We start from the raw sequence: 922,746 nt of genomic DNA, 5'->3' as shown, positions 1-922,746 counted from the left end.
AGCTTATTAAAGCGAATACCAAAATTGATATCGACCCACTTATTACCTATGTAGGTGTAGGCTACCGTTTCTAATTTTTTAAAACACTTAAGCTATAAAAGCCTTACTGAAGCTTTTATAGCTTTTTTATTGGCAAGTTCAATCCTGCTTCTTTTTAAACCCATATGCTAAAAAAATGAGCATTTCTTATTAAATTATTAGGAGAACCTCATGTTCCATCTCTGTGGTTTGCTTTTTTCTTAATCTTATTTTGTTAATTAATTTTATTAAATTCCAACTAATTGAATAAAATTAAAAACTAACATTTTCCTTTTAGTAAAAATTATTTTTTGGCACAGCCTTTGCTTTATCTACAACATGATGAATCAATGGCGATTCAATGGATAAACCAAGACGGCCAAAGACGTCCGCTCTGATCGGTATGCAAATAGACAATTTATTTTGTCGTGCAAATTAAAAATTCGTTCAGTTCAGAGGGACGGCGTATGTCTTCAAATATCAATCTAGATGCAAAAAAAGCAACTGAGATTAAATTATTCAGCTTCTCAACTCCAGCAATGCGTGCCTTTCACATGTCTTGGCTCGCTTTCTTTGTCTGCTTCTTCGCATGGTTTGCCTGTGCTCCTTTAATGCCTGTTATTAAAGGTGAGTTCGGTTTAACTAAAGACCAGATTGCCAATATTAATATTGCCGCCGTTGCAATTACGATTTTAGTGCGACTCGCTGTCGGTCCCCTTTGCGATAAATATGGTCCACGTATTACCTACACAGCCCTTCTCTTACTAGGCAGTATTCCAGTATTTGGTGTTGCTGCTGCCAACAGTTATGAATCATTTCTATTCTTCCGCTTACTCATTGGTGCAATTGGCGCAAGCTTCGTTATTACGCAATATCATACAAGTATTATGTTTGCACCTAATGTTGTAGGTACAGCAAACGCAGCGGCGGCTGGTTGGGGTAATGCTGGCGGCGGTGCAACTCAAGCCTTAATGCCTTTATTACTTGGTGCAATTGTCATGTTCGGTGTTGAGCAAACTATGGGCTGGCGTATTGCTCTTATCGTACCGGGTGTGATGATGGTGATTGTGGGAGTCCTTTACTGGAAGTTAACTCAAGATTGTCCTCAAGGTGATTTTAAAGAAGTTCGTGCACAAGGCATTGATGTTGGCAGCGGCAAAAAAGGCGGTATGGCAATTTTAATGCAGGCTGCGCGTAACTACCGTGTCTGGATTTTATTTCTGGCTTATGGTGCATGCTTTGGTATCGAAATTTTTATTCATAACGTAGCAGCCATGTACTATGTTGATCAATTCAAAATGGATTTAAAAACTGCGGGTTTAACGGCAGGAATATTTGGTCTTCTTGCATTATTTGCACGTGCACTAGGGGGCATTATTTCCGATAAAGTCGCACTTACTAAAGGACTAGATGGACGCACGAAAGTACTTGTACTCATGATTTTAGGCGAAGGTTTATTCTTAGTCCTTTTCTCTCAAATGAATGGTGTCGCTCTCGCTATTCTTTCAATGACTATTTTTGCACTATTTACACACATGGCCTGCGGCGCAACATATGCTCTTGTGCCATTTATTGACCGTAATGCATTAGGCGGTGTAGCAGGAATTATTGGTGCGGGTGGTAATGCAGGTGCAGTTGCAGCTGGCTTTTTATTAAAAGGTGTACTTGATATTCAAACTTGCTTATTTATTTTAGGTGGACTGGTTATGGTTGCGGGTTGTAGCGTGATTTTGATTCGCTTCACAACCGAACACAAAGAAAAAGAACAAGTCCTTTTTGAACAAGCGCTACTTGAGCGTAATTCTGCAACTTAATTTTTTATAATCAGCAGAAATTAAAATGATTTCTGCTGATTTGCTTTTGTTATAAAGAGACTAGCATTGTTACCTTTTAATTTTTCTTAAATATTCCCACTATCTATATCGATATCTTTCGATACATCTTCTACAATAACTCATCACTTTCCTATAATTTTCCAATCACAATGACTAAAACAGGCAATCAGTTCTCACAGCCACTTATATACATGTTAATTGGTAGCGCTCTTATCTTGGCTCTTTCATTAGGTGTTCGTCACGGTTTCGGCCTTTATTTAGTTCCAATGAGTCATGATTTTGGTTGGGGGCAGCATGTTTTTAGTCTTGCAATCGCGATGCAAAATTTAATATGGGGAGCTGTGCAGCCTTTTACGGGTGCAATTGCAGATAAATACGGTAGTAAAATTGTGGTTGCTGTTGGTGGGCTGCTTTATACCCTTGGCTTACTATTAATGGCTTTTAGTTCAAGTGTACTCATTTTGAATTTAAGCCTAGGTCTTATTATTGGTTTAGCTTTATCAGCAACCTCTTTTACGGTTTTACTGAGTGCCGTAGGCCGAGCTGCTCCACCAGAAAAAAGAAGTATGGCAATGGGTATTGCCAGTGCGGCAGGCTCTTTCGGTCAATTTATTATGCTGCCTTCCACCCTTCTCTTACTTAAAACAGTAGGATGGTCCGCAGCTTTAATGGTGAGTGCTCTCCTTATTGCTCTAATTATTCCTCTGGCATTGATGCTTAAAGCTCCAACTTATCAATCACCTAAGGCACTCATTCAAACTCAACTCACATTTAAACAAGTACTTAACATTGCTAGAAAACACAAACCTTTTTGGTGGTTAGCTTTAGGTTTTTTAGTATGCGGGTTCCAAGTTGTATTTTTAGGGGTACATTTACCAGGCTATTTAATCGACCACGGCTTTGATGCGGCGACAGGTACAGTGTTTCTGGCTTTAATCGGCTTATTTAATATTGTGGGAACTTATGGGGCGGGTTGGCTGGGAGATCGTTTCTCAAAACCTAAATTATTAATGGCACTTTATGGTAGCCGAGGGATCGCGATCATTGCCTTTCTACTATTACCTTTAAGCACTTATACAGTATATGCTTTTGGCGTCGTTATGGGTCTTCTATGGCTCTCTACTGTTCCACTCACCAATGGCATTGTCGCAAATATGTTTGGTGTTAAATACCTTTCAATGCTGAGCGGTATTGTGTTTTTCACCCATCAAGTTGGTTCTTTCTTTGGCGGTTGGCTTGGCGGCGTTAACCATGACTTAACAGGTAATTACAATGCGATTTGGCTATGTTCAATAGCTTTGAGTATATTAGGGGTAATTGTACATTTCTTTGTAAATGAGGAGGCTGTTATTCATGATGCATAATGCCTTACTTTTGAAAACAATTATGAGTTTTTTCATTGTAGCTCTTCTGGTTCTTTCCATCATTTTATGGAAACAGACACCTGATTTATTTGAATATTTTAACCAAGCATTTTGTGCACACTAGAAAGATGAGACGCTGAAATCACTCTGTACATTGTCATAAAAATATAAAAATCGTATGGTCTAATGAAAATAAAAAAGCCCGCAAACTTGCGGGCTTTTTTATTGAAAAATTATTTAAAATCAAAACAAGCGATTCATACCGTTAAGTGCAGCTACACGGTAGGCTTCAGCCATGGTTGGATAGTTAAACGTTGTTTCGACAAAATATTTCAAAGTATTGTTTGGGCTGTGCATAACTGCTTGCCCAATGTGGATAATTTCGGCAGCGTTATTACCAAAACAATGAATACCTAAAATTTCTAAAGTGTCACGATGGAAAAGAATCTTCAATTCACCCACTGTATCACCCGTAATTTGTGCACGAGCCAAATGACGGAAAGAAGCTTGACCTACTTCATACGGAATTTTCTCTTCCGTTAATTCCTGTTCATTTTTACCAATAGATGAAATTTCCGGAATGGTGTAAATACCCGTTGGGATATCACGTACTGGCTTCGCATCTTCACCACTCATGTTTGCACCAGCACAGCGCCCTTGGTCATAAGCAGCAGAAGCAAGTGATGGCCAACCAATCACGTCACCAGCAGCATAGATATTTTCAACTTCAGTTTGGTATTGATCATTTACAGAAAGCTGACCACGGTTATTTGGTACTAACCCAACATTCTCAAGACCTAAGCCTTCTGTATTACCTGAACGGCCATTACACCAAAGGATCGCATCGGCTTTGATTTTTTTACCACTTTGTAAGTGTAATACAACGTGGTCATCAAATGTCTCAAGATGATCCATTTGTTCGTTGTGACGAATTAACACACCTTGTTCACGTAAGTGATAAGACAAAGCATCAGCAATTTCATCATCTAAATAGCTTAAGAGTTTTTGCTGAGTATTAATCAAGTCAACTTTATGATCTAAACCAATAAAGATCGAAGCATATTCACAGCCAATAACGCCTGCACCGTAAATAATGATTTTTTGAATTGAGTAATCAAGATCAAGAATTTTATCTGAATCAAATACACGAGGATGGTCAAAGTCGAGACCTTGTGGATGATAAGGACGACTACCTGTCGCAATCACGATTTGCTTACAGATGATTGTTTCTTTAATGCCTTCATGGCTAAAAACTAAAACTGTATTTTTATCTTGAATATATGCACGGCCATGAAATACGCCGATTTTGTTGCGGTCATAAAAGCGTGTATGTGTATCAACCTGTTGTTGAATCACTTTGTGAGCATTACGCAACACCTGTTTCATGGTGAACTGTTTCCATTCACCTACTTTTTGAAACATCGGGTCACGTTGATAGCGAATAATACTAGAAACTGTTTGACGTAATGCTTTACTTGGAATAGTCCCTACGTGAGCACAGTTACCACCCAGTTGATCACGTACATCTACAATTGCAACACGCTTACCCGCTTTTGCAAGCTTCATTGCCGCGCCTTCACCTGCAGGTCCAGAACCGAGAACTACCGCATCGTACTTAACGAAATTCCCACTAACGACCTCTTTTTTACGTGGCATTGAAAGCTCCTTCCTCTCTTGAATGACCATATTTTATAATAGATTATGACTAATATGCGGTGAATTTATGTATTTCTCAACCCTATATTTCTGAATAACCACATTTATTATATGAATAGTTATTTTCCGCTATTAACCAAAGAACTCGGCTATAATACAATGTCAATGTCTCTATAAACGAGTGGAAAAGTTAAATATGTCAGAACACCGTAAACCTGAACAGGGTGTAAAACTTCGTGGCGCAGAAAAAGTCGCAAGAATTCCTGTAAAAGTTGTACCTACGGTTGAAGTGCCGCGTAAACCTGACTGGATTCGTGTCAAGATGACGGCACCAGAAGAAGTTCAGCGTATTAAAACCACTTTACGTGCTCAAAAACTCCATACCGTTTGTGAAGAAGCAGCTTGTCCTAACTTACCAGAATGTTTTGGTGGTGGTACAGCAACATTCATGATTATGGGTGATATTTGTACACGTCGTTGCCCGTTCTGTGACGTCGCACATGGTCGACCAAATGCATTAGACCCTGATGAACCTCGTCACATGGCAGAGACTATTGCCAATCTTAAACTCAAATATGCAGTAATTACTTCGGTTGACCGTGATGACTTACTTGACGGCGGTGCACAACATTTTGTGGACTGTATTAAGGAAGCTCGTGCGCTTAGTCCAAGCACACTACTTGAAATTTTAGTTCCAGACTTCCGTGGACGTATGGATATTGCTTTACGCATTATGACTGAATGTCCACCAGATGTTTTCAACCATAATATTGAGACTGTACCTCGTCTCTATAAAGCGATGCGTCCAGGTTCAGATTACCAACATTCTTTAAACTTATTGAAAATGTTTAAAGAATACTGCCCTGACATCCCAACCAAATGTGGTTTGATGGTAGGTATTGGTGAAACTGAAGAAGAAGTCATTGCATTGCTTGATGACTTACGTGCTCACGATGTCGACTATGTGACTATTGGTCAATACTTGCAACCTTCAAAACAACACGCACCAATTGACCGCTTTGTAACACCAGAAGAGTTTGAGCGTTATGCAGAGCATGGCCGTAAACTTGGTTTTAGAAATATCTGGTCTGCGCCAATGGTTCGTTCGAGTTACTTTGCTGACCGTCAATATCACGGTGAGCCAGTACCAGAAGTTCGTCGTAAAGTAGATCCAGCTAAAAAAATCGCTGTTCAAGTCGTCGAAGCTTAAAAATTAAATTTCTATAAAAAGCCCTCTAATACAGAGGGCTTTTTATTTGTATAAGAAAATCAATAACATTTCTTGACAAATAGATAAAACAAGCTATTACACTTTCACTCAAAAATATCTTATACCTAAAAGTACGATATATCCCTGCTCTAGCATATAGATCAATTGCGACATAAAAAATCAAATTTAAACAGCATTAAAAATAAGCTAGTTAAGCCTTAAATCTCTCCTCGCCTTTTGTAACGTCTAACTTGAGGGCTTATCTAGCAAGGAGCAAGTATGATTTTCCTACTCTTTGTTTTAAGTATTGTCATTCAGCTTATTGCAATATGGGCAATTTTCTTTTTTAACCTAAATAGAGTCATTGGTAGTGTTATTACGATTGCTGTAGCCATCCTTACTGCACTCATTTTAACGCCATGGTCACTGCTTTTAGGGATTCCTCTTATTGCTCTTAGCATTATTATTTTGTTTAAGCCTTTACGGTTTAGCTTAATTACAAGACCTGCTTATAAAACTCTGGCAAACTCAATGCCAAGCATCAGTACAACTGAACAAGAAGCATTAGAGGCAGGAACAAGCTGGTGGGAAAAAGAATTGTTTATGGGAGCTCCAGATTGGTCGCAATTTGAAAAGTATCCTTACCCTACACTTTCATCAGAAGAACAAAGCTTTATTGATAATGAAGTTGAAGTGCTATGTAGCATGCTCAATGAATGGGAAATTCATCATCAATTAAAAGACCTTCCACCTGAAGTTTGGCAGTTCATTAAAGATAAAGGTTTTTTAGGCCTGATTATTCCAAAATCATTTGGTGGTAAAGAGTTTAGCTCATTTGCTCAAAGCCGTATTATGAGCAAAATTGCATCACACTCTTTAACTGCAGCAGTGAGCTGTATGGTTCCTAACTCACTGGGACCCGGTGAGCTACTCATGCACTACGGTACGGATGCACAAAAGCAGCAATATCTACCGGGTCTTGCCAAAGGTGAAGAAATTCCATGCTTTGGTTTAACAAGTCCTGAAGCTGGTTCAGATGCTGGTGCCATTCCAGATTCGGGTGTGGTGTGCTACGGCGAATATGAAGGTGCTCAAGTCCTTGGCCTGCGTATGAATTTCTCTAAACGCTGGATTACACTTGCTCCGATTGCCACAGTAGTTGGCTTAGCATTTAAGCTCTATGACCCCGAAGCTCTACTCGGCGATAAAAATAAAACCGAATACGGTATTACCTGTGCACTTATTCCTGCAAGCCATCCGGGTGTAAAAATAGGTGCACGCCATTATCCAGGCTCTCCATTTATGAATGGAACAGTTGAGGGTGAAGATGTTTTCATTCCTATCGACTGGATTATCGGTGGACAAGAAAATGCTGGTAAAGGCTGGCGTATGCTGATGGAGTGTTTAGGTGTTGGGCGTGGTATTTCCCTCCCAGCATTAGCTACAGCCGCAGGTGAAATGAGCTATTTAACCGTAGGTGCTTTTGCGAGAATTCGTCAACAGTTCAATATTTCTGTTGGTAAATTTGAAGGTGTGCAAGAAGCAAGCAGTGAAATTGCCAGTGATGCCTATATGCTTGAAGCATTCCGTTATTTAGTAACATGTGGCCTAAATCAAGGCGGAACTCCTGCGGTGATGACTGCCATGGCAAAATACTATGCAACAGAAACCATGCGTAAAGTCATTAATCACGGTATGGATATTGCCGGTGGACGTGGTATTCAGCTTGGGCCTCGTAACTTCCTTGCGCTCACCTATCAAGCCATCCCGATTGCAATTACAGTCGAAGGTGCAAACATTTTAACCCGCTCACTCATGATCTTTGGTCAGGGTTCGATGCGCTGTCACCCTTATCTTTTTGAAGAGCTGCAATTACTTCAGTCTGAAGACAAAGCCAATGCAGTTCAAAAATTCGATGACCTGTTATTTAAACACTTAGCTTATACCTTTAATCGCGGTGCAAAATCATTTGCTTATGGTTGGACAGGTGGTTCAAGTGATGCACCGCAATCATCAGATCAGTTTACGGCAAGTTACTATAAAACCATTAACCGTTTTAGTGCCAACTTCGCCCTTGTTTCTGATATGTCACTAGGTTTACTTGCAGGAGATTTAAAACGCAAAGAAATGCTCTCAGGACGTTTAGCTGATATTCATGCACACTTGTTTATTGCCACTGCAATTTTAAAGTTTTATGAAGCTGGACAAAAAACTGAAGCTGAACAACTGCATGCAAAACTAGCACTACAAAAAGCGTTCTTAAATATTCAGGAAGCATTTTGGGGATTATTTGACAACTTCCCAGCCAAGCTCCCAGCAGCCTTAGTAAAATGGATTTGTTTCCCGCTAGGTCGTGTGATTGCAAAACCTGATGATGAGTTAAAACAGCAAGTTGCTGAACTTATGATGGAAGAACATCCGTTTAGAGAGCAACTCAAACGCCATGTGTACTATTCAACTGAACCTAACGATGTTACTGGCCGTCTAGAGCACACGTTCCAGATTTTAAGAACCCTTGAACCGCTTTGGGATAAGTTTAAGAAAGCTGAATCCAAAGGCAAGTTTACTGGTCTTACTTTTGAAGAGAATATTGCACAAGCGATAAAAGAAGGCTTTATTTCTGAAAACGAAGCTCAACAATTATTGCAATACAATGCAATTCGATTTGACAGCATGCTTACCGATGTTTTTGATGAAAAACTCGATAAGGATCTACCTTTGTCAAACCCTCATCAAATAGTGTGACTGATGCCTCCACCAATTCACTATTGCAATCATTTTTGATTCGCATTAATTAATAAATAGCCATAAAAGCGTCACTCGACGCTTTTATTTTTAGGAGAAATTAATGTCTAAGCAAGATTACGAAAATGGATTAAAAGTACGCACAGAAGTGATGGGAGAAGCTTTTGTAAAACGTGCCCAAGAAAATACCTTACCCTTTACTCAGCCTTTACAAGACTGGATTAATGAACATGCATGGGGATCAACTTGGCAACGTGAAGGTGTACTTCCACGTAAATATCGCTCATTAATAACTTTAGCTATGCTAACCGCACTTAAATCGCCAACTGAACTTAAAGGCCATGTTCGTGGCGCACTCAACAATGGTTGTACAGTTGAAGAGATTCAAGAAACTTTATTGCATAGTCTGCCATATTGTGGTGCTCCCGCTACTCAAGAAGCTTTTCGTGCTGCTTTAGAAGTCATTCAAGAATATCAACAACAATAACTTCAATCTGAGCCAGCACTCTACTGGCTCACTTTGACCTAATTTAATGTAGTCGAATAAATATTTAAATTACGATCACCAATTACAATAGCCTGACGACAAATCCCTTCTGCTTTACGCTGGTTCTCAAAAACTGTTGCTGACATCGGCTCAAAACTATCGAAAAAGCAAATTTCGTTTGAATCTACAGAATAAACGAGCGACTGATTTCCAACACCTTCTAAAGTGTCGTAGTACACGATTACCATTTGCCCATTTTGAATTGCGCCTTGAATGTCTTGATAGCTCAAAGCAGGCCCTGTCGGTATTTTCAACACCTTTGCCTCTTTATAACTCATACGTTCGCTGGGGCTAATGTTAGGGTCTTTATCTGAATAAAATGAAACATCAAAGCCAAACTTTTTTAAAGCAACAGCTAAAGCAATGGTATAGGTACCATCTTGCTCATATCGGCAAACTTTAATCAACTCAGCAACATCAACTTGAACCCCATAATGCTTTAGCACCATCCAAACTGCAAAAACACCACTATTTGCCTCGAGGTTTGCCAAAGATTCGGGAATATTTAAGGCCATAATTTAAATCTAAAGTCGTAATTAAGCAGATAATAAACAAAACTGGATTGGCACTAAAAGCTTTTCCAAGTACAATGTTTCGCTAGTCGAGGGATGCTGCGACAAATGATCGGCACTAAAGATCAATTTGCCAGGCTCGACGATCGGTTAAACACTCGTTTTAACCAACAACGGCATCCGCGAACAGAATGATCAATACTATTTTTTCCTAGGAGATCCTGATGAACGCGGTTAATGCTTCATTTACAGATTACAAAGTTGCTGACATTTCACTTGCTGATTACGGTCGTAAAGAAATCAAACTTGCTGAAGCAGAAATGCCAGCTTTGATTGGCTTACGTAAACGCTATGCAGCATCTAAACCACTTGCTGGCGCAAAAATTCTTGGTTGTATTCACATGACCATTCAAACAGCGGTTCTTATTGAAACGCTTGTTGAATTAGGTGCTGAAGTTCGCTGGACATCATGTAACATTTTCTCTACTCAAGACCACGCTGCTGCTGCAATTGCTGCTCGCGGTATTCCAGTTTTTGCCTGGAAAGGTGAAACTGAAGAAGAATATGTATGGTGCTTAGAACAACAAATCAATATTAATGGCCAACCTTGGAATGCCAACATGATTTTGGACGATGGCGGTGACTTAACTGCTCTTGTTCATGAAAAATACCCTGCTCTTTTAGAACGTATTCACGGTATTACCGAAGAAACAACTACAGGTGTTCAACGTCTTATCGAAATGTGGAAAGACGGTTCTTTGAAAGTACCTGCAATTAACGTAAATGACTCAGTTACTAAGTCTAAAAACGACAACAAATATGGCTGCCGTCATTCATTAAATGATGCAATCAAACGTGCTACAGATATGTTGTTATCTGGCCGCCGTGCACTTGTGATTGGTTACGGTGACGTAGGTAAAGGTTCTGCTCAATCTTTACGTCAAGAAGGCATGATTGTTCGTGTAACAGAAGTTGACCCGATTTGTGCAATGCAAGCATGTATGGACGGCTATGAAGTTGTATCTCCATACAAAAACGGCGTACAAACAGGTAAAAAAGAAGATGTTAACCAAGACTTACTTGGCAACACTGACCTTGTTGTAACGACTACTGGTAACTACCACGTATGTGATGCTGCAATGTTAGATAGCTTAAAAGCTGGTGCAGTTGTATGTAACATCGGTCACTTCGATACAGAAATCGACACAGCTTATTTACGTGGTTACAAGTGGGTTGAAGTTAAGCCACAAGTTCACCAAGTTTATCGTTCAGAAGACGAAAACAACTACCTTATCCTTCTTTCTGAAGGTCGCCTTGTAAACCTAGGTAATGCAACTGGTCACCCATCACGCGTGATGGACGGTTCTTTTGCTAACCAAGTTTTAGGTCAAATTCACTTATTCCAAGAGAAATTTGCTGACCTTCCTGCAAACGAAAAAGCTGCAAAAATCCGTGTAGAAGTTCTTCCTAAGAAACTTGACGAAGAAGTTGCTGCGGCAATGGTTGCCGGTTTCGGTGGTGTACTTACCCAGTTAACTCAAAAGCAAGCCGATTACTTGGGCGTTGCTGTTGAGGGACCATTCAAGTCTGACGCTTACAAATACTAAGAACTTAAGGGCAGACGGTGAACCGACTGCCCTTTTTTCTAAAATGTTTCGCTGTTTACAAGGATTTGACATGACTAAACGTACACCTATTTCTTTTGAGTTTTTCCCGCCAAAAACTGATGCCGGTGCTGAAAAACTGCGTATTGTTCACCAAGAACTACAACTATTAAACCCTGAGTTTTTCTCGATTACTTATGGAGCTGGTGGCTCTACTCGCGAACGCACGCTTGCTGCTATTGATGATTTCAATGGCAAAGGTACACCTGTTGCCCCTCACCTTTCTTGTATTGGTGATGATAAAGCGCGTATTGCTGAACTACTCGATTTATACAAGACACAAGGTATTGACCGTATTGTCGCTTTACGTGGCGACTTACCATCTGGTCAGGTTGGACTTGGCGAGCTTCCTTATGCTCAAGATTTAGTACGTTTTATTCGTGAGCACTCAGGTGATCATTTTCATATTGAAGTTGCAGCTTATCCAGAAATGCATCCTCAAGCTGAAAATCTTGATTCAGATATTCAACGTTTTATTGAAAAAGTACAAGCTGGTGCTAATGCAGGAATTACCCAATTCTTTTTTAATCCAGATTCGTACTTTTACTTTATAGAGCGCTTGGAGAGTGCAGGAATTAACATTCCAGTGGCTCCTGGTATTATGCCAATTACCAATGCAAGCAACTTAATTCGCTTTGCAGATGGTACTGGTGCTGAAATTCCTCGTTGGATCCGTAAGCAGTTACAAGCCTATGGCGATGACAGTGAAAGTATTAAAGCTTTCGGTCATGAAGTTGTTGTTAAGCTATGCGAGCGCCTGATTGCAGGTGGCGCACCAAGCTTACACTTCTATTCAATGAATCAAGTTGAACCAACCCGTCAACTTGTTGTTGATCTTGGTTTAAATTAATTTTGTAAGGCGTACCCAATGAATCGTTTTTTTATCGAAACTGAACTTACAGTTGGCTCAACAATTCAACTGACTGAATCGGTATTTCATCATTGGGTGCGTGTTTTACGCGCACAACTACAAGAACAAGCGACTCTATTTAATGGACAAGGTGGCGAATATCTTGCGACACTCACCGAAATTAATAAAAAAAATGCATTTGTCGCCATTGAGAATTTTAATCCTGCCAACCGTAATGCCCCTTTTAAAGCTATTCTTGGTCAGGTCATGAGTAAAGGCGACCGAATGGATTATGCCATTCAGAAAGCTACCGAACTTGGTGTAAGCAAAATTCAGCTTTTAACCAGTGAACGCTGTGAAATGCGTTTAAAATACGACCGCGACCAAAAAAAATTAGATCATTGGCAAGCTGTTGCAATTGCAGCCTGTGAACAATGCGGGCTTAACTTTGTCCCAGAAGTTTTAGCACCCGTCCCTCTTCATGAATGGCTAAAATCTTCTGATCTTCCTGCATCCAAATTTGTTTTGGCTCCTGAAAAAGAACAAAAAGATGTATTAGCAGGGATCCAACCAGAACTCGCTCTCTTAATTGGTCCGGAAGGTGGTTTAAGCGAAAATGAAATTACGCAGGCCAATCAAGCAGGATTTATGAACTGGTGTATCGGAGACCGTGTATTACGCACCGAAACTGCGCCTGTTGTTGCATTATCTATTTTAAATTATCGGTTTTTATCCATATAAGCTAATTGAACATTGATTAAATCAACAATTAAAGTTAACTTACTTTTAATGTATGAATATTAATTTAAATTCTTTTCCACTGATAAATCAGATTCTTTCTGTATAAATGTAAAAAAATAGGATAGAAAAATCTTATGTCTGGCCTTCAGGAAGAATATTTACAGCATCAAACAAGAATTGAGCAGCTCCGACTCTCAATTCAATATATTCGCTTGTATCTGATTAGCTTAATATTACTTTGCTTAATTTCGGCCATTATTTTCACTTGTTACTTTACTTCTTACATCACAAATTTTATTTGGTCAATTGGTTTCACTATTTTATGTCTTGGTTGTCTATTATTTATCCCAAAGTTTTTAACACGTTATCGTGACATTAATTTCATTAGAAAAACTGATTTAACACTACAAGCTATTTGTTTGGTATCAGGGATATTAATGGGAGTAAATATAATTGTTCTGCATTTCTCCCTTCCTTCTACAATTATATCTATCTCTGATGTTCATATTCTAATTGGACTATTTATTAGTTCATCTCATATTATCGGTCTTACCTTTCTAACTCAGCAACCCCGATATTTTTATTTACTTTTTATTCCAAGTACTGTTCCACTTATTATTAGCCAGTTTACACATGTACAGACATCGCAACTTCCCTTTTACTTTGCGTATAATTTAGCCTTCTTAGCTACTCTACTTTGTGCTTACGCAACTCAACGCAACTACCAAAAAATTTCTCAGCTCCTATTTAAAAATAAACAACTCGTACAAGTTGCGGAACAACATACACAATGGGCTGAAGAATTATGTATACAACTTCAACAAGAAGTAAATAAATCAAAAGATATTGAAGCACAGCTTCAATTTAATAATCATTTGCTCGAACAGAAAGTACGTGAAAGGACCTATGATTTAACCAAAATGAATGAGAAGCTTGAAAGCCATCATCATAATTTAGCATTTGCTCATGAAACTGCTGGTATTCGTCCGTGGGATTGGGACATTGAAAAACAAAAATTAGAAATTACTTTTTTTGATCGACAAAAGCAGACGCAAAATACATCTTTACACCTCAATACAATTTTAGAACGTATTCACCCTAATGATCGAAAGTTATTTGACGAGCGTTTAAAAGAGCATTTAGATGGAAAATCTGATCATTTCAATATTACCTTTCGTATTTTACGGCGTAATGGTTCTTGGCGCTGGATACATGATGTAGGTCGTGTCATTAGCCGTGACCCTAAAACCAATAAAGCTTTACGTATGGTGGGAATGACCAGAGATATTCATCAAGAAAAAAAAGATCAAGAACATTTGAGACTTTGCGCTATTGTGCTTGAACAAGCAGCAGAAGGAATTTTTATTTTAGATGATAAACTAAATTATATTGATGTTAATCCCTATTATGAAAAATTAACTGGGTTTTCTAAATCTGAATTGTTAAATCAACAACTATTCAATATCACAATAAATCAGAAATTACAGCAACAAGAGTTTCATGACTCCATTACCCAGCAGCTACTTAAAACTGGCGAATATATGGGTCAATTTGATGAAAAGTTTGTATCAGGTAAAAGTGTTCACTTATGGCTCCATATTAATGCTGTGAAAGATGAACATAATCAAGTTATTAATTATATTGGTTTTGCACGTGATTTAACCGAACAAAAGCGACAAGAGCAACATTTATCTTATTTAAAAAATTATGACAGCTTAACTCATCTTCCTAATCGTTTTTATTATTACAATCAATTACACCAGTATTTAATTAATCCATCTTATAGCTTTAAAAATCTTGCATTAATACGTATTAATATTGATAGGTTTAGAGCGTTTAATGAGTTTTTAAATAATGATAGTGGTGATGAATTACTAAAACAGTTTGCACAGCGTCTACGCCTCACCAACATTAATGCCATTTTAGTGGCTTACTTAAATGGTGATGATTTTGCAATTATTTATGAAATATCACCAATTCATCCTAATATTGAGCAATATTGCCAAAATATTTTACAAGCATTAAATGCTCCATTTTATATTGATCAACAAGAGTATTTTATTACCGCCTCTATTGGAGTTGCCTGCTTTCCAGAGCATGGTAGACAAATTGACCATCTCAATAACCATGCCGAACAAGCACTATCTGAAGCAAAACGTTTAGGTGGTAACACCATTTGCTACTATTTCAATAAAGCAAGCAATCCGTATAAAACCGCAGATTTAGAGCAAGAATTACGCAAAGCTATCCAAAATGATGAATTTATTGTTTATTACCAACCAAAAATTAATTTAAATGATAAATCTGTTAAAGGTTTTGAAGCCTTAATTCGCTGGCAACATCCTGACAAGGAATTAGTCATGCCGAATATGTTCATTCCTTTTGCCGAACGTAGTAGCCTTATTTCCGATATTGGTAAAGTGGTTTTAGATAAGGTTGGCAAACAATTACAACAGTGGAAAAACTCAGGTTATTCAGATATTCAAGTCTCTGTAAATATTGTTGCTCAACAAATTCATCGTGGACTTTTACTGAATGATTTAGATGAAGTTTTAGAGAAATATCAACTCGATGGATCAAATCTAGAACTCGAAATTACTGAATCGGCTTTATTAGACAATACTGATAATGTGAAAAAACTATTGCATTCAATTAAAGAACGCAATATTTCGATTGCACTCGATGACTTTGGTACAGGCTATTCATCTTTAGCTTACCTGACAGAATATCCAATCGATGTTTTAAAAATTGATCGGGCCTTTATTTCAAAAATCGGCGATCAAAAACAAGAAGCTATTGTCAATGCCATGATTGCGATGGGCAAAAGTATGGGGTTAAAACTGGTGGCTGAAGGTGTTGAAACCGAAGAGCAAGTTATTTATCTACAAAAACAACAATGTGATTTTTTACAAGGCTATTTCTTTAGTCGCCCACTTCATCCAAATCAGATTAAGCAATATCTTCAATCAAATACACATATTTCATAATTGTTTTAACAGTCTATTTTACATGCACTGGTTTTTCCAAAAATGAGCGTTTTTGACTGTGAGAAATAGAGAAGTAGTGTTATATTCTTTAGCATTTAGCTCACTATGGGGCTATTGGCAATTCGTCTACTATTCTCTTAATTGGTAAAAATTAAAGCATAGTAAGAGCATCACATTGCCTCCCCCTAAATGAGTGATTTGACTAGTTTGCTTTTTTGTATCAAATAGAGACTCAGATGGACGATCAATCTTTAAAACAGGCCGCTTTAAATTACCACGAATATCCAAATCCAGGGAAAATCAGCGTCACGCCTAGTAAGCAACTCGTCAACCAACGAGATTTAGCTCTAGCTTATTCACCAGGGGTTGCTGCTCCATGTTTAGAGATTGAACGTGATCCTTCAGCTGCTGCAAAATACACTGCACGTGGCAACTTAGTTGCTGTTGTAAGTAACGGTACTGCGGTTCTTGGTTTAGGTAATATTGGTCCATTAGCTTCTAAACCAGTAATGGAAGGTAAAGGCGTTCTTTTCAAAAAGTTCGCTGGTGTTGACGTATTTGATATTGAAATTGCTGAGAACGATCCAGATAAAATCGTTGATATTGTTGCTTCATTAGAACCAACTTTCGGCGGTATTAACCTTGAAGATATCAAAGCGCCAGAATGTTTCTATATCGAGAAGAAACTTCGTGAACGCATGAAAATTCCTGTGTTCCATGATGATCAACACGGTACAAGTATTATTGTAGGTTCAGCATTATTAAATGCTCTACAACTGGTTAACAAGAAAATTGAAGAAATCAAAATTGTTGCTTCAGGTGCAGGTGCTGCTGCCCTTTCTTGTTTAGATTTACTTTGCGCTTTAGGCGTAAATAAAGAAAATATCATTGTAGCCGACTCTCGTGGTCTTCTTACGACTTCACGTGAAGGCTTAGATGAATCTAAAAAACGTTATGTACAAGACATTAAAGCGACTCAATTACATGAAGTAATGGCTGGCGCAGATATGTTCTTGGGCCTTTCAGCTGCTGGCATTCTCACCAAAGACATGGTGAAACTAATGGCTGAAAATCCTATTATCTTTGCTTTGGCAAACCCAGATCCAGAAATTTTACCTGAACACGCGCATGAAGTACGCCCTGATGTCATCATGGCAACTGGTCGTTCGGACTACCCGAACCAAGTAAACAACGCTTTATGTTTCCCTTATATCTTCCGTGGCGCACTTGACGTAGGTGCTACAACAATTAATGAAGATATGAAAATTGCTTGTGTACATGCAATTGCACGTATGGCTCACGTAGAAGCTGATGCTGCTACTTATGGCGAAAAATCTGCTTCATTTGGTCGTGACTACTTAATTCCACGTCCACTTGATCAACGCTTAATTTTAGAAATCGCACCTGCTGTTGCTAAAGCTGCAATGGATTCAGGTGTGGCAACTCGTCCTATCGAAGACTTTGCTGCATATCGTCAAAAACTGTCTGAGTTTGTTTATAACTCTGCATTCTTGATGAAACCAATCTTTGCTCAAGCAAAAACAGATCCTAAACGTATTGCATACGCTGAAGGTGAAGATGAACGCGTATTACGTGCTGTTCAAATTGCAGTTGATGAAGATTTAGCTAAACCAATTTTAGTTGGTCGTACTGCTGTCATTGAAGCAAACATCAAAAAATTAGGCCTACGTTTACAACATGGCGTGAACATTGAGATTGTAGATCAAGAACAAAACCCGATGTACGAAGAGTTTTGGAAAGACTACTACCAAACAATGCAACGTAAAGGCATTACTGTTGAATATGCTCAACGTGAAGCTCGCCGTCGTTCAACTTTAATCGCATCACTTCTGGTTAAATTTGGTAAAGCTGATGGTATGTTATGTGGTACTTACAGTAGCTATAACATTCACCTAGACTTCGTACGCAACGTTATTGGCCTTAAAGAAGGTATGAACAACTTCTTCACGCTCAATGCATTAATGCTTGAAGACCGTAACTTGTTTATTGCTGATACCTATGTAAACACTAACCCGACTGCTGAACAACTTGCTGAAATGACAATTTTAGCAGCTGAAGAAGTACGTCGTTTTGGTATTACACCACGTGTAGCTTTACTTTCTCACTCAAGTTTCGGCAGCGACCAGACTGATTCAAGCGCTCAAAAAATGCGTGAAGTTTATCGTATTTTATCTGAGCAAGCTCCAGAGCTTGAAGTTGAAGGTGAAATGCATGGTGATGCAGCATTAGACGAAAGCATTCGTCAATTTGCATTCCCAGGTTCACGCTTCAAAGGCTCAGCAAACTTGCTCATTATGCCGAACCTAGATGCAGCAAACATTTCATTTAACTTGCTAAAAGCAACTTCTGGTAACAACGTTACTATTGGTCCAATTTTGCTAGGTGCTGCTAAACCAGTTCATATTTTGACACCTACAGCGACGACTCGCCGCCTTATCAATATGACTGCTTTAACTGTTGCTGAAATTCAACAACAAGAAAAGTAATTTAGAAACTGCTTTTTACGAAAAGCGTTTCTAATGACTTGAGAAAACCTCTATTCTGTAGCATGATTGCTTGAAGAATAGAGGTTTTTTCATGCAAGTGTATTTAGTAGGCGGTGCTGTTCGAGATTATTTACTTGGGCATCCCTATCAAGAAAAGGACTATGTTGTGGTCGGTGCAACGCCGGAACACATGCTCGCCCAAGGTTTCCAACCTGTAGGCAAAGATTTCCCTGTGTTTCTTCATCCCCAAACCAAAGAAGAATATGCACTTGCACGAACCGAACGGAAGTCAGGTCAGGGATATCACGGATTTCAATTCTTTACTGATACCACTGTAAGCTTAGAAGATGACTTAATTCGTCGTGATTTAACCATCAATGCAATAGCCATGGATCAAGACGGCAAAATATACGATCCATATGGTGGGCAAAGCGACTTAGAGAATAAAACTCTACGCCATGTTTCAGAAGCTTTTGCTGAAGACCCTTTAAGGGTTTTACGTGTGGCTCGTTTTGCAGCACGATACTTCCCATATGGTTTTCAAATTGCTCCTGAGACTTTGCAGCTTATGCAAACTATGGCGGAGTCAGGTGAACTAGATGCATTAACACCAGAACGTGTTTGGAAGGAAACTTCTCGCGCTTTAATGGAAACTCATGCAGACATTTACTTCCAAACTCTGCGTGATTGTGGGGCGTTAAAACATCTTTTCCCTGAAATTGATGCTTTATTTGGTGTACCTCAGCGTCCTGAATATCACCCAGAAGTAGATTGTGGCATTCATACTCTTATGTCATTACAACAAGCTTGTAAATCGAATTATTCACTCGACGTACGTTTTGCTGTTTTAGTGCATGATCTTGGTAAAGCATTGACCCCTGCTGATGAGCTTCCTCGCCATATCATGCATGAAGAGCGTGGCATTAAACCAGTTACTGAGTTGTGTGAACGTTTACGAGTTCCAACTCAGACCAAGCAGTTGGCATTATCAGTGTGCAAAGAACATTTAAAATGCCACCAGATTATGTCCTTAAAACCAGGCACTTTATGGCGTCTATTACAACGCCTAGATGTTTTACGTCGTCCTGAAAGAGTAGAAGCTTTTGTACAAGCGTGTGAATGTGATGCAAAAGGAAGATTAGGATTAGAAGATCGTCCTTATCCTCAAGCTCAATATATGCTTGAAGCCATGCAAATCGTTCGCTCAATCAAAGTTCAGAATTTACCTGAAAATATTAAAGGTGCTGAAATTGGTGAAATGCTCATTCAATATCGAATTGAAGCTTTAACTGAATTTAAAAATCAGCATCAAAGTGTTAGTCATTCCTAATGAGTAATCATAAAAAAAGCCTCTTTACGAGGCTTTTTTTATTTAGATTTTAACGTTTTGGAAGTGGAATATACTGAGATTGGGTATTTTGCGCTTTACGCTCCCCTACAGTCACAACAAAGTTTTGTTGTTTACCATCTCGTTCAACCAATACATTAATTTCGCTATTTGGTGCTTGTAAAGCCACATAGTTAATTAAGTGAGAAGCTGAAGTGATCTGTTCATTATTTACTTGAACAATCTTATCGCCAACTTTAATACCAGCTGAAGCTGCTGGACCATTTTTCAACACGTCAGCAACTACAACTCCGACCTGTTGTTTTGGTGCTAATACATCATCTTGCGTAGGTGGAAGTAAACTAATACCTAACCAACCACGGACTACACGACCATCTTTTAAAATAGAGTTGAGTACTTGTTGGCAAACTTTAGCAGGAATCGCAAAACCAATACCTAATGAACCACCAGATTGCGAGAAAATAGCAGTATTTACACCAATCAAGTTACCTGCGACATCAATTAACGCACCACCCGAGTTACCTGGGTTAATTGCAGCATCTGTTTGAATAAAGTCTTCGTAAGTATTGATACCTAAATCTGAGCGACCAGTTGCGGAAACAATTCCCTGAGTTACTGTTTGACCCACACCAAATGGATTACCAATTGCTAAGACAACATCACCAACTTCATTACCACTCAATTTAAATGGCAATACTGGTAACTTATCTAAATCAATTTTAATCACTGCCAAATCTGTATCAGGATCTGTCCCGACAATTGTAGCTACGGCACGACGTCCGTCATGTAAAGCAACTACAATCTGGTCAGCTTGAGCAATCACATGATTGTTGGTCAAGATATAACCATCGGCACGAACAATAACACCAGATCCTAAGCTATTTTCATTTTGCTGTTGTTGTTCAGGAACCTGATTTCCAAAAAACTCACGGAAGACAGGATCACTCAATAAAGGATGATTTTGTTTAACTTTCTGGGTCGTAAAAATATTCACAACTGCCGGCGCTGCAACTTTTACAGCAGCGCTATAGGACACCACCCCGCCCGTTCGAGAAGTATCCACCAGTGGTTCAACTTTCTCAGCAGGCATTTGCACACCATCAACTGCAACAGTTGGTTTCGGCCGATGGTATTTTTGCCATGCGATAAAACTGGCAATTACAATAATAAGTAACACCCAAGGTAACCATGTAAAGGTGCGGCGCACGTTCATATCCTCTACGAAAAGAAGTTTTTAATTAAATTAATATATTGAACAAAAAGAGTTTTCAATTAGGCATTTTAAATTAAATATGTCGATATACATAAAAAAGTCAAAAAAGATTTGTCTAGCTTTAGTTACACAACAAAATATGTTTCTATAGCTTTAGCAATTATTTACTACTCAATTCAGGAAATATCATGGCGAATTTGCATGAAATTATTCAGTGGTGTGATCAAACCTTAAAAGCGGCAGAATTTAAAGATTACGCACCAAATGGCCTGCAAATTGAAGGTTCAACTGAAGTAAATCGTATCGTTTGTGCCGTTACTGCTTCCGAAGATGCTATTGATGCAGCAATTGCTCAAAATGCAGACTTACTACTCGTACACCACGGTTATTTTTGGAAAGGCGAACCGTACCCAATTACAGGAATGCGAGGTAAACGCATTAAAAAACTCATTCAAAATAATATTTCATTAGTCGCTTACCATCTGCCGTTAGATGCGCACCCAACTTTGGGCAACAATGTAGCGATTGCAGAGAAATTAAATTTACAAAATTTAGAACCTCTTGATTTAACCGAAAAACATCCGATTGGTAATATCGGTTATTTAGAACAAGCGCTTTCTGTAGAGGAATTTAAAACAAAACTACAAAATAGCTTTGATTTTAAGGTTATTCACTTACCGGCAGAAAAACAAACTATTCAAAAAATAGGCTTCTGTACAGGTGGTGCTCAAGATTATATTTCTAAAGCGGCTTTGCAAAACTGTGATGCTTATATTTCTGGTGAAGTGAGTGAACGAACTTTTTACGAAGCTAAAGAATTAGGTGTTCATTATTTTGCCTGTGGTCACCATGCAACCGAACGTTATGGTGTTCAACGTTTGGCCCAAGCCATTTCAAAACAATTTGCAATTGAAGCTGAATATTTTGAATTGAATAATCCGATTTAATTAAGTCTTTTTTTCAATCTGTGTTATGCGTATTAATTAGATCTTTATTGTGTATAGTTCTTTAAAACGATGCCCTATTGTTACCAGAATCATTTACAATAGAGCCACTTAATTGTATAACCCAGCAAATGCAAGGAATAGGAACATGACAACCATTACTTTACCTGCACTTCCATATGGCTATGATGATTTAGCGCCACATATCAGTAAAGAAACTTTAGAATACCATCACGACAAACACCACAATACCTATGTTGTTAACTTAAACAACTTAATTAAAGGCACTGACCTTGAAGGTAAAACTTTAGAAGAAATCATTAAAGCAACTGCTGGTGATGCTTCTAAAGCTGGTATTTTCAACAATGCTGCTCAAGTTTGGAACCACACTTTCTACTGGAACAGCATGAAACCAAATGGTGGTGGTAAGCCTACTGGCGCAATCGCTGCTAAAATTGACGAAGCTTTCGGTAGCTACGAAAAATTTGCAGAAGAATTCGCTGCTGCTGCAACAACTCAGTTCGGTTCAGGTTGGGCTTGGTTAGTTGCTGATGAAGTAAACGGTAAACTTTCTATTACTAAAACTTCTAATGCAGACACTCCACTTGCACACGGCCAAATTGCTGTATTAACAATTGACGTATGGGAACATGCTTACTACATCGATTTCCGTAACTTGCGTCCTAAATACATTTCAACTTTCTTAGAAAGCCTTGTGAACTGGGACTATGCAAATGCAAAACTTGCAGGTCAACCAGCTGGTGTAGAGAAATAATTTTATTTCTTTATAAAAAACCACCCTCTTTAGGGTGGTTTTTTTGTTTTTAGTGCAGTAAAAGCATATTAATCAAGCAAACGATTCATTTTCTTTAATATTCTTATTGACGCATTTAGATTTCATCCATAAAATGCGCATCAGATTCTCCAATAGCTCAGTCGGTAGAGCGACGGACTGTTAATCCGCAGGTCCCTGGTTCGAGCCCAGGTTGGAGAGCCATCTACTAATCTCCCATAGCTCAGTCGGTAGAGCGACGGACTGTTAATCCGCAGGTCCCTGGTTCGAGCCCAGGTGGGAGAGCCAAGATTCTAAAAGCCCACATTTATTGTGGGCTTTTTCTTTTCTAATGATTTAATAATTTTCCATTATTTTGAATAAAATCAATGTTTCGTGTATTTTTAAGCCAAACGATTAGATATTCTCTTTAATTCTCTTATTAGCCCTTGACCTAGCCTCCTTTCCTCCCTAAAATCCTTTTCCAGATTCTCCCATAGCTCAGTCGGTAGAGCGACGGACTGTTAATCCGCAGGTCCCTGGTTCGAGCCCAGGTGGGAGAGCCAAGATTCTTAAAAACCCACTCATTACGAGTGGGTTTTTATTTGTATGATGTTGTCACATGTTCGAATCGAGTCATTTATTTTTTATTATTTTAGGCTGCTTAAGCACCTGTATTTTTCTTGTCGTTTGTTTACGTCCCTATTTATTTCAAAAACAAAAATTCTTTGCCCGCCCTATCATTACTAATTTTGAAACTCAGATGTTTATCCGTTTGAAACAGAGTTTCCCTAGTTACCATGTTTTAGCTCAAGTGGCCTTTAGCGCATTAATTACCAGTAATGATTATAAAGTTCGTAGTCAGTTCAACCGTAAAGTTACCGACTTTGTTGTGCTAAACGACAAAATGGAAGTCATCGCAATTATTGAATTAGATGACCCTACCCATCTTGAAAAAGTAGAAGAAGACCGTATGCGTGATCAAATGCTTACAGAAGCAGGATATATTGTAAAACGTTATACAAGCATCCCTAGCGTACGCCAGCTACAAAAGGATATTCATTAACAGCACTGCTATTATTTCTTTTCAGAACTTGCAGCTTCTTTCTCCGCTATTCTTTTTTCCATTTCTAGACGTTGCTGCTCATACTGCTTTTTATTCTTAGCATCACTCTTTGCAGCAAAGAAAAGTATCCCAATAATCAAAAAAGGAATAAGCAAACCTAATCCCATTAATAACCAAGGAACAGACTTTTTTTCAACAGGTTGCTGGCTCATAAGTGTTTTAAACTCGAACATCATTAATTTTAAGATATGTAACAATATAACAAAAAAGAGCCTCTATAAAGAGGCTCTTTTTTTACCTAACTAAAAGTTAGCTTAAGGACACTTAGAACTTACCTGTACAGTGAGGGCTTTGGCTAGCATCTTTCTGTGCATCAGTTAGAACAATTCCTGTACCTGCTGACATATTGGTTTGAATAAAGTCTACAGCATTTGCATTTTTACATACAATTGCTTGTGTATGCGTTGCATTTGGTACAATTGTTAAATTATATCCCTTATCGTATCCACCTTGAGGGAAAAACTTCAAAGCATTTGCTTTCATATTTGCGAATAAGGCTTGCGTTACCACTGGTAATACGGCCTGATCTTTTTCACCTTGAATAATGAATACAGGTGCTTTAATAACTTTTTCAGCTGTAGCATTTGTTGCAGGTTGAGTCACGGTCAAGAAGCTTTGAACTACTTGATCTGCTTTGAATTTGTTCAGATCAATACCATATTGTGAAATTTGATGTGTAGGATCAGCTAAGAAAGCTAAGATTCCCGCCTTAAACTTCGCTTGTAAGCCATTTGCAGTATCAGGTGCTGGATAACTTAGACATGCGCCATCATCACCTGTACGACCATAAGCTAATTCAGCAATGTCAGCCGCTCCTGATGTAAAGATTGACTTCATGTCATAATTGGGTTGCTGTGCTTTAATTCCTGCACTTGCAAAAGCAGCATATGCTAACAATTCAGCATAACCATCAGCAATTTGGTCAATCATCGCCTGACCTTCAGCTTCTGTAATCAATTTATTAGCCACTGCATAACGAACTTGCAGCAAGTTTTCATCCAATTTATTTACTGCTTTAGGTTTTCCGTTTGCATCAAGATTAAATTGCGGATCAATATAAATTTGAATGATTGTTCCCAAACTTGAAGCAGGTGCTCCGGCTACCGCACCTTTATAACTTGCATCCGTATTAGCAAACTCAGCAGTACCCAATGATGCATGTCCACCTTGTGACTGACCAATTGACATCCAATCACCTTTCAACTGGGTACCATAATGGTCTTTTGCTGCTTTGACTGCCGCTAGTGCAGATTTCGCTTCACTTGATAAGTTTAAGTATGGATGCACCCCAGGGGTACCTAAACCCTCATAATCTGGCGCAATAATGACATAACCCGCTGCCAATAAATTTTCAGCTAAAATTTTAAATCGAGGATTAATTGCATTTTTACTTGGTGCACAACCATCACCCACTCCAACAGTTCCATGTTCCCATACCACCACTCGATAACCATCTTTAGGTTGTGTAGCTTTTGGAAATAAAACCATAGCTGTAGCAGTGGCTGTTTTTCCCTGAACATTTGTCATGTTATAAGTCATTACTTTAATTGATGAAGCATTATCAACTTGATCAATAGCGTAGTTACTCTCAGACAAAAAAGTTTTATTTGAATCTATCCCAGTGTAATCGTCATTATTGTCATTACACGCTGTAAGAAATAATGCTGAAACTGATAATGTTATAGCTAAAGCAATTTTTGACCGTTTCATAAAATATCCTTTTTATGTATTGTTTATTCCGCATATTTTTTATGCACAAATATTAAGACATAAAAAAAGTGCTCTGCATAGAACACTTTTCAACCTTACGGTCATTTTTACTATATGAAATTTAAAAATATTCCTAGAAAAATAATTAATCCAACCCAGCGATTGTGACGGAATGCCCAGAAACAAACCTGAGGATTGCGATCTTTGGTTTTAATTGTTTGATATACAAAATCGAATGCCACTAAAACCAAAGCAATGATCGCCCATGGAAATAAAATATTTTCTAAATATAATGCGCTTCCAATCAAAACAAGGCTGGTTACTTGTAAAAGTGCAATAATTTGGATGTCATAACGCCCAAAAAGAATAGCGGTAGATTTCACGCCAATTTTTAAATCATATTCACGGTCTGTAATTGCGTATTGAGTGTCATAAGCCACTGTCCAAGCCAAATTTCCAAAATAGAGCAACCAACAAGTTAGATCTGGAGTTTTACCTACAGCAGTAAAAGCCATAGGAATCGACCATGAAAATGCCGCTCCTAAAAATACCTGTGGCAAGTTGGTATAGCGTTTCATAAATGGATAAATAAACGCTAAAAATAATGCTCCAAATGACCAGTAGAAAGTTTCTATAGGTAAAAAAAACAAAAGACATGCGCTTGCTAAAACAAGGCCCAAGAAGACATATACTGCTTCCCTTGCACGGATAACACCCGTTGCTAAAGGACGTGTTTTTGTACGCTCTACATGACCATCTACTTTACGATCAGCAAAGTCATTAATAGCACATCCAGCAGCGCGCATAAAAATGACGCCTAAAATCATAACGAATAGAATATCTAAATGAGGTATTCCTTTTGATGCAACCCAAAGTGCCCACATGGTTGGCCAAAACACCAGTTCGGTTCCAATTGGCTTATCAAATCGACATAGATAATAATAAGCTTCTAAACGCTGACGCCATGTTGTACCTGTTGCAGTCGTCATAGTAATTCCTTGTCGTGCTGCTGATATAAAAAAGCTTCAAAAGCTGGTAAGAATGTTTCTTGAACAATAAATTTACACCCATGCCAAGTATAGCAACTTTGTCGCGTCCAGCCTTCTGGTAAGCGAATAACACGGCGATCACACAGTGGAGTTGTTCTTTGAAATAAAAACTGGCCTATCGGTTTAGAACCAATATGCTGAAATATACGGGCTTTTTTTTGTAAGCTTTGAATTGGAAAAATACTTTTTGCTTTAACCCACGGCTCTACTTCACAACCATATAAATAAGTTTCCCTCACCCATGAAGTGTGGGTATGAGGCATATTCATCCATTGACTGTCTGCAAAAGTTAACCGTTGAAAATGTTCTTTGAAAGGTTTTACGCTGAACTGTCCACCGCCAAGTTCAGTTAATTGTTGTGTCAGAGAACCAGACGCATACAACCATGTTTTCAATGCAGGATTTAAAACTTGTTCCTGTTTAAGTACTGGTTGACGTTTACGCATAATCTGCTCACATGAAAACTCGCACCTAGTTTACCCCAATTTTTTGATAAAAAACGTAGAGAATTCAATCAACATTCCAAGCAATAAAAAAGCCTGCATAAGCAGGCTTTTTTACGAAATACGTATTACAAGCTGTAGTACATATCGAATTCAACTGGGTGAGTAGTCGTGTTAAGACGACGTACATCTTCAGTTTTAAGTTCGATGTATGCATCAAGCATTTCTTTAGTGAACACGCCGCCTTTTAACAAGAATTCGTGATCTGCTTGAAGTGCTTCAAGAGCCATATCTAAGCTATGAGCAACTGTTGGGATTTTTGCTTCTTCTTCTGGAGGAAGATCATACAAGTTCTTATCAGCAGCTTCGCCCGGATGGATCTTGTTTTGGATACCGTCGATACCAGCCATTAACAATGCAGCGAAACCTAAGTACGGGTTCATCATTGGGTCTGGGAAACGAGCTTCGATACGCTTACCTTTAGGGCTAGAAACGTATGGAATACGGATAGACGCAGAACGGTTACGTGCTGAGTAAGCAAGCATAATTGGTGCTTCGAAGTGAGGAACCAAACGCTTGTACGAGTTTGTAGATGGGTTTGTGATTGCATTCAATGCACGAGCGTGCTTGATGATACCACCGATGAAGTACAACGCCATTTCTGAAAGGCCAGCGTATTCATCACCAGCAAACAAGTTCTTGCCATCTTTAGAGATAGACATATGAACGTGCATACCAGAACCGTTATCACCTACCATTGGTTTAGGCATAAACGTAGCTGTTTTTGCATATTGATGCGCAACGTTCCAAACAGCATATTTGAACTGTTGAACTTCGTCAGCTTTACGAACAAGTGTATTGAAGCTCACACCAATTTCTAACTGGCAAGATGCAACTTCGTGGTGATGTACTTCTACACGACCTGGGCCCATGATGTCTTCAATTTTTGCACACATTTCTGCACGCATATCTTGTGAAGAATCAACTGGAGGAACTGGGAAGTAACCGCCTTTCACACGTGGACGGTGGCCAGAGTTACCAGACTCATAGCTGTTACCAGTAGACCAAGCAGCTTCTTCAGCGATTAATGTATGACGAGCGCCAGACATATCGATGTCCCACTTCACTTCGTCAAATACAAAGAATTCTGGTTCTGGACCGAAGAATGCAGTATCACCGATACCTGTAGATTTTAAGTATTCTTCTGCACGGCGAGCAATCGAACGTGGGTCACGCTCATAACCTTGACCAGTTGAAGGTTCAATAACGTCACAAGTCACAACTACAGTTGGTTCAGCAAAGAACGGGTCGATGAAACCAGTTTCTGCATCTGGACGTAAGATCATGTCAGACGCTTCAATGCCTTTCCAACCAGCGATTGAAGAACCATCAAACATTTTACCGTCTTCAAAAGTATCTTCATCAATAGAATCAGCTGGGTAAGTTACGTGCTGTTCTTTACCCTTAGTATCAGTAAAGCGAAAATCGACCCATTTTGCGCCACTTTCTTGTATGAGTTGAAGGACCTTGTTCGCCATGCTCATTTTGCTCCAATGAAATTTTGTTGCACTTGTTGAGTGCGTGTTAGTTGCTGGTATTTATAAAGCAATTCTCATACCAACTTTATAAGACTTACCTAAAACATTGAATTACTTATATCTATTCATGATTTAGGCCCCTTGTCTTGAACCCATTATACTGTTTGAATGTGCAAATGCACCATATTCACACATTTTCAAATTATGGCATATTTAAACAGCTCATTATTGCCCTAATTTAGTGCAAAATTGTTGCACTGATATAACCCACTGCATCAATTTCTAACAGTCATTTCTGATCATAATACTTTCTTATATATAATGTTGAGATTGTTATCAGATTACACAAAAAATTTTACGGGTCTTAAAGCCATAGATCTCGCTCATTTTTACGATGCTTAAATGAGTCAAGCTAACTCATTAAGTAATCCAAATAATCTTTCTGTTGTTTACCTACAATCTTATAAATAGTTTTCATTTTTATGAATTCTTATCTTTCATTTCAGCACTATACAGTTCTTTGATTCAGCAAATGAACACTGATCATAATTAACACCTAATAACTAACTCCACTATTCATGTTCTTTTTCATTCACTTTTTTTATACAAGGTAAATTTGCTTTTATTATTAAAAATAACTAAAAAATAAAATATAAATTTTGGTTATAAATAATCAAACTAAAAGTTATGTTTATAAAAAAACAGAAAATCATTCAAGGATTTGAATAATGAAACATGAACTTAAACAGCCAGATAAAGCATTTTTTGGTCATCCTAAACCGCTACAAGGCTTATTTTTTACAGAGCTTTGGGAAAGGTTTTCTTATTATGGTATCCAGCCTTTACTTATTCTCTACATGATTGCTATGGTCAATGAGGGTGGCCTAGCACTCGACCGACCAACGGCTGCCGCTATTGTTGGGTTATTTGCAGGTTCAATGTATTTAATGACCGTCTTTGGTGGATGGGTTGCAGATAACTGGTTAGGGCAAGCACGTGCTGTCTGGTATGGATCAATTATTATTGCCTTAGGTCATTTATCAATTGCCCTTAGCTCTCTGTTTAATCAGTCTTTCTTTTACTTAGGTTTAGTACTGATTGTTTTAGGTACCGGATTATTTAAAACCTGTATTTCGGTGATTGTAGGAACACTATATAAAACTCATGACGCAAGGCGTGATGCAGGTTTTTCTATTTTTTATATGGGAATTAACATGGGGTCTTTTATTGCCCCACTCATAACGGGACTGTTGGTACAAAATCATGGCTGGCATTTAGGCTTTGGTATTGGTGGCATCGGAATGTTAATTGCTTTATTAATTTTCCGCTTTTTTGTACTCCCGCAACTTCAAACTTTTAATGAGTTACGTCAGGAAACCAACACCTGCAATAAACCTGTTGTAGATAATAAAAATGCACCCAAAATTGTATTTAGTTTTTTATTCGTAGTTGCGATGATTATTGCGTTAACTTTGTTTGGGATTATCCACATTAACCCAGTCGTGGTAGCAACCTACTTAACCGTAGGAATTGGCCTAGGAATTATTGCTTACTTTGCTTATTTATTGCTTTTCCTTAATTTAGATCAAAACGACAAATTTAAAATTATTATTTGTTTTGTGCTATTGATCACTTCCGCTCTTTTTTGGTCTGCTTTTGAACAAAAGCCAACATCTTTTAATTTATTTGCTCAGGACTATACAAACCGCAATGTTTTAGGCTTTGAAATTCCAACCGTATGGTTCCAGTCTATTAATGCCTTTTTTATTATTATTTTTGCCCCAATTGCAGCATGGCTGTGGGCAAAACTAGGCAAATCGAATAAAGACCCCAATTACATTTCAAAATTTATTATTGCGCTTTTACTTGCGGCAGGCGGATTTTTAGTAATGTCGTTTGCTAGCCGTTTTGCGATTAGTGATGGTTTGGTTTCGCCGTTTTGGATTGTAGGCAGTTTATTTTTACTTACGCTAGGAGAACTCTGCCTAAGTCCGATTGGTTTATCGACCATGACCAAACTTGCACCAAATGTAATTCGTGGGCAAATTATGGGACTATGGTTTACAGGTACTGCTTTAGGTAATCTCATGGCAGGCCTAATTGGCGGACAAGTTTCAGCAGATGCGATCGAACATTTACCTAGTTTATTTATGCGCTGCGTATTGGCGTTGGTTATTGGCGCAATCGTGTTATTTTTATTAAAGAAACCCCTGAATAAATTAATGAATAAAACTAGCAACAAAGTTCAACCTAATTTGGAAACGATATGACCGACTTAACTGTTCCAGAAAAACTAGCAAAACTTCGTGAACTCATGACCACTCAACACGTTGATGCTTTGATTGTTATGAGTGCAGATCCTCATATGTCAGAGTATTTACCTGACTACTGGAAAGCAAGGCAGTGGTTAAGCGGTTTTAGTGGCTCTGTTGGCACCTTAGTTGTGACCCAAAACTTTGCTGGACTGTGGGCTGATGGTCGCTATTGGGGGCAAGCCGAACAACAACTCGCTGGAACTGGATTTCAATTACAAAAGCTGACCAGTGATGAGTCTTCAACACATCTTGCATGGATTGAGAGAAACTTATCCGCTGGTTCGGTTATTTCAGTAAACGGTCAAACGCTTTCAATCCAGCAATTTAAGGCTTTAGAAGCTACAGCAAAACAACGCGGTTTTAAACTTGAAACACAACAAGATTTAATCGGTTCAATCTGGTCCAACCGCCCTGAACTTCCTTCAGAGCAGATTCATTTAATGTCCGAAGGCTTAAATGCACTATCTCGTAAAGAAAAAATTCAGGCGCTTCGTGAAACTTTACATAGCAAGCATATTACGGGTCATTTTATTTCATCTTTAGATGATATTGCATGGGTCTTAAATGCACGTGGGCAAGATGTAGAATATAACCCAGTATTTCTTTCGCATTTATATATCAGTGCTCAACAAGCTGTTTTATTCATTGAAAGCAACAAAGTCGATTCAACCACTCAACAGGCTTTCAAAGCAGATGGCATTGAGATTCGTAACTACCAAGATACAGCTCAGTTTTTAGCAAATATTTCAGATGCCTCGGTACTTTTAGATCCAGCCAAAGTATCGGTTTTTCATGAACAAGCCATCGCAAAAGATATTCAGGTTGTCTACGACATCAACCCAAGTACACTTTTTAAATCGCGTAAACATGAAAGTGAGATAGCTCATATCCGTCACGCCATGGTGAAAGATGGTGTTGCACTATGTCACTTTTTTCACTGGTTGGAAAAAGTACTTCATCATGGTGAAAGCATTTCAGAACTGACTATTGATGAGAAAATTACAGCCTTCCGTGCTGAGCAAGAGGGTTTTATAGGCCCAAGTTTTTCAACGATTGCTGGCTTTAATGCCAATGGTGCCCTACCCCATTACCGTGCAACTGAAGAGCACTATTCATTTATTAAAGGTGATGGTCTGTTACTGATTGACTCTGGCGGGCAATATGTTGATGGAACAACGGATATCACCCGTGTTGTTCCCGTCGGGACACCAACAGAGCAACAAAAACGTGACTACACCTTGGTTTTAAAGTGTCATATTGCTTTGGCAAAAACCATTTATCCAGAAGGTTTAGCTGCTCCTCTACTCGATTCAATTTGTCGCCATACTTTATGGCAACATGGTTTAGATTATCGCCATGGAACAGGCCACGGCGTAGGCTTTGCGCTTAATGTACACGAAGGACCGCAAGTGCTTTCTTATTACGCACCAATACATGCCCATAGCAACTTGCATGACGGAATGATTATTTCCAACGAGCCAGGTCTTTACCATGAGGGACAATACGGTATTCGTATTGAAAACCTCGTTGCAAACCGTCTCCACTCTGGATTTGAAAAAACTTACGGTGAATTTTTAGAGTTTGAAACGCTGACCCTTTGCCCGATTCATTTAGATTGTATCGTTATTGATCTGCTAACGAATGAAGAGAAAGATTGGTTAAATGGCTACCATCAAACTGTTCAAGAAAGACTAGCTGAACACGTGTCTGGCGATGTTTTAGATTGGCTGATTTATAACACACGTAAGATTTAATCTTCTTTTATGAATAAGGCAGAATAATTTTTATTTCCAATACAAGTTTATTTTGCCTTATTTCTATTTACTATAATTTTAAAAAGCACCCATTCCCAAAGCTTTTTTCTGCAAATTTCTAACGAATGAAATAGTTAAACTGGTTACTTCTTTTTTTGTTATATTAGCCGTTTAGAAAGCGGCTTTTTATTTGAGCAAATAAAAGTACTTTTTAAAAAGTGAGTAACATTGTGAGTAATACTCTAGTCACTTATTAAATATATATTAATTATCATGAGGTTAAGTTCATCATGCTTCTAATGATCGACAATTACGACTCTTTTACCTACAACATCGTCCAGTATTTTGGCGAGTTGAATCAGGAAGTAAAAGTAGTTCGCAATGATCAAGTCACATTAGAGGATATTGAACGATGGCAACCTAAATATCTGGTTATTGGTCCTGGTCCTTGTTCCCCAAGTGAAGCTGGTATTTCAATTCCTGCAATTAACCACTTTGCCGGAAAAATTCCTTTGCTTGGCGTGTGTTTAGGACATCAAAGTATTGGGCAAGCTTTTGGCGGAAACATTGTAAGAGCCAAAACAGTGATGCACGGACGTTTATCTGATATGTACCATAGCAATAAAGGTATTTTCAGTAATCTTCCTAGCCCATTCTCGGCAACTCGTTATCATTCGTTGGTGATCGATCAGCAAACTCTGCCTGATTGCCTTGAAGTAACGTGCTGGACTAATGAAGCAGATGGCTCAATGGAAGAAATCATGGGTGTTAAACATAAGACATTGCCTGTTGAGGGCGTGCAGTTCCATCCTGAATCAATCTTGAGTCAACATGGCCATCAAATCTTTAAAAACTTTTTAGATATTTATGCATAAGTGATCCCTATGAATATTCAACAAGCACTTAACCATATAACAAAAAATATTCACCTGACTCAGCCGCAAATGGAAGACATTATGCGTAGCATCATGCAGGGTGAGGCAACCGAAGCACAAATTGGTGCTTTGATGATGGGCCTTCGCATGAAAGGTGAAAGTATTGACGAAATTACTGCTGCTGCACGTGTCATGCGTGAATTTGCCATCAAAATTGATGTCAGTGATATCAAATATTTAGTTGACATTGTCGGCACGGGTGGCGATGGTCAAAACTTATTTAATGTCTCGACCGCTTCAAGCTTTGTAATTGCGGCGGCAGGTGCAACCATTGCCAAACATGGTAACCGTGGCGTTTCAAGCAAATCAGGTTCATCAGACTTACTTGAGCAAGCAGGTATTAATCTTGATTTAGACATGCAACAAACTGAACGCTGCATCCGTGAGATGGGTGTAGGGTTTTTATTTGCTCCAAACCACCACAAAGCAATGAAATATGCTGTTGGACCGCGACGAGAGCTTGGTGTTCGCAGTATCTTTAATTTACTTGGCCCGCTTACGAATCCGGCTGGTGTAAAACGTTTTGTGATTGGTGTATTTTCAGATGAACTTTGTCGTCCAATTGCCGAAGTGATGAAGCAACTTGGTGCTGAACATGTGATGGTGGTTCATTCAAGAGATGGGCTTGATGAAATTAGCCTTGCAGCGCCTACAACTGTTGCTGAACTCAAAGACGGTGAAATTACTGAATGGACACTTACCCCTGAAGATGTCGGAATTGAGTCACAAACTTTAAACGGTTTAGTGGTTGCGGATGCTGCTTCCAGCTTAAAGCTCATTAAAGATGCATTGGGTAAAAATAAAACTGATGTTGGTGAAAAAGCAGCAAATATGATTGCGCTTAATGCAGGCGCAGGAATTTATGTGGCGGGTATTACCAAAACTTATGCTCAGGCTGTTACCTTCGCTCAAGATATTATTTACGGCGGACAAGCTTTAGAAAAAATGAGTGTTTTGGCTGAATTTACCAAAACATTAAAACAATGTCAGGCAGATTAAGGATTTCTCATGATTAATATTCAAAATACCATTTTAGGTAAAATTGTTGACCGTAAACATGAGGAACTTGCTGCGCGATTAAAACAACGTAATTTGCAAGACGTTGAAGAATTAGCAAAAGCTGCGACTCCAGTACGTGGCTTTGCAAATGCTTTACAACATAAACGTCCGGGTGTGATTGCTGAAATTAAAAAAGCCTCTCCATCAAAAGGAGTTATTCGCGCAGACTTTAATCCTGCTGAAATTGCCCAGCAATATGAACAAGCTGGTGCAGCCTGTTTATCGGTACTAACTGATGTTGATTTCTTTCAGGGTGCAGATGAAAATATTGTGATTGCTCGCAATCATTGTGCCCTGCCTGCTTTGCGCAAAGACTTCTTGGTCGACCCATACAATGTAGTTGAAGCACGTGCTTTGAATGCTGACTGTATTTTATTAATTGTTGCTTGTTTATCTGACCAGCAACTCGAAGAAATGTCAAAAACTGCGTTTGAACATCAACTAGATGTATTGGTTGAAGTTCATGACGAAGAAGAAATGGAACGCGCGTTAAAGCTTTCTGAACAATGTTTATTAGGTGTGAATAACCGTAATTTAAAAACGTTTGATGTAGATTTAAATACGTCTATCCGATTGAAAAAATTACTTCCAGCCTCACGTTTATTAATTACTGAAAGCGGTATTGCGACGCCAGACGATGTGCATATGATGCAAGAGCATGATATTCACAACTTCTTGGTCGGCGAAAGTTTTATGAAACAACCACGTCCAGATCAAGCTTTTACTGCTCTTTTTGGACAACCTCAAACGGTTTAATGAAGATATATGAGTAATAAAGATTCATCGCTTTCTAAAGAGCAACAAAAATTATTGAAGCAATTTAAAAAGCAAATCTCCAATCCTCATTCAAGCAAAATCGCAAATCAGCCTGAGACTAAAAAATCTCAGGCTGAGCCTGAAGAATTGGAAGATACACATTTGTTTCAACAAGCTGTTGCAGGTGTTAAACGCATCAACAATAGTAATGTGGCTAATGTCAAACCACCTCGTGCCAAAAAAGTCGATGCACAAACACTAGCTAAACGTGCAGCTGCCGAAGGCGGCCGTGATACCGAACATGCTGAATTGTCAGACACTCAAGCTGCTTTAAATCCAGTCGCAAGCCAAGCTTCATTAAGCTATCGCATTGCAACACTTCAACATAAGGTGTTTGAAGACTTAAAAGCAGGCAAGATGCGTTGGTTTGAAGCTGTAGATCTACACGGCTGTACCATTGAACAAGCACGTGATGCAGTTTTACAAATTATCCAGATGGCAAAAGATGAAAATCAAAATGTCATTAAAATTGTACATGGTAAAGGCCCCGAAGCGGTCTTAAAAACCTATGTCAACGGATGGTTACGCCAACATCGTGATGTTTTAGCCTTTGTAAGTGCTCCAGAAAATCAAGGTGGCACAGGTGCAGTTCTCGTGCTGCTTAAACGCGCAGAAAAAAATCCAAAGTTCGAACAAAAAAAATGATCCTTTGGGATCATTTTTTTACATCAAATACCTGTAATAATTGAGCAACCACTGCAACGGCAATCATTGCAGGTTGTTTCGATGAAATTCCTTCTACCCCGATCGGGCAAACTAAACGTTGCAAAGTTTCAGGAGTATAACCACGTACTTGCATACGCTTTTCAAAAATAGCTCTTTTACTTTTTGAACCAATCATTCCGACATAAGCAAATGGTTTCGCCGTAGGTTTTAAGGCTGTAAAACACAATTGCAAATCTAGTTGATGATCGTGCGTTAAAATTAAAATTGCCCCCGAACGATCAAATTGCTCGATCTCGGCGTCTAAGGTATCAGTCGGTATACATTGCACCTGTTGCAGTAAATCGGATGGAAAAATATCATCACGCGGATCAATCCATTTCACCCGAACTCCAATAGGCAATAAACAACGAACAATTGCTTCACCAACATGCCCGGCGCCACAAATCAGCACTTGCATAGCATAAGGTTTTATCTGCTGGCTAAATTGCCATTCTTCACTACTGCCAGAATGAAACTCGAAACTTGGTTGTTGTTCTATATCCTTAGTCTGCCAAGTGGATGCATATTGATATGAGACGGTACGCCATATATGCTTTCCGCCTCGCCATGCTTGCAAACTCGCAGATAAATCCGATGCGATCGCAGCGGGTGATATTTTTTCAAACAATAACCACATCACCCCGCCACAACACTGTCCCAGCCGAGCACTGAGGTTAAAGCGTTCAATACGCCTCTCAGAAGTTTCCATTTCACTTAACATTGCTTTAGCAATATCAATAGCCTGAAATTCTAAATGTCCACCACCGATCGTATCTGACTGCTGCCATTGCTGTTGCAAATTAAACCGCAATAACATGGTTGCACCAACTTCTCGTGGTGTTGAACCATCAGCGCGAACTACTGTGACCAATACCATAGGCAGAGCATCGACTTGCCACGCCACAAAATCAGTCCACCATTGTAAATGTTGCATAATCTTCTACATTTTAGCTTGTGGTCGGTCAGCCAAAGCTTGTCCGCGTCCAATCGCAATCGCGCGTAAAATTTCTTCGGCAGTTGCTGGAGCATTGAGTACGAGCGGTGCATTTTCTGGAATAGCCGCCTGTACTGCCTGACGAATTGCAGAGAACACTGATAATGCCAACATAAATGGCGGTTCACCTACCGCTTTGGAGCGGTAGATGGTGTCCGCCTGATTTTGGTTATCAAACAGTTTGACATTAAAAATATGAGGAATGTCCACACTGGTCGGGATTTTGTAAGTTGAAGGTGCATGGGTAAACAAGCGACCTGCGTGTGGCCCCTGCGGCTGCCAATACAGCTCTTCCGTCGTGAGCCACCCCATCCCCTGTACAAAACCACCTTCAATTTGCCCAATATCAATTGCTGGGTTAATTGACTGCCCGACATCATGCAAAATATCGGCACGTAATACTTTCATTTCCCCTGTTAAGGTATCTATTGCGACCTCGCTGACCGCTGCGCCATAAGCATAGTAGAAAAATGGGCGCCCTAAATGGTTGACCTGATCATAGTGAATTTCTGGCGTTTTATAAAAACCACTGTCCCATAATTGCACACGCGCCATATATGCCCGTTGAACCAAGTCAGGAAATGTCCATGAATGGCCATTCGCTGTTGAAACCATACTATCTTCAAACTGGACTTGGTCAGCATCACTATTACTTATTTCAGCTGCAAGTTTTGCCAGACGCTCACGAATTTTAATACAGGCATTTTGAACCGCTTTACCATTTAAATCTGCTCCACTCGATGCTGCGGTTGCTGAAGTATTTGGAACCCGAGAAGTATCAGTTGCAATTAAACGAACACTATCGATTGGTAACCCCAGCTCATGTGCAGCAACCTGACGTACTTTGGTATATAACCCCTGTCCCATTTCTGTACCGCCATGCGTAATAGAAACAGTGCCATCCATATACACATAGACCAGTGCACCCGCCTGATTGTAATGTACAGCATTAAACGAAATGCCAAACATTAATGGGGTTAACGCAATACCACGTTTAATGATGTCATTGTTCTGATTAAAAGCATGAATGCTCTGTTTGCGTTTTGCATAATCACTACTTTGCAATAATTCGGCTACTAATTTTGGCGCAACATTATCACGGACTTCTGCCCCATAGTGCATACGGTCACGTCCAGCACCGGGCTGCTCGGCAAAGAAATTGCGCTGACGAATTTCAACTGGGTCACAACTTAAATAACGAGCAATGTCATCAATAATATTTTCAATGACAAACATGCCTTGCGGTCCACCAAAACCACGGTATGCCGTATTGGAAACAGTATTGGTTTTACAACGCAAGTTACGTAGCTCAACTGCATTTAAATAATAGGCGTTGCCAATATGGCAAATTGCTCGTTCATTTACTGGCCCAGAAAGATCAGCCGAAAAACCGCAGTTTGAAGCCAGTTGCACCTTTAAGCCTTGTAAAAGACCAGTGTCATCAAAAGCTACAGACCACTCATAAGCAAAACCGTGACGTTTGCCTGTAGCACTCATGTCATCATCACGATCTAAACGTAATTTACACGGACGACCTGTTTTTTGTGCTGCCAAAGATGCAATGCATGCCCACTGCGCCGATTGCGACTCTTTACCGCCAAAACCACCACCCATACGGCGACTTTCCACACTCACCTGATGCATATTCATGCCTAATGCATGACAAATCAGCAGCTGCATTTCGGTTGGGTGTTGTGTCGAGCAATAAACTTTTAAGCTCTGATTTTCTTGTGGAATCGCATAGGAAATCTGTCCTTCTAAATAAAAATGCTCTTGGGCGCCCAGCTCAATCACCCCAGAAAGTTGATGTGCTGCATTTTGAAATGCCTGTTCAACTTCACCATGACTAAATTCAACAGGTGGTAACACCCACGATTCTTTTTCAATTGCATCTTGAATCGTTAAAATTGGAGTTTCAGGCACATACTCAATTTTTGCTAAGCGAACTGCCTGACGGGCTTGCTGATAACTCTCGGCAACGACCACAAATAAGGCTTGTCCATAAAATTCGACCTGCTCTTCGGCAAAAATCGGGTCATCTTTTACAATTGGTCCCCAATTATTTTCAACCTCAATATCCTTTGCCGAAAAAACTGCATGGACACCTTCAGCCTGACGTACTGCATCCAAATCAAACTTACTGATTTTGCCTTTGGCACAATTTGAAAATCCGACAGCTAGGTGCATGGTATTTTCAAGCTCAGGTAAATCATCAATATAAGTTGCCTGCCCCGTCACATGTAAATGCGCGCTCTCGTGTGGAATCGAATCACCTGCTTTAGCTGATTTTTTAGAAATATTTAAGTCAATGGTTTGATTCATTTTAGATCTCCACCATAGCGATCAAGTCATTCACACGAGTGATCGTTTGAGACAGGATTTTTTCTACATAAAAACGCTGTAAACAGTTTTTCGCGACGTGTAAACGATATGCCGAGCTAGCACGTCCATCATCTAAAGGCTGATAGTCTTGCGACAATGCCTGCTGCGCCTGAACGATCAATTCTGCTGTAATTTGCTGGCCTTCTAATATGGCTTCTGCATATTTTGCACGTTTGGGAATAGCTGCCATACCACCAAAAGCAATTCTTACATTGTGAGTGACATCATCATTATCTAACTCACAAGAAATAGCCGCACATACCGCAGAAATATCTTGTTCAAAACGTTTAGCAATTTTATAGCTGGCAAATTTAAAATGCGTCTGCCCTTCACGAAGTGGAATAACAATCGACTCTACAAACTCACCAAGTTGTAATGCTGTTTTTTGATAATCTAAATAAAAGTCTTCCAAGGCAATTTCACGAGTCTGTTCACCTAAGCGCAAAATTAAGCGTGTTCCTAGCGTAATTAATGCTGGCATTGAGTCGCCAATAGGCGAACCATTGGCAATATTTCCACCTAAAGTTCCAGCATTTTTAATAGGCATGGAAGCAAAACGGCGCTGTAATTCCTGAAAGTCAGGATAAAACTCTGAAATTTTGATGAGTGCATCACTCAAACTTACGTTTGCCCCAATCGTTAAAGTATGGTCTGTGACTACAATCTTTTTAAGCTCTTCAACCTGACCGATATATAGCATATCTCCTAAATTACGGCCTTGTTTTGTGACCCACAAACCAACATCTGTACTACCTGCAACAATACGGGCTTGCGGCAACTGTGAACGTATAGCAGTAAAATCCCGCAAAGTTTTGGGTGCAAAAAATTGCTGAGCATGATGATTTAAATGCAATGCAGGTAATGCTTGAATATCTTTTAATACATGAATTACTTTTTGACGTTCTAATTGAACACGCGGATAGTCATATGCTTTTTTTGCTGCATCTAAAATAGGTCGATAGCCCGTACAGCGGCACAAATTTCCAGAAAGATAATCGCTGATTTTATCTTTGTTTGGTGGTTCTTGCTCATTTTCATACATTGCCCATAACGACATGATAAAACCGGGCGTGCAAAAACCACATTGTGAGCCATGCATATCCACCATTGCCTGTTGTACAGGATGCAATGTCCCAGCTTGTGTAGGTAATAAATTATGAAGATCTTCTACTGTAAATAAAGCTTTACCATCTAAAGTCGCTAAAAACTGAATACAGGCATTCACGCTCCGTAATTGCAAGCTGTCATTGACTAACTCACCAACCACTACTGTACATGCACCACAATCGCCCTCAGCACAGCCCTCTTTTGTACCAGTCTGCCGAGTCTTATCGGCTTGCGTATATTCTCGGAGAAATTGTAAGACCGTCATGGTGGGTAATACATTTTCTACTTGTTGCTGACTGCCACGAAAAAAAAAGGTAATTGGACGTTCTGACATTTTTTATCCTTATGCTCTATAGTACGGCATATTTGCAAATATGATGCCATGAGGCGATCATTTATAACTTAACTGTATTAGTCGCACATTTCATGTTCAAATACTTGACTATTAACGATAAAAAACATGAAATTTATTCACCATTTATCCAACGCGTACCGAACAGGATAAATATAGTGCGACGAGTTATGAACATCAGGTCATGTTTCTGATACAATGCCGAGCTTGTCTAATAGAGTAAATTTATACGCCTTATGTCAATGCAGCAATCGTACGCAAACATTCTGACTGCCGTCGGTGAAGACCTTAATCGTCCCGGCCTTAAAGATACGCCTGTGCGTGCGGCTAAAGCTTTTTCATATTTAACTTCTGGCTATAGTAAAACTTTAGAAGAAGTCACCAATAATGCTGTTTTCCCATCAGATAACCATGAAATGGTATTGGTGAAAAATATTGAATTTTATTCGCTTTGCGAACATCACCTCCTTCCATTCTATGGCCGTGTTCATGTTGCCTATTTACCAGAAGGCAAAGTTCTTGGCTTATCTAAATTTGCACGTATTACCGAGATGTTTGCTCGTCGTTTGCAAATTCAGGAAAATCTAACTCAGCAAATTGCTGAAGCTGTGGCTGAAGTGACTGGTGCTCGCGGTGTTGCTGTCGTAATTGACTCTGCACATATGTGTATGATGATGCGTGGTGTAGGTAAACAAGAGTCTACAACCCGTACAGTTTCTTTTGTCGGAGATTTTAAAACTGACAAAGAAGCACGCCGTGAATTCTTAAGTGCAGTACCAGAAAGCTACTAATCTGGTAACTACTGCAAAAAAGCCCGACTCAGTTGGGCTTTTTTATATTTAGATAAAGCACTTACTCTATAAAACATAACAATCAAATTATGTGATTTTTGTTATAAAAGTACACATCTTTAATTTTAAATAATTTATGAGTTAATCATGCGATTTAACAAAATTTCTTGCTTACTTTTATCCCCTCTTTTTATTTTTAATACCTCAATTTATGCAGGGAATACACCAAAAGAGCAAGAAATTAAGAAACTGGTTGATCAAAATTTTAAACCGTTATTAGAAAAATATAATGTGCCGGGTATGGCGGTAGGTATTATTCAAAATAATAAAAAATATGAAATGTATTATGGCCTTCAATCTGTTCAAGATAAAAAAGCTGTAAATAGCAGTACCATTTTTGAGCTAGGTTCTGTCAGTAAACTATTTACCGCTACAGCAGGTGCTTATGCTAAAAATAAGGGAAAAATCTCTTTTGAAGATAAGCCAAGTAAATACTGGAAAGAGCTAAAAAACACCCCGATTGATCAGGTCAATTTACTTCAACTTGCTACTTATACCAGTGGTAATCTTGCGCTACAGTTTCCAGATGAAGTACAAACAGACCAACAAGTTTTAACTTTTTTCAAAGACTGGAAGCCTAAAAATCCAATTGGTGAATATAGACAATATTCCAACCCAAGTATTGGCCTATTTGGAAAAGTTGTAAGCTTATCGATGAATCAACCTTTTAATCAGGTTTTAGAAAAAACCATTTTTCCAGACCTTGGCTTAAAACATAGTTATGTCAATGTACCTAAAACTCAGATGCAAAACTATGCATTTGGCTATAACCAACAAAATCAGCCGATTCGAGTTAACCCTGGTCCCTTAGATGGTCCAGCTTACGGCGTTAAATCGACTCTTCCAGACATGTTGGGGTTTGTTCATGCCAACCTCAACCCGCAGCAATATCCAGCTGATATTCAACGTGCAATTAATGAGACACATCAAGGTTTCTATCAAGTAGGTACCATGTATCAGGCGCTTGGTTGGGAAGAGTTTTCTTACCCTGCAACCTTACAAACTTTATTAGACAGTAATTCTGACCAGATTGTAATGAAGCCTAATAAAGTGACTGCTATTTCTAAAGAACCTTCAGTTAAAATGTTTCACAAAACTGGTTCAACCAATGGCTTCGGAACATACGTCGTATTTATTCCTAAAGAGAATATTGGTTTAGTCATGTTAACCAATAAACGTATTCCAAACGAAGAACGCATTAAGGCGGCTTATGCTGTGCTAAATGCGATAAAGAAATAATCATCTTTAGCTAAAACAAAAAAGAGAAATAGATGAAATCTATTTCTCTTTTTTTATGAATATACGATTTAAAAGAACCAGACATATCCTAAGCTTGATTTCATCCAGTCCAAATGATTTTGTTTTTCATAATCCCAATTCAGGCGAATAGCATTATTGCTATTAATGGCATATTGCCACTGGGTATTTAAGCGTAAGTTCCATTGGTTTTGGTCTTCCCAATAGGGTAATTCAACTTGTATTACTGAGTTAAAGTTTTCAAACCACTGATTCATACAGCCTAGAGTTGGCCCCATTCCTACACGCCAACCTTTATCTAAATTTGAACCTGCTTGAACATAAGCTTGGACTTGTCCATAGCACACATGTTTACGCTCATAGTCCGCAACACTATAGCCAACTTGGGTATTAAAACTCGCTACGCCATGCTGTTTTTCATCACTATAAACGCCGTCATGAACTGCTTCTTGACGCCAGCCTAAGTTAAATCCCCAACTGAGAGGTGTTTTGAATGGTTGGATCGGGTTATAGGAGTTCACTTCTAACAGATCAAGATGCTCAAGTTTTAGATGATCGTTACGCCACTGCGCACTACCATTTAAAAAGAGCAATTGAGTACCAGCTCGATACCCTCCTTGAGGGTCAATCAAGTCATGGTAAGCCTGTCTATGTCCAATCTCGATAAACTTATCACCTTGTACTTCGCCCAGTTTTAGCGAAACATTGCGTGCATTATGGCCCTGTGTTGGCTCGGTAGAAGGCCGTTTAGGTTCTTGGCGTTGTTTATCTAAATCAATCTGACTTCTTAAAGCCAAAAGCTGCCTTAGCTGTGGTTGAGCAAAACTTTCTTCAACTTTTCGACTAATGAATTGTAGATATAAATCATCGTAAGCCATCTCAAGAATTTTGGCCTGATCTGGCTGACTATACGACTTAAGTATTTCGGAGGACTCTTTAGTTGGCATCATGGCTACCTGATGAGCAACTTTTGCCAAAGACGCGCCATGCTGATGAGCTTGAGCTAATAATTGAGTCTCTAAAGCTGGTCGATACACAGGAGCATTAGTAAGTCCTTGCTGCTGCATCGCTTTAATCGTTTCCATTGGAATAGAAGCGTAATTAAACTTTTCTTGTAAGTTAGACTCAGGTTTAACCAAATCAACCAATCCCAATAAACGATAGGCGCAGTTGTCACTCACAAAGTAATAAGGGAAGCTCACATGTTGCATTTCCCAAATATGAGACACTAAAAAGCGTGTTTCCTCAGGAGATAGATTTAACTCATATTCCCATAAGTCACGACTTTCAAAATCACCATACTCTTTTACCTTACGATAATAAGGCATAAGTGAATATTCACCCGGATACTGCCCTGTTAAGCCTTTCCAAGCATATGACCAGTTGTCATTGCCTGCGACAGTGGCTGCATAATTTACAGCGTAAGAAACGAGGTTTAACTGTTTTTGATCTTTAGGGTCTAAGCGCAATAGGGTATGTCCAAACATTGAGCTTGGATTGCCCATAAAGTCTGTCGCGTAAATTAGCGTCGCTTTATAAGGTTTAATCTGGCCAATCCAGTTTTCAAACTCTGAACATTTTACTTGCGGTAATTCATTTTCTTGAATGCCTAATTGCTTTATAAGCCATTGACTGCGTGCAGGAAACTTACAACGAATTGATTGATTGTCTGGAGCTGGTGCAAATAATGCTGTGATATCTGCTTTCTGTTCTTCTTTTAAATTATTTTTCCCATTTGGCGCCATAAAATAACCAGAGTAACTCACTTCACTCTTCTGGTTTTTATTGGCATACATCAGACGTTGCCATGTGATGTCTTGATCTAACTTTTTTTGTTCTGCAATAGACCAGTAGTTTTGAATAGATGGATTTATTTCTGCTGAATACGCAATATTAACTGCCAATGAGGCAAAAATTAAAACAACCGATTTCATTAAGCTCATCAATTTTTATCATTAAATATAAGAAAAACCCTGCCAAATGACAGGGTTTTCAATTTCAAACTTATACGTAAGCTTTTAAAACGTCGTCTTTAGCCATTACGTTTTGTAATGATGCCAATACTTGAAGTGTGTTTTGGTTGTCTGCTGAATAGATTTCACCAAAGTTTGCTTTTGAAACTTTGAAGAAACGATCTTTGTCTTGTGGTTTAATTTGCATTAACTCAGCAAGTACGTTCAGGCTTTCACCTTGGCCTACAGCCATATCACGCGCTAAAGTTTCTGCATTTTCATTTGTGAAAGTAACAACTTGAGCTGTTACTGTTCCGCCTTGACGGCAGCCTAAAGTACCAAAAGTAATACCTAATAATTGGTTAGTAAAAATACCGTTTGTTGTTGCAGCAAGAATTTTAGGCGCTACTCCTTTTTTGCCTGCCCATACTTGCGTACCCACACCACAACCTACATCGTTATCAGCCATAGCAACACTTGAACCAGCTGCTAATAACGCAGCTAAAGCTAATTTTTTTAACATGATGAATATCTCCAAAAATCATTATTGATTTGTTTCTTATGTATTGTTATGTGTAACTATTATTACACCCTTTAAAGATAGCGATAAGCCAGTCATTTAGCAATTAAAAATTAAATAATATGATAAAAAGTGAAAATGAAATTTTTACTTTAAATTCCAATTACCTTGATTATCTCGATGACCTAATATTTTAAGAACTAATACTAAACTTAGCAGTAATAATAAATACCACGAACCCAGTTTACCCCATCCCACCATATGCCAAGCATTAATCTGACTTGGGTAAACCCAAATTTTATAAAATGTACTGATATTTTCAGCAACCCAAATTATGAATGCGAGTGTCACCAACACAGGGAGCATTGGCGTTTTAAACTTACGTTCATTTATTTGAAAATAAAGTGTAGTTTTCCAGAAAATATAAACACTAAATGCAAATAAAATATAGCGAATATCAGGAATAAAGAATTTACTCATAAAGTTAATATATGAGAAAAATGCGAGAAAAAGCATGCTTCCAAAGCTTGGCAGTTTCTCAAAGGAAACTTGAAACAGTCGTATTGAGCGAGCAAAGAAACTACCTACAGCCGAGTACATAAAGCCTGCAAATAAAGGCACAGTAATAATTTTAAATACCGCAGGCTGCGGATATTGCCATGAAGCAATGCCGGGATGTGTCAAAAAGATTTCCATGACCATTGCCATGATATGAAATAAAGCAATGACTTTGGCTTCTTGCCATGACTCCAGCTTTAGATATAACAAGCAAATTTGAATAATGAGTGCATAGATGAGTAAATAATCATAACGATAAAAACCCATATATTCATGGCTACCCATCGGTGCTGTCAGGGCAAAAGCTATTAAAAGCAGAATACCAAACAAGGCTGCCGAAACAGCCTTGCCGATAAAATGAATTGGTAAAGTTAGGTGGCGCACAAAGAACTATCCTAGATATTTAGCACTATACTCATGCACTGTATCTACAAAGATTTTTGGTTGCGCAGGATCTACCCACTGGGTAATGCCATGACCTAAGTTTGCAACATAACCAGTCTTCTCACCATTTGCGTAAGCATCATCTAACATCGCTTTTACGGCTTTTTCAATCGTAGCTGCCGAACCATATAAAACAGCCGGATCAAGGTTCCCTTGTAGAGCAACACGACCTGCTACAGTTGTACGGGCTGTATTTAATGGTGTCGTCCAGTCTAAACCTAAAGCATCTGCACCTGTTGTAATCATTGGTTCTAACCACTGACCGCCACCTTTGGTGAATACAATGACAGGAATACGGCGCCCATCTTTTTCACGTTGCAGACCCGCAATAATCTTTTTCATATAGTTCAAAGAGAACTCTACATATTCACGGTGTGCTAAAGCACCGCCCCAACTGTCAAAGATTTGAATTGCTTGAGCGCCCGCATCAATCTGAGCATTTAGATAGTCAATCACTGAATCTGCTAAATGGTCGAGTAGCGCATGCAAAACTTCTGGCTGTGCATACATCATTTGCTTGGTAAAACGGAACTCTTTACTTGAACCACCTTCAACCATGTAAGTTGCTAGTGTCCAAGGACTACCCGAAAAACCAATGAGTGGGACTTGACCACCCAAAGCAGAACGAATTGTACTTACTGCGTTCATGACATAATCAAGATCAGATTTAGCGTTTAACTTTGGTAAATTTGCTACATCTTGTTCAGTACGAACCGTTTTATGAAACTTAGGGCCTTCGCCTGTTTCAAAGTAAAGACCTAAACCGAGTGCATCTGGAATAGTTAAAATATCTGAAAATAAAATTGCTGCGTCTAAATCATAACGACGTAAAGGCTGTAAAGTTACTTCACAAGCAAACTCTGTATTTTTGCATAAAGATAGAAAGTCACCCGCTTTTGAGCGTGTTTCGCGATATTCAGGCAAATAACGTCCTGCTTGGCGCATCATCCATATCGGTGTGGTGTCTACAGGCTCACGTAATAAAGCACGTAAGAAACGATCATTTTTAAGTGTCGTCATTGCCGATCTCTATCTTTTTCATGTGGCAGCATCATATCAAAACGTAGATGTTTTTATAATTTCAATTTCATACAAAAAACTTGTCAATCCACTAAAAAATGCATATTTACACAAAAGTCTACTGCAAGAAGCTCGGTTTTCTGCAATACTTGCAACATGTTACATCGGGTTTATTGATATTCCTTTAATGATTAAATTCACCAATATTGAATGCGCAAAAATTGCGTTGTTGGTGATTTTATAAACGTTAGGATCAGTCTCCTTGCCCTATTGCTTATATGAAAATTCTTAAGGTTGAATTACATGTTTGTTCGCTCATTACTCGCTATGAGTTTAAGTTGTATTATTGCTAATGTTGCTTTGGCTGCGTCAACAACTGAGCAACCACTGAACCCTAAAAAAGTATCTGCTCCTGTAGAAGATCCAATTGATCCGCTTGCTGTAGATGCTGCTTCAACTGCAAAAGCCCAAGCGCAGACACAGATTACTGCTCAAGAACAAAATGATTTAAATCGAGCGTCTACAACATTACAAAATCTACAAAAAGCTGAAGATCCAAATGCTGATTCAGGCATTGCTGCTTCAGAACCAACTGCACCAGCTAAAACAGCGACAGCCACTAAGACTTCTGCTCCTGCTCCAGCTGTTTCATGGACATTAGATAGCTTAAACAATGCTGACTGGTACGAAAACATTGGCAAAGGCCAACTTCCAGTTTATGCACGTGCTCACGTTATGTTGAACAATGCACATGCTTCGCCGGGTGCGATTGATGGCATGAGCGGTAAAAATACCCTAAAAGCAATTGCATCTTTCCAACAAATGAATGGTTTATCTCCTACTGGCGAGTTAACTAAAGAAACTTGGGATGCACTTGTTGCAAAACAAACAAAACCAGCATTTATTGAATACACGATTACTGATGCAGACTTAAAAGGTCCATATGCTGAGTCAATTCCTTCTGATTACGCATTACAAGCCAAAATGAAAGGTTTGTACTACACGCGTGTGACTGAAATGTTGGGTGAGAAGTTCCATATTGATGAAGGTTTCTTAAAGAAATTAAACCCGAAAGCAACCTTCAAAAAAGTTGGTGAGAAAGTTATTGTTCCAAACGTACGCAATGACTTACCAGAAGATATTCATTTGATTATTGCGCATAAAGGTGCAAAACAGTTGTATCTGTTTAACAGCCGCAATCAAATGGTAGGTTCCTTTCCTGCAACAATTGGCAGTACTGATACGCCTTCTCCGACCGGTACTTATAAGGTAGTTGGTGTTGCGCGTAACCCTTGGTATAGCTATTCACCTTCAAACTTCGTACAAGGTAAAAACTTAAAACCACTTTCTTTACCACCAGGCCCTAACGCTCCTGTAGGTAATATCTGGATTGGTTTAAGTAAAAAATCATTCGGTATTCACGGTACACCAAACCCATCTTTAATTTCTAAAACTGCATCACACGGTTGTATCCGTTTAACCAACTGGGATGCTAACGATTTAGGTAATAAAGTACGTGCAGGTGTAACTGTTAAATTCTTAGAATAATCCTTTAAAGAAGAAAGCCTGCTTTATGCAGGCTTTTTTTATACTTAAAATTTAAAACGAATATTTATTGATATATCGATCATATTAAAAACGCAACAATATGTTGCATCTACTCTATTTTTAGCTTCATTCTACAGGTTTAACATAGTCCTCAAGAGATCAATAATAATTTGAGGAGATCGAGTCATGAATGCTTTCTTGCATCGTAGTGAAGATCGTGGTCATGTTAAAGCGGGTTGGTTAGAATCTTATCATAGCTTTTCATTTGGTAACTGGTATAACCCGAAATATATGGGTGTAAGCGCATTACGCGTGATTAATGACGACAGAATTGATGCCCATAACGGTTTCGGCACGCACTCTCATGACAACATGGAAATTTTAACCTGTGTGCTCGATGGTGCAATTTCACACCGTGATACGATGGGAAATGAAGGCCAAATTAAGGCTGGTGAATGGCAACTCATGAGTGCTGGTACAGGCGTGGCGCACAGTGAAATCAATAACACTGATACACCTGTCCATCTATTACAAATCTGGATTATTCCAGACGTAAAAGAAGCTGAGCCAAACTACCAACAAATTAATTTGGACCCACGTAAAGATCCAAATAAATGGCATTTAATTGCAGGCCCAGATGCAAATGCACCTATGCACATTCGCCAAAACGCAGAAGTAAAATCTGCAGTATTGGAAAAAGGAAATGAACTTCCTGTTGAAACATCAAAACGGGTAAATTACGTTCATGTGATTTCAGGTGTAATTCGTATTGGTGATCAAGAAGTTAAAGCTGGTGATGCTTTAGTGTTTGAAGATAACGCCGTGATTCATGTACTTGAAGACAGTCAATTTATTTGGTTTGATTTACCTTAAATAGCTAAAAGCCCTTTTATATAAAAGGGCTTTTTAGTCACTACTACCGCCGCTATCACAGCTGCTTGAGTCCGAAGATGACGAACAATCATTTGAATAGCTTGAGCTATGATGATAGCTATTGTCATGAACATGATGGTTTGCTGACGATGAATAATCATGCTCACCCGATGATGAATAATTCTTTCGATAGCGAAGAGCTGCAATTAACAGAAATAATCCAACACTGGAAAAAATGGTAATAAATACAATAAAAAATACCTTCAAATAACGACCTCCTAAATAAATCTATATAGATGATTACTGTATCACCTACTTCTTTATTTAAATGAGGTATGTTGATTAAACAAGTTATTTTTTGATAAATACCACAAAACTTTCAATGTAAAAACTGGATGAGTAACCTTTCAAAATAACTCAAAAGTTACACACTACCACTCTCAGCATAGCTTAAATAAAACCACTCTCATTTTATAAATGATTAAAAATCGTTTTGAGTTTCCTTTACATATAAATAGGCACTTGCTCTAGATATACCTAAATGCTGAGCAACCGTTTCCACGGCCTTTTTAATGTCTAATAAGCCATTATTCTTGAGTTCATGTATTAATTGTTTTCGCTCATTGAGTTTTAACATACGCGGTGTCGTAGCATGTTTTGAGGCAAATTGATCGATATATCTTCGAATTGCTTCTGTACCATTCGGTTCCAGATTTTCAATAATGTTGTCAGTTTCAATTTTAGTGAACTGGTCTAAAGCACTTTGCATTCCCCTGAATAGTGTTAAATCTATATTCATACATAAAGCGGCTACATACTGGCCTTCTTCATCTTTAATTCCTATAGATGTACTTTTGGCAGGCCGACCATCTGCAAATTGGTTTGCGTAGTTTGAAATGAGGTTTGGAAACTCTGGAGACATGATTCTAGCCAACCCTAACTCGGTTGCTGGATCACCAATTTTTCGACCAGATAAATTGTTATGTATAGAGAGTATAGCATGCTCAGGATTTGTTAAGTCATGGACAACAACTTCGCAAAAAGGAAATAGCGTTTCACTTAGCCCCTTCGCGATAGTATCTAGTTGAGTGAGTAAATGTTTATCACGATTGCCCAATGTATTTCCTCCTAATGACTTAGTTACTATTTCAAACCCTAACGTAAAGCATGCAATAGTAATTTAGACTTTTTATCTAATTTTAAACTTAATGTAAATCAAAATCTTATATCTCATTGTTATCACATTAGAAAATAAAATTAGACATTTTGTCTAAAAATATATATTTTATCTAAACAAGGTCAGTATATTGTGCGTTGCTTGAGCAATAGTAAATCTTGCATCCGAAAACATTGAATAGAATTAGGTTTAATTATGAAAAATTTAACCCTTCCCACTTATGACGATGTGGCAGCCGCTGCTGAACGTATAAAAGGTTTTGCAAATAAGACTCCTGTTTTAACTTCACGTACTGTAAACAATGAGTTTGAAGCAGAAGTATTTTTTAAATGTGAAAATTTTCAGCGTGTTGGTGCTTTCAAATTTCGTGGTGCAATGAATGCACTTTTGCAATTCAATGATGCTCAGAAAAAAGCGGGTGTGGTTGCTTTCTCTTCGGGAAACCATGCACAAGCAATTGCACTGTCAGCAAAAACTCTTGGTATTCCAGCCATAATCGTTATGCCGCAAGATGCACCTGCCGCAAAAATGGCAGCAACGCGAGAATACGGCGCCGATATTGTTGAATTTGACCGTTATAGAGAAGATCGGGAAAAAATTGGTAAAGAAATAGCTGAAAAAAATGGCCTGACACTCATTCCATCTTATGACCATCCACATGTAATTGCAGGTCAAGGTACAGCTGCAAAAGAGTTATTTGAAGAAGTCGGCGAATTAGATTACCTGTTTGTATGTTTAGGGGGCGGTGGTTTATTGGCAGGTTCTGCCCTGTCTGCTCGCCATCTCTCTCCAAACTGTAAAATATATGGTGTTGAACCTGCTCTAGGAAATGATGGGCAAATGTCTTTTAGAAAAGGAGAAATTGTTCATATTGATACGCCACAAACCATTGCCGATGGCGCTCAAACTCAATATTTAGGCAAATTAACATTCCCTATTATTCAAAAGAATGTGGATGACATTTTGACAGTAGAAGATGAAGACCTCATTAGCTGTATGAAGTTCTTTGCTGAAAGAATGAAAATGGTGGTTGAACCGACAGGATGTCTCGGATTTGCTGCTGCACGTAATTTAAAGCATGAGTTAAAAGGCAAACGTATAGGCATCATTATTAGTGGTGGCAATGTCGATATTTCTAAATATGTAGAGTTTTTATCTATTTAATAAAAGTTAGTACCTATCTATGAGTTCAGTTAATACGTCATAGATAGGCATTACATGCTACTCGTCTCTCGACTTGCTCGTGTCTTAATTTAAATAAACTTTTGGAGATATGATGAGATTTATTTCTGAGTCTGAATCTGCTGCTCTCATCAATCATAAACTGGCTTATGACGCCATTTACCAAGCTTTAATTGCTGCAACTCAACCTGACACTAAAAGTTTTCCTGTGGTTCACGGTCAAGGTTCCGATAGTAAAAATACCTTTAGCGTTAAGTCATCGGCGACCGAACATTTGGCTGGCCTTAAAGTTGGTTCTTTTTGGGAAGACAACCCTAAACATGGTTTACCTCGCCATAACGCGCTCATTTTATTATTTAATCAAGCCAATGGAAAAATGGCAGCAGCCATCGAAGCAGGCAAAGTCAACGCGTTTCGTACAGCGGCATCTAATGCTGTTGCAACCCATGTACTTGCAAGAAAAGATTCAAAAGTATTGGCTATATTTGGTACAGGAAATCAGGCCAAATATGAATGCGAGGCTTTAGCAAGAATTAGAAATTTCGAACAGATTTTGATAGTCGGACGCGACCAAAGTAAAGCTGAACAAATGGCAGAAGACCTCAAACCATTAGGTATTCAGCTTCAAATTACGGGTGCAAAAGAAGCGTGTGAACAAGCTGATATTATTGTGACCGCAACTTCTTCGCACACTCCTCTTTTTAAAGCTGAATGGGTCAAAGCTGGCACTCATATTTCATCGATGGGTTCAGATAAACATGGCAAACAAGAACTTCCGCCAGAGCTATTTTCACATAGTGGTTTATTTTGCGACCTTAATGTCCAGTCTAAACTCATTGGTGAATTTCAACATACGTCTGAGTCTGCAACCTTAATCAATATAGGTGATGTGCTTTTAGCCAATGCTCAAGGCAGACAATCTCAGGAACAAATCACAATTTATGACAGTTCAGGTTTATCTATACAAGATTTATATATCGCTCAGAAAATTTTAGAAATTTCTTAATCTTTACATTTAACTGCATCGCTCAGGCTGATGCAGTTAAATTAAAAATCATGTTCCTTTTCATAATGCTTTACTGAATTTTATTTTTAAAATCAGAATTCATCTTGAGTAAAAACTTTGGCAAAAGACGCGATATATTGCTCAGCCTTAGCATCATAATTTTGAAAACCTGCATCAAATACCCATTTTTCAATTTCAGATTCTTTGACTAATTTTTGCAAATAAAGCTGATGATGTTTGTCTAATTCTTCTTTTAAACTTCTTAGCATCAGTTCATTTAAACCAGTAGGAGGATTCAGACCTGTATCTAAAAGACTCGGCGCAAATGCCACACTTTTGAGTTCCAATTGATATGCTGTTCTTACAACAGTTTTTATCGCAGTCTCGATTCTCTCTAACGTGAAATCTTCTGGTGCTCCCATGCCTATCAGCAAAACTTTAGGTGCATGTATGGTTGAAGGCGTTTGATTTAGCAAAAGAACATCATTCAGTTTTGCACTAAACCAGTTATTTTTCCGTATTTCATATAGTCTGCCGTTTAGAGCTTCATCTAAATGCGCCAAACCACCCGAAAAAGAACGGTTATTCATTTCATGTTCAAAAACACAAGCACAGGAAAGCTCAACCTCGGCCGTAGTACAGTCCCAAGTCACGAGTTCAATGTTTAAATTTTGGTAACGTCCAATTTTAGTTTGCTTTAATTCTGTGCTCATATTTTTACTCTTCTCGATTTACCAGCCATATTTAAGCTCAAGGCCTAAATAGTTTGCGTCTTTACCACCCGCTTTCTTAATGGTATCTCCAACCTCAAAGTGCACGCCTTCGGCAGCCACAGATAGATTAGAATTAATTTTTCGATCTGCTCTGAGTTGAAGATATGCCCCAGTCCAGCTCGAACCTTGCCCCGCGGTATTTGCCATGCTGTTATTGCCTTGGAAATAAATCGCATCCTGGGTAGTTTCACGCCACTGAAAACCTAAGGCACTTAACAGTGTAAGTTTTTCGGAAGGCTTAAGTGTCAGAGACGGTTTTAGGTGAATAATATTGCTATAGCCACTATAACCCGCCAAAGTAAAATATGAACCATTTGCAAAAAGCTGGTTAAAGGTATTAAGTTGATTATCGTTGGTACTTTTGTCGCCTGTAGCAATATCAAATTGCACTCCTAAACGCGGTGACCACGCTTGGTCAGCAAAAGTGTATCCCGTAATACTACTGAGCGCCCAAGCTTGAATTGTTTGTCCACCGATTTTTCCATGCTGAAGCATACCTTCAACATCCCAATCAATATTATTCTTTTTACCCATATGGCGAAGGTCATATAAGTCTCGAACCTCATTGCCCTTGATACTTGGAAAAGAGGCATTATCTCGTTCATAACGCGAGTAATAACCCGATAATTCACCATCCCCTACATTTTGTTTATCTACGCGAAAGCCGCTAAAGCTTAAATTGCTTTTTGAGTGGTCATTAAAAGTGGAATCTTTTTCTATCTGAACAGGTCTGGTGAGATAACCTAAAATTCTCCAGTCTCCATATTCATAACCTGACCATACCCCATCAAAGGCTTGCCGAACGTTTGGGCCTTCTCTATTTGAAATAAAGCGCTGTAAGTCAAAAGCCATTTCTTGACGGCCGACTCTAAATTTAAAAGTTCCATTATTTAAAGGACTCACCCACGCAATAAAGGCTTGTTCTATATCGAGTCTATTTTGATCGGTACTACTAATATTTTTTTTATCAAACGCTCGGGCATCGCTTAGCTGAGTAAATAATTGTAAATGATCACCTATTCTTACATCTGCATGCGCTTGTAATCTTTGAATTAAATAGCTGTCAGCCTGATTATTTCCAGTACCAAACTTGGCATTATTATTGACTTCAAAACGTTCACGAATATTTGCTCCTAGTGATAAATAATTATTATCGCCAAAAGGTATATATTTGAAGTCGTCTCCTATTTTCTTTGGCACACACGGATTTTTTAAAACATCCCAATTTTCTTGCCAACGATTCGTTGAGATTTTTGGACGAGTTGGACATGCATTTGTATTTGAGACTTCATTTTCTGCATAAGCAGATTCGTAGAAAAATAAACTGCTGGTTAATAACAGACTCATTTTTATTATTTTCAGGTAAGTCTCTGAGTGCTTAGTTCGATATGTTCTATCTTTAAAAACATGCGAGGCCATCAAGTGTTATCCATAGTAATAAATAGGTCGTTGCAGAGACTTGGTGTTTTGCACTCACATTGCTCTTAGGCAGCATGAGTGCAAATTTCAATCGATCATTTAGGCTATAAATTATTTGATAGACGCATGAATTTCAGCGATATAACCGCCCGGGAACTGTACCATTGCTGACTCACGACCATCCGACTTATAAGCATTCACCAAAACAGATGCACCTGCTTTTGTGGCTTTATCTAAAGTTTCAGATAGGTTTTTAACTTCATAACCCGTCATATCGCGCCCATACGGATAAGGAAGATGACCATTGGTCACGAACACTGTCATTTTGCCGAAGTCAGACTCAACGCGAATACGTCTATACGTTTCATTTGGGCGACCAATTTCTATCCCTGCGGCTTTAGGGTTGTCGGAAACGATTTTACCGTGCGAGAAACTCACGAACTTCTTAACAAACGAGTCAGCACTTTGTTTTGAAACATAAATACGGTTTTCTGGAACAGTCTCTAACTGGTTATAGTTAGGCTTAGTCGTGTGCCAATAGAGCTGCATATTTACACCGCCCGGCCATTGGACAATCGCATCACGCCCAATTGGGTCTGGGAAAGCGTCTACAATGACATCTGCCCCATTTGCTTTGGCAGCCTGCACTGCTGCATCCATGTCTTTGACTAAATAGCCTGTTCTTTCCAAACCAAACGGATATGGAATTGGAGTTTTAAAACCAAATACAGACAATGTACCTACTGGGGTCAATACAAGCTGAGACATCGTCTGGCTCGGGGTTGGTGTGACTTGGAAAACACCTTGTTTCGACTTAGTGCCACCGAATGTTGCGACCAAGCTATCGGTAAATTTGTCAAAGTCTTCAGGGTTTACATAAACATGCGTTGTATCGTATTGGGGGGCTACACCGGGCGCCTCACTTTTTATACTTGTTGTTGTTTTGGCAAAAACTTGAGGAACTAGGGCAACATTTGTGCCCACTAGCATGGTGCTTAAAAGCAATGCTGATAATGATTTACGCATAAAATGCTCCTGTTTAAATGAGATGCTTAAACTTATTGTGATTTTGAAAATTGATTAGAAAGAATGGTAACCATCACCAACGCAGCGATGAGCCCAAGATGTTCGAAGAAACTATTAAACGTACTAAAAAATGCTGGGCCTGTATGATTCCAAAAATCGTTTGCAACCAGCATCGCGACTGCGGTTAGACAGCCTAAAGCCCCTGCTCCTAACCAGACAAAACGATTAAAAATAACTAAGAGCGAGCCAACAATTTCAATAAAAATAGCGGTAGCTGCCCAGAGCCAAGCAGGCTGTAAACCAAAACTCGCCTGCTCTTCAATAGCCGCATGAAATCCGATGAATTTATTAATTCCCCCCACTAAATACGCTGAAACGAGTGCAAGTCGAAGTAGCGGAAGCAATCCATGAATTGATAAGATCTTTTTTACCCATACTGGGTTATTATTAATCAAGTCACTCATCTATTTACCTTTTTGAAATCTCATAGTTTTAATATTTAAAAAATATAAGTTTCATGCATTAATAAAAGTTTATAAAATATGCAATATTCATGATCTAATTTATAAAATTATCTTTATAAAATAAGACAATTTAAATAGTTTTAAATATTTTATTAACCTTTAAAAAAACCAAATAACTCACGGTATATAAAATCAAAAATCCGTGTAAACTACTAGATATTTATTTAAATACAAACTGTATTCTAAAAAGATACAATGATTGATATACAGATATTCCTCATATAATTTAGCGGCAAGATCATTTAGCCTTTAAAATTTGATGGATAAAATAGACTGTATTAATACTTTTATAAGTGTGGTAGAGAATGGAAATTTTAGTCATGCTTCTAGAAATCTAGGCATTACGAGAGATCAAGTTTCAAAAAGAATTTTTTATTTAGAAAGTCTATTTAATACATCATTATTTATACGCAACACCCGAAAGATGGACCTGACTCGCTCTGGAGAAAAGTTCTATGAGCGATGCAAAGTGATTGTGAAAGAGTTAGATTTAGCAGCTCATGACTTTGTATACGACCAGAAGTACCCTGAAGGCTTACTCAAAATTAGTGCTCCACATGCCTTTATCCAAACGTGCTTTTCAGATGTCATTTCTAATTTTCTAATCAAATATCCTCATATTGAAATTGATCTTATGTTTTCAGACCACTCCTCTCATATCAATCCTCATAAGTTTGATGTGATTTTAAAAGTTGAGGAAAATATTGAAGAGCAAAATACTTTTATTTTAAACACATATAAAAGAAGCTTTTATGCAACAGACGCATATTTAAATAAATATGGAAAACCGAAAAATATAGAAGAGCTTAGAGAGCATAGCATTTTACTATATTCTAAAGATGACTTAAAAAATAATATTATTAACTCAATACCAAAATTGACATGTAATAATATAGAAATTCTTTTAGAACTTTGTAAGAGAAATCAGGGTATTTTATTTGCACCTGATTTTTTAGCAAAAAAATATGAAGATGAGGGAATTATTATTAATTATTCAAAAACCCTTTTAAACTCTGATCTTTATTTTTATGCAACCACACCTTATGGTTCGAGAGTTCCAAAGAAGGTTGAACTTTTTTTAAATTCTTTAAAGCAGCATTTTTCAAATTATCATTAAATTAATAAAACTTTAGCCGCTAAATTACTCTTTTTCTTTATCTACATTTCTCAAAAAATCTATTTATCTCTGCCCTAGAAAGCCTTAAATTACTTTAATTTAGGGCTTTTTCAGTCATACAAAGCTATCAAGTTTATTTGTTATAAGTTAGTGCCCGCAGAAAATATTCAAGCATCTGCTCTTTGTCGTCTGCTCCATCAGAACCTAAAAGTTGAATAATTCCACCTTCAATCATATATAAAAATAGTTTGGCATCGGTAAATGAAACATCGGTTTTAACTAATCTAAGCTGGCTATAAATTTCATTGGTGAGCCATGTTCTGTACCTCACGGCGGTTAGGTACGCGTTTGGATAGCTATTTTTAGTTTCAAAAATGGCTTTAAATAATAGGTAATATGGCCCTTCTATATCACTATGTAGATAATATAGTTTCTTAAGTTTATCTAACGCGCTTGTGGCATGGTCATATTCGACCATTTTAATGACTTGGTCTTGGAGCCGTTCTTTTTGTACAACTAAACAAATGTCAATAAACCGCTCTTTAGAGTGAAAGTAATTATAAAACGTCATTCTCGTTATTTCAGCTTCTCTCACGATTTTGTCGACACCGACTGTGTGAAACCCACCGTGATGAAATACCTGAATCCTGTTATTTATAACTTTTACAGCACGTGCTGGGAGAGTTAAATTTGGCATAGTTTTACCGTTATAAATTAAATTTTTGTTGTATATAAATGAGATATAAAAGCCTTTCACTTTTTTAAAGCTGAAAAAAGGCATAACAAAGCCATAAAGACTGTGCTTGGCACATCTCAAGTTTTATAGTGAATGCAAGTTTTTTGAGCCGTAATGACTGAAAGCCTGAAAACCCTATAGGTGATCAAGCTGCTTTAAATTTTTAAGTGGTGTCGTTATAGCTTTTGGCAACGGCTGCCAAGAAATAATGGATGTGCAAAGCCAACTCCTTTTTATTGGGAGTTCTGCCAGACATTTATAGAATTATGGTGGCAGAACGGAAGAAGGTTGACAGACTAGTAATAACTCAAACTAGCACACCCGAGGGTGTCCCTCTCCCGTCCTACCGCTACGGGAAAGAGACGAGTGGCACACCACACAAGAGTAGTCCTCAGAAGGAAAAGCTCTGATGCGGGAGTTATTATTCAGCCTGTCAAAGCCGGCTGGCAATGTGGCCAGCAGGCAAAGAATAGTGCCCAACCCTGTTGCAGTCAAGCACACAAAATGACATTTGTTTTAAATTAGATCATTAAAAAGTAAGAATAAATAATGGATAAATGATTGTTAAATGAGGGTTTATAAAGGGGGGGTTAAAACCAGATATTTTTCATAACAGAGGAAGCTAATTTGCCAAAGCCATTTTATGAATAACTTAATGACCTGCTTTTTGTCGTGATCATTTTTACAACTTGATCTCAATCGGGGAGCAGATTTGTATCTAATCCACTACCCGCTTCAATCTTCACTTTTGATTTTAATTCTAATGGGTCTAAAGCAAAAATTAGGTATTAAAAAAGGGCTTACTGTTATTAAAACGATCTTATACATAACTTCCCTTCAGGCAATAAAAACCCACTCAATGAGCGGGTTCTCTTTAAGTTAAAATTATTACCTAGCTTGTGTATTAAGCCCATCTGACATCACTATCATCATAATTTCAATTATAAGCAAATGCCCCGTAGGACTTTTCATTTAAGTTAAGTATTTTCTTCAATGATCTTCTTTAGATATTTATCTCGAACATCTTTAAATTCCACAGGTTTATAAGTTTTAAAAAAATCATGAAGTTCATTATCATCGACTATTTCTCCATCTGGTTTCACAAATCTGAAATCAAATTTCTCGCTTGTTTCAAATGTATAAACCAATTCATCAAGGTCGTTATACCATTTTTGATTAAAATACTCCTCATCTTCATTGGCAACTTCATAAACTATAGTATTCAACTTTTTCAATTGCCCATCGATCATTTCAAAATCTTCAGTTCCGAATATCTTACTTGATGAATCTGTGAAATAATTTCTATAAGCTATTACCTCATAGTTTGAATTAAATAAAGTTTCACTTACAATTTTCTTTCCTTCTGAAAACTCTTTCAACTCATCTAGAACTAATTTTTCTTCAAGAAAACTAGAAACTCTAAAACACCAACCATATTGATCAGTGAAGTGAATTGTTTTAATTGGTTGCCCTTTTGAAGGCATAGTAACATCTAATTTAATCATTTTGGTTCTACTCATTAATCTACAGAATCTACACCTGGTTTTGGCGGAGGATTTTTCTTCACCCAGTAAAGAGCAAATGGAGTAGCTGGACAGTTATCATTGCTTGCTCTTGTAATAAAAACTTGAAGCTTCCCTTGTTGAATTCGGTATTGTGTTACGTGTCCCATCCAAGAACCTTTATTCACACCATCTAATATCAATGGATTCGACTCATCATAATGATTTTCATATTGGTTATATCTATCTCTATACATATCCGTATATCTGTCTCTAACTCTAGCAGCCTGATCATCCATCCAGATCTCATGCTTTAAACACTTCCTTTGAGCATTCCGCTCTAACTCATCAACAACTGGCTTAGCAAGTTCTTCATTATTGAGTATGTTTTGTGCTGCAGTATTTGTAGCTACTTGAGCATCCGAACTACCAGCATCTGCGTTGGAAATGACTTGTTCTGCTACTACTTCGAGGGGTAAAGTGAACTCCGGTTTCGTAGGGTCATAATTTACATTCTGTACCCGTGAATATGGAATACCGCCATCAGATTGAGTTCCACTTTGAGTATTAGTTAATTGATATGTGCATGAACCTACCGTATCACCGGTAATACCAGTAAACTTATATTTGATCGTACTATATAAAGTATTTAAAATCGCAGTTGTTCTACTACAAAGCTGTTCTTTGTTTGCTGCATAAATTTGATAATTCGGAAGTCCCCCAGCCACTTTGTAGTAATAAGGGAAATTAGGTGGTTTTATTGGATCTTTTTTTTGATACCTAATTTGATTATTCTCTGAATCCATTACCCAATCAACTGCATCAAGCAATTGATCTACAGCTATAGTTAAGGCAACTCCTGCGGCTCCGCCTCTCAATACCTCAGCTACTTGCTTTGCGTTCGGTGTTACTAATGCTGCAGAAACTCTAGTATCTTTAACAGCATCAATTAATGTCGACGCCCCCAAAGTTGTCGAATTAGTAATTGACCAACCACCTAAAGGTGAAATTGCTGGACTCAGCATTAGTGATGAAGCTGCTAATTTGTTATTAGATGTTGTTGGTACTGCTAAATTTATTGTTTGTAATTGTGTCGTCTGTATATCAGATTGAGAAGTATCACTCTGATTATTGTCCCCGCACCCCGACAACCCCAATAAAATTGCTACTAAAAATAGTTTTTTCATTTATTTCCCCTTATTTTCAAATATTTTATTTTACTTTTTGATTAAAAACCATATAAAAAATAATCCCCTAAATGGCTTTAAATTACCGATTTCTTCTTGTGATTGTATTCTCAGTCAAAGAACGACTAATAATCGAGTTTGGATCCCCAATTCTATAAATATAAAATGATACAAACAGACAAAAAAAAGCTTAAATCTTATAAATTTAAGCCTTTAAATAGCCTCTTATTTTCACACATATAAAATCAATCAAGGCATCCCTAAATCTCTACTTGGCTCCCCATTTCCACCACTCGGTTAGCTGGTATCTGGAAGAAATCACTAGCAGGACTCGTATTAAGCTGCATAGAAATGAATAGTTTTTCACGCCATGAAACAATACCATCACCTACGTTATGAATTACACGTTCACGTGATACAAAAAAGCTTGTGTCCATAATGTTATATGGTTGATTTAACTTAGTTAAAGCTTGTTCTAATGCTTGAGGTACATTGGGCTGCTCTTTAAATCCATAATAAGCACTAACACGTAAAAAATGCTTATCTAATACTTCGACATCAATACGTTCTGATTCATCTACATATGGAATGTCACGAGTATTTATAGTGATCAAAATATTACGTTCATGAAGTATTTTGTTATGTTTTAAATTATGTAATAAAGCATGAGGAACAACTTTTGGACTACTTGTCATAAATACAGCCGTTCCATTCACCATATAAGCACTAGACTCCAAGCTCTTAATAAATAAATCTAATGGCATCGTGTCATTTTGCAACTTATTCAGTAGTAATTCACGTCCACGGCGCCATGTTGTCATAATTATAAAAGTGATTGCACCCATCATTAATGGGAACCAGCCACCATCTACAATTTTTAGTGAAGTTGAAGCAATAAAGAGGAGATCTGGAATTAGCAAAGGTATCGCAATTAACAACATGACCCACGAAGGCCATTTCCATAAGTGATACATAATGAAAGCAACTAGAATAGTGTCACAAAACATAGTCAAAGTTACTGCAATACCATAAGCCGAAGCTAGATTAGCACTAGATTGAAACATAAGTACTAAACTAATAATCATACCAAGCAACATCCAGTTCAATGCTGGTATATAAATCTGACCAATTTCAGATTCAGAGGTATGATCAATAGCAAAACGTGGTAAATAACCTAATTGGATAGCTTGACGTGCCATAGAAAACACACCTGAAATAACTGCTTGAGAAGCAATTACTGTCGCAGCAGTTGCTAAAGCAATCATAGGATATAATGCTATTTTAGGTACCATCATGAAAAAAGTATTCTCGATGGCCTGCGGGTTTTGCAGAATCAATGCCCCTTGTCCTGCATAGTTTAATACCAAGCATGGTAACGCAACAAAAAACCAAGCTAATTGAATTGGCTTACGACCAAAATGGCCCATATCCGCATATAGCGCCTCTCCACCTGTAATCGTCAATACAACTGCTCCCATAACTACAAATGCAGTCACAGGGTTATTTTCAATGAAAGGAAGAGCCCAATACGGATTAAGCATATTCAAGATAAAAGGGTTCTTGATAATGTGAGATAGGCCAATAAAACCTATTGAGAAAAACCAGAGTAGCATGATAGGTCCAAAAAAACGGCCTACGGATCCAGTTCCCTTCTTCTGGATCATAAATAATCCAATTAGAATCACGATCGTAATTGGTATCACATACGGTGTAAAAATAGGGGTTGCTACCGACAATCCCTCTACTGCTGACAATACTGAAATAGCGGGGGTAATAATGCCATCACCAAAAAATAATGAAGCACCAAATAAACCAATTGTAATTAACCCAAAGCGCACTTTAGGTCCAATTTTCTTATTGTGCATGTTAAGAGCTAATAAAGCTAAAATGCCGCCCTCACCATGATTATCAGCACGCATAATTAACATACTAAATTTCAAGGACACCACGATCATCAGTGCCCAAAAAATCAAGGATAAAATACCTAGAACATTCGCTTCATTTATAGGAACATTATGTGATGTATGAAAACATTGGGTAAAAGCGTAAAGTGGGCTAGTACCGATATCACCAAAAACTACCCCTAAAGCACCCAATGTCATTGCTGACATTTTTTGACGTCCAATCTCATGTGAACTCATCCATATCTCCTTGATATGAAATTATTATTCTTATTTAAAAAGTACTAACACCTATAGCCCACTATCATTGATCAAAACATAAAAATCAAGAGTATTAATAATCAATAAGATATTACTTCCTATAATAAGGTGGACTATAAACACAAAAATTAGTCTACTCTCATAGTATTTTAATTCAGAATACTTCTATGAACTTTACCTCTTCTACTTATGAGGTAGATAGCTATGTCACTTTATAAAAATTAATTTTAGAAAGTCGCATGCGACTATTTCATATACACTTGTTGAATCATTCCTAAAACCATAATAACGCGTGCTTTACATTTGAGCAGAATAAATAAGCGTTAATTCCGCCATTATCCATATAAATAATTTCATAGTTTGGGATATTATTTTCACATTTTTCAACAACTTCTTTTCTTTTTTCATCATCAAAGTCATTTAACTCCGCAAGATATAACCCGGTGCGAATTGAGTCAAAAACTTCCCTATCCCCAATAATATTATATTTATCACACAAACAATCCTTCCGTTTACCCGAAGCTGTTAGTTTTTTTATTTCCTCATCATATAACTGTTTTTGTTTACTATAAATTTTTATGATTTCCCAAGCTTTTGATATTTTTTCCTTATCAATTTTTGAATACCCATATTTATTTTCCTTGCTGCTTAATATTGAATATGAATATGCCAAATAGAGCACTTGATCCATTTGCGTCATATCAAGTTTATTATTTTGATAAAGTTCCACCATCTTATTTGCAGCACTTTCAATATCAGCTTTGGATGAATATGTAGAATAGACGTCCAAAATTTCAATTAAGCCTTTTATATTACTTTCTTTGATTGCGGACTTATGTTTTATTGAGTTTTTTGTTGTGTTCCAAGCCTCACCAGTGGCTTGTGTTGTTCCCTTAACAATAGCAGCAGGAATAAGAACTGGGGATAACAATATACCGGTAACAACCATTTTCCCCTCAGGTGAATGCGGACTACTACATGCATTCAAGCCAACAATCAACAAAAGTAGTAATATGGCTCTATATTTATTATTCATCATTTTCAAGCAACTTTTTATGCATCCAATATTTGATGTACAACTATCCTAACTCCCATAAATTTTGATCAATTTATGGGAGTTTATTATAAGCATTAATCCATATTGTTAATATGGATCTGCTGACATTTACTGTATAAAAAATAGCGAGATAGTAAAATTAAATCGTCAAACTTAATTCACTACTTGCTATGCCTTGTACAATGTTAAATTAGAGTCTGGATGTTGTTTATCAAAATACCAATAACTTGTATCGGCATAGTCTTCCTCGGGTAAGGTATAAGCATCTCGCAGAGTAACATTTTTATACTCTAGTGTTATTTTCTTCTTTAAAGTATAGATATTCATTTTATTGTCCTAAAATCCCTAGTTTCCAACTCTGCCAAATATAGAATGCGACAAACAGGCATAAAAAAAGGGCTTACATGTTATTAAAACGATCTTGTACATAACTTTCCTTCAAGCAATGAAGAAACCGCTCGATAGCAGATTCGCTTTAAGTTAAATATAATTATCTAGCTTGTGTATTAAACCCATCTCACATCACTATCATAATAATTTCAATATAAGAAAAAGCCCCGAAGGACTTTTCATTTGAGTTAAGTGTTCTCCGTTAAAAACTCTTTAATAAATTTTTTTTGATCATCACTAAAAACATGATTATCTTCTTCCCAACGTGTTTCTAATCTAAAAATAAAACTATCCATATAAGCTTTATTTTTATCTGTTGTTAGAAAGTGATAAAGAGCAGCTGGTAAAAAAAATTTAAAACCTTCTGAGCTTAAATAGCTACAATCGGCACCAAAATAATATAAATATTCATAACTTATATCTTTCCAAATTTTAATACCTTCTTGTGGCCTACAACGTGAGCGAACCGCTTCTAGCCCAATTTTTAAGTAAAAATCAGGCCAATCAAAGCCATATGAGAGAAGTAAATCTTCTGCTGATAATTCCAATATAGATAAATAATCATTATCAATTTGTTCAAAATATCTATAATGAGTATCAAAAAAATCGCTCTCAAGTAGTGATCGATTTCTCCCTAGTTGAAAAGGAGGAAATACTATTTCAAGAAGTTCTTTAATATTGATATTCATAATTAATTTTCACATAGACTCAAAGCATTTGGCGCATCAACAACTCCGAACGATTTAAACCCTTTATCGTTACACTCAGAATCCTAATAAACTTATATTATTTAAACACTCACCTACTCTTTCTTTCATCTCTAGAGATAGATTGGAAATAAATAACAGAAAGTCTTTTAGCACTTCTATTTGTGCTTTTGTAAAACAATTTAATAGTTTAGAAATTGCTTCAAAAGTATTTGACCATCTTAAGCGATAAAACCAAGATAAAAAGCTAGGTGAAGATAGAACTTCGGTGTCTTTTAACACAGAACTCATAATAGCTGGGGTATAAAACAGAAATCCCTGAGGCTTTAAAAAACTAAAACCCGTATGGTAGTTGTTTAAATATGAAACAGGTATTTCAAAAGGATTAACGTACCTATTATTCATTTTCCTCTTTTCTTTAATTGCATTTACAGCCTCTTTAAAGTCCTCTCTAAACCAACTACCAGTCTCAAGAAGGTGAAGTTCCTGCTTTACCCATTCTTCCTCAGTTAAGTTTAAATCGGTGCGCCTTTTATCGAAGTACCAGTAGCTTGTATCGGCATAATCTTCCTCAGGCAGAGTATAAGCATCCCCCAAAGTAACATTTTTAAATTCAAGTTCTATTTGATTCTTTAAAGTATCGATATTCATTTTATTGTCCTAAAATCGCTAGTTTCCAACTCTGCCAAATATAGAATGCAACAAACAGGCATAAAAAAGGGCTTACACGTTATGAAACGATGTAAACCCTTTATAAATCTTGGTAGGTATATCCAGACTCGAACTGGAGACCTCTACGATGTCAACGTAGCGCTCTAACCAACTGAGCTATACACCTAGAATGGAAAGCATAATATTCATTTTTCAAAAGCAAAACAAGAGATTTGCCATTGAAAAAAATACAAATGAGCAGACTTTAAGCAAACTTTTTTCATTTTCCAAAAAAGTAAAACGGTACATGGTTCAACCACATACCGTTTTTGTTTAGCAGAGTTTAACTCTCAATTTAACAAGGGCATTTCTTTAAAGTACCGCCTGCCGATGGATAACGCACATCAACACAATGACGATAGAAAGTCTTCGCATCCATAGGTGTTAAATCTGGATGATGAGCTTTCATGTGCTCCAAATACGTTTGATAGTCCGGCACGCCTACCATAAGTCGGAAGCTTTGCTGCAAACGCTGCCACAAGGTTGCTATACGCGACCAGTTCTTTGGAGAAAGTAATAGCTCTTTTTGCGAGAGCACCGTCATTTTAATGATTTTCGCAATAATGACAGTTCCATTTTTTGCAAATTTAAAATTCATCATTACTCTCCTCGCGTGGTGACCACTTCAGGATCAGCATATACAGCTGGGGATTCATTTACAGTCGGTGTTGGGCTTGCTAAAGCACGGCGAACAATACCAATTGAGGCAATAATCATGACAATCGATACAATCATAAAGAAGCCACAAAGCGCAGCATTAATCTGATTCGACATCACAATGTTTTGCATCTCAGCAATAGTTTTGGCTGGTTTAATAATTTCACCGCGAGCAATCGCATCAGAGAACTTATGCGCTTGCGCCAAGAAACCAATTTTTGGGTTTTCGTGGAAAATCTTTTGCCAACCGGCAGTCATACAGGTCACGAACAAGAAAATAGTTGGGATAATCGTTACCCATACATATTTTTCTTTTTTCATTTTAAACAGAATGACTGTACCTAAAATGAGTGCCATTGAAGCCAGCATTTGGTTACCAACACCAAACAGAGGCCATAATGAATTAACGCCACCTAATGGGTCAATCACACCTTGATAGACGAAGAAGCCCCATCCACCAACTGCAACGGCTGTACCAACCAAATTACCAAAGAATGAACCTGATGCTTTAACCGCAGGAATAACAATACCTACCGTGTCTTGCACCATAAAACGACAAGCACGAGTACCGGCATCGACAGCAGTTAAAATAAACAATGCTTCAAATAAAATGGCAAAGTGATACCAAAATGCCATCATTTGGCGGCTATTAAAAATTTCAGAAATGATATGAGCCATACCAATAGCAAAGGTAGGCGCACCACCTGTACGTGAAAGAATAGAGCTTTCACCGACCTCTTGAGCCAACACTGTCAACATTTCTGGAGTAACGACAAAACCTAAGTTACGTACAGCTTCTGCCGCAGACTCTACAGTTGTGCCGAGTACCGCCGCTGGTGCATTAATCGCAAAATACACACCCGGGTCTAAAACTGTCGCACAGATCATTGCCATGATCCCGACAAAAGACTCCATAAGCATACCACCGTAGCCAATCACACGAATATCAGCTTCGTTATCGACGAGTTTTGGTGTTGTACCACTTGATACAAGCGCATGGAAACCAGAAATGGCACCACAGGCAATGGTAATAAATAGGAATGGAAATAAACTACCTGAGAAAACTGGACCTGTACCATCAATGAAGTGAGTTACAGCAGGCATTTTCAATTCAGGTAATGCAATGATAATGCCTACCGCTAAACCAAGAATGACACCAATTTTAAGGAAGGTAGATAAATAATCACGCGGTGCTAACAACAACCAAACAGGTAATACTGATGCGATAAAACCATAAATGATGAGACACCAAGTAAGTTGTGTACCCGTTAAAGTGAAGAACTCACCCCAGTACGGGTCTGCTGCAACATGTCCACCATAGACAATTGCCAGCATCATTAAAACAAAACCAATAATTGAAACTTCTGCAATACGTCCCGGACGGATAAAGCGCATATAAACGCCCATGAACAATGCAATTGGAATGGTTGCTGCAATACTAAAAACACCCCACGGACTGTGTGCAAGTGCTTTAACAACCACCAACGCCAGTACTGCAAGGATAATAATCATTACCCCGAGCGCACCGAGCATTACCACAACACCAGCAAAAGAGCCAAGCTCCTGCTTTGCCATTTCACCAAGTGAACGACCATCACGGCGTGTCGATATAAATAAAACTAAAAAGTCTTGTACCGCACCTGCCAGAACCACACCAACCAGTAGCCAAATGGTTCCCGGTAAAAAGCCCATTTGTGCTGCCAAAATTGGTCCGACTAGCGGCCCTGCTCCAGCAATTGCAGCAAAATGGTGACCAAAAAGCACATATTTATTGGTGGGAACATAATCCAGACCATCGGCTAAACGATGTGCTGGGGTTAAACGTCTTGGGTTTAATTCAAATACTTTAGTTGCAATAAATAGACTATAAAATCGGTATGCGATGCTATATACACATGCTGCAGCTAGTACAAGCCAAACCGCGTTAACATGTTCACCACGACTAAGTGCCAGCATCCCAAAAGAAATTGCACCTATAATTGCCACTAGGCTCCAGACCAGCTTGGAGGGAAGCGTAGATTTCGCTTGCATTGTGTCCATTCTTAACCTCTCAATAAATAACTACAGCATTTTTATATTGTTATGTACTGTTTCTCTTAATCCCTGTGACTCTACTCCTCCTTTTTCTTTTTTCCTCTTATACTTTCGCATAAAAAAAGGGATGATTTACATCATCCCTTCGATAATAGTGTATTTTTTAACTATTATGCACGCTCTAAATAATCGCCAGTACGAGTATCTACACGAACGCTTTCTTCTTGCTGAACAAATAACGGAACACGAACAACCGCACCTGTTTCAAGCTTAGCTGGTTTACCGCCACCGCCAGATGTATCACCACGTACGCCCGGATCAGTTTCAACGATTTTTAATACAACGAAGTTCGGTGGGCTTACTGTTAAAGGTACGCCGTTGAACAACATAATTGTACATTTTTCATTTGAATCGTCTTTTAACCATTTAGCAGCATCGCCCATTGCAACTTTGTCTGCAGCGATTTGCTCAAAAGATACAGGATCCATGAAGTTCCACATTTCACCATCGTTGTATAGATATTCCATTTCAACTTCAACGATGTCAGCTGCTTCTAAAGAGTCACCTGATTTGAAAGTTTTTTCTAATACTTTACCGGTTTTAAGGTTACGTAATTTTACACGGTTGAACGCTTGACCTTTACCTGGTTTTACATATTCGTTTTCCATGATAGAACATGGGTTACCATCAAGCATAACCTTAAGGCCAGCTTTGAAATCATTTGTAGAATAATAGGCCATGAAAGGCACACTCCAAACTTAACAAGTCAACTATGCGATATAATGCGTTGTTGCATTATCTTAATCGTGTCAAATGATAAACTATTTATACCAAGAGCAAAACTGGCAATCACAACTCAGTGACCTTATTACTGATCCTTCTGAACTGCTAAGCCTACTCGAGTTATCCTCAGATCAGCTATTATCGGGTGCGATTCTAGCTTCTGAAAAGTTTAAATTACGTGTGCCTCGCGCGTTCGTCGGAAAAATGAACGCTAAAAACCCACTTGACCCGCTTTTACTACAGGTATTGCCTCATCATTTAGAACTTGAAGAACATCCTGAGTTTGTAACCGACCCTTTAGGTGAAGAAGCAGCAAATCAATTACCGGGTGTATTACACAAATATAAGTCGCGTTTTTTACTGACTTTGACAGGTGCTTGCGCAGTTCATTGTCGTTACTGTTTCCGTCGTCACTTTCCCTATCAGGAAAATCTGCCAAAAAATGACGATTGGCTAAACATTAAAAACTATATTGAAGCGAATCCTGACATTAATGAAGTGATTTTAAGTGGCGGCGACCCACTTACTTTGTCTAATCGAAAATTAGCACTTTGGTTGGAACGCTTATCATCTCTCAAACAAGTGAAGATTCTGAGAATTCATTCACGCGTTCCAATTGTTATTCCAAACCGTATCGACGAACAGCTTATTTCTTTATTAAAAAACAGTAGGCTGCGTATTATTCTGGTGGTACACTCGAACCATGCTTCTGAACTCGATGACTTTACTTGTTCAAAATTGTTGCAGTTATCTGACGAGCACATTACTGTACTTAATCAGGCGGTGTTGCTTAAAGGTGTTAATGATTCTGCCGAGACACTTGTTGATTTAAGTTATCGTTTATTTGAAGCTCGCGTTATGCCTTATTACTTACATGTTTTAGATAAAGTAAAAGGTGCACAACATTTTGATTTAATACCATCTGAAATAGATGCAATATATCAAGACGTGTTAGCGAGCCTACCGGGGTATTTGGTTCCTAAACTCGTCAGGGAAATTGCGGGCGAAAAGAATAAAACACCGCTTTTTGGGGCTACAACTTTTTGAGTTATATAATAAGTGATGATGAATAATGCACTTTCGGACATTTTTCACAATCAAACCGCACTTACTCGTGAACGGTTAAGCTTTTGTGAAGCCAATATTAAAGACCTTAATGAATGGGTTACTACCCTTTCTATTATGCAATTGGGTGATACTTCAAAGGCGTTATTTACAGCACTTTTGGAATTGAATGAATTAAATTGCAGTGAAACGCTTCGCTTCGATTTAATTCAAACACTTCACCCAACCATTAATAATGTTTTGGCGAGTCTAGAAAAAAACTTTTTTAACCAAGGTGTGATTAGTACAGACCGTAACGAGCACATTATTGAACTGGCAATGCTTCTACGTTGTTATTTTGCGAGTATTTATTTAAATATCGCAAGGACAAGCCACGGACAGCTACAAAGACAGAAGTTTTCTCTATTTTCATTTAAACAAAAGAAAAATTTGCAAACTGCGCGTATTTTGGCGACTTTCCATGCATTGCAGCAACTCACCAACCTTTTATATCAGCAGCACATGCTCTATAGCGAACCTGTCAAAGGTCAATGGTTAATTGCTCATGAACTTTATGAAACCGCAGTCCAATATAAATATCATTTAACCAATATTAATCATATTCAAGGCGTACAGCATCCTTTAGCGAATATTACGCAGGCTTATGCACAGCTTATTTTATTAGATATTTTTAATACCAATCAGATTCGTCAATCAGAAATTCAGGCTTTGTTTCAATGTAGTTTCGACTGGGCACGCATGATTCAAATTTTGCCTAAAGACTCTGCTTTAACAAAGTATGTGGTCGATCCAACTAAAGACCACCCGCCTGTATATAACAAAAAACAAAGTTCAAACTTCAACCCAAGTATTTTTATTAGCACGCAAGCATTGCTTGAACATGTCACTGCTACCATGCATAAAAATGCTCAATACATGTCTAAAAATGAAAAGATTTATTTGAGCCCAGCACTAAAATTCCACGTTCAAACCATTTTGGGCACGACCGCACAGCGCCGTCATGAACGTTATGAATATAATGCTGCTCTCCAAATTTGCTTCGGATTAACTACCGCACATTTTTATCTATCTAAAGCAAAGAACTTTGAAGAAACGCTACAACTCAACAATAACTATAATTTACAAAGTGAATCGAAGGTTTTATCAAACCTAGAGAAAAAAGAGCAACAAACCAGCTCTTACCAACGCTTAAGCCGTGAAAGTAAAACCATTTATCAAACCACAGTGCTTGATATCAGTGTTAATGGCTATCGTATTAAATGGTCTGGTGAAGCTCCGAAAAACTTACGAACTGGCGAATATATTTTAGTTAAAGAAACATTGCATGGTCAGTGGCGTGGCGGTGTGATTCGCTGGATTAAACAATCAACAGAAAAAAGCTTAGAACTGGGCTTAGAAATTCTTTCACAAGCCATGTTCCCTTGCGCTGTACATATTCAGGCTGAGCGCCATACCCGTAATTATCACCCTGCACTATTACTACAAACTCAAAACTTAGAAGAAATACAAAACACGCTTATTTTACCGGGGTCTCAAATTTTTAGAGAGCAACAAACAATTCATTTACGATTGGGGACAGAAGAAATCAAAGTGTATCTACTCAAAGCACAACTCATTACTCAGAGTTTCATTCAATTTCAATTTGAACTTTTAAATGATCAGCAACAACATTTGCTTGATCAGTTCATGTTGAAAAAGAATAGTAACGCGAATAGTCAAGATTTATGGGAAGCATTAAAGTGAGAAACTCTTTACTATCTAAAAAGTTAAGACGTACTGAAATACGTTTACTCATTATTGATGATAACCAGTTACGTTATAACCAAATTTTAAATCTTTTATCGGGGAATCAATATCAAGTTAATGCTTTATTACTTGATGATTTAAAAAGTTTTGAAAAGCAGCTCAATACATCATGGGATGTGATTATTTTTGGCCGCGCGTATGATTTGAAAATTGAACAAACTCTCTCCCTCGTTCAAGCGTCAGAACAGCCGCAGCTTCCAATTTTACTTTTGCAACCAGATGATTATCAGACACAGCAATACCAAAGTTATATTCAAAAAGGTATTTACGATGTAGTTCCATTAGAACCACTGGACTATTTCTACATCACCCTTGTTCGAACCTTATCGTATAGCCGCCTTTTACAAACGGAACAACGTTTGTTAGCAGAGCTTGATACCATTCATAGTCATACGCAAACTCTAGTCGACAACAGCCATAAAGCAGTCGCTATTTTTCAAGAAGGCATACATATTAAGGCAAATCCTGAATACCTTAATCTTTTTGGCTTTAAGCAAGAAGAAGATATTATTGGTTTGCCAATTTTGGATGTATTACAACCGAACGATTTAAATATTTTCAAACAACGATTTAAGAAAATTTCTTTAGGTCAGTTTGATCAAGCTCGTTTCGAAATTCAAAGTCAGCATCAGGCTATTTCTGGTAATAATGCTTTGAAACTGGAATTTATTCCAAGCCAAGAAGAAGATGCTGTACAACTGACCATCGATTATCAAGTTGATTTAAGCATTCCAGCAAACACGTCTCCATCCGAAAAAAGTGTCGGATTAAGTACGGCTTGGCAACAAATCAATCGACATTTATCAACTCATCCTGCGCAAGCAAATGCTCTAGTGTTATTTAAGCTCGCGCAATGCCCAGAACGCCTCTTTCAACAAGGTTGGCAGACGTTGGGACTATATTTCAATCAGCTTCATGGTTTTTTAAAAGATCATGCGCAAATGCCAATTTTCCAAGTCGATTTGGGAACTTATGCTGGGATTTTACAAGCTGAAAATAGTTCAGTTTTAAATTCGCAGTTAACAAGTCTACAAACTTTGCAAAAAGAACACTTGTTAAAAGTGAATGAACAAAACTTCTCGGTACAGTTAAAGCTTGGATATGCTCCGCTTAACCAACCACTCACTGAGATTTCTTTTAGCTCATTACTCAATGAAGCTGAAAAGCACAATCTACCTCAAGTTACACCTCAACTTGAAATAGCACCTATTGAAGAAAAAATCGTTTCACCGACTGTTGAAACTGTTCCTCTAGATTTAACAATTGACCATTTTGAGGTGAGTTCTCAGTCATCTTTGCTACAGCAGTTAAAACAAAAACTTGCTAAAGGTGAGATACATCTGAAGTATCAGCAAGTGTATGACAAACATGATGAAGAAACTCATAACTATGAAGTGACGAGTGGCTTTATTGCTGATGAACAATGGCATGATTTAAACGACTTAGCTGACTTAAAAGAAGATACTGAGCTTTCAATTCAAGTAGATCGCTGGATATTGGTTGAAGCATGTAAACAGCTTCACAATTTTATTGCTCAGTATCCTAAAGCAAGACTCATTATTAACCTTAATATTGATATTTTGCTGAAAGATAAATCATTCCCAGAGCTGATTTCAAAGCTGCTTACCATCATTGGTAGCAAACTTGAAAGTCCGTTGATTTTGCAGTTTTCAGAACAAGCACTTCAGCACTATCTTCCAACGGTTCAGCCGCTGATTGGTCGTTTACGCCAACACGGTGCAGAAGTTTCAATTCGAGATTTTGCTTCTTCTATGCATAGTGATTCAATTTTACAGCAGCTTGATATTCAGCTTGTAAAATTACAGTCCAGCAAAACGGATTTGTTAAGTTCAGATCAGGGTCTGAACAACTTGCAAGAAAAGGTATTGAACTATCTGACTGTAAAACCAATTGGAATTTTATTGGCTAACTTAAATGATATGAACCTATTTGCAAATGCATGGAATGTGGAAGCACGTTTCTTACAAGGTGATTATTTCCAGAAAAAACTTGATCGCTTAACCGATGTACAAGACCAGTAATGGTCTTGTTATTTAAAAAATAAAAAACGGGCATAAGCCCGTTTTTTATTTCGTTCTGAAGTATTAACGCTTGATAGAGCGAGACATACCAGAGAAACGTTGTTTGAATTTGTCGATACGACCACCAGTATCTACATTCTTTTGTTTACCAGTGTAGAATGGGTGGCAAGCTGAACATACGTCAAGGTAAATAGTTTCTTTACCTAAAGCAGAACGAGTTTCGATTACGTTACCGCATGAGCAAGTTGCAACTAATTTTTCATATTTTGGGTGAATATCGGCGCGCATCGTCGATTACTCCTAATTGAAGAAAGGCTTAAGCTGTCATCGCAATTGATCACTCTCAATTAAATTGAGGAAAGCTTTTTCAAGCAGATCAACACCACAACAGACCATTCTTTTGGCCCACCGAAACCTCTAGGGTTAGAGCTAAGCACAACAAGTGGACAGTATTATACGCCATATAAATCTTTTTTGCGAATTAATCTTGGGATTTAGCCCAGTAATTTGCGATTACTCCACACACCATTAGCTGTATTTGGTGAAATATCATAATTGGCAAAACAATCATTCCTAACGGCTGACCAATAAATAAGATTTGTGCCATAGGTACACCGCTTGCCAAGGTCTTTTTTGAACCACAAAAGAAAACAGTGATCTGATCGGCACGGCTAAAACCAAAAGCACGCGGTAAATACAGCGCAAGCAACATAATAATGGTGAGTAACACAGAACAAGCGAGCGCCAAAAGCAGTAAAGTTTTCCAGTTTACCTGATGCCAAAGTCCGGCCACTACTGCCCCACTAAACGCGCCGTAAACCACCATCAAAATTGAGCCTTGATCAAATGCTTTTACAATACTTGGTACTTTTGCCATATATGGAAAAACGTAGGGACGAAGCAATTGGCCTAAAACAAATGGCACTAATAGCAACAGCGTAATTTCAATAATAGACGACGTAGGATCAAAACCGTGCTGACTTTGCCCTAAAATAAAGAAGCTGACTAAAACTGGCGTAATAAACATACCCACCAAGTTTGAGAAAGATGCACTACATACCGCCCCTGCCACATTTCCTTTTGCAACTGAAGTAAATGCAATAGAAGACTGAACAGTAGATGGCAAGAAGCACATAAACAGAAAGCCCCAATAGAGCTGCTGTCCTAATAAGGGTAAAAGAATAGGTTTAGCCAATAACCCCAAGGCAGGAAAAATAAAGAATGTAATTGCAAATACCAGTAAATGCATTTTCCAATGCAAAATACCTTCAATTACAGCCTCACGAGACAATTTAGCACCGTGTAGAAAAAATAAAATTGCAATCGCGACTGTAGTTAATGTATTGAAATACTGCGCAGCTTGACCACTGACTGGAAAAAACGTTGCTAGTAGTACCATGCCAACCAACAAAACTGTAAATCGATCAAGTGCCAAGAACTTCAGCATATTCACATCCTATGATTATTTTAGACAAATAAAAGCCCAGTTGATAAATTGACCATTTGGTCAGGTCTTCATCATACTGGGCTGTAAAAATAAAGCTAGACTTTTAAGAGCTAAATCTTAAAGCAATTAAGTCATTTACTTAATTATTTCTGGCATCTGCATCTTGCTGAATGAGCTCGATTTTGTAACCATCTGGATCTTCAACAAAGGCAATAACCGTAACACCACCCTTCATTGGGCCAGCTTCACGCACAACTTTACCGCCACGTGCTTTAATTTCTTCACATGCTTTGTAAGCGTCTTCGACACCAATTGCAATGTGACCATAAGCATTACCTAAATCATAACTTGATGTATCCCAGTTATGCGTAAGTTCAAGCACGGTATTATTTTCTTCATCGCCATAACCAACAAATGCCAGTGTAAAACGACCTTCTTCATAATCACGCTTACGAAGTAACTTCATTCCTAATACTTCGGTATAGAACTTTAAAGATTGTTCTAAATTGCCTACTCGCAACATTGTATGAAGCATTCGCATGTTTATTCACCTGCCTTTTCTGATTCATGTGTTTGATGATCTTTGAGTAGTTTTCCAACCCAAACCACTAAAATTAAGATTGGAATCCCGATCAGTGTGGTCATCAAAAAGAAGTTTGGGTACCCAATATTACTCACTATGGTACCCGAATATCCACCTAAAAGTTTTGGTGTAAGGGTCATGAGTGAACTAAAGATCGCATATTGAACAGCAGTAAATGACACACTGGTAAGGCTCGAAAGGAATGCAATGAATGCTGCACCTGCCAGGCCCGAAGCCATATTGTCTACAACAATTGCGAAGTAGAGCCATAGCGAACTGTAAGGCTTGATGACTTTACCGCTAATCTCAACTTCTTTACCTGACTGAGTGTCAATGTATGGTAGAGGCTCAATGTTTACATCTAATTCAGCTTTTGGTGCAGAGTTTGAAGCCACTTCATATTGATGCGAAACTGATAATAATTTTTGGTTTCCTTCAACCACCGCAGCAGTTAATTGCTTGGTTGGTGATGACAATAATTTTTGCATATCAATTGCAGCGCTAAACACGCCTTTTTGATCTGTCATTTTTGCATCAAAGTTTTGCCCATCCAAACTCACTACAATCTTTTGGTTAGGTGACAAAGCCTTGCCAAAGTACTGACCACGAACAACAACACTTCCCTCAGAAGATTTAGCAGTAATTTGGTCACTTCCCATTAAAGGTAAAATCTGTATAGGTGAATGTTCAGCATGCGTTGTTACTAATGGTTGAACTCGGACTATGGTCTCTGCTTGTTGACCTTGCAAAGCATAGCCAGCTTTAACATCAATTTGTTTTGTCCCATCAAAAGTAGAACTTGGGACTTTAACCTTCCAATACCCTACTTCATCAGGCTGAGCTTTATAATGTTTGTCTCCCACTTGAACATCAACCATATCAAGCGGTTTGCCAGATTTTACTAAACCAATGAAAATGAGGTTAGTAGAACTAGCTAATATAGCACCAACAAACATCAGTTTCATGATGTTCATGCGCTGCGCTAGTAGACCGCCTAAGAAGCCACCAACCAAGCTAAAGATAACGCCATAAACTTTTACTGCTTCGGCAATTTGTTCTTTGCTAAAGTTCAAATCTTGATAAAAGACGTTTGAAATTACACCCGCAATAATGTCTGAAATACGGAAGAAACCAATCAAGAATAAAAGCACTAACGCAAGTTTGACACCATAACGTTTAAAGAAATCCAGAATTGGAGCAATCCAAGTTTCTTTTGCCATTTGCTGGTTTACAACGCCCATTTTAACCAGTATGTAACCGACTAAAATGGCAGTACCTGTTGCGGTTAAAAATCTTAAAGCTTCTAAGCCAAATAAACTTGCACTATCTTGAATATTGCCAGCTTTTGAAATTGCCTCAGTAATTTGACCTGAATAAATATAAGTTAAAACAAACGAAATGACCGCTATAAAGAAGACTAAAACCAAACGGTAGTAATCAGTAGTTTTATAGTTTTTATATACTCGACTAACTTGAGGTTCACGAACAAGTAAGGTTGTAATAATACCGACCGACATGACTGCTGCCATTGTTAAGTAAGTGGTTTTCCAAGCCTCGTAAATATAGTTGCCTTTCGCTGTTCCTAAATGTGCAGCTAAAAACAATGCACCAGCACCAGCCACAATCATACCTATACGGTAACCCGCATTATAAGTAGATGCTAACACCGTCTGCATTTCAGTTTCAGCTAACTCAATACGATAAGCATCAATGACGATATCTTGCGTTGCCGCCGAGAAGCCAAGTAAAACTGCACCTGCTGCCATTTGAACGAGATAACTATGACCTAAAGCTGGGTCGGCAAATGCCATCGTACAAATCGCAAGCACAATCAAACACTGGGCAATTAACAACCAAGCACGTCTTCGACCTAAAGCCTTGGTCAAGAACGGTACTGGCAACTCATCAATTAAGGGTGCCCAAACAAACTTAAAGGAATATCCCAAAGCTGCCCAACTGAAAAAAGTGACTGCACTTTTATCGATACCCGCTTCGCCTAGCCATAATGAAAGGCTAGAGAAAATCAATAAAATAGGTATTCCGGCAGAAAAACCCAGAAATAGCATAATTAATGCACGACGGTCTAAAAATGCTTTAAACGCCGAGACCCAACCAGAGGTTTGTGTGGTCATTCGTTTTTTATTTTCCATAAATTATAAATGTGCCTATTCAATCGCTTCTTACCATTCCTTTCAAGATTCTTTATGCAATCAAGTTTGGTTTTGATGATAAAAACGGCAAGTTTGCTTGATATTTTATGCTAAACCTGTATACCTTTAACCTTCAACCTTCGTTTTCTTTTGCTGGATACCAACAGTGACACAAAAACTTGATCAAGTGACAACTTCAACTTTATCACTCGCTAAAACAAACACCACAAACGTCACAATAAATGCATTTCTTTCAGCTCTTGAGCAACCTGATATAAAAATGACTTTAGATAAAACAGCCTTAAAACCGGAACAACTTACACATATTCCAGATTTTGAAAATATTCCAGCTTCAACAAAACGTATCAAACCACTCAATAATTTTTTAGGTCAAGACCGCGCTAAAGCGTCGGTAGAAGCGGGCATTTCTTTACCCTACTCAGGTTATAACATTTTTGCAGTAGGAACGGCAGGCTTAGGCAAACGCACCATGATTAAGCGTTTACTACAGCAACATGCCAAAACAATGCCAACCCCTGACGACTGGGTATATGTCTATAATTTTAAACACGCGCGTCAACCAATTGCCTTACGCTTCCCTGCTGGTCAAGGCACCAAGTTTCAACAAGCTCTTCATCAAGCTTGGCAAATTATTTTAAAACAGCTTGAACGTCGTTTTAGTGCCGAAACTTATCATAACCGTATTGAACGTATCCGTGAGGAAACCGGAGATGAACAACAACAAGCGCTGGTTGAGTTAACCAAAGAAGGCGAAGAGCTCGATTTAAAATTGATTTCTCGAAATGAGAAACATGGTTTTGTACCTGTACAAGTAAAAGACGATCAGGTGCAAGAGCTCACTCAAACAGAAATTGATGCTTTAAATACGAAACAACGCGCTGAAATCGCAGCTAATGTTCGCTACATGGATAAAAAACTTGAGCGTCTTGGTTTGCATTTAGGCGATTTAGAAGATGATGCACGCGACAAAGTTTCTGTATTAAATCGAGATATTGCGACTCAAGTGGTTATGCCACGAATAGATCTGATTTTAAATAAATATGGCCAAGTGAAAGGCCTTGAAGATTATTTAAAGCAATATGCTCAAGATGTAATTGAGAATGTTGAACTCATTTTAGAGCAAGAAGAAGATGACTTTGCTCCTGCTATGTTCAATCGCGTACCAGCACGTTATCAAGCAAATGTGATTGTCTCAAACAAACCAAACAGCGGTGCACCGGTTATTTTTGAAGATTTCCCAACGCACTACAACTTGCTTGGTCATGTAGAACAACTTACTCACAACGGCACAATTACCACAGATTTCACTCTCATTCGCCCAGGTGCTCTACATCAAGCAAATGGTGGTTTTTTAATGCTTGAGGCCGAGCAATTGCTCGAACAACCTTATGCATGGCAAGGTTTAAAACGTGCCTTAAAATCAGGCCAACTCAAGCTCTCTTCTCTTGAACACATGTTGACGTTAACGGGTTCTATCTCAATTGAGCCTGCTGCGGTTCCACTGGATATTAAAGTGGTTCTTATGGCAGAGCCTGAAATTTATTATGAAATTTTAGAGGTAGAACCAGAGCTTGGTAGCGTATTTAAAATACGCGCAGATTTTACCGATACATTACAACGTAATGACGAAAATGAACAAGCTTACATGCAGTTAATTGCTGACTATGTTCAAGCCGACAAACTGCTTCCATTTGACCGTAGTGCTTTAGCTGCTTTACTTACCGACTCAAGCCGTCAAGCAGAAGATCAAAGCTCGCTGTCGTTACATGCTTCAACTTTGGGTGACCTGATTCGTGAAGCACATCACCATGCTTTTAAAGCCAATGAAAAGCTTGTAACTGATCAGCACATTAACCTTGCACTACAACATAGACAGTATCGATTAGGCTATTTAAGAGAGCTTTACTGGCAGGATTTATCACGCGGAACTCAGCTAATCGAGACTTCTGGTCATCGTTTAGGTCAAATTAATGCTCTCTCTGTTATTCACTATGCAGATGTCGAGTTTGGTTTACCTTCACGTTTGACTGCATCAGTCTATCAAGGTGGCGGCGATATTCTTGATATTGAGCGTAGTGTAGAGCTTGGTGGTTCACTGCATGCTAAAGGCGTCTTACTTATGTCGAGCTTTTTGAAAGCTCACTTTGGTCGTGAACAGATTTTGCATTTCTCTGCTGCGCTTGCATTTGAACAAAGCTATGGCCAAGTTGATGGCGACAGCGCCACGGTTGCCGAACTTTCTGCGTTAATTTCTGCAATTAGCCAAATTCCAATTGATCAATCATGGGCAATTACAGGTTCTATGAACCAGTTAGGTCAAGTTCAACCCATTGGCGGTGTAAATGCAAAAATTGAAGGCTTCTATGATGCTTGTAAATTACAAGGTTTAACGGGTAAACAAGGTGTCATTATTCCACGTCAAAACATGCAGCATTTAATGCTACGTCAAGATGTAATTGATGCGGTACAAAGTGGTCAATTCCATATCCATGCGATTGATACCATTGATCAAGCACTTGAAATTTTAATGGCTCGCCCTGTTGGTACACTAGATAAGAAAGGTAGATATAGCAAACATTCAATTTACGCCGCTGTAATGGAACAGCTTGAATATTGGCAAGCGATTGAAGATGGCGAAGAAATTGAAGAGGAGCCAAAGAAGAAAAAGAAAAATAAGAAAAAAATTAAGAAGCACGAAGAGCTGACAGCAAATGATCTTCCACAGGAAACTCAGGAAGAAGTTGCAACTCTCAAGCAAAAATAATACTCATATAAAAAGGGCTTGTAATCACAAGCCCTTTTTATGCATCAATTGAAAGTTAGCGAACGATCTGCATCGCTCGTCCACCAGCCAACTGACTAAAATACTGTTTAAGTGCTTCAACACAGCGTTGAATTTTCATTGGCTGTTGATCGTGTTTGGCAATCTCTGCATACAAAGTAAAAGCTGGCAGTTTCCAATCTGGTAAGATTTCAATTAAAGAACCAGCTTTCAATTCTTTTTGAGCATCTAAATATAAAATTCTAGCAATACCATGTCCTTGCTGACATAAGGCTTTAGCAACTTGCAAATTATTGCTTTGCAAACGGCTTGCCATTTCAATATGCAATTTTTCACCAGTTTTGGCATGTTGAAAATGAAAACTGCGTGATTCATTCATTGCATTTATTGAAAGCAACTCATGGTTGTTTAAATCGTTTGGATGCAAAATCGGGCTCGATTGATTGAGATAGCTGGGAGAGGCTACCAAAATCTGATCTACAAAAGCCATAGGAACGATAGAACTACTCTCTTCTACTGGTGTAGAACTCATACGCACTGCAACATCAATTCGTTCTTCAATGAGGTCAATATAACGATGACCTACTTCGAAATGAACAGATAAACCGCGGTGAGCTGACATCCAATGAGATAGAGCAGGAATAATGTGCTGAACCGCTAAGTCTGGTGTGCTTGCAATCCGCAAATCTCCAATCAAATCATCTCGCAATTCATTGATTCTGATTTTGCCTCTTTCTGCAGCTGCCAACATTTCTTGACAACTTGAAAAAAAAGCCTGTCCGGCCTCTGTCAAACTAAGTTTCCGAGTAGAACGGTGTAATAAAATTACATCCATTTCATGCTCAAGAGAACGTATTTGCTGACTTACAGCACTTGTTGTAATGCCTAATTCACGTGCCGCACCACTAAATGAACTTTTTTCAACCACACAAGCAAAAACACCCATCGCACGAAGCTGATCTAACATAGGTTTCCTCAAATCTAATTTTAAATTTATAAAAAATGCTTATTGTTGTAATGAAAGCAACCAATTACATTATACGAGGAAACCTATATTTATTGCATTAGCTAATTAGGTAAAAGATTTGCTGGGTTGATTGGTTTACCATCAAGGCGAATTTGGAACTCAAGCATAACTCTCGACGCACCTGAAGAGCCCATTTCTGCAATCTTTTGACCTGCGGTTACATTGTCTCCACTCTTCACCATCATCTTGCTATTGTGGGCATACGCACTGATATAGCCATCAATATGTTTAATTAAAACTAAATTACCATATTCTTTTAAGCCATCGGCTGCGTATACGACTTGACCATCTGCTGCCGCATAAATTGGATCACCTTGATTACCACCATAACGAATTCCTTTGACATTATTCGCCAAATTAAACCCTTGAATCACTGGTCCGTTATTTGGTTTGATCCAACGTAAGCTTGAACTTGGAATAGCAGTTCCCACTGTTGTATTGGTGGTTGGTGCAACTGTTCGTGGCGGGGTTGTTGTTGGTGCCGTTGTTGTCGTAGTCGGTAATGCTATTGTTTGGCGCTTAATTGGTTCAGGTTGCACCATGACTTGTGTTGACACGGTTCTTGGTGAAGAAGATTTCTTTAATCGTAATGATTGATTAACATAAATACGATACGGTGGAGCAATGCCGTTCATTTCAGCAATACTGACATAGTCCAGACCGTAACGCATTGCAATACCACTTAAAGTATCACCTGAACGAACGGTGTAATAGTTAGGAGCCATTGAATAGCGAGAACTATTATTAATTTGTGGTTTAGAAGCACACCCTGCCATTGCAACAGTGAAACCTACAGCTACAGACAACATCATAATTTTCATTATATTGTCTCTTTGAATATGTGATCTGCTTTGTTGCCCAGTTAAATGCATCGATCTCCCTCACTAAATGCTACAAATCATTTCGGCTAAGAGTACCAAAAAAGTAAGAGGAAACATGTTCCTCTTTTTCTTTATTCACAAAGTTATAACATTTGGCCCAGATTATTAGCCCAGACTTGCCTGCAAATCTTCTAAAACCGCATAGTTTGTTGCATCCATCTGAATTGGAGTTACGCTTACAAAACCGTTCGCAACCGCAAAAAAGTCAGACTGAACTTGGCTGGCAATACGCTGTGGGTCCGTAACCGCTTCACCTGCTAGACCAATCCAGTAAACCTGTCTTCCTCTTGGGTCAACATGACTTGTAATTGGTTTAGACTGAGCACGACGGCCTTGGTAAGTAATCTGAGTCCCTTTAAGCTGTGGCACATCTGGAATATTAATATTAAAAATATGTCGCGGCGGTAGTGCAGGTAAACCTTTGGCAATAAAGTCATGCACCCATTTGGCTGCTTGAGCATAATCATCTTTATGGTTGTATGAGCGTACATCCGACCCAGCCAAAGAAACCGCAATTGCAGGTTGTTTCATTAAGCGGCCTTCAAATGCAGCACCGACTGTTCCCGAGTACAGAACATCGTCACCTAGGTTTGCACCACTATTGATTCCACTCACGACCAAGTCAAATTCGAAATCGAATAGACCATTCATAGATAAATAAACGCAATCCGCTGGTGTTCCATTCACAGCCCACACATCTTCGGCAATTTGAATAGGACGTAAAGGACGATCAAGTGTTAACGCACTTGAAAAACCACTTCTCTCACTTTCTGGAGCAACCACGACAACACGGCCTAATGGTTTTAACGCTTCAGCTAAAGCTTGTATACCTGGTGCAAAGACACCGTCATCATTCGCAATTAAAATATTCACTAAAAATCTTTCTCGACAAATAAACCCGAAGGTTTTCTCAATTGAATTATTTGTTGAATTATATATATTTATGCCTCCATAGCATTATAAAATTGTGAAAAAATGAAAACTTTTGCTCCTTTTTTTCAAGTATTGGGGATCAGTATCACATTGTGTACACAGACGGTTTTTGCTGATGAGGGTATCTCGACACAAGAAGCTGATAGCTTAATTAAAGATGACATTGCATCTACTCAAGTTTTACAAGAAATTTGCCCGACTTTTGTTGGTGCAAATAAAAATCTTGAAACCAATACTAAAAAGATTATTGCAATGTACCTTGGCGGTTATTCCAATAAATCAATCACCTTCTCTGCATTGCAAAATGATTCAGAATATAAAACCCTGCTAAATGAAGCTCGTCAGGCGGCAAAAGAAATGGATCACCATGAACAACATGAGCTTTGTGAAGAAGTGGTAAATTACAAAGACTAAGCCTATTTCACTCGATATGCTTTTCTTTAAAAGGTTTTCTGTTGATGTAAAGCAGAAAACCTACATAACAATACATTTTTTCCATTTTTTTAGCCCTTAAATTGTTTAAGCTATCGGCATATTTCAAATTTTTGTTTCAGGTTATCCATGTTTATGAAAAAAAGCTTAGTTCAATCTCTTTCTGTTGTTTTACTTATGACAATGGCAACAGTGGGTTATGCTGCTGACAAGAAAAAACCAACTGAAAATGAAAATGTTGTTGAAGTTACCCCAAATAAAGGCACCACCCCAGAAGAGTTAGCAGCAATTCAGGTACTTTCTGAAATTTGCCCAAGTTTGATTGGCAAAAAAGATGCAGAATTTGCTCAAGGTTATGAACGTCTTGTAAAAGACTATTTGCCAAATGAAGCAGACCCAGTTGCAGCTTTAGAAAAACGTACAAAAGACAAAAGTTTCAAAAAAGTCTTAAAAGAAGCGCGTAATGATGCAAAAGCTGCTGGTAACGAGCAAAATACGTTAGTTTGTCAAGACGTAAAAGCTTATCAATCGCAAAACTAAATTAGTTAAAAACTCTCTAGTTACAATACTGTTCGAAAAAGCCGACTTCCCCCATAGAAGTCGGCTTTGCTTTGTCCTAAAATGCTAGGTTCTTCTGCTTCATACAAGATATTGGAATTACCTAGAATGACTCGAAAAAGCGCTATTGCTGCACTCCTCCTCTTACCAAGTTTTTCTTATGCAGCAACTGTCTTATCAGCTCCGCCAGAATTAAATAATAAGTCTTATGTATTAATGGATTACGAGACAGGACAAATTCTTGCTTCTAAAAATGAAAATGAAAAGCTTGCTCCTGCTTCTATGACTAAAATGATGACAAGCTACATCATTGAACAAAAACTATTAAAAGGTGAACTTACCGAGAATGAAAAGGTTCGTATGAACGAATCTGCTTGGTGTAAAGGCAGTAGTTCCGAATCATGTATGTATGTTCCATTAAATGGTACAGCAACTGTTTTAGAGATGCTTCGAGGTATTATCATCCAGTCTGGTAATGACGCATCAAAAGCAATGGCTGAACATATTGCTGGAAATGAAGGTACTTTTGCTCACCTGATGAATCAGGAAGCAAAACGTATTGGCATGACCAATACACAATTTATGAACTCTACGGGTTTACCTGCAGAAGGCCATTATTCAACCGCAAAAGATATGGCAGTTTTAGCTCAACATATTATTAAAGATAGCTCAAGATACTATCCAATTTACTCTGAGAAAGAGTTTACATTTAACGGTATCAAACAAGGTAACCGTAATGCTTTACTTTACACAGACCCAAGTGTTGATGGCCTAAAAACAGGTCATACCGATGAAGCTGGTTACTGCTTAACAACTTCAAGTAAGCGCGGCCCAATGCGTTTAATCTCAGTTATCTTTGGTACCAATAGCGTTAATGAACGTGCAAACCAAACACGTGCATTGTTGTCTTGGGGTTTTGCAAACTTTGAAACTGCAAATGTTCAACCTGCAAATCAAGTTCTTGCGAAAGCTAAAGTATGGTTTGGTAAAGAAAATGAAGTTCAAATTGGTTTAGCAGAGAACTTTAACGTTACTATGCCTAAAGGCAAAGCAGGCGGTATCAAAACTCAATTGGTTGTTCAACCAAATTTAAATGCGCCTCTTCAAAAAGGCCAAGTGGTTGGTAAACTTGTTGCAAGTTTAGATGGCAAAGTCATTGCTGAAAAACCTTTAGTTGCATTAAAACCTGTTGAAGAAGCAGGCTTCTTTGCACGTATGATCGACCATATTAAACAATTCTTTAGCAACTTATTCTAATTTTAGAGTAGTTGGATTAAGCACTCATGCTATTAGCTTGAGTGCTTTTTTATTTTATAATTTGATTAAATTTTATTTTGATACTTCTTATGACAAAAAACATCCGTCCCTATTTAGATCATCATCCACAAATTGATCCAAGCTGTTACATTGATGATATGTCAGTGGTTGTTGGTGATGTGAAATTGGCCGAAAATGTTTCAGTTTGGCCTTTTGCAGTCATTCGCGGAGATGTAAATAGCATTCAAATTGGTAAAAATAGTAATGTACAAGACCATTGTATGTTACATGTCAGCCATAAAAATGATGCAAAACCCAATGGTTCCCCGCTTATTATTGGTGAAGATGTGACTGTAGGTCATCATGTTACTTTACATGGCTGTACCATTGGTAACCGCGTACTAATTGGTATCAATACCGTTATTTTAGATGATGTTGTTATTGAAGATGACGTGATGATTGGTGCAGGCAGTTTAGTTCCACCTCGTAAAGTCTTAAAAAGTGGTTATTTATATGTTGGAAGCCCTGTACAGCAAGTACGTCCTCTAACTGAAAAAGAATTGGCATTTTTACCTTATTCAGCAAGACATTATGTAAAAGTGCAAAACAACCATAAAGATACCCAAACAAATTAAAATGTACTGAGTTTTTTCAAACGATAGCGTTTTTACGATCCTCTATCGTTTGTAAGATCACCGTAGCCAAAAACCCCTAAATTTCGTATCATACGACTTTTAAATTCATGGTGCTTTTTTATGGCCGCATGGACTCCTCATGTCACTGTCGCTACAGTCGTAGAAAAAGATGGACGCTATCTTTTTGTTGAAGAACATAGCGAAGGTTTTGTACACACAGTGTTTAATCAACCTGCTGGTCATGTGGAATGTGGTGAAACGCTAATAGAAGCTGCCATTCGTGAAACTCTTGAAGAAACGGGTCATCATGTTGAGATAGATGCTTTACTTGGCATTTATACATATACCCCACCCATGTTTCCGGATCGGACTTACTATCGCTTCTGCTTTTTAGCGCACGTCACTCATGTCGAAAGCGACCCTAAACTTGATACAGGTATTGTTTCTGCTGTCTGGATGACTCTAGATGAGCTTCAAGAATCTGCCCGTGCTCGTAGCCCTTTGGTGATTAAAGCCCTTGAAGATGCTATAAAAGGTCACCATTATCCTTTAGCTCTTATTTATGAGCACCCTTTTTCTCCCTCATTAACTTCACATTTGGATGCCTAGTCCTATGCAACAACGTGTCATCGTCGGTATGTCTGGTGGCGTAGATTCATCTGTTTCTGCGGCGCTTTTACTTCAACAGGGTTATCAAGTTGAAGGTCTTTTCATGAAAAACTGGGAGGAAGATGACGGCACGGAATACTGTACAGCAATGGAAGATTTAGCCGATGCTCAAGCAGTAGCTGACAAAATAGGTATTAAACTCCATACCGCAAACTTTGCTATGGAATATTGGGATCGTGTATTTGAACTTTTCTTAGCTGAATATGCCGCGGGCCGCACCCCAAACCCAGATATCTTATGTAATAAAGAAATTAAGTTCCGTGCATTTTTAGACCATGCCATGACTTTAGGCGCAGATTTTATTGCAACAGGTCATTATGCTCGTCGTGCTGAAACTGCTTATAACTCTAAAGGTGAAGCATATGCACCTTTATTACGTGGTTTAGATAACAACAAAGACCAAACTTATTTCTTGCATGCAGTGCATGGCCGTGAAATTAATAAAACCCTATTCCCCGTTGGTGAAATTGAAAAGCCAGAAGTGCGTAGAATTGCCGAAGAACTGGACTTAGCAACGGCGAAGAAAAAAGATTCAACTGGTATATGCTTTATCGGCGAACGCCGCTTTAATGACTTCCTTAAACAATATTTACCCGCTCAACCAGGTAAAATCGTGCTGGATAACGGTAAAGAAGTTGGTGAACATCACGGTCTGATGTACTATACGCTCGGTCAGCGTGGCGGTATTGGTCTTGGTGGACTAAAAGGTGCAGCAGAAGGTGCATGGTTTGTACTTCATAAAGACCTTGCCAACAACCGTTTAGTTGTAGGTCAAGGACATGAACACCCACTTATGCAAAGTACTCAGCTTTGGAGTGAGTCAATTGACTGGGTAGCTGGAGAACAACATATTCCGACTGAAGGATTACGTTGTACTGCCAAAACACGCTATCGCCAACCTGATCAGGCTTGCACAGTGTTTATTGATGAAAATAGTGAACACGGTATTCGTGTTGAGTTTGATGAACCTCAACGCGCAGTCACACCTGGCCAAAGTGTTGTATTTTATTCGGATGAAGTTTGCTTAGGCGGGGGTGTGATTCACCATACAAATGCCCCTACACCAGATTTTATTTAAGGGAATGGATGGCATGGTGGAGTTACCCTTTCAACAATCACAAGCCTTGAATGTTCGCCAAAACCGTGCCCTTGCTTTGGCTGGGGTATTCCAAGCGACCCAGCTTACGCATATGACTGCCATGACTGGACAACAAAGTATTGGTGAAAGCGGTAATTTCTATTTTGAGTTATTAATAAAGGCGAGTTTAAATATTCGTCCTACAATAAATAATAATAATGTTCAGACTTTAGATTTTTTTAATCAACTGGCTGATATTTCATTAGGTCTTAAGACACTCGAAAATTGTATTACTCAGCCTTTTACCAATGCGCCTAAATCTCGTTTGCCTAAAATGCGTAGTGCAAAACTTCCCATGTCTTATGCGATGTCACTTTTGCAATTAGAAAAAAAGGTCTATAGCAATCCTGAATATGTAGCGATTATTGAAAAAGCACAGCAGAAAATTTTAAAACAGCTTTCTTTTTTCGATAATAACTATTTACACCCAAGTATTTTAGCCAATTTGGCGCAAACCTATGTAGATACCGCTGGGCAAATTAATCCACGTATTCTTGTTCGTGGTAATGCTGAGGCATTTAAAGATACCAACCATACTAACCGTATTCGTGCTTGTCTGTTTACAGGGCTTCAAATGGCTCATTTATGGCGACAACTCGGCGGTAGTTCATGGAACATGATTTTTAGCAAACGTAAATTGCTACAGGATATTCAAGCACTTGCTCGTTTACAGTACCAAGTTATCTAACGCTGTAACGAGATTATTTTTTGTTTTATGTTTATTCCAGCATTAAGGAATCGTTATGAACGCTTTAACCGCACTATCACCATTAGATGGACGTTATGCCAGCAAATGTGATGCGCTACGCCCTTTTCTTTCTGAGTTTGGTTTAATTCATGCTCGTGTCACTGTAGAAGTGCGTTGGTTACAAGCGCTTTCTAACCGTCCAGAAATTATTGAAGTTGCTCCTTTCTCAGCTGAAACAAATGCAGCTTTAGATGCAATCGTAAGCAACTTCTCTGAAGAAGATGCGAATCGCATTAAAGAAATTGAGCGTACAACTAACCATGACGTAAAAGCAGTTGAATATTTCTTGAAAGAGAAAATTGCTGGTATTTCTGAATTACAAAATGCTGGTGAGTTTATTCACTTCGCTTGTACATCAGAAGACATCAACAACTTGTCTCATGCGCTTATGCTTAAAAACGGTCGTGAAGTTTTGGTATCAAGCATGAAGCAAATTTTAAATGCAATTTCTGCTTTAGCAACAACTCATGCTGAACAACCGATGTTGTCTCGTACACATGGTCAAACTGCTAGCCCAACAACTTTGGGTAAAGAAATGGCAAACGTTGCATATCGTTTAGCTCGTCAAATCAAACAGTTTGAAAATGTTGAGTTATTAGGCAAAATCAATGGTGCGGTAGGTAACTACAATGCTCACCTTTCTGCTTACCCAGATGTTGACTGGGCTGCTCACGCACAAGCTTTTGTTGAATCTTTGGGTTTAACATTTAACCCATATACAACTCAAATCGAGCCACACGACTACATGGCTGAGTTGTTTGATGCATTACGTCGTTACAATACAATTTTGATCGACTTTAACCGCGACGTATGGGGTTATATCTCTTTAGGTTACTTCAAGCAAAAACTTAAAGAAGGCGAAGTTGGTTCTTCAACTATGCCACACAAAGTTAACCCAATTGACTTTGAAAACTCTGAAGGTAACTTAGGCATTGCAAATGCAGTGTTGGCTCACTTAGGCGAAAAATTACCAATTTCTCGCTGGCAGCGTGACTTAACTGACTCAACTGTACTTCGCAACATGGGTGTTGGTTTTGCTCAAAGCTTAATTGCTTTTGATGCTTGCTTAAAAGGTGTTGGTAAACTTGAGCTTAATGCAAACCGCTTGAATGAAGATCTTGACCAAGCTCAAGAAGTTCTTGCAGAGCCAATTCAAACAGTTATGCGTCGTTATAACATTGAAAAACCATACGAGAAGTTAAAAGCTTTAACTCGTGGTCAAGCAATGACTCGCGACATGATGGTTGATTTCGTAAATGGTAACGAACTTGCTCAAGTACCAAGCGAAGAGCGCGCTCGTTTAGCTGAGCTTACTCCTGCAACTTATACGGGTAATGCAGCTGAACAAGCAAAACAAATTAATGACTTAATTAGTAAAATCTAATTAGAAAGTTAATCAAAAGCGAAGCCTAGGCTTCGCTTTTTTATTACACTAATACCCATCAAAATAAAGTTTTCCATAAAATGATCGAAAAAAAATTTCAACTTAAACACTATATTGCAATCAGCCTACTTTTGATTGCCATTATTGTTTCAGGTATCAATCCTCTGGAGTTTGAAGCTTACTTACTTCATCAATCCGGCACTGTTTTAATGCTGATTTTACTTTTTATTATTTTCAAAAAAATTGGTCTCGATTTTTTAAGTTTTTGTTTTTATTTACTGTTTCTTTTAATCCACGTAATTGGTGCTCATTATCTGTATTCATACGTTCCGTATAACGACTGGATTCAGCACATCTTTCATTTTAATTTAGATGAATACATGGGTTGGTCTCGCAATATGTATGATCGACTTGTGCACTTTTCATATGGTGCTTTGCTCTACCCTCTTATTTATCGCGTTTTTCAAGTTTGGTTGCCGACTGCACGTCCGTTTTCCCTATTTTTACTTGTAGTTCAATTCGTGATGGCATCGAGTGTTTTTTATGAACTGATCGAATGGCTCATTGCTATTGGCTTATCACCTGAACAAGCTGAAAATTATAATGGGCAACAAGGCGATATGTGGGATGCTCATAAAGACATGTTACTCGCCACAATTGGATCAATTGTTTATGGAGTTATTACTCTTATAACAACACCGAAAATCAAAAATTAGCCATAAATAAAAAGCGCTCATTGAGCGCTTTTATATTTTACATAGAGTCTTTTAAACAACCGGATAAGTCTGTTCTAAAATATTTTGCAAAGGTGAAGAAGTCGTATTTGGTAAAATTTGATCAAGATTTATTGTCTGGTCAACTGAAGTATTTACATCAGTTTGTTCAGGTGCTTGTGTAGGCTTTAATGCAGTCGATGCTAAAAGCTTTGCCACTGGATCTGAGTCACTCGCAGAAGAACTTTTCAATAAATCATCTATAGGAACAGTTTTCTGCTGGGTATTGGTCTCAGGTGTTGTATTTTGTGCGACTTTTAAAGTACTCAGTCCAACACTATCTGCTACAGCTGGTTCATGTGTACCCAACGTATCTACTGAGGCATCAGCTAAACTTGCAGTTTTCGGTGCAACTACATAAAAGATAAATGGAGAGCTTGCTTCACTCGTAAGCCCTGCCGCATCAGTTTGAGTCAAAGTAATGCTATGCTTACCCAAAGCTAAGTCTTTATCAAATGTAAATGTCCATGATTTACCAGTTGATACAGTCACTACTCCAATTGCAATACCATTATCATAAATCGTAAGCGTCGCATTTGCCTCGCCTGAACCTGTAAGTTTTGGTCTAGCATCATCCGTTTCTGAGCCAGATCCAATAGTGCCTTTTACATCACCAACATCATCTTCTGCGCTATTTAATATAGGTTTTGTTGGAGGAATAGTATCTTTTGTACCCACAATATCGAAGCTTTCAGACCGGTTTCCAGCATTATCGATGGCTGAAACAGAACCATGATTGTTATCAGTTAATGCTGGTGAAATGCTAATAGTAAATTTTCCATTCGCATCTGCTGTTCCACTACCAATAACCTTACCTGTCACATCTTTTATTTCAATTTTGGCATTTGCTTCGGCTGTACCAGTTACCGAATTACCATCTGCATTAATTTGAGCAGTTGGTTTATCAGGAGCAATCGAATCAAAACCTGGTTTAATTTCGATAGGCTTGGACGTATTACCAGCTGCATCCTCAACAACTACTGTCCCTTTTTGAGACTCTTTTAAAGCAGGTGAAAGCGTAATTTGAAAGTCACCTTGGGCATCCGCCATGCCAGTTCCAATGACTTTGCCATCTACATCTTTAATTTGAACTTTTGCATTTGCTTCGGTTTTACCATGTATTACCGACCCTTCTTTGTTAACTTCAACAAAAGGTGAAGCTGGGGGTACAGTGTCTTTACCCGCAATAATTTTAACTTCTTCAGATTTATTACCAGCAGCATCTTCGGCAACTACTTTGCCTCCGGCTTCACTAGTTAATGGTGGAGTAATTTTTAAAGAATAAATACCATCTTTATTTGCAAAAACAGTTCCTAATACTTTGCCAGTGGCATCATAAACTGTGATTTTTGCATTTGCTTCAGCCTTACCAGTTACCAATGTTCCATCATCGTTCAATTGAGCCTGTGGAGCATCTGGGGCAATTGTATCTTTTGTTCCTGTTACAACAGTCGCTTTTGAATTATTTCCAGCTCCATCCTGAGCAATAACATTTAATTTATCACCATTCACGAGTGGCTTATCTAATTTAATCGTGTAGTTACCACTTGCATCTGCAACACCTGATGCAACCGTATTGCCTGCGGCATCTTTAAGATAGATTTTTGCATTCGCTTCAGTTTTACCAGTCACTGTTACGGTATCATCAGCAAGCGTAGCTGTAGGAGCAGCAGGTGCGATTAAATCAGGCGTACTTGATGAATCCTCCTTATCATCTTTCTTAAAAGCCCAAAGATATAGTCCTTCCGCAGCTAAAACTGCTAGACCTGCTTTAAGTACGCTTCCCATTGAAAAACTTGGATCACTATCAACCGCGATGTTTGCAGCGGCTGGACTAGTACTGCCGTAACCTAAATCTGTAACGTGATTTAAGCCTTTATAGTCGATTACTTTACCTTGGGCATCGAATTGTGCTTCAACAAATTTTCCATGTTCAGTCGGAAAAACAAGGGAATGCTCTGTTGTATTTGTTGCTTCATTAAAGAAATTTTCTAAGACAATTGTCTCGCCATTCTTTAAGTGGATGACTAGGCGCCCCCCCTGTTTTTCCATCGATGCAATATCTTTTTGACTGATACCAATTTGAATGATCGTAGGTTGATTCAAAATTACTTTATTGAGCTGACCATCTTGCAGAACGTCCAAACCCTTTTTGGATGCTACAATTATTCTTGTCATTATTTCCTATCCTGAATTTCAGTTATATTTTTAAATGTTTAACTTTTTAAATGAGTCATCTAAAAGCTATTTTATTGTTGCCTAAAATATCAAAATCACTTACCCATCACAATTCAATAAGTATATTTATCAATAATATTTTTTTTCTTTCCATTCAAAATATAACTAAACAGGACAGACATAAAACGTATATATTACATTCCTAAGTAAAAGTAGCTAAATGCACCTATAAGGACTAAAACAAATAAAGTCATATAATTCGTTATTTTCTTATCAGCAAGTGTCATCTTAAGCATAGTCCAACCCTGAAAGCGTTTCGCAAGTATGCTATTTAAAACAAGTGTCGAAAGATGCACGATAACCAAAGCTAAAAATAAGTTTGCGAAAAATGAATGTAAGTCTCTCAAAGAATAAGTAAAGTGCTCTGTTCCGTATCCAAGTGCTACAACAACAGGAATGAGTATGAAAATAAATACAATCGAAGCTTGAAATAGTCCAATGCTGAACAGTTGAATTGAATTTTTCGAAAAAATACTTGCTGAATTTGCATGACTAAATGATTTTTTAATTGCATTGAATGCCATACTGCTCCGCTTTTTTATGCCAAATGGTGCGCTATTTGAAACACGCGGACTTAAAAAATGCCAAATAACTCGTATGGTAATACTGATGAGAAGTATATAACCAAACATCATATGCACTTGATGTAGGTCTTCATTATCGCCTGTAAAGTAAGCTCCAGTAAAAGCAATCATAATAATGATGTGTAAAATTCTTATGAGAATATCAATATGCGACAAAGTCTTTGACATCACCAAACTCAAAACTTAGGAATTAACTCCTACTTTGGCAATTGAAACTTAAACAAATATTAAGCAAATTCTTTTAATCATCGATATAAAAAGAGCACCCATTAAGGTGCTCTTTCTTTTATAAATATCTTAATTAAAATTTTGTATCACGCATTTGAACTAGCGTTGAATTCGCTTTTGCCAAAGTGTCTGCAACTTTATTCATTACGGCTGGAATCAGGCTATCTGCCATTTGAGCAGCTTGTAAACCCAACTTTTCACCCAAAGTTGCTTTCTTGCGTGTGTTGATCACATAGACATCATGCTGAGGTAATAAAGCTAATAAATACTCATCAGATGTTTCTAGTTTATCTACAAGGTTTAAATCAAGCGCATCTTGTCCATACCAATGCTCGCCTGTAGCAACTTTGTCTACATTCAGCTGTGGACGATACTTCTCTACAAAGTGCTTAAATAAGACATGCGTTTGTTGTAGCTCTTCTTCAAACTTAGCTTTCCCTTCAGGCGTATTTTCACCAAACATGGTCACAGTACGCTTATATTGCCCTGCTGTATAAAGTTCGAAGTCAACGTTATGCTGTTTTAAAAGACGATTGAAATTTGGAACCTGAGCAACGACACCAATAGAGCCAACAACAGCAAATGGTGCAGAAATAATTTCATTGGCAATACAAGCCATCATATAGCCGCCACTTGCAGCAACCTTGTCGACACAAATTGTTAAATGAAAACCTGCGTCACGCAAACGAACCAACTGAGCTGCTGCCAGTCCATAACCATGAACCATACCACCAGGACTTTCAAGGCGTACCACAACACGGTCGCGTCCGGCTTTAGCCGTTGCTAAAATAAGTGTGATTTCTTCACGAAGATTTTCAACCGCAGATGCCTGAATATCACCTTTAAAATCTAAAACAAAAATTTTCTGATTGTTCTTACGGCGGATTTTAGCTTCTTTCGCAAGTTGTTGAGCTAATTGTAAAAGCTCTAAACGACTTGCTGTAGTTTGTGCAATTTTTTTTCTCTGTTCATTTACACGTGCATTTAAATGGCTGACACGTATTTCCGCAGGGAGTTTAGGCAAATGGAATAACATAAAATTCTATGCTCATAAGTTTGTCTTTATAGCCTTAAGATGTGGTTCTTTTGATTAAAATTCAATAGCGATTTTGCAAAATAGATTCATTTTCATTTATTAAATAAAAAAAAGAGCACAAGGCTCTTTTTCTTTCACAGCTATAAATTAACCGAAACGTCCAGTAATGTACGCTTCTGTCAATTGATGGTCAGGTTGCGTGAATACTTTTTCTGTAGAGTTTACTTCGATCAGATCACCTAAATGGAAGTAAGCTGTACGGTCTGAAACACGTGCTGCTTGTTGCATTGAGTGCGTTACAATCACAATCGTATATTGATCAGAAAGTTCTGAAATAAGCTCTTCCACTTTTGCTGTTGCAATTGGATCAAGTGCAGAACATGGTTCATCCATCAGAATAACTTCAGGACTTACTGCAATCGTACGTGCAATACATAAACGTTGCTGCTGACCACCAGATAAACCTGTACCCGGCTGATTCAAACGGTCTTTCACTTCTTCCCATAAGCCCGCTTTACGCAAGCTATTTTCAACGATTTCTTCTAGGTCGTATTTATCACGTGCTAGACCGTGTAGCTTTGGTCCATATGCAACGTTATCAAAAATAGATTTAGGAAATGGGTTTGGCTTTTGGAATACCATGCCCACCTGAGCACGTAGCAATACAACGTCCAGATTTGGATCATAGATATTTTTATTATCTAAAGTGATCTTACCTGTTACACGGCAACCATCAATCGTGTCATTCATACGGTTTAGAGTACGTAGGAAAGTCGATTTACCACAACCTGATGGTCCAATGAATGCAATCACTTCATTTTGATAGATATCTAAATCAATGCCTTTAATTGCTTCAAAGTCGCCATAGTAAACATGGGCATCTTGTGCACTAATTTTGATTTCAGTTGAGTTCTGCTTTTTTGAAGTTTGCGGTTCAAAATGCGAAACATATGAAGTGCCATGGTTCAGCGGCTTATCTGTAAATTGAGACTGTTCAGTATTCACTAACTTATCCTTTTCTAAGGAATTCGTAATATCAATAGTATTCATTATTTATCCTCTATTACCAACGCACTTCGAACTTTTTACGTAACCAAATTGCAAGGCTGTTTAAACCAATCATTAATGCAAGAAGTACGATAATCGCAGCAGCAGTACGGCCTTCGAAGAAGTTACGCAACTCATTACCCTGCCATAAGTAAACTTGAACAGGTAAAGCAGTTGCTTGATCAAATGGAGTTGTTGGAATACTTGCAACGAATGCACTCATTCCGATTAAAAGTAACGGCGCAGTTTCACCAAGGGCGTGTGCAACACCAATAATTGAACCTGTCATGATCCCCGGCATCGCCAAAGGTAAAACATGATGGAAAACGGTTTGTACTTTTGAAGCCCCCAAACCAAGTGCAGCTTGACGAATTGATGGTGGCACAGCTTTTAAAGAAGCACGGGTTGTAATAATGACTGTTGGTAATGTCATTAAACTGAGTACCAAACCACCAACAAACGGAGCCGACAATGGTAAGTGCATCCAGCCAATGAAAATGGCTGCACCAAGCAAACCGAACACAATTGAAGGAACAGCCGCAAGGTTATTAATGTTGACTTCAATAATGTCTGTAAGAAAGTTCTTTGGTGCAAACTCTTCCAGATAAATAGCACTCGCTACACCAATTGGGATCGAAATAATGATCACAATTAGCATCATAAATAACGAGCCCATGAATGCACCTGCAAGACCACTAATTGCTGGTGAACTACGAGAGTCCGGATTTGTAAATAAGTTGGTATTAAATGTATTTTCGAGAATACCTTTTGCTTTCAAATCATCTGCAAGCTTACGAGTTTCCGGGTCAAGCTGTTGCTGGTCATCTGGTAATGAGCGGTCAATGTTGCCTTTTAACCATACGTCTACGTTAGCATCACCCAAGAAAGTAAGATTCTCTTTTTTACCAATCAGTGATGGGTCAGCAAATACCATGTCACGTAAACGATAAGCTTCAGAACTTGCATATAGACTACGTAAGGAATCGCGCTGTGACTCAAGTGAAGGGTCTTTAGCAACCATACCATTTACGATCAGGCTATCCCAATCCACCATACCCATTTTTGTTTGCCAATCGACATAACGTTCTTGGTAATGCGCCGGTGTTTCACCCTGAGTACGAACAGGCACAGGACCCGCATCAATCACTTTAGGGTCAAAGTAAACTGGAACATTCATGCTGGTTTGCCAAAATGCTGGTAAACCTTTTGCCAAAATACTACCGAACAATAGCGCAACGAATGCAAGACCAATAACAACTGCCGATAAACCAGCAATACGGAAAGCTTTTTCTTTGCGGTGACGCTTCGCCAATGATTTTTCAATCACTTTTTTACGGCGATCACGCGCCTGAGCAGCAGCTTGTGGATCAAATACGTTCTGATCCATAGGAGACGATGTATTTGATGTACTCATTCGTATTGCTCACGGTATTTACGCACAATGTACAGTGCAACAATGTTTAATCCCAAGGTAATCACAAAGAGTGTTAAACCCAGTGCAAATGCCACCAAGGCTTGCGGGCTTGCAAAATCGGTATCGCCCGTTAACTGTTTTACGATAGTTACTGTAACTGTCGAAACAGCTTCAAACGGATTTGCATGTAGAAGTGGACTGTTCCCTGCTGCCAAAACCACAATCATGGTTTCCCCTACGGCACGCGATACAGCCAATAAAAATGCCCCAGTAATACCCGGTAAAGCTGCTGGTAAAACCACTTGGCGGATTGTTTCTGATTTGGTTGCCCCAAGCCCGAGTGAACCATCACGAAGTGCACGTGGAACTTGAGTAATAATGTCATCTGACAAAGATGAAACAAATGGGATAATCATGATTCCCATTACGAAACCTGCAGTCAAAGCACTGGTTGCGTTAATTTCGATACCAATATGAGCACCAACAGCTTTAAAGAATGGCCCAATAACCATCATGGCAAAAACACCATAAACAATCGTTGGAATACCCGCTAAAACTTCAATGGTTGGTTTTGCCCATGAGCGTAACCATGGAGATGCGTATTCAGCTAAATAAATAGCAATCATTAAGCCAACTGGTACAGCAACCAATAAGGCAATACCACTGACCATGAGCGTACCCCATAGTAATGGTAATAAACCATAGCTACCTTCTGCATTACCTGAAGTACTAAAACCTGGGTTCCATTCAGTTCCAAAGAAAAAGTCAATTGGACTTACAAAATGGAAGAAGTGCATTGCTTCACCAAACATCGACATTACAATGCCGATAGTGGTTAAAATTGCAACACCAGAACACAGGATTAAAGCAACATTAATGGCACGTTCAACTTGGTTACGAGCGCGATATTCTTGATTGATTTTTTTCTTTGCCCAGACCAAGCCTAGTAAGGCAGCACAAACAACAACGGCAAATTTGGCAAAAGAGCCAATAGTTTGAAATTTTGCATATTGCTGAGCCGCAGCCAATTCATAAGCTTCTGGATGATCACTTACCCCAAAACCTGAAGCAATCGATTGAACTCGATCAACAAGAACACTTCTTGCTGCTTCATCTAGAGATGCAGCGACAGAAGCAGGAACATTATTAAAGATAATATGATTTAAAATACTTGGCTCAACCAAGTTCCAAATGATCAAAATTAAAAAAGCAGGGATACCGCACCAAAGCCCAACCAGTGCGCCATAATAACCAGGACGAGAATGTAGTGTCGCCGAGTTGCTTCCCTTACCTGCTAGGTGGCGGCTCTTTCTTAGCCCAAGTTGATATGCAATTGCCACAAGGGCTAACAACACACCGATAAGTAGCAGATTCATGTATTCTCCACTGTTTTCTCAATTGTCATAATTTGGGAAAAACGTGTTAGACAAAAAGGCTGATGATCACTTGGGATCACCAGCCCCTATTCAAAACAAATTATTTAACAGTTTTACCTGCTTTAAAGTCAGCCAAGACTTTAGCGCGTTCTGCATCAGACATTGCGATTAAACCGTCACGCTCAGCTTTAGAACCTTTACCAGTCGCTTTTTTGCTTAGGAAGTATTCTACATACTGTGGTAAACCTTTAACTGATTTTAAGTGTTCGCCTTTCACATAGAAGAACAATGGGCGAGATACAGGGTATGTACCGTTTAACACAGTTTTCTCAGAAGGAAGAACGTTGTTTACTGATGCTACACGTAACTTGTCACGGTTCATGTCATAGAAGCTTAAACCGAACACACCTACCGCACTTGGAGAAGTTTTTAAGCGAGCTAAAGTTTCTGTATAGTCGCCAGCAATTTCAATTACACGACCGTCTTTACGGAAAGTCGAACATGCTTTCTTCTGAGCGTCTTTATCTAAGTTTTTGAAGTATTCGTATGATTCACAACCAGCATCAACCATTTTCTCTTGGAAAACTTCACGCGTACCGTGGTTAGACGCAGGAATTACAAGCGTAATAGGTTCGTTAGGAAGTGATTTGTCGATTTGGTTCCAGTTTGTATATGGGTTTGGAACCAATTTACCTTTTGAAGGTAACTGCGCAGCTAAAGCAGCAAACACATGGTAAGGCTTTAATTTATAAGCTGCTTTGTGTGAGCTAGACGCGAATACGATACCGTCATAACCAATTTTGATTTCTTGAATTTGTTTTACACCAGCTTTGTTACAAGCTTCAATTTCAGTGCTTTTAATTTTACGAGAAGCGTTTGCAACGTCGATTGTGTTGTCACCAACACCTTGACAGAACTGCTTTAAACCAGCAGAAGAACCACCAGAACCCACAACAGGAGTTTTAAATTGAGGGAATGTATTACCAAACTCTTCAGCTACAACGCTGGCAAACGGTAATACAGTTGAAGAACCAGCAATTTGAATCGTATCACGAGCTGCATTTGCAGTCGTAGTTACAGCGGCCCCAGTTACTGCTAACGCAATTGCGATTTGACGTGGATTTAAGCGCATTCTGTTCTCTCTCATTAATGCAATAGGTTGTACGTCACTTTTTGTTTAGTGCTTGTACGCTCTTCGATAGCTGCATTGTGAATAGAAAATATGACAAATAAGTTACAGTATTATGACGCTTTAATGATTTTTAAAATCGGGACTGTCATATTTCTAATTCTATTTTATATCAATCATTTAATCTTATTTTACAAGGTAGCTCGCACTCAAGTTTAATTTTGAATATGACAAACACCCAAATCAACAAATTGATAATTTTGCTTAAATTATAAAAACTTAATGAATTGAGATTACAAAATTATTTTACTAACCCATTTTTTATTTTTTTACATGTCATATTTATTTTGAAAAATTATTTCGCTCAAACATGAAAATATTATGACAAAAAGATAAACGGTTATCTGCTCTTTGTCAGATAACCGCAATATCACTGTAAATTTAGCTTATTAGTTTGATTGCACTTCTGGCATTGCGACCATTTTTTTACGGTACTTCAAGAAATACATGATAGCTAAAGCCGCCAACCAAATAGGCCCTAAAATAACAGCCAATCTCATATCTGGCGTCATCGCCATAATAATAAGAATAAAGCATACAAAGCTAATGGTTAAATAATTACTCCATGGACTCATAATGCTTTGGAACTTAGTTTGGCGACGTTGCAATTTCATTGCTTTGGTAAATTTCAAATGTGTGACTGAAATCATAAGCCAGTTAATGACAAGTGCTGCCACAACCAACATCATAAAGATCTGAAACGCTTGGCCAGGAATTAAGTAGTTCACTACCACACATACAGCTGTGATTGATGCAGACACAACTGCTGCCGGAACTGGAATACCACGACTGTTTACTTTCTTCAAAATTGCAGGAGCATTACCCTGCTCTGCCAAACCATGCAACATGCGGCTATTACAATAGATACAGCTGTTATAAACAGAAATAGCAGCAATTAAGACCACAAAGTTAAGAACATTTGCCACGCCATTACTATTGAGTGACTGGAAAATTAAAACAAACGGGCTACCACCTTCTGCAACCATATTCCAAGGGTAAAGACATAAAAGAATACCAATTGCACCGATATAAAAAATCAGGATGCGGTACACAATTTGATTTACTGCTTTTGGAATTGTTGTTTCTGGTTTCTTCGTTTCTGCAGCCGCAATACCAATAAGCTCTAAGCCACCAAATGCGAACATAATGACAGCCAAAGCCATAATAAAGCCATGAATACCATGCGGAAAGAAACCACCGTGTTGCCATAAATTTGCAACACCTGCTTGCGGACCTGCTGAACCGGAAAATAATAAATAAGCACCAAAGCCAATCATGCTTAAAATGGCAACAATTTTAATGCAGGAAAATAAGAACTCAGATTCCCCAAAAAAGCGGACATTTACCAAGTTAATGCCGTTAATTAAAATAAAGAAAAATAATGCAGTCATCCATGTCGGAATTTCGGGCCACCAAAATTGGATAAACGTACCAATAGCACTCAGTTCGGCCATACTCACTAGTACATACAACACCCAATAGTTCCAACCAGACATAAAACCAGCCATTTTGCCCCAATACTTGTTCGCAAAATAACTAAAAGAACCACTCACTGGTTCTTCAACAACCATTTCACCTAAATGGCGCATAATTAAAAAGGCAATCACCCCTGCAATTGCATATCCCAATAAAATTGAAGGACCAGCCAATTTAATTGTTTGTGAAAGACCTAAGAATAACCCTGTTCCGATCGCTCCTCCGAGTGCGATGAGTTGAATATGCCGATTGGATAAGCCTTGTTTTAACTCGTGCTTATTGTTTGCATCCATAACATTATCTCCAATGTTGGTGTCACTTCCTGTACACCTTTATTCAGCACTACATCCGAAGATCAGAAACCGACCTTCGGACATAAGTTGCTTTAATATGAGTCCATTTAATTTTGAGAAGACTTGTCCTATCTTCTATTTAAAACGAGCTTGCATCCTTACATTTAACTGGTTGGGAACGCTCCTTTAAAATTTCGTAGCCACGATCGCCGTAGTCAAAACGCGCAATCACAGAAGCAAATTTTTTCAAACTTACTGGTGCATCCATTGCTGGTAGTTTTAATTCAATAAAAGTTAACTGGTCATTTTGCTGAACGTTGTCTAAAACACTCTTTAACTGCCCTGCGGTTTCAACCACATAAGTGGTATGACCTTTCTTACCGTTAAATACTGCAGGAATTTCAGTGTATTTCCAGTTTTGCACGTCGTTATAGGCAGCATTTTCACCCATAATTAATCGTTCAATGGTGTAACCGCCATTGTTCAACAAGAAAATAATTGGTTTTAAACCGTGACGAATAATGGTAGAGAGTTCTTGTACGGTAAGCTGGAAAGAACCATCGCCAATAAATAAAATTTGACGGCGTTCTGGAGCAGCCAACAAACTACCAAGCAAAGCTGGTAAGGTGTAACCAATAGAACCCCAAAGCGGCTGAGCAATATATTTAGCTGTAGCTGGGAGCTTTATACCCGACAAAGCAGAGTTTGATGTCCCGACTTCACCTATAATCACATCATCTTCTTTTAAGAATCCTGAAATGTAATTCCAAAGCACATCTTGGCTTAGCTTTTGTTGAGCTGGAGCTTCAACTACTTTCTGAGGTTGTTTTTCGAGAAGAGGTGTTGACGATTTACGTGGCGCAACTTTTTTATTTAGCTCGACAAGTAATTGTCCAATCTCAATACCCGGAAAATCCTGACCAAAAATATTTAAGCCATAAGATTTAATTTCGATGTAGTTTTTAGTTTCAATTTGATGAGTAAATACAGCTGAACCCACATCGGTAAAGCGTGCACCAATACCAATCAAACAGTCAGATTGCTCAATGATATTTTTTACATGCGGTTGGCTTGCCCCACCCACATAAGTCCCGATATAACGAGGTGAGCCTTCATCCATAATATTTTTTGCAGTATTCATACCTGCAAATGGAATCGAGCATTTTTGAGATAAATCATTTAAAAGCGACGTTACACCAAAAACTGAAGCTTCATTATCAATAAGAAGTGCTGGGCTTTGAGCATTCTCAATAATGTCACAGAGTTTTTTTACCACAGTTTGTAATAATTCAGGTTCAACAGCTGGATAGCTTAAGTCGAGGGGACGCTCAGATACTTCAATTTTAACGTGGGTAATATCGCCTGGTAGTTGAATGTGTACAGGACGGCGTTCAAGGAAACACTGACGTAATACACGGTCAATTTCAAAGGCTGCATTTGCTGGAGTTAAACGAGTTTGGGCAACTGTAAACTCTTTCATACAGTTCATAATATTGTCATAGTTACCATCAACTAATGTATGGTGTATAAGAGTACCCTTTTGAACTGCATGTAACGGTGGAATTCCTGAGATATGAATAAGAGGTACATTTTCTGCGTAGGCACCTGCAATACCATTAATCGCACTTAAGTCACCTACACCATACGTGGTTGCCAAGGCAGAAAAACCGTTAATTCGTGCATAACCATCTGCTGCATAGGCAGCGTTTAATTCATTACAATTTCCAATAAATTCGAGTTGTGGGTCTGCTTCAACTTGTTCTAGATATGAGAGGTTAAAATCACCAGGTACACCAAAGAGATGTTGGATACCCATTTGTTTTAAACGAAGATTTAAAAAGTCACCGATTTCTATGAACATTGCTCTATATCCTTTGAGACCAATTTTTATTCCATAGAAAAATAATATTTCATCTACCTTTTAGATTTCGTGCATAATGAAAACGCATTTTAATAAAAATACATGATTTGTGTATCATAAAAGGATTTTATGCAATGGATAAGTTCGACTGGCAAATCATTCAAGCATTACAAAAGAATGGACGACTCACCAATCAGGAAATAGGAGATTTAATCGGTTTATCTGCTTCGCAATGTTCTAGAAGAAGACAGTTACTCGAGCAAAAAGGCATAATCTTAGGTTATACCGCGCGCATCCAGCAGCAGGCGCTAGGACTGGAAGTTACAGCAATGATTCACATTAATTTAAGAACACACGAGGCAAAGTCACAGCAAGCTTTTCAAGAATTGATTGAAGCCGAAGATAATATTCAAGATGCGTTTTCAATTAGTGGCGATGCAGATTTTATTTTAAAAGTCGTTGCTGAAAACTTAGAACAGCTTTCCCAATTTGTGACTGAAAGATTGCTTTCTTATAATTTTATTGGTCACATAAAGTCTTACATTGTTCTAAAAAAAATCAAAGAACAGAATCATTTTTTAATCAAACCTAAAAGTATGAGCTATCATCACTCCCAATAAGCAAGCCAAGCTTTTCTACCTTATGAATGAAAATAAAAGGCGGATATTAGATCCGCCTTAAAATGAATATTTAGACTTTACTGATATGAACCGTTTGCCCAATCGTATTTTCAAGCAAACCTTCCAAACCAAACTCGGCACCTATACCAGACATTTTCCAGCCACCAAAAGGTGCATGAGGCAGGACTTCTGCATGGGTATTAATCCAAACGGTACCGCATTGAAGTTGAGTAGCATAAGTTTGAGCAGCTTTAATATCGGAAGACCAAATTGAGCCACCTAAACCAAACTCACTGTCATTGGCACGAGCAATTGCATCATTGATATCTGTATATTTTAAGATAGGCAATACTGGACCAAACTGCTCTTCTTGCACCACTCGGCAAGAGTCAGAAACTTCAGTCAAAATAGTTGGCGCAATAAAGTAGCCTTGCTCTGGTAGCTGTTGTTGTCCAGAAAGTGCTTTTGCACCTTGTTCAATCGCTTCCGCAATAAGAGCTTTTACCTTGTTATATTGCATTTGGTTTTGTACTGGGCCAAATGTGGTAGAAGACGCCATACCATCACCCACAACTTGAGCATTGGCAATATCAGCTAACTTTTGCGATAAAGCTTCATATTGGCTTTCATGCACGTATAGACGCTTTAAGGCTGCACATGTTTGACCAGCGTTTAAGAACGCCATGTTAAAAATCTTAGCTGCAATTTCATCGATATTTGCATCTGGCAATACAATACCAGCATCATTACCACCCAACTCTAAAGTTAAGTGTTTTAACTGCTGAACTGCACCAGCCATAATGTGCTGGCCTGTTCGAGTTGAACCCGTAAACACGACTTTTTGTACATCTGGATGAGAAGATAGCGCTTCGCCAATCTCACCAGCACCAACCACAATTGAAATAACACCAGCAGGAACTTCTTGCTGAATGATTTCACATAAACGTAAAGTTGATAGTGGTGTGTATTCAGAAGGTTTGCTAATAACAACGTTACCCGCGCGTAAAGCAGGCATGATATGCCAAACCGCAATCATGAGTGGCCAGTTCCATGGCGTAATTGAAGCCACTACACCTAATGGTTGGCGATGGCGCTCAATACGCTTAGTTTCACTGTCTTCAATAACTTCTACAGGTAAATCCATAGCAGCCGCATAACGCGTCCAACCAATTGCACCCTGCACTTCCATTTGCGCAAGTGCCAATGGCTTACCTTGTTCAAGCACAACCAACTCTGCAAGCATTTCAGCGTGCTTTTCAATGCCATCTGCAATCTTGTTCAAGATTGACTTACGTTCATCATGAGAAACTTGCTGCCAAGCTTTAGATGCCTGTTTAGCTGCACTCACTGCCTGATTGACCTGTGCAACTGATGCTTTTGCACAACGTGCAGCAGTTAAGCCAGTAGCAGGGTTTAGAATTTCTAGTTCACCTTGCTCACCTGAACAAAGTTGACCGCCAATAATGAGTTTAAATTCATTGAGCATATTCGCTTGTTGCATTTCTTCTTCCTTGTCTTAATTGTAATTACAGCCACTTACTTTTTTCAGTTAAAGCGGGATTATTTAAAGTAAGTACGATATTGATATATCAATGCGACCCAAAATATCGTGAACATACCAATACAATAAGAAATTTGCTCCCCATAAATCATGCATAATTATTTTTGTTTTTTGAAAATATGCATGTTTTGTGCATTTCCTTCTGTTGTGATGCACACTTTTAATAAAAATAATATGCAATAAAAAAGCCCGGCAATAAACCGAGCTTTTTTTGTTATCAACTTAATTAGTCGATTGGTGGTACATAGTTACCAGAAGCAATCGCATCTTTGATGCGGTCAGCTTCAGCCAATACTTGACCTAAAAGGTTTTTAACGTTTTCGAAAGTCACAACAGGGCTTAATGTTGTCATTTTCAATGACTGTACATCACCCACTTTTGTTACACCGATATTTGCTTCACCACGTGCAAACAATTCATCTGCTACGTTTTGGTTCAAGCTATCGATAAACTCAACTGGGTAGCCTTGTGGCACAACACGGAACAATACCGAAGCAAATTGTGGTTCAACTAAAAGCTCTAAACCTTCAGTTGCCTTGATGTAATCTGCAACTTCACGAGTCAGTTTTACACCATGGTCAATCATTGAACCATATAGGTCTTCACCTAGTGATTCAATTGTCATCCACAATTTCAATGCATCAAAACGACGAGTCGTTTGTAATGACTTAGACACAAGGTTTGGTACACCATGTTCTTCGTCATAAGCAGAATTCAAGTATTCAGCTTCGTAGTGCATGAAACGATAGTTCGCTTCATCTTTTAACAAGAACGCGCCACAGCTAATGCTTTGGAAGTAATGCTTATGGAAGTCGAGGGTAATTGAGTCAGACAACTCAATACCATCAAGCATTGCACGATAGTCATTTGACAAGATCAATGCACCGCCCCACGCAGCATCAATGTGCATCCATGAACCATATTTCGTTGTGATTTCACGAATTTTCTTCAATGGATCAATTGCACCAGCATCAGTTGTACCTGCTGTCGCAACAACACAAGCAACAACCTTACCTTCAGCTTGAAGATGCGCCATCGTTTTTTCGAGAGCATCAACATCCATCTGAGCATTTTCATTCACAGGAACAGTCACAACTGACTGGAAGCCCATGCCCATCATTGCCATGTTCTTTTGCACAGAGAAATGCGCATTTTCAGAACAAATAACTTTGACGTTTTTCATTGCTTCAGCTGGAATACCATCACGCTGTACAGACCATGGATTACCATTTTCGTCTTTCCAGTTTTTCGAGATGCACCAGTCACGAGCAAGCAAAACACCCATCAAGTTAGATTGAGTACCGCCAGAAGTGAATACACCTGCCTGACCAGAACCATAACCTACTTTTTGACGCAACCAATCAATCAACTGAACTTCCATTAATGAACCTGCCGGGCTTTGATCCCATGAGTCCATAGACTGGTTAGTTGCATTGATTAACACTTCCGCAATCTGGCTCATCACCATAGTTGGGCAGTGTAAATGCGCTAATGAATGTGGATGGTGTACTTTCAAGCTTTTATTTAAGAAAAGCTCAATCATACGTTGAAGTGATTCTTGTACACCCATACCTTCTTTTGAAGGTTGGAAAGAAATTGCTGAACGCAATTCTTTAATGCTACCGCCTGTGTACATTTTTTCATTTTGCAACCATGCTGAAACGGCTTTTACCGCTTCGCCCATTGCTGACTCATAGTCAGCAATGGATTGTGCATCATTGCAGAGTAACGCTTTACGATGTTCTGCAAAATCCACCATATTTACGCGCCTCGTACTGCAACCAATGCTTCTGCAATTGCTTTCTTAAAGCGGGCAATTACTTCCACACACTCTTCTTGAGTAATGATAAGTGGGCAAAGTAAACGAATTACTGTACCGTTACGACCGCCTTTTTCAAGCAATAACTTGTTGTTAAAGCAAGCAGTCTGGATCGCAGCCGCTAACTGAGAGTCAGCAGGATGAGAACCGATACGGTCAGCAGGTTTACGCTCGTCAACGATTTCAACACCAATCATTAAACCGCGGCCACGTACGTTACCGATACATGGGAATTCAGTAGCTAATTTTTTCAATTCAGCTTGTAGGAAATCACCACGTTCTTGCGCATTTTGAGCAAGATTTTGTTCGCTAATCGTTTTTAATACTACAAGGCCTGTACCCATAGCAAGTTGGTTACCACGGAAAGTACCGGTGTGACCAGCAGGCTGCCAAGCATCAAATTTACGTTTAATACCTAATACTGCAAGTGGTAAACCACCACCTACTGCTTTAGACATTACAACAACATCAGGTTCAATACCTGCATGTTCAAACGCAAACATTTTGCCTGAACGTGCAAAGCCAGCTTGAACTTCGTCTAAAATTAAAACGATGTTGTGCTTTTCAGTCACTTCACGGATTTTTTGCAACCATTTTACTGGAGCAGTAACAACACCGCCTTCACCTTGAATTGCTTCAAGAATCACAGCAGCAGGTTTTGTTACACCGCTTTCAACATCTTCAATAAAGTTTTCAAAATAGTAAGTTAAAGCATCAACACCAGCTTCACCACCCAAACCAAGTGGGCAGCGATATTCATGCGGATATGGCATGAATTGTACGCCTGGCATTAAACCGTTAACCGAGTTTTTCGCACTTAAGTTACCAGTCATTGCAAGTGAACCATGGGTCATACCATGATAACCACCAGAAAAACTGATTACTGAACTACGACCAGTGTAAGTCTTAGCAAGTTTAACCGCTGCTTCAGTCGCGTCTGCACCAGCAGGACCACAGAACTGTAAGCAGTACTCTTCTTTACCGCCTGGTAAATATGCTAACAACGCTTCAGTAAACGCATCTTTTAAAGGTGTGGTTAAGTCTAAAGTATGCAATGGCAAACCACTTGCCAATGTGTCTTGAATACTTTGAATCACCGCAGGATGATTATGACCTAAAGCCAATGTACCTGCCCCAGCTAAACAATCAAGGTACTGTGTACCTTCAACATCAGTAACCCAGCAGCCTTGTGCTTTCGCTATCGCTAACGGTAATTTACGTGGATAGCTACGAACATTCGATTCCATCTGACTTTGGCGAGTCAAATAATATTCGTTGGTAGCATTATCGGCAGGGTTGACAGAAGTAACGCTCATATCGGATTACCATCTCTGATAAGGGTAGAAAGAAATAAGTCTGGTGACTTTTGGTCCTTTGACTCGGTGCTTTATAGAACTAGCGAAGACACATATTTTATATCTTGTAACTAGGAGCGCGATGATACCTAATTTTGCAAGAAAAAAAACGTCTTTTGTGTACTTTACTCATCTAATCTTATTGAAAATATGTATTATCCCAATAGTTATGATGAATTATCATCATACTATGTGACAACCTAAAGAAAATATTCTTTTTTTATATTAGTTTGATTCTTTAAGTTACATTGAAACACTTAAATTTTAAGTTTTTATTTTTTATAGTTTTTATTCTTACCAAAAATTAAAAAAATTGATTTAAATATTACAAATACCCCACAAAATCTGCCAAAGTTATGCATAACTTATGTTTAACATTTCTTAATGAAAAAAATTAAATTTATATTAATTTTTAAAGGATAAATTTATGCGTACTTTAGCAATATCTACTCTTCTACTTGGTACGGTACTCAGCCCTATGGTTTTTGCCCAAGATGATAATGCCCTTCACTACAATATTGTAAATGTACAAGCTGAAGCTTCTCGTCAGGTATCTAATGATGAAATGCATGCCACTTTGTATATTGAAAAAAGTAACAAGCAGCCTGCTGAACTTTCAAATCAGATTAACCAGTTAATGAATCAAGCGCTTGCAACTTCCCGTAAATACCCGCAAGTAAAAGTGGAAACTGGTGCTCAAAGCACTTATCCAATTTACGATAACGATAGCAATAAGTTAAAAGAATGGCGTGGTCGTGCTGAAATTCGTCTTGAAAGTAAAGATTTTAAAGCCGCTAGCCAGTTAGTGAACGAATTGCAGCAAAACTTCCAAACTCAATCGATTAACTTTACGGTTTCTGACGAACAACGTAAAAAAGTTGAAAATGAGTTGATGGTAGAAGCATCTAAAAACTTCCAACAACGTGCTCAAATGTTGACTCAAGCATGGAATAAAAACCAATATACGTTGGTCAATTTAAACTTGAACACTAACAATTATTTCCCTCAACCCGTAATGCGTGCCAGCATGGCTAAATTTGCTATGGCAGAAGCTGCACCGGCTCAAGACATGGCTGCTGGCGAGTCTAAAATTACTGTTAATGCAAACGGTTCAATCCAGTTTAAATAATTTGTTGCTCTAAAAAAGCCCTGAAATTTCAGGGCTTTTTTGACTTATTTTTTAAAAGGTAAAGCATATTTAAAGATACGGCCTACAACCTGTCCAAACTGTTTCGCCAGACTCGCATTGTTATAATTGATACCATATTTTTTACATACAGCTTCAACCTTTGGAGCCATTTGGCGATAACGGCGTGCTGGAACATCAGGAAATAAATGATGTTCAATCTGATGGCTCAAATGTCCACTTAAAATATGTAATGCTTCTGAACCTTTTAGATTTGAAGAACCACGAATTTGGCGCATATACCAGTGTCCACGGCTTTCTTCTTGTAAAACAGACTTTGGAAATACTTCTGCATCTTTTGTAAAGTGACCACAGAAAATAATCGTAAATGTCCACATATTACGCAGACCATTTGCAACTAGGTTTCCTGTAAACACAGGTAACGCTGCGGGCCCTGCAATTAACGGAAAGAACACATAGTCTTTAAAAAGTTGTTTACCAATTTTTTTATTCACTGGTTTTAACTCTTCTAAAAATTTGGCTTTAGTCTTACGTTTGTAAAGAACACGACCAATTTCAAGATTCTGAATTGCTACGCCCCACTGGAACAATAAACAAAACGGAATGCTATAAACAGGTTGGAGTAAGAAACCTGGTTTCCAACGTTGCTCTGGGAATAAACGGAGCAAGCCATAACCAATGTCATCATCAACACCTTTAATATTGGTATAGGTATGGTGCTTATAGTTATGCGTTTGGCGCCAGTTATCAGATGTACCTACGGTGTCCCACTCATAAGTTTGACCATTAAACTTAGGGTCGTTCATCCAGTCATATTGACCGTGCATCACGTTATGACCAAGCTCCATGTTCTCCATAATTTTAGAGAAACCTAATAGACCTGTTCCTAAAACCCATGCTGGCGGAAACCATCCAGCAAATAGACAAGCACGACCTAAAAGACCACTGTAACGAACTGCGGCATAGACACGGCGAATATATTTAGCGTCTTTTTCACCCAAATCATCCAATACTTCTTGTTTGATCTGATCAAGCTCTTTTGCAAATGCTTCAAGCTCTGCTGGAGTCAAATCGCGATTTTTAGGATTTTTAAAATATTCGACTTTCACTGGCATATTCATCAGAGTTCTCTCTTAAAGATCAATAACTAGATCGGATTGTGCTGAGTTGACACAAATTTTAAGTAACTGGCTTGGTTCAGTATTTTGACTACCGTTTAGTAAATTACGGGTAGAACCTTGCGCTTTACTACAAACACATTTATTGCAAATTCCCATACGGCAACCATGTGTTGGCTTAAGCCCTTCATGCTCAAGGCTGACTAAAATAGATTGGCCTTTAGGAATGGCAATCACTTTATTAGACTGGGTTAATGTGACATTTACATAACCAACATCATCTGCAGAACTTTCATTAGTTAAACTAAAAGCTTCAGTCAGTACGGCTGGTGCTTGTTCAAAAAGCTCTTCAACAGTGGCAACAAAACCCGATGGACCACATGCGTAGACCGTGCTGTTTTCAATATCATCAACTAACGCAAGATGTTCAGCATTTAAACGCTCATCATTTGGTGTTTCTTGCGTATAAAACACCTGATAGCTAAAGTTTGGATTTTGTTCAGCCACTTGCTCAAAATATTCTGTAAAAGCAGCATCAGAGCGCTGTTTTACCCAATATAAAAGCTGAACTTGTACTTTTTCTAACTGCTGGCTTTGCTTAATCGCTGTAATTAAACTCAACATTGGTGTAATACCACTGCCTGCAGCCAACATAATTAATTTCGGTGTCTGAATATTTTGTTGCATGTCACCATAAGGTTGACCAAGCTCAAAAATATCGCCAATTTTACTTTCAGCAATAAACCAGTTACTGACAATACCATCAGCAACTTTTTTAACTGTTAAACGTAAGTGCTCTGCATCAATTTGCGTCAAGCTATAAGTACGTTCGTAACGGCGGCCGGCAATTTCAACAATAACAGGATGATGCTGACCTGCTGCGCCCGTTTTGACCAAACGGTTGTATTTTAGAGTAAGGCTCACAGTGTCATGAGCCACGAATTCTTTTTTTACAATTTGAACTAGTCCGTGCTGTACAGACCATAAAGGATTTATTTTTTGTAGCCAGAAACTCGCTATATTTTTGTCAAATACAGCTTGTGTTAATGAATTGAATAGAGAATTTCTCTTTTCGATTGCTTGCATAACTGAGGGCTCTGTCGCTCTTTTTTAATTATTATACACATGTATATATATTTGTATATACACCCGTACTTTTAATTACAATTTCACAAGTTACCTGTCTAACGCTATAATCCAGACAGTTTAAGAATATATTGAAAAGCATGACCCAAACCTCACTTTCTCAGAGCCAAAATGACACAGCCTCTTCACAAGATGTCATTGAAATAAAAACAGCAACGCGTTCTGTTGGAAGAAAAGCGACGATTACGAAAGACGAACTTTTTCAGGCCGCTCTTAACCTGATCGGTCCTCAAAAAAGTATCGCCTCATTAAGTTTACGTGAAGTCGCACGGGAAGCTGGTATTGCACCAAATAGCTTTTATCGTCACTTTAAAGATATTGATGAGTTAGCCATTTCACTGATTGACCGCGCAGGTATCGTTTTACGTAAGATTATTCGTCAGGCTCGTTTACGTGCCTCTTTCCAAGACAGCATTATTCGTAGTTCTGTAGAAATTTTTCTTCAGCAGCTTGATGCAGACGAAGGTAATTTAAGTCTATTGTTACGCGAAGGCTTTACAGGTTCAGCTTCTTATAAAGCTGCGGTAGACCGCCAGCTCAATTTCTTCCAACAAGAACTACAAGAAGATTTAATCCGTCTAGAGCGTTTAAATAACAATCACCTATATCATCCTGAGCTTGTTGCAAAAGCAATTACACAGCTTGTATTTCACATGGGTGCTAAAGTGCTGGATCTTCCAGTTCATCAACGTGCAGAAGTCGCCGAACAAACTATGATCATGATAAGAATGATTTTAGAAGGTGCTCGTCATCTAGACGAAGCAAAGATACGATAAGATCAACATAAAATGGTTTGTAATTGTACAAGCCATTTTTTATACAGACATACTTATTTCTTGATAAAAATATAATTCACAGATTGAAGCAACCAACATGCAAGAGTATAAGTAATTATTATTCTAGCAATATATACCCATATTTCCCCACGATATTTAGGGATTCACATGCAAAGTTTGAGTAATCGTCAAAGCCTGATTGCAAGCTATATTCTGATGGGCATTTTTTTGCTTTCGGTTATCCCCTTGCATCTCTTAGCAAGCTTTTTTGCTGGCTTTCTCATTTATGAAATTATTATTAGTTTAAGCTCTATTGTTGAACGTTATATTGATGGTCAAAGAGCCCGCATTTTTATTAGTATTTTACTGAGTATTATCACGGTTTCACTCATCGCCTTTTTCATAACAAGTTTAATTAGCTTTGTCGTTTATGACTTAAAAGGTGTAGGTATTCATAATATCAACAATAAAGTCGATCAAACGCTATTACACTTACAAACTGAAATTGGCAAATATCTTCCAGGTTATATTCCAGATAGTGTTACAGAACTAAAAGATGAAATTTTTGCATTTATGAAAGATAACGTGACCACATTAAAAAATGCCAGTTCCGATATCTTACATAACTTTGTAACGATGATTATGGGCCTTATTATTGGTATTTTGGTGGCGATTCATGGCTTTCACCGTCGTACACCACAGCCTGTATTTAAGTCTTTACTCATCCAACGTATTCAAAAATTATCAATTTCTTTTAGAAATGTCGTTTTTGCCCAAATTAAAATTTCGGCAATTAATACACTGCTCTTTATCTTATTTGCTTTTGTAATATTGCCGATTTGGGGTGTTCATCTGCCTTTCGCTAAAACATTAACCATTCTTACTTTCTTGTTTGGCTTAATTCCGATTTTAGGCAACTTAATTTCAAATACGCTCACATTTATTGCTGCGCTTACGGTTTCACTGGGTTTAGCAGGTGTTGCTCTGCTCTATCTCGTATTAGTACATAAGTTAGAATATTTTATCAATGCGAAAATTATTGGACATAAAATTAATGCCAATGCATGGGAAATTTTATTGGCAATGTTAATTTTTGAGTCAATTTTTGGTTTAGGTGGCCTGATTGCAGCACCAATCTTTTATGCCTATTTAAAATTAGAATTGAAAGATGCCAGAATGATTTAATTAAAATTTATTCAATAAAAAAGCGCCTTTAAGGCGCTTTTTTATGACTCATTATTTATGGTTTAACAACAACAAGTACCTGAATTGCTTCAGGAGTTACTGTTAAGCCATCGAGTAAGCTCAAGCCTTCTTTTTGCAACTTCTGTAAGCGCTCAATTTCGTCTTGACGAATACTTGGGTTGAACTGTTTCAAATACGTTAAACGGTCAATCTCGTATTGCCATTTATTACCATAATGCTCTTTTGCCTGCTGTTGAAGCTGTGGCAAGCCGACTTTAGCAATATCAAGTGCTTGTCTATAGCGCTCTTCAATCACTTCACGGCGAGCTTTAACCACTTGGCGACAGCTATTGCCATCTAAATGATGCAAATATGGTTTTAAAATGGTTGGATCAATCTTTTCAGATAAGTCCTGACCATTTTCACTTAACAACACGCGAACGAGCTGTTTCGGTAAGCTTGATGGCAAGTTCAAAGATTTTGGTGCAACTACATCAACTTTAAACCAAACTTCAAGTAATACAGAACCTTGCTTTAATGCGTTTGACTTAAGAACAGCAACATTAGTACTACCAAATGATTGTGTACGGATCATTTCCATGACACTTTCAATGAACGGATGTTCTAAAGTCAGATATTGAGCATCTTCACGCATTTGCGCCTGATCACGATAGAACGTCGCAGTCATGCCCTCTTCGTCTAATGCCAAACCTTGCACTTGCATTTGGTCTGTCGGACGAATAATCACAGTACCGTTACTTTGCTCATCAAAATCAATATTAGTTGAAGACATAAAGCGCTTCACAAACATAGGTAATGTTGTGTTGTCATCGTAGTCTTCTAAAGCTTGAACAATTTCTTGTGCAACGATAGGACGACATGAGTTGTATTCAAGCAAGCGATCTCGACCAGCTTGTAACTCTGTTTCTAAAGCTTGACGTTGAACATTGACTTCTTCGAGTAAATCTTCAAAGGTTTGACCTTGGTCTGAAAGTAAGCAGTCTTTTAATTCAACAATAAAATTCTCTTGCAGCGTTTGAGCTGTCGGAGAAATATTGCTGAAAATATTCAACGCTTCGTTGTACCAACGGAACATACGCTCTTGGGCAGTACCCATTAAGTAAGGTACATGAATTTGAATACGGTTTTCTTGACCAATACGGTCTAAACGACCGATACGTTGTTCTAAAACGTCTGGGTTTGCAGGCAAATCAAATAAAATCAGATCACTTGCAAACTGGAAGTTACGGCCTTCTGAACCAATTTCAGAACATAGTAGAATTTGAGCACCATAGCTTTCTTCTGCAAAGTAAGCAGCCGCTTGGTCACGCTCAAGTAGACTCATGCCTTCATGGAACATTGCAGTACGAATACCAGCATGCAAACGAAGTACACTTTCTAAAGATTCAACAACAGGACCACTACGTGCAATTAAAAGAACCTTTTTATGCTTAAGTTCTTTACGCAAGATTTCCATTAACCATGGCACACGTGGGTCATTTTGCATCCATGAACCATCAAGTTGTGCTTCTTCTGGCCACATTTGCTCACGTAATTTACCGTCTTTTGACCAGTCTTCTGGCGCTGGCAAAGGTGCTGGTTGGCAATCACGGCCTGGGAAGCCTTGAATCGCTTCACGCGTATTACGGAATAAAATACGACCTGTACCATGACGGTCTAACAACTCATGAATCGCTCTGAAACGTTGTTCAGGCTGATCTTCAATTGAATGACCCAATAAGCCTTCTAAAGCGGTTAAATGCTCTTGAGTTAAAGGTTCATCCGACATAAGTACTTCTGCAACTTGAGCAGTTTGCTGATATTGCGCTTCTTCATCTAAGAAACGTTCTAAACTGCTAAAGCGCTGTGGATCTAACAAGCGTAAACGTGCAAAGTGACTTTCTACACCAAGCTGTTCAGGTGTTGCTGTAAGCAACAATACACCCGCTGTATTTTCAGCAAGTTCTTCAACTAAATCGTAACGATCATTACCGCCTTCTTCTTCGCTCCACATTAAGTGATGCGCTTCATCGACAACGAGTAAATCGAAACCAGCTTCTAGTGCTTGCTCACGTAAATCGTCATGGTCCACCATCAAATCTACACTGGCAATAATACATTGTTCAGTTAAGAACGGGTTAAGCTCTGGATCATGTTCTTTAATAGACGCAGTACGGGTTAAATCGAACAGAGAAAATTGCAAGTTGAAACGGCGACGCATTTCAATCATCCACTGATATTGCAATGAATCAGGGACTAAAATGAGGATACGTTCAGAGCGGCCAGTTTTAAGCTGTTGGTGGATAATTAAACCAGCTTCAATTGTTTTACCTAAACCTACTTCATCGGCAAGTAAAACACGTGGTGCGAAACGTTTACCAACTTCATGTGCAATATAAAGCTGGTGTGGGATTAAACCTACACGCGCACCAACCAAGCCACGTAAAGGACTGGTTTGCATTTGCGATTGCATGAGCATTGCTTCAATGCGTAGGTCATACCACTCTTTATAATCGATCTGGCTTGCCAGCAAACGATCTAAAGGTTTTGACAACTGAATTTGTGCACCAATACGAGTTTCATTGAGCGCTTTACGTTCTTGTTCGCCATTTTCTAAAGTACGAACAACGTTATAACGCAAAACACCATGGCGGTCTTCAACAGTCTCAACAATCCACTTCTGGCCTTCTTGATCTTGAACTTCATCATTTTTGTTGAAGATGATGCGAGACAACGGTGCGTTGTTACGTGCATAGACACGCGTTTCATCACTTTTGGGGAATAAAATGCTGACAGATCTTTCATCTACATCAATAAGAACGCCTAAACCGAGCTCAGTCTCTGTATCTGATAGCCAACGTTGACCAATAGCATACTGCTGCAATTTTTCCACCTTTTTCTCAAGTTCGCACTACATATTGTACGATGCAAATTAGCTTATTTTTGCATCTTTTTATGTAGTCTTTAAAGCAAAATTTTGCAGCAGAAACCAATTAAATTGTTTCGCTACAAAAATTACTCATTGAAAGTTTTTACATTAAAACGGTACAGGACAGTCAAACGTTAATGATTCCCCTGAAACAGGGTGATTAAAGCTTAACTGTTTAGCATGCAAGCACAGACGAGGAACAAGTAATTGTTCCGGTGTTGCATACAATGTATCACCTACAATCGGATGTCCCAGATATTGCATGTGTACACGGAGTTGATGAGAACGTCCGGTAATCGGTGTTAATTTGACACGCGTAACCGGTTGTCCCTGAATCTGGAAATGTTCAATCGCCTGCCAGTGTGTTAAAGCAGGTTTGTTATGAGAAGCATCGACAATATGCAACGGTGGTCGACTTGGGTCATAGACTACAGGAATATCAACAGTTCCCTCACCCTCTAAATGACCTGCGACAAGCGCTTCATATATTTTTGAAGTCTGACGATCTTGAAATTGACGCGCAATCGCACTTTGACCGCGCTTTGATAAACCAAATACTAAAATACCTGAAGTATCTCGGTCTAGACGATGAATGAGCAAAGTTTTAGGTTCAATCGCAACCAACCTTGTCAAAACGCTATCATGTAAATCACCTTTACCAGGAACACTCAAGATGTCCGAAGGTTTATGAATCACCATAAAATCATCATCACGATAGATCAGATGTTCACTTAGAAAATCACTCAAAGTTGTATTCCCAAGGCAAGATGAAAAACAAGCGGGCAATAATAAAAAGCTTACGTCCGAATTACAATGCCGTTCGGGTAAATTAACAGCATAATTTGCAAATATTATGGATCACTTGGAGTCTATAGTTAGTCAAGGCTTCAATAACTGCATAATATGCTGCAATGTCGGTGCTTGCATTACCTCTTCAGCGCTTAAGCTCGCACCATTCGCACGCCAAAGTTCGACCAGATAATTCACAGCAGACTGATCTAAACCATAGTTTCGTAAATCAATTTCAGGATGAATCTCCATGGGGTGTCGCCCCACCTGTTCAGCAATTGCCAATAAGATTCCTTTATCCGACAAAATATATTCAGACGGCGCACTTAAAGACCATAAGCGCATTAAAGTCTGTGTGTTTATATGTTGAATGGAGTCAAAACTGATTTTTTCAATCCATTGTATATGCTGCTCTAAACTACCCGCTAAGATCGCATCATTTACAATAGCTACATAATCCGTAATAGATAAAACAAGCTGCATCACTTGCTTAAACAACGGTGATAAATTTCCAGTTATTATCACTTGTGCTTGAGTGTTTGATGACAATTGTTGCCCAAGCTGTAACATGACCTGTTGAAGTTGAAATGACTGAATCATCATGACTGGAATTTCGAGTGCCTGTGCTCTTTTACTTAGCATTTCTAAATGATCGGCTAATGGCTGGTTCATCCAGTCAGCGTCATTTTCAAGCTCGTTTAACCCAACCATGAGTAAAATGCTATGCGTAGATTCAATAGACCAGTTTGAAGTACTTGGCGCTAATTGGATTTTTCGAGGTAAAGGATAAAACATTGTTCTCTACAAATATAAAAAAGCTCAAATTAAAAAGCCCGTTTAACACGGGCTTTTTTGCTTACTTCATTTCGGCGAATGTTTCTTTTGCAGCCTGAATCGTATATTCGATATCTTCATCAGAATGAGCAGATGAAATAAAGCCTGCTTCAAATGCTGACGGTGCCAAGTTTACACCGCGCTTTAACATGCCATGGAAGAACTTTTTGAAAGCTTCAATATCACATGCCAACATTGAGTCAAAGCTTGTAATATCTTCTTGATCGGTAAAGTAAAGACCGAACATTGCGCCAGCTTGCTGAGTTTTAAATGGAATACCCGCTTCATTAGCTGCTGCTTGTAAGCCTGCAAGTAACTTTTCAAGTTGGGCAGATAATTTGCTGTAAAAGTCAGGTTGGCGTAAATGTTTAAACATCTCGATACCCGCACGCATAGCAAGTGGGTTACCAGATAACGTTCCTGCTTGGTATACCCCACCTAATGGTGCGATACACTCCATGATTTCACGCTTACCGCCAAACGCGCCTACAGGTAAGCCAGCACCAATAATTTTACCTAAAGTCGTTAAATCAGGTTTTACATTATAAACTGACTGAGCACCGCCCAATGCAACGCGGAAACCTGTCATTACTTCATCAATAATAAATACAGATTTATATTCATTACACACATCACGAATGGCTTGTAAGAAACCGTCAATTGGTTTCACCATGTTCATGTTACCCGCAACAGGTTCAATAATAACGCCCGCAATTTCATGACCGAATTTGGCAAAACACTCTTTTAATGCAGCAATATCATTATAAGGCAGCGTTAAAGTATGTTTAGCAAAATCGACTGGAACACCTTTTGAAGTTGGCTCACCCTCGCCTAAAGTAAGTAAACCCGAACCCGCTTTTACTAAAAGTGAGTCAGAGTGTCCATGGTAACAACCTTCAAACTTCACGATTTTGTCACGGCCAGTATAACCACGCGCTAAACGAATAGCGGTCATAGTCGCCTCTGTACCAGAGTTCGTCATACGTACCAATTCAATTGATGGCATGATTTCACAGATAATATCTGCCAAAGTCGTTTCGTGTACGGTTGGTGCACCAAAACTTAACCCATCTTCTGCTGCTGTTTGTACCGCTTTAATAATTTCTGGATGAGCATGACCCAAAATCATCGGTCCCCAAGAGCCAACATAATCTACATAGCGCTTGCCATCCACATCCCACAAATAGGCACCTTTAGCTTTCTCGATGAAAACCGGTGTTCCTCCAACGCCATTAAAGGCACGTACCGGAGAGTTCACACCACCAGGAATGTGTTTGCTGGCTTGTTTAAATAACTGTTCTTGCTTTGGAGATAAACTCATGGAAATGCTCGTCTTAAATATCTAAAAAATAATTTTGAAAGCTTAAGAAAATAATTGTGCCCACGTTTGTACACGGGCAGGAATTTCAGCAGTTGATCGACCTAATATATCACTAATGACTGCGCAGAGGTCAGCTCCAGCCTCAATCACAGGTTTTGAGTTTTCAACAGTTAAACCACCAATCGCACAAATTGGTAAATCATATTGAGCTGCTGCTTGCTTAATGACTTCAATACCGACATTGCCTGCTTCTGGTTTTGTGGCAGTTGCATACACAGCACCAAAGGCAACATAAGTTGCGCCATCGACAATTGCTTTTCGAGCAAGATCTAAAGAGTTGAGGCAAGTACGGCCAATAATGACACCTTCAGGAAGTTTCGATTTTGCATCTGTGATTTCACCGTCACTTTGTCCTAAATGCACACCTAAACCAAACTGAGCGGCCAGTTTTAGGTCATCATTAATGACAAAAGGAACCTGATATTTTTCACACAATATCTTGATCTGTTCAACTTCAGCAGGCTGGTCAGTTTTTTCTACTTTTTTACGGCGGTACTGTAAAATTGCGACCTGACGGGTTGCGAGTGCGGCGTCTAATTTTTCTAATAATAATTGGATTGGGTCATCATTGGTAATGAGATATAAACCGCGCATACTCTACTCTCGCTTTTAAAAACTACGCTAGTATAACGGATTTATAGGACATCATAAGTACCGATTGATATAGGCTTACCAGTACCAATCGGTATATTAAAATAGGAATAAAAAATTAACTCGGAATTTTATCGTGTTTACGATCAATCAAACTTAATCGACCAGTCGCCACATCAGATAACATTCGCCAATCAGAAATAAAGCTATAAAGAGGCTGTTTAAAACTGGCAGGTTTATTTTTTTCAAATACAAAATGTCCAACCCATGCACATGCATAGCCAGACACTAAACCATAAAGTGCGTATTTGGCCTGTTTCTTACGAATGGCTTTTGAAAAAAAGTATATCCCTATGCTACTGCCCACCACATGTAAGCGTCGGCTCATAATGTTACGGTGTTCAGTTAAATAAAAATGATAAAATTCCTGATAGTTTTTAATCGGTAATTCAAACTCTGGCTGAGCTTCATGGCTAAAGTTTACTGGTGCATTCACGATCATCTTCCTGATTTTTATTTGATCAAAACGGCACCTGATTGTACACCTAAATAAAAGTGTAGCGTCATATGTTTGATTGTAACTTTCTCTATCAAAACCATTACTTTTAGTACTAAGCTATTATACTCATTCAAGATAGTTTAAATAACTGATTCAGGGAGATACATTATGGTTGAAGTTGAGCTTAAGTTTCAGTTACCTGAATCGAAGAAAAAATCTGTTCAACAATACTTAAAAAAGCATAAAGCACAGCATATTCACTTGCAGGCCAAATATTACGATACACCAGACCGTCTACTCGCAAAAAATGGTATGGCCCTACGTTTACGTAAAGAAAATGATTTGTGGGTACAAACCTTTAAAGCAGTTGGTCAAAGTCATTTACACCGTGTTGAAGAAGAAGTTTTTCTAGGTAAATGCGAGCAAGAACCCGAACTAAACATTAATCTATATGAAGATAATAAAGCAGTCACAGATTTAATTACTGAAGCTTTAGGCACTGAAGTCGAAAAGCTAAGCTTACAGTTTGAGACAGATGTACAACGTACTTATCATGTATTTGAAGCCGATGACACTGCTATTGAAGTCTGTCTTGATGACGGCGTAGTAAAAACGGCAACAACCCAAAGTAAAATTTGTGAAGTTGAGTTTGAACTTAAACAAGGTGCTGTTAAAACACTGATTCAATTTGCACAGCAATGGATTAATCGTTATGAGTTATGGCTCGATGTTAGAAGTAAAGCCGAACGCGGTAATTTACTCGCATTAGGAAAAGCCGTTTCACCTGCTGTTCACGCAAAAAACTTGAGCTTAGATAAGAATATTTCAGCAGAACAAGCTCTCAAAAAAATTGTAGAAAACTGTTTAGGACAATTCTTACCGAATATGGCTGCAATTGCCGATAACGTCGCCGAAGCTGAGCATATCCATCAGGCACGTGTAAGCTTACGTCGTTTACGCAGTGCACTTCATCATTTTTCGGGATGGTCAGACGATTTAAACCCTGCTTGGGAAGAGCAAATTGCAGCACTTTTCCGCAAGCTTGGAAACACGCGTGACGTAGATGCTATTCGTACTGAAATTTTACCGATGATTGTGCAACATGGTTCACCTGAGCTTTTACTTCCAATCTCAGAGGAGCCATTAAAAGATCTTGCCACACTGTTCAAATCGGCAGAAACCGTCAAGCTTGTACTCGCATTACTGGCATTTGCTTATTCAGAAGAAGATAGCCAAAGTACCAAAGGAAAATTTAAAAAGCAGATAGAGAAAAGCTTAGATAAGTTACATCACCAAGTTGTGAGTCACGCTAAAGATTTCAATGAACTCGAAGTAACTGAACAGCACAAGATACGTAAAAAAGCTAAACAGCTACGTTACTGCATCGAATTTATATCAAGCTTATATCCATCTAAAAATGTTCAACAGTTTTTAAAGAAATTGCAACCTGTGCAAAATACTTTAGGACTATATAACGATTTGTTTATAGCTGAAGATCTATTTAATAAAGCAATTGAACACGACCCGCACTTTTGGTTTGCTCTAGGATGGATTAAGGCTAAACAACCTTATTTACAAAATCAGTCTGCCGAAGCTTTGCAAAAATTTAATCAAGTAAAAACTTTTTGGTAAGTATCTTTAGTCGCGACATAGATGTCGCGACTTTTTATCTTATCGGTATTTACCAAATACTTTCCATACACCATTATCTGCTAACGGGTCATTATAGCTATCGCTACGCTGCTTTCTTGGTTTATCTCGGGCATCGACAAGTTCAAAGTGAGGCTCTACCCCTAGCACAATACCATTGGTATAAAAACGTGAACGTGTATATTCACTTTGACCATGCTGGAACACATAAGTTCTCAAGTCGATAAATTCACGGTGAGCAACGAGTGCTGCCGTATCATCACTCTGCAACCATTCTTGCATGGTAAAAATCTGATCTGTTTCGAACTGACCGCATTTTTCAATAAGACTTGCCACACCACGAAAAGTTTTCGACTCTTTAGCACGTGTTTTATTAATACGAATCCGGTCTACATGAAAAAAGAATAATGGTAAGTTCAGATGGCTTGGTAAATGAATTGCATCTGATAACTCATCTTCCATAAAAGGTTGAAAAAGCTCTTGTGCCCTTTCTATTAAATCTTTCCATTGTTGGTAATAAGCCAAGACTTCGTCTTGTAAACCATAATAAATTGGCAGTCCTTCTACATGTTCCAAATATTGGGGTGGAAAAATATGCTGGCGTAATAGGGCAATGTCTGTTTTTAAACTTTGAACGGCTATCGCATCTTGCATAATTAGAACTTCCAACACTTAGGCTATTTACAGACTAAGGCAAAGGTTTTGTTTCCGCAAGGCTTTGCCTATAATAAGCAGCTCTATTTTTGCGGGAATATGTCATGTCTCAAAAGATTAATGCAACAGATATTACTGAAGAAGAAGCGTTAAATGCTGTTTTCTTTGAGCGTGCGGATGAATTCATTAAACAAGCGAATGATTTTTGTCGCCCGCCTAAAGGCCAAAAGCCTGACCCTGCTGAGCTTCGCGGCCAAGTGAGTGCAGCCATGTTATTTGCAACTGCCCGTTTTAATACGTGGGTGGCTGCAAACAATTTTAAAGATGGCAATGAAATGCGCGATGCAAAAGAGCAAGTGATGTCTTATTTGCTTCAGCAATTTCAAATGATGCTCGAAGATAACTTTGATGAGTATTGTGAACAGTTCGAAAACTACTTACGTTTCCGTAAGAATGAAGATTTCCATGCCCACAAACATGATCATGATCATTAATAAGTTTTAAATACTCAAATAAAAAGCCACTTCATGTGGCTTTTTATTTGATAAGTTAGTTATTGCTTTTGCGCTTGGCCATATTGGTCAGCCATCACTTCCACAAGGTTTGAAGGTTTAATATATTTTTTAATGACTGCGTTCACATCGGCAACGGTCAGCTTAGTTAAGTCTTGATCGTGCTTAACGCGGTCAAGTAATGTTTTACCCGACTCAAGCTCAATATTTAACATACCGTGAATGTTGCGCTCATCTTCTAATGCAGTAACACGTTTCTTCATGAGATCTGCTTTAGCTGCTGCAAGCTCTTGCTCAGTAATACCCTTCGTTAATAAGTCATTTAATACCTTATGAACTGAATCAGAAACTTGTACTGAACGCCCAGCCGTATAATTTGCACTAATACTTAACGCACCAACATTGGTATCCTGATCAAGTTGTAGACCTGTTCCAAAACCATATACCAATGCATTTTTTTCACGAAGCTCTTGAGCCAACCGTGATGAGATTTGAGAGTCACCTAAAATATAATTCATTAAAATTAATGCAGGTGCGTCAGGATGGTTTTTCCCAACTGGTAGTGTGATTATACTTTGATAACTACCAAACTCGCGTTGTTCAGATAAAGCATGTACCTTCTGAGCAGGAAAATCGACATGTTTAATTAAGATTTTTTCGTATGGTTGCTTACTGTTCCAGCTCCCAAACTCTTGATTCAAGAGATTTTTCATTTTCTTTTCATCAAATGCACCCGTAATCGCAATTTGCGCATGGTTCATTGCAAAGAAATGCTGATATAGCTCTTTGATCTGCTCTTGAGTCACATTCTTCAATTGTTTTTTAGCCAGCTCAGGTTCGAAGTGATAACGCAAATCACCTGGTTGGTATTCTTCAATTAAACGCGATAATGTGAGTCCGGCTACAACATCTGGTTCTGTGTAAGGACGATCAAGGCTCGATAAGCTTTGAGACTTAATTAAATCGAATTGAGATTGTTCAAATTTAGGATTTTTCATGACCTCTAAAACAAACTTGAAAAATTCATCAAACTTTTCAGTTTTAGATTGAATGTTAATAGTCATGCCATTACCGTCGGCACTTGCATAAGCTGCACCACCTGCATCAATCGATTTATCTGCAATGTCTTGCAAACTATATTTGTCAGAGCCACGCAGTAATAAATATGAAGTTAAATCAACAACCGTGCCTTTATCGAATAAAGATTTTTCCGTACCAAAATCCATCGTAATGGTGGCATAGGTACGATCATCACGAGTTTCTACGGGGAACAAAGCATACTTCATTCCGTTTTTAAGTTTCCCGCGGCTAATCTTTTTCTCATTAGTTTCGGCATATTGCTTTGAGGTTTTTAAAAACTCGTTAACTTCTTGTTGATAAACTTTCGGGTCTTTTAAAGGCTCTGGTTTAACATCGGTTTGATCTAAAGTTTTAGGCTTATCTTTAGGGTCAAGTTGCAATGCTTTCTTTTGATCTTCAGGTGTCGGCAAAATATCGCCATCAATACGATGCCCAGCAACAAGGAACTGTTTTAAGGTTTGATTGACTTCATTGAGTTTCACTTTCTCAACTGAATCTAAATCTTTAAAATATTGGTCCCATTGCCCACCAGCTACACTGTAATCACTTAAACGAGAACCCAAAGCAACGGCATCTTTATTAACTAACTCGCCTTGCGTTTTCATTAAGCTTTTTACGCGATTTAGCTCAGTCTCTGTAAAAGGCTTACCCTTTTCTATTCCAGAGAGTAAAGCACTTTCAACTTTATTAGGGTCATTTTTTGGTGAGTAAACCGCCCCTAAAAATACGACATTAAAATCTTGGTCTAACCATGTTGATGCCTGAACGTCTGTAGAAATACCCGTTTCAACCATGTTTTGATATAAATGACCGCTTGGCTGCATGGTATATAACATTGGTGCTAAAGCGAGTGTTGGCTGAATTTTAGTGTTTTTCCCATTCATATAGATATGGAATTTGGCCAAATCACTGCCCTTTTTCACTACAAACTCACGATCCTTCATTTTTGTAGAATCTAAGACAGGTACTTGAACAGGCTTCGGCACAGCTCGCGCAGGAATAGGACTAAAATATTGGTCAATTGTTTTTAAGACATCAGTCTTATCAAACTTACCTGAAACAACCATAACCGCATTGTTAGGTGCATACCAACTGCGGTAGAACTGGTTCAATTCAGGCATTTTAATAGACTTAAGCTCAGGTAAATCACCAATCGGTAATCGCCCTAAATACTTGTTTCCATAAGCCGATTTCCACATTTGATCCATTAAGACAGCAAAAGGCTGATCCATACGGACTTCACGTTCACGCTTTACGATTTCAATTTCAGAAGGAACAAATTTTTCTTGTAGTACCAATTTATCCATACGTTCAGATTCAAGGTACAACACTTGATCTAGCGCATTTTTTTCTGGACGAACAATATTGGTATATTTGGTTGAATAGTAATCCGTGCTCGCATTTGTCATTAATGTATATTGATCTAAACGGCGCTGAAATTCTTCACCCTTTACGTTTTGCGTGCCTTTAAATGCCAAATGCTCAAGTAAATGTGCTAAGCCACTTTTACCTTGTGGGTCATTTAAAGAACCTGTCAAATAGATAGTATTAATAAAGATTTTATTTTCTTTGTCATTCGGTGCAAGCACTACCCGAAAGCCATTATCTAATTTATATTCCTCAATATTTTGCTTACTTTTTACTAATGTCGTTTGTGCAAAAGACGCAGCACTTAAACCAAGAATACATAGGGAGAGAGTCAGTTGTTTAAACTGCATGAACATAGAAATACCAATTAATTTGAATAATAAAAAATCAATAGTTGTAAGAGTATAGTAGGTAATTTAAGCTGACATTAATAGTAAAGTTTTGAAAAGAAAGCCGTTTATTTAAACGGCTTTTTATTTTAAAGAAAAATTTCTGCTTGCATATAAAGTTTGCCATATCCTGCAATTTCAATACGTTCCTGATTCAGTATATTGCAATATAAAATGCCTCCACGGCTAGAAGCTTGATAAGCCACAATATTATTTTTGCTCAGCTTTTCTGCCCATAACGGCGCTATTGCGGTATGAATCGAACCTGTAACAGGGTCTTCTTCAATGCCTGCAACAGGTGCAAAATAACGAGACACACAGTCATAGTGCTCGTCTGCTTTTGTAGTGATTACGACATCCATATCTGTAGTCGTAATAGCTGTCCGTTTACCTAAGGCTTTAAGTAAGTTCATGTCAGGCTGCTCATCTAACACGTCTTGCACTGATTCATACTCAACAATATAAGCTTGAACATTTTGATAAACAGCCTTAAATGGTTTGCTTAAAGCTTGTCGTAAAATAGCTGGATAATCTTCCACTTTTTCAGCCTTACGAATTGGAAAATTCATTCTGATTTTGCCATCTTCATCTTGCTGAACAATAAAAAGCCCTAAATTTTGAACATGAAAATTAATGGTCTTCTTGTCAGTAAAATCTTTAAATAATACAAAAGCACTGGCAAGAGTCGCATGCCCACAAAAATCAGCTTCAACTGTTGGTGTAAACCAACGAATTTCATAGTTTTCAGAATCTATAATTTTTACAAAAGCAGTTTCAGATAAGTTATTTTCAAGCGCTATCTTTTGCATTAAATCTGCATCTAGCCACTCTTTTTCAACAATCACAGCAGCTGGATTGCCACGAAATAACTCTTTTGTAAAAGCATCGACTTGATACATTTTCATGATAGTGTTCTCTTTTGTAATAAGCTCATTTTCTAAAACTATTTAAAATAAAAACAGATACAGTTTTTTTAAAATTAACATCACAGTGTCAATTTAAGCATATAAAAAAACGGCTCATTCAGATATGAATGAGCCGTTTTATACTAACTATTAATGATGTTGAGTTAACTCAATTTCATCTTCACTATTTAATATGTCTTTATCTGTTTGGCCCATCAGTTGACTCGTCACTACACCTGCAGTCATTGAACCATTTACATTTAATGCAGTACGGCCCATATCAATTAACGGTTCGATTGAAATAAGCAGCGCAACCAAAGTTACAGGTAAACCCATTGCAGGAAGCACAATCAGTGCAGCAAAAGTTGCACCACCACCAACACCAGCCACACCAATTGAACTTAAAGTCACAATACCCACTAAAGAAGCAATCCACATTGGGTCGAGTGTATTAATCCCCATAGTGGGAGCAACCATCACGGCCAACATTGCTGGGTATAAACCCGCACAACCATTTTGACCAATGGTTGCACCAAACGAAGCAGAAAAACTCGCAATAGATTCAGGAATACCCAAACGACGAGTTTGCGCTTCAATACTCAGTGGAATACTTGCTGCACTTGAACGGCTTGTAAATGCGAATGTTAAAACAGGCGCAACTTTCTTAAAGAACTTAAGCGGAGAAACACCTGTTAGAGTCAAAATAATGGCATGAACGCCAAACATAATCGCTAAACCTAAATATGACGCAACTAAGAAACCACCTAGGTTTAAAATGTCAGCCACATTTGAACTTGCCACAACCTTAGTCATAAGCGCAAAAACGCCATACGGTGTAAGGGTCATGACTAAACGAACAAGCTTCATGACCCAAGACTGTAACGTCTGAATGGCAGTCAAAATACGCTGACCTTTTTCTGCATCATCTTTCATTAGATTAAGCGCAGCTATCCCTAAAAAGACAGCAAAAATAACTACACTAATAATTGAAGTCGGATTTGCACCCGTTAACTCAGCAAAAGGGTTACTTGGAATAAAGGAAAGAATAAATTGCGGTACGCTTAAGTCTGTTACTTTACTTACATAATCTGTATTAATTGCAGTTAAACGCGCAGTTTCAGCAGCACCTTGCACCAAACCTTTGGCAGTTAAACCAAATAAGTTCGTCACAAATACACCAACCAGCGCAGCAATTAACGTTGTGAATAGTAAAGTTCCGATGGTATAGACGCTGATTTTTCCTAGAGAGGAAGCCTGATGCAACTTGGCTACTGCGCCTAAAATCGATACAAATACCAAAGGCATCACGACCATTTGTAAAAGTTTTACATAGCCATTACCAACAATATTAAACCAGCTAATAGATTCAGCAAGAATCGGATGGCCACCGCCATAAATCAAATGTAGTCCTAAACCAAACACTACACCTAGAACTAAGCCAGCAAGAACTTTTTTAGATAAGCTCCAGTCCGTTTTACGTGTTTGGGCGAGTAAAAATATTAACCCGACAAAAACCACAATATTGATGATTAAGGGTATATTCATTCCCAAACTCCAAATTATTGCTTGTGTCATCTTTTAAGGGGGCATATTTGACCATAGCCGGCCTATATAAACTACCCTTTTCCACAATTTTCTAGCATGCAGATCATTGCCGATCTGGATGAGAATATAAAATGACATTTAAATACATATATATCACTTTTAGGGCATAAGCTAAGTAGGACATTTATGTATTAAAATTAAGCACATTTCTGTATAAACTGTTGCTCAATAAAACCAATAAATTGCTTTAAATTGCTCCCCCATGTCTCAGGAAGCTGAGCAACGACATAAGTGGTAAAGTGTGCAGATTCAGTATTAATTTCAAAACAGCTTAACGACAATTTATCAGCCACTTTAGTTAAGTATGACTTTGGCAATAGCGCAAAGCCGACACCTAACTCCACACAACTGACAATACCGTCCAGACTACCCATTTCCATGATTTGCGAAGGCGGCACACTATGGTCATTTAAAAACAGCTCAATTGCATGGCGATAGGAACACCCTTGTCGAAATGCAATAAATCTGGTCTTTGCAAGCGTGGCAATGTCAGGAAACTCGGTTTGCTGTTTTGGGCAAACCAAAACCAATTGTTCTTGCCATATCGGATAGCTATATAACTCAGGAATCACATATTTCGAGGCAACAAAAGCGCAATCAAGCTCACCTTGCTGCACAGCGTTAATCAAATATCCTGTTGGGTGAGTTTGAAGCTCAATCGGCAAATTGGGATATTGCTGCATACATTCATTCAGCAATTGAGGAAGTCGTATGGCCGCTGTGGTTTCCATACTGCCTAAACGGATGGTTTCGTTCGGATCAATATCACTGTCTTGAAAGATTTTTTTCGCTTTATTGTGCAGCGCGATCATTTGAACAGCATAGCTATGCAACTGCTGCCCTGCATTGGTTAATGTCACGGGATTATGGCGATTTAATAAAACCACTCCTAACTCTTCTTCAAGCTTTTTCACATGACTGGTGATATTCGATTGAACCGTATACATTTTTTGTGCAGCCAGTGAAAAACTTCCACTCTCTGCTACCGCTAAAAAAAACTCTAGAGACTTAAGCAACATACCACTATCTCAAAATAAGATAATTATTATCATATTAAATCATTTTTAAAGATTATAAAACTCGCTTTTAATAATAAAAAAATTGAGTGATTTCTCATGACTACGCTTTATCGAATGAGTCTGCTTGTATTTTTAGCAACTTGCTTGGGTATTGGTGTTTTTAGATTTTCCTACACTGCCCTCATGCCGATCATGATTGTGCAATACGGATGGACACATGACTTCGCAAGCTTCTTAGGCAGTGCAAATTTGCTGGGCTATTTGCTAGGTGCCTTGTTGGTGTTGTTTAGTATTAAAGAAAAATCTATTCCCATACTCATTGTAAGTTCGGCAGTTGTGGGCAGTTTAAGCCTACTCTGCTGTGCCTTCATACACATGCCATTGGTTTGGTTCGTGTTCTGGCGCACCATTTCAGGAATTGCAGGCGGCCTACTCATGATTTTGGCACCAAGCTTTGCCATGAAAAATATTGCAATGAGTCAAAGGCTCAAAGTCAATTTCTTAGGGTTTAGCGGCATTGGTGTAGGTGTGTTATCTGCCACTATTATTATTCCCTTACTTAAAAATATGCCCGTTCAATATGTCTGGGGCATTTTTGCAGCGCTCTCTATTTTTGGCAGTTTGATACTTTCCCAATTACTCAACCATCAACCACAGCAGTCTGTTCAAACAACTAGCCAAATCCCTCAAAGTATCAAACATTCACGCTTGGGACTGGTTATTATTATTGCCTATATGTGCAGTGCTTTTGCCTATATTCCCCACTCTTTGTTTTGGATGGATTACTTATCGGGAACCTTGCATTTTCCATTGCAACAGCGAAATTCGTTTTGGGTGCTGTATGGCATCGGAAGCTGTATAGGCGCTTTTTTGGCGTACTGTTTAAGCCGCTTCACCGGATATTTACAAGCAATTAAATGGCTTTATGGCATTTACTGCATAGCCGTTGCATTACCATTCTTTTCGCATGCCATCTCTTTGCTTGCGTTGTCTTCATTTCTTACAGGCTTACTGACTCCTGCAACCGTATTTATTAGTTCTTATAGTCTGCTACAGATTTATGAACAACGTTATCAAAAACTTTGGAGCCTTGCCACTATTGGGTTTGCTAGCACTCAGCTTTTAGGTGGAGTTGTCATTAGTACTTTGCATCATTTGCATTGGTCTTATGCCCACCTCTTTCTTTTGGGTGGAATCGTTCTTCTTTTTGCGGTTTGCCTTTTATTTCCTGTACGCCCTTCTTTCAGCTCAACTCTCGGAGAAACCAAATCGTGAAAACTATATTGTTTCCTGTATTTGTAATTGCATTTGTACTGGTGATACAGGTCTTAGACCAAAGCTACCAAAAGAAAATCGGTGCACCCAAAACCGCAAAACATTCTGAGTTTATGCAATAAAAAAAGCCCCGTTTATTGAGGGGCTTTTCAATTTTTTCAAAATGAAAATTGACGATTAAATCTGAGTCGAAAAAAAAGTATCGTTTACATTTCTTGATTATTTACAAAGCAGCTTTATTGACAAAAAATGTCATATTTTGTCAATGTAGAGTGTTTTCCTCTCATCTATATTTATTCAAAATTTATAATTTTAATACTTAAAATAGAGTAAGACATGAGCAATAACAATTATATTGATGAGCTTTTGAAGCTCTTAGCGATGTTCGCTTTTATCTGCGTTTCATTATTAGCATTTAAATGTCGAACTATATTTGCACTGGACATCACCACATCCTATGAAGTCTCTGTAAAGATTATTATTTATATTGCCACAGCGGCTACTCTTGGCTTTTTAACACGCGATCATATTGAGTTTACAACACAATTTTTAATTGCTATTCCATTTGCATACTTTTGGCTATCGCCTGTTCTTGACTATAAAGCCATTCAAACCATCCCAGAGGTTCCATTTTACCTCTCTGGTCATGGTCAAATTTTAGGATTACTCCTCGTCATTATCTTCTGCTTTGCGCTATGGGTATTTAAAGAAACAAGCTCAAATTCGCATTAGTCTTAAAAAGTCTGAATAACGATTTTTCGTGATTTTTATAAAGTTAAAAATGGTCACTGAAATATATATTTTTATAATATATATTTTAAATAAATTACTTTATATCAATTAAAACTTAAAAATGTTAAATGTATCAAGCCCAGCAAATGCTGTTGTAGTAACTATTATTTCAATAATTGCTACATTTAGCCTTCTTATATGGAAGTTTAATGTTTATGTTGGTATAGATGTCTATACCAGTGGAGAAGTACTTTTCAAAACTCTGTTATATGTAATGGTAATAGGGCTATTTAGTTACTATTTCCGCTTTACCATTAAAATGAGTAACACGGTAATCTTTTCATTACCGCTGTTTTTCTTTTGCATTAGACCTATTTTGAACTATAAACTTACGCACAGTATTGGACAAGTTCCCCTCTATGCAACTCATTATGGTCAGGGTGGAATATTGTTAAGTTTAACTGTACTAACTTGTATGCTTTGGGCTTATACCGCGAACTCATAGCTTATTATTTGTATTAACTTCAATACTATAAATAACATTCATTAAACAACAAAGAAGCCCTCATTAAGGACTTCTTTATGAATTCTAATCTTCCATATGACGAATAATTGCCTCACCAAATTCAGAGCAACGCAATAAGGTTGCTCCCGGCATTAAACGTTCAAAATCGTAAGTCACCGTTTTGGCTGCAATCGCTCCAGCAATTCCTTTAATGATCAGGTCTGCAGCTTCTGTCCAGCCCATATCACGTAGCATCATTTCTGCGGAAAGAATGATAGAACCCGGGTTTACTTTATCCTGACCTGCATATTTAGGCGCAGTACCATGAGTTGCTTCATAAACTGCGATTGCACCACCAATATTTGCACCAGGCGCAATACCTATGCCCCCTACTTCTGCTGCTAATGCATCAGAAATATAATCACCATTTAAATTAAGGGTTGCAATCACTGAATAATCGGCAGGACGCATCAAAATTTGCTGTAAGAAAGCATCTGCAATCACATCTTTAATAATGATGTCTTTACCATTTTTAGGGTTCTTAATTTTAACCCAAGGTCCACCATCTATGAGTTCACCACCAAAACGATCTAAAGCTAACTCATAACCCCATTCTTTAAATGCACCTTCGGTATATTTCATAATATTACCTTTATGAACAAGGGTTACCGATGGTTTGTCATTATCTATAGCAAACTGAATGGCTTTACGAACTAAACGTTGCGATCCTTCTTTAGATACTGGCTTGATTCCGATGCCGCATCCTTCTGGAAAGCGAATTTTTGTGACGCCCATTTCTTCTTGAAGGAACTTAATCACTTTTTTGGCTTCTTCAGAATCAGCTTTCCATTCAATACCAGCATAAATATCTTCCGAGTTTTCACGGAAAATCACCATGTCGGTTAGTTCAGGATGCTGAACAGGTGAAGGAACGCCTTCAAACCAACGTACAGGGCGTACACACACGTACAAGTCTAATTCTTGGCGTAATGCCACATTAAGTGAGCGAATACCGCCACCAACTGGAGTAGTTAAGGGACCTTTAATTGAAACGACAAATTCACGCAGAGCTTCAAAAGTTTCTTCTGGCATATAGCTGCCATAAATTTTATTAGCCTTTTCACCACAATATACTTCCATCCACTCAATGGAACGTTTACCGCCATAGGCTTTTAAGACAGCCGCATCAACAACTGTTTTCATGGTCGGTGTAATATCTACACCAATACCATCACCCTCAATGAAAGGAATAATTGGATGATTTGGTACATTCAGTGATAGGTCTGATTTTACTTTAATTTTATCACCGTCGGCAGGAACCACGATCTTCTGATAACCCATTGTGTAGATTCTCCCTTTTATAATATTTAACTAACCAAACAAAAATAATTATCGATAAACAATACTTTCAACTTTTATTAACGCATAATAGCTTAATCGAATTTAACCCTTTTTGAGATTTATGTGGGAAATAAGCAAATTTCACACTTAAATATAGCTCAATGTTTTTACCGCTTATTTGAAAGAAGAAGTCATTTTTTATGAAAATCGTCATTCTTAACAAACCTTATGACGTACTCTCCCAGTTTCGTAAAGACGAAGCGCATATGACGGTCTCTGATTTTATAGATGACCCGACTTTACGCATTGCAGGTCGTCTTGATATGGACTCTGAGGGTTTAGTTTTTTTAACCGATCATGGTGGTTTGAATCAGTTCATTACCAACCCTGCGAATAAAAAATACAAAACGTATTTAGTTCAAGTTGATGGCGATGTTACCGAAGAAGCGCTTGAGCAACTTCGTAAGGGTGTAGAGCTTAATGATGGTATGACTTTACCAGCAAAAGCAATTAAGGTAAGTGAACCTGAATGGGTATGGGACCGTGATCCTCCTGTACGTTACCGTGCCAACATTCCAACCTCTTGGATTGAAATTTCTATTTGTGAAGGTCGTAACCGCCAAGTTCGCCGCATGACCTCTGCGGTAGGTTTCCCAACTTTACGTCTCATTCGTACTAAAATTGGTTCAATTGATTTAGTTCAATTAGGACTAGAACCGGGTGAGACCAAAGAAATTGAACCTCTACTCTACCCTGACTTTAAAGATGTGCCAGCAGAACAACCTTATCGTTCACGTTCTTATGTGAAAAAACCGGGTGGTACAGGTGGTAAACCAATGGTTCGTAAGAACAAAGATGGTTCTGTTAAAAAGTCTGGTACAAAACGTATTTGGCAAATGGATGAAAGTGAGAAACCACGTCGTAAGACCAATGGTACAACTCGCCCAAATACCAAAGCTCCACGTGGTCGTGGCCGTAGTGGTCGATAAAACATTTACGTTTTAAAGCTCACTTAGGTGGGCTTTTTTTAATGCCATTTATTTTTATAAAAAAATAAAAAAAGCCGATGTATAAACACCGGCTTTTAAACTATTCACACGAGTTAGTAATTAAGCACCAACACTTGCAAGAGCAGCATTAAATGTAGCGCTTGGACGCATTACAGCATTTACTTTCGCTGGATCAATTGCGTAATAACCACCGATATCGGCTGCTTTACCTTGTACTTGAGCAAGCTCAGCAACAATCTTCGGCTCTTCTTCAGCTAAAGTTTTTGCAAGTGAAGTAAACTTCGCTTTTAACTCAGCATCTTCGTTCTGTGCAGCAAGTGCTTCTGCCCAGTAAAGTGATAAGTAGAAATGGCTACCACGGTTGTCAAGCTCGCCTGTACGACGTGATGGAGACTTGTCGTTGTCAAGCAATTTACCAGTCGCTTCATCAAGTGTCTTAGCAAGCAACTTCGCACGAGCATTATTCTCTTTAACACCCATCTCTTCTAAAGAAGCTGCTAAAGCAAGGAACTCACCAAGCGAATCCCAACGTAAGTGGTTTTCTTCAACAAGTTGTTGTACGTGTTTAGGTGCTGAACCGCCTGCACCAGTTTCGTACATGCCACCACCCGCCATAAGCGGAACGATAGACAACATCTTCGCAGAAGTACCAAGTTCCATAATTGGGAACAAATCAGTTAAGTAGTCACGTAAAATGTTACCAGTCACAGAAATTGTATCTAAGCCACGAACTACGCGCTCAAGTGTGTAACGCATAGCACGTACTTGAGACATGATTTGGATATCAAGACCAGTTGTGTCGTGATCTTTTAAGTACTTCTGTACTTTCTTGATCAATTCATTTTCGTGTGGACGGTATGGGTCAAGCCAGAAGATCGCAGGCATGCCTGAGTTACGAGCACGAGTTACTGCAAGTTTTACCCAGTCACGAATCGGAGCATCTTTCACCTGACACATACGCCAGATATCGCCTTCTTCAACATTTTGAGTCAATAACACTTCACCAGTGTCAAGATCGGTAATGTTTGCGATACCAGCTTCAGCAATTTCAAAAGTCTTGTCGTGAGAACCGTATTCTTCAGCTTTTTGAGCCATCAAACCAACGTTTGGTACTGTACCCATAGTCTTCGGATCGAAGTTACCATGCCATTTACAGAAATTGATCATTTCTTGGTAAATACGCGCAAATGTTGATTCAGGCATTACTGCTTTAGCATCGTATTGCTTACCATCAGCACCCCACATTTTACCGCCAGCACGGATCATTGCAGGCATAGAAGCATCTACAATGATGTCGTTAGGTGAATGGAAGTTTGTGATGCCTTTTGCTGAATCAACCATTGCAAGTGCAGGACGGTGTTCTTGACAAGCATGCAAGTCTTCGATGATTTCTTCACGTAATGACGTTGGAAGAGTTTCGATTTTCTCGTATAACCCAGCCATACCGTTATTAACGTTGATACCTAACTCGTCAAATAACTTACCGTGTTTTTCAAAAGCTTCTTTGTAGTAGATTTTCACACAGTGACCGAACACGATCGGGTGTGAAACTTTCATCATTGTCGCTTTTACGTGTAAAGAGAATAAAATTCCTGCTTCTTTACAATCATCAAGTTCTTTTTCGTAGAAATCACAAAGTGCTTTCTTGCTCATGAACATTGAGTCGATGATTTCGCCTTCTTGAAGCGCAACTTTTGGCTTAAGAACAATGCTCTTACCACTGTTTGTGATAAGTTCCATTTTTACATTGCGTGCACGGTCAAGTGTCATTGACTTTTCACCGTGGTAGAAGTCACCTTCTTCCATGTGTGAAACGTGAGTTTGTGACCACTGTTTCCACTCGCTCATTGAGTGAGGGTGTTTCTTAGCGTAATTTTTAACGGCAGCAGGAGCACGACGGTCAGAGTTACCCTCACGAAGAACTGGGTTTACTGCTGAACCTAGGCATTTGCCATAACGAGCTTTAATAGTTTTTTCTTCTTCAGTCGCTGGGTTTTCCGGATAGTCAGGAATTGCAAAACCTTTAGATTGAAGTTCTTTAATACATGCTGTCAATTGCGCAACAGAGGCACTAATATTTGGGAGTTTAATAATGTTAGTATCTGGATCTTGTGTAAGACGACCTAGCTCAGCAAGGTTGTCGGATACCTTTTGCTCTTCACTTAGGTAGTCAGCGAATTCTGCGAGCACACGTGCAGCTACAGAGATGTCACTTTTAACAATCTCGATACCTGCTGGCTTAGTAAAGGTCTCAATGATCGGCAGTAGCGAATAAGTCGCCAATAATGGCGCCTCGTCAGTCAGTGTGTAAATGATAGTTGACTTTTCACCAGCCATATATAGCCCCTTCCGTTGAATTGAGTTTTGAGGACCGAGCTTTTGGCCCAGTGCCTACGAACCGATATGCTTAAATAAAACCCTGAGAGTATCGACTCTCATTGGCTTCCAGTCAACGAAATATCCAGTGATAACGACATTTCGCAGCGAAATAATACATAATTTAAATCTATTGATAATAATCTTATACCTAACTTATGGTAATACATCTAGGTTTACCAACTTTTAAGGTATAGATCAGTCTTAAATTACATGAGATATCTTTCAGAGTTCTGACAAATATTATACTTTTCATTCAAAATAAACTCAAAGATAACACCTATTTCAATTTTTAAAATCTACTAAAAAGTAAAAACCGATGTACGAAACATCGGTTTTTTATAAACTATTTAACTGTTATTCAGGCTTTTAACCATTTATCAGCTTTTGTTTGATCTTCAATAATAAGTTCAACTTCAGTTAAGTTTATACTTTCACCTGTAACATCAAACGACAACAACTCATCACGGCGGAAAGCCAAGACTTGATAATTACCCTTTTGCTTAGCATATTTCTCAATAAGTTTTGTGGTCGCTTTTAATCCATCAATTGCGATAATGACATCATTGGCAGAAATACCTGCTTTTGCCCCAGCTCCTTCACGTTGAGCATTTTGTACCAATACACCTTCAGGTTTATCGGTTAACTTTAAACCATAAGCCAAAATCTTATCGTTTTTAAGCGTATAACTTAAACCAAACTCAGGGAATAACTGATCCAGCGGCAACTCATCCGTTGTGTTAATCAAATGATTAATTTGCTCAACCCAACTATCACCCGTTAACTCTTCGCACAAATCAAAAACGGTACGCTCATTAACCTGAATACCGTTTTGGGTGTTTTCATACAAACGACGCATTAGGGCATCAAGACTAGAACCACGTAAACGTAAGCCTAAATCTAAACATAAGGCAACTAATGCGCCTTTATTGTAATAACTAGTTCCAGCATTATTGGTGTTTTCATCTGGACGATAAAACTTAATCCATGCATCAAAACTTGACTCTGCGACTGTCTGAACAAAACGACCCGGATTTTGTAAATAACGATCAAGCTGTGACTTCAACAAATCTAAATAAGACTTCTGAGAGATCACACCGCTACGTAATAAAATGAGATCATCATAATATGAAGTAAACCCTTCAAAGATCCACAGTAGCGATGTATAACCTTCTTGATGTAAATTGTAGTTTGCAAAGTTTTCTGGGCGGATAAACTTCACTAACCAAGAATGAAAATACTCGTGGCTACATAAACCTAAGAAACGTTGATAGTCTTTCGAAGGTTCAGTAGGTTCATTCGATTTTGGTAAATCATCACGTGGTGTAATCAGACTAGTACTGTTGCAATGCTCTAAGCCACCATAACTATTGCCTGTTGCCATCGTCATAAAGGTATAGTTTTTAAATGGCGCTGAACCAAACATTTCAATTTCAGCTGCACAGATCTTTTCAATATCCGCTTTTAAACGTTCTATATTGGTATTGTGCTGTCCAGAAATTGCAAATTCATGTTCGATTCCATGAGCTTCGAAGCTAAAACGTGTTTGCTCCGCAAGTTCAAATGGACTATCAATCAGTTGATCATAATGATCAGCTTTTAAGGTAAAACGTCCCTTAACTAAGCTTTTTGAAGCTAAGCCAGTTGCTAATTGAAAGTGTTTTAACTCATCAGGCAAAAAGATTTCTAACTCACAAGCAGATTGCTCTTGTCCATCTAAACCTAAGCATACACAGGCTGGGTTAATATATAGACGAGTTTGATCTACATAAGCACCACGTACCGACAAATCATAAGCATAGACATCGTATTCAACAGTAATTAATTCATGATCGGTGTTAAATAAACGCCAGCGATTTTTTTCAGTTTTTTTAATATTGAGCATGCGCCCAGCTTCATCGTAAGCTTTTACAGCTTCAATATGCTTAGAAAACTCACGAATTAAATAACTACCCGGAATCCACGTTGGTAACCATAGTTCCTGATTTGGATTCGCTAAAAAACGAATTGTGACGTGAACAAGATGCTGTTTGTAATCATCGAACTCTATTTGATAATGCAACATAAATTCTTCAATTTAAAATAAGAACGGTTTCACCTTAGATTATCACTTTTTTGTATCGACTTGCGTAGATGTATTTTTTGGCAACAATTCAGACTAGCCTTCTACAAAAAAAAGGCATAGCATGCTGTGCATCTGTGTTCCGTATTTGCCAGTAAACGTCAAGGTCACCTAGTGAAATTCTTCCTATCTCTTTTTACACTGTTTAGTATTTTCTGTGCTACTCTTACCAATGCTGCCCTTCTTAATATTGCTCCTGAGAGCGTCGAGGCCGCTGCTTGGACAATAGTAGATACTCAATCTGGTCAAGTCATTGCTGAACATAATAGTCATGTGCAACGTGCACCAGCATCTTTAACCAAAATGATGGTTGCCTACATTGCATTAAAAGAGATTAAGGCTGGAAAATTAAAGCTAGATCAAGTCATTACTGCAACCCCTGTCGTAGGTGTGGTTCAGTGGGACGAATCACAAATGTACCTCAAAGCGGGCGAGCAAATTTCAGTTGATCAGCTTTTGGCAGGTTTAATTGTGATGTCGGCAAATGATGCCGCAGTGACTTTAGCTGAAAAAATTTCTGGTGATGTGCCTCATTTTGTACAACGCATGAATCAAGAAGCTCAAGCTTTAGGCATGAAAGACACGCATTTTAGTAACCCTGCCGGGATTACAATGCCTGATCATTACACGACAGCACATGATTTAAGCTTATTAAGTCAGGCAGTAATTCACCAAACACCTGAATATTTACATTATTCAAAAATGCCAAGCTTTAGCTACAATCAACGTTTTCATCATGCGACTAACTTTGCTTTAAAATATGATCCATCTGTAGATGGTTTAAAAACTGGCTATACCAAAGCAGCAGGTTATAACTTAGCGCTTACAGCTTCACGTCCTTCGTTTTCACCGAACCTACCACAAAGACGTTTACTGGTTATTGTTTTAGGTACAGCAAGTGCAGTGAAGCGTGCTGAAATTGCCGATAAGTTAATGAATCTTGCTTATGCGTATACACGTGATGAAGTGGTTATTCCACAGCAAAAACTTATTGCTGAGTTACCAGTTATTAAATCAACTTTAAAAATGTTTAAGGTTGAAACTAAGCAGCCAACTATTGTCACGACTTCTTTGTATGCCGAACCAGCAGCAATTGATTTAAATACGTTTGATTACGCAACACAACGCATTCAAGTTCTTGATAGCAATAAACAACTAAAAACCATTGCTCCACTAGAAACGACTCAAACTCGTGTAAATATTGCATTAAACGAGCAAAAATTAACAGCACCGTTAATGAAAGCGATGAACTTGGCAACAGTTTCAATTTATCAAAACAATCAGCTCATTCGCAGTCTACAAATTGAAAATGATGTGCATATTGAAGAAGCCAATATTTTCCAAAAAATCATGATGTGGTTCTCAAATTTGTTCTCTATTTTTTCATCGAGTAATCATAGTGCAGCAAAACTCTACCCTGTAGATTCGCACTAAAAACATCAAATTGTGCACAGAGGCACAATAAATTTTATAAATAAAAGATGGCATAATTTAGCCATCTTTTTTTATAGAAAAATAATTAGGTGATAAAAATGGCCCAAAGTTTACCTCATATTGTCATTGTCGGTGGTGGCGCAGGTGGTTTAGAACTTGCCACACAACTCGGTGAAACCTTTGGGAAAAGTGGTAAAGCCAAAATTACATTAGTCGACCAAAATTTGACTCATATCTGGAAGCCTCTACTTCATGAAATTGCGGCGGGTTCCTTAAACCCTCACGAAGAACAAACCAATTATTTTGCGCATGCAGAAAAACATCATTACGAATTTATATTGGGAACACTTGTTGCAATTGATAAAGAGAAAAAAATAATAGATTTAGTCCCTCCTCAAATGTCTAAAGAACAGAACACGCAAGTTCAAAAACTCAGTTATGACACGCTTATTTTAGCGCTTGGTTCAGTATCCAATGACTTTAACACAACGGGTGTACGTGAAAACTGTCATTTTCTAGACAGTAGAAATCAAGCAGATATTTTCCAACAAGATCTTTTGCATTTGTACATTGAAGCACAAAATCAACCAGATCAACGTACACTCAATATTGGAATTGTTGGTGCAGGTGCAACGGGTGTAGAACTTGCTGCCGAGCTTATAGAAACCACTAAAAACTTTTACCGATATGGTTTGAAAAAAATCCACCCTAATCAAGTCAAAATCACACTGATTGAAGCTTCCGAACGTATTTTACCTGCTTTAAGTGAGAAAACAGCTGAGCATAGTGCAAAACAGCTCCAAAAAATGGGTATCCAAATTTTAACTCGACATCGCGTTGAAAAAATTGATAAGCATTGCATCTATTTCAGTAACGGTAATGAACTCAAAAGTGATATTACGGTATGGGCAGCTGGCGTAAAAGCACCGAGAGTTCTTGAAAGTTTTACCGATTTTGAACGTGACAACATTAACCGTTTAATGGTCTATGCTACGCTGCAAACTTATTCTGACCCAAATGTTTTCGCTTTTGGTGATTGTGCACACTGCCAACTTGATGCAAGAAACCCTCCTCTTGGACCACGCGCTCAAGTTGCCAGTCAACAAGCAAGCTTTTTAGTTAATGCTATGGCTGCCAGACTTAATGGACGTTCACAGCCGATGTTCACTTTTAATGACAAAGGTTCACTTGTGTCTTTAAGTCGTAATAAAGCCGTTGGAGAATTACTTGGGGATGTCAGTGTACAAGGATATATTGCTAAAACGATGTACGTATCTTTATACCGTTTACATCAAGCAACAATTCACGGATACACTCAAGCTGGACTACTCACAGTGAAAGATTTACTTACAAGACGAGTACGACCAAAAATTAAGCTGTATTGAGTTGAATTTTTTGAGTTCATCCCTATATACGTAAAAACGCATTAGAAAAAGTGTTAAAGATTGAGATTTTGTAGTCTACAAAATTTATTTTTCACTTTATGATGTACGCTTTAATTGATTGAATGGATCAAAAACATGACTGCAATTGCAAATAACCACGTGGTTTCATTCCACTATAAATTAACAAACGCTGAGGGTGAAACACTTGATCAATCTCAAGGTGAACCACTTGCCTATTTGCACGGTGCAGGCAATATCATTCCTGGTTTAGAAAATGCATTAACTGGTAAAACTGTTGGTGATAAATTCACTGTAAACGTACCAGCTGCTGAAGGTTATGGCGAATACAACCCAGACCTAGTACAAGAAGTTCCAGCTCAAATGTTCCAAGGTGTTGATAACATTCAACCTGGTATGCAATTCCAAGCTCAAACTGATGACGGCGTTCAAATCGTTACAGTTAAAGCGGTTGAAGGAGACAACGTTGTTGTTGATGCTAACTTCCCACTTGCTGGCCAAGACTTAACTTTTGAAGTTGAAATCGTAGAAATCCGTGAAGCATCTGCTGAAGAGCTTGATCACGGTCATGTACACGGTGCTGGTGGTCACCACCACTAATTCATCTTTAACAAGATGATAAAAAGCAAAGCTTCGGCTTTGCTTTTTTTATGCATTTATTTTATATAATATTCAGTGAGTTAATTTATTATTGGACTATGCATGTCAAATGCTTATCAATTGATTTGGTTCCGACAAGATTTACGAGTGCGCGATCATGCAGCTTTATGGCATGCTTGCCAACAAGGTAATTCAATTGCATTAGTCATCTTATCGCCAGACCAGTGGAAACAGCACGACGATGCTCCAATAAAAATTAGTTTTTATTTAAGACAACTCAAAAAACTTCAAGAAGAATTGGCAGCTCTTCACATCCCTCTGGTTATTCAGGTCATCCCTTATTGGAAAGATATTGCCAAATCTATTTCTGACTTTAGTAAGAAATATAATATTGAAAATGTTTATGCCAATATTGAGGTAGGAGTAAATGAACTAAAAAGAGATAAAACTGTACAAGACACTTTAAATAAAGACAGTAAAGAACTTTTTTTATTTCATGACCGCACGATTTTTCCTCTGCGTTCAATTCGCAATAAATCAGAACAACCTTATCAAGTTTTTAGTGCCTTTAAAAAAGTGTGCTATTCAAAACTAGATACTAGTGGTTTACCTCAATGTTATCCTTTACCCAATAAACAAACTAAAGTTCCAACCGATTTACTAGAAGTGGAAAATACAAACTTAGCTGAAATTGAAAAGCTATTCTGTTCATCCATTACAACAGAACAGCAAGATTTATGGCCTGTTGGCGAGTCATATGCATTAGAACAACTAGATCATTTTATTGAAGACTCGGTATCTCACTATAAAGTCGAGCGAGATTTTCCCCACATAACAGGTACAAGTAAACTTTCGCCTTATTTAAATATTGGAATCTTATCTATACGCCAGTGTTTACAAGCATTATTCCGCAGTCAACATGGTAACTTTCATTTAACCAATGAAGGTCAGCAAACATGGTTAGATGAACTTATTTGGCGAGAGTTTTACCAACATATTTTATTTGACTTTCCTTATGTGTCTAAACATATTCCATTTAAAAAGGACACTCAAAAAATTCAATGGAATCATAACCCAGAGCACTTAACTGCATGGCAAACTGGTCAAACGGGTATTCCTATTGTTGATGCCGGAATGCGCCAGCTTTTACAAACCGGCTGGATGCATAATCGAGTACGTATGATTACTGCTATGTTCTTATGTAAAAACTTACTGATCGATTGGCGTATTGGTGAGCAATGGTTTATGCAACATTTAATTGATGGAGACCTAGCTGCAAACAATGGTGGATGGCAATGGTGTGCTTCAACTGGAACAGATGCTGTACCCTATTTCCGAATTTTTAACCCGATTAGCCAATCGCAAAAATTTGATCCGAATGGTGACTATATTCGTACATGGGTAAAAGAATTAGCTCATCTGGGCAACAAATCTATTCATGACCCTTATTCAGCGAATAAGTCTCTTCGGTTAAATTATCCAAAACCGATTGTAGATTTAAAAGAAACGCGCCTCAAAGCAATTGAAACATTCAAGCGTATTTAGTTAACAATTACGTCTTATATGTTTGCTTTTGATTAAAAAATAATAACGGGATTTGACTATAAAGGGACTTTCAACTACAAATAAACAGTATAGATACTTAAAAAGGACATAAACAACAACAACTTCCATAATCATGACCTTGTCATTATAAAAGTATAAAAAAATTAACATTACAAAAAAGGTAGCATAAACCATATGCAACAAAAGAACCCAGGTAGAACACTCGTCTTATGGATTATTGCAGCTCATCTATTTATGGGAATGATTGCATATGAGTGGCTGCCTGTAAGTTTTAGAGGAAGCTGGATTTTTATTCTAATTCTTTTAGTTTCCGGTGCTTTTTTAGAAGTTGGTTTATCACTAATTGTGGGTTTACTCGCTTTTATTGGCGTATCTGTTTATTTTCTCCTTGATCTTGGAGCACAAACGCATATTGAACGTCAGCTTCTTTTACTTTTTATTATTCCTCTTATTCCAGTTTTTTTAAGTGCCGTACGCCATAATATTGAAATTAACGTTCAGAAATATCGCGATATTCAAAGTTATGACCGAAATTATCGACGAGATATTTTCCCTTTAAGCGCTTTAAAATATTTTCAGCGTAGTTTTTTTAAGCTACTCGATCATCATAATGTTCAAGATTATGAAGTCTTCGTCATTAGTATTCTTAATCGTAGTCTAATCAAAGAAATGTTAGGAGATGATGTCTGGAAAACCACTCAAAATGAAATGATTACGATTTTGAGCCAACATCAACCGAATGAAATTGTTTTCCAATTTGCTGATGATGATTTAGAGAACATATACAGCATTGTCATTCGTCAGCAAAAAACTGACGAAGAGCCTGACTTTATTAAAAAGTTAAGAGAAATTATGACACTGCGTCTTGAGGTTGAATATAAAGTTATTGTTATTCCACCTGAGGAGATGAACTAATGTCTACTCTTCTTAATATTTGTGGAATTGTGATCGCATCGAGCCAATATCCAGACGCCACTTTACAACAGTTCTATCGGCAATATTATCATTGTGAAATTAAAGCTGAACAAATAAAAACTGAAGTACAAACTCCAGAAGATATTTCGATGTTCTTCCCTTATCAAGATACTTGGTGGCCTGTATTTACTCTTGACCAGATCAGTTCTGAAAGTTTTCAAAAGTTTATTCATAAGGGAATTCGACCCGGCATTATATTGCCAGATGAGGTTTTTGGTTTCCCCCACTATTTCTTGTTAAAAGAAGCAGTAAGCCAAGGCGCTATTCCAATCGTACTATTTAAAACTGAACAACCTCAGTATTTTGCTGCGAAGGCAACATTTTCAACAGCAATTGGTTTACGACCAATGGCTGCGTTTGTAAGTACAGGATGGGATGAAAATTTAATTTCACAGCCAGCGGGTAGTTATATTATTCCATTAAATTCAGAAAATTTACCGATACCATCCAGAGAAATTAAACAAGGTAAACATTTATTTTATTCGGCCAAGAACTTTAACGGCCATGTTTCAGGTTACGAAATTATCATTAATCCTCCAGCCGACTTACCTCTTTCCAATATTCGTTATCCACAACTCGGTATTTCGTGGAAATTTAATAATATTGATTATGTAAGCACCCCTGAACATGTCCGTACAAATCTTATCGGTTATATATTTATTGGTTTAAGTGTAGTTGTTGTTCCTCTAGATCTGATTTTAACAACAACTTATCCAGATCTTCTCGGCACATTTGGTAGTTATATTTCATGGATCTCCTTAGTAGTAGGATTAATTCTATTATTGCTACTCATCTCTTCTATTATTAGGAGGGTCCGTACAAATGGCTCCAATTGATATTCTGTTTTTATTTGGCTTTTTAGGTATTTGGATTCCACAAGCATTTTGGGCGTGGCTAAGCTATCAAGCGTGGAAATATTCAAAAACAGCTGAAAAAGAACTACAAAATCTACCTATCCCCGAGAGATGGCCGGTCTTAAGCGTTTTAATTCCCGCCTATAACGAAGGCGTAGTGATTGAAGATACTTTACATGCAATTGCTCAACAAGATTATCCAGCCGAAGCTTATGAAGTTCTACTGATTAATGATGGATCTAAAGATAACACGCTTGAAATCGCAGAAAGCCTCGCAAAAATTTATCCATGCATAAAAATTGTTAATGTTCCAAAAGGTATGGGGGGCAAAGGGAAATCAAGAACCCTTAATAACGGGCTTCCTCATGCTAAAGGTGAATTAATTGTTGTTTATGATGCCGATAGTACTCCTGAACCCGATTGCGTTCGATTACTCGCACAAACCCTACTTGCAGACAAGAAACTAGTCGCTGTAAATGGCAAAGTAAGAACCCGTAACTGGCAAGATAGTATTTTGACGCGCTTTATTGCGATTGAGTTCATCTTTTTCCAATGGATCTTTCAAGGTGGACGTTGGCAACGTTTTGAGTTATCAACATTGATGGGCACTAACTACGTCATCTGGCGTGATGCCTTAGAAACCTTAGGTGGTTTTGATGAAAAGTCGCTAGTGGATGACACAGAAATGAGTTTCCGAATTTTTATCGGACAAAAACGAATTAAATGGGTTCCTTATGCAATTGGTTGGCAGCAAGATCCGCCTTCGTTAAGTGTATTCGTTAAACAGCGTTCACGTTGGACTCAAGGTAATTTTTATGTGACACGTAAATATTTACCAGTAGCGCTCAGAACACCATTCCCTATCGGAATTGAAATTCTGAATAACATCATGTGCTATATCCTTTTCGTACCAGCTCTGTTCTGGAGTCATATTACGTTAACGCTTGGTTTACTTGATATTGCAGGTATTTCAGTTCCGGGACCATTTACGCTCTTGTGGGGCCTTTCATTTTGCCTATATGTAGCGCAAATGTGGTTTACGCTTTCTCTAGAAAAGGTTAAACCAGAGCTCTATTTTTATTCAGTTTTATCTTATGTAAGTTACTCACAAATATTTTTATTTATTGTATTTAAAGCCGCATTCGACATGCTAAAAAATAAAATACAAGGTAATTCACTTCAGTGGTACAAAACAGAAAGAAGCAAGGAGAAAAAATAAATGAAAAAGACTTTTAAACTTTATCCACTCATACAAGCACTCCTTGCTAGCAGTTGCCTTATGTTAGCTGTGCCAGCTCATACCAACACATGGACTTTAGACGATATTAGTACATCAACTAAATATACCGTTGAGCCTTACTTTTTCTATATTGGAAAAGGTGCAGAGTGGCAGAACATTCAGTTTTCCAGTGACTATTCCACTGAAAGTGACACAACATTACTCGTAAAATATGACGATAAGCTCATCTATAACACCACCTTAAATGGGAGTGGACAATTTAAATTTGATATTCCAGCCAGCAAGACTGGTTTCCATCGTTTAGATTTTATTATTCAGCAATATTCTAAACCAACCTCTTTAAATCAAGCCAAAGATACATTCTGTACAGAAGATATCGATCATTTGACATATTTAAGTAATTCTCAACTCGACTTTACATCTATTCGAAATGTTTATCGCTTAAAAGATTTACCTGATGCTTTGTTTAACCCCCAAGCGAAAAGACCTACTCCTTTTGTCGGTATCTTGAAATATAACCGCAAGGAGATTACCGAAGCCTCTATGCTTGCTCGACTAGCAACTTCTTGGAGCTCTGTCACTCCTATTGAATGGATCGATTCTGGACAAACCAATTTAAACCCTGAAACCAAGTTTGTTATTGAAATAATAAAATCGACACCTCCACTTAAAAATGGAGCCTTTGTACAAATTTCAAAACCGACAGATGGTACTCCTACCCTCTCTATCACTTATCACACACCACAAGAACTTACTGCTGCTATTAATGGATTAATTAATCCAGCTTATGTACAGCAGCTTGATACAGGCAGTGCAATTTTCCCAACTACAATTTCAGCACCTGCTTGGGCTCAATTCAAGAAAATTGATACGCTTGCAGACTTAGGTATTGAAGATTTCCGCTTAAATCACGCTGAAAAAAACTTGTTTCTCGATTTTCCAGCAGTATGGCAGCCTACTGACATCCTACAAGGACAAATTGCCCTTCGTATTCAAAGCGGCCTATTACAGGGTTCAAACATTACGGCATGGCTTGATGGTGGTCTTGCAGGTAGTATGAAAACGGCAGATCTTGCCTCTGACCCAGTTAATCGACAATTCAACATTTTCGCGAAATCTATTTCTAATACAACCAACTTTAGCTTGAAGCTTGAAAACTCGGTCATTGCCAACTCTCAATGTCTGCCCACTGCTCATGGTTCACTTTGGGTCGATACAGCCAAATCGACTGTCAAGCTTCCACACAAACTTAAAAATGGGGTGGCAGCCCTTTCCATGACATTAGCAACCAAACCAACAATTGCAATTGATGATCAATCTGGTGCATTAAATATTGCGGTTACATTAGGGCAAGTCGCTAAAAAAATGTTACTTACTGATGCTCCAATTCCACTGAATCTAGTACGTTTTTCTCCCAATGCTCCACAAGCAGTTAATGTGATTGTGAATAAACAGATTTATCAACAACAAGTCTCAATGCATCAAAACACTATTTATGCGCCAGCAGCAGCAAACGGTTTTATTGTGAGTTATAACAATAATCGCTTTGATGTCATTACTGACTCTGAAAATGGTGCACAAACTTTCATGCATCTATGGGGAACCATTCAACATAAAATTCCAAATAATGTGACCAAAATGTTGGTTTCAGAAAACGGTAATATCTATGTTCTCCAAAAATTAATTGTAGGTAATCAAAAAGCTCCATTAGTTCAACAATCTTCATTCTTTTTATTGGTTGTGATTATCTCTGCAATTATGATAATAGTGATCTTCTTGTGGTATTGGTTACGACGTAATAATGAGAAAACAGATACCAATTAAAATAACTGCTTTTATTATTTTAATTATATGTAGTGTAGTAGCTTATGCGGGGTTGTTCAAAAATCATGGACACCCCCCAGTCATCGAAGGAATTTTTTGGCAACCAGATAACAATACCACTCCTCCAAAAGGAAACTGGCATTATTTAGGAGTCAACACTTTTGTTCCCCAGTGGTCAGTCGTTGAATCTAAATCGTGGTGGACAAACTCCAACCTCCCACAGTGGGAAAAAGCCATTGATATACAGAAAATTAAGCAACAACCTTGGGCTAAAAATCTCATATTAGGTTTAGCTGGTGAATATAATGAACCAGCAGCACGTGCAAATGTTGTTGCTTTAGGAGAAAAATCTGCACAAATTATTCAAGAACAAAATGATGCATCTTTAAAAGGTTACTATTTTCCAGTTGAAGCTGATCCAACTTGGTTAAGGGTAAGCACACTAGGTCATGTTCTAGAAAAACTGCCAGCACCTATTTGGGTGAGCATTTATAGTGGTGAAAGAGAACCTGAAAATTATAATTTATGGGTTAAAAGTTGGCTACCTAGCCAAGCTGGTGTCTTTTTCCAAGATGGTGTAGGTGTCGGCGTAAGAACCCCTCAACAAGCCAGACGTATTTTAGACCAACTTGAACAAACTCTTGGAAAAAATAAAACTGTTATTGTACTAGAAGCATTTCGCACCAAAAAAAATGGACAATTTCGAGCAGCCTATCCTTGGGAAATTATTTCTCAGATTAAAGCGTATGAAGGCAAAACAATTTATATCTTTGATGGTCCTCACTATATGGGACGATGGTCGGTTTATATCGTCGGTTTATGGTATCGCCTGACTTATGGCAGCATTCCTGCCACCATAAGCCAACATTAAGCTTTATAGTTGGTAATCTTAGACATTTATACGATTAGAAGTCCTTATAAAAAACAAGTTCTACACGAGTATTGTTGTAATGATCTTTTGTATTAACAGGCACGTCTTTAAAATAGTTGCCATATAAACGTTCAACACGAAGTTTTATCGGTTGATAATTAAAAGGTTGCCATGAAATACCTGGCCCATATTCAAATAAATTATTGTAATACTCATTTTTACTGTCTGCTAAGCCATGCAATTTCACATAAGCCTGCACAGTTCCATTATCTCCTTTATATAAATTTAAACCTGTGCGTAAGCGCAAATCTCCAATAACGTTATAGTCTTCTCTTGAATAAGTCGCGACATTGCCATAGAGGTCAGTAAAGTAATTATCTAAACAAAGTGTATGATTACAGTTAGATTGCGAATACCACTCTTGATAACCTGCTACCCCTCCAACTACACTTTCACGAAATTTTTTTCGATTTCGATCAATCAAATCATAACTTCCGCCAACTTCGACATAAGCTCGAACAGGAATAGAAGTCCATGGTTGATAATTTGCACCTACCCCAAGAGTAACTGCATTTTCATCAATAATTTCAGGTCGTACTCCACCTTGAGATTTAGTATCACGGTTTAAATTAAGAAAACCGTAGACTTGAGCACGACCATTGTCAATGTTTTTACCGTACCGAACTTTTAAAGGAAAAATAACATCGTCATAACGTGACTCATAAGAGGGTGCAAAATAGATATCCCCAAAATATGGCTTAACCTCACCTCCACTTAAATTTTTAACAGCTTGAGTTGCCTTCGCAGCGATTGCTGGATCTGAAGATGAAGTTAGTTCTTTAAATAAAACCAGTGCATCACGATTCTTTTTCTGTTGATTCAGCAAATATGCTTCTTGTAATTTTAAAGTGTCGTCTTGAGGAGCTAAAGCTCTTGCTTGTCTTAAACTTTGTAAAGCCTCATCTCTTTTTTCGAGCCGAATTTGTAAATAAGTAAGGCTTTTCCAGACTTTAATATCTTTAGGGGTCAGCTTACTCAGCTCAACTAATATTTTTTCTGCTTCTTGAGGTTGAGACTGCTCTATTTTATAGAATCTGTCCCATTTATCATAAATGAGGTTTCCAGGTTTATATTCAGAGGTAACTGGGTCTTGTGCATAAACAGAACACACACTTACTACCGTTGAAGAAATGACTACTCCCATAAGTAATATCGAATGCGTTATAGAGTTTATTGTTTTGCTATTTCTCATTATCACCTCTACAGTAAATTAGAGTTATTAAGGGTAATTTGTTAGAATGATCAATAAATATCATAATTTAAAATAATGAGTTACATCGTTAAGTTAGGTTAAGGATGATTTAATATAAATAGTTTAGTCTCCATTTTTATTATTGATCTATTCTTTAGTATCTCTAAATTCCCTATAATGATGACATATTTTTTGATCAATAATTTGTAAAATTTCATAGCATCTATAAAACATTTATAAGGCAAAACACATGGCTTTTCCACATCATACAGAGCATCATGCAATTCACCGTTCAGGTTGGTTAAGAGCTTCAGTATTAGGAGCCAATGATGGAATTATTTCTGTCACTAGTTTAATTATGGGTATGGCTGCAAGTGGAGCTAACTCACATACTTTATTAATTACATGCATTGCTGGACTAATTTCTGGGGCTACATCAATGGCTGCCGGAGAATATATTTCTGTAAAATCTCAAGAAGATATTGAAAAAGCAGATTTAGCGATTGAAGCAAAAGAACTCTCAAAGCACCCTCAAAAAGAGTTAGATGAGCTAACTCAAATTTATATTTCTAGAGGCCTATCTAAAGAATTGGCTCAAGAAGTTGCTTTGCAGCTAACCACTCATGATGCATTGGGTGCACATGCTCGGGATGAAATCGGCATTCATGAAAATACCGCAGCCAATCCTGTACAAGCTGCATTATCATCTGCCGCATCATTTTCTTTTGGGGCTTTTTTACCCATGCTGGCTATATTACTCAGCCCGAATCAATGGATTATACCTGCTGTCCTAGCCACAGGAATTCTTTCATTAGCGATTTTAGGTGCACTTTCAAGTTACTTTGCTGGTACATCTAAACTTAAAGGCAGTTTACGTATTACCTTATGGGGAATTTTAGCAATGGCTTTTTCAAGCTGGATTGGTTCTTTATTTAATGTCACGCCATTATAAAAAGATCTTTTAAATAGTGTTCTAGAATATTTAAAAATTAAATAGCCAATATTATTTGCTCTTCATTCTATTTTCACGTTATGGTGAAGTGAAAGAAATGAGGTGAATAAAATGAGCCTATTACAACAACTTGCAATTAAACATCCAATTTTTCTGGCTCCCATGGCAGGCGTTTCTACACCAGAACTAGCAGCCGAGGTTTCAAATCAAGGAGGCCTTGGATCATTAGGCTTGGGAGCAAATACTCCACAAAGTGCACGTGAACAAATTTTAAAAACTCAAGCACTCACCGAAAACTCATTTCAGGTTAATTTTTTCTGTCATCAATCTACAGAACTTAACCTAGAAAAAGCAAAACAATGGATTGAATATTTACGTCCTCATTTCGAAAAATTTGGTGTTCAACCTCCTCAAGAGTTGCACTGTATTTATCCAAGTTTTTTAGACAATGATCACTTTTTAAATGTTGTTTTAGAAACTAAACCTAAAGCGGTGAGCTTCCATTTTGGTATTCCGCATCCGCATCAAATTAAAGCTTTGAAAGAAGCTGGTATTTTGACTATGGTTTCGGCCACCAACCTGATTGAAGCGCAAGCGATTGAAGCAGCAGGTATCGATATCATCATTGCTCAAGGTATTGAAGCAGGTGGACATCGAGGAATTTTCAACCAGACTTTTGATGCAGCGATTAAAACCAGTGACTTGGTCCAATTGATTGTGAAGCATTGTAAGCTTCCAGTAGTAGCCGCGGGTGGCATTATGACTGGCTTGCAGGCCAAACATATGTTGAGTTTAGGAGCAACTGCAGTCCAGTTAGGTACAGCATTCGTTCAATGCCAAACTTCAAATGCTTCTGCTGAATATCGCAAAGCATTATTTACTGAACCTGTAACGCAAATTAGTGCTAGCCTTTCTGGGCGTCCAGCTCGCGGTTTATTAAACCATTGGCATACCAAAATTGATTCACCTACTCGACCCCTCCAACCTGAATACCCTTATGCTTATGATTTAGCAAAGCAACTCAATGCTCTTGCGAGTAAACACCATGACTATGGTTTTAGCGCATTTTGGGCAGGAAGTAATGTTGCACAAATACGCGAATTAGGCGCTTCTGATCTGGTCAATCAACTGGTTGTTGAAATGTTAGATAATGAATAAATAAAGATTTTAAGCAACCAGTCGTGTACTGGTTGCTTTATTTTAGTGAGTAGCTAATAAATTAACTTGTTCAACCTGAACATCGCTCATCAAATTACCTTCTGCAAGCAATTGATTAAAATAACTCTCGACCACTAATGCTTGTTCAGCAGTAGTTTCAACTTTATACATATTTTGACGGAACTCGTTACTCGAACGTAAGCCTTTGGTGTACCAAGCAATATGCTTACGAGCAATACGACATCCTGAATATTCACCATAAAATTGATATAACTCAGACAAATGTCCTAAAAGTACATCTTTGACTTCTTCAATATTTGGAGCAGCCAAATGCTCACCAGTTTTTAAATAATGAGCAATTTCACGGAAAATCCATGGACGACCTTGTGCAGCCCGTCCAATCATAATTGCATCGGCGCCAGTATAGTCCAGTACATATTTTGCTTTCTCAGGACTATCAATGTCACCATTGGCAATTACTGGAATATTGATTAACTCTTTAACATGTTTAATTAATTCATAACGTGCTGTATTTAAATACATGTCTTCACGAGTACGGCCATGCAATGCTAACGCGGCAATCCCCGCCTCTTCAGCACGTTTAGCCACGCGTAAAATATTTTCTTGGCCATTTAAAAATCCCAAACGGGTTTTTAACGTCACAGGAACATCAACAGCTTCAACAACAGTATCTAGTATTCGAGCTACCAAGTCCTCATCTTGCAATAATGCTGAACCTGCTAATTTATTGCATACTTTTTTTGCAGGACATCCCATATTGATATCAACAATTTGTGCCCCATTTGCAACTTGATAACGAGCAGCCTCAGCTAACTGTTCTGGGTCAGAACCCGCGATTTGCGCAGAGATAGGAGCCAATTCTCCATCAAAATTCGCACGATAAAGACTTTTTTTAGTCATTCGCAAAGTTTTGTCGGCAGTCATCATTTCACTCACTGCATGACCCGCACCAAAATACTTGCACAGTGTTCTAAATGGACGGTCAGTTACACCAGCCATAGGAGCAACAATTAAATTATTTGACAGTTGATAGGGACCAATATACATATATATTCATACAATTCATGATCAACATAGTATACTTCATCCGCTTGATCAGCTCATCTTTTTTGCAGGTGCTTTCCTCGCCATGAACAAACCGTTGTCTTCCCGTTTTTTATTAAAATCATTCGGTGTAGTCACCGTATGCATGAGTTTAGCTGCTTGTGGAGATAAAGCCTGGTGGTCAAAAAATGATGAGCCCGATTTAGAAAGCCAACAAATTAAAAAGTTAATTCCATCGCGCGTGCATGATCGTGAGTCATGGGCCAAAGATATTGACGATATTATGCAGGAATTAAAGATTCCGAAAACCAAGCAAAATGTTTGTAGTATTGTCGCGATTGTAGATCAGGAATCTAACTTTGTTGCCAATCCTGTAGTACCGGGTCTTGGTAAAAAAGCGGTCGATGAAGTCAGTACCCGTTTAAATGAAAAGTTTGAAGACAAACTTGGTGAGAAAGTTGGTGGTACTGTCGCAGGCTACTTCGAAGAAGTATTAAAAACCCAGCCCTCTCCTGATAACAACTACATGAGTCAAATGCGTAAAGTCAAAACTGAAAAAGATCTCGACTTACTTTATCGTCAAATTTTTGATTTTATGACTCAACATTATCATGTTAGTGCTTTAACGGGTGCAGCCAAACTGGTTGGACAAGATATTGGTGAGAAAATGAATCCAATCACTACACTGGGTTCAATGCAAGTTCATATTAATTATGCCAAAGCGCATAAGCGTTCTAGCATGAATATTGCAGACCTCAGAAATGATCTTTATACGCAATATGGCGGTCTATATTATGGTATTCACCGCTTGATGGTATATCCAGCAGACTATGATAAGGCCATTTACCGTTTTGCCGATTATAACTCAGGTATGTACTCTAGCCGTAATGCTGCTTTTCAAAGCATGCTCGATGCCCTTACTGATACTAAACTTACTTTAGATGGTGATTTATTACTTTACAATAAATCTGGTGATCCACTCGCGGTTCAGAGTCAGTCAGAAAAAGAGTTAATGAAACTATTTACTGCAAATAATGTTTTAATTACCCCAAGACAACTTCGCGATGATCTGAAGTTAGAAAAAGAGAAAAAGTTTGAAAGTACAACAACTTATATTGCATTAACCAAACTTTATAAGGCTAAAACTGGCAAAGAACCGATCTATGCCATGATGCCTCAAGTGGTCATTTCTGGGCCTAAATTAAGTCGTGACTATAATACTAACTGGTATGCAACCCGCGTAAACGGACGATATGAATCATGTATGCAACGAGCGAAACGAATAAGATAATAAAAAACCTCGCCCTGTTCGATTTTGATGGAACCTTGTGCACTAAAGACAGTTTTACAGGGTTCATCTTTTATGCATTATCTAAGCGCCACATTGTGAAGCAAGGCTTGAAAATCCTGCCATGGATTCAAGCCTATTATCTTAATTTTTATCCAGCTCATGCGATGCGAGCTAAACTTTTTCGTAGTATGTTTAGCAATACTCCAGCCATTGAACTGCAAAGGTTAGGCGAAGAATATGCACAAGAGCTCGTCTCAACGCTTTCACCTGAAATCTTCGCACAGTTACAACAACATCAGTTACTTGGTGATCAAGTAGTCTTGGTTTCAGCTTCAATTGATATTTATCTTGCTCCACTTTGCAAATTACTTGATATCGAATTAATTTGCACTGAAACTCAAATTAAAAATGGCATGATGACGGGCTACTATTCAACGCCAGATTGTAGTAATGAACAAAAGAAGTTAAGAATACATGAACAATATTCTTTGCAGGATTATTATCAAATTTATGCCTATGGTAATACTTCAGAAGATTTAGATATGCTGAGCCTTGCCACCCATCCTTTTATGGTTGGTGAAGATCGAATCTTGCCATCATTAACACCACAAAAAAAGCTCGCATGAAGCGAGCTTTTTTGATTTATCACAACTTAATAAATCGCCATATGATCACGATGAATCATTTCTAATGAACGGGCTTCACCAAGTACTTGGTAAACCTTGTCTGAAGAAAGACCTTTAATAATTTCAGCTGAACGAGAACTAAAGTTTACTCGTCCAACCGCAATACGTTTGCCTTGTTTATCTACACATTCAACCACATCACCACGATCAAAATGTCCTTCAACAGTTTTGACCCCAACAGGGAGTAAACTGCGATGTTTTGATTTAATCGCGTCAACCGCGCCATCATCAATGACCAAGCGACCTGCTGTTTGTAAATGTGCAGCAAGCCACTGTTGATGTGCTGTCATACGGTCTTTATCTGTTGTGAATAATGTACCTAACATTTCACCAGCCATTACTCGTGACAACACATTGTCACTTTCACCACTAGCAATCAGTGTTGGACAACCTGACTTGGCAGCTAAACGTGCAGCACGAACTTTAGTGACCATGCCACCTCGTCCAAGAAGCCCACCACCGCCAGCCATTTCAAATAAGACATCGTCCATGGCACGCACAGTTGATAACAACTTTGCGTCTGGGTTATGGCGTGGGTCTGAGTCAAACATGCCTTGCTGATCTGTTAAAATGATCAGTAAATCAGCATGTACTTGGCCAGCAACCATTGCTGCTAAGGTATCGTTATCACCAAAACGGATCTCATCAGTAGAGACTGTATCGTTTTCATTGATAACCGGAATAACACGCCAGTCAATCAAGTTCTGCAAGGCATCGCATGAGTTCAAATAACGACGGCGATCTGCCAAATCGTCATGTGTTAATAACACTTGCGCTGTTCGGATACTATGATTTTCAAGCACGCTAGACCATGTATGAATTAGGCCCATCTGCCCAATTGCGGCGCATGCTTGTAGACTGGGTAGATCGGTGGGTCGACTCGCAAGCTTCATACGAACCATACCTTCTGCTACAGCTCCTGAAGACACTAAAATAATTTCGTGTCCAGCATTGTGTAAATCTGCAATTTGTTTCGCCCAATGCGAAATAGCTTCCAGATCTAGCCCCTGCCCATTTGCTGTGAGTAAAGATGATCCGATTTTAACAACGATTCGTTTACACTCACTGAGCTTACGTTGCCCATCGACCACTTCTATCATGTTTTCCTCGATTTTTTAGTCACGAACGTAGATGCTTTCTACATCATTGTCGTCTTCATCATCGTCAAAATCATCATCATCGTCCATCATACTTTCGAGACGTTGTGCTCGACGCATCGCACGATATGCTTCTTTTGCCGCAATGGTTTGTTCACGTGTTTCAACTTCTAGTTGTTCACGGAAAGCTCTTACTTCTGCTGCGTATTCAGGATCTTCAACTTCGCGTTCGCGTTGTTGTTCAATCTGATCCATCAAGTAATACACAACGTCTTTTGTTCCTTCGCTTAATAAGCCTGAGGTCTTAAAGACAGGACCAGTCCATTTCAACTCGTCTAGAATGTGCTGACACCACTCTTCACGACTTTCTTCAGCAATTTGATCCAATTTATTGAGTACTAAAACAACTGGTAGTTTGGCTAAAGTAGGAGAAAACTTAGCCAACTCATTCATAATTGCTTTTGCATTATGCGCTGGATCTGAACCATCAATTGGTTGCACATCAATAATGTGTAGAAGAATACGAGTACGTGCCAAGTGTTTAAGGAAACGAATTCCTAGACCTGCACCTTCTGCCGCACCTTCAATAAGCCCTGGAATATCGGCCATTACAAATGAACGATGACGATCAGCATCTACAACACCTAAGTTTGGAACCATAGTGGTAAATGGATAGTCCGCTACTTTCGGTTTTGCAGCACTTACAGCACGAATGAAAGTAGATTTACCAGCGTTTGGCATACCTAATAAGCCAACATCCGCCAATACTTTCAACTCAAGACGAATTTCACGAAATTCACCTTTTATACCAGTCGTACATTTACGTGGAGCACGGTTAGTTGATGATTTGAAGTGAGTATTACCTAAACCACCTTCACCACCACCTGCAACCAGAATTCTTTGGCCGTCTTCAACCAAGTCGCCAATAATATCGCCAGAATCTGTATCAACAATTGTTGTACCTACAGGTACCTTTAAAACCACATCTTCACCACCACGTCCGGTACAGTTAGCACCTGCACCGTTTTTACCACGCTCAGCGCGGAATTTACGGGTGTAACGGTAATCGACTAAGGTACTTGTATCATCATCAGCTTGAATATAGATACTTCCACCACGTCCGCCATCACCACCATCTGGGCCACCAAATGGTACAAATTTTTCACGGCGAAAACTGGCTACGCCATTGCCACCGTCGCCAGCCTCTACGGTAATGACTGCTTCATCAACAAAGCGCATTTGCCAATCCTCTAAAAACTCTAAAACCCCCTATTCTGCCATATTTTCATAAAATTCTCGAATAGAAAATCGAGAGAATTCAACTTTCCTAGGTCTTATTCTATATCTTTTGATATTGATAAAAGTTTAAAGCTGATCAGAGTCGCTTTTTATGCATTGATCCCTTATGGATGAACATTGCGTAAAGGCAAATCCATCTTCATATCTAAATTCGCTTTTGTGTGCTGTACAGAGTTATACATAATGGCATTAAAGCTTGAGATATTGCCCATTTCCATTGCATCATTAATTTTCAAACTTGGATTAAACTGATGTTTAACTGGTAAATTTACCGATTCATCAAACTCAAAATAAACTGGACCATTAAAAGCAATTTTAACGGGAATGGTATAACTACGTTTTAACTGAAATGGAATATCAAGATTAATAGGAATATTTAATTTTAATGGAAATCTAGGTAATAACTTATTTTGGTAAATTAAATCGGTAGTTGTTTCCAAAGGCATAACCTGATCAACTTTCAGAGTTGTCGCATAATCAACACTTACTGTAATTGGCGTCTCGACTTCAAACTGCAAATCAGCCAAATACCTTCCCTTTAACGGTACCGAAATCTGACGATCAATCTTAATTGAGGTATCAAGTTTACCTATAGACTGTACCTGTAAATTATTACCAACATGAATTTTTGTCTCTAATGACTCCGGTAAACGAATATCCGACTCATGTGCAGACACTACAACTGAAGCTTGTATATTTAAATAAAGCCAAAATAAAATTGCCGTGAGTACCATAATCAGAAAAAAACTGATCAGCATACTTTTTATTGAACCAAGCATCAGTCACCTTCCTACTTATTCTGGTTCTGATCAGGTACAGATGTAGCATTATCGGCTTTAACCCGATTAAGGCTCATACTTGATAAAGGTATTTTTAACTCACCATGCTCAATTTTAACTGGCAAAGTATTTTTAACATCTACTGAAGCATTTAAAGCAGTTTTTACAGGTACATTCAAACTACCTTGAATCGGAATATTGGTCTTTAATTGAGCATTTAGAGGAATATGAAGATCTTCTTTTAAAACTGTTTTAACTGGAGCATCAAACTTCAAATGAACTTTTTGATCGAGTGGTACTTGAATATCAATAGGTACATCAAGCTTTAATGGAATATTACCTTTTAATGGCAAAGTGATGTCCTTACCTAATACTCTGACTTGAACTTTAGTATCTATTGGGAGGCTTTGATCAACTTTTAATGTTTCTTTAACTGGAATAACAGTGCTAATTGGCACCATATTATCGAAATAGACCCGTGGGGTTAACGTCTGTGTGAGAGGGATGGTTAACTTTTCATTAATAGGAATATTCGCATTTACTCTACCCTTTACATCTACATTTAAGGCATCTTTGACTTTAACCTGTACCTGCAAAGGTTCTTGTAAATCAATCGCCACAGCTTGGTTTTTCAGCGGGATATAAATATTAAAATGCTTGAAAACCCAAATGGCGATGAGTACACCACATATATTCGCGATGATGATAAAAAAGAAGACGATTAATAATCTTTTAAACTGCTGCAATTCCAATCCCTTTTACTATTTCTTTTTGTTCCTTAAATCCTATTCTCATTGATTTTTAAAAAATAATCAGCATATATTTTGTACGGTTGTAAAAAAACCCAGTCTAAACTGGGTCTTTTTGTCACAATATTTTATCTAACGTTAAATCAAATTAAGCATTAGTTTCTGCAGGAATTTTTGTATAGCTTACGCCACACATTTGTTCAGCAATACGTAATACTTGGCAGCTATAACCTACTTCGTTATCGTACCAAACATATGCAGTTAAGCGGTTACCAGAAGTAATCGTTGCTTGAGCATCATATACACCAGCTGTACGAGAACCGATAAAGTCGCTTGATACCACTTCTGTAGAGTTGGTATAACCGATTTGACCTTGAAGGCTAGAGTTAATCGAGATTTGACGAATGTATTCGTTCACTTCTTCACGATCAACTTCTTTATCAAGTGTTAAGTTTAAAATAGCAAGAGATACGTTTGGCGTTGGAACACGTACAGAGTTACCAGTTAACTTACCTTTTAATGCAGGTAATGCTTTAGCAACAGCTTTAGCAGCACCAGTTTCAGTAATAACCATGTTCAATGTAGCGGCACGACCACGACGATCAGCTTTGTGGTAGTTATCAATTAAGTTCTGGTCATTTGTAAATGAGTGAACTGTTTCAACATGACCATTAAGAACTTTATATTTGTCATCCAATACTTTAAGAATTGGAGTGATTGCATTTGTTGTACAACTTGCAGCAGAGATGATTTTATCTTCATCTAAGATGTCAGTATTATTTACACCAAATACAACGTTTTTCATTTCGCCTTTACTTGGTGCAGTTAATACTACACGTGCAACGCCTGGACATTTCAAGTGTTGGCTTAAACCTTCAGCATCACGCCACTTACCAGTGTTGTCGATTAAAAGCGCGTTTTCAATACCGTATTCAGTGTAATCAACTTCACTTGGGCTAGATGCATAGATGACTTTAATGAAGTTACCATTCGCAATGATTGCTTCGTTTTCTTCATCAACAGAGATTGTACCAGCGAAAGTACCGTGAATAGAGTCACGACGAAGTAAAGAAGCACGTTTCGCCAAGTCACCGTCAGAAGACTTACGAACAACAATCGCTTTAAGGCTTAAACCGCGACCTAAACCTGATTGGCTAATGATTAAACGAGCTAAGATACGACCAATACGACCAAAACCGTAAAGAACTACGTCTTTTGGTTGTTCAGAAGTTGCGCTACCTTTAATTGACTCAACTGCTTGAGCAACAAACGCGTCAACATCACCGCCTTTTTCTTTATATTCAACTGCAAGTTTACCGATATCAACTTCTGCAGAACCAATGTTTTCAACTTTTGCTAAAGCTTCTAAAATTGGGAATGTATTTACAACAGAAAGCTCAACATCTACAACACGTGTACGACGGTGAGTCTTCAAAATTTGAATAACAGAACGGTTAATTAAAGAGCGACCGTAAACAGATACGACAATATTTTTTTCACGGTATAATTGACCGATTAATGCAATCATACGTTCCGCGATTTCTTCACGGTTTTTCCAACGACCTTGGTGTTCAGCATGCAGGGCGATGATAGTGTCTTTGCTCACAGATACGTCCTCTAATTAATTATATCTAGGCGTGATTTTTTAAACCCCGTAATTGTAATGGAATTATTGGCAAGAATGAATCAAAAGCTGACGTTAGTAGCTAGATTTTCCTAAAATTCATCATAAATTCATAAAATACCTATAATTATTTTTTATTATCTTATTGTTTAAAGCAGCTAAATTTTTGCTTTTTCTTACTTTTTGGATTCTGATGCTCTAATGATGAGCATCATTTTTTAATCTTTTTTGATATTTTTCGATATTCAACTGCAAATTTTTGGCTTTTTGCTGCTGTTGATAAAGATGAAAAGCACCTTCTAAAACAAGTACAAAAACAGCGCACCAGATTGGAATATAAGTAAACCACTCTTCTCGACCAATACTTTCACCTAAAACCAACGACGCCAAAGCAAGCAATACAGGTTCTAGATATCCGAGCAACCCAAATACCACTAAGGGTAAAAAACGGCTAGCCAATATATAACTTCCTAAACCTATAGCACTAAGCACCCCTAGCCCCACAATGACCAAAGCAAGGGTTGGTTGATCTATAAGTTTAGCATATGGCAATACACCTGTATGTGTCAGATAAATCGCTACAGGCGTAATAATCACAAGATCCCACCAAAAACCACCTAAATTATCGGTTTTAATTTTCTTGCGTAATAAGAAATAAGCTGAATAACCAATGGCAACTAAAGCAGTTTCCCAAGCAATACTTCCTAAGCGAAAAATTTCATGACCTACCCCAACTATAGCCAGAATAATAGCGACCCACTGAAATTTTGATATTTTTTCGCCATATAGCACACTACCAGCTAACACCAATACAAGCGGTAGAAGGAAATATCCCAAAGACACTTGTAAACCACGCCCATGCATTGGCCCCCACAAAAAGAGCCATAGCTGTACCGAAGTCAACACAGAGGTTGTGATGAGCAATAAAAGAAAAGAGGGGTTTGCCAAAACACGCTGATAGATATTTTTAATATGACTTAAGTCACCACTCCACCACATAAACACAGTTAAAAATGGCAAAGTCGCAATAATACGCCACCCAAACGTCTGCTCACTATCAAGTTGGCCGAGTAATTGGGTATAGAAATAAAGCACACCGAAAGTTAATGATGCCATGACAGAGAAAATCACGCCTTTTAACATCACCAACCTCTTTATACTTCAATAAAAATGAAGCGATACAATACTTGATTTATCCACTATACAAAAGGAAAAACCATGTCTTCACATGGTTTTTCCTTGAGCAATTTTTTACTCTTTGTGCTCAGCGTGGATAATATCTCGAATATCAAATCCTAATGTTTTTGCATAATTCAGATATTCATCAACTACTTCTTTTTTAGGATGTGGCGTTCTAGATAATACCCAAAGATATTTACGGGAAGGCTCTCCAACTAAAACAGTCTGATAGTCTTCATCCAGTTTTAAAATCCAATAATCACCACGAATTACGGGTATCCATCTTACAGCCTCAGGTAAAAAACTAACCTTTAGTTTAGTGTTATATGGTGGATTCACTACAAATGCTTCACCAATAGATTGCTGTAATTGTTTTTGATTATCATAACAACGGTTATCTACAACAATATTTCCATTTTCATTTAAGGTATATGTTGCAGATACGTTGTAAGCACATTTTTTTTGAAAAAAAGCTGGTTTACGTGCGACTTCATACCACACACCTAAATAACGGTCTAATTCAACTTTATCGACAGTTGGTAGCGGTTTTTGCTGGGCGTAGGCATATGTTCCAACGGCTAAGCCAGTCAGAACAATCCCGCCCAATGCAATTTTTGCCAAGCGCCAACTGGCTTGCGGAACATTTTTTCGAAATGCCATTGTTGCCCTCAACTTTTAGTTGTGAATACAAAAATAACTTAAACATCTACAGTAGCTTGTTTTTTAAACAAATCATGTAGTGTTATGTATCCATTTATTGCAACATTTGCGCTTTTAAACGAACAATTTCATCACGAATGCGAGCAGCTTGCTCGAATTGTAAGTCTTTAGATGCCTTTAACATTTCTTTCTCAAGCTTAGTAATATGTTTACTAAACAGTTTAGGATCAGAAAGAATATGTCGATCATCGGCACTCAGTGCTTTTGCCTGCTCTAATACCTTCTCATCAATTTGATCATCTGAAAGCACTTCACCTGAATCAATTTCTTTGATGACCTGACGAACAGCACTACGAGGTGTAATACCATGTAGCTCGTTGAACTCAATTTGTTTGGCTCTACGGCGCTCGGTTTCATCAATTGCTTTTTGCATAGAATCGGTAATTCTATCTGCATATAAAATTGCTTTACCTTTCACATTTCGGGCAGCTCGACCAATGGTCTGAATAAGTGAACGTTCTGAACGTAAGAAACCCTCTTTATCTGCATCTAAAATAGCAACTAAAGAAACTTCCGGCATATCCAAGCCTTCACGAAGCAAGTTAATACCGACTAAAACGTCGAATACACCTGTACGTAACTCATGAATAATTTTGACACGCTCAACTGTATCGATATCTGAGTGTAAATAAGCAACCTTAACGCCATATTCTTTTAAATAAGACGTCAAATCTTCCGCCATACGTTTAGTTAAAGTCGTCACCAATACACGTTCATTTAAATTCTTACGAATATTAATTTCAGAAAGAACATCATCGACTTGAGTAAGTACTGGGCGAACTTCAATTTCTGGATCAATCAAACCTGTAGGACGAACAACTTGCTCAACCACTTGTTCTGACTTTTCCAATTCATATTTAGCGGGCGTTGCGCTCACAAATATAGTGGTTGGAACAATACGCTCCCACTCTTCAAATTTCATAGGGCGGTTATCAAGCGCACTTGGTAAACGGAAACCATAATTCACTAAGTTTTCTTTACGTGAACGGTCACCTTTATACATTGCGCCAATCTGAGGAACCGTTACATGCGATTCATCAATAATAAGTAAGGCATCGTCTGGCACATAATCAAACAATGTCGGTGGTGCTTCACCTGCTGGACGGCCCGATAAATGACGAGAGTAGTTTTCAATACCATTGGTATAGCCTAACTGCTGCATCATTTCCAAATCATAACGAGTACGTTGTTCAATACGCTGAGCTTCAAGTAACTTGTCATGTTCACGGAAGAACTTAAGCTGGTCTTGAAGTTCATCCTTAATGGTATCAATCGCACGTGTTAAATTGTCTTTTGGCGTCACATAATGGCTTTTCGGATAAATCGTTACACGTGGTACTTTGCGCACCATCTTACCGGTGAGTGGATCAAACCAGCGAATTGAATCTACTTCATCATCAAAAAGCTCAATACGAATTGCGTGTTGGTCCGATTCAGCTGGGAAAATGTCAATAATTTCGCCACGAATTCGATAGGTACCACGTAAGAACTCAAGCTCATTACGTGTATATTGCATTTCAACCAAACGGCGAATAATTTCGTCTCGACTCACTCGATCACCCTGCACCACATGCAATAACATTTGCATATAAGCATTTGGGTCACCCAAACCGTAAATAGCAGATACAGAAGCAACAATAATTGCATCACGACGCTCTAACAAAGCACGTGTTGCCGATAAACGCATTTGATCAATATGGTCATTAATTGCTGCGTCTTTTTCAATAAACGTATCTGAAGACGGAACATAAGCTTCTGGTTGATAGTAGTCGTAATAACTTACGAAGTATTCAACTGCATTATTTGGGAAAAAGGCTTTAAATTCACCATAGAGCTGCGCTGCCAAGGTCTTATTGTGCGCCATCACAATAGTTGGCCGTTGTGTTTGGGCAATGACATTTGCCATGGTATAGGTCTTACCGGAACCAGTCACACCCAACAGTAACTGATTACGAAAACCTTTTTCGACGCCATTTACCAGTTTTTCAATTGCCTGTGGCTGATCACCCGCTGGCTGGTAATGAGTGACCAAATCGAAAGGTTGATTTTCGTTCACAGTTCTCTCTCTTTTATAAATATGCGTAATTTGCTATTAATGGAGTCAATAAGCCAAATTTACAATCATTTTTCTGTTCTTTAATCAGATTTTTGATTACATATAGTGAATATCTTCAAATTTTATATTTTCATAATTTAAAGTCTCAACCTTGAATTTACACATGAATACACTTTATTCTATGCCTTTCAAAAATATGAAAATTTAAAAAAATTGCTGTGAATTCCATCAATATGCAATATTTTATATTAATTGTTCCAAGTTGCCTGTTTTTGATTGGACTCGCTTTTACATTTTGCCGCTTAATTTTTAAAGCTGATCTTTTTTTATTATGGATTGGCTTAGCTTATGTCATTCCCTCAATTGCATTATTTGCTCAATGTTTAATGAACAATGCACAACTTACTTTAGCAGCTCCTTTCACAGCAATTTTATATTTATTAGGCAGTTGGTTCGGTGCCTATGCTATTAGTCTGAAGTTAAAGGTTTCTTTTAGGCACAAATTAGCATTAGCGATTAGTTTATGTACGATTGCTATATTGACCTATTTTTCATATATACAGCCCCAAATATGGGTACGATTAATTATTTTAAATATTTCTTTGGGTTTAGTAGGTTTTATTACAATTCCACATGTACTAAAAAAATTACCGTCCTCTAAATCATTTGATAAATGGATCTTAATTTTTTATTTGATCAGTGTTTCATATTCTTTTTTTCGAGCTGGAATTAACTTCATATTTTTAGAGCCTATAGATCAAAGTCAATTTACCTTAACCTCATCAGTATGGTGGCTGCTATGTATGTCAGCCAACATCCTCTTAAATATTTTATTTGCTCTAGTCATTAGTGGATGCGCCGTCAAAGATGTTATTCATCATCTTAATAATGAACGTTTTCAAGATCCGCTTACTCATTTATTAAATCGTCGTGGTTTTTTTGAAAAAAATAAGGTTATAGATTTTGGTAATAGTTTTTATTTTTTAATATACTTCGACCTTGATCATTTCAAAGCAATTAATGATACATGGGGTCATTATACAGGTGATCTAATTTTAAAAGGTGTTAGTGAAATAATACTAAACAAGAAAAAGGCTAATGACTTATTAGCACGGTTTGGAGGTGAAGAATTTATTTGCTTGATCTCGGCTAAAAATGAAATAGATGCTTTACACCAGACACAACGGCTTAAAGCTTTGATAGAACAAACTGTATTTACGAATAATAAAATTAGAATTACAGCAAGTTATGGACTCACCTCTATAAAAAACTTACAGGACATTGAACAGGCTTTGCATCGTGCAGATCATCTCCTCTATAAAGCTAAAGCAAATGGTAGGAATCAAATTTCATCTGATTTTGTTATTTAAGTAAGACCTTTACTTTATGACTCTATAAAAACATATCAATTTCTTATAAGTCCTTCTTTATAAAATAAATTGATAACTTTCATCTTCATTGAGTACAGTCTTATAAAAAATATAAAAGAAAAATGCAAACAGGTATTGACCCTTCCCGCAATCAACTGCAACATGAGCTTATACTCTATTTAATGATAAGAATATGTCATACCAATATCATGATGAAAGCATTGTAACGGAACTTCCTGAAGATACAGTTTTCGTATTTGGAAGCAATCTTGCCGGGCAACACAGTAGTGGAGCTGCCCGAGTTGCTAGTCAGCACTTTGGTGCAGTTGAAGGTGTAGGTCGTGGCTGGGCTGGACAAAGCTTTGCAATTCCAACTCTAAATGAACATATTCAACAAATGCCACTCTCCCAAATCGAGCATTATGTTGAAGACTTTAAAATTTATGCAAAAAATCATCCTAAAATGAAGTACTTTGTGACTGCTTTAGGATGTGGAATCGCAGGTTATAAAGTTTCTGAAATTGCTCCACTTTTTAAGGGCATATATCACAATGTAATTTTCCCTGAATCATTTAAACCATATGTCGAAGAAAACGCTGTTTCACAGTTCCCGACACTTACTCAAAAAATGGTTCAAAGTTTCATTAATGATGAAGTCATCTTTTACTTTAATCATGGTAGCGAGTCTTTTGAAGAAGCTTTAGATAAAACAGATTTATCGAATGCTGAAAAAGCAGTAGCACTTATCGTACTTAATGAAGAATTGTATCCTCGTGACCGTTATGGCAGAGGCCGTGATCATGAATTAAGTGATATTTTGGGTAAGCTCAATGGTAAGATTTTCAATATTCATGGTAATTCAGAAGGCGCGATGATTTTCGTAAGTGTTATTGTTGCACTTATGGAACTATATGATTTCGATGAGCAAGACTTTATTAAATTATGGCGTGGTGAAAAACACATTGAACACCCAATTAACCGCTAATTTATTTTGTCATTTTATGAGTTAAGCAGATAACCTCTGCTTTCTCATTATATTATTTCACTTACATTAAATATTCTTTATTTTAATTATTCTAATAGATTTAATCTGTTTATCTTTCCAAATCTTAATTTTTCTCACTATACTTTGAGACAAACTGAATACTTAAAGAAACATATGGAAACTTTAGATTCTTCAATTTTTGACCTAACCCCAATTCCAATGTGGATTGAGGATTTCAGTGAAGTTAAACAGTTATTTGACTTATGGAAAAGCCAAGGGATTGAAAATCTATATGATTTTCTAAGCCAAAATAAAAATCTGATTATTGAATGTGCCCATAAAATTAAAGTGATCAAAGTCAACCAAAAAGCTTTAGAACTTTTTGAAGCAAAAAACCAAGAAGAACTGTGCGCGAACTTAGATCTTATTTTTAAAAAAGAGATGTTTGAAGCCCATATTCACGAACTCGAAGCGTTATGGAATGGCAAAACCCACTTCTCAAGTACTACTATAAATTACACGCTCTCTGGTAAACCTATTGATGTACAACTACGGGGGGCAATTTTACCAGGCTCTGAAGCCACCTTTAGCCGTATTTTAATTACGACTGAAGATATTACTCCTTACAAAAACGCACTCCGTCAAGAAGAGAAAAATAGACGTTTAGCAGAGTCAATGTTTATTTACTCACCCACTTCTCTTTGGGTCGAAGATTTTAGTCGTATTAAAAACAGAATTGATCAGCTTAGATTATTAGGTATAGAAGATTTTAGAACTTTTTTAGATGTACATCCTGAATTTGTTCGTCAATGTATCGAAGATATTTTGATTTTAGATGTTAATCAGTCGACCATCGATTTATTTAAAGCACCCGATAAAAACACTTTGCTAAAAAATACCCATAAAATTTTTGCCGATGAGATGGTAGAAACCTTCAGAGAGCAACTGATTGAGCTATGGCAAGGAAATATTCACCACAAGCGTGAAGCAATTAATTATGCATTAGATGGACAAATTAGAAATGTCCTACTGCAATTTACTGTATTCCCAGGGTATGAAGAGACATGGGGACTGGTTCAGGTTGCACTCACAGATATTACAGCTCGAAAGAAAGCTGAAAATTATCTCGAATATTTAGGGCAACATGATGTACTGACTAAACTTTATAACCGCGCATTCTTTACAGAAGAACTTAATCGTTTAAATCGCAGTATTATCCGCCCTGTTTCATCAATTTTTTTAGATATGAATGGTTTAAAAGAAACCAATGATCAACTGGGTCACGATATTGGCGATGGGTTGTTACGCCGTGTAGGTAATATTCTAAATCAGGCAATCACAAATACTGCTTATACCGCTTCTCGAATTGGTGGAGATGAGTTTGTTGTTTTAATGCCCGGAGCAGACGAAGCGAATGTTTTAATGATGCTTCAAACAATTCAGGAACTTTTCAATATAGATAATCAATATTACTCAAGTCACCCAATTAGTATCGCTATTGGGCATGCAACAACAAAAGACAATGAACAGGTGGAAGATATGCTAAAACGCGCAGATCACCATATGTATCAAAAGAAAAAAATCTATTATCAAGAAATATTACAGCAATAAAAAACAGGCAATATGCCTGTTTTTTATTTAAATTAGCGTTTACCCATTGAGCGACGAGTACCACGAGGAGGCATCCAAGTTCTATCAGCATATTGCTCTGGCTTCGGACGCACTTGGTTGTGTACAGCATCATCTGCTTGATTACTTTCATTCGGCATTGGGAATGGCAATTTCACCAAAGCCTTTTTCTGTTTTGGCTGTTGCTCAGTCATAATTCAGTCTCGAAATTTCGATTGCCGCCTATTATAAAGTATTTTTCTCCTTTCTTTCCAAAAAAGCTTTAATTGAATAAAAGCGCAACAAGATCTTTCTTAAATTAAACTTTTTTACATCTAAAAATACCTGCATCCGCAAATTACCTAATTTTTGCGATAAGATAGTATGCTTTTTATTTTTAATCCCATAAGAGGAATATTGCCGTGGACGTACGTCTTTCTGATCGTGTCAATGCTATCAAACCGTCCCCTACACTTGCTGTAACTAACAAAGCTGCTGAGCTTAAAGCTGCTGGCAAGAATGTGATTGGTTTAGGTGCTGGCGAGCCAGATTTTGATACCCCTCAACACATTAAAGATGCTGCAATTGAAGCAATTAATAATGGTTTCACCAAATATACGGCTGTAGATGGTACTCCTGGGTTAAAAAAAGCAATTATTGCTAAATTGAAGCGTGATAATAATCTTGATTATCAAGCAAACCAGATTTTGGTTTCATGTGGTGGTAAGCAAAGCTTCTTTAACTTGGCACTTGCATTGTTAAATAAAGGTGATGAAGTGATCATCCCTGCACCGTTCTGGGTAAGCTATCCAGATATGGTGATTATTGCTGAAGGTACACCAGTTATTGTGAAATGTGGTGAAGAGCAACGCTTCAAAATCACTCCTGAACAATTAGAAGCTGCGATTACACCAAACACTCGTTTAGTGGTATTAAACAGCCCATCTAACCCAACAGGTATGATTTATAGTAAAGCTGAATTAGAAGCTTTAGCTGAAGTTTTACGTCGTCATCCACAAGTATTTGTTGCTTCTGATGACATGTATGAACCAATTCGTTGGGAAGATGAGTTCTACAACATTGCAACTGTTGCTCCAGATTTATATGACCGCACAATTGTTTTAAATGGTGTTTCTAAGGCATATGCAATGACTGGTTGGCGTATTGGCTATGCAGCCGGCCCAGCAAAAATCATTGGTGCAATGAAAAAAATCCAATCTCAATCAACTTCTAACCCAACTTCAATTTCACAAGTTGCTGCTGAAGCTGCATTGAATGGCCCACAAGATGTTTTAGAACCAATGATTGAAGCGTTTAAACGCCGTCATGACTTAGTTGTAAACGGCTTAAACGACATCAAAGGTATCTCTTGCTTACCTGCTGATGGTGCATTCTATGCTTATGCAAACATTCGCCCTCTTATTCGTGCAAAAGGCTTAAAGTCTTGCACAGAATTCTCTGAATGGTTACTTGAAGAAACTGGCGTAGCAGTTGTTCCTGGTGATGCATTTGGTTTAGGCGGCTTCATGCGTATTTCATATGCAACAGCTGATGAAGTACTTGTAGATGCGTTAGCACGTATCAAAAAAGCTGCTGAATCGATTGAAGGTGTTGACGCTGCGATCGCTTCAATTGAAGCAGAAAAAGCTGCTAAATAATTTGTAAAATTAAAAAAGGCCTCAAAATTGAGGCCTTTTTTTATAATTAAAATTATTCTGGGTTAAACAAGGCGACTACCTCAGCCTCAGTTAATTTTTTTGTTTGATTTTGGAAAGTATAAAAATCGGGTTTTGAATCAATAAAAATTTCCATATCTAAATTCAAGTCTTCTATTGGCTCATTTAAAGAAAATACATTGATATTACAGTAGCTTTGATCTTTCGTTCTCCAAAAAATTGTTGTTCCACAAGTATTACAAAAGCCTCTTTCGCCCCATTCAGAAGAGTTAAATACGCTAAGATGCTTTTGCTGAATAAACTTTAAACTACCTTTGACCACATCAACTGTCATAATGACACCACTAGTTTGTCTACGACACATCGAACAATGGCAAGCATGTACATCATGATTTTTTAATTCAACTTCAAAAGTTGTTTCACCGCATAGACACTGACCGTTCATTATTATTTTCCACAAGAAGTTTATATTTTTAGGGTTATAAAATATTCTACTCAACTACATTTTACAAGTTTATAAACTATAAAACAGCCATATTTCTTATACTTGCCAACTTGACAATATGCATTTTAGCGCCTAATTTAACATCAAGTTCTATTTTGGAACTTTAATTACTGAGGGACTCAAAAAATGAAAAATCCTATGGAAATGACAGGTCTCGAATTTTTACAAGCCATGATTGAAGGTCACATTCCACCTGCCAGTATTAGCAAAACGATTCCAATGCAACCTACTGAAATCTCTGAAGGATCTGTAACCTTTAAAGCACAAGCAGATCTCAACCATTTAAACCCATTAGGTGGTGTACATGGTGGCTTTGCTGCAACAGTCCTAGACTCCGTAACAGGCTGTGCTGTTCATACGATGTTACCCGCAGGTGTGGGTTATGGCACCATCGACCTTAATGTAAAAATGTGCCGCCCTATTCCCCAAAATCAGGCTTTAATTGCCACAGGTAAAGTTATTAATTTAAGTAAAAACTTGGGTATTTCCGAAGGAAAAATTATTGATGAAGAAGGTAAACTTTATGCTTATGCAACAGCAACCTGCATGATCATTCGCCCATAAAGAATAAAGGCAGCTTTAAACGGCTGCCTTTTTTATGACGTAAGGAATAATTGGACGTCCACAAGTTTGAGCAATCGCATATGGCGCCCAAATATTTTTAAGTTGAAGCTCGACAACTTCCCGATGCTGAGTAGACCAAGCCAAAACTTTATTTTTACCTAATAATAATTCGCCTTCGAGCTGGAAAATATAAAGAGGTTGCGATTGATCTAGCAATTTGGAACACTTTAAGACTTTAAATGAAGTACGCACATTCCACTTTGAACTAAACCAGAGTTGTAGCAAATCACCTAAGTACAATCTCTGCTTTTTAAATGGAAAAGCATCAATCCACGCATCTTCTACACATGTGTAATAGTATTCAGGTTGATTTAATATATTAAGATAATTACGTTGATAAAAATCAAAATTAGAAAAAATAGAAGCAATAGCAAGTGTTTTCATACTTATCTCCGATTTAGCCATTTTAGTGCTGGCAAGTTGGTTTAAATCCACACTGTTTGGATTTCTCCAAACGCTTGTTCTTTTTTGAATCTAGCAATTCAGTTTTTAAAGTGCAAGTAATTTATGAGTTTGCCACCCAACCTGATCAAATAAAAAGCATACAACACAAAAATGAAGGAAACATGACGATTTTCACTTGACCCTTGTCAAAATCTCCTTATAATCGCATGCAGATTCTCCCATAGCTCAGTCGGTAGAGCGACGGACTGTTAATCCGCAGGTCCCTGGTTCGAGCCCAGGTGGGAGAGCCAAATACTAAAAAGCCCGCAGCATTAAAGCGGGCTTTTTTTTGCCATAAATTTATCAATAACTACAAAAAATCCCCTATCTATTGATAGAGGATTTAATTTTTTCTTAGAGCATGTGTTAGGTTTAACGATACAACTTAACTCTAAACAACATATTTTCTTCTTAAATCATTCTTCTACTTCAACCACTTTTAAAGGATTAAAAGACTGCGTTGTTGGCATCATTTCTATACGATTAATATTAATATGTGGTGGTTGAGATGCAATCCAAGCTACCGTATTTGCAATGTCTTCAGGCAAAATTGGGTTTTTCTTATCATAGAGACTACTCACTTTATCTTGATCCCCTTTAAAACGTACAAGTGAAAATTCAGTCCCCCCACACAGCCCTGGTTCAACGTTAGTCACGCGCACACCTGTACCAGCCAAATCCGCACGAAGATTTAGACTAAACTGCTCTACAAAAGCCTTTGTTGCACCGTAAACATTACCACCCGGATATGGGTATGTACCTGCAATTGAACCCATATTAATAATTAAGCCAGATTTCTTGTTTACCATACTTGGTAAAATTAATCGGGTAACTGTCACAAGGCCTTTAACATTGGTATCAATCATCGTGTACCAATCATCTAATTCCGCTTTATCTGCCGACTCTAAACCCAATGCCAAACCTGCATTATTTACAAGCAAGTCAATTTGATCAATTTGAAATTCATTGGGTAACTCTTTAAATATCTTATTTATATTTTCTGCTGTATCCGTCATATCAAATACTAATGGATAGAATTTTTCACCCAGTTGTTGTTTTAGTTCTTCTAGTTTTTCTGCCCGTCTTCCGCATCCAATAACGTTATAGCCTAACTCGATCAGCTTTTTTGAAATACTATAACCAAAACCTGCCGATGCGCCTGTAACTAATGCTAACATTCTTATATCCTTGGAAATAATCAACTATTTTAGTTGAACTCATGATGAACATATCAGCCTTTATATTTACACAATATTTATTATTAGGCTAAAAAAAAAAAAGTTTTTTTAAAAATTTTAAGAGAAATTAAAATCTATAAAAAATATATTTATTAAATAATTATGTGCATTAAATAACTAAAAACAGAGTTATTTGATCCTACTAGATAAATTATATCTAATAAAAAAGTTTACCTTGGAAGGTAAACTTTTTTAACAAAAGCCGTCCAAAACTACGCAGGAACACCACTGTGAAAACGGAAAGTATCATCTGGTGTTAATATCAGATTTTTTTCAACCTCACGAATATGTTCAATACGCTGCTGAATATCCTCTTTAGGATTTTTCATTTTTGCTGTTTTGGCCACATCGAGTGCAAGAGCTAAATAGTCTTCGAAATGACGTGATTCCGATTTAAGCAGATAACGATAATAGCGTCCTAACTCATCATCTACACGTGGAGCAAGTGCATGAAAGCGTTCGCATGAACGCGCTTCAACAAAAGCACCTACCACAAGTACGTCAATTAAAGCTTCAGGTTCATAGGTACGAATCTCTTTACGGAGGCCACCAGCATAACGTCCAGCACTTAAACCAGTCCACTCTTGACCACGCTTAGCCATAAGCTCAAGCACTTGTTCGTAGTGAAGCATTTCTTCTCGTACAAGTTGAGCAAGTTTTACTTGTAAGTCAGGAAAGAAGCTATAGCGGAACATTAAGTTCATTGCTGTACTAGCAGCTTTCTTTTCACAATTAGCATGATCTTGCATCAAGATATCTAAATTATTAACGGCTTCCTCCAGCCATTCATTTGGGGTTTGACATCCCAAGAAGTCTAATACAGGCTGCATTAACTCATCATAATTGATACTCGACATTACTAATTATCCTGCTGCCTGAATTGCTGTTTTCATATCTTTAACAGCCTGCACCAGACCTACAAAAACACTCTCAGCAATAATTGAGTGACCAATATTTAACTCATGAATTTGTGGAATCGCTGCAATTGGAGCAATATTTTTTAGATTGAGGCCATGACCCGCATTTACAACTAAACCTTTTGCTGCCGCGTATTCGACACCTTTTACGATACGTGCTAGTTCTTCTTGTTGGTCTTGCTCTGTTTCCGCATCTGCATACGCACCTGTATGTAACTCAATCGTAGGTGCTCCACATTCAATTGCTGCATCAATTTGAGCAAAATCTGCATCAATAAATAAAGATACATCACAACCCAATGCAGCTAAAGCTTGAGTTGCAGCCTTAACTTTTTCAAAATTAGCTACTACGTCTAAACCACCTTCCGTTGTCACTTCTTGGCGTTTTTCAGGAACGAAGCACACATGCTGTGGCTGAATTTCTTTTGCAAACTCGACCATTTCATCAGTAACAGCCAACTCTAGATTCATACGCGTTTTTAACAATGGACGCATACGACGCACGTCATCATCTTGAATATGGCGACGGTCTTCGCGCAAATGCAAAGTAATACCCTCTGCGCCAGCTTGTTCACAAATGAGAGCGGCTTCTACAGGATCTGGGTAAGTAGTTCCGCGCGCCTGTCTTAAAGTAGCAACATGGTCTATGTTTACACCAAGCAATGCAGCCATAAATAAATCCTAATTACGATTAAGTTTGAGTGTTTTGAATCCACAATTGTCGGCTTTTTAGGGGACGATCTCCTAAAAGCGATGTAATCATTTGACGGTATAGTTTACCTAATAATTGCAATTGTTCGTGAGAAAAATCCTGACCTTGCTCATAGTCCAACATAGATAAAATTGCTTTTCCAGACAGAGATGAACGGCTTGCCTGAACGACTGGAGCAAAGCCTTCAGACACTTGAAATTGATAAAATTGATGCGGCAAAATTTCTTTTTGGGAGCTATCAACTGAAAAATCAATCGCGTAACCTAACTCAGGAAGCAAGACATGTTCAAACTGTCTTAATATCTGTCTAAGAAAGAGATCTGGGTTTTCGTGCGAAGACAATTCTTGTAGTTGAAGTAGTGTTAATTGATATTGTTCAAATGTTTGCGGCATTGCTTCTTCTAAAGGGCAAAGTCTTAAAACAATTTCATTTAAATAAAAACCAGCGAAAAAAGCATCACCAAAAAAGAAAACTGGCTGATTTAGTATTTCCAGTTTCGTAAAATTTTTCAGTTCACTTTTACCCGTTGCTTGTAATCGGATAGGCTGATATTGAGGGGGTGGAGTTTGTCTTAAAATACCATCGACTCGCCCATACTCTTGAGTGAAGAGATGCACAATATGGCTTTTTTCACGATATTTACGATGATGAATCATATATCCATGCAGGATTTCATTGCGCATCATAAAAAGAAACTATTCCTTAGATTCTTTTTCTTTCTTATCGTCGTCACCATCAGGAATTACAGCTCCTACAACAGCAGCTGTACCCTTCACTACACCTTTAGTTGTTTTATAAGCAATACCTACTGGTACGGTTACAAGCTTGTATACACAACCTTGCAACATCAATGCACATCCAACAATAGCTAATATTGATGTAATTGCTTTCATACCAGTATTCCCTGCTTCTTAGATATCACTATATCCTAAACTTTTTAAAGCACGCTCATCATCAGACCAACCACCTTTAACCTTAACCCATAAGGTAAGCATGATCTTTTGTTCGAACATTTTTTCCATATCTTTACGGGCATCCATACCAATCGTTTTAAGCTTGGCACCTTTCTCACCAATTACGATTGCTTTTTGACCAGCACGATCCACAAAAATAGTTGCATCGATATAAGTACAAGCTGGTTTTAATCGTCCCGTTTTCTCATTAACAGTTTCTTCTTCCGTTTTGAAAGATTCAATTTGTACTGTTAAATCATATGGAAGCTCTTCGCCCAACTGACGCATGATTTTTTCACGGATGATCTCACTTGCTAAGAAGCGCTCAGAACGGTCCGTAATTTGATCAAATGAATACAGTGGTGGCTGATAAGGAAGATATTTTTCAATCGTTTCACTTAAATGTTCCAAGTTAGCTCCACGTAGAGCAGAAACAGGAACAATCTCAGCAAAATTCATAAGCTTAGTACGCTCTTGAATTAGAGGAAGAATCTCTCTTTTATCTTCAAAAGTATCAGCTTTGTTAATCACCAAAATAACAGGCATTTCAGCATTCTTGAGTTTCTCAAGCACTAAATCGTCATTTTGAGTCCACTTATAGGCATCGATAACAAATAAAACTAAGTTAACGTCACGTAGTGCAGAATGCGCAGCACGGTTCATCATTTTATTGATGGCACGTACTTCTTTCTTATGCATCCCCGGTGTATCTACATAGACCGCTTGCATTTTTTCACGTGAATCAATACCAATAATTTTATGGCGTGTCGTTTGAGGTTTACGCGAAGTAATCGAGAGTTTTTGACCCAATAAATGGTTCATGAGGGTAGATTTACCCACATTTGGACGTCCCACAATCGCCACAAATCCGCTCTTAAAATCCGAAGGAATTGTAACGCCTTTGGAACTAAAAAATTGATCAATCAGATTGTTTGGATCTTGGTTTTCATTTGAATCTGGATTGATTTGATCAGAATGCATCGACATGCAGGTTATTGCTCCAATAACTTTAAAATTTCCGCCGCTGCTGCCTGCTCGGCAAAACGACGACTTGACCCCTCACCATAAATCTTTGGTAAACCATCTACCAAACATTCGACTTTAAAGTGCTGATGAGGTGCATCACCCTGAATATCTACAACCTCGTAAACAGGGAGAGGTTTTTTACGTGCTTGTAGATACTCTTGTAAACGTGATTTTGGATCCTTGAGTTGATCTGTTGGCTCAATATGATCTAAATAAGGTACATACCATTTTAACACAATATCGTTGAGTAGGTTCAGGTCACTACAATCAAGATATATTGCGCCAATAATCGCTTCTACAGTATCTGCCAATATTGACTCACGATGATGACCACCAGATTTCAATTCGCCCGTGCTTAATATTAAACACCGACTAAGTTGCAAATCGTTTGCAATTTTACCTAAAGCTTCTTGGCGAACCAGAGTCGCACGCATACGCGTTAAACGCCCCTCATTTTCATGTGGGTAGGCATGATATAAATAATTGGCGATGATCATCCCCAATAGCGAATCGCCTAAAAACTCCAAACGTTCATAGTTATACCTATGACTCACCGAACGATGAGTCAAAGCTAACTGTAGCAATTCGGGCTGCTTAAATTGATAACCGATCCGACTGAGTAAGCGAGGATCACTTAGTTTGAACTGATGTTTTGTCAAAACTCTTCTCAAATGTTAAAACTAAATCAATATTTAGTAAGAATGGTTTTCTTACTTCATATTTCTTTTTGACAATTAAACCAGACTCATTAAACACTTCTGCAATCTCCTTAAAATGGAGGTCACGAATATTGTTCATTTCAAGTCGTTGATCCATTTGTGTCATAAACTTTTGGGGTGTGGTATCAGCTGAGCTTTGTTGCATAAGCTCAGTAATCTGATTATTAATCACACGATCATCCCAATATGCTGGCCAAACTGCAAGTACGGCTTTCGCCGCAACTGCAAATATGACCACCCCAAATAAAATTGCTAAATACGAAGTACCCTGTTGTGCCTTACGCATTTTTGTTTTCCTAATGGTTGTTTTTAATCTATTTTTCCATTTCGGTTAAAGCTTGGCAGGTGGAAACCAGGTTCTTTATGCATCCAGACATAGAAAGCTCGGCCTGTTAAGTTTTCTTCAGGAACAAAGCCCCAGAAACGACTGTCAGCACTTTGATCGCGGTTGTCACCCATTGCAAAGTAATGTCCTTTTGGAACTGTCACTTCCCAATATAAACCGTCTTGGTTCGAATATTTGCCATTATCAACATAGTTGATAAAAGGTGCCTGACGCGCAACATTTACGCCTTCAAGCTCACGCATTGTAAAGGTATGATCACCAATCGTTTCTTTATGATAAATCGACGTAGGTGTATCTAAAGCATCTTTTTCACGACTAAACTGAGTTGCTACTTTAGGAATTTTTTGACCATTAATAATCAATTGCCCATGATCATAAACAATATGATCACCCGGTAAACCAATTACACGTTTAATGTAGCTAATAGTCGGCTGAGGTGGGTAACGGAATACAATAACATCACCACGTTTAGGCTCACCAACATCAATCACTTTTTTATTGACGATAGGTAAACGAACACCATAGTCAAACTTATTAACCAAAATAAAATCGCCAGTCTCTAAAGTTGGAACCATAGAGTCTGATGGAATGTTAAATGGTTCATAAAGGAATGAACGTAATACAAGCACAACAGCTAAAACTGGCCAAAAGTCATAGGCCCATGTAATAACAAAATTTTCGTTCTCTCGCCCTTTATTCGCACGCTGTTTAAAAACGAGCTTATCTAGCAACCACACTGCAAATAAAATCAGCGTAACTGGAACAAGAATTAAATTAAAATCAAAATCCACATGACCTCACTCGCAGCCTAGCTGCTTGCTTTATGGCTGGGAGAATATAAGTTCATCCCAGCCCTTTCTTTTATCTTTCTACTTTCAAAACAGCTAAGAACGCTTCTTGTGGAATTTCTACACTACCCACTTGTTTCATACGTTTCTTACCTTCTTTTTGTTTAGAAAGTAATTTCTTCTTACGAGACACGTCACCGCCATAACATTTTGCTAGGACGTTTTTACGCATCGCCTTAACGGTCGAACGAGCAATAATTTGCGCACCAATGGCAGCCTGAATTGCCACATCAAACATTTGACGTGGAATCAAGTCTTTCATTTTTTCAACTAGAGCAATACCACGATGACGAGCATCATTACGGTGACAAATCATAGCCAAGGCATCAACCTTTTCACTATTAATTAACACATCAACCTTAACTAAAGATGAACTTTCAAAACGTACGAAGTTATAGTCTAGCGATGCAAAACCACGTGAACATGATTTAAGCTTATCAAAGAAATCCATTACGACTTCAGCCATTGGAATTTCAAAAGTAATCGAAACTTGATTACCTAAGAATTTCATGTCTTTTTGTACACCACGACGCTCAATACATAAGGTCATGACATTACCTAAGTATTCTTGCGGCACAAGAATATGACATTCAGCAATTGGCTCACGTAAATCTTCAACAACTGAACCATCTGGCATCTTAGACGGACTGTCGATATAGATCGTCTCACCTTTTTTGGTAACAGCTTCATAAACTACTGTTGGTGCAGAGCTAATTAAATCGAGATCGTACTCACGCTCTAAACGCTCTTGTACGATTTCCATATGCAACATGCCCAAGAAACCACAGCGGAAACCGAAACCAAGTGCATCTGAACTTTCAGGTTCAAAGAACAAGGCAGAATCGTTAATTTGTAATTTCTGTAATGCTTCGCGGAATGGTTCAAAGTCACTTGAATCGATTGGGAAAAGACCCGCATAAACCTGCGGTTTAACCTTTTTGAAACCCGGTAACGTTGCAACGTCTGGTGTAGTTGCAAGTGTAATGGTATCACCTACTGGCGCACCAAAAATGTCTTTGATACCTGCAATAACAAAACCTACTTCACCAGCTTCAAGAATATCTGTTTCAGTATGCTTAGGATTAAATACACCAACAGAAGTTACTGGATGAGTTTGTCCTGTCGACTTAACTAACATTTTGTCGCCCTTACGGATACGACCTTGTTTAATACGGACAAGAGAAACTACACCTAAGTAGTTATCAAACCATGAATCGATAATTAACGCTTGAAGTGGAGCTTCACGGTCACCTTCTGGTGCCGGAATAACATCAACTAAACGCTCTAATACACCTTCAACGCCTAAACCTGTTTTTGCTGAACAAGTCGGTGCATCTGTCGCTTCAATCCCGATAATTTCTTCAATTTCATGAATTACACGTTCAGGTTCAGCCTGCGGTAAATCAATTTTATTCAAAATAGGAAGAACTTCGAGACCTTGTTCAATAGCTGTATAACAGTTTGCAACTGATTGTGCTTCTACGCCTTGCGCAGCATCAACAACCAATAATGCACCTTCACATGCAGCCAACGAACGAGAAACTTCATACGAGAAATCAACGTGCCCAGGTGTATCAATAAAATTAAGCTGATATTCCTGCCCATTTGGATGGGTGTAATACAATGTCACAGACGCTGCTTTAATGGTAATCCCACGTTCGCGCTCAAGCTCCATTGAGTCCAAGACCTGAGCTTGCATCTCACGATCTTGTAGGCCACCACACATCTGAATGAAACGGTCAGCTAAAGTAGACTTACCATGATCAATATGAGCGATAATCGAGAAGTTTCGGATATTTTTGATATCAACGGATTTTTTAGCTTGCGCCATGGGCTACCTTGAGAAAATATAAAGTGCTATGTAGCTTGTTTTAATACATAGCCAAAGCGGTTTAACAAATTGCGAGAGATTATAGCAGATGGATATTTTAAAGTATCCAAAATAATCATGAGCTTTGTACTTATGTTCTAAAAAATGACAATTCAAAGCATATGTAATACTTCCGACTAACGAGCATATGAAATAGTAAAATCCAAAGGATTTATGCTTGTATCAAGGGGCTTATAAGCTTGTGTAAAAGTTGGCGACATTCGTTTTGGTCGACCCGATGCAATTTCAATACATGCCCACTTGGTATTCCCAACAAATAAGACTGCCTGATCAGAAGGACGATAAAAAACATACTGGCGAAATGAGTAAAGTGCATTGATATCATCGAGCCATGTTCGCAGTACAATTTCTTCGCCTTCAAACGCTGCTTTACGGTATTGCACATGATGCTCAACGGCCACCATTGCATGTTTAAGCTCAAGGTATTTGGTTACGCCTACACCTAATGTTTCAACATGAGCAGCAGCAACATCTTGCATCCATTGGACATACATTACATTGTTAACATGACCCAAAGCATCAATATGCTGTGGCTGAACCTGAATATGCAAATCGAAAATACTGCTCACAAAACACCCACTTTAATCATTAAACCTAAAACTACAATTAAATTAGCTAGATCGAACATTATGCCGAATACAAATAATAAAAAACCACCCATTTTCAGGGTGGCTCATTTTTAAATTATTTTACTGGATGCGCAAACCAAGCATTGCACGTTGGCCTTGGCGAATAATTCCAACACGCGCAACCGTATTTTTTTGTAAGTTAGAAACAACTTTTGCAAAATCTTGGCTATTCAAAATTTGAGTATTATTAACCTGAATAATCACATCACCCGGAATAATATTTGACAATGATGCTAATCCACCACGGCGAACATCTTGAACATAAATACCACCTTTTACGCTCAATGCATTTTTCTCTGGCTCAGCTAAATCACGAATACTCATGCCTAAAACCGGACCTTTAGAGGCAGAAGTCTGAGCACCTGTAGCTGGTGTTTCATCTGGTGCGGTTGCCAAAGTTGCCGAAATATTACGAGTTTTATCATCACGTAATACTTCAAACTGAACAGTTTGATTTGGCTGTACTTTGTTTAAAGCATAGAGCAAATCACTTGTGCGTAGTACAGAAGTTCCATTAAGTTTTAAAATCACATCACCAGCTCTAAGCCCTGCTTTTTGAGCAGGTGAATTTGGCGTAACTTGTGTGATAAGAGCACCTTCTGGTTTAGGTAATTTGTAGGCATCAGCAAGGTTACGATCAATATCTTGCATCATAACGCCTAAGTATGAACGAGTAACCTTCCCTTTGGTTTTAAGCTGTTCAGCTACATCCATCGCCACATCGATTGGAATAGAGAAAGACAAGCCCATATAACCACCAGTACCACTAAAGATACGTGAGTTTACTCCGACTACTTCACCGTTTTGATTAAACAATGGGCCACCTGAGTTACCTGGGTTTAAAGCCACATCTGTTTGAATAAACGGTACAGAGGTTTCACCACTCATATTTCGTGATTTAGCACTGACAATACCTGCTGAAGCGGAGTAATCAAAACCAAATGGTGAACCAATCGCTAAAACAGGCTCACCGACTCGCAAGCGGTCAACATTACCCACTTTTAAAGCTGGATAATTATTTCCATTGACCTTTAATAAGGCAACATCGGTACGTTCATCACTACCAACAACAGTTGCATCAATTTCACGACGGTCATTTAAAGTAATACTAATGCGGGAAGCATTTTCAATCACATGATGGTTTGTGAGTAAATAACCATCTTTACTAATAAAGAATGCACTACCGTATGCAGTTTTTTCTTGAGGACCTTGTTGCTGTGGAATGATGACCTGATTACCAAAGAAACGTTTTAAAATTTCAGGAACTTGCTGTTGTAACAGTTCATCCTGAGTCATTTTTTTTACGACGTTTACGCTCACCACAGCTGGACTAACTTGTTCAACGAGGTTTGAAAAATCAACAGCAGCGTTTGCTTGAACAGCGGCAACTGTAAATACCGCTGCATACATTCCTTGTTGTAAATAGCGAGATTTCATTCGGTGCTCACCCACAATTGGTCTACGAGAATAAGAATAAAACTTTTGTATCACAATGCTTTGGAATTGTGCGTAACAATATGTTTACTTATAAGACATCATGATCACGTTTATTTTACACATTGCAATTTTTTAAGGTAATTGCAATTTTTCTGTGACTTAGAGCGCTTAAGCTCTTGCCTTTTTAGGTAAAAAGGGGTGTCATTAGCGGACGTTTTAAATTGATGCGAATGGACATGCCTAATCAACAGACAATTCACCACTTTGACGTGATTATTGTGGGCAGTGGCGGTGCTGGTTTAAGTCTGGCTTTATCGTTACCAAGTCATTTTAATATTGCAGTTTTAGCCAAAGCTGCTTTGACTGAAGCAAGTACCTTCTATGCACAAGGCGGTGTTGCTGCTGTTCTTGATGAAACTGACTCTATTCAACAACACATTAATGACACGATGATTGCAGGTGCTCATTTATGTGAAATAGATGCAGTTCAACATACTGTAGAAGGCGGTCGCCCTTCTGTTGATTTCCTTTTAGAGCAAGGTGTTCAGTTCACCTTAGATGAAGATGAGCAACTTCACTTAACGCGTGAAGGGGGTCACTCACAGCGCCGCATTATCCATTCTGCTGATGCTACAGGCAAAGCCATTTCAACTACATTGGTTGAACGCGCCAAAGAACGCAAGAATATTACTATTTTTGAAAACTATATTGCGATTGATTTAATCACGTCGCATAAATTAGGTCATACAGATCAGGCAAATCGCGCTATTGGTTTGTATGCCTTAGATGAAAACACTGAAAAAGTTCATACTTTCCTTGCACCATTTACCGCACTTGCTTGCGGCGGTGCGATGAAAGCTTACCTTTACACATCAAATCCAGATATTGCCACAGGCGATGGCATTGCCATGGCTTACCGTGCAGGTTGCCGCGTAGCCAATATGGAATTTAACCAGTTCCACCCAACTTGCCTATACCATCCACAAGCGCGTTCGTTCTTAATTACCGAAGCCATGCGTGGTGAAGGTGCTTATTTACGCTTGCCAGATGGCGAACGTTTTATGCTTCGTTTTGATGATCGTGCAGAGTTGGCTCCTCGCGATATTGTGGCACGTACCATTGACCACGAAATCAAGCGTCTCGGTATTCGTCATGTATGGTTAGATATTACCCACAAATCACCTGAATTTATTAAAGAGCACTTCCCTACACTTTATGCACGATTGCTTGAGTTAGGTATCGACATTACCAAAGACATGATTCCAGTAGTGCCAGCAGCTCACTATACATGTGGTGGTGTGGTAGTTGACTCAAATAGTCAGACCGATATTGAAGGTCTATATGCAATTGGTGAAACCTCTTATACAGGTTTACATGGCGCAAACCGTATGGCAAGTAACTCATTACTTGAGTGCTTTGTTTACGGCATGAGTGCAGCAAAAGACATCGAAAATAAGTTTGATGAAAACTTCAAATTACCAGAAGTACCAACTTGGGATGACTCTCAAGTAACCAATCCAGATGAAGATGTGGTGATTTTACAAAACTGGGATGAGTTACGTTCGACCATGTGGAACTACGTTGGTATTGTAAGAACTACAAAACGTTTAGAGCGTGCTTTACACCGTATAGAGATGTTAAAGCGTGAAATCACTGAATATTATCAAGATTACCGTGTCAGTAAAAACCTGATTGAACTGCGTAATCTTGTGCTCGTTTCTGAGATGATTGTTCGCTGTGCTATGCACCGCAAAGAATCACGTGGGCTACACTACACGCTCGATTATCCAGAAACTTCGAAAGAGATTCGTAAAACTGTTTTAACTCCTCCAACTTTTGCAGTAGAACAACCATTGGTTAACACCGAAATTTAAACTGTTCTTCTTATAAAAAAAGCACAGCTCTTGCTGTGCTTTTTTGAATTTAATATTCATGGTCTAGGTGGAATTGAATAAGTCGCGGTTACATGCGCTACAGGTTCATCTAATCCTACTGAATAAATCCATACCTCACCCACGACAAGACTCTTCCCTACTTTCATGAGCTTACATTCGCTGCGTAGATCTTTATCACCTGCGGGTTTTCTAAGAAAGTTAATATTAAAATTCGTCGTTACCGCCAAACCAACAATTCCAATTTCACCGAGTATTGCGATATACAAAGCAAAGTCTGCCAAAGTCATCATGGTAGGTCCAGATATGGTACCGCCTGGGCGTTGATGTCTTTGATCTACGTGATAATAAACGACAGCTGCTTTAGGCGTAACTGATTCAATCGTGCAATGTTCAAGACTTGGGGGAAATTCCTTTTCAAGAAACGCTATAATTTCTTCTTTTGAACTTTTCATCCTTGTTTTTCTTCGATTTAAGAACAGTATTCAAAATAGCATAAAATATTGCTCAATATGTTCTATGTTCTTTTTAAGCAGATTTGTCATTATTTTTAACCACTCCCACAAATATGAGAGTGGCTTTTATTATTTATCCTAAATATTGTAAGGCTTGCTCAAAAACCTGATCAGGACTTTGCGTAGCATCTAAACGTTTAATACGTTCAGGCTCAGCTTTCCATAAGGTCTCATAACCTTCACGAACTTTAGTAAAGAAACTTAACTTTTCTTGTTCAAAACGGTCTAAAGCTCCACGCTCACGTGCACGGTTCATACCGAGTTCAATCGGTGCATCTAACCAGAAAGTCACGTTTGGCATACGTGAAACAAAGTTCTGATTTAAAAGCTGTAATTTATCTTGGCTTAAACCACGACCCGAACATTGGTAAGCAAAGCTTGCATCGGTAAAGCGATCACTTAAAACAATTTTGCTAGACTCTAGAGCCGGCAAAATCACTTGTTGTAAGTGTTGCGCACGTGCCGCATAAATTAAGAGTAGTTCAGTATCGTGACTCATATTTTCATCATGATTCACCGCCAAAAGCATTGAACGTATTTGTTCTGCTAAAGGCGTACCACCTGGTTCACGGGTTAAAACAACTTGTTTACCTTGCTCTTCAAAATGCTGATGAATTTTTCGAATGAGTGTAGTTTTACCTACCCCTTCCGTGCCTTCAAAGCTAATAAACATCTTTTTTCCTTATTTCTTCGATCTCAACACGGATAAGTACTCTTGTACCGCTTGATTATGAGCCTGTAAATCTGCTGTAAATTTATGACCGCCATTACCAGTTGCCACAAAATAAATATTATTTGAGTCATCTGGATGTAATGCTGCTTCAATTGCCTTTTGACTAGGTAAAGCAATTGGTGTCGGCGGTAAACCATTAATAGTATAGGTATTATATGCAGTTGGTGTACGTAAGTCTTCGCGAGTAATCTTGCCTTTATAGTTATCACCCATTCCATAAATCACGGTTGGGTCAGTTTGTAAACGCATACCAATTTTCAAACGGCGCACAAATACACCAGATACTTGCCCAAGCTCACTATCTACACTTGTTTCTTTTTCAACAATTGAAGCCATAATTAAAGCTTCATACTTATCTTTATAAGGTAAGTTTGGTGCACGATTTGCCCAAGCAGTATCTAAGGCTTTCATTTGATGATGATATAAAGCGGTTAGGATTTTTTTATCAGTCTCACCTTTTGCAAAGAAATAAGTGTTAGGCGCAAATAAACCTTCCGGATGATGATATGGAATTCCTAGCACCTTCATGAGCTGATCATCAGGTAGATCGAGTATTGTATTTTTTACATTTTTATCATTTTTCAAAGCAGTAATAAGCTGTTTAAAGGTCGTACCTTCAATCACCAAAACACGGTTCATCTGAGCATTATCAGCATTAGACAACATCTCTAATACTTGCCTTACACTCATTCCCTGTTCGATTTCATACACACCAGCTTTCATGCTGTCATGAATCATGAACTTTTGATAAAGCTTAAGTACAATTGGGAAATGGATTTTGTTGTCTTTAGCTAAATGATCAATAAAACCAGAATAGGTCTCACCTGATGTGATCGATAGCATCTGCTTTTTCCCTTCAACAGGATAAGCTTTAAATAAACTTGACCACAAAATAGCAAAAATAGAAATTAAAACGATAAAAAAGCCAATCAGCACCAACTTTTTAGGAAAATGAGATGCTGTTTTCTTGCCCTTTTTTTTAGCATTTTTTGCTTTCGCGTTCACAGGTGGCTTCGGCATATTAATGAATCTGATTCAAGTTAAGATTATGAAATAAATTTAGGCACGCCTGTAAATCTAGAGTTTGTTCACCGATTTGAGTAACTACTCGCATTGGATGTAAAGCATTACAAAAGAATAGACTCTGTATTTGTGGCACTTCATCTAATTCAATTATTCTGACTTCGCAGGCAATTCCATGGTGCTGCATACGCGCCAAAATTTCTGCGCGCATCACACCGTGGACGCCATTATAGCGAAGTTCCGGTGTAATCCATCTATCATTTAAACGAATAAAACAATTACTGCTTACCCCTTCAACAATATAACCTTGTACATCAGATACTAATGCTTCTGCCCACCCTTGTTGATCTGCTTCTTTTTTTAGCAGTACCTGTTCCAGACGGTTTAAAGATTTAAGTCCAACTAGACTTGGCATGGTTAAACCCAAGGCCTGATTTAAAACCCCACACTTAATAAAGTCTGGTCGGAACTGATCTAATGCTTTTGGATAGAACCAGACATAAATATCAGCTTCATGCTTTGGCAAACTATAACCACGGTCACCTTCACCACGGCTAATTACAATTTTTAAAGTGCCATTGAGTACAAGGTTTTGTTTATATAGATGCTGTAAACTCTGTTCAATGAAGTCAAAGTTTGCAGTTAAAGCTAGTTTTTGGGAGGCAAATTTTAGACGTTCCCAGTGTCGAGCCTTAAGCTCAATCTTATTTTGAAAAATACGAATTGTGGTAAAGCATCCATCTCCATAATGAAATGCTCGGTCTAGTAACGGAATGGTTTCAACAGGTTGCCCATTTTTAAAACACCACATGCTTAGTCCGTCCTTTCTTAAAAACCGCCCAACAATACAACACCTTTCATTTAATTAATAAATGACTGATTTTAAAAAATTATACCGATTTAATCAGCACTTTTGAAACTTGTTATATATCAAGATTTAAGAATAGCTTATCCATTTTTTATATTTCTATATTTTTCATATTAAATTCGTTTTTTATTATTTTTTTAGAATAAAGACTAGCGCTATTCTGCGTTCATGTTTTGAACATTTCGTATTTTTGAGGGGTTATCTCATGCGTTTTTCTCAATTAAAAGTTGGGGTTATTGCTGCGCTTCTTTCTGTTTCATCATTTGCAGCACAAGAATTTTTAAACGTTTCTTACGATCCTACTCGTGAGTTATATACAGACTTTAATAAGCAGTTTGGTACTTACTGGAAACAGCGTACTGGTCAAGATATTCAGTTTAAGCAATCACACGGCGGTTCTGGTAAACAGGCTCGTGCAGTGATTGATGGCTTAAATGCTGACGTTGTGACATTAGCGCTTGCAGCTGATATTGATGAAATTGCTGAAAAAGCAAAATTGCTCCCAACTGATTGGCAGAAGAAGTTACCGCAAAACTCTACTCCATACACATCAACAATCGTGTTTTTGGTACGCAAGGGTAACCCTAAACAAATTAAAGACTGGGGTGACTTAATCAAACCAGGTGTAGAAATTATTACACCAAACCCGAAAACTTCTGGCGGTGCTCGCTGGAACTACCTTGCAGCTTGGGCTTGGGCAAAACATCAACCAGGTGGTAACGATGCTAAAGCACAAGAATATGTCCGCCAAATTTATAAGCACACTAAAGTTCTAGATTCGGGTGCACGCGGTGCAACCACGACTTTTGCTGAACGTGGCATTGGTGATGTATTGCTTGCTTGGGAAAATGAAGCTCATTTAGCTGTTCGCGAACAACCAGGCAAATTTGAAATTATTACCCCGTCTCTTTCGATTTTAGCTGAACCACCAGTTGCTGTTGTTGAGAAAAATGCTGCCAAAAAAGGCAATCTCACCATCGCTAAAGGTTACCTTAACTACTTGTACTCACCTGCTGGCCAAGAAATTGCAGCACGTAACTTCTACCGCCCTCGTAATGCAGCTGTACTCAAAAAATACAGCAATGTATTTAAGCCATTGAAACTCGTGACGATTGATAAAGAGTTTGGCGGTTGGACAAAAGTGCAAAAACAACACTTTGATAATGGTGGTGTTTTCGATCAAATCGTGAAAATCAATAGTGCAGAGAAGTAATTCTTTGTACTAAGGATAAGGAGAACAGACATGACTCACTCTGTAATTGTTCCAGGTGTAGGTGGAAGTGAACATCAACATTGGCAATCTTGGTTGCAGCGTCAACTCGTGTCTAGTTCTCGTGTTGAGCAAAAAAACTGGGATAGACCCGTATTAAGTGAATGGATTGAACAATTTGTTAAAACAGTTCAAGCAGTTCAAGCACCAGTACAAATTGTTGCGCATAGTTTCGGTTGCTTAACAAGTGTTGCTGCTTTGGCTGAGCATCCTGAATTACAAGTTCAAGTTAAAAAACTAATTTTGGTTGCTCCTGCAAATCCAGCACGTTTTGGTGAAGCAGGCTTTGCCCGCCATAGCTTGACTGACTACAAAGATTATTTTCATCAGTTAAAAATTAATGTGCCTACAACACTACTGATTAGTGAAAATGATCCTTGGTTAGATTTTTTTGATGCTTTACAACTTGCTAAAGCTTGGCAATTAAACCCAATTAATCTTGGGCAAGTCGGTCATATCAATGTTGCTTCTGGTTTTGGCCCATTCCCTGACTTACTGAACTATCTACTTCCTGAAGACTCGATGTGTAGCCACTCATCTATTGATCCGGTAAAGACACATTTCTCTTTGAAATTTGCTTAATACCCAGCTTTATACCGCGCCGTTTATCTTTATTTATTCGCTTACTGGTTTCAGCAGGCTTTTCTCTTTGAGGAAATATCATGTCGCAGCGATCCCGAGTGCTGCCTGGGTTTGGTCTATCATTGGGCTTCACCCTCGCCTACGTTTCTTTTATTGTGCTTATTCCATTAGCCGCAGTCTTTATCAAATCATTTGGCATCGGATGGGACGGACTATGGGAAATTTTAACCTCTGAACGTATTTTAAAATCGCTTCAACTCAGCTTTAGTTCAGCTTTAATTGCAGCGTTTATTAATGTTGTTTTCGGACTACTTTTAGCTTGGTGCCTTGTCCGTTATAACTTTCCCGGAAAACGTCTGGTTGATGCCTTAGTAGACTTACCTTTTGCACTTCCTACCGCAGTTGCAGGTATTGCACTCACATCACTTTATGCACCGACTGGCTGGATTGGTCAATATTTAGAACCACTCGGTATTCAGGTTGCCTATACACCGATCGGGATTACGCTCGCTTTAGTATTTATTGGTATTCCTTTTATTGTTCGAACTGTTCAACCCGTACTAAGCGATATCGAAACCGAGCTTGAAGAAGCTGCTTCTGCACTTGGAGCAAATCGCTGGCAGACGATTACTAAAATTATTTTGCCAATATTACTACCTGCTCTATTTACAGGCTTTGCTTTAGCATTTGCTCGTGGCGTGGGTGAATATGGTTCTGTAATTTTCATCGCAGGTAACCAGCCGTTTAAAACAGAAATTGCCCCGCTCATGATTATTTCTCGCCTTGAAGAATATGACTATGCAGGTGCAACCACCATTGCAGCGGTCATGTTAGTTCTCTCTTTCATTATTTTATTTGCTATTAATTTACTGCAAGCCTGGGCAAACCGTCGTACAGGGAGAAATATCACATGAACCTACATACCGACAGCAATGCACTTGCTTTGAAGCTACAGTCTCGTGATGCGACTCGTGAACCGACTTGGGTACGTTATACACTCATTACTGTTGCACTGATTTTCTTTCTTAGTTGCTTAATGCTGCCACTTATTTTGGTTTTTGTTGAAGCATTTAAACAAGGCCTTGAAGTTTATGTTCAGGCTTTAATTGATCCAGATACTTTGTCAGCGGTGAAATTAACATTACTCACCGCAGCGATTGCCGTTCCAATTAACGTGATATTTGGTGTTGCCGCTGCATGGGCTGTTTCCAAGTTCCAGTTTAAAGGCAAAGCGATTTTAACCACTATTATTGATATGCCTTTTTCAGTTTCACCTGTTATTGCAGGTTTAATGATTGTACTGATTTTTGGTGCTCAAGGTTGGTTAGGCGGCTGGTTAATGGACCATGACATTAAGATTTTATATGCGGTGCCCGGAATTGTTTTAGCAACCATCTTTATTACCGTTCCTTTTGTTGCACGTGAGCTAATTCCTCTTATGGAAGCGCAAGGAACAGAGGAAGAAGAAGCTGCGATTGTACTTGGTGCCTCAGGCTGGCAAACCTTTTGGAAAGTCACTCTGCCTAACATTAAGTGGGGTTTAATTTACGGCGTGATTTTGTGTAACGCGCGTGCAATGGGTGAGTTCGGTGCAGTATCGGTAGTTTCTGGCCACATCCGTGGTGAAACCAATACCCTGCCACTTCATGTTGAAATTTTATATAACGAGTACACCTTTAGTGCAGCCTTTGCCGTGTCCTCATTACTTGCTTTCTTAGCCTTATTAACACTGGTATTGAAAACTTGGTTAGAACTACATCAAGACAAACCAGAACCGCATTCAACTGATTCGTAAGGAATGAAATCATGAGTATTCAAGTTAAGAATATTGAAAAACACTTTGGTGCATTCCATGCGCTTAAAAATATTTCCCTAGATTTTCCAGAGGGCGAACTAGTTGCGCTACTCGGACCATCTGGCTGCGGTAAAACGACACTACTTCGTATTATTGCTGGCTTAGAGTCAGCAGATGGCGGTCAAGTGTTACTTGAAGGCGAAGATGCAACTAATGTCCATGTTCGCGAACGTCAAGTCGGCTTTGTATTTCAGCACTATGCTTTATTCCGTCATATGACTGTATTTGACAATATTGCCTTTGGTTTACGTGTTCGCCCTCGTGCGACCCGTCCTTCGGAAGCTGAGATTAAAAAACGTGTTACTCGTCTGCTTGACCTAGTTCAACTGGGCTTTTTAGCAGACCGCTACCCTGCTCAGCTTTCTGGTGGTCAACGTCAACGTATTGCTTTAGCTCGAGCACTCGCTGTAGAGCCTCGTGTGCTATTGCTTGATGAACCATTTGGCGCACTAGATGCCAAAGTCCGTAAAGAACTACGTCGCTGGTTACGCAACTTGCATGACGAATTGCATATCACTTCAATTTTCGTAACCCATGATCAAGAAGAAGCTCTTGAAGTGGCCGACCAGATTATTGTGATGAATAAAGGCAATGTCGAACAAATTGGTTCGCCGCGAGAAGTCTACGAAAAACCTGCAACGCCATTTGTATTTGATTTCTTGGGTCAAGCCAATCGTTTTGAAGGTGAACATGCTGGCGGTATTATCCGTATTGGCAATGATCGTATCGAATTACCGACTACAGTTCAGGCACCGCAAGGAAAAGTGATTGCTTTTGCCCGTCCGGATGAGTTACATATTCATTCGCAACCTCAGGCAAATACAATTGAAGCAACTTTTGTACGTGAAGTCTGGATTGCTGGAAAAGTAGTGGCGGAATTACAAGATCGTAATGGACGTTTAATTGAGATTGCTCTGAGCAGTGAAGCTGCAAAACAACATGCATTTAAACCAAATCAAACTGTTTGGGTGAGTGCATCTCAACTTCATCTATTTGCAGATCAAGTTGCTTAAGGAATTATTTGGTGAGGAGCCATCTCGCGGAATTTAAAGCCGTTCCTCACCTCTTTCGAGGAAAAGTGTAAATGAACTTTCAACAATTAAGAATTATCCGAGAAACAGTACGCCAAAATTTTAATTTAACGGAAGCATCTGCCGCGCTATACACCTCTCAATCAGGTGTAAGTAAACATATTAAAGATTTAGAAGATGAATTAGGTGTACAACTTTTCGTTCGTAAAGGTAAACGTTTACTTGGTTTAACTGAACCAGGCCAATCGCTCCTTAGCATTGTGGAGCGTATGCTTGTAGATGCGGAAAATATTAAACGTCTTGCCGATGATTTTAATAAAGTGGATGAAGGTACACTCACGATTGCAACAACGCATACTCAAGCACGTTATGTACTACCACCGATCGTGAATCAATTTAAAAAGCTATTCCCTAAAGTACATTTGATTTTGCAACAAGCCAGCCCCGTTGAAATCTCAGAAATGCTTTTACAAGGTGAAGCAGATATTGGTATTGCGACAGAGTCTTTAACAACTGAAGAAAACTTAGCAAGTATTCCATACTATCAATGGCAACACAGTATTATTACTCCGCAAGATCACCCGCTTGCAAAGCTCAATAAGATTGATCTTGATGCTCTATCTGAATATCCGCTAATTACTTATCACGGTGGTTTTACAGGCCGTTCAAAAATTGATAAAGCATTTGAAGACGCTCAAATCGATGCTGATATTGTAATGTCTGCTCTTGATGCCGATGTTATTAAAACGTATGTAGAACTTGGCATGGGCGTCGGAATTGTCAACGATGTTGCTTACGATGCAGAACGTGACTATCGTTTAAAGCAAATTAAAACTGATATCTTTGGTGTTAACACTACATGGATTGCTGTTCGTAAAGGTCATTTATTACGTGGTTACGGTTATGAGTTTATTTCTTTATGCTCACCCGATGCTGATATTAAAGCGCTTAAGAAAATTGCTTATCCAGATGAATAAAAATTAAGAATAAAATAAAAGAGCTTTTAAGCTCTTTTATTTTACTAAGTACAAAAAAAACGAGCCGAAGCTCGTTTTTTTATATTTATTACCAGTAGAAGTTCACACCAACTTTACCCACTGGTAACCATTTGTATTTGTCATCGTTACGGATTTTATTTGCTTCTTTATCAACTGCATCTTGTGGAAGCGTAGTATTACCTGTTACAGGTGCAAGATTATATTGAGTTAACTGAACTGTTGGATTACCAGTATAGTAAGCACCTACTTCACCGAATACACCCCAGTTTTTATTGATTTTAGGTGCAAAACCAAAACCTACGTAAGGAGCAATATCATTCTCATACTTCATTTTACCGCGAACACCACCTTCCTGACCGGCAACTGCTTGCTGATAATTGTTACCATCAATTGTTAATGTTCCACCATTACCAATACGTTTAGCTAAATCATAATCATTGTCTAAATAAGCAGCACCAGCGGCAATATATAAGCCTTGCGCCCAACGGTTAGTACTCGCGCCCCATGGACGAATTTCAGCATTTAAATAAATGTTGTTATTGTCCATATCTAAGTCGTATTTAGTGCCATTTACTGACACATCATCACGCCAAGAAACGTCACCACCATTATAACCTAATGCTAAACCAACGTATGGGTTTGCTTGCCATAATAAAGCACCACCGTAACCTGTGGTACCAGCCTCAGCACGTACGCCTACTGGAATTAATTGGTTCTTATCGAATGCATAACTGTCATGAACAACAGCTTCATCTGCCATTGCAGCACCAGCAGCAAGTAAAGCTGTAGTTGTCACTAAAACACGTAATACTTTCATCGTTTTCTCCTCAAGAAAAGGCTCTGTTTTTAATTTTTCAGCTTGTGACAAAAATTATATTCAAGAGCATAGAGTCTTTTTTATACAAAAACTGCTAGATTTCTGTTATTTTTTGATACAAATTGAGTTAAATTTTTATTTTCAAATCATTTTTGTGTAAAAAACACTTGATTATCTAATAAGCTTTTCCACTTTAACTCTCGCTTAAAAAGTAACACGTTTTTTCAAAGATTCTTGTCACAAATTAGTGTAAAATCTTTAAAATTTTTTATGGAAGGAAGATCATGTCTCAGCTTTCTACGATCATTGAGCAAGCATTTGAAGACCGCGCAAACTTTACTGCAGCAGATTGCTCAAGCGAAATTCGCCAAGCTGTTGAAGAAGCCATCGCTGGATTAGATAACGGTACACTTCGTGTTGCAGAGAAAATCAATGGTGAATGGGTTGTTCATCAATGGTTAAAAAAAGCTGTTTTATTATCATTTAAACTCAATGACAATAAACCAATCGAGTCATGTGATCTTCGTTTCTACGACAAAGTTGAAACTAAATTCTCTGGTTGGACTGAAGAGCAATTTAAAGCTGCTGGTGTACGTGTTGTGCCTCCTGCTGTTGCTCGTCGTGGTAGCTTCCAAGCTAAAAATGTGGTGTTAATGCCATCTTATGTCAACATTGGTGCTTATGTAGATGAAGGCACAATGGTTGATACATGGGCAACTGTAGGTTCATGTGCTCAAATTGGTAAAAACGTTCACTTGTCTGGTGGTGTAGGTATTGGTGGTGTTTTAGAGCCTTTACAAGCTAACCCAACTATTATTGAAGATAACTGTTTTATCGGTGCGCGTTCTGAAATCGTTGAAGGTGTTATTGTCGAAGAAGGTTCAGTTATCTCAATGGGCGTTTTCATCGGCCAATCAACCAAAATTTATGACCGCGAAACTGGCGAAATCCATTACGGTCGTGTACCAGCAGGTTCAGTTGTAGTTTCAGGCAGCTTGCCATCTAAATGTGGTACTTACAGCTTATATGCTGCAATCATCGTGAAAAAAGTTGATGCAAAAACACGTGCAAAAACTAGCTTGAACGATTTGTTACGCGCTGACTAATTTGTTATAACTCTCTTGCGGAGCCTTAATCGCTCCTCATCTCTACGATCAACACTGATCGTAGAGATTTTATTTTTTATATAATGTGGTATTTCTAGAATGGCTTCCTTACGTTCCTCTGCAATTCCTGTCTCTGACCCTGCGTCTGGTTTACGCATTACCGAGATTTTTTACTCGTTGCAGGGTGAAGCAAATGCCTCTGGTCTACCGACTGTATTTATTCGTCTCACAGGCTGTCCTTTACGTTGTACATATTGCGATACCACTTATTCTTTTGAAGGTGGCGAGCGTTTATCACTTGAGCACATTATTGAAACGGCTGAAAAATATAAAACGCCTTATATTTGTGTGACTGGTGGTGAACCTTTAGCGCAGCCAAATTGCTTAATTTTATTACAACGTTTATGTGATGCAGGTTTTGACGTTTCTTTAGAGACCAGTGGTGCCCTCGATGTGTCAAAAGTAGACCCTCGCGTTTCTAAAGTTCTCGATTTAAAAACTCCAACTTCTGGTGAAGAACATCGTAATCTCATCAGCAATCTTGACTATCTAACCTCACATGACCAAATCAAATTTGTGATTTGTAACCGTGAAGATTATGAATGGTCAAAACAACAAGTTGAAAAATATCAACTGCAAACTAAAGTCAGTACCGTTTGGTTCTCCCCTGCTTTTGCAGTTGAAAAAGGTGCTGTTGGCCTACCACGTTTAGCACGTGATCTGGCACAGTGGATACTGGACGATAAAATGCCTGTTCGTTTCCAACTACAGTTACATAAACTGCTTTGGAATGATGAATCAGGTCGTTAATCGCTCAATAAAATAAATTATTCCGAATATGGAGAAAAATATGCGCCCTCGTGCCATTGTTTTACTTTCAGGCGGCTTAGACTCAACCACTTGCCTAGCTTGGGCACAAGCGCGCTATGAATGTATTGCTATTAGTTTTATGTATGGTCAACGCTCGACCACTGAACTCGATGCAGCAAAAGCATTAGCTCAACGTGCTGGTGTTGAACATCGTGTTATTAATATCGATTTAGCAAATTTAGGCGGATCTGCACTTACAGACCATAACATTGCGGTACCAGAACAATTACAAGAAGGCATTCCTGTAACTTATGTACCAGCACGTAACACAATTTTCCTTTCATATGCCTTAGCAGCAGCCGAAGTATTCAATGCTGAAGCAATTGTGATTGGTATCAATGCTGTTGATTATTCAGGATATCCTGATTGTCGCCCAGAATTTATTGATGCTTTTGCCAATATGGCTCGTTTAGCAACAAAAGCTGGCGTTGAAGGAAAACCACTTAAATTTGAAACACCCCTGTTACATTTATCCAAAGCGAATATTATACGTTTAGGGATTGAACATGGCGTAGACTATAGCCAAACGGTATCTTGCTACCAAGCAGATGCTCAAGGACGTGCGTGTGGCAAGTGTGACAGTTGCCGTTTACGTAAAGAAGGCTTTATCGATGCTGGTGTTACCGATCCAACACGCTACATACCGCAATAAGTAGGTAAAATTTATGAAGTTGTTAAAATCAAATCTTATTCTTTCATCTTTATTCTCAGCAGTTGCACTTATGGCTGGTTCAGCTCATGCAGCTGAAAACCCAGTTCAAGCGGCATATAAAAGCACTAACGTTAAAGGTGCATTAATCAACGTTTGTAAAGACCAAACTGCAAAAGGCGGTAAATTAAGTTCAGCTGAAGTTAGCAAATTCTGTAACTGCCAAGTTGATGCTCAAGGTAAAGTAACTGAAGCTCAAAAATGGGAAATTCAAAGCGCAATCAATGCGAAGAAAAGCCCAAGTTCTTTAGCTTTTGTACAACAACAAAATCGTGATCTTAAAGCATGTTTGGGTCCTCAGTTAACAACTAAACTTGAAAAGTTAACTGAAGATGCGATGAAAGCAGCTCAACAACAAGCTCCTAAAAAATAAGCTTTTATTGAGTCAAATTAAGCCTGCATTTATGCAGGTTTTTTTATAGCTCTGTTAAAATAGCATTGATTTAGTCATTCGAAATAAACCATGCAAGAACAATGGAAAACCAACGCAACTGATAAAAAGTCTATTGTCTCATTTAGTGGAGGTAAAGACAGCTCTCTTGCTCTCTACCAAGCTATGAAAACTGGCAAGGTAATAGGTTTAATTGTTATGCTGGAAGAGCATGGTCAACGTTCTCGTTCGCATGCAATGCCACTTGATATTATTCGAGCACAAGCGCAAGCAATTGGCTTACCCATATTTATGGCTTCATCTAGCTGGAATGACTATGAAAGTAAATTCATTAGCTTACTGAATGAAGCCAAACAAAAAGGTGCAGAGGTGTTGGTTACAGGTGACTTAGATATGCCTGAACATGGTTGTTGGCATGACCGTGTCACTCAAACAGTGGGGCTTAAATTAGGCATGCCACTCTGGCTGCGTCCGCACCGTGAAGTTGTTGAAGAGTTTATTCAACTTGGATTTAAAAGTGTAATTGTCACTGTTAATCTTAAACTAGGAATGAAAGTAGAAGATTTAGGTCAAATTTTATCTTTAGAATATATAGAAGAGCTTGAAAACCGTGGCATTGATCCATGTGGTGAGGGCGGCGAATTCCATACCACTGTCATTGATGGTCCAATTTTTAACAAAGCTATTCCTGTAAGAAAACTCGATATTGTTTATCATGAAGAATACGCTTTTCTACCACTTGAATTAGATCAAATTTAACTTTTAAAGGATAAGAAATGTCTGAAAATATTCAACTGCCAAATCAGGTTTTCCCTACTACACACGGCGAAGTTAATTTGGCTGAAGTCGATAATGAATGGCTGATTATTTACTTCTACCCTAAAGATTCAACACCAGGCTGTACCACACAAGCTGTCGGTTTTTCTTGTTTAAAAGACCAGTTTGATGCTTTGGGCGCTCGTATTTATGGTGTCTCTCGCGACTCGGTAAAAGCTCATCAGAACTTTACAGAAAAGCAGGCACTGACTATTGATCTGATTAGTGATAAAGAAGAAGTGCTCTGTAATCACTTTGATGTCATTAAAGAAAAGAATATGTATGGAAAAAAAGTAATGGGTATTGAGCGCTCTACCTTTATTTTCCATAACAAAACTTTAGTTAAAAGTTACCGTAAAGTAAAAGCTGCTGGGCATGCTGAACAAGTTATAGAAGACTTAAAAACATTACAATCAGCTTAATAAACGTACGTAGAGAAAAGGGAGTCTAATACTCGCTTTTCTCTTGTATAAAAATCACTCAATCAGTTCAATTTGGCGTATGATAAAAATATTAAAATAATTCAAATGAAGGCATGATTATGAGTCTACTAAACGTTTCTATTTTATCGGTTTGTAGTCTTATTTTAACTGCATGTTCTGTAAACTCTTCGAGTATGCCTCCGACTCTTAGTTCTTCTACTCCACAAATTCAGAAATCACCTACAGAAATAAGCTGCCAAGATTTACAAAATCCTGCCTTTCAACAAGCTATTCTTAATACTATTAATCAAATTCGCCAGCAATCACGCCAATGTGGTCAGCAGTATTTTTCTGCAACTACGCCGCTGAGTTGGAATAATAACTTATACCAAGGTGCACTCTCTCATAGTCAAGATATGGCAACACATAACTTTCTTGGACATGTTGGCTCAACAGGACTAGATTTAAAGTCACGTTTAAAACTTTATAATTCACTTGGTAAAGCCAATGGTGAAAATGTTGCGAGTGGACAAAAAACTTTAAATGAAGTAATGACAAAATGGCTAGCAAGCCCTTTACATTGTAGTAACCTAATGAACCCTAAGTTTACAACTTATGCAATCGCTTGTGCTTCGGATCAGTCCGCTAAACAAAAGAGTTACTGGACACAACAATTTGGTACACGTTAAAAGGAAAAATGATGCAATCTGGTTCGATTACCCCTATTTTAAGAATTTTTGATGTCGCGTTAGCTCAATCATTTTATCTTGATTTCTTAGGCTTTCAGCTTGATTGGCAACACCAATTTGAAGATAACTTTCCGTTGTATTTACAAATCTCCAAAGATGATTGCATCATTCATCTCTCTGAGCATTTTGGAGATGCGAGTCCTCATAGTGCAATCCGTATTTATTGGGAACATATTTATGAGTTACATAGTGAACTTAGTCAAAAAGATTATAAATTTTCTAAACCTCAGGTTGAAAAAACAGATTGGGAAACACTTGAACTCAGCATCACCGATCCTTTTTCCAACCGTATTATTTTTTGGGCTGATGCTTAATCATTCAGTCCGCTAAAATTTGATAATGGAATACTTTCGATATAATTCTCCATTGATCATCTTCAAACACAAATGTAAGTGCATCATAAAAATATTTAGGCTGGATAACGCATTCAACATGTACTAGTGCCAACCGTTCATTAATCAAATTGATTGAATTGATTTTATCCTGTCGTGTTTGTCGCTTTGAAGCTGGAGAAATTCGACTCGCAACAATCAGAAAATATTCAGCCATGCTAAGTCGTAGTACGGGTTGCTCGGTTACATTGATATATATAGCATCAGGATGAAAAACATTATTTAGAAGTTGCACATCACAAAAATACAGACCGTCAAAATATTGTTCTAGTTGCTGCTGAATTTCACTAATAGCGTTATTTTGCATTTTAAGTACTCAAACTTTGTCTTTTTCGTATCGCAGAAACAGTTTCACCGGCAACACCCCAGTTATCGGTTTCAACTTCATTAATGACCACAAATGTAGTAGCAGGATCTTTATCAAGTATACGAACCATAAGCTCCGTTGCTTCTCGAATTAATTGTTGTTTCTGCTGTAACGAGACATTTTCTTTAGTAATTTGAATTAAGATATAAGGCATACTCATCTCCTTTTATAATTTTCGTTCATAACAAAGGGATTCGGCTGCAATAGCATCTTGAACTGTTTGACGCTCGGCGATTCTCTGCATAAAATTTGTTAAATACATAAAATTCTTTAGATCAAGCCCAATAAAATCAGCCCAGCGAGTAACGACAAAAAGATAAATATCAGCAATCGTAAAGTTACTTCCTGTTAAATACTTTTGTCCCTTTAGTTGTTCATCAATCCATGAATAGTGCTTATTGAGGATGATGCTATATACACTTTTGCATTGTTCATTATAAGAATCATTGAAAAATGGCGAATACGCTTTATGAATTTCCGAAGCAATAAAGTTCATCCATGAGAGAGTCTTGTAACGATCGGCGGTATTTATTTCAGCTAATAAATCTTTTCGTGACGATTGGTCAACAAGAAATTGGCTAATTACAGCGCCCTCCGTTAACAATGCACCATCATCAAGCTGTAATAACGGTACTTGTCCTTTTTTATTAAGTTGGTAAAAGTCTTCACCCATTTCTGTTAAATGCTGGTGTAAATCAACCTTGATTAATTCAAATGGAAATCCTAACTCTCTTAAAACAATATGTGGCGCTAAAGAACAGGCATTTGGTGAATAAAATAGTTTCATAAAATAACTCCATACAAGGTATGAAAATCATCTTATTGTTTACTTATATGTGCTTAAATAGCCCAGAACTCAAATCATTTTTTACATGGTGTAATAAATGGCTCAACAGCTAAAAAGAATGATGTTTAGTAGCGTAGAGCTATTTTGCTTAGTCGCAGAAAACGAAAGCTTTTCCAAAGCAGCACTTCATGCAGGTGTTAGTCCAGCAGCGGTAAGCCGTTCAATTGCCCGATTAGAAAAACATTTAGCAACACCACTTTTTATGAGAACGACTCGACAAGTACGTTTGACACCACAAGGAAAAATGTATTTTGAGGAATGTAAACAAGCATTAAAGCAAATTTTAGAAGCTGAGCAACAACTTAAAAACCAAAAGCAACAACCCTCAGGTTTGATTCGCTTCAGCATACCGACACCTTATGGGCATTACCGAATATTGCCATTATTAGCAAAATTCTCGCAGCAATATCCCGCCATCGAAGTTGATGTTCAACTAACTAATAAAAATGTGGACTTTATTGCAGAAGGATATGACTTAGCAATTCGTGGACGACAATTTGCTGATTCGAATTTGATTGCACGTCAGCTTGAACAAGCTGAGCTAATTGTGGTGGCTTCACCAGAATATTTAAAAAATTTCGGCACACCGCAGACTCTTGACGATTTGCAGAATCATCAATGCATTCAATTTGTGTTACCTAGTACAGGAAAAAATGTACCTTGGTTATTCAATTCAAATCATCAAACTATTGAATATCAAAGCACAGGTAAGATTCGTTGTTTAGATGATATTTTAGGTACTGTCACCTTAGCAAAACATAGTGCAGGATTATTACAAACCTACCGTTTTATAGTAGAAAAAGAACTTAAAAATGGAGAGTTGCTTGAAGTTCTTACAAAATTTTCAGGAACTTCACGTCCTTTTTCTCTCCTCTACCCACATAAAAAAAACGAATCTTTTCATATTCGTGTTCTTATCAATTTTCTGATTCAAGAATTAAGGCCACAAACTGATTTAATTTAAATTACTTTTATCATCTATGAGATATTTGCGTTGTAGTTCAGCATAAACTTCAGTTTCTTTAAATTCATCTAGAAATTTAATCGTTCCTACTGGAAAAAATTCCGTTTGGATTTCCCCACGATAATATGCTTCACGCATTGGAGTAGCTGAAATAGAATCCTTTAAGCTATCCAGTTCAACCATAATCCACTCAGGAAATAGTCTCAAATAATAAGAAGACTCATCCTTAAAATGCCCAATCAGACCAACTTTTGAGTTCGGTTCTATTACACCATTTACTAATGATTTGACTTGTTTTACCCATTTCTCATCATTATAAACATCGATGACATGTACAAATCGAATACGTTTTTGCTCATCCGGTGAAAAATTTGACAAGATCATTTGCTCGCGCTCTATTGCTAAGAACGGATTCTTGATATTGCGCTCCATTTGAGCAGAGCCTAATGCTAAAACGACATAATGGCTTTGCTGCAAAGCAATTTCAATTGTCTGCATATGAGCCAAATGAAATGGTTGAAAACGCCCTATAAAAACGAGATAGTCAAATGTATACATAATGAGTTTTTCACTTTTTATGAACTCACCAGTTACGCTTATTACAAAAAATATGCGCCATAATGAGAACCTAAAAATCAACAACGTGGTTTAAAGCAAGGATAGTACGATGACACTTAGCTGTATTCAACAACCTCATCAACATTTACAAGCAAATTTAGAAGGTGGCGTACTCACCTTAGCCATAAATCGCCCAGAAGCAAAAAATGCATTATATGGCGAACTTTACTTATGGATTGCTCAAGCGCTTGATGAAGCCGACCAAAATAAAGATGTCCGAGTAGTCGTTTTACGCGGTGTAGAGCAAGATTTTACCGCTGGTAATGACATGAAAGACTTTATGGGTTTTGTACAAAATCCTAATGCAGGTCCAGCAGGTCAAGTTCCTCCATTTGTACTCCTTAAATCTGCTGCCAAATTATCAAAGCCGCTTATTATTGCAGTAAAAGGTGTAGCAATTGGTATTGGTGTTACGATTTTATTACATGCAGACTTAGTTTTTGCTGACAACACTGCCCTATTCCAAATTCCATTTGTAAGCCTTGGCCTTTCTCCAGAAGGTGGTGCTAGCCAACTATTGGTTAAACAAGCAGGTTATCACAAGGCAGCTGAACTACTGTTTACTGCAAAAAAATTCAATGCAGAAACTGCTCTACAAGCAGGCCTAGTGAATGAAGTGGTGGAAGATTCTTATGCAGCCGCTCAGGCAACTGCTCAGAACTTAACAGCATTACCGCTTGCTTCACTAAAACAAACAAAAGCATTGATGAAGCATGATCTAGATAAGATCATTGCATGTATTGATCATGAAGCTGAAATCTTTATGCAACGCGTTCAATCACCTGAAATGCTAGAAGCTGTACAGGCATTTATGCAAAAACGTAAACCAGATTTCTCACAATTTAACTAATATCCAAAATTTGGATAAATTCAAAGGCAGGCTCTTCGTAGGGATGGCTTGCCTTTAATGCTTTCGCAACCTCACTTGCCTTTTCTTCAAGTACAATTGTTTCAACGCGCCATTCTTCAACTTGTTCGAGTTCTCCCAACTCTCCAATATAAGGATCAGCACCTTTGACTGGTTTAAACTGCCCTATCCCTTTGACTTGCCATGCGCAGTGTTCATAGTTACCTATACCCCCTGCTCCAGCAGTAAATATGGACTGTTTAGTCGACTCAAGATGTGACTCAGGTACGTAATAAATCAACTTTAACATGAGTGGAATGACTCAAAACTATTGGACTTGCTTTAAATCATACCGTTAAAAAAGATTCTAAATCAAAGTCAGCTCATCAGTGCCAAATAATTTGCTCCAATAAAAAGAATTTGAATAGCAAGCGCCAAGCCAAATAAGCGCCAACCTCTGTCCTTTGTAGACATCGTTCCTATATGATTTTTGTTTTTCATCATTTTGATCTCCGATTTTTATCGTTGTTACAGAGAAAGCAAAAATTGAACCAACCTCAAATAAAGCATAAGGGGTTAAATAGTAAGCTGTCTATACTCTTATACGTTTTTTTAAATGCTTCAAGAGCTTCAACAATCTATACGCAACTATTAGTTTGAAGAAATTTGAAAATTCAGTGATTTATCTTCATCCCTATAATTTTAAGCATCCGATTTCTTTAAATATCTATTCTCATATATTGTCATAGCGAAAGCCAAACCACACAAAATGACAAAACCACAGGTCATTGGTATTAATGTCCCGTCATATAATTGCCCAATAATAGAGGCAAGAATAAGTGACAATACAGACGAAGCTGCACCAATAATAGCCGATGCCATTCCCGCAACATGCCCCATTGGCTCCATTGCAATCGCGTTTAAATTACCAAATAAAGTTCCAAATAATAAAAATAAAATGCAGGCATAAAGCATAAACATCCAGAATGACACAGCCACGCCTAAAAGTTGAATTCCTAAGAAAACCAAAGAAATTAAGCACAAACCTAGAAAGCCATAAATACAAATTGGACGCATACCAAACTTCATGACAATTTTAGAGTTGGTAAATGAAGCAATTCCCATCACACCAGCAAGCACAGCAAAGTAAGCACTAAATTCTTGCCCAGTTTTACCAAATTGCTGCATAAAAATTTGTTGAGAAGTTCCCAAATAACCAATAAATCCACCAAAGCAAAAGCCTGCACATAGCAAATAACTCATGGTGGTTTTATTACTTACGACTTCTTTAAAGCCCTCTTGAAATGCTTGTAAACGCATAGGTAAACGGTTTTCAGGAAGTAGCGTCTCTTCTAATCGTAAAGCCACCCATGTCCCAACAACTGTGGCGTAGACCATATATAAAACAAAAATATCACGCCAACCAAAGAAATGGATAATAAGCTGTCCCAGACTTGGTGCAATCGCTGGCGCAACCATAAAGACCATCATAATTAAGGACATGATATGGGCCATTTGAGTACCGCTATATTTATCTCGCACAATCGAAATAGAGGCAACGTAAGGTCCAGAAACCCCAATACCTTGAATAAAGCGCCCTACTAAAAACCATTCAAAACTTTGTGTGGTAAAGCACAATAAACTTCCCAAAAAGTAAATGATGATCCCAGCAAATAAAATGCGTTTACGTCCGATCGCATCAGATAGTGGTCCAGCAATGAGTTGCCCTATCGTCATACCAGAAAAAATACCAATAATGACCCATTGTGTCTGATTATTATTCTTTAAGTTAAAAACTCGTCCAATCTCACCTAAAGCAGGTAAAACTGCATCTATTGAAAAAGAAACAATAGACATGAGTAATGCCATCAGAAGTGCAAACTCACGGAAATGGATTTTTGATTTCATTTTTATTCTCTACTATTTATTCTATTCACATTGTACTACATACAAATAAGCCACCTTACGGTGGCTTATTTCAATTTTTATATTAACCAATAAACTTACGTGCGTTACGGAACATACGTAACCATGCACCATCTTCAGTCCACTCTTCTGGACTCCAAGAGTGTTGAATTGCGCGGAAAGTACGCTCTGGGTGTGGCATCATAATCGTTGCACGACCATCTTTAGACGTTACACCCGTAATCGCTTCCGGCGAACCGTTCGGGTTCAATGGATAATGTTGAGTCGGGTTACCGTGGCTATCAACATAGCGCAATGCAACTTGGTTAGCTGCATTCAAGCTTGCTATGTTAGCTTCGCTTGCAACTGCACGACCTTCACCATGTGCAACAGCAATTGGTAAAATCGAACCTTCCATACCATCAAGTAATACAGAAACAGATTTTTCAACACGAACGTTTACGCTACGCGCTTCAAAAACTTCTGACATATTGCGGTGGAAACGTGGCCAGTGTTCAGCACCCGGAATAAGCGGTGCTAATTGTGACAACATTTGGCAACCATTACAGATACCTAAGCTAAACGTACCTTCACGGTGGAAGAATTGTTCAAACTGATCACGTAACTTCGCATTGAACAATACAGATTTTGCCCAGCCACCACCAGCACCCATTACGTCACCGTAAGAGAAACCACCACAAGTCACTAAACCTTCAAAATCACTTAGGCTAACGCGACCAGCAAGTAAATCACTCATGTGTACGTCAACGGTATTGAAACCAACCTTATCAAAGGCTGCCGCCATCTCAATATGACCGTTTACACCTTGCTCACGCAAGATCGCCATATTAGGACGACGTGTGTTAATGAACGGTGCTTCAATAGGTTCATTCAAGTCAAATGTTGGTTTAGCAATTAAGCCTTGATGTGATTTATCTGCAATTAAAGCAAATTCTTGGTCAGCAGTTTCAACGTTATCACGTAAACGTTGGATCTGATGAGATACTTCAGACCAAGCCTGTTGTAACTCTGCACGCTCTAAAGTCAAACCATTTACAGATAATTGATCTGTGTTGTTTACATGACCAACTACAGCAATTGCATCTTTCAAGCTAGATGCAGCAACTTCTGCTTGTAAAGCGTCCCAATCAGTTGCCTTAATTTGAAGAACTGCACCAATTTCTTCAGCAAATAAACTTGCTGGAGTTTGGTCTTCTAATGCAACACCTAGACGTGAAGCAAACATCATTTCAGCAACAGTTGCGAGTAAACCACCATCACCGATGTCATGGTAAGCTTGAATCAAGCCACGGTTGTTCCAATCTTGAATTAAAGCAAAGAACGCTTTGAAATCATCAAAACTATCAACGTCTGGAGTGATTGAACCGATTGCTTTATATACTTGCGCAAGAATCGAACCACCTAAACGGAACTGGCCTTTAGATAAATCAATACGTACAAGTACTGAATCTTCTAAATTCTTAAGTTCAGGTGTTAAAGTTTTACGAACATCTGTTACTGGAGCAAATGCTGTAATTACACCTGTCATTGGAGATGTTACAGCTTTATCTTCACCGTTTTCGTTCCAAGTTGTACGCATTGAAAGCGAGTCTTTACCTACAGGAATCGCAATTCCTAAAGCTGGACACATTTCCATACCAATCGCTTTCACGCCTTCAAACAATGCTTGGTCTTCACCTTTTTGGCCAGCAGCAGCCATCCAGTTTGCAGAAAGTTTGATATCGCTAATTTGTTCAATGTTTGCACATGCAATATTAGTAATTGCTTCAGCAACTGCCAAACGAGCAGATGCTGCTGGATTTAACAATGCAACTGGTGGACGTTCACCCATCGCCATTGCTTCACCAGTGAAGCCTTGTAGGCTTGTAGTCGTTACTGCTGCATCAGCAACAGGAATCTGCCAACGACCAACCATTTGGTCACGTGCAACCATACCAGTAATTGAACGGTCACCAATAGTGATTAAGAATGACTTAGACGCAACTGTAGGGTTTTTCAATACGCGGAAAATCGCATCTTTCAAATCAACTTTTGAAGCGTCAAATTCGTTACCTTTACGCTCAATTGTTTCATAAGAACGTTGCATACGCGGTGTACCACCAAGCATCACTTGCATTGGGATATCAACTGCATTGTTCTGGAACAATGGATCTTCAACAGTTAAATGACGTGCTTCAGTTGCTTCACCTAACACGGCAAATGGACAACGTTCACGAGCACAGATTGCTTCGAACTGCTCTAAAGACTCTGGACGAATTGCAAGAACATAACGCTCTTGTGCTTCGTTTGACCAGATTTCCATTGGGCTCATGCCCGGCTCTAATGAAGGAATCTTACGAAGATTAAGAACTGCACCTAACTCGTGGTCATTTACAAGTTCAGGCATTGCATTTGATAGACCACCCGCCCCAACGTCGTGTACAGAAACGATTGGGTTGAAGTCTTCTAAGCGCCAGCATGTATCGATCACTTCTTGACAACGGCGTTCCATTTCTGGGTTTTCACGTTGTACAGAAGCAAAGTCAAGGCTTTCACCCATTGTACCGCTGTCTACAGAAGATGCTGCACCGCCACCAAGACCGATTAACATTGCAGGGCCACCCAATACAATGAGCAAGTCACCTGGTTGAATCGCATCTTTTTCTACATGGTCAGGACGGATGTTACCGTAACCACCAGCAATCATGATTGGCTTATGGAAGCCCTTCACTTCACCATTTACATTTTGTTCAAAAGTACGGAAATAACCATTTAATGCAGGACGACCGAATTCGTTGTTAAATGCCGCGCCACCCAATGGACCTTCAATCATAATTTGTAATGGCGATGCCATACGTGAAGGTTTACCGTAGTTTTCTTCCCAAGGTTGTTCAAAACCAGGAATATTTAAGTTAGAAACTGTAAAGCCTGTTAAACCAGCTTTTGGTTTACCACCACGACCAGTTGCACCTTCATCACGGATTTCACCGCCTGAACCAGTAGCAGCACCAGCAAATGGAGAAATTGCTGTTGGATGGTTGTGAGTTTCAACCTTCATTAAAATATGAGCGGCTTGGCTCTTATATTTATAGACAAAATGACCATTTTCATCTGCTTTTGGATAAAAACGCATCGTGTCATAACCAACAATTACAGAAGCGTTATCTTTATATGCTGATAACACATCAGTTGGTGATTCTTTATAAGTATTTTTAATCATTTGGAACAATGATAATGGTTGTTTTTCACCATCAATTGTCCATTCAGAACCGAAGATTTTATGACGACAGTGTTCAGAGTTTGCTTGTGCAAACATCATTAACTCGATGTCATTTGGGTTACGGCCAAGTCGAGTGAACGCTTCAGTTAAATAATCAATTTCTTGTTCAGATAACGCAAAACCAAATTCGTTGTTGGCTTTTACTAAAGCTTCTTTACCTTCACCCAAGATATCAATTGAGTTTAAAGGTTTTGGAGCTGTTTCTGAAAAGAGCGCTTTTGCATCATCAATTTGAGCAAAAACAGTTTCTGTCATACGGTCATGAAGTACTTGTTTTACTTCATTAGAAATTTCAGAAACACCTTTTAACGTAAATAAAAGACCACGTTCTAAACGGTGAACTGGCGTATTGCAGTTCTTGAAAATATCAGTTGCTTTAGAAGACCAAGGTGAAATAGTACCCACACGTGGTGTTACTAAAATCTGAATCTCATCACTTGCAGTTTGACGAAGTTCAAAAGACTCACCGTCATTTAATAATTGCAAAGCAGATTGATGTTGCTGCTCGTTGAGCGCTTGATCAAACAAATAGACCCATTGGCTGTCAAAAGATTGAACAGAACTAATTGACGATAAACGTGTTAATAGTTGAGCTTTCTTAAAAGAAGAATGTGCTGCTGCACCGGCCACGATAAACATGTTGATTTTGGCTCCACGGGCAGGTCTTGTGAACCTTACCGCAATGTGACTTTAGAGAGAGCGCATATTCTACTGTGTCTTGCTAAAATCAGCTAGATGTAGAATCAGTATTCTGTAACCTAATTCTGCAAGAAGTGATGTGTTTTTTGTTCAAAATCATTTTTTTAAGCATTATAGGTAAAAATAAATTGTTTCATGTTTATTCAATAACATAATAAAACCTGAACTAAGACAAACTATGTCGCACCACGCTAGTGCTTTTAAGTTTTTTTTGGCATGATCAGGCTTTATAGTTTTGAATAATGATAAATGGAACAAATGCGTTGGTTAGAACTGCTTTCTGCAGTTCGTTTAGGTAGTAAAAAAAGCAGTACAGAATTGGCTCGAAGCCCATTTCATAAAGATTATGATCGCATTATATTTTCACAAAGTTTTCGTCAGTTAAACCGTAAAACTCAAGTTCACCCTCTAGCACAGCATGACGGGATCCATACCCGTTTAACTCACTCCCTTGAGGTTTCCTGTATTGGCCGTTCCATGGGTATGCTGGCAGCCGAAAAAATAAAAGATGAATTGCCCGTTTGGATATCTCCTGCCGATGTCGGCGCAATCATTCAAGCAGCTTGCCTTGCTCACGATATTGGCAACCCACCCTTCGGTCATGCTGGTGAATATGCAATTCGTGAATGGTTTGACGATGCATCACATAATGATTTTCTAAAAAAATTAACTCCCGAAGAAGAAGCCGATGTTCGTCAGTTTGAAGGTAATGCTCAAGGTTTACGCCTATTAACCCGTATTGACTACCATCCAGACGATGGTGGTATGCGTTTAACTTACGCGACCTTAGGCGCATATTTAAAATATCCTTGGCTTTCAAAAACAATAGCTTCGCAAGGTGATCGCCCATCACATCAACGAGCCAAATTTGGTTGTTATCAGTCTGAAAAAGAAATTTTAAAGCAAATTGCTGAACAGCTTGGTCTCATTCAATTAGGTGAATACCATTACTGCCGCCACCCGCTTACCTATTTACTAGAAGCTGCAGACGATATTTGCTATGCCCTCATTGATTTAGAAGATGGCATTATTTTAAATATGCTGAATTACCAAGAAGTTGAACCCATTTTTCTGAATTTAATTGCAGATTATGGCCAACCTGAAGAGTTATCAATGCCAAGTAGTACATGGCAACAAAAAATTTCGGCATTACGTGGTCGTGTCATGAAACGTTTAGTTGATGAAGTCACTACCGCTTTTGCCAAACATCAGTATGAAATTATTACAGGTCAGCTGCAAGGTAGCCTTTTACAATACTGCTCACCAGATATTGCTAAAGGGATTGAAACAGCCAAAAATCTGGCGCGTGAAAAAATCTTTGAACACCCACAGAAGTCTGGTTTAGAAATTATTGCACATCAAAGTTTGCAAACTATTCTTGACGCGTTTGTACCATTAACCATGCCGCATAAATCTTTAAGCTTTAAAGAACAACGTTTAATGTCGATCCTTCATTTGTACGGTGCCCGCTTTAGCAATAACCACTACAGCAATATCATGCAGGTACTCGATATTATTAGTAAGTTTTCAGATCATCAGGCTTATAGCTTGGCGCAAGAGCTACAAGGTAATAAAATAGGTCTGTTTTAATGATAAGTAGACATGTTGATAGAGGGCTTTATCCATCATCTTTTATGTATTCAGATCAGTGGGTAAAATGTCCTAAATGTTCTCATCTGAGTATCCTAAAATATGACAGTCCTTTGTCACCAGTAAATGCGCCTTATCAAGGAACTTTTTCTTTTAGTTGTTTAAATTGTTGTTATCAAATTAAAGCTGAAGAGAGCTCAATATCGAGTCGTTACAATGGCCATTTTTACGCCACAACTTACCAGCGTTGCCAAAGTTGTGGTGGGTCATGGCTCAAAGCAAATCAAAAGATGAATAATTCAGGAGCTTACCCTCCGTATATTCAAGCTAAATGTCATCTATGCCAAAAATTTTCAAAATTTGAAAAATATAATGTAGCTTTTGTTTTAGACCAAAAATTTGGTTTTACACACTATGGTCTTGAACTTTATCTAAAAACTTCAAGTAGGCATGGAGACATATACATTTATAGCCCTGCACATTTAAAAGAATTAAAAATATTCGTTGAAGATAATTTAAGAGAAAGAACTAAACAGACTGGTAATAACAGTTATTTTTCACGTCTACCTACATGGATAAAATCCACACGAAATCGAAAAGAAATTTTAAAAGCCATTTTGCGTTTAGAACAAATGGCATCTACTATTCAACCATTAACAAATAAGTGAAAGATTCAATGATCGGATGTTTAATTGGCGAAGTGTTTGCCTTAGAAGCCCCAACTGTCTTACTTAATGTAAATGGTGTGGGCTATGAAATTGATACGCCACTTTCAACATTTTGCCAATTACAAAAAGGCCAGAAAGTTACACTATGGACGCATTTGGTTGTGCGTGAAGATGCACAGCAGCTCTACGGTTTTAGCGATGCTCAAGAAAAAACTATTTTCCGCACCTTATTAAAAGTAAATGGTGTAGGCCCTAAAATGGCATTGGGTATCTTGTCTACATTAAGTGTTGAATTGTTGGTTCATACCATTGAACATGATGATATTAATACATTGGTTAAAGTTCCGGGCGTTGGCAAAAAAACAGCTGAACGTTTAATGATTGAACTACGTGACCGTTTTAAAACCTTGGCTCAAGGCACTTCAACTGCAGCAACTATGCCTCAAATTCAATTTGCTGCAAACTCTCCTGTTGCAGAAGCAGAAGCTGCACTGCAATCTTTAGGTTATAAACCACTTGAAGCACAAAAAGCTGTAGCTGCGGTTAAAGCCGATTACACTGAATCAGCCGATATTATTCGTGCTGCTCTTAAATCTATGATGAAGTAAATACACTTATGCAAGACCGTCTAATCAGTGGAACAGAAAAACCTGAAGATCATTTTGATCGGGCTATTCGACCGACTTCACTTGCCGACTATATTGGACAGCCAGTTGTACGCGAGCAAATGGAAATTTTCATCGGTGCGGCTCGTGGTCGTGGTGAAGCACTCGATCACACACTGATTTTCGGTCCACCGGGCTTAGGAAAAACCACGCTTGCCAATATTATTGCGCGTGAAATGGGTGGCAACCTTAAATCTACTTCAGGGCCTGTTTTAGAGCGTGCGGGTGATTTAGCAGCGATGCTCACCAACCTTGAAGAAGGTGATGTTTTATTTATTGATGAAATTCACCGTCTTTCTCCAGTGATTGAAGAAATTCTGTATCCAGCTATGGAAGATTACCAACTTGATATCATGATTGGTGAAGGCCCTGCTGCTCGTTCAATTAAACTTGATTTACCGCCTTTTACTCTAGTTGCTGCAACTACACGTGCGGGCTTACTCACCTCACCACTACGTGACCGTTTTGGTATTGTGCAGCGTCTTGAGTTCTATTCTGTAGAAGACTTAACTCATATTGTGTCACGTTCTGCAAACCTTATGGATGTACCGATTACAGTTGAAGGTGCAGAAGAAGTAGCTCGTCGCTCACGCGGAACACCTCGTATTGCCAATCGTTTATTAAGACGTGTTCGTGACTATGCGCAAGTGAAAGGTACAGGTGAAGTGACCCATGAAATGGCACAGCGTGCGCTTGATATGCTTAATGTCGATAAAGCTGGCTTAGATACGCTAGACCGTCGTTATTTGAGCATGTTACTCGAGCGTTTTGATGGCGGTCCTGCTGGAGTTGAAGCGCTTGCAGCAGCTATGGCTGAAGACAGCGGTACACTTGAAGATGTAATTGAGCCTTATTTAATTCAACAAGGTTATGTCATGCGTACTGCGCGAGGACGCATCGCAACCAATCAGTCTTATTTACAATTTGGCATGACGCCACCTGAGCCTAAAAACTAAGCACTGGAAGAGAGTTTTCTCTTCCTTTTTTTAATTTAACTGTTCTTCTCAACTCAAATAATAATTGTCTTATCAATACATTAGCTACTCTATACCTTTTAAGTCTATATTTATACCTTATTGATTTTTTAATATTTTTAAAAACTGAATTATAAGAAATCTAGATATAAAATCTTATGGAAAATAATATTTTTAGGATAAGGACATGTACAAAAAAGCCGCTTTAATTTTTCCACTTGCCCTCATGAGTCAACTGAGCCTAGCAGATTGGGTCAAAGATGCCGCACAACAAAATGAAAATCAGGTCATTCAGTTAAGACAACATATTCATCAAAATCCTGAACTTGGCAATATGGAATTTAAAACATCTGCACTTGTTCAAAAAGAATTAAAGTCTTATGGCATTCAAGTCAAAACAGGTTATGCAAAAACAGGTGTTGTAGGTATTTTAAAAGGTAATAAACCCGGCCCTATTATTGCGCTTAGAGCCGACATGGATGCACTACCTATGGAAGAAAAAAGTGGTGTTCCATTTGCGAGTAAACAAAAAGCAATTTATCAAGGTAAAGAAACTTATGTGATGCATGCTTGTGGACATGATGCCCATACCGCAATGCTATTAGGTGCAGCAAAAATTCTAGCTGCCAATAAAGATAAAATATCAGGTACGGTTGTCTTTGTTTTTCAACCTGCTGAAGAAGGTGGAGCAGATATAGATAATTTCACACAAGGTGATCAAATCGGCTCCAGAAAAATGATCGCAGATGGAGCTTTTAAAGACTATAAACCTGAAGCCATTTTTGGCATACATGTCATATCTGGTATGCAAAGTGGCCACCTTTATTATAAAGGTGGCGCTATTTTAAATAGTGCAGACCATTTACGTATTCAGGTCAACGGCAAGCAGGTACATGGTTCTACCCCTTGGTTAGGTAGAGATCCAATTTATGCATCTGCACAAATGATTAATAATTTACAAAGCCTTATTAGCCGAAGGACTGACCTCACTCAAGGTATGGGTGTAGTGAGTATTGGGAATATTCAAGGTGGTACAGCAGGAAATGTAATTCCCGAACAGGTCAATATGGTCGGGACTATCCGCTCTAATAACGAACAAATACGAGCAAATATCTTAAAAAGTTTACCAGTCATGATAGAGCATAATGCTCAAGCCAATGATGTGACTGCCAAAGTTGAAATTGCACCTTATGCGCCAGTGACCATGAATGACAAAGCACTGACTCAGTTTATTCAACCAACTTTAGTCAAGGTTGTTGGAGACTCAAAACTTCATGTTTTGGATCATAATGCAAGCGCAAGTGAAGATTTTGCCTATTATGGCAAATTAATGCCATCATTCTTTGTTTTCTTAGGTGCAACACCAGAAAATCAGGACTTAACTCAAGCTGCACCAAATCATAGCCCCTATTTTATTGTAGATAATAAAGCCTTAAAAACTGGAACAGAACTACACGTCAGATTCGTATTAGATTATCCGAATATATCAAAACAAGTTCAAACTTCATGGAAGCCCTCTTAACTTAAAAAGCTTGCCAGCTATAAGATGTAGCGTTTTTAGATTAGAAATACAGCAATCGCAATTGAAAGGTTGTGCCATAGGACTTAGTATGCAATCTGCTAAACTGCCCCGTATTTAAAAGCAGATGTATGGCTTTTGAATAGAACGAATGTTTTATTCAAAGTCATATTTTAAATATAAAGCTCTATAGTGAACTAAAACGGAATACTCTCATGGCGAATCATTTTGAATTCAATATTCGTGTTTATATCGAAGATACGGACGCAGGCGGTATCGTTTACCATGCCAACCACATTCGCTACATGGAACGTACCCGTACAGAATGGCTTCGTGCTTCTGGTGTTGATCATTACTGGCATCAAAAAGACTACAACTTTGTTGTTCACAAAATTGACGTAAAATACATGCGTCCTATCCTAATGGATGACCTAATTACTGTTACAGCACGTGTAGTTTCATGTAAAGCTGCGTCATTTGTGTTGCAACAAAATATTTATCGTGGTGAAATCTTGCTTGCTTCTGGCGAGGTTGAATTGGCATGTTTAAGTAAAGAACTTGTAGCTCGTCGTCTTCCAGAAGAAATACGTGATCTTATTCGTAAAGAATTGGAACAAGACTAAAAAAAGCAACCGGCATATGTAACTATGGCAACAAACATTGAATCAACCCTGCATATTTCTGACCTTATCTTACAAGCAAGTCCAGTCGTCCAATTGGTCATGCTAATTTTATTGTTAGCATCAATCTTTAGTTGGTATTTGATTGCCAAGTTACATATGGGTTATAAAAAGGCACGTCAAGGTGATGAACATTTTCAAAAAATGTTCTGGTCTGGTGCTGAACTCAATACGCTCTATAACAACGCACAACTCAACTCAAAACGTTCAGGTCTTGAGGATATTTTTTATCAAGGGCTGAGTGAATTTTTCAAACTTAAAAAGCGCCATGCTTCTACCTCTCAAACGATCGAAGGTACCGAACGTATTTTACGTGTTGGTTTAAGTCGTGATCAAAGTACTCTTGAATATGGTCTAGGCACTCTAGCAAGTATCGGTTCTGTTGCCCCATATATCGGCTTATTCGGTACAGTGTGGGGAATCATGAATGCTTTTATTGGTTTAGCTGCCGTTGACCAAGTGACTTTAGCAACGGTTGCACCGGGTATTGCTGAGGCACTTATTGCAACTGCAATTGGCTTATTTGCTGCCATTCCTGCAGTACTCGCTTTTAACCACTTTACGGCTAAAGGTGAAAGCGTCTACTCTGACCGCGCATTATTTGCCGAAGAAATGATTGCATTATTGCAACGTCAATCTGTGGGTTCATCACAGGAAGATGCATAATGGCTATTCAACGTTCAGGGCGCTTTGAGCGCATAAAAAAACCATTAAAAAGTGACATGAACGTCGTACCCTATATCGATGTAATGCTCGTACTCTTAGTTATTTTCATGGTGACTGCTCCCATGATTACTAGCGGTATTAAAGTCGACTTACCTCAGGCAAATAATCGTCCAATTGAATCCAAAGATATGCCAGCCATGGTAACGATTGGTAAAGATGGCAATATTTATCTTCAATACCAAGACTATAAAGATAACGAGCCACTTTCTCGTGAAAAGCTTGAATCTGTTTTAAGTGAAGCACAAAAGCAAGCTGAGCAGGAAAACAAACAGCTTACGGTTTTAGTGAATGGTGATAAGTCGCGCCCTTACGGCGAAGTCGTATCATTGATGGCAAGTTTACAAGAAGCAGGTTTAACTCAAGTTGGCCTTCTGACAGAGCCTTTAAAATAAGCTATGAACAAAAATCAAAAGCCTCCTTTTAAACAGAATGCGATTGCATTGGGCTTCACACTTGGAGTTCATGCAATTGCTATTGTCGGCTTGCTTTTTTTAGGCTTGAGTAAACCACCTGAACAGCCCAAAAAGCTAACTACTATTTTAGTTAAGCCAGAAGATTTACCACCGCCTTTAGCAAAAGAAGTTGAGCCACAAACTACAGCAGAAAATCAGGCAGAAGAAGTTCTAAGCCCAATTGTGGATGAAAATCTTCCTCAAAATCTTCCAGCAGTACCATCACCTCCTCCTCCTCCGCCCACAGCACAACATCTGGTTGCCCAAAAGCAAAAAGCTGAGCAGGCACAGCAAGCAAAATTAGCTGAGGAAAAACGTAAAGCCGAAGAAGCTGCTAAAGCGAAGCAAGCTGCGGAACAACAACATTTAGAGGAAGCTCAAAAGCAGCAAGCTGAAGCTAAGCGTCAAGCTGAGGCAAAAGCTGCAAAAGTTGAAGCCGAACAAAAGCGTAAAGCTGAAGCTGAGGCAAAAACCAAACATGAGCAAAGTGAGGCTCGCAAAGCTGAAGAAGCTGCTAAACGAAAAGCTGAGGCCGAGGCAAAACTAAAACGTGAAGCAGAAAATGCAAAACTTCAGGCACAGCAAGAAGCAAAACGTAAAGCTGAAGCTGAGGCAAAAGCGAAACATGAAGCTCGTAAAGCAACCGAAGATGCTAAACGCAAAGCGGCTGAAGAGGCGAAAGTTAAACAGCAGAAAGTAGCTGAAGATGCCAAGCGTAAAGCTGAAGCCGATGCAAAAGCTAAACACCAAAAAGCAGCTGAAGATGCCAAGCGTAAAGCTGAAGCCGATGCAAAAGCTCAAAAGCAAAAAGCGACTGAGGATGCCAAGCGTAAAGCTGATGCTGACGCAAAAGCTAAACACCAAAAAGCTGCCGAAGATGCCAAGCGTAAAGCTGATGCTGACGCAAAGGCTCAAAAGCAGAAAGCGGCTGAGGATGCCAAGCATAAGGCTGATGCTGACGCAAAAGCGAAACAGCAAAAAGCGGCTGAAGATGCAAGACGTAAAGCTGAAGCTGAGGCCGAAGCAAAAGCTGCATCTGCTAAAAAAGCACAGGAAGAAGCTGCTCAGAAAAAGGGTGAAGCTAAAAAAATTGCATCTTCAGCGAAGCGTGATTTTGAGCAGAAAATTAGAAATGCTTGGGATATTCCAGCAGGAACATCAGGTCAAAAAGCAACTGCGCGTGTCACTCTTAGCGATAGTGGAGCTGTATTATCAGTTATTGTTAGCTCTAGCAACCCAGATGTTAAAGCCAGTGTCGAAGCAGCGATTCGTTCTGCTGCGCCTTACCCTATGCCATCTGATCCTGATGCTAGACGCGAAGCAAGATCATTCAGTTCAACATTTACTGCAAAATAAGTATCTTGTTACATGCTTTAAATAGTTTAAGGCATGTAACTATGTTACAAAATCCACAGTCACAAAAATGCCTTCAATGACTTTAAACCTATGAAAACGAGCCGCAAACACCTTTTAGCCTTAACGCTGCTTACAGCATTAAGTCCTTTTGCACCGACAGCTGCCTTTGCTCAACTACATTTAGAAATTGCAAAAGCACCTGATCAGGCACCTAAAATCGCTATTGTTCCTTTTAATAATGACAATGGACTTTATCCAATTGTTGAAACTGACTTAAACCGTTCAGGACGTTTCACAAGTTCATCGAAAAACTTACCTGCAAATGCTGCTATTAACCAGATTCAAGCATCTGATTGGCAAGCTGCAGGTATTCCATACGTTGTTACAGGGCAAATTAAGCAAACAGCTGATGGGTTTGAGGTCCATTACCAACTTTATGATGTACAAAAACAGCAATATCTTCTAAATGAGTTGTTAAATGTACCTGCTTCGCGCATCCGCCAAGCTGGGCATATGGTTAGTGATGCTATTTATCAAGCTTTGACTGGTATTGCAGGCGACTTTAGTGGTCGTATCGCTTATGTATTACGTAATCCAGCTACTCCTGCTGAACGTTACACTTTACAAATTGCGGATACAGATGGTGAACAACCAAAAACTGTTCTCTCTTCACGCGATCCGATTCTATCTCCGGCATGGACTCCTGATGCCAAAAAAATTGCTTATGTTTCCTTTGAAACTAAACGTCCAGCAATTTACTTACAAGACCTTTCTACTGGAACACGTGAAGTACTTACCAGCTTTAAAGGTTTGAATGGTGCGCCGAGCTTTTCACCAGATGGTAAATCAATGCTATTTACAGGGTCAATGAATGGTAACCCTGAAATTTATCAAATGGATTTATCAACTCGCCAAATCAAACGTATGACAAATGACACGGCAATTGATACAGAAGCTCGTTACACCCCAGATGGAAAAGCTTTTATTTTTACATCTGACCGTGGAGGCTCTCCTCAAATTTATCGCTATGATTTTGGAGATGGCTCAGTAAAACGTTTAACATTTAAAGGGTCATTTAATGCACGTGGCACTCTAAGTGCAGATGGTAAAAAAATTGCACTGGTGCATCGACCAAGTGGTAGCAACTATAAGGTTGCTATCCAAGATATTAATACAGGGATTGTTAATATTCTTACCCCTACGAGTTTAGATGAATCACCAAGTTTCTCACCAAATGGACAAATGGTGGTTTACGCAACTCGTGAAGGGAACCGTGGTTTACTGTCTGTCATGTCCACTGATGGTCGTTTCCGTATGAATTTACCAAGTGAACAAGGTGAGGTACGTGAACCAGCCTGGGCACCTAAATAACTTTTTCTTCCATTGATGGAGATGATGATGAAATCAATCAAATATTTGGCTTTTCCTCTACTTAGTGTAGCGCTTGTCATGACAGGTTGTGCGAGCCGTAAACCAGCAACGACTGCAAATGCTGGTACTACAAACCCAAGCACCGTAAACACGACAGGTTTAAGTGAAGATGCTGCATTAAATGCCCAAAATTTGGCAGGTGCTTCATCAAAAGGTGTAACTGAAGCAAATAAAGCTGCTTTAGCTAAACGTGTTGTTCACTTCGATTACGACAGTAGTGATTTATCTGCTGAAGATTATCAAACACTTCAAGCCCATGCTCAGTTCCTTATGGCAAATGCAAACTCAAAAGTTGCATTGACAGGTCATACAGATGAACGTGGTACACGTGAATACAACATGGCTTTAGGTGAGCGTCGTGCAAAAGCTGTTCAAAGTTACCTCATTACAAATGGTGTAAATCCACAGCAACTTGAAGCTGTAAGTTATGGTAAAGAAGCTCCTGTTAACCCAGGCCATGACGAATCAGCTTGGAAAGAAAATCGCCGTGTTGAAATTAACTATGAGGCAGTTCCTCCTCTATTAAAATAAAATATCCCTTTAAAAAATAAACGCCCATCTATGGGCGTTTATTTTTGCTTTCTTAATTTAAGAAGATTTATTTTCCTCTTCTTCTGAATGTTGCATCGACTCAATCAAATCATGCTTATTAAAAGCTTTATATTCAGGTTTAGCTTCATAGTCTTTCCAAGCTTCCTGAACACTTTCTTTCGAAATTTCTTCTAAATTGATTGGTTCACCTGCCGTTGGGGTCGCATCAAACTTCTTAGTTGTCATTTCGATTCTCCTAAATATACATTCCTTTGCTATGCAAACAACATACCATGTAAAATGGAGCTTGTAAGCATAAATGCAACACAAATAAAGTAAGATAATTTTTATTTTCCGGCATTCTCATCTAGAATATGCCACGTATTTATTTGACTCATTTTGATGCTTGCGCACAGGAGCGTTTTTTTATGTCCAACCTCACATTGTCCCAATTTTTACAACAACAAAAAGGGAACCTAACACCTGAGTTGGCCCAAGTCATCGACACTATTGCTACGACTTGTAAAACCATTGACCAAGCCCTACAAAAAGGTGCATTGGCTGGAATTTTAGGTAGTGCTGGTAATGAAAATGTTCAAGGTGAAACACAGAAAAAACTTGATGTGATTTCTAATGACTATTTAATTGATGCTTTAAAAGTTCACCCTCATGTTGGTGGTCTTGCATCTGAAGAGCTTGATGAATTTACACCTGCGCAAGAAAACGGCGAATACTTAGTTTTATTCGACCCATTAGATGGCTCAAGTAATATTGATATCAACATGTGCGTAGGAACAATCTTCTCGATTCTTCCTGCAAAAAATGCAGTGACACAGTCACAAGATTTCATGCAAGCAGGAACTCAACAGGTTGCTGCTGGTTATGTGTTATATGGCCCATCAACAATGATGGCTTTAACCGTTGGAAACGGTGTAGCTTTCTTTACTTTAGACCCAGAAACTCAAACATTCTTACTTACTACAGAGAATGTTCAAGTATCAGCAGACACTCAAGAGTTTGCAATTAACGCATCTAATCAGCGTCATTGGGAACAACCAGTAAAGCAATATATTGAAGAGTTACTTGCAGGTAAAACATCTGTACGTGAAAAAGATTTCAATATGCGTTGGGTAGCGTGTATGGTAGGCGATATTCATCGTATTTTATGCCGTGGCGGTATTTTCCTTTATCCATATGACTTAAAAGATCCTAAGAAAGCTGGTCGTTTACGTTTAATGTATGAAGCTAACCCAATGAGTATGCTTATTGAACAAGCAGGTGGTTCATCAACTACTGGCCGTGTTCGTATTTTAGATATTGAACCTACAGAGCTTCACCAACGTGTTCCAGTAATTATTGGTTCTAAAAATGAAGTGGAACGTGTAACAAGCTATCATTAATAATTTAAATTATAGAGGGCGTCATATAGTATGATGACGCCCTTTTGGATATATCCTTATGGCGGTTATTTTTTTAGAATCAAAAGACAATGCAAAAATTAAACATTTGCGTGGTTTAATTGAACTCAATAGCGCCCGAAAAAAGCATCAGCAAACAGTTCTTGAAGGTACTCACCTTTGCCTAGCTTGGTTACAACAACAGAAAAAGCTCTTTTCGTTGTTTACCACTGAACAGGCATTGGAACATGACGATTTAAAGAAAATTATCGAACTTCATCAGGGTCATGTTTTTATTATTAGTGAAGTTCTATACAAAGACTTAAGTACCTTAGGTAATACTCTTCCTTGTTTGGCTATTATTGATTTACCTAAAACAGCATCAACGATTGATTATAGTTTAGACACTCTAATTCTCGAAAATGTACAAGACCCAGGCAACGTAGGTACATTATTACGTTCAGCAGCAGCAGCAAATATTAAACAAATCATTTGTACCCAAGGCTCTGCCTCCCTCTGGTCTCCTCGCGTTTTAAGAGCAGGTATGGGAGCTCATTTTAGCTTACATTGCTTTGAAAACTTTCAATTGACCGATATTCTTCCTAAATTCGATATTCCTGTTTTCGTTACAAGTTCTCATCGCTCAACCAGTCTTTATTCAAAAGATCTTTCAAAGCCATGCGTTTGGATTTTAGGCAATGAAGGACAAGGCGCAAGTGATTATGCTTTAGAGCATGCGCAGTCGGTGACAATACCGCAGCCCGGTGGTCAAGAGTCATTAAATGTAGCAATTGCAGGATCTATTTGTTTTTTTGAAATGGTTCGCCAACGCCAATAAAACGTTAATTTATTTTACATCACTCATATTTGTGAAAAAAATCATTTACACTACTAAAAAATAGCCGATTGTTGTCAACCTCCCACCTCTTTTCAACGTTATATAAGAGATATATTGAAGATAAGGTGGGTACGTCCAATGACAGGATTTTCCATCTCCATGGATTTAGCACCGAAAAAGTCTCGATCGGAAGCATCTAGTGTTCATGCCAGCACGGCTGAGCAACGCCTAAAGGTTTTTATGCAAGATGTTACTGGTCGTGCTTTGGTGATGATGGAGAGTGCTACCCAAGGTCAACAAGGCATTGCGATGGACTTGGTTCAAGAAGCATTTATTGCTTTACACAAGTCTTACGCCGATCGAAGTACTGAAGAATGGTATCCGCTGTTTTATACTATTCTAAATAACAAGCTTCAGGATTGGCGTCGTAAAGAAGCACGTCGGGCGAATCCATTTTCATTCTTCAAAAAAGTTAGTCTAGACAATGATGATGAAGAAATCATTGATGTTGTCGATGAAAAAGCAATCAATCCAGCAGATTTTCTAGATCAAGCAGTAACGATAGAAGAGATACGAGAAGCGATTGCAAAACTACCTGTTCGTCAACAGCAGGCTTTCATGTTACGTGCTTGGGAAGGGTTTGACACTCATACTACAGCACAAATCATGAACTGTACTGAAGGTAGTGTCAAAACCCATTATCATCGAGCAATTCAGGGACTTAGAGAGTACTTAGCACATTTAAATCCCATGGGAGGTTCTAATGAATCATGATGATTTCACTAAAAAGGTGACGTCTAAACTCGATAGTTTGGCTGATCACCATAAAAATAAAACAGTGGTAATGAATCATGTGCTTGACCATATCCAACAGAAGCCAGCATCTTACTATAGTGTCTGGAAAATGACGGGTTTCGCACTTGCCGCAGCAATTACTGGTTTTGTCATTTTACCAAATTCAGCGGAGTTGATCGAAAAGCCACAAAATCAAGTTATTGTAAATCCTAAATTATCGCCACAGATGGTTGAAGATTTAGAAATGCTGATGGTGTTGGGTGAGGATAAAGTTCAACATGGTAGCTAAAAAGTTAGCACTTATCCTTTGTTCATTAAGTTTCCTGCAAACAAGTTTTGCGGGTTTTGAACGTTTCTGGATTTTTTCTAAAGATGCCAATACACAAGTAGATGATACTTGGAATGCTATGTCTGAAGAAGAACAACGAGCTGTAATTAAGCGCTATCAAAGCTTAAAAGAATTACCAGCGAACCAAAGCGCTAATCTGCAACAACGCATGGATTGGTTCAACCAACTCCCAGATGCAGAAAAGCAGAAAATGCGTGAAGCTTGGCAAAAAATGAGTACACAAGAGCGTAATGATTTACGTCAGCGTATGCTCAAAGCAAGTGCAGATGAAAGAACAGCTATACGCGAAGAATATATCAATAAATATTTAGAACACTAACCTAAATTTCTAATAAAAATGCTTGTTTTGAAATCCGACTAGCAATAAAAAAGCCTCCTATGGAGGCTTTTTTATTTTTTCTTATTTACGATAACGTCTATAAGCAATCAAACCTAACAGTGATGCAATAGAGAGAATGCCTATACCTCCCCCACCACTTCTTGAATCATCAGTTGTAGTTGCCGTACTTACTAAATTAATCGTTCCTGCTTTAGCTGAAATAGTTCCATCTGCATCATAAACATAGTAAGTCAATGTATCATTGAAAGTATTAAATACATTTTTTGCTTGAATATAAATATTGCCTCCATAACACATATTTTTACTATCCATACCTGGACATGGACCCTCCCGATCAGCTTTCACTACCGTAAAAATTCCATCTTTTGATGTTTTACTCGGTAAGTAAATTGGTAACTCAACTTCCTTCTCATTTACCCAGAATTGAGGCTTATTTGGTTTCGTTTGAAGAGTACTAACAGGTCCATCACCATCATCATTTGCATATTTTAGTAAGTTTAGTGGAATAATTTCGTTAGCTAAGTATTTAAAGCTTATCGTACCATCTCCTGAAACAGGGGCAATATTTGAAAATTTCGCTTTAATTAACCCACTACTCAGTTCCTCCCCAGTTTTAGTAGTAATTGTATATTTACAAAATTCATATGTTGTATTTGAAGTAACACCATCATCAACACGATAAAAGAGGATTTGCTGTACTGTCGGATTCCACTCACACCGTTGATTTTTCTTAGTCTCAGTATCAGATGTTAAATCTTCTACTTTCTGCCCAACACCTAATGGTTCTGCTTTAACACTATAATCAGTCGTATTAAAAAACTTTAATACATGACTCACATCTTCACTTGGCAGTGGAAAACCATAGTTTTTTAAATCTATATAGATAGCTCGATATTTTGTATTTACATGAGCAGTATCATTCTTAAATTTATCAAGTAAATCCTTAAATTCAGCTAAACGAACTTTATAATAAACAACAAAATTTGATGGTGTAGTTGGATCTTTTAGCAAACTATCATACAAATCGTAACTTTTCTGAAAAGTATCTAATAAAGTCGTAAATGAGATATTGCCTAAACCTTCCAAGTCACCTGCTGTAAGCTTCATTAATTCAATTGAACCAATGTCACAACTATTTTTAATATTTCCTAGATTTTGATAATAGTACGTATTACTTACTAATCTGGATAATCCACGTTGGTCTTGAGTTTGACATGTAGCCTTATTTTCAGTATCTACATCAATTAAATCTGTTGCTGAGAAATTATTTTTAGGATAATAAATTGGTAAAAAACCAGTATTCTCATTTGCATCTTTTAAAGGCTCTAATAAAGTACTAAAGACTTCATTTTTTATATCAATATTTGTATTTCCTGTAGGAATTAATTCTGTAGGTACATCACATTTTGGACTATCACCTGTTAAGTTTAATGCATTAAATTTCAAATTTAATCCAGTATTTTTTTCAGTTGCCGCCGCTCCTAATAAGTATCGACATGCGTAAGCACCAGTGTTAAATGCTAATATATTAAAATTTAAGTCTTTTTTTCCTAATTTATCATATAAGAAAGTTGTATTTGCAGAATTCTCAACTATTGTATTGTTTTGCAATGCTAAACTACTAGATGAGCTTAAATTACTAGTTTGATTCTGTGATGGATCAGCGTCTCCAGTAAATTTAAGAATACTACCCTTAGTAAGACTGGCTAGATTTTTCGCAATTGTATTATTGGTAAAAGTCGCTGTAGGGCTACCACAAAAGTCAAAAGTACTTATAGAATCTGTTGCCCCATTATCTATAAAGCTATTTGAGTCAAGCGATAAAGTACGTGCGCTGTATGTGTTATTAAACATACAACTCATTGCAAGAATACTACCTTCAATAGAAGACTTACCATTGCCTTGGATCAAGGAATGATTCATCGTTAAACTAGAATTACTTCCTCCAAGATAAATTGCTCCACCTTTAGGAGCTTGCGAATTTAGAATCTGGCTATTTTTTAGAGTTATATCCGCACCAGCATAAATTGCACCACCTTGTTCAAGACTTTTGCCATTTTCTAAAATGATATTAGTCAACGCTAAAGGTTGTTGGGAAACAGCGGTATTAAAGATACGTGATTTTCCACCAGCATTTATATGGGTTTGAAGCGGTTTTTGAGCTGGATAGTCATTAGTTAAGACCCCTTTCCGCTCCCAATCTGTTGCCTCTTTACCAATGATATTTAAAGCAACTTTAGGCGTTAACTCTTTATTTAAAGTATAAGTACCAGCTTCGAGTTGAATTGTATAATTCTTATCGATTGCGGGAACTTCACATCCTCCATAAGATTTTCGCATTTCTGCTGCTGTAATAGCTTCACGTAAAGAACATGCATTCATGTTCTCATTATCTTCATCATCAAATGTTGTAACTTTTATTGTGGTTTGAGCCATTAAAGGCATTGCTGCGATAACAGCAATCACACCTAGTGCTTTTTTATAATTCTTCATAGTCCTCATCCCTGATTATGACTTGAAACGGCGTAATGCAATTAATCCAAATAACCCTAAAATTAATCCACTACCCACACTTCCCCCTCCACCTGTGCTCACAGACTTATCTTCGATGCCAGATACAGGTTCTTGGACTACAGTTGCAGGAATAGTAATATATTGGAAATCTGAACCATCATTAAATCTTGATACACTCGTAACAACTTGAATTTTAAAAATGTCTGCACCATGCCAATTTCCATTTGGTGTGTAAACAACATTTCCATTCTGATCTAAAGTAACAGTACCTTTAGAAATTGGTGTATCAGTACTTTGTATAACTTTAAGACATCCAGGTTGCCATTCTTTACCATCAGGACGTTCACCAAATAAACGTTTACATGTAGCAGGAGTGACCAAATCTGCTTCACTCAAAGAGCCTAAAATACTAAATTTTGCAACTTGACCATATTTAATATCTTGGCCAACTGGAGCAATTTGGTTATCTAAAATATATTCAATTGCACCTAAATCACAAAGTTCATCGTAACCACTACGATTTTTACCACGTTGATCATATCTTTCACAGCTTGCTAAACCAATTGAAGAACCATCACTATAAAGACGTCCTTTATTTATGATTAATGAATCAGATAAACTTTGATAACTTTCAAGTAAACGTGGTCTAAAGAAACCGAGAAAACTATCTTTTGGCGTATTGTAAGGGCATAATAATCCAGTCGGAGAGGTTACATCACATACACCTTCATCACTATCACCCGCAATCAGCTTCTCACTCGCGGGATAAAGAATATTAGGGAGCTTTGCAGTAGCATTACGATTACATTCTGCTGTAACTAAATTACTTTGTATGACGGCCTTGTCAGTCGTACTTACCTGACAATTAACAGTATTTCCTACTAATATACTATTTGAAACCGAGGCATTACTTTGTGGAGCATCAAGAAATAGCCCTTTATCATTTTTAATCATTGTAATGTTATTAACAAACATTCCGTCTCGGATGTTCGCAATAAAACCACCTTTATTATGAAAAATTGTACTATTACTTATACCAATTGCTCTGGAAGTTAAATATCCTCCCGTACTTTCATCGGCAAATTTAGTTTGTGTATAAAGTAAAGCATTATCTGCCGTTGTAACTTCATTATCACGTATTACAGATTGAGTAATAAAATAGAGCGGCATTTCACTATATAGAACGCCACCTTGAGCTGCTTTATTATTCTGAATTAAATTATTGATAAGCGTAACTGCACCAGCAGTATTTGTCGTATTAGATAAATTACCTGCGTTATAAATTGCACCACCTCGTGTTGCATAACCATTTATCAAACGTGAATTTCGAATAATTAATTGTTCATGGTTATAAATCAACCCGCCTTCTAATGCTGTCGTGTTAGGACCTGCACCTTGTAAATTAAGATCGCTTAAAGAAACAGAAAAAGATGCTTTTTCAACATTCTCATCATCAATCTTAAATAGCTGATCTGTACCCACCATTTTTATTGTCGCGTTATGCGAACCTGGTTGATCATCTACTAAAGTAGAATCATTTTTTGCTGTACTAATTGTAAGAGGAGCTGTAATCGTTATTCGGGTATTTAATGCATATTCTTTATCACGCTGTAAAATAATATTTGATGAGGCATCTTTATTTCCACAGCCATGGTAACCATTTGCATATTTTTCTACATCGGCTGCATTAGATGAACCACGATAATTTAGAAACTGTACAGCTTCTCGTAGCGTACATACCGTATCATCTTTATCTTCATCAACTAAGCTTGTGACTTGAATATCAGCAGAATAAGCGTGCCCAGCAGCAGCCAATAATGCAAAAGCAATGCTCCGTTTGAGCATACCCTTCTCCTTACCTATTTTTTTCATTTTTCTTTGTCAATATTGCAAAGTTTTAACTTTTGCAAACGCATCCTTTGTGCGTACTTTGTCACAGGAGTCAGAATTTCTCAAGATGTTTTGATCGGTCTATAGTGTCATTTTAGATAAGCAGCTTTATAAATATTTGCTTAATTAAACATCTATTAATATATGTAGATTTTACTTATCTAAAAATTTATTAGTGCACTTTAGAATTTAAATTATAAGTAGTTAATAGATGAATATTTTTTATAGTAAAGTACAGGCTTAAGCTAAAAATTAAATTTTTTATTGTTGATACTCATCAATTAAAGCATAGATTTGTCTTAAAGTTGCATTTGACAGCTTCGTCTTCTCACCTTTAAGAAGTTTCTCTAATTGAGCTACCGTTTGCAATAATACAGATGCTTGATGAGGTCCATGCAAAAGCAAATAATCTACAATCTGCTGATCGAAATGGATCCCACGTCTAGACATTACTGAGGTTACTAAAGCATAGCGATCAGCATATAAGCTTCCGCTTGGCACTTTTACACTCACTGCTTGCGTAAGTCTTGATTGTAAATCTGGTAACTCTAATTTCAATTCAATCGGCGCAACACGCGAAGAAAACACGAGTTGCCCTTCATGATTATTCATTAAGTGAAAAACCGCTTTTTGCCAGTGAGGCACACCACTAATCGACTCAATATCATCTAAAGCAACTAGGTCATAGTGCTCTAAACAAGTAATTGCCTCAATTGGAGCGTCAAGCAGTTCAAGCAGAGAAACTTTTATTGCAGACTTGCCTACTTCTAAATAAGAATCACAAATTGCTGATAGCAAATGACTCTTTCCCGTTCCTGCTCCACCATAGATATAAAATCTATTGACTAGACCTGCATGTAGTTGACGCACCGCATCAACTACATGCCCCCAACCCGGTCCCGAAAAATCACTGATTCGAGCATCAAGTTGAGGTTCTATATCCAGTTGGAGTTGACGCATATAATGAATTGGCCTTGAAATTATTTCTGATCTGAAAGATTCGGTGTATCTGTATCTTGCTGTTTTTTAACTTCAAGATCAAGTTTAGTATCTTCAGTTTCTATATGAATTTGCTCAATATTGCCTTCTTGGATCACTAATGTAGAAGATGGTGCATATAATGAACTCTTTTCATAGTTTTCTCTTAAATGTTTCAAGAGCACTACAATCACTGCAGCTACAGGTAATGCGATCAACATGCCTAAGAAGCCAGCAAGTTGTGCACCTGCCAAAACGGCAAATACGACAGCAACAGGCGAAAGACCAATTTTATCACCGAGTAAGAATGGTTGCAGAATATAGCCTTCTACTGCCTGACCAATCATAAAAACCACACCAACCAGTAATAAATGCATCCAGTCCATTCCAAACTGGAATAAACTTGCAATAACAGCCGCAATAATACCGACCGCAAAACCTAGATATGGAATAATACTGGCAAGGCCTGCCACCATACCAATAATAAGCCCTACCTCTAATCCAATGACTTGAAGACCTACTGCATAGACGATACCGAGTAAGAGCATTACGAGGAATTGTCCCTTAACAAATGCTCCTAAAACGCTATGACATTCACGAACAATTTGCAAAGTCGTTGCTTCATACGGACGCGGAATGAGACGACGTAAGTTTTGTAGCATACGGTCCCAATCAAGCAAGAAATAGAAAGCAATAATTGGAATTAAAACAATTGTTCCGCCAATCTGAATAAAATTCAGACCTGATTGTGCAAGCTTTAATAAAACAGCCTGAATACTGTCAGCACTATAATTGGTCTGGACATAATCCATGACCGCTTTCGACATTTGATCGGTGTCAATTTCCATTTGCTGGACATGGAATGTTGAAGAAATCCATGGTAATAGCTCTGCATTAATCCAATGAATCCCAGCAGGAATACTATCTCGTGCATAAACAAGCTGTTTCCAGATGAGTGGAACTAAATACCACAAAGCTACAGTTAAAGTTACACCAATACCGATAAAAACAATGCTAATTGCCAACCAACGAGGGAGCTTAATTTTTACTAGAACATCGACCAGTGGACTAAATAAATAAGCCAGGAAAAAAGCACCAAGAAATGGAATGACCACAGGCTTGAGCAAGTATAATACCCATACCAGCAATACAATACCTGCGAGTAAGAAAATACGGCGCAGCATACGATCTTGCATAAAATCTAGCCTTTTTTGATTTAATCGTTATAAATAGAAAAATATTTTTATTAAAGATAGCATTTTCGAGCATAAATAACATAAGAGTTTCGTATATTCAGGTTATAATCTGCCGCCAATGCGGAGACTTCATTTATGAGCAACTCAACTTCTACCCCAAATACCGGCTTAAGCTATAAAGATGCGGGTGTTGACATTGAAGCGGGCGACGCACTGGTCGATCGTATCAAGTCAGTCGCTAAACGTACAACTCGTCCAGAAGTAATGGGCGGACTTGGTGGCTTTGGTGCACTATGCAAAATCCCTAAAGGTTACGAAGAACCAGTTTTGGTTTCTGGAACCGATGGTGTAGGTACTAAATTACGTTTAGCACTTAACCTTAATCGTCATGACACAATCGGCCAAGATCTTGTGGCTATGTGTGTAAACGATCTTTTAGTTTGTGGCGCAGAACCATTATTCTTCCTCGACTATTATGCTACTGGTCACTTAAATGTAGATGTAGCTGCAAACGTAGTTACTGGTATCGGTAAAGGTTGTGAACTTGCAGGTTGCGCACTTGTAGGTGGTGAAACAGCTGAAATGCCAGGTATGTATGAAGGCGAAGATTACGATCTTGCTGGTTTTGCCGTAGGTGTTGTTGAGCAAAGCAAAATTATTGATGGCTCTAAAGTAAAATCAGGTGATGTACTTATTGGTGTTGCCTCAAGTGGTGCTCACTCAAATGGTTATTCATTACTACGTAAAATCTTAGATGTTAAGAATGTAGACTTAACTCAAGTGATTGATGGTCGCCCTCTTGCAGATGTAGCAATGGAACCAACTCGCATTTATGTAAAACCAGTTCTTGAGCTTTGTAAACAAGTTGATGTACATGCTATGGCACACATCACTGGTGGCGGTTTACCGGGTAACTTACCACGTGTATTACCAAATGGCGCTCAAGCTGTAATTAATGAAGCTTCTTGGGAATGGCCAGAATTATTCAAACTTCTACAACGCGAAGGCAATGTAGAACGTTTTGAAATGTACCGTACCTTTAACTGTGGTGTAGGTATGGTGATTGCAGTTGACGCAAATGATGCAGAAAAAGCAATTGAAGTGCTTAATGCTCAAGGTGAAAAAGCTTGGAAAATTGGACATATCCAAGAAAATGCTGAATCAGTGGAAGGTGCAGACGAAAAAATTCGTGTGATCTTTGAATGATGAAAATTGCTGTTCTAGTCTCTGGGAACGGCAGTAACTTACAAGCCTTGATAGATGCACGTCTATCAGGGCAAATTGTAGGTGTATTGTCTAATAAAGCCGATGCTTATGCCCTAGAGCGTGCTCAAAATGCCAATATCGCGACAGCGGTAATTTCGCATAAAGACTTTCCTAGTCGTGCCGATTTTGATGAAGCGATGCATCAGCAACTTATGGCTTGGCAAGCTGACGTTGTTATTTTAGCTGGCTTCATGCGTATTTTAACTGCAAACTTTGTCGATAAATGGCAAGGTAAAATGCTCAATATCCATCCTTCGCTATTACCTGCTTATAAAGGCGTTAATACACATCAGCGTGTATTAAATACAGGGGATCGATTGCATGGTTGTACAGTTCACTTTGTAACTTCTGAACTTGATGCTGGTCAAGCAATTGCTCAATCTGCAATTGAAGTCAAAGAACATGACAATGTTGCCTCTTTGGCAGAACGTGTACATAAACTTGAGCACTTTATTTATCCTCAAGTTGCAGAATGGTTATGTAATGGCCAACTGACATGGAAAAATGGACAAGCCTATTTCCGTAATCAAATTCTTGAACACCCTATTCGTTTTGCATCTTGGTAAAAGGTTTGCTCAACGAAAATTAAAAAAGGACATGCATGCATGTCCTTTTTTATAGAAATCTTATTAGCGTGAATTGCTATGAATAAGCTTCTTAATATAATTTACTGTGTCAATCGGATGCTCTAGTGGGAACATATGGCCTCCTTCAACAACACTAAATGGAATTCCCATTTTACGCTTTGCCATTTGAGGGAAACCTCTTTTTAAGAAAGCACTTTCTTTTCCTACAACTAATTGTACAGGCATTTTTGGTTTTGGCATAGGTAGCCACCACCAAGAAGGATTTTTACGGAAAATCGCAACTTCATCTTCACGAGAAATAGTGAGAGTTACGCCGCCACGTACCGAATCTTCTTTCAAAGCATAATCAATGTAAGCTTGAAAGCAGTCTTCATCAAAGTCTTTATAAAAACCTTTTGGACGTAACAAAGAAGCCGCTTGCTCACGTGACTCCCAATGTTCACGACGACGTGCAGATAAACCTGCAGGTGTCATGTCATCAACTATCTTGGGTTTAAACAGTTTTGCCATATGAAAAGCAAAAGAGTATCTACCCAAAATAAGAGGTGGATCTAACATTATCACTTGTGAAAAAAGCTCAGGGCGTTTAAAAGATGCCATTAAGGTTAAAACTGATCCCAGCGAATGCCCAAGTCCAATCACCTTTCTCCCTTTAGCTTGACGTACAATACTATCAATCACCTGATCAACTAAAAAAGGCCAATGATCGGTAATTGGATAACGTTTGTCAGGACCAATGAGTGGAACATAAATGATGTCATACTCATCTTTTAATTGATCAAACAATTTTTGATACACCATAGATGGCACACCGTTGGCGTGCGCAAAGTGTATAACCGGTTTTACTGACATACCGTTATCCTGATTTAAATTATTGTAGCTTGGCGTTCTGACTCGTCTCTAAACGTTGAGCAACCGACTCACTTAAGCCTTTACCCATTTCTGCACCCATTCGACCAAGAATAGATTGTAATGGGTTACGTTCAATCGTGTAGTCAACTTTATTATCAAGCTTCAGTTCACGCATCAAGCTCGTAATGTTACCTGAGCGGTCAGCAACACCTAACTGGATTGCTTGTTCACCAGTCCAGAAAAGACCAGAGAAAATAGCAGGGTCATTCGATTTTAAGCGTTTCCCGCGTCCTTCTTTAACTGCATTAATAAAATGAGTATGGACATTATCGAGTACAGACTGAATATGTTCTCTTTGTACAGGATTGATCGGTTTTGTCATACTTAAAATGTCTTTATTGGTGCCCGCTGTCAAAGTACGGTCTTCAATTCCGAGTTTTTGAGCTAAACCAGTAATGCCATAGTTCGGCATAATGACACCAATTGAACCGACCAAACTTGATGGATTCACAATAATTTCATCAGCAGCAGAAGCAATATAATAAGCACCAGAAGCACCCATATCACCAATTACTGCATAGACTTTCTTGTCAGGATGTTCTTTTTTCAAATAGCGAATTTCTTGCCAAATTTCATCCGACTGAACAGGAGAACCGCCAGGAGAATTAATATTAAGTGCAATTGCTTTACTATTTGAAGCTTCAAAAGCACGTTTAAGCGCTTTATTCGTATCTTCACTATTTACTGCTTGATTACTTGAAGCATCAATGGTTCCAACAATATCAACTACAGCCAGATGAGCACTGCTACTACTTGCTGCTGAGCCTTCTTTGCTGGTTGAGCAACCCTTGCCCATTAACACAACAATAAATAATAGATAAATAAAAGTAAGTGTTTTAAAGAATATACCCCAGCGACGACTACGGCGTTGTTCTTCTACAGAAGCCATTACAGCTTTCTCAAGGATTTGCCATTCTGGTCCGTTCTGTTTAGGGGTTATAGGTTCATTTTGTGGTTTTGGTGGCCAATCGGACATAAAATTCCAATCCAAATCAATCGAAATGATGTCATTATATACGTTGATTTGATAAAAACTGTCTAAATAATATGATTTCATTTATAATATTTTTGTCTTTTTTATTTGTTGTTCCCTCCTTACCTTACTGCTATAGATGACTAGACCAGATTCAAAAAGCATGAACTATCAATTACTCAAAACATTTAGCCGACTACCTATTCAATTTGGGCGCTCTATTGCTCGTCTATTGGCTGGTCTTGTAAATACTTTAAAAATTACTAAAACCTCAAAAAGTATAGAACTTAACTTAAGGATTGCTCTACCCCACTTAACACCACAACAACGTATAGCAATTACAGAAAAGGCTATACGTAATGAATTAACCTCATATTTTGAATTTTTAAGTATTTGGGGTTCATCGAACCAAGAAAATATTTCTCGTATTCATCGTATAGAAGGCGAACAATACTTTCATGATGCTTTAGCAGCGAAGAAAGGTGTTGTACTCATTGTTCCTCATTTTGGTACATGGGAAGTAATGAATGCATGGTGTGCCCAGTTCACATCAATGACTATTTTATATAAACCAGTCAAAAATGATGATGCTGACCGTTTCGTACGAGAAGCTCGCAGCCGTGAACAGGCGAATCTCGTCCCGACCGATGAAACTGGCGTAAGACAAATTTTTAAAGCACTTAAACAAGGTGAAACTACAGTCATTTTGCCAGATCACACTCCAAACATTGGTGGAGATATGGTGAATTATTTTGGTGTTCCACTTGCTTCAAGTAATTTAAGTGCCAAGCTCATCCAAAAAACTAAAGCGAAAGCTTTATTTCTGTATGCGATCCGTAATGAAAATGACGGGTTTACCATGCATATTGAACCTATGGATGAGAAAATCTATGAAGGCTCTGCTGACGATGGCACTTATGTCATCCATCAAGCAATTGAGCAGCTCATTCATAAATATCCAGAACACTACCACTGGAGCTATAAACGCTTTAAAGCAAACCCAGCTTTAGATAATGTTTATAATGTTGACCCTTCAGAAGCGATTAAAACTGTGAATAGACTCAAAGCTGAAGCTTTAGAGAACTCTACGCAACCAGATCCGCTCAAAACGTCGGTCGTGTAAAACCATTTTGTGATTTTCCAGAACAAAACTTAACTCCCCTTGCTCTACTGTACTTTTAAGTGGGATATGAAGGGTTTTTAAACGATTGATAACCTCTTGGCTAGGATGGCCATAACGGTTATCAAACCCTGCTGATGCAATTGCCAGTTTTGGTTTTAAGGTTGTTAAGAAATCATAAGCAGAGCTGTGCTTGCTTCCATGATGCCCTAATACCAAAACATCTACTTTTAAGCTTGGATAGTCTTTTAACAGCTCGTATTCTGCTTCCCAGCCCGCATCTCCCATAATCAGAAAATTTTGGTAATCACTGACTCCTTTGAAATGAAGATATATCACACAGGAATATTGATTCTGTTGAGAAGGTACAAAAACTAAATCTTTTTGTTTAGGCCATAAAACTTGAATATCTAACTCAGGATATTGCCATTGTTGACCTTGATGGCAATATTGAAATGACTGCTTGAGAGTATTTGAAGATTGCTCATTTGAGAGAACCTGCTTTACAGGAATCTCCTGCTGAATGGCAGGAAAAGCCCCACTATGATCTTGGTCAAGATGAGACAACACAACACGATCTAACTGTTTTACACCTTGTTGGCGTAAAAATGGGACTACAACATTTTTGCCAATACTAAAGATCTTTTCATCGTAAGAGCCACCTGTATCAATTAGCCAGTTTTGTTCAGGATGTTCTAAGAAAATAGCCTGCCCCTGTCCAACATCTAAAATATGAAGCTGAATTTGCTGGTTCGTTTTATTCACTACAATTAGGGGTAAACAACAGAGTAATCCCCATATTTTTGGGAAAACGCCTTTAGGCAAAAATAAAATAAGGATACCTAAACTAACTGTAAATAGAGCTAGTAGCGTCAAGCTTATACCCTGTAATGGTAAAGAGATTTTTTCTAATAAGCCCAAACAATTCAGTAAGATACTGAGTAAAATATCATTGAAATGAAAAAGCATATTTCCAAATGGTTTTACTACAAACCATGCGCAAGCAGCCATGATATTTAAAGGGACAATAACACCACCAATAATAGGCACAGCAATAATATTGGTTAATGGAGCAACCCAAGAAATTTGTTGAAAGAAAAGTAAGGTTAAAGGACTCAATGCAATAAATATTTTGCCTTGAGACTCAATTAACACCTTACTCATAAAAATCAGTTTTGAACTCAGACTTAAAAAATGTTGCTCAGGTAACTGCACTATAGTTTGGTAAATTCTTAATAAAATAAAGCAGGCCCCATACGACAGCCAAAAACCTGCGGAAAGGACACTAAACGGGTCCATTAGCAACAGTAGGCTGGCGCTATATACCAGTAATGCAAATGGTTTAAGAGGTTGTTTTAATATTAAGAAGGAAATAAATATAAAGACTGACAACAATGTCCGTAATGCAGGAATTTCAAACCCCACAAAAGCTGTATAAATTAAAACACCGAGGCAGCATGGCACAGCCATCAAAACCTGTTTCGGTTTCCATAAATAAATTTGAGGGTAATAACGACAAATGAGTTGGTGGCACCCCCAAGACAACATGATGGCAAAAATAAGTACATGTGGACCCGAAATCGCCAATAAGTGAGCAATTCCTAATTGTTTAAATTGTAGTTGAGTTTCATCTGATAAAAGACTTTCATCACCAGTCAGTAAAGCTAAAATTAGGCCCTTTTGTTGGAGCGTAGAATTTTCCAATAAATGCCTAAAAGTTAAGCGAAGCTTTTCTATATGTAAATGAAATCTATTAAAAAAGGACTGCTGCTCTTTCAAATGCTGTTGATATCCTAATTGATAGATCTCATCAAGGCTTAAAGGTTCAATATGCTGAACAGTAAATCCAGACATTATATTTCGCTGAATAAACCACTTTTCCTGATCAAAAGCTCCTGTTGTGGCATAACTATGAGCAGGTTTTGTTTTTCCAGATAGTCGATAGTAATGGCCTAATTCAAGTTCTTGATTGCTCTTCAACCCATCCTGATTATCATTTTTTAAATACAACAGCCAATTTACTGGTTCTTTTGATAAGTTTAATACTTGTGCAGTTTGTTGGACCTTATTATTTTTTTCTTCACTAAGTTTCTTTATATAAACAATAATATCGACATTCTTTGGATCCGTTTCTCTTTGTTGTAAGCGTTCGATCAGTGCATTTTCGGCATATTGATACCCGACAATAAACAGACTTGTTGTACATAGCAGGCAATACATAGCCTTTAGAAGTGGTCGACCAACAAATACTGATCGTTTAAAAAGAAAAAAAATAAAGGTAAGTAAAAGTAGAACTTTAGCTACTTCTCCATATTGCATGATTAAAGATAAATGAATACCCATTAATGCAATACCGCCAATCCACCCCAATAGAATAATTTTAAACATTCAAAATCTTGTCATTATCATTTTAGGGGCAAAATTAAAGCCCAACTGAGTGGGCTTTAACAATGTGATTTAATGACAATTTTTTAAGAACCGCTTACCCACAAACCATCTTCCATATGTAAGATAGAATCTGCCGCCTGAGCCAATTGCTCATCATGGGTCACAATGAGCATTGCCATGTTTAGTTCTTTCTTAAGATCAGTAAGTAACTCAAAAATACCCACAGCTGTTTTACGGTCCAAATTACCCGTTGGTTCATCAGCTAGAACGACCGCAGGCTTAGTCACCAATGCTCGAGCAAGAGCCACACGTTGACGCTCACCACCAGAAAGTTCACCTGGTTTATGGTCCATACGATGAGATAGCCCAACTCGATCTAGCAAATACTCAGCTTGTGCCTTTACAGACTTAAATTGACTGTCTGCTCGAAGCATTAAAGGCATTGCTACATTTTCAAGTGCAGAAAACTCAGGTAATAAGTGGTGAAATTGATACACAAAACCAAGGTATTTATTGCGTTGGAAACCACGCTCTGCTTCACCCAAGTTATCAAAGCGCTGTCCATTTAGAAATACTTGCCCTTGAGTTGGTTGCTCTAAGCCACCAAGTGCATGCAACAAAGTACTTTTACCCGAACCACTTGCACCGACAATAGATACAAACTGCCCTGCTTCAACCTGTAAAGAAAGACCTTTAATGACTTCAACCTTAGATTTACCGTCATCAAAATGCTTATAAATCTCTTTTGCTTCTAAAACGATTTTACTCATAACGCAATGCCTCGGCAGGTTGAACTTTGGCTGCACGAAGTGCCGGATAAATAGTTGCCAAGAAACTTAAGAGTAAAGAAACAATTACAATAATTGTCACATCTTGCCATCTTAAGTAAGAAGGTAAGTAATGTACAAAATAGGCATCGAACAAATTAAGTCCGAGCACATTATTAAACCAAGAAATAATATCGCTAATTGTAAGTGCCAAAATTACACCTAAAACCGTGCCAGCAACTGTACCAATCACTCCAATCACTGTACCTTGCACCATAAAGATTTTAGTAATCATAGATGGTGACGCACCTAGAGTACGTAAAATTGCAATGTCCGATTTTTTGTCGGTAACCACCATAACCAAAGAAGAGACAATGTTAAATGCCGCAACCACAATAATCAGTACAAGTAATAAACCAACTAATGTTTTTTCCATTTGAATGGCGTTAAACAAATTACCGTGTGTATAGGTCCAGTTCGTTGCATAGAAATTGCTTGGCAAGTTTTTCACAATATCGTCAGCAACTTGAGGCGCAGCAAAGATATCATCCATTTTTAAACGGACGCCTTGAGCACCATCAGGTAAACGCAATAAAGTCGATGCATCGTATAAAGCAATGTACCCAACCATTGAGTCCACTTCAGCACCTACGCTGAAAATACCAACCACTTTAAAGCGCTTAAAACGAGGCACTACACCTGCTGGAGATGGCGTTGCTTCAGGTAAAACCAGTGTCACGCTGTCATTTAGACGTAAACCAAGTGAATCGGCCATGTCTTTACCAAGCACAATACCGAACTCACCTTTTTTCAGTGAGTCAAGGCTACCAGCAACAATATGATCTTGAATAATAGATACATTCTTCTCATATTTTGGGTCAATACCCGTCACCATAATACCAGCCACTTGCCCTTGAGCAGTTAACATACCTTGCAATTGGGTAAAAGGTGCAACTCCAGTGACATGGGGATGTTTTTCAACTCGTTTAACCAGTTCAGGCCAATCCGTAAGAATTTGCGTCGATGAAACTGTCGCTTGCGGAACCATTCCCAAAACACGATTTTTCAATTCGCGGTCGAAACCATTCATTACAGAAAGTACCGTGATCAGTACAGCAACACCAAGTGTCAAACCGATCATCGAAACCAATGCAATAAAAGAAATAAAATGATTACTGCGTCGTGCGCGAGTATATCTCAACCCTATATACAGTGAGATTGGTTTAAACATACCTTCTAAATCCAAGGTCATTGATGGAAAATAGAGAAGTGCAAGTTACACTTCCTATTTGGCCATATCGTTAGATGCAGTATTAAGGTTTAAAAATCAGTAAGTTCTGACCTATCCTTAACAATCCTAATATTATATTGCTGCGCTATTTTCTACTACTTAAGATATGAGATCAATTTGATCATGCATTTAGCTACGAATTAGAACAATTTAATGAATAAGCTCAACAAATTACCCTCATCTTCTGCTATTTAGATTTAATATGTTGAGCAAAATTACGGTTTGCCTGAATGTCTTTATAGAAATAAAGGAATAGACCAAACAAGATAATAAATGCCCCCACAAAAACCATCATCGAAAGGTGCTCATGATTTAAAACAGCACCAATCACCATAGCTAACATAGGTGTAATAACGGTGGTAAGCGATAAAGTGGTTGCCTTTATATTTTGTACAAGTTTGAAATAACAGAACATAGCCACAAGCGAGGCCATAAGCACTGTATAAATTAAAGCAAATAGAGATTTAGCTTGCGGTAAATGGGTCGGTGCATATTGCCAAATAAATGGAATTAGGCAGCTCGCCAAAAGTGAAGATACCAAAATTGAGCCTGTTGCCTGAGCCATAGGTTGAATTTTGGCATTCACTTTTTTTACCCAAAAAATAGAAAATGAATAAACGAAAACACTAATCAACATTAAAACAATGCCAAATGGATGCACGTGCTGACCAGATCCATTTAAGCAAATGATTGCTAGGCCACAAACAGCAATCGCCATACCAAGCCACTGTAGTTTATAAAGATGATGACCAAACCCGAAACGACCAATTAAACCAGCCATAATAGGTGCCAGACCGAACATAAGGGCAATCATGCCTGAACTTAAATATTGGGTCGCAGCATAGGTAAAAATTTGAGAGCCAATTAAACTAAAAGAACCTGCAAAATAACTATGGAGAGCTTGTTTATGAATCGGAAAAGCTGTTTTTAAGACTAATAACACGATAACCGAAAGAGGTAATGCTATATAAAAACGTAACAGCAAAGCCCACATAACATGTAAGTCAGACACGCTCCATACAATGGCTAAAGGCGTCGTTGCCCAAATAAATACAAGCAACACATACGTTGAAGCCAAGTTGGTTTGGGATGGCATAAGAGGCTCACTAAGCAGTTTTACGTTTTTGCTTTAAAATCGTTTGGTCGAGTGAACTCGAGAACTCACGCTTATCACGTTCTGAAATTGGAGGTGGGCCACCTGTCTGTACACCAGCGCCGCGCAGCGTGTCCATAAAATCACGTAAGTGCAAACGTGCTTTTACGTTCGCAGTGGTATAAATTTCTCCACGGGGATGAATCGCAATACCGCCCTTTTCAATGACTTGCGCAGCAAGTGGAATATCTTGTGTAATGACAATGTCATTTTCAGACATGCGGTCTACAATTTCCTGATCGGCTTGATCGGCTCCACTTAAAACCTGTATTGACTTAATACGGACCGATGGGGTAATTCCGACATTTTGATTAGCTACAAAAATTACTTCCAACTGATAACGATCTGAAGCTCGCAAAATGACTTCACGCAAAATTTTAGGTAATGCATCTGCGTCTACCCACAGCTTAAATGGCAGCACGTTATTCTCTATTTCCACTAAAAATCTAAGTCTAACAGATGCATTTCACTCGAGAATAGCGCTAAATATAAAACTTATTTTCTAAATTTAATTTTAACAATACCTTAACAATCGAGCATATTCACTCTTAAAAGCAAGTGATTTATTGATTGGAAGGATTTTTGATAAGTAAATATGTGCTTTTACAAGAGAATTTACACATGTTGACTTGAAAAATAGCAATTACCCTCGATTTAATATAACAAGTGAGATAAACCCAACATCAATCGTACTTATGAAAAATCAAAACAGTCCAGAAGTTATTACGGTAAACGACCAAAATTTTGGTAGTCATGGCGAGCATTGGAATCTATTAACCTCCCATCCAGAGACAGATGTACCAAAATGGCTTGGATTGGCGCTTGATGCACCTGTAATGCCAATGGGCTTATGTCAGCATGAAGATGAGATGGATCAATCTTTTTGGCTGATTCAAGGTCCTCAAGGACAGAATGTCACCATTAACCAAATTATTGCGGTTGAAAATCAAAAGCCGCGCGCACTAAAAACAGCATTTCCTAGTTTTGAAAGTCCTTATCAATATAATGCGCAAATTGAGCGCATCATTACTTGTGACTCAGCAACTCAGGCAGTATTAAGTTTAAGATTAAATAAAAATACGACTGTTTATGCATTTGATAATTTATTTAGTGTTAATCGTTGTCAATATGACAAAACCCAAACTTATCAAGTTCAATTTAATGCATGGGCCTATGAGTTAGAACCAGTCCCTGCTGGTGAAACCATTGTTGTAGATGACCCTGCCTCTATTAAACACCACCGTGCGTTAAATGCAATTTTGACTGAACATAATGGAATTGCACCTGAAAACCTACAAGAGCTCATTAATGAATGGCAACCAAAAACTGAGGAAGATCATGAACCTGTAACAGTCGATTTTTCTAAAATGGTTGCATATTTATATGGAGAAAATCTTGGTCAGGAAGATGAAGCTTGGTTCCAAGGTAATATTGTAGGTAAAACTTCAATGTCATTTATGGGAGCAGAATATACTCTTTATGATGTCACTTTAGTTTTAGAAGATGATCTTCCTGCCATATTAGTGCGCATTGCGACCCAAAATGATTTGTACAAAAACTTTAATATTGGTGAATATATTCGCGGTAATATCTGGATTCAGGCGAATATTTATGCTAAAAATAGTGAAACTAATTGAATTTCACTAATATTTTAAAAATTAGGCTATTGAATGAAGATTATACCTGAACAAACCACCAGCCTCATTCAAACTAGTAACCCACGTATAAGGGTCGATACTGGTGCGTTTTGCTTTTTTGTTTTAGGTATGTTCTTAGCCGCGATGATGATTCATCAATTTGGTTTTGTTCCTTTTTAATGAATAAATTACACAATAAAAAAGCCCTCTTTCGAGGGCTTTTTTATTTGATTTAATTAACCATTACGTTTAGCAAAATCATCCATGAAGCGAATAAGTGCTTGAACGCCTTCTAATGGAACTGCGTTATAAATACTTGCACGCATACCACCAACTGAGCGATGACCTGCTAAGTTCAATAAATGATTTTCTTCAGCTTCTTTCAAGAATTGCTTTTCTAAAGCTTCATCTGCCAAAGTAAATGGTACATTCATAATTGAACGGTTTGGAATAGCAATCGGGTTATTATAAAAATCGCTTGAATCGATATAACCATAAAGTAACTGAGCTTTTTCAAGGTTAACTTTATGAATAGCGTCTACCCCGCCCTGCTCTAGTAACCATTCGAATACTAAACCAGACAAGTACCAAGCATAAGTCGATGGTGTATTTACCATAGAACCATTTTTCGCTTGATCACCATATTTTAAAATACTTGGAATTTCTGGTTTAGCTTGGTCAAGTAAATCATCACGAACAATAACGATTGTTAAACCAGCAGGACCAATATTTTTTTGCGCACCAGCATAGATTAAACCAAACTTGGTCACATCTAATGGAGCAGATAAAATACTTGATGAATAGTCACAAACAAGTGGTGCTTTAACATCAGGAATACCTGCAAACTGTAAACCACCAATTGTTTCATTATCTGCATAGTGAACATAAGCAGCATCATCAGATAAGTTCCATTCGCTTTGATCAGAAATTGCGAACTTACCATCTACTTTAATGCCTGCTTCTACAGCATTAATATCGCCATAGCGTTTTGCTTCTTTTAACGCTTTTTCAGACCAAATTCCTGTATGGATATAATCTGCTTTGTTATTTTTACCAAGCAGATTTAAAGGAATTGCTGAAAATTGTAATGACGCACCACCTTGTAAAAATAGCACTTTATAGTTTTCAGGAATATTCATAAGCTTACGCAAGTCAGCTTCAGCTTTTTCAGCTACCGCAACATAGTCAGCACTACGGTGACTCATTTCCATGATGGATAGACCTTTACCTTGCCAATCCAACAATTCTTGTTGAGCTTTTTCTAAAACGGCAGTAGGTAATGCAGCAGGACCAGCACAGAAATTGTACGCGCGCATGATTTTTCCCTTGTAAAGTGAAACACAATAAAAAAAGGCATTTAACCACAGATTGCTTAAGCTTGCAGCAGCTTCTCTAGTAAATATTTCAATGCTAGGACGTATTTAGGTTTATTTTTTCAATAACTATTTTATTTATTTCTTTGCTTTCACTTATTTTTTTATAAGTTTTATTAAATAAAGTTCAACTTGACTTGTGAATGGAGTTTCCCATACTGTGATGAATATATAAAGTATGCTGTATAATTTTCCATCAAGTAAAATAAACTCAAAATCATTTTGTGCTTCTATACAATTGTATAATAAACAATATGATAATTGAATTTAATAACAAGAAATTTAAACTATAAGGGATGATCAAAAATTGTTATATAAAATGCCAACACATCAGTATCGACAGTCAATACGCCCTTTTCTCTTTAAACCCAATTATCTTGCTTTGGTATTGGGAATATTTATTGCAACGCCTATTTATGCACAAAGCTTAAGTTATGCCGAAGCTGAACAACAAGCTTTAAAAAGCTCATATAGCACCCAAGCCAACCAAGCATTGCAACAAGCTTCTCAATTAGAAGCTGAAGCAGTCAAAGGCCTAGGGTTACCTAGAGTTGATTTAAACGTAAGAGCATACGCATTTCACAGTGAAACAGACGTACCACTTGGTGGTTTCAAACAAAAGCTTGAGAATGATTTAAGCCAAGGGCTAAATGACAAATTGTCCCAGTGGAACAATGTCATTCCATCCGATGTTTTGGGACAAATTCAGGAAGGTTCAAACCAAATCATCCATGATGGGATAAATCGCTTTCCTAACTACGCCAATTTAACTTTAGAAGATCAGGTCGTACGCCCGTCTATTTCAGTTGTGATGCCTCTTTATACAGGGGGCTTAACCAGCAGTGCAAAAAAGATAGCCAACATTCAGGCTCAGCGCTCAGAGCTTTCAAGCCAGCAACAACAAGATATCCAGCGGTTTGAAGTCGTACAAAGTTATTTCAATGTGCAATTACAACAGCAACTGGTCGCGAGTAGCTTATTTAACTTTAATGCAATGCAGAAACATTATAGCAATGCGTTAAAGCTCGAACAGCAAGGTTTTATTAGTAAAGGTCAACGCATGCAATTTGAAGTTGCTCGTAACAATGCAGAGCGAGCTTTACAAAACGCTCAAGCAAACCTAAATGCCAGTCAATTCAGTTTAAACAATCTTCTTCATCAGCAAAGTAATGCTGATTTAAGTACTCCTCTTTTTGTAAATACAGTTCGTAGCCAATCTTTAGAAGCACTGCTAAGTAGTTACGCTCAAAAATCGAGTCTTGTGCAAAAAATGCAGTTAGATACTCAATTGGCTCATGCAAATATTCAAGCTCAACAAGCAGCAAAGAAACCAAGTCTATTTGCTTTTGGCGAATATGCACTAGATGAAAAGGAAAACTGGATTGTAGGTGTGATGGCAAAGTACAACTTGTTTTCAGGTGTAGATAAAAATAAGAATATTCATGCGGCCGAGTTAAAACGTTATGCCTCAGAACTATTAACTGAGCGAACTAAACAAGAAATTGAAGGATTATTGAATAAATCATATAACGAGCTCAATTCAGCACAGCAAAGTCACACGTTATTGCAAAGAAATATTAGTGCAGCTCAAGAAAACTTACGTATTCAGGAACTTTCATTCCGTGAAGGTATGGGAACAGCCACACAAGTTATTGATGCGCAAAATGCATTAAGTGCTCTAAAAACAGAAATGGCTTTAAATGCATATAAATATGTCATGTCACTTGCAACCTTATTGCAAAGCCATGGTTCTATGGACCAGTTTAAAGCTTATGTGACTCAACCACATACTGACTATATCCGCTAATAGGGGGCATAAAATGAATCAAGAATCATCTTCTTCTCAACAAGATTCACCTGTTACGGATACAGAGCAAACAGGTCAAGATCAACAAAATATTCAAACTGACAATACTCAAGAAGTAAAGTCGAATAAAAGTAATACTCAGCCACCTAAAAATTCAAAAATTAAACTAATAATTGGTGTAGTCATTATTGCTTTGTTAGGTTTGATCATTTTCGGTTTGTGGAAAAGTTATCAACCAAAGCCTATTGAATTACAAGGCAGAGTTGAGGCTGAAACGATTCACGTGAGCACTAAAGTTCCAAGTCGTATTGAAGAAATTTATTTACAAGAAGGTCAAAAAGTTTCTAAAGGACAACCTCTAGTTCGTTTAGTCAGTCCAGAAATAGAAGCCAAAAAGCAACAAGCCTTAGCAACCTTACAATCAGCTTTAGCACTTCAATCGACTGTGGATCGAGGTTCGCAACAAGAAAATATTGATACTCTGTATGCCAACTGGCAGAGTATGAAAGCTCAAGCAAATCTTGCAAAAACCACTTATCAGCGTGGAGAAAATTTATATAGACAAGGTGTCATTTCCCGTCAAAGACGAGATGAGATGCTTGCAGCCCAAACCTCTGCTCAAGAGTTAAGTGAGGCAGCTTATCAACAATATGCGCGAGCAAAGCGCGGAAGTACCAGTCAGCAGAAATCTACAGCAGATGCTCAAGTGGATATTGCAAAAGCAGCTGTCAGTGAAGCCCAAGCACTTGAAGCAGAAACCCGCTTACTCGCTCCTATTTCAGGTACAGTTTCAAAAACTTATGGTAAACCTTCTGAACTAGTTGCAATAGGTGTGCCGGTTGTCAGCATTTTAGAAGATGATGATTTGTGGGTGAGTTTAAATGTCGGTGAAAATCAGTACGCTTCTGTTTATAAAAACAAAACGCTAGAAGGATTCATTCCTGCGCTGAATCAAACCGTAATGTTTAAAGTAAAAAATATTGATGCTGAAGGTGAATTTGCCACGATTAAAACCACTCGTCAGACTGGTGGCTATGATATTCGTAGCTTTAAATTGCATTTAGTGCCTGAGCGTCCTGTCAAAGACTTAAAGGTTGGCATGAGTGTTCTATTTAAAATTAAAGAAGAAAAATAAAACATGTTTGCCAGTATATTACGTGAACTAAACTATCTAAGAAGCAATAAATGGGATTTGTGTATGGTGACACTCATCCCTGCTTTTATCATTTTTTTGTTTAGCAGCATGTTTTATGCAGGTAAGGCTGAACATTTACCTATCGCAATTATTGATCAGGACCAAAGTGAGCTGAGCCGCAATATTGAAAAGTATCTTTCGTTAAATCATACGGTAGATGTTAAAATAATTACTGCAAGCTCGACCGAAGCTGAAAAACTACTCAATGAAACCAAAATTTGGGGCTATGTTTTTATTCCTGACGGCGCTGAAAAACGTTTTGTAAAAGCTCAAGACGCTCAAATTAGCATTGCATTTAACCAATCTTTTTTTAGCGTAGGAAATACGATTTCCTCTGCCATGTTGGTCAGTACACTTAATGCTTTAGCAGACTATGCAGGCCAGAGTTATTTAGCAAATAATATCCCCTATTTAGATGTTCCTACAGCGCACGTCAAAATTTCAACACTCTATAACCCAAATATGAGCTATGAATTTTATTTAGAACCTTTCATGGTTCCTGCTGTTTTGCACCTATTACTCTGTTGTTGCGTGGCTTTTGCTATTGGACAAGAGCTTAAACGCGGCACCTTAACCCAGTGGGTTAACCGTGAAAATTTTATCCGCGGCTTACTGGCTAAAAATTTACTTTATAGCTTTATTTTTTGTCTCTGGACTTGGTTATGGATGTTTTGGTTGGTTGAGATTCGCGGTTGGTTTGTCGCTGGCTCTCTCAGCTTTTTATTAGTTGCCCAGTTTTTGCTTTATTTTTCTTATGCACTCATTAGTAGTACTGTCATTCTTGCCACCAAAAATTTAAGTAAAACTTTTGGTTTTATTGCTGTATACGGTGGTTCTTCTTTAAGTTTTGCTGGTGTGACCCTACCTTTAAATAATGCACCGATTTTCACTAAATTTTGGTCTTTAATTATTCCTTATACACCTTATGCAAAGCTCCAGACCGAACAGTGGGTCATTGGAAGTCCACTTTTTATTTCAATGACGCCCTTTTTAATACTGATTGGCTACTGTCTTATTTATTTCATTTTGAGTTCCTTGCTACTTAAAAAACTAGTTCGGGGAGCTGCGCAATGAAAGAATTCTTAAAAGCTTATGCCCAAACATTTAAAGATATTGTTAGTAATAGTTCGGTTTTCACGACACTGATTTTATCAGTCATTCTTTATAGCTTTTTTTATCCAACTGCCTATAAAGCTGAACGTGCTGAATCAATTCCAATCGTCATCGTTGACGAAGAACAAAGTCTTTTAAGCTCTCAAATTATTGGACAAACCAGCAATAGTCCGAACGTAAAAATTGTTGAAGTCACTGCGAATTTTCTCGAAGCCGAACAAATGGTACGTGAACAAAAAGCAGATGGTATTTTGCTTTTACCCAACAACTTAACACAGAGCCTACGCCGCGGAGAAACTGGTGGAATTGGCTTATACTTAAGTACAACCAACTTTTTAAAAACTAAAGAAATTGGGTTAGGTCTTGCTACTTCTATTGAGGCCACATTAAAAGAATATGTTGAAAAATTTGGAGAGCGTACTCATTTCCAACCAACCCTTTCTATTCATCAGGTTCCTTTATTTAATCCCCTTTCAGGTTATGGAAGCTATATTTTTCCAGCAGTTGCCACACTCATTATTCATCAAACGATTGTATTAGGCTTAGCCATGCTGATTGCAAGCTACCGCGAACAGCATGAAAAAATTACAGCTATTCGGTTTGCTGGAATTTTTGCCAGCTTGTTTACTATTGGTTGCTTAGGCAGTTTTTATCTTTTTGGTTTTACCTTGTGGTTCAACGACTATCCACACGGTGGAAATTTTATTGGTTTACTCGTCGCGGTTCCGATTTTTATTAGTTGTGTGATTGGATTAGGCATGTTGATTGGCTCACTTTTAGACATGCCAGAACGTGCTGGACATATTATTGTATTTAGTTCAGTTCCGCTTTTCTTATTAACTGGTACCGCATGGCCCCACCATGCCATGCCTGAATGGTTACAATGGTTTGCTTGGTGCTTACCTTCTACACACGGTGTACAAATGTTTGTACAGCTTAATCAAATGGGTGTTCCTTTAAATGTTGTGATACCTAAATTGATTTTTCTTGCAACAATTGGAATCATTTTTTTAATTATTGCCCATTCACGTTTAAAAAATTCCAAGTAAATTTAAGGGTACATGAATGTGTATAAATTATATTTTTATTTACTATAAAATCTTATAGTTAAAGCTTATTTCTTAAATAATTGACCAAAAATTTATAAAAAAATAAATAAATTCAAAGTATTAATTTGTATCAATTGTCACGAAACCTTAAGAAAACTTTAAGTTGAAATTAAGAAATTTTCTCCATAGTAATTAGTATAGTTTTTCAGCAGCTACGCAGAGTATTCTGTAATCCTGCCCTATGACGGAATCTGGATATGGCAAAAGTGTGTTATTGCGCAGATGACTTTGCAATGAATGCAGAAATATCTGATGCAATTATTCATTTAATTGAACAAGGTGCACTTCAAGCAACCTCATGTATGACCCAATCTGAACTATGGGAAACTGCTGCTGCCAAATTAAAACCCTTTAGCGATCAAGTTGATATCGGTTTACATTTAAATCTTACCCATGCTTTCGCTTCAAGTAATACTGTTTTTTCCTTACCCATGCTGATTTTACGTGCATGGTCTTCAAGTCTGAATCGTGAATCAATTACCCAATGTATTGAAGAACAATGGGATTTATTCGTTTCAGTCATGGGAAAGCACCCCGATTTTATTGATGGACATCAGCATATTCATCAATTTCCATTCATACGCGATATTTTGCTGCAATTGTTAAAAGAGAAAAAATTTACGGGTTGGATTCGAAATTTACAGCACCCGATAGATTTACCTCACTATCGTTTTAAGACTCGCGTGCTATCTGCACTGGGTTCTAATTCTTTAGCAAAAGCATGTCAAACATATCATTTTAATCAAAATGACCAATTTGCCGGCATCTATGATTTTAAGCAAACTGACTATGGCGAACTGAACCAGTATTGGCTTGCACATGCAAAAGACCATTTACTGATTATGTGCCATCCAGCGCTTGCAGAATCAAATGATCAAGATCCGATTCAACATGCCCGAATACAAGAATATGAATATTTCAGTTCGGATCAGTTCCAACTTGATTGTCAGCAATATGGTATCCAGCTCACTAGACTAGGGGCAATGCAATGAACACAAAACCATTTTTATCCTGCGTTGTTCCAGCCTATAACGAAGCAGAAAATTTAAAAACTTTTATTCCTGCTTTAGCAAATAGTCTAAAACAGCAAAATCTTAGCTATGAAATTATTGTTGTAGATGATGGGAGTAAAGACGACACCATTCCTATTCTACAAACAATGATTGATGATTACCCATTGGTTGTGCTTGAACTTTCACGCAACTTTGGTAAAGAGGCAGCGCTAAGTGCTGGCTTAGATCACGTAACAGGTGAAGTGACGCTACTCATTGATGCTGATTTTCAACATCCATTTGAAGCAATTCCAACCATGATTAACCTTTGGAAAAATGGTTATGACATGGTGTATGGTATTCGCAATCGTACTACTGAATCTTGGCTTAAACGTGTTTTAACCCAAGGTTACTATCGTATATTAAACTTAAGTTCTCCGATCGATATCCCTGAAAGTGCGGGCGACTTCCGTCTATTAGATGCAAAAGTTGTTGAAGCAATTAAACAATTGCCAGAAAAAAACCGCTATATGAAGGGTCTTTATGCTTGGGTTGGATTCAAAAGTATAGGCGTTAATTTTTCTGAGCAAGAACGTCAGCATGGTCGTTCTAGTTTTAACGTAAAAGCTCTCTTTAACTTAGCCATGTCAGGTCTAACTGGTTTTTCAGATTTACCTTTACGCATTTGTATTTATTTAGGCGCAATCTTAGCTTTAGGTGCTATGGGTTACGGAACATGGATTATCCTTAAAACCTTGATTGAGGGTGTTTCTGTTCCAGGTTGGGCAACACTTGTAGCAGGCATGACATTACTAGGTGGTATACAATTGCTATTTCTAGGTATTGTTGGTGAATATGTAGGTCGAATTTATGCGGAAGTAAAAAATAGACCAAAGTATATTGTTGCATCCGAACATTCTCATATTAAACAAGAAAAATCCATCACAAAGCCTGAAAATACTTTCTCAAGTTTCTAACATGTTTGCTCATATTTTTCAGCTCACGCGGTTTGCCACTACTGGTGCCGCAGCAGCACTCACCCACTATAGTGTAGCCATGCTTCTGTTTAAGAAGCATGTCGAGCTGCAATATGCCAATTTACTTGCATTTTTAGTTGCCTATTGGGTGAGCTATTTCGGGCATCGCATTTTCACTTTTAAAGCACAGCATCTTGCTCATCGTCAGACTTTACCAAAATTCACATTAGTTGCAGGCTTAGGTTTTTTATTTAATGAAAGTTTTCTTTTACTTTCAAATCTTTATTTTGACATTCCTGTTTCAACCTTAGTGTGTATTGCAATTGTTCTGACTTCTGTCGTGACTTTTTTGCTTAACCGTTTTTTTGCATTTCAACATTAAGGATTGTGTATGCAGCAATGGCTTCGTAATTCGAAATTTTTATTATTTTTTTTACCATGCTGGTTACTTGTTCTTTCTTGGATAAGACCTTTGTCAGTACCCGATGAAGGCCGCTACGGAGATATTAGCCGAGCGATGGTCGAATCTGGAGATTGGTTAACTCCACGAATCGATAGTTTACCATTTATGCATAAACCTCCATTGCTCCATTGGTTAAGTTCTATTTTTATGGAAATTTTTGGGGTGCATGTATGGGTGTTACGCTTAGTACCTGTTTTGGCCGCTACACTCACCTTAGTTAGTCTATTCTGGTTTGTAAAAAAACATATTTCAGAGCGTGTAGCGCAACTCACGGTTATTATTTTAGCGACTAACCTACTTTTTTTTGGTAGTAGTCAATATATTAACCATGACTTATTAGTAGCATCCGGGATTACATTAAGCGTTTTATGCTTTGCTGATTTCACCATTTCTGCACGAAAATCTATTTTATTTTTAGGTTATGTCGCTGGTGCAGCCGCTTTTCTAAGTAAAGGACTTATTGGTGTGCTCATTCCAGGCATGATTTTATTACCTTGGTTACTCTACACAAAACAATGGAAAAAAATACCTTCGCTTCTTAACCCATTGGCTATCTTGCTATTCTTACTTATTGTTAGTCCATGGTTGTACGCAGTACAAAGCAAATATCCTCAATTTTTACATTATTTCTTTATTGACCAACAATTTAGTCGATTCAGTTCTAAAGAATTTAATAATAAGCAACCTTGGTGCTTCTATCTGCTTATTTTGTTTATCGGTTCTTTACCTTGGTTTTTTGCGAGTAGATTTGAGTCTATTAAGTCCGTCTTTAAAGATTATAAGCAATCAGGTGTATTTGCGCTGCTTGTATGGTGGTTTATTTCTGTTACGGTTTTCTTCTCTATTCCGCCTTCTAAACTAGCAGGCTATATTTTACCTGCTGTACCACCCCTTACTATTTTCTTGGCGCTTGTGATTAATAAAGTTCTTGGAAGCAGTTATAAAACCAAATTACAGGTATGGGGTACTCCTGTATTTATTATGATTCTTGGGATTGGTATTGTGGCCACCCCACATTTTCTCCGTGCGAATCAACCATTTTTTCAACATCAAGCCATATTCATTTACACCATTGGTACACTGTTAATTGTGCTTCCACTGGTTTTAGTATGGTTATATAAAAAGCAGAAAGTGAGCTATTTAAACTATATTTTTATGAGTTTAATTGTTCTATGTAGTTCGGTTCCTTTTGCTGTTCGTATTTTAGATACTAAAAACAATGTGGGCCAAACAGATTTTGCTGAGTACATCACCCCATCTACAAAAATAGTTTTCTACAATTACTATTTTTATGATGTGCCTTTCCTTTTACAGCTTAAACAGCCTGTTTATATTGTAAATGAATGGGATAGTGTTCACTCTGATAGCGCTTCTTTAGAAATTAAAGATGGTTTATTATTTGAACCACAACTTAAAAAGTATTTGTGGAGCGAACAGCAGCTCAAAGATGCTTTATCTCAAAAGCAAGATTTGATCGTGGTAAGCCAACCTAATAATTTTGCAACTAAAGACCCGTCAGTAAAAACTTTGCATTACAGAAACTATGATGTGTTTATTTTCCATTCAGCAAAATAAATAAATCAGAAATAAAAAAGGAAGCCTGAGCTTCCTTTTTTATTTTAAAACGTTTTACTCTTCAGAAGTATCTTCATTATTAGATACAACTTCTTCACTATCGGTTTCAGTCGTATCTACTTCGCCTTCAAGAAATTCTTCTTCGTCTTCTACAGCTTCAATTGAAACTACGCCAACAAGAGTTTCTTCTTCGCTTAAACGGATGAGACGAACACCTTGAGCATTACGACCTGTCATTGCAACTTCTGCTGCACGCGTACGAACAAGCGTACCACCATCAGAAATCAACAATAACTCTTTAGTTTCATCAATAGAAACTGCACCAACTAGCTCACCGTTACGTTCACTTGTTTTAATCGCAATAACGCCCTTACCACCACGTTTCTTGGTCGGGAAATCATTTACAGGAGTACGTTTACCGTAACCGTTGGCACTCGCACACAATACTTCACCAGTCTCAGGTACAACGACAAGCGATACGATGCGGCTTACTAGACTTGAATCTGCTGAATCATCATTATCATCTGATTCATCGTTTTCAACATCTGCATCTTCTTCACTTAAGGTACTGCTTGCGAAGCTCACGCGCATACCACGTACACCTTTCGCTGTACGACCCATTGCACGTACGTCAGTTTCAGCAAAACGAATTGCTTTACCTTCGTTAGAGAACAACATGATTTGCTGATTACCATCAGTAATCGCAACACCAATTAAGGTATCTTCTTCATTCAGTTCAATAGCACGTAGACCATTTGAACGAATGTTTGCAAACTGTTCTAACTCAACACGCTTAACCGTACCAGAAGCTGTCGCCATAAACACATAGTGGTTTTCTGGGAACTCTGTTAAAGGCAAGATAGCAGTAACTGTTTCTGTTGCATCTAAAGGTAACAAGTTCACGATTGGACGGCCTTTTGCCCCACGTGATGCTTGAGGAACCTCAAATACTTTCAGACGGTACACTTTACCCACGTTGGTAAAGCAAAGTACAGTCGCGTGGTTCGATGCCACAATCAGATGTTGAATAAAGTCATCATCTTTCATAGAGGTTGCAGACTTACCACGTCCACCACGGCGCTGTGCCTGATAGTCTGAAAGTGGTTGAGTTTTTGCATAACCCGTTTGCGAAACAGTTAATACCACTTGTTCTTCTGGAATTAAATCTTCACGGCAGAAATCGACACGAGATTCAACAATTTCGGTACGACGTGCATCACCATATTGTTGTAATACTTGTGCTAACTCTTCACGAATAACACCCATCAACAAGTTGAAGTCATTTAGAATTGCAGTCAATTCAGCAATTTGACCCAAAATTTCAGTATATTCTGCGTGTAACTTGTCTTGTTCTAGACCTGTTAAACGGTGTAAACGTAATTCTAAAATTGCGCCTACTTGTGTCGGAGATAGACGATAAATTGAATCGCTTAAACCAAATGGACGATTTGGATCTTCACCTTCAATTTCATCTGGACGAACAGAAATAGCACCTGCTTTTTCAAGTAATGAAATAACACCACCACCTGCCCACTCACCAGCAAGTAAACGCTCACGCGCTTCAGCAGGGTTAGCAGAAGTTTTGATGGTTTCAATAATTTCATCAATATTTGCTAAGGCAACTGTCAAACCTTCCAAGATATGACCACGTTCACGTGCTTTACGTAATTCGAACATGGTACGGCGTGTCACAACTTCTTGGCGGTGACGAAGAAATGCCGCAATAATATCTTTCAGATTCATCAATTTTGGCTGTCCATTGTCTAGACAAACCATGTTGATGCTGAATGAGTTTTCAAGCTGGGTATTTAAGAATAAGTTATTTACAACGACTTCTGCGTTTTCACCGCGTTTTAAGTCAATTGCAATACGCATACCGTCTTTGTCAGACTCATCACGAAGCTCTGAAATACCTTCAAGTTTTTTCTCTTTAACTAACTCAGCAATACGTTCAATCACTCTTGCTTTGTTGACTTGATATGGAATTTCAGTAAAGACGATGGTTGTACGACCTGTCTTTTCATCTTCTTCGAAATGGTATTTACCGCGAATGTGTAAACGACCTTTACCTGTACGGTAGGCATCAACAATACCTGATTTACCGTAAATAATACCGCCTGTAGGGAAGTCAGGACCGGTAATGTATTCCATCAATCCTTCAATCGAGATATTCGGATTATCAGCATAAGCCAAACATGCATTCACAACTTCTGTCATGTTGTGTGGTGCCATGTTGGTTGCCATACCTACAGCAATACCCGCAGCACCATTAATTAACAAGTTTGGAACGCGTGTCGGAAGTACCTGAGGAATACGTTCTGAACCGTCGTAGTTATCTTCCCAGTCAACTGTGTCTTTTTCTAAATCTGCAAGAAGCTCATGTGCCAGCTTAGTCATACGGACTTCGGTATAACGCATCGCCGCGGCACTATCACCATCGATCGAACCGAAGTTACCCTGACCATCAACCAATAAATAACGTAAGCTAAAGTCTTGAGCCATACGAACAATGGTTTCATAAACAGCTGAGTCACCATGCGGGTGATATTTACCGATTACGTCCCCAACGACACGAGCAGATTTCTTGTAGGCTTTGTTATAGTCATTGCCCAATTCGTGCATGGCATAAAGCACACGACGGTGAACAGGTTTAAGACCGTCTCTCACATCCGGCAATGCACGAGATACGATTACACTCATTGCGTAATCTAAATATGAATGCTTGAGTTCGTCCTCAATGGCAATCGGTCGGATTTCCGATACGCTCATGCATACTCCTTCTTACAGATAGATATTTCTATCCGTTTATATGTCTTGATCTTGCAAAAAATTTAGTTCCGGAAAGTGAACTAAAATCGAAAAAAATATAGCTGTATACTATAGCATAAAAGCACTTTGTAATGTGCGGAATCTACACTGCCAATCTAGTGATATTTGTATAATTTAATTGCATATTATTCTTATCATATCGCCATAACGTGCATGGTCTTGTCTTCATAAAACTATGTGATTTTTATTCTATAAAAATCAAACCTCAAATGAGATACAAGTCTCAATTATGCATTTCATATTACTATTTCCAATAAAAAAACCCTTAGTAAAACTAAGGGTTTTTAACTTCAATCAGTACAGATTAAAGCTTAGATACCAATTCAGGTACTACAGCGTTCAAATCACCAACTAACCAGTAGTCAGCAACGCTGTTGATTGGTGCTTCTTCGTCTTTGTTGATTGCAACAATAACTTTAGAATCTTTCATACCAGCCAAGTGCTGGATCGCACCAGAAATACCTACAGCAATGTAAAGCTCAGGCGCAACGATTTTACCAGTTTGACCAACTTGGAAATCGTTAGGTACGAAGCCTGCATCAACTGCTGCACGTGAAGCACCTTGTGCTGCACCAAGCTTGTCAGCTAATGGATCAAGTACTTTGTGATAGTTCTCACCAGAACCTACACCACGACCACCAGATACAACAATACGAGCAGCTGTTAATTCTGGACGATCAAGTTTAACGATTTCTTCAGATACAAACTTAGAAATGCCTGCATCTTTTACTTCGCCAACTGTTTCAATCGTAGCAGAACCACCTTCCGCAGCAACTGGATCAAATGCTGTACCACGAACAGTACCAACAATGATTGCTTCGTCAGATTGAACAGTTGCAATTGCATTACCAGCGTAGATTGGACGCTTGAATGTGTTCGCAGATTCAACAGAAATAATGTCTGTGATCATACTAACATCAAGAAGTGCAGCAACACGTGGAAGAATGTTCTTACCAGTAGTGGTAGAAGCAGCTAAAACGTATTTGTAACCTTTAGCTAAGTCAGCAACTAAGCCAGCTACGTTTTCAGCTAATTGGTTTGCATAAGCCGCGTTGTCAGCAAGCAATACTTTGCTTACGCCAGCAACTTTAGCAGCAGCGTCAGCAACTGCTTGAGCGCCTGAACCAGCAACTAATACAGTAATATCACCACCGATTTTTTGTGCTGCAGCAACAACGTTTAAAGTAGCACCGTTAAGTGTTTGGTTGTTGTGATCAGCGATAACTAAAATACTCATGATTTTATCCTTCCGTATTAGATCACTTTCGCTTCATTTTTCAATTTTTCTACAAGCTCATCTACAGATTTCACTTGTACGCCAGCTTTACGTTCTGCTGGAGCTTCAACTTTAACAGTTTTAAGCTTAGTACCAGCTGTAACACCGTAATCAGCAGGAGATTTAGTATCAAGCGGTTTTTTACGAGCTTTCATAATGTTAGGCAATGCTGCATAACGTGGCTCGTTTAAACGCAAGTCAGTTGTAATGATTGCAGGAAGTGCAAGCTCAACAGTTTGTAAACCACCGTCGATTTCACGAGTCACTTGTACTTTACCGCCATCTACTTTCACTTCAGAAGCGAACGTACCTTGACCAGCACCTAATAATGCGCCAAGCATTTGACCTACTTGGTTAGAGTCATCATCAATTGCTTGTTTACCAAGAAGGATAAGTTCTGGTTTTTCAGCATCAACAACACCTTTTAAGATTTTAGCAACTTCTAAAGCGCCAATTTCGTCAGTGGTTTCAACTAAAATACCGCGGTCTGCACCCAAAGCCATTGCAGAACGGATTTGTTCTTGAGCTTCTTTAGGGCCAACAGAAACAACAACGATTTCTGATACTGTTCCTTTTTCTTTTAAGCGAACCGCTTCTTCCACTGCGATTTCACAAAATGGGTTGATTGACATTTTAACGTTGGTAAGGTCAACCCCACTATTGTCCGGCTTAACACGAACTTTAACGTTGGCATCAACCACGCGTTTTACAGCAACAAGAGCCTTCATGTAATCCTCGGCTGTTCTAGCAAAAGTAAATGTTGAGAAAAGTATATTAACTCTTCGATTAAAATTTTTTAGGTACCCTATCTTGCAATGTGTTTGGCATTTCGGTCAAGTCACAATTTTCTGGAACAGTACAAAAAAAATGAAATCATCAGTTCATAAAAAAAATTTTATACATGATTACCCTCTATTTTATTCTTTTTAAAGTCTATTTTATACATTGATTTTTATTATCTTTTTATTTTATTTACCTTATTAGTAAGAAGCATAAGCACGGTGTAAAAGACTCAAAATTTGTCGTTTTCAGGCTATATATGCTGACAAATTGTGCAAAGATCAAAATGGTCAATTGGGTAATTTCACCCTTTTTCTTTATACAAATTTGTAAATAAATACAAATGATCTCTACATTCACCTTATTTAGTGCAATCAAAGTCGCGTATTGATAAATAATTTAACTTAAATGACTTAATGCTTGGTCGCTCGCGGATGAGCTTGATCATACACTTGAGCCAAATGATCAAAATCGATATGCGTATAAATTTGCGTAGTCGATAAATTGCTATGGCCTAACATTTCTTGGACTGAACGCAAATCACCGCTACTCGATAACATATGGCTGGCGAAACAATGTCGAAGTAAATGCGGATGTAAATCGACATTTACACCGGCTCTTTGTGCCTGAAGTTTTACACGTTTCTCGATTTGCCGTGGAGTGAGTACACCACCACGCTGTGAAATAAATACAAAAGCATTTTGATCAAAATGCCCTTTCCAGATTTTATAAATTTTGAGCCAGTTCAATAGACTTTCTTTTGCCTTTTTCCCAAACGGGACAATACGGGTTTTATTTCCTTTACCCGTAATACGAACAAGATGACGATTAAAATCGATATCTTTAATTGTGAGGCCTTGTAGTTCTGCGAGTCGTAAACCACTTGAATACAGTAGTTCCAACATGGCTTTGTCTCTTAACCAAAGCTGCTGATCAATTGGTTTTTCCGGCATGGGTTGATCTAAAATTTGATTAACCGTTTCTATGTCGATCATGCCCGGCAAGGGTCTAGGCTGGCGTTTTAACTTAAAATCGTCAGTGGGATTAATTTCTAGATATTTGCCCTGTTCAGCCCATTTCATAAACTGACGAATAGAAGTGAGATGACGCTGCATGCTACTTGCGCTTAACTGGTCTTGCTCAACACGTTGAGCTAGATATTCACGTAAATCTGAAGCTTCAACATTTTTTAAATCAATTTTTTTTGAGTCACAGAACTCAAGAAAGCTTTTCACATCTCGCTCATAAGCCGTGATTGTATGCTCAGACTGATTTTGAATTTTTCTTTCTTTTAACCACATCGAGAGCAGTTGTAATGCAAAATCCAAATTGCTCTCCATTTATTTGCCCATTTTTTTTTGAGTGTACCAAAAACTAATTGATCATGAAAATTTCATATCGCACAGCATAATGAATCTAACTTATATATTACACTTCACTTTAAGTATTCGTCGGAACCTTGCTGTCATGACTACCATACTCATTCCCTACTTAATTGCCATTACTTTACTTACGCTTACTCCTGGCTTAGATACGACTTTAATTATTCGTACCGCTACACTTGAGGGTAAATCTAAAGCGTTCCAAGCAGCTCTAGGAATTAGTCTTGGCTGTATTGCTTGGGGAGTTGTCGTGGCCTGCGGTTTAGGCGCTCTACTTATGGCATCTGATTTAGCTTTTAATATTCTAAAATGGATGGGAGCTGCTTATCTCGCATGGCTTGGTTTAAATATGATTTTAAAACCACGTAGCCGACTCGCAGATATGCAAGAAAATAATTCCAATCGCTCTACTTCAGAGAATTGGTTTATCAAAGGTTTCTTTGGCAATTTACTCAATCCTAAAGTTGGCATTTTCTATATTTCATTTCTTCCGCAATTCATTCCAGCGCAAGCATCGGCTATTACTTGGGTAATGGGACTTGTGATGATTCATGTGGTGATTGGAATAATATGGTCAAGTCTATTAATTTTAGCCATGCAACCACTTTCACGTTATTTAAAACAACCTAAATTTGTAAAATATATGGACCGGATTACAGGCAGTATTTTTATGTTGTTCGCATTGAAATTAGCTTTCAGTAAGAGATAACTTTAAAAAAAGCGTGCTAACGCATAGCACGCTAAATAATAGCTAAAGATTTACATGAAGTTTTTTAAGTAGTTTTCTATTTGGACTGCAACTTCATCGGCATGTTTTTCTGCTAATTGATGGTCCCCATCTTTCACAACATATAAAGTCGACTTTTCAAACTTTTGATTTAAATATTGGCCCACCGAAACTGGACTTACCGGATCTTTATCATCCCAGATTAATAAAGTTTCAACATTTATATCCACTAAAAACTCTTCATAGTTAACATTAGTGGTAACAAACCAATCTGGATATTTTAAAAATGTTTGCCGGTATGCTTCACGCCAGTCTTGCACATTAAATCGTTTAAGGTTGATTCCACCAGAAGTTGCAATTAAGACCAACCCTTTCACCAAATGAGGTTTTTGTAGCGCTGCGGCAACGGCAAAAATCCCACCCATAGATTGGGCAACAATGATAGATTCTTCATTAATTTGATCGACCACATAATTTGTTAGGTCTTCAAAGTTTTTGATCTCAAGAGATTCTGGTGTATCACCGAAACTGGGGTAACCAATAATTTTTGTACGGTATTGCTGAGGTAATTTTTCAATTAAAGGATGCCAAAATGCAGTACTGCCTGACGCACCGGGTAAGAAAATTAAATTATTCATATTTTTATAAGGTAATGAAATTAAAAAATTATTGTACATATAAAAGAAAGCCTCTTTTATCATTTTAACTGATGAAAAGAGGCTTCTATTTAGGCTAAGCGATTAACCTTGGAAATAACGTAAATCCAAACGCCCATCATATACATGGGTTGTTGGACCAGTCATCCAAACAACATCACCTTCTTGCCATTCAATTTGTAGCTTACCGCCGGCAAGTTCAACTTCAACTGAGTTCGCAAGTAAGCCACGGCGCATACCACTTACCGCAGCAGCACATGCCCCTGTACCACAAGCGAGTGTTTCACCAACACCACGTTCAAATACACGTAAGCGAACATGTTTTTCATCAATTACTTGCATAAAACCAGCATTCACACGTTCAGGGAATCGTTGATGTGATTCAACTTGTGGGCCAATACCTGCTACATCAGCAGTGAGTACGTCTGGAACAATAGTGACCGCGTGTGGGTTACCCATGTTGACCACATCAATACTAATGTTTTGGTCATTTGCTAACTCAAGGGTATATAAAGCTTCTGGTTGCTCAGCAATGAATGGAATTTCATTTGGTAGAAACTTTGGGTAGCCCATATTTACGCGCACCCAACCATTTTGCCCAAGCTCTGGCTTTACAATACCTGCTTTGGTTTGTACGGTAATGTTGGTTTTATTGGTTAAATGACGTTCATGTACAAAACGAGCGAAACAACGTACGCCATTACCACACTGTTCAACCTCAGAACCATCTGCATTGAAAATGCGATATTTAAAGTCAGCTTCTGGTAAATCTGGTGGCTCAACAATTAAAAGCTGGTCAAAACCAACACCAAAGTGTCGATCTGCCAAACGTTGAATGGTTGCCGTATCTAAGTAAGCTCTTTGGCTAATCAGGTCAACCACCATAAAGTCATTGCCTAGGCCATGCATTTTGGTAAATTCTAATAACATCTCATTTACTCCTCAGGCAATAAACGTTCTTTTTCCCAAAGCGACTCAACCGTTTCACGTTCACGAATTAAATAGCTCTTTTCACCTGATACCATAACTTCTGCTGCACGGCCACGCGTGTTGTAATTTGAACTCATGACAAAGCCATAAGCCCCTGCACCGAGTACAGCCAACAAGTCATTTTCTTGCAATGCGAGTGAGCGGTCTTTACCAATAAAGTCACCTGTCTCACAAATCGCACCAACGAGGTCCCATACTTTTTCTTCTGTATCGGTACGTGGTACAACAGGCTGAATATCCATCCAAGCTTCATATAAAGCAGGACGAATCAAATCATTCATTGCTGCATCAATAATGGCAAAGTTGCGATGACTTGTTGGCTTCAGTAAATCAACTTTGGTTAAAAGCACACCCGCATTTGCACTAATGCTACGACCCGGCTCCATGTAAACCTTGAGACCTAGTTTTTCTAAAGCTGGTTTCATAGAGTTTGCATATTCTTCAACACTTGGCGGTGTTTCATCTTTATAGCAAACCCCTAAACCGCCACCGATATCAATATGTTTAAGATTGATACCAAGTTTTTTCAACTCATCAATCATCAGCATGACACGGTCTAAAGCATCAACAAACGGTTTAGTTTCAGTGAGCTGTGAACCAATGTGGCAGTCAATACCTACAATTTCAAGGTTAGGTAAAGAAGCTGCGTATTGATAGGTTTCATAAACGGTATCACTTGGAATACCAAATTTATTTTCTTTTAAACCAGTTGAAATATAAGGATGCGTTTTTGCATCGACATCTGGATTTACACGTAATGAAACAGGCGCTTTTTTACCTAAGCGAGCAGCTACTTTTTGAATACGGTCTAACTCTGCATAAGACTCGACATTAAAACAAGCAATACCTACATTGAGTGATGTTTCAATATCTACTTCAGTTTTACCTAAACCTGAAAATACGATTTTAGAAGCATCCCCACCCGCTTTTAAAACACGAGCCAGCTCACCACCAGACACAATGTCAAAACCCGCACCAAGTTTTGCCAAGACACTAAGAACAGCCAAGTTTGAGTTAGACTTCACCGCAAAACAGATTTGATGATCAATAAAGTCAAAGGCACGGTCCATATCTAAATAATGTTTTTCAAAAGCTGTTTTTGAATAAACATATAACGGTGTGCCAAATTGCTGCGCAAGCTGCTCTAGAGAACATTGCTCTGCATGCAATACTCCATTAATGCTGGTGAAACTCATGAATGTGTCCTTATTTCAAAGCTTAAGGTGAAGTTGTTTGGGTTGGAGCTGATGATGACTCGACTGGCTGTTCAGCCTTTTCATCCTTTTGCACAACTTGTTTTGATTCTTTATTACGATAGAGCAAGTATTTTGCACGGTTGTCATAATTTGGATCAGAAGGTAGCTGTAATGCTCCTGACTGACCGCAAGCTGTAAGCAAAATACTGCTGCTCAATAAACTGATGAGGCAAATGACACGAAGCATCTGAGCACCTGATTTAAACAATTCGATGCAGTATACCGTGATTCCATAACAAGCCAAACAGATTACAAAGAGATTTTTTAAGAATAAAAAACAGACAAACAGTTCTCCTATTTGTCTGCACAAGATTTGATAAAATTAAGCAGCTTTTATCTGTCGGGTAATCAACTCATCCTGAATTTGCTCATCTTGACTCAATAAAAGTACCTTACTTAAAATCAAACTTAACATTGCATCATCTTCAAAAGGTAAAAATAGATGTGATTGTTTCGATTTTTCTACTGTTTTTTCAGGCACAATACATAAATATTGGTCATTTGGTGACATAAAGATATGCCCTGTTGTCAAATGAATTTTATATTGTTTAACTTTCCCATCAACATAAATAAATTGCTCATCTAAACGACATTGTCCAGCAATCGGCAATTTAGACACGATTAAATCTAAGGCATCATGACGGGCTTGTACCACCTGACTTTTTGAAGGTTGGCGATAAACATTATGATAATATTGTTGCATCTCATCAGGGAAACCTGATAATTCCAGAGATAAATCTAAACCAATTGAACAGCCTTGAATAAAGTAATCAACATCTCGCATAGCTTCGCTAAAGACTAATTTAGGCATATCCACAAAATTTAAACTTTTTCCTTGTCGAGAAAAATAAATCTCTTGTGTCTTAATATATAAATAGACCCCATTTGAACCAACTAACTCATTACCCTGTGGTGTTTCTATATTCAAAATAGCTTGAATATCAGCTTCTACAAAATGGCGTACCGGAACATTCCAATTATCCCAACCACCTTGAATGTCATAATGCCATTTTCGTCCATTTGCAATCGCTTTAAATTGAGACTGTTTCAGGTAATGATAAGCAAAACGTAAAGATTTGATCTCAGCATTGATTTCCGCAGGTGTTAAAACATAAACCTCTCTAAACGCCTGCTTAAAACTTTGTAATATTTCTCGTTCAGCTAAAAATACTCGCCATGCTTTTACTTCATCAGAATTTGAATCGATTGGATGCCATAAACTTAATGTGACAACCTGTTCAGGTTGAATATCTAATATTTCAGCTTGTGCATTTAACCATTGCCCATGAATATACATTGCATGAACTGTTTGATCTGCAATATGTAATTTCCATATTAATTTTTGCGCTAGCCAACCTAATAAACCATGATTTAAAATATAAGTTTGCCAAAAGTTATAGTCCCACTGACGTTGACTAATCATGGCATCTTCTAAACGTAAACTTTCTACATTTAATACATCAGAAACTAGTTTTACCTGTTTTTTTAAGTCTTTAACACTACTTGATGTTTTAAAACCTTTAGGTTCTTTATCTATATATTGTTGTGTTTGTGCTTCATAAATCAAAATGTCACAGCGTTTGTCACTCATACATTGCAACACTAGATCGTAATCTGACCATCGTGTAGTGTGTATCGATTTGCCTTGTTCAAATTCAAAATCTTCGCAAACTACATCTTTAAGCTGTTCTATAGTTAGATTATTCTCTTGTGCAACATCATTTAAAGCTTGTCGAATGACTTTCTGTCCTAGTTCATAACGAATTTTCTTTTGCAGAAAACTCAACTTGGCTAAACCAGCAAAACCTTTTTTAGACAAAATAAATAAGCAAATATTGCCAACCACCGCACTTGCTGCACCTACACCATAAATTTTACGATAACAAAATTGTGCAAATTGAGTGACCAGTTCTAAAAATTCTTTTTGCTCATTTGGTAAAAATAAACCAAACCACAATAAACCTTTTAATGTATTTTCATTTTTTGAATCAAATGGGCGAGTATCTTTAGGGGATTGCTTTATGATCAACTCAATCCAATGAATCACATTTTCCTGATAGCTATTTTTCACCGAAGTATTAAAAATCTTTTCGGCTTGTTTTAACCATTTTTGACTTGGTTTTTTTGAGCTTGTACTGTCAATATGCTGCCACAATGCCAGCCAATCGGCTTTTTCTTGTCCTTGTAATGCCTCAAATTCAGTTTGTAACTCATTTGCCCAATGAACAGATCGTTGATTACCCCCCATTGTAAAAATTGAAACAGAGGCTGAAAAATTTGAAAATGGTAATTGATAATGTTCAAAGATAAATTGACTCTTATCTTGTCCATTTTCAACACTCATTTTTTGAATTTTAGCCTGAACAATTAGATCATCTATTTGTTGTTGTATATGTTCTAAACGTTTAGAGGTAAAACCAACAATTACACATTCCCTTAAATTAAAATCTACTTTATTTTCAATAACATGAATTAAATCTTGAGTGATATTGTTATTTTTCCCTAAAAATTTAAACGCATCAACAATATATTTAACAAGGTCATTTTCCCAATAAATTTTTTTACGAATTAGATTAAAATGAACGAGAAACTTTAATAGAATATCTGCTCGAAAAAATATTTTTCTTTGTTCCTTATGCTTGATTAACTCATTACAAAAATTGTTGATAACACTATTACGATAACCTGTTTGAGTAGTAATCTGTTGGATAAATAAATCGGCAACCTGATGAGGATTATTATTAAGTATTTCATTCAATTGTACATGTGTAAGCATATTTTTTTTCCTTAAAACTTAACCGCCCACTAATGGGATTAAACGTATAAATTGAATCAGTGAATGTTCTGTAATAGCAAAATTTTGATCTAAATATTGGATTTGTTGATCATCTACCAATACTAAAAAACGTTTTTTTTTAAATGATTCTATTGCCTGGTCAACTTGTTGTTCTATATTTAATTGCTCAAACCAAGCATTTTTTTGCTGCATATTTAGGCTTTTTTCATATTGATCAAGTTGATGATCAGCAACATTAACTTTATGCTGACATTGCCAAGCCAGAAGTCTTGCCTGAATTTGTTGCCGAAATAAATCAACTAAAGTCATATACTGACTTTTAAGCTGTAAATGCATATATTTTTCAACCACCCCAGTCATAGATTGTTTTTGCAATTCAATACTATACATATATTCCCCCATATTGTATTTATTGCTTTAAGTGTAGCATTTTTTCTTATTAGGCTAGATTAATTCATTTATACAAACGACATAAACTGTCGCTAAAATATAAAAACGCCAGCTTTAAAGCTGGCGTTTAGTCATAAACAAATAAATTTAATTATTTTTTATGACGCGGTTTATAGAAGAAGAAATAACCAATGATCAAGATAACAAACCAGATTGGACTGACTTTCAGTGCTTTAAACGTGTCTGGCTCTAAAGACAACACGTAGATCATGCCCACAAAGAAAATAATCGTGATCCAACAGGTAAATAACCCACCCGGCAATTTAAATGTTGATTTGGCATGCAGTTCAGGACGCGTCGTGTAATAAAGAATGTAGCTCCAGATAATCAGTAACCATACGCAAATGAACAAAATGGTTGAAAGTGTTGTTGCGAGTGTAAAAGCTTCCACTGTATTTGGTACAAAATACTGTAATGCCGCACCTAACAATAAACACGCAGCAGAGAAATACAATGCATTTGCAGGTACTGCACGTCTGTTTAATTTACCAAAAGCTTTCGGTCCTTGATCTTCACGAGATAAACCAAACAACATACGGCTTGTTGAGAATACACCGCTGTTCATTGACGACATCACCGATGACAGTACCACTAAGTTCATCAAGATTGCTGCCGCTGCAATACCCGCTTGGCTAAACAAGTTTACAAATGGACTGATTGCCGGATCAATTCTGTTCCACGGCGTTACCGACATTACAATAAGCAATGCCAATACGTAGAAAATAATAATACGAACTGGAATTGAGTTGATCGCTTTAGGCAAGTTACGCTCAGGGTCTTTGGTTTCAGCAGCAGTTGTGCCGACAAGTTCTACACCAACGAAAGCAAAGATTGCAATCTGGAAGCCAGCCAAGAAGCCATGCACCCCTGTTGGGAAGAACCCACCATTTGCCCACAAGTGAGTAAATGAAGCCACCTCGCCCGTACTAGAAGTAAAGCCGGTAAAGATCATCCACAGACCCACTGCAATTAAAATAATAATCGCAAGAATCTTAATAAGCGCAAACCAGAACTCTAACTCACCAAATAGACGTACAGTTAATAGGTTCAAGCCCATAATAAATACAATAGCGGCAACACTAATCATTGCACCTTCCATAGGTGAGAAAGGCTGCCCGTTATTGAAGAATTGTAAGTAGTAGATAATTGCAGAAAGATCGGCGATACCAATCGTGATCCAACACAACCAATAGGTCCACCCCACAAAATAACCAGCCCATGGGCCAATTAAATCTGTGGTGAAGTCAATAAATGATTTATAAGACAGATTTGACAGGAGTAATTCGCCAAGCGCACGCATGACAAAAAACACCATCACACCAATAATCAAATAAATGAATAAGATAGATGGGCCGGCAAGACTAATCGTTTTACCTGACCCCATGAATAAACCAGTACCGATGGCACCACCAATTGCAATCAGCTGTAAATGCCGATTGGAAAGACTACGATGGAGCTCACCTTGTTCATGAGGGTCGCTCAGATTTTGATTCGACATTTTATGAATACACTCCAGTAATTTTTTTAGTCCGTTAGCTAAATTCAAATCAAAAAGACGATATCGCACCATTTGCAGGTATCTTTTAAATGTATATTTTTTGATAACTTTTCAGCTAACCAATTTTTGTCTGTATTGCTGATGATTTCAAGCTACATACCCTTATGGCCGATAATACGCACAACCCTATAGCAATACAACGCACTTTTTTGGAACATGCAGTTTCTTATTTAATGATCACTCTCATATAAAAAAAGGTGGTCAATATGACCACCTTTTATAGGTTATGTTATCTCTAAAATTTAACTACCTGTTTTTTTCAACTGCTCATCTATTTCTTGTTTTTTCTTCAAGCGTTCTTCCCAGAATGTCGCATTTTTAATTCCTAATTTAATAGGATCAAATGTGTACTCTTTTACTCCAGCTTTTTGTTGTTCTTCGTAATCTTTCAGTGCTTTAATCGTTGGTTTATAAATAAAGTAAGTGACTACGATACCAATAATATTAATCCATGCCATTAAACCTACACCAATATCACCAATACCCCAGATATAGCCTGTTGCGCTAAGCAAACCATAGCCTACAGCAAGAATGATTGAACATTTCACAATAAATAATAGTGATGGTGATTTTGTAATGTAGCTTAAGTAAGCAAGATTTGTTTCTGCGATATAGTAATAAGCTACGATAGTGGTGAAAGCGAAGAAAAATACGGCTAAAGCGACAAAGATCTGACCAAAACTACCAAAAATAGTGCTCACTGCTAATTGCGTAAATGCTGGTGAACCAATTTCAGTCGATGCGGGAACATTTTGAACAAGGAATTGACCTGCTTCTAAAGCCCCCTGAACATTATATTGGCTTGTCATTAAAATCATAAATGCAGTAGCAGAACAAACAATTATACTATCAAAGTGAATTGAAAAAGATTGTACTAAACCTTGTTGAGCTGGATGTTGAACTTCTGCTGCCGCTGCTGCGTGTGGACCTGTTCCTTGCCCTGCCTCATTGGCATAAACACCACGTTTTACCCCCCAACCAATTGCGGCACCAAGACCCGCCATTGGAGTAAATGCATCTGTAAAAATCAGGCTTAATACTTTTGGAAGATCTGAGATGTTAACCACAACAATGATAACAGCCATGAGGAAATAACCAATTGCCATGAAAGGTACAACCAGTTCAGCAAACTGAGCAATTCGTTTAATCCCACCAAATATGAGGATAGCAAGCAAACCAATTACGACAACTAAAGAAACAAGTTTATAAACACCTACATCACCAAAAACAATTGCACCTTCACCAGTAATCTGAGTAAAAGCTTTTCCTACTGCATTTGCTTGAATACCCGGTAAAAACAAACCACAAGCAACAATTGCAGCAATAGCAAATACAATTCCCAACCAACGTTGACCCAATCCTCTGTCAAAATAAAAAGCAGGACCACCACGATATTGTCCCTGATACTCAACTTTATAAAGTTGACCCAGTGTTGACTCTACATAAGCTGTACCAGCACCAAAGAATGCAACCATCCACATCCAAAAAACTGCACCGGGTCCACCAAAACCAATTGCTGCTGCAACACCCGCAATATTACCGACACCAATACGACCAGCTAAAGATACTGATAAAGCTTGAAATGATGAGACTCCCTGTTCTGAAGAAGTACCTTTTATTAATAGTCTGGCCATTTCTTTAATTTGGCGGACTTGAACAAATCGTGTCAAAATAGAAAAGAATAAGCCGACGCCTAAGCATAAGTAAATCAGCGCCTTACTCCATATAATACTATTAACCCAATCAACAATTTCTGCTGCACTCATAGATATCAACCTTTGTATTTTTTAAATACAATACTCATATTATTTTGTTCATTTTCACTTCAGCAATATCCATGCCATACTTATAATAAACAGTGAGATATACACCTTAGTAAAAATACCTTCCTTGGGAATAGCTTAGATTTTTTATATCCACTGAAAACAAACTCTATCTGACTTGTAAAAATCTTATATCGTGTTATTTTTGGTGTCTTTCCCTTATTAGTTCCTTAGAAGATCTCTTCAAATTCCAGATTATCTTTTATGAAAATTTTTGGAAAAAGAATGAAAAACCTCCTAAGAACTATATTTATATAATATCGAGCAAAATTTCAATTTTTTATGAGTAAAGTCAAAACTGTTTACCGTTGCGAGCAATGTGGTGCTGATCATCCTAAATGGGCCGGTCAATGTTCAGAGTGTGGTGAATGGAATTCTCTGACTGAAGTCAAACTCGAACCTACTACAGCGCATCGTGCGCGTCCTAAAATTGGTGGCTATGCAGGCCAAGTTGCCAATATCACAACACTTAATAAAGTCTCGGTTTCTCATGAAACCCGCTTACCTACAGGTATTAGCGAGTTTGACCGTGTGCTCGGCGGTGGTTTGGTCACAGGTTCAGTGGTTCTGATTGGTGGTGACCCAGGTATTGGTAAATCGACTATTCTTTTGCAAACCGCAACCCATATGGCAAGTGCAAAAAGCTCTGCACTTTATATTACGGGTGAAGAATCGTTATCTCAGGTGGCCTTACGTGCTCAGCGCCTTGACCTGCCGACAGATCAGTTAAAAGTCATGGCGGAAACCTGTGTCGAGCGGATTTGTGAAGTTTTAGAGCAAGAAAAACCTGTTGTTGCAATTTTGGACTCGATTCAAACGCTTTACACAGAAACGCTCCAATCTGCACCAGGTGGTGTCTCACAAATTCGTGAATCTGCTGCGTTATTAACCCGCTATGCAAAAAATAGTGGCACGGCGTTATTTATTGTTGGTCACGTGACCAAAGAAGGTGCACTCGCAGGTCCACGTGTTTTAGAACACATGGTGGACTGCGTACTTTATTTTGAAGGCCAATCCGACTCACGTTATCGTATGATTCGTGCTGTGAAAAACCGTTTTGGTGCAGTTAACGAACTAGGCGTATTTGGCATGACCGATAAAGGCTTACGTGAAGTAGCCAACCCTTCTGCTATTTTCTTAAGTCGTTACGATGAAGCGATTCCCGGTTCAATTGTTATGATTAGTCGTGAAGGGACTCGCCCACTTTTAGTTGAAGTTCAAGCTTTAGTTGATGATGCCCAAGGACAACCACGACGTGTCGCACTTGGTCTTGAACAAAACCGCTTAAATATGTTGCTTGCTGTCATGCATCGTCATGGCGGTGTGCAAACCACAGGACAAGATGTCTATGTCAACATTGTCGGTGGTTTAAAAATTACTGAAACAGGTTCTGACTTAGCTGTTTTACTTGCCTGTGCTTCGAGTTTGCGTACCAAAGCATTACCACAGCAACTTGCAGTTTTTGGTGAAGTTGGACTTTCAGGTGAAATTCGTCCTGTGCCAAATGGACAAGAACGTTTAAAAGAAGCGGCAAAACATGGCTTTAAATATGTCATTTTACCTAGAGGCAACGCCCCACAAAAAGCGATTCCGGGGGTTCAAGTGATTGCTGTGGCACGCTTACATGAAGCGCTAACCGAAGCGATGCAGCTCAGCGATGAATTGACATAAAAAAACATATTTTTATAGTTGAAATTTAGTGTAAATGGCTGCATAAATACTATTACAAATTAATTTTAAACAGGAATTTCCTATGGAAGTACACCAGCGCGGCTTGATAACCGGTATTTTAATGGCTGCTTTGGCAATTTCTCCTCTTGCTGAAGCAAAACGTGCAGGTGGTGGTAAAAGCCACGGCATGGCACGCTCTACCACTTCAAGCCAGTCATATCAACAACCTCGTCAAGTGGCTCCAGTTCAACAACCTGCTACAGCACCTCAGAGATCTGGTCCGGGTGTTGGTTCAATGGTTGCAGCTGGTGTAGCTGGTGCTGCCGTAGGTGCTGTTGCAGCACATGCTTTAGCTGATGACAAACCAACATCAACTGAACAACGTGTAACCCAACCTGATAACGAGCAACAAGCTGTTCAGCAACAAGAGAAGAAAGGTGGTATCCCAGGTTGGTTATGGGTATTACTTGCTGCGGCTGTTGCCTTTTTTGTATTCCGCAAATTTGGCGGGAAAAAAAAATTAGCAGCAAATAATCCTTACGCTCCAAACAGCAACGGTCAAAACACATTTGGCCGTTCAGCTGCGCCAACTAACTCAAACGACAACACCAATATTTTTGGTCAGTCTGTTGGTGGTGGTACAGCAACTCAAGCTCCGTTTGGCGGTGCAACAACAAGTAATGGCAACCAGTTACCAGATGGTAGCGAACCTGCTTCTTTCTTACGTGTTGCTCGTCAGCGTTTTAACCACATTCAGTCAATTAATAGTGCAAGTAACATCGAAGAAATTCGTCGCTACTTAACACCTGAACTTTATAACTCTATGTATAACGACATCATGGAGAACCAAGATCAGGACGTTGCCGAGTTTAGTAACTTAAATGCAATGGTTGTAGACAGTGCGACTGAAAATGGTCAATACATTGTGAGCGTACGCTTTACAGGTACAGTAAGTGAAGATTTAAATAGCTTGCCACAGCCATTTACAGAAATCTGGCACTTTGTAAAACCTGTTGGCTCTCAGCAAGACTGGGTTGTTGCAGGTATTCAACAAGCTTAATTTAAATAAGCTCCAAATAAAAAAGCCACAATATGTGGCTTTTTTATTTGCTCGCGCTTAGGCAATTTCAGCTGGAAAAGCGATGACTTTTTCGATTTTAAGTTGATCTGTTGCAACCATGAGTAATCGGTCAATACCTAAAGCAATTCCTGAGCATTCTGGCATATGAGGTAACGCAGCCAACAAGTGCTCATCTAATGGCATAACATGAAGCCCTTGCTTGGCGCGCTCTGCATTATCTGCTTCAAAGCGTGAACGTAACACGTCTGCATCGAGCAATTCATCGTAAGCATTAGCAAGCTCTAAGCCTTCAATATAAACCTCAAAACGTGCTGCGACCTCTTCCCCATCTTCATCTACTTTCACTTTTGCCAAAGACGCCATTTCTGGTGGAAAGTCAGTTAAAAAGACAGGTGCATCAAAACCTAAACTTGGCTCAACAAAATGAGAGAACAACAAATCCATATAAGCTAAGCGGTCATCACCTAAATCAAGATTTAATCCCACACGATTTGCTGTATCTTTGAGTTGCTTTAAAGTCGCTTGCAAAGGGTTAATGTCCAAGCGGTCCTGAAAAGCATGCTTATAACTCAAAATAAATGGACGAACTTCACCAAAACGATGCTGCAAACAGGTTTGTAATAAATCGGCTGTTTCGTGCATTAATGCTTTTAAGTCCAAACCCGGACGGTACCATTCAAGCATGGTAAATTCACTGTTGTGTTTACGCCCGTGTTCATCATCTCGGAAAACCTTACAGATTTGATAAATCGGCCCACTACCACTTGCTAGCAAACGTTTCATGGCAAACTCTGGCGAGGTTTGTAAATATTGAGTCTGCAACTTGCCATGAATATGACGCAAAGTCTGAACTGAAGCTAAATGTACATCGGTAACGCCTGCTTGTGAAACAATTGGCGTTTCGACTTCCATGACATCACGTTCTGCAAAGAACTGGCGAATTTGGTTATAAAGCTTAGCACGAGCCTTTAAAGCATCAATTGAACAAGTAGGTTGATAACTTAAACTCATGCCTGTGGCCCCCCATGTGCTGCCCATTCACGGCGCAGCGGATAATTTTTACGTAATAAATCAAATGCTTTTTGCTCTACTTTACCGTCTTTAACGCAGACACGGATATTGGCATCATCTTGAGCAATATCATAAATTTGAGCTAATTTTTGCTTTAAAACCGCTTTTAAATCATGTCCTGAAAAATAGTCTTCGCATGCAGGCAACTGAGTTTCAAAACGTTTATTGATGTCATATCCAAATTTTTGGCAAAACGCTTCATAAATCATTTGTGTACCGCGAGCCTTACCTTCGAGGCTATAACCTGCAATATGCGGTGTTGCCAACGCTAACATATTTAAAAGCTCATCTGATATCACTGGCTCATGTTCAAATACATCGAGCACGACTTTACGCTGGGTACGTTGAATGTCTTGCATTAAAGCGGCTTCTTTCACGACTGGACCACGAGCGCTATTAATTAAAATTGTGTTAGGTTGAAGCGCTGCAAAAGCATTTTCGTCAAACAAATGATATGTCGCATGTTCACCGTTTTTGGTGAGCGGTACATGAATGGAAATGGCATTGGCTTGTTGCAATAGGGTTTTAAAGCTTACATTTTCAATTGAATCTAACTGCACATAGGGGTCAAAACCAATGACATTCCAGCCAAGCAACCGAGCCATATAGGCCAAACGTTTACCGACGTTGCCAAGACCAACAATGCCTAGCGTAAATTTTTCTTGTTGTTCTATAAGGTTCGCATCTAAATGCAGCAAAGCGGTGATGACATATTCAGCAACTGCCTGTGCATTACAACCTGCTGCATTGGCCCATGTAATATCATGCTTTTCTAGGGCTTGAATATCTAAATGATCGGTTCCGATTGTGGCACTACCCACATATTTTAAAGCGGTATTTTGAATTAAACTTTCGTTCACTGCGGTGACTGAACGAACCAATAAAGCTTCAGCATCTTTTACATCTGCGTGCGTTAAGGTGCGTCCTGCATGGTGTTGAATATCGCCAAATTCTGAAAAAAAGTAATCGGTAAATGCCAAGTTTTCATCTGCGACGATTTTCATTGTCTGCAACTCATAGCTTATAAAAACGTTATTATCCTTTGAGTTGCAGTAAAGCACAATGTTCAGGGCGCTAAATTCACACAGGGTTTCTAAGTTTGGCTTATCTACAAACCACCGCCTAAATAAAAATAAGCCATGACTGCAAGTGTTATCCAAATTAGAATAATGAGTACAGCAACTAAATAATTTCGTGGTGCTTTTTCATGCTCCTCTAACCACTCATTCGCTTGCTGTTCTGCATCAAAAATGACTTGTTCTGGCGTAAAACGAAGTGCTAACCAAATCAGGATAGGCAAAATAATCGCATCATCTACAAAGCCCAAAATAGGAATAAAATCTGGAATTAAGTCAATAGGGCTAAAAGCATAAGCTACAGCCACTACAGCAATAACTTTAGGCAACCACGGCATTTGAGGATGTCTTGATGCAAACCAAAGCATAACAATCTGTTTTCTTAGACGTTTTGCCCATTCTTTTAGTGATTGTACCCAAGACATTTGGACTGTCTCTGAACCTGTAGAGTTTTATCATAATCTATAAAATCTACCCATAGCTTAAAAGCAACAGAAATGTCAGATGAGCTTTGTTTTAAGACAAATATATTTTAAATGTCAGTATATAAAACAAACCTATCTCCCCTACAGAAACTTGCCAATGTCAGACCAGATTGTTTGGCTAAGTGAATAGCCATACTGGTCGGTGCTGAAATTGAAGCCAGTAAACTTATATTCAACTGGGCACATTTTCGAATTAGTTCATAACTTGCCCGACTGGTCATGACCACAAAACCTAAACTGGTGTCGTAGTTTTCTTGCGCTAAATAACCAATTAATTTGTCCAAGGCATTATGGCGGCCAACATCTTCAAATAAAGCCACGATTTGACCATCAACCACCCACGCTGCGGCATGTGCCCCACCTGTTAAAGCGGTAATTTCTTGCTGGGCTTTCAAATGGGAAATAGCACTCGGAATTTGCTCAAGCCATATTTTTGATGCATGCGTTGTAATTTTGGGAACATCTAACTGAAACTGTTCCAAACTTTCAATGCCACATAAACCACAGCCTGTACGACCTACCATCATACGGCGGTGTTGTTTTAAAGCAGCAAATGCTCTCGATGAAATGGTCATTTCTACCGTAATGCCCAATTCACTTTGATGTAGATCAAGCGCATATAGCTCTTTTAAACTGGTTAAAATACCTTCAGATAGACTAAAACCTTTGGCAAATAATTCGACATCGGTTGGTGTCGCCATCATCACCGCATGTGAAATACCGTTATACACCAAGGCGACTGGGTACTCTTGCACAATATGATCTAAAACATTTTCAGATTCGGTTTTGTTAAACCGCTGTACTGGTAAGGTTTCAACCCCATAAGCATGTGGTGTCAAAATTATTTCCTTTATTTCAAAATGGCGCTTGTTTAGAGCGCCATTTGTTTGAGTTACATTTTAAATGTCATGTTTGATTTAAAGACTACTGACTTTTCTATCTGCATCTTGAGGGTCAACGGCTGTTGCCAAGTTAAAGTGCTCAGGTGCATTTCCAGGATGCAAAATCACTGGAACACTTTTCGAAGCCGGAATCTTGGCATATTTGTCATGACTGCTTAATGCCACCAAAGGATTGGTTTCCGGATAGTAAGCAGCCAAGCTGCCACGCGGAATGTTATACGGCACAATACGGAAACTATGCACAATACGCTTCACACCATCTGAGAACACACTTTCAATATCAACCCACTGGTTTGCTTCAAAGCCCGCTTCATCAATATCCGCTTGGTTCATAAACAACACACGACGCTGACCAAACACTCCGCGGTAACGGTCATCGAGACCATATAAAGTGGTGTTGTATTGGTCATGAGAACGAGTAGTCATTAAGGTATAGACCTTACTTTCGGTATATGCTGCAGCGTACTGATTTTCCTTATCGGCATAAACCTCACTCAGCGGCGTAATCATAAACTGCGCTTTACCACTTTTTGTATTCCAGATGTGTTGATTAGCAGGATGCTCTAAGTGAAAACCGCCCGGTTTATAAACACGTAAATTAAAGTCATGGAACTCATCAAATACATCAGCAATTGAGTCACGAATGCGGTCATAACTCTCGATGTACCATTTCCATTTAATCTGACTATCTGGAAGTACCGCTTCTGCCATTCTTGCCACAATATCTGGTTCTGACAAAATATTTTTAGAAATTGGTGCGTTGCGCCCTGCTGACAAGTGAACATTACTCATTGAGTCTTCAACCGAAATGGCTTGTGGGCCGTGAAGCTGCTCATCAATTTCGGTACGGCCTAAGCATGGCAAAATAAGTGCATCTTTACCACACACCAAATGGCTACGGTTTAACTTAGTAGCGACATGAACAGTTAAATCACATTTTCTAAGCGCTTCTTGAGTATATGGGGTATCGGGGGTTGCAACCGCAAAGTTTCCGCCTAAGCCAATAAAGACTTTGACCTCGCCCTCAGCCATAGCTTTAATGGTTTCGACCACGCCATGCCCATTTTTTCTTGGTGATTTAATACCGAATACACGGTCAATACTATCGAGCAGCTTAGGACTAGGCAACTCATTAATACCCATAGTTCGGTCGCCTTGCACGTTACTGTGTCCACGAACCGGACACAGCCCTGCACCCGGTCTGCCAATTTGACCACGTGCCAACAATAAATTTGCCAGCATATGTACGTTAGAGGTTCCGTGACGGTGCTGGGTAATGCCCATACCCCAACAGAAAATTGAACGCTCAGAGTCTAAAAAGAGTTTAGCGAGTTTTTCTAAATGTTCAGGTGACAGACCTGAGTGCTTATAAATATCTGCCCACTCAGTTCTTTCCACCTCAGCAATCATTTCATCGAAACCAACGGTATTGACTGCAATAAAGTTTCGGTCAAAAACGCTTGGTTTACCTGAGGCAATTGCCTTTTTATCCCATTCATTTAAGTGCTTTAACATCCCTAACATGAGAGCATAGTCACCCCCAATTTTTGGCTGGAAATAATAACGACTAATTGGTGTACTGCCGTTAGTCATCATTTCAAGCGGTGCTTGTGGGTCTTGGAAACGCTCTAGGCCTCGTTCTTTAATTGGGTTAATCGCAATAATATTGCCACCCCGTTTAGACACTTCACGTAAAGTACCTAACATACGCGGATGGTTGGTTCCAGGGTTATGACCAAAACTAAAAATAGCATCGGCTAGATCAAAGTCGTCTAGGGTGACCGTGCCCTTTCCTAAACCAATCGAGTCGAGCAAACCGACACTTGTGGTTTCATGACACATGTTCGAACAGTCTGGAAAGTTATTTGTACCAAAGCTTCTCACAAATAATTGATATAAAAATGCTGCTTCGTTACTGGCACGGCCAGACGTATAAAACGCCGCTTGGTCTGGGTTGTCTAGTGCATGTAAATGTTGAGCAATCAACTTAAATGCATCGTCCCACGAAATAGGCACATATTTATCGGTTGCAGCATCATAACGAACTGGGTCGGTTAAACGACCTAAGTCTTCTAGGAAAAAGTCACTTTGCTCTGACAGCCAACTGACAGTATGCCCTGCAAAATATTCGGGAGTAACGGTTTTACTGGTTGCTTCAAAGGCAACCGCTTTGGCACCATTTTCACAAAAGTTAAATGCGTGAGCGTCTTTCTTTTCTGGCCATGCACAGCCGGGACAGTCAAAGCCTGTCGGCTGATTAATGTTGAGTAAGGTAATTGAGCCTTTGCCTAAAATATCTTGTCGCTTTAGGTTTCGAGCAACACTGAGCAGTGCGCCCCACCCACCAGCAGGATGAGTATATGGCTCAATTCGCGCAAAACTATTATTTTCCTGTATGTGCTTTTGTTCTTCTGAATTATCCACTTTTTCATCCTCTTATTTCTTTTACACTCAACAGGCTCAATGAAATCACAATTTAATTATGGTTTGATCAAAGCTACCCGCTAATTACCGATGAGTAGAGTCTGCTTTTGATGTTATTGCTCATATTTTAAAAGCTGGCTCAAGGCTTCTTATAATATGTGCCATATTGTTTACAATTACAATCATTCACCCCCAAGTACACCATTTAAATAATACTAATTAAAACAAATATTTAAAAAAATAATAACTGTGGTTTTTACAGATCAAAACATTATTAGCCTTCACACTTAACAGAGTGAAAGTGTTTTTAAATTGACACTTACATGTGTTTATCTATGGTTTTTTGGCATTAAGCAGTATAAAACAATGAGAAATTTATTCGTATTAGAGCATTTATGAAGGTTGTGATTGCCCCTGACTCATTTAAAGACAGCTTATCTGCTTTAAAGGTAGCTCAGGCCATTGCCAAAGGATTGCAAGCAGTTTTTCCTCATGCAGAAACTTTGATTTGCCCAATGGCAGATGGCGGTGAAGGAACCATTGAAGCTGTTTTAGAAGTCTGCAATGGTCAATGGCGTGAAAAAACTGTGGTTGGCCCCTTAGGTCAGCCTGTTCAAGCCAAATGGGGATGGCTAGAGCATCAAAAAATCGCCATCATTGAAATGGCTCAAGCGAGCGGCATACAGTTAGTCCCACCGTCAGAGCGTGATGCTTGCCACAGCACAACGTTTGGAACAGGCCAACTCATTTTGGATGCTTTAGACGCAGGTGCAAAAGACATAATTTTAACTGTGGGCGGTAGTGCCACTAATGATGGCGGCACAGGTTTACTCAGTGCTTTGGGTGCTCTTTTGCTCGATACCAACCAAAAGGTTTTACCCGCAGGTGGCCTCGCTCTAAGCAACCTGTCACACATTGATTTAACACATTTCGACTCTCGCATTCAGCACACACGGTTTTTACTGGCTGCCGATGTAACCAATCCGCTTTGCGGCCCAAATGGCGCATCTCATATTTTTGGTCCACAAAAAGGGGCTTCTCCGACTCAAGTAACGTTACTCGATGCAGCGCTTGCACATTTTGCCGATGTCTCAGCGGAGCTTTTAGGTTTCGATAAACGAGATGAAGCGGGCTCAGGTGCTGCGGGCGGTTTAGGTTTTGCAGCCAAAAGTTATTTAAATGCTGAGTTTAAGGCTGGAGTTAAGGTTGTGGCTGAACTCAATCAGCTTACCCATAAAATCTCTAACGCGGATTGGGTCATTACAGGTGAAGGAAAATTTGACCAACAAACCTTAAGTGGCAAAACAGTTTTTGGGGTGAGTCAAATTGCTAAAACACACAATGTTCCTGTCATTGTCATTGCAGGAACATTAGGCGAAGGCTATCAAGCGCTTTATGAGCACGGTGTTACGGCTGCATTTTCGCTAACTAATGGTCCCATCACATTAGAACAAGCCTGCGAACATGCGGCAAAACTTATTTATGAAAGAACAGTCGATATTGCGAGGTTAATTCAATTTAGCCAAACCAGTTTGAGATAAAAAAATTTTAATCGGCTAGCTTTAAAAGGTTCTCTTTACAGCTTTCCAATATTTCATCGCTAAGGTTTGATTGATCTGGGCATGCACGAGACAAGGCAATTGCCCCTACAGATTGGGCAAGAATATTAATGGCTTGCTTTCTCAACTCTGGCGCTTCCAAAGAAACTTGTTTTGCTCGTTCATTCATAATGAACTGAATAAGTTGCTTAATGCCCTCTTCAAATTCGACTTTTACTTCGTCTGGCTGTCTTGCAGCATCACATGATAGCGCAGTTAAGGTACATCCTAAATCTCGGTTATCTCGATGAGTGCGGGACACATAAAGTTGAATAAATTGAGTTAAGTTTAAACCTTCTATTCTTTTTAAAACCTGCTCAAGTCCATGTTTAACAGTAATTGAGACAAGGTCGGTCTTCGAAGTGAAATGTTTATAAAAGCCGCCATGAGTAAAGCCTGCGCTAGACATTAACTCGGCAATGCCAACTCCGTCATAACCTTTGTTACGAAAGAGTTGAGTCGCCTTTTCAACAATTTTATCTCGGTTTTCTTTTACCTGAGTTTTACTGACTTTCATGTTGGCGCACCCACTTTTACTCACCCTATACGTCATAATTATACATTGATTATGGTTGACATCAAAACTTGCATATTTTAGATTACAGTCATAATCTAAAAATTAAAGCGTGGAGACATCACATGTCAGCTCAAACAAAAGTACTTATTACAGGAGCTTCGTCAGGAATTGGTTCTGTCTATGCAGACCGATTTGCTCAACGTAGCCATAACTTAATTCTGGTGGCACGGGACACCAACCGCTTAGATAAAATCTCGAAGGACCTTCAAGAAAAATACGGCGTACAGGTCGAGTTTATTCAAGCCGATTTATCAAAGGATCAAGACATTAGCAAAATTGAAGATGTACTCAAAAACGATGCTGATATTGAAATTTTGGTAAATAACGCAGGTATTACACTTAGCGGAAATTTTTTAACTCAAGATATTAAAGAAATTGAAACACTCATGACTTTAAATATGACGGCGGTTGTTCGTTTGTCTCATGCGGTTTCCGAACAACTCGTACGTAAAGGTAAAGGCTCAATTATTAATTTAGGTTCTGTTGTTGGGTTGTCTCCTGAATTTGGTTCTACCATTTATGGTGCAAGTAAGTCCTTTATACATTTTTTTAGCCAAGGCTTACATTTAGAGTTAAAAGATCATGGCGTACATGTGCAAGCCGTATTGCCTTCTGCAACCAAGACTGAAATTTGGGAACGTTCAGGTATCGATTTAAGCCAAGTTCCGCCATTAATGGACGTCAATGATTTGGTGGATGCTGCTCTAATCGGCTTTGATCGTAAAGAAACAATTACAATTCCTGTGCTGAAAGACGAAAATCAATGGAATAATTTTGAAAAATCACGTATCACTTTACTACCAAACTTTTCTTCGGCTGAAGTAGCTCAACGTTATAAAAACTAACAAGTACCGCTACCCAACTCTTAAGTAGGAAAATCTTATGAATGTTATTGATGCTCTCCGTAAGCGCCGTGCAATTAAACGCTTCGACCCTTCTTTTCAGTTATCTGAAGATAACAAGAAAGAGTTATTACAAGAAGTTTTAGCAAATGCACCAAGTGCTTTTAACTTGCAACATTGGCGTCCAGTGATTATTGAAGACACTGAGTTAAGACAAAAAATTCGTGCCATTGCTTGGGACCAACCACAAGTTACAGAAGCATCTTTACTGATTGTGTTATGTGCAAAAGTAAATACATGGGAAGCCGATGCTAAACGTGTATGGGATGGTGCGACACCAGAAGTTCAAAATATTATGGCGGGTGCAATTGACCAGTATTATCGTGACCGTCCACAAACCCAACGTGACGAAGTGATGCGTAGTGCGGGTATTTTTGCTCAAACCCTCATGTTGCTTGCTCAAGAACACGGTTTAGATAGCTGCCCTATGGACGGTTTTGACTTTGACGCAATGGCGAAGCTTGTTAACTTGCCTGAAGACCATGTGGTGTGTTTAATGATTGCCGTTGGTAAGTCGGCTTCCGAGCCTTACCCACGTGTGGGTAAACTTCCTTACGACGATGTGATTATTCAAAATACATTCTAAGCACTAAAATTTGAGCCCCTCATACTATAAATAGCATGAGGGGCTAACTTTTAACTGGAATGTTATTTTTGCGACATTATTTTGCCTTTTTAGCGTTTAATTTATTGGTTAAACGACGAACTAAAAGAAAAAATAAAGGTACAAAGAAAATAGAAAGTAAGGTACCAGAAATCATACCGCCCGTTACGGCTATACCAATTTCTTTACGGCTTACAGCCCCTGCCCCTGTAGATACAGCCAATGGAAGAACACCTGCCACAAATGCCAGAGATGTCATAATAATGGGGCGTAATCGCTGACCTGCACCTTCAATAATCGCTTCCATCAATGCTTGTCCTGCCTCTAACTTAGCTGCCGCGAATTCAACAATTAAGATAGCATTTTTGGCAGAAAGTCCAATGGTAGTAAGCATGGCGACCTGAAAGTAAATATCATTCACAAAACCAGCTAGACTTGCAGCCACTACAGCTCCAATCAGGCCTAAAGGAATCACTAGCATCACAGAAACAGGAATAGACCAACTTTCATAAAGTGCTGCCAAACACAAAAAGATAAAGATAATTGAGGCTAAATATAACCAAATGGTTTGACCACCAGCTAACTTCTCTTGATAAGACAACCCGCTCCACTGAAGGTTAAAGCCTTGTTGCTGATCAACTAACTGCTGCATCTTATCCATAGCTCCACCAGAACTTTCACCAGTTGCCGCAGAGCCTTGTATTTGTACAGCTGAAAGACCATTAAAGCGTTGCAGCATTTGGGGTCCCATTTGCCATTTTACAGAAGAGAAACTAGAAAATGGCGTCATCTGACCTGTCGCACCGCGAACATACCATTGCCCAATATCTTGAGGTAAGGAACGATAAATCGCGTCTCCTTGCATATAAACTCGCTTAACACGACCTTGGTCGATAAAATCATTAATATAAGATCCACCCCATGCCGACGACAGCGTATTACTGATATCGGCTTGAGCCAAACCAAGTGCACTGGCTTTTCTTTGATCGATGTCGACTTGTAACTGAGCTTTATCTTCTAAACTATTTAGACGGACTGCTGCTAAGCCAGAATCAGCACTTGCTGCTTTTAACACAGTGTTTTGTGCCGCCAGTAAAGCATCACGTCCTTTATTTTCAGCATCTTGTAACCAAAGTTCAAAACCACTTGATTGTCCAAGCCCCCTCACTGCGGCTGGTGAAAGTACCTGAACACGTGCGTTACGCAGTGACTTAAAATATGAATTTGCCCGAGCAATCACTGCTTCTGCAGTGTTTTCACTCCCTTCTCGGTCATCCCAATGTTTGAGTCCAGCAAATGCCATTCCCACATTTTGCCCACTGCCTGCGTTATTTCTACCCATCACCATGAAAATCACATTGAGATTATCCTTTTCTTTCGTCAGGAAATAATCTGCTATCTGATTACCTACCCGTTCTGTTTCAGCGAGTGTCGTGCCTACTGGTGTACTAAACTGGACCATAACTGAGCCTTGGTCTTCTTGTGGTAAAAACCCAGTATTCATACGCGTATATTGCCAGCCTAACAAAGCTGTAATGCCTACGAATATGATCATAAATATTTTGGGTTTACCTAAAACCGCAAGCAACTTGGTACGATAGCCTGACTGCCCTTGTTCGACTTTACGATTGAACCAAGTAAAGAATTTTCTCTGCTTATGTTTTTCATTTGCAGGTTTGAGTAAGGTTGCACATAACGCAGGTGAAAGGGTTAAAGCAACAATGGCTGAAAGCACCATAGCCGATACGAGTGTTACCGAAAATTGGCGATAAATAATGCCGACAGAACCACCAAAAAAAGCCATCGGTAAAAATACCGCAGCAAGGACCATCGCAATACCAACCAGTGCACCCGATATTTCTTTCATTGAAATTAGGGTGGCTTGCCGAGCATCAAGATTTTGCTCATGCATAACCCGCTCAACATTTTCAACAACGACAATCGCATCATCTACCAGCAAACCAATTGCCAAAACCATCGCAAATAAAGTCAGCGTATTAATGCTATAGCCCAATATACTGAGTACACCAAATGTTCCTAACAATACGACAGGAACCGCAATAGCTGGAATTAAAGTCGCACGCCAGCTCTGCAAAAATAAGAACATAACAATAATGACGAGAACAATTGCCTCAGCTAAAGTTTTAATCACCCCTTTTACAGATGCTTCGACAAATGGCGTACTGTCACGAGGGTATGCAACTTTTAACCCCGATGGCATAGAGCCGGTTAAACGCGTGACCTCAGCTTTCACCCTTTCAGCGGTTTCTAAAGCATTGGCGCCCGAAGCAAGTTGAATAGACATACCTGAAGCTGGCTTTCCATTCAAACGTGTAGAGGTTTGATAGCTTTCTGCACCGCGCTCTACACGGGCCACATCTTTAAGTAAAACAACAGCACCGTTTGTTTGAGTCCGTAAAATAATATTTTCAAATTGGTTGACAGTCTGTAGACGGGATAATGCGGTTACTGTTGCATTTAAAGCCTGTCCTTCACGAGTCGGTAAAGCACCCAACTCACCTGCTGTAATTTGTGCATTTTGAGCTTCAATCGCAGTTCTGACATCGGAAGGCATAAGGCCATAGCTATTTAGTTTATGCGGATCGAGCCATATGCGAATTGCATATTGAGCACCAAATACTGTGATTTCACCTACACCATCAACGCGACTTAATGGGTCTTGAAGTGTGCTCACCATGTAGTCGGATATATCGACAGAAGTTCTTGTGTTACTTTCATCGTAAAGTGCAAAGACCAATAAACTGTCACCCTGTGACTTTGTTACGGTAATACCTTGTTGCTGAACCTCTTGAGGAAGTCGGCTAAGCGCCTGATTGACGGCGTTTTGTACCTGAACCTGCGCTGTGTCAGGGTTTGTTTTTTGATTAAAACTTAAGCTTATACGTGCCTGACCAGCCGAACTACTACTCGATGAAAAATAAAGTAAACCATCAATACCCTTAATTTGCTGTTCCAAAATCTGGGTCACACTGTCTTCAACAGTTTTGGCAGATGCTCCGGGATAATTTGCAGTGACGTTTACACCCGGTGGTGCAATATCTGGATATTGTTCAATGGGCAAGGTCAAAATAGAAATTGTACCCAAGGCCATAATACAAATAGAAAGAACCCAAGCAAAAATAGGCCGTGCAATAAAAAAACTCGACAACATAGCGTATCCTCAGCTCATTGGTGTGGGTTCAATCGCCATACCGGCACTTAAACCTTGCAAGCCATCAACAATGACTTGATCTCCTTCGTTCAAGCCAGATATCACTAACCAACGGTTATCCATTGCATTTCCTAGCTTAATTTTTCGTTGTTCAGCTTTATTATCTTTTCCGACCACCCATACAAGCGCGTTTCCATCAGCATCTCTGAAAAGAGCGCCTTGGGGGATCAAGATGCTGTTAGGCCGCGTACCCGTTCCAAGTTCTGCGCGCACATACATTCCCGGCAATAAACCATGATTTGGATTTGAAAATGCTGCACGCAACGTGATACTTCCTGTCGCTTCATCCACTGCAATATCACTGAATTTAAAGGTACCTTGCTGCGAATAAGTAGTACCATTTTCAAGCTGTAAACGAACTGAAAGTTGAGTTGGTTTTATTCCATTTTCAGTAAGCTGTTTACGCAGCGCCATATATTCATCACTCGACTGAGTTAAATCGACATACATTGGGTCAAGTTTTTGAATGGTTGCTAAAGGGTCTGTTTGAGCCGAAGTGACTAAAGCACCGCGTGTAATTGAAGAGCGTCCTATTCGACCTGAAATAGGTGCAGTAACTTGTGTATAACGTAAATTTGTTCGCGCTGTTTTTAATACAGCTTCATTTACCGCAACGGTAGCTTTTGCTTGTTCATAAGCACTTAATGCATTATCAAGTTCTTGCTGACTCACGCCATTTACCTTAATGAGCTCCTTATAGCGCTCAGCTTGCAGACGAGTTGAGTTCACTGTTGCTTTAGCAAGAGAAAGATTACCTGCAGCCTCATCAACACTATCGCGATAGAGTGACGAATCAATTTTATAAAGCGGTTGTCCTTTATTCACCTGAGAGCCTTCTTTAAACAACTGCTCAACGACTACTCCGTTTACTTGTGGACGCACTTGCGAAATTTCAGAAGCCACTGTTCTTCCAGCTAACTGATAAGAAGATTCAATCGTCTCTTTTTTTATGGTGATAACACCAACCTTTTGGTTATTTTTAACAATAGGTTTTTCAGAATCACATCCACTTAGAAACAAGAGCACAGGCAATAAATACAAGGTTTTACGACTAAAAAAATGAATATCAGGCATATCGGGAACCCGAGAAATATGGACAATTTATTTACTTTACTGTAAAGTAAATAAATAAGATGTGCAAGAAAACACCATATGTTAAAAAAATCTCCAGGACGTCCCTCTCGAATCCGCCCAACTCTTATAGCAGCAGCACGTGAACTCTTTCTTGAACAAGGTTTAGAAGTACGTTTAGAGGCTATTGCCACTAAAGCTGGTACAAATCGACAAACTTTATATAACCATTTTCCAACCAAAACAGCGCTGTTAATTGAAGTCTTCGACCATTTAAAAGCAGAAATGGAAGCTCCTTTTATTGGGCAGCACGATGCTAGCAACAAACGATTAGATCAACGTTTATTTGATATTGGGCACGCTGTGCAAACTCATTTTTATAATGTTGATGCGATTCGTCTGCAACGATTACTGATTATTGCTTTAGTTGAAATGAAAGAGATTCTTCCTAAAATCCAGAATCGTACTCAAGGCAATATTAAGAGGTCTTTAAGTCATATTCTTGAAACTGCACACAATGCAGGCTTAATTCAAGTTGAACATCCTGATGAAGCTGCTAAAGCCTTTTTGGGTGCTGTAATGGGATATTCTTATCCTGCAACAATGCTAGGAGGTGCACCACCCACTCCTAAAGAATTGAAAAAACTCAATCAAGAAGTTTGTTCAATGTTTTTAAAGGCATGGCAGTATAAAGAATAATTGTATAAGCAATAAAAGCTCCGTGTTTAGAGGGGCTTTTATTGCTTCAAATCATTAATCGTATTTCTTTAAAGTTTTGATCAAAGCCTCATGAAATAGTTTCGGGTTTTGCATTTGTGGTGAATGTCCCATACCTGCAAATTCAATTAATTCAGCGTTTGGAATTAATTTTGCAGCCTCTTTACCCAGAACACTGTATTGACCAATTTTTTGTTTAACTTCAGGTGGAGCTATATCACTACCAATTGCAGTTGTGTCACCTGTACCGATATACAGCACTGTAGGCACTTTAAGATGAGAAAATTCATAATAGACAGGTTGAGTAAAAATCATGTCGTAAATAAGTGCTGAGTTCCAAGCGACTTTTTCATGTCCCTTCCCTGCATTTAATCCAGCTAACATATCTACCCATTTATCATATTCAGGCTTCCATTGACCTTGATAATAAGTTTTTAATTCATAAGCTTTAATAGACTCTGCACTCACTTTCAGTTCACGCTGATACCATTGATCAATACTGCGATATGGAACCCCTTTTGCTTTCCAGTCCTCTAAACCAATTGGATTGACCATTCCTAATAATTTTGTTTCTTTCGGATACATCAAAGCATAGCGGGTTGCCAACATACCACCTGTTGAATGCGCCAATAAAATAGGTTGTTTAACCCCTAATTTATTGAGTAAAGCATGTGTGTTCTCTGCAAGCTGTTGGAAACTATATTGATAATGATCTGGTTTGCTAGAAGTACAGAAACCGATTTGATCGGGAGCAATCACCCGATAGCCATTTTGTGTTAGAAAACTAATGGTTTCTTCCCAAGTTGCACCACAAAAGTTTTTGCCATGCAAAACCACCACTGTTTGTCCATTAGGTTTTTTGGGTTGAACATCCATATATCCCATTTTTAGATTTTGCTGTTGGGACGAGAAATTAAAATATTGGAGCGGATAAGGATATTTAAATCCTTCTAAATGCTCTCCATACACATTATTTGCAGAACTGACTGTTGATGCAGTAAGACAAGCAAAAAATAAAGACAAGAATGGCAGTTTATTTTTCATCTTTCATTTCTCTCGAACAAATAGGAATAAGGATGTTTTAGCTGAGTTACATCCGAGTTCAAGATCGATTCGAATGTAAAAGTTTTACGGATTATTTAAATAGAAAATTGGATAAACTTTTCTCGACGCCTTCAGGGTTTTCTTCAATTAGCCAATGACCTGTGTTAGGTAAAATTACCGCTTCTAACTTAGCTGGATCTTCCACAAACTTCGCTCTCATTTCTTTAATCAATACGTCATTCACTCCCTTTTCACCACTAAGTGCCATTGCAGGAATAAATAACTTTTTGTTATTTGCTAAAAGTGCTTCATTTTGTAGGGCTGAGTCTTTTTTTGAACGGTAATAGCCAAAGGCTGCTTTTAATTTATCTCGAGTCGAATACGGCTCAATCAACTCAGCAAGGAGTTCAGGCGTAAAAATGTCTTTTTTACCTGCATAAGTTTTAATAAAGTACGAGAGAAATAAAGTTGGGTCATTCACAATTTGCTTTTCAGCAATATCACCAAAACTAAAATAACCAAAGTGCCAGCCTAAACCCGGCCCTTTTGGTGAATAACCCGGGTGATTGAATGTCTCCATATCTGGAATTGGAGAATCCATAAAGACAACTTTTTTAACGTAATCTTGATTATTTGCAACTAGAGGGTAAGAGGCCGTATTTCCAATGTCATGACTCACATAATAAATAGACTTATTCTTGGTAATTTGTTTTATGGCACTTAATAGAATTTTCGATGCATTCTCTGCAGAGTAATCATCGTTAAGTATGGGAGATGATTGACCCAAACCCGGTAAATCAATTGCAATCACTTTATGGTCTTTCATATAAGACAGCATGACTGGTTCCCACATTTTCCATGTCGAACCAAAACCATGAATAAATACAATTGGTGTGCCTTTAGATCCACCTTCAACGTAATGGAGTTTTACGCCTTCAGACTCGATAAACTTACTAGATAAACCCTTTGCATAAGCATATTGTCCTAACCCTTCAGATTTCACTTTATTAAACATTTGCTGTGAAACGGCTGGGGGTGTATCTATCGACTTTAAGTTTGGATCATATTCTGCATTTGCATATGAAGAACCAACCAAAATAAAAGCTATAGAAATGGAAATATTTTTAAAATATCTATTCATATTAATGACTCATTTAAAATAAATAATTCATTGCACCCAAGCCTTAAGCCTGAGTGCGATGAATTTCATATTTATTTAAATAAAAAGTTCGATAAACTTTTCTCGACACCTTCAGCGTTTTCTTCCACCATCCAGTGTCCTGTATCTGGCAAAATAATGGCTGAGTATTGGGCTGGATCAGCTACAAATCTTGCTCGCATCTCTTTAACCAAAACATCATTTACCCCTTTCTGGCCGGTAAGCGCCATAGAAGGTATGGTTAACTTTTTGCCACTAGCAAGTAATGCTTCATTTTGACGAACTGAGTCTGCATGCGAACGGTAATATCCAAAAGCTGCTTTTAATTTATCTCGAGTCGAATACGGCTCAATCAACTCAGCAAGTAGCTCAGGTGTAAAAATTTCTTTTTTCCCTGCATAGGTTTTAATAAAGTATGAGAAAAATAAATTTGGGTCATTTGCAATTTGCTTTTCAGCAATATCACCAAAGCTGAAATAACCAAAGTGCCAGCCTAAACCTGGGCCATCTGGGGTATACCCAGGATATTCGAACATAGCACGGTCAGGAATTGGCGAGTCCATAAATACAGCTTTTTTGATATAGCCTTGGTTATTTGCAACCAGTGGATAAGAAGCCGAATTACCTAAATCGTGACTGACATAGTAGATAGGCCCTTTACCAGCAATTTTTTTAATTGCGCCAATCAAGATTTTTGAGGTATTTTCTGCCGAATAATCATCGTTAAGTATGGGAGATGACTGACCCAAACCCGGTAAATCAATTGCAATCACTTTATGGTCTTTCATATAAGAAAGCATGACTGGTTCCCACATTTTCCATGTCGAACCAAAACCATGAATAAATACAATCGGTGTGCCTTTAGATCCGCCTTCAACATAATGAAGTTTTACACCTTCAGACTCGATAAACTTACTAGATAAACCTTTTGCATAAGCATACTGGCCTAACCCCTCAGATTTCACTTTATTAAACATTTGCTGTGAAACGGCTGGTGGCGTATCTATCGACTTTAAGTTTGGGTCATATTCTGCATTTGCTTGACTTAATCCCAATACACCAATTGCTGCGGACAAAGTCATTACTTTAAAAAATTTATTCATTTTCTTAGCCTTGATTTATAGAGTGAGCTTATTCAGCAGTTGGATAGTCGGTATAACCCGTTGCATCGCCACCATAGAAATATTCAGATTTTGCTGGTGCTAAAGAATGACCTGACTGTAAACGCTCTACTAAATCTGGGTTGGAAATGAAAGGACGACCAAATGCCACCGCATCTACTAATCCTTTATCAAGAATAGTTTCGGCTCTTTCGAGTGAGTAATTTCCACAAACAATTAATGTGTTTGTGAATAATGAACGGAGTTTTTCTCTGAAACCCACTGGATAAGTATCACCATGTGGAAGCATGTCCCACTCAGCCAAATGAATATAAGCGATATTTCTTTTTTGTAATTGTTCAGCTAAATAAAGCGTAATTTCTTCGGGTTGTTGGTCTGTCATGCCATTAATGGTTCCCCAAGGTGATAAACGCACCCCTACTCGGCCAGCACCAATTGCATCAATCAATGCATCGACTGTTTCTAATAAGAAACGTGCACGATTTTCGACAGAACCACCATAGTTATCAGTACGCTGGTTCGCATCTGTAGATAAGAACTGATCAAACAAATAACCATTTGCAGCATGAACTTCAACTAGGTCAAAGCCAGCTTTCACAGCATTTTGAGCAGCTTGAATAAATTCCTGTTTAACGTTTTGAATATCATCTAAGTCCATTGCTCTTGGCATTTCGGCAGGTACCATTGCCCCTTCACCTTTTTCATTGGCAATAAATACAGATGCTTTGGCCTGAATTGCAGATGGTGCAATCGGTTGCTCGTGATTAATATGCAATGAAGAGTGCGACATACGCCCTACATGCCATAACTGAGCAGCAATTTTTCCGCCTTTTTCATGTACAGCTTGAGTCGCTAAAGCCCAACCTTGAATTTGTTCTTCTGAATAAATACCAGGTGTAAAAGAATAGCCTTTACCTACATCAGAAACTTGTGTGCCTTCAGTAATGATTAAACCTGCACTTGCACGTTGACCATAATAAAGTGCATTGAGTTCGGTCGGCACATCGTTAGGCTGTGCTGCTCTTGATCTGGTCATTGGTGCCATAACAATACGATTATTGAGTTCAACGTCGCCCACAGTCACTGGATTAAATAATTTGTGATTCATTTTTTAGCCCTTAAAATATGCATAAGATTATTTATGTAGTGATCACTATATAATCATGCTAAAATACAGTCAACGATTTTTTGTAGTGATCAATACAAAATGGAGAACAAAATGAACAAAACCGCAGGTCGTGGCCGTCCTCGTAATTTCGATCGAGATGCTGCATTAGACAAAGCGATGAATCTATTTTGGCGAAATGGTTATGAAGCAACCTCGATTAATGACCTGACAAAAGAGATGGAAATCAATCCGCCAAGTCTCTACGCTTCTTTTGGAAATAAAGAAAAGTTGTTTATTGAAGCTGTTGATTATTATGTAAAAAGCTTTGGTAATTATCGAATTGAGGCACTTCAAGAGTCTTTAACAGCTCAAGAAGGCATTAAAAATTTGTTAATCAGAACGATTGACCAATTTTATAGCAAGCCAGATAAAACTGGTTGTTTAGTCGTATCCGCAGCATTATCAGGTTCATCTGAAAGTAAAAATGTGCAAGAGATCTTAAGTAATGAACGTAGAAAGACTGTTGCTCTCATCAAAGCGAGACTTGAGCAAGGTCAAAAAGATGGCGATGTAGCTGAAAGCTTAAACTTGGATGTATTAGCAGATTACTTTGGCATGATACTGTTTGGCATTACGATTCAAGCAAAAGATAATGTGCCTATTCAAAACCTATACGAAAGTGTAGAAGTAGCTTTAAAAGCTCTAAAAAACTAATTTTTAATGATTTTAGAGTTGAAGTCATTTGGTTTGGTTTCAACTTCTTTCATTAAAATGATAGTGCTTTAAAACTGCCAACTAAATTTATAGGCCAGTGACAATAATCACTCGCCTTGAAGGTTTGTATTGTTTTCTATTCACTCATCTCAACATTTTCATCTTGGTTAAACTATTTAGAAAATAGTTTAGTAAGCTCTCCTTTTCATCGGTTTGCTGTGCGCTTAAAAGCTGAATAATTGCTCCTTCAATCATATATAGCAGTATTTTGGCATCGTTAAATGATGCCTCTATTTTTAGTAATCTGAGCTGGCTATAAAGTTCATTGATGAGCCATTTTCTGTATCTCACCGCAGTTTGATAAGCGTTTGGATAGCTATTTTTAGTTTCGAAAATGGCCTTAAATAATAAGTAATACGGCCCTTCAATATCGGCATGTAACCAATAGAGTTTCTTAATTTTATCCAATACAGTTGTTTCCAAATCATATTCCATCATAGCCATCACTTGGTCTTGCAGTCGTTCTTTTTGCACAATGAGACAGATATCAACGAAGCGTTGTTTAGAGTGAAAATAACTATAGAACGTCATTTTTGTTATTTCTGTTTCTCTCACGATTTTGTCGACACCGACGGTGTGAAAACCATTGTGATGAAACAGATTAATTCCATTTTCTACAGCTTTTAAAGCGCGTGTTGAGAGAATTAAATTTGGCATAGTTTTACCGTTATAAAATAAATTGTTGTTGTATATAAATGAGATATAAAAGCCTTTGCTTTTTAAAAGCTGAAAAAAAGGCATAGCAAAGCCATAAAGACTGTGCTTGGCACATCTCAAGTTTTATTGTTGCTGCAAGTTTTTAGTCGTGACGATTTAAAGCCTCATCAGCCGCATGGCGATCAGACTCATAAAGAACTAAGTTGTGTTGTTATAGCTTTTGGCAAAGGCTGCCAAGAAATTAAGAATGTGCAAAGCCAACTCCTTTTTATTGGGAGTTCTGCCAGACATTTATAGAATTATGGTGGCAGAACGAGAAAGGGTTAGCAGACTAGTATTATCTCAAACTAGCACACCCGTAGGTGTCCCTTTCCCGTCCTACCGCTACGGGAAAGGAACGAGTGGCTACCACATATGAGTATTCCTCAGAAGGAATGGCTCTGATGCGGGAGATAATATACGGTCTGCTAAAACCGACTGGCAATGTAGGCCAGCAGGCAAAGAATAGTGCCCAACCCTTTTGCAGTCAAGCACACAAAATGACATTTGTTTTAATTTAGATCATTAAAAAGTAAGGATAAATAATGAGATAGTTATTGTTAAATGGGGGTTTATAAAGGGGGAGAATCTTAGATATAAATATTTGATTGATATTGGTTCTTTTATACAGTTATGACACATGCTATAAACTAGACTTAAAGAATAGAGATGAAACTTACCACCCCTACTCCAAAAATTTATTTCTTATTAAAAGATGAAAGAACCCTGCATAGGGGGAGCTTCTTTAGCTTTGGACTTTTTATGTATTATTTTTGCTTTTATTACCAAACCAACAACTTCAGCTAATTTACAGGGAACAGCATTTCCTATTTGTGTAAAAATTTTAGATTGGGTACCACAAAACTTATAAGTTTCAGGGAATGTTTGAATTATTTTCGCCTCATCTACTGTTAGTCGTCTTAATGAATTTGGAACAACTACATTAGAATTACACTGCCCATTAATTAATAATTCATGATATTTCTCAACCCAACTTTGATCAAAATGATACAAATGGTTTTCATCAATGATAGGAGTTCGATTCCCCCCCATTGAAGCAGGTAAAGTACTACTCCAGGAATCGGGATTAAGTGGTCGACCTTGCCCATTAAACATCATACCCGCATATGGTGATTTTCTTAATATAGGGTTCTTAGCTAGAGTAATTTTTGCATTAGTAATATGAGGATTTGTAGCTGATCCAGCCTTTCCTAGATGAGAGATCGCCTCTCGTATAGTGGGAGCTTCTTTAAAATATTCTTTAAAATCCTCTAAAGAAACAGTTAAATTATCTTTTAAACCAATAAAGAAAATACGTTCTCTAGATTGTGGTACACCAAAATCCTTAGCATTCAAATGAATAAGTGATACTCTGTAACCCATTTCTGATGCCAGTTTAATTATTTCTTGACGTATGTGACTAAACTTTTCTAATGAACCTAGTGCTTTTACATTCTCCATGACAAAAGCTTGAGGCATAACTCTTTTAATAACTTCTAGAAAAGAAAAAACCAACTTAGATCTAGGATCATGTACATCCATTTTACCCGCTACAGAAAACCCTTGACATGGAGGGCCTCCAAATACTAAATCTATTCCCGTTATATCATTAAAATAATCAAGGTTCTTATCCAAATCGCCCTCAATGAGGATTGTATTTTTATGATTCTGAATATAGGTTTTACAAGCTACACTATCAATCTCATTAGCGATCTGCACAGAAAAACCAGCAGAAATCATACCAACATCCATACCACCAGCACCGCTAAATAAAGATATCGCCTTCACAAAACATCTCAAAATATTCCAATTTCGAATATTTTATATTAATTCATAAACTAAGTCACGATAGCTTGGTAAACCTATGAAAGTAAAAACTATTTATAATTCCGATTATGTGAATTTAATTACTATCTTATCTAATGAAAGGAAAAGATTAGGAATTTCACAAAAGGAAGTCGCATTTCAGTTATCTATTTCTCAGACCGATATCTCTAAGATAGAACGTTTAGAAAGGCGTTTAGATATATTAGAACTCAAGAATTTACTACAGATTTACCGTATTTCTTCCAATCCAAACCTAAAAAAGGTTATTTTAGAATTTCTTGAGATATAAATGTTTTTAAATACAGAAGAAAGAAATATTGCTGCAAAAAATCATGTTTTAGATCTTTATTCTTCTATTAAAGATTTAAGTAATGAAGATTTTAAAGAAAATGAATTATTCCAAGCCGCTGATTCTATTCTCCAAAATTTAATAAGCCCTCAAATTAAAGCAAAAGGTTTCAGAGGCCTCCTGCTAACTGCTATCGTTGGTAAACATCTCAACCCAGCTTATGACTTTTTGAATGATTTCTATTCTTGTAATCCTCGGTCCATTTTTGAGCAAGGTATATTTTTAGCGCTAAGAGAACTTGAGATTCCTTCTGGAAAATCAGATCCTTTGAATGTCGCAAAGAATACCTTTGTTCTAGACTCAAATTGGGCTAATGGAAAGCGCCCACAAAAGGCAGCTGAAGCTGTCGTTAACTATCTGAATTTAATTAACAAATACTATAACAATACGGAAGTCTATGAATATTTAGTTAAATTATTCATGTTCCGCCTAAAAGAACTTTCAGATCAACATTCTAAATTCACAATTACACCTGTTACTGCAACAGGTGATACACAACAAGAATTAGCCATCAAATTATGGAATTTTATTTCTGAAGCTGTAGAAGGTGGGACTATCCCTCAATTCTTTATAGGCATCCTGCTTGAAGCTATTTACTTATATGATAAAAAAATGATTATTGAAGGAACTAGAGAAAGTGTTTCAGGTACGAATACTACCTCAAAAAAACCAGGGGACTTAACTCTTCTAAAGAATGATAACGCTATTGGTGTTTTTGAAGTCACCTTAAAAAGTATAGATAATAAACGAATTAGTGATAGCTATGATGTTCTAAATGAACTTAATTTCTTAAATGTACCAATTACATTCATATGTCGCCTGCCCGAAGATACTAAATCCTTAAAAGATATTACTTACAACTCAAAAAACTCAAGTGGATTTATTAAAAACCCACATTATTTCAATTTTCTTGATATGCAAAGCTTTATTTGCTCCCAAATAGCATTATTAGACAATGCCCAAATAGATTACTTATTAACCAATTTAAGAGAATTTATTAGTCTTTATGACAGGCCTTTGCTTACTAAGAATATTTGGAATAAGTGTTTTCCTCCAAGTACAGAAGAAAACTAAGATTCAACAAATTTGGAAATAAAGATGAAAATTGAAGCACAAGATAAAGAAATTCAAGAATTGTTAAGAGGAACATTTTTCAAAATACCGCGTTTTCAAAGAGCATATTCTTGGGAAACGGATGAAGTAGAAGACTTCTGGACCGATATCGTTGAGAATCAAGATGCTAATTATTTTATTGGTTCTGTTGTAGCCTACATTGTTGATAAACCAATGGTTGGATTAGTTGATGGCCAGCAACGTTTTACAACTATAACTATTATTCTCTCAGCAATACGAGAAAAATTTAAAGAATTAGGTGAAGATGAGCTAGCTCGAGGAGTTCAAAATTATATTGAAGGACAAGATGCAGATAATAAGAAACAATTTATTTTAGCTCCAGAATCCTCATACCCTTATTTTCAGAGAGAAATTCAGAAATATGATCTGATTAATCTAAACCAATCTTCTAATGATATTAGCTTTGAGGAAAGCAAAATTAAAGATGCTTATACTCTTGTTAAAAAGCTTCTAAATGAATATCTTGAAAAATTCAAATTAAATAAAGAATCTTCTACTTATAAAGAAACTTTAATTCAAAAAGTAAAAGAACTGAGATCAAAAATTCTAAAACTAAAACTTGTTTATATTTTGTTAGACAATGAAGTTGATGCTTATTTAATCTTTGAAACACTTAATGCTCGTGGTAAGGAGCTAAATGTATCGGACTTAGTAAAAAATTTACTTCTTAAGAATTTACCTAATTCACATGTTGATTATGATGAATCTCAAGCATTGTGGCAGACTCTAATTGATAAATTAGAGTCTGTAAAAGATAAACAAGATAAAACCATTGTAGATCAATATCTTTATCATTATTGGAATGCTACACATGGTATCACTACTGCAAAAAAACTTTTTCCTACCATTAAAGATACTTTAGGTGAAAAACCAGAAGATTGTGAAAACTTTCTAAAAAATTTAGTTGAAAACAGTGAATGTTACTTAAATATTTTAGATCCAGAGACAATTGAAAAAATCACAAAAAATAAGCCATTGATCTATAGTTTAAAAGTTATACAGGAACTTAAAATTAAAATTATTTATCCTCTATTATTATCTTTACTTATTTCAAATAAGAAAGAAATTATTTCAACGCGACTCTTAAAAAATTTTGTATCTACAATTGAACAATTTCACTTTCAATTCAATGGAGTTTGTCGCCGAAAAACAGGTGGAACCTTAACAACTTTATATAATGAGACAGCACAAAAAGTTTATAATACAAATAATGTAAATGATATTAATACTATATTTATTGATTTTAAAAAAGCATTAAGTAAAATAGCCGTTTCTAAAGAAGAGTTTGTTCTAAACTTTGAGAAATTAAGCTATGACAACAAAAATATAAAACATAAAAATATAATTAAATACTCTCTATTTATGGTTTTAGAAAGTGTACCTCATAAACCATACAGTGGAGAATTCACTGACTTAACGATTGAGCATCTTCTTAGTCAATCAAGTAAAACGTCTTATATGTCAAATATAGGTAATCTTATTTTAGTAGGATCTAAACTTAATAATGAAAAATTAAAAGATCTTGAATTGAAAGATAAAATTAAAATATTAGAAGAGCATAAATACCCTCTTTTAGAAAATTTTATCGACCCACTTTGGGATGCTTCTGAAGATGAAATTAATATTAGAAGCAAACAACTAGGAGAAAAAATATACAACCTAACTAGCATTTAAAAAACAAAAATTTAAATCTAATTGATCAATTAGATTAAATAAATTATACCAATTAAACTTTTTAATTAAAGGAGTTTAATTGGTGCTTCTAAATTAAAAAAATTTTTGTTTACTTAATGTATCTCTGTTCTACAGAGGCTTTTTTTAATTCAACAATTTATTATTTATGAACCCAAGGCACAGCAGATGAATCAATCCCAGCAGATTTAGCCAAAATACTTTCACCTTTCATGACCAAAAATTGAATAATCATTAACTCTATTAAATTCTAAAAATAAAATTGAGAACAAGACTACAATTGAAATGATTAGGCTAAATAAAGATTTTTTAACATGAGATATTGTTAGTCTGATAGTTGAAACCAAGGTTTCTTTGGCGCAGTCCCAGTATATGCAGGACTAACTTTAATTGGCCCCTGACCTTTTTCACATTCTTGAACACCCCACTCACTCGGGCGAAAACGTGCATTAGCTCCATCAGGCTCAGGCTTACCAAATTCTTTTGCAATATCATAATCAATAAGTGGAATTTCAAGTAGTACGATATCTCCACGAGAACAAGTGATAGTAGGACGTTTCTTATCGTAAACCCATTTACCATAACCATTTTCTTCCTTAGGATCGAAGCGCATAACTGGGCCTATTTGCTGATCCCACGCCAATTCCATTCGAGGAGGCTCCATCGCAGTTATCCACATTCCTGCGACTTGTACAGGATGAGGGAAACGTACAGCCTGTAATCCACGTAAGCTAAAGGGTACTTGTGGCTCACCGTTGTCAAAAGCATCATAACGACTAATTAAGCTCCCTTTGGGAATCAACAGTTCGCCATATTGTGCATCTTGAGATAAAACGAAATGACTGCGACTTTCCTTGTAATGCTGCTTAAGTGCAATCTCATACTCTACCGATGCACTCATATAAAATAAATAACCTGCCCACAGGTCACATATCAATGCCAGTAGCATAATGAACAATGTCTTTTTAGAAAAAAAACTCACAGGCTTTTGAGCCATCTTTCGCCAAAAGAATAGTGCTTTCACCAATAAACCGAGTGTTAGTACAACACCAATCAATGGCGCAATAAACAACAGAAAAATTGCAAAAACCGAGAATGTCTGTACGGGTATCATAATTGTTAAATCTTTAGCTTCATTTTTTCAAAGGTGGGCCGCCAAGAAAATTGTATATACGTGTATTAAAAAACAAGCCTTATAATTCACAGACACTATTTTATAGCCTTAGCATTTTCACACACTAAATTAAGCATAGCTAAATCATTGTCACCCGTGGCTTTCATTACTTCGCCCTTTTTATCGCTCTTGTACTTAAGTTCACCATTATTTTTATTACCAATCATAAATTCTAAAATCTGTATCGTCTTATGTGAACAGTCAAAAGCCATATGAAATTGTGCGATATTATCTTTATCAAAATCACCTGTATAAAACTTTGTTTCGGGTACGCCAACTAGTTTTCTGGTAGCAGTAATTTTAAATTTACTTTTACTCGGTAAATAAAATTCGATTGAATCTAGTTCAAAAGCATAAGCGATATCTTCTTGTTGATAATAGACTTCTTCTGCTTGAATACTATTTGAAAAAGCTGCACAAGTAGCGAAAATTAGGCTAAAAATTGTTTTTTTCATTTACTAAAACTCATACATAATTTTTTGTTGCCTGATTTTATATAAATGAATGGTCTATGAATATAAAAAACATTTGTGATTAAGTGATATATACAGTTAATATATCCTTTGAATAAAAGTATCCCCCTTCTAAAAGAGGTTTATATGTTGGAGATAGTAATCATCTGATAATCACTCTCAATTTTTACTATTGAGTTGATTATCAATGTCGCAATTTTTCTGTGGTCATATTTCTGATCGCCTCTATTTGCACGTTTGATTATTATCAAGGCTCCAACATGAATCTTTCAAAGTTCGAACAACGAACTCTCCATGTCCTTGCCAAAGGTGGACATATTAAATACCAACGTGATGCATCAGGCACAGTTTATTTCGTTGAATGCTATACACGAGAAGGTTTTGTGCTATCTGATTGTTCCTTAGATGTATTTAAAAAGCTAAAAGCAAAACGTTTAATCAAATCTAAAAATAGCCAACCTTATCAAATTACATTGTTAGGGCTTCAGACGGTCCGCCCTCAACTAGACAATCGTTGATATAAGTTGCTATTTATTAAGAGAAAGAAAATATGAATATTATAATTCGAGATGAACAACCCGACGATATTAAGAATATCGAAGCGTTGACGAAAGCCGCGTTCTTAAATGAAGAGCATTCGAGCCATACCGAACAATTTATTGTGAATAGCCTTCGGAAACATAAGCAACTCACAATCTCTTTGGTTGCTATAGAAGATGGCTTAATTGTAGGTCATGTGGCTATTTCACCAGTTACGATTACGTCAGGTGAAACAGGTTGGTATGGCCTAGGCCCTATTTCTGTATGTCCAAATAAACAAGGAATTGGCATTGGTTCTCTTTTAATGAATGCAGCTTTGCAAAAGTTAAAAGAATTGGGCGGAAAAGGTTGCGTTCTATTAGGTGATCCAAATTATTACAGTCGATTTGGTTTTAAATCATACCCAGATTTAAATTTACCTGATGTCCCAAATGAATACTTTCAAGCTATAAGTTTCAGCAATCATATTCCTTCAGGAGAAGTTACTTATCATGATGCTTTTACGGCAACTGAATAAATAAGTTCACTTACAACACCTAATACAAAGCCTCTATTTATAGAGGCTTTGTATTAATTTAAAACTTTGAAAATTGTATACTTATTAATTCTATTAAATTCTACAAATAAAATTGAGAGTGGTTCCCTTTCAGTACAACACGCAAGATGACATTTGTTTTAGATTAGATCATGAAAAAGTAAGGATAAATAATCAGGTAGTTACTGGTAAAAGTGGGTTATGAGTGGAGCAAGTAAACAGAAAATTAGGGCTATCCGTTATATATAAGATTGAAATATATGGAAAATAATTGATCTCCATTTGGAAGCAATTTTAAAATTTATTACACAAATACTGATAATTATAAAATCTTGATCATATAGACACGTTAAAATTTATAAAATAATTTTGAGATATGGCTTTTGATGAAAACTCAGAAAATTGGTGTAGATCTTGGAGGCACTAAGTTATTGATATTATGTGATGAAATTGAAGAAATATTTAGTACAGGAATTTCATTCACTCCAGAAGAATTAATATCACATTTACAATCTTTTATTTTAAAACATGGAATTAAACCCGAAAGCATAAGCCTAGCAGTGCCGGGTCTAGTTAACGAATCGGGATACGTTGTTAATTGTGATGTTCTTCCAGCATTCATAGGTTGGCAAGGAAATAACGCATTAAAATTATTATGTAGTAAAACAATGATCTTAAATGATGTAAAAGCTGCTATGTATGCTGAACTCAATGATTTTTCATCTCATGCTGCAAGCGGCATTATTATGATTGGTACAGGTATTGGGGCTGCATTCATAACAAATGGAAAACCCTTAATGGGAGCTAGTGGTTGGGCTGGTGAACTAGGTTACTTACCAGTACAAAGTAATGAAGGAATTAAGCGTCTAGATGAACTTGCCAGTGGAGCTGCAATTACCAAACTATGCGAACTAAGCCCATCTAATTTAGCATTAATGGCTAACAATGGAGATCAATCTACTTTAGCTGTTATAAAAGACGCTGGACAAGCTTTAGGTCTTGGAATAGCCACAGTCATTAACCTTTTAAATCCTTCACAATTAGTAATAGGAGGAGGAACAATAGAGTTACCCGGTTATTTAGAGGCGGCTTTAGAAGCTGCTAAAGAAAACTGCCTTCCCGAGCTTTGGCAAAATTGCGATATATCAAAAGTAAAGGCGGGGAAAAAAGTAGCTGCTTTAGGTGCTATACGTGCAATTGAACAATAAAATAATATAAGTATTTTTCAGTTTCAGCATGCTGAAAGTTCAGCCAATATTAATGGAAAAAACCCTTTCGCATGCTTTGATTGCCTTATGTGAACATGAATGGTATAAGACTTGGCTAAGGGCATATTGGGAATAGCTTAGGTTTTAACTTATTGAGCTGAAAAATTTGATATAAGCTTTAGTATTTTAGAGAAAATTTAAATATTTAAACCCAAGATTGATTCCCTAAAAGGGTCAAAAAGAATTTTTTCTTTACACTCAATAGCTTTTTCTAAAAAGCTTATTATTTTAGAAATTTCATCTTTAAAATCTGTATAAATTTCGATGAGTTTATTAAATTCGTTAATTAATTGATGAAGCTGTTTCCCACTATACAAATCGTAATCTACATATGAAAGATCTGAAATAAGTGGAAGTATTTCCTTATCAAAAATTGAAACTAAAATATCTGCAAATTCCTTTTGTATTTGATAGGCGGATATAGACTCACCTTTTTCCATAGAATTAACTTTCCAAATATGAACTAAATACATCCCTAAAATTCTTCATATACCTTTTAATTTTGATATTTTACAATGTACTTAGCACATGAACATTATATAAAATTGACTCATGTATAATATATACGAATTTAAGCATACTGTTTTAAATAGATTTAAGCTAAGCAGGATAACCATAGTTTAGCTTTTTAAAAATCAACAATGCAGTCCATAGGTGACAAAATATTCAATATGTAGGATTAAAGAAGATGTACTACTTTGCAGAGGATCCCTTCTAGGTAATGTTACCTAGGAGGAACAATGAAAAAACTGAAATATCAGTATCAACAATCTGTTAAAACCCCACAATCTAATGGCTCTTTTTGGGGACGCTTTCCTAATATGAAAAGTGTTCATTATAAAAAGTTCAGTACTAAGCAAGAGGAAAGCTTTTATTCAATGCATTTTATTGAATATAAAGATTACCCCCTTAAGCTTCGTGTAGCCCGTGGCTCTGGTTTAGCTGATGCATGGGATGATCTTTCAACATATGTTGCCAAAGTTGCTAAAAGTTGGAAGCATAATTCTAAGAGAGCACACCAATATTACAAAGAACATGAGCAAAAATAAAAAACGGGAGCTAAGTGCTCCCATTTTTTAAATCACTTAAAGCATATTACGTTGAATTTAAATATTTTCTAAGTCAATTTATAGATGACGATTAAATATTATTCATTCCAACCATAAAAAACTAAGGCGCAAGAATGTTACTTGAAAAAAACCCAGAGTTACTGATTAATGATATTTTAATTGGTCACTTTGAACTTGTAAGAAAGTATCCGAATAATCCTAAATCAAACGTAATCGGAGCAATTTATTTACCTAACTATCAAATCGAATTAAACTTACACACAGATTTGAGAAAGTTGATTATATATTTTTGTGCAAACTATCCTTTTGACTTTTCACAGTATCTTAATTTTTTTAAGCAGTTAAATACAATTTACTCTAAGACTTATACCGGCTTTGAATCATGCTTAAGTATTTTCATAGAAAAATTTATTTTCCCTGTATATTTTTATAAAGAAGATCCTAATCGATTCAGTTCAAAATGGCTTAAAAAGCCAGAAGTTTGTTTTAAAAAGCACGATCAAGATATCTTGAAAATTTTCATGTTTGGTATACGGTGTATGGCATATACACATAGTCCCAATTATGAGTTTAAAGAATATTTAAATTATATCAAAGAGTTAAATTTTGACCTTTATCAAGAATTGGTGTCCCATAGCAATAGTGAACTTGAAATTGAAGTTATTACGATTGAAAATCTTTATTTTAAAGCGACTAGTAATAATCTATTAGCAAGTATAGATATTTTAGCATTCCAACATAATGAAGAAACATATAAGGCTGTCTTAAATTATATAAATCAGCTTTTTAAAAATGGTTTTCCTCAAAGTCATAAGTTAAAATTTGAAGTTCAAGAAATTAAAGATCAAACAATACTTGGAATTCCTTGTTTAATTGACTGTGGGGCAAATAGATTATTCAATAGTGCGGCCCAATATCATAATTTACATCCTGAAATTCAGACTTATATTAGCTTAATAGAAAAGGGATCTGGTTTTTATACTGATTTAGATGGTGAAAACTACGTTGAAGTGGATGGTTTTGCAATCTTCTCCCTTATAGTAGAAGATTCTAAGTATACAGACCAATTTATAAAGTTTTTAAATAAAACCAATGACCACTGCATTCTTCAAAACTATATTCCATGTGCTCTTTTAGATCGACAAGGTTTAACATCTAAAACTATAAAAACCTATTTAAATATGTGTGAAGCACTTTTAGAACATGAAAATTTTCGACCTGAACCTAATAGTTTTTATACATATTTCAATAATCTTGCAGCGATGAAAATTTTAGTGCAAGAAGTAAATATATATAGACAAGAACAGCATAATATTCAGTGGCCCGAAATATTTTTATCTTTGCAAAGTTACGGAGACATAGAAGATTGTTTTTATGAAATTTATGCTATGCAAAAATTTAAATCTCGTGAAATTTGGAAGATGTATTTGATGCTTACAGAGGATTTCAGATAAATATTATTTAACATTATGAGCATTATCTAAAGTATAAAAAAGCCCCTGTTCTACAGAGGCTTTTTTTTCAATTCAACAATTAATTATTTATGAACCCAAGGCACGGCTGGTGAACCAATCCAAGCAGATTTAGCCGGAATATTTTCACCTTTCATGACCAATGTTAATGGACCTAATACAGCATGGTTGCTCACGTTGGCGTTATATAAAATAATACTGCGTGTATTTACCACGACATCATTACCAACATTTACTTGTCCGATTTTCATAATACGGTCTTCAAACAAGTGAGTTTGTGGGCCTGAGAAGCTATTAAACTCAGCACGGTCACCGATGCTTACACAGTCAAACTCTGTAATATCAGCAGTGTCCATATAAACGTCTTTACCAATGCGAACACCTAAAATACGCAAGAAGAATGGCAACATTGGCGTTCCTCTTAAGTAGTTTAAGAAGTTAGGAATCGCAACTGACTCATATAAGCTCGTGATCCCTTCACTTAACCATACAAACATAGTCCACATTGGAGCTGAACGTGGCTCATAACGACCAATCAAAATCCACTTCAATAGCGCAACAATAACGAAGCAGCCTACGCCATAGAGCAAACCAGCAAGCGTTAAAGCCAACAAACCAGTTGGAATGTTGTATTTGTTAATAACGTCAATAATCTCAAGCACGATCATATAACCCACACCAATCGCAAGAGCGGCAGGTAATACAACACGAAGGCCTTCAATAAAACCACGCATTAAACGGCGTTTGATACTTGGCAAGAATGTTAAATGATCTGGATATTTCTCAGCAGCTTCACGTGCAGGTAACAATAACGGTGGTGAACCAAACCAAGTTTGACCATCGTACATTTCAACGTTATCAGGTGTTTTAGATTGCACACCAATCAAGACGTTGTCTGGTAACACGGTACCATCAGCAATATAAGCACTGTTTCCGACAAAACTACGGTTACCAATGGTGGTCGATTTTAATGTCATCCAGCCGCCTTTGATTTCTTCATCACCTAGCATTACAGCATCAGCAATAAAGCTTTCTTCACCCAAAGCCAGCATTTCTGGAATAACACCATTTGCGGTAGAGATTTCGGTATTTTTACCTACTTTTGCACCGAGCATACGGAACCATGTTGGCGCATAAATGGTCGCAAACAAGCCATGTAAGGTTTGTAAGCTCGTTTCCAAGATTTGCGAAGCAAACCATTTACGGTAATACGTACCACCATGAACCGCATAGGTTCCTGTTTCAAGACGAGGCAATGCAACTTTACGAATGACTGAAGAAATCACAGCAGTAATCATCATCATCATTGCACTAGCTGGAATCGCTAAAATGAAGTAGTACAGTGCGATTTGTAAATGTTCATTCGGGTTAATATTAAATACGTTTGCATCTAACCAGTCGACCAACAGGAAGCTTGGGAAAATTGGAATAAAGAACAAACACGCAATAATTAACGCACTAATTCCATAATATGCATATTCTGCAATTTTACGAATAAACGATAATTTTGGACGCTCTGGTAATTTATCGTGATCATCCACATGTCCGATCTTTTTAGCAGGTGTACCATCCCAGATTTCTCCGGCTGGAATAACAGTGTCATATTCAATTGAAGTTAAAGCATTTACATGAGCTTGTTTTTCTAACACTGTATTTTCTTCTAATACAGCATAAGAGCCCACATAACTGTCTTCTTTTAAGTGAATTGAACCTAATACCAAGTGACCATGTTCAACTTTAGCATTTTCCAAGTTCACTTGAGAGCCAATGCTCACCCCATCTTCAACAGTAAGTAAAGATGGCATACGAATATGTACTGAACTAATCGTAACATCATGACCGATTTTGGCGCCAAGCGCTTTCAGATATAAGTTAAGTAAAGTTGAACCTGACAAAAGATAGACAGGTGAAATACTACCTATACGGTCTGCTAACCACCAACGGAAATAGGTCAATCCCCATAATGGATATTGCCCTGCACCAACGCCCATCATTAATAGTCGTTTTACAGAAATTGAAACAACAAAACTGGCAATAATTACACTAATATAAACCAATAAAGACATCGCGATTGCATTCGGAATACTGTCTCGTGATCCACCAGTAAAATAATGATAGGTAAAGAATGGCGCTAACCACTGCAAGATATTAATCGAAATTAAAACAGGAATAGTAATTAGCTGTGCAATACCACATAACCACTTATAAGTCTGGTTACGCGGGTTATCTTGTCCAATCTGGCTATCAAATACAGTCGGCGTTGGTTGCTCTAGCATGAGCGCAGCAATTGCCCCAACTCGTCTTGCTTGATATAAGTTTTGGATAGTTAAGTGGCTATATTCCGGATGTTCACGTAAGTTCGAAATTAAAACAGCCGCTAAAAGTGAATGACCACCTAAGTCATCAAAGAAATCTGAATCGAGTTTAATCGGCATGTTTGGGAACAAGCGATTCAAAATACCAAATAAAATTTCTTCTGCTGGGTTTTGTGGTTGGTCCGATTCACTACGGTCAATCACACTGGTGAGTGGTCGTGCTTTTAAAGCTTTACGGTCAATTTTTCCTGACAATAGACGCGGAACTTCTTCAATAATCTCAAAACGGTTTGGCACCATATAAGGTGGTAAGCGTTGGCTTAAATTTTGACGAAGTACTTTAATTTCGATTGCTTGTTTCGCATCAATTTCTGGTGCAATAAACGCAATAAGCTGATCAATACCATCTTCGGGACGAAGAATAACTGCCGCTGTACCAATACCTTCAATATCGCAAAGCGCAGCTTCGATCTCACCAAGTTCAACACGGAAACCACGAATTTTTACCTGATCGTCCGCACGCCCCAAACAGTGTACTTGGCCAAACTCATCAATTTTAGCCAAGTCACCAGTACGATAGAGCGATTGTTCGTCTGGACCTTCTGCCCACGGGTTTTCAATGAACTTATCAGCCGTTAAATCAGGTCTGCCTAAATATCCTTCTGCTACACTTGGGCCAAAAATACAGAGCTCACCTGTTTCACCTTGCGGCAGTAATTCTCTTTCAGCGTTAATGACCAGCATGCCATAGTTTGGTAAAGGCTTACCAATGGTAACGAGTTTGCCACGCTCTAAAGACTCAAGGCTTGCTGTAACTGTAGTCTCGGTTGGACCATAAGTGTTAAACATTTGATGGTGAGGTAATGCCCAACGGTCAACTAGTGAATCCGGACACATTTCCCCACCTAAGTTAATAATTCTTAAGTTAGGTACATCTTCAGGGAATAAAGCAAGTAATGTCGGTACAGCATGCAATACGGTAATGTTTTCTTGCTTTAATGTTTGGCATAAACGTTCAGGGTCACTCACAAGCGACTTAGGTGCAATCCACAATGTTGCACCAACCAAGTACGACAGCCAAATTTCTTCAAACGACATGTCAAAAGCGACAGAAAAGCCTTGATAGACTTTGTCTTGTTCTTGAATACCTAAAACATTATTTTCACTGCGTAAAAAGTGACAAATATTTCTTTGGGTAATCACAATCCCTTTTGGCTTACCCGTTGAGCCTGATGTATAAATAATATACGCAGGTTGTTCTGGGGTTGTTTTAGCTAAAGGAATATTTTCACTGAGTGGCTTTTGTAGTTCAGTGTTTGTCCATTTTGCTTGCGGCACTTCTTCTAAATGTGCATACCATTCATCTGTAGTAATCATTCCCACAGACTCAGCATCTTCAAGACATACTGCTATACGGTCAGCTGGCGTATCCATATCAAAAGGAAGCCATGCTGCACCACTTAAACAAATCGCCAATTGAGCTTTTAAAAGCTCGATACCACGAGGCAACCATAACCCAACAATATGACCAGGTTTCACCCCTCTGATCGTCAAGTGCTGAGCCATGATTAAGGCTTGTTGGTACAACTCACCATAGGTCAACGTTTTATCTGCTTCAATTAAAGCCGTTTTATCAGGAAGAGTTTGTGCAGTATGGACAAAAATATCGGCCAAGACTTCATACTGCAAAAATTCCGGATGATACTTTCCACGAATAATATTATTCGTGTTTGTTACAAACTGGTTCATTTTTATACTCTCTTTAATTTTCTGATTTGGCTCAAATGAAGTCATAATTTGTTTTTCTGACTCATTAAAGAAATCTAGATGTGTCATAAATTAAATAATTGAACTTAAATCAAGATTAAAGTTTTAGTTTCAAAGTCTATTTAATAATATATAATTCTTGATTCTTTAGTATCATCTTTTCTAAAAAAATTAAGCCTTTAGCTGCAATGTTTTAATTTTTTCATCGTCTTCAGGATGGAAAACGTACAAAAATAGCCAAGTAAAAACCTATAATTCACAAGATTTATATAACTCTAATTTTAATTAAACTAATAAATGGCATCTTGTATACAACATCTCCATATTTTAAACTTAATTGTATTGCTCTGAACAATTAAATAGTGCCTAAAAAAAAGATTTTTATTTAAATTTTTAGACGATGTTTGATTATTCATCATATTAAACTCGTTATGAGTCAATTTTGTTTATCTTATATTTTTATCTGTATTTTTCTAAAAACTTATCCAATCGCATAGCTCAAACTTATAGTTGTTTAATACTGCTCACCCCTAAACTTTTTTGCGTTAAAAGTATGGCGTGTTTATAGGAATAAGTCCTTGCATGCTGAGCTGTGACTAGCTGTTCCGTTTAAGCATGTCGAAGCCCATTCATTTATAATATATTCAAAATGGACTTAAAACTTAAATAGTGGGAATGATATGAGCCAACACATAATAAACCCAGAAGACATTTCCTTAGCATTTCAAATCGCATGGAATAATCATGATATGAAGGCCTTTGCTGCTCTTTTTCATCAAGATGCGACTTTCGTTAATCGTTTCGGTCATTACGTTAAAGGTACTAAGGAAATTATTGCACTTCACCAACCTATTCATGAAACAATCTATAGCGACTCAACACTAGAGAATGAACTCATAGACATCACTCCCATAAGTGACAATATTTGTATTTCTCATTTTTGGAGTCGCTTAAGTGCAGGAGTAGCTCATCCTCAAGGTCCACATCAAATTGACACCCTCATTCTTACTGTACTTATTAAGGAAAATAATTCTTGGTCCATTCAGGCGCTTGAAAATGTGACTTTGACAAACCCACGAACCGGAGAGACCATACTTAGAGATTTGTGAAATCGAGCGATATAGTTTTTTAGTAATTTATAAGCAAAAAAAAGCCCTTGTCATTAACAAGGGCTTTTTAAGAATTTTGGCGGAAGCGGTGAGATTCGAACTCACGGAGGACTCACACCCTCGTCGGTTTTCAAGACCGGTGCATTAAACCGCTCTGCCACGCTTCCAACGAGCGCTATAATATAAATAAAAAGCCAACTTGGCAAACCTTTTTATCTAAGTTTTTATCCAAACGCTCAAAATAAAAACAAAAAACCTTTAATTTTGAGTTTTTATCTACCTCTTACTACTTTTATGCCTAAACTTATTTTTATTTGGGAAGTGTTAATTATCTTTAACTATCCTTCATGCTTCACATAACTATATGATACTGGTCTATCTTTTTGATAACATAGTCACAAAGATAAAAAAGCTTTACGCTTTACTCAGGGTATTTTCCCCTTTTCAATTACAGATAAGTTTTAATTCCTGATGTGGTTTCTAACGAAACTATCTATATGAAGAAAGTTTGAGCTATATGACGAACCGCAAACTATTAACGGCTGAAGGCTATCAACGATTGCAAGATGAGCTAAATGATCTTGTAAGAAAAGAACGCCCCGAAATTACCAAAATTGTGTCTTGGGCAGCTAGTCTTGGCGATCGCTCAGAAAATGCAGATTATCACTACAACAAAAGAAAGCTACGTGAAATTGATCGTAGGATTAGATACCTCACCAAACTTTTTGAAGTTGCCCAAAAAGTAGAATATCGGCCGGAACAAGATGGTAAAGCTTATTTTGGAGCTTGGGTTGAATTAGAAAATGATGAAGGCGAAACTACTAAATTCCGTATTGTCGGCGATGAAGAAATTTATGGTCGCAAAGACTATATTTCTTTGCAGTCACCTATGGCAAAAGCTTGTTTAGGTAAAGCCGTAGATGATGAAATACAAGTTCAAACACCTAAAGGTAAAATGATTTGGTATATAACAAAAATAAGTTATCAGTAATTAATTCAGAGTATTCATTTTATTTTTTATTACAACCCAAATTATAATATTAAAAATATATTAATATCCAAATTTATACATATTATTTTATATAAAATTAGAAATCATTAAATTTAAAAAGTAGATAAAATGCCATCGATAATTGATCAAAATTAAAACACAATTATATTTTTATATAAAAAGAGATTATTAATCATGAAAGGTATAAAAATTTCTGCAATATCTACTTATCACCCAAGAACAATTAGAAATAATGAATATTTTTTAAATAAATTTGAAGATAAAGATAGTTTAAATAGAATTTTTGAAAAAGTAGGAAGAAATAAAAGACATGTCATTATTAATGATGAAGAAAATGCGCTTACAATGGCAGTTAATGCATCAAAACAATTATTAAAAGATTATAACATTTCACATGACAGCATTGATATTATTATATTTTCTTCTACAACATTAGAATATCTATCTCCAACTAATGCTTTACTGATTCATTCAGAATTAAATATTAAAACTGACTGTATATGCTTTGATATAAATGCTAATTGTTTAGGAATGTTCGTTGCTCTTGAACAAGCATCCGTTTTGCTCGCATCAAAAGAAAGTTATAAACGCGCACTGGTGATTGGGTCTGATCATCTAACAATGCTTGGAGATGAAAAACAGGTGATTCCTTCAACAATTGTCGGAGATGCAGCGGCAGCCATAATACTAGAAAAAAATACCTATGATTCGGGCATTATTGACAGGATGTACCAAACAGATAGTAGTTTTTGTAAAACTATTGTTTTTCCTCCTCATGGCCTAACGAATTATCACAGTAAGGAACAAAAAATTCATTGGGCACCATTTACTGGTTTGGAAAGTGTGGAGTTCGCAGCAGATGCACTAGATAAATTATTGAAGAAAAATAATTTAAACATTGAAGATATATCTTGTTTTTTACTATCCCAATTTACGAAATCAAATATTGATATTCTTCAAGATAAAATCAATATTCCCTCTGAAAAAATTGAATACATTGGAGATCAATATGGATATACAGGAGTAAGTAGTTTTTTTATTGCCTACAAAAAACGGTTAGAAAAATCACTTATAAATAAAGGTGATATTATTGTTTTTTGGTCTTTAGGAGCAGGTTACCAGACCGGTGTAATGCTATGGAAGATTTAATAAGATATAACTGATAAAATTATTACTTTAGCTAAAAGATACTTTTTCTAATGGTATCTTTTAGCTTTAATTTAAATGTAAACAAATTAAATAGAACTAAAAATCACTAAATTATTTTATTTTTTCAGTTATTTAAGCTATATCAGTTACCTAGTATATAAATCAAATTTCACGTTGTAATAACATGATGGCTACAAAATGTAGCATTTCATACCCGATTTTCTCACACCATAAGTGTATAAATTTTCTTCCTTAATAAATTCATGGTGTTATGTTGATATATCCGATATTTAATTGTTCAAAATTTGACAAACTTTTTTTTGAATATTATGATGCGCGCATCTTAAATGTTGAGTATTTTTTAACCCAACCTAAAACTATGTAGATTTTCTACAAAGTCTGTTTTTTCATTTCATGTCATTTTGAATGACGTCATGACTGCCCACCCCTTATTGAATTTATCAACTTTTAGAAGTTATGGCAGCTTTTTGTCTGGCTTTTAGGGCATAAATTATCTGTAGCGGAGACAACATGCACAGTAATTCAAGTTCTGGGTCGAGGCTTTGCCTTAACTCTTTATTTTCTTCTCTCCCATTGAAAGTCCTTGCACTCAGCACTATGTTTTTTCCCTTTCATAGTATTAATGCAGGAAAAACCCTACAGTACAATACTGTAGTTAACACAAACACATTAACTGTAGTTGCTGTAGAAAGCCCGACTACCGTTTTTAAAGAAGATCAATTTTTGCATGGCTTTGGTTATGACCTCGCTCGTAACTATGCGCAAAGCTTAAATGTAAAACTAGACTTCAAAATCGTGGCAGATAATGCCACTGCACTCAAATGGGTCCAGCAAGGTAAAGCAAATCTTGCCATGACGACCGCAGGCTTAAGCTCAATCGAGAGCAAAGGTTTAATGTCTTTTTCTGCAAGTTGTGGTGATATCGTAAATTTGCAAAAAAATGGATTAAATCCTGATTTAAGCTGGGTGTTTAAACAAGCAGATGATCCTCTTACACAAACTGCCAGTGGTTTTGTTTGTCAAAGCAAGCAAAATGGTCTGACTCAACAACTGGCTTCATTTTATAACCGTAACGTTGTAAAACCTGAGTCTTGGTCTACGATTCAACGTGATTTAAGTACACGTCTGCCCATTTACAAAGCTAGCTTCAAACAAAGCGCAGCAAAGTATGATTTAGATTGGCATTTGCTTGCAGCAATGAGCTATCAAGAGTCATATCTCAAGCCAGAGTCTGTTTCACCAACAGGCGTACGTGGATTAATGATGTTAACCAACAGTACAGCTCGGGCAATGGGTGTAAGTAACCGTAGCGATCCAGCGCAAAGCATTCAGGGCGGTGCGAAATATTATGATCTCATGTTAAGTGAGTATGATGATATTCCTTTCCCAGATCGTAACTGGTATGCCCTTGTGGCTTACAATATGGGTCCGGGTGCAGTCAACCAAATCCAGAAACGCTTACAGACTCAAGGAAAAGATCCAAACCAGTGGGTTAACCTCTATGAGTACTTACAGCGTAATCAAATGCGAAATGGTCGGTACAAACAAGCGGTACAGTATGTGACCCGTATTCGTGCTTATCTTGAGCATATTAAAACGGCACAACCTCGAATCAATATCTAATTTTTATTATTTAAAAGTTGATAAATTCAGTGTTTGTACAAATAAAAAGCTTACCTCTTGGGGTAAGCTTTTTATTTGAATTCTTTTTAACTTAAGCTGTTGTTTGTTCTAATACTTTTTTGAACAAATCTTTTTGTTCTTGGCTTGGTTTAGCTGTTTGCAAAGCCATTAACTGAGACATATCGCCTTGAACTTTAATTTTACCAGTCATAAATGCTTGCATAGCTGCAGCCATATCAAACTCTAAGAATACTTTACGTAAAGTTTCAGCATCCATATTTAAAGTTGTTTTGGCATTTGAAGACAAACCTTTTTGGATTTTACCCCCATCTAAAGCTAATTCGGTATTTCCAGAAGCATCTGTAACTACTAAATTAATTGCCAAATTCGCAAGAGCTGGTGGCAAATTAAGATCACCTGCTTCAGCAGTTAATTTTTCGACAGTCGCAAACCAATCATCAGTTAAAAATGCAGGCATGATTCTTCCTCAAATTTATTTGTTCAATTTCTCTAGTTAGTTGTCTATCCAGACAACATCATATGAAGCACTTCTGCTTGTGCGTTGTTATAGCATGTAATTTTAAGGTTGGGCTATGACTTTTTGTACGGAACATTCATTTTTTAGTGTTTTGATACATTAAAGGCACTTGTTTATAAAGTGCCTTTAATTGACTTGTTTAAATATTTTATTCAGCAGCGAAACTTAAATTCACTACATCTAAACGATTTTTAAGTTCTTCAGGGTCTTTAAAATCGATCTCACGCTGAGAATCTAGTGCTTCAAAATCAAACAACTCACGGTCAGCTAACTGAGACGGAGAAACGTTTTGTAAAGCACCAAAAATACTGTGTAAGCGTTTCGGATATTGCTTATCCCACTCACGTAGCATTTCATTAAGCATGGCACGTTGTAAGTTCTCTTGTGAACCACAAAGGTTACACGGAATAATTGGGAACTTACGTAATTCGGCATATTTGATAATGTCTTTTTCTTCAACATAGGCCAAAGGACGAATCAAAATATTTTTCTTATCTGACGATAAAAGCTTAGGTGGCATTGCCTTTAAGCTACCGCCATGGAATAAGTTCAAGAAGAAAGTTGCAATGATGTCATCACGGTGATGGCCTAGCGCAACTTTGGTGGCACCAATTTCTTGAGCGAAGCCGTATAGCGAACCACGGCGCAAACGTGAACACACTGCGCAGTATGTTTTACCTTCAGGTGTTAAACGCTTGGTAATGGTATAAGTGTCTTTTTCCAAAATGTAATATGGAATGTTATTTTCTTCCATATAACGTGGTAAGACATCTTCTGGAAAACCCGGCTGCTTTTGGTCAAGGTTAACCGCAACAATGTCAAAATTGATCGGTGCAACACGTTTGAACTGTAACAAAATGTCGAGCAAGGTATAACTGTCTTTACCACCAGACACACACACCATGACCTTGTCACCATCTTCAATCATATTGAAGTCACGAATGGCATGCCCAACTTGACGGCGAAGCTTCTTAAGCAAACGATAATAAACCGAGCTTGTTGGAAGTTCAGGCTTAAAATTAAATCCTTCGTTGGACTCAACTGGCGCGTACATAGACGAGATATACCCATAAATAAAAATACCGCGCAATTTTATATGATTCAGACGGGAATCGCATCAAAAGAATAGTTTCAATTCTTGAAGTCGTCATAATGCTCAGGCATGATGCAAAAGTCGTGCTCCATTTTGACCGATGAGTTCATTTTTTGCGCAAAATGCTTACTTTTTGGACTTTTCCACAGTTTTCCACAAAACCTGTGGATAAAATTGTGGATTTCTTCGTGCTTGACAAACTGTTTTCACCTTCTGTTAAGGGTTTTATTTAAATTGATCATTTTTTAACCAATCATTTTTACCTTTAATTTTCAAATAGTTATTCAAGTCAATAGAATCATTTTAAAAATTTTTTTTAATTTTTTTTGATGATCATTCGAACAAAACAGCTTGATTTTTTAAAACAGCGAAAATAAAAAAAATTACACAAAACTTCTTTCTTTAATATTTTTTGATAAACTCTTTGACAAGTCTCGAATACCTTAAAATTGTGAATAACATAAAATGAAAAATTCGGTTCAATATCTTTTTTCTTGTTTGCTGGGGATAACCACTTTTTCGGTCGGTGTAACGTCGACTTTTGCGGGTCAGATGTACGTTTACCAAGACAAAAATGGCAGTACTTTACTGACTAACCGTAAAAGCTATGACAATTCACTCAAGAAAGTAAAAGTGACTTACTATCCTGATAGTAATATTCATAGTTATACAAACTGGGGCACTTCAGAAGCTTCTGTTCTACCGAGCTATAGCAAAAATAAAAATGCGTTTGACCATATTATTAAGCAGGCAGCACAACAGCACGGTGTATCTGAAGGTTTAATTAAAGCAGTCATGCATACCGAATCGGGTTTCAATGTAAATGCCCACTCTCCAGTCGGTGCCCAAGGCCTAATGCAACTCATGCCAGCCACTGCCCGTCGCTTTAACGTTTCTAACGCTTACGATCCTCAGCAAAATATCTTTGCTGGTGCAAAATATCTAGGCTGGTTGCTCAAGCGTTTTAATGGCAATACGCAAATGGCACTCGCAGCCTATAATGCTGGTGAAGGCAACGTTGATAAATACGGTGGTATTCCCCCATTTCGTGAAACCCAAGATTATGTTCGCCGAGTAACCAGTCGATATCAGAACTTATATTCTTCTGGGGTAAGCCTTTCATCTTTTACGAACTCAAATATTTCTACCCAGACTGTAAGTCGCCCAGAGTTACCTCAAGCCGCCACAACACAACAAGTATCGGCTAAACCTGTTAAATATTCTTCTGCACGCCAAATTGTGACTTTGGCTGATGGTACCTATACCGATGCACCGACAGGAACTTATGTCACCAATAACGCAACAGCAATTGCGCATATTAGAATCGAGTAAATTGAAACAACTCATGCATTGCAGTTAATCTTTTAACGAGGCCATTGTCTAAAAATTGTAATGATCTATTACCTGTACCTCTGTGTTTAGATGGGCCTTATAAATAACTTGTTTAATTTAAATACATTCTTATCCACTAAAGAATTTATTGATTCCTTATTTTTTTCTTGAATTTTTCCCCTAAGCGCCGCATATTAGCTGAGTGATTTATAATTTATAAATCAGATAATATTTTATTTATAAGAGGATTTTCTCAATGATGCGGATTGGTTTGTTTTTGCTTACCAACCTCGCGGTACTGGTTGTAGCTGGCATTATTTTGTCACTCTTCGGTGTCGGTAGTTACCATGGCGCGGGTGGCTTGAATCTAGGCAACCTTTTAGTCATCTGTTTTGTGTTTGGTATGGTGGGCTCGTTAGTCTCTCTATTTATGTCCAAATGGATGGCTAAAAAAACTACTGGTACAGAACTGATTGACCCAAATGCTCCTCGTAACCAAGCTGAAAGCTGGTTATTGCAAACAGTCGCTGAACTTTCTCAACGTGCTGGTATTAATATGCCAGAGGTTGGTATCTTTCCTTCATATCAGTCTAATGCCTTCGCAACAGGCTGGAATAAAAATGATGCCTTAGTTGCCGTTTCAAGCGGTCTACTTGAGCGTATGAACAAAGATGAGCTACGTGCAGTGCTTGCGCACGAGATTGGTCACGTTGCAAATGGTGACATGGTCACATTGGCACTCATCCAAGGTGTTGTAAACGCCTTTGTTATGTTCTTTGCTCGCGTAGTAGGTGACTTTATCGACCGTAATGTTTTTGGTCGTCAAGACAATGAAGCACCTGGTATGGGTTATTTCCTCATTACGATGGTTTTAGATATCGTGTTCGGTATCCTAGCTTCTGCTATTGTGATGTGGTTCTCTCGCTACCGTGAATACCGTGCTGATGAAGCAGGTGCACGTTTAGCTGGTAAACAAGCAATGATTTCTGCTTTATTACGTTTACAGGCAGAAACAGAGTTACCTGACCAAATGCCAAAAGAAATGAAAGCGTTCGCTATTGCGGAAGGTAAAGAACAAGGCTTTAGCTTGGCTGCATTGTTCCAAACTCACCCTTCGATCGAACAGCGTGTTGCAGCTCTACATCAGTTAGATTGCCCATAACACAGTGAATGAAAAGCCTCCAGTTGGAGGCTTTTTTATTAGGCTGAATGGGCAAGTCCCCAAAGAAAACTGATTCCCCACCACATTGCAAAACCAATCAAAATAAGCACAACCCCCCCCAATAAATCGGGTATATGTAGCCATAGCCAACTCACAATAGGGTTACGCCAGAAGGCTGACTGTTGCTGCTTCTTTTCAAGCTTTTCATGTAAATACGGATGCACAACATGCATATCACTTTGAATCGCATATTCTTCACGAATGTGGGTATGGACGACGTCTAACGCTTTTCTGCTAGGACGTATAAAAATATCGAAAATAGTCCCAGCAACTGGCACACAACCCACTACAGCATCGACTACAGCCAATTTTATGACTGGAGTGAGCTTATGCTGCGGTACACCAATTTGCTTGGCTTTATATATGGCATAGCAAGTCAGGACAAAACCAGCTACATCACCAGCAATAGGAATGGTACTTAGGGCCGCATCGGCCCCAATACCCTGCTTTGTAAAAGGAATACGGACTGCGCTATCCATCATGGTTGCGAATTTAGCCAGATCTCGTTCTAATGCGATGACCTGTTGCTGTGTTAGTTTTTTTTCTTGAGGCATCTAAATCAAATATATGAAGAGAAGTTAAACTTAATATACTTGATTTAATGCCTGATTTTAAATTGTTTGCTTTTAACTCGAAGCTTTCGCTTTAAACAGTGAGCGTAATAACACGTACATCACTGGAATAAAGAATAAAACCAGCACAGTACCAAACATCACACCACCTAAAATACTAATACCAATTTCTTGACGGCTCACCGCACCAGCACCCTGTGCAAACACAAGTGGAATCACCCCAGCACCAAAGGCTAAAGAAGTCATTAAAATCGGTCTTAAACGCAAGCTCGCGCCTTCTAGAGCAGCCTGAATAGCATTCTTTCCTTTCTCTTGAGCTAATGCAGCGAACTCAACAATTAAAATTGCGTTTTTACATGACAACCCAATCGTAGTTAAAAGTGCAATTTGGAAATACACGTCATTTGGTAAACCAAAGATATAAGAGAAAATGACACTTCCTCCTACACCTAGCGGAATAGAAGTCATTACAGCAGTAGGAATACTTAAGCTTTCATACAAAGCAGCTAAACATAAGAAAATAAAACCAGCCGAAATCAGATATAACCATACAGCCTGATTCGTCGACTTCTGCTCTTCAAAAGACAAGCCTGTCCAAGCTAAACCTATATCTTTTTGTTGATTTACGAGTTGTTCAACATCCTTCATGGCTTGACCAGAACTGCTACCACTCGCAACATCTGCCTGTAGCTGTAAAGCACTATATCCCATATAGCGTTTCACAATTTCCGGTGCCCCGCCCCAGCTAAAGTTCGCAAATGAGCTAAAAGGCACCATTTCATTTTGGCTATTACGCACAGACCAATTATATAAATCTTCAGGTTTAGATCTAAACTGGGCATCACCTTGAATCATGACGCGTTTAATACGGCCCCGATCAATAAAGTCATTTACGTAAGTTCCACCCCATGCACTCGATAACGTATTATTAATTGCTGAGAGTTCCAAACTATTTGCCAAACCCTGTTTCTGATCAATCTTGATATTCAGATTCGCTTTACTATTGGTAGACTGCTTATCAAAATTTTCGAAAGTTGAATAGTTTTTACTTTGAGTTTGTAACTGTCGGAACATCCCATCTAAGAAGTTTTGACCTTGACCATTTAAGTCCTGAATCCAAAAATCTAGACCATCCGTTTGGCCTAAACCATTTACTGAAGGTGGTAAGGTCACATTAATTTGAGCATTATTTAAACGACTAAAATATTTCATTGCACGCTTTTGTATAGCGTCAGCGGAGTTTTCTTTTGCAGTACGGACATCCCAAGGTTTTAAAGCAACAAAGCCTTGTGCTAAATTTTGTCCGGTACCGGCATTATTTCGACCGTAACGAATTAGAACCAAATCAACATTTTTATCTTCTTGTTTCAGAAAGTATTGGCGTACTTGCTCACCGATTTTCTGACTTTCAGAAATTGGAGCACTATCTACCAATTTAATTTGAACGCTTAAAATACCTTGGTCTTCTTTAGGAATAAATCCACTTTTTAAACCACTATAGAACAGCGTAAAAACTGCTATGAGCGCAACAAAAATCACAATAACTGATTTACTGTAATCAATACTCGTCTGAACAAGCTTGATATATTTATTCTTAAGTTGATCAATTTTTTGGTTAAACCAAATTGCCCAACGCTTAGGTTCAGAGTTCGGTTTTAAAATTAATGCACATAAGGCGGGGGTTAATACAAGTGCAACAACCAGCGATAGTGCCATAGCGGCAACTAAAGTAATGGAAAACTGGCGGTAAATCACCCCAATTGAGCCACCTAAAAAAGACATTGGAATAAAAACTGCGGTTAAAACCAAAGTAATCCCAACCAAGGCCCCACTAATTTCACCCATTGACTCAATCGCAGCTTCTTTAGGGCTTAAATGCTGTTCATGCATAAGCCGTTCAACGTTTTCAACCACCACAATTGCATCATCAACCAACAAACCTATGGCGAGTACCAATGCAAATAATGTCAATGTGTTAATACTAAACCCGAGCACATATAAGACAGCAAAAGTCCCTAGAATAACAACTGGCACGGTAATACTCGGAATAAGAGTGGCGCGCCAGCTTTGTAAAAATAGGAACATGACCAAAATAACCAGAATAATCGCTTCTACAAGGGTCTTAACAACTTCCTTAATTGACTCTTGAACAAACGGCGTATTATCTCTTGGATAAACGATCTTATAGCCAGCTGGTAATTTAGTTGCGAGCTGATCTAAGGTTTGATGAATGAGCTTAGAGGTCTGAATTGCATTTGCACCAGAAGATAACGAAATACCTAAACCTGCCGCAGGATAACCATTAATCGTATTAAAGGACTGGTAGTTCTCTGCACCAAGCTCAACTCGTGCAATATCTTTTAAGTAAACATAACTCGCCGTTTTATTCGACTTTACAACAATATTTTTAAAGTCCTCCACTGTTTTGAGTCGAGAACCTGCGGTCACTTTTGTATTTAAATATTGTCCATCAATGACTGGTAAATCACCAATTGCACCTGCAGCAACTTGGGTATTTTGGGCAGTGATTGCGTTGGCCACATCACTTGGCATTAAATTATATTGTTTTAACTTGTCCGGATTTAACCAGATACGCATCGCATATTGCGAACCAAATACATCAGTTTCACCCACCCCTTCAATACGGTTCAGGTTATCTACCACGTGCGTAGTTAAATAGTCTGATAGCTCAATATTTCCCGTTTTACCTGTCGAGTCATATAAACCAATTACCATAAAAGTATCACCTAGTGACTTACTGACTGTCACACCTTGGCGCTGAACTTCATCGGGTAAACGGCGTATGACACCGCTAATACTGTTTTGGACTTGGACCTGAGCAGTGTCTGGGTTGGTTCCATTATCAAAACTAATGGTAATTCGGCTACGTCCCGATGAATCACTTGATGAACTAAAATAGAGTAAGTGGTCAATCCCTTGTATTTGCTGTTCTAAAATTTGAGTCACACTTTGCTCAACCGTTTGCGCATCTGCGCCACTATAGTTGGCTGACACTGTAATCTTCGGCGGCGCGATATCTGGATATCGTTCTACAGGTAAATTCATGACCGAAAAAATACCGAAAGCCATAACAATGATCGCCAGGACATTGGCAAAAATAGGACGTTCAATAAAAAATTTAGATAGCATGGCTGCCCGGTATAGTGTCGTTAATTAACAGAAGTAAATGCCGCTTTGAGACCATGTGATCATCAACGAGCAATGTAAAAAAGACAAGTAGAATTAAAACAATAAATGTAATTAAGACAAAAACAAAGCGCGTTTGAATATTTCCAACAAAGCAATAAAGAACCAGTTAACTAGTGTCACTTAAAATTCATGAATTCTTCATGATCATGTCAAACTAAATCTTAATACTTGAGTCGTTTCAACTAAAACAATATGAGTAGAATTATGTTTAGAAAAGCACTTTTATGCTTAAGTTTAGTTAGCTTGGTCGGTTGTAATGACGATGATAAAATTGAGACGACACCAACTACACCAGAATATCAACTTCCTAAAATTTTAGTTATCGGACACCGTGGCGCTAGCGCTTTACGTCCTGAACATACGTTAGCTTCATATCAAAAAGCGATTGATGATGGTGCTGACTTTATCGAACCCGATCTGGTGTCAACAAAAGATGGTGTATTGGTTACGCGTCATGAAAACGAAATTGGTGGGACTACCAATATCAGTACTCTTACCCAATTTGCGGACCGCAAAACCACCAAAAATATTGATGGTGTTAATTTAACGGGTTGGTTTACTGAAGACCTCACCTTAAATGAATTACAACAAGTTAAAGCACGTGAGCGTATTCCTGAGTTCCGACCAGCAAATACAGCTTACAATGACCTCTATTCAATTCCGACGCTCGAACAAGTCATTGAACTTGCCGAAGCAAATTATAAAAAAACTGGCAAGATTATTGGTTTATATATCGAAACTAAACATCCGACTTATTTTAAAAATAAAAATTTGGCTATGGAGGACACACTTCTTAAAACTCTAGCCAAGTATCAATATACACGTGATATCGCACCTATCTATTTGCAGTCTTTTGAAGTCAGCAATTTAAAATATTTAAAAGATCAACTTGACCTTCATAAGACACTTAAACATGCACAAATCATTCAGTTATATGATGCAAAAACATCTCGACCAGCCGACTTTGTTGAATCTGGTGTATCTAAGACGTATGGTGATTTGGCCACAGCACAAAGCTTAAAAGATGTTGCTAAATATGCAAATGGCGTTGGCCCAAGCAAAAACTATATTCTTAATTTCAATACTGATGGTTCAGTACAAACCACTTCATTTATTAGCGATGCACATGCCGCTGGCTTAAAAGTACATCCATATACTTTCCGCCCAGAAAACAACTTTTTACCACAACCTTTAAAATGTAGCGATAAACCTGCTGAACGTTGTCCAACAGGTGCTTTAAAAGAGTTCGAAGCATATTTTAAAGCAGGCGTTGATGGTGTCTTTACCGATGATCCTGCACTTGGCCGTCAAGCTGTGACTAATTTTGAGAAAACAACAAAATAATTAAATACTTAATAAAAAATGGGGCATTGAATGCCCCATTTTTTTACTTCTCAAGACTGTTATTAAAATATAAAGGAATCCACTGATATTGCTCTGCATTCACTTTATATACATGGCCAATCCCCGGGAATGGCAAATGTGGAGCAGCTACCCATTGCTGTTTATTTGAAATTTCAGCAAACATTTTCAAACGAGTGTTAATTGCCTGCTCGGAATTTACATCAAAATCTACGCCAGTTTTTGGAGCATCAAACTGCAAAGAATGTGAGTGGACAATATCCCCTACAAAGACAATTTGTTGACCCTTGCTCTTTAAACGGAAACTATGATGACCTGGTGTGTGCCCTTGTGTATTGATTACTTCAAAACCTTGAATGACATCGCCATCTTTAAAGGTTTTGAATGCTTTTTTCGCTTCATAAGGTGCAAGTGCAGCTTTTACATTTTTAACAGTACCTAAATAATTTTCTTTTTGATTTGCTGGTACTGTTTTTTCAGAAGCTGGATTTAACCAGTAATCTGCTTCACGTTCATGCGCATAAATCGTTGCATTAGGAAATACTGCTTTTCCATCTTTAGCAATTCCACAAACATGGTCTGGGTGCAAATGTGTCAATAAAACCGTTTTCACGTTAGCAAGTTGATAGCCTGCCAGTTCAAGATTTTTAGCAATCGACCCCAACTGCGGGCCAAAACAGCTTGAGGCACCGCTATCAACAAGCGTCAAACTTTTACCGTCATCTACTAAAAATGCATTTACCGAAGTTTGAATGCCCTTCTCATTAACAGCTGCATACTTAGTTAAAATTTTAGTCTTCTCAGCCTGACTCAAATTTTTGAATAATTTAGGGTCTAAATAAATGGTGCCATCAAGTAAAGAGGTGATGCGGTAATTACCAAATTGATGCTTATAATATCCCGGTACTTGCTGAGCTGAAGCAGGCTCTGCATAGCTTACATGTAAGCCACCCATGACAAGTCCTAATGCTACAAATAGTTTTTTCATCTCTTCTTCTCTATCAAGTTATAAAGTCAAAATCTTTAAAAAAGATTTAATATTTTTTTTGAGGGCCGCGATATATAATGCATGAAAAGTGTTAAAAATATAAGTGAATGAATAGTTATTCTCCCTACAAAGGCAAAAGCGGACTCAAGCGCATCTTGAATGCGACAGGTTATTCAATTTCAGGATTTAAAGCAGCTTATAAAAATGAAGCCGCTTTCCGACAAATTGTTTTAATTAATGTCGTGCTTATCCCTACTAGCTTTTTCCTAGATGTGACTCGTGGTGAACATGCACTTATGGTCATTGTATGTTTATTTGCAATTATTGTAGAACTATTCAATTCTGCGATTGAGGCAGTAGTTGACCGCGTATCACTTGAAAAACATCAACTCTCTAAAAATGCCAAAGATATGGGAAGTGCTGCACAGTTTGTTGCACTGTTTATTATTGCAGTGACGTGGCTTATCATTTTATTAGGCTAAAAAAAACCATGCTTATAAAAGGATAAGCATGGTGTAACAAAAAAGAGGAACTACAGCTACTGTTCCTGACTATAAGTTTAAGAATATCAACTTAACTTTTTCTTAATTTATATATGAAATAAAAAAAAATCCCTGCAAATGCAGGGATTTTTTTATTTAGACGTTGATGTTGAATTACATCATGCCGCCCATTCCACCCATACCGCCCATGTCTGGAGCAGCTGGTTTGTCTTCAGGAATGTCAGTAATCATACATTCTGTAGTCAACATTAAGCCAGCAACAGAAGCAGCGTGCTCAAGTGCAGAACGAGTTACTTTAGCTGGGTCAAGAATACCCATTTCTAACATATCGCCATATTCGCCAGTTGCAGCGTTATAACCGAAGTTACCTTCACCACCCTTAACAGCGTTGATCACTACAGATGGCTCATCACCAGCGTTCGCAACGATTTGACGAAGTGGAGCTTCGATCGCACGACGTAAAATGTTGATACCTGCAGTTTGGTCTTCGTTAGCACCTTTCAAGCCGTCAAGAACGTTTACAGCACGTACAAGCGCAACACCACCACCTGCAACAACACCTTCTTCAACTGCTGCACGAGTTGCGTGAAGAGCGTCGTCTACACGGTCTTTCTTCTCTTTCATTTCAACTTCAGTTGCTGCACCGATTTTAATTACAGCAACACCGCCTGCCAATTTAGCAACGCGTTCTTGTAATTTTTCACGGTCATATTCTGAAGTAGATTCTTCGATTTGAGCACGGATTTGTTGAACACGCTCAGCGATAGCAGCAGCATCACCAGCACCATCAACAATAACTGTGTTTTCTTTAGAAACAGTGATTTTGTGCGCTGTACCTAAATCTTGAAGAGTCGCTTGTTCTAAAGACATACCAACTTCTTCAGAAATAACAGTTGCGCCAGTCAAGATTGCGATGTCTTGAAGCATAGCTTTACGACGGTCACCGAAACCAGGAGCTTTAACAGCACATACTTTGATAATGCCGCGCATGTTGTTTACAACAAGAGTTGCAAGCGCTTCACCTTCAACATCTTCAGCGATGATAAGAAGTGGTTTACCAGTTTTAGCAACTGCTTCTAAAACAGAAATCAATTCACGAATGTTGCCGATTTTTTTGTCAACAAGAAGGATGAATGGGTTTTCAAGTTCAGCAGTCAAAGTATCTTGCTTGTTAGCAAAGTACGGAGAGATATAACCACGGTCAAACTGCATACCTTCTACAACGTCTAATGCGTCTTCAAAGCCAGAACCTTCTTCTACAGTGATTACGCCTTCTTTACCTACTTTTTCCATTGCTTGAGCAATAAGTTTACCAACAGTAGTATCAGAGTTAGCAGAGATAGAACCAACTTGTTCAATTGCTTTGAAATCATCAGCTGGTTTAGCAATAGAACGGATATTTTCAACTACAGTTTTTACTGCAATGTCGATACCGCGTTTTAAATCCATTGGGTTCATACCAGCAGTTACTGATTTGATACCTTCGTTTAAAATTGCTTGAGCAAGTACAGTCGCAGTTGTTGTACCGTCACCTGCGATGTCGTTAGTTTTGCTTGAAACTTCACGAACAAGTTGAGCACCCATGTTTTCAAACTTGTCTTTTAATGAAATTTCTTTAGCAACAGTCACACCGTCTTTAGTGATGTGCGGCGCACCGAAAGAACGGTCGATCACAACATTACGGCCTTTAGGACCTAAAGTCACTTTAACCGCATCTGCAAGTACGTTTACGCCTGCAATCATTTTTGAGCGAGCTGAATCACCAAATTTTACGTCTTTAGCTGACATATTAAACTCCGAATCTTTTTAAATACTGAATCTGATAATGAATTGAGTTATGAATCGATTAGCCTTCTAATACAGCTAAGATGTCTGACTCTTTCATGATTAAGAGTTCTTCACCGCTTACTTTAACTGTTGTACCTGCATAAGTACCGAATAACACTTTGTCACCAACTTTAACATCCAAAGCACGTACGCCGTTATCAGTGATTTGACCATTACCTACTGCAATTACTTCACCTTGAGATGGTTTTTCAGCAGCAGAACCTGGCAATAAAATACCACCAGCAGTTTTGGTTTCTTCTTCTACACGACGAATCACAACGCGATCATGTAATGGACGAATGTTGCTCATAGTTAACTCCATCAGACTTAGTCTTTTTGATTAATCGTTATTGCCTTAATCCAGAGCAATAACAAAATATTTAGATGTCACTTTTGTGGGGATGAAAAAAAAGGCTTCAAGGGGAAAATGAAAAAAAACTTGTCTTTTTTGGTCGTTTTTTAACAGGTTATTGAGAATTATTGTAAAAATAACTAGTAAATAACCAAAAAGTTATTAGGCATCTTATCTCATCCAATTAAATGACTCTCTTTCTGAATAATTTTAAGGAAGTAACAATACTCTGAAAATCTGGAATAATTTATTGATTTATATAAAATTTCCAATCTCTATAACTGTGAGCATTTTCAAAACCAACCAATTCTTGAGAAAAGTTCTTAATTTTTATAGGCCTTTTAAATGATGGACTATAAACACCTATAATTCCATTTTCCTTATTTCTAATGACTTCAAAGTTTTTAAATGCTCAAAGAGATGATGAAGCGAACTATTGGGCTACTTATAATTATATAATGGGATTTGCGAATGGAATTTCTCTAGGATTAGGACAGCCTATTAGTAATTGGTTTTATGGTTTTGAAACAGCAGATATCAACTCATCTGCCTATAGCTTCGGTAGTTTACCCTCACTTGTTTTATCTACTATTGGGGGCGGTGTACGTAGTATGACAATGGCGGGGGCACCTGCGAAAGGTTTTGAATTTTCTCATTGGGTACCAAGTCGCTTTGTAAATACAAAGCAAACTGAAAGTAGAATTTCTTTTTTAGATAATGATTTTGGTAAATGGTTGGTTCAAAAAGGGAATAAATGGAACGGTAACTATGTTCCTACAAAAACACATGCTCTATCAGATCCATTTAGATACCAATTTATGCCAAAAACATTTAAAGAAGTTAATGCAATGCCTTCTACTTACATTCAGCAATATAATAGAATCCCGTTAGTATATAAAGGTGCTATTGTAGGTGGAGCTTATGGTTCTGTTGGGATAATCAAAAATGATTAATTGGTTCAAGAAAAAACTATATGGTTTGAATGAGTTAAATAAGCTAGAAATGCTGATTTTAGATAACATTCGTAATAAGCTTTCACCAGAAGTTACACCCTTATGGGACAAACAAATAAGAGCAATTAATAAAGTTCAACGACTTCCGCATGGAGTAGAAAGTGATTTTTACGTCATTGACTTAAAAACTGGTAAACCAGTCTTTGATGACACCTTGCGTTTTCCCAATAGGACCGAGGAACTTCTATTAGCAACTACAACACTCAAATTTGAATCTAATAAATTAGATGTTGATGTATTTTGTGTAAATGGCCGACTCTTTTGCATAATCTACAAAGGTAGCGCTTTATATTGGATTGAATTAATTGAAAGTATTGATGAATTCAGCAGCCATTTAGAAATTCAAACTAAGTTACACGAAAACTTACTATTAAACAAAAAATAGATATTCTGCTAAACGGATTGGTTAATTTCATTAGCCAATCCGTACTATCTCCCTATCAGATAATCCATACCAGAAAGAAAATACTATAAAAAATTCAACCATCAACCATCAATACACACCAACACTCTCAAACTAATCTTATTAAGATTTGTACTAGAAGCGAGCTCGTAACTATTATGGCTTGCTACCTTAATTATCAATACCCTCTTTGGTATTATCTATACCTATGACAAAAATGGTAACCGTTTAAGCCTTGCCGCAACTGGTACGCATCAACAACCTCAAGCCAATGTGGCTTATACCTATACAGGTAATAAGTTGGCAACTATTGGTGGAACTGCTGTTTCTCATACCGCCAATGCTGAGTTGATCTATGGTGGTTTTACGCCAACTTATGACAATGCCGGTAACCGTCGTGAAGATAAAACGACTGGTGGTGCTGCAACTGCGCCTCAGTACTACATGACTTATAACCATAAAAACGAACGTACTGTTCGCGGTTATACTGCCAACAGTACTGCATGGAAAGCCAATGCTGTTCAGTTCGTTTACGATGAAAATAGTCACTTGATTGGTGAATATAATGCCGATGGCATACCAATAGTTAAGTATGTATGGTTAGGTGATAAACCTGTTGCTGCAATCTATGGCTCTGGGACTACAACCAAAACTTACTGGATTGCGAGCGATGCTCAAAACACTCCACATCGTTTAATTGATACTGCTGATGGTACCACTACTGTTTGGGCGTGGGACTCGACTGCATTCGGTGTAGGTACACCAGATGTTCAGAATATGAACTTTAACCTGCGCTTTCCTGGTCAGTACTATGATGAAGTGACTAAACAGCACTATAACCATAACCGTTTCTATAACCCTGTATTAGGCCGTTATGTAGAGCCGGACCGTATTGGTTTAGAAGGTGGGTTGAATCCTTATACTTATGCAAATGGAAATCCTATTACTAATGTTGACCAGAAAGGACGCGCTGTTGAAAGAGCAGATCAACAACCTGCTTGGAGAGTTGGTATAACTGCACATTATCTTCTCAGTAATTGGGTTAATTTTAATTACAATATGAAGGGTAATTTTAACTGGAAATCTGAACTAAGTTTCAATACCTTGGGACGAAATGGCCGAGCTGATTTAACATATTTTAATCCATTACAAAAAGTTGGTTCTATCTGGGAATTGAAGCCTATGAGCTATGCTTCAGGTTTGAAGTTTGGACAAAGTATTAATCAAATACAAGGGTATGTACTTCAAGCCCAAAAGCAATATGGAGGAAATTGGTCAGCAGGGATACAAGGTGGAATCCTTTACCATTTACGAATTTAACACTAACTGGATTGGTTGGGATGACTCCATATTGCTTTGACTACAATATTCTAAACCCGCAAGCCGGTCTACTAGGATATAGTGCTACCCCTATTAGTTTCAGTGATTATTTAAAAGTACCATTTTTCAACTTTGACTCATCTATTCAATTAAAACCTAATAGGAGCTTTGATTATGGATATAATAATACTTCGGGTAATGGAGGAATGTTCCATCCTGCTCCAGAAATGCTTCATATAGTACCTTAATTATTACAACGAAAGATGGTTTATTAAACCATCTTTCTAAACATGCAGGGAAATAATATGGATCAAGTTGATTTATTTAAAAAGTATTTTAATCAATTCCTTTTAGAAAATTCTAAAAAAATGTTAGAAAAATCTTTAATTTTAACTACATTTGATAAAGACTGTTATCTTCTGATGCAAGCATTTAATCTATGTAAATATGAAAATGAGAATATAGTTTTCGAAAAAGATGATATAAAATATAGAATAGAAAGTATATTTAATGATGTCATAAAATATTCCTATAGCATTAGTAAACCATCAGATTTCTTTACAAATGAACACATCATTAATTTTAGTGAGCAATTTAACTTTATTAAAGAAATTCCTTCAAATTACTATTTAAAATTTCATAATTACCAAATAAAATTATACCAAAATTACTGGGCAAAAATTGATAAAGAAAAAATAGATTTCTTTAATAAAAAAATATTATCAAATAAAAATATAAATGGGGAAATATATACATATTTTCTACAATTTTTTTTAGGTAAAGAATATTCAATAAATAAAATACCAAATGGTTTAATTTTAGAAAAAATAGTTAATGATCAAATTATTTTTTTTATACAAGTAGATATAAAATTTATAGATCATGAAATAAAAAAATATGGAAGATTGCCTCCATTTCCAATATTTATTAAAGGAGGTTTTTTTATAGATTCATATAAATTCTTTTTTAATAGAATTGAACATCCAGCAATAGATAGTCTAAGTTTTCATCATGGACTATACCAAGAAAGTGCATCTACTGAGCTAAAGTGGTTATTTATTCTTTGTGATATCGCTGCATACTATATCAATATGTGCTTCGATTTTTATGAAGAAAGTCTTCTAGAATATATTAAAAAATATAGTTAATTCTACGGATTGATTGACAGCTTTACTTATAGTAATGCTGACCGTCTGCTGACCGAAGCTCGTGCAAATGGTGCAACAAGTGTCTTTGGTATTACCTACACTTATGACAAAAACGGTAACCGTTTAAGTCTTGCTGCAACCAGTACTCATCAACAACCGCAAGCCAATGTGGCTTATACCTATACGGGTAACAAGCTTGCCACTATCGGTGGAGCTCCTGTTTCTCATACCGCTAATGCTGAGTTGATCTATGGTGGCTTTACGCCAACTTATGACAATGCTGGTAACCGTCGTGAAGATAAAACTACTAGTGGTGCTGCAACGGCTCCTCAGTACTACATGACTTATAACCATAAAAACGAACGTACTGTTCGCGGTTATACTGCCAACAGTACTGCATGGAAAGCCAATGCTGTTCAGTTCGTTTACGATGAAAATAGTCACTTGATTGGTGAATATAATGCCGATGGTGTACCACTAGTTGAGTATGTATGGTTAGGTGATAAACCTGTTGCTGCAATCTATGGCTCTGGGACTACAGCTAAAACTTACTGGATTGCGAGCGATGCACAGAATACTCCACGTCGTTTAATTGATGCTGCTGATGGTACCACTACTGTTTGGGCGTGGGACTCGACTGCATTCGGTGTAGGTACACCAGATGTTCAGAATGTGAACTTTAACCTGCGCTTCCCTGGTCAGTACTATGATGAAGTGACTAAACAACACTACAACCATAACCGCTTCTATAACCCAGTGTTAGGACGTTATGTGGAACCTGACCGTATTGGCCTAAAAGGTGGATTAAATCCTTATATCTATGCTGGCGCAAATCCTATTACGTTTGTAGATGCAACAGGCTTAGCAAATGAATATAATGTCGGCAATAATCGAAATGCTATTGAAAAAATTGCTCCACAATCTTTAGGTGGTAACTATCATGCTAGAGTTGACTCATATAATTTAAACAATCAAAGAACATTTGAAGTCCATGTTTATCGAAAACAGGGTACGAAACTTATTGAACAAGGTATATGGAATGCTGATGGTAGCTTTAAGCCCAAACATGATATTAAAGTTGCACCTAATCTCCCTATCGATGTAAGAAACCAATTAAAAGGAACCATGATTTCTGAATTAAGAAAATTAGACCAATTACCTGCAAAGGGTTATTCAAATATTAAAAGTTTTCAAACAGAAGTAGGAAGTGCAAATACACGATTAGGGACTTTAGGTTCATTATTGTTTATTACTCCATTAGTAGAGCAACAACTGCACCCAGAAAGATTCCAAAATTTAAATACTATAGAAAAATTATCATTGATAATGTTACCTGAAGATATTCGAAAACATGAATGTCTATCTTCAGGACAATACTGCAATACTATTTCTCCAAAATTTTAATTAAAGGAATTAGACGATGTCTCTAGATGATTTAGTTCAACGATCAATTAAAAATCTTGAACAAAAGCATATTTTTAAAGATAAATCTAGAGGAGTAGATATTATTATAGTCAAGATATACCCGCGCATAGGCTTGGGTTACGGTGGGCAGTTACAATTAGATTGGTGGACAGGAAAAGAGATTCGCGCTATTGCTGAAGATCATCTTGGAAATTATATTATCCGCCATAGCTCAGGCGCTGTTTCGTATCTTGATATCGATAAAAAAATAACGTTTGAATTAAGCAATAGTATTAAGAACTTTTTAACTGCATTACAATAAATTAAATCTTATTACCTTTAAGATCATAAAAAAGAGCCTTGATAAAAACTATCAAGGCTCTTTTTTAATATATTATTGTTTCTATGCCTCAGTATTACATGAAGTATAAGCATAAAAACGAACGTACTGTTCGCGCTTATACAGCTAACAGTACTGCATGGAAAACTAATGCTGTTCAGTTCGTTTATGATAAAAACAGCCATCTAATTGGTGAATACAATGCCGATGGTGTACCACTAGTTGAGTATGTATGGTTAGGGGATAAACCTGTTCTATAATAAAACCTATTGCATACTCCGTAGCTTATGAAATGAGCTAATTCTTCTTATACTGCTATTTCTCGAGCAAGACATTATCAGGAAGCAAATCAAAATTTATTATCTGCTATGAAAAGTGATCCTCAGTTTTCAAGTACCATCAAAAATATGGGAATAAACATATCGCTTACCTCAACAGGGCTTGCACCGAGAACCTCTCCAGCCGGATGGACCTGACACCATAATGTAGAACCTAGTAAAATGCAGTTAGTTCCTAGAAATCAGGAAGTCCTTTGACCTATTTTCCATCCTAATGGAAAAGGCGGATATTCAATTTGGGGGGAAATAACTATATGAACTTACTTAATATTGTATCAAATATAAAGAATTTTTCAGATGAATATACTATTTATGCTGAATCTCCTTGGACAACTCTATCAGATGCGATAGTCATAGAAGAACCTGAAGACGGAGCAATGAAAATAAATGACCGTGATAAAGTTTATGAATATTTTCTTGAAATATTCATTGTAAAGGATCTGCTAAGTGATCTATCACAAATACCAAGCTTCAATAAACTCACTGTTGAAGATCAGGTTAATAGAATAATAGAATATGCGATTAATGATGCTTAATCCCAATAAATAGAGAGGGTTAACTCTCTCTATTTATTTTAAAAAGTAATAAAATGGACATATGACGGCTAAACCTAGAGCTGGTATTGTTGCTCGCAATGTATCTGAGTCATTAACATCTCATAGAGTTATAGCAAAGGATATTATGGAACTTCGTAGAGTTTACTCAGATATTCCCAATATCCAATTGCAATACTTGATCAACATGAATAAGACGATGTATCAAGCCTATCTTAAGAAAAAATAATGAGGAGATATAAATGAATTCGAAAGTTTTTATTAATAAGTTAAAAGAAGTTATTTTAAATGACTATATAGTTACTTATAAGGAAATTTATGAATCTACCCAAATTGATAAAAATATAGAGAAAGATCCATATTGGCTTAATACTTTAAATTTTTATCAATCTTTACCTTTAAAGGAGAAAGAAATATTATTCAAAATAATCCAACAAACTATTATTGACACTACAAGTACAGTCTTAGGTATCATTGATGGTCCAGTTTCTTTAGATGGAGTACGAGGGGATTTTCAACTCACATACCATTCCCCTGAAGAAGATAAAGTTATATTAAATGGAGATTTACAAGATGACTTTTTATCAACCACAAATATAACCTAGGCTCCTAAAGAATAATCAATAGAGAAATAGAAATATTTCTCTATTGAAATTAAAAATAATTTTATATTCTATATTATTTAAATATTTACCTTAAAATTAAGATTGTAAAAGATAATTCCAACATTCTTGAAAGAAAAATAATAGGAATTTTCATACAAAAATCTTTAAATCATCATTAAACCAATAATGATTAATTTCCCCTTCATTTGAAACTGTATTAAAGCTATTCGGATTGTGATGATATAAACGAGTCGAAGTTGCTGTACCCGCATGAATATCATAAATAGGATGATCTATTTCTAAATCATAAATTTGCGTTAAATCATATACAGCAGTTTTATGGAGATGGCCATGCAACATTCCAAATAATCCTGTTGTACTCCACTTTTCTAAGGCAATTTTTCCCAAAACCGGACAATCCTTTATCCCATGCTTATTGTCAGGTGGTGTATAAAAAGGTTGATGGAAAACCACCAGCTTTATTTTATCTTTTGGCCCTTTCTCTAAACGCTCATAAGTATCTTGAATTTGTTCAATCGAAATATGCCCACGTGTGTGATAACGACGACGTATGCTGTTTACCCCAACAATATAGAAATGTTCGGTTTCTAAAGTCGGCTCTAGTTCACCAAAAAAATATCGATATCGGGTAAATGAAGAAAAAAAACGGTTCCAGACATGATACAAGGGAATATCATGATTTCCAGGCACCACAAGATAAGGAATATTGAGACTATCTAAAAACTGTCGGCATTTAAAAAATTGTTCATATCTGGCACGTTGGGTAATATCCCCACTCACAACAATCACTTCAGGCTGTTGCTGAATACAAAAGTATCTTATCGCCTCTAAACACTCTTTTTTTTCTGTGCCAAAGTGTAAATCAGACAGATGTAATAACATTCGGCACCATAATATTTAAAGCATTCTTTTCTACAGTGAAATTTAAAGGTGGTTTCATTTCTATAATTTCACCATCTAAAGCAACTGTAAGTTTCGATTTCTTTGCACATTCCACCACAACATGATCTGCACAAAAACTATATACGTCTTCTGCATCTTCAACTTTACCTTGAACCCATTGCCAAAGCATATTCAGTAAACTCAGCTTATCACTTTTTGTAATTACAACTCCAGCCACTCTTCCCTGTGCTGCACATTCTGCAATCCTGAGTTTCATATCACACAACTGTAATTGGTTATTTCCAAAAAAAATTAGAGGTGCTTTAACTGGATATTTTTTCCCATCTACCGTTATCGACAACTTCATGGATTTATTTTCTCTTAATAAAACATCTAAAGCTGAGGTATAAGCATGTAAAGGAAGCCTTCCTAAATATTTATTGTAAAGTTCGCGCTTTTTAATAAAGAGTGGATATAGACCTAAACTGGCATTATTCAAATAAATATGATCATTGATTGCTGCTATATGAACCGATCGAGGTGTACCTGTGGCAATAACTTCTACTGCGTTCAAAAGGTCTAATGGAATATCTAAAACTTTAGCAACGTAGTTAAAAGTCCCTAAAGGCAAAATTCCCATTGGAATAGATGTATTTTTAAGTTTAGATGCAACAGCATTTAAAGTGCCATCCCCACCAGCTGCAACAACCACCCCTCTATTTTCATTTTGTGAATGCCGATGGATCACATTATTCATCAAATCATCAAATGATGTATTTTCATTTAATTCAAAAACTTGTATCTCAAAATCATGTTCTGTTAACGCGGTCATCAGTTGCTCATAAACATCTTCATGCTTTGAAGCATGAAATCCTGATTTTTCATTGTAGATGATTGAAAGAGGTTTTAAGGGCCGCATTTTATTATCGTAAATAGGGATGTTTATTCTATTTTGTATATAAAATCACCTATTAAAAGTCTCTTTATGTAAATTTTGAATGATCTTCATTTGTTTAATCAATAATAATTCTCAAGAAATATTTAAGAGTTAATTTATTGATTTTAAACAAAATAATTTTAATAAATAACACACATACAACATAAAAATATGAAAGTATAAACCGTATAAAAAACTCTAACCAAATGATTTTCATTAAAAAACATTCAGAAACCCAAATATCTAATTGTTAGTCTTTAGTCTTATTTTTTTTATGATTTTATGCTTTAATACAGCCACTTTTTTATTTGATCTTTCATTGTACCCCAATGAATAGACTTGTACGTTGTACATATTTTGAATAGGCCTCACCATGACCACAGTGAACGCACCAGAATTCGTTCGTCATCCTAAGCTTATAGCATGGGTTGAAGAAATTGCAAACTTAACCAAACCAGCAAAAATCGAATGGTGTGACGGAAGCGAAGAAGAATCTCAACGTCTAATCGACTTGATGATCGCTAACGGCACCATGCAGAAATTAAACCAAGAAAAACATCCTGGTTCTTATCTTGCAAATTCTGACCCATCTGACGTTGCGCGTGTTGAAGATCGTACTTACATCTGCTCTCAAAATAAAGAAGATGCTGGTGCGACAAACAACTGGGAAGATCCAGCTGTTATGCGTGAAAAATTAAATGGTTTATTTGAAGGTTCAATGGAAGGTCGTACGATGTACGTTGTTCCTTTCTCTATGGGTCCTTTAGGTAGCCATATTGCTCATATCGGTATCGAGTTAACTGACTCTCCTTACGTTGCTGTTAGCATGCGCAAAATGGCACGTATGGGTAAAGCAGTTTATGACGTATTAGGTACAGACGGCGAATTCGTTCCTTGTGTACACACAGTAGGTGCACCACTTGCTGAAGGTCAAAAAGACGTTGCATGGCCATGTAACCCAGAGAAATATATCGTTCATTACCCTGAGACTCGTGAAATCTGGTCTTTCGGTTCTGGGTACGGCGGTAACGCATTACTTGGTAAAAAATGTTTAGCTCTTCGTATCGCTTCTGTCATGGGACGCGAACAAGGTTGGTTAGCTGAACACATGCTTATTCTTGGTGTAACTAACCCTCAAGGTGAAAAACACTACATCGCTGCTGCTTTCCCATCTGCTTGTGGTAAAACAAACTTTGCGATGTTAATTCCACCAGCAGGTTATGAAGGTTGGAAAATCGAAACTGTAGGTGACGATATTGCTTGGATCAAACCAGGTGAAGACGGTCGCTTATATGCAATTAACCCTGAAGCTGGTTTCTTCGGTGTAGCGCCTGGTACAAATACCAAGACTAACCCGAACTGTATGGCAACTCTTCATAAAGATGTTATCTACACAAACGTAGCAGTAACCGAAGATGGCCAAGTATGGTGGGAAGGTCTTTCTAAAGAAGTTCCAACAAACTTAACGAACTGGAAAGGTCAACCTCACGTAAACGGCGAAAAAGCAGCACATCCAAATGCTCGTTTCACTGTTGCAGCTGGTCAATGTCCATCTATCGATGCTGATTGGGAAAACCCAGCAGGTGTTCCAATTTCTGCATTCATCTTCGGTGGTCGTCGTGCAGATACTGTTCCTTTAGTTTCTGAAGCTTTTGACTGGGTTGACGGCGTTTATAAAGCTGCAACTATGGGTTCTGAAACTACAGCTGCTGCTGTTGGTCAACAAGGTATCGTTCGTCGTGACCCATTCGCGATGCTTCCATTTGCTGGCTATAACATGGCTGACTACTTCGATCACTGGTTAAGCCTTGGTCAAGAAGTAAGTACAAAAGCTGAAGCTGCTGGTAATAAATTACCAAAAATCTTCAATGTAAACTGGTTCCGTCGTGATGCTGAAGGCAACTTCGTATGGCCTGGTTTCGGTCAAAACATGCGTGTTCTTGAGTGGATCATTGACCGTTGTGAAGGTCGTGCAAACGCTGTTGAAACACCAATTGGCCTTGTTCCAACTTACGATGACTTGAACTGGGAAGGTACTGAGTTCTCTAAAGAAGAATTTGACCTTATCACAGCTCAAGATAAAGATCAGTGGGTTACTGAAATTGAAAGCCACACTGAGTTATTCAATAAACTTGGTGAGCGCTTACCAAAAGCATTAAAAGAACGTCAAGCAGCTTTACTTGAAGCTGTGAAAACTGGCTTCTAATTGCTGAATATAAAAAAGGCCGCTTTATGCGGCCTTTTTTATTATGCGGCATCATCTTTTAGTCGACGTTCAGATAAATAAGCTTCTAACACTTTTACCTGTGTCTCATTAAACGCTAAACCCAATTTAGATCTTCGCCAGAGTATGTCTTCTGCAGTATTTGCCCACTCATATCCACATAAATATTTAACTTCACATTCAAATAAATCGTGACCAAAATTTTGCCCCAATTGTTCTATAGCATTTCGTTCATGGAGCATGCTCCAAACTCTTGTGCCATATGCATGAGCCCAACGTTTGGCAAGGGATTCAGAAACTCCATTTACGCGTAATTGAATCTGGTTGATTAAATCATCTAGAGTGGTCCAGTTCTCAGCACCTGGTAATGGCTTATTGGCAGTCCACTCCTCTGCCATTTCACTAAAGAACGGAGACAAATGTTCTAAAGCAGCCTCAGCCAGTTTTCGATAAGTCGTAATCTTGCCGCCAAATACCGATAACAATGGTGCATTATTTTCTGCCTGTAGTGCCAAAGTATAGTCACGGGTAATTGCCGAAGGGTTATCAGACTCATCATCACATAAAGCGCGTACACCTGAGTACTGACTTACAATATCTGCTCGCGTTAACTGTTTTTTAAAATGTGAATTTGTGACCGTCAAAAGATAATCTATTTCTACATCGGTAATCTCTACCTTTTGTGGATCACCTTTATATTCCTGATCTGTTGTCCCAATGAGGGTATATTTTTCTAAATATGGAATTGCAAAAACGATGCGTCGGTCTTCATTTTGCATAATAAAGGCTTTATGACAGTCATATAGCTTTGGCACAACAATATGACTTCCTTGGATCAATCGGACTTGATAAGGTGATCTTAAGTTTAGGTTTTCACTAATAATTTCTTCAACCCAAGGACCAGCTGCATTTACTAAAGCTCTTGTACGTATCTGATAAACCTCAGCTCCACTTTGTAGTTCCAAGTACCACAGTTCTTGTTCTTTATAAGCCTTCACACATCGAGTCCGTGTCACGACTTTGGCACCCTGCTCTTTAGCTTGTAGCGCATTTAATACAACAAGACGTGCGTCATCTACAGTACAGTCAGAATATTCAAACCCACGCGTTATAGCTGGTTTCAAAGGACTATCTTCTTTGAAATAAATCAGATTTGAACCTAATAATTTTTCTCGTTTTCCCAAATGATCATAAAAAAATAGACCAGCTCGAATTAGCCAAGCAGGACGCAAATGTGGCCGATGCGGCATAATAAAACGCATTGGTGCAATAATATGTGGCGCTTTAGCCAACAACACTTCTCGCTCTGCTAATGCTTCTCTGACCAACCTGAATTCTTTATGTTCTAAATAACGTAGACCGCCATGAATTAATTTACTGCTAGCAGATGAGGTATGACTGGCTAAATCATCCTTTTCACATAAAAACACGGATAATCCACGGCCTACTGCATCATTAGCAATACCGACGCCATTAATACCGCCACCAATTACGGCAATATCATATACTTTTGAATAATCATTAGATTGTATTTTCATTTCTCATATTCTTTTTATTGTTGATCTTATAAAAATTAAAACATCAAATTGATGAAACAACAATCTAAAAAGTAGAATAATCAAATTTGAATTAGCAAACCTTTAGCCATTAATTGATTACTCTACAATTTAATTAATTTAAGAAAAAATCAATCCTCAGCCCAATTTTGACTACGCTTAACCGCCTTAAGCCAACCTTTATAAATCAGCTCAGATTGTTCAGCAGACATTTTTGGCTCAAATACCTTTTCTATGGCAGATTTATTTCTCAACTCATGAAGATCCTGCCAAAAACCCGTCGCCAAACCTGCAAGGAAAGCTGCACCCAAAGCAGTTGTTTCCTTCATTATTGGGCGTTCTACTGGTGTCGCTAAAATATCGGCTTGGAATTGCATTAAGAAATTATTTTCCGTTACGCCACCATCAACACGGAGAGTCCGAAGCTCTTCTTCGGCATCTTGCTGCATGGCATCAAGTACATCTCTTGTCTGGTAAGCAATGGACTCTAAAGTTGCACGAATAATATGTTCAATGCTGGCTCCACGTGTCAGACCAAAAATTGCCCCACGCGCTGTTGGGTCCCAATACGGTGCACCTAATCCAGTAAAAGCAGGAACTACATATACTCCATTACTGTCTTTTACCCGTGTTGCATAAAGCTCAGAGTCTTTAGCGTTCTTAATGACTTTTAACTCATCACGTAACCACTGTACACAAGAGCCACCATTAAATACGGCACCCTCTAAAGCATAGTTCACCTCACCGCTCGCACCACATGCAATAGTTGTGAGTAATCCATGCTCTGAACGGACAATTTTTTTACCCGTGTTCATGAGTAAAAAGCAGCCAGTACCGTAAGTATTTTTAGCCTGTCCTGCCTCAACACACATTTGTCCAAAAAGCGCAGCTTGTTGATCACCTGCAATTCCCGCAATTGGAATACCGACTTCTTGCCCACTAATGGTATGTGTATATCCATAAACCTCAGATGAACTTCGTACCTCAGGTAACATTGCTTTAGGGATATCTAAGGCCTGTAAAAGCTTTTCATCCCATTCAAGCTTTTCAATATCAAACAGCATAGTTCGTGAAGCATTGGTAAAATCAGTGACGTGAACACCGCCATTGGTTAATTTCCAGATTAACCATGTATCCACCGTACCAAACAACAACTCTCCTCGCTTAGCGCGCTCACGACTTCCGTCAACGTGATCTAAAATCCATTTAATTTTTGTGGCCGAAAAATAAGGATCAATGACTAAACCCGTTGTTTTACGGATATATTCTTGCCAACCAGCTTTATGCAATTGATTACAAATTTCAGTCGTCTGTCGGCTTTGCCAAACAATTGCATTGTAAATCGGCTTGCCTGTTTTTTTATCCCAAACAACTGTAGTTTCGCGCTGGTTTGTAATGCCAATTGCCGCAACTTGTTCACTCTTAATGCCAGCTTGAGCCAATGCCTCTACCCATACCGCACTTTGTGTTGCCCAAATTTCCATAGGGTCATGCTCAACCCAACCCGGCTGAGGATATATTTGAGTAAATTCTTTTTGAGCAATACTGACAACGTTTGCATCATGGTCTAAAACAATTGCTCTTGAGCTTGTTGTTCCCTGATCAAAAGCAACAATATATTTTTTTGGGCAATTTGACATCTGAATGTCCCTTTCATTATCTACACACATCTAGTCCACAATGCTAAGACATTATGTCCAACTGTATTTATTTAAAATTTTCTTTGGAATATATCATTATTTTTAAGGGATATAGGTTTTCTTCTTCCAAACATTGCTCATTCTTTATCAGTTTTTACTAATTGGGAAAAAATAACAGCCCAAAGTTTCAGATAAGATCACAAAAACCAGTTGGTCGACTGATTTGAAATCACATAAATATTCAACTTATTCCTTCGCTTAAATAATAAACATTGTTTTACAGACATAAAAAAAATAAAGTGAAATACTCTTCTAGATAATATGAAAAATCAGAATAAATCTTCTCTTTTTTAGCATTCAACCCAAGCAAAACATGGAGCGAATCATGGTTGATCAACCTTCTACCGCAACACCTCCACATTCTAATTTAGATACAAAAACTCGTCTAAAATCAATTTTGGGCGGTTCTGCCGGCAACCTTGTCGAATGGTACGACTGGTATGTATATGCCGCATTTACGCTCTATTTTGCTCATGCCTTTTTCCCAAAAGGAAGTCAAACAGCTCAACTCCTACAAGCAGCTGCAATTTTTGCAGTAGGTTTCCTTATGCGTCCCATCGGCGCATGGATTATGGGGATTTATTCAGACCGTAAAGGACGTAAGGCGGGCCTTACACTTTCCGTTACTTTAATGTGTGTTGGTTCTCTACTGATTGCAGTTACACCATCTTATGAAAGCATTGGTGTATTTGCCCCATTACTTCTGGTTGTTGCACGTTTAATACAAGGCCTAAGCGTAGGCGGTGAATATGGTGCAAGCGCTACTTATTTAAGTGAAATGGCAGAAAAAAATCGGCGTGGTTTTTTCTCAAGCTTTCAATATGTCACTTTAATTGCTGGACAGCTCACTGCCTTGTGTGTACTCCTCATTTTACAAATGGTACTTACCGAACAACAATTGCATGATTGGGGATGGCGTATTCCATTCTTTATTGGCGCTTTACTTGCGATTGTTGTGTTCCGTATTCGTCGTGGCTTACTAGAAACTCAATCTTTTAAAAATGCTCAAGCTGAAAAAGACCAACCACAATCGGGTATGTTTGCTTTATTTAAACACTACCCTAAAGAAGCGTTCACCGTATTATTCTTAACTGCTGGTGGTACTTTAGCTTTCTATACTTACACGACCTATTTACAGAAATATTTAGTAAATACTTCTGGTTTTTCTAAACCTGAAGCTACTCAAATTACCACTTTAGCGTTATTTATTTTCATGTGTCTACAACCTTTAGCAGGTGCTTTATCAGACCGAATTGGTCGAAAACCTCTTATGATTTTCTTCGGAATAACAGGTGTTTTATTCACATACATTTTATTTGATGCACTTGCAAACACGCATAACTACTGGACAGCATTTTGGTTATGTTTTGGAGGTCTAGTAATGGTGACTGGCTACACTTCAATTAATGCTGTAGTGAAGGCCGAACTTTTCCCTGCTCATATTCGCGCTTTAGGAGTAGCTTTACCCTATGCGATTGCCAATACTTTGTTTGGTGGCACAGCAGAGTTTTTCGCATTAAGTTTCAAAGAGGCTGGACATGAATCTTGGTACTTTATTTATGTCAGTGTCATGATTTTCATTTCATTACTCATTTATATTTTTATGAAAGACACTAAGCATCATTCAAAAATTAAAGAGCATTAATATTTTACAATTAGAGCCAATATCGTCAGTTAATATTGGCTCTAACCAAGCGAATAAGCACAAACAACCCTTCTATTTTATGAGATACTTCATATAAGAAAATAAGGACGATACTGATGAACAAAAGTATTTTATGTTTGGCATTAAGTAGTATGTTTATTTTAACTGCTTGTCAGACTACACCTCGACAATATAATGGTTCAACTGGCTATCAGATTGAAAACCAAACTAAAACTTCAGCGACTTTAGCTTATACTTTAGCTGGTCGTAGTAACCAGCAACTTGATGAGCGTAAATTACAACGTGCTTGCCAAAATGTGTTAGGTGCTCAGAAAGTTTATAAATTATCAATTTTAAGTGTCAATGAAATTCCAAACCCAGCTAAAGATGAGCAGTATGGAATTAAACTTGGTGAAACTCGTGCTTCTTTCGGTTTATCAAACACACCAAGTTTAAATAATGGTGAAGATTACGCGACTCGCCAAGCACTTGAAGCTCGCCCAAGCACATTAAAAGTGGTTCGTTATACTTGTTCATAAAATAAAGAAAGACGCTGTTCTTTTACAGCGTCTTATAAAAACTTACATTTCTAAATTCTCTTGCTTCATCCAGATCTGGCCACGTAGTAGCGCTTCTTTCTTCAATTTTTTCATATTTTGGATGACTAAAATTTTTAACTCGGCTATCTGCCACCCAAACTTCTGGCGCAAATTTTAAAAATTCGTCTAAGAAAAAGCGGTTACATTGGTCATATAACACATCAGCAGCCAATAGAACATCAACTTGTTCAGCTTTATATAAATCGTCCAAATATTCGAGCTCTACACTATTAAGCAATGCATTTTCACGGCAAGCATTTAGACTAACTTGATCAATGTCACAGCAAATTACTCGTTTTGCTCCTGCCATTTTTGCAGCAATAGCGACTACACCAGAACCCGCGCCAAAATCTAATACCACTTTATCTTTAATATGGTGCGGCTCTGCAAGTATCCACTGAGCCATCGCCAAACCTGATGCCCAACAGAAAATCCAATACGGCGTGTCATTCCAAATACGACGAATAACTTCATCATCTAAACGATCAGTCGGGAAAACTGGCGGAATCAACCATAAAGAAATTGGAGTTTCAGGCAACTGTTGTGCCATTAATTCACAGTGAGGAATGACTTCATGTAAGGCTTGAAGTAAATGTTCTGGAGCTTTGTTCAATTGAAAGGTGCAGCTCATAAATAAGCTCAACAATTTATAATTACTATTTGCTTAACTACATTGTGAGCAAGACTAAAACTACGGCTTATAACATGATAGCCTTTAGTTACTAAAAAATACGTTAGTTCAATTCCACTGTATTAATTACAACAACGGTTTGGTCTTGCGTAGCTTCGCTACTCATCCCGAAAGAAAAGTAGCATACGAAGTCCTAACATTTGCTTTAAATGCTAGGACGCCGCCGTGAATAAATTAACCTAAAGCTTTTTCAGCAGCTTCTACAGTTTGACGAATCAAAGTTGTAATGGTCATTGGGCCAACACCACCCGGTACTGGCGTGTAAGAAGAAGCAATTTCTTCAATACCTTGTAATTGAATATCGCCAACACCACCACCATCACGCGGATGGAAACCAGCATCTACAACAACTGCACCTTGTTTAATCCAGTCTTTTTGAATAAGTTCAGCTTTACCTACAGCACCAACAATAATGTCAGCTTGTTTTACAAGCTCAGGTAAATTTTGTGTACGTGAATGACAAATCGTTACTGTTGCATTTGCTTGTAACAACATCATTGCCATTGGTTTACCTAAAATTGCTGAACGGCCAACTACAACTGCATGTTTGCCCGCAATTTCGATATTGTTTTCTTTGAGAATCGTCATAATGCCAGCAGGAGTCGCTGAACCATACGCAGCTTCACCCATTGCCATACGGCCAAAACCAAGGCAAGTTACGCCATCAACATCTTTTGCTAATGAGATTGCATCAAAACATGCACGCTCATCAATTTGTGCAGGAACTGGATGTTGTAAAAGAATACCGTGAACATCTGGATTGGCATTTAGCTTTTCAATTTCAGCTAACAATTGTTCTGTTGTCGTTTCTTGTGGTAATTCGATTTTTAATGAATCCATACCTACGCGGCGGCAGGCATTACCTTTCATACGTACATAAGTTGCAGATGCACCGTCATCCCCAACCAAAATAGTCGCCAAAATAGGGGTACGACCTGTTTTTGCTTTTAAAGCTTCAACACGTACCGACAAATTTTCTTCAATTTGCTTTGCTAATGCACGACCGTCTAAAACCAATGCCACAGCACATCTCCAAGGTAGACATGAATTTAATGTGCCAATAATACATGATAATTTCGCTAATTTTATTCTAGATGTTGTTTTTATGTGCATCTTCGCTCAAAACGGTATTGTTTTTTTCGTAAAGGTTGCTAATATGTGCATCACCAAATGTAGGCGGGGTGGCAGAGTGGTCATGCAGCGGACTGCAACTCCGTGGACGCCGGTTCGATTCCGACCTCCGCCTCCAAATTTGGTAAAGCCCGGGTGGTGAAATAGGTAGACACAGGGGATTTAAAATCCCCCGCCCACAAAGCGTGCCGGTTCGAGTCCGGCCCCGGGCACCATCTTCAAGTACTGAATATGGTGTCATAAAGAATCCAGCGTAAGCTGGTTTTTTTATATCTAAAAAAAGGGCTACATATGTAACCCCCTATTCTTTCATACTTTAAGCAGTCTTCTGATCTTGCTTTAAAGGCGTCAAATTCAGATCCAATACAATATCATTTTGCCTGCTTGAATCCACTTGATATTCAGCATTCTTAATTGAATCTAAAAATACCCACTCTGAATGAACTTGTGCCTGATCGAGAGTAACGAGCAAGTATCCGCGTTGATTTAAATTACAATAGGCCAATTCATCAATTAATGTAGTAAACGCAAACTCAAACTGCTGTAACTGTGCCAATGGAATACTTAAATATTTTTCTAAGCCAGGAGATGATACAGAGCTTGTTGCCAGTTCAACACCTACATATTTTCCTTTTTGGCTATATAAATAAGATGCCCATGCGTTGTGTGTATCTCCCGCAAGCACAATCATCTTTTTATTAAACTCTGCCAATTTATCGTATACAAACTCTCTCTCAGCATAGTAACCATCCCAAGCATCAAGATTGTATGGTGCAACCGTCATAATCCTTGCTTTTTCTTGAACTGTTAATGTCGGATCATTTTGTTGTAAACGAAGTTTTAAAGTGACCAACTCGGTAATTTGTGCGTTCATCTTAGCAAGTGTATCAGGAGACGCTCCCCCTGAAGTAATTTGCCCTAAAGATGCCAGCAATTCGGCTGGAATCCACATTTTACTCATTAAGACTTGCTGCCCCACCACATTCCATGTTGCTGTAGATTGCTTTAATTTATCGACCAACCAATCTCTTTGCGTATATCCCATTAAAGTACGCGCCGGATTTGTTAAATCTGCTTGAAATTTTGCAATATCTAAGCCAGAGGCTGTCATATAGTCCGCATATTCAAGTTGCTTGTCACGCGCAATAATGCGTGTATCTAGCATAGTGAGTTGGACAAGAGAGCCAAAGTTAAACTGGCGATAAATATTTAAATGGTCAGAACTAGAAACTGGACGAATCGGCATCCATTCAAAATAAGCTTGCAGAGCAGCTAATTTACGATCTGAGAAAGACCCTTCGTTACTTTGATGGTTTTCCGCACCATCACGCCAAGCATCGTTCGCTAACTCGTGATCATCCCAAATTACAATAAAAGGATGGCGTTGATGAGCTGCTTGTAAATCTTTATCCTGACGATAAAGTGCATAGCGTTTGCGATAATCATCTAATTTAATAATTTCTTTATTATTGTCAGCAGGTAACGTACGACCTAGCTTTGCAGCATCTTCTGTCGCATAACCATCTGCCCCATATTCATAAATATAGTCACCTAAATGAATAATGACATCGACGTTTTGTTTTGCCATTTCACGATAAACATAAAAGTAACCCGCAGGATAGTTAGAGCAAGAACATACTGCAAAGCTTACTTTATAGGTCGATGTTGGTAATGTTTTCGTCTGCCCTACTGGTGAAACCTTACTACCAAACTTAAAACGGTAGTAGTACACCATATCTGGTTGTAAACCAACTGCATCAACTTTCACTGTAAAGTCATCAGTTTTGCTTGTTTCAACCATCCCCGTCTTTAAATTTTGTTTAAACTGATTATCGGTTGAAATTTCCCACACAACTTTTAAACGCACCCCAGAGTCTGTAGGTGTCACTCGTGTCCATAAGATGACTTTATCCTGTAAGGGGTCTCCACTTGCAACACCATGAAGAAAATCTGCTTGTATTTGCGGACTTTCATCATCGGAACCATCATTACAACCAGTGAAAGCAACAGGCATAGATGAAGCCCCAAAACCGAGTAGACTTTTTTGAATTAATTCTCGGCGTGAAATTTTCTCTGACATAAAATTCTCTAAGTTTTAAGCAATGAGTGCTTTAAACTTAAGTACATAAGATGAACGTCTGATCTCAGTTTGATGAACAAATCATGACACAAACTGGTTAATTTATATAAATACCGACAAGAACTGATTGAAAATAAAGCAAACTCTCTGTTTTTCTCTTGCCAATCGCGCACTTGTCCTCTATTATTGCGCACATGCCCGGGTGGTGAAATAGGTAGACACAGGGGATTTAAAATCCCCCGCCCACAAAGCGTGCCGGTTCGAGTCCGGCCCCGGGCACCATTTTCAACTATTGAATTTGGTGCTACAAAGAATCCAGCGTAAGCTGGTTTTTTTATGTCTGATGAAAATAAAAATTATGATAAAAACAATCATATTTATTTCCACCCTACTTTTTATATCAATTGCAGATGCCGAAGATATATTTAACGGCACAATCTTATTTAAAAATAATGATTGGCACTTTATACGTTTCTCTCTACTCAGGATGACTACCTAATCAAAACATCTCAAGATGTAATTACTCAATTAAAAGCATTACAACATAAAAAGACAACCTATTGAATAAGCGTATTAGCAGATGTGAATGAGCAGCAAAATGGACATTTAATTTTAGAAATTAAAAAAATAGATAAGGTACATTTAAAAGCATCATGTCATTTATTAGATGCGATTGAAAATTTTGAGAATCGAGAGTAATTACCACTCTCGATTCATAACCAGCTCTTCCATTTCAAGATCTAAAAATCCTGCATCTTGAACTACCATCATCATTGCCTCAGCAATGTAATCGGCAGCACTATCATCAAGCGATGAATCCAGATCTTCAAACTGCGGTTTCATTTCATTAATTTCATTTACAGTCTGATGAGCATATCGATAAACATCTTGATCAGCTAAAGCAGGCTTCTGAACTTTTTTAGCAAATTGTTCAATAAGCTGCTTAAGTTCAGCGACCAAAATATCTGGATAATATTCATCATCAAACATTGGGAGAAGTAGGTCTTCGAACATACAAAAGATTACACAACAGCAAAAACTTGCCGCTTATAACATATTTTCGCAAAAATCACGAGATTTTTACCCGACCCACTCTTCCACTTTATTTAAAGAGACAATGATCTAGTCTACTTTTCCAAGATTACATTTCAAGCTTGTTGCATAGCTTGCCAAACTAAAACAGCCTCATGCATCGCTTTCACATCATGTGCTCTTACAATCGATGCTCCTTGCTGAATACTCAACAAATGCCCAGTAACGCTTCCTACAGCACGCTGATCAGCAGCTGCACCTTTCAAAGCCTCACCTATAAAGCGTTTACGAGAAAGACCAGATAAAATTGGATAGCCCAATTCATTAAGTTTCCAAAATTCTTTTAATAATTTTAAATTCTGCTGTGCATTTTTTGCAAAACCAAATCCAGGATCAATAATAATATTATGTTGTTGAATTCCAGCAGCTAGAGCCTCATCAATGCGCTGTTGCAACTCCTGCATCACATCTAACGTTACATCAGTGTACTGATCCAACTGATTCATTGTGGTTGGCTCACCACGCATATGCATAATAACTACAGGTATATCTAACTCTGCTGCGGTCTTCAATGCATTAGGGCGTGTTAGAGCGCGTACATCATTCCAAATATGCGCCCCTGCTGCTTTTGCTGCACGAATCACCTCTGGCTGGCTCGTGTCGATTGATAAAATAACATTATGCCGAGACAAAACTTCAACTACAGGTACCACACGGCGTATTTCTTCTTCAATCGCCACTTCTGAAGCACCAGGTCGAGTAGATTCACCACCAATATCAATAATAGTCGCACCTTGTTGAATCATACTAAGCGCATGCTCAATCGCTTGGTCTAATTGATTATGTTTACCACCATCGCTAAAAGAATCTGGGGTAACATTTAAAATACCCATAACATGTGGCTGAGATAAATCTAGTTGAAGCTGTCCACACTGTAAAATCTGCTTGGGTAAAGATATTAACTGCATAAAAAGCTCCGGTTCAAAATCAGGTGATATTTTAGCAAGTCTATACTTTACATGCTGTTGATTTCTTTTCAGCTTTAGCCGAATTTAAGACAAATAAAAAAGCCACATGAATGTGGCTTTTTTATTAATTAACTTAATTCATCGCTGGTAATGGCGGTGGAGTAGATGGACCATCTTTCGGTGGTTCAAATGCCGATACCGGATTTTCAGCAATATAAACTTTAGGTGGTTGAGGCTCGCGACCTTCCATGATGTCACGGATTTGCTCACGATCAATAGTTTCCCATTCCATCAACGCTTTAACCATAGCATGTGCGATATCTTTATTATTTTCCAAGATATCACGAGCAACTTTATATTGTTCATCTAAAATACGGCGTACTTCCTGATCAACCTGTTGTTGAGTTGCTTCAGAAATTGTGCGGCTACCTACGTTACCGAAGAATCCATTTTGATTTTCATCTTCGTAAACCATAACACCCATTTTGTCAGACATACCGTACTTCGTAACCATCGCACGAGCCATTTTCGTAGCACGCTCAAAGTCATTTGAAGCACCAGTCGATTGCTGCTGAATAAAGACTTCTTCAGCAATACGGCCACCAAACAAAATTGCAATTTCATTTAACATTTTGTCTTTATAGTGGCTAATCTGATCTTGTTCAGGTAACTGCCAAGTTACACCTAAAGCCCAACCACGCGGCATAATTGTTACTTTATGCACAGGGTCAGTACCCGGTAAAATCTCAGCAACAATTGCATGTCCAGCTTCATGGTAAGCTGTTGCGCGGCGTTCTTCTTCACGCAGAACCATTGATTTGCGTTCTGGCCCCATATAGATCTTGTCTTTTGCATCTTCAAAGTCATGCATATCGACAGTGTTCTTATTACGGCGAGCAGCAAATAAGGCAGCTTCGTTTACAAGGTTTGCCAACTGAGCACCAGAGAAACCAGGTGTACCACGTGATAAGACTTTAACATCTACACCAGTCACTGAAGGTAACTTTTTCAAATGTACATTCAGGATTTGCTCACGACCACGGATGTCCGGTAGACCTACCATAACTTGACGGTCGAAACGGCCTGGACGTAACAATGCTTTATCCAACACATCAACACGGTTAGTTGCAGCAATAACGATTACGCCTTCATTACCTTCAAAACCATCCATCTCTACGAGCATTTGGTTTAAGGTTTGTTCGCGTTCATCATGTCCACCGCCAGTACCTGAACCACGGTGACGACCTACTGCATCAATCTCATCAATAAAGATGATACATGGTGCATGACGTTTTGCTTGTTCAAACATATCACGGACACGGGACGCACCCACACCCACAAACATCTCAACAAAATCAGAACCAGAAATGCTGAAGAATGGAACTTTTGCTTCACCAGCAATTGCTTTAGCTAATAACGTTTTACCAGTACCTGGAGGACCAACCATAAGTACGCCACGTGGAATTGTAGCGCCCAAACGTTTGAACTTTGCAGGATCTTTTAAGAAATCTACAATTTCTACAACTTCTTGCTTCGCCTCATCACAACCAGCAACGTCAGCAAAAGTCACTTTGATTTGGTCTTCAGAAAGCATTTTTGCTTTTGACTTACCAAAACTCATCGGACCATTTTTACCGCCTGCACCACCACCCATGTTACGCATAAAGAACATGAATAACAGAATGATTAACAGTACAGGGAAACTAGCAATGAGAAGTTGCATCAAAATGCCTTGACGTTGTGGTGCTGTGCCCTCTACAACAACATTTTGCTTGTTTAAGCTTGGCATAAGTTCAGTGTCTTCAACTTGCGGACGAACAGTTTCAAACTGAGATCCGTTAGTTTTTTCACCACTAATATTTAAACCGTCAATCGTGACTTGCTTAATTTGGCCAGCATTCACCGCTGCAACAAAATCTGAATATTTCATTGCAGAAGGCTTATTGCGGTCACTGATATTACTGAAAATTAAAATCAGAACACCCAGTATTATTAGCCACAATACGGCATTCTTGAAGTAATCGCTCAAAGCTTTATTCCCATATCGATCTAATTTGATCATGCCTAATCTTGGCCGATCTTCTTAAAAACAGCAATTGTCTTGCTTGCGGATAACCTAAAAGATACAAAATGCACAATTTTTAGGAGCTTGGCAAGTAAACTTTATTGCAATGCTTTCTTACGCCCTTGTCCAACCAAAAAAACTTCTTTAGATCGTGCCCGAGAAGCTGCTGGTTTTGCTGTTTTTAACACATCAAAACTATCAACGACTTGTTTACGAAACTCATCAAATCCTGCGCCTTGGAACACTTTAACAACAAATTGTCCATTTGGACCCAAGACTTTTTGAGCAAAGTCTAAAGCAAGTTCACATAAGTAAATCTGTCGAGGTTGATCAACAGCCCTATTACCTGATGTATTGGGGGCCATATCAGAAATTACAATGTCTACTTGTCTTCCATTTAAAATATTTAACAATTTTTCAAATACTGCTTCTTCTCTGAAGTCGCCTTGTAAGAAAGTGACATCCGGCAAAGCATCCATAGGTAAAATATCGGAAGCAATAACCAACCCCTTGCTACCAACAAGTTTCCCAGCAATTTGCGACCAACTCCCAGGAGCCGCTCCCAAATCAACCACTGTCATGCCTGGCTTGATCAACTTATATTTTTCTTGAATTTCAAGAAGTTTATATGCTGCTCGTGCACGATATCCTTCCTTTTGTGCTTTTTTTACAAAAGGATCGTCTAGATGTTCCCTCATCCACGCACGACTACTTTTAGACAATTTTTGGTTTGTAATGCGTGTTGCCATAACTCACTAAATATCAAAAAAACTTCTGATTGCTCATTGTACGTGAAAATTACTCTCATTACAGTACGGATGTAACGTAATCTCAATAACTTTTACAGTTTTTTTCCAATAATGTTGATCGATTATTTATACAGTTTTTCGTACATTTGATTTTAAGTTTTTTGCTATACTAAGTCGTTTTTAAAATCAGGTATTTTTAATGGCCGCTTTATCTATTCATGAACGTAAACGTTTACGTCAAATTGGTCATGTGCTTAATCCGGTTGTCATGATTGGTGGACAAGGCTTAACAGATGCTGTAATCGAAGAAACTCTTCGTGCTTTGAATGATCATGAACTCATCAAAGTAAAAGTTGCTGGCGAAGATCGTGAAGCTCGTGCTGCTGTAATCGATGCCATTGTTGAAGCAACTGGTGCTGAAGCTGTGCAAAAAATTGGTAAAATTGTTTTACTTTACAAAAAAGCAGCTAAACAGAACCAACACTTATCTAACCTTGTTCGTCACGCTCACTTAGCAAACTAATTTATTGACTACTTTATGGCAAGTTACGAACTTTCAGCTTTTGATCGTTTTCATGCTGTTTCTGTTGTTGGCGCAATTGAACAGCAAACCCCACATACATTAAATGTGGGTTTTTGGATTCGTGATCCAAACCAACTTATTATCTGGCCTCAAGAAGTTGCAGCTCATCCCCGCCAAGATTTTTTGTGGGAAGAGACTTGTTTTGAGATTTTTATTGGCGTGCATGGTGAAGATTTCTATCGGGAAATTAATCTTTCTCCTTCTCAAGCATGGCAAACTTACCAGTTTGAAGAATATCGCTATCCGGAAAGCATGCCTCCCCTCGTTGCTTACGATATCGAGCTTAATCATCTCAAGCGTACTCACTACGGCTTAAATGTAAGTCTTGATTTAGGTCAGTTTATGCAGCAGCATCATTTAAAATGGGCAAACCTTTATTTAGGTTTAACCGCTGTTTTAAAGACTAAAGATGGTATGCAGTACTATGCAATGCAACATAGTGGACAAAATGCTGATTTTCACAATAAACGTGATTGGCTACATCAGTTTTAAAAATAAAAAAGCGAGAAATTGATTCTCGCTTTTTTATTAATTTTATGAAGCTAAACTTAGTTATCTCTTGCTTTGTTCCAAGCTTCAACCGCATTATTTTTAGTGCGTTTCAAACTCTCACTTAAAGAATCTTTATGCTTCAAAGAGATTTGGCTAATGTCACCTTTAAGTTCTTTGGTGACTTTTGTTAAGTCTTCAATTAATGCATTAATTTCAGCTTTTAATGTATTTTTTAGCTCATTTAATCCTTCTTGAGACGTATTGAACTGAGCTTTAATCACATCAAGACGTTGTAAAATATCTTGTTTAATCTGAGCAAACTGATTTTGAATGTTTTGGTTCAACTCTTGAGTCTCAGTCTCAATTTTTTCTTCAGTTTCACTCAATACAACTTTTACTTGTTCTTGAGTTTCATTTATAGCTTCTTTAACTTGCGAAGTTGCTTCTTGAGCGACTTCTTTTACCTGTTCTGTTTTTTCAGCTACAACTTCTTTTACCTGCGTCGCTTTAGCACTCACTGCTTTTTTAGCACGGGTCGTTGTTTTAGCAACAGCTTCTTTCACTTCGGTTACTTCAGCCTTAACAACATCTGCAACTGTAGAAGCGTTTTCAGCTATATCTTTTGAAACTTGATTGCTCATACTATTTCCTCATATTGTTTATTTTTTTCTGAGATTACAATAAGTGGAATTAGCTTAATTTAACCGCCAGATTGTTAGACAATTTGCCAAAAGTATCAATTTCAGACAAGCGGATGAATATTTTTGCAAAAAGCAAGCAAGGAATTATATTTTTTAATAGAAAACAAATAGACTTTTTAGGGTTCCATGCGTATAATGCGCTGTTAAGTTACAAGCGGGCAGACCGATGAGGAGGGGCATGTTTTTTTAGAACATCGCCTATCTTTTTTAGGTCTACTCGCTTTTTTACAGCCGAAATTCAGGAGCTTTGGTTTGAGCATCCCCGCCATTTTAGCCCTCGCAGATGGAACGATCTTTAAAGGAACGTCAATCGGCGCAACGGGAAGTACGACTGGTGAAGTCGTTTTTAACACAGCCATGACAGGCTATCAAGAAATTTTGACTGACCCAAGTTATGCACAACAAATTGTGACATTAACTTACCCTCATATTGGTAACACTGGTTGCAACGAAGAAGACGTTGAATCTGGTCGTATCCATAAAGTATGGGCGAATGGTTTAATTATTCGTGACCTTCCACTACTACACAGTAACTTCCGTTCTGAGCAGTCGTTAGGTGAATATTTACAAGCGCACAATGTTGTTGCAATTGCTGATATTGATACACGTAAACTTACTCGTATTTTACGTGACAAAGGTGCACAAAATGGTTGCATCCTTGCTGGCGAAAATATTACTGAAGAAGAAGCTATTGCTAAAGCTCGCGCTTTTGGTGGTCTAAATGGTTTAGACCTTGCTAAAGAGTGCTGTGATCCAACAGGTTTTGAATGGTCTGAAGGTTCATGGGTATTAGGTAAGGGCTTTACACAACCTGAGTTAAAATATCATGTGGTTGCATACGATTATGGTGTCAAAACCAACATCTTGCGTATGCTCGCAGACCGCGGTTGCAAACTTACTGTTGTCCCTGCTGAAACTCCGGCTGAAAAAGTATTAGCACTTAATCCAGATGGCGTATTCCTTTCAAACGGTCCTGGTGACCCAGCTGCTTGTGACTATGCAATCGAAGCTGTAAACACTATTGTTGAAACCACAACATTACCTGTATTTGGTATCTGTTTAGGACACCAAATCTTGGCACTCGCTTCTGGTGCAAAAACTGTAAAAATGAATCATGGTCACCACGGTGCAAACCACCCTGTACAAAATCTTGAAGATGGTACAGTGATGATTACATCTCAAAACCATGGTTTTGCTGTAGATGCAGAAACATTACCGGCTAACTTAAAAGCAACGCATAAATCATTGTTCGATGGCACCTTACAAGGTATCCACCGTACTGACAAACCAGCTTTCAGCTTCCAAGGTCACCCTGAAGCAAGCCCTGGTCCACATGATTGTGCACCTTTGTTCGATCACTTCATCGAACTTATCGAAGCATCTAAACAGTAATTACGGAGCGAATAATGCCTAAACGTACGGATATTAAAAGCATCTTAATTATTGGTGCTGGCCCGATTGTGATTGGACAGGCATGTGAGTTTGACTACTCAGGTGCTCAAGCATGTAAAGCACTTCGTGAAGAAGGCTATCGTGTTATTTTGGTTAACTCTAACCCAGCGACCATTATGACTGACCCTTCAATGGCGGATGCAACTTACATTGAGCCAATTACTTGGCAAACTGTTGCTCAAATCATTGAAAAAGAGCGTCCAGATGCAGTCCTTCCAACTATGGGTGGACAAACTGCATTGAACTGCGCACTTGCACTGGATGAAAACGGCGTATTAGCGAAATACAACGTAGAACTTATTGGTGCAACGAAAGAAGCGATTGAAAAAGCTGAAGACCGTAAACTCTTCGACATCGCTATGCGCAAAATCGGTTTGGAATGTCCAAAAGCTGCTATTGCTGAAACCATGGAAGAAGCTTTGGAAATCCAATCTCGCTTTGGTTTCCCAGTAATTATCCGTCCATCATTTACAATGGGCGGTTCAGGCGGCGGTATTGCATATAACCGTGAAGAATTCCTTGAAATTTGTGAACGCGGTTTCGACCTCTCTCCTACTCACCAGTTATTGATTGATGAATCTTTAATTGGCTGGAAAGAATACGAAATGGAAGTTGTTCGTGACAAAAACGACAACTGTATTATCGTATGTGCGATCGAAAACTTTGACCCAATGGGTGTTCACACAGGTGACTCAATCACTGTAGCACCAGCTCAAACATTAACTGACAAAGAATACCAATTGATGCGTAATGCTTCAGTTGCGGTTCTTCGTGAAATTGGTGTTGAGACAGGTGGTTCTAACGTTCAGTTCGGTATTAACCCGAAAGACGGCCGTATGGTTGTGATCGAGATGAACCCTCGTGTATCTCGTTCGTCTGCGCTTGCTTCTAAAGCAACTGGTTTCCCGATTGCAAAAATTGCTGCGAAACTAGCTGTTGGTTATACCCTTGATGAATTGAAAAATGACATCACTGGCGGTGTAACTCCTGCGAGCTTTGAACCATCAATCGACTATGTTGTAACGAAGATTCCTCGTTTTAACTTCGAGAAATTCCCACAAGCAGAACCAGTTCTTACCACTCAGATGAAATCTGTTGGTGAAGTCATGGCAATTGGCCGTAACTTCCAAGAATCTGTACAAAAAGCATTACGTGGTCTTGAAGTTGGTGTAAGCGGTTTCGATGAAAAAATCGAAGCTGGTGCAACAAATGTAAAAGAAACCATTTTAAAAGAGCTTAAAGTTCCAGGTCCTGAGCGTATTTGGTACGTAGCAGATGCATTCCGTCATGGCTTCTCTTTAGATGACGTATTTGAAGCAACTAAGATTGACCGTTGGTTCTTGATCCAAATTCAAGATATCGTTAAGACAGAAGCTCAAGTAAAAACTTTAGGTTTTGGTGATCTAACTGCTGAAAATATCCGTTCGTTCAAACGTAAAGGTTTATCTGACCTTCGTATTGCGAACCTTATGGGTATTTCTCAAAAGCAATTCCGTAAGCAACGTTGGAACTTGGGTGTTTATCCAGTTTACAAACGTGTTGATACATGTGCTGCCGAGTTTGAATCTGGTACAGCATATATGTATTCAACTTACGATGAAGAATGTGAAGCAAATCCATCAAACCGTGACAAGATCATGGTCATTGGTGGTGGTCCAAACCGTATTGGTCAAGGTATCGAATTTGACTATTGCTGTGTACACGCTGCTTTAGCAATGCGTGAAGACGGTTATGAAACAATCATGGTGAACTGTAACCCTGAAACTGTTTCTACCGACTATGATACATCTGACCGTTTATACTTCGAACCTGTAACACTTGAAGATGTTCTTGAAATCGTACGTACTGAGAAGCCAAAAGGCGTAATCGTACAATACGGTGGTCAGACTCCACTTAAGTTAGCACGTGCTTTAGAAGAAGCTGGTACTCCTATTATCGGTACTTCTCCAGATGCAATTGACCGCGCAGAAGACCGTGAACGTTTCCAACAAATGATTCAACGTTTACAGCTTCGTCAGCCAAACAACAGCATTGTAAAATCTGCTGAAGAAGGTATCTCTGAAGCTGCGAAAGTTGGTTATCCGTTAGTTGTTCGCCCATCTTATGTATTGGGTGGTCGCGCAATGGAAATCGTGTATAACGAAGATGAACTTAAACGTTACCTTCGTGAAGCAGTTCAGGCATCTAATGAAGCGCCTGTTCTTCTTGACCATTTCCTTGATGATGCAACTGAAGTTGACGTTGACTGCGTATCTGACGGTAAAGATGTCGTAATCGGCGGTATCATGCAGCACATCGAACAAGCTGGTATTCACTCTGGTGACTCAGCATGTTCTATTCCTCCTTACTCTCTTTCTAAAGAAGTTCAGGATGAAATGCGTCGTCAAACAGTTGCTATGGCGAAAGAACTTGGTGTAGTTGGTTTAATGAACGTTCAGTTCGCAGTTAAAGGCGACGATATTTACGTTCTTGAAGTAAACCCACGTGCATCACGTACTGTTCCGTTCGTATCGAAATGTATTGGTGAATCTTTAGCAAAAGTAGCTGCTCGTTGTATGGCGGGTCAATCACTTGAATCTCAAGGCTTTACTAAAGAAATCATTCCAACTCACTTTGCTGTGAAAGAAGCTGTTTTCCCATTTGCTAAGTTCCAAGGCGTAGACCCAATGCTTGGGCCTGAGATGAAATCTACAGGTGAAGTAATGGGCGTTGGTAAGACATTTGGCGAAGCGTTCTATAAAGCCGTTTTAGGTTCAAATGACCGTTTACCAGGCCTACCAACTGAAGGCGAAGAAAAGATTGCTTTCTTATCTGTTCGTGAATCTGATAAGAAATATATTGCTGATATCGCTAAAAAGTTCGTGGCATATGGTTTCAAACTGGTAGCAACAGGTGGAACGTATAAAGTACTTAAAGAAGCAGGTTTGGAATGTGAACCTGTAAATAAAGTAACTGAAGGACGTCCACATATTGTTGACCGCTTGAAAAATGGTGAAATACACCTTATTGTCAACACTACTGAAGGCAAACAAGCTCAATATGATTCTGCAATGATTCGTCGTGCTGCCCTACAAGGCAAAGTGTATTACACAACGACTATCAATGGTGCAGAAGCGGTTTGCCAAGCCTTTGCTGTGAAATTGCCAATGGATGTATACCGCTTGCAAGATTTAACTGTAGGTTAATTTTTTTCCGATAAGTCCCGTCACCTTATCGGTGGCGGGATTTTTTCATTTTTTTAACTGTGTTTTCTCAACTTAAGAGGGACCGAAATGCAACGTTATCCAATGACCCCTGAAGGTAAAAGTGCCTTAGAGAAAGAATTACAACATCTGAAATCTGTTGAACGTCCACGTATTACTCAAGCGATTGCTGAGGCACGTGAACATGGAGACTTGAAAGAAAACGCAGAATATCATGCTGCTCGTGAACAGCAAGGTTTCTGTGAAGGCCGTATCCAAGATATCGAAGGAAAATTGGGTGCTGCACAAGTCATCGATGTTAAAGACTTAGAACAAAACGGTCGTGTTGTATTCGGTGTTACGGTAACGATTGAAAACCTTGATACTGAAGAACGCAAGACTTATAAAATTGTTGGTGATGATGAGGCTGATTTTAAAATTAATAAAATCTCAGTGAACTCACCAATCGCTCGCGGCCTTTTGGGTAAAAATGAAGGTGATGAAGTAAAAATCACCACTCCTCAAGGCGAAGTTGAGTATGAAGTTGTAAGTGTAGAATATCTCTAAGATACTGCTCTTGAACCCCTCTTCCTGAGGGGTTTTTATTTAATATGGTTTAGCTTATTTTTGTTTGGATAATAGATTATGGACACGCCTCTGATTAACACACCAGTCCGTCATTGGTGCGAATTTGAGTTTATTTCCAAAACTGTAAAAAATCCGAATATCCATATTAAAGGTAATTATTCTTACTACTCAGCCTATTGGGATCAAGGTTTTGAACGTTGTGTCGTACGCTATTTACACGACAAAGCTTCGACCCCAGACAAACCTATCGATCAGCTTTATATTGGTAATTTTGTGTGTTTTGGGGCTGAGTGCGTGATTATGATGGGTGGTAATCAGCTTCATAGACCAGACTGGATTTCGACTTTCCCTTTTGATACCCGCAGTTTTTTAGCTGCTGGTGATACTATAATTGCAGATGGTTGTTGGATTGGAAGCCGTGCAATGATTATGCAAGGTGTAAAAATCGGTGAAGGTGCTGTAATTGCAACTGGAGCCGTCGTAACAAAAGACATTCCACCCTATACAATTGTTGGTGGTGTACCAGCAACAATTATTAAATACCGGTTTCCTCCCGAGCAAATAGAAAAACTACTCGCTTTAAAGCTTTATGAATTAGATGAAAAACAAGTTTTAAAAATGCGGGAATATTTGCAAACTGATGATATTGATGCTCTAACAGTTCATATTGAAAATTTACGAGACAAATAAAATGTATTCTCAAGTTTTATTGTTTAAAATCACAAATGATTACGAGCTCGAATTTAAATCGTAAGAAAAGAAGTATAAAGTATTGAATAAATAAGCATCATTACAATAAGGAACAATCTCATGTTATATCAACATATTCTTGTACCAATTGACGGTTCTGAAACTTCTATGGTCGCTATGAAAGAAGCGATAAAACTTGGAAAAGCATTAAATAGTAAAATTACTATCGTACAGGTCATGGCACTTGATCCAATTATTGCAGATCTTTATGTGAAGACTGGTCAAACCAATGAACTCATTGAGCGGACTAGAACATACTTACTCGATATTTTAGAACAAGCCAAACAACAATTTGTACAAGAAGGGCTTACTGTAGAAACCAAATTACTTGAAGGCTTTGTGGTTCATGAAGAAATAATTCAAGCTGCACAAGACATCAATGCAGATCTCATCGTTATGGGTTCGCATGGCCGTACAGGTGTCCGAAAACTTGTATTAGGAAGTGTTGCACAAAAAGTTTTAGGTGAAAGCCATATCCCTGTTTTGATTGTTCGCTAAAAAAACACCTATCTGGCTTAATTCAGCCAGATAGGCACCTATTTTTTAAAAGGAATAACGTCTTCTCTTGATTGCTCAACCGTTATTGTTTTTTTACTTTTAAAAGCATCCCAAGAATAATTTTTATAATTTAATTGCCATAAATAGTAAGATTGACCGATATCTTTAAACCTAATATTTAATGTCATCCATTTTTCATCATGGCAATGCGGTGACTTCTTATACTCTTGTTCTGAAAAACAGGCCCGAATCATTTCATTCGAAGAAAAAGCAATATCTTTTAATGCAACCTGATACTTCCCTTTAGGCTTAAGCTCAATAAAATCAGCATTTTCTTCAAAACGTCCTCCTCCAGAGTAACCAGTAAACCAAGTATTTAGTACTGCTATGGCATATTCATTTTTATTGAGTGGGTATAGTGCTGGAAAGATTTTGAGTCCATTAGGACCTAAATCATCAGAATGTGGCTCTTTATTACTATGCTCATAATTTTTAAAGTTCCACTCATTTATTACTGTGTATTGGTTATTCTGCTTTTTAACTTGAGCAATTTGCGGAGTCTCATCTATTAAATAATAAGTCTGATCTTGTGTATTTTTGGGTTTCCACAGCTTAACTTCATCGCTACATTTCTGACTCAACTGCTGACAAATCGAGTGTATTTCTTGTGATGAAGCTTTCACATTTATAAAAGGTTGGGCTGAAATAGCCTGCTCTGCAAAACTCGATTGCACTGTTAAACCTAATAGTAATATGGCTAGACTCTGCCATTTATAATGCTGCATTTGTATTTGTTCTCTTTAATAATTTTAAGGTTGCCATGCGAACTGCTTTAAGTTCACTTTGCCATTCAACAAATAGACTCCTTCATCTTCAAGCTTTAACTGCTGAACATTCTCACCTTTTTCATTAAATTTACTTAGGCTAATTTTACCTTGTGAGTTAATAACGCGGTACCAAGGCACCTGATGATCTGCTTCAAGATGTTTAAGAACATAACCCACTAATCTGGCATGTTTAGGTAACCCCGCCATACGTGCTATTTGTCCGTAAGTTGCTACTTTTCCATATGGAATTAGAGCGATGACTTCTAAAATTTGTCGATGTAGTTCATACTGAGTTGTCAAAATGGAATCCATAAAAATTGACATCGTTCATATCATATAAAAATTTACTTTAAATCACTTTAGAATAATATGCAGAGATAATGCGATGAATATGAAAAAAACCTTATTGATGATTACAGGAACACTTCTTTGTGCCTCTTGTACAACCCCTCCTCCTCAACTAAAGCCAGAGCCATTGATAGAAGAACCTGCTAATAATAGGCCTGTAGTTCCAGTCACTTTCGTTTTTACAACCAACAATCCTTCTGCTGCACGTTTCGACAACCTTGCACAAATGCGAAAAGAAGTTGGTATTTTAAATAAATATTATTTAGACGACCAAGGAAACAAAATTTTTAACTTTAAGTTAAACCGTTATATCTCTTATCACAATTTTTCAAAATTACATTGTCAACTTGGTAATGAAATAAACCAACCCCACCCTATTTCTATAGGATCTATGCCTGCAAGCGTCAATGCATGCTTTCCTAAGCGCACAGTAAGTAAAGAAGTCATTGTCTTTATATACGATGCTTATTCAAAAAAGTTAGAGTTTAATGATATTACGAGCCGAACATTTCGTAATAATGGAAAGCCTTTTATTTTATTAGACTGGAATAGATTAAATTATAATATACAAGCAGGTAGTATTCATGAAATGGGCCACGCTTTCGGCTTGAAACATGTATGTGCACCTAATGCTACAAAAACTACCCCGACTAATATTATGGCCAGTGCTGAGTGTAAATTAGGCAGTGGCGGCTTAAGAAATTTGGGTTTTACCCCATCACAGCTTCAAACGATTTTATCGAGTTATCAACAATACCCTTAAAATTTAATTTCAACATATCTCCCCAAGTTATCATGGGTAGTCGTGTAATCCTCATGGGTCAGTAAAGATGTCATATAAGTACTGGCCTTTGAGAAGTCATTAATATCTACTGGATATGGCTGCCAGAATGTTTGTAAATTATTGGTATAAATTGGATAAAGTCGAAGCAAATCCTTTGTTAAATCTATTCTGGCAATACAGCCAAATGGCAAAGAATGATGCTGCTCATATTCCCCATCACTATTAAATACAGCATTGCCGATACCCAACACCACTGGCTTTTGGTTGATAAGCTGAATTGGCTGAATAGTATGAGCACCATGACCAATAATCAGGTCAGCCCCAGCCTGTGTAAGAATACCAGCAAGTTTAATTTGCTCTTTTGTAGGAGGTTTAAAGTCGACTCCCCAATGACAAATAACAATAATTTTATGTTTAGGATGAGCCTGTTTATAAAAAACTATTTGCTCCAGTAAGACACCGTTTAAACAAGCGACTCCACTTCTTGACCCTAGCGCATAAAAGTCATAATCCAAATAAGCAGTGTCTCTATGCCAATAACCATTAAAAATCGCATAGTGCTTATTTTCAAAAACTATTTCAAAGTAATTGTGAGCATCTTTTTGGTTGTGTCCAGCACCAATATAGGAAACATTAGCCTCGTCCAATTGTTGTAATGTATAGGTAAGCCCTTCATCACCATAATCTTTGAGATGATTATTTGCTAACACCAAATAATTTAGATGAATGCTTTTAAATTCTTCTAATGTTTTTTTAGCATCGGCTTTTAGAATGAATGGCTTTTTATCTTTTAATAGTGATTGGTTTTCTAGAGAAAAAACAGCTTCAAAGTTAGCTATATTTATGTCATTTTTACCTAAAAATGGCTGTATTTTTTTAAATGAAAAGTGATATCCATATTGTTGTAGAGCATCTGTTTGCCCTCTTGACTTACGCTTTTCGGTATACATTTCACCGAAATAAGTATCTCCAAGAATATTAATAATCCCAGTCTGTGAAGTACAACTCTTCGCCTTTACGTGCTCTTCTTGGAAACAGTGATAATAAGGAACCAAATGCTCGAGACGGTGAATGTCATCTAAAAAAGAGAAAAAGCCAATGCTCTGGTTATCCTCAAGATAAGTGATATAAATTTTTCTAAATTGATGGGAGATATATAAAACCGAGGTTAGCACTGGATGAGCAATTAAAGATATAATCGGTTGATATAATTTATTTTTAAAAGAAAGATTTTTAATAAAAAAAAGTTTTTTTAGTTCCGCTGGATAGCTATAGACATGGTTTACCAACCCAAATAAATCTTTCAACTGATTAGAGGAATTTAATCCTAAATGATAGTTCTCTGCTCTTTGAGACAAAATCAATTGGGCTTGTTCAGTTGAGTCAAAAAGCATCTTGCTTAACGCATGTTTAACATCATTGGCCTGAGTAAAAATTAAGAATTGTAAGAGCTCGACAAATGTATAAGATTCATTTTTTTCTAAACCTAAATTTTGTTCACCAAGTTGCTTAGGCTTTTGCTCAGATACAACATAGGTCTTATTTGCTTCGATGTTTTTTTGATGAAATTGTTCTAATGCATAATCAATAAGCAATAAAGTTGAAGTATCTCCATCAACTTCAAATTTCCAAACCGCATTATCGAAGTTAGTATTATCTAGAGGTACCAATAACTTAATTTCAAAAAGAGAGTAAGTCATATCTCCTCTCCTTCGAAATCTTTTACATAGGCTATATAGCCTGATAAGTTATGTTCTTGATCATCTATTCTTACTCTAAAGCGATCATGTCGCACATAAAAAGCATGTAATATTTTATCTGGACGATCCATATACATCGCCATTTCTGGATAGAAAAAACCCGTAGTTTGGAATTCAGCCCGAAATTTAATGAGTTTTTTTAGCTCTGACATATAAGCTTGTTCAAGAAGCTCTTGATGGCCTTGCTCTTTTAATCGATTTACCATTTTATAAGCAGCCATGAGCATTTCTAATAAAGTGGCATAAGTTGTCTTTCTATTTCTTATAAAAATAAAATGTTTTAAATAATTATTTAAACCAAAAATAAAATATTTTTCTTCAGGACATATTTTTGTAAGCTCATTGGTACAGTAACTTAACCAATGATCATGATATTTTTCATATCTTTTATAAATAAAATTTTCAAACATTAATTTAACAGTTTCTAATAATCTTTTATCGTGATTTATTTGATACAACCTGAGTAAAGCTAATGCTGCTTCGCCATCGTAATAAATAATTCTAAACTTTTCTTTTAAATCATAGTCTGGATAATTTAACACATGGGTAGTTAATCCATCTGAATTAACTAATTTTAAAATACCATTTGCAAGTTTTTCTGCATATTTCAAATATTCAGATTTTTGGGTAATTTCCTGATATTTCGTTAGCATTAAAATAGCTGCTGCGTTTGCACCTAGTTTAATTTCAAACTCCCCTTCTTTTCCATCAATCATAAAAGCAGTTGTAGGGTCTTTTTCTTTATAAAAGTTAGAGAGTGCATATTGGATGGCACTTATTATTTTAGGCAAATATTCAGGTTTATCTTGTACTTCGAAAGTTTCTAATAGTGCATAAAGTGATGTGCAATGACGTACCGTATTATAGCTGCGGATATCCCGATCAAAAGCAGGAAAATAACCATAAATGAATTTGCCATTTTCTTGAATCTGACTGTGCAAAAACGCTGCATTTTTCTCAATGAGCTCTCTAAAATGCTGCTTCTTGTTCTTTACAATACCTCTAATACCATTTGCATCATAACGGCTTGCTAAATTAATGAATTGTCCATTTTCATAAAAAGTTGCATAGGTATCGAAAGTCCAAACATCTTGTAGCTCTTGTAGTCTAATTTGTGGTTTAGTAGCGTTATATTTTTGCTTAATTGCATAGTTCAGATTGTTTTCATCAAAAAAATTAGGTTTGTCATAACTCAAACCTCGAATAATTACTTTTCCATAAATCTCTTGCTCCAGAAAAACCACTGAACATGCTTCATCAAATGCAATTCCTCTGCGGTAATGATTATTATGAAATTGATGATGAACAAGTTGTTCTATTTGACTCCAACTTTGTTTTTCTAGGTTGTACGCAACATCAATTTTTATATAGTCTGGAAATTGGTCTGGAGAAAACTGTCTATCAATAAAATCGAGTAATTGTATAGTTGCTTGTGAAAAAGCTGTTTTTTCGGTATGCCAGACACTACATCTTTGATCTTTAGGACCAAATGATATAAACAAAATTGTTTCTTCTGGAAGGTCTGAAACATGCTGAACGAAATGTTCCAACCAAAGCTTAAGTTGTCTTTTAAAGTCTAAAAATACCGACACTCGAATTAAGTCCCTATTCGTTATTTGTTGTTCTATAAAATTTTCAATACATCATAGCATGAACTCTTTAAAAGCTAAGTTAACGTATTGTTTAAACATAAAAAAAGAGAACCCTAAGGTTCTCTTTTTTACTTGGTTAATTATCTATTAATAGATAATTTGACCATTATTAAGTAACTCTGTTTCACTGGTCGTAACGCCTTGTAAGACTAATAATGTAGTAAAGTTATTTGAAGGTAAAATCACCCCAGTTAACCCATCACGGTCAATCTGAATGGTAGTATTACCGCCACTTACAGTGACATTTAAATACTCACCAATATTAGCAGATGTTTGTGCTCCATCTAATAAGGCTCTGATATCAATCAAATCAGCCTGAGAATCTGTAGCAACATTACCCACATGGAAATTAGTCCAAGTATCTACACCATTACCACCTGTAGTTGCACCATTACTAGCTGTTGCAGTACTTCCGTCTAATACATGATAAATCAATGTATCTGAACCAAAACCGATCGTACCATTATCAGTATTGAACGTATCGTTCGCTGATGTACTAAGTACATGGGTATTGTAATCAGAAGTAGTCAGATTAACCGTCAATGATGAGAACGACTCAGCACCATTTGCTGCTACTAACTTATAGTTAATCGTATCGGTTGGATTAGCCAATGTTAATGATGAAGTATTAGCACGGTATTCATAATCACCATTCGAATTGATCACAAGTGTGCCATTTGTCGTGGTAACTGTTTGCCCAGTAGCTTCAACATAAGTGCCAACACTATTTTGAACATAAAGTTTGACACCATCAGCAGTAAAGGTACCACTGTCAGCAACCCCACCAATTGTGTCCCCAGTAAGAATGTTACCGTGAACCCAGTCAGATGAGTAACTGTTCAAGTGCGTTGTAGTAGTCGTTACTTGGGTATCCAAAGTGGTTGTACCAAGTGATACTCCAGTCAAGGTATATTGAACACGGTATGTACCAGCGCTTAAATGCTCGACAGCATCTTGGAAAGCAACCGTTCCCAAACTAATTGTTCCTACACTTCCAAGTGCAGTTGCTGAACCTGTGTAAGTGGTATTAACCCATGTTGCACCAACCAACTGCTGAACAACATAACTTACGGTTGGCAACAAACTTACTAGAGGTTGGTTTGCATAAGTTGCTGCTACCTGTACATCTACTAAGTCATTTGTTCCAACGGTAAAGGTATTCGATAATACGCTATTCGAGCCAATTATACTTACAGAGACGATCGGACTTGGAACATCTACTGGTGTATCAGTAGAGTTACTAAAGTCAACCGTTGCAATAGCCTGATCTGCATTTGCAATAACTTGCGTTATACCATCCGTTCCAGGACTCGCAGTATTCCAAGTAATACTTACATCAGGTGATCCAATCTGTATGTGTAATACAGCTGTACTTGTTCCACCCGATACTGGATCAGTAATGGTATAAGTAAAGCTATCTACTTTACCAATGTTGGCAGGGTTGGCAGTCGGTGTATAGCTATATGAACCATTCGCAGAAATCGTAAGTGTTCCGTAAGCCCCTATTACTGGAGTTGAAGAACCAATAGGTGTTAATACCGCACCTACTTGTTCACCCACTACTGTAGATACTACTGTCGTTCCAGTGATTGTATCTGGAGTATATGAAGGACCATATATAGCAGAATCATCATCTGTAAGCACATTACCGCTTACTGTTGCTGCAGTATATGTTGGTACTACTGTGTGATTATAATCATCGCGAACCACACTCATTGTACCTAACAATCCTACACCTATACCGGTATAGACCATAAATGCTCTATAAGAACCACTTGCTAAGTCTGTGATAGTCGCACCAAATCCATTACCACCGAGTATTCCGATGTTAATTAATCCAGTACTCGCATCACCTGCAACATTCTGCCACGAACCGTCCGGTGCTTGTTTTTGTAAGACTATTTTATAGTCATTAAGCGCAGACAAACTTAATAAAGCTCCATAGCTAATCGTTGCATCTGAAGTATGTCCAGCGGCAATATTGAAGCTCACACTCGGAGTACCTAAAAGCGATACGTTGAGATTCTCAGTTACACCGATCAATGCCAGATAAGTTGCAGAACCAGCATTAATACCCGTTGTCGTTAATGGAACAATGTCTATAGCTACACTATCCACATTGTCATGTGCAGTAATTGTTGGCACTAGAACAAGGCCAGCAAGATTAGCACCTGAACCTAGGTTACCTGCAAGGTCAGTATAGCTACCATTTACCACACTCAAGCTTGGTGCAGTTGCACTGCCGTCTTGAGTAAAGGTTGCTGTCCAGGTCACACCGTCTGTGGTCGTCAAGCCAGTCAACGTACCGCCAGCCACTGCCACATCAGTTGCATCAAAGCCGGTCACCGCTTCACTGAAGGTAAAGGTCACTGTGGTGCTTTCACCTAAAGATAAATTGAGGTCAGTCGCACTGATCGCAAGGGTCGGTGGTGTAATGTCGGCAGTTAAGCCTGCAAGACTCGCACCTGAACCCGGGTTACCTGCAAGGTCAGTATAGCTACCATTCACCACACTCAAGCTTGGTGCAGTTGCACTGCCGTCTTGAGTAAAGGTTGCTGTCCAAGTCACACCGTCTGTGGTCGTCAAGCCAGTCAACGTACCGCCAGCCACTGCCACATCAGTTGCATCAAAGCCAGTCACCGCTTCACTGAAGGTGAAGGTTACTGTGGTGCTTTCGCCCGCAGCTAGGTTCAGGTCAGTCGCACTGATTGCAAGGGTCGGTGCTGTAATGTCGGCAGTTAAGCCTGCAAGACTCGCACCTGAACCTGGGTTACCTGCAAGGTCAGTATAGCTACCGTTCACCACACTCAAGCTTGGTGCAGTTGCACTGCCGTCTTGAGTAAAGGTTGCTGTCCAAGTCACACCGTCTGTGGTCGTCAAGCCAGTCAACGTACCGCCCGCCACTGCCACATCAGTTGCATCAAAGCCAGTCACCGCTTCACTGAAGGTGAAGGTCACTGTGGTGCTTTCGCCCGCAGCAAGGTTCAAGTCAGTCGCACTGATCGCAAGAGTCGGTGCTGTAATGTCCGCAGTTAAGCCTGCAAGACTCGCACCTGAACCTGGGTTACCTGCAAGGTCAGTATAGCTACCGTTCACCACACTCAAGCTTGGTGCAGTTGCACTGCCGTCTTGAGTAAAGGTTGCTGTCCAAGTCACACCGTCTGTGGTCGTCAAGCCAGTCAACGTACCGCCCGCCACTGCCACATCAGTTGCATCAAAGCCAGTCACCGCTTCACTGAAGGTGAAGGTTACTGTGGTGCTTTCGCCCGCAGCAAGGTTCAAGTCAGTCGCACTGATTGCAAGAGTCGGTGCTGTAATGTCGGCAGTTAAGCCTGCAAGACTCGCACCTGAACCTGGGTTACCTGCAAGGTCAGTATAAGTGTTATTTGCAACACTCAAGCTTGGTGCAGTTGCACTGCCGTCTTGAGTAAAGGTTGCTGTCCAAGTCACACCGTCTGTGGTCGTCAAGCCAGTCAACGTACCGCCCGCCACTGCCACATCAGTTGCATCAAAGCCGGTCACCGCTTCACTGAAGGTGAAGGTTACTGTGGTGCTTTCGCCCGCAGCAAGGTTCAGGTCAGTCGCACTGATCGCAAGAGTCGGTGGTGTAATGTCCGCAGTTAAGCCTGCAAGACTCGCACCTGAACCTGGGTTACCTGCAAGGTCAGTATAAGTGTTATTTGCAACACTCAAGCTTGGTGCAGTTGCACTGCCGTCTTGAGTAAAGGTTGCTGTCCAAGTCACACCGTCTGTGGTCGTCAAGCCAGTCAACGTACCGCCCGCCACTGCCACATCAGTTGCATCAAAGCCGGTCACCGCTTCACTGAAGGTGAAGGTTACTGTGGTGCTTTCGCCCGCAGCAAGGTTCAGGTCAGTGGCACTGATCGCAAGTGTTGGTGCTGTAATGTCCGCAGTTAAGCCTGCAAGACTCGCACCTGAACCTGGGTTACCTGCAAGGTCAGTATAAGTATTATTTGCAACACTCAAGCTTGGTGCAGTCGCACTGCCGTCTTGAGTAAAGGTTGCTGTCCAAGTCACACCGTCTGTGGTCGTCAAGCCAGTCAACGTACCGCCCGCCACTGCCACATCAGTTGCATCAAAGCCGGTCACCGCTTCACTGAAGGTGAAGGTCACTGTGGTGCTTTCGCCCGCAGCAAGGTTCAGGTCAGTCGCACTGATTGCAAGAGTCGGTGCTGTAATGTCCGCAGTTAAGCCTGCAAGACTCGCACCTGAACCTGGGTTACCTGCAAGGTCAGTATAGCTACCATTCACCACACTCAAGCTTGGTGCAGTTGCACTGCCGTCTTGAGTAAAGGTTGCTGTCCAGGTCACACCGTCTGTGGTCGTCAAGCCAGTCAACGTACCGCCCGCCACTGCCACATCAGTTGCATCAAAGCCGGTCACCGCTTCACTGAAGGTGAAGGTTACTGTGGTGCTTTCGCCCGCAGCAAGGTTCAGGTCAGTCGCACTGATCGCAAGGGTCGGTGCTGTAATGTCCGCAGTTAAGCCTGCAAGACTCGCACCTGAACCTGGGTTACCTGCAAGGTCAGTATAAGTGTTATTTGCAACACTCAAGCTTGGTGCAGTTGCACTGCCGTCTTGAGTAAAGGTTGCTGTCCAGGTCACACCGTCTGTGGTCGTCAAGCCAGTCAACGTACCGCCAGCCACTGCCACATCAGTTGCATCAAAGCCGGTCACTGGTTCACTGAAGGTGAAGGTCACTGTGGTGCTTTCGCCCGCAGCAAGGTTCAAGTCAGTCGCACTGATCGCAAGAGTCGGTGCTGTAATGTCCGCAGTTAAGCCTGCAAGACTCGCACCTGAACCTGGGTTACCTGCAAGGTCAGTATAAGTATTATTTGCAACACTCAAGCTTGGTGCAGTTGCACTGCCGTCTTGAGTAAAGGTTGCTGTCCAAGTCACACCGTCTGTGGTCGTCAAGCCAGTCAACGTACCGCCCGCCACTGCCACATCAGTTGCATCAAAGCCGGTCACCGCTTCACTGAAGGTGAAGGTCACTGTGGTGCTTTCGCCCGCAGCAAGGTTCAGGTCAGTCGCACTGATTGCAAGAGTCGGTGCTGTAATGTCCGCAGTTAAGCCTGCAAGACTCGCACCTGAACCTGGGTTACCTGCAAGGTCAGTATAAGTGTTATTTGCAACACTCAAGCTTGGTGCAGTCGCACTGCCGTCTTGAGTAAAGGTTGCTGTCCAAGTCACACCGTCTGTGGTCGTCAAGCCAGTCAACGTACCGCCAGCCACTGCCACATCAGTTGCATCAAAGCCGGTCACTGGTTCACTGAAGGTGAAGGTTACTGTGGTGCTTTCGCCCGCAGCAAGGTTCAGGTCAGTCGCACTGATCGCAAGAGTCGGTGCTGTAATGTCCGCAGTTAAGCCTGCAAGACTCGCACCTGAACCTGGGTTACCTGCAAGGTCAGTATAAGTATTATTTGCAACACTCAAGCTTGGTGCAGTTGCACTGCCGTCTTGAGTAAAGGTTGCTGTCCAGGTCACACCGTCTGTGGTCGTCAAGCCAGTCAACGTACCGCCCGCCACTGCCACATCAGTTGCATCAAAGCCGGTCACCGCTTCACTGAAGGTGAAGGTCACTGTGGTGCTTTCGCCCGCAGCAAGGTTCAGGTCAGTGGCACTGATCGCAAGTGTTGGTGCTGTAATGTCCGCAGTTAAGCCTGCAAGACTCGCACCTGAACCTGGGTTACCTGCAAGGTCAGTATAAGTATTATTTGCAACACTCAAGCTTGGTGCAGTTGCACTGCCGTCTTGAGTAAAGGTTGCTGTCCAAGTCACACCGTCTGTGGTCGTCAAGCCAGTCAACGTACCGCCAGCCACTGCCACATCAGTTGCATCAAAGCCGGTCACTGGTTCACTGAAGGTGAAGGTCACTGTGGTGCTTTCGCCCGCAGCAAGGTTCAAGTCAGTCGCACTGATCGCAAGAGTCGGTGCTGTAATGTCCGCAGTTAAGCCTGCAAGACTCGCACCTGAACCTGGGTTACCTGCAAGGTCAGTATAAGTATTATTTGCAACACTCAAGCTTGGTGCAGTTGCACTGCCGTCTTGAGTAAAGGTTGCTGTCCAAGTCACACCGTCTGTGGTCGTCAAGCCAGTCAACGTACCGCCAGCCACTGCCACATCAGTTGCATCAAAACCAGTCACCGCTTCACTGAAGGTGAAGGTTACTGTGGTGCTTTCGCCCGCAGCAAGGTTCAGGTCAGTCGCACTGATTGCAAGAGTCGGTGCTGTAATGTCAGCAGTTAAGCCTGCAAGACTCGCACCTGAACCTGGGTTACCTGCAAGGTCAGTATAGCTACCATTCACCACACTCAAGCTTGGTGCAGTCGCACTGCCGTCTTGAGTAAAGGTTGCTGTCCAAGTCACACCGTCTGTGGTCGTCAAGCCAGTCAACGTACCGCCCGCCACTGCCACATCAGTTGCATCAAAGCCGGTCACCGCTTCACTGAAGGTGAAGGTCACTGTGGTGCTTTCGCCCGCAGCAAGGTTCAGGTCAGTCGCACTGATTGCAAGAGTCGGTGCTGTAATGTCCGCAGTTAAGCCTGCAAGACTCGCACCTGAACCTGGGTTACCTGCAAGGTCAGTATAAGTATTATTTGCAACACTCAAGCTTGGTGCAGTTGCACTGCCGTCTTGAGTAAAGGTTGCTGTCCAAGTCACACCGTCTGTGGTCGTCAAGCCAGTCAACGTACCGCCCGCCACTGCCACATCAGTTGCATCAAAGCCAGTCACCGCTTCACTGAAGGTGAAGGTCACTGTGGTACTTTCGCCCGCAGCTAGGTTCAGGTCAGTCGCACTGATTGCAAGGGTCGGTGCTGTAATGTCCGCAGTTAAGCCTGCAAGACTCGCACCTGAACCTGGGTTACCTGCAAGGTCAGTATAGCTACCGTTCACCACACTCAAGCTTGGTGCAGTTGCACTGCCGTCTTGAGTAAAGGTTGCTGTCCAAGTCACACCGTCTGTGGTCGTCAAGCCAGTCAACGTACCGCCCGCCACTGCCACATCAGTTGCATCAAAGCCGGTCACCGCTTCACTGAAGGTGAAGGTCACTGTGGTGCTTTCGCCCGCAGCAAGGTTCAGGTCAGTCGCACTGATTGCAAGAGTCGGTGCTGTAATGTCCGCAGTTAAGCCTGCAAGACTCGCACCTGAACCTGGGTTACCTGCAAGGTCAGTATAGCTACCATTTACCACACTCAAGCTTGGTGCAGTTGCACTGCCGTCTTGAGTAAAGGTTGCTGTCCAGGTCACACCGTCTGTGGTCGTCAAGCCAGTCAACGTACCACCCGCCACTGCCACATCAGTTGCATCAAAGCCAGTCACCGCTTCACTGAAGGTGAAGGTCACTGTGGTGCTTTCGCCCGCAGCAAGGTTCAGGTCAGTCGCACTGATCGCAAGGGTCGGTGCTGTAATGTCCGCAGTTAAGCCTGCAAGACTCGCACCTGAACCTGGGTTACCTGCAAGGTCAGTATAAGTGTTATTTGCAACACTCAAGCTTGGTGCAGTTGCACTGCCATCTTGAGTAAAGGTTGCTGTCCAAGTCACACCGTCTGTGGTCGTCAAGCCAGTCAACGTACCGCCCGCCACTGCCACATCAGTTGCATCAAAGCCGGTCACCGCTTCACTGAAAGTGAAGGTTACTGTGGTGCTTTCGCCCGCAGCTAGGTTCAGGTCAGTCGCACTGATTGCAAGGGTCGGTGCTGTAATGTCCGCAGTTAAGCCTGCAAGACTCGCACCTGAACCTGGGTTACCTGCAAGGTCAGTATAGCTACCGTTCACCACACTCAAACTTGGTGCAGTTGCACTGCCGTCTTGAGTAAAGGTTGCTGTCCAGGTCACACCGTCTGTGGTCGTCAAGCCAGTCAACGTACCGCCCGCCACTGCCACATCAGTTGCATCAAAGCCGGTCACCGCTTCACTGAAAGTGAAGGTTACTGTGGTGCTTTCGCCCGCAGCAAGGTTCAAGTCAGTCGCACTGATCGCAAGAGTCGGTGCTGTAATGTCCGCAGTTAAGCCTGCAAGACTCGCACCTGAACCTGGGTTACCTGCAAGGTCAGTATAGCTACCGTTCACCACACTCAAACTTGGTGCAGTTGCACTGCCGTCTTGAGTAAAGGTTGCTGTCCAGGTCACACCGTCTGTGGTCGTCAAGCCAGTCAACGTACCGCCCGCCACTGCCACATCAGTTGCATCAAAGCCGGTCACCGCTTCACTGAAGGTGAAGGTCACTGTGGTGCTTTCGCCCGCAGCAAGGTTCAGGTCAGTCGCACTGATCGCAAGAGTCGGTGCTGTAATGTCCGCAGTTAAGCCTGCAAGACTCGCACCTGAACCTGGGTTACCTGCAAGGTCAGTATAGCTACCGTTCACCACACTCAAGCTTGGTGCAGTTGCACTGCCGTCTTGAGTAAAGGTTGCTGTCCAAGTCACACCGTCTGTGGTCGTCAAGCCAGTCAACGTACCGCCCGCCACTGCCACATCAGTTGCATCAAAGCCGGTCACCGCTTCACTGAAGGTGAAGGTTACTGTGGTGCTTTCGCCCGCAGCAAGGTTCAAGTCAGTCGCACTGATCGCAAGAGTCGGTGCTGTAATGTCCGCAGTTAAGCCTGCAAGACTCGCACCTGAACCTGGGTTACCTGCAAGGTCAGTATAGCTACCGTTCACCACACTCAAACTTGGTGCAGTTGCACTGCCGTCTTGAGTAAAGGTTGCTGTCCAGGTCACACCGTCTGTGGTCGTCAAGCCAGTCAACGTACCGCCCGCCACTGCCACATCAGTTGCATCAAAGCCGGTCACCGCTTCACTGAAGGTGAAGGTCACTGTGGTGCTTTCGCCCGCAGCAAGGTTCAGGTCAGTCGCACTGATCGCAAGAGTCGGTGCTGTAATGTCCGCAGTTAAGCCTGCAAGACTCGCACCTGAACCTGGGTTACCTGCAAGGTCAGTATAGCTACCGTTCACCACACTCAAGCTTGGTGCAGTTGCACTGCCGTCTTGAGTAAAGGTTGCTGTCCAAGTCACACCGTCTGTGGTCGTCAAGCCAGTCAACGTACCGCCCGCCACTGCCACATCAGTTGCATCAAAGCCGGTCACCGCTTCACTGAAGGTGAAGGTTACTGTGGTGCTTTCGCCCGCAGCAAGGTTCAGGTCAGTGGCACTGATCGCAAGTGTTGGTGCTGTTGAATCAACAGTCAATGTACCTGTTGCCGGAGTCGAAATGTTCCCTGCTACATCTGTAGCAGTCACACTTACCGTATGCGTACCATCAGTCAATGCTGGAAGTGTATTGTCTGCCAGTGTCCAGGTACCGTTACCATTGTTGGTCGCGTTGTAGTTCACACCATCGACAGTCACCACCACCGTCGCAGCAGGATCATCGATCGTGCCTGTCAACGCAGGAGTCGTGTCATTCGTAGCTGTATTAGTGAAGCCAACTACCGGTGCAACCAGATCAATGATAAAGCCATCTGTACCATCCAACACATCGCCTATACCTGGGTTGCCTACCGCATCGGTATAGCTACCATTCGCAACGCTAATGCTTGGCGCTGTGCCGGTTCCATCCGGTGTAAAGACTGCTGTCCAGGTCACACCATCTGTCGTACTCAAGCCAGTCAACGTACCGCCGACCACAGTAATGTCGGTTGCATCAAAGCCTATCACCGGCTCACTGAACGTGAAGCTGATGTTCGCTGTTTCACCTGCCGCAAGTGCAAGGTCATCCGTACCGATCGCAAGGGTCGGTGCTGTTGAGTCAACAGTCAATGTGCCTGTTGCCGGAGTCGAAATGTTCCCTGCTACATCTGTGGCAGTCACACTTACCGTATGCGTACCATCAGTCAATGCAGGAAGTGTATTGTCTGCCAGTGTCCAGGTACCGTTACCATTGTTGGTCGCGTTGTAGTTCACACCATCGACAGTCACCACCACCGTCGCAGCAGGATCATCGATCGTGCCTGTCAACGCAGGAGTCGTGTCATTCGTAGCTGTATTAGTGAAGCCAACTACCGGTGCAACCAGATCAACGATAAAGCCATCTGTACCATCCAGCACATCGCCTATACCTGGGTTGCCTACCGCATCGGTATAGCTACCATTCGCAACGCTAATGCTTGGCGCAGTGCCGGTTCCATCCGGTGTAAAGACTGCTGTCCAGGTCACACCATCTGTTGTACTCAAACCAGTCAATGTACCGCCGACCACAGTAATGTCGGTTGCATCAAAGCCTATCACCGGCTCACTGAACGTGAAGCTGATGTTCGCTGTTTCACCTGCCGCAAGTGCAAGGTCATCCGTACCGATCGCAAGGGTCGGTGCTGTTGAATCAACAGTCAATGTACCTGTTGCCGGAGTCGAAATGTTTCCTGCTACATCTGTAGCAGTCACACTTACCGTATGCGTACCATCAGTCAATGCTGGAAGTGTATTGTCTGCCAGTGTCCAGGTACCGTTACCATTGTTGATCGCGTTGTAGTTCACACCATCGACAGTCACTACCACCGTCGCAGCAGGATCATCGATCGTGCCTGTCAACGCAGGAGTCGTGTCATTCGTAGCTGTATTAGTGAAGCCAACTACCGGTGCAACCAGATCAACGATAAAGCCATCTGTACCATCCAACACATCGCCTATACCTGGGTTGCCTACCGCATCGGTATAGCTACCATTCGCAACGCTAATGCTTGGCGCAGTGCCGGTTCCATCCGGTGTAAAGACTGCTGTCCAGGTCACACCATCTGTTGTACTCAAACCAGTCAACGTACCGCCGACCACAGTAATGTCGGTTGCATCAAAGCCTATCACCGGCTCACTGAACGTGAAGCTGATGTTCGCTGTTTCACCTGCCGCAAGTGCAAGGTCATCCGTACCGATCGCAAGGGTCGGTGCTGTTGAATCAACAGTCAATGTACCTGTTGCCGGAGTCGAAATGTTTCCTGCTACATCTGTAGCAGTCACACTTACCGTATGCGTACCATCAGTCAATGCTGGAAGTGTATTGTCTGCCAGTGTCCAGGTACCGTTACCATTGTTGGTCGCGTTGTAGTTCACACCATCGACAGTCACCACCACCGTCGCAGCAGGATCATCGATCGTGCCTGTCAACGCAGGAGTCGTGTCATTCGTAGCGGTGTTAGTGAAGCCAACTACCGGTGCAACCAGATCAACGATAAAGCCATCTGTACCATCCAGCACATCGCCTATACCTGGGTTGCCTACCGCATCGGTATAGCTACCATTCGCAACGCTAATGCTTGGCGCAGTGCCGGTTCCATCCGGTGTAAAGACTGCTGTCCAGGTCACACCGTCTGTTGTACTCAAACCAGTCAACGTACCGCCGACCACAGTAATGTCGGTCGCATCAAAGCCTATCACCGGCTCACTGAAGGTGAAGCTGATGTTCGCTGTTTCACCTGCTGCAAGTGCAAGGTCATCCGTACCGATCGCAAGGGTCGGTGCTGTTGAATCAACAGTCAATGTGCCTGTTGCCGGAGTCGAAATGTTCCCTGCTACATCTGTGGCAGTCACACTTACCGTATGCGTACCATCAGTCAATGCAGGAAGTGTATTGTCTGCCAGTGTCCAGGTACCGTTACCATTGTTGGTCGCGTTGTAGTTCACACCATCGACAGTCACCACCACCGTCGCAGCAGGATCATCGATCGTGCCTGTCAACGCAGGAGTCGTGTCATTCGTAGCTGTATTAGTGAAGCCAACTACCGGTGCAACCAGATCAACGATAAAGCCATCTGTACCATCCAGCACATCGCCTATACCTGGGTTGCCTACCGCATCGGTATAGCTACCATTCGCAACGCTAATGCTTGGCGCAGTGCCGGTTCCATCCGGTGTAAAGACTGCTGTCCAGGTCACACCGTCTGTTGTACTCAAACCAGTCAACGTACCGCCGACCACAGTAATGTCGGTCGCATCAAAGCCTATCACCGGCTCACTGAAGGTGAAGCTGATGTTCGCTGTTTCACCTGCTGCAAGTGCAAGGTCATCCGTACCGATCGCAAGGGTCGGTGCTGTTGAATCAACAGTCAATGTACCTGTTGCCGGAGTCGAAATGTTTCCTGCTACATCTGTAGCAGTCACACTTACCGTATGCGTACCATCAGTCAATGCTGGAAGTGTATTGTCTGCCAGTGTCCAGGTACCGTTACCATTGTTGATCGCGTTGTAGTTCACACCATCGACAGTCACTACCACCGTCGCAGCAGGATCATCGATCGTGCCTGTCAACGCAGGAGTCGTGTCATTCGTAGCTGTATTAGTGAAGCCAACTACCGGTGCAACCAGATCAACGATAAAGCCATCTGTACCATCCAACACATCGCCTATACCTGGGTTGCCTACCGCATCGGTATAGCTACCATTCGCAACGCTAATGCTTGGCGCAGTGCCGGTTCCATCCGGTGTAAAGACTGCTGTCCAGGTCACACCATCTGTTGTACTCAAACCAGTCAACGTACCGCCGACCACAGTAATGTCGGTTGCATCAAAGCCTATCACCGGCTCACTGAACGTGAAGCTGATGTTCGCTGTTTCACCTGCCGCAAGTGCAAGGTCATCCGTACCGATCGCAAGGGTCGGTGCTGTTGAATCAACAGTCAATGTACCTGTTGCCGGAGTCGAAATGTTTCCTGCTACATCTGTAGCAGTCACACTTACCGTATGCGTACCATCAGTCAATGCTGGAAGTGTATTGTCTGCCAGTGTCCAGGTACCGTTACCATTGTTGGTCGCGTTGTAGTTCACACCATCGACAGTCACCACCACCGTCGCAGCAGGATCATCGATCGTGCCTGTCAACGCAGGAGTCGTGTCATTCGTAGCTGTATTAGTGAAGCCAACTACCGGTGCAACCAGATCAACGATAAAGCCATCTGTACCATCCAGCACATCGCCTATACCTGGGTTGCCTACCGCATCGGTATAGCTACCATTCGCAACGCTAATGCTTGGCGCAGTGCCGGTTCCATCCGGTGTAAAGACTGCTGTCCAGGTCACACCGTCTGTTGTACTCAAACCAGTCAACGTACCGCCGACCACAGTAATGTCGGTCGCATCAAAGCCTATCACCGGCTCACTGAAGGTGAAGCTGATGTTCGCTGTTTCACCTGCTGCAAGTGCAAGGTCATCCGTACCGATCGCAAGGGTCGGTGCTGTTGAATCAACAGTCAATGTGCCTGTTGCCGGAGTCGAAATGTTCCCTGCTACATCTGTGGCAGTCACACTTACCGTATGCGTACCATCAGTCAATGCAGGAAGTGTATTGTCTGCCAGTGTCCAGGTACCGTTACCATTGTTGGTCGCGTTGTAGTTCACACCATCGACAGTCACCACCACCGTCGCAGCAGGATCATCGATCGTGCCTGTCAACGCAGGAGTCGTGTCATTCGTAGCTGTATTAGTGAAGCCAACTACCGGTGCAACCAGATCAACGATAAAGCCATCTGTACCATCCAGCACATCGCCTATACCTGGGTTGCCTACCGCATCGGTATAGCTACCATTCGCAACGCTAATGCTTGGCGCAGTGCCGGTTCCATCCGGTGTAAAGACTGCTGTCCAGGTCACACCGTCTGTTGTACTCAAACCAGTCAACGTACCGCCGACCACAGTAATGTCGGTCGCATCAAAGCCTATCACCGGCTCACTGAAGGTGAAGCTGATGTTCGCTGTTTCACCTGCTGCAAGTGCAAGGTCATCCGTACCGATCGCAAGTGTTGGTGCTGTTGAGTCAACAGTCAATGTACCTGTTGCCGGGGTCGAAATGTTCCCTGCTACATCTGTAGCAGTCACACTTACCGTATGCGTACCATCAGTCAATGCTGGAAGTGTATTGTCTGCCAGTGTCCAGGTACCGTTACCATTGTTGGTCGCGTTGTAGTTCACACCATCGACAGTCACCACCACCGTCGCAGCAGGATCATCGATCGTGCCTGTCAACGCAGGAGTCGTGTCATTCGTAGCGGTGTTAGTGAAGCCAACTACCGGTGCAACCAGATCAACGATAAAGCCATCTGTACCATCCAGCACATCGCCTATACCTGGGTTGCCTACCGCATCGGTATAGCTACCATTCGCAACGCTAATGCTTGGCGCAGTGCCGGTTCCATCTGGTGTAAAGACTGCTGTCCAGGTCACACCATCTGTCGTACTCAAACCAGTCAACGTACCGCCGACCACAGTAATGTCGGTTGCATCAAAGCCTATCACCGGCTCACTGAAGGTGAAGCTGATGTTCGCTGTTTCACCTGCTGCAAGTGCAAGGTCATCCGTACCGATCGCAAGGGTCGGTGCTGTTGAATCAACAGTCAATGTGCCTGTTGCCGGAGTCGAAATGTTCCCTGCTACATCTGTGGCAGTCACACTTACCGTATGCGTACCATCAGTCAATGCTGGAAGTGTATTGTCTGCCAGTGTCCAGGTACCGTTACCATTGTTGGTCGCGTTGTAGTTCACACCATCGACAGTCACCACCACCGTCGCAGCAGGATCATCGATCGTGCCTGTCAACGCAGGAGTCGTGTCATTCGTAGCTGTATTAGTGAAGCCAACTACCGGTGCAACCAGATCAACGATAAAGCCATCTGTACCATCCAGCACATCGCCTATACCTGGGTTGCCTACCGCATCGGTATAGCTACCATTCGCAACGCTAATGCTTGGCGCAGTGCCGGTTCCATCCGGTGTAAAGACTGCTGTCCAGGTCACACCGTCTGTTGTACTCAAACCAGTCAACGTACCGCCGACCACAGTAATGTCGGTCGCATCAAAGCCTATCACCGGCTCACTGAAGGTGAAGCTGATGTTCGCTGTTTCACCTGCTGCAAGTGCAAGGTCATCCGTACCGATCGCAAGTGTTGGTGCTGTTGAGTCAACAGTCAATGTACCTGTTGCCGGGGTCGAAATGTTCCCTGCTACATCTGTAGCAGTCACACTTACCGTATGCGTACCATCAGTCAATGCTGGAAGTGTATTGTCTGCCAGTGTCCAGGTACCGTTACCATTGTTGGTCGCGTTGTAGTTCACACCATCGACAGTCACCACCACCGTCGCAGCAGGATCATCGATCGTGCCTGTCAACGCAGGAGTCGTGTCATTCGTAGCGGTGTTAGTGAAGCCAACTACCGGTGCAACCAGATCAACGATAAAGCCATCTGTACCATCCAGCACATCGCCTATACCTGGGTTGCCTACCGCATCGGTATAGCTACCATTCGCAACGCTAATGCTTGGCGCAGTGCCGGTTCCATCTGGTGTAAAGACTGCTGTCCAGGTCACACCATCTGTCGTACTCAAACCAGTCAACGTACCGCCGACCACAGTAATGTCGGTTGCATCAAAGCCAGTCACCGCTTCACTGAAGGTGAAGGTCACTGTGGTGCTTTCGCCCGCAGCAAGGTTCAGGTCAGTCGCACTGATTGCAAGAGTCGGTGCTGTTGAGTCAACAGTCAATGTACCTGTTGCCGGAGTCGAAATGTTCCCTGCTACATCTGTAGCAGTCACACTTACCGTATGCGTACCATCAGTCAATGCTGGAAGTGTATTGTCTGCCAGTGTCCAGGTACCGTTACCATTGTTGGTCGCGTTGTAGTTCACACCATCGACAGTCACCACCACCGTCGCAGCAGGATCATCGATCGTGCCTGTCAACGCAGGAGTCGTGTCATTCGTAGCGGTGTTAGTGAAGCCAACTACCGGTGCAACCAGATCAACGATAAAGCCATCTGTACCATCCAACACATCGCCTATACCTGGGTTGCCTACCGCATCGGTATAGCTACCATTCGCAACGCTAATGCTTGGCGCAGTGCCGGTTCCATCTGGTGTAAAGACTGCTGTCCAGGTCACACCATCTGTCGTACTCAAACCAGTCAACGTACCGCCGACCACAGTAATGTCGGTTGCATCAAAGCCTATCACCGGCTCACTGAAGGTGAAGCTGATGTTCGCTGTTTCACCTGCTGCAAGTGCAAGGTCATCCGTACCGATCGCAAGGGTCGGTGCTGTTGAGTCAACAGTCAATGTACCTGTTGCCGGAGTCGAAATATTCCCTGCTACATCTGTAGCAGTCACACTTACCGTATGCGTACCATCAGTCAATGCAGGAAGTGTATTGTCTGCCAGTGTCCAGGTACCGTTACCATTGTTGGTCGCGTTGTAGTTCACACCATCGACAGTCACCACCACCGTCGCAGCAGGATCATCGATCGTGCCTGTCAACGCAGGAGTCGTGTCATTCGTAGCTGTATTAGTGAAGCCAACTACCGGTGCAACCAGATCAACGATAAAGCCATCTGTACCATCCAACACATCGCCTATACCTGGGTTGCCTACCGCATCGGTATAGCTACCATTCGCAACGCTAATGCTTGGCGCAGTGCCGGTTCCATCCGGTGTAAAGACTGCTGTCCAGGTCACACCATCTGTCGTACTCAAGCCAGTCAATGTACCGCCGACCACAGTAATGTCGGTCGCATCAAAGCCTATCACCGGCTCACTGAAGGTGAAGCTGATGTTCGCTGTTTCACCTGCTGCAAGTGCAAGGTCATCCGTACCGATCGCAAGGGTCGGTGCTGTTGAGTCAACAGTCAATGTACCTGTTGCCGGAGTCGAAATATTCCCTGCTACATCTGTAGCAGTCACACTTACCGTATGTGTACCATCAGTCAATGCAGGAAGTGTATTGTCTGCCAGTGTCCAGGTACCGTTACCATTGTTGGTCGCGTTGTAGTTCACACCATCGACAGTCACCACCACCGTCGCAGCAGGATCATCGATCGTGCCTGTCAACGCAGGAGCCGTGTCATTCGTAGCTGTATTAGTGAAGCCAACTACCGGTGCAACCAGATCAACGATAAAGCCATCTGTACCATCCAACACATCGCCTATACCTGGGTTGCCTACCGCATCGGTATAGCTACCATTCGCAACGCTAATGCTTGGCGCAGTGCCGGTTCCATCCGGTGTAAAGACTGCTGTCCAGGTCACACCATCTGTCGTACTCAAGCCAGTCAATGTACCGCCGACCACAGTAATGTCAGTTGCATCAAAGCCTATCACTGGCTCACTGAACGTGAAGCTGATGTTCGCTGTTTCACCTGCCGCAAGTGCAAGGTCATCCGTACCGATCGCAAGGGTCGGTGCTGTTGAGTCAACAGTCAATGTACCTGTTGCCGGAGTCGAAATGTTCCCTGCTACATCTGTGGCAGTCACACTTACCGTATGCGTACCATCAGTCAATGCTGGAAGTGTATTGTCTGCCAGTGTCCAGGTACCGTTACCATTGTTGGTCGCGTTGTAGTTCACACCATCAACAGTCACCACCACCGTCGCAGCAGGATCATCGATCGTGCCTGTCAACGCAGGAGTTGTGTCGTTGGTTAACACATCATTCAATGTAATTAATGGTGCAGTCGTATCAATCGTCAGTACCGCTGTATCTGTACCCACATTGCCTGCTGGATCAGTCGCAGTCACAGTCACGGTATGCGGACCATCTGTTAATGCTGGAAGCGTATTGTCTGCCAGTGTCCAGGTGCCATTACCATTGTTGGTCGCTGGATAGTTCACACCATCAACAGTCACCACCACCGTCGCTGTCGGGTCGTTCACCGTACCCGTTAACACTGGTGTGTTGTCATTGGTGAGTACATCATCCAAAGCCACCACTGGTGCAGTGATGTCTGCTGAAACCACACCTGTACCTGGCAATGAGGTATTGCCTGCCGGGTCTGTCGCAGTTGCAGTCACTGTTTGACCATCTGTCAAATCACCTGGATTTGGTACTGTCCATTTCCCATCCGGGCCTGCAACAACAGTTGCTGTCGTGCCATCCGGGAAGGTCACCTTAACCGTAGAACCCGCTTCTGCTGTCCCTGTCACTGGATCTGTTGCATTGATCGGATTCAATACCGGTGCATTCGGTGCAGTCGTATCAATCGTCAATACCGCTGTATCTGTACCCACATTGCCTGCTGGATCAGTGGCAGTCACAGTCACGGTATGCGGACCATCAGTCAATGCTGGAAGCGTATTGTCTGCCAGTGTCCAGGTGCCATTACCATTGTTGGTCGCTGTATAGTTCACACCATCGACAGTCACCACCACCGTCGCTGTCGGGTCGTTCACCGTACCCGTTAACACTGGTGTGTTGTCATTGGTGAGCACATCATCCAAAGCCACCACTGGTGCAGTGATGTCTGCTGAAACCACGCCCGTACCTGGCAATGAGGTATTGCCTGCCGGGTCTGTCGCAGTTGCAGTCACTGTTTGACCATCTGTCAAATCACCTGGGTTCGGCACTGACCAGCTACCATCTGGACCTGCAACAACTGTTGCAGTCGTGCCATCCGGGAAGGTCACCTTAACCGTAGAACCCGCTTCTGCTGTCCCTGTCACTGGATCTGTTGGATTGATCGGATTCAATACCGGTGCATTCGGTGCAGTGGTATCAATCGTCAATACCGCTGTATCTGTACCCACATTGCCTGCTGGATCAGTGGCAGTCACAGTCACGGTATGCGGACCGTCTGTTAATGCTGGAAGCGTATTGTCTGCCAGTGTCCAGGTGCCATTACCATTGTTGGTCGCTGTATAGTTCACACCATCGACAGTCACCACCACCGTCGCTGTCGGGTCGTTCACCGTACCCGTTAACACTGGGGTGTTGTCATTGGTGAGCACATCATCCAAAGCCACCACTGGTGCAGTGATGTCTGCTGAAACCACGCCCGTACCTGGCAATGAGGTATTGCCTGCCGGGTCTGTCGCAGTTGCAGTCACTGTTTGACCATCTGTCAAGTCACCTGGATTTGGTACTGTCCATTTCCCATCCGGGCCTGCAACCACAGTTGCTGTCGTGCCATCCGGGAAGGTCACCTTAACCGTAGAACCGGCTTCTGCTGTCCCTGTCACTGGATCTGTTGCATTGATCGGATTCAATACCGGTGCATTCGGTGCAGTGGTATCAATCGTCAATACCGCTGTATCTGTACCCACATTGCCTGCTGGATCAGTGGCAGTCACAGTCACGGTATGCGGACCGTCTGTTAATGCTGGAAGCGTATTGTCTGCCAGTGTCCAGGTGCCATTACCATTGTTGGTCGCTGTATAGTTCACACCATCGACAGTCACCACCACCGTCGCTGTCGGGTCGTTCACCGTACCCGTTAACACTGGTGTGTTGTCATTGGTGAGCACATCATCCAAAGCCACTACTGGTGCAGTGATGTCTGCTGAAACCACGCCCGTACCTGGCAATGAGGTATTGCCTGCCGGGTCTGTCGCAGTTGCAGTCACTGTTTGACCATCTGTCAAGTCACCTGGATTTGGTACTGTCCATTTCCCATCCGGGCCTGCAACCACAGTTGCTGTCGTGCCATCCGGGAAGGTCACCTTAACCGTAGAACCGGCTTCTGCTGTCCCTGTCACTGGATCTGTTGCATTGATCGGATTCAATACCGGTGCATTCGGTGCAGTGGTATCAATCGTCAATACCGCTGTATCTGTACCCACATTGCCTGCTGGATCAGTGGCAGTCACAGTCACGGTATGCGGACCGTCTGTTAATGCTGGAAGCGTATTGTCTGCCAGTGTCCAGGTGCCATTACCATTGTTGGTCGCTGTATAGTTCACACCATCGACAGTCACCACCACCGTCGCTGTCGGGTCGTTCACCGTACCCGTTAACACTGGTGTGTTGTCATTGGTGAGCACATCATCCAAAGCCACTACTGGTGCAGTGATGTCTGCTGAAACCACGCCCGTACCTGGCAATGAGGTATTGCCTGCCGGGTCTGTCGCAGTTGCAGTCACTGTTTGACCATCTGTCAAGTCACCTGGATTTGGTACTGTCCATTTCCCATCCGGGCCTGCAACCACAGTTGCTGTCGTGCCATCCGGGAAGGTCACCTTAACCGTAGAACCCGCTTCTGCTGTCCCTGTCACTGGATCTGTTGGATTGATCGGATTCAATACCGGTGCATTCGGTGCAGTGGTATCAATCGTCAATACCGCTGTATCTGTACCCACATTGCCTGCTGGATCAGTGGCAGTCACAGTCACGGTATGCGGACCGTCTGTTAATGCTGGAAGCGTATTGTCTGCCAGTGTCCAGGTGCCATTACCATTGTTGGTCGCTGTATAGTTCACACCATCGACAGTCACCACCACCGTCGCTGTCGGGTCGTTCACCGTACCCGTTAACACTGGGGTGTTGTCATTGGTGAGCACATCATCCAAAGCCACCACTGGTGCAGTGATGTCTGCTGAAACCACGCCCGTACCTGGCAATGAGGTATTGCCTGCCGGGTCTGTCGCAGTTGCAGTCACTGTTTGACCATCTGTCAAGTCACCTGGATTTGGTACTGTCCATTTCCCATCCGGGCCTGCAACCACAGTTGCTGTCGTGCCATCCGGGAAGGTCACCTTAACCGTAGAACCGGCTTCTGCTGTCCCTGTCACTGGATCTGTTGCATTGATCGGATTCAATACCGGTGCATTCGGTGCAGTGGTATCAATCGTCAATACCGCTGTATCTGTACCCACATTGCCTGCTGGATCAGTGGCAGTCACAGTCACGGTATGCGGACCGTCTGTTAATGCTGGAAGCGTATTGTCTGCCAGTGTCCAGGTGCCATTACCATTGTTGGTCGCTGTATAGTTCACACCATCGACAGTCACCACCACCGTCGCTGTCGGGTCGTTCACCGTACCCGTTAACACTGGTGTGTTGTCATTGGTGAGCACATCATCCAAAGCCACTACTGGTGCAGTGATGTCTGCTGAAACCACGCCCGTACCTGGCAATGAGGTATTGCCTGCCGGGTCTGTCGCAGTTGCAGTCACTGTTTGACCATCTGTCAAGTCACCTGGATTTGGTACTGTCCATTTCCCATCCGGGCCTGCAACCACAGTTGCTGTCGTGCCATCCGGGAAGGTCACCTTAACCGTAGAACCGGCTTCTGCTGTCCCTGTCACTGGATCTGTTGCATTGATCGGATTCAATACCGGTGCATTCGGTGCAGTGGTATCAATCGTCAATACCGCTGTATCTGTACCCACATTGCCTGCTGGATCAGTGGCAGTCACAGTCACGGTATGCGGACCGTCTGTTAATGCTGGAAGCGTATTGTCTGCCAGTGTCCAGGTGCCATTACCATTGTTGGTCGCTGTATAGTTCACACCATCGACAGTCACCACCACCGTCGCTGTCGGGTCGTTCACCGTACCCGTTAACACTGGTGTGTTGTCATTGGTGAGCACATCATCCAAAGCCACTACTGGTGCAGTGATGTCTGCTGAAACCACGCCCGTACCTGGCAATGAGGTATTGCCTGCCGGGTCTGTCGCAGTTGCAGTCACTGTTTGACCATCTGTCAAGTCACCTGGATTTGGTACTGTCCATTTCCCATCCGGGCCTGCAACCACAGTTGCTGTCGTGCCATCCGGGAAGGTCACCTTAACCGTAGAACCCGCTTCTGCTGTCCCTGTCACTGGATCTGTTGGATTGATCGGATTCAATACCGGTGCATTCGGTGCAGTGGTATCAATCGTCAATACCGCTGTATCTGTACCCACATTGCCTGCTGGATCAGTGGCAGTCACAGTCACGGTATGCGGACCGTCTGTTAATGCTGGAAGCGTATTGTCTGCCAGTGTCCAGGTGCCATTACCATTGTTGGTCGCTGTATAGTTCACACCATCGACAGTCACCACCACCGTCGCTGTCGGGTCGTTCACCGTACCCGTTAACACTGGGGTGTTGTCATTGGTGAGCACATCATCCAAAGCCACCACTGGTGCAGTGATGTCTGCTGAAACCACGCCCGTACCTGGCAATGAGGTATTGCCTGCCGGGTCTGTCGCAGTTGCAGTCACTGTTTGACCATCTGTCAAGTCACCTGGATTTGGTACTGTCCATTTCCCATCCGGGCCTGCAACCACAGTTGCTGTCGTGCCATCCGGGAAGGTCACCTTAACCGTAGAACCGGCTTCTGCTGTCCCTGTCACTGGATCTGTTGCATTGATCGGATTCAATACCGGTGCATTCGGTGCAGTGGTATCAATCGTCAATACCGCTGTATCTGTACCCACATTGCCTGCTGGATCAGTGGCAGTCACAGTCACGGTATGCGGACCGTCTGTTAATGCTGGAAGCGTATTGTCTGCCAGTGTCCAGGTGCCATTACCATTGTTGGTCGCTGTATAGTTCACACCATCGACAGTCACCACCACCGTCGCTGTCGGGTCGTTCACCGTACCCGTTAACACTGGTGTGTTGTCATTGGTGAGCACATCATCCAAAGCCACTACTGGTGCAGTGATGTCTGCTGAAACCACGCCCGTACCTGGCAATGAGGTATTGCCTGCCGGGTCTGTCGCAGTTGCAGTCACTGTTTGACCATCTGTCAAGTCACCTGGATTTGGTACTGTCCATTTCCCATCCGGGCCTGCAACCACAGTTGCTGTCGTGCCATCCGGGAAGGTCACCTTAACCGTAGAACCGGCTTCTGCTGTCCCTGTCACTGGATCTGTTGCATTGATCGGATTCAATACCGGTGCATTCGGTGCAGTGGTATCAATCGTCAATACCGCTGTATCTGTACCCACATTGCCTGCTGGATCAGTGGCAGTCACAGTCACGGTATGCGGACCGTCTGTTAATGCTGGAAGCGTATTGTCTGCCAGTGTCCAGGTGCCATTACCATTGTTGGTCGCTGTATAGTTCACACCATCGACAGTCACCACCACCGTCGCTGTCGGGTCGTTCACCGTACCCGTTAACACTGGTGTGTTGTCATTGGTGAGCACATCATCCAAAGCCACCACTGGTGCAGTGATGTCTGCTGAAACCACGCCCGTACCTGGCAATGAGGTATTGCCTGCCGGGTCTGTCGCAGTTGCAGTCACTGTTTGACCATCTGTCAAGTCACCTGGATTTGGTACTGTCCATTTCCCATCCGGGCCTGCAACCACAGTTGCTGTCGTGCCATCCGGGAAGGTCACCTTAACCGTAGAACCGGCTTCTGCTGTCCCTGTCACTGGATCTGTTGCATTGATCGGATTCAATACCGGTGCATTCGGTGCAGTGGTATCAATCGTCAATACCGCTGTATCTGTACCCACATTGCCTGCTGGATCAGTGGCAGTCACAGTCACGGTATGCGGACCGTCTGTTAATGCTGGAAGCGTATTGTCTGCCAGTGTCCAGGTGCCATTACCATTGTTGGTCGCTGTATAGTTCACACCATCGACAGTCACCACCACCGTCGCTGTCGGGTCGTTCACCGTACCCGTTAACACTGGTGTGTTGTCATTGGTGAGCACATCATCCAAAGCCACTACTGGTGCAGTGATGTCTGCTGAAACCACGCCCGTACCTGGCAATGAGGTATTGCCTGCCGGGTCTGTCGCAGTTGCAGTCACTGTTTGACCATCTGTCAAGTCACCTGGATTTGGTACTGTCCATTTCCCATCCGGGCCTGCAACCACAGTTGCTGTCGTGCCATCCGGGAAGGTCACCTTAACCGTAGAACCGGCTTCTGCTGTCCCTGTCACTGGATCTGTTGCATTGATCGGATTCAATACCGGTGCATTCGGTGCAGTGGTATCAATCGTCAATACCGCTGTATCTGTACCCACATTGCCTGCTGGATCAGTGGCAGTCACAGTCACGGTATGCGGACCGTCTGTTAATGCTGGAAGCGTATTGTCTGCCAGTGTCCAGGTGCCATTACCATTGTTGGTCGCTGTATAGTTCACACCATCGACAGTCACCACCACCGTCGCTGTCGGGTCGTTCACCGTACCCGTTAACACTGGTGTGTTGTCATTGGTGAGCACATCATCCAAAGCCACTACTGGTGCAGTGATGTCTGCTGAAACCACGCCCGTACCTGGCAATGAGGTATTGCCTGCCGGGTCTGTCGCAGTTGCAGTCACTGTTTGACCATCTGTCAAGTCACCTGGATTTGGTACTGTCCATTTCCCATCCGGGCCTGCAACCACAGTTGCTGTCGTGCCATCCGGGAAGGTCACCTTAACCGTAGAACCCGCTTCTGCTGTCCCTGTCACTGGATCTGTTGGATTGATCGGATTCAATACCGGTGCATTCGGTGCAGTGGTATCAATCGTCAATACCGCTGTATCTGTACCCACATTGCCTGCTGGATCAGTGGCAGTCACAGTCACGGTATGCGGACCGTCTGTTAATGCTGGAAGCGTATTGTCTGCCAGTGTCCAGGTGCCATTACCATTGTTGGTCGCTGTATAGTTCACACCATCGACAGTCACCACCACCGTCGCTGTCGGGTCGTTCACCGTACCCGTTAACACTGGTGTGTTGTCATTGGTGAGCACATCATCCAAAGCCACTACTGGTGCAGTGATGTCTGCTGAAACCACGCCCGTACCTGGCAATGAGGTATTGCCTGCCGGGTCTGTCGCAGTTGCAGTCACTGTTTGACCATCTGCCAAATCACCTGGATTTGGTACTGTCCATTTCCCATCCGGGCCTGCAACCACAGTTGCTGTCGTGCCATCCGGGAAGGTCACCTTAACCGTAGAACCCGCTTCTGCTGTCCCTGTCACTGGATCTGTTGCATTGATCGGATTCAATACCGGTGCATTCGGTGCAGTCGTATCAATCGTCAATACCGCTGTATCTGTACCCACATTGCCTGCTGGATCAGTGGCAGTCACAGTCACGGTATGCGGACCGTCTGTTAATGCTGGAAGCGTATTGTCTGCCAGTGTCCAGGTGCCATTACCATTGTTGGTCGCTGTATAGTTCACACCATCGACAGTCACCACCACCGTCGCTGTCGGGTCGTTCACCGTACCCGTTAACACTGGTGTGTTGTCATTGGTGAGCACATCATCCAAGGCCACCACTGGTGCAGTGATGTCTGCTGAAACCACGCCCGTACCTGGCAATGAGGTATTGCCTGCCGGGTCTGTCGCAGTTGCAGTCACTGTTTGACCATCTGCCAAATCACCTGGATTTGGTACTGTCCATTTCCCATCCGGGCCTGCAACCACAGTTGCTGTCGTGCCATCCGGGAAGGTCACCTTAACCGTAGAACCCGCTTCTGCTGTCCCTGTCACTGGATCTGTTGCATTGATCGGATTCAATACCGGTGCATTCGGTGCAGTGGTATCAATCGTCAATACCGCTGTATCTGTACCCACATTGCCTGCTGGATCAGTGGCAGTCACAGTCACGGTATGCGGACCATCAGTCAATGCTGGAAGCGTATTGTCTGCCAGTGTCCAGGTGCCGTTACCATTGTTGGTCGCTGTATAGTTCACACCATCGACAGTCACCACCACCGTCGCTGTCGGGTCGTTCACCGTACCCGTTAACACTGGGGTGTTGTCATTGGTGAGCACATCATCCAAAGCCACCACTGGTGCTGTGATGTCTGCTGAAACCACGCCCGTACCTGGCAATGAGGTATTGCCTGCCGGGTCTGTCGCAGTTGCAGTCACTGTTTGACCATCTGTCAAATCACCTGGATTTGGTACTGTCCATTTCCCATCCGGGCCTGCAACCACAGTTGCTGTCGTGCCATCCGGGAAGGTCACCTTAACCGTAGAACCCGCTTCTGCTGTCCCTGTCACTGGATCTGTTGCATTGATCGGATTCAATACCGGTGCATTCGGTGCAGTGGTATCAATCGTCAATACCGCTGTATCTGTACCCACATTGCCTGCTGGATCAGTGGCAGTCACAGTCACGGTATGCGGACCGTCTGTTAATGCTGGAAGCGTATTGTCTGCCAGTGTCCAGGTGCCATTACCATTGTTGGTCGCTGTATAGTTCACACCATCGACAGTCACCACCACCGTCGCTGTCGGGTCGTTCACCGTACCCGTTAACACTGGTGTGTTGTCATTGGTGAGCACATCATCCAAAGCCACCACTGGTGCAGTGATGTCTGCTGAAACCACGCCCGTACCTGGCAATGAGGTATTGCCTGCCGGGTCTGTCGCAGTTGCAGTCACTGTTTGACCATCTGTCAAGTCACCTGGATTTGGTACTGTCCATTTCCCATCCGGGCCTGCAACCACAGTTGCTGTCGTGCCATCCGGGAAGGTCACCTTAACCGTAGAACCGGCTTCTGCTGTCCCTGTCACTGGATCTGTTGCATTGATCGGATTCAATACCGGTGCATTCGGTGCAGTGGTATCAATCGTCAATACCGCTGTATCTGTACCCACATTGCCTGCTGGATCAGTGGCAGTCACAGTCACGGTATGCGGACCGTCTGTTAATGCTGGAAGCGTATTGTCTGCCAGTGTCCAGGTGCCATTACCATTGTTGGTCGCTGTATAGTTCACACCATCGACAGTCACCACCACCGTCGCTGTCGGGTCGTTCACCGTACCCGTTAACACTGGTGTGTTGTCATTGGTGAGCACATCATCCAAAGCCACTACTGGTGCAGTGATGTCTGCTGAAACCACGCCCGTACCTGGCAATGAGGTATTGCCTGCCGGGTCTGTCGCAGTTGCAGTCACTGTTTGACCATCTGTCAAGTCACCTGGATTTGGTACTGTCCATTTCCCATCCGGGCCTGCAACCACAGTTGCTGTCGTGCCATCCGGGAAGGTCACCTTAACCGTAGAACCGGCTTCTGCTGTCCCTGTCACTGGATCTGTTGCATTGATCGGATTCAATACCGGTGCATTCGGTGCTGTCGTATCTACTGTATAAGTTTGTGTATCGTTAACACTGCTGCTGTTACCTGCCGCATCTGTAAACGTTACTTTGGCATCTATCGTTTTATCTGCATCTGCAACCAGACCACTACCCGGTACACTTACACTCCATGTTCCCGCTACTTTATCGACAGTTGCTGTATACGTAACCCCATTAATTACAACAGTTACGACCGTATTCGCCGCATCTGATGGAACATTTTTCAATACACCTGTAACCGTAACATTGCCTGATGCTTCTGAAGCATTAATGACATTGTCAGCGGTTACCGAATCTATTGTGAAATTAACTCCATCTGTACTTGGAGCAACCGCATCTACAATACCTGTACCTGGTAACGATGGGTTACCAGCAGGGTCTGTCGCCACTGCTGTAACTTTATCACCATCTTTAAGATCACCCGGGTTCGGCACTGACCAGGTACCATCTGGACCTGCAACAACAGTTGCTGTCGTGCCATCTGGGAAGGTCACCTTAACCGTAGAACCTGGCTCTGCTGTCCCTGTCACTGGATCTGTTGCATTGATCGGATCAAGTACCGGCGCATTTGGTGCTGTCGTATCTACTGTATAAGTTTGTGTATCGTTAACACTGCTGCTGTTACCTGCCGCATCTGTAAACGTTACTTTGGCATCTATCGTTTTATCTGCATCTGCAACCAGACCACTACCCGGTACACTTACACTCCATGTCCCCGCTACTTTATCGACAGTTGCTGTATACGTAACCCCATTAATTACAACAGTTACGACCGTATTGGCCGCATCTGATGGAACATTTTTCAATACACCTGTAACCGTAACATTGCCTGATGCTTCTGAAGCATTAATGACATTGTCTGAAGTAATAGGATCAACTGAAAAAGTAACACCATTTGTGTTTGGAGGAGTAGTATCCGCAGGATTTGAAGAATCATTGCTACTATTGGACGCAGCAGCAATAATACCACCAGCAACCAAAGGTATGGCTGCCAACAACCATGGATTCAAACCAGCATCGTGATAAAGTAACGGCTCAATTGAAGAAATAGGCTGATAAATAACATCAGATACTAACGCTTGAGGAGCTTCTGCTGGTAATGCTGCTGGTAAATCCTCACCTAACAGGGCCTGCGGTTCCACATCGCTGTCAGCATCCGCATCTGCATCGCTGTCTGCATCCGCATCATTTTCAGCATCTTTAAATTTTGCCCAAATCAACTGTCCACTCTGGTCTTGGAAAACAAGACTATTGTCAGCAGGTTCAGTTGTGCCACTAAAGAAGTCTTCAATAACAATAGTTTCGCCATTTTTAAGACGAATTACTGCATTGGTACCCTCCCTATTCACTACTAATACATCACTAGCAGCTACTTTTACCAATACCACCGAAGCTTCTGAGAGTTTGGCAGAAGTCCCTTTTATTGTTGACAAGGTATTATGACTTTCCTTGGCAATAATTTGTATTTCAGGCATATCTATATTCCTTTTATATTATTGATTTAAATGATTTTATGATAATTTTTTTCACTTAACGTTTTTGAGTTTTTTGACCTACAACTTAAAAACATTAAGTAATGTGATCATTTTTACATTAACCACTTTAAAATAAAAAAAACAAATACTAAAGTCCTCAAAGAAAAAAAACTAATTAATACAAATTTTATATAAATAAAATTCTCGTTCTTATTCTTATAATTTTAAATAAACATAAATTAAATTGTTTTATATATAAAACAAATTTAGCTTTTAATTATTGAAAGTTATCTCAATTCAAATCTTTATATAACAACCTTTAATATTTAAACAAAATAAAATATATTATTAATGATATATATAGAAAAAAAATGGCCTTAGTGAATATTTTATTATTACACTAAAACCATACTTTTTAATTTTAATTAAATGCACTTTTAAGTTTTTCTAAAAATTATCAGGGCTTTCAAAGCGTTTTACTTCTTGTAACTTATTTGGATCGTGCATAGTTGCAATACCATCTTCAGTTTTTTGATCAACAATAACATCTGGATTAAAGATTGTGATTGTTTCTCTTCCCAACGCATCTTCTCCAACTACATATTGAAAACCACGGCGGTTCATTTTATGACATAGTTTTTGATAAAAACCTTTAAGCCCTTCCTTTTCTTCATTTGGATTATAATAAAAGGCATTCATTACCGCTGGTAAGCCCAGACCACACACTACACCAGATAATAATACGCTAATAAAGGTGTATCCAATGAGAATACTACTATAAGGGCTAAGCGCGGGAATATTTGCAACTGCTAAAATTAAAGCAAGTGAAATGCCTCCCCGAACCCCTCCCCAAGATAAAATGGTTAAACTACCATTGTAACTTTTGGTCTTTCGCATTGTTGGGAAGAAGGCAAAAGACATAAAGTTTGCCGCAAAACGCGAAATATGCAGAATAAGGAAAGCAACAATTCCACCCAAAATCAGACTAAAGTTTAAATCTAGAATAAATAATTCAAGACCAATTAAAGTAAATAAGAATGAATTGATAATTCCTTCTACTGTATGCCAAAAATGGTTAACTTCTCTAATCTCACGTTCTTCACGAATTTCTTTCCATTTATTTCCAACAATTAACCCCCCAATCACACAAGCAATTGGTGCAGATGCATGGGCAAATAAAGCCACCAGATATGCGCCACTGGCCAGCAATGCCGTCGTTAAAATCAAGGATTCCATTTCGTGCTTACCACGTAATAGACGTAATGTTCCTATACCAAACGCCCATCCAATACCAATGGCAACCACAATTTCATAAAGTAAAGCTTCCAACGTTGCAACTAATGAAAAATGTTCACCCTGTAAAACATTAAGTAGTGTCATAAATAATGCAATACACATCGCATCATTAAATAAAGATTCGCCTTCTAATTTCACAATAAGATGATGGGGTGCCCGAATCGAACTTAAAACGCCCTTAATACCAATGGGGTCTGTTGCACCCAAGGCTGCACCTAACAACAGAAGAACCAATATTGGTACATGATGACCAATCAACAATTGGAAACCATAAAGTAGACCACCAAACAATACTGCGCAGATAACGAGTGCAATCGTTGCTAAAATACTAATTTGTTTCCAATAACTTCTTAAATCTGAAATTTTAAATTTAAGTGCTGAAGATGTCAGAATAAAACAAATAACACCATTAATTAAAAAGTCATAGAAATCAATATTTCGAACTGCATTTTCAATATTATGAATATTAATGCTAATGAACTGATTACCATTTAAGAGACTGGCGCCCCATTGCAAAATGAAGACAAAAATTGCAGAAACAAGAGGTACGCCAATCGCTTGAGGAAAGCCTAAAATACGCTTATTGAATATAGTGGTTGCAATTGATAAGGCAAATACAACCGTAAATGCTTGTAATAAGAAAAAATTACCCATGAACACCCTTCTTCTGGGTCAATGACCAAATAAGAACCTAGACAGCTAAACTGAACAGAGCGAAAAAATGGGCACTTCATATGTGCCCAAGCAATTAAAAGTTAGAATATAAGTTTAACGAATTACGCTAAGCACTATAGCAATTAGTTAAATTTCTTAACATTAATTATGAATCAGAGAGATTATAAAAAATGAGTTCACCTGAACCTATGGCAAACTCATCTTTGTAGTTCAAATAGCGTTATTAAAAGTATCGCATTGATTAATATTACCTGACTTTAACCCCACCTGAAACCAATGCATCCTTTGCTCACTGGTGCCATGGGTAAAACTATCAGGCACAACTTGACCTGTTGCACGTTTTTGTAAATAGTCATCACCAATTTTTTGAGCAGCATCCATTGCTTCTTCAACATCGCCCGCTTCTAAAAACTGAGTACGCTGTTGATTATGATTTGCCCATATACCTGCTAAACAGTCTGCTTGTAACTCTTGACGAACAGATAACTGATTACCTTCTTTCTGACTGACTTGCGAACGAGCTTGTTGCACTTGGGAAGAAATACCAAGCAAGGTTTGAACATGATGACCTACTTCATGCGCAACAACATAGGCTTGTGCAAAATCACCTGCCTGATCTTGGCGAGAGAGCTCTGATTTATTTTGCTCACCCGAGATACCCATTTGCTCACGCATATCTTTAAAAAATTCAGTATCAATATAAACTTTCTGGTCAGCCGGACAATAAAAGGGTCCCATTGCAGATTGAGCAGTGCCACAACCTGAACGAGTCATTCCACTAAATAAAACCAACTTTGGTGGCGTATAAGTTTTACCTAACTGTTTAAATATAGGTGTCCAGGTATCTTCTGTATCAGCTAATACTGTTCCAACAAAATCTGAAGCTTCTTTTTGCTCAGGTGTTAAAGTTTGCGGTGCAGTTTCATTTGATTGTTGTGAAGCAGTAACCTGCTGCGTTGCCTGATAGGCCATTTGTGGATCAACGCCAAAAAATTTCCATGCAACAAATGCTACGACCAAACCAATAATACTAATACCGCCTGCTTTAACACCGCCCCCACCTCGACGGTCCTCAACATTGGTACTGACTCTACGATCTCTCCAACGCATAATTTCCCTCTTATTTTAGAATGGCATCAAGAGTTCGATGCTTTTTTAGGCCAAATTTTTTGTATTAAACTTACGATAATTAATACAACTGCACCAGCAATCATTCCTATCACAAAGTTCATCAATGTTGGTGTTAAAGCACCAATAATATTTCCGACCGCAGGTATAGTTTCTAAATGATCGACCGTATCTTCAGTAATATGATGAAGTAAAGGAATCGTATGGTTAATAATCCCTCCACCTACTAAAAACATTGCAATAGTGCCAACAATAGAAAGTAACTTCATCAAAAGAGGAGCAAAAGCAAGTAACCCACGTCCTAATGTCTGTTTGAAAGAAGCAGCTTGTTTTGTTAAATATAATCCTAAATCATCAATTTTAACAATCACACCAACCAAGCCATAAACACCTAGCGTCATCACAACAGCAATAATGCTAAGGACACTTATTTTTGTCATTAAAGCAGCAGTAGCAACCGTACCTAAAGAAATAACAACAATTTCAGCAGATAAAATAAAGTCAGTTCGAATAGCTCCTTTTACTTTCTCTTTTTCAAAGGCTTCTAAATCTAACTCTTCATTATTAAACTCTTTTTCTGCTTCTTCAGAGGTCGAAGCTTTTTTATGCATGATCGTATGAAGAACCTTTTCAACACCTTCATAACATAAAAATAAGCCACCTAGCATCAATAGCGGGTTAATCAGCCAAGGAGCAATCACACTAATTAATAAAGCCAAAGGTACTAAAATAAGCTTATTAACTAATGAACCTTTAGCGACTTTCCACACAATAGGCAGTTCACGATCAGCGCGTACACCTGTTACCTGTTGTGCATTTAAAGCCAAATCATCTCCTAAAACACCAGCAGTTTTCTTTGCTGCCATTTTGCTCATTAAAGCGACATCATCTAAAATTGTTGCAATATCATCTAGTAATAAAAGTAAGCCACTTGCCATTTCTTATCCAAGTTTGTATTTATCTGACTATTGTAAGATGAAATATTCTAATTTCTGTAATTTTACCGAATAAATTCACAATATTATTTTAAGAAAGTTTAACCAATCGCTGACGAAAAAATTTTATTTCCCGTACAATAATGCCAATCTTTATATTACAGGGCTTACTATCCCTGATTAAGCCAATACGATAGTGGAATAAATAATGAGTAATGTTGATCAGCGTCCAATTATTTTGACAGGCGACCGCCCAACCGGACAACTTCATCTTGGGCATTTTGTCGGTTCTTTGCGTTCACGTGTAGGTTTACAGGATAGCCATCATCAACATCTCTTATTAGCAGATGCACAAGCCCTAACTGACAATGCAGATAACCCAGATAAAGTACGTCGCAATATTTTGGAAGTTGCTCTAGATTATTTAGCAGTTGGTATTGATCCAACTAAGACCACGATTTGCGTACAGTCATGTTTACCTGCATTGAATGAGCTTACAATGTTATATCTTAACTTTGTAACTGTAGCTCGTTTAGAACGTAACCCAACCATCAAATCTGAAATTCAAATGCGTGGTTTTGAACGTGACATTCCTGCTGGTTTCCTTTGCTACCCTGTTGCACAGGCTGCTGATATTACGGCTTTTAAAGCAACTGTAGTACCAGTGGGTGAAGATCAGATTCCAATGATTGAACAAACCAATGAAGTGGTCCGTCGTGTGAATCGCCAAATTGGTCAAGACCTTTTACCTGAATGTAAAGCCTTACTTTCTAATATGGCTCGTTTACCAGGTTTTGATGGTAAAGCAAAAATGTCTAAATCATTAGGCAATACTATTGTTTTAAATGCTTCTGACAAAGACATTAAAAAAGCTGTAAATGCGATGTACACAGACCCAAATCACCTTCGTATTGAAGATCCAGGTCAAGTTGAAGGAAATATTGTATTTACTTATTTAGATGCATTTGATCCAAATAAAGAAGAAGTTGAAGAATTAAAAGCACATTATCGCCGCGGTGGTCTTGGTGACGGTACTGTTAAAAAACGTCTTGAAGGTGTGTTAAAAGAATTAATTACACCTATTCGTGAACGTCGCGAAGAACTTGCTAAAGATCCTGACTATATTATGGATGTTTTACGTCAAGGTACTGACAAATGCAGAATCATTACTCAACAAACTTTAGATGAAGTTAAAGATGGCTTAGGCTTATTTAAGTTTTAACTCTAGAGTTAACATATAAATGAAAAGCCCTACGGGGCTTTTTTTATAATTATATTAAGATTCAATAGTTTAAACTTTTACATTTTTAATATATTTATAATGATTCACATGCACTTACCCTTTTAACGTGAAGTAACACTAATTAACGCGAACCTTAATGAAGAAATATTAAACCTTAACTAACATAGCTTAAGTAGGTTGATATGAACCTCACGACATTTCTCCTTAAGCCGAAACTGTTTTTAACAGATTCGTTGTTCTACGCAGTGATCACCCCAATCATTGCGTATTTTTTTGTCTTTTTTTCGACTTATTATTTCTTATTTCATTTTATGCTACTTTTCAATGATGCAAAAAAATACCGCATCATTTTTCAGATGCGGTATTTTTTAAAGCTTCAAGGAAGCTATTAAGCTAAACCTTTCTCTTTTAATACTTGCAACATAGTTGAACCAAGCTCAGCTGGGCTACGAGTGTAAGCCATACCTGCTTTTTCAAATGCAGCAAATTTCTCTTCAGCAGTACCTTGACCACCAGAAATGATCGCACCAGCGTGACCCATACGCTTACCTTTAGGAGCAGTTACACCAGCGATGTAACCTACTACAGGCTTAGTCACGTTAGATTTGATGAATTCAGCAGCTTCTTCTTCCGCTGTACCACCGATCTCACCGATCATGATGATTGCATCAGTATCTGGATCGTCTTGGAACAATTGAAGAGCTTCAATTTGGTTCATACCTGGGATTGGGTCACCACCAATACCGATACAAGTAGACTGACCTAAACCAAGCTTAGTTGTTTGAGCAACCGCTTCATAAGTCAATGTACCTGAACGTGAGATAATACCAATACGACCTGGTTGGTGGATGTGACCAGGCATAATACCGATCTTACATTCACCCGGAGTGATCACGCCTGGGCAGTTAGGACCAACTAAACGAGTACCGTTACCGTTAGTTTCTAAATAACGTTTTGCTTTAAGCATGTCGATTGTTGGAACACCTTCAGTGATCACAACGATTAGGCCAACACCTGAATCAACCGCTTCAACGATTGAATCTAAAACGAATGGAGCTGGTACATAGATTACAGATGCATCTGCATTTGTTTCACGTACAGCTTCTTTCATTGTGTTGAATACTGGTAAGTCAAGGTGAGTTGTACCACCTTTACCTGGAGTAACACCACCAACAACTTTTGTACCGTAGTCTAAAGCTTGTGCAGAGTGGAAAGTACCGTTTTTACCAGTAAAACCTTGTACCAATACTTTAGTGTCTTTATTAATTAATACGCTCATGATTGATACTCCCCTTACGCTTTAACTGCAGCTACAACTTTTTCTGCGGCATCAGACAAACCGTTCGCAGAAATTAATTTCAAACCAGATTCATCAAGTAATTTAGCACCTAACTCAGCGTTGTTACCTTCTAAACGAACAACAACTGGAACAGTTACGTTTACTTCTTGAACCGCTGCAATAATTGCTTCAGCAATCATGTCACAACGTACGATACCACCGAAGATGTTGATTAAAACACCTTGTACAGATGTATCAGCAAGGATGATTTTGAACGCTTCGATTACGCGCTCTTTAGTTGCACCGCCACCAACGTCAAGGAAGTTTGCAGGCTGACCACCATAAAGTTTAATGATGTCCATAGTTGCCATTGCAAGACCAGCACCGTTAACCATACAACCGATGTTACCTTCCAAAGCAACATAGTTAAGATCAAATTCAGATGCTTTTAATTCACGCTCATTCTCTTGAGATTTGTCACGTAAAGCAGCAACTTTAGGTAAACGGTAAAGCGCGTTAGAGTCGATACCTACTTTCGCGTCTACACATAAAATTTCGCCATTTTCACGAACTGAAAGTGGGTTAATTTCAAATAAAGCAAAATCGTTTTCAACAAATGCTTGGTAAGCAGCTGTCATGATTTTTACGAATTGACCGATTTGTTTGTCTTTCAAACCTAAAGCAAACGCAACTTCACGTGCTTGGAATGGTTGTAAGCCAACTAATGGATCAACTTCAACTTTGATAATTTTTTCTGGAGTTTCTTCAGCAACTTTCTCGATTTCTACACCACCTTCTGTAGAAGCCATGAAAGTAATACGACGGCTAGAACGGTCTACAACCGCGCCCAAGTAAAGCTCACGCTCAACTGGATATACGTCTTCAGCAACAATGATGCTGTTTACTGGCTGACCATTTGCATCAGTTTGATACGTTACAAGACGAGTACCAATGATATTGTTTGCAAATTCGATAACATCTTCTTTAGATTTTGCAACTTTAACGCCACCAGCCTTACCACGACCACCAGCATGAACTTGCGCCTTCATTACAGCGAATTTACCACCAAGCTGTTCAAATGCAGCAACTGCTTCGTCTGCATTGGTTGCCAAGATACCTTCTTGTACCGGCATACCATATTCTTTCAATAACGCTTTAGCTTGATACTCATGTAAGTTCATTTAGTTACCTACTTAACTTTGTTTGTTGTCTTCAATTTGCGCAACATTCTCATGTTGTATATGCAAATTGCTGTCTACGTCTATCAACTTGATGATTTTTTAATCACACCATCGAATGTGAAAAAGAGCGGAGAACCGCTCTTTAATTTTATTTACGCTTACGTTGAATCGCGTGAATTGCACGACCATCTACAGCAAGTGCAGCTTCATGAACAACTTCAGAGAATGTTGGGTGACCAAAAGTCATCAACTGAAGATCTTCAACTGAAGATACAAATTCAAGAGCGATCATACCTTGGTGAACGATATCAGATGCTGCAGGTCCAATGACATGCATACCTAATAAACGGTCAGTTTTTGCATCAGCAACGAACTTAACAAAACCTGCGCCTTCACCAGCCGCTAAAGCACGACCATTTACAGCAAAACCGAATTGACCAGTTTTTACTTCATGACCTTTTTCTTTAGCTTGCTCTTCAGTTAAACCTACCCACGCCGCTTCAGGGTGTGTATAGATAACAGAAATGATTGTGTCATAGTTCACTTGAGCTGCGTGACCGTGAATACGCTCAACAGCCATTACACCTTCTTCCATTGCTTTATGAGCAAGCATTGGACCGCGAACCAAGTCACCAATCGCGTATACACCTTCTACAGAAGTTGCACAGTGATCATTTACTTCAACTAAACCACGTTCAGTTAATTTAATGCCTGAATCTTCAGCCAATAAACCTTCTGCATATGCTTTACGGCCAACACAAACGATTAACTTGTCAAAAGTTTGAGTTTTTTCTTCGCCACCTTGAGTGTATTTAACAGTCACTTCACGACCATTAACTTCAGTGCCAGAAACTTTAGCACCAACGCGAATATCAAGACCTTGCTTAGTTAAAAGCTTTTGGTATTCTTTTGCCAAAGCTTTATCAGCCATTGGCAAGAATGCATCCATTGCTTCAAATACAACAACTTCAGCACCAAGACGACGCCATACTGAACCAAGCTCTAAACCGATTACACCAGCACCGATCACACCTAAACGCTTAGGTACTTCTGGGAAGTTTAATGCGCCAGTTGAATCAACAATAATGTCTTGATCTACAGGAGCTACAGGAATATTTACAGGCACAGAACCAGACGCAAGAATTACGTATTTAGGTTCTAAAACTTGAGTTTCACCTTCATGAGAAACGAACTCAACTTTTTTACCAGCAAGTAATTTACCTGTACCTTTTAACCACTCAATACCGTTGCCTTTAAGCAATTGATCGATACCGCCAGTTAATTGGTCAACAATTTTGTCTTTACGAGCAAGAAGTTTTGCAAGATCGAAATTCACTTCACCAGTTGTAATACCGTGATCAGCTAAGTGATGCACTGTATCTTCATAACGATGAGAAGAATCAAGCAAAGCTTTAGAAGGGATACAACCTACGTTTAAGCAAGTACCACCTAAAGAAGGCTTACCGTTGTGAATACGTTTTTCAATACAAGCGACTTTAAAACCTAGTTGAGCAGCGCGAATTGCAGCTTCATAACCACCAGGACCACCGCCGATGACAACAAGATCAAATTGTTGAGACATTTTTATCTCCATAAACCAGGATAGAGGATCGCTCTACCCTGGTAGGTATTTATTCGAAGAAATTAAAGATCAAGGATGAGTTTAGCTGGCTCTTCTAACAACTCTTTGATTGCTACTAAGAAACCTACAGCTTCTTTACCATCGATCATACGGTGGTCATAAGAAAGCGCTAAGTACATCATTGGCAAGATTTCAACTTGACCATTTACCGCCATAGGACGCTCTTGGATTTTGTGCATACCCAAGATACCAGTTTGCGGTTGGTTCAAAATAGGAGTTGAAAGCAATGAACCGAAAGTACCACCGTTAGTGATTGTGAAAGTACCACCAGTCATTTCTTCGATAGATAATTTACCGTCACGTGCTTTACCAGCATAAGCAGCAATACCTGCTTCAACTTCTGCATAGCTCATACGGTCAGTATCACGTAATACTGGAACAACAAGACCACGATCAGAAGATACTGCAACACCGATGTCATAGTAACCGTGATAAACGATATCGTCGCCATCAATTGAAGCATTTACAGCTGGGTAGCGTTTAAGCGCTTCAGTTGCTGCTTTAACGAAGAATGACATGAAGCCTAAACGAGCACCATGACGCTTTTCGAAAGCATCTTTATATTGCTTACGCAATTCCATGATTGGCTTCATGTTAACTTCGTTAAATGTAGTTAACATTGCAGTTTCTTGAGTTGCAGCAAGAAGACGCTCAGCAACACGCTTACGTAAACGAGTCATTGGAACACGTTTTTCGATACGCTCACCAACAGCAACACTTAACGGAGTAACGTTAGCAGCTGGTTTAGTTTGATGGTTTGCAACATCTTCTTTAGTGATACGACCACCACGGCCAGTACCTTGTACGTCAGCAGCAGCAATACCAGATTCAGTTAAAGCTTTACGAACCGCAGGAGCTTGATCAGATACAGTTTCTGTACGTTCAACAACAGGAGCTGCACCAGCTTGAGTTTGAGCAACTGCTTGTTCTACTACCGCAGGAGCAGCAGCCGCTGCACCAGCACCAGCTTCGAATTGAGCAATAACTTCGTCAGAAAGAACTGTATCGCCTTCACCTTTAATGATTGCAACCAAGCTACCATCTGCAGGAGCAACAACTTCTAAAACAACTTTGTCGGTTTCAATATCACAGATTACTTCATCACGTGATACAGGTTCACCCACCTTTTTATGCCAAGTTGCGATGGTGCCATCTGCAACAGACTCTGGGAATACCGGTGCTTTAATTTCGGTTGCCATTATTGAGAATCTCCTGATTGTTCAGCTTCGATTGCCAATGCATCATTAATTAGCTGAGCTTGTTGTTTTGCATGCAAGTACGGTGAGCCACAAGCTGGTGCAGCAGAAGCTTCACGACCTGCAAAACTGATACGGATTTGTTTGCCAGATTTTAAGATATCGTCATATAAACGCGGTGCAATAAATAACCATGCGCCTTGGTTCTTCGGCTCTTCTTGTGCCCAAACGAGTTCTTTCACATTTGGATAAGCAGCCAAGATTTCCGCAAGACGTTGCTCTGGGTATGGATACAACTGTTCAATACGTACGATTGCAACATTAGTTAAGTTTTGTTCACGACGTTTTTCGAGTAAGTCGTAGTAAACTTTACCGCCACAAAGTACAAGACGAGTTACATCTGACTTGTTAATTTGATCGATTTCGTCAATTACAGTTTGGAATGAACCATTTGCAAGTTCTTCTAAAGTAGAAGTTGCAAGTTTATGACGAAGTAAAGATTTTGGTGACATTACGATCAATGGCTTACGAATTGGGCGTACAGCTTGACGACGTAATGCATGGAAAATCTGTGCAGGTGTCGTTGGAGTGATCACTTGCATGTTATCTTCAGCACATAACTGTAAGAAACGTTCTAAACGAGCTGAAGAATGCTCTGGACCTTGACCTTCGAAACCGTGTGGTAACAACATTGTTAAACCACAAACACGTTCCCACTTAGTCTCACCAGAAGCAATAAACTGGTCAATCACAACTTGAGCACAGTTTACGAAGTCACCAAATTGTGCTTCCCAAATAATCAAGCTCTTAGGAATTGTAGTTGCGTAACCATATTCGAATGCAAGAACTGCTTCTTCAGATAATAAAGAATCGTAAATCGCAAAACGTGGTTGGTTCTCTTTAACATGACAAAGTGGAATGTAAGTTGAACCATCAGCTTGGTTATGCAATTTCGCATGACGGTGTGAGAAGGTACCACGACCCACGTCTTCGCCAGTAATACGAACTAAATAGTCTTCATCTAATAAAGTTGCATAAGCTAAAGTTTCTGCTGCACCCCAGTTCAAAGGAGTTTCACCAGTTTGCATTTTCACACGATCTTCAATTACTTTTTGAACTTGACGCTGCATTACAAACCCTTCAGGAAGTTTGCTCATGCCCTCGCCCAATTCTTTAAGGCGGTTCAAGTCGAATGAAGTATCCCAATCGTCTGTGTAGTCATGGCCCAAATATGGAGTCCAATCAACAAACATTTTGGTATTTGGTTCAAGAATCAATGCGTTTGCTACATGATTACCCGCTTCTAAGTCAGAACGGTAATCTTCAACCATTTGATCCGCTTCAGCACGATCAAGTACTTTCTGTTGTACAAGTTGATCAGCATAAAGTGTACGAGTAGTTGCTTTCTTCGCAATTACTTGATACATCAATGGCTGTGTACCAGATGGCTCATCTGCTTCGTTATGGCCGCGACGGCGATAACAGAACAAATCGATAACAACATCTTTACGGAATTCGTGACGGAAATCATGTGCTAATTGAGTAGCAAAGATAACTGCTTCAGGATCATCGCCATTTACATGGAAAATTGGTGCCTGAATCATTTTAGCAACGTCTGTACAGTACTCTGTAGAACGTGCATCACGCGGATCAGAAGTTGTGAAACCAACTTGGTTGTTCACAATGATATGAACCGTACCACCAACCGTATAGCCACGAGTTTGTGACATTTGGAAGGTTTCCATGTTCACGCCTTGACCTGCAAATGCAGCATCACCATGAACAATAACTGGTAATACGTCATCACCGCCGATGTCTCTACGACGTACTTGACGTGCACGTACAGAACCTTCAACTACAGGACCAACAATTTCCAAGTGAGATGGGTTAAATGCCAATGCCAAGTGAACTTCGCCACCTGGAGTCATTACATTACTTGAGAAACCTTGGTGGTATTTAACGTCACCAGAACCTTTTTTATGAATTGATTTACCTTCGAACTCACCAAATAAGTCCGCAGGGTTTTTACCCATAATGTTAACAAGAAGGTTCAAACGGCCACGGTGTGGCATACCGATAACAACTTCTTTACAACCTACAGCACCAGCACGCTGGATAATCTCATTTACCATAGGAATAAAAGATTCGCCGCCTTCAACACCAAAGCGTTTAGCGCCGACGTATTTATTACCAAGATATTTTTCTAGACCCTCAGCAGCAGTTAAACGCTCTAAGAAGCCTTTCTTTTGATCATTTGAGTAATTGAACTTACCACGGGCACTTTCAAGACGTTGTTGAATCCAACGCTTTTCTTTTGTGTCCACGATATGCATGTATTCAACACCGATTGAACTACAATAGATCGCTTCCATTGCTTCAATCATTTCAGCAAGAGTTGCTTCACTCTTACCAATTTCAAGATTGCCTGTGTTGAATACTGTGTCTAAATCTGATTTGGTTAAACCATGTGCTGAAAGATCTAAATCAGGAATATCTTCACGCTTAGCAAGACCTAATGGATCTAATTTAGCTTTTTGATGTCCGCGATTGCGATAAGCAGCAATAAGCTGTAAAACGCCAATTTGACGACGCTCATGCTCAGTACTTACAGTACTTTGTACAACAGGTTGAACACGGTTAGCATTACGTCCTAGTAATAGGAATTGCTCACGCACAGCGCTGTGTGGTTGGTCACCTTTTGGATATTTATCGAAATATTGGCGCCAGTCCTCAGCTACAGAGGTTGGGGAAGTCAGGTACTGCTCGTAAAGTTCTTCAATATACGCTGCACTATCAGCGGAAAGTTCAGTGTCAAGACGCAATGCGTCAGCAACTTCTTGCATTTGTGGACCCATTTCCTATTGCAAAAAATATTACAGGCTGCCTTTTAAGCACACCCATGATGCATAATGTCAAATCGGTAAAAATGACACTACTTACCCAACAGGTCTTTACGACCATGGGGCGTCATACTACCTAGAGAGAAAACTCCATAGGTAATTAATGAATCACAACGCCCTCAATGGCATCATCACTCACCTTATACTCGATTAAAACCGAGCAATTTTTTGCAAATCTTTTTAGAAAAATTAACTATACAATTAACTTTTCTAAAATGACTTTGACCATAAAAATTAAGCACTGATCTAAGATCGTGCCACTTAATTTAATTTCACTAGTATACGCTTTTTTCACCTATAACTTTGTGGCAAATCGTATCATGTTCTTAACGAACGATTGATTTTTTTGACACATACCATCTATAAATTGGCGAAATACATATCCAATTTTATCTATTAATATATGGTGCTTTATATAAAAACCCCTATTTTACCGACTAAAGTATAAGGTGCGTATTATAAAGTTAAAAAAAAACGCACATCAAGGATGTGCGTTTCCTATTTGCGCAGAATTAACCCGCTTGATCTAACAACATGTTACGGATATGACCGATTGCTTTTGTTGGATTCAAACCTTTAGGACATACTGACACACAGTTCATAATACCTTTACAGCGGAATAAGCTGAATGGATCGTCAAGACGAGCCAAACGATCTGCTGTTGCAGTATCACGAGAGTCGATAATAAAACGGTATGCATTCAACAATGCTGAAGGACCCAAGAATTTATCAGGGTTCCACCAGAATGATGGACATGAAGTTGAACAACATGCACAAAGAATACATTCATACAAACCATTCAAGTGTTCACGCTCTTCAGGAGACTGTAAACGCTCTTTAGGTGGGGCTGGTTGGTTATTGATCAAGAATGGCTGAATTTTGTCATATTGATCATAGAATTGGTTCATATCAACAACCAAATCTTTAATAACCGGCAAACCTGGCAATGGACGAATTACAATTTTCTCAGGTAGGTCGTTTAAATTCCATAAACAAGCCAAACCATTTTTACCATTGATGTTCACACCATCCGAACCACAAATACCTTCACGGCATGAACGACGGAATGTTAACGTTTCGTCTTGAACTTTCAAAGCAAGCAATGCATCAAGCAACATACGGTGCTTATCAGTCAATTCAAGTTTGAAAGTTTGCATGTACGGCGCTTTATCCTTATCAGGATCATAGCGGTAGATTTCGAATGTACGAGTACCTCTACTCATCTTTATACTCCCGATTAGAATGTACGTGGTGCTGGTGGAATTGCATCAACAGTTAACGGCTTGAAGCGCACTGGCTTATATTCCAAACGGTTATCTGATGAATACCATAAAGTATGTTTCATCCACTCATCATCGCGGCGACCGTATGAATAAGTTGGGTGATCTGCTGGTAATTCATAATCAACTACCGTATGCGCACCACGACATTCTTTACGCGCAGCAGCTGAAATTAATGTAGCTTTTGCAACTTCATATAAGTTTTCAACTTCAAGCGCTTCAACACGCGCAGTGTTAAATACTTTAGATTTATCTTTCAAGTGAATGTTACGTACACGTGGTTCAAGAGCAAGAATCTCTTTAACACCTTTATCAAGTAAAGCTTGAGTACGGAATACACCCGCGTGATCTTGAACGATATCACGAATTGCATCAGCAACTTCTTGAGCATTTTCACCAGTAGTTGAGTCATCCAACTTACGCACGCGCTCTAAAGTTTGCTCTAATACGTTTGTTGGAAGCGGTGCATATTCATCACCATGGTGCTTAGTTACGTAGTCGATAATGTGCTCACCAGCAGCTTTACCAAATACAACCAAGTCAAGAAGTGAGTTAGTACCTAAACGGTTTGCACCATGTACTGATACGCAAGAACACTCACCAATTGCATAGAAACCTTTTACAGGTTTAGTGTAGTTGTCTGTACCAGGTTCTGGTAAGCACACTTGACCATGCATATTCGTAGGAATACCACCCATTTGGTAATGGATTGTTGGTACTACTGGAATTGGTTCTTTAGTAATGTCTACGTTTGCGAATTTTTTACCAATCTCAAATACAGATGGTAAACGCTTCATGATTGTGTCAGCACCTAAGTGAGTCATATCAAGCAAGATATAATCACCTTTTGGACCACAACCACGACCTTCTTTAATTTCTTGGTCCATAGAGCGTGATACGAAGTCACGTGGAGCCAAGTCTTTTAAAGTCGGTGCATAACGTTCCATGAACGGTTCGCCGTCTTTGTTACGAAGGATTGCACCTTCACCACGACAACCTTCAGTTAACAATACGCCTGCGCCCGCAACACCTGTAGGGTGGAACTGCCAGAATTCCATATCTTGTAATGGAATACCAGCACGAGCAGCCATACCAAGACCGTCACCAGTGTTGATATAAGCGTTTGTTGATGCACGGTAAACACGACCAGCACCACCAGTTGCAAACAATGTTGCTTTAGCTTGGAATACTGCGATGTTGCCAGTTTCTTGGTCAATTGCAGTTACACCGAGTACATCACCTGCTTCGTTACGGATCAAATCAAGAGCGATCCATTCAACGAAGAATTGAGTACCCATTTTCACGTTGCTTTGATAAAGCGTGTGTAATAATGCGTGACCAGTACGGTCAGCAGCAGCACAAGCACGTGGAACTGGTTTATCACCATAGTTCGCAGAGTGACCACCGAACGGACGTTGGTAAATTGTACCATCGGCGTTACGGTCAAACGGCATACCCATGTGTTCTAGTTCATATACAACTTTCGGCGCTTCACGACACATAAACTCAATTGCGTCTTGGTCACCTAACCAGTCAGAACCTTTTACTGTGTCGTAAAAGTGGAAATGCCAGTTATCTTCTTGCATGTTACCTAACGACGCACCGATACCGCCTTGAGCAGCAACTGTATGTGAACGTGTTGGGAAAACTTTAGTAAGTACTGCAACTTTCAAACCTGCTTGAGCAAGTTGGTAAGATGCACGCATACCAGAACCACCACCACCAACGATAACAGCATCGAAAGTGAGGTTTTGAATATTTGAATAATCTTCTTTAGGGGTTATCGCGCCCATGATATCTTCCTATCAATTCGCCCAGAAAATCTGGATACCCCAGATTGCGTACACAAACACTGCAATAATGACAGCCGTAGTCAGTACAAGGCGTAAACCTTTCGCTGAAGGACCCATTTGACGAGTAGTGACGTAGTCAGTGAAAACCTGCCACATACCAATCCATGCGTGTGCGATAAGCGACAAAATTGCCAATAAAGAAAAAATCTTCATTGGTAATGTCATCATGAAGCCAGCCCATTGTTGATAGTCAAATCCGCCTTTGCAGAGAATCCAACCCAAAAGAACAACAGTATAAGCTGCCAATACTACAGCACTTACACGCTGGATAAACCAATCACGAGAACCTGAACCTGTTAAACCTGTAGCACTTTTCATTAGAACATAATCCATACAAAGGCTGCGATAATGGCTACCACAGATAAGATCAATGAAATTGTCGCTGCAATACGACCGCTTTGCAGTTCTTCAGCAAAACCTAGATCTGCAAGCAAATGCTTAACCCCAGCAATAAAGTGGAAAATTAAGCCGGCTACAAATACCCACACGACAAAACGTACAAGGATATTTCCGAAAACGACATTTTTAACGTAGTCAAATCCTTCTGGCGAAGATAATGATTTATCTAAAATCCATAATAGAACTGGTACTAATAAGAAAACGATGACACCTGATAAACGGTGTAAAATTGATGCAATAGCCACGGGTGAGCGTAAATTTACCGCTAACACCTGACCCATGGACAAATTGACAGGTCTGTTGCTTTTCACAGCGGGCATCCTGTAGGTAGAAACTCCGACCGGAGTTTGTTGAATTAATTCCAAGGAAAGCTGGCATTGTTAGGCAAGCACAGCTCATGCCTAACCTATAAACGACACTGAATTATAAAACGCGAAATATCAAAATACAAACAATCCACTTTGCCTTTTCCGCAAAAACTCATTAAATAAGAATCATTCACATAGCCAAACAGCGATCCTCCCTATACCAAAGTTAAAATTAAACAAAACATGTGCTTGTTTAATCTCATCTTTTATAAAAAAAATCTTTTCTACTGCTTTATTTAAAATAAGTGCGTTTTAGACTAAAGATAAAGTTAATAATTCATCAAGTCTAATCAAAAGGATAAACCAAAATTGCGCTTACACCCTAATTTTAATGACTTTATTTTAAAAATAATTAACACCCTTTTTATATTAAAAGCAATAAAGAGCCACTTGACTCTTAACAATGAGCACTATTTTTACAAAAAATGAGTTTTAATTTTTCCAACATGATCAATAAGCTATTTTTTAAACAATTAAACTTAAAAAAAGTACAACTTTTGGAATTATCAAATGGTGATAATTAGGTTATTTTTGAATCACAATTTAAAATTACAGACTGAGTTTTATGATTTTTTTAAGCGAATTGGCATTTTATAACCAATTCTGATTCTAATATTTTATTTATAAATTTGCTTACAATTGTACTCACCCTTCATTTTTTTTCTGCACGTTCTTATTGAATTGACTTATGATACCATCCCGATGCAGTGATTTTACTGACTTTTTTGCTCGGGTCTTAATGACTAACTCTCTGTGGGAACGTCATTTTTTATCCATAAGTATAATTGACAAAATTTCAGTACTCACTAATCTTATAGCAAATTTTGACACCGTCTGATTCGCACATGAGAAAATTAGGATTTCGAGTCAGATAATCATTCACCAGGACAGGAGATCTATTGAATGTCTGAAGCAAATGGCAAAAAAGCCGTATTACATCTTGATGGCAAAGAAATTGGATTACCAATCTACAGTGGCACTTTAGGTCCAGATGTAATTGATGTGAGCAGCATACTGAAAGAAGGTCATTTTACTTTCGATCCTGGTTTTATGGCGACAGCCGCATGCGAATCTAAAATTACTTTCATTGATGGTGACAAAGGTATTTTATTACACCGTGGTTACCCGATTGACCAACTAGCAACTCAAGCAGACTATCTTGAAACTTGTTATTTATTATTAAATGGCGAGCTACCAACTGCTGAACAAAAAGTTGAGTTTGATACGAAAGTTCGTGCTCACACTATGGTTCACGATCAAGTTAGCCGTTTCTTCAATGGTTTCCGTCGTGATGCTCACCCTATGGCAATCATGGTTGGTGTTGTTGGTGCATTATCTGCGTTCTATCACAACAATCTTGACATCGAAGACATTAACCACCGTGAAATCACTGCAATTCGTTTAATTGCAAAAATTCCAACACTTGCTGCTTGGAGTTATAAATACACAGTAGGTCAACCATTCATCTATCCACGTAACGATTTGAGTTATGCGGAAAACTTCTTACACATGATGTTTGCTACTCCTGCTGACCGTGATTACAAAGTTAATCCTGTTCTTGCTCGTGCAATGGATCGTATTTTCACGCTTCATGCTGATCATGAACAAAACGCGTCTACTTCTACAGTTCGTCTTGCTGGTTCTACTGGTGCAAACCCGTATGCATGTATCTCTGCTGGTATCTCTGCTCTTTGGGGACCTGCTCACGGTGGTGCAAACGAAGCAGTTCTTAAAATGCTTGATGAAATCGGTAGCGTTGAAAACGTTGCAGAATTCATGGAAAAAGTTAAGCGCAAAGAAGTTAAACTTATGGGCTTCGGTCACCGCGTTTACAAAAACTTCGACCCACGTGCTAAAGTCATGAAACAAACTTGTGACGAAGTACTTGAAGCTTTAGGTATCAATGATCCTCAATTAGCACTTGCTATGGAACTTGAGCGCATTGCACTAAACGACCCGTACTTTGTTGAGCGTAAACTTTATCCTAACGTAGACTTCTACTCTGGTATCATCCTTAAAGCGATTGGTATTCCAACAGAAATGTTTACTGTAATCTTCGCTCTTGCACGTACAGTTGGTTGGATCAGCCACTGGTTAGAAATGCACAGCGGCCCTTACAAAATTGGTCGTCCACGTCAGCTTTACACTGGTGAAGTACAACGTGACATCAAGCGTTAATATTCGAAAGAACATTAATGTAAAAAAGCTGCCTCTTGGCAGCTTTTTTTATAAATAAGTTTTTTAAAAATTATTCTTCTTCAAACATATTTAACAAGTGATGACTAATACCATCAGCTCTTAACCAAGCCAATTCATAACTTGCTTTAGCCAAAGCCAAGACGCGTCTTTCAAATTCATCCCAAATTGTTTTAACTTGAGAATCTAAAATACCTAAACCACTTTCTGAGGCAAGATGTTTATTTTTCTCACAGATTTTTAAGGCATGATAAAGCTTACGGCCTTTACTCGCCTCTTCCATCAAACGAACACGTTTACTTAGAATAAAACCCTCGACATGCTGGAGATTTGCATGAGGCAGCATAGGTACCAAGATTTGGTTCAATTGATCATCTAAGCGCTTCCAGACAGCCAAACGCTGCTCTGTTGTATAAGTATTCCATTGAATGACTTCATGGTTAAAACGGCGACAACCACGACATACCTGATCACCAAAAACTGTTGAACAACGCCCTGCACATGGGGTGAGAGAGAGCGTTCGATGATCATTACTCAAAACAAACTCCTTAAATAAACCATATACTTTTTATGGTTTTCTCGCTTATTACTCATTTTCGCGCTAAAATATGCGCCTTAAATTTCTATCTTAATACATTTGGAGTTTTCCATGAACGCTACTGTAGAACAGCTTGCACCTGTAGAACAGCAAGCGACCGCGGGTTGGGTTGTTGCAGCACTATATCAATTTAAAGAAGTTCAAGATCCTGCCGATCTTCAACAACGTCTTTTAGACTTAGTGAAAACAATCAACCTTTGTGGAACTCTAATTGTAGCAGGCGAAGGAATTAATGGTACCGTGGCTGGGGACCGTGAGGCAATTGATAAAATTCATCAATTTTTGTTAAACGAAGGTTTTAAAGCGATGGAATATAAAGAGTCCCATAGCTCCGACAAACCTTTCCGTAAAATGAAAATTAAACTTAAAAAAGAAATTGTAACTTTAGGCGTGGAAGTAAAACCTCGCGATTTAGTTGGTCACTATCTTGATCCTAAAGAATGGAACGATTTAATCGCACGTGATGATGTTATTCTAATCGATACACGTAATGATTATGAATATAAGGCGGGTACCTTTAAAGGTGCAATTGACCCTAAAACAGAAACATTCCGTGAGTTTCCAGAGTATGTTAAAAAAGAGTTAGAACAACACAAAGACAAAAAAATTGCGATGTTCTGTACTGGCGGTATTCGTTGTGAGAAATCAACATCTTTACTTCTTCAAGAAGGATTTACAGAGGTTTACCACTTAAAAGGCGGTATTCTTAAATACTTAGAAGAAACTCCAGCAGATGAAAGCCTTTGGGAAGGTGAATGTTTCGTATTTGATGGACGTACCGCTGTAACACATGGTGTTGAAGAAGGTGCAAACATTAAATGTCATGCTTGTGGCTGGCCTTTAACTCCAGAAGAGTCTGCTCTACCAAGCTATGAACATGGTGTTTCATGCGTGTATTGCATCGACAAAACAACTGAAAAACAAAAAGCTGGCTTCCGTATGCGCCAATCACAAATTGCCGCAGCTAAGCGCAAACGCTTATAATTAAAAAAAGGGCATCAAATGATGCCCTTTTTTTAATTTACTTATAAAGCTCCATTAGCTTTTTAAACTCTGGGCTAGCACAATTCATTGAAGGCACTGTTGGAGACTTTCCAACAACACCCCTCAACTTCCCATCACCAGAAAAGTCTAATCCAATCTGACTATAAGTATTTATATCTGTGTAAGGCCCTGTATTAATTATAAGATCTACAATTTCTAGTTCACCTTCATCAAAAGTGAAGTCAAGGCCATCTTCTTGCTCTTTATCTAATAATGCTGATACTGTTTGATTCCCTTTAGTTAAACTTACTTTATTGCCTTGTTTAACTAAAATACATTTTTCATCAGAATCAGTAGCAACTAAATTACTTTCTGAAAAATCATCAATAACCTTCTCAGAGCATTTATTATATTGTTCCATATTTTCTGTTTTCGGAAGTGCTTGGCAAGCATCTTTATTAAATCCAAAAACTTTTGCTACACTATTATTTAGAAGCTCTATTTTCTCAGGTATTTGAGATAAATTTCCGTCTTTAATTAACATTAACAGTGCATCATAGTCTTTAATATTTCCATTATTCTTAATAGCTTCCAACAACTCTTGAATAGCTTGAGGAATAGGGTTATTTGCTTTCATCTCAGCATTAAATAGATCTATATCATTATTAATACCATATCCCTTTTTAATAAGTTCAGCTACCAAAGCAGAATTTGCCGAATTTAACTTTTCTTTAGTTATACTTCCAGATTGATACCACGTTACAGGAACCTGGTTACTTGCATAAGCAACAACCATATCCGTAAGCGGGTTAATATTTACACTTCCCTCATGGTCGATATAACTATGATAAGTTTGCCCATTAGCTTTCACCTCTAAACGACAAGGAAATTTACTGGTGTCTATTTCCCCTTGCCATTGTCCTTGTGCATTAACAATTACATTATCTTTAAAACCAAACCCATCTTTACAAATTGCTGTTACATTTACCCCATTTAAAGCAGAAGTTGAAAATGCAGTACCAGAGATTACTTTATAAGCAACTTGATTTTGGGTTGATTCTGCAATTTTTTCTTCACTGACACTTTTGCTATTTTCATTACCACAGGCTACAAGTAATATTACTGAGAGTATGCCAGTAATTTTAAAAATTATTTTCATATTAAATCACGTTATTAAAGCATTAAAGATTTTCATATCACCAATAAAAATATTCATGGCGAAATAAATTAATTTTTTGATTAAGAAATTGATATCAAAAAATTTGCACGTGATTATATAGAAATAAAATTAATGTCAAAATATTATATTTAATTATGTATTAAAAATAATTAAAACATAAAAAACGCCCTAGAAAGGACGTTATTTATTATTTCTTCTAATAAATTAATTTGGAGTGTGATACATCAAATATAATTCATTCAAATTATCTGGAATTTCTTCTGCCAGTTCATCCATTAACTGTCCATTGCGACGGAAAGATTCCATCTGTGGATCTTCTTCATCAATTCCGCTAAAAACCATGATCGGTAAAGTTAAATCAACCAATTGTTCTTCATACTCAGGAGCAAACCATGCTTCTTCGTTTAAGAACATTGCGTCAACAAACCCAACACTCCAATCGCCTAGACTTGACTCAACATCCGCTTCCTCAACTTCAAATGGAAATTCAATTCCATTTTCATTTGCTAAATCTTGACGAATCGACTCTAACCAAAGTTTGATTTGCTGAATGATCTCTGCAGGAACCTTTTTATGATTACTATCAAATAATTCATCTAACCAACGGTCAAATTGAGGACCTACTGCAATTGCACACAAAAAACCATGAGTTGCAGCAAAGTCTAGACCATACTCATTGTGGTCTCCATCTAGATATTCACTTAACTGGTCTAAATCTAATGCACTCATTGTGTTACCTGACTTTAAAAGAAATTGACGATAGCATAGCACTTAAGCCGACGATGCCCTATTTAGTTTTGATCAGTCTTCATCATCAAGATCATCATCGTCTAAATCATAATCGAAATCTTTTAACTCACGCTCTAAACGACGCTGTGCCAATAGATCATCAATTAATCTACGTTTTTCCAACGATTCTTTTGCACTGATTTTGCCTGATGACTCATCAAAACCGACATCATCATCATCGCCGTAGTTATCATCTAGTTCAAAATCTGTAGAAGACACTAAAACTACCTCATAATGAAAAAATGTGAATGGGTCTAGCCGCTATTTATCTTTCTTACTTTTCCTTGTCAAGTTTTATTTATATTTTTTTCATTTAATTGCTCATTTGTACTGTTTTTCACCCAAAAAATTGTGTATTTATAAAACACCATAATCTTTCGATAAGCGAAGATTTATACAAATTTTTCTATGATTTAAACTTGAAAAAAATGATTTTAGCCCAATATTCAAAAAATAGTCGTGAATTCAAAGATATTTTTTATTTAACGGTCATCGATCAAAGCCAAAACATTTCAAGCAAATTGTGCTATCATGCACGGTTTTTCACTGCCACAGATTCAACAAAGAGTAAGCAAAGATGAGCGATATGCATTCCCCTACTTCTCAAGTAGCGGCTCTGATTAGCCGAGGCAAAGAACAAGGTTACTTAACTTACGCTGAGGTTAACGATCATCTGCCGGACTCGATTACTGAAAGCGAACAGATTGAAGACATTATTCAGATGCTTCAAGACGTTGGTATTCCTGTACACGAGCGTGCACCTGAATCTGACGATACTATGTTCGGTGAGTCAACTGACACAGCAGATGAAGTTGCTGAAGAAGAAGCTGCTGCCGTACTTGCATCGGTTGAAAATGAGCCTGGACGTACGACAGACCCTGTACGTATGTACATGCGTGAAATGGGTACAGTAGAACTATTAACCCGTGAAGGTGAAATCAGCATTGCCAAACGTATTGAAGAAGGGATTCGTGATGTCCTGAATTCAATTGCTTACTGGCCAAATGCGGTTGAAGTTGTATTAAAAGAATATAATGATTTTTTAACTGGCGAACGTCGTCTTGCAGATATTTTATCTGGTTACCTCGATCCTGAAACTGATGAAGATATTCCTGAAGTTTTGGAAGACGTTGAGGAACTTGAGGAAGAAGACGAATCATCTTCAAAATCAACAAAAGAAGTTAAGCTTGATGATGACGATGAGGAAGAAGAATCTGAAGGTGATGATGACTCTGAAGGTGATTCAGGTCCTGACCCAGAAGTTGCAAAAGTTCGTTTTACTGAATTAGAAGCAGCATGGACTCAAACAAAAGCTATTATTGAAAAACATGGCCGTAATAGCCGTGAAGCAAATGAAGCACTTGAGTCTTTGGCAACTGTATTCATGATGTTTAAATTTACTCCACGTTTATTTGATATCATTTCAGAAATGATTCGTGGAACTCACGAACAAATCCGTGCTAATGAACGTGAAATTATGCGTTATGCAGTACGTCGTGGTCGTATGGATCGTACTCAATTCCGTACATCCTTCCCAAAACAAGAATCTAATCCAGCTTGGTTAGATGAACAAATTGCTAAAGCTCCTGCTGAAATTAAGGCTCATTTAGAAAAAGTTCGTCCAGATGTTCTAGCATTCCAGCAAAAGATTGCAGATATTGAGAAAGAACTTAATTTAAGCGTTGCTGAAATTAAAGATATTTCTAAACGTATGGCGATTGGTGAAGCCAAAGCTCGTCGTGCTAAAAAAGAAATGGTAGAAGCTAACCTTCGTTTGGTAATTTCGATTGCGAAGAAATACACCAACCGTGGTTTACAGTTCCTTGACTTGATTCAAGAAGGGAACATTGGCTTGATGAAAGCTGTAGACAAATTTGAATACCGTCGCGGTTATAAATTCTCGACTTATGCAACTTGGTGGATTCGTCAGGCGATTACCCGTTCTATCGCAGACCAAGCACGTACAATTCGTATTCCTGTACATATGATTGAAACGATTAACAAGATTAACCGTGTTTCTCGTCAGTTATTGCAGGAAATGGGCCGTGAACCTACTCCAGAAGAGTTAGGTGAACGTTTGGAAATGGATGAAGTTAAAGTTCGTAAGGTTCTTAAAATTGCTAAAGAACCTATTTCAATGGAAACTCCAATTGGTGATGATGAAGATTCGCATCTTGGGGACTTTATTGAAGACCAGAACATCACTTCTCCAATTGATGCTGCGACTTCAGAAGGCTTAAAAGAAGCAACTCGTGAAGTTCTAGAAAACTTAACTGAACGTGAAGCTAAAGTATTGAAAATGCGTTTTGGTATCGATATGCCAACTGACCATACTTTAGAAGAAGTTGGTAAACAGTTTGATGTAACGCGTGAACGTATTCGTCAAATCGAGGCAAAAGCATTACGTAAATTACGTCACCCTTCTCGTTCTGAACACTTGCGTTCTTTCTTAGAGAATGACTAAGTTCTGAAATCTTGAAATTTCGGCACCAGTCCCCATTTAATAGAAAGAGCTACAAACGCCTGCGATGATGCAGGCGTTTCACATGATGAGGTTACTTATGTTAGACCGCACTCCATCTCGCGAACTCCGTGAAGACCTTTGGGTATTTCCAATGGACTATCCAATTAAACTGATTGGCGATGCGGGTGAAGAATTACGTATAGCTGTAGTTGATATTCTAGTGAAACATTTTCCTGACTTTGACCAATCAACGTTAAAAGTACAAGAATCTCGTACAGGCAAATACCATTCATTAACCGCACAATTACGTTTTGATGAATTGGAACAAGTTCATGCTTTGTATGCAGACTTGGCTGCTTGCCCGCAGATCAGAACTGCACTTTAATTTTAATATGCCATGACAAATTTCGTGTCATGGCATTTTTATTTCTATCAAGCTTATTATAAATAATTACAAATATTTAGAATCGTTTAAGCAAAATACTTTAAACTCATCAAGAGCATATTTTCATAACCTAAAAGTGAAGTTGCTCTTCTGTTAAGTACATCGCACAGGAAAATGTTTAATGAGCCTTGATAAACCCACTTTGATTATTCGTCAGTGGAACGATTTACAAGATTATCAAAGCAAATTCGAATTGATGAAAAACCTGACCAATCAACGTGATGAAAATACACCCGACGAGCTGTGGTTACTCCAGCATCACGAAGTACTAACTCAAGGTCAGGCAGGAAAACCTGAGCATATTCTAATTCCATCTAACATTCCTGTGGTTCAAACTGACCGTGGTGGGCAAGTGACATGGCATGGACCTGGTCAACTCGTTGCTTACTTCATGTTTGATCTTAATCGTCTGAAGTGGAATGTGCGTACATTAGTCAGTTTTGCCGAACAATTTATGATAGATGTTTTAAAGAAATATAATATTGAAGCATATGCAAAACCTGATGCTCCAGGCGTATATGTAAATGATAGAAAAATTGGTTCCTTAGGTTTCAAAATTCGTCGTGGACGCAGTTATCATGGTTTAGCCCTAAATTTAGACTGCGCATTAACTGGTTTTCAAACCATTAACCCATGCGGTTATGCAGGTTTAGAAATGGTTCGCATACAAGATTTGGTGACTCCATATCCATCATTTGAACAACTTTGTCAGGACTTTATTGAGTATATTAAGACATCTGGTCACTTTAATGACCCTGAAGTCAAAATTGAATAAATGATTTTGAGATGGAATAAAAATATATTAGAGTAATTACTCTAAATTTGCTTTTGCATAATTTTAAGAAGGGATAGCAAGTGATTTCGACAAAAGCTGTAAAGCCCACTCTGCAACTTGCCTACGTTAAGCTCATGATGGACGTTGTTGGTCGAGGCTTAGTCATGGCAAGTCAGGTTGATAGTGAAATACAAGAGGAAGTGTCTAAGTTTCCTGTTCACTTTGTACTTTCAATGAATGTTTTCCCAAATGGACCAGCATTTTTTGCAAGAGTGACAGAAAATAAACAATTAGAACTGCTGAAAAGAGCGGAAAAAAAGCCTGATTTAACCATTACGTTTAAGCATGTAACTCATGCTTTTTTGGTGTTCTCTTTTCAGGAAAGTACCGCTCAAGCATTTGCAAATGACCGCATGATTGCTGATGGCGATGTATCCGCAGCAATTCGTTTAGTGCGCTGCCTAAATAAAATGGAATCTCTCATTTTACCGAAATTGGTAGCGTCATTTGCAGTTAAACAATATCCAACCGAACTCACCCTAAAAGAAAAATTCAACGAAGCTGCAAATATTTACTTAAAAGTAGCTAAGTCTTACTTCAAGCGGAGCGCATAACATGGCTAAACCATATTACGAATTCTTCTGTCCTGTAAAAGTCATTGCCGGTAATGCTGCTTTAGAACATATTCCGTTTGAACTTGCAACTTTAGGTGCAAAGCGTCCACTTATCATTACAGATAAAGGGGTCCGTGCAAATGGCTTACTCAACCCTATTGAAGCTGCATTTAGCACGACTGATGCTGTGATTGGTCATGTTTTTGATGATGTTCCACCAGACTCAAGTCTTGAAGTAGTTCGTCTTGCTGCTGAAGCTTATCGCACAAATAAATGTGATGCGATTATTGCTGTTGGTGGTGGCTCTGTTATTGACACCTCTAAAGCAACCAATATTTTAGTCTCAGAAGGTGGAAATGACCTTCTTCAATATTCTGGCGCTCACAACCTACCAAAACCGTTAAAGCCATTTTTTGTGATTCCGACCACTTCAGGTACTGGTTCAGAAGTGACTATGGTTGCGGTGGTTTCAGATACACAAAAGAATGTTAAATTAGCCTTTGCTTCATACTATTTAATGCCACATGCTGCAATCTTAGATCCACGCATGACATTAACATTGCCACCTCACTTGACAGCAATGACTGGTATGGATGCATTAACACACTGTGTGGAAGCTTATACCTGTATGGCAGCTAATCCACTCAGCGATGCTTATGCAAGTGCAGGTATTAAAAAGATTAGTGAAAATTTATTTAACGTTTTAGAAAATCCAAATGACTCACAAGGTCGTTTAGAGCTTGCACAAGCTTCCACAATGGCAGGTATCGCATTTTCTAATTCGATGGTAGGTCTTGTACACTCTTTAGGACATGCATTAGGTGCGGTCGCTCACCTGCCCCACGGTTTATGTATGAACCTATTCTTACCTTATGTGCTTGAATACAACAAACAAGTAAATGGTCAAAAAATTGGTGAGTTACTATTACCTTTAGCTGGTGCAGATATTTATGCCCAAACTCCAGCAACCCAACGTGCAGATAGAGCAATTACGACTATTTTAGCAATGCGTGATCGCTTGTTTAGCCTAACCAAGTTACCACGTACCTTGCGCGAAACTGGTAAGGTTACTGAAGCTCAGCTTGATGAAGTTGCTGAAAAAGCACTAAATGATGGCTCTATTATTTATAATCCTAAGGAAGCAAGCTTAAAAGACATACGCGAGATCTTACAAAAAGCTTGGTAACTTAAGTTTTAGATATTTAAACTAAAACTTAAAGGTCTGATTTTTATGATAAATCAGACCTTTTTTATATCTATGAATTTTTATTCATCATTTTCTTTGGAAATATGGCAAAAAATTTGCTAAAAATTCCACGAAAGTACTGACAATTTGCATCAATTTAGGATAGATTGGCGCACTTTATCTTTTATGTAGGGGGGATCGTTCGTCTCAAACGATCCTTAACACCAAGCTGATCCTTGATCAACGATTATGAGGATAACGCCGTTGACAAACTTATCTGGGACTAAACCAACAGCTAAGCTCCAAAAGAATCTTGTGCTATGGCACATCATTATTATTGGTTTAGCTTATATTCAACCATTAACTTTATTTGATACTTTTGGTTTAGTATCAGAACGAAGTGGTGGTCATGTACCTACTTCTTATATTTTTGCGTTAGTTGCAATTTTATTGACGTCGATCAGTTATGGACACATGATCAAACGCTATCCTTCTTCAGGATCGGCATATACCTACGCCCAAAAGTCAATTCATCCTAATGTTGGTTTTATGGTGGGTTGGTCATCTTGGCTAGACTATTTACTTTCACCACTCGTCAATATCATTTTGGCCGATATTTATTTAAGAGCATTGTTTCCAGAAGTAAATAATTGGTTATGGGTAATTGGCCTAACTGCATTAATGACTGTTATTAACTTATTCGGCGCACGTTTCGTTGCTCGTTTTAACAGTACAATTGTAGTTATTCAACTTGGTGTTATCTTTTACTTTGTTTATCAAGTGTATACCTTGCTTACCCAAGGTGTATATGCCGATGGTACGCTAAATCCGGATAAAGCTGAATTATGGTCACTCACTCCTTTTTGGAATGATATGACTTCTATTAGTGCTTTGATTGGTGGTGCAACGGTACTTTGTTTCTCTTTTACAGGTTTTGATGCTTTATCTTCACTTGCCGAAGAAACAAAAGATGCTGAAAGAACACTTCCAAAAGCGATTTTTTCAACAGCATTGCTTGCTGGTGTCATTTTCATCATAAGTACTTACTTTATCCAGTTGTATTTCCCAAGCAACCCAACGACTTACTTTAAACCGTTAGATGAATCACAACCTGTGATGGTTGCAGCAATTGGTAGCATTGCCTTTAAAACATTAGTTTTATACTTTGCTGTGGTTGCAGTAATGGCATCGGGTATTTCAGCACATGCTGGCGTATCTCGCTTAATGTATGTTATGGGACGTGATGGCGTTATCAATAAAAAGTTGTTTGGTCATATCAGCCCAAGACTACATACCCCAACTTACAACATTCTTATTGTTGGTGTAGTTGCGTTGTCTGCTGGCTTTTTAGACCTTGAACATATTGTTAACTTAATTAGTTTCGGGGCCTTAACTGCTTTTAGTTTTGTGAACTTCTCTGTAATTTCGCGCTATGCGCTTAGAGATGGCAAAAACAAATCTATTAAAGATATTATTAACTACATTATTGTACCGACGCTTGGCTTTGCCAGTGTGTTCCTAATGTGGTTGGAAATTGACAAGCTTGCTTTACAAATTGGCTTAGCTTGGGCTGTGGTTGGTGTAGGTTATCTTGCTTACAAGACCAAAGGCTTTAAATACAATGCTCCTCAACACAACGAGCATGAATAATAAAAAAGGCGCTTAAAGCGCCTTTTTTATGGACTTATTATCCAAATATTTTATTTACAATACCCTGTACACGTTTTGCATAAAGTTTTGCTGTTTCTAAGTCCCCTGTTGGAATCTCATCTACGCTTGCATCAGATGGCGACTGAACAAGTAGACCTACTGAGCCACCCAAGTTATTTACATCTTCACGTTTTGCGTTTTTGGTGTTTGCTGGTAATAGACCTAAGCTCACCCAAATACCACCATGTTGTGATGCTAAAGTTTGTAATTGAATAAGCGTAACTTGCTTATCACCATTTAGACTTGCACTGTTGGTAAAGCCTGCAAATACTTTATCTTCCCAACCACGTGTAAACCAAACTTTTGAAGTTGCATCAGCAAATTTTTTAAACTGCCATGGTGCCGTACCCATATAAGTCGGAGCACCAAAAACAATACCTTTTGCATTGTTTAATGTTTCCCAATCTTGCTCAGTAATATTACCTTCCTGATCAATCTGGATAAGTTGAGCATTAATTTCATTAGCAAAAGTTTCAGCAACTACTTTCGTGTGGCCATAACCAGAGAAATATACAACCGCAATATTAGAATTAGACATGGGAGAAACCTGTGTTTTATTAAATTCCATTTTATGATATATTTTAGAAACTAGGTGTCAATTAGTTACCACTTGGTAACTAGTATATTTTTTTAGAAATAAGTAGGTAAATGGTATGAATGAATGTCTAAAATACAATATTTTTCAACAACATTGCCCTGCTCGTTTATTTTTTGAAAAAATTGCAGATAAGTGGGTTTTACTCATCTTAAATATTCTTGAGGAAGAAACGCAGCACTTCAATTTACTCAAAAAGAATATTCAGGGTATTTCACCTAAAGTCTTGTCACAAAAGTTAAAAATGCTAGAAAGAGATGGCTTTATCGAACGTAAAATTCAAGACACCTCACCTATCCGTGTTGATTACTCACTTACTGCTTTAGGGCAAAATGTAGCTTCAATGGCATTCCAATTAAAGGAATGGGCTGAAACAAACATTGAGCAAGTTTTAGCAGCACAAATCATCTATGATGAAAAAGTACTAGAACAAGCTTAAATTAAAATTAGATCAAAAAAATAAGGCCACTTAGGGCCTTATTTTTTGTATTTAGGAAACTAACCTAAATTTTTAAAACCTTGCTGACGCCATGCTTCGTAAACAATTACAGCCGTTGCGTTAGATAAATTCAAACTTCTAGAGTTTTCAGCCATAGGCAAGCGAATCCACTGCTCTTGAGGGAACATCAAACGAACATGCTCAGGCAAGCCGCGTGTTTCTGGCCCCATCAGTAAAGCCACAGGTCGATTCAAATCAACTGTATGCGGAGTTGCAGAACCCTTTGTCGTTAGAGGAAAGACATGCTCAACACCTTTTGACTTTAAGTCTGCGAGGCATGCTTCAATATTGTCCCAAATCTGCATTCTTGCCCATTCATGATAATCAAGCCCTGCACGTTTAAGCTTTTTATCATCAAGCTCAAAACCTAAAGGCTTAACCAAATGCAATTGAGCCCCTGTATTCGCACATAGACGAATAATATTCCCCGTGTTCGCAGGAATCTCAGGCTCGTATAGAACAACATGAATCACTTAATTACTCACTTAAATTACTTGTTGGTTAGCTCAGGCAATCATTAAATCTATCGAAGATAATGATTAACCCACTAGTTCCACTGTAACTGTTCACGCAGACGTACGACTTCACCAATAATCGTGAGAGTCGGCGCATGAATTTGATGTTCTGTCACTTTAGATGCGATATCAGCAAGTGACCCCACCACAACCTTTTGTTCAGGGGTTGTACCCTTTGAAATTAATGCAACTGGCATATCTGGACGCTGTCCGTGAGCGATTAATTGCTCACAAATACGTTCCAAGCCTACTAAGCCCATATAGAGAACTAAAGTCTGGTTCTCATATACCAGCTCATTCCAAGGAAGCTCAGGAGAACCTTCTTTTAAATGGCCAGTTAGAAAACGTACACTCTGAGCATAATCACGATGAGTGAGTGGAATACCCGCATAAGCTGAACAGCCTGACGCTGCCGTAATACCCGGAACCACTTGAAATGGTACACCAGCTTGGAATAATTCTTGGATCTCTTCACCACCACGCCCAAAAATAAACGGATCACCACCTTTTAAACGACAAACGCGCTTTCCTTGTTGAGCATATTCAACGAGTAAAGCATTGATACCATCTTGGGGAACCGAATGATTTGAGCGCGCTTTACCGACATATATTTTTGTCGCGTCTCGACGGCATAACTCTAAAATGGGTTGAGATACTAAACGATCATAAATGACCACATCAGCTTGCTGCATTAAACGTAAAGCTTTTAAGGTAAGCAGTTCTGGATCACCAGGACCTGCACCTACCAAATAAACTTCACCTTTAGGTGCTTTCCACGCCTGCAATGCTTGTTCAAGCATGCTATCTGCAACATCTAAATTATCGTTAAAAACCTGCTCTTTTAAGGGACTTGCATATAAGTTTTCCCAAAAAATACGGCGCTCATCGGGATTAGAAATTTTTTCTTTAACCTGATTTCGCCATTTTCCTGAAAACTCAGCTAACTTCCCCATTCCATGCGGAATGGATGTCTCTAACTGTGTGCGGATTTGACGAGATAAAACAGGAGATGTCCCATTTGAAGCAACCGAAATCACTAAAGGTGAACGGTCAATAATCGCAGGAACCATAAAACGACAATGTGGAATATCGTCAACACTGTTTACGAGTAAATTACGTACTTCACATTGCTCGAAGACTGTTTTATTGACTTGCGGATCATTGGTCGCGGCAATGACGAGTCGATATGGTGTACTTAAAAACTTCTCAGAGAAAACGTCAACAAAATGCTGACCATTTGTTGTTGCCACTAATTGCAGAAGCTGTTCTTCAATTTCAGGAGCAACAATATCAATTATTGCCCCCGCCTTAGCTAATAAAGTTGCCTTGCGTAAAGCAATATGCCCTCCGCCCACAATCAGACAACGTTGCTGCTGCAACTTCAAAGAGATTGGAAAAATATCCACCTTAAACCTCTACATCAATCATCTGATTATGTTTAAGCAAAAAACGTGCACAATTTAGATGCAAAGCTTAGTCAATAAAGGTTAAACCACCCATATATGGGCGTAATACTTCTGGAATCTCAATTGAGCCGTCTTCACGTTGGTAATTTTCCATTACCGCAAGCAAAGTACGTCCTACTGCAAGACCTGAGCCATTTAACGTATGCACTAATTCAGTCTTCTTCTGATCCATACGGAAACGCGCTTTCATACGACGTGCTTGGAAATCACCCATATTAGAGCAGCTTGAAATCTCACGATATGTATTTTGGCTTGGAACCCATACTTCTAAATCGTAAGTTTTCATCGCACCAAAGCCCATATCACCACCACAGAGCAAAATTTTGCGGTATGGCAAACCAAGTGCCTGCAAAATGCCCTCAGCATGTGCAGTGAGTTCTTCAAGTGCCTGCATAGATGTTTCAGGTTTAACAATTTGCACCATTTCAACTTTATCAAATTGGTGCTGACGGATTAAGCCACGTGTATCACGTCCATAAGAACCAGCTTCACTACGGAAACATGGTGTATGCGCTGCATATTTTAATGGTAAACGGTCTGCATCAATGATTTCGTCACGAACAAAGTTTGTGACAGGAACTTCAGCTGTAGGAATAAGGTAGTATTCTTTTTCGCCTTGAAGTTTAAATAAATCTTCTTCAAATTTTGGTAATTGTCCTGTCCCACGAAGTGAGTCAGCATTAACCAAATAAGGTACGTAAGCTTCAGTATAGCCATTCTTTAAAGTATGGGTATCAAGCATGAACTGAGTTAAAGCACGCTGTAGACGCGCTAAAGGCCCCTTCAACACGCTGAAACGTGAACCGGTAAGTTTGGTCGCAGTTTCAAACTCTAGGCCGCCCATCCATTCGCCTAAATCAGTATGATCTTTGATTTCAAAATCGAACTGACGAGGTGTACCCCATTTTGAGATTTCAACGTTATCACTTTCATCTTTACCAACTGGAACAGACTCATCTGGTAAGTTAGGAATGCTTAGTGCTTTTTGTTCAATCTCGTTTTGTAGTTCTGATAAAGCAACTTCAGCAGCTTTAATCTCATCACCAATGGCCTGCATACGTGCCATGATTTCAGAAGCATCGCCACCGGATTTTTTAATCTGACCCACTTGTTTAGCACCGGCATTTCGCTCTGCCTGTAACTTTTCAGTTTTTGATTGCAAGTCTTTACGGCGAGTTTCTAAAGATGCCCATTCTTGGACATCTAGCTGAACACCACGTTTTGCCAAAGCTGCATTAACGACTTCAATATTATTTCTGAGTAACTTAGGGTCGATCATAATTAATCATAATATGGGTAAAAAACTGGCTATAGTGTAAGCCCTTAGCACTAAAAAATATAGTGATCATCTTCATATCGAATAGCTTTCACACAATTCTAAGAAGAGACCACATATTTTACATGTTGTAGTTTGGCACACTTGGTAAATACTCAGGTTTAATGAACTTAGCTGCCTCAAAATACGGCAGTGTTAATTCAGTCATACCCTCTGCATAAGAAGCCAATTCATAAACTGGATAAACAAAAACAATCCCATTGGCACCATAGTAGTAATTATCACTTAACTGCAGTTTTTCACGGGTAATATTGTGGTCTTGAAGCCAGTTGGTATTCGCATCAAAAAGTGCATCAACAAGTTGTTTTTCTACATCTGGCTTAATAAGCTCAGCAACAGTAATGTGCTTTTTATTTAATAAATCGAAATTTACAAATTCTTGATGTGACATGCCATGTGCTGCACCTGCAGAGTATGAGTATGTCTGTAAGGCAAAGGTTGCAAGATTATAATTTTGTCCTAAATAACGAACATAAATTGCACTTTGACTTGAACGAGACTCTCCCTCTGGTACTTCAACAGGTTTATCAGCCAAGTTTGCAAAAGCATTCGGGTCTGCTTTTTTTATACGGTTCGTAAAATAATCATTAATCCATTTTTCATTCGTTTGTACTGTCTGAAAGTCATATTCAGTACAACCATCTTCAAGACAAACTTTAGACTTTGGTAATTTTACTGGAATTACTTTTGCCTGAATAACAGGAACTTCAACTTGTTTTTCCTCTTTTACGGAAGCACTAGATGCAGGTTGCTCATCTTTAGCTGCAGATTTTGGCTGACAACCACTTACTGCCACCATGGCAGCTACCATAGGAAGAATGAAAATAATTTTCTTATCGTAAAGTCGCATGTTAATCCCCGTATATTCTCTTTTATCACTATACAAAGCGTAAGAATAAGACGGGGTTAAAAAATGTATCTAGGGTTGATATATAAAAAGAAAGCCACCTGAAATGGTGGCTTTCTTAAAGAGTCAGAATAATTATTGGTCAATAATATCGGTGCCTTTAGGAGGCGTAAAATTAAAAGTAGAAGCTGGAATTGAAGCATTCACTTTCACATTATTAAATTTCACGTAAGTGGTTTGACCTAAAGAATCTTGTAGCACCATTAACGTAGGTGCTTTGTTTGCACCAAAACTAATCGTTAAACTTTGAAAAGCGCCATCTTCTTTTTTAGGAAATAAAGTGAAGTATAACTTAGACTTATCTGGCTGAGTCACTCGATAAGACTTCATGATTTGATTGGTATTACCTGAGAGTAATAAAGCTGGTGTATCGGCTACTTGTGAATCTAAGCTTTGACGTACGGCTTGTTGTAAATCAGGATCATAAATCCAGACTGTTTTACCACTAGTTACAATAGTCTGTTTAGACGGGCTCACAGTTTCCCAATAAAATTTCCCTGGACGTTCAACCTTCATAGACCCCTTAAACGTCTGGTTCATATGCTGAGCACCTAAACCCTTTTTCTGTACCACAGTTTTTGTATTAGATTTCGTTGTTTGCTCAAAATCGGCAGTTAAACGTTGTAATCCTGACAACTGATTTACCAAGTTCCCAATTGCCTGTTGCTCCGGTGCTGCTACTGGTGCAGCGAACGCTGTAGTACTCATTACAGGAGCAAGCACTGACGCGCTGAGTGTAATAGCACACATGGTTTTACGAAGCATATTCATGTCATCACCTTTTTAGTTGCTGTAAGATAACCTATTGAGCTTTGATTAGAACAAGCAGAATAAGCTCTTCATTTCATGACCCATATTAACCGACAAACTCAATGCTAATCATTGAGAAAATAAGATATTTTGTTATGTTATTCATATTGTTTGTAGAATTTCATTCATCATGATGAAGATAAAATTAATGAAGTTCCATAAAAAAAGCCCACAAAATGTGGGCTTTTTTTAAAGCTAAAACTTAAACAGCTTCAACTTTTACGTAGCGACGGCCAAATTGACCTTTCACTTCGAATTTTACTACGCCGTCAGCAGTAGCAAATAAAGTATGGTCACGGCCCATACCAACATTTGCACCAGCGTGGAATTCAGTACCACGTTGACGAACGATGATGTTACCAGCAGTTACAGTTTGACCACCGTAAACTTTAACACCTAACATTTTTGGGTTTGAATCACGACCGTTCTTCGTCGATCCACCGGCTTTTTTAGTTGCCATGTCTCTTACTCCTCGTGATTAGCCTGAAATACCAGTAATTTTCAACTCAGTGAACCATTGACGGTGACCTTGTTGCTTACGGTAGTGTTTACGACGACGCATTTTGATAATGCGGATTTTGTCGTGACGACCATGACCAATCACTTCTGCAGTTACTTTAGCGCCAGCTACAACTGGAGCACCGATTTGAATGCTGTCACCATTTACAACCATTAATACATCATCAAATGTAATAGTTGCGCCAGACTCAGCTTTCAATAATTCAACTTTAAGGGTTTCACCCTCAACTACACGGTGCTGTTTACCACCGCTTTGGATTACTGCGTACATAATGTACTCCAATCAGCCCGTGTCGTCGTGTCGATAAAGGGATATATCGATCTTAAAACGAACGCCACTGGGGTTATACAAGGCGACAGATTTTAAGTGAAATTTGATCAAACGACAAGTGCTTTATCTTTATCTATACAACTAGAAGGAGTTATTCTTACACAATAAAAACAGCTTCGATTCGAATTTGGTACTTTTCATTGATTCTGAATAGAATTTAAAATAAAGTTCCAATCACAACTTGCAACAAGAACAAGCTGTATTCATGTTGACGTTATTAAAATTTATTGTTTTGTCGGAAACACATCGTTTTGCCGAAATAAAGAACAAAGAACTCTTCATGAATATACAATGATGAATATCAATTGCTTGTTTCCCTGTTTAATGCACTTTTAATTGATACACTAACGCCAATTATTACCTATACGGGGTTTTTCTTCATATGGTCATCGATTTTAAGCAAGACATTCTCGCTCCTGTTGCTACAGACTTTGCTGCGATGGATCACTTGATTAATGAAGGAATTAGCTCAAAAGTCGGCTTGGTCATGTCGGTAAGTAAACATGTTGTTGAAGCTGGTGGCAAACGTATGCGCCCAATCATGTGTTTACTTGCAGCACGTGCTTGTGGTTTAGAGAACATGGCAAATGCACAGCGTCTGGCAGCCATTATTGAAATGCTCCATACAGCAACTTTAGTGCATGATGATGTGGTCGATGAATCGGGGCTTCGACGTGGTCGTCCTACTGCGAATGCAACTTGGAACAACCAAACTGCCGTGTTAGTGGGTGATTTCCTTATTGCTCGCGCTTTTGACCTATTGGTCGACTTAAACAACATGACCTTATTAAAAGACTTCTCAACAGGTACATGTGAAATTGCAGAAGGTGAAGTACTACAGCTTCAATCTCAGCATCAACCAGATACAACCGAAGAAACATATTTAAAAATTATTCACGGTAAAACTTCTCGCTTATTTGAACTTGCAACTGAAGGTGCTGCTATTTTGGCGGGCCAAGAAGCCTATCGTGAACCTTTAAGATTATTTGCAGGTCATTTTGGAAATGCCTTCCAAATTATTGACGATATTTTAGACTACACGTCGGATGCTGAAACATTAGGTAAAAATATTGGTGATGATTTGATGGAAGGTAAACCGACTTTACCGTTAATTTCAGCATTAGCACATTCAACTGGTGAAGAACACGCCATTATTCGTCGTAGTATTGCGACTGGTGGGGTTGACCAATTATCAAAAGTCATTGAAATTGTACAAAAGTCTGGTGCTTTAAATTATTGCCAGCGTCGTGCCCAAGAAGAAACAGAAGCAGCACTGCAAACCTTATCCATCTTACCTGATACACCTTATCGTCAGGCATTGATGAATTTAACTCGGCTTGCATTACATCGAATACAGTAGATACTATTTTGCCTATGCATATAAATTTTTCAGATCATTTTTTAAAAATCCAGAAACAGCTTGAAAATCCTCAAGCTGTTATTGATGAAAATATACTTATTGATTTAGTCAATGCTTTACGGCCATCCGATCCTCACGATACGGAGGAAATACAACAAAAAATACAAGCATTTATTGACAGTCTTTTACTTACCCCTACCGCTTCAGCTCTCTTACAATCCTTTTTATTACGTTTAATTAATCAATATAAGCAAGTGAGCTTATATGCAGATAGCGGGATTCTGTCTTTAGATGGTTTCTGGAATCAGCTTGGGCAAAGACTCGGTGGCCATTTCCTGCCACTTATTGAAGATTCAAGTCAACTCAAAATTTTGATTGGGAAAATTTTCTATTTAGAAAGTGATTCAATCTGGTTGAATCATATTGATGATAAAAATTGGGCAACGTTATTCGGACTTATTGGACAAAGTAATAGTAACGTCGATGAAAAACACGCTATTCAACGAGAGATGATTAAGGCTATTACCGTCTTGTCTTATCGGATTAGCGGTATTGGTCTTTATCCCGAGTTTATTAATGCTCAACCAGAACTAACTGAATACGAATCACCTTTTTTGGTACAAAACCGCGAAATCATTGAGTTTATCGAAAAATATAAAAAACAAGATATTTCTCAACATGACACTGTCGTAACAGTACCTCCAGATGCTTCTCAAGCCTTTGTAATGTTAGAACAATGTCGAGATGTTGTTTTAAAAATACGTCGGGCCACCAAAAGAATCGGTGTTAGTTTAAGTTTGACTTATTTATTGTCTTTGCTTGAGCAGTGTTTAGACCGAATTGAATTATTACTTTATCTAGTTGTAGACGACAGTGAAGGACGCTACGTTTCTTTAGGAAACCTAATTTCGGACTTAACTAAAGCCCATTATAGTGAAAAAAGTGTTCGCTCTTTATTAAGCACCACCAGTGAACTCATCGCATTTCAGGTTACAGAAAATGCGAGCCGTACCGGTGAACATTATGTAAGTACAGACACTAAAGGCTTTTGGGGAATGTACAAAGCTGCTGCTGGTGCAGGTGTCATTATTGCCTGCATGGCAACATTAAAGATTCTTGCTGCACGAATGACAATGGCACCGCTCATGCAAGCCTTTACGTTCAGTATGAACTATTCACTTGGCTTTATTCTGATTCACGTACTGCACTTTACAGTTGCAACAAAACAGCCAGCAATGACCGCTGCTGCACTCGCTGCAACTGTACAGCAGCGTAAAGGCTCTAAAACTGCACAAATTGCAGAATTAGCAGCACTTATTATCAATATTATTCGAACTCAGTTTATTGCTATTTTGGGTAACATCTCAATTGCGATTCCTACTGCCGCGCTCATTACTTTTGCTTGGCAGTTTTACCTAGATGAGCCTTTATTAACCCATACCAAAGCAACCTATTTATTACATAGCTTAAATCCTTTTACGTCGTTAGCAGTTCCACATGCAGCAATTGCAGGTGTGTGTTTGTTCTTGTCGGGTCTGATTGCAGGCTATTTCGATAATATGGCTGTTTATAGAAAAGTTGGACCACGTTTAAAAGCTCATCGCCGACTACGCAGTTTATTTGGACAAGAACGTCTTAATCGTTTTGCTGAATATATTGAACGTAACTTAGGTGCACTTGCGGGTAACTTTCTATTTGGTGTCATGCTAGGAAGTATGGGAACCATAGGTTTCATCCTTGGTCTACCTCTTGATATTCGACATATTGCCTTTGCTTCAGCGAACTTCATACAAGGTTTAATGACCATTAATGGTAGCCCTGATATTGGTTTGATTATAGTTTCGTTTTTAGGTGTGCTCTGTATCGGCCTCACCAACTTATTCGTAAGTTTCACCTTAACGATTATTGTAGCCCTACGCGCACGCCGAGTTCGCTTTGAACAATGGAAACCTTTAGCCAAACTGGTCATGACCCATTTTCTTACACGTCCAAGCGATTTCTTTTGGCCACCAAAACAACCACTAGAACTCGAAGAAAATACACAAGCTAGTAGCGGAAAAAAAGCAGAACACTGAGTTTTGCTTTGTACATAAAATGTGAATTTCGTCAATTTTGTTGTGATTGTTTTTCCAAATGTTAAAAAAATTTCAAAATGAATTTACGATGATCTATCAGGCTTGAAAAAAAGTGTACTGGCAAGTACACTTTCAACGGCATTCAATAGTGAAAAAACTATATGAATGAGCAAAGGTGTGTTTATGCCCTATCTATTGCTTTGTATTGGTTGTGTTTTTTTAGGATTAGGTGTTCTTGGTCTTTTTGTACCAAGTCTTCAATCTTTGGACTTGCTCACCGTTCAAACATTGAGTCATCATCGTTTAGATTATCTTAATAGTATAACTACCTTTCTTGCACGCGTAGGCGGCATGCCTTTTGTATGTTTTTTATCCTTTCTAGTATGTGTATATTTAGCATGGTATAAAAAATTTATTACTGTTATTTTCATTAGCTTGGGAGTTATCGGCAGTATCACCATTGGTTGGCTGCTCAAATGGTGTGTTAACCGGCCTAGACCTCCTGCGGCATATCATATTGTTGAAAGTTACGGTGCATCGTTCCCAAGTGCACACAGTGTTTATGCATCAACACTGGCTTGTCTGGCAATGATTATGTTATGCCATAAGCACAACACTAACTCTCCTTATATTGTTTTGATCTCCTGTCTTTGGTTTGTGTGTATGGGGCTTTCAAGAATATATGCAGGAGTTCATTTCCCAACAGATGTACTCGCTGGTTGGGGCATTGGTTTTATTTGGATTGCACTGCTTTGGCTCTGGTTATTACAAACACAAAGTAGGTTAAGTAGAAAACAAATATATTTTTAGATTTTATCTAAACGAGGTGGAACAATGATGTCGGCTAAGCTTTGGGCACCAGCCCTTACTGCTTGCGCATTAGCAACAAGTATCGCACTTGTTGGTTGTAGCAAAGGCTCCGATGAGAAACAGCAAGCTGCTGCTGCTCAGAAAATGCCGCCTGCAGAAGTAGGTGTTATTGTTGCTCAACCACAAAGTGTTGAACAAAGCGTTGAGCTTTCAGGCCGTACTTCAGCATATCAAATTTCTGAAGTTCGCCCTCAAACAAGTGGCGTGATTTTAAAACGTTTATTTGCTGAAGGAAGCTACGTTCGTGAAGGTCAGGCACTTTATGAGCTTGACTCTAGAACGAACCGCGCAACGTTAGAAAATGCAAAAGCATCTCTCCTACAACAACAGGCAAATCTAGCTTCACTACGTACCAAGTTAAATCGTTACAAACAACTTGTTTCTAGTAATGCTGTGTCTAAACAGGAATACGATGATTTACTTGGTCAAGTTAATGTTGCAGAAGCACAAGTTGCTGCAGCTAAGGCTCAAGTAACAAATGCAAATGTAGATCTTGGTTATTCTACAATTCGCTCTCCTATTTCTGGGCAATCTGGACGTTCGACAGTAACAGCTGGTGCTTTGGTTACTGCAAATCAGACTGATCCGTTAGTGACAATTCAACAGTTAGATCCAATCTATGTTGATATTAATCAGTCTAGTGCTGAATTATTGCGTTTACGTCAACAATTGAGTAAAGGCAGTCTGAATAATAGTAACAACACGAAAGTAAAATTAAAGCTTGAAGATGGTTCTACCTACCCAATCGAAGGCCAGCTTGCTTTCTCTGATGCTTCTGTAAACCAAGATACAGGAACAATTACATTACGTGCCGTATTCTCTAACCCGAATCATTTATTGCTTCCGGGTATGTATACCACTGCACAAATTGTTCAGGGTGTTGTTCCAAATGCTTATCTGATCCCACAAGCAGCCATTACACGTCTACCTACAGGTCAAGCTGTAGCAATGCTTGTTAATGCTAAAGGGGCTGTTGAGAGTCGTCCTGTTGAAACCTCAGGTGTTCAAGGACAAAACTGGATTGTGACAAACGGCTTAAAAGCCGGTGATAAAGTCATTGTTGATGGTGTTGCCAAAGTTAAAGAAGGGCAAGAAGTATCGGCAAAACCTTATCAAGCTCAACCAGCAAATCCTCAAGGTGCAGCACCAAATGCTGCTAAACCGGCTCAATCAGGTAAACCTCAAGCAGAACAGAAAGCAGCTTCAAATGCATAAGGGGTAGATTGAATGGCACAATTTTTTATTCATCGCCCCATCTTTGCGTGGGTGATTGCATTAGTCATTATGTTGGCGGGTATTCTCACGCTAACAAAAATGCCTATTGCACAGTATCCAACGATTGCACCACCGACAGTCACGATTGCTGCGACTTACCCTGGTGCATCGGCTGAAACCGTTGAAAATACCGTAACCCAGATCATTGAACAACAAATGAATGGTCTTGATGGCTTACGCTATATTTCATCTAACAGTGCTGGTAATGGTCAGGCATCTATTCAGTTAAACTTTGAGCAAGGGGTTGACCCTGATATTGCACAAGTTCAGGTTCAAAACAAATTGCAATCTGCAACTGCTCTTCTACCTGAAGATGTACAACGTCAAGGTGTAACTGTTACTAAATCTGGTGCAAGCTTCTTGCAAGTTATTGCATTTTACTCACCAGATAACAGCCTTTCAGACTCAGACATTAAAGACTATGTAAACTCGACAATTAAAGAACCGCTTAGCCGTGTTGCTGGTGTTGGTGAGGTACAAGTATTTGGTGGTTCATACGCAATGCGTATTTGGCTTGATCCGGCCAAACTAACAAGTTATCAACTCACTCCAAGTGATATTGCGACTGCGCTACAAGCACAAAACTCGCAAGTTGCTGTAGGTCAGTTAGGTGGCGCACCTGCCGTACAAGGTCAAGTACTTAACGCAACAGTAAACGCACAAAGCTTGTTACAGACTCCTGAGCAGTTTAAAAATATCTTCTTAAAGAACACAGCATCTGGTGCTGAAGTTCGTTTAAAAGATGTTGCTCGCGTAGAGTTAGGTTCTGATAACTACCAGTTCGACTCAAAATTTAATGGTAAACCAGCAGGCGGTCTTGCAATTAAAATTGCAACAGGTGCGAACGCACTTGATACTGCTGCTGCAGTTGAACAACGTTTATCTGAATTACGTAAGAACTATCCAGCAGGTCTTGCTGATAAATTGGCTTATGACACGACTCCATTCATCCGTCTTTCAATTGAAAGTGTAGTACACACATTAATTGAAGCTGTGATTTTGGTATTCATCGTCATGTTCCTATTTTTACAAAACTGGCGCGCAACGATTATTCCAACGCTTGCAGTTCCAGTAGTTGTATTAGGTACATTTGCTGTTATTAATATCTTCGGTTTCTCGATTAACACTTTAACCATGTTCGCTATGGTATTAGCAATCGGTCTTCTGGTCGATGACGCAATTGTTGTAGTCGAAAACGTTGAACGTGTAATGAGCGAAGACCATACCGATCCGGTTACGGCAACTTCTCGTTCAATGCAGCAGATTTCTGGTGCGTTAGTGGGTATTACCAGTGTATTGACAGCGGTATTCGTACCAATGGCCTTCTTTGGTGGTACAACGGGTGTAATTTACCGTCAATTCTCGATTACCCTTGTAACAGCAATGGTTCTATCGCTAATTGTAGCATTAACATTCACCCCTGCTCTTTGTGCAACTATTTTAAAACAGCATGATCCGAACAAAGAACCAAGCAATAATATCTTTGCCCGTTTCTTTAGAAGCTTTAACAATGGTTTTGACCGCATGTCGCATAGCTACCAAAATGGTGTTAGTCGCATGCTTAAAGGCAAAATCTTCTCTGGCGTTCTTTATGCTGTTGTAGTTGCCCTTTTAGTATTCTTGTTCCAAAAACTCCCATCTTCATTCTTACCAGAAGAAGATCAGGGCGTTGTAATGACACTTGTTCAACTACCTCCAAATGCAACGCTTGACCGCACAGGTAAAGTGATTGATACCATGACAAACTTCTTTATGAATGAAAAAGACACTGTTGAGTCTGTCTTTGCCGTTTCTGGTTTCTCATTCACAGGTGTGGGTCAAAATGCTGGTATTGGATTTATTAAGTTAAAAGACTGGAGCAAGCGTACATCACCAGAAACTCAAATCGGTGCATTAATTAAACGTGGTATGGCATTAAATATGATCGTTAAAGACGCATCTTATATCATGCCATTACAACTACCAGCGATGCCTGAATTGGGTGTAACTGCCGGATTTAACTTACAGCTTAAAGATTCAAGTGGTCAAGGCCATGAGAAACTGATTGCCGCTCGTAACACGATTTTAGGTCTTGCATCACAAGATAAACGCCTGATGGGTGTGCGTCCAAATGGTCAGGAAGATACACCTCAGTATCAAATTAATGTAGATCAGGCTCAAGCTGGCGCAATGGGTGTCAGCATTGCTGACATCAACAATACAATGCGTATTGCATGGGGTGGTTCATACATTAACGACTTCGTTGACCGTGGTCGTGTGAAAAAAGTTTATGTTCAAGGTGATGCGGGTAGCCGTATGATGCCTGAAGACTTAAACAAGTGGTATGTACGTAATAACAAAGGTGAAATGGTTCCATTCTCTGCATTTGCTACAGGCAAATGGACTTATGGTTCTCCTCGTCTTGAACGTTATAACGGCGTATCATCGGTTAACATTCAAGGTACTCCTGCAACTGGCGTGAGCTCTGGTGATGCCATGAAAGCAATGGAAGAAATTATTGGTAAGTTACCATCTATGGGCTTACAAGGTTTCGACTATGAATGGACAGGTTTATCACTTGAAGAACGTGAGTCAGGTGCTCAAGCTCCATTCTTATATGCGCTTTCATTGTTAATCGTATTCCTTTGCTTAGCAGCATTGTATGAAAGCTGGTCAATTCCATTCTCAGTTTTACTGGTGGTACCACTTGGTGTCATTGGTGCAATCGTATTGACTTACTTGGGTATGATTATTAAAGGAGATCCAAATCTCTCAAATAACATTTACTTCCAAGTAGCAATTATTGCGGTGATCGGCCTTTCTGCAAAAAATGCGATCTTGATTGTCGAGTTCGCAAAAGAGCTACAAGAGAAAGGTGAAGACTTGCTTGATGCAACTTTACATGCTGCAAAAATGCGTTTACGCCCAATTATCATGACGACCCTTGCCTTCGGTTTCGGTGTACTTCCACTTGCTCTTTCAACAGGTGCTGGTGCAGGAAGTCAACACTCGGTAGGCTTTGGTGTACTTGGTGGCGTACTCAGTGCAACGTTCTTAGGTATCTTCTTTATCCCTGTATTCTATGTGTGGATTCGTAGTATCTTTAAGTACAAACCAAAAACCATAAACACTCAGGAGCATAAATCGTGATGCAAAAAGTATGGTCTATTTCAGGTCGTAGCATTGCGGTATCTGCACTTGCGCTTGCTTTGGCAGCTTGTCAAAGCATGCGCGGCCCAGAACCAGTCGTGAAAACCGATATACCACAAAGCTATGCATATAACAGCGCTTCTGGTACGTCTATTGCTGAACAAGGTTATAAGCAGTTCTTTGCTGATCCTCGTTTGCTCGAAGTGATTGACTTGGCTCTTGCCAACAACCGTGACTTGCGTACAGCAACGCTCAATATTGAACGTGCTCAAGAGCAATATCAGATTACAAAGAACAATCAGCTTCCAACTATTGGTGCAAGCGCTAGTGCGATTCGTCAAGTTACTCCAAGCAGTAATCCAAATAACCCCTACTCTACTTATCAAGTAGGTCTGGGTGTAACTGCTTACGAGCTTGATTTTTGGGGTCGTGTTCGTAGTCTAAAAGATGCTGCTTTAGATAGTTATCTTTCAACTCAAAGTGCTCGCGATTCGACTCAAATCAGTCTTATCAGCGAAGTTGCTCAAGCATGGTTAAATTATTCGTTTGCAACAGCAAACTTACGACTTGCAGAGCAAACACTTAAAGCACAGCAAGACTCTTACAATCTCAACAAAAAACGTTTTGATGTAGGTATCGACAGTGAAGTTCCATTACGTCAGGCACAGATTTCTGTAGAAACTGCACGTAATGACGTAGCGAACTACAAAACACAGATTGCCCAAGCACAAAACTTGTTGAACTTACTTGTGGGTCAACCAGTTGCACAAAACTTGTTGCCTACGCAACCAGTAAAACGTGTTGCTCAGCAAAATGTATTCACTGCTGGTTTACCAAGTGACTTGTTAAACAACCGTCCAGATGTAAAAGCGGCTGAATATAACTTAAGCGCTGCGGGTGCGAATATTGGTGCTGCAAAAGCACGTTTATTCCCAACCATTAGCTTAACGGGTTCAGCTGGTTATGCATCAACTGACTTAAGTGATCTATTTAAGTCTGGTGGTTTTGCATGGTCAATTGGCCCAAGTTTAGATTTACCAATCTTTGACTGGGGCACTCGTCGTGCCAATGTAAAAATTTCTGAAACTGATCAGAAAATTGCATTGTCTAATTATGAAAAATCAGTTCAATCTGCGTTCCGTGAAGTGAATGATGCACTTGCTACACGTGCCAACATTGGTGACCGTTTAACAGCACAACAACGTTTGGTAGAAGCAACTAACCGCAACTACACACTTTCAAATGCTCGCTTCCGTGCTGGTATTGATAGTTATCTGACTGTTCTTGATGCACAGCGTTCATCTTATTCAGCAGAACAAGGTTTGTTATTGCTTCAACAAGCAAACTTAAACAACCAAATCGAGTTATATAAAACTCTAGGTGGTGGTTTAAAATCAAACTCTTCAGATACAGTGGTACATCAACCATCAAGTGCTGAACTGAAAAAGCAATAAGCTTTAAATCTGATTTTCATAAAAGCTCACTTCGGTGGGCTTTTTTATTGCAACTCATCTGAATATTTTTTATCTTGAATATTTAAGAAATGTCGATCGATAAAAAACAATGTTATTAAGTAATTTAGAAAGCGTTCCAGGCCATCAAATTTTAAAACAACTCGATGTTGTGTATGGAAGCACTGTTCGTAGCAAACATGTAGGCCGTGACCTCATGGCAAGTTTAAAAAATATTGTGGGTGGTGAACTTACAGGCTACACCGAACTTTTAGAAGAATCCCGCCAAGAAGCTATGGATCGTATGATTGCAAAAGCCCAACAGCTTGGCGCAAATGCAATTGTTGGCATTCGTTTTTCAACTTCAAACATTGCCCAAGGCGCTTCCGAGCTATTTGTATATGGCACAGCAGTCGTTGTGCAACCTCAAACTCCACATCTACCAGACCCATTTAAAGCATAGGTAGAAAATGGACAATCTTATTTTTCAGCTTGTTATTTTTCTCATTCTTTTCAGTATCGGTTGGGCGTTTGGCCGTCATATTGAACAAAAACATTTGAATGAACTTCTAGAAAAAGAGCAACAATTTGCCCATATCAGAATTGATACCAATCGTTTTTCGACCAGTGATCAGTTGGGCCAATTTATTAGCAGTAATGTGGTCATTTCCCATGACTACTTTAAATATGTACTGGCTTCTATAAAAAACGTTTTAGGTGGACGTCTTAGCAGTTATGAAAGTATTGTTAAGCGTGCTCGCCGCGAAGCGATTATTCGTTTAAAACAACAAGCACATAGTGTAGGTGCTAACCATATTATGGGGGTTCGGCTGAGTACAACCGAACTCGGTATGCAAGGCGGAATGATTGAGGTTTTTGCTTATGGTACAGCAGTCAAAGACTAGCACTGCCCCATAGCAGAAAAGTGAATACGTGGATTGCCAATATTTTTAGTTAAGTGTTGGCAAATTCCGGTAATTTTCCATTTATCCTGTTGTTTTGCCAAAGTAAAATAATAGCGACCAAAAGAATGAAAATAATCATTTTCCGAAAAACGGTAAATTTGATAATTACATTCTAACCATGCTCGGTCTTGTTCAATCCGAATAAGAGGATTACTCAAATTGTGCTGTAGTCGTAAATGCGACAAAGCTTGTTGCCGAGAACCTTTAAATTCATGACAAGACACCACACATAAAGGTTCTCCTCTAAACTGGAAATAGTCCACCTCAAGTTGATCGGCCAATAACTCATCAAACGCATCCCAATTTTTCTTGTCAAAGACCAATTGAAAACGCGTTACAACATCTAAGATACGATGGTAGTCTTGATCCATGGTGAACCTTCTATGTGGGTTTTCCATCAATTTAGCACGGCGAAATCTCTTTTTTATTTCACTTTTGTTTTTCGAATCATTTTATAAAGTAATTTCGGGGACATACGGGAAACCATAACTCCTAATTTTTCTTTCGTGCCGCCCACTACTATATATTCTTGCCCTTGCATTAACGCCTTAACTGACTGTTCTGCAAAAACATCTGCTTCTAATCCATTTTCAATTGCTTCATCTTGATGGCCCTGAGGCTGCCCTGCACCATTTAATGCATTAAAAGAAACATTGGTTTTTACAAAGCCTGGGAAAATCACAGAAACTTCAACGCCCTGATCTGAAACTTCGGCACGTAAACTGTTGGCCCACATATGAATAGCAGCTTTAGCAGCCGAATAACTTGCACGGTATTGTGTCCCTAATAAGCCTGCTACACTAGACACAAATACAACTCGACCAGACTTTTGTTTGAGCATGGTCGGCAGCACAGTTTTAGTTAATGCGACTTGTGAGAAATAATCGACTTCCATAATGGCTCTTTCAGTTTCCATTGTGGTGTCCTGAATCAAAGCACGTTGACTTAAACCCGCATTATTAATAAGCCAATCAATTCGGCCTTTGGCTTTTAAAATCTGCTCATACGCTTCTTGAACTTGCTCTTGCTTGGTAATGTCTGCAACTACAGATAGATGTTGGTCTGGATGCAGTAAACCAACACGGACTTCCTCTAACTCTTCAAAGCGGCGTGAAGTTAAAATCACTTGAGCACCTTGCAGAGCAAACTCACCAGCTAAAGCTTTCCCTAAACCGGAAGATGCTCCCGTAATCCACACCACTTTATTTTGCAAAGTATCAAGTTTGGCCATTTTAACTTCCTATTATCTTTTTAAATTATGCTGCTTGATGCATGAAGGCCAAAAAGTGGTTGATATAATGAGTTGCTGTGGTCTGATCAACCTGCGTTCCCAGTTTTTCCAAACGTTTATAGCCCAAATGCGTTGTCATATTAATGACCCCATTTAGGGTTTTATCGACAACCAAATTAAATTTTAAACGTTTTTTAGGTTCACGTACTAGGCTTGTTACGCCTAAATCCACAATTTGAATCAAGGTTTGAAAAGCTTCTTCTACGCTTTGCATATTGCCCGCGCGTATTTGCTCGGTCAGTGTTTGAGCTTGTTGCACAAGTTGTTGGGTTATGGGGTATGTAATATAAACATCTTGCTCACGTTCTTTCATGAGTGAGGTCATATAATCAACCAAAGGTAAAAGTCGTTCATTACCAAAAAAAGAGACTGACCAAGGCATATACTTTCGGAAAGTATCTAAAATTTGTTGAAGAACTTTCTCGGACTCGTGACGCTGTTTCTCAGTCATAGCCGAGTTGCCTTGCTCTGCCTGTAACAATACCGAGAACACTTGCTCAATAATTTCGCAAGATAAATCGGAAAGAACATTACCTAATACTTTGGATTGGCTTTCTTTTACCCCAGTGTGCAATTTCTCTCGAATCGCAGCAAATTGCGTATAGGTCGAGTCGGAAATTTTTAAGAAAACTTTATAGCTCATGAGTTGCATCCCTTATCAATTCTTTTGTAATTTTTGTGCCGTGCCGCTACACGATTAAATTGTGATCCATGCTTCATAAATCTACCGTTTTTTGAAAAAAATACAAAACCGTTTATCTGTTTTCAGCACATTAATTTCGAGGCATTTTTTTGCTACAATAGATGCAATTTTTTATGCATATTCGATCTAAGCTACTATGTCTGACGCTCAAACCGCTCAAAATATTGCAACCACATACGATCCAACCGAGATCGAAAAGAAGTGGTACAAAACGTGGGAAGAACAAGGTTACTTCAAACCTTCTGGTCACGGTGAATCATTCTGTATCATGATTCCGCCACCAAACGTCACTGGTAGTTTGCACATGGGCCATGGTTTTAACAATGCCATTATGGATGCTCTCACCCGTTATAACCGCATGATGGGTAAAAACACGTTGTGGCAACCAGGTACAGACCATGCTGGTATTGCAACTCAAATGGTTGTTGAGCGTCAACTTGGCTTACAAGGTGTAACTCGTCACGACTTAGGCCGTGAAAAGTTCATCGAAAAAGTTTGGGAATGGAAAGAACAATCTGGCGGCACAATTACCAAACAAATTCGTCGTTTAGGTTCATCTGTAGACTGGTCACGTGAACGTTTCACGATGGACGAAGGTCTATCAAACGCAGTTAAAGAAGTATTCGTTCGTTTGCACGAAGACGGTTTAATTTACCGCGGTAAACGTCTTGTAAACTGGGACCCTAAACTTCAAACCGCTCTTTCTGACCTTGAAGTTGAAAGCAAAGAAGAAAAAGGCTCACTTTGGCACTTTAAATATTTCTTTGAAGACAAATCAGTTAAAACTCAAGATGGCAAAGACTATTTAGTCGTTGCAACAACTCGTCCTGAAACTTTACTCGGTGATACTGCTGTTGCCGTTCACCCTGAAGATGAGCGCTATGCACACCTTGTTGGTAAAAACATTGTATTGCCAATTACAGGTCGCTTAATTCCGATCGTTGCTGACGACTACGTTGAAAAAGACTTCGGTACTGGCTGTGTAAAAATTACCCCTGCTCATGACTTCAACGACTATGACCTAGGTAAACGCAATAGCTTGCCAATCATTAATATCTTCAACAAAAACGCCGAAGTTTTAGGCGAGTTTGAATATATTGCCAAAGCTGGCGAACAAATTTCTAAAACTATTACTGCACCTGCGGAATATGCTGGTTTAGAGCGTTTTGAAGCACGTAAAAAATTAGTTGCTCAAGCTGAAGCTGAAGGCTGGTTAGATCAAATCCAACCGTATGACTTAAAAGCGCCACGTGGCGACCGTTCAGGCGTGATCATTGAGCCATTACTGACTGACCAATGGTACGTAAAAATTGCGCCGCTTGCTGAACCTGCAATTGAAGCAGTTCAAGATGGTCGCATTAAGTTTGTTCCAGAGCAATACAGCAACATGTACATGGCATGGATGCGTGACATTCAAGACTGGTGTATTTCACGTCAGCTTTGGTGGGGTCACCGTATTCCAGCTTGGTACGATGCAAATGGCAACATCTATGTGGGCCGTAATGAAGAAGAAGTACGCGCGAAAAACAACATCGCGGCTGATGTTGAACTAAAACAAGACGAAGACGTTCTTGATACATGGTTCTCATCTGCACTTTGGACATTCTCAACCTTAGGTTGGACTGGCGACGCACAAAAAGACACAGCAAATGATTTCTTAAAAACTTTCCACCCAACAGATGTGTTGGTGACTGGTTTTGACATCATTTTCTTCTGGGTTGCCCGCATGATCATGATGACCCTGCACTTCATGAAAAATGAAGATGGTTCATCGCAAGTTCCATTTAAGACTGTTTACGTTCACGGCTTGGTACGTGATGGTGAAGGTCAAAAAATGTCGAAGTCTAAAGGTAACGTACTTGACCCATTAGACTTGATTGACGGTATTGATTTAGAAAGCTTAGTTGCAAAACGTACAACTGGCCTAATGAACCCGAAAGATGCAGCGAAGATTGAAAAATCAACGCGCAAAGAGTTCCCAGAAGGTATTAATGCTTATGGTACTGACGCAGTTCGTTTCACGTTCTGTGCCCTTGCAAACACTGGTCGTGACATTAAGTTCGACTTAAAACGTGTTGAAGGCTACCGTAACTTCTGTAACAAAATCTGGAACGCAACTCGCTTCGTTCTGATGAACGTTGAAGGTCAAACTGTTGGTCAAGAAGCGCGCCCTGATCTATGGGAACTTCCAGAACAATGGATTATGAGCCGTCTGCAAAAAGCAGAAGCTGCTGTACACCAAGCGTTTGCAACGTATCGTTTAGACCTTGCTGCTCAAGCGATTTATGACTTTATTTGGAATGAATACTGTGACTGGTACGTTGAGTTAACTAAACCAGTTCTGAACGATGCAGAAGTTTCAGAAGAGCGTAAAGCTGAAGTACGCCGTGTATTACTTGCAGTCATGGAAGCATCATTACGTTTAGCTCATCCGTTAATGCCGTATTTGACAGAAGAAATCTGGCAAACGCTTGCACCAATGCTTGGTCAAGGCGGTCCAACGATTATGACTGCTCAATACCCTATTCCTGAGCAAGCAAAAATCAATGAACAAGCTGAAGCAGATATGCAATGGCTTCAAGGTTTGATTGGTGCAGTACGTAACATTCGTGGTGAGTTAGGCTTAGGTAATGCGCGCTTGTTGCCAGTATTACTTCAAAACACTTCTGATGCTGAACGCGAACAAATTATTCGTATTGAAGCATTATTCAAAGCATTGGCTAAAGTTGAAAGCATTGAGTTCTTGAATAAAGACCAAGAGCCACCTTTATCTTGCTCTAGCGTTGTTAGCCATGCATCGGTATTTGTACCAATGAAAGGCTTAATCGACCCTAAAGCTGAGCTTGCTCGTTTGCAAAAAGACTTGGATAAAATCCAAAAGCAACACGACCAAATCGCGGGCAAACTTGCAAACGAAGGCTTTGTATCTAAAGCACCAGCAGCGGTTGTTGAAGGTGAAAAAGCGAAGCTTGCTGAATTTGCTGCTCAGTTAGAGAAAGTTAAAGCGAATATGGAGCAGATTGCTGCGCTTTAAGCTTTTTTAGTCGAATAAACCCAGAATCTGTGCAAACAGGTTCTGGGTTTTTCTATATTTTAAAAATTACTTTTTTTGTAGAATCAGCATATGGAGATGCCATGATTTTATGCAACCATTTAATAAAGGTAAATTTTCATTAATTTCTTTATGAAACAATAAATTAAAGTCATATAAAAATAAGTCGGCTATATCTTGATAAGTAAAACCTATAAATTTTGCAGGTTCACTAGTAATCCATTCATCTTGAATCCCCAATAAATCAACTATCAGAATTCCGCCTTCAGGAAGTACATTTATAATTCGTTTAATCACACTATAAAAATAACTTGGATCGCAAAAGAATAGACTTGATGAAGCAATAATTAAGCTTGCAGACGAGAAATTAAAGTCTTCAAAAGATTCATGATAGAAAATAAATTTAGAATCATCTTTGAATCGCTCAGTACAGACTTTTTGCGCATCAATTGAAATATCAAAAGCATGAACATTAAATCCCTTTGAGAGTAGATAAGCAGATTCATTGCCAGCGCCACAGCCACAATCGATAGCAACTAAAGGTATGTTAGGAAAATGACCTAAAGCCTTCTCTAAAATAGGTCTATGTTTAAGTTCTTTTGATAATTGAATAAATTCTTCATTCATAAATCTGATCTTTTAATTTTTATAATTTTCACACTATATTTTATAAAGAATATAACCTCAACGATTTCTTATTTTAGAAGCTACCGACCAAATCACGGGCTAACTTGCAAATGAAGGCTTTGTGTCTAAAGCCCCATCAGGAGTTATTAAGGATGAAAAAGCAAAGCTTGCTGAGTTTGTTGCTCAGTTAAGAAAGTTAAAGCGAATAGGAAGCAGATTACTGCGCTTTAAGGTATTGATAAATTAATATTTATTATGTAAAAATGAAGCCTTTAGGGGCTTCTTTTTGCAATATGAATATTGATAATTTAATTAGCGAAATTTTTAAGAAAAATGGATCAATAAGTAAAGTTGATACTTCCATTTTGATTGAAACAATTTTAGATAAATATTTTGATAAGAATAAAATCAAATATAAGCACAGAAATACTGGATCATATGAATTTGATTTAATCCTAGAATCCGATTTTGAAAACCATAAAGCACCTTGTGGTATAGAAATTTTTGCTGATTTAGAAAAGATACTAGTAAATGACTATAAAAATATTAGAAAAAAAATAGATCAAGAGTTTGAACTAAAAAAAGCTCAGTCATTAATTTTTAATCTAATAAATAAAGATCAATTTAATTCTATAATTTTCATTACCTTATTAGATGATGATGATGCTTTGTCATTAGAGAAAAAAATATTAAGTTCATATCCCAACTCAGAATTAAATTTAAAAGTCTATAGTAAAAATTTTTTAAATAATATTCTTACGGACCTAACAGATGATATTAATGATATTGTAGATAAACTCTTTTCAGTGAAACTCCAAAATCTTGTATTTTCAAAAAAAGAAAATTGGAAAATCAAAAGGGACAATTTATTAAAAGAATTAAAATCCCAATATAAAAACAGTGGAAAGACTTCTCTACTACTAGGTGCAGGTGTGTCATGTAGTGCTAATCTACCTAGCTGGGATGAATTAATATCAAGTTTATTTATTACCTACCTAATTAATAGTAGTAGTGATACTCCAGAACTTAGTAATATGCCTGCTAGTGAATATATAGAAGTTATTAAACATATTAGTAAAACATTTTCAGAAAACTATTTAAGTTCAGCATTACTTTCCGCAAGATATTTACGTACTGGTTTCTTTACTCAAAATCAAGATTCGCAAAGCTTTATAAAAGAATTACAAAAAACCCTCTATAATAGAGAGATAAAGAAGTCTGAACTAATAAATATTATCGGTAAATTATGTATTCCAACTAGAACAGGCGCAAAAGTTAAATCTGTAATTACTTACAATTTTGATAATTTATTTGAACAACATTTAGATAGTATCAACTTAATATATAGATCTATTTTTTTAGATAACGACAAATATAGTAATGAAGAATTACCTATATACCATGTACATGGATTTATACCTCAGAATGTAGAATTATCTAATGATAATTCTTTTGAAAAAATGGACTTAATTTTTTCAGAAGAGGGATACCATCGTATGTATTCTAATCCCTATCATTGGTCAAATTTAATCCAGCTATCAACCTTAAAAGAAAATACTTGTATTATGATTGGGTTATCAATGGATGATCCTAATTTACGTCGACTACTTGAGATTGCCCAAACTGGAAATGAAAATATTCAACATTTTGCATTTCTAAAACGAATTAATATTTCTGAAATTTCAAAAAAGGTGAAAAACTCAACAAAGTTAGAATCGGCTTTTCTTGAAAGACATCATAATCTACAAGAATTAATGTTTTCTGAACTTGGCGTCAATATTATTTGGTTTGAAAAGTTCGAAGAGTTACCAAAACTATTAAATCAAATTTTAAGTTAGCCCTCAGTTAATTCCTCTCTTACAAGGAGGGGAAAACATCTGATTTTATATCTTCATAAATTTAATAATGAATATTCCCTCTATTTCTAGAGAAAGGTTGAAGTGAGCTAGACCTAATAAATTATACAACCCCATGCCCCAACAACATCTCTATCCCACTCACCTTTTTCATATGCTTTAAACGCTCCTTTTCCCACTTCACCTGCTGTTTTAACTCAGCACAATCAGTATCTATAGCTTTATACACATCACTAATATGCACATGCTCTGCTTTTACATTCTTTGCCAACTGAAAAGAATCCAAAATCTCAGCAATTTGACTTTCAAGCTGCTGACTTTGTGCATCTAAAGCCAGTTTATAAAACCGTAACTGCTCCGCAGATAATTCTTTAGCGCCTAACCCTTTATTCTGTTCAAGCTGTAATTGGAGTTTGAGTAAATAAAACAAATCCTGCTTTTCATAGGCCTGACTTGCTTGTTGGAACAGCTCGGTTTTTTCTAATTTTTTAGTTTCATCTTGCTCACGGTCTGGGTGAATCATCGCGGCAATTTTTAAATAAACTGTTTTGAGTGACTGTGCTGCCATTTGCTCGGCTTGTTCACGTTTTTGTTGTTGTCTTTGCTGTTTGGCTTGTTCCCGCACTTGTTGTTGCTCGGCAGCATACTTTTCAAAGTCTTCTCCTAACTCTGCACTTTGCTCAGTACTTTCATCATATTCAAATTCTATTGGCTGAGCTTTTTTATTCTTTTTTACCGACTCTTGTGCATGTTGCTGATAAAAGGTATCGATTTGCTTTACTAACTCTAACTGTTCAGTAGATAGCATTTTGGAGCGCTTCAACATTTGTGCAAGCTGGGCATTTTTTTCATCGAGTTGTTGCATATCCACTTTGGAAAACTCATGGCTATGTAACATATTCCAGAGTTGATCTAACTGCTGAAATAAGACCTCATGCAAATCGCTATACACAGGCATCAGTTTTTGCCGAATGTGCTGTTGAATCTCGGCTTGTGCATTTTGCCATGTGCTTAGGCTAACTTTTTGCTGCTCTATTTTATCAATCAGGCGATTCAGTTTTTTCTGCTGTGCAGACGGCTCAGACCTTTGCTGCAAGCTCACTTTGAGATCAAAGGACATACTTATCCACCTAAAAAAGAAAAAAGTGTAGCAATAATTATATGAGGAAGGTAGCTAGCATTCTTTAAGTGTTAAGAGACCTAAAATTTATGCCTTAAGAAATCCACCAAATCACCAGTGGCAAAGTCACGGCAGCACATAAAGTTTGAAAGCTAATCACAGCTGCCATAAGCTGACTATCGCCACCCAAAACTTTGGTTAAAATATATGAAGCAGAAGCAGTCGGTAGTGCAAAGAAAATGACTAAAATTTGTGTTTGCAAACTTGGTAAACCAAACCACATGCAGACAGCGTAAGCCAAGGCAGGCACTGCTAAAAGTCGTGCAAACGTGTCTGCTGCCAATACCACAATATCTTTTTTAATTTGCATAAACTGTAAAGCTGCGCCAACACATAACAAACCTAGTGGCAAACTCGACACTGAAAAAAGCTTAATAAACTGAGTAAAACCTTCCCAAATCGGGATTTGAAGTGCATTGACTGCTGCCCCAACTACACACGATGCAATTAAAGGATTTTTAAGGAGTGCAATCAAAACAGGTTTAATTGCCATGTGTTCTTTAGAGGTTAAAGCAAGCACAGAAATAATATTTACAAGTGGAATGCAAAGCGCCAATAAAATTGCCAGAATTGCCATTCCTTCATTTTTAAAAAGCGAAGTCACTAAAGCCAAACCAATATAGGTATTGAAGCGAACCATACTTTGTACGTGCACACCAAAACGTGCAGGCGGTATGTGCCAAAACATTCGGAGTATGTATAAAAAGGCAGTTACTGCTAAAACCACAATCAACATCGCAATAATGGCTGTACTTAAGCTTTGTAAGTCAATTTTTGCAGTCGATAGCGTACTAAAAAGTAAAGTGGGAAATAAAATATAGTAATTAAGCTTCTCTGCCCCAGCCCAAAACTCATCGCTAAAAAAACGATATTTTTTAAATAAGTATCCCGATGCAATTAATGCAACTAAAGGAAAGAGAGATAAAACAATACTATTCATTTCTTTACTCGAGTTTTGTTAGGGCTTGCTGTTTTGGCAATTCGCTTGGCTTACTCATATATTAAAGATAATGAAAACTCATGATAAAATGAGTTTTTACTCATAACAAATACAACATGACATTTACCCAGCTTGAAATTTTTGCACTCATTGCTGAACTAAAAAGCTTCACTGCTACTGCAGAAAAGCTGGGAATTTCACAGTCGGCAGTTTCTCATGCACTTAAATCATTAGAACAACAATGGGGCATTAACCTAATTTCAAGAACCCAAAGTGATATTGAACTCACCACGACAGGTCAGCAGCTTCTTACTCATGTAAAAGAGTTATTGAGTATTTCCGATACATTAGAAAAAGAAGTGGCGGCCATCCACGGTTTAAATGAAGGAACATTACGTATAGGGTCTTTTGGGGCTTCATCCTCTATTTATCTATTACCTGAAATTTTAGAAACCTTTCGGCAGCGTTACCCAAAAATCGAAATTTATATTGATGAAGGTGAAGATAAAGAAGTTGCCCAGTGGTTATTAGAACGGCGCATTGAGGTCGGTTTCTTGATTATGCCAGATGAGCGATTCGATACATTCCCTTTAATTGAAGATCGTTTTGTGGCCCTAATTCCGAATAGTTACCCGCTCGCGCAACAACTCTATATTGATCCAGCACAGCTAGAAAATTGCCCTTTTATTATGACAATGGCGGGTAGTCGACATCAGGTCGAATTAATTTTAAAAAACTTTAATGTGAAACCAGACATCAAATTTTATGTTTCACAAATTCTAAGTATCGTCAGCATGGTCCATAACCAGTTAGGGATTTCGATTGTCTCTGATATGGTGCTCACCAAAGAGTTACTCTCACTTTATCCCAACGTGGTTAAACGCCCTTTTAAACTAAACCTTAAACGTTCTATTGGTCTCGCAGTCAAAAATAAAAAGCATATGAGTCCCGCTGCGAAAGCTTTTATTGAAGTCGCACAATCGGTCTGGTCAGATCATTAATAAAAATGGGTGACTCTTTTTAAACTTTGAGAACGAACTCTTTCAGGTCAATTTATGAGCGTATTAGATGACTTGTAACGTAAAAAGCGCCAAAACTGCCCCTCTTTAACCAAATCAACGCACCATTTATCGCCAAAAACTACTTATTTAATCCAAATTGGTGCGCTTATTGCATATTCACTTTTATGCAATTGAGTTTGTTTCGACAAACTTAGGTTTTTAGATTCCTTAAATCTATTTTGGTGCAATTTACAGACCCAGATTTGTTCCAAAATGGAATTTAGCACTTTTTTCGAGCATGCTATGCAAAATGTAGATCTATTTTTCTTATTACTTGGTGCAGTTTTGGTTCTTGCCATGCACGCAGGTTTTGCATTCTTGGAACTTGGTACGGTTCGCCATAAAAATCAGGTGAACGCGCTTAGTAAAATTCTGACTGACTTTGCCCTTTCTGCAATCGCCTATTTCTTTGTTGGCTACTACATCTCTTATGGCCAGCATTTCTTCCATGACGGCACAGCCCTAGCAAGTGATCATGGCTACAACTTAATGCGTTGCTTCTTTTTACTCACTTTTGCTGCGGCAATTCCTGCCATTATTTCAGGCGGTATTGCTGAACGCGCCAAAATGCGTTCGCAAGCAATTGCAACACTCGCTTTAGTTGGTCTGGTTTATCCTTTTTTTGAAGGAATGGTCTGGAATGGTAACTACGGTCTACAAAAGTGGTTAGAAACAACTTTTGGTGCAGCTTTTCACGACTTTGCAGGTTCAGTTGTGGTGCATGCCATGGGTGGTTGGATCGCACTTGCTGCGGTTATTTTATTAGGTGCTCGTTCTGGTCGTTATAAGAAAGATGGTCGCGTAAGTGCTCACCCACCATCTTCTATTCCATTTTTGGCACTTGGATCATGGATTTTGATTGTAGGTTGGTTTGGCTTTAACGTAATGAGCGCTCAACGTCTTGATGCCATTTCTGGCCTAGTCGCTATTAATTCACTCATGGCAATGGTGGGCGGAACCATTACCGCAAATGCAATTGGAAAAAATGACCCTGGTTTCTTACATAATGGTCCACTTGCAGGTTTAGTTGCAATCTGTGCGGGTTCTGACATTGTTCATCCAGTCAGTGCGCTTGTTATTGGTGGTGCAGCTGGTGCAATGTTTGTGTACCTATTTACCTATACTCAAAATAAACTCAAGGTGGATGATGTACTAGGTGTATGGCCACTACATGGTGTTTGCGGCGCATTCGGTGGTATTGCCGTAGGTTTATTTGGTCAAAAGTGGCTGGGTGGTTTAGGCGGCGTATCTTTCATTTCTCAGTTGATTGGAACAGCACTCGCTATTGCCATTGCACTCGCTGGTGGCTTTATTGTTTATGGCTTACTTAAAGCAACTATTGGTATTCGTTTATCTCAAGAAGATGAGTTTAGAGGTGCAGATTTATCTATTCATAAAATCTCTGCCAACTCTGAAGAAGGTATGTTTTAATTCAGCGATTATGAAGCAGGATTTAAATATCCTGCTTCATAATGCGCTATATAAGTAAAACTTCTTAAATAAAAACACTAATTATTGATTAAAAAATATTCTTTTAAGTCTTTATTTAATCAATTTAGAATATTGAAAAATATATTAATTTTAATATTATCTTAAGATTTATAGATGAAATATTAAATAGTTTAAGAACAATTTAAGTTTTATTTTATGTAATGCCTTCAATTCACGCTTAAATTGATGTTACAACACAATGAATCAACAAAAACATTTTTTTCAGCTTCAGCTTATTTTTCTTACCATCAGTTTTTTTATACTTTTATTTGTATTTCCAGTGGGTGGAAAAATTGATATGTATCTTATCCAACCTTGGATTGATTCAACTGGTCAATTTTTTAATCGGGAAAATTGGTATCTTGAAAGACTTAATCATCAAATCGTAAAAGATATTATTACTGCGGTTTATATTATGTTTTTTGGCCTCTGGCTTGCTTCATTTAAAGTAGAAAAGCTAAAAATATATCGCTGGCAATATGGTTATATGTTTTTTGTCAGTATGATCGGTAGCGGTGTTGTTGGTCTACTCAAGTCACAATCCGCTCATGCCTGCCCTTGGAATATGGTTCATCCTAACAGTTTAGGTGGCTATATTTGGGACTTCACGGCGAAACACGGACATTGTTTCCCGGGTGGTCATGCTAGCGCTGGTTTTATCATCATGACTGGTTATTTTGTTTATCGCCTTGAACAACCTAAACGTGCTTACTTTTATTTAATTGCAGGCATTTTATTGGGTTTTATGATGGGCTGGGCACAAATGATGCGAGGAGCACATTTTCTGAGTCATAACTTATGGACTGGTTGGGTCGTTTGGGCAGTCAATATTTTATTTTATGCGATTTGTATTCATCGCTTTGAGTTCGAAAAACAATTAAAACAAGAGCTTAGTTAAGCTCTTGTTTCATTTACATGTAGTACTTTAGGTAACTTCACTAAAACAGAAAGACCACCAAGCTCTAAACTCTTGTCGAGACTTAAAGTTCCACCAAGTCTTTGAGTTGCACGGTCTACAATTGATAAACCTAAACCACTTCCTACTTCCAGATGGTGGTGTACTCGATAAAAACGTTTAAGTACCTTATCGTAATTTTCAGGGTCTATACCTGCACCACTATCTTCAATTTGAATACATGCGTAGTTATCTGGGTCGGTATAAACTGAAATGTTAATAACGCCTTGATGCGGTGTGTATTTAATCGCATTATCAATTAAGTTAAAAATAATCGAATGCACAGTAGGTTCAATACTATGCATCTCAACAGGATCATTTCTCACAAAGCCTAAATCGATTTCTTTTTGCATGGCTAAATTAACTAACTGCTCAACGCAATTTAAAGCCACATCGTTAAGCTGAAAATAGCCGGTAGGTTCAACCATACTAAGCGTTACATCTTGCTTTGCCAGTGCCAAAAGCTGTGTAACCAGATGCTGAATACGTGCCAATCCCTTGCTTAAGTTGTGCAACGACTCATGTTCAGGAAACTGACTTAGCAAAATCTTGGTTTGTAAGTTCAGTGCAGTAACAGGTGTTCGTAATTCATGAGCAGCATCTGCAATGAATTGCTTCTGTTCATTTTGTGCTTTAGAAATACGGTCGAACAGACGATTCATTTCATCAATGGTAGGCAAAAGCTCCTGAGGATAATTATGCACCTCAATTGGTGTCAATTCCTCAGAATCTCGTTCCATTAACTCATTTTTAAAATCATCTATTGGTTTTAAACCACGACTAATAATAGCGGCCAAGGCAAATATCGCAAAAGGTAAAATAATTAAATAAGGAATGAACATGCTGCCCGCAAGCTCCCATGCGAAAGCTTCACGAACACGTTCTTGTTGACTCACCTGAATTTGATAGTCTTTTAACGGTAGAACATATGTTCGGACTACACCCTCAGCGGTTTTATGTGAATAAAACCCAGCTTGCTCGACAGGAGGAACCAATAAGTGCAGATGATGAGATAAATTAGCCTGATCTTTATAAGCCCAGATATCTAAAAATAAATCTTCTTCGTGGTAAGTTCGATGTAAGTCAAACTTGCTACTTACTGCTTTTAAGGGGTACTCAGCCGTTCTTTCGGCTAAGTACTGCATTTGAGTATCTAAAATTTCATCGACTTCTTGAAGTGCAACCTTATATGCACTAAAAATCAAAATACAACCTAAGATCACACTGAAGATTGAGGTGCCCCAAATCAGTCGCTTTTTTAGTGAATAATGCACGTTCATGAAGTCCCGAAATCTTAAATTATGATTGACCTAAACGGTAACCCAACCCTCGGATCGTTCGAATAAAGTCTTTACCCAACTTTGCTCTTAAATGATGGACATATACTTCAATCGTGTTGCTAGTCACATCACTATCAAAATCATATAACTTATCTTCCAAATTAGCTTTCGAGAAAATTTTATTTGGATGACTCATAAGCGGAATCAGAATTGCCCACTCGCGGTTTGATAAATCAATACGTTGCCCTTTAAATGTTGCAATATGCTGTTCAACATTTAAAACCAGATCACCACTTTCTAAGAGTTGATCTTGGCTCGCAAGTTGAGCCTCTACCCCTGTACGGCGTAATAATGCATGAATGCGAGCGAGTAACTCATCGAACTCATAAGGCTTAATTAAATAATCATCTGCTCCCAGATTTAAACCATCAACACGGTTTTGCAACTGGTCACGTGCAGAGATAATCAAGACTGGTGTTGCTGCTCTTTGACGGATCTGCTTTAACACCTGCATACCATCCATCATTGGCAAGCCTAAGTCTAAAAGAATGAGATCAAACTTATTCTTTGCCAGTTGGGCCAAACCATCTAAACCGTTATTGACCCATTCCACCTCGAATTGATGATATTGCAGCAACGTAGTCGTTGACTCTGCAATCATAAAATCATCTTCAATCATCAAGATTTTTGTCATGTTCTAGGCTCGCTTTAGTTTACATTGGCACAAGAGTGCAACATGTCGAGTTGAGGGTTGATGACCTGAGTTTTTACATCCAACAAACTTAACAAACTTGGGAATAAATTATCCTGACTTAACTTTTGTTTGGTTTGTTTGTTTAAACAATTTACTTGAGCAAGATTATGTTGTTTCCAACCATCAGAGAACCACATAATCATTGGAATATGCGTTTGTTGGCTCGGTGCGATTGAATATGGTGAACCATGTAAATACATACCATGTTCACCTGTAGACTCACCATGATCAGATAAATACCAGAAACCTGTTTGATAATTCGATACTTCTTTTAAAGTATTAATCATTTGGTTCAATACATGGTCTGTATATACGATTGTATTATCATAAGTATTTACGAGTTCAGCTGGCGAGCAACCCTGTATCGCATTGGTATCACAAGTTGGTTTAAATGGTTGGAACCCATCAGGTGCACGCTTGTAATATGCTGGCCCGTGGCTACCCATCTGATGTAATACAACTAAACGTGGACGCTTATCATCTTTTGGAATAGAAGCCAAATACTGTTTTAAGCTATCAACCAGAATGCCATCAAGACATTCATCATCTTTACACCACTTTTGCTTTAACTCTTCTGGAATTTGATATTGTTCAACGCGATCGCATGCACCTTTACAACCTGAGTTATTATCAATCCAAGTCACTTGATAGCCTGCACGTTTAGCAATATCCAGTAATCCTTCGCGATGACCCGCTAACTGCTCATCATAATCAGCACGTGACATACCAGAGAACATACATGGCACAGAAACTGCTGTTGCCGTACCACAGGATGTCACTTGTGAAAAGTTTAAAATATCTTGTTTAGAAAGCTCTGGATTTGTATTTTTGGCATAACCATTAAGCGAGAAGCTTTCAGCACGTGCGGTTTCACCCACTACAAGCACCATAAGCTTGGGTAAATCTTTCTGAGTTTGTTGCACTTGATGAGCATCTTCACCATATTTCACAAGTGGAAGATTTTTCTTAGGTGCTTTTTTACGGTAATAAGACATGACCGAAGAAATGGTATTCTGAGGTGATATCATTCCTTTTAAGTCACGATGCTCTCTAAATATTGCTGCAAAATCGACATAATAAGTAAACAGCAAACCACCTACGACCGCAAATGCAAGAGCAATTGAAAGTACTTTTTTAAGTAAAAGTGGAAATATTTTTTCTGATTTGAGTTTGACCTGAGTAATCAAAAATATAGGTAAAACAACAAAGAAAATAGTCCAGAGTGCAAAACGCAAAGAAAGTAAATCTGTAGCTTCAGAGACATCTGTTTGTACAATATTTTGAATTTGGTCAGGTGAAACAATCACACCCAAAGTATTTACAAAATATGAGCTAAATCCACCAATAAATACCAACAAAATGGCAAAAAATTTGGCTGTCCATTTCCAGTTTAAAATTTGTAAAGCTGCATAATAGGTAGCAACAACAATCACTACGGTAGCCGCTAAAAATAAGGTTGCTTTTATACCTAAATATGGTGTTAATAAGTGAACTTTCTTATAAAAACCAATATTTAGAATTGCTCCTAACCAAATGGCTATAATGACGTTGAACATAAACAGGGAAATCTGCTTATTTCTTAATTTAGAAAAAAAACTCAGCATCTCTGGTTACTACGACCTTTTTTATGATCTTCTAATGTAAAAATTGAAACTTAAAAATGACTTAAATACTAGAATGATCGGTATAAACCATTTTTAAGCGCTTAGTGTTATTTAACTCAACTACAAATAAAAAGTCGAGGTTAACTAGAACCTCGACTTTTTCAGACTTAAATCTTTGAAAAATTAGAAGCTATATTTAGCCATTAAACCAATACGGTTATCTTTGTAAGACTGGCCCGCAAATGTATCACGCTTACCGTTGATATATTCAAGACCTAAGTCAATTGGCTTAACAGGTGAATAGATAACGTTGATCCACGCTTGCTGAACTTTTTCATTACCAGCTGTATATGCTTTAGCATAATCCGTGCCATCATCAGCAAATTCTGCACCGTATGCTAAAGTTGAGCGTAAGTTAGGTAGAATTTTATAAGTACCACCTACTTGTACAGCAACAAATTTATTTTGCTCGATATTGTTATTTACCAATGTATAGGCAGCGTTACTACCGTATAAATAGCTACTATCACCAACTACATATGAAACATCAGCAAATAGTTTTAGAGGATCAGAAACTTTAAAGTCTGTACCCGCAGCAATACCCCAGCCAGTTTTATTATCATCACCAAGTGATGATTTATAATTTTCCACTAAAGCACGAGCTGATGCAGAACCTCTACCGTCTGCATAACCTTGAGTAATTTTAGCAGTTAATGCAGGTAAGCTATACTTGATACTATCGCCAGTTGCCGCAGAAGTGCTATCGCCTTTTTCAGCAGAAACAAACAATTGCGTAGTTGGTCCTAACTTGTAACCATAGCGTACTTGCGGTACACGTTTAGTACCACCACCAACGTTTGTCGAGAAATCGATCATTTCTGGTGCATGGCTTGATAAGAAGTTAGATGTCGTTTGACCAAATAACCAGTCATTATACGTTAAGTAAGCATGGCGAATCCGCAATGAACCATTTGAATCTGTTGTTGAACCAGCAAAATCAACTTCGAGTTTACCGCCCACTTTGGCATCATTTACTGGAGCAGTAAAATCTAAACCAAGACGTGTAGTTTTAGCAGTCGCACGTAATTTATCGTGTGTTTTACCATCAGTCTTACTAACGTCAGCAAAGTCATTATCTGCACCTTCGATAATGTAGTTAGCATCACCACGAACAAAACCATAAAGGTTTACATCAGCACCAGCTTTAGATTTAAATCCAGCTAATGGCGAAGCTGGCGCGGCAACTGGTTGTGGTTGCGCTTTAACTTCAGCTAACTGTACTTGCTGTTGTTGCTGTACTTGTTGTTGCTGCTGTTGTACCTGACGCTGCTCTTTAACTAATGCTTTTAATGCTTCAACTTCTTGACGAAGTTTTTGAATTTCCTCTTTTTCAGAGGTTGCCGCATTTGCCCCACTCATCATTAAAGCTGTTACTGTAATAGCTAAACTTTTAACAACAAACGATTTACGATTAAGGAATAGATCCATCAAAAACTCCTAAAAATATATTTTATGTCGCTTATCCATGCCAAGTTGATTCGTGTGACCATTGAGCACTAAAAAATCAACTCTTCTCCAAATTTGATTGCATTAATTTTATTACCGCAATCAAAACCAATTTTAACGCTGGGTAAGATTAAAAATTCCAAATCAAAAAATCAAAACAGCTTTTTGTTTACAGAACTTTTACCTTAACTTCATGTTGTAACGAATCCTACACAACTCTCTTATCTTATAGAATGATTAAATCATTATTTCATTATTCTTTTTTAGACTTTAGGCTAATATACAGTCTAATTGAATATTCTCTTATCCAAATCGATTGATTCACATGATTTTTCTTGTTATCCGCATCCCTTTTCTCCATCTAGCTTCCAATTGCTACTCAAACAAGATGGCACAATTAATAAGCCATTTGAATAGCTAAAAATATACATTTTTAAAAGAATGACTAAATACATAACCGCCATTTTTTAACATAACTTAAGCTGATTTAAGTCTCTTTATTTCATCGACTTAATGTCATTTTTTATACAGTTTTTGTTGCTTTCCATACGTAAATAGGAATTAAAAATAGTACAGCAATAGTGACAATAGCTATCAAATAATGGAAATAACCAAATACATCTCCAATAACACCACTCAAAGTATAAAGCCCACCACTTACGGTCGCCATGACCGAAACCTGAAAAGTAAAATCGGTGCCAGCATAGTTCTTTCGGCTGTAATGCATGACTAAGGTTAACATTACAACCAGTAGCATGGCGGCAAAGGCATCTTCTAAAGCATTTATAGTATAGATAAGCCATGCATTTATTTTTATCTTTTGCTCGTAAGCATAAGCCAAATAAACATAAGCACCTAAACTCATGATTTTTAATATTGAAAAACTAATTAATGTAGTTGGTCTAGAAAAGTGCTTTAACACCCAACCCGCAATAAATGCACCCACTAAAGCAGCTACAGCACCTAGCATAGTGATGTAAACACCAATTTGGGTAAAACTTAGTCCTATATCTACCATTAAGGGTTTGAGTAACGGCCCAGCTAAGCCATCGGCCACTTTAAAAGTGATAAGTACCATTAACCAAGATCTAAGTTCTTTATTTTGAGAAAAATAACTAAAATAAGCCTTAATTTTGGTGACTAAATTTGGCTGGCTAGATTCATTAGTAGAATGAGAACTATGAAGAGGTTCTTTAAATAGTAAAACTGGTAGAGTATTGATAAAGACTAAAGCAGCTAATAATAAAAATGTCGGCTGCCATGACAACCAGTCTAAACACCACAGCACAGCTCCCCCACCCACGATAAAACCAAGCCGAGAACCTACCACTTGAAAAGTATTTCCCCAATGCTGCTGATCATGTTGCAATAAATTGACAGCTAAAGCATCGGTAGCAATATCTTGCGTTGCGCCTGTTAAGTTCATAAATAACAGAGCAATGAAAAATATAAATAAGTACAGCGGCTGATCTAAGGCTTGAATGGGGAAGAAAGATAAAACACAAAGTACGGCCACCGTCAAAAGCTGAGTAGGTAAAATCCAGCTTCGATAATGTCCTAAGCGTGAAATCGCATGTCGATCTACACACGGTGCCCAAAATATTTTGATTGACCAAGGCAACATGAGCAGCCCAAAACCACCAATATGGGCAAGTGATACACCTTGAGCTCTTAATATGACAGGCAAAGCATGTGTCATAAAACCAACTGGCAAACCTTGTGCCCAATATAGAGAAAATAGCAAAAGGTAAAGATTTTGCTGTCGAAACATATATACCTACTTTTATTTGTTTGTGCGGTAATCACATGAAATACCATGCGTGGTCTTACATTTTGCCAATGAAGCACAGATTTCAAAAGATTAAGATAAAACAAAGGATGATTTAAAACTTAAAAATATGGAACAACATTTCCCTACCCTCCCTCCAGAGGTACCTCAACGTGGTAATGCTTTAAGTCGAGCATTATTTAAGAAACTTTTTTTGGCTCAAGGTTGGACTATAGAAGGTGAAGTACCCAACTTTCCTAAAGCAGTAGCTATTATTTCTCCCCATACATCTAATATTGATGGCTGGTATGGTTTTCTTGCCATTTTTGGATTGGGTATTCAAATTACGGTACTGGGCAAAGACAGTCTATTTAAGCCACTGTTTAAACGCGCTCTAGATTGGGCAGGTGTTATTCCTGTAAAACGTGACTCAGCCAATGGACTGACGGAACAAGTAGTAGCCACGATTCAAGACTATGACAAAATCTGGATTGGCATGGCACCTGAAGGCACACGTAAGAAAGCAAAAAAAATGAAGAGTGGTTTTTATCATATTGCTGCAAAAGCCAATATTCCGATTGTGATGTTTTCTTTTGATTATGATCGTAAAACTATTCACTGCATAGGACACTTAAATCCAAGTGGCAACTATGATGAAGATCTACAAAAGATTTTTGAGCGTTATAAAGGAAAAATATCACCGAAAAATCGTAATTGGCTTGCGGAGCCTTTACAAAATCTTGTGAAAAAAACCTAGCAAAAATTGAACGAATCTGGTCTGATGAGCCATCTTAATTTATCTTGCCATAGATTGTTTTTTTAAAGATGAAAATTGCTCAATTTGCCAGTATCGGATTTATCTCTTTAGCCCTATTCGGCTGTGATAAGTTCAGCAAAACACCAACACCCACCACTTCAGTTAAAGCACGCGAACCAGTAATCGCACTTGCCTTAGGTGGCGGTGGAGCAAAAGGATTTTCACATATTGGTGTTATCAAGGTTTTAGAATCACATGGTATTAAGCCTAAAATTGTTACAGGTACAAGTGCCGGCAGTTTCGTAGGAAGTATCTATGCCAGCGGACAAACACCTTATCAGCTCCAAAATCTTGCACTTAAACTGCAAGAATCTGATATTCGTGATTTAACGCTTAATCGCCAAGGTATTATTCTTGGGCAAAAGCTACAAGACTATGTGAACCGTAACGTTGGCAACAAGCCGATTGAGAAGTTCCCAATTCGTTTTGCAGCAGTAGCAACCCGTCTTGATAATGGTCAAAAAGCTGACTTCATTAAAGGTAATGCAGGTCAAGCCGTACGCGCGTCTTGTAGTATTCCAAACGTATTTGTACCTGCTACTATTGGCAATCAAAAGTACGTAGATGGCGGATTAGTTAGCCCAATTCCTGTAAAAACAGCACGTGATATGGGTGCAGATATCGTGATTGCGGTTGATATTTCAGCACGTCCGGCAGGGAATCGCCCAGCGAATATGTGGGGATTGCTTGATCAAACCATTAATATTATGGGTCAACAAAGTATTAATGAAGAGTTAAAGCTAGCAAACGTAGTCATCCAACCTAAAGTCGGACACCTAGGTACACTCGATTTAAAATCAAGCAATGAAGCTATTTTAGAGGGTGAGAAAGCTGCTCAAGGTCAAATTCGTCAAATTGAAACTGCAATTGCGAATTTCAAAAAATCTCCTGCCGCATTTAAGCCAGCACCACGTCCTAAATTTTAATTGAGGTGGTTTTTTTCTATCCACACCTACCATCATCTGCTACAGTGGTAAAAGTGATATGAGATCACTTTTACCCATCATAAAGATATATAAAAGAGCAGATCTATGGAGTTTGTTGTAGAACCTTGGCACTGGTTTGTATTGGGTATCTTACTTATTCTTTCTGAGCTGATTATCCCTGCTTTTGCCGCTCTCTGGTTTGGTATTGCAGCCATTATGGTTTGCTTTCTCTATTGGCTATTTCCAGATATTAGCCTCACAACACAAATTGTATTGTGGATTATTTTATCGGTGCTGTGCACTATTCTTTGGTTCAAATTTATTAAACCATTGTCGATTGATAAAACTAAAGCGGGTTTACCTCGTGAAGCCACCATTGGGCAAATTGGTATGGTGATTCAAACCGAACTCGCTCATGACCAAATTATTGTTCGTTTCCCAATGCCTATTTTAGGGGCAGATGAATGGAACTGTCGAAGCACCACCCCTGTGAAAGTCGGTGATCGAGTTCGAGTCATTGATATTTCGGGTAATGACTTAATTGTTCAGCCCCACAGTACTTCATAAACATTAAAGATAAAGAGAGGTTATTTTCATGCCAGTTGGTACCATTATTGTTTTAGCCTTTTTGGCTTTTGTCGCAGTTACCATTTTTAAAGGGGTACGTATTGTTCCTCAAGGTTATAAATGGATTGTTCAGCGTTTAGGCAAATATCATTCTACGCTTAATCCAGGGCTTAACTTCGTTATTCCTTATATTGACGAAGTGGCATATAAAGTCACCACTAAAGATATTGTGCTGGATATTCCATCTCAAGAAGTGATTACCCGTGACAATGCTGTATTGCTTATGAATGCAGTAGCGTATATCAATTTAACAACCCCTGAAAAAGCAGTGTACGGTATTGAAAACTATACATGGGCCATTCAAAACCTTGTACAGACTTCATTACGTTCTATTGTTGGTGAAATGGATCTAGATGATGCACTGTCTTCACGAGATCACATTAAAGCGAAGCTCAAAGCTGCAATCTCTGATGATATTTCGGATTGGGGTATCACTTTAAAAACTGTAGAAATTCAAGACATTCAGCCATCTTCAACCATGCAAGCTGCTATGGAAGCTCAAGCTGCTGCTGAACGTCAACGTCGTGCTACAGTGACTAGAGCTGACGGTGAAAAACAAGCTGCTATTTTAGAAGCAGATGGTCGTTTAGAAGCATCTCGCCGTGATGCAGAAGCACAAGTTGTCTTAGCAGAAGCATCTCAAAAAGCGATTGAAATGGTAACAAGCGCAGTCGGTGATAAAGAAACACCTGTCGCTTACCTATTAGGTGAACAGTACGTTAAAGCAATGCAAGACATAGCTAAATCGAGCAATGCCAAAACTGTTGTGTTACCTGCCGATGTTTTAAATACAATCCGTGGCATTATGGGAAAGCATAATTAATTTCTTTGCTTTCAATAAATCATTGAAATAAAAACGGCGACCATCAAGTCGCCGTTTTTATATTGAGTATTATTGGTTGTTTAATCTTTTTTGATCTTTCAAAGGTAGCTTTTTTACGACTAAGTCATAAGAATCTCGAATCAAATCTTGAAGTAAATCACGAGTTAGGTTTTTATGCGGAGTAATAGAGATCCAGTGTTTTTTATTCATGTGATACCCCGGAATAATAAAAGGATAAAGCTCCTGATATTCCTGACTTTTATATGGATCACATTTAACAGTAATCATTTTTGTGCCCGTTCCTTCCCCTACTAATAAAAACACCTTTTCTAAAATTTTAAAGACGTCACATTCTGGTCCAAAGGGTTGGCTTTGCTCACTAAAAGGAAGATTACACGCAATCTCTATTGCAACTTGATGGAGCTGATCACCATTCATTCTTATCTCCTTTATTCATTGAATATGAATACAAGCAGGATTATTAATTTGATTTTATATTAGTTGGTACGGGCTAAAAGGAATTGTGAAATCTCAACTAATTCTTTTGCATTTTCACCAAAATGCGCTAAAGCTTCAAAAGCTTGGTCATGCAACTCTTTTGCATAAACCTGTGCTTGCTCAAGTCCCATTAAAGCAGGATAAGTCGACTTTTGTACTTGTTCATCCTTACCCGCAGTTTTACCTAAAGTTTCAGTGCTTGAGGTAATGTCCAAAATATCATCTTGCACCTGAAAAGCCAGTCCAATCGCTTGTCCATACTGGCGCAATTTTGAAATTGCCTGATCCGTTCCAGAGAAAAGTGTCACTGCCCCCATCATAATAGCCGCCTGAATAAGCGCTCCCGTTTTATTACGATGGATATTTTCTAATTCATCTTGAGAAATTTGTTTAGCTTCAGCTTGTAGGTCTAAAACCTGTCCACAAACCATTTTAGAGCTGGCTGTTGCTAAAATTTGAATTTGCTTTAATACAATTGCAGCATCAGTTCCCTGCCCTTGCTCATCAAACAAACGACTCCCTAAAACCTCAAAAGCCATCGACTGTAAAATATCGCCTGCAAGTAAAGCGGTATCTTCACCAAATGCTACATGACACGTTGGCTGACCACGACGAAGCAAGTCATTGTCCATACAAGGCAAGTCATCATGCGCTAGCGAGTAACAATGAATAAGTTCAACTGCAACTGCAGCACGGCGAGCGGCAGCAAAATTTGGATTATCTTGTAAAGAAGCTGTGGCGTAGCATAAAGCTGGACGAACACGTTTTCCACCAAGCATAACGGCATGGTGTACTGCGTTTTTTAAAGGTTCAGGAATTGAAAATGCAGCGAGTGTTGTCAATAAATCTTGTTGAATACGTTGTTGAGCTTGTTTTAAAACATCCGCATTAACTTGAGAGAGTGATGACACAGTCGCCTCGTAAAATCAGTAGAGAAATTTTATTAAATGTTATGAAACATTCGTGTACTACATCATACACGATTCATTGTAAAAAGTGGGTGATGTGTTATGGATGCCACATGCAAAAGAGCCTCTCTATAGTAGAGAGGCTCTTTCATTTAAATAACTTTTAGAAACTGTCGCCCGGAACTCGAACCCAGCCTTCCATTAAGACACGTGCACTACGGCTCATAATGGCTTTTTTTACCACCCATTGGCCATTTGTAAGTTCAGCTTGAGCACCAACACGTAATGTTCCAGATGGATGTCCAAAACGCACTGCTTCACGCTCTCCACCACCAGCTGCTAAGTTTACCAATGTGCCCGGAATCGCAGCAGCAGTACCAATTGCTACAGCTGCTGTACCCATCATCGCATGATGCAGTTTACCCATCGACAAAGCACGTACCAGTAAGTCGACATCGTTTTCTGAAACGGACTTACCGCTTGAAGCTGTGTAGTTTTTCGGTTTAGAGACAAAAGCAATTTTTGGTGTGTGCTGACGCGCAGCTGCTTCTGAAATATCTTTAATTAAACCCATCTGAACTGCACCATACGCACGAATTTTTTCAAAACGTGCCAGCGCAGTTGCATCACTATTGATATGATCTTGCAACTCTGTACCTTGGTATCCTAAATCTTCTGCATTTAAAAAAATGGTTGGAATACCTGCATTAATAAATGTCGCTTGGAAACGACCAATATCAGGAACATCTAGTTGGTCAACAACATTCCCTGTTGGGAACATATCGCCGCCTTCTTCACCATCATCGGCAGGATCTAAGAACTCAATTTGAACTTCAGCGGCAGGGAAAGTCACCCCATCTAGTTCAAAGTCACCGGTTTCTTGAACTTGACCATTGGTAATAGGCACATGTGCAATAATGGTTTTCTGAATATTTTTTTGCCAGATTCGAACCGTGCATAGGCCATTTTCTGGAATACGATCTGCATCAACCAAACCATTTGAAATCGCAAATGAGCCAACCGCAGCAGTTAAATTACCGCAGTTACCGCTCCAGTCCACAAAAGGCTGATCAATTGAAACCTGCCCAAACAAATAGTCGACATCATGATCTGGCTGTGTGCTTTTAGCCAGAATAACGGTTTTACTCGTACTTGAAGTGGCTCCACCCATTCCATCAATTTGCTTTCCATAAGGGTCTGGGCTACCAATGACACGTAGTAAGAGTTGATCTCTTGCTTGACCTGCCACCTGAGCTCTTTCCGGCAAATCATCAAGTTTAAAAAATACACCTTTACTGGTTCCACCACGCATGTAAGTTGCTGGAATTTTAATTTGCGGTACTGAGCTCATATCAACTGTTATCCTTACTATTGTGTTTTTATATCTCAAAACAAACAGACTTGTTTAGTCATCCGCTTCATCTTAAATCGTTTTGTGATCTAGAGATAGCGTTATACTTTTATACATCAATCGTATTGACGCAGACTTATTTTGAGAATTTAGATTCATGCTCGCAATGACCGAATTAAGCAAAATCATGAAAAAAAGAGTCTATCAAAAAATATATTTTTAGAATATTTTTCAATCATTTTTGAATTATTAAAAGCAAGTTAATGATTTTAAATATTTTTTAGTGTTACTTTTCAGTCACCGCTTGTTAATTTGTAGTCTAGGCTAAAATAAATCCATCTATTAGAATAATTTACTTATTCATAGTGAGTGAAGACCTTTGACCAACGAATCTTCTACACTGCAACGAGGACTAAAAAATCGACATATCCAATTAATTGCTATGGGTGGAGCAATTGGTACCGGATTATTTTTAGGCTCGGCGCAAGTGATTCAATCTGCGGGACCATCCATTATTTTAGGATATGCCATTGGTGGCTTAATTGCTTTTTTAATTATGCGCCACCTGGGAGAAATGATTGTTGAAGAACCTGTTGCAGGATCGTTCAGCCATTTTGCTTATAAATATTGGGGTAAATTTCCCGGATTTTTAGCTGGATGGAATTATTGGATACTCTACGTTCTGGTCGCGATGAGCGAACTTACTGCGGTAGCCAAATATATTAATTATTGGTGGCCTCATATTCCAGCGTGGACGTCTGTCTTATTTTTCTTTGTCGTGATTACGGCAATTAACCTAACAAACGTCAAATTTTATGGTGAGTCCGAATTCTGGCTCGCTATTATTAAAGTTGTTGCGGTTATCTCAATGATTATTTTTGGACTTTACTTGCTATTTACAGCAGATGTAGGTTCAAGCATTTCATTTAGCAACCTTTGGACACATGGCGGATTCTTTCCAAATGGCTTTAGTGGCCTGTTCTACATGTTGGCTTTCTTGATGTTCGCCTTTGGTGGTATTGAACTGATTGGTATGGCTGCTGCAGAAGCAAAAGATCCGAAAAAAACCATTCCAAAAGCAATTAATCAAGTTGTTTTCCGTATCTTGATTTTCTATATCGGGTCATTGGCAATTTTACTTTCTTTAGTGCCATGGAACCAATTAGACCTTGGCGGTCTCGATAAAAGTCCATTTGTTATGATTTTTAGTCAAATGGGTATTGGTTGGGCTGCACACTTACTTAACTTTATTATTTTAACCGCTGCCCTTTCTGTTTATAACAGTGGGATGTTTGCCAATAGCCGTATGCTTTACGGTTTAGCTCAACAAGGTAATGCGCCTAAAATTTTCAAGAAAGTAAATAAACAAGGTGTACCTGTACCAGCAGTTTTGTTGTCTGCATTACTCATTTTTGGCTGTGTTCTTTTAAATTACTTTGTACCTGAAAATGCACTAAGCCACTTAATGTACATTGTAGTTGGAGCATTGGTATTAAACTGGGCGATGATCAGTATGACTCACCTTAAGTTTAAATCAGCAATGAAAAAACTCGGTCAAAAAACTCACTTCCCTGCACTTTGGGCACCATTTAGTAACTATTTGGTTTTAGGTTTCATTGCTGTTGTACTCTACATCATGTGGAGCCAAGGCTTTAAAGAGTCTGTGATGATGATTCCGATCTGGATTATTCTTATGTTTATTTTGTTTAAAGTACTTAATGCTAAAGAACAATAATCTGAACCCTTGTACTTAAAACATGAAAAAAGCCATTGTCTCGACAATGGCTTTTTTGTTTAAGACGATAAGATTAAAACTATATTTGAATGTCTATTTAGAGCCACTGTTTCGTATCATCAGCGACAGGTGTGCCATGAATAACATGCATAATCATTGCATGCGCAATACTGCCTTTAAATGGAATTTCAGGTAATTCATCAAATTTGAAAAACTGAGCATCACTGAGCTCTTTCTCCTGAATTTCAATTTCGCCCGCTTCATATTCAGCTTTAAAGGCCAACATTAAGTTACTCGGAAATGGCCATGGTTGACTCGCCAAATACTGAATACTCTTAATGTGCAATCCAACTTCTTCTAAGGTTTCACGTCGCACAGCATCTTCTAAGGTTTCCCCTACCTCTGATTAAACTGTACATCTGGCTCGTATTTCTGGCATTTTTGGCCAGCAAAATCTCGTTCTCTCCACGTGTAATAATAGTAATCACACAAGGGTTAACTCTAGGATATTGACTAAAATTACATGCAGGACAAGTCATAGAATATTCAGTCTTATGCTGCTGGGTTTTATGTCCGCAACGACTACAAAACTGATGATTACGACGCCACTCTAGTAACTGAAAAGCACGACTCGCCTGTTCAAACTGCGGTTTAGTCCAATACTGCAAGAGTTGGCGAATAGGTATGAACTGATATCCATTTGGTATAGGTTCACCTTCTTGGAAATCTCTTGCTATTACTTGAGGGTCTGCTTGTATATGTAAATCATGTTCCTGCTGTTTAAGGCAAGGCAAATTAAAATTCGCATCAACCAAAAGTTGTTGCTGCTGAAAAATATAAGCAATAGGAAGGTTGTTGGTATCCATTTATATACTCGAGTGAAGAACCTTCCGACGGCCTCTATAGCTCCTTCAAAAGGATCAGACTTAAAACATATTTTTCAAAAATCTTACGCATATTGGCAAACACCTTCAATTTATTTAATTTGTATCTTTTTGATTAAAATCACATTTTATTCACGCATTCTATGTTTTTAAGTTATATCTATGACTTTATAGCTAAGTGACTAATAATAAACTTAGAAGCACTGCTTCACATAAAATTGATCTCTGAAAACTTAGACTAGTTTTAGTTCCATCTCATGAAGCAAAAATATGCGATTTGGTTTAATTCTGGGTGATCAATTAAATCACCAACTCGCAACGCTCAAGTATTTAAACCGGAATGAAGACATTATTTTGATGGCTGAAGTACTTGAGGAAACATCTTATGTTGCTCATCATCCACAAAAAATAGCGCTGATTTTTAGTGCAATGCGACACTTTGCAAAAGAATTAAAAGCACAGGGCTGGAAAATCCGTTATCACACATTTAAGCGCGAAAGTCATATAAAAAAGTTAGTCGACTTTATTGCTTTGCAGCAGCAACACTTCTCGGCAAATACTCTCGTCGTTACCCAATGTGGTGAGTATCGCTTACAGCATGAAATCGAAAGTTCATGGGCTAACTCACTAAAACTACCTGTTATTTGTTTAGAAGATGATCGCTTCTTTTGTACCATAGAACAATTCAAACAATGGGCAAACAAATATAAAACACTAAGAATGGAATACTTTTACCGAGAAATGCGCAAGCAAACTCACTATTTAATGCATGACCAACAACCTGTAGGCGGGCAATGGAACTTTGATCAAGCCAATCGAAAAGCATGGTCAGGCGACCCACCTTTGCCACCAAAATTAACCTTTGAGCATGATCAAATTGATATAGATGTTATTCAACTAGTCAAGAAAGAATTTTCTCAACATATCGGCAATCTCAATTCCTTTCTATGGGCAACAACCCGTCAAAATGCCTTACTTGCTTTAGACCATTTTATTTCTAACAACCTACCCCACTTTGGCGATTATCAAGATGCCATGGTTTATGGTTCAGATTTTATATTTCATAGTCTGCTCTCGCCTTATTTAAATTGTGGATTATTATTGCCACAAGAGGTGTGTGACGCTGCTCAAACAGCCTATTACAACGGACAGGCCCCCTTAAATGCAGTAGAAGGATTTATTCGTCAGATATTAGGATGGCGAGAATATGTGCGTGGAATCTATTGGTTATCTATGCCTAACTATAGCGATCAAAATACCCTTCATGCCAGCACGCCGCTGCCACAATATTACTGGACGGGTGATACAAAAATGACATGTATGGCCGAGTGTTTCAGAAATACCTTTGAACATGGCTATGCTCACCATATTCAGCGTTTAATGATTACAGGTAACTTTGCGCTTTTAGCAGGTGTAAATCCATCAGAAATTTGCGAATGGTATTTAGCTGTCTATGTAGATGCTTATGAATGGGTCGAATTACCGAATACATTAGGCATGGCTATGTATGCAGATGGTGGCATCATGGCAAGTAAACCCTATGCTGCATCGGGTAATTACATACATAAAATGTCAAATTATTGTCAGCACTGTACATATAACGTCAAAACAAAAACTGAACCAGACAGTTGTCCATTTAACAGCTTGTATTGGTATTTTATGAGCCAGCATGAGGCCATATTTCGTCAAAATCCCAGAATGGCTATGGTCTACAAAAACCTTGATCGTATGAAAGATAAAGCTTCTGTCATGCAGCATGCAAAGTTACTTATTCATCAACTTGATGAGCTTTAAGATCATGAAAAAACAGCATCTACCCCAGAAAATATGTGTCTATTGTCAACGCCCTTTTGACTGGCGAAAGAAATGGGAGCGTAGCTGGGAAGAAGTAAAATATTGCTCTGAAAGATGTAAACGACAGGCTCGCTCAAATAAGTAAATATTTCACGCGATTTTTTTCACTGATTCAACACTACTCTTCATTGTTGAATCAGTTGTATTTCTATTGATTATATTTGATAGTCTTACGCATATTTATACTGACGAGAACAGTAAGCTCGTTCAACTTCTGGTGAACGTAATTGCTGATGCTTGGTTTTACGCCCTGCCATACGCTTGCGCCAGAGTTTAAAACTGCTCGATTTTAAGTTGTATCTCATTAAACGAATAACTTCACTTTCACATAAACCATACTCTCGCTCAATTGCTTCAAATGGAGTTCGATCTTCCCATGCCATTTCAATAATTCTAGATAAGTCCTGTTCATCAATTTTTTTCATGCTATACCCTTTTAAATTATGCTGTAACCAAATCTGATTCTTTAACAAACAACCTTTCGGAAATAGCTTCACTTATCCGATTGCTGCCTTGAATGTTTTCGTGTTTTGCTTCAGATCATAGAAAGACAAACATGAATTTTTTGTGATTTTTTAGCTTTATAAACTCTATTTTTTATATAAGACATAAACCATTGTAAAACCTTTGAATGGTTTAACTTTTTATTAGCCACTATGGCAAAATTTTTAATACCTAAAACATGAAAAAAGCCATTGCCTTGGCAATAGCTTTTTTGTTTATAATCATAAAATTATGCGCCCTTAGCTTAACTGGATAGAGCAGTTGCCTCCTAAGCGACCGACGTGGGTTCGAGTCCCGCAGGGCGCACATATAATATAAATAGTTTACTTGAAGACCATATATAAGATAATAATGAACATTTATCTTTTTGTAGAAAAAGATAATAGATAAGGAGTATCAATTATATCTTCTATAAATTTTTCAATATTCCTTAAATTTACTTTTGGCAATACAGCCATATTTTTAAAAAGATAGAGATATATGGCAATAGGCTGAGTATGCCCCAACCTATGCTTGTTGTTATCTTACACGTTAAGCATCATCCATATTTTGGTCTTTTGTGCTTTTGTATGGCATTCCGCAATGAGAACAATTTTTTCTAAAAACTAACTTTATCCCATTACCAAACGATCCCATATTACTTATAAAAAAACCAGATTTGCACCAGGGGCATATATCGTTAGCTAATAGTCTGAACATAGAAAACAATATGATAGGAATAATAATAATCGGAAGATAGATAGATAGATATTTTTCTTCCGCTCCCACCAGCAGCAATACAATAATGAGAACTGTTGGGATGACCAATACTGATAATACAAAGTTTCTACGTAAACGCATTAAGCGAAAGTATTGCTGCATTTTTTCATCAACAGATTGCATTTCCATTTATTTATTCCCTTTCTTATTTAATAATTGAATCAGGTCTCTTATCGTCAATGACTTAGTATAATCAGTGGAGTGTGTAAATGAAGCACCTGGAGCTGCACCACCTCCACTATCACCTCCTATAGAAAAGCCCCAACCTGCATACTTTCTAGATGTATCAGTATGTACAGCTCCACATACAACAGCAAAACATAAAGTATTTGTTATCGCTTTGCCATCAAAATTATTACGACCACCTTTCCAGTAATCAATACCTATGCCTATACCCGCGCCCAAACCCACTGTTTTTGATCCTGTACCAAAAACTCCAATATCCCCTCCTTCCCAGATAGAGCCTTTATCACCTGTTGTAAAGTAAGTACCTGTTTGCCCTCCTATTCCTAATATAGGGGTGGTATTCGCACCAACTGAAATAGAATAAGTAGCAGCCCACATATTCTGATAAGAATTGTCATAGCTTACTGAAGTATAATTTGGTCCATATCCAATATTTAATGTTTGCAGATTATTAAACTGATTAATTTGCTGATTTATGATCATACTATCTAATGAATAATCAGACCCTCTGGTCATGGACAAACCAAAATCATTCATTTGTCTAAGTGACAATCCACTCGGATCTACATTCATCACTGGGTTACTACCCGCATATGCATACGGATTCAAGCCTCCCTCTAATCCAATCGGGTCTGGTTCCATATAACGGCCAAGTTCTGGATTATAGAAACGGTTGTGGTTATAGAACTGATTAATGCCCACATCATAATATTGACCTGGGAAAGGTAAGTTAAACGTGATTGATCCTGTCGGGTTACCTACACCAAAGGCTGTCGAATCCCAACTCCACACTACTGTATGTCACGCCATCAACTAAACGTCTTGGAGTGTTTAAATGGTCTGTAACAATGTAATAGACCTTAGTTGCAGCACCACTTCCATAAATCGCGGCTACTGGTTTGTCACCCATCCATACATATTCTACAAGCGCTCCAGTTTTGTCATATTCTCCAATTAAATGACTTTGTTCATCGTAGATGTATTGAGTCATTGTAGACACAGCACCATTAATGACTTTATCTCTAAAACTACGTTCATTTTTATGGTTGTAGTTCATGTAATAGTAATCTGTGCTTGCTCGGTCTACTTTACGGCGGCCTGCATTATCGTAAGTCGGTAAATAAGTACCATAACTTAGCTCACTGTTAGCAGTATGACTAAAAGTCTGCGCTACACCTCCTTTTGTAAAACTTGCGAGCTTATTTGTATTAGCTGTATAGCTATAGGCAGCACTAGCAGCAGGCTGCATGTGTTGTCCAGTAGCATTTAAAGTTAAACGATTTCCATTTTTGTCATAGGTATAGCTAATACTATAAGTCGCTGCTGTACCTGTGGTACGGCTTTCACTAAGTAAACGATCTACAACATCATAGGATAAGCATCCTTGGTTCCATTATTACGGGTAACGAGAGTAATACGACCATCTTTATCGTACCCAAAAGTTAATGAATAATTGATTGCTGATGCATTATCTTTATTCGTTAAACTCGCTATAGATCCATCATTATTATAACTTTGAGTGTAACTTGCATTGCCTGATGCTCCCCATTGCCAGCCTGTAATCCCAGATAATATTTTGAATAGCTTTTTTATTTAATTCTTGTATAGGATCTGCACTATACAATCTACTAAACTTACCATTTTCTTCTTTAAATATTTGAGTAACAGCTTCACCAGGCAATCGTACAAATATTATTTTGGCATTAAATGTTGTAGTTACCGGATTAGACGTTTCCATAGTAAAGTACTGAGAATCATAAGATTTATAGTACAATCTTGAACTAGTATACTGAGTTGTTTTAACGGATATATCCTGAACTATAATAGATGATTGATAATTATCATACCATCCCAATGTACTATTTTCTGGTTGCGCAAAATCTTGTGCTGCAGCCACGTTAAGTCTCAATGGTGCTTTATAATTAAATACATAAGGTAATTTCCCTGAAATAAGAGGTTGCTTATATGTAATATCTCCACTTAAAACCTCATATCCTGATGTACAAGACTGGATACTAGAAGAGTTCGCAGCAGCATAGTTTTGTGCCACAATGTCTGGAGCCCCATAAGCAGTTCTAAAAATCAATATTAAATAGATAAGAAATAAAAGCTTTATGTTATAAAAATTAAGTTTCCTCATTTTATAATCTTTACTATTGCGATGTCTTACTAATTGTTTTTTGTTCTGACATATTTTTATTGATAAGTTGAGCTTGATTTTTTGTGAAATCTTCATTGTATGAGACTATAGAGCTTGAATTACTATTGATTTTTTCTTCTGTTTCACATCCAGAAAGTATAAAAACTCCTAAAAAAGCTAAACAAAAAAATTTCAATACATTGATTAATTTAAACATTTACATTCACCTCATAGTTACTAAAAATAAAAACATATACAGAACATTTTTTATACAAAGAACAGTTGAGTTGGTCAACAAAAGATCAAAGTGTGTAGTTTTTATATCGCTTTATTTTTAGATATATTTTTATAAGATTGAATTAAAATTCACTAATTTATAAGTCATTACTATATTTAAATAAAAATAGGGCGCTTAGTTTATAAAGCACCCTATTTACCAATAAATCAAAGAACATCAACCTTTAATATAAATTTTATTTGTTATAGGCAAAACACCCAATTTACTTTGTATTAAAGGGTTCCAAGTATCTTTATCCTTTAACTCATCCAATATATATAAAACAACTATTTTATTTCCTATAGAATAAAGATGACTATACTGTCTCTTCAACTTTTCATTCGTAAAGACTACTCCTTCATATATATCATCTTGATTATTATCTGAAATAATAGTTATCATTGCACCATCATCCACAAAAACATTTCCCTTACTAAGATCAGCTATTACACCACTTACAATATATGTTTCTATATTACCTTTTTTAATATTATCCCACCACTCACTTGTTCCATATAAACCATACACTCCACTTAAACCACTATTAGTAGTACTATCCAGAGTCAAAGCATGTGTAGACCTAATCTCATCTTTCCCATTTTTTTCCAACCATATTTTTAAATCAAAAATCAATTTATATCCTTGATCAATCAACGCACAATTCTCTATCATTTTATTTAATCTTTATCCATTTTATATTTTATAACGATCTAACTTATCTATGATTTTTTAAAAAATTATTGTATGCTTTCTCTCTTCCATCATAGAAAAACAAGTCATCAATTTTTTCCAACAAGTAAAAAACACCTATTATTTCTTTAAGCCCATTAAAAACAAGACCTTTTGAGTTAGATTTTAGCCCTAATGATAATTTTTCAATTAATGAAGAGTAGTTTTTACAATATGAAAATATTTTAATTAAAGAATGAATTTCTTCCTTACAAGGTATATCTACAGTAAGAGTAAGTAAAAAAGCTTTCATATAAAATAAAGTGTTCTTTTCAACTTCGGGAAAGCTAACGTATCCCGAAAAAATCCTCCTATTAACTCCACTTTGGTTATAAATAATATCATTTTCATTACCATTAGCAGAAAAAATAATATCTTTATTTAATTTAATATAACCCACGTAATTATAGGCTATAATATTAATTTCATCTTCACCCATATTAAACTCCTACAATCCATTAACATAAAATAATTTTAACCTTTATCCTTAATGTAAACTCTATTAAGTAATGGAGAAACGCCCAATATCTCTTCTACTACCCAATTACAAGTATCTTCCTCTTTTAATTTATCAAGAATATAAATGGATACTATCTCATTTCCAGCTTTGTAAAGCTCTTCACTAATAATTTTTTCTCTTTCATTAGTAAAAACTATATCTTGAAAAATTTCTTTATTCGTTCCATTTACTTTAATTGTAATCATTATATTCCCCTCTATAAAAGGATTTTCTTCATTAATCTCAACTATTACTCCTTTTACACAATAAGTTTCTATATTGCCATTTCTGATATTTTCCCACCATTCAGCTGTTGCATATAAACCTTTGTCACCCTTAAGCCCCATAGTTGTTCCCTTATCCAACGTAGTTTTCTGTATATTTTTGATATAATTTTTATCCATCAAGATTGAAGAAGATGATCTTAAATCAAATACCAACTTATACCCTTGCCCAAGTAGATTTATATCTTCTATTTTTATCATTTTAATATTCTCCTATTTCTTACTTATTATGCTGATTTTGCATAATTTATCATTTTAAAATTTACACCTGATACATTATTTATTATAAAAAAAATAGGACTTAATAAAAGCCCTATTTTTTTAACCAATATGTTTAATCCTTCACTTCAGCTAGCAACGTTTCAGCTGCAAGTTTTCCTAAATTATTAGAAGCAAGCGGACTATCGCCTGTTAGCAATTTACGGTCTCTATTACATTGTCCTGTAATGCCAGTGTTCAAAATCTTCACACCGAGTTTTTCAAGGTTCTCACCGACTAACCACGGTAAAGCTCCCGGCATATAACCGATATCAATATTTGCCCCCTTATCTAATGAATCAGGGAATACACAAATTTGATAATCTTTAAAAATATAATTCTCAGGTTGTTCATCTACTGCCGCAGCCAATAACGAAGCTGGACCATGACATAAAGTAATAATAAATTTGTCTTGTTCAACTGCCCATTTCAGAACTTTTTTGACATCCAAGCTATGTGGAATCTTAGCTAAAACCCCATGCCCACCCGGAATAAATACAGCTGCGTATGGTGAGTTTTCCCCCACTGCATTTTCTAAAATATCGGCAAGTTTTAGCGGATTTTTTAATTTATCTGCATATTTATGAAAAGTATCTAATACCACCTGTTCTTGCTTTGGCATTGCCCACATTTCAAGTTTGGTGGGATTACCGGAAAGTGTCGCAACGTCAATTTCAAAACCAGCATTATCTAAATGAAACATCGGCAAAAGCATTTCTACTGGATGGTTTCCGGTAGAAAAAAACTTACCGTTTTGCATCTGGATATAACGCTCATCGGTTGCAATCATTAAGACCTTTTTATTACCTGTATACGGCGTTGGGTAAGTCGTACCGTCGTAATCTGTTTTAGGCGAAGTATATTGGCTTAGTGAGTATGGTGATGGGAAGAATGCATTATCTTCTGCCAAATCTGGGGTCGGATTTTTATCATTTGATGCTGGGGTATTCATTGTTACCATCCTTTAGAATTGAAGAACGAAATAACAGCTTTAAGCCAGTTATTATTTCTTAGTACATGTATATTTAGATCAAGAAACTGATGCAACACGCCAATAGAATTTGGCAATTTTTATATAGAAATAGGCACAATTAATAATTATAAATTTTAGTTTAGGCAAACATGCCGCTCACCTAAACTGTCACAGATTAAATTAGGTATTAATCTCTAAAACGATCTTTCCAATATGGTCACCTTGTTCCATACATGCATGGGCACTTTGTACATCTGAAAAATCATAGGTTTTATAGATTTGCGGTAAACACTTGCCTTGCGCTAATAACGGCCACACATGTTCATGTAATGACTGAGCAATCTGGGCTTTTTCTTGGCTATTACGTGCTCGCATGGTTGAACCAGTAATGGTTGCACGTTTTAAAATCAGTTTTTGTAAATCAAATTCTTTTGCAATTCGACCGCCCATAAAACCAATAATCACAAGTCGACCATCACGTTTTAATAGATTTAAGTTTTTCGAGAAATACGAACCACCCACAATATCTAAAATCACATCAACACCTTGGTCTTGGGTGTGTTTCAAAATTTCTTGCTCAAAATCTTGGGTTTTATAGTTAATTGCAGTCGTTAAGTTAGAAAGTGCTGCAACTTTATCTTCACTTCCAACTGTAGCAAAAGTTTTAATCCCTAAAGCATGGCAAATCGCTAAAGCTGTGGTCCCAATACCACTTGCACCACCATGAATCAGTGCTGTTTCGTTTTCTTTTAAACGGCCGATATCAAACAGATTTGCCCAAACTGTAAAGAATGTTTCCGGAATCGCAGCAGCTTGTGTAAATGTTAGATTTTCAGGTATTGGCAATACTTGCGTTGCAGTAACAGCACAGTATTCTGCATAACCACCACCGTTGGTTAAAGCACAAACCTTGTCTCCAACTTTAAACTGTTGCACTTGGTCACCTACAGAAACCACGACCCCAGCGACTTCAAGACCTGGAATTTGCGTAACACCTTTAGGCATTGGGTATAAACCCATACGCTGCAATACGTCTGGACGGTTAATTCCAGCAGCTTTTACCTCAATTAACACTTCATCTGCTTGAGGTACTGGAACATCTGAATCTTGAAGTTTTAAGACCTCAGGTCCGCCGGGAACCGTAATTTCAACAATTTTCATGGTTGTTGGAAGACTCATTGATATGCTCCATGTTTGGTTTATATTTTAAATGTATTGATTTACTTTAATTCATTGAAGATTTAGGTGGAACTCCAAACAGCCGTTTGAACTCTCGACTAAACTGTGAAGCACTTACATACCCAACCTGATAGGCGGCTTCAGCAACACCCATTTGATTATTTAAGATTAAATCACGTGCCTTATGTAATCGAGTAATCTTAATGTACTGTAATGGAGAATAGTTGGTGACTTTCTTAAACGCTTGATGAAAAAGAGAGACGCTCATTCCCGCTTGTTTAGCAAGTTCCTGAACCGTTAAATTGTGATAATAATCTCTTTGAATAATTTCACAAATTGTATAAATCACACTATTTCGACTTATCATCGCCGAAAGATTTTCGATTAAATCACGACTACCTGCCTGCAAAACCCGATAAATGAGTTCTCGTTTTATCTGTTCTCCCAATATCGCAGTATCTTGTTTAGAACGAAGTAAATTCAACAAGCGTAAAGCAACCTCAGATATTACCGTGTTCATGTCTATAATATTTAAACCACAACTGAGCTTTATATCTCTTTTTTCAAGCTCATTTATAGATGGCTGCTGCTGTTTATCCATTTTAGTGGCTAAATCAGCCATCATTTTCGCTTCAAACTTAATCGCAATTGCCAGCATTGGTTCATTTTCAACCAACGTATCGCAGTCAAAAGGAATAGCAATCGAGATGAGTAAACACTGGCCTTGTTGAAACTGAAAAGTATCTTTCCCGATATAACCACGCTTTACACCTTGTATGACTAAAACAATTGAAGGCTCTTGTAATACAGCAACAGGTTGTGTGGAATGATCTACCCTCATAAGAGTGATATTTGAAATATAGGTAGGATATAGACCTTCTTGAGGAGCCAAATATAAAAAAGCCTCTACCAATTTTTTCATCAAATCATTCTGTTGCATTGCTTTATTTTTTACGGGCTATTTAAGATTTACTATATCAATCAAACTAAAAGGGAAAAGTATTTCTTGGTAGTACTTTGTATAAATAAGCAAGTTAAAGCTATTTTTAGGCATAAAAAAACCTAGAAGATTCTAGGTTTTTTCACTTAGTCTGACTATTAAGCAGATAAGTTAAAGAACATTGATGCAATCAGAATAATTACACCGAGCACAATACGGTACCAAGCAAATACGCGTAGCGTATGGCGTTCAACAAAAAGTACCAGTGCCTTTACTACAAATAAAGCTGCAATAAATGCTGCAACGAAACCAACACCAATATTAATCATATTGTCTGAGGTCAACACATCAGCATTTTTAATTAAATCAAATGTTGCTGCACCTAACATGGTTGGCATCGCAAGGAAGAACGAAAACTCTGTTGCAGCTTTACGTGATAAACCTGCAAACATCCCGCCTACAATTGTCGCACCTGAACGTGAAGTCCCCGGAATCATCGCAACACACTGAGCAAGACCAACTAAAAGCGCCTGCTTAAACGTGATTTTTGTTGCATCTAATGTTTTATGCTCAAACTGTTTAGATTCAACCCAGAAAATAATCAGTGCACCAACAATGAGGGCAATCGCAACCACAATTGGGCTAAACAAAACACTTTTAATAAAATCGACGGCTAAAACGCCAATAATCACTGCTGGGAAAAAAGCAATTAATACACTAAAAGCGAAATGACGCGACTCTACATCGCCACTAAAGAAGCCTTTAATCAAGTTAATAATTTTTTGTCGATATAACCAGCACACTGCCAAAATAGCACCTAACTGGATCACTACTTCGAATACACGACCACCATCTGAATGGAAATCGATAATATGACCAAATAAAATCAAATGGCCAGTACTGGAAATAGGTAAAAATTCAGTTAAACCTTCAACAAATCCTAGAAATAGTGCTTTTATAACTTCAAAATTTTCCATCACTTGCTCAAAAAGTTAATCACTAGAAAGGTCTAAAAAGTTGTTTTATATCATGGATAAACCAATACTTTGGCCTAATTCATGTTCAATATCAGATCATTTCTAGCATTTTGGTTATTGCCTTTAATTAAAGGCCGATTATTTAAAGTGCAATAATGTATCACATCATTATGACAAACTTAGGTTAACTATCGTAAAAAGATAAAATCTAATCAAAAACAAATCGTCTTCTAGTTATAAATAAAAGCTCTTACACTCAGGCAAGCCAAGAAACCATCTTAAAACATCAAATAAACATGATATTATTTCAAGCATATGTCATTTATATTTAAAATTTAAACAGAATGAAAAATACTAAAATCAACGCACGTCATCTGATTATCGATCTCTTTCTTTCCTCTGCTTACTCTCAACTTACGATTAAACAAATTTTGGTGGCCGCCAAACTGTTTAACTTAAGTGAAAACGGTATTCGAGTTGCGACAACCCGTTTATTAAATGAAGGTATGATCGAAAGCGTAGAACGCGGAATCTATCAACTTTCACCTTCTACGAAAGATTGGGCAAAAGTAATTCTCAATCGTAAAAATGGTATTAAACAAACTAAAGAATGGCAGCAACATTATCTTGCTGTGTTTACAGGCACACTTGGCCGTATAGACCGAACTGCTCTTAAAAAGCGTGAACGTGTGCTGCGTCAATTTGGTTTTAAAGAATTAGAAACGGGTATTTACATCCGCCCAGACAATTTAGCTTATAGTTTTGAAAAAACCTGTGAGGAGCTTGTTCTAGCGGGACTAGAGAAAGAAGCAAAAATTTGTATTATTCAGCACTTCGAGCCATCAACGCTTAAGCAAATTTTTTCTTTATGGGATACCAAACAACTCGAAAAAAATTATGAAATGTATAGTCGAGATATCACACACTGGCTTGAGAACTATACTCACCTCTCCTTAAATGATGCAGCAGTTAAAGCCCTTCTTTTAGGTAGGGAAACGATTGCTTTGCTCATGAATGACCCCCTATTACCAACACCATTTGTAAATGAGTCTGCGCGTAATCAATTTGCTCAAGATGTACAACAGCTAGACGCAATCGGCCAAAAACTTTGGAAAAAAATATATGAACAAGAATTAAATCTATAGTCATCTGATTTATTTTTTTACAAACAAATATTTCATTTTTTAAATTTTTATGACTATAGTTGTAATATAAAATACAGATACCAAACTCTAATTTGGGAGAATAAAAATGAATACACAGGTAAGTGTTACGGACCTATTTAGTAGAGAGGAAATACAAGAGCTTACAGAACCTTCAGATGTCTATGGTGCTTGGGCTGTTGCCAGTACATGGGCTGTTATTGGTGGAACATTCGCCAGCTTAATCATGATGTGGGATTACTTACCGAGTTGGGGTAAATTATTAGCATGTATGCTTGCCTTAGCAATCTTGGCGGGTCGTCAGTTATGTCTCGCAATTTTAATGCACGACGCGTCTCACAAAAGTCTGTTCAAAAATAAGAAAATAAATGATTTCGTCGGTGAATGGCTATGCGCCCGCCCCATCTGGAATGATCTTCAAAAATATCGTGTACATCATGTTCGTCACCATGCAAAAACATCTACTCCAGATGATCCAGATCTTTCTTTAGTTGCTGGTTTTCCTGTCAGTAAAAAGTCTCTGACTCGTAAATTCTTACGCGACTTAACAGGTATGACTGGATTAAAATTTAGCTTAGGTCGAGTTTTAATGGATCTAGATATCATGAAATGGACTGTTGCCAATGATCAAATCTGGTTAGACCGCAGTCATAAAAATTTCACGGACTATGCAAAGAGTATTGCAAAAAACAGTACGGGCGCTATTGCAACCAATCTGGCACTTTATGGTGTTCTAAAAGCATTTGGTCAACAACGTTTTTATTGGTTATGGCCTCTAGCTTACTTAACCCCATTTCCACTTTTTTTACGTATTCGCTCTATGGCAGAACATGCTGGTATGCAAACCAGTAATACTGCTTTAACCAACACTCGAACAACACGAGCTGGGTGGATTGCGAGAAGTTTTGTTGCACCAATCCACGTAAACTACCATATGGAACATCATTTAATGGCTTCAGTGCCATATTTTAAATTACCGCGTATGCACAAAGTATTAAGAGAACGAGGTCATGTTCCAGTTCCGCCTAGCTATTTTGAAGTGATTCATTCACTTTCATCAAAACAAGAACCATCAACTTAATGCTTATTTAGAAGACCACTTTCAAATTTGTGGTCTTCTTTATTATTCACGTATATCTAATTTTTTTAGTTTTAACTGAGTTTGATAATACTTCGGTGTCACTCCCATCCAGCGTTTAAATGCGCGAGTGAAATGGGATGTATCTGCATAACCTAAACTTAAAGCCACAGCTTCAATTGATATTGCACTATTTTCTAAAAGATCTTGTGCCTGCTGCTTTCGACTTAGATCAACTAATGCTGAAAAACTTGTATTTTCGGTTGCCAAATACCGCTGTAGGCTCCGCTCTGACATATTCATCATGTGAGCGACTTGCTTAACTTTTAACATTTCCCCCTGACTATTCATCAATAATTTTTTAATTACGTGACTAATTTCTGCTTTCCATCCACTGCGTAACTTCAATTTATCTATATCTTTTTTACACTGTGCTTTCAGTAAAGGTGCAAGCATCGGGTCGGCCGTTAGGATAGGCTGCGATAAATATTCTTTTGGAAAAATCCAGACATTCTGTTTTTCATTAAATAAACAATCTACACCCAATTCGTCTTTTAGTTTTGAAAAACCGACGGGTTCAGACATATTTAACTTAACGGTACCTAAAAATGATAATCCTGTTAGATGTTTCGCGATTTGAATAAAACCTAATAACAAAAAAATAGTAGCATCTGAACTCAACTGAAAAGCTTTCAAAGGCTGGCGTATAGACCAGTAAATATAATCTTGTTCTTGTTTTAACTCTGGCTTAAATGCATCACAACGTGATCCAATAAATTGTTCAAGTGTTTTTAGGGCTTCTTCTAAATTTGCACAGACCATGGCCGCCATACCTACCGAACCATAACAAGATGCTTTCATTTCCAAAGCCAAATAACCCGCTAATGCTGGCTCATGAGTGAGTTCAATAGCATGTTCAAGAAGTTTGTTTAAAGCATTAAATTCAACATACCAATAGGGTTTGGTTAATTGTTCTAATGTTATGCCACTTCCATCTAGAAGCTGATCACCAGAGATATTCCAGCGCTTAACCATATCGACTAATAAATTAATATAAGTTCCAGGTAATTCTGGATTCATGCGTGGTCCACTAGCAATCATAATTGTGGCGTCAAATGGTAAAAACTGTCAGTTCATGAACTATGCCACGTTTTTAAATTGATGCATAGTTGTTCAAAATGGAATCCAGTGAATCGCACTAGACAGCACAATTTCTGAAAAGAATACAGGTCACCTTATGAATATTTTGATCGTTCATGCTCATCCAGAGCCACAGTCTTTTACAGCTTCATTAAAAACAACAGCTCAGCAAACCTTTAAAAAGTTAGGTCATCATGTAGAAGTTTCTGACTTGTATGCAATGCAGTTCAACCCTGTAGCTTCCAAAGAGGATTTTTTAGAACTCAATCAACCCGACTATTTTAATTACGCATTAGAACAACGTAATGCCGCCAAGCAAAATCTTTTAGCACCTGATATCCAATCGGAAATTGAAAAAGTAAAACGAGCAGATTTGATTATTTTGAACTTCCCACTTTACTGGACCTCTGTCCCAGCAATTTTAAAAGGATGGATTGATCGCGTATTCGTTTCAGGACTTTTTTATGGCGGAAAACGCTTTTATAACCACGGTGGTATGGCGTGTAAAAAAGCGATGCTCTGTTTAACACTGGGCGGTAGAACGCATATGTTTGGCGAGAACTCTATTCACGGACCAATAGAGCATTATCTATCACCTATTCAACGCGGTACCTTGGCTTATAGCGGTTTTGAAGTTCTTCCACCATTCATTGCCTATCATGTACCTTATATTAGCCAAGAAGCACGAAAAACCATTCTTGAGGACTATATAACGTACCTTACCCACCTCGACCAGCTTGAACCTTTAAAGTTTCCCAAACTTGAAGAATTTGATGAAAAGTTATATCCCCTTTAACGGTTTGTTTTAACTCTAAAACGGAATACTTGTATTCATACTTTTTAATTTGGTTCATTCTTTGTATTTTAGACGGTTAAACTTATCTGCTGAAAACACCCAAAAAATTGATCAAATGGTAAAAAATAAATACTGATTTATGCTCTATTCTGAATAATATAAAATGGAATCAATAATATACACATGTAGAGAAACTAGACTTATCCAGTAAAAATGATAACCAATACTCACTTCATGATCAATCAACTCATATTTTTACAAAAAAATCTTTGACCATTTTTCTTGGATTTTTGACAAAAATGTCATAAATACATGGCTTATTACTAATAGATTAAAAATATAAATATCAATTATTTAAAATAGTTTAATAATGTAAAAATTTCTCCATATTTCATTCTTTATTGACTTTTTTTGTATAAAAAATGAGTACTCCCCAGTTCATATAACAGATTTACTCTTAGTGTAATTATGCTATTTTTGTTACATGGAGTTATCAAAGCTTTGAAACTTGTAATTAAAAGCTTTGAAGGCAACACAGTTTAAACGGTTTAACTCTGTTACTTTTAAAAAAATGTCTTGAAGTTCAAGGAAAGATTAAAATGAAATTAAAACATCTGAGCACTGCAATGATTTTGGCAACGCTGCCTGCAACTGGGGTTTTCGCAGCAGCTTTGGATCGCTCTGGACAGTCAATGTCTGCATTCTTACAACCAGGTAATTACTTTGAAGCTGGTATTTCTGTTTTAGACCCAACTGTAGAGGGTAAAGAAGCAGGAACAAGCGCAACACGTCGTAATATTGACGATATGGGTAATGATTACTACTTCCCAAGTGCTGCATTAAAACTACAACTTAACGATAAATTCTCTTTTGGTTTACTCTATGACCAACCATTTGGAGCAGATGCAGAATATTCAGGTAACAACGTATTCGTTTCGAATCCAGGCACTGATACTATTTTAAGTCAAAAAGCATTAGGGGACTTGGCAACCAGCTCAATTCAGAAGTTGATTCAAGCATCTGGAGCAGCATTTACACCAGCTCTTATAGCCGTGACGAATACTACTGGCGGTGATCCTACAAAACCAACTCAAACAGAAGTTTTAGGAGCATTACAACAAGTTGCTGCTGGAGGAAATACAACTGTAGGTGCAGGACTAACAGCTCTACAAAACACCCAAAATGCTATTAATGCTGCAAACAATTATTTAGGTCGTGGTGGCACTAAAGTTAAAGTTGATACTCAAAACTTATCTTTTGTATTTGGTTATCAACCAACTAAAAACTTCAACTTCTATGCAGGTCCTGTATTACAAACAGTTAAAGGTAATGTAAGTTTACGTGGTCAAGCTTATAGCCTTTATAATGGCTATGATGCGAATATTAAAGAGACTACAGGCGCTGGTTGGCTAGTAGGTGCAGCTTATCAAATTCCTGAAATTGCCCTTAAAGCATCTGTAACTTATCGTTCTGAAATTGACCATAAAGTGAATATTAATGAAAATTTATCTATATTAAATTTCCCAGGTCTTACTTCAGTACTTGCTGGTTTGGATGTCCCAGCTTCTAAACTTCAGGCAATTAATACTGAAGGCAAAACTACCATTACAACGCCACAGTCTGTTAACCTTGATTTCCAAACAGGGATTATGGCGGATACAGTTGCATTTGCTAACGTACGTTGGGTGAACTGGAAAGATTTCTCAATTCAACCATATAAATTTGGTAAAGTTTCAGAAGCTGTAGGCGGTATTATTGGTCGTCCAAATGGCTTTAACTTAGTTGAATACGCAGATGATCAATGGTCTGTTAATGCTGGTGTGGGTCGTAAACTTAACGAAAAATGGGCAGGTAACGTCTCTGTAGGTTGGGACTCTGGTGCAGGTAACCCTGTAACTACTTTAGGTCCAACAGAAGGTTACTGGAACGTAGGTTTAGGTGTTCAATATAGCCCTACTCCACAAACCTTCATTGCTGGCGGCGTAAAATACTTCTGGTTAGGCGATGCTAAGGCTCAAACTGGCGCACAAGCTGGTGGTGATGAATATGTTGCAGAGTTCTCTGACAACAATGCCATCGCTTATGGCTTAAAACTTGGTTATAAATTCTAAGCCCAAAAATTATCACATATAAAAAAGGCGCTTAAAGCGCCTTTTTTATTGTCCATTCTTAAGCAGGAATATTACGCTGCGAAACTGAACGGATTGCTTCTTTTAATGCATCATAGCCATGAATTGCTGGGAACTGAGGGAACTCAGCAATCACATTTGCAGGTGCATCAAATAAGAAGCCATGATCAGCTTCACCAAGCATGGTTGTATCGTTATATGAATCCCCTGCCGCGATTACACGGAAATTTAAACCGTGAAGTGCTTTAACTGACTCACGTTTTTGATCTGGTTGACGTAGTTTATAAGCGGTGATCATTCCTTCTTCATCTGTCTCTAACTTATGACAGAAAATTGTTGGCCACCCTAATTGTTTCATTAGAGGATGAGCAAACTCATAGAAGGTATCTGACAAGATCACAAGTTGGAAATGAGTACTTACCCATTCAACAAACTCTTTGGCACCTGGTAATGGTCCCATCTCAGCAATCACTTCTTGAATGTCATTTAGGCCTAAACCATGTTGTTTTAAGATATTCAGACGTTGAGTCATTAAAACATCATAATCTGGAATATCACGAGTTGTTGCTTCTAGTTCTTTAATCCCTGTTTTTTTTGCGAAATTGATCCAGATTTCAGGAACTAAAACCCCTTCAAGATCTAGGCATACGATTTCCATGAATGCTTCCAACGTTGGTTAAAAATTGCTGTATCATACCATTAAGATTTTCAGTTTTGCGTTGTTATTGATCAAATCAATTTTATTCATAAGGATCGAAATTAAAGTGCTAAGTAATTTATTTACTATCCTTTAGAATATTTTTCATAACTCAATGCGCCCAAGCCTTTTGCCAGGAACACCCATGACCGTTATTCCGACTATTGATATTGTTGATGCTCTCGCAGCTGAATATGCAGCTAAAAGCCCACGCGAGATCTTAGAACTTGCATTAAGCCAACAAGGTGAAATCGCAATTTCATTCTCAGGTGCAGAAGACGTCGTCTTAATTGATATGGCTTCACGTTTAGGCAAACCTTTCCGTGTTTTTAGCCTTGATACCGGACGCTTGCATGCTGAAACATATCAATTTATTGAAACTGTTCGTAAGCATTACAATATTAATATCGAAATTTGCTTTCCTGAATCTGAAGCTGTGCAAAGCATGGTGAATGAAAAAGGCTTATTTAGCTTCTTTAAAGATGGGCACCAAGAATGCTGTGGTATTCGAAAAGTTCAACCTTTACGTAAGAAACTTGCAACTTTAGATGGCTGGATTACAGGCCAACGTAAAGATCAAAGTCCGGGTACACGTACCGAAATTCCTGTCGTACAAGCTGACGCAGGTTTCTCTGGTCCAGACAAACAACTCATTAAATATAATCCGCTTGCGAACTGGTCTAGCGCCGAAGTATGGAGTTACATCCGTATGATGGAAATTCCATATAATCCTTTACATGAGCGTGGTTTCGTTTCTATTGGTTGTGAACCATGTACTCGTGCAGTACTTCCAAACCAGCATGAACGCGAAGGCCGCTGGTGGTGGGAAGAAGCAACGCAAAAAGAATGTGGCTTACACGCAGGCAACTTAAAAAAATAGTCTGGTATAAAAAAACCACTGATGAATCAGTGGTTTTTTTTACAGTTATATCTCGTACACAAAGTCATATTTAATCTGTAATAAACGCTATATACTAAATTTTACGGTTCTATAATTCTAATAAGAGCTCAGTTAAGGGCTTCTTAGAAAAAAGCATGAGGCACAACAAGTTATGCGTCCATTACACCCTATTGATTTTATTTTTCTATCACTAGAAAAAAGACAACAACCGATGCATGTTGGCGGATTGTTTTTATTTGAAATTCCTGAAAATGCCCCTGAAACTTTTGTTCGTGATTTAGTAGAAGAAATTCGCCAATCAAAAAGTATTCCTGTACCACCCTTTAATAACCGTTTAAATGGTTTATTTTGGGATGAAGACGAAGAGTTCGATATCGATCACCATTTCCGCCATATTGCTCTGCCTCATCCTGGTCGAATCCGTGAGTTACTGGTTTATATTTCGCAGCAGCATAGTTCTTTAATTGACCGAGCAAAACCGCTTTGGACGTGCGACATTATTGAAGGAATCGAAGGTAATCGTTTCGCGATGTACTTTAAGATTCATCATGCCATGGTAGATGGCGTTGCAGGTATGCGCTTAATTGAAAAGTCTCTATCCAAGACCCCACAAGAAAAACATGTAGTTCCCCTTTGGTGTGTAGAAAGTAAAAGAACAAAGCGCTTAAAAGTGCCAAAACCAAGTACCAGTAAAATCAAAAGTATTTTGGGAGGCATCAAGTCACAACTTGAAGTTACACCTAAAGTCATGCATGAGTTATCACAAACCATTTTTAAAGAAATGGGGAAAAATCCTGACTATGTATCGACTTTTCAAGCTCCAGTTTCAATTTTAAATCAGCGTGTAAGTGCTTCACGTCGCTTTGCAGCTCAATCATTTGAATTAAGCCGTCTTAGAAAGATTTCTAAAGCACTTGGTGTAACGATTAATGACGTCGTGCTTGCTGTGTGTTCGGGTGCATTACGTGAATACCTGATTAGTCATAACAGTTTGCCTAAAAAGCCTCTTATTGCCATGGTTCCTGCTTCACTACGCACAGATGATTCTGATGTGAGTAACCGCATTACGATGATTCTAGCGAATTTAGGGACTCATAAAGACCAGCCTTTAGAACGACTCGAAATCATTCGTCGTAGTATGCAAAATTCGAAGCAACGCTTTAGCCGCATGACTGCAAATGAGATTTTAAACTATAGTGCTGTGGTTTATGGTCCGGCAGGTCTAAACATCATGTCTGGGATGCTTCCTAAGCGCCAAGCGTTTAATTTAGTGATTTCTAATGTACCAGGCCCACGTGAGCCACTTTATTGGAATGGTGCGAAATTAGATGCGCTTTACCCAGCTTCTATTGTCATGGACGGGCAAGCACTCAATATTACGATGACGAGCTATTTAGATAAGCTTGAAGTAGGTTTAACAGCATGTCGAAATGCTTTACCTAAAATGCAAAACCTTCTAACTCATCTTGAAGACGAGATTCAACGTTTTGAAGAGATTATTGAAGAGAAACAACTAAAACATCATTCGGTTGGTTAAGAAAAACTAAGGGGCTTTGAAATGGCCCCTTATTTTTTAATTGTTCGACACTGATTAAGTAACTGATGACATACTGAACGAATCATTGCAGTTGTGATCGGTACTTCTTTACCTTGGTCATTCAACATATAGCAGCTATTTACTGGCGTGCTTTCTAAAACATGTTTAAGACCGTTGCTAATTAAGTTTTCACTTACATTCATGGGTTATACCTCTTATTGTTTGCTAAGACGTTTTAAATAGGGAGAACGTCTAGGGCTACTGTATGTAAGTAGTATTTAAAATTCATGAATGAAAGTAAAATTTCAGTTGTAACAAGGATTAAGCGATATCTTGTTACAACTTTAACTTAAAATGATATCGTATTGCTCTTGCGTATATAAATTTTCAACCTGAAATTTAATAACTCTGTTGATAAAATGCTCTAAATCAGCCACTGCTGGGGCTTCTGCAGTTAATAATCGGTCAATCACCGATGGATGCGCAACAACAGTAAAGCCACTCGTAGACTCGAAAGCACGGGTATAACGTAATATCTCACGAAATATTTCGTAACATACTGTCTCTGCTGTTTTGACAAAACCACGTCCTTGACACGTTGGACACGACTCACATAACAAGTGCTCGAGTGATTCTCTCGTCCGTTTACGGGTCATTTCTACTAAACCAAGTTCAGATACTTGAGTAATTTTGGTTTTCGCATGATCACGTTCAAGCATTTTTTCAAATTGACGCATCACCTCTTCACGGTGAATGGCTTCTTGCATGTCAATAAAATCAATAATGATAATACCGCCCAGATTTCTTAGTCTGAGCTGACGTGCAATAACCTGAGTCGCTTCCATATTCGTCTTAAAGACTGTGTCTTCCAGACTACGACCACCGACATAAGAACCAGTATTCACATCAATGGTCGTCATGGCTTCAGTCTGGTCAATCATTAGATAACCACCAGACTTTAGAGCAACACGGGTTTGTAACGCTTTTTGAATATCTTCTTCAACGTTATAAAGATCGAATAATGGGCGTTCACCTGGATAATGAATCAGGCGACTTTGCATATTCGGTACAAACTCATCTACAAATTCACGGAGTTTTCCATGAATCTCTCTCGAGTCGACATAAATTTTTGCAGTTTCTTCACTTGCTAAATCACGAATAATTCGTTGTGGTAGCGGTAATTCTTCAAAAATTAAGGAAGGTACTGCAACGTCAACTTGCTTACGCTGAATGTATTCCCATAACTTACTGAGGTAACACATATCCTGCGCAATCTCAGCATCATCTACGCCTTCAGCAGCAGTACGTACAATCACACTCCCCGGTAGATTGTGCTCTGCCTGAATACCTTCGATGATATTACGTAAACGCTCACGTTCTTCTTCTGACTCAATACGCTGAGAAACCCCGATATGATTACCATATGGCATGAGAACTAAATAGCGAGAAGGAATTGAAAGATCTGTACTCAGGCGGGCGCCTTTTGTACCCAGCATATCTTTCATAACCTGAACGGTAAGCGTTTGTCCTGGATGAAGTAATTCAAAAACGTTAGGCGTTGGTTGAGAACGAGGCCAAACCATATCATTAATATGTAAAAAGGCTGTTCTAGATAAACCGATATCAACAAAAGCCGCTTGCATACCAGGCAGTACACGAACAACTTTACCTTTGTAGATATTACCGACTAAACCACGTTTAACTGTACGTTCTACATACAGCTCATTAACAGTTCCATTTTCGATTAATGCCACCCGACACTCCATAGGCGTGACATTAATAAGTAGTTCTTCTGACATACATAAACTCAAAGCATTATAAAATTTTTATTAAAGAGTCAGAGAGACTGTTAACGTAGCTTTGTCCACTATTCATCGACAATGCAATTCAATCAAGAATTATCAACAACCCCTTATGTCTTCACTCTTTTGAATAACTGTGAAAATTCATACAAAGGAAGTCCTACCACATTACTATAACTTCCTTGAATTTTGGGAATATATTGCGAAGCAATTCCTTGAATTGCATACGCACCGGCCTTCCCTACAGGTTCTCCTGTGGCCCAATAGTCTTCCATATCTTGTGTAGTTAAGGCCGCAAATTCAACTTGTGTTTGCACCACCTGACTCAAGATTTGCTGCTGTGTCGCAATACAAATTCCGGAAAACACATCATGCCAACGGCCAGATAATTGTTTCCAAATTTCAAAGGCATGCTGTTTTGAGTCAGGTTTACCAATAATCTGACCATCAAGCCCAAGACTTGTATCGGCAGCAATAACCACGGCATCTGGAAAAATATTTAATACGGCTTGGGCTTTTTCTCTAGCTAAACGCTCAACATATTGATAAACCAGCTCACCGTCATGAACAGATTCATCAATATCAGGGCTATAAATTTCAAAATCTAAACCCAACTGCTGCAACAACTCTCTCCGACGCGGAGAACTGGAAGCTAAAACTAAATGCGCCATTTTGCTAAACAATAATAAACTACTGGCCAAGTTAGAACACTGGTCATTAATGGTTGCCAATGGCGAGCAATTGAGAAGTGAGTACCTCCCATGGTTTGGGTCACCCACATAAAGGCTAAATGAGCAATAATAACCAAAGTGGCAATTGTCCATAAATTACCGAAAGTCAAAATACGACGCTCGCGTATTAAAAACCGGGTAACAAAGGTAACAATAACAAAGCTCAGTGCATTTAGTCCTAATGGAGCATCAAGTAGTAAGTCTGTAAAAAGCCCCATACCAAATGCAAACCATACTCCACACCATGTTGGTTGGCAAACGACCCAAAACAACATGATCATAAGCATGAACAATGGTCGCCAGCCAGAAATATCGTAGGACAATGGGTAAACCATGAGTACTGAACCCATGATTACAGAGAGTATAATTACCCATAATGGATCATTACGCTTCTCACGTTTCAATTTAGCGATCGGCATATGGCTGCTCCTTCGCTAATGAGTCTGAGAAAAGTACAATAACATGATGCCCCGTTGCGAGCTGAGCAGCTGGAGTAATATCAATTTCCGCAAACTCACCTGAATTATGACGGCGAATTTTAGCTACTGTACCCACTGCGTAACCTGCTGGAAAATGCTCACCTAAGCCAGAACTCAATACTTTATCGCCAACCTGAATATTTGCACTGGTTGGAACATATTCCATTTTCAAGCGACCTAAATCGCCAGTACCAGAAACAATCGCCCGCATACCTGTACGCTCTAGACGAACAGATAGTGAATGCTCTTTATCAGAAAGTAACATCACACGTGAACTATGAGGGTACACATTAATGATTTGCCCCATAATCCCTTTATCATCCAGAACCGTTTGACCAACCTTGAGGTGATCCATTGAACCACGGTTAATAATGATGATATGACGCAGCGGATCGGCATCTGTTCCAATTACTTCAGCAATTTCCATACGACCATCAATAATTAATGGTGTATCAAGTAAGCCGCGTAATCGGGTATTTTCAGCAGACAGTTCTGACAGCTTCTGCAAACGAACCTGAGCTTGTAACAGCTCGGCCTGCATTGCAGTGTTTTCACGGCGAAGTTGTGTTTCAGATTTAGTTTGTTGATTCAGCCATTCTCTCGACAGTACCGGATAACTTGCAAGCGCATAAATTGGGTTATATGCAGCGTACAAGACATCCCTTGCTGGCTGAATTACATAAGGCATACGCCAATCAAAGAAAAGCACAACCAAGCATGTAATGACCGCAATAATGAACGAGCGGAAAGATGGCGGCTGTCTTGAAAAAATATTCGGTTGCACCGCCTAATCCTTAAACTTAACCGACGAAAAGCATGTCATGGTTCGGGTTGTCGAAGAATTCTAATACTTTACCACCACCACGGGTTACACAAGTAAGAGGATCTTCAGCCACAACAACTGGTAAACCAGTTTCTTGAGCTAATAATTTGTCGAGATTACGAAGTAACGCACCACCACCTGTCAACACAATACCGCGCTCAGCGATATCTGAAGAAAGTTCAGGAGGAGTTTGTTCAAGAGCTGATTTCACCGCGCTTACAATGCTTTGTAATGGGTCAGAAATCGCTTGAGTAATTTCGTCAGAAGTTACAGTAATTGCACGAGGCACACCTTCTGCAAGGTTACGACCACGTACTTCAATTTCTAATGTCGTACCATCAGAAACAGCCATACCTACTTCTTTCTTAATAATTTCAGCTGTGGTTTCACCAATTACGCAACCGTGAGCTTTACGAACATAATTAATGATTTGCTCATCAAATACATCGCCACCAATACGTAAAGAATCAGCATAGACACAACCTTGCAATGAAATAATTGCAATTTCAGTTGTACCACCACCAACATCCACAACCATAGAACCACATGCTTGTTCAACTGGCATACCCGCACCAATTGCAGCCGCCATCGGCTCTTCAATTAAGCGCACATCACGGGCACCCGCATTAAATACGGCTTCACGAATCGCACGACGCTCGACCAAAGTTGATTTACATGGTACACATACAACTACACGAGGTGCAGGTGGGAACAAACGTTTTTCGTGAACTTTACCAATGAACTGATTCAGCATGGTTTCAGTCACTTCAAAGTCTGCAATTACACCATCTTTCATTGGACGAATTGCAGAAATATTTGCAGGCGTACGGCCTAACATTTGTTTCGCATCCAGCCCTACAGCAGCAACAATTTTTTGTGAACCACTGTGACGAATTGCCACAACTGTTGGTTCATTTAATATAATGCCGCGGCCTGGTGCATAAATAAGTGTATTTGCTGTACCTAAATCAATGGCTAGATCCGGCGAAAACAAGCCAATTAGTCGTTTTAGAATCACGGTTCGTTCTCAGTTAAACTTTCATGTGGATGCAAGGTGGCAACTTTAAACTAAATGTGATGATTTGAACAAGTCAATCGCTTATTATAACGCACGATATTTTGAAAATTTTTAATACTGATTAGGTGATGTTATGTCTACATCGGATGCACAGCATTCAGCAGATTTAAATGCACAAACAGTTTCAGCAATCGCCAATCTTGCTCGATTGTCGCTCAATGATACGCAATCTGCTGAATATGCTCAAAGTCTAAATAAAATTTTAGGCATGATGGAAACCTTAAAAGGCATTGATACGGAAGGCGTAGAACCTTTGAAGAGTCCTTTTGACAATCCTCAACCTTTACGTGCTGATGTGGTAACTGAAAGTAATCATCGAGATGAATACCAAGCTGTTGCACCTGCAACTCAAGATGGTTTGTATCTTGTTCCTCGCGTGATTGAATAACTTTTAGTCAATTAATCCATCTTCCCAATTTTGAATGTAAAGAAATTTTACTCATGACTGATTTACATCGCTTATCAATTCGTGAACTTGCTGAAGGCTTAAGCCAAGCGAAGTTTTCATCTCGCGAATTGACTGAACACTATTTAAAACGTATTGCTAAAATTGACCCACTGGTAAAAAGCTACGTGACGGTTACGCCTGAGCAAGCGCTTGCTGAAGCCAACGCAGCCGATGCAGCTTTAAAAGCCGGTAATGCAACCGCTTTAACGGGTATTCCACTTGCTCATAAAGATATCTTTTGTACCAAAGGCATTAAAACCACTGCTGGTTCAAAAATATTAGACAACTTCATCTCTCCTTACGATGCAACTGTTGTTGAAAAAACTAAAGCAGCTGGTCTTGTCACTTTAGGTAAAGTGAACATGGATGAGTTTGCGATGGGTTCAACTTCTGAAAGCTCATATGTTGGTGCAACAAGTAACCCATGGGCACTTGACCATGTTCCTGGTGGTTCATCAGGTGGTTCTGCGGCGGCTGTAGCAGCTGATTTAGCACCTTTCGCTACAGGTACTGATACAGGTGGCTCAATTCGTCAACCTGCCTCTTTCTGTGGTTTAACAGGCTTAAAACCGACCTATGGTCGTGTATCTCGTTTCGGGATCATTGCTTATGCATCATCTTTAGATCAAGCGGGCCCAATGGCACGCTCTTCCGAAGACTGTGCTTACCTGATGAACGTAATGGCAGGTCACGATGCAAAAGACTCGACTTCGGTTAAAAAAGAAGTTGATGACTACGTTGCAAATTTAAATGGCACATCTGTAAAAGGTTTACGCATAGGTATTCCTAAACAGTACTTTAACGTTGCAGGCTTAGATGCAGACGTTAAAGCACGTGTTGAAGAGTCTTTGAAAAAGCTTGAAGAAATGGGTGCAACCCTTGTTGAGATCGATCTCAACATGACTGAAGCCTATGTACCGACGTATTACCTCATCGCACCAGCAGAAGCATCATCTAACTTGTCACGTTATGACGGTGTTCGCTATGGCTACCGCTGTGAAAATCCAGCAGACTTGATGGATCTTTATAAGCGTTCTCGTTCAGAAGGCTTTGGTCCAGAAGTTCAACGTCGTATTTTGATTGGTACATACGCGCTTTCTGCGGGTTATTACGATGCTTACTATGTAAAAGCACAAAAAGTACGTCGTTTAATTCAACAAGACTTCTTAAAAGCATTTGAAAATGTAGATGTGATTGCGGCTCCTGCTGCACCAACAACTGCATATAAAATTGGTGCGAACTTAAGTCCAACTGAAATGTATTTAGGCGATATCTATACACTTGCAGTGAACTTAGCAGGCTTACCAGCCATTAATGCTCCTGTTGGTTTCGATAAAGACAGCTTACCTGTAGGCTTACAATTAATTGGTAACTACTGGTCAGAATCGCAATTATTGTCGATTGTTCATCAATACCAACAAAATACCGATTTCCATACTCAACGTGCGGCAATTGCTGAGGAGAATGCATAATGGCTGAAGCTCAAAAGTTGAAATTGATTGACGGTTGGGAAGTCGTTATTGGTATCGAGATTCACACTCAGCTTGCAACCAATTCTAAAATTTTCTCTGGTTCATCGACTGAATTTGGTCAAGACCCAAATACACAAGCGAGCCTTGTAGACTTGGCGATGCCAGGTGTACTCCCTGTTTTGAATGAAAAAGTAGTTGATCTTGCAATTCGCTTTGGTTTGGGTATCGATGCCTACATCGACCAAGCTTCAGTATTTGCGCGTAAAAACTACTTCTACCCTGACTCACCAAAAGGCTATCAAATTAGCCAAATGGACAATCCGATTGTGGGCTTGGGCCATATCGACATTCAGCTTGAAGATGGTACGACTAAACGTATTGGCGTAACTCGTGCCCACCTTGAAGAAGATGCGGGTAAATCTGTACATGACCAATTTGAAGGTATGTCTGGCATTGACTTAAACCGTGCTGGTACCCCTTTGCTTGAAATCGTTTCTGAACCAGACATGCGTTCAGTTGAAGAAGCTGTTGCTTATATCAAAGCGATTCACACATTAGTACGTTGGTTAGGTATCTCTGACGGTAACATGGCGGAAGGTTCATTCCGTGCAGACTGTAACGTGTCTTTACGCCGTCCGGGCCAACCTTTTGGTACGCGCTGTGAGCTTAAAAATCTCAACTCATTCCGTTTCATTGAGCAAGCGATCAATGTTGAAATTGAACGCCAAATGGAAATTTTGGAATACGGCGGAAGTATCGACCAAGAAACTCGTTTGTTTGATCCAAACAAAATGGAAACGCGTTCAATGCGTTCTAAAGAAGAAGCAAACGATTACCGCTACTTCCCAGATCCAGACTTGTTACCTGTGATTATTGCAGATGAGCAAATCGAAGCTGCTCGCGCTGCACTTCCAGAGCTTCCTGCTGCACGCCGTGCACGTTTTATCGCAGACTTTGGTGTAACTGAGTACGATGCTCACGTACTTACACTCTCACGCGAAATGGCGGACTTCTATGAGGCTGTTGTAGCTGCTGCTGGCGGTGCGAAGCAAGGTAAAGTGTCTGCAAACTGGGTAATGGGCGAATTCTCAGGTGCTTTAAACAAAGCAGGCCTAGATTTGGCTGACTCACCTGTTTCTGCTGAACAGCTTGGTGGCATGATTGCTCGTATTGTTGACAACACCATTAGCGGTAAGATTGCAAAACAAGTCTTTGGCTTTATGTGGGAGTCGAAAGGTAAATCTGCCGATGACATTATTGCGGAAAAAGGCTTAAAGCAAGAAACCGACACTGGTGCAATTGAAGCAATTATTAAAGAAGTACTTGCAGCCAATGAAAAAATGGTTGAAGAGTACAAGTCTGGTAAAGAGAAAGCCTTTAACGGTCTTGTTGGTCAAGTCATGAAAGCTTCTAAGGGTAAAGCAAACCCTGCGCAAGTAAATGAATTAATGAAAAAATTGATTGGTTGATTTATTGACTAATTCATTGTTTTTATGCGATAAAAACCTCACTTAAAGTGGGGTTTTTTATGGATTTTAATAAAATAAAAATAGATAGACCAAGATCTATAATTACATATTTTGATTATTTTAAAGACAATATGCTTGATTTTCATACAGCTATGGCTTCAGGCGGCTTTGCTACTTTAAGCGATATAAGTTACGGTTTCTCAATAGAAACATCTCTTAATTGGACTGTATTTCTTACCTCTATATTAAAAACAACCAATCTAATTGATTTAATAGCTTTGGAAACTATAGATAAAAAAATAAAAAAACTATTCAAAGAATATGTTCAGAATAGTAGTTTAGATATTTTTTTTGAGTTTAATAAAGTTATTTCAGAACTGAAAATTTATAGTCAACAAACTAATTTCTTCTATTTCATCATCCAAGGATTAAACTGCGATAAAATATATTCATTTGAAAATATAACTCTTGGAAATTTTAATGAAAAAAACTCAAATAACATTTCTTTTTCAGAAAAAATAAATAAAAATATAAAACTAGTCATAGATGAGCGAAAAAGAAATGGGACATTTGATCCCAAAGATATATTTTTAAAAGAGCTAAAAAATACAATAAAAAAATATAAAAATAAAACAGTTATTGAGGTTTCTAATCTTGGCGACCCATTAATGGCCAAAGAAAAAAGTAAAAATGATGCTAAAGAGTTCATAAATCAAATTATTTTCATTACTCATATATCAAAAAGTTATAAATTCCACATTCAAGTACATACTTATGAAGTTAAAGATAGAATTCAACCATTATGCGTAAATTATGACGAATTAAGTACTAGCGCACTAAGTGATGAAATTATTTACAATGTCGATTTTAGCTTTTCACAAAGGAATAATATAGATAGTCTAAGTAATATTGGTTCTAAATTTAAAGAATTATGCTTTCCTATACTAACTAACAGCTTTAACAATGACTTATTAGAGAAATTGCGTGTTTCTATAAATTGGTATAGTGCATCCATTAATTCGGAAAGTTTAAATGAGAGCTTTTTATTCTGTGCTATTGGAATGGAATCATTATTAACTACAGGTAAAGACTCCATTACAAAAGTATTAGCTGAAAATACTGCTTTTTTAATAGCTAAAGATGACATTGAAAGTAGAAAACTAGTTTACAACACTATGTGCAATTTATATGCAAAACGTAGTGGTATTGCACATGGTGGAAACATAAATATTGAAACCAAAGAGTTAAAGCAAATAAGATACTACTTAGCTATGAGTATAATAAAAATAATATCAAAAATAAAAGCTGATGAAATTAACTCAAATAAAGATTTAATTACTTTCCTAGATAATCAAAAATTTGGTTAAAAAAATATAGCTTTACTCTTGTTTTGGCAAAAGTAACAAAACCATCTGTTAGGCAGAAGGCACATCCCTGATACCTCTGCCTAACGGCGACATCCATGTCGCCTATTACGTAACTAATACCAGTGAATTATCAAAAACTGTATTTGTTATTCTCACACCCCAATTTCAGCCACTCTTCGACTAAAGAATGGGCTTTTTTCTAAAGAATTGCTCAGTGACTGTGCTAATTTAAATTAAAAATTGAAATCACTTATATTTTAAAAAGAGGAATAAAATATGTCTAAAAAGATTTTAATGTTAGTCGGTGACTATGCTGAAGATTATGAAACTATGGTTCCTTTTCAGTTCTTAACTGGTTTAGGTTATACCGTGCATGCTGTTTGTCCGAATAAAAAGAACGGCGACCATATTGCAACGGCTATTCATGATTTTGAAGGTGAGCAAACTTATAGCGAAAAGCGTGGTCACAACTTCGCGATTAACTATGATTTTAATGCCGTTAATACCGAAGACTATGTAGGCCTAGTCATTCCGGGTGGTCGTGCACCAGAATATTTACGTATGAATGATCGCGTTGTCGAAATTGTACGTGAATTTGATAAAGTGAAAAAACCAATTGCAGCCGTATGCCACGGTGCTCAGTTACTCGCTGCGGCAGACATTTTAAAAGGCCGCCTCTGCTCAGCTTATCCAGCATGTGCAGCCGAAGTAAAATTAGCAGGTGGGCAATATGCAGACATTGCTGTAACTGATGCCGTTACCGATGGGCATTTAGTAACGGCTCCGGCTTGGCCTGCCCATCCAGCTTGGTTAGCACAGTTTGTGAAAGTTTTAGGCGCTAAAATTACTATCTAAATAGCTCTATTCATTCTAATTAAAATAAAGCCTGCTATTTAATAGCAGGCTTTATTAATAAAAGAGAGAACTAGATTTTTATCTTGTAATTCCCAGCTTATTCCAAATTTCTGGTGTTAAAAACGTTGTCACCAATTTATTTAAATCGATATAGCGTAATGTGCCCTGCAACTGTTGTTTAACAGCTGGGTCTTTAACAATATCTTCACCAGCACTTTGACCTAACTGTTGGAAAGCTTCACCAACTGCCTTCACGCCTTCTGCCTTAATCACAGCTTTAGTTTGGGTAGAACATTGCTCCACAATCACGCGCTGTAAAACCTGAGCCAGTTTTTGGTCTAACTGGTCTTTTTGCTCAGGTGTTACATTACTAAATGCTTTTAAATCGGGATGAGCCGCTAAAGCTGTAAACGTCCATTGAAGCACCGTGGTTTTATCAGAAGCTGTTGTCGCTTTAACCAGACAATCACTGAGTTGATCGACCGTTGGACCAGCCATTGCAATTTGTGTTGTACCTAGTACAGCCGCCGCCACACATATTGAACGACTCAGATGTGAAAACTTATGGCGAGCAATAGCGTAAAGATGACGTGACATAGGTCTAGCTCCAATAAACAATCTGTTCTTTTTATCACAGAGTCACCAAAGTTACCTGTTATGACTCTGTAACTGTAAAATACTTACTTTACGACTGATTCAATACGATCAAGCTCCCACACCCCACCTGCGGCCAAGCCTTTGCACATACCCGTCCACATATCCTTAGTATGCACAAAACTCTTGCCATCCCAGACCCATTCTTCACTTGCCCAACAATCTCCAATACCTCGTCCCTTTTGAGAACTGCTGATCATACCGCTATCGAAATCTGAAGCGGACTCGGTCACAAACGTTGCCTTACCATTTAAAGACTCATCGAGTACCCAAGCTCCATACCCTTCGTTATAAGCCCCTCTCCAACACAATGTAGTCGCCAGAACTTTTTGATTGGTTAATTTATATAGGTCAATTTCTTGTGGTTCAGCTCCATCACTATTACCGCCATAAACGCCTTCACAAAAGCCGTCTTCTTTCGGATTCGGTTTAGCTGCCATCAGGCTACGGTATATTGTTTGGTACTGTTTATTTTTTGGCTGTAAAGTTAAGTAAGGTTTAGTTGCCGTTTTAATACGTTTTACAACTAGTTTTGGTTCAGGCATCAGCACTTGATTTTCATTGGCACTGCCCTTTTTGACTAAAGCACCAACGGTCCCAATACGCTTCTGAAAATCATCCATTTTTAATAACACAGCAGTCATACCGGCATCAGAAATTTTCCATTCATGTTGCGCATTTTTAAATACAATTTCAGTTTTCTGTTTAGACTGCTGCAGTACAGCATTGGCTTGTGAACTAGTTAATTTACCCATAATTGGCAGCTCAGTACCATCTACAGCCACAAGCCCTAAGTCTTTGCCATTGATATAAAAATGGATATTTTTAAGCTGATTTGCAGGCATGCTTTGTTCATAGTCAGACAATGTAAACTCAACTTGCACAGGTTGTTTTGGCCCTGCTTTACGCGTTATTAAAATTGAAGCTGGATTATCACCATTGTCTTCATTTTGATAGCCAGCAGCCTTACAAGTACCGGTATTACTACAATAGATTTCCCACTCTTGATGAGAAAATGAAATGCCTTTAATGTCTTGAGCAAAACTATAAGAACTTATTGCTGCTAAAAAGCAAATTGAAAGTATATTTTTCATTTTTCCATATCTCTATAAATCTGTTTTTATTATGAAATTAAAAACAGTTTTCAATTTTGAATTACCTTATAGTTTAAAAGAATATGTTAGATTTATATAAGATTTTAAATTGATTACTTTCTAAAAATGAAAAAATTAAATTTTTTATTATGCACAGTATTGGTAAGTCTCACTTCAACTGCTTATGCAGAAGTAAAAAGCTTTACTCCTCATTTTCCAAAGTTTTATAGCTCTGCTGCAACACGCAAAGCAGATAATCAGATCTATAAGCTTGGAGAAGCAAATTTTTTAAACGGCGTTACAGTCCCTTTTTATGGAGTAACGGCACAAAACCCTATAGAAGATGGTTTACTTAAAAGTTTTGAAACCTGTACGCCTAAAAGCTGCCATTTTAATTTTAAACTCGATGCTCAACATGCAAAACAACTCAAGCTTCTTGCATTACCTGAAACAGGATTGGTGCTGGTTCCACGTAACTGGCAAGATGTACAAGCAAATGCAGGTGCGAATGGAACTGGTTTTGCTTTAGCAATGAGTCCAGATCAAAAACAAGCGATAGAGCTTTATGACTCTTCTTTTTGCGTTGGGTGTGGATTACCAAATGCAACGCTTTATTTTCCTGAACTGTTAAAAGAAAGTGTTGAAGATGATTTTGGCGGATTCAAAGACCCAAAAAAACTCATTACCATCGTTCATCCCTCTAAAAAAGTGGCTTTTTTTAGTTATCAAATTCCACAAGTGAACAATAAAACGCATGGTATTGCCAAATATGATGATGAGGACATGTTCAACTACAAAGAGATTCAAGTCACCTTAGATAAATCTCAGCAATCATTAGTTGGTCCTATTCTTAATTTTTATAATGCAACTCATTAAATATTTGTACCTATAAAAAAACCCGCTTTCGCGGGTTTTCATTTATTTATGCAATATTGATTCAAAAGCTTTTAAACGCTTGTAAATCGAAAGTAACTCAATAATGGTTTTCCATGAACTAATTAAATATTGGAATGAATCTCTTACGCGACCAAACACATTTGCAATTTGTTGAATTAAACCTAATGTGAGTTTACCAGCAGCTATAGATGGGAAAAGAACAACCAAGTTATACAAAATATCAAGTTGTCCATACCAAATCGCCGTCATATTGAAATAGGCATAATGAAAGTAAAGTCTAAAATAATTTTTACGTACATTACTAAATAACTCACGTAAAGTAGCAGGTTTTGCACGATCAGCATGATCTTCACCATAAACCAATTCTTTACGGTAAGCTGCTTCTACTTTTTGATTGTTAAATTGTAGACCAGGTAATTTAATACCAACTACCATTAATAAAATGGTACCAAAAATTGACCATACTATTGCAGCCCATACCAAAGAGTGATCTAACTCACCAACAATTGGTAAAACAGTAACGTGTTTAGAAAGTTGAAATAAAATAGGTAAGAAAGCAATCAATGTAATAACAGCTTTTACCAACTCTACCCCTAAATCTTCCAAAATGGTTGCAAAACGCATGGTATCTTCTTGTACACGCTGCGAAGCACCTTCAATATGGCGAAGCTTTTCCCAATGTTCCGTATAGTATTCATTCATTGCCGTACGCCAACGGAATACATAATGACTTGTGAAAAAAGCATTAATGACAGCTAAAGTCACAGCGACCATTGCAATATAAAGAAAAACTAGGGTTTCACTATATAGTGCTGAGAGATCCCCCCCTCCACTAGAAAGCATTTTTTGAATTAAGTCCCAAAATGGTACATACCATGCATTAATCGCAACACTGGACTGAACAGCAAACCAGATATTAAATAGAATAAATGCTGATCCCCAGATAGACCAACGCTGCCACGGATTATTAGAAACAATTTTCCAAAAACCGGCAAAAATTGCTGTGGAGACTAAAAACCAGAGATAAAACCATAAGAAAGCAGGTGACCAGAAGCGACTTACACCAACAGGCAATTCAGCATCTGCATAACCATGGGGAAAGCCTACATACTGTCCCCAGTGTTCTCCCCCTGTATACCAGAGCACCATATTTAGCGCGAGCCAAATAACTACAGATATAAAAAAATACCGTGGAGACGGAAAAAATGATTTGAACATTGAGTGTTGTTATCCCTATATTTCTTCAAATTTGCAATGAAGAGAATACTAAAACCTAAACCTTAAAATTGTGAAGGGCAAAGTTTAGAGAATTGTCAGTTTTTCCCATTTCATTGAAGGATTTGATCGTTTTTTTGTAAATTCATCCTTTTTGCAATTTAATCCATTTAAATTGCTTCGTATATGACTCCCTTGAGAGCCATATACGGCTTTTATATCATAGTGATATCTGTGTTTAAATCTCTTCTTTACGAACAATATAACCTTCAAGCTGCATAGCCTGAATTAAAGGTTCCAGATCTGGAGCACTTTTTAACTCGACATCAACACTGACCGCACTTTCTTTGGCACGACTTGTGGCAGCAAAGCGTTCATGGCGCAGTTCGTAAATGTTACCGCCTTGCTCAGCAATAATTGCTGTTAAACGCGCTAAAGCACCTGGATTATCTGGTAATTCGACACGAATACGAACCATACGCCCCGTACGCGTCAAGTGACGCTGTAATACGGAAACCATCACTCGTGTATCAATATTACCCCCAGATAAAACAACCCCGACTTTATGACCTAAAAATAGATCTGGTCGAGACATAATTGCAGCGATACCTGTCGCCCCTGCTCCTTCACATACTGTTTTCTCAATGTTAAGTAGCAGCGCAATTGCTTCTTCAATCATGTCTTCAGTGACAACGACAATGTCATCAACGTATTCTTTAGCGACTTGAGTCGTCAGCTCACCCGGAGTTTTAACCGCAATACCCTCAGCTACGGTTGAACCTAAGGAAACTGCGATTTGATAGTTACAAAGCAATTTCGCCATGCTTGGGTATACAACCGACTGAACCCCGATGACCTTAATTTTAGGGTTGATCGATTTTGCTGCAATCGCAATACCAGAAATGAGACCACCACCGCCAATTGGCACAACTAAAATGTCTAGTTCAGGAACAGCTGCAAGCATTTCGAGCGCAATGGTTCCCTGACCAGCAATAATTTCAGCATCGTCAAAAGGATGAATAATAGTTAAAGATTCTTCTTGAGCGACACGGTGCATTTCAGCAGCAGCTTCAGAAAAGTCTTGACCATGCAAAATAACGCGTGCGCCGTATTCACGTACTCGTTGTACCTTCACGTTGGGTGTCGATTTAGGCATGACAATAGTTGCTGTTACGCCTGTACGCTGAGCATGATAAGCAACCCCTTGTGCATGGTTACCTGCTGAAGCAGCGATTACACCATGTTGCTTTTCTTGTTCGGATAGACTCAAAAGTTTATTCAATGCGCCTCTTTCTTTAAAAGAAGCCGTAAATTGTAGATTTTCAAATTTCAGCCACATTTCTGCCCCTAGGGTTTTAGAAATGGTTTCTGAAAAAACAAATGGTGTTTTAACCACTAAACCATCTAAACGCTCTGCAGCGGCATGTATATCTTCTAATGTTGGAAACTCTTGTTTTACCTGTTGCTGAATCATCTAATTAGTCGGCCTCAATATGTTACAAATCAATTATTTTTTTGAAAAATAGCATGAATTTCTCACATCTGTCATGAGGAGTTTTCAGCATAGCTCCACTATACAAAAATTTTTATCAGCACATACAAATCTTTTATTTTTCAACAAAAAAGCCCGAACAGGGCTTTTATTTAATTTTCATATACTTGCTTTTGATTTATTTGGACTGGGCACTTAAACCGTCAGTGGAAATATTCTGTTCAGCTATTTTTTCATCAATTGCAAACTGAATATCAGATAATTTTGCATTTGCCGCATCTATACCTGCTTTCATGGTGGCTTCGCGGCCTTTCACATCAAAAATATGGGCTTTTTCTCTTAAATCTGGTTGAATCACGACATCTGCATATTGAAGTTCTTCAGCAGCTAAACGTCCTTGCATAATATTAATATTCTGGTTAAAGAGCCCCCATACATTCGAAGTTTCCGTATAAATCGGTTGGGCCAAAATATCAACAGCAATAATAACATCAGCACCTAAATCACGGGCAACTTCAACAGGTACTGGACTCACTAAACCGCCATCTACATATTCAGATTTACCAATTTTAGTGGGTATAAACATACTTGGAATAGATGCAGAGGCTCTAACAGCTTGCCCAGTATTGCCATAGTTAAATACGGTTTTTGTGCCATGCTTAAGCTCTGTTGCAACCACATACATCGGTATTTTCATTTTTTCGAGCGGTAAGTTATTTACTTGTTGATTTACGTAGTCTTCAACTTTTTTACCGTCAAAAAAACCTTTTAAACCAATACTAATATCACGCACGTCGCCTGCTTTCATTTTCAATGCAGTATCACGCAATTCATCGGGTGTTTTTCCACTCGCATAAATTGCCCCAACAATACTGCCTGCACTGGTTCCAACAATAAAATCAGGACGAATACCATGCTGTTCTAAAACTTCAATCACGCCAATGTGCGCATATCCACGTGCACCACCACTACCTAACACTAGCGCGACAACTGGCTTTTTCTGCTGTTTCTTAATTTTTGCAAAGGGCTGGTCAACAAAACGAGAGTATGCCTCTGCCGTTTGTGGTTTTAAGGCAGATAAGTGTGAGGTGGTCTGGCAGCCAGCCAACACCATAGAAAGTCCGAGAATCCACAATTTAAGCTGTTTCATGACCCATCTTTGCACTATGACGTTAAATTTCGAACTGCAAGTTTAGTTGCTCGTTCTGTGAAAAGCTGTATTGAATTTATTTAATTTGTCATGTTTAAAATTTATACTCAAGTGTTTTTATGGTGTATAAAAAAAAGCCCCTTATTTCTAAGAGGCTTTTTTGAAAATTACCAAATATCTGAATCGACTTTTTTCTTCAGCTCTGGATATTTATTAATTTTAAACTCTGGTTCTTTAATACCTTGTTTTAATTGCTCACGGTAGTCTTTCAACAAAGTACGTGCCATTGGTGTTAATAGTAAAATTGCGATTAAGTTAATCGTCGCCATGATACCCATAAACAAGTCAGCCATTGACCAAACTAATGGAACACTACCAATTGCACCGAAATACACCATTACCAATACAAAAATACGGAAGATGAACATAACTTTCGGATTGTTATTAATAAACTGCACATTACCTTCAGCGTAGGCATAGTTACCTAGTACAGCTGAATAACAGAACAAGAATAATAGAACAGCAAGGAAGTCCGATCCCCAATGCCCAACTTGAGTTTCTAAAGCACGTTGAGTTAATTCAACACCAACGAAGCCCGCATCATGGTAAACACCAGAAACCAAAATGATAATTGCAGTACTTGTACATACAATGAAAGTATCTACAAATACACCAAGCATTTGTACCAAACCTTGGTTTACAGGATGTTTTACATCAGACGCAGCAGCAGCATTCGGTGCAGAACCCATACCCGCTTCGTTTGAGAACAAACCACGCTTAATACCTTGCATCATTGCCATTGATACGGCAGCACCAAAGAAACCACCTGCTGCAGACTTAAAATGGAAAGCCTCAGTCACAATCAGCTTTAAAATATCAGGCAAAATTGCATAGTTGCTTAATGCAATATATAACGCAACAGATAGGTAAAGACCTGCTTTTAAAGGTACGAACATTTCTGCAAATTTAGCGATACGTTTGATACCACCAAAAATTGCCAATGCAACCATAACGACAAGCGCAATACCAACCCAAGAGATTTCTAAATCAACACCACCTAAATGAGCAATAAGATTGGCCTTGTCCCAACCCCATGCATGTGAAGATGCATTAGCAATTGCATTGATTTGAACTGAGTTAAATACGAAACCGTAAGTAAAGATTAATGCCAGTGCGAAAACTACACCGAAGGTTTTACTACGTAAACCTTGAGTAATATAGTAAGCCGGTCCACCACGGAACTGTTTGCTCTTGCTATCTCGAACTTTAAATAACTGAGCAAGTGTAGACTCAATAAAAGCCGAGCTCATACCAAGAACAGCTGTTACCCACATCCAGAACACTGCACCAGGACCACCAATTGCGATCGCGATTGCTACACCAGCAATGTTACCTACCCCAACACGGCTCGCAAGACCTGTTACAAATGCCTGAAAAGGTGTAAGACCATGCTCGTCTTCGCCTTCAGTACGACTGCTTTTCATAACACGAATACTTTGCAAGAACATGCGAATTTGCACTGCTCCAGTTAAGACCGTATAAAAAATACCGACAGCCAGCAAGAAAATAACTAGGAAATCCCATAAAGGGTCATTAAAAAATTTTACCCACGACATCAATGTCGCATTGAGTTGTTCATTCATACTCGTTCCGCTTACGTTCTTGCTAATGCGCTATTAGCACAAGCCAAAATACTGCAATAAACAAAAAAGCCCCTCAAAATTGGGACTTTTTCAGTACATTTAAGAAAAAACTTTTAATGTCAATTGAATAGCAATTATCGTCACAAGTTTAAGCAACATGATGCCCAGCACTAAGCCTTTGAAGGTTGCATGAGAGAAAGCACTCTTCAAATAAAATGAATTCATCGCATTACTGAACATAGTCCCATTGGGATGAACAGCATGCATCGACTCGGCTACAAACTTGGAAACTAACAAATGACCACCGCTAAATCAGCTCGCTTAATGATTCACATCAATTAATCGAGTTATAAAAAATCTGGATTTAAGCCATAAGCATATTTACATATACTTTTGAGCGAATGTCTAAACTGCATATAAATTTCAAAGACTGTAACAAGCCAGCGCTATAACGCGACTATCTGCGCCCCGATCCTTGCTACTCAAGAAGCGTGCGTTGAGATGCGTACCAAGCTGTTGTATTTTTTTTAGCCTAGTCGTTGCGTGAGTTAAGTTCATTTTCATGGTCGCAATGGTAATCGCCAATCCTTGTTTCATGAACTGCTTGTTGATGAGCGGTAAACTCATGTAAAGCTCCTTATACCTCGTGTATTTCTCCACTTCTGCATAAAAATCTTTTTGTAAAAGTATTTATTATGCAGCCACTACTTTTCCTAACGTGAGTATGGAGAAATCATACCTGCGTAAAAAAGTCGGTATTATGCAGAAATTTAAACTTTTGTGTATGTTTTTCATTAAAACTTTATATGAAAATTGGTTATTTTTTATATAAAGTCATCCGTTTTGTACTGTTTTTAAACATATTCTACCTTTTTTCTAATTGAATATTTTTCGCTCACCCAAGCTTAATCTTTGTTTTTTTATAATCGACAAACTCGCACTATTTTGTGCATTTAAGTCAAAAGTGGCATATTCGAATTATAATTAATCAGCCATTATGTCTAAACGAATCGCATCATCATACATGTAAGGATATCTCTTTTCTAATATTTTTTGCTTATAAATGCAGCAACTTCAAGATGTGAAATGAAGCATCAAAACGTATTGGATTTTAGAGAATAAGATCAGGAGTAATCATGAGTTTGGAACAAGTCCATCTTGTTGACGAGGCTATCACCTCTCGACATTCTGTACGTGCCTTTTTAGACACTCCAGTACCACAGCAAATCATTAAAGATATTTTAACAGTCGCAAGTCGCGCTCCTTCCGGAACAAATACTCAACCGTGGAAAGTGTATGTTGTGACGGGGCAAAAACGTGATGAAATGGTAGAGCGTGTCTGTGCAGCACAGATTGAGATTTCCAAAAATCCTGAACTTGCAGAACAATATAAAGAAACTTTTGCCTATTACCCTGAAAAATGGGTTTCACCTTTTATTGACCGTCGCCGTGAAAATGGTTGGGGACTCTACGGTCTATTGGACATTAAAAAGGGAGAAAGAGAAAAAATGGCTGCTCAACAGTTACGTAATTTCAAACTGTTTGATGCACCAGTCGGACTTTTCTTTACAGTCAATAAAGCTATGGGAATTGGTTCAAAAATGGATATCGCAATGATGATCCAGAATGTCATGGTGGCTGCTAAGGCCCGCGGTTTAGATACATGTCCACAGGCAGCTTGGAACCATTTCCACCCGATAGTTTTAGATATTTTAGGGGCAGCAGATGATGAAGATCTAGTATGTGCGATTGCATTAGGTCATGCAGATCCCGCACATATTGTAAATACCTTTATTACTCCTAGAGAACCTGTAGAGAATTTCGCAGTCTTTCTAGATTAAAAGTTTATGTAAACCTCTCTTAAATTATGAGAGAGGTTTGCTTTTTGCCTGCTGCGTCGCTTTTAAAACAACAATGAAGCCACTTAAAGTAAATAGCACCATCATTATTCCCATATTGAGTGATGCAGACCAAACAAGAAAGTTAAGAAGCAAGCCACCTAATAATCCACAAGCAAATTGCATACTGCCCATAATTGCACTTGCTGTTCCAGCACGAGCACCTTGCTTAGACATTGCAAGTGCCATAGCATTTGGACCTGTTAATCCAATTCCTGAAATCGCCAAAAATAGTCCTAACATTACAAGCCATAAAGGTGCCATAGGGATTAAACCAGCAATTAATACAATGCTAGCCCCAGTTACTTGTACCATTGAACCTGCTTTTAAACGCTTGGTAATTTCAACACGTGTTGTTAAATGCTTGTTTAACGATGACATCAGCATAATGCCAAAAGCATTGAGACCAAATATATAAGCAAACTCTTGCTGATTTAGGCCATATTGGTCCATAAAAACAGCTGGAGCTGAACTGATATAACAGAATAACGCTGCACCGGTTAAACATCCTGCGAACATAGGTAAACGGAAACTCGCATCTTTGAAAATAGCACCATATAAGGTAGCCACTTGATATAAAGATAGTTTAAGTCTTTTATCAATTGCCAAAGTTTCTTTGAAAAAGAAATGTACACATAGCCAGCATATCGCGCCCACAATTGAAAGCGTAATGAAAATCGCTTGCCACGGAAACCAGATTAAAATCCAAGCTCCAATCATAGGTGCCAAAATAGGTGCTAAACCCATCACGATCATCATGCTAGAAAAAGCTTGAGCCGAGCCTTGAACATCCAATCTATCACGTATAGCGGCGCGAGCCATGACCACACCGACACAACCACCTAAAGCTTGTAAAATACGCGCTGCAATCAAACCCCATTCATTTTTAGCAAGCACGCACAATAAACTTGCACCTGCATAAAGTGCGAGACCAAAATAAAGCGGTTTCTTTCTTCCAATACGGTCGCTTAATGGGCCATACACCAGCTGTCCAATGGCTAGACCAAAAAAATAAGCTGGTAGTGTGTTTGCCACCATTTGCGTACTTACCCCAAAGTCGTGAGCCATTTGAGGCAACGCAGGTAAGTACATATCAATAGATAAAGGCCCTAAGGCCGTGAGTAACGCGAGCAACATAATCCAGCCAATAGAATATTGACGCTGGGCTGTTTGTTCAGACATAACGATATTTCATTTTTCACTCATTTGCATACAGACAAGCTTACACTGTCTATCGTATGATTTGTGCAACATTGATGTAGAAATACACAAATCCTTTATCACTCAGGTTGATCAGCAAGGACTTCATTTGAAATCTTGGTTTAAACGCCTAAAAAGAGCGACTTATAACACATCATTTATGTATAACGTGCGGATGCTGATTGCCTTTTCAGGAACTGCGTTCGTGCCTTATTTTCTAGGCCATCAACTAGCAACTATTCCTCTCACATTAGGTGTGGTCGCAGCTGGTTTAAGCGATATTGATGATCGCTTTTCAGTGCGTATCATGAATTTGATTTATACCTATATTGGTTTCTTCATTACCGCAGCTTCCGTACAATTACTTTTCCCTTATCCAATGCTTTTTGCATTAGGACTGATTGCCTCTTGTATTGGCTGGATTTTACTTGGCTCATTAGGCCGTCGCTACGCAACAATTTCTTACGGATGTCTGGTTGTTTCGGTTTATACCATGCTAGGAGTCCATTTATTTGACCAGTGGTATATACAGCCAGCGCTTTTGGTCGTAGGTGCAGCATGGTACGGTCTTATTGCAACAATTAGCTTTTTATTGTTTCCAGTGCGACAGCTTCAAGACAAACTGGCAGCCTCTTATGGCTCACTAGGCGATTTTCTATTTGCTAAGTCCAATTTGTTTGATGTTGATATGACTCCTGCGAGTTATCAGCAGAGCATGATTGATCTGTCATTAGAAAATGGCAAATTGATAACAATTTTTAATGATCTCAAAACTGCCCTTTTAACCCGTTTAAAGGGTGACCGTGGACAAAAAGATACTCGTCGTAGCCTACATTATTACTTTGTCGCACAAGACATTCATGAACGAGCGGACTCTGCCCATATCGACTATCAAAAGTTAGCAAAGATTTTTGAGCACAGTGATATTTTATTTAGATTTCAGCGTATTTTGGCGATTCAGGGTAAAGCCTGCCAAGAGTTAAATGAATGTATTTTACAACGTAAACCATATATTCATAACAAACGCTTTAAGCAGAGTTTTGAGAACTTGCGCTTATCTTTAGTAAAACTAAGAAATGATCAACAATATGACTTACTCTGGGTCAACGCACTTTTTGCCTTATACCGAAATTTAAAGTCGATTGACTCACAACTACTGAACTTAGAAACGGAACAACATATTCAGTCTGACAAAGTGAAACAGGCTGAAAACCAACTCAAAGATGATGATTTAAAAGGTTGGAATGATATTGTTGTTCGAATCAAACAAAACCTAACACCCGAATCTGTACTGTTCCGTCATGCCATTCGAGTATCGATTGTTCTTTTCATTGGATATGTATTTATACAAACCACTCGAATCGAATATGGTTACTGGATTATGTTGACTGCGTTATTTGTTAGCCAACCTAACTTTAACGCGACCAAGCGTCGCTTACGTTTACGTATAGTTGGAACATTAGTCGGAATTATTGTCGGTCTTAGCGTGGTATTCCTTGTACCTTCTGTCGAAGGACAATTAGTCATGCTGGTCTTAAGCGGCGTACTATTTTTCGAGTTACGCAGTAAGCAATATGCCCAAGCAACCGCGTTCATCACAATTTTGGCATTAATTAACTTTAACTTAGATGGCTCAGCAGTCGCTGCAGCTATTCCTAGATTTGTAGATACCTTAATTGGATGTGCTTTAGCGTGGTTCGGTGTCACCTTCATTTGGCCTGACTGGAAATTCCGTCGCCTACCCCGCAGCATTCGACGTTCCTTACAAGCACAATGTAATTATTTAGCGGAAGTAGTAAAGCAATACCATGAGGGACATAACCATGCGCTCAATTATCGTATTGTTCGCCGCGCTGCTCATAATACCGATGCTGAGGTCGCTTCACTAATTTCAACTTTAGCGACAGAGCCGGACTTTGACCCTACCCGCAAGTCAGATATATTTGAATTTTTATGTCTCAATCATACATTTTTAAGTTATATCGCAGCACTTGGAGCACATCGGGAAAAGATTCAAGATCAAGCAGTTCTTAAAGTTCTAGATCAAGCGTTAGACGATATACAAGGTGCGTTATTAAGAGATGAAATGCCTGATTTGACAGCACAAAATATGCTTAAAACAATACGTCAACGTTTAAGCCAAAATGATGAGGAAGACCAAAAGTCACTCATTATTTTACAGCAGTTATCACTGATGCTCAGTGTTTTAAATCGATTTAGTATGTTGAAACAACGACTAAGTCATGATCAAGATAATGATGCCAGCGAACTTGCTTCATTATAAAATTGACTCGGAATTTAGTATGAAATTGGCATAATATCCTTTCCTGACTTATGCCAATTAATGCTAAACTTAAAACAGTTTACAATTTGTTATTTGCACTATGACCGCGAAAACTTTATATGCTTATACGCTTCAGCCTGTTCCTTACGAGGTAACAGAAGCTGAACAACGTAATGCACAGCTTCTTATCTGGCGCAGCACCAATAAAATCAGCACAAAAATCTGGGCAATTATGGGCGTCATTTTAGCCCTTGCGATTTTAGGCCTTATTTTTATTAAGAACTACTCTACAGTGATTTGCTGGGTTGCCATTGTTGGTGTAGTACTTTATTACCTTGGCCGTAAATATGGCTTGGAATGGTATGTTAAGCGTAAGATGAATGAGTTTCCTGTACAGGAAATCAAAGGCATTCGTTTAGGTGTACAACCGCACGGTATCGTAATGCGCCAGCAAATGGGCTTACAAGAAGGTGTGGGAACGATTGGATGGAAAAACATCTATGAATGGTACAACACCCCTGACTTCATTTTAGTTAACTTTAAAGTGAAAGATCCTAAAGGCCAAGAACAACAAGGTGCGTATATCTTGCCTAAACGTATGGATACTAAAAACTTTTCTTTTAATACAATTCGTAAGCATTTGAAAGAAACTGTAGGTGAGCCAAAAACTCTCTAATTTCTTCTCAATAAAAAAGCCTCCTGCCTCGGAGGCTTTTTTATTATTCGAAAAATAAATGATAATGAAAATTAATATTATCTAGAAAATCCATATTATCTACTCAATCTTCGGCTATAATTGGTTACAAGATCTCCATCATGTTTACATTTTTCGACCATGTTTAAAAAGTTTTTATTTCAAATTCATTGGTTTCTAGGTATTAGTGCTGGCCTCATCTTATCAATTATGGGAGTTACAGGCGCAATTTATTCTTATGATCAACAAATTTTAAAATGGGTAAATACAGATAGTTATGTAGTTCAAGCAGAAAGCTCCGCCAAGCTTACCCCTGCTCAACTTTACCAACATTTCGCAACAACCCAGCCTGAAATTAAAATTAATAGCATTACCATAGCCAAAGACCCTACCGCCTCATCTGTTGTAAACATTGAAAAAGAAGGCGAACGTCGTGGCTACAATATGATGGTCAACCCTTACACAGCACAAGTACTGCCTGATGTTAAAGGTCGTGAGTTACTTTTATTCATACAACAAATTCACCGTAACTTAACTGCTGGAGAATTCGGTAAGCAAATTACTGGTGCTTGTGCCCTCATGCTCATTTATTTTGTCTTGAGCGGATTATATTTACGTTGGCCAAAGAAACACTCTGCACGTCAATGGCTTGCTGTTAAACCCAAACTTAAAGGTCGAAATTTTATTTGGGATTTACATGCTGTTGTAGGCACATGGGTAATTGTTTTTTATCTTCTTTTTGCTTGTACAGGTTTATATTGGTCATATGACTGGTGGCGTAGCGGTATGTTCAAAGTATTAGGTGTAGAACAACCCAAAATGCAAGGACATGGTGGAGCTGGACGTAATAAAGACAAATCCTCTACTGAAGCTAAATTAGATAACGCTCAACTGATTACTGCCCTCAACCAGACCTGGAGCGGCTTTAATAATAAAATCGGACGCGACTATTCAACTCTAACACTGAACCTACCGAAAAAAGACGATGGAAAAGTTGAATTGAGTTTTGTAGATGCAACACCACAACACGAGCGTGCACGCAACCAAGCTGTCTATAACTATAAAACTGCCAATATTGAAAAGATGGAGCTTTATGAAGATAAAAAGCTTAATCAAAAAATCATGAGCAGCATGTTACCTGTACATCGTGGCAGCTTCTTTGGACCAGTTTATCAATTTGTAGCAATGCTTGCGTCTTTAGCAATGCCTTTGTTCTTTATTACTGGATGGATGCTTTATCTAAAACGCCGTAAACAGAAAAAACTAACCCAAGCAGCTCGCCAATCTTTAGCTGGCCATTACATCGACCAAAATGCTAAACCTTGGTTAATTACTTATGCTAGCCAAACTGGTGTGGCAGAACAACTCGCGTGGAGTACCGCAACTAGCTTACAAGAAGCACATCAACCTGTTCAGGTTAAATCTATACAAGAGTTAACTGAAGCTGATTTACAACAGTATGAACAGATTCTTTTTGTGATTAGTACTTATGGTACTGGAGAGGCACCGGACTTAGCTTCTAGTTTTGCTAAAAAGCTATTAAAAACGAAATTAGAACTTCAACACCTTAACTATGCCGTTTTAGCTTTAGGCTCGAAAGAATACCCCAACACTTATTGTAGTTTTGGTCACACAGTAGCTATATGGCTTAAAAATAATGGAGCAAAAGCCTATTTTGAGACGATCGAAGTAGATAATGCAAATCCTACACATATTCAAAACTGGAATCAGGCTCTTGCAAAAGCAACTAAACTGGATTTGCATGCTGTTAATCTTGAAAAAGTATTTGATAGTTGGACATTACAACACCGTGACTTGCTCAATCCTAATAGTCTAGGTCAACCTGCTTATAATATTGAGCTGACTGCCAAACATGAAGCTGTATGGCAAGCAGGAGATATTGCTGAAATACAACCGGGAAATAGTCCTGAACGTATTAATGCATTCTTACAGGAGCATCATATACTTAAAAATGCACTTGTAGACTCACTACAAATCTCTATTGAGAAAGCACTTTGGAATAAAGACTTAACCGGTGAAATTGAACCATTTGCTAATCTGGAGCATTTATTAGAACAGCTCCCTACTCTACCAACTCGAGAGTACTCGATTGCTAGCATTCCTTCTCAACAAGTCCTTCGTTTAGTTGTTCGCCAGCAGTCCGATGAATCTGGCGATTTAGGCTTAGGATCTGGCTGGCTAACTCGACACACAGAAATTAATCAGAGTATTGCACTGCGTATTCGTACCAATGAATCTTTCCATTTAATTGATGATAATCGTCCAATTATTTGTATGGGTAATGGAACAGGAATCGCAGGTTTAATGAGTTTGCTTCATACTCGAACTCGTCATAACTATACTGAAAACTGGCTAATTTTCGGTGAACGCCAACGCGCTCATGATTTCTTCTATGCATCAACCATTGAAGCTTGGCAAACAATGGGAATATTGAAACGACTTGATTTAGCCTTTTCACGTGATCAAGAACAACGTATGTACGTTCAAGACTTAATAAGACAAAATGCAGAAGAATTGGCCAACTGGGTTCAACGAGGTGCCGTTCTTTATGTATGCGGAAGTATTGAAGGAATGGCTAGCGGAGTCGATCAAGCACTTATTGATATTTTGGGTGAAGAACAACTCGATGAGCTAAGACAACAAGGTCGTTATCGCCGTGATGTTTATTAAACCTCAATAAAAATAAAGCCGAGTAGTTGCTAAAATGCTTTACTCGGCTTTTTATTACCATCAGCATTGAATTTGGAACGATTTTGCATACACTGTCTGCAATTTAAATTGCAACTGTAAACTCAATGCAAGTCAGTAAGTGGATTCGAATTTTCTTAGCCATCATTGGTTCGATTTTATTTTTAGACGGCTTATTTCTAGCTTTTCTAAATAAAATTCATGTAGGCACCATTGTTCCTTTAGTCTTAGGGGCATTTTTTTGCCTCTATGCATTATTTTATTATCATCTGGAACGTTTTTTCTTTTACCACTATCGCCTGCATTCAGTTTGGCGTTTTGGGTGGTTATGCTTCTGGATCTGGCTCATTGGCTTAGGCTATTTTTTTAATTTTATTAAAAACAATAAAGATACAGGCCAAAACATTCCAGCGGTGAAAGCAATTATTGTTTTAGGAAGTGGTGTCGAAAATGGACAGCCTTCTGCCATACTTGCAAAACGCCTCGATACAGCAGCCCCTGTCGCCCTTTCACAACCTCAAGCAAAAGTTGTTTTAACAGGTGGTTTAGATTTTTCAGAAAAAGAAACCGAAGCATTAGTCATGTCTCGCTACTTGGAACAACGTTTTCATATAGCAAAAGAACGAATGATTCTTGAAGACAAAAGTACAAGTACTGAGCTTAACCTTAGAAACAGCAAACCACTACTTGAGCAAGCTCATATTAGTATTGATCAACCAATTGCCATTGTTACAAGTGACTTCCACACCCCACGAGCTGCAGCTATTGCAAAGAAACAAGGCTACACCCATGTTTATACAGTTGCTGCCGAAACTCCGTTGATCACTCGCTATAATGCTTGGCTACGTGAATACTTTGCGTATGCGAGTGGTTGGATTCTAAACGAGTATTAATATTGAAAAAAAAGCTGCTAGTTCTTTAAGATATAGCAGCTTTAAACAACTTAAAGATACTATTTTGATTTAATGGTTAAATTCAGAGCTTAGAAAGGAGAAATTTGACTAAAAATAAAGTAGGGAAATAAAAACTAGAATGATAAAAACAAAAAAACACTAAATAAATTAGTGTATATATTTTTTAACTTTAAAAAAATATGGTGGGCGCTGACGGGATCGAACCGCCGACATTCTGCTTGTAAGGCAGACGCTCTACCAACTGAGCTAAGCGCCCTGATTAAAAAGACAACTAAGTAGCCTTTTTAGATTACATCCTCTAGATCAGGGAATCAAGAGAATGGCGCAGCGGACGGGGCTCGAACCCGCGACCCCCGGCGTGACAGGCCGGTATTCTAACCAACTGAACTACCGCTGCACTTGCAATACTTTAAATAAATAAAGTATGGTCACAAATTATGGTGGGCGCTGACGGGATCGAACCGCCGACATTCTGCTTGTAAGGCAGACGCTCTACCAACTGAGCTAAGCGCCCTGCAAAAGCGTTTTATAAAAGTGGCGCAGCGGACGGGGCTCGAACCCGCGACCCCCGGCGTGACAGGCCGGTATTCTAACCAACTGAACTACCGCTGCACTTTCACAATATCGCAATTGTGGGGTAAACGATGTTAAGTCTTAAGTGGCGCAGCGGACGGGGCTCGAACCCGCGACCCCCGGCGTGACAGGCCGGTATTCTAACCAACTGAACTACCGCTGCACTTGAGAGCTTAACGTAAAGGCTTGGTGGGCGCTGACGGGATCGAACCGCCGACATTCTGCTTGTAAGGCAGACGCTCTACCAACTGAGCTAAGCGCCCTTAACGTCTTCATCGTTTGTGAGGTGCATTATAGAGAATCTTTAACAGGTGTCAAACGCTTTTCGACAACTTTTCAAAAAAATGCGAATGAATGATTAAAAATAAGTCATTATTAAGTAAAAAACAATTTTTTGTATTTTATTTAAGCACTTATTTTAATATTTTGATCATTCGAGGAATAAAACAGGAATATTTAAAATCATAATTTAGGTTAAAGATTGTTCAGACAGATAAACAAGAGCGTCTTCAGGGACTAAATCAAACAATTCAATGATTTCTTCATTACGCATTCGAATACATCCATGTGACATTGGAATACCCATCGGTTCTTTATCCGGTGTCCCATGAATATAAATATAACGTTGCATGGTGTCGTGGCCTTCCCCTTTATTAAAGCCTTCTTCTAAACCATCTAACCAAAGAATACGTGACAGTATCCAATCTCGCTCTGGGAATTGTGCGGCAAGTTCACTGCTATAAACTTCACCTGTTTGGTTACGTGCAATAAAAACTGCATTCTTAGGCGCTTGCATACCAATTTTTTTGGCAACCCGATGCCATCCACGTGGAGTTTTCCCAGTATTTTCTTGTTCCCCTATTCCATTCTTACCTGTAGAAACTACATAAAACTTATTATGCTTAGGAAGGTTTAAAGTTTGGTTTGCTAAATCGATAAGAATATCTGCATCTTCAAGTTTAAATTGGGACATGGAATTTCTTCTCTTATGTGAACTCAACTCTATTTTGAGCTTTAATAAAATGAAATGGGAAATTTGTCGGGTGTCATGAATAAAAGATTATCAATCTTCTTTTATCTACGCGCAGCTTCACTGCTTGTCTTGCGCCAAAATTAAAAGATTATCAATCTTTTAATTTTGGCTCAGGGCGTAGCCATAACCAAATTGCAACAACGAGCATGATAGTATCAGTGAAAACTTTCACCCAAAATGGTGCAGTGGTAAACAGCATTAAAATACCGCTTAAGGTCATCATAATACTGGCAATCCATTTCGCTTTACGTGGTACTGTGCCATTTGCTCGCCAGTCACGTAGAGTTGGCCCATATTTCGGGTGATTTAACAACCATGCATCCATTTGAGGCCATCCTTTTGAGGCAGCCCAAGCAGCCAGAATAAGAAACACTGTTGTCGGCATGCCTGGTAAAATTGCTCCAATAATACCAAGCGTGATAAAAATCACGACCAGAGTTCGCCAAAACAATGTTCGCATATATAAACCTTAAGCTATTGTTGATCGTAGTATAAAGTGTTTTTCTGGTATTGTTTTGTTGATCAACCATGAAATTGGGATGAATTATTTCGAGTACTAAACGTATGAATATTGCCTCAGTTAAAACATCCTATTTCGAACCATGGTTACAGTTTAATCACCCAATGGTAAGACAATTAGCATTTACGATTGCTAGCCCTAATTTACTTTGCCATCTTCCTCAAAGTCTCGCTATTCAGCATAGCTTTCAACTTCATTCTGATCTGACTTGGAGACAGCATTTTCAAAACTATCTACCACGTTTGCAACAACTAGATGAGTCTCCTGAACCTTTACTCCTGTTTATGTCTCGCCTTAAAAGCACGCGTTTAGGTTTACGTTTTGAGAACTTACTTTGGTTTTGGTTACAGGAAGACCAATATCATTCCTATCAATTATTAGGCCATAGTATTCAAAAAATTGAGGGGGCTAAGACGTTAGGTGAACTCGATTTTTTGGTTTTAAATAAAGAAACTCAACAAATTGAGCATTGGGAAGTTGCTCTAAAATATTATTTGGGCGAAGGACAATTAAATTTAGAACAATGGATTGGCCTAAATAGAGAAGATACTTTGAGTACAAAGCTTTATCACTTCACTGATAAGCAATTTCAATTTTCAGAAGCTTTAGATTTTAAAATTCAACAACGTTTTGCTGTTCTTAAAGGTCAGCTTTATCTACCACTCAATTTGGCTCAAGAGCAACCTATTCCGGACTGGATCAATTCAAACCGTCGTCTCGGATATTGGGGCACAAATATTCCTGACTCTAAATTTTATCGTCTAGAAAGACATGAATGGCTTTGCCCTAATAAACAGGTAAGCTCAAATACGGCTTATTGGTGGACTGATGGCTTATATTGCAAAAATAACGAAGTCACCCAGTTTTATATGTTCAGACATCCTTCACTATTAAGCCTAGGCCATGTTGGCAACGAAAAAATGCCACTTTACAAGTAGGTATAGACTTCTAGAAACAATTTATAACGTTTTTACTATTAAATAGTCATGTTTCTTTTTACGTTTGTTTTTTAATCTAAATTTACTTCATTATTAAATTTAAACGGAGAAAATGATGAAAAAAGTTTTAGTCGCGTCTGTAATGATTGCATTTGTATTAACTGGCTGTAATACGTTCAAGGGTTTTGGTAAAGATGTCTCTAAAGCTGGTGATGCTGTAAGTAATACCGCACAAAAAACTGAGAATAAAATGTAAGTTATGCACAGCTTCGGAAAACCTTATCGCTTCGATAAGGTTTTTTTATTTTTAAATACCCAACCTTCAGAGATTCGCCTATTATATCGGACTATATTTCCCCTACTCAGCATGCAATTTCCGGTATGAACCACTCAGACACTCTCTCGCTTAGCTTAGAACTTTTACAACAGCCTTCTGTTACTCCTATTGACCATACTTGCCAAACCATTATGGCTAATCGCCTAGCGAAAGCTGGCTTTCATATTGAACCAATGCGTTTTGGGGATGTTGATAATTTATGGGCTCGTCGTGGAACTGAAGGCCCTGTGTTTTGTTTTGCTGGACATACCGATGTTGTTCCAACAGGTCGTTTAGAAGCATGGAATTCAGACCCATTTGCACCAGAAATTCGTGACGGCAAATTATATGGTCGTGGTTCAGCTGATATGAAAACTGCGTTAGCAGCAATGGTGGTCGCATCTGAACGCTTTGTAGCAAAGCATCCAAATCATAAAGGTTCAATTGCTTTTTTAATTACTTCAGATGAAGAAGGCCCTGCTGTTAACGGTACAGTTAAAGTTATTGAAACACTTGAAGAGCGTAATGAAAAAATTACATGGTGTTTGGTCGGTGAGCCATCAAGCACAAGTAAATTAGGTGATATTGTTAAGAATGGTCGCCGAGGTTCCTTAAATGGCGTATTGCATGTTCATGGTAAACAAGGTCATGTGGCGTATCCTCACCTAGCACGTAACCCAATTCATCAAGCTTCAGCGCCCTTAGCAGAGTTATGCCAAACTGTTTGGGACAATGGAAATGAATACTTTCCTGCAACTTCATTCCAAATTTCAAATATTCACTCAGGCACTGGTGCAACTAACGTTATTCCGGGTACTTTAGAAGTGACTTTCAACTTCCGTTACTCAACAGAAGTTACAGCTGAACAGCTTAAGCAACGTGTGCATGAAATTTTAGATAAGCATGGTTTACAATATGAGATTGACTGGAATTTATCTGGCCTGCCATTTTTGACACCAGTAGGTGAATTAGTTAACGCTGCTCAAACTGCTATTTTAAATGTAACTGGTACTGAGACTGAGCTATCTACTAGTGGTGGTACATCTGATGGGCGTTTCATTGCTCCAACAGGCGCACAAGTTTTAGAACTGGGTGTACTTAACGCTACTATTCATCAAATTAATGAACATGTAGATGTAAACGATCTTGATCCTTTGACAGATATTTATGAGCAAATTTTAGAAAATTTACTAGCTTAAAATATTAAAAAAGTGATCAATATAAAAAAGCACCTATATTAGGGTGCTTTTTATTATTTGCAGTTTTCATTATTCTTTTTTTAAGAACATGAAATAAGATTTTCATTCGTTAAATTAGATAGATGATTTTAGAATTGTTGTAGGACCTCTTCTGAATGCTTATCTATCCACTGCAATATAGTTGGCCAAACCTCCTTAGCCGCATTTTGACTCAGTGCGATTCGACTATGAGAATAATTTTCCAAGTTATTATTAGCATAGCCAAATTCACAGAATACATTGTTTTCATTTTCAAAGGCTTTTAAATATTTATAACAACCTTTAACAGGGGCAATAAATTTATCACCACTCCCAGAGATAGAGTATATTGGAACTCTTATAGAACTCATAAATTCTTTATAATCAATATTTTTAAATTCACTAATAAAATTTTGCTTTAAATTCCAATTAAACCAAGGCCGCATCGTATAATAGGTTTCATTTAAACGACCTAGCTTAAATTTATTAGCAGGAATCTGACCTAGACCTTTAGTTACTAGTTTTGCAGAAAATAACCTAATAAAATCAAATGAGTTATTTATAGCACCAAATGCTTGGCAAGCAACCAAAGTAATACTTTTAATATTTTTCAAATATTCTGGATAGTTAATCAAGAACATTGTTAAGCATAAACCTCCACCACTATGCGTTACGCAGTGTAAAGAAGTTATATTAAAATGATCATGAATATAGTGAAATGCTGCCTTGTATTCATATAATGCAACAGTTTCAAAATTAAAGGGAAGATCTGTTTTGGGACTAGTGCCATGCCCTCGCCATTCTAAAATAAAACAGATATAGCCTTCTCTTGCCAAATAATCTGCAATACCCATGCAAACAGTTTTATCTGAAAATGCTCCATGAGATAAAAAAATGGCTTGCTTCTTCACCATAGGATTATCTTTTTTATAAACTTCCCATAAGGCAAATTCACAATCATCATCCGTTTTTAAAATATGCAGCTCTTTATGAATTGACATTTATTTTTCTACTGTTGCAATGATTTTATTCTCGGTTGACTTAATAATGACTGAATAAGCGGAGTATAAAACTCACCCTCATTAATCAGTTTAATATATTCATCACCGTACTCTACCCAGCCTTCCTCAACTAATGCATCCCAAATAAGCTTATAATCAAGTTTAATATCACTGTTAAAAATTTTCTCGTACTTTTTAGTGCTAATTTTCATTTCTTGCAATGCTTGAAATATCCAAATTAACTTTACGTCTTCAGTATCATGAATAAACATGCGTTCAACAGGAAGTTTATTCAATGATATTGCATTGTAGTATTCGGTTAGATTTCGATGGTTCATTGCTGAGACAGATTTAATGCTTGATGAGTTTGGTTGCAATCTCATATTAACGGCTGCATAACCTATCCCACTCATTGTGGTCATTTTACTTTGGCCGTTTGCATCTAAACAATCTCTGAGATTATCTTCATATAAATATTTCTCTGAAATTAATAGGTTATTATCTTCTTTTTCCCAATCATATACCGTCTTTTGTTTATAACCTTTGCTAATTAAAAATTGTTTTGCAATGTTATACATTTCAATTTTCTTCTCAATAGATGGCGTATTTTGCTTTTGTTTTGTCGCAAAGTCAGAACGGCCAGCGATATTAAGCTCATAGTGAGTAATATGTTTTATTCCTGATTGAACAATACTTTCCAAGTCTCCTAGCATTGCTTCAACTGTTTGATTTGGCCAACCATAAATCAAATCGACATTACAAGATAAAGAATATTTATGAAATAGCTCAATTGCATCAAAAACCTGCTTTCTTGTTTGTTTTCGGCCACTTGTAGCAATTAGTTCATCGTTAACCTGTTGCACTCCCATACTGACACGATTAAAACCAGCATCCTTAATTGCTCTTATTTTATCTTCATTGAAAAGTTGAGGAATACCTTCTAATGTCATTTCTATAGGGCTAGATATACCAGCATCGGGAAAAAGAGAAGATACAACATTAGTCAGTTTCATATAATCATTAGGTTGAAGCAAATTAGGTGTACCTCCTCCCACATATAAACTTTCAAGCTTAGCTCCCTGATAAAACTCTTTATATAAGTGCGCTTCCTTACTTAAAAAATCCAGATAATAGTCCATCTCCCTCTTACCTTTATAATCTTGTGTAGGGAAAAGACAAAATCCACAATGGGGAGGATCAGTAGGAATACAATATGGAATACCTAAGTATAAGTTTATGGACTTATATTGAGCATCTGTATGCAGTAGTAAGTGATTATTTTCTTCTTCATTTAAATCTGTTTTCCACATTTTAGGTGAAGGATGAGTATGTAGAACCTTATTTGATAGATGTCGTACTTTATTTTTTTGTATGAAGTTTTTAATTGCAGCAATATCCATAGTCAATATATTTATCATTTTATATCAAAAAATATATTGTATTTAAATATAATATAACATGCAATTGATTTAGCTTATTTTTTACATTCATCACTACTAGCAAAGTTAGTTAAAGATTTAAAATCTTTAGCTGTATTTTATGAACTTACAAGCTAACTGAGTCATCATAAAAAAAGGAACTCATTTGAGTTCCTTTTTACTTTATAAACCTAAAGTTTTTTCAATATATTCTAGGTTCGGTATATGGTAGCGTCGATCTTGCATTCGTACATATTTAAATACTGTTGGATGCTGTTCAGCTTCCTGATGCTCATCTATTTCATCGACAATTTCAGAAATACGTAGACGAACAGAAAGTGGCATTGTTTTACACATTAATGCAAAACGCTGACTAATATCTTCACCTTCAATTACCAAGGCTACAGCATATTGATCAGTTGTGTTATGAACCGAGTAGATAGGTAGCTTTACATCATGCCACTCAATATGTTTTACGCCATTTCTTACGTCCATAGCGGATAAGACAATATTTTGTGGCAACAGCATAGGTACCTGATCATTACATTCAATGATATAGGCATCAATAAAACCAGTTGAAACCGTAATAAGATGCTGTAGCTCTTGTTGGTCCATATTACCAATCAGAGATGTATTTACACTACCTTTCATGATTTGACCTCACTTTCAAACGCTACAAGTAAAGCATCGATATTCTCTAGTAATTCTTCCTCTTGGAAAGGTTTACCCATATATTGACTTACGCCTAATGAGAATGCTCGTTCTCGATGTTTTTCACCTGTTCGGGACGTAATCATAATAATTGGCATGTATTGATGCATATCATGATGTCGTACAAGATTCAGTACTTCGAAACCATCCATACGCGGCATTTCAATATCAAGTAGCATTAGATCTGGCTTAATGTTTTCTAGCTGCTCTATGGCATCCACACCATCTTTAGCCGTAACAACATCGTAGCCTTGGCGTTCAAGTAATCGAGACGTTACCTTACGTACAGTTACCGAGTCATCGACAATCATAACGAGACGGCGCTCGTCAGATTCTCGTTGTCTATATACTGCTTCACTAAGCTGTTTATGACGCGGAGTAGACTGAATTTGTCGCGCAATATTTTGTCCGTCTAAAATTAAGCAAACTTGTCCATCACCTAAAATAGTCGCACCTGCAATTGCCCCAATGCTAGCGAACTGTTGTCCAATTGGTTTCACTACAATTTGTGCTCGAGAACCAATTAACTGGTCAACAAGTAAAGCCACAGTTTGGCCATTGTTGGCTTTAATCATTAAGACAGGTAATGAATACATCATGCCATTTAGACGTGGCATTGGTTGATTACCCACAAATTCTGAAAGATAACGTAATGGATAACTTTTATTTTCATACTCGAATAGCTCTTTAGGACTTTCAAAATAATGTTCTAAAGAAGCTGGTGAAACTCGAACAATTCGGTCGATTTGAGCAAGTGGAATCGCAAATTGCTGATCTGCCACTTTCACCATTAAGGCATCACTTACAGCTACTGTAGTTGGTACACGAATAGTAAATGTTGTTCCCTTACCATAAACAGAGTCTACGCTAACATGTCCACCTAGAGCCTTAATGTCGCTTTGTACAACATCGAGTCCAACACCACGCCCAGAGATTTGAGTAATCTGATCTGCTGTACTTAAACCTGGATGGAAAATCAGTTGTAAAATATCTTGGTGTTCCAAGTGCTGTTCCGGTTTGATCAGACCCGCAAGCAGTGCTTTTTGACGTACTTTTTCTACATCAATACCTTGTCCATCATCACTAAAGACAACGACCACATCTGTACCTTGACGTTGAATATTAAGTTCAATACGCCCAGCTTCAGGTTTATTAGCTTGCTGACGTTGTGTTCTGTCTTCTAAGCCATGGTCAATTGCGTTTCTGAGCATATGCTCAAGCGGTGTTACCAAGCGTTCTAAAATATTACGGTCTAGTTCACCTTCAGTATTATTTACAAAAAGCTCAGCAGGTCTGTTCAACGCAGTAGAGGTCTGACGAACAATTCGCTGTAAACGCGGTAGTAACCGTGAGAAAGGAACTAATCGTGTTCGCATCAAACCTTCTTGAATTTCTGCCTGAATTCGTGACTGTTGTAAAAGCAGACTTTCTGTATCTCTGATCTTGTGAGACAACGTATTTTTAAAGTCGACTAAGTCCGAAGCAGATTCAGCAAGAGATTTCGATAACTGATTTAAAGATGAATATTGGTCCATCTCTAAAGGGTCAAAGTCGGTATAACGAGAATGCTCAATACCATGTTTGGCAATAATTTGTGTTTCTAACTCGCCTTCCATTCGACGTAACTGATCGGCAAGTCGTTGAATAGCTAATTCCATTTCAACCAATGTATGACCAAACTGACTTAAATCCATTTCAATTCGCGAGCGGTTAATCGAATTTTCACCTGACAAATCAATCATCTTCTCGATTAAGTCTGCTGAAACTCGGATCATTTCATTATTTTGATCCAGACGTTCTGTTTGCTCCCATACTCCCATCATTGGTGGTGGTTCGGTACCATCACCTTGTATAAAGGTCATCACAGGTTCTGAGCTAAACAAATCAGCTTTCGTTAACTTCGCTGGAATTTGGATATTCGTTTCAAAGAATTGAATATTTTCTAAACTTTGTTGTAGTCCATCGAAATGCTGGTAGTTGTGCTTGAAAATTGCATCTTTTAGCCATGCAATTGCACTTTCGAGCAGATGGTCATAAATATTCGAGTTGAAGTGATGCAGTGCAAACTGTTCAAAAGTATTTTCAAGTTGATAAGCAATTGCATACACGGCCTCTAAACCGACCATGCGTGCACCACCCTTCAAACTGTGCACGGCTCTTTGTAACTGAAGCAAGATACTACGGTTCGTACGCTGATCAAACCATTGTTTCAATAGCACATCAGCCATTTCTAACAATTCAGCAGCTTCTTCTAGGAATGTCTGCTCAACAACAACGGTAATATCTTCTTCGTCAACTACAGCTTCATTCTCTTGCGAGGATTCAACTGATGTTATTACTTCAACTGGCGTAGCCAATTCAGTAACAACGGTATCAAATACTTGATCGTGATGAGCTTCTAATTCGTCAACAACAACTTCTGTTTCCGCTGGTACCTCATTTATTAATACTTGAGACACCACCTCTTGTTCAGAGAATATCTCACTTTCAGTATCAAATACTTCAACCTCAGGCACAGGTTGGAAGTTAGAGTTTTTACCCGCTTGTTTTAACGCATTAATTGTGTAAGGAGCCGCATAATCTAGCTGTTTTTCACGCATGATTTGTAGACGATCGGCCAAGTCATCTTGAATCAAACGAATAAAATCAATTAAAGGTGAGGTTGCAACTAACTGCTTTTGAATTAAACGCTCATATATACTTTCTAATTCATGGGTAATCGAACCAAGATAAGTCGCCTGAACCATATTTGCTCCCCCTTTCAAGGTATGCAAATAGCGCATTAAGTTGTTCAGAGCTGCAAAGTTTTCTTGCTCACCTACCCAAATATTGAGATCGGTATCAATTCCCTCAAGTAGCTCATCAGCTTCTTCAAGGAAAATGTCCAAAAGGTCAGGATCAAAGTTTCGATTTACCTGTACAGATGAAATATACTGACGATCTTGCTGTACACTCTGGTTTAATACGGTCCAGTCGGCGGAATCTGATAAATTCTCTACCGTAATAACTTCTGGTTCTAGTTCAGTATTGAATAGTGGCTCATCAAAAGTAAAATTCTGATGAGGTAAATCGTTTTGAATACTCGGCGTATGTAACGTATAAAGTTTTAATTCTTCTAGAATATTTTGATGTTGCTTAACAATACCGACTCGCTGACCAGCAGCTAAAGCATCGAACAATTGAATAAGTTGTTGATGCGCTTTCTGATAAATTTCAAAAATATAGTCTGATTGCAACAAGACAGGTTTATCAAGCAATATATTATAGCTGTCTTTCAATTGGCTCGTATATTCATGCAACCCAAGCATTGCTTGAGAGTGAGTATGCTGTAGCAACAGATCAGCCTGTTCACTTAGACGTTCAAGATAACCAGGAAACTCGTTACGAATTCCTTTCTCAAAATCTAATTCTGCATCTAGTAACTCAGAAACATCTAGCAGCAATAATTGCGACACCAAACCATGTGAAGGCATTAATGGATCAGTTCGATCACCATGTTGCTCCACGTAGGCATCCCATGATTGATTAAACTGCGCCAATCTCGCTTCAAGCTGTTCACTTGAACTATTGCTAGATAGCAGTTCTAAGCTCTCGCCAATAAACTCACGATATTCTTGTAATAATAAAATCTCATCTGAATTAGAAGAAAGCTCCTCTTGCAATAAGATTTTAAATAAGTGCTCAACTTTAGTACTGGCTTCAAAAATTGTTTCAACCTGCGCCATTGCAGAACTGCCACGCAAAGTATGTAGAGCACGTATTAAAGCATTGTAGCTATCATACTGATGTAGTTCTTGATTTAAGAACTGATTAATTGTCGATAAATGCTCTTCCGCCTCTTCCATAAACAAGGCTAAAGTTTCATTTAGATTTATTTCAATTTCAGTATGTACATCTTCAACAATTGGCTCAGCCAATAAATCTTGCTCAATATAGTCTAGCTCAAGCCCAGTGATTGTTTCGGCAGTAAGCGTATTTGAAAGTTGTAAAAGCTCTTCTAAAGCAGGTTCTAAACTTTGCTGTTGTTGTAGTTGTTGGCCTAATAAAATAAGCGGTCTAAAATCTACTGCATGTGCTCGTTTTTGCTTAAAGTTATCTACTAATTTAAGGAAATAGAACTTAAACACTAACTGAACATAGCCTTGAATAGCTGGAGTCAGCTTAAGGCTTTGATTGATTACTCGATTGAGCGTATCTTCAACTGTCCAAGCAAGCTCGGCCGAAGATTTAGCACCAATCATTCTCCCCGAACCTTTTAAGGTATGAAAATGGCGGCGAATTTCAGTGAGCGTAGCAGTATTTGCAGACTGCATCCATTCATTCAACAATGGCTGCAAATCAACAAAAATTTCATCAATTTCTTCGACAAAAATCTCAAGAAACTCAGCATCTTGTTCAGAATAGCTATCTTCAGGTAGAGTCATTGCTTCAGTTAAAGTTTTTAATATTTCTTTCATAGCAAAGGCTTCTTTTGCTTACCCCCTGAGTGGGGAAAACTACAGAGTCAACACCAGAAAAATAGCTATTTCCCCAATATTTGTCTGGCGCTGCTCATACTTTTAAAAGAATAGCTATTATAAGAATAGCTATTCTCATCCCCCAATTTAGTCAGGTAATTTAAAGTCCGTTACTGACTCACGTAATGACTCCGACATGTTCGCCAATTCAGATACAGAACGAGCAGTATCGAAGGTTGCTGTTGTTGTTTGTGAAGTAATTTCTTGTACGACTGTCATGGTTGCGGCAATATGACTCGCAGATGCTGACTGAAGTTTTGCAGCATCAGAAATGCTCGCAATTAAGTTTGCCAAGTCACCCGATACTTTTTGAATTTCATCAAGTGCAATACCCGCATCTTTCGCCAAGTTAGCACCACGAACAACCTCAGTTGTCGTTTGTTCCATCGAGATTACGGCTTCGTTGGTATCCGTTTGAATCGTTTTAACAAGCGTTTCAATCTGTTTAGTTGCTGAAGCAGAACGTTCTGCAAGACGTTGGACTTCATCGGCAACCACGGCGAAACCACGACCTGCTTCACCAGCCATAGATGCTTGAATTGCTGCATTTAATGCAAGAATGTTTGTTTGGTCTGCAATATCGTTAATAAGCGATACGATGTTACCAATTTCTTGTGAAGACTCACCCAAACGTTTAATACGTTTTGAAGTTTCCTGAATCTGTTCACGAATGGTATCCATACCCTCAATAGAACGGTTTACGACTTGTGCACCATTAGATGCAATAGATACCGAACGTTGTGCTACATTGGCAGATTCAGAAGCGTTGGCAGATACTTGGTCAATAGACAATGCCATTTCGTTCATTGCAGTTGATGCACCCGCAATTTCTTGTGCTTGGTGCTCAGATGCTTCTGCTAACTGGTTAGTAATGCTCTGAGTATCTTGTGTATAACGAGCAACTTCTTGAGAAGTTTCGTGAATTCGAGATACGAGGTCACGTAATTGGTCAATCGCAAAGTTAATCGAGTCGGCAATCGCACCAGTAAAGTCTTCAGATACCGTTGCATATGAACGCAAGTCACCATCTGCAAGATCGGCAATTTCATCGAGTAAACGTAAAATCGCATTCTGGTTACGATCATATTCTTCTTGTAATGTCGCTACACGCTGCTTATCTGCTTTACTACGAAGTGATAAAAGTTTTAAGACAGAACCAATTAAGCCAAGAAGCGATAATGTAAGCAATGCAACTAATGCAAAAGCCTGCCAACCGTATTGTGTTTGATCTGAAAGATCACCTAATGCGTTTAACATTGCATCAGATTGAGAGAAGATCTCACTAGATGATTGACGAACGTTTACGATCTGGTTGGTATGTTTAAGAACTGATGTCGCGGCAGATTTTAAAACTTTATCGTACTCAGTTTTAATGCCTTCCAAAGATTCACGCACTTCAGGAGAATCAACTTTAGCTACGCCTAATTCAGCATTTCCGTTTAGCTGCGCATCTAAGTACACACCAAAAGTCTCGATATCGACACTAAAGTCATGCGCTGAGTTCTCAGAGTTCTCTGTACCAACGAAAACGGAGTTAATAGATCGTAGAATACGTTCCGCAATAAATACCTGGTTTTTAGCAACTACGACCTGATTACTTGATACTTTTTCACGAACCATCTTATCAACCATCAAGTTATATTCAGCTTGAATCTCAGGAATAGAGTCACTAATCGAGATATTCATATTATATAACTGGTTAATTACGTCCTGTTGTGACGAGATCAAATCAATGTCATAAGCCAAAGATTTCCACAGGCTAGCTACTTTTTTGTATTCTTTTGAAGATGTACCATAAATGTCTTCGACATTTTTTATATTTTTGGCAAAAAGTTGACGCGATGCAACCAACTCTTTCATCGCTTCAGGTGATCCAGAAGCTGTTGCTTCCGTAGCCTGTCTAGAAATGGTTTGTGATAATAAGCGCAGCTCACCCATACTACGTGTTAATTCGTTATGGCGAGGTACACTATAGAATAAATAAGCAAGCGAAGTTGAAGCTACTACTAAACATACAGATGCTACATAAAGGATAGGCTTGGACTTTTTACTTTCCCCAAATAAACTGGCATATTGCTCAATTTGTGACTGGATTTTCGCAACAAAGTTGACATTCGATTTTTCGTTTACACTACGATTGCCACTTTTCTTTTTAAGTTTAAAGCCCATACAGCTTCTCCCCAGAAAAATATACTGTTTATTAACAGCATAAAAATTAGTTTATAAATTTTGTCGATGCATTCATGTAATGTGGGTTTTGCAATAGTCGACTAAATAAAAAGACGTGCCAGTGCTGATTATGCTGGTGAAAATAACCTTGGCAATATTCTTTTAAATTTTCCTCCAAGTTTAAACTTTGAGAAAAAAAGCTTTTTTTATTAAAGTGTTGGATCCCCAAAACCTGATCAACAACCAGTCCCACATACTGATCTTGATGGCTAATACATAACACTTTTTGGGCAGCCGAAAATGCACTTCGTTGCCCTGAAATAAAATGTGCCAAGTCTGAAACCGAAAGTAACCTTCCCCGAATGTTTGCCAATCCTTTTACCCAACTTTGGGTATTTGGAACAGGTGTATATTTTGGTGGATAGATAACTTCTGACACTTCCCCAAGTGGTGCGACGAAGTATTGCCCTCTCATTTCAAAAGCAATTCCTGACCATCGCTCTGCTTCATTTTGGACTGAAGCGTAATTCTTATTACCTCGTTTAGATAAACGAAGTAACTCGATAAATCCGTTCGCGGCCATACTCGATCCTATAAGACGGGCTTAGACCCGCCGTTTATGTTTTTATGGATGGATGAGTTAATTTAGAAATTGTTTAATTACATCAATCAATTGCTTTTCTTCAATCGGCTTAATTAAGTAATCAAGCGCGCCTTGACGTTTTCCCCATACTCGGTCAGTTGCCTGATCTTTAGTACTCACAATAACAACTGGAATATGCTTAGTGTCTTCATCACGAGTAATCTGACGTGTTGCTTGAAAGCCATTTACACCAGGCATTACAACATCCATTAACACTAAATCAGGCTGTTCTGCTTTTGCCAAAGTTACACCATCCGCACCATTAGATGCTTCAAGTACATCATAACCATGCTTGGTTAAGATCTCTCTAAAACGATAAGTTTCTGTTGGTGAGTCATCAACAATAAGAATACGTGCCATTTCTTTGCCCTTAAATTACTTAATTATGAACTTACATGATTACGAATCGCATTTAGCAATTCATCTTTGCTAAATGGTTTCGTCAAGTATTCATCTGAACCTACCACACGCCCTTTTGCCTGATCAAATAGACCATCTTTACTTGAGAGCATGATAACGGGAATGTTCTGATAATTTTGAGAGTTCTTAATCAGAGCACAAGTTTGATAACCGTCTAAACGAGGCATCATGATATCTACAAAAACTATATCTGGATTCGCTTCAGCAATTTTAGATAAAGCTTCAAATCCATCGACAGCAGTAATCACTTCACAACCTTCTCGTTGCAATAATGTTTCTGCTGTACGGCGAATAGTTTTTGAGTCATCAATAACCATTACTTTCAGATTTTGGAACGCATCTTCCATTTAATCTTCCATCCCCATAACATAAAATATAAATGCAATTTAACTTAAATTTGTTTTTACAGATTTATACGCATTTTTAACATATCTATACTTCTATTTTCAATGAAAGGTTTTTGTCTACTTTCTCATTTATAAACAATAACTTTTAACCTCATCACACTTTCGAAAAAATTATCATTTTTTTTATAATATTAATATTTTTATTCAGTTAAATAATAACTAATATATTTAAGATTAACTATTTAAAAATAAGCGGCTTAGCTTTCTTTTTTTGGGGAATTTTATGAATAAGCGGGTGAAATACGCCTTTTATAGAAACTGCTTGTCTGTATTTATAGGCATTGCTTCTTGTGGAGCACTGTTTTTATCTTCCCTAACGTTTGCCGCAAATGATGCCCCTAAAGCTGTTTGGTATCGCTATTATGACCAACATGGGATTGCCAATATCAGTACATCCGTAACGCCTGCACATATCCGTCATGGTTATGAAGCACTCGACCAAAATATGCAGGTGATAAAAAGAAATCACCCCTATAATTCAGAGACCGATTTAAATCAATCGTCACAACGCGCATTATCAGCCCGATACAGAGAAGAAGATAACAAATTAAAAAAGGCATATAGCAATAGTAAAACTGCTGTGATTAAAAGGGACCAAGCTCTATTAGCAATTAAAAAACAAATGAATTATCAGCAAGAACAACTCAACCACTTGCAACAAGATAAAATTTTATTTAAACGTCAGGAAATGGAATATTTTCGTAAAGGTGAAAAAGTTCCTGAGAGGCTTAAAGCATTGATTGAAAACAATCTAACCAATATTCTCAAGGTTAAACAAACACTTGAATTACTTTCAAAAAATTATAATCACACTAACAATGAGTATGAAAATATTATCGAACGTTTAAAAAAGCTTGAATAAGCGCACAGCTTTATCAAGAATAGGGGCAAAATAAAATTTGAACTACAGGATGATGCTGTATGCGCACAACGCATCTTACCCCTTCTACTTTTTTTAAATTAAGCTTAATTAGCCTGAGTTTGATTTTAGCTGCATGTCATCAGCAAGAAGCACCAAAAACAACAGCATCTGAACCTAAAAAAATTGAACTTATTCCTCAAGATTTAATTACTGTAAAAGAAGGCTCTGTAGCTACTCAGACGTCTTTTACAGGAACTATTCGTGCAGTACAACAAAGTTCTATTCAAGCTCAAGTCAGTGCGACAGCAACATCCGTTAATGCAAATGTAGGTCAAAAAGTACAAAAAGGCCAAGTATTAGTCAGGTTGAATAATCAAGATAATGCTGCGCGTTTAGCTCAAGCAGAAGCTAATCTTGCTTCTGCTCAGGCACAAGCAGAGCTTTCACGTAATTTGATGAATCGAAAACAAAGATTACTCAATCAAGGCTTTATTGCCCGTGTGGATTTTGAACAGAGTCAGATGGATTATAAGGGTCAACTTGAAAGTGTTCGAGCTCAACAAGCCAATGTCGATATTGCTAAAAAAGCGGATCAGGATGGCATTATTACCAGCCCTATTTCAGGTGTTATTACTAAACGACAAGTTGAACCGGGACAAACTGTATCAGTTGGACAAACACTATTTGAAATCGTTAATCCTGATGAATTAGAAATACAAGCAAAGTTGCCTATTGAGCAACAATCTGCACTAAAAGTGGGTAGCTCTATTCAATATCAGATTCAGGGAAATTCAAAAAAATTACACGCAATACTGACTCGGGTCTCACCTGTAGCGGACCAAGATAGTCGACAAATTGAATTCTTTGCGAGCCCTAAAGAAGCAATTGATTCACTCAGTATCGGCGCATTTATTAATGGCATTATTTTGCAAAATGATCGCAATCAAGGACAAACCATTCCTTTAGATAGTATTCAAAACCTGCAACAAGATCCTTTCGTATGGGTAATACGCAATCAAACCATTCAAAAGGTCAAAATTCACGTAGTTGAGCAACGTTACAACGAAAACATCGCGTTGGTACAAGGTTTACAAAGTACAGATCAGGTAAGTCGTATCCAGTTTGAAGACTCAGACATTAATAAAAAAGTAACGCTTACAGCCGAAAAAAATAAATAAGGTAGCAAATAGCTTATGTGGTTTACCCGAATCAGTGTGAAGTACCCCGTTTTTACCATTATGATGATGCTGTGCTTAATGGTACTCGGGTTAGCCTCTTGGAAACGCATGACGGTTGAAGAGTTTCCTAATGTAGATTTCCCATTTGTAGTGGTTACCACACAATATGCTGGTGCCTCACCTGAAGCGGTTGAGTCGGATATTACAAAAAAACTCGAAGACCAAATCAATACGATTTCAGGCATTAAACAAATTACTTCACGTTCAAGTGAAGGGTCATCGATGGTGATTGCCGAGTTTAATCTTGATACCTCTTCTGCAATTGCAGCACAAGATGTGCGCGACAAAATTGCTCCAGTTATCGCTCAATTTCGTGATGAAATTGATACGCCGATTGTGCAACGATACGATCCTTCATCTAGCCCAATTATGTCGGTGGTGTTTGAGTCGAATACGATGAGCTTGGCTCAATTAAGTTCATACGTAGACAAAAAAATTGTGCCTCAGCTTAAAACCGTTTCTGGTGTAGGTAATGTCAATCTACTTGGCGATGCTAAACGTCAAATTCGTATAAAAATCCATCCTGAACAATTGCAAAGCTACGGTATTGGCATTGATCAGGTTATTAACACGCTAAAAAATGAAAATATAGAAGTCCCTGCGGGAACTTTACAGCAAAAGAATTCTGAACTCGTTGTACAGATTCAATCAAAAGTTATTCATCCTTTTGGTTTTGGTGATTTGGTTATTGCCAATAAAAATGGTTCCCCTATTTTTCTAAAACAAGTGGCAACTATTGAAGATACTCAAGCAGAACTGCAATCCAGTGCTTTTTATAACGGAAGAACGGCTGTCTCAGTCGACATTTTAAAAAGTTCCGATGCTAATGTAATTCAAGTCGTCGATAAAACTTACCAAACGTTAGAGAAGCTAAAAGCTCAAATGCCTGCGGGTTTAAATTATAAAGTCGTGGCAGACAGCTCCAAAGGTATTCGCGCTTCAATTAAAGATGTAGTTCGTACCATTCTTGAAGGGGCAGGCTTAGCAGTTTTAATTGTTTTACTCTTTTTGGGTTCTTTCCGTTCTACCGTCATTACAGGTTTAACTTTACCGATTACCCTACTGGGAACATTAACCTTCATTTGGGCTTTTGGTTTCAGTATTAACATGATGACGCTGTTAGCCCTGTCACTGAGTATTGGTCTGTTAATTGATGACGCGATTGTAGTTCGAGAAAACATAGTTAGACATACTGAGCTTGGCAAAGACCATGTCACCGCGGCTTTAGATGGCACCAAAGAAATTGGTTTAGCCGTACTCGCAACCACACTTACCATTGTGGCAGTATTTTTACCTGTTGCTTTCATGGGGGGATTAATTGGCCGTTTCTTCTACCAGTTTGGGGTAACTGTAAGTACAGCTGTTCTTATTTCCATGTTTATCAGTTTTACACTCGACCCAATGCTTTCAGCACATTGGAAAGACCCAGTAAAGAAAAAAGAAAGTCGACTACAACGTTTCTTTAATCGTATTTCTAAATTATTAGATGGCCTTACCCATATTTATGAAAAGTTGTTGAAGCTTGCTCTGCGCTTTCGTTTTATTACAGTCATTATTGCGATTGCTTCACTATTCGCTGCCTTAGGTTTATCAAAGCTTATTGGAACCGAATTTGTACCAGTCCCAGATAAAGGCGAAATTCGTATTCAGTTCGAGACTCCTGTCGATTCCTCTTTGGAATATACCCAAGCCAAACTACATCAAGTCGATCAAATTATTAGGCAATTCCCTGATGTTGTTTCTACCTACGGGGTTGTAAATAGCACAATAAACTCTGGGAAAAACCATGCGGGTTTAGGAGTGACTTTAAAACCAAAACAAGAACGTAGTTCAGACTTAGCAACGCTCAACAATGAGTTCCGTGATCGTTTGCAAACCGTAGCGGGTATTCATGTTACTTCCGTTGCTGCTGCTCAAGATTCAGTTTCTGGTGGTCAAAAACCTATCATGATTTCCATTAAGGGAACTGACCTAAATGAGCTGCAAAAAATTTCAAATCGGTTTATGACTGAAATGGGCAAAATTAAAGGTGTAGTCGATTTAGAAAGCTCTTTAAAAGAGCCAAAACCAACTTTAGGTGTTCATATTAATCGTGTATTGGCAAGTGACTTAGGCTTGTCTGTTTCCCAAGTTGCCAATGCAATCCGTCCCTTAATTGCAGGCGATAATGTCACAACGTGGGAAGACCGTGACGGCGAAACCTATGACGTTAATATTCGGTTAAATGAAGACAAACGCATGCTTCCTCAGGACGTTCAAAATCTATATCTCAACTCAAACAAAACTGGTGCAAATGGACAACCAATATTAGTTCCATTGAGTGCGGTAGCAACAACTGAGGAAAAACTCGGCGCGTCACAAATTAATCGACGCGATCTTGAACGTGAAGTACTCATTCAAGCTAATACATCTGGACGCCCAAGTGGAGATATCGGTAAAGATATTGATAAAATGCAAAAAGCATTTAAGTTGCCTGCTGGTTATACCTTCAATACCCAAGGGGCTAATGCCGACATGGCCGAGTCTGCAGGTTATGCATTAACTGCTATTACGCTTTCCATCGTATTTATTTATATTGTGTTGGGTTCTCAGTTTAATAGTTTTATTCACCCAGCTGCGATTATGGCATCTTTACCGCTGTCATTGATTGGGGTATTTCTTGCCCTCTTCTTGTTTAGAAGTACCCTAAATCTATTTTCGATTATTGGCATCATTATGCTCATGGGGCTGGTAACCAAAAACGCGATTTTACTTATCGACTTTATTAAAAAGTCCATGGAACATGGGGAAAGTCGTTATGATGCTATTTTACAAGCGGGTAAAACCCGTTTACGCCCAATCTTAATGACTACAAGTGCTATGGTCATGGGTATGGTTCCATTAGCTCTAGGCTTGGGTGAAGGTGGAGAGCAAAGTGCACCAATGGCTCATGCTGTTATTGGTGGAGTAATCACCTCTACCCTGTTGACACTAGTAGTTGTACCAGTCATTTTCACTTATCTGGATGACTTGAAAAACTTTCTGCTGCGTCAAACTCGACGATTCATGTCATAATGCAGCGACTATCGTATAATCTGCGTTTTTATAACGCTTAACTTTTTTTAGGACTTTTTCCATGCGCGCAAGCCGCTTTTTATTTGCAACGTTGAGAGAAACCCCAAACGATGCTGAAGTGATTTCACATCAGCTCATGTTACGTGCGGGGATGATTCGTAAATTGGCATCAGGTTTATATACATGGCTGCCGATGGGAACACGTGTGCTTAAAAAAGTTGATGCGATTGTTCGTGAAGAAATGAATCGTTCAGGTGCTATGGAAGTGTTCATGCCCGTGACCCAACCCGCAAGCTTGTGGGAAGAATCAGGTCGTTATGAACAATACGGCCCTGAATTATTACGCTTCAAAGATCGTCACGACAACCCGTTTGTGCTTGGTCCTACACATGAAGAAGTAATTACCGATTTAGCACGTAACGAGCTAAAAAGTTATAAACAGCTTCCTGTAAATTTCTATCAAATTCAAACCAAATTCCGTGATGAAATTCGTCCACGTTTTGGTGTAATGCGTTCACGCGAGTTCATTATGAAAGATGCTTATTCTTTCCATGCAACTCAAGAATCATTACAAGAAACTTATGACGTGATGTACGACACTTATAGCCGTATCTTTACTCGCTTAGGTTTAGACTTCCGTCCAGTTCAAGCTGATACAGGTTCAATTGGTGGTTCAGCTTCACATGAATTCCATGTATTGGCTTCAAGTGGTGAAGATGACATCGCATTTTCAACTGAATCTGATTATGCAGCAAACGTTGAAATGGCTGAGGCAGTTTTAGTTGGTGAACGTGCTGCACCTGCACAAGAATTTAAATTGGTTGAAACACCAAATCAAAAAACAATTGATGATGTTTGCCAATTTCTAAATGCTGATCCGAAACAATCTGTTAAAGCATTATTGGTTCAAGGTGTTGCTGATGAAAAAGGCAATGTTCCTGTAGTTGCCCTATTCTTACGTGGCGATCACGAACTGAATGAAATTAAAGCTGAGAAACATCCTTTAGTTGGTGTCCCTCTTACGTTTGCAACTGAAGAGCAACTTCAAGCATTTGGTTTAACGGCTGGCTTTACAGGTCCACAAGGTTTAGTTGAAAAAGGCTTAACTGTTATTGTTGATCGCGCTGCATCTGTTCTTTCTGACTTCGTTGCTGGTGCAAATGAAGCTGACAAACACGCTGTGGGCGTAAACTGGGAACGTGATGCGCAAATCACTGAAGTCTTTGATTTACGTAATGTGGTTGAAGGCGACCCATCTCCAGATGGTAAAGGCACGATCCAAATTAAACGCGGTATTGAAGTAGGTCATATTTTCCAGCTTGGTACTAAGTACTCTGAAGCTTTAGGTTGTAAAGTTTTAGGTGAAGATGGTAAGCCATTTACAGTAACAATGGGTTGTTACGGTATTGGTGTAACACGTGTAGTTGCAGCTGCAATTGAACAAAACTACGATGACAAAGGTATTATTTGGCCACAAGCGATTGCTCCTTTTGAAATCGCAATTGTTCCAATGAATGCACATAAATCACCTCGTACTCTTGAAGCAGCTGAAGCACTTTATGCAGAACTTCAAGCTCAAGGTTTTGACGTATTACTTGATGACCGTAACGAACGTCCAGGCGTTAAATTCTCTGACCTTGAGTTAATGGGTATTCCACACCGCATCGTGATTGGTGAAAAAGGTCTTGATGCTGGTATGTTTGAATATAAAGGTCGCCGCGATGCTGAAGCGAGCAATTTAACTAAAGAAGAACTTGTAGCTAAGTTAGCGCGTTAATTACATTTATGTCATTGCCCCCAATGGTAGTGGCATACAAATGTTATTTATATAGGCAAAACCTTACTTTTGTTTCGGCAAAAGTAACAACCATTTGTATGACTGACGGTACGTCCATGTTACCGCAGCCATACGGGCGGCATTCATGCTGCCCCATAATATTAAATTTTGTCCTATCGTCCTCAAATAAAAAACTGCCTCTTAAATGAAGCAGTTTTTTTATTATCTTATAAAATTTACGTCTAATCTAAACTGTTAAATCTTTAATGGTTGTCGAAGATCCATTGGTTTTAACCGATTCAATTCCTTTGTCACGTGATGCTTCGCTCGCGTAGAACTGACTTGTACCAATAATTTGATGATTGGCTGCTTTTAAATTGAAGTAAGGTTTCCCATTCTTTGCAGTTAAACGGTCATATCGCCCATCGTCACCACTATTTTTTTGAACTGACTCAATACCATTGACTGCTGATGCTTTCGCTTTATATAGCTCACTATTTAAAATAATTTCGCCATTACCAGCCTTGAGTACAAAGCGATATTGTCCATCACTCGCTTGTGAAATCTCGTACCATCCTGCCATAAGAACCTCGTTTTTTTGTTGATGTGGGTATGACTTTCGTTATTATTCTGGACGAAAGTTATTTGTTATTGATGACAATATAAATGAGGTGTGTAATTTTGGATAGACTACTTTTTATACATTATCGTAATAAAATTATAAGGATGTTGAAAGTTAAAAAGGTAGAGGCTAGATGAGCGCCCCTACCAAAATGTAATTAAAATTAACAAATTAAGCTTTTTTTACAAATTCAGATTTTAATTTCATCTGACCAATACCATCAATTTTGCAATCAATATTATGGCCATCACTTGCATCTGGAACTAAACGAATTGTTTTTACTTTTGTTCCCACTTTAACAACCGAAGATGAACCTTTAATTTTTAAGTCTTTTATCACAGTGACACTATCACCATCTGCCAAGACATTACCATTTGCATCTTTAATCACTTCTTGTTCATCAGCAATTGAAGCTTCCCCTTCCTTCCACTCATGTGAGCATTCAGGACAAATTAATAAGTCGCCGTCTTGATAGGTATATTCTGATTGGCATTTTGGGCAATTTGGCAAAGACATAAAAAAATCTCAAAAAGTATATTATGCGAGATATGACTCATTTTTTAAAGTTTTAAATAAAAGACTTTTACCAAAAAAAAATTTATATATTCATTTCTTCTCTTCCTCTAATAAATAGTCTCTTAAAATAATCGCATGGTTATGCTCCACATCTTTTGCCGAATATAAAAGCGTGACTTTATGATGTGACACAAGGTCTTGTAACTCTTTAACTGCTGGGTTGCTTCTTAGTTCTTTTAAATAACGCTGTTTAAACTCATCCCAGTGTACTGCAGACTCTGCATGAAACCACTTACGTAGCTCAGTTGAGGGAGCTATTTCTTTTAACCATAAATCCAAATGAGCATTTTCTTTACTTATCCCTCGGCTCCATAGCCGATCAACTAATATTCGTTTTCCATCCTCGGTACTTGCTTGTTCATAAATTCTTTTAATTTGTATGTTCATCTCTTTTTCTCACTAGAACGCCTCATTGTTTAGGCTTTATAAACAGATTTAATATTTTGTTCTCTTTTAATGTACTTAAAAAGAAAAGAGTGAGTAGCCTCTCTACTCACTCTTTTCTTATTTAATATTTAAAATTTTAAAAGGCGATTACTGATCTGGGATCTCGGCTTCCACCAACAACTTCAATAAAGATAAAGATTCTTGCCAACCTAAATAACATGCTTCCACAGGAATAACTTCTGGTATGCCTTCTTGGGTAATGTGAATTTCTGTGCCTACCAATACAGTTTTTAATGTAATAGTGACCTGCATCGTACCAGGTAAATTTGAGTCATCAAATTGGTCGTTATAACGAATTAATTCATTTGGAACGAGTTCAACATAAGTTCCCCCAAATGAATGTGTTGAACCTGTTGAAAAGTTGGTAAAACTCATTTTATATGAGCCACCCACTTTTGCATCAAAACTATGAACCTTCGCAGTAAAACCGTGAGGTGCCATCCACTTAACTAAAGCATCTGGATCGAGAAAAGCACGATAAACCCGTTCAGCGGGTGCTTTAAATACGCGATGTAATTTTACTGTACCTGTTGCCATTATGTTCTCCTTATTTTAAGTCCATTTAGGTTATAGAAATTATGTGTAGTAGCTTAAACCCTAGAATTTCATTTAACGTATATTTTTGGTGTTTTTTTCCATTTATATAACCAGTTTCTGACAAAACTAAATTACGAAAACTAAGGCTGATTTTTTGATAAAAATGGAGCAAAATAGTCAGCAATCATAAAGAAACATATTGAATTTGAGATTAATCATGAGTCTGCTCGCTTTCTCCTCATATGCATTAAACGGTGTAGATGCACAGAAGTTTTTACAAGGCCAAGTGACTGTCGATACTGAGCGTTTAGCTGAAAATGAAACACGCTATACAGCCATTTGTGATCTTAAAGGCCGTATTCATTTTGGCCTATGGTTGAAAAAGATTAACGCTGAAAGTTTTGAGATTGTTGTTACTCAAGATCAAGCTGAAGAGTTTGCTAAGCATATTAAAAAATATGGCGCATTTTCAAAAATGACCTTAAGTGAACAAGGCGTTGTGTTTCCAAAAGTTGTGAATGGTCACACTGAGTTCAGCTCTACAGAAACTGATATTTCCGAATGGCAAAAACAAGCCATCATGACAGGTCAAGCATGGATTGCTCAAGCGACCGAACATGAGTTCCAACCACAAGAATTACGTTTACATCAACGTGAAGGCGTCAATTACGATAAAGGCTGTTACTTAGGTCAGGAAATTGTGGCGCGCCTTTGGTTTAAAGCAAAACCAAAACACTGGTTGCATCTAGTTCAAGGTACAGGTGAAGCACCTGCTCCAGCTACTCAATTAAATAACGATATTGAAGTAGTAAATAGTACCCCAACCACTGACGGATATATTGCGTTAGTGGTTGCAAAACCAGCTGCTCTAGCTGAACTCGGCCTTCAAGTTCTCGATTTACCGGAAGCTTTAAGTGGTGATGTTGCTAGACCACAATAATCAGATTTAACAAATAAAAAGCCCGTGGATGACCCTACGGGCTTTTCTATAGATACAAAATTCTAATAAATTCATTTAATTAGGGCATCAATTTTTTAATTTTTCTATGCCATCATAATCCAGATTGAAATCTAAGAGAAAAAATATGAAAACTAAACTTGCTACACTCATGTTGAGTCTGGCTTTTTTCGGTTCTGCTCATGCTGATGTCAAAACACTTGAACAAAATCTGAAAACAAATTACCCAGACTTACCTGTAAAAGGTGTTTATCAATCACCTGTGCAAGGTATTTATGAAGTGTATACAAGCGGTCGTATTGTTTATACCAATCAAGATGCTAAATACTTTTTTGTAGGCAATTTAGTTGATATCAAACAACAAAAAAATATGACAGAAGAACGAATTGCCGAATTGGGTAAAATTGATGTTAAAAGCCTACCTCTCAACCAAGCGATTAAATATGTAAAAGGTAAAGGAGAACGTACTCTTTATATTTTCAGTGACCCTGATTGTCCTTACTGTCAGCGTCTAGAACAAAATATGGTTGGGGTTGATAACGTAACGGTATATGTATTCTTATATCCGCTGACCAGTTTGCACCCCAATGCTGAAAAAGTTTCAAATCAGATCTGGTGTTCAAAGAACCCGTCTGAAGCTTGGACCAGTTATATGCTTAACCGCAAATTGCCAACTAATAGCAAAAGTTGCTCAAGTCCAATTCAAAAGAATATCGCTCTAGGCCAAAAATTAAATATCGATGGAACACCAACCCTGTTCTTGCAAGATGGGCAAAGAATCTCTGGTGTACCAAGTGATGCAAAACAAATTGAAGCATTACTTAAGTCAGTAAAATAAGTCTATATGCCATTCTCAGAAGTAGAGTGGCATATTATTTTTCTCCACAGTTTGCTTTATAGACATCGTTTTATATACAAATCGGCTGTTTACTTTCATGCATCACTATTTATGATGAGAAGTTGAGTTGATTCAATACATCGACGGAATGATGTAGCTACGAAGTAAAAGGTTAAAAAGAAATGAAGAAATTACTCATCGCCAGCCTAATCGCCATTTCAAGTTCGTCCATTTTTGCGGCAGACACTACAGCATCTGTGGCAAAAAATGATGTCTTTAAACAGGCTGAACAATTGTATGCGGCAAAAAATTATCCTGCTGCTTTCCAAGAAGTGCAGCGCCTTGCACAGACAGGAAATGCTCAAGCGATCTATAACTTAGGTTATATGACGCAAATGGGACAAGGCACCCCTAAAGATAATGCCAAAGCTCTAAAATATTATGAAGACGCTTCAAACAAAGGTTATGCTCAGGCCAGTTATAGACTTGCACAGATTTATGAAACGGGTGAATTAGGCGTTGCAAAAGATAGTAATAAATTTAGCCAATATGTGCAAAAAGCATCAGCTCAAGGCTCTGATGATGCAACGGTAAAAATTGCGACCATTTTATTTGCTCAGAAAAAGCCACAGTCTCATCAAATTGCTTTACAAAAGCTAGCGCCTTTAATTCGAAAAGGAAACTACCCTGCTATTCAGGTCAAAGCTCTTTATGATATTAGCCAAGGGGTTGAAAATAAAAACCCGCTAATGAAACGCCAAGGCATTGAAGCTTTACAAGCAATTGCACAAAAAGGTTATGCACCAGCGTCTATGGCTTTAGCGACTATGATGGCAAATGGCAATATCATTCCTCAGAACTTGCCTCAAGCAAAACAGATTTTTACTGAACTTGCTAACCAAAATGTTCCTAATGCTAGAGAATCTTTAGCTTCAGTCGAAAAGATTATTGCTGAGAAGAATAAACAAGCTGCAGCCGCCCCTACACAGCCTGCACCTAAAAAATAGTAAAGAAACAACAGCCCCGTATGGGGCTTATCTTTTACCACCACAAAGCGATAAGCCCACTTACACCAATAAAACCAATAATGGTACTTATCATCAAAGGTGTTAATGCTCTTTCATTTAAACCATATGCTTGCCCAAAAATACCAAAAGCAATTGGCATTGGAAGTGCCGCAATTAATGTTCCAGCATATAACATCTCTTGACTGACGTTTGGTAATAAAAGGAATAACCCAAAAATCACAACTGGCATAAGAATGACATTAAACCCAGCCAACAATACACTTTGTAAATTCACGGCGGTAATACCTATACCAACTAAGCTGCCGCCAATAGCAAATAGTGCTAGAGGCGAAGCTGTCCTTCCTAAAAGTTCTAAAGCTTGCCCAAGTTTTGAAGGCAGATGAATACCTAGCAAGATACAGCTCATCCCCACCAAAATTGCAATAATTACAGGATTTTTAATTAAGTTTATGAATGTTTTTTTCAGTAAAGGCAAAAGCCGCTGCTGTTGATGTAATCCCGCTTCTGCCAAAATAAGCATTAAAGCGACAATTAATAAGTTTTCAATAATTAAAGTTAAAGATATATAGATTGCAGCATGACTACCCATGAGCATAGTCAAAATAGCAGTACCCATAAAACCTGTATTTGACATAGAAGCGCCCATCGATATGACTGCACTATGTGTCAGGCTATTTTTAAAATATTTTCGATAAATGATAAAAGCCAGAAAAAATAAGATTAAAGAGCCACCACCGTAAGCAATAAAATAAGCTGGGTGCCAAATATCTTGTAAATTTTTATTGGCTAAGGATTGGATTAAAAATGCAGGAAGCGCAATTTTAATAACGAATGCGCTAAGAGCCTTAATTTGCTCAGGTGTCACCAATTTAATGAGAACACTACAGTACCCCATCAATAATAAAATCAAAATTGGTAAGATTACCTGAAAAACCACAAACAATGCCCTCACTCATTTCAAAAGAAAAACGGGCAAATCTTAATTTGCCCGCATATTTAAAAACTAAAAAGAATCAAAAAGCTGTTTTAAGCCATGTGGTTGACAACGCAAATATTGAGGAGCAATTTTGACTTTTGCCCCCAATGTAGCTGCAGCATGCCATGGCCAACGTGGGTCATATAACATTGCACGTGCAAGACCAATGGCATCAGCTTGTTGGTTTTCTAAAATTTGTTCAGCATGCTGTGGATCAGTAATAAGACCTACCGCAATCACAGGAATAGATACATGTTTTTTAACCTGCTCCGCGAATGGTACTTGGTAACCTGCCCCGATGGTAATATTTTGGTGTTCATGTAAGCCACCACTAGAGACATGGATATAAGCGGCTCCCAGCTGCTCTAAGGCTTTTGATAAACCAACCGTAGACTCAATGTCCCACTGTTCGTTACCATCCATCCAGTCAGTTGCAGATAAACGCACCCCTACAGGATAACCTGCAGGAACAGCAAGTTTAATTGCCTGAAGTACTTCAAGCGTCATACGCATACGGTTTTCTAAAGAGCCGCCATATTCGTCAGTACGTTGATTAGCAATTGGAGATAAAAATTGATGCAACAAGTAGCCATGCGCCGCATGTACTTCGATTAGCTCAAAGCCCGCTTCAACTGCACGTTTTGCTGCAGCTGCAAAGTCTTGTTGAACTTGTTTAATTTCATCTATTGTTAATGCATGTGGAGCTGCATCGTGAACTGAAAAGGTACTTGTACTTGGAGCAACTGTTTGCCAGCCATGTGGCTGATTTTTTGCAATTTGGCCTTTACCTAACCAAGGCTTTTCAGTCGATGCTTTACGTCCAGCATGCGCTAACTGAATTCCAAATGGCATAGGAGAAAGTGTTTTAACTTTTCCTAATAAAGTTTTGATCTGGTCACGTTGCTGATCATTCCAAAGTCCAAGGTCTGCATAACTAATTCGACCTTCCGCTTGTACAGCAGTAGCTTCCACAATACATAGACCAGCCCCAGACAACGCATAATTTGCCCATTGCTGTTCATGCCAATAGGTAATTTCGCCTTCATCAGTTGCCGAATACTGGCACATTGGGGCAATTACAATTCTATTGACCAGTTGTAGCGAATCAAAATTAACCGTTTCAAATAATTTTGCCATTTTAAATTCCTAGAATTGTTTAATTACACGTAAACCTGCGCTCCAGTTACGCCCATCAGCAGGTTCAAAGTAACGGTCATTACCGTCATTCACAATCACTGAACCTGCATAATTTTTATCAAACAAGTTATCTACACGAGCAAAGCTTTTGACTTTCCAGTCGCCAAGATCCCATGCATAACCAATATTTGCTGAAGTTACACTGTAGCTCGGCGCTGCGTCACTGTTGGTATCATTCACGTATACTTTGTCCATATACTGTACATCTACACCACCATATAGGCCGTGGCTCGGTTGCCAAGCTAAAGAGACAAAAGCCTGATTTTTAGCAATACCCGGAATCGCATTACCTGATGGAATTTGAGCAATATTTCCCAAAGCTGGAATATCAGCATCAAAAGTTGCATCTAAATAGGCATAGCTTGCAGTTGCTGTTAAATCTCTCCACAACTTTTTGTTCCATGCGAACTCTACTCCTTCACGCAAAGTTTTATCTGCGTTACGGAAGGTTGAACGTCCGTTTGAGCTTCCTGCTGAAACAATGTCATTTTTGGTTTTAGTTTGAAAAACTGCCAAAGTAAAATCACCTAATTGGTTTTGTGATTTTAAACCGGCTTCATAGGTATCACTGGTCGATGGTTTTAAGTCAAAATTAAAACCTGGCTTTGTCGTATCAGTTTGATATGCCATTTCAGTAAAGGTTGGTGTTTCAAAACCTTTGGCATAACTTACATATGCCATGAGCTCAGGTAGAATTTGCCAGCTTAAAGCAGCAGAAGGTAAAACTTTATCGTAATCAGTCTTACCACTATCATCGCCATTACTTAAATAGTTATCTTTAGATTTGTAATGCACATTGCTGTAGCGAATACCTGTGTCTAAACGCCATGTTGGTAAGAACTGCCATGAAGCTTGTAAATATGGATCGATATTCCACAAAGTATTATCTTCATCACGACGTAATTTACCTTTAACACCGTAAGAAGGTTGGCCGTTTACCAAGTTAAAATTTTCATACCCTTTACGATCTTCATCCATCGCATCAAGTGCAACACCGAGGCTTACAGTGGTATTTGGAAGTAACTCTTTACCTGTCCAACGGAAATCAGCACCATAATAATTACGTTCGAAATCAATCACGCCACCGGCATGATTAATACTGGCATCTTGTGTCGATTTAGGTATAGATTGATATTGAGTGACTTGTCGATTACCTAAATATGCCATGGCATAGAGTTCATTTTTATCATTAATTGGCTTAGACCAAGTCACCCCTGTTTGGGTTTGCTCAATGTCTTTACGGACATTAAATTGCTTTAAAAAAGGCACTTGTTGCTTTGGGTTCGCTTTCCACTGGTCATGCGTTAAGCCTTGCGGATCGTCTGCATTAATTTTGACATAGTTAGTCACCCAGTTGATTTTACTACCATCATCAAGATTCCAACTGAGCTTGGCGTTATTTAAGATTTTATCTGCACCGCTATGTTCTCGGTAACCATCAGTGTCGAAGTATGATGAACTAATAACATAACTTGGTTCATTCGCACCCTTTGCTCCACCTTGTAGCACTAATCCCGCTCGGCTTTTATCGTGACTACCACCCGAATAGCTCAGCTCAATTGAGTCTTTCCCTTGCCCTTCTTTAGTAGACGTTAAAATTGTCCCACCCGATGAGTTTCCATAAAGTGAAGAAAAAGGTCCCGTTAGAACTTCAACATGGTCTAGACTACTTAAATCAATATTAGAGGTTTGGCCTTGCCCATCTGGCATTGTTGCGGGAATACCATCCAAATATAGACGAATACCTCGGACACCAAAAGTAGAACGTGCGCCAAAACCACGCATAGATAGCTGCAAATCTTGCGCATAATTTTCACGATTATGAATCTGTAAGCTCGGTATACCTTTCACAACTTCAGTTAAATTCACTTGTGAAGAGCTATCAGCTTGAGGTGCATCTATTCGAAAAACTGAAGCAGGTGTTTGTAAGTAAGTGGTATCGGTACGCGTTGCTTCCACATGTAAAGTAGGCAATTTGGCAACGTCTGAATTTAGGTCTTCTGCCCAAACAAGTGAGCTAGAAATACAGCCCATACTCATCAAAATACAGTAATGAAGTCGGTCTAAGCGTAATAAGGACATGCTTATTTCCTTTATTTATATTGTAGTTATCATAACAAAAAGTGGTGTCTTATCTGGATATTGAATTCGACCCACATAGTTGTAAATCTGGAACACTCGTTTTACGATTTAAAAATTGATTTCTAAATTTGGATTAACGACTTAACGAAGGATGATCTTTCCAGCAATACCGTTCAGACCAGTCTTTTGCCTCTTCAGCATAGTCAATTCCAATACGTGGCGTTAAAACAACTTTTGGTTGTGTAGTGGCTGCTTCAATCCATAGTCCAGATTCTTTACCTAAAGTCTGACCTTTTAAACTACGGTCAATACCCAAATAACGCGTCAGTTTGCCCGGTCCAGCTAAAAGCTTATATTCTTTTTTGGTTGAAGCATTACTTAAAAATACAGACCGAATCATTACTCCCTCAGGCACACCTTCTGTTTGAGTAATAATATTAAGCATTTCATACATGCCATAAATTAGGTAGATGTAAATCGTACCACCATGGCCATACATTACCTCAGTTCGAGCTGTTCGTTTATCATTGTAACTATGGCAAGCTTTATCTCGAACGCCCAAATAAGCTTCTGTTTCACTAATTGTGCAACGAATGACTTGACCATCGGGCTGCCTCTTACACAATACGCAGCCGATCAAATCATAAGCTACTTCTGAAGTTTCTCGTTGAAACCAGCTTAATGGTAAAATATCTGACATAGTATTCTCTGAAATATTACATACCACACGTTATACTTGATTAATCCAGTATATCTGTTAATTCTGCGAGTTGGCATGCCTGAGTTACCCGAAGTAGAAACTACCAAAACCAGTTTATTTCCCTTATTGAATCAAAAAGTTCAAAGTGTAGAAGTCCGCAACTCTAGCTTACGCTGGCCTATACCAGACGACATTCAAAAACTTGTTGGGCAACGTATCATTGGGTTAAATCGACGTTCAAAATATATTCTGGCAGAGTTTGAACAAGATCAAATGCTTTGGCATTTGGGAATGTCAGGAAGCTTTCGTCTGACCGAGCCAAATGACGAACTAAGAAAACATGACCACCTGATTATTCAATTTGAAGATCAGCAATTACGTTACCATGACCCTCGTCGTTTCGGTTGCATCCTTTGGCTTAACCCTGAAACTCAAGGCAAACTCATAGATACTTTGGGACCAGAACCTTTAAGTACTGATTTTCATGCAGAATATTTAGCTTCTAAGCTCAAGAATAAATCTGTCGGCATAAAAATTGCACTCATGGATAATCATGTAGTGGTTGGTGTAGGCAATATCTATGCAACAGAAAGCTTATTTAATGTAGGCATTCACCCAGCTCAGCCTGCTGGCGATTTGACTATGCAACAAATTGAAAAACTCGTTGTCGAGATTAAACGAATTTTGAAATCGGCAATTGATTTAGGTGGCTCAACTTTACGCGATTACAGTAATGCAATGGGTGAAAATGGTTATTTCCAGCAAACACTTCTTGCTTATGGTCGTGCTGGAGAAATGTGTGTTAACTGTGAAACCACATTAGAAAACTTAAAACTCGGGCAGCGTGCCAGTGTATTTTGCCCACAGTGCCAACCACTTAAAAAGCTGAGAAAGCCTTAATTTTTTGGAGGAAGACAACATGCAAACAGCAATTGTCCGACATATTTTAGTCAAAGATAAAGACTTAGCTGAACAGCTAAAAAAGAAGCTACAAAGTGGTGCAGACTTTGCCAAACTTGCCAAGCAATATTCCACTTGCAATTCAGCTAAACGTGGCGGTGAACTTGGCGAAGTTAAAAAGGGTCAATTAGTACCTATTATCGACAAAGTTGTCTTTACAGCTGCTGAACGCGTGTTGCAAGGTCCTATTAAAAGCCAGTTTGGCTATCATCTTTTAGAAGTTAAATTCCGAATGGGCAGCTTACGCTGATTCCATTAATTTAATTATGGTTTTCAGAAGCTTGAGCCTGCGCATTCATTTGATATGTCCAGGCTTTAATATATTCACCCGACTCTAGTTTTACATCTGCGATGACACGCTGGTATTGAAAACCTTCAAAATCATCCAGCATCTGCCAGTTTTCAGCAAGTTTTTCTGTGCTAAACACATAACCATCTATCCAATCGGCTTGCGAATCTAACTCAAGTGCTTTTAAACCCTTGTCTGGACCCCAATCTAAAATATGAATCACGCCTCTTACACTGGCTTTTATCCAGTGACCATCGATTTGTTCTAAAATATGAGCATTAGCTTGATTCGGACATAAAGTGCCATATACAAATAGCTGATTCATAATAACTTACCTTTACTAATATAAGTTTAATATTAATATCCTTTAAAAATTAGTCTTCTAAGATAACTTAAATGCAAAAAGACTATTAAGAATACTCTCATTTTGGTATTCTTTAAGCATAAAATAAATTGTATTTTACAAGCTAATAAAATGAATTATAAGTAGTTTTAGTTTAATGAATTTATTTTTAACTTTAATAAATATTTTACTTATCTAAGGAATTTTAAATGGGGATGTACACATATGTATCTTTACGAGTTTGGGTGCATGAAGAAAAACGCCCAGCTAATCGTGATGAAACACGTAAGATCATTCAAGCGTTATATGATGATGCACAATCAAATTCACATCATGAAGCTGAATATGCCTTTAATTTAGATGGTAACTCTGAAAATGAAGTAAAATGGTATAGCCTTGAAAAAGATATGCTTAATTTTAGCCAGAAATATCCTGAATACAGTTTTATTGTACAAGAGGAAGGAACTGGAGAGTTTGAAGGTAGTTATAATTTTAATACTTACTTCCAAGGTAATAGTTACCAATACGATCAATATTTTTATTTATTAGATTTCATTGATTTTGACTATTATGTCGAAGATTTATTTAACAAAAATTTTACTCTCTTTAATAATATTAAAGAAATTAAAGAAAATTTAATTATTAAACAAAATGATAAAACCCTTAAAATTTATATCCCTACAGTAACTGAACAACAGTCTGATCGAGTACACAGAATTTTAGAGTTTCAGGCTCAAAAAGATTTTTCAAAACTTGGCATAAATGTTTCTAAATATCATAACGATGAGCCTTCTAATTCTATTCTAATTGAATATTACTTACAGAATTGTACGGATAATCAAACTACTCAAGATATTATTTCTAATTGCTATGAAATTACTGAAAGATTCTTAATTGGAGAAGTTCGATAAAATAACTATAAAAAACGGTACGCTAGGTACCGTTTTTTATTTGAAATCTGCTTAAGCTTTCTTTTTCAACTCATCACGAATTTCGCGCAGTAATTGCACGTCTTCAGGCGTTGCAGCTGGAGCTTCTGGCTCATTCTTATCACGGCGAAGTCTATTTAATAATTTCACCATTAAGAATACAACCCAAGCCAAAATAAGGAAGTTAATTAAAATGGTCAGGAAGTTACCATAAGTTAATACATTGACACCTGCCTTTTGTAAGGCATCTAAAGATTGTAAATTGTTAGGGTTTGCACCTAACACAATGAATTTTTGTGTAAAATCAACGCCACCACCAGTAATTACACTGATAATTGGCATGATAATATCTTTCACCAAAGAGTCCACGATTTTGCCAAAAGCACCACCAATAATCACACCAATGGCTAAATCCATCATATTGCCTTTAATGGCAAATTCTTTAAATTCTTGAATAATACTCATCTAAACATCTCCAGATGTCGGGGGCAGAAACACGTCATATTTTTCTTTTTCATTGGCATCTTATCGAATTAGATAGTACTCGCCATGATATTGATAATTTAATATTTTTATCAAAAAAAAGAAAACTATCTCACACTTTAACAACATATTCGTTTAGAAGAAAAATATGAATTTAAGGTTAATTTAATTTCAAATATAACAATTAAAAAAACCGCTAAATTAATTTAGCGGTTTTTTTCTTTTTCAATTAAGAAAAATTATTTATCACGGTTACGTTTACGTTCGTTTTCAGTCAAGTAACGTTTACGGATACGGATTGATTTAGGTGTTACTTCTACTAACTCGTCATCTTCAATGAATTCAAGCGCTTGTTCAAGCGTATATTCAATTGCAGGTACTAAAGTTAAAGCATCATCTGTACCAGATGCACGAACGTTAGTTAATTGTTTCGCTTTAGTTGGGTTTACAACCATATCGTCTGAACGAGAGTTAATACCCACGATCATACCTTCGTAAACTTCCAACTGTGGCTTAGCAAATAAACGACCACGGTCTTGTAAGCTGAACAATGCATAGCCCAAGCAAGTACCTTGAACCATAGAAATCAATACACCGTTTTGACGCTTCGCAACAGTACCTTGTTTAACAGGACCATAATGCGAGAAGCTTGAAGTCATGATCCCTGTACCAGAAGTCATGGTCAAGAATTCAGAACGGAAACCGATTAGACCACGTGAAGGCACAGTCGCTTCAATACGGATACGGCCTTTACCGTCAACTTCCATATTAGTCATTTCGCCTTTACGATGACCCATTTGTTCCATTACAGCACCTTGATGCTGTTCTTCAACGTCAAACGTTACGTTTTCGTAAGGCTCTTGTCTTTCACCATCAATTTCTTTGATGATTACTTGTGGACGTGATACGCCCATTTCGAAGCCTTCACGACGCATGTTTTCAATTAAAACTGAAAGGTGAAGTTCACCACGACCAGAAACTTTGAAGCGGTCTGGACTGTCAGTGTCTTCAACACGTAAAGCTACGTTATGGATTAATTCGCGATCAAGACGTTCACGGATATTACGTGAAGTTACGAATTTACCTTCTTTACCAGCAAACGGAGAGTTGTTTACTTGGAAAGTCATAGATACCGTAGGTTCATCTACAGATAAAGCTGGTAATGCTTCAACATTTTTCGGATCACAGATTGTGTCAGAAATATTAAGTGCATCAATACCAGTAATACATACGATGTCACCAGCAGATGCTGAATCTACATCAATACGTTCTAAACCGTGGTAACCCATGATTTTTAAAATACGACCGTTACGTGTATTGCCATCTTTGTCAATTACAGTAACAGGAGTGTTTAATTTTACTGAACCACGTTGAATACGACCAACACCGATAACGCCTACGAAGCTGTTATAGTCAAGTGATGAAATCTGCATTTGGAATGGACCATCAACGTCAACTGCTGGTGGCTCAACGATGTCTACAATCGTTTCGAACAACGGAGTCATGTCTTCTGCAAGTTCTTCAGGAGCTGGACCCGCTACACCACGTAAACCTGATGCATAAACGATTGGGAAATCTAATTGCTCATCAGTTGCACCAAGGTTATCAAACAAATCAAATACTTGATCGATTACCCAGTCTGGACGTGCACTTGGTTTATCAACTTTGTTGATAATAACGATTGGCTTCAAACCACGAGCAAAGGCTTTTTGCGTTACAAAACGAGTTTGTGGCATTGGGCCTTCTTGAGAGTCAACAAGAAGTAATACGCAGTCAACCATCGACATAACACGTTCTACTTCACCACCGAAGTCGGCGTGTCCCGGGGTGTCCACGATGTTGATACGGTAAGTTGTATCAGTACGTTTATCCAACCAAGTAATAGAAGTGTTTTTCGCTAAGATGGTAATACCACGTTCACTTTCAAGCGCATTCGAGTCCATGACACGCTCAATCTCGCCTGCTCGGTCACCGAGAGCACCTGATTGCTGAAGTAGTTTATCGACAAGTGTGGTTTTCCCGTGGTCGACGTGCGCAATAATTGCGATATTACGGAGATTTTTGATATCTGACATGAAAATTAGAAACGCCTGAAATTTGAGGGCAAATTATACAGAAAAACACTACTCTTGAGTAGTGACAGTTTATTGACATTGACAAAAAAATTTCCCAATAGCCTGTATTTCGTTTTGTAAAGATAGGTATCTCGATTAGAATAGCGCCAATTTGCGAAATTGTGGCGTATTTACTCCCATGTCCAATCAACCATCACCAGACCATCTTGACCTTGTTTATGGACTAGATGACCGACCAAAACCCTTCGTGGCTTTTCTAGCTGCTTTTCAACATTTGCTTGCAATTATTGTCCCAATTATTACACCTGGGCTTCTTATTTGTTTAGCTTTGGGTGTTTCACGTACCGAAACCAACATGATTTTATCCATGTCTTTGGTCATTTCAGGAATTGCAACTTTCTTACAATGCAAAAAAGTTGGTCCTTTCGGTGCAGGTCTACTCATTGTTCAGGGTACTAGTTTTAACTTTATTGGCCCAATTATTGGTATTGGGAGTGCAATGGTTGCCGCAGGTACACCAGTAAATCAGGTTATGGCTGCTATTTTTGGTGTGGTGATTGCTGGTTCATTTATTGAAATGGGTGTGTCACAAATCTTGCCATGGGTAAAAAGACTTATTACTCCGCTTGTGACAGGTATTGTTGTACTGCTGATTGGTTTAACGCTTATTAAAGAAGGCCTCATTAGTATGGGTGGTGGTTACCAAGCCATGCAAGACCATACTTTTGCAAGTTCTGATAACCTTATAATGTCTTGTACAGTTCTAGCTATTATTATTGTTTTAAATCGCATTCGCGTAGTGTGGATTAAAAGCTCGGCTATTTTGATTGCTTTAGTTATTGGCTACATTCTTGCTGGTTTCATGGGTTATTTAGATTTCTCTGGTCTAAAAGACGCTCCTGTTATTCAAATTCCGACACCTATGCACTTTGGCTTAAGCTTCTCATGGGGCTTATTTATTCCAATGGCATTCATTTATCTGGTGACTTCATTAGAAGCAATTGGTGATGTCACAGCAACCAGTAAACTTTCAAACCAACCTGTAGATGGTCCTCAGTGGATGCAACGCATTAAAGGTGGCGTGTTAGTGAATGGCGCAAACTCTTTACTTGCAGGATTATTTAACACCTTCCCTAGTTCTGTTTTCGCTCAAAATAATGGTGTAATTCAACTCACTGGAGTGGCAAGTCGTTACGTAGGGATCTGGATTGCTGCTTTACTCATTCTATTAGGTCTATTCCCTGCTGTAGCAGGTGTAATACAAGCCGTACCACAGGCGGTATTAGGCGGAGCAGTTATGGTAATGTTTGGTGCGGTTGCTGCCTCAGGCATTAACATTCTTTCATCTATTCATTTAGACCGTCGTGCCCTTTTAATTATCGCGATTTCACTTGCACTAGGTTTAGGTGTTGCTCAAGTTCCACAAATTTTGGAACACTTACCAGAGTTATTTAAAAATATTTTTAGTTCTGGTGTAGCAACAGGCGGTATTGCGGCATTAATTTTAAATGTTGTGCTGCCTGAAACACATAAATAACCCTTTTTTAATTTTTTGATTACTGCCCAGTTTCCACTGGGCATTCTTCTTCATGAGAGATGTACATGGATCCTAGAAGTGAAGTGATATTAAGACAACAAGACTATTTAAAAGGTAGACTCTTGTTGATTAATGCACCCAATGATGCCTTAGTCAGTCAATTACCATCTGGGGTTGATGCATCAGTCTGGACGTGGAATTATGCGGACTATCAAGGCTTTGTTAATGCAGGCACGACAGCACATTTCTCGGTTGAGTTTCCATCACAAGAATTTGATCAGGCTATAATTTTTGTTCCAAAATCAAAAGAGCTTTTAAACTATATATTGCATGTGGTGATGAGCCATCTAAAAACTGGCCAATCAGTTTTTTTAGTAGGTGAAAAAAAAGGTGGTGTTGAAAGAGCTGCTAAACAACTACAAAGTTTTGGCAAAATTCTTAAACTTGATAGCGCTCGACATTGTCAGTTATGGCATTTAAAAATTGAGAAAACTGAAAAGCTCAAACCTCTTGAAAGCTGGTTAAAAACCTATACTGTTCAAGCAAATGGACATGAACTTACCATTTGTGCTCTACCGGGGGTTTTCAGTCAAAATCATCTAGATGTGGGAACTGCTGTTTTACTCCCTTATCTTAATCAGATGAAATCAGGTAGAATTGCCGACTTCGGGTGTGGTGCGGGAATTATCAGTTGTTATTTGGCAAAAATAAATTCAAGTAATATTATTCATGCCTTAGATATTGATGCTTTCGCTTTACGGTCAACGGAAATGACTTTTAGTCGAAATGGAATAGGTTCAGACCAGTTGAGATTGCAACCTGTTATAGGAATTGCAGACGCCCCAACAGAACTTGATGCCATTGTCAGTAATCCTCCCTTTCATCAAGGTATTCATACCAACTATGATGCAAGTGAAGGACTCTGCCAGAACGCTAAAAAACATTTAAAGGCATCGGGTGAGCTATGGATTGTAGCAAACCGTTTTTTAAACTATCCGATCTTAATTGAGAAGCACTTTGGTCAGTGTGAGATTAAAACTGATCTTCAAGGCTTTAAGGTGTTATATGCCTGTGCATAACAAACTATGTAAGGAATCTCCATGAGCGAAACACATGCTCCTGAAAAACTCCAGCGAAAGCTTGGAGCTCGTCATCTGAATATGATCGCCATTGGTGGTTCCATTGGTACAGGTCTCTTCCTTGCTTCTGGATCAACCATTGCAAACGCAGGCCCTGGTGGGGCTCTACTCGCTTACTCTCTTATTGGTATTATGATTTACTTCTTAATGACCAGTTTAGGTGAGCTTGCGACTCATACCCCAACATCTGGTGCATTTTTTACCTATGGCAGTCGCTATGTTGAAGATGGCTTTGGTTTCGCTCTAGGCTGGAATTATTGGTACAACTGGGCAATTACGGTTGCATTTGAACTTGTTGCTGTACAGTTTATTATGAAATTCTGGTTTCCAGATATTCCCGGTTTTTACTGGAGTGCCCTTTTCCTCGTTATCATTTTCATGATTAACGCAATGAGTGTAAAAGGATTTGGCGAAAGCGAATTCTGGTTCTCAATGGTTAAGGTTATCGCTATTGTTGCCTTCATTATCATTGGTATTGCCATGATTATTAAAGTGATGTTGACACCTGGAGTGGCGACATTCGGCAACTGGACCTACAAAGATGCACCTTTTGTAGGTGGTTTACAGGCCATGATTGGGGTTGCCATGATTGCAGGATTCTCATTTCAAGGAACTGAAATGGTGGGTGTTGCTGCGGGCGAATCGAAAGATCCAAAGAAAACAATTCCACTGGCAATTAAACAGATTTTCTGGCGAATTTTATTATTCTATGTGTTGTGTATTTTCATTATCGGCACACTCATTGCCTATGATGATCCAAACCTATTGCAAGCCGCGACAACAGAAAATGTTGCCCTTTCTCCTTTTACCTTGCTTTATGAAAAGGTAGGCTTTGCTTTCGCTGCGAGCTTAATGAATGCAGTTATTTTGACTGCTATTTTGTCGGCAGGTAACTCAGGTATGTATTCTTCTACCCGTATGTTATTTGATATGGCTCAGCAAGGTCGTGCACCGAAATGGTTTGCCAAACTCGACAATCGTGGTGTTCCAATGAATGCCTTATATGCAACTACATTTATTGCTGCATTCTGCTTCTTAACGACTTTTATTGGGGAAAAACAAGTCTTTAACTGGCTACTCAATATGTCAGGGATGTGTGGCTTTATTGTCTGGTTAGGTATTGCAATTTCACATTATCGTTTCCGTAAAGGTTATATTGCTCAAGGGTATAAACTTGAAGATTTAGCTTACCGCGCTAAGTTTTTCCCATTTGCACCTTGGTTTGCCTTTATTCTCTGTTCTATCATTATTCTTGGACAAAACTATCAAGCTGTTTTGGGCGGAAAAATTGACTGGATGGGCTTACTTTCCACCTATATCAGCATACCGTTATTCTTAGTAATTTGGCTCGGATATAAATGGAAAAATAAAACTAAGTTAATCCCTTACGACCAAATGGATGTAAAGCCAGAGCAAGATTAATAGTAAGTTTAAAGAGTCAATTAAAACTATCTAAACGTCAAAAACTTGATCTTTAGTTAAAAACAGGTAAAATGCCGTTCAGATTTTCAACGGCACTTTTTAAAAAAGGAGGACATCATGCCAACACTACAAGGTAAAACACAGTAACGATTTGGCACGATGTCAGCTCACGGACAAGTGTACAAATTTAATTCACTTGTCCGAATGCTCGAATTTAAGACCTAGCATTCGCTAGGTTTTTTTATGCCTATTCGGACAGAAAAATAAGAGAAAAATTATGGGCATACAAAAAATATTAAACGAAGAGGCACTCTATGGTGTCCCTGTTAAAATTTTCACTCAAGATATAGACAGTGAAAGTATCGAACAACTCAAGAAAATGGCACAGCTGCAATTTATATATTCACATATTGCTGTTATGCCAGATGTTCACGTAGGAAAAGGTGCGACTGTAGGAAGTGTCATCCCGACTAAACATGCCATTATTCCAGCAGCAGTCGGTGTAGATATTGGCTGTGGAATGAATGCAATTCGTTTGAGTCTAAAGGCTTCACAGCTACCTGATAACTTGAGTCGTTTACGTGATGCAATTGAACGTAAAGTACCAGTTGGATTTGCTTTACATAAGCAGGTCAAAGCTAAAGCATCGAGTATTATTCCGCTCGAAAAGCGGTTGCAACCGATTGTAAAAAAACATCCAGGTCTAGTCCGCATGCTTCGGCAGTTTGATGCAACTTGGCAAAAACAATTAGGCACATTAGGAGGTGGTAATCACTTTATAGAGTTATGTATTGATGAAAATCAAGATGTATGGGTAATGCTACATTCAGGTAGTCGAGGACTGGGGAACGTCATTGGTACTTATTTTATTGAGCTCGCCAAGAAAGAAGCACAACATCGCTTTGGACATGTACCCGATAAAGACTTAAGTTATTTTGCTGAAGGTTCAAACAGTTTTAATGATTATGTAGAAGCTGTGGAGTGGGCCCAAGAATATGCTTTTGAAAATCGTAAAGAAATGATGCGATTAGTCTTAGAAGCAATCCGACCTATCCTCCCCTCATTTCAAATGACAAAAGAAGCAATTAATTGTCATCATAATTATGTAAGTCGAGAAACCCATTTTGGTGAAAATCTTTTAGTTACCAGGAAAGGGGCGATTAGAGCAGGTTTAGATGAGTTAGGAATTATTCCTGGCTCTATGGGAGCACGCTCTTATATTGTTAGAGGAAAAGCTAATCCTGAGTCTTTTTGTTCATGTTCTCACGGCGCTGGGCGTAAAATGAGCCGTAGCAAGGCAAAAATTCTTTTTAATCAACAAGACTTAATTGAGCAAACCAAAGGTATTGAGTGCCGTAAAGATAGTGGCATTGTCGATGAGATCCCAAGTGCTTACAAGGATATTGATGAAGTCATGGCGAACCAATCAGATCTTATTGAAGTGGTTCATACACTTAAACAAGTTTTATGTATTAAAGGTTAAAACATGAAAATTAAAGAAATGCCAAAAATTAAGGTCCGTAACCACGTAGCTCTGTCCCCTTTACTTCAAAAAGGTGGCATGCATGAGACAGAAAAACCTCGTGCACAGCATCGTCGAGATAGACAAGATACTAAACAGCAATTAAAAAAAGGTGTTTGGTAAAAACTTATTTATAAACAATTAACTGAATAGATATTCTTTAGGAGATATAAAAATGAAAAAATATTTGAAAAATCGTAATAAAAAAAGCGACTCTAACGAGTCGCTTTTTTACTGTTCAGAAACTCAAATTATTGAGCTTGTTGACCAGGTTGAACTACTACAGTACGGCTACCAGTGATTGTCGCGAATACACGACGGTTCATAGCACGACCTTCTTTAGTTTTGTTGTCAGCAATCGGTTGATCCCAAGCGAAACCTTGAGTAGACAAACGAGAAGCATCAACATTGTATTCGTTTACAAGAGCTGATTTAACAGAGTTAGCACGAGCTAAAGATAAACGTTCGTTCAACTTACGTGGACCAGTGTTATCTGTGTGACCTTCGATACGTGCAGTAGCGTTAGGGTATTCAGTTAACTTCTCAGCAACTTTAGCGATTTCTGGTTTGTATTGGTCTTTGATGTTTGACTTGTTAGTATCAAAGAACACACGAAGTTCCATGTTAAGGTCTTCAGTTAACTCTTGTGGTTGTGGAGCAACTGGAGTTGGTTCAACTGGAGCAACTTCTACTACAGGAGCAGCAGGCTTCAAGTGACCACCAAGAACTACGTTTAAACCAGCAAGAGCTGTATAGTTCCAGAATTCTTCATCAAAGTTATAAGTACCACGAGCTTCTGTACGAAGAGATAAAGCATCATTGATGCGATAGAACGCACCGATACCAGCATTACCTAAAGTACCTTCTTCAGAATTACCACGTGTACCACGATTTACACCATCAAAGTCGTATTTGTAGTGACCAGCACCCAATAATACATACGGCTTAAATTTGCTGTCGTAGTTTTTAGTGATTAAATCAGAAGTAGCATAGAAGTTACCGTTGATTTGTTTTTGTTTGTATTCAGCACCAGCAGAAGCGCCGTTTACATCACCTTTAACTTGGTTATATTCAGCTTCGAAACCTAACCATGGTGTTAATTCAACGCCAAGAGCTGCACCAACGAATAAATCGTCTTGTAACTCAGGACCGTTAGTTAGGTTACCATCTTTACCGCCATTATTGTGTTGGCTGTCTTGGAAAGTGTAACCAAGCAATAATGGAGTAACTGTTACGCCAGCATTAGCAGCAGCTAATGGAGCAGCAACAAGCATAGTAGCAAGTGCAATACGACTCAATTTCATGGATATCCTCCAGAGATAACAATTGTTGTTCAAGCTCAGCCTAAATTTATTGGCCCCTGAGATATTTTTACCCCAGTATTATTTTTAAGCTATTCACATTTGAATCATACAAACACTTGATAAACTTTCCAAGTGCTTGATAATTTTAATCAAGTAAATTATTGACAAAATTACTTACAATTTCCGTTGTAATTCGGTAATTTTTTACTCAACTAGCAAATATGAACAACTTCTTTGTTTCGCTTGCGGTGATTTTACCAGTATTCTAGTCAACTGATAACCCTTATTTAATTTTGTGTTTCCTTATTATAAAAAATAATATAAATCATTGTCAGAAAACATAAAATTGCTCTATTTATACATATATTAAGGTTTCTTAATGTTTAAATCTCCTGGTTTTACTATAGTTGAGCTCTCTATAACCCTCGTAATTATTGTAATTATGTCAGTTATAGCCATTCCTTTATACCATCAATTTATGGCATCTGCAGAATTAAAAAATACTCCGCGTGTACTCACAATTCATATACAAAAAGCTAAATATGACGCGATTGTTAGGCATACAAACATTGTTCTGTGTCCCAGTTCCGATCAATTCATTTGTAATACGAACTGGAATAGTCAACTCATTAGCTTTGTAGACAATAATCGTAATCTACAACATGACTTAAATGAAGAGTTATTAACCTCCATAGATCTTAATCATCATTATGGTTCTATGAAATTACAACGTTTTGGAAAAAAACAAAATAGTATTGTTTTTCAGGGCAATTCCGGACTTCCAATCGAGTCTAATGGCAGTTTTATTTATTGTTCTTATGATCAACTTAAAAATTTTAAATTAATTCTCAGCAAAATGGGGCACGTACGCTTAGAAGAATCTCAAAATTGTTAGAACTCTACAGTCTAATGCAGAACCCAATACTATCCCCATTTTGCAATATACTGCTTAAGTTTTAATGTTTTCTTAATTTGAGATAAAGAACAATCGGAGATTACAACAATGACTGACATCGTAATTGTTAATGGTGCTCGTACTGCTATGGGTGGTTTTCAAGGATCACTGTCTGGTCTAACTGCTCCCGAACTAGGTGCAGTAACAATTAAAGAAGCAATCGCACGAGCAGGTTTGCAGCCTACTGATGTTGAAGAAGTCATTATGGGATGTGTTCTTCCTGCTGGTTTAAAACAAGGCCCTGCTCGTCAAGCGATGCGTAAAGCTGGTTTACCAGACTCTACAGGTGCAGTGACGATTAATAAACTTTGTGGTTCAGGCATGAAAGCTGTGATGCAAGCAGCCGATATGATCAAAGCAGGAAGTGCTGAAATTGTGGTTGCAGGTGGCATGGAGTCGATGACAAATGCCCCTTATATTTTACCAAAAGCACGAGCTGGCTACCGTATGGGTCATGGCGAAATTAAGGATCACATGTTTCTTGATGGACTTGAAGATGCTGAAACTGGTCGTTTAATGGGTTCTTTTGCTCAAGATATGGCAAATACTCGTGGATATACACGTGAGCAAATGGATGACTTTGCAATTCGCTCTTTAAAACGTGCTCAAACTGCAATTACCGAAGGCTATTTCAAAGATGAAATCGTTCCTGTTACCGTACCTAGCCGTAAAGGTGATGTCGTTGTTGATCAAGATGAACAACCTTTAAATGCAAAGATCGACAAAATTCCTTCGCTTAAACCAGCTTTTGCAAAAGACGGTACAATTACCGCAGCAAACGCAAGCTCTATTTCGGATGGTGCATCTGCATTAGTATTAACTTCAAGTGAGGTTGCTACTCAACATGGTTTACAGCCACTGGCAAAAATTATTGCAACAGCTTCAAACTCTCAGCATCCTTCAGAATTTACAATTGCTCCTGTTGGTGCCATTGAAAAAGTTCTTAAAAAAGCAGGATGGAATGCTCAAGATGTCGATCTTTGGGAAATTAATGAAGCCTTTGCCATGGTTACAATGTGTCCAATTGATGATTTCAAACTTGATGCAGAGAAAGTGAATATCAATGGCGGTGCTTGTGCACTAGGTCACCCAGTAGGCTCAACAGGTTCACGTATTATTCTTACCCTGATTCATGCACTTAAACGTACTGGTGGTAAAAAAGGTATTGCTGCACTTTGTATTGGCGGTGGAGAAGCAACAGCCGTTGCGATTAAACTCATTTAATCTAAATTCATTATTTTAAGATCCCACTTCAGTGGGATTTTTTTATGAAAAAACTACAAAAAATGACCCACAAAATCACTTTTAAGTTTTAACTTATTCTTTTAAACGAAAACAACAATGGACAATAACAATGCAACTCAATCACTATCTCAACTTTCAGGGTCAGGCGGAACAAGCGTTTAACTTTTATAAATCAGTCTTTGGTGGAGAGTTTGCCATGCTGAGTCGCTATGGTGATATGCCCGCTCCCGAAGGTGTAACCTTATCAGAAGCCAATAAAAACCTGATTTTACATGTGTCTTTACCCATTAACGAATTCACGGTGCTTATGGCATCAGATACCAATGATCAGTTCTGTGCACCTAACAGTGTTTTTACCCAAGGCACTAATCACTACATCGCAATTAATCTTGAAAAGGACGAGCAAGAGAAAGCAAAGCAGCTTTTTGATAAGCTATCTGTAAATGGCCAAATTGAAATGCCTCTAGAAAAAACGTTCTGGGGTGCATTGTATGGAGCCTTTACCGATCAATTTGGCATAAAATGGATGGTTAATTGCCAATTAGACACTTAATTTCCAACATAAAAAATCCCGCAAATTGCGGGATTTTTTATGTCAGCATATCTTAAGCACCAGTTTGGTAGCTCGCTTTTGGCACAGCAGTTGAAGCTTGATACGGATTGGTAAAATCTTGCAAACCTGCCGCAGCTTCTTGTACGTCTTTGCCTTCTTTTACGACAAAACTATCAAAACCAGAACGTTTTAAGTAGTTTAGTACATCCTTAAACACATCACCTGTTGCACGAAGTTCACCTTGGAAACCTTGGCGACGCAATAATGCAGCGAATGAATAACCTCGACCATCGCCGAAACCTGCAAACTCAATAAAGATTGCATCAAGTTCATTTAATGGAAATGTATGATCTTCAGGTGAATCATTTACAGTCACATATAAAGCTTTTTTGCCTTGAACGTTAGCTAACTGGTCTAGTTGAGCTGTTGTTACAACAACATCACCTTGAGGAACGACACCATCTTCAGCAATGATTTGATAAGTATTGTCTGCAATCGTGCCATCTTTATAAAGCACTGGTAGAGCTGTATTAAGCATATGCACGCTCCTTAAATGGTTGAATTCCTACACGGCGATATGTATCAACAAAACGCTCACCTTCCGTACGCAAATCAAGATAAGTATTTAATACTTCCTCAATTACGTCTGGCACAGCATCTGCTGCAAATGATGGCCCTAAGATGTCACCGATTGAGGCATCATGGTCCGAATTACCACCTAATGTAATTTGGTAGAACTCAGCACCTTTTTTATCTACACCTAAAATACCGATGTTACCAACGTGGTGGTGACCACAAGCATTCATACAACCAGAAATATTTAGATCTAAATGACCAAGATCATAAACTTTGTCTAAGTCATCGAAACGACGTGTAATTGCTTCAGCAATTGGAATTGATTTCGCATTTGCAAGTGAACAGAAATCACCGCCCGGACAACTAATAATGTCGGTAATGAAACCAATATGTGCACGTGCCATATTTTGTTGTTCAAGTGCTTGCCATACATCAAACAAGTCTTTTTGAGGTACATCTGCCAAAGCAATGTTTTGTTCGTGAGTCGTGCGAAGTTCACCGAAAGTATATTTATCAGCAAGATCTGCAATAAAGTTCATTTCTTCGGTGGTCATATCGCCCGGTGCAATACCTGCACGTTTTAGAGAAATCGTAACAATACGATAGCCTTTCACTTTATGTGCATGCGTGTTGATATTGAACCATTGTTTGAATTTTGGATGCTCAGCAAATAAAGCTGTAAAGTCTTCATCTGCCAAATCTTGATAATCAAACGGAGTGAACTCTTCATCCAGTTTTTTCAAGATTTCTGGCTGAATTTTCAATGCTTCGCGTGTATGTTCGAATTCAGCTTCAACTTTCTGTGCAAACACTTCAGGCGTTAATGCTTTAACCAAGATTTTGATACGCGCCTTATATTTGTTATCACGACGGCCATGCAAGTTATAAACACGTAGAACTGCTTCTAAGTAAGCAATTAAATCTTCACGTGGTAAAAACTCGCGAATAACGCTACCAATAATTGGGGTACGGCCTAAACCACCACCAGCCATAATTTTATAGCCAATTTCACCCGCTTCATTACGCACGATGTAAACACCAATATCGTGGAATGCCGTTGCTGCACGATCTTTTTCTTCAAGTGCAGAAACAGCAATTTTGAACTTACGTGGCAAGAATGCAAATTCTGGGTGGAATGTACTCCACTGACGAATCAATTCACATGTTGGACGTGGGTCTGCAATTTCACCAGCAACTACACCTGCATATTGGTCAGTTGTTGTGTTACGAATACAGTTACCACTGGTTTGAATGGCATGCATTTGTACAGTTGCAAGTTCAGCCAAAATATCTGGCACATCTTCAAGTGCAGGCCAGTTTAACTGAATGTTTTGACGTGTAGATACATGTGCATAACCACGGTCATAAGCAGTTGAAACTTCAGCAACTTTACGTAATTGTTTAGAATTCATTAAGCCATACGGCACAGCAATACGCAGCATAGGCGCATAACGTTGCACATATAAACCATTTTGCAAACGTAATGGACGATATTCATCTTCAGAAAGTTTGCCAGCTAAATAGCGTTCAGTCTGATCACGGAACTGAGCAACTCGTTCATTAACCAGCTGCTGGTCGAAATCGGTATATAAATACATGGCGTATGGCTAGTAGATTCATTATTAAGGCGGATAGCATAGCGAGCTTTTATTCATCAATAAAATGCTTTTTTTGCATATTTAATAACGGTTTTATTGATAAGCTTTAATATAAATCAATATAAAAAAAGCCCAGATCAATCTGGGCTTTTTTTATAGCAAAGGTTTATTTGTTATCTGGCAATGCATAAGCTACTAAATAGTCGCCCATTTTTGTACCAAATGAACCATGACCACCAGCCATGATTACAACATATTGCTTACCATTGATTTCATAAGTCATTGGTGTTGCTTGTCCACCGGCTGGTAAACGCGCTTCCCAAAGTTTCTTACCATTCGTAACGTTAAAGGCACGGATGTAGTTATCTTGAGTTGCACCAACAAACATGACATTACCTGCGGTAGAGATTGAACCACCTAAACCAGGAACACCAATTTTCACAGCTGGTAATTGGAACAGTTTTGGCAAGCTATCACGGATAGTACCAATACGTTTTTTCCATACAACCTGATGCGTTTTCAAATCTACGCCAGCAACATAACCCCAAGCTGGTTGTTTACAAGGTAAACCAAGCGGAGATAAGAATGCGCTGATTTCGACACCATAAGGTACGCCATACATCGGTTGTACACCCTGCTCAGTTCCTGCACCTTTTGCAGTTTCTGCACGGTTTGGATCAGCAGGAATTAAACGGCTTACGAATGGCAGACCAATCGGGTTCATTACAGCAACTTGACGGTCAGGGTTAACCGACATGCCGCCCCATTCAAACACACCTAAGTTACCAGGGAAAACTAAAGTACCGTTTTCAGATGGTGGCGTATAAATACCATCGTAATTTAGACGTTTGAAAGATACACGACACATGAGCTGATCAAGCATTGTGGCACCCCACATGTCTTTATCAGTCAATTTGTCTTGTGGCGCCAAGTTCAAGTCAGAGAATGGCTGAGTTTTTGAATAATGCTCGCCTTTGGTTTGTGGACCGCGCTTAACTGTTTGTGGAACTGGTTTTTCAGTTACAGGAACAATTGGCTGACCATTACGGCGGTCAAGAACAAAGGCATTACCTGTTTTAGTCAATACATAGATTGCTGGAACAGTTTTACCTGTTTTGTCTTTAATATCTGCCAAAGATGGTTGAGATGGTACGTCCATATCCCACAAATCGTGATGGGTTGTCTGGAAGTTCCATATCAATTTACCAGTTGAAGCATTAATCGCTAACATTGAGTTCGCATAACGTTCTTTCAACTCAGTACGGTCACCACCCCAGATATCTGGAGTACCTACACCTGTTGGAACATAAACAATATCAAGTTTGGCATCATATGCTAAAGGTGCCCAAGCATTTGGCGAGTTATGAACAAAGGTCGTACCTTCGCCTGGCATTGCATTTGGATCTGCTGCACCCGTGTCGAATGCCCAAAGAAGCTTACCAGTGTTAACATCGTAGCCACGAATTACACCAGATGGCTCTTTACTTGAATAATTGTCTGTTACAGAACCTGCAATTACGACAGTTGAACCTGTCACAACACCAGGAGATGTTGGGTTATATCCACCTGGATAAGCATATGGCATGAATTTTTGTAAATTCACTTCACCATTTTCACCAAAGTCAGTACATGCTTTACCAGTGTCAGCATTCACAGCAACTAAACGTCCATCGTTGACTGGTACAAATACCTTACGTGGACATTGTGTAGAGCTAGATTTCTTGCTTTGAAGACTCGTTGCAAACTCAGTTGTATTGTTTGCATCGTAGTACATTACACCACGGCAAGTTAAATGCTGGAACGATTTATCCGTTTTAAGCTTCGGATCAAAACGCCATTTTTCTTTACCAGTCGCTGGATCAATCGCAATTAACTGTTGATGAGCTGTACAGATAAACATGTTATTGCCAATTTTAATTGGCGTAACCTGATTGGTTGTTTCACCCGAATCATTATCTGTCTTGAAATCACCAGTACGTAGTGTCCAAGCCACTTTCAAATCTTTGACGTTTTGGTCATTAATCTGTTTAAGTGGAGAATAACGTTCACCTGCTTGAGTACGACCATAAGCTGGCCAATCACTCTCTGCTACACCTGGAACGGCTTGAGCAGTTTCTGGTTGTGGTGTTTTAATCTCACCATTAATTTCTTGCGGATCGTTAAAGATAGAATAAACCATCAATACGATTGCAATCGCTAAAGTTGAAGATAAGGCAACTTTACTTGATCCAAGGTTGTTGATTCCACGAGTCACAGCCGGAATCAATAACCATAAACCAAGAATACCTAGAATATCTAAACGTGGTGCAAGCGCCCAAAAGTCTGTTCCAACTTCCCAGACACTCCAGATAATGGTACCTAGCATTAATGCGGCATAAACCCACAAAGCAGTTGAAGCGCGCTTGTAGAGTTGCCATGTAACAATGAGAAGCAAGACTCCAGCTACAATGTAGTAAATTGAACCGCCTAGTGTAGCGAGCCAAATACCTCCAATTAGCAGGAATAACGCCAATAACCCAATAATGATTACGGTAAAAGTCGTTAAACCTGATCTTGAAGAAGGTTGATTCATAAACCACCTCTTATCAATCATCATTTTTATCGGAAAGATGTGCCAAAAACCTTATAGAGAAATGGCATCACCAATACATCTAAAACAAAATTCAGGCATAAAGAAAAAAACGGAAGGTCTGGATACTTCAATTAATGATTTAGCCATCGACAATCCGTTTTTCGGAATAGTTACTTAGAATACGGTTGAGAATTTAATACCGCCTACCCAAGTGTTATCACCATTTTTTAATGCACCAACATGACGAACATATTGCACATTTGGACGAATAGTTAGCCAGTTAGTGGCATGAATACCGTAATAAAGCTCGGTATTGTATTCAGTGTCATATTCTTTGGCTTGAATATCGCTCCAGTCATCATTGATATGAATACGAGCAACACCAAGTGCTAATTCATCTTGAGGACGTTGATTGAGCAAACCTTTGTAGACCAAGCCTACATTTTGCATGTTGTCGACTTTATTGGTATCTGAGTCATGGAAAGTCAGATTCACAAAACCTGTTAAACCACGATCAGTTTGGTCAGCTGGTTGGAATAGTTTTTGTTTTGCAGTTACCCAAACACCTTGTTTATGTGATGTTTTGGTTGGATTGGTAATTTCTTTGGCATCAGCAGTGCTGTAGTAATAACCTAACCGGTATTCACCAGCCATGCTTTGTGCACCTAATTTAGGTGACCAAACTACTTCTGCCGGAATAATTGCACCGTGAGAACCGTCTGTGCTCAGGTTAAAGCCTTTGCCTCGTTCCAAGTTCTCTGGGTTATATTCATATACACCGACTTGCGTATATAGATCAGGTTGTACGTTATATTTAACACGCATTGCCCATTGGCTCACTGGCCAGTTATACCATTGGTCGCCAACCCAGTTACCCACTTGTGAACCACAAAGTGCCAAGTTCTGGAAATCACAGTCAAAACTATTAAAGTCTTCACCTTCACCAAAACGACCAACTTTCACATCTAACTTTTGATCAAGGAATTTTTTCTTAATCCATAAATCAGTTAAACGCCAAGTTTGCTCACGACCCCACACTTCTTGTGCAGAACTAATGTGTCCAGCTAAAGCTGGAGAATGTTCAGAAAGCGATTGCCCATCACGATAAGTTAACGTGATTTGAGCTTCTGTATCTTGCCACCCTAAAATTTTACCTAGGTCCAAATGCGAACCTAAAGCGAGTTGCCCTGTATAAGCACTACCATGCGAAGATGTATTCTTTGAATCTAAAATACCGGCATATTCACCGGTATATCCGAAAGAAAAATCATAACCTTGTGCTTGCAACGCTGTGCGTTGCCCGTTCCAATCACCCAACATCCAAGAACCATTTGGGTCAAATGCAGCAGCAGCTTGTGCATGCTGAACAAAAAGAGTAATTGATAAAACGGATAAACAGGAAACCATCAAAGATTTATGCGTTTTCATGTTTACGTACCTTTTATGTCTTTGTTTATAAAGGTTACGCTAATTTTATGTAAAGAAATTATTCAAAATGTTAATCAATTGATTAATCAGATAATAATCTTAATACACACTGTATAAGAAATAGCCCTAAGACATTACCATTGTCCTTCGCCAAGCTTTTGACCTACAAAGGAATATCGCATTTGTGAACGTGAAAACTTAATTGGGCATGCGATCTGTGGTTCTGTATCTGTCGTATTATTTTGCAAAGGAACATCCACAATCCATCCACGTTGTTGTGCTAATGGCGAGTTTAAAGCCTCACTCAAACTCAATACTGGCTCTACACAAACATCCAGATTTGCAAAAATTTCATGCCATTCTTTAAATGTTTTGCTTTTAATTTTTTCTTGAATGGCTTGCTTCACTTCTTTTCGATCTTGGATATCTAATGACGCGCCTTTTTGTAACAGCACGGGTAAATCTAATGCAGCAGACAAACCAGCCATAAATTGTGGCTCAAGACTACCTATAGAAAGATAACGACCATCTTGAGTCATATAATAGTCATAGAAAATGCCACCGTTGAGCATACCCTGCTCTGGCGCCTGCTCAACTTGACCTGCAAGTGCGGCTGATGCTGCCATGCTATTTAGACTCGCCACACAGTCGGTCATCGAAATATCAATGTATTGTCCCATACCACTACGACTGCGTTCGACAACCGCAGCCAAAATAGCAATAACTGCATGTAATGATCCGCCTGCAATATCGGCGACCTGAATGCCAAGCGGTGGCGGGCCGCTATCTTGTCGACCGCTATAACCTGCAATACCCGCTAAAGCTAAATAATTAATGTCGTGCCCAGCTCGATCTTTATAGTTTCCAGTTTGTCCATAACCTGTAATTGAGCAATAAATTAAACGCGGGTTAATTTCTGCAAGTGTTGCATAGTCTAGCCCTAAACGGCGCATAACATCTGGCCGAAACTGTTCTATGACAATATCAAACTCGGAAATCTTGGCTTTTATCAGATCTATACTTGCAGCATCTTTTAAATCGAGAACAATCGACTGTTTATTTCGATTTAAATAACTATGTGCAGTCGCTTGTCCATTGGCATAGGGCGGCATAATCCGAATAAGATCTGGACGTGATGGAGATTCGATATGGATAACTTCTGCGCCCATATCGGCTAAGTACATTGTGGCAAAAGGTCCAGGTAAGAGCGTCGAGAAATCGAGAACTTTAAGTCCGTTTAATGCTGTCTTCATCGTATTTTTAACCACTATTATTCGAATTTTCTTTTATATTAGTTAAGCAAATATTCTAAAACAATGTCATGTTCAGCCATTTACCTTGATCATTTCGGCAATTTAACATGTAAAAAGTGCTTTTACACTGTTGTAAATCGCCAATTTATTTTTTTAGACGGTCATTTAGGTCAATTTAAAGTGAACATCAAAGAGACTGAAGGATTCAATATGAGTCGCGATACGATTAGCATCCACTTCGTGAATGCGGCTTTGACAGGCGTAAAACGCCTTGGCATGGATGTCGAGACGTTACTTTCACATGTGGGTATCGAAGCGGAACTATTACGTCAACCTAAAGCTCGAATCTCACCAGAACAATATACCCGTTTTATAAAAATGCTATGGATGGTCACCCAAGACGAACACGTCGGTTTTGATGTACAACCGCGTCGTTTGGGCACTTTTGCCATTATGTGTCAGTTGATTATTCATGCAAAAACTTTGGGACAAGCTCTCGAACTTTCATCTCAATTTTACAAGTTATTTGGTGATGAATGGTCGGTAACACTTGAACGTGACAAACACGAAGCGCGTTTGGTTCCTCTCATTCCAAAAACATTAGATCCAGATCATTTCATTACTGAAAGTATGCTCATGATTTGGCATGGTTTAGCATCATGGCTTATTGAACGTCGCTTACCATTAGAACGTGTTCATTTTAGCTATCCGCGCCCTGCACATGCAGATGAATATGATGCTTTATTCTTTGCACCAGTTATGCAGTTTGATGCACCACGTACTGAAATAACCTTTGCAGCTGATTATCTTGATTTACCAATCCGCCAAGATGAAAAAACGCTAGAAGAGTTCTTGAAAGCAGCCCCTGCTCAGCTTTTAGTAAAATTCAAGAACACCAACTCGCTGACTTCTCGTATTCGTGACGTACTCAAGAGTCAAATTGGTGAAGAAATGCCAACGCTTAACGACGTTGCATCAATGCTGTATTTATCTCCGCAAACTTTACGCCGCCGCTTAGCTGCTGAAGGTAAAAGCTATCAAGGCGTAAAAGATGCTCTACGTCGAGATGCTGCGATTCACTTGTTACTCAACCCTGAGTTAACACTTGAAGATGTTGCTCAACAAGTAGGCTTTAGTGAAACGAGTACCTTCCACCGTGCATTTAAAAAGTGGACTGGTGTAACTCCTGGTTTATATCGTCAGCTACACGGTTACCACTAATACTTAAATCTCTTTAGTTTCACATTTAGCCCAAGTTCAACTTGGGCTTTTTTGTATCTCTATTGGCAAAAATCATCACCTGACTGGTGCGCTTATCGTCATTGCACTCGCTATTAAAACCAGTACACTCAAAACACAAATAAATTTTAAGCAATAAAAAAGGAACTGTTATGAGCGAGGCTTATATTATTGATGCCATTCGCACACCACGCGGAAAAGGAAAAAAAGACGGCTCTCTTTACGAAGTAAAACCAATTACCTTACTCACCACTTTATTAAATGAATTACAGCAACGCCATCAACTCGATACGTCTAAAGTCGACGATATTGTTCTAGGTTGCGTAACGCCAATTGGTGATCAAGGTGGTGATATTGCTAAAACAGCAGCCATTGCAGCGGGTTGGAATGATGATGTTGCTGGGGTGCAAATTAATCGTTTTTGTGCTTCAGGTTTAGAAGCTGTCAACATGGCAGCAATGAAAGTTCGCTCAGGCTGGGAAGATTTAGTGGTTGCTGGTGGTGTTGAATCAATGTCGCGTATTCCAATGGGTTCTGATGGCGGACCATGGGCGTTAGATCCAGAAACCAACCTTAAATCATCTTTTGTTCCACAAGGTATCGGAGCTGATCTTATCGCAACCTTAGACGGCTATAGCCGTGAAGATGTTGATAGTTTTGCGGTAAAGTCGCAACAAAAAGCAGCGGCAGCTCAAGCAAATGGTTATTTCGATCAATCAGTTGTGCCAGTCAAAGATCACGCAGGTGTGGTGATTTTAGAAAAAGATGAATTTATTAAAGGCAATACCACACTCGAAGGCCTTGCAAAACTCAACCCAAGTTTTGAAATGATGGGACAAATGGGTTTTGATGCAGTTGCTTTACAAAAATATCCAGAAGCACAAAAAGTAAATCATGTTCATCACGCAGGTAACTCATCAGGCATTGTCGATGGAGCAGCTCTCGTTTTACTGGCTTCAGAAAAAGCAGTCAAAGAACAAAATTTAAAACCACGCGCTAAAGTTTTGGCGACTGCTCTCGTTGGTACCGACCCAACCATCATGCTAACTGGTCCTGCACCTGCTGCACGTAAAGCCTTGGAAAAAGCTGGACTAACAATTGATGATATTGACTTATTTGAAGTCAACGAAGCATTTGCAGCTGTCGTGATGCGTTTTATTAATGAGCTCAATGTCCCTGCTGAGAAAGTCAATGTAAATGGCGGTGCAATTGCTTTAGGACATCCTTTAGGCGCAACCGGTGCCATGATTTTAGGCATCCTACTTGATGAGCTTGAACGACAAGATAAAAAGCGCGGTTTAGCGACGCTCTGTGTCGGCGGTGGTATGGGTATTGCCACCATTATTGAACGCGTATAAAAATTAGGGATATAAAAGATGAGTGCAATTCAATACGAAAAAAATGCCGACAATATTGTCATTTTAACGCTTGATTCAACTGGACAATCTGCAAATACCATGAATGCTGAGTTTCGTGACTCGCTCGATGAAGCGACTCAGAAACTTAAAGCAGAAACAAAACTTTCAGGGGTTATTTTCCGTTCAGCTAAAAAAACGTTCTTTGCAGGCGGTGATTTAGATGAGCTAATTCAAGTTCAGCCTGAACATGCAACTGAGTTTTTCAATATGGTTGAAAAGCTAAAAGGTCATTTACGTACAATTGAAACGCTTGGTGTTCCAGTTGTTGCAGCATTGAATGGAACGGCACTGGGCGGTGGATGGGAAATTGCATTAAGTTGCCATCACCGTATTGCAATCAATGACTCGAAAAGCAAATTTGGCCTGCCAGAAGTTACTTTAGGTTTACTACCAGGCGGCGGCGGTATTGTCCGTATGGTACGCCTATTAGGACTTCAAAATGCGTTCCCATTTTTAATGGAAGGCAAACAGTTCGGTGTTGATAAAGCCAAGTCTTTAGGTTTAATTCATGACACAGCTGAAAATGAACAAGAGCTTTTAGATAAAGCAATTGCTTGGATAAAGGCAAATCCGAAATCTCAACAGCCCTTTGATGTGAAGGGTTATAAAATTCCGGGTGGCGATCCAAAAACTCCGACAGTTGCACAAGTTCTTGCAATTGCACCAGCCATGTTAAAAGACAAAACCAAAGGCTGCTACCCTGCTCCTGAAGCAATTATGGCTGCCGCAGTTGAAGGTGCTCAAGTCGATGTTGATACTGCACTGCGTATTGAGTCTCGCTACTTTACTCAACTTACAACAGGCCAAATTTCTAAAAATATGATTGGCACTTTCTGGCATGGCCTAAATGCAATTAAGTCTGGTGCAAGCCGCCCTGCCGACGTTGCAAAATGGCAAGCCACTAAAGTGGGTGTGTTAGGTGCGGGCATGATGGGTGCGGGCATTGCCTATTCAACAGCAATTAAAGGCATTCCTGTTGTACTTAAAGATGTATCTGTTGAAAATGCTGAGAAAGGCAAAGCTTACTCACAAAAACTCTTAGATAAACGTGTTTCACAAGGCCGTATGACCGCAGAAAAACGCGATCAGGTTTTATCGCTCATTACGGCTACAGCGTCAGCTCAAGACCTTCAAGGCTGTGATTTAATTATTGAAGCTGTATTTGAAAATCAAGAACTCAAAGCGAAAGTCACTCAAGAAGCCGAACAATACCTAGCGCCTAATGGCGTAATGGCATCAAACACCTCAACCCTGCCAATCACAGGTTTAGCTCAAGCAAGTAAAGATGATAAAGCGTTTATTGGTCTGCATTTCTTTAGCCCTGTCGACAAAATGCAGTTGGTTGAGATTATTAAAGGTAAAAACACCTCGGCAGAGACACTTGCGAAAGCCTACGACTTTGTACAGCAAATTGGAAAAACACCAATTGTTGTCAATGATAGCCGTGGCTTCTTTACCAGTCGTGTGTTTGGTACTTTCATTCAAGAAGGTATGCGCTTGCTTGCCGAAGGTGTCCACCCAGCACGTATTGAAATGGCAGCACTGAAAGCAGGCATGCCTGTGGGACCACTAGCGATTCAAGATGAAGTGTCTTTAACTTTAACCGAGCATGTTGCTAGCGAAGCACGTAAAGCTTTACAAGCCGAAGGCAAAGAGCTACCGAAAACACCAGTAGATGAAGTGATTCATACCATGATTCATGAGTTAAACCGTAAAGGTAAAGCTGCTGGCGCAGGTTTCTATGACTATCCTGAAAATGGTAAAAAACACCTATGGGAAGGCTTAAACCGCTGGCAGAAAGATCACGATATTTCCGAGCAAGATATGATTGATCGTATTTTGTTTGTACAAGCCTTAGATACCTTACGTTGTTACGAAGAAGGTGTATTGGAATCGGTTATTGATGCCAATGTCGGTTCTATTTTTGGAATTGGTTATGCCCCTTGGACTGGTGGAGCGATTCAATTCCTCAATCAATATGGTATTGAGAAAGCAGAAAAACGCGCCGAAGAGTTAGCTACCAAATATGGTGAGAGATTCACACCACCAGCATTACTAAAAACCAAAGCTGAGCAGAAGCAAAATATTCAATAACTTAGACGTAATGAATATTTAAAAACTGCATAAACCTTACCCATATAAATATATTTTATTTATATGGGTTTTTCTTTATGTTCTTTATGCCCTTTAAGATTTCTGCCTACAGCCTAAATATGCTATAAATAGACTTCATTTTTGTGCTTCTACAGCACATTCGAGAAATCCTTATGTCCGATAAAAATTCTTCCGAATCAGCAGTTTTAGGCTGGAAATTTGTTCTGATCGTTGGTGTTTTAAGTGCGATTTTCCTTGGCTTTTTCTATTTAGCAATGAGTAATGAACCTGACTATATGCCAGGTGCTCAGCGCAAAGCTCAACAGCACGAAATGCAACAAAAAGCTGAAAAATCGACAGATCAACAAAGTCAGCATGACAACATGCCTGGAATGGACATGCAAGAACATCAGCATTCACATCAGTAATCAGATATTTTTCAAATGACAGATTTTTCCCGCAATGCACTAGTTGTAGAAGGTGGAGGCATGCGTGGTGCCTTTACCAGTGGTGTACTTGATGCTTTTCTACAACAACAGTTCAATCCTTTTGACTTATATGTTGGTGTATCTTCCGGTTCGACCAATGTGGCTAACTACTTAGCAGGTCAGCAAGGCCGAACTTTAACATTTTATGTTGACCATTCACTGCGTCCTGAATTTATCGATTATAAGCGCTTCTTTAAAGGTGGCGATTTACTTGATTTAAAATGGATGTGGGAAATTGGTGAAAAAGAACATCCTCTTGATCAACAGAGCCTTTTTGCCAAAAATCCAGATTTTTATATGGTGTTGACGCATGCTAAAACAGGTCATGCTGAGTATCTTCGTGCTGGTAAAGATAATCTGTTAAATGCACTGCGTGCTTCTAGCTCAATTCCGGTTTTAACGCGTCATCCCGTCGATATTATGGGTGAACCATACTTTGATGGCGGCGTTGCAGATGCCTTACCCGTTCGCTGGACAGCACAGCAAAGTGGCGTTAAAAAGCTGTTAGTTTTACGCACTCGCCCTAAAAATTACTTTAAGGGCAGTAGCCGAGGCGACCAATTCCTCGCAAAATATGCGTTTAAACATTACTATGGTTTTGCAAGCAGTTTACGGAACCGTTGTGCCCGTTATAACGCTTCGGTAGATTTTGTTCGTGGTCAAAACCCAGACCAGCAAATTTTAGAAGTGTGTCCACCGCCTCTTAAAAATATGGCAGGCCGCTTAACCACAAATCCGAAAAAGCTTCGTTATAGTTATGAAGTTGGTTTAGAGACTGGTTTACAAGCTATCGAAAACTGGAATGCGATGAAGTAATTCAACGTTGAGATTTCTAAAAAGGAATCTCAACTTAACGCTAAAGTCATATCAATATGTGGAATACCACAATCTTGGTAAACCTCACCTTGCATCTGAAAACCTAAAGCTTCGTAAAAAGCTGTCACATAAGTTTGCGCAGAAAGCTTTAAATAAGGCAGTTTCTGATTACGCGCATAGTCAATAATATGCTGCATTAAAATTTTACCAATACCCTGCTTTCGATAAGGCATTAAAACAGCAACACGCCCTACACTATGCTGCGGTAACAAACGTGCTGTAGCGATAGGCTGCTCTTTGTCATACGCCATAAAGTGCACAGCAGTGGCGTCAAAATCATCCCATTCATCTTCAGGCGCAATGCCTTGCTCTTGAATGAAGACTTGCTCACGGATGTATTTTGCATCTTTCTCAAGCTGCTCCCAATCATCCGCTATAACTTTATACATTCACTCATCTTCCTAGCATTTGCAGCCAATATTTTCGATCGGCAATTGATCTTGTAATAACAGTTCCAAGGTATGTTTTTTAATCCCGTACATTTCTTTCAATGCTTGGATTTGAGCCATAATCTTCGCATCAGGTTGTGAAACATTCTTGCGTTTTGTTGCCAAAATCATTTTGTTTTTGCTGGTATGCTCAAGTGATACAAACTCAAAAACTTTAGTTTCATAACCATACGCTTTTAAAAGTAACGCACGTAATGTATCAGTTAACATCTCAGCTTGTTGCCCAGCATGAATACCAAACTGTAGCATCGGTTGTAGAACTTCAGGACTATGTAGTTGTGGACGCAACTCTTTGTGACAGCACGGTGCGCACATAATCATTGAAGCGTTCAAACGAATTCCGGTATGAATGGCAAAATCAGTCGCAATATCACACGCATGCAAAGCAATCATAACGTCTAGCTTTTCTGGCTGATAACTACGTACATCACCTTCAAAAAAGTCCAAATGATTAAAATGCACTTTGTCTGCCACATTCTGGCAGAACTCCACCAAGTTACGACGCAGCTCTACACCCGTAATTAAAGGAATCTTTTGTTGTTCCTGTAAATAATCATACAAAGCAAAAGTTAAATAACCTTTCCCTGAACCAAAATCGACGATGCGTAATTCTTTTTGCTCTGCATCAATTTGTTCATACGCGCTCGCAAAAATTTCGATAAATTTATTAATTTGCTTCCATTTACGAGCCATACTTGGAATGATTTGAGCTTTCTCATCAGTAATACCAAGCTCTTTTAAAAATGCACTACTCTGCTGTACATAACGCTGTTTCTCACGATCATGCGCTTGTACAGTTGGAGCCGTATTCGTACTTTGTTTTTTCCCAATGTTAAGCATGGCTTTTTTCTTATTTTTTTTAAGCTGAATTTCTTGCAGAGTTGAAAATAAATTTGCTTGTTTGCATTGAACAATCAACGTTGCGATCTGTTCTAGACCCTCTTCAAAGGTATAGTTTTTGGTCACATCTTGAGTAGTATAATGATATAAAGCTGAAAGCTGCTTTTTCCCATTTAACTCTACAATGCGGAAAGTGATTTTTTCTAGCTGTGCCAACTCTCCTTTATATTGGCTCAAAATCAAACGCTCAAAACTCTGCTCATCAAGCATTTGTTTGATTTCATGAAAGAATTGCTGTTCTTGCTCAAAGGAGAAAACCGACACAGATATACCTAAAGAATGGTGACTCATATAAACTGAAAGTTTAAAGGGTATAGGATTAAAAATAAAATAACTTTACGACTGTTTTGTATTTCTATACATTTGTATTTTTAATCAAAAAAATAAACTTATGAGTAAATCGGTGTTAGAAACTTACGACCCCAAAGAAGAACTTTTTAATGCCTATAGCCATGGTGCTGGCGTTATTATGGCCGTGGTTGCCGCTATCCTTTTAATTATAAAAGGATCTTATCTTTCAACTGCTCAGTGGGTAGGTTTGTGGGTATACGCTTTTAGCCTAATTCTCGTTTTTACCAGTTCGACTCTTTATCACTTTGCGCAAACCCAAAACTTACGTTACTGGTATAAAAAACTCGATCACACTGCTATTTATTACTTAATTGCAGGAACATATACCCCGTTTTTAAGTATTGCGATACCTACATCCAAAGCACATATATTACTTATCGCACTTTGGGCGATTGCTGCAATTGGTACACTTTTCAAGTTAGTTTTCATTCACCGTTTTCAGAAAATCTCATTACTTGCTTATGTTCTAATGGGATGGCTTGCCGTTTTTGTAATGGATGATATGCGTACTTATTTAAGTAAAGATGCTTTGATGTTCTTAATTACTGGGGGCTTAGCTTACACTGTTGGAGCATTGTTTTACGCATTAAAAAAGGTAAGATATACCCATGCAATCTGGCATATTTTTGTGCTTTTAGGTGCAGGAGCACACTTTCTTGCAATCTATTGGTACGTTATTTAGTCCATTTTTCACTCATATTCAGTGATCCTGAAAGAGTCATGGATGATGTTCTTTCACGCTATTCTTTAAGAAAATTATCTTTTAAAAAAGGATAGCAAACTAAAAATAAATTTTAATTGATATAAGGACTTATATGGAGTCAACCTCTGCGACTGCTGCTCCTGTAGTAGCCACTAATTCAAAAGCACGAGTTTTATTTGCAAGCTTAGTCGGTACAACCATTGAGTTCTTCGACTTTTATATCTATGCAACTGCTGCCGTGATTATCTTTCCACATCTGTTTTTCCCTGCCAGCAGTGGCAGTGCCGCAGTCTTACAGTCTCTGGCAACCTTTGCGATTGCCTTTATTGCCCGTCCTATTGGTGCAGCACTATTTGGTCACTTAGGAGATCGTATTGGCCGTAAAGCAACACTAGTGGCAGCTTTGCTGACCATGGGTATATCAACGGTATGTATTGGCCTACTTCCAACTTATGCACAAATCGGGATTGTGGCTCCCTTACTACTAGCGGCTTGCCGTCTAGGACAAGGTTTAGGTTTAGGAGGCGAATGGAGTGGCGCTGTACTACTTGCAACTGAAAATGCACCAGAAGGTAAGCGTGCATGGTATGGCATGTTCCCACAGCTTGGCGCCCCTATTGGTTTTATTTTAGCAACTGGATCATTCTTACTTTTAAGTGCGGCTATTCCTGAACAGGCATTCATGCAATGGGGCTGGCGTATTCCATTTATTGCGAGTGCAATTTTGGTCATTGTTGGTTTATATATCCGTTTAAAACTCCATGAAACTCCAGCTTTCCAGAAAGTTTTAGATAAACAAAAAGAAGTTAATATTCCATTTAAAGAAGTTGTCACGAAACATACGGGTAAGCTTATTCTCGGCACGATTGCAGCGATCTGTACATTCGTTGTGTTTTATCTCACTACAGTGTTCGCGCTTAACTGGGGAACGACGAAACTGGGGTATGCACGTGGTGAGTTTTTAGAACTTCAACTTTTTGCGACACTTTGTTTTGCAGCATTCATTCCTTTATCTGCTATTTTTGCAGAAAAATTTGGACGTAAAGCCACTTCAGTTGGCGTATGTATCGCTGCTGCGATCTTCGGATTATTCTTCTCTAGCATGTTAGAGTCTGGAAATACGCTCATCGTCTTTCTTTTCTTATGTACTGGCCTATCAATTATGGGTTTGACCTATGGCCCGATTGGTACAGTTCTTTCAGAGATTTTCCCAACTTCAGTTCGTTATACAGGTTCAGCATTAACCTTTAACTTGGCTGGTATTTTTGGTGCATCGTTTGCCCCACTGATTGCCACAAAACTTGCTGAAACTTATGGTTTATATGCAGTTGGTTATTATCTGACAGCAGCATCACTTTTATCATTGGTCGCGTTTTTATTAATACGTGAAACAAAAAATGACGATGTAAATAATCAGATTTAAATATTTTCAAACACCCTAATATAAAAAAGCCGGTTCAAAATTGACCGGCTTTTTTATATATGAAAATTAATTCATTGATGCAGGGTTTGCTGGCGCAACACCATTTGTCGCCGCTGGAGCAGTTACATTATTTGCTGCTACAGCTGCTGCACCCGCAACTGCGGCTTCACCAATTAAAGCAATTTTTGCTTTTTCTTGGCTTTTCGCAGACAACGCTGGGTTAGTTGCAACAATACGATTAATGTTTGCAGAGTTTGCTGGAGCAATCGCAGCAGTTTGTAAAATGATTGGGCGATTACCTGTATTACCCAATGTATAACGAATACCTGTACGAGGGCTAATTACCGTCGTATTTTCTTGCTTCACTACAGCCTGAGCCGAAGTTGGACCAGTTGCTGCACGAACTTTAGCAACCGTTGTTGTTTGAGGGGCTGAAGTTGTTTCTGCTGCGAAAACAAAACTTGGCACAGCAAGAACAGCTAAAAATAAGGGTTGTAATACTTTTTTCATTGTCTTTCCAACATACACTCTGGATGAGAAGTAAATAGCATTTAATGCTTAAAACTGCAAACATTATTCACAGGCTTACTACAAACCAAAAAAAAGCAGAACAATTGTTCTGCTTTTTTTTATCAAGCAAATTAAATTTTGCCGTGACACTGCTTATATTTTAAACCAGAACCACATGGACATGGTGCATTGCGACTTTCAGGAACAGGGAACATTTGTTGGTTATCAACCGACTCATTGAGTGTTTCCTGAGAAGCAGTCACTTCACCAGTTAAGCCATCAACATCATCATGCTCAAAAGAAAGCTTCATTGCTTCTGCTTGCTGTTGTTGTTGAGCTTCCATTTCTGCAAGCTCTTCTGGTGTTGGGATATGTACACGAGACAAATCAGTCACAACATCAGTTTTAATAACGCCCAACATGTTTACAAACAAGTTAAATGCTTCTTTTTTGTATTCCTGCTCTGGGTTCTTTTGCGCGTAGCCACGTAAGTGGATACCTTGGCGCAAATAATCCATTGCAGCCAAATGGTCTTTCCAATGACGGTCAAGAGAATTTAAAACGAAATGACGTTCAAGCATTGCTGCCGACTCATCACCCATTTGAGCACGACGTTGACGATAACGTGTAAGCACTTCATCGCTAATACGTTCAACTAGACCTTCTTCATCAAGACGACGATCTTGCTCTAACCATTCCTGAACTGGTAACTCAATACCTAAATCAATACGTAAAGCATTTTCCAAGCCTTCTACATCCCATTGGTCGTGAATTGACTCTGGTGGAATAAAGTTAGCAATCATGGCTTGCATGACTTCATGATGCATTTCTTCAACATATTCTTGTAAAGTGTTTTCCGCTAAAACTTCATCACGTTGTGAATAAATGATCTTACGTTGTTCATTATTCACGTCATCGTATTTCAATAGGTTCTTACGAATATCGAAGTTACGTGCTTCAACTTTACGTTGTGCATTTTCGATAGAACGGCTTACCATTTTGTGTTCAATCGCTTCATTTTCCTGTAAGCCCATTGCACGCATCATGGCAACAACACGGTCACCTGCGAAAATACGCATCAGGTCATCTTCAAGAGATAAATAGAAGCGAGAAACACCAGGGTCACCTTGACGACCCGCACGACCACGTAACTGGTTGTCAATACGGCGTGATTCATGGCGTTCAGAACCAATAATGTGCAAACCACCTGCTTGCAATACATCTTCGTGATCTTGTTCCCACTGTGCTTTCAGATGAGCTTCATCTTCTGCTGTCGGGTTTTCAAATTTGGCAAGTTTGGCTTTCCAGTTACCACCTAAGATAATATCTGTACCACGACCAGCCATGTTGGTTGCAATTGTTACTGCATTTGGGCTACCTGCCTGAGCAATAATATCTGCTTCACGTTCATGCTGTTTAGCGTTCAACACTTCGTGGTGAATACCAGCTTGCATCAACTTAGAAGATAGAATTTCACTGGCTTCAATGGTTGCCGTACCAATTAGAATTGGTGCAACACCTTGTTCCCGAATATTCATAATTTCTTGAATAATCGCATTATATTTACCATTACGGTTTAAGTAGATTAAATCGTTTTGGTCATTACGAATCATTGGTCGGTGAGTCGGAATAATGACAACATCAAGACCGTAAATCTCTTTCATTTCCGCAGCTTCAGTATCAGCAGTACCTGTCATACCTGAAAGCTTTTTGTAAAGACGGAAATAGTTCTGGAATGTAGTTGTTGCTAAAGTTTGGTTTTCAGGCTGAATTTCCAAGCCTTCTTTTGCTTCAACTGCTTGGTGCAAACCTTCTGACCAACGACGACCCGGCATTGTACGACCAGTGTGCTCATCAACAATGATCACTTCACCATCATGAATAATATAGTGAACATCACGTTGGAATAAGAAGTGCGCACGAATAGCAGCAGACACGTGGTGAACAAGGTTTAAGTTTGTTGCTGAATATAAGCTTTCACCTTCAGCCAACAGGCCCATTTGAATGAGTTCTTGTTCTACAGTTTCATAACCGATTTCAGTCATTTCAACTGAACGCTGCTTTTCATCAATCCAGAAATGTCCACCATCGGCAACTTTTTCTTCTTTTTGCGGGTGTAATTTTGGTGGAATCGTATTGATTGCAGTATAGAGGTGTGAAGAGTCTTCACTTTGACCAGAAATAATTAATGGGGTACGCGCCTCATCAATCAAGATTGAGTCAACTTCATCGATAATGGCATAGTGCAAACCACGTTGTTTCTTTTCTGCCAAAGAAAACACCATGTTGTCACGCAAGTAGTCAAAACCAAATTCGTTGTTGGTACCATAGGTAATGTCAGCAAGGTAAGCCGCTGCTTTTTCTGACGGTTCTTGCATTGAATAAATTGTACCAATGCTTAAACCTAGAAATTCAAATAATGGACGGTTTAACTCAGCATCACGTTGTGCCAAGTAATCGTTCACAGTAATCACATGAACGCCTTGACCACTTAATGCGTTTAAGTAACACGCTAAAGTACCCATAAGGGTTTTACCTTCACCGGTACGCATTTCGGCAATTTTGCCTTCGTGTAGAGTAATACCACCAATCAATTGCACATCATAGTGACGCATGCCCATTACACGTTTTGCTGCCTCACGACAAACTGCAAACGCTTCAGGAAGTAACTTATCTAAACTTTCGCCATTGTTATAACGTTGTTTGAATTCTGGAGTTTTTGCAGATAAGTCTGCATCGCTTAAAGCTGATATCGTCGGCTCGAGCGCATTGATTTGCTCAACAATTTTGCGCATGCGTTTGAGTTCACGCTCATTTTTTGTACCGAAGATACCTCCGATCAGACTTGCCAACATGGATAAACTCTCTAAATCTTGCTTGGTCAAATGAATAAATTTTTTCTCAGTCGTTTATTATGGTGCCAGAAATTTGAAGTACAAGGGTTTTGCACAAAACCCATAAAAAAAATCTGATAGTTAGACAAACGGTTTCAACCTTTCTCTAAGGCCGCTGAATATGTCCGGCACCTAAAAACTCAATATTAACGCTCATCTATTGAACACAACTTCCGAGAAATCTAATTTAGCAAATTTATCTTAAAGTTACATTGATTCAGTTCTTAAATTAGTGAGTTTTAGTCATATATATTTACACTTATATAAAAAATTCATAATAAAATAAAAAAACAATAATTTTAATAATAAATAAATTGCGTCATATTCATTTCAACACATAACAAATTTTAAGCAACTGAGGAAAGATCATGACATTACGATTAGGAGACACTGCCCCTGATTTTCAACAAGAATCAAGCGAAGGCACAATTCATTTTTATGATTTTTTAGGCGATAGTTGGGGCATTTTATTTTCACATCCCGCTGACTATACACCTGTATGTACAACAGAGTTAGGTTATACAGCAAAATTAAAAGACGAATTTGAAAAACGTAATGTTAAAGCGATTGCCCTATCTGTAGATGATGTTGAATCGCATAAAGGCTGGATTAACGACATTAACGAAACTCAAAATACTACGGTTAATTTTCCAATTATTGCTGACAAAGACCGTAAAGTGTCTGAACTTTACGATTTCATTCATCCAAATGCGAGTGAAACACTTACAGTTCGTTCTTTAGTCATTATTGATCCAAACAAGAAAGTTCGTTTAATTATTACCTACCCTGCTTCAACTGGTCGTAACTTCAACGAAGTCTTACGTGTCGTGGATTCATTACAATTAACAGATAAGCATAAAGTGGCTACGCCTGCGAACTGGAAACAAGGTGAAGATGTTGTGATTGTTCCTTCTTTAAAAGATGAAGAAGAAATTAAACAGCGCTTCCCTAAAGGCTATACCGCAGTAAAACCTTATTTGCGCCTCACACCCCAACCTGATGAGTGAGGATAAAGCGAGCATCGCTCGCTCTGAACGCAAGACGAACAGCTATGCTGTGAGTTAGATTAAAGCCTTTAAAAAGGCTTTAATCGAGGCGCAAGACAAACGTAGTGCGTAGGCAAGCATCTGAAATGCTTATTTTCAAGACAAGCAAACTGCGTAACCAATAATAAAAAAAGCATAAAGAAAACTAGCCCAAACATAGAACCAAATGTTTCCATCTCCAAGCCATCTCACCCGATGGCTTTTTTTCATTATTGAATACACATGGTTTTTAGTGTCGAGATCAGTTATAACTTCCAAGGAGTTTGTTCAAAAAACAATAATCATGATCCATAAAATTCATCATTTAAAATGCGGCAGTATGTGTCCTGTCTGTGCACCTTTATTTGGGCAGAAAGGCTGGAAAGCCGAAGTTGTATGCCATTGTCTTTTAGTAGAGACGGACCGTGGGCTTGTACTCATTGATACAGGATTTGGTCTGCAAGACTATTTACACATGCAACAACGCCTTGGCTCGTTAGTTAAACGTTTGGGGAAAATTGAGACGAATCTTGAATTCAGTGCAATCCAGCAAATACAAAAACTAGGTTTTCATCCTAAAGATGTACAGCACATCTTTGTGACTCACCTCGACTTTGACCATGCAGGTGGCATTTCTGACTTTCCTCATGCCACAGTTCATGTCTTAGCCACTGAATATAATGCTGCACAATTACCTAATTTTAAAGGTAAACTTCGCTATAGAACCAATCAATATAATCAGCATCGATACTGGAATTTCGTTGAATATCAGCAAGGTGAAAAATGGTTTAATCTTGAAAAAGTAAAAGGTTTTCCGTTATTCCAAGATGAAATTTTAATGGTGCCATTATTAGGCCATTCCGCTGGACATTGTGGTATTGCCATCAAACAACAAAATCAGTGGTTGTTGTTCTGCGGAGATGCTTACTACTCACATCTAGAGTTAAATCCTGAAAATAAATTAAGATCGCTAACGCTTCTGGAAAAAACGTTTGCAGAAGATAATGAAAAGCGTCTTATTAACCTTAAAAAATTACAGCATTTGGCTCAACATGAGCCAACGATTGAAATTATTTGTGCCCATGACCCTCATGAGCTTCGACGGTATCAAACATGAAAAAACTCTCCCTCATCGCCCTTGTTCTGTGTCTAAACCTACAGGGATGTATGCAACATGAAAGCATTGCACATGAGCAAAGACCTAAAGATTGGGGAACTTTAGTTTCCGAAGCACATAACTTTTACCAAGTGAGCAATGATGTTTTTCGTAGCGAACAACCAAATGCTGCAATGATTCCCGAATTAAAACGTCATGAAATCGGAACTATCATTAATTTAAGAGCTAAAGACTCAGATGAATTAGTATTTAAAAATGAAAAATTTAATCTTGTTCACGTTCCTATCGACACATGGGCAATTAACAGACAAGACCTGTTAGAAGTCATGCAGCAAATTAAAATTGCTAAACAAAATAATCAACGTGTTTTATTACACTGCTACCACGGTTCAGACCGTACTGGTGCTAGCGTAGCGATGTATCGAATTATTTTTGAACATTGGGCAATTGATGATGCAGTCAAAGAAATGAAGCAAGGCGGATACGGTTATCATATTATTTGGAAAAATATTGACCGTTTATTTACCCCTGAAAATGTAAAATGGATTCAACAACAATTGTCGAATCCATCTTAATTAGATCTTGAATCAACCTTAGATCAGATTAGCGCTGATCTAATGGCACCCAATCAATGACCCAAGCTGACTTCATGTTTAAACTGGAGTCAGACGTAATTTTCTTACGAGCTGCATCTGCGGTATCACGGTCTTTCGCAGGTCCAACCATAATACGGATACCTTTACTGGTCGGACTTGTCGTGACCTTATAACCTTTAGCACGTAGTTTAGAGACAACAGCATCTGCATTTGCCTGATTGGCAGCCAATGCAACCTGTACCATCCACTTTTTATCGCCATTTTCAAGCAGCTCACGCGCTTTCTCAGCTTCAGCTTTTTTCTCAGCGTCAGCTTTGTGCTTAGCTTCTGCTGTTTTCTTTTCTGCTTCAGCATGCTTCTTAGCTTCAGCTTTTTTGTCTGCCTCGGCTTGATGTTTAGCTTCTGCCGCTTTTTTCTCGGCTTCTGCTTTATGCTTAGCTTCAGCAGCTTTCTTATCAGCTTCTGCTTGCTTCTTGGCTTCTGCAGCTTTTTTATCTGCTTCTACCTGACGCTTTGCCTCAGCGGCTTTTTTGTCGGCTTCTGCTTGCTTCTTTGCTTCAGCCGCTTTTTTATCGGCTTCTGCTTTAGCTGTATCTACTGACTTTTTTGTATCAGTTTGCTGTCCTTTTGTCTTTCCATCAGAACCTGCAACTTCAGGAGGAATGTTATCTGAGCTTTCTTGAGCAGCAGCTCGGCGAGCATTAATTGCAGCATATTCGGCAGCAGCTTTACGGGCTGCATCTGCTTCTGCCTGTTGTTGCATTGCCAAGAATTCGGCAGCACGAGCCTCTTGTTCCGCTACAGCTTTTTCACGAGAACGGCGTTGTTCTTCAAGAAGACGTTTTTCTGTTTCTACATCCACTGCAAGCGGTTGTAGCTGTACCATCTGCCCTTCTTGTGCTGATGGCTTTGGTTTAGCGTGTAATTTCGGTGATGTTGAGGTCTGTGGTTCAGCGCCCACATGTTTTATTTCTTCATTTCCTTTTAGAAGTAATGCTGCCAATAAAACACCACCACCTAATAAAACAACGCCACCCATCCAGCGTTGTTTGTTATTCATTGACATTCTTCCAAATACTCCCAAATCGCTTCTAAAGTATGAAACGAACCACAGGCTAAAATCAGCTGATTGTTATTTGTTTGCTCAAGCGCTGATTTAAAAGCCTCTTTGATATTGCCAAATTGTTGTATTGTCTGGCCTTGTAGGGCGTCATTCAACTGCTGAATCGGTGCAGCACGCGGCACATTCAACTCAGCAATTTTCCAATGTAAAACAGTAGGTTTCAATAAATCCACTACTGATTTTATATCTTTATCTGCCAGCATTGAAAATACTGCGACAACTTCTGTGTACTGTTTATTGTATTCTAAGAAATTTCGCAATTGCTTTAACAAAAATTCAACACCATGTGGATTATGTCCGGCATCAAAAATTACGGTTTTTCCATCAACTTGGCGCACTTCAAAACGACCTGCTAAGCGTGCATTTTCAATACCCTGCTCTAGCGCGCATTGCGAGATTTCAAGTCCGCTATTTAATACAGCAGCCACTGCCCCTGCAATATTTTCAATTGCAAGTGACCCTAGTGGTAATTTTAAAGTAGTTCCTTCACTTGCAAAATACCAGTGTTTTCCGTCACTGGCGAGTTTATAAAAATAATCTCTATTGATTGCATATAGCGTCGCTTGTGAAGAATTGGCTTTATCTTGAATAGCCTGAGGTAAAGATTGTTCACCTGCAAAAATCACTGGAATATCAGGGCGAATAATACCTGCTTTTTCAAAAGCAATTTTCTCAATGGTATCGCCTAGCCAGTCAGTATGATCAAGACCGATATTGGTGATTACAGCAATATTAGGATCAATGACGTTGACGACATCAAGACGCCCACCTAAACCGACTTCAAGCACCCATACATCGCATTGCTGTTGCTTAAAAATGACAAAAGCAGCCAAAGTGGTTGCTTCAAAAAAAGATAAGCTTAAATCGCAATCACGACGAGCCTGATCAACTTGCACAAAAGCATCAATCAGGCTTTGATCATCAACCTCGACTCCACCTAACTTGACCCGTTCGTTAAAACGATAGATATGCGGTGATTGATACAACCCAACTTTATAGCCTTGCGCTTTTAATATAGATGCAAGTGTAGTTGTGGTTGAACCTTTCCCGTTCGTTCCGGCAACAGTAAAAACTTTAGCAGCGGGTTTAGTCACGCCTAATTTTTCTGCCACCGGAATAACACGTTCCAGACCAAGATCGATCCCTGTAACGTGAACATGGCTCCAATAATTGAGCCATGTATCTAAAGAGTCTGTTGAAAGTGGAGCTTGTTGTTTCAAGGTAAGTTCATCAATTTCGATACAAGTCGAGATACAGTATCACGTAAAGCATGACGATGAACAATCTGATCGATTACACCATGATCAAGCAAATATTCAGCACGTTGGAACGGTTCTTCCAATGTTTCACGTACAGTTTGCTCAATTACACGTTTACCAGCAAAGCCAATCATTGCTTTAGGTTCTGCAATATGGATGTCACCCAACATTGCTAAAGAAGCTGTTACACCACCATAAACTGGATGTGTTAACACCACGATATAAGGTAAACCAGCATCTTTTAATTTTTGAATCGCAGCAGAAGTACGCGCCATTTGCATAAGCGACAACATACCTTCTTGCATACGCGCACCACCAGAAGCTGCAAAGCAGATTAATGGTTGGCGTTTTTCAATTGCAAGCTCAGCAGCCTGAACAAAACGGTCACCTACTACAGTACCCATTGAGCCACCCATAAAGTCGAACTCAAAAGCACATGCAATCATGTCTACGCCATTTAAGTTACCTTGCATGGCAATTAATGCTTCCGTTTCACCAGTTTTAGTTTGCGCTTCACGCATACGTTCTGGATACGGTTTGCTATCAACAAACTTTAATGGATCTTTCGCGCTAAACTCTTGACCTAATTCAGTCACAACATTGTCGAAGAACCAGTTTAAGCGATCGCGAGCTTTCATTTTTAAGTGTTCGTCACACTGTGGACATACATACGCGTTAAAAGATATAGCTGTACGTGTCACTAAAGCATGACATTCAGGGCACTCAATAGTCGGCTCAGTAAATGTTGCTTTGAGAGTCTGTTGCTCATCTGCAACTTCAATACCTGGAACTGGTCGTTGTGTCCATGGTGTCGAAGGGCTAAGAACTTTCCCTGATTTCACTTCTTGATTCATACTAACTCATCGAGCGCTGCTCGAAGCTCCTTGACTTTATTCACCGTCTGTTCAACAGCTTCTTCAGCTGTCAACGTTGCAAAAGATTTAACGAAAGCACTACCTACAATCACAGCATCTGCAGCACTACCCATCGCTTTCGCGGAAGCAGCATCACTAATACCAAAACCAACGCCAACTGGAACGTTAGTCATACTCTTGATTTTTTCAATACGCGCAGCCGCTTCAGAAGTATCTAAAGTCGCTGCACCTGTTACACCCTTAAGTGAAACATAGTAGATAAACCCACTTGCCTGATTTGCTACGTGTTGAATACGTTGATCGGTTGAAGTTGGTGCAAGTAAGAAGATTTGGTCCATATCATGCTGTTTTAAGATTGCACCAAATTCTTTTGACTCTTCTGGTGGTAAGTCCACAAGTAATAAGCCATCTACACCACATTGTTTCGCATAAGAAACAAATTTTTCATAACCAATTACTTCAACAGGATTGAGATAACCCATTAAAACTACAGGTGTTTCCTGATCCTGTTCACGAAACTCTTTTACCATGTTCAATGCATCTAAGGTATTAGTCCCTGCTGCAAGTGCACGTTCAGCCGCAAGCGCAATTACTGGCCCATCAGCCATTGGATCTGAAAATGGTAAACCAAGCTCAATGACGTCTACTCCTGCCTCAACCATTTTATGAAGTAACGGTACTGTTACTTGTGGCTGTGGATCACCCGCCATGACGTAAGATACAAGTGCTTTACGCTGTTGGGACTGCAACTTTTCAAAACGGGTGGCAAGACGTGACATAGGGTTGTGCTTTCCTTGAATTATTTAAAATTGAGGAGTTGTTTGTAGAAATACAAGAACATCGCATTTTAACGCTATTTTTTGCTCATTGAACAGGTCTAACGTTATGGCGATATTCGATTGTATGATTCATACAACCCATGGCGTACATTTATCAATATTTTGAAACTTTTCTCAATGATCAAAGCTTCCTATTTTTGAGTCATTATTTATTTGCAATTTGAGCAAAAAAACATCAAAAACTCTATTACTCTGTATTTTTATGGGCGAGTTGCAATTGCTTTTTACGAGTGAGTAACGTTTGTCCTGTTAAGTTTTTATGTGCTCTTGCAAGTGCAGACTGATCGGAATAACCCAACTGGTCAGCAATTGCTGTAAGACTTTCATTTTGACTTAACAATATCTCGCAGCGCTTCATACGCTCAGCATCTAAAATTAATTTAAATGAAGTGTTTAATGCCTGTAGTTGGCGTTGCAAGCTCCTCACTGAAACATTGAGCTCGATGGCAATATCTTCTATTTTGGGTGCTTGCTGTTTATGCTTGAAATATTCTTGTACGATCCAATGTATTTGCTGAACTAAATCGGTATGTACTTTTCTTTGAACCAAAGCTTCTTCGGCTTGTTTTACTAAAAGCTGTACTAAAGTTGGGTCTGCATGCTGGGGACGAACATTTAAACTTTCACTTGCAAAAGTTAATGCATAGTAAGGTCGGTCAAATGACAATTTACACTGAAAGAACCGTTGATAATGAACGAGCGCACCTCGAGGTGGATGTACAAATTCAATATGCTGTAAAAGAAAATCATGTAAGGGAGCAATCTCTTTAGCGAGCTGTACCATTGCTGCTAAAGTTAACTCACTAAGTACAATATTACTGGCATCAACTAAAGGCCAATACAATCGAATTTTAGAAGCATCTTGCTCAATTTGTATAGGTACAACTTGCTCGCCATCTATGACTAAGCGGTGAAACTTAGCAATATACTGAACCACTTGCCCCAAAGTATCACTTCTAGATGCCATGTAACCCAGCACCCCAAAGTTGGCAGGTGTAATACAGGCTGCCATTTCTAAAGCCAAATTGGTCACTTGCAATCGAGATTCGGTCAATTCTAAAAGCTCAATGAAAAGATGCAAAGAAGATTGAGCATCAATAGAGGCAGACAAAATATTTTGAACTTGGCGAGTTTGAGTGTCATTTAAATTAAGTGTCTGCCAAGCGACTCCCTTATCTTTTAAATACGTATTCCAAAGATAAAAGTATCCGTTAGAGATCGTAAATTCTTGCATGGCGTTTCCTTTTTTTTACTGCCATCTTGTCGCAAACTGTATAAAAATTGGCGATAACTGTCAAAACAAAGCCGACCATTCACGACATACTAAGGAAAAGCTTAGTTGCGAGAAATACAAAGATGAACGCACATGTTTCTTATCAGGTCGAGCCAGTGGTTCGCAAAGATCTAGATTTTCATTTAAATGAAGCACCACGATTTTGGTTTAATAACGATCCCTTTTTGACTCGTATGTTTGATGCACTCAGCTTAACCTTTCCAGACGGAGAGCGTTACTTCATTGAATGTGTACGAATGTTCCGTGACAAAATTGATGACCCAGGACTACAAAAGCGAGTGGCAGATTTTATTAAACAAGAAGCTCAACATGGTATTGCCCATGACAAAATGAATCAGCTCATGAAAGAGCAAGGTATGCCTGTAGATGAGTTCACAAGCACACTTAAAAGAATTTTCCGTTTTGAGCTTACCCAACGTTCACCACAATACAATATTGCCATGACAGCAGCAGCTGAACATTTAACAGCATTAATGGCGGAAACTTTTTATAGCAATAAAAAAACTTTAGAAAATGCACATCCTTATGTTCGTGCATTATTTGCATGGCATGCCATTGAAGAAATGGAACATCGAGATGTTGCATTTGATGTTATGAGACAGGTGGGCGAAGTTCCAGAGTCAACACGTCGCTTTGTACTTGTTTTAACAACTGTACTCATGTTTGGTTTTACACTCTATAGAACCAACATTATGTTGAAATGTGATGGCTTTAGCCCTAAAGAAAGGTTATCGATGACACTCAAAGGTTTACCTTGGTTCTTTGGAAAAAATGGCACATTAACCGCCATGAAAAAACAATATCTGGACTGGTTTAAAAAAGATTTTCACCCAAGCCAACATCCAGTTATTCGTCAATATCCTGTTTGGATCGAGACTTTAGAAAAAACAAATGACCCAATCGCAGCGGGTGAAGCATTTTGGCAAGCAGGTTTATAACCTGCTTGTTACCATTTTGCATAATGTTGTTCTAGTAGCCCGTATTGCTCATTGCAAGTGATTGTATCAATTGCCTCATGTTCAATACTGCCGCTAATTTTAGCTTGCCACTGATTGAACTGACTTCCAATCATCCTTAAATTAATGTTTTCGTATCGACACCAACCAATATGGACTTGCAGATTAAGCTTTTGATCTAAAGAGCTAATTTTCCATGTCTCATCATTTATTTTTTCAAATAAAACATCTGTAAGTGGAAATAAAACGCCATTCACCCATAAACAGTTTTCATTACCAAAACTTTCATTAACCCCAGAAGCCAAATTCAACCCAATACGTCGCCCCTGCTCATCCCAAAAATTACATGAAAGCCAAAACCACGCTGTTTCAGGACGTAAAAAACCACAGGTATCATCTAATGATGCAAATGTCTTTTCATCAAATTGCACAAGTTGTTTTTGTTTACTCATGAACATACCTTCAACAGCCAAAGTGGTCTGCTTTTGGGTATACGTCCAACCATTAATACCTGTTGGGGTACACAAACTTAAGATATCTGTCCCCGCACAAAAAATACGGGCACTCAAACAAATTTCACCATATTTAGTCACCCGAATGTATCGCACACCATTGGCATGCTGAATATCGATCTGATAAGGCGATTTAGAAAAATAGCTTTGATTAAATAACGGCTGTTCATCAAGATGAGTTTTATGACCTAAGGGCTGAATCGCATTCCACTCAATGACTTGCTTTGTTTCATGATCATAGATATAGAAAAACCCATGTCCAACCCAACCAATATCTGCAATTGCTAAACCAATACTGTAGTGCTTATGCTGAATGCCGCAGAATTTAAATTTTTTATACTTTAATTGCTTCCGCCAGCCCTTTAAGGCTTTACCATAAGGTGTTTTATAAATATAACGTTGTACATGAATGGTCGACGGTACAGATTCAAAACGCCCATAACGAGGCTGTCCATTTTCTTGAATTAAATCCATTATTTATTATCCGTTGATTTCCTGCTCATCTATTGACTAATAATAGACTGATCACTAACCAATTGGCTACTTATCTGTTTTGATCTTCAAATAAGTTTTGTTGAGCCATAAAAAAAGAGCATATTGATATGCTCTTTTTCTATTATTCACTTAAATCGATATACGATAACTTAAACTCTTTGAGGGTCTATTGCAGTAGCTATGACCCAATCCATCAACAAAATCAAATTCAACTCATGATTTAAGTGCAATTCAATTTCTAAAAGTTAAGCATCATCATCATTTGCTTGTTCTGGTTCTGACTCTTGCTCGTTACTGTCCTGATTTTCCAATTTTTTCTCAGCGATTTTTGCTGCTTCATAACCAGCAAAGGCACCTGCTGCTTTTTCTAGAAAACCTGCATCTGGATCTAATTTATCGACGCCTTGTTCTGCGATAATTGCACCAGCAATTTTACCTACTTCATCTAGAAGACCCATTTTGATTACTCCAAAGAGCTTATGTTGAGCTTCTAGTCTAAGCAGATGAATTGTAAATAGTGCTAGAAAAAAGTTGCGATTTGAGAGAGCTATACATGAGATCAGCAACTTTTTATATTTTATTTTTGCCTTTAAGCCTTTTTTAAGAACACTTAGAGAAGTAAATAAGTGTTTTCCCAACACGTTGGATTGAACTCACCTTGTACTAATTGGATATAACGACCTGCAATATGGTCAATCGGAATGCAATCATCAATATCCACTACACGGTCGGTATGTGGCTTATACCACTCTTGATCAATAAACTGTTTACCTAATTGTTTTGCACTTACCGCATTAGGTGCAACTACCAAATGATAACTATGTAACTCACCAAAAGCATTAGGTGTATAGCCACCCAGATTAATCAAATACAACTTTAGATCTGAAGCTGACGGCGCTGCATCAGAAAACTGGATTTGATAGTTCTGCCCTTGAGAGTTAACACCAGAGAGCTTGGCCCAAGCATCGATATGTAATCCTTGAGCCTCACCAAACCAAGCCTGTTTAAGTTGAGGATAAACTTCTTCCAAAGTATCTCCTACCGCCATGACAACATCATGGACTTCTGTATTAGCACGTGCATGACGCCCGCCTAACATCACCATAAACAAACTTGGCATTGTATCCTCTTACATTTCGACCATTTCTACGCCATCAATGCGTGCAACTGTCATTAAATCTTTATCACCACGGCCTGAAACAGTGGCAATAATAATCTGATCTTTAGACATGGTTGGTGCAAGCTTAGAGACATACGCCATTGCATGTGAGCTTTCAAGCGCAGGAATAATCCCTTCAATCTTGGTTAAATCACGGAAACCTTGCAGCGCCTCAGTATCATTAATTGGCACGTATTCTACGCGCTTCATATCTTTCAAGAAGCTATGTTCAGGACCAACACCTGGATAGTCCAAACCTGCCGAGATACTATGTGTCTCGATAATTTGGCCTTGTGCATCACTCATGAGGTAAGTACGGTTACCATGCAACACACCAACATGCCCTGCATTTAATGGTGCAGAGTGTTTTCCAGTTTCAATACCAAAACCAGCAGCTTCAACGCCATACATTTTCACGTTGGCATCATTTAAGAATGGATAGAACAAGCCCATTGCATTTGAACCGCCACCCACACATGCAACTAACGCATCTGGTAAGCGACCTGCTTGCTCCAGGATCTGTTTACGTGCTTCACGGCCAATAATAGATTGGAAGTCACGAACCAATTGAGGATATGGATGTGGTCCAGCAACTGTACCAATCACATAGTAAGTACTATCAACATTGGTTACCCAGTCACGCATTGCTTCGTTCATGGCATCTTTTAATGTTTTAGAACCGCTTTGCACAGGTACAACTGTAGCACCCAACAAACGCATACGATAAACGTTCATTGCTTGACGTTTAACGTCTTCAGCACCCATATACACAACACATTCAAGACCTAAACGTGCTGCAATTGTTGCTGTTGCTACACCATGTTGCCCTGCACCAGTTTCGGCAATAATACGTTTTTTGCCAGAAAGCTTTGCCAATAATGCCTGACCAATCGTGTTATTTACCTTGTGTGAGCCTGTATGGTTCAGGTCTTCACGTTTAAGATAAATTTGCGCACCACCTAACTCTTTTGACCATCGTTCAGCATAATAAAGTGGACTAGGACGACCTACATAGTAGGCGAGGTCACGGTCGAATTCTGCCAGAAACTGTTCATCATTTTTCATGCGGGAATAGAGATTTTCTAAATCTTCTAATGCCGCCATTAATGTTTCTGACACAAAACGTCCGCCATGGATACCGAAATGCCCATTTGCATCTGGGAATTGGGTATAGTCAATCACATTATTTTGCTGATCCACGTTGGACTCCTTGCATAAATCGTTCAATGAGTTGTTGGTCTTTTATACCTTTTGCGGACTCTACGCCTCCGCTCACATCTACTGCAAAAGCACCGGTAGTATGAATAGCGTCAATGACATTGTCAGGGGTTAAACCACCTGCCAAAATTAATGGAATATCAAGTTTCGGGAATTTAGACCAGTCAAACTGATGACCTGTGCCCCCTTTAAGCTCAGGATGCCATGCATCGAGCAATACAGCACTGGCACCAGCTGCCTGATATTTTTGAATTTCAGCAACTACATCCAGATCAGGTTTGACCTGAATCGCCTTATACCAGCGACGTTTACAATGGCGAGCAATATCTTGGCATTGTTCTGGAGTTTCATCGCCATGTAGTTGTAATACATCTAGGGGAACACAATCAAGTACATCCTGAATTTCAGTGGCACTCGCATTTACAAACAAACCCACCATTTGTACATAAGGCGGAATAAGTTTTGCTAATTCTTGTGCTTGTTCAACTGTTACATTTCTTGGACTTGGCGGGAAAAAAACAAAACCTATCGCATCTGCTCCAGCTGAGACTACTGCTTGAACATCTTGCTTACGAGTAATTCCACAGATTTTTGCTCGTGTACGTTTTTGGTTTGATGGGCTCATGATCTGCCTAAACTACAACCATTTTTTAAAATAAACGCCATTGTAATGCAATTTTTGTCCCTTGCGTAAAAGTTCTCTGGGAATTGGTCTAAATGACATTGTCGGAAGTAATTCGGCACTTTATACTGCGTTCAAATGGAAGCAAGTGTAAGCAATTGATGCTTTAGGGAAGCTGGTGAAAGTCCGGCACTGCCCCCGCAACGGTAACAATGTAAAGCATATTTTTTAAGTCGAGATCGACTTACACCACTGCAGTGATGTGGGAAGGTGAATATGTCCATAAATGATTTATGGCGCTGAAGTCCGGAGACCTGCTTGTTTCATCTATCTACCCGATCATTCACGTGGGGTGAATGTATGGAGCATGTTATGTCTAAGTCTTTTCAACCTACCCGTCTGGTGGGGGCTATCGCTATTGCGATGGGGTGTTCACCTGTTATTTTTGCTGAAGATACAACTACCACAACTCAGCTCGATCCAATTGTAGTGACTGCTTCAAAAAGCGCAGAAAAAGCGAGTGAAGTTCCGGCGCGTATTTCAGTGATTGATGAAAAAACCATTGCGCAGAATCCTATTGCAGACTTACCTTCTTTATTAAGAAAAGAAGCGGGTTTAACTGTTCATCAAACAGGCGGTTATGGCCAAACAGCTTCTGTATTTATTCGAGGAGCAAGTGCTGGACACACTCTATTTTTACAAGATGGCATGCGTTCAAATACAGCAACTGTAGCAGGTCAAAATATCCAATTATTTGATACAAGCGATATTAAACAAATTGAAATATTACGAGGTCCTGCATCAGTTCAATACGGTACTGATGCTATTGGTGGCGTAATTCAATTAATATCGAAAACTCCTACAGAAAATAAAGTCTTTACTACTATCGAAGCTGGTGAAAAAGATACTTATAAATCTATTTTAGGTATAGATTTAGCCCAAGACGGTTATTATGCTCAAATTCGTGGTCAACGTTTTGAAACAGATGGTGATCAAATCATTAGCAATGACGAACGTAAAGCTGGCTTTGATCAAAAAGGTTATTCAGCTAAAGTTGGTGTTGATAAAGAGCAATATGGTTTATCAGCTGAAATCAAAGAAAATAAAGGTACTGGTGACTTTTTTTCTTATGGTGCACCGCAAGCCTATGATTTTACTAACCGCTTATACAATGTTAATGCCCGTCTTAATTTAACTAACAATATTATTTGGAACACACGTCTTTCTCAATTTGAAGACCAATATAATTTAATAAAAGCAGCGTACCCATCAATTGTAAATACAAAGCAGCAAGAGATAGATTCAAATATTAAATGGCAATTTACACCAAGCCAAAATCTTTTATTTGGTATAGAACATAATAAAACAACTGCCGAGAAAGTAGTTGCTTATAGTGGCGATACAGGATTTGATAATTCTAATAAGACGACTGGCTATTATCTGCAACACCAATATCAACATAATGGTATCAATACCCAAGCAGGTATTCGTGTAGAAGACAATGATCAATTTGGTACACATACTGTCGGACAGCTTGCTGGACGTCTTCTTATCACCCCAACAACTAGTGTATATGCAAATATTGGCACAGCTTTTCGTGCACCAGTTGTAGGGCAAATTATTACAGAACCAGCTTGGTGGGGTGGAAACCCAGATTTAAAACCTGAAGAAAGTGTGTCATATGAACTTGGATTTGATCAAAAACTAAATCATGGTTTCAATATATATGGTTCGGTTTATCAAACTAAAGTTGATAACTTAATGGTATCTTCTGCCGCAACAAATTACGTATTTTATAATATTGATAAAGCAACCATAACTGGTGCTGAGCTAGGCTTAAAGTGGTCATTAAATAATTGGTTTATTAATGCCGAATATGCTTATGTCCAACCTAAAAATGATGAAACTGATCAAGATGCTCCAAACCGTCCACGTCAAAACTTCAATATGAATATTGGCTGGGATAATGGTGTATATGGTTTCAACACAGCTTTTGTTGCAAAAGGCAAAGCAAAAGATACACAAGATGTCCCTGGCTATACTACTCTTGACTTTAACGCTTATTGGCAAATGAACCCAAATGTCAAAATCTTTACTAATATTCAAAATTTATATGATACGAAATATAAGACAGCATGGAATACAGAGGTTAGCTCATACTATATTGCCAGTGGCCGCCTTGCATCAGCTGGTGTGACATTAAGCTACTAAGCAAATCTTTATTATAAAAATATTTTCTTAACTCCAGTTTCGGGGTAATGTTTTGACCGACATTATCCCCTTTTTTATGTTCAGGATATCCATCATGGGACACCGTTTAAGTAAAATCTATACACGCACAGGCGACTCAGGTACAACAGGTTTAGGCGATGGCTCTCGTGTTGCCAAAGATGATTTACGAATTGCGGCACTTGGTGATGTCGATGAACTCAATGCGATTATTGGTGTACTACGCGCACAAATCACGACCAGCCAAGTGACCAATAAAGCAGATTGGGACAAGAGTCTAAGCCTAATTCAACATTGGCTTTTCGATTTAGGTGGCGAAGTTTGTATTCCAAACTACAATTTACTTCAGCCCGTTTGTATTGAGTTTCTGGAAAAAGAAATTGACCGTATGAATGAAGATTTGCCTATGCTGAAAGAGTTTATTCTGCCATCTGGCTCTTTATCTTGCAGTTATGCTCATCAAGCGCGTGCTGTTTGCCGTCGTGCAGAACGGTCACTCATGTCAGTACAAACGCGTGATCAAAATATTCAAGCCACGGCGCTCCAACTTTTAAACCGTCTATCAGACTGGTTATTTGTCGCATCTCGTGCTCTACAGCGTGCCGAAGGTGGACAAGAAGTCCTTTGGCAAAAAAATATTAATGAGATTATTTAAAAATAGACTAACTTAAGTATGGTCTCTACTTTTGAAGAGACCATAACCAACAATAACTGAATAGAAGAAAATTATGCGCATTATTGGTCATCGTGGTGCACGCCGAGAAGCTCCTGAAAATACATTAGGTGGTTTTCAGCACATAAAAAACTTAGGTATTCGTGGTGTCGAATTTGATATTCGTCAGCTTCAGGACCAAGAATTGGTCGTTATTCATGACGATAATTTTTTACGTACAGCTGGAGTCGACCAAATTGTTGAGCAGTCCACTTTGGCTCAAGCTTTAACATTTGATCATCGCCAAAACTGGCCCAACTGGCCAAATTCAGAGCCAACACCCACTCTTACAGATGTTTTAAACCTGCTTGATAACTTCGATCATATTGAAGTTGAGGTTAAAGCTGTCAGAGATATGGCTTTTGCAGAAAAGTTAGTTCAAAAGCTTGAGTCTGAATTACAGGGTTATGAAAAAGTCGTAACTATCACAAGTTTCGATCTTCAAATTTTAACTGCCTTACGTGATATCAACTCACAATTTAAGCGCGGTTTGTTAGTTGAAATTCCAGTTGGAGCCACAGCAATTGAACTCGCTCATCAATATGGTTGCGGTCATATTGGTTGGCATGACCAACTTGCTACAGATGAAATGATTCAACTGTCTCATCAAGCAGGTTTAAACATTAGTGTATGGACAGTAAATGATGTAGAAAGAGCCAAAAGGCTCCGTGATTTAGATATTCAAGGTTTAATTACAGATATTCCTACAACAATGCTCGAAGCGCTTTAAATAGAAAAAAGGTGGTATTAACCACCTTTTATTTTTTCTCTGCCTGAATCAGGCGTTGTCCGTTCTGATCAAGTAAATACAAGGTATTACCTACCAACTGGAAGCGTTGAATACGTTGTAAGGAATCAACTAATTCTGCTTCTTGAGCCAAAGCGCCATCACAACTCGAATGACCGGCATTAACTTCCATATCTAGTTTCTTTTGGTTGAAGTCGAAAGTATATCGACCAAAAATACGGTTACATCCCGTATGACCAGACACAGTTTTGACCGCTGAGTTCAATGAAAGAGTCGGCCATTGGTTAAAGAATTTTGCCTTATGCCCATTGATCTGAGTAATTTGCCAATCAATGTCTTGAACACCTTCTGGGCTCACTTTCTTCTTGACTACTTGGGTTTGTATATGGTGTGTAGACTTTACATGGCCTTTTTGAATATTTTTTTGCGGCGTGCTTTGACATGCTGCCAATACAAGGCTGATTGTGATGAAAAGACATTTCAATGGCAATTTCTTTGCAATATCAATGCTATTCTTTTTTCTCAATCGCTGTATTTTCATTACACAACTTCTCCTATCTGAAATGTTGCCAAGCATGGTTTAATTCTGTTACGGTTCTTTCAGTACATCTGTACAATAATATTAGTGATTCTCACTAAGCACATGCTAATATAATGTTCAAAATAGCAATAAATCTTGATGATTGGTTTTGCTATGTCGTTTTGTCTTTTTACCTTGTTTAACAAGGTTTCTAGGAGCGCTGCCGGATATGACTTCCGCCCCACTCAAGGCCCCAATTAACTGGACCGCTAGCATTACCTTAATTGGTTTACCAATTCTTGCTGCAATCATAATCCCGATTTATGCGTATTATTATGATTTTAGTGTAAGCGCATGGGTAAGCTTATTTTTTCTTTTAGCGTTAAGTAGCATGGGGATTACTGCTGGTTACCATCGTCTTTGGGCACACCGTGCTTATGAAGCGTCATTACCACTTAAAATTCTTTTAATGATTGCAGGTACATTTGCTGTACAAAACAGTATCCTGTTTTGGGCATCTGGTCATCGTACTCATCACCGTCATGTTGACCATGTGGATGAAGATCCATACTCAATTGAACGTGGTTTCTGGTATGCCCATATGGGTTGGATGATCCGCGATCATTCTCCATCTAAGCCAGACTTTAAAAACGCACCTGATTTGCTCAATGACAAACTAGTGATGTTCCAACATAAATACTACGGTCTAATGGTTGTAGCAGTTCATGTGGGTATTTTAGGTTTAGTTGGCTGGGCAACTGGCGACTTATGGGGAGTTGTACTTCTCGGTGGTTTATTGCGTTTAATCATTAGCCATCAAGTAACATTCTTTATTAACTCACTTTGCCATATGTTTGGTAAACGCCCTTATACCGATGAAAACTCAGCACGCGATAACTTCTGGTTAGCGATTGCAACATGGGGCGAGGGTTATCATAACTATCACCATATTTTCCAATACGATTATCGTAATGGTGTGAAATGGTGGCAATATGACCCAACTAAATGGTTAATCTGGACATGTTCTAAAGTTGGTTTAGCAAAGAACTTACGTCGTATTCCAAGCTTTAATATTAAAAAAGCAGAATTGGCAATGAAGTTTAAATATGCTGAACAAGACCTTGCTATTTATGGCCATGATGTAAATGCGGACATGAGCCAAATGAAGCAACGCATTGCTCAAGAATATGAAGCATTTACCCACACTTTAAATGACTGGGCGAAACTCAAAGAACAAGAGTTACAAGCGAAGAAAGCAGCTATGGCTGAAAAGATTCATAGAATGGATCATAAGTTAAAGGTTGATTTCCAATTGCTTGAACATCGTTTGAGTCACCACCGTGAGTGTTTAGAAACTTTAATGCGCAACATTAAAAAGAACACTAACGTCGTACCAGACTAATACGACTCTAGTTTGAAATAGCGCCTGTAAAAGCCATGCTTTACAGGCGCTATTTTTTTGGCTGGTTTTTAACTATGGTATAGTGAAGTTCGCCTCAAATATTTAGTCCAGTCTATGCACTTTAATCCGCTTTATTCATCACTCAATCCTAAGCTTTTTCATATACAGCAGCCCACTCCTCTTCGTGGTGCGAAAGCTGGGCATTTCAATTTGGCTTTAGCCGAAGAACTACAATGGACGGATGAAGAAAAAGAGGCATGGGTAGAAATTTGCAGTGGTCAGCGGACTTTCTCAGAGTTTCCACCTTTAGCAATGGTTTATGCAGGGCATCAATTTGGGCAATGGGCAGGTCAGCTAGGCGACGGACGTGGTCTACTCATTGGACAAATTCTGAATAAAAATGGCCAAACTATCGATTTGCATTTGAAGGGTGCTGGCCCTACCCCCTATTCACGTATGGGAGATGGTCGAGCAGTTTTACGCTCTGTTATTCGTGAATATTTAGCAGGTCATGCCTTAAATGCTTTAGGAGTCACTTCGAGTCATGCAGTAGGTTTTACAAGCTCTGCTCAAGGGGTACAGCGTGAAAAATTAGAACCGGGTGCAATGCTGCTCAGAACATCTGAATGTCATATTCGTTTAGGTCATTTTGAATGGATCAATCAATATGCACCTGAGTTATTAACAGAGTTCACTCAAAAATGTATTGAATGGCACTATCCAGAATGCCAGCAAGAAGCTCAGCCTATTTTAGCTTTTGCTAAAGCTGTGATTAGAAATACAGCCATCATGATTGCCAAATGGCAATTGGTCGGTTTTGCTCATGGCGTAATGAATACTGACAACTTAAATATTACGGGCTCTACACTCGATTTTGGCCCATACGGTTTTATGGAACGTTTCCGTCCAAACTGGATTAACAACCATTCCGATTATCAAGGTCGTTATACCTATCAAAACCAGCCAAGTATTGCGCACTGGAATTTATGGACTTGGTTAAATAATCTCATTCCACTTGCCGAAACTGAGCATAAAGAGCAGTTCAAAGAAGCGTTGGCCGCTTGTCTAGAAGAATTTGAACCGACTTTTATTGAGCATTACACCACTGGTTTATGCAAAAAAATGGGACTTCCTCATTTCCATAAAGATAGCCTTGATTGTTGTTTTGCTTTTTTAAGAATCTTACAAACCGAGCAGCTAGATTACACTCAAAGCTTTATTAGACTGCAAAATAAAGAGTATAAGGCTCTACGTGATGACTGCCTCGATATTCGACAGTTCGACGAGTTCCTTAGCCAATATGAAAATATTCGTGAACATCAAGATACAGATGAACTTGATGCAAACATGCAACAAGCAAATCCAGTTTATATTTTACGTAATCATATGGCACAGCGAGCGATTGAAGCAGCGGAGCGAGATGATTTTAGTGAGGTAGACCGTTTGTTTAAGTTACTCAATCATCCTTATACAAGACAGCCAGATTTGGAAAAACCAGAAGATTTAGGCCCTTTACCAAGTGATGTGCCTGATGTAGCGGTAAGTTGTTCGTCTTAATATTAAAAAACTAAAACTCTCTTAAGTCGCTTAAGAGAGTTTCTTAAACATTAAAGAATAATATATGAAAATTAGACCTATCATTATTTGTACACTTCTATTCATTCCACTTGGAATTGCTTTTTATAAGTATGAAAAATATTTACCTACTTTTGTCTCTTCTCATAAAAAACTCACAAGTAATGAGATATCTCACCTTATAAAGACAAAACCTATAACCTCAATTGAAGTATTTAAAAATCAACGCATACTTCTACTTAAAAGTGATCAGGAAGTAATTCGTCGATACCCTATTCGTTTAGGCTTCAACCCTGAAGGGCATAAAAACTTTGAAAATGACGGTAAAACACCTGAAGGTATTTATTCTATAGACTGGCGCAATCCCAAAAGTGCTTTCTATAAATCATTGCATATTTCCTATCCTAATACACAAGATGTTGCCTATGCTAAACAGCATAATCAGCCGGCAGGTGGGAATATCATGATCCATGGATCTGCCCCAAAGTCCTTTTTATGGATACCTTTTAGTTCAAGTTATATGCCACACAAAGAGTGGACTTTAGGATGTATCGCAGTTAGAAATGTTGATATAGATGAAATTTGGCAATTAGTCCCTAATCATACCAAGATTATAATTTATACATAATCTTTGAAAACTATCCACATTTTCTGTGGATAACATTGTGGTTATCCACAGAATAACTTTTCTGAACAGTTTACTCTTCTGGATACTCGAAGCGGTAACCAACGCCATAAACAGCTTGAATCCATTCATGACGGTTACCAGTTTCAGCTGCTTCACTAATTTTTCGGCGCAAGTTTTTGATATGGCTGTCAATAACTCGGTCAGCAACATCAAAGCTGTCTGGATTAATATGGTCTAATAATTGCGCACGTGAATAAACTTGTCCGACATGTTCTAAAAATAGCTCAAGTAGGCGAAATTCTGTCGGCGTTAAACTTAACGACTTTTGTTGATACCAAATTCTTTGCTGAGCTTTATCAATACGGAAGGAATCATTTTGCTCTGGCTCTGCCTTACGCTCTAAACGACGTAAAACGGCCTGTACACGTGCAACTAACTCTTTTGGACTAAATGGCTTACAAACGTAATCATCAGCACCCATATTGAGACCTAAAACTCGATCAATTTCTTCAGTACGTGCAGTCACCATAATAATCGGTAAATCTGACTGTTCACGTACTTTACGGCAAATCGTTAAACCATCCATTCTTGGAACCATTAAGTCCAGAATCATTAAATTAGGTTTCCGTTGTTGAAAGCTCGTGTAAGCATCTTGACCATCATGAAACATACTTACTTCAAAACCAGCAGCTTCAAGATAATCACGTACCAGATGCGCTAACTCAACTTCATCCTCAACCAACATTACATGCTTCATGGGCCATTTTTCCTTTTATTTAACTCTGCTTTTTAAAGGTAAGTACACAGCGTAAACCACCCAACGGAGAGTGTTCAAAACTTAGTGTACCACCAAGCGCTTGCGCAATTTTACAAGATAAAGCCAAGCCTAATCCTGTTCCACCTGTACTACGCGTACGCGAATCATCTACTCGATAAAAACGCTCACCTAAACGTAATAGTTGCTCATCACTTAAACCAAACGGGCTATCATCAACATACAAAGTCCACTCTTGAGCAGTTTGACTTGTATGAATATGAATTTTGCCACCTGTTTCTGTGTAACGAATACTATTACTAATTAAATTAACAATAATTTGTTTAAAGCGATCACGATCTAACAGTAAAGATACCCCTTCACCTTCAACCTTAATTTCCAGATTTGCTTGCTCAAGTTTAGGTCTAAAGTTTTCAACTTCTTGTAATACAACATCCCACGGATTCACTGAACCTAAGTAGCATTTAAGTTGCTGAGCATCAGCCTGTGCTAGATCTGCTAGGTCTTGAGTAAGTTTCTTTAAGCTTGAAACTTGTCTCATCATGGCATCAAGATGTTCAGGAGTTGCCTTTCGAATACCATCTTGCATTGCTTCGATTTGCGCTTGCAATACAGCCAACGGTGTTTTCAACTCGTGAGATGTATCTGCAACCCATTGACGGCGTGATTCTTCATGTTGATGTAAAATCTCGGCTAAATGGTTCAATTGAGTTGATAAATCACCAAGTTCATCATTTCGTTTAATCACTACTTGATGTTGGTAATTACCTTTCGTTAACTCCTTTGTTGCATTTAATAAACGTTGAATTGGCTTTTTAAAATAAGTTGCCATTAAAAGTGCTGCAACTAAACTCGATAGTAAAGTTAAAGCATAAATTAAAAGTAAATAACGCTTTTGATTACTAAAGAAATTAATACTTAAAGCATCTTCTTTATCTAGAACTGGTTTTAGTCCTAAGTACCCTACCACCTCATTGTTGACGATAATGGGACGATAAGACATTTGATCTGAAGATGGAGGTTCACCAACTACAAATTGATGTTTGGCATCATATAAAGATAAACGAGAACTTAAGCCCAAACGGTCTGGCAAAGCAATAAAGCGCTTTTTGCCATTTTGTGTCTCAATATCTTTAAGACTTCCTTTTTTTGAATTACCTTTTTTATCATCACGCGGACGGAATTGGTTTGCGCTTAATGGAAATTTTAAGCCTTCAAATGGTTGATATTCTGAAGGTAAGTTCTTTTCTAATGTACGTAGCTCTTCATCACTAAAAATTGAATTTTTATTTGCTGTCGCTCCATCTGGAGAAACATTAATGAGCGTGTGTTCATCGAACGAATGCTGCTGAATCGCAATATCATATTGACGTCTTAACCACCACTGCGAAAGACGGTCATAATCGTCTGGCGCTGCCGTTCCTTCAATTTGTAAGATTTGCGCCTGAATTGCATTTCCCCAATCATGATAAACGCTATACACATTTCCAAGATTGGTCATGAGCCGATCTAGCTTTTGCATTTCAACATCGGCCACATATTTGGCAAAGTTCTTTTGCATCGTCCAGTGCAGAACACTCAAACTTGCGGTTGCAATTAACAATGTAGTCAGCAAGACTGTTAAAAATAGCCGCAATGCAATTGGAACACGTAGTACGTTCAAAAGTACTCTCTCATTTTTACCCTATATTTTTCATTGTAACTAACAACCAAAAGAAAAACTCTCCATTGTTTCTTCATCTTTATTATCTAATCTTTAAGGTATGTGGAAACAAACATTAAAAGGGCTTTAGATATGAAAATGACTGCTAAAATTGCATTATTTAGTGCATCAATTGTAACTATGGGTAGTTTGGCTGCGTGTCAATCAATGAATCAACCTCCTAAACCAGAACATGACATGATGCAAGATGGTCCACGAGATGGTCATCACCGTATGAAGCACCGTGAATTTACCCCTGAACAAAAAGCAGCGTGGGAGCAGCACCGCGCAGAGCGTCAAGCTCGTTTTGAACAGATTCAAAAAGCATGTGAAGGCAAAGCAAATGGTCAAGCTGTAAATGTTCAAGTTGGAGATAGAACACTTGAAGGTACGTGTAACTTACGTTTTGAACCAAAGCGCCCTCAACCACCAGTTAACGCCCCTGCTCCAGCAGCAGTTCAAGCAAAATAACGCATAAACGAACAAAGCAAAAGGCGCCTCTAGGCGCCTTTTTTTATGTACATAACTACTTACGATTTTGACTATTTTGTCTCATCTAAACTTCACTAAAAGTGTTTACACTCAAAGCACTTACATAGTTCAAGTATTTTTTTCTTGACTTTGCAGTCACAAAGTAAAGGCCCTGAGGTGCTTGTACAGTTATGCAAGTTGTTGCACGATGTAATGGTTCAAGGTGCCTCTTATGGCACATTATCGTAGATTAGGATTATAACTCTGGTTTCACCAGTATTGAGGAACCCGATATGCCACAATACAAAGCGCCCTTACGTGATATGCAATTCGTTTTGCATGAATTATTAAATGCAGAAGAGCACTATGCAAAATTACCTGATTTCCAAGGTAACGTAAGCCGTGAATTGGTTGATCAATATTTAGAAGCTGCGGCAGACTTCTGTGAAAATGAACTTTCTCCTTTAAACCAAGTTGGCGACCGCGAAGGTTGTACTTGGAATGATGGTGTAGTCACTACTCCAACAGGATTTAAAGAAGCTTATCAAAAATATATTGAACTTGGCTTCCCGTCTTTATCAGCAGAAGAACAATACGGCGGTCAAGGCCTACCTAACTCTTTAGGTATCGCAATTTCAGAAATGGTTGGTAGCTCTAACTGGGCATGGGGTATGTACCCAGGCTTATCTCACGGAGCAGTACGTACATTAGAACATCATGGTTCTGATGAACAAAAAAATACTTACTTACCTAACCTTGTTTCTGGTGTTTGGACAGGTACGATGTGCTTAACTGAATCTCATGCAGGTTCAGACTTAGGTATTATCCGTACTAAAGCAGAACCAAATGCAGATGGTAGCTATGCAATTTCTGGCGAGAAAATCTTTATCTCTGCTGGTGAACATGACATGGCTGACAACATCATCCATATCGTTCTTGCTCGCCTCCCGGGTGCACCAAAAGGTACTAAAGGTATTTCGTTATTCATCGTTCCTAAATTCCATGTAAATTCAGATGGAACTGTGGGCGAGCGTAACGCAGTGCGTTGTGGTTCTATCGAACACAAAATGGGTATTCATGGTAACGCAACTTGTGTGATTAACTTTGACCAAGCTAAAGGTTACTTAATTGGACCTGAAAACCGTGGCCTGAACTGTATGTTCACTTTCATGAACACAGCACGTATTGGTACTGCTGTTCAAGGTTTAGCAGCGTCTGAGTCATCTTTCCAAGGTGCTTTAACTTACGCGAAAGATCGTTTAGCAATGCGTTCACTTTCTGGTCCTAAAGCTCCAGAAAAAGAAGCAGATCCAATTATTGTTCACCCTGCTGTTCGCAACATGCTTTTAACTCAAAAAGCATTTGCTGAAGGCGGTCGTGCACTTGTTTACTTACTCGCTCAATATGCAGATATCGTTGAAAAAGGCGAAACTGAAGAAGAGCGTAAGTTTGCTGACAACATCTTGTCTTTATTGACTCCAATTGCAAAAGCATTCTTAACTGAAACAGGTTCTGAGTCTGCTAAGCATGGTGTTCAAGTCTTCGGTGGTCATGGCTTTATTTCTGAGCATGGCATGGAGCAAATCGTACGTGATACACGTATTGCTTGCTTGTATGAAGGTACAACCGAAATTCAAGCACTAGACTTGTTAGGCCGTAAAGTTTTACAAACTCAAGGTGCAATGCTTCGTGATTTCACCAAGATTGTTCATAAGTTTGTAGAAGCAAATAAAGACAATGCTGCCATGAAAGAATTTGTTGAGCCACTTGCTGCGCTTAACAAAGAATGGGGCGATCTCACTATGCAAATCGGTATGCGTGCAATGCAAAATCCGGATGAAGTGGGTGCTGCTGCTGTAGATTACCTATACTTCGCTGGTTACGTGACTTTAGGTTATCTATGGGCTCGTATGGCGCTTGTAGCACAAGAGAAATTGGCAGAAGGTACAACTGACGTTGATTTCTACAACGCGAAAGTTACCACTGCTCGCTTCTACTTCAAGAAAATCTTGCCACGCGTACGTTCTCATGTAGACGTGATTGCTGGTGGTCTAGACCCATTGATGTCATTAGATGCTGAACATTTCGCTTTCTAACCATAGTTAGTTGCGATATGCAATGTTAAAAACTAAAAAAGGACTGCTCAGTTTTGACGGTCCTTTTTTTATAAAATCAGTGATAAATTTAGACTTTAAATTCAATATCCATTTCGTTTTACAGGATATCTAGCACAGGTCGATGTGCATAAAAAAGGTGAACGATTATGCCAATTTACAATGCTCCTTTAGCTGATATGAAATTCATCTTAAATGATGTATTTAAAGCAGAACAATTTTGGCAGTCTAATGAGAAACTCGCTCATGTAGATGCTGCAACTGCTGAAGCAATTTTAGAAGAAATGGCTAAATTTGCTCAGAACGTGACTCATCCATTAAACCGTACTGGTGATGAAGAAGGCGCTCGCTACGAAAACGGCGAAGTCTTTACTCCTGCTGGCTTTAAAGATGCATTTCGTCAATATGCAGAAGGTGGCTGGATTGGCTTAGGCGCAGATGAAGAATGGGGCGGTCAAGGCATGCCAAAAATGCTGACCGTTCTTGCCGATGAAATGTTATTTGCGACAAACCCATCTTTCATGCTCTACCCGCTTCTTTCAGTGGGTGCAGGTATGGCTTTAAGTAGCTATGCATCTCAAGAGCAAAAAGAAACGTATTTACCTAAGATTTATTCAGGTGAATGGTCAGGTACCATGTGCTTAACCGAACCACATGCCGGTACTGACTTAGGTATTATTAAAACTAAAGCAGAACGTAATGAAGACGGCACTTATAACATTACTGGTACTAAAATCTTTATTACTGGCGGTGACAACGATTTAGCAGAAAATATCATTCACTTGGTACTTGCTAAAACTCCAGATGCTCCTGCGGGTTCACGTGGTATCTCACTATTTATTGTTCCGAAATACCTAGTAAATGAAGATGGCTCGTTAGGCGACCGTAATCATGTTGGCCCAGGTTCTATTGAACATAAAATGGGTATCAAAGCATCTGCTACTTGTGTGATGAACTTTGATGGCGCAAAAGGTTACCTCGTTGGTAAAGAAAACGAAGGCCTTGCTGCAATGTTCGTGATGATGAACTACGAACGTTTATCAATGGGTATTCAAGGCTTAGGTGCTTCTGAATTTGCTTATCAAAATGCTGCTCAATATGCGACTGACCGTTTACAAGGTCGTAGTGCTGCGGGCGTTCAATCACCAAATAAACCTGCTGACAGCATTTTAGTACATGGTGATGTACGTCGTATGCTACTTAACGTACGTGCCAACAACGAAGCTTCTCGCGCATTTGCTGTTTATGTAGGCCAACAGCTCGATATCACTAAGTTCTCAACTGATGCAGAAGCGGTGAAAAAAGCCAATAATCGCGTTGCGCTTTTAACACCAATTGCAAAAGCTTACCTCACAGATACAGCATTCCAAGCAACTTTAGATGCTCAGATGGTATTTGGTGGTCACGGTTATATTCGTGAATGGGGTATGGAACAATGTATTCGTGATCTTCGTATTGCTCAAATCTACGAAGGTACCAATGGCGTTCAGTCTCAAGATTTAATTGGTCGTAAAACTATTAAATGTGGCGGCGCATTCATTGCTGAATACATCACTGAGATTCGTGACTTTGCAAATGACCTAGACACAGATTTGAATTTCATTAAAGATGCAACATTAGATGCTGCAACTGAAATTGAAGCGATTACTCAGTTTATTATTGAGCAAGCTGCTGAAAACGTAGACTTCCCAAATGCTGCTGCTGTTGATTATTTACATGCAGTGGGCTTACTCAGCTTCGCTTATATGTTTGCAAAAATTTCTGCTGCAGCTAAAGATAAGTCTGGTGATTTCTACCAAAACAAACTTGCTTTAGCTCAATACTTTGTTGAACGTATCTTGCCAGATATTGATGCACGTATTGCTAAAATTAAAGCGGGTGCTGACTTAATTATGGGCTTTAGTGAAGACTACTTTACCAATCAAGCATAATTAAATTTTTCATAAAAAACGCCTGATTACTCAGGCGTTTTTTATTTTGTATTTACTATTTCTATTGGCATAAAATTTGTTTATTTTCTAGGCATACTCATATCAAAAAAGATTTTACTATGCCTGATCCTAAAAAGTTTGAAAGAACGCTCGACCGATTTGGACACTATGCTGTTGAGGCTTTTCATTATTTGGCTTTATTCATTATCGGCTGTATGGTGGCATGGTCAGCGGCACATACTGTTTTTGAAATTTTAACTATCAAAAAATATGCATCAATTGATGATATTTTACTATTATTTATCTACCTAGAACTTGGCGCAATGGTTGGAATTTACTTTAAAACCAATCACATGCCTGTACGCTTTCTTATTTATGTCGCAATTACAGCCTTAACCCGCCTACTCATTTCCGATATTCAACATGACCATAAAGCGGATATCGATCAAGTCATTATTACTGGTTCAATTTTAATTTTAGCGATTTCAATTTTAGTAGTTCGTTTTGCTTCATGGAATTATCCATCGGTCATGAAAGAAAAGCATTCAAAGACCCCAGTCTCACTCAAAACTCCTCAGCCACAAGATGATGAATTAGCATAAAAAAAGGCCTCGATACTGAGGCCTTTTTAATATTCTATATTTTACACTTAACGCACACGATAAACTTGGTGATGTGAATCAACTAATAAATATTGATTCGGCGTTTTCACCCAGTGATACCCACGTGGTGGCTCATATAAACGATGTGCGCGCCAGTCTGAAACAAAGTAACGGTGATCACGGTATTCTACAGGAATACGCTCCCCTCGCTTGACTACGACATATTCACCACCACGGTTTGCTTTGACCCAACCCGGTCCTCTATGTTCATCGCGATGGTCGTAACGCTGATCATAATGTCGATTATCGTTGCCGTGATAATTATCCCAGCGATTATTTGAATCCGCCATCGCAGTAGCAGATATACCCAACATTAAAGTTGAAAGTACAAGAACGATTGGCTTTTTCATGGTGCATCCCTTTTGTCTTGATATAGAGCTAGATTAAAAGAGAGTCAAGGAGAAACCATGAATAAAACAGGCTTGATTGATATTGTTTGTAATGACTATAAAGAAAATATGAAGAATCTGTATCTATGCTACCATTAGCATTTTCCAAGCTAGGTCAATTGCTGTGTCTGAAATCAGTTTTGAACGTCTTCATCAATTTTTCTGCAAAGTTCCAAGTGTACAAGAAGCCCGTATTATGGCTCATGGAGCAGATGGCGAACACGCTTGGTGGTTTAAGTTCAGTATTGATGTAGAACACCCACTTGCATGGCAAACCGTACAAGAACTCGGCCATGTTTTAAATTATCTCTCGACAAATGAACGTCTACCAACCTTATTCTTTCCTGTTTCACCACCACCTTATATGAATGGTGAAGCCAAAGATTTTTTATCGTGGATTATTCAGTGTAATCACCCTGAGTTTAGCCCTGATGTCGTTTGTGATTGGCTTGAGGCGCGTTTACCAAATCCGGTGGATGATGAGTCTCAGTGGAAAATTAAGACTGATTTGAGTGAAATAGAAAAGTTAGATGATAAGGCTTTAGATCAATTGATTCCGCCAGCGCCTTAAATTATTCAAAATTTTATTCTATATTTTTTTAATTAGCACGACGGGGTCTTACCGCTTTAAGTTCTACTTGTAGTAGCTAATTCGTTACTTTGGTTTCGCCCAAAGTAACCAAAAGCATTTGTCATCCACAAAACCTGTTCACTGTTTTCGCTTATCTAATTTTATTGCAAAAACAATCTAATCTCAGATTTTGGGCAGGTTGTGGATGACTCTAGGCACAAGCCATTTTTGGAAAACTCCAAAGATGGTCATTAGAAAGTCGACAAACCTGACCATTCCATAAAACGATAAATCCAATATTTCACTTTAGACTCGTCGGCATACTTCGCGTAATCGACACTCATCTGTTTCCCCTGCAAGTTTGACCATGAAGTATTGAAGTAATCCTGAGCATCTTTAAAAACTTGATCTTGAACTTTGCCGATAACCAGCATATCCGTTTCAAGGTTGTAATTTTTTAAATTACGAGCAGTGAAATTGGCAGAACCTACAATCAACTCAGCTTGCTGGTCGTTATATTTCACAATCATTTTGCTATGGTTCTGCTCACCATGCGTGTCACACCAACGGATTGGAATGCCCGCAGCATGTAACTCTGAAGCAACCTGACGGTTTGGAATACCATTCTTTTCTCTTCCAAATGCATCTTTATTTGGATCAAGTAAAACACGAACAATCACACCTCGTGCTTGTGCATTTTTTAGAGCTTGAATAATCTTACGTTCAGACAAATAAAACATACTTAAATCAATATGCTCTTTCGGTTTAGCCGAGTTAATTAATTTCAGCACAGATTCATAGATCGCACCTTCCGTTAACACTTGAACTTGAGGTTTGGTTATATCTTTTTCAAAGTCACCTAAAATCAGTGAGGGTGAACTACTTCCAGACATTTGTGCAACAGCAGCCTCTGTTTGGAGAACATCAGAAGCAGTGGCTCCTGTTACAACCAACGCAACATTAGAGTGTCTAGAACTACCATCGTGTGGATTTGCTGACGTAACCAATGATTTCCAGCCAGCATCGGTATCAACAACTAATGTTTTACGATGATTGGCTTTAAAATTGAATAAGTTCAGATAACTTCGTAACGTAATTTTTTCATTACCAAATGGGTTAGGTAACCAGCCCTTTTCAGGGTTATTTCCAACACTCTGACAACAGATATACCAAAACCCTGACCAAAGTGGATTAGATGCACGTAAAGGGATCAGATTCGTTTCGATAACATCAACCCCAGCTTGACGTAACTGACGATAATGCTCAGGACTTAAACCGCCATAAACCGAGTTAATGGGGTCAGTAATTAGTACAATTTGAATTTGACGGTTTTGTCTTTTCTTACTCACTAATGCATCGGTTAACTCTTGCATCAATGGTCTTTGCTTTATTTTTGAATCCCCCACCTCTGAATTGAATAAGAACATATCGACCACAATAGTAGTCTTTGCCTCATCAATCATTTTCAAGATTTCATCGAAAATATGCTGATCAAGTTTCTGTTGACCATTGGCATCCAGATAGGTTTTATCTGCTAAAAATTTGACATCGGCATGTCTAAGCTTGCCACTAAAGTTAATGCCCTGTGGTAATGGTTTTACTGTGTGGTAAATTGCCGATGCAACATATGCAATAGCAACAACGCAAAGTAATACCGCCATATAACGACGCCCTGACCAATTTATTTTTTGATGAATTCGCTGAAAAATACGCATAAAAAAGACCTAACTTGATCATTTCAAATTAGGTCTTTTAGCTTGATTTTTCAAGTTTAGTTTCGTGTTAGGCCTTAGAAACTAAAGTTTACACCTACAGTAAAATTACGTCCGACTTGTGGAACATTTGCGAGGAAAGACTCATGCTGATAAATTTTACTATCTAACAAGTTATTGGCATTCAAGAACACTCGGTAATCACCAATGTTGCTATATTTACCATTATATCCAACGCCCAAGTTCAGCATGTTATAGCTCTGCCCTTTGGTTTCATAATTAGCAATATCATCTTGTTTAAATACATGATAATACTCGGCAGAACCATCCCAACCATCACCAAAATCGGCTTTGACTTTAGTTCCTAAACGTCCACCAGGAATACGCGGTGCATTTTCATTATCAATTTTGCCACGGACATAGTCACCAAATAACCCTAAATTATATACAGGTGAAATTTGATAGCTTAGGTCAGCATCGACACCATAAAATTTTGCTGCATCTTGACTATATTCAATGAGGCGGAATCCTTGGAACTCATCTAAGGTATTGGCATAAATAAAATTATCAAAACGGTTGTGGAAAACGCTTACATTGTATTTCAAAAGGTCATTATCAAAGTGCAAACCCAACTCGACATTATTTGAGCGTTCTTTCTTCAGGTCATCATTACCCAACTCATAGGTATTGGTCGCCATATGTACACCATCTGAATACAACTCTTGGGCAAATGGTAAACGCTCTTGATGTGACGTTGTGAAGGACAATTTGTATTGTGGAACAAATTCCCAGCTTGCAGTACCAGCAACCGAATATCCAGTACCCGTGTAATTCTTTTGATCTGACTCAATGTCGATAGTTTGGTGGTCAACACGTGAAGAAACTGCAAGATTGACGTTATTGATTTGTTTTTGTTGCAAACCAAACACGCTATAACGCTGGGTTTTGCTTGGGTCCATAATGGATTCATCACCAACAATATTTAGTTTTTGTTGGGTATATTGCGCGCCAATTTGCCCTGTCCAACCAGCCCAAGCATTATTTTCTAGTGTAACTCGGCTGTCTACACCTTTGCTTTTAAAAGTTGTTCCTACCTCACTACCATGCATTTCTTCATGCTGATAATCTGTATAGCTTGCTTGCGCTGCAACTTTAGCAAAACCTGCAAACGGATCTTTTAACTCACCTTTTAAGTCATAACGCTTTTCTTTGAGATTAATCCATGAAGCATCATGTTCGTGGTCATGCCCATGATCGGTTGGATCATCTGAACCGCACACAAGATGCAAGCCATCACGCTCACATGAACCAAAAAGCTCATTCTCAGCAGGAATGCCATATTGATCATGACGTTGGCTAAATGAAGCGCCGATAAAGCCGCGGTCTCCAATCCAAGACAGTCCAGCATTATAATTTTTAGAATCAGCAAAAGTACTATCTTGACGACGCTCGTCTGTTTGCAAATCTTTAGGCAAGATATAGTCATTCGCATCGCGCTTTAAACCACCAACACGTAGCGCAACATGGTCGCCTAAACCAACTGTTGTTTGTCCCGAATAAAGCAACTCGTCACTACCCGAGTTATAGCGAACACTGGCTTTACCTTGGTAACCCTTATCTGGCACAGCTGTTGGAATTTTTTCATCAACAACATTTACCAGTCCCCCAACTGAACCTGCACCATATAGTAAGGCTTCAGCACCATTTAATATCTGAATATCTTGGGCAGAGTTTGGATCGACAGTAACAGCATGGTCTGGCGATACAGATGAAACATCCATTACATCGCCACCATTTTGTACAATTTTGACGCGTGTACCATCTTGACCACGAATGACTGGACGGCTCACCCCACCTGTATATTGAGCCGCATAAACTCCGGTCTGACCATTTAAGGCATTACCAATACTTGTTGCCCCTTCCGCCAAAGACGTGTTGTTAACTGGTTCTGCCTTAACCTTAATTGTTGCCAATTCGGCAGGTTTCTCATCCTTAGTATTTGTATCATCCGCTGCCATTACTTGCTGAATGGAAAATGATAATAATGAAAGAACAAAAAGCTGTGTTTTGAGCTGCATAATGAATGACCCGTATTTTTTTGTTATATTATAACATTCCAAACGTTTTGCAATAAAAAACATTAACCCAAGGTATGTTTCGTTAGACTCGTTGTTTTTGATGATGTGAGAAGCGTCCGTTTCCAATGCCTTTTACAATCTCTCATGCTGTTATTGCACCACCAATTGCCAAATTAAGCAGAAATATACTACCTATTGCCGCCTTAGCGATTGGCAGTATGACACCTGATCTTTATCGCCTATTTACAGTTCAATCCAGCATGCTGACGCATCAATGGAAAGGTTTACTCTATCCAAACCTTGCATTAGGTTTATTGTTCTGCGCGATTTGGTATGTTCTATATAGGCCTGCGGTTTACCGTTTTTTTGGCATTCAACATGATTTGAAATTAGACTCTATTAAACATTTTATATACTTTTTTATTGGAGTTGTATTCGCGCTCATTATCGGTATTGCCACTCATCTCATTTGGGATGGTCTTACCCACTCTGACTTTAGAACGTTTATCTTTCAAGATTTTTTATCCCAAACGGTTCACTTCTTTGGCCGCCCGTATCCTTTGCATCGCCTTCTTCAGCTCGGTTCTTCTGCACTGGCACTACCTTTTTTAGGCTGGATGAGTATTCATTACTATCACAAATATAAACAGCACTGGAAAATAAGCCGTAAAGTTAAAATTTTTGCTTGGTTCCTGTTTACTTTATCTACACTTTTAGGCTTATTTTCTCTTTGGGATTATGCCCGTTACATTCCTCACGAGGTTTGGCATACCGATACCTATTATTTCACGGGTCGATCCATCAATGAGTTCATGCAGGGTTGGTTAAGTACCTTTAGTTTAGGATGCTTATTATTCTTGTTTTTAGATAGACAACAAAGAATGGGATGAATAGGTAAACTTGCTGCCAAATTGCTCATTTTTAGCTAAATTATAGCTGTTTTTTGATCTAGTTCTTGTCGCATGCCACTCAACAGGGCATAATCGAAAACTTACTTTTTTGACGGTGCGCGGTTTACGCATCCGTCTTTTCAGCCAATATAGTTTGGATAATCTTCATCATGATGCGAACTCATTACTGCGGCTCTTTAACTGAAGCCCAAATCGACCAAACCGTTACATTATGCGGTTGGGTACATCGTCGCCGTGACCATGGCGGTGTTATTTTCCTTGATATGCGTGACCGTGATGGTCTCGTTCAAGTGGTTATTGACCCAGATACTCCAGAAGCATTTGCAACAGCAGATAAAGCACGTTCTGAATATGTATTAAAAATTACAGGTCGTGTTCGTCGCCGTTATGAAGGTACTGAAAATGCCAATATGGTGAGTGGTCAAATTGAAGTTTTGGGTAAAGACATCGAAGTTCTTGCCACTTCAGAAACACCTCCATTCCCTTTAAATGATGAAAATACCAATATTTCTGAAGAAATTCGTTTGAAATATCGTTTCTTAGATATTCGTCGTCCTGAAATGTTGGATCGTTTACGCTTCCGTTCTAAATTGACCAATCTTATTCGTAACTATTTCGAAGATAATGGTTTCTTAGACGTTGAAACACCTATTTTGACACGTGCAACTCCTGAAGGTGCGCGTGACTACTTAGTACCAAGTCGTGTACAAAATGGCAGTTTCTATGCACTTCCACAATCACCACAATTATTCAAACAATTGTTGATGGTGGGTGGTATTGATCGTTACTACCAAATCGCGAAATGTTTCCGTGATGAAGACTTGCGAGCTGACCGTCAGCCAGAATTTACTCAAATCGACGTTGAAACATCGTTCATGAGTGACGATGAGATCATGGACTTAATGGAAGTCCTTACTGTGAAGATGTTCGATGAACTTCTTGGCGTTAAATTTGATAAATTCCAACGTATGACTTACGCAGATGCAATGCGTGACTATGCATCAGATAAACCTGATATGCGTATTCCGTTGAAACTCGTTGACGTTGCAGACTTAATGCAAGAAGTAGAGTTCAAAGTATTTGCTGGACCTGCAAAAGATCCTAAAGGTCGTATTGTTGCTTTACGCGTTCCTGGTGCAGCTTCATTGCCACGTAGCGCAATTGATGAATACACCAAATTCGTTGGCATCTATGGTGCAAAAGGTTTGGCTTACATCAAAGTTAATGAACTCGCTAAAGGAATTGAAGGTCTTCAATCTCCAATCGTGAAATTCATTGAACCAATCGTACTCGAACTGTTGGAACGTGTTGGTGCGCAAGATGGCGATATCGTATTCTTCGGTGCTGATAAAGCTAAAGTTGTAAATGATGCAATGGGTGCTCTTCGTGTCAAGATTGGTCACGACTTGAATCTTGCAACTTGTGAGTGGGCTCCACTTTGGGTTGTTGACTTCCCAATGTTTGAAGAAACTGACGATGGCAAATGGACTTCTGTTCACCATCCATTCACTCTACCAAAATCAAGCGTAGAAGAAGTGAAGAACAATCCAGGTGAAGCACTTTCAGTTGCTTATGACATGGTATTGAACGGTACTGAAGTTGGTGGTGGTTCTCTACGTATTTATACACTAGAAATGCAAAAAGCGATTTTTGAAGCGCTTGGTATTTCTGATGAAGAAGCGGAAGAGAAATTCAGCTTCTTGCTTAACGCACTTCGTTACGGTGCTCCTCCTCACGGTGGTCTAGCATTTGGTCTTGACCGTTTAGTAATGTTAATGACTGGCGCGACTTCTATTCGTGACGTTATTGCATTCCCTAAAACGAAAACTGCTGAATGTCCACTTACTCAAGCACCTGCTCCAGTTGAAGCTAACCAGCTTCGTGACTTAGGCATTCGTTTACGTGAAAAGCCAAAAGCTGAAGAATCTAAATAATTTTTAGATTTTAAATAAAAAACCCTGCTTAAGCAGGGTTTTTTATTAAGTAGTTTCAATGGGATATTTCTTTTTCAAAACTTGAGACTGTATTAAATTTTTGTTCAAAAATTTTAATAATTTCTAATTTTAATTTTTCAAAATCAACCACATGCTCATCATCATTTAGACAAATTTGTGGAAATTGTTCATTCTTAATCACATAATTAATTTCAGAGAGATTTTGCAATCTTAAATTAAAGTTTTGTCCGCGCTCAAAGATATTTACAGGACAAAAACGATTAGAACATAACTGCCAAAGCCTAAACAAATATTGGTTAACATCTAAAGGTTGTCTAAAGCGATGACTTGATACTTCTCTCAAATAGTTTTCTTCTTTTTTCCAAACCTCTTCAAAAACCGACTTCAAAAATGGCTGAGGTAAATGAGTACTATAAAAGCTTGAGAATTTTCGGTTATATAAACTTAAAAAATTATCCCAATTGTTGCTTATAGAATATCGATGATTAAAAAGAGCGTAAGGATTTTTTCGAAATAGTTTTCTCTTATCAAAATATTTATTAATAATTGCAACATCAGTCAAAGCAACAGCGCCTAAAAAATTTTCCTCACCAACAACCATCAAAGGCTGTAGCCGAATACCATCACAAGGTAGTCCATTCTGAAAGAAAAATTCTGGCTCTAAAGGTCTATTAATAAAAGTATCGTCATTGAAATATACAAAATGCTCTGCAAGCCCTTTTATTTTATGAATATTAATTTCAATAGCATGAGAGTTAAACGTAGGTAAACAGTTTGATTCTATAATTTGATTATGGGTAACTAAATTTAACTTCGGATGATTTTTGACTAAAAATTCAGGGAAATGTCCACAGGTAACAAGGTGAATTTTTCGTACCCAAGGGCAAAATTTCTCAACAGATCTAAACCAAAAATGGAGATTATTCCAATCACGATAACGGCACTCATCACTAAGTGATGTAACCTGTTTATTTACTTCTTTAAATTTATAATATGCGTAATCTTGCTGCCATTTCGTATCGGTTGAGTCTACCCAAATCATTACAAAATCAATAGACTGCATTAAACACATATCCAAATAAGTACAGAAATTTACTAAAAAATCTCAGATAAAAAATGGAATTCAATGTTTATTAATGTTAATAAAAATTCATAATTTGTTCATAATTTTAATTTTTCTACACAATTAACTCAATTTAGGCTCTATTGAGATGAGAGTAGGCAAATGGCATAATATCACCACTTTTTCTCCCTTGGTGATTCATTATGGCAATGCGCCCTGATGTACGTCGACATGCTTTAATCGTAATTGTATTCTCTCTTGCGCAGTGGTTTTTTATGCGCTATATCCTTTCTCATGAATTATTCAATTTAACAACGAACCAACGTATTCTTTATTTCTGCGTAAGTAGCCTAGTAGGCGCATTACTTATTTTTGTTGCACTCATTTATATGGTGCTTAAAGGAAATGCGGATAAAAATTAATATCCGCCTCCCTTTGTAAGCTTTAGATAATTCTAAGCCTACTTTCTAATATAGTTCTCACATAACTTAAGTAGTTCCGGATGTCTATCATGCTGATGGACAATCGGAATAATTTCTTGATTGCGATTAATAATAAATCCCTGATCATTAACTGCAATTTGCTCTATTGGATATAACCCTAAAGTTACAATAATTGATTCAAATGGCTGACAGCGAGTTATATCACTTAAACTATTAGTAATTAATAATTTATTATGCATGGCTTGATCATAAATTCTTTCAGACATTTTTTGATATGGCTGCTTGCAGAATTCTTCAATCATTTTATTGATATAGACTCTAATTGATTCATGATCACCAATAGTGACCCCTGAACAAGAAACTTGTTCATCTTTTGCAATGTTATAAAAACTCTCTCCATATGCATCCAAAATCCATTTTTGGTTATATTGCTCAGTACCTATGGTGAAATCCGGATTTTCCATCCCAACAAATAGACCCTTGCCAAGATTTTTGAAAGGATTACTTTGGAAAAAAACATCTCGAACATCGCTAAGTAATACATGTGAAGCATCAGGATGGCTGTCTACAATTTCTTTGTATTCAAAGAAACGGCTCACATGCGGATAACCTGTAATTTTAAGACCCCTAATTTTTGATTCAGGAATAGTCTCATTTACTGTTAAGCCAATAATTTTCTTAAGAATATTTTTTACAAACTTAAATTTATAAACACCTGAATATTTTGACTTTGATTTAAACTTTCCAATTGCTGAAACTTTAAATTCAATTTTAAAATTTTTGATATCTGAAAATGCATTTACAAATTCTGTCATTTGCTCTTTATATATAATTAAAGCCAATATGCCATCAAAGTTTGCTTTTTCCAAAGAATATACAAAAGAAGAGATAAGGTCAGCATTGTATCCAGTTGCTGACCCGATAATAATATTTTTTTGCTTAATCATAAAATTAATAATAAACCCCAAGAAAATGACTAAATTATATATTTATTAAGTATATATTTCTTTAGTTTAACTCTTAAGTACCGTAATAAATCACTATCATCTTGTGAAACATGTGTAACTAGACTTCTTTCCTTTTCCAAGTAACTTAACGCATCATTATTTTCAATAATCGGATGATCAAATAAAAAACTGACGTAGAAGCTAAAGTCACCTCGACCAACAAGATCTTGCCAATGGTCATAAATTTTGATCGGCTGATGATAATCCACTAACATCTGCGCCATTTTACGATCTACAACATAAGCATACGCATACGCTAGTTTTTCAAGATAATCATAATCAACTTTTAGAATTTTTTGGCCATACAACTCTTCAGGTAAAAACTTTCCACGAACGCGATTGCATATTTTCATTTGGATACCGCCCAAGCTTAGGAAAAAGCAGGGACCCAAGTTTAAAGAATGAATATGTTTTTCTAAGTCTTGGAAATCAATTTCAAAACGTTCAATCACATCATCTTCAAAAATAATGGCATATTCTTCATCAGAGCTTAAAAAATCTTTTAAGGCAGCTATATGTGACATGGCGCAACCAAGCTCACCTGGTGTCATCGGTTTCTTCTTACCTGCTACACCCTGCTGAAAATACTCACTAACACTTAAATTTTTCCCTATAACCCCAAATTGCTTAAATTCATCGCGATATTTGTAAAATGTTGGCTGAGAGTACAGCTTTTTTAAACGTTCACTATTCGTAGATTCAATACTGATTAAATATTTTTTCATTTCATTCAAATGTTAAAATGAGTCAGGGATAGTCTATCTAATTATAGTTATATCGAGTGTAAAATTTAATGCTAAATCGCCTAATCCAAAAAAAATGGTACAAATACCAACAAGCAAAAAAAGCAAAATCTTATAATTCTCATTGGTATATACGTTTTGGCTGGCTAGAACAACCTTTTACAGCACTTGAACAATTAGATTCACTCTTTGAAATCCACTCACCTAGAAAATTTACATTTGCAGATAGCTTTTATGCTTATGAAAATGATCGTCATTTCATTTTCTTTGAAGAAGTTGATGATGAACATCCTGTAGGCTTTCTTTCTGTCTTAGAAGTTTTTAAAGATGGTACATACACAGCACCTAAAGCTATTTTAAAGCTCGACTATCACCTATCCTATCCTTGTGTATTTAAAATAGATAATACTTGGTACATGGTGCCAGAGACTTTTAGCAACAAAACAGTTGAACTTTGGAAATGTACTGAATTTCCACTGAAATGGGAAAAACATTCTAATCTTCTAGAAAATATTGAAGCAGTTGACAGCACACCTTTTTACCATGAAGGCTTATGGTACCTTTTTACCTCAACACGTCGCGATTGTAAGAAATTTGGTGACCGTTTAGATCTATTCTTTACTGAAGATATCTTAAATCCAAACTGGCAAGAACACCCAATGAACCCAGTATGTAAAGGAAAAATTCAATATAGGATGGCTGGAAAACCTTTTGTCTATCGGAATAAACTGGTTCGTCCAAGTCAAGACTCTTTAAAGCGTTATGGTGGACATATTGAGCTTAAAGAAATCATAAAATTAAGTCCGAAAGAATATGAGGAAAGACTGTACGAAACAATATATCCTGAATGGAACAAAGAAGATGATGGATGTCACACTATTGATGTACATTCCAATTTCGTTGTTGTGGATGCAATCCGTTTGACCAAAAAAGATAATTAGCGTTGTTGTCGCAACGCTAATTTATAAATATTTAGTGTTTTATTAACCATTGCATTTAAAGATAATTCAGCTTCTGCTTTATCAAACGCAGGCTTAAACTCATAATGAATATGCTCAAAGTTTTCACTAGCAATTTCAATTAACTTTTTAAGTTCCAATGCAGTATTATCTTTTGCAATATATTTTTCTGGAATAAATTCTCTTACCATCCCCACATCAGTGGCAATTACAGGTTTATGTACCAATAATGCTTCCGCAACAATTAATGGACCTCCTTCTCTCAAGGAAGATACCACCACTAAATCACTTGCTGCCAAATACGGATAAATGTCTTGCTGATAACCCACTAATTTAATTTTATCCTGCAAATGCAGATCTTGAATTAACTGACTTAAACGTTCATGCTCAGGTCCCTCACCTAATATTTCTAGGTGAATCTCCAAACCTTGCCATGCTTCTATAAGTCGATCAAAGCCTTTTACTGGATCTAATCGGCCAATTGCGATAGCTTTTTTTAGAGTTGTTCTAGGTATATCGGCACTCAATCTTTTTTCCTGAGCAACACCATTATAAACAACATGAACTGATCGATATTCACTAACTTTATCTGCAACAGCCTGACTTACAGTAATGACCTCATTAAAATGACGATAACTACGCATGTTATTTTTCATACCATGAATGGTTGCCACACTTGGTACTTTTAAAAAAGGCAGAAGAAAACTCAACATTTTTGATGCTTTTCCGCCTTGAGCATGAATAATATCAGGAGCAATTTTTTTAATTTCTTTAAAAAGTGAATAAAGAAGACTGATATTCATTCTTCCTTTAGAAAAATCAAAATAATGACAATGAAGATGTTCTAATTGAGGTATTACATTTCGATAGTTTAAGTCTAAAAGTAAATGGACTTCTTGCTTTTGTGATAATTCTGCGCAGAGTTGAAAAGTATGCTTTTCTAATCCACCGATTTTTCCACCATCTGTTGCCATAATCTGAACAATCTTCATCGCTTGCCTACTTATTTTTTATCTTTATTCATAGTCTGTTCAAATAGCTTTGCTTCTTTTAGAAAAGCATAAAACGCGTTGATCATACTATTTACGAAACCACGCCAACCATTTAAGAAACTACGGCGAATAAAGTAAGACTTTAGAAAAGTCACTGGCATTACCAGAACCAATTTAGCGACACTTGGAGACTTTCCTTTTTGGTATTTCTCTAGTGCTTTGAGGTTGGAATATTGGTTATTTTTTTCGACTTTAACGAAAATGCTCGACTCGCCATAATGGTAAATATCATGTTGAGCACGCTGAGATTCACCATCTACGATCACGTTTTCATGAACTTTATTGGCTAGATCATAGTGTCCTTTAGACTTGCGAAAAAAACGCACCTTCGCATGTTTTTTAGTATGTTTACTATTAGGGACACCTAAAAACACATCATTAATTGGAGTGATTAATGCATCAAGCTTGTTCTGTTGAATGGTCTCAACAATTTCTTGTTTTAACTCTTCCGATAAGACTTCATCGCCATCTAAGTTAAGCACCCAATCATTTCGGCATTTTGCTAAGGCCAAACTTTTTTGCCCAGCATAACCCTGCCAGTCTTGATGAGAAATTTGGGTATTTTCAAAGCGCTTTGCAATTTCATAAGTATTATCAGTACTACCTGAGTCTAAAATAATAACTTCATCAAACTCACTGACACTTTGCAAAGTTCGCTCTAACCAAGCACCACAGTTTAAAGTGACAATATAAACACTACATGGAATTTTATTCATAACTTATAACGTCCTTTAGCAAGGGCGATACGCATCTGTAAAGCATTCATGGCACCATGCGTGCTGACACGTGGAATATTAAATTGGTTATCTGCTTCATATACCTCGATTTTTTTTCGAGTTGATACTGCATTTTTAAAGCCAATCTCTTGGGCCATTTTCTGGTGCTTTTCATTAAAACGACCAAATGGATAAGCAAAGCTCGGACATTTTCCAACTAACGCTTCAACATCACGCTTAGACTGAAGCATCTCATTGTAAGCCGTTTGATCATCAAGCTTAAGTAAGTTGACATGATGTTGAGTATGCGCACCAAACTCAATCAAACCAGAGTTGGCCATTTCGTGGATTTGATCGTGAGTGAGCTTTTCAATACCTTCAATTTGCGTCGCCAAATAAATGGTTGCCTTTGCATTATATTTTTTAAGTAGTGGATAGGCATAAAGATAGTTATCCATAAAGCCATCATCAAAACTTAAAGCAACCACATTTTTTTGATTGCGGTATTGTTCAAGCTCAGAGACAAAGCAAAAAGTAGTGTCTTTACGCTTCAACAACTGTAAAAGTTGTTCAAACTTTTCAGGAGGCATATTCATACCAGAGGCTGCATCTTTAGGGGTAACCTGATGCAACATCACAATGCGTGGTAGTTTGTTCGAACGAAACGGAAGCCAGAAAGTGTAATTACCCAGCACATATAACAGTGCAGCAAGTGCTAGTAGGCCTACCGCAACGTACAAAAACCACATCATGCATAAACCTCATGTGACCATTCATAATCTTCTGAAAGGGGCTGCTTAAATGTCACTTCAACCATATATTGGGTAATGCGTTTAGCATTAAAAGATCTACGTGTTTTCTCCCAGCCCTCTTTCGCTATTTTTTCAGCCTGATCTGGGTTTTGATCAAAGAATTGGATCTTTTTAGCCAAATCAAATTGATCATCAAAGTAAACCACTTCCTGCTCAGTATAGAGTTTCTCAAAACCAGGAATTCTTGGACTAAAGGTGAGTAAACCATTACCAGTCAGCTGTACAATACGGTCAGAACTATACAAGGTTACGTCATTACGGCGTGAGTAATTAAGTCCCATTTTTGTTTCAGACAAAACCTTATAATAAGCTTTCCCGTAAACGCCAGGTTGCTCAAAACAACCATAATATTGATAGTTTACATGACCTTGTTGTAGAGCATCTGCCAAATCTTTTAAGAACTTTTCACGCTCAGGTTCTTTATAAACCACACCGCAGAAGATAAATGTCTTATCAATCTTAGCGTTTGAAAACTGTTGCAGAATTTCTACATTACGATGACCAACATTAGGTAAATAAGCTACGCTTAAATGTGGCTGCTTTAACTTCTGTAGATACTCACCACCCGTTGTACAGAAGATAGCATCCAAATATGGAGAGAATGCTTTGACAAAACCAAGTTTGCTCTCTAAATAAAGCGGGTCAACATACCAAAATGCAATTTTAGTATTTGGATAAGCTTCTTTGATTTGTCTGAGAACATCTGGACTCATCAAATCACTATGACCTATAAGTACCAAATCAGGCTCAATGTTATTGACGACTTTTAATACTTCCTTATTGGCCCAATTGGCACCCAATTTTTTTGTTTTAAAAATCGTCCCCATTCGTGCCATATCACGAAAGCTAAAATCATAAACAAAATGGCCATTTTCAATTAATCCGGCAGAAATTTTACGGTCTGTGCAGTAAAAATGTGCGCCTTGTTTATTAAAGCCAAAATTTGCGATATGCAATATTTTCATTCTAAACTCTATAATTCCATCAATTCTGGAGATGAACTAAAATATTATATCATGCCTGAATTTATGTAGACCCTGTTAGCGAAATATAGGATGATATCGCGCTTTTACACTTGGAACAGCTTAGCGTGATTTTTCGATTCAAAACAGGAAAGTTATGGTTCTTTATTTATTGCTTTATGCTGCTTGTTCCATCATTCATTATTTCCAGTGATGGTTTTTTCAAAGCCTTATATCCACTTATTTTTTTCGTTTTTTTAATTTATCATTACCGCCGTTTTTTCTGGCTTAGCTTACCTATTTACCTTCTAACTCCTTTTGCACTTTATTACGAAATTACCTATAACGCCCCAACTGAAATTTCAGTATGGCTCACAATTTTGGGAAGTTCCACAACTGAAGGCAGAGTCTATTTATCGACATTAGATATTCCTTTAGCAATTGGTTTGATTATTGCCTATATCATTCCTTTGGCTTTCTTTTATCATTTTATTCCAAATCAAAGACTAAACACTCCAATATGGGTACGTATTTTAGCTTTATGTCTTATTTTTTCGCCAATTCAACGCTACCTTAAAGCACCTGATCATCAGCAAGGTTTCCTAAATGTATATCGTCATTTTAAACAATCTTATCCTTTAAATTTAGTGCTCGGTTTACCAGCAGCGAGCCTTGAAGTAAATCGTGTAAAAGACTTCATAGCCACACAAAACGAAATTGAGTGCACACAAGTTAAAGAAACTCGACCTACCATTACAGTATTGGTTATTGGGGAAAGTGCTCGACGCGATCGTTTAAGTTTATTTGGCTATACCAAAAATAATACAACACCATATCTAGCAAAATATAAGAAAGATTTATGGTTATTTAATAATACGATTTCAGGTTCTTATATGACCAGTAAGTCTGTACCAACCTTACTAACAGGAAAGCTCAACGGAACTGATAATTTAAGTCCTTCTATTGTAAATGCGTTCAATGCAGCAGGCTACAAAACTTATTGGTTTAGCGCACAAGCTCAATATGGAGAATATGATTCTCTTGTCTCAGCCTATGCATCTTCTGCTCAAGAAACCCAATTTTTGACGCAACATTCATATTCAGCATCACTTGAAACGCATTACGATGAAGAGCTACTCAAATCATTTGACCGAGCTTTAGCAGAGAAAAAACATCATAAATTCATTGTTTTACACCTTTACGGCTCACATGCAGATTTTACAAAACGCTATCCACCGCAATTTAATAAATTTAAAGATACCTATGACAATACGGTACTTTATACAGATTACTTGCTCAACGAAGTCATTCAAAAATTAAAAGCAACTAATCTAGATGCCAACTTAATTTATACATCTGACCATGGATTAAACCTTGGAGAGTGTAAAGAAAATAGCTCACTGCATTTAGACATGAAAAATAATTTTGATGTCCCTTTAATTATGTGGAGTTCAAACTCTTGGAAGCAACATCATCCAGAAATGGCGAGTACTCTTTCTAAAGAACAAAGCAATCCTATAAGTTCAATTAATATATTACCTACAGTTTTAGATATGCGAGGAATTCACTGTAAAAATATTTCTCAAGACAGATCATTATTTAATGCAAAGTTCAAAACATATCCAAGAGAAATTTTAGCAACATCAGAAACGGTCAACTATGATAAAGGTCATGACGATAGCCAATGTCATTTAGTGAGCTGATGCACGACTCGATCCGCTTCCTGTAGGAGCTGTCCTTCAGGAAGCAAGTTTATGTCATATACATTCGCTATAAACTTTTTCTCTAGCAGCACATCGACCGAATTGGTAATACGGTCTTGTTTGAGCCTATCCATTGCAATCACACCGACTCGGCAACCCGCAGTAAGTGCCTCATAAATCATAGAAACACTATCTTCTGTTACCCACACCGCTTCTGCTTTTTGCATTTCCTCAAAAATCCAACCTTGAGGGGTTTGCTCAACCGGACATATCTGTAAATACTTGGCGAAGCTTTGCTGTCTTAAAATATCGATAAATTCTGCAGGGGTACGACGTGAGGTCGTTAAAATAATTTCAGAGTTTGGATTATGCTCAACTATTTGTTGAACACTCAATAATACTTTTTCTTGGTTCCATTGATGTCGTTTAGATGAACCACCCAATGCAATTAAAATTCTGGCTTTTTGATGGCGGTTTTCATTGCGAATTGGATTTAATGCACCGCGAGTAACAATAACGCGGCTATTTGCTGGAATACCATCGTGCTCGGGAATTACGGCATAGTCAAACCAAGCAATCGGCAAATTCGGCTTCATTAAAATAACAGTCTTGGCCTTTTTGAAAATTTTGCCTAGCAACCAGACACGGAAGTGAGTATGGCTTCCGACTCCAAATATAAAATCGGGCACTTGTTTAAACAAAGATTTTTTTGAAGAGAAAAGTGCTTTGATTAAGGAAATAATAGGCAAATCATGAATGGAAACTTCTTCAAAAGTTGCATTTGCCTGCTGTCTTTGCATCGCCTGAAATAAACCCAAAGCCTGTGAACGATGCCCTGCTTTACCATCAGAGACATAGACAATATGCATAAAAGCTCCCTAACCCAAAAATAAAAAGGCGAAACTAAAGTTCGCCTTTTTATGTTAACGGATTAACTTATTTTACGTAAGTTAACCAGTGTTCATATTTCGGATTTCTACCTTGAACCGCATCAAAGTAAGTTTTTTGGATTTCAGTGGTAATTGGGCCACGGGTACCCGAACCGATTGGACGGTCATCATATTCACGAATTGGTGTTACTTCAGCAGCAGTACCTGTGAAGAATGCTTCGTCTGCGATATAGAATTCGTCACGTGTAATACGGCGCTCAACAACTTGGTAACCAAGATCTCTAGCGATTGTCATCACAGTTTGACGTGTAATACCGTCAAGTGCACCGCCAGCGATATCTGGAGTGTGTAAAACGCCATCTTTAATCAAGAATACGTTTTCACCTGAACCTTGGCATACATAACCTTGTGGGTCCATGAGCATTGCTTCATCGTAACCTGAGTGTGCAACTTCTTGGTGAGCAAGAATTGACAACGTGTAGTTACCAGATGCTTTTGCTTTACACATAGTCACGTTTGGATGATGGTGAGTAAATGATGAAGTTTTAACGCGAATACCTTTAGCCATCGCTTCATCACCAAGGTATGCACCCCACGCCCATGCAGCAACAGCGGCATGAATGGTGTTATTTGTTGCTGCAATACCAAGTTTTTCTGAACCGATCCAGATTAATGGGCGTAAATAGCAAGAAGCTAATTTATTTTCACGAACAACATCAATTTGTGCTTGTTCAAGCGTTGCTTGATCATACGGCACTTTCATTTGATAAATTTTTGCTGAATTTAACAAACGTTTTGTGTGGTCTTGAAGACGGAAAATGGCAGTACCTTTAGGCGTTTCATAAGCACGAACACCCTCAAATACGCCCATACTGTAGTGTAATGTATGGGTTAAAACGTGAATCTTTGCATCACGCCAATCAATTAATTTTCCATCTTGCCAAATAAAACCATCACGATCAGCCAAATTCATGGAACACTCCAAATTGTTATAAAATCATTCACTATCCAACTCAACCGAGGCGGTTGGGTCTATTAATCTTTGCCATAAATTGCAAACGACCGCACGGGTACTACGCCAGTCCGCTGCGCTGACTTGCATGGATTGATTTGCAAGGGCTAAGCGGTGGCTTTCGGCACGTTCACTAAGATAGGCTCGAATTAATGCTGTGGCATCTTCACTGGATAAGCAGTCTGCTTTAGCAGCATCTTCTAATATTCTTACATTATCAGAATAATGGGCGAGATCGGGTTTCGTCCCGCTCCATGCAAGTACAGCATACTGTGCCATAAATTCGATATCTACGATACCACCTGCGTCCTGTTTTAAATGAAAAATACCATGTTTTTTTTGTTCAGAAGACGAACCTAGGTGGTCTTTCATTTTCTGACGCATTTTCAACACTTCCTCACGAACATAAGCCTCATCTCTAGATTGAGTCAATATCTCGCGGCGAAATATTTCAAATTTTTGGCACAGCGTTTCATCACCAGCGATAGAGCGTGCTCGAACGAGTGCTTGGTGCTCCCAAAGCCATGCACTTTTCAACTGATAATGTTCATAGGCTTTCAGACTGGTCACTAATAAACCAGCCTCACCAGAAGGTCTTAAGCGTGTATCAATTTCATAGACACGACCATCAAGCGTTTGAGTGGTCATGAGGGACATGAACTTTTGAGCAACACGCATGGCAAACTCAAAGCCACTAATAGCCTTAGTTCCATCGGTGTCAGCTTGTTCATCTAGATAATGGATAAAGACAAGGTCTAAATCAGAACCATAGCCCAGTTCAATGCCACCCACTTTGCCATAACCAATGACAGCAAAGGCTTTGTAGTCGAGTGAGCAGGGCTTTCCTTCAACATCTTTAGGATAACCATGTCGTTTTGCTACGGTCTGGTAAGCTAAATATAGGGTTGCATTAACACTCACTTCAGCAATATCGGTTAGTGCATCAGATACCTTCATAAGAGGGCTTTCAGCTAATACATCACTTGCCGCAACCGTGAGCACGTTGCTCTTTTTAAATAGGCGAAGTACTCGCATTTGGTCTTCGACTTGATCAATTTCAATACGAAGTAACTGCTGGCGTAATGAGTCTTCCAAGTCCTTACGTTTTGGCAACTCAAAATCCATCGACAAGAACTCATCCAGCAGCACCGGATATTGCGTTAGCTCTTCACAAATCCACGGGCTCACCGTCGCCATTTTCACTAAGCGTTGCAATGCCCCTTTGCTTTCAATCAACATCACCAAATACACAGTTCGACGCATGACTGATTCAATCAGCGGCATTAAACGCAACAGTGCAGTTTGTGGTTGTTCAGACTGTAAGATCGCTTCAATCAAGTGAGGCCAGAACGTTTTTAAACGCTGTACCGCATTTGAAGGAAGTTTTTTAAGTGCATGCCCATGCCAAAACTCATGAATCAGATTTTTCGCATTATCATCTAGCACTTCATCTAGCTGTTGTTCTAACTGCCCAAAATTTTCAGTTGCAGCATTAGAACTTGTATCCTCAATCAGTTGTTTAAATTGAACTTTAACTTTTTGACGTTTCTCGTCAAGAACATTAATAAATTCATTCCAGCTAACAAAACCTAAGGTATCTATAATGCGTTGTCTTAACTCCACTTCTTCTGGCAATAGCTGAGTTTGCTGGTCATTGAGCGCTTGAATTGCATGTTCAACACGGCGTAAAAACAAGTAAGCATCTTTAAGCTCGAATACCGCCTGCTTTTCTAACAACCCTGCTTCGCCAATGTGCTCTAGACTGACTAAGCACTGACGATCTTGTAACTCGCGTTTAGATCCGCCGTAAATAAGCTGGAAGACCTGAACAATAAACTCAATTTCGCGAATCCCCCCCGCCCCGAGCTTAATATCATCTTCAATATGTCGGCGCAGAACTTCACGCTCAATCATGGCTTTCATATCACGCATAGCGGCAAAAGCGGTGTAATCAACATAACGGCGGAATACAAAAGGACGTGTCATTTCTAACAAGTCTTGTCCTTCTTTACCACCAGTCACAACACGGGCTTTAATCCACGCATAGCGTTCCCACTCACGACCATGCTGACTTAAATATTTTTCTAAAGCTGCATGACTAATCGCTAATGCCGAGCCATCGCCCCAAGGGCGTAGACGCATATCAACTCGAAACACAAAACCATCGGCAGTAATGTGTTCAAGTAAATAAATAAGTTTTTGTCCCCATAAAATACAGAACTGCTGTACATCAATACATTTACGACCATTGGTTTCACCTTGTTCATCAAAGGCAAAAATCAGGTCAATATCACTCGATAAGTTAAGCTCTTGCGCCCCAAGCTTCCCCATGGCAACCACAATTAAATCTTGAACTTTGCCAGAGTAGCCCACAGGTTCACCATGTTTCGCCACAAGTGCAACACGTGCAAAGTCTTTTGCTGCACAAATACTAGCATCGGCAAAGTCAGAAAGTTCACGAGTGAGTGTCACAACATCGGTAAGCTGATTGGCATCCTGCCAAATCCAACGAAACATTAAACGACTACGTAAAATGCGTAATCCACGCATCCAAGATATTTCGTCAGCAATTCCATTTAATGTAGTTTGGACAAATTGATAAATCTGTTCGGTCGAGAGCGGTGCAGCAAATTGATCTATTTGATAATCTTGTTCTAAAACAGCTTGATGCAAACCTAAAACTTGTTCAGCGTACTGACTAGCACGCAATGTTTTTTGTAACTGCTCCACATTCATATAAAAAGCTCTTTTCCTCGTACTCTCTTTTTAGTTATAGCAGTTCGAGTAGTGGTAGGAAAAGGGATTAGACTAATTTTGCTTCTGGCGAAGAATGATGTTCGGTTAGTGCGTCATGACTTTCTTGAGCAGAAGGTAGTAAAACCTTAAATGTTGTTCCTACGCCCTCTTTGGAACCAACATTAATTTGCCCTTGGTTAATTTCAATAAAACGCTTACAAAGGCTTAAACCTAAACCAGCGCCTTTCTCGCCTGCCGTACCTTTAAAGCTGGCTGTAATACGTGGATGGAACAAATTTTTGATTTGTTGTTCTGTCATACCCAAACCGGTGTCTCGAACTGTTATTTCTATATTTTTATCAGCTTGCCTAGCTTCTATAAAAACTTTGCCTGAGCCATCAATATCGGTAAATTTCAACGCGTTTGATACCAAGTTTTGAATCACAGAAGTCATCATATTAATGTCAGCATAGATTTTTAAATCTTCCGGCACATCATTAACCAGTTCAATATTTTTCTTTATCGCTAAGGTACGCAGTACATCACAAACAATATTACTCACTTGTCTCAGCTTAAAGTTAATTGGGTGATATACAAAACGTCCACCCTCTGCCATGGCCCATGTCAGTAAACTTTCAAGCAAGTTATAGGTCGATTGCGAGGTTTCATATAAATAATCTGCAATATTTTGAATACTAGATTCATCTAAAGTTTCACGCTCTTTGGCAAGAACTTCTGAAAACCCAAGCAGTCCGTGAAACGGGGCACGCAGATCATGTGAAATAATCGAGAAAAATTTTGTTTTACTTGAATTAATCGCAACCTGTTGTTCATAAAGTTCGTTTAATTCTTCATAGTTAAACTTCAACTCAACCTGTTGCATAAACGTAGAACAATAATCGAGCAGCAATTGAATATCATCTTCTTCAAAGGTAGCTGCATCATCATCAAAAAAGACAGCAAAGCCCATCGAAGTCTTATCGGGATGTAAAAGATGTACAGCCAATGCCCTACTGCACTCGATGTTTAGTTCTTTTAAATAGTTGGTTAAGTTTTGATAGGAAGGATGTAGATGATTAATGATCTGTTGTTTAGCAAAGCACTGTTTCAAATGTTTCGAAGGCTTAAACGAAATTGCAGTTATACCTTCAGGGCAACGGTGCCAAAAGTAAGGTTCCTGATTAAAAGTTAATAAGGCTTTTTGACACTTCAACAGGCGAAGACTAAATCGGAAAAATTGCTCGATATAGTTCTGCTCGGCATTTAATCCAAGTAATAGTGATATTCTACAAGCACTTAACTGCTCGATCTGATGTAGTTCTAAACGCTGGAATGTCATTTGCCCGCCTCACAGATTTTGTCGTTGTTGGTCGGAACCGCTTTCAAGAAATGTACTTATAATCATTATGATCTAATACAAACTTTAACACAGTACATAAAAAGAGCAACGTTCTTTTCAAAATAGAAATGTGAAGTTTCAATTAAAGGTTTTCAGATACATAAAGTGGGTATGCTTGAGAAAAATACAACAAATGTTTGAAGCTAGAGAGTTGTAAGATGTTAGAAATGCGAGTTCAGAATTTTTAAAAGCTGATTAAAAGTATTGTTTAAAAAAAGGCCAATAAACTGGCCTTTTTCAGATTACTATTTATATTATTAATTTAACTATCTTGTACATTATAACCATACTGTTGAATGCCAGCTCCCATGTCTCCAGTGTAGTTATGGCATGCTTGCATATAAGTTTCGGCATCTGACCATAATACTCCGGGCACCCCAGAATCATTTAAAGGTATTATTGTTACCTCGTCTTCAATCTGTAATGTTGGCTTAGTGATAGAGCATTGAATCTGGATTTTATGAGCTTCATGGTTCCATTCTATTTTTTTAGCATCCCAGCCTCGACTACCACCTACAACTGTTAACTCAATATTTGATTCAGTAGGTGTTTGCTTTATTAACTTGAACTCCATAACCCGCATAATTGAACATGGATCATGATAACAAGATTCAAGTTTTGCCCCCTTCTGTACACCAGAGAAATTAAATGTTGTCGATGGCTCTATCATTTGTGGAGTTTCAGATTCTGGTATTTTTTCTACTGTGGGAATTGTTGTTGGCTCTAGTTTTTGTTTAGACTTTATCTCATCCATCGGCAAAACAATCTTTTTTATTTTCCAGCTTAAACCATCACGCTCCATAATGATTTTTACATCCGAACCATTCTCTTTATTTTTAAAAGTTACCTCAAACATACTTATTGATAAATACCGAGTTCTGTATTCTATCTTTGAGATATCTGTTCGTTCTTTAGGCGTATCCTCTCTATTACCAGATAAACTTTTTTTAAGATCCTTCCCTTGTAGCATCAAGGTCATACCTTCAGGTGTTACTGCCGCATCGACCATCTTTTCGGCCAAAGTTGAAACCATCATTGCACCTAAAGCTTCCCAACCATTTGCTTCTTTAGTTGTGATCTCTTTTAACATATAAGCATTCATCTGATCTTTCAGACTTTGGCGTACGCTTGTATAGTCAATATAAGCAGAAACCTTTTCACTATCATTATCTTTCAATGCATTCTTAATACTATTTAAGATGATATAAGGTGAAGCGTATAAATATCCAAAAATCAAAATGATTAATCCGAAGATTACCCCTATCATTTTTTTATTCATAAATTACTCTCTAATTGTAAAATAATAAGTAGAAAAATAATCCTACCTAAATCATATACCCTATCTTGTCTTTTATATTCTAATCAAAATTTACAGCTCAAGACTTTGAATGAAGGACAGATCTATTTATTCCACCAAAATTATAGGTCATCACTTATTTTCACAAATCAGCTCCCAAATGAAATTTCATAAGAGATCTAAACTTTCTATAAATTAAGAATTAACAATAAAAGATAAAATTATAATTGATAGGCAGTTATTTTAACCCAACAAAAAACCCCTAAGCCGTTAGCTTAGGGGTTTTCGTAGAATCTTACGATTCTGAATATGGTCCCGAGGGTCGGACTCGAACCGACACGTCATCTCTGACAGCGGATTTTGAGTCCGCCGCGTCTACCAATTTCACCACCTCGGGAGAGGAAGTATGTTTGTGTTGCGTATATTAGCGCGTTTGTAAAACTTGTCAAACCCTAAGTGAATATTATCGTTCACTTTTAGATCACTTAAACATTTTTCATGATTTAGATCAGAAGCACAGCCATAAAAAAGCGAAAAAGTTTATACTAGGCCCAATTTTTGCGGTGTTTTTTCTAAATATGCAACTGTCTGACTTTTCCTTTGAATTACCTGATGAACTTATTGCCCGTTACCCTCTTGAATCACGTAGTGCTTCACGGTTATTGCACCTAGATTCAAAGGGTCAATATCACGATCACATGTTCACAGACATTATCGATCTGTTTGAAGAAGGTGATTTGTTGGTGCTGAATGACACCAAAGTCATGAAAGCTCGACTTAAAGGAAAACGCTCGACAGGCGGTGCGATTGAGATTTTGGTTGAGCGTATGTTGAACCACACCACTGCCTATTGTCATATCAAATCGAGTAACTCTCCTAAAGCTGGTGCCGAGCTTTATGTAGGTACAGATAATATTCCTGTGATTGTGCGTGGTCGTCATGAAAACTTATTTGTCGTTGAGTTTTCGCAGCCAATTTTGCCTGTACTTGAGCAATATGGTCAGTTACCTATTCCGCCTTACTTTAACCGTGAAGCAGAAGAAATTGACACTGAACGCTATCAAACGGTTTTCCATAACCCAGAAAAAATTGCCAGTGTGGCTGCCCCAACAGCAAGCTTGCACTTTGACGAAGAGTTACTAGCAAAGTTAGAGCAAAAAAATGTTCAAAAATCTTTTGTGACTTTACACGTCGGTGCTGGCACATTTATGCCTGTTCGTACTGATGACATTACCAATCATGTTATGCACAGTGAATGGTGTGATGTTCCTCAAGAAACTATTGATTTAATTTTGGCGACAAAAGCGCGCGGCAATAAAGTCATTGCTGTCGGTACAACCGCAACACGTGCCTTAGAAAGTGCAGCTCAAGCACACGGCGGAAAAATCGCAGCGTGGAATGGTGATACGCAGATCTTTATCTATCCGGGCTATGAGTTCTGTATCGTAGATCGTTTAATTACTAACTTCCATTTACCTGAATCTACCCTACTCATGTTAGTTTCAGCATTGTCGAATCGAGACAACATTTTGGCTGCCTATGAACATGCAGTTAAAAGCCGCTATCGTTTCTTTAGTTATGGCGATGCAATGCTAATTGATAAATTAGAAGTTTAAAATTTATAAATGGGTTAAACCTTCTAAGTTAATTTTAGGTTTAACCCAGCCTCTATAATTAAAATAAAAATAGTCTTGGTATTTCTATTTATCTCTTTCAATTTAAAAGATAATCTAGAGTTAGCACTTTATGATAATCAACTCATTAATTTCATGCCAATTGATACCGTACAACAAGCACTTCATATAAGACGTAAAAAAAATACACAGGTCTTTCGTAATATTGCTCGACTTTGGGACGCGGGACAAAAGTCACAAACAGATCAAGAGCTCTTAAACGCGTTACATCCATGGCGTGAAGATCATAACCTTCGTTTTGTTAATGTATTGCCGTTTTTGTTAGGTATTTGCAGTATTACGACTTTATTATTTGGATACTTTTTTCATCCTCATATTCAATATATTTTGAGTCTCTTATGGGCATTTTTAACTGGTTTTCTGGCCTATTTGCTCTATGAACCGCAAAAACCTCTAAGCGAAGTCATTCACTATTTAGAGCAACGTATGACCGCTTTACGTTATGGCTTACAGTTTCAACACTTACCAGCTTATCTTCCAATTCAAGCCCAACCCATTTTAGTCTTGAGCAGACTAAAACAATATTTCCCATTGTTTAATCGAGGCAATGAAGCAAATGAAATTACAGAGTTTGCTTCAGTGACATGGAATGATGACATTACAGATCATCAAGTCCTGCTATTTAAATATCACTATGTAAATAGCTTACCTATTCTTCAAGATCAGAACAGCGATAAAAAAATAGTAAAAGAGATTCATAAAGATTTATGGGGTGCTTTTATTTTTCAAATACCAGCCTTAGGTATTGCCGTAAGTAATCAACGTTCTCGCTTTTTTGCACCCTACTTAAGCGAATGGCAAAGTACTGACATTCTGATTAACCAAGAGCTCAATATTTTCGGTACTGACCAACACCAGTTAGCTAAAGAAATTAGCCCAAGTCTAACTTTAAAACTTCATGATTTTTTTCAACATTTTAAAGGTGATTTAATTTATCATCATGAAGAGCAAATATTATGTTATCTCGGTGAGCAAGATCTTTTTCAAACCACCAGTAAACGTAGTGAAATTCATGATATTCCAGCATTACGTGGACATTTACGTACCATGACCATGCCGCAATATGAAAAATTTCAACAATTCATGCTTAATTTAATTAAATAAATCTCTCGTAGTACCAAACTAGCAACTTATTAAAAAAATAAGAAGTTAAAAGGCTCAACGAGGGAATAAAAATAAGAGGAGTGAAAATGAAAGGCTTATTCATTTTCTTGGGGATTTTCGTCGTACTGATTGCGTGGGGCATCCACATTCGTAACAACATTGTGCGTTATTTTAACGCGACCAAGCGCGCTTGGGCTGAGGTTGCAAATTTCGAACGCCAAAAAGTAAAAACACTTGAAGCACTAGAAAGCACACTCAATCAATATACTCAGTTTGAAAAATCGACTTTAGAAAAAGTGACTGCTTTACGTCAGCAAATTCTCAGTTTAAATGTCGATCATACTGATATTGCTCAATTACAGCAGATTGAAAAAATGAGCAAAGAGCTGATCCGTAGCCTAAATGTCGTGGTTGAAAACTATCCTGAACTAAAAGCAGATATGCTCTATAGCAAAATGATGGATGATATTCAGGAACAAAACGAAAATGTTGGCGCTGCAATCAGCATTTTTAACCGCAACGTCGAAGTATTTAACAACCAGATTGAAGTGTTCCCAAATAATCTGATTAATACAGTGACGTTATCTAAAAAAGCAATTCGTCCTTTCCGCGATAATTTGGCTACAGACAATTTTGACTACAAACCTAACTTTTAGTCTAAATAAAAAAATGGTCATTCAATCGGAAAATTGACCTATTTTATAGCCAGCTACATTTAGTAGTAGAACTACTTGGCAGAATCAAGGAAAATAGCCCTCTTATTTTTAGGGCTATTTGTGTTTTTAAATTGGTCTTCCTGTTTGAAAGCTCATCATGTTATAGCCCTTATTTAGCAGCGAACTGTTTTTTCGCCCTTGCACTGCCCTAAGGTATTGCTTGCTATTGTTCAGGATTTTTAGATGAAGTTTGAAAAATTAGGTCAGTCGGGTCGTGCCCGTCGTGGTCGTTTAACTTTAGAACATGGTGTTGTTGAAACACCTGTTTTTATGCCAGTGGGGACTTACGGTACAGTCAAAGGCATGTTGCCGCGTGATATTGAAGATATTCAGGCACAAATTATTTTAGGTAATACCTTCCATTTATATTTACGTCCGGGCCTTGAAGTAATCAAGCAGCACGGCGGATTGCACGACTTTATTAAATGGAATAAGCCAATTTTGACTGACTCTGGCGGCTTCCAAGTATTTAGTCTTGGCGCTATGCGTAAAATTAAGGAAGAAGGTGTTACTTTCCGTTCTCCAATCGATGGTTCAAAAGTGTTTTTATCGCCTGAAATTTCAATGGAAATTCAACATGTATTGAACTCTGACATCGTCATGATTTTTGATGAATGTACGCCTTATCCTGCTACACACGAAGAAGCACAAAAATCATTACAGCTTTCTTTACGCTGGGCAAAGCGTTGTAAAACGCATCACCACGATGAGCTTAAAAATAAAAATGCCTTATTTGGCATTATTCAAGGCGGCATGTATGAAGACTTACGTGATGAATCTTTAAATGGCTTACTTGAAGTTGGTTTCGATGGTTATGCAATTGGTGGTTTATCTGTAGGTGAACCAAAAGAAGAGATGATCAAAGTTTTAGATTATCTTCCAAACAAAATGCCAGCGGACAAACCTCGTTACTTAATGGGCGTAGGTAAACCTGAAGACATCGTTGAAGCGGTGCGCCGTGGTGTCGATATGTTTGACTGCGTAATGCCGACTCGTAATGCACGTAATGGTCATTATTTTGTCACTGATGGTCTGGTACGTATTCGTAATAGTAAATATCGTCATGACCAAGGGCCTCTTGACCCACACTGCGATTGCTACACATGTAAGAACTTTACCCGTGCTTATCTGTTCCATCTTGAAAAATGTGGAGAGATGCTAGCATCTATGCTTGGTACCATTCATAACTTACGTTATTACCAACGTTTAACTGAAGGTATGCGTGATGCATTAGATAATGGCACTTTTGATGAATTTGTTCAGGACTTTTATGCCCGCCGCGGATTAGAAGTTCCACCTTGCCCTGTCGATGAATAAGCGAGATTTGCGCTCAACCGCAAGACAAGGTAAATTGCAAAACGAATTAGGATTATGTCAGGTATCTGACTCATATTTTTTAACTTTAGGAAATTAAAATGAGCTTGTTCATTTCTACTGCACATGCAGCTCCAGCAGCAGCCCAAAGCCCGGGTCTTTTGCCAAACATTTTGATGATTGTTGTATTCGTTGCAATCTTCTATTTCTTAATCTGGCGCCCTCAAGCAAAACGCGCAAAAGAACACCGTTCTTTAATCGAAAGCTTAGGTGTAGGTAGCGAAGTTGTTTTTGCTGGTGGTTTAATGGGCAAAGTAACCAAACTTGAAGGTGACTATGCGGTTGTTGAACTTAACCGTGGTGTAGAAGTAAAAATTCAGCGTGCCAGCGTAATTTCTGTATTACCTGAAGGCACTCTAAATAACCTTTAATCATAAAACAGTCGTGCTTTAGCACGGCTTTTTCATTTAAGAAGAAAGCGAATGCGTTACCCTGCATGGAAATATTTACTGATTCTGGTTGTTCTGGTAGTCAGTACATTATACGCACTGCCTAGTCTATATCCGGATGAGCCCGCAGTTCAAATTTCCGGTGCCAAAGCTGGTACCCAAATTGATCAAAGTGTGGTGCAAAAAGCAGAGCAAATTTTAAAAACAGCAAATATTGCGAGCCACGATAATACTTTTACAAATAATGCTGCACTCTTGCGTGTCAGCTCTTCTGAAGCGCAGTTAAAAGCAAAAGAAGTATTACGCCGTGACTTAGGTGATCAATATGTTGTTGCCCTAAACCTTGCACCAACTACACCAGAATGGTTGCAAAAAATTGGGGCTAAACCAATGAAACTTGGTTTGGACTTACGTGGTGGTGTCCACTTCTTGCTAGAAGTAGATATGGACAAAGCCATTTCCCAACGTATGGAAACCTCTGCCACTGATTTGCGTCGTCAGTTCCGTGAAAACAAAATTAAATTTAACAATCTTGCGTTAAATAATAATGTGATCACTGTTCAATTTGCTGACAACGCTGATCGTGATGCAGCAATGGATTTTTTACGCCGTAATGGTAATGAATATACCCAACAGGCATTAGCGAGCACGACAGGTTCTACCTTAAAACTCTCTTATACCGATGTACGTCGTCAAGAAATTCAGGCATATGCAGTCAATCAGAACTTAACAACACTACGTAACCGTATTAACGAACTTGGTGTTGCAGAAGCATTAGTACAAAGTCAGGGTAGCAACCGTATTGTCGTTGAATTACCAGGTGTTCAAGATACAGCAGAAGCTAAACGTGTTTTAGGCCGTACTGCTAACCTCGAATTCCGTTTGGTATCTGACTTAAATGATCAATATATTGACCCGTATACGGGTAAATATAACGGTCAACCTTTACCTCCGGGTACAGAAGTTTTTGCTTATCAATCTTTAGATAGCGGTCGTCAACTTTTGTTGCAACGTAACCGTATCTTGACTGGTGAACGTGTTCAAAATGCAAGTTCTGGCTTTAGCCAAGACTCTGGCGGTGCCGAAGTAAATATTACACTCGACAGTGCTGGTGGTAAGCTCATGTCAGATGCAACCCGTAATGCTGTTGGTAAACGCATGGCGGTATTGTTCATCGAAAACAAGCAAAAGATTACTTACGTTACAGATCCAAAAACTGGCGCTCAAACAGAAGTTCGTACGCCATATACCGAATCTGTCGTCATTAATGCTGCAACAGTTCAAGCTGTTTTAGGTTCAACTTTCCGTATTACTGGTTTAAGTTCTCCTCAAGAAGCATCTGAACTTGCATTAATGTTACGTGCTGGTGCTTTAGCTGCTCCAATGTACTTCGTTGAAGAACGTGTTGTTGGTCCAAGCCTTGGTCAAGAAAACATTGATAAAGGTGTACTCTCAACTCAAATCGGTTTCTTGCTTGTTGCAATCTGGATGATCGTATTCTTCCGCGTATTCGGTTTAATTGCGAACTTTGCGCTTGTTGTTAACTTGGCAATGATTTTAACCGTGATGTCTTGGATAGGGGCTTCCCTGACCTTACCAGGTATTGCTGGTATCGTTATTACCATTGGTATGGCGGTCGATGCCAACGTACTGATATGTGAGCGTATTCGAGAGGAAATGCTCTGGGGTGCCTCACCCAAACAGGCCATTGTGGCAGGTTATGATCGAGCCTATAACACCATTTTTGACTCGAACTTAACCACGTTCCTCGTTGCATTCATTCTATTTGCAATTGGTACAGGCCCGATTAAAGGTTTCGCCGTAACATTAATGATTGGTATTGTGTGTTCGATGTTTACTGCAATTACAGTAACACGTGCAATCGTACAGCTCATTTATGGTAAACGCCGTAATTTGAAAAAGTTGAGCATTTAAGGAGATCTATGATGACTAAAGTGACTCAACAACCTTCAAAACAATATGGTCGTCCGGATGATGCAAAAATCATCCCGTTCATGAAGATTGCTAAACCAGCAGCAATCTTCTCGATCCTTATTACTTTAGCGAGTATTTTCTTTATCGCGACTAAAGGTCTTAACTTAGGTTTGGACTTTACAGGTGGTGTTTCTGCCGAGCTTAACTATGCGCAACCAGCAAATCAGACTGAAGTTATTCAGGCTCTCGACAAAGCTGGTTTTAAAGATGCGGTAGTACAAACGCTAGGTAGTAATAAAGACTTACTCGTACGTATGCCGGTACAAGAAGTTAAGGTTGAAGATCTTAATAACGCGATTACCAAAGCTGTGCAATTACCAAATAACGCTGCTGAAGTTCATAAAGTGGATTCTGTCGGCGGTCAGGTTGGTAATGAGCTTTATGTTCGTTCGGCTGGAGCGGTTGCTCTTGCACTTATATTAATGTTGATCTACGTGACCATTCGCTTTGAGTTTAAACTCGCGATGGGTGCGGTAATGTCTTTATTCCATGACATCATCATCATTATTGGTGCATTTGCATTATTCCAATGGCCATTTGACCTTACCGTATTAGCTGCGGTACTCGCGGTGATTGGCTTCTCGCTTAACGATAACATCGTTGTTTCAGACCGTATCCGTGAAAACTTCCGTAAGATTCGCGGCGCGACTCCACGTGAAATCGTGGATATTGCTTTAACTGAGACTTTACGTCGTACAGTTCATACCTCAATGACCTTATTGCTTGTTGTACTTGCAATGATGTTCTTGGGCGGTGATGGCTTACACTGGTTCTCTGTTGCAATGTTTGTGGGTGTCTTTGTGGGTACTTACTCTTCGATTTATATCGGTACAGCATTTGCGTTGTGGCGTGGTCTTAACCGTCAAGACTTCATCGTTCAGGTTAAACCTGAATTTGAAGATGAAATTCCTTGATTGTCTAAATAAGCCTATAAAAAAACCGCGATTTATTCGCGGTTTTTTATTAAGCTCAAAATTTATTTACGGCGTAATGCATCCGAAATAGCTTCAACCAATTGTTGAGAAATTTCTTGCTTAGATGCTTTCTCTAACTCACGCTTTTTCATATGGTAGCTTTGGGCAAAGAAAACAGTCATCGCATTTTCATCCGAAGCAAAACCAATATCAGCACGAGAAACATCGTTACACGCAATCATGTCTAGTTTTTTAGCAACCAGTTTACCTGCTGCATATTCTTCAACATTCTGCGTTTCGGCAGCAAAGCCCACCATAAATGGACGTTTTTCCTGAGCTGCAATGGTTGCCACAATATCCGGATTTTTCACAAGGGAAACATTCAGTTCATCCCCTGCTTTCTTAATCTTGTGCTCAGCGACTTCCGCAACGCGATAATCGGCCACTGCCGCTGTCGCAATGAAAATATCACAACCAGTCTCAAGTGAGTTCATGCTGACATCTAACATTTGTCGTGCAGATGCAACGTTGACACGTTGAACACCATTTGGTGTATCTAAACTTACAGGACCAGCAATTAAAGTGACTTTTGCCCCTGCCGCATAACATGCAGCCGCTAAAGCAAAGCCCATTTTTCCAGTACTATGGTTTGAGATATAACGAACTGGGTCAATCGCTTCACGTGTTGGTCCAGCAGTAATCACAACTCGCTTACCAGCCAGCAAACCAAATTTTTCAGCAATGGCGCGTTGGGCTTGATGGAAATAACCAGCCACTTGACGGGCTATTTCTTCTGGTTCTGGCATACGGCCTAACCCCACATCACCACAAGCCTGTTCACCTGAATCTGGCATAATCACATGCACGCCATCTTCAACTAGCGTTTGCAAATTACGTTGTGTTGCTTTTGCAGCCCACATTTGCTGGTTCATCGCTGGGGCAACCCACACAGGTGCTTTAGTCGCTAAAAATAGAGTACTGAGTAAGTCATCTGCTAAACCATTAGCAAACTTAGCCAGAGTGTCACAGCTTGCAGGCGCAACCAGTAATAAATCAGCCCAACGAGCCAACTCAATATGGCCCATTCCAGCTTCAGCCTCAGGGTCTAAGAGTTCGGTATGTACAGGATTTCCCGAAAGAGCCTGAAACGTTAGAGGGGTAATAAATGCTTGAGCCCCGTGTGTCATCACAACCCGAACGTCGAAACCATAATCTTTAAGACGACGAACCAAAATGGCACTCTTATAGGCAGCAATTCCACCTGTAACGGCTAAAACAATGTTTTTATGAGGAATAACACTTAAATCAAAGCTCACGAACAGGATACCTTACTGTTGCAGTGGCGCTCACAATAGCATTAAATACGCGCAGACCCAAGATTGATTGGGCAAACAAAATAAAATTTTAAGCAGAATATTGCTGGGGAATATGAATACTTCTATTAAAAATTGGCCAGAACAAGAACGGCCAAGAGAACGGTTATTACAGCAAGGCCCTCAAAGCCTCTCTGACTCTGAATTACTTGCGATCTTTCTTCGCTCAGGTTCACGCCAACATTCAGCAGTTGAACTCGCACGCTTACTGATTCAACAATTTGGAAGCCTAAATGCCGTTTTTGATGCATCTTTCAATGAATTGACTCAATTTAATGGTATTGGAGCCACCAAGTATTCGCAATTACTGGCCGTAAAAGAACTTGGACGGCGTTATCTCGATCATCACTTTCAGAAAAATAATCTTAGTCTTCACTCTTCTGATTTAGTTTTGGATTATTTGCGCTATGAATTAAAAGGTGAAAAACAAGAAGTCTTCGCAGTACTTTGCTTAGATGCTGAATTAAGAAAACTGCATTTTAAAAAATTATTTTTTGGATCAATTCAGCACTGTGCAGTCTCAGTGAATCAAACCTTACGTTATGCCTTACAACAACATGCTTGCCAACTGGTAATAGCACATAACCATCCTTTTGGTTCCGCTCAGCCATCTCCTGAAGATATTAAACTTACACAGCAACTTCAGCAGGCTTGTCAGTTGGTTGAAATACCTTTACTGGACCATTTTATTATCTCACCAGAAGGTAGCTTTTCATTTGCTGAACAACAACTGCTCAACCCCATCCCAATAGCCGTTCAATGATATTGACAAAGCTTCACTAAGCTTAGAATATCAAAAACAAAAATAGCGACGTTTAAAATAAAATGATTGTTCGTGAACAGCCTGGTATTTTTAAAGTTTTATTCTCTTGGCGAGGGACGATATTACCAAAAATTCTACCCTCTTTAGGGGTACTCATGTTGATCTCGTCAATCATTGGTGGAGTTGAATATATCAATCTCTACCGTTTTCCAGAAATTCCTTTAGTTAGTTTTACCCTAATTGGCGTTGTCATTTCTATTTTTTTAGGTTTTAAAAATACTGCATGTTATGACCGTTGGTGGGAAGCGCGCAAACTATGGGGTGTCCTGATCGCGACTTCACGTCATTTTGATCGTGACTGCCGTATTTTAACTCAAGCTCGCCGCGAACGTGTCATTCACCATGTTATTGTTTTTGCGAACGTATTACGTGACCGTTTACGCCGCCAAACAGCCAACCCAACTGAGTTAATTCAAACTAGTGGCATGAGTCAACAAGCATTAACCCAGTTATATCAACAAAATAATGCGCCACAATATACGCTTAGCCTTATTCAGTGGGAATTATTACAAGCGCTTAAAGAAGGCGAAATCTCAGATATTATTTATGCTCAAATGAATAAAAATGTTGCAGATTTAAGTGTGGTACAGACTGGCTGTGACCGTATTGCAAATACGCCTATACCTTTTGCCTATTCAGTTTTGCTCAACCGCACTGTTTACTTTTTCTGCTTTATGTTGCCATTTAGTTTAGGTTCTTTACTTGGATTAGCAACACCTTTATTAGTCGGAATTTTGGCATATACATTCTTAGGTTTAGATGCTCTAAGCTCTGAAATTGAAGAGCCTTTCGGTACTCAAAGTAATGATTTACCTTTAGATGCAATGGTACGTAATATCGAAATTGAACTCTTAGGAACGCTGGGAAAACCAACGCCTCCTCCAATTCAAGCTCAAGATAATAACTTGCTCTAGAGCTGTATTAGCGAAAACGCTCCCAAATACCCTGCTGGTCACTCTTTGGCTTAGGGGTGTTACCCAATTTAATCCATGGCATATTTTCACCATGAAAATCACTGCCAATTGAAACAGCCAAATGATGCTGATCAATCATACGATCAATCATTTGGCGAGTAGATAACGGATCTACAGGAGGCGGCAACTCCACAGCGTCTCCACCACAACTGGCAAATAACTCAATCAGATATCGAGTATTGGTTGCCGACAAATCATAACGAGTTGGATGAGCTAAAACTGCCAAACCCTTACTGTTATGAATGACCTCTATTGTTTCTTTTAAGCCCAATCCTTCAAACTTTACAAAGGCGCGCTTACCTTCTTTTAAAAAACGATCAAAAGCTTGTTGAGGACGACTCACCACATTCTTTTCAACCAAGGTTTTGGCAATATGGGTTCTGGTAATACGGTCTGGTTGATTTTCAACTTTATCAAGCACATCTTGGTAAATATCAAAACCAATACACTTTTTTAATAGTTCACAAATAACTTCAGCCCTTTGCGCTCTAATTCTTTTTTGTTGTTCTAATGCTTCCAAAATTGGTGCTTCATCCTGCATGTTCAAAGCCACAATATGTACACCATAGCTTTTTTTTGTACTTGGTCTAGACCATTGGCTTGAAATTTCCACACCAGAAATAATTTGTAAATCATAAGCTTGTGCAGCATTTTTCGCACGTTGCAAGCCGTCCATTGTGTCGTGATCCGTGAGTGCTAAAGTATTCAACTTCACATCCACAGCAGCTTGCACCAACAATTCCGGAGACAAAGTTCCATCAGAAATATTGCTATGTGTATGTAAATCTATGCCTTGCATCTTTTATACTATGCCATTCACCAAACCTGATCAGATACTCTAACATGAAAGCACTTCTGGACTTTGTTCCATTAATTATTTTCTTCTATTTATATAAAACTGTTGATCCTGCAAATGCTCATCACCCGTTGCTTAAACTGATCGGTTCCGCTGGCGGTGTAAATAACAATAATATTCTTGTCGCAACAACAGGCTTAATTATTTCAATGCTTGTGGTATATGGCGCCTTATTTATTTTCCAAAAATTCCGTCTAGATAAACAACAATGGTTTGTATTGTTTATGACCGTTATTTTTGGTGGTATTACGCTCATGTTAAGCGATGATTTTTATATTCGTTTAAAAGCTGCAATTTTGAACTTGGTATTTGCTGGTGCTTTCTTGGTTTCACCTTGGTTTGGTAAAGAACGTAAGCCGCTTATTAAACGATTATTTGACCCGATTTTAGACCTAAGTGAAAAAGCTTGGAAAAACTTAAATTTTGCTTGGGCTGCAATGTTTGTCGTCATGTCTGGTTTACATATTTTCTTCGCGTTTTTATTTCACGGCGGAAAATATTGGGGCGAATTTACCGCATTTGGTGACATGATCGTCATGTTTTCATTTATCATTATTCAGTTCATTATTTTACGTAAACATTTTAAGTCACCAGAAGCTTAATGTTATTTCGGTTTGATTATAGAGATACGATGACATGCCTTTTTTTGTTCTAAGCTGTACCGATAACGAAGGAACTCTAGAGAAACGTTTAGCAGTTCGCCCTCAACACATCGAACGTTTACAAAAGCTTGATGATGAAGGTCGTCTTGTTGCCGCTGGAGCTATGCCTAAAGATCCGAATGACCCTCAGGCTGGTTTTTATGGTAGTACCATGATCGTAGAGTTTGATAGCCGTGAAGCTTTAGATGAATGGTTAAAAGAAGAACCATTCCTGAAAGAAGGTATCTATAGCCATATTGATGTCAAATCGTTTAATAAAGCATTTCCAAAAGGGTAAACGCATGCAGCTTGCAACCAAAAGCTTTCTTGGCTTGTGTTTGATCTGTTCAACTGCTGGCGCAGTTGAACCTGCTGCGACACCAGCACCAGCAACACCAACAACTACACCTTCAACTCAGGCGGCCAAACCAGCACCTACTTCTGCAACTGTAGCTAAACCTGCTGCTACCACGACGGCAGCCACAACACAGCCGCTTACAGCAGAACAAATCGCGAAGAATAAGCAGCAGCAAGATGCAAAAATCAAAGCTTTAGTTCAAGATCAAGCATCTCGCCTTAAACAGCTAGAACATGCAAACCTTGAAGCACTTGCACAAAACCAAGAGCTACAGCTAAAAAACGATAACTTGTCTGTTCAGGTACAAGTTTTACAGAGCGAACGTAGCGCACAAATGTTTTTATATGGTGCGGTAACTCTAGCGGGTGGTGTACTCCTTGGTTTCTTTATCGCTAGTTATATTCATACAAAACGTCGTCGTCAGTGGTAAGCCTGAGCGACTTATTAAACCGAATGAACAAATCAAATCGTATACAAACTGCTGAGCTGGATTGGGTATCTATTGATGGTATTGAGGTGCCCATTTCCAAACAATTTGGTGATGTCTATTTTTCTAAAGATAATGGTCTACTTGAAACAAGACATGTATTTTTAAATGGCAATGACCTATCAGAAAGATTAGCCAATTTACAAGACTTTGAATATTTTAGTGTAGGAGAAACCGGGTTTGGTACTGGTTTAAATATTCTTGCACTCTGGCAACTTTGGCAACAGGTCCGTCCTAATAATCACAGCCATTTACATGCAATTAGTGTAGAAAAATTTCCATTAAGTAAAACAGACCTCATTCGTGCTCTCAATGTATGGGATGAACTTAAACCGCTCGCTAAACAACTTATTGAACAATATCCCTTACCTCTGGCTGGCTGCCATCGTTTAAGTTTTCCCGAGGAACGTTTTAGCATCGACCTATGGTTAGGAGATGCACAAGATATTTTTCCAAGTATGGTAAAAACGAAAGCAGTGAATGCTTGGTTCCTAGATGGTTTTGCACCTTCGTGCAATCCAGACATGTGGGAACAAAACGTTTTAAACAATATTGTTCGTCTTTCTGACTATGGCACTACCTTTGCTTCATTTAGTGTAGCGGGTGTTCTCAAACGTGGGCTAAAAGCTCATGGCATTGATATTTCACGTCCACGCGGCTTCGGGCATAAACGTGAAATGCTTAAAGCAGTGTGGAAAGCACCGTTAAGTGAAGACACTGCACTAGAACCAGATAACCATACTTTCAATTTTAAACAGCAGCATATTGCCGTTATTGGCGCAGGAATTGCTGGTTTAAGCACAGCATGGGCTTTTGCTGAGCGTGGGCACCAAGTTACCCTATTCGAGCGTACAGCGCCTTTATCAGGAGCTTCTGGTAACCCTCTAGCATTGCTCAACCCAAAGCTCTGCCCAATTGAACAAAGTCATGAGCATCTAATGACTTTAAGCTGGCAACATGCGCTGAATTTCTATAAAAAATTTCAAGCATTTCGTCCAATTCAAATACAGCAAATGGCATTAAAAAATACCCAAGATCTTCTCGATCTTGCTGATCAATATCCTGCTGATATTGTTACGCATCAAACAAGCTCACTTGAATCGGACTATCCCCATATTGTATTAAATGAGGCTGGAGCAGTTTCTCCACACCAGTTACGTGATGAAATTTTGTACCATTCAGGTATTGAATTAAAAATTGCTAATATCACGGCACTCAAATCTTTTGACAATACAGTTCAATTAAAGACTAATAATGATGTTATTGCAGAGGCAGATCATGTTGTGGTGTGCTGTGCCCGAGAAAGTGCCGCTTTATTTGAGAACTATCCCCCTTTAAAGCCAATACGTGGACAAGTAAGCTGGGTTAATAACTCTTTTGCACCTCTACCTTTGCATGAAGCATATAGCTATGGTGGCTACTGCATGCAGCTTGACTCATCTCAACTCATTTTAGGGGCATCTTTCTATCCGAACCGAGAAGATCAAGATGTACTTAGCGACGACCATGTGCATAACTTTGAATTAATCCACAGCATATTCCCTACTTATGCAAAACAATTGCCACCTGTAGAACAATGGCAAGGTCGAGCAGCGGTTCGGGCCCAAAGCCCAGATTATTTCCCTGTGATAGGTAAAATGCAGAGTGAAAGTCGTATTTCAACTTTTGCAGGGTTAGGATCAAAAGGTTTTCTATTTGCACCGCTTTGCAGTGAAGTACTTGTCGCCCAAATTTTAGGAGAGACTTGTCCTGTCCCGGAAAGTCTATTACAGAAATTAAGTACTCGACGCTTTCAAAAGAAAGTTAAACCAAAGAAACCTTATTTTAAATCTCAATAGTGCGCTTGAGAAAATTTAGTTCCAATAAAAAAGCACCCGAAGGTGCTTTTTTTTATGCGCCCTGCTCTAGAGGTAAACCTGCATCACGAGCTGCACGCGTCCCCCCCATCAGCACGACATATTCACGCGAGGCATCTAAGTCTTCTAGTTTCTCAGCTGCACGAGGAGCTTTGCTACCACCACCACATAAAATATAAATCGGCTGATCCGCAGCGACTTGGCTCAAAATATCAGCATTTAAATCATTAATCGGGCGACTTATCGCACCTTTAACATGCCCTTCTGCATAAGCACTTGAATCACGGACATCCCAGATAACAGCATTTTCTGGGAACTCAAATGTTGTAATTTCTTGTTTACGGATCATTGTGCACTCCTTTGATGTAAACAACACTTGGCAAATGAAGAAAACCCTCTTAGCATCTCAAATATTCTTTCACTTTGTAAAGGTCTAAACCATGCCTTCTTTCGATATTGTTTCTGAATTAGAGTTATTTGAAGTTAATCATGCGGTTCAAAACACACAAAAAGAGATTGCAACACGCTTTGACTTCCGTGGTCACGATGTTTCTATCGAACTAAACGAAAAAAATAAAGAGATAAAAATCAGCACTGAAAGCGATTTCCAGTGTGAACAAGTTTATAACATGTTAGAAAACCATTTTTATAAACGTAAAATTGATGTGCAAGCACTAGATCCGCAAAAAGCTGCTGCTTCAGGTAAAAATTTTGTACAAGTCATTAAACTTAAAGATGGCCTTGACTCTGATACAGCAAAAAAAATTAATAAAGCCATTAAAGAAAGCGGCGTTAAAGTGCAATCTTCTATTCAAGGCGACAAAATCCGTGTAACCGATAAAAAACGTGACACTTTACAACAAGTCATGACTTTTTTACGTGAACAACAATTTGGTGTGCCATTACAGTTTAATAACTTTAAAGATTAATATCTTTTAGTGACATTCAAATTTAAGGTAATCCCATGTCTCAATCCAATCGACTATTAAAACTGGTAAAAGCAACTTCAAAATTTCCTAAAGGTGTTCGAAGTACGCTTTGGAGCAAGGCATTTGGCCGTATTGTGCCAATGGTGGGTACAGCCAATATTCGCTATCTAGAAGTAGATGTAAACCATGTGACTGTTCGCTTAGAAAACCATAAAAACATGCAGAACCATATTAAAGGTGTTCATGCTGCTGCAATGGCACTTTTAGCAGAGACTGCAACAGGTTTTTTAACGGGTTTACATATTCCTGATAACCGTATTTTATTAATCAAATCATTACATGTTGATTATTTAAAAGTGGTTGAAGGTGGTTTAACAGCAACGGCTACGCTCTCTATCGAACAGCAAAAATATATTGCTGATCATGAAAAAGGCGAACTTGTCATTCCTGTTACTGTCATCGATGATGCAGGCAACGAACCAATCCAATGCCAAATGCTCTGGGCATGGTTACCTAAACGTAAGAAATGATAACTAATTTAAAATATTTTTAGATTGTTATTTACCTCAAGATATAAAACTACAAATTTATATCTTGAGGTCACAATGAAAAGAACACTGATTTTATCCTCGTTATTTACCAGTTTTATATTTACAGCAATGGCTACTCAAGCTGCCGAACCTACAAACAAAACCAGTAAAATTATTCAAACTAAAACTGAGGCAGCAGATAAAATAAGCGCCCAGAATAAAAAAATCGTAACCGATTTCTATGAAGGTGTCTTTTTAAAGCATCAAGTTAAAGAATATGCCGACCGTTATATTGGTCATGAATATATACAACATAATCCTAATGTTCCTGATGGGAAAGCACCATTCGTTAATTTCTTTACTGAGAAATTCCAGAAAAATCCACAAGCAAAAAATGAAATTAAGCGTGCAATCGCAGAAGGCAACTTGGTTGTTTTACATGTCCATTCTACTGAAAACGAAAAAGATCGAGGCAGAGCAATTGTTGATATTTTCCGGGTAGAAAATGGAAAAATCGTAGAGCATTGGGATGTGATACAAAACATTCCAGAGCAAAGTAAAAACTCTAATACAATGTTTTAGCGATAAAAATTAAAGCCTGAATACTGATATTCAGGCTTTATAATACGTTTTATTGAGTTTCTAAAAACTTTTGTTTCGACTCTTCTGGAATTTGGCGCTTGTTACCTTTTACATCAACAGCGACAAAAGTGAAGACCCCTTCGGTAATACGAATTGGAGCACGAGAATCATCATGACTATCCCAAACTTCAATTTGCATTTGAATAGAGGTATTACCCACTTTTAAGATTTTGGTATAGCAGCTAATCACGAAGCCTACTTTTACCGGAACCAAAAAGGTCATCTGATTAATGGAAATCGTAGCACAACGTCCACGACTAAAACGCTCCGCGTGAATTGCTCCAGCCAAGTCCATTTGTGACACGATCCACCCACCAAACACATCACCACTCCAGTTTGTATCTGCTGGCATGGCAATCGTTTGTAAGGATAAAATTCCTTCTGGTTTGGTATAAGCTTCTGACACCTTAGCTCCCGAAATTCGTTTGAAGTTGTTGATCTAGCCACTGTTGCAATTCAGGCGCGCGTAATGCACCGCTCATTCGAGCAACTTCTGTGGTTTTATTCATTAATACAAGGGTAGGAATACTTCTCACATTAAATGCTTGGCTTAAGCGAGGAGACTCTTCGGTATTAATCTTGGCAAAAATGACACGTGGATTCTGTTTTGCAACTTGTGCAAAATGTGGCGCCATCATTTTACAAGGTCCACACCATTCTGCCCATAAATCTATCAAAATAGGCAGATCACTATTTGTGATGTAGTTACTAAAGTTTTGTTCATTTAACTCAATCGGTGCAAGCGGAAGTAATGGCTGATGGCATTGGCCACAACTCGGTTGCGCGCTAAATTTTTCCTCTGGCACTCTATTTTTTGCACCACACGATGCACATACAATAATCATTTACATCACTCCTATATGCTGATGTAAAAATTCTAATTGGGTCGTCACTGCTTTTTCAAACCATGAGCCATGATAAATATCAAAATGTTTCATATCCCATTCATGATAACTCACAAAAGGTGCAATATTAGTCGCAGCTTCACGACTAGACTCAATCGGGATCAAAGAATCATGCTGAGCAGCAATAAATAAAACGGGAATATTAATCTGACGTACGAGTTGAATTGGACGGTAACGCATCAAATTAAAAAAGACACGTGCTGGTACTTCGCCACTCCAATAATAATCTGGATTTACAATCGACAAATACCCATAGTAACTATCTGCTGTTGGCATAAAACATAATTTAAGTTGATCAACAACAGGTAATCTCTTTGGATTAAGACCCATTTTTGAACCCATATAATCTTGGCTCGATAGCTTCAAAGCTTGTGGGTAACGCTGTAACGGATATAGTTTTGCAGTTTCTGCACCATCTACATATGGAATTTGCACCATAATGGCCTGAATATTTTTCAGTTCAGAAGCTAGACTTAAAGCATATCCTCCACTTAAAGATGTGCCCCACAAAACAATTCTTCGATTATCTATAAGTTTACAAGTGGAGGCGTATTGAATAATGGTCTTCCAGTCTTCAAGTTGAGAATTGATAGAAATCATCTCTCGTGGCTTACCTGTACTCCCTCCCCAATATCGATAATCAAATAAAATAACGGCATAGCCTGCCTGAGCAAAACGCTGGGCATATTGAATAAGCTTGAATTGACGTAATCCGGCAAAACCATGTGCCATGATAATTACCGCGGATTTATTATTTGTTTTTGGAATATAAAAGTCAGCTGCGATCATTTCCTGATCACATGGAACATATAAAGGCTCAACCGTATAAGCGTGCATATGTGCTCCGTGGCATTATGGTCGAAGTAATGAATTTACAAAAAACATCCTGATCGCCTTTTAAAAATCTATAGCTGTTCTTTTACATAATTTTTATCTATGTAGGAACAACGTTTTAGTGTCTTGTATCTCAGGTTAAGCTTAATGCTATGATACAGCATAAGAGGTTTTATTAAATTTTGGAGTGACGAAATGTCAGATAATGTTGGTTTCGCAGGTCAAATTGGTCCAGAACATGTGGGGCAAGTTGTAGAAAAAGGATTTAAATCGATTATCAATAATCGACCAGATATGGAAGGCGGTCCAGAGCAACCAACAAGTGCTCAAATTGAAGAAGCAGCACGTCAAGCAGGTCTAGATTACGTTTACCAACCTATAGTTGCAGGTCAAATTACTGAGCTTGATGTCCGTACTTTTGCAAATCACTATAATGAACTTCCAAAACCTGTACTTATGTTCTGCCGTACAGGAAACCGTTCAAACAATCTTTATCAATTAGCAAAACAAATGGATTTGTTAGACGATTAATCTTAAGAAATTAATATTCTATAAAACCCTATTTGTTCCTTAAAGTAGGGTTTTTGAAAAACTTATTTTGCATAAGTCTGCACAAATTCAACAGAACTAATAATAATGTTAATCTAAAGTATTTAAGTCTTTTGTTGAATCATTTATTAATTTTTATGAATAAGTTCATATTCGCACTTTTAAGCTGTTTAATTCTTACAGCATGCTCCTCACTGCAAGTAAAACCTACGGTTGGAGTAACTATGGGTACAAGAATTTGATTAGCTAACCGCTCATAAATATAATGAGCAACCTCATGAAATCTATGTTATTTTATAAATCTAAAAAATTATTTTAAATAACTTATCATTTTAATTGGGGATAATGATGAAACTTACTCATGGGGTATGTGGGATTACTCTGGCTGCTTTTTTGACAGCTTGTGGTGGAGGTGGCGGTGATGGCTACTATAACCAAAATTTAAATTCTGGCTCTACAACGACACCAACCACGCCATCAACAGATCAAGAGTTGGCTACTTCTGTTTTAAAAAGCGTACAGCAAGAAGGAAAATATTTATTTGGTGCCTATGACCTTAATGATGAAAACTTATCAAAAGGTTATATCGATCATGCATTAGATACTTTCGCACAAGGACCCTTAAAATTAACTCTAGATATTAGAAAAGTAGATCTCACTCAATATTCTGATCACTATCGTGACAAATGTTTTATTAATAGTACTACAGACTATCGCGCTTGCTACGTTTTTAAAGGGGAAGAAATAAAATCATTACTTACAGGTTATAATGATTGGGATTTTGATATTACGGCAGATGATTTAAAGAATATTAAACTAGCATCTGACAATATCTCACCAAATCTACAGGAATATCAATCTAATACGAGAATTTATATTTTTGAAAATGAAAATAAGGATAAAAATTTCCAAGATGTAACTATTACTGGAGCTTTTGCATACCCATTCCAACAATCATGGGGACTCCAACAAACCAAGCAAAAAAGATTTGTATTAATTAACTCAACGACAAGTGATTATAAAATTACTACAACGGCCACAGTTCAAGATCCACAAACAGGTCAACCAACTGAAAAAGAGATCACTACAGGTGCGATGAGCGTATATAAAGATAATACATCAACTGATGGTGATCTATATGTAATTCAAGGGGGATCAGGTTTTAACGTACTCATCAATGATAACCCTAATGTTCCTTACGCAGAACCAATTTCATTTGTTGTAAATTCGACTCCAGGCAATACGAATAATGCGACATATCAAGTAAAACTCAGTGGTAATCAAGTATTGAGTTTACCAAGTATTACTGGTATTGAAGGAAGTCGCGTTGAGAATCAATCTCCAACAACGAATACACAGAAATTTAATGGTAGCATCTATCTGGAAGGACAAAATATTTTCACTTTTAAACAGTCTCCGAATGGAACTATATTAAATTTCAAACATGTAATTAATAGTATAAATATTGAAGGTCAGTCTATTAATCAAAATGGAACTGTTTCAACTACTTTAAAATCACCTTTTGAGCAAAAATTTACATTTTAAAGCTAAATAATTAGAACCAAACCCTCTGTTCAAGAGGGTTTTTCTATATATTCTAAATATCTATTAGCATAGCTTAACTACAATGTTCGATATTATTATTATTGGCGCAGGTACTGCTGGTATTAGCGCATATAAAGAAGCCGTTAAACATACCAATAATATTTTAATTATAAATGATGGACCATGGGATACTACTTGCGCACGTGTAGGGTGTATGCCAAGTAAAGTTCTCATCTCTACAGCAAATCGTATGTATGACATACAAAATGCTCAACAAGTTGGGTTGAATGCTTTAGTGGATATTAATACTGATCAGGTTATGGAACATGTAAGAACCTTACGTGACCGCTTTACGAAGGCGACCCTTAAAGATGTAGAGCAATGGCCAACTGAACATAAAATTTCAGGTAAAGCACGTTTTATTGATTCGAAAACTATTGAAGTGGATGGTAAACAATATCAATCAAAAAGCTTTATTCTGGCGGTTGGTTCCACTCCTAATTATGATCAAACATGGAAACAAGAATTAGGTGATCGCCTTATTACTACAGACCAAATATTTGAATTAGGCACTCTACCTAAATCTATTGCTGTTATTGGAAGTGGAGTAATTGCCCTAGAGATTGCCCAAGCCATGCATCGCTTGGGTGTAGAAACAACTATATTTGCTCGTAGTAAAAGAATTGGAATATTTACTAGCTCTAAATTACAGCAACTTGCTCAACAAGAGTTAAGTAAAGAGTTAAATTTTTTATTTGAGATATTACCTAGCGCAGTTAAGTCTACTTCTAATGGCGTTATATTAAATTATAAAATTGATGAAAAAGAAAAATCTATTCAAGCTGAGTATGTGTTATCTGCAACAGGCCGTTCAAGCCTACTTGATACCCTAAAGCTAGATAATATTGATAAATCTTTTATTGATATTAAGTTATTACCCATAGATGCAAAGACAAAACAGTTAGATAAGTATCCAATTTTTATTGTAGGAGATGCTTATACTTCAACACCCTTACAACATGAAGCAGCGCATGAAGGGAAAAAAGTTGTTTATAACTGTTTGAATTATCCACAAGTTAATCCAGTTAAGACCCTCACTCCATTAGGAATAGTATTCAGTCATCCAGAAATGGCAATTGTAGGGCAAAGTTATAAGCAGCTAAAAGATAATGGAGTAGAATTTGTTACGGGCGAAGTTTCTTACGAAAAACAAGGAAGAGCTATTGTTCTCGGAAAAAATAAAGGTGCAATTGAAGTTTATATAGAACGAGAAACTCAAAAACTACTTGGTGCCGAGTTATTTACAGAAGCAACAGAACATATGGCTCACCTATTAAGCTGGATCATTGGTGAAGGATTAACTTTAAATGACATTTTAGAAAAACCTTTTTATCATCCCACTCTCGAAGAGGGTCTGCGCACCGCTCTAAAACATGCTCGTAGACAGTTAACATAATACATTTAAAAGAGCTTTCTTAATTTTAAAGTTAGCTCTTATTCATTTCCCACTAATAATTTTTAGAACAGAGCACCTGTACAAATGTTCTTTTAGAGTTGTTTTTTATATTTATTTTTCATTATGTATAAAAAACACCCCGGTTTCTTTCGAGACCGGGGTGTTTGAATAATGAGCTGGCGATGACTTACTCTCACATGGGTAACCCCACACTACCATCAGCGCTAAGAGGTTTCACTTCTGAGTTCGGGAAGGGATCAGGTGGTTCACTCTTGCTATGGTCGCCAGCACAACTGTTTATGGATACTTGCTTTGGTCTTATTATTTGCCGAAGCGTTTTCCAAATCTTTACAGATTGGGCTGATTGAATCTGACTTGTTCATTTTATCTAGTGGAATAACTAAATCAAGTTTCTTTGTAGATTTATGAATCGATTGATGCTTTATATACAACTGCTTGGGTGTTGTATAGTCAAGCCTCACGAGCAATTAGTATTGGTCAGCTTCACATATCACTATGCTTCCACATCCAACCTATCAACGTCCTAGTCTCGAACGGCTCTTTAGAGGAATAAATTCCTAGGGAAATCTTATCTTGAGGTAGGCTTCCCGCTTAGATGCTTTCAGCGGTTATCCCTTCCGAACATAGCTACCCGGCGATGCGACTGGCGTCACAACCGGTACACCAGAGGTTCGTCCACTCTGGTCCTCTCGTACTAGGAGCAGATCCTCTCAAATTTCCAGCGCCCACGGTAGATAGGGACCGAACTGTCTCACGACGTTCTAAACCCAGCTCGCGTACCTCTTTAAATGGCGAACAGCCATACCCTTGGGACCTGCTTCAGCCCCAGGATGAGATGAGCCGACATCGAGGTGCCAAACACCGCCGTCGATATGAACTCTTGGGCGGTATCAGCCTGTTATCCCCAGAGTACCTTTTATCCGTTGAGCGATGGCCCTTCCATACAGAACCACCGGATCACTAAGACCTACTTTCGTACCTGCTCGACTTGTGGGTCTCGCAGTTAAGCGCGCTTTTGCCTTTATACTCTACGCGTGATTTCCGACCACGCTGAGCGCACCTTCGTACTCCTCCGTTACTCTTTAGGAGGAGACCGCCCCAGTCAAACTACCCACCAGACACGGTCCTCGTCCCGGATAACGGGACAGAGTTAGAACCTCAACATTACCAGGGTGGTATTTCAAGGACGGCTCCATTGGAACTAGCGTTCCAACTTCAAAGCCTCCCACCTATCCTACACAAGTAAGGTCAAAGTTCAGTGTCAAGCTGCAGTAAAGGTTCACGGGGTCTTTCCGTCTAGCCGCGGGTACACTGCATCTTCACAGCGATTTCGATTTCACTGAGCCTCTGCTGGAGACAGCGCCGCCATCATTATGCCATTCGTGCAGGTCGGAACTTACCCGACAAGGAATTTCGCTACCTTAGGACCGTTATAGTTACGGCCGCCGTTTACTGGGGCTTCGATCAAGAGCTTCGCTTACGCTAACCCCATCAATTAACCTTCCAGCACCGGGCAGGCATCACACCCTATACGTCCACTTTCGTGTTTGCAGAGTGCTATGTTTTTAATAAACAGTTGCAGCGGCCTGGTTTCTGCGGCTGTCATCAGCTCAGGAAGCAAGTTCCATCACCAACAACAGCGTACCTTCTCCCGAAGTTACGGTACCATTTTGCCTAGTTCCTTCAGCAGAGTTCTCTCAAGCGCCTTGGTCTACTCGACCTGACCACCTGTGTCGGTTTCGGGTACGATTCCTGTGTAACTGAAGCTTAGAGACTTTTCCTGGAAGCATGGTATCAGCCACTTTACTGTACAAGTACAGCTTGCTATCGGATCTCAGTATAGAGTACCCCGGATTTGCCTAAGATACATACCTACATCCTTCCACCTGGACAACCAACGCCAGGCTGACTTAACCTTCTCCGTCCTCTCATCGCATTACACAGAAGTATTGGAATATTAACCAATTTCCCATCGACTACGCCTTTCGGCCTCGCCTTAGGGGTCGACTCACCCAGCCCCGATTAACGTTGGACTGGAACCCTTGGTCTTTCGGCGAACGGGTTTTTCACCCGTTTTGTCGTTACTCACGTCAGCATTCGCACTTCTGATACCTCCAGCATACTTCTCAATACACCTTCATCGGCTTACAGAACGCTCCCCTACCACTTGACTAATGTCAAATCCGCAGCTTCGGCACATAGTTTTAGCCCCGTTACATCTTCCGCGCAGGCCGACTCGACTAGTGAGCTATTACGCTTTCTTTAAAGGGTGGCTGCTTCTAAGCCAACCTCCTAGCTGTCTATGCCTTCCCACATCGTTTCCCACTTAACTATGATTTTGGGGCCTTAGCTGGCGGTCTGGATTGTTTTCCTCTTGACTACGGACGTTAGCACCCGCAGTCTGTCTCCCGGATAGTACTCATAGGTATTCGGAGTTTGCATCGGTTTGGTAAGTCGGGATGACCCCCTAGCCGAAACAGTGCTCTACCCCCTATGGTATTCGTCCGAGGCGCTACCTAAATAGCTTTCGGGGAGAACCAGCTATCACCAGGCTTGATTAGCCTTTCACCCCTATCCACAAGTCATCCCCTGGCTTTTCAACGACAGTGGGTTCGGTCCTCCAGTTAGTGTTACCCAACCTTCAACCTGCTCATGGATAGATCGCCTGGTTTCGGGTCTATACCCAGCAACTAAACGCCCTATTAAGACTCGATTTCTCTACGGCTCCCCTATACGGTTAACCTCGCTACTGAATATAAGTCGCTGACCCATTATACAAAGGTACGCAGTCACCGAACAAGTCGGCTCCCACTGCTTGTATGCATGCGGTTTCAGGATCTATTTCACTCCCCTCACAGGGGTTCTTTTCGCCTTTCCCTCACGGTACTGGTTCACTATCGGTCAGTCAGGAGTATTTAGCCTTGGAGGATGGTCCCCCCATATTCAGACAAGGTTTCACGTGCCTCGCCCTACTCGTCATCATTATGTGTGCCCTTTCGTGTACGGGAATATCACCCTCTACGTTCGCACTTCCCAGAGCGTTCCACTAAAACACACATAACTTAATGGGCTGATCCCCGTTCGCTCGCCGCTACTGAGGGAATCTCAATTGATTTCTTTTCCTAAGGGTACTGAGATGTTTCACTTCCCCTCGTTCGCCTTGCAACACTATGTATTCATGTTGCAATACCTACCTTAAAGTAGGTGGGTTCCCCCATTCAGAAATCTCCGGATCACAGGATATTTGCCGCCTCCCCGGAGCTTTTCGCAGGCTATCACGTCTTTCATCGCCTCTGACTGCCAAGGCATCCACCACATGCACTTAATTACTTGACTATACAACCCCAAACAGTCGTCAACACCTACAAGTGAGTGTTGTCCGTGCGATTCTTCATCGCCACTATCTGTTGTCTGTGTACTTAAACACTGTACAGCTTCAATCTAAATTCATATACCAAAACGCTTGATTCAGTTAATTTGCTAGTTCTCAATTCATTCAGATTAATTGCTTAATCTAAACTCTTGAGTGAACAATTTATTTCAGACTCAATTTTGCCAATCTGTTAATGAATAAACACGCCTTCGTCAGGTCATGCTTAATACCGTGATACTTAAATCACAGAAGTTAATAAACCAAGACCGAAATCTCTATTTACTAATTTCTGTAATCCGAACTTATCTTAAGTTCTGGTGGAGACTAGGAGAGTCGAACTCCTGACCTCCTGCGTGCAAAGCAGGCGCTCTACCAACTAAGCTAAGTCCCCAGCTTACATCATCAGTTATGTATCTTTTATCTATAACTTCAACCAGTCAAAGTCATGGTGGGTCTGACAAGACTTGAACTTGTGACCCCACGCTTATCAAGCGTGTGCTCTAACCAACTGAGCTACAGACCCTCAGATACATCTATGAAGAACAACTTGTTGTGGATTCTTACCAATCGTCAATCTTTCGTTAAGGAGGTGATCCAGCCGCAGGTTCCCCTACGGCTACCTTGTTACGACTTCACCCCAGTCATCGGCCACACCGTGGTAACCGCCCTCTTTGCAGTTAGGCTAGCTACTTCTGGTGCAACAAACTCCCATGGTGTGACGGGCGGTGTGTACAAGGCCCGGGAACGTATTCACCGCGGCATTCTGATCCGCGATTACTAGCGATTCCGACTTCATGGAGTCGAGTTGCAGACTCCAATCCGGACTACGATCGGCTTTTTGAGATTAGCATCACATCGCTGTGTAGCAACCCTTTGTACCGACCATTGTAGCACGTGTGTAGCCCTGGCCGTAAGGGCCATGATGACTTGACGTCGTCCCCGCCTTCCTCCAGTTTGTCACTGGCAGTATCCTTAAAGTTCCCGACATTACTCGCTGGCAAATAAGGAAAAGGGTTGCGCTCGTTGCGGGACTTAACCCAACATCTCACGACACGAGCTGACGACAGCCATGCAGCACCTGTATGTAAGTTCCCGAAGGCACCAATCCATCTCTGGAAAGTTCTTACTATGTCAAGGCCAGGTAAGGTTCTTCGCGTTGCATCGAATTAAACCACATGCTCCACCGCTTGTGCGTACTCGTCAATTCATTTGAGTTTTAGTCTTGCGACCGTACTCCCCAGGCGGTCTACTTATCGCGTTAGCTGCGCCACTAAAGCCTCAAAGGCCCCAACGGCTAGTAGACATCGTTTACGGCATGGACTACCAGGGTATCTAATCCTGTTTGCTCCCCATGCTTTCGCACCTCAGCGTCAGTGTTAGGCCAGATGGCTGCCTTCGCCATCGGTATTCCTCCAGATCTCTACGCATTTCACCGCTACACCTGGAATTCTACCATCCTCTCCCACACTCTAGCTAACCAGTATCGAATGCAATTCCCAAGTTAAGCTCGGGGATTTCACATTTGACTTAATTAGCCGCCTACGCGCGCTTTACGCCCAGTAAATCCGATTAACGCTTGCACCCTCTGTATTACCGCGGCTGCTGGCACAGAGTTAGCCGGTGCTTATTCTGCGAGTAACGTCCACTATCTCTAGGTATTAACCAAAGTAGCCTCCTCCTCGCTTAAAGTGCTTTACAACCATAAGGCCTTCTTCACACACGCGGCATGGCTGGATCAGGGTTCCCCCCATTGTCCAATATTCCCCACTGCTGCCTCCCGTAGGAGTCTGGGCCGTGTCTCAGTCCCAGTGTGGCGGATCATCCTCTCAGACCCGCTACAGATCGTCGCCTTGGTAGGCCTTTACCCCACCAACTAGCTAATCCGACTTAGGCTCATCTATTAGCGCAAGGTCCGAAGATCCCCTGCTTTCTCCCGTAGGACGTATGCGGTATTAGCATCCCTTTCGAGATGTTGTCCCCCCACTAATAGGCAGATTCCTAAGCATTACTCACCCGTCCGCCGCTAAGATCAGTAGCAAGCTACCTCTCTCCGCTCGACTTGCATGTGTTAAGCCTGCCGCCAGCGTTCAATCTGAGCCATGATCAAACTCTTCAGTTAAAATCATTTTGTACCTTATTTAAAGACAAGGTACCAATTCTGGCTCATCAATTACTGACTTAAATTTCGCTCAAATAAACTTCGAGTAATTTAAACCAATCAATCAATGAAAATTATTTCGATTAATCAATCAGTAAAAATCCACACAAGTTGTTCTTCAATTCTCTTAATGATCTTCTTCCTGGTTCGTCACCAGCAAGCTAGGTCGGCTATATTACTCTTAATCTCTTAAAAGTCAACAGGTAATTTCGATATTTTTTAAAACTTATTTTCTAAACCACCTTGTCATCAAATTCATCACTTAAAGCAACCAACTTAATCACAAGTAACTGTTTTTCAACAAGTTTCTATCTGCATCACCGCCGATGGATGTGCATTATAGAGGATTAAGAGCCAGTTGCAATACCTTTCTTATATTTTATTATTCAAGCGGTCACTTTTTAGGCTTTTTAGTAGAAATTAGATGAGATATTAAACTTTTTTTAGTTAATCAACTTCATGTAGAATAGATTATTCATGCAATTGATGTGGCATTAACTCACCATGTGGCATTCCGCTAAGAAAGTATTATTCTGCATACTTGTAGTGCTTGCTACGAGTGGGCCTGCGTATGCCAATTCAAAACATAACTTCTATGTGCTAACTTTATCTATTTTAAGTTATAGCAAATGGGAGAATGTAAGCACCCCTACTCTTTGTGTAATTGATAATGCTTCAATTACTTCTACTTTTCAGTCTTATATTCAACAATTATCTTATAATTATCGTGTACAAACAGTTAATGTTAAAGATTTCCCCAAGTCACATTGCCAAGCTGTTTACTTTTCTACAACTTCCCCTCAACAACAACAAAATTTAATTCAGAATTATCCATATCGTTCTTTGCTTTCTTTAAGTATTAATAATCCAGAATGTGAAGTTGGTAGTATCTTTTGTTTATATGATCAAAATAATTACACCACTTTTAAAGTTAACTTAGATGCATTAAGCCATTCCAAGGTCCATATTGATCCAAGGGTATTACTCTTGGCTAAGAATGCGGAGTAAGGGCCATGATATCTAAGTTGTATCAGTCCACTTCTCTACATGCTCTTTTTAGAAAGTCTCAATTTACGATTTTTGCGATTACTTTTTTTATTTGTTCTTTTACCTTTGTATCTATTTCCGTTTTTACTATGGAAACTTATGCAAAGCAAAATTTGCAATTACTTAGTCATACGCTTCTTGAGCGTATTCAACCTGCTGTAGTGTTTAATGACAAGATCACAATAGAACAGATCTTAAATGAATATACGAATGATCATTCTATTCGAGCTATTCATATTTATGATTCTGAACATCATTTAATTGCACAAAGTTTTAAGTTGTCTAGTCAAACTTCCGTTTTGGAAGGATGGTTTAATCATTGGTTCTTAAATGAGCCTGTACATTTAACGATTTATCATCACCAACAGAATGTTGGCGAGCTAACGCTTTTTGGTAGCTCTGAAAAAATATTGCAATTTTTAAAGATGATTATGGTCGGTCTAGCGATCGCGATGTTATTTATTGTTTGTGCACTATGGTGGTCAGTGAATTTAACTTATCGTCAAATTATGCAGGCGATTTATCCTCTTACCAATATTGCTCAAATCGTAAGTGAACAGAAAGCTTATAATCTTCGCTTTCCATATAACCGTATTAAAGAGTTTCAAGATTTAAATACTGTTTTTAATCAGTTGCTTGAAGAAATTCAAATTTGGGATAATCAGTTACAAAAGGAAAATCGAAAACTATCTTTTCAAGCTCATCACGACCAACTCACGTTACTACCAAACAGACATTATTTTTATCAAATATTGTTAGATATGTTTGAAGATAAGGATTTTGACAACAAGTCTGCTCTATTATTTATAGATAATAATAACTTTAAGGCAATTAATGACCAGTTCGGACATTTAGCTGGTGATGAAGTCTTAAAAGAAATGGCCAAAAGATTACAGACTCGTTTACGGCATCAAGATTTTATTGCCCGTCTAGGCGGCGACGAATTTGCGGTCATTTTGCATTCCATTAGTCATGCTGATCATTTAATATCTATTGCTGAAAATTTACTCGAAAGCTGTAAAGAACCTTTGCATCTAAATGATCAAACGATTTATTTCAGTTTTAGTGTGGGGATTGCTTTATCCCAATTTGCGTCTAGTCCAGAAGATTTTATTATGCAAGCCGACCAGGCGATGTATAAGGCTAAGACTTCTGAGCAACATTGGTTTATTTATAAACCAGAGAATTAAATTTAGGCTAATCTATGAATACAAGATCTTTAAAACTCTCCTTTATTGCATTGCTGTGCATTGCTCTTGCAGGCTGCTTGAGTTTTGGCCCTTTGAAATATCGTCAAGTAAAAATGCTAAAAAAAGAGGGTTTTGTTCTAACTAATGAAGGCTGGACTCTAGGTTTACCAGAACGTTTATTATTTGATTTTAATGATGCAACGTTGAAACAAAGCCATGAAGCAGAACTTGTACGCTTAGCAAATCAATTAAATAAATATGATTTGAATAAGTTAAAAATTGTTGGTCATACTGACGATGTAGGTAATCCTGAATATAACCAGAAGTTATCTGAAGAGCGTGCACAAAGTGTTGCTAACCTTTTCTTGACTCGTGGTTTTAAAAAGGAAAATATTTATGTTATTGGACGTGGTTCAACTCAACCATATGTACCAAACACAACCAATGAAAATCGGGCAATCAATCGTCGTGTTGCAATCGTCATTATTCCTTAATTTTCTTATTTAAAAAAAGCCAATCTTCGTGATTGGCTTTTTTGTTTTATACAAGTTCAATAATATCAATAGTCGGTGGTACACGAAATCTTAAAGGTATGCCAACCATACCTGTTCCTACGGTAACAAATACATCAGCATGCTCGTGTGAATAAAAGCCACGTTTGTGACCTAAAATTGATACTTTTTTCATAATGTAGTTAGTTACCCACGGAAGCTCAACCTGTCCCCCATGAGTATGTCCTGATAACATCAAAGGTCGATTGGGTAATTTGGGAACCATATCTACTGTATCTGGATTATGAGAGAGGATCAGCCACGGTTTATCTTGTGGTAAGTTTGGCATTGAACGCATATCGGTTTTTCCCGCCCATAGATCACCAATACCAATTAAGCGAAATTCGTCAAACTCAACAATTTTACCTTCAATATCCATAACTTCATTGTAGTAAAGTGCATCTTTTAATAATTGTTGGATAGGTGGTCCTGGATATTGTTCATCATGATTTCCAGGAACTGAATAGACTGGAGCTTGAATATCTTTGAGTACAGCCAGTTCTTGTACTAGTTTGTCTTCTGGTTCATAGGTCCAGTCGCCTGACACAACCACCAAGTCAGGTTGTTGCTCATTGAGTTTTTTCACAATGATTTTGAGTTGTCGTTCGTGACCAGAAAATAAACCTATATGTAAATCAGCAATTAAAGCAACTTTTACAGGCTTATTAAAACGGCGATCCGGATTCAAACGATATTGATGAACATCAACACGTACCATATGCGGTTCTATAAAACGTGCATAAATGAGGATACCGCTTAATAAAAAGATAAAAATGGTTTGGTGAATTGAGTAATATCCTATCCAACCTGCATATAAGTTAAAGAACCAAAGTGGAATAAGAAGATAAGATAGATAAAAAGTAAGTAAGTGAACAAAAGCTTTAAATGGATGAATTGTTTCTGTACGTGATTGATGAATCCAAGCTTCGACAATGCCCCACAAGGCAAGTATTGAAAAAATAAAGTAAAAACAAAAGATGATTGAATTTGGATTCCACATTACGATTCTCGACTTATCTTATATTGATTGCTAGTAATCAAATTCAATATTTATCTTTCAATATGCACGAATTATACTCTAGCTCACCTTATCGTATGTATTGATTATGGCACAATCCTTTCATTCCAAACAGCTTCAAACTCATCAACAGGCTAAAGGCTTTTTGATCAAAGCTTCTTTAGTTGTCTGTTCAAGTTTTGCTGTGACTTTGACAGGTTGTAGCACTTTACCCAAACATCGTGCAGAGCCGATTGAATATGCACGAGATATCGATACATCTCAAACTTCACTTGCAAAAATTATTACACCTTTGCGGGAACAAAATCCAAATTTAACGGGTTATCATCTGTTAAATGATCCGTTAGAAGCACTTGCGGCTCGTTTAAGGTTGATTGATAAAGCCGAAAAGACTTTAGATTTACAATATTATATTTGGGATAATGACAAGGTCGGCGCTTTAGCTTTACATGCGATTATTCGTGCTGCAGATCGTGGCGTTAAAGTACGTTTATTGATTGATGATAATAACGCTAAAAAAATGGAAGGGGTTTTACTGGCCCTTTCTCAGCATAAAAATATTGAAGTTAAATTATTTAACCCTTACCGTTTTCGCGAATACCGCGCGATGGATATGATTTTAGACTTAAAGCGTATCAATCGTCGTATGCATAATAAGAGCTTTATTGCTGATAATCAGGTGGCGCTCATTGGTGGGCGTAATATGACAAATCAATATTATAACGTCAGTGATAATTACCAATTTTCTGATGTTGATGTCATGTTAGTTGGTGCTGCTGTTGATGACATCGTAAATTCTTTTGATGATTACTGGAATCATGAATATGCCTATTCGGTCCAGAGCATTGTTAGTGCTCAACAACACCGTTTACGCTATGAAAGTTTAAAAGAACAACTCGATGCTCATTATCAACAGGCAACTGTTCAAAACTTTCTTAACTTAACTTCTAAGTCGCATGCTTTTGATAAATGGCTAGACCATAACATTCAATTTGACTGGGTTAAGGCAGAGGTCGTAAAAGACTCCCCTGATAAAATTAAGTCAAAAGCAAAAAAAGAAGAGCATTTAAATTTCCAATTGATTAACCATTTGGAAAAGCCCGAAAGTAATGTTGATTTGATTTCTGCTTATTTTATTCCTGAAAAGCAAGGCGCTAAAATTTTGAGTACGCTTGCGAAAGAAGGTGTAGAAGTTCGAGTTTTGACAAACTCATTTAAGGCAAATGACGTTGCTGTAGTCCATGCTTTTTATGGTAGATATCGAAAAGAACTTTTGAAAAATGGCGTACAACTTTATGAGTTTTTACCAGCCCCAGATAAACGTAATTTAAATAAAAATACGGAAGAGTTGGCAACTAAGGCTAAAGTAAACATGAAAGGCTTAAGTCGTTCAAGCTTACATACCAAACTCATGGCTTTAGATGAACAGGTTTTTATTGGATCATTCAATTTTGATCCACGTTCTGCTTATTTAAATACTGAAATTGGTGTAATTTTAGATAGCCCATCGCTAGCAAAAACAATTCACCATACGATGGATGAAAACTTAAATAAATATGCTTATAAATTAAAGCTCGACCCAAATAACAATATTTATTGGCAACAAGAAACCTCTAAAGGGCCTGTTATTTATAAAAAAGAACCAGAAATGAAATGGTGGCAAAAGGCAGGCATGAAGTTTCTTTCATGGCTACCTCTCGAAGGGTTTATGTAATTAACTTTTTGGCTTAAGTACTTTTTGATGTAATTGAGCCAAACCTTCTACCATTTTTTGTTGGACTTCTTGAGTCAGACTTTTTACATCGTGCCCTTCGACCGAGATAGGAGGCAAGGTCAGTAGATGAGCTGTTACTTTCGGCATTTCTAGCACATGCTGAATATGTTCAACAAATGACATCTCACCAATAAATGGTGCAACATTATCTAATTCACCATGACGGTTTACATAGCAAATTAAGCACACCTGTACTGGGCGCTTGGCTTCAATAGCAGCCCCGAGTAAACGACCATGTATTTTTTTAACAGAATGACCATCTGTAGTAGTCGCTTCAGGAAAAAATAATACTGGAATATTTTGTTTTAAGAATTCAGCAATTTGCTCTCGAATTCTAATAGAGTCACCAGAGCCACGCTTAATAAATAAAGTACCGCCACCCTTTGCTAAGTTACCAAAAACAGGCCAATTTTCTATTTCAGCTTTAGCCAAAAAGAACACGCGCGCACCCGAACCTAAGACAGCAATATCAAGCCAAGAAATATGATTGCTTACCCATAAAGCTGGCTCTCTAGGAATCGTTCCATGCACTTGAACATCGAGGTTAAAGACTTTGCATAAACGGCGACAAAAATATTGGACGTATCGTGTATTAACAGGATTATTTGGATCCTTATAGAGTCCATGACGATAAACTAAATAAAAACCTTCACTGATTGCCGCAGTTGCTGAAGTAACTTTCTTTCCGTACAAGCCTATTTTAGAAAATTTCTTTAACGTTGAATTTAATATACTTTGCGTTTGAGCCATAAAATTTCACTAACGATCAATCATTGTTATACCTATCTCGAGCCATTCTATACGTTTCGCAATTAACTTGCATCGCTATGCGATAGAAGCAAATAAAAAATAAAATGCATGTAGATAATCTAAAGGATAAGAGTAAACCCTTTCCCCTTTTACTCAAGTTTCCTCTAGAATAAAGTTTTACCCTTTTCAGGATTTATAGCCACGTGGAATTAGTTGATCGGCATCAAGGCGGTGAGCGCACAATATTAGTGAGTGTGTCTGTACAATTATTAGACGATTTGGATGCCGAAGAGTTTGCTCTACTTGCACAGTCTGCTGGTGCGGATATTCTTGAGCACGTTAAAGTACAACGTAATAAGCCAAATCCTAAATTTTTTATTGGTTCAGGTAAAGTCGATGAAATAGCCGAGAAAGTTCAAGAATTAGAAGCCGGGCTGGTTATTTTTGATCATGCATTATCACCTGCTCAAGAACGAAATTTAGAAAGAATATTAAAATGTCGGGTCATTGACCGTACTGGTTTAATTTTGGATATTTTTGCCCTACGTGCCCGCACCCATGAAGGTAAATTACAAGTCGAACTTGCTCAGCTTAAACATTTATCAACTCGCCTGATTCGTGGTTGGTCTGCTGACTTTGAACAACAAAAAGGTGGTATTGGCTTACGTGGTCCTGGTGAAACACAACTCGAAACAGACCGTCGTCTCATTCGTGTACGTATTACTCAGTTAAAAGACAAGTTAGAGAAAGTCCATCAAACTCGTATACAAGGACGAGCAGCCAGACAAAAAGCTTCAATTCCAACCGTATCTTTAGTGGGTTATACCAATGCTGGTAAATCTACTTTATTTAATATTTTAGCGAAAAGTGATGTATATGCAGCCGACCAACTGTTTGCAACACTTGATCCAACCTTACGTCGTTTAGAGTGGGATGGTATTGGTACTGTTGTGCTCGCAGATACTGTCGGTTTTGTGCGAAACCTACAACATGATTTAGTTGAGTCTTTCAAGGCAACTTTAGAAGAAACGCTTGAAGCAACATTACTCTTACATGTAATTGATAGCAGTAGCCATGAAATGCTGGATCAGATTGAAGCTGTTGAAGGTGTGTTAAAAGAAATTGGCGCAGATGCCCCTGTCCTTCGTGTTTACAACAAGATCGATTTAAGTGGTGAAGAGGCTAAAATTGTTTATTCAGAGCCGCATGTTCCTGATCGCGTTTATGTATCTGCACATTCAGGTTTAGGTCTAGATTTACTACGTCAAGCTGTTCAAGAATGCTTAATGGGCCAACTTCAACAATTCTCATTAATACTTAAACCTGCTTATGGCAAATTGCGTACCCAGCTTTATGCTTTAAACGTTATCGAATCTGAACATTATGATGATGAAGGTCTATTACATATTGATATACGAATAGCCCCTCATAAGCTCGAGCAATTAATTCGCCAAGCCAAATTACCTATAGATGAGATATTAGGTGAACGAGCGAGTCAGTTTAAACGACCACTAGAAGAGTTTGAAATCAAGAACTAGATCAGTTAAAACTTGATAAGTAAACTTTTAGAGATAAAAAATATGGATAAGATCAAAAGTATAGATTGGGCAGCATGGGTAGGAACTTTTCTACTTATTATCGGCTTTCGTGAAGGCTCAGTCGTCGTTATGCGTACTTTTGGTCATCCAGAATTAGGAAACTTAGTCGGTTTAATTAGTTTACTCATCATTTTGCTCGTTTGGCGCAAGTTTAAGAAAATTCCTTTAAGACTAGTCGACACCAACAATAAAATCATGAAAGAAAGTGGTTTTGCTTTTTTACCTATTTGTGCAGGATCATTAATTATGCTGGTGCATATGGGCAAAGAAATTCCTTTATTTCTCTTTGTACTAGTGGTGAGCACCCTTATCCCGCTGTGGGTCTATGCAAAAATGGCCAAACACTGGTTATAAGGAGAATAAAATGTTTATGATTTTATATGGATTTTTGATCACTCTAGTTGGCTACCTTTGTGCAAAACCTTTAAACCGCCGTTTCCCTCAAGTCCCTCTCTTAGTTTTCGGTATGTTCATTGTGATTGGTTTATTGTCAATCTTGAAAGTTCCTTATGAAGAATACCGACTTTATGTAAATGATTTATTCAGCCATCTACTGGGTTATGTCACAGTTGCTTTAGCGATACCATTGGCTGCAATGCGATATGACGATCTACCTCTTAAATCAGTGATTGGAATTTTGTTTTTTGCAAGTATTAGCGCCGTTGCTTTACCCATGGGACTCGCTTATTTACTTCATATGTCTGAGCCTACTATTCTGGCTTTTGCTACACGCGCTGTAACTACACCTATTGCTTTAAACATCGCAACTTTATTACATGCCCCTGAAACATTAGTCACGTTAATTGTGATTTTATCCGGAGTTATTGGTGCAGCATTTTCACCATTTTTACTTAAACATATTCATGATGAAAGAGCATCAGGTTTAGCTCTAGGTTTAGCCGCACATGCTATTGGAACAGCTCAAGCTTGGCAACGTGGCCCTGTTGCGGGTCGTTATGCCGCTTTTGGTATGGCTTTAAATGGTGTATTTACCGCCATATGGCTACCGACTTTCATGTTATCTGTAGGAATTTCCTGATCAAAAAGTAGTTCAAATAAACATTGAACCAGTGATCAATTAGAAATAAGATGATCTTTTCAAATCTAAAAGGATTTTTGATTATGGGGAAATTTTTTGTTGGAGCGTTGCTCTTATTGGGGATAAATTCAGCTACTTTTGCAGCTGATATTACTGGTATGTGGCAAACGATTGACGATAAAACTGGTACGCCTAAGGCTCATGTAGAAATACGAAAAGAGGCAAATGGTACTTATTCAGGAAAAGTTGTAAAAATTACACCGCGTCCGGGTTATACACCAAAAGAAATTTGTGATAACTGCCCAGCGCCTTATACCAATAAGCATATTGTAGGTTTAGATATCGCGACTGGTTTAAAACAAGTGGATAGTACAACCTACACTGGTGGTAAAATTCTAGATCCAAATACTGGCAAAGTTTACGGATTAAAAGCCAAACTCAGTGCAAATGGTAACCGTCTACACATGCGTGGTTATCTTGGAGTTTCAGCTTTAGGCCGCAATCAAATTTGGATTCGCCTAGAATAAATCTTAAAAAAGAAAAAAGCCGCTTATGCGGCTTTTTTTATTACATGACAGGATTAACTACTGAAAAACTTTGCTGGTCTTCAAGACGATAAGCAATTAAGTTTTTACCCCACACACAGCCACCATCTACGTTCTGAATATGTTCACTGATTGTTCTGCCTTCTAGAGCAGCCCAATGACCAAAGAATACTTGATGTGTTTGTGCAGCTTTACTTGGAAATTCAAACCAAGGTAAATAACCTTCTGGCATAGGTGCATCTAAAGTATCTTTAAAACTAAATTCCAAAGTACCTTCTGCATTAGTTAAACGCATGCGTGTTAAATAATTGGTAATACAGCGTAGGCGATCATTACCAGTTAAGTCATCTGTCCAAAGATCTGGTTTTGAACCATACATTTCAGCTAAAAAAGCATCTAATACAGACAGATCATCATGTGCTAATACAGCTTCAACTTCTTTCGCTAAAGCAGCCGTTTTTTTTGCATCCCAAATACAAGGTATACCAGCATGTGTTAGCACAGTTTGTTCATTTGGAAATAAACATAATGGCTGTTTACGTAACCAGTCGATGAGTTCATCACCATCCACAGCATCAATAACATCCTGTGTACGATCTTTCTCTTTAATTTCTTTAAGACCACGAGCACAAGCAACCAGTGTTAAATCATGATTACCCAAGACGGTTGCAGCTGCGCCACGATCGGCTAGTTTTTTAATAAAACGAAGTGCACCTACAGAATTTTCTCCACGTGCAACTAAATCACCAGCGAACCAAATAAAATCTTGGTCAGGATCAAAACGTATTTCCTTCAGCAATGCTTTGAGTGCTTCAAAACAACCTTGAACATCTCCAATGATATAGTTATAGCGCTTGGTCATTTATGCCACCATTTGATCTGCCAAAGCGACAAACTCGGCAAGTGTCAGAGTTTCTGGACGAGCCATTGGGTCAACGCCTGCTTTCTCAAAGCCATTTTCTGCCAGCATACCTTTAAGACTGTTTCTTAGAGTTTTACGGCGCTGTGTAAACACGTGTGCAACCAAACGAGCTAAAGCTTTCTCATCTTTTGCGACAATCGGTTTTTGTTCATAAGGAACTAAACGGAATACTGCACTCGTTACTTTTGGTGGTGGATTAAATGCGCCTGCAGGAACTTCAAATAAAAATGTAGGCTGGCAATAATATTGAATCATTACCGATAAACGACCATATTCTTTTGTATTTGGTTCAGCAGTAATACGATCAACCACCTCTTTTTGCAGCATAAAGTGCATATCTTTGACTTTGCTACCAAATTCCAAGAGATGAAAAAGTAGTGGTGTTGAAATGTTATAAGGTAAATTACCTACTACACGTAATGGTCGACCATCTTTTACGAGTTCACTAAAGTCATATTTTAATGCATCAGCTTCTACAATAGTTAAACGTTCTGGGTGTGGAACACGCTCTGGCAAACCCGCTGCTAAGTCACGGTCTAACTCAACAACTGTTAAAGCATCACACTCTCCAATTAAAGGAGAAGTTAATGCAGCCAAGCCCGGACCAATTTCAACAATATTATCGCCTGTACGCGGATTGACAGAGCGCACAATTTTGGCAATGACTCGCTGATCATGTAAGAAGTTTTGACCAAAACGTTTACGAGCTTTATGCCCTTCATCTTTCGGGTTTAGGGCATTAATTTGATACATAGAACATTTCCAACATGAAAAATTTAACTCGCGGCCAACGATAAAGCTAAATCGACAGCGACATTTAAACTTGAGCTTTTTGCCAAACCTGTCCCAGCTAAAGACAGAGCAGTACCGTGATCGACTGAAGTTCGAATAAACGGTAAGCCCAATGTGATATTAATTGCTTCACCAAAACCTTGTGATTTTAGCACAGGTAAGCCTTGATCATGGTACATGGCAAGAACAGCATCAGCATTTTTAAGATGTTCAGGAGTAAATAAAGTGTCTGCTGGCATACTTAAACTGATTTTAATGCCTTGAGAGCGGTAAGTTTCAAGAACCGGATTAATGGTATCAATCTCTTCACGACCTAAGTAACCATCTTCACCCGCATGAGGATTTAAGCCACACACCAAAATCCTTGGATCGGTAATTTTAAACTTAGTTTTTAAGTCATGAAGCAAGATATCTATTACTTGATGCAAGCGTTGTTTGGTAATTGCATCTGCTACATCTCTTAAAGGCAAATGTGTAGTCGCTAAAGCAACTCGCAAGGTTTTAGTGGCGAGCATCATGACAACACGCTCTATACCTGCAAACTCTTGATAATATTCGGTGTGACCACTAAACAAAATTCCTGCATCATTAATGACTGATTTTTGTACCGGCGCAGTAGCTACACCTACACTTTTACCTGACATTGCATAATCAGCTGAGCGACTTAGTTGCTCTAATACATAAGCAGCATTAGCTGGGTCTAATTGACCGTCAGTGACTTCTGTTTTTAATGCAACATGCTCTATATAAAGCTCACCTTGTAAAGATGATTGAGTCTGTCCGGTATACTCTAAAAACTTAATATCCAAGCCAAGCTTTTGAGCACGTTGTTGCAATAAATTTCGGTCAGCTAAAACAACAACCGGACGTTCATCAACTCGTTTCGCCAGACTTAAACAAATATCTGGACCAATACCGGCAGGCTCACCGGAAGTGACATATAAAGGCAGCACAATCACCCCCGACACATTTCTAAAATTTGAATTATTTTAACATATCCTACATTCATCGGATTAGGGATTAAATTATCTACCTTAAACTGGATTTTTCTTGTGACTTTGGACAAACTCGTTTAGAATGCTCGCTCCTTTTGTTTGGACAGATTCCATAGTCCAAACCAACTATAATAGGTAGTGGTTTAATGAAAACTCTCAGCGCTAAGCCAGCTGAAGTTCAACATGACTGGTATGTTGTTGATGCTTCTGGCAAAACTTTAGGTCGCCTTGCGACTGAAATCGCTCGTCGTTTACGCGGTAAGCATAAAACTTCTTATACTCCTCACGTTGACACTGGCGATTACATCGTTGTGATTAATGCTGAACAAGTTCAAGTGACTGGTAAAAAATCACTTGATAAGAAATATTATCGCCATACTGGTTTCCCTGGTGGTATCCGTGAGACTAACTTCGAGAAGTTAATTGCTCACAAACCTGAAGCTGTTCTTGAAAAAGCGGTTAAAGGCATGTTACCAAAAGGTCCTCTTGGTTATGCAATGATCAAAAAAATGAAAGTGTACGCTGGTACTGAGCATCCGCATGCTGCTCAACAGCCACAAGTTTTGGACATCTAAGGGATACAGCACATGGCTACTAATTATGGTACAGGTCGCCGTAAGACCGCAACTGCACGTGTTTTCTTGTCAGCTGGTACAGGCAAACTCGTTATTAACAACCGTACTTTAGAGCAATATTTCGGTCGTGAAACTGCTCGTATGGTTGTTCGTCAACCTTTAGAACTTTTAGAAGTTACTGAAAAGTTTGACCTTTACATCACTGTTAAAGGTGGTGGTATCGGTGGTCAAGCTGGCGCGATCCGTCACGGTATTACTCGTGCGCTTATCGCTGCTGACGAAACTTTAAAACCTGTTCTACGTCAAGCTGGTTTCGTTACTCGTGATGCTCGTGAAGTTGAACGTAAGAAACTTGGTTTACGTAAAGCTCGTAAACGTCCTCAATTCTCTAAACGTTAATTCGTTTACCGAATCGGACAAAAAGCCTTGGATTTTTCCAAGGCTTTTTTATTATAAAAACAGAACCAACAGATAAGAACTTATAAATATAAAAACTATCTCTTTAGAACCGTGATTTCCTAGAGCATTTTTAGTATTCTAATCGATTCACTCAACCACGTCGTCTTGTGATATGTCGGTCGAAAATACCTCTATTCAGGGGATTACCCTTTACAGCCATGCTGATGATTTCCGTTCTCACTGGATTCGTTTCTTATTAGCAGAAAAACAAATTAAATATCAATTGATCATAACTGATCACGAAGATGAGGATTTAGCAAGTCTAAACCCTTATAACCAATTACCGATGCTCCTTGAGCAAAACCTGAAATTATTCTCAGCACCCATTATTGCTGAATATCTTGATGACCGATATCGTCAGAGTAAACTTTACGCCGATGCGCCGATGGCACGCGCAGAACAACGACAATATATTTGGCGTCTTGAAAATGATTGGTTCAAATTGGCTGATCATATGCTCAAACATGTAGATACTTTAAATATAGAACAAAAACAAAAAGCCCAAAAAGAACTACGTGAGACCTTAATTTCTCTTACTCCACTATTTCAGCATTTTCCTTACTTTATGTCGGAAAATTTTTCAATTTTGGATTGTATGCTTGCCCCAATTTTTGTGAGGCTGAATAGCATGGGAATTGATTTACCAAAGCAGCAGTGTCGGCCTATATTTTTGTACTGTAAACGTATCTTTAGCCGCCCTTCTTTTGTTAAATCAATGACGGCCCAAGAGAAAACCCGTTACAATGAACAATTAAATATGGAATAGTGTGATATGTCTGAGCAAACTATTGAATTAACCCCTACACGTCCTTATCTTGCTCGTGCAATCTATGAATGGATTTGCGACAACAAACTCACACCTTATTTACTTGTTGATGCAACACAGCCACATACGGATGTACCACAACAATTTGTCAAAGATGGTCAAATCGTTTTAAACATTGTTCCACATGCTGTACATCAATTATTGATTACCAATGATGCTATTACTTTTTCAGCACGGTTTGGTGGAGTTTCCAAAAATATTTATGTGCCTATTCAAGCTGTTTTAGGCCTGTATGCACGTGAAAATGGTCAGGGTTTATTCTTTGATCCAGAAGAATATGCCAATGTCACTCCTGCAGAAAATGTAATGGGGCCAGAAGTACAAGAATCAACTGAAACAACATCGAGCAAGAAAAAACCAACATTAAGAATTTTAGATTAAATTTAGAGGAATAAAGTATGGCATTTGATTTAGTCCAATACTTTGCTGAGCAAATAAAAATTCAGAAGCCTCAGCTTTTAAATCAATATCCAGCAAATGAAAAGAATAAGCTGATTGATGAAGTTAACGTGCTAACACTTGGCAAGTTAATCAGCTTATGGCGTCAAGATGATAGTAAAATTTATAATGAAATAAAAACTGCTGATCCACTATATATTCAAGAAGTAGCGCGCCATCTAACTACATCTAAACACAATCAATCAGTTTTAAAAAATACTGAGCTCGAACAAAGTATTTCTGAAATTCTCACATTACAGTTAACAGAGCTGAATCAGCTTGATGACACTGGTGGGTTCGGTCAAAATGGATTGAAAGAGCTCATCTTAGGTCAAGTTGAACATTTATCAGGCCAAGCGGAAGACTGGGTTTGGTCAACAAATCACCTAACAGAGTTAATTGGTTCTAAACCTGTTGAGCAAGAAGAGCTATCATTGGATACAACAATGAAGGAGTTTAACCAAATGGTTCATCAAGCCCAACCATCCCACGAAGATTTGCATATTGAAGAACAAACAATCGAAACTTCAGTTCCTACATGGTCAAAGATAATTGCTCCTGTAGTTGCTTTAGCAATCTTGGGTTATTTGTACTGTATTTATACTCAGCTTGTTTAATTTCATCATAAACATTAAAGGAGGAACAAATAGTTCCTCTTTTTTTATTTTAAAAACATAATTTATTATCCCATATTATTTTAACATTCTATTACAATTATTAAATTTTGAATGAAAATTATATAATGCAAACCTGAGCACAATATTAAAAGTATAATGCATAAATTTTCTTATAATATTTTTTATAATATGACATTTTTGGTCACTTACTTACCCAAACATCAATTTTAATTTAAACTTGTTTGATTGACTTAAACTTGGGTAGAAATATAATGATTTTTAACTACTTTTAAATAAAAAGTAGTAACTATAATTTTATAATCCTGAGAGATAAAAATGGCTAAACTTTCTTTAGATAGCTTAACTGAAATTGATGGTTTTGTTGCATCTGCACTTGTTGATTCAGAAAGTGGTTTATCACTTGCAACTCAAGGCGGTGGGGAAATTGATTTAGAATTGGCGGCTGCTGGAAATACAGAAGTCATTCGCGCAAAAAGAAATATCGCTAATGCATTGAAATTAAATGACAATATTGAGGACATTTTAATTACATTGGGTAAGGCTTATCACTTAATTCGTCCATTAGAGAGTAATAACAACTTATTTCTTTATTTAGTACTTGATCGTACTAAAGCAAATTTGGCTATGGCTCGCCATGAGTTAAAGTCATTTGAAAAAGAGCTAGACTTCAGCTAATTGATTTAATTTATGCTCTTTATATTAATTATAAAGAGCATAAAAAATCACTACACTATTTAATAAAACTTAAAATGATACTATGGATAGTCATTGCATAAATATTGCAGTTTCAGGTTTAAGCTTAAAAGTTTCAGATGAATTAAAAATATTAATCCGAAATTTAATATCCAATCAATATGGGATTAATTGGGTTAACATTTCTAATAATAATATTGATTTATTAATCATTAACGAAAACTTTTTTGATGCAGATAACATTCAAAATATTCTTCAAAAGAAAAAAATTCCTTATTTAAAAATTACCAAAACACCTTCACAAAATGGAAATTCTATATATGAACATACTTTACACTTTCCTTTAGAAAAGTCAGAGCCCCTTCTATCTTGGCTACAAAAAAATGTATTAGCCTCTTTAGAATCTACTGCTATTAACTCTACGTCAGCTTTATCAAATGAAATGGCTCTCATAGATGGGCAATTTATAAAAAGTTTACATAGTCAGGAAAATACCAAATTACATTTATTTGATGATAAAGGTACGCTCGCTATTATTGATAACAGGACTCAGGTCGCTTGGGTAGAACCTTCTCGTCAAAAAGCACATACCAATATGAGTTTTAATTTTGCTTTTGCCAAAACCTCAGACTTTACAAAGGTTTCACGTAAAAAAGGTTATTACTTAAAAGATTGGTTATGGAATCTCATCTGGTATTCAAATGAATTTGAAAATTTAGCTTCGGCTGATGGTTATTTCAAAATAGATCATTGGCCGCAACCCTATCAAAAAGAATATAGAAAAATTAGCCTTCAGCTCTCTGCCTGCTTTATTCAGGGAGCAAAAGTCACTGATGTAGCAAAACAACTTAACCAACCAATCGATGTTATTTTACGTTTTATTACGGCTTGCTTAATGGCAAATAACGGACAATATGTTTCTGCAAATAAGTGTTCATACGCTCCTCAAACGAATTCAGAAGGCTCAAATAGTGAAAGTCATTTTTTTAAAAATTTCATAGGAAAAATTAGACGTCGTTTTGGTTTTTAAGGAACAGTATGATTATACAGCAATATAAAATTGTCTTTGCGGGCAGCATGGGGGCGGGAAAAACAGAAGCGATCAAATCGCTATCTGAAATTCCAATTTTAGGAACAGAAGCATTTAATACAGATGTAGAAAGCCATCAAAAATCACAAACAACAGTCGGAATTGATTACGGTGAAATTACACTAGATGATGGAGTTAAAATTGGCTTATATGGAACACCTGGACAAAGCCGTTTTGATTTTATCTGGTCAGTTATTTGTGAAGGCGCAATCGGTATTATTCTTCTGTTAGATCATAACAGCCCAAGTGCTATTAGCGAGCTAGAAAGCTATTTGGAAACCTTTAAAAACTATAATAATAATATTGCGATTGGTATTACACATATTGATGAAAATAAAGAATCTTCACTTCAGCAGTATCGTAATTGGTTAACAGAAAATGAACTTCAATATCCATTATTTTTTATTGATGCAAGAGAACAAGAGCACATTTCAATGATGGTTGAATCATTAATTGCATCACTTGAAGTTAAGGTAGGCGCAACATCTCAAGGGAAAGATCATGCTTAGTATTCCAGTTCAAAAACGAACCGCTCCAACACAATTGCTACAACTTGCAAAAAGTGAAGCCCAAAAAATTCTGATGAATACACGTGGTGTAGACTTTGTGATGATTTGTTCTTCAGATGGGTTTGAATTAGCAACAGTCAGCCATAAGAACTATCATAACACCACTAAATTAGCTGCGGTGAGTAGTTCTATTTTGGCAATGGTCACTGCATTTTTAAAAGAAATTCAACTGACCGGCTGTAATAACATCACCTTAGATGCAGATAATGGCAAAGCCATTTTAACGGCCATTCCAGCGATCCATCACCCGATGGTGATGGTTACCCTAAGTAATAGAGATGTACTTTTAGGGCAACTGCTTTACAGTCTAAAAAAAGCAAGCCAAGTGATTGCAGAGGCAGATGGAGAATAACCCACACGGCTATAAAAAAATACCGCCCAATAAGAGCGGTATTTTTTATACTTGGATACTAAATAGCATTTGCCGTTTTTTAACTTGCTGCCCTTGTTGGCCTAAAACTTCTTCAATAATCCCATCTACATCAGCTTTAATCTGCTGCTGGATTTTCATAGCTTCAAGCACTAGTAAGGTCTGACCTTTCACCACTTGATCACCTTGATTGACCAAGATATTTACTACAGCACCATCCATTGGTGCACGAATTTTGCCATCACCAGCCGCATCAACTGTTTCTGGCGCAGCATAAGTTACGTTGCGAATTGCAACATTGCCATTCTCTCGATCTAAGTAAAGCTGATCACCATCTAATACACATTGGACACGGCGACGCACACCATTAATTAAATAAACTAGGTAATCTGGCGTTCTCTCAAGTACTTCAATGCAAACTGTTTGATCACAGAACTGGGCCGTAAATGTGTTATTTACAGATGAAAGCAGTAATTGAATTTGCTGATCATCATATTTAAGTTTTAATGGTAATGGCACACCTAAGCCAGTTTGCCACACTGCCGTACCGTTACTTTGGCTAAATAATGCCGCTGCAATCGCTAATGTTTCTAAAGATAGAACCTGCTTATGTAAACTGCTGTCATTTAGAAAATGCTGTTGAATGAACGCTGTATTGGTATCTCCTGCAACAACAACTGGATGACGTAATAAATTGACCAAAAATTGTTTATTACTATTTACTCCTAGCAAAACACAATCATCTACGGCACGAGCCAGTAAGCGAATCGCATCCTCACGGGTTTTACCGTATGCGATCACCTTCGCCACCATCGGATCGTAAAATGGACTGACTTCATCGGTTGCTAACATGCCATGATCGATTCGCACATTTGGTAAAGTTGCAGGCTGCCATCGTAAAACCTTTCCTGTTTGTGGTAAGAAATCCTGACGTGGGTCTTCGGCATACAAACGCACCTCGATTGCATGACCGTTTAACATCAATTCATGTTGTTGCAAAGGCAATTGTTCACCATTCGCTACACGTAACTGCCATTCAACTAAATCTAGTCCCGTAATAAGTTCGGTTACCGGATGCTCGACCTGCAAACGAGTATTCATCTCCAAAAAGTAAAATGCACCGGATGCATCAAGCAAAAACTCAACTGTCCCCGCCCCGACATAAGCACATGCTTTTGCTGCTGCTACAGCTGCCTCACCCATTTGCTTACGTAGTTCAGACGTCATCACTGGACACGGCGCCTCTTCAACTACTTTTTGATGGCGGCGTTGGATTGAACAATCACGCTCAAACAAATAAACATAATTGCCATGAGTATCACCAAAAACCTGAATTTCGACATGGCGCGGAGCAATGACTGCTTTTTCTAAAATAAGCTCACCTGAACCAAATGCATTTTCAGCTTCTGAACGCGCAGTTTGTAAAGCTTCAATCAATTCGGATGATTGTTGTACCAAACGCATTCCACGACCACCACCACCCGCAGAAGCTTTGACCATAATTGGAAAACCAACCTGTTCGGCTTGTCCTGCTAAGTATTCGAGATCCTGTCGGTCACCTTCATAGCCCGGTACACAAGGGACGCCCGCCTCAATCATGGCAATTTTTGAAAGGCGTTTACTGCCCATTAACTCAATTGCAGAAGCAGTAGGCCCAATAAAGGTAATCTGGTTATCGATACATGCCTGAGCAAAATTAGTATTCTCTGACAAAAAACCATAACCGGGGTGAACAGCATCAGCACCTGTTTTTTTGCATGCATCTATTATTTTGGCAATTGAAAGATAAGACTCAGATACTTTTGAAGCACCAATATAGACAGCTTCATCAGCCTCTTGCACATGACGAGCATTACGGTCTGCATCGGAATAGACCGCCACAGTTTGATAGCCCATTGCCTTAGCAGTTTGCATGACTCGAACTGCAATTTCACCACGGTTGGCAATCAGTAATTTTGAAAATTTCATTATTTTTATCCTTATCTCTTATGACTCATCAGCCCAGTTTGGCAAACGTTTCTGGATAAAAGCCATTGTTCCTTTTTGTCCCTCAGCCCCACCTACTGCTTGAGCAAACTGCTGTGCAGCATCATTCAGCAATTCATTTAAAGGTTCATTGAGCGTTCGATGTAACAGTGCTTTAGTCACACGTGAAGCTTGAGGAGCTGCTCGTTTAATGTGTTGAATGGTTTCCTCTAGAGCTTGCTCTAGTTCGATTTCATTATGTGCAATTTGATGAATCACTCCGACACTTAGTGCTGTATGTCCTTCAAAGCGCATGCCTAATAAAGCTAATCGACGCGCCTGAGTCAGGCCAATACGTTTCACCACAAAAGGAGCAATTTGTGCAGGAATTACACCAAGTCCCGTTTCAGGTAAACCAAACTGGGCATTGTCGCGACTAATCGCAACATCGGAAACACATGCCAGACCCAATCCCCCCCCTAAAACAGCACCTTCTAAAATCACCACAACCGTTTGCGGTGCGGCTTCAACCTGTTCAAGCATGGCACCAAAACGGCGGTTAAAATCAGTATAAGGTTGCAGGCTACCAACGTTAGTTGCTTCAACGCGTAAAGCAGCCATATCTTTAATATCACCACCTGCACAAAAGGTTCCGCCTTCCCCACGGATAATTACCGCACGAATTGAAAGGTCATCGCGAATAGCATTAAAGACTTGTTGAATGGCATTGACCATCTTCAAGTTCATGGCATTACGGCTCTCTGGTCGATTTAACCAGAGATATAGAATACTGCCGTCTTGTTCTAATTGAATGCTGTCATCAAGATCTAGGGCTTGTAGAGATGTCGAAAGTGTCATGGTGTATTCCTTATTTTTATTTCTGCTTTTTAGGCAGAATGTCCATTAACTTACAGATAATCCCCAACATAATCTCATCTGCCCCACCACCAATAGACCCTAAGCGACCATCACGGTACAGCTGTGATGCAGGGTTATCCCACATAAAGCCGTTACCACCCCAATATTGCAGACAGCTATCGGCAACTTCACGGGTTAAACGTCCTGCTTTTAGTTTTGCCATAGATGCCAGCTTGGTCACATCTTCCCCAGCAATATGCTGTTCACAAGCTTGATAGGTTAAGGCTTTAAGCGCTTCCACTTCGGTCATGAGTTCAGCAAAACGAAAATGGATATATTGGTTATTAATGAGGGGTTGACCAAAAGTGGTACGCTCTTTTGTATAGTCGATGGTCTTTTGGATTAAATTTTCCAACCCGCCAATGGCATTGGCACAAGCCCATAGGCGCTCTTCCTGAAATTGCATCATCTGCATCATGAAGCCCATACCTTCAACACCAACCAAGTTACGTTGAGGTACACGGACATTGTCTAAATAAACTTGCGCTGTGGTGGTTGAACGCATCCCTAATTTATTAAGTGGCTCGGAAAAACTGATCCCTTTAGTTTTTGTTGGCACAATAATCATCGACTTGTTGACGTGAGGTTTATCGTCAGATGTGTTGGCTAAAAGGCAGAAAAAGTCGGCTTGTAATGAGTTGGTAATCCACATTTTGCTGCCGTTAATGAAATAGTCATCGCCATCTTTTTTAGCAGTCGTTTTAATAGCAGCAACATCCGAACCAGCATGCACTTCCGATACTGCAATTGAGGCAACATATTCCCCAGCAATGGCTGGTGTTAAAAACTCATCACGTAACTCTTTACTACCAAAACGTGCCAAAGCAGGTGTTGCCATGTCCGTTTGTACACCAATAGCTAAAGGCACCCCGCCGCAAGCCGCATATCCAATTTCTTCTGCAACCACAAGGTTATAGGAATAATCTAACGCTAAACCGCCATTTTCCTCAGGCTTACAAATCCCCAATAAACCAAGATCACCCATCTTTTTAAATACATCGTGGATTGGGAAACGTCCCGCAGCTTCCCATTCTGGAATATGTGGATTCAGCTCATTTTGAACAAATTGACGAGCTGTACGGCGTAATGCTTCATGTTCGGCAGTAAATTTCATGGTGCTATTCCTATTAATTTTTTTAATTGCGGTAAAGGTTGATTAAAAACGGGACACACCAAAACGAGTTGGATTTAGCTCTCGTTGCTGTGCTTCATAAATGGTTTGTAAAAGGAAAATTAATAATTTCCGAGTATCTCGCGGATCGATAATGCCGTCGTCATGTAGCATAGCTGTATTGAAAAGCGCGGTAGATTGCTGCTCCAATTTCATGGCCGTACTTTGCTCAAGAAAATCGAGCATTTGCGGATTAGGCTCCTGACCGGAAGCTTTTTGCTTTCCTTCAGCCACAATGCGTAGCACCTTTCCAGCTTGTGCAGCGCCCATTACAGCAACATGCGAATTTGGCCAAGCAAAAATAAAATCTGGCGATAAACTCCGACCACACATTGCGTAGTTACCAGCACCATATGACCCTGCCACAACGATTGAAATTTTAGGTACAGTACAATTGGCAACAGCTTGAATCAGTTTTGAGCCATGCTTAATAATGCCATTTTGCTCGGCATCGGTTCCCACCATAAAGCCAGTAGTGTTATGTAAGAACAATAACGGCCGGTTAGTCTGTTCACATAAGTGAATAAACTGAGCTGCTTTTGCTGCCCCTTGAGGGGTAATCGGACCATTATTGGTAATAATACCGATATGCAAGCCTCCAATTTTTGCCCAGCCACACACCGTTAAATCGTCATATTGCTGCTTAAATTCTAGAAAATCTGAATCGTCAATAATGCGTGCAACCACTTCTTTCATATCAAATGGTTGTTTAGGATCACTTGGGATAACACCCAATAGTTCCTCGGTATCGTAACGAGGCTCTTTATAAGTCACATCAACTGGTTTGATTTGCTCTTTCCAGTTCAGGTGTTCAAAAATTTCACGTGCAAGCCGAATCCCATCGGCATCATTTTCTGCTAAGTATTCTGCTGTTCCGGCAACCTGCGCATGCATTTCCGCTCCCCCCAATTCCTCCGCTGTAGCGACTTCACCAGTTGCTGCTAAAAGTAAAGGTGGGCCTGCAAGTAACATTTCGGTTTGTTTGCGTACTACAATGACATAATCCGAAAGACCTGGTTGATAAGCCCCTCCTGCCGTTGCATTCCCATGTACCACTGCAAGCTGTGGAATACCTGCTGCAGAAAGACGTGCCTGATTGGCAAAAGTCATACCACCGTAGGTAAATACTTCAGCTGCATAATTTAAGTTAGCACCACCACTTTCAGTCAGCGTAATCAGCGGGAGTTTTTGTTCTAAGGCAATTTTTTGTAAACGCAAAGTTTTCTGTACGCCCATAGGAGACATAGTCCCACCCTTAATTGCACTATTACTTGCTGAGACCAGACAACGCACACCACTGACGAAACCAATGCCAGCAATTACACCACCACCAGCTTCGGAGCCATCTTTGTCATCATGCATGTTGTAGCCAACCAAGCCACAAAGCTCAACAAAAGGAGAATCAGCATCGAGTAATAACCGTACACGCTCATGCGGCAGAATCTTTCCCTTTTTATCGAATTTCGGTTTAGCAGCATACGATTTATCAATGCTTTTTTGCTGAATTGCACGGACTTCACTCAGCTGAGCAAGCAGCGCCTCTTTATTTTTTTGATACTGTTCACTACCAGCAGTAATTTCGGATTGAAGAATGGTCATTTTTTTATTCCTCACTCCGAGCCTGAATTATTGCTTTGCTCGACTTTATCAGTCTTATCTTTTTTAAAAATTTCAGGAATAAACGCGCGATGGAAACCATTATAAGATTGACTATTTGTCGCATCAGCCAGTGGATACATACGCGTACCTTGCGATGCAGCGCCATCAATGCGTAACGTCAAACCAGAAACAAAAGCCGCAGCATCGGACAGTAAATAACAAATTGCCGATGAAACTTCAGACTCAGTTCCCATACGTTTTAGTGGTACATTGCCAGCAAGACTTGGAATAATCACTTTGGCAAAATCACCACTATAATTATCCATACCGGATGATACGATCCACCCCGGTGCAACCGCATTTACACGAACGCCAGATTTCCCCCACTCAACTGATGCTGTTTTAGTTAAGTTATCAACCCCTGAACGCGCAGCGCCAGAATGTCCCATTCCTGGCATGCCGCCCCACATATCAGCAGTCATGTTAACAATACTGCCACCATGTTTAGCCATCCATTGGTTATAAGCTTCACGCATTAAATAGAAAGTTGCGTGTAAATTATTACGCACGACTGCATCGAAACCATTTGCTGAGATATTCTCTAAAGCTGAGGGGAACTGACCACCCGCGTTATTCACCAAGCCATCCAATTTACCGAATTTCTCAATCACTTCAGCAATCATATTTTTTACTTGTTCTTCTTCACGGTTATCACAAACAATAAAATGAACTAAGCCACCATCTTCTATAATTTCTTGGCTAACTTTCTCTAATTTCTCAATTTTGCGTCCTGTAATCACCACTTGAGCGCCAAGAGCTGCAAGCTCATGTGCAGTACAGCGTCCTATTCCAGAGCCTCCACCTGTCACAATGACTACTTTATTAGCGAAAGCATCTGGTCTAAAAATTGATTGATAACTCATCTTTGTTTCATCCATTCATTTTATTTTTCTAAAAGATGTGCCGGAACTTTGACAGGCATATCCAATAATTGTTGTGCAAATGCTTTACCTTGTGGGTCGATACGTAGGCTTGCAACACCACCGCCACCCAAGGCATTTTCCAACATAAAATTTAGTGCATTTAAACCCGGTAACTCATAACGAAATACATGTCCCTTTTCAGCATCCAAGACATGTTGCATATAGCTTGCAACAGACTGTTCAGTTAGTGCTGCACGAATCCATGGTAAATAATCTGCTTTACGTGCAATCACCCCGATATTGCTATGATTACCTTTATCACCACTGCGGGCATGCGCAATTTTAATCAAAGGAACTTCAATTTCATCTCCTTGATATACCGCACTTTTACCAGTTGCTAAAGTATTGAATTGCTCTGTATAAATGCCCCGAGGAATCTCAACCAGATAGCGGTTCCCATCAAAATCGATTTCGACATTGACCTGATTTTTATCAATTAAAAATGAAAATAATTTAATCACTGGAGATGCTTTTGGTCGACCTCCGACAATTCCTGCCAAGGCTGGAGCCATACCTGTTGAAGCCTGTGCAATTTCAGATGCAAAGAACATACATGCTTCTTTAAACATGTGTTTTACAGCTATTTTGACCACCACTTCACGACTATTTAAAGCCTGAGCATGTGCTCCATAAGTACTTTCAATACCTAGAATCTCAACAGACTTTTCACTAAATGGAGGTACTGAGCGCATTGCTAAAACACGTTCGCACTTAGTCAAAATCGCATCGGCAATGACTTGTGCCTTTTGTGGTGCCTCACGTCCTGCAATTAAGAAACTCACTAAAACCCGATAACCATCAGGATAAGTCGCACTGACTTTATATTGCACAGTCGGTGCTTGTCCTTTTGCACCCGTCACACGGACTCGGTTCTCTCCGATTTGCTCTAAATGCACGTGGCTGAAATCAGCAATTACATCGGGTAATAAATATGCTTGAGGATTACCTATTTCATAAACAATTTGCTCCGCAACCGTGGCAGTAGATACCAAACCACCTGTTCCCTGAGGCTTAGTCACAACGAATGAGCCATCTTCGCTCACTTCAACCACTGGAAACCCCATGTTGTCGAAGCCCTGCACCAATTGCCAATCGGTAAAATTACCACCTGTACATTGCGCACCACATTCAATGATATGACCTGCCAGTGAGCCTTGTGCCAACTTATCATAGTCATCTAAAGACCATTGATACTCATGAAGTAAAGGGGCAAGCACCACAGCAGAATCAACCACACGGCCAGTGATCACGATATCTGCACCTAAATTCAAAGCATCGCGAATAGCCACCGCACCTAAATAAGCATTACTACTCGCCACCTGTTCTGGCAAAGCTTCACCGCTAAACATTTCCTGAATATTTTGCTGCTTAAGTTGTTCATGCTGCGCTAAAAGATCATCGCCTAAAATCACAGCCACTTTCAGATCTAGACCATATTCTTTAATTATTTTTTGCAAGGCATCTCGACACGCCAATGGATTAACACCACCAGCATTACTAATTACCTTAATCTTTTTCTCTGCAATTTTTTTAAGTAGAGGTGCCATCACTCGACTGACAAAATCCAAAGCATAACCATGCTTTGGTTCTACCATCTTCGCTTTTGCCATAATCGACATGGTGATCTCTGACAAATAATCAAAAACCAAATAATTAATATCGGTTAGATGTACCAATTGGAAAGCGGCAGTATTGGTGTCTCCCCAAAAACCTGAGGCACAACCTATTTTTACGACACGCTCATCATCCTGTTGATTACTTGCCATCTTATTTCTCATTATTTTGTTTAAAAATTACACTCAACATTACCAATCAAGCGCTTGGTTTGTAAAGAGCAAAATGTTATTGTGAAATTGACCAAAACTGCCAAACTCGACAGCTCAGGTAAAACATGATGAGGTTTGGCAAACTTTTCTGTTAAGTATTTTTATATAAAGGATTCGGCTTTCGCATGATTGCTACTTCAATTGAACAGATTCCAAATATCTCTTGTTTTGATGACAGCCCACGTGGTCGCTTATTACGAGGAGCTGCCTATCTATTTCATAAACAAGGCTATGACAAAACTACTGTACGCGAACTTGCTCAATTTATTGGACTCCAGTCGGGAAGCTTATTCCACCACTTTAAAAGTAAAGATGACATCCTCGCTCATGTGATGGAGGAAACCATTATTTACAATCTTGCTCGTTTACAAGATGCGGCAGCCCAATCTACCAATCCAGAACAACAATTACGTGCCCTTATTAAAGCTGAACTCATTTCAATTACTGGAGATACTGGTGCAGCCATGGCTGTTTTGGTTTATGAATGGTTTGCCTTGTCAAAAGAAAAACAAGATTATCTTTTAAAAATGCGTAATGAATATGAGCAAATCTGGATAGATGTGATTGAAAAATTACGTACTGAAGGCAAGGTAAAGCATGATGCCTTTATTTGGCGAAGATTAGTTGGCGGTGCAATTTCATGGACCGTAACTTGGTATAAAGCTGAGGGTGAAGTTAAAATTGATGAGTTAACAGAAATGGTTTGGGAGATGGCTTTGAAATGAGTTCTGTCTACTTGCGTAAACCTCATATAAATGACTTAGCTGAAATTAAAGAAGCATATAAAAACAGTATGCAATTGCATCAACCTTGGACCTACCCTCCAGCTAACTTTCAAACATATTTAGAACAGGAACATCGTTATTTTGTTTGTTTAACAACAAGCCATGCTATTGCTGGAACATTTAATATTTCAAATATTATACGAGGCCATTTTCATTCAGCCTATTTAGGTTATGAAGCATTTCATCCCTATCAAGGTCATGGCTATATGACGCAAGGCCTCAAATTATTACTCAATGAAGCATTCAAAAATTTAAATTTACATAGGTTAGAAGCAAATATACAACCTGATAATATTGTCTCGATTCAACTAGTTGCCAATGCTGGTTTCATAAAAGAAGGCTTTTCTCGCCAATATCTTCGTATTGGCGGAAAAACTTGGAAAGATCATGAACGTTGGGCAATTTTAAATGAAATGTGGAAGGAGAAATAAAATTCCAGCCAATTTAAACTTAAGATCACTAATTCTTTCTCAAACAAAAATTCTATTAATTTTCAGTCATAAATTTTAAAAATAGACGACATAACTTGACGTTAATATCTTTTTTTATATTCACGCTCCACATCCAAACTGTTATTATCATTAAATATCAAATGATTATAAGAAACATTAATGAATCCAGTACAACACGCCAATATTTCGGTCAAACGTCGTGGGGGAGAGCTTGAAGATTATATTAATATTCACGCTCTAATCGACAGTACCAAAATGTTATGTACAGATAATCGCCACCGGATCTTACATACTTTTTGGGGTATACAAGAAGTTATTATTCCCATTTTTGGGCATTACTTCGACAATAGCATGGGTAAAAGTATTGAAGTTAAAGATCTATGTGAAAGAGACCACCTATTAGTTGACTTTCATCATCGATTTATTCCAACAATTGGGGATTTTGTTTCGGCTATGCAAGATATACCTACAGAGGGACTAGCCAAACGTTTAGAAAAATTCCATTGTGATGTAATCGATGATCCAAAGTTATCAGCCACATTGCTTTCTCCTCTATCTGCTACAGGTCAATTAAAATCTTTACTTATTACCCATAATAGTTGGTTTATTAATACCATTTTACCCATGATGGGGAAATCAAAAGCTAGATTGATCGATTTTGATATCAGTCCAGATACTTTCTTTAATCCAATGCGATTTGAGATGTGGATGGATAATGGAATAGCTGTACCACCAAGTGCAGTAAAACTACAACAACTAAAGACAAAACTTGCTTAAAAACAGGGGAAAACTTATGAGCAATATTAAATATATGATTCGTTATAATGACTTTGGTTATAACGATGAATGGTATATGACTGATGAAGCAACTTTAGGTTCAATCAAAGCTATTTATAATGATCATACTGAAGCTGAGAAAACCTATAAGACTCTTGTTGCTCAAGCTTTATACGATCATGATTTATGCAATTTTGATATTTTTAATGGGTACGCCTCAGATGATCTATATGAACAAATCGACAATTTCATTTTAGAAAAAACAGGTGAAGAATTTGACGGTGAAAGTCTGCCGGAAATGAGTGAAGAAGATGCTTTTGAATTCGCTAAATTATCAGGGCTTTTACATTTTCAACTCATTAGCATTGATGATAGTAAACCTTTTTTTGTAATTTTATTACGAGAAAAAAATGAATATGTTTATGCTGAAACCGCTACAAATTCAGTACTTTTGACAAGTCAGTCAGATAATCCTTTGTTCGATTTTAATTTTAAAGAAGAGTATTGGAGAGAACAGACCATTACGAATTTCTTTAATGAATTACCTAAAACTTTAACAGGTTCTCTCTCAGAATTAAGCGACAGTCCAACTTTATTACAAGAATTGATCACGTCTTTAGGTTTAGTTTACCATGAATCGGCTCAACAACTAAGAATTGACACTCTATTCTATGAAAATCAATTTGATTCATTAAGATCTTTAAATGCCTTACTAAAACAACCATTATTCGAAATACAACAAATAACTATTGAAGAGCTAACTCAACTTTAATTTAAAATCCAAGGGCGGTATAAAACTTATACCGCCCACTTCTTAATAACCCAACTGCTTACTAATCAAATCTTTCATAATTTCTTCAGCACCACCACCAATCATATTGACCTTCACTTCACGATAAATACGTTCCGACTTGGTTCCTCGCATAAAGCCCATACCACCTAATGTCTGTACAGCTGCATCAGCACAAAATTGCATAGTACGAGTCGCAACATTTTTCAGCATCGAAATTTGAGCCACCAACTCAGGTCCTTGTAGTTTTGGCTGAGTCATTTTCCATGCAGTTTCTTCAAGCAATGCCCGTGTTGAGGTTAATTGCGTTGCCATATCTACTAATTTATGACGAACCACTTGATGATCAATTAATCTCTTACCAAAAGTTTTCCGTTGTTGCGCCCACTCTAAAGCTTCTTCGTAACAGACTAATGCATACCCATAAGCCACTACTCCCAAGAAGAACCGCTCCATATTAAAGTTATTCATAATAACTTTAAAACCAGCGTTTTCTTTGCCGAGCAGATTTGATGCAGGTACTCGTACTTGATCAAAATGCAAATGAGCTGTATCAGAAGCCCACCATCCCATTTTCTTTAAAGGTGTTTTAGTAATTCCTTCACTGTGCGCATCAACGAACAACATTGAAATACCTTCAGCTCCTGTTTTTGTGGGGTCTGTACGCACTGCAACAGTATAGTAATCTGCACGAATTCCCGATGTGATAAACGTCTTCTCACCCGAGACAATATAGTAATCACCATCACGAATAGCTTTAGTCTGTAATGCAGCGACATCCGAGCCACCACCAGGTTCTGTAATAGCTAAAGCAGAAATTTTTTTACCAGAAACAATCTCTGGGAGAACTCTAGCCTTTAACTCCTCACTTCCAAAATGCTGAATGGGAGGGGCACCGATTGTATGTACCATGAGTGAAGTGTGCACACCGCCAGAACCTGCCTTTGCCATTTCAATACCAGCGAGTAATGAATAAAATGGATCTGCATCAGGAATCCCGCCATATTCTTCTGGAAAACCTAAACCCAATAGCCCAATTTCAGCTGCCTTTCTATAAAGCTCTCTAGGAAATGTCTCAGCTTCATCCCACTCATTAACAAAAGGTGCCATTTCTTTTTGTACAAATCGGCGAACATTGTCAGCAAAAGCAATGTGTTGTTCATTATAGTAAATTGGGTTGAGTTGCATGTTTAGAAATGTCCTGATGTTTTTATTTAATTCCTGAACATATCTTGTCATGTTTACAGTCAATCAAAAGTTGCAAGAATCTCCATTTTCTTGGCATAAAACATCAAACAGAATTATTTTTATTTATGCACAACGCCTATACTCTTAAGCAGCAACGAAAACCACGCACAGCATAATAAGACTGTGCTCCATTATGATAAATGAAGACCCGACCATAACGTCGGTCAGCAAAAATAGCTCCATCTAACCGTCGAATCTCATCAGGAGTTTTAAGCCAACTTGATGTTTTAAGATCAAACTCCTCTAACATTTGTAAATCATGGTATTGCTCTTCTGTGAGAAGCTCAGCTCCCATTTCATTAGCTAGATCTATTACACTGTTTTTTGGAGGATGATCTTTTCTAGATTCCAAAGCCTCTCGATCATAACAAAGACTCCTACGACCTTTTGGACTCTCAGGAGAACAATCTACAAATAAATACTCATCCTTCTGTTGATCGTAAGAGACAACGTCAGGTTCTCCTCGAGTATTTTCCATTTCTTGCAATGACCACAATTTTTCAGGCGATTCTAATAATTTAGCTCGTACATTTGTCCAATCAATTTCTTTATGGCGATGTGTGTTCTTTTCAAATCTCTTCTTTAATAATTCAAGCAGTGAATCTAATTCTGTTGAAGTTAATTGTTTTTTAGTTGTCATTGAATAAATCCTTATAATTATTGGACTGAGCATCCATCAAAATAATTTATTTTTATTTTATCTAAGTCAATGTCGTCTATATATCGAACATTAATCGCAAAGATAGAGTTACCCTCTGCATCTGTACCTTGAGCATAAGGATGAATACCACAATTTTTACAGAAATGATGATTAATCACATGCTTGTTAAAAGTGTAATTCGCTAAAATATCAGGAGAATCTAAAGTAACTGTAACTTGATTAGTGGGTAGGAACCAAAGTAAAGACCCTTTCTTTTGGCAAATGGAACAATTACAAGATAAAACTTCTATTAGCTCACCTTCTACGACAAACTTCACCTGTCCGCAGTGACAACTTCCTTTATATTCCATAACATTCTTTCCCTTTATAATTTTTTATAGTTTTATAATATTCTTTGTTATAGATCAATTTTCAACCAAATTCCAATTTTGGCTTTTTCCTCATAATAAACCCTAATAAATTGAAGTAATTATCAATCACTAACTCCAAAAATATTGGCATTGTTTGCATCTATTACCATTTTTAAAAGAAAATAAAGGTAAACCAAAGAACATAAAAGCCACAAAGGCTGATTTTTTCCCTTGTGTGTAGGCTTCAATATCATAACTTCCGCAGTTAGGACATTGCTCTTTATTTTTTCCAAATTCTTGCTCTAAGTCTTCACTAAAATCTTTTTCAAGGAAAGCTTTCGCATCATCAACATCTTTTTCTAGTACTAATAAACGAACTCCACCCAATGCATTTGAATAAAACCAGTCCATATTAATTGTATGTTCATTTTCAATACGAGCAGGAATTCCAAAAGCCTCTAATTGAGTTTTTGCAATTTGTGCCTCATACGGAAACGAAAAAGTTTTAACTAAGATCCATTGCATATTAAATTTATAACAAGGTGAATAGTTTCAGAATAGCTTTATTTCTTTATAAATTGAATTAAATTTAATCTCTAAAGGATTAGGAATTAACTTTCCACTTTTATTCCGCGCATAAAGCAACACCCCAGTTTCTTTCGAGACCGGGGTGTTTGAATAATGAGCTGGCGATGACTTACTCTCACATGGGTAACCCCACACTACCATCAGCGCTAAGAGGTTTCACTTCTGAGTTCGGGAAGGGATCAGGTGGTTCACTCTTGCTATGGTCGCCAGCACAACTGTTTATGGATACTTGCTTTGGTCTTATTATTTGCCGAAGCGTTTTCCAAATCTTTACAGATTGGGCTGATTGAATCTGACTTGTTCATTTTATCTAGTGGAATAACTAAATCAAGTTTCTTTGTAGATTTATGAATCGATTGATGCTTTATATACAACTGCTTGGGTGTTGTATAGTCAAGCCTCACGAGCAATTAGTATTGGTCAGCTTCACATATCACTATGCTTCCACATCCAACCTATCAACGTCCTAGTCTCGAACGGCTCTTTAGAGGAATAAATTCCTAGGGAAATCTTATCTTGAGGTAGGCTTCCCGCTTAGATGCTTTCAGCGGTTATCCCTTCCGAACATAGCTACCCGGCGATGCGACTGGCGTCACAACCGGTACACCAGAGGTTCGTCCACTCTGGTCCTCTCGTACTAGGAGCAGATCCTCTCAAATTTCCAGCGCCCACGGTAGATAGGGACCGAACTGTCTCACGACGTTCTAAACCCAGCTCGCGTACCTCTTTAAATGGCGAACAGCCATACCCTTGGGACCTGCTTCAGCCCCAGGATGAGATGAGCCGACATCGAGGTGCCAAACACCGCCGTCGATATGAACTCTTGGGCGGTATCAGCCTGTTATCCCCAGAGTACCTTTTATCCGTTGAGCGATGGCCCTTCCATACAGAACCACCGGATCACTAAGACCTACTTTCGTACCTGCTCGACTTGTGGGTCTCGCAGTTAAGCGCGCTTTTGCCTTTATACTCTACGCGTGATTTCCGACCACGCTGAGCGCACCTTCGTACTCCTCCGTTACTCTTTAGGAGGAGACCGCCCCAGTCAAACTACCCACCAGACACGGTCCTCGTCCCGGATAACGGGACAGAGTTAGAACCTCAACATTACCAGGGTGGTATTTCAAGGACGGCTCCATTGGAACTAGCGTTCCAACTTCAAAGCCTCCCACCTATCCTACACAAGTAAGGTCAAAGTTCAGTGTCAAGCTGCAGTAAAGGTTCACGGGGTCTTTCCGTCTAGCCGCGGGTACACTGCATCTTCACAGCGATTTCGATTTCACTGAGCCTCTGCTGGAGACAGCGCCGCCATCATTATGCCATTCGTGCAGGTCGGAACTTACCCGACAAGGAATTTCGCTACCTTAGGACCGTTATAGTTACGGCCGCCGTTTACTGGGGCTTCGATCAAGAGCTTCGCTTACGCTAACCCCATCAATTAACCTTCCAGCACCGGGCAGGCATCACACCCTATACGTCCACTTTCGTGTTTGCAGAGTGCTATGTTTTTAATAAACAGTTGCAGCGGCCTGGTTTCTGCGGCTGTCATCAGCTCAGGAAGCAAGTTCCATCACCAACAACAGCGTACCTTCTCCCGAAGTTACGGTACCATTTTGCCTAGTTCCTTCAGCAGAGTTCTCTCAAGCGCCTTGGTCTACTCGACCTGACCACCTGTGTCGGTTTCGGGTACGATTCCTGTGTAACTGAAGCTTAGAGACTTTTCCTGGAAGCATGGTATCAGCCACTTCACTGTACAAGTACAGCTTGCTATCGGATCTCAGTATAGAGTACCCCGGATTTGCCTAAGATACATACCTACATCCTTCCACCTGGACAACCAACGCCAGGCTGACTTAACCTTCTCCGTCCTCTCATCGCATTACACAGAAGTATTGGAATATTAACCAATTTCCCATCGACTACGCCTTTCGGCCTCGCCTTAGGGGTCGACTCACCCAGCCCCGATTAACGTTGGACTGGAACCCTTGGTCTTTCGGCGAACGGGTTTTCACCCGTTTTGTCGTTACTCACGTCAGCATTCGCACTTCTGATACCTCCAGCATACTTCTCAATACACCTTCATCGGCTTACAGAACGCTCCCCTACCACTTGACTAATGTCAAATCCGCAGCTTCGGCACATAGTTTTAGCCCCGTTACATCTTCCGCGCAGGCCGACTCGACTAGTGAGCTATTACGCTTTCTTTAAAGGGTGGCTGCTTCTAAGCCAACCTCCTAGCTGTCTATGCCTTCCCACATCGTTTCCCACTTAACTATGATTTTGGGGCCTTAGCTGGCGGTCTGGATTGTTTTCCTCTTGACTACGGACGTTAGCACCCGCAGTCTGTCTCCCGGATAGTACTCATAGGTATTCGGAGTTTGCATCGGTTTGGTAAGTCGGGATGACCCCCTAGCCGAAACAGTGCTCTACCCCCTATGGTATTCGTCCGAGGCGCTACCTAAATAGCTTTCGGGGAGAACCAGCTATCACCAGGCTTGATTAGCCTTTCACCCCTATCCACAAGTCATCCCCTGGCTTTTCAACGACAGTGGGTTCGGTCCTCCAGTTAGTGTTACCCAACCTTCAACCTGCTCATGGATAGATCGCCTGGTTTCGGGTCTATACCCAGCAACTAAACGCCCTATTAAGACTCGATTTCTCTACGGCTCCCCTATACGGTTAACCTCGCTACTGAATATAAGTCGCTGACCCATTATACAAAGGTACGCAGTCACCGAACAAGTCGGCTCCCACTGCTTGTATGCATGCGGTTTCAGGATCTATTTCACTCCCCTCACAGGGGTTCTTTTCGCCTTTCCCTCACGGTACTGGTTCACTATCGGTCAGTCAGGAGTATTTAGCCTTGGAGGATGGTCCCCCCATATTCAGACAAGGTTTCACGTGCCTCGCCCTACTCGTCATCATTATGTGTGCCCTTTCGTGTACGGGAATATCACCCTCTACGTTCGCACTTCCCAGAGCGTTCCACTAAAACACACATAACTTAATGGGCTGATCCCCGTTCGCTCGCCGCTACTGAGGGAATCTCAATTGATTTCTTTTCCTAAGGGTACTGAGATGTTTCACTTCCCCTCGTTCGCCTTGCAACACTATGTATTCATGTTGCAATACCTACCTTAAAGTAGGTGGGTTCCCCCATTCAGAAATCTCCGGATCACAGGATATTTGCCGCCTCCCCGGAGCTTTTCGCAGGCTATCACGTCTTTCATCGCCTCTGACTGCCAAGGCATCCACCACATGCACTTAATTACTTGACTATACAACCCCAAACAGTCGTCAACACCTACAAGTGAGTGTTGTCCGTGCGATTCTTCATCGCCACTATCTGTTGTCTGTGTACTTAAACACTGTACAGCTTCAATCTAAATTCATATACCAAAACGCTTGATTCAGTTAATTTGCTAGTTCTCAATTCATTCAGATTAATTGCTTAATCTAAACTCTTGAGTGAACAATTTATTTCAGACTCAATTTTGCCAATCTGTTAATGAATAAACACGCCTTCGTCAGGTCATGCTTAATACCGTGATACTTAAATCACAGAAGTTAATAAACCAAGACCGAAATCTCTATTTACTAATTTCTGTAATCCGAACTTATCTTAAGTTCTGGTGGAGACTAGGAGAGTCGAACTCCTGACCTCCTGCGTGCAAAGCAGGCGCTCTACCAACTAAGCTAAGTCCCCAGCTTACATCATCAGTTATGTATCTTTTATCTATAACTTCAACCAGTCAAAGTCATGGTGGGTCTGACAAGACTTGAACTTGTGACCCCACGCTTATCAAGCGTGTGCTCTAACCAACTGAGCTACAGACCCTCAGATACATCTATGAAGAACAACTTGTTGTGGATTCTTACCAATCGTCAATCTTTCGTTAAGGAGGTGATCCAGCCGCAGGTTCCCCTACGGCTACCTTGTTACGACTTCACCCCAGTCATCGGCCACACCGTGGTAACCGCCCTCTTTGCAGTTAGGCTAGCTACTTCTGGTGCAACAAACTCCCATGGTGTGACGGGCGGTGTGTACAAGGCCCGGGAACGTATTCACCGCGGCATTCTGATCCGCGATTACTAGCGATTCCGACTTCATGGAGTCGAGTTGCAGACTCCAATCCGGACTACGATCGGCTTTTTGAGATTAGCATCACATCGCTGTGTAGCAACCCTTTGTACCGACCATTGTAGCACGTGTGTAGCCCTGGCCGTAAGGGCCATGATGACTTGACGTCGTCCCCGCCTTCCTCCAGTTTGTCACTGGCAGTATCCTTAAAGTTCCCGACATTACTCGCTGGCAAATAAGGAAAAGGGTTGCGCTCGTTGCGGGACTTAACCCAACATCTCACGACACGAGCTGACGACAGCCATGCAGCACCTGTATGTAAGTTCCCGAAGGCACCAATCCATCTCTGGAAAGTTCTTACTATGTCAAGGCCAGGTAAGGTTCTTCGCGTTGCATCGAATTAAACCACATGCTCCACCGCTTGTGCGTACCGTCAATTCATTTGAGTTTTAGTCTTGCGACCGTACTCCCCAGGCGGTCTACTTATCGCGTTAGCTGCGCCACTAAAGCCTCAAAGGCCCCAACGGCTAGTAGACATCGTTTACGGCATGGACTACCAGGGTATCTAATCCTGTTTGCTCCCCATGCTTTCGCACCTCAGCGTCAGTGTTAGGCCAGATGGCTGCCTTCGCCATCGGTATTCCTCCAGATCTCTACGCATTTCACCGCTACACCTGGAATTCTACCATCCTCTCCCACACTCTAGCTAACCAGTATCGAATGCAATTCCCAAGTTAAGCTCGGGGATTTCACATTTGACTTAATTAGCCGCCTACGCGCGCTTTACGCCCAGTAAATCCGATTAACGCTTGCACCCTCTGTATTACCGCGGCTGCTGGCACAGAGTTAGCCGGTGCTTATTCTGCGAGTAACGTCCACTATCTCTAGGTATTAACCAAAGTAGCCTCCTCCTCGCTTAAAGTGCTTTACAACCATAAGGCCTTCTTCACACACGCGGCATGGCTGGATCAGGGTTCCCCCCATTGTCCAATATTCCCCACTGCTGCCTCCCGTAGGAGTCTGGGCCGTGTCTCAGTCCCAGTGTGGCGGATCATCCTCTCAGACCCGCTACAGATCGTCGCCTTGGTAGGCCTTTACCCCACCAACTAGCTAATCCGACTTAGGCTCATCTATTAGCGCAAGGTCCGAAGATCCCCTGCTTTCTCCCGTAGGACGTATGCGGTATTAGCATCCCTTTCGAGATGTTGTCCCCCACTAATAGGCAGATTCCTAAGCATTACTCACCCGTCCGCCGCTAAGATCAGTAGCAAGCTACCTCTCTCCGCTCGACTTGCATGTGTTAAGCCTGCCGCCAGCGTTCAATCTGAGCCATGATCAAACTCTTCAGTTAAAATCATTTTGTACCTTATTTAAAGACAAGGTACCAATTCTGGCTCATCAATTACTGACTTAAATTTCGCTCAAATAAACTTCGAGTAATTTAAACCAATCAATCAATGAAAATTATTTCGATTAATCAATCAGTAAAAATCCACACAAGTTGTTCTTCAATTCTCTTAATGATCTTCTTCCTGGTTCGTCACCAGCAAGCTAGGTCGGCTATATTACTCTTAATCTCTTAAAAGTCAACAGGTAATTTCGATATTTTTTAAAACTTATTCTCTAAACCACCTTGTCATCAAATTCATCACTTAAAGCAACCAACTTAATCACAAGTAACTGTTTTTCAACAAGTTTCTATCTGCATCACCGCCGATGGATGTGCATTATAGAGCATTAAGATCCCTTTGCAATAGCTTTTTAAACATTAGAGCAACAACAGTTCGCTTTTTGATCAAAAATGGTAAAAATATTCATTTTTTATATAAACATGGTTGTAAAAGCAGCAATTTATCGAGATTTTTTTCATTCTGGTTCTTCTCTTGCCATCTTAAAGGCCGGCAATCGATATATTCACAATATCCACCCTCTCCCTGAAGACACTGATCATTCCAGCTTAACTGGTAGCTGAAACTTCCTATATATCCAGCGGCCAATCCAAATTTATAATCACCACGACTTTCAGCATAGAGCTCAAAAATAACTTTGCCATTTTTTTTACATTGCCAAGAGAACTCTCGAGGTAAGTACATTTCTCTTCCAAAAGGTGTTTGAACTTTTGGATAAACACGATAAATATGAAAATTAACATCTTCAGTAAAAGTTAATGGTTCTTTGCCTATTTCTTGAATATCTAAGCGTGAGCACAAAACGATATTCCATTGGTTTCTTATTTGGGTCAGAGTGACTTGGGTTGTTTCATTGAGATTAATCACTTGATATGTGTAAAAACATAAAGATAGAAAGGGTAAATGTAATGCTCGAGCATGTTTAAATCGCCCTAATCCACTCACTTCATATTTTTGCCCTTTATATAAGATTTCACCTTCACAATGACAAAGAACTGTCCAATAGTCTGATATTCCCCATTGCAAAGCAGATGAGTTCAAAATATTGGAAGGAGTTTGAATAACTAGATCACAGCTCATCTCAGAATCCACTCGTTTAAGATGAATTTGAGGAATTTGCCATTCAATAAGATCAGTTTTATCAAATTGGTAGTAATTAGGATTAAGCTGACATTGTCTTCGAATTGAATAAATTTTTAAGTGATCTACACTGTGTAAACTACTACTGACCAATACTGTTGCTGTATCAATCGCAGAAGTCACAATACTGTTTGCGTTATAACAAAGGGGAATTCTAGGCTGTCCAATCAGGCTAATATAATTAAAATAACGAAGTGGCGCAGGTAAGTTAGGAAGGATTAAACCTTGATAAACAACTTTGAAAAAGCCTCTAGAAGGCTGATATACAACGCCCCCATTTGAGTTGAGGCCCAGCTGCTGCAATTGATTTATCTGATTCATCAACTTCGGCATACTGAACCTCATATAATTTATGTTCTGATAGTCTCGTTATTTTTTTTAGCTAATAGTGTGGTAACAAAGCCCGATAGAGCATAGATTATTGAAACAATCAAAATACCCATTGGGATATTATAAGTGATTGCTGCAAAAATCAGTACTACTGGCAACATAACTACAAAAGGAACACGCTTACGATCCATTTGCTTAAATGAATAGTATTTGATGTTTGAAATCATAAGTAGTCCAACCACCACCATGATTACCGAATTAATCACTTGAATCGCAATATCACGCAAATCGAAAATGAATGGGTAATCTCGCGCAACCCATACAAGTGAAATAATAATAATTGCAGCAAGTGGACTTGCGATACCAATAAAGTAACGTTTATCAACTACTCCAATTTGAACATTAAAACGCGCTAAACGGAAAGCCGCACAAGCAGTATAAACAAAACAGCAAGCTAAACCTATACGGCCCAAATCATGCAGACTCCAGCTATACATTAGCATTGCTGGCGCTACACCAAAGGCTAACAAATCTGACAAAGAGTCATATTGCTCGCCAAAAGCACTTTGCGCACCAATTGCTCTGGCAACTCGACCATCTAACCCATCTAACAATGCTGCTATAAAAATGGCATAAATTGCTTGAGTAAATTCGCCATTCATACTCGCAATGATGGAATAGAAACCAGACAATAAAGCGGCTGTAGTAATTAAGTTAGGCCAAAGATAAATACCTCGACGTTTTACTTTTTGTCCTTCCGGATTATCTTCCTCTTCAACCACTTCGAACGTAATCCCATCAAAAGAATGTTCATTATGAGTTAAATCTTGCTCTGGTTTAGGCGCATTTGTCATTATTTTCTATTCCAAACATGTGCATTGATTTAGATTAATTATTACTCACCCACTAACCAGCGTACAGCGGCGTGACCACCCGTTTCTTGCATACGTAAGTGAGGGAATAACCATTGTAGGGCTTGATCGGCTTGTTCAGAGAACTGCCAAGGCGGGTTGATTACCAATAAACCACAACCATTTAGACCTACAGGAGTGTCATCTGGCCATACACAAATTTCACAAACTAACTGACGGCGAATTCCTGTTTTGAACATTTTCTTTTCAAAACGCTCAATCATCGCTCGGTCTTTAATTGGATACCAAACTGCAAAAACGCCTGTTGGCCATTTCTTATAAGCTTGTTGTAACAATTCAACTAATTGCGGAAAATCTTTACGTTCTAACTCGTATGGCGGGTCAATCATGACTAGACCGCGCTTTTCCTTCGGTGGAATTACACCAAGTAAGCCTTCATATGCATCGCGCTCGTGCAAACCTGCACGTTTGTCATGAATGTTATGACGTAATTGCTGAAAAACATCACGTTGCATTTCAAATATAGTCGCTTTATCAATTTCGCGCATACCTTGTAATGCAAACCAAGGAGAACCAGGATAACTACCCTTACCTTCTTGAGAGCGTAGTTCTTCAACAAGTTTTAAGTATTGTTGAATTGCTTCAGGAGCTTGGCGCTTTTCCATTTCTGAAAGCTGAACAAGACGATGAATACCTGTTAGGAATTCTCCTGACTTTTGCGCAGGTGCTTGAGATAAATCATATTTTCCTGCACCTCCATGCGTATCGATATAACGATAAGGTTTATCTTTGGCATTTAAACGATTAAGAAGCTGTAGCAAAAGCACATGCTTCATAACATCTGCAAAGTTGCCCGCATGGAAATGGTGACGGTAATTCATGTTGACTTTAATTCCTCAATTCAACAAATAGTTTAACATGAAAAAAATATTCTTTCGTAAGGTTGTGATCATCTAAAATAGAGCTGCTTGATATTTTTACGATCTATTCGAGGTTATATGCACTCTCACTCGCTTCCTGATTCATGGAATCTGGATCAAATTTTAGATGATTTAAATGCACATGGTTTTGCAATTATAGATCACGCTTATTCAGATCAATATCGCGCTCAGGTTGCAAATGAATGTAGCCACCATATGGATGAATTCAGAGAAGCTGGTATTCAAAACGGCGTGGTAAGCAATATTCGGAGTGACCATATTCTATGGATTAATGATCAGCTTCCGATTGCCCAACAACATATTGAAACGCTAAGTTTATTATCGCAAAGTCTAAATCAAGCATTTTATTTAGGAATTAAAGAGGTAGAAGCTCATTTCGCCTGTTACCATGCAGGTGAATTTTATGCATTACACCGCGATAATCCTCAGCAAAAAAATGATCGTATTATCTCTAGTGTTTATTATTTACACCCTGAATGGCAAGAAGACTGGGGTGGACAATTAAGGTTACAAGATAAAAATGAAAATTGGCATATTGTTAAACCTGAACCTAATCGGTTAGTTGTATTTCAAAGTAACTTATTGCACGAAGTTTTAGTTTCTAAACAGCAGCGCTTATCAATTACAGCATGGCTTCGTAGTGGAAACTCAATTTGGGGTTAGATGAGTGCTCTTTAAATTTCTCAAATGACCCCGATATAAGAGCTATTGATTAAAAAGGGCGAAGGCGTATGTCTATTGAAACAAAAGCAATTGTGACCAGAATTGGTGAAACAGACCAACTCTATTTAACGGAAAATACGCCTGAGCTTGCTTTGGAACGTGCAGATTTACGTATGCAACTCGCGATGTTAAGCCGCGTTCGCCAAGAGCAAATTCATTTTTTGCAAGAAGCTATAGTTTTGCTCGAACAAGCTCGCATTGAATATGACGAGATGCCAATGAATTTATATTTAAATTTATCATTGCATTTAGCTAAAGCGTATATGATTTATTTTGAATTAAATAAAGAAAAGCGCTTTGCACTCATTACTCAGCAAATTTTGAAACCACTATCGCATCATGAGCATGCAGATATCTATTTCTTCTTGGCTTATGCTTCGGCAGCACAAGAAAAACCTGCCCTCACTCGGCATTGGCTTACTAAATATGTATCTACAACTCAATGTGATCTTGAGCTGGTTCATGAACATCCGGTATTTCATCCAGTACGCCATGAGTCATGGTACAAAGATTTATTAAAACGAAAAACTCATTAAAGTATGAATTTTAAAAGGCCTGTTGCTAATAAACAGGCCTTTTTATTTTGCTATTTTTTGAGACTATCTTCATGTAACTGTTCATTGAGTTCATCAATGACGACAATCCACTCATCATCTTTTTCCCAATGACTTTTTAAAAAATCACTTTGTCCTTTTGACCAAAAGGGTGCTTCATGTAATTTCTGTTCAGCAGGCAATTGATGCGTTTTGATGAAGTTTTCAATACTGGCCTCGTCAGCATCTAATCCCAATTGTTCAAATAAAAGTCGTAATGTCGGTTGCTGTTCAAACACTGTTATTCTCCTATAACTTCTTTTCCATAATCTAACAACTATAGGGTTTAGTTGCATATCTATGTCTATATTTTCTTGTTGTTTTTTGTGTGTAGTTATAAATTTTCAAACATAAAAAAGCACCCTACAAGAGAGTGCTTTTTAATTCATTAAAGTAATGAATTATTTTACCATGTCAGCAATTGCTGCACGTTCTTCTTCAAGCTCGTTTAGAGTGAAGTTGATACGCTCACGGCTAAATTCATCGATTTCTAAACCTTGAACGATTTTATATTCACCGTTTTCAGTTGTTACAGGGAAACCGAACATAACGCCTTCAGGAATACCATAAGAACCATCAGATGGAATACCCATAGTTACCCACTTGCCGTTTGTACCAAGCGCCCAATCACGCATATGGTCAATTGCAGCGTTAGCAGCAGAAGCAGCAGAAGACAAACCACGCGCTTCGATAATCGCAGCACCACGTTTACCAACAGTTGGAAGGAATACATCTTTGTTCCAAGCTGGATCGTTGATCTTGTCTTTTAAGCTTTCGCCGTTTGCAGTTGCAAAACGGTAGTCAGCATACATTGTTGGAGAGTGGTTGCCCCAAACTGTTAAGTTTTCGATGTCAGCAACAGCAACACCAGCTTTTTGAGCAACTTGAGTCAACGCGCGGTTGTGGTCAAGACGTAACATAGCTGTGAAGTTTTTCGCTGGAAGATCTGGAGCAGATTTCATTGCGATATAAGCGTTAGTGTTTGCAGGGTTACCTACAACTAATACTTTAACGTTACGGCTAGCAACTTCGTTTAAAGCTTGACCTTGGCCAATGAAGATTTCACCGTTAACTTTTAACAAGTCAGCACGTTCCATACCAGGACCACGTGGACGAGAACCAACTAATAATGCATAGTCAGCATCTTTAAATGCAACTTTAGGATCATCAGTCCCGATCATGCCAGCCAATAAAGGGAAAGCACAGTCATCAAGTTCCATCATTACGCCTTTAAGCGCTTGTTGTGCTTTTTCAACTGGAACTTCAAGCAATTGTAAAATAACTGGTTGATCTTTACCTAGCATTTCACCGCTTGCGATACGGAATAATAAGCTGTAACCAATTTGACCTGCAGCGCCAGTCACGGCAACACGAACGGGTTGCTTCATGTAATTGTCTCCAATGAGTGTCCTTAATCGGGCTAAATAGCGATTCTATCTAACCAAATCATCATAAACGGCAAAGATTGTACTCTAAAGAAGTTGCAGATGCATGTAAAAGCGACTCATTTTCACCAAAAGTCTGATAGAAAATACAAATTAATTTTTACAAATAGATTCAATGTATGGTCAGCATTTTTTTATGAAATGGTAGCTCGCTTAGTAACTACCTTTAATTGTAATTTCACTTGGACAATTCGAGACAACATGATTTGAACACTGTTTATATTGGCCATTTACGGTGTAACAGACTTTAACTTCTGTGAGCACAACATCAGAACGAGATAACTGACAATTAAAACGAATACCATTTTGAGGCATGCTTGGATTAAGCTTCGTAAACTGCTGACGTAGTGTAGATTGCTGCATTTCTACATTGCTAGAACTTGTTAAATTAGCAGGTATTTTTAACCGCTCGGCAAAGTTAATAATCGTACGGAAATATTGACTCGCATTCATAGGAACACAGCCACCAACACTTTTCCAAAGCTGCACGCGAGCATTATTGTCTGGCATAACACGAGCAACAACTTTAGCTTGTAATGGTGATAGTGCAGCAGAACTTTCTGTTGAACAGTCAGTTCGGGTAGTTTCCGGCATTAAGCCAGTAATTGTAAGTGAATATCCTTCAAGACATTTACGCTGCTTCTGTTTAGAAGGATCTAACGAACAGACAGCAGGCGTCATCTGTACATGCATGACATAACCTTGCACGTTAACAGGTTCCGCATGTAAAGCAGAACTCATCAATCCAATGCTTGCACAGATCAACCACCATGCAAGTTGTGATATTGATTGAGGTCCTAAATATCTATATTTCATTTAATTAAAACTTGGTTATGCCAATTAAAAGAATGTTCCATCATTCATCATCTAAAATTAAGGTGATGACCGCATTGGAATGACTTTCATACGCTGTATTAATGACTGAGCGCCTTGACCCAATACCACTCCATAGTGTGTCGCATTCGTCATGACATGCTTAACGTAATCTCTTGTTTCAAGCAATGGAATGGTTTCCGTATACTGATCAGCCTCAATCGGTTGGTAATCTGGTTGCCAACGTCTTGCACGATTCGGACCAGCATTATAACCCGCTGTCGCTAAAACAGGGTTATTGCTTAACTGACCTTGAATCATTGATAAATAAAATGTTCCATAACGAATATTGGTATTCATTTCACTCAACGCCGCCGGATTATATGTCTCCCCCATCTGACGAGCAATCAACTTTGCTGTATCAGGCATAATTTGCATCAGGCCACCTGCCCCCACATGGGAACGTGCCGAGGTAACAAACCGACTTTCTTGACGCATTAAACCATAAGCCCAAGCTGGATCAATTCCAGCATTGTAACTATGACTTACGACATTAGTCTTATGTGGAGTGACATAACGATAGGTATCATTATGTTTATTAGTTGTACGATCCGCTGCATAAATTGCACGGTCATACCAACCCATATCATGAGCACGCTTTGCAGCAGCTAATAATAAACCATCATCATGTTGGAGATAGGCCTGACGGACTGCCCAGTTCCATTCGCGATTTGTATAAGTCGGATTGGCGTTAATGCGTCTCAGAGTAAATGCACGGTTAAAGTGAATATTTTGATCTAAACGGCGCAAATCACTTGCAGTTGGCTCATCACTATAAGGTTGATGATTATAGCGTACACCTAAACGGTCTTTTGCAAGTAAGTTGTGATAATCATCACCACTTTCAGCGAGTTTCTTATAAATACGTTGTGCCGTATTTTTAGAATTACTATCACCACGCTGTTCTGTCGCACGAGCTAACCAATATTGCCAGCGATCTTCTTGCTTCTGTGAAACAGACATACTATCAATCGCACGAATCAAGCTTTCCCATGCACTAAAGCGAATTGCTTGTCGTGCATAAATTTCAGCTTCTTCAGGGCTTAAAGGGTAGCCATAACTCGCATCAAAGTATTGAAGAACTTCTCGGTTAAAATTATTTTTCATGACCGTAGTTCCGCCAATATAAGCTACGGTTCGATATAGATATTTTTGTACATTCTCGGGAGTGCCTTGTGCTACTCGCTGCACATTTGCAAAAGCATTTCCCAAGTCATTATTTGCTAGACGTCCCAATGCAAAAATCAGATAAGCATAATCAGCATCATTAGTTTTTGGGGCAGTCCACAAATAGTTAAGCGGATTTGCTTGAATCTGGTTAAGCTGAGCCAAAGAAAGATTTATTCCTAAACTTTGAGCAGTAGCAAGTGCCTGTCCAGATAGACCAGAGCGTAGCTGTACCCAAAGACGTTGTTGCTTATCTTGAGTACTCATTAATGGACTAGAAATCATCATACGACCAAGCCCAACACATGATTCTGGTTGAGATTCTGTTGCCAACCAAACATCTTTATATTCAGCAAATACTAATGCATCACCACTTTTAGCTCTCACCTGCGCTAAAGCACAATTTTCGGCTGGATCAGGGTTAGAAACATAAGATAAAAGTGGTTGAGCAGACACAAAGTCAGCTTGTTTTACTTTTTCTTCTACATAGTCTGCTGCAAGCTTTTCTGCCATAGCAGATTGAGGATAGCGCTGGGCAAAACTTACAATTGATGTTGGAGATTGAAAGCCTAGATTGCTGTTTAATTTCCAGTACTCAGGATAATAACCCAATACATCATTTTGCATTGCAGCCTGATATTGATCTAACAAGGCTGTATTACCACTATTTGCGGCATTTAATGCATCATTAAATTGTTCTTCTGCTGCATAAGACAATGAACAACCAAGTAAACACACAGCTCCTAACCAGCCACGATGTGCATATTTATTTTTCATCACACGACTCTTGTTTGATGAGCTCTTTTTACTTGGTCTCATAAATGTGTTAAACCCTGACTATCCACCTTTAGGCATAGTTTAATTATTCTTCGTGCTTTCTTTTGTTGTGTTATGTAACTCTCTGATTCAACATCATTAAAATTTATGTCATTTATCTCCATAAATCATAGCTCGCTTATGGCAGTTTAATTTTATCTGTTCAGCTCAAATACTGTTATAATGTTGGGTTTGACCCGTTTTGGGTTGTTTTATTATTTAACTAGATCGATCTGTTAGGAGCCTGCATGACGGTTCAAACCTTCATTCCCAATGGTGCCAAAGCTGCCTCAGAAAACACTGTTACCCAGCCAACGCACACCACTGATGTTTCAATAAAAAAACTTTATATTGAAACTCAAGGGTGTCAGATGAATGAGTATGACAGTCACCGTATGGCAGACCTTTTAGGGGATTCTCACGGCTACGTTTTAACGTCAAATCCTAATGAAGCAGACATTCTGCTCATGAATACTTGCTCTATCCGTGAAAAAGCACAAGAGAAAGTATTCAGTGAATTAGGCCGCTGGCGCAAATTAAAAGATAAAAATCCTGATCTTGTGATTGGTGTCGGTGGATGTGTTGCGTCTCAAGAAGGTGACAACATTCAAAAACGTGCGCCTTACGTGGACATGATTTTTGGTCCTCAAACACTCCACCGCTTACCGCAAATGCTTGATCAGCATAATGCTCAAGTAGAAAAACCGAAAAAAGATAAAATCAAACTGGTTGATATTTCTTTTCCAGATATCGAAAAATTCGACTTTTTACCTGAACCACGCGTAGAAGGCTTTAAAGCATTCGTTTCTATTATGGAAGGTTGCTCTAAATATTGTTCTTTCTGTGTAGTGCCATATACACGCGGTGAGGAAGTTTCTCGTCCACTAGATGATGTACTCGCAGAAATTGCTGGTCTTGCTGAAAAAGGTGTCCGTGAAATTTCATTGCTGGGTCAAAATGTAAATGGCTACCGTGGTGAAACATTCGAAGGTGGCATTTGTACCTTCCCTGAATTGTTACGACTCGTTGCAGAAATTCCGGGTATTGGACGACTACGTTATACAACTTCACACCCACTTGAGTTCTCTGATGAGCTTATTCAGTGTTATGAAGATTTACCTCAAATGGTTTCACATTTACATTTGCCTGTACAAAGCGGATCTAACGATGTTCTACAGGCCATGAAGCGAAATCACACTATTGATGTGTATATCGATAAGATTGCCAAGTTACGTAAAATACGCCCTGACATGCATTTATCGAGCGACTTTATTATTGGATTCCCTGGAGAAACTGATGAAAATTTCGCAGAAACACTTCAGTTTATCAAAGACTTAGATTTCGACCACTCATACAGCTTCGTTTACTCAAAACGTCCTGGCACACCAGCATCAGACTTGCCAGATACAACACCTGAACACGTTAAAAAAGAGCGTTTAGCCCAAGTTCAAAAAGTGATTAAACAGTCTAGTATTGAAAAAACTGACGCAATGCTTGGCAAAATTGAACGTGTTCTCGTTGAAAAAGTATCTGATCAAGACCCTAATATTTTATTAGGTACCGCAGACAATACTCGTCTAGTCACTTTTGTAGGTGATGCTTCATGGGTGGGTCGCTTTGCGGAGATCGAGATTACTGAAATTAAAACTTTAAATTTAGTTTACGGCGAGCTCTTGAATCTTGAGCCTGACGTGGCGTAATGTAGAGGTATTCTAAAGTCTACTGAAAGGTTTTCTCTTGACTGCAGCGATTCGACGTACCGTAACATTTCCTGAAGTTTCAATGGAACGTTTAAAGAGCATCTTGGGTGCCTATAATGGGCACCTTAAGCAAATTGAACAGCGTTTAGATGTCAAAATTACTCATCGTGGAGATGTTTTTCACATAGATGGTGAGATACATGCTGTTGGGAGAGCCGAAGCACTATTGCAGCGACTCTATGAAGAGTCTGAGGTATCCCAGCAAATCAGTGCTGACTTGTTGCATCTACTCATTCAATCTTCTCAAACCGAGCGTAATTTCGAGCTGGTTGGTGAAGAGATGGATGAGCATGATGCACCAATGGATGTCTATTTCCAGACTCGAAAAGGCCGTATTAATCCGCGTGGTGCCAACCAAAAACGTTATGTACAACGTATTTTACAAAGCGATATTTCTTTTGGTGTCGGCCCTGCTGGTACAGGTAAAACTTATTTAGCAGTTGCCGCAGCCGTAGATATGCTCGAACGCAACGAAATCCAGCGGATTTTACTTGTACGTCCTGCGGTAGAAGCAGGAGAAAAGCTTGGTTTCTTACCGGGTGATTTAACCCAAAAGATCGACCCATACTTACGACCTCTTTACGACGCCCTTTACGAAATGCTCGGATTTGAAAAAGTTGCCAAACTAATCGAGCGTCAAGTGATTGAGGTTGCTCCTCTTGCTTATATGCGTGGTCGTACTCTTAATCATTCATTTGTAATTTTGGATGAAGCCCAAAACACAACACCTGAACAAATGAAAATGTTCTTGACCCGTTTAGGTTTTGGCTCTCGCGCAGTGATTACAGGTGATATTACCCAAGTAGATTTACCTCGAGGCCAACAATCTGGTTTGGCACACGCTCTTCGTGTACTCGAGAATATTAAAGAAATTCATATTACCCGTTTCCATTCTCGTGACGTTGTACGTCATCAACTTGTTCAAAAAATTGTTGAAGCGTATGAAGGTTGGGATGGTGAACAACAGCGTCTTAATGCTGAAGCACGTGCTGAACGTAAAGCACGCCAAGAAGCATTAGTCGCCGAAAACGATACAGCAGCAGACTTGCAACATCAGGATGCTTAAGGATTCACTTTGAAAATCAGTTTAAGTTTACAACAAGACTTTCAATCACCTGAGTTAGAGCTCAAACGAGCTCAACTCAAAAAAATTATTGAAACCACTTTACGTCACGTTGGCTACAAAGAAGATTGTGAAATTGGTATTGCCTGTGTTGATCTGGAAGAAAGCCATCAACTTAACTTGCAATATCGAGAAAAAGACAAACCTACCAATGTTTTATCCTTCCCAAGTGATATTCCAGAAGAAGTTTTACCAATGCTTGATGCACTTCCATTAGGTGATTTGGTGATCTGTATTCCAGTGGTATTACAAGAAGCTTTGGAACAGAAGAAAACTGCTCAAAATCATTTTGCACATCTATTGGTTCATGGTGTTTTACATTTACTTGGTTATGACCATGAAACAAGCAATGAAGATGCCGAAGAAATGGAAGGCTTAGAAATTGAAATTTTAGCTAAACTCAATATTGCTAATCCTTATCAGGAATCAGAAATTTCACCTTGAAACGATTCATAACAGAATCAGCTTTCTAATTTATTTTTGAAATGTGGATATCCTACAAGTTATCCACATTTTTCATTAATGTACCTCGAATTCAGCTTCAGCTGGATCAAAACGCCAAGTACGAATAATACGTAGCTCAGAAATATCTTTCATATTGCTATCAAAACGACCAAATGGCGCACCACGGCGTACAGAAGCTTTTGCAGCTTCATCTAAAACTGAATGTCCTGAACTTTCAAGTAAACGAATTGCACGAATGCCCCCTTGAGCATTCAAAATCACCATAAGGCGAACTTCACCTTTTAATTGTTGTTGTTTTGCTTCTTCTGGATAATAACGGTTACCGTAAAGCTCCACCTTTTCACGGAACTTATCTAAATAAGCTGCTGAAGCATCTTTCTTGGCTTGAATACCATCGACTGTTTTTATTTTTTGTTGACGACTGAAATCTTGCTGACGTTGTAAATATTGAGCTTCTAGGCTCGCGACCATTGCAGCTTTAGCTTGAAACTGGCTTTCTAATTGCTCAAGTGCTTTCTTTCTTTGACTCTCCTCAGCTTGTTTCTGCCAACTCAACACAGTCATGAGTACTTTTTCTTCAAACTTAAGTTCTCTTTGTTGCTGTACTTTTTCTAAAGTTTCTAACTGGGCTTCTCCCGTCGAAGCATCAGTTGTCATAGGCGTCGGAGAATTACTAGACATCCGATGAGCCTCTCTAAAAGTTCCTGAACCTTGTTGGTCTGCTTGCGCTAAAAAATCTGCATGCTTAACAGCATCCTCAGCAGGACGAATAGATATAGCGATTTCTTTTGTGGATTGCTCTGACGGCGCAGGCATAGCAAAATGAATAAGCAGCACAAGAGTATGCAACAAGATTGCGAGTATTATTGCAACAATAAAGACTCGGTCTTGCCACCAATAAAGAAAAGGCTCTATAGGAAGACTTCTTTTTTTCAACATAATCTTAAAAGCATATAAATGCCTTTTCCCCACGGTACTGATACCGAACAAAATACAAACTGATATTCAAATATGGATAAAAGTGTGATTCACTTCAAATATGAGTTTTTATCCATTTTCATTTTGTGAAAATGTATCAATTAAATTTGTTACACTGCAATATCAAAACGTGTTTTTAACATAATAAAGAGTGTGTTGTTTCTTTAATAATTCATCTTCTGGAAGTTCTTTTATGCAAACGCTATTTTCCTCACTAGTCAAACGTCTTCATAAAGTCTACCGCAAAGCTGAAGCATTCATTGAGGAAGAAAGAGATTTTACATTGTCGCAAACTTTTCTAAACGCGACATTAGAACGCTATGTTACCAATAATGTCGAATTTCTAGATGATTTGCATACAGACCTTTATCACGATTGGTTAAGGCTTTATGCCACAATGCATGTCAAAGGTTTAGAGACGACTTTATCTGTTGACTTAAAACTGATTCAGATGGAATTTAATAAAGAACAGCAACTAATAGTTTTTGAACAGATTAGTAATACACAAATAGTAGAAGCTAAATATAAAAATTTCTGGCAAAAAATTGCTGTAAAAGCTGCTATTTTTTACTATCACAAAATTCTAAAAAAAGATCCTTTGGGCATGATTTTGGAACGTTTTAACGTAGCCCAAGAAAAAGATGATCTTATCTTCCTAGACCTGAACCGTTGGTTCGGTAAGAAAGCCAGTATTATTGAAACATTAGGCAAAGTTCATATTAACTATGCGCGGGTTCGTGAAGCAGAATTGGTCGTCTTTGGTAATGTGAACCTTGCAGCTTTACTTTTCAAAGATCAAGATGACGATTTTGAAGATGAACTAGAAGACTCTGAGATTACGCCAATACAGCAAAAAGATGCATAACAACTGTATGAGCTAAAGAAATTTGCTGCTAAAAAACACAAAGAGATTACATATTTAGCATAAATCCTGATTTTTTCTCCATGATCAACAGGCATAATATGCAAAAGTCATAGATGCATCAGCACTGACCTTTCAGTCTGTACAAGGATATTTACTTATGGCAACAAAATTTCTGAAATCATTCAGCATCGCAACTGGTATTTCGACAACTTTGCTTATTGCAAGTTTCTCTAGCCATGCACTTGCCATGAGCCCATTTCAGGCAAATTATCAGTTTACCTATAATAATAAAGGCATGGGTTCAGCAACACGCGCACTTAGTCAACAAGGAAATAACTGGACTTATCTATTCACTGCAAAAGCAGGTGGAATCGCTTCTGCGAGTGAAACCAGTAAATTTAGTTTTGCTAATGGTAAAATCAGTTCACAAAGCTTTAGCCGTACCAGTAAAATTTTAATTCATAACAACACTATGAATATTAATTTTAACCCTGGTAATAAGACAATTAGCACTAAGAAAGATGATAAAGCACGCTCATTTGCTTGGCAGCCAGGCGTACTTGACGAGCTAAATGCTGAATTACAAGTCCGTGAAGATTTAAAAAATGGTTCACTTAAATCTTCTTACCCTCTTGCAGATGCAAAAGAAGTCGAAAACCGCCGTTTTGTAAAACAAGGCAACGAAAAAGTTAAAACCTCTTACGGCACCTTTGATACAGTAAAAGTGGTTTTAGAACATGGCAGACCAGATCGCAGTACAATTTTCTGGTTAGCACCTAAATTAGACTACTTACCAGTTAAGGTAAGCCATATTGATGGCAAAACATCTTATGGTTTGTTATTAACAAGTTATAGCGGTAAAACGAATTAAAGCTTGCATTTTTTCGGATGCTTTTTAAAATACGCATTTGCTTTAAAAGCATCCGTCTAGAGGATTCTCCCGTGCACGCACTAGAACAGAAAATCTTAACAGAAGGTATCGTTCTATCTGATCAAGTGTTGAAAGTCGACGCTTTCTTAAATCACCAAATTGACCCTGTCCTCATGCAGCAGATTGGTAAAGAATTTGCCGCTCGCTTCAAAGATGCAGGGATTACCAAGATTATTACCATTGAAGCTTCAGGTATTGCGCCAGCAATCATGGCAGGTTTAGAACTTGGTGTACCTGTGATTTTTGCTCGCAAATATCAATCGCTCACTTTAAAAGACGATTTATATCGCGCCAAAGTATTTAGTTTTACTAAACAAACTGAAAGTACCATTGCTATTTCAAACAAGCACATCAACTCAAGCGATAAAGCTTTAGTCATTGATGACTTTTTAGCAAATGGTCAAGCTGCACTTGGTTTAATTGACTTAATTCATCAAGCAAATGCAGAAGTTGTAGGTGTTGGTATTGTGATTGAAAAATCATTCCAACCTGGCCGTGATTTATTGCTTGAAAAAGGTTACCGCGTTGAATCATTAGCGCGAGTTAAATCACTTACTGATGGCACAGTAACTTTTGTTAAAGAATAAAATTGTTTTAATAAAAAAGAGCGGATTTCCGCTCTTTTTTATTACTATAAAAATTAAGAATGAAGTTTTTTTACGATTTCACCTAAACGCTTACCTTGCGCTTCACATAAAACCTTTTCATCTTGACTTAAACCTTGGTCATGACGTGGACCACTCACATGGCTAGCACCATAAGGCGTTCCGCCTGTTTTCGTATTTGATAAGGCGGGAATAGAATTTGGTAAACCTAAAATCATCATGCCATGATGAAATAACGGCGGTAACATTGTTAATAAAGTACTTTCTTGCCCACCGTGCATTGAACCAGAAGAAGTAAAAACGCAAGCAGGTTTATTATGTAATGCACCATTGAGCCAGAGACTTGTCGTTTGGTCCCAGAAATATTTCATTTCACTCGCCATATTACCAAAGCGAGTTGGAGACCCTAGTGCCAAGCCAGCAGAATTAGCTAAATCCTCTAAAGTACAATAAATATCGCCTTCTTCAGGAATGCTCGGTTCAGCCTCTGTTACAACTGTTGCAATATTAGGTACTGTTCTTATTTTTACAGCAACCCCAGCAGACTCAACACCATTTGCAATAAGATGCGCCATTTCTTTAGTAGAACCATATTTACTGTAATAAAGCACAAGAATGTAAGGTTGCATCGCTTTCATGAATTTTGTTAAAAAGAACACTATACGGTATTTTTTATTTTTTTGGCGAAGCCAATTCTATGAAATTTTAGAGGTGATTGATTTTTAAGGGCAACAGTAACAAATATCGGTAAAAGCTTTTTATGATGTTTTGTTACGATGATACATACGGAACTTTCAGAATACTTTTTATTCTTTAAGTTAAAGTTTACCCATATCAACGATAGTGTTCTCGACCGAAGACACTGGTGAATATCAATCACCCACATCATGATTAAAAAAATCGGGATAGATGACGCATGTTAGAACGTTTTTTGAAGAGACTTCCTTTTTATAACAAGACCTGGTTTCAATTTATTTTATTCGTGATTAAGCGTTTTGAAGCTGATCGCTGCCGGGAACAAGCTGGCGCTCTCACTTATACAACTCTTTTTGCTGTTGTGCCGATGCTAACAGTATTTTTAGTTATTATTTCTTCAATTAAAGCGTTAGAACCTGCTAGACAACAGTTACAGCACTTAATCTATAGTAACTTTTTACCTAAAAGTACCATTGCATTTGATAAGGCACTCAATGCATTTACCGAAAAATCCAGTAATTTAACTGTAATTGGTGTGCTGTTCCTATTTGTCACGACAGTTTTAATGCTGACAACAATTGAAACTGCCTTTAATCGCATATGGAGAGTGAAAGAAACTCGTAGTGGCATTGTAGGTTTTATGCGCTACTGGACCATTATTTCGCTTGGCCCCATTATCTTAGGTAGTGCTTTCGTTATTTCATCAACCGTTGCATCAATGAACTTATTAAGTAATAACTTTACAGGTTATCAACTTGATGGCGCCTTTCTACTTTGGCTCATTTCTTTTGTTCTTACTGTATTGGGATTCTTTATTTTATATTGGACCATTCCCAACCGCACGGTCCCGTTATTTTCAGCAGCAATTGCAGCATGTTTAAGTGCTGTATTATTTGAAATACTCAAAAACTTATTTGGCTTTTTAATGTCCAACTTCACCAGTTATGAAATCATATACGGTGCATTTGCGGCAGTACCTATTTTCCTACTATGGGTTTTCTTATCTTGGAATATTGTTTTGCTTGGGGTCGAGGTGAGTTTTGCCCTTACCGCTTTCCATTCAGGTAAAGAGCAAAAAAGACATCCAGTACTCATGCTACTCGATATTTTAGAACTCTTTTATAAAAAGCAGAAACTTGGTGAAAGTGTAAGCGATAAAGAAGCATTAGGTATTTTAGGCCGCGGTGAAGTTGGTCGTTGGCCCGCTTATGTCGTCTTACTTGAAGAGCAAAATTTAGTTAAACGCACAGATAAAGATGAATACGTTTTAGTTCGCAATTTATCTCAAGTCGACTTCTGGAGCTTCTTCACTGCATTGCCTTATCCACTTCCCCTACGTCTAGATGTACTCAATGTGCATGACGACGACGAATGGATGGAAAGAATTGGCCCTGCACTAGTTGAATCAAACGACTATTTAGCTGCAAAGCTATCTATTCCACTTTCAACGATTTTTGAAGAGAAATAATATACATGAACAACAGGGTTTAGCCTTTGTTTGGTTGGCCCTGTTTTAAGCTCATAATAATGATTCCTGATAAAACCAAAATACTTCCAGCTACAAATTTGATTTCTAATTTTTCATCTAAGAACAACACACTAAAAAGCACACCAAATAATGGCGTCAGAAAGGAAAATACGCCTAAACGTGAGGCTAAATAATTTCTTAATAGCCAAAACCATAGTAGTAAACTTGCAAAAGATACAATCAATGTTTGAAAGCTCAGACTTAAAAATGTCAATTTCGTAAGATGAATTGTGGTTTGATCTGTCGCAAAAGCGATTAAGATTAATAAAATAAAACAACCCGTGAGTTGATAAAACAAGGTTTGCGTTGCTGGGGCTTGAGCCAAAGAAGATAAGCGAACAATAATGGTGCTTAATGCCCAAGCCATTCCCGCCATAAGTGCATATAAATCACCCAATAAAACTTGCACTAATGCTGCGCCATTTAGAGTTGTAGCTGTCGGATAAAATGTAATAATAATTCCCATAAAAGCCAAAGTAATGCCTGCCCACTGCGCTCGGTTCAAGCGCTCAGTAGGAAATTTCCAATGAAGTCCCAATGCGACAAAAATTGGAGCGGTATAGAGTAAAACTACAGTATGGGAAGTCGAGGTGAGTTTTAAGGCTTGAGTTACGAAATAGAACTCTAATGAAAAAAATAAAGCAACAAGCGCACCAGCTTTACATTGTTGATAAGAAAACAGATGGATAGAACTATCACGCCACAATAAAGGCAATACTAAAAGTGCAGATAATCCAGAACGTAAAGCAATTTGCATAATCGGCGTAATATCTGCAGCCGCTATTTTTAGAACCACTTGTTGAAGTCCTAAAATCATGCATAAAAGCACCATTAAAGCCGAAGCTCTGGTATCCAGATTTTTGCGCTCGTCCATTTAATACCTTTATTTATAGCGAAAAATCAGACTATAGAACTGTCGTATTTGCATGATATAGTGAAAAACAGACAAGCTATTTGCATTTTCAGGCAATTTTCATAGATGAAAAAATCAGCTCAACGTGTGCAAGATTTTCTAGAAATTCCCGCTCACAATTCAATTCCTGATTTACTCTGGTTTCGTGTGCGAAATGAGCCAGCAGAAACGGTTTATCCTCAACATGCACATGCATGGGGTGAATTTATTTATGCTTTTAGTGGTGTACTCGAAGTTAATATTGATCAAATCAACTATTTAACACCGCCACCTTACGGGATTTGGCTACCACCTTATACTAAACATAGCGGAATTAATCGCAATGAAGTGACCCATGCAACCTTATATATTCACGAAAGTCTGTGCCAAAAGTTACCGCAGAAAGCAGGAATATTATTAACTTCACCGCTTGTACCTGCGTTGTTAGACCACTTAAGGCAATATCATCAGGATGAAACTCAAGTTGAATATTTACGTCTACTTCAGGTTCTATTAGATCAACTCATAGAAGCTGAATTAGTCGGTAGTTATTTACCAACAACTCACCATCCAGCCTTAGCAAAAGTTTTAAATGATTTACATCACAACCCTGCCGATAACAGTACTTTGCAAGAACTCGCTGAACGGATAAATATGACTGAAAGGACTTTGGCTCGTTACAGTCAAAAAGAGTTAGGCATGTCTTTACATGAATGGAGACAAAGATTAAAAGTTATGAAAGCAATGACTATGCTCAATCAAGGAAAAACAATTGAAAGCATCGCTTTTGATTTAGGTTATGCCAGTGCATCAGCATTTATTTATATGTTTAAACGCTGGATGGGATTTACCCCAGACCAGTTCCGAAAGCTCTATCAATAACTTAATGTCGAGAGCAATAAAAAACCCTATTATCAGTTCAATAATAGGGTTCAAAACTTAATGAGCTAAATCAAATTATGCTTTAACAAAAGTTTCCCAAACAAAATCTTGAGTAGCACCTTTCAAAGTCATTTTTAACTGATCACCAGCATTCAACGGCCCTACACCTGCTGGCGTACCTGTCATAATGACGTCGCCCGGTTCAAGTGAAAACACCTGATTTATATCAATCAATAAGTAAGCAATGTTAAACATAAGCAAGGCTGTATTACCATCTTGACGTAATTCATCATTTATATGGAAAGTAAACTTAGTCTCTTCCCAATTGGTAATTTCACTTACATCTACCCAGTGCGCAAGTACACATGAACCATCAAATGCTTTTGCTCTTTCCCAAGGCTGGCCTTTATCCTTCAATTCATTTTGCATATCACGCAAAGTTAAATCTAACCCTAAAGTTACCGCCCCAATAGCTTGCAATACTTTTTGCGGATCAGTTTCGCCTTTTAGTGGCTTATCAATACGTAAAACAAATTCGCATTCGAAATGGCAACTACCCCAAGATGGATTCCAGGAAATACCTTCATCTAAACCAATCAAACTACTTGGCGGTTTGATAAACAATACTGGTCGTCCCGGCATTGCATTGTTCAGCTCTTTTACATGATCGGCATAACTTCTGCCCACGCAAACGATTTTTGAAGGACGTGTATTCATGAGGCTTCCTTTATATTGTTGCGACTAATAATTCCAATAACTTATTTCTTAAATGTATTTTCAAATACGGTTTGATCTGAAGCTTGAGCAAAAGCACGTTTAGGTACAATAATGACCGTCTTATTTTTTAGCTCAAGCATATAAGTCAATTTACCTATGGCAAAAGTTTGTACGTCACCATACTGTACAACTTGTTTACGACCCGCAGCATAAAGTTCAAAATAATCCTGATATAAATCGATTCCCTGCTCACTCTTACCAAACTGATAACGTACAAACTGACGTTTAAACATCATTGGTAAAAGCCAATAGCGCATTAAACCTTGCATAATTAGGAAAAAAACACCTAAAGCAACATAGTAACGACCAACACCTGAGAAACCTAAATAAAGCCCCCAAATAATGATTGCAACACTAATAACAGGGGTTAAAAAACGGCTGAATTGCTTCTTTCCGAACGTCACCAAGCCAAACCCGTCTTGAGACTCTTCTAAATTTAAATAATAACGTAAAGATAAAGCGCTTTTTTGCTCGGTCATCACAATGTGTCAATATTGAATAAATCGAAACTATTAGAGCATATTCATCTACGCTTTAAAATGAATCAAAAGTGATTTTTTATTTTTGCTCAACTTATAAGACTTTCAGTTGTGCAAGCGGCTTACTCGTTTCATATATAGAACATAGATTCATATTTATAAGGCTTATTTCATATTCTTAAATTTATAGAATGCTTCTATTGTCTCTTTTAGTGGAATTCGTCATGTCTTTCTTTGCAAAACTATTTGGCTTAAATCAAAAATCGGCAACTCAAGAAGATGTGGCTGTTAAAGCCATTCAAGAACTAGAGCCTTCAAATGCAGTTTCTTTCTTAGAACTCATTAAGAACCGCCGCTCTATTTATGCAATTGGAAATAACTTAAGCCAAACCAACGACGAAATTGAAAAATTAATTCAAGAAGCTATCAGACATAGTCCTTCTGCATTTAACTCTCAATCATCTCGCGCTGTTATTTTATTTGGACAATCACATCAAAAATTCTGGGATACTGTTCTAGAAGTTTTAAAAAGTATTATCCCAGCTGAAGCTGTATCTGGAACAGAACAAAAAATTCAAAGTTTTGCCGCTGGTGCAGGCACAGTTTTGTTTTATGAAGATCAGAACGTGGTTAAAGGCTTACAAGAACAGTTTGAAGCTTATGCTGATAATTTTCCAATCTGGTCTGAGCACTCAACAGCAATCGCTCAATTTGCAGTTTGGAACGTATTAGCTGAACAAGGTGTTGGTGCTTCATTGCAACACTACAACCCAATTATTGATGAGAAAATTAATACTGCTTTCAATATTCCAGCTGAATGGAAGCTAAGAGCTCAGTTAGTTTTTGGTTCTATTGAAGGAAATGCTGGAGAAAAAGCCTTTATTGATGATTCAAGCCGCTTTAAAACATTTGGCTAATCAATATTTTGTACTATCGTTTAGAGCTGGTTGCCATGAGCACCAGCTTTTTTAATAAAACTATAAAAAAATAGGCACAAAAAAACCGCTATAAATAGCGGTTAATTCTTCAAGTGGTGCGCTCAGAGAGATTCGAACTCCCGACCCCTTAGTTCGTAGCCAAGTGCTCTATCCAGCTGAGCTATGAGCGCGTACTTGATGGAGGGCATTATACGCAGTTTTTCTATTTTAGAAAGACATTTTTCATCTTTTCGTCATCGAACGTCTAGTTCTTAGCCATTAGAAAATACAAAGGTATGATCTCGCTCAGGAATGTAGTCTGCTTAGCTATGAAATCGGTTTGAAATATTTTTTTTCAATTAAAGTTCTTTACGGCTACACCCCAATTTGGGCATTTTGGCCAAATGAGTAAAAATAAAAGTATAGTTTTTTAGTCAGGATTATATAAATAAAATATTTCTACCTGCCCATAAATATTTTTATTAGCTAGTTTATTTAGCTTTAATATTTATAAAAAATAATCAAAAAAATAGGAAAAAATACATTGATCTTCAAACCATATATTATAAAAAAAATTATTATTTTTATGTCTAAATCAAAGTGAATATCTAATTGTCAAAACATTATAAGTATCAAATTATTTGAGTAGAAATATGCATTGACACTTTTTGAGATGTACCCAATACTAATTTTTAATTATTGAGAAGCATATCTCAATAATTGCCTAACGTAATAAATAAATACTTACTTAAAAATACATAAATACACAGGAAATAGACCATCATGTTCTTATTAAAAAATCTAGTAACTTCGATATCAAAAGTTACCCAAGACTTGGGTAATATTATATCGGTAAGCCCAATTGTAAATACAGGTTCCTCTGTTAACGTAAACGTTTCTGATATAAATATTGCTACTGGAAATGTTTCAACATCAGGCTTACTTTCTAATGTTGTTTCAACTGTAACCAATACCGTTTCTCACACAACAGACTTAGTTTCTGGTGTAGTCGGTACCGTAACAGGTGCTGTTGGTGGTGTAACTGGTGGCGCTACTAGCGGCAACCCAGTCGGTGCAGTAACTGACATCCTTGGCGGTGTAACTGGCACTATCGGTGGCTTGACTGGTGGTTTAACTGGCGGCGCTACTAGCGGCAATCCAGTTGGTGCAGTAACTGACATCCTTGGCGGTGTGACTGGCACTATCGGCGGCCTGACTGGCGGTGTCACTGGCGGCAATCCAGTCGGTGCAGTAACTGACATCCTTGGCGGTGTGACTGGCACTATCGGCGGTCTGACTGGTGGTTTAACTGGCGGTGTCACTGGCGGCAATCCAGTCGGTGCAGTAACTGACATCCTTGGCGGTGTAACTGGCACTATCGGCGGCCTGATTGGTGGTGGTACATCTCCTATTTCTCCAGTTGTTGATGTAGTTCAAGGCGGCATTGATATTCTTCAAGGCGTTGAAAGCTTAAAAACTGGTATTATTAATACAGCAATTAATACTGTTGCTGACACTGTAGTTGGCGTACTCCCTCAAACGGAACATCCTGTTACCGATATTGCTCATCTTGGCACTCTAACTTTTGAAACCTCTCGCGATACAGTCAATGGCGCATTAGAAACAGTATCTAATTTAGTAGGTGGCGACATTCAAGGAGCTACTCAATCTGCAACAGGTATTCTTGGGACACTTGTTAATAACGGTTCAACTGCAACAGGCATTTTAACTGACATCCTTGGCGGTGTGACTGGCACTATCGGCGGCTTGACTGGTGGTGTTACTGGCGGCAACCCACTTGGTACTGTTACTGACATTCTTGGCGGTGTAACTAGCACTATCGGCGGCTTGACTGGTGGTGTTACTGGCGGCAACCCACTTGGTACAGTAACTGACATCCTTGGTGGTGTGACTGGTACTATCGGCGGCTTGACTGGTGGTGTTACTGGTGGCAACCCACTTGGTACTGTTACTGACATTCTTGGCGGTGTAACTGGCACTATCGGCGGCTTGACTGGTGGTGTTACTGGCGGCAACCCACTTGGTACTGTTACTGACATTCTTGGCGGTGTAACTGGCACTATCGGCGGCTTGACTGGTGGTGTTACTGGCGGCAACCCGCTTGGTACAGTTACTGACATCCTTGGCGGTGTAACTGGCGGTATTATTGGTGGCGGCACATCTCCTATATCTCCAGTAATTGATGTGGTCCAAAGTGGTATCGATGTTCTTCAGGGCGTGGAAACTTTAAAAACTGGTATTATTAATACAGCAATTAATACTGTTGCAGACACTGTAGTTGGTGTGCTTCCTCAAACGGAACACCCTGTTACCGATGTTGCTCATCTTGGCACATTAACTTTTGAAACGTCTCACGATACAGTGAATGGTGCGCTTGAGGTTGTATCTGATTTAGTGGGCGGTAATATCCAAGGTGCAACTGATCATGCAACTGGTATTGTCAACACACTCATTACAAATGGTACAACTGCGACTGGTATTTTAACTGACATTCTTGGTGGTGCGACTGGCGCTATTGGCGGCGTAACTGGTGGTGTTGGTGGCGATAACCCACTCGGTGTAGTTACTGATCTTCTTGGTGGTTTAACTGGTGGCAATGCACTTGGTACAGTTACCGATATCATTGGTGGCGTAACTGGCGGTACAGCTGGCAGCAATCCTATTGGCATCGTAACAGATATCGTGGGTAGCTTAACTGGTGGTGTAACTGGCACAGGTAGCTCAGATGTTATTTCTGGGCTATTAGGTGGATTAACAGGTAACTTAGGAGGAGTAACTTCTACAGTATCAAGCGTAACAAATACGGTTCATACTTTAGTTCCTCAATCATTACTTACTGATAATTTCTTAGATAGCTCTTTACACACTCTTTAATAAAATTAAATAAAGCCACTATTTATAGTGGCTTTATTTTTGTATATATTTTTAAAGATTAATTAATATTAATGCATTTCCTGCCATTTATAATATTTCTTATGCGCTAACCCTAACATCGGATAATCATTAGGAGTATCACCATAAGCATAAATAGTAGAATATTTGGTTAAATCATATTTATTTTTTATTCTATTTACTTTTTCTAAATAACCACAATCACCATTAATAAAATTACCAGTCAAGACACCATTATGTATCTCAAGTTGATTACAAATAACATCTAAGTTTAATGACTGACACCAACTTTCTAAATAAACCCCTAACGAAGCAGATACAACAACAACTTGATCCCCTTGCTGTTTATGCCAGAGAATACGTTCTAGTGCATTTTCACGAATACAGGTAGGAATTACTTTGTTAGCAAACTCTTGTCCTATATGTTTCAGAGAATCGGCATTATAGCCAACATATCCCACCTGACAAAGCTTGGTCCGTATAGTTCTATCCGTTACCCAGCCAAACTTATAGCCCGCAATATAGGGTGCAAGTCGAATACCACCAAGTATTTGAGTTTTCCTGCTCAAAGAAAATTTAAGGAACAAACTAAAAGTATCGTTATGGGTTATCGTGCCGTCAAAATCAAATAAAGCCAGATTCATTTATGATTATCTCTAATATAATTAAAAAGTTATAAATTTAAATTTTTAAAAATTACTAAATAGCAGACACAAAAAAACCGCTATAAAAGCGGTTAATTCTTCAAGTTGGTGCGCTCAGAGAGATTCGAACTCCCGACCCCTTAGTTCGTAGCCAAGTGCTCTATCCAGCTGAGCTATGAGCGCGTAACTTGTGTGCCTTTCAGCGATTCGTTCTATTTTACTTGGTGCGCTCAGAGAGATTCGAACTCCCGACCCCTTAGTTCGTAGCCAAGTGCTCTATCCAGCTGAGCTATGAGCGCATTAAGTAAATGGCGGTGAGAGAGGGATTCGAACCCTCGATACCAGTAATAGGTATGCTTCCTTAGCAGGGAAGTGATTTCAGCCACTCATCCACCTCACCGGAACGAGCCGCCATAATACAAACTAAAACCCTATTGTTCAAGTCATCATAGTGAAATTTTCTTGTTTTTTAGTTCAATGAATTATTTTTTAAGCAATTTCCTTATTATTTTCATCTTTTTCGATCAAACGCTTGTTAAGATAGATATTATTTCTTCATTAAAATACAGTAGTGCATACACATTATTGCAAACCTAAACGTGCAGTTCGGGTCTGCATGACTTATGCTAAACTTATCTGCCAAGCGTGAAACCAAAAGACATGACAAAAAACTGGGCTGACCCCGAAGCGAAAGCTGAAGCTGAACGTTATGACAATCCGATTCCAAGCCGTACTCTTATTTTAGATACATTGGAGCAATTGCAGACACCACAATCCCATGCAGAACTTGTTGACCATTTTTATATTCAAGACCAGAAAAGTATCGAAGCTCTTAGTCATCGCTTAAGTGCAATGGTTCGTGATGGTCAAATCATGAAAGACGGGTTTAAGTTTCAGTTGGTGGCAGACCAACCCACTTATGAAGCGACTGTCTATATTAATAGTAAAGGTTTAGGTACCGCTCATATTGACGGCCAAAATGACCTTTTACTTCCTGAACGTGAATTACGCTTAGTCTTTAATGGTGATCGGGTTCGAGTTCGACAGACATCAGTAGACCGTAAAGGTAAACCGTGGGGTTTCATTACCGAGGTTCTACAGCACCGTGTAAAACAGTTAATTGGTAAATTGTCTATACACGACGGTGAATACTTTATTCAACCTAATAATCCAAATCAGCACCAACCGATTCCATTAGAAAAAGAATTAGTTGCACATGCCAACGCAAATGTTGGCGACATGCTTCGTATTGCTATAGATACCTACCCAACCCGTGAAGAGTTTGCAACAGCGCATATTATTCAATCTATGGCAGATAAAGCGGATACCGAAATTATTATCCCGCAGACCATTCTTGAGTTTGGCTTACCTTACGAATTTCCAGATGAAGTTATAAAAGAAGCTGAAAGTTTTAAAGAACCTTCTGCACAAGACCGTGAAGGTCGAGTTGATTTAAGAGATTTAGCGCTTGTCACAATCGATGGTGAAGACGCACGAGATTTCGATGATGCCGTGTATGCAGAAAAACGTCCAGGTGGGGGTTATCGCGTTGTAGTTGCAATTGCCGATGTGAGCCATTATGTGCGCTTAGATTCAGCTCTTAATGAGGAAGCGGAAGAACGTGGTACTTCGGTTTACTTCCCTCATTTTGTATTACCAATGCTACCAGAAGCATTATCAAACGGATTATGTTCACTTAACCCGCATGTAGATCGCTTATGTATGGTTTGTGACCTGAAACTCTCCCGTACTGGTCGTGTAACGGGTTATGAGTTTTATCCATCGGTCATGCATTCAAAAGCTCGTTTGACCTACACGCAGGTAGCGCAATACTTTGACGGCGCAACCGACGCAATTCCAAAAGATCGTGATATTCACAAATCGCTCAATACGCTTTTCCAGCTTTATCAGATTTTGAAAAATTTACGTGCTGATCGTCATGCAATGGAATTTGAAACCATTGAAACGTATATGACTTTTGATGAGCTAGGTGGAATTAAAGAAATTTTGCCTCGCACACGTAATGAAGCACACAAACTTATTGAAGAATGCATGTTGCTTGCTAACGTGGCTGCGGCTGAATATGCATTAGAACATGATGTTCCAATGTTATATCGCGTACACGAAGCGCCTGAGTTCTCACGTATTCAGAAAGTAAAAGACTTTGTAAAACTTCTTGGCTTACCGTTCCCTGACCAACCAACTCAAGCTGATTATCAAAAAGTTATTGAGGCAACTAAAGACCGCATTGATGCGCCAAGCATTCATGCAGTGTTATTACGCTCAATGATGCAAGCTTACTATGGTGCAAAAAATGCCGGTCACTATGGTTTAGCTTATGAAGCTTATACGCATTTCACCTCCCCAATTCGTCGCTATCCAGACTTATTATTACATCGCGCAATTAAAGCTCATTTAAAACAAAAGCCGTCCCCACTCTCGGGTGCAGCTTTAGACGATGCTGGTGAACATTTCTCTCAAACCGAACGCCGTGCAGATGAAGCCTCTCGCAGTGTAACGACTTGGTTGAAGTGCCACTATATGCAACAGCACTTAGGTGATGAATTCATTGGTATAGTAAGTGCTGTCACTGAATTTGGCCTATTTATTACCCTTAAAGACTTATATGTCGATGGCATGATTCATATTAGCCAGCTTGGCGATGACTTCTTTATTTATGATCAAGCGAGTCAAAACCTTATTGGACAAAATCGTGGTCAGGTCTTTGGTTTAGGTGATGAAGTTAAGATTCAGGTTGCTGGTGTAAATCTGGAAGAACGTAAGATCGATTTTCAACTTATTCAGCAAGTCACCCATGCTGGACGAGTAGTTCGCAGTCGTGCCCCACGTACAACCAGAACATCAACCCAAGCAACTGAAGAAGTTTTTGGTAAACCACCTACCACTTCGAATGATGGTGAAAAACCTGTCCGTAAAAAGAAGGAAAAAGGTAAACCAAGTTCATATACTAAAAAGTCTGGTAAAAAAACCACTACGAAAGCAGAGGCCAAGCCAGAAAAAGTAAAGAAAAAAGCGAAACCAAAAAAGAAAAAGTCGAATGCCAAATCTAAGGCTGACTAATTCATAGATGTTTCTATTCTTTGTTATTAAGCTCCCAAACATGGGGGCTTAATATTTTTAGAACGTTTATTTTCAATTTAAGCTTGATTTCCTGCCTAACAATACCTACATCTAATACTATGTTTAAAAAATAATGTGGCTATTAGCAATGACTTTACAGCAAGCGACTCTACCTACTCCCCGCTTTGACCAAATTACATTAGATAATTTAAAACAAGACATTCAACAAGCAATTCAAGCAGGACAAGAGTTCTTAAATACCCTTACGGCTGCACCATCCGAGACAGATCAGCAACTTGCCGTGCTTGAACAAATTGATGCACTTGAAAATAACCTTAGTGAATCATGGGGAGTGTTGTCACATTTAAATGCAGTGATGAGTAATGCTGAAACTAGAGAAGTCTATCAGTCACTCTTACCCGCTTTAAGTGAATATTACACTCAGCTTGGCCAACACACGGCGCTATACCAGACTTATCAATACATTCATGATGGTCAGAGCTATTCAACGCTAAGTCCTGCTCAACAAAGTGCGATCCGCCTCGCATTACGTGACTTCAAACTTTCTGGGGTTGCTTTAGAAGGTGAAGAGAAAAAACGCTACGCAGAGATTTCTGCACGACTTTCACAGCTTTCTTCTGACTTCTCAAACCATGTACTTGATGCGACACAGGCTTACTTTAAACCACTTACAGAAGACCAGTTAAAAGGTCTTCCAGAAAGTAATGTTGAGTTACTAAAGCAGTACGGTAAACAGCGCGAGCTTGACCAAGCTGTAGCAACTTTAGATTTCCCTGCTTATTTTGCAGTTATGACCTATGCCGATGACCGTGCATTACGCGAAGAGCTTTATAAAGCTTATGTCACTCGTGCATCAGATCAGTCTGAACAAACAGAGTTTGATAACAGCAAAATTATGGAAGAAATCTTGAGCCTCCGCCAAGAAATGGCAAAACTACTTGGTTTCAATAACTACGCTGAATATTCTCTTGCTAGCAAAATGGCACCTGATGTCAAAACAGTTCACGACTTTTTAGCGGACTTAGCTGAGCATGCACGTACACCTGCTCTTCAAGAAGTTGCTGAGCTACAAGCAATTGCCAAACAAGATGGAATTGACGAGCTCAAACCTTGGGACACGACCTACTATTCTGAAAAACTCAAACAGCAACAGTTCAATTTGTCTCAAGAAGCATTAAAGCCTTACTTCCCTGCTCCGAAAGTCATTCAGGGTTTATTCCATATTGTGCAGCGCTTATACGGCATTAATATCGTTGAACGTGAAGCTCCTGTTTGGCATCCAGATGCTCGTTATTTTGAGTTAGAGGACCAAGGCCAAGTGGTTGGCGGGTTCTTCTTTGATTTATATGCACGTACCGGTAAACGCGGCGGTGCATGGATGAGTGGCTTCCGCTCACGTATGCAAACTGTTCATGGTCTACAAAAACCAATTTGCTATATGGTGTGTAACTTCACTCCACCTGTGGGTAATCAGCCAGCCTTACTGACTCATGATGAAGTTATTACCTTGTTCCATGAGTTTGGACATGGCTTACACCATATGTTAACTGAAGTAGATAATATCTCGGTTGCAGGTACTCACGGCGTCGCTTGGGATGCAGTCGAGTTACCAAGTCAGTTTATGGAATTCTGGTCATGGGATAAAGAAAGTCTTGATGTTTTAAGTGAGCACATTGAGAGCAAACAGACCTTACCTCAAGAATTACTTGATGCTTTATTAAATGCGCGTTTCTTCCAATCTGGTATGCAAACTTTACGTCAACTTGAATTTGCACTGTTTGACTTAACTATTCACACCAAGACTCCTGCGTTGAATAGCGAGCAAATTCAGCAGACTTTAAATGATATTCGCAAGCAGTACGCAGTAGTTCCAACTGTTGACTACAACCGCTTCCAACATAGCTTTAGTCATATTTTTGCAGGCGGGTATGCGGCGGGTTACTACTCTTACAAGTGGGCAGAAGTTTTAGCAAGTGATGCATTTGACCGCTTTGAACATGAAGGTATTTTCAATACTCAAACGGGTAAAGAATTCCGTCAAGCAATTTTAGCTGTAGGTGGGAAAGATACTGCTCTTGAAGCATTTGTCAATTTCCGTGGTCGTGAACCAAAAATTGATGCATTGTTACGTCATCAAGGTTGGACGAACGACAACAAAACCGCTTAAACTATGGGCCTAAATTGATCGTGTGGTTAGGGTGATAAAGATGAAAAAACGTTTCATTGCTGGGGCTAAATGTCCAAAATGTGAAGCCATAGATCGGATTGTCATGCTAACCACCGCTGAAGACGAATGGATTGAATGTATCGAATGCGGTTATAGCGAAAATCGTCCGACTCATGTTGATGAACCGGAAACACCTGCTATACCTGATGAAGTTGGAGTAATACAGTTCAAGCCTCGTCGTTCTGACTAAAGGTCTTAGAGATGCCACTACAAAGAAAACAAAACTCAAAACTCTTGTGGATTTTAATTGGGGGCTTAAGCATTCTGGCAGTGCTTTTTTTCGCAGCACAATGGTTTTTTAAAAAAACTGAATCGCCAGCACCGATAGTCGATCCTCATCCTGTATCGACACCTGCTCCTGAAAAACCTACAGCACCAGCAAGTTCCGTACCTGTAGCTCAACCGCAAACTGCTAGTTCTCAGCAGCTTGTGAATGAAGATGTGCTCAAACAGCCTGTTCCAGCTCAAGAATCTTTAGCAAAAGAAGAAGTTTCTAAGCTCAATGATATCAACCATCAATTACAAGATCAGGAAGCGACTTTAAAAGCTCAACATGCTGATGCAGATCAACTTATTAAGCTAAAAGAAGAGCAAGTAAAGCTGCTCGAAGCTCAGGTTAAACAACAATAGCTTTTGCCTAAATCTAAAGATAACGTAAAAAAGCTAGTTCACCTTGAACTAGCTTTTTTTATTAATTAGAAACTGGCTTATTTAAAAACTCACCATAAAAAAACACCCCCTTAAAGAGAGTGTTTTTAGTAGGTTTCTACATTTTAAATTATTTGTACCAACCAAAAAGTTTCAGTACTAATGGAGCATAAGTTACCAATACCAACGATGAGAACAAGACAATAATTGGTAATAACCAGCGCTCATATCGATAATAGAAACTTGTGTATTTCTCTTTCGCTTCCGCATCCGCAGCATTGACCTCATCATCCCCAACGGATAACCGTGTTAATAGATGGTTTAAGGCAACTGGTGGTGTTACATAACCAAATTCGAATGCAACCAATACAATCATCCAGAAATGAATTGGATGAATACCATTTTCGTAAGCTACAGGAGCAATCGTTGCTGCTACTAAAATTACAGCACCAAATGGATCTGTACACATACCGATAATAGCAAGTAACAATGCAATACATGCCAGTGATATATAGATACTGCCTAAATGAGTTGGTAATAACTCAACCACTTCAGAGCGCTCAATTAAACCACCTACACTTGCAGACAATGCCATCAAAATAATTAAGGCACCGATATGCCCAACTGTTTCTGATGTCGCAAAACGCAATGCACCACCAAAACCAAGACGGAACTGCGAACTATGCGGATCGTGCGATTGCAAGAACGGAGATTTTTTCTCATGTTCACGAACAATTGCTTCATGAATATTTAAAGCTGGTGTCTCTTTAGGCATCACCAATTTATCGTACAAGATCATCGCAATCAGCACGAGTGGCAGAATTACTGGTGCAGTAAATTCGTTCATTCCGGTATCTAATGCATATTTATAAAATGCAAGAACAACAACTGTAATTAAGATATATGGAATAACGGGTACGAAAGCTCGTGCCATGCCTGGAAGTGCTACTTTCGGTGAGTTCACACGGAACTTTTCTTCTGCCAAGAAAAGAGATACACCCAAGAAAATAAATGCAGTTAACCAGAATACGTAAATACCATGTCCAAATAATTCATCAGATGTAACATGACGGCTGTCTAACATGGCAATTAAAACGACCAATAGACATGGACGTACCACAACACCTAATGAACCTGACATTGCAGATACAGCAAGTGCATACTGACGGCGAGCACCTGCATTCCAAACTTCCTTATAAATAATCGCACCGGCTGCAATAACGAAAATCCCTGATGCACCTGTATAAGCTGTTGGTACGGCAGCAGCAATCAGAATTAACCAAGTTAAGGTTTCTGGCGCTAAGTTCCATGGACGAAGTACATTTAAGAACAAGTCCATAACACGTGTTTGTGTAAGCAACATACCTGCCCAAATAAATAAGGCAAGATTTAAGAAGATACCTGAGAACTCAACCAATAAACCAAGGTAAATCCCTTGCCCCATTGGATAGTCCATAAAGAATGTGAAGACAATACCTGTAATTAGTGCCATATAAGCATATAAAGGCACAGAGAGTAAGGCTAAGCCTATGTTACCGCCTTCACGTTTTGGCGGAGGTGAAACAAATAATTGATACAGACTAATTAAGCTCAGAACAACAAACAGAATCATCCAGATCCAGTAAATCGTTACTGTTTCATAAGTAGGTGTTACCCCAGAATTAATGACAGAACGATACTGACTAATCACAGAAAAACTTAGTAGTGCATTACCAAGCAACATAAAGAGAGAATACACTTTGTAATCAATTTTTGTTGCTGGATTACGCAAGCCAATATGGTGATATTTCAATGATGCAGTAATTGCAGAAATTAAAACCATAAAGACCAGTAAAATGGCACGGTTCTCTGTACCAAATTTAAATATACCGAAGAAACCCGTTTCAATCGTACGGTATGTACGTACTCCCGGATTTGCCTCAATATATTTAATAGTTTTATCGTAGGCTTTATATTTATCTTCACATTGCTGCTGTGCGGCTTGTAAGGATGCACGGACATCACTTTCTGAGGCAGCACCAAAGAAGCTTGCGAAATCATCAGATGCATTCGCTTTCATTTGCTCTTTTACTTGAGCATCAATATTTGGATTTCGATCACAAGATGGCTTTTCAGGTTCAGCACGCAAAAATGAATATTGCATGCCTATCGCAGGATCACCATAAAGGCGCTCCCCGATACGTAATAATTGCCCGTGGATCATTTCCCCGGTACCAATTATCAGCGTCATTAATAGCAAAATGAGGATTACGAATGTTGAGATCCATTCGTTCCATATATAACCCAGCAGACCTAATCCAGATCTTTTTTCTTGATATTCTTGCATAAATATTCCAATTTTGTTCTCTCAAATCCCTCATAACAAAGGCTCTGAGTCATGCAATTTCCTTGGTCAGGGGTATCGTCCATCCCCTTTCTACCAATCCCTTTATTCAACGATCAAATTTGCATCAAACTTTATCAATAAAGAATGACTAAAATCTCTTTTTTAACAGTTTGTATTGTCAATCTTCCTACTTGAATCTCTGTATAAGCCAATAGCATCCCCCAAAGATCGCACCGCCTATCGCACCATACAAATGAGCTTCGGTTAAAACAGGACTACCAATCAGTTGTGCAGTGCCCGTTTGTCCAAAGGTGTTTTCCCAAACCAGTTTGGCAATAATTAGCCCTAAAACTAACAATGCAAAATTCCGTTCTTTGCGATATTGCAAATAAACTAGAGCAACGGCTGTATATAGCCCGTGAAGTACACCAGATAGGCCGGCATATGCATCGATATAAGGTAAATAAAAATAGAACACCAAGCTAATAAATGGTGGTAGAAGAAAAAGAAGAATTAAGATATGCCACACTTTGGTATGTGGAAATATGAAGGGCAAACATGCAAATGCCATCATATTTAAAAGGAAGTGAATCCACCCCACATGTACCCAATGCGCTGTCCACAAACGCCAAAACTCACCAAGTAAGCTTTCACGCCAATAAATAAAATAATCTGGAAATACTTGTAGACATGCAGAAACAGAAATGCACCCTGCGACCAAAAGCACTTTTTTATTGAGTACATGATCCTTCATAGCACACTCCTTTTAAAACTAGACTCCTTACGATTAATACGAAAAATAAGTAGCAACGCAAGGAGTTAGTTTCTTCAGATCTTTTTACTGTGCAGGTGCAGTTGCTGAGTCTGCTGGAACTTCTGATGCAGCCCCACCGTCAAATAACTCATCCAGTTCTGCTGAACCCTCGTTTTTCTCATCCCAGAAATGAGACATACCGCCGTCACCTGTACGAACGCCTGTATGCTCAGTCCAATAGCGGTCAGAAATACCACGAACAATTAAACCAGCCATGCTATCGATTAACTTAAAGTTCGGATTAACTGGTTTATCATCTGCTTGAGATGCTGCATAAGTTTTTAATGCATCACGGATTTTGGCGTCGTCACCACTCGCTTGAGCAGCTACAGCGTAGAGTGCATGCGATAAACGAACACCTTTTTGCTCACCGATTTGCACAGATTGCTTTAACGTCTCATACGGGTCTGGCTTACCTTCGTTAGCCCCTGGTAATAAAGTCCAGATCACCGCACGTGTTGCATTTGGTGCTCCCCAGAACTTTTGGTTATCAAGACAAACCATGCCACGTTCTACAATAGCAGCAATATCTTTCGGAACATTGACAGAACCACCTGAATTAATGTCATTTGTCACCGCTTGAAGGCCACTGATCATTCCAAGTAGATATACAGTCTGATCGGTATCGCTACGCATAGTTGGACAAGAGTCACCTAAATGGTACTTATATTTAGATTCCCAACGATCAGCGAATAATTTATAGCCCGTATATTGCCGCTCTGCAGCAATTGCAGCCCAACGCTTCTGCGCAATACGTGCATCTTGAGCTTCTGTTACTTGTCCTGCTTTTGAAGCGCGCAAATAACGTAACTCCTGTTCTAATGCTTGGTTTTCCGCACATACACCTGAAGCAGCATACATTAAGACAGCAACACGAGTAGGATCTGCACCCATCCCTTTAGTCGACATGATTGCAGGAGTTAAAGCACTACCAGTATTACAAACCATTTCAGCATCTTGCATTGCCAAAATAGGTGGAACGACGTGCTTTTCCGTAAAACCTAAAGCAACATTTGCTCCGCTTTTCACGACGTATGAACAACCTGATAAAACTGAAGCTGCAAGAAAACTCATCGCCAAACCTTGGCTTATTTTTTGGACTTTAGACATCTTCCTGTCCTCGATGTAATTTGTTTTTTCCTTTTCAGATGTACATTAGCAGATGCATATCTTGAATAAAAGAGTAATTACTCTAATTGTAGCGCTTATACTTTGACACACTTCACAGCAGATAAAATTGACAGTTTTTCAGGTAAACAAAAATTTTAGGCAAAAAAAAGTAGCATTGCGACGGTTCAGCACATGCTACTTATTAACTGGGATAAGCTTTTAACGGCTTATATTATTGTTGTTCTATATAATCCTTGAGTAAAGTTCCTGCTCTTCCTACTACTACAGCCATAACAACTGCAATTAACAGAAACATCCACATTGAAATCTCCATGAGAGACCTCCTTACTACATTCGCACCCAGTAAAAACCGGACACTTGATGAAATGAATCGATTAATCAATTAAACTATTGACTGACCGACGACCTTTGCATCCTCTGTCTCTTAACTTTGCTAAGATTAGCTTTATTAAGATGTTCCCTGAGTAAAGTTCCTGCTCTTCCTATCACCACTGCCAGAATGATGGCAATGACCAAGAACGACCATGTTGGCATCTCCATTTGAGACCTCCGACACACTTTACGTTGGTGTTTGTACTTTAACCGATAGAATAATAACCATATTGAGAAATTGTCGGACAATTAGCTTTCTTGCTATTTTTTCTGTATTTTAACTAGACAATTTATATTTTCTAAATAGAAATAAATCTTAATTAATTGATTTTTAATATTTTTAAATAAATATACAAATGTAGAATTGTCTAACAATTAATAGAATTTTTCTAAAGTCTTAAGCTGTTTCCATTGAGATAAGGACATTTGATCAAACCAAATAACAGAAGTTAATGTTTTATCACCCTTAAAATAGACCACTATGAAAATCTGATAATCAATTATTTTTAAAATTTCTACACGAGAAATGGTTTGTTCTGAATGAAAGCTAAGTGACCATAATTTCTGATCTAAATAAGCAATTTGAACGAGCTGTGGTCGCTTTAAAAAGAAAATAAAACTTATAAATAATAAACAGACCGTAACTAACCACCAGAGTATTGGTATCAGCTGATAAAACAGAGCTGCTAAACATAGGCCAATAAAAAACTGAAATATAATCGAAAAACGGCTATATTTCAGTTTAAAATTCAATTGGTTGATCAAAACTAATCAGCCATGAACATAATGCTTTAATTTATGAATAAAATCACGTAATTCTGTACGCGGCGGTTCAGATACTTCCATAAACCAGTCAAGTAAATCAGGATCTTCCTGCTCTACTAATTCAGCAAACAATGCTTTTTCTGCTGGATCTGCCTTTAAATAATAATTTTTCACATACGGGTCAAAATAGACATCAATTTCCTTTAAACCGCGGCGTGCGCGATAAACTACTTTACGTTCTTCCAAGGTCATTTCTTCAGACATTTATTTCCCCATCTGCGTTGATAGTGCGCCTAGTTTACCTGATCACATAAGAAAGTTCGCTAAAAATCTCAAATTGACCAAACTTATCACTTCATAGCTATAAATGAGCATTCATCACATTGTTAGACCTAATGAGCTTGCCTTATGTTTAGACTTATAACATCAAGCCCAAACCAAGGAAGAAATACAATGCAATCTGGTGCTATTCGTCCCATTCCAAATATGTTACCTCGCCATCTATTTAACGAAGAACATGAAGCTTTTCGTGAAACGGTACGTAAATTCTATGAGAAAGAAGTTGTACCAAATACTGAAAAATATGAAAAACAACAACATGTGGACCGAGATCTTTGGAATAAAGCTGGTGCATTAGGTTTACTATGCACCACCATGCCAGAACAATACGGTGGCTCAGGTGTGGACCGCTTATACAGTATGATTCTTATCGAAGAACAAGCATACGCGATGGACTCAAGTACAGGTTTCTCACTACATTCTGATATTGTCGCCAACTATATCAATAACTTTGGAAACGAAGAACAAAAGCAAAAATGGCTTCCGAAAATGGCAACTGGTGAAACAGTGACCGCAATTGCCATGACAGAACCAGGAACAGGCTCAGATTTACAAGCTGTTCGAACAACAGCCGTTCTTGATGGCGATGAATATGTGATTAATGGTTCAAAAATATTTATTACCAATGGCTACTTGTGTGATATGGCCATCGTGGTCTGTAAAACAGGCAACAGTGATAAAGGCTCTGCCAATTTATCACTTATTATTGTTGAAGCTGACCGTGCTGGTTTTACTAAAGGTAAACCACTCAACAAAATTGGCATGAAAGGTCAAGATACATGTGAACTCTTCTTTGATAACGTTCGTGTTCCTAAAGAAAATCTTTTAGGCATGGAAGGCATGGGCTTTATTATGCTCATGAAAGAATTAGCCTGGGAGCGTATGTTGGTTGCTATTATCTGCCAAGCTGGTGCAGAAGCAGCGTTTGCACATACTGTTCAATATACAAAAGATCGTAAAGCATTTGGCAAGCCAATTAGTGCTTTCCAAAATACACGTTTCAAACTCGCAGAACTACGTACTGAAATTGATTTCTGCCGTACCTATTTAGATCGTTGTATGGAATTACAACTTGAAGAAAAGTTGAGTATCGAAGCTGCCGCAGCTGCCAAATATAAAATTTCAGATATGTTCTCGAAAATAGTCGATGAATGTCTTCAATTACATGGTGGCTATGGTTACATGCTGGAATATCCAATTGCTCGTGCTTATATTGACCACCGAGCAAACCGTATTTATGCAGGCACCAATGAAATTATGAAAGAGCTAATCTCTAGAACACTTTAATACCAAGCATAAAAAAAGGAGGCTATTTGCCTCCTTTTTATTTCAAATCTTAAGACACTAGCTTTGGCTTACGTGTATTTACATCTGAATGTTTGTGAAAATGAAGAATGCCATCATCAAATTTAGCATTTTGTAATGACTTTCTATCTTCAAGATAATTATTGGTTACTTGCCATGGAGCATGCTTACCTTGTTTTGGAAGCTCATGAGCTGCACGACTAATATAACCAGAAGACAATTTACCCATTACAGTATCTTCTTCCATTTCGTTTTTATTACCCGTTGGAATAACCTCATCATAGTTATTCTTGTCCATATAGTTTAATAGACGGGAAATATAATCAGCTGCAATATCAACTTTTAATGTCCAAGATGCATTCACATAGCCAATAATCATTGCCATGTTTGGAATATCACTTAGCATAATACCATTGTAAAGCATATGTTCTGAGGAGTTGATTGGCTTACCATCAACTTTAGCTTGAACACCACCCATAATTTGGACTTGTAAACCAGTTGCAGACACTATGATGTCGGCATCAAGGTGTTTGCCTGACTTTAATTGAATACCCGTCTCTGTAAATTTCTCGATCTGATCAGTTTCAACACTTGCCTTACCTTCACGAAGAATCTTAAATAGATCACCATCAGGGACTACACAAAGACGCTGATCCCAAGGATTATAAGAAGGCGTAAAATGTTTCATATCCACTTTACCCTTAAGCTGCATTTCAATTGCTTTTAAGAGTAAACGACGAACTGTTTTAGGGTGCTTTTGTGACAATGCGTAAATTGCGCGTTGCATACCAATATTACGTGCACGCGTAAATTTATAAGCTGTTTCTTCAGACATAAATCTACGAGTTTTTTCATAAATGAAGTCAATAGAAGGAACTGTTGCAATGTAAGTTGGTGAACGCTGTAACATCGTCACATGACCTGCCCCACCTTTCGACATTGCAGGAACTAGAGTAATTGCTGTAGCACCACTACCAATAATTACTACTTTTTTACCTGTATAGTCTAAGTTTTCAGGCCAATGCTGCGGATGAATGAGTTGACCTTTAAAAGCATCTTGATTAGGGAAAGTCGGAGCATAACCTTGGTCATAATTATAATAACCAGTACAACCTACAACAAAGTTAGCTACCCAAGTCTGTTGCTTTTTATTGCTATCCTCGACAACAACATGCCATTTCTTTGAAGTAGAATCATAATTTGCAGAAAGCACACGATGACCAAAGTGAATCTTTTCTTTTAATTTGAACTCATCAATTACTTCACCTAAATAACCTTTAATTGAAGCACCATCAGCCAGTACATTTGCTTTACACCATGGTTTAAAGTTAAAACCAAATGTAGACATATCTGAATCTGAACGAATACCAGGATAACGGAAAAGATCCCAAGTGCCCCCAAAAGATTCACGACGCTCTAAAATTTCAAATTGGCGCTGCGGAGAGTTTTTAGATAGATGGGCAGCAACTCCGATTCCTGAAATGCCGGCACCAATGATTAGAATATCAACTTGCTTTTCCATTTTATTTTTATACCCATTGTTGAGAATATAACTTTATTAAAGCACAATTTTGACAATACACAATGTCAAGTTTGACCATTTATCCGTTTTTTTATGTCACTTTGGGACAATTTTTTATTTTTATAGCTTTTAGAAAATAAAAAAGACCGGCATAAAGCCGGCCTTTTTCGAATAATATCAATTATTCAGCTGAAGTATTCACTTCACGATCTACAAGCTCAACGTAAGCCATCGGTGCTGCATCACCAGCACGGAAGCCCGCTTTAAGAACACGTAGATAACCGCCGTTACGTTCTTTGTAACGAGGGCCGAGTACGGTAAATAATTTACCTACAGTTGCAGCATTACGAGTACGAGCAAATGCTAAACGACGATTTGCTACAGTATCGTTTTTTGCTAGAGTGATTAAAGGCTCAGCAACACGACGTAATTCTTTAGCTTTAGGAACAGTTGTTTTGATCAACTCGTGTTCAAATAAAGAATTAGCCAAGTTTTGGAACATCGCTTTACGATGGCTGCTTGTACGGCCTAATTTCACACCACTATTACGATGACGCATGGTGATAGTCCTACTTAATTAACGGCTACGATAGGCAAAACGGTCGTCCATACGAAGACTAGCTGGTGGCCAGTTTTCAAGACGCATACCGAGTTGTAAGCCTTTCGATGCCAAAACATCTTTGATCTCTGTTAACGATTTTTTACCAAGGTTAGGAGTTTTTAACAACTCAACTTCAGTACGTTGAACGAGATCACCAATGTAGTAAATATTTTCTGCTTTCAAACAGTTAGCAGAACGAACAGTAAGCTCTAGATCATCTACTGGGCGAAGCAAGATTGGGTCAACTTCTTCACGAGGTTCTTGAGCAACTGGAGTTTGATCTTTCTGAAGATCAACAAAAATTGCAATTTGTTGTTGCAAGATTGTTGCCGCTTTGCGGATTGCTTCTTCCGGATCAACCGTTCCATTTGTTTCAAGGTCGATTACCAGTTTATCTAAATCGGTACGTTGTTCAACACGCGCATTTTCAACGGTGTAAGAAACACGTTTAATCGGACTATAAGAAGCATCTAATTGCAAACGACCTACTGGACGTGTTTCACCTTCAGGGAAACGAGAATCAGATGTTTCATAACCACGACCTTGAGAAACTTTCAAGCGCATTTTTAATGAACCTGAAGCACTCAAAGTACCAATTAAATGATCTGGGTTAACCACTTCAACATTATGAGGTAAACGAAGGTCAGCAGCAGTAATATCGCCAGGACCTTGTTTCTCTAATGTTAAATAAGCTTCATTTTGATCGAACAGCTTAATAGACAATCCTTTTAGGTTCAGCAAGAGCTCGACGATGTCCTGCTGCAAGCCTTCTAAAGTACTGTACTCGTGCTCGACACCTTCTATCTCTACTTCAACCACAGCAGCGCCAGGTAAAGAAGACAATAGAATGCGACGTAAAGCATTACCTAGAGTGTGGCCAAAACCACGCTCTAAAGGTTCTAGAATCACTTTTGCCGAGGTCCCGCTTACCGCTTCGACCTTGATCGCTTGCGGAGTGAGAAACTCGTTTGCAGTACGCGTCATTATTGCTACCTCAAGGATTATTTAGAATACAATTCTACAATCAAGCTTTCGTTGATTTCAGCAGGTAAATCAGAACGATCTGGTGCAGCTTTAAACGTACCTTCAAGTTTAGAATGATCAACATCAATCCAAGCTGGAATACCACGTTGAGCAGCTAATTCAATCGCGTTTTTAATACGCAATTGTTGTTTAGCACCTTCGTGAACCGCAATTACATCACCCGCTTTAACTTGAATAGACGCGATGTTTACACGACGACCATTCAAAGTAATGCTACGGTGACTTACTAACTGACGAGCTTCTGCACGTGTAGAACCAAAACCCATGCGATAAACAACGTTATCAAGACGGCTTTCAAGCAATTTCAACAAGTTCTCACCAGTTGCGCCTTTAACACGAGCTGCTTCTTTATAGTAGTTACTAAATTGACGCTCTAACACACCGTAAATACGACGGACTTTTTGTTTTTCACGTAATTGTAGTGAATACTCAGATTGCTTACCACCGCGAGCCTGACCATGTTGACCAGGTGCTTTGTTAGCTTTTTTAGTTTTGACGTCAAATGGTTTAACGCCAGATTTAAGTTGCAGGTCTGTCCCTTCGCGGCGAGAGAGTTTGCATTTTGGACCAATATAACGAGCCATGAATGTTTCTCCTTACACGCGACGTTTTTTAGGTGGACGGCAACCGTTGTGAGGAATTGGAGTCACATCGGTAATGCTGTTAATCTTATAACCCACTGCGCCTAATGCACGAACCGCAGACTCACGACCTGGACCAGGACCTTTTACAAGGACGTCTAGGTTTTTCAAACCGTAATCTAAAGCTGCTTTACCAGCAACTTCAGCAGCTACCTGAGCAGCAAACGGAGTTGATTTACGTGAACCACGGAAGCCTTGTCCACCTGAGGTAGCCCAAGCCAATGCATTACCTTGACGATCGGTAATCGTAACAATGGTGTTATTAAAAGACGCGTGAATGTGTGCAACACCTTCAGAGACGGTACGAGTGACCTTCTTGCGTGTGCGAGTATCTTTAGCCATCTTTTAGCTTCCAGAAATCTTACTTTTTAATCGGTTTGCGCGGACCTTTACGGGTACGTGCGTTAGTTTTGGTGCGTTGACCACGGACAGGCAAGCTGCGACGATGACGAAGGCCACGATAGCAACCTAAATCCATTAAACGTTTAATGTTCATGGAAATTTCGCGACGTAAGTCACCTTCGGTAGGAACCTTAGCAACTTCTGCACGAATCGCATCAAGCTGTGCATCGTCCAACTCACGAATCTTAGTAGTTTCAGTGATGCCAACTGTAGCTAAGATATTCTTAGCAGTATGGCGACCGATACCAAAGATATAAGTGAGGGAGATAACAGCATGCTTGTTATCCGGAATGTTTACACCGGCAATACGAGCCATTCACTTTTCTCCAAAAAGGCAGTAGAGATAATCAACCGCCCCACAAAAATCTTGAGGGGCGGATATTAACCCAATTCGCCTACTGAAATCAACAGGTCTTGATTAGATTAACCTTGACGCTGCTTATGACGAGGTTCTGCGCTACAAATCACGCGAATAACCCCATTACGACGGATAACTTTACAGCTACCACAAATTTTCTTTACAGAAGCTTGTACTTTCATGATGAAACCTCTAAGTGCGCTTATCCCTTAGGATGAGCAGTCGTTTTTCTCATTAATGTTTGATTGTCATATTGATGAGAAGTTAAATGCGCTTGTAGCTGAGCCATAAAGTCCATAACAACAACGACTACGATAAGTAATGAGGTACCACCTAAATAGAATGGAATACCAAAAGAACTCTGTAAAATCATTGGCATTAAACAAATGACTGTAATATAAATCGCACCAATGAACGTCAAACGATTAAGAATATGATCTAAGTAACGAGCAGTTTGCTCACCTGGGCGAATACCAGGCACATAAGCTCCGCTGCGTTTTAGATTTTCTGATACTTCCTTAGGGCTAAATACTAAAGCCGTATAAAAGTAACAGAAAAAGATAATTAACGCACCAAAGAGCACCAAATACAAAGGCTGTCCAGGCGACAATACCAGAGCTAAATCTTGTAAGCTACGCTTAATTAAACCAGCATTCGGATCTGCACTACCTACCCATTGACCCAAACTAGCTGGGAACAACAATAAAGAGCTTGCAAAAATCGCAGGAATCACACCAGCCATATTAATTTTTAATGGTAGATGTGTTTGCTGAGCTGTAAATATACGACGACCTTGTTGTTTTTGCGCATAGTTTACTGGAATACGACGCTGTGCTTTTTCAATAAACACAATCGCAGCCAATACACCAAGAGACAAAAGACCAAAGATGACAAGACCAATCAAACTTGTTTGACCATTATCTACAGATGACACTGATTGCATAATTAATTTAGGCAAACCAGCAACAATACCTGCAAAAATAATCATTGAGATACCATTACCGATACCTCTTTCAGTGATTTGTTCACCTAACCACATTAAGAACATAGTTCCAGCGATAAGTGACGTAACAGCAGGAATATAAAATGCAAGACCCGTAGACAGAGTAATACCCTGACCAATTAAGCCTGCACACATACCTACTGCCTGAACCACTGCAAGTAATAATGTACCCTGACGCGTATATTGGTTAATTTTACGCTTACCTTGCTCCCCTTCCTTTTTCAAGGCTTCAAGAGAAGGAATCACTGTTGACATTAACTGCACAATAATTGATGCAGAAATATAAGGCATGATCCCTAAAGCAAGAATAGACATTCGCTCTAAAGCACCGCCAGAAAACATATTGAATAGCCCAAGAATAGTTCCTTGGTTTGCATGAAATAAATTTTCTAACGCAGCATTATTAATGCCTGGTACTGGAATATGCGCTCCTAGTCGAAAGACCAGCAATGCACCGATTAGAAAACTCATCCGGCGAATAATTTCACGGTATTTCACATGAAATGGCTGACCTTTCATCATGTTGACATGACCTGAAGAACTAGGAGACATAGACACTCGAGATTACTCCTCGACTTTACCGCCAGCTGCTTCAATTGCAGCTTTAGCGCCTTTAGTCAATGCAACACCTTGAACAGTGAATGCACGAGTGATTTCACCAGAAAGCACGATACGAGCACGAATTTGATCGCGACGAACAACATTCGCAGCTTTTAAAGTTTCAAGGCTAACAATGTCGCCTTCCACTTTAGTTAACTCAGACAAACGTACTTCAGCAGTTTTTAAAGCGATTTGGCTAGTGAAACCGAATTTAGGTAAACGACGATAAATCGCTGTTTGACCGCCTTCGAAACCTGGACGAACGCCACCACTTTTACGTGATTTTTGACCTTTGACACCACGGCCACCAGTCTTACCAACGCCAGAACCGATACCACGGCCTAAACGACGGTGTTCACGTTTTGCACCTTCTGCAGGTGCAAGCTCATTTAAACGCAGAGTCATGGCTTATTCCTCTACACTAACCATATAGTAGACTTTGTTGATCATACCACGGTTAGAAGGCGTATCTTGCACTTCTACAGTATGACCAATACGACGCAGACCTAAACCTTGTAAGCAAAGCTTGTGATTTTTCAAGCGATGTGAAGAAGATTTAGTCTGGGTAACTTTAATCGTTTTCATGATTGATTACCCTTGAATTTCTTCTACTGATTTACCACGTTTCGCAGCGACTTTCTCAGGAGAAGTCATATCACGCAAACCTTTAAAAGTTGCGTTTACTACGTTAGCAGCATTAGTAGAACCATAACATTTAGCAAGTACGTTATGTACACCTGCAGCTTCAAGAACGGCACGCATTGCGCCACCAGCGATTACGCCAGTACCTTCTGAAGCAGGTTGCATGTATACACGGCTTGCACCATGACGAGCATTCACAGGGTGTTGTAAAGTAGTACCAGCAAGGTCTACAGTGATCATGTTGCGACGAGCAGCTTCAAGTGCTTTAGAAATAGCAGCTGGAACTTCACGTGCTTTACCACGACCAAAACCAACACGACCATTACCATCACCCACAACTGTTAATGCTGTGAAAGAGAAGATACGACCGCCCTTAACAACTTTGGCTACACGATCAACGGCAACCAGCTTTTCAACAAGACCTTCGTTTTGTTCAACTTTAGCCATGATTAGAACTCCAAGCCGTTTTCACGAGCAGCATCAGCCAAGGCTTTGATACGACCATGATATTTAAAACCAGAACGGTCAAATGCAACTTTAGTTACACCAGCTGCTTTCGCACGTTCTGCGATTAAAGCACCTACTTTAGTAGCTGCATCTACATTACCTGTAGTACCGCTACGTAAAGATGCATCCAAAGTTGAAGCTTGCGCTAAAACTTTGCCACCATCTGCTGAAATAACTTGAGCATAGATGTGACGCGGAGTGCGGTTTACACACAAACGAGTCGCACCCAATGCACGAATGTGCAAGCGTGTGCTTTTCGCACGACGCAAACGGGATTGTTTCTTTTCGTTCATAAGAACCTCGCGCCTTATTTCTTCTTAGCTTCTTTACGAAGAATGACTTCATCCGAATAACGAACACCTTTACCTTTATATGGTTCAGGAGCACGGTATGCACGGATTTCTGCCGCTACTTGACCTAACAACTGCTTGTTTGCTGATTTCAAAATGATTTCAGTAGCAGTTGGAGTTTCCGCTGTTACACCTTCTGGTAAAGCGTAGTCAATTGGGTGTGAATAACCAAGGTTAAGGTTTACAACAGTACCTTTAACCGCAGCTTTATAACCAACACCAACTAGCTGCAACTTACGTTCGAAGCCTTCGCTAACACCTTTTACAAGGTTATTCAATACAGCGCGAGCAGTACCAGCTTGCATCCAAGCATCTTTCGATTCTTTAACTGGAGCAAGTTGAAGTTTACCTTCTTCCTGTTTTAGCTCGACCAGCGCATGCAGGTTGAAAGACAATGTACCTTTAGTGCCTTTCACTTCGACCTGCCGGCCGTTCTGAGTAACTGCTACACCATTAGGTACAGTTACTGGGGCTTTAGCCACACGAGACATGAGGAATCACCTATTAAGAAACAAAAGCAATAACTTCACCACCAACGCCCGCAGCACGTGCAGCGCGATCAGTCATGATGCCTTTGCTTGTAGAAACAATTGCAATACCTAAACCTTGCTTAACGCTTGGAAGTTTATCTTTACCACGGTATTGGCGAAGACCTGGACGGCTTACGCGCTTAACCATTTCGATAACTGGTTTGCCTTCGAAATATTTTAAAGTAATTGTCAAAGTAGATTTTGTCTCTTCTTGAGCAACTTCTACATTTGAAATATAACCTTCTTGTTGAAGTACGTTTGCAATTGCAACTTTCAACTTAGAAGAAGGCATAGAAACAGTTTGTTTCTTAGCCATTTGTGCGTTACGAACACGTGTTAGCATGTCGGCAACGGTATCTTGCATACTCATTTAGTCGCTCCTTACCAGCTTGCCTTAACAACGCCTGGTACATCACCCTGCATTACTGTGTCACGTAATTTGTTACGGCTTAAACCGAACTTACGGAAGTAACCATGAGGACGACCAGTTAAACCACAACGGTTACGAAGACGTACCGGAGATGCATTACGTGGCAATGCTTGTAACTTTAACATCGCTTCGAAACGCTCTTCTTCACTTGCATTTACGTTTGCAATCGTAGCTTTTAATTCAGCACGTTTTGCAGCGTATTTAGCAACTGTTTTTTCGCGTTTCAATTCGCGATTAATCATACCTTTCTTAGCCATATCGACCTCTTATTTGAACGGGAAGCCGAATGCACGCATAAGCGCACGGCCTTCGTCATCGGTGCGAGCAGTCGTAGTAATAGTAATATCCATACCACGAATACGATCAATCTTATCGAAATCGATTTCAGGGAAAACGATTTGCTCTTTCAAACCCATTGAGTAGTTACCACGACCATCAAATGATTTCGAAGAGAAACCACGGAAGTCACGGATACGAGGGATTGCGATTGAGATCAAACGGTCCAAGAATTCGTACATTTGGTCGCCACGTAAAGTAACTTTACAACCAATCGGCCAACCATCACGGATTTTGAAACCTGCGATAGATTTACGAGCAAGTGTAATTACTGGTTTTTGACCAGCAATTAATTGCATGTCGACTACAGCGCCATCTAATAATTTCTTATCAGTTGCAGCTGCGCCTACACCCATGTTTAGGGTAATTTTTGTGATGCGTGGAATTTCCATCACGTTCTTAATGCTAAGTTCTTCTTGTAACTTTGCTTTAAGTTCATCGTTGTAACGTGCTTTAAGTCTGGCCATTGCCTTTTCAACCTATTACTTCGCTACCGCCACTGATTCACCATTTGATTTATAAACGCGAGTTTTCACGCCATCAATCACTTGGTAACCAACACGGTCAGCCTTCTGGGTTGTAGCATTTAAAATTGCCACGTTTGAAATATGAAGCGAAGCTTCTTGAGTAACTACACCGCCTTCAGCGCCAGTTACACGGTTAGGCTTTTGATGCTTCTTCACTAAGTTAAGGCCTTCAACCTTAACGCGGTCTTCAGAAACAGACAATACAGTACCCTGTTTGCCTTTTTCTTTACCTGCGATCACGATAACTTGATCGCCTTTTTTAATCTTAGCCATGATTGCCTCTTATAGAACTTCAGGAGCCAATGAAATGATTTTCATGAACTGTTCAGTACGAAGTTCACGAGTCACTGGTCCGAAGATACGAGTAGCAATCGGAGCTTTGTTGTTGTTCAAGATAACTGCAGCATTATCATCAAAACGGATCACAGAACCATCTGGACGACGAATGCCGAATTTAGTACGAACTACAACCGCATTCATCACGTCACCTTTTTTAACACGTGCGCGTGGGATTGCTTCTTTTACAGTAACTTTAATAATGTCGCCAACAGAAGCATAACGACGATGTGAACCACCAAGTACTTTAATACATTGTACGCGGCGAGCACCACTGTTGTCTGCTACGTCGAGCATAGTTTCGGTTTGAATCATTGCCCTACTCCAAAACCGAGCATCACCGGTCACAATTTCGAAAGGCTCAAAGAGTACTCGAAATTGACCGATGATGCAACAAGAACGTCGAATTACTCAGCAGCTGCTTCAACTACTTCCACTAAAGTCCAAGCTTTAGTTTTAGAAATTGGGCGGCTTTCTTTAATGGTTACAACATCGCCAATTTTAGCAACATTGTTCTCATCATGAGCGTGTAACTTAGTTGAACGGCGAATTGACTTGCCATACAACGGGTGTTGAACGCGGCGTTCAATAAGAACAACAATAGATTTATCCATTTTGTCACTTACGACTTTGCCGGTTAACGTGCGGACTGTTTTTTCACTCATTGTCCGTTCCCCTGTTTTTCGGTAAGGAGTGTCTTAATACGAGCAATTGTCTTACGAGCAACTTGCACTTCGTGCGATTTACCCAACTGACCAGTTGCTTTCGCCATACGAAGACGGAATTGGTTAAGCTGTTGCTCATCAAGCAAAGCTTTCAACTCTTCTACCGATTTTTCACGTAGATCTTTAGTTTTCATTACATTACCGTCCGAGTCACGATAGTGGTTTTAAACGGAAGTTTAGCAGCAGCTAAAGCAAATGCTTCACGCGCTAATTCTTCGTTCACACCTTCAATTTCGTACAGGATCTTACCTGGTTGGATCTGGCAAACCCAGTATTCCACGCTACCCTTACCTTTACCCATACGCACTTCAAGAGGCTTTTGAGTAATTGGTTTATCCGGGAATACGCGAATAAAGATTTTACCACCACGCTTAATACGGCGGCTAATAGTACGACGTGCAGCTTCAATCTGACGCGCAGTCATACGACCACGTTCAGTTGCTTTAATTGCAATCGAACCAAATGATACTGTACTACCACGATGCGCTAGACCAGTGTTACGGCCTTTATGCACTTTACGGAATTTGGTACGTTTAGGTTGCAACATGGATTATTCTCCCTTGTCAGCAGCACGGTCACCGCGACGACCACGACGCTCTTGACCTTCACCACGACCACGACCACGTTTAGCTGGACGATCTTCAGCAGGAGCAGGGTTCATGACTTGTTTCATGCCACCTAAGATCTCGCCACGGAAAATCCAAACTTTAACACCAATCGTACCGTAAGTTGTTTCTGCACGCATAGTTGCATAGTCAATGTCTGCACGTAACGTATGCAAAGGTACACGACCTTCACGATACCATTCTGTACGAGCAATCTCTGCACCACCTAAACGGCCAGACACTTCAACTTTGATACCTTTAGCACCAGCACGCATAGTGTTTTGAACCGCACGCTTCATAGCACGACGGAACATAACACGCTTTTCTAATTGAGAAGCAATTGCTTCAGCAACTAAACGCGCATCTAAGTCTGGGCGATCAATTTCGTTGATACTTACTTGCGCTGGAACACCCATAATGCTGGTAAGTTCGCGCTGTAATTTCTCAATATCTTCGCCTTTTTTACCGATTACGATACCAGGACGAGCTGTGCTAATAGTTACTTTAGCAGCGCCTGATGGACGTTCGATAAGAATATTGCTTACCATCGCATTCTTAAGTTTTTTAGTTAAAAACTCACGAACTTGAAGATCTTTAAGCAAGTATTCAGCGTATTGTTTCGGATTCGCATACCAGTTAGCGTTATGACGTTTCACAACACCTAGGCGGATACCGATTGGATGAACCTTCTGACCCATATCAAACCCCTACCTTAACGGTGATGTGACAAGTACGCTTAGTAATACGATCTGCACGGCCTTTAGCACGTGGCATAATACGTTTAAGGCTCATGCCTTCATCAACGTAAATCGTAGAAACTTTAAGATCGTCAACATCTAAACTGTTATTGTGTTCAGCGTTTGCAATCGCAGATTCCAATGCTTTTTTTACTAAAACAGCAGCTTTTTTATTGCTGAAGTTTAAGATGTTTAAAGCATGCGCAACAGATTTGCCGCGAATAAGATCTGCAACCAAACGTGCTTTTTGTGCCGAGATAGCGGCACCGCGTAATTTAGCAGTTACTTCCATCATGACACCTATTAACGTTTAGATTTCTTGTCAACACCGTGACCACGATAGGTACGAGTTGGCGCGAATTCACCGAGTTTATGACCAACCATATGCTCAGTAACAATTACTGGAACGTGATTACGACCATTATGAACAGAGATTGTTAAACCAACAAAATCTGGAAGGATCATCGAACGACGAGACCAAGTTTTGATCGGCTTGCGAGAGTTACTAGCAACAGCCGCTTCAACCTTAGCGAACAAGTGCGCATCGACGAATGGGCCTTTTTTCAGAGAACGAGGCATTAGTCAGATTCCTTTACTTGACGCGACGGTCGCGAATAATCATCTTAGTCGTACGCTTATTGGTACGTGTCTTGTACCCTTTAGCTTTTTGACCCCATGGGCTTACAGGTTGAATACCTTTGTTACGCCCTTCACCACCACCGTGTGGGTGGTCAATCGGGTTCATCGCCATACCACGTACGGTAGGACGAACACCACGCCAGCGTGAAGCACCAGCTTTACCCAATGAACGAAGGTTGTTTTCTTGGTTAGAAACCTCACCAATTACAGCGCGGCATTCAACGTGTACTTTACGCATTTCGCCTGAACGAAGACGAATAATCGCGTAAGAACCATCACGACCCAACAACTGAACAGAAGCACCAGCAGAACGCGCTAATTGCGCACCCTTACCAATTTTAAGTTCAACGTTATGAAGTGTAGAACCGATCGGCATGTTACGAAGTGGCAAGCAGTTACCTGGACGAATTGGAGCATCGTTACCAGATTGTACTTTATCGCCAGCACGTAAACCTTTAGGTGCAATGATATAACGACGCTCACCGTCAGCATATTTCAATAAAGCAATATGTGCTGTACGGTTTGGATCGTATTCAATACGCTCTACAACAGCAGGGATGCTGTCTTTGTTACGTTTGAAGTCAACGATACGGTAGTGTTGTTTATGACCACCACCAACGTGACGAGTAGTAATGTGACCGTTGTTATTACGACCACCAGTACGTTTTTTAGCTTCAACCAACGGTGCGTAAGGAGCGCCTTTGTGAAGATGGTCATGAACCACTTTCTCTACAAAGCGACGTCCTGGAGACGTTGGCTTACATTTTTGAATCGGCATAATTTTCGTCCTTATTCCGCTGCGCTTTCAGCGGTATCGCCCAAGTCAGCCATTTCAACATCTTGGCCGGCTTTCAGGGTGACGTATGCTTTTTTAACATCAGAACGACGTCCTAATGTACGACCAAAGCGCTTAGTCTTACCTTTAGTAATAGTTGTGTTAACTTTAACAACTTCTACACCAAAAAGTTTTTCAACTGCTTTTTTGATTTCAAGCTTAGTAGCATTAATGTCTACTTTAAATACTTGAACACCAACAGTATCACCTAAAACTTGTGCCTTTTCTGAGAAGACTGGTCCTTTAAGGACTTGATAGATACGTTCGTTGTTCATCCGAGTTCTACCTCAATTTTCTTAGCAGCAGCTACAGACATCACAACTTTATCAAACGCGATCAAGCTTACAGGATCGATTGCAGTTGCATCTACCACATCTACATGCGGAAGGTTGCGTGCTGCAAGATATAAGTTCTCATCTACAGCGTCAGTAACGATTAATGCACGAGCAGCATTTAAGTCGTTAAGTTTTGCAAGCAATTCTTTAGTTTTTGGAGCTGCAACAGCAAACTCTTCAACTAATACAAGGCGATCTTGGCGAACAAGTTCAGCTAAGATACATTGCATTGCACCGCGGTACATCTTACGGTTTACTTTTTGAGACCAATCTTGTGGACGAGCAGCAAAAGTTTTACCACCACCAACCCAGATAGGGCTACGAATAGAACCCGCACGAGCACGACCAGTACCTTTTTGACGGAATGGTTTTTTACCACCGCCAGAAACGTCTGCACGCGATTTTTGAGCACGAGTACCTTGACGACCACCTGCTAAATAAGCAGTAACAACTTGGTGTACAAGAGCCTCGTTAAATTCACGTCCGAAAGCAACTTCAGACAATTCAACAGCAGAGCCGGAAACAGTTTTCAAATTCACGGTATTTCCCCTCAGGCCTTGATGGTAGGACGTACAATTACGTCACCGCCAGTTGCACCAGGAATTGCACCTTTAACAACTAAAACAGAACGTTCAGCGTCAATAGATACGATTTCAAGACCTTGTACTGTTACGCGTTCATCACCTAAGTGACCAGCCATTTTTTTGCCTTTGAACACGCGTCCAGGAGTTTGGTTTTGACCTGTAGAACCTAATACACGGTGAGAAACTGAGTTACCGTGAGTAGCGTCTTGGGTACGGAAGTTCCAACGTTTAACACCACCTTGGAAGCCTTTACCTTTTGATTGACCAGTTACGTCAACAATTTGACCAACTGTGAACAAATCAACGCCAATAGTACCGCCAACTTCACGACCGTCAAGCTCAGCTTCAGTAACACGGAACTCTTTAACTAAACGACCAGCAGCAACACCAGCTTTCGCGAAGTGACCTTTCTGAGCGTTAGTTACGCGAGATTCGCGACGTTCACCAGTAGTTACTTGAACAGCTTGATAACCATCAGTTTCAAGTGTTTTGATTTGCGTAATGCGGTTTGGATCGACTTCGATGACTGTAACAGGTACAGAAACACCAGCATCTGTAAAGATGCGAGTCATACCACATTTGCGACCGACTAAACCAATAGCCATGTGCATAAACCTCTAAAAAAGCGGCCTAATTAACTAATCGTTAATTAACCGAAAGCCTTAACCCAAAGCGATCTGAACATCAACACCAGCTGCAAGATCTAACTTCATCAATGCATCAACAGTTTTATCTGTAGGTTGAACGATGTCGATCAAACGTTTGTAGGTGCGGATTTCGTACTGGTCACGCGCATCTTTGTTAACGTGCGGTGAAGTAAGAACGTTGAAGCGTTCGATGCGAGTAGGCATCGGAATTGGACCACAAACTTGTGCGCCAGTACGCTTAGCGGTTTCTACGATCTCTTGAGCAGATTGATCAATCAAACGATGATCAAAAGACTTAAGACGGATACGAATTCTCTGGTTAGACATACCAGTAAACTCCAAGCCAAATATATAAAGAATCACCTTTGACGCATCTCACCTATTGGTAAGTGTCAAAGGCAGTGATAATCACCAAGGTCGTGATCGATGCCACGACTGTAATGCACATTTACTACTTTCTTCGCAGTAAATGCCCTCTTCTTGAGGGTCGCTCATTATAACGATTGTTTAAGTCTTATGCAATTCTCTTTTTCTATTTTTTGTTCAAATCCTGCTTTAGCCTAGCATTAGTCATTCATTCTATGCATTTATTACAAACTCGATTGCTTTATTTAAGAGTTGATTACCCTGTTCAAATTTTTGTGCTTCCGAATATTGCAGTTCACTTGCCGATTGAACATATTCACCGTCAAAAATAGATAGCTCCTCTTCATTTTCAAGTAAGAGTTCTAAAGCTGCCGGTGTCATCTCTGGATGAAATTGAAAACCTAATACATTTTTCCCAATCTGATACATCTGATTACGACAAGCAACGTTCTCAGCTAAACGTATAGCACCTTTAGGTATTTCAAATGTTTCACTATGCCACTGCATCACATTGATTTCTTCAGGTAGCGGAAAGCTTTCTTGGGGTAAGTTAGCAACTCTTTGAACTGTCGACCATCCTAGCTCTTGATAACGATTGCGACTAACAGCTGCACCTAATGCATTTGCAATTAACTGCCCACCTAGGCAAAGTCCTATAGCAGGTTTTCCTGCCGCCAAATATCGACGCAACCATCTTTTTTCTATTTTAAGCCATGGATAGTTTGCCTCGTCATTTACACTCATGGTTCCACCCATGATTAATAGTAAATCTACCTCTTCAATTCGTGGTAAAGCTTCTATTTCAAGTGACCGATCAACCGGAAGTGCAAAGAACTCCGTAGAGCTAATAGTGGCGTGATGAGCTTTTAAAAATGAATAACAACTTCCAAACCCTTCGCCAGCAATATGTTGAAAATAGTGAACACGTAAATGCGACTTCATGCGCTTAAACCTATTGTTGTTAGAATGTTGGTTTGATCTTTGCAAAAATAAAGCCAAGTTTTTAGTGAATGTTACAGCAGTAACGAAACATCTTAGAATTAATCAAAAATCTAGCGAATAAGTGAGTTTTCTCTTAATCTAACCTTATTATTTAAAGCATAGCGCCCCATGAAAAAGCATAACAATTTCCAAACCCGACTCATTCATGCACCACGAAAAGCACCTCAATTCATCGAGACCGTGCAACCTCCCTTATTTCGTGCATCGACTATTATTTTTAAATCGACTGCGCACCTTTTTGACCGTCATTGGACCAATCCTTATGACTACAGTTATGGTACACACGGCACACCAACAACGTTTACCTTAGGCGACAATATTGCCCAAATAGAGGGTGGTTCATACTGTTTACTTGCACCAAGTGGGTTATCTGCAATAAATCTAGTTAACTCTGCTTTTTTAGGAACAGGGGATGAAGTTTGGGTACCAGACAATATATATGGTCCAAATCTGGAGCATCTAAACTACTTAAAAGATCAATATGGTGTTAGCGTCAAAGTTTATAATTCAATTGATGCCTCAAGCTTTAGACCAACTGAAAAAACCAAACTTTTATGGATAGAAACAGCAGGTTCTGTCACTCTCGAATTCCCTGATCTTAAAGAGTTAGTTAAAAAAGCAAAGGCACATGGAGTTGCAACTGCTTTAGATAATACTTGGGGAGCTGGACTTGCATTTAATGCTTTTGATTTCTCTGATGAGCACTTGTCAGTAGATTTAACTGTTCATGCGCTAACAAAATATCCAAGTGGTGGTGGTGATATTTTAATGGGAAGTGTTGTAACACGTGATGAGAAGTTACATCATCGTTTGTTCCGAATGCATGCCATTTTAGGAATTTCAGTATCTGGCGATGATACAGCTCAAGTTCAACGTAGCCTTGCCCACATGTCACTACGATATGAACAGCAATCAAATAACGCGAAAACTTTATTGGAATGGTTAAAGCAACAGCCTCAATTTGCACAAGTTCTACATCCAAGTGATAAAGCTTCCCCAGGTCATCAATATTGGCAAGAGATTTGCACTACAGGTAAGAGTGCAGGATTAGTCAGTGTCATATTTAAACCTGATTATGATATTTCAGCTATACGTCGCTTTTGCGATGCTCTTAAGCTATTTAAACTTGGTTTTAGTTGGGGTGGTCCAGTTAGTCTTGTCATGCTTTATGATCTAAAAATGATGCGAAAACTTGAAAATACACATTTACAACAAGGTTTATTGGTTCGTTTGTGTATAGGTCTGGAAGATCCGCAAGATTTAATTCAAGATATCGAAAATGCGCTGAAATATTTGTAAAACGACAAGATCAACAGTGACTCACACCGAAGGATAAAAATATATGGGTACACCGATTGTTATTGCTAAAAATATTAATGACACCTCTAAAGAAATTGTTTTGCTTTCTCAATTTGCTAACCGGCATGGTTTAATTGCAGGTGCTACGGGTACAGGTAAAACAGTCACTCTAAAGGTTCTTGCAGAAAGTTTTTCTAGAATCGGTGTTCCCGTCTTTCTTGCCGACGCAAAAGGCGATGTTTCTAGCCTAGCAAAAGCTGGAGAGACTTCAGATAAATTTAATGAACGCTTAAAGCTTCTACAAATTGATAGCGTTCCTTTTGCTGCCAATCCCGTTATTTTTTGGGATTTATTTGGGCAACAAGGCCATCCTATTCGAACCACTATTTCTGAAATTGGGCCAATTTTATTGGCACGTATACTCAATCTAAATGACACTCAAGAAGGTGTTCTATCTGCTGTTTTCCGCATCGCAGATGATCAAGGATTGCTGTTAGTCGACTTTAAAGACCTAAAAGCCATGATTACTTTTGTGAGTGAACATGCAGCGGAATTTAAAGCTGAGTACGGCAACTTATCTCCAGCCAGTTTAGGAGCAATTCAGCGCAATTTGCTCGCTCTTGCCGACCAAGGTGGGGATCAGTTCTTTGGAGAGCCAGCTTTAAATATTCTGGACTTTATACAAACCGATGCTAATGGCCGCGGCTATATCAATATTCTTGCTGCTGACAAGCTAATGAATACACCCAAGCTATACGCTACTTTTTTATTATGGATGCTTTCCGAATTATTTGAACAGCTTCCAGAAGTTGGCGATATGGATAAACCAAAACTCGTGTTTTTCTTCGATGAAGCTCACTTGTTATTTGATAATGCCAGTCAAGCTTTACAACAGAAAATTGAACAAGTTGTACGTTTAATTCGCTCTAAAGGTGTCGGTATTTATTTTATTACTCAAAATCCACTTGATTTACCAGAAAGTGTTTTGGGTCAGCTTGGTAACCGCGTACAACATGCTCTACGCGCATTTACTCCGAAAGATCAAAAGGCAGTAAAAACTGCTGCAGATACGTTTCGTGCTAATCCTAATTTCAAAGTGGATGAAGCGATTACACAGCTAGCGGTAGGTGAAGCCCTCATTAGTTGCCTAGATGAACAAGGTACTCCACAAATTGTAGAGCGTGGCTGGGTGATGCCCCCCTACTCCTCTTTTACACCGATTACACCTGAAGAACGAAAAACCCTAATTTCCCAAAGTATTATTGCTGGTGTCTATGAACAAGTTGTAGACCGTGAGAGCGCTTATGAAATGCTCCAAAATAAAGTTGCTGAACGTGAGCAGCAAAAACAGGATGCTGAGCTTGCTAAAGAGCAAGAAGCTTTAGCTAAGCAACAAGCCAAGGAACAAGAACGTTTAGCACGAGAACAGCAAAAGGAAGAAGAACGTGCTGCAAAAGAACGAGCAAAACTAACTCAAGATATAGTGGGAACTTTTGCAAAAAGCGCTGCACGCACTTTGGGCGGCAGTACAGGACAGAAATTGGTACGCGGATTACTTGGCTCATTATTTGGAAAATAGACCATTTAAATCAGCACTTTATTTTAAGGGATTTTATATCCCTTAAATTTTTTATGGTTTTATTAAGAAAACTATTGCGATTAATTTTTATAAGATGTATTTTAAATACATCTTATAAAGCCAGATAATTAAGGTCTAGCCATGACTCCACAACAAATTGAACTCGTAAAATCTACTGTACCTGTATTGCGTGAACACGGCGTTACACTGACTACATACTTTTATAAGCGGATGTTAAATAACAGTCCTGAATTAAAAAATGTTTTTAACCTAGATGACCAGACAAGCTTACGCCAACCTCGCGCCCTCGCAGCAGCAGTACTCGCATATGCTGAAAATATTGAAAATCCTACAGTGCTTGCCAAAGCAGTTGAGCGTATTACCACTAAGCACGTAAGTTTAGATATTCAACCAGATCAATATGCAATTGTTGGAGACAACTTACTTCATTCAATTAGTGAAGTTTTAAATGTTCCATTTGAGTCAGAACTGATTGAAGCGTGGAAACAAGCTTACTTACAGTTAGCAGATATTTTAATTGGCGTTGAAAAACAAAAATATGAACAGCTTGAAAGCTTAAAAGGTGGATGGGCTGGCTGGCGTTCATTTGAAATTACACAAATTGACCCACTTGAGTCTGGCAAGCGCTTTACGTTAAAAGCGACTGATCATGAAGATGTACTGACTAGCCCAGCTAATGCTTTTATTTCTGTAAAAGTACAAGTTCCCGATCAACAACTTGAGCAACCTAAAGCTTTTAAATTTACAGAAGCTCAGGAAAATAATGCGTACCACTTTGAGGTGCAGCCAGAAGAAAATCATACTGAATTTTCCGTTGCTAATATTTTACTTGAGCACTATAGAGTTGGTGATCAAGTACAAGTTTCAGCTCCTTTAACGCTCTAATATAAAAAGCTCCGGCCTGAAAGTTTTCTTCTTTAGACTTTCAGGCTAAGATGATCGTCCGTCAACCTTTAGTTTTTTGGTGATCATGCAACTTAATAAATTTACCGATTATGCTTTACGAATATTAATATACGTCGCTCGCCCAAGTGATGCACCGTATACGATTGCAGAAATCGCGAAAGATTTGCATGTTTCGCAAAACCATCTGGTTAAAGTTGTTCATTTCATGGGCAAGCAAGAATGGATTATTACCATTCGCGGCAAAGGTGGAGGAATTCGCTTAAATCCTAATGCACTAAACTCAAATTTGGGTGCAATTGTTCGTATATTACAAGGTGATAACCAAATCGTTGAATGCAATACACCACCATGTGTTTTGCGCTCTCATTGTGGCTTAAAAGGAATTCTCGATCAGGCTTTAGAAAGTTTTTATCAAAGCTTAGACCAATACACACTTGGAGAAGTCTTACAAAAGCCGAGATCTGCTTCAAATACCTCTCCGATAGACTTTTTGCAAATCTAAACTTCGTAATTCTATTTATCTTTGCAAGCAAGCTTACTGAAAATTAGCAAGAATAACCAAGCTCCTTTATACTAGGCGCGAGCCCTCTCATTTAAAAAGTTATTTTTTATGCGTCGTAGTGAAAAATCGAAAGACACCAAAGCCAGACTCGCACCCAAACAAAAGATCAGTTATGAAAAGAAACCAGATCCAGCGATAACGGAATATGCCGTACAATCCCTGAACTGGTTACGCCAAGCTGAGTTTTTAATGAGTGCACCTAAATTGGCACTTTGTGTTGAAGATAGTGGCTACGAGATTGCTTTTGCAGGACGCTCAAATGCTGGTAAGTCTAGTGCTATTAATGCCTTAACCAACAAAAAACAACTTGCACGCGCCTCAAAAAAACCTGGCCGTACACAAATGATTAACTTCTTCAGCCTAGGTAATCCTAATCAACGCCTAGTTGACCTTCCTGGTTATGGTTATGCTGCCGTACCAGAAGACATGAAACGTGTATGGCAAAAAGAATTAGAGAACTATCTAATCCATCGTAAAAGCTTACAAGGATTAGTTTTACTTATGGATATTCGCCACCCTTTACAGCACTTTGACATGATGATGCTGGAGTGGGCTTATTCACGCCATCTATTTGTACATATTCTTTTAACTAAAGCAGACAAACTTAATCGTGGCCCAGCAAACAAAGTCTTGCTTGAAGTTAAACAACAACTGAAAAAAATGAAGCTTGATTTTTCGATTCAGCTTTTCTCTTCATTGAACAAACTAGGCTTAGAAGAACTCGCTAGTGTAATGGCTGGACGCTTACATTTTACGCTTGATCAAGAGCCAGAATTTGACGTTGATGCGATTCCTGAAGCAAGCGATGAGGATGCTGAAGAGTAAATCGTCATAACAGATACAATTTCTTTATCAAATTTATATTCAAATGGCCCCTATTGCTAAACACAAATGCAGGGGCTTTTTTTATACTCGTTATAACTTCATCGAGTTAAAAATCAGGACTAAATGATGAAATTGCTATCTTTTTTGAAGAATAAGGCTTTAGGTTCTTCTATTGATTATAAAATTCTTCCACGCAAGGTGAAATTTGATTGGAAAGACACGCCTGTAGACTGGATTCCAAACCAACCGTTTGCAAGTTACTTTATTAATGAAATTAATAATATCTTGCCTGCTGGAGAGTTCTGGTTCTGCCGTTTATATAACAAAGTTTTACCTCGCATTACCGATGAAAAACTTAAACAGGACGTTCAAGCATTTATTCGCCAAGAGGCTATGCATGCAAATGCACATACTTCTGCCAATAAAGAATATTTAAGTGCACGTAATATTGATATCCAGAGAAATCTGGACATTATGAATTATCTATTTACCACTGCCCTGGCAGATAAACCTTTTGATAAAGAAGTTCCTCAGTTCTTGCAGGAACAATGGGATTTATTTCGTTTAGGTGTTATTGCAACTGTTGAGCATATGACCTGTGTACTCGGTAAATATGCGCTTTATAACAACCGTTGGGAGGAACTAGGTGCAGATCCTGAAATGGTCGATCTGGTTAAATGGCATGGTTCTGAAGAAATTGAACATCGCACAGTAGCCTTTGATTTATATCGTCATCTTGGTGGCGGATATATTCCACGTTACTACTTAAGCATTGCAGTTATTACCCTTGTGCTAGGATTATGGGTAGATGGCGCAGCACATATCATGAAGCAAGATCCTCGCTTTGCCGATGCTGCCAAATCTAAATTTTTTCCAGCTTGGGTTGCTGTAGAATGGTATAAGATTAGCCGTAAGGATAATCAGGTATTACCAAATCCGTTTTGGCTTATTGCTCAGCAAATTGATTACCTCATGCCTTGGTATGATCCAGTTAAAGAAGGTAGCACTGAAGATGCGGTAAGTTATTTATCTCAATCTCCAGCAGCAAAAAGAGCCGAGCTACAAGCCGCTTAAAAATAAAAAAAGCAGGATATAAATCCTGCTTTTTTATTGCGTGATCAGATACTGATATCATTCTCTTTGGTATATCGATCTACAACCACACTAATCATCATATCGCCCTGCACATTTACCACCGTTCTTACTGTATCGAGCAACCGGTCGATTGGAAGTAAAATAGCAATTGCTTCGGCTGGTAGACCCACAGACTGCAATACCATAATCATGGTGACCATACCTGCACTCGGAATTCCCGGTGCTCCAAGTGATGCAATCATCGCAGTTAAACACACAACAATTTGCTGAGTTAGGTTTAAGTCTAGTCCAACTAAATTTGCAACAAAGAGCGCAGCGGCAGCTTCATATAAAGCTGTACCATCCATGTTAAGCTGCGAGCCTAGTGGAATAACAAAACCTGCCGTTTGAGGACGAACACCTAAATTTTCCTGCGTACATTTCATACTCAGTGGCATCGTTGCCGAACTAGAACTTGTTGCAAATGCAGTAATTAAGGCTGTACGTGTACCTTTGAAAAAAGTCCAAGGACTCATACGACCAACAATCCAAAGCAGTAATGGCAAAACAACAGCACCATGAAAAATAGTGGTTCCAGTTACCACAACAGCAAACTCTGCCAAGCGACTTAATACTGAAATATCTTCTGTCGCCATTAATTTAGCAAGTAATGCAAAAATTCCTAATGGTGCCAGCTTCATGACCCATCCAACCAGCATCATCATCATTTCAAAAAACTGATGACTCAATAAACGAATACTCTTAAAGCGCTCACCACCTTGAACCAATGCAAAACCAACAAATAGTGCAAATACCACAACAGCTAAAACATTTCCGTCACTAAATGCTTTAAAGGGATTAATTAAAGTATTTTGAATAAAGTTAGTAAAAAAAGTTGCTGGATTTAAACTATCTGGTGCTTGATAGCTTTGCATTGATGCCTGAAAAATTGAAATATCCACGCCTCGGCCCACCTCAAATAAATGAGCACAGCCAATACCCAAAATTAAGGCCAATGTGGTGGTGGTGATAAAACATAAAAAAGTGATTTTCCAAACTGGACCTAGCTGCCCGCCTGCCTGTAAATTTGAAACTCCAACTACAATCGAGCTAAAAATTAATGGCACCAGCAACATTTTGAGTAGCCCAATAAAAACACTACTCAATATACCCAAGCCATATAAACTATGCTTTACAAAAGCAGTATCAGGATACATGGTGAGTAGGAAGCCAAAGGCTAAACCTAAAATCGCGGCAATCAGAATTTGTGTATTTAAGTTCATATCAACGTTATTTTTTTCAGTAGGCAATACTTTTGCAAATATGACATGAGCTTGATTTTCATTCGAGCAATTTTTTGTCACATGCTTTGAATTAAAAATAAAAAAGCCATCTTTTTAGATGGCTCATTATTAATTATTGAGTTTCAATTTCCCGCAAACGTATCAAACCCTCTTGCACCGTACTACAAACGAGCTGCCCATTTTGCCACATACGGCCAAAGTTTAGACCGCGAGAAGCTGCGCTCACTGTGGCTTCCATGTCATAAAGCATCCATTCATCAGCACGAAGTGGGCGATGGAAATAAATGGCATGATCAATACTGGCACATTGCAAACTTGGAGAAATATAGCTTAAACCATGAGGTCTTAAAGCCGTAGTCATTAAAGTAAAATCTGAATAAAATGCCACAATTGCTTGATGTAAAGCGATGTCATCTAGCTGTTTTGGAATGCGATCATGAGTACGGATATAGTGCGCATTGAACGGCGCTTCCGGCTGAGGTTGAAATGGATTGACTGGGTCAATCGGACGAATTTCAACATGACGCTCACGCATGAAACTTGCACGGACATTCTCTGGTACAAAATTAAGAATCCCTTCTTTAAGCTCACTTTCTGACTTTAACGTCTCAGGAGCTGGGTATTCCGGCTCTGAATGTTGGTAGTTCAAACCTTCTTCAGGGTTGGCGAAAGACACCATTGCCGAGAAAATAACTCGACCATGCTGGATTGCCCGAACTTGACGGCTGACAAAGCTTTTCCCATCACGCAAACGATCTACTTCATAGATGATTGGAGCATTAATGTCGCCACCATATAAAAAGTAAGCATGCATTGAATGCGCAGGACGGTCAGTTGTATAAGAGGCAGCACGTAAAGCCTGACCTAAAACCTGACCTCCAAAAACACGTTTACCGACCAAATTACGGCTAATTCCACGGTAAATATTTTCTTCAAGCTTTTCTAAAGTGAGCAGCTCAACCAGTTCTTGGGTTAACGCATTCATGAGAGATACCTTCATATTGCAGGCAAAATTGGTATTAAAAGACAGATGTGTAGAATCTATTGTGCCATAAAAAACTATTTGTACATGGAACAATCAGTCAACTTCTGACGAACATTGCCCTTAAAACAGCTAAAAATACGATTTTTAACGATAAAAAATGCCAAAAGCATTATAATTTATAAGAAAGTAGCATATTGTTTTTTTTAATAAATGCCTCAAAATAATTACCCTCTGCATTTGGTGCCGGGATTTGTCTTTAAGAAGTAGGAGTTCTTATGTCCAAGAGTGGGTTTGGTCAAATGTATCGTCGGCTTTCGAGTAAGCTACTTGACCTCGTGGTAACACCACATGTTCTTGGGGAAGTTCCTACTGAACCAGTATCAGAAACAACGGAAACTGAAGCAAAGACTGAGCGCCAAAAAGTGGTGTGCTATGTCTTACAAAACCATTCTCGCAGCAATGCTTTAGTGGTGGATGGGGAAACTCGCCGTTTAAATTTAAAGCCTGCATTAGATCCGTTAGTGATCGGTTCTCATCAGGAAAAAGCATCAGTTTTATTTTTACAGCATAATGATGAAAATAACCTGTTAAATCCCCCTCCTCATGCTTTTCCACCTCGCTTAATTAAACTGATTGAAGTTTTACAGGCAAATCCTGAGCTCGATATAGAACTGGTTCCAGTAACCGTTTTGTGGGGTCGTTCTCCAGATAAAGAAGACTCTTGGTTCAAGCTCTTGTTCTCAGACACATGGGCAACACCAAGTACAGTTAAGCAGCTTGTGAATATCGGTTTACATGGTCGCCAATCTTATTTGGAGTTCCATGAACCGCAGTCTTTACGTGACCTCGTTGAATATGCTCAACAGCATTATCCGAACCTTTCACCAGCGACTTATATTGTTAGCACTTTAAATGACTATCTTGACCGTCAACGTGAAGTGGTTTTAGGCCCTGACTTATCAGATCGCCGTAATGTCATGCAGTCAGTTGTAAAGTCTCGTGACGTGCAAGAGGCTATTCGACGTGAGAGTATTCGCGGCAAAATTAGCATGCTCGAAGCAGAACGTCGTGCGATTGGTTATGTCAATGAAATCGTATCTGACTATTCACACTCAGCAGTTCGCTTTGCAGATTTAGCATTAACACGACTATGGACTCAGCTTTATGACGGCGTAGAGGTTCATAACTTTAGTACGGTTCGTGAACTCGCGAAAGATTACGAAATTGTTTATACACCGTGTCATCGCAGCCATATTGACTACTTATTATTGTCTTATGTGATTTATAGACGCGGCCTAATGGTTCCGTATATTGCTGCTGGTGACAACTTGAACTTGCCTTTCGTAGGTCAGCTTTTACGTGGTGGTGGTGCTTTCTTTATTCGCCGCTCTTTCCGTGGTAATGGTCTTTATACAACTGTATTTAAAGAATATTTATACAGCATTCTTTCTCGCAATACGCCACTTGAATACTTTATTGAGGGTGGTCGTTCGCGTACAGGTCGTTTATTACCACCGAAAACCGGTATGCTTGCCATGACGGTTCATAGCCATTTGCGTGGCCGTACAAAGCCAATTGTATTTGTACCAACTTATATTGGTTATGAGCGCCTGATGGAAGGTTCGACTTACGTTGGCGAAATGCAAGGTAAGCCAAAAGAAGCTGAATCTATTTTTGGTATTGTTAAAACATTACGAAAAATTGAACGCATTTTCGGTAAGGTACACGTTAACTTTGGTGAACCCGTTTTTCTTGATGATTTGCTTAAACAGCATAACGCAGAAAATGTCTATATCGAGAAAAATGACGATCCAATCCCTCAAGCCGTTTCAGATGCTGTAAATAGCTCTGCACATGCAATTTTAGAAAATATTAACCGTGCGGTAGTCATTAACCCGGTTTCTTTACTCTCAATTATTTTGCTTGCTACTCCAAAGCATACCCTTGATGAAGAAATCTGTATTAAGCAGCTTGAAGCTTACCGCAATTTAGCATCGAATTTCCCATACGATCAGCGTACAGAAGTAACACCACTATCTGGCAAGGAAATTATTGCTTACGGCTTAAAGCTAAAATTAATTAAGCGTGTACAGCATGCACTGGGCGATATTATTGCGATTGAAGATAACCAAGCAGTTCTGCTTACATACTTCCGTAATAACATTTTGCATGCTTTCGTTTTACCTTCATTGGTTGCATCGCTTGTTGAGCATAACGGTAAAATCAGTCGTGCTGATTTAAGTAATGTCATCTATACCCTTTATCCATTCTTAAAAGCTGAACTATTCCTTAAGTGGCAAAGCAGTGAGCTTAAAGAACAGATTGAACAATATGCAGATGCATTGGTTCAATCAAACCTTATTCATCAAGATGAAGAAGGTAACTTGATTAGCTCTGCACCAAACACTGAAGAGCACAATCAACTTGTTGTATTGGCAACACCTGTTAAGCAAAGTCTAGAACGCTATTACATGACTTTAGCTTTAATTACTCAGCGTGGTTCAGGCAATATTTCAGCAAAACAAGTTGAAGAGTTAAGTCATTTGTTAGGTCAACGCTTGTCTGTTCTTTACGAGTTTAATTCTCCAGAGTTCTTTGACAAAGCATTGTTCCAAAGCTTTATTAAAGTTTTAACTCAGCAAAATTACATCCGTACTAATGATCAAGGCCAGATTGAGTTTGACGATAATTTCCGTCAAATGGCAGCAGGCGCACAGTTAGTACTTGATGAAGTAACATTGCAGATGTTGCAGCACATCACGACCTTTACTGATGAAGAACTAAAAGAAGCACTTGAAGCAATGGCCTCTCAACAAGCGAAACGTCGTTTAAAACGTAAAAAATCTTAAAGTTTGACTCAAAATAAAAGGCAACTTAAGTTGCCTTTTATTTTATCGAGGCATTGAACACTCGAAGTAACGTGGATCATCAATACAACGTAAGCGCTTCATCAATTCAACAAAGTAAGCATCGTAATATCCAGAACGCACATATTGATTGCGTATTTTGGCCACCATAATGTCATAGCTCTGCTTTTCGTAAAAAGAAACATCTACCCAATAGTAAGCTGGCAAATGGTTTTCCCACTGTATCGCTCGATTCGTTAATAATTGACTATTTTGCGCAAACCAAGACCGAATTTTTCGGCCAAAATTGGCAGGATACGATTTAGGCTTAATAATTAGATTTACCCCCAAATAAGCCAATGGAAAGTTAATCACCTGAGTGTCTGGCCCAAAATCTTTCTGTAAGTTATATGGTAAAAGCCCATAAATCGGTGCCGGCATAATATCGATTTTGTTTTGCTGGAACTGAGTGATCGCATTGGATAAATCAACATAGACTGGCTGTGCACCTACACTTCTCACCAACGCCTGCTGTGGCGGATTATTGGCTAATACACCGACTCGTTGACCTCTAAGCTGAGCCACTTTCGATATTTTTTTGTTTTTCATGACCATATAGGCAGTTCCTACGGGAATCATACCAACTACTTCATAGTCTTGATTAATGAGTTTTTTCTCAATTGTCGGGTGATTTAAAAGCTGCAATAAATTTCGAGCAGTCCTGTTATTAGGTATAAGGCCAATCCCAGAGCTACTTCCCATAAAATGATTGTATTGATAAGTATTAAAGTTACTAGCTGCTAAACCTGAACATTTACCATCGTCAAAAGCTTGAATGGCTTGCTGCTCTTTTTGATAGCTGACAACTTTGAATTTGACATTATATTGCTGAGCATATAATCGGATGTCATTTAAACGACGCGTTATATCCCCTTGGGTGCCCATAGGATCATATGTACACCACAACTGATCCTCTGCCCAACTCGCAACAGACGTTGCACTCAAAATAAGCGCTAAATAAAATTTCTTCACTTTCAACATTTTTATCTTTATCGGCAATTTATTTGCCTCTTCAGGTATTTCTATTGTTATTTAAAGTTTAGTCTAAATTTTGATTTGTACCATGAGCATTTAAACACAATAAATAGTCATTAAAGCAAATTGGGTGTTCAAGTTGAAAACCTGTTTCAAATAAGTGTTTCGCATATATTTTTTTACCTGAAACATGAGCTGAATCTAAAGTAAGCAGCGGTAAGTCTAACTGACTCTGAAACCAAAGGATGACTTCATGTAATGGTACAGGGGCATTATTGGCAACAAGATAACTCTTATGCGGTTTTTCATAATCGGCTAAAAATGCTAAAAATCTTGCCAAGTCATCAATATGAATACGATTACTATAGTGAATATTTGGATAGGTTTGTGTGTTTTCAGCCATTCGTTTTAATCGATCAACCGAAGCACCATAAATCCCTGTGGGACGTACAATCACACATTGAGCTGGAAAGTATTTCTGCCATAGCAATTCCATATTATGAAGAATATGGCCTTGAGCATCATTCGGATGAATCTGACTATCATCATCAATCGTTTCACCAGAATTTTCACCATATACCCGCGTAGATGACACCACAATTAATCTTTTGACTGGATGTGATTTTAAGGCCTGTCGAATAGGCTCAATACTATCCACGTAAGTATGATGATAACCTTGAACTGTACTATCGTCTGGAGAAAGTAAAATATAAACTACATCTACAGGCGCAATTTCACTTAAATCGAGCGTAAAAATATCCTGTATGAGGTTTGTCCCGTAAGGATCTGTTTTTTCACTACGGCTAATTGTGGTAATTTGATGTCCTGTCTCAAATAGTTGTTTAGCAACACGCTGAGATGTTTTACCATAACCGATAAATAATATATGCATAGAGAACTCGTTGAGGGGACATGACTTCAGTCCATCAGTTACAAGGCGTTGGATCGGCTTCAGCAGCCCTACTCGAAAAACTAAATATTTTTACCACAGATGATTTACTGTTTCATCTGCCCCGTGATTATGAAGATCGCAGTACCATTATTCCTATGAATCAGTTGGTGGTTGGTCGTAGTTATTTACTCGAGGGTGAAGTCAAATCTGTTGATTTCCCTCCAGGTAAACGTAAATCTGTGGCTGCATTAATACAAGATGAATTTGGTAAGGTGACTTTACGTTTTTATCATATTTATAAAAACTTAACCGATAAAATAAAACCTGGTAACCGTTTACGTATTTTTGGTGAAGTTCGCGTAGGTGCACGAGGACTTGAGCTTTATCATCCAGAAATTCAGCTCATTAATGAACACACGCCTCTGCCAAAAACGCAGCTCACAGCAATTTATCCGAGTACTGATGGATTAACACAACCTAAATTACGCGAATATGTTAAACAAGCTTTGAAGCATCATAGTGATGCTCTACCTGAGCTGCTTCCTAAACAATATACAAATGGATACGCGCTCAAAGAAGCTTTACATTACATTCATGAGCCACCTGTCGATGCCAATATGCTCCAATTGGCCGAAGGATCTCACCCCGCACAGCAGCGTCTTATTTTTGAAGAACTGGTCGCACACCAAATTAGCCTTCTCACACGACGGGCCTATATTCGTCAAATTGCCTCACCCGCTTTCCCAAGTAGTAAGGTACTGGCAAAAAAACTGTTAGAAGCCTTACCTTTTCAAATGACCAATGCACAAAAGCGTGTATCCAAAGAAATTTTAAGCGATTTAAAACAACACCAGCCTATGCTACGTTTAGTACAAGGTGACGTAGGCGCAGGGAAAACTTTGGTTGCAGCAGTTGCAGCATGTCATGCCCTAGAAGCAGATTGGCAAGTTGCATTAATGGCGCCTACCGAAATTTTGGCAGAGCAGCATTATTTAAACTTTAAACGTTGGTTTGAACCTTTAGGTATTACGGTCGCTTGGTTATCAGGCAAACAAAAAGGTAAAGCGCGAGCACAAGCTGAACAACAAATTAAAGAAGGTCATGCCGAACTGATTGTAGGTACTCATGCCTTATTTCAGGATAATGTTGAGTTTGCAAAGTTAGGTCTTGTGATTATTGATGAGCAACATCGTTTTGGGGTAGACCAACGGTTAGCTCTACGCAATAAAGGCGCTGAACAACTTACTCCACATCAATTGGTCATGACTGCAACGCCAATTCCTAGAACATTAGCAATGAGTGCTTATGGCGATTTAGACACATCCATTATTGATGAATTACCACCAGGTCGTACACCAATTCAGACAGTCACGATTCCGCTAGACCGTCGTGAAGAAGTGCTAAATCGAATTGCTACAAATTGTCGAGAAGGCAAACAAGCTTACTGGGTATGTACTCTGGTTGAACAGTCCGAAACTTTAGATGCTCAAGCCGCGGAAGCCACCTATCAAGAAATGAGAGAGCGCTTTCCTGAACTTAATATTGGTTTAGTTCATGGCAAAATGAAAGCTGATGAAAAGCAATCTGTTATGCAAGCATTTAAAAATAACGAACTACAACTCTTGATTGCCACAACTGTCATTGAAGTGGGTGTAGATGTACCTAACGCTTCAATTATGGTCATTGAAAATGCTGAACGTCTAGGACTTTCACAGCTACACCAATTACGTGGCCGTGTAGGACGAGGTGCAAAAGCCAGTTTTTGCGTTCTTCTTTATAAACCACCACTTTCACAAAATGGTCAGGAAAGACTTTCGATTTTAAGAGAGAGTAATGATGGCTTTGTGATTGCAGAAAAAGACCTTGAACTAAGAGGTCCGGGTGAATTATTAGGAACCAAACAAACAGGTGATATGGGGTTTAGAGTCGCGCGATTAGAACGAGATGACCATTTACTGAGTCAAGCGCATTATGTTGCACAACAGGTTCTAAAGGACTATCCACAACAAGCTGATGCCCTCTTGAAACGCTGGCTACCTGAAGCGCCCCGATACGCTTATGTTTAAGTTGTTCAATCCTCAATATCTTTTTCAGTTATTGTCCCCTTGCCTGTTATGTGAAATAGGAACGCGGGGTAAGCACTCTCTTTGTAAAGAATGTTGGGAACAACTACCATGGCTTAACCAGACAGTTCAGCGTAATGATCAATCTGTTCTTGTGGCCTGTCATTATACCTATCCAATTAACCGCATAATTCAGCAGTTTAAATATGAACAAAAATTACATTACCAAACCTTACTTGCTGAAATTTTACAGCAGATAAAATTTCCTAAAGTACAGGCCATAGTACCTATGCCTATTTCTAAAGAGCGTTTAACTGAGCGAGGTTTTAATCAATCATTATTACTTGCCAAACTCCTAAGCAAGCAATTAAAAATACCCGTTTGGCAGCCTGTCCAACGCCTCAATGAGCGTTCACAAAAAGGATTATCTCGTCTCGAAAGATTTAAAAATATTGAACAGCAATTTGTTGCGATAACTCAAGAAAAACGGCGCTACCGTCGTGTGCTGATTATTGATGATGTGATCACAACAGGAAGTTCAATTTCCGCTTTAAGTCTGGTGCTAAAACAGCTAGGGTGCACATCTATTTATGCAAGCTGCCTAGCTGCTGCCTCATCTACATCATATTAAAATTATTAAATTGCAGATAAGTTTTGCTCACACCATGGAATTACTATTTCTTTGGTTAATGGCGCAAGTTTGGTTTCGGAATCATTAAATTTTATCCACTTCATTTCAGCAATTTCGGCTGCAATTTGTGGAGACTGTTTTAATCGAACCAAATATAAATGGCTAATCAGCGTATGATCTGGCTCATTAGCAGCTGCTGTCTCAAAACGCCCTATAAACTGTTGTATTACACACGGGCTGCCAACTTCTTCCAAGATTTCACGTTGTATGGCTGTTTCTGGAGCCTCATTCGGCTCCAGCTTACCGCCTACTTGCATAAAAGCTTGTGTATTACGCTTTCTAACCAGTAATAATTCATTGTGTTCATTTAAGATCACCGCAGCGGCGACCGTAATTATTTTCACCGATTTAACCTCGTTTATGGTTGAACATGTGCATTAACCCATTTAGGAGCTGGCGGTTGATATTGTTCAAATTGTTGAAGAATATCCTCAATTTTATCCGAAGCGATCAATTTATCAGCGAACCGTGCCTGACTAAAACCTTTATCTACAGTTCCTTGAACCATTTTAAGCAAATCTTCATAAAAGCCCGCTACATTTAGAAAAGCACACGGCTTTTGATGAATACCTAATTGTGCCCATGTCCATTGTTCAAAGATTTCTTCCAATGTACCTGCCCCACCTGGTAACGCAATAAAACCGTCCGACAGATCTGCCATTTTGGTCTTACGCTCATGCATATTCTCGACGACATATAACTTTGTCAGTCCGGGATGAGCTAACTCGCGATCGACTAAAGCACGAGGAATGACGCCAATGACCTGCCCACCGGCTTGCAAAGCACTATCAGCGACAACGCCCATTAAACCTGAACGACCACCGCCATAAACGAGAGTTTTACCTTGCTTGGCAATAGTTTGACCGGTTAATTGAGCAATTTGTTGAAAGATTGGGTCTGAACCTAAAGATGAACCACAGAAAATGCAAATTGAATTCATAGTATAAAAACCGTTTTATTGAACTGTCATGCTGACAAACTAGACTATCGACAGAGTTTTTTTTTGCAAAATAGTGTATTGGCAAGTGTTTTTCGGCAAATCCTTGTCTAAAATACACCCATCAATTTCCATCAGACTGCGTGAGGAAAAAAGACACATGCTTGAAGCCTTTTATGCCACAGAACGCGGAAGTCTGGAAGATGCCACCATCAATGGTGGATTTGATCTACATCCCGAATTAGTATGGCTTGATCTAATTGCACCCTCTCAAGAAGAACAACAATGGGTCTTAGATGCCTACGATCAGAACTTACCTACACTAAAGTCCCTAGAAGACATTTCTTCTTCTGCTCGATTCTACCGCGATGATGACGGTATTTTGCATATCAGCACCTATTTTTTAACGAAAAATAAAAATTATCAGGTCGATGGGGATGCTGAAGAGTCATCACATATGCTTGCCATGGTGCAAACCGTAGCATTCATTTTACACAAAGATCGCTTATTTACGTTACGCGGTGAAAAGCTCGTTGCATTTCGTGCATTTCGTGCCCGAGCTCGCCGTAACGACTATGAAATGGATTATAAAGATCCAACTTGGATTTTATTAGGTCTGCTTGAAGCAAAGCTAGATGAGCTTGCGGATATCTTAGAAGATATCCACAAGGATCTAGAAAAATACTCCACTGAGGTTCTTAACAACCATCAACGTGAGAAAATTTTAGACCTTGATGACATGATTACCCGCTTGGCGCAACAAGAAGACATGCTTGGAAAAGCACAACTTTGTTTAATTGATTTACGACGTGTCTTAACGTTTTTATCTCGTCCACGTGCTTTAGGCAGTCACATCTACGATGCTGATATCCGAGAGCTCAGTGAAGACGTCCGCTCGCTTGTAGAACATGATGCGTTCTTATTCCAAAAAGTACGATTCTTGCTTGATACAACGTCTGGGTTCATTAACACCGAGCAAAACGATACGATTCGTCGATTCTCGATTTTACCAAGTATGTTAGCGCCACCAATGCTGATCGCGAGTATCTATGGTATGAACACTGAAGTATTGCCTTTTGCTCATGGTAAAAGTAGTTTTATCGCAGTGCTATTAATTATTGTCGGCTTTTTTATTGGCCCTATCATTTACTTCCGCTGGAAGAAATGGATTTAAAGCCTGCACTTACCCCCTATTAATTTTTATAAAAAAAGCACCTAAATTTAGGTGCTTTTTTTATTTTTGCATCACTAGACCAAATGTAGGTCTTCTTGCAAATGGCAAGCTTGAATGATTTTCAGCATCTTCTCTGGAACATTTCTAAAATGTAAGCCAGCCTTCTGCGGAGTCTGACGTAGCCATTGGACTAATACAGCCAATGCTAACGTATTACCATGCTCAAGCTGTTTTAAATCAACAATTAGAGGAAAGCTTGTCTGCTTTTTAATAATTGCCAATCCAGCTTGGTATTGTTGTTCAGCATTTTCAAAATCGATTTTGCCTGAAACAACTAACTCTTGGTTAAGATACTGAACCACTCTTCACCCACTTATTTTTGTTTGTTCTGATTAACAGCAGCATCTGCATCTGGTTTAAACGTAGCAATTGCTTTATTTAAATCGCCACCATTACGTTTCACAGTTGCAGCAAACTGGTTGCGGAACTGTAAACCTAAATCAATACCAGAAACATTGATGTTACGGATTTTCCACTGAGAACCTTTGTCAGCCAACTGGAACGACACAGGAATTTTGTCGCCATTATGGTTGAAGTCTAAAGTCACAACAGGGTTTTTACCTGCAGTCGCTTTATAAGGACGCATGGTATAAGTCTGGTTTGTATACTTAGCAAATGCGCTACCGTAATTCTCAATTAAAGTATTACGGAAGTTTGTTTCAAACTGAGCACGCTGTGCAGCTGTACTATACTGATTTGTCGCATAAGTACCCATCACAATACGAGTGAACGCTTGTGAGTCAACATACGGATCTAAGTTCTGACGTATGATTGTTTTAACTAAAGCAGGGTTGTTTTGTAACTTGGCATGATCTGTTTTTAAACGAGCAATCAAACCATCAGCAACACGCTTAATAAAATCAGGTGGTGCTTCTGAAGGTGCAGCAAAAGCTGTACCTGCAATCATAGTAGACAAAATACTTGCTGTCAGGGTTTGTTTAAACAACTTATTCACCTGGAACCACTCCTTCAAATAATCTCTTACTCAACAAATGACGGCTGTGCGCTGCTGTCAGTACTTGCAGGAGCTTTTTCTTCTGCTGAGGATGATGAACCAGCGGCAACTTTACCTGCGCCACCACCAGTAATAAATTTACTAATTAAATCTTCTAAATCCATCGTTCCTTGGGTGTTAGAAATTGTATCGCCACGTTTAAGGTAGTTAAGACCCCCACCTGGTACGATTTTTAAATATTTCTCACCCAACAAACCATTGGTTGCAACCATTATATAAGCATCTTCATCAATACTGGTGATGGATGACATGTTACTGATCAGTTGCTGTTCCATTGTTTTTTGTTGCGCTGGCGTCGCTTGCGTATAATCAGAACTATAACGCAATTCGTCTAAAGCATTTTTTTGAACTTCTTTTAACTGCTGAGCATTAAAACTTGTCAGTTTTCCATCAAGGTCAAAAGTTACGGTAGCTAAACGTGTAACTGGATCAAGTGTAATTGAATCAACACGACCAATTGTTACACCGCTCATCGTTACTTTAGCACGAGGCTTAAGTCCGTTAACGTTGTCAAACTGAGCTTTCATCGTGTAGCCATCGCTCAAGTTTGTACCAACTAAACCACTTACTTTCATCGCTAAAAAAAACAAAGCAAAACCGAAGATAATGACAAAAATACCTACGGCCAGCTCACTAGTACGTGATTTCATTAAATCCCTCCGAACATGACCGCAGTCAACACGAAATCAAAACCTAAAACACATAATGAAGAATATACAACCGTACGGGTCATCGCTGTCGCAATGCCTTCAGGTGTTGGATCACACGCATACCCTTGGAAAACTGCAATCCATGTACAAAGTAAAGCAAATACAATGCTCTTAATGATGCCATTTACAACATCATGGCCAAATTGAACATTATTTTGCATACCACTCCAGAAGGAGCCTTCATCAACGCCAAGAAAATCAACGCCAACCATTTTGCCGCCAACAATACCAATCGCAGCAAAGATAACGGTTAACATTGGCAAACTGACTATGCCAGCCCAAAGACGTGGTGATACGATTTGCTTTAAAGGATCAACACCAATCATTTCCATACTGGCAAGCTGCTCACTTTGTTTCATCGAACCAATTTCAGCAGTTAATGCAGAACCTGCGCGCCCAGCGAAGAGTAAAGCAGCAACAACTGGTGCAAGCTCACGCAGCAAAGTTAAAGACACCATAGTGCCTAGCATTGATTCACTACCCACATTGACCAATATTGAGTAGCCTTGTAGTCCGAGTACCAGACCAATAAATAAACCTGATACCGTAATAATAAGTAAAGACATTACCCCTACACGATGCATTTGATAGACGAAACGCCCAAAACCACCCGATGAAGGTAATGAAAAAATAATCTGTAAGAGCATCAGTGCCGCAACACCAATCCCTCGAATCCGCTCAATAACGAGTCTACCTAACCAGGCAATCGTATTCATGGACGAACCTCGTTATCTAAATAAGCTTGATGGCTAAACTGGTACTCAACCGGACCTTCTGCCGAACCGGTTAAGAACTGTTTTACAAAAGGAGAAGCATATTTTTGCAATTCTTCCGGCGTTCCTTCCCCTTGAATCTTTCCTTCCGCTACAACATAAATGTAATCGGCAATAGATAAGGTTTCGGAAACATCATGCGAAACAATAATGGTGGTTAAATCCAAAGCTTCACGTAACGAACGAATAAGACGAGTTAAAACACCTTTTACAATGGGGTCTTGCCCAGCAAATGGTTCGTCATACATAATTAAATCTGGATCAAGCGCGATTGCACGAGCCAAAGCAACTCGTCGATTCATACCGCCTGATAACTCGGTAGGCATGAGCTGTTCTGTTCCACGCAGGCCAACAGACTCAAGCTTTAAAGCAACCAGTTCAGCAATCAAATTTTCAGAAAGCTTGGTATGTGCACGGATTGGAAAAGCGACATTTTCATAAACCGACATATCGGTAAATAAAGCGCCACTTTGGAAGAGCATTCCCATACGCGCACGAGCGGCAAACAATTCCTGACGTGACATTTGAGCAATATCTTTGCCATCAAGCAAAACCTCACCCTGATCAGGAACAAGTTGTCCACCAATCAAACGTAATAAAGTCGTTTTACCTGTACCAGATGGTCCCATAATGGCCGTAATCTGACCGCGACGTATATTTAAACTAATATTGTCATAAATGACGCGTTCCCCTCGATTAAAACTCAAATTTTTCACTTCAATGAGTGACTGAGTCGAGAGAGGAGTTTTATTATTCATAATGGCAATCATTCCTGCACTTTTATGCCCGCATACTATAACACTGAATTTTGGGAATCTTGTTGTAATTTTGACAAAAGCAAAGACAACTAAACGTATAAATATAGGTTAGTTTTTGAAGGGAATTTACTGATTGAACACTTGGAACTGATCTACAAAATGGCCTGTTAGCAAAGCATAGGCAAAGTAAATCCCATTGCACAAAGCGAGTACAATAAAAAGATATGGCAAACCATGTTGAAGTAATAATTTACTCAACCATGTCAAAGATGCCCTTTTTCGATTACTTTTACGCATTATTACAATTAAATTTGAACTACTTCACACTTTGTTATTTTATAGCAAAACTGAAAAATAAAAAAGGCCAGTTTGTTAACCGGCCTTTTTTTAAATCTTTTTAAAGATTAACGGTCGAATTTACGACGTGGTTTGTCATCAAAACTACGACGTGGGCGATCTTCACCACCGAAGCTACGTTTTGGACGATCTTCACCGCCAAACGATGGACGTTCACCACGAGGTTTGTCATCAAAGCTACGACGTGGCTTATCATTAAAACCACCTTCGCGACGTGGACGATCTGAGTTGAACTCACGACGTGGACGATCTTCGCCACCAAATGACGGACGCTCACCACGTGGCTTGTCATCAAAACTACGACGTGGACGATCTTCACCACCGAAGCTACGTTTTGGACGATCACCAAAACCGCTTTCACGACGTGGTTTATAGTCTACACGGTTACCACGGTTATCATCATTCGAGTCAAAACGCGGTTTATCATTGAAACCACCTTCACGACGTGGGCGATCAGAGTTGAACTCGCGACGTGGACGGTCTTCAAAACCACCTTCACGACGTGGACGATCTGAATTGAACTCACGACGCGGACGATCTTCGCCACCGAATGGACGATCACCACGTGGCTTGTCATCAAAGCTACGACGTGGACGGTCATCACGACCACCTTCACGACGTTTGAAGTTGCTTTCGCCTTCAAAACGACGACCACCGCCAAAACCGCCACCACGACGACCATCACGGCCACCGCCATTGCCACCACGACCACGACCACCACCATCACGACCTGAACGAGCAGGAGGTGGAGATGGCTCTAAGCCTTCAATTTCAGAAACGCTTAAACGAGCTTCTAAGTATTCTTCAAGTGCACGAATCTTACCGCGTTCACGATAAGTCGCTAAAGTAATCGCTTGACCTGTACGACCAGCACGACCTGTACGACCAATACGGTGTACGTAGTCTTCGTGCTTCATCGGAAGACCAAAGTTAATTACGTGAGAAATAGTTGGTACGTCAAGACCACGAGCAGCAACGTCAGTTGCAACTAAGATCTTCGCACGGCCTTCACGGATACTACGTAAACGACGGTTACGTACTGTTTGTGGCATCGCACCGTGAAGTGCAACAACTGAATGACCTGCTTCTGCAAGTTCTTCAGCCAACATATCAGTGTCTTCTTGAGTGCTTGCAAAAACTACAGCTTGATCTAAGTTTTCATCACTTAACCAATGAGTAAGTAATTTTTTCTTGTGCTCAAAGCCATCAGTCCAATGCAATGTTTGCGTAATATCTGTATTGGTTGAATGACCAGTTTCAATTGCGATACGCATTGGATCTTTCATCATGCATGCTGCAAGACGAATAATACGATCAGCAAATGTTGCAGAGAACATTAATGTTTGTTTACGGTTAGCCGCTAATTCGCTAATTGCTTCTAAGTCTTCAGAGAAGCCTAGGTCAAGCATACGGTCCGCTTCATCAACAATTAAAGCATCTACTTGGTCTAATTTAATTTGACGACGGTTTACCAAGTCAAGTAAACGACCCGGTGTTGCAACAACAACTTGCGCGCCTTTTAACTGTTGAATTTGTTTAGCAAATGGCATACCACCCATAATTGCAGCAATACGAACACCTTTCATGTGACGTACAAATGCAATTGCATCTTGGCTTACTTGTTGTGCTAATTCACGAGTAGGAGAAATAACCAAAATATTTGGTTGAGTTACTGCTTTCATGCGTTCTTTGAACGGAACGAAAGTTTCTTGACCAGCCAAGTTATTTAATGTCGGCAATAAGAAAGCTGCAGTTTTACCAGAACCAGTCTGGCTAGAAACTAAAAGGTCTTTACCTTCTAAAGCTGCAGGAATAGATTGTTCTTGCACAGGAGTCGGGGTAGTAAAACCTAAACCTTCAAGCGCTTGTTGTAAGGTTTCATGCAAAGAAAATTCGGCAAAAGTTTTGCTCATAGAGAGTTTCACCCTAATGGGTGCTCCATTTTTAATAAGTACAAAATAGACATCGGCACAAAGCGGCAAAGCAAAATTAGCTGAACCTTATTATTCAGCGGCAATCCGAGTAACGACGATGTGGATTAAACGCACGCTTGATTACGGCCGAACCTGAAGAATCGCTGAGCGATCGGGGCGCAAGAAATGGTCCTCTCTATGGACAGCGTGCGCTTACAATGAATAGAACAGAATGTTCAGGTAATGAACGGAAATTTAAGTGCGTGGGCGGATTATAGCAGAAAGAATTTAAAAGTCATGTGTTTTAATCAACTTTCTCGTTATTTCTATTATTATTTGTATTTTACCGATCATTAAAAAGTTAAAACCCTCTATAAAAAGAGGGTCTTAACAGAGAAACTATTTCTAAATTATTTTGCAGCTTTGTCCCAAGCGGGAACAACAGTTTGCATTAATGGCTTTAACATTTTAAGTGAACATGCGATCACTTGACCATTTTCAAGTGAATCATTGCCACCACGAGCATCAACAACTACACCGCCCGCTTCTTTAATAATAAGCTCACCAGCAGCGATGTCCCATGGTTTTAAACCAAGTTCAAAGAAACCATCGAAACGACCAGCAGCAACATAAGCTAAGTCTAGAGCAGCTGAACCACCACGACGGATTTGAGCACCCGCTTGAGTCACTGCTAATAATGATGCGAAATGTTGTTCTGCATAAGATACGATCTCACCAGCACGTTTAGCGCGGTAAGGATGGCCTACTGCCAAGAATGTATTTTCTAAGCTATCTTTTACATTTACACGAATACGGCGTTGGTTCATAACCGCACCGCGACCGCGACTTGCAGAGAACAATTCGTCACGCACTGGGTCGTAAATTACGCCGTGCTGAGTAACGCCTTTATGTTGAACTGCAATAGAAATACAGAAATGAGGGAAACCATTAATAAAGTTTTGCGTGCCATCAAGCGGGTCAATGACCCAGCACCAGTCTGCATCGTGGCCTTTGCCTTCTTGCATACCAAACTCTTCACCTAAGAAGCTATGGTTTTTATAACTTTTACGTAATGTATCAATCGTTGATTGTTCCAAATAACGATCTACACGTGTTACCGGGCCATCAATGCCTTTCTCTTCAACTTGCAAATCGAGTTTATGACGATTTTGATGCGCTTTTAAAAGCTCTTGACCAACTGTTTGAGCCGCACGCGCAGCCATAACCACCATAGGTTCCATTGAACACCCACTACAATACAAATTTGAAGATTTTGACAAAGAATAATGCATAAAAGCGCATACATTTTAGCAAATGAATGCGCTTTATGGGAAAAAATGTTTCAAATTTTTTGTGAAAGGCTTAAACGACCTGATTTTGCTTAAGCCAAGCTCTCTCAATTGAGTTCAAAATACCTTTCGTATCTAGACCACAATCTTGCAACATTTGATTATGTGAAGCCTGATGCAAGAATGAGTCTGGCAAACCTAAGTTAATGATAGGTTTAACAATTTGTTCTTGTGCCATAAACTCATTCACTGCACTACCTGCACCACCCATAATCGCATGTTCTTCAACTGTTACGAATAAATGAGTATGCTCAGCCAAGTCTCGAATGATTTGTTCATCAAGCGGTTTTACAAAGCGCATGTTTACCACACGCACACCAACATCATGTTTTTGTGCAAATTGCTCACCAGCTTCTATAGCAACCATGACACGGCTACCAAACGCTAGAATTGTAATTTGCTCATCATTGTTTGCATTAATTTCTGCAACAATTTCAGCTTTACCTAATTCAAGAACCGTCATTTCTTTTTGAATTTCGACACCAACACCAGCACCACGTGGATAACGTACAGCGGCTGGGCCATTGTAGACATAAGCAGTATGGAGCATTTGACGACATTCATTTTCGTCTTTTGGCGCCATGATCACCATATTCGGGACAGTACGCATATAAGCATAGTCATAAGCACCAGCATGAGTTGGGCCATCTTCACCCACTAAACCTGCACGGTCGATTCCGAAAGTTACATCAAGGTTTTGTAAAGCAACATCATGAATAAGCTGATCGTAGCCGCGCTGCAAGAATGTTGAATAAATTGCAACAACAGGTTTGAGCCCTTCGCAAGCCATACCAGCAGCAAGTGTTACAGCATGCTGCTCTGCAATGGCGACATCAAAGAAACGTTGTGGAAATTGCTTGGCAAATTTAACCATGCCTGAGCCTTCACACATCGCAGGTGTGATCGCAAGCAGACGTTCATCTTGAGCAGCTTCATCACACAACCACTCACCAAATACATCGGAATACTTTGGTGGTGTTTTGCCACCTGAGGTAGCATTTATTTTACCAATCGCATGGTAAGTGATCGGGTCTGCTTCAGCAGGAGCAAATCCTTTTCCTTTCTTGGTATAAACGTGTACTAACCGCGGTCCTTTACGTTTTTTGAGCGCGTTAAAAACTTGAGCTAATTGAGTAACATCATGCCCATCAAATGGACCAAAATAGTCAAAACCAATTGCTTTAAATAAATTATCTGCTGCATCGGTTGCTGATTGATGTAAGCGAGAGTTATAAGTCCATTTTGGGTGTGGCTGAATGTAAGCCTCACCATGTTCATCTACATTGACTAAATGACCCTTTTCCCAAATTGCAGCTAAATGCTTAGCGAAGCCACCCGTACTGCAAGAAATTGACATGTCATTGTCATTGAGTACAACAATCAAGTCAGCATCATGTGCAACAGCATCATTCATCGCTTCAAAAGCCATGCCCGCAGTCATTGCCCCATCACCCACAATACACACCACTTCACATGGGTCATTTTGATAGCGACGTGCAAGTGACATGCCCAAGCCAGCAGAAATAGCTGTTGATGAGTGCCCCACTCCGAAAGTATCAAAAACAGATTCTTCTCTGGCAGGGAAAGCTGCTAGACCATTTTTTGAACGGATAGTGGTAATTTGTTCACGACGTCCAGTCAGGATTTTATGTGGATACGCTTGATGTCCCACATCCCAAACTAAACGATCATTTGGTGTATTAAAGCAATAATGCAGCGCAACCGTCAGCTCAACCACGCCGAGGTTAGCACCGAAATGGCCACCACTCTGGCCTGCTGCATATAAAATATATTGACGCAACTCATCAGCCACTTGAACCAGTTGGCTATGCTCGAGCTGACGTAATTGTTGAGGATGATCAATTGCATCTAACAATGGCGTAACAGGGCGTTGAGTTGGAATTTCGGTATACAACATATGTGGCAAAGCCTTTATAAGCCTGGCAAATCCTAAGCTGGGTCAAAATGGGTCGATCATACAATCGAATGAAGTCACCTTCAATCAGCCACATTTGCGAACGAGATCATGCAAAGCAGTCTCTCATACATTATGGGTATGGTTGGCAGATTATCCTGAATAATCTGACTATTTATCAACTATTATCGTCTTCTTTATACAAAAAAGAAAACCTTAGTGTGCAAAATGATTATGACAATTCGACCAATCTCCCAGCATTACGCTATACTTTAAACCGTTTTCGGTTAAAAGATGAGTTAATCTGTGCCTATAGAGTTCATTGCAACATCAAAACTCCCGACCGCTTTTGGTGAATTCAATATTTCTGTGTTTCAAGATCCAGCAACAGGTGAAGAACATGTGGCACTTTCTAAAGGGTTAGAAAATCCGCCAACAGGCCCTGTTTTAGTCCGTGTACATTCTGAATGTTTAACAGGTGATGCTTTTGCGTCATTGAAATGTGATTGTGGCCCACAATTGCAAGCGACTCAAAAACTCATCAATGAAGCAGGACAAGGCGTAATTTTATATTTACGCCAAGAAGGTCGTGGAATTGGTTTAACCAATAAAATTCGTGCTTATGCCCTGCAAGATCAGGGACACGATACAGTAGATGCCAATTTACTATTGAATTTACCTGCCGATGCACGTCGTTACGATATGTGTAGCATTATGCTCGACCACTTAAAAGTAAAAGAAGTGAAGTTAATTACCAACAATCCTTTGAAAATTCAGGCACTCAAAGATCAAGGTATTAACGTTGTAGACCGTGTACCGTTAACCGTAGGTCGTAATCCTTTTAATGAACAATATTTAAAAACCAAACGTGAAAGAATGGATCACCTTTATCAAAAAGATGATTTTTGATTTCAAGTCTATAGTTTAAAAACAATGTTTAAGGGATTTTTTCAAGATTTAGAAAAAATCCCTTACTTTTTTTATGGTTTTATGTTTTGATGTATTTAATTTATATCAATCATCTTTGAGGGTCATTATGCAACATCCGACTTCCACAGATATTCAACGTGTCCGCGAATTTCTCCTCGATTTACAAGCCCGTATTTGCGCTGGTTTAGAACAACAAGAAAAAGCTGGCGGTGGTACGGCAGAATTTATTATTGATGATTGGGAACGCCCAGAAGGCGGCGGCGGTCGTTCACGTGTGCTGCAAAATGGTACAGTGATCGAAAAAGGAGGTGTGATGTTTTCTCACATCAACATTAGCAAACTTCCTGCTTCTGCAACAGAACGTCACCCTCAAATTGCAGGTGCTAAAGCTCAAGCACTCGGTGTTTCTTTAGTTATTCATCCTAAAAACCCAAATATTCCAACCTCTCACGCAAATGTCCGTTTATTCGTTGCAGAACGTGAAGGACAAGATCCAATTTGGTGGTTTGGTGGTGGTTTTGACTTAACGCCATTTTATCCAGATGACCAAGATGTTTTAAATTGGCATCAAGCTGCTTATGACCTATGTAAACCTTTTGGCGACAATGTTTACAACGAACACAAGCAATGGTGTGATGACTACTTTTATTTAAAGCATCGCGACGAACAGCGCGGTGTCGGTGGTTTATTTTTTGATGACTTAAATTGCTGGGATTTCGAAACTTGCTTTAAATATATTCAAGCTGTAGGCAACGGTTATTTAAATGCCATTTTGCCAATTTTCGAAAAACATCGTGAACAACCTTATACCGAAGCTCAACGAGAGTTCCAGCTTTATCGCCGCGGCAGATATGTTGAATATAACCTAGTGTATGACCGTGGTACGTTGTTTGGATTACAAACAGGTGGCCGTATTGAGTCTATTTTAGTGAGCTTGCCTAACTTAGCTGCATGGTCATATCGTCCTGAGTGGGATGAAGACTCACCAGAGAAACGTTTAACTGACTACTATTTAAAACCGCGTGATTGGTTAGGTCTAAAAGAAAAAGTCGCTTAATTTTTTTGTTTTGGGGATTCTTTGGCTTCCACCCTAAAGAATCTCCTTTTTTATTTTTCAACTTTTCTGAAACCCTCCTAATATTTTTTCTTGTGTCAATTTGACTTATAGTGAGGCCTACTGAATATTCAGTATAGGCTTTATCTGCTTTATGCCATTTTAAAATTTTGGATACAAGAATGACCAAACAGTTTGCAGTAATTGGCAACCCGATCGAACAATCACGCTCTCCTGAATTGCATCATGCTTTCGCTGAAAAAACAGGGGTTGATCTAAACTATCAAAAACGTCTTGCCCCTCTCGACGGTTTTGAATCGAGCATGCGCAGTTTCTTTGCAGAAGGCGGAAGTGGTATGAACGTTACCGTTCCGTTTAAAGAGCAAGCTTTTGCTTTATGTGATGTGTTAACCAAGCGCGCCCAAATTGCTAAAGCTGTAAATACGTTATGGATGGAAAATGGCAAATTGCATGGTGACAATACTGACGGTCAAGGCTTAGTTGCCGCAATTCAAGCATTAGAGTGGAATCTTGAGAATACAACTATTTTAATTTTAGGGGCTGGTGGTGCAACTCGTGGTGTTATTTATCCGCTTGTACAAGCTGGCGCTAAAAAGATTGTGATTGCAAATCGAACTCTGGCTCGTGCAGAGCAACTCGTAGATGACTTAAAAACAGCAGTTCCACAAGCTCAACTACAAGCAATTTCCCTAAATGACTTAGAGGGGAATTTTGATATTGTAGTTAATGCGACTTCTGCAAGCCTTTCAGGCGATGCTTTACAGTTACCTGAAAAATTACAATTCAAACATGCTTATGAGATGGCTTATGGCAAGCCATCTAGTTTCCTAGATCAAGCTAAACAACGTAATGTGCCTTATGCAGAAGGTTTTGGCATGTTAGTAGGCCAAGCGATTGAAGCTTTTTATATCTGGAATGGTGTAAAACCAGACTTAAAAGATTTCTTATAAACAAAAAAAGAACCTACTTAAAGTAGGTTCTTTTTTTATCTCATTTACTATTTTTTAACAGCGACCATTTGCTTATAAACATCTCGGAAAATTTCATAATCAATAAATTCATTATGTTCAGGTTTTAACTTCTGAATTGTTTTTTCCGTAAGCTGTTGTTTACGAGCTGCCACATAAACGTTCCCTAAAATATCAGCTGTTTCTGATAACAAATGTTTTTCTTCAGCAGAAACACCGTTTTGTTTTTCAAACTCTAACTGATACTGTTTTGAGAAAAGTTGGGCTGGTTGCTTATATTGCTTCTGTAGGTTCTGCCAAGCTTCACGCCCTGCTTTACCTTGCATGGTCTCTATTACAATATGATCTACAGCACGACCTAACTCATGGTCAAACTGCTCATCTTGCTCAAGATGATGCTTTTTCTGTAAAGCTGTAATGCGTTCTAAGGCTTTTCCTTGAGGATTATAGGTATCCTCTTCCGAGAACCAGTAAGCATAAACCTCAGCAATTTCTTGTAGCTGCTGAACAGAGTAATACTTAATATATGACGGTTTTTCAGCAGTCAATTTGGCAATAAATACTGCTTTATAAGTTTTGTCATAGGCATGCGTTGCGTCATAGGTTTTATCTGCAAGTACAGCCAGATTTGCATCTAGATCTTGTACGTCACTATGCGTGCCCACAGGATGCTCTAACACATCACCTTGACCGAGTTTATCACCAAAGCCTTTAATAAAGTTTTCTAGCATAGAACCTTTACTTGCTTCAGCTACAGATTTAGCTTGTTTAAGCTGCTGCTGATCAATTGAGGTTGCTTTGCCATAGTTTAAAATTTGCATATCAGCTTTAATATTGAAGCTATGTTTAAACTCGGCTGGCGTGTAAGCAACATCATAAGCCATGTTCACTGCACGGCCTTTGTCATCTAAAGCCACATCAATCGTGATTGGATTTCTTTGCTTCGGTAAAGCTTGCTCAATCTCAGCTTTATGTTTTAACCATAAAGCTTTGAAAGCCTCATCATTGATAAACTGGTTTTGGTTATAAGCTTCAAACGTTTGTTTTAAAGCGTCTCGGCGAGACTTAGTTTGAACTTTTTCAGCACTTGCAGCGCTCTGGTCTAGTACGTCAATGCCATAAACTTGGCAATAATTAATATCACCTAAAGCAACAGGTTTCTTCAGTGTTTTTAATTCAATACATTGATCTTCAGTGAGGGTTACAACATCTTCAGCTTGTGCATCTTGTACACCATCTGCAGCAGCTTCTTCACTGGCATCTTCGTCTTCAGAAGCCGATGCATCTGCAGCTTCTGGAGCTTGCGCCGCCGCACTTAAATTATCTTCACCTTCATCATCTGATGAAAGAGCACCATCAAAGTGTGCGTTGATTAAACTATATAGTTCCTGACTTACAGCAGCAGCATCATCGGAAGAAACTTTTTGTTCTTCATTATTAGCCGCTCCTTTTTTTGCTTCAGAAGCAGCAAGCTCAGTTGCTACCTTTTCTGCCATCTTTTCATTATCGAAGCCTAAAACACTTTTTTGAAGGTATTTATCATTGACCTGACCATACAGCTCAACTTCTAAAAGCAACTCTTCAATCGTAGTTTTCAAACGAATTTTATCAACAGCCCCAGCCTTACGATCAGTATCTGTCAGAGATACGCGTTGTAAGTTTTGCGGATCAGCCAAACGATATGACACTGCACTAGAAGCTTTAAGATATTCAACAAACTTCTTCATATCGACATTTTTAAAGAAGTCTTTGTACTTTGAAAAATCAATGTAAGTTAAATTGTTTTGATTTTCTTTATTGACTAAATACGGCATTAAACCGAAGTAATTTACATAAAACTTATAATTTTCTAAATCAAGCACCATTGGCAATTTTGCCTGAACCAATAGCGTTGGCTTTTCATATCTGGCAGTTAGGTTAAATGAACCCATTTTTTGACGATAATGAATTGAACCGTCATAGCTAAATTGAAGATCATTTAATAAATTAATTAATACGGCATTTACTTTGTCAGAACGTGCTGATGAGGTCAGTCCCAAATCACCTTGTTCATTTGCAATAGCCGCATAGAGGGTTTGTTTCTGTGCTTTACTTAAGCCAACCTTTTGCTCACGTAGGTACTGATCGACTTTCTTTTGTAATTCAGCATCAAGCTTAGGTGTATTTTCAGCTTTTGAATTTTGCTTTATTTGTGATGGATCAACCGTAATTTTAAAGTTTCCGCGATAATCATAACTTGGATATTCATACATCGCGTTAACGCTTTGAATAGCTTTTTGCTCTAAATTCGCAGATGCCAATTGCGGACGCACACTGTGTTGCGCACACGCCGTCAAGCCCAAACTAAATAAACATAAACTGAGATATTTTAAATGCATAACCTTTTTTAAAACCTTATCGCTTTATCTTTTCAGCAAAACTTGCTAAAAATAAAAAATTAGTTGTTTTTTCACATAAAAGTATAAGACCTGACTTTATCAGAAAATATAATTTACGGTGTATTTATTTTCGACAAAATTCGCTTTTCTGACATTCTTTTCGGGTGTGATTAACATTGTATTTTTATCATGCGAGTGAATAATCAAATCATCGATTGAGATAATCCCACAATGATTCAAAATTAGGATTAAAGCCATGCCAGCATATAAAGCTCCCCTACACGATATCCGCTTCTTAATGAATGAAGTACTAGATTATCCTGCTCACTATAAAACTTTATCAAATGGTGAAAGTGCAGATCCAGATACTGTAGATATGATTCTTGAAGGTGCGGCAGATTATTGTGAAAACGTACTGTCACCAATTAACCAATCTGGCGATGAAGAAGGTTGCCATTTTGACAACGGCGAAGTAAAAACGCCAAAAGGTTTTAAAGAAGCTTATGACCAGTTCGTAATGGGTGGCTGGCAAGGGCTTTCTTATCCTGAAGAATTTGGTGGTCAAGGCCTGCCAATGTCTCTAAACCTGATTAAATCAGAGATGATGGGTACTGCAAACTGGTCATTTACCATGTATCCAGGATTAAGCTCAGGTTGTATGAACACGATTTTGCAATTCGGTACAGATGAGCAAAAACAAACATATATGCCTAAACTTGTTGAAGGTACATGGAGCGGCACAATGTGCTTAACCGAACCTCAATGTGGTACAGACTTAGGCCAAGTAAAAACTAAAGCTGAACCTCAAGCAGATGGTACTTACAAACTCACGGGTACAAAAATCTTTATTTCTGCGGGTGAACACGATTTAACTGAAAACATTATTCACATCGTACTTGCTCGCCTTCCAGATGCGCCAGCAGGTACACGTGGTATTTCATTGTTTATCGTACCTAAATTCATGCCTACAGCAGATGGCGGTGTGGGTGAACGCAATACCGTAACTTGTGGTTCAATCGAACACAAAATGGGTATTCGTGCGTCTGCAACTGCTGTACTCAACTTTGACAATGCAACAGGTTATCTAATTGGTGAAGTAAACAAAGGTTTACATGCAATGTTTACCTTCATGAACACAGCGCGTATCGGTACTGCAGTTCAAGGTATTGCACATGCTGAGTTATCTTTCCAAGGTGCTCTTCCATATGCTAAAGACCGTATGTCTATGCGTGCGCTTTCTGGTAAGAAAGATCCAGATAAAGTTGCTGATGCAATCATTCACCATGCAGACGTACGCCGTATGCTTTTAACTCAAAAAGCAATCGCTGAAGGCGGTCGTGCAATGATTTACTACGCTGCGCAAATTGCTGACAAAATGACAGATGCGTTAACACGTGGTGATCAAGCTGCTTTTGAAGACTACGATGACAAACTGGGTTTCTATACACCGATCTTAAAAGGTTTCTTAACTGAACTTGGTTTAGAAGCAGCCAACCACGGTATGCAAGTTTACGGTGGTCATGGTTATATTAAAGAATGGGGTATGGAGCAAATCGCACGTGATGCACGTATTGCGACCCTATACGAAGGAACAACTGGTGTTCAAGCACTCGACTTAATTGGTCGTAAAGTATTGTTAAGTTCAAAAGGTAAAGTAGTACGTGAATACACTGCTGAAATCTTAAAATTCTGTGCTGCTCACGCCCGTAATAAATACTTACGTCGTTTTGCTTGGGACTTAACTAAGCTTTGTGCTCAGTGGAACACGTTAACAGTTCGTATCATGCTTGCTGCACGTAAAGACCGCGACATCGTGTCTTCTGCTTCTGTAGATTTCTTAATGTTCTCAGGCTATGTCATGATGGCTTACTTCTGGGCTCAACAAGCTGTGATTGCTTCTGAAAAATTAGAAGCTGGCAACGGTCAAGAAACCCCTGAATTCTATAAAGCAAAAATTAAAGTTGCTGATTTCTACTTCGACCGTTTATTGCCACGTGCACAAGGTCATGCAGAATCGATGGTAACTACATCTCGCACACTTACTTCATTACCAGTTGAACACTTTAGTTTCGACTACTAATGATTTGTAAATACTGAAATTAAAAGAGCGCAATTTATATTGCGCTCTTTTTTTATTATATTAAAATTAACTTTATTCTTTTTTAAGGATATAAGCTTTTGTAGGAACAAAATAATTTTGTTCTAGAAACTCACGATTCTTGCCATAATCACTATAAAAGAGTTTTTCTAAATTTACCGATAAAATTCTTTCTGAATCAATATTAAAATAGAAATTCACATCTGATGCTGGGCAATGAATAATTAAATTATGTTCTACATTATCTACTTTCCACGTTAAGTTAGGACACAATTGATTTACAACCGCACTTTTAGCACCATCTTTAGTACCTATACGTCCGTAATGAATTACATTCCAGTAGGCAGAACCATCGGCTAGTAAATTTAAAATATATTCAGCTTCCCCGTTCTCACAATCAGCAAAAGCATCTGTACAAGATATGCGAGTATGATAACGTCCAACATACTGTAACGATGAGGCCGACAATTTCTGTAAGTGACCTTGTGAATTATTTGGTAGAAAAGTCCGTCCAGCAGCAGCATCTAAAGTTGTTACTGCCGAATTATTTTTTATAGCGTCATTTTCATGCTTTGAAGCTGTCGTGGATACGCTGGAATGATCTTTCGATTCCGCATGGTTTACATCACAGGCAGTTAACCCTATACCTAGGATAATTATTAAACCTAAATGCTTTATTACAAAACCAGACTGCTTCAAAGATATATACATCATTTAAATACGACAGCAATGTTACAAGTTTATCTTTAATCCAAGAACTATTTACCTATATAAATAAGATTTAGCCCTGAAAAAGTGCATTTTAGTTGATGTTTCTTTCATTCCTTTAAATCGTTTACATATTTTAACCATTTTTAGTTTTATTAAGACTTTAACTTGGTAATTCGATCTCCATATCTTTATTAAACAAGTGAATAAATGATTCCTTGTAGTTTATATATTTGAGGAGAATTAGATGGCCAATTCTGGTTTATATCGCTCGAACCGACAAAGCATGATCGCCGGTGTAATGGGCGGTATTGCTGAACGTTTTGGTTGGAACGCAAATTTATTACGCATTATTTTCGTATTGGTTTCGGTAATGAGTGCGGCTTTCCCAGGGATTTTAGTTTATCTCGTTTTATGGTTAGTCATTCCTAAAAGACAGCCTGAACAAGTCCAAGGTTATCAACAGCCTGTTCGTACTGTACGAGAAGAACAAATACATTAAATAACTTAGTTTATTTTGGTCGCTACGGTTGCATCCCCTAATCAACCGTAGCTTTTTTTGTTCTAAAATTATAGCTTCCGATTTAACTGTTGCTGTAATGCAGCAATCATATCTGCACGGCTAATCATTCCTATAAGCTTACGGTCTTCAACAACAGGAATGTAGTTAAAAGACTTTTCAACAAAGTATGGTACTAAATCTTGAATAGGTTGAGTTGATAGTACAGTAACCACTCGACGACTCATGATCTGCTTTACATAATGCTGCCAAGAGTTTCTTGGATCGGCTGCACCTTTAAACCACTCGACGACTTCATAGAGCGCTAAAGTTCCTACCAAATGGTTGTCTGCATTGACCACAGGTAAGCTCATCAAGTTCACTTGTTTAAACTTATCGAGTGCTTGGTGAATATCGTCGTCTTCATGCAACTTAATCACATCATGACTCATAATATCCTGACAGATATATTGGTTCACCATGCGTTCATTGGCATGTTCTTGAGCTTCTAAAATGATTTTTTCTAAGTCGTACTGGCTTATATCTAATAGTTCAGTGTGATGCTCTAATGCATATTCGATATCTTTTGGCTGAATCGACACTTTCTGAGTTGGCGTTGGGTCCTTACTTCGCTCATTTAAATGTGCGGTAACAGGATAATGTCGCCCAATCAATCGATTAAAGAAAACAGCAAACCCAAGTAAAAGAAGCGAATTGAGTAAAACTGGATAAAAAATAAAATAAAAGCCTAATTTATGGATGGCTGCACCACCCAGTACAGCCGTAATTGCAACTGCTCCACTTGGTGGGTGTAACGAGTCGGTAGTCATCATTAAAAAGATGGCAAGCCCGACAGCCACACTAAAAGCCGTAGTTAAATCAGGAATCCACTGTGCACAAGCAACGCCAATAATGCCAGCTAAAGTATTGCCAACAATCACATTCCAAGGTTGAGCCAATGGACTGGTTGAGACTGCAAATAAAAGAACAGATGAGGCCCCCATAGGCGCGATGTACCAAGCATTAATTCCACCCAGAACATACCAGCTAATTAAGGAAGAAATTGCTAAACCACATAGTGCTCCAATGCCACAAAGCAATCGTTCTTTTAGTGGTAAAACCTTAAAATTTGGTTTTAAAATCTGTAACCATTCTCGCTGTATAACACTCACAGTACACCTTTGGGGATATGCCGTTATTTATAACGGGCAAAAGTATACGCCCAAAGCCGTATAAAATGCATTTAAATTATATCTTTTAATGTTCAGAGAATTTGTTGAAGTTATTCTTACTATTTTAAAACTTTAATATTCCATCAATTTTTCATTTAAGTAGCGCCAGTAACGTTTTGGCAAATACTGCACATGAAGTTTTATATTCTGGCGTTCTGTAATATTTACGCTCTTGAAATAATCTTTCCAAAGTTGATCATACAAAACTTCTTGCTCATCTAACTCAAGTTGAAAGCTTTGACTCATGCCATTTTTTAAATTACGGTCAACCTCAGAGGCTTCGAGTGAAACTTCATGTATTTCACTTAAATCATAATAAATACCAAACTTTCGTTGCTCGTCATAAATGAGCCAACGCTGATCTTGATAACGCCGTTTAAAATGCGGCTGAATAAGCGGTAAAACATTAAAATCAGGACGTACTAAACTTAAAAAAAGCTCATCTTTAGTTTTCTTAAAGCGAATAAAAGCCTCCATTCTATGCTTTTCTCGCCCGACTTTTTTCGTCCACTGTGCAATTGCTAGAACACTTGGGTGCGAGTAATCTTTTTCTACAGATGAATGACTACTAAACACATAAATACAGTAATTAAATAAGTGCTGATAGGCGTCTAAAGATTCAGATAAATAAGCAAAATAAAATTGTTTTAACGAAGAAGATGAAAGCTTTTTTTGTAACGCAGACCACACACGTTCGGCATGTTGCTCGTTATTTGCAACCTCAATTTTATCGGCAAATAAGCCATGCTGAGCTGCATCATTCAGACAGAGTTTGACCTGTAATTCTTTAAATTGAAATGCACGAAAAACACAGCTTAGTAGCCCAACTATTGAACCATCAAAATAGTAAGCAACTTCCTCATTAAACATGGCCTAAAACCCAAGGCTTAATTGTGGCGAGAGTTGCTGCACATATTTCGAAGAACCCTGCGTTAAAATCTGCTGTCGAATAAAACTTGAAGAAAGTTCTTTTTGGAATTTTGGACTGTCTTCACAGCGAATAAAGAATTTTGCACGCTGGTAGGCCACGCCTAATTTTTTAAGTAAATCGATATGGATTTTTCCAAAACGACGAGCCTGCACAATTTTCTTGGCCGATTTCACCCCAATGCCCGGTACACGCAGAATCATTTGATAATCTGCACGGTTTAAATCTACTGGAAACTGTTCAGGATGCCTTAAAGCCCAGCTTAATTTCGGGTCTACATCAAGGTCTAAGTTTGGGTGTTTTTCATTGACGATTTCATTGACTTCAAAACCGTAAAAACGCATCAACCAATCGCTTTGATAGAGTCGGTTTTCACGAAGCAACGGCGGTGCAGAACCCACTGCTGGCAAGTAATTATTTTCGGTATTAATTGGGATATAACCCGAAAAATAGACGCGCTTAAGTTTAAATTCTTTATAGTGCTTGTCTGCCATAAACAAGACATCTTGGTCTGATTCTTGATGGGCCCCCACTACCATTTGAGTGGTTTGCCCTGCTGGTACATATTTCGGTACATGCTTAATGATTTTTCGCTCATCTTTAACCTGAATAAGCCTGTCACGGACTAGTCCTAAATCTTTTTGTACTTCCTGATGTGATTTTTCTGGCGCAAAAGTTTTTAGTCCAACCTCGGTAGGCATCTCTAAATTAATACTCATACGGTCAGCATATAAACCTGCTTCATGAATCAGTTCAGGCGATGCTCCCGGAATGGTTTTTAGATGAATATAGCCATTAAAGTTTTCTTCAAGACGCAACTTTTTCACGACTTGAAGCATACGCTCCATCGTGTGATCTGCCGATTTAAAAATGCCAGAGCTCAAAAATAAGCCTTCAATATAATTACGGCGGTAAAAATTAATGGTTAAATCTACAACCTCTTGCACGGTAAATGCTGCACGCTGGACATCATTAGAACGACGTGAAATACAGTAGGCGCAGTCAAAAATACAAACATTACTAAATAGAATTTTTAAGAGAGATACACAGCGGCCATCTTCAGTATAGCTATGGCAAATACCCGAATGGCTAGCATCCCCTAGACCTTTATCTTTGTTTTTACGGTCACTGCCACTTGATGAACAAGACACATCATATTTAGCAGCATCAGCAAGAATTTGTAGTTTTTCCCGAATGCGGTCAGACATATCAAACGACTCATTTGTGGCATCGTTTAAAAAATATCATTTCGCATTCTTAAATTTAATCTAGTAAAGTACGCTCAGCGTCATGAGATGACGTTTAAAATGAACCAGCTTAATTAACGTATTCTTCAAGCTGCTTTACACGCTTTTCATACTCTTGCATTGGGCAATATGAATACATCGGTGAGCCAATGTATGAACCTGCATTATTACATTCCTGATCTACATAGGCTTTCCAAAGTCGCTGAGATTTTAAAATATCTTGGTAACGTTCTGGCTGTTTGTATTCTTCGCTTTGTGCACGAATTTGATCAATCAGAGCAACAATTTTTTCTTCATAAGTCTTTTTAGCTTGTTCAGAACAACTATACACGACCATATTATTAATACTTTCAAGCTTCATTTCTTTAATGGTCTGGTCTACACATTGATTGTATTCATCTTGCTCATCAGTTTCGGTTTGCGCGTAAAGCCATGGACTACAGAAAAGGCTGGATAAAACAATAAGTTTGCAGCAAAATTTCAACATAACTTCTTCTCAGTTCTATAATTTTTAATATGCTGCAATATAACAAAAAAACGATTATTCACGCACTTGCGCTTGCACCTATACCATTGCTAAGTTTATCTGCCTTAGGAGTAATGACATTAAATGCTGAGTTCAACCTTTATTCGATTGGAGTTATTTTTCTAGCCCACTTCTTATTTTATTTACTTTTTTATGGCCTTCTGGTTATTCCTTTCACATATGTCATTTCATATTTACTCGCCCGTAAAAATCGTTTAAATCTGATGAGTATTTTCATTGGCGCAACTGCGATCTGGATTTTGATAAGCCCTATTGCACGTTTGTTTTTTGTCGGGTCATTTCCATCTCCTTGGTGGGATATTTATAAGATTTACAGTTTTTATCTCATGATTTTATTTACTGGCTTTTGCTACTGGTTAAGCTTGAAGTGGCTAAGCCGAAAACAAATAGGCTAATCGCGCATTCCTTTGATTAAGCCTTTGCCACTCCCCTACAAAATCCTTATACTTAGGGGCAATTTTTCTCATAAATTCGTGGATGCTACATGAGTCGCGCCATCTCGCATATTGATACATTTCAGGGTTTAATTCTTGCCCTACAAAACTACTGGGCCGAACAAGGCTGCGTCGTATTACAACCTTACGACATGGAAATGGGCGCTGGAACATTCCACACCGCAACATTCTTACGTGCTTTAGGGCCTGAGACTTGGAACGCGGCATACGTTCAACCTTCACGTCGTCCAAAAGATGGCCGCTATGGTGAAAACCCGAACCGTTTGCAACACTACTACCAGTTCCAAGTGGTACTTAAGCCAAACCCAGACAACATCCAACAGCTTTATCTCGATTCTTTAAAAGCAATCGGAATTGATACGCTTACTCATGACATCCGCTTCGTAGAAGACAACTGGGAATCTCCAACTCTTGGTGCTTGGGGCTTAGGTTGGGAAGTTTGGCTTAACGGTATGGAAGTGACTCAGTTCACTTACTTCCAACAAGTGGGTGGCGTTGAATGTTACCCAGTAACAGGCGAAATCACTTATGGTTTAGAACGTCTAGCGATGTACCTTCAAGGTGTTGACTCGGTTTATGACCTTGTTTGGACGAAAGGCCAATTTGGTACAGTAACTTACGGCGACGTATTCCATCAAAATGAAGTTGAGCAATCGACTTATAACTTTGAATACGCTCCAGTTGAAAAACTATTTGAACTGTTTGATTTTTACGAATCAGAAGCAAACCGTTTAATTGAAGCAAAACTTTCTCTTCCTGCTTATGAGCAAGTGGTTAAAGCGTCTCATACCTTTAACTTGCTTGATGCACGTGGCGCAATTTCTGTAACTGAGCGTCAACGTTACATTTTACGTGTACGTACTTTAGCGCGTGCTATTGCACAAAGTTATGTACAAGCACGTGCAGAGCTTGGCTTCCCAATGGCAGCACCACACTTACGTGATGAAGTATTGGCACAGCTAAAAGCACAAGCTGAAAGTGAAGCAGCAAAGGCGGAGAAAAACTAATGAGCAAACATACTGTTTTATTCGAACTTGGCTGTGAAGAGCTTCCACCAAAAAGCTTAAAAACTTTACGTGATGCTTTACAGGCAGAAACGGTAAAAGGTTTAAAAGATGCGGGCTTAAACTTCGCATCAATTGAAGCTTATGCTGCTCCACGTCGTTTAGCACTTAAAATTTTTGATATCGATGCTGCTCAAGCAGACACACAAAAGCGTTTTGATGGCCCTGCTGTTCAAGCAGCTTATGATGCAGAAGGCAAACCGACTAAAGCGCTCGAAGGCTTTATGCGTGGTCAAGGTATTACAGTTGATCAGCTTTCTACTTTCCAAGCAGGTAAAGTTGAAAAAGTTTGTTATTTAAAAGATGTGAAAGGTCAAAGTCTTGATGCTTTACTTCCACAGATTTTACAAACTGCATTAGACAATTTACCAATTGCTAAGCGTATGCGTTCTGCGGCAAGCCGTACCGAATTTGTACGTCCAGTGAAATGGGTTCTTTTACTCAAAGATGACCAAATTGTTGACGCGACTATTCAAGATCATAAAGCTGGCAATATGACTTATGGTCACCGCTTCCATGCACCTGAAGCAGTGACTTTAGCGCATGCAAATGACTATTTAGCTGCTTTAGAAAAAGCTTACGTTGTTGCGAACTTTGAAAAACGTCAAGCAACCATTCAAGAACAAGTGAAAAAGTTAGCTGATGAAGTGAACGCAACTGCGATTGTTCCAGCCGACTTACTTGACGAAGTAACAAGCCTCGTTGAATGGCCTGTAGCTTTACGTGCAACTTTTGAAGAACGCTACTTAGCTGTTCCTCAAGAAGCTCTTATTACGACAATGCAAGACAACCAGAAGTATTTCTGTTTGATCAATGCGGAAGGCAAATTACAGCCTTACTTCATTACTGTTTCAAATATTGAGTCTAAAGATCCGACTCAAATTATTGAAGGTAACGAGAAAGTTGTTCGTCCTCGTTTGTCTGATGCTGAATTCTTCTTCTTACAAGATCAAAAGCAACCGCTTGCATCTCGTAAAGAAAAATTAGCAAATATGGTATTCCAAGCACAGCTTGGTACGCTTTGGGACAAATCAACACGTATTGCAAAACTTGCTGTTGCATTATCTTCAATCACTGGTGCAAACACAGCCGATGCTGAAAAAGCTGCATTACTTGCTAAATGCGACTTAACCTCTGAGCTTGTTGGTGAATTCCCAGAACTTCAAGGTATTGCGGGTACTTACTACGCACGTATTGAAGGCGAAAACACTGAAGTTTCAGAAGCTTTAGGTGAGCAATATTTACCAAAATTTGCGGGTGATGTTTTACCTAAAACTAAAACAGGTACAACGATTGCTCTTGCTGACCGTTTAGATACGCTTGTTGGTATTTTCGGTATTGGACAAGCGCCTACAGGTTCTAAAGACCCGTTTGCACTTCGTCGTTCAGCAATTGGTATTTTACGTTTAATCATTGAAAATGAATTAGATGTAACAATTGAAGAGTTAGTAAATCTTGCAGTTCAAGGCTATGGCGATATCGTTAAAGACCATGACAAGACTCGCGCTGATGCTGTTGCATTCTTGGAAGGCCGTTACCGTGCCAAGTACGAAGACCAAGGTGTTGCTGTTGACGTACTTCAAGCTGTTCAAGCACTTGCACCGAAGTCTCCACTTGATTTTGACAAGCGCGTAAATGCTGTTAACCACTTCCGTACGTTACCTGAAGCTGCGGCACTCGCTGCTGCAAACAAACGTGTTGCTAATATTCTTGCAAAAGAAGCGACACCAGAAGGTTCTGTAGTCGAAGCAAACTTGGTTGAAGATGCTGAAAAAGCATTATTTGCTGAGCTTCAAGCAGTTACCCCTGCTGTTGAACCATTACTTGCAGCAAAAGACTACACTGCTGCCCTTTCTAAGCTTGCAGCACTTCGCGCGCCGATTGATGCATTCTTTGATGGTGTAATGGTAATGGCAGATGATGCTGACCTGAAAGCAAACCGTTTACGTTTACTGGCTCAGCTACGTAACTTGTTTACTGCTGTAGCTGATGTGAGTGTGTTGCAGGGCTAAGATTATATAGAAATTAATTTTTGTATAATTAAGCTTTATTTAAAACCATGTTTCCGAACTAAACCGGAAGCATGGTTTTTTAATAGTTTTACCTTCTAATTTTATTCAAAATAATAAATTGATTAATTTATAAACACTCAATAAATAACAATTATTTACTTTTATTTCAGTTAATCCATAATTCAGCCAGCTTTAACAAATAATTACCTAACTTAATAAAGAATGATTGCAATGAAAAACTTAAACTTATTACTCATATCAACATTACTATTTACTGGATGTGCAACGACTAAATCGATTCAATATCCCGCTACAGGTAAACAAACCTCTCTTTCTGTTTCTTCAGAACAATTATCTTCAATGACTGAATCAGGTGCAGGTGATTACTTTGTAAAAGACAGCCAAATATTAGTTGGCGACTCTAGTAATGCTTCAGCCAGCCCAGTTTCTGGAATGTTTGGTCTTATCGGAGTAGGAGTCGCAATGGCAATTGATAAAAATGCAAATAGTTCAGCCATTGAAAAAAGCTCTCTCAATCAACCTATTAAATTTGACCAGCTAATACATCAAAAAATTAACGATTCTTTCGCGCAAAATAAAGCTGATCCAACAATCAAATTACTCAATTTAAATCAGGCATCTGAAGTTAAGATTGTGCCTTATTCACGTCTTTCTTTCCGTGAAAAGCCAATTGTAAAAGTAAATTTTGGTTTAAAGACCCAATTTAAAAATGCAGCCGACAATAATGCAGATACAAAACGCTTATATCACTATGTAAGTAAGGATCGTATTTCTTTATCTGAATGGGAAGCTAATAATAATTTATTATTTATGAAAAAAGCAGATCAAGCATTTAACGCTCTTAGCCAAGTATTCACTTTAGATTTACAACATCAATTAAATTTAAAAGCATTTGATGAAAACAAGCAAAAAAGCTGTAAAACTAATGCAGATACATCCTTAGTTTCTTTTATTCAAACTCCCGATAATTTATGTGTTGGCGTAGTTAAAACAAGCAAAGGCGATGTATTCGAAAATAGTATTTATATCGTTGAACAATAATAAAAATTACTAATTAATATTAAATAGAATAGAGAACTACTTAAGTTTAAGTAGTTCTCTAATGTTTTCAAACCAACTCTTTAATTTCTTCTAAACTTTTCGATGGCTCAAACCACATAAAATCATAATCAGCTACATCATGAATATAAAACGGATCATTTTTCATGATTTCTTCGGCTTCTTGAATCGAAGAACTTAAAACTAAAATCACCCCACCTACTCTATTTTCGCGACGTCCCGACACCAGAAACTTCTTTTGCTCATAATAATGATCTAAAAAAGCAATATGCTCTTTGAGTACAGCATCAACTTCGGTTAATGGTTTTTTATAGGTCAAGGTAACAACAATCATCTCATTCTCTTAAAGTAAGCAGCACATGACATAATATCAATCTACAGATCGTTTAATAATCTATAGCTTATTCGATAGTACGTCTATTCCCCCAATTCATCCACACCATACTCCCCACAATAATTACTCCACCTAGCAGTACAATCATTGATGGTTTTTCATTTAAGAAAAGAACCGCCAAACTCATGGCGACAATCGGCGAGCAATATAGAAAGTTCGATGCAATCGTTAACGGCATATTTTTAAGTACATATCCCCACAGCACATAAGCCATTGCACTTGGGAAAATACCTAATAGGACAACTGACATATTGGCCTGCCAAGTGGCATGTAAAATCTCATCAGGCAAATGAGCACTATAAAAAAGTAAAGGAATGGTTCCGAACCAGATGATGTAGCACATCATGCTCAAGGCATCGTAATTTAAAGCAAATTTCTTATATAAATTAAAGTAGAGCCCCCATGCAATTGCAGCTAAAACAATCAATAAACTATAAGGACTAGGTACACCAAAACCATGGTCACCACTGACCACCAACACGGCGCCGCAAAGCCCCAATAAAATACATAACCATTGTTTGAAACGAATTTTTTCTTTAAAAAGCAAAGTTGAGATAATGAAGGTAAATAGCGGAATGGATTGACTCAAAATACTAGAGGCGACCGCAGTTACATATTGCTGCCCTGTATTTATAAGCAAATGATGCAGAGTTACAGAGAAAAAACCTAATACAGCAAGTGCAGGGACATCTTTCCACTTTAAAGGTTGAATGCCTTTTTTCATGACCCAAAGTAGTAAAAAAAACGATGCAATCAAAAAGCGGAGCAAGGCAATGTGCTGCGGTGTATATGAATGCAAAGCACTATGTACGCCAATAGGTGAATAGCTCCAACAAAAGACGGTCACAGCAATACAAAAATAGAGCTTAAATGCGGGAGGCTGGGTTTCGGCAGCAAGAGAAATTGCCATGTTAAATCTGCACTAATGAAATGGAACACTTTCATCATATGCGCATGGATAATTGAATAAAATTAACTTATATTGAGTCAAATATTCATTAAAAGTGAATGATAAAATATGGATATCGTTCAGTTAAAAATGTTTCAGACCGTGGTTGAATGCGGAACAATGGCTAAGGCATCAATGCAATTACATTGCGTACCATCCAATATCACAACGCGCATTAAACAACTCGAAGAAGAACTCAGTGCACCGCTGTTTTATCGGGAAGGAAAAAGTTTAAAACTCACTCCCTCTGGAGAAATCTTTCTTAATTATTGCCATAAAATTTTAGCGCTATGCGATGAAGCGAAACGAAGTATTCACCCTGATGCACCGCCCTCTGGTCCATTAAAAATTGGGGCTATTGAATCTTCTGCCACAACTCGTCTGCCTAGTTTACTTGCGAAATATCATCAGCGCTATCCAGAGGTTTCCATTCAAATTATTACTGGCACATGGAAACAGCTATTAGTTGATATTTCTCAGCATAAACTCGATGGTGCAATTGTCGCGGGTAATATTGAATTTCCAATGTTAAATAAGCTCGGTATTTATCAAGAAGAAATTATTTTAATTGCCCCAGAATCTTTCGGTGAAATCCACTGCCAAGAAGATTTGATTGGTAAGGAAATTTTTATGTGGACGGAGGGCTGCCCTTACAGAGCTGCTCTTGAAGAATGGCTTAAGCTTAAAAATATTTCGCTTCCAATTACGAGCATTACCAGTTATGCCACGATTATTGGTTGCGTGAGTGCAGGCTCTGGCGTGTCTTTAGTGCCGAAGAGTCTTTTTGAGCAATATAAAAATTTAACCAATATTCGAGGCTATAAATTTGAACATCTTGCCTTTATGCAAAACCAGTTTTTCTGGCACAAAAATGTAAGCAATCACAAAGCAAGAGATATGTTTTTAGAATTGATTAAATCTGAATTTATCGTTTAGATTTTTGCCTAAAACAAACTATCCATGCAAAATTCTATGCTTTATATAAAATCGTCATGCATAAAAAGCATAACTAAATTTCAGAAATTTAAATTTTATATTTATAAAACAAATACTTTAAATTAAATTAATTTTTAATTTAGAAATAAAACCTGCATAAGCCATCTGCTTTTTGCAATGATCATAATAAAAATACGCTCATTCTAAACCTATAGAATTTTTTGAGTCGTTCAACATGAATAAAGCAATTGGAATTTTAGGTGGCATGGGACCACAAGCTACGATTGATGCTATGAATAAAATTATTAAAAATACACCAGCACATTGTGATCAAGAACATATTCCTGTCGTTACAGTTTCTATCCCAGATATTCCTGACAGAACTCAATCCATTATAAATCATGATGATAAACCACTCGAAAAAATGGCTGAATATCTTAAAATCTTAGAAGCAGCACAAGTCGGTTGTATCATTATTCCTTGTAATACTGCTCATTTCTGGTTTAACCAACTGCAAAAGCGCACCCAAACTAAAATGATCAGTATCGTTGAGTCTGCGGTTCATTTTATTCAAGATAGTCAAATTGATGAGGTGTGTATTCTTGCCACATCTGCCACAATAAACACCGAGCTTTATCAAAGCCAGTTTATTGAAAATAGTATTGGTTTCTCTACTCCTTCTGCTGAAATGCAAAATAAAGTAATGCAAAGTATTTACCAATACAAAGCAGGAAATATTCAAAAAGCTAGAGAAATGATGAATGAAGTTATTAATTTTTACAATAAAAAGAGAAATATAAAATTCCTGTTGGCTTGTACAGAAATACCTCTCATTTTAGAAGAAAGTATTGAGGCTTATCCTGAACTATTCATCGACACAACCGACGTACTCATTAAAAATGCGATTGCGTGCTATCAAAACTCCCCCATAGCAAAAGTTGCATAGCTAAATGAAAGATAATGTAACTTATGCATAAAATGGTTTAGGCAATTGTCCAATCAATTGCCTTCATAAAGTTCCATAAACTTTCAGAAGCTGTATTGAGCCTCGCACTACTACGATATAAGTAAATATCTACAGATAAGACTGAATCTTTCAAAGGCACAATCAAAAGTTGATTTTTTTCAAGCTCCTCCTCAATACTGTAATCGGGTAACCACCCTACTCCATACCCACCTTTGATCATGTCCTTAAGTAATAAACTCATTGAAGACACAAAGTTTGTCTCAAATTTATCTGAATGATGCTCTTGTAGAAACTTATTTACTTTTTTACCCATGTAACTATCGTCGGTGTAATTCATGAGCGGAACTGAAGCATCTTCGAGTGAATATTTGGGACGACCTAAATGATTAGGTGCAGTGACTAAATAAAGCTTTGCTGAAAATAGTTTATGGCACAAGAACTGTGGATTCATAAGATCATCATCATAAAAAGATGCGATAAAGTCACATTGACCATTTTTAAGAGAATCTACGGTTTCATTTACGTTAATGGCTTCAACATGAAAAATCTTTTCTTGGTAGTTTTTTAAATTTCCTAAAATTTTAGGAAAAATATAACCTGCCAAAGAATGCGCAGACGCAATAGTGACTTTACTTCTAACATGATTGTCACCTTTAATTCGATCTATATTGAACTCAAAATCATCTAGCAAATTTCTGGCGTGCAGAACAAAAAGCTTACCCTTTTCTGTGAGCTGTAACGGCGAAGTTTCTCGGTCAAAAACCTCAAATCCCAAACTATTTTCTAGAGCCTGAATACGGCGGCTCAGAGAAGACTGTGAAATATTTCTAATATCAGAAGCGATTGTAAAATTTCGGTATTTTTCTAGAATGATCAGATCATATAACCATTTTAATTCTATATTTTGTATCACCTGAAGCTCCAGATCATTCTAGGAATTTAGATAAGCTATTTAAGTATATTTGAAATGATGATTTATCGTAATCAAATCGTATGGGTTTTATCTCATTGCTGCACAAGGTTTATTTTTAACAGTAAGATCAGCACTTGATATTTTGACAGTCATTGGGGAGTTTGAACCAAATGAAAACCTTAAAAGTTTTATGTATTGCAAGCTCTATATTGGCTTCATCGACGCTTTTTGCTGAAACAACACAGCCTCAACCTACAAATGAGACAACGTCTAAAGCTCAACCTTATGGTGATAATCCAAGTTTAGGTCGTGTGTTGTTATATAAAACAGGAAAAGGCATACAAAACCTAGGGAACTCTATTCAAGGTGCTTCTGAAAATACCTCAAATAAAATTAGTGAAAAATGGCAAAGCACTAAAGAATTTACAGCTGAGAAATCAGAAGTTGCCCAGCAAAAAGTAGATACTGCAAAAGCATATACTGAAGAGAAAATAGAACAAGCTAAACAAAATATCACCAGTAGCCGAAATGGTGAAAATATTCCGATCGAACAAGGTGAGTTAAGTAAGTCTAGTACGACGACTAATTAAAATTGAGCCAGAATAGCGCGATTACTTCGCGCTCATAGAAATGTATACGTTTAAAAAGAAATACTACCCATTACAAAGAGCTAGGAATCTGCCTTATGAATAGTCAAAAACTTCTCTTTTCAACACTATGCTGTATCGCACTATCTGCATGTGCAACTACTAAATCTGTTTCTTCTTATTCTCAATCAAAGATTTTAGAACAAGACACCAATATTGAAGCTTATCCAACCACCACAGGTAATGTAGCCAAGCTCATTAAACATGATAAGCAAGCTTGTATGATCGAATTTACGGGTTACTTAGGTGGAGGCCAAGTCACTGAGCACTGGATTTTTAATAATAAAGGCCTGATTTCAGCTCAATCATTTACCGAACAATATCCCGACTCATCTGGCATACTAAGTCAAGCCACCAACTCGACAACAAAAAGCTCGACCACTTTTAATATTCAAGATCCAGCAATTCAAAATAATTTTAAAAAGCTTCAAAGCAATTTTAGTAAAGCCAATTTAGCAAAATGTGATTAAAGATTTTCCATAAAAAACCCGTTGCAGAGGCAGTTTTCTGCAACGGGCCATAGCCATTCAAATTTCTTGGACCTAATAAAAAATTATAAATATGCTATTTAATTAATGGTTAAACCATTGGTTGCAGCCAGTAAATCAATACGAGGGAAAACCAAACCTGTTCTTGGGTCAGTAATAGGTTTACCCGTAGTTCTTAAACGATTAATCGTCTGATCGATAGTTTCAGTTGGTGTCACACTATTTGCTCTTAATAGTGCAATTGCGCCAGCAACATGTGGTGTAGCTTGGGAAGTACCGCCCATAGTGTAGCCACCTGCTGTAATCATTGCCCCTGGAGCTAGTAAAGTCACAAGACTACCGCCGTTACTAAAACATGCTACTTTGTCTGCTGCTGTAGTTGAGTCAGTACATTTCACAGGTTTACCCCACGATACACCACCAATATTACTATCATATACTGCGCCAACTCTTACCGCTCCAGCAACACAAGCAGGTGACGAAATTCCATCAGGGAACGCATCATTACCAGATGCCACTACAGGGACCACGCCAGCAGCTCGCGCATTTGCAAATGCTGTTGCATAACTACTATTGCTACATTCAGATGTGAATTTCACACCAGGAACGCCAAGGCTCAAATTGATCGCTTTAATATTGTAAGTTTTAGCATTATTTACTGCCCAGTTAATACCCGCAAGGATATCGCTATCATAGGCTGAATCTGATCGAAAAACGTCTATTCCAATAATTTTTGTTTTACTCGCCACTTTAGACACAATCGCTGAAACATTACTACCATGACCATTATCATCAAGTGCACCATCATCTGGAGCACTATCAAATGAATAAACGACACGACATGTACTTGAAGGTGAATTAACAGCCGTACAACCAAAATCCGAATGTAAATAATTTACCCCAGTATCCAATACAGCCACACTAGAACCAGTACCATTAAAGCCTTTAGTATTAGCTTGGGGCTGATTAATTAAAGGCAAACTTTCCATCGTAGTAGCCCGATTAATTCGGTTTGGATATACAGCTTTAACGTTTGGGTCATTTAGTAAATCAACTAAAGCCTCTCTATTACTAACTCGATAAAAAGCTAAAGGCAAATTGTTGTAGTCCCGAAGTACTTGCACCCCTACACCACGATTAAACCTTGACTGTAAGTTCTTTTTATTTGAAGCAATATAACTTCGTCGTTCCAAACCTGAAGCCACGCTTTCCGTAGGAATATTATATTCAACAATAAGGTCATTAGACTCATTGGTGACCAAGGCATCTAAATCGATTTTACCCTGAGACACTTTTTGTTTTGCTGCCTGATTTAGTTGCTGTTTGGCTCCCTTAGAATCCAAAGGAAGAGCAAAAGCTGTTGTACTTAATATTGTAGATATACCTAATAGTAATAACGTTTTACTTTGCATTATTTTTCTCCGTAGTTCTTTGGTAAAGAACATTTGAACGTCCAGTATTTCTTGGATAAAGAAAACTAGATTATTTAAAGTGTTTTAATTTCATTAGCAGGATCTTTTTCTGGATCAATCGGTTGAATAGAAAGATCACTTTTTGTGTCATATAAAGGAACAGTATCTGAGGATACTGGTTTAGGTTGAGTAGAATTTAAAGATACATTTTTAGGTTGAGCAGGCTCCTTAAGTTGGGAATGTAAAGATGAAGTGTCTGATTGCGATGAATTCGACTTGTGCAAAGTAGAATTCATCACATCTGATGCACCGCTTGATGGCTTAAAATAGAGAACAACGGCGACTAAGCCGAGTAATACGACAAGGGAAGCAATAATTTTCATCATTTAAGATCTCTGTTTTTTTGTTTATAGACATCTCTATTTATTTTTGATTATTCGAAATAAAGCGCTATTTCTTGGGATATATGTCATGTGAAATTTCATTTCATAAAACATGTAAGCCCGAGGAACACTAAAATTCTTTTTCCCGAATAAACAAAAATACTGTTCTGCCCTGTGCATTTATATTTCTGGCAGAATATGGTTCAAAAAAGTGCCAAAAAGCACTTTATTCTCATAATAAGCAATAACTATGCCGTTATCTCGATTAAAAAAAGAAAAGGAAATCTTCTTTATAGATATAAAAAAATGGTCGTGTTGAATAAGTTTAAATATTTGTATTTCTAAAAAATGAGAGAAGTTATTTTTTATTAGCTTTTTAAACAGTCAAATATCGATATCTATTTCACTTTATTATTAATATTTTCTTTTCTCCACAATTTCTCCCTCATCTGTTTAGTGACTGTAATACTGTTGTAAGGTTTTGATGAAGTCTATTCCTAAGCAAAGCAAGGTTTGACTATGATGCGATTGCGTTTATGAAATACCTCACTAAAAAGGTATATTCTTTGAAGGATATCGCAATGAAAATGATGAAAACAGCTATCGTTACTGCAAGTGTTCTTGCTTCTGCTTCTATTTTTGCACAAAGTGCGGGCATTAATGCAGATGCTTCTGCTCAAGTAAATGTACAACCGGGTGGTCTTGTTAGTGGCGTAGCCAACACAGTCAAAAGTACTGCACACACTGTAGGTAGCACAGCAAAGCATGCTGGTCATGTTGCTGCTGACACTACAGTTAGAGCAACTAAAAAAACAACTGGAAAAGTGACTGAACTTTCTTCTAAAGCTGCAAATGGTACAAAACACTTTGCTACCGAAGCTGCTACAGGTACTAAAAATGTAGAGACTAAAGCTGCAAACGGTACTAAAAATCTAGCCGTTGAAGCGAAAGCTGATACAAAAGCACATTTAAATGCGGTAAAAACTAAAGTAGCAGCACATGAAGCTGAACAAAAAGAGTTTACTGCTGAAAAACAAGCCAATGCTCAAGCACGTGTAGATGCAGTTAAAGCTCGCGTAGCTCAAAATCAAGCTGAGCAAAAAGAATTCGTGGCTGACACCAAAGCTGATGCTCAAGCAAAATTAAATGCAGCTCAATCAGCGCACGCGATTAACGCTCAAACAGGTGTAAACGTTGGTGTTAATGTTGCCCCAGTTGGAGTTAGTGCAAATGCAAACTTAAATGCAGGTGCTCAAGGCTCTACCCAAAAAACTGAAAAGAAATCTTTCATGAAAGGTCTTTTCGGTACTAACTAATTAAAGCTAGCAATAAAAAAGGGCAATCAATTGCCCTTTTTTATTTACTTTAAATCAGTTATTTAAAGAGTTTCAGTTAAAACCAAACCAGCGCGCAAACCAATTTTCACATTTGGGTTTGGAAATAAAATCCAGACTTGATCTTGCTCAACCACATAATTCCCAGAAGGTTGCATGGTAATGATTTCACCTTTCGTAAATGTCGAAAAGTTTGGAGCCTCAGCCGATAAGTTCATTTGAAAATCTTCATCTTTTTTAATTAAAGAATCAGACACCTGAAACACTCGAATTTTCGATTTATGTCGCGTCGGTAAAACTTGTTCAGAAACCACATTACGAATGACTTCATCAATTGCAGCAAACTGACTTAAGTCATTTTGTCCAAATGGCAAGGCTTTACCTAACTCTAAGGTTGCGCTCGCAGCTTTAAAGCTCTCACTGGTAAAATGTGTAAATGTTTTACCCGCAGCACGATGATAAACCAGAGCATCTAAATCGGCAGCTTCAAGACTCGCTGTCAAATCAGCATCATAGTCATGCGTTTGATAAGGCAATAAAGCAAAAGTGGCTAACAAAGAAGCACGAATTGCGGTGTGCAAATCATAGTGATAGCGCTTAGCATTACTCTCACTTTCTTTAAAAAAAGTAGCAACTGCCTGCTCTAAAACCTCAGCTCGCTTAGACTCTTCTGTTACAGGTAGAGTTTTATACCCACCACAAAACATTCGGTTTACATCATCATATACATAGCGCGTGCCTTTGCGCATTGCATACGGATTACCCAATACAAGCAGCAACCTCACAGCAAGGTTTAAACGCCCTGCAAATAAATCGGTGCAAAGTTGAGACAACAACTCAATTGGTGCTGTTTCATTACCATGTACCCCAGCTGACAGTACGACAGCTTTGTCGTACTGTACATGTGGCGTACATTCAAGAAGTCCTTCACCTAGCCAACGCCAAGAAAAGTTTTCTTGCTTTCCTTCGCGAGTTGTAGGCTGCTCACCCTGTAAGGTTAATGCTAGAAAATCTTGCATGTCACCTCCTCATTATTTTTGGAAAGGATAAACCGAACCCAAACCTAAAATTTTGGTGAGTTCATCAAGCGCCATACGGCTTTCCATAAGCAAATGCGGATCTGCTAAATCTTCTTGCGCTAAACGATCGCGATAATGTTTATCAACCCATTGATTGAGCGTTCCAAACAATTGATCATTCATTAATACTTTTGGATTTACAGCATTTAATTCAGTTTCGTTCAAAGCCACACGTAAACGCAAACATGCTGGTCCACCACCATTACGCATACTTTCACGTAAGTCATATACCTGAATCGCATCAATTGGTGTGCCCATTTGAATCATGTCATTTAAATAGCCCCACACTGCTGCATTTTGACGAGATTCTTCTGGCACAACAATCGTCATACCACCATCTGGACGAGTCAAAATCTGGCTATTAAACAAATAAGTAGCAACAGCATCGTCTACAGTAACGCGGTTTTCAGGTACTTCAATCGAAATAAATTCTTCACCAATGCTTGCCATTTTTTGACGAATTTCAGCAAAAGCTTGATCTTGATTTAAGAAAGCATGTTGATGGTGGAATAAAACCTGTTGGTTACTTACTGCGATCACATCGTTATGGAAAACACCCTGATCAATTACATCCGGATTTTGCTGAACAAAAACAGTGTGTGCATCATCTAAACGATGCAAACGTGCAATAGCTTCACTTGCCTCGCGCGTTTGACGTGCTGGATAGCGCTTTGGTCCCGGTAAGCCATTATTTAAATGTTGTTGACCATAAACAAACACCTGAATACCGCGCTTAGCATAATCACCACCTAAACGATTGTGATTTGCTGCCCCTTCATCACCGAACAAAGCCACTTGTGGTAAAGCTTCGTGGTGTACAAAATGACGTTCATTTTTAAAGATGGCTTGTAAAACTTGGCTTGTAGTTTCAGCTTCAATTGAACGGTGAAATTTATTGTTCAGGTTAGCCGCAGTAAAATGCACGCGCTCATCTTGGCTATCAGCCGAAGGTGAAACTGTCGCAGCATTTGCAGTCCACATTGGAGAAGCTGAGCTTAAAGATGATAACAGTTCAGGCGAATGACGCATTGCTTGAGCCACAACACTAATGTCATCTCCTGTAAAACCTAAACGGCGTAACATTGGAACATGTGGACGTTCATGCGGAGCAAGTACACCTTGTTTCATTCCCATATCAGCCAAGGCTTTCATTTTTAATAAGCCTTGTTTCGCCGCTAATTTTGGGTTCGAGGTATTATTGCGGTTTTTGGTTGATGCTTCATTACCAAAAGACAAACCCGCATAGTGATGTGTTGGTCCCACTAAACCATCGAAATTTACTTCATATCCTTTCATTTTTTCTTTCCCTAGTGTTTAAGGCAACACAATCCCTGGAGATAATTTTTCTGGCAAACTTAAGCTTTCACTTTCAAGTGAAGCCATTGGCCAAGCGCAGTAGTCAGCAGCATAAAATGCACTTGCACGATGGTTGCCTGAAGCTCCAACACCACCAAATGGTGCGGCACTTGAAGCACCTGTTAATGGCTTATTCCAGTTCACAATACCGGCACGTGCTTCAATGAGTAAGTCATCAAACAGTTCACGTTTTGGAGAAACCAAACCAATTGACAAGCCGAAACGTGTTGCATTAGCAATTTTCAATGCTTCATCAAAGCTGTCATAACGTTGAATGGTCGTAAGCGGGCCAAAATATTCTTCATCTGGAATACCAGCCACACCTGTTACATCAACAATGCCCGGAGTCAGTAGCGAACTGTCTTCTTGTGGACGAGTCATTGCTAATAAACTTTTTGCACCCAGTTCAAGTAACTTTTGCTGAGCATTCATCATGTTTGTTGCAGCAACTGATGAAATTACACCCCCCATAAATGGTTGTTGTTCATCATTCCAGCGACCCACTTTCAGGTTTTTAGCAACTTCAACGAAACGTTGAATAAATGCATCACCTTCTACACCATTTTTTACCAAGATGCGGCGTGCACATGTACAACGCTGACCCGCCGAAACAAATGCAGATTGAATAGCCAGATTAACTACCGCATCGACATCAACAATTTCATCGATAATCAATGCATTATTACCACCCATTTCAAGTGCAAGAATTTTCTCAGGTGCACCTGCCATTTGCTTATGCAAGTGATAACCAGTGTTTGCACTTCCGGTAAACAATAGACCATCAATTTCATGTGAAGCAGCCAACGCTTCGCCAGTAGTACGACCACCTTGAACTAAGTTCATTACACCATTTGGCAAACCAGCTTGTTGCCAAAGTTTTACAGTTTCTTCAGCAGTCCAAGGTGTTAATTCACTTGGTTTAAATACAACTGCGTTGCCTGCAAGTAATGCAGGAACAATATGTCCGTTTGGTAAATGGCCCGGGAAGTTATATGGACCAAAAACTGCAAGCACACCATGTGGGCGGTGACGTAAAGATGCCACACCATCTGCCATTTTAGTTGAGCTTTCGCCAGTCCGCTGGTGATAAGCACGAATCGAAATCGCAACTTTGCCAATCATAGATTGAACTTCAGTTAACGTTTCCCAAAAGGGTTTACTGGTTTCTTGGCTAATGACTTCTGCTAAATGTTTTTTATTTTCTTCAAGCAGCTTTGCAAACTTCTCTACAATCGCAACGCGCTCTGCAAAAGGTAAACGCGCCCATGCAGGAAATGCTGTACGTGCAGCTTGGCAAGCTTTCTCAACATCAGCAGCCGTAGCTTCAGCACCTGACCATACAGTTTGGTTATCAACCGGATTTATTTTTACAAATGTTGTACCGCTGCCTTGTAACCAGACACCGTTTATAAATAAAGAGTTTGACATCAGGATACTTCCATAGGATTTAGTGATAACACACGAACAGCGTGACCTTCTTGTACGCCGAGTTTTTCAGCTTGTTCATGGGTTAAATTTAGAGTGCTATCTACGAGATCAAGCTTCATTAACATGGCTCGATAGTCGTGATAATTATCATTGGCAACAAGGTATTGTGTTTTACCTACTGTTGTTTCATTTGTAATTTTGACTGTTAAAAATTGGCTTTCTTTAACTGCGCGTAACTCATCAATATTAGCTTCAATGGTTGGACCCGCATCAAAAATATCGACATATCCTTGATAACGTAAGCCTTCTGACTCAAGCACATGATAAGCAGGCAAAGTATGTGGATGCATTTTTCCAATCACTTCTTGTGCAGCCTTTGGTAAAAGGTCTACATAAACTGGAAAACGTGGCATAAGTTCCGCAATAAAAACTTTTTGGCCAATTCCACTTAAATAGTCTGCAGTTGAGAAATCCATATTGAAGAAATGGTGGCCAATCGCATCCCAGAAAGGTGAACATCCATTTTCATCAGAGAAACCACGCATTTCAGCAATAAGTTTTTTCTCAAAATATTGCTTAAATGCTGCGATAAACATAAAACGGATTTTTGATAAGAATTTACCGTTTTGGTTCTCACGACGTTCCGGATCTAAAAATAATGTACAGAGCTCACTACTTCCGGTTCTGTCATTACTTAAAAATAGAGTCGGTAATGCTTTATAGACATTTAATGCTTTTGAAGCGTGAACTTGAGTACCCACGTGAAAGTTGTACCAAGGCTCAATTAAACCTACAGCAACCTCAATTGCACTTACCCCAATAACACGTTGAGCTTCTGTATCTTCAAGAACAAACAAATAACCTTGTTCGCTCTTATGGACATTACCATTTAAAGTATTGCGAGTACGTGAAATTCGAGCCGAAAGCGTATCCATATTTTGTGGCAAGGAAGTCAGGCCAACACCTGACTTACCTGCTAATTTATAAATATCTTCAAGGTCTCGAAACTCGGCATGACGGACAATCATCATGGCTAGCTTTCCTTTTTTTTATTTAGCCAACTTTGCCAAAGCTCTTTTTAAACGAGCAATTCCTTCATCAATATCTTGTTCAGGAATAATCAGAGAAGGAGTAAAACGAACCACGTTAGGTCCTGCGATTAAAGCGAGTAGTCCTTGTTCGCCTGCCCAAGTTGTAATGTCTTTTGCTTTACCTGCATATTCAGCTTTTAATACACAGCCAATCAATAAACCTTGACCACGAATTTCATCAAAAACTTGATATTCAGCATTTAAAGTATTTAATGCATCAAGGAAATATTGATGACGGTGTTTTACACCCTCAAGCACTTCTGGTGTATTAATAAATTCGAATACAGCACCAGCAACCGCACTTGCTAACGGGTTACCACCATAAGTCGTACCATGTGTACCCACTGAAAAATGCGGCGCAAATTTATCAGTTGTTAACATTGCACCGACTGGGAAACCTCCACCTAGTGCTTTTGCAGTGGTTAACACATCTGGTGTAACACCATAGTTCATGTAGGCATAAAGTGAACCTGTACGGCCTACACCTGTTTGTACTTCATCAAAAATAAGTAAGGCACCAAACTCATCACAGAGCGCACGTAAACCTTTTAAAAATTCGATGTCAGCAGGAATAACACCGCCTTCACCTTGGATCGGTTCAACAATGACTGCACATGTTTGCTCATTAATCACCGCTTTTGCAGCTTCTAAATCATTGTAAGCAACATGGCTAATGCCGTTTGGAAGTGGTGCAAAGTCTTGTGAATATTTTGGCTGACCACCTGCTGAAACGGTAAATAAAGTACGGCCGTGGAAAGCATTATTAAATGCCACAATGCCACTTTTGCCTGCAACACCGCTGTCGAGTCCAACTTTACGAGCAAGCTTTAATGCTGCTTCATTCGCTTCTGCACCTGAGTTACAGAAGAATACTTTATCTGCAAATGTTTGTTCAGTGAGTTGTTTAGCAAGGCGTAGAACGGGTTCATTGGTATAACCGTTACCTACATGCCAAAGTTTTGTTGCTTGTTCTATTAATGCATTTACTGCCACTGGATGCGCATGACCTAATGCGTTTACTGCAATCCCGCCTGCAAAATCGATATATTCTTTATTTTCTTGATCCCAAATACGTGAACCTTCACCACGTACCGGAATGAAATTTGCCGGTGCAAAAACTGGAACCATCCAGTCATTAAAGTTGCTTCGAGTTACAGAAATTGGCTGTTCCATGCTTACCTCAGTATCTATTTAATTTATTTAATCTGTCTTACTGTCTTTCATTTAATTTATTTAGAAAAAGGGACTGAACAAATAACCCTATACATCCTTTATATTTGCTCAGCCCACTTTTTCTAAAAGGTAATTTCCTCAGATTAGCCTGGGAAAATACCGCGTTCTTTACGAGCTTTTAAGATACGCTCACATGCCAAGATGTAAGCTGCTGTACGTAAAGTACAAGCATTGCTGTTTGCTGTATTCCAAACGTCATGCATAGCTTGAACCATCAACTTGTCTAAACGCTCGTTGATTTCTTCTTCGGTCCAGAAGTAGCTCGCCATGTCTTGAACCCATTCGAAGTAACTTACAGTTACACCGCCGGCGTTACATACCACGTCAGGAACCACAACAATGCCACGCTCAACTAAAATATCTTCAGCTTTAGGATAAGTCGGGCCGTTCGCGCCTTCTAAAATCAACTTAGCTTTAATTTTTTCAGCACGTTCAACTGTGATTTGACCTTCTAACGCAGCAGGAATAATGATGTCTACATCTGCAGTCCAGAAATCTTCATCAGCAATTGCTTGCGCGCCAGCGAAACCACCAACACCACCTTGGTTTGCATTTACGTGTTCACGTAATGCAACAAGATCAATACCGTCAGCATTGAAAATTGTGCCAGTGTGATCTTGAACGTGAGTGATTTTTGCTTTTGATTCAACAAACAAGAAAGCAGCTTCACTACCTACGTTACCAAAACCTTGAACAGCGATTTTCGCGCCTTCAATTGGTAAATTGATTTTTGCAGCTACTTCGCGACCTGTAACGAATACACCGCGACCAGTCGCTTTAACACGACCTAAAGAGCCACCTAAGTGAACTGGCTTACCAGTTACAACACCAGTTACTGTATAACCTTGGCTTGTAGAGTAAGTATCCATCATCCAACCCATGATATTGGCATTTGTACCAACGTCTGGAGCTGGGATATCTTTTTGAGGCCCGATAATGTGACCGATTTCAGTCGTATAACGGCGAGTTAAACGTTCTAATTCACGATTTGAAAGTTTACGTGGGTCAACACGGATACCACCTTTTGCACCGCCAAATGGCAAGTTCAAAACAGCAGTTTTAATTGTCATCCATGCAGATAACGCCATCACTTCATTTAAATCAACGTTTGGATGGTAACGTACACCACCTTTACCAGGACCACGAGACAAGTTGTGTTGTACACGGTAGCCTTCAAAGTGCTGAATAGAACCGTCATCCATTACGATTGGCACGTCAACAATAAGCGCACGCTTTGGACGTTTTAAAGTGTCGATAAACTCAGCTAAGTGGTCTAAGTACGGAGCAACACGGTCAATTTGTGCCAAGTAAGTTTGCCATGCATCGCTATGTTCGTTTACGTATGAAAGATCTGACATCTTTTTTCCTATTTACCTATACAGACTCAGATGTGATAAATCCGCAGTCTTTATTATTCAGCAACCAAAACCTTGCAATAACAATGTCTTGATTTATTTATAAAATCTTCAGCTCTTCTAAAGCTTCAGACCTTTTAAATTCCATCTTGTGATATCAAAAGTACGATTTACTTTTATATATCGATATCTTTTACAATCTTTCTTTTGCCTCATCTGCTGTTTATAAAAACGTCTTTATAAAAGCAAAAGTCCACCGCAACCAACTCAAACAAGCCGATTGGAAATAAGTACAAAAGAGGTGATACAACCGTTTGGGAGTTAAAAAGAACTCGGGTTCATAAACCGAAAAACCATAAGTCCATAAAATTATTTTTGACTAATCGATAGATCCCTCCATTAGTCTTTTTAAATAAAAATTGTTCATTAATACTGCAAGCTTTATATCGGTACTCAAGCAGATAATTGATGCTTTCATATAGACATAAAATCTTTAAGTAAATATAGCACAGAGCAAGGTAATTTAGAACATTTTAAAATAAACAAGCAGAGAAAAAATAATCAATTTCTCATCTTTTTTATAATAAAAAAGTAACCAATCTAAAAAACACCTTTAACCATGATCATTTTATTTTATGGAAATTAAAAAAATATTAAAATTAAAAATGATCAAAAAATTACCATTTAATAACAATAACTTAATTAACAAAAAATTTCAAAAAACACTCAAAACTTGCAGAAAATTTCATAATATTTTTTTAGTTTGATTTAATTTAAAACAAAAAATGAAATATAAAATTTTCTTCAATATTAAATAACCATGTTAAACATATACTTATTTAAAAACTTATAATAATTAGCTATTAATAACATTCCGACAAATGGTTAATTTATGAATCATTATTTGATTTTTTTATTAAAATAAAAAAAACATTTTTAAAAAAAATATATAAAACATCAGAACCAAGCTCAATTTTTAGACATAAAAAAAGGTCCCTTGAGGGACCTTTTTCAACCAAACCAAGTTTAGTTCTGAGCAATCTCTTTCTTACGATAAAAGATAAAATAACTGAGATAGCATAAGATGATAAAAATTAAACAACAAACGAAACCAGCTCGCATTGATGGATCAAATACCATACTCACACAGGTAACAATACAGAATAACCCGCCTACAATTGGAGTAAGAGGGAAAAGTGGTGCAGCGAAACGTAAATCTTTTGCTGTTTTGCCGGCTTTATACCATTGTCTACGGAAGTTAAATTGTGAAACACAAATTGCGATCCACACCACTACCATTGTAAAAGCAGCAACACCCAACAAATTTTTGAAAATTGTTTCTGGGGCAAATTGTTCTGAAAGCAACCCGGGAATAGCACCAAACATGGTCACAATAATGGCAACAATAGGTGTTCCAGATGGTGTGAGTTTAGCGAAAATTTTAGGTAATTGATTTTTTGCTGAAAGCGACCACATCATACGTGAAGCAGCAAACAAACCAGAGTTAGCTGCAGAAAGTAGAGCCGTAATAATGACAAAACGGATAATATCTTCTGCATACGGAATACCAATATAGTTAAATACCGTCACAAATGGACTACTGCTCACATCATTTGCATTAAGACCTGCAAGATGAAATGGAAGCAAAGAGCAAATAACAACAATTGTCCCTACAAAAAATATAAGTAAGCGCCAAATTGCTGCATTAATTGCTTTAGGAACAGTCTTGGCTGGATCCTCTGCTTCACCGGCAGCCACACCAATAAGCTCAGTTCCAGAGAAAGCAAAGTTTACTATCAGCATGGTTGTGAAAATTGGAAATAACCCGTGCGGAAACCAACCTTGAGCAGTCAAATTACTAAACAATGGCGCTGTTTCATGCCCGTGATAAGGAATAAAACCAAAAATCGCGAGCAATCCCAAAGTAATAAAAACAATAATTGTTATAACTTTAATAAGAGCAAGCCAAAACTCAGATTCAGCAAATAAACGCGTTGAACTAATATTAAGGAAAAAGACGAGTCCACCAAAAAACAAAGTCCATGCCCAAACAGAAGTAGTAGGAAACCATTCCTTAACCAGTAAAGCTGCGGCAGTAAATTCAGTTCCTAAAGTGGCAGTCCAAGTCAACCAATATAACCAGGTAATCATATAACCTGTGCCCGGACCAATATAGCGTCGTGCGTATTCACCGAAAGAGCCCGACTCAGGCACATGAACCGCTAGCTCACCAAGACAGAGCATAACGGTGTAGGCAATCAAACCGCCCAAGAAATAAGAGATAATTGCGCCAATTGGGCCTGCTTGAGAAATTACGTCGCCAGACCCTAAAAAAAGACCTGTACCTATGGCACCGCCAAGGGAGATCATCACCAAATGTCGAGTACTCATTGCTCGTTTCAAAGGTGCAGAACTTCCATGTTGCGATGCATCATTATTCCGATAATTTAATGATTGCATATAAAAAAACTGTAACGACAATTTAGTAAAAAATCATTTTAGGAGAAAAAAATAAATATGCAATTATCTTGGAATAGTGAAGCTATTTTAAGCACCCCTTCTCAGCACAAACAAAATTGCAATAAAAAACAATTAATTAATAGACTCCAAAGCAATCATTGTATTTTAAACAACCCAACAATATTTCTTTAATTTATATAAAACTAAAAACCATTAATTTTTAAATATAATAATTTTTCGCTTAATTTATCATGGCTACTTTTAACCCTATCTTTATTTAAAAATTAATCGCATTATTTATTTAAATAATGACTTTTGATTTTATATACAAATAAATTAATAAAAAAATATTTTTTGAGCAAAAAATAAAGCCCAAATTTGAAGATTTGGGCTTTATTTAATCAATAAATTAAAATTAATAACTGGTCAGTACAAATTGTTGCGATGGTTGAACTGAACCTTCAATGTAGTCACAAACGCCTTGTTCATCACAATCTAAATTAAATTGCTTGTAGCTCAATGCAAAAAAATCAGCATATTGTTTAATGACAAACGGACTCATATCCGAGCTTAATGCATCACCTTGTTTGAATAATTTAATAATTTTTCGGTCATTCATACCTAACAAATAAATTTCATTATTTAATTCAATATGTGCAACTCCAGTCTGCTCTGTCACAATCGGGATCAGATACGATGTGTTTGCTAGCACAACATCTATAGCATAAGCTTCAAGCTTTAAATTAATTAAATTGAATACCAAGACTGTACCAGAGTGAGTCTGCAAACCTTTTTTATAAGTTGCAGCTTGCTGAATGTACTGAATTTTAATTCCAAGCTTTTGAAAATCGTGCTCAGTTGCCTGCTTTGTTTTTACAAGACTACGTGTAATCGCTTGCTTGAGCGGGTTATCTAAATAACGCTCATCTAATTGAAAATCATTTTGACGTAAGATTTTCAATAACATACTGTCATGATAAGTCAGCACATTGGCAAGTACATTACGGTAATAGAATTTACTTTGTTTTTTAATTTTACGAACGTGTTGATAGAAATATGTTTCATCAAATTCATGTTCAATAAAATCATGTAAAAGACTTGAACTCGCCAATACAGATAAAGCTTCATGTCCCGTAAAAGGCAAATGAACCGTATGTAAACTTGGCAATATTTCTTTTATTTTTAAGTAATGTTCACGATCGACGGCAAAGTAAGGGTCATAAACAATAATATATTCACGACTTGCATCTATATCTTGCAGCTGAATTTGCATGTCTTTATTTGCGACAGCATCAAAGAATTCAGCATAACGTCGGTCTTCAACTTGTTCAGGGTCAATTGAATATTGAGGTACAAATGCAACGATTCGATTCATATTTAATAAGTTCGAATACTTGATTGCTGCATAGCCGCCCATTGAGCCGCCATAACCTACTATATTTTTAAAACGCTGAATAATAGGCAAAATGGCTTTAGCCATTTCAACCATACTGGCTTTTGGGAACCACGATTTTTGTTTTGGCATAATCCCAATAACATTGTATTGGTACTTTATTAGAGACTTTTCAGCATTGATAGATAAGCCACTCGCTCGGGTAATCAAATCGCCAAAAGAGAGAACTAATGTATTAGAATTGCCTTGTAAAAAAATGGCTCTAATGTGTTCGTCTTCAAAAATAATTTGCTTATCCATGCTCACACCGAAAGAAAATTTACTCCCACATATATCGTCAAAAATGAAACAAAATAGGTGTTTTGCCAATTTATGATTGCGGAGTATCTTATTTTATAGATGCCAGTCAGATTAAAAAGCGCAAAATATGACACAATCCTTACATCCTGCCGCTCAAAAAGGATTCAGCTCCGCTGCGGAGCTTTATCAGCAAGTTAGGCCGAATTATCCAGCAGAAATAGTCAGTTGGCTGCAAGAACGTCTCCAAATACATGAAAATTCTACTGTTATTGATCTTGGCTCAGGTACTGGCAAATTCTTACCTTACTTAAAACAAACACGTGCCAATATTATTGCAGTAGAGCCAATTGGCGAGATGTTACAACAGCTTCAGCAAGCCTATACTGATATTAAAACTTTACAGGCATTTAGCCATGCTATTCCGGTAAATGATCAACAAATTGATGCGGTCATTTGCGCTCAATCTTTCCATTGGTTCGACAACATGGAAACACTGACCGAAATCCATCGAATATTAAAACCGCAAGGACATTTAGGTCTCGTTTGGAATCAGCGTGATGAGCGTACAGACTGGGTGAAAGCCTTAGCCGATTTTTTACTACCTCTTGAAGGCGATACACCGCGTTACCATAGTGAAAAGTGGAAAAAGGTTTTTGAAAACCAAAATCTATTTAGTTTTGACAGTTTAGAAACTTTTCCGCAATCACAGCATGGTACTGTCGAACAAGTGGTGAGTAAAAGATTACTCTCTACAAGTTTTATTGCAGCAATGACCGAAAAAGATCAATTACAGCTCAAAGCTCAGTTTGAAAAAATTGTTTATGATTTTACAGGGCTAGGCCCACAAGATCAGATTGATTTTCCATATGTCACATATGCATATCACTTTCAGAAAAGTACGTCGTCAAATCATAGAGAATAGGTTCGGTTGAAAGCTATGTTTAAAAAAACGCCTCATATCATCTTAATGTCTTTGCTCAGCTCTAGCCTATTATTGACTGCTTGTAAAAAAGCAGATGAGCCAGCAAAGACCGAACAACATCAGACAAATTCATCTACCGATCAGGTGATGGAAAAGCTCAATGAAAGACCTGTTAAAAAATTCGCGGCCACTGCTGACGATGCGCATGACATTGCATTATTAGAGGACTATGACCGTCGCTTTACTGAAATGAGTGATGAAATGGAAACTGAGCTAGAAAAAATGCATGCAGCAGGTACACTTACCACAGAGTTTGAACAGAAACGTACACTTGATAATGTTCGTTCAGCATTGACTATGTTAAAAGACCTCGACTTAAAAACTGAACAAGGTCGTTATATCCAAGGCTTGCTTTATCAATATTGGGAAAACCAAGAAAAACACATCAATGATAAACAAGCCAATAAAGATGAACAGGTCAATCAACTGGCTGACTACTTACAAGCACAGAACCAGTTGAAATACTGGAAAGCTTCGCAGCAGCATTAATTTTATTGCACGCTATAAAAAGCCTTCTGATTAAGAAGGCTTTTTAATTTATATATTTTGTTTTTCAACCCAGTGAATTGCTTGAACACGGAATAACTCACACGCACCATCACCTGTATCAGTTGAGGTTAAAGATGATCGCCAAACTAAATTTTTGTCTTTAATTTCGACCAATTCACCTTTGAGATAAACCAAGTCACCGCGTTTAACTTGTTTAATTTGTTGAGCAATCTCAGGGCTCGCAGGAATGATGTGCATATTAGACACCATTTGCATGGCTTGCTCAGCAGGTACTGGAAGCTTACTCATTTTCCAGTTCAAATAGCGGTCATACTGTTTAACTGAAATAGTACGAGCAATATCTGGTTGAGCAAACAGTCCCCAACTTACCGCATAATCAATCGGTGAAAACTTAGCTTGTTCATCATTTTTATAAATTTTTGAACCTAAAATTCTAAAATTGCCTTGAAATGGTTGTAGCACAGAAATTGACTGATCTTTTTCAATCGGTAACAGACCATTTGCAATATTGTATTCACCAGAAGTAGAGGCCGTCGAAGCAAAAGCTGAGCTAATACATAAAGAGGCCAATAAGCCTATCATTACATGTTGTTTTTTCATCGCTTTATACCTCAAATATTGCTAGATCAAATGCAGTAGATCTCTAATTTATGGTAGCTCTAAGCGATGAAAAAAATATCGGAATTTAGTAACAATACAGATCAATTTCGTCTATTTTTGTGCCTAATTAAATAGGTTGTTAATCTTCAAAATCAATTCGTAACGTTTCAAAACGAACCTTTCCTTCTTTTATTGCTTGAGCAATTGCCTGCTGCCCTTTGGTTAAACGCGCTCCCCCACTTTTTATATCAAGTAAAATAATCTGGATATCCTCGGCAGTCCCGTCCCCATCTCTAAAATCGGTATAGCCATCAAAAATAACGTAATCAACTGGATCACCCAAGAACTTGGCATCACTCGGCAAGTATTGAAACTCAGGCAAAATCGGCGCGAATTGTTCTGCCATTTTACCTTTTAATACGGCGCGGCTTGTATTCACACTTCTCTTTTGTGCTTGTGCTAATGCCTGTTGATGCTCAAGCTCTAACTCCGCAATATATTGCTCGTATTCGGCCTTAATTCGACCATTACGAGTATTTGATAAAATGAGTGTAGTAATAATAATACCAATACCAGCACCTATAAGCATGGCCAGCCATACGGACATAAATTTTCCTTAACAAATACATATCATCGCGATAGATGAGCAATCATATCTAAAATTACGGAGTAGCTTAAACTTTTGTCAAAGGTGGTCATCTACTTCGCATAAAAAGATGCTAAGGTATAAAACATAAACACATGTGCTGCTGAAAATAATTGGATTTATGAAAACGATACTTATTGCAAATCAAAAGGGCGGATGCGGAAAAACCATGACAGCCATTACGTTGGCAACAGCTTTGGCACAAAAAGGATATAAAGTAGCATTAGCAGATTCTGATAACCAAAAATCTTCTTTACAATGGTTGAAGCAACGTCCAGAAAATGTACCTGCGATTCAAAGCCTAGATTGGCGTCATGAAAAATCGATTGGCGATGCGCCTAAAAATTTAGATTATTTAATTATTGATGCACCAGGCGCTCTTTCAGGCGATCACGCTGAACAATTGGTTAGCGAAGCTCATGCCATTATTACACCACTTCAGCCTTCGTTTTTTGATATCGATAGTACGCGTCGTTTTCTCAAGCATTTGCAAGACATTAAACGTATACGCAAAGGTAAGGTACAAATTTTACTGCTTGCAAATCGAGTTAAACCGAACAGCGCCAGTTCAAAAGATATTCAGCAATTTTTTGAAAAAATCGAACATGAACCAATTGCGTGGATTGCAGAGCGTAGTGCTTATGGCAGTTTAGCAATGCAAGGTTTGAGTGTGTTTGATAAACCACAAAAAAACTTTATTGCAATTCAAAGCCAGTGGCAGCCACTTTTAAATAAACTGATTGAAGATAAATCTGAGTGGTTCTAAAAATAACTTTTTATTTTTGTTGAGCAGAAATGTGTACATTAGCATTTCTGCCTAAAATTTGCCTCAGGTCATTTTTCAGTTAATATGGCCTCATCCTATTTAAAAAATTAGAGAATTTTTGTTCGTGCATCAATACGCTCCTACTTTACAGCGCGTTTTATTGTTTGGGTTGTTTTTTATCCTGATGTTTTTAGGATTTAACATCCTGAAGTACTTTATTGTACCTGTAGTTTGGGCTGCGATTATTGCCTACATGACTTGGCCTATTTATTTAAGAATCCAGCGTTTTTTTGGTGAAAACCGTCATAATTTGAATGCCACATTGATGATTAGCTTAGTCATTTTAATTGTTGGTGTTCCACTCACATGCGCTATTTTTATTTTGCAGCATGAAGGCCGCAATCTCTATTTCGACTTGCAACGCCAAGTTTTTTCGGGCCATTTAAGCGTACCTGACTTCATTAAAAACTTACCTTTTGTCGGTAAAGAAATAAGCCGAACACTAAATGACATAAATACCGACCCCAATAGTACAATTCAAAGTATTGCAGCTTGGGTTCAAAGCCATTTAAGTTATGGTCGCGTATTACTCAATGAAATTAGTAAAAATATCGTCAAACTTGGTTTCGCAATTTTAACGCTTTTCTTCTTTTATCGTGATGGTCACACCATTTTAACTCAAGTAAGTAAAGCCTTAGAAATGGTGATCGGACCACGTATTCACCATTATCTAGATACAATTTCAGAAACAACTCGTGCTGTTGTCTACGGTGTGGGTTTAACTGCGATTGCTCAAGCTGTACTTGCTGGATTAAGTTATTTCGTAGCGGGTGTACCAAATCCAATGGTACTCACGATTGCAACATTCTTATTAGCACTCATTCCTTTCGGCACTCCTGTTTCCTATTTAGGCGTTGGCCTATGGTTGTTCTCTCAAGGGCAAACTATGGAAGCCATTGGCGTGGTTTTATGGGGTGTTCTTATTGTAAGTAGTTCGGACAATGTGATTCGCCCTCTTGTGATCTCTGGTGCAACCCAAATTCCGTTTTTACTCATTATGTTTGGTGTATTAGGTGGTATTGCGAGTTTTGGTTTAGTTGGTTTATTTATTGGGCCAGTTATTTTAGCCGTTCTATTAGCGATTTGGCGCGAATGGCTCCATGAAACCATTGATCCTGAACCCATGCCAAAAACCACTATGATTTATGATTCGAATGATGATTTACCACCATCTCAAAATTAAGCCAATGATTTAAAAATGTTTCAGGATACAAAGTGACTATTTAAATTAACTTGTAGGCTTAACGAGCCTTTGCTTGAATAAAAAAATCAGCTTTATATCTATAAGGACATCCAATAATGCCATTATTAAATAAAATGAGTGCAGTATGTGCACTGACAGCCTTATTAACAGTCGGTTGTAGCACGGTCAGCAAAACTGTTTCAGATACGACTCATGCATTAACCACAATGCACACCAAAAAAGTAGTCGATGTCAATGAAGTAACAGCCAATGGGATTGGTAAAAAAATCGGGACGATTAGCTTTCAAGACAGTGATAAAGGCCTGATTATTACCCCTGCTTTAGCAGATTTACCAAGCGGTACTCGCGGTTTCCATATTCATGAAAATGCATCGTGCGACCCTGCTGTTAAAGATGGAAAACCAGGTGCCGCTTTAGCTGCGGGTAGCCACTATAACCCTAATCAAGCGCCACATCATGGTACACCAACTACAGGACACTTGGGCGACTTACCAGCATTGGTTGTTGATAATAATGGTGTAGCTACCACCGCTGTTATTGCACCACGTTTAAAACTTGCTGACATTCAAGGTCGCGCCATCATGATCCATGCTGGCGGAGATAACTATTCAGATTCTCCTCTACCTTTAGGTGGTGGCGGAGCACGAATTGCCTGTGGTGTAATCCAATAACTTATTATTTTCATATTGTGGGTATCTAAAAAGATATCCACAATTTTGCTATTTTATTAAGCACTTTAGTTCACTTAATTATTATAAAATCTTAAAAAATTAACTGACTTTTTTAGATAAAGCGCATAATATTTTTCAAGTAATAAAAAATTTAAATATCCCTAGTCACGCCCCCTATCATTTAGAAAAAAACCGTGAATTATTTGACTCAAATATTTAATCGTTTTAAAGCGAATTCAATTTTAATTTACTGTCTGCAAATTTTAATTGTACTTACAGGCACAACTTTAGGTTTACTGTGGTTGGGCCATAACGAGCTCATCGTTCCTGTAACCTTAGGTGCAATTGCTGCTGCACTTACCGATTTTGACGATCGCTTAAGTCTCCGTTTACGTAATCTGCTCTATGTCTGCATACTCTTTTTTACTGTCAGCACTATTCTTGGTTTTTTAGCCCCTTATAAATTTTTATTTATTTTATATCTTTCAATTTCAAGTGCTGGTTTCATTTTATTGGGAGCCTTAGGCCAGCGTTACGCCACCATTTCTTTTGGTACGATTTTACTCTCGATTTACAGCATGTTTGGTTTAGGAGAATATGCTCACTGGTACCAACAGCCTACTTATTTTGTCTATGGCGCACTGTGGTATGGTCTAACTTCTATTTTATTTTTTCTTTTAAAACCAACTCTTCCTTTACAAGATAAGCTTTCGCAAATTTTTGAAGAAATATCGGCCTTACTTCAAGCTAAAGCACGCTTGTTTGATCCAGACAATAAAGAAAATGTTGAACAGCTTTTATTTGAATTATCACTACAAAATACGCAAGTCGCGCAAAGTCTTAACCAAATACGTAGCTCTCTGCTTACTCGCCTTAAGGCATCACGAGTCAGTAATAAAAGTATTTACTGGTTAAACCTATACTTTTTTGCCCGCGATATACATGAGCAGGCCACCTCTAACTATCTACACTATGAACATATTCATCAAAATTTTAGCCGTAGCGATCTCATTTTCCGTTTTCAAAAAAATCTACGTTTACAAGCTCAAGCTTGCCATGATTTAGCACAATGTATTTTGCATAACCAGCAATATCAGTCTTCTCAAGAAGGACAAATTGTTTTAAACCATTTGGAAGGTTCTTTAAAAGACTGGATACAACAGCATCCACAAAATTTTGAAGTTAAAAACTTAAAGCTGATTTTTAATAATTTAAAAGGCATGCATGAACAGTTTGAACAACTTCAATATGCTCAACCGTTTAATGAAACGCTAAGTCAAAACAAGCAAGATCATCTCAATTTACTTGATGATGATATTCAAGATTTTTCTGACCTTGTTTTAAAAATTCGCCAGCAACTGACTCCACAATCGGCCCTGTTTAGACATGCAATACGAATTGCAGTCGTGTTCGCCGCAGGTTACGTCATTTCATTATTACCTTTTGCCCAGCACGGTTACTGGATTTTGCTCACCAGTTTATTTGTTTGCCAAATTACTTACTTTGCAACGAAAAGCCGTTTAAAACTCAGAACAATTGGAACCTTACTTGGCGTTTTATTGGGTATCCCTATTTTGTATTTTGTTCCAAGTATTGAAGGTCAGCTCATTCTTACCATTATTTGTGGAGTTAGCTTTTTCTACTTACGCCAGAAGAAATACGCCTTGGCAACACTCATGGCAACCTTAATGGTATTGCTCATTTTCAACTTAAAAGGCGCAGGTTTCAGTATTATTTTACCTCGCCTAATCGACACCTTATTAGGCTGCTTTATTGCATGGCTTGCTGTTAACTTTATATGGCCAGACTGGAACTTCCGTAATATTCCAAACAATATTAAAAAAAGTAGCCAAGCCACATTGGATTATTTCAATGTAATTGTTGAGCAATACCAGCATGGTAAAAATCAAGACATTGAATATCGCAGAATTCGCCGTGCTGCACATAACGCACAAATTGAGCTCTCGAATATGATTTCGAGCTTAAGTGCTGAGCCCAATCCCAAACCAGAACTGATTCATTACGCCTTTCGTTATCTAGTTTATAGTCATAGCCAGTTGAGTTATGTCGCAGCATTAGGCAGCCAAAGACAAAAAATTGAGGATCAACAGGTATTACAGCTCTTACTGGATTGTCAGCAAATTCTTAACCAAAGTTTATTTGAACAAACTTCTGTTGATTTTAATTTTCTTGAGCAAACTTTGAAGCAAATTCAAAGTCTAACAACTCATGAACACTTTTCAGAAAGCTACACTCTTGTTTTAAAACAAATGAGTTTACTATTAGAAACCTTGCCTGAATTATTAACCCTTAAAGGCAAACTTTTAGAACAAGAGATTAAGTAAAATAAAAAAATACCGGAATATAAATTCCGGTATTTTTTTAATGTAAGTCTTGGGCAACTCTTTCCTGCATTTCCCGTTTTAAAGCTAAACGTGGCTGAGTAAACCACAGCGCAATAAATGCAAAAGCAGATAAGACAAAAGCCCATAAATGAAATTGAGTATAGAGATAACGCACCAACTCAATCATTGCAAAAAAGCTCGTCATCAATAGCATTGAAACAGCGGCAGCTACAGTTCCTTTTGATACTTCAGATGACATCAGTGCAAAACGGTACAACACTGAAAAGCTAATTCCTTCACCAAAGCAAATGAGTGTCATCCCCGTAAGCAAACAAGGAATTAAATAGATTTGCCAGACAACGCCTAATATTAAAATAAGTGTCCCAGTGAGCATAATCGGTAAACCAATTAGGACTGTTTTACCTAAAGCCAAACGGTCAATAATTTTAATTAAAACGATGTTACCAACAATTAAGCCTAGAAATACCGGGAATTGAGCTAAACCATATTGCACACTAGTTAGCTTGAGTTCATCAACCAAAATGATTGGAGATAAAGCAATCCAAAGCATTAAAGGCATGCCCACCAACGGTAGAGCCAAACTTAAGCCTAAAAAACGGCGGTTAGTGAACACCTTTTTAAAATCATCAAAAAGATAGCTAAAAGGTTGCCGAGTTACACTGGCCTGCTGACTTGGCATCTGTTTTTTCAACCCTACCCAACTGAGTAATGCCAATACAGCAATGGCGACAAATCCCCAGTGCCAAGACACATAATCAATTAAAAAGGCCCCAAGTACAGGTCCGAGCAAGGGTGCAAGCAATGAGATATTTGCCATAAGCGCCATGACTTTAATAGCATCACGCTCGGCAAAATTTTCTTGAATCGCTGCATAGCCCACTGCTGAAATTACACTTAGACCAATACCTTGTAAAAAACGTAATGTCAGAAAGTGTTCAATTTGTCTTGTTAATAAAATTAAAAAACAACATAAGGCAAAAAATAAAACACCGGCCAAAAGTACTTTCTTACGACCTAATCGATCTGATAAAGGCCCAAGTAACCATGCAACAGATGCACCACCTAATAAATAAAATGACATTGAAGACGGTGCCCAAGTTGCACTTACACCAAAGTCTTCAGTAATCGCCAACATCGCTGGCTGAATCAGGTCATTACCAATATAAACCGCAAATTCAAATAGCACTAAAGCTAAAGGAAACATCAACGTTGTACGGTTCAACGCTGTCGTTTGAATATTTTTCATGAGTTTGTACACTTCAAAATAGCGGCCAAAATGTCTCAGCAACTACATATTGAAATAAATAATGTAGTCATGACGATGACAGTAAGGTCAGTCAATCTTTAGTTAAGTTGTTATATGCCGTGAGAGTGCATGTTTAGAATGTGAAACACCGTATTCACAAGGTGTCTAAGACAAGAAAAATGTATGACGTGAGATTCGGTAATTTTTACCATTTGGCCTAATTGCCGGATGACACAATATCACTTTTTATATTGATCAGCAATCGGACAGTTTCATCCATTTAAAATTCTATATTTTGCTTAGCATCAACTCATTTTTATATTGTGAATAACCTTGAAGTTATCCACATATATCATAAAGATTCAGCCTTAAGGACAAGGATTGACTTGGAAATCTGTTGTTTCCTGCCCTTGTTTACATTGATAACTTTGTTTTTTATTTACGATTTTCCAAATGGTCTGATCACGCTTTAATAAATATTCGGTACGTGTTTTTGATATAGCATCTTCGCTAGGCACAGTTTGTAAAATAGTTACTTGTGCATTAGAAGCATCATCCAAAGCATTCATTTGTTGTGAAATACTTAAATTACTCGCATTATTTAAAAGGTTTGGTTGATCAATCAAAACTGCTTGTATCGGACTATTGGCTTGGGGTGTAGGCGGGTTTGTATTCGGTGTACATGCGCTCAGAATCAACAAATTACACACCATGAGTAAACCAATTTTTTTCATACTCAACTCCACCACAACTTCACGTTGATGCTAAAGGCTATAAACAAATTTTTCCATTCAACTTTGTAAAGTGTTTATGTTTAGAGTGAAAAATTTAATAATTGTTTAATGCATAATTCATGATTTTTAATCAATAATCTTTTTCCGATTACTGCATTTTTCTCTAAGAGTAAGTTCACTAAAGTATGCATCAATTTAGGAATTTAATTAGAGTAACTTTCATGAGCAATATTTTAGTGATTAATGGAGCCAAACAATTTGCCCATTCAAATGGTGAATTAAATGACACACTCACGGCTTTGGCAACAGACCATCTCACTGATCTAGGCCATGAAGTTCAAGTAACCCGTGCAGATAGCGACTACAATACAGAGGCTGAAGTAGAAAAATTCTTATGGGCAGATGTTGTGATTTACCAGATGCCAGGCTGGTGGATGGGTGCACCGTGGACGGTAAAAAAATATATTGATGATGTATTTACGACAGGTCACGGCTCACTATATGCAAATGACGGTCGTAGCCGCTCTGATGCTTCAAAAAAATATGGTTCAGGTGGCTTAATTCATGACAAGAAATATATGCTATCACTCACTTGGAATGCACCTATGGAAGCATTTGATGATGCTGATCAGTTCTTCCACGGTGTGGGCGTAGATGGTGTTTATTTACCATTTCATAAAGCCAATCAATTTTTAGGTATGAGCACGCTTCCAACTTTCATTGTAAACGACGTAATTAAAATGCCTGAAGTTGATCGTTACGTTGAAGAATATAAAGCACACTTAAACACTGTATTTGCAGCAGCTTAATCAGGAGAAAACCATGCTTACCATTATTGCAGAAATTCGTACTCAATCAGGTGGACAGCATCGCCAAAACGTATTGGATGCTTTTCAAAAAATCATTCCAACTGTTTTAGCAGAAGATGGTTGCCATGGTTATGAACCTTTAATTGATCACAAATCAAATGCAAGTTTCCAGACGCAAGAGCCTGACACGATTGTCATGCTAGAAAAATGGGAAAGTGTGGCTCATCTTGAAGCTCATTTAGCTACACCTCATATGCAAGCGCATCATGCAGCCGTTAAAAATGATGTCGTTGATGTCAAAATTAGAATTTTAGAAAGCGGCGTATAATTTAACCCATAAAAAAAGACGATATATTTATCGTCTTTTTATTTTTAAGAACAAAGTTGGGTTTGGAACCCTCTAGAACCTTTTCCTCGCGCACATTGGTAGCTTGTTTGTTTATTTTGCAATTGCCACTTTTCATCGACCAATTTAAATGAATATTCTGTTCGAATTGCTGAAACAGAATCATCCATTAAACCAGTTTGTATAACGATAATACGGGAAACTGTTGGAGACTCTACTCGGTTAAATACTTGCTGAACTGAGGTATTGTTATGCTCTTTTACAATCTCAGGTTGAGCTTTAAGTACTTGTTGCATCGGAGTTTCCGAACCCACAAAAGGAATCAATTTACTGGTCGTCGCACACCCAGTGAAAAGTCCAACACAAAGTGCTGAAATTAAAAATAAACGTTGCATTCTTATCACCAAAAACAAAAGCCATAGCTTTATGATGCTATGGCTTTGTCGGTTACTCTGTAGAAACTATGTAGTTCTAAGAATACCTACTTTCTTACAGATCAAATAATTTACCTGGGTTCATCAGACCATTTGGGTCAAATACTTTTTTCAATGCCTTCATATATTCAATTTCTTCAGGCGAACGTGAATATTCTAAATATGGCTTTTTCGTCATACCTACGCCATGCTCAGCAGAAATTGAACCATCGTATTTTTTAACGGTATCAAACACGTATTTATTCACAACCTGACATTTTGCAAAGAACTCATCTTTGGTTAAGTTTTCAGGTTTTAAAATATTTAAGTGCAAGTTACCGTCGCCGATATGACCGAACCAGCAAATTTCAAAATCAGGATAGTTCTCTTGAACAATTGCATCAATCTCACGAATAAATGCTGGTACATGAGTAATTAATACTGAAATATCATTTTTGTATGGGATAAACGGTGCGATTGATTCAGAAATATCTTCGCGTAAACGCCATAAGCTTTCTACTTGGTCAAGGCTCTGGCTCATTACGCCATCAAGTACCCAACCCTGCTCCATACAATGCTCAAAAATTTCCATTGCTTTATCAAGTATCGGCTCATATGGTGCTTCAAACTCAAGCAATACATAGAACGGACATTCAGTTTCAAATGGACGTTGTACATGTCCGTGGTCTAAAACTTTTTGCATTGCAAGCTCACCAAAGAACTCAAATGCTGTTAAGTCGATATCTTTTTGGAACGCATGTAATACAGGCATTACTGCATCAAAATCAGGAACACCTAACACTAAAACTTGTAAGTTTTGTGGTTGACGCTCAAGTTTAATTTCTGCTTCGGTCACTAAACCTAAAGTACCTTCACCACCAATAAACAAATGCTGTAATGCATAACCAGTGGCATTTTTAACCATGCCTTTGTTTAAACGTAAAATATCGCCTTTACCCGTAACTACCGTTAAACCAAGTACCCAGTTACGTGTCATGCCATATTTAATGACTTTAATACCACCAGCGTTAGTACCGATATTACCGCCAATCTGGCTAGAACCCGCTGACGCGAAATCAACCGGATAATACATACCTTGCTCTTCAGCATAATTCTGCAATTGTTCAGTCACAACACCAGCTTGCACTCGAACCATACGATCTGCTGGGAAAAATTCAAGAATCTGGTTCATTTTGTCCATGCTAATGACAATTTCACCATTGGTTGCTACCGCACCAGCAGAGAGACCAGTACGACCGCCAGATGGTGTAATCGCAACATTAAACTGGTTCGCAAGCTTTACAACAGCTTGAACTTGTTCAGTGGTCGATGGAAAAACGATGACCGATGGGTTCGGATTAAAATGCTTGGTATGATCTTTACCCCAGTTTTCGAGACTATCAGCATCGGTTTTAATACGGTTTTCACCGACGATTGCTGTTAATTGGGTAAGTAACTCAGGTGTTAAAGCGACTGGAGCATTCATCGTTTGCAGACCTAGCAAGAAGTAAACTATGGTGGGACTATGACTTCATATTTTCAGGGTTCTCACCTGAGCAAAGCCATAATGTTCAAGGAACTTCTATATTCTACATGTAACCACACAAGCGATAAAGTTCAGAATAGAGATACTGTCACTACAAAACATGTTTAACGCGAATAAATGCTTTTTTATAAAGCTTTTAGAGAAAAACAACTTTAAATAATATTCCAAGCATATTTTAAAATGTTCGACAAGCCATAAACGGAAGTGATTAGACATAGATAAAATTGCCATAAGGCAATGGTATAAACGAAATATCTATAGCGCTGCCCAGTATGTTATTATACCGCCACCAAATTTGGCCTTTGTAGCGGAGCCGTAATGAGCCAACATCTTTCACTACCTAAAGATAAAATCCGTTTCCTTTTGTTAGAAGGCGTTCACCAAAACGCAGTCGACACTTTAAACGCTGCGGGTTACACCAATATTGACTATCGTAAAACTGCTCTTGAAGGCGAAGCGCTTAAAGAAGCAATTAAAGATGCTCACTTTATTGGTATTCGTTCGCGTACCCAATTGACTGAAGAAGTTTTTGAAGCTGCAAATAAATTGATCGCAGTAGGTTGTTTCTGTATCGGAACAAACCAAGTTGATCTTAAAGCAGCAATGGCACGTGGTATTCCTGTATTCAACGCACCGTATTCAAATACGCGTTCGGTTGCAGAGCTTGTACTTGCTGAAACAATTCTTCTTCTTCGCCGTGTTCCTGAAAAATCGGCGGCTTGTCATCGTGGTGGTTGGGACAAGTCTGCTGTTGGTTCTTTTGAAACTCGTGGCAAAACTTTAGGTATTGTGGGTTACGGTTCCATTGGTTCTCAACTTTCAGTTCTTGCTGAAAGCATGGGTATGCATGTGATTTATTATGATGCAGTCACTAAGTTACCAATGGGTAATGCTCGCCAAGTTGGTTCTTTAGATGAGCTTTTAGCAACTGCTGACGTTGTAACGCTGCATGTACCAGATGTTCCGTCTACACGTAACTTCTTCACTAAAGAACAATTTGCGAAAATGAAAGAAGGCGCGATCTTCTTAAATGCTGCACGTGGTACATGTGTAGTCATTGAAGATTTAGCTGATGCGATCAAATCTGGCCATATTGCTGGTGCAGCAGTTGACGTGTTCCCTAAAGAACCAAAAGCAAATGGTGAAGAATTCCAATCTCCACTTCGCGGCTTAGACAACGTGATTTTAACGCCTCACGTTGGTGGTTCAACGATGGAAGCGCAAGCAAACATCGGTTTAGAAGTTGCTGAGAAATTTGTTGCTTACTCTGATAAAGGTATGACACTTTCTGCAGTAAATTTCCCAGAAATCGCATTACCATTAACTGCTGGTCAACACCGTTTACTACACATCCACAAAAACGTACCGGGTGTATTGTCTAAAATCAACAACTTGTTTGCTGAACAAGGCATCAACATTTCTGGTCAATCACTTATGACTAAAGGTGACATCGGTTACCTTGTTATGGATGTTGACGCTTCTGCTTCTCACGAAGCTTTAGATATGTTGCATGAAGTTGAAGGTACAATCCGCGTGCGCGTATTGTTCTAATACGAACTGTAAATGCAAAAGCCACAGCAATGTCTGTGGCTTTTTTATGGGTATTTACATTATCATGTGAAAAGTATACCAATCGATCTAATAATAAAATGTCAATTTCAAGCCAGAAAACTCAGCTACACGCTTTGGGCTTTCTTATTCTTGCCATGTTAAGCGTTCAAAGTAGCGCATCCTTGGCTAAAGTCCTATTTCAAAACTTTCCCGTACTTACTGTTTCCGCAATGCGATTATGTATTGGAGCATGTATTCTGGCTTTCATTTTTAAGATCTGGCGAATTAATTTTAGTCAGGTTCGATGGAAAGCAATTTTAAGCTATGGCTGTGCCCTTGCTGGTATGAATGCACTTTTTTATCTGTCTATTGAACGCCTACCAATTGGTATTGCGGTTGCTTTTGAATTTATTGGGCCATTAAGCGTGGCTTTATATCATGCACGACAAAAATACGATTTTGTTTGGGTAAGTTTTGCGATTGTTGGGCTTATTTTATTATTCCCTTTTAATCAAGCACATGGTCTAGACTGGATTGGAGTTTTGTTTGCAATGAGTGCAGGTGCTTGTTGGGCACTCTATATTATTGCAGGACAAAAACCTTCTGGTATTTCAGGTAATCATACTGTGTGTTTAGGAATGTCTGTGGGTGCATGCATCTTATTACCCATTACCTTTTTTTCAAGCTCGATTGGTCAAGTGATAGAACTGCCTTATCTATTTTATTTTATTGGCTTAGCAATCTTAGCCAGTGCACTTCCCTTTTCTTTAGAAATGTTAGCACTACGCAGTTTAACCCCTCTAAGTTTTGGAACATTGATGAGCCTAGAACCTGCAGTTGCGGCACTTTCTGGTTTTATTTTCCTAGGGGAATATCTGTTATGGAATCAATGGTTGGCACTTGCAACCATTATTACCGCTTCTATCGGTTGTACCATAACTACCCAAAAAGCCCGCCAACAACGTGAAAAAACAGCTGGTTAACGCTATAAAATCTGCTGGCTGAAACGTAGTATTGGCTATAATTGACTACTATTATTTTTTTAAATATCAAATGAAGCGCTAAGGTATTTCCATGCAAAATCTTCCATTTATTGCTGTGCTATATATGATTTTGTCGATGGTTTCATATCAAATCAGCGCTTCATTTGCCAAGCAACTTATTGCAGCTTTAGATCCTCTGACGGTTACTATTTTAAGATTAAGTTTTGCGACTGTTATTGTTGCAATCATGTTCCGTTCGTGGAAAATCTGGTCTCGTTTACCCTATCTAAAATGGCGTGATTTATTAATGTATTGCGCATCTTTAGGGCTAATGAATATTTTATTTTATACGTCTTTAGGAAAACTACCTCAGGGGATCGCGGTAGGCTTAGAATTTATTGGACCATTAGGTCTTGCTCTACTTTCGATTAAGCGAAAGAGTGACTACATTTGGGTAGCATTTGCTATGTTAGGCATTGCGCTCATGGTGCCATGGCAAGACCCAACACAGCATCATTTTTCATATGTAGGTGCTGCTTGTGCACTGGGTGCAGGTCTATGTTGGGCCTTCTATATTTATTTTGGTCAAAAGGTCGTGACCCAAAATATAGGAATGCATGCCTTAACAATTGCGATCGCGATATCTGCGCTTGCCTTATTACCAATTGGTATTTGGTATAATGGCCCAGCATTACTTGAAACACAGTATTGGGGTAAAGCCTTACTTATTGCGGTTTTAGCGACTGCTATTCCTTATGCACTAGACTTAATGGCTCTTAAACAACTTAATAAATTAACTTACGGTACCCTAACAAGTTTGGCACCCGCATTAGCAGCATTAACGGGCTTCTTATTACTTCATGAAGAAATTAGTATGCTGCAATGGGTGGCTTTAGCTTGCGTAATGCTCGCTTCAATTGGGGTTACTCTAAGAAGTACTAAAACAGCATCATAGATATAATCCTACTACTGTTTTTTATACTTCTTATATTCCTTTAAATATTGATTACCAAGTTTTTCTTTTTCACTATCTTTAAGAATTTTTCCAGCTTGCTGAAAAAATTTATGTTCTTCTTCTTTTAAATGATGATGAACTTTTTCACTCAACTGTTTCGCAGTTGCCAACCAACTAGGACTACTCATATCGGTTTTTTCAAGTTGCTCAACTAACTCATCCATTTCATGATGTTCAGATAAAGCATGTCGGGTAATATCTAAACCAACATCATCAAACATTAAAGGAATATATAAGTAACGGTCTTCGGCAACCGAATGGGCATAAAGTTCATTTTTTAATGCATCAAATAATTCTTTTCGTTCTTCGGTTAAACCATGTGTTTGGACTAATTTTTCAGAAAGGTTGCGTTGATTTTCATGGCTTTCTCTTAATGCTTCGAAAATATTCATTCTCTTCCTCATTTTTAGCTAAAAAATCTTTTTTATTTCAATGCTTATCATACTTTGAAATTTATATGGTTTCCGTAGCTTAAAATGAGACTATTTTTTACACAGTTTTCTTTCTAGTAAATTTCTGTAATGATTTTTATATTTATAATTTCAAATGATACATAAAAGTATGAACTGCTGTTTTGAAATCAGTTCATACTTTTCATACTATTTTAGCCAGTCACAAACATCTGATAACCCAAACGGCAAATTAAGATACTGACCAAAACTAAAAAGATAATACGCACAAAACCGCTACCGTATTTGAGTGCAGTCCGCACTCCAACAATAGAACCTAATACGTTGGCTGCCGCCATCATTAAACCAATATGCAAAATAGCGTGACCCGTAGGAATAAAAAAACTCAACGCTGCAAGATTGGTCATAAAATTACCAATTTTCGACAATGCCGAGGCATGCAAAAAATCGACTTGTAAAAAACGGATAAAGAAAAAGATAAAGAAACTACCGGTACCTGGTCCAAAAATACCGTCATAAAAACCGATTGCCAAACTACCAATACCCGCTAGAACAAGCATTTTCGTAGTAATTTTCTGCTCGGTATGAACTTGTCCAAAGTTCTTTTTAAGTAAAGTATAAATCGCAATTACGATCAGCATTACAAACACAAATGGACGTAAAACCGATTGGGGAATAAGTGATAAACAAGCTGCTCCAGCAAATGAGCTAATGAGAGCACAAACCGCAATCACGGCAAGAAGCTTCCATTGCAGTTTCACTCGTTTTGCAAATGTATAAGCCGCCGATGCAGTACCAAAAATCGATGAAACTTTATTAGTACCAATCACCGTTGCAGTCTGCATGGTTGGGAAAGTGCTCATAATACCGGGAATCTGGATGAGTCCGCCGCCACCCACAGCAGCATCAATCGCTCCCGCAGTAAACGCAAAAAAGATCAAACTAAGGATAACATCCCATTCCATGCCCATGCCCATGCTCTATACTCTACATCTACTACAAATTTAAGATACGCTTAGGTACCAACCGCTTTTTATCAGTAATTTCGGCTAACCCTAAACAGCGCTCACCCGAAAAAACCAAAACTTCTGCTTCCGCAGAATGATCAATATTGCTTTCTAAACCGTTGCAAAAATATTTTTCACGTCCCTCAGGAACTTGAATTTTCAAGAAATGGTCAACTGGTGCATAAACTGGTAATAACAATGCTTCTCTTTGCTCTTCGTTTAAGCTTTCCAAATATTCAATGGTATAACTTGGGATCAACTCAAAATGTCCTGTTTGAGTCCGATTCAGCATTGTTAAATGCCCGCCACAGCCAAGTGCTTCACCAATATCTTCACCGAGTACACGGATGTATGTACCTTTAGAACAGGTTACATCGAGAGTGATACTATTTTCGGTAAACTCGACTAACTCTAGCGCATAAATCGTAACTGGACGCGCTTCACGTTCAATTTCAATACCTTTTCGGGCAAGTTCATATAAAGGTCTACCTTCTTTTTTCAAGGCAGAATACATTGGAGGAACTTGTTGAATATCACCTCTGAATTTTTCTAGAGTTTGCTCAATAAGCTCTTCTGTAAGAACAGGAACTGGACGCTCTTGTAAAATATCGCCCTCTACATCACCAGTTGTTGTTGTTTGCCCCAAACGAACAGTGGTTTGATATCGCTTTGTAGAATCCAGTAAATAATGTGAAAATTTAGTTGCCTCCCCTAAACAAACGGGAAGTAAACCTGTTGCTAATGGATCTAACGCACCAGTATGCCCTGCTTTTTGGGCACGGTATAACCAACGTACTTTTTGCAAAGCGGCGTTTGAACTTAGGCCTAATGGTTTGTTTAAAAGAAATACACCACTGATATGGCGACGAGAAATTTTTTGATTTTTTGTCGTCATTTTTACTGGGACACAAAGCTAGAGAAAAGTGCCGACATGTTAGCAAATTCGGCAAGATATTTTCAGAATATTTAGGTGCGTTTTCACTTATTTTATGGCACATTATTAATCGAGTAAAAAAACAACAAATTAAAACTTAAGGAAGATATCTTTATGCAAAGGATGCAGAAAAAGATATTGTGGTGTGTGCTCGGATTTTTTATTTTGAGTCTCATCGCATGTGTATATTGGCTAAGCCCCGACTCGAAAAGTAGCTCACCTCAGTTCAATCAGGATGAGACTAAAACTTTAACATCTACTCATCAAACACCTTTAAATTCAATAACAAGTGATAATGCTTACTTAAGTAAAAGTCAGCAAGATACTCAAGTTAATTGCCAGTTAAAAATTGATAGTTCTCAACATTTAGTTGTAAATAACCAAACCCGTGACTGTTTTGAATATTTTATTACGCAGTATGGCGAAGGGAATTTACAACAAGTTAAAACTCATTTTGAGAAATTTATACAAGATCAGTATTTAGAACCAACTCGCTCACAAATCATTGATTTATGGAATCGTTATTTAAAATACCGTGAAGAACTTGCACACATTCAAACACCTCAATCTAAGCAACAAGATCAAAGTTATTTTCAAAAAATTTTTAATTCAATTCAAGATATCAGAAAGCGCTTCTTTTCAGCGTCCGAAATTGAAGGCCTATTTTCAACAGAAGACGTTTATCAGAACTACACATTAGATCGTATGAAAATTCTGGAAGACTCATCTTTAAGTGAAATTGAAAAGGCTCAAAAGCTCAAAGAACGCTTTGAACAACTACCAGTAGATTGGCAACAAAACCTGCAAGAGCTATCAAAACTTGATGATTTACATACGCTGACCAAACAAATTAAAGCCCGTAATGGCTCAGCAGAGGAACTGCGACAAATGCGTACAGCACTTGTTGGAGCCGAGGCAACACAAAGATTAGAAACTTTAGATACACAGCGTAATGCTTGGCTACAGCGAGTTACAGGCTACCTAAATCAACGTGATGAAGTGCTGAATAGTAGTATGAGTGATAGCGCAAAAAATCAAGCGATTCAACAACTACGCCAACAACAATTTAGCTCATCACAGGAACAACTTCGTCTTCAAACTTTTGAAAAAGTTCATGACAAAGGAGGTGAATTACCATTTAGCTACTAGGCTTTTCTATTCCAAAGTTAGCCAAATCTTAATCCAGCAGCAAAAATAAAGCTGCTGCTCATACAAAATAAAAATAGTGAGTAAAAAATGAAAAGGAACTTAATATTTTTCTGTGCAGCAATGCTCTCAGGACTGAGCATTTCAGCAGCCCATGCTACAAATGCAGAGCAAGTAAAAGGCTCATTTGTCTACTCAAATTATGCCCAAACTAAATATCCATTGGTTTTTAACCATGGTATGGCTGGTTTTAGCAGAGTTGGGACAGATACACTTGGTCTGGACTATTGGTATCAGATTCTTCCTGACCTTGCTCGTAATGGAGGAAATGTATGGGCAACAAGGGTTTCACCGTTTAACTCAACCGAAGTTCGCGGAGAGCAACTTGCCCAACAAGTAGAAGAAATTATTGCTATTACAGGAAAACCTAAAGTCAACTTGATTGGACATAGTCATGGGGGACCAACAATTCGCTATGTCGCTGGCATCATGCCAGAAAAAGTTGCCTCACTTACGACGATTGGAGCACCTAACAAAGGATCTCCAATGGCAGATGTCATATTGAACGTTGAGGGTACTCCTCTGTCAAAACTGGCAACACTAGTAAACTGGTTTTCAGCAGCAATTACTTGGGCAGAGGGCCTCGATCCAACAAGTTACCCGCATGATTCATTAGCAGGTGCTCACAGCTTATCTACTCAAGGTTCTGCACAGTTTAATGCTCAATTCCCTATGGGTATGCCTACAACTTCTTGCGGCGAGGGTGCTTATCAAGAGAAAGGTATTTATATGTATTCGTTCTCAGGTAATAAAGCGCTGACTAATCCATTAGATCCTTTTGATATTGCATTAACTGGTAGCAGTTTAGTTGTCGATCCATTAGGAGATAATGACGGTTTAGTTTCTAGATGTAGTGCCAAATTTGGTAAAACTATTCGTGATGACTACAACTGGAACCATTTAGATGAAGTAAACCAAGTGCTTGGTATACGCTCTATTTTTGCGGCCGATCCTGTCTCGGTTTACCGTCAACATGCCAACCGTTTAAAACTACAAGGACTATAATTTTTAAACAAAAAAAATGCGCCTCTGGGCGCATTTTTTACTCGGTATAAGCTTACGCTTTACGAGCTGGTAATTTTTCACGAATACGTGCAGCTTTACCAGACAAGTCACGGAGGTAGTAAAGTTTAGCACGACGAACGTCACCACGACGTTTCACTTCGATTTTAGCAACAACTGGTGAGTGAGTTTGGAATACACGCTCAACACCAACACCGCTAGAAATTTTACGTACTGTGAACGCAGAGTTCAAACCACGGTTTTTCTTAGCGATTACAACACCTTCAAATGCTTGAAGACGTTCACGATCACCCTCTTTTACTTTTACTTGGACAATAACAGTGTCACCTGGTGCAAAAGCAGGGATATCAGATTTTAACTGTGCATTTTCAACAGCTTGAACTAAAGGATGTTTACCACTCATTGTGGGAATCTCCAATATGTGCGGAGTCAGAAGAGGTCTGAGATTCCGCTGGGGATAGAGGCTAAAGCGCATATCAACCCGTTTATCTTTCCCTTTACGACAATATGTCTATAAAGAGCCTTTAAATATACATAAAACTATTCATGAAATAGACTTATGCTTTAACTCGAAGCAATGCTTCTCGTCCTGTTTTAGAACTTTCGTTCCTGAGAACAGCAATTAAAAATTACCACCATTCTCTTTTATATCTTTTAGCCATTTTTTTTGTTGCTTAGTCAACTCAACTTTTTCAGCCAACTCTGGTCGGCGTTCTAGAGTTCGTTGATATCGCTGCAAAAATCGCCATTTTTCAATATTAGCATGGTGTCCTGACTTTAAAATTTCAGGAACATCCAAACCTTCAAAATGGTCTGGCTTAGTATATTGAGGACAATCTAAAAGACCATCTACAAAAGAATCCTGTATCGCTGATTGCTCATCTGACATTACATTCGGCAAACGGCGAATAATACTATCAAGCAACACCATAGCAGGTAGTTCACCGCCAGATAAAACATAATCTCCAATTGACCATTCCTGATCAACATAATGCTGGATCAAACGCTCATCGACACCTTCATAACGTCCACACAATATAATCAAGCCGTCATAATCGACAAACTTCTGTACTGCCTGTTCATTTAAAGTTTTGCCTTGTGGAGACATATACACCACAGGTACATGAACACACCCTGCTTGCGAAGCAAGTTGTTTGGCATGGTTAATTGCTTTTGCTAAAGGCTCAGCCATCATCACCATACCGGGACCACCACCAAATGGACGTTCATCCACTCTTCGGTAACTCCCTTCAGCAAAATCACGTGGATTAATACAAGTTACTTGTACAATGTCACGCTTTGCTGCGCGTCCGCTAATCCCGTACGCTGTAATCGCTTCAAACATTTCAGGAAAAAGCGTAATGACTGCAAAAAACACCGCAGACTCCTCTATTTTCCTGCTGCGTTAATCCTTAAAGAAGGATTAATAATCTACGCCCCAATTGACGTAAATGCGACCAGCTTCAAGATCAACGCGTTGCACCACATCTTTATGCCAAGGAATCATGCGTTCTTCTGAATCAATGCTGTCTGGTGTAGCGCGTACAACCATCACATCATTAGCTCCAGTTTCAAATAACTCATGAATTTGCCCTAAGTTAACTTCCTGTTCTTCATCATCAAGCCCTAACACTGTTAAGCCTTTTAAATCTGACCAGTAATACTCATCTACATCTGCTTTTGGCAGTTGAGACTTAGCAATCCAGATATTAGCGCCAACCAAGTTTTCTGCTCCAGTGCGATCACTCACACCTTTCAAAGCAACTACTAAGCCTTTGCCATGTGGTTTCCAACGTTTTACATCTATTGTTTGCCAACCGGCCTTGGTCTCAATGTACCAAGGCAGGTAGTCAAACATGTTGCTCATAGGTTCTGTATTGGAATACACCCAGAGCCACCCATTCAATCCATAAGCTGAACGTAACTGTCCAATCTGAATACGATCTTCGGGAACATTCTGTGTTGGTGTCATGGGCTACCTACTACAATAATTATGCAGTAGCTTTTTTAGCTTGAGCAGCTAAAGAAGCAACACGTTCTGAAGGTTGAGCACCTTGAGAAACCCAGTGAGCAAAACGGTCTGCATCTAAACGAAGTTTTTCTGCTTGACCTTGTGCAGTCGGGTTAAAGAAACCGATACGCTCGATGAAACGACCATCACGTGCATTGCGGCTATCAGTCACAACGATTTGATAGAATGGACGTTTTTTTGCGCCGCCACGTGCTAAACGAATAACAACCATGATAAAAGCCTTATAATTCTTACGGATTATCCCTGCGCCGACCATCGGCAACACTTCAAACCCCTTTCATAGAGGGCGACATTCTACGTGATTTTCGCCCTGAAAGAAAGATTAAATTTTGAGTTATCCGCAGTTTTGAATTTAAATTTATTTGCCATCCCAATTCGATGTTGCAGAAGGAACACAAGCCGTACCACTGTTAATATCAGTTCCCTTTGTCCAGCAGCGCTCACCCCGATAATTTAAAACAATATGTCCATCACCAGTCTGAGAAGTATTTACAATCGGCGTCGCAGTTAATACCCATGTTTCTGCATTTAAAGCCCCTGCCGTCACTGGAGTCAAATTGACTGTATAAAGAGGTGTGCCTTGAATAGGATAAGATGTAGCAATATTTAAATCAGAACTCGTTGCACCCGTTACTCTAAAATTTGCAATTTTGTAGCGTTGGATCTGCATAGCAATCTGTTGCAACGTAGTTTGCATATCCGCACGATTAGTACGACGGATATATTCTTGATAAGAAGGATAAGCTATCGCCACTAAAATCGCGATAATAGCTACAACAATCATCAGCTCAATTAAGGTAAAGCCTTTTATTTTATTTACCACGGCTCAGCTCCAGTGCCACAAGTTATATAAGTAACATTGCTAGTGGCTTTATTTTTACAACGTAATCCGTTACTACCAAACAAATAAGTAAAATTATTAGGATCGGAAGCCTCTGCTCGAATCACCCAGTTTTGCCCTAAAGCTGCAGGATCTGTTAGAGGTTTCGTAGTATCGTCACCATCGCGTACCGTTATTTTATATTTTATAGCACTACCAGTTGCTCCGACAGGCAAAGTTACTGGGGCTGTAGCCCCAATAGAAAAACCTATGTAATTAAAATTTCTAGCTTTTTGACGAGCAAGTTGTACTGCTATTTGTTGCATTTGCTGCTGCGCACGTGAAGCATCCGCTCGTAGAACATAGGCTTGGTATGAAGGTATTGCAACTGCGGCAAATATAGCAACAATCACGACTACAATCATTAGCTCAATAAGAGTAAAGCCTAAAGAATACGTGAAATTACGTTTCATCACTTATTCCTTTCTAACGGACATACCAACGCTGTGGTATTAAACACATCTTACTACTATTCGAGGCAATAATACCGCCAATAGTGGTAACACCACGATTACCCATATTCACACAATAGTTCTTATTATTAGTACTTCCATTACCGCCGCCACCGCTGCCGCCGCCACCGCCGCTGCCACCATCACCGCTATCATCTACAACAGTAGTATCTTGAATACCTGCACCCTGTGAACAATCAGTACCAGGTGCACACTGAACACTATCATTATTAGCTGCTAGGGTCGATTTACTGCATTGTCCAAAAGGCATACAAAACTGACTTAAAAAGCTTTCTCCTTTTACTCCTGCTCCACAATCTCCAGACATACCCGCTTTTCCACCATCAAAAGTAGAAACAAACATACGATGATTTAATACAATTGGTGTTGCAAATACTTTAGCATCTTGAATATTGGCGGACTTAAATTGATAAAACCATCCACGCGTAGCAGAAAGTAAAGCGACGGCACCATCATCATAAGTATTCCAGTTTGAATTAGTAATTTCCCCCATTTGATTCGTATTTGTGATTGGAGTTTGATATACGAAGTCAGCTTTATATAAATTTCTATCTGCTACATCTTTGTCATAAATATTATATACAGCATCATAATTATAACCTTGGCCAGATGCATATTGAGCTAAAGGTTTACTACGATTGCCACTACCAATAGAAACAACAGCGAATGTTGTACCATTATAGTCATATACCGAGAATGCAGGCATTTCATAAAAACGTGGACTAGCCGCACCATTATTTAAATTCAGTAACAATTTTGGTGGCTTAGCAAAACTTGAATTGGTTGCAGCAGTATTATCTAAGTCGATACGGAATAGTTGTCCACCTAAATCACCAAAATAAAGATGATCAATCAAACCATCACCATTTCGGTCTTCGGTACGAATTTCACTTACTACGCTATATTTTAAATTATCGGATTGAGTGTAGGCTTCAGCACCTTGAGCTGTTGTTGCTTTAGCACTAGCCCACCACAGTAGATTTCCATTGTCAGCATCAAACATATATACACCTGCCCCCTTACTAATGCTAGGGTTATAGGTATCACTCTCATAGCCTTCATCATAACCACCGCCAACAAACATCACTCGTTTACGTTCAGTAGTTTTACCATCACTTTTTTTCCAATTTACCCAACCAATACTTGGTTTAGACCAACTTTGACCCATATTGTCTAATGCGGCATAGGTATTGCTTGAACCGTTATAATAAGTTTTCTGTTCATCAGGAGATATTTGGAATAATAACTTTGGATTGCTCATATCTTGCAAATTAAGCGCATAATAACTACGCCCACCCATTCGCAAGCCACCATATACGATCTGCTTACCTTCTTGAGAACCATAACCTTTACCGACAGTTAGCCCTTTTCGACTACTATCTAATACATACTGAGTATAACTAGCCCACGGCCCATCAATACCATAATATAATTGATCGACTCCTCCATTCATGGCATCGTTTTTCAGAAATGCTTCGGGTTGTTTTTCGACCATCTCATTTGGAACAAAGGTGAATACTTCTTTTCCGCCATTACTATCTACAGAACTACTATCATTCTTGCCAGCTTTGACTATATGTAAAAGCCCCTGTGTTGTACCAAATAAAACATAGTCTTCACGATTTTGAGTATCAATTACGCCATTTGTATATGTAATTTGACCACTATTGGTAATTAGTAGTGGTGAGGAATGCATTAACGCACCAATTTGTCTTAAAGCAGTAGACGGCGCGGCATTAAGAACTAAATGATCAGGATCCTTTGCTTGAGTCACAGTCATCGGATACCCAAGCAACGCCATCAAATAACCACGTTTTCCATCAGTTTGGTAAGTCGTATCTGTTAAATCAGACTTTTTAATTTGTCTTAGAGTTGTAGTTGTTGAACCATCTGCCCCTCTATTCGTCAACAAATTACGATTTTCTTGTGTTGTTTGATTCATTGTTAAAAGCAACTGCGACCAAGCTCCTCCCTTTAGGGTGTAGCTATTACTTCCAGGTGTATTAGAGTCGGCATTATCATTTGTAGTATCACTATCGATATATGCCCAAAAATCACGATTTGGAAGTATTTGCCCCTTTGTAGCAGTTGCTGTACTAATTAAAGTAGTATTATCACGGTCTTTTAAAATCCCATTAACCACTGCATATTTTTTGAGATTACCTGCCCAAAGTTGATAGTTTTTATCTGGAGTTGGTTGGAACTGAGGAAAGTAAGCTTGCTTTTGTAATACCGCAGGGTTAAGACTATCTTTAGGAATTGTAGGTGATCCTGTAGTTACAGCCGGAATATCAGACCCTAGATCTCCTAGAAATGCATTTACACTACTTACAACATCTTGAGAGCTTGAACCAGAATACCAACCACCACTTGCATTAACACCCCATTTTGCAGCTTCTTTTTGATTTGCTGATGCATTAGAGTTGTCAATATTTGCTAAGTTGTCTGCTACAGACAACGATCTATTAAAAGATGGAATAATATTAAAATCACTTCCAAACCCAACAACAGCAGTCTTAATCTTTAAGCCAACAGGGTTACTACCATTGTTTAGTAAAAATTGTGAAAACTGTTGAATACAATTCCAACCTGTATCGCTATCTGTACAAGCAAATGTTTTACCGCTTAAAGCTTTCTTCATTAATCCCGATGCTGAAGAGTTTCCATTTGGATCACCATCAGTTAAAACATAAATACCTTGACCACTACACTGTGTAGTGCTACCTGTCATTTGTGTAGCAATGCTATCGGGACGTACATAGCTCCCTCCAATGGTTGCACCTGTACCAGCATAGTTGAAACCACTATTAGTTACTCCTTGAGTGGTGGTACCCATTAAGGAGGCAGCTGCCTCTGCATAAGCATTAGCTGTCGGAGTACCGCCTCTAGCACCAAGTTTTGCAATTTCTTCTATTAATATTCTTCTTTGAGTTTTACCATTTACGACGGCATCCAGACGTCGAGCAGGAATACGAACTTGACCAGTTAAATTGTCTGCAGCAGTCGGCTCACCAGCAGTATTAAATTGTGTTGGACGGGAGAAAGTCGTCAGACCAATTAATTTATCATCAGAAACAGGTAAGATTCCTTTACTAGTATTACCGTTAAGCAGATCAATCATGCCATCTTTTACACGAGTAATACGATCAGGATATTGAGTATTAGGACCAGCCTTATAGTAATAAGTACTATAGTTTGCAGACATTGAGGTCAAACCACTAGTAGAAGGAGCACTCTTTAATTTAGTTGTACAATCACTTTGCGAACTCGAATTACCACAGCTATACCAAGATGATCCATACTTCATATAATAATAAGTTGGTGCAGTAGCTGTACAATAATAGCGCTTATATTCGGCAACACCATTACTAGACAAAACATTACTATAACCCGTCTGCACAACATTACTTGGGATATCACAGGCACTAGCATCACTTTGAAGCTGTGGATACCCCATAGAACCCGATATATCTAATACAAACATTAAAGTAATATCACCAGCTTTTGCTTTTTGATAAATATCAATATCACTGGCCTGACTTACACTGCTCGCTACTAACCCAGTACATAAAGCGGCTACTGCACTTGTTAGAAGTTTTGGATGATATGAAAACTTTAAGTCTTTCTTATCCATTATTATTTTCCCCAATTAGTTAAAATCTTGTGCAATAGTGTATTCAGTGACGTTCGTAGTGAATGGGACATTTAAGCTGGTTAAGCACTCTGCTACTGACTTTAAAGGATTATCCAAGTCGGATTTATTAGTAACATCTGGCGCTGCCGTTCCATCTGGGAGCGTCACTTCACTCATGTGTTGTTGTAAACACTTGTTAATATCAGCACGATTAACGCTACTTAAACTTGGCATCAATGACACAGCAAATACTTTGACTCGTTTCGCCTCTTGGACTTGCCCTTCTTTTTCATCAAGGCCACGAGTTCGAGCATAAAAAGGGTCATCTTCCCCCACAGTGGAGAATTTGACTGCAACCTGAGTCATGACTGCCTTACGACCACTGGTAAACCAGTTATTGGTTGTATCAACTGCATCACAATAACCATCTGTACCTAAAGCATTATTAGTAGGTGCACTATTTCCATCCACCCATTGCATTAAACTTGCACGACCAATATTAAAAAAGTCGCTTTGATCTCCGCGATAACAAAAGACCAATTCTTTATTTTTGTCATTTGCATTGCTGATATAACCAAATAAACCTGTCGCACTTAAGCTTTGAATTAGATTAGTTGGATTCTCTATCTGAAAAAAAGAAGCATCCGAATTTTGTAATATCAATTGTTGAACTTGACTATTTGTTGCTATATTTAGATTAATCAATCCTTTACGAATTGCTATTGTACCAATAATCATAATTGCGACTAAAAAAATGAGTACAACAATTAACGCTGAACCACTCTGCTTCAGTTTCATTCACCACGCTCCCCGATTACATTACGTAAAGCGATGGTTTGTGATATCACTTGCCGCACATATTTTTTTGTAGAATTTGTAGGCTTTTTAACTGTAATCGTTTGATCCAATACTGAAAATTGTTGATCATCTTTAATTGCTACTTCTGCACCGACTGGTTGCAATGAACGAGTTAATAATCCAATTTGTACCGAAACAATACGTGGACGAGGAGCTGTTAAACTCAAATAATCATGTATTGAAATATAACGTCGCCCTGAACTCCCCTGAACATTCAGTAAAACTCGGAAATAATCTACGCGTTTCATTATAATTTCACCCGCATCCCCATAACGCGTGATAGCAGTTGGATTACCCGTTAATGGGTAATAACCGGCATCACAAGCTAGTGCTAAGGGTTGATTGGGTTCATCAGTAGTATTATTAGCATCTTTACGTAGAAAATATCGTTCAACTATAACTTGGCGTCCACTTGCAAGCGGAAAATTCAAGTTGTTTCCTTCGCAATCTGTACCACCTATATATTCATCGTCAGCTTGAGTTGCTGTACCTTTTGTATCAATTGTATATTGCGGTACATATTGAATAACGAGTTGGTCACTGGCAATATCACTTCCATTACTTTGGACGTTTGATGCTCCAGTCCAAGTATTACCACTACCAACACTATCGCCTTGACTACGTGAAAGTAAGTTAGTACCGGCTGTTACACCAACAATGGTTTTATAAAGATTACTAAGAGGCTCATTAGCAGCATCTTTAGCTGAGTTAACTGCAGAGGTTAAGACGATACCGCCGTACGCAGTTTGATCATTAATAACTGCTTTAGGATTATTTAAATTCGCAAGGCGAATATCTTGGGTTAAATAGTTAAGCCCAAAATTAGCATTATCCTGTACATCGGAAACACCTATCTGCATTGATAAACTTTTTTGACTAGTCAAAAACAATAATATTGCAGCCGCTGTAATTATGAGACCTAAAGCTAACGAAAGTATGAGTTCGATTAATGTAAAACCCTGATTTTTTTTCATTTTAATAGGCCTCCATAATCACACACGTTGAATTATTGTTATATGAAGTATCTTGAGTACAATCTCCTACACCAGTGCCATTCGTTGCACTAGTATCTCCCCATGCAATATAAATACATTGACGATTGTTAGTTTGGGGACAGGCAATCATATTCATAGTCATACCAAAAGAAGATGCACTTTTTACAACCTGAGCAACATCAAAATCAGCTAGCTCTGTATCAGTACAATTGTTTTGAAAGCAATTTTTAGCGTAGTCTGTTTGTTTACTGGCATCTTGAAGTTGCTGGTTATATACAGTTAAAGAATTACGATTAACTCTCATGCGCTCGGCAAGATCGCGCGCCAATGTAATTGCTTGTACCCGCGATGTACTTTCTGCACTTGCCTCTAACGCTCTATACTGCAGAGCAATAAAGCCTAAAATTCCAATTGCCAAAATCAGCAAAGCAACTAGAATTTCAATCATCCCCATACCACGCTGGTGTCCAAGGCTCTTCATGAACACGTCCCCATTGTGATCGACTGAATTGATCCCATTCTTGAAATATTAATAATTTTTGATTTATTACCAGATGCCGTATTGCAAATTTCAAAAGTTGTATCTCCGGTTGAATCTTTTACCAAACCGGACATTAAAAATACTATAGAAGTATTAGATCCTGTTTTTAATTGAGCTTTTCCACTTGGTACCCAATTGATTTGATTGTCACTATCTGCAACATACGTAGAATTTAATTGCACTTTTACTTGTCTACGCTCAACTATAGCTTTCATACGTGCCTGATTTATACTTGAAACTAGATCTTCTGAACTTCTATTCAAATTTTGGTTATTCACCATATCCCTAAACATTGGTTCAGCCATCACAGCAATAATTGCCATAACCACAATTGTCACTATGAGCTCAATTAAGGTGAACCCTTCTTGCGGAATAATTCCCCTCATCCCCATAACCCCAAATAAACTTAAAATTTTTTATTTCTATATAAATTTTACGTTTTAGTTTTACAAAACGAATACAAACCAGATAAAGGGTATAAAAAAACAGATAACTGTCACATCACAATTATCTGTTTAACTTTTTAAAATCAGTATGTTAAATAAGTCACATTTTATGCTTGTGTTACATGAATACGTAATTCTTTAGGAAGACTAAAAGTAATATTTTCTTCACGTCCTTCAAGCTCTTTAGGTGCTTGAGCACCCCAGTCTTGTAAACGTTGAATGACTTGCTTAATTAAAATTTCTGGAGCTGAGGCACCAGCTGTTACACCAATTTTACAAGTTTCATTGAACCATGATTGTTCAAGCTGATCGGCGTTATCTACGAGATAGGCAGCTTTCCCCATACGTTCAGCAAGCTCACGTAAACGGTTCGAATTTGATGAATTAGGTGAGCCAACTACCAGTACGACATCGCATTTTTCAGCTAAGTCACGTACCGCATCTTGTCTATTTTGAGTTGCATAACAAATATCATCTTTGCGTGGTCCCTGAATATTTGGGAATTTCGCACGCAATGCATCAATAACTTTCGCTGTATCATCAATAGATAAAGTCGTTTGCGTAACAAATGCAAGTTTGTTTGGATGTCTTACCTGTAAGGCTTCTACATCAGCCTCATCTTCTACCAGATAAATATCCCCACCTTTTAATTTGTCATATTGCCCCATCGTACCTTCAACTTCTGGGTGACCCTCATGACCAATTAAAATTGCTTCTGTTCCTTCACGAGCATATTTAGTGACCTCAATATGCACTTTAGTAACTAAAGGACAAGTTGCATCAAAAACTTTTAAACCTCGACGTTCCGCTTCTTGTTGGACTGCTTTTGAAACACCGTGTGCACTAAAAATAACAATTGAGTCATCTGGCACTTGGTCCAGCTCATCAACAAAAACCGCGCCTCTTTGACGCAAGTCATCTACCACAAATTTATTGTGTACAACTTCATGACGTACATAAATAGGAGGATTAAAACATTCCAAAGCCCGATTGACGATTGCTATGGCTCGATCAACACCGGCACAAAAACCACGCGGGTTAGCTAACACAATTTCCATAACAGCCTCAAAATTAATAAAACAGGGGAACTTCTCTTAAATATTTGCAGTTAAAACTATTCAGTTTAAACGCACGGTACACTACAATAGCGAAGATATTTTATCATATCAGGAAAAATATCATGTCGGGTCTATTGTTTGTCGTTTCTGCTGCATCAGGAACGGGCAAAACATCTTTGGTGAAAGCCCTACTTGACCGTGTAAGCAATTTACATGTTTCAGTTTCGCATACTACCCGAGGTCAACGACAAGGTGAATTAGATGGTGTTCACTATCACTTCACAACAAAAGATGACTTTTTAGACCAAGTTAACCAAGATGGATTTATTGAATACGCTGAAGTATTTGGTAACTACTATGGCACTTCGCAAGCAACCGTAAAACAACAGTTAGCTCAAGGACATGATGTCTTGCTTGAAATTGATTGGCAAGGCGCAGAGCAAGTACGTAAGCTGTTTCCTGAATCTAAACAAATCTTTATTTTACCACCTACTCAATTTGACTTACGTCAGCGTTTATCTAATCGCGGTACAGATTCAGTTGAAGTGATCGAACATCGTTTAAGCTGTGCTGTTGAAGATATGCAGCATTATACGAACTTTGACTACATCATTATCAATGATGATTTTAATAAAGCCTTACATGAGCTTGAAGCTGTGATTACAGCGAACCGTTTGGTGCTATCTCAGCAAGCAAAAAGACACCAAGCATTAATCCAAGACTTGATTACTCCTCAACCAAAACAGGAATAACTTGAGTCTAGAACGAAAGCCTTTTATACTATTTAGTCTGTTCAAATTTACCATTCCAGAACGAGAACTTTTATGGCACGCGTCACCGTTGAAGATTGTTTAGATCATGTAGACAACCGTTTTGAGCTTGTGCTCGTTGCAAGTAAACGTGCTCGTCAATTGGCACGTCAAGGCATGGAGCCAACTGTAGAATGGGATAACGACAAACCGACAGTTGTTGCTTTACGTGAAATCGCTGTAGGTCACGTAACGAAAGAAATTCTTAAACAACGTGAGCAAGATTATCAAACTTCGAGTCTTGATCTTGCCCTTTCTACAAACAGCTTGAATTTAGAAGGTTTTTCTTTCTAATTACTCCTGTTTCTATAAAAAACCATCGTTTCTTTGCGATGGTTTTTTATTTGGCTTCTTCATATTTAAAACATATTGGCAAAAACAATTATTTTCATTGAAAAAAAAATACACTTTTTCAACCGAAAAAATTGACAAGTTCCGCAATATGCTTTTCATTAAGAAGTAGATAGATTTAGTTTTTTAAGCAACAGAAAAAGGGTGGTCTATGCCAGGCGAAGAGGTCAGCCAAGCCAAGCAACAGCTCAAATTAATTATCGAACCTTACTTATCCGTAAGTGAAGTCGAGAAAGTGCTTGCTGCCTGTGATTTTGGAGATCTGGCACACACTGGTATTACACGTAAAAGTGGTGAACCCTATATTCTACATCCTATTGCTGTTAGCTGTATTTTAGCTAATATGCGATTGGACGCTGAAACTTTAATGGCAGCCCTTTTACATGATGTCATTGAAGATACTCAATATACCAAAGAAGATATTACTGAGCGATTTGGCCAAACTGTTGCAGAGCTAGTTGATGGCGTGACCAAGCTAAGCCAATCAAGTGATAAAGAATACAACAAAGCTGCGTCTTTCAGAAAAATTCTACAAGCAACACTACAAGATCCACGCGTCATTATTATTAAACTAGCCGATCGCTATCATAATATGACAACCTTAGGTGCTTTGCGTCCCGATAAACGTGCTCGTATCGCGCAAGAAACTTTTGATATTTTTGTACCTATGGCAAGATTAGTCGGCATGAATGAAATGGCTGATAATCTTGAAAATTTATGTTATCAAAATCTTGATTTAGATATGTTTGATAACGTCCAGAATGCATTACTCCAAACCAAACCCGAACGATGTAAATACCAAAGCATTTGGGAACAAAATCTAGCAGAGCTTCTGCATAACTACCATATTCAAGGCCGTATTAAAAAGAAAAATAATAATATTGAACTATTACGCCATTTCGTCAAAAGCGAGATGGATTTACAAGAGCTTACCCATAGCCATGCCTTTGAAATTGTTTTACAGTCAGTTGCCGACTGTGACCGTTTATTTGCAGCATTAAAAGAAAATTTTCAAGTTATCGAATACCAAGACCATATTCGACGCCCATTACCTGGCGGTAATCAGTCTTTATTAATCAAGCTTAAAGGCGAAAAAACCACACTATCACTCACCATTCAAACTGAACTCATGCGTAAAGCCGCACGTTTCGGTGTAGTACTCGGTGAAAATGCTCCACAAACTTGCCGGTCTGCCATTCAGGCATCAATGCAGAACTTAAATACACTCATTGACGGTGAATGTGCTAAAACAACTTTTAATGATTTATTAGATTACTTACATCAAGAAAAAATTTGGGTTTACACCCCACATGGGCAACTACACGAATTACCACAAGGCGCAACGGTAGTTGACTTTGCTTATTCAGCAAGCCTTTTCTTGGGTAATCATGCAGTAGGTGCAAAAGTTGATGGTGAAATTAAACCACTTTCAACCCCCCTGATCAGTGGACAGGTGATTGAAATCATTACTGATGTTTTAGCAACTCCAAATCCGGACTGGTTAAGCTTCATTAATACTCAAAAAGCCCGCCGTGCTTTACAACATGTACTCAAAGATCAAGATATTGAAGAACAACGTTTAGTGGGTGCACAGGCACTTTCACGAGCATTAAAACTCTTTAACCGTTCAATCAATGATCTTTCAGAAGCAGATTGGCTAGATCTTTTACAATGGCGTCATATTGATAATAAAGATGCATTATTCGAGCAAATCGCAGTTGGAGACTTACTTCCTCAACTCGTAGCCAATCATTTGTTTGCAAACGACAAACATCCACAAGTAGAAAATTCAGACCGATTAATTCAGGGTACTGAAGGCATCGATGTTAAATATGCTCACTGCTGCAATCCAGTTTTGGGCGATCTCATTCAAGGTCACTTAACACGCCGTGGATTAATTGTGCATCGTATTCGTTGTCATAATTTACTGCATGAACAGCATTTGCATCCAGAAAATATCATGCCGCTTCAATGGAAAGCAGATGATGTAGATGATGTACGCTTTACTGCCTACCTTGCAATTTATATGGCCATGAATGATGAGCAGGTATCAGACCTTATCTATCAATGCCGTAAAAATAATGCAGGGGTAGAAATGGTACATTCCAACGAGCAACGAACTTTCTTCAATATTGTGGTGAACAATCGTAAACATATTGCAAAGGTTATTCGTGATTTACGCATGCACTACGGATTCCCACGTATTGAACGCTTAGATGCCCCTGCTCCACAGGCTGAAATTTCCAAAGTTAGCTAAAATTTGTTCTGCTTTACTAAAATCTAACTTTCCAAAATCACTTAATTAATTAAATCGATGATACTTTTGTCAAAACGTATCATCGATTATGATGGAAAAAGATTTAATCAAGGAGAACCAAATGTCCCGTCAAGTCATTCATACTGAAAATGCCCCTGCTGCTATCGGCACATATTCTCAAGCCATTTTAGTGGGTAATACATTATATCTATCAGGGCAAATTGGTTTAGACCCATACAGTATGGAACTTGTAGAAGGCATTGAAGCTCAAATTCGCCGCGTATTTGACAACCTTAAAGCTGTATGTGAAGCTGCAGGTGGCTCACTTGCAGATATTGCAAAACTCAATATTTTTCTCACTGATTTATCTAACTTCCAACTTGTAAACCAAATCATGGGTGAATATTTTGCTCAGCCATATCCAGCTCGCGCTGCACTTGGAGTAGCAAGTTTACCCAAAGGTGCATTAGTTGAAATGGACGGCATTGTTATTATTAATCAATAAGATAACAATTTAATTCTTAAATATTTAGTGAAAAACGTAAATACCACCGTGCTTAAAAATCTAGACAACTCTCAGATTTCCGCTTAGGTGGTATTTTTTTATCCAAAATCCCAATAAAGATAAATGAGATTTTAAATGAATTTCATTGACAAACGATAATAATTATCAATAATATCAATTATCGCATTTATATTTGGGGATCACTCCCATGTACGTTTGCTTGTGTCGTGGCATTACAGATCAAGATATCAAAGACGCTATTGAAAATGGCGCTGAAAGCTATCGTGAAATTCGTGATTTGCTTGATCTTGGTACTTGCTGCGGACGCTGTGCACCAGAAGCACGTGCTATTATTAGTGATGAATTAGCTGAAATTGCTGCTCGTATTTCTGTAGCTGCATAATAAAAATTAGTATTTAACAGTAAATTATTGACTCCTCCACCGCTTTTTGCGGAACGTTCATTGTTCCTCATTCAAGCGGTTTTTTTGGAAGGAAATTCACCTTTACTAATATTGTGTTGTTTTTGATTGCGATTTTCATTTGCTGTTCTATAAATTACTCGCCATCTCCATGATTGTTCACTAAAATGAACTCATAGATTGCCTTAATTGGATTAAGGCAGAAATTGTTTTGGAGTAGCTACAATGAAAGGCAATCGTGATGTGATTAATCAGCTTAACCAAGTGCTGTATCATCATTTAACTGCAATTAACCAATACTTTTTACACTCTCGCATGTTTAATGACTGGGGGATTGAACAACTCGGTTCTGCTGAATATAAAGAATCAATTCGTCAAATGAAGCATGCTGACAAAATTATTGAGCGTATCTTATTTTTAGAAGGCCTTCCAAATCTTCAACATCTAGGCAAATTATATATTGGTCAACATACAGAAGAAGTTCTGCAATGTGATATTCGCAAAGTGAAAGAAAACATTGATGCCATTCAAAAAGCAGTCGCTTTAGCGGAAACAGAACAAGACTATGTGACACGTGATTTGGTACAAGAAATTCTAGAAAAAGAAGAAGAATATTGGGATTGGTTAGATACTCAAATTGACCTTATCGGTAGCGTTGGTATCGAAAATTATATCCAGAGCCAAATGTAATTTCCCATAAAAAAATCCCCTTGAGAACAAGGGGATTTTTTTATTTATCTTTTAGTAATTGCGGCAGTGTTATTTGCTGTCCATAAAGGTGCTGCAAAATAAATATTTGTTGCTCTGCTTGATCTACTTTTCCATTGTAAGCAAGTAACTGAGCATATTTACGTAAATTATAGGGAGTTGCTTTGTTCTTCACAAAATTTCCCCATTGAATTAATTCTGCTTCAGATAAAGTTACATTAGGATTAAGTGCAATCCACTTTAAACGTTGAGCAAATTGAGTTAAAACAAAAATTCGATCGCTTCCCATAAACTCAGCATTTGGCTGCTTGTTTTTAAATAGTAAGTTACTATTGATGACATATACGTTGTAATCACGCCAAATTGCGATTATAAGCACCAAGCTTATGCCCCATACTAAACGCAGAAGGTGTTTGCTTAGTACAACGCCTTTCAATATCGGAGACTGGGCTTGGATTAGCCCCAATAAAAAGCCACATGTCAGCAAGAAATAAGCATAACGCTGTGGAAATTCTAACATCGCATGAATAAGTACTGTACAGACCATCATAAACGCGATAATTGAGATCGTTTCTTTCGCTTGTTGATTTAACCAAAACAACCAACAAACAAACAAAGCAATCATTACTGCAGCAATTGGAATACCATTCCAGACGATTAAATCCAATAGCACATTATGAGCACTATTGAACCATACATGCACTGTCCCAAATCGGATACTATCAATGCCTGCTACGCTAGTCTGACTCCATCCATAACCAAACCAGGGATGTTGAGTGATAGCATGCAATATTTGCATCCATATTCCAACCCGCTCATGTCCAGAACCTGCTCTAGCAACTAATGTACTAGTTTCTGTTATTTGTGTATTTGTAGATAATTCAATAAATTGAGTTAGATAAGGTAAAATTAGACCTGCGATCATAAAAAAACTAAAACACCACAAAATGCCCTGAATTGCTCCAAAACGTTTTTGTTTTTTATACTTTTTAATCACCCAATAAATAAGTAAAAATGGAACAACAATCCAAGAGGTTCTTGATTGACTCAAGGCAACTGCAAATAAAATAATCAGTGCTGATGGAAAAAGTAGCCAAACTGATGCTTTATTATTTTCATATAAAAATAAACAACCTATTAACCCCATGAGAAGAAATGTTGCCATATTGTTAGGTTGGCCAAAATTTCCGTATGGACGGTTACCTATTAAATGCAGCATATGTGCAAAATGTGTATCAACGTTTAACCACTGACAAATTGCAATAACGCTCGTTGCAACTGAAACAATAACAGTAAGTAAACTAAAACCTATAAAAATCTCATCTCTTTTTTGTGGCTCTAATGATAGGTTATAACCCGCTACAACCATAAACCAGAAGCCTAAAAAATAAAGTGAACTTAACAAAGCTGTACTAAAATCAAAAACTAATCCCAAAGCCCACTGCACCACTGGAATTAAAGCAAATGGTAAAAGCAATAATTGTGCACGCGGAATTTTAATATTTTGATAAAAAAGCGCAGCTAAGACACTTAGACCTGCTGCAAAGGTACTCATTTCGCTAGAAAACATCACCCAAGGGTTATAGTGAAATGGTGATAACCACGCAAAACCCAGCAGAATTGCTGCGAGGAACAGAAAGAATACTTGCATAAAGACAGGTTATAAGCCAAAAACTTGAAAAGGATTATACATGGAAATAGAGAAGGATAATTTTAACAAGAAATAAAGGAGATTAAGCTAATTTTAAACGCAATTTAGGTAGATAAACTTCGTATGCAAATTTAAGGAATAAAAAAGCACCTTAGTTAAGGCGCTTTTTATTTTTAATTAAATATAAATTAACGCTTAGTACCTTTCACATAAGTACCTAGAGTATCATTTGAAGTAGCTGTACAATCAATATTACCACCCGTATTCATTTGACAAACTCCCTCATATACCAAACTTTTAACTTCACTAACACCAGTGAAGCTAATAGTAACTGTACCATCACCTGCTGCTGGTGCACTTGGTGCAGCACCCGCTAAAGTAACAGGAGCTGTAGCATAATTTGGAGTTGGCAACACAGAACCAGAGAAACCATACGCTTTAACTTGTGCTAATGTAGAACACTTAGTACCATCACCAGCTTGGTCACTTAAGCAATTTTTAACAGCCTGTTTAATTCCTTCTACATCAGCAATATTAGATGCCCATTTTGACTTGACCGTATAGTCCTGATAAGCAGGAATAGCAACTGCAGCTAAAATACCAATAATCGCAACCACGATCATGAGTTCAATTAATGTAAAACCTTTTTGTGCATTCATAGCCTTTTCCCCAAAGATTGTATATATGTTTTTATATAAGCTTTTTAAGCTACCAGCTATATAGCATTAACCATGCCAACTTTTATTTTCATTTAAAAACAGCAAGTTAAGATTTATAAAAATTAATTTTAGTCATGTATTAAGCACATAACTGACAAAAATTGTCACTAAAACTTTCTAAGGATTGAATCACCAATAAAAACCACTTCATAACTTACTTCTTTTTTTTACTATTTAATGCGACAAAAATCTCTTTAAAAGCAGATAAATATATGACAATTTTTGTCAGCCACTATATTTGGAATAATTTTTAAAAAAGCTAATTTTTTAGGCAGATAAGCTAATTAATAATAATCGGTGCATTTCCCAATTCATCATTTTGATCTGGCATATTCTCATCGTAAAAGCGAGACATCACATCGCCAATTTGCTGAACCCCAATTACTACAGCTTGTAGATACTGTTTTTGTTTGAGCTGTTGAACAATAGACTCACAAATCTTTGGCCACACTTGATCAGTCGTCGCGTTTCTAATACCGCGGTCAAATATGATTTCTACTGTTCGCTCACATAAATTTAAATAGAGCAGCACACCGCTATTAAGCTCAGTATCCCAAACCCCAAGTTCTGCAAATAGTTGTTGTGCCCTTAAGCGCGTATTTTGTCTATACGCTTGTGAACAAGGAATATGTCCTTCTATAACGACCTGTATTTCACCAACATGACCAAGTTCAGCTTGTTGAACAGCTTCAGCAATAGCCTGTTTATCTTTTTTACTAAAATAACGACTACTAGCAGGGAAATAACAAAGATGCTTAAACCAACGTTTTAAACTTGGCTCTACAGATTCCTCAATTTTGGGTTGAGTAATAATTTGTGTTGTTTCTGATTTTGTTACCATGACCCTGAAGCACCTCCACCGCCAAAACGACCGCCGCCGCCGCCATAACCGCCACCTCCACCACCAAAGCCGCCACCTCCGCGACCACCACCAGAACCACTTAAAATAGCCTGTAAAATAAGTTGGGCTATTGAGGTAATGAGTAAAAAGAAGATACCAAATCCAAGTAATAAACTAGTGACCACGCCTGCACCGTTAACAAAACCTGCTACCGCGGCAGCAACACCTGCTGTAGAAGCACTAAGAGGTCGACCAACAATAAATGAACCTACAATTCCGGCAATAAGAATAAACAATGCCATCGTCAGCGTTGTTTGTTTGGCTTGTTGTTCTTCGGCAGCCTGATGTTGGCGCTCTTTTAAATCTTGGGCAGCTTGCTGAGCAACTTCCGGATCTAGATTTAAAACTCTTGTAATTTCATCGACACCAGCATTTAAGCCTTGTGCATATTGGGCTTGTTTAAAGTAAGGTGTAATTTGATTTCGAATAATTCGGCTTGCAACGATATCTGGCAATACGCCTTCCAAACCATATCCAGTTAGAATTTGTATTCTATGATCATTAATTGCAACTGCGATAAGCAATCCATTATCACGTTTACTTGAACCAAGTTGCCATTTCTCACCGACACGCAAAGCATAATCAAAAATATCTTCTTGGCCCGTAGTCGGTACAATCACAATACCTATTTGTGCCTTACCTTGCTGATATAAATTTAAAATTTTCTGATTAAGTTGCTCCTTTTCAGCTTCACTTAAAATATTGGCTTGATCAATGACAGGCTGATTTAATGTAGGTAAACCACGAATTGATTCACCATCAGCCATGTCATTCGCAACCTGAGCTTGAGGCGCGGCACTTGAAGCAGCCTGCTCATTTACTTTAGGCTTCGATGCTTGAGCTTGCTGCTGCTGAATAATTTTACCAGCCATCACCGTGTCAGTTTCATCTGTAGCGGTGGCAATATTATTCTCACTCCAAGCCGCACTCTGAAACAGTACACCGCAGCAGAGCACGATTAAGGTAATAACAAACACCTTAATTTGCTTAAACTGAAGTAATATCGTATTTCTCATACGGCTCATTCCTATTTTGAATTAATCAAAAGAAACTTTTGGAGCCTGTTGAGCCGATGCTTCTGCAGAAAAATTAGCTTTCGGATGCATACCAATCACTTTTGCTGTTACGGCTTGCGGGAACTGACGGACATAAGAGTTATAGTCCTGAACAGTTGTAATATAACGATTACGTGCCACAGCAATTCGGTTTTCTGTACCCTCAAGCTGAACCTGTAATTCTTGGAATTGAGTGTTGGCTTTTAAATCTGGGTAATTTTCTGAAACAGCAATAAGTCGAGATAGTGCACCTGTTAACTGGCTTTGTGCTTGTTGATATTTTTCCAGTAATGCTGGGTCTTCTAATACTTCTTTATCAACTTTCAAACCTGCAACATTTGCACGTGCTTGAGTGACTTCTGTTAATACTTGCTCTTCATGTTTAGCATAGCCTTTAACTACATTTACAAGGTTTGGTACCAAATCTGATCGACGTTGATATTGGTTTTGTACTTCAGACCACGCCGCTGTTACAGCCTCATCTTTGACCTGTAAAGTATTATAGCCACAGCCGGAAAATAGTAAGGTGCTTGCAAGTGTTGTCGCGATTACCAGTTGTTTAAACGTTTTCATCGTCACTTCATCCTCAAGTTTTTCTTTATATTTTTAACCTCTTGTCTCGATTGTATGATGAATTTGGCATTATTGTGTTGCTTTTATTTTATAAATTTAAAAAACCGGATCTTTAAATCCGGTTTTTATTTTAGCTTGGTCGTTGCATTGTTTCTTCTTGGAAACTTGTCATTTGATATTCACCAGCCAAATAGGTTTTCCAGTAATCGACCATATGGCCATAATCTGTTTGACTCGGATGAAAGTCCTTTTTGTAATAAGCAAAATATTCAGGTGTAAGTTGTATAAGCATTTTAACAAGCAAATATACGCCAAAAATATTTCCACCTATTTTAGGCAAGCTTTTCCATTTATCTTGCCAAAATAAACGAGTTGTCCCATAGAAAGCGAGACTTGCAAATCCTGTAGTGACACTACGCATTAATAATCGACGAATACGGTCATCACCATAGACATGTTGATAGACATCAAATGCAACTGAACGATGTTCAATTTCCTCAATAGCATGCCAAACCCAAAGCTTCAGCGCATCTTGATCTAAAGTTTTTAGTAGTTCGGGATGCTGTAAAATATATCCACCAAGCAAAGCCGTAAAATGCTCAAATGCACATGTCAGTGCCAGCTGTAGCTTAGGTGGAATTGTTCTTAAATATTTATCACGTTCATTTAGCCACGCTTGAAAACGGTCCAAATTATAGTCTTCACGGCGCCAAGCCTCATTAAATTCACCATGTGCTTTCGAGTGCATCGCTTCTTGCCCAATAAAAGCTGCAATTTGTGCCTGAAGTTGAGGGTCTGAAACTTTGTCACGCACATTACGCACACTATTTACAAAAAACTGCTCTCCTACTGGAAATGTTGACGAGAGTGCAGTTAAAAAATGAGACATTAAAGGCGAGTTCGCAAAATAATAGCGTTTGATTGCTTGAGGATTAAACTCAAGGCAACGTACTGTAATACCCAACGCTTTTCGACGATTTAAATATGATTTTTCTGACGTCATACCTGCGATGTTCATACTCAACACCTATTGTATTGAAGAAGGAAGCTTTGAGTATGTCTTGGGATTTAAGCACTAAAAAGAGCAAAAAAGCTTATTGTATTTGCCAAAAATATCAAACTGACTAATGGTAGACAATAAAAAAAGCCTACTTAAAGTAGGCTTTTTTGAGTGATTTAACAAATTAATTTATTAAACGCCAAGGTAATCTAAGATACCTTCAGCAGCTTGACGACCTTCCCAAATCGCAGTTACGACTAGGTCTGAGCCACGTACCATATCACCACCAGCAAAGATTTTCGGGTTTGATGTCTGGAATTTGAATTCTTGCTTTTCAGCTGCAACAACACGGCCTGAACCATCAAGATTGATATTCACATTACCAAACCAGTCTGCTGGGCTTGGACGGAAACCAAACGCTAGTAAAACTGCATCAGCTGGTAAAACTTCTTCAGAACCCGGAATTGGTTCAGGGCTACGGCGGCCACGACTATCAGGTTCACCCATTTGCGTAGTTACTACTTTTACGCCTGTTACTTTGCCATTTTCACCAACAATCTCGATTGGTTGACGATTGAATAGGAATTTCACCCCCTCTTCGTAGGCATTTTTCACTTCACGTGCAGAACCCGGCATGTTGCTTTCATCACGGCGGTATGCACAAGTTACATCGTGAGCACCTTGACGCAATGAAGTACGATTACAGTCCATAGCGGTATCACCACCGCCTAGAACAATAACTTTTTTACCGTCTAAGCTAATGTATTCACTTGGATCTTTTTCCCAACCTTGGCAACGATTTACGTTCGAGATCAAGAAATCAAGCGCGTCATAAACCCCATCGAGGTCTTCACCAGGGAAGCCCCCCTTCATGTAGGTATAAGTTCCCATACCCATGAATACTGCATCATATTCTGCAAGTAATTCATCAATAGTGACATCTTTACCAATTTCAGTATTTAAACGGAATTCAATGCCCATACCTGTGAAAATTTCACGGCGGCGTTTCATGACATCTTTTTCCATTTTGAATTCTGGAATACCAAATGTCAGCAAGCCACCAATTTCAGGACGTTTATCAAATACAACTGGCTTAACACCACCACGAGCTAAAATATCTGCGCAGCCTAGACCTGCTGGGCCTGCACCAATAATTGCAACTTTTTTACCCGTCCATTTCACATGTGACATGTCCGGGCGCCAGCCCAAAGCAAAAGCTGTGTCATTGATGTATTTTTCAGCATTACCAATCGTTACTGCACCAAAACCATCATTTAAGGTACAAGCACCTTCACACAAACGGTCTTGTGGACAGACACGACCACATACCTCTGGTAAGGTATTTGTTTGGTGACAAAGCTCAGCAGCTTGGAAAATTTGACCTTCAGCAATCAGTTTTAACCAGTTCGGAATGTAGTTATGTACTGGGCACTTCCATTCGCAATAAGGATTACCACAACCTAAACAACGGTGAGTCTGATTAGTGACTGTTTCCGAAGTAAAAGGCTTATAAATTTCCACAAATTCTGCTTTGCGGACAGTAATATCTTTTTTCTCTGGATCTTGACGTGGTACATCCAGAAATTGAAAGTCATTATTTAGGCGTTCTGCCATGTCTCTCTCCGTGGGTAGGCGCGGATTTCACTGTTGCCCGCACCTGCCTATGTCTTTGCAGTCGTGGAATTATTGTGGGTCAGCTTGTGTAGTTTTCAAAAGCGATTGCAAGTTAGCAGCTTTTGGTTTTACAAGCCAGAATTTACGGCTGTAGAAGTCGAACTCATTGCGGATTTTATAAGCCCAAGCACTACCTGTTTCTTTGATATGCTCATCGATAATACGCAGTAAGAACTCTTTATGATCTTCCATAGATTCTGTTGAAATACGATTTAAATCAATCAACTCATGGTTGTAGTAATCTACGAAGTCATTATCAAGGTCAAGTACATAAGCAAAACCACCAGTCATGCCCGCACCGAAGTTATGACCTACTTTACCAAGTACAGTCACAACACCACCTGTCATATATTCACAGCAGTGATCACCCGCACCTTCGATTACAGCAAATGCGCCAGAGTTACGAACCGCAAAACGCTCACCCGCTGTACCTGCTGCAAAAAGCTTACCGCCAGTTGCACCGTACAAACAGGTATTACCAATAATTGCTGTGTTTTGTGTTTGGAAAGGTGAACCTTGTGGTGGGAAAATCGAAATACGACCACCCGCCATACCTTTACCTACATAGTCGTTTGCATCACCCTCAAGACGGATGTGTAAACCACCAGCGTTCCATACACCAAGTGACTGGCCAGCTGTACCAGTTAAGTTCATTACAACTGGATGTGCTTCCATACCCAAGTTGCCGTAGCGACGAGCAATTTCACCCGATACACGAGCACCGATTGAACGGTCACAGTTCACAACATTAAAGTTGAACTGACCACCCGCACTTGACTCAATTGCAGGAAGCATTTCTGCAACCATTTTCTCAGCCAATACACCTTTATCGAATGGTGCATTACCTTGTACTTCACAGTACTGCGCTTTACCTTCAGCAGAAGGATGTGAAGTTAACAGTGCACTTAAATCAAGATGCGCATGTTTTTCAGTTTCACCCGGCAATACTTCAAGCAAGTCCACACGACCAATCAAGTCTTTTAATGAAGACACACCTAATGCTGCCAACCATTCACGAGTTTCTTCCGCAATGAAGTGGAAGAAATTGATGAGCATTTCTGGCTCGCCAATATAGTGCTCTTGACGTAAATGATCTTGTTGAGTCGCAACACCAGTTGCACAGTTATTTAAGTGACAAATACGGAGGTATTTACAACCTAAAGCGATCATTGGTGTTGAACCAAAGCCAAAGCTTTCAGCACCTAAAATTGCTGCCTTGATCACATCAAGACCAGTTTTTAAACCACCATCAGTTTGTACACGCACTTTTCCACGCAAGTCATTTACACGCAGTGCTTGATGCGCCTCACTCAAACCTAATTCCCATGGAGAACCCGCATGGTGAATTGATGAAAGTGGAGATGCAGCCGTACCGCCGTCATAACCTGAAATGGTAATGAAGTCCGCATAAGCTTTTGCAACACCCGCAGCAATTGTTCCTACACCCGGCTCAGATACCAACTTCACAGATACCATGGCTTTCGGGTTAACTTGTTTCAAGTCAAAAATTAACTGAGACAAATCTTCAATTGAGTAAATGTCGTGGTGTGGTGGAGGCGAAATCAGTGTCACACCCGGTACTGAGTAACGTAAACGTGCGATTAAACCATTTACTTTACCACCTGGTAACTGACCACCTTCACCTGGTTTTGCACCCTGAGCAACTTTAATTTGCAATACTTCAGCAGAAGTTAAATATGCAGGTGTTACACCGAAACGACCAGATGCGATTTGTTTGATTTTCGAGTTACGGATTGTGCCGTAACGAACAGGATCTTCACCGCCTTCACCAGAGTTTGAACGACCACCGATCGTGTTCATTGCGATTGCGATTGCTTCGTGTGCTTCTGGAGAAAGCGCACCTAAAGACATCCCAGCCGAGTCAAAACGAGGCAAGATATCTTCAACTGATTCAACTTGCTCAACTGGAATTGAATTGGTTGTTTTTAACTTAAATAAGTCACGAATAGTCGCTACTGGACGATTATTCACCAACTCAGCATATTCTTTAAAGTCTTCGTATTTACCAGAGCGAACCGCTTTGTGTAATGAGTTAATCACATCTGGATTAAACGCGTGGTATTCTTTATCAAATACGAATTTAAGCAAACCACCCTGATCAATTGGTTTACGGCTTGACCATGCTGTTGCTGCTAATTTTTTCTGGTCTTTTTCGAGGTCAGCAAATGTTGCACCTTGAATACGACTTGGAACACCTAAGAAACACTGATCTACCACTTCAGATGATAAACCTACTGCTTCAAAGAGCTGACCACCACGATAAGAAGCAACGGTAGAGATACCCATTTTTGAAAGAACTTTTAGCAAGCCTTTCTCAATACCTTTACGGAAGTTTGCTTGCGCATGGATTGGGTCACCTAAAAGCTCACCTTTAGCAATCAAATCATTGATCACGTCGTACGCAAGATATGGATAAACAGCGGTTGCACCAAAACCAAGTAATACCGCAAATTGATGCGGATCACGTGCAAAACCAGTTTCAACCATGATGTTTGCATCAGTGCGCAGACCAGTTTTGATGAGGTAATGATGTACCGCACCTGTTGCAAGTGCTGCGTTTGCTGGTAATAAACCTTGGCTGATCTTTTTATCTGTTAAGACAATTAAAGTTTTGCCATCACGAACTGCTTGCGCCGCTTCTTCACAGATACGTGTAATCGCAGCTTGCAAACCTTCTTCTTCGGCATAGTTTAAATTAATATCAACTGCTTCGTAACCCGGACGCTCAATGCTACGGATTTGCTGCATTTTTGAATTTGACAATACTGGACTAGAGATGATGATACGATCAGCATGCTCAGGGCCTTGCTCAAATACATTCTGCTCACGACCTAAACAGGTCTCTAACGACATTACAATTGACTCACGTAGCGGGTCAATTGGTGGGTTTGTTACTTGTGCAAACTGTTGACGGAAATAATCTGTCACGTGGCGTACTTGACGAGACAATACAGCCATAGGTGTATCATCACCCATAGAACCAACAGCTTCCTGTCCACTTTCAGCGATTGGGCGTAATAACTGGTCACGCTCTTCAAATGTCACCATAAACATTTTTTGAGCTACTTTTAATGCCTCACCAGTTAAACCTTTATCAATAAGTTGTTCTTCAAGTTCTGGATCTGCTTTTAAACGAATTGCATGATCACGTAGCCATTCGCGGTACGGACGCATGTTTTTCAAATGTGTACTCACATCTTTAGTATCGAGTACTTTACCTGTTAGGGTATCAACTACCAAAATTTGACCCGGGCCTACACGGCCTTTAGAAACTACATCTTCAGGTTCATAGCCCCAAACACCGATTTCAGATGCTAAGGTGATGTAATCATTTTTGGTAATTACCCAACGTGCAGGACGTAAACCATTACGATCAAGCATACAAATCGCATGACGACCATCTTGAATAACAAGACCGGCAGGACCATCCCAAGCTTCCATATGCTTAGAGTTGAACTCATAGAATGCACGTAAGTCTGCATCTAAAGTTTCAACGTTTTGCCAAGCTGGTGGAACGAGCATACGTAATGCACGGAATAAATCCATACCGCCACCCACCAAGATCTCAAGCATGTTATCTAGGCTTGAAGAATCTGAACCTGTGCGGTTTACAATCGGATTAAGCTCAGTAAGACCTGGTAATAATGGGTTTTCAAATTTAGGCGTACGTGCCAATGCCCAGTTACGGTTTGCTGTAATGGTATTGATTTCACCATTATGTGCAAGGTAACGGAATGGCTGAGCCAAAGGCCAACGCGGTAATGTATTTGTAGAGAAACGTTGGTGGAATACTACGATATGCGATTTTAAGCGCTCATCTGCCAGGTCTGTATAGAACTCAGCAATTGCCGCAGGCATCATCAAGCCTTTATAGCTAATGACTGTTGAACAAAGTGTAGTCACATAAAATAGCGGATCTTTTTGGAGTTGTTGTTCCGCACGGCGACGCGCCAAGAATAACTTACGGTTAAATTCAACCTCAGTTACACCCATTGGACAGTTCACAATGACTTGTTCAAAAGCTGGTAAAGATTGAAGCGCAATTTCACCTAATGCATCGTTGTTTGTAGGAACGATACGCCAAGCAAGAACACGTAAACCTTCTGACTCGATTTCTTTCGTTAAAATATTTTTAGAGTGCTGTGCTAATGCTGGATCAATATTTAAAAATACCGTACCCACAGCAAAAATTTCACTGAGTGTAATATCACTTAGTTTTTTTGCTTCATCACGGAAAAATTGCTTTGGCATCGCCAATAATAAGCCGCAACCATCTCCCGTCTTGCCATCTGCGGCAATACCACCACGGTGCGTCATGCAACTTAAACTGTGAATCGCGGTTTCTACTAGATGATGACTTGATTCACCCTTCATATGGGCAATCAGTCCAAAACCACAGTTATCCTTAAACTCATCAGGCTGATATAAACCTTGAGCGGGAGCTACAGTATTAGGCGATGGCATGTGCATAGCGTACCCTTCTTTCAATAAGGCTCTTTCGAGCGTCAAACAAACAACTTCTTTTTGCGATAGTGCCTACCGATGATAGTTAGCTCAATGTTTCGCAAATAAAAAATTTTGGGCTGATAAGCCAATATACGCTGTTCCATTTTTACGTACACTGGTTTTTGCTAGAAAAATGTTTTGACTTATTTCGCACTCTTTTAAAGCAGCTCGACCCCACGACTCTGCATAGAATTCACTTCTTAGAGGGCTAAAATAGTTTGCAGCACATTAATAAGCACAACAATAAAGCAAAAAGTGTGCCATATAATAAAAATTAATCTAAGTACTTATATTCAATATAAATATATCTATTTTATTCGCGTTATCACACCAAAAAATGACTAAATATGCACCAGATATGGTCAAAAAATATTATTGGATTTTATTTTGCACTAATATTGTGCATGTTATTGAACAAATTATCTCCTTTTACTGCCCTTATTTGAGGCATTTTTTATTGAATATCATTTGAACGTGTTTGAGCTGGCTTATTCGGTTGATCAATATTTGAATTCGATTGTTGTACATCCACTACATTTCCTTGAGCATCACGGCGAACAATAGTGGTCTTAGTAGCTGAATTGGTTGCAGGAGCTTTCGGCTGAACATTGACTGCGGCATTAGTTGATCCCGCCATCAATAATGATTCATCAATTGTAGGTAGAGCGGCTGGACGCAGACGAACCTCATAAAGCTGATTATTTCCACCTTTCATCTCATCTGCACCCAAATCATTGACCAAAGGAGCATAACTTGAGAACTGTTGTGGCTGAGGCTTAATAGACTCAGGCAATTGTAGGTTAATCTGTGTTAACTGCTGAATTGCATCGTCTGAGCGTTTAAAGATCCCATAAACCAAAACATACTGCTCCGCTTGCTGTTCACCACTTAAGCGAAAATAAATAAATTTATTACGATCACTACGATTTTTTAAAAAGTTTTTAATAATGTCTTCATCAGATGCTCTAAATATCTCAAGCGTCCATTGTTTTTTATTTTCGTTAATAAATTTCGTACCACGAAACTCTGGTTCATGCTCACCAGATGCAACTGTACGAGTTGTTAGATCAAGTGGACGAACTTCATCAGCTAAAGCACCCAAGTTAGGTGTCGTAGCAACTTTCTCTGGTTGAATTTGAACAGGCGCATCAGAATCAGCTGACTTTTCAACTTCAACCAACTTCTTGCTATCGGTAATTACCCAGAAAATAAAAGCCAGCAACAAGCAGGCAATACCACCAACCAACCAGATATATTGTTGAACATTCTGCCAAAATGTACGTGATACAGTCATGCTTTACCTTATCTATTATCCGTGTTGATTTGCCAAAATAGCTTGCTTCATCAATTCGACATCAAAGTCCTTAGTAATGACAGCTTGTCCAAGTTGTTTTAATAACACCAACCGTAATTGCCCATTGAGAACTTTTTTGTCATGCGCCATGTATCCAAGGAAATCATCCAATGGAATTTGTGGACATGATATCGGCAAATTCGCACGTTGAATGATTTTTTTTGTACGTTCTACATCTTCATTTGAGATCCAGCCCAAACGCTGTGATAAATCTGCTGCCATAACCATACCGGTTGCAACAGCTTCACCGTGTAACCAAGTACCATAACCAAGATATGACTCAATCGCATGACCGAAAGTGTGGCCTAAATTAAGTAAAGCACGTTCACCTTGTTCTTTTTCATCATTGGCAACGATACGCGCTTTGTGAGCACATGAACGATAGACAGCTTCTGCAAGTAAATTAGCATCTCTCGCAACAAGCCCATCCATATTTTCTTCAAGCCATACCAAGAAATCGACATCACCTAAAAGAGCATATTTAATCACTTCAGCTAAACCTGCTGAAAGTTCACGTTTTGGTAATGTATTGAGTTGCGCCATATCAGCCAGAACAACTTGCGGCTGTTGAAAAGCACCTAACATATTTTTACCAAGCGGATGATTGATTCCTGTTTTTCCACCAACACTTGAATCTACTTGTGAAAGTAATGTGGTAGGAACCTGAACAAAGTAAACTCCACGCTGGAAACAAGCAGATGCAAAACCAGCCATATCTCCAATCACACCGCCACCTAAAGCTAAAACGGTACAATCACGGTTAAAACCAGCTTCAAGTAATGCATCAAAAATTAAATTTAGATGTTGAATATCTTTGTATTTTTCACCATCAGGCAAAATACAAGTCGCAACTGTTTTACCTAAACTTTTTAAAGCTTCCTGATAGTGGCTTAAATATAAAGGCGCAACCGTCACATTACTGACTATCATGACCTGTTGACCATGAATATAAGGCTCTAGTAATTGTTTCGGGTCAAGTTGACTACCAATAAAAATAGGATAACGGCGTTCGCCTAATTCAACATGTAATGTTTGCATGAATTTATAAAACCACTAGTCAGTTTGTCTATTTTAGCTTGTTCGATAGAATAAGTTGCAAAATCTTTTGTGCGAGATCACGTGCAGCGCCTTGATTCGTTTCAATCGTATAATGTGCAACTTCACGATACAAAGGGTCTCTGATCTTTAATAGGTCTCGCAATTTCTGTTCAGGATTTTCAACTTGTAATAATGGTCTGTTTTTGTCGCGGTAGGTTCTTTGTAATTGTAATTCGACAGGTGTATAGAGATAAATAACTATTCCGCGTTGCTTTAAAAATTCTCGGTTAGGCGCTTGGGTAATTGCTCCACCACCTGTTGCCAACACCAACGCTTTACGTAAGGTCAGCTCATTTAAAACCACAGTTTCACGAGTTCGGAACCCAACCTCCCCCTCCTTTTCAAAAATCCAAGGAATAGTTGCCCCTGTCTTGCGCTCAATTTCATGATCACTATCTAAAAATTCACGCCCTAATAGTTCTGCTAAATGACGTCCAACGGTTGTTTTTCCTGCCCCCATGGGCCCTACCAAATAAATATTTGGTAGGGTTTCAAACGCTTTGCTTGGCAAGGCGCCACCTATTTCAATTGCTTTCATTGAAAAATATATTAATGATTTCTCGCCAAAGTGTCATTAACAATTCGTGGTGTTACAAAAATCAGTAACTCTTGTTTATCATCAGACTTTACATCTTTTCTAAATAAACGCCCAACCAAAGGAATATCCCCAAAGAAAGGAACTTTAGTTTGGGTATTTGTCGTTGTTTGCTCGAATACACCACCTAAAATGACGGTTTCTCCATTATCAACCAGCACATTGGTATTAATATTATTCTTATTCAGAATTAACTCACCATTTGGTGCTTCACCCGCCACAGAATCCTTTGAAATATCTAATTTCATTTGAATTTTACCGTCAGGCGTAATGCTAGGCGTAACATCCAGACTTAAGAGCGCATCTTTAAATGACGTTGTTACTGTTGAACCAGCACCAGAATTGGTTGTTGATTGGTAAGGAACTTGTTGACCTGTGGCAACTTTCGCAGTTTGCTTATCGGCAGTCATGACTTTAGGGGTTGAAATCACCTCACCATAACCATCAGCCTGTAAAGCTGAGAGTTCAAGATCCAACATAAAGTCAGACATACTGATAAGACCAAAGGCAATACTTCCCGCCGGATTAGAGACTCCCAAATCGACGTTTAAGTTATCTGGACGTTCGATGGTATATTTATAGCCTCCAGTAGTTTCATCTTTTTTAGGGTCACGTAAATTCCATAAAGTTGTTTCACTACCACCAACCAATAAATTTTTATTATTAGTAATACCTTGTGAAAGAATACCCCACTTTACTCCAAGTTCTTTAGTAAATGACGTAGAAGCTCTAACAATACGTGCTTCAACCATCACCTGCTTAACTTGCACATCAAGTAGTTCAATCATTTTACGAACTTTATCAATATTTTGTGCTGTATCATTTACAATCAAAGTATTAGTCCGACTATCAGCAACAGCACTACCACGTGAACTTAATAAACTCTCCAACGCAAGAGAATCAGAGTTTGCGGTACGATTTGCAACTGCACCTTTACCATTACGAGTATCTTCAATCAACTTAAGCACATCAGTCGCTTTCGCATAACTCAAACGAATATAATCTGTTTGGATTGGCGCTAACTTAATCGTTTGAGCTAAGGCTTTTGCCTCATCATCTTCTGCTTTAATTAATTCAGTAACAGGAGCAATCCAAATTACATTTCCATTACGACGTTTATCAAGATTTTTAGTTTTTAAAATAATATCTAGTGCTTGATCCCAAGGTACATCTTTCAAACGTAGCGTGATGTTACCTTGCACACTATCAGCAGCCACCATATTGATGCCTGTAAAATCGGCAAGCAACTGTAATACACGACGCACTTCAATGTCTTGGAAGTCTAATGAAAGCTTATTACCAGAATAACTTGGTGCTTTATACGAAGCTGATGTACTTTTATCTTGTGGACGTTTCAAACTAATTGTGAGCTTATTTTCAGCTTGATAAGCCATATATTCATAACTACCAGATGACTGAATTGTGATTACACCAGCACCTTTTTCATTATAAGCATCAATACTTGATACGGGCGTTGCAAAATCATTTACATTTAAACGACGTGCTAAATGTGTCGGAATCTTTGTACCTAATGTTCTTATAACAACCTTACTGCCTTGTTGTTGAACATCTACAGGCGTATTACTTCCCAAAAGATCGACAACAACTAAACCTTCTCCCTGACTACCACGCTGAAAGCCAATATTTGAAACACCTTGTGGTTGTGCGGTAGCTGCTGGTATCGGCTTATTCGTTGTTTGAGCTGAATTAATTTTTAGAATGAAAGTATTGCCTTCCACGCGCGTTGTAAAAGCACCAGCATCTTTTAGATTTACGGTTAAGCGTGAACGCACATCATCTGAAGTCACATCAACGGAACTTGCTTCATTCGTTGCAACAGCAATTTTAGACTGCTTTAAACTTTGTTGTGCCTTATCAAAATCTAGTATTAAACGCGAAGGATTTTCAAGTTGGTAAGCTTGTGGCTGTGGAGGCAAACCATTAAACATGACTCTAATTTCTGTACCCTGACCTGCAATTTGCGTTGGTACAATATTGGTCATGCTGACCTGTGCAGATGCAGCCTGCATAATTGCAATCGCTACAGCCCCCATAGAAAACTGACGGAATACCTGATTCATTGTCTGACCATCCCCAATAAATAATCTTTAAAAATACTTTTTCGTTGTTATTCCCTAAATATTAGGGTGCAGGCCCAATCAAGACCAATGTTCTCGGTCTTTCGACATAGCCTTCTCGACCATCTGGCACAATCTCGACCAAATCAATCTGAGTCGGGCTAATCTGGGTAATACGGCCCTGATTCATGCCCATATAGTTGCCCACTTGTACGCGTTCGATTTGCTGATCTGGCGTCTGGATGAGAGCTAATATTTGACCACGACTATTCCGCATGCTTCCTTTCATACTTAAAGCCTCAAGTGCATAACTTTCTAATGGCTGTGACGTACGTGAGAAATTTGGATAAACCCGTTTTCCAGCCATAATTTTGAGTTCAGCAGCCAGTGAGCTTGGCATAAATGGGCTTTTCAATTGATGAGCAGCATAATTAAATTGTGGTACAGGAGTAAAAATAGGTGCTGGTTCAATAGCTAGCGGCGGTTGATTACGGATATTTGCCATTTGCTGATTGACTGCATCAATTCTTGAATCACATCCTACAAGAGCAGCACAAGCCAAAATATAAAGAGTAATTTGCTTAATTTTCATCATAACTCTCCTATTTCGGCTGAGCAGCCGTGCTAGTTGAAGCAGGTGTTGTTGGAGTTTGGGTCGATTGCTTCGCTGTATCTGTTGCTTCTACATAGCGATAGGTTTTCGCTTTGATAGAATAGTTCAATACAGGAATATCTGACTTGCTGTCTTTAGTTTGAGATACATCAACAGTAAAATCATGCATGGTTACGATACGCGGCAACGCAGCAATACTACTCACGAAAGCTCCAAAGGCGTGATAATCACCTGTGGCTTCTATCGAAATCGGTTGTTCAATAAAGACTTCCTGTTTTACTTCATTTTCTAAGCGAATATTTTTAAATTTCAATCCAGACTTCACACCCGTTAAATTGATATCTTCAACCAAACTAGGAATCTCGGTTTCTTTAGGCAACTGCTCTAATTGCTGATTAAAATTTGCCTGCATCTCTTGAAGTTGGACTTGATACTGTTGCAAATTACGTAATTTCGAATCTTTTTCTCGAAATTCGTTTAACAAGTTAGTTTCCTGAGCTTGAGCATTATCAATTGCTTGTAGCTTTGGCTGAATAGCAACAAAATAACCCAAGGCTAATACAGCAAAGAAAATAAAAATCCAGCAAGTAATTTTTACAGATATGGGCCAACTACCGTAGTTGTTCATATCCAGCGTATTAAATTGTTGAAGGAATTTATCGAGATTAAATTTCTTTTTCTTTGAAGCCGATTGCTCTAATGATAACTCGTGAAGTTCATCTTGACTCATTTTGCTGCCCCCGTATCTTTAGCTACGGCTGGTTTATCAGCATTATTATCAGCTGTGGTCACGCCCATTTCCCCTAAATCGACAGTCACAACAAAACTACCGTAATTATCTTCTACCCTAGGAAGAAGAGAACTTGCTGCCTTATCTTTTTTATCTTCAGTCGCCAAGAAAGAGTTCATAAAAGCATTTCGATACCAAGGAGATGCTTCAAGATTACGCAGTAGTTCAGCTACCGTATTTGGACTTTCAGCTTTACCTTCAATCGTAAATTTATCCCCAGTTCGGCTAAATTTCGTTAAATACATTGCAGGCGGCGTGACTCTTACTAACTCATCAACCAGTCTTACCACGACTGGACGCTGACTCTGTAAATCTTGAATCAATTTCATACGCTCAATGATGGCATCACGTTGTTCTTGTAAACCATTTAATGCTTTTAATTGCTGATCAAGGTTTTGGTTAGTACTTGTAATAAGTTGGTTTGCCTGCGTTTGATCATCTAATTTATGATCAAAATAGAACCACCCCCCAAATACGGTTGTAATTCCTAACACAACCACCCCAAAGCATAACGTTATAAATTGTTTTTTTCTTTGCTCCCTCAGCTCTTCACGCCAAGGTAGTAAATTAATTGTTGCCATTAATCAAAACTCCTTAAAGCCAAGCCACACGCCACCATTAAAGATGAGGCATCATTTTCAATTTTTTGAACGTCGACTTGAGGAGAAAAACCCATCTGTAAAAATGGATTGGCAATAGTGACACGGTAACCTAATTTTTGCTGCAAAAGCTTGGCAAGACCTGGAATATTCGCATTTCCGCCTGCAAGCAGAATATGGTCTATTTCGTTAAACTGAGATGAAGAAAAGAAAAACTGTAAAGAGCGGGCTGCCTGCTGAACTACAGCATCTAGAAACGGATCTAATACTTCAATTTCATAGTCATCTGGTAAAGAACGATCTTTTTTCGCTCGACTTGCTTCGTCTAAAGACAAACCATAACGACTTTGAATTTCAAGCGTAAGTTGTTTTCCGCCAAAAACTTGCTCACGGGTATAAATAATTTTGCCGTTTTGCATGACAGACAATGTTGTCATGGTATGGCCAATATCTAAAACCCCTATCGTATTTGCACCCATAGGCAAGCTATCAGCAAACACACTGAATGCGCGCTCAACAGCATAACTTTCAACATCAGCCAATTTAGGATTTAAATCTGCCAACTCAAGAACCTCAACGCGCGTTTCTACGTTTTCCGTTCTTGTTGCGACTAAGAGTACATTTACACGATTTGAATTCGCGAGACGGTCAGGTAGAACCTCAAAATCTAGGCTCACCTCATCCAAAGGGAACGGTATATACTGCTCCGCATCTACACGAATCTGAACTTCACGTTCATCATCGCTCATATCCGCATCCATTTCGATAGTTTTATGAATAACCGTCGATGTAGGAACAGCAATTGCCGCATTTTTAGTTTGGGGATTTGCTACATTAATCGCCCTTTCCAATGCTTCCGCTACTGCTTCTGGATTTAAGATATTTTTTTCAACTACACTGTTTTCAGGTAAAGGCATCAAAGCATAGCTTTCAACCCAATATTTACCGTTCTTGACAGAGAGCTCTAACAACTTAACAGAAGTCGAACTAATATCGACGCCCATTAACCCCTTATTAGGTTTACGATATAACCTGAGCACACTATTGTCCTATTATTTTTTTATCCCCAAAAAAAATTACAAACCAACAATCTCGGTCTTTATTTTTACACGGATACAATATCTCATCTAACAATCCGCATGTCTAAAGGCTATACTGACCACAATTAGTTTGTATTCGATCTTATTAAAGCTTACTTATCATGAAAAAGCTATCCAGTTTGGGCTTCGTGCGTCCAATTTTTTTGATCATTATTATTATCTTAGTCTCACTTCCGATGGGATTTTATGGCATGTATCTCTATATTGCCCCAACCCTCCCGGAAATGAGTTCATTAAAGAAAGCACCACTTCTAAAACCATTACAAGTCTATACAGCCGATAATCAACTTATTGCTGAGTATGGTGGTAAACTTTCGATACCGGTTGAATACAAACAAATTCCTCCTGCTTTTATTCATGCATTTTTAGCTGCAGAAGACTCATCTTTCTTTGAGCATAGCGGTATTAGCTTTAAAGGTTTAGGACGCGCTTTAAGCGAGAGTGTGACTGGTTCCGATGTGCAAACGGGTGGTTCGACTATCACAATGCAGGTCGCAAAAAACTATTATTTAAGTCCCGAGAGAACGTTAAAACGTAAACTTACAGAAATATTTTTGGCTCGAAAAATTGAGCAAAACTTATCTAAAGAAGACATCTTAAGTCTTTATGTCAATAAGATTTTCTTGGGGAAAAATGCGTACGGTATCGCAGCAGCAGCCAAAATTTACTATAACAAAAGCATTAATGAACTTAGCATTGCTCAAATGGCAATGATTGCAGGTTTACCAAAAGCGCCATCCAAATATAACCCTGTTGTTAATCCTGAACGTGCACTTGAACGCCGTAACTGGATTTTAGGCCGTATGTTGCAACTCGGTTATATTTCTCAAGCGGAATATCAAAAAGCTGTGGCTGAGCCTATCAATTTGAATATGCCCAACCGCGACTTAAATAATATTCATCCATATGCTGGTGAAATGGTTCGCTCAGAGCTTGTAAAACATTTTGGTGAACAAGCAATTGACTCAGGTTATAAGGTTTATACAACCATTAATGCCCAACGTCAGGCTATTGCAGAGAAATCTGTACAAGATGGTCTTGAGGCTTATGACAGACGTCATGGTTGGCGTGGCGCAGAAGCACATGATAAACCATTAAGCCAATTTAGAGCTTATGCTAATACCTACCCCGCAGAAGTGACCAAAGTAAATAGCAACTCGTTTGAAGCTTTAATGCAAGATGGTTCAACCGTCACTGTGCAATGGTCTGGTATGTCATGGGCCCGCCCCTATCGTAATGCAAATAGCGTAGGTGGAGCACCTTCACGTGCATCTCAAATTGTTAAAGTGAAAGATATTATTCGCTTACGTCCAAATGAAGCTAAGACTGCATGGTCGTTAGTTCAAGTACCAAAAGTTCAAGGCCAGCTTATTGCAATTAATCCAAATGATGGATCAATTGAAGCGATTGTTGGTGGCTATAATTTTTATCAATCAAAATTTAACCGTGCTTTGCAAGGCTGGCGTCAACCGGGTTCTACCATCAAGCCATTTCTTTATGCTTTGGCACTAGAGCGCGGTATGACACCTTACACCATGGTCAACGATAGTCCGATTACCATTGGCAAGTGGACACCAAAGAACTCTGATGGTCGTTACCTAGGCATGATCCCATTACGACGTGCTTTGTATTTATCTCGTAATACTGTATCTGTAAGACTTTTGCAGACTGTAGGGATTGAACGTACTCGCCAATTATTCATGGATTTTGGTTTACAAGAAGATCAAATTCCACGTAACTACACTATTGCCTTAGGTACACCTCAAGTATTACCAATTCAAATGGCAACGGGTTATGCAACCTTCGCAAACGGTGGTTACCGTGTTCAACCACATTTCATCCAACGTATTGAAGATGCGTACGGTAAAGTTATTTACGAAGCTAAACCAGAATATGCATGTATTCCATGTATTAATGCCCCTGAAACAACAGATGATGCTCAAGCAACCACACCTGATGATCAAGTTGTTGAAGTGACCAATAAAGAGTTGGAGCAGAAAGAAAAAGCAGCAAAACAGCTTAATCTTAAACAAACAGATAAAAATAACAGCCAATATCGACAAGCTCAGCGCATTTTAAAATCAAGCTCTGCTTATGATATGGCGAATATCTTACGTGATGTAATTGAGCATGGTACTGGTCGTGCTGCACTTAAAATTGGCCGTAGTGACTTGGGTGGTAAAACAGGTACAACAAACGATGCAAAAGATGCATGGTTTGCAGGTTTTAATGGCAAATTAGTCGCTATTACTTGGGTTGGTTTCGACCAACCAACGACACTTGGTCGTCGCGAGTATGGTGGTATTGCCGCATTACCAATTTGGATTAACTTTATGGATCAATCACTTAAAGGTACTCCAGCGTCTTGGGTTCGTTTAGAGAAAGATGCTCAATCACCTATTTCTCGTGAAAAACAAGATGTCGCAAGTGAAGTTGGCGATAAGAAAACATATCGCGCAGCGCCGCCATTGGCTCGACCACTTTATCGTCCTGCACCGCCACAGCCTAAAAACACTACTAATGACTTCGATGATTTACCGGGCGAAGAAATTGTAATTCCATCTAAGGCAGCGCCTCCAGCAATGAAGCCTGCACAAGGAGCAGCACCGAAGCGTGACAAAGATGAATTAGAAAACTTGATTAACCAAATTGAGTAAAATAAAAAAGCCATCGTTAGATGGCTTTTTTATTACGCTTTTGAAAAAGATAGATTTGAAAAGATGCCGTTACCTCTAATTGAGAGTGCTGCTCTAACTGCATTCGACGCTCTGGAGAGGCCTTATATGCATATGGCGTCATAGCGATTAGATTTTTTAAAGCCTCTTGGTCAAGTAATAAAGGGGCATCTATAGTTTGCTGTTCTTTCAACTCAAATAAATCTTGCAGTTGTTCAACAAACTTTTGCGGTGTGTGCGGATTGACCTGCTCAAACAGTGCCTCACGCATCGCATATAAATGTTCAGTTGCAGGTGTGACAACAATTAAATATCCATCATCTTTTAGCACACGTAAAATTTCTGCTTGTGGAATTGGACTAAAAAGGCTGGTACACACATCCACACTTCGATCGATTACCGGTAAAGTCGCTCCCGTACCAACAACCCAAGTCACGTTATGATTTAACTTTGCTGCGCGTTGTACAGCATTTTTCGCAATATCTACACCTACACACTGCTCAACAGCATCTTGCATTGCACTTGTGTAATAACCCTCACCACAACCAATATCAAGTACTGATTTAGCTTTAAGCTGCTTTAGCAAAGCAACTACAGCTTGCTGTAAAGGTTGATAATAGCCATCCTGTAAAAAGGCACGGCGCGCATCTACTGACTCAGGTGTATCCCCTGGGTTTTTACTATGTTTATGTTGCACAACATGTAAATTGACATAGCCTTGTTTAGCTACATCATAACTATGTCCTTGCTCACATCGCCAAGTTCGTTCAGTTAAATTCAGGGACTGACGACACACAGGACACATTAAAATTTGCTTAGCCACGTTTAATTATTCTCTTGTTCTTTTTGTTGCAAATAAGTCTTTGCGTGTAGTCCAACAAAGGTGCGGCCTGCATTTGTTCCAGAAATCCATTCATCTACATCAAACAAATCAAATAAACCAATTTTAATTAAAGTCGGAATCGCAATTTTTAATTCCTCTTCAATTTGGCCTCTCTGCCCTGCATTATACAAATCAATATTATGCAACATCGTCGCTACTGTTCCAGTTTGTACTTTACTACCATCTTTAAGTACAACTTGAGGTAATACTTCCCCATCACTAACCACTTTTTGGTTAATTACAGATAATTGGTCTAGCCCAACAACCTTTGTCATTTACCTCTCCAATAAAAAAAGCCAGTAGAAACTGGCTTTATATTGACACCAAAATAATTTCTAGCGCAATTTTAAGGTCATTAAGCCTAATACGACTAGTATAATCGTAATAATCCAGAACCGAATAACCACTTGAGTTTCTTTCCAGCCTTGTTTTTCATAGTGATGATGTAAAGGTGCCATCAAGAAGACACGCTTATTCCTCATCCGTAGCGACCCAATTTGCAGGAATACCGAAACAGCCTCCATCACAAAAACACCTCCCATAATCGCAAATACGATTTCTTGGCGCACCATCACAGCAATTGTTCCAAGCATTGCACCTAGAGCTAAAGCACCCACATCACCCATAAAGACTTGCGCTGGGTGTGCGTTATACCAAAGAAACGCCAAGCCTGCACCAATCATGGCAGAACAGATTACAACCAGCTCTGAAGTATATTTCACATATGGAATATGCAAATAATTAGCAAAACGGATGTCACCAGATAAGTAAGCAAATACACCTAAACCTGAAGCAACCATAACCACTGGCATAATGGCCAAACCATCCAAACCATCAGTTAAGTTAACCGCATTAGATGCACCATTAATGACTAAATAAGTGAATACAATAAATGCTAAACCCAAAGGAACGATAGAAAGTGGAATAGAAAGATTCTTAAAGAAAGGAATCAATAAATCCAACATATTTGCAGTATGTTCTGCATTAGATTGTTCAGTTGCAATTAGATATAACGCAATACCAGCACCGAGTGACGCAATAGAAGTCCAGAAGAATTTCTTACGAGCAGGTAAGCCAGCATTGTCTTTATAGCGGATTTTAATCCAGTCATCTGCCCAGCCAACCGCACCAAACACAACCATCACACCAAGTACAATCCAAACATACGGATTAGATAAATCAGCCCACAACAGAGTACTAATACCAATTGAAAGCAGGATTAGAATCCCGCCCATGGTTGGTGTACCCATTTTTTTGGCATGATTTTCAGGAGCAAACGAACTTACTGCCTGACCGTATTTTAACGCTTGTAATTTACGAATCATGATCGGTCCGAGAACCAAACCAATGGTCAGTGACGTTAATACACTGAGTAAAGAACGTAATGTTAAATAACGAACCACTTGAAACGAACTGTGATAGCCCGCAAGTTGTTCAAACAACCATAACAGCATTTAAAGTTTCTCCATCAAATCAGCCATCAACGTTTCCATATGAGTAAAGCGAGAACCTTTAAACAGGAAACTCATGGACTGGGGTTGATGTGTTTGGATTAGATTGATTAAAAATGGAAGCGCCTCAGCTTGAGTCTGAAATGCGTTCAATTTATTAGAATGAAGGCCTGCACCTTCAAGAGCTGCCGAGGCAAACTGCCCAACTGCAACAATATGGTCTAAAGGAAGTTCTGCAAGATCTCGACCTAAGTCGTGATGCTCTTGCCAACTACTATCGCCAAGCTCTCCAATATCACCCATCACCATGACTTTAATGCCATTTTGCTGAAGTAATACTTGTGCCGCAGCACGCATAGAGGTTGGATTGGCGTTATAAGTATCATCAATAAATAAGTAAGGCGCTTTTTGAATAAAGTTCAAACGACCTTTAGCACCTTGTGCTTGCTCCAAACCTTTTACAATATCTTCTAAGCTAATTCCTAGCGCCAGAGCAAACGCTACGGCTGCCGTTGCATTTTGTACATTATGCTCACCAGCAAAAGGCAATCTTACGAGGCTAGTACCTTGAGGTGTATGTAGCTGAAAATTGGCAGACTGTGGTAGCAGCTCAACTTCTGTAGCAAATACATCACCACCTATACCAAAGCTAGAAATTTGATGATCTTTGGCTGCTTCACGAATCTCGGCAGTGAAATCGTCTTGTTGCGGAACAATAGCAACGCCCTGAGGCAAAATATGACGATAGATTTCCGATTTAGCACGGCAAATGCCATCACGTCCACCGAACTCACCTAAATGAGCAGTTCCAATATTTAAAATGCCCGCGACATGTGGCTGAACGAGTTTTGATGTGTAATCAATTTCACCTTGATGATTTGCACCAAGTTCCATCACCGCGTATTGATGTTCCTTGCGAAGCTCAAGCAGCATCATCGGCACGCCAAGGTCATTATTTAAGTTGCCTCGCGTAATGAGTGTAGGTGCTAAACGTGACAGTATGCTTCCTAGCATTTCTTTTGTGGTGGTTTTGCCACTACTTCCCGTTAAAGCAATCACTTTCAATTGAGCATTCTGTTGACGGCGATAACTACCAAGTTGCCCCAAAGCTAAACGAGTATCAGCAACCACAAGCTGAGCAATATCAATATCTAATGGACGTTCAACAATCGCAATTTGACAACCATTTGCTGCAACTTGTGCAACGAAATCATGTGCATCAAAACGCTCACCTTTTAGTGCTAAAAAGGCATCCCCAGTTTCCGCATGACGAGAGTCCGTCAAAATACGTTTAATTTCAGTTTGAGGGATCTGGTCTTTATGCCAATAACCCTGCGTTGCCTGTTGTAATTGTTGAGCTGTCCACGGTTCCAAAGGCACGGTACTGGTGGTTGAAGTATGCATAATTTTTCCTATTGTGCAGGGTAAGCAGCATCTACCGTATGATGTTGTGCATCAATCGCAGAACGCACTTCAACCACATCATCAAACCAGTGACGCACACCATTAATTTCTTGATAATTTTCATGTCCTTTACCGGCAATCACCACAATGTCACCAGCTTGAGCTTGCTCTGCAACAAATTTAATGGCTTCACGTCGATCATGAATTTCATGCATACGGTGCCCTGAAAAATCGATTCCTTGCTTCATGTCAGTAAAAATCTGTTCAGGGTCTTCTGTTCTTGGGTTATCTGAAGTCAAAATAACCGGATTTGCACCATCTAAAGCGGCTTGAGTCATGAGTGGACGCTTACCACGGTCACGGTCTCCACCACATCCAAATACCGCCCAAAGCTCATTAGAGACATGTCGCTTTAAGGTCTTAAGCACTTGAATTAATGCATCTGGTGTATGTGCATAATCGACTACAAACAATCGCTCATCATCACGAATGACTTGCATTCGGCCTGGGGCACCAATTAATTTAGGAACAAAATTAATTAATGCTTGTAAATCGAAACCAGCTTGCTCAGCAGCTATGAGCGCGGCAATCAAATTTTCAACATTAAAATGGCCTAATAGCGGACTTTCTACCGCAAATGAAGCTTGCAGACATACCAGATTAAAGGTTGCACCAGTCAAGCTATAGCTTAAATCGGTAATGTAATAATCGGCTGTATTTTGAGTTAATGAATAAGTCAAAATTTTAGGTTGCGCTGGATTATTCTGAGCAGACTTAATCATTACATCTGCATGTGCATCATCTAAATTAATAACAGCAATTTTTAATGAATTAAATTGGAACAAACGAGCCTTTGCTTCTGCATAAGCTTCTAAAGTGCCATGATAATCAAGATGGTCACGACTTAAGTTACTATAAACAGCAATTTCAATCTCACAGCCATTTAGTCGCCCCTGCTCAAGACCATGCGAACTCGCTTCTAATGAAGCAAAAGTTGCACCCTGCTTAGCATAAGCATGTAATTCATTTTGCAATTGCAGAGCATCAAGGGTGGTATGCGTAGAAGGAGTCAAGTCTGGCAAAATACCATTACCAGTTGTCCCCATCACTGCACAGCGCTGCTGTTGTGAACTAATTAACTCAGCAATTAAGCGAGAAATAGTCGTTTTACCATTCGTCCCTGTTACAGCAATAATCCTTAATGGTTTAACTGTATCAGTCTGTTGTAAATAACGTTTTTGCCACTCACCCATACGCTGGCGCACATCAGGGCATACCCACTCATTTGCAACACCTAATTCGGTTTCACTAATTACAGCAAGTGCCCCATTTGCTAAAGCTGCTTCAGCAAATGTACGTGTTTTTTCAGGTTGGCTATAACTGGTCAACGCAATAAAAATTTGGCCTGTTTCGATTTTACGACTATCTAAACCAAAGCCATGAAATGGCTGGTGAGGCCATTGTGCATCAATCTCGATTGGATTAATTTCTTGAAAAGAAACAGTCATAGCTTACCTGCGAGTAGGATTCTGTGGAGTATTAAGTGGCTTATCAAGCGGTACGTTCATTAAACGCAGTGACTCTTGCATAATACGAGCAAAAACTGGTGCAGCAACCAAACCACCGTAGTAACGACCTTGTGGATTCTCCACAACCACGATAACTGCTAAACGCGGGTCACTAATTGGTGCAACGCCTGCAAATAAAGCACGATATTCACTATTTGAGTAGCCTTTACCATCCGCACGTAATTTATGAGCGGTACCTGTTTTACCACCTACTCTATACCCCGGGATATTGGCCTGTGTCGCCGTACCACCTGGCATAGTCACTTGCTCAAGCATTAACAAGACTTGATCAGCAATTTTAGGATTTAAAACCTGCTCACCTTTAGGTGCCTGATCCAATTTATGCAAGCTTAATGGCATTTCGACGCCATGATTTGCAAGCATCGCATAGCCTTGTGCCAACTGAAGAATAGTTGCGTTTAGACCATAACCATAAGCCATGGTACCAATTTGAGAAGAGTTTAATTTACTTACAGGAAGTACTAAACCAGCACTTTCACCCGGGAATTTCACTGCAGAACGTTTACCAAATCCAACACGCTTAAAGAAGGTCGGCAATGTCTCTTTCGGAAGTGATAATGCAATTTTTGCAGAACCTACGTTTGATGACTTAATAATGACACCAGTTACAGTCAAAGCCCCGTAGTTATGGGTATCACGAATCGTATGCCAACCCAGACGCATTGAGCCGGGTGAGGTATTTACAATGGTATTCGGCGTATATTGCCCAGTTTCCAAAGCAGATGAAATCGTGAATGGTTTCATGGTTGAACCTGGCTCGAACATATCGATCGCACCACGGTTACGCATAGCATCCTTATTAGACAAACCATTCTTATCATTTGGGTTATAAGATGGCCAACTGGTCATTGCTAAAATCTCACCAGTTTTAACGTCAACTGCAATTGCCGTTGCTGAACGTGCATTATTCGCAACGCCTGCGGCCGTCAATTCACGGTACATAATGTACTGTAAGCGAGAGTCGATACTTAAAGTGATGTTCTCACCCGGCTCGCCCTCACGGATTACTTCAGAAACTTTTAAGCGATTACCGCGCTTATCACGAATAATTTTTTGTTCGCCATCGACGCCAGAAAGCTGTTTATTCAACTGCATTTCCAAGCCCTCGACACCTTTTCCATCACTATTGGTCAAGCCAATAATTTGGGCATTCGGCTGTGGTTGCGGATAATAACGTTTGTAAGTTTTCTCCGCATAGACCCCTTGGAAGTTGCCTTTCATAATAAGGTCAGCTTGTTGCGGTGGAACTTCTTTTTTCAAAACTAGATAGCGAGAACGCGGACGCGCATTCATCTGCTTCTTAAGATCAGCACGGTCAACACCAACTACATCAGCAAGCTCATCTAGGTTTAAATTTTTATCAGGTAGCTGACGTTTTAATTTACGATTTTTTGGATCTTGTTTTAGTTCAGCCGTAATCTGATCGTATAAATGTTTGGTTTCAAAATAATCACGCGGATCCATCACAATTTTCATGATTGGACTACTAATCGCTAAAGGCACACCGTGGCGATCGCTAATCACCCCACGCATAGCTTCTATACGTTCAGTACGCAAAATATTGGCATTGGCCTTATTTTGTAAAAAGTCCTTATTAATGATTTGAACATAAAATGCACGCGCAATTAATACCACAAAACACAGTAGTACCACTGCCCAGAGCAGATAAAACCGCCACATATCAAAGGCAAGACTTGGTTTTTCCGAAATAGACTGCTGTTTTTTTCGTGTTTGCTTTGTTCGCTTATCTACCATACAGCAAGGCCTTACTTATTGTGCTCTGGAGTCATCGGTAAAGAAATTACCACCGTTTCTGCAGCAGGTGGCGAAAACATTCGTAATTGTGTGACAGCACGTGTACCAATTTGAGCAGTAGCACCAAACGTTTGCTGCTCAATCAATAAACGTCCCCATTCAGCATTGAGATCGTCACGTTCACGCATATAAGAGCTTAGCTCTCTATAATCATGACGATACTCAAACACCTGTAATACCACCATCATGGCACTGATAAAAACCACTGCCACCATGACTGCATACACTACGAATTTTTTGACCACTTTTTTTCCTGTGGTTTCGATTTCATCACTGCTTTTCATTACTCGCCTTTTTGTTCCAAGCGTTCAGCAACCCGAAGCCATGCACTACGTGAACGTGGGTTCGCTTTTACTTCTTGTTCACTCGCACGAACCCGCGAAATTTTCTTTAATCTTCTCGTATCAATCTGCTGCTCTGGCATACCCCAACCAGAGTCCTCGGCCAAAGTTGATTCTTTTTGAATAAACTGTTTTATCAAGCGGTCTTCAAGCGAATGGAAGCTGATCACCGACAAACGTCCTTTTGGTTTAAGCAAGTCTACAGCTTGCGGCAAAAACACTTCAATATCATCCAGTTCTTTGTTAATAGCAATACGGATTGCCTGAAAAGTACGCGTAGCTGGATGTTTATGCTTTTCCCATTTTGGATGAGCTGTTTTTACAAGTTCAGCCAATTGTGCCGTAGTATCTAATTTTCCGGCTTGTTTAATTGCTTTCGCAATACGTCGACTATATCGTTCTTCACCGTATTGATAAATGATATTAGCCAATTGTTCTTCTTCAATTTCAAGTAACCATTCAGCAGCCGTCAAGCCTTTAGAATTATCCATGCGCATGTCTAAAGGGCCGTCTTGCATGAAACTAAAACCACGTTCTGCTTGGTCTAATTGAGGAGAAGACACACCTAGGTCAGCCATAATCCCATCAACGCTTTGCACCCCAATTTCCTGCATTTTTTCTTTAATTTCAGCAAAACTTGCATGAATAATGGTAAATCTTGGGTCTTCTTGTGCCAAGGCAGCTGCAACTTCCAAAGCTTGAGGGTCTTTATCAAAAGCATATACTCGGGCATTTTCATCGAGTTTCGACAATAACAAGCGCGTATGCCCGCCTCGTCCAAAGGTTGCATCGATATACACCCCTGTTGTGCGATCTGCCAATAAGCTTTCAACGGTCTCAAAAAGTAAGACAGAAATATGCGACATAGGAGTTAAATCATAGCGTAAAAATGTAACTGCACATTATCACCTTGTTTATGATGAACACCAAACGGCTTTTTGTAGGAAAATATTAATTTTTCATAGAGAAAACCGTTTTCTTTGCATTTTTTAAGCAAAATAAAAAAAGCAAGCTCACCTTTTCAGGTTCACTTGCTTCAATATTAAAAGTTTAAGTAATTTTTAAACGGCTACTCTAAATATATTTATCTCTACTATTTCCCTTCATAAATCTGATCGAAGATGGCTCCATTGGCAAAGTGAGTTTGCTGAGCTTTTGCCCACCCACCAAAAACATCATTAATCGTAAATAATTTAATTTTTGGAAATTGTGCGGCATATTTTGCAGCGACCTGAGGATTACGTGGACGGAAATAATGTTTAGCTGCCAACTCTTGCCCTAAAGGTGAATATAAGAAGTTGAGATAGCCTTTTGCCAAAGTACGGTTACCATCCTTATCGACTATTTTATCTACAATCGCAACAGAAGGCTCTGCCAAAATTGAAATGGATGGATAAACAATTTCATATTTATCTTTATCAAGCCCTTTAGTTGCCAATAATGCTTCATTCTCCCAAGAGAGTAGAACGTCTCCAATTCCACGCTCAGCAAATGTAGTCAGCGAACCACGTGCCCCAGAATCTAACACTTTGACGTTGTGATAAAGTTTTTTAACCAGCTCTTTTGCTTTGGCATCATTTCCACCCAGCTGTTTTAAAGCATATCCCCATGCAGAAAGATAAATCCAGCGCGGTGCTCCACCCGTTTTCGGATTAGGCGTAATAATTTCAACGCCAGGTTTAGTTAAGTCATTCCAATCACGAATATTTTTTGGATTACCTTTCCTAACCAAAAATACAACCGTAGATGTATAAGGTGCCGAGTTATTAGGAAACTCTTTTTGCCAGTTCGGTTGGATATATCCCGCTTTAACAATTTCATCAATATCATTCGCTAAAGCCAAAGTCACCACATCTGCTTGAAGGCCTGTCGCTACAGCTCGAGCCTGTTTCCCAGAGCCACCATGGGATTGTTTAAAATCAACGTCTTGACCTGTACGTTGCTTCCAGAACTTTCCAAAAGCCTGATTATATTCTTGATAAAATTCGCGAGTTGGATCATAAGAAACATTTAAAAATGTAGTCGCAGCCTGTACTGCACTTACGGCTAACCCCATATATGTAGCGACCGCAATTATTGCTATTCTTTTCATTTATAAAAACCAATTTCATTTTTAAACTATACTATATTTTTATGTTTTCATTTTTCCATCAAATACTTATAACAATTCAAGGTTTATTAATCACTTTAAACGATATAAATTTTGCTTAGTTTTTATTCATAATTTCGAAAAGTTTTGTAATTATTCTTATAGTTTATTTATAGTCTTCACTTTATCTACACATTAATTTGTTAAATAATGAGACGTAATGGATACAGATAGGCTACATTTGAAAGATACCAAGGTGAAATAAAGGTGTTTTTTGTAAAAAGTGTGACATAGTTCTACTTTTTTATTAAAATTTATGTTTGAATCGTAGCGTTACCGTAATTTACATTTGGTTAAACTCAAAAAATAGACGAAATGTACGTACTGAGGGGATGAGTAAAAATGAAAACTAAGTATGGAAAAGCTTTGAGTTTGGGTTTGGTGCTCAGTTTTGCATCACAATTATCTGTTGCCGCAGCACTCAAAGATACACCGAGCAAAGGCGTTTCCGACCGTCAGTCTTCGCTTATTGAAAAAGCGCTAGACCAACAAAAACGCAATACTATAGCTTTACCTTCTACAGATGATGAGCTAAAAGTACTTAACACTATTCGTGTGACACCTACTCAAAATTTTCTTGCTGCACAGCATGAACGTTTTTCACGTTTTGTTCAGGCAATTTTCCAGCCACATACTTCTTAATATTTGAAACGGCCCCTCATCGTTTCAAATTAAGCCCAGTCTGCCGTTAAATAAAAACGTCAGAATACTGGGCTTTTTCGTTATAATAGTTTCAATTTTTATTTTGACCCATTATCTATGAAAGTTCGTACTCGTATTGCACCTTCTCCTACTGGTTTCCCTCATGTTGGTACTGCCTACATTGCCTTATTCAACATGTGTTTTGCGAAACAACATGGTGGAGAATTTATTTTAAGAATTGAAGATACAGACCAACTTCGCTCTACACCAGAATCTGAAAAAATGATTTTAGATTCTTTACGTTGGTTAGGTTTAAACTGGTCTGAAGGTCCAGATGTGGGTGGTCCTCACGCGCCTTATCGCCAATCAGAGCGCATGGGAATTTATAAGCAATACGCGTTAGAACTTGTTGAAAAAGGTCATGCTTTTTACTGTTTCGCGACAGCAGAAGAACTAGATCAAATGCGTGCTGAACAGCAAGCACGTGGTGAAACACCAAAATATGATGGCCGTGGCTTAAAGCTTTCTCAAGAAGAAGTCACTCGCCGTCTTGAAGCGGGTGAACCTCATGTCATTCGTATGAAAGTACCAGAAGAAGGTGTATGTAAATTTAACGACTTACTCCGTGGGGAAGTAGAAATTCCTTGGGCACAAGTCGACATGCAAGTCCTTCTTAAAACAGATGGTTTACCAACTTACCATTTAGCCAATGTTGTTGATGACCATTTAATGGAAATCACGCATGTATTACGTGGTGAAGAATGGCTTCCATCTGCACCGAAGCATCAGTTGCTTTACCAATACTTTGGCTGGGAAATGCCAACGCTTTGCCACATGCCATTATTACGTAACCCAGATAAATCAAAATTATCTAAACGTAAAAACCCAACATCAATTAACTACTACCGCGATATCGGTGTTCTACCAGAAGCCTTACTCAACTATTTAGGCCGTATGGGCTGGTCAATGCCAGATGAGCGTGAAGTATTTACCCTTCAAGATATGATGGATCACTTTGATATTCAACGTGTATCTTTGGGTGGCCCAATTTTTGATGTCGAAAAACTCAATTGGTTAAATGGCCAATGGATTAAAGGCTTAACACCAGGCCAACTATTAGACCGTTTGCTTACTTGGAAAAGTGATCGCAGCACTTTAGAAGACATTGCTGCCGCTATTCAACCGCGTATTAATTTAATTTCTGAAGCTGTGAATTGGGCTGGTTTTTACTTTAACCATATGCCACAAATTACAGCCGAAATGTTTGAAAGTAAAAAATTGACTCAAGAACAAGTTCGTCAAAGTTTACAATTTGCAATTTGGCGTCTTGAAGGTCAATTTACTTGGAATAATGACACGGTTAGCCAAACCTTAATGGACTTGGCAAATCAGATGGGTATTAAATTACGTGACTTTATGCCAGCGTTCTTTATTGCAATTGCCGGCTCAACCAGTTCTACACCAGTGATGCAATCAATGGTTACGCTTGGCCCTGATTTAACCTTTGCTCGTTTACGACATGCATTAGAAATTGTTGGTGCACCGAGCAAAAAAGAAGTAAAAATCTGGGAAAAACTCAATGAAAGCTTAAAATTGCCGAAAAATGAAGCAACTAGCGAAGCTTAATTCATTTTTTTATTGACGTGTGGGCGCATTCACCCTAATATTGCGCTCACACAAACTGGGGCCATAGCTCAGTTGGTAGAGCGCTACAATGGCATTGTAGAGGTCAGCGGTTCGATCCCGCTTGGCTCCACCAAGATCCTTTGTGTTTGCCTCATCAAGTCCCTATCGTCTAGAGGCCTAGGACATCGCCCTTTCACGGCGGTAACCGGGGTTCGAATCCCCGTAGGGACGCCATTTTCTTTTTGAAAAATTCATTTTAAAGACTCTTTCGTCACCTTCCTGTCTATTCTTTGACACCTTCTTGATTGCACATTTGTCTATTTTATCTAAAATAGCGTCTTTCTCAAATTCTCTCAATGTGTAATATGCAGCCATCTGACAATCAACTAGATGCTCAGCATCAGAACAGTACTGCACCTTTAAAAAGAGCCATGAGTACTCGCCACCTTGTGATGTTATCGCTAGGGGGAGCAATCGGTACTGGTTTATTTTTAGGTTCAGGGGAAGTCATTTCACAAACTGGACCTATTGGCGCAATTATTGCCTACATTCTTGGGGGTGCGATTGCTTACATGGTTATGCTCTGCTTAGGCGAGCTGGCTGTCCATATGCCTGTTTCTGGCTCTTTTGGTGCATATGCGCAAAAGTACATTAGCCCAAGTACAGGTTACATGATTTCATGGATGTACTGGCTAACATGGACAGCAACGCTAGGAACCGAGTTTACCGCTGCTGCTCTACTGATGCAGGAATGGTTTCCACAAATTTCAATGTGGATCTGGACACTTATTTTTGCAGTAACTATTTTTGGACTAAATATTAGTTCAACTCGAGTATTCGCTGAGTCAGAGTTCTGGCTGGCACTGGTTAAGGTCGTTACCGTTATTGCCTTTATTGTGCTTGGGTTATTAGCCATTTTTGGTTTAATTCCTTTTCATGGCGCTCAAACTGCTCCTCTGTTTAGTAATTTAACTGCCCAAGGCTGGTTCCCACACGGTTTCCTCCCTATCTTTACGACCATGCTGATTGTGAATTTCGCGTTCTCTGGAACAGAACTGATTGGTGTGGCTGCTGGTGAAACGAAAGATCCTGCACAGAACGTCCCTAAAGCAATTAATGCTGCAATCTGGCGTCTTCTTATTTTCTTTGTAGGCACCATTATTGTGATTAGCGCATTACTTCCTTTCCAGCTTGCAGGCTTAAGCAGTGAAAGTGTAAGTAGTAGTCCTTTCGTTACTGTATTTAATTACATCGGGATTCCATATGCTGATGACATCATTCGTTTTGTAATTATTACGGCACTACTCTCAGCTGCAAATTCAGGTTTGTATGCAGCTTCACGTATGATGTGGTCTTTATCAGAACAAAAACTCCTTCCAAGTGTATTTGCCACACTTTCAAAAAGTGGAACACCTATTGTGGCTCTGGTTGTTACCATGTTTGGCGCAATCCCAGGTTTGTTATCGGAACAGTTTGCACCTGAAACCATCTTTAAAAACTTACTCGGTGTTGCAGCTTTTACCATGGTTATTGTCTGGATGAGTATTTGTTTAAGTCAGTTCAATTTCCGCCGCCAATGGTATAGATCAGGTCATACAGTTAAAGATTTAAAATATGCGGCACCACTATTCCCTATCGTTCCAATTTTAGGTTTTCTTTTCTGCTTTATTACCTGTTTAAGTATGGCAGCTGACCCTCAAATGCGAGCTGGTTTTGTAGGTTGCTTAATTTTTACTGCTTTATGCTATGTAAGTTACTTTATTTTTTATCGCGACAAAGCTTAAGTGCTTGTAATTAAAAAGTGTAGCAAAAAGCTACACTTTTTTTTGCCTAGATACTGGCTTTATAGAATCTACCGTTGTAGATTAAAATTTATATTAAAAACAATTCTTTGCCTACAATGAAAATTATATTTATCCATGGGATGAATCAACAGAATTACACCGCACATCGTTTAAAGGAGCATTGGCTAAAAGTATTTAAACTCGGCTTAAAACAATTACATTGTAGAGTTAATTTAAGAGATCTACATATACATATGCCATTTTATGGCGATTTAATGACGAAATATCAATTATCCAATCAATTAGACCTAAACACCTTACTTCCAAAATCTTTTAACTTTCATTTACCTATCCATTTAAACCAGCAAGCCTCTACACCTAAGGAGCATACTCCTTTTGTACCCCATCTCCCCCTTTCTCCTGATCAACCTGCAGAAAGCTTATCAGAACGTTTATATCTGACTTCACAGTTAGTAAAAGATCGTGTTCTTAAAGAAATGGTGGTTCTTTTAAATAATTTTCCCAAACTACATGAGAGTTTAATTCAACAATTCTTGATTGAAACTTACATGTACTTATCTAATCCTGATTTTATGTACGAAGTTCACCAAAGAATTTTAAAACAAATGCATGATGATGAAGAGTGCATTGTAGTCGCACACTCTTTGGGCTCTGTGATCGCATTTCACTTGTTATCAGATCCGGCTTATCATTTTTCAGTACAACGCTTTGTTACCTTGGCTTCACCACTTTCTTTTCGGGTGATCCAAAGTAAACTTCCCATTCCGATTGAACGACCAAAATGCCTCAATGGTGATTGGTATAATTTCTACTCAAAAGATGATTTTTTAACTGCTTTCCCGTTAAGTGAAGCACCTTTTGATTTTACCCCGCCCATCATTAATCAAGAAATTTTTACTTTTGCTAACCAGCCCCATGAAATTGTTGGTTACTTACAACATCACGAAGTTATCAAAGCCATTATCGAACCTTTTCAATAAAAATTAGCCATAAATGACTATATTTTCTACAATTTGAGTTATTTTTAATCGCTTGACTGTTTTTTTTAATATTTCTTCAGAAAACTATTTGACACTTTTATTAAATCGACCTAATATACGCCCACCTCTGAAACGTCCCTATCGTCTAGAGGCCTAGGACATCGCCCTTTCACGGCGGTAACCGGGGTTCGAATCCCCGTAGGGACGCCACTAAATTCGAGGAAAAGCAAAGATTAATTATCTTTGCCGAGAATTTAGGAAAGCAGTTTACTGCGCGCAGGTAACTAGCCTCATATAAGTCCCTATCGTCTAGAGGCCTAGGACATCGCCCTTTCACGGCGGTAACCGGGGTTCGAATCCCCGTAGGGACGCCAAATTCTAAAAAGCCACTGCATAACGACAGTGGCTTTTTTCTTATCTAGATAATAAAAAAGCTGATCAACAATCAGCTTTTCATCAATATAATTTAATTCGCAATTCCAACTTGGACTTCAAGACGACCTGATTGAACACGCAGACCTTTTATTTCAAATTGATCTACCAGTTGCTGCACAAGCTCACGGCTTTCTCTCAAAATATTGAGCCCCGGTAAAATACTAAAGTCTGTCAAGCTTAAAAGTTTTTCTACCATCCATGAACGGTTGTTAATGAAGTCAATAAATCCTGCCTGTTCAAGATCAATAAACCACATACGATGACCATCACGCTGAATGCCTGGAATATCACGAATTAAATGATTAATCAGCGATGGTATAGGCAACATATTAATGACTTCAAAACCGACTCGCCCAATTCGACGGACTGCCCAATTCGACAATGTTCCACCATGACGAATTTGCACATCGAGACTCTCATCCATTTGGCGTAAGCGTAAGAATTTTTCTTGCCCAATACGGCATTCTAATACCCGAAAATCTAAACTAAGCCGATACAGGAAACGGTGATAGTGCCCATCGATTTCAACCTGAAACCGATCATTGCCACATTGAACTTTAATATCATCAATTTCTGACCGATCTATTCGTTTACGAATTTGGCTGTTTAACAGCATTTCAGGCAAATATAAATTCAGCGTACTCTTACCTAGAAAAGTACGGGCCATAATTAACGCAACCTGACGCGCAGTTTCACTGGTTTCAGACACCATATCTCTAACAGTTCCTGCTGCCAGATTGGTCATGCCAACGACTCCACGCTTTGTATGAGTTGTTACATGGTCTAAAGCATCTAAGGCTGCATCTGCAACCTCTGCAAGATTACGTGTCGTATCACTAGCAAATCCGACGGCATCATGAGCATGTTGCAAGGTCTTATGCAGCAAACGGCGTGAGAATGACAGTTTTATAGGGTCAGGGTTCCCTGAAACTGTTGATGTCGTTATAGGCTTCGACTTATTGTCATCTTCTTGACCCAAGTCCCTCTCCTTTTTATATTTCTTTCACATCCTATTAATCAGCTTTTCAGCTCATTCCCAGTGTTGAACACACTTGGTTTTTATCTAGATTAGCATGCTCTACAGTATTATTTTAACTTTTATGTGTACGCATAAATCATCATTTTTATATATATACTTGTTTCAAAAAAGTATTTTATATCTAATCATCACCTCACTTTTCTAAAGCCCTACAAATTTTTTCCTTTCTCTGCATTTCCGTTAGAATAGATTCAAATTTAATGTGGAGCTGTCATGCAATATCGTTGCCCTCAATGTCAAAGTGTTAAAATTATGCCTGTAAGCCAAGGTGTTAACAGTGCCAAGCCTGTTGTGCCTAAGAGCTTAGTGATTTTAGTTCCTGCCATTTTTGTACTATTACTCTTGGTTGTGATTAGTATTTTTATGTGGATTTTTGGCAATGGTGCTGGCACTTCTCTACAAATTGCAACGGTCGTTGTTTTTGTTGTGACTTTAGGGGCAGGTTTTATGTTCTGGCGTGATTTGCCGGACTTTAAATTGTCTATGCAAGCATTTATGCAGTCACAAAAACACTGGAAATGTCGTGACTGCAATCACGAATGGGAAATTTAAAAAAGTATTCACATCAGCTTAATGCTGATGTGAATGTTCTTTATCAGTCTCATCATGTTCATGTGAAGCATGTTGAGCGATATGCTGGCAATTGATCTCAGCATCATCTTCAATTTGCAATGTCACTTCACCAATACCATGCTCATGAGAAAGCATTTCAACAGCATCTTGATAGAGCTTAGTACGGTCAGCTTCAGGCGCAAATAAGTGCACGGTTAAATGGATGTTTTTAGACGTAATCGCCCATACCTTGAGTTGGTGAATACTTTCAACACCATTTAAAGACAATAAATCTGCACGTAACTTTTCGATATCGACTTCTTCGGGTACGCCTTCGAGCAAAATATTGATACTTTGTTTAAGTAAAACCCATGTTCTCGGTAATACCCAAAAACCAATCAGTACCGCAATAATCGTATCGACCCAGTACCAGTTGGTGAAGTAAATCACAACTGCACCAATAATAACGCCAACCGAGCCTAGCGCATCACTCAATACCTCTAAATAAGCACCTTTTACATTTAAGCTGTTATTGGCACTCGACATGAGGATTTTCATTGAGATGAGGTTAATCACCAAACCAATGGTTGCCACAATGAGCATGCCCACACTTTGAATTTCAGGTGGCTGAGAGAAGCGGATATAGGCTTCGTATAAAATATAAATTGCCACCACGAAAAGCATGAGTGCATTAAATAATGCAGCCAAAATTTCAAAGCGCTGATAACCAAAAGTACGTTTATTATCGGCTGGACGCTTTGCGATCTGAATTGCAACCAAAGCAATTGCCAAAGCAGCAGCATCAGTAAACATATGTGCAGCGTCGGAGAGTAATGCCAAACTTTGCGTGATTAAACCAGCAACAACCTCAACAATTAAAAATGTTGAGGTGAGTGCTAAAGCAATCATTAATTTCTTAGCATTACCTTCAGTCACTACAGCATGACTATGATCATGACCATGTTGTCCACCCATTTTGCGGACTCCTTATTATTTATCTTTATGGAGAGGTAAAAGTAATGATAGATACATCTCTACTTTTACCTCTTTCAAACACTTTTTTGAATTGACGCTATCATCAAAAAAGATATCTCAAAACGATGACATTATGAATGCTCAGTGCTTTTCGTTTTGCTTTCATTCATCCATCGATAAATGACTGGTAATAAAACCAAAGTTAATATCGTAGATGAAATAATGCCACCGATTACGACCGTTGCCAAAGGTCGTTGCACTTCTGCTCCGGTTCCTGTAGCCAAAGCCATCGGAATAAAACCAAGTGAAGCAACAAATGCTGTCATTAATACCGGACGTAATCGTAAGACCGCTCCTTTCCAAGTTGCTGCATGAACATCTAAGGTTGCTCTCAGTTCTTTAATAAACGTGAGCATGACCAAACCATTCAATACTGCAACACCCGATAAAGCGATGAAACCGACCCCAGCAGACATGGAAAGTGGAATATCCCTCAACCATAAAGCTACTAATCCACCAGACAAAGCGAAAGGAACTCCGCTAAACACCAGTAAGCTGTCTTTAAAATTACTAAATACAGCCATCAACAACACAAAGATCATGATGAGTGCCATTGGTACGACAACTTGCATTCTTGCTGTAGCAGAAGCAAGATTTTCAAATTGTCCTCCATAACCTAACCAGTAGCCACTAGGTAGCTTTTGCTGTGCCAGTTTGCTTTGCATCTCTTGTACAAAAGACCCAAGGTCACGATCACGCACATTTGCTGTCACAATGACGCGGCGCTTACCATTTTCACGGCTTACTTGAGCAAGGCCTAGAATATTCTCAACCTTAGCGACGTCTTGTAACTGGATCAAACCACCGTTTGGTAAGCGAATCGGTAACTGAGCTAACTGCTGAGGCGTACGCATGTTTTCCTGTAAACGAATCACAAAATCGAAACGTCTATCGCCCTGTAAAATTTGTCCTACACTCTGCCCACCGATACTGGCTGCAACAATATCCTGAATAGACTTGACTGATAAACCGTATTGGGCAGCTAATGCATGATCAACATCTACATTCAGTAATGGCAACCCGTCAGTCTGTTCAACTTTGACTTCACTAGCACCTTGAATACTACGTAGCTGTTGGGCTATTTTCTCTGCTTCCTGATTGAGGACCTGCATATCATCCCCAAAAACTTTCACGCCAATATCACTTCGTACACCTGAAATAAGCTCATTAAAACGTAGTTCAATCGGTTGTGAGAATTCACTGTTATTACCAGGAATCTGGTTCACGAATTGCAGCATTCTGGCACGCAATTCATCTATTGTTTCTTTAGGGTTTGGCCACTGATCATGTGGTTTTAATAGAACAATACCATCGGAAATATTTGGAGGCATGACATCGGTAGCAACCTCGGCTGTTCCTGTTCTGGCAAAAATGGCTTTAATTTCGGGGAAGGCTTTCAGTAACTGCTTTTCGACGTTCTCCTGAATTTTAAGCGACTCTTCTATGCCTGTGCTTGGAGCACGCATGAGTTGCAATGCAAAATCACCTTCACTTAACTGAGGTGCGAACTCACTTCCTACTCTTGTTGCAACTGCACTTGTTAAAATCAAGATGCTGACCGCTGCTGTAACAACAACATATCGAAAGGCATATGCTTTATCGAGTAAGCCTGCATAACCTTTTTTCAAGGTCATCATCCAACGGCTTTCTTTTTCCTTCACTTCACCCGTAACAAACAAAGCGACAGCTGCCGGCACAAAGGTCACAGATAAAATAATTGCTCCCAATAGCGCTAGGACAACGGTCATTGCCATAGGATGGAACATTTTTGCTTCTACGCCTGCCAGAGCAAAAATTGGTAGGTATACGACCATAATAATGATCTGACCAAATATTAATGGGCGTCGTGCCTGTTTAGCTGCGAGGAAGACCTCTGTAAAACGTTCTGAACGTGTTAATAAACGACCTTTTAAATGCTGTGCTTCAGCTAAACGCCGAATACAGTTTTCAACAATAACAACTGCCCCATCCACAATGATCCCGAAGTCCAAAGCTCCTAAGCTCATGAGGTTAGCACTGATTTTTTGTTCGGCCATACCTGTTAAGGTAAAAAGCATTGCCAACGGAATAATACAAGCGGTGATTAAAGCGGCGCGAAAGTTTCCTAAAAAAATGAAAAGAATAACGATGACTAAAATCGCCCCTTCAATCAAATTTTTGGCTACTGTTTTAATCGCTTTATCTACGAGACTACTACGATCATAGACTGTCTCAATCACGACACCCTGAGGGAGTGATTTTTGAATTTCTTGAACTTTCTGATCAATCGCTTTGGCAATAGTTTTACTGTTTTCCCCCATCATCATCATGGCGATACCTAAAACAGTTTCCTGTCCATTATAGGTAGCACCACCAGTACGCAAGTCATGACCAATCGATACTGAGGCCACATCAGCAACCCGTATAGGTAAACCGTTTTTCGTAGCGACCGTAACGTTCTGAATGTCTTGTATCGACGTCAGCATACCCGGAACACGAACTGTGAGTTGCTGACCATTCTCTTCAATAAATCCAGCACCGCGGTTTTCATTGTTATTTTGAAGCGCATCCTGTAAGTCGGTGAGTGGAATCTGCAACTGCTGTAACCGCGTCAGATCTGGTGAAACCACATAGGTTTTGTTATATCCCCCAATACTATTAACCTCGGCTACCCCTTGTACGCGTTGTAACTGAGGACGAATAATCCAGTCTTGAATTTCACGCAGATCCATCGCGCTATAGGCTGAACCATCTGCTTTTTTTGCATTTGGCTCTGCTTTTACCACCCATTGATAAATCTCACCCAGTCCAGTTGAAATTGGAGACATTTGCGGATCAATGCTATCGGGTAAAGCACTCTTAGCTTCTTGTAAACGCTGGTTAATTAACTGTCTTGCCCAGTAAATATCTGTACCATCTTTAAAGATAATCGTGACCTGAGAAAGACCATATCTGGAAATTGAACGCGTCTGTTCCAGATTTGGAATACCAGACATGGCATTTTCAATCGGATAAGTAATCCTTTGCTCAACTTCAGGTGCCGTAAAGCCATTGGCCTGACTATTGATTTGTACCTGCACATTGGTGATATCTGGCACGGCATCAATTGAAAGTTTCTGGTAGCTATAAATTCCAACACCAATCCAAGCAATGACAAACATCATGACCCAAATGGCATTTTTAATTGAAAACTGAATGATCCGATCAAACAAACCTTCAGCCTCTGGCAAATCAGGTTTATTAATGTCCATGCTCAGCCTCCCCTTTTTCTAGTTCGGACTTGAGCAAAAAACTACCTTGAGTTACATATTGCTGCTTTTCAGTAATTCCGGATTTAACCTCGACCCATTGTGCATCTGAAGAATAATTGCCTAACTCTACGGTAACTGGAGCGAAATGAATTTTGTCTTTCTCTTGTTTTGCAACAAAGACCACATTCTTTCCATCAATCTGTTGTACCGCTGCCTTGTTAACCCGTAATACCGTCGCTGCATTATTTTGTTTCAGTAACACGTTGACCATTAAGTTAGGACGTAATTCTTTTGAAGGTGTCAGCACCTTGGCCCGAACCTGTAATCGACCAGTTTGACTATCCGCTTCTGACGTTAAACTTTGTACCTGCGCTTTGAAAATATTATTCGTTTGCAGTGATTTAAATTCAATTTCCTGATTAGGCTGAATATTGGTATTTGTACTTGGTAACACAAACTCAACCCATAGCTGATCTAGGCGATCAATCACAAATAATTGTTTTTCAGGGCCAATTTGCTCACCAATGACGATGTCTTTATTGCTGATTACACCACTTAAAGGTGCTGTTAAAACATATCGACCACTACTTGAACGATTCGCTCCCAAGGCACTTAATCGGCTATTTGCAGCTTGTACCTGAATTTGCGCCTGACGATAAGCATTGTAAGCACGCTGATAATCTTGACGTGCTGAAACACCCTGTTCCCACAATTGCTTTTCACGTTGATAATCTTGCTGAGCTAATGTGAGCGCTTCTTGTGCCATGCTTAAGTTAGCTTGTTGATCGACCAAATCTGGTACAAATAAAGTCGCAAGCGCCTGACCCTTTTCAACTTGTTGTCCCAGCGCAACATTTACACTATCCACTCGTGCAGAAAAAGTAGAAGAGACATGTGCTTGCTGGTCTGTATTTACAACGAGTTTGGCAGGATAAGAAAGACTCTGTTCAACTTCTCCACGTCCTACTTGCTCTAACTTCACACCATATTCAACCAGTTGCTTAGAAGTCAGATTTAAACTTCCTTCCTCTTTTTCAGACTCACCATGGCCTGCTTCACCTTCTGTATGTCCTTCTTCACTTTTCTCAGTATTAGGCTGTTTTTTCCCTGAGAAAAATAACCAAGCACTTATAACAAGACAAACTATCAGGAGCAAAATAGCAATAAGCCATTGGTTTTTCATTTTTTTAACTGACATTACTCTGCCCCTCCAACTGTCGGCAACTTATAAGTGTCTTGCCATAAATTTTGATTAATTTGATTTAATGCATCCCCAGCCATCACCATATTAGGATCGATCCCGAGAGCTAAACTTTCTGCTTCAATTGCTTTTTGCCAAGCAGATTTAAGTAGTTGAACTTTTTTCAACCTTTGTTCTTGTAATTGCAGGGTAGATTGCTGAACATCAGTAATTGCGAATTTACCGACTTTGAAACCAAGCAACATTTTCTCCTGTACCGTTTCTGATAAAGGAATCTGCTGTTCATTCATCAAGTTATATTGCTGCTTTAAACCAGCCAACTCGTACTGTAAGGTGCGTATAGAATCTAAGCTTTGCTTTTTATAAAAACTTTGCTGCTGGGCAATTAAGTCAAGTTTGCTTTGAGCAATTTTCAGGGCATATTGTTGACGATTAAAAATATTTAAGGGAACTGCAATACCTACTCGAATCTGATTTTCAGTACTATTTGTATCTGCAGTTTTACTACGAACTACCCCCATATTTACCGTAGGCGTAGGGCGATTTTTTGCTTTTAAATAATTAATTTCAGAATTTTGCTGTATTGCTTGAAGCCGCATGGACTGTTCTAACAAATTCTGTTTTAAGTATTGATCGATATCACCTTCATTTTTTAAAGGCCAAGCACTTTTGATATCTGGACGTAAGGTGAAGTTATCTTCCGTCTCACCCCATAAGTTCGCCAGTTTTCGTTTGGCACTACTCAGTGATAATTCAACTTCTTGATATAAACGCTGATTTTCAACATGCGTCATTAAAGTCCGGTCTAAATCAACCTGAGCAATACTGCCTGCTTGAAAGCGTAAACGCGTAGCATCAAGAAAGTTTTGACTTGTTCTTAACTGAGCTTTTGCAACCTCATGTTGAAGCTCTAAAATTGATACTTGTGACCATAAATATTTAACAGCCAGCTTCAGTTGAGCGTCATACAAAACCTGATTTAACTCAACTTGATTTTGCTGGACAGTTGCTAGTTTTTTTGCCGCGGAGCGTACACCAAAAATATCTAGCTTTTGGGAGATACCAAGTTCAAGCTCCTGATCTTTTCCAGAGTTAAAACCCGTTTGCTGTACTGAAACAGTAGGATTTTCCCATAGCTGGCTCTGCTTGATATTACTGTCTGCAATATCTTGTTGAGCTTGCCAAATTCCTGTTTGAGTCTGAAACTGCTTAACTTGATCAAGTACTTGGTCGAACGTTAAAACATTCTGTACGCGCTGCGCTTGAGTGTTCTCAGCAAGATTTTGATTTGAACTAGCAGCAGTTGTTATCACACTAGCTGAAAGTGCAACAGCAACAACTAATGATTTAAGTACCCAAGATGAACTCAGACTAACGAAACGTTTTTCGTATAAAAAAATAGACATAAAATAACCCTATGAAATAAATAATATTTCTGGTGGGCTAATTTTCGGCTACCCCACCTATAGCAGGGTTAAAACAGGAGGCGGATCTTGTTTAGAGATATGAGGGGACTTATAAGAATTGGACCAATAGTATTGTTGTTTGAGCTCAGATGACCGCATTAACGGTGAAATAATTTTTTCTTGCGCTTCTACAATCACAACATGAAAACATGAAGGTAAATGATCATGATGATCAGACAAGTTCAAAGGAGCTTTGTGAGTGGTCCCTGTGACGTCAGTCTTTTCAGTATGGCTATGCTGTGAAATTTCATAATTCAACGCTGCATGATGACCAAAATGATGCAATGCTTTTTCCTGATTTTCATGGGCGCAGAATGCCGCTGCCACATTCCATAAACTTTGGAATATAAGCAAACAGAACAAGACGGACATGAAAAGTGCAGAACGTGGCAACAGCACACCATTAAACTAAAAAGTTGAACAAGGGCACTATAGCAGGCTCATAGCATGTAATAAAATTACATCTCTGAATGCCAACATAGAAACAATACCGTATAACTTGGATTAAAGATAAATAAGCCATTAAAAATATTTATCTTTATAGCTAGAAAGCTAATTATTAAATAATTAGCTTTCTGCAAAAATAAAAATTATTTACGTTTACATGTTAAATGAAGATTCTTACTTTTTTCCGTTTTAGCTTTTGTTTCTTGCTGAGACTTAATATTCTTTTCGAGGAATATTAATCCTCCATCAGCATGAGCCAAACTCGTTGAAAGAAATAGAACCATCAAAGCCGATTTTATATTTAATTTAATTAACATCATAATCACCTAATCTAAATATTCCGAATGTATTTAAGGAGTTAATCCTTAAATACATATAATTTTTTTGCATGCCTCGATTCATCAATTCAGTACACTCTTCCGATTCTTTGAAAAGCATGCACATTTCACTTTTTACTAGAACCAACTAAATAATGAAGGAAGAACACCATGCGATCGCAGCTCATCAAAAAGTTGGACCAACGCAGCAATCCAGATAAACCAAACGACTTGAGTCAAAAAAATACGAAAGTGCTTTGGTGAAACTTGATAAAAATCTGGTTCTTTAAAATTTTGGAAACTGGGTAAAAAACGAGGAATTGTTTTTACATAATCTGAATATGCTGTTCCATATTTTTCACTTAAAAAAGCTTCTTCTTGGCTTATGACATAATGGTAATAACAGAAGAAATACAGCGTGAATAATATGGGAAAAATGAAAGTCTCAGTAATCAACATGATTCCGAGTCCTCCCAAATAGCTAAACAGATATAGAGGATTTCGACACAGAGAATATGGGCCGTCAGTCACTAACTTGGCATTTTTAAATCCGGAAATGTAAAGACTGCACCATATTCTTCCCATTACTCCGATACCAACAAATAGCCATCCAAAAACCCATAAGATATGTTCTACAAATGCCGCCTGAAAATGCCATTTGCTAAAACTTAAAGCGAGAATAATAGCCAAAACAAAACCAATAACTCTGGAACTCACAGTTCGAACACGGGGGGAAAATAAAATATTCATTTCCATAATCCCCCATCACTGTGAATACTCAGAGACAAGGTAACTGTTTTGTTTAGATGATATTTCTGTTCTTCAGAAAAATTTGATGAAAACTTATATTCTGCCTTTTGAGTAGAGTAAAGACGTGAATATCTAAATGAGTAATCCACATAGAGGACTACCGTGCCTTGTTTGCACATATAATTAACCCTTTGAAATAAATAAATTTCTAGTGGGTTATTTTTCGGCTACCCCACCTATAGCGGGGTTAAAACAGGAGGGGGATTTAAGTCTCCAAGATACGGAGACTTATAAAAATTAGACCAGTAATAGACTTGTGAACGCTCATGTACATATACAACAGGTTCTTGAGCCTGTTTGGCGTTATCAGTCATGACTACATGAAAACATGAAGGTAAATGATCATGATGATCTTGCCAACTTAGTGGAGCATTATCAGAATTTTCTACAATACCCACATGTTCAGTCTGCATATGGTCTGAAGATTGATACACATTTAAATCTGCATGATGACCAAAATGTTGTAATGCTGTTCCCCTATTTTCATGCACACAAAATGCTGCTGCCACATTCCATAAGCTTTGGAATATAAGCAAACTAAACAAGACGGACATAAAAACTGTAGAACGTGCCAACGGTACACCATGACAGTAAATTGCACAGAGTTACTATAGCAGGCAATCTACATGTAATAAAATTACAGAATTTTGATTTATAGGTTCAGTTCTTGTAAATCAAATTGTTCCTAAATTTTCTTTCGTGACTAAAAATTTAAAAATTAGGATTTCAAAAAAATACTGCCTAATTGTAAAAAATATAAATGCAGCTTTTATATCCTTTCACTTCAATTAGTTATAAAAAAGAAGTTTAGCAAATCACTAATACCTTAAAAGCCGAGTCGATAATTTCAAAACTTTAACTAATCGCCTTACAGCAAAAAGATGAAATACGTTTAAACGTGTAACACGTATGGCGCTTTATCCTTTAGCAATGGCATTTGATGTGATTACAGTAGAACCCTCTCCTATCTGATCAGATTTAAGAGGTGACTTTAATAAATAAGAGTTTGACTCATAAAAACAGAAAAACCAGCCCTTAGGCTGGTTTTTCATTTACGGATAATTAACCCGTAATCTTTTTGTATTTCGTACGTTTTTGAGATGCATCTTCGCCTAAACGTGACTGACGGTAAGCTTCATATTCTGCATAGTTACCAGTGTAGAATTCTGGCTGTTCGTTCTCAAATGACAAGATGTGTGTTGCAATACGGTCAAGGAACCAACGGTCATGCGATACCACCATTACCGTACCTGGGAACACAAGAATTGCATCCTCAAGCGCACGTAACGTTTCAATATCCAAGTCGTTCGATGGCTCATCCAGTAAGATCACGTTTGCGCCCATCTGTAAGATCTTCGCAAGTTGTAAACGGTTACGTTCACCACCAGACAATTCACCTACACGTTTTTGCTGATCTTGGCCTTTAAAGTTAAAGCGACCAATATAAGCACGTGATGCGATTTCGTAATCACCAATTTTCAGGATATCTAAACCGCCAGAAACTTCTTCCCAAACCGTTTTATTGTTATCCAAGGTGTCACGAATCTGACCTACGTAAGCCACTTTAACCGACTCACCTAAAGTCACAGTACCCGTATCCGGTTGCTGTTCGCCAGTCATCATACGGAATAAAGTGGTTTTACCCGCACCGTTTGGACCAACGATACCCACAATAGCTGTTGGAGGCACGGTAAACGTTAAGTTTTCGTACAATAAGCGACCATCGAATGATTTGCTGATGCCTTCCACTTCCACAACTTTATTACCCAAACGAGGGCCAGGTGGAATATAGATTTCAGACGTTTCATTACGTTGTTGGAATTCTTTAGAGTTAAGCTCTTCAAAACGTTCCATACGTGCTTTGTTTTTCTTTTGCTGACCCTTCGCATTTGAACGAACCCATTCAAGTTCTTTTTTCAATGCTTTAGCAAAAGATTCTTCTTGTTTCTGCTCTTGTTCTAAACGAGCATTTTTCTGTTCTAACCAAGAAGAGTAGTTACCTTGGTAAGGAATACCATGCCCACGGTCAAGCTCCAAGATCCACTCGGCAACGTTATCAAGGAAATAACGGTCATGCGTAATCGCAACGATTGTGCCAGGGAAGTCTTTCAAGAAACGCTCTAACCAAGATACAGACTCTGCATCCAAATGGTTCGTCGGTTCGTCAAGAAGAAGCATGTCAGGCTTAGAAAGCAATAAACGACAAAGCGCTACACGACGACGTTCACCACCTGAAAGTAATGTTACATCTGCATCCCAAGCTGGAAGGTTCAAGGCATCTGCCGCGATTTCAAGCTGGTTATTTAGGTTGTGCGCATCCCAAGCATGGATAATTGATTCTAATTTTTCCTGCTCTTTTGCAAGCGCATCAAAATCTGCATCTGGGTCTGCATATTCTGCAAATACCTGATCAAGACGTTCTAAAGCATCTAAAGCTTCACGTACGCCATCTTCAACGTTACCACGAACGTCTTTCGTTGGATCAAGTGGCGGCTCTTGCTCTAAATAGCCGATTTTAATTCCAGGTTGTGCACGAGCTTCGCCAGAGAAATCTTTATCTACGCCAGCCATAATACGAAGCAAGGTAGATTTACCCGCACCGTTCAAACCGAGAACACCAATTTTGGCACCCGGGAAAAATGATAAAGAGATGTCTTTTAAGATTTCGCGCTTTGGCGGAACCATTTTAGACACTCGGTTCATCGTATAAATATATTGGGCCACGCAGGACTCCTCAATTGAAAAACCAATACATCGCAAGAAGCGATAAAATAATCGCGCGTATTATACGATGAAAACACTAACGACTTGAAGTTATGATTTCCATCGTACGGATTTATCAAACAATTTTCTTTTTCAATAAGTTGCAAAATGTTTATGTATAAGATTTATACAACGTTTCAGCGTATATTTTTCTATCTTTATTCCTAAAATTGGAAAACAAACCAGAATTTCTGCAATTTTCTATATAAATTTTAGGCTAGACTCGCTCAATATTTAACTCACGAAGATAAAGTAATCATGACTTATAAAGACGAAACCTTAGCCATTCACGCAGGCTACACTCCTGAAGCAACAACCAAAGCGGTCGCTGTTCCTATTTATCAAACCACTTCTTATACCTTCGATAATACACAGCATGGTGCAGACCTTTTCGACTTAAAAGTACAAGGTAATATTTATACTCGTATTATGAACCCCACCACTGCTGTACTTGAGCAACGCCTTGCAGCACTCGAAGGAGGCATTGGTGCTTTAGCTTTAGCATCTGGAATGGCAGCCATTACTTATGCCATTCAGACCATTACTGAAGCTGGAGATAATATTGCTTCTGTCTCAACTTTATATGGTGGCACATATAACTTATTTGCCCACACGTTGCCAAAACAAGGGATTGAAGTTCGCTTTTTTGATTATCAAAAACCTGAAAGCTTGCGTAACTTAATTGATGATAAAACTAAACTTGTTTTTGTTGAGTCAATTGGTAACCCGCTCGGTAATATCATTGATCTAGAAGAAATTTCAAAAATTGCACATGAATATGGGGTACCTGTCGTTGTCGATAACACGGTTGCCACCCCTGCTTTATTAAAACCATTTCAATATGGCGCCGATATCGTTATCCATTCGCTTACTAAATATATTGGTGGCCATGGCAATAGTATTGGCGGTGCGATTGTCGATAGCGGTAAATTTCCTTGGGGTAAATATCCCGAGCGTTTTAAAGTTTTGAATACACCAGATCCAAGCTATCATGGTGTGAACTATGTCGAAGCATTAGGTGAGGCCGCTTATATTGCGCGAGCACGTGTAGTGCCATTACGCAATACAGGCGCAGCTATTAGCCCGCTCAGTGTTTTCTTAATTTTACAGGGTCTAGAAACGCTTAATTTACGGATGGAACGCCATACTGAAAATGCACAGAAAGTCGCGGAATATTTGCAAAATCATCCAAAAGTAAAATGGGTCAATTACGCAGGCTTAAAAGATCATCCACAACACCAACTTGCGCAAAAATATGTAAAGGGTAAACCTTCTGCAATTTTATCCTTTGGTGTTCAAGATGGTCGTGAAGGGGGTACTCGCTTCATTGACGCTCTACAGCTATTTACTCGTCTGGTGAATATTGGTGATGCGAAAAGTCTGGCGTGTCATCCTGCAACAACCACTCACCGCCAGCTCAATGAACAAGAACTAAAAGCTGCCGGCGTAAGTGAAGATATGGTTCGTCTTTCTATCGGTATTGAGCATGTTGATGACCTAATTGCTGACTTAGAACAAGCACTTTCATCTGTATAATTTTTAAACTAACAAATAAGCCTCTGGAATATAGAGGCTTTTTTATTTTCATTTGATTTAACCCTTCACAATAATTAATGGATTAGGGTAATAATTTAGAGTTTTTACTCTAAATAAATTGTTAAATTTCATATATTTACACACTAGACAATTTTTATACATCTATTAAGATAGGGCAATATTTAGGAGTTCATCAGGATGAACCAACGGTTGTAAAAAATAAAAATTACATACCGGAATAAATAGCCCCTGCCCCTACTTAGGTAAAATGCTGTGAATAAAAAATTAGAAGCTCTGTTCCAAGAAAAGGTACAAGGTAAAGTCATTTTAGTGACAGGTGCCTCAAGTGGAATCGGTTTAACGGTTTCGAACAAACTTGCTGACGCTGGTGCGCATGTTTTACTGGTTGCCCGTACTCAAGAAACATTAGAAGAAGTGAAAGCAGATATTGAAAGCCGTGGCGGTCAGGCATCAATTTTCCCATGTGATCTTAACGACATGGACATGATTGATCAGGTTTCTAAAGATATTTTAGCTTCTGTTGATCATATTGATATTTTAATCAATAACGCAGGTCGCTCTATTCGTCGTGCTGTTCATGAGTCTTATGATCGTTTCCATGACTTTGAACGTACCATGCAATTAAACTACTTTGGCGCTGTACGAATGGTGCTTAATATTTTGCCTCACATGATTCAACGTAAAGACGGTCAAATTATTAATATTAGTTCAATCGGCGTATTAGCAAATGCAACACGCTTCTCTGCTTATGTCGCTTCTAAAGCTGCGCTTGATGCATTTAGTCGCTGTCTTTCTGCCGAAGTTCATGCGCATAAAATTGCGATCACATCAATTTATATGCCTTTAGTGCGTACCCCAATGATCGCACCAACCAAAATTTATAAATACGTACCAACCCTTTCACCTGAACAAGCAGCTGACTTAATTGCTTATGCAATTGTGAAACGTCCAAAACGTATTGCGACGAACTTAGGTCGTTTGGCGTCTATGACATATTCAGTCGCGCCGGGCATCAACAACATGTTTATGTCGATTGGTTTCCGCCTGTTCCCAAGTTCTGATGCAGCAAAAGGCCAAAAAGCTGAGAAATTGAACTGGGCACAAAAAGCTTATGCACGAATTTTCCCAGGTGAACATTGGTAATTTGGCATATTAAGATGAGTTAAAAATAAAAAAAGCAGAACACACTGGTTCTGCTTTTTTATGAGCAAAATCTAGATTTCCAATAAAATATTTTATGTCGTATTAATAATAATTATTGAACCGTCTATCTAATATCTACTTTAAATTTAATAAATATTTTAATTTTAAATAAAAATAATTTAATATAAACAAATAAATGACGCAAAAAATAAATTGCTATAAAGCTGAACTTTAAAATTCATTGTGAGAACTTCATGTTAAATCCTTTACACTCAAAAAAAATACGCCCATTGGTTTATGCAATTTCAATTAGTTTTACAACACTCGGAACTCTTTCTATTCCTTGTGGTGTACATGCATCAGAAAATACTGAAAAAACTACTACCAATAATCAATCGACACCGCAAACAAATGAAAATCCAATGTCTAAACTAGATTGGCATATAGGACCCAAAAAAGAAAATGTCGCTAATGTCGCAACCCTAAATACACTTAAAGATGAAGGTTTTCTAGATCCCAAAAATTCAGATAAATTTTTAGAACTTACTGGAAATCTAACGGATGGAAGCACAAATATTCTTGTTTCACCAAATGAAACATGGTGGGCAACCTTTAATTTTGATCCATCTGGTTATGTAAAAGATGATGAAAAAATTGATGCCGATGCGTTATTAAAACAACTTAAAGAATCAGATGGCCCATCCAATGAAGAAAGAACTCGCTTAGGATTACCTAAACTTTATACTGTAGGCTGGGCAGTTCCTCCCCATTATGATAATCAAACCAAACGATTAGAATGGGCTTTAAAAGTACGTTCAGAAGATAATTCAGAAATAATCAATTACACGATTCGCATATTAGGCCGTACAGGTGTAACTAGCGCAACGCTTGTATCTGATGAAGAACAACTTACACAGAATATTGATGAGTTTAAAAAGAGTTTAAAGGGATTTGACTATAACTTTGGTGAGAAATACGCTGAATATAAAGAAGGCGATAAAATTGCTGGATATGGCTTAGCAGCCTTAATTGCAGGTGGCGCAGCAGTTGTTGCAACTAAAAAAGGTTTTTGGGCTGTAATTGCGGCATTCTTTGCAGCAGCTTGGAAATTTATTGCTGTAGGTGTAATTGCTGTAGGTGGATGGATTAGCTCGCTTTTCAAAAGAAATAAATCATAAATGTATCTTTCTTTAGAATCTCTTTTGGTTTTAGGTATAGTTGGGTTCTATATATATGACTCAACTTACCTTTATTTTTATAATGAATTCATTATTAAAAAAGGCCTTAAACACTCTTTTAAAGCACAATTCATTTCTAAAAAGTTAAACTTTCTTAGTAAATATCTAGTAATTTTTGAGTTTTTTTTACCTTATCAACTTGTTTTCAAATGCTCATGGAGACTAAATGATTTCAAAAATCAGGCACTCTCTCGTGAGGATATAGAAAATATTCAGCTCATAACAGCTACTCTAAAACCCCTTCAATTCGTCAATATTATTTTATTTATACTGATTCTTATATTATTACCTATAATTTTTTTATTAAAGTTGAATTACGTGATTCTAGCTATCACTGTTAGTACAATTTATTTTTTAAATCTGATTAATATTTTTTATGTGATATCTAAAAGAAAAAAATTAAAGCTTTCTTGGAGTAAAGTTTCACAACTAGCACTTGATACTTTTTTGTGCCCCCCTTTTTCTTTAAATTTATTACGGAAAATAAGCTTAAATTATGCAGTAAAGTCTGAAGGATCGCTCCTAGCTAAACAGATTCTGACTAAAAAAGCTTATCAAGAATTTTTAAATAATATCTTGAAAGATCTCAAAGTATTAAAATCAATATCAAACCAAGAAAATATCTCTAAGATTGAACATAAAGAGCAACAACTTATCGCATCTCAAGACTTAAGCTATAAAAATGAATAATAAAAAGCCCCTTATCAGGGGCTTTTTATTATTCATAAAATCAATTTACTGCTTAAATTTAGACGAAAGAAGATTACGCATCTAAAAATTCCACATGCCCTGTTTTAACATCGTAAATCGCACCGATAATTGCAATCTCACCACGGTCTAGCAAGTCTTTAAGTACTGTACTGTTATTAATAATATATTGGATGTTGTAGTGAACGTTCATTGCTGTCACCTGATTAATAAAAGCTTTGTTTAACTCACGCGGTTGCATAATGTCATATACGCTTTCTACCGAACGCATGAGTGGTCCAAGCACATATT

Annotated in this window: 814 protein-coding genes, 29 tRNA genes, 6 rRNA genes, 18 pseudogenes and 1 riboswitch (2 of these 868 cut by a window edge); of the genes and pseudogenes, 384 read left to right on the top strand and 483 right to left on the bottom strand. The window is 38.8% G+C overall.

Annotated elements, in window-relative coordinates; genetic code table 11:
• From NE363_RS05670 to NE363_RS05660, 3 genes are all read left to right on the top strand, one after another.
• Positions 1-74, top strand: the 3' portion of a protein-coding gene (locus tag NE363_RS05670; protein WP_445535998.1) for an OmpW/AlkL family protein. The gene continues 1,045 nt to the left of window position 1, outside the view; 74 of the gene's 1,119 nt are visible here — the last part of the coding sequence; the start codon falls outside the window, past its left edge; its stop codon occupies positions 72-74.
• 411 nt (positions 75-485) lie between these two features.
• Positions 486-1,832: an MFS transporter gene (locus NE363_RS05665; protein WP_100290993.1), complete on the top strand. Its 1,347-nt coding sequence runs from the start codon at positions 486-488 to the stop codon at positions 1,830-1,832.
• 170 nt (positions 1,833-2,002) lie between these two features.
• On the top strand, positions 2,003-3,217 hold the full coding sequence (locus NE363_RS05660) for an MFS transporter (RefSeq protein WP_191001342.1): 1,215 nt from the start codon (positions 2,003-2,005) through the stop codon (positions 3,215-3,217).
• Between the two features lie 243 nt (positions 3,218-3,460).
• Here the strand turns inward: NE363_RS05660 and sthA are convergent, their stop codons facing one another.
• Positions 3,461-4,873 carry a Si-specific NAD(P)(+) transhydrogenase gene (gene sthA, locus NE363_RS05655; RefSeq protein ID WP_004700414.1) on the bottom strand — a complete coding sequence of 471 codons (1,413 nt, stop codon included), beginning with the start codon at positions 4,871-4,873 and terminating at the stop codon, positions 3,461-3,463.
• A gap of 196 nt (positions 4,874-5,069) precedes the next feature.
• Between sthA and lipA the strand changes: the two genes are divergently transcribed.
• From lipA to NE363_RS05640, 3 genes are all read left to right on the top strand, one after another.
• On the top strand, positions 5,070-6,083 hold the full coding sequence (lipA, locus tag NE363_RS05650) for a lipoyl synthase (RefSeq protein WP_004700412.1): 1,014 nt from the start codon (positions 5,070-5,072) through the stop codon (positions 6,081-6,083).
• Positions 6,084-6,362: 279 nt separating this feature from the next.
• Positions 6,363-8,828 (top strand): acyl-CoA dehydrogenase, encoded by a 2,466-nt coding sequence (locus NE363_RS05645; RefSeq protein WP_445535997.1) that lies wholly within the window; start codon positions 6,363-6,365, stop codon positions 8,826-8,828.
• 103 nt (positions 8,829-8,931) lie between these two features.
• Complete coding sequence (locus NE363_RS05640) at positions 8,932-9,315, top strand: carboxymuconolactone decarboxylase family protein (RefSeq protein WP_445535996.1); 384 nt, start codon at positions 8,932-8,934, stop codon at positions 9,313-9,315.
• Between the two features lie 38 nt (positions 9,316-9,353).
• On the opposite strand, the gene NE363_RS05635 is transcribed toward NE363_RS05640, so the two are convergent.
• Positions 9,354-9,890, bottom strand: a complete 537-nt coding sequence (locus NE363_RS05635; RefSeq protein ID WP_151750091.1) for a cysteine peptidase family C39 domain-containing protein — start codon at positions 9,888-9,890, stop codon at positions 9,354-9,356.
• Between the two features lie 221 nt (positions 9,891-10,111).
• On the opposite strand from NE363_RS05635, the gene ahcY reads away from it, so the two are divergent.
• The 6 genes from ahcY to NE363_RS05605 all read left to right on the top strand — a co-directional run bounded on the left by ahcY (position 10,112) and on the right by NE363_RS05605 (position 19,966).
• The gene (ahcY, locus tag NE363_RS05630) at positions 10,112-11,494 is read left to right on the top strand and encodes an adenosylhomocysteinase (RefSeq protein ID WP_445535995.1); all 1,383 of its coding nucleotides are present in this window, start codon (positions 10,112-10,114) and stop codon (positions 11,492-11,494) included.
• A gap of 70 nt (positions 11,495-11,564) precedes the next feature.
• Entirely contained in the window at positions 11,565-12,401 is an 837-nt protein-coding gene (gene metF, locus NE363_RS05625; protein WP_049065827.1) for a methylenetetrahydrofolate reductase [NAD(P)H], read from the top strand.
• Between the two features lie 18 nt (positions 12,402-12,419).
• Positions 12,420-13,142, top strand: a complete 723-nt coding sequence (locus tag NE363_RS05620; protein ID WP_100191624.1) for a 16S rRNA (uracil(1498)-N(3))-methyltransferase — start codon at positions 12,420-12,422, stop codon at positions 13,140-13,142.
• Positions 13,143-13,276: 134 nt separating this feature from the next.
• Positions 13,277-16,129, top strand: a complete 2,853-nt coding sequence (locus NE363_RS05615) for a putative bifunctional diguanylate cyclase/phosphodiesterase (RefSeq protein WP_445535994.1) — start codon at positions 13,277-13,279, stop codon at positions 16,127-16,129.
• Between the two features lie 236 nt (positions 16,130-16,365).
• Positions 16,366-18,636, top strand: coding sequence for an NADP-dependent malic enzyme (locus tag NE363_RS05610; RefSeq protein ID WP_004700400.1), 2,271 nt, complete (start codon positions 16,366-16,368; stop codon positions 18,634-18,636).
• A 91-nt stretch (positions 18,637-18,727) separates the two neighbouring features.
• The gene (locus tag NE363_RS05605) at positions 18,728-19,966 is read left to right on the top strand and encodes a multifunctional CCA addition/repair protein (protein ID WP_004700397.1); all 1,239 of its coding nucleotides are present in this window, start codon (positions 18,728-18,730) and stop codon (positions 19,964-19,966) included.
• Between the two features lie 49 nt (positions 19,967-20,015).
• Here the strand turns inward: NE363_RS05605 and NE363_RS05600 are convergent, their stop codons facing one another.
• Positions 20,016-21,191 carry a S1C family serine protease gene (locus NE363_RS05600; RefSeq protein ID WP_019457174.1) on the bottom strand — a complete coding sequence of 392 codons (1,176 nt, stop codon included), beginning with the start codon at positions 21,189-21,191 and terminating at the stop codon, positions 20,016-20,018.
• A gap of 194 nt (positions 21,192-21,385) precedes the next feature.
• On the opposite strand from NE363_RS05600, the gene NE363_RS05595 reads away from it, so the two are divergent.
• The 6 genes from NE363_RS05595 (at position 21,386) to NE363_RS05570 (ending at position 23,979) form a co-directional block, all read left to right on the top strand.
• A complete protein-coding gene (locus NE363_RS05595) occupies positions 21,386-22,144 on the top strand; it encodes a Nif3-like dinuclear metal center hexameric protein (RefSeq protein ID WP_077169451.1) in 759 nt (252 codons plus the stop codon).
• Between the two features lie 145 nt (positions 22,145-22,289).
• Positions 22,290-22,916 (top strand): superoxide dismutase, encoded by a 627-nt coding sequence (locus NE363_RS05590; protein WP_004700390.1) that lies wholly within the window; start codon positions 22,290-22,292, stop codon positions 22,914-22,916.
• A 146-nt stretch (positions 22,917-23,062) separates the two neighbouring features.
• Positions 23,063-23,138: transfer RNA gene (locus tag NE363_RS05585), tRNA-Asn, on the top strand.
• An 8-nt stretch (positions 23,139-23,146) separates the two neighbouring features.
• Positions 23,147-23,222, top strand: a tRNA-Asn gene (locus NE363_RS05580).
• Between the two features lie 181 nt (positions 23,223-23,403).
• Positions 23,404-23,479 (top strand) — tRNA-Asn (locus NE363_RS05575).
• Between the two features lie 56 nt (positions 23,480-23,535).
• Positions 23,536-23,979, top strand: coding sequence for a DUF2726 domain-containing protein (locus tag NE363_RS05570; RefSeq protein WP_445535993.1), 444 nt, complete (start codon positions 23,536-23,538; stop codon positions 23,977-23,979).
• A gap of 11 nt (positions 23,980-23,990) precedes the next feature.
• Here NE363_RS05570 and NE363_RS05565 read toward each other — a convergent pair whose 3' ends face one another.
• The 5 genes from NE363_RS05565 to glnA form a co-directional block, all read right to left on the bottom strand.
• Positions 23,991-24,191 (bottom strand): hypothetical protein, encoded by a 201-nt coding sequence (locus tag NE363_RS05565; RefSeq protein ID WP_004700385.1) that lies wholly within the window; start codon positions 24,189-24,191, stop codon positions 23,991-23,993.
• Between the two features lie 112 nt (positions 24,192-24,303).
• A complete protein-coding gene (locus tag NE363_RS05560; protein ID WP_445535992.1) occupies positions 24,304-25,749 on the bottom strand; it encodes a lipase family protein in 1,446 nt (481 codons plus the stop codon).
• A gap of 110 nt (positions 25,750-25,859) precedes the next feature.
• Positions 25,860-26,738: a 4-hydroxybenzoate octaprenyltransferase gene (gene ubiA, locus NE363_RS05555; RefSeq protein ID WP_077163013.1), complete on the bottom strand. Its 879-nt coding sequence runs from the start codon at positions 26,736-26,738 to the stop codon at positions 25,860-25,862.
• The gene (locus tag NE363_RS05550) at positions 26,735-27,244 is read right to left on the bottom strand and encodes a chorismate--pyruvate lyase family protein (RefSeq protein ID WP_134261920.1); all 510 of its coding nucleotides are present in this window, start codon (positions 27,242-27,244) and stop codon (positions 26,735-26,737) included. Before NE363_RS05550 ends, ubiA begins: the two co-directional genes overlap by 4 nt.
• A gap of 125 nt (positions 27,245-27,369) precedes the next feature.
• On the bottom strand, positions 27,370-28,785 hold the full coding sequence (gene glnA / locus NE363_RS05545; protein ID WP_171057781.1) for a type I glutamate--ammonia ligase: 1,416 nt from the start codon (positions 28,783-28,785) through the stop codon (positions 27,370-27,372).
• A gap of 702 nt (positions 28,786-29,487) precedes the next feature.
• Here glnA and NE363_RS05540 point away from each other — a divergent pair.
• From NE363_RS05540 to NE363_RS05515, 6 genes and pseudogenes are all read left to right on the top strand, one after another.
• A pseudogene (locus tag NE363_RS05540) lies at positions 29,488-31,049 on the top strand (peptide MFS transporter).
• Complete coding sequence (locus NE363_RS05535) at positions 31,046-32,848, top strand: aminopeptidase P family protein (protein WP_445535991.1); 1,803 nt, start codon at positions 31,046-31,048, stop codon at positions 32,846-32,848. Before NE363_RS05540 ends, NE363_RS05535 begins: the two are co-directional and overlap by 4 nt.
• A 290-nt stretch (positions 32,849-33,138) precedes the next feature.
• Positions 33,139-33,723, top strand: a complete 585-nt coding sequence (locus NE363_RS05530; protein ID WP_039250772.1) for an anthranilate synthase component II — start codon at positions 33,139-33,141, stop codon at positions 33,721-33,723.
• A gap of 9 nt (positions 33,724-33,732) precedes the next feature.
• Positions 33,733-34,782, top strand: a complete 1,050-nt coding sequence (gene trpD, locus NE363_RS05525; RefSeq protein ID WP_077164829.1) for an anthranilate phosphoribosyltransferase — start codon at positions 33,733-33,735, stop codon at positions 34,780-34,782.
• A 9-nt stretch (positions 34,783-34,791) separates the two neighbouring features.
• On the top strand, positions 34,792-35,598 hold the full coding sequence (trpC, locus tag NE363_RS05520; protein WP_445535990.1) for an indole-3-glycerol phosphate synthase TrpC: 807 nt from the start codon (positions 34,792-34,794) through the stop codon (positions 35,596-35,598).
• A 9-nt stretch (positions 35,599-35,607) separates the two neighbouring features.
• Positions 35,608-36,303 carry a Smr/MutS family protein gene (locus NE363_RS05515; RefSeq protein WP_019457760.1) on the top strand — a complete coding sequence of 232 codons (696 nt, stop codon included), beginning with the start codon at positions 35,608-35,610 and terminating at the stop codon, positions 36,301-36,303.
• 10 nt (positions 36,304-36,313) lie between these two features.
• Here the strand turns inward: NE363_RS05515 and xdhC are convergent, their stop codons facing one another.
• Genes xdhC through xdhA form a run of 3 tightly spaced genes read right to left on the bottom strand, consistent with a single transcriptional unit; the run spans position 36,314 to position 41,180 of the window.
• Complete coding sequence (gene xdhC, locus NE363_RS05510) at positions 36,314-37,297, bottom strand: xanthine dehydrogenase accessory protein XdhC (RefSeq protein ID WP_445535989.1); 984 nt, start codon at positions 37,295-37,297, stop codon at positions 36,314-36,316.
• A gap of 6 nt (positions 37,298-37,303) precedes the next feature.
• Positions 37,304-39,679, bottom strand: a complete 2,376-nt coding sequence (gene xdhB, locus NE363_RS05505) for a xanthine dehydrogenase molybdopterin binding subunit (RefSeq protein ID WP_445535988.1) — start codon at positions 39,677-39,679, stop codon at positions 37,304-37,306.
• A 1-nt stretch (position 39,680) separates the two neighbouring features.
• On the bottom strand, positions 39,681-41,180 hold the full coding sequence (gene xdhA, locus NE363_RS05500) for a xanthine dehydrogenase small subunit (RefSeq protein WP_445535987.1): 1,500 nt from the start codon (positions 41,178-41,180) through the stop codon (positions 39,681-39,683).
• Positions 41,181-41,440: 260 nt separating this feature from the next.
• On the opposite strand from xdhA, the gene folE reads away from it, so the two are divergent.
• Positions 41,441-41,989, top strand: coding sequence for a GTP cyclohydrolase I FolE (folE, locus tag NE363_RS05495; protein ID WP_001187844.1), 549 nt, complete (start codon positions 41,441-41,443; stop codon positions 41,987-41,989).
• A 147-nt stretch (positions 41,990-42,136) separates the two neighbouring features.
• Complete coding sequence (gene blaADC / locus NE363_RS05490) at positions 42,137-43,288, top strand: ADC family extended-spectrum class C beta-lactamase (RefSeq protein ID WP_445535986.1); 1,152 nt, start codon at positions 42,137-42,139, stop codon at positions 43,286-43,288.
• Positions 43,289-43,356: 68 nt separating this feature from the next.
• On the opposite strand, the gene NE363_RS05485 is transcribed toward blaADC, so the two are convergent.
• From NE363_RS05485 to hemE, 4 genes are all read right to left on the bottom strand, one after another.
• Positions 43,357-45,240, bottom strand: coding sequence for an Lnb N-terminal periplasmic domain-containing protein (locus tag NE363_RS05485; RefSeq protein ID WP_445535985.1), 1,884 nt, complete (start codon positions 45,238-45,240; stop codon positions 43,357-43,359).
• Positions 45,241-45,310: 70 nt separating this feature from the next.
• On the bottom strand, positions 45,311-45,781 hold the full coding sequence (locus tag NE363_RS05480; RefSeq protein WP_077163023.1) for a DUF3015 family protein: 471 nt from the start codon (positions 45,779-45,781) through the stop codon (positions 45,311-45,313).
• 144 nt (positions 45,782-45,925) lie between these two features.
• On the bottom strand, positions 45,926-46,720 hold the full coding sequence (locus NE363_RS05475) for a DUF817 family protein (RefSeq protein WP_004700200.1): 795 nt from the start codon (positions 46,718-46,720) through the stop codon (positions 45,926-45,928).
• Between the two features lie 6 nt (positions 46,721-46,726).
• Positions 46,727-47,800: a uroporphyrinogen decarboxylase gene (hemE, locus tag NE363_RS05470; protein WP_004700197.1), complete on the bottom strand. Its 1,074-nt coding sequence runs from the start codon at positions 47,798-47,800 to the stop codon at positions 46,727-46,729.
• A gap of 303 nt (positions 47,801-48,103) precedes the next feature.
• Between hemE and NE363_RS05465 the strand changes: the two genes are divergently transcribed.
• Both NE363_RS05465 and NE363_RS05460 read left to right on the top strand, forming a co-directional pair.
• Positions 48,104-49,348 (top strand): L,D-transpeptidase family protein, encoded by a 1,245-nt coding sequence (locus NE363_RS05465; RefSeq protein WP_039250756.1) that lies wholly within the window; start codon positions 48,104-48,106, stop codon positions 49,346-49,348.
• A gap of 186 nt (positions 49,349-49,534) precedes the next feature.
• Positions 49,535-50,221, top strand: coding sequence for a pirin family protein (locus tag NE363_RS05460; protein ID WP_445535984.1), 687 nt, complete (start codon positions 49,535-49,537; stop codon positions 50,219-50,221).
• Here NE363_RS05460 and NE363_RS05455 read toward each other — a convergent pair.
• Together NE363_RS05455 and NE363_RS05450 are read right to left on the bottom strand one after the other, a co-directional pair.
• Positions 50,218-50,382, bottom strand: a complete 165-nt coding sequence (locus tag NE363_RS05455) for a hypothetical protein (RefSeq protein WP_445535983.1) — start codon at positions 50,380-50,382, stop codon at positions 50,218-50,220. The two genes, NE363_RS05460 and NE363_RS05455, sit on opposite strands and share 4 nt — an antisense overlap.
• Positions 50,383-50,702: 320 nt before the next feature.
• Entirely contained in the window at positions 50,703-51,338 is a 636-nt protein-coding gene (locus NE363_RS05450) for a helix-turn-helix transcriptional regulator (RefSeq protein ID WP_077169524.1), read from the bottom strand.
• Between the two features lie 255 nt (positions 51,339-51,593).
• Here NE363_RS05450 and NE363_RS05445 point away from each other — a divergent pair, with 255 nt between their 5' ends.
• Both NE363_RS05445 and NE363_RS05440 read left to right on the top strand, forming a co-directional pair.
• Positions 51,594-52,562, top strand: a complete 969-nt coding sequence (locus NE363_RS05445; protein ID WP_445535982.1) for a threo-3-hydroxy-L-aspartate ammonia-lyase — start codon at positions 51,594-51,596, stop codon at positions 52,560-52,562.
• 112 nt (positions 52,563-52,674) lie between these two features.
• Positions 52,675-53,586, top strand: a complete 912-nt coding sequence (locus NE363_RS05440; protein WP_445536357.1) for an ornithine cyclodeaminase family protein — start codon at positions 52,675-52,677, stop codon at positions 53,584-53,586.
• A 92-nt stretch (positions 53,587-53,678) separates the two neighbouring features.
• On the opposite strand, the gene NE363_RS05435 is transcribed toward NE363_RS05440, so the two are convergent.
• The 4 genes from NE363_RS05435 to NE363_RS05420 all read right to left on the bottom strand — a co-directional run bounded on the left by NE363_RS05435 (position 53,679) and on the right by NE363_RS05420 (position 57,268).
• Positions 53,679-54,299, bottom strand: coding sequence for a M17 family peptidase N-terminal domain-containing protein (locus NE363_RS05435; RefSeq protein WP_445535981.1), 621 nt, complete (start codon positions 54,297-54,299; stop codon positions 53,679-53,681).
• A gap of 18 nt (positions 54,300-54,317) precedes the next feature.
• Complete coding sequence (locus NE363_RS05430; RefSeq protein WP_445535980.1) at positions 54,318-55,778, bottom strand: alginate export family protein; 1,461 nt, start codon at positions 55,776-55,778, stop codon at positions 54,318-54,320.
• Positions 55,779-55,889: 111 nt separating this feature from the next.
• On the bottom strand, positions 55,890-56,804 hold the full coding sequence (locus tag NE363_RS05425; RefSeq protein ID WP_445535979.1) for a glyoxalase: 915 nt from the start codon (positions 56,802-56,804) through the stop codon (positions 55,890-55,892).
• Between the two features lie 32 nt (positions 56,805-56,836).
• On the bottom strand, positions 56,837-57,268 hold the full coding sequence (locus NE363_RS05420) for a DoxX family protein (protein WP_445535978.1): 432 nt from the start codon (positions 57,266-57,268) through the stop codon (positions 56,837-56,839).
• Positions 57,269-57,587: 319 nt separating this feature from the next.
• Between NE363_RS05420 and NE363_RS05415 the strand changes: the two genes are divergently transcribed.
• Positions 57,588-58,445 (top strand): LysR family transcriptional regulator, encoded by an 858-nt coding sequence (locus NE363_RS05415; RefSeq protein ID WP_317330080.1) that lies wholly within the window; start codon positions 57,588-57,590, stop codon positions 58,443-58,445.
• A 133-nt stretch (positions 58,446-58,578) separates the two neighbouring features.
• Here the strand turns inward: NE363_RS05415 and NE363_RS05410 are convergent, their stop codons facing one another.
• From NE363_RS05410 to efp, 12 genes and pseudogenes are all read right to left on the bottom strand, one after another.
• The gene (locus tag NE363_RS05410; RefSeq protein WP_445535977.1) at positions 58,579-59,142 is read right to left on the bottom strand and encodes a TetR/AcrR family transcriptional regulator; all 564 of its coding nucleotides are present in this window, start codon (positions 59,140-59,142) and stop codon (positions 58,579-58,581) included.
• 1,016 nt (positions 59,143-60,158) lie between these two features.
• A complete protein-coding gene (locus NE363_RS05405) occupies positions 60,159-60,686 on the bottom strand; it encodes a hypothetical protein (RefSeq protein ID WP_445535976.1) in 528 nt (175 codons plus the stop codon).
• A gap of 14 nt (positions 60,687-60,700) precedes the next feature.
• Positions 60,701-61,870 (bottom strand): hypothetical protein, encoded by a 1,170-nt coding sequence (locus NE363_RS05400; protein ID WP_445535975.1) that lies wholly within the window; start codon positions 61,868-61,870, stop codon positions 60,701-60,703.
• A 260-nt stretch (positions 61,871-62,130) separates the two neighbouring features.
• Positions 62,131-64,011: a potassium transporter Kup gene (locus NE363_RS05395; protein ID WP_445535974.1), complete on the bottom strand. Its 1,881-nt coding sequence runs from the start codon at positions 64,009-64,011 to the stop codon at positions 62,131-62,133.
• 295 nt (positions 64,012-64,306) lie between these two features.
• Positions 64,307-65,071: a hypothetical protein gene (locus NE363_RS05390; RefSeq protein ID WP_445535973.1), complete on the bottom strand. Its 765-nt coding sequence runs from the start codon at positions 65,069-65,071 to the stop codon at positions 64,307-64,309.
• Positions 65,072-65,272: 201 nt separating this feature from the next.
• Positions 65,273-65,416 (bottom strand): annotated as a pseudogene (locus tag NE363_RS05385) (DUF6714 family protein); the annotation flags it as partial.
• A 251-nt stretch (positions 65,417-65,667) separates the two neighbouring features.
• Positions 65,668-66,168 carry a hypothetical protein gene (locus tag NE363_RS05380; protein WP_445535972.1) on the bottom strand — a complete coding sequence of 167 codons (501 nt, stop codon included), beginning with the start codon at positions 66,166-66,168 and terminating at the stop codon, positions 65,668-65,670.
• A gap of 75 nt (positions 66,169-66,243) precedes the next feature.
• Complete coding sequence (locus tag NE363_RS05375; protein ID WP_445535971.1) at positions 66,244-66,837, bottom strand: DUF6714 family protein; 594 nt, start codon at positions 66,835-66,837, stop codon at positions 66,244-66,246.
• 110 nt (positions 66,838-66,947) lie between these two features.
• Positions 66,948-67,024 (bottom strand) — tRNA-Val (locus NE363_RS05370).
• A gap of 168 nt (positions 67,025-67,192) precedes the next feature.
• Positions 67,193-67,498, bottom strand: coding sequence for a YbdD/YjiX family protein (locus NE363_RS05365; protein ID WP_151964121.1), 306 nt, complete (start codon positions 67,496-67,498; stop codon positions 67,193-67,195).
• On the bottom strand, positions 67,498-69,594 hold the full coding sequence (locus NE363_RS05360; RefSeq protein WP_445535970.1) for a carbon starvation CstA family protein: 2,097 nt from the start codon (positions 69,592-69,594) through the stop codon (positions 67,498-67,500). Before NE363_RS05360 ends, NE363_RS05365 begins: the two co-directional genes overlap by 1 nt.
• 164 nt (positions 69,595-69,758) lie before the next feature.
• Positions 69,759-70,328 carry an elongation factor P gene (efp, locus tag NE363_RS05355; RefSeq protein WP_004700171.1) on the bottom strand — a complete coding sequence of 190 codons (570 nt, stop codon included), beginning with the start codon at positions 70,326-70,328 and terminating at the stop codon, positions 69,759-69,761.
• A 73-nt stretch (positions 70,329-70,401) separates the two neighbouring features.
• Between efp and epmB the strand changes: the two genes are divergently transcribed.
• The 3 genes from epmB to NE363_RS05340 are packed head-to-tail and all read left to right on the top strand — an operon-like array spanning position 70,402 to position 75,284.
• The gene (gene epmB, locus NE363_RS05350; protein WP_077163088.1) at positions 70,402-71,418 is read left to right on the top strand and encodes an EF-P beta-lysylation protein EpmB; all 1,017 of its coding nucleotides are present in this window, start codon (positions 70,402-70,404) and stop codon (positions 71,416-71,418) included.
• Positions 71,419-71,433: 15 nt separating this feature from the next.
• On the top strand, positions 71,434-73,179 hold the full coding sequence (locus tag NE363_RS05345) for a hypothetical protein (RefSeq protein ID WP_025465158.1): 1,746 nt from the start codon (positions 71,434-71,436) through the stop codon (positions 73,177-73,179).
• Positions 73,176-75,284, top strand: coding sequence for an EAL domain-containing protein (locus NE363_RS05340; RefSeq protein ID WP_199999569.1), 2,109 nt, complete (start codon positions 73,176-73,178; stop codon positions 75,282-75,284). The genes NE363_RS05345 and NE363_RS05340 overlap by 4 nt, the downstream gene beginning before the upstream one ends.
• 63 nt (positions 75,285-75,347) lie before the next feature.
• On the opposite strand, the gene rpmE is transcribed toward NE363_RS05340, so the two are convergent.
• The 4 genes from rpmE to NE363_RS05320 form a co-directional block, all read right to left on the bottom strand.
• Positions 75,348-75,572: a 50S ribosomal protein L31 gene (gene rpmE / locus NE363_RS05335; RefSeq protein WP_004652835.1), complete on the bottom strand. Its 225-nt coding sequence runs from the start codon at positions 75,570-75,572 to the stop codon at positions 75,348-75,350.
• A gap of 193 nt (positions 75,573-75,765) precedes the next feature.
• Positions 75,766-76,737 (bottom strand): bile acid:sodium symporter family protein, encoded by a 972-nt coding sequence (locus NE363_RS05330; protein ID WP_085945699.1) that lies wholly within the window; start codon positions 76,735-76,737, stop codon positions 75,766-75,768.
• 133 nt (positions 76,738-76,870) lie between these two features.
• Positions 76,871-77,272, bottom strand: a complete 402-nt coding sequence (gene gloA, locus NE363_RS05325) for a lactoylglutathione lyase (RefSeq protein WP_019457730.1) — start codon at positions 77,270-77,272, stop codon at positions 76,871-76,873.
• A gap of 2 nt (positions 77,273-77,274) precedes the next feature.
• The gene (locus NE363_RS05320) at positions 77,275-79,464 is read right to left on the bottom strand and encodes an AmpG family muropeptide MFS transporter (RefSeq protein ID WP_445535969.1); all 2,190 of its coding nucleotides are present in this window, start codon (positions 79,462-79,464) and stop codon (positions 77,275-77,277) included.
• A 166-nt stretch (positions 79,465-79,630) separates the two neighbouring features.
• Here NE363_RS05320 and NE363_RS05315 point away from each other — a divergent pair, with 166 nt between their 5' ends.
• Entirely contained in the window at positions 79,631-82,249 is a 2,619-nt protein-coding gene (locus NE363_RS05315) for a Lon protease family protein (RefSeq protein ID WP_445535968.1), read from the top strand.
• A gap of 55 nt (positions 82,250-82,304) precedes the next feature.
• Here the strand turns inward: NE363_RS05315 and NE363_RS05310 are convergent, their stop codons facing one another.
• From NE363_RS05310 to surE, 3 genes are all read right to left on the bottom strand, one after another.
• Positions 82,305-83,234 carry a LysR family transcriptional regulator gene (locus NE363_RS05310; protein ID WP_445535967.1) on the bottom strand — a complete coding sequence of 310 codons (930 nt, stop codon included), beginning with the start codon at positions 83,232-83,234 and terminating at the stop codon, positions 82,305-82,307.
• A gap of 101 nt (positions 83,235-83,335) precedes the next feature.
• Complete coding sequence (locus NE363_RS05305) at positions 83,336-84,166, bottom strand: peptidoglycan DD-metalloendopeptidase family protein (RefSeq protein ID WP_445535966.1); 831 nt, start codon at positions 84,164-84,166, stop codon at positions 83,336-83,338.
• 114 nt (positions 84,167-84,280) lie between these two features.
• Entirely contained in the window at positions 84,281-85,048 is a 768-nt protein-coding gene (surE, locus tag NE363_RS05300; RefSeq protein WP_174724179.1) for a 5'/3'-nucleotidase SurE, read from the bottom strand.
• Between the two features lie 102 nt (positions 85,049-85,150).
• Between surE and NE363_RS05295 the strand changes: the two genes are divergently transcribed.
• The 9 genes from NE363_RS05295 (at position 85,151) to NE363_RS05255 (ending at position 92,645) form a co-directional block, all read left to right on the top strand.
• Entirely contained in the window at positions 85,151-85,522 is a 372-nt protein-coding gene (locus NE363_RS05295; protein WP_004700154.1) for an MCR_0457 family protein, read from the top strand.
• Positions 85,523-85,669: 147 nt separating this feature from the next.
• Entirely contained in the window at positions 85,670-86,080 is a 411-nt protein-coding gene (locus tag NE363_RS05290; protein WP_004700152.1) for an MCR_0457 family protein, read from the top strand.
• Positions 86,081-86,206: 126 nt separating this feature from the next.
• Entirely contained in the window at positions 86,207-87,355 is a 1,149-nt protein-coding gene (gene dacC, locus NE363_RS05285; protein WP_004700150.1) for a D-alanyl-D-alanine carboxypeptidase PBP5/6, read from the top strand.
• Positions 87,356-87,444: 89 nt separating this feature from the next.
• Positions 87,445-87,990 carry a gamma carbonic anhydrase family protein gene (locus tag NE363_RS05280; protein WP_086496886.1) on the top strand — a complete coding sequence of 182 codons (546 nt, stop codon included), beginning with the start codon at positions 87,445-87,447 and terminating at the stop codon, positions 87,988-87,990.
• Between the two features lie 120 nt (positions 87,991-88,110).
• Positions 88,111-88,599, top strand: a complete 489-nt coding sequence (locus NE363_RS05275) for an NUDIX hydrolase (RefSeq protein WP_004700146.1) — start codon at positions 88,111-88,113, stop codon at positions 88,597-88,599.
• Positions 88,600-88,603: 4 nt separating this feature from the next.
• Complete coding sequence (mnmA, locus tag NE363_RS05270; RefSeq protein ID WP_004700144.1) at positions 88,604-89,737, top strand: tRNA 2-thiouridine(34) synthase MnmA; 1,134 nt, start codon at positions 88,604-88,606, stop codon at positions 89,735-89,737.
• Between the two features lie 13 nt (positions 89,738-89,750).
• Positions 89,751-90,485 carry a high frequency lysogenization protein HflD gene (hflD, locus tag NE363_RS05265; protein WP_004700142.1) on the top strand — a complete coding sequence of 245 codons (735 nt, stop codon included), beginning with the start codon at positions 89,751-89,753 and terminating at the stop codon, positions 90,483-90,485.
• Between the two features lie 55 nt (positions 90,486-90,540).
• Positions 90,541-91,929, top strand: coding sequence for an adenylosuccinate lyase (gene purB, locus NE363_RS05260; protein ID WP_019457723.1), 1,389 nt, complete (start codon positions 90,541-90,543; stop codon positions 91,927-91,929).
• 80 nt (positions 91,930-92,009) lie between these two features.
• A complete protein-coding gene (locus NE363_RS05255) occupies positions 92,010-92,645 on the top strand; it encodes a DUF2238 domain-containing protein (RefSeq protein ID WP_068933585.1) in 636 nt (211 codons plus the stop codon).
• Between the two features lie 51 nt (positions 92,646-92,696).
• Here the strand turns inward: NE363_RS05255 and blp2 are convergent, their stop codons facing one another.
• From blp2 to NE363_RS05210, 9 genes are all read right to left on the bottom strand, one after another.
• The gene (blp2, locus tag NE363_RS05250) at positions 92,697-94,880 is read right to left on the bottom strand and encodes an Ig-like repeat protein Blp2 (protein ID WP_445535965.1); all 2,184 of its coding nucleotides are present in this window, start codon (positions 94,878-94,880) and stop codon (positions 92,697-92,699) included.
• A gap of 194 nt (positions 94,881-95,074) precedes the next feature.
• Positions 95,075-95,692 carry a cytochrome b/b6 domain-containing protein gene (locus tag NE363_RS05245; protein ID WP_347913559.1) on the bottom strand — a complete coding sequence of 206 codons (618 nt, stop codon included), beginning with the start codon at positions 95,690-95,692 and terminating at the stop codon, positions 95,075-95,077.
• Positions 95,693-95,825: 133 nt separating this feature from the next.
• Entirely contained in the window at positions 95,826-96,788 is a 963-nt protein-coding gene (gene sohB / locus NE363_RS05240; protein WP_019457719.1) for a protease SohB, read from the bottom strand.
• Positions 96,789-96,935: 147 nt separating this feature from the next.
• Complete coding sequence (pstB, locus tag NE363_RS05235; protein ID WP_004700130.1) at positions 96,936-97,838, bottom strand: phosphate ABC transporter ATP-binding protein PstB; 903 nt, start codon at positions 97,836-97,838, stop codon at positions 96,936-96,938.
• Positions 97,839-97,851: 13 nt separating this feature from the next.
• Positions 97,852-99,249, bottom strand: coding sequence for a phosphate ABC transporter permease PstA (pstA, locus tag NE363_RS05230; protein WP_004700128.1), 1,398 nt, complete (start codon positions 99,247-99,249; stop codon positions 97,852-97,854).
• Complete coding sequence (gene pstC / locus NE363_RS05225; protein WP_039254447.1) at positions 99,246-100,625, bottom strand: phosphate ABC transporter permease subunit PstC; 1,380 nt, start codon at positions 100,623-100,625, stop codon at positions 99,246-99,248. Before pstC ends, pstA begins: the two co-directional genes overlap by 4 nt.
• 100 nt (positions 100,626-100,725) lie before the next feature.
• Positions 100,726-101,757 carry a substrate-binding domain-containing protein gene (locus NE363_RS05220; RefSeq protein WP_004707648.1) on the bottom strand — a complete coding sequence of 344 codons (1,032 nt, stop codon included), beginning with the start codon at positions 101,755-101,757 and terminating at the stop codon, positions 100,726-100,728.
• A 446-nt stretch (positions 101,758-102,203) separates the two neighbouring features.
• On the bottom strand, positions 102,204-103,583 hold the full coding sequence (locus tag NE363_RS05215; protein ID WP_049065385.1) for an amino acid permease: 1,380 nt from the start codon (positions 103,581-103,583) through the stop codon (positions 102,204-102,206).
• A gap of 139 nt (positions 103,584-103,722) precedes the next feature.
• A complete protein-coding gene (locus NE363_RS05210) occupies positions 103,723-105,444 on the bottom strand; it encodes an alpha-keto acid decarboxylase family protein (RefSeq protein ID WP_151740489.1) in 1,722 nt (573 codons plus the stop codon).
• Between the two features lie 134 nt (positions 105,445-105,578).
• Between NE363_RS05210 and NE363_RS05205 the strand changes: the two genes are divergently transcribed.
• Positions 105,579-106,064: an Lrp/AsnC family transcriptional regulator gene (locus NE363_RS05205; RefSeq protein ID WP_004700117.1), complete on the top strand. Its 486-nt coding sequence runs from the start codon at positions 105,579-105,581 to the stop codon at positions 106,062-106,064.
• Between the two features lie 70 nt (positions 106,065-106,134).
• Here NE363_RS05205 and NE363_RS05200 read toward each other — a convergent pair whose 3' ends face one another.
• From NE363_RS05200 to NE363_RS05190, 3 genes are all read right to left on the bottom strand, one after another.
• Complete coding sequence (locus tag NE363_RS05200) at positions 106,135-107,565, bottom strand: aldehyde dehydrogenase family protein (RefSeq protein WP_288101002.1); 1,431 nt, start codon at positions 107,563-107,565, stop codon at positions 106,135-106,137.
• A 286-nt stretch (positions 107,566-107,851) separates the two neighbouring features.
• A complete protein-coding gene (locus tag NE363_RS05195; protein WP_004700113.1) occupies positions 107,852-109,384 on the bottom strand; it encodes a pyridoxal phosphate-dependent decarboxylase family protein in 1,533 nt (510 codons plus the stop codon).
• 2 nt (positions 109,385-109,386) lie between these two features.
• Complete coding sequence (locus NE363_RS05190) at positions 109,387-110,760, bottom strand: diaminobutyrate--2-oxoglutarate transaminase (RefSeq protein WP_004700112.1); 1,374 nt, start codon at positions 110,758-110,760, stop codon at positions 109,387-109,389.
• Positions 110,761-111,226: 466 nt separating this feature from the next.
• On the opposite strand from NE363_RS05190, the gene NE363_RS05185 reads away from it, so the two are divergent.
• Positions 111,227-111,928, top strand: coding sequence for an SIMPL domain-containing protein (locus tag NE363_RS05185; protein WP_004700109.1), 702 nt, complete (start codon positions 111,227-111,229; stop codon positions 111,926-111,928).
• 44 nt (positions 111,929-111,972) lie between these two features.
• Here the strand turns inward: NE363_RS05185 and NE363_RS05180 are convergent, their stop codons facing one another.
• Both NE363_RS05180 and NE363_RS05175 read right to left on the bottom strand, forming a co-directional pair.
• The gene (locus tag NE363_RS05180) at positions 111,973-113,067 is read right to left on the bottom strand and encodes a fatty acid desaturase family protein (RefSeq protein WP_039254465.1); all 1,095 of its coding nucleotides are present in this window, start codon (positions 113,065-113,067) and stop codon (positions 111,973-111,975) included.
• Positions 113,068-113,079: 12 nt separating this feature from the next.
• Entirely contained in the window at positions 113,080-114,150 is a 1,071-nt protein-coding gene (locus NE363_RS05175; RefSeq protein WP_445535964.1) for a ferredoxin reductase, read from the bottom strand.
• Between the two features lie 140 nt (positions 114,151-114,290).
• Here NE363_RS05175 and fabR point away from each other — a divergent pair, with 140 nt between their 5' ends.
• Together fabR and NE363_RS05165 are read left to right on the top strand one after the other, a co-directional pair.
• Complete coding sequence (fabR, locus tag NE363_RS05170) at positions 114,291-114,986, top strand: HTH-type transcriptional repressor FabR (RefSeq protein ID WP_019457712.1); 696 nt, start codon at positions 114,291-114,293, stop codon at positions 114,984-114,986.
• Between the two features lie 168 nt (positions 114,987-115,154).
• Positions 115,155-116,171: an AI-2E family transporter gene (locus tag NE363_RS05165; protein ID WP_004700095.1), complete on the top strand. Its 1,017-nt coding sequence runs from the start codon at positions 115,155-115,157 to the stop codon at positions 116,169-116,171.
• A gap of 55 nt (positions 116,172-116,226) precedes the next feature.
• Here the strand turns inward: NE363_RS05165 and rapA are convergent, their stop codons facing one another.
• From rapA to NE363_RS05135, 6 genes are all read right to left on the bottom strand, one after another.
• Positions 116,227-119,064 carry an RNA polymerase-associated protein RapA gene (gene rapA, locus NE363_RS05160; RefSeq protein WP_191001299.1) on the bottom strand — a complete coding sequence of 946 codons (2,838 nt, stop codon included), beginning with the start codon at positions 119,062-119,064 and terminating at the stop codon, positions 116,227-116,229.
• A 144-nt stretch (positions 119,065-119,208) separates the two neighbouring features.
• On the bottom strand, positions 119,209-119,847 hold the full coding sequence (locus tag NE363_RS05155; RefSeq protein WP_445535963.1) for an RluA family pseudouridine synthase: 639 nt from the start codon (positions 119,845-119,847) through the stop codon (positions 119,209-119,211).
• Between the two features lie 132 nt (positions 119,848-119,979).
• On the bottom strand, positions 119,980-120,684 hold the full coding sequence (locus NE363_RS05150; protein WP_445535962.1) for an acyl carrier protein: 705 nt from the start codon (positions 120,682-120,684) through the stop codon (positions 119,980-119,982).
• A 61-nt stretch (positions 120,685-120,745) separates the two neighbouring features.
• Positions 120,746-122,044 (bottom strand): glutamate-1-semialdehyde 2,1-aminomutase, encoded by a 1,299-nt coding sequence (hemL, locus tag NE363_RS05145; protein WP_445535961.1) that lies wholly within the window; start codon positions 122,042-122,044, stop codon positions 120,746-120,748.
• 42 nt (positions 122,045-122,086) lie between these two features.
• Positions 122,087-122,698, bottom strand: coding sequence for a thiamine phosphate synthase (thiE, locus tag NE363_RS05140; protein WP_445535960.1), 612 nt, complete (start codon positions 122,696-122,698; stop codon positions 122,087-122,089).
• Positions 122,699-122,813: 115 nt separating this feature from the next.
• Positions 122,814-123,197, bottom strand: a complete 384-nt coding sequence (locus tag NE363_RS05135; RefSeq protein WP_348887603.1) for a DUF962 domain-containing protein — start codon at positions 123,195-123,197, stop codon at positions 122,814-122,816.
• Positions 123,198-123,362: 165 nt separating this feature from the next.
• Here NE363_RS05135 and NE363_RS05130 point away from each other — a divergent pair, with 165 nt between their 5' ends.
• Positions 123,363-124,826 carry a CYTH and CHAD domain-containing protein gene (locus NE363_RS05130; protein ID WP_445535959.1) on the top strand — a complete coding sequence of 488 codons (1,464 nt, stop codon included), beginning with the start codon at positions 123,363-123,365 and terminating at the stop codon, positions 124,824-124,826.
• A gap of 39 nt (positions 124,827-124,865) precedes the next feature.
• On the opposite strand, the gene NE363_RS05125 is transcribed toward NE363_RS05130, so the two are convergent.
• Positions 124,866-125,498 carry a hypothetical protein gene (locus tag NE363_RS05125; RefSeq protein ID WP_445535958.1) on the bottom strand — a complete coding sequence of 211 codons (633 nt, stop codon included), beginning with the start codon at positions 125,496-125,498 and terminating at the stop codon, positions 124,866-124,868.
• Between the two features lie 104 nt (positions 125,499-125,602).
• On the opposite strand from NE363_RS05125, the gene NE363_RS05120 reads away from it, so the two are divergent.
• A complete protein-coding gene (locus NE363_RS05120; RefSeq protein ID WP_004700075.1) occupies positions 125,603-125,992 on the top strand; it encodes a DUF3144 domain-containing protein in 390 nt (129 codons plus the stop codon).
• Between the two features lie 59 nt (positions 125,993-126,051).
• Here the strand turns inward: NE363_RS05120 and NE363_RS05115 are convergent, their stop codons facing one another.
• The 4 genes from NE363_RS05115 to NE363_RS05100 all read right to left on the bottom strand — a co-directional run bounded on the left by NE363_RS05115 (position 126,052) and on the right by NE363_RS05100 (position 132,376).
• Positions 126,052-128,814 carry a M16 family metallopeptidase gene (locus NE363_RS05115; protein ID WP_445535957.1) on the bottom strand — a complete coding sequence of 921 codons (2,763 nt, stop codon included), beginning with the start codon at positions 128,812-128,814 and terminating at the stop codon, positions 126,052-126,054.
• A gap of 122 nt (positions 128,815-128,936) precedes the next feature.
• Positions 128,937-129,752, bottom strand: a complete 816-nt coding sequence (locus tag NE363_RS05110; protein WP_445535956.1) for a PhzF family phenazine biosynthesis protein — start codon at positions 129,750-129,752, stop codon at positions 128,937-128,939.
• Between the two features lie 150 nt (positions 129,753-129,902).
• A complete protein-coding gene (locus NE363_RS05105) occupies positions 129,903-131,297 on the bottom strand; it encodes an L-cystine transporter (RefSeq protein ID WP_004700069.1) in 1,395 nt (464 codons plus the stop codon).
• 197 nt (positions 131,298-131,494) lie between these two features.
• Positions 131,495-132,376 carry a LysR family transcriptional regulator gene (locus NE363_RS05100; RefSeq protein WP_100290862.1) on the bottom strand — a complete coding sequence of 294 codons (882 nt, stop codon included), beginning with the start codon at positions 132,374-132,376 and terminating at the stop codon, positions 131,495-131,497.
• Between the two features lie 96 nt (positions 132,377-132,472).
• On the opposite strand from NE363_RS05100, the gene NE363_RS05095 reads away from it, so the two are divergent.
• From NE363_RS05095 to NE363_RS05085, 3 genes are all read left to right on the top strand, one after another.
• A complete protein-coding gene (locus NE363_RS05095) occupies positions 132,473-133,651 on the top strand; it encodes a YbfB/YjiJ family MFS transporter (protein WP_445535955.1) in 1,179 nt (392 codons plus the stop codon).
• On the top strand, positions 133,648-133,773 hold the full coding sequence (locus tag NE363_RS05090) for a hypothetical protein (RefSeq protein WP_228153330.1): 126 nt from the start codon (positions 133,648-133,650) through the stop codon (positions 133,771-133,773). The genes NE363_RS05095 and NE363_RS05090 overlap by 4 nt, the downstream gene beginning before the upstream one ends.
• 214 nt (positions 133,774-133,987) lie before the next feature.
• Positions 133,988-134,383 carry a hypothetical protein gene (locus NE363_RS05085; protein WP_049064672.1) on the top strand — a complete coding sequence of 132 codons (396 nt, stop codon included), beginning with the start codon at positions 133,988-133,990 and terminating at the stop codon, positions 134,381-134,383.
• Between the two features lie 589 nt (positions 134,384-134,972).
• On the opposite strand, the gene icd is transcribed toward NE363_RS05085, so the two are convergent.
• The gene (gene icd, locus NE363_RS05080) at positions 134,973-136,229 is read right to left on the bottom strand and encodes an NADP-dependent isocitrate dehydrogenase (RefSeq protein ID WP_445535954.1); all 1,257 of its coding nucleotides are present in this window, start codon (positions 136,227-136,229) and stop codon (positions 134,973-134,975) included.
• Positions 136,230-136,429: 200 nt separating this feature from the next.
• Between icd and NE363_RS05075 the strand changes: the two genes are divergently transcribed.
• The gene (locus NE363_RS05075; protein ID WP_077169562.1) at positions 136,430-137,218 is read left to right on the top strand and encodes an rRNA large subunit pseudouridine synthase E; all 789 of its coding nucleotides are present in this window, start codon (positions 136,430-136,432) and stop codon (positions 137,216-137,218) included.
• Positions 137,219-137,338: 120 nt separating this feature from the next.
• Here NE363_RS05075 and NE363_RS05070 read toward each other — a convergent pair whose 3' ends face one another.
• Together NE363_RS05070 and NE363_RS05065 are read right to left on the bottom strand one after the other, a co-directional pair.
• Positions 137,339-139,576, bottom strand: coding sequence for an NADP-dependent isocitrate dehydrogenase (locus NE363_RS05070; RefSeq protein WP_019457697.1), 2,238 nt, complete (start codon positions 139,574-139,576; stop codon positions 137,339-137,341).
• Positions 139,577-139,976: 400 nt separating this feature from the next.
• A complete protein-coding gene (locus NE363_RS05065) occupies positions 139,977-141,680 on the bottom strand; it encodes a M61 family metallopeptidase (protein ID WP_445535953.1) in 1,704 nt (567 codons plus the stop codon).
• A 171-nt stretch (positions 141,681-141,851) separates the two neighbouring features.
• Here NE363_RS05065 and NE363_RS05060 point away from each other — a divergent pair, with 171 nt between their 5' ends.
• From NE363_RS05060 to NE363_RS05020, 9 genes are all read left to right on the top strand, one after another.
• Positions 141,852-143,171 (top strand): D-alanyl-D-alanine carboxypeptidase PBP6B, encoded by a 1,320-nt coding sequence (locus tag NE363_RS05060; protein ID WP_445536356.1) that lies wholly within the window; start codon positions 141,852-141,854, stop codon positions 143,169-143,171.
• Between the two features lie 98 nt (positions 143,172-143,269).
• Complete coding sequence (locus NE363_RS05055; RefSeq protein WP_445535952.1) at positions 143,270-144,556, top strand: NAD(P)/FAD-dependent oxidoreductase; 1,287 nt, start codon at positions 143,270-143,272, stop codon at positions 144,554-144,556.
• Between the two features lie 135 nt (positions 144,557-144,691).
• The gene (locus tag NE363_RS05050) at positions 144,692-145,174 is read left to right on the top strand and encodes an FKBP-type peptidyl-prolyl cis-trans isomerase (RefSeq protein WP_004700040.1); all 483 of its coding nucleotides are present in this window, start codon (positions 144,692-144,694) and stop codon (positions 145,172-145,174) included.
• Positions 145,175-145,276: 102 nt separating this feature from the next.
• The gene (gene phrB, locus NE363_RS05045; RefSeq protein ID WP_445535951.1) at positions 145,277-146,719 is read left to right on the top strand and encodes a deoxyribodipyrimidine photo-lyase; all 1,443 of its coding nucleotides are present in this window, start codon (positions 145,277-145,279) and stop codon (positions 146,717-146,719) included.
• Positions 146,720-146,914: 195 nt separating this feature from the next.
• Positions 146,915-147,655, top strand: a complete 741-nt coding sequence (locus NE363_RS05040; RefSeq protein WP_019457692.1) for a hypothetical protein — start codon at positions 146,915-146,917, stop codon at positions 147,653-147,655.
• On the top strand, positions 147,655-148,551 hold the full coding sequence (locus tag NE363_RS05035; protein ID WP_445535950.1) for a hypothetical protein: 897 nt from the start codon (positions 147,655-147,657) through the stop codon (positions 148,549-148,551). Before NE363_RS05040 ends, NE363_RS05035 begins: the two co-directional genes overlap by 1 nt.
• Positions 148,538-149,788 (top strand): glycosyltransferase family 2 protein, encoded by a 1,251-nt coding sequence (locus NE363_RS05030; protein WP_004700031.1) that lies wholly within the window; start codon positions 148,538-148,540, stop codon positions 149,786-149,788. Before NE363_RS05035 ends, NE363_RS05030 begins: the two co-directional genes overlap by 14 nt.
• The gene (locus NE363_RS05025; protein WP_445535949.1) at positions 149,789-151,633 is read left to right on the top strand and encodes a hypothetical protein; all 1,845 of its coding nucleotides are present in this window, start codon (positions 149,789-149,791) and stop codon (positions 151,631-151,633) included.
• Positions 151,611-152,504 carry a hypothetical protein gene (locus tag NE363_RS05020; RefSeq protein WP_445535948.1) on the top strand — a complete coding sequence of 298 codons (894 nt, stop codon included), beginning with the start codon at positions 151,611-151,613 and terminating at the stop codon, positions 152,502-152,504. Before NE363_RS05025 ends, NE363_RS05020 begins: the two co-directional genes overlap by 23 nt.
• 34 nt (positions 152,505-152,538) lie before the next feature.
• Here the strand turns inward: NE363_RS05020 and NE363_RS05015 are convergent, their stop codons facing one another.
• A complete protein-coding gene (locus tag NE363_RS05015) occupies positions 152,539-153,756 on the bottom strand; it encodes a tetratricopeptide repeat protein (RefSeq protein ID WP_445535947.1) in 1,218 nt (405 codons plus the stop codon).
• Positions 153,757-154,006: 250 nt separating this feature from the next.
• On the opposite strand from NE363_RS05015, the gene NE363_RS05010 reads away from it, so the two are divergent.
• Positions 154,007-154,708 carry a VIT1/CCC1 transporter family protein gene (locus tag NE363_RS05010; RefSeq protein ID WP_445535946.1) on the top strand — a complete coding sequence of 234 codons (702 nt, stop codon included), beginning with the start codon at positions 154,007-154,009 and terminating at the stop codon, positions 154,706-154,708.
• Between the two features lie 111 nt (positions 154,709-154,819).
• Positions 154,820-155,866 carry an NAD(P)H-dependent flavin oxidoreductase gene (locus NE363_RS05005; RefSeq protein WP_445535945.1) on the top strand — a complete coding sequence of 349 codons (1,047 nt, stop codon included), beginning with the start codon at positions 154,820-154,822 and terminating at the stop codon, positions 155,864-155,866.
• A 42-nt stretch (positions 155,867-155,908) separates the two neighbouring features.
• Here the strand turns inward: NE363_RS05005 and dusB are convergent, their stop codons facing one another.
• Positions 155,909-156,934 (bottom strand): tRNA dihydrouridine synthase DusB, encoded by a 1,026-nt coding sequence (gene dusB, locus NE363_RS05000; RefSeq protein ID WP_445535944.1) that lies wholly within the window; start codon positions 156,932-156,934, stop codon positions 155,909-155,911.
• A gap of 82 nt (positions 156,935-157,016) precedes the next feature.
• On the opposite strand from dusB, the gene NE363_RS04995 reads away from it, so the two are divergent.
• Together NE363_RS04995 and NE363_RS04990 are read left to right on the top strand one after the other, a co-directional pair.
• Positions 157,017-158,222, top strand: coding sequence for a DUF1615 domain-containing protein (locus tag NE363_RS04995; RefSeq protein ID WP_191001281.1), 1,206 nt, complete (start codon positions 157,017-157,019; stop codon positions 158,220-158,222).
• The gene (locus NE363_RS04990; RefSeq protein ID WP_004700012.1) at positions 158,192-158,848 is read left to right on the top strand and encodes an HAD-IB family hydrolase; all 657 of its coding nucleotides are present in this window, start codon (positions 158,192-158,194) and stop codon (positions 158,846-158,848) included. The genes NE363_RS04995 and NE363_RS04990 overlap by 31 nt, the downstream gene beginning before the upstream one ends.
• A gap of 26 nt (positions 158,849-158,874) precedes the next feature.
• On the opposite strand, the gene proB is transcribed toward NE363_RS04990, so the two are convergent.
• From proB to uvrB, 8 genes are all read right to left on the bottom strand, one after another.
• A complete protein-coding gene (proB, locus tag NE363_RS04985; RefSeq protein ID WP_022575289.1) occupies positions 158,875-160,008 on the bottom strand; it encodes a glutamate 5-kinase in 1,134 nt (377 codons plus the stop codon).
• A 15-nt stretch (positions 160,009-160,023) separates the two neighbouring features.
• Positions 160,024-161,244: an Obg family GTPase CgtA gene (gene cgtA, locus NE363_RS04980; protein WP_019457680.1), complete on the bottom strand. Its 1,221-nt coding sequence runs from the start codon at positions 161,242-161,244 to the stop codon at positions 160,024-160,026.
• Between the two features lie 164 nt (positions 161,245-161,408).
• Positions 161,409-162,083 (bottom strand): hypothetical protein, encoded by a 675-nt coding sequence (locus tag NE363_RS04975; RefSeq protein WP_174739887.1) that lies wholly within the window; start codon positions 162,081-162,083, stop codon positions 161,409-161,411.
• 11 nt (positions 162,084-162,094) lie between these two features.
• Positions 162,095-162,829 (bottom strand): MFS transporter, encoded by a 735-nt coding sequence (locus NE363_RS04970; RefSeq protein WP_077163209.1) that lies wholly within the window; start codon positions 162,827-162,829, stop codon positions 162,095-162,097.
• 151 nt (positions 162,830-162,980) lie between these two features.
• On the bottom strand, positions 162,981-164,438 hold the full coding sequence (locus NE363_RS04965; protein WP_019457677.1) for a glyceraldehyde-3-phosphate dehydrogenase: 1,458 nt from the start codon (positions 164,436-164,438) through the stop codon (positions 162,981-162,983).
• A gap of 216 nt (positions 164,439-164,654) precedes the next feature.
• Entirely contained in the window at positions 164,655-165,602 is a 948-nt protein-coding gene (rarD, locus tag NE363_RS04960) for an EamA family transporter RarD (protein ID WP_445535943.1), read from the bottom strand.
• A gap of 105 nt (positions 165,603-165,707) precedes the next feature.
• Positions 165,708-166,295, bottom strand: coding sequence for a lipocalin family protein (locus tag NE363_RS04955; RefSeq protein ID WP_134261975.1), 588 nt, complete (start codon positions 166,293-166,295; stop codon positions 165,708-165,710).
• A 94-nt stretch (positions 166,296-166,389) separates the two neighbouring features.
• Positions 166,390-168,411, bottom strand: a complete 2,022-nt coding sequence (gene uvrB / locus NE363_RS04950; protein WP_049065914.1) for an excinuclease ABC subunit UvrB — start codon at positions 168,409-168,411, stop codon at positions 166,390-166,392.
• A gap of 233 nt (positions 168,412-168,644) precedes the next feature.
• Here uvrB and NE363_RS04945 point away from each other — a divergent pair, with 233 nt between their 5' ends.
• The 3 genes from NE363_RS04945 (at position 168,645) to NE363_RS04935 (ending at position 172,377) form a co-directional block, all read left to right on the top strand.
• Positions 168,645-169,781, top strand: coding sequence for a GGDEF domain-containing protein (locus NE363_RS04945; RefSeq protein ID WP_445535942.1), 1,137 nt, complete (start codon positions 168,645-168,647; stop codon positions 169,779-169,781).
• A 193-nt stretch (positions 169,782-169,974) separates the two neighbouring features.
• Positions 169,975-170,766, top strand: coding sequence for an A1S_2505 family phage non-structural protein (locus NE363_RS04940; protein WP_077163135.1), 792 nt, complete (start codon positions 169,975-169,977; stop codon positions 170,764-170,766).
• 174 nt (positions 170,767-170,940) lie between these two features.
• Positions 170,941-172,377 (top strand): sensor domain-containing diguanylate cyclase, encoded by a 1,437-nt coding sequence (locus tag NE363_RS04935; protein ID WP_191001277.1) that lies wholly within the window; start codon positions 170,941-170,943, stop codon positions 172,375-172,377.
• 32 nt (positions 172,378-172,409) lie between these two features.
• On the opposite strand, the gene NE363_RS04930 is transcribed toward NE363_RS04935, so the two are convergent.
• On the bottom strand, positions 172,410-172,589 hold the full coding sequence (locus NE363_RS04930) for a hypothetical protein (RefSeq protein WP_002118942.1): 180 nt from the start codon (positions 172,587-172,589) through the stop codon (positions 172,410-172,412).
• Between the two features lie 207 nt (positions 172,590-172,796).
• On the opposite strand from NE363_RS04930, the gene NE363_RS04925 reads away from it, so the two are divergent.
• The gene (locus NE363_RS04925) at positions 172,797-174,032 is read left to right on the top strand and encodes a pyridoxal phosphate-dependent aminotransferase (RefSeq protein ID WP_068934335.1); all 1,236 of its coding nucleotides are present in this window, start codon (positions 172,797-172,799) and stop codon (positions 174,030-174,032) included.
• A 52-nt stretch (positions 174,033-174,084) separates the two neighbouring features.
• On the opposite strand, the gene NE363_RS04920 is transcribed toward NE363_RS04925, so the two are convergent.
• The gene (locus NE363_RS04920; protein ID WP_049066229.1) at positions 174,085-174,495 is read right to left on the bottom strand and encodes a GFA family protein; all 411 of its coding nucleotides are present in this window, start codon (positions 174,493-174,495) and stop codon (positions 174,085-174,087) included.
• A gap of 186 nt (positions 174,496-174,681) precedes the next feature.
• Here NE363_RS04920 and NE363_RS04915 point away from each other — a divergent pair, with 186 nt between their 5' ends.
• Positions 174,682-175,119, top strand: a complete 438-nt coding sequence (locus NE363_RS04915) for a PaaI family thioesterase (RefSeq protein WP_004699986.1) — start codon at positions 174,682-174,684, stop codon at positions 175,117-175,119.
• Between the two features lie 15 nt (positions 175,120-175,134).
• On the opposite strand, the gene NE363_RS04910 is transcribed toward NE363_RS04915, so the two are convergent.
• Positions 175,135-175,563, bottom strand: coding sequence for a hypothetical protein (locus tag NE363_RS04910; protein WP_445535941.1), 429 nt, complete (start codon positions 175,561-175,563; stop codon positions 175,135-175,137).
• Positions 175,564-175,664: 101 nt separating this feature from the next.
• Positions 175,665-175,749 (bottom strand): annotated as a pseudogene (locus tag NE363_RS04905) (hypothetical protein); the annotation flags it as partial.
• A gap of 49 nt (positions 175,750-175,798) precedes the next feature.
• Here NE363_RS04905 and NE363_RS04900 point away from each other — a divergent pair.
• A tRNA-Asn gene (locus NE363_RS04900) sits at positions 175,799-175,874 on the top strand.
• Positions 175,875-176,039: 165 nt separating this feature from the next.
• Here the strand turns inward: NE363_RS04900 and NE363_RS04895 are convergent.
• The 12 genes from NE363_RS04895 to NE363_RS04840 all read right to left on the bottom strand — a co-directional run bounded on the left by NE363_RS04895 (position 176,040) and on the right by NE363_RS04840 (position 186,340).
• A complete protein-coding gene (locus NE363_RS04895; RefSeq protein WP_019457242.1) occupies positions 176,040-176,801 on the bottom strand; it encodes an SDR family NAD(P)-dependent oxidoreductase in 762 nt (253 codons plus the stop codon).
• Between the two features lie 272 nt (positions 176,802-177,073).
• Complete coding sequence (locus tag NE363_RS04890) at positions 177,074-177,718, bottom strand: tRNA-(ms[2]io[6]A)-hydroxylase (RefSeq protein ID WP_347913592.1); 645 nt, start codon at positions 177,716-177,718, stop codon at positions 177,074-177,076.
• Positions 177,719-177,724: 6 nt separating this feature from the next.
• A complete protein-coding gene (pdxJ, locus tag NE363_RS04885) occupies positions 177,725-178,450 on the bottom strand; it encodes a pyridoxine 5'-phosphate synthase (protein WP_347913593.1) in 726 nt (241 codons plus the stop codon).
• Positions 178,451-178,469: 19 nt separating this feature from the next.
• The gene (gene recO / locus NE363_RS04880; RefSeq protein ID WP_347913594.1) at positions 178,470-179,177 is read right to left on the bottom strand and encodes a DNA repair protein RecO; all 708 of its coding nucleotides are present in this window, start codon (positions 179,175-179,177) and stop codon (positions 178,470-178,472) included.
• A 9-nt stretch (positions 179,178-179,186) separates the two neighbouring features.
• Complete coding sequence (locus NE363_RS04875; protein ID WP_143221112.1) at positions 179,187-179,384, bottom strand: NF038104 family lipoprotein; 198 nt, start codon at positions 179,382-179,384, stop codon at positions 179,187-179,189.
• An 18-nt stretch (positions 179,385-179,402) separates the two neighbouring features.
• Entirely contained in the window at positions 179,403-180,425 is a 1,023-nt protein-coding gene (gene era / locus NE363_RS04870; protein WP_077163210.1) for a GTPase Era, read from the bottom strand.
• Positions 180,426-180,436: 11 nt separating this feature from the next.
• Positions 180,437-181,129, bottom strand: a complete 693-nt coding sequence (rnc, locus tag NE363_RS04865; RefSeq protein WP_445535940.1) for a ribonuclease III — start codon at positions 181,127-181,129, stop codon at positions 180,437-180,439.
• On the bottom strand, positions 181,101-181,475 hold the full coding sequence (locus tag NE363_RS04860; protein ID WP_445535939.1) for a DUF4845 domain-containing protein: 375 nt from the start codon (positions 181,473-181,475) through the stop codon (positions 181,101-181,103). Before NE363_RS04860 ends, rnc begins: the two co-directional genes overlap by 29 nt.
• Before the next feature lie 23 nt (positions 181,476-181,498).
• The gene (gene lepB, locus NE363_RS04855) at positions 181,499-182,326 is read right to left on the bottom strand and encodes a signal peptidase I (RefSeq protein ID WP_019457247.1); all 828 of its coding nucleotides are present in this window, start codon (positions 182,324-182,326) and stop codon (positions 181,499-181,501) included.
• Positions 182,327-182,396: 70 nt separating this feature from the next.
• Positions 182,397-184,214, bottom strand: a complete 1,818-nt coding sequence (gene lepA, locus NE363_RS04850; RefSeq protein ID WP_004699962.1) for a translation elongation factor 4 — start codon at positions 184,212-184,214, stop codon at positions 182,397-182,399.
• Between the two features lie 176 nt (positions 184,215-184,390).
• Positions 184,391-184,843, bottom strand: coding sequence for an acyl-CoA thioesterase (locus NE363_RS04845; protein WP_019457248.1), 453 nt, complete (start codon positions 184,841-184,843; stop codon positions 184,391-184,393).
• A gap of 120 nt (positions 184,844-184,963) precedes the next feature.
• A complete protein-coding gene (locus NE363_RS04840; protein ID WP_004699956.1) occupies positions 184,964-186,340 on the bottom strand; it encodes a Do family serine endopeptidase in 1,377 nt (458 codons plus the stop codon).
• A gap of 230 nt (positions 186,341-186,570) precedes the next feature.
• Here NE363_RS04840 and nadB point away from each other — a divergent pair, with 230 nt between their 5' ends.
• Positions 186,571-188,214 carry an L-aspartate oxidase gene (gene nadB, locus NE363_RS04835; RefSeq protein WP_019457250.1) on the top strand — a complete coding sequence of 548 codons (1,644 nt, stop codon included), beginning with the start codon at positions 186,571-186,573 and terminating at the stop codon, positions 188,212-188,214.
• A 56-nt stretch (positions 188,215-188,270) separates the two neighbouring features.
• Here the strand turns inward: nadB and NE363_RS04830 are convergent, their stop codons facing one another.
• The 4 genes from NE363_RS04830 to pabC all read right to left on the bottom strand — a co-directional run bounded on the left by NE363_RS04830 (position 188,271) and on the right by pabC (position 191,314).
• Positions 188,271-188,687, bottom strand: coding sequence for a PaaI family thioesterase (locus NE363_RS04830; RefSeq protein WP_004699951.1), 417 nt, complete (start codon positions 188,685-188,687; stop codon positions 188,271-188,273).
• Positions 188,688-188,820: 133 nt separating this feature from the next.
• Positions 188,821-189,420, bottom strand: coding sequence for a dTMP kinase (gene tmk / locus NE363_RS04825; RefSeq protein ID WP_004699949.1), 600 nt, complete (start codon positions 189,418-189,420; stop codon positions 188,821-188,823).
• A gap of 9 nt (positions 189,421-189,429) precedes the next feature.
• A complete protein-coding gene (gene mltG, locus NE363_RS04820) occupies positions 189,430-190,500 on the bottom strand; it encodes an endolytic transglycosylase MltG (RefSeq protein ID WP_445535938.1) in 1,071 nt (356 codons plus the stop codon).
• Between the two features lies 1 nt (position 190,501).
• The gene (gene pabC / locus NE363_RS04815) at positions 190,502-191,314 is read right to left on the bottom strand and encodes an aminodeoxychorismate lyase (protein ID WP_445535937.1); all 813 of its coding nucleotides are present in this window, start codon (positions 191,312-191,314) and stop codon (positions 190,502-190,504) included.
• A 262-nt stretch (positions 191,315-191,576) separates the two neighbouring features.
• Here pabC and NE363_RS04810 point away from each other — a divergent pair, with 262 nt between their 5' ends.
• The 6 genes from NE363_RS04810 to NE363_RS04785 all read left to right on the top strand — a co-directional run bounded on the left by NE363_RS04810 (position 191,577) and on the right by NE363_RS04785 (position 197,086).
• Positions 191,577-192,584, top strand: coding sequence for a sulfate ABC transporter substrate-binding protein (locus NE363_RS04810; RefSeq protein WP_002052521.1), 1,008 nt, complete (start codon positions 191,577-191,579; stop codon positions 192,582-192,584).
• Between the two features lie 30 nt (positions 192,585-192,614).
• Positions 192,615-193,223: an RBBP9/YdeN family alpha/beta hydrolase gene (locus tag NE363_RS04805; protein WP_016804963.1), complete on the top strand. Its 609-nt coding sequence runs from the start codon at positions 192,615-192,617 to the stop codon at positions 193,221-193,223.
• A gap of 80 nt (positions 193,224-193,303) precedes the next feature.
• On the top strand, positions 193,304-194,137 hold the full coding sequence (cysT, locus tag NE363_RS04800) for a sulfate ABC transporter permease subunit CysT (RefSeq protein WP_004699938.1): 834 nt from the start codon (positions 193,304-193,306) through the stop codon (positions 194,135-194,137).
• Entirely contained in the window at positions 194,134-195,018 is an 885-nt protein-coding gene (gene cysW / locus NE363_RS04795) for a sulfate ABC transporter permease subunit CysW (protein ID WP_002052783.1), read from the top strand. Before cysT ends, cysW begins: the two co-directional genes overlap by 4 nt.
• Positions 195,019-195,029: 11 nt before the next feature.
• The gene (locus tag NE363_RS04790) at positions 195,030-196,091 is read left to right on the top strand and encodes a sulfate/molybdate ABC transporter ATP-binding protein (RefSeq protein WP_002052588.1); all 1,062 of its coding nucleotides are present in this window, start codon (positions 195,030-195,032) and stop codon (positions 196,089-196,091) included.
• A 71-nt stretch (positions 196,092-196,162) separates the two neighbouring features.
• Entirely contained in the window at positions 196,163-197,086 is a 924-nt protein-coding gene (locus tag NE363_RS04785) for a CysB family HTH-type transcriptional regulator (RefSeq protein ID WP_019457256.1), read from the top strand.
• A gap of 88 nt (positions 197,087-197,174) precedes the next feature.
• Here the strand turns inward: NE363_RS04785 and carO are convergent, their stop codons facing one another.
• Positions 197,175-197,924 carry an ornithine uptake porin CarO type 1 gene (gene carO, locus NE363_RS04780; RefSeq protein WP_019457257.1) on the bottom strand — a complete coding sequence of 250 codons (750 nt, stop codon included), beginning with the start codon at positions 197,922-197,924 and terminating at the stop codon, positions 197,175-197,177.
• A 284-nt stretch (positions 197,925-198,208) separates the two neighbouring features.
• Between carO and dapD the strand changes: the two genes are divergently transcribed.
• The 8 genes from dapD to NE363_RS04740 all read left to right on the top strand — a co-directional run bounded on the left by dapD (position 198,209) and on the right by NE363_RS04740 (position 203,301).
• A complete protein-coding gene (gene dapD / locus NE363_RS04775) occupies positions 198,209-199,030 on the top strand; it encodes a 2,3,4,5-tetrahydropyridine-2,6-dicarboxylate N-succinyltransferase (RefSeq protein ID WP_004699931.1) in 822 nt (273 codons plus the stop codon).
• A 99-nt stretch (positions 199,031-199,129) separates the two neighbouring features.
• On the top strand, positions 199,130-199,840 hold the full coding sequence (queE, locus tag NE363_RS04770) for a 7-carboxy-7-deazaguanine synthase QueE (protein WP_134261990.1): 711 nt from the start codon (positions 199,130-199,132) through the stop codon (positions 199,838-199,840).
• Between the two features lie 40 nt (positions 199,841-199,880).
• Entirely contained in the window at positions 199,881-200,552 is a 672-nt protein-coding gene (gene queC / locus NE363_RS04765; protein ID WP_001247780.1) for a 7-cyano-7-deazaguanine synthase QueC, read from the top strand.
• 13 nt (positions 200,553-200,565) lie between these two features.
• Entirely contained in the window at positions 200,566-200,982 is a 417-nt protein-coding gene (locus NE363_RS04760) for a hypothetical protein (RefSeq protein WP_445535936.1), read from the top strand.
• Between the two features lie 90 nt (positions 200,983-201,072).
• On the top strand, positions 201,073-201,759 hold the full coding sequence (locus NE363_RS04755; protein WP_445535935.1) for a Dph6-related ATP pyrophosphatase: 687 nt from the start codon (positions 201,073-201,075) through the stop codon (positions 201,757-201,759).
• A 17-nt stretch (positions 201,760-201,776) separates the two neighbouring features.
• Entirely contained in the window at positions 201,777-202,238 is a 462-nt protein-coding gene (locus tag NE363_RS04750) for a peroxiredoxin (RefSeq protein ID WP_107972630.1), read from the top strand.
• A 119-nt stretch (positions 202,239-202,357) separates the two neighbouring features.
• Entirely contained in the window at positions 202,358-202,927 is a 570-nt protein-coding gene (locus tag NE363_RS04745; RefSeq protein ID WP_445535934.1) for a CAP domain-containing protein, read from the top strand.
• A gap of 11 nt (positions 202,928-202,938) precedes the next feature.
• On the top strand, positions 202,939-203,301 hold the full coding sequence (locus NE363_RS04740; protein WP_004699925.1) for a glyoxalase superfamily protein: 363 nt from the start codon (positions 202,939-202,941) through the stop codon (positions 203,299-203,301).
• A gap of 4 nt (positions 203,302-203,305) precedes the next feature.
• Here the strand turns inward: NE363_RS04740 and NE363_RS04735 are convergent, their stop codons facing one another.
• From NE363_RS04735 to gstA, 3 genes are read right to left on the bottom strand one after another with little or no spacing between them, the layout of a single operon-like run.
• Positions 203,306-203,686, bottom strand: coding sequence for a nuclear transport factor 2 family protein (locus NE363_RS04735; RefSeq protein WP_445535933.1), 381 nt, complete (start codon positions 203,684-203,686; stop codon positions 203,306-203,308).
• A gap of 1 nt (position 203,687) precedes the next feature.
• Positions 203,688-203,900, bottom strand: coding sequence for a tautomerase family protein (locus tag NE363_RS04730; protein ID WP_167563163.1), 213 nt, complete (start codon positions 203,898-203,900; stop codon positions 203,688-203,690).
• Between the two features lie 12 nt (positions 203,901-203,912).
• Entirely contained in the window at positions 203,913-204,533 is a 621-nt protein-coding gene (gene gstA / locus NE363_RS04725; protein ID WP_445535932.1) for a glutathione transferase GstA, read from the bottom strand.
• A 97-nt stretch (positions 204,534-204,630) separates the two neighbouring features.
• On the opposite strand from gstA, the gene NE363_RS04720 reads away from it, so the two are divergent.
• Positions 204,631-205,557 (top strand): LysR family transcriptional regulator, encoded by a 927-nt coding sequence (locus tag NE363_RS04720; RefSeq protein WP_445535931.1) that lies wholly within the window; start codon positions 204,631-204,633, stop codon positions 205,555-205,557.
• On the opposite strand, the gene NE363_RS04715 is transcribed toward NE363_RS04720, so the two are convergent.
• Complete coding sequence (locus tag NE363_RS04715; protein WP_445535930.1) at positions 205,549-206,115, bottom strand: nicotinate-nicotinamide nucleotide adenylyltransferase; 567 nt, start codon at positions 206,113-206,115, stop codon at positions 205,549-205,551. The two genes, NE363_RS04720 and NE363_RS04715, sit on opposite strands and share 9 nt — an antisense overlap.
• 109 nt (positions 206,116-206,224) lie before the next feature.
• On the opposite strand from NE363_RS04715, the gene NE363_RS04710 reads away from it, so the two are divergent.
• Positions 206,225-207,025 (top strand): enoyl-CoA hydratase, encoded by an 801-nt coding sequence (locus tag NE363_RS04710; protein WP_445535929.1) that lies wholly within the window; start codon positions 206,225-206,227, stop codon positions 207,023-207,025.
• On the opposite strand, the gene NE363_RS04705 is transcribed toward NE363_RS04710, so the two are convergent.
• The 4 genes from NE363_RS04705 to purL form a co-directional block, all read right to left on the bottom strand.
• The gene (locus NE363_RS04705) at positions 207,018-207,332 is read right to left on the bottom strand and encodes an NGG1p interacting factor NIF3 (RefSeq protein WP_311069429.1); all 315 of its coding nucleotides are present in this window, start codon (positions 207,330-207,332) and stop codon (positions 207,018-207,020) included. The genes NE363_RS04710 and NE363_RS04705 overlap by 8 nt on opposite strands.
• Before the next feature lie 68 nt (positions 207,333-207,400).
• The gene (locus tag NE363_RS04700; RefSeq protein WP_311069430.1) at positions 207,401-207,526 is read right to left on the bottom strand and encodes a KGW motif small protein; all 126 of its coding nucleotides are present in this window, start codon (positions 207,524-207,526) and stop codon (positions 207,401-207,403) included.
• A gap of 198 nt (positions 207,527-207,724) precedes the next feature.
• Complete coding sequence (locus NE363_RS04695) at positions 207,725-208,930, bottom strand: multidrug effflux MFS transporter (RefSeq protein WP_445535928.1); 1,206 nt, start codon at positions 208,928-208,930, stop codon at positions 207,725-207,727.
• A gap of 82 nt (positions 208,931-209,012) precedes the next feature.
• On the bottom strand, positions 209,013-212,846 hold the full coding sequence (gene purL / locus NE363_RS04690; protein WP_445535927.1) for a phosphoribosylformylglycinamidine synthase: 3,834 nt from the start codon (positions 212,844-212,846) through the stop codon (positions 209,013-209,015).
• A 309-nt stretch (positions 212,847-213,155) separates the two neighbouring features.
• On the opposite strand from purL, the gene NE363_RS04685 reads away from it, so the two are divergent.
• The 11 genes from NE363_RS04685 (at position 213,156) to pal (ending at position 223,498) form a co-directional block, all read left to right on the top strand.
• Positions 213,156-214,496, top strand: a complete 1,341-nt coding sequence (locus tag NE363_RS04685; RefSeq protein ID WP_004699901.1) for a deoxyguanosinetriphosphate triphosphohydrolase — start codon at positions 213,156-213,158, stop codon at positions 214,494-214,496.
• Positions 214,496-215,164 carry a hypothetical protein gene (locus NE363_RS04680; protein WP_445535926.1) on the top strand — a complete coding sequence of 223 codons (669 nt, stop codon included), beginning with the start codon at positions 214,496-214,498 and terminating at the stop codon, positions 215,162-215,164. The genes NE363_RS04685 and NE363_RS04680 overlap by 1 nt, the downstream gene beginning before the upstream one ends.
• Positions 215,165-215,172: 8 nt before the next feature.
• Positions 215,173-215,772, top strand: a complete 600-nt coding sequence (ruvA, locus tag NE363_RS04675) for a Holliday junction branch migration protein RuvA (protein ID WP_016146147.1) — start codon at positions 215,173-215,175, stop codon at positions 215,770-215,772.
• Positions 215,773-215,780: 8 nt separating this feature from the next.
• Positions 215,781-216,785, top strand: coding sequence for a Holliday junction branch migration DNA helicase RuvB (ruvB, locus tag NE363_RS04670; RefSeq protein WP_002052424.1), 1,005 nt, complete (start codon positions 215,781-215,783; stop codon positions 216,783-216,785).
• Positions 216,786-216,990: 205 nt separating this feature from the next.
• Complete coding sequence (locus NE363_RS04665) at positions 216,991-218,325, top strand: M20 family metallopeptidase (protein ID WP_445535925.1); 1,335 nt, start codon at positions 216,991-216,993, stop codon at positions 218,323-218,325.
• A gap of 212 nt (positions 218,326-218,537) precedes the next feature.
• Entirely contained in the window at positions 218,538-218,945 is a 408-nt protein-coding gene (ybgC, locus tag NE363_RS04660; protein ID WP_004699892.1) for a tol-pal system-associated acyl-CoA thioesterase, read from the top strand.
• Between the two features lie 24 nt (positions 218,946-218,969).
• Positions 218,970-219,668, top strand: coding sequence for a protein TolQ (gene tolQ / locus NE363_RS04655; RefSeq protein ID WP_004699890.1), 699 nt, complete (start codon positions 218,970-218,972; stop codon positions 219,666-219,668).
• Complete coding sequence (gene tolR / locus NE363_RS04650) at positions 219,668-220,120, top strand: protein TolR (protein WP_002052868.1); 453 nt, start codon at positions 219,668-219,670, stop codon at positions 220,118-220,120. Before tolQ ends, tolR begins: the two co-directional genes overlap by 1 nt.
• 3 nt (positions 220,121-220,123) lie before the next feature.
• Positions 220,124-221,536: a cell envelope integrity protein TolA gene (tolA, locus tag NE363_RS04645; RefSeq protein WP_445535924.1), complete on the top strand. Its 1,413-nt coding sequence runs from the start codon at positions 220,124-220,126 to the stop codon at positions 221,534-221,536.
• Between the two features lie 90 nt (positions 221,537-221,626).
• Positions 221,627-222,907: a Tol-Pal system beta propeller repeat protein TolB gene (tolB, locus tag NE363_RS04640; RefSeq protein ID WP_191012012.1), complete on the top strand. Its 1,281-nt coding sequence runs from the start codon at positions 221,627-221,629 to the stop codon at positions 222,905-222,907.
• Between the two features lie 27 nt (positions 222,908-222,934).
• The gene (pal, locus tag NE363_RS04635) at positions 222,935-223,498 is read left to right on the top strand and encodes a peptidoglycan-associated lipoprotein Pal (RefSeq protein WP_004699882.1); all 564 of its coding nucleotides are present in this window, start codon (positions 222,935-222,937) and stop codon (positions 223,496-223,498) included.
• A gap of 57 nt (positions 223,499-223,555) precedes the next feature.
• On the opposite strand, the gene NE363_RS04630 is transcribed toward pal, so the two are convergent.
• On the bottom strand, positions 223,556-223,744 hold the full coding sequence (locus NE363_RS04630) for an NF038105 family protein (RefSeq protein WP_002052586.1): 189 nt from the start codon (positions 223,742-223,744) through the stop codon (positions 223,556-223,558).
• Between the two features lie 182 nt (positions 223,745-223,926).
• Here NE363_RS04630 and NE363_RS04625 point away from each other — a divergent pair, with 182 nt between their 5' ends.
• From NE363_RS04625 to NE363_RS04605, 5 genes are all read left to right on the top strand, one after another.
• Positions 223,927-224,898, top strand: a complete 972-nt coding sequence (locus NE363_RS04625; RefSeq protein WP_004699879.1) for a class 1 fructose-bisphosphatase — start codon at positions 223,927-223,929, stop codon at positions 224,896-224,898.
• A gap of 58 nt (positions 224,899-224,956) precedes the next feature.
• Positions 224,957-225,733, top strand: coding sequence for a TrmH family RNA methyltransferase (locus NE363_RS04620; RefSeq protein ID WP_151749563.1), 777 nt, complete (start codon positions 224,957-224,959; stop codon positions 225,731-225,733).
• Between the two features lie 159 nt (positions 225,734-225,892).
• Positions 225,893-226,507: an RNA polymerase sigma factor gene (locus NE363_RS04615; RefSeq protein ID WP_019457282.1), complete on the top strand. Its 615-nt coding sequence runs from the start codon at positions 225,893-225,895 to the stop codon at positions 226,505-226,507.
• Positions 226,497-226,817 (top strand): hypothetical protein, encoded by a 321-nt coding sequence (locus NE363_RS04610; RefSeq protein ID WP_019457283.1) that lies wholly within the window; start codon positions 226,497-226,499, stop codon positions 226,815-226,817. The genes NE363_RS04615 and NE363_RS04610 overlap by 11 nt, the downstream gene beginning before the upstream one ends.
• Positions 226,807-227,196 carry a DUF3106 domain-containing protein gene (locus NE363_RS04605; RefSeq protein WP_004699871.1) on the top strand — a complete coding sequence of 130 codons (390 nt, stop codon included), beginning with the start codon at positions 226,807-226,809 and terminating at the stop codon, positions 227,194-227,196. Before NE363_RS04610 ends, NE363_RS04605 begins: the two co-directional genes overlap by 11 nt.
• An 81-nt stretch (positions 227,197-227,277) precedes the next feature.
• Here NE363_RS04605 and NE363_RS04600 read toward each other — a convergent pair whose 3' ends face one another.
• The 4 genes from NE363_RS04600 to cxpE form a co-directional block, all read right to left on the bottom strand.
• Positions 227,278-229,710, bottom strand: a complete 2,433-nt coding sequence (locus tag NE363_RS04600; RefSeq protein WP_346788894.1) for a CSLREA domain-containing protein — start codon at positions 229,708-229,710, stop codon at positions 227,278-227,280.
• Positions 229,711-229,725: 15 nt separating this feature from the next.
• Positions 229,726-231,576 (bottom strand): rhombotarget A, encoded by a 1,851-nt coding sequence (gene rbtA / locus NE363_RS04595; protein ID WP_445535923.1) that lies wholly within the window; start codon positions 231,574-231,576, stop codon positions 229,726-229,728.
• 306 nt (positions 231,577-231,882) lie between these two features.
• Positions 231,883-232,581, bottom strand: coding sequence for a DnaA regulatory inactivator Hda (gene hda, locus NE363_RS04590; RefSeq protein WP_004699865.1), 699 nt, complete (start codon positions 232,579-232,581; stop codon positions 231,883-231,885).
• A gap of 20 nt (positions 232,582-232,601) precedes the next feature.
• Complete coding sequence (gene cxpE, locus NE363_RS04585) at positions 232,602-233,795, bottom strand: chloramphenicol efflux transporter CxpE (protein ID WP_004699863.1); 1,194 nt, start codon at positions 233,793-233,795, stop codon at positions 232,602-232,604.
• Between the two features lie 135 nt (positions 233,796-233,930).
• Between cxpE and purM the strand changes: the two genes are divergently transcribed.
• Both purM and purN read left to right on the top strand, forming a co-directional pair.
• On the top strand, positions 233,931-235,001 hold the full coding sequence (gene purM / locus NE363_RS04580; protein WP_000071984.1) for a phosphoribosylformylglycinamidine cyclo-ligase: 1,071 nt from the start codon (positions 233,931-233,933) through the stop codon (positions 234,999-235,001).
• A complete protein-coding gene (purN, locus tag NE363_RS04575; protein ID WP_151749559.1) occupies positions 234,998-235,627 on the top strand; it encodes a phosphoribosylglycinamide formyltransferase in 630 nt (209 codons plus the stop codon). The genes purM and purN overlap by 4 nt, the downstream gene beginning before the upstream one ends.
• 63 nt (positions 235,628-235,690) lie before the next feature.
• On the opposite strand, the gene NE363_RS04570 is transcribed toward purN, so the two are convergent.
• Both NE363_RS04570 and sppA read right to left on the bottom strand, forming a co-directional pair.
• Positions 235,691-236,500, bottom strand: a complete 810-nt coding sequence (locus tag NE363_RS04570) for an alpha/beta fold hydrolase (protein WP_445535922.1) — start codon at positions 236,498-236,500, stop codon at positions 235,691-235,693.
• A 19-nt stretch (positions 236,501-236,519) separates the two neighbouring features.
• Positions 236,520-237,536 carry a signal peptide peptidase SppA gene (sppA, locus tag NE363_RS04565; protein ID WP_233929962.1) on the bottom strand — a complete coding sequence of 339 codons (1,017 nt, stop codon included), beginning with the start codon at positions 237,534-237,536 and terminating at the stop codon, positions 236,520-236,522.
• Between the two features lie 136 nt (positions 237,537-237,672).
• Here sppA and NE363_RS04560 point away from each other — a divergent pair, with 136 nt between their 5' ends.
• The gene (locus tag NE363_RS04560) at positions 237,673-238,656 is read left to right on the top strand and encodes a lysophospholipid acyltransferase family protein (RefSeq protein ID WP_445535921.1); all 984 of its coding nucleotides are present in this window, start codon (positions 237,673-237,675) and stop codon (positions 238,654-238,656) included.
• Here the strand turns inward: NE363_RS04560 and NE363_RS04555 are convergent.
• The 3 genes from NE363_RS04555 to NE363_RS04545 form a co-directional block, all read right to left on the bottom strand.
• The gene (locus NE363_RS04555) at positions 238,609-241,041 is read right to left on the bottom strand and encodes a DNA internalization-related competence protein ComEC/Rec2 (protein ID WP_445535920.1); all 2,433 of its coding nucleotides are present in this window, start codon (positions 241,039-241,041) and stop codon (positions 238,609-238,611) included. The genes NE363_RS04560 and NE363_RS04555 overlap by 48 nt on opposite strands.
• An 83-nt stretch (positions 241,042-241,124) precedes the next feature.
• Positions 241,125-241,811, bottom strand: coding sequence for a lipoprotein-releasing ABC transporter ATP-binding protein LolD (gene lolD / locus NE363_RS04550; protein WP_004699850.1), 687 nt, complete (start codon positions 241,809-241,811; stop codon positions 241,125-241,127).
• Positions 241,804-243,039 carry a lipoprotein-releasing ABC transporter permease subunit gene (locus tag NE363_RS04545; RefSeq protein WP_031944926.1) on the bottom strand — a complete coding sequence of 412 codons (1,236 nt, stop codon included), beginning with the start codon at positions 243,037-243,039 and terminating at the stop codon, positions 241,804-241,806. Before NE363_RS04545 ends, lolD begins: the two co-directional genes overlap by 8 nt.
• Positions 243,040-243,176: 137 nt before the next feature.
• On the opposite strand from NE363_RS04545, the pseudogene NE363_RS04540 reads away from it, so the two are divergent.
• Positions 243,177-243,257: pseudogene (locus tag NE363_RS04540) on the top strand (PilZ domain-containing protein); the annotation flags it as partial.
• 29 nt (positions 243,258-243,286) lie between these two features.
• Here NE363_RS04540 and NE363_RS04535 read toward each other — a convergent pair.
• Both NE363_RS04535 and NE363_RS04530 read right to left on the bottom strand, forming a co-directional pair.
• Positions 243,287-244,195: a DMT family transporter gene (locus NE363_RS04535; protein WP_445535919.1), complete on the bottom strand. Its 909-nt coding sequence runs from the start codon at positions 244,193-244,195 to the stop codon at positions 243,287-243,289.
• A gap of 10 nt (positions 244,196-244,205) precedes the next feature.
• Positions 244,206-244,691 (bottom strand): YaiI/YqxD family protein, encoded by a 486-nt coding sequence (locus NE363_RS04530; RefSeq protein ID WP_077163168.1) that lies wholly within the window; start codon positions 244,689-244,691, stop codon positions 244,206-244,208.
• Positions 244,692-244,947: 256 nt separating this feature from the next.
• On the opposite strand from NE363_RS04530, the gene NE363_RS04525 reads away from it, so the two are divergent.
• Together NE363_RS04525 and NE363_RS04520 are read left to right on the top strand one after the other, a co-directional pair.
• Positions 244,948-245,889: a hypothetical protein gene (locus NE363_RS04525; RefSeq protein ID WP_004699843.1), complete on the top strand. Its 942-nt coding sequence runs from the start codon at positions 244,948-244,950 to the stop codon at positions 245,887-245,889.
• 33 nt (positions 245,890-245,922) lie between these two features.
• Positions 245,923-246,069, top strand: a complete 147-nt coding sequence (locus NE363_RS04520) for a hypothetical protein (protein ID WP_019457296.1) — start codon at positions 245,923-245,925, stop codon at positions 246,067-246,069.
• Positions 246,070-246,125: 56 nt separating this feature from the next.
• Here the strand turns inward: NE363_RS04520 and serC are convergent, their stop codons facing one another.
• Positions 246,126-247,205, bottom strand: coding sequence for a 3-phosphoserine/phosphohydroxythreonine transaminase (gene serC / locus NE363_RS04515; RefSeq protein ID WP_019457297.1), 1,080 nt, complete (start codon positions 247,203-247,205; stop codon positions 246,126-246,128).
• Between the two features lie 376 nt (positions 247,206-247,581).
• Here serC and NE363_RS04510 point away from each other — a divergent pair, with 376 nt between their 5' ends.
• The 8 genes from NE363_RS04510 (at position 247,582) to NE363_RS04475 (ending at position 256,493) form a co-directional block, all read left to right on the top strand.
• Positions 247,582-249,069, top strand: coding sequence for a TolC family protein (locus tag NE363_RS04510; protein ID WP_445535918.1), 1,488 nt, complete (start codon positions 247,582-247,584; stop codon positions 249,067-249,069).
• Positions 249,070-249,082: 13 nt separating this feature from the next.
• Positions 249,083-250,204: an HlyD family secretion protein gene (locus NE363_RS04505; RefSeq protein ID WP_445535917.1), complete on the top strand. Its 1,122-nt coding sequence runs from the start codon at positions 249,083-249,085 to the stop codon at positions 250,202-250,204.
• Between the two features lie 3 nt (positions 250,205-250,207).
• Positions 250,208-251,338, top strand: coding sequence for an ABC transporter permease (locus NE363_RS04500; RefSeq protein ID WP_445535916.1), 1,131 nt, complete (start codon positions 250,208-250,210; stop codon positions 251,336-251,338).
• The gene (locus NE363_RS04495) at positions 251,335-252,426 is read left to right on the top strand and encodes an A1S_2622 family ABC transporter permease subunit (protein WP_445535915.1); all 1,092 of its coding nucleotides are present in this window, start codon (positions 251,335-251,337) and stop codon (positions 252,424-252,426) included. The genes NE363_RS04500 and NE363_RS04495 overlap by 4 nt, the downstream gene beginning before the upstream one ends.
• 257 nt (positions 252,427-252,683) lie before the next feature.
• Entirely contained in the window at positions 252,684-253,478 is a 795-nt protein-coding gene (locus NE363_RS04490; RefSeq protein WP_346788858.1) for a ChbG/HpnK family deacetylase, read from the top strand.
• The gene (locus tag NE363_RS04485) at positions 253,475-254,455 is read left to right on the top strand and encodes a glycosyltransferase family 2 protein (protein ID WP_019457303.1); all 981 of its coding nucleotides are present in this window, start codon (positions 253,475-253,477) and stop codon (positions 254,453-254,455) included. The genes NE363_RS04490 and NE363_RS04485 overlap by 4 nt, the downstream gene beginning before the upstream one ends.
• A 1-nt stretch (position 254,456) precedes the next feature.
• Positions 254,457-254,837, top strand: coding sequence for a GtrA family protein (locus NE363_RS04480; RefSeq protein ID WP_019457304.1), 381 nt, complete (start codon positions 254,457-254,459; stop codon positions 254,835-254,837).
• A gap of 9 nt (positions 254,838-254,846) precedes the next feature.
• Positions 254,847-256,493, top strand: coding sequence for an ArnT family glycosyltransferase (locus NE363_RS04475; protein WP_445535914.1), 1,647 nt, complete (start codon positions 254,847-254,849; stop codon positions 256,491-256,493).
• A 54-nt stretch (positions 256,494-256,547) separates the two neighbouring features.
• Here the strand turns inward: NE363_RS04475 and gyrA are convergent, their stop codons facing one another.
• From gyrA to xerC, 4 genes are all read right to left on the bottom strand, one after another.
• Positions 256,548-259,262 (bottom strand): DNA gyrase subunit A, encoded by a 2,715-nt coding sequence (gyrA, locus tag NE363_RS04470; protein WP_445535913.1) that lies wholly within the window; start codon positions 259,260-259,262, stop codon positions 256,548-256,550.
• A 364-nt stretch (positions 259,263-259,626) separates the two neighbouring features.
• Complete coding sequence (locus NE363_RS04465) at positions 259,627-260,559, bottom strand: electron transfer flavoprotein subunit alpha/FixB family protein (RefSeq protein ID WP_348888392.1); 933 nt, start codon at positions 260,557-260,559, stop codon at positions 259,627-259,629.
• A gap of 17 nt (positions 260,560-260,576) precedes the next feature.
• Positions 260,577-261,326: an electron transfer flavoprotein subunit beta/FixA family protein gene (locus tag NE363_RS04460; protein WP_004699812.1), complete on the bottom strand. Its 750-nt coding sequence runs from the start codon at positions 261,324-261,326 to the stop codon at positions 260,577-260,579.
• A 465-nt stretch (positions 261,327-261,791) separates the two neighbouring features.
• Positions 261,792-262,679 (bottom strand): tyrosine recombinase XerC, encoded by an 888-nt coding sequence (xerC, locus tag NE363_RS04455; RefSeq protein ID WP_077169680.1) that lies wholly within the window; start codon positions 262,677-262,679, stop codon positions 261,792-261,794.
• Positions 262,680-262,845: 166 nt separating this feature from the next.
• On the opposite strand from xerC, the gene NE363_RS04450 reads away from it, so the two are divergent.
• Positions 262,846-263,469 (top strand): LysE family translocator, encoded by a 624-nt coding sequence (locus NE363_RS04450; RefSeq protein ID WP_445535912.1) that lies wholly within the window; start codon positions 262,846-262,848, stop codon positions 263,467-263,469.
• Positions 263,470-263,519: 50 nt separating this feature from the next.
• Here the strand turns inward: NE363_RS04450 and NE363_RS04445 are convergent, their stop codons facing one another.
• From NE363_RS04445 to NE363_RS04410, 8 genes are all read right to left on the bottom strand, one after another.
• Positions 263,520-264,125 (bottom strand): alpha/beta fold hydrolase, encoded by a 606-nt coding sequence (locus tag NE363_RS04445; protein WP_445536355.1) that lies wholly within the window; start codon positions 264,123-264,125, stop codon positions 263,520-263,522.
• 102 nt (positions 264,126-264,227) lie between these two features.
• Positions 264,228-265,073, bottom strand: coding sequence for a diaminopimelate epimerase (gene dapF, locus NE363_RS04440; protein WP_019457312.1), 846 nt, complete (start codon positions 265,071-265,073; stop codon positions 264,228-264,230).
• Positions 265,074-265,078: 5 nt separating this feature from the next.
• Positions 265,079-266,329: a diaminopimelate decarboxylase gene (gene lysA, locus NE363_RS04435; RefSeq protein WP_445535911.1), complete on the bottom strand. Its 1,251-nt coding sequence runs from the start codon at positions 266,327-266,329 to the stop codon at positions 265,079-265,081.
• A gap of 22 nt (positions 266,330-266,351) precedes the next feature.
• Positions 266,352-266,576, bottom strand: coding sequence for an LPS translocon maturation chaperone LptM (gene lptM / locus NE363_RS04430; protein ID WP_068936861.1), 225 nt, complete (start codon positions 266,574-266,576; stop codon positions 266,352-266,354).
• Positions 266,577-266,711: 135 nt separating this feature from the next.
• A complete protein-coding gene (locus NE363_RS04425; RefSeq protein ID WP_445535910.1) occupies positions 266,712-269,165 on the bottom strand; it encodes a DUF4132 domain-containing protein in 2,454 nt (817 codons plus the stop codon).
• A gap of 18 nt (positions 269,166-269,183) precedes the next feature.
• Positions 269,184-269,576 carry a hypothetical protein gene (locus NE363_RS04420; RefSeq protein WP_445535909.1) on the bottom strand — a complete coding sequence of 131 codons (393 nt, stop codon included), beginning with the start codon at positions 269,574-269,576 and terminating at the stop codon, positions 269,184-269,186.
• A 151-nt stretch (positions 269,577-269,727) separates the two neighbouring features.
• Positions 269,728-271,134, bottom strand: coding sequence for an amino acid permease (locus NE363_RS04415; RefSeq protein WP_445535908.1), 1,407 nt, complete (start codon positions 271,132-271,134; stop codon positions 269,728-269,730).
• A 302-nt stretch (positions 271,135-271,436) separates the two neighbouring features.
• Positions 271,437-272,960 (bottom strand): alanine/glycine:cation symporter family protein, encoded by a 1,524-nt coding sequence (locus tag NE363_RS04410; RefSeq protein ID WP_445535907.1) that lies wholly within the window; start codon positions 272,958-272,960, stop codon positions 271,437-271,439.
• Positions 272,961-273,299: 339 nt separating this feature from the next.
• Between NE363_RS04410 and radA the strand changes: the two genes are divergently transcribed.
• Positions 273,300-274,688: a DNA repair protein RadA gene (gene radA, locus NE363_RS04405; protein WP_304402689.1), complete on the top strand. Its 1,389-nt coding sequence runs from the start codon at positions 273,300-273,302 to the stop codon at positions 274,686-274,688.
• A gap of 82 nt (positions 274,689-274,770) precedes the next feature.
• Positions 274,771-275,748: a Tim44 domain-containing protein gene (locus tag NE363_RS04400; protein WP_445535906.1), complete on the top strand. Its 978-nt coding sequence runs from the start codon at positions 274,771-274,773 to the stop codon at positions 275,746-275,748.
• Positions 275,749-275,805: 57 nt separating this feature from the next.
• On the opposite strand, the gene epmA is transcribed toward NE363_RS04400, so the two are convergent.
• The 5 genes from epmA to NE363_RS04375 all read right to left on the bottom strand — a co-directional run bounded on the left by epmA (position 275,806) and on the right by NE363_RS04375 (position 281,727).
• Positions 275,806-276,780, bottom strand: a complete 975-nt coding sequence (epmA, locus tag NE363_RS04395; RefSeq protein WP_019457319.1) for an EF-P lysine aminoacylase EpmA — start codon at positions 276,778-276,780, stop codon at positions 275,806-275,808.
• Positions 276,777-277,844: a 4-phosphoerythronate dehydrogenase gene (locus NE363_RS04390; protein ID WP_445535905.1), complete on the bottom strand. Its 1,068-nt coding sequence runs from the start codon at positions 277,842-277,844 to the stop codon at positions 276,777-276,779. The genes epmA and NE363_RS04390 overlap by 4 nt, the downstream gene beginning before the upstream one ends.
• A 104-nt stretch (positions 277,845-277,948) precedes the next feature.
• Complete coding sequence (locus tag NE363_RS04385; protein WP_151761325.1) at positions 277,949-278,341, bottom strand: YkvA family protein; 393 nt, start codon at positions 278,339-278,341, stop codon at positions 277,949-277,951.
• 107 nt (positions 278,342-278,448) lie between these two features.
• On the bottom strand, positions 278,449-279,240 hold the full coding sequence (gene fdhD, locus NE363_RS04380; protein WP_445535904.1) for a formate dehydrogenase accessory sulfurtransferase FdhD: 792 nt from the start codon (positions 279,238-279,240) through the stop codon (positions 278,449-278,451).
• Positions 279,241-279,318: 78 nt separating this feature from the next.
• The gene (locus NE363_RS04375; protein WP_445535903.1) at positions 279,319-281,727 is read right to left on the bottom strand and encodes an FdhF/YdeP family oxidoreductase; all 2,409 of its coding nucleotides are present in this window, start codon (positions 281,725-281,727) and stop codon (positions 279,319-279,321) included.
• A 395-nt stretch (positions 281,728-282,122) separates the two neighbouring features.
• Between NE363_RS04375 and NE363_RS04370 the strand changes: the two genes are divergently transcribed.
• Positions 282,123-283,268: a glycerate kinase gene (locus NE363_RS04370; protein ID WP_445535902.1), complete on the top strand. Its 1,146-nt coding sequence runs from the start codon at positions 282,123-282,125 to the stop codon at positions 283,266-283,268.
• A 7-nt stretch (positions 283,269-283,275) separates the two neighbouring features.
• Here NE363_RS04370 and NE363_RS04365 read toward each other — a convergent pair whose 3' ends face one another.
• Entirely contained in the window at positions 283,276-283,842 is a 567-nt protein-coding gene (locus tag NE363_RS04365) for a TetR/AcrR family transcriptional regulator (RefSeq protein ID WP_445535901.1), read from the bottom strand.
• Positions 283,843-283,964: 122 nt separating this feature from the next.
• Between NE363_RS04365 and NE363_RS04360 the strand changes: the two genes are divergently transcribed.
• Positions 283,965-284,747 (top strand): SDR family NAD(P)-dependent oxidoreductase, encoded by a 783-nt coding sequence (locus NE363_RS04360; RefSeq protein WP_445535900.1) that lies wholly within the window; start codon positions 283,965-283,967, stop codon positions 284,745-284,747.
• A gap of 37 nt (positions 284,748-284,784) precedes the next feature.
• Positions 284,785-285,390, top strand: coding sequence for a nitroreductase family protein (locus tag NE363_RS04355; protein ID WP_049063738.1), 606 nt, complete (start codon positions 284,785-284,787; stop codon positions 285,388-285,390).
• 76 nt (positions 285,391-285,466) lie between these two features.
• Here the strand turns inward: NE363_RS04355 and adeE are convergent, their stop codons facing one another.
• A complete protein-coding gene (adeE, locus tag NE363_RS04350) occupies positions 285,467-288,580 on the bottom strand; it encodes a multidrug efflux RND transporter permease subunit AdeE (protein WP_445535899.1) in 3,114 nt (1,037 codons plus the stop codon).
• A 9-nt stretch (positions 288,581-288,589) separates the two neighbouring features.
• Positions 288,590-289,714: a multidrug efflux RND transporter periplasmic adaptor subunit AdeD gene (gene adeD / locus NE363_RS04345; RefSeq protein WP_191012037.1), complete on the bottom strand. Its 1,125-nt coding sequence runs from the start codon at positions 289,712-289,714 to the stop codon at positions 288,590-288,592.
• 78 nt (positions 289,715-289,792) lie between these two features.
• On the opposite strand from adeD, the gene NE363_RS04340 reads away from it, so the two are divergent.
• Positions 289,793-290,410 (top strand): TetR/AcrR family transcriptional regulator, encoded by a 618-nt coding sequence (locus NE363_RS04340; protein WP_445535898.1) that lies wholly within the window; start codon positions 289,793-289,795, stop codon positions 290,408-290,410.
• A gap of 54 nt (positions 290,411-290,464) precedes the next feature.
• Here NE363_RS04340 and NE363_RS04335 read toward each other — a convergent pair whose 3' ends face one another.
• The 4 genes from NE363_RS04335 to NE363_RS04320 form a co-directional block, all read right to left on the bottom strand.
• Positions 290,465-291,472, bottom strand: a complete 1,008-nt coding sequence (locus NE363_RS04335) for an alpha/beta fold hydrolase (RefSeq protein WP_039254543.1) — start codon at positions 291,470-291,472, stop codon at positions 290,465-290,467.
• Between the two features lie 91 nt (positions 291,473-291,563).
• Positions 291,564-292,613: an alpha/beta fold hydrolase gene (locus tag NE363_RS04330; protein WP_445535897.1), complete on the bottom strand. Its 1,050-nt coding sequence runs from the start codon at positions 292,611-292,613 to the stop codon at positions 291,564-291,566.
• Between the two features lie 71 nt (positions 292,614-292,684).
• A complete protein-coding gene (locus tag NE363_RS04325; protein WP_151686041.1) occupies positions 292,685-293,734 on the bottom strand; it encodes an alpha/beta fold hydrolase in 1,050 nt (349 codons plus the stop codon).
• 28 nt (positions 293,735-293,762) lie between these two features.
• Complete coding sequence (locus NE363_RS04320) at positions 293,763-294,860, bottom strand: alkene reductase (protein WP_419331356.1); 1,098 nt, start codon at positions 294,858-294,860, stop codon at positions 293,763-293,765.
• A 111-nt stretch (positions 294,861-294,971) separates the two neighbouring features.
• On the opposite strand from NE363_RS04320, the gene NE363_RS04315 reads away from it, so the two are divergent.
• Entirely contained in the window at positions 294,972-295,574 is a 603-nt protein-coding gene (locus NE363_RS04315; protein WP_151989307.1) for a TetR/AcrR family transcriptional regulator, read from the top strand.
• Positions 295,575-295,718: 144 nt separating this feature from the next.
• Here the strand turns inward: NE363_RS04315 and NE363_RS04310 are convergent, their stop codons facing one another.
• Together NE363_RS04310 and NE363_RS04305 are read right to left on the bottom strand one after the other, a co-directional pair.
• Positions 295,719-296,291, bottom strand: a complete 573-nt coding sequence (locus tag NE363_RS04310) for a TetR/AcrR family transcriptional regulator (RefSeq protein ID WP_445535896.1) — start codon at positions 296,289-296,291, stop codon at positions 295,719-295,721.
• Positions 296,292-297,038: 747 nt separating this feature from the next.
• A complete protein-coding gene (locus NE363_RS04305) occupies positions 297,039-298,118 on the bottom strand; it encodes a DNA cytosine methyltransferase (RefSeq protein ID WP_445535895.1) in 1,080 nt (359 codons plus the stop codon).
• Positions 298,119-298,194: 76 nt separating this feature from the next.
• Here NE363_RS04305 and NE363_RS04300 point away from each other — a divergent pair, with 76 nt between their 5' ends.
• Genes NE363_RS04300 through NE363_RS04290 form a run of 3 tightly spaced genes read left to right on the top strand, consistent with a single transcriptional unit; the run spans position 298,195 to position 301,314 of the window.
• A complete protein-coding gene (locus tag NE363_RS04300; RefSeq protein WP_445535894.1) occupies positions 298,195-298,446 on the top strand; it encodes a helix-turn-helix domain-containing protein in 252 nt (83 codons plus the stop codon).
• Positions 298,447-299,580 carry a hypothetical protein gene (locus NE363_RS04295; protein WP_445535893.1) on the top strand — a complete coding sequence of 378 codons (1,134 nt, stop codon included), beginning with the start codon at positions 298,447-298,449 and terminating at the stop codon, positions 299,578-299,580.
• A 24-nt stretch (positions 299,581-299,604) separates the two neighbouring features.
• A complete protein-coding gene (locus NE363_RS04290) occupies positions 299,605-301,314 on the top strand; it encodes a DUF262 domain-containing protein (protein WP_445535892.1) in 1,710 nt (569 codons plus the stop codon).
• A gap of 343 nt (positions 301,315-301,657) precedes the next feature.
• Here the strand turns inward: NE363_RS04290 and NE363_RS04285 are convergent, their stop codons facing one another.
• Together NE363_RS04285 and NE363_RS04280 are read right to left on the bottom strand one after the other, a co-directional pair.
• Positions 301,658-302,404: a hypothetical protein gene (locus tag NE363_RS04285; RefSeq protein WP_445536354.1), complete on the bottom strand. Its 747-nt coding sequence runs from the start codon at positions 302,402-302,404 to the stop codon at positions 301,658-301,660.
• Between the two features lie 137 nt (positions 302,405-302,541).
• A complete protein-coding gene (locus tag NE363_RS04280) occupies positions 302,542-302,961 on the bottom strand; it encodes a hypothetical protein (protein ID WP_445535891.1) in 420 nt (139 codons plus the stop codon).
• 278 nt (positions 302,962-303,239) lie between these two features.
• Here NE363_RS04280 and NE363_RS04275 point away from each other — a divergent pair, with 278 nt between their 5' ends.
• The 4 genes and pseudogenes from NE363_RS04275 to NE363_RS04260 form a co-directional block, all read left to right on the top strand.
• The gene (locus NE363_RS04275; RefSeq protein WP_001054060.1) at positions 303,240-303,497 is read left to right on the top strand and encodes a YjhX family toxin; all 258 of its coding nucleotides are present in this window, start codon (positions 303,240-303,242) and stop codon (positions 303,495-303,497) included.
• A gap of 32 nt (positions 303,498-303,529) precedes the next feature.
• Positions 303,530-304,036, top strand: a complete 507-nt coding sequence (locus NE363_RS04270) for a GNAT family N-acetyltransferase (RefSeq protein WP_275290288.1) — start codon at positions 303,530-303,532, stop codon at positions 304,034-304,036.
• Between the two features lie 404 nt (positions 304,037-304,440).
• Complete coding sequence (locus NE363_RS04265; RefSeq protein WP_445535890.1) at positions 304,441-305,262, top strand: ROK family protein; 822 nt, start codon at positions 304,441-304,443, stop codon at positions 305,260-305,262.
• A 6-nt stretch (positions 305,263-305,268) separates the two neighbouring features.
• Positions 305,269-305,356, top strand: a pseudogene (locus NE363_RS04260) (hypothetical protein); the annotation flags it as partial.
• A gap of 103 nt (positions 305,357-305,459) precedes the next feature.
• Here NE363_RS04260 and NE363_RS04255 read toward each other — a convergent pair.
• Positions 305,460-305,795, bottom strand: a complete 336-nt coding sequence (locus NE363_RS04255) for a hypothetical protein (protein ID WP_410567206.1) — start codon at positions 305,793-305,795, stop codon at positions 305,460-305,462.
• 267 nt (positions 305,796-306,062) lie between these two features.
• On the opposite strand from NE363_RS04255, the gene NE363_RS04250 reads away from it, so the two are divergent.
• On the top strand, positions 306,063-306,371 hold the full coding sequence (locus tag NE363_RS04250) for a hypothetical protein (RefSeq protein WP_445535889.1): 309 nt from the start codon (positions 306,063-306,065) through the stop codon (positions 306,369-306,371).
• A 134-nt stretch (positions 306,372-306,505) separates the two neighbouring features.
• The gene (locus NE363_RS04245) at positions 306,506-307,846 is read left to right on the top strand and encodes a DUF6138 family protein (RefSeq protein WP_445535888.1); all 1,341 of its coding nucleotides are present in this window, start codon (positions 306,506-306,508) and stop codon (positions 307,844-307,846) included.
• An 83-nt stretch (positions 307,847-307,929) separates the two neighbouring features.
• Here NE363_RS04245 and posA read toward each other — a convergent pair whose 3' ends face one another.
• A complete protein-coding gene (gene posA / locus NE363_RS04240; protein WP_445535887.1) occupies positions 307,930-311,928 on the bottom strand; it encodes a delta-poly-L-ornithine synthetase PosA in 3,999 nt (1,332 codons plus the stop codon).
• A 653-nt stretch (positions 311,929-312,581) separates the two neighbouring features.
• Between posA and NE363_RS04235 the strand changes: the two are divergent.
• Positions 312,582-313,055 (top strand): annotated as a pseudogene (locus NE363_RS04235) (SgcJ/EcaC family oxidoreductase).
• A 77-nt stretch (positions 313,056-313,132) separates the two neighbouring features.
• Here the strand turns inward: NE363_RS04235 and NE363_RS04230 are convergent.
• Positions 313,133-313,222 (bottom strand) — tRNA-Ser (locus NE363_RS04230).
• A gap of 350 nt (positions 313,223-313,572) precedes the next feature.
• On the opposite strand from NE363_RS04230, the gene greB reads away from it, so the two are divergent.
• The 3 genes from greB to NE363_RS04215 all read left to right on the top strand — a co-directional run bounded on the left by greB (position 313,573) and on the right by NE363_RS04215 (position 316,860).
• Positions 313,573-314,046, top strand: coding sequence for a transcription elongation factor GreB (gene greB / locus NE363_RS04225; protein WP_004699685.1), 474 nt, complete (start codon positions 313,573-313,575; stop codon positions 314,044-314,046).
• Between the two features lie 195 nt (positions 314,047-314,241).
• A complete protein-coding gene (locus NE363_RS04220) occupies positions 314,242-315,216 on the top strand; it encodes a 3-oxoacyl-[acyl-carrier-protein] synthase III C-terminal domain-containing protein (protein ID WP_445535886.1) in 975 nt (324 codons plus the stop codon).
• Between the two features lie 531 nt (positions 315,217-315,747).
• A complete protein-coding gene (locus tag NE363_RS04215; RefSeq protein ID WP_004699682.1) occupies positions 315,748-316,860 on the top strand; it encodes an MltF family protein in 1,113 nt (370 codons plus the stop codon).
• A 91-nt stretch (positions 316,861-316,951) separates the two neighbouring features.
• Here NE363_RS04215 and NE363_RS04210 read toward each other — a convergent pair whose 3' ends face one another.
• Both NE363_RS04210 and ttcA read right to left on the bottom strand, forming a co-directional pair.
• On the bottom strand, positions 316,952-317,338 hold the full coding sequence (locus NE363_RS04210) for an SCP2 sterol-binding domain-containing protein (RefSeq protein ID WP_004699680.1): 387 nt from the start codon (positions 317,336-317,338) through the stop codon (positions 316,952-316,954).
• A 208-nt stretch (positions 317,339-317,546) separates the two neighbouring features.
• A complete protein-coding gene (ttcA, locus tag NE363_RS04205) occupies positions 317,547-318,452 on the bottom strand; it encodes a tRNA 2-thiocytidine(32) synthetase TtcA (RefSeq protein WP_004699678.1) in 906 nt (301 codons plus the stop codon).
• Between the two features lie 504 nt (positions 318,453-318,956).
• Here ttcA and NE363_RS04200 point away from each other — a divergent pair.
• Together NE363_RS04200 and htpX are read left to right on the top strand one after the other, a co-directional pair.
• Positions 318,957-319,823, top strand: coding sequence for a lytic transglycosylase domain-containing protein (locus tag NE363_RS04200; RefSeq protein ID WP_445535885.1), 867 nt, complete (start codon positions 318,957-318,959; stop codon positions 319,821-319,823).
• A 256-nt stretch (positions 319,824-320,079) separates the two neighbouring features.
• Positions 320,080-320,985, top strand: coding sequence for a protease HtpX (gene htpX / locus NE363_RS04195; protein WP_004699673.1), 906 nt, complete (start codon positions 320,080-320,082; stop codon positions 320,983-320,985).
• 38 nt (positions 320,986-321,023) lie between these two features.
• Here the strand turns inward: htpX and NE363_RS04190 are convergent, their stop codons facing one another.
• Both NE363_RS04190 and NE363_RS04185 read right to left on the bottom strand, forming a co-directional pair.
• Positions 321,024-321,599 (bottom strand): DUF4112 domain-containing protein, encoded by a 576-nt coding sequence (locus NE363_RS04190; protein ID WP_445535884.1) that lies wholly within the window; start codon positions 321,597-321,599, stop codon positions 321,024-321,026.
• A 72-nt stretch (positions 321,600-321,671) separates the two neighbouring features.
• Positions 321,672-324,767 carry a multidrug efflux RND transporter permease subunit gene (locus tag NE363_RS04185; RefSeq protein ID WP_445535883.1) on the bottom strand — a complete coding sequence of 1,032 codons (3,096 nt, stop codon included), beginning with the start codon at positions 324,765-324,767 and terminating at the stop codon, positions 321,672-321,674.
• A 264-nt stretch (positions 324,768-325,031) separates the two neighbouring features.
• Between NE363_RS04185 and NE363_RS04180 the strand changes: the two genes are divergently transcribed.
• Positions 325,032-326,171: a glycerophosphodiester phosphodiesterase gene (locus tag NE363_RS04180; protein ID WP_086497540.1), complete on the top strand. Its 1,140-nt coding sequence runs from the start codon at positions 325,032-325,034 to the stop codon at positions 326,169-326,171.
• A gap of 43 nt (positions 326,172-326,214) precedes the next feature.
• On the opposite strand, the gene NE363_RS04175 is transcribed toward NE363_RS04180, so the two are convergent.
• Entirely contained in the window at positions 326,215-327,177 is a 963-nt protein-coding gene (locus NE363_RS04175) for an MBL fold metallo-hydrolase (RefSeq protein WP_191028906.1), read from the bottom strand.
• Between the two features lie 107 nt (positions 327,178-327,284).
• On the opposite strand from NE363_RS04175, the gene NE363_RS04170 reads away from it, so the two are divergent.
• The gene (locus tag NE363_RS04170; protein ID WP_445535882.1) at positions 327,285-327,659 is read left to right on the top strand and encodes a diacylglycerol kinase; all 375 of its coding nucleotides are present in this window, start codon (positions 327,285-327,287) and stop codon (positions 327,657-327,659) included.
• 174 nt (positions 327,660-327,833) lie between these two features.
• Here NE363_RS04170 and groL read toward each other — a convergent pair whose 3' ends face one another.
• Together groL and NE363_RS04160 are read right to left on the bottom strand one after the other, a co-directional pair.
• On the bottom strand, positions 327,834-329,468 hold the full coding sequence (gene groL, locus NE363_RS04165) for a chaperonin GroEL (protein WP_068935468.1): 1,635 nt from the start codon (positions 329,466-329,468) through the stop codon (positions 327,834-327,836).
• Positions 329,469-329,526: 58 nt separating this feature from the next.
• Positions 329,527-329,817 (bottom strand): co-chaperone GroES, encoded by a 291-nt coding sequence (locus NE363_RS04160; protein WP_004652030.1) that lies wholly within the window; start codon positions 329,815-329,817, stop codon positions 329,527-329,529.
• Positions 329,818-330,248: 431 nt separating this feature from the next.
• Here NE363_RS04160 and NE363_RS04155 point away from each other — a divergent pair, with 431 nt between their 5' ends.
• From NE363_RS04155 to NE363_RS04115, 9 genes are all read left to right on the top strand, one after another.
• Entirely contained in the window at positions 330,249-330,812 is a 564-nt protein-coding gene (locus NE363_RS04155) for a hypothetical protein (RefSeq protein ID WP_445535881.1), read from the top strand.
• A complete protein-coding gene (locus NE363_RS04150; protein ID WP_445535880.1) occupies positions 330,805-331,257 on the top strand; it encodes a hypothetical protein in 453 nt (150 codons plus the stop codon). Before NE363_RS04155 ends, NE363_RS04150 begins: the two co-directional genes overlap by 8 nt.
• 291 nt (positions 331,258-331,548) lie before the next feature.
• Entirely contained in the window at positions 331,549-332,595 is a 1,047-nt protein-coding gene (locus NE363_RS04145; protein WP_445535879.1) for an RHS repeat-associated core domain-containing protein, read from the top strand.
• A gap of 305 nt (positions 332,596-332,900) precedes the next feature.
• Complete coding sequence (locus tag NE363_RS04140; RefSeq protein ID WP_445535878.1) at positions 332,901-333,743, top strand: hypothetical protein; 843 nt, start codon at positions 332,901-332,903, stop codon at positions 333,741-333,743.
• A gap of 9 nt (positions 333,744-333,752) precedes the next feature.
• Positions 333,753-335,147: an RHS repeat-associated core domain-containing protein gene (locus tag NE363_RS04135; protein WP_445535877.1), complete on the top strand. Its 1,395-nt coding sequence runs from the start codon at positions 333,753-333,755 to the stop codon at positions 335,145-335,147.
• Between the two features lie 16 nt (positions 335,148-335,163).
• On the top strand, positions 335,164-335,469 hold the full coding sequence (locus NE363_RS04130; protein ID WP_068935489.1) for a hypothetical protein: 306 nt from the start codon (positions 335,164-335,166) through the stop codon (positions 335,467-335,469).
• Between the two features lie 98 nt (positions 335,470-335,567).
• The gene (locus NE363_RS04125; protein ID WP_445535876.1) at positions 335,568-335,747 is read left to right on the top strand and encodes a hypothetical protein; all 180 of its coding nucleotides are present in this window, start codon (positions 335,568-335,570) and stop codon (positions 335,745-335,747) included.
• A gap of 332 nt (positions 335,748-336,079) precedes the next feature.
• Complete coding sequence (locus NE363_RS04120; protein ID WP_445535875.1) at positions 336,080-336,361, top strand: hypothetical protein; 282 nt, start codon at positions 336,080-336,082, stop codon at positions 336,359-336,361.
• A gap of 260 nt (positions 336,362-336,621) precedes the next feature.
• Positions 336,622-336,984: a transposase gene (locus NE363_RS04115; protein WP_445535874.1), complete on the top strand. Its 363-nt coding sequence runs from the start codon at positions 336,622-336,624 to the stop codon at positions 336,982-336,984.
• A 150-nt stretch (positions 336,985-337,134) separates the two neighbouring features.
• On the opposite strand, the gene NE363_RS04110 is transcribed toward NE363_RS04115, so the two are convergent.
• Together NE363_RS04110 and NE363_RS04105 are read right to left on the bottom strand one after the other, a co-directional pair.
• Positions 337,135-337,887, bottom strand: a complete 753-nt coding sequence (locus tag NE363_RS04110; RefSeq protein WP_445535873.1) for a metallophosphoesterase family protein — start codon at positions 337,885-337,887, stop codon at positions 337,135-337,137.
• A complete protein-coding gene (locus NE363_RS04105; protein ID WP_445535872.1) occupies positions 337,868-338,806 on the bottom strand; it encodes a diacylglycerol/lipid kinase family protein in 939 nt (312 codons plus the stop codon). Before NE363_RS04105 ends, NE363_RS04110 begins: the two co-directional genes overlap by 20 nt.
• Before the next feature lie 391 nt (positions 338,807-339,197).
• Between NE363_RS04105 and NE363_RS04100 the strand changes: the two genes are divergently transcribed.
• Positions 339,198-341,030 (top strand): phosphoenolpyruvate carboxykinase (GTP), encoded by a 1,833-nt coding sequence (locus NE363_RS04100; protein ID WP_004699652.1) that lies wholly within the window; start codon positions 339,198-339,200, stop codon positions 341,028-341,030.
• Positions 341,031-341,071: 41 nt separating this feature from the next.
• Here the strand turns inward: NE363_RS04100 and glpD are convergent, their stop codons facing one another.
• A complete protein-coding gene (gene glpD / locus NE363_RS04095; protein ID WP_445535871.1) occupies positions 341,072-342,586 on the bottom strand; it encodes a glycerol-3-phosphate dehydrogenase in 1,515 nt (504 codons plus the stop codon).
• Positions 342,587-342,735: 149 nt separating this feature from the next.
• On the bottom strand, positions 342,736-344,244 hold the full coding sequence (gene glpK, locus NE363_RS04090) for a glycerol kinase GlpK (RefSeq protein ID WP_311069491.1): 1,509 nt from the start codon (positions 344,242-344,244) through the stop codon (positions 342,736-342,738).
• A gap of 373 nt (positions 344,245-344,617) precedes the next feature.
• Here glpK and NE363_RS04085 point away from each other — a divergent pair, with 373 nt between their 5' ends.
• Both NE363_RS04085 and NE363_RS04080 read left to right on the top strand, forming a co-directional pair.
• Entirely contained in the window at positions 344,618-345,949 is a 1,332-nt protein-coding gene (locus NE363_RS04085; protein WP_346788781.1) for an MFS transporter, read from the top strand.
• 116 nt (positions 345,950-346,065) lie between these two features.
• Positions 346,066-346,488, top strand: coding sequence for a hypothetical protein (locus NE363_RS04080; protein WP_004699645.1), 423 nt, complete (start codon positions 346,066-346,068; stop codon positions 346,486-346,488).
• A 22-nt stretch (positions 346,489-346,510) separates the two neighbouring features.
• On the opposite strand, the gene NE363_RS04075 is transcribed toward NE363_RS04080, so the two are convergent.
• Positions 346,511-347,179 (bottom strand): class I SAM-dependent methyltransferase, encoded by a 669-nt coding sequence (locus tag NE363_RS04075; RefSeq protein ID WP_445535870.1) that lies wholly within the window; start codon positions 347,177-347,179, stop codon positions 346,511-346,513.
• 234 nt (positions 347,180-347,413) lie between these two features.
• On the bottom strand, positions 347,414-348,262 hold the full coding sequence (folD, locus tag NE363_RS04070) for a bifunctional methylenetetrahydrofolate dehydrogenase/methenyltetrahydrofolate cyclohydrolase FolD (protein WP_445535869.1): 849 nt from the start codon (positions 348,260-348,262) through the stop codon (positions 347,414-347,416).
• Positions 348,263-348,414: 152 nt separating this feature from the next.
• On the opposite strand from folD, the gene NE363_RS04065 reads away from it, so the two are divergent.
• Positions 348,415-348,488, top strand: a tRNA-Cys gene (locus NE363_RS04065).
• Positions 348,489-348,499: 11 nt separating this feature from the next.
• Positions 348,500-348,585: transfer RNA gene (locus NE363_RS04060), tRNA-Leu, on the top strand.
• A gap of 101 nt (positions 348,586-348,686) precedes the next feature.
• On the opposite strand, the gene NE363_RS04055 is transcribed toward NE363_RS04060, so the two are convergent.
• Positions 348,687-350,450: an alkaline phosphatase D family protein gene (locus NE363_RS04055; RefSeq protein WP_445535868.1), complete on the bottom strand. Its 1,764-nt coding sequence runs from the start codon at positions 350,448-350,450 to the stop codon at positions 348,687-348,689.
• A 196-nt stretch (positions 350,451-350,646) separates the two neighbouring features.
• On the opposite strand from NE363_RS04055, the gene NE363_RS04050 reads away from it, so the two are divergent.
• A tRNA-Leu gene (locus NE363_RS04050) sits at positions 350,647-350,732 on the top strand.
• Positions 350,733-351,149: 417 nt separating this feature from the next.
• On the opposite strand, the gene NE363_RS04045 is transcribed toward NE363_RS04050, so the two are convergent.
• The 4 genes from NE363_RS04045 to rlmE form a co-directional block, all read right to left on the bottom strand.
• On the bottom strand, positions 351,150-351,464 hold the full coding sequence (locus NE363_RS04045) for a DUF5713 family protein (RefSeq protein WP_004699637.1): 315 nt from the start codon (positions 351,462-351,464) through the stop codon (positions 351,150-351,152).
• 134 nt (positions 351,465-351,598) lie between these two features.
• Positions 351,599-352,450 (bottom strand): dihydropteroate synthase, encoded by an 852-nt coding sequence (gene folP, locus NE363_RS04040; protein ID WP_445535867.1) that lies wholly within the window; start codon positions 352,448-352,450, stop codon positions 351,599-351,601.
• Positions 352,451-352,583: 133 nt separating this feature from the next.
• Positions 352,584-354,479, bottom strand: a complete 1,896-nt coding sequence (ftsH, locus tag NE363_RS04035) for an ATP-dependent zinc metalloprotease FtsH (protein ID WP_025469076.1) — start codon at positions 354,477-354,479, stop codon at positions 352,584-352,586.
• A 134-nt stretch (positions 354,480-354,613) separates the two neighbouring features.
• Positions 354,614-355,264, bottom strand: a complete 651-nt coding sequence (gene rlmE / locus NE363_RS04030; RefSeq protein WP_000235573.1) for a 23S rRNA (uridine(2552)-2'-O)-methyltransferase RlmE — start codon at positions 355,262-355,264, stop codon at positions 354,614-354,616.
• A gap of 199 nt (positions 355,265-355,463) precedes the next feature.
• On the opposite strand from rlmE, the gene yhbY reads away from it, so the two are divergent.
• Positions 355,464-355,787 carry a ribosome assembly RNA-binding protein YhbY gene (gene yhbY, locus NE363_RS04025; protein ID WP_004699631.1) on the top strand — a complete coding sequence of 108 codons (324 nt, stop codon included), beginning with the start codon at positions 355,464-355,466 and terminating at the stop codon, positions 355,785-355,787.
• Positions 355,788-355,802: 15 nt separating this feature from the next.
• A complete protein-coding gene (locus tag NE363_RS04020; protein ID WP_039253004.1) occupies positions 355,803-356,339 on the top strand; it encodes a DOMON-like domain-containing protein in 537 nt (178 codons plus the stop codon).
• A 56-nt stretch (positions 356,340-356,395) separates the two neighbouring features.
• Here the strand turns inward: NE363_RS04020 and NE363_RS04015 are convergent, their stop codons facing one another.
• Complete coding sequence (locus tag NE363_RS04015) at positions 356,396-356,980, bottom strand: hypothetical protein (protein ID WP_049065668.1); 585 nt, start codon at positions 356,978-356,980, stop codon at positions 356,396-356,398.
• 312 nt (positions 356,981-357,292) lie between these two features.
• On the opposite strand from NE363_RS04015, the gene carA reads away from it, so the two are divergent.
• The 5 genes from carA to NE363_RS03990 all read left to right on the top strand — a co-directional run bounded on the left by carA (position 357,293) and on the right by NE363_RS03990 (position 363,510).
• Positions 357,293-358,432 carry a glutamine-hydrolyzing carbamoyl-phosphate synthase small subunit gene (gene carA / locus NE363_RS04010; protein ID WP_039253009.1) on the top strand — a complete coding sequence of 380 codons (1,140 nt, stop codon included), beginning with the start codon at positions 357,293-357,295 and terminating at the stop codon, positions 358,430-358,432.
• Positions 358,433-358,446: 14 nt separating this feature from the next.
• The gene (gene carB, locus NE363_RS04005; RefSeq protein ID WP_311069497.1) at positions 358,447-361,677 is read left to right on the top strand and encodes a carbamoyl-phosphate synthase large subunit; all 3,231 of its coding nucleotides are present in this window, start codon (positions 358,447-358,449) and stop codon (positions 361,675-361,677) included.
• 87 nt (positions 361,678-361,764) lie between these two features.
• On the top strand, positions 361,765-362,241 hold the full coding sequence (greA, locus tag NE363_RS04000) for a transcription elongation factor GreA (protein WP_191010364.1): 477 nt from the start codon (positions 361,765-361,767) through the stop codon (positions 362,239-362,241).
• Between the two features lie 78 nt (positions 362,242-362,319).
• On the top strand, positions 362,320-362,952 hold the full coding sequence (locus NE363_RS03995) for a CatB-related O-acetyltransferase (RefSeq protein WP_445535866.1): 633 nt from the start codon (positions 362,320-362,322) through the stop codon (positions 362,950-362,952).
• Positions 362,953-363,072: 120 nt separating this feature from the next.
• Positions 363,073-363,510, top strand: coding sequence for a universal stress protein (locus NE363_RS03990; RefSeq protein WP_191010366.1), 438 nt, complete (start codon positions 363,073-363,075; stop codon positions 363,508-363,510).
• A gap of 38 nt (positions 363,511-363,548) precedes the next feature.
• Here NE363_RS03990 and NE363_RS03985 read toward each other — a convergent pair whose 3' ends face one another.
• Positions 363,549-364,295, bottom strand: a complete 747-nt coding sequence (locus NE363_RS03985) for a hypothetical protein (RefSeq protein ID WP_445535865.1) — start codon at positions 364,293-364,295, stop codon at positions 363,549-363,551.
• Between the two features lie 24 nt (positions 364,296-364,319).
• Entirely contained in the window at positions 364,320-364,649 is a 330-nt protein-coding gene (locus tag NE363_RS03980) for an MGMT family protein (protein WP_081407983.1), read from the bottom strand.
• Between the two features lie 79 nt (positions 364,650-364,728).
• On the opposite strand from NE363_RS03980, the gene NE363_RS03975 reads away from it, so the two are divergent.
• Entirely contained in the window at positions 364,729-365,448 is a 720-nt protein-coding gene (locus tag NE363_RS03975; protein ID WP_445535864.1) for a metalloprotease, read from the top strand.
• Here NE363_RS03975 and NE363_RS03970 read toward each other — a convergent pair.
• The 6 genes from NE363_RS03970 to NE363_RS03945 all read right to left on the bottom strand — a co-directional run bounded on the left by NE363_RS03970 (position 365,445) and on the right by NE363_RS03945 (position 401,124).
• Positions 365,445-367,169, bottom strand: coding sequence for a CapA family protein (locus NE363_RS03970; RefSeq protein ID WP_445535863.1), 1,725 nt, complete (start codon positions 367,167-367,169; stop codon positions 365,445-365,447). The two genes, NE363_RS03975 and NE363_RS03970, sit on opposite strands and share 4 nt — an antisense overlap.
• Positions 367,166-368,821, bottom strand: a complete 1,656-nt coding sequence (locus NE363_RS03965) for a poly alpha-glucosyltransferase (RefSeq protein ID WP_134263499.1) — start codon at positions 368,819-368,821, stop codon at positions 367,166-367,168. The genes NE363_RS03970 and NE363_RS03965 overlap by 4 nt, the downstream gene beginning before the upstream one ends.
• A 147-nt stretch (positions 368,822-368,968) precedes the next feature.
• The gene (locus NE363_RS03960; RefSeq protein ID WP_445535862.1) at positions 368,969-397,087 is read right to left on the bottom strand and encodes an Ig-like domain-containing protein; all 28,119 of its coding nucleotides are present in this window, start codon (positions 397,085-397,087) and stop codon (positions 368,969-368,971) included.
• Between the two features lie 447 nt (positions 397,088-397,534).
• Positions 397,535-399,037: a cation:proton antiporter gene (locus NE363_RS03955; RefSeq protein WP_004705905.1), complete on the bottom strand. Its 1,503-nt coding sequence runs from the start codon at positions 399,035-399,037 to the stop codon at positions 397,535-397,537.
• A 231-nt stretch (positions 399,038-399,268) separates the two neighbouring features.
• Positions 399,269-400,168 (bottom strand): KPN_02809 family neutral zinc metallopeptidase, encoded by a 900-nt coding sequence (gene ypfJ / locus NE363_RS03950; RefSeq protein WP_191103457.1) that lies wholly within the window; start codon positions 400,166-400,168, stop codon positions 399,269-399,271.
• 26 nt (positions 400,169-400,194) lie between these two features.
• Positions 400,195-401,124 carry a DUF808 domain-containing protein gene (locus NE363_RS03945; protein WP_288420330.1) on the bottom strand — a complete coding sequence of 310 codons (930 nt, stop codon included), beginning with the start codon at positions 401,122-401,124 and terminating at the stop codon, positions 400,195-400,197.
• Positions 401,125-401,329: 205 nt separating this feature from the next.
• Here NE363_RS03945 and trpS point away from each other — a divergent pair, with 205 nt between their 5' ends.
• The gene (trpS, locus tag NE363_RS03940) at positions 401,330-402,343 is read left to right on the top strand and encodes a tryptophan--tRNA ligase (RefSeq protein WP_004705897.1); all 1,014 of its coding nucleotides are present in this window, start codon (positions 401,330-401,332) and stop codon (positions 402,341-402,343) included.
• A 409-nt stretch (positions 402,344-402,752) separates the two neighbouring features.
• Here the strand turns inward: trpS and sucD are convergent, their stop codons facing one another.
• The 10 genes and pseudogenes from sucD to sdhC form a co-directional block, all read right to left on the bottom strand.
• Entirely contained in the window at positions 402,753-403,643 is an 891-nt protein-coding gene (sucD, locus tag NE363_RS03935) for a succinate--CoA ligase subunit alpha (protein ID WP_000114637.1), read from the bottom strand.
• A 14-nt stretch (positions 403,644-403,657) separates the two neighbouring features.
• Positions 403,658-404,824: an ADP-forming succinate--CoA ligase subunit beta gene (gene sucC / locus NE363_RS03930; protein WP_001048573.1), complete on the bottom strand. Its 1,167-nt coding sequence runs from the start codon at positions 404,822-404,824 to the stop codon at positions 403,658-403,660.
• A 148-nt stretch (positions 404,825-404,972) separates the two neighbouring features.
• Entirely contained in the window at positions 404,973-406,406 is a 1,434-nt protein-coding gene (gene lpdA / locus NE363_RS03925) for a dihydrolipoyl dehydrogenase (RefSeq protein ID WP_002051272.1), read from the bottom strand.
• Between the two features lie 62 nt (positions 406,407-406,468).
• Complete coding sequence (gene odhB, locus NE363_RS03920; RefSeq protein ID WP_445535861.1) at positions 406,469-407,665, bottom strand: 2-oxoglutarate dehydrogenase complex dihydrolipoyllysine-residue succinyltransferase; 1,197 nt, start codon at positions 407,663-407,665, stop codon at positions 406,469-406,471.
• Positions 407,665-410,505 carry a 2-oxoglutarate dehydrogenase E1 component gene (locus NE363_RS03915; RefSeq protein ID WP_346791335.1) on the bottom strand — a complete coding sequence of 947 codons (2,841 nt, stop codon included), beginning with the start codon at positions 410,503-410,505 and terminating at the stop codon, positions 407,665-407,667. Before NE363_RS03915 ends, odhB begins: the two co-directional genes overlap by 1 nt.
• Before the next feature lie 157 nt (positions 410,506-410,662).
• Positions 410,663-410,791, bottom strand: a pseudogene (locus NE363_RS03910) (hypothetical protein).
• A 283-nt stretch (positions 410,792-411,074) separates the two neighbouring features.
• The gene (locus NE363_RS03905) at positions 411,075-411,785 is read right to left on the bottom strand and encodes a succinate dehydrogenase iron-sulfur subunit (RefSeq protein WP_004705893.1); all 711 of its coding nucleotides are present in this window, start codon (positions 411,783-411,785) and stop codon (positions 411,075-411,077) included.
• Positions 411,786-411,799: 14 nt separating this feature from the next.
• A complete protein-coding gene (sdhA, locus tag NE363_RS03900; RefSeq protein WP_039250058.1) occupies positions 411,800-413,635 on the bottom strand; it encodes a succinate dehydrogenase flavoprotein subunit in 1,836 nt (611 codons plus the stop codon).
• 12 nt (positions 413,636-413,647) lie between these two features.
• Positions 413,648-414,013 (bottom strand): succinate dehydrogenase, hydrophobic membrane anchor protein, encoded by a 366-nt coding sequence (sdhD, locus tag NE363_RS03895; protein ID WP_003655454.1) that lies wholly within the window; start codon positions 414,011-414,013, stop codon positions 413,648-413,650.
• Positions 414,013-414,414, bottom strand: a complete 402-nt coding sequence (sdhC, locus tag NE363_RS03890; protein WP_001984863.1) for a succinate dehydrogenase, cytochrome b556 subunit — start codon at positions 414,412-414,414, stop codon at positions 414,013-414,015. Before sdhC ends, sdhD begins: the two co-directional genes overlap by 1 nt.
• Before the next feature lie 951 nt (positions 414,415-415,365).
• On the opposite strand from sdhC, the gene gltA reads away from it, so the two are divergent.
• Positions 415,366-416,640 (top strand): citrate synthase, encoded by a 1,275-nt coding sequence (gene gltA / locus NE363_RS03885; RefSeq protein ID WP_004705890.1) that lies wholly within the window; start codon positions 415,366-415,368, stop codon positions 416,638-416,640.
• Between the two features lie 70 nt (positions 416,641-416,710).
• Here gltA and NE363_RS03880 read toward each other — a convergent pair whose 3' ends face one another.
• On the bottom strand, positions 416,711-417,196 hold the full coding sequence (locus tag NE363_RS03880; RefSeq protein ID WP_445535860.1) for a DUF1289 domain-containing protein: 486 nt from the start codon (positions 417,194-417,196) through the stop codon (positions 416,711-416,713).
• A 111-nt stretch (positions 417,197-417,307) separates the two neighbouring features.
• Here NE363_RS03880 and trhO point away from each other — a divergent pair, with 111 nt between their 5' ends.
• A complete protein-coding gene (trhO, locus tag NE363_RS03875; RefSeq protein WP_004705888.1) occupies positions 417,308-418,240 on the top strand; it encodes an oxygen-dependent tRNA uridine(34) hydroxylase TrhO in 933 nt (310 codons plus the stop codon).
• Positions 418,241-418,277: 37 nt separating this feature from the next.
• On the opposite strand, the gene NE363_RS03870 is transcribed toward trhO, so the two are convergent.
• The 3 genes from NE363_RS03870 to NE363_RS03860 all read right to left on the bottom strand — a co-directional run bounded on the left by NE363_RS03870 (position 418,278) and on the right by NE363_RS03860 (position 420,428).
• Positions 418,278-419,399, bottom strand: coding sequence for a hypothetical protein (locus NE363_RS03870; protein WP_445535859.1), 1,122 nt, complete (start codon positions 419,397-419,399; stop codon positions 418,278-418,280).
• Between the two features lie 225 nt (positions 419,400-419,624).
• A complete protein-coding gene (locus NE363_RS03865; protein ID WP_019457182.1) occupies positions 419,625-420,149 on the bottom strand; it encodes a YecA/YgfB family protein in 525 nt (174 codons plus the stop codon).
• A gap of 72 nt (positions 420,150-420,221) precedes the next feature.
• Positions 420,222-420,428, bottom strand: coding sequence for a PA3496 family putative envelope integrity protein (locus NE363_RS03860; RefSeq protein ID WP_000099358.1), 207 nt, complete (start codon positions 420,426-420,428; stop codon positions 420,222-420,224).
• Positions 420,429-420,786: 358 nt separating this feature from the next.
• Here NE363_RS03860 and rpoD point away from each other — a divergent pair, with 358 nt between their 5' ends.
• From rpoD to NE363_RS03830, 6 genes are all read left to right on the top strand, one after another.
• Positions 420,787-422,673: an RNA polymerase sigma factor RpoD gene (rpoD, locus tag NE363_RS03855; protein WP_004705884.1), complete on the top strand. Its 1,887-nt coding sequence runs from the start codon at positions 420,787-420,789 to the stop codon at positions 422,671-422,673.
• A gap of 97 nt (positions 422,674-422,770) precedes the next feature.
• Entirely contained in the window at positions 422,771-423,058 is a 288-nt protein-coding gene (locus NE363_RS03850; protein ID WP_002051390.1) for a YbeD family protein, read from the top strand.
• 181 nt (positions 423,059-423,239) lie between these two features.
• Positions 423,240-423,893, top strand: coding sequence for a lipoyl(octanoyl) transferase LipB (gene lipB, locus NE363_RS03845; RefSeq protein ID WP_004705883.1), 654 nt, complete (start codon positions 423,240-423,242; stop codon positions 423,891-423,893).
• 80 nt (positions 423,894-423,973) lie between these two features.
• Positions 423,974-424,507, top strand: a complete 534-nt coding sequence (locus NE363_RS03840) for a hypothetical protein (RefSeq protein ID WP_445535858.1) — start codon at positions 423,974-423,976, stop codon at positions 424,505-424,507.
• Position 424,508: 1 nt separating this feature from the next.
• On the top strand, positions 424,509-425,693 hold the full coding sequence (locus NE363_RS03835) for an iron-containing alcohol dehydrogenase (RefSeq protein ID WP_004705881.1): 1,185 nt from the start codon (positions 424,509-424,511) through the stop codon (positions 425,691-425,693).
• A gap of 264 nt (positions 425,694-425,957) precedes the next feature.
• The gene (locus NE363_RS03830) at positions 425,958-427,343 is read left to right on the top strand and encodes an APC family permease (protein WP_080961315.1); all 1,386 of its coding nucleotides are present in this window, start codon (positions 425,958-425,960) and stop codon (positions 427,341-427,343) included.
• A 37-nt stretch (positions 427,344-427,380) separates the two neighbouring features.
• On the opposite strand, the gene NE363_RS03825 is transcribed toward NE363_RS03830, so the two are convergent.
• Positions 427,381-427,941, bottom strand: a complete 561-nt coding sequence (locus NE363_RS03825; protein WP_002051305.1) for a flavodoxin family protein — start codon at positions 427,939-427,941, stop codon at positions 427,381-427,383.
• Positions 427,942-428,056: 115 nt separating this feature from the next.
• Here NE363_RS03825 and NE363_RS03820 point away from each other — a divergent pair, with 115 nt between their 5' ends.
• Positions 428,057-428,437 (top strand): winged helix-turn-helix transcriptional regulator, encoded by a 381-nt coding sequence (locus NE363_RS03820; protein ID WP_348888305.1) that lies wholly within the window; start codon positions 428,057-428,059, stop codon positions 428,435-428,437.
• A gap of 59 nt (positions 428,438-428,496) precedes the next feature.
• Here NE363_RS03820 and NE363_RS03815 read toward each other — a convergent pair whose 3' ends face one another.
• The 7 genes from NE363_RS03815 to rplU all read right to left on the bottom strand — a co-directional run bounded on the left by NE363_RS03815 (position 428,497) and on the right by rplU (position 434,321).
• Entirely contained in the window at positions 428,497-428,970 is a 474-nt protein-coding gene (locus tag NE363_RS03815; RefSeq protein ID WP_002051239.1) for a tRNA (cytidine(34)-2'-O)-methyltransferase, read from the bottom strand.
• A gap of 74 nt (positions 428,971-429,044) precedes the next feature.
• A complete protein-coding gene (gene cysG, locus NE363_RS03810) occupies positions 429,045-430,418 on the bottom strand; it encodes a siroheme synthase CysG (RefSeq protein WP_445535857.1) in 1,374 nt (457 codons plus the stop codon).
• Positions 430,419-430,485: 67 nt separating this feature from the next.
• Entirely contained in the window at positions 430,486-431,757 is a 1,272-nt protein-coding gene (gene serS / locus NE363_RS03805; protein ID WP_174722535.1) for a serine--tRNA ligase, read from the bottom strand.
• 118 nt (positions 431,758-431,875) lie between these two features.
• Entirely contained in the window at positions 431,876-432,664 is a 789-nt protein-coding gene (locus tag NE363_RS03800; protein WP_191012082.1) for an RsiV family protein, read from the bottom strand.
• A gap of 132 nt (positions 432,665-432,796) precedes the next feature.
• Positions 432,797-433,492 carry an outer membrane lipoprotein chaperone LolA gene (gene lolA, locus NE363_RS03795; protein ID WP_039250044.1) on the bottom strand — a complete coding sequence of 232 codons (696 nt, stop codon included), beginning with the start codon at positions 433,490-433,492 and terminating at the stop codon, positions 432,797-432,799.
• Positions 433,493-433,733: 241 nt separating this feature from the next.
• Complete coding sequence (gene rpmA, locus NE363_RS03790; protein WP_004705871.1) at positions 433,734-433,991, bottom strand: 50S ribosomal protein L27; 258 nt, start codon at positions 433,989-433,991, stop codon at positions 433,734-433,736.
• A gap of 18 nt (positions 433,992-434,009) precedes the next feature.
• Complete coding sequence (rplU, locus tag NE363_RS03785; protein ID WP_004705870.1) at positions 434,010-434,321, bottom strand: 50S ribosomal protein L21; 312 nt, start codon at positions 434,319-434,321, stop codon at positions 434,010-434,012.
• A 96-nt stretch (positions 434,322-434,417) separates the two neighbouring features.
• On the opposite strand from rplU, the pseudogene NE363_RS03780 reads away from it, so the two are divergent.
• From NE363_RS03780 to NE363_RS03740, 9 genes and pseudogenes are all read left to right on the top strand, one after another.
• Positions 434,418-434,717, top strand: a pseudogene (locus NE363_RS03780) (hypothetical protein).
• A 46-nt stretch (positions 434,718-434,763) separates the two neighbouring features.
• Positions 434,764-435,741: an All-trans-nonaprenyl-diphosphate synthase gene (gene sdsA / locus NE363_RS03775; RefSeq protein ID WP_445535856.1), complete on the top strand. Its 978-nt coding sequence runs from the start codon at positions 434,764-434,766 to the stop codon at positions 435,739-435,741.
• A gap of 14 nt (positions 435,742-435,755) precedes the next feature.
• Positions 435,756-437,816, top strand: a complete 2,061-nt coding sequence (locus NE363_RS03770) for a site-specific recombinase (protein ID WP_039250042.1) — start codon at positions 435,756-435,758, stop codon at positions 437,814-437,816.
• A 183-nt stretch (positions 437,817-437,999) separates the two neighbouring features.
• Complete coding sequence (locus NE363_RS03765) at positions 438,000-438,626, top strand: phosphatase PAP2 family protein (RefSeq protein WP_004705866.1); 627 nt, start codon at positions 438,000-438,002, stop codon at positions 438,624-438,626.
• 24 nt (positions 438,627-438,650) lie between these two features.
• On the top strand, positions 438,651-439,901 hold the full coding sequence (adeI, locus tag NE363_RS03760; protein ID WP_004705865.1) for a multidrug efflux RND transporter periplasmic adaptor subunit AdeI: 1,251 nt from the start codon (positions 438,651-438,653) through the stop codon (positions 439,899-439,901).
• A gap of 12 nt (positions 439,902-439,913) precedes the next feature.
• Positions 439,914-443,090 (top strand): multidrug efflux RND transporter permease subunit AdeJ, encoded by a 3,177-nt coding sequence (adeJ, locus tag NE363_RS03755; protein WP_445535855.1) that lies wholly within the window; start codon positions 439,914-439,916, stop codon positions 443,088-443,090.
• Positions 443,090-444,544 carry a multidrug efflux RND transporter outer membrane channel subunit AdeK gene (gene adeK / locus NE363_RS03750; protein ID WP_004705863.1) on the top strand — a complete coding sequence of 485 codons (1,455 nt, stop codon included), beginning with the start codon at positions 443,090-443,092 and terminating at the stop codon, positions 444,542-444,544. Before adeJ ends, adeK begins: the two co-directional genes overlap by 1 nt.
• A 109-nt stretch (positions 444,545-444,653) precedes the next feature.
• Positions 444,654-445,004 carry a YbjQ family protein gene (locus tag NE363_RS03745; protein ID WP_068936335.1) on the top strand — a complete coding sequence of 117 codons (351 nt, stop codon included), beginning with the start codon at positions 444,654-444,656 and terminating at the stop codon, positions 445,002-445,004.
• 7 nt (positions 445,005-445,011) lie between these two features.
• Positions 445,012-445,446 (top strand): YbjQ family protein, encoded by a 435-nt coding sequence (locus NE363_RS03740; RefSeq protein ID WP_445535854.1) that lies wholly within the window; start codon positions 445,012-445,014, stop codon positions 445,444-445,446.
• Here the strand turns inward: NE363_RS03740 and NE363_RS03735 are convergent.
• From NE363_RS03735 to NE363_RS03725, 3 genes are read right to left on the bottom strand one after another with little or no spacing between them, the layout of a single operon-like run.
• Positions 445,443-445,877 carry a nuclear transport factor 2 family protein gene (locus tag NE363_RS03735; protein ID WP_346791331.1) on the bottom strand — a complete coding sequence of 145 codons (435 nt, stop codon included), beginning with the start codon at positions 445,875-445,877 and terminating at the stop codon, positions 445,443-445,445. The two genes, NE363_RS03740 and NE363_RS03735, sit on opposite strands and share 4 nt — an antisense overlap.
• Before the next feature lie 53 nt (positions 445,878-445,930).
• Entirely contained in the window at positions 445,931-446,737 is an 807-nt protein-coding gene (locus tag NE363_RS03730) for an SDR family NAD(P)-dependent oxidoreductase (protein ID WP_100192996.1), read from the bottom strand.
• Positions 446,738-446,762: 25 nt separating this feature from the next.
• Complete coding sequence (locus NE363_RS03725) at positions 446,763-447,440, bottom strand: hypothetical protein (protein ID WP_445535853.1); 678 nt, start codon at positions 447,438-447,440, stop codon at positions 446,763-446,765.
• Between the two features lie 196 nt (positions 447,441-447,636).
• On the opposite strand from NE363_RS03725, the gene NE363_RS03720 reads away from it, so the two are divergent.
• Positions 447,637-450,534 (top strand): valine--tRNA ligase, encoded by a 2,898-nt coding sequence (locus NE363_RS03720; RefSeq protein WP_445535852.1) that lies wholly within the window; start codon positions 447,637-447,639, stop codon positions 450,532-450,534.
• 66 nt (positions 450,535-450,600) lie between these two features.
• Here the strand turns inward: NE363_RS03720 and NE363_RS03715 are convergent, their stop codons facing one another.
• The gene (locus NE363_RS03715; protein ID WP_445535851.1) at positions 450,601-451,179 is read right to left on the bottom strand and encodes a methyltransferase domain-containing protein; all 579 of its coding nucleotides are present in this window, start codon (positions 451,177-451,179) and stop codon (positions 450,601-450,603) included.
• 103 nt (positions 451,180-451,282) lie between these two features.
• Between NE363_RS03715 and NE363_RS03710 the strand changes: the two are divergent.
• Together NE363_RS03710 and NE363_RS03705 are read left to right on the top strand one after the other, a co-directional pair.
• Positions 451,283-451,410 (top strand): annotated as a pseudogene (locus NE363_RS03710) (hypothetical protein); the annotation flags it as partial.
• Positions 451,411-451,472: 62 nt separating this feature from the next.
• The gene (locus NE363_RS03705; protein ID WP_437256555.1) at positions 451,473-453,017 is read left to right on the top strand and encodes an SIR2 family protein; all 1,545 of its coding nucleotides are present in this window, start codon (positions 451,473-451,475) and stop codon (positions 453,015-453,017) included.
• Between the two features lie 121 nt (positions 453,018-453,138).
• On the opposite strand, the gene NE363_RS03700 is transcribed toward NE363_RS03705, so the two are convergent.
• Both NE363_RS03700 and NE363_RS03695 read right to left on the bottom strand, forming a co-directional pair.
• Complete coding sequence (locus NE363_RS03700) at positions 453,139-454,155, bottom strand: molecular chaperone DnaJ (protein ID WP_445535850.1); 1,017 nt, start codon at positions 454,153-454,155, stop codon at positions 453,139-453,141.
• A gap of 94 nt (positions 454,156-454,249) precedes the next feature.
• Positions 454,250-455,155, bottom strand: coding sequence for an AEC family transporter (locus NE363_RS03695; protein ID WP_445535849.1), 906 nt, complete (start codon positions 455,153-455,155; stop codon positions 454,250-454,252).
• Positions 455,156-455,271: 116 nt separating this feature from the next.
• Between NE363_RS03695 and NE363_RS03690 the strand changes: the two genes are divergently transcribed.
• From NE363_RS03690 to NE363_RS03680, 3 genes are all read left to right on the top strand, one after another.
• Positions 455,272-456,156, top strand: coding sequence for a LysR family transcriptional regulator (locus tag NE363_RS03690; RefSeq protein WP_445535848.1), 885 nt, complete (start codon positions 455,272-455,274; stop codon positions 456,154-456,156).
• Between the two features lie 303 nt (positions 456,157-456,459).
• A complete protein-coding gene (locus NE363_RS03685; RefSeq protein ID WP_134263130.1) occupies positions 456,460-457,647 on the top strand; it encodes an ammonium transporter in 1,188 nt (395 codons plus the stop codon).
• A gap of 259 nt (positions 457,648-457,906) precedes the next feature.
• Positions 457,907-458,605 carry a phosphatase PAP2 family protein gene (locus NE363_RS03680; RefSeq protein WP_019457205.1) on the top strand — a complete coding sequence of 233 codons (699 nt, stop codon included), beginning with the start codon at positions 457,907-457,909 and terminating at the stop codon, positions 458,603-458,605.
• Here NE363_RS03680 and NE363_RS03675 read toward each other — a convergent pair.
• From NE363_RS03675 to NE363_RS03650, 6 genes and pseudogenes are all read right to left on the bottom strand, one after another.
• Positions 458,602-459,936 (bottom strand): two-component system sensor histidine kinase PmrB, encoded by a 1,335-nt coding sequence (locus NE363_RS03675; protein ID WP_025465096.1) that lies wholly within the window; start codon positions 459,934-459,936, stop codon positions 458,602-458,604. The two genes, NE363_RS03680 and NE363_RS03675, sit on opposite strands and share 4 nt — an antisense overlap.
• A gap of 25 nt (positions 459,937-459,961) precedes the next feature.
• On the bottom strand, positions 459,962-460,636 hold the full coding sequence (locus NE363_RS03670) for a DNA-binding response regulator PmrA (protein WP_004705846.1): 675 nt from the start codon (positions 460,634-460,636) through the stop codon (positions 459,962-459,964).
• Positions 460,637-460,650: 14 nt separating this feature from the next.
• Entirely contained in the window at positions 460,651-462,300 is a 1,650-nt protein-coding gene (locus NE363_RS03665; protein WP_445535847.1) for a phosphoethanolamine transferase, read from the bottom strand.
• Positions 462,301-462,483: 183 nt separating this feature from the next.
• Entirely contained in the window at positions 462,484-463,788 is a 1,305-nt protein-coding gene (locus tag NE363_RS03660; protein WP_151789156.1) for a DcaP family trimeric outer membrane transporter, read from the bottom strand.
• A 271-nt stretch (positions 463,789-464,059) separates the two neighbouring features.
• Positions 464,060-464,249 (bottom strand): annotated as a pseudogene (locus NE363_RS03655) (hypothetical protein).
• A gap of 80 nt (positions 464,250-464,329) precedes the next feature.
• Positions 464,330-465,577, bottom strand: a complete 1,248-nt coding sequence (locus tag NE363_RS03650) for an MFS transporter (RefSeq protein WP_445535846.1) — start codon at positions 465,575-465,577, stop codon at positions 464,330-464,332.
• Between the two features lie 127 nt (positions 465,578-465,704).
• On the opposite strand from NE363_RS03650, the gene NE363_RS03645 reads away from it, so the two are divergent.
• From NE363_RS03645 to NE363_RS03630, 4 genes are all read left to right on the top strand, one after another.
• Positions 465,705-466,331 carry a lysophospholipid acyltransferase family protein gene (locus NE363_RS03645; protein ID WP_445535845.1) on the top strand — a complete coding sequence of 209 codons (627 nt, stop codon included), beginning with the start codon at positions 465,705-465,707 and terminating at the stop codon, positions 466,329-466,331.
• 68 nt (positions 466,332-466,399) lie between these two features.
• Positions 466,400-467,317, top strand: coding sequence for a patatin-like phospholipase family protein (locus NE363_RS03640; protein ID WP_004705841.1), 918 nt, complete (start codon positions 466,400-466,402; stop codon positions 467,315-467,317).
• Positions 467,318-467,422: 105 nt separating this feature from the next.
• Positions 467,423-467,884: an NfeD family protein gene (locus NE363_RS03635; protein ID WP_004705839.1), complete on the top strand. Its 462-nt coding sequence runs from the start codon at positions 467,423-467,425 to the stop codon at positions 467,882-467,884.
• A gap of 28 nt (positions 467,885-467,912) precedes the next feature.
• Complete coding sequence (locus NE363_RS03630) at positions 467,913-468,767, top strand: SPFH domain-containing protein (protein ID WP_445535844.1); 855 nt, start codon at positions 467,913-467,915, stop codon at positions 468,765-468,767.
• A 69-nt stretch (positions 468,768-468,836) separates the two neighbouring features.
• Here NE363_RS03630 and NE363_RS03625 read toward each other — a convergent pair whose 3' ends face one another.
• From NE363_RS03625 to prpF, 3 genes are all read right to left on the bottom strand, one after another.
• Positions 468,837-469,205 (bottom strand): MmcQ/YjbR family DNA-binding protein, encoded by a 369-nt coding sequence (locus NE363_RS03625; protein WP_004885440.1) that lies wholly within the window; start codon positions 469,203-469,205, stop codon positions 468,837-468,839.
• 59 nt (positions 469,206-469,264) lie between these two features.
• Positions 469,265-470,176, bottom strand: a complete 912-nt coding sequence (locus NE363_RS03620) for a polyprenyl synthetase family protein (protein WP_445535843.1) — start codon at positions 470,174-470,176, stop codon at positions 469,265-469,267.
• Positions 470,177-470,336: 160 nt separating this feature from the next.
• Positions 470,337-471,524: a 2-methylaconitate cis-trans isomerase PrpF gene (gene prpF / locus NE363_RS03615; protein WP_445535842.1), complete on the bottom strand. Its 1,188-nt coding sequence runs from the start codon at positions 471,522-471,524 to the stop codon at positions 470,337-470,339.
• 379 nt (positions 471,525-471,903) lie between these two features.
• On the opposite strand from prpF, the gene NE363_RS03610 reads away from it, so the two are divergent.
• Positions 471,904-473,259: an amino acid permease gene (locus NE363_RS03610; protein ID WP_445535841.1), complete on the top strand. Its 1,356-nt coding sequence runs from the start codon at positions 471,904-471,906 to the stop codon at positions 473,257-473,259.
• Positions 473,260-473,356: 97 nt separating this feature from the next.
• Here the strand turns inward: NE363_RS03610 and nudC are convergent.
• Positions 473,357-474,125: pseudogene (nudC, locus tag NE363_RS03605) on the bottom strand (NAD(+) diphosphatase).
• Between the two features lie 288 nt (positions 474,126-474,413).
• Here nudC and NE363_RS03600 point away from each other — a divergent pair.
• Together NE363_RS03600 and NE363_RS03595 are read left to right on the top strand one after the other, a co-directional pair.
• On the top strand, positions 474,414-475,937 hold the full coding sequence (locus tag NE363_RS03600) for a cryptochrome/photolyase family protein (RefSeq protein WP_445535840.1): 1,524 nt from the start codon (positions 474,414-474,416) through the stop codon (positions 475,935-475,937).
• A gap of 4 nt (positions 475,938-475,941) precedes the next feature.
• Complete coding sequence (locus NE363_RS03595; protein ID WP_445535839.1) at positions 475,942-476,082, top strand: DUF2256 domain-containing protein; 141 nt, start codon at positions 475,942-475,944, stop codon at positions 476,080-476,082.
• Positions 476,083-476,167: 85 nt separating this feature from the next.
• Here NE363_RS03595 and NE363_RS03590 read toward each other — a convergent pair whose 3' ends face one another.
• Positions 476,168-476,422, bottom strand: coding sequence for a TIGR03643 family protein (locus NE363_RS03590; RefSeq protein ID WP_134263139.1), 255 nt, complete (start codon positions 476,420-476,422; stop codon positions 476,168-476,170).
• Positions 476,423-476,734: 312 nt separating this feature from the next.
• On the opposite strand from NE363_RS03590, the gene NE363_RS03585 reads away from it, so the two are divergent.
• Positions 476,735-476,807: transfer RNA gene (locus NE363_RS03585), tRNA-Arg, on the top strand.
• Between the two features lie 225 nt (positions 476,808-477,032).
• On the opposite strand, the gene NE363_RS03580 is transcribed toward NE363_RS03585, so the two are convergent.
• The 11 genes from NE363_RS03580 to NE363_RS03530 form a co-directional block, all read right to left on the bottom strand.
• Positions 477,033-477,389 carry a hypothetical protein gene (locus tag NE363_RS03580; RefSeq protein WP_445535838.1) on the bottom strand — a complete coding sequence of 119 codons (357 nt, stop codon included), beginning with the start codon at positions 477,387-477,389 and terminating at the stop codon, positions 477,033-477,035.
• Complete coding sequence (locus tag NE363_RS03575; RefSeq protein WP_445535837.1) at positions 477,390-478,238, bottom strand: RHS repeat-associated core domain-containing protein; 849 nt, start codon at positions 478,236-478,238, stop codon at positions 477,390-477,392.
• Entirely contained in the window at positions 478,201-478,695 is a 495-nt protein-coding gene (locus NE363_RS03570) for a hypothetical protein (protein WP_445535836.1), read from the bottom strand. Before NE363_RS03570 ends, NE363_RS03575 begins: the two co-directional genes overlap by 38 nt.
• Positions 478,696-478,953: 258 nt before the next feature.
• Positions 478,954-479,682, bottom strand: coding sequence for a hypothetical protein (locus tag NE363_RS03565; protein ID WP_445535835.1), 729 nt, complete (start codon positions 479,680-479,682; stop codon positions 478,954-478,956).
• A gap of 358 nt (positions 479,683-480,040) precedes the next feature.
• Entirely contained in the window at positions 480,041-480,535 is a 495-nt protein-coding gene (locus tag NE363_RS03560) for a hypothetical protein (RefSeq protein WP_347914084.1), read from the bottom strand.
• A 43-nt stretch (positions 480,536-480,578) separates the two neighbouring features.
• A complete protein-coding gene (locus NE363_RS03555; RefSeq protein WP_445535834.1) occupies positions 480,579-481,031 on the bottom strand; it encodes a hypothetical protein in 453 nt (150 codons plus the stop codon).
• Positions 481,032-481,066: 35 nt separating this feature from the next.
• On the bottom strand, positions 481,067-481,576 hold the full coding sequence (locus tag NE363_RS03550) for a hypothetical protein (protein WP_445535833.1): 510 nt from the start codon (positions 481,574-481,576) through the stop codon (positions 481,067-481,069).
• A 133-nt stretch (positions 481,577-481,709) separates the two neighbouring features.
• Complete coding sequence (hchA, locus tag NE363_RS03545; protein ID WP_445535832.1) at positions 481,710-482,585, bottom strand: glyoxalase III HchA; 876 nt, start codon at positions 482,583-482,585, stop codon at positions 481,710-481,712.
• Positions 482,586-482,786: 201 nt separating this feature from the next.
• Entirely contained in the window at positions 482,787-483,785 is a 999-nt protein-coding gene (locus NE363_RS03540) for an NAD(P)H-quinone oxidoreductase (protein WP_445535831.1), read from the bottom strand.
• A gap of 46 nt (positions 483,786-483,831) precedes the next feature.
• Positions 483,832-484,725, bottom strand: a complete 894-nt coding sequence (locus NE363_RS03535; protein WP_445535830.1) for an AraC family transcriptional regulator N-terminal domain-containing protein — start codon at positions 484,723-484,725, stop codon at positions 483,832-483,834.
• Between the two features lie 158 nt (positions 484,726-484,883).
• The gene (locus NE363_RS03530) at positions 484,884-485,702 is read right to left on the bottom strand and encodes an undecaprenyl-diphosphate phosphatase (RefSeq protein ID WP_049065376.1); all 819 of its coding nucleotides are present in this window, start codon (positions 485,700-485,702) and stop codon (positions 484,884-484,886) included.
• Positions 485,703-486,046: 344 nt separating this feature from the next.
• Here NE363_RS03530 and NE363_RS03525 point away from each other — a divergent pair, with 344 nt between their 5' ends.
• The gene (locus tag NE363_RS03525; protein WP_445535829.1) at positions 486,047-486,847 is read left to right on the top strand and encodes a PaaX family transcriptional regulator; all 801 of its coding nucleotides are present in this window, start codon (positions 486,047-486,049) and stop codon (positions 486,845-486,847) included.
• 106 nt (positions 486,848-486,953) lie between these two features.
• Entirely contained in the window at positions 486,954-487,946 is a 993-nt protein-coding gene (locus NE363_RS03520; RefSeq protein ID WP_445535828.1) for a fatty acid desaturase family protein, read from the top strand.
• A gap of 42 nt (positions 487,947-487,988) precedes the next feature.
• Here NE363_RS03520 and NE363_RS03515 read toward each other — a convergent pair whose 3' ends face one another.
• Entirely contained in the window at positions 487,989-489,023 is a 1,035-nt protein-coding gene (locus NE363_RS03515; protein ID WP_445535827.1) for an AraC family transcriptional regulator ligand-binding domain-containing protein, read from the bottom strand.
• Between the two features lie 157 nt (positions 489,024-489,180).
• On the opposite strand from NE363_RS03515, the gene NE363_RS03510 reads away from it, so the two are divergent.
• Together NE363_RS03510 and NE363_RS03505 are read left to right on the top strand one after the other, a co-directional pair.
• Positions 489,181-489,879 (top strand): NAD(P)H-dependent oxidoreductase, encoded by a 699-nt coding sequence (locus NE363_RS03510; RefSeq protein WP_445535826.1) that lies wholly within the window; start codon positions 489,181-489,183, stop codon positions 489,877-489,879.
• 599 nt (positions 489,880-490,478) lie between these two features.
• On the top strand, positions 490,479-491,990 hold the full coding sequence (locus NE363_RS03505) for an OmpP1/FadL family transporter (protein ID WP_107972418.1): 1,512 nt from the start codon (positions 490,479-490,481) through the stop codon (positions 491,988-491,990).
• A gap of 58 nt (positions 491,991-492,048) precedes the next feature.
• Here the strand turns inward: NE363_RS03505 and thrH are convergent, their stop codons facing one another.
• A complete protein-coding gene (thrH, locus tag NE363_RS03500; protein WP_017400224.1) occupies positions 492,049-492,666 on the bottom strand; it encodes a bifunctional phosphoserine phosphatase/homoserine phosphotransferase ThrH in 618 nt (205 codons plus the stop codon).
• A gap of 184 nt (positions 492,667-492,850) precedes the next feature.
• On the opposite strand from thrH, the gene NE363_RS03495 reads away from it, so the two are divergent.
• A complete protein-coding gene (locus NE363_RS03495; RefSeq protein ID WP_174722713.1) occupies positions 492,851-493,585 on the top strand; it encodes a phosphoadenylyl-sulfate reductase in 735 nt (244 codons plus the stop codon).
• A 172-nt stretch (positions 493,586-493,757) separates the two neighbouring features.
• The gene (locus NE363_RS03490) at positions 493,758-495,143 is read left to right on the top strand and encodes a WS/DGAT/MGAT family O-acyltransferase (protein ID WP_039249986.1); all 1,386 of its coding nucleotides are present in this window, start codon (positions 493,758-493,760) and stop codon (positions 495,141-495,143) included.
• Positions 495,144-495,172: 29 nt separating this feature from the next.
• On the opposite strand, the gene NE363_RS03485 is transcribed toward NE363_RS03490, so the two are convergent.
• From NE363_RS03485 to NE363_RS03460, 6 genes are all read right to left on the bottom strand, one after another.
• A complete protein-coding gene (locus NE363_RS03485) occupies positions 495,173-495,346 on the bottom strand; it encodes a PA1571 family protein (RefSeq protein WP_002116397.1) in 174 nt (57 codons plus the stop codon).
• Positions 495,347-495,487: 141 nt separating this feature from the next.
• Positions 495,488-496,942, bottom strand: a complete 1,455-nt coding sequence (gene rng, locus NE363_RS03480) for a ribonuclease G (RefSeq protein WP_004705812.1) — start codon at positions 496,940-496,942, stop codon at positions 495,488-495,490.
• A 113-nt stretch (positions 496,943-497,055) separates the two neighbouring features.
• Positions 497,056-497,616, bottom strand: a complete 561-nt coding sequence (locus NE363_RS03475) for a Maf-like protein (RefSeq protein WP_004705811.1) — start codon at positions 497,614-497,616, stop codon at positions 497,056-497,058.
• Positions 497,604-498,095: a rod shape-determining protein MreD gene (gene mreD / locus NE363_RS03470; protein WP_134263147.1), complete on the bottom strand. Its 492-nt coding sequence runs from the start codon at positions 498,093-498,095 to the stop codon at positions 497,604-497,606. Before mreD ends, NE363_RS03475 begins: the two co-directional genes overlap by 13 nt.
• Positions 498,082-498,939 carry a rod shape-determining protein MreC gene (gene mreC, locus NE363_RS03465; RefSeq protein WP_004705808.1) on the bottom strand — a complete coding sequence of 286 codons (858 nt, stop codon included), beginning with the start codon at positions 498,937-498,939 and terminating at the stop codon, positions 498,082-498,084. The genes mreD and mreC overlap by 14 nt, the downstream gene beginning before the upstream one ends.
• A 16-nt stretch (positions 498,940-498,955) precedes the next feature.
• Positions 498,956-499,996, bottom strand: a complete 1,041-nt coding sequence (locus NE363_RS03460) for a rod shape-determining protein (RefSeq protein WP_000601379.1) — start codon at positions 499,994-499,996, stop codon at positions 498,956-498,958.
• Positions 499,997-500,129: 133 nt separating this feature from the next.
• Here NE363_RS03460 and gatC point away from each other — a divergent pair, with 133 nt between their 5' ends.
• The 5 genes from gatC (at position 500,130) to NE363_RS03435 (ending at position 505,667) form a co-directional block, all read left to right on the top strand.
• Positions 500,130-500,444 carry an Asp-tRNA(Asn)/Glu-tRNA(Gln) amidotransferase subunit GatC gene (gatC, locus tag NE363_RS03455; protein WP_000107699.1) on the top strand — a complete coding sequence of 105 codons (315 nt, stop codon included), beginning with the start codon at positions 500,130-500,132 and terminating at the stop codon, positions 500,442-500,444.
• A 53-nt stretch (positions 500,445-500,497) separates the two neighbouring features.
• A complete protein-coding gene (gene gatA, locus NE363_RS03450) occupies positions 500,498-501,976 on the top strand; it encodes an Asp-tRNA(Asn)/Glu-tRNA(Gln) amidotransferase subunit GatA (RefSeq protein WP_445535825.1) in 1,479 nt (492 codons plus the stop codon).
• Complete coding sequence (gene gatB, locus NE363_RS03445) at positions 501,976-503,445, top strand: Asp-tRNA(Asn)/Glu-tRNA(Gln) amidotransferase subunit GatB (RefSeq protein ID WP_039763093.1); 1,470 nt, start codon at positions 501,976-501,978, stop codon at positions 503,443-503,445. Before gatA ends, gatB begins: the two co-directional genes overlap by 1 nt.
• A gap of 59 nt (positions 503,446-503,504) precedes the next feature.
• Positions 503,505-504,812 carry a HEPN domain-containing protein gene (locus NE363_RS03440; protein ID WP_039249974.1) on the top strand — a complete coding sequence of 436 codons (1,308 nt, stop codon included), beginning with the start codon at positions 503,505-503,507 and terminating at the stop codon, positions 504,810-504,812.
• A gap of 276 nt (positions 504,813-505,088) precedes the next feature.
• The gene (locus NE363_RS03435) at positions 505,089-505,667 is read left to right on the top strand and encodes a DJ-1/PfpI family protein (RefSeq protein ID WP_445535824.1); all 579 of its coding nucleotides are present in this window, start codon (positions 505,089-505,091) and stop codon (positions 505,665-505,667) included.
• Positions 505,668-505,745: 78 nt separating this feature from the next.
• On the opposite strand, the gene NE363_RS03430 is transcribed toward NE363_RS03435, so the two are convergent.
• The gene (locus NE363_RS03430; RefSeq protein WP_004705802.1) at positions 505,746-506,264 is read right to left on the bottom strand and encodes a hypothetical protein; all 519 of its coding nucleotides are present in this window, start codon (positions 506,262-506,264) and stop codon (positions 505,746-505,748) included.
• Between the two features lie 83 nt (positions 506,265-506,347).
• Positions 506,348-507,415 carry a DUF1176 domain-containing protein gene (locus tag NE363_RS03425; RefSeq protein WP_445535823.1) on the bottom strand — a complete coding sequence of 356 codons (1,068 nt, stop codon included), beginning with the start codon at positions 507,413-507,415 and terminating at the stop codon, positions 506,348-506,350.
• A 126-nt stretch (positions 507,416-507,541) separates the two neighbouring features.
• Between NE363_RS03425 and NE363_RS03420 the strand changes: the two genes are divergently transcribed.
• Entirely contained in the window at positions 507,542-508,291 is a 750-nt protein-coding gene (locus tag NE363_RS03420; protein WP_445535822.1) for a DUF4850 domain-containing protein, read from the top strand.
• 42 nt (positions 508,292-508,333) lie between these two features.
• Here NE363_RS03420 and sbmA read toward each other — a convergent pair whose 3' ends face one another.
• From sbmA to NE363_RS03390, 6 genes are all read right to left on the bottom strand, one after another.
• Entirely contained in the window at positions 508,334-509,530 is a 1,197-nt protein-coding gene (gene sbmA, locus NE363_RS03415) for a peptide antibiotic transporter SbmA (RefSeq protein WP_199999268.1), read from the bottom strand.
• A 235-nt stretch (positions 509,531-509,765) separates the two neighbouring features.
• Positions 509,766-511,001, bottom strand: a complete 1,236-nt coding sequence (locus tag NE363_RS03410; protein ID WP_019457234.1) for a threonine ammonia-lyase — start codon at positions 510,999-511,001, stop codon at positions 509,766-509,768.
• A 196-nt stretch (positions 511,002-511,197) separates the two neighbouring features.
• On the bottom strand, positions 511,198-512,169 hold the full coding sequence (locus tag NE363_RS03405; protein ID WP_419332426.1) for a patatin-like phospholipase family protein: 972 nt from the start codon (positions 512,167-512,169) through the stop codon (positions 511,198-511,200).
• 167 nt (positions 512,170-512,336) lie between these two features.
• Entirely contained in the window at positions 512,337-513,812 is a 1,476-nt protein-coding gene (locus NE363_RS03400) for an alanine/glycine:cation symporter family protein (RefSeq protein ID WP_199999270.1), read from the bottom strand.
• A gap of 99 nt (positions 513,813-513,911) precedes the next feature.
• Positions 513,912-514,052, bottom strand: coding sequence for a hypothetical protein (locus NE363_RS03395; RefSeq protein ID WP_077162500.1), 141 nt, complete (start codon positions 514,050-514,052; stop codon positions 513,912-513,914).
• 183 nt (positions 514,053-514,235) lie between these two features.
• Positions 514,236-514,439 carry a hypothetical protein gene (locus tag NE363_RS03390; protein ID WP_004705793.1) on the bottom strand — a complete coding sequence of 68 codons (204 nt, stop codon included), beginning with the start codon at positions 514,437-514,439 and terminating at the stop codon, positions 514,236-514,238.
• A gap of 509 nt (positions 514,440-514,948) precedes the next feature.
• Between NE363_RS03390 and NE363_RS03385 the strand changes: the two genes are divergently transcribed.
• On the top strand, positions 514,949-515,653 hold the full coding sequence (locus tag NE363_RS03385; protein ID WP_019457237.1) for a nitroreductase: 705 nt from the start codon (positions 514,949-514,951) through the stop codon (positions 515,651-515,653).
• Positions 515,654-515,677: 24 nt separating this feature from the next.
• Here NE363_RS03385 and NE363_RS03380 read toward each other — a convergent pair whose 3' ends face one another.
• Complete coding sequence (locus NE363_RS03380) at positions 515,678-516,892, bottom strand: multidrug effflux MFS transporter (RefSeq protein ID WP_445535821.1); 1,215 nt, start codon at positions 516,890-516,892, stop codon at positions 515,678-515,680.
• A gap of 127 nt (positions 516,893-517,019) precedes the next feature.
• On the opposite strand from NE363_RS03380, the gene yccS (NE363_RS03375) reads away from it, so the two are divergent.
• The 4 genes from yccS (NE363_RS03375) to NE363_RS03360 all read left to right on the top strand — a co-directional run bounded on the left by yccS (NE363_RS03375) (position 517,020) and on the right by NE363_RS03360 (position 523,490).
• Entirely contained in the window at positions 517,020-519,194 is a 2,175-nt protein-coding gene (gene yccS / locus NE363_RS03375) for a YccS family putative transporter (protein ID WP_077162447.1), read from the top strand.
• A 100-nt stretch (positions 519,195-519,294) separates the two neighbouring features.
• Positions 519,295-519,870, top strand: a complete 576-nt coding sequence (locus NE363_RS03370; protein WP_004705789.1) for an SdpI family protein — start codon at positions 519,295-519,297, stop codon at positions 519,868-519,870.
• A 159-nt stretch (positions 519,871-520,029) separates the two neighbouring features.
• Positions 520,030-522,579 carry a PepSY domain-containing protein gene (locus NE363_RS03365; protein ID WP_445535820.1) on the top strand — a complete coding sequence of 850 codons (2,550 nt, stop codon included), beginning with the start codon at positions 520,030-520,032 and terminating at the stop codon, positions 522,577-522,579.
• A gap of 125 nt (positions 522,580-522,704) precedes the next feature.
• Positions 522,705-523,490 (top strand): YdcF family protein, encoded by a 786-nt coding sequence (locus tag NE363_RS03360; protein ID WP_445535819.1) that lies wholly within the window; start codon positions 522,705-522,707, stop codon positions 523,488-523,490.
• Positions 523,491-523,691: 201 nt separating this feature from the next.
• On the opposite strand, the gene NE363_RS03355 is transcribed toward NE363_RS03360, so the two are convergent.
• The 8 genes from NE363_RS03355 to NE363_RS03320 all read right to left on the bottom strand — a co-directional run bounded on the left by NE363_RS03355 (position 523,692) and on the right by NE363_RS03320 (position 525,577).
• Positions 523,692-523,767, bottom strand: a tRNA-Val gene (locus NE363_RS03355).
• A gap of 64 nt (positions 523,768-523,831) precedes the next feature.
• A tRNA-Asp gene (locus tag NE363_RS03350) sits at positions 523,832-523,908 on the bottom strand.
• 41 nt (positions 523,909-523,949) lie between these two features.
• Positions 523,950-524,025, bottom strand: a tRNA-Val gene (locus NE363_RS03345).
• Positions 524,026-524,046: 21 nt separating this feature from the next.
• Positions 524,047-524,123, bottom strand: a tRNA-Asp gene (locus tag NE363_RS03340).
• Positions 524,124-524,170: 47 nt separating this feature from the next.
• Positions 524,171-524,247 (bottom strand) — tRNA-Asp (locus NE363_RS03335).
• Positions 524,248-524,271: 24 nt separating this feature from the next.
• Positions 524,272-524,347: transfer RNA gene (locus NE363_RS03330), tRNA-Val, on the bottom strand.
• Between the two features lie 206 nt (positions 524,348-524,553).
• Positions 524,554-525,057, bottom strand: coding sequence for a cell wall-recycling L,D-carboxypeptidase ElsL (gene elsL / locus NE363_RS03325; RefSeq protein ID WP_445535818.1), 504 nt, complete (start codon positions 525,055-525,057; stop codon positions 524,554-524,556).
• Between the two features lie 151 nt (positions 525,058-525,208).
• Complete coding sequence (locus NE363_RS03320; protein WP_191109719.1) at positions 525,209-525,577, bottom strand: YbaN family protein; 369 nt, start codon at positions 525,575-525,577, stop codon at positions 525,209-525,211.
• Positions 525,578-525,681: 104 nt separating this feature from the next.
• Here NE363_RS03320 and NE363_RS03315 point away from each other — a divergent pair, with 104 nt between their 5' ends.
• The 3 genes from NE363_RS03315 to dapE all read left to right on the top strand — a co-directional run bounded on the left by NE363_RS03315 (position 525,682) and on the right by dapE (position 528,090).
• Positions 525,682-526,575, top strand: coding sequence for a DUF1853 family protein (locus tag NE363_RS03315; RefSeq protein ID WP_174742102.1), 894 nt, complete (start codon positions 525,682-525,684; stop codon positions 526,573-526,575).
• A 112-nt stretch (positions 526,576-526,687) separates the two neighbouring features.
• A complete protein-coding gene (locus NE363_RS03310; RefSeq protein WP_002051109.1) occupies positions 526,688-526,831 on the top strand; it encodes an entericidin A/B family lipoprotein in 144 nt (47 codons plus the stop codon).
• Between the two features lie 125 nt (positions 526,832-526,956).
• Positions 526,957-528,090, top strand: a complete 1,134-nt coding sequence (gene dapE, locus NE363_RS03305; RefSeq protein WP_445535817.1) for a succinyl-diaminopimelate desuccinylase — start codon at positions 526,957-526,959, stop codon at positions 528,088-528,090.
• A gap of 128 nt (positions 528,091-528,218) precedes the next feature.
• Here the strand turns inward: dapE and NE363_RS03300 are convergent, their stop codons facing one another.
• The 8 genes from NE363_RS03300 to pilG form a co-directional block, all read right to left on the bottom strand.
• Positions 528,219-529,109, bottom strand: a complete 891-nt coding sequence (locus NE363_RS03300) for an alpha/beta fold hydrolase (protein WP_019457554.1) — start codon at positions 529,107-529,109, stop codon at positions 528,219-528,221.
• 8 nt (positions 529,110-529,117) lie between these two features.
• The gene (locus tag NE363_RS03295; RefSeq protein ID WP_445535816.1) at positions 529,118-530,509 is read right to left on the bottom strand and encodes a coproporphyrinogen-III oxidase family protein; all 1,392 of its coding nucleotides are present in this window, start codon (positions 530,507-530,509) and stop codon (positions 529,118-529,120) included.
• Between the two features lie 201 nt (positions 530,510-530,710).
• Entirely contained in the window at positions 530,711-531,178 is a 468-nt protein-coding gene (locus tag NE363_RS03290) for a hypothetical protein (RefSeq protein WP_004705778.1), read from the bottom strand.
• Positions 531,175-535,695, bottom strand: coding sequence for an Hpt domain-containing protein (locus NE363_RS03285; protein WP_445535815.1), 4,521 nt, complete (start codon positions 535,693-535,695; stop codon positions 531,175-531,177). Before NE363_RS03285 ends, NE363_RS03290 begins: the two co-directional genes overlap by 4 nt.
• A 147-nt stretch (positions 535,696-535,842) precedes the next feature.
• Positions 535,843-537,924: a methyl-accepting chemotaxis protein gene (locus NE363_RS03280; RefSeq protein WP_151750186.1), complete on the bottom strand. Its 2,082-nt coding sequence runs from the start codon at positions 537,922-537,924 to the stop codon at positions 535,843-535,845.
• A gap of 46 nt (positions 537,925-537,970) precedes the next feature.
• Positions 537,971-538,507, bottom strand: coding sequence for a chemotaxis protein CheW (locus NE363_RS03275; RefSeq protein WP_004705775.1), 537 nt, complete (start codon positions 538,505-538,507; stop codon positions 537,971-537,973).
• A 57-nt stretch (positions 538,508-538,564) separates the two neighbouring features.
• Entirely contained in the window at positions 538,565-538,927 is a 363-nt protein-coding gene (locus NE363_RS03270) for a response regulator (protein WP_004705774.1), read from the bottom strand.
• A 23-nt stretch (positions 538,928-538,950) separates the two neighbouring features.
• Positions 538,951-539,334, bottom strand: coding sequence for a twitching motility response regulator PilG (gene pilG / locus NE363_RS03265; protein ID WP_000389061.1), 384 nt, complete (start codon positions 539,332-539,334; stop codon positions 538,951-538,953).
• Between the two features lie 283 nt (positions 539,335-539,617).
• Between pilG and NE363_RS03260 the strand changes: the two genes are divergently transcribed.
• The 4 genes from NE363_RS03260 to NE363_RS03245 all read left to right on the top strand — a co-directional run bounded on the left by NE363_RS03260 (position 539,618) and on the right by NE363_RS03245 (position 546,325).
• Positions 539,618-540,256, top strand: coding sequence for a hypothetical protein (locus NE363_RS03260; protein WP_445535814.1), 639 nt, complete (start codon positions 539,618-539,620; stop codon positions 540,254-540,256).
• Between the two features lie 59 nt (positions 540,257-540,315).
• Positions 540,316-541,434 carry an efflux RND transporter periplasmic adaptor subunit gene (locus NE363_RS03255; RefSeq protein WP_445535813.1) on the top strand — a complete coding sequence of 373 codons (1,119 nt, stop codon included), beginning with the start codon at positions 540,316-540,318 and terminating at the stop codon, positions 541,432-541,434.
• Positions 541,435-541,449: 15 nt separating this feature from the next.
• Positions 541,450-544,548, top strand: coding sequence for an efflux RND transporter permease subunit (locus NE363_RS03250; protein ID WP_445535812.1), 3,099 nt, complete (start codon positions 541,450-541,452; stop codon positions 544,546-544,548).
• A gap of 61 nt (positions 544,549-544,609) precedes the next feature.
• Positions 544,610-546,325 (top strand): proline--tRNA ligase, encoded by a 1,716-nt coding sequence (locus tag NE363_RS03245; protein WP_445535811.1) that lies wholly within the window; start codon positions 544,610-544,612, stop codon positions 546,323-546,325.
• Between the two features lie 247 nt (positions 546,326-546,572).
• Here NE363_RS03245 and NE363_RS03240 read toward each other — a convergent pair whose 3' ends face one another.
• From NE363_RS03240 to NE363_RS03225, 4 genes are all read right to left on the bottom strand, one after another.
• Positions 546,573-546,908 carry a YegP family protein gene (locus NE363_RS03240; RefSeq protein ID WP_004705768.1) on the bottom strand — a complete coding sequence of 112 codons (336 nt, stop codon included), beginning with the start codon at positions 546,906-546,908 and terminating at the stop codon, positions 546,573-546,575.
• 210 nt (positions 546,909-547,118) lie between these two features.
• Positions 547,119-547,463: a zinc ribbon domain-containing protein YjdM gene (locus NE363_RS03235; RefSeq protein WP_019457546.1), complete on the bottom strand. Its 345-nt coding sequence runs from the start codon at positions 547,461-547,463 to the stop codon at positions 547,119-547,121.
• 90 nt (positions 547,464-547,553) lie between these two features.
• Complete coding sequence (locus tag NE363_RS03230; RefSeq protein WP_445535810.1) at positions 547,554-547,910, bottom strand: DUF488 domain-containing protein; 357 nt, start codon at positions 547,908-547,910, stop codon at positions 547,554-547,556.
• A gap of 147 nt (positions 547,911-548,057) precedes the next feature.
• A complete protein-coding gene (locus tag NE363_RS03225) occupies positions 548,058-548,510 on the bottom strand; it encodes an SRPBCC family protein (protein ID WP_079377340.1) in 453 nt (150 codons plus the stop codon).
• Between the two features lie 214 nt (positions 548,511-548,724).
• Between NE363_RS03225 and ygfZ the strand changes: the two genes are divergently transcribed.
• From ygfZ to NE363_RS03210, 3 genes are all read left to right on the top strand, one after another.
• A complete protein-coding gene (gene ygfZ / locus NE363_RS03220; RefSeq protein ID WP_004885360.1) occupies positions 548,725-549,447 on the top strand; it encodes a CAF17-like 4Fe-4S cluster assembly/insertion protein YgfZ in 723 nt (240 codons plus the stop codon).
• Between the two features lie 145 nt (positions 549,448-549,592).
• Positions 549,593-550,303 carry a DsbC family protein gene (locus NE363_RS03215; RefSeq protein WP_004712069.1) on the top strand — a complete coding sequence of 237 codons (711 nt, stop codon included), beginning with the start codon at positions 549,593-549,595 and terminating at the stop codon, positions 550,301-550,303.
• A 182-nt stretch (positions 550,304-550,485) separates the two neighbouring features.
• Positions 550,486-551,310: a tetratricopeptide repeat protein gene (locus NE363_RS03210; RefSeq protein ID WP_002051569.1), complete on the top strand. Its 825-nt coding sequence runs from the start codon at positions 550,486-550,488 to the stop codon at positions 551,308-551,310.
• Positions 551,311-551,344: 34 nt separating this feature from the next.
• Here the strand turns inward: NE363_RS03210 and NE363_RS03205 are convergent, their stop codons facing one another.
• The 4 genes from NE363_RS03205 to NE363_RS03190 form a co-directional block, all read right to left on the bottom strand.
• Positions 551,345-552,268: an AEC family transporter gene (locus NE363_RS03205; protein WP_023188155.1), complete on the bottom strand. Its 924-nt coding sequence runs from the start codon at positions 552,266-552,268 to the stop codon at positions 551,345-551,347.
• Between the two features lie 66 nt (positions 552,269-552,334).
• Entirely contained in the window at positions 552,335-553,444 is a 1,110-nt protein-coding gene (locus NE363_RS03200) for an NADH:flavin oxidoreductase/NADH oxidase (protein ID WP_445535809.1), read from the bottom strand.
• Between the two features lie 9 nt (positions 553,445-553,453).
• On the bottom strand, positions 553,454-555,586 hold the full coding sequence (locus NE363_RS03195) for a TonB-dependent receptor family protein (protein ID WP_445535808.1): 2,133 nt from the start codon (positions 555,584-555,586) through the stop codon (positions 553,454-553,456).
• 133 nt (positions 555,587-555,719) lie between these two features.
• Positions 555,720-556,286, bottom strand: a complete 567-nt coding sequence (locus NE363_RS03190) for a DNA-3-methyladenine glycosylase (protein ID WP_151684150.1) — start codon at positions 556,284-556,286, stop codon at positions 555,720-555,722.
• A 75-nt stretch (positions 556,287-556,361) separates the two neighbouring features.
• On the opposite strand from NE363_RS03190, the gene mutM reads away from it, so the two are divergent.
• Both mutM and NE363_RS03180 read left to right on the top strand, forming a co-directional pair.
• Positions 556,362-557,186 carry a bifunctional DNA-formamidopyrimidine glycosylase/DNA-(apurinic or apyrimidinic site) lyase gene (gene mutM, locus NE363_RS03185; protein WP_151684148.1) on the top strand — a complete coding sequence of 275 codons (825 nt, stop codon included), beginning with the start codon at positions 556,362-556,364 and terminating at the stop codon, positions 557,184-557,186.
• Positions 557,187-557,205: 19 nt separating this feature from the next.
• The gene (locus tag NE363_RS03180; protein ID WP_262457667.1) at positions 557,206-557,496 is read left to right on the top strand and encodes a peptidylprolyl isomerase; all 291 of its coding nucleotides are present in this window, start codon (positions 557,206-557,208) and stop codon (positions 557,494-557,496) included.
• A 10-nt stretch (positions 557,497-557,506) separates the two neighbouring features.
• On the opposite strand, the gene NE363_RS03175 is transcribed toward NE363_RS03180, so the two are convergent.
• On the bottom strand, positions 557,507-557,860 hold the full coding sequence (locus NE363_RS03175) for a gamma-glutamylcyclotransferase family protein (RefSeq protein ID WP_348888701.1): 354 nt from the start codon (positions 557,858-557,860) through the stop codon (positions 557,507-557,509).
• A gap of 227 nt (positions 557,861-558,087) precedes the next feature.
• Between NE363_RS03175 and NE363_RS03170 the strand changes: the two genes are divergently transcribed.
• On the top strand, positions 558,088-558,789 hold the full coding sequence (locus tag NE363_RS03170) for a hypothetical protein (RefSeq protein ID WP_004705745.1): 702 nt from the start codon (positions 558,088-558,090) through the stop codon (positions 558,787-558,789).
• A 51-nt stretch (positions 558,790-558,840) separates the two neighbouring features.
• On the opposite strand, the gene mscL is transcribed toward NE363_RS03170, so the two are convergent.
• Positions 558,841-559,272 (bottom strand): large conductance mechanosensitive channel protein MscL, encoded by a 432-nt coding sequence (mscL, locus tag NE363_RS03165; RefSeq protein ID WP_004705743.1) that lies wholly within the window; start codon positions 559,270-559,272, stop codon positions 558,841-558,843.
• A gap of 257 nt (positions 559,273-559,529) precedes the next feature.
• A complete protein-coding gene (gene typA / locus NE363_RS03160; RefSeq protein WP_004705742.1) occupies positions 559,530-561,365 on the bottom strand; it encodes a translational GTPase TypA in 1,836 nt (611 codons plus the stop codon).
• 178 nt (positions 561,366-561,543) lie between these two features.
• Between typA and NE363_RS03155 the strand changes: the two genes are divergently transcribed.
• From NE363_RS03155 to NE363_RS03135, 5 genes are all read left to right on the top strand, one after another.
• Positions 561,544-562,902 carry a uracil-xanthine permease family protein gene (locus NE363_RS03155; protein ID WP_077168723.1) on the top strand — a complete coding sequence of 453 codons (1,359 nt, stop codon included), beginning with the start codon at positions 561,544-561,546 and terminating at the stop codon, positions 562,900-562,902.
• Between the two features lie 65 nt (positions 562,903-562,967).
• Positions 562,968-563,981 (top strand): methyltransferase, encoded by a 1,014-nt coding sequence (locus NE363_RS03150; RefSeq protein ID WP_445535807.1) that lies wholly within the window; start codon positions 562,968-562,970, stop codon positions 563,979-563,981.
• A 21-nt stretch (positions 563,982-564,002) separates the two neighbouring features.
• On the top strand, positions 564,003-565,463 hold the full coding sequence (locus NE363_RS03145) for an amino acid permease (RefSeq protein ID WP_019457532.1): 1,461 nt from the start codon (positions 564,003-564,005) through the stop codon (positions 565,461-565,463).
• 277 nt (positions 565,464-565,740) lie between these two features.
• On the top strand, positions 565,741-566,946 hold the full coding sequence (locus tag NE363_RS03140; protein WP_445535806.1) for an RtcB family protein: 1,206 nt from the start codon (positions 565,741-565,743) through the stop codon (positions 566,944-566,946).
• An 18-nt stretch (positions 566,947-566,964) separates the two neighbouring features.
• Positions 566,965-567,108 carry a hypothetical protein gene (locus NE363_RS03135; protein ID WP_166739898.1) on the top strand — a complete coding sequence of 48 codons (144 nt, stop codon included), beginning with the start codon at positions 566,965-566,967 and terminating at the stop codon, positions 567,106-567,108.
• 128 nt (positions 567,109-567,236) lie between these two features.
• On the opposite strand, the gene omp38 is transcribed toward NE363_RS03135, so the two are convergent.
• Positions 567,237-568,289: an outer membrane protein Omp38 gene (gene omp38, locus NE363_RS03130; RefSeq protein ID WP_019457530.1), complete on the bottom strand. Its 1,053-nt coding sequence runs from the start codon at positions 568,287-568,289 to the stop codon at positions 567,237-567,239.
• A 379-nt stretch (positions 568,290-568,668) separates the two neighbouring features.
• Between omp38 and NE363_RS03125 the strand changes: the two genes are divergently transcribed.
• The 3 genes from NE363_RS03125 (at position 568,669) to NE363_RS03115 (ending at position 571,042) form a co-directional block, all read left to right on the top strand.
• Positions 568,669-569,184, top strand: a complete 516-nt coding sequence (locus NE363_RS03125; RefSeq protein WP_445535805.1) for a GspH/FimT family pseudopilin — start codon at positions 568,669-568,671, stop codon at positions 569,182-569,184.
• Between the two features lie 108 nt (positions 569,185-569,292).
• Positions 569,293-570,468 (top strand): thiolase family protein, encoded by a 1,176-nt coding sequence (locus tag NE363_RS03120; protein WP_445535804.1) that lies wholly within the window; start codon positions 569,293-569,295, stop codon positions 570,466-570,468.
• A 130-nt stretch (positions 570,469-570,598) separates the two neighbouring features.
• Positions 570,599-571,042 carry a VOC family protein gene (locus tag NE363_RS03115; protein ID WP_019457527.1) on the top strand — a complete coding sequence of 148 codons (444 nt, stop codon included), beginning with the start codon at positions 570,599-570,601 and terminating at the stop codon, positions 571,040-571,042.
• 52 nt (positions 571,043-571,094) lie between these two features.
• Here NE363_RS03115 and NE363_RS03110 read toward each other — a convergent pair whose 3' ends face one another.
• From NE363_RS03110 to NE363_RS03090, 5 genes are all read right to left on the bottom strand, one after another.
• Positions 571,095-571,580 (bottom strand): DUF934 domain-containing protein, encoded by a 486-nt coding sequence (locus tag NE363_RS03110; RefSeq protein WP_049064615.1) that lies wholly within the window; start codon positions 571,578-571,580, stop codon positions 571,095-571,097.
• Positions 571,573-573,216 carry a nitrite/sulfite reductase gene (locus NE363_RS03105; RefSeq protein ID WP_004789205.1) on the bottom strand — a complete coding sequence of 548 codons (1,644 nt, stop codon included), beginning with the start codon at positions 573,214-573,216 and terminating at the stop codon, positions 571,573-571,575. The genes NE363_RS03110 and NE363_RS03105 overlap by 8 nt, the downstream gene beginning before the upstream one ends.
• A 166-nt stretch (positions 573,217-573,382) precedes the next feature.
• Positions 573,383-575,788 carry a glucose/quinate/shikimate family membrane-bound PQQ-dependent dehydrogenase gene (locus NE363_RS03100; RefSeq protein ID WP_445535803.1) on the bottom strand — a complete coding sequence of 802 codons (2,406 nt, stop codon included), beginning with the start codon at positions 575,786-575,788 and terminating at the stop codon, positions 573,383-573,385.
• A gap of 174 nt (positions 575,789-575,962) precedes the next feature.
• Positions 575,963-577,195, bottom strand: a complete 1,233-nt coding sequence (locus tag NE363_RS03095; protein ID WP_445536353.1) for a carbohydrate porin — start codon at positions 577,193-577,195, stop codon at positions 575,963-575,965.
• Between the two features lie 155 nt (positions 577,196-577,350).
• Positions 577,351-578,469: a CaiB/BaiF CoA transferase family protein gene (locus NE363_RS03090; RefSeq protein ID WP_445535802.1), complete on the bottom strand. Its 1,119-nt coding sequence runs from the start codon at positions 578,467-578,469 to the stop codon at positions 577,351-577,353.
• A gap of 210 nt (positions 578,470-578,679) precedes the next feature.
• On the opposite strand from NE363_RS03090, the gene NE363_RS03085 reads away from it, so the two are divergent.
• The 5 genes from NE363_RS03085 to NE363_RS03065 all read left to right on the top strand — a co-directional run bounded on the left by NE363_RS03085 (position 578,680) and on the right by NE363_RS03065 (position 584,524).
• On the top strand, positions 578,680-579,690 hold the full coding sequence (locus NE363_RS03085) for an AraC family transcriptional regulator (protein WP_002051267.1): 1,011 nt from the start codon (positions 578,680-578,682) through the stop codon (positions 579,688-579,690).
• A gap of 170 nt (positions 579,691-579,860) precedes the next feature.
• Entirely contained in the window at positions 579,861-581,066 is a 1,206-nt protein-coding gene (locus NE363_RS03080) for an acetyl-CoA C-acetyltransferase (protein WP_445535801.1), read from the top strand.
• An 18-nt stretch (positions 581,067-581,084) separates the two neighbouring features.
• Positions 581,085-583,220, top strand: a complete 2,136-nt coding sequence (locus NE363_RS03075; RefSeq protein WP_445535800.1) for a 3-hydroxyacyl-CoA dehydrogenase NAD-binding domain-containing protein — start codon at positions 581,085-581,087, stop codon at positions 583,218-583,220.
• 173 nt (positions 583,221-583,393) lie between these two features.
• Entirely contained in the window at positions 583,394-583,648 is a 255-nt protein-coding gene (locus tag NE363_RS03070) for a hypothetical protein (protein WP_019457519.1), read from the top strand.
• Positions 583,649-583,663: 15 nt separating this feature from the next.
• Positions 583,664-584,524: a patatin-like phospholipase family protein gene (locus NE363_RS03065; protein ID WP_445535799.1), complete on the top strand. Its 861-nt coding sequence runs from the start codon at positions 583,664-583,666 to the stop codon at positions 584,522-584,524.
• A 29-nt stretch (positions 584,525-584,553) separates the two neighbouring features.
• Here the strand turns inward: NE363_RS03065 and NE363_RS03060 are convergent, their stop codons facing one another.
• Entirely contained in the window at positions 584,554-584,973 is a 420-nt protein-coding gene (locus NE363_RS03060; protein WP_445535798.1) for a GNAT family N-acetyltransferase, read from the bottom strand.
• A gap of 12 nt (positions 584,974-584,985) precedes the next feature.
• The gene (locus tag NE363_RS03055; protein WP_086496523.1) at positions 584,986-586,197 is read right to left on the bottom strand and encodes a class I SAM-dependent methyltransferase; all 1,212 of its coding nucleotides are present in this window, start codon (positions 586,195-586,197) and stop codon (positions 584,986-584,988) included.
• Between the two features lie 127 nt (positions 586,198-586,324).
• On the opposite strand from NE363_RS03055, the gene trhA reads away from it, so the two are divergent.
• Both trhA and NE363_RS03045 read left to right on the top strand, forming a co-directional pair.
• Positions 586,325-586,966 (top strand): PAQR family membrane homeostasis protein TrhA, encoded by a 642-nt coding sequence (gene trhA / locus NE363_RS03050; RefSeq protein WP_445535797.1) that lies wholly within the window; start codon positions 586,325-586,327, stop codon positions 586,964-586,966.
• Positions 586,967-587,099: 133 nt separating this feature from the next.
• Entirely contained in the window at positions 587,100-588,410 is a 1,311-nt protein-coding gene (locus tag NE363_RS03045) for an MFS transporter (protein ID WP_445535796.1), read from the top strand.
• A 66-nt stretch (positions 588,411-588,476) separates the two neighbouring features.
• Here the strand turns inward: NE363_RS03045 and NE363_RS03040 are convergent, their stop codons facing one another.
• Both NE363_RS03040 and secA read right to left on the bottom strand, forming a co-directional pair.
• The gene (locus NE363_RS03040) at positions 588,477-588,920 is read right to left on the bottom strand and encodes a hypothetical protein (RefSeq protein WP_019457514.1); all 444 of its coding nucleotides are present in this window, start codon (positions 588,918-588,920) and stop codon (positions 588,477-588,479) included.
• A 131-nt stretch (positions 588,921-589,051) separates the two neighbouring features.
• Positions 589,052-591,775, bottom strand: coding sequence for a preprotein translocase subunit SecA (secA, locus tag NE363_RS03035; RefSeq protein ID WP_151792612.1), 2,724 nt, complete (start codon positions 591,773-591,775; stop codon positions 589,052-589,054).
• A 407-nt stretch (positions 591,776-592,182) separates the two neighbouring features.
• Between secA and NE363_RS03030 the strand changes: the two genes are divergently transcribed.
• The 3 genes from NE363_RS03030 to NE363_RS03020 all read left to right on the top strand — a co-directional run bounded on the left by NE363_RS03030 (position 592,183) and on the right by NE363_RS03020 (position 594,531).
• Positions 592,183-592,821 (top strand): peroxiredoxin, encoded by a 639-nt coding sequence (locus NE363_RS03030; RefSeq protein ID WP_019457512.1) that lies wholly within the window; start codon positions 592,183-592,185, stop codon positions 592,819-592,821.
• A 322-nt stretch (positions 592,822-593,143) separates the two neighbouring features.
• Complete coding sequence (locus NE363_RS03025; protein WP_191028861.1) at positions 593,144-593,956, top strand: MBL fold metallo-hydrolase; 813 nt, start codon at positions 593,144-593,146, stop codon at positions 593,954-593,956.
• The gene (locus NE363_RS03020) at positions 593,953-594,531 is read left to right on the top strand and encodes a dual specificity protein phosphatase family protein (protein WP_419332506.1); all 579 of its coding nucleotides are present in this window, start codon (positions 593,953-593,955) and stop codon (positions 594,529-594,531) included. The genes NE363_RS03025 and NE363_RS03020 overlap by 4 nt, the downstream gene beginning before the upstream one ends.
• 28 nt (positions 594,532-594,559) lie before the next feature.
• On the opposite strand, the gene NE363_RS03015 is transcribed toward NE363_RS03020, so the two are convergent.
• From NE363_RS03015 to NE363_RS02995, 5 genes are all read right to left on the bottom strand, one after another.
• Positions 594,560-595,618 carry an SPOR domain-containing protein gene (locus tag NE363_RS03015; protein WP_081410023.1) on the bottom strand — a complete coding sequence of 353 codons (1,059 nt, stop codon included), beginning with the start codon at positions 595,616-595,618 and terminating at the stop codon, positions 594,560-594,562.
• Complete coding sequence (gene folC / locus NE363_RS03010) at positions 595,609-596,895, bottom strand: bifunctional tetrahydrofolate synthase/dihydrofolate synthase (protein ID WP_419332505.1); 1,287 nt, start codon at positions 596,893-596,895, stop codon at positions 595,609-595,611. Before folC ends, NE363_RS03015 begins: the two co-directional genes overlap by 10 nt.
• Complete coding sequence (accD, locus tag NE363_RS03005) at positions 596,892-597,788, bottom strand: acetyl-CoA carboxylase, carboxyltransferase subunit beta (protein ID WP_004705709.1); 897 nt, start codon at positions 597,786-597,788, stop codon at positions 596,892-596,894. Before accD ends, folC begins: the two co-directional genes overlap by 4 nt.
• Positions 597,785-598,588, bottom strand: a complete 804-nt coding sequence (gene trpA, locus NE363_RS03000; RefSeq protein ID WP_004705707.1) for a tryptophan synthase subunit alpha — start codon at positions 598,586-598,588, stop codon at positions 597,785-597,787. Before trpA ends, accD begins: the two co-directional genes overlap by 4 nt.
• 247 nt (positions 598,589-598,835) lie before the next feature.
• The gene (locus tag NE363_RS02995) at positions 598,836-599,882 is read right to left on the bottom strand and encodes an AraC family transcriptional regulator ligand-binding domain-containing protein (RefSeq protein ID WP_445535795.1); all 1,047 of its coding nucleotides are present in this window, start codon (positions 599,880-599,882) and stop codon (positions 598,836-598,838) included.
• A 122-nt stretch (positions 599,883-600,004) separates the two neighbouring features.
• Here NE363_RS02995 and NE363_RS02990 point away from each other — a divergent pair, with 122 nt between their 5' ends.
• The gene (locus tag NE363_RS02990; RefSeq protein WP_445535794.1) at positions 600,005-600,880 is read left to right on the top strand and encodes a metal-dependent hydrolase; all 876 of its coding nucleotides are present in this window, start codon (positions 600,005-600,007) and stop codon (positions 600,878-600,880) included.
• Between the two features lie 8 nt (positions 600,881-600,888).
• Here NE363_RS02990 and NE363_RS02985 read toward each other — a convergent pair whose 3' ends face one another.
• From NE363_RS02985 to NE363_RS02965, 5 genes are all read right to left on the bottom strand, one after another.
• Positions 600,889-601,884 carry a DUF2804 domain-containing protein gene (locus NE363_RS02985; RefSeq protein WP_151749784.1) on the bottom strand — a complete coding sequence of 332 codons (996 nt, stop codon included), beginning with the start codon at positions 601,882-601,884 and terminating at the stop codon, positions 600,889-600,891.
• A gap of 266 nt (positions 601,885-602,150) precedes the next feature.
• Complete coding sequence (locus tag NE363_RS02980; RefSeq protein ID WP_284080663.1) at positions 602,151-602,363, bottom strand: hypothetical protein; 213 nt, start codon at positions 602,361-602,363, stop codon at positions 602,151-602,153.
• Between the two features lie 152 nt (positions 602,364-602,515).
• Positions 602,516-603,025, bottom strand: coding sequence for a DUF1543 domain-containing protein (locus NE363_RS02975; RefSeq protein ID WP_445535793.1), 510 nt, complete (start codon positions 603,023-603,025; stop codon positions 602,516-602,518).
• 9 nt (positions 603,026-603,034) lie between these two features.
• On the bottom strand, positions 603,035-604,264 hold the full coding sequence (trpB, locus tag NE363_RS02970; RefSeq protein ID WP_004705701.1) for a tryptophan synthase subunit beta: 1,230 nt from the start codon (positions 604,262-604,264) through the stop codon (positions 603,035-603,037).
• Positions 604,248-604,907 (bottom strand): phosphoribosylanthranilate isomerase, encoded by a 660-nt coding sequence (locus NE363_RS02965; protein WP_151740938.1) that lies wholly within the window; start codon positions 604,905-604,907, stop codon positions 604,248-604,250. Before NE363_RS02965 ends, trpB begins: the two co-directional genes overlap by 17 nt.
• A gap of 126 nt (positions 604,908-605,033) precedes the next feature.
• Positions 605,034-605,240, top strand: a riboswitch (cobalamin riboswitch).
• A 24-nt stretch (positions 605,241-605,264) separates the two neighbouring features.
• Here NE363_RS02965 and NE363_RS02960 point away from each other — a divergent pair.
• The 3 genes from NE363_RS02960 to NE363_RS02950 all read left to right on the top strand — a co-directional run bounded on the left by NE363_RS02960 (position 605,265) and on the right by NE363_RS02950 (position 608,575).
• Positions 605,265-607,115, top strand: coding sequence for a TonB-dependent receptor plug domain-containing protein (locus NE363_RS02960; RefSeq protein WP_191103400.1), 1,851 nt, complete (start codon positions 605,265-605,267; stop codon positions 607,113-607,115).
• A gap of 94 nt (positions 607,116-607,209) precedes the next feature.
• Positions 607,210-607,788, top strand: a complete 579-nt coding sequence (locus NE363_RS02955) for a cob(I)yrinic acid a,c-diamide adenosyltransferase (RefSeq protein ID WP_445535792.1) — start codon at positions 607,210-607,212, stop codon at positions 607,786-607,788.
• A 73-nt stretch (positions 607,789-607,861) separates the two neighbouring features.
• A complete protein-coding gene (locus NE363_RS02950; RefSeq protein WP_445535791.1) occupies positions 607,862-608,575 on the top strand; it encodes a glycerophosphodiester phosphodiesterase in 714 nt (237 codons plus the stop codon).
• Between the two features lie 28 nt (positions 608,576-608,603).
• Here the strand turns inward: NE363_RS02950 and NE363_RS02945 are convergent, their stop codons facing one another.
• Entirely contained in the window at positions 608,604-609,134 is a 531-nt protein-coding gene (locus NE363_RS02945; protein ID WP_445535790.1) for an META domain-containing protein, read from the bottom strand.
• Between the two features lie 208 nt (positions 609,135-609,342).
• Between NE363_RS02945 and NE363_RS02940 the strand changes: the two genes are divergently transcribed.
• The 3 genes from NE363_RS02940 to NE363_RS02930 all read left to right on the top strand — a co-directional run bounded on the left by NE363_RS02940 (position 609,343) and on the right by NE363_RS02930 (position 612,718).
• Positions 609,343-610,515 (top strand): acyl-CoA desaturase, encoded by a 1,173-nt coding sequence (locus tag NE363_RS02940; protein WP_445535789.1) that lies wholly within the window; start codon positions 609,343-609,345, stop codon positions 610,513-610,515.
• A gap of 114 nt (positions 610,516-610,629) precedes the next feature.
• The gene (locus NE363_RS02935) at positions 610,630-612,072 is read left to right on the top strand and encodes a protein adenylyltransferase SelO (RefSeq protein ID WP_445535788.1); all 1,443 of its coding nucleotides are present in this window, start codon (positions 610,630-610,632) and stop codon (positions 612,070-612,072) included.
• Positions 612,073-612,136: 64 nt separating this feature from the next.
• Complete coding sequence (locus NE363_RS02930; RefSeq protein WP_445535787.1) at positions 612,137-612,718, top strand: L,D-transpeptidase family protein; 582 nt, start codon at positions 612,137-612,139, stop codon at positions 612,716-612,718.
• A 70-nt stretch (positions 612,719-612,788) separates the two neighbouring features.
• On the opposite strand, the gene NE363_RS02925 is transcribed toward NE363_RS02930, so the two are convergent.
• Both NE363_RS02925 and baeS read right to left on the bottom strand, forming a co-directional pair.
• Positions 612,789-613,475 (bottom strand): response regulator, encoded by a 687-nt coding sequence (locus NE363_RS02925; protein WP_019457495.1) that lies wholly within the window; start codon positions 613,473-613,475, stop codon positions 612,789-612,791.
• A gap of 19 nt (positions 613,476-613,494) precedes the next feature.
• Positions 613,495-615,156, bottom strand: a complete 1,662-nt coding sequence (gene baeS, locus NE363_RS02920; protein WP_308965790.1) for a sensor histidine kinase efflux regulator BaeS — start codon at positions 615,154-615,156, stop codon at positions 613,495-613,497.
• Positions 615,157-615,288: 132 nt separating this feature from the next.
• Here baeS and NE363_RS02915 point away from each other — a divergent pair, with 132 nt between their 5' ends.
• From NE363_RS02915 to NE363_RS02900, 4 genes are all read left to right on the top strand, one after another.
• Complete coding sequence (locus NE363_RS02915) at positions 615,289-615,666, top strand: hypothetical protein (RefSeq protein ID WP_445535786.1); 378 nt, start codon at positions 615,289-615,291, stop codon at positions 615,664-615,666.
• Positions 615,667-615,959: 293 nt separating this feature from the next.
• Positions 615,960-617,762: an acyl-CoA dehydrogenase C-terminal domain-containing protein gene (locus NE363_RS02910; protein ID WP_191107425.1), complete on the top strand. Its 1,803-nt coding sequence runs from the start codon at positions 615,960-615,962 to the stop codon at positions 617,760-617,762.
• Between the two features lie 167 nt (positions 617,763-617,929).
• Entirely contained in the window at positions 617,930-619,711 is a 1,782-nt protein-coding gene (locus tag NE363_RS02905; RefSeq protein WP_004705686.1) for an acyl-CoA dehydrogenase C-terminal domain-containing protein, read from the top strand.
• A gap of 119 nt (positions 619,712-619,830) precedes the next feature.
• On the top strand, positions 619,831-620,313 hold the full coding sequence (locus NE363_RS02900) for a phosphate-starvation-inducible protein PsiE (RefSeq protein WP_004705685.1): 483 nt from the start codon (positions 619,831-619,833) through the stop codon (positions 620,311-620,313).
• 47 nt (positions 620,314-620,360) lie between these two features.
• Here the strand turns inward: NE363_RS02900 and NE363_RS02895 are convergent, their stop codons facing one another.
• The gene (locus NE363_RS02895) at positions 620,361-620,723 is read right to left on the bottom strand and encodes an RcnB family protein (RefSeq protein WP_019457489.1); all 363 of its coding nucleotides are present in this window, start codon (positions 620,721-620,723) and stop codon (positions 620,361-620,363) included.
• Between the two features lie 163 nt (positions 620,724-620,886).
• On the opposite strand from NE363_RS02895, the gene NE363_RS02890 reads away from it, so the two are divergent.
• The gene (locus tag NE363_RS02890; RefSeq protein ID WP_017482201.1) at positions 620,887-621,333 is read left to right on the top strand and encodes a hypothetical protein; all 447 of its coding nucleotides are present in this window, start codon (positions 620,887-620,889) and stop codon (positions 621,331-621,333) included.
• 251 nt (positions 621,334-621,584) lie between these two features.
• Here the strand turns inward: NE363_RS02890 and NE363_RS02885 are convergent, their stop codons facing one another.
• Together NE363_RS02885 and znuD are read right to left on the bottom strand one after the other, a co-directional pair.
• Positions 621,585-623,048, bottom strand: coding sequence for a phospholipase D family protein (locus NE363_RS02885; RefSeq protein WP_445535785.1), 1,464 nt, complete (start codon positions 623,046-623,048; stop codon positions 621,585-621,587).
• Positions 623,049-623,122: 74 nt separating this feature from the next.
• Complete coding sequence (gene znuD / locus NE363_RS02880; RefSeq protein ID WP_445535784.1) at positions 623,123-625,123, bottom strand: zinc piracy TonB-dependent receptor ZnuD; 2,001 nt, start codon at positions 625,121-625,123, stop codon at positions 623,123-623,125.
• A gap of 125 nt (positions 625,124-625,248) precedes the next feature.
• Between znuD and NE363_RS02875 the strand changes: the two genes are divergently transcribed.
• Entirely contained in the window at positions 625,249-626,013 is a 765-nt protein-coding gene (locus tag NE363_RS02875; RefSeq protein ID WP_445535783.1) for a DUF4184 family protein, read from the top strand.
• A 170-nt stretch (positions 626,014-626,183) separates the two neighbouring features.
• Positions 626,184-627,968: an aspartate--tRNA ligase gene (aspS, locus tag NE363_RS02870; protein WP_004705679.1), complete on the top strand. Its 1,785-nt coding sequence runs from the start codon at positions 626,184-626,186 to the stop codon at positions 627,966-627,968.
• A gap of 55 nt (positions 627,969-628,023) precedes the next feature.
• Here the strand turns inward: aspS and NE363_RS02865 are convergent, their stop codons facing one another.
• Entirely contained in the window at positions 628,024-629,052 is a 1,029-nt protein-coding gene (locus tag NE363_RS02865; RefSeq protein ID WP_445535782.1) for a stealth conserved region 3 domain-containing protein, read from the bottom strand.
• A 203-nt stretch (positions 629,053-629,255) separates the two neighbouring features.
• Between NE363_RS02865 and NE363_RS02860 the strand changes: the two genes are divergently transcribed.
• Positions 629,256-629,474: a hypothetical protein gene (locus NE363_RS02860; RefSeq protein WP_308965783.1), complete on the top strand. Its 219-nt coding sequence runs from the start codon at positions 629,256-629,258 to the stop codon at positions 629,472-629,474.
• A 38-nt stretch (positions 629,475-629,512) separates the two neighbouring features.
• Here NE363_RS02860 and NE363_RS02855 read toward each other — a convergent pair whose 3' ends face one another.
• The gene (locus tag NE363_RS02855; protein WP_081410021.1) at positions 629,513-630,463 is read right to left on the bottom strand and encodes a lipooligosaccharide outer core biosynthesis glycosyltransferase GtrOC6; all 951 of its coding nucleotides are present in this window, start codon (positions 630,461-630,463) and stop codon (positions 629,513-629,515) included.
• Between the two features lie 8 nt (positions 630,464-630,471).
• Positions 630,472-631,227, bottom strand: a complete 756-nt coding sequence (locus tag NE363_RS02850; protein ID WP_308965781.1) for a glycosyltransferase family 25 protein — start codon at positions 631,225-631,227, stop codon at positions 630,472-630,474.
• A gap of 68 nt (positions 631,228-631,295) precedes the next feature.
• On the opposite strand from NE363_RS02850, the gene NE363_RS02845 reads away from it, so the two are divergent.
• Positions 631,296-632,186, top strand: a complete 891-nt coding sequence (locus NE363_RS02845; RefSeq protein ID WP_445535781.1) for a glucosamine inositolphosphorylceramide transferase family protein — start codon at positions 631,296-631,298, stop codon at positions 632,184-632,186.
• Here NE363_RS02845 and NE363_RS02840 read toward each other — a convergent pair.
• From NE363_RS02840 to NE363_RS02825, 4 genes are read right to left on the bottom strand one after another with little or no spacing between them, the layout of a single operon-like run.
• Positions 632,183-633,178: a glycosyltransferase gene (locus NE363_RS02840; protein ID WP_445535780.1), complete on the bottom strand. Its 996-nt coding sequence runs from the start codon at positions 633,176-633,178 to the stop codon at positions 632,183-632,185. The two genes, NE363_RS02845 and NE363_RS02840, sit on opposite strands and share 4 nt — an antisense overlap.
• 29 nt (positions 633,179-633,207) lie before the next feature.
• Positions 633,208-633,972, bottom strand: a complete 765-nt coding sequence (locus NE363_RS02835) for a glycosyltransferase family 2 protein (RefSeq protein ID WP_445535779.1) — start codon at positions 633,970-633,972, stop codon at positions 633,208-633,210.
• The gene (locus NE363_RS02830) at positions 633,969-634,724 is read right to left on the bottom strand and encodes a polysaccharide deacetylase family protein (RefSeq protein ID WP_191010459.1); all 756 of its coding nucleotides are present in this window, start codon (positions 634,722-634,724) and stop codon (positions 633,969-633,971) included. Before NE363_RS02830 ends, NE363_RS02835 begins: the two co-directional genes overlap by 4 nt.
• Positions 634,721-635,749 (bottom strand): glycosyltransferase family protein, encoded by a 1,029-nt coding sequence (locus NE363_RS02825; protein WP_191001110.1) that lies wholly within the window; start codon positions 635,747-635,749, stop codon positions 634,721-634,723. Before NE363_RS02825 ends, NE363_RS02830 begins: the two co-directional genes overlap by 4 nt.
• Positions 635,750-635,874: 125 nt before the next feature.
• Between NE363_RS02825 and NE363_RS02820 the strand changes: the two genes are divergently transcribed.
• Positions 635,875-637,449: a phosphoethanolamine transferase gene (locus tag NE363_RS02820; RefSeq protein WP_227501325.1), complete on the top strand. Its 1,575-nt coding sequence runs from the start codon at positions 635,875-635,877 to the stop codon at positions 637,447-637,449.
• On the opposite strand, the gene NE363_RS02815 is transcribed toward NE363_RS02820, so the two are convergent.
• The 6 genes from NE363_RS02815 to NE363_RS02790 form a co-directional block, all read right to left on the bottom strand.
• The gene (locus NE363_RS02815; RefSeq protein WP_445535778.1) at positions 637,434-638,318 is read right to left on the bottom strand and encodes a mitochondrial fission ELM1 family protein; all 885 of its coding nucleotides are present in this window, start codon (positions 638,316-638,318) and stop codon (positions 637,434-637,436) included. The genes NE363_RS02820 and NE363_RS02815 overlap by 16 nt on opposite strands.
• A gap of 67 nt (positions 638,319-638,385) precedes the next feature.
• Positions 638,386-639,312 (bottom strand): branched-chain amino acid transaminase, encoded by a 927-nt coding sequence (locus NE363_RS02810; protein ID WP_004705670.1) that lies wholly within the window; start codon positions 639,310-639,312, stop codon positions 638,386-638,388.
• Positions 639,313-639,336: 24 nt separating this feature from the next.
• Positions 639,337-642,087 (bottom strand): bifunctional [glutamate--ammonia ligase]-adenylyl-L-tyrosine phosphorylase/[glutamate--ammonia-ligase] adenylyltransferase, encoded by a 2,751-nt coding sequence (gene glnE / locus NE363_RS02805; protein ID WP_445535777.1) that lies wholly within the window; start codon positions 642,085-642,087, stop codon positions 639,337-639,339.
• 67 nt (positions 642,088-642,154) lie between these two features.
• Positions 642,155-643,426, bottom strand: a complete 1,272-nt coding sequence (locus NE363_RS02800) for a sensor histidine kinase (RefSeq protein WP_445535776.1) — start codon at positions 643,424-643,426, stop codon at positions 642,155-642,157.
• A gap of 322 nt (positions 643,427-643,748) precedes the next feature.
• Positions 643,749-644,765, bottom strand: a complete 1,017-nt coding sequence (locus NE363_RS02795; protein WP_068936696.1) for a DUF2939 domain-containing protein — start codon at positions 644,763-644,765, stop codon at positions 643,749-643,751.
• Between the two features lie 328 nt (positions 644,766-645,093).
• Positions 645,094-645,180 (bottom strand) — tRNA-Leu (locus NE363_RS02790).
• A 181-nt stretch (positions 645,181-645,361) separates the two neighbouring features.
• Between NE363_RS02790 and queA the strand changes: the two genes are divergently transcribed.
• The 7 genes from queA (at position 645,362) to secF (ending at position 652,969) form a co-directional block, all read left to right on the top strand.
• On the top strand, positions 645,362-646,399 hold the full coding sequence (gene queA / locus NE363_RS02785; RefSeq protein ID WP_445535775.1) for a tRNA preQ1(34) S-adenosylmethionine ribosyltransferase-isomerase QueA: 1,038 nt from the start codon (positions 645,362-645,364) through the stop codon (positions 646,397-646,399).
• Positions 646,400-646,552: 153 nt separating this feature from the next.
• Complete coding sequence (locus tag NE363_RS02780; protein WP_445535774.1) at positions 646,553-647,581, top strand: hypothetical protein; 1,029 nt, start codon at positions 646,553-646,555, stop codon at positions 647,579-647,581.
• Between the two features lie 86 nt (positions 647,582-647,667).
• The gene (locus NE363_RS02775; RefSeq protein ID WP_288422165.1) at positions 647,668-648,237 is read left to right on the top strand and encodes a LemA family protein; all 570 of its coding nucleotides are present in this window, start codon (positions 647,668-647,670) and stop codon (positions 648,235-648,237) included.
• 243 nt (positions 648,238-648,480) lie between these two features.
• On the top strand, positions 648,481-649,614 hold the full coding sequence (gene tgt, locus NE363_RS02770) for a tRNA guanosine(34) transglycosylase Tgt (RefSeq protein WP_004705660.1): 1,134 nt from the start codon (positions 648,481-648,483) through the stop codon (positions 649,612-649,614).
• Between the two features lie 98 nt (positions 649,615-649,712).
• Positions 649,713-650,042, top strand: coding sequence for a preprotein translocase subunit YajC (gene yajC / locus NE363_RS02765; RefSeq protein WP_000051669.1), 330 nt, complete (start codon positions 649,713-649,715; stop codon positions 650,040-650,042).
• A gap of 51 nt (positions 650,043-650,093) precedes the next feature.
• Complete coding sequence (gene secD, locus NE363_RS02760; protein WP_068936686.1) at positions 650,094-651,995, top strand: protein translocase subunit SecD; 1,902 nt, start codon at positions 650,094-650,096, stop codon at positions 651,993-651,995.
• Positions 651,996-652,003: 8 nt separating this feature from the next.
• Positions 652,004-652,969 (top strand): protein translocase subunit SecF, encoded by a 966-nt coding sequence (secF, locus tag NE363_RS02755; RefSeq protein WP_077162371.1) that lies wholly within the window; start codon positions 652,004-652,006, stop codon positions 652,967-652,969.
• A gap of 62 nt (positions 652,970-653,031) precedes the next feature.
• Here secF and coaBC read toward each other — a convergent pair whose 3' ends face one another.
• Positions 653,032-654,285 (bottom strand): bifunctional phosphopantothenoylcysteine decarboxylase/phosphopantothenate--cysteine ligase CoaBC, encoded by a 1,254-nt coding sequence (coaBC, locus tag NE363_RS02750; protein ID WP_019457462.1) that lies wholly within the window; start codon positions 654,283-654,285, stop codon positions 653,032-653,034.
• A 100-nt stretch (positions 654,286-654,385) separates the two neighbouring features.
• Here coaBC and radC point away from each other — a divergent pair, with 100 nt between their 5' ends.
• On the top strand, positions 654,386-655,105 hold the full coding sequence (gene radC, locus NE363_RS02745; RefSeq protein WP_081400323.1) for a RadC family protein: 720 nt from the start codon (positions 654,386-654,388) through the stop codon (positions 655,103-655,105).
• A 62-nt stretch (positions 655,106-655,167) separates the two neighbouring features.
• The gene (locus NE363_RS02740; protein ID WP_019457460.1) at positions 655,168-656,079 is read left to right on the top strand and encodes a bestrophin family protein; all 912 of its coding nucleotides are present in this window, start codon (positions 655,168-655,170) and stop codon (positions 656,077-656,079) included.
• Between the two features lie 7 nt (positions 656,080-656,086).
• Here NE363_RS02740 and NE363_RS02735 read toward each other — a convergent pair whose 3' ends face one another.
• Positions 656,087-656,938, bottom strand: a complete 852-nt coding sequence (locus NE363_RS02735; protein ID WP_445535773.1) for a PHP domain-containing protein — start codon at positions 656,936-656,938, stop codon at positions 656,087-656,089.
• Positions 656,939-656,982: 44 nt separating this feature from the next.
• Here NE363_RS02735 and NE363_RS02730 point away from each other — a divergent pair, with 44 nt between their 5' ends.
• The 4 genes from NE363_RS02730 to mnmC are packed head-to-tail and all read left to right on the top strand — an operon-like array spanning position 656,983 to position 660,319.
• Positions 656,983-657,597, top strand: a complete 615-nt coding sequence (locus tag NE363_RS02730; RefSeq protein WP_004705653.1) for a septation protein IspZ — start codon at positions 656,983-656,985, stop codon at positions 657,595-657,597.
• A 34-nt stretch (positions 657,598-657,631) separates the two neighbouring features.
• Positions 657,632-657,934 carry a YciI family protein gene (locus NE363_RS02725; RefSeq protein ID WP_068936680.1) on the top strand — a complete coding sequence of 101 codons (303 nt, stop codon included), beginning with the start codon at positions 657,632-657,634 and terminating at the stop codon, positions 657,932-657,934.
• 4 nt (positions 657,935-657,938) lie between these two features.
• Complete coding sequence (locus tag NE363_RS02720) at positions 657,939-658,424, top strand: hypothetical protein (RefSeq protein ID WP_191001103.1); 486 nt, start codon at positions 657,939-657,941, stop codon at positions 658,422-658,424.
• A gap of 23 nt (positions 658,425-658,447) precedes the next feature.
• Positions 658,448-660,319, top strand: a complete 1,872-nt coding sequence (gene mnmC / locus NE363_RS02715) for an FAD-dependent 5-carboxymethylaminomethyl-2-thiouridine(34) oxidoreductase MnmC (RefSeq protein WP_445535772.1) — start codon at positions 658,448-658,450, stop codon at positions 660,317-660,319.
• Positions 660,320-660,371: 52 nt separating this feature from the next.
• Here mnmC and NE363_RS02710 read toward each other — a convergent pair whose 3' ends face one another.
• Positions 660,372-660,686, bottom strand: coding sequence for a rhodanese-like domain-containing protein (locus NE363_RS02710; protein WP_019457454.1), 315 nt, complete (start codon positions 660,684-660,686; stop codon positions 660,372-660,374).
• A gap of 91 nt (positions 660,687-660,777) precedes the next feature.
• Between NE363_RS02710 and NE363_RS02705 the strand changes: the two genes are divergently transcribed.
• From NE363_RS02705 to NE363_RS02695, 3 genes are all read left to right on the top strand, one after another.
• Positions 660,778-661,266 (top strand): YajQ family cyclic di-GMP-binding protein, encoded by a 489-nt coding sequence (locus tag NE363_RS02705; RefSeq protein ID WP_002051423.1) that lies wholly within the window; start codon positions 660,778-660,780, stop codon positions 661,264-661,266.
• Between the two features lie 35 nt (positions 661,267-661,301).
• Positions 661,302-661,796: a DUF4442 domain-containing protein gene (locus NE363_RS02700; RefSeq protein ID WP_019457453.1), complete on the top strand. Its 495-nt coding sequence runs from the start codon at positions 661,302-661,304 to the stop codon at positions 661,794-661,796.
• A 75-nt stretch (positions 661,797-661,871) separates the two neighbouring features.
• Positions 661,872-662,378 (top strand): nuclear transport factor 2 family protein, encoded by a 507-nt coding sequence (locus NE363_RS02695; protein ID WP_049063460.1) that lies wholly within the window; start codon positions 661,872-661,874, stop codon positions 662,376-662,378.
• A gap of 49 nt (positions 662,379-662,427) precedes the next feature.
• Here the strand turns inward: NE363_RS02695 and NE363_RS02690 are convergent, their stop codons facing one another.
• From NE363_RS02690 to NE363_RS02680, 3 genes are read right to left on the bottom strand one after another with little or no spacing between them, the layout of a single operon-like run.
• The gene (locus NE363_RS02690) at positions 662,428-662,844 is read right to left on the bottom strand and encodes an acyl-CoA thioesterase (protein WP_199999405.1); all 417 of its coding nucleotides are present in this window, start codon (positions 662,842-662,844) and stop codon (positions 662,428-662,430) included.
• 1 nt (position 662,845) lies between these two features.
• Positions 662,846-663,283, bottom strand: coding sequence for a thioredoxin TrxC (gene trxC / locus NE363_RS02685; RefSeq protein ID WP_445535771.1), 438 nt, complete (start codon positions 663,281-663,283; stop codon positions 662,846-662,848).
• Entirely contained in the window at positions 663,284-664,180 is an 897-nt protein-coding gene (locus tag NE363_RS02680; protein ID WP_039253040.1) for an alpha/beta hydrolase, read from the bottom strand.
• Positions 664,181-664,372: 192 nt separating this feature from the next.
• Here NE363_RS02680 and NE363_RS02675 point away from each other — a divergent pair, with 192 nt between their 5' ends.
• The 3 genes from NE363_RS02675 to NE363_RS02665 all read left to right on the top strand — a co-directional run bounded on the left by NE363_RS02675 (position 664,373) and on the right by NE363_RS02665 (position 667,727).
• On the top strand, positions 664,373-664,708 hold the full coding sequence (locus NE363_RS02675; protein ID WP_445535770.1) for a TIGR01244 family sulfur transferase: 336 nt from the start codon (positions 664,373-664,375) through the stop codon (positions 664,706-664,708).
• 366 nt (positions 664,709-665,074) lie between these two features.
• Positions 665,075-666,271 carry a hypothetical protein gene (locus NE363_RS02670; RefSeq protein WP_445536352.1) on the top strand — a complete coding sequence of 399 codons (1,197 nt, stop codon included), beginning with the start codon at positions 665,075-665,077 and terminating at the stop codon, positions 666,269-666,271.
• An 82-nt stretch (positions 666,272-666,353) separates the two neighbouring features.
• Complete coding sequence (locus NE363_RS02665) at positions 666,354-667,727, top strand: dihydrolipoyl dehydrogenase (RefSeq protein ID WP_445535769.1); 1,374 nt, start codon at positions 666,354-666,356, stop codon at positions 667,725-667,727.
• Between the two features lie 174 nt (positions 667,728-667,901).
• On the opposite strand, the gene rrf (NE363_RS02660) is transcribed toward NE363_RS02665, so the two are convergent.
• The 5 genes from rrf (NE363_RS02660) to NE363_RS02640 all read right to left on the bottom strand — a co-directional run bounded on the left by rrf (NE363_RS02660) (position 667,902) and on the right by NE363_RS02640 (position 673,240).
• Positions 667,902-668,016, bottom strand: a 5S ribosomal RNA gene (gene rrf, locus NE363_RS02660).
• A gap of 178 nt (positions 668,017-668,194) precedes the next feature.
• Positions 668,195-671,084, bottom strand: a 23S ribosomal RNA gene (locus NE363_RS02655).
• Between the two features lie 352 nt (positions 671,085-671,436).
• A tRNA-Ala gene (locus NE363_RS02650) sits at positions 671,437-671,512 on the bottom strand.
• 55 nt (positions 671,513-671,567) lie between these two features.
• A tRNA-Ile gene (locus NE363_RS02645) sits at positions 671,568-671,644 on the bottom strand.
• 59 nt (positions 671,645-671,703) lie between these two features.
• Positions 671,704-673,240: ribosomal RNA gene (locus tag NE363_RS02640) — 16S ribosomal RNA — on the bottom strand.
• The 16S, 23S and 5S rRNA genes sit together here with 2 tRNA genes alongside, the layout of an rRNA operon.
• 543 nt (positions 673,241-673,783) lie before the next feature.
• On the opposite strand from NE363_RS02640, the gene NE363_RS02635 reads away from it, so the two are divergent.
• The 3 genes from NE363_RS02635 to NE363_RS02625 are packed head-to-tail and all read left to right on the top strand — an operon-like array spanning position 673,784 to position 676,010.
• Positions 673,784-674,287, top strand: a complete 504-nt coding sequence (locus tag NE363_RS02635; protein ID WP_004704137.1) for a YfiR family protein — start codon at positions 673,784-673,786, stop codon at positions 674,285-674,287.
• Positions 674,288-674,292: 5 nt separating this feature from the next.
• On the top strand, positions 674,293-675,516 hold the full coding sequence (locus NE363_RS02630; RefSeq protein WP_004704135.1) for a diguanylate cyclase domain-containing protein: 1,224 nt from the start codon (positions 674,293-674,295) through the stop codon (positions 675,514-675,516).
• Between the two features lie 14 nt (positions 675,517-675,530).
• On the top strand, positions 675,531-676,010 hold the full coding sequence (locus NE363_RS02625; RefSeq protein ID WP_004704133.1) for an OmpA family protein: 480 nt from the start codon (positions 675,531-675,533) through the stop codon (positions 676,008-676,010).
• A 46-nt stretch (positions 676,011-676,056) separates the two neighbouring features.
• Here the strand turns inward: NE363_RS02625 and NE363_RS02620 are convergent, their stop codons facing one another.
• Positions 676,057-677,067 (bottom strand): metallophosphoesterase, encoded by a 1,011-nt coding sequence (locus NE363_RS02620; RefSeq protein ID WP_039255371.1) that lies wholly within the window; start codon positions 677,065-677,067, stop codon positions 676,057-676,059.
• A 106-nt stretch (positions 677,068-677,173) separates the two neighbouring features.
• Between NE363_RS02620 and NE363_RS02615 the strand changes: the two genes are divergently transcribed.
• A complete protein-coding gene (locus tag NE363_RS02615; RefSeq protein WP_004704129.1) occupies positions 677,174-678,799 on the top strand; it encodes a phospholipase D family protein in 1,626 nt (541 codons plus the stop codon).
• On the opposite strand, the gene NE363_RS02610 is transcribed toward NE363_RS02615, so the two are convergent.
• The gene (locus NE363_RS02610; protein ID WP_151750180.1) at positions 678,800-679,609 is read right to left on the bottom strand and encodes a lysophospholipid acyltransferase family protein; all 810 of its coding nucleotides are present in this window, start codon (positions 679,607-679,609) and stop codon (positions 678,800-678,802) included. It lies immediately after the preceding gene.
• A 203-nt stretch (positions 679,610-679,812) separates the two neighbouring features.
• Here NE363_RS02610 and hflX point away from each other — a divergent pair, with 203 nt between their 5' ends.
• The 4 genes from hflX to NE363_RS02590 all read left to right on the top strand — a co-directional run bounded on the left by hflX (position 679,813) and on the right by NE363_RS02590 (position 682,773).
• Entirely contained in the window at positions 679,813-681,147 is a 1,335-nt protein-coding gene (gene hflX / locus NE363_RS02605; protein ID WP_077164333.1) for a ribosome rescue GTPase HflX, read from the top strand.
• A gap of 42 nt (positions 681,148-681,189) precedes the next feature.
• Complete coding sequence (locus NE363_RS02600) at positions 681,190-681,561, top strand: hypothetical protein (protein ID WP_019456617.1); 372 nt, start codon at positions 681,190-681,192, stop codon at positions 681,559-681,561.
• A gap of 10 nt (positions 681,562-681,571) precedes the next feature.
• Positions 681,572-682,246 (top strand): LrgB family protein, encoded by a 675-nt coding sequence (locus NE363_RS02595; RefSeq protein ID WP_086497342.1) that lies wholly within the window; start codon positions 681,572-681,574, stop codon positions 682,244-682,246.
• Positions 682,247-682,329: 83 nt separating this feature from the next.
• Positions 682,330-682,773 carry a DUF2147 domain-containing protein gene (locus tag NE363_RS02590; protein ID WP_004704121.1) on the top strand — a complete coding sequence of 148 codons (444 nt, stop codon included), beginning with the start codon at positions 682,330-682,332 and terminating at the stop codon, positions 682,771-682,773.
• Between the two features lie 40 nt (positions 682,774-682,813).
• On the opposite strand, the gene NE363_RS02585 is transcribed toward NE363_RS02590, so the two are convergent.
• The 3 genes from NE363_RS02585 to pdxA are packed head-to-tail and all read right to left on the bottom strand — an operon-like array spanning position 682,814 to position 685,473.
• Positions 682,814-683,653, bottom strand: a complete 840-nt coding sequence (locus NE363_RS02585; protein WP_151750182.1) for a symmetrical bis(5'-nucleosyl)-tetraphosphatase — start codon at positions 683,651-683,653, stop codon at positions 682,814-682,816.
• Positions 683,654-684,466 (bottom strand): 16S rRNA (adenine(1518)-N(6)/adenine(1519)-N(6))-dimethyltransferase RsmA, encoded by an 813-nt coding sequence (gene rsmA / locus NE363_RS02580; RefSeq protein WP_445535768.1) that lies wholly within the window; start codon positions 684,464-684,466, stop codon positions 683,654-683,656.
• A 23-nt stretch (positions 684,467-684,489) separates the two neighbouring features.
• On the bottom strand, positions 684,490-685,473 hold the full coding sequence (pdxA, locus tag NE363_RS02575; protein ID WP_445535767.1) for a 4-hydroxythreonine-4-phosphate dehydrogenase PdxA: 984 nt from the start codon (positions 685,471-685,473) through the stop codon (positions 684,490-684,492).
• Positions 685,474-685,646: 173 nt separating this feature from the next.
• On the opposite strand from pdxA, the gene rplM reads away from it, so the two are divergent.
• The 9 genes from rplM to NE363_RS02530 all read left to right on the top strand — a co-directional run bounded on the left by rplM (position 685,647) and on the right by NE363_RS02530 (position 691,140).
• On the top strand, positions 685,647-686,075 hold the full coding sequence (gene rplM, locus NE363_RS02570) for a 50S ribosomal protein L13 (RefSeq protein WP_002117832.1): 429 nt from the start codon (positions 685,647-685,649) through the stop codon (positions 686,073-686,075).
• A gap of 12 nt (positions 686,076-686,087) precedes the next feature.
• Entirely contained in the window at positions 686,088-686,474 is a 387-nt protein-coding gene (gene rpsI / locus NE363_RS02565) for a 30S ribosomal protein S9 (protein WP_002048725.1), read from the top strand.
• 172 nt (positions 686,475-686,646) lie between these two features.
• Positions 686,647-687,300, top strand: a complete 654-nt coding sequence (locus tag NE363_RS02560; RefSeq protein ID WP_019456612.1) for a glutathione S-transferase N-terminal domain-containing protein — start codon at positions 686,647-686,649, stop codon at positions 687,298-687,300.
• Positions 687,301-687,306: 6 nt separating this feature from the next.
• Positions 687,307-687,741: a ClpXP protease specificity-enhancing factor gene (locus NE363_RS02555; protein ID WP_004704111.1), complete on the top strand. Its 435-nt coding sequence runs from the start codon at positions 687,307-687,309 to the stop codon at positions 687,739-687,741.
• 17 nt (positions 687,742-687,758) lie between these two features.
• Positions 687,759-688,415 (top strand): hypothetical protein, encoded by a 657-nt coding sequence (locus NE363_RS02550; RefSeq protein WP_004704109.1) that lies wholly within the window; start codon positions 687,759-687,761, stop codon positions 688,413-688,415.
• Between the two features lie 336 nt (positions 688,416-688,751).
• On the top strand, positions 688,752-689,111 hold the full coding sequence (locus NE363_RS02545; protein WP_019456611.1) for a hypothetical protein: 360 nt from the start codon (positions 688,752-688,754) through the stop codon (positions 689,109-689,111).
• Positions 689,112-689,193: 82 nt separating this feature from the next.
• A complete protein-coding gene (locus NE363_RS02540) occupies positions 689,194-690,159 on the top strand; it encodes a hypothetical protein (RefSeq protein WP_004704103.1) in 966 nt (321 codons plus the stop codon).
• An 8-nt stretch (positions 690,160-690,167) separates the two neighbouring features.
• Positions 690,168-690,728: a GTP-binding protein gene (locus NE363_RS02535; protein ID WP_019456610.1), complete on the top strand. Its 561-nt coding sequence runs from the start codon at positions 690,168-690,170 to the stop codon at positions 690,726-690,728.
• Positions 690,721-691,140: a roadblock/LC7 domain-containing protein gene (locus tag NE363_RS02530; protein WP_019456609.1), complete on the top strand. Its 420-nt coding sequence runs from the start codon at positions 690,721-690,723 to the stop codon at positions 691,138-691,140. The genes NE363_RS02535 and NE363_RS02530 overlap by 8 nt, the downstream gene beginning before the upstream one ends.
• Before the next feature lie 45 nt (positions 691,141-691,185).
• On the opposite strand, the gene NE363_RS02525 is transcribed toward NE363_RS02530, so the two are convergent.
• Genes NE363_RS02525 through NE363_RS02500 form a run of 6 tightly spaced genes read right to left on the bottom strand, consistent with a single transcriptional unit; the run spans position 691,186 to position 699,560 of the window.
• Positions 691,186-693,126: an acetyl/propionyl/methylcrotonyl-CoA carboxylase subunit alpha gene (locus NE363_RS02525; RefSeq protein ID WP_445535766.1), complete on the bottom strand. Its 1,941-nt coding sequence runs from the start codon at positions 693,124-693,126 to the stop codon at positions 691,186-691,188.
• Between the two features lie 18 nt (positions 693,127-693,144).
• Positions 693,145-693,981, bottom strand: coding sequence for an enoyl-CoA hydratase/isomerase family protein (locus NE363_RS02520; protein ID WP_445535765.1), 837 nt, complete (start codon positions 693,979-693,981; stop codon positions 693,145-693,147).
• Positions 693,982-693,997: 16 nt separating this feature from the next.
• Positions 693,998-695,155, bottom strand: a complete 1,158-nt coding sequence (locus NE363_RS02515; RefSeq protein WP_445535764.1) for an acyl-CoA dehydrogenase family protein — start codon at positions 695,153-695,155, stop codon at positions 693,998-694,000.
• Between the two features lie 42 nt (positions 695,156-695,197).
• Positions 695,198-696,811, bottom strand: coding sequence for an acyl-CoA carboxylase subunit beta (locus NE363_RS02510; protein WP_445535763.1), 1,614 nt, complete (start codon positions 696,809-696,811; stop codon positions 695,198-695,200).
• An 11-nt stretch (positions 696,812-696,822) separates the two neighbouring features.
• On the bottom strand, positions 696,823-697,734 hold the full coding sequence (locus NE363_RS02505) for an SDR family oxidoreductase (RefSeq protein WP_445535762.1): 912 nt from the start codon (positions 697,732-697,734) through the stop codon (positions 696,823-696,825).
• A 20-nt stretch (positions 697,735-697,754) separates the two neighbouring features.
• Complete coding sequence (locus tag NE363_RS02500) at positions 697,755-699,560, bottom strand: acyclic terpene utilization AtuA family protein (RefSeq protein WP_445535761.1); 1,806 nt, start codon at positions 699,558-699,560, stop codon at positions 697,755-697,757.
• 185 nt (positions 699,561-699,745) lie between these two features.
• Between NE363_RS02500 and NE363_RS02495 the strand changes: the two genes are divergently transcribed.
• The 4 genes from NE363_RS02495 to NE363_RS02480 all read left to right on the top strand — a co-directional run bounded on the left by NE363_RS02495 (position 699,746) and on the right by NE363_RS02480 (position 702,406).
• Complete coding sequence (locus NE363_RS02495; protein WP_445535760.1) at positions 699,746-700,345, top strand: TetR/AcrR family transcriptional regulator; 600 nt, start codon at positions 699,746-699,748, stop codon at positions 700,343-700,345.
• Positions 700,342-700,836: a GNAT family N-acetyltransferase gene (locus tag NE363_RS02490; RefSeq protein ID WP_445535759.1), complete on the top strand. Its 495-nt coding sequence runs from the start codon at positions 700,342-700,344 to the stop codon at positions 700,834-700,836. Before NE363_RS02495 ends, NE363_RS02490 begins: the two co-directional genes overlap by 4 nt.
• 180 nt (positions 700,837-701,016) lie before the next feature.
• Positions 701,017-701,634 carry a DUF6915 family protein gene (locus NE363_RS02485; protein WP_100291144.1) on the top strand — a complete coding sequence of 206 codons (618 nt, stop codon included), beginning with the start codon at positions 701,017-701,019 and terminating at the stop codon, positions 701,632-701,634.
• Positions 701,635-701,650: 16 nt separating this feature from the next.
• Positions 701,651-702,406, top strand: a complete 756-nt coding sequence (locus NE363_RS02480) for a hypothetical protein (RefSeq protein WP_445535758.1) — start codon at positions 701,651-701,653, stop codon at positions 702,404-702,406.
• 42 nt (positions 702,407-702,448) lie between these two features.
• Here the strand turns inward: NE363_RS02480 and NE363_RS02475 are convergent, their stop codons facing one another.
• The 12 genes and pseudogenes from NE363_RS02475 to NE363_RS02420 all read right to left on the bottom strand — a co-directional run bounded on the left by NE363_RS02475 (position 702,449) and on the right by NE363_RS02420 (position 713,984).
• Positions 702,449-703,612: an acyl-CoA dehydrogenase family protein gene (locus tag NE363_RS02475; protein ID WP_445535757.1), complete on the bottom strand. Its 1,164-nt coding sequence runs from the start codon at positions 703,610-703,612 to the stop codon at positions 702,449-702,451.
• Between the two features lie 136 nt (positions 703,613-703,748).
• Entirely contained in the window at positions 703,749-704,312 is a 564-nt protein-coding gene (locus NE363_RS02470; RefSeq protein WP_437256452.1) for a DUF4256 domain-containing protein, read from the bottom strand.
• Positions 704,313-704,329: 17 nt separating this feature from the next.
• Positions 704,330-704,683 (bottom strand): GFA family protein, encoded by a 354-nt coding sequence (locus NE363_RS02465; RefSeq protein ID WP_288420323.1) that lies wholly within the window; start codon positions 704,681-704,683, stop codon positions 704,330-704,332.
• 129 nt (positions 704,684-704,812) lie between these two features.
• A complete protein-coding gene (locus tag NE363_RS02460) occupies positions 704,813-705,208 on the bottom strand; it encodes a putative signal transducing protein (RefSeq protein WP_077169793.1) in 396 nt (131 codons plus the stop codon).
• Between the two features lie 159 nt (positions 705,209-705,367).
• A 5S ribosomal RNA gene (rrf, locus tag NE363_RS02455) occupies positions 705,368-705,482 on the bottom strand.
• Between the two features lie 178 nt (positions 705,483-705,660).
• Positions 705,661-708,549: ribosomal RNA gene (locus NE363_RS02450) — 23S ribosomal RNA — on the bottom strand.
• A 352-nt stretch (positions 708,550-708,901) separates the two neighbouring features.
• Positions 708,902-708,977, bottom strand: a tRNA-Ala gene (locus NE363_RS02445).
• 55 nt (positions 708,978-709,032) lie between these two features.
• Positions 709,033-709,109 (bottom strand) — tRNA-Ile (locus NE363_RS02440).
• A gap of 59 nt (positions 709,110-709,168) precedes the next feature.
• Positions 709,169-710,703, bottom strand: a 16S ribosomal RNA gene (locus NE363_RS02435).
• Positions 710,704-711,147: 444 nt separating this feature from the next.
• Positions 711,148-712,234, bottom strand: a pseudogene (locus tag NE363_RS02430) (DUF6670 family protein).
• Positions 712,235-712,251: 17 nt separating this feature from the next.
• A complete protein-coding gene (gene pssA, locus NE363_RS02425) occupies positions 712,252-713,085 on the bottom strand; it encodes a CDP-diacylglycerol--serine O-phosphatidyltransferase (protein ID WP_004705447.1) in 834 nt (277 codons plus the stop codon).
• Positions 713,086-713,126: 41 nt separating this feature from the next.
• On the bottom strand, positions 713,127-713,984 hold the full coding sequence (locus NE363_RS02420; RefSeq protein ID WP_445535756.1) for a 23S rRNA (adenine(2030)-N(6))-methyltransferase RlmJ: 858 nt from the start codon (positions 713,982-713,984) through the stop codon (positions 713,127-713,129).
• A gap of 117 nt (positions 713,985-714,101) precedes the next feature.
• On the opposite strand from NE363_RS02420, the gene NE363_RS02415 reads away from it, so the two are divergent.
• Both NE363_RS02415 and NE363_RS02410 read left to right on the top strand, forming a co-directional pair.
• The gene (locus NE363_RS02415) at positions 714,102-714,707 is read left to right on the top strand and encodes a 2OG-Fe(II) oxygenase (RefSeq protein ID WP_049064619.1); all 606 of its coding nucleotides are present in this window, start codon (positions 714,102-714,104) and stop codon (positions 714,705-714,707) included.
• Between the two features lie 68 nt (positions 714,708-714,775).
• Positions 714,776-715,303, top strand: a complete 528-nt coding sequence (locus NE363_RS02410) for a hypothetical protein (protein WP_004705440.1) — start codon at positions 714,776-714,778, stop codon at positions 715,301-715,303.
• Between the two features lie 50 nt (positions 715,304-715,353).
• Here NE363_RS02410 and NE363_RS02405 read toward each other — a convergent pair whose 3' ends face one another.
• The 4 genes from NE363_RS02405 to NE363_RS02390 all read right to left on the bottom strand — a co-directional run bounded on the left by NE363_RS02405 (position 715,354) and on the right by NE363_RS02390 (position 719,622).
• Positions 715,354-715,599: a DUF2789 family protein gene (locus NE363_RS02405; protein WP_445535755.1), complete on the bottom strand. Its 246-nt coding sequence runs from the start codon at positions 715,597-715,599 to the stop codon at positions 715,354-715,356.
• A 162-nt stretch (positions 715,600-715,761) separates the two neighbouring features.
• Complete coding sequence (locus NE363_RS02400; RefSeq protein ID WP_002119517.1) at positions 715,762-716,748, bottom strand: malate dehydrogenase; 987 nt, start codon at positions 716,746-716,748, stop codon at positions 715,762-715,764.
• 210 nt (positions 716,749-716,958) lie between these two features.
• Complete coding sequence (locus tag NE363_RS02395; RefSeq protein WP_191001086.1) at positions 716,959-717,621, bottom strand: ribonuclease T2 family protein; 663 nt, start codon at positions 717,619-717,621, stop codon at positions 716,959-716,961.
• A 57-nt stretch (positions 717,622-717,678) separates the two neighbouring features.
• Positions 717,679-719,622 (bottom strand): lytic transglycosylase domain-containing protein, encoded by a 1,944-nt coding sequence (locus tag NE363_RS02390; RefSeq protein ID WP_039251732.1) that lies wholly within the window; start codon positions 719,620-719,622, stop codon positions 717,679-717,681.
• 287 nt (positions 719,623-719,909) lie between these two features.
• Here NE363_RS02390 and miaB point away from each other — a divergent pair, with 287 nt between their 5' ends.
• From miaB to ybeY, 3 genes are read left to right on the top strand one after another with little or no spacing between them, the layout of a single operon-like run.
• Entirely contained in the window at positions 719,910-721,361 is a 1,452-nt protein-coding gene (gene miaB, locus NE363_RS02385; protein WP_068935662.1) for a tRNA (N6-isopentenyl adenosine(37)-C2)-methylthiotransferase MiaB, read from the top strand.
• A gap of 37 nt (positions 721,362-721,398) precedes the next feature.
• The gene (locus NE363_RS02380) at positions 721,399-722,487 is read left to right on the top strand and encodes a PhoH family protein (protein WP_445535754.1); all 1,089 of its coding nucleotides are present in this window, start codon (positions 721,399-721,401) and stop codon (positions 722,485-722,487) included.
• Positions 722,488-722,496: 9 nt separating this feature from the next.
• Positions 722,497-722,988 carry an rRNA maturation RNase YbeY gene (gene ybeY / locus NE363_RS02375; RefSeq protein WP_191010498.1) on the top strand — a complete coding sequence of 164 codons (492 nt, stop codon included), beginning with the start codon at positions 722,497-722,499 and terminating at the stop codon, positions 722,986-722,988.
• 75 nt (positions 722,989-723,063) lie between these two features.
• Here ybeY and NE363_RS02370 read toward each other — a convergent pair whose 3' ends face one another.
• Positions 723,064-723,948 (bottom strand): energy transducer TonB, encoded by an 885-nt coding sequence (locus tag NE363_RS02370; protein ID WP_004705430.1) that lies wholly within the window; start codon positions 723,946-723,948, stop codon positions 723,064-723,066.
• A gap of 232 nt (positions 723,949-724,180) precedes the next feature.
• Between NE363_RS02370 and NE363_RS02365 the strand changes: the two genes are divergently transcribed.
• The 3 genes from NE363_RS02365 to NE363_RS02355 all read left to right on the top strand — a co-directional run bounded on the left by NE363_RS02365 (position 724,181) and on the right by NE363_RS02355 (position 726,370).
• Positions 724,181-724,852, top strand: a complete 672-nt coding sequence (locus tag NE363_RS02365; RefSeq protein WP_004705429.1) for a hypothetical protein — start codon at positions 724,181-724,183, stop codon at positions 724,850-724,852.
• 157 nt (positions 724,853-725,009) lie between these two features.
• Positions 725,010-725,723, top strand: coding sequence for a DUF3108 domain-containing protein (locus NE363_RS02360; protein WP_151749370.1), 714 nt, complete (start codon positions 725,010-725,012; stop codon positions 725,721-725,723).
• 71 nt (positions 725,724-725,794) lie between these two features.
• The gene (locus NE363_RS02355; RefSeq protein WP_002050789.1) at positions 725,795-726,370 is read left to right on the top strand and encodes a xanthine phosphoribosyltransferase; all 576 of its coding nucleotides are present in this window, start codon (positions 725,795-725,797) and stop codon (positions 726,368-726,370) included.
• Between the two features lie 53 nt (positions 726,371-726,423).
• Here the strand turns inward: NE363_RS02355 and wrbA are convergent, their stop codons facing one another.
• On the bottom strand, positions 726,424-727,017 hold the full coding sequence (gene wrbA / locus NE363_RS02350) for an NAD(P)H:quinone oxidoreductase (protein ID WP_174724368.1): 594 nt from the start codon (positions 727,015-727,017) through the stop codon (positions 726,424-726,426).
• A gap of 287 nt (positions 727,018-727,304) precedes the next feature.
• Here wrbA and NE363_RS02345 point away from each other — a divergent pair, with 287 nt between their 5' ends.
• Positions 727,305-728,552 (top strand): YihY family inner membrane protein, encoded by a 1,248-nt coding sequence (locus NE363_RS02345; RefSeq protein ID WP_004705421.1) that lies wholly within the window; start codon positions 727,305-727,307, stop codon positions 728,550-728,552.
• Positions 728,553-728,571: 19 nt separating this feature from the next.
• Here NE363_RS02345 and NE363_RS02340 read toward each other — a convergent pair whose 3' ends face one another.
• Positions 728,572-729,486, bottom strand: a complete 915-nt coding sequence (locus NE363_RS02340; protein ID WP_019456551.1) for a DMT family transporter — start codon at positions 729,484-729,486, stop codon at positions 728,572-728,574.
• A 105-nt stretch (positions 729,487-729,591) separates the two neighbouring features.
• Here NE363_RS02340 and NE363_RS02335 point away from each other — a divergent pair, with 105 nt between their 5' ends.
• Entirely contained in the window at positions 729,592-730,386 is a 795-nt protein-coding gene (locus NE363_RS02335) for a helix-turn-helix domain-containing protein (protein WP_445535753.1), read from the top strand.
• 75 nt (positions 730,387-730,461) lie between these two features.
• On the opposite strand, the gene NE363_RS02330 is transcribed toward NE363_RS02335, so the two are convergent.
• Positions 730,462-731,103 (bottom strand): fumarylacetoacetate hydrolase family protein, encoded by a 642-nt coding sequence (locus NE363_RS02330; RefSeq protein WP_445535752.1) that lies wholly within the window; start codon positions 731,101-731,103, stop codon positions 730,462-730,464.
• Between the two features lie 41 nt (positions 731,104-731,144).
• Positions 731,145-731,642, bottom strand: a complete 498-nt coding sequence (locus tag NE363_RS02325; RefSeq protein ID WP_004705413.1) for a YcxB family protein — start codon at positions 731,640-731,642, stop codon at positions 731,145-731,147.
• A 224-nt stretch (positions 731,643-731,866) separates the two neighbouring features.
• Between NE363_RS02325 and NE363_RS02320 the strand changes: the two genes are divergently transcribed.
• Positions 731,867-732,559, top strand: coding sequence for a nitroreductase family protein (locus NE363_RS02320; protein WP_445535751.1), 693 nt, complete (start codon positions 731,867-731,869; stop codon positions 732,557-732,559).
• A gap of 114 nt (positions 732,560-732,673) precedes the next feature.
• Here NE363_RS02320 and NE363_RS02315 read toward each other — a convergent pair.
• Positions 732,674-732,750, bottom strand: a tRNA-Arg gene (locus NE363_RS02315).
• 592 nt (positions 732,751-733,342) lie between these two features.
• On the opposite strand from NE363_RS02315, the gene NE363_RS02310 reads away from it, so the two are divergent.
• Entirely contained in the window at positions 733,343-735,454 is a 2,112-nt protein-coding gene (locus NE363_RS02310) for a hypothetical protein (protein ID WP_445535750.1), read from the top strand.
• Between the two features lie 68 nt (positions 735,455-735,522).
• On the opposite strand, the gene NE363_RS02305 is transcribed toward NE363_RS02310, so the two are convergent.
• From NE363_RS02305 to NE363_RS02290, 4 genes are all read right to left on the bottom strand, one after another.
• Entirely contained in the window at positions 735,523-736,116 is a 594-nt protein-coding gene (locus NE363_RS02305) for an HAD-IB family hydrolase (protein WP_191012187.1), read from the bottom strand.
• A gap of 106 nt (positions 736,117-736,222) precedes the next feature.
• Positions 736,223-736,299 (bottom strand) — tRNA-Arg (locus tag NE363_RS02300).
• A gap of 39 nt (positions 736,300-736,338) precedes the next feature.
• Positions 736,339-736,415, bottom strand: a tRNA-Arg gene (locus NE363_RS02295).
• Positions 736,416-736,425: 10 nt separating this feature from the next.
• Positions 736,426-736,516, bottom strand: a tRNA-Ser gene (locus NE363_RS02290).
• Positions 736,517-736,776: 260 nt separating this feature from the next.
• On the opposite strand from NE363_RS02290, the gene rnr reads away from it, so the two are divergent.
• The 4 genes from rnr (at position 736,777) to NE363_RS02270 (ending at position 742,075) form a co-directional block, all read left to right on the top strand.
• Positions 736,777-739,197: a ribonuclease R gene (gene rnr, locus NE363_RS02285; protein ID WP_445535749.1), complete on the top strand. Its 2,421-nt coding sequence runs from the start codon at positions 736,777-736,779 to the stop codon at positions 739,195-739,197.
• Positions 739,198-739,330: 133 nt separating this feature from the next.
• Positions 739,331-741,385: a M3 family metallopeptidase gene (locus tag NE363_RS02280; protein WP_151760875.1), complete on the top strand. Its 2,055-nt coding sequence runs from the start codon at positions 739,331-739,333 to the stop codon at positions 741,383-741,385.
• A gap of 40 nt (positions 741,386-741,425) precedes the next feature.
• Complete coding sequence (locus NE363_RS02275; RefSeq protein WP_002049754.1) at positions 741,426-741,635, top strand: YheV family putative zinc ribbon protein; 210 nt, start codon at positions 741,426-741,428, stop codon at positions 741,633-741,635.
• 11 nt (positions 741,636-741,646) lie between these two features.
• On the top strand, positions 741,647-742,075 hold the full coding sequence (locus NE363_RS02270; protein ID WP_004705403.1) for a hypothetical protein: 429 nt from the start codon (positions 741,647-741,649) through the stop codon (positions 742,073-742,075).
• A 148-nt stretch (positions 742,076-742,223) separates the two neighbouring features.
• Here NE363_RS02270 and NE363_RS02265 read toward each other — a convergent pair whose 3' ends face one another.
• The 5 genes from NE363_RS02265 to NE363_RS02245 all read right to left on the bottom strand — a co-directional run bounded on the left by NE363_RS02265 (position 742,224) and on the right by NE363_RS02245 (position 747,765).
• Entirely contained in the window at positions 742,224-744,419 is a 2,196-nt protein-coding gene (locus tag NE363_RS02265; protein ID WP_308964504.1) for a TRAP transporter large permease subunit, read from the bottom strand.
• 187 nt (positions 744,420-744,606) lie between these two features.
• On the bottom strand, positions 744,607-745,173 hold the full coding sequence (gene rrtA, locus NE363_RS02260) for a rhombosortase (protein WP_004705397.1): 567 nt from the start codon (positions 745,171-745,173) through the stop codon (positions 744,607-744,609).
• 84 nt (positions 745,174-745,257) lie between these two features.
• Positions 745,258-746,343: a hypothetical protein gene (locus NE363_RS02255; protein WP_019457778.1), complete on the bottom strand. Its 1,086-nt coding sequence runs from the start codon at positions 746,341-746,343 to the stop codon at positions 745,258-745,260.
• Positions 746,344-747,111: 768 nt separating this feature from the next.
• Positions 747,112-747,501 (bottom strand): hypothetical protein, encoded by a 390-nt coding sequence (locus tag NE363_RS02250; RefSeq protein ID WP_025469244.1) that lies wholly within the window; start codon positions 747,499-747,501, stop codon positions 747,112-747,114.
• Between the two features lie 6 nt (positions 747,502-747,507).
• Entirely contained in the window at positions 747,508-747,765 is a 258-nt protein-coding gene (locus tag NE363_RS02245; RefSeq protein ID WP_002049719.1) for an FAD assembly factor SdhE, read from the bottom strand.
• A 189-nt stretch (positions 747,766-747,954) separates the two neighbouring features.
• Here NE363_RS02245 and NE363_RS02240 point away from each other — a divergent pair, with 189 nt between their 5' ends.
• The gene (locus tag NE363_RS02240) at positions 747,955-749,127 is read left to right on the top strand and encodes an acyl-CoA dehydrogenase family protein (protein WP_004705390.1); all 1,173 of its coding nucleotides are present in this window, start codon (positions 747,955-747,957) and stop codon (positions 749,125-749,127) included.
• A gap of 49 nt (positions 749,128-749,176) precedes the next feature.
• On the opposite strand, the gene NE363_RS02235 is transcribed toward NE363_RS02240, so the two are convergent.
• From NE363_RS02235 to NE363_RS02090, 30 genes and pseudogenes are all read right to left on the bottom strand, one after another.
• Entirely contained in the window at positions 749,177-750,667 is a 1,491-nt protein-coding gene (locus tag NE363_RS02235; protein WP_174742825.1) for a flavin-containing monooxygenase, read from the bottom strand.
• A gap of 181 nt (positions 750,668-750,848) precedes the next feature.
• Positions 750,849-751,226 (bottom strand): 50S ribosomal protein L17, encoded by a 378-nt coding sequence (gene rplQ / locus NE363_RS02230; protein ID WP_002049717.1) that lies wholly within the window; start codon positions 751,224-751,226, stop codon positions 750,849-750,851.
• Positions 751,227-751,244: 18 nt separating this feature from the next.
• Positions 751,245-752,252 (bottom strand): DNA-directed RNA polymerase subunit alpha, encoded by a 1,008-nt coding sequence (locus tag NE363_RS02225; protein ID WP_004705386.1) that lies wholly within the window; start codon positions 752,250-752,252, stop codon positions 751,245-751,247.
• Positions 752,253-752,269: 17 nt separating this feature from the next.
• Positions 752,270-752,896 (bottom strand): 30S ribosomal protein S4, encoded by a 627-nt coding sequence (gene rpsD, locus NE363_RS02220; protein WP_002049716.1) that lies wholly within the window; start codon positions 752,894-752,896, stop codon positions 752,270-752,272.
• A gap of 12 nt (positions 752,897-752,908) precedes the next feature.
• Positions 752,909-753,295: a 30S ribosomal protein S11 gene (gene rpsK / locus NE363_RS02215; protein ID WP_001040166.1), complete on the bottom strand. Its 387-nt coding sequence runs from the start codon at positions 753,293-753,295 to the stop codon at positions 752,909-752,911.
• A 19-nt stretch (positions 753,296-753,314) separates the two neighbouring features.
• Positions 753,315-753,671: a 30S ribosomal protein S13 gene (rpsM, locus tag NE363_RS02210; RefSeq protein WP_000090816.1), complete on the bottom strand. Its 357-nt coding sequence runs from the start codon at positions 753,669-753,671 to the stop codon at positions 753,315-753,317.
• 107 nt (positions 753,672-753,778) lie between these two features.
• Positions 753,779-753,895: a 50S ribosomal protein L36 gene (gene rpmJ, locus NE363_RS02205; protein ID WP_000867907.1), complete on the bottom strand. Its 117-nt coding sequence runs from the start codon at positions 753,893-753,895 to the stop codon at positions 753,779-753,781.
• 20 nt (positions 753,896-753,915) lie between these two features.
• The gene (secY, locus tag NE363_RS02200; protein WP_170318186.1) at positions 753,916-755,235 is read right to left on the bottom strand and encodes a preprotein translocase subunit SecY; all 1,320 of its coding nucleotides are present in this window, start codon (positions 755,233-755,235) and stop codon (positions 753,916-753,918) included.
• A gap of 45 nt (positions 755,236-755,280) precedes the next feature.
• Positions 755,281-755,721: a 50S ribosomal protein L15 gene (gene rplO / locus NE363_RS02195; RefSeq protein WP_002049750.1), complete on the bottom strand. Its 441-nt coding sequence runs from the start codon at positions 755,719-755,721 to the stop codon at positions 755,281-755,283.
• Positions 755,722-755,724: 3 nt separating this feature from the next.
• Positions 755,725-755,901, bottom strand: coding sequence for a 50S ribosomal protein L30 (gene rpmD / locus NE363_RS02190; protein ID WP_000849088.1), 177 nt, complete (start codon positions 755,899-755,901; stop codon positions 755,725-755,727).
• A gap of 6 nt (positions 755,902-755,907) precedes the next feature.
• Positions 755,908-756,405 (bottom strand): 30S ribosomal protein S5, encoded by a 498-nt coding sequence (gene rpsE / locus NE363_RS02185; RefSeq protein ID WP_001141025.1) that lies wholly within the window; start codon positions 756,403-756,405, stop codon positions 755,908-755,910.
• 2 nt (positions 756,406-756,407) lie between these two features.
• Positions 756,408-756,758 carry a 50S ribosomal protein L18 gene (gene rplR / locus NE363_RS02180; protein WP_002049741.1) on the bottom strand — a complete coding sequence of 117 codons (351 nt, stop codon included), beginning with the start codon at positions 756,756-756,758 and terminating at the stop codon, positions 756,408-756,410.
• A 14-nt stretch (positions 756,759-756,772) separates the two neighbouring features.
• On the bottom strand, positions 756,773-757,306 hold the full coding sequence (rplF, locus tag NE363_RS02175) for a 50S ribosomal protein L6 (protein ID WP_004705382.1): 534 nt from the start codon (positions 757,304-757,306) through the stop codon (positions 756,773-756,775).
• 13 nt (positions 757,307-757,319) lie between these two features.
• Positions 757,320-757,715 (bottom strand): 30S ribosomal protein S8, encoded by a 396-nt coding sequence (gene rpsH, locus NE363_RS02170; protein ID WP_002049732.1) that lies wholly within the window; start codon positions 757,713-757,715, stop codon positions 757,320-757,322.
• 11 nt (positions 757,716-757,726) lie between these two features.
• Positions 757,727-758,032, bottom strand: a complete 306-nt coding sequence (gene rpsN, locus NE363_RS02165; RefSeq protein WP_002049689.1) for a 30S ribosomal protein S14 — start codon at positions 758,030-758,032, stop codon at positions 757,727-757,729.
• Positions 758,033-758,041: 9 nt separating this feature from the next.
• Positions 758,042-758,578: a 50S ribosomal protein L5 gene (gene rplE / locus NE363_RS02160; RefSeq protein ID WP_044119300.1), complete on the bottom strand. Its 537-nt coding sequence runs from the start codon at positions 758,576-758,578 to the stop codon at positions 758,042-758,044.
• Positions 758,579-758,593: 15 nt separating this feature from the next.
• Entirely contained in the window at positions 758,594-758,911 is a 318-nt protein-coding gene (gene rplX, locus NE363_RS02155; protein WP_002049703.1) for a 50S ribosomal protein L24, read from the bottom strand.
• A 9-nt stretch (positions 758,912-758,920) separates the two neighbouring features.
• On the bottom strand, positions 758,921-759,289 hold the full coding sequence (gene rplN / locus NE363_RS02150; RefSeq protein ID WP_001982634.1) for a 50S ribosomal protein L14: 369 nt from the start codon (positions 759,287-759,289) through the stop codon (positions 758,921-758,923).
• A 92-nt stretch (positions 759,290-759,381) separates the two neighbouring features.
• A complete protein-coding gene (rpsQ, locus tag NE363_RS02145; protein ID WP_001291845.1) occupies positions 759,382-759,639 on the bottom strand; it encodes a 30S ribosomal protein S17 in 258 nt (85 codons plus the stop codon).
• Positions 759,636-759,833: a 50S ribosomal protein L29 gene (gene rpmC / locus NE363_RS02140; protein ID WP_000849928.1), complete on the bottom strand. Its 198-nt coding sequence runs from the start codon at positions 759,831-759,833 to the stop codon at positions 759,636-759,638. The genes rpsQ and rpmC overlap by 4 nt, the downstream gene beginning before the upstream one ends.
• On the bottom strand, positions 759,833-760,246 hold the full coding sequence (rplP, locus tag NE363_RS02135) for a 50S ribosomal protein L16 (protein WP_002049688.1): 414 nt from the start codon (positions 760,244-760,246) through the stop codon (positions 759,833-759,835). The genes rpmC and rplP overlap by 1 nt, the downstream gene beginning before the upstream one ends.
• Positions 760,186-761,002 (bottom strand): annotated as a pseudogene (gene rpsC, locus NE363_RS02130) (30S ribosomal protein S3). The gene rplP and the pseudogene rpsC overlap by 61 nt, the downstream one beginning before the upstream one ends.
• Position 761,003: 1 nt before the next feature.
• On the bottom strand, positions 761,004-761,333 hold the full coding sequence (rplV, locus tag NE363_RS02125; protein WP_001982638.1) for a 50S ribosomal protein L22: 330 nt from the start codon (positions 761,331-761,333) through the stop codon (positions 761,004-761,006).
• Positions 761,334-761,344: 11 nt separating this feature from the next.
• Complete coding sequence (rpsS, locus tag NE363_RS02120) at positions 761,345-761,620, bottom strand: 30S ribosomal protein S19 (protein ID WP_001138119.1); 276 nt, start codon at positions 761,618-761,620, stop codon at positions 761,345-761,347.
• 13 nt (positions 761,621-761,633) lie between these two features.
• Positions 761,634-762,458, bottom strand: a complete 825-nt coding sequence (gene rplB, locus NE363_RS02115; RefSeq protein ID WP_002049686.1) for a 50S ribosomal protein L2 — start codon at positions 762,456-762,458, stop codon at positions 761,634-761,636.
• 11 nt (positions 762,459-762,469) lie between these two features.
• Positions 762,470-762,790: a 50S ribosomal protein L23 gene (gene rplW / locus NE363_RS02110; RefSeq protein WP_002049693.1), complete on the bottom strand. Its 321-nt coding sequence runs from the start codon at positions 762,788-762,790 to the stop codon at positions 762,470-762,472.
• A complete protein-coding gene (gene rplD, locus NE363_RS02105; protein WP_002049755.1) occupies positions 762,787-763,389 on the bottom strand; it encodes a 50S ribosomal protein L4 in 603 nt (200 codons plus the stop codon). Before rplD ends, rplW begins: the two co-directional genes overlap by 4 nt.
• An 11-nt stretch (positions 763,390-763,400) precedes the next feature.
• A complete protein-coding gene (rplC, locus tag NE363_RS02100; protein WP_263614652.1) occupies positions 763,401-764,039 on the bottom strand; it encodes a 50S ribosomal protein L3 in 639 nt (212 codons plus the stop codon).
• A gap of 57 nt (positions 764,040-764,096) precedes the next feature.
• A complete protein-coding gene (gene rpsJ, locus NE363_RS02095) occupies positions 764,097-764,408 on the bottom strand; it encodes a 30S ribosomal protein S10 (RefSeq protein ID WP_000070912.1) in 312 nt (103 codons plus the stop codon).
• A gap of 252 nt (positions 764,409-764,660) precedes the next feature.
• A complete protein-coding gene (locus tag NE363_RS02090; protein ID WP_445535748.1) occupies positions 764,661-765,389 on the bottom strand; it encodes a type 1 glutamine amidotransferase in 729 nt (242 codons plus the stop codon).
• 168 nt (positions 765,390-765,557) lie between these two features.
• Here NE363_RS02090 and NE363_RS02085 point away from each other — a divergent pair, with 168 nt between their 5' ends.
• From NE363_RS02085 to NE363_RS02055, 7 genes and pseudogenes are all read left to right on the top strand, one after another.
• Entirely contained in the window at positions 765,558-766,748 is a 1,191-nt protein-coding gene (locus NE363_RS02085) for a PLP-dependent transferase (protein WP_445535747.1), read from the top strand.
• A 43-nt stretch (positions 766,749-766,791) separates the two neighbouring features.
• Complete coding sequence (locus tag NE363_RS02080) at positions 766,792-768,327, top strand: helicase HerA-like domain-containing protein (RefSeq protein ID WP_004705371.1); 1,536 nt, start codon at positions 766,792-766,794, stop codon at positions 768,325-768,327.
• A pseudogene (locus tag NE363_RS02075) lies at positions 768,315-768,445 on the top strand (hypothetical protein). The gene NE363_RS02080 and the pseudogene NE363_RS02075 overlap by 13 nt, the downstream one beginning before the upstream one ends.
• Before the next feature lie 23 nt (positions 768,446-768,468).
• Positions 768,469-769,233 carry a globin domain-containing protein gene (locus tag NE363_RS02070; RefSeq protein WP_134262388.1) on the top strand — a complete coding sequence of 255 codons (765 nt, stop codon included), beginning with the start codon at positions 768,469-768,471 and terminating at the stop codon, positions 769,231-769,233.
• 85 nt (positions 769,234-769,318) lie between these two features.
• Positions 769,319-769,756, top strand: coding sequence for an RrF2 family transcriptional regulator (locus tag NE363_RS02065; protein WP_445535746.1), 438 nt, complete (start codon positions 769,319-769,321; stop codon positions 769,754-769,756).
• Between the two features lie 108 nt (positions 769,757-769,864).
• Complete coding sequence (gene yihA / locus NE363_RS02060) at positions 769,865-770,641, top strand: ribosome biogenesis GTP-binding protein YihA/YsxC (RefSeq protein ID WP_445535745.1); 777 nt, start codon at positions 769,865-769,867, stop codon at positions 770,639-770,641.
• A gap of 123 nt (positions 770,642-770,764) precedes the next feature.
• On the top strand, positions 770,765-771,715 hold the full coding sequence (locus NE363_RS02055; RefSeq protein WP_151740731.1) for a metal-dependent hydrolase: 951 nt from the start codon (positions 770,765-770,767) through the stop codon (positions 771,713-771,715).
• Positions 771,716-771,759: 44 nt separating this feature from the next.
• Here the strand turns inward: NE363_RS02055 and NE363_RS02050 are convergent, their stop codons facing one another.
• Positions 771,760-773,025 carry a dicarboxylate/amino acid:cation symporter gene (locus tag NE363_RS02050; RefSeq protein WP_068932529.1) on the bottom strand — a complete coding sequence of 422 codons (1,266 nt, stop codon included), beginning with the start codon at positions 773,023-773,025 and terminating at the stop codon, positions 771,760-771,762.
• Between the two features lie 106 nt (positions 773,026-773,131).
• The gene (locus tag NE363_RS02045) at positions 773,132-774,004 is read right to left on the bottom strand and encodes an acyl-CoA thioesterase (protein ID WP_004705360.1); all 873 of its coding nucleotides are present in this window, start codon (positions 774,002-774,004) and stop codon (positions 773,132-773,134) included.
• 275 nt (positions 774,005-774,279) lie between these two features.
• On the opposite strand from NE363_RS02045, the gene plsB reads away from it, so the two are divergent.
• A complete protein-coding gene (plsB, locus tag NE363_RS02040; protein WP_004705358.1) occupies positions 774,280-776,853 on the top strand; it encodes a glycerol-3-phosphate 1-O-acyltransferase PlsB in 2,574 nt (857 codons plus the stop codon).
• Positions 776,854-776,895: 42 nt separating this feature from the next.
• On the opposite strand, the gene NE363_RS02035 is transcribed toward plsB, so the two are convergent.
• Positions 776,896-777,882 (bottom strand): putative solute-binding protein, encoded by a 987-nt coding sequence (locus tag NE363_RS02035; protein ID WP_445536351.1) that lies wholly within the window; start codon positions 777,880-777,882, stop codon positions 776,896-776,898.
• A 67-nt stretch (positions 777,883-777,949) separates the two neighbouring features.
• Positions 777,950-778,777: an NAD-dependent epimerase/dehydratase family protein gene (locus tag NE363_RS02030; RefSeq protein ID WP_445535744.1), complete on the bottom strand. Its 828-nt coding sequence runs from the start codon at positions 778,775-778,777 to the stop codon at positions 777,950-777,952.
• 20 nt (positions 778,778-778,797) lie between these two features.
• Here NE363_RS02030 and recG point away from each other — a divergent pair, with 20 nt between their 5' ends.
• Positions 778,798-780,843, top strand: coding sequence for an ATP-dependent DNA helicase RecG (gene recG / locus NE363_RS02025; RefSeq protein ID WP_445535743.1), 2,046 nt, complete (start codon positions 778,798-778,800; stop codon positions 780,841-780,843).
• On the top strand, positions 780,836-781,471 hold the full coding sequence (locus tag NE363_RS02020) for a ComF family protein (protein ID WP_288101926.1): 636 nt from the start codon (positions 780,836-780,838) through the stop codon (positions 781,469-781,471). The genes recG and NE363_RS02020 overlap by 8 nt, the downstream gene beginning before the upstream one ends.
• Before the next feature lie 5 nt (positions 781,472-781,476).
• On the opposite strand, the gene NE363_RS02015 is transcribed toward NE363_RS02020, so the two are convergent.
• A complete protein-coding gene (locus NE363_RS02015) occupies positions 781,477-781,875 on the bottom strand; it encodes an NUDIX hydrolase (RefSeq protein WP_151761604.1) in 399 nt (132 codons plus the stop codon).
• A 14-nt stretch (positions 781,876-781,889) separates the two neighbouring features.
• Positions 781,890-782,471, bottom strand: a complete 582-nt coding sequence (locus NE363_RS02010; protein WP_445535742.1) for an LOG family protein — start codon at positions 782,469-782,471, stop codon at positions 781,890-781,892.
• 157 nt (positions 782,472-782,628) lie between these two features.
• Between NE363_RS02010 and NE363_RS02005 the strand changes: the two genes are divergently transcribed.
• Positions 782,629-783,642 carry a magnesium and cobalt transport protein CorA gene (locus tag NE363_RS02005; protein WP_004705344.1) on the top strand — a complete coding sequence of 338 codons (1,014 nt, stop codon included), beginning with the start codon at positions 782,629-782,631 and terminating at the stop codon, positions 783,640-783,642.
• Positions 783,643-783,716: 74 nt separating this feature from the next.
• On the opposite strand, the gene NE363_RS02000 is transcribed toward NE363_RS02005, so the two are convergent.
• The 8 genes from NE363_RS02000 to dxs all read right to left on the bottom strand — a co-directional run bounded on the left by NE363_RS02000 (position 783,717) and on the right by dxs (position 792,495).
• The gene (locus NE363_RS02000; RefSeq protein WP_086496846.1) at positions 783,717-784,004 is read right to left on the bottom strand and encodes an STAS domain-containing protein; all 288 of its coding nucleotides are present in this window, start codon (positions 784,002-784,004) and stop codon (positions 783,717-783,719) included.
• 11 nt (positions 784,005-784,015) lie between these two features.
• Positions 784,016-784,657: an MlaC/ttg2D family ABC transporter substrate-binding protein gene (locus tag NE363_RS01995; RefSeq protein WP_445535741.1), complete on the bottom strand. Its 642-nt coding sequence runs from the start codon at positions 784,655-784,657 to the stop codon at positions 784,016-784,018.
• 26 nt (positions 784,658-784,683) lie between these two features.
• Entirely contained in the window at positions 784,684-785,367 is a 684-nt protein-coding gene (gene mlaD / locus NE363_RS01990; RefSeq protein ID WP_445535740.1) for an outer membrane lipid asymmetry maintenance protein MlaD, read from the bottom strand.
• A complete protein-coding gene (gene mlaE / locus NE363_RS01985; RefSeq protein WP_004705340.1) occupies positions 785,367-786,143 on the bottom strand; it encodes a lipid asymmetry maintenance ABC transporter permease subunit MlaE in 777 nt (258 codons plus the stop codon). Before mlaE ends, mlaD begins: the two co-directional genes overlap by 1 nt.
• A complete protein-coding gene (locus NE363_RS01980) occupies positions 786,140-786,958 on the bottom strand; it encodes an ABC transporter ATP-binding protein (RefSeq protein ID WP_004705339.1) in 819 nt (272 codons plus the stop codon). Before NE363_RS01980 ends, mlaE begins: the two co-directional genes overlap by 4 nt.
• A gap of 404 nt (positions 786,959-787,362) precedes the next feature.
• Positions 787,363-789,228, bottom strand: coding sequence for a DEAD/DEAH box helicase (locus NE363_RS01975; RefSeq protein ID WP_039253555.1), 1,866 nt, complete (start codon positions 789,226-789,228; stop codon positions 787,363-787,365).
• Between the two features lie 410 nt (positions 789,229-789,638).
• On the bottom strand, positions 789,639-790,469 hold the full coding sequence (locus NE363_RS01970) for an inositol monophosphatase family protein (protein ID WP_445535739.1): 831 nt from the start codon (positions 790,467-790,469) through the stop codon (positions 789,639-789,641).
• Positions 790,470-790,590: 121 nt separating this feature from the next.
• Complete coding sequence (dxs, locus tag NE363_RS01965) at positions 790,591-792,495, bottom strand: 1-deoxy-D-xylulose-5-phosphate synthase (protein ID WP_445535738.1); 1,905 nt, start codon at positions 792,493-792,495, stop codon at positions 790,591-790,593.
• Positions 792,496-792,798: 303 nt separating this feature from the next.
• Here dxs and ribA point away from each other — a divergent pair, with 303 nt between their 5' ends.
• From ribA to aroE, 3 genes are all read left to right on the top strand, one after another.
• Positions 792,799-793,401: a GTP cyclohydrolase II gene (gene ribA / locus NE363_RS01960; protein WP_001121170.1), complete on the top strand. Its 603-nt coding sequence runs from the start codon at positions 792,799-792,801 to the stop codon at positions 793,399-793,401.
• Positions 793,402-793,528: 127 nt separating this feature from the next.
• Positions 793,529-794,479, top strand: coding sequence for an oxygen-dependent coproporphyrinogen oxidase (gene hemF, locus NE363_RS01955; protein WP_019457803.1), 951 nt, complete (start codon positions 793,529-793,531; stop codon positions 794,477-794,479).
• A 179-nt stretch (positions 794,480-794,658) separates the two neighbouring features.
• Complete coding sequence (gene aroE, locus NE363_RS01950; protein WP_019457804.1) at positions 794,659-795,447, top strand: shikimate dehydrogenase; 789 nt, start codon at positions 794,659-794,661, stop codon at positions 795,445-795,447.
• A 47-nt stretch (positions 795,448-795,494) separates the two neighbouring features.
• On the opposite strand, the gene NE363_RS01945 is transcribed toward aroE, so the two are convergent.
• The gene (locus tag NE363_RS01945; RefSeq protein WP_445535737.1) at positions 795,495-797,843 is read right to left on the bottom strand and encodes a hypothetical protein; all 2,349 of its coding nucleotides are present in this window, start codon (positions 797,841-797,843) and stop codon (positions 795,495-795,497) included.
• Between the two features lie 256 nt (positions 797,844-798,099).
• On the opposite strand from NE363_RS01945, the gene NE363_RS01940 reads away from it, so the two are divergent.
• Entirely contained in the window at positions 798,100-799,923 is a 1,824-nt protein-coding gene (locus NE363_RS01940; RefSeq protein ID WP_240061699.1) for an acyl-CoA dehydrogenase C-terminal domain-containing protein, read from the top strand.
• 72 nt (positions 799,924-799,995) lie between these two features.
• Here the strand turns inward: NE363_RS01940 and NE363_RS01935 are convergent, their stop codons facing one another.
• Positions 799,996-800,655 carry a hypothetical protein gene (locus NE363_RS01935; RefSeq protein ID WP_086496185.1) on the bottom strand — a complete coding sequence of 220 codons (660 nt, stop codon included), beginning with the start codon at positions 800,653-800,655 and terminating at the stop codon, positions 799,996-799,998.
• 241 nt (positions 800,656-800,896) lie between these two features.
• On the opposite strand from NE363_RS01935, the gene NE363_RS01930 reads away from it, so the two are divergent.
• Positions 800,897-801,151, top strand: a complete 255-nt coding sequence (locus tag NE363_RS01930; RefSeq protein ID WP_004705323.1) for a PspC domain-containing protein — start codon at positions 800,897-800,899, stop codon at positions 801,149-801,151.
• Positions 801,152-801,219: 68 nt separating this feature from the next.
• Here NE363_RS01930 and NE363_RS01925 read toward each other — a convergent pair whose 3' ends face one another.
• The 4 genes from NE363_RS01925 to NE363_RS01910 all read right to left on the bottom strand — a co-directional run bounded on the left by NE363_RS01925 (position 801,220) and on the right by NE363_RS01910 (position 805,042).
• On the bottom strand, positions 801,220-802,320 hold the full coding sequence (locus NE363_RS01925) for an HPP family protein (protein WP_445535736.1): 1,101 nt from the start codon (positions 802,318-802,320) through the stop codon (positions 801,220-801,222).
• Between the two features lie 132 nt (positions 802,321-802,452).
• A complete protein-coding gene (locus NE363_RS01920; protein ID WP_445535735.1) occupies positions 802,453-803,250 on the bottom strand; it encodes a TIGR03915 family putative DNA repair protein in 798 nt (265 codons plus the stop codon).
• Between the two features lie 3 nt (positions 803,251-803,253).
• Positions 803,254-804,516, bottom strand: a complete 1,263-nt coding sequence (locus NE363_RS01915; RefSeq protein WP_445535734.1) for a putative DNA modification/repair radical SAM protein — start codon at positions 804,514-804,516, stop codon at positions 803,254-803,256.
• A 109-nt stretch (positions 804,517-804,625) separates the two neighbouring features.
• Positions 804,626-805,042: a lysozyme inhibitor LprI family protein gene (locus NE363_RS01910; RefSeq protein ID WP_004711766.1), complete on the bottom strand. Its 417-nt coding sequence runs from the start codon at positions 805,040-805,042 to the stop codon at positions 804,626-804,628.
• 29 nt (positions 805,043-805,071) lie between these two features.
• On the opposite strand from NE363_RS01910, the gene NE363_RS01905 reads away from it, so the two are divergent.
• The 4 genes from NE363_RS01905 to NE363_RS01890 all read left to right on the top strand — a co-directional run bounded on the left by NE363_RS01905 (position 805,072) and on the right by NE363_RS01890 (position 809,695).
• The gene (locus NE363_RS01905) at positions 805,072-805,497 is read left to right on the top strand and encodes a hypothetical protein (protein WP_445535733.1); all 426 of its coding nucleotides are present in this window, start codon (positions 805,072-805,074) and stop codon (positions 805,495-805,497) included.
• An 89-nt stretch (positions 805,498-805,586) separates the two neighbouring features.
• Entirely contained in the window at positions 805,587-806,564 is a 978-nt protein-coding gene (glyQ, locus tag NE363_RS01900; RefSeq protein ID WP_445535732.1) for a glycine--tRNA ligase subunit alpha, read from the top strand.
• Positions 806,564-808,633 (top strand): glycine--tRNA ligase subunit beta, encoded by a 2,070-nt coding sequence (glyS, locus tag NE363_RS01895; protein ID WP_445535731.1) that lies wholly within the window; start codon positions 806,564-806,566, stop codon positions 808,631-808,633. Before glyQ ends, glyS begins: the two co-directional genes overlap by 1 nt.
• A gap of 231 nt (positions 808,634-808,864) precedes the next feature.
• Positions 808,865-809,695, top strand: a complete 831-nt coding sequence (locus tag NE363_RS01890) for a hypothetical protein (RefSeq protein WP_019457816.1) — start codon at positions 808,865-808,867, stop codon at positions 809,693-809,695.
• Between the two features lie 67 nt (positions 809,696-809,762).
• On the opposite strand, the gene NE363_RS01885 is transcribed toward NE363_RS01890, so the two are convergent.
• Together NE363_RS01885 and NE363_RS01880 are read right to left on the bottom strand one after the other, a co-directional pair.
• Entirely contained in the window at positions 809,763-810,047 is a 285-nt protein-coding gene (locus NE363_RS01885; protein WP_445535730.1) for a YciI family protein, read from the bottom strand.
• 67 nt (positions 810,048-810,114) lie between these two features.
• On the bottom strand, positions 810,115-811,017 hold the full coding sequence (locus NE363_RS01880; RefSeq protein WP_445535729.1) for a DMT family transporter: 903 nt from the start codon (positions 811,015-811,017) through the stop codon (positions 810,115-810,117).
• Positions 811,018-811,125: 108 nt separating this feature from the next.
• Between NE363_RS01880 and NE363_RS01875 the strand changes: the two genes are divergently transcribed.
• Both NE363_RS01875 and NE363_RS01870 read left to right on the top strand, forming a co-directional pair.
• The gene (locus tag NE363_RS01875; protein ID WP_445535728.1) at positions 811,126-811,992 is read left to right on the top strand and encodes a LysR family transcriptional regulator; all 867 of its coding nucleotides are present in this window, start codon (positions 811,126-811,128) and stop codon (positions 811,990-811,992) included.
• Between the two features lie 235 nt (positions 811,993-812,227).
• Positions 812,228-812,938, top strand: a complete 711-nt coding sequence (locus NE363_RS01870; RefSeq protein ID WP_445535727.1) for an aspartate/glutamate racemase family protein — start codon at positions 812,228-812,230, stop codon at positions 812,936-812,938.
• Positions 812,939-812,975: 37 nt separating this feature from the next.
• Here the strand turns inward: NE363_RS01870 and NE363_RS01865 are convergent, their stop codons facing one another.
• The gene (locus tag NE363_RS01865) at positions 812,976-813,872 is read right to left on the bottom strand and encodes a LysR substrate-binding domain-containing protein (protein WP_100193347.1); all 897 of its coding nucleotides are present in this window, start codon (positions 813,870-813,872) and stop codon (positions 812,976-812,978) included.
• A 170-nt stretch (positions 813,873-814,042) separates the two neighbouring features.
• On the opposite strand from NE363_RS01865, the gene NE363_RS01860 reads away from it, so the two are divergent.
• A complete protein-coding gene (locus NE363_RS01860) occupies positions 814,043-814,462 on the top strand; it encodes a hypothetical protein (RefSeq protein ID WP_004705301.1) in 420 nt (139 codons plus the stop codon).
• Positions 814,463-814,557: 95 nt separating this feature from the next.
• Positions 814,558-814,989 carry a hypothetical protein gene (locus tag NE363_RS01855; protein ID WP_198072018.1) on the top strand — a complete coding sequence of 144 codons (432 nt, stop codon included), beginning with the start codon at positions 814,558-814,560 and terminating at the stop codon, positions 814,987-814,989.
• A 98-nt stretch (positions 814,990-815,087) separates the two neighbouring features.
• Here NE363_RS01855 and NE363_RS01850 read toward each other — a convergent pair whose 3' ends face one another.
• Positions 815,088-816,419 carry a S8 family peptidase gene (locus NE363_RS01850; protein ID WP_445535726.1) on the bottom strand — a complete coding sequence of 444 codons (1,332 nt, stop codon included), beginning with the start codon at positions 816,417-816,419 and terminating at the stop codon, positions 815,088-815,090.
• A gap of 74 nt (positions 816,420-816,493) precedes the next feature.
• Entirely contained in the window at positions 816,494-816,802 is a 309-nt protein-coding gene (locus tag NE363_RS01845) for a hypothetical protein (RefSeq protein WP_077163790.1), read from the bottom strand.
• A gap of 581 nt (positions 816,803-817,383) precedes the next feature.
• Here NE363_RS01845 and NE363_RS01840 point away from each other — a divergent pair.
• Positions 817,384-818,118, top strand: a complete 735-nt coding sequence (locus NE363_RS01840; protein ID WP_445535724.1) for a hypothetical protein — start codon at positions 817,384-817,386, stop codon at positions 818,116-818,118.
• A gap of 62 nt (positions 818,119-818,180) precedes the next feature.
• Here NE363_RS01840 and astE read toward each other — a convergent pair whose 3' ends face one another.
• From astE to NE363_RS01800, 8 genes are all read right to left on the bottom strand, one after another.
• Positions 818,181-819,155 carry a succinylglutamate desuccinylase gene (gene astE, locus NE363_RS01835; RefSeq protein ID WP_445535723.1) on the bottom strand — a complete coding sequence of 325 codons (975 nt, stop codon included), beginning with the start codon at positions 819,153-819,155 and terminating at the stop codon, positions 818,181-818,183.
• 12 nt (positions 819,156-819,167) lie between these two features.
• The gene (gene astB, locus NE363_RS01830; protein WP_151740714.1) at positions 819,168-820,511 is read right to left on the bottom strand and encodes an N-succinylarginine dihydrolase; all 1,344 of its coding nucleotides are present in this window, start codon (positions 820,509-820,511) and stop codon (positions 819,168-819,170) included.
• 18 nt (positions 820,512-820,529) lie between these two features.
• Positions 820,530-821,999, bottom strand: a complete 1,470-nt coding sequence (gene astD / locus NE363_RS01825) for a succinylglutamate-semialdehyde dehydrogenase (RefSeq protein ID WP_445535722.1) — start codon at positions 821,997-821,999, stop codon at positions 820,530-820,532.
• Complete coding sequence (gene astA, locus NE363_RS01820; protein WP_311086500.1) at positions 821,999-823,030, bottom strand: arginine N-succinyltransferase; 1,032 nt, start codon at positions 823,028-823,030, stop codon at positions 821,999-822,001. Before astA ends, astD begins: the two co-directional genes overlap by 1 nt.
• 18 nt (positions 823,031-823,048) lie before the next feature.
• The gene (locus NE363_RS01815; RefSeq protein ID WP_445535721.1) at positions 823,049-824,263 is read right to left on the bottom strand and encodes an aspartate aminotransferase family protein; all 1,215 of its coding nucleotides are present in this window, start codon (positions 824,261-824,263) and stop codon (positions 823,049-823,051) included.
• Between the two features lie 143 nt (positions 824,264-824,406).
• Positions 824,407-825,681: a Glu/Leu/Phe/Val family dehydrogenase gene (locus tag NE363_RS01810; protein ID WP_134262440.1), complete on the bottom strand. Its 1,275-nt coding sequence runs from the start codon at positions 825,679-825,681 to the stop codon at positions 824,407-824,409.
• Between the two features lie 1,023 nt (positions 825,682-826,704).
• The gene (locus NE363_RS01805) at positions 826,705-828,138 is read right to left on the bottom strand and encodes an amino acid permease (protein ID WP_445535720.1); all 1,434 of its coding nucleotides are present in this window, start codon (positions 828,136-828,138) and stop codon (positions 826,705-826,707) included.
• A 415-nt stretch (positions 828,139-828,553) separates the two neighbouring features.
• On the bottom strand, positions 828,554-829,831 hold the full coding sequence (locus tag NE363_RS01800; RefSeq protein ID WP_151819067.1) for a hypothetical protein: 1,278 nt from the start codon (positions 829,829-829,831) through the stop codon (positions 828,554-828,556).
• 127 nt (positions 829,832-829,958) lie between these two features.
• On the opposite strand from NE363_RS01800, the gene NE363_RS01795 reads away from it, so the two are divergent.
• Both NE363_RS01795 and NE363_RS01790 read left to right on the top strand, forming a co-directional pair.
• Complete coding sequence (locus tag NE363_RS01795; protein ID WP_148356624.1) at positions 829,959-830,753, top strand: class I SAM-dependent methyltransferase; 795 nt, start codon at positions 829,959-829,961, stop codon at positions 830,751-830,753.
• 15 nt (positions 830,754-830,768) lie between these two features.
• Positions 830,769-831,302 carry a hypothetical protein gene (locus NE363_RS01790; protein ID WP_004705274.1) on the top strand — a complete coding sequence of 178 codons (534 nt, stop codon included), beginning with the start codon at positions 830,769-830,771 and terminating at the stop codon, positions 831,300-831,302.
• 48 nt (positions 831,303-831,350) lie between these two features.
• Here the strand turns inward: NE363_RS01790 and NE363_RS01785 are convergent, their stop codons facing one another.
• Together NE363_RS01785 and NE363_RS01780 are read right to left on the bottom strand one after the other, a co-directional pair.
• Entirely contained in the window at positions 831,351-831,923 is a 573-nt protein-coding gene (locus NE363_RS01785) for a hypothetical protein (RefSeq protein ID WP_019457834.1), read from the bottom strand.
• Positions 831,924-832,062: 139 nt separating this feature from the next.
• Positions 832,063-832,530 carry a Holliday junction resolvase-like protein gene (locus NE363_RS01780; protein ID WP_002048811.1) on the bottom strand — a complete coding sequence of 156 codons (468 nt, stop codon included), beginning with the start codon at positions 832,528-832,530 and terminating at the stop codon, positions 832,063-832,065.
• 160 nt (positions 832,531-832,690) lie between these two features.
• Here NE363_RS01780 and NE363_RS01775 point away from each other — a divergent pair, with 160 nt between their 5' ends.
• The 4 genes from NE363_RS01775 (at position 832,691) to yccS (NE363_RS01760) (ending at position 837,615) form a co-directional block, all read left to right on the top strand.
• Positions 832,691-833,335 (top strand): ParA family protein, encoded by a 645-nt coding sequence (locus NE363_RS01775; protein ID WP_445535719.1) that lies wholly within the window; start codon positions 832,691-832,693, stop codon positions 833,333-833,335.
• Between the two features lie 124 nt (positions 833,336-833,459).
• The gene (locus tag NE363_RS01770) at positions 833,460-834,578 is read left to right on the top strand and encodes an AI-2E family transporter (RefSeq protein WP_445535718.1); all 1,119 of its coding nucleotides are present in this window, start codon (positions 833,460-833,462) and stop codon (positions 834,576-834,578) included.
• Between the two features lie 116 nt (positions 834,579-834,694).
• A complete protein-coding gene (sodC, locus tag NE363_RS01765) occupies positions 834,695-835,270 on the top strand; it encodes a superoxide dismutase family protein (protein ID WP_004705268.1) in 576 nt (191 codons plus the stop codon).
• A 194-nt stretch (positions 835,271-835,464) separates the two neighbouring features.
• Positions 835,465-837,615 carry a YccS family putative transporter gene (gene yccS, locus NE363_RS01760; protein ID WP_191012226.1) on the top strand — a complete coding sequence of 717 codons (2,151 nt, stop codon included), beginning with the start codon at positions 835,465-835,467 and terminating at the stop codon, positions 837,613-837,615.
• A 37-nt stretch (positions 837,616-837,652) separates the two neighbouring features.
• Here yccS (NE363_RS01760) and craA read toward each other — a convergent pair whose 3' ends face one another.
• Together craA and NE363_RS01750 are read right to left on the bottom strand one after the other, a co-directional pair.
• Positions 837,653-838,882 (bottom strand): chloramphenicol efflux MFS transporter CraA, encoded by a 1,230-nt coding sequence (gene craA / locus NE363_RS01755; protein WP_445535717.1) that lies wholly within the window; start codon positions 838,880-838,882, stop codon positions 837,653-837,655.
• 368 nt (positions 838,883-839,250) lie between these two features.
• Complete coding sequence (locus tag NE363_RS01750) at positions 839,251-839,616, bottom strand: hypothetical protein (protein ID WP_039250545.1); 366 nt, start codon at positions 839,614-839,616, stop codon at positions 839,251-839,253.
• Between the two features lie 221 nt (positions 839,617-839,837).
• Between NE363_RS01750 and NE363_RS01745 the strand changes: the two genes are divergently transcribed.
• Together NE363_RS01745 and NE363_RS01740 are read left to right on the top strand one after the other, a co-directional pair.
• Positions 839,838-840,425 carry an NAD(P)H-dependent oxidoreductase gene (locus NE363_RS01745; protein WP_077163622.1) on the top strand — a complete coding sequence of 196 codons (588 nt, stop codon included), beginning with the start codon at positions 839,838-839,840 and terminating at the stop codon, positions 840,423-840,425.
• A gap of 13 nt (positions 840,426-840,438) precedes the next feature.
• Positions 840,439-840,753 (top strand): putative quinol monooxygenase, encoded by a 315-nt coding sequence (locus NE363_RS01740; RefSeq protein WP_288421767.1) that lies wholly within the window; start codon positions 840,439-840,441, stop codon positions 840,751-840,753.
• Positions 840,754-840,797: 44 nt separating this feature from the next.
• Here NE363_RS01740 and NE363_RS01735 read toward each other — a convergent pair whose 3' ends face one another.
• Positions 840,798-841,166, bottom strand: a complete 369-nt coding sequence (locus tag NE363_RS01735) for a hypothetical protein (protein ID WP_039250542.1) — start codon at positions 841,164-841,166, stop codon at positions 840,798-840,800.
• Between the two features lie 94 nt (positions 841,167-841,260).
• Positions 841,261-842,670, bottom strand: a complete 1,410-nt coding sequence (locus tag NE363_RS01730; RefSeq protein ID WP_017403264.1) for an FAD-binding oxidoreductase — start codon at positions 842,668-842,670, stop codon at positions 841,261-841,263.
• Between the two features lie 378 nt (positions 842,671-843,048).
• On the opposite strand from NE363_RS01730, the gene serA reads away from it, so the two are divergent.
• The 3 genes from serA (at position 843,049) to NE363_RS01715 (ending at position 846,219) form a co-directional block, all read left to right on the top strand.
• Positions 843,049-844,281: a phosphoglycerate dehydrogenase gene (serA, locus tag NE363_RS01725; RefSeq protein ID WP_004705258.1), complete on the top strand. Its 1,233-nt coding sequence runs from the start codon at positions 843,049-843,051 to the stop codon at positions 844,279-844,281.
• 98 nt (positions 844,282-844,379) lie between these two features.
• Complete coding sequence (locus NE363_RS01720) at positions 844,380-845,264, top strand: EamA family transporter (RefSeq protein ID WP_445535716.1); 885 nt, start codon at positions 844,380-844,382, stop codon at positions 845,262-845,264.
• A gap of 91 nt (positions 845,265-845,355) precedes the next feature.
• Positions 845,356-846,219, top strand: a complete 864-nt coding sequence (locus NE363_RS01715; protein WP_445535715.1) for an EamA family transporter — start codon at positions 845,356-845,358, stop codon at positions 846,217-846,219.
• Positions 846,220-846,230: 11 nt separating this feature from the next.
• On the opposite strand, the gene NE363_RS01710 is transcribed toward NE363_RS01715, so the two are convergent.
• The 3 genes from NE363_RS01710 to truB form a co-directional block, all read right to left on the bottom strand.
• Positions 846,231-846,671 (bottom strand): hemerythrin domain-containing protein, encoded by a 441-nt coding sequence (locus NE363_RS01710; protein WP_004705252.1) that lies wholly within the window; start codon positions 846,669-846,671, stop codon positions 846,231-846,233.
• A gap of 212 nt (positions 846,672-846,883) precedes the next feature.
• Positions 846,884-847,660 (bottom strand): sulfite exporter TauE/SafE family protein, encoded by a 777-nt coding sequence (locus NE363_RS01705; protein WP_004705250.1) that lies wholly within the window; start codon positions 847,658-847,660, stop codon positions 846,884-846,886.
• Positions 847,661-847,685: 25 nt separating this feature from the next.
• Positions 847,686-848,591, bottom strand: a complete 906-nt coding sequence (gene truB, locus NE363_RS01700; protein ID WP_004705248.1) for a tRNA pseudouridine(55) synthase TruB — start codon at positions 848,589-848,591, stop codon at positions 847,686-847,688.
• 153 nt (positions 848,592-848,744) lie between these two features.
• Between truB and NE363_RS01695 the strand changes: the two genes are divergently transcribed.
• Positions 848,745-849,779, top strand: a complete 1,035-nt coding sequence (locus NE363_RS01695; protein WP_445535714.1) for a lipase secretion chaperone — start codon at positions 848,745-848,747, stop codon at positions 849,777-849,779.
• Between the two features lie 120 nt (positions 849,780-849,899).
• Positions 849,900-850,841, top strand: a complete 942-nt coding sequence (locus NE363_RS01690; RefSeq protein WP_079393460.1) for a lipase family alpha/beta hydrolase — start codon at positions 849,900-849,902, stop codon at positions 850,839-850,841.
• Between the two features lie 52 nt (positions 850,842-850,893).
• Here NE363_RS01690 and rplS read toward each other — a convergent pair whose 3' ends face one another.
• The 11 genes from rplS to NE363_RS01635 all read right to left on the bottom strand — a co-directional run bounded on the left by rplS (position 850,894) and on the right by NE363_RS01635 (position 860,658).
• Positions 850,894-851,262, bottom strand: a complete 369-nt coding sequence (rplS, locus tag NE363_RS01685) for a 50S ribosomal protein L19 (protein WP_002116654.1) — start codon at positions 851,260-851,262, stop codon at positions 850,894-850,896.
• A 219-nt stretch (positions 851,263-851,481) separates the two neighbouring features.
• A complete protein-coding gene (trmD, locus tag NE363_RS01680) occupies positions 851,482-852,237 on the bottom strand; it encodes a tRNA (guanosine(37)-N1)-methyltransferase TrmD (RefSeq protein ID WP_445535713.1) in 756 nt (251 codons plus the stop codon).
• A gap of 45 nt (positions 852,238-852,282) precedes the next feature.
• Positions 852,283-852,831 (bottom strand): ribosome maturation factor RimM, encoded by a 549-nt coding sequence (gene rimM / locus NE363_RS01675; RefSeq protein WP_004705239.1) that lies wholly within the window; start codon positions 852,829-852,831, stop codon positions 852,283-852,285.
• A 19-nt stretch (positions 852,832-852,850) separates the two neighbouring features.
• The gene (gene rpsP, locus NE363_RS01670; RefSeq protein WP_000260334.1) at positions 852,851-853,102 is read right to left on the bottom strand and encodes a 30S ribosomal protein S16; all 252 of its coding nucleotides are present in this window, start codon (positions 853,100-853,102) and stop codon (positions 852,851-852,853) included.
• Positions 853,103-853,249: 147 nt separating this feature from the next.
• The gene (locus tag NE363_RS01665; RefSeq protein WP_307878536.1) at positions 853,250-853,675 is read right to left on the bottom strand and encodes a type IV pilin protein; all 426 of its coding nucleotides are present in this window, start codon (positions 853,673-853,675) and stop codon (positions 853,250-853,252) included.
• Between the two features lie 32 nt (positions 853,676-853,707).
• Positions 853,708-854,184, bottom strand: coding sequence for a type IV pilin protein (locus tag NE363_RS01660; RefSeq protein WP_151761645.1), 477 nt, complete (start codon positions 854,182-854,184; stop codon positions 853,708-853,710).
• Between the two features lie 13 nt (positions 854,185-854,197).
• The gene (locus NE363_RS01655; RefSeq protein ID WP_445535712.1) at positions 854,198-857,878 is read right to left on the bottom strand and encodes a pilus assembly protein PilY; all 3,681 of its coding nucleotides are present in this window, start codon (positions 857,876-857,878) and stop codon (positions 854,198-854,200) included.
• Positions 857,879-857,893: 15 nt separating this feature from the next.
• Complete coding sequence (locus NE363_RS01650) at positions 857,894-858,676, bottom strand: pilus assembly PilX family protein (protein ID WP_100191758.1); 783 nt, start codon at positions 858,674-858,676, stop codon at positions 857,894-857,896.
• The gene (locus NE363_RS01645) at positions 858,673-859,710 is read right to left on the bottom strand and encodes a PilW family protein (RefSeq protein ID WP_004705233.1); all 1,038 of its coding nucleotides are present in this window, start codon (positions 859,708-859,710) and stop codon (positions 858,673-858,675) included. The genes NE363_RS01650 and NE363_RS01645 overlap by 4 nt, the downstream gene beginning before the upstream one ends.
• Before the next feature lies 1 nt (position 859,711).
• Complete coding sequence (gene pilV, locus NE363_RS01640; RefSeq protein ID WP_100191757.1) at positions 859,712-860,212, bottom strand: type IV pilus modification protein PilV; 501 nt, start codon at positions 860,210-860,212, stop codon at positions 859,712-859,714.
• Positions 860,209-860,658 carry a GspH/FimT family pseudopilin gene (locus NE363_RS01635; protein ID WP_445535711.1) on the bottom strand — a complete coding sequence of 150 codons (450 nt, stop codon included), beginning with the start codon at positions 860,656-860,658 and terminating at the stop codon, positions 860,209-860,211. Before NE363_RS01635 ends, pilV begins: the two co-directional genes overlap by 4 nt.
• On the opposite strand from NE363_RS01635, the pseudogene NE363_RS01630 reads away from it, so the two are divergent.
• Positions 860,567-860,813, top strand: a pseudogene (locus NE363_RS01630) (hypothetical protein); the annotation flags it as partial. The gene NE363_RS01635 and the pseudogene NE363_RS01630 overlap by 92 nt on opposite strands.
• A 12-nt stretch (positions 860,814-860,825) precedes the next feature.
• On the opposite strand, the gene ispH reads toward NE363_RS01630, so the two are convergent.
• Positions 860,826-861,776, bottom strand: a complete 951-nt coding sequence (ispH, locus tag NE363_RS01625; protein ID WP_004705229.1) for a 4-hydroxy-3-methylbut-2-enyl diphosphate reductase — start codon at positions 861,774-861,776, stop codon at positions 860,826-860,828.
• A gap of 122 nt (positions 861,777-861,898) precedes the next feature.
• Between ispH and gmk the strand changes: the two genes are divergently transcribed.
• The 7 genes and pseudogenes from gmk (at position 861,899) to bfr (ending at position 866,809) form a co-directional block, all read left to right on the top strand.
• Positions 861,899-862,528 carry a guanylate kinase gene (gmk, locus tag NE363_RS01620; RefSeq protein WP_445535710.1) on the top strand — a complete coding sequence of 210 codons (630 nt, stop codon included), beginning with the start codon at positions 861,899-861,901 and terminating at the stop codon, positions 862,526-862,528.
• A gap of 72 nt (positions 862,529-862,600) precedes the next feature.
• Positions 862,601-862,879, top strand: a complete 279-nt coding sequence (rpoZ, locus tag NE363_RS01615) for a DNA-directed RNA polymerase subunit omega (protein ID WP_000135049.1) — start codon at positions 862,601-862,603, stop codon at positions 862,877-862,879.
• 38 nt (positions 862,880-862,917) lie between these two features.
• Positions 862,918-863,048: pseudogene (locus NE363_RS01610) on the top strand (hypothetical protein).
• A 39-nt stretch (positions 863,049-863,087) separates the two neighbouring features.
• Complete coding sequence (locus tag NE363_RS01605) at positions 863,088-865,193, top strand: RelA/SpoT family protein (RefSeq protein ID WP_445535709.1); 2,106 nt, start codon at positions 863,088-863,090, stop codon at positions 865,191-865,193.
• A 121-nt stretch (positions 865,194-865,314) separates the two neighbouring features.
• A complete protein-coding gene (locus NE363_RS01600) occupies positions 865,315-865,698 on the top strand; it encodes a RidA family protein (RefSeq protein ID WP_004705222.1) in 384 nt (127 codons plus the stop codon).
• 208 nt (positions 865,699-865,906) lie between these two features.
• The gene (locus NE363_RS01595) at positions 865,907-866,101 is read left to right on the top strand and encodes a bacterioferritin-associated ferredoxin (protein ID WP_004705220.1); all 195 of its coding nucleotides are present in this window, start codon (positions 865,907-865,909) and stop codon (positions 866,099-866,101) included.
• Positions 866,102-866,344: 243 nt separating this feature from the next.
• Positions 866,345-866,809: a heteropolymeric bacterioferritin subunit Bfr gene (gene bfr / locus NE363_RS01590; RefSeq protein ID WP_000678120.1), complete on the top strand. Its 465-nt coding sequence runs from the start codon at positions 866,345-866,347 to the stop codon at positions 866,807-866,809.
• 40 nt (positions 866,810-866,849) lie between these two features.
• On the opposite strand, the gene NE363_RS01585 is transcribed toward bfr, so the two are convergent.
• From NE363_RS01585 to NE363_RS01510, 16 genes and pseudogenes are all read right to left on the bottom strand, one after another.
• Entirely contained in the window at positions 866,850-868,478 is a 1,629-nt protein-coding gene (locus tag NE363_RS01585; protein WP_445535708.1) for a Wzy polymerase domain-containing protein, read from the bottom strand.
• Positions 868,479-868,666: 188 nt separating this feature from the next.
• Positions 868,667-869,137, bottom strand: a complete 471-nt coding sequence (locus NE363_RS01580; RefSeq protein ID WP_445535707.1) for a pilin — start codon at positions 869,135-869,137, stop codon at positions 868,667-868,669.
• 340 nt (positions 869,138-869,477) lie between these two features.
• Entirely contained in the window at positions 869,478-870,038 is a 561-nt protein-coding gene (locus tag NE363_RS01575; protein WP_445535706.1) for a TPM domain-containing protein, read from the bottom strand.
• Entirely contained in the window at positions 870,032-871,114 is a 1,083-nt protein-coding gene (locus tag NE363_RS01570; RefSeq protein WP_445535705.1) for a TPM domain-containing protein, read from the bottom strand. Before NE363_RS01570 ends, NE363_RS01575 begins: the two co-directional genes overlap by 7 nt.
• A 21-nt stretch (positions 871,115-871,135) precedes the next feature.
• Positions 871,136-871,726 (bottom strand): LemA family protein, encoded by a 591-nt coding sequence (locus NE363_RS01565; protein ID WP_002051712.1) that lies wholly within the window; start codon positions 871,724-871,726, stop codon positions 871,136-871,138.
• Between the two features lie 130 nt (positions 871,727-871,856).
• Positions 871,857-872,744: a metal-dependent hydrolase gene (locus NE363_RS01560; protein WP_445535704.1), complete on the bottom strand. Its 888-nt coding sequence runs from the start codon at positions 872,742-872,744 to the stop codon at positions 871,857-871,859.
• A gap of 174 nt (positions 872,745-872,918) precedes the next feature.
• On the bottom strand, positions 872,919-874,340 hold the full coding sequence (locus NE363_RS01555; protein WP_019457868.1) for an FAD-dependent oxidoreductase: 1,422 nt from the start codon (positions 874,338-874,340) through the stop codon (positions 872,919-872,921).
• Between the two features lie 69 nt (positions 874,341-874,409).
• A complete protein-coding gene (gltB, locus tag NE363_RS01550; protein ID WP_445536350.1) occupies positions 874,410-878,885 on the bottom strand; it encodes a glutamate synthase large subunit in 4,476 nt (1,491 codons plus the stop codon).
• A gap of 461 nt (positions 878,886-879,346) precedes the next feature.
• Positions 879,347-880,221, bottom strand: a pseudogene (locus NE363_RS01545) (hypothetical protein).
• Positions 880,222-880,236: 15 nt separating this feature from the next.
• A complete protein-coding gene (gene aroB / locus NE363_RS01540) occupies positions 880,237-881,319 on the bottom strand; it encodes a 3-dehydroquinate synthase (RefSeq protein WP_445535703.1) in 1,083 nt (360 codons plus the stop codon).
• A 28-nt stretch (positions 881,320-881,347) separates the two neighbouring features.
• Positions 881,348-881,917: a shikimate kinase AroK gene (gene aroK, locus NE363_RS01535; RefSeq protein WP_004705195.1), complete on the bottom strand. Its 570-nt coding sequence runs from the start codon at positions 881,915-881,917 to the stop codon at positions 881,348-881,350.
• A gap of 11 nt (positions 881,918-881,928) precedes the next feature.
• Positions 881,929-884,055, bottom strand: a complete 2,127-nt coding sequence (pilQ, locus tag NE363_RS01530; protein ID WP_445535702.1) for a type IV pilus secretin PilQ — start codon at positions 884,053-884,055, stop codon at positions 881,929-881,931.
• Positions 884,056-884,116: 61 nt separating this feature from the next.
• Positions 884,117-884,644, bottom strand: a complete 528-nt coding sequence (locus NE363_RS01525; RefSeq protein ID WP_445536349.1) for a pilus assembly protein PilP — start codon at positions 884,642-884,644, stop codon at positions 884,117-884,119.
• A gap of 10 nt (positions 884,645-884,654) precedes the next feature.
• Entirely contained in the window at positions 884,655-885,395 is a 741-nt protein-coding gene (locus NE363_RS01520; protein WP_445535701.1) for a type 4a pilus biogenesis protein PilO, read from the bottom strand.
• Complete coding sequence (locus tag NE363_RS01515; RefSeq protein WP_445535700.1) at positions 885,392-886,036, bottom strand: PilN domain-containing protein; 645 nt, start codon at positions 886,034-886,036, stop codon at positions 885,392-885,394. Before NE363_RS01515 ends, NE363_RS01520 begins: the two co-directional genes overlap by 4 nt.
• A complete protein-coding gene (locus tag NE363_RS01510; protein ID WP_445535699.1) occupies positions 886,036-887,094 on the bottom strand; it encodes a pilus assembly protein PilM in 1,059 nt (352 codons plus the stop codon). Before NE363_RS01510 ends, NE363_RS01515 begins: the two co-directional genes overlap by 1 nt.
• Before the next feature lie 161 nt (positions 887,095-887,255).
• Here NE363_RS01510 and ponA point away from each other — a divergent pair, with 161 nt between their 5' ends.
• Positions 887,256-889,811: a penicillin-binding protein PBP1a gene (gene ponA / locus NE363_RS01505; RefSeq protein WP_445535698.1), complete on the top strand. Its 2,556-nt coding sequence runs from the start codon at positions 887,256-887,258 to the stop codon at positions 889,809-889,811.
• 16 nt (positions 889,812-889,827) lie between these two features.
• On the opposite strand, the gene NE363_RS01500 is transcribed toward ponA, so the two are convergent.
• From NE363_RS01500 to NE363_RS01460, 9 genes are all read right to left on the bottom strand, one after another.
• The gene (locus tag NE363_RS01500; RefSeq protein ID WP_240287622.1) at positions 889,828-890,652 is read right to left on the bottom strand and encodes a putative RNA methyltransferase; all 825 of its coding nucleotides are present in this window, start codon (positions 890,650-890,652) and stop codon (positions 889,828-889,830) included.
• A 2-nt stretch (positions 890,653-890,654) separates the two neighbouring features.
• Positions 890,655-890,987: a DUF7709 family protein gene (locus NE363_RS01495; protein ID WP_240287620.1), complete on the bottom strand. Its 333-nt coding sequence runs from the start codon at positions 890,985-890,987 to the stop codon at positions 890,655-890,657.
• A 60-nt stretch (positions 890,988-891,047) separates the two neighbouring features.
• Positions 891,048-892,166, bottom strand: a complete 1,119-nt coding sequence (mraY, locus tag NE363_RS01490; protein ID WP_004705178.1) for a phospho-N-acetylmuramoyl-pentapeptide-transferase — start codon at positions 892,164-892,166, stop codon at positions 891,048-891,050.
• Positions 892,167-893,567, bottom strand: a complete 1,401-nt coding sequence (locus NE363_RS01485; RefSeq protein WP_445535697.1) for a UDP-N-acetylmuramoyl-tripeptide--D-alanyl-D-alanine ligase — start codon at positions 893,565-893,567, stop codon at positions 892,167-892,169.
• Between the two features lie 8 nt (positions 893,568-893,575).
• Positions 893,576-895,075, bottom strand: a complete 1,500-nt coding sequence (locus NE363_RS01480) for a UDP-N-acetylmuramoyl-L-alanyl-D-glutamate--2,6-diaminopimelate ligase (protein ID WP_437256392.1) — start codon at positions 895,073-895,075, stop codon at positions 893,576-893,578.
• 3 nt (positions 895,076-895,078) lie between these two features.
• Positions 895,079-896,911 (bottom strand): penicillin-binding protein PBP3, encoded by a 1,833-nt coding sequence (ftsI, locus tag NE363_RS01475; RefSeq protein WP_019457882.1) that lies wholly within the window; start codon positions 896,909-896,911, stop codon positions 895,079-895,081.
• A gap of 11 nt (positions 896,912-896,922) precedes the next feature.
• On the bottom strand, positions 896,923-897,255 hold the full coding sequence (ftsL, locus tag NE363_RS01470) for a cell division protein FtsL (protein WP_004705170.1): 333 nt from the start codon (positions 897,253-897,255) through the stop codon (positions 896,923-896,925).
• Entirely contained in the window at positions 897,255-898,178 is a 924-nt protein-coding gene (rsmH, locus tag NE363_RS01465; RefSeq protein WP_100290800.1) for a 16S rRNA (cytosine(1402)-N(4))-methyltransferase RsmH, read from the bottom strand. Before rsmH ends, ftsL begins: the two co-directional genes overlap by 1 nt.
• Before the next feature lie 227 nt (positions 898,179-898,405).
• Positions 898,406-899,404 carry a sulfate ABC transporter substrate-binding protein gene (locus NE363_RS01460; RefSeq protein WP_445535696.1) on the bottom strand — a complete coding sequence of 333 codons (999 nt, stop codon included), beginning with the start codon at positions 899,402-899,404 and terminating at the stop codon, positions 898,406-898,408.
• Between the two features lie 399 nt (positions 899,405-899,803).
• Between NE363_RS01460 and NE363_RS01455 the strand changes: the two genes are divergently transcribed.
• The 8 genes from NE363_RS01455 (at position 899,804) to NE363_RS01420 (ending at position 904,888) form a co-directional block, all read left to right on the top strand.
• Entirely contained in the window at positions 899,804-900,103 is a 300-nt protein-coding gene (locus NE363_RS01455) for a DUF4179 domain-containing protein (RefSeq protein WP_311086534.1), read from the top strand.
• Between the two features lie 117 nt (positions 900,104-900,220).
• Positions 900,221-901,729 (top strand): glutamate--tRNA ligase, encoded by a 1,509-nt coding sequence (gene gltX, locus NE363_RS01450; protein ID WP_445535695.1) that lies wholly within the window; start codon positions 900,221-900,223, stop codon positions 901,727-901,729.
• A gap of 57 nt (positions 901,730-901,786) precedes the next feature.
• Positions 901,787-901,862: transfer RNA gene (locus tag NE363_RS01445), tRNA-Ala, on the top strand.
• Between the two features lie 25 nt (positions 901,863-901,887).
• Positions 901,888-901,963 (top strand) — tRNA-Glu (locus NE363_RS01440).
• Positions 901,964-902,094: 131 nt separating this feature from the next.
• Complete coding sequence (locus NE363_RS01435; RefSeq protein ID WP_311086536.1) at positions 902,095-903,513, top strand: amino acid permease; 1,419 nt, start codon at positions 902,095-902,097, stop codon at positions 903,511-903,513.
• Between the two features lie 116 nt (positions 903,514-903,629).
• Positions 903,630-904,514, top strand: coding sequence for a hypothetical protein (locus NE363_RS01430; RefSeq protein ID WP_396462582.1), 885 nt, complete (start codon positions 903,630-903,632; stop codon positions 904,512-904,514).
• 134 nt (positions 904,515-904,648) lie between these two features.
• Positions 904,649-904,724 (top strand) — tRNA-Glu (locus tag NE363_RS01425).
• Positions 904,725-904,812: 88 nt separating this feature from the next.
• Positions 904,813-904,888 (top strand) — tRNA-Glu (locus NE363_RS01420).
• A gap of 92 nt (positions 904,889-904,980) precedes the next feature.
• Here the strand turns inward: NE363_RS01420 and NE363_RS01415 are convergent.
• Entirely contained in the window at positions 904,981-905,928 is a 948-nt protein-coding gene (locus NE363_RS01415) for a hypothetical protein (RefSeq protein ID WP_319915099.1), read from the bottom strand.
• A 273-nt stretch (positions 905,929-906,201) separates the two neighbouring features.
• Between NE363_RS01415 and NE363_RS01410 the strand changes: the two genes are divergently transcribed.
• Entirely contained in the window at positions 906,202-906,540 is a 339-nt protein-coding gene (locus NE363_RS01410) for a membrane protein (RefSeq protein ID WP_002051673.1), read from the top strand.
• Between the two features lie 18 nt (positions 906,541-906,558).
• Here the strand turns inward: NE363_RS01410 and NE363_RS01405 are convergent, their stop codons facing one another.
• The 7 genes from NE363_RS01405 to NE363_RS01375 all read right to left on the bottom strand — a co-directional run bounded on the left by NE363_RS01405 (position 906,559) and on the right by NE363_RS01375 (position 915,621).
• Positions 906,559-907,515: a cation diffusion facilitator family transporter gene (locus NE363_RS01405; RefSeq protein ID WP_272340931.1), complete on the bottom strand. Its 957-nt coding sequence runs from the start codon at positions 907,513-907,515 to the stop codon at positions 906,559-906,561.
• 131 nt (positions 907,516-907,646) lie between these two features.
• Positions 907,647-910,805, bottom strand: coding sequence for an efflux RND transporter permease subunit (locus tag NE363_RS01400; protein ID WP_445535694.1), 3,159 nt, complete (start codon positions 910,803-910,805; stop codon positions 907,647-907,649).
• Positions 910,795-912,003 carry an efflux RND transporter periplasmic adaptor subunit gene (locus NE363_RS01395; RefSeq protein ID WP_240287608.1) on the bottom strand — a complete coding sequence of 403 codons (1,209 nt, stop codon included), beginning with the start codon at positions 912,001-912,003 and terminating at the stop codon, positions 910,795-910,797. Before NE363_RS01395 ends, NE363_RS01400 begins: the two co-directional genes overlap by 11 nt.
• On the bottom strand, positions 912,003-913,412 hold the full coding sequence (locus NE363_RS01390; RefSeq protein WP_445535693.1) for a TolC family protein: 1,410 nt from the start codon (positions 913,410-913,412) through the stop codon (positions 912,003-912,005). Before NE363_RS01390 ends, NE363_RS01395 begins: the two co-directional genes overlap by 1 nt.
• Positions 913,413-913,469: 57 nt before the next feature.
• Positions 913,470-913,865 carry a cation efflux protein, CzcI-like gene (locus NE363_RS01385; RefSeq protein ID WP_445535692.1) on the bottom strand — a complete coding sequence of 132 codons (396 nt, stop codon included), beginning with the start codon at positions 913,863-913,865 and terminating at the stop codon, positions 913,470-913,472.
• A 509-nt stretch (positions 913,866-914,374) separates the two neighbouring features.
• Complete coding sequence (locus NE363_RS01380; RefSeq protein ID WP_240061740.1) at positions 914,375-914,992, bottom strand: methyltransferase family protein; 618 nt, start codon at positions 914,990-914,992, stop codon at positions 914,375-914,377.
• Between the two features lie 230 nt (positions 914,993-915,222).
• On the bottom strand, positions 915,223-915,621 hold the full coding sequence (locus NE363_RS01375; protein WP_348887897.1) for a cation efflux protein, CzcI-like: 399 nt from the start codon (positions 915,619-915,621) through the stop codon (positions 915,223-915,225).
• Between the two features lie 287 nt (positions 915,622-915,908).
• On the opposite strand from NE363_RS01375, the pseudogene NE363_RS01370 reads away from it, so the two are divergent.
• A pseudogene (locus tag NE363_RS01370) lies at positions 915,909-916,018 on the top strand (hypothetical protein); the annotation flags it as partial.
• A gap of 90 nt (positions 916,019-916,108) precedes the next feature.
• Here NE363_RS01370 and ettA read toward each other — a convergent pair.
• Positions 916,109-917,770 carry an energy-dependent translational throttle protein EttA gene (gene ettA, locus NE363_RS01365; protein ID WP_004705132.1) on the bottom strand — a complete coding sequence of 554 codons (1,662 nt, stop codon included), beginning with the start codon at positions 917,768-917,770 and terminating at the stop codon, positions 916,109-916,111.
• Positions 917,771-918,067: 297 nt separating this feature from the next.
• Between ettA and NE363_RS01360 the strand changes: the two genes are divergently transcribed.
• The 4 genes from NE363_RS01360 (at position 918,068) to NE363_RS01345 (ending at position 922,437) form a co-directional block, all read left to right on the top strand.
• Positions 918,068-919,345, top strand: a complete 1,278-nt coding sequence (locus tag NE363_RS01360) for an O-acetylhomoserine aminocarboxypropyltransferase/cysteine synthase family protein (RefSeq protein ID WP_445535691.1) — start codon at positions 918,068-918,070, stop codon at positions 919,343-919,345.
• Between the two features lie 273 nt (positions 919,346-919,618).
• Positions 919,619-920,509: an SDR family NAD(P)-dependent oxidoreductase gene (locus tag NE363_RS01355; protein WP_004705127.1), complete on the top strand. Its 891-nt coding sequence runs from the start codon at positions 919,619-919,621 to the stop codon at positions 920,507-920,509.
• A 254-nt stretch (positions 920,510-920,763) separates the two neighbouring features.
• Positions 920,764-921,687, top strand: coding sequence for a DUF2167 domain-containing protein (locus NE363_RS01350; protein ID WP_151762396.1), 924 nt, complete (start codon positions 920,764-920,766; stop codon positions 921,685-921,687).
• Positions 921,688-922,437, top strand: coding sequence for a hypothetical protein (locus NE363_RS01345; protein WP_445535690.1), 750 nt, complete (start codon positions 921,688-921,690; stop codon positions 922,435-922,437). It begins immediately after the preceding gene.
• Positions 922,438-922,510: 73 nt separating this feature from the next.
• Here NE363_RS01345 and NE363_RS01340 read toward each other — a convergent pair whose 3' ends face one another.
• Positions 922,511-922,746, bottom strand: partial view of a bifunctional SulP family inorganic anion transporter/carbonic anhydrase gene (locus NE363_RS01340; protein WP_445535689.1) — the 3' portion only. 1,954 nt of this gene lie beyond the right edge of the window; only the last 236 of its 2,190 coding nucleotides appear in the window; its start codon lies beyond the right edge, outside the window; its stop codon occupies positions 922,511-922,513.

This window comes from Acinetobacter sp. G18, assembly GCF_052660225.1.
The sequence above is the reverse complement of the archived record's forward strand: the minus strand, read 5'-3'. Positions and strand labels throughout refer to the sequence as shown.

Excerpts from the sequence above, each read along its gene's own strand:
- NE363_RS05665 (WP_100290993.1), top strand. The coding sequence starts at position 486 with ATGTCTTCAAATATCAATCTAGATGCAAAAAAAGCAACTGAGATTAAA.
- NE363_RS05660 (WP_191001342.1), top strand. The coding sequence starts at position 2,003 with ATGACTAAAACAGGCAATCAGTTCTCACAGCCACTTATATACATGTTA.
- sthA (WP_004700414.1), bottom strand. The coding sequence starts at position 4,873 with ATGCCACGTAAAAAAGAGGTCGTTAGTGGGAATTTCGTTAAGTACGAT.
- lipA (WP_004700412.1), top strand. The coding sequence starts at position 5,070 with ATGTCAGAACACCGTAAACCTGAACAGGGTGTAAAACTTCGTGGCGCA.
- NE363_RS05645 (WP_445535997.1), top strand. The coding sequence starts at position 6,363 with ATGATTTTCCTACTCTTTGTTTTAAGTATTGTCATTCAGCTTATTGCA.
- NE363_RS05640 (WP_445535996.1), top strand. The coding sequence starts at position 8,932 with ATGTCTAAGCAAGATTACGAAAATGGATTAAAAGTACGCACAGAAGTG.
- NE363_RS05635 (WP_151750091.1), bottom strand. The coding sequence starts at position 9,890 with ATGGCCTTAAATATTCCCGAATCTTTGGCAAACCTCGAGGCAAATAGT.
- ahcY (WP_445535995.1), top strand. The coding sequence starts at position 10,112 with ATGAACGCGGTTAATGCTTCATTTACAGATTACAAAGTTGCTGACATT.
- metF (WP_049065827.1), top strand. The coding sequence starts at position 11,565 with ATGACTAAACGTACACCTATTTCTTTTGAGTTTTTCCCGCCAAAAACT.
- NE363_RS05620 (WP_100191624.1), top strand. The coding sequence starts at position 12,420 with ATGAATCGTTTTTTTATCGAAACTGAACTTACAGTTGGCTCAACAATT.
- NE363_RS05615 (WP_445535994.1), top strand. The coding sequence starts at position 13,277 with ATGTCTGGCCTTCAGGAAGAATATTTACAGCATCAAACAAGAATTGAG.
- NE363_RS05610 (WP_004700400.1), top strand. The coding sequence starts at position 16,366 with ATGGACGATCAATCTTTAAAACAGGCCGCTTTAAATTACCACGAATAT.
- NE363_RS05605 (WP_004700397.1), top strand. The coding sequence starts at position 18,728 with ATGCAAGTGTATTTAGTAGGCGGTGCTGTTCGAGATTATTTACTTGGG.
- NE363_RS05595 (WP_077169451.1), top strand. The coding sequence starts at position 21,386 with ATGGCGAATTTGCATGAAATTATTCAGTGGTGTGATCAAACCTTAAAA.
- NE363_RS05590 (WP_004700390.1), top strand. The coding sequence starts at position 22,290 with ATGACAACCATTACTTTACCTGCACTTCCATATGGCTATGATGATTTA.
- NE363_RS05570 (WP_445535993.1), top strand. The coding sequence starts at position 23,536 with ATGTTCGAATCGAGTCATTTATTTTTTATTATTTTAGGCTGCTTAAGC.
- NE363_RS05565 (WP_004700385.1), bottom strand. The coding sequence starts at position 24,191 with ATGAGCCAGCAACCTGTTGAAAAAAAGTCTGTTCCTTGGTTATTAATG.
- NE363_RS05560 (WP_445535992.1), bottom strand. The coding sequence starts at position 25,749 with ATGAAACGGTCAAAAATTGCTTTAGCTATAACATTATCAGTTTCAGCA.
- ubiA (WP_077163013.1), bottom strand. The coding sequence starts at position 26,738 with ATGACGACTGCAACAGGTACAACATGGCGTCAGCGTTTAGAAGCTTAT.
- NE363_RS05550 (WP_134261920.1), bottom strand. The coding sequence starts at position 27,244 with ATGCGTAAACGTCAACCAGTACTTAAACAGGAACAAGTTTTAAATCCT.
- glnA (WP_171057781.1), bottom strand. The coding sequence starts at position 28,785 with ATGAGCATGGCGAACAAGGTCCTTCAACTCATACAAGAAAGTGGCGCA.
- NE363_RS05535 (WP_445535991.1), top strand. The coding sequence starts at position 31,046 with ATGACCGACTTAACTGTTCCAGAAAAACTAGCAAAACTTCGTGAACTC.
- NE363_RS05530 (WP_039250772.1), top strand. The coding sequence starts at position 33,139 with ATGCTTCTAATGATCGACAATTACGACTCTTTTACCTACAACATCGTC.
- trpD (WP_077164829.1), top strand. The coding sequence starts at position 33,733 with ATGAATATTCAACAAGCACTTAACCATATAACAAAAAATATTCACCTG.
- trpC (WP_445535990.1), top strand. The coding sequence starts at position 34,792 with ATGATTAATATTCAAAATACCATTTTAGGTAAAATTGTTGACCGTAAA.
- NE363_RS05515 (WP_019457760.1), top strand. The coding sequence starts at position 35,608 with ATGAGTAATAAAGATTCATCGCTTTCTAAAGAGCAACAAAAATTATTG.
- xdhC (WP_445535989.1), bottom strand. The coding sequence starts at position 37,297 with ATGCAACATTTACAATGGTGGACTGATTTTGTGGCGTGGCAAGTCGAT.
- xdhB (WP_445535988.1), bottom strand. The coding sequence starts at position 39,679 with ATGAATCAAACCATTGACTTAAATATTTCTAAAAAATCAGCTAAAGCA.
- xdhA (WP_445535987.1), bottom strand. The coding sequence starts at position 41,180 with ATGTCAGAACGTCCAATTACCTTTTTTTTTCGTGGCAGTCAGCAACAA.
- folE (WP_001187844.1), top strand. The coding sequence starts at position 41,441 with ATGCAGCAATCGTACGCAAACATTCTGACTGCCGTCGGTGAAGACCTT.
- blaADC (WP_445535986.1), top strand. The coding sequence starts at position 42,137 with ATGCGATTTAACAAAATTTCTTGCTTACTTTTATCCCCTCTTTTTATT.
- NE363_RS05485 (WP_445535985.1), bottom strand. The coding sequence starts at position 45,240 with ATGAAATCGGTTGTTTTAATTTTTGCCTCATTGGCAGTTAATATTGCG.
- NE363_RS05480 (WP_077163023.1), bottom strand. The coding sequence starts at position 45,781 with ATGTTAAAAAAATTAGCTTTAGCTGCGTTATTAGCAGCTGGTTCAAGT.
- hemE (WP_004700197.1), bottom strand. The coding sequence starts at position 47,800 with ATGACGACACTTAAAAATGATCGTTTCTTACGTGCTTTATTACGTGAG.
- NE363_RS05465 (WP_039250756.1), top strand. The coding sequence starts at position 48,104 with ATGTTTGTTCGCTCATTACTCGCTATGAGTTTAAGTTGTATTATTGCT.
- NE363_RS05460 (WP_445535984.1), top strand. The coding sequence starts at position 49,535 with ATGAATGCTTTCTTGCATCGTAGTGAAGATCGTGGTCATGTTAAAGCG.
- NE363_RS05455 (WP_445535983.1), bottom strand. The coding sequence starts at position 50,382 with ATGATTATTCATCGTCAGCAAACCATCATGTTCATGACAATAGCTATC.
- NE363_RS05445 (WP_445535982.1), top strand. The coding sequence starts at position 51,594 with ATGAAAAATTTAACCCTTCCCACTTATGACGATGTGGCAGCCGCTGCT.
- NE363_RS05440 (WP_445536357.1), top strand. The coding sequence starts at position 52,675 with ATGAGATTTATTTCTGAGTCTGAATCTGCTGCTCTCATCAATCATAAA.
- NE363_RS05435 (WP_445535981.1), bottom strand. The coding sequence starts at position 54,299 with ATGAGCACAGAATTAAAGCAAACTAAAATTGGACGTTACCAAAATTTA.
- NE363_RS05430 (WP_445535980.1), bottom strand. The coding sequence starts at position 55,778 with ATGGCCTCGCATGTTTTTAAAGATAGAACATATCGAACTAAGCACTCA.
- NE363_RS05425 (WP_445535979.1), bottom strand. The coding sequence starts at position 56,804 with ATGCGTAAATCATTATCAGCATTGCTTTTAAGCACCATGCTAGTGGGC.
- NE363_RS05420 (WP_445535978.1), bottom strand. The coding sequence starts at position 57,268 with ATGAGTGACTTGATTAATAATAACCCAGTATGGGTAAAAAAGATCTTA.
- NE363_RS05415 (WP_317330080.1), top strand. The coding sequence starts at position 57,588 with ATGGATAAAATAGACTGTATTAATACTTTTATAAGTGTGGTAGAGAAT.
- NE363_RS05410 (WP_445535977.1), bottom strand. The coding sequence starts at position 59,142 with ATGCCAAATTTAACTCTCCCAGCACGTGCTGTAAAAGTTATAAATAAC.
- NE363_RS05405 (WP_445535976.1), bottom strand. The coding sequence starts at position 60,686 with ATGATTAAATTAGATGTTACTATGCCTTCAAAAGGGCAACCAATTAAA.
- NE363_RS05400 (WP_445535975.1), bottom strand. The coding sequence starts at position 61,870 with ATGAAAAAACTATTTTTAGTAGCAATTTTATTGGGGTTGTCGGGGTGC.
- NE363_RS05395 (WP_445535974.1), bottom strand. The coding sequence starts at position 64,011 with ATGAGTTCACATGAGATTGGACGTCAAAAAATGTCAGCAATGACATTG.
- NE363_RS05390 (WP_445535973.1), bottom strand. The coding sequence starts at position 65,071 with ATGATGAATAATAAATATAGAGCCATATTACTACTTTTGTTGATTGTT.
- NE363_RS05380 (WP_445535972.1), bottom strand. The coding sequence starts at position 66,168 with ATGAATATCAATATTAAAGAACTTCTTGAAATAGTATTTCCTCCTTTT.
- NE363_RS05375 (WP_445535971.1), bottom strand. The coding sequence starts at position 66,837 with ATGAATATCGATACTTTAAAGAATCAAATAGAACTTGAATTTAAAAAT.
- NE363_RS05365 (WP_151964121.1), bottom strand. The coding sequence starts at position 67,498 with ATGATGAATTTTAAATTTGCAAAAAATGGAACTGTCATTATTGCGAAA.
- NE363_RS05360 (WP_445535970.1), bottom strand. The coding sequence starts at position 69,594 with ATGGACACAATGCAAGCGAAATCTACGCTTCCCTCCAAGCTGGTCTGG.
- efp (WP_004700171.1), bottom strand. The coding sequence starts at position 70,328 with ATGGCCTATTATTCTACAAATGATTTCAAAGCTGGCCTTAAGGTTATG.
- epmB (WP_077163088.1), top strand. The coding sequence starts at position 70,402 with ATGATAAACTATTTATACCAAGAGCAAAACTGGCAATCACAACTCAGT.
- NE363_RS05345 (WP_025465158.1), top strand. The coding sequence starts at position 71,434 with ATGATGAATAATGCACTTTCGGACATTTTTCACAATCAAACCGCACTT.
- rpmE (WP_004652835.1), bottom strand. The coding sequence starts at position 75,572 with ATGCGCGCCGATATTCACCCAAAATATGAAAAATTAGTTGCAACTTGC.
- gloA (WP_019457730.1), bottom strand. The coding sequence starts at position 77,272 with ATGCGAATGCTTCATACAATGTTGCGAGTAGGCAATTTAGAACAATCT.
- NE363_RS05320 (WP_445535969.1), bottom strand. The coding sequence starts at position 79,464 with ATGGAAAATAAAAAACGAATGACCACACAAACCTCTGGTTGGGTCTCG.
- NE363_RS05310 (WP_445535967.1), bottom strand. The coding sequence starts at position 83,234 with ATGTTAGATCAGCTTCGTGCGATGGGTGTTTTTGCTTGTGTGGTTGAA.
- NE363_RS05305 (WP_445535966.1), bottom strand. The coding sequence starts at position 84,166 with ATGCATTTAACTGGGCAACAAAGCAGATCACATATTCAAAGAGACAAT.
- NE363_RS05295 (WP_004700154.1), top strand. The coding sequence starts at position 85,151 with ATGAAAACTTTTGCTCCTTTTTTTCAAGTATTGGGGATCAGTATCACA.
- NE363_RS05290 (WP_004700152.1), top strand. The coding sequence starts at position 85,670 with ATGTTTATGAAAAAAAGCTTAGTTCAATCTCTTTCTGTTGTTTTACTT.
- dacC (WP_004700150.1), top strand. The coding sequence starts at position 86,207 with ATGACTCGAAAAAGCGCTATTGCTGCACTCCTCCTCTTACCAAGTTTT.
- NE363_RS05280 (WP_086496886.1), top strand. The coding sequence starts at position 87,445 with ATGACAAAAAACATCCGTCCCTATTTAGATCATCATCCACAAATTGAT.
- NE363_RS05275 (WP_004700146.1), top strand. The coding sequence starts at position 88,111 with ATGGCCGCATGGACTCCTCATGTCACTGTCGCTACAGTCGTAGAAAAA.
- mnmA (WP_004700144.1), top strand. The coding sequence starts at position 88,604 with ATGCAACAACGTGTCATCGTCGGTATGTCTGGTGGCGTAGATTCATCT.
- hflD (WP_004700142.1), top strand. The coding sequence starts at position 89,751 with ATGGTGGAGTTACCCTTTCAACAATCACAAGCCTTGAATGTTCGCCAA.
- purB (WP_019457723.1), top strand. The coding sequence starts at position 90,541 with ATGAACGCTTTAACCGCACTATCACCATTAGATGGACGTTATGCCAGC.
- NE363_RS05255 (WP_068933585.1), top strand. The coding sequence starts at position 92,010 with ATGATCGAAAAAAAATTTCAACTTAAACACTATATTGCAATCAGCCTA.
- blp2 (WP_445535965.1), bottom strand. The coding sequence starts at position 94,880 with ATGACAAGAATAATTGTAGCATCCAAAAAGGGTTTGGACGTTCTGCAA.
- NE363_RS05245 (WP_347913559.1), bottom strand. The coding sequence starts at position 95,692 with ATGTCAAAGACTTTGTCGCATATTGATATTCTCATAAGAATTTTACAC.
- sohB (WP_019457719.1), bottom strand. The coding sequence starts at position 96,788 with ATGTTATTCCATTTGCCTAAACTCCCTGCGGAAATACGTGTCAGCCAT.
- pstB (WP_004700130.1), bottom strand. The coding sequence starts at position 97,838 with ATGAATACTATTGATATTACGAATTCCTTAGAAAAGGATAAGTTAGTG.
- pstA (WP_004700128.1), bottom strand. The coding sequence starts at position 99,249 with ATGAGTACATCAAATACATCGTCTCCTATGGATCAGAACGTATTTGAT.
- pstC (WP_039254447.1), bottom strand. The coding sequence starts at position 100,625 with ATGAATCTGCTACTTATCGGTGTGTTGTTAGCCCTTGTGGCAATTGCA.
- NE363_RS05220 (WP_004707648.1), bottom strand. The coding sequence starts at position 101,757 with ATGCGCTTAAATCCACGTCAAATCGCAATTGCGTTAGCAGTAACTGGG.
- NE363_RS05215 (WP_049065385.1), bottom strand. The coding sequence starts at position 103,583 with ATGGATGCAAACAATAAGCACGAGTTAAAACAAGGCTTATCCAATCGG.
- NE363_RS05210 (WP_151740489.1), bottom strand. The coding sequence starts at position 105,444 with ATGTTCATAGAAATCGGTGACTTTTTAAATCTTCGTTTAAAACAAATG.
- NE363_RS05205 (WP_004700117.1), top strand. The coding sequence starts at position 105,579 with ATGGATAAGTTCGACTGGCAAATCATTCAAGCATTACAAAAGAATGGA.
- NE363_RS05200 (WP_288101002.1), bottom strand. The coding sequence starts at position 107,565 with ATGCAACAAGCGAATATGCTCAATGAATTTAAACTCATTATTGGCGGT.
- NE363_RS05195 (WP_004700113.1), bottom strand. The coding sequence starts at position 109,384 with ATGGTGGATTTTGCAGAACATCGTAAAGCGTTACTCTGCAATGATGCA.
- NE363_RS05190 (WP_004700112.1), bottom strand. The coding sequence starts at position 110,760 with ATGAGCGTTACTTCTGTCAACCCTGCCGATAATGCTACCAACGAATAT.
- NE363_RS05185 (WP_004700109.1), top strand. The coding sequence starts at position 111,227 with ATGCGTACTTTAGCAATATCTACTCTTCTACTTGGTACGGTACTCAGC.
- NE363_RS05180 (WP_039254465.1), bottom strand. The coding sequence starts at position 113,067 with ATGAATATGCCAGTGAAAGTCGAATATTTTAAAAATCCTAAAAATCGC.
- NE363_RS05175 (WP_445535964.1), bottom strand. The coding sequence starts at position 114,150 with ATGCAAGCAATCGAAAAGAGAAATTCTCTATTCAATTCATTAACACAA.
- fabR (WP_019457712.1), top strand. The coding sequence starts at position 114,291 with ATGACCCAAACCTCACTTTCTCAGAGCCAAAATGACACAGCCTCTTCA.
- NE363_RS05165 (WP_004700095.1), top strand. The coding sequence starts at position 115,155 with ATGCAAAGTTTGAGTAATCGTCAAAGCCTGATTGCAAGCTATATTCTG.
- NE363_RS05150 (WP_445535962.1), bottom strand. The coding sequence starts at position 120,684 with ATGTTTTATCCTTTACCTCGAAAAATCCAATTAGCGCCAAGTACTTCA.
- hemL (WP_445535961.1), bottom strand. The coding sequence starts at position 122,044 with ATGAGTTTATCTCCAAAGCAAGAACAGTTATTTAAACAAGCCAGCAAA.
- thiE (WP_445535960.1), bottom strand. The coding sequence starts at position 122,698 with ATGCGCGGTTTATATCTCATTACCAATGATGACCCAATCCAATTATTA.
- NE363_RS05135 (WP_348887603.1), bottom strand. The coding sequence starts at position 123,197 with ATGATCGTGAATGCACCAGTAAACTTTAGCCATGAAGCTCAGCCAGAG.
- NE363_RS05130 (WP_445535959.1), top strand. The coding sequence starts at position 123,363 with ATGGTTGAAGTTGAGCTTAAGTTTCAGTTACCTGAATCGAAGAAAAAA.
- NE363_RS05125 (WP_445535958.1), bottom strand. The coding sequence starts at position 125,498 with ATGCAAGATGCGATAGCCGTTCAAAGTTTAAAAACAGACATTGCCCTA.
- NE363_RS05120 (WP_004700075.1), top strand. The coding sequence starts at position 125,603 with ATGTCTCAAAAGATTAATGCAACAGATATTACTGAAGAAGAAGCGTTA.
- NE363_RS05115 (WP_445535957.1), bottom strand. The coding sequence starts at position 128,814 with ATGTTCATGCAGTTTAAACAACTGACTCTCTCCCTATGTATTCTTGGT.
- NE363_RS05110 (WP_445535956.1), bottom strand. The coding sequence starts at position 129,752 with ATGAAAATGTATCAAGTCGATGCTTTTACAAAAGAGTTATTTCGTGGC.
- NE363_RS05105 (WP_004700069.1), bottom strand. The coding sequence starts at position 131,297 with ATGAATATACCCTTAATCATCAATATTGTGGTTTTTGTCGGGTTAATA.
- NE363_RS05100 (WP_100290862.1), bottom strand. The coding sequence starts at position 132,376 with ATGTTGCTTAAGTCTCTAGAGTTTTTTTTAGCGGTAGCAGAGAGTGGA.
- NE363_RS05095 (WP_445535955.1), top strand. The coding sequence starts at position 132,473 with ATGACTACGCTTTATCGAATGAGTCTGCTTGTATTTTTAGCAACTTGC.
- NE363_RS05085 (WP_049064672.1), top strand. The coding sequence starts at position 133,988 with ATGAGCAATAACAATTATATTGATGAGCTTTTGAAGCTCTTAGCGATG.
- icd (WP_445535954.1), bottom strand. The coding sequence starts at position 136,229 with ATGGGTTATCAGAAGATCGTGGTTCCTGCCGACGGTGATAAAATTAAA.
- NE363_RS05075 (WP_077169562.1), top strand. The coding sequence starts at position 136,430 with ATGAAAATCGTCATTCTTAACAAACCTTATGACGTACTCTCCCAGTTT.
- NE363_RS05070 (WP_019457697.1), bottom strand. The coding sequence starts at position 139,576 with ATGGCTGGTGAAAAGTCAACTATCATTTACACACTGACTGACGAGGCG.
- NE363_RS05065 (WP_445535953.1), bottom strand. The coding sequence starts at position 141,680 with ATGTTGCATTATCAAATAGAGTTCGATGATTACAAACAGCATCTTGTT.
- NE363_RS05055 (WP_445535952.1), top strand. The coding sequence starts at position 143,270 with ATGGCCCAAAGTTTACCTCATATTGTCATTGTCGGTGGTGGCGCAGGT.
- NE363_RS05050 (WP_004700040.1), top strand. The coding sequence starts at position 144,692 with ATGACTGCAATTGCAAATAACCACGTGGTTTCATTCCACTATAAATTA.
- phrB (WP_445535951.1), top strand. The coding sequence starts at position 145,277 with ATGTCAAATGCTTATCAATTGATTTGGTTCCGACAAGATTTACGAGTG.
- NE363_RS05040 (WP_019457692.1), top strand. The coding sequence starts at position 146,915 with ATGCAACAAAAGAACCCAGGTAGAACACTCGTCTTATGGATTATTGCA.
- NE363_RS05035 (WP_445535950.1), top strand. The coding sequence starts at position 147,655 with ATGTCTACTCTTCTTAATATTTGTGGAATTGTGATCGCATCGAGCCAA.
- NE363_RS05030 (WP_004700031.1), top strand. The coding sequence starts at position 148,538 with ATGGCTCCAATTGATATTCTGTTTTTATTTGGCTTTTTAGGTATTTGG.
- NE363_RS05025 (WP_445535949.1), top strand. The coding sequence starts at position 149,789 with ATGAAAAAGACTTTTAAACTTTATCCACTCATACAAGCACTCCTTGCT.
- NE363_RS05020 (WP_445535948.1), top strand. The coding sequence starts at position 151,611 with ATGAGAAAACAGATACCAATTAAAATAACTGCTTTTATTATTTTAATT.
- NE363_RS05015 (WP_445535947.1), bottom strand. The coding sequence starts at position 153,756 with ATGAGAAATAGCAAAACAATAAACTCTATAACGCATTCGATATTACTT.
- NE363_RS05010 (WP_445535946.1), top strand. The coding sequence starts at position 154,007 with ATGGCTTTTCCACATCATACAGAGCATCATGCAATTCACCGTTCAGGT.
- NE363_RS05005 (WP_445535945.1), top strand. The coding sequence starts at position 154,820 with ATGAGCCTATTACAACAACTTGCAATTAAACATCCAATTTTTCTGGCT.
- dusB (WP_445535944.1), bottom strand. The coding sequence starts at position 156,934 with ATGTATATTGGTCCCTATCAACTGTCAAATAATTTAATTGTTGCTCCT.
- NE363_RS04995 (WP_191001281.1), top strand. The coding sequence starts at position 157,017 with ATGAACAAACCGTTGTCTTCCCGTTTTTTATTAAAATCATTCGGTGTA.
- NE363_RS04990 (WP_004700012.1), top strand. The coding sequence starts at position 158,192 with ATGTATGCAACGAGCGAAACGAATAAGATAATAAAAAACCTCGCCCTG.
- proB (WP_022575289.1), bottom strand. The coding sequence starts at position 160,008 with ATGATAGAAGTGGTCGATGGGCAACGTAAGCTCAGTGAGTGTAAACGA.
- cgtA (WP_019457680.1), bottom strand. The coding sequence starts at position 161,244 with ATGCGCTTTGTTGATGAAGCAGTCATTACCGTAGAGGCTGGCGACGGT.
- NE363_RS04975 (WP_174739887.1), bottom strand. The coding sequence starts at position 162,083 with ATGCTTGGTTCAATAAAAAGTATGCTGATCAGTTTTTTTCTGATTATG.
- NE363_RS04955 (WP_134261975.1), bottom strand. The coding sequence starts at position 166,295 with ATGGCATTTCGAAAAAATGTTCCGCAAGCCAGTTGGCGCTTGGCAAAA.
- NE363_RS04945 (WP_445535942.1), top strand. The coding sequence starts at position 168,645 with ATGCAATATTTTATATTAATTGTTCCAAGTTGCCTGTTTTTGATTGGA.
- NE363_RS04940 (WP_077163135.1), top strand. The coding sequence starts at position 169,975 with ATGTCATACCAATATCATGATGAAAGCATTGTAACGGAACTTCCTGAA.
- NE363_RS04935 (WP_191001277.1), top strand. The coding sequence starts at position 170,941 with ATGGAAACTTTAGATTCTTCAATTTTTGACCTAACCCCAATTCCAATG.
- NE363_RS04930 (WP_002118942.1), bottom strand. The coding sequence starts at position 172,589 with ATGACTGAGCAACAGCCAAAACAGAAAAAGGCTTTGGTGAAATTGCCA.
- NE363_RS04920 (WP_049066229.1), bottom strand. The coding sequence starts at position 174,495 with ATGAACGGTCAGTGTCTATGCGGTGAAACAACTTTTGAAGTTGAATTA.
- NE363_RS04915 (WP_004699986.1), top strand. The coding sequence starts at position 174,682 with ATGAAAAATCCTATGGAAATGACAGGTCTCGAATTTTTACAAGCCATG.
- NE363_RS04910 (WP_445535941.1), bottom strand. The coding sequence starts at position 175,563 with ATGAAAACACTTGCTATTGCTTCTATTTTTTCTAATTTTGATTTTTAT.
- NE363_RS04895 (WP_019457242.1), bottom strand. The coding sequence starts at position 176,801 with ATGTTAGCATTAGTTACAGGCGCATCGGCAGGTTTTGGTTATAGTATT.
- NE363_RS04890 (WP_347913592.1), bottom strand. The coding sequence starts at position 177,718 with ATGTCGAGTATCAATTATGATGAGTTAATGCAGCCTGTATTAGACTTC.
- pdxJ (WP_347913593.1), bottom strand. The coding sequence starts at position 178,450 with ATGGCTGCATTGCTTGGTGTAAACATAGACCATGTTGCTACTTTAAGA.
- recO (WP_347913594.1), bottom strand. The coding sequence starts at position 179,177 with ATGATGCGCAATGAAATCCTGCATGGATATATGATTCATCATCGTAAA.
- NE363_RS04875 (WP_143221112.1), bottom strand. The coding sequence starts at position 179,384 with ATGAAAGCAATTACATCAATATTAGCTATTGTTGGATGTGCATTGATG.
- era (WP_077163210.1), bottom strand. The coding sequence starts at position 180,425 with ATGCATTCTGATCAAATCAATCCAGATTCAAATGAAAACCAAGATCCA.
- NE363_RS04860 (WP_445535939.1), bottom strand. The coding sequence starts at position 181,475 with ATGCGTAAGGCACAACAGGGTACTTCGTATTTAGCAATTTTATTTGGG.
- lepA (WP_004699962.1), bottom strand. The coding sequence starts at position 184,214 with ATGGCGCAAGCTAAAAAATCCGTTGATATCAAAAATATCCGAAACTTC.
- NE363_RS04840 (WP_004699956.1), bottom strand. The coding sequence starts at position 186,340 with ATGAAATCTCGCTATTTACAACAAGGAATGTATGCAGCGGTATTTACA.
- nadB (WP_019457250.1), top strand. The coding sequence starts at position 186,571 with ATGGACATGCCTAATCAACAGACAATTCACCACTTTGACGTGATTATT.
- NE363_RS04830 (WP_004699951.1), bottom strand. The coding sequence starts at position 188,687 with ATGAAAAGTTCAAAAGAAGAAATTATAGCGTTTCTTGAAAAGGAATTT.
- tmk (WP_004699949.1), bottom strand. The coding sequence starts at position 189,420 with ATGTTTATTAGCTTTGAAGGCACGGAAGGGGTAGGTAAAACTACACTC.
- mltG (WP_445535938.1), bottom strand. The coding sequence starts at position 190,500 with ATGCCGAAGCCACCTGTGAACGCGAAAGCAAAAAATGCTAAAAAAAAG.
- pabC (WP_445535937.1), bottom strand. The coding sequence starts at position 191,314 with ATGTGGTGTTTTAAAAATGGGCAACCTGTTGAAACCATTCCGTTACTA.
- NE363_RS04810 (WP_002052521.1), top strand. The coding sequence starts at position 191,577 with ATGCGTTTTTCTCAATTAAAAGTTGGGGTTATTGCTGCGCTTCTTTCT.
- NE363_RS04805 (WP_016804963.1), top strand. The coding sequence starts at position 192,615 with ATGACTCACTCTGTAATTGTTCCAGGTGTAGGTGGAAGTGAACATCAA.
- cysT (WP_004699938.1), top strand. The coding sequence starts at position 193,304 with ATGTCGCAGCGATCCCGAGTGCTGCCTGGGTTTGGTCTATCATTGGGC.
- cysW (WP_002052783.1), top strand. The coding sequence starts at position 194,134 with ATGAACCTACATACCGACAGCAATGCACTTGCTTTGAAGCTACAGTCT.
- NE363_RS04790 (WP_002052588.1), top strand. The coding sequence starts at position 195,030 with ATGAGTATTCAAGTTAAGAATATTGAAAAACACTTTGGTGCATTCCAT.
- NE363_RS04785 (WP_019457256.1), top strand. The coding sequence starts at position 196,163 with ATGAACTTTCAACAATTAAGAATTATCCGAGAAACAGTACGCCAAAAT.
- carO (WP_019457257.1), bottom strand. The coding sequence starts at position 197,924 with ATGAAAGTATTACGTGTTTTAGTGACAACTACAGCTTTACTTGCTGCT.
- dapD (WP_004699931.1), top strand. The coding sequence starts at position 198,209 with ATGTCTCAGCTTTCTACGATCATTGAGCAAGCATTTGAAGACCGCGCA.
- queE (WP_134261990.1), top strand. The coding sequence starts at position 199,130 with ATGGCTTCCTTACGTTCCTCTGCAATTCCTGTCTCTGACCCTGCGTCT.
- queC (WP_001247780.1), top strand. The coding sequence starts at position 199,881 with ATGCGCCCTCGTGCCATTGTTTTACTTTCAGGCGGCTTAGACTCAACC.
- NE363_RS04760 (WP_445535936.1), top strand. The coding sequence starts at position 200,566 with ATGAAGTTGTTAAAATCAAATCTTATTCTTTCATCTTTATTCTCAGCA.
- NE363_RS04755 (WP_445535935.1), top strand. The coding sequence starts at position 201,073 with ATGCAAGAACAATGGAAAACCAACGCAACTGATAAAAAGTCTATTGTC.
- NE363_RS04750 (WP_107972630.1), top strand. The coding sequence starts at position 201,777 with ATGTCTGAAAATATTCAACTGCCAAATCAGGTTTTCCCTACTACACAC.
- NE363_RS04745 (WP_445535934.1), top strand. The coding sequence starts at position 202,358 with ATGAGTCTACTAAACGTTTCTATTTTATCGGTTTGTAGTCTTATTTTA.
- NE363_RS04740 (WP_004699925.1), top strand. The coding sequence starts at position 202,939 with ATGCAATCTGGTTCGATTACCCCTATTTTAAGAATTTTTGATGTCGCG.
- NE363_RS04735 (WP_445535933.1), bottom strand. The coding sequence starts at position 203,686 with ATGCAAAATAACGCTATTAGTGAAATTCAGCAGCAACTAGAACAATAT.
- NE363_RS04730 (WP_167563163.1), bottom strand. The coding sequence starts at position 203,900 with ATGCCTTATATCTTAATTCAAATTACTAAAGAAAATGTCTCGTTACAG.
- gstA (WP_445535932.1), bottom strand. The coding sequence starts at position 204,533 with ATGAAACTATTTTATTCACCAAATGCCTGTTCTTTAGCGCCACATATT.
- NE363_RS04720 (WP_445535931.1), top strand. The coding sequence starts at position 204,631 with ATGGCTCAACAGCTAAAAAGAATGATGTTTAGTAGCGTAGAGCTATTT.
- NE363_RS04715 (WP_445535930.1), bottom strand. The coding sequence starts at position 206,115 with ATGTATACATTTGACTATCTCGTTTTTATAGGGCGTTTTCAACCATTT.
- NE363_RS04710 (WP_445535929.1), top strand. The coding sequence starts at position 206,225 with ATGACACTTAGCTGTATTCAACAACCTCATCAACATTTACAAGCAAAT.
- NE363_RS04705 (WP_311069429.1), bottom strand. The coding sequence starts at position 207,332 with ATGTTAAAGTTGATTTATTACGTACCTGAGTCACATCTTGAGTCGACT.
- NE363_RS04700 (WP_311069430.1), bottom strand. The coding sequence starts at position 207,526 with ATGATGAAAAACAAAAATCATATAGGAACGATGTCTACAAAGGACAGA.
- NE363_RS04695 (WP_445535928.1), bottom strand. The coding sequence starts at position 208,930 with ATGAAATCAAAAATCCATTTCCGTGAGTTTGCACTTCTGATGGCATTA.
- purL (WP_445535927.1), bottom strand. The coding sequence starts at position 212,846 with ATGTTTATCGTGGCCGGTGCAGCAGCACATTCTTCTTTTAAGAAAGCT.
- NE363_RS04685 (WP_004699901.1), top strand. The coding sequence starts at position 213,156 with ATGGAACAAATGCGTTGGTTAGAACTGCTTTCTGCAGTTCGTTTAGGT.
- NE363_RS04680 (WP_445535926.1), top strand. The coding sequence starts at position 214,496 with ATGATAAGTAGACATGTTGATAGAGGGCTTTATCCATCATCTTTTATG.
- ruvA (WP_016146147.1), top strand. The coding sequence starts at position 215,173 with ATGATCGGATGTTTAATTGGCGAAGTGTTTGCCTTAGAAGCCCCAACT.
- ruvB (WP_002052424.1), top strand. The coding sequence starts at position 215,781 with ATGCAAGACCGTCTAATCAGTGGAACAGAAAAACCTGAAGATCATTTT.
- NE363_RS04665 (WP_445535925.1), top strand. The coding sequence starts at position 216,991 with ATGTACAAAAAAGCCGCTTTAATTTTTCCACTTGCCCTCATGAGTCAA.
- ybgC (WP_004699892.1), top strand. The coding sequence starts at position 218,538 with ATGGCGAATCATTTTGAATTCAATATTCGTGTTTATATCGAAGATACG.
- tolQ (WP_004699890.1), top strand. The coding sequence starts at position 218,970 with ATGGCAACAAACATTGAATCAACCCTGCATATTTCTGACCTTATCTTA.
- tolR (WP_002052868.1), top strand. The coding sequence starts at position 219,668 with ATGGCTATTCAACGTTCAGGGCGCTTTGAGCGCATAAAAAAACCATTA.
- tolA (WP_445535924.1), top strand. The coding sequence starts at position 220,124 with ATGAACAAAAATCAAAAGCCTCCTTTTAAACAGAATGCGATTGCATTG.
- tolB (WP_191012012.1), top strand. The coding sequence starts at position 221,627 with ATGAAAACGAGCCGCAAACACCTTTTAGCCTTAACGCTGCTTACAGCA.
- pal (WP_004699882.1), top strand. The coding sequence starts at position 222,935 with ATGAAATCAATCAAATATTTGGCTTTTCCTCTACTTAGTGTAGCGCTT.
- NE363_RS04630 (WP_002052586.1), bottom strand. The coding sequence starts at position 223,744 with ATGACAACTAAGAAGTTTGATGCGACCCCAACGGCAGGTGAACCAATC.
- NE363_RS04625 (WP_004699879.1), top strand. The coding sequence starts at position 223,927 with ATGTCCAACCTCACATTGTCCCAATTTTTACAACAACAAAAAGGGAAC.
- NE363_RS04620 (WP_151749563.1), top strand. The coding sequence starts at position 224,957 with ATGGCGGTTATTTTTTTAGAATCAAAAGACAATGCAAAAATTAAACAT.
- NE363_RS04615 (WP_019457282.1), top strand. The coding sequence starts at position 225,893 with ATGGATTTAGCACCGAAAAAGTCTCGATCGGAAGCATCTAGTGTTCAT.
- NE363_RS04610 (WP_019457283.1), top strand. The coding sequence starts at position 226,497 with ATGAATCATGATGATTTCACTAAAAAGGTGACGTCTAAACTCGATAGT.
- NE363_RS04605 (WP_004699871.1), top strand. The coding sequence starts at position 226,807 with ATGGTAGCTAAAAAGTTAGCACTTATCCTTTGTTCATTAAGTTTCCTG.
- NE363_RS04600 (WP_346788894.1), bottom strand. The coding sequence starts at position 229,710 with ATGAAGAATTATAAAAAAGCACTAGGTGTGATTGCTGTTATCGCAGCA.
- rbtA (WP_445535923.1), bottom strand. The coding sequence starts at position 231,576 with ATGCTCAAACGGAGCATTGCTTTTGCATTATTGGCTGCTGCTGGGCAC.
- hda (WP_004699865.1), bottom strand. The coding sequence starts at position 232,581 with ATGCGTCAACTCCAACTGGATATAGAACCTCAACTTGATGCTCGAATC.
- cxpE (WP_004699863.1), bottom strand. The coding sequence starts at position 233,795 with ATGCAAGATCGTATGCTGCGCCGTATTTTCTTACTCGCAGGTATTGTA.
- purM (WP_000071984.1), top strand. The coding sequence starts at position 233,931 with ATGAGCAACTCAACTTCTACCCCAAATACCGGCTTAAGCTATAAAGAT.
- purN (WP_151749559.1), top strand. The coding sequence starts at position 234,998 with ATGATGAAAATTGCTGTTCTAGTCTCTGGGAACGGCAGTAACTTACAA.
- NE363_RS04570 (WP_445535922.1), bottom strand. The coding sequence starts at position 236,500 with ATGTCAGTAAAACCGGTTATACACTTTGCGCACGCCAACGGTGTGCCA.
- sppA (WP_233929962.1), bottom strand. The coding sequence starts at position 237,536 with ATGTCCGATTGGCCACCAAAACCACAAAATGAACCTATAACCCCTAAA.
- NE363_RS04560 (WP_445535921.1), top strand. The coding sequence starts at position 237,673 with ATGACTAGACCAGATTCAAAAAGCATGAACTATCAATTACTCAAAACA.
- NE363_RS04555 (WP_445535920.1), bottom strand. The coding sequence starts at position 241,041 with ATGTTTAAAATTATTCTATTGGGGTGGATTGGCGGTATTGCATTAATG.
- lolD (WP_004699850.1), bottom strand. The coding sequence starts at position 241,811 with ATGAGTAAAATCGTTTTAGAAGCAAAAGAGATTTATAAGCATTTTGAT.
- NE363_RS04545 (WP_031944926.1), bottom strand. The coding sequence starts at position 243,039 with ATGTTTAAACCAATCTCACTGTATATAGGGTTGAGATATACTCGCGCA.
- NE363_RS04535 (WP_445535919.1), bottom strand. The coding sequence starts at position 244,195 with ATGCCATCCCAAACCAACTTGGCTTCAACGTATGTGTTGCTTGTATTT.
- NE363_RS04525 (WP_004699843.1), top strand. The coding sequence starts at position 244,948 with ATGAAAAATCAAAACAGTCCAGAAGTTATTACGGTAAACGACCAAAAT.
- NE363_RS04520 (WP_019457296.1), top strand. The coding sequence starts at position 245,923 with ATGAAGATTATACCTGAACAAACCACCAGCCTCATTCAAACTAGTAAC.
- serC (WP_019457297.1), bottom strand. The coding sequence starts at position 247,205 with ATGCGCGCGTACAATTTCTGTGCTGGTCCTGCTGCATTACCTACTGCC.
- NE363_RS04510 (WP_445535918.1), top strand. The coding sequence starts at position 247,582 with ATGCCAACACATCAGTATCGACAGTCAATACGCCCTTTTCTCTTTAAA.
- NE363_RS04505 (WP_445535917.1), top strand. The coding sequence starts at position 249,083 with ATGAATCAAGAATCATCTTCTTCTCAACAAGATTCACCTGTTACGGAT.
- NE363_RS04500 (WP_445535916.1), top strand. The coding sequence starts at position 250,208 with ATGTTTGCCAGTATATTACGTGAACTAAACTATCTAAGAAGCAATAAA.
- NE363_RS04495 (WP_445535915.1), top strand. The coding sequence starts at position 251,335 with ATGAAAGAATTCTTAAAAGCTTATGCCCAAACATTTAAAGATATTGTT.
- NE363_RS04490 (WP_346788858.1), top strand. The coding sequence starts at position 252,684 with ATGGCAAAAGTGTGTTATTGCGCAGATGACTTTGCAATGAATGCAGAA.
- NE363_RS04485 (WP_019457303.1), top strand. The coding sequence starts at position 253,475 with ATGAACACAAAACCATTTTTATCCTGCGTTGTTCCAGCCTATAACGAA.
- NE363_RS04480 (WP_019457304.1), top strand. The coding sequence starts at position 254,457 with ATGTTTGCTCATATTTTTCAGCTCACGCGGTTTGCCACTACTGGTGCC.
- NE363_RS04475 (WP_445535914.1), top strand. The coding sequence starts at position 254,847 with ATGCAGCAATGGCTTCGTAATTCGAAATTTTTATTATTTTTTTTACCA.
- gyrA (WP_445535913.1), bottom strand. The coding sequence starts at position 259,262 with ATGAGCGTATCGGAAATCCGACCGATTGCCATTGAGGACGAACTCAAG.
- NE363_RS04465 (WP_348888392.1), bottom strand. The coding sequence starts at position 260,559 with ATGAGTATTTTAGTTATCGCTGATCACAACAACCAAACACTTAACGGT.
- NE363_RS04460 (WP_004699812.1), bottom strand. The coding sequence starts at position 261,326 with ATGAAGGCTCTTGTTGCTGTAAAACGCGTGGTTGATGCCAACGTTAAA.
- xerC (WP_077169680.1), bottom strand. The coding sequence starts at position 262,679 with ATGTGGTTAAAAGAAAGAAAAATTCAAAATCAGTCTGAGCATACAATC.
- NE363_RS04450 (WP_445535912.1), top strand. The coding sequence starts at position 262,846 with ATGACTACCATACTCATTCCCTACTTAATTGCCATTACTTTACTTACG.
- NE363_RS04445 (WP_445536355.1), bottom strand. The coding sequence starts at position 264,125 with ATGAATAATTTAATTTTCTTACCCGGTGCGTCAGGCAGTACTGCATTT.
- dapF (WP_019457312.1), bottom strand. The coding sequence starts at position 265,073 with ATGTTATTAGAATTTACCAAAATGCATGGCCTAGGCAATGACTTTATG.
- lysA (WP_445535911.1), bottom strand. The coding sequence starts at position 266,329 with ATGAGTTTCACCAGCATTAATGGAGTATTGCATGCAGAGCAATGTTCT.
- lptM (WP_068936861.1), bottom strand. The coding sequence starts at position 266,576 with ATGCTTCGTGTCATTTGCCTCATCAGTTTATTGAGCAGCAGTATTTTG.
- NE363_RS04425 (WP_445535910.1), bottom strand. The coding sequence starts at position 269,165 with ATGCTTACACATGTACAATTGAATGAAATACTTAATAATAATCCTCAT.
- NE363_RS04420 (WP_445535909.1), bottom strand. The coding sequence starts at position 269,576 with ATGTATAGTATTGAATTGCAAAAACAATCTATGACTGGGGTGGTTGAA.
- NE363_RS04415 (WP_445535908.1), bottom strand. The coding sequence starts at position 271,134 with ATGTCGAATCAAAATCTGAGCGACCCTCATGAACAAGGTGAGCTCCAT.
- NE363_RS04410 (WP_445535907.1), bottom strand. The coding sequence starts at position 272,960 with ATGAGTGCAGCAGAAATTGTTGATTGGGTTAATAGTATTATATGGAGT.
- radA (WP_304402689.1), top strand. The coding sequence starts at position 273,300 with ATGAGTAAAGTCAAAACTGTTTACCGTTGCGAGCAATGTGGTGCTGAT.
- NE363_RS04400 (WP_445535906.1), top strand. The coding sequence starts at position 274,771 with ATGGAAGTACACCAGCGCGGCTTGATAACCGGTATTTTAATGGCTGCT.
- epmA (WP_019457319.1), bottom strand. The coding sequence starts at position 276,780 with ATGAGTTTAAGTTATCAACCTACTTGTTCAATTGATGCTTTAAAGGCT.
- NE363_RS04390 (WP_445535905.1), bottom strand. The coding sequence starts at position 277,844 with ATGAAAATCGTCGCAGATGAAAACTTGGCATTTACCGATTACTTTTTT.
- NE363_RS04385 (WP_151761325.1), bottom strand. The coding sequence starts at position 278,341 with ATGTCTTGGGTACAATCACTAAAAGAATGGGCAAAACGTCTAAGAAAA.
- NE363_RS04370 (WP_445535902.1), top strand. The coding sequence starts at position 282,123 with ATGAAGGTTGTGATTGCCCCTGACTCATTTAAAGACAGCTTATCTGCT.
- NE363_RS04365 (WP_445535901.1), bottom strand. The coding sequence starts at position 283,842 with ATGAAAGTCAGTAAAACTCAGGTAAAAGAAAACCGAGATAAAATTGTT.
- NE363_RS04360 (WP_445535900.1), top strand. The coding sequence starts at position 283,965 with ATGTCAGCTCAAACAAAAGTACTTATTACAGGAGCTTCGTCAGGAATT.
- NE363_RS04355 (WP_049063738.1), top strand. The coding sequence starts at position 284,785 with ATGAATGTTATTGATGCTCTCCGTAAGCGCCGTGCAATTAAACGCTTC.
- adeE (WP_445535899.1), bottom strand. The coding sequence starts at position 288,580 with ATGTTGTCGAGTTTTTTTATTGCACGGCCTATTTTTGCTTGGGTTCTT.
- adeD (WP_191012037.1), bottom strand. The coding sequence starts at position 289,714 with ATGCCTGATATTCATTTTTTTAGTCGTAAAACCTTGTATTTATTGCCT.
- NE363_RS04340 (WP_445535898.1), top strand. The coding sequence starts at position 289,793 with ATGTTAAAAAAATCTCCAGGACGTCCCTCTCGAATCCGCCCAACTCTT.
- NE363_RS04335 (WP_039254543.1), bottom strand. The coding sequence starts at position 291,472 with ATGAAAAATAAACTGCCATTCTTGTCTTTATTTTTTGCTTGTCTTACT.
- NE363_RS04330 (WP_445535897.1), bottom strand. The coding sequence starts at position 292,613 with ATGAATAGATATTTTAAAAATATTTCCATTTCTATAGCTTTTATTTTG.
- NE363_RS04325 (WP_151686041.1), bottom strand. The coding sequence starts at position 293,734 with ATGAATAAATTTTTTAAAGTAATGACTTTGTCCGCAGCAATTGGTGTA.
- NE363_RS04320 (WP_419331356.1), bottom strand. The coding sequence starts at position 294,860 with ATGAATCACAAATTATTTAATCCAGTGACTGTGGGCGACGTTGAACTC.
- NE363_RS04315 (WP_151989307.1), top strand. The coding sequence starts at position 294,972 with ATGAACAAAACCGCAGGTCGTGGCCGTCCTCGTAATTTCGATCGAGAT.
- NE363_RS04310 (WP_445535896.1), bottom strand. The coding sequence starts at position 296,291 with ATGCCAAATTTAATTCTCTCAACACGCGCTTTAAAAGCTGTAGAAAAT.
- NE363_RS04300 (WP_445535894.1), top strand. The coding sequence starts at position 298,195 with ATGAAAGTAAAAACTATTTATAATTCCGATTATGTGAATTTAATTACT.
- NE363_RS04295 (WP_445535893.1), top strand. The coding sequence starts at position 298,447 with ATGTTTTTAAATACAGAAGAAAGAAATATTGCTGCAAAAAATCATGTT.
- NE363_RS04290 (WP_445535892.1), top strand. The coding sequence starts at position 299,605 with ATGAAAATTGAAGCACAAGATAAAGAAATTCAAGAATTGTTAAGAGGA.
- NE363_RS04280 (WP_445535891.1), bottom strand. The coding sequence starts at position 302,961 with ATGAAAAAAACAATTTTTAGCCTAATTTTCGCTACTTGTGCAGCTTTT.
- NE363_RS04275 (WP_001054060.1), top strand. The coding sequence starts at position 303,240 with ATGAATCTTTCAAAGTTCGAACAACGAACTCTCCATGTCCTTGCCAAA.
- NE363_RS04270 (WP_275290288.1), top strand. The coding sequence starts at position 303,530 with ATGAATATTATAATTCGAGATGAACAACCCGACGATATTAAGAATATC.
- NE363_RS04265 (WP_445535890.1), top strand. The coding sequence starts at position 304,441 with ATGAAAACTCAGAAAATTGGTGTAGATCTTGGAGGCACTAAGTTATTG.
- NE363_RS04255 (WP_410567206.1), bottom strand. The coding sequence starts at position 305,795 with ATGTATTTAGTTCATATTTGGAAAGTTAATTCTATGGAAAAAGGTGAG.
- NE363_RS04250 (WP_445535889.1), top strand. The coding sequence starts at position 306,063 with ATGAAAAAACTGAAATATCAGTATCAACAATCTGTTAAAACCCCACAA.
- NE363_RS04245 (WP_445535888.1), top strand. The coding sequence starts at position 306,506 with ATGTTACTTGAAAAAAACCCAGAGTTACTGATTAATGATATTTTAATT.
- posA (WP_445535887.1), bottom strand. The coding sequence starts at position 311,928 with ATGAACCAGTTTGTAACAAACACGAATAATATTATTCGTGGAAAGTAT.
- greB (WP_004699685.1), top strand. The coding sequence starts at position 313,573 with ATGACGAACCGCAAACTATTAACGGCTGAAGGCTATCAACGATTGCAA.
- NE363_RS04220 (WP_445535886.1), top strand. The coding sequence starts at position 314,242 with ATGAAAGGTATAAAAATTTCTGCAATATCTACTTATCACCCAAGAACA.
- NE363_RS04215 (WP_004699682.1), top strand. The coding sequence starts at position 315,748 with ATGCACAGTAATTCAAGTTCTGGGTCGAGGCTTTGCCTTAACTCTTTA.
- NE363_RS04210 (WP_004699680.1), bottom strand. The coding sequence starts at position 317,338 with ATGCCTGCATTTTTAACTGATGATTGGTTTGCGACTGTCGAAAAATTA.
- ttcA (WP_004699678.1), bottom strand. The coding sequence starts at position 318,452 with ATGTACGCGCCAGTTGAGTCCAACGAAGGATTTAATTTTAAGCCTGAA.
- NE363_RS04200 (WP_445535885.1), top strand. The coding sequence starts at position 318,957 with ATGAAAAATTCGGTTCAATATCTTTTTTCTTGTTTGCTGGGGATAACC.
- htpX (WP_004699673.1), top strand. The coding sequence starts at position 320,080 with ATGATGCGGATTGGTTTGTTTTTGCTTACCAACCTCGCGGTACTGGTT.
- NE363_RS04190 (WP_445535884.1), bottom strand. The coding sequence starts at position 321,599 with ATGCCTCAAGAAAAAAAACTAACACAGCAACAGGTCATCGCATTAGAA.
- NE363_RS04185 (WP_445535883.1), bottom strand. The coding sequence starts at position 324,767 with ATGCTATCTAAATTTTTTATTGAACGTCCTATTTTTGCCAATGTCCTG.
- NE363_RS04180 (WP_086497540.1), top strand. The coding sequence starts at position 325,032 with ATGTTTAGAAAAGCACTTTTATGCTTAAGTTTAGTTAGCTTGGTCGGT.
- NE363_RS04175 (WP_191028906.1), bottom strand. The coding sequence starts at position 327,177 with ATGAAAAAACTATTTGTAGCATTAGGACTTGTCATGGGTGGCTTACAT.
- NE363_RS04170 (WP_445535882.1), top strand. The coding sequence starts at position 327,285 with ATGAATAGTTATTCTCCCTACAAAGGCAAAAGCGGACTCAAGCGCATC.
- groL (WP_068935468.1), bottom strand. The coding sequence starts at position 329,468 with ATGTCAGCTAAAGACGTAAAATTTGGTGATTCAGCTCGCTCAAAAATG.
- NE363_RS04160 (WP_004652030.1), bottom strand. The coding sequence starts at position 329,817 with ATGAGCAACATTCGTCCATTACATGATCGCGTTGTGATTCGTCGTGTA.
- NE363_RS04155 (WP_445535881.1), top strand. The coding sequence starts at position 330,249 with ATGACTTCAAAGTTTTTAAATGCTCAAAGAGATGATGAAGCGAACTAT.
- NE363_RS04150 (WP_445535880.1), top strand. The coding sequence starts at position 330,805 with ATGATTAATTGGTTCAAGAAAAAACTATATGGTTTGAATGAGTTAAAT.
- NE363_RS04140 (WP_445535878.1), top strand. The coding sequence starts at position 332,901 with ATGGATCAAGTTGATTTATTTAAAAAGTATTTTAATCAATTCCTTTTA.
- NE363_RS04130 (WP_068935489.1), top strand. The coding sequence starts at position 335,164 with ATGTCTCTAGATGATTTAGTTCAACGATCAATTAAAAATCTTGAACAA.
- NE363_RS04125 (WP_445535876.1), top strand. The coding sequence starts at position 335,568 with ATGAAGTATAAGCATAAAAACGAACGTACTGTTCGCGCTTATACAGCT.
- NE363_RS04120 (WP_445535875.1), top strand. The coding sequence starts at position 336,080 with ATGAACTTACTTAATATTGTATCAAATATAAAGAATTTTTCAGATGAA.
- NE363_RS04115 (WP_445535874.1), top strand. The coding sequence starts at position 336,622 with ATGAATTCGAAAGTTTTTATTAATAAGTTAAAAGAAGTTATTTTAAAT.
- NE363_RS04110 (WP_445535873.1), bottom strand. The coding sequence starts at position 337,887 with ATGTTATTACATCTGTCTGATTTACACTTTGGCACAGAAAAAAAAGAG.
- NE363_RS04105 (WP_445535872.1), bottom strand. The coding sequence starts at position 338,806 with ATGCGGCCCTTAAAACCTCTTTCAATCATCTACAATGAAAAATCAGGA.
- NE363_RS04100 (WP_004699652.1), top strand. The coding sequence starts at position 339,198 with ATGACCACAGTGAACGCACCAGAATTCGTTCGTCATCCTAAGCTTATA.
- glpD (WP_445535871.1), bottom strand. The coding sequence starts at position 342,586 with ATGAAAATACAATCTAATGATTATTCAAAAGTATATGATATTGCCGTA.
- glpK (WP_311069491.1), bottom strand. The coding sequence starts at position 344,244 with ATGTCAAATTGCCCAAAAAAATATATTGTTGCTTTTGATCAGGGAACA.
- NE363_RS04085 (WP_346788781.1), top strand. The coding sequence starts at position 344,618 with ATGGAGCGAATCATGGTTGATCAACCTTCTACCGCAACACCTCCACAT.
- NE363_RS04080 (WP_004699645.1), top strand. The coding sequence starts at position 346,066 with ATGAACAAAAGTATTTTATGTTTGGCATTAAGTAGTATGTTTATTTTA.
- NE363_RS04075 (WP_445535870.1), bottom strand. The coding sequence starts at position 347,179 with ATGAGCTGCACCTTTCAATTGAACAAAGCTCCAGAACATTTACTTCAA.
- NE363_RS04055 (WP_445535868.1), bottom strand. The coding sequence starts at position 350,450 with ATGTCAGAGAAAATTTCACGCCGAGAATTAATTCAAAAAAGTCTACTC.
- NE363_RS04045 (WP_004699637.1), bottom strand. The coding sequence starts at position 351,464 with ATGTTCGAAGACCTACTTCTCCCAATGTTTGATGATGAATATTATCCA.
- folP (WP_445535867.1), bottom strand. The coding sequence starts at position 352,450 with ATGCAGTTAATATCTTTACCCAAGCAGATTTTACAGTGTGGACAGCTT.
- rlmE (WP_000235573.1), bottom strand. The coding sequence starts at position 355,264 with ATGGCAACACGCATTACAAACCAAAAATTGTCTAAAAGTAGTCGTGCG.
- yhbY (WP_004699631.1), top strand. The coding sequence starts at position 355,464 with ATGGCCGCTTTATCTATTCATGAACGTAAACGTTTACGTCAAATTGGT.
- NE363_RS04020 (WP_039253004.1), top strand. The coding sequence starts at position 355,803 with ATGGCAAGTTACGAACTTTCAGCTTTTGATCGTTTTCATGCTGTTTCT.
- NE363_RS04015 (WP_049065668.1), bottom strand. The coding sequence starts at position 356,980 with ATGAGCAATCAAGTTTCAAAAGATATAGCTGAAAACGCTTCTACAGTT.
- carB (WP_311069497.1), top strand. The coding sequence starts at position 358,447 with ATGCCTAAACGTACGGATATTAAAAGCATCTTAATTATTGGTGCTGGC.
- greA (WP_191010364.1), top strand. The coding sequence starts at position 361,765 with ATGCAACGTTATCCAATGACCCCTGAAGGTAAAAGTGCCTTAGAGAAA.
- NE363_RS03995 (WP_445535866.1), top strand. The coding sequence starts at position 362,320 with ATGGACACGCCTCTGATTAACACACCAGTCCGTCATTGGTGCGAATTT.
- NE363_RS03990 (WP_191010366.1), top strand. The coding sequence starts at position 363,073 with ATGTTATATCAACATATTCTTGTACCAATTGACGGTTCTGAAACTTCT.
- NE363_RS03985 (WP_445535865.1), bottom strand. The coding sequence starts at position 364,295 with ATGCAGCATTATAAATGGCAGAGTCTAGCCATATTACTATTAGGTTTA.
- NE363_RS03980 (WP_081407983.1), bottom strand. The coding sequence starts at position 364,649 with ATGGATTCCATTTTGACAACTCAGTATGAACTACATCGACAAATTTTA.
- NE363_RS03975 (WP_445535864.1), top strand. The coding sequence starts at position 364,729 with ATGAAAAAAACCTTATTGATGATTACAGGAACACTTCTTTGTGCCTCT.
- NE363_RS03970 (WP_445535863.1), bottom strand. The coding sequence starts at position 367,169 with ATGACTTACTCTCTTTTTGAAATTAAGTTATTGGTACCTCTAGATAAT.
- NE363_RS03960 (WP_445535862.1), bottom strand. The coding sequence starts at position 397,087 with ATGCCTGAAATACAAATTATTGCCAAGGAAAGTCATAATACCTTGTCA.
- NE363_RS03955 (WP_004705905.1), bottom strand. The coding sequence starts at position 399,037 with ATGGGTAATTTTTTCTTATTACAAGCATTTACGGTTGTATTTGCCTTA.
- ypfJ (WP_191103457.1), bottom strand. The coding sequence starts at position 400,168 with ATGCGTTGGAGAGATCGTAGAGTCAGTACCAATGTTGAGGACCGTCGA.
- NE363_RS03945 (WP_288420330.1), bottom strand. The coding sequence starts at position 401,124 with ATGGCAAGTGGCTTACTTTTATTACTAGATGATATTGCAACAATTTTA.
- trpS (WP_004705897.1), top strand. The coding sequence starts at position 401,330 with ATGAGTAATGTTGATCAGCGTCCAATTATTTTGACAGGCGACCGCCCA.
- sucD (WP_000114637.1), bottom strand. The coding sequence starts at position 403,643 with ATGAGCGTATTAATTAATAAAGACACTAAAGTATTGGTACAAGGTTTT.
- sucC (WP_001048573.1), bottom strand. The coding sequence starts at position 404,824 with ATGAACTTACATGAGTATCAAGCTAAAGCGTTATTGAAAGAATATGGT.
- lpdA (WP_002051272.1), bottom strand. The coding sequence starts at position 406,406 with ATGTCTCAACAATTTGATCTTGTTGTCATCGGCGGTGGTCCTGGTGGT.
- odhB (WP_445535861.1), bottom strand. The coding sequence starts at position 407,665 with ATGGCAACCGAAATTAAAGCACCGGTATTCCCAGAGTCTGTTGCAGAT.
- NE363_RS03915 (WP_346791335.1), bottom strand. The coding sequence starts at position 410,505 with ATGCAAGAAGTTGCTGACGCATTGCGTCTTGACACTGAACTTTCCGCT.
- NE363_RS03905 (WP_004705893.1), bottom strand. The coding sequence starts at position 411,785 with ATGAGTAGAGGTACTCGTACATTCGAAATCTACCGCTATGATCCTGAT.
- sdhA (WP_039250058.1), bottom strand. The coding sequence starts at position 413,635 with ATGGGCGCGATAACCCCTAAAGAAGATTATTCAAATATTCAAAACCTC.
- sdhD (WP_003655454.1), bottom strand. The coding sequence starts at position 414,013 with ATGAAAAGTGCTACAGGTTTAACAGGTTCAGGTTCTCGTGATTGGTTT.
- sdhC (WP_001984863.1), bottom strand. The coding sequence starts at position 414,414 with ATGCCCGCTGTGAAAAGCAACAGACCTGTCAATTTGTCCATGGGTCAG.
- gltA (WP_004705890.1), top strand. The coding sequence starts at position 415,366 with ATGTCTGAAGCAAATGGCAAAAAAGCCGTATTACATCTTGATGGCAAA.
- trhO (WP_004705888.1), top strand. The coding sequence starts at position 417,308 with ATGAACGCTACTGTAGAACAGCTTGCACCTGTAGAACAGCAAGCGACC.
- NE363_RS03870 (WP_445535859.1), bottom strand. The coding sequence starts at position 419,399 with ATGAAAATAATTTTTAAAATTACTGGCATACTCTCAGTAATATTACTT.
- NE363_RS03865 (WP_019457182.1), bottom strand. The coding sequence starts at position 420,149 with ATGAGTGCATTAGATTTAGACCAGTTAAGTGAATATCTAGATGGAGAC.
- rpoD (WP_004705884.1), top strand. The coding sequence starts at position 420,787 with ATGAGCGATATGCATTCCCCTACTTCTCAAGTAGCGGCTCTGATTAGC.
- NE363_RS03850 (WP_002051390.1), top strand. The coding sequence starts at position 422,771 with ATGTTAGACCGCACTCCATCTCGCGAACTCCGTGAAGACCTTTGGGTA.
- lipB (WP_004705883.1), top strand. The coding sequence starts at position 423,240 with ATGAGCCTTGATAAACCCACTTTGATTATTCGTCAGTGGAACGATTTA.
- NE363_RS03835 (WP_004705881.1), top strand. The coding sequence starts at position 424,509 with ATGGCTAAACCATATTACGAATTCTTCTGTCCTGTAAAAGTCATTGCC.
- NE363_RS03825 (WP_002051305.1), bottom strand. The coding sequence starts at position 427,941 with ATGTCTAATTCTAATATTGCGGTTGTATATTTCTCTGGTTATGGCCAC.
- NE363_RS03820 (WP_348888305.1), top strand. The coding sequence starts at position 428,057 with ATGAATGAATGTCTAAAATACAATATTTTTCAACAACATTGCCCTGCT.
- serS (WP_174722535.1), bottom strand. The coding sequence starts at position 431,757 with ATGATCGACCCTAAGTTACTCAGAAATAATATTGAAGTCGTTAATGCA.
- NE363_RS03800 (WP_191012082.1), bottom strand. The coding sequence starts at position 432,664 with ATGCGACTTTACGATAAGAAAATTATTTTCATTCTTCCTATGGTAGCT.
- lolA (WP_039250044.1), bottom strand. The coding sequence starts at position 433,492 with ATGAATATGCTTCGTAAAACCATGTGTGCTATTACACTCAGCGCGTCA.
- rpmA (WP_004705871.1), bottom strand. The coding sequence starts at position 433,991 with ATGGCAACTAAAAAAGCCGGTGGATCGACGAAGAACGGTCGTGATTCA.
- rplU (WP_004705870.1), bottom strand. The coding sequence starts at position 434,321 with ATGTACGCAGTAATCCAAAGCGGTGGTAAACAGCACCGTGTAGTTGAG.
- sdsA (WP_445535856.1), top strand. The coding sequence starts at position 434,764 with ATGGTCATCGATTTTAAGCAAGACATTCTCGCTCCTGTTGCTACAGAC.
- NE363_RS03770 (WP_039250042.1), top strand. The coding sequence starts at position 435,756 with ATGCATATAAATTTTTCAGATCATTTTTTAAAAATCCAGAAACAGCTT.
- NE363_RS03765 (WP_004705866.1), top strand. The coding sequence starts at position 438,000 with ATGCCCTATCTATTGCTTTGTATTGGTTGTGTTTTTTTAGGATTAGGT.
- adeI (WP_004705865.1), top strand. The coding sequence starts at position 438,651 with ATGATGTCGGCTAAGCTTTGGGCACCAGCCCTTACTGCTTGCGCATTA.
- adeJ (WP_445535855.1), top strand. The coding sequence starts at position 439,914 with ATGGCACAATTTTTTATTCATCGCCCCATCTTTGCGTGGGTGATTGCA.
- adeK (WP_004705863.1), top strand. The coding sequence starts at position 443,090 with ATGCAAAAAGTATGGTCTATTTCAGGTCGTAGCATTGCGGTATCTGCA.
- NE363_RS03745 (WP_068936335.1), top strand. The coding sequence starts at position 444,654 with ATGTTATTAAGTAATTTAGAAAGCGTTCCAGGCCATCAAATTTTAAAA.
- NE363_RS03740 (WP_445535854.1), top strand. The coding sequence starts at position 445,012 with ATGGACAATCTTATTTTTCAGCTTGTTATTTTTCTCATTCTTTTCAGT.
- NE363_RS03735 (WP_346791331.1), bottom strand. The coding sequence starts at position 445,877 with ATGGATCAAGACTACCATCGTATCTTAGATGTTGTAACGCGTTTTCAA.
- NE363_RS03730 (WP_100192996.1), bottom strand. The coding sequence starts at position 446,737 with ATGGCCAAACTTGATACTTTGCAAAATAAAGTGGTGTGGATTACGGGA.
- NE363_RS03725 (WP_445535853.1), bottom strand. The coding sequence starts at position 447,440 with ATGAGCTATAAAGTTTTCTTAAAAATTTCCGACTCGACCTATACGCAA.
- NE363_RS03720 (WP_445535852.1), top strand. The coding sequence starts at position 447,637 with ATGTCTGACGCTCAAACCGCTCAAAATATTGCAACCACATACGATCCA.
- NE363_RS03715 (WP_445535851.1), bottom strand. The coding sequence starts at position 451,179 with ATGAATGAAGAATTTATTCAATTATCAAAAGAACTTAAACATAGACCT.
- NE363_RS03705 (WP_437256555.1), top strand. The coding sequence starts at position 451,473 with ATGAATATTGATAATTTAATTAGCGAAATTTTTAAGAAAAATGGATCA.
- NE363_RS03700 (WP_445535850.1), bottom strand. The coding sequence starts at position 454,155 with ATGTCCTTTGATCTCAAAGTGAGCTTGCAGCAAAGGTCTGAGCCGTCT.
- NE363_RS03695 (WP_445535849.1), bottom strand. The coding sequence starts at position 455,155 with ATGAATAGTATTGTTTTATCTCTCTTTCCTTTAGTTGCATTAATTGCA.
- NE363_RS03690 (WP_445535848.1), top strand. The coding sequence starts at position 455,272 with ATGACATTTACCCAGCTTGAAATTTTTGCACTCATTGCTGAACTAAAA.
- NE363_RS03685 (WP_134263130.1), top strand. The coding sequence starts at position 456,460 with ATGCAAAATGTAGATCTATTTTTCTTATTACTTGGTGCAGTTTTGGTT.
- NE363_RS03680 (WP_019457205.1), top strand. The coding sequence starts at position 457,907 with ATGAATCAACAAAAACATTTTTTTCAGCTTCAGCTTATTTTTCTTACC.
- NE363_RS03670 (WP_004705846.1), bottom strand. The coding sequence starts at position 460,636 with ATGACAAAAATCTTGATGATTGAAGATGATTTTATGATTGCAGAGTCA.
- NE363_RS03665 (WP_445535847.1), bottom strand. The coding sequence starts at position 462,300 with ATGCTGAGTTTTTTTTCTAAATTAAGAAATAAGCAGATTTCCCTGTTT.
- NE363_RS03660 (WP_151789156.1), bottom strand. The coding sequence starts at position 463,788 with ATGGATCTATTCCTTAATCGTAAATCGTTTGTTGTTAAAAGTTTAGCT.
- NE363_RS03650 (WP_445535846.1), bottom strand. The coding sequence starts at position 465,577 with ATGTTTCGACAGCAAAATCTTTACCTTTTGCTATTTTCTCTATATTGG.
- NE363_RS03645 (WP_445535845.1), top strand. The coding sequence starts at position 465,705 with ATGGAACAACATTTCCCTACCCTCCCTCCAGAGGTACCTCAACGTGGT.
- NE363_RS03640 (WP_004705841.1), top strand. The coding sequence starts at position 466,400 with ATGAAAATTGCTCAATTTGCCAGTATCGGATTTATCTCTTTAGCCCTA.
- NE363_RS03635 (WP_004705839.1), top strand. The coding sequence starts at position 467,423 with ATGGAGTTTGTTGTAGAACCTTGGCACTGGTTTGTATTGGGTATCTTA.
- NE363_RS03630 (WP_445535844.1), top strand. The coding sequence starts at position 467,913 with ATGCCAGTTGGTACCATTATTGTTTTAGCCTTTTTGGCTTTTGTCGCA.
- NE363_RS03625 (WP_004885440.1), bottom strand. The coding sequence starts at position 469,205 with ATGAATGGTGATCAGCTCCATCAAGTTGCAATAGAGATTGCGTGTAAT.
- prpF (WP_445535842.1), bottom strand. The coding sequence starts at position 471,524 with ATGAGCTCAGTACCGCAAATTAAAATTCCAGCAACTTACATGCGTGGT.
- NE363_RS03600 (WP_445535840.1), top strand. The coding sequence starts at position 474,414 with ATGCGATTTGGTTTAATTCTGGGTGATCAATTAAATCACCAACTCGCA.
- NE363_RS03595 (WP_445535839.1), top strand. The coding sequence starts at position 475,942 with ATGAAAAAACAGCATCTACCCCAGAAAATATGTGTCTATTGTCAACGC.
- NE363_RS03590 (WP_134263139.1), bottom strand. The coding sequence starts at position 476,422 with ATGAAAAAAATTGATGAACAGGACTTATCTAGAATTATTGAAATGGCA.
- NE363_RS03580 (WP_445535838.1), bottom strand. The coding sequence starts at position 477,389 with ATGGAAATGCAATCTGTTGATGAAAAAATGCAGCAATACTTTCGCTTA.
- NE363_RS03570 (WP_445535836.1), bottom strand. The coding sequence starts at position 478,695 with ATGCAGCCTGCTGCTAGTGCTGCCTATAGCTATACAGCTAATACAAAT.
- NE363_RS03565 (WP_445535835.1), bottom strand. The coding sequence starts at position 479,682 with ATGAAGATTTCACAAAAAATCAAGCTCAACTTATCAATAAAAATATGT.
- NE363_RS03560 (WP_347914084.1), bottom strand. The coding sequence starts at position 480,535 with ATGATAGAGAATTGTGCGTTGATTGATCAAGGATATAAATTGATTTTT.
- NE363_RS03555 (WP_445535834.1), bottom strand. The coding sequence starts at position 481,031 with ATGGGTGAAGATGAAATTAATATTATAGCCTATAATTACGTGGGTTAT.
- NE363_RS03550 (WP_445535833.1), bottom strand. The coding sequence starts at position 481,576 with ATGATAAAAATAGAAGATATAAATCTACTTGGGCAAGGGTATAAGTTG.
- hchA (WP_445535832.1), bottom strand. The coding sequence starts at position 482,585 with ATGAATACCCCAGCATCAAATGATAAAAATCCGACCCCAGATTTGGCA.
- NE363_RS03540 (WP_445535831.1), bottom strand. The coding sequence starts at position 483,785 with ATGAGTCTTCCAACAACCATGAAAATTGTTGAAATTACGGTTCCCGGC.
- NE363_RS03535 (WP_445535830.1), bottom strand. The coding sequence starts at position 484,725 with ATGCAACAGAATGATTTGATGAAAAAATTGGTAGAGGCTTTTTTATAT.
- NE363_RS03530 (WP_049065376.1), bottom strand. The coding sequence starts at position 485,702 with ATGGAAAATTTTGAAGTTATAAAAGCACTATTTCTAGGATTTGTTGAA.
- NE363_RS03525 (WP_445535829.1), top strand. The coding sequence starts at position 486,047 with ATGAAAAATACTAAAATCAACGCACGTCATCTGATTATCGATCTCTTT.
- NE363_RS03520 (WP_445535828.1), top strand. The coding sequence starts at position 486,954 with ATGAATACACAGGTAAGTGTTACGGACCTATTTAGTAGAGAGGAAATA.
- NE363_RS03515 (WP_445535827.1), bottom strand. The coding sequence starts at position 489,023 with ATGAATCCAGAATTACCTGGAACTTATATTAATTTATTAGTCGATATG.
- NE363_RS03510 (WP_445535826.1), top strand. The coding sequence starts at position 489,181 with ATGAATATTTTGATCGTTCATGCTCATCCAGAGCCACAGTCTTTTACA.
- NE363_RS03505 (WP_107972418.1), top strand. The coding sequence starts at position 490,479 with ATGAAATTAAAACATCTGAGCACTGCAATGATTTTGGCAACGCTGCCT.
- thrH (WP_017400224.1), bottom strand. The coding sequence starts at position 492,666 with ATGGAAATCGTATGCCTAGATCTTGAAGGGGTTTTAGTTCCTGAAATC.
- NE363_RS03495 (WP_174722713.1), top strand. The coding sequence starts at position 492,851 with ATGACCGTTATTCCGACTATTGATATTGTTGATGCTCTCGCAGCTGAA.
- NE363_RS03490 (WP_039249986.1), top strand. The coding sequence starts at position 493,758 with ATGCGTCCATTACACCCTATTGATTTTATTTTTCTATCACTAGAAAAA.
- NE363_RS03485 (WP_002116397.1), bottom strand. The coding sequence starts at position 495,346 with ATGAATGTAAGTGAAAACTTAATTAGCAACGGTCTTAAACATGTTTTA.
- rng (WP_004705812.1), bottom strand. The coding sequence starts at position 496,942 with ATGTCAGAAGAACTACTTATTAATGTCACGCCTATGGAGTGTCGGGTG.
- NE363_RS03475 (WP_004705811.1), bottom strand. The coding sequence starts at position 497,616 with ATGGCGCATTTAGTTTTAGCTTCCAGTTCTCCGCGTCGGAGAGAGTTG.
- mreD (WP_134263147.1), bottom strand. The coding sequence starts at position 498,095 with ATGCCGATCGCTAAATTGAAACGTGAGAAGCGTAATGATCCATTATGG.
- gatC (WP_000107699.1), top strand. The coding sequence starts at position 500,130 with ATGTCTACATCGGATGCACAGCATTCAGCAGATTTAAATGCACAAACA.
- gatA (WP_445535825.1), top strand. The coding sequence starts at position 500,498 with ATGACTGATTTACATCGCTTATCAATTCGTGAACTTGCTGAAGGCTTA.
- gatB (WP_039763093.1), top strand. The coding sequence starts at position 501,976 with ATGGCTGAAGCTCAAAAGTTGAAATTGATTGACGGTTGGGAAGTCGTT.
- NE363_RS03440 (WP_039249974.1), top strand. The coding sequence starts at position 503,505 with ATGGATTTTAATAAAATAAAAATAGATAGACCAAGATCTATAATTACA.
- NE363_RS03435 (WP_445535824.1), top strand. The coding sequence starts at position 505,089 with ATGTCTAAAAAGATTTTAATGTTAGTCGGTGACTATGCTGAAGATTAT.
- NE363_RS03430 (WP_004705802.1), bottom strand. The coding sequence starts at position 506,264 with ATGTCACGTCATCTTTACGCTATTGCTCGCCATAAGTTTTCACATCTG.
- NE363_RS03425 (WP_445535823.1), bottom strand. The coding sequence starts at position 507,415 with ATGAAAAATATACTTTCAATTTGCTTTTTAGCAGCAATAAGTTCTTAT.
- NE363_RS03420 (WP_445535822.1), top strand. The coding sequence starts at position 507,542 with ATGAAAAAATTAAATTTTTTATTATGCACAGTATTGGTAAGTCTCACT.
- sbmA (WP_199999268.1), bottom strand. The coding sequence starts at position 509,530 with ATGTTCAAATCATTTTTTCCGTCTCCACGGTATTTTTTTATATCTGTA.
- NE363_RS03410 (WP_019457234.1), bottom strand. The coding sequence starts at position 511,001 with ATGATTCAGCAACAGGTAAAACAAGAGTTTCCAACATTAGAAGATATA.
- NE363_RS03405 (WP_419332426.1), bottom strand. The coding sequence starts at position 512,169 with ATGAAACAGCTTAAATTGTGGATTCTCGGACTTTCTATGGTGTTGGCT.
- NE363_RS03400 (WP_199999270.1), bottom strand. The coding sequence starts at position 513,812 with ATGAATGAACAACTCAATGCGACATTGATGTCGTGGGTAAAATTTTTT.
- NE363_RS03395 (WP_077162500.1), bottom strand. The coding sequence starts at position 514,052 with ATGTTCAGTAATGCGATGAATTCATTTTATTTGAAGAGTGCTTTCTCT.
- NE363_RS03390 (WP_004705793.1), bottom strand. The coding sequence starts at position 514,439 with ATGAGTTTACCGCTCATCAACAAGCAGTTCATGAAACAAGGATTGGCG.
- NE363_RS03385 (WP_019457237.1), top strand. The coding sequence starts at position 514,949 with ATGAGTTTGGAACAAGTCCATCTTGTTGACGAGGCTATCACCTCTCGA.
- NE363_RS03380 (WP_445535821.1), bottom strand. The coding sequence starts at position 516,892 with ATGTCTGAACAAACAGCCCAGCGTCAATATTCTATTGGCTGGATTATG.
- NE363_RS03370 (WP_004705789.1), top strand. The coding sequence starts at position 519,295 with ATGACCGCGAAAACTTTATATGCTTATACGCTTCAGCCTGTTCCTTAC.
- NE363_RS03365 (WP_445535820.1), top strand. The coding sequence starts at position 520,030 with ATGTTTAAAAAGTTTTTATTTCAAATTCATTGGTTTCTAGGTATTAGT.
- NE363_RS03360 (WP_445535819.1), top strand. The coding sequence starts at position 522,705 with ATGCAAGTCAGTAAGTGGATTCGAATTTTCTTAGCCATCATTGGTTCG.
- elsL (WP_445535818.1), bottom strand. The coding sequence starts at position 525,057 with ATGTCCCAATTTAAACTTGAAGATGCAGATATTCTTATCGATTTAGCA.
- NE363_RS03320 (WP_191109719.1), bottom strand. The coding sequence starts at position 525,577 with ATGCGAACATTGTTTTGGCGAACTCTGGTCGTGATTTTTATCACGCTT.
- NE363_RS03315 (WP_174742102.1), top strand. The coding sequence starts at position 525,682 with ATGAATATTGCCTCAGTTAAAACATCCTATTTCGAACCATGGTTACAG.
- NE363_RS03310 (WP_002051109.1), top strand. The coding sequence starts at position 526,688 with ATGATGAAAAAAGTTTTAGTCGCGTCTGTAATGATTGCATTTGTATTA.
- dapE (WP_445535817.1), top strand. The coding sequence starts at position 526,957 with ATGAACCACTCAGACACTCTCTCGCTTAGCTTAGAACTTTTACAACAG.
- NE363_RS03300 (WP_019457554.1), bottom strand. The coding sequence starts at position 529,109 with ATGTCAATTCATAAAGAGCTGCATATTTTAAAAACGGATGATGATTGT.
- NE363_RS03295 (WP_445535816.1), bottom strand. The coding sequence starts at position 530,509 with ATGGATATTGCTGCAATTAAAAACTTCATACAAAAAAATAAAGTACGA.
- NE363_RS03290 (WP_004705778.1), bottom strand. The coding sequence starts at position 531,178 with ATGAAAGGTAGTGTAAATACATCTCTGATTGGTAATATGGACCAACAA.
- NE363_RS03285 (WP_445535815.1), bottom strand. The coding sequence starts at position 535,695 with ATGAAAGAAATATTAAAAACTTTAACTGAAGCAATGACTCTACCTGAA.
- NE363_RS03280 (WP_151750186.1), bottom strand. The coding sequence starts at position 537,924 with ATGGGCTTTAAACTTAAAAAGAAAAGTGGCAATCGTAGTGTAAACGAA.
- NE363_RS03275 (WP_004705775.1), bottom strand. The coding sequence starts at position 538,507 with ATGGCCGCGAACGGATTTATCGAGTTACTTCGTTTATCTAAACGAGGT.
- NE363_RS03270 (WP_004705774.1), bottom strand. The coding sequence starts at position 538,927 with ATGGCACGTATTCTTATTGTTGATGACTCACCAACAGAAACTTATCGT.
- pilG (WP_000389061.1), bottom strand. The coding sequence starts at position 539,334 with ATGGAAGATGCGTTCCAAAATCTGAAAGTAATGGTTATTGATGACTCA.
- NE363_RS03260 (WP_445535814.1), top strand. The coding sequence starts at position 539,618 with ATGAATAAGCGGGTGAAATACGCCTTTTATAGAAACTGCTTGTCTGTA.
- NE363_RS03255 (WP_445535813.1), top strand. The coding sequence starts at position 540,316 with ATGCGCACAACGCATCTTACCCCTTCTACTTTTTTTAAATTAAGCTTA.
- NE363_RS03250 (WP_445535812.1), top strand. The coding sequence starts at position 541,450 with ATGTGGTTTACCCGAATCAGTGTGAAGTACCCCGTTTTTACCATTATG.
- NE363_RS03245 (WP_445535811.1), top strand. The coding sequence starts at position 544,610 with ATGCGCGCAAGCCGCTTTTTATTTGCAACGTTGAGAGAAACCCCAAAC.
- NE363_RS03240 (WP_004705768.1), bottom strand. The coding sequence starts at position 546,908 with ATGGCAGGATGGTACGAGATTTCACAAGCGAGTGATGGACAATATCGC.
- NE363_RS03235 (WP_019457546.1), bottom strand. The coding sequence starts at position 547,463 with ATGTCTTTGCCAAATTGCCCAAAATGCCAATCAGAATATACCTATCAA.
- NE363_RS03230 (WP_445535810.1), bottom strand. The coding sequence starts at position 547,910 with ATGAACATACAAATTAAAAGAATTTATGAACAAGCAAGTACCGAGGAT.
- ygfZ (WP_004885360.1), top strand. The coding sequence starts at position 548,725 with ATGAGTCTGCTCGCTTTCTCCTCATATGCATTAAACGGTGTAGATGCA.
- NE363_RS03215 (WP_004712069.1), top strand. The coding sequence starts at position 549,593 with ATGAAAACTAAACTTGCTACACTCATGTTGAGTCTGGCTTTTTTCGGT.
- NE363_RS03210 (WP_002051569.1), top strand. The coding sequence starts at position 550,486 with ATGAAGAAATTACTCATCGCCAGCCTAATCGCCATTTCAAGTTCGTCC.
- NE363_RS03200 (WP_445535809.1), bottom strand. The coding sequence starts at position 553,444 with ATGGCAAAATTATTTGAAACGGTTAATTTTGATTCGCTACAACTGGTC.
- NE363_RS03195 (WP_445535808.1), bottom strand. The coding sequence starts at position 555,586 with ATGTCCTTATTACGCTTAGACCGACTTCATTACTGTATTTTGATGAGT.
- NE363_RS03190 (WP_151684150.1), bottom strand. The coding sequence starts at position 556,286 with ATGTCAGATATTTTACCATTAAGCTGGTTTCAACGAGAAACTTCAGAA.
- mutM (WP_151684148.1), top strand. The coding sequence starts at position 556,362 with ATGCCTGAGTTACCCGAAGTAGAAACTACCAAAACCAGTTTATTTCCC.
- NE363_RS03180 (WP_262457667.1), top strand. The coding sequence starts at position 557,206 with ATGCAAACAGCAATTGTCCGACATATTTTAGTCAAAGATAAAGACTTA.
- NE363_RS03175 (WP_348888701.1), bottom strand. The coding sequence starts at position 557,860 with ATGAATCAGCTATTTGTATATGGCACTTTATGTCCGAATCAAGCTAAT.
- NE363_RS03170 (WP_004705745.1), top strand. The coding sequence starts at position 558,088 with ATGGGGATGTACACATATGTATCTTTACGAGTTTGGGTGCATGAAGAA.
- mscL (WP_004705743.1), bottom strand. The coding sequence starts at position 559,272 with ATGAGTATTATTCAAGAATTTAAAGAATTTGCCATTAAAGGCAATATG.
- typA (WP_004705742.1), bottom strand. The coding sequence starts at position 561,365 with ATGTCAGATATCAAAAATCTCCGTAATATCGCAATTATTGCGCACGTC.
- NE363_RS03155 (WP_077168723.1), top strand. The coding sequence starts at position 561,544 with ATGTCCAATCAACCATCACCAGACCATCTTGACCTTGTTTATGGACTA.
- NE363_RS03150 (WP_445535807.1), top strand. The coding sequence starts at position 562,968 with ATGGATCCTAGAAGTGAAGTGATATTAAGACAACAAGACTATTTAAAA.
- NE363_RS03145 (WP_019457532.1), top strand. The coding sequence starts at position 564,003 with ATGAGCGAAACACATGCTCCTGAAAAACTCCAGCGAAAGCTTGGAGCT.
- NE363_RS03140 (WP_445535806.1), top strand. The coding sequence starts at position 565,741 with ATGGGCATACAAAAAATATTAAACGAAGAGGCACTCTATGGTGTCCCT.
- NE363_RS03135 (WP_166739898.1), top strand. The coding sequence starts at position 566,965 with ATGCCAAAAATTAAGGTCCGTAACCACGTAGCTCTGTCCCCTTTACTT.
- omp38 (WP_019457530.1), bottom strand. The coding sequence starts at position 568,289 with ATGAAATTGAGTCGTATTGCACTTGCTACTATGCTTGTTGCTGCTCCA.
- NE363_RS03125 (WP_445535805.1), top strand. The coding sequence starts at position 568,669 with ATGTTTAAATCTCCTGGTTTTACTATAGTTGAGCTCTCTATAACCCTC.
- NE363_RS03120 (WP_445535804.1), top strand. The coding sequence starts at position 569,293 with ATGACTGACATCGTAATTGTTAATGGTGCTCGTACTGCTATGGGTGGT.
- NE363_RS03115 (WP_019457527.1), top strand. The coding sequence starts at position 570,599 with ATGCAACTCAATCACTATCTCAACTTTCAGGGTCAGGCGGAACAAGCG.
- NE363_RS03110 (WP_049064615.1), bottom strand. The coding sequence starts at position 571,580 with ATGCTTAATACAGCTCTACCAGTGCTTTATAAAGATGGCACGATTGCA.
- NE363_RS03105 (WP_004789205.1), bottom strand. The coding sequence starts at position 573,216 with ATGTATTTATATACCGATTTCGACCAGCAGCTGGTTAATGAACGAGTT.
- NE363_RS03100 (WP_445535803.1), bottom strand. The coding sequence starts at position 575,788 with ATGAATCAACCTTCTTCAAGATCAGGTTTAACGACTTTTACCGTAATC.
- NE363_RS03095 (WP_445536353.1), bottom strand. The coding sequence starts at position 577,195 with ATGGTTTCCTGTTTATCCGTTTTATCAATTACTCTTTTTGTTCAGCAT.
- NE363_RS03090 (WP_445535802.1), bottom strand. The coding sequence starts at position 578,469 with ATGAAGACAGCATTAAACGGACTTAAAGTTCTCGATTTCTCGACGCTC.
- NE363_RS03085 (WP_002051267.1), top strand. The coding sequence starts at position 578,680 with ATGAGTCGCGATACGATTAGCATCCACTTCGTGAATGCGGCTTTGACA.
- NE363_RS03080 (WP_445535801.1), top strand. The coding sequence starts at position 579,861 with ATGAGCGAGGCTTATATTATTGATGCCATTCGCACACCACGCGGAAAA.
- NE363_RS03075 (WP_445535800.1), top strand. The coding sequence starts at position 581,085 with ATGAGTGCAATTCAATACGAAAAAAATGCCGACAATATTGTCATTTTA.
- NE363_RS03070 (WP_019457519.1), top strand. The coding sequence starts at position 583,394 with ATGTCCGATAAAAATTCTTCCGAATCAGCAGTTTTAGGCTGGAAATTT.
- NE363_RS03065 (WP_445535799.1), top strand. The coding sequence starts at position 583,664 with ATGACAGATTTTTCCCGCAATGCACTAGTTGTAGAAGGTGGAGGCATG.
- NE363_RS03060 (WP_445535798.1), bottom strand. The coding sequence starts at position 584,973 with ATGTATAAAGTTATAGCGGATGATTGGGAGCAGCTTGAGAAAGATGCA.
- trhA (WP_445535797.1), top strand. The coding sequence starts at position 586,325 with ATGAGTAAATCGGTGTTAGAAACTTACGACCCCAAAGAAGAACTTTTT.
- NE363_RS03045 (WP_445535796.1), top strand. The coding sequence starts at position 587,100 with ATGGAGTCAACCTCTGCGACTGCTGCTCCTGTAGTAGCCACTAATTCA.
- NE363_RS03040 (WP_019457514.1), bottom strand. The coding sequence starts at position 588,920 with ATGAAAAAAGTATTACAACCCTTATTTTTAGCTGTTCTTGCTGTGCCA.
- secA (WP_151792612.1), bottom strand. The coding sequence starts at position 591,775 with ATGTTGGCAAGTCTGATCGGAGGTATCTTCGGTACAAAAAATGAGCGT.
- NE363_RS03030 (WP_019457512.1), top strand. The coding sequence starts at position 592,183 with ATGACATTACGATTAGGAGACACTGCCCCTGATTTTCAACAAGAATCA.
- NE363_RS03025 (WP_191028861.1), top strand. The coding sequence starts at position 593,144 with ATGATCCATAAAATTCATCATTTAAAATGCGGCAGTATGTGTCCTGTC.
- NE363_RS03020 (WP_419332506.1), top strand. The coding sequence starts at position 593,953 with ATGAAAAAACTCTCCCTCATCGCCCTTGTTCTGTGTCTAAACCTACAG.
- NE363_RS03015 (WP_081410023.1), bottom strand. The coding sequence starts at position 595,618 with ATGTCAATGAATAACAAACAACGCTGGATGGGTGGCGTTGTTTTATTA.
- accD (WP_004705709.1), bottom strand. The coding sequence starts at position 597,788 with ATGAATCAAGAAGTGAAATCAGGGAAAGTTCTTAGCCCTTCGACACCA.
- trpA (WP_004705707.1), bottom strand. The coding sequence starts at position 598,588 with ATGTCACGTCTTGCCACCCGTTTTGAAAAGTTGCAGTCCCAACAGCGT.
- NE363_RS02995 (WP_445535795.1), bottom strand. The coding sequence starts at position 599,882 with ATGCAAGAATTTACGATCTCTAACGGATACTTTTATCTTTGGAATACG.
- NE363_RS02990 (WP_445535794.1), top strand. The coding sequence starts at position 600,005 with ATGAACGCACATGTTTCTTATCAGGTCGAGCCAGTGGTTCGCAAAGAT.
- NE363_RS02985 (WP_151749784.1), bottom strand. The coding sequence starts at position 601,884 with ATGGATTTAATTCAAGAAAATGGACAGCCTCGTTATGGGCGTTTTGAA.
- NE363_RS02980 (WP_284080663.1), bottom strand. The coding sequence starts at position 602,363 with ATGGGTCTTCTAGATGAAGTAGGTAAAATTGCTGGTGCAATTATCGCA.
- NE363_RS02975 (WP_445535793.1), bottom strand. The coding sequence starts at position 603,025 with ATGCCAAGTTTGTTTATGGTGATGTTAGGCGGGCGTCATGCACGTGCT.
- NE363_RS02965 (WP_151740938.1), bottom strand. The coding sequence starts at position 604,907 with ATGAGCCCATCAAACCAAAAACGTACACGAGCAAAAATCTGTGGAATT.
- NE363_RS02960 (WP_191103400.1), top strand. The coding sequence starts at position 605,265 with ATGGAGCATGTTATGTCTAAGTCTTTTCAACCTACCCGTCTGGTGGGG.
- NE363_RS02955 (WP_445535792.1), top strand. The coding sequence starts at position 607,210 with ATGGGACACCGTTTAAGTAAAATCTATACACGCACAGGCGACTCAGGT.
- NE363_RS02950 (WP_445535791.1), top strand. The coding sequence starts at position 607,862 with ATGCGCATTATTGGTCATCGTGGTGCACGCCGAGAAGCTCCTGAAAAT.
- NE363_RS02945 (WP_445535790.1), bottom strand. The coding sequence starts at position 609,134 with ATGAAAATACAGCGATTGAGAAAAAAGAATAGCATTGATATTGCAAAG.
- NE363_RS02940 (WP_445535789.1), top strand. The coding sequence starts at position 609,343 with ATGACTTCCGCCCCACTCAAGGCCCCAATTAACTGGACCGCTAGCATT.
- NE363_RS02935 (WP_445535788.1), top strand. The coding sequence starts at position 610,630 with ATGCACTTTAATCCGCTTTATTCATCACTCAATCCTAAGCTTTTTCAT.
- NE363_RS02930 (WP_445535787.1), top strand. The coding sequence starts at position 612,137 with ATGAAAATTAGACCTATCATTATTTGTACACTTCTATTCATTCCACTT.
- NE363_RS02925 (WP_019457495.1), bottom strand. The coding sequence starts at position 613,475 with ATGAAGCATGTAATGTTGGTTGAGGATGAAGTTGAGTTAGCGCATCTG.
- NE363_RS02915 (WP_445535786.1), top strand. The coding sequence starts at position 615,289 with ATGAAAATGACTGCTAAAATTGCATTATTTAGTGCATCAATTGTAACT.
- NE363_RS02910 (WP_191107425.1), top strand. The coding sequence starts at position 615,960 with ATGCCACAATACAAAGCGCCCTTACGTGATATGCAATTCGTTTTGCAT.
- NE363_RS02905 (WP_004705686.1), top strand. The coding sequence starts at position 617,930 with ATGCCAATTTACAATGCTCCTTTAGCTGATATGAAATTCATCTTAAAT.
- NE363_RS02900 (WP_004705685.1), top strand. The coding sequence starts at position 619,831 with ATGCCTGATCCTAAAAAGTTTGAAAGAACGCTCGACCGATTTGGACAC.
- NE363_RS02895 (WP_019457489.1), bottom strand. The coding sequence starts at position 620,723 with ATGAAAAAGCCAATCGTTCTTGTACTTTCAACTTTAATGTTGGGTATA.
- NE363_RS02885 (WP_445535785.1), bottom strand. The coding sequence starts at position 623,048 with ATGCGTATTTTTCAGCGAATTCATCAAAAAATAAATTGGTCAGGGCGT.
- znuD (WP_445535784.1), bottom strand. The coding sequence starts at position 625,123 with ATGCAGCTCAAAACACAGCTTTTTGTTCTTTCATTATTATCATTTTCC.
- NE363_RS02875 (WP_445535783.1), top strand. The coding sequence starts at position 625,249 with ATGCCTTTTACAATCTCTCATGCTGTTATTGCACCACCAATTGCCAAA.
- aspS (WP_004705679.1), top strand. The coding sequence starts at position 626,184 with ATGATGCGAACTCATTACTGCGGCTCTTTAACTGAAGCCCAAATCGAC.
- NE363_RS02865 (WP_445535782.1), bottom strand. The coding sequence starts at position 629,052 with ATGCAGTCTATTGATTTTGTAATGATTTGGGTAGACTCAACCGATACG.
- NE363_RS02860 (WP_308965783.1), top strand. The coding sequence starts at position 629,256 with ATGGCAATGCGCCCTGATGTACGTCGACATGCTTTAATCGTAATTGTA.
- NE363_RS02850 (WP_308965781.1), bottom strand. The coding sequence starts at position 631,227 with ATGAAAAAATATTTAATCAGTATTGAATCTACGAATAGTGAACGTTTA.
- NE363_RS02845 (WP_445535781.1), top strand. The coding sequence starts at position 631,296 with ATGCTAAATCGCCTAATCCAAAAAAAATGGTACAAATACCAACAAGCA.
- NE363_RS02840 (WP_445535780.1), bottom strand. The coding sequence starts at position 633,178 with ATGGCAACAGATGGTGGAAAAATCGGTGGATTAGAAAAGCATACTTTT.
- NE363_RS02835 (WP_445535779.1), bottom strand. The coding sequence starts at position 633,972 with ATGAATAAAATTCCATGTAGTGTTTATATTGTCACTTTAAACTGTGGT.
- NE363_RS02830 (WP_191010459.1), bottom strand. The coding sequence starts at position 634,724 with ATGATGTGGTTTTTGTACGTTGCGGTAGGCCTACTAGCACTTGCTGCA.
- NE363_RS02825 (WP_191001110.1), bottom strand. The coding sequence starts at position 635,749 with ATGAAAATATTGCATATCGCAAATTTTGGCTTTAATAAACAAGGCGCA.
- NE363_RS02815 (WP_445535778.1), bottom strand. The coding sequence starts at position 638,318 with ATGCATATTGTCTATGTCTCTGATGGTAAAGCAGGGCATCGTTCACAG.
- NE363_RS02810 (WP_004705670.1), bottom strand. The coding sequence starts at position 639,312 with ATGAATTTGGCTGATCGTGATGGTTTTATTTGGCAAGATGGAAAATTA.
- glnE (WP_445535777.1), bottom strand. The coding sequence starts at position 642,087 with ATGAATGTGGAGCAGTTACAAAAAACATTGCGTGCTAGTCAGTACGCT.
- NE363_RS02800 (WP_445535776.1), bottom strand. The coding sequence starts at position 643,426 with ATGACATTCCAGCGTTTAGAACTACATCAGATCGAGCAGTTAAGTGCT.
- NE363_RS02795 (WP_068936696.1), bottom strand. The coding sequence starts at position 644,765 with ATGAATAAAAAAATGATAGGGGTAATCTTCGGATTAATCATTTTGATT.
- queA (WP_445535775.1), top strand. The coding sequence starts at position 645,362 with ATGCAACTGTCTGACTTTTCCTTTGAATTACCTGATGAACTTATTGCC.
- NE363_RS02780 (WP_445535774.1), top strand. The coding sequence starts at position 646,553 with ATGCCAATTGATACCGTACAACAAGCACTTCATATAAGACGTAAAAAA.
- NE363_RS02775 (WP_288422165.1), top strand. The coding sequence starts at position 647,668 with ATGAAAGGCTTATTCATTTTCTTGGGGATTTTCGTCGTACTGATTGCG.
- tgt (WP_004705660.1), top strand. The coding sequence starts at position 648,481 with ATGAAGTTTGAAAAATTAGGTCAGTCGGGTCGTGCCCGTCGTGGTCGT.
- yajC (WP_000051669.1), top strand. The coding sequence starts at position 649,713 with ATGAGCTTGTTCATTTCTACTGCACATGCAGCTCCAGCAGCAGCCCAA.
- secD (WP_068936686.1), top strand. The coding sequence starts at position 650,094 with ATGCGTTACCCTGCATGGAAATATTTACTGATTCTGGTTGTTCTGGTA.
- secF (WP_077162371.1), top strand. The coding sequence starts at position 652,004 with ATGATGACTAAAGTGACTCAACAACCTTCAAAACAATATGGTCGTCCG.
- NE363_RS02740 (WP_019457460.1), top strand. The coding sequence starts at position 655,168 with ATGATTGTTCGTGAACAGCCTGGTATTTTTAAAGTTTTATTCTCTTGG.
- NE363_RS02735 (WP_445535773.1), bottom strand. The coding sequence starts at position 656,938 with ATGCAAGGCATAGATTTACATACACATAGCAATATTTCTGATGGAACT.
- NE363_RS02730 (WP_004705653.1), top strand. The coding sequence starts at position 656,983 with ATGAAAGCACTTCTGGACTTTGTTCCATTAATTATTTTCTTCTATTTA.
- NE363_RS02725 (WP_068936680.1), top strand. The coding sequence starts at position 657,632 with ATGCCTTTTTTTGTTCTAAGCTGTACCGATAACGAAGGAACTCTAGAG.
- NE363_RS02720 (WP_191001103.1), top strand. The coding sequence starts at position 657,939 with ATGCAGCTTGCAACCAAAAGCTTTCTTGGCTTGTGTTTGATCTGTTCA.
- mnmC (WP_445535772.1), top strand. The coding sequence starts at position 658,448 with ATGAACAAATCAAATCGTATACAAACTGCTGAGCTGGATTGGGTATCT.
- NE363_RS02710 (WP_019457454.1), bottom strand. The coding sequence starts at position 660,686 with ATGATCCGTAAACAAGAAATTACAACATTTGAGTTCCCAGAAAATGCT.
- NE363_RS02705 (WP_002051423.1), top strand. The coding sequence starts at position 660,778 with ATGCCTTCTTTCGATATTGTTTCTGAATTAGAGTTATTTGAAGTTAAT.
- NE363_RS02700 (WP_019457453.1), top strand. The coding sequence starts at position 661,302 with ATGTCTCAATCCAATCGACTATTAAAACTGGTAAAAGCAACTTCAAAA.
- NE363_RS02695 (WP_049063460.1), top strand. The coding sequence starts at position 661,872 with ATGAAAAGAACACTGATTTTATCCTCGTTATTTACCAGTTTTATATTT.
- trxC (WP_445535771.1), bottom strand. The coding sequence starts at position 663,283 with ATGATTATTGTATGTGCATCGTGTGGTGCAAAAAATAGAGTGCCAGAG.
- NE363_RS02680 (WP_039253040.1), bottom strand. The coding sequence starts at position 664,180 with ATGCACGCTTATACGGTTGAGCCTTTATATGTTCCATGTGATCAGGAA.
- NE363_RS02675 (WP_445535770.1), top strand. The coding sequence starts at position 664,373 with ATGTCAGATAATGTTGGTTTCGCAGGTCAAATTGGTCCAGAACATGTG.
- NE363_RS02670 (WP_445536352.1), top strand. The coding sequence starts at position 665,075 with ATGAAACTTACTCATGGGGTATGTGGGATTACTCTGGCTGCTTTTTTG.
- NE363_RS02665 (WP_445535769.1), top strand. The coding sequence starts at position 666,354 with ATGTTCGATATTATTATTATTGGCGCAGGTACTGCTGGTATTAGCGCA.
- NE363_RS02635 (WP_004704137.1), top strand. The coding sequence starts at position 673,784 with ATGTGGCATTCCGCTAAGAAAGTATTATTCTGCATACTTGTAGTGCTT.
- NE363_RS02630 (WP_004704135.1), top strand. The coding sequence starts at position 674,293 with ATGATATCTAAGTTGTATCAGTCCACTTCTCTACATGCTCTTTTTAGA.
- NE363_RS02625 (WP_004704133.1), top strand. The coding sequence starts at position 675,531 with ATGAATACAAGATCTTTAAAACTCTCCTTTATTGCATTGCTGTGCATT.
- NE363_RS02620 (WP_039255371.1), bottom strand. The coding sequence starts at position 677,067 with ATGTGGAATCCAAATTCAATCATCTTTTGTTTTTACTTTATTTTTTCA.
- NE363_RS02615 (WP_004704129.1), top strand. The coding sequence starts at position 677,174 with ATGGCACAATCCTTTCATTCCAAACAGCTTCAAACTCATCAACAGGCT.
- NE363_RS02610 (WP_151750180.1), bottom strand. The coding sequence starts at position 679,609 with ATGGCTCAAACGCAAAGTATATTAAATTCAACGTTAAAGAAATTTTCT.
- NE363_RS02600 (WP_019456617.1), top strand. The coding sequence starts at position 681,190 with ATGGATAAGATCAAAAGTATAGATTGGGCAGCATGGGTAGGAACTTTT.
- NE363_RS02595 (WP_086497342.1), top strand. The coding sequence starts at position 681,572 with ATGTTTATGATTTTATATGGATTTTTGATCACTCTAGTTGGCTACCTT.
- NE363_RS02590 (WP_004704121.1), top strand. The coding sequence starts at position 682,330 with ATGGGGAAATTTTTTGTTGGAGCGTTGCTCTTATTGGGGATAAATTCA.
- NE363_RS02585 (WP_151750182.1), bottom strand. The coding sequence starts at position 683,653 with ATGACCAAGCGCTATAACTATATCATTGGAGATGTTCAAGGTTGTTTT.
- rsmA (WP_445535768.1), bottom strand. The coding sequence starts at position 684,466 with ATGTATCAAATTAATGCCCTAAACCCGAAAGATGAAGGGCATAAAGCT.
- rplM (WP_002117832.1), top strand. The coding sequence starts at position 685,647 with ATGAAAACTCTCAGCGCTAAGCCAGCTGAAGTTCAACATGACTGGTAT.
- rpsI (WP_002048725.1), top strand. The coding sequence starts at position 686,088 with ATGGCTACTAATTATGGTACAGGTCGCCGTAAGACCGCAACTGCACGT.
- NE363_RS02560 (WP_019456612.1), top strand. The coding sequence starts at position 686,647 with ATGTCGGTCGAAAATACCTCTATTCAGGGGATTACCCTTTACAGCCAT.
- NE363_RS02555 (WP_004704111.1), top strand. The coding sequence starts at position 687,307 with ATGTCTGAGCAAACTATTGAATTAACCCCTACACGTCCTTATCTTGCT.
- NE363_RS02550 (WP_004704109.1), top strand. The coding sequence starts at position 687,759 with ATGGCATTTGATTTAGTCCAATACTTTGCTGAGCAAATAAAAATTCAG.
- NE363_RS02545 (WP_019456611.1), top strand. The coding sequence starts at position 688,752 with ATGGCTAAACTTTCTTTAGATAGCTTAACTGAAATTGATGGTTTTGTT.
- NE363_RS02540 (WP_004704103.1), top strand. The coding sequence starts at position 689,194 with ATGGATAGTCATTGCATAAATATTGCAGTTTCAGGTTTAAGCTTAAAA.
- NE363_RS02535 (WP_019456610.1), top strand. The coding sequence starts at position 690,168 with ATGATTATACAGCAATATAAAATTGTCTTTGCGGGCAGCATGGGGGCG.
- NE363_RS02530 (WP_019456609.1), top strand. The coding sequence starts at position 690,721 with ATGCTTAGTATTCCAGTTCAAAAACGAACCGCTCCAACACAATTGCTA.
- NE363_RS02525 (WP_445535766.1), bottom strand. The coding sequence starts at position 693,126 with ATGAAATTTTCAAAATTACTGATTGCCAACCGTGGTGAAATTGCAGTT.
- NE363_RS02520 (WP_445535765.1), bottom strand. The coding sequence starts at position 693,981 with ATGACACTTTCGACATCTCTACAAGCCCTAGATCTTGATGACAGCATT.
- NE363_RS02515 (WP_445535764.1), bottom strand. The coding sequence starts at position 695,155 with ATGAAATTTACTGCCGAACATGAAGCATTACGCCGTACAGCTCGTCAA.
- NE363_RS02510 (WP_445535763.1), bottom strand. The coding sequence starts at position 696,811 with ATGACCATTCTTCAATCCGAAATTACTGCTGGTAGTGAACAGTATCAA.
- NE363_RS02505 (WP_445535762.1), bottom strand. The coding sequence starts at position 697,734 with ATGAGTTATCAATCAATTTTTAGACCAGATGCTTTCGCTAATAAAGTA.
- NE363_RS02500 (WP_445535761.1), bottom strand. The coding sequence starts at position 699,560 with ATGGCAAGTAATCAACAGGATGATGAGCGTGTCGTAAAAATAGGTTGT.
- NE363_RS02495 (WP_445535760.1), top strand. The coding sequence starts at position 699,746 with ATGATTGCTACTTCAATTGAACAGATTCCAAATATCTCTTGTTTTGAT.
- NE363_RS02490 (WP_445535759.1), top strand. The coding sequence starts at position 700,342 with ATGAGTTCTGTCTACTTGCGTAAACCTCATATAAATGACTTAGCTGAA.
- NE363_RS02485 (WP_100291144.1), top strand. The coding sequence starts at position 701,017 with ATGAATCCAGTACAACACGCCAATATTTCGGTCAAACGTCGTGGGGGA.
- NE363_RS02480 (WP_445535758.1), top strand. The coding sequence starts at position 701,651 with ATGAGCAATATTAAATATATGATTCGTTATAATGACTTTGGTTATAAC.
- NE363_RS02475 (WP_445535757.1), bottom strand. The coding sequence starts at position 703,612 with ATGCAACTCAACCCAATTTACTATAATGAACAACACATTGCTTTTGCT.
- NE363_RS02470 (WP_437256452.1), bottom strand. The coding sequence starts at position 704,312 with ATGACAACTAAAAAACAATTAACTTCAACAGAATTAGATTCACTGCTT.
- NE363_RS02465 (WP_288420323.1), bottom strand. The coding sequence starts at position 704,683 with ATGGAATATAAAGGAAGTTGTCACTGCGGACAGGTGAAGTTTGTCGTA.
- NE363_RS02460 (WP_077169793.1), bottom strand. The coding sequence starts at position 705,208 with ATGCAATGGATCTTAGTTAAAACTTTTTCGTTTCCGTATGAGGCACAA.
- pssA (WP_004705447.1), bottom strand. The coding sequence starts at position 713,085 with ATGACAAATGCGCCTAAACCAGAGCAAGATTTAACTCATAATGAACAT.
- NE363_RS02420 (WP_445535756.1), bottom strand. The coding sequence starts at position 713,984 with ATGAATTACCGTCACCATTTCCATGCGGGCAACTTTGCAGATGTTATG.
- NE363_RS02415 (WP_049064619.1), top strand. The coding sequence starts at position 714,102 with ATGCACTCTCACTCGCTTCCTGATTCATGGAATCTGGATCAAATTTTA.
- NE363_RS02410 (WP_004705440.1), top strand. The coding sequence starts at position 714,776 with ATGTCTATTGAAACAAAAGCAATTGTGACCAGAATTGGTGAAACAGAC.
- NE363_RS02400 (WP_002119517.1), bottom strand. The coding sequence starts at position 716,748 with ATGAAGCAACCCGTTCGTGTTGCCGTGACTGGCGCTGCAGGTCAAATT.
- NE363_RS02395 (WP_191001086.1), bottom strand. The coding sequence starts at position 717,621 with ATGAAATATAGATATTTAGGACCTCAATCAATATCACAACTTGCATGG.
- NE363_RS02390 (WP_039251732.1), bottom strand. The coding sequence starts at position 719,622 with ATGAAAAATAAATATGCACATCGTGGCTGGTTAGGAGCTGTGTGTTTA.
- miaB (WP_068935662.1), top strand. The coding sequence starts at position 719,910 with ATGACGGTTCAAACCTTCATTCCCAATGGTGCCAAAGCTGCCTCAGAA.
- NE363_RS02370 (WP_004705430.1), bottom strand. The coding sequence starts at position 723,948 with ATGTTGAAAAAAAGAAGTCTTCCTATAGAGCCTTTTCTTTATTGGTGG.
- NE363_RS02365 (WP_004705429.1), top strand. The coding sequence starts at position 724,181 with ATGCAAACGCTATTTTCCTCACTAGTCAAACGTCTTCATAAAGTCTAC.
- NE363_RS02360 (WP_151749370.1), top strand. The coding sequence starts at position 725,010 with ATGGCAACAAAATTTCTGAAATCATTCAGCATCGCAACTGGTATTTCG.
- wrbA (WP_174724368.1), bottom strand. The coding sequence starts at position 727,017 with ATGCAACCTTACATTCTTGTGCTTTATTACAGTAAATATGGTTCTACT.
- NE363_RS02345 (WP_004705421.1), top strand. The coding sequence starts at position 727,305 with ATGTTAGAACGTTTTTTGAAGAGACTTCCTTTTTATAACAAGACCTGG.
- NE363_RS02340 (WP_019456551.1), bottom strand. The coding sequence starts at position 729,486 with ATGGACGAGCGCAAAAATCTGGATACCAGAGCTTCGGCTTTAATGGTG.
- NE363_RS02335 (WP_445535753.1), top strand. The coding sequence starts at position 729,592 with ATGAAAAAATCAGCTCAACGTGTGCAAGATTTTCTAGAAATTCCCGCT.
- NE363_RS02330 (WP_445535752.1), bottom strand. The coding sequence starts at position 731,103 with ATGAATACACGTCCTTCAAAAATCGTTTGCGTGGGCAGAAGTTATGCC.
- NE363_RS02325 (WP_004705413.1), bottom strand. The coding sequence starts at position 731,642 with ATGACCGAGCAAAAAAGCGCTTTATCTTTACGTTATTATTTAAATTTA.
- NE363_RS02320 (WP_445535751.1), top strand. The coding sequence starts at position 731,867 with ATGTCTTTCTTTGCAAAACTATTTGGCTTAAATCAAAAATCGGCAACT.
- NE363_RS02310 (WP_445535750.1), top strand. The coding sequence starts at position 733,343 with ATGTTCTTATTAAAAAATCTAGTAACTTCGATATCAAAAGTTACCCAA.
- NE363_RS02305 (WP_191012187.1), bottom strand. The coding sequence starts at position 736,116 with ATGAATCTGGCTTTATTTGATTTTGACGGCACGATAACCCATAACGAT.
- rnr (WP_445535749.1), top strand. The coding sequence starts at position 736,777 with ATGACAAAAAACTGGGCTGACCCCGAAGCGAAAGCTGAAGCTGAACGT.
- NE363_RS02280 (WP_151760875.1), top strand. The coding sequence starts at position 739,331 with ATGTGGCTATTAGCAATGACTTTACAGCAAGCGACTCTACCTACTCCC.
- NE363_RS02275 (WP_002049754.1), top strand. The coding sequence starts at position 741,426 with ATGAAAAAACGTTTCATTGCTGGGGCTAAATGTCCAAAATGTGAAGCC.
- NE363_RS02270 (WP_004705403.1), top strand. The coding sequence starts at position 741,647 with ATGCCACTACAAAGAAAACAAAACTCAAAACTCTTGTGGATTTTAATT.
- NE363_RS02265 (WP_308964504.1), bottom strand. The coding sequence starts at position 744,419 with ATGCAAGAATATCAAGAAAAAAGATCTGGATTAGGTCTGCTGGGTTAT.
- rrtA (WP_004705397.1), bottom strand. The coding sequence starts at position 745,173 with ATGAAGGATCATGTACTCAATAAAAAAGTGCTTTTGGTCGCAGGGTGC.
- NE363_RS02255 (WP_019457778.1), bottom strand. The coding sequence starts at position 746,343 with ATGTCTAAAGTCCAAAAAATAAGCCAAGGTTTGGCGATGAGTTTTCTT.
- NE363_RS02245 (WP_002049719.1), bottom strand. The coding sequence starts at position 747,765 with ATGTCTGAAGAAATGACCTTGGAAGAACGTAAAGTAGTTTATCGCGCA.
- NE363_RS02240 (WP_004705390.1), top strand. The coding sequence starts at position 747,955 with ATGCAATCTGGTGCTATTCGTCCCATTCCAAATATGTTACCTCGCCAT.
- NE363_RS02235 (WP_174742825.1), bottom strand. The coding sequence starts at position 750,667 with ATGGAAAAGCAAGTTGATATTCTAATCATTGGTGCCGGCATTTCAGGA.
- rplQ (WP_002049717.1), bottom strand. The coding sequence starts at position 751,226 with ATGCGTCATCGTAATAGTGGTGTGAAATTAGGCCGTACAAGCAGCCAT.
- NE363_RS02225 (WP_004705386.1), bottom strand. The coding sequence starts at position 752,252 with ATGACGCGTACTGCAAACGAGTTTCTCACTCCGCAAGCGATCAAGGTC.
- rpsD (WP_002049716.1), bottom strand. The coding sequence starts at position 752,896 with ATGGCTCGTTATATTGGTCCAAAATGCAAACTCTCTCGCCGCGAAGGG.
- rpsK (WP_001040166.1), bottom strand. The coding sequence starts at position 753,295 with ATGGCTAAAGATACTCGCACACGCAAGAAGGTCACTCGTACCGTCTCT.
- rpsM (WP_000090816.1), bottom strand. The coding sequence starts at position 753,671 with ATGGCTCGTATTGCCGGTGTAAACATTCCGGATAACAAGCATGCTGTT.
- rpmJ (WP_000867907.1), bottom strand. The coding sequence starts at position 753,895 with ATGAAAGTACAAGCTTCTGTAAAGAAAATTTGTGGTAGCTGTAAAGTT.
- secY (WP_170318186.1), bottom strand. The coding sequence starts at position 755,235 with ATGAAAGGTCAGCCATTTCATGTGAAATACCGTGAAATTATTCGCCGG.
- rplO (WP_002049750.1), bottom strand. The coding sequence starts at position 755,721 with ATGACTCTGCGTTTAAATGAGCTTGCACCTGCAGAAGGTGCAAAACGT.
- rpmD (WP_000849088.1), bottom strand. The coding sequence starts at position 755,901 with ATGAAAACGATTAAAGTTACCCAGACTAAATCTTCTTCACATCGCTTG.
- rpsE (WP_001141025.1), bottom strand. The coding sequence starts at position 756,405 with ATGGCTAAAGTTGAACAAAACGAAGGTCTTGTTGAAAAGCTGGTTGCC.
- rplR (WP_002049741.1), bottom strand. The coding sequence starts at position 756,758 with ATGAACGAAAAGAAACAATCCCGTTTGCGTCGTGCGAAAAGCACACGC.
- rplF (WP_004705382.1), bottom strand. The coding sequence starts at position 757,306 with ATGTCTCGTGTGGCTAAAGCCCCAGTAACTGTACCTAATGGTGTAGCA.
- rpsH (WP_002049732.1), bottom strand. The coding sequence starts at position 757,715 with ATGAGTATGCAAGATACCGTTGCCGACATGCTAACACGTGTTCGTAAC.
- rpsN (WP_002049689.1), bottom strand. The coding sequence starts at position 758,032 with ATGGCTAAGAAAGGTATGATTAATCGCGAATTGAAACGCGAAAAAACA.
- rplE (WP_044119300.1), bottom strand. The coding sequence starts at position 758,578 with ATGGCCAGACTTAAAGCACGTTACAACGATGAACTTAAAGCAAAGTTA.
- rplX (WP_002049703.1), bottom strand. The coding sequence starts at position 758,911 with ATGGCTAAGATTAAAAAAGGCGATCAAGTTATCGTGATCGCAGGTAAA.
- rplN (WP_001982634.1), bottom strand. The coding sequence starts at position 759,289 with ATGATTCAAACCGAAACTATGCTCGACGTAGCAGACAACAGTGGTGCT.
- rpsQ (WP_001291845.1), bottom strand. The coding sequence starts at position 759,639 with ATGAGTGAAAAAACAGTCCGCACGTTAACCGGCAAAGTCGTAAGTGAC.
- rpmC (WP_000849928.1), bottom strand. The coding sequence starts at position 759,833 with ATGAAAACTAAAGATCTACGTGAAAAATCGGTAGAAGAGTTGAAAGCT.
- rplP (WP_002049688.1), bottom strand. The coding sequence starts at position 760,246 with ATGTTGCAACCTAAACGTACCAAATTCCGTAAAGTGCATAAAGGCCGT.
- rplV (WP_001982638.1), bottom strand. The coding sequence starts at position 761,333 with ATGGAAGTAACTGCTAAATTACGCGGTGCCGCTATCTCGGCACAAAAA.
- rpsS (WP_001138119.1), bottom strand. The coding sequence starts at position 761,620 with ATGCCTCGTTCTCTGAAAAAAGGCCCATTCGTCGATGCGCACTTGTTC.
- rplB (WP_002049686.1), bottom strand. The coding sequence starts at position 762,458 with ATGCCGATTCAAAAATGTAAGCCAACGTCTCCAGGACGTCGCTTTGTA.
- rplW (WP_002049693.1), bottom strand. The coding sequence starts at position 762,790 with ATGAACAACGAACGTATCTATCAAGTCCTTAAAGGACCAGTCTTCTCA.
- rplC (WP_263614652.1), bottom strand. The coding sequence starts at position 764,039 with ATGGCTATTGGTTTAGTCGGTCGCAAATGTGGTATGACTCGCATCTTT.
- rpsJ (WP_000070912.1), bottom strand. The coding sequence starts at position 764,408 with ATGTCTAACCAGAGAATTCGTATCCGTCTTAAGTCTTTTGATCATCGT.
- NE363_RS02090 (WP_445535748.1), bottom strand. The coding sequence starts at position 765,389 with ATGAAGTCGCATTTACGTGTTCACTATTTTCAACATATTGCTGGCGAA.
- NE363_RS02085 (WP_445535747.1), top strand. The coding sequence starts at position 765,558 with ATGAAAAAGCATAACAATTTCCAAACCCGACTCATTCATGCACCACGA.
- NE363_RS02080 (WP_004705371.1), top strand. The coding sequence starts at position 766,792 with ATGGGTACACCGATTGTTATTGCTAAAAATATTAATGACACCTCTAAA.
- NE363_RS02070 (WP_134262388.1), top strand. The coding sequence starts at position 768,469 with ATGACTCCACAACAAATTGAACTCGTAAAATCTACTGTACCTGTATTG.
- NE363_RS02065 (WP_445535746.1), top strand. The coding sequence starts at position 769,319 with ATGCAACTTAATAAATTTACCGATTATGCTTTACGAATATTAATATAC.
- yihA (WP_445535745.1), top strand. The coding sequence starts at position 769,865 with ATGCGTCGTAGTGAAAAATCGAAAGACACCAAAGCCAGACTCGCACCC.
- NE363_RS02055 (WP_151740731.1), top strand. The coding sequence starts at position 770,765 with ATGATGAAATTGCTATCTTTTTTGAAGAATAAGGCTTTAGGTTCTTCT.
- NE363_RS02045 (WP_004705360.1), bottom strand. The coding sequence starts at position 774,004 with ATGAATGCGTTAACCCAAGAACTGGTTGAGCTGCTCACTTTAGAAAAG.
- plsB (WP_004705358.1), top strand. The coding sequence starts at position 774,280 with ATGTCCAAGAGTGGGTTTGGTCAAATGTATCGTCGGCTTTCGAGTAAG.
- NE363_RS02030 (WP_445535744.1), bottom strand. The coding sequence starts at position 778,777 with ATGCATATATTATTTATCGGTTATGGTAAAACATCTCAGCGTGTTGCT.
- recG (WP_445535743.1), top strand. The coding sequence starts at position 778,798 with ATGACTTCAGTCCATCAGTTACAAGGCGTTGGATCGGCTTCAGCAGCC.
- NE363_RS02020 (WP_288101926.1), top strand. The coding sequence starts at position 780,836 with ATGTTTAAGTTGTTCAATCCTCAATATCTTTTTCAGTTATTGTCCCCT.
- NE363_RS02010 (WP_445535742.1), bottom strand. The coding sequence starts at position 782,471 with ATGAATTCAATTTGCATTTTCTGTGGTTCATCTTTAGGTTCAGACCCA.
- NE363_RS02005 (WP_004705344.1), top strand. The coding sequence starts at position 782,629 with ATGCTTGAAGCCTTTTATGCCACAGAACGCGGAAGTCTGGAAGATGCC.
- mlaD (WP_445535740.1), bottom strand. The coding sequence starts at position 785,367 with ATGAAATCACGTACTAGTGAGCTGGCCGTAGGTATTTTTGTCATTATC.
- mlaE (WP_004705340.1), bottom strand. The coding sequence starts at position 786,143 with ATGAATACGATTGCCTGGTTAGGTAGACTCGTTATTGAGCGGATTCGA.
- NE363_RS01980 (WP_004705339.1), bottom strand. The coding sequence starts at position 786,958 with ATGAATAATAAAACTCCTCTCTCGACTCAGTCACTCATTGAAGTGAAA.
- NE363_RS01975 (WP_039253555.1), bottom strand. The coding sequence starts at position 789,228 with ATGAGCAAAACTTTTGCCGAATTTTCTTTGCATGAAACCTTACAACAA.
- NE363_RS01970 (WP_445535739.1), bottom strand. The coding sequence starts at position 790,469 with ATGGAACCTATGGTGGTTATGGCTGCGCGTGCGGCTCAAACAGTTGGT.
- dxs (WP_445535738.1), bottom strand. The coding sequence starts at position 792,495 with ATGTTGTATACCGAAATTCCAACTCAACGCCCTGTTACGCCATTGTTA.
- hemF (WP_019457803.1), top strand. The coding sequence starts at position 793,529 with ATGCAACATCCGACTTCCACAGATATTCAACGTGTCCGCGAATTTCTC.
- aroE (WP_019457804.1), top strand. The coding sequence starts at position 794,659 with ATGACCAAACAGTTTGCAGTAATTGGCAACCCGATCGAACAATCACGC.
- NE363_RS01945 (WP_445535737.1), bottom strand. The coding sequence starts at position 797,843 with ATGCATTTAAAATATCTCAGTTTATGTTTATTTAGTTTGGGCTTGACG.
- NE363_RS01940 (WP_240061699.1), top strand. The coding sequence starts at position 798,100 with ATGCCAGCATATAAAGCTCCCCTACACGATATCCGCTTCTTAATGAAT.
- NE363_RS01935 (WP_086496185.1), bottom strand. The coding sequence starts at position 800,655 with ATGATGTATATATCTTTGAAGCAGTCTGGTTTTGTAATAAAGCATTTA.
- NE363_RS01930 (WP_004705323.1), top strand. The coding sequence starts at position 800,897 with ATGGCCAATTCTGGTTTATATCGCTCGAACCGACAAAGCATGATCGCC.
- NE363_RS01920 (WP_445535735.1), bottom strand. The coding sequence starts at position 803,250 with ATGTTTAATGAGGAAGTTGCTTACTATTTTGATGGTTCAATAGTTGGG.
- NE363_RS01915 (WP_445535734.1), bottom strand. The coding sequence starts at position 804,516 with ATGTCTGACCGCATTCGGGAAAAACTACAAATTCTTGCTGATGCTGCT.
- NE363_RS01910 (WP_004711766.1), bottom strand. The coding sequence starts at position 805,042 with ATGTTGAAATTTTGCTGCAAACTTATTGTTTTATCCAGCCTTTTCTGT.
- NE363_RS01905 (WP_445535733.1), top strand. The coding sequence starts at position 805,072 with ATGCTGCAATATAACAAAAAAACGATTATTCACGCACTTGCGCTTGCA.
- glyQ (WP_445535732.1), top strand. The coding sequence starts at position 805,587 with ATGAGTCGCGCCATCTCGCATATTGATACATTTCAGGGTTTAATTCTT.
- glyS (WP_445535731.1), top strand. The coding sequence starts at position 806,564 with ATGAGCAAACATACTGTTTTATTCGAACTTGGCTGTGAAGAGCTTCCA.
- NE363_RS01890 (WP_019457816.1), top strand. The coding sequence starts at position 808,865 with ATGAAAAACTTAAACTTATTACTCATATCAACATTACTATTTACTGGA.
- NE363_RS01885 (WP_445535730.1), bottom strand. The coding sequence starts at position 810,047 with ATGATTGTTGTTACCTTGACCTATAAAAAACCATTAACCGAAGTTGAT.
- NE363_RS01880 (WP_445535729.1), bottom strand. The coding sequence starts at position 811,017 with ATGGCAATTTCTCTTGCTGCCGAAACCCAGCCTCCCGCATTTAAGCTC.
- NE363_RS01875 (WP_445535728.1), top strand. The coding sequence starts at position 811,126 with ATGGATATCGTTCAGTTAAAAATGTTTCAGACCGTGGTTGAATGCGGA.
- NE363_RS01870 (WP_445535727.1), top strand. The coding sequence starts at position 812,228 with ATGAATAAAGCAATTGGAATTTTAGGTGGCATGGGACCACAAGCTACG.
- NE363_RS01860 (WP_004705301.1), top strand. The coding sequence starts at position 814,043 with ATGAAAACCTTAAAAGTTTTATGTATTGCAAGCTCTATATTGGCTTCA.
- NE363_RS01855 (WP_198072018.1), top strand. The coding sequence starts at position 814,558 with ATGAATAGTCAAAAACTTCTCTTTTCAACACTATGCTGTATCGCACTA.
- NE363_RS01850 (WP_445535726.1), bottom strand. The coding sequence starts at position 816,419 with ATGCAAAGTAAAACGTTATTACTATTAGGTATATCTACAATATTAAGT.
- NE363_RS01845 (WP_077163790.1), bottom strand. The coding sequence starts at position 816,802 with ATGAAAATTATTGCTTCCCTTGTCGTATTACTCGGCTTAGTCGCCGTT.
- NE363_RS01840 (WP_445535724.1), top strand. The coding sequence starts at position 817,384 with ATGAAAATGATGAAAACAGCTATCGTTACTGCAAGTGTTCTTGCTTCT.
- astE (WP_445535723.1), bottom strand. The coding sequence starts at position 819,155 with ATGCAAGATTTTCTAGCATTAACCTTACAGGGTGAGCAGCCTACAACT.
- astB (WP_151740714.1), bottom strand. The coding sequence starts at position 820,511 with ATGAAAGGATATGAAGTAAATTTCGATGGTTTAGTGGGACCAACACAT.
- astD (WP_445535722.1), bottom strand. The coding sequence starts at position 821,999 with ATGTCAAACTCTTTATTTATAAACGGTGTCTGGTTACAAGGCAGCGGT.
- astA (WP_311086500.1), bottom strand. The coding sequence starts at position 823,030 with ATGATGATTGTCCGTCATGCCGAGTTTCGAGACCTTGAAGATATTTAT.
- NE363_RS01815 (WP_445535721.1), bottom strand. The coding sequence starts at position 824,263 with ATGGAACAGCCAATTTCTGTAACTCGAAGCAACTTTAATGACTGGATG.
- NE363_RS01810 (WP_134262440.1), bottom strand. The coding sequence starts at position 825,681 with ATGTCAGATCTTTCATACGTAAACGAACATAGCGATGCATGGCAAACT.
- NE363_RS01805 (WP_445535720.1), bottom strand. The coding sequence starts at position 828,138 with ATGCAATCATTAAATTATCGGAATAATGATGCATCGCAACATGGAAGT.
- NE363_RS01800 (WP_151819067.1), bottom strand. The coding sequence starts at position 829,831 with ATGGATAAGCAAATTATTTTTGAAGACGAACACATTAGAGCCATTTTT.
- NE363_RS01795 (WP_148356624.1), top strand. The coding sequence starts at position 829,959 with ATGACACAATCCTTACATCCTGCCGCTCAAAAAGGATTCAGCTCCGCT.
- NE363_RS01790 (WP_004705274.1), top strand. The coding sequence starts at position 830,769 with ATGTTTAAAAAAACGCCTCATATCATCTTAATGTCTTTGCTCAGCTCT.
- NE363_RS01785 (WP_019457834.1), bottom strand. The coding sequence starts at position 831,923 with ATGAAAAAACAACATGTAATGATAGGCTTATTGGCCTCTTTATGTATT.
- NE363_RS01780 (WP_002048811.1), bottom strand. The coding sequence starts at position 832,530 with ATGTCCGTATGGCTGGCCATGCTTATAGGTGCTGGTATTGGTATTATT.
- NE363_RS01775 (WP_445535719.1), top strand. The coding sequence starts at position 832,691 with ATGAAAACGATACTTATTGCAAATCAAAAGGGCGGATGCGGAAAAACC.
- sodC (WP_004705268.1), top strand. The coding sequence starts at position 834,695 with ATGCCATTATTAAATAAAATGAGTGCAGTATGTGCACTGACAGCCTTA.
- craA (WP_445535717.1), bottom strand. The coding sequence starts at position 838,882 with ATGAAAAATATTCAAACGACAGCGTTGAACCGTACAACGTTGATGTTT.
- NE363_RS01750 (WP_039250545.1), bottom strand. The coding sequence starts at position 839,616 with ATGAAAAAAATTGGTTTACTCATGGTGTGTAATTTGTTGATTCTGAGC.
- NE363_RS01745 (WP_077163622.1), top strand. The coding sequence starts at position 839,838 with ATGAGCAATATTTTAGTGATTAATGGAGCCAAACAATTTGCCCATTCA.
- NE363_RS01740 (WP_288421767.1), top strand. The coding sequence starts at position 840,439 with ATGCTTACCATTATTGCAGAAATTCGTACTCAATCAGGTGGACAGCAT.
- NE363_RS01735 (WP_039250542.1), bottom strand. The coding sequence starts at position 841,166 with ATGCAACGTTTATTTTTAATTTCAGCACTTTGTGTTGGACTTTTCACT.
- NE363_RS01730 (WP_017403264.1), bottom strand. The coding sequence starts at position 842,670 with ATGAATGCTCCAGTCGCTTTAACACCTGAGTTACTTACCCAATTAACA.
- serA (WP_004705258.1), top strand. The coding sequence starts at position 843,049 with ATGAGCCAACATCTTTCACTACCTAAAGATAAAATCCGTTTCCTTTTG.
- NE363_RS01720 (WP_445535716.1), top strand. The coding sequence starts at position 844,380 with ATGTCAATTTCAAGCCAGAAAACTCAGCTACACGCTTTGGGCTTTCTT.
- NE363_RS01715 (WP_445535715.1), top strand. The coding sequence starts at position 845,356 with ATGCAAAATCTTCCATTTATTGCTGTGCTATATATGATTTTGTCGATG.
- NE363_RS01710 (WP_004705252.1), bottom strand. The coding sequence starts at position 846,671 with ATGAATATTTTCGAAGCATTAAGAGAAAGCCATGAAAATCAACGCAAC.
- NE363_RS01705 (WP_004705250.1), bottom strand. The coding sequence starts at position 847,660 with ATGGGCATGGAATGGGATGTTATCCTTAGTTTGATCTTTTTTGCGTTT.
- truB (WP_004705248.1), bottom strand. The coding sequence starts at position 848,591 with ATGACGACAAAAAATCAAAAAATTTCTCGTCGCCATATCAGTGGTGTA.
- NE363_RS01695 (WP_445535714.1), top strand. The coding sequence starts at position 848,745 with ATGCAAAGGATGCAGAAAAAGATATTGTGGTGTGTGCTCGGATTTTTT.
- NE363_RS01690 (WP_079393460.1), top strand. The coding sequence starts at position 849,900 with ATGCTCTCAGGACTGAGCATTTCAGCAGCCCATGCTACAAATGCAGAG.
- rplS (WP_002116654.1), bottom strand. The coding sequence starts at position 851,262 with ATGAGTGGTAAACATCCTTTAGTTCAAGCTGTTGAAAATGCACAGTTA.
- rimM (WP_004705239.1), bottom strand. The coding sequence starts at position 852,831 with ATGACACCAACACAGAATGTTCCCGAAGATCGTATTCAGATTGGACAG.
- rpsP (WP_000260334.1), bottom strand. The coding sequence starts at position 853,102 with ATGGTTGTTATTCGTTTAGCACGTGGCGGCGCAAAAAAACGTCCATTC.
- NE363_RS01665 (WP_307878536.1), bottom strand. The coding sequence starts at position 853,675 with ATGATTGTTGTAGCTATTATCGCGATTTTAGTGGCGATAGCTTATCCT.
- NE363_RS01660 (WP_151761645.1), bottom strand. The coding sequence starts at position 854,184 with ATGAAACGTAATTTCACGTATTCTTTAGGCTTTACTCTTATTGAGCTA.
- NE363_RS01655 (WP_445535712.1), bottom strand. The coding sequence starts at position 857,878 with ATGGATAAGAAAGACTTAAAGTTTTCATATCATCCAAAACTTCTAACA.
- NE363_RS01650 (WP_100191758.1), bottom strand. The coding sequence starts at position 858,676 with ATGAAACTGAAGCAGAGTGGTTCAGCGTTAATTGTTGTACTCATTTTT.
- NE363_RS01645 (WP_004705233.1), bottom strand. The coding sequence starts at position 859,710 with ATGAAAAAAAATCAGGGTTTTACATTAATCGAACTCATACTTTCGTTA.
- pilV (WP_100191757.1), bottom strand. The coding sequence starts at position 860,212 with ATGAAGAGCCTTGGACACCAGCGTGGTATGGGGATGATTGAAATTCTA.
- NE363_RS01635 (WP_445535711.1), bottom strand. The coding sequence starts at position 860,658 with ATGAGGGGAATTATTCCGCAAGAAGGGTTCACCTTAATTGAGCTCATA.
- ispH (WP_004705229.1), bottom strand. The coding sequence starts at position 861,776 with ATGGAAATTGTGTTAGCTAACCCGCGTGGTTTTTGTGCCGGTGTTGAT.
- gmk (WP_445535710.1), top strand. The coding sequence starts at position 861,899 with ATGTCGGGTCTATTGTTTGTCGTTTCTGCTGCATCAGGAACGGGCAAA.
- rpoZ (WP_000135049.1), top strand. The coding sequence starts at position 862,601 with ATGGCACGCGTCACCGTTGAAGATTGTTTAGATCATGTAGACAACCGT.
- NE363_RS01605 (WP_445535709.1), top strand. The coding sequence starts at position 863,088 with ATGCCAGGCGAAGAGGTCAGCCAAGCCAAGCAACAGCTCAAATTAATT.
- NE363_RS01600 (WP_004705222.1), top strand. The coding sequence starts at position 865,315 with ATGTCCCGTCAAGTCATTCATACTGAAAATGCCCCTGCTGCTATCGGC.
- NE363_RS01595 (WP_004705220.1), top strand. The coding sequence starts at position 865,907 with ATGTACGTTTGCTTGTGTCGTGGCATTACAGATCAAGATATCAAAGAC.
- bfr (WP_000678120.1), top strand. The coding sequence starts at position 866,345 with ATGAAAGGCAATCGTGATGTGATTAATCAGCTTAACCAAGTGCTGTAT.
- NE363_RS01585 (WP_445535708.1), bottom strand. The coding sequence starts at position 868,478 with ATGCAAGTATTCTTTCTGTTCCTCGCAGCAATTCTGCTGGGTTTTGCG.
- NE363_RS01580 (WP_445535707.1), bottom strand. The coding sequence starts at position 869,137 with ATGAATGCACAAAAAGGTTTTACATTAATTGAACTCATGATCGTGGTT.
- NE363_RS01575 (WP_445535706.1), bottom strand. The coding sequence starts at position 870,038 with ATGGTAACAAAATCAGAAACAACACAAATTATTACTCAACCCAAAATT.
- NE363_RS01570 (WP_445535705.1), bottom strand. The coding sequence starts at position 871,114 with ATGAGAAATACGATATTACTTCAGTTTAAGCAAATTAAGGTGTTTGTT.
- NE363_RS01565 (WP_002051712.1), bottom strand. The coding sequence starts at position 871,726 with ATGAAAACGTTTAAACAACTGGTAATCGCGACAACACTTGCAAGCACC.
- NE363_RS01560 (WP_445535704.1), bottom strand. The coding sequence starts at position 872,744 with ATGAACATCGCAGGTATGACGTCAGAAAAATCATATTTAAATCGTCGA.
- NE363_RS01555 (WP_019457868.1), bottom strand. The coding sequence starts at position 874,340 with ATGGCAGAACGCCTAAATAATGACTTTCAATTTCTGGATGTACCACGT.
- gltB (WP_445536350.1), bottom strand. The coding sequence starts at position 878,885 with ATGCCATCGCCTAATACTGTAGCTCCCGCTCAAGGTTTATATCAGCCT.
- aroB (WP_445535703.1), bottom strand. The coding sequence starts at position 881,319 with ATGCAAACATTACATGTTGAATTAGGCGAACGCCGTTATCCTATTTTT.
- aroK (WP_004705195.1), bottom strand. The coding sequence starts at position 881,917 with ATGAAAGCAATTGAAATAGGTGGCGCCTTGCCAAGCAAAGCGTTTGAA.
- pilQ (WP_445535702.1), bottom strand. The coding sequence starts at position 884,055 with ATGAATCAGGTATTCCGTCAGTTTTCTATGGGGGCTGTAGCGATTGCA.
- NE363_RS01525 (WP_445536349.1), bottom strand. The coding sequence starts at position 884,644 with ATGAAAATTAAGCAAATTACTCTTTATATTTTGGCTTGTGCTGCTCTT.
- NE363_RS01520 (WP_445535701.1), bottom strand. The coding sequence starts at position 885,395 with ATGAGTCAAGATGAACTTCACGAGTTATCATTAGAGCAATCGGCTTCA.
- NE363_RS01515 (WP_445535700.1), bottom strand. The coding sequence starts at position 886,036 with ATGGCAACAATTAATTTACTACCTTGGCGTGAAGAGCTGAGGGAGCAA.
- ponA (WP_445535698.1), top strand. The coding sequence starts at position 887,256 with ATGAAAAAGCTATCCAGTTTGGGCTTCGTGCGTCCAATTTTTTTGATC.
- NE363_RS01495 (WP_240287620.1), bottom strand. The coding sequence starts at position 890,987 with ATGACAAAGGTTGTTGGGCTAGACCAATTATCTGTAATTAACCAAAAA.
- mraY (WP_004705178.1), bottom strand. The coding sequence starts at position 892,166 with ATGCTGTTATGGTTGTTTGAACAACTTGCGGGCTATCACAGTTCGTTT.
- NE363_RS01485 (WP_445535697.1), bottom strand. The coding sequence starts at position 893,567 with ATGCATACTTCAACCACCAGTACCGTGCCTTTGGAACCGTGGACAGCT.
- NE363_RS01480 (WP_437256392.1), bottom strand. The coding sequence starts at position 895,075 with ATGACTGTTTCTTTTCAAGAAATTAATCCAATCGAGATTGATGCACAA.
- ftsI (WP_019457882.1), bottom strand. The coding sequence starts at position 896,911 with ATGGTAGATAAGCGAACAAAGCAAACACGAAAAAAACAGCAGTCTATT.
- ftsL (WP_004705170.1), bottom strand. The coding sequence starts at position 897,255 with ATGAAAAGCAGTGATGAAATCGAAACCACAGGAAAAAAAGTGGTCAAA.
- rsmH (WP_100290800.1), bottom strand. The coding sequence starts at position 898,178 with ATGTCGCATATTTCTGTCTTACTTTTTGAGACCGTTGAAAGCTTATTG.
- NE363_RS01460 (WP_445535696.1), bottom strand. The coding sequence starts at position 899,404 with ATGAAAAGAATAGCAATAATTGCGGTCGCTACATATATGGGGTTAGCC.
- NE363_RS01455 (WP_311086534.1), top strand. The coding sequence starts at position 899,804 with ATGAAAACTAAGTATGGAAAAGCTTTGAGTTTGGGTTTGGTGCTCAGT.
- gltX (WP_445535695.1), top strand. The coding sequence starts at position 900,221 with ATGAAAGTTCGTACTCGTATTGCACCTTCTCCTACTGGTTTCCCTCAT.
- NE363_RS01435 (WP_311086536.1), top strand. The coding sequence starts at position 902,095 with ATGCAGCCATCTGACAATCAACTAGATGCTCAGCATCAGAACAGTACT.
- NE363_RS01430 (WP_396462582.1), top strand. The coding sequence starts at position 903,630 with ATGAAAATTATATTTATCCATGGGATGAATCAACAGAATTACACCGCA.
- NE363_RS01410 (WP_002051673.1), top strand. The coding sequence starts at position 906,202 with ATGCAATATCGTTGCCCTCAATGTCAAAGTGTTAAAATTATGCCTGTA.
- NE363_RS01405 (WP_272340931.1), bottom strand. The coding sequence starts at position 907,515 with ATGGGTGGACAACATGGTCATGATCATAGTCATGCTGTAGTGACTGAA.
- NE363_RS01400 (WP_445535694.1), bottom strand. The coding sequence starts at position 910,805 with ATGGACATTAATAAACCTGATTTGCCAGAGGCTGAAGGTTTGTTTGAT.
- NE363_RS01395 (WP_240287608.1), bottom strand. The coding sequence starts at position 912,003 with ATGTCAGTTAAAAAAATGAAAAACCAATGGCTTATTGCTATTTTGCTC.
- NE363_RS01390 (WP_445535693.1), bottom strand. The coding sequence starts at position 913,412 with ATGTCTATTTTTTTATACGAAAAACGTTTCGTTAGTCTGAGTTCATCT.
- NE363_RS01380 (WP_240061740.1), bottom strand. The coding sequence starts at position 914,992 with ATGGAAATGAATATTTTATTTTCCCCCCGTGTTCGAACTGTGAGTTCC.
- NE363_RS01360 (WP_445535691.1), top strand. The coding sequence starts at position 918,068 with ATGACTTATAAAGACGAAACCTTAGCCATTCACGCAGGCTACACTCCT.
- NE363_RS01350 (WP_151762396.1), top strand. The coding sequence starts at position 920,764 with ATGTTAAATCCTTTACACTCAAAAAAAATACGCCCATTGGTTTATGCA.
- NE363_RS01345 (WP_445535690.1), top strand. The coding sequence starts at position 921,688 with ATGTATCTTTCTTTAGAATCTCTTTTGGTTTTAGGTATAGTTGGGTTC.